The 922,746-nt window shown below is 52.6% G+C and carries 840 protein-coding genes, 19 tRNA genes, 3 rRNA genes, 3 other RNA genes, 22 pseudogenes, 2 CRISPR repeat arrays, 1 riboswitch and 1 other annotated feature (2 of these 891 running past the window's edge); of the genes and pseudogenes, 370 read left to right on the top strand and 517 right to left on the bottom strand.

Annotation, left to right across the window (positions count from 1 at the left end):
- Positions 1 to 263 carry the beginning of a super-infection exclusion protein B gene (locus tag K8W53_RS06930; protein ID WP_080195637.1) on the bottom strand. Its footprint begins 316 nt before the window's first position, so only the first 263 of its 579 coding nucleotides appear in the window; its start codon is at positions 261 to 263; its stop codon lies beyond the left edge, outside the window.
- A 192-nt stretch (positions 264 to 455) separates the two neighbouring features.
- Between K8W53_RS06930 and K8W53_RS06925 the strand changes: the two genes are divergently transcribed.
- From K8W53_RS06925 to K8W53_RS06860, 14 genes are all read left to right on the top strand, one after another.
- A complete protein-coding gene (locus K8W53_RS06925) occupies positions 456 to 1,601 on the top strand; it encodes a hypothetical protein (RefSeq protein ID WP_224435202.1) in 1,146 nt (381 codons plus the stop codon).
- Between the two features lie 199 nt (positions 1,602 to 1,800).
- Entirely contained in the window at positions 1,801 to 1,941 is a 141-nt protein-coding gene (locus K8W53_RS06920; RefSeq protein WP_001199099.1) for a protease FtsH-inhibitory lysogeny factor CIII, read from the top strand.
- The gene (kil, locus tag K8W53_RS06915) at positions 1,934 to 2,047 is read left to right on the top strand and encodes a host cell division inhibitory peptide Kil (protein ID WP_000361564.1); all 114 of its coding nucleotides are present in this window, start codon (positions 1,934 to 1,936) and stop codon (positions 2,045 to 2,047) included. The genes K8W53_RS06920 and kil overlap by 8 nt, the downstream gene beginning before the upstream one ends.
- Positions 2,044 to 2,232: a hypothetical protein gene (locus K8W53_RS06910; protein WP_058654761.1), complete on the top strand. Its 189-nt coding sequence runs from the start codon at positions 2,044 to 2,046 to the stop codon at positions 2,230 to 2,232. The genes kil and K8W53_RS06910 overlap by 4 nt, the downstream gene beginning before the upstream one ends.
- Before the next feature lie 8 nt (positions 2,233 to 2,240).
- Positions 2,241 to 2,948 (top strand): Rad52/Rad22 family DNA repair protein, encoded by a 708-nt coding sequence (locus tag K8W53_RS06905; protein WP_058344790.1) that lies wholly within the window; start codon positions 2,241 to 2,243, stop codon positions 2,946 to 2,948.
- Complete coding sequence (locus K8W53_RS06900; protein ID WP_001253480.1) at positions 2,948 to 3,232, top strand: sigma factor-like helix-turn-helix DNA-binding protein; 285 nt, start codon at positions 2,948 to 2,950, stop codon at positions 3,230 to 3,232. The genes K8W53_RS06905 and K8W53_RS06900 overlap by 1 nt, the downstream gene beginning before the upstream one ends.
- Before the next feature lie 46 nt (positions 3,233 to 3,278).
- Positions 3,279 to 3,572, top strand: coding sequence for a phage anti-RecBCD protein (locus K8W53_RS06895; RefSeq protein ID WP_058654763.1), 294 nt, complete (start codon positions 3,279 to 3,281; stop codon positions 3,570 to 3,572).
- A 10-nt stretch (positions 3,573 to 3,582) separates the two neighbouring features.
- Positions 3,583 to 3,753, top strand: a complete 171-nt coding sequence (locus K8W53_RS06890) for a DUF2737 family protein (protein WP_001214770.1) — start codon at positions 3,583 to 3,585, stop codon at positions 3,751 to 3,753.
- Positions 3,750 to 4,127, top strand: coding sequence for a hypothetical protein (locus K8W53_RS06885; RefSeq protein ID WP_058654766.1), 378 nt, complete (start codon positions 3,750 to 3,752; stop codon positions 4,125 to 4,127). Before K8W53_RS06890 ends, K8W53_RS06885 begins: the two co-directional genes overlap by 4 nt.
- Before the next feature lie 382 nt (positions 4,128 to 4,509).
- Positions 4,510 to 4,728 carry a DUF4014 family protein gene (locus tag K8W53_RS06880; RefSeq protein WP_025711796.1) on the top strand — a complete coding sequence of 73 codons (219 nt, stop codon included), beginning with the start codon at positions 4,510 to 4,512 and terminating at the stop codon, positions 4,726 to 4,728.
- 3 nt (positions 4,729 to 4,731) lie between these two features.
- The gene (locus tag K8W53_RS06875) at positions 4,732 to 5,445 is read left to right on the top strand and encodes a hypothetical protein (RefSeq protein ID WP_058654768.1); all 714 of its coding nucleotides are present in this window, start codon (positions 4,732 to 4,734) and stop codon (positions 5,443 to 5,445) included.
- Positions 5,446 to 5,521: 76 nt separating this feature from the next.
- Complete coding sequence (locus K8W53_RS06870) at positions 5,522 to 5,788, top strand: hypothetical protein (protein WP_000509169.1); 267 nt, start codon at positions 5,522 to 5,524, stop codon at positions 5,786 to 5,788.
- 239 nt (positions 5,789 to 6,027) lie between these two features.
- Positions 6,028 to 6,405 (top strand): hypothetical protein, encoded by a 378-nt coding sequence (locus K8W53_RS06865; RefSeq protein WP_223163363.1) that lies wholly within the window; start codon positions 6,028 to 6,030, stop codon positions 6,403 to 6,405.
- Positions 6,406 to 6,501: 96 nt separating this feature from the next.
- Complete coding sequence (locus tag K8W53_RS06860) at positions 6,502 to 6,705, top strand: helix-turn-helix transcriptional regulator (protein WP_001749406.1); 204 nt, start codon at positions 6,502 to 6,504, stop codon at positions 6,703 to 6,705.
- A 261-nt stretch (positions 6,706 to 6,966) separates the two neighbouring features.
- Here the strand turns inward: K8W53_RS06860 and pgtE are convergent, their stop codons facing one another.
- The 4 genes from pgtE to pgtC all read right to left on the bottom strand — a co-directional run bounded on the left by pgtE (position 6,967) and on the right by pgtC (position 12,606).
- The gene (pgtE, locus tag K8W53_RS06855; protein WP_023203533.1) at positions 6,967 to 7,905 is read right to left on the bottom strand and encodes an omptin family outer membrane protease PgtE; all 939 of its coding nucleotides are present in this window, start codon (positions 7,903 to 7,905) and stop codon (positions 6,967 to 6,969) included.
- 267 nt (positions 7,906 to 8,172) lie between these two features.
- Entirely contained in the window at positions 8,173 to 9,420 is a 1,248-nt protein-coding gene (gene pgtA, locus K8W53_RS06850; protein WP_052938336.1) for a two-component system response regulator PgtA, read from the bottom strand.
- Positions 9,410 to 11,416, bottom strand: coding sequence for a two-component system sensor histidine kinase PgtB (gene pgtB, locus K8W53_RS06845; RefSeq protein ID WP_000678493.1), 2,007 nt, complete (start codon positions 11,414 to 11,416; stop codon positions 9,410 to 9,412). Before pgtB ends, pgtA begins: the two co-directional genes overlap by 11 nt.
- On the bottom strand, positions 11,413 to 12,606 hold the full coding sequence (pgtC, locus tag K8W53_RS06840; RefSeq protein WP_000467983.1) for a phosphoglycerate transport regulator PgtC: 1,194 nt from the start codon (positions 12,604 to 12,606) through the stop codon (positions 11,413 to 11,415). The genes pgtB and pgtC overlap by 4 nt, the downstream gene beginning before the upstream one ends.
- Before the next feature lie 435 nt (positions 12,607 to 13,041).
- Between pgtC and pgtP the strand changes: the two genes are divergently transcribed.
- A complete protein-coding gene (pgtP, locus tag K8W53_RS06835) occupies positions 13,042 to 14,433 on the top strand; it encodes a phosphoglycerate transporter PgtP (RefSeq protein WP_020437486.1) in 1,392 nt (463 codons plus the stop codon).
- 238 nt (positions 14,434 to 14,671) lie between these two features.
- On the opposite strand, the gene K8W53_RS06830 is transcribed toward pgtP, so the two are convergent.
- Positions 14,672 to 14,914 carry a YfdY family protein gene (locus K8W53_RS06830; protein ID WP_000639889.1) on the bottom strand — a complete coding sequence of 81 codons (243 nt, stop codon included), beginning with the start codon at positions 14,912 to 14,914 and terminating at the stop codon, positions 14,672 to 14,674.
- A 521-nt stretch (positions 14,915 to 15,435) separates the two neighbouring features.
- Between K8W53_RS06830 and lpxP the strand changes: the two genes are divergently transcribed.
- Positions 15,436 to 16,356 (top strand): kdo(2)-lipid IV(A) palmitoleoyltransferase, encoded by a 921-nt coding sequence (gene lpxP, locus K8W53_RS06825; RefSeq protein WP_000484431.1) that lies wholly within the window; start codon positions 15,436 to 15,438, stop codon positions 16,354 to 16,356.
- 402 nt (positions 16,357 to 16,758) lie between these two features.
- Positions 16,759 to 16,830 (top strand): membrane protein YpdK, encoded by a 72-nt coding sequence (ypdK, locus tag K8W53_RS06820; RefSeq protein ID WP_010723117.1) that lies wholly within the window; start codon positions 16,759 to 16,761, stop codon positions 16,828 to 16,830.
- Between the two features lie 49 nt (positions 16,831 to 16,879).
- Here ypdK and alaC read toward each other — a convergent pair whose 3' ends face one another.
- Together alaC and glk are read right to left on the bottom strand one after the other, a co-directional pair.
- Entirely contained in the window at positions 16,880 to 18,118 is a 1,239-nt protein-coding gene (gene alaC, locus K8W53_RS06815) for an alanine transaminase (RefSeq protein ID WP_023224647.1), read from the bottom strand.
- Positions 18,119 to 18,838: 720 nt separating this feature from the next.
- Positions 18,839 to 19,804, bottom strand: a complete 966-nt coding sequence (gene glk / locus K8W53_RS06810) for a glucokinase (RefSeq protein WP_000170380.1) — start codon at positions 19,802 to 19,804, stop codon at positions 18,839 to 18,841.
- A gap of 203 nt (positions 19,805 to 20,007) precedes the next feature.
- Here glk and K8W53_RS06805 point away from each other — a divergent pair, with 203 nt between their 5' ends.
- Positions 20,008 to 21,243 carry an ion channel protein gene (locus K8W53_RS06805; RefSeq protein WP_023224646.1) on the top strand — a complete coding sequence of 412 codons (1,236 nt, stop codon included), beginning with the start codon at positions 20,008 to 20,010 and terminating at the stop codon, positions 21,241 to 21,243.
- Positions 21,244 to 21,262: 19 nt separating this feature from the next.
- On the opposite strand, the gene K8W53_RS06800 is transcribed toward K8W53_RS06805, so the two are convergent.
- Positions 21,263 to 22,915, bottom strand: a complete 1,653-nt coding sequence (locus K8W53_RS06800; protein WP_023224645.1) for an alpha-keto acid decarboxylase family protein — start codon at positions 22,913 to 22,915, stop codon at positions 21,263 to 21,265.
- A gap of 179 nt (positions 22,916 to 23,094) precedes the next feature.
- Between K8W53_RS06800 and mgrA the strand changes: the two genes are divergently transcribed.
- Positions 23,095 to 24,093 (top strand): L-glyceraldehyde 3-phosphate reductase, encoded by a 999-nt coding sequence (mgrA, locus tag K8W53_RS06795; RefSeq protein WP_023224644.1) that lies wholly within the window; start codon positions 23,095 to 23,097, stop codon positions 24,091 to 24,093.
- Positions 24,094 to 24,206: 113 nt separating this feature from the next.
- Positions 24,207 to 24,533 (top strand): DUF2502 domain-containing protein YpeC, encoded by a 327-nt coding sequence (ypeC, locus tag K8W53_RS06790; RefSeq protein ID WP_000490091.1) that lies wholly within the window; start codon positions 24,207 to 24,209, stop codon positions 24,531 to 24,533.
- Between the two features lie 60 nt (positions 24,534 to 24,593).
- Here ypeC and K8W53_RS06785 read toward each other — a convergent pair whose 3' ends face one another.
- Positions 24,594 to 25,835 (bottom strand): Nramp family divalent metal transporter, encoded by a 1,242-nt coding sequence (locus tag K8W53_RS06785; protein ID WP_000131734.1) that lies wholly within the window; start codon positions 25,833 to 25,835, stop codon positions 24,594 to 24,596.
- A 342-nt stretch (positions 25,836 to 26,177) separates the two neighbouring features.
- Here K8W53_RS06785 and nupC point away from each other — a divergent pair, with 342 nt between their 5' ends.
- Positions 26,178 to 27,380 (top strand): nucleoside permease NupC, encoded by a 1,203-nt coding sequence (gene nupC, locus K8W53_RS06780; protein ID WP_000376343.1) that lies wholly within the window; start codon positions 26,178 to 26,180, stop codon positions 27,378 to 27,380.
- Between the two features lie 52 nt (positions 27,381 to 27,432).
- Here the strand turns inward: nupC and K8W53_RS06775 are convergent, their stop codons facing one another.
- The 3 genes from K8W53_RS06775 to K8W53_RS06765 form a co-directional block, all read right to left on the bottom strand.
- On the bottom strand, positions 27,433 to 29,622 hold the full coding sequence (locus K8W53_RS06775; protein WP_001112941.1) for a sensor domain-containing phosphodiesterase: 2,190 nt from the start codon (positions 29,620 to 29,622) through the stop codon (positions 27,433 to 27,435).
- A 190-nt stretch (positions 29,623 to 29,812) separates the two neighbouring features.
- Positions 29,813 to 29,888: transfer RNA gene (locus K8W53_RS06770), tRNA-Ala, on the bottom strand.
- Positions 29,889 to 29,930: 42 nt separating this feature from the next.
- Positions 29,931 to 30,006, bottom strand: a tRNA-Ala gene (locus K8W53_RS06765).
- Positions 30,007 to 30,227: 221 nt separating this feature from the next.
- Here K8W53_RS06765 and K8W53_RS06760 point away from each other — a divergent pair.
- On the top strand, positions 30,228 to 30,590 hold the full coding sequence (locus tag K8W53_RS06760; protein ID WP_000472034.1) for a MerR family transcriptional regulator: 363 nt from the start codon (positions 30,228 to 30,230) through the stop codon (positions 30,588 to 30,590).
- 1 nt (position 30,591) lies between these two features.
- Complete coding sequence (locus tag K8W53_RS06755; RefSeq protein ID WP_000826514.1) at positions 30,592 to 30,984, top strand: MerR family transcriptional regulator; 393 nt, start codon at positions 30,592 to 30,594, stop codon at positions 30,982 to 30,984.
- A gap of 53 nt (positions 30,985 to 31,037) precedes the next feature.
- On the opposite strand, the gene gltX is transcribed toward K8W53_RS06755, so the two are convergent.
- Entirely contained in the window at positions 31,038 to 32,453 is a 1,416-nt protein-coding gene (gene gltX, locus K8W53_RS06750) for a glutamate--tRNA ligase (protein ID WP_000695623.1), read from the bottom strand.
- 258 nt (positions 32,454 to 32,711) lie between these two features.
- Between gltX and K8W53_RS06745 the strand changes: the two genes are divergently transcribed.
- The 4 genes from K8W53_RS06745 to K8W53_RS06730 all read left to right on the top strand — a co-directional run bounded on the left by K8W53_RS06745 (position 32,712) and on the right by K8W53_RS06730 (position 33,105).
- Positions 32,712 to 32,787 (top strand) — tRNA-Val (locus K8W53_RS06745).
- A gap of 45 nt (positions 32,788 to 32,832) precedes the next feature.
- A tRNA-Val gene (locus K8W53_RS06740) sits at positions 32,833 to 32,908 on the top strand.
- A 41-nt stretch (positions 32,909 to 32,949) separates the two neighbouring features.
- Positions 32,950 to 33,025 (top strand) — tRNA-Val (locus K8W53_RS06735).
- Between the two features lie 4 nt (positions 33,026 to 33,029).
- A tRNA-Lys gene (locus tag K8W53_RS06730) sits at positions 33,030 to 33,105 on the top strand.
- 214 nt (positions 33,106 to 33,319) lie between these two features.
- Here K8W53_RS06730 and K8W53_RS06725 read toward each other — a convergent pair.
- The 4 genes from K8W53_RS06725 to xapA are packed head-to-tail and all read right to left on the bottom strand — an operon-like array spanning position 33,320 to position 36,617.
- A complete protein-coding gene (locus tag K8W53_RS06725; RefSeq protein WP_000438889.1) occupies positions 33,320 to 34,204 on the bottom strand; it encodes a LysR family transcriptional regulator in 885 nt (294 codons plus the stop codon).
- A gap of 51 nt (positions 34,205 to 34,255) precedes the next feature.
- Positions 34,256 to 34,414 (bottom strand): XapX domain-containing protein, encoded by a 159-nt coding sequence (locus tag K8W53_RS06720; RefSeq protein WP_000658727.1) that lies wholly within the window; start codon positions 34,412 to 34,414, stop codon positions 34,256 to 34,258.
- Positions 34,415 to 34,472: 58 nt separating this feature from the next.
- Positions 34,473 to 35,729 (bottom strand): nucleoside permease, encoded by a 1,257-nt coding sequence (locus K8W53_RS06715; RefSeq protein ID WP_000513241.1) that lies wholly within the window; start codon positions 35,727 to 35,729, stop codon positions 34,473 to 34,475.
- Positions 35,730 to 35,783: 54 nt separating this feature from the next.
- On the bottom strand, positions 35,784 to 36,617 hold the full coding sequence (xapA, locus tag K8W53_RS06710) for a xanthosine phosphorylase (protein ID WP_001119748.1): 834 nt from the start codon (positions 36,615 to 36,617) through the stop codon (positions 35,784 to 35,786).
- A gap of 255 nt (positions 36,618 to 36,872) precedes the next feature.
- Between xapA and K8W53_RS06705 the strand changes: the two genes are divergently transcribed.
- On the top strand, positions 36,873 to 37,634 hold the full coding sequence (locus K8W53_RS06705; RefSeq protein ID WP_000722926.1) for an outer membrane protein: 762 nt from the start codon (positions 36,873 to 36,875) through the stop codon (positions 37,632 to 37,634).
- A 61-nt stretch (positions 37,635 to 37,695) separates the two neighbouring features.
- On the opposite strand, the gene K8W53_RS06700 is transcribed toward K8W53_RS06705, so the two are convergent.
- Positions 37,696 to 38,622: a LysR family transcriptional regulator gene (locus tag K8W53_RS06700; protein ID WP_001109831.1), complete on the bottom strand. Its 927-nt coding sequence runs from the start codon at positions 38,620 to 38,622 to the stop codon at positions 37,696 to 37,698.
- 89 nt (positions 38,623 to 38,711) lie between these two features.
- Between K8W53_RS06700 and K8W53_RS06695 the strand changes: the two genes are divergently transcribed.
- Positions 38,712 to 39,710 carry a bile acid:sodium symporter family protein gene (locus tag K8W53_RS06695; RefSeq protein WP_000765580.1) on the top strand — a complete coding sequence of 333 codons (999 nt, stop codon included), beginning with the start codon at positions 38,712 to 38,714 and terminating at the stop codon, positions 39,708 to 39,710.
- Here the strand turns inward: K8W53_RS06695 and K8W53_RS06690 are convergent.
- The 3 genes from K8W53_RS06690 to zipA form a co-directional block, all read right to left on the bottom strand.
- Positions 39,707 to 39,925 (bottom strand): DUF3820 family protein, encoded by a 219-nt coding sequence (locus tag K8W53_RS06690; protein ID WP_001519708.1) that lies wholly within the window; start codon positions 39,923 to 39,925, stop codon positions 39,707 to 39,709. The genes K8W53_RS06695 and K8W53_RS06690 overlap by 4 nt on opposite strands.
- 1 nt (position 39,926) lies before the next feature.
- Positions 39,927 to 41,942 (bottom strand): NAD-dependent DNA ligase LigA, encoded by a 2,016-nt coding sequence (gene ligA / locus K8W53_RS06685; protein WP_052939462.1) that lies wholly within the window; start codon positions 41,940 to 41,942, stop codon positions 39,927 to 39,929.
- 71 nt (positions 41,943 to 42,013) lie between these two features.
- Entirely contained in the window at positions 42,014 to 43,000 is a 987-nt protein-coding gene (gene zipA, locus K8W53_RS06680) for a cell division protein ZipA (protein WP_000983126.1), read from the bottom strand.
- Between the two features lie 231 nt (positions 43,001 to 43,231).
- Between zipA and cysZ the strand changes: the two genes are divergently transcribed.
- The 5 genes from cysZ to crr all read left to right on the top strand — a co-directional run bounded on the left by cysZ (position 43,232) and on the right by crr (position 48,094).
- Entirely contained in the window at positions 43,232 to 43,993 is a 762-nt protein-coding gene (gene cysZ / locus K8W53_RS06675; protein WP_000255006.1) for a sulfate transporter CysZ, read from the top strand.
- 163 nt (positions 43,994 to 44,156) lie between these two features.
- Complete coding sequence (gene cysK / locus K8W53_RS06670) at positions 44,157 to 45,128, top strand: cysteine synthase A (protein WP_000036904.1); 972 nt, start codon at positions 44,157 to 44,159, stop codon at positions 45,126 to 45,128.
- A gap of 383 nt (positions 45,129 to 45,511) precedes the next feature.
- Positions 45,512 to 45,769, top strand: coding sequence for a phosphocarrier protein Hpr (ptsH, locus tag K8W53_RS06665; RefSeq protein ID WP_000487600.1), 258 nt, complete (start codon positions 45,512 to 45,514; stop codon positions 45,767 to 45,769).
- Positions 45,770 to 45,816: 47 nt separating this feature from the next.
- Positions 45,817 to 47,544 (top strand): phosphoenolpyruvate-protein phosphotransferase PtsI, encoded by a 1,728-nt coding sequence (ptsI, locus tag K8W53_RS06660; RefSeq protein ID WP_000623118.1) that lies wholly within the window; start codon positions 45,817 to 45,819, stop codon positions 47,542 to 47,544.
- A 40-nt stretch (positions 47,545 to 47,584) separates the two neighbouring features.
- A complete protein-coding gene (gene crr / locus K8W53_RS06655; protein WP_000522253.1) occupies positions 47,585 to 48,094 on the top strand; it encodes a PTS glucose transporter subunit IIA in 510 nt (169 codons plus the stop codon).
- A 149-nt stretch (positions 48,095 to 48,243) separates the two neighbouring features.
- Here crr and K8W53_RS06650 read toward each other — a convergent pair whose 3' ends face one another.
- Together K8W53_RS06650 and pdxK are read right to left on the bottom strand one after the other, a co-directional pair.
- Positions 48,244 to 48,483 carry a hypothetical protein gene (locus K8W53_RS06650; RefSeq protein WP_000844547.1) on the bottom strand — a complete coding sequence of 80 codons (240 nt, stop codon included), beginning with the start codon at positions 48,481 to 48,483 and terminating at the stop codon, positions 48,244 to 48,246.
- The gene (pdxK, locus tag K8W53_RS06645; RefSeq protein WP_000529613.1) at positions 48,480 to 49,346 is read right to left on the bottom strand and encodes a pyridoxine/pyridoxal/pyridoxamine kinase; all 867 of its coding nucleotides are present in this window, start codon (positions 49,344 to 49,346) and stop codon (positions 48,480 to 48,482) included. The genes K8W53_RS06650 and pdxK overlap by 4 nt, the downstream gene beginning before the upstream one ends.
- Positions 49,347 to 49,428: 82 nt before the next feature.
- Here pdxK and ptsJ point away from each other — a divergent pair, with 82 nt between their 5' ends.
- The 4 genes from ptsJ to K8W53_RS06625 are packed head-to-tail and all read left to right on the top strand — an operon-like array spanning position 49,429 to position 52,446.
- On the top strand, positions 49,429 to 50,721 hold the full coding sequence (gene ptsJ, locus K8W53_RS06640) for a transcriptional regulator PtsJ (RefSeq protein ID WP_000565113.1): 1,293 nt from the start codon (positions 49,429 to 49,431) through the stop codon (positions 50,719 to 50,721).
- Positions 50,722 to 50,735: 14 nt separating this feature from the next.
- Entirely contained in the window at positions 50,736 to 51,455 is a 720-nt protein-coding gene (locus K8W53_RS06635; RefSeq protein ID WP_001263752.1) for a GMP synthase, read from the top strand.
- A gap of 58 nt (positions 51,456 to 51,513) precedes the next feature.
- Complete coding sequence (locus tag K8W53_RS06630) at positions 51,514 to 51,894, top strand: YfeK family protein (RefSeq protein WP_000710730.1); 381 nt, start codon at positions 51,514 to 51,516, stop codon at positions 51,892 to 51,894.
- A gap of 12 nt (positions 51,895 to 51,906) precedes the next feature.
- Positions 51,907 to 52,446, top strand: a complete 540-nt coding sequence (locus K8W53_RS06625) for a transglycosylase domain-containing protein (protein WP_001119686.1) — start codon at positions 51,907 to 51,909, stop codon at positions 52,444 to 52,446.
- Between the two features lie 130 nt (positions 52,447 to 52,576).
- Here the strand turns inward: K8W53_RS06625 and cysM are convergent, their stop codons facing one another.
- The 10 genes from cysM to K8W53_RS06575 form a co-directional block, all read right to left on the bottom strand.
- Entirely contained in the window at positions 52,577 to 53,488 is a 912-nt protein-coding gene (gene cysM, locus K8W53_RS06620) for a cysteine synthase CysM (protein ID WP_023223676.1), read from the bottom strand.
- 120 nt (positions 53,489 to 53,608) lie between these two features.
- Entirely contained in the window at positions 53,609 to 54,706 is a 1,098-nt protein-coding gene (cysA, locus tag K8W53_RS06615) for a sulfate/thiosulfate ABC transporter ATP-binding protein CysA (RefSeq protein WP_000021076.1), read from the bottom strand.
- Positions 54,696 to 55,571 carry a sulfate/thiosulfate ABC transporter permease CysW gene (gene cysW, locus K8W53_RS06610; protein ID WP_000852705.1) on the bottom strand — a complete coding sequence of 292 codons (876 nt, stop codon included), beginning with the start codon at positions 55,569 to 55,571 and terminating at the stop codon, positions 54,696 to 54,698. Before cysW ends, cysA begins: the two co-directional genes overlap by 11 nt.
- A complete protein-coding gene (gene cysT, locus K8W53_RS06605) occupies positions 55,571 to 56,404 on the bottom strand; it encodes a sulfate/thiosulfate ABC transporter permease CysT (protein WP_000881746.1) in 834 nt (277 codons plus the stop codon). The genes cysW and cysT overlap by 1 nt, the downstream gene beginning before the upstream one ends.
- Entirely contained in the window at positions 56,404 to 57,420 is a 1,017-nt protein-coding gene (gene cysP, locus K8W53_RS06600; RefSeq protein ID WP_023195466.1) for a thiosulfate/sulfate ABC transporter substrate-binding protein CysP, read from the bottom strand. Before cysP ends, cysT begins: the two co-directional genes overlap by 1 nt.
- Before the next feature lie 157 nt (positions 57,421 to 57,577).
- Positions 57,578 to 58,369: an SDR family oxidoreductase UcpA gene (gene ucpA / locus K8W53_RS06595; protein ID WP_000517460.1), complete on the bottom strand. Its 792-nt coding sequence runs from the start codon at positions 58,367 to 58,369 to the stop codon at positions 57,578 to 57,580.
- 237 nt (positions 58,370 to 58,606) lie between these two features.
- Positions 58,607 to 59,506, bottom strand: coding sequence for a porphyrinogen peroxidase (yfeX, locus tag K8W53_RS06590; protein ID WP_000084583.1), 900 nt, complete (start codon positions 59,504 to 59,506; stop codon positions 58,607 to 58,609).
- A 94-nt stretch (positions 59,507 to 59,600) separates the two neighbouring features.
- Positions 59,601 to 60,176, bottom strand: coding sequence for an RpoE-regulated lipoprotein (locus K8W53_RS06585; protein ID WP_000838968.1), 576 nt, complete (start codon positions 60,174 to 60,176; stop codon positions 59,601 to 59,603).
- Positions 60,177 to 60,237: 61 nt separating this feature from the next.
- Complete coding sequence (locus tag K8W53_RS06580; protein WP_017441396.1) at positions 60,238 to 60,687, bottom strand: DUF2919 domain-containing protein; 450 nt, start codon at positions 60,685 to 60,687, stop codon at positions 60,238 to 60,240.
- Positions 60,674 to 61,099 (bottom strand): GNAT family acetyltransferase, encoded by a 426-nt coding sequence (locus K8W53_RS06575; protein WP_000406008.1) that lies wholly within the window; start codon positions 61,097 to 61,099, stop codon positions 60,674 to 60,676. Before K8W53_RS06575 ends, K8W53_RS06580 begins: the two co-directional genes overlap by 14 nt.
- Positions 61,100 to 61,311: 212 nt before the next feature.
- On the opposite strand from K8W53_RS06575, the gene amiA reads away from it, so the two are divergent.
- From amiA to K8W53_RS06555, 4 genes and pseudogenes are all read left to right on the top strand, one after another.
- Entirely contained in the window at positions 61,312 to 62,181 is an 870-nt protein-coding gene (gene amiA, locus K8W53_RS06570) for an N-acetylmuramoyl-L-alanine amidase AmiA (RefSeq protein WP_000102881.1), read from the top strand.
- Between the two features lie 2 nt (positions 62,182 to 62,183).
- Positions 62,184 to 63,083 (top strand): oxygen-dependent coproporphyrinogen oxidase, encoded by a 900-nt coding sequence (gene hemF, locus K8W53_RS06565; protein ID WP_000801326.1) that lies wholly within the window; start codon positions 62,184 to 62,186, stop codon positions 63,081 to 63,083.
- Positions 63,084 to 63,103: 20 nt separating this feature from the next.
- Positions 63,104 to 63,433 (top strand): hypothetical protein, encoded by a 330-nt coding sequence (locus K8W53_RS06560; protein WP_001194343.1) that lies wholly within the window; start codon positions 63,104 to 63,106, stop codon positions 63,431 to 63,433.
- A 75-nt stretch (positions 63,434 to 63,508) separates the two neighbouring features.
- Positions 63,509 to 63,715, top strand: a pseudogene (locus K8W53_RS06555) (DUF1963 domain-containing protein); the annotation flags it as partial.
- A gap of 166 nt (positions 63,716 to 63,881) precedes the next feature.
- On the opposite strand, the gene eutR reads toward K8W53_RS06555, so the two are convergent.
- The 18 genes from eutR to maeB form a co-directional block, all read right to left on the bottom strand.
- On the bottom strand, positions 63,882 to 64,934 hold the full coding sequence (eutR, locus tag K8W53_RS06550) for an HTH-type transcriptional regulator EutR (RefSeq protein ID WP_000753665.1): 1,053 nt from the start codon (positions 64,932 to 64,934) through the stop codon (positions 63,882 to 63,884).
- Between the two features lie 47 nt (positions 64,935 to 64,981).
- A complete protein-coding gene (gene eutK, locus K8W53_RS06545; RefSeq protein ID WP_000606271.1) occupies positions 64,982 to 65,476 on the bottom strand; it encodes an ethanolamine utilization microcompartment protein EutK in 495 nt (164 codons plus the stop codon).
- 12 nt (positions 65,477 to 65,488) lie between these two features.
- Entirely contained in the window at positions 65,489 to 66,148 is a 660-nt protein-coding gene (eutL, locus tag K8W53_RS06540) for an ethanolamine utilization microcompartment protein EutL (protein WP_001111056.1), read from the bottom strand.
- Positions 66,149 to 66,157: 9 nt separating this feature from the next.
- On the bottom strand, positions 66,158 to 67,054 hold the full coding sequence (gene eutC / locus K8W53_RS06535) for an ethanolamine ammonia-lyase subunit EutC (RefSeq protein ID WP_000372344.1): 897 nt from the start codon (positions 67,052 to 67,054) through the stop codon (positions 66,158 to 66,160).
- An 18-nt stretch (positions 67,055 to 67,072) separates the two neighbouring features.
- A complete protein-coding gene (gene eutB, locus K8W53_RS06530; RefSeq protein WP_000769990.1) occupies positions 67,073 to 68,434 on the bottom strand; it encodes an ethanolamine ammonia-lyase subunit alpha in 1,362 nt (453 codons plus the stop codon).
- Positions 68,435 to 68,445: 11 nt separating this feature from the next.
- Entirely contained in the window at positions 68,446 to 69,849 is a 1,404-nt protein-coding gene (gene eutA, locus K8W53_RS06525; protein WP_023223672.1) for an ethanolamine ammonia-lyase reactivating factor EutA, read from the bottom strand.
- Positions 69,846 to 71,072, bottom strand: coding sequence for an ethanolamine utilization protein EutH (gene eutH, locus K8W53_RS06520; protein ID WP_000512360.1), 1,227 nt, complete (start codon positions 71,070 to 71,072; stop codon positions 69,846 to 69,848). The genes eutA and eutH overlap by 4 nt, the downstream gene beginning before the upstream one ends.
- Before the next feature lie 119 nt (positions 71,073 to 71,191).
- Entirely contained in the window at positions 71,192 to 72,379 is a 1,188-nt protein-coding gene (gene eutG, locus K8W53_RS06515; RefSeq protein ID WP_023223671.1) for an ethanolamine utilization ethanol dehydrogenase EutG, read from the bottom strand.
- Complete coding sequence (eutJ, locus tag K8W53_RS06510; RefSeq protein ID WP_000929673.1) at positions 72,369 to 73,208, bottom strand: ethanolamine utilization protein EutJ; 840 nt, start codon at positions 73,206 to 73,208, stop codon at positions 72,369 to 72,371. Before eutJ ends, eutG begins: the two co-directional genes overlap by 11 nt.
- Before the next feature lie 10 nt (positions 73,209 to 73,218).
- Positions 73,219 to 74,622, bottom strand: coding sequence for an aldehyde dehydrogenase family protein (locus K8W53_RS06505; RefSeq protein ID WP_001075640.1), 1,404 nt, complete (start codon positions 74,620 to 74,622; stop codon positions 73,219 to 73,221).
- Positions 74,623 to 74,633: 11 nt separating this feature from the next.
- Positions 74,634 to 74,921, bottom strand: coding sequence for an ethanolamine utilization microcompartment protein EutN (eutN, locus tag K8W53_RS06500; RefSeq protein ID WP_001522340.1), 288 nt, complete (start codon positions 74,919 to 74,921; stop codon positions 74,634 to 74,636).
- A 112-nt stretch (positions 74,922 to 75,033) separates the two neighbouring features.
- A complete protein-coding gene (gene eutM / locus K8W53_RS06495; RefSeq protein WP_000387716.1) occupies positions 75,034 to 75,324 on the bottom strand; it encodes an ethanolamine utilization microcompartment protein EutM in 291 nt (96 codons plus the stop codon).
- Positions 75,325 to 75,364: 40 nt separating this feature from the next.
- A complete protein-coding gene (pta, locus tag K8W53_RS06490) occupies positions 75,365 to 76,381 on the bottom strand; it encodes a phosphate acetyltransferase (RefSeq protein WP_000582915.1) in 1,017 nt (338 codons plus the stop codon).
- Positions 76,378 to 77,181 carry an ethanolamine utilization cob(I)yrinic acid a,c-diamide adenosyltransferase EutT gene (gene eutT / locus K8W53_RS06485; RefSeq protein WP_000997660.1) on the bottom strand — a complete coding sequence of 268 codons (804 nt, stop codon included), beginning with the start codon at positions 77,179 to 77,181 and terminating at the stop codon, positions 76,378 to 76,380. The genes pta and eutT overlap by 4 nt, the downstream gene beginning before the upstream one ends.
- Positions 77,178 to 77,867, bottom strand: a complete 690-nt coding sequence (eutQ, locus tag K8W53_RS06480; RefSeq protein ID WP_161399808.1) for an ethanolamine utilization acetate kinase EutQ — start codon at positions 77,865 to 77,867, stop codon at positions 77,178 to 77,180. The genes eutT and eutQ overlap by 4 nt, the downstream gene beginning before the upstream one ends.
- On the bottom strand, positions 77,845 to 78,324 hold the full coding sequence (gene eutP, locus K8W53_RS06475; protein WP_000820751.1) for an ethanolamine utilization acetate kinase EutP: 480 nt from the start codon (positions 78,322 to 78,324) through the stop codon (positions 77,845 to 77,847). The genes eutQ and eutP overlap by 23 nt, the downstream gene beginning before the upstream one ends.
- 12 nt (positions 78,325 to 78,336) lie before the next feature.
- The gene (gene eutS / locus K8W53_RS06470) at positions 78,337 to 78,672 is read right to left on the bottom strand and encodes an ethanolamine utilization microcompartment protein EutS (protein WP_001031445.1); all 336 of its coding nucleotides are present in this window, start codon (positions 78,670 to 78,672) and stop codon (positions 78,337 to 78,339) included.
- A 416-nt stretch (positions 78,673 to 79,088) separates the two neighbouring features.
- The gene (gene maeB, locus K8W53_RS06465; protein ID WP_000344299.1) at positions 79,089 to 81,368 is read right to left on the bottom strand and encodes an NADP-dependent oxaloacetate-decarboxylating malate dehydrogenase; all 2,280 of its coding nucleotides are present in this window, start codon (positions 81,366 to 81,368) and stop codon (positions 79,089 to 79,091) included.
- 271 nt (positions 81,369 to 81,639) lie between these two features.
- Between maeB and tal the strand changes: the two genes are divergently transcribed.
- A complete protein-coding gene (tal, locus tag K8W53_RS06460; protein WP_023181777.1) occupies positions 81,640 to 82,590 on the top strand; it encodes a transaldolase in 951 nt (316 codons plus the stop codon).
- Between the two features lie 19 nt (positions 82,591 to 82,609).
- Positions 82,610 to 84,610, top strand: coding sequence for a transketolase (gene tkt / locus K8W53_RS06455; RefSeq protein WP_000087326.1), 2,001 nt, complete (start codon positions 82,610 to 82,612; stop codon positions 84,608 to 84,610).
- A gap of 62 nt (positions 84,611 to 84,672) precedes the next feature.
- Here the strand turns inward: tkt (K8W53_RS06455) and K8W53_RS06450 are convergent, their stop codons facing one another.
- The 3 genes from K8W53_RS06450 to nudK all read right to left on the bottom strand — a co-directional run bounded on the left by K8W53_RS06450 (position 84,673) and on the right by nudK (position 86,774).
- The gene (locus tag K8W53_RS06450; protein WP_000700635.1) at positions 84,673 to 84,903 is read right to left on the bottom strand and encodes a hypothetical protein; all 231 of its coding nucleotides are present in this window, start codon (positions 84,901 to 84,903) and stop codon (positions 84,673 to 84,675) included.
- 127 nt (positions 84,904 to 85,030) lie between these two features.
- Complete coding sequence (locus K8W53_RS06445; RefSeq protein ID WP_001270670.1) at positions 85,031 to 86,074, bottom strand: DUF1176 domain-containing protein; 1,044 nt, start codon at positions 86,072 to 86,074, stop codon at positions 85,031 to 85,033.
- A gap of 124 nt (positions 86,075 to 86,198) precedes the next feature.
- Positions 86,199 to 86,774, bottom strand: a complete 576-nt coding sequence (nudK, locus tag K8W53_RS06440) for a GDP-mannose pyrophosphatase NudK (RefSeq protein WP_023223669.1) — start codon at positions 86,772 to 86,774, stop codon at positions 86,199 to 86,201.
- Positions 86,775 to 86,977: 203 nt separating this feature from the next.
- Between nudK and pbp4b the strand changes: the two genes are divergently transcribed.
- Complete coding sequence (gene pbp4b / locus K8W53_RS06435) at positions 86,978 to 88,276, top strand: penicillin binding protein PBP4B (RefSeq protein WP_000673293.1); 1,299 nt, start codon at positions 86,978 to 86,980, stop codon at positions 88,274 to 88,276.
- A gap of 448 nt (positions 88,277 to 88,724) precedes the next feature.
- Here pbp4b and aegA read toward each other — a convergent pair whose 3' ends face one another.
- On the bottom strand, positions 88,725 to 90,686 hold the full coding sequence (gene aegA / locus K8W53_RS06430; RefSeq protein WP_023223666.1) for a formate-dependent uric acid utilization protein AegA: 1,962 nt from the start codon (positions 90,684 to 90,686) through the stop codon (positions 88,725 to 88,727).
- 185 nt (positions 90,687 to 90,871) lie between these two features.
- On the opposite strand from aegA, the gene narQ reads away from it, so the two are divergent.
- Positions 90,872 to 92,572, top strand: coding sequence for a nitrate/nitrite two-component system sensor histidine kinase NarQ (gene narQ, locus K8W53_RS06425; RefSeq protein WP_023223665.1), 1,701 nt, complete (start codon positions 90,872 to 90,874; stop codon positions 92,570 to 92,572).
- 184 nt (positions 92,573 to 92,756) lie between these two features.
- A complete protein-coding gene (acrD, locus tag K8W53_RS06420; RefSeq protein WP_001533680.1) occupies positions 92,757 to 95,870 on the top strand; it encodes a multidrug efflux RND transporter permease AcrD in 3,114 nt (1,037 codons plus the stop codon).
- 101 nt (positions 95,871 to 95,971) lie between these two features.
- On the opposite strand, the gene ypfM is transcribed toward acrD, so the two are convergent.
- Positions 95,972 to 96,031: a protein YpfM gene (gene ypfM, locus K8W53_RS06415; RefSeq protein ID WP_001386977.1), complete on the bottom strand. Its 60-nt coding sequence runs from the start codon at positions 96,029 to 96,031 to the stop codon at positions 95,972 to 95,974.
- A 412-nt stretch (positions 96,032 to 96,443) separates the two neighbouring features.
- On the opposite strand from ypfM, the gene K8W53_RS06410 reads away from it, so the two are divergent.
- Genes K8W53_RS06410 through K8W53_RS06400 form a run of 3 tightly spaced genes read left to right on the top strand, consistent with a single transcriptional unit; the run spans position 96,444 to position 98,159 of the window.
- Complete coding sequence (locus K8W53_RS06410; protein ID WP_000631923.1) at positions 96,444 to 96,800, top strand: ArsC family reductase; 357 nt, start codon at positions 96,444 to 96,446, stop codon at positions 96,798 to 96,800.
- Between the two features lie 3 nt (positions 96,801 to 96,803).
- Positions 96,804 to 97,931 (top strand): succinyl-diaminopimelate desuccinylase, encoded by a 1,128-nt coding sequence (gene dapE / locus K8W53_RS06405; protein WP_001277822.1) that lies wholly within the window; start codon positions 96,804 to 96,806, stop codon positions 97,929 to 97,931.
- A gap of 27 nt (positions 97,932 to 97,958) precedes the next feature.
- Entirely contained in the window at positions 97,959 to 98,159 is a 201-nt protein-coding gene (locus K8W53_RS06400) for a YpfN family protein (protein WP_000383839.1), read from the top strand.
- A gap of 26 nt (positions 98,160 to 98,185) precedes the next feature.
- On the opposite strand, the gene tmcA is transcribed toward K8W53_RS06400, so the two are convergent.
- The 5 genes from tmcA to dapA form a co-directional block, all read right to left on the bottom strand.
- Positions 98,186 to 100,204, bottom strand: a complete 2,019-nt coding sequence (tmcA, locus tag K8W53_RS06395; protein WP_023223663.1) for a tRNA cytosine(34) acetyltransferase TmcA — start codon at positions 100,202 to 100,204, stop codon at positions 98,186 to 98,188.
- A 15-nt stretch (positions 100,205 to 100,219) separates the two neighbouring features.
- On the bottom strand, positions 100,220 to 101,083 hold the full coding sequence (locus K8W53_RS06390; protein ID WP_001267523.1) for a neutral zinc metallopeptidase: 864 nt from the start codon (positions 101,081 to 101,083) through the stop codon (positions 100,220 to 100,222).
- 130 nt (positions 101,084 to 101,213) lie between these two features.
- On the bottom strand, positions 101,214 to 101,927 hold the full coding sequence (gene purC, locus K8W53_RS06385; RefSeq protein WP_001171630.1) for a phosphoribosylaminoimidazolesuccinocarboxamide synthase: 714 nt from the start codon (positions 101,925 to 101,927) through the stop codon (positions 101,214 to 101,216).
- A gap of 174 nt (positions 101,928 to 102,101) precedes the next feature.
- On the bottom strand, positions 102,102 to 103,136 hold the full coding sequence (gene bamC, locus K8W53_RS06380) for an outer membrane protein assembly factor BamC (RefSeq protein ID WP_000331877.1): 1,035 nt from the start codon (positions 103,134 to 103,136) through the stop codon (positions 102,102 to 102,104).
- Positions 103,137 to 103,152: 16 nt separating this feature from the next.
- Entirely contained in the window at positions 103,153 to 104,031 is an 879-nt protein-coding gene (gene dapA / locus K8W53_RS06375; RefSeq protein ID WP_000494014.1) for a 4-hydroxy-tetrahydrodipicolinate synthase, read from the bottom strand.
- 145 nt (positions 104,032 to 104,176) lie between these two features.
- Between dapA and K8W53_RS06370 the strand changes: the two genes are divergently transcribed.
- Together K8W53_RS06370 and bcp are read left to right on the top strand one after the other, a co-directional pair.
- The gene (locus K8W53_RS06370) at positions 104,177 to 104,749 is read left to right on the top strand and encodes a glycine cleavage system transcriptional repressor (RefSeq protein WP_000189061.1); all 573 of its coding nucleotides are present in this window, start codon (positions 104,177 to 104,179) and stop codon (positions 104,747 to 104,749) included.
- A complete protein-coding gene (gene bcp, locus K8W53_RS06365) occupies positions 104,749 to 105,219 on the top strand; it encodes a thioredoxin-dependent thiol peroxidase (RefSeq protein WP_001068686.1) in 471 nt (156 codons plus the stop codon). The genes K8W53_RS06370 and bcp overlap by 1 nt, the downstream gene beginning before the upstream one ends.
- Before the next feature lie 46 nt (positions 105,220 to 105,265).
- On the opposite strand, the gene K8W53_RS06360 is transcribed toward bcp, so the two are convergent.
- From K8W53_RS06360 to K8W53_RS06345, 4 genes are all read right to left on the bottom strand, one after another.
- Positions 105,266 to 106,405 carry a glycerate kinase gene (locus K8W53_RS06360; RefSeq protein WP_000706368.1) on the bottom strand — a complete coding sequence of 380 codons (1,140 nt, stop codon included), beginning with the start codon at positions 106,403 to 106,405 and terminating at the stop codon, positions 105,266 to 105,268.
- A gap of 5 nt (positions 106,406 to 106,410) precedes the next feature.
- Complete coding sequence (locus K8W53_RS06355) at positions 106,411 to 107,679, bottom strand: GntP family permease (protein ID WP_000200859.1); 1,269 nt, start codon at positions 107,677 to 107,679, stop codon at positions 106,411 to 106,413.
- A 67-nt stretch (positions 107,680 to 107,746) separates the two neighbouring features.
- Complete coding sequence (locus tag K8W53_RS06350; RefSeq protein WP_001533732.1) at positions 107,747 to 108,934, bottom strand: sugar diacid recognition domain-containing protein; 1,188 nt, start codon at positions 108,932 to 108,934, stop codon at positions 107,747 to 107,749.
- Between the two features lie 276 nt (positions 108,935 to 109,210).
- Positions 109,211 to 110,278 carry an AI-2E family transporter gene (locus tag K8W53_RS06345; protein WP_000892056.1) on the bottom strand — a complete coding sequence of 356 codons (1,068 nt, stop codon included), beginning with the start codon at positions 110,276 to 110,278 and terminating at the stop codon, positions 109,211 to 109,213.
- A gap of 207 nt (positions 110,279 to 110,485) precedes the next feature.
- Here K8W53_RS06345 and bepA point away from each other — a divergent pair, with 207 nt between their 5' ends.
- Both bepA and arsC read left to right on the top strand, forming a co-directional pair.
- Positions 110,486 to 111,949 (top strand): beta-barrel assembly-enhancing protease, encoded by a 1,464-nt coding sequence (gene bepA, locus K8W53_RS06340; protein WP_000489631.1) that lies wholly within the window; start codon positions 110,486 to 110,488, stop codon positions 111,947 to 111,949.
- Positions 111,950 to 111,988: 39 nt separating this feature from the next.
- Positions 111,989 to 112,348 carry an arsenate reductase (glutaredoxin) gene (gene arsC / locus K8W53_RS06335; protein ID WP_000132650.1) on the top strand — a complete coding sequence of 120 codons (360 nt, stop codon included), beginning with the start codon at positions 111,989 to 111,991 and terminating at the stop codon, positions 112,346 to 112,348.
- A 26-nt stretch (positions 112,349 to 112,374) separates the two neighbouring features.
- On the opposite strand, the gene K8W53_RS06330 is transcribed toward arsC, so the two are convergent.
- The 3 genes from K8W53_RS06330 to upp form a co-directional block, all read right to left on the bottom strand.
- Complete coding sequence (locus K8W53_RS06330) at positions 112,375 to 113,076, bottom strand: DnaA inactivator Hda (protein ID WP_061835882.1); 702 nt, start codon at positions 113,074 to 113,076, stop codon at positions 112,375 to 112,377.
- 94 nt (positions 113,077 to 113,170) lie between these two features.
- The gene (uraA, locus tag K8W53_RS06325) at positions 113,171 to 114,460 is read right to left on the bottom strand and encodes a uracil permease (protein WP_000198343.1); all 1,290 of its coding nucleotides are present in this window, start codon (positions 114,458 to 114,460) and stop codon (positions 113,171 to 113,173) included.
- A gap of 87 nt (positions 114,461 to 114,547) precedes the next feature.
- Positions 114,548 to 115,174, bottom strand: a complete 627-nt coding sequence (gene upp / locus K8W53_RS06320; protein ID WP_000706208.1) for a uracil phosphoribosyltransferase — start codon at positions 115,172 to 115,174, stop codon at positions 114,548 to 114,550.
- Between the two features lie 414 nt (positions 115,175 to 115,588).
- On the opposite strand from upp, the gene purM reads away from it, so the two are divergent.
- The 4 genes from purM (at position 115,589) to ppx (ending at position 121,065) form a co-directional block, all read left to right on the top strand.
- Positions 115,589 to 116,626 (top strand): phosphoribosylformylglycinamidine cyclo-ligase, encoded by a 1,038-nt coding sequence (gene purM / locus K8W53_RS06315; RefSeq protein ID WP_023223662.1) that lies wholly within the window; start codon positions 115,589 to 115,591, stop codon positions 116,624 to 116,626.
- A complete protein-coding gene (purN, locus tag K8W53_RS06310) occupies positions 116,626 to 117,264 on the top strand; it encodes a phosphoribosylglycinamide formyltransferase (protein ID WP_001028589.1) in 639 nt (212 codons plus the stop codon). Before purM ends, purN begins: the two co-directional genes overlap by 1 nt.
- Before the next feature lie 188 nt (positions 117,265 to 117,452).
- Positions 117,453 to 119,519 carry a polyphosphate kinase 1 gene (gene ppk1 / locus K8W53_RS06305; RefSeq protein ID WP_000529555.1) on the top strand — a complete coding sequence of 689 codons (2,067 nt, stop codon included), beginning with the start codon at positions 117,453 to 117,455 and terminating at the stop codon, positions 119,517 to 119,519.
- 4 nt (positions 119,520 to 119,523) lie between these two features.
- Positions 119,524 to 121,065 carry an exopolyphosphatase gene (gene ppx / locus K8W53_RS06300; protein WP_023254649.1) on the top strand — a complete coding sequence of 514 codons (1,542 nt, stop codon included), beginning with the start codon at positions 119,524 to 119,526 and terminating at the stop codon, positions 121,063 to 121,065.
- Between the two features lie 35 nt (positions 121,066 to 121,100).
- Here the strand turns inward: ppx and K8W53_RS06295 are convergent, their stop codons facing one another.
- Positions 121,101 to 123,314, bottom strand: coding sequence for a sensor domain-containing phosphodiesterase (locus tag K8W53_RS06295; protein WP_000773643.1), 2,214 nt, complete (start codon positions 123,312 to 123,314; stop codon positions 121,101 to 121,103).
- Between the two features lie 96 nt (positions 123,315 to 123,410).
- Positions 123,411 to 123,548: a hypothetical protein gene (locus tag K8W53_RS06290; RefSeq protein WP_001581698.1), complete on the bottom strand. Its 138-nt coding sequence runs from the start codon at positions 123,546 to 123,548 to the stop codon at positions 123,411 to 123,413.
- A 178-nt stretch (positions 123,549 to 123,726) separates the two neighbouring features.
- On the opposite strand from K8W53_RS06290, the gene K8W53_RS06285 reads away from it, so the two are divergent.
- From K8W53_RS06285 to K8W53_RS06270, 4 genes are all read left to right on the top strand, one after another.
- Positions 123,727 to 123,918, top strand: a complete 192-nt coding sequence (locus K8W53_RS06285) for a YfgG family protein (protein WP_000075924.1) — start codon at positions 123,727 to 123,729, stop codon at positions 123,916 to 123,918.
- Positions 123,919 to 124,146: 228 nt separating this feature from the next.
- Entirely contained in the window at positions 124,147 to 124,662 is a 516-nt protein-coding gene (locus K8W53_RS06280) for a glycine zipper 2TM domain-containing protein (protein ID WP_001009636.1), read from the top strand.
- Positions 124,663 to 124,677: 15 nt separating this feature from the next.
- Positions 124,678 to 125,217, top strand: coding sequence for a DUF5384 family protein (locus K8W53_RS06275; RefSeq protein ID WP_000755794.1), 540 nt, complete (start codon positions 124,678 to 124,680; stop codon positions 125,215 to 125,217).
- A 228-nt stretch (positions 125,218 to 125,445) separates the two neighbouring features.
- Positions 125,446 to 126,189, top strand: a complete 744-nt coding sequence (locus tag K8W53_RS06270) for an LEM-3-like GIY-YIG domain-containing protein (protein ID WP_000651379.1) — start codon at positions 125,446 to 125,448, stop codon at positions 126,187 to 126,189.
- A 457-nt stretch (positions 126,190 to 126,646) separates the two neighbouring features.
- Here K8W53_RS06270 and K8W53_RS23950 read toward each other — a convergent pair.
- Both K8W53_RS23950 and K8W53_RS06260 read right to left on the bottom strand, forming a co-directional pair.
- Positions 126,647 to 126,814 (bottom strand): annotated as a pseudogene (locus tag K8W53_RS23950) (type II toxin-antitoxin system RelE/ParE family toxin); the annotation flags it as partial.
- A 195-nt stretch (positions 126,815 to 127,009) separates the two neighbouring features.
- Positions 127,010 to 127,243, bottom strand: a complete 234-nt coding sequence (locus K8W53_RS06260) for a type II toxin-antitoxin system Phd/YefM family antitoxin (RefSeq protein ID WP_004853132.1) — start codon at positions 127,241 to 127,243, stop codon at positions 127,010 to 127,012.
- Between the two features lie 302 nt (positions 127,244 to 127,545).
- Here K8W53_RS06260 and K8W53_RS06255 point away from each other — a divergent pair.
- Both K8W53_RS06255 and K8W53_RS06250 read left to right on the top strand, forming a co-directional pair.
- A pseudogene (locus K8W53_RS06255) lies at positions 127,546 to 128,194 on the top strand (hypothetical protein).
- A gap of 280 nt (positions 128,195 to 128,474) precedes the next feature.
- Positions 128,475 to 129,437, top strand: a complete 963-nt coding sequence (locus K8W53_RS06250; RefSeq protein ID WP_023224055.1) for a hypothetical protein — start codon at positions 128,475 to 128,477, stop codon at positions 129,435 to 129,437.
- Between the two features lie 268 nt (positions 129,438 to 129,705).
- Here K8W53_RS06250 and K8W53_RS06245 read toward each other — a convergent pair.
- Positions 129,706 to 130,700 (bottom strand): annotated as a pseudogene (locus K8W53_RS06245) (IS3 family transposase); the annotation flags it as partial.
- A gap of 66 nt (positions 130,701 to 130,766) precedes the next feature.
- Between K8W53_RS06245 and K8W53_RS06240 the strand changes: the two are divergent.
- Complete coding sequence (locus tag K8W53_RS06240) at positions 130,767 to 131,783, top strand: IS110-like element ISSaen1 family transposase (protein WP_052939465.1); 1,017 nt, start codon at positions 130,767 to 130,769, stop codon at positions 131,781 to 131,783.
- 225 nt (positions 131,784 to 132,008) lie between these two features.
- On the opposite strand, the pseudogene K8W53_RS06235 reads toward K8W53_RS06240, so the two are convergent.
- The 3 genes and pseudogenes from K8W53_RS06235 to guaB all read right to left on the bottom strand — a co-directional run.
- Positions 132,009 to 132,125: pseudogene (locus K8W53_RS06235) on the bottom strand (transposase); the annotation flags it as partial.
- Positions 132,126 to 132,366: 241 nt separating this feature from the next.
- Positions 132,367 to 133,944 (bottom strand): glutamine-hydrolyzing GMP synthase, encoded by a 1,578-nt coding sequence (gene guaA / locus K8W53_RS06230; protein ID WP_000138296.1) that lies wholly within the window; start codon positions 133,942 to 133,944, stop codon positions 132,367 to 132,369.
- A 68-nt stretch (positions 133,945 to 134,012) separates the two neighbouring features.
- Positions 134,013 to 135,479, bottom strand: a complete 1,467-nt coding sequence (gene guaB / locus K8W53_RS06225) for an IMP dehydrogenase (protein WP_000944174.1) — start codon at positions 135,477 to 135,479, stop codon at positions 134,013 to 134,015.
- Between the two features lie 160 nt (positions 135,480 to 135,639).
- Here guaB and xseA point away from each other — a divergent pair, with 160 nt between their 5' ends.
- Positions 135,640 to 136,989 carry an exodeoxyribonuclease VII large subunit gene (gene xseA / locus K8W53_RS06220; RefSeq protein ID WP_020899077.1) on the top strand — a complete coding sequence of 450 codons (1,350 nt, stop codon included), beginning with the start codon at positions 135,640 to 135,642 and terminating at the stop codon, positions 136,987 to 136,989.
- 161 nt (positions 136,990 to 137,150) lie between these two features.
- Here xseA and shdA read toward each other — a convergent pair whose 3' ends face one another.
- From shdA to K8W53_RS06120, 20 genes and pseudogenes are all read right to left on the bottom strand, one after another.
- Complete coding sequence (gene shdA, locus K8W53_RS06215; RefSeq protein WP_072203967.1) at positions 137,151 to 142,529, bottom strand: fibronectin-binding autotransporter adhesin ShdA; 5,379 nt, start codon at positions 142,527 to 142,529, stop codon at positions 137,151 to 137,153.
- A gap of 658 nt (positions 142,530 to 143,187) precedes the next feature.
- Positions 143,188 to 143,406, bottom strand: a pseudogene (locus K8W53_RS06210) (hypothetical protein); the annotation flags it as partial.
- 158 nt (positions 143,407 to 143,564) lie between these two features.
- Positions 143,565 to 149,162, bottom strand: a complete 5,598-nt coding sequence (gene ratA, locus K8W53_RS06205; RefSeq protein ID WP_072106062.1) for a DUF823/DUF824 repeat adhesin RatA — start codon at positions 149,160 to 149,162, stop codon at positions 143,565 to 143,567.
- Positions 149,163 to 149,281: 119 nt separating this feature from the next.
- The gene (locus K8W53_RS06200) at positions 149,282 to 150,247 is read right to left on the bottom strand and encodes a SinI family autotransporter-associated protein (RefSeq protein WP_023224092.1); all 966 of its coding nucleotides are present in this window, start codon (positions 150,245 to 150,247) and stop codon (positions 149,282 to 149,284) included.
- Between the two features lie 57 nt (positions 150,248 to 150,304).
- The gene (sinH, locus tag K8W53_RS06195) at positions 150,305 to 152,497 is read right to left on the bottom strand and encodes an intimin-like inverse autotransporter SinH (RefSeq protein WP_058654824.1); all 2,193 of its coding nucleotides are present in this window, start codon (positions 152,495 to 152,497) and stop codon (positions 150,305 to 150,307) included.
- Positions 152,498 to 152,842: 345 nt separating this feature from the next.
- Positions 152,843 to 153,064: a zinc ribbon domain-containing protein gene (locus K8W53_RS06190; RefSeq protein ID WP_000406469.1), complete on the bottom strand. Its 222-nt coding sequence runs from the start codon at positions 153,062 to 153,064 to the stop codon at positions 152,843 to 152,845.
- A gap of 88 nt (positions 153,065 to 153,152) precedes the next feature.
- The gene (gene der / locus K8W53_RS06185; protein ID WP_000249411.1) at positions 153,153 to 154,625 is read right to left on the bottom strand and encodes a ribosome biogenesis GTPase Der; all 1,473 of its coding nucleotides are present in this window, start codon (positions 154,623 to 154,625) and stop codon (positions 153,153 to 153,155) included.
- Positions 154,626 to 154,741: 116 nt separating this feature from the next.
- Positions 154,742 to 155,920 (bottom strand): outer membrane protein assembly factor BamB, encoded by a 1,179-nt coding sequence (bamB, locus tag K8W53_RS06180; RefSeq protein WP_001177072.1) that lies wholly within the window; start codon positions 155,918 to 155,920, stop codon positions 154,742 to 154,744.
- Between the two features lie 10 nt (positions 155,921 to 155,930).
- Complete coding sequence (locus K8W53_RS06175) at positions 155,931 to 156,551, bottom strand: YfgM family protein (RefSeq protein WP_000409190.1); 621 nt, start codon at positions 156,549 to 156,551, stop codon at positions 155,931 to 155,933.
- Positions 156,552 to 156,564: 13 nt separating this feature from the next.
- On the bottom strand, positions 156,565 to 157,839 hold the full coding sequence (gene hisS / locus K8W53_RS06170) for a histidine--tRNA ligase (protein ID WP_023195324.1): 1,275 nt from the start codon (positions 157,837 to 157,839) through the stop codon (positions 156,565 to 156,567).
- 110 nt (positions 157,840 to 157,949) lie between these two features.
- Positions 157,950 to 159,068: a flavodoxin-dependent (E)-4-hydroxy-3-methylbut-2-enyl-diphosphate synthase gene (ispG, locus tag K8W53_RS06165; protein ID WP_023224090.1), complete on the bottom strand. Its 1,119-nt coding sequence runs from the start codon at positions 159,066 to 159,068 to the stop codon at positions 157,950 to 157,952.
- Between the two features lie 26 nt (positions 159,069 to 159,094).
- The gene (gene rodZ / locus K8W53_RS06160) at positions 159,095 to 160,099 is read right to left on the bottom strand and encodes a cytoskeleton protein RodZ (protein WP_001090898.1); all 1,005 of its coding nucleotides are present in this window, start codon (positions 160,097 to 160,099) and stop codon (positions 159,095 to 159,097) included.
- A 291-nt stretch (positions 160,100 to 160,390) separates the two neighbouring features.
- Complete coding sequence (locus K8W53_RS06155) at positions 160,391 to 161,557, bottom strand: bifunctional tRNA (adenosine(37)-C2)-methyltransferase TrmG/ribosomal RNA large subunit methyltransferase RlmN (protein ID WP_000003206.1); 1,167 nt, start codon at positions 161,555 to 161,557, stop codon at positions 160,391 to 160,393.
- A 206-nt stretch (positions 161,558 to 161,763) separates the two neighbouring features.
- A complete protein-coding gene (gene ndk / locus K8W53_RS06150) occupies positions 161,764 to 162,195 on the bottom strand; it encodes a nucleoside-diphosphate kinase (protein WP_000963846.1) in 432 nt (143 codons plus the stop codon).
- A 120-nt stretch (positions 162,196 to 162,315) separates the two neighbouring features.
- Positions 162,316 to 163,179 carry a 4Fe-4S binding protein gene (locus tag K8W53_RS06145; protein WP_052939468.1) on the bottom strand — a complete coding sequence of 288 codons (864 nt, stop codon included), beginning with the start codon at positions 163,177 to 163,179 and terminating at the stop codon, positions 162,316 to 162,318.
- Complete coding sequence (locus tag K8W53_RS06140) at positions 163,179 to 163,988, bottom strand: dimethyl sulfoxide reductase anchor subunit family protein (protein ID WP_023224086.1); 810 nt, start codon at positions 163,986 to 163,988, stop codon at positions 163,179 to 163,181. The genes K8W53_RS06145 and K8W53_RS06140 overlap by 1 nt, the downstream gene beginning before the upstream one ends.
- Positions 163,981 to 164,610, bottom strand: coding sequence for a DMSO/selenate family reductase complex B subunit (locus K8W53_RS06135; RefSeq protein WP_000077436.1), 630 nt, complete (start codon positions 164,608 to 164,610; stop codon positions 163,981 to 163,983). Before K8W53_RS06135 ends, K8W53_RS06140 begins: the two co-directional genes overlap by 8 nt.
- Positions 164,607 to 166,985, bottom strand: a complete 2,379-nt coding sequence (locus K8W53_RS06130) for a DMSO/selenate family reductase complex A subunit (protein WP_023224085.1) — start codon at positions 166,983 to 166,985, stop codon at positions 164,607 to 164,609. The genes K8W53_RS06135 and K8W53_RS06130 overlap by 4 nt, the downstream gene beginning before the upstream one ends.
- A 155-nt stretch (positions 166,986 to 167,140) precedes the next feature.
- Positions 167,141 to 169,456, bottom strand: coding sequence for a peptidoglycan glycosyltransferase PbpC (pbpC, locus tag K8W53_RS06125; RefSeq protein WP_023201541.1), 2,316 nt, complete (start codon positions 169,454 to 169,456; stop codon positions 167,141 to 167,143).
- Entirely contained in the window at positions 169,457 to 174,397 is a 4,941-nt protein-coding gene (locus tag K8W53_RS06120; protein WP_052939470.1) for an alpha-2-macroglobulin family protein, read from the bottom strand.
- 208 nt (positions 174,398 to 174,605) lie between these two features.
- Here K8W53_RS06120 and sseA point away from each other — a divergent pair, with 208 nt between their 5' ends.
- A complete protein-coding gene (sseA, locus tag K8W53_RS06115; RefSeq protein WP_000205251.1) occupies positions 174,606 to 175,448 on the top strand; it encodes a 3-mercaptopyruvate sulfurtransferase in 843 nt (280 codons plus the stop codon).
- On the opposite strand, the gene K8W53_RS06110 is transcribed toward sseA, so the two are convergent.
- Positions 175,428 to 175,652 (bottom strand): hypothetical protein, encoded by a 225-nt coding sequence (locus K8W53_RS06110; protein ID WP_024147930.1) that lies wholly within the window; start codon positions 175,650 to 175,652, stop codon positions 175,428 to 175,430. The two genes, sseA and K8W53_RS06110, sit on opposite strands and share 21 nt — an antisense overlap.
- A gap of 41 nt (positions 175,653 to 175,693) precedes the next feature.
- On the opposite strand from K8W53_RS06110, the gene K8W53_RS06105 reads away from it, so the two are divergent.
- On the top strand, positions 175,694 to 176,362 hold the full coding sequence (locus tag K8W53_RS06105; RefSeq protein WP_023224084.1) for a DUF5066 family protein: 669 nt from the start codon (positions 175,694 to 175,696) through the stop codon (positions 176,360 to 176,362).
- A gap of 415 nt (positions 176,363 to 176,777) precedes the next feature.
- The gene (timP, locus tag K8W53_RS23830; protein ID WP_242617614.1) at positions 176,778 to 176,894 is read left to right on the top strand and encodes a small toxic inner membrane protein TimP; all 117 of its coding nucleotides are present in this window, start codon (positions 176,778 to 176,780) and stop codon (positions 176,892 to 176,894) included.
- Positions 176,895 to 176,930: 36 nt separating this feature from the next.
- Here timP and sseB read toward each other — a convergent pair whose 3' ends face one another.
- From sseB to trmJ, 11 genes are all read right to left on the bottom strand, one after another.
- A complete protein-coding gene (gene sseB, locus K8W53_RS06100) occupies positions 176,931 to 177,707 on the bottom strand; it encodes an enhanced serine sensitivity protein SseB (protein WP_001662818.1) in 777 nt (258 codons plus the stop codon).
- A gap of 109 nt (positions 177,708 to 177,816) precedes the next feature.
- Entirely contained in the window at positions 177,817 to 179,100 is a 1,284-nt protein-coding gene (gene pepB / locus K8W53_RS06095; RefSeq protein ID WP_000133546.1) for an aminopeptidase PepB, read from the bottom strand.
- 53 nt (positions 179,101 to 179,153) lie between these two features.
- Positions 179,154 to 179,354 (bottom strand): Fe-S cluster assembly protein IscX, encoded by a 201-nt coding sequence (gene iscX, locus K8W53_RS06090; protein WP_000523621.1) that lies wholly within the window; start codon positions 179,352 to 179,354, stop codon positions 179,154 to 179,156.
- A gap of 11 nt (positions 179,355 to 179,365) precedes the next feature.
- Positions 179,366 to 179,701 carry an ISC system 2Fe-2S type ferredoxin gene (gene fdx / locus K8W53_RS06085; RefSeq protein WP_001124466.1) on the bottom strand — a complete coding sequence of 112 codons (336 nt, stop codon included), beginning with the start codon at positions 179,699 to 179,701 and terminating at the stop codon, positions 179,366 to 179,368.
- 1 nt (position 179,702) lies between these two features.
- A complete protein-coding gene (gene hscA, locus K8W53_RS06080; RefSeq protein WP_001196653.1) occupies positions 179,703 to 181,553 on the bottom strand; it encodes a Fe-S protein assembly chaperone HscA in 1,851 nt (616 codons plus the stop codon).
- Positions 181,554 to 181,565: 12 nt separating this feature from the next.
- Positions 181,566 to 182,081, bottom strand: coding sequence for a co-chaperone HscB (hscB, locus tag K8W53_RS06075; RefSeq protein WP_000384396.1), 516 nt, complete (start codon positions 182,079 to 182,081; stop codon positions 181,566 to 181,568).
- 195 nt (positions 182,082 to 182,276) lie between these two features.
- A complete protein-coding gene (gene iscA / locus K8W53_RS06070) occupies positions 182,277 to 182,600 on the bottom strand; it encodes an iron-sulfur cluster assembly protein IscA (protein ID WP_000028952.1) in 324 nt (107 codons plus the stop codon).
- 28 nt (positions 182,601 to 182,628) lie between these two features.
- Complete coding sequence (gene iscU / locus K8W53_RS06065; RefSeq protein WP_000331704.1) at positions 182,629 to 183,015, bottom strand: Fe-S cluster assembly scaffold IscU; 387 nt, start codon at positions 183,013 to 183,015, stop codon at positions 182,629 to 182,631.
- A 27-nt stretch (positions 183,016 to 183,042) separates the two neighbouring features.
- Positions 183,043 to 184,257 (bottom strand): cysteine desulfurase, encoded by a 1,215-nt coding sequence (gene iscS, locus K8W53_RS06060; protein WP_000775263.1) that lies wholly within the window; start codon positions 184,255 to 184,257, stop codon positions 183,043 to 183,045.
- 180 nt (positions 184,258 to 184,437) lie between these two features.
- On the bottom strand, positions 184,438 to 184,932 hold the full coding sequence (gene iscR / locus K8W53_RS06055; RefSeq protein ID WP_001241346.1) for a Fe-S cluster assembly transcriptional regulator IscR: 495 nt from the start codon (positions 184,930 to 184,932) through the stop codon (positions 184,438 to 184,440).
- 159 nt (positions 184,933 to 185,091) lie between these two features.
- Positions 185,092 to 185,823: a tRNA (cytosine(32)/uridine(32)-2'-O)-methyltransferase TrmJ gene (gene trmJ / locus K8W53_RS06050; protein WP_000940032.1), complete on the bottom strand. Its 732-nt coding sequence runs from the start codon at positions 185,821 to 185,823 to the stop codon at positions 185,092 to 185,094.
- Positions 185,824 to 185,941: 118 nt separating this feature from the next.
- On the opposite strand from trmJ, the gene suhB reads away from it, so the two are divergent.
- From suhB to asrC, 5 genes are all read left to right on the top strand, one after another.
- A complete protein-coding gene (gene suhB / locus K8W53_RS06045) occupies positions 185,942 to 186,745 on the top strand; it encodes an inositol-1-monophosphatase (RefSeq protein ID WP_000553467.1) in 804 nt (267 codons plus the stop codon).
- 144 nt (positions 186,746 to 186,889) lie between these two features.
- On the top strand, positions 186,890 to 187,768 hold the full coding sequence (locus tag K8W53_RS06040) for an alpha/beta hydrolase (protein ID WP_023223776.1): 879 nt from the start codon (positions 186,890 to 186,892) through the stop codon (positions 187,766 to 187,768).
- Positions 187,769 to 187,949: 181 nt separating this feature from the next.
- Positions 187,950 to 188,993, top strand: a complete 1,044-nt coding sequence (gene asrA, locus K8W53_RS06035; RefSeq protein WP_000985209.1) for an anaerobic sulfite reductase subunit AsrA — start codon at positions 187,950 to 187,952, stop codon at positions 188,991 to 188,993.
- A 3-nt stretch (positions 188,994 to 188,996) separates the two neighbouring features.
- Complete coding sequence (gene asrB, locus K8W53_RS06030) at positions 188,997 to 189,815, top strand: anaerobic sulfite reductase subunit AsrB (protein ID WP_000017585.1); 819 nt, start codon at positions 188,997 to 188,999, stop codon at positions 189,813 to 189,815.
- A gap of 10 nt (positions 189,816 to 189,825) precedes the next feature.
- Positions 189,826 to 190,839, top strand: a complete 1,014-nt coding sequence (gene asrC / locus K8W53_RS06025) for a sulfite reductase subunit C (RefSeq protein WP_000020685.1) — start codon at positions 189,826 to 189,828, stop codon at positions 190,837 to 190,839.
- Here asrC and K8W53_RS06020 read toward each other — a convergent pair whose 3' ends face one another.
- Both K8W53_RS06020 and K8W53_RS06015 read right to left on the bottom strand, forming a co-directional pair.
- On the bottom strand, positions 190,840 to 191,826 hold the full coding sequence (locus tag K8W53_RS06020; RefSeq protein ID WP_023223775.1) for a nickel/cobalt transporter: 987 nt from the start codon (positions 191,824 to 191,826) through the stop codon (positions 190,840 to 190,842). It abuts the gene before it with no gap.
- Positions 191,817 to 192,455: a DUF1007 family protein gene (locus K8W53_RS06015; protein WP_000805728.1), complete on the bottom strand. Its 639-nt coding sequence runs from the start codon at positions 192,453 to 192,455 to the stop codon at positions 191,817 to 191,819. The genes K8W53_RS06020 and K8W53_RS06015 overlap by 10 nt, the downstream gene beginning before the upstream one ends.
- Positions 192,456 to 192,580: 125 nt before the next feature.
- Between K8W53_RS06015 and csiE the strand changes: the two genes are divergently transcribed.
- Entirely contained in the window at positions 192,581 to 193,858 is a 1,278-nt protein-coding gene (gene csiE, locus K8W53_RS06010; protein WP_000982961.1) for a stationary phase inducible protein CsiE, read from the top strand.
- Here the strand turns inward: csiE and K8W53_RS06005 are convergent.
- Positions 193,853 to 194,992, bottom strand: a complete 1,140-nt coding sequence (locus K8W53_RS06005; protein ID WP_001173729.1) for a 3-phenylpropionate MFS transporter — start codon at positions 194,990 to 194,992, stop codon at positions 193,853 to 193,855. The genes csiE and K8W53_RS06005 overlap by 6 nt on opposite strands.
- 195 nt (positions 194,993 to 195,187) lie before the next feature.
- On the bottom strand, positions 195,188 to 196,441 hold the full coding sequence (gene glyA / locus K8W53_RS06000) for a serine hydroxymethyltransferase (protein ID WP_000919178.1): 1,254 nt from the start codon (positions 196,439 to 196,441) through the stop codon (positions 195,188 to 195,190).
- A 324-nt stretch (positions 196,442 to 196,765) separates the two neighbouring features.
- On the opposite strand from glyA, the gene hmpA reads away from it, so the two are divergent.
- The 5 genes from hmpA (at position 196,766) to dtpD (ending at position 205,117) form a co-directional block, all read left to right on the top strand.
- Entirely contained in the window at positions 196,766 to 197,956 is a 1,191-nt protein-coding gene (gene hmpA / locus K8W53_RS05995) for an NO-inducible flavohemoprotein (RefSeq protein WP_000883152.1), read from the top strand.
- A gap of 181 nt (positions 197,957 to 198,137) precedes the next feature.
- Positions 198,138 to 199,682 carry a lysine decarboxylation/transport transcriptional activator CadC gene (gene cadC / locus K8W53_RS05990; protein ID WP_001187145.1) on the top strand — a complete coding sequence of 515 codons (1,545 nt, stop codon included), beginning with the start codon at positions 198,138 to 198,140 and terminating at the stop codon, positions 199,680 to 199,682.
- 360 nt (positions 199,683 to 200,042) lie between these two features.
- A complete protein-coding gene (gene cadB / locus K8W53_RS05985) occupies positions 200,043 to 201,374 on the top strand; it encodes a cadaverine/lysine antiporter (RefSeq protein ID WP_000100008.1) in 1,332 nt (443 codons plus the stop codon).
- 82 nt (positions 201,375 to 201,456) lie between these two features.
- Positions 201,457 to 203,601, top strand: coding sequence for a lysine decarboxylase CadA (cadA, locus tag K8W53_RS05980; protein WP_001100652.1), 2,145 nt, complete (start codon positions 201,457 to 201,459; stop codon positions 203,599 to 203,601).
- A 55-nt stretch (positions 203,602 to 203,656) separates the two neighbouring features.
- Complete coding sequence (dtpD, locus tag K8W53_RS05975; RefSeq protein ID WP_000856793.1) at positions 203,657 to 205,117, top strand: dipeptide permease DtpD; 1,461 nt, start codon at positions 203,657 to 203,659, stop codon at positions 205,115 to 205,117.
- 48 nt (positions 205,118 to 205,165) lie between these two features.
- Here the strand turns inward: dtpD and glnB are convergent, their stop codons facing one another.
- The 5 genes from glnB to purL form a co-directional block, all read right to left on the bottom strand.
- Positions 205,166 to 205,504: a nitrogen regulatory protein P-II gene (gene glnB, locus K8W53_RS05970; protein WP_000717694.1), complete on the bottom strand. Its 339-nt coding sequence runs from the start codon at positions 205,502 to 205,504 to the stop codon at positions 205,166 to 205,168.
- A 76-nt stretch (positions 205,505 to 205,580) separates the two neighbouring features.
- A complete protein-coding gene (gene glrR, locus K8W53_RS05965) occupies positions 205,581 to 206,915 on the bottom strand; it encodes a two-component system response regulator GlrR (protein ID WP_024131115.1) in 1,335 nt (444 codons plus the stop codon).
- Positions 206,915 to 207,679 carry a two-component system QseEF-associated lipoprotein QseG gene (qseG, locus tag K8W53_RS05960; RefSeq protein WP_001054234.1) on the bottom strand — a complete coding sequence of 255 codons (765 nt, stop codon included), beginning with the start codon at positions 207,677 to 207,679 and terminating at the stop codon, positions 206,915 to 206,917. Before qseG ends, glrR begins: the two co-directional genes overlap by 1 nt.
- A 1-nt stretch (position 207,680) precedes the next feature.
- Positions 207,681 to 209,111, bottom strand: coding sequence for a two component system sensor histidine kinase QseE/GlrK (gene qseE, locus K8W53_RS05955; protein ID WP_001676035.1), 1,431 nt, complete (start codon positions 209,109 to 209,111; stop codon positions 207,681 to 207,683).
- Between the two features lie 504 nt (positions 209,112 to 209,615).
- A complete protein-coding gene (gene purL, locus K8W53_RS05950; protein ID WP_024147954.1) occupies positions 209,616 to 213,503 on the bottom strand; it encodes a phosphoribosylformylglycinamidine synthase in 3,888 nt (1,295 codons plus the stop codon).
- A gap of 26 nt (positions 213,504 to 213,529) precedes the next feature.
- On the opposite strand from purL, the gene K8W53_RS05945 reads away from it, so the two are divergent.
- Both K8W53_RS05945 and mltF read left to right on the top strand, forming a co-directional pair.
- Positions 213,530 to 213,757, top strand: coding sequence for a hypothetical protein (locus K8W53_RS05945; RefSeq protein ID WP_024147953.1), 228 nt, complete (start codon positions 213,530 to 213,532; stop codon positions 213,755 to 213,757).
- Complete coding sequence (gene mltF, locus K8W53_RS05940; protein ID WP_000734249.1) at positions 213,758 to 215,302, top strand: membrane-bound lytic murein transglycosylase MltF; 1,545 nt, start codon at positions 213,758 to 213,760, stop codon at positions 215,300 to 215,302.
- Between the two features lie 50 nt (positions 215,303 to 215,352).
- Here the strand turns inward: mltF and tadA are convergent, their stop codons facing one another.
- From tadA to murQ, 4 genes are read right to left on the bottom strand one after another with little or no spacing between them, the layout of a single operon-like run.
- On the bottom strand, positions 215,353 to 215,904 hold the full coding sequence (gene tadA, locus K8W53_RS05935; RefSeq protein WP_001134560.1) for a tRNA adenosine(34) deaminase TadA: 552 nt from the start codon (positions 215,902 to 215,904) through the stop codon (positions 215,353 to 215,355).
- Between the two features lie 24 nt (positions 215,905 to 215,928).
- Positions 215,929 to 216,564, bottom strand: coding sequence for a phosphatidylglycerophosphatase C (yfhb, locus tag K8W53_RS05930; protein WP_000253558.1), 636 nt, complete (start codon positions 216,562 to 216,564; stop codon positions 215,929 to 215,931).
- Positions 216,565 to 216,567: 3 nt separating this feature from the next.
- Entirely contained in the window at positions 216,568 to 217,929 is a 1,362-nt protein-coding gene (locus K8W53_RS05925) for a PTS transporter subunit EIIC (RefSeq protein ID WP_000361660.1), read from the bottom strand.
- A gap of 10 nt (positions 217,930 to 217,939) precedes the next feature.
- A complete protein-coding gene (murQ, locus tag K8W53_RS05920) occupies positions 217,940 to 218,833 on the bottom strand; it encodes an N-acetylmuramic acid 6-phosphate etherase (RefSeq protein ID WP_001048527.1) in 894 nt (297 codons plus the stop codon).
- A gap of 115 nt (positions 218,834 to 218,948) precedes the next feature.
- On the opposite strand from murQ, the gene K8W53_RS05915 reads away from it, so the two are divergent.
- Positions 218,949 to 219,797 carry a MurR/RpiR family transcriptional regulator gene (locus K8W53_RS05915; protein ID WP_000995688.1) on the top strand — a complete coding sequence of 283 codons (849 nt, stop codon included), beginning with the start codon at positions 218,949 to 218,951 and terminating at the stop codon, positions 219,795 to 219,797.
- Positions 219,798 to 219,835: 38 nt separating this feature from the next.
- Here K8W53_RS05915 and K8W53_RS05910 read toward each other — a convergent pair whose 3' ends face one another.
- Complete coding sequence (locus K8W53_RS05910) at positions 219,836 to 220,753, bottom strand: oxidoreductase (RefSeq protein ID WP_023136417.1); 918 nt, start codon at positions 220,751 to 220,753, stop codon at positions 219,836 to 219,838.
- Between the two features lie 21 nt (positions 220,754 to 220,774).
- On the bottom strand, positions 220,775 to 221,971 hold the full coding sequence (locus K8W53_RS05905; RefSeq protein WP_001276367.1) for an OFA family MFS transporter: 1,197 nt from the start codon (positions 221,969 to 221,971) through the stop codon (positions 220,775 to 220,777).
- A gap of 115 nt (positions 221,972 to 222,086) precedes the next feature.
- On the opposite strand from K8W53_RS05905, the gene K8W53_RS05900 reads away from it, so the two are divergent.
- Together K8W53_RS05900 and K8W53_RS05895 are read left to right on the top strand one after the other, a co-directional pair.
- A complete protein-coding gene (locus K8W53_RS05900) occupies positions 222,087 to 223,013 on the top strand; it encodes a LysR family transcriptional regulator (RefSeq protein WP_001022463.1) in 927 nt (308 codons plus the stop codon).
- A 37-nt stretch (positions 223,014 to 223,050) separates the two neighbouring features.
- On the top strand, positions 223,051 to 223,311 hold the full coding sequence (locus K8W53_RS05895; protein ID WP_001196291.1) for a YfhL family 4Fe-4S dicluster ferredoxin: 261 nt from the start codon (positions 223,051 to 223,053) through the stop codon (positions 223,309 to 223,311).
- 111 nt (positions 223,312 to 223,422) lie between these two features.
- Here the strand turns inward: K8W53_RS05895 and acpS are convergent, their stop codons facing one another.
- The 12 genes from acpS to rseD all read right to left on the bottom strand — a co-directional run bounded on the left by acpS (position 223,423) and on the right by rseD (position 233,033).
- Entirely contained in the window at positions 223,423 to 223,803 is a 381-nt protein-coding gene (gene acpS, locus K8W53_RS05890; protein ID WP_000986043.1) for a holo-ACP synthase, read from the bottom strand.
- Positions 223,803 to 224,534 carry a pyridoxine 5'-phosphate synthase gene (pdxJ, locus tag K8W53_RS05885; protein ID WP_000818969.1) on the bottom strand — a complete coding sequence of 244 codons (732 nt, stop codon included), beginning with the start codon at positions 224,532 to 224,534 and terminating at the stop codon, positions 223,803 to 223,805. The genes acpS and pdxJ overlap by 1 nt, the downstream gene beginning before the upstream one ends.
- A gap of 11 nt (positions 224,535 to 224,545) precedes the next feature.
- A complete protein-coding gene (gene recO / locus K8W53_RS05880) occupies positions 224,546 to 225,274 on the bottom strand; it encodes a DNA repair protein RecO (protein WP_000399380.1) in 729 nt (242 codons plus the stop codon).
- 11 nt (positions 225,275 to 225,285) lie between these two features.
- Positions 225,286 to 226,191, bottom strand: coding sequence for a GTPase Era (gene era / locus K8W53_RS05875; RefSeq protein WP_023224340.1), 906 nt, complete (start codon positions 226,189 to 226,191; stop codon positions 225,286 to 225,288).
- Entirely contained in the window at positions 226,188 to 226,868 is a 681-nt protein-coding gene (rnc, locus tag K8W53_RS05870; RefSeq protein WP_001068341.1) for a ribonuclease III, read from the bottom strand. The genes era and rnc overlap by 4 nt, the downstream gene beginning before the upstream one ends.
- A 273-nt stretch (positions 226,869 to 227,141) precedes the next feature.
- A complete protein-coding gene (gene lepB, locus K8W53_RS05865) occupies positions 227,142 to 228,116 on the bottom strand; it encodes a signal peptidase I (protein ID WP_023224339.1) in 975 nt (324 codons plus the stop codon).
- Between the two features lie 16 nt (positions 228,117 to 228,132).
- Positions 228,133 to 229,932 (bottom strand): translation elongation factor 4, encoded by a 1,800-nt coding sequence (gene lepA / locus K8W53_RS05860; RefSeq protein WP_000790154.1) that lies wholly within the window; start codon positions 229,930 to 229,932, stop codon positions 228,133 to 228,135.
- Positions 229,933 to 230,182: 250 nt separating this feature from the next.
- Positions 230,183 to 230,662: a SoxR-reducing system protein RseC gene (gene rseC, locus K8W53_RS05855; protein WP_000589087.1), complete on the bottom strand. Its 480-nt coding sequence runs from the start codon at positions 230,660 to 230,662 to the stop codon at positions 230,183 to 230,185.
- Positions 230,659 to 231,615, bottom strand: coding sequence for a sigma-E factor regulatory protein RseB (rseB, locus tag K8W53_RS05850; RefSeq protein WP_000812019.1), 957 nt, complete (start codon positions 231,613 to 231,615; stop codon positions 230,659 to 230,661). Before rseB ends, rseC begins: the two co-directional genes overlap by 4 nt.
- Complete coding sequence (rseA, locus tag K8W53_RS05845; protein WP_001168374.1) at positions 231,615 to 232,265, bottom strand: anti-sigma-E factor RseA; 651 nt, start codon at positions 232,263 to 232,265, stop codon at positions 231,615 to 231,617. The genes rseB and rseA overlap by 1 nt, the downstream gene beginning before the upstream one ends.
- 31 nt (positions 232,266 to 232,296) lie before the next feature.
- Positions 232,297 to 232,872, bottom strand: a complete 576-nt coding sequence (rpoE, locus tag K8W53_RS05840; RefSeq protein WP_000003307.1) for an RNA polymerase sigma factor RpoE — start codon at positions 232,870 to 232,872, stop codon at positions 232,297 to 232,299.
- Positions 232,869 to 233,033, bottom strand: a complete 165-nt coding sequence (gene rseD / locus K8W53_RS05835; RefSeq protein ID WP_014344135.1) for a rpoE leader peptide RseD — start codon at positions 233,031 to 233,033, stop codon at positions 232,869 to 232,871. The genes rpoE and rseD overlap by 4 nt, the downstream gene beginning before the upstream one ends.
- Before the next feature lie 263 nt (positions 233,034 to 233,296).
- Here rseD and nadB point away from each other — a divergent pair, with 263 nt between their 5' ends.
- Positions 233,297 to 234,919: an L-aspartate oxidase gene (gene nadB, locus K8W53_RS05830; RefSeq protein WP_023224298.1), complete on the top strand. Its 1,623-nt coding sequence runs from the start codon at positions 233,297 to 233,299 to the stop codon at positions 234,917 to 234,919.
- Here the strand turns inward: nadB and trmN are convergent.
- Complete coding sequence (gene trmN / locus K8W53_RS05825; protein ID WP_052939472.1) at positions 234,904 to 235,641, bottom strand: tRNA(1)(Val) (adenine(37)-N(6))-methyltransferase TrmN; 738 nt, start codon at positions 235,639 to 235,641, stop codon at positions 234,904 to 234,906. The two genes, nadB and trmN, sit on opposite strands and share 16 nt — an antisense overlap.
- A 130-nt stretch (positions 235,642 to 235,771) precedes the next feature.
- Here trmN and srmB point away from each other — a divergent pair, with 130 nt between their 5' ends.
- Complete coding sequence (gene srmB, locus K8W53_RS05820; protein WP_000219174.1) at positions 235,772 to 237,106, top strand: ATP-dependent RNA helicase SrmB; 1,335 nt, start codon at positions 235,772 to 235,774, stop codon at positions 237,104 to 237,106.
- A gap of 17 nt (positions 237,107 to 237,123) precedes the next feature.
- Here the strand turns inward: srmB and K8W53_RS05815 are convergent, their stop codons facing one another.
- The gene (locus K8W53_RS05815; protein WP_023224296.1) at positions 237,124 to 238,023 is read right to left on the bottom strand and encodes a LysR family transcriptional regulator; all 900 of its coding nucleotides are present in this window, start codon (positions 238,021 to 238,023) and stop codon (positions 237,124 to 237,126) included.
- Between the two features lie 102 nt (positions 238,024 to 238,125).
- On the opposite strand from K8W53_RS05815, the gene eamB reads away from it, so the two are divergent.
- Positions 238,126 to 238,713 carry a cysteine/O-acetylserine transporter gene (gene eamB / locus K8W53_RS05810; RefSeq protein ID WP_023224295.1) on the top strand — a complete coding sequence of 196 codons (588 nt, stop codon included), beginning with the start codon at positions 238,126 to 238,128 and terminating at the stop codon, positions 238,711 to 238,713.
- Positions 238,714 to 238,774: 61 nt separating this feature from the next.
- On the opposite strand, the gene grcA is transcribed toward eamB, so the two are convergent.
- Entirely contained in the window at positions 238,775 to 239,158 is a 384-nt protein-coding gene (gene grcA, locus K8W53_RS05805; RefSeq protein ID WP_000627811.1) for an autonomous glycyl radical cofactor GrcA, read from the bottom strand.
- A 318-nt stretch (positions 239,159 to 239,476) separates the two neighbouring features.
- Between grcA and ung the strand changes: the two genes are divergently transcribed.
- On the top strand, positions 239,477 to 240,166 hold the full coding sequence (gene ung / locus K8W53_RS05800; RefSeq protein ID WP_000179978.1) for a uracil-DNA glycosylase: 690 nt from the start codon (positions 239,477 to 239,479) through the stop codon (positions 240,164 to 240,166).
- 115 nt (positions 240,167 to 240,281) lie between these two features.
- On the opposite strand, the gene K8W53_RS05795 is transcribed toward ung, so the two are convergent.
- Entirely contained in the window at positions 240,282 to 241,319 is a 1,038-nt protein-coding gene (locus tag K8W53_RS05795) for a tRNA/rRNA methyltransferase (protein ID WP_000997368.1), read from the bottom strand.
- Between the two features lie 203 nt (positions 241,320 to 241,522).
- Between K8W53_RS05795 and trxC the strand changes: the two genes are divergently transcribed.
- From trxC to K8W53_RS05765, 5 genes are all read left to right on the top strand, one after another.
- Complete coding sequence (gene trxC / locus K8W53_RS05790; RefSeq protein WP_023224294.1) at positions 241,523 to 241,942, top strand: thioredoxin TrxC; 420 nt, start codon at positions 241,523 to 241,525, stop codon at positions 241,940 to 241,942.
- A 72-nt stretch (positions 241,943 to 242,014) separates the two neighbouring features.
- The gene (tapT, locus tag K8W53_RS05785; protein WP_000183647.1) at positions 242,015 to 242,695 is read left to right on the top strand and encodes a tRNA-uridine aminocarboxypropyltransferase; all 681 of its coding nucleotides are present in this window, start codon (positions 242,015 to 242,017) and stop codon (positions 242,693 to 242,695) included.
- Between the two features lie 53 nt (positions 242,696 to 242,748).
- Complete coding sequence (gene pat / locus K8W53_RS05780; protein WP_000082643.1) at positions 242,749 to 245,409, top strand: protein lysine acetyltransferase; 2,661 nt, start codon at positions 242,749 to 242,751, stop codon at positions 245,407 to 245,409.
- Between the two features lie 114 nt (positions 245,410 to 245,523).
- Positions 245,524 to 246,879: a CDP-diacylglycerol--serine O-phosphatidyltransferase gene (gene pssA / locus K8W53_RS05770; protein WP_000949286.1), complete on the top strand. Its 1,356-nt coding sequence runs from the start codon at positions 245,524 to 245,526 to the stop codon at positions 246,877 to 246,879.
- Positions 246,880 to 246,923: 44 nt separating this feature from the next.
- Complete coding sequence (locus K8W53_RS05765) at positions 246,924 to 247,247, top strand: YfiM family lipoprotein (RefSeq protein WP_001264473.1); 324 nt, start codon at positions 246,924 to 246,926, stop codon at positions 247,245 to 247,247.
- On the opposite strand, the gene K8W53_RS05760 is transcribed toward K8W53_RS05765, so the two are convergent.
- The 9 genes from K8W53_RS05760 to rluD form a co-directional block, all read right to left on the bottom strand.
- A complete protein-coding gene (locus K8W53_RS05760; protein WP_023224293.1) occupies positions 247,244 to 248,545 on the bottom strand; it encodes an MFS transporter in 1,302 nt (433 codons plus the stop codon). The two genes, K8W53_RS05765 and K8W53_RS05760, sit on opposite strands and share 4 nt — an antisense overlap.
- 103 nt (positions 248,546 to 248,648) lie before the next feature.
- Positions 248,649 to 249,104 carry a DUF4385 domain-containing protein gene (locus K8W53_RS05755; RefSeq protein WP_000985658.1) on the bottom strand — a complete coding sequence of 152 codons (456 nt, stop codon included), beginning with the start codon at positions 249,102 to 249,104 and terminating at the stop codon, positions 248,649 to 248,651.
- 386 nt (positions 249,105 to 249,490) lie between these two features.
- Positions 249,491 to 249,606: ribosomal RNA gene (gene rrf, locus K8W53_RS05750) — 5S ribosomal RNA — on the bottom strand.
- A gap of 197 nt (positions 249,607 to 249,803) precedes the next feature.
- Positions 249,804 to 252,809: ribosomal RNA gene (locus K8W53_RS05745) — 23S ribosomal RNA — on the bottom strand.
- Positions 252,810 to 253,002: 193 nt separating this feature from the next.
- Positions 253,003 to 253,078, bottom strand: a tRNA-Glu gene (locus tag K8W53_RS05740).
- 85 nt (positions 253,079 to 253,163) lie between these two features.
- A 16S ribosomal RNA gene (locus K8W53_RS05735) occupies positions 253,164 to 254,705 on the bottom strand.
- Together the 16S, 23S and 5S rRNA genes with 1 tRNA gene alongside form the textbook arrangement of a ribosomal RNA operon.
- A 453-nt stretch (positions 254,706 to 255,158) precedes the next feature.
- A complete protein-coding gene (gene clpB / locus K8W53_RS05730; RefSeq protein WP_023200636.1) occupies positions 255,159 to 257,732 on the bottom strand; it encodes an ATP-dependent chaperone ClpB in 2,574 nt (857 codons plus the stop codon).
- Between the two features lie 129 nt (positions 257,733 to 257,861).
- Positions 257,862 to 258,593 carry a purine nucleoside phosphorylase YfiH gene (yfiH, locus tag K8W53_RS05725; RefSeq protein WP_000992639.1) on the bottom strand — a complete coding sequence of 244 codons (732 nt, stop codon included), beginning with the start codon at positions 258,591 to 258,593 and terminating at the stop codon, positions 257,862 to 257,864.
- Positions 258,590 to 259,570 carry a 23S rRNA pseudouridine(1911/1915/1917) synthase RluD gene (gene rluD / locus K8W53_RS05720; RefSeq protein WP_023138905.1) on the bottom strand — a complete coding sequence of 327 codons (981 nt, stop codon included), beginning with the start codon at positions 259,568 to 259,570 and terminating at the stop codon, positions 258,590 to 258,592. The genes yfiH and rluD overlap by 4 nt, the downstream gene beginning before the upstream one ends.
- 131 nt (positions 259,571 to 259,701) lie before the next feature.
- Between rluD and bamD the strand changes: the two genes are divergently transcribed.
- The 4 genes from bamD to pheA all read left to right on the top strand — a co-directional run bounded on the left by bamD (position 259,702) and on the right by pheA (position 262,460).
- Entirely contained in the window at positions 259,702 to 260,439 is a 738-nt protein-coding gene (gene bamD / locus K8W53_RS05715; RefSeq protein ID WP_000197660.1) for an outer membrane protein assembly factor BamD, read from the top strand.
- Positions 260,440 to 260,710: 271 nt separating this feature from the next.
- Positions 260,711 to 261,049: a ribosome-associated translation inhibitor RaiA gene (raiA, locus tag K8W53_RS05710; protein WP_000178449.1), complete on the top strand. Its 339-nt coding sequence runs from the start codon at positions 260,711 to 260,713 to the stop codon at positions 261,047 to 261,049.
- Positions 261,050 to 261,151: 102 nt separating this feature from the next.
- Positions 261,152 to 261,277: a sequence feature (Phe leader region), on the top strand.
- Positions 261,153 to 261,200, top strand: a complete 48-nt coding sequence (pheL, locus tag K8W53_RS05705) for a pheA operon leader peptide PheL (RefSeq protein ID WP_010989056.1) — start codon at positions 261,153 to 261,155, stop codon at positions 261,198 to 261,200. Its footprint overlaps the feature before it by 48 nt.
- A 22-nt stretch (positions 261,278 to 261,299) precedes the next feature.
- Positions 261,300 to 262,460 (top strand): bifunctional chorismate mutase/prephenate dehydratase, encoded by a 1,161-nt coding sequence (gene pheA, locus K8W53_RS05700; protein ID WP_000200080.1) that lies wholly within the window; start codon positions 261,300 to 261,302, stop codon positions 262,458 to 262,460.
- On the opposite strand, the gene K8W53_RS05695 is transcribed toward pheA, so the two are convergent.
- The 3 genes from K8W53_RS05695 to aroF are packed head-to-tail and all read right to left on the bottom strand — an operon-like array spanning position 262,421 to position 265,588.
- Positions 262,421 to 263,329, bottom strand: a complete 909-nt coding sequence (locus K8W53_RS05695; protein ID WP_052939541.1) for an SMP-30/gluconolactonase/LRE family protein — start codon at positions 263,327 to 263,329, stop codon at positions 262,421 to 262,423. The two genes, pheA and K8W53_RS05695, sit on opposite strands and share 40 nt — an antisense overlap.
- Positions 263,330 to 263,386: 57 nt before the next feature.
- On the bottom strand, positions 263,387 to 264,508 hold the full coding sequence (tyrA, locus tag K8W53_RS05690; RefSeq protein WP_023224291.1) for a bifunctional chorismate mutase/prephenate dehydrogenase: 1,122 nt from the start codon (positions 264,506 to 264,508) through the stop codon (positions 263,387 to 263,389).
- 9 nt (positions 264,509 to 264,517) lie between these two features.
- Positions 264,518 to 265,588: a 3-deoxy-7-phosphoheptulonate synthase AroF gene (gene aroF / locus K8W53_RS05685; RefSeq protein WP_001168062.1), complete on the bottom strand. Its 1,071-nt coding sequence runs from the start codon at positions 265,586 to 265,588 to the stop codon at positions 264,518 to 264,520.
- A 439-nt stretch (positions 265,589 to 266,027) separates the two neighbouring features.
- Between aroF and K8W53_RS05680 the strand changes: the two genes are divergently transcribed.
- Both K8W53_RS05680 and dgcN read left to right on the top strand, forming a co-directional pair.
- Positions 266,028 to 266,546, top strand: a complete 519-nt coding sequence (locus K8W53_RS05680) for a YfiR family protein (protein WP_001212379.1) — start codon at positions 266,028 to 266,030, stop codon at positions 266,544 to 266,546.
- The gene (gene dgcN / locus K8W53_RS05675; RefSeq protein WP_001030985.1) at positions 266,539 to 267,759 is read left to right on the top strand and encodes a diguanylate cyclase DgcN; all 1,221 of its coding nucleotides are present in this window, start codon (positions 266,539 to 266,541) and stop codon (positions 267,757 to 267,759) included. Before K8W53_RS05680 ends, dgcN begins: the two co-directional genes overlap by 8 nt.
- A gap of 156 nt (positions 267,760 to 267,915) precedes the next feature.
- Here the strand turns inward: dgcN and rplS are convergent, their stop codons facing one another.
- The 5 genes from rplS to ffh form a co-directional block, all read right to left on the bottom strand.
- Positions 267,916 to 268,263 (bottom strand): 50S ribosomal protein L19, encoded by a 348-nt coding sequence (gene rplS, locus K8W53_RS05670; protein ID WP_000065257.1) that lies wholly within the window; start codon positions 268,261 to 268,263, stop codon positions 267,916 to 267,918.
- 40 nt (positions 268,264 to 268,303) lie between these two features.
- Positions 268,304 to 269,071: a tRNA (guanosine(37)-N1)-methyltransferase TrmD gene (trmD, locus tag K8W53_RS05665; protein ID WP_000469813.1), complete on the bottom strand. Its 768-nt coding sequence runs from the start codon at positions 269,069 to 269,071 to the stop codon at positions 268,304 to 268,306.
- Positions 269,072 to 269,115: 44 nt separating this feature from the next.
- The gene (gene rimM / locus K8W53_RS05660; RefSeq protein WP_000043266.1) at positions 269,116 to 269,664 is read right to left on the bottom strand and encodes a ribosome maturation factor RimM; all 549 of its coding nucleotides are present in this window, start codon (positions 269,662 to 269,664) and stop codon (positions 269,116 to 269,118) included.
- 18 nt (positions 269,665 to 269,682) lie between these two features.
- Positions 269,683 to 269,931 carry a 30S ribosomal protein S16 gene (gene rpsP / locus K8W53_RS05655; protein WP_000256453.1) on the bottom strand — a complete coding sequence of 83 codons (249 nt, stop codon included), beginning with the start codon at positions 269,929 to 269,931 and terminating at the stop codon, positions 269,683 to 269,685.
- Positions 269,932 to 270,183: 252 nt separating this feature from the next.
- Complete coding sequence (gene ffh, locus K8W53_RS05650) at positions 270,184 to 271,545, bottom strand: signal recognition particle protein (protein WP_000460052.1); 1,362 nt, start codon at positions 271,543 to 271,545, stop codon at positions 270,184 to 270,186.
- Positions 271,546 to 271,710: 165 nt separating this feature from the next.
- Between ffh and K8W53_RS05645 the strand changes: the two genes are divergently transcribed.
- The 3 genes from K8W53_RS05645 to K8W53_RS05635 all read left to right on the top strand — a co-directional run bounded on the left by K8W53_RS05645 (position 271,711) and on the right by K8W53_RS05635 (position 274,534).
- A complete protein-coding gene (locus tag K8W53_RS05645; protein WP_001537507.1) occupies positions 271,711 to 272,502 on the top strand; it encodes an inner membrane protein YpjD in 792 nt (263 codons plus the stop codon).
- A 19-nt stretch (positions 272,503 to 272,521) separates the two neighbouring features.
- Entirely contained in the window at positions 272,522 to 273,808 is a 1,287-nt protein-coding gene (locus K8W53_RS05640) for an HlyC/CorC family transporter (RefSeq protein ID WP_127172650.1), read from the top strand.
- A gap of 120 nt (positions 273,809 to 273,928) precedes the next feature.
- Entirely contained in the window at positions 273,929 to 274,534 is a 606-nt protein-coding gene (locus K8W53_RS05635; protein ID WP_001727770.1) for a hypothetical protein, read from the top strand.
- A 34-nt stretch (positions 274,535 to 274,568) separates the two neighbouring features.
- Here the strand turns inward: K8W53_RS05635 and grpE are convergent, their stop codons facing one another.
- Complete coding sequence (grpE, locus tag K8W53_RS05630; RefSeq protein WP_001518875.1) at positions 274,569 to 275,159, bottom strand: nucleotide exchange factor GrpE; 591 nt, start codon at positions 275,157 to 275,159, stop codon at positions 274,569 to 274,571.
- Between the two features lie 123 nt (positions 275,160 to 275,282).
- On the opposite strand from grpE, the gene nadK reads away from it, so the two are divergent.
- The 3 genes from nadK (at position 275,283) to bamE (ending at position 278,395) form a co-directional block, all read left to right on the top strand.
- The gene (gene nadK / locus K8W53_RS05625) at positions 275,283 to 276,161 is read left to right on the top strand and encodes an NAD(+) kinase (RefSeq protein ID WP_001059155.1); all 879 of its coding nucleotides are present in this window, start codon (positions 275,283 to 275,285) and stop codon (positions 276,159 to 276,161) included.
- Positions 276,162 to 276,246: 85 nt separating this feature from the next.
- Positions 276,247 to 277,908 carry a DNA repair protein RecN gene (gene recN, locus K8W53_RS05620; protein ID WP_000880965.1) on the top strand — a complete coding sequence of 554 codons (1,662 nt, stop codon included), beginning with the start codon at positions 276,247 to 276,249 and terminating at the stop codon, positions 277,906 to 277,908.
- Between the two features lie 148 nt (positions 277,909 to 278,056).
- Complete coding sequence (gene bamE, locus K8W53_RS05615) at positions 278,057 to 278,395, top strand: outer membrane protein assembly factor BamE (RefSeq protein WP_001203445.1); 339 nt, start codon at positions 278,057 to 278,059, stop codon at positions 278,393 to 278,395.
- A 160-nt stretch (positions 278,396 to 278,555) separates the two neighbouring features.
- Here bamE and K8W53_RS05610 read toward each other — a convergent pair whose 3' ends face one another.
- Entirely contained in the window at positions 278,556 to 278,846 is a 291-nt protein-coding gene (locus K8W53_RS05610; RefSeq protein WP_001112990.1) for an RnfH family protein, read from the bottom strand.
- Positions 278,836 to 279,273: a type II toxin-antitoxin system RatA family toxin gene (locus K8W53_RS05605; protein WP_001537508.1), complete on the bottom strand. Its 438-nt coding sequence runs from the start codon at positions 279,271 to 279,273 to the stop codon at positions 278,836 to 278,838. Before K8W53_RS05605 ends, K8W53_RS05610 begins: the two co-directional genes overlap by 11 nt.
- A gap of 188 nt (positions 279,274 to 279,461) precedes the next feature.
- Between K8W53_RS05605 and smpB the strand changes: the two genes are divergently transcribed.
- The 7 genes from smpB to K8W53_RS05570 all read left to right on the top strand — a co-directional run bounded on the left by smpB (position 279,462) and on the right by K8W53_RS05570 (position 297,973).
- Positions 279,462 to 279,944: an SsrA-binding protein SmpB gene (smpB, locus tag K8W53_RS05600; protein ID WP_001518569.1), complete on the top strand. Its 483-nt coding sequence runs from the start codon at positions 279,462 to 279,464 to the stop codon at positions 279,942 to 279,944.
- Positions 279,945 to 280,563: 619 nt separating this feature from the next.
- A complete protein-coding gene (bapA, locus tag K8W53_RS05595; RefSeq protein ID WP_058654786.1) occupies positions 280,564 to 292,029 on the top strand; it encodes a biofilm-associated protein BapA in 11,466 nt (3,821 codons plus the stop codon).
- Between the two features lie 64 nt (positions 292,030 to 292,093).
- A complete protein-coding gene (locus tag K8W53_RS05590) occupies positions 292,094 to 293,503 on the top strand; it encodes a TolC family outer membrane protein (RefSeq protein ID WP_023224284.1) in 1,410 nt (469 codons plus the stop codon).
- On the top strand, positions 293,500 to 295,680 hold the full coding sequence (locus K8W53_RS05585; protein WP_052939543.1) for a type I secretion system permease/ATPase: 2,181 nt from the start codon (positions 293,500 to 293,502) through the stop codon (positions 295,678 to 295,680). Before K8W53_RS05590 ends, K8W53_RS05585 begins: the two co-directional genes overlap by 4 nt.
- A gap of 7 nt (positions 295,681 to 295,687) precedes the next feature.
- A complete protein-coding gene (locus tag K8W53_RS05580; RefSeq protein ID WP_072106078.1) occupies positions 295,688 to 296,851 on the top strand; it encodes an HlyD family type I secretion periplasmic adaptor subunit in 1,164 nt (387 codons plus the stop codon).
- 71 nt (positions 296,852 to 296,922) lie between these two features.
- Positions 296,923 to 297,285: a transfer-messenger RNA gene (gene ssrA / locus K8W53_RS05575) on the top strand.
- 82 nt (positions 297,286 to 297,367) lie between these two features.
- Entirely contained in the window at positions 297,368 to 297,973 is a 606-nt protein-coding gene (locus K8W53_RS05570; protein WP_052939544.1) for a hypothetical protein, read from the top strand.
- Here K8W53_RS05570 and K8W53_RS05565 read toward each other — a convergent pair.
- A protein-coding gene (locus tag K8W53_RS05565; RefSeq protein WP_094300857.1) for an IS3 family transposase occupies positions 297,908 to 299,076 on the bottom strand; the annotation gives its coding sequence in 2 pieces (ribosomal slippage) (positions 297,908 to 298,827 and positions 298,827 to 299,076; 1,170 coding nt in all). The genes K8W53_RS05570 and K8W53_RS05565 overlap by 66 nt on opposite strands.
- Before the next feature lie 431 nt (positions 299,077 to 299,507).
- On the opposite strand from K8W53_RS05565, the gene K8W53_RS05560 reads away from it, so the two are divergent.
- The 3 genes from K8W53_RS05560 to K8W53_RS05550 are packed head-to-tail and all read left to right on the top strand — an operon-like array spanning position 299,508 to position 301,614.
- The gene (locus K8W53_RS05560; protein WP_017442260.1) at positions 299,508 to 299,735 is read left to right on the top strand and encodes a hypothetical protein; all 228 of its coding nucleotides are present in this window, start codon (positions 299,508 to 299,510) and stop codon (positions 299,733 to 299,735) included.
- A 30-nt stretch (positions 299,736 to 299,765) separates the two neighbouring features.
- On the top strand, positions 299,766 to 300,725 hold the full coding sequence (locus K8W53_RS05555; RefSeq protein ID WP_052939545.1) for a reverse transcriptase family protein: 960 nt from the start codon (positions 299,766 to 299,768) through the stop codon (positions 300,723 to 300,725).
- A gap of 49 nt (positions 300,726 to 300,774) precedes the next feature.
- Complete coding sequence (locus tag K8W53_RS05550; protein WP_052939546.1) at positions 300,775 to 301,614, top strand: TIR domain-containing protein; 840 nt, start codon at positions 300,775 to 300,777, stop codon at positions 301,612 to 301,614.
- A 374-nt stretch (positions 301,615 to 301,988) separates the two neighbouring features.
- Here K8W53_RS05550 and K8W53_RS05545 read toward each other — a convergent pair.
- The 4 genes and pseudogenes from K8W53_RS05545 to hin form a co-directional block, all read right to left on the bottom strand.
- Positions 301,989 to 302,211, bottom strand: a pseudogene (locus K8W53_RS05545) (helix-turn-helix domain-containing protein); the annotation flags it as partial.
- Between the two features lie 27 nt (positions 302,212 to 302,238).
- Positions 302,239 to 302,778 (bottom strand): phase 1 flagellin gene repressor FljA, encoded by a 540-nt coding sequence (fljA, locus tag K8W53_RS05540; RefSeq protein ID WP_000388871.1) that lies wholly within the window; start codon positions 302,776 to 302,778, stop codon positions 302,239 to 302,241.
- 67 nt (positions 302,779 to 302,845) lie between these two features.
- The gene (locus K8W53_RS05535) at positions 302,846 to 304,348 is read right to left on the bottom strand and encodes a FliC/FljB family flagellin (protein ID WP_000079789.1); all 1,503 of its coding nucleotides are present in this window, start codon (positions 304,346 to 304,348) and stop codon (positions 302,846 to 302,848) included.
- Between the two features lie 363 nt (positions 304,349 to 304,711).
- On the bottom strand, positions 304,712 to 305,284 hold the full coding sequence (gene hin / locus K8W53_RS05530) for a flagellar phase variation DNA invertase Hin (RefSeq protein ID WP_000190910.1): 573 nt from the start codon (positions 305,282 to 305,284) through the stop codon (positions 304,712 to 304,714).
- Positions 305,285 to 305,973: 689 nt separating this feature from the next.
- Here hin and iroB point away from each other — a divergent pair.
- From iroB to K8W53_RS05510, 4 genes are all read left to right on the top strand, one after another.
- A complete protein-coding gene (iroB, locus tag K8W53_RS05525) occupies positions 305,974 to 307,089 on the top strand; it encodes a salmochelin biosynthesis C-glycosyltransferase IroB (RefSeq protein ID WP_023224272.1) in 1,116 nt (371 codons plus the stop codon).
- Between the two features lie 80 nt (positions 307,090 to 307,169).
- Complete coding sequence (iroC, locus tag K8W53_RS05520) at positions 307,170 to 310,826, top strand: salmochelin/enterobactin export ABC transporter IroC (protein ID WP_023224271.1); 3,657 nt, start codon at positions 307,170 to 307,172, stop codon at positions 310,824 to 310,826.
- 109 nt (positions 310,827 to 310,935) lie between these two features.
- Positions 310,936 to 312,180 carry an esterase family protein gene (locus tag K8W53_RS05515; RefSeq protein WP_023202596.1) on the top strand — a complete coding sequence of 415 codons (1,245 nt, stop codon included), beginning with the start codon at positions 310,936 to 310,938 and terminating at the stop codon, positions 312,178 to 312,180.
- Positions 312,181 to 312,211: 31 nt separating this feature from the next.
- Entirely contained in the window at positions 312,212 to 313,147 is a 936-nt protein-coding gene (locus K8W53_RS05510; protein ID WP_023224270.1) for an alpha/beta hydrolase, read from the top strand.
- Between the two features lie 41 nt (positions 313,148 to 313,188).
- Here K8W53_RS05510 and K8W53_RS05505 read toward each other — a convergent pair whose 3' ends face one another.
- From K8W53_RS05505 to pipB2, 3 genes are all read right to left on the bottom strand, one after another.
- Positions 313,189 to 315,363, bottom strand: coding sequence for a TonB-dependent siderophore receptor (locus K8W53_RS05505; protein WP_023224269.1), 2,175 nt, complete (start codon positions 315,361 to 315,363; stop codon positions 313,189 to 313,191).
- A gap of 530 nt (positions 315,364 to 315,893) precedes the next feature.
- Positions 315,894 to 316,226: a hypothetical protein gene (locus K8W53_RS05500; protein ID WP_077944508.1), complete on the bottom strand. Its 333-nt coding sequence runs from the start codon at positions 316,224 to 316,226 to the stop codon at positions 315,894 to 315,896.
- A gap of 174 nt (positions 316,227 to 316,400) precedes the next feature.
- A complete protein-coding gene (gene pipB2, locus K8W53_RS05495; RefSeq protein WP_023224267.1) occupies positions 316,401 to 317,453 on the bottom strand; it encodes a type III secretion system effector PipB2 in 1,053 nt (350 codons plus the stop codon).
- 517 nt (positions 317,454 to 317,970) lie between these two features.
- Between pipB2 and K8W53_RS05490 the strand changes: the two genes are divergently transcribed.
- Together K8W53_RS05490 and K8W53_RS05485 are read left to right on the top strand one after the other, a co-directional pair.
- Positions 317,971 to 318,900 (top strand): VirK family antimicrobial peptide resistance protein, encoded by a 930-nt coding sequence (locus K8W53_RS05490; RefSeq protein WP_000178739.1) that lies wholly within the window; start codon positions 317,971 to 317,973, stop codon positions 318,898 to 318,900.
- Between the two features lie 293 nt (positions 318,901 to 319,193).
- The gene (locus K8W53_RS05485; protein ID WP_000701504.1) at positions 319,194 to 320,090 is read left to right on the top strand and encodes an antimicrobial resistance protein Mig-14; all 897 of its coding nucleotides are present in this window, start codon (positions 319,194 to 319,196) and stop codon (positions 320,088 to 320,090) included.
- Between the two features lie 721 nt (positions 320,091 to 320,811).
- Here K8W53_RS05485 and K8W53_RS05480 read toward each other — a convergent pair.
- From K8W53_RS05480 to tctD, 3 genes are all read right to left on the bottom strand, one after another.
- On the bottom strand, positions 320,812 to 321,825 hold the full coding sequence (locus K8W53_RS05480) for a HoxN/HupN/NixA family nickel/cobalt transporter (RefSeq protein WP_001059351.1): 1,014 nt from the start codon (positions 321,823 to 321,825) through the stop codon (positions 320,812 to 320,814).
- 132 nt (positions 321,826 to 321,957) lie between these two features.
- A complete protein-coding gene (locus K8W53_RS05475) occupies positions 321,958 to 323,373 on the bottom strand; it encodes a sensor histidine kinase (protein WP_023224266.1) in 1,416 nt (471 codons plus the stop codon).
- Positions 323,360 to 324,034 carry a transcriptional regulator TctD gene (gene tctD, locus K8W53_RS05470; RefSeq protein WP_001237934.1) on the bottom strand — a complete coding sequence of 225 codons (675 nt, stop codon included), beginning with the start codon at positions 324,032 to 324,034 and terminating at the stop codon, positions 323,360 to 323,362. Before tctD ends, K8W53_RS05475 begins: the two co-directional genes overlap by 14 nt.
- 154 nt (positions 324,035 to 324,188) lie before the next feature.
- On the opposite strand from tctD, the gene K8W53_RS05465 reads away from it, so the two are divergent.
- From K8W53_RS05465 to csiR, 9 genes are all read left to right on the top strand, one after another.
- The gene (locus tag K8W53_RS05465) at positions 324,189 to 325,166 is read left to right on the top strand and encodes a Bug family tripartite tricarboxylate transporter substrate binding protein (RefSeq protein WP_000744413.1); all 978 of its coding nucleotides are present in this window, start codon (positions 324,189 to 324,191) and stop codon (positions 325,164 to 325,166) included.
- A gap of 11 nt (positions 325,167 to 325,177) precedes the next feature.
- Entirely contained in the window at positions 325,178 to 325,612 is a 435-nt protein-coding gene (locus tag K8W53_RS05460) for a tripartite tricarboxylate transporter TctB family protein (protein ID WP_077905333.1), read from the top strand.
- A gap of 10 nt (positions 325,613 to 325,622) precedes the next feature.
- A complete protein-coding gene (locus tag K8W53_RS05455; protein WP_000382034.1) occupies positions 325,623 to 327,137 on the top strand; it encodes a tripartite tricarboxylate transporter permease in 1,515 nt (504 codons plus the stop codon).
- A 302-nt stretch (positions 327,138 to 327,439) separates the two neighbouring features.
- Complete coding sequence (glaH, locus tag K8W53_RS05450; RefSeq protein ID WP_000993100.1) at positions 327,440 to 328,417, top strand: glutarate dioxygenase GlaH; 978 nt, start codon at positions 327,440 to 327,442, stop codon at positions 328,415 to 328,417.
- Between the two features lie 25 nt (positions 328,418 to 328,442).
- The gene (gene lhgO / locus K8W53_RS05445) at positions 328,443 to 329,711 is read left to right on the top strand and encodes an L-2-hydroxyglutarate oxidase (protein WP_023224263.1); all 1,269 of its coding nucleotides are present in this window, start codon (positions 328,443 to 328,445) and stop codon (positions 329,709 to 329,711) included.
- A 21-nt stretch (positions 329,712 to 329,732) separates the two neighbouring features.
- Complete coding sequence (gene gabD / locus K8W53_RS05440) at positions 329,733 to 331,181, top strand: NADP-dependent succinate-semialdehyde dehydrogenase (protein ID WP_001176532.1); 1,449 nt, start codon at positions 329,733 to 329,735, stop codon at positions 331,179 to 331,181.
- 14 nt (positions 331,182 to 331,195) lie between these two features.
- Positions 331,196 to 332,479 carry a 4-aminobutyrate--2-oxoglutarate transaminase gene (gene gabT / locus K8W53_RS05435; protein WP_017441163.1) on the top strand — a complete coding sequence of 428 codons (1,284 nt, stop codon included), beginning with the start codon at positions 331,196 to 331,198 and terminating at the stop codon, positions 332,477 to 332,479.
- Between the two features lie 129 nt (positions 332,480 to 332,608).
- Entirely contained in the window at positions 332,609 to 334,009 is a 1,401-nt protein-coding gene (gene gabP / locus K8W53_RS05430) for a GABA permease (RefSeq protein WP_000531282.1), read from the top strand.
- Positions 334,010 to 334,050: 41 nt separating this feature from the next.
- The gene (csiR, locus tag K8W53_RS05425; protein ID WP_000126152.1) at positions 334,051 to 334,728 is read left to right on the top strand and encodes a DNA-binding transcriptional regulator CsiR; all 678 of its coding nucleotides are present in this window, start codon (positions 334,051 to 334,053) and stop codon (positions 334,726 to 334,728) included.
- Positions 334,729 to 334,749: 21 nt separating this feature from the next.
- Here csiR and lysM read toward each other — a convergent pair whose 3' ends face one another.
- Positions 334,750 to 335,199 (bottom strand): peptidoglycan-binding protein LysM, encoded by a 450-nt coding sequence (gene lysM / locus K8W53_RS05420; RefSeq protein ID WP_000522406.1) that lies wholly within the window; start codon positions 335,197 to 335,199, stop codon positions 334,750 to 334,752.
- A gap of 99 nt (positions 335,200 to 335,298) precedes the next feature.
- Positions 335,299 to 335,457, bottom strand: a complete 159-nt coding sequence (locus K8W53_RS05415) for a YqaE/Pmp3 family membrane protein (RefSeq protein WP_000508175.1) — start codon at positions 335,455 to 335,457, stop codon at positions 335,299 to 335,301.
- A gap of 182 nt (positions 335,458 to 335,639) precedes the next feature.
- Between K8W53_RS05415 and K8W53_RS05410 the strand changes: the two genes are divergently transcribed.
- The 3 genes from K8W53_RS05410 to K8W53_RS05400 all read left to right on the top strand — a co-directional run bounded on the left by K8W53_RS05410 (position 335,640) and on the right by K8W53_RS05400 (position 336,734).
- Positions 335,640 to 335,939, top strand: coding sequence for an ArsR/SmtB family transcription factor (locus K8W53_RS05410; RefSeq protein WP_000137433.1), 300 nt, complete (start codon positions 335,640 to 335,642; stop codon positions 335,937 to 335,939).
- Positions 335,940 to 335,948: 9 nt separating this feature from the next.
- A complete protein-coding gene (locus tag K8W53_RS05405) occupies positions 335,949 to 336,476 on the top strand; it encodes a rhodanese family protein (RefSeq protein ID WP_000022011.1) in 528 nt (175 codons plus the stop codon).
- Positions 336,477 to 336,554: 78 nt separating this feature from the next.
- On the top strand, positions 336,555 to 336,734 hold the full coding sequence (locus tag K8W53_RS05400) for a hypothetical protein (protein WP_000494942.1): 180 nt from the start codon (positions 336,555 to 336,557) through the stop codon (positions 336,732 to 336,734).
- 89 nt (positions 336,735 to 336,823) lie between these two features.
- Here K8W53_RS05400 and stpA read toward each other — a convergent pair whose 3' ends face one another.
- A complete protein-coding gene (stpA, locus tag K8W53_RS05395; protein WP_001051100.1) occupies positions 336,824 to 337,225 on the bottom strand; it encodes a DNA-binding protein StpA in 402 nt (133 codons plus the stop codon).
- Positions 337,226 to 338,124: 899 nt separating this feature from the next.
- On the opposite strand from stpA, the gene alaE reads away from it, so the two are divergent.
- Positions 338,125 to 338,574 carry an L-alanine exporter AlaE gene (alaE, locus tag K8W53_RS05390; RefSeq protein ID WP_023201822.1) on the top strand — a complete coding sequence of 150 codons (450 nt, stop codon included), beginning with the start codon at positions 338,125 to 338,127 and terminating at the stop codon, positions 338,572 to 338,574.
- Between the two features lie 34 nt (positions 338,575 to 338,608).
- Here alaE and K8W53_RS05385 read toward each other — a convergent pair whose 3' ends face one another.
- Positions 338,609 to 338,959, bottom strand: coding sequence for a DUF2002 family protein (locus K8W53_RS05385; RefSeq protein ID WP_000281304.1), 351 nt, complete (start codon positions 338,957 to 338,959; stop codon positions 338,609 to 338,611).
- A gap of 161 nt (positions 338,960 to 339,120) precedes the next feature.
- Here K8W53_RS05385 and K8W53_RS05380 point away from each other — a divergent pair, with 161 nt between their 5' ends.
- Entirely contained in the window at positions 339,121 to 339,447 is a 327-nt protein-coding gene (locus tag K8W53_RS05380) for a DUF883 domain-containing protein (protein WP_001650455.1), read from the top strand.
- A gap of 87 nt (positions 339,448 to 339,534) precedes the next feature.
- Here K8W53_RS05380 and K8W53_RS05375 read toward each other — a convergent pair whose 3' ends face one another.
- The gene (locus tag K8W53_RS05375; protein ID WP_001138466.1) at positions 339,535 to 340,869 is read right to left on the bottom strand and encodes a PLP-dependent aminotransferase family protein; all 1,335 of its coding nucleotides are present in this window, start codon (positions 340,867 to 340,869) and stop codon (positions 339,535 to 339,537) included.
- Between the two features lie 88 nt (positions 340,870 to 340,957).
- On the opposite strand from K8W53_RS05375, the gene K8W53_RS05370 reads away from it, so the two are divergent.
- The 12 genes from K8W53_RS05370 to emrB all read left to right on the top strand — a co-directional run bounded on the left by K8W53_RS05370 (position 340,958) and on the right by emrB (position 354,309).
- Positions 340,958 to 341,389 carry a carboxymuconolactone decarboxylase family protein gene (locus K8W53_RS05370; protein WP_000209807.1) on the top strand — a complete coding sequence of 144 codons (432 nt, stop codon included), beginning with the start codon at positions 340,958 to 340,960 and terminating at the stop codon, positions 341,387 to 341,389.
- Positions 341,390 to 341,660: 271 nt separating this feature from the next.
- Positions 341,661 to 341,906 (top strand): glutaredoxin-like protein NrdH, encoded by a 246-nt coding sequence (nrdH, locus tag K8W53_RS05365; protein WP_000028870.1) that lies wholly within the window; start codon positions 341,661 to 341,663, stop codon positions 341,904 to 341,906.
- The gene (gene nrdI / locus K8W53_RS05360) at positions 341,903 to 342,313 is read left to right on the top strand and encodes a class Ib ribonucleoside-diphosphate reductase assembly flavoprotein NrdI (RefSeq protein ID WP_001275401.1); all 411 of its coding nucleotides are present in this window, start codon (positions 341,903 to 341,905) and stop codon (positions 342,311 to 342,313) included. Before nrdH ends, nrdI begins: the two co-directional genes overlap by 4 nt.
- Complete coding sequence (gene nrdE, locus K8W53_RS05355) at positions 342,286 to 344,430, top strand: class 1b ribonucleoside-diphosphate reductase subunit alpha (RefSeq protein ID WP_052939548.1); 2,145 nt, start codon at positions 342,286 to 342,288, stop codon at positions 344,428 to 344,430. The genes nrdI and nrdE overlap by 28 nt, the downstream gene beginning before the upstream one ends.
- A gap of 10 nt (positions 344,431 to 344,440) precedes the next feature.
- Entirely contained in the window at positions 344,441 to 345,400 is a 960-nt protein-coding gene (nrdF, locus tag K8W53_RS05350) for a class 1b ribonucleoside-diphosphate reductase subunit beta (RefSeq protein ID WP_001650459.1), read from the top strand.
- A 354-nt stretch (positions 345,401 to 345,754) separates the two neighbouring features.
- Positions 345,755 to 346,957 carry a glycine betaine/L-proline ABC transporter ATP-binding protein ProV gene (proV, locus tag K8W53_RS05345; protein ID WP_000985529.1) on the top strand — a complete coding sequence of 401 codons (1,203 nt, stop codon included), beginning with the start codon at positions 345,755 to 345,757 and terminating at the stop codon, positions 346,955 to 346,957.
- Positions 346,950 to 348,014 (top strand): glycine betaine/L-proline ABC transporter permease ProW, encoded by a 1,065-nt coding sequence (proW, locus tag K8W53_RS05340; protein ID WP_000775021.1) that lies wholly within the window; start codon positions 346,950 to 346,952, stop codon positions 348,012 to 348,014. The genes proV and proW overlap by 8 nt, the downstream gene beginning before the upstream one ends.
- A gap of 69 nt (positions 348,015 to 348,083) precedes the next feature.
- A complete protein-coding gene (gene proX / locus K8W53_RS05335; RefSeq protein WP_001216618.1) occupies positions 348,084 to 349,079 on the top strand; it encodes a glycine betaine/L-proline ABC transporter substrate-binding protein ProX in 996 nt (331 codons plus the stop codon).
- Positions 349,080 to 349,243: 164 nt separating this feature from the next.
- Entirely contained in the window at positions 349,244 to 350,428 is a 1,185-nt protein-coding gene (locus tag K8W53_RS05330; protein WP_000165769.1) for an MFS transporter, read from the top strand.
- 496 nt (positions 350,429 to 350,924) lie between these two features.
- Positions 350,925 to 351,455: a transcriptional repressor MprA gene (gene mprA, locus K8W53_RS05325; protein ID WP_000378431.1), complete on the top strand. Its 531-nt coding sequence runs from the start codon at positions 350,925 to 350,927 to the stop codon at positions 351,453 to 351,455.
- 126 nt (positions 351,456 to 351,581) lie between these two features.
- On the top strand, positions 351,582 to 352,754 hold the full coding sequence (emrA, locus tag K8W53_RS05320; protein ID WP_001275603.1) for a multidrug efflux MFS transporter periplasmic adaptor subunit EmrA: 1,173 nt from the start codon (positions 351,582 to 351,584) through the stop codon (positions 352,752 to 352,754).
- Between the two features lie 16 nt (positions 352,755 to 352,770).
- Entirely contained in the window at positions 352,771 to 354,309 is a 1,539-nt protein-coding gene (gene emrB / locus K8W53_RS05315) for a multidrug efflux MFS transporter permease subunit EmrB (RefSeq protein ID WP_001187297.1), read from the top strand.
- A 48-nt stretch (positions 354,310 to 354,357) separates the two neighbouring features.
- Here emrB and K8W53_RS05310 read toward each other — a convergent pair whose 3' ends face one another.
- From K8W53_RS05310 to pncC, 15 genes are all read right to left on the bottom strand, one after another.
- The gene (locus K8W53_RS05310; protein ID WP_023224260.1) at positions 354,358 to 355,728 is read right to left on the bottom strand and encodes a carbohydrate porin; all 1,371 of its coding nucleotides are present in this window, start codon (positions 355,726 to 355,728) and stop codon (positions 354,358 to 354,360) included.
- Between the two features lie 345 nt (positions 355,729 to 356,073).
- Complete coding sequence (gene luxS, locus K8W53_RS05305) at positions 356,074 to 356,589, bottom strand: S-ribosylhomocysteine lyase (protein WP_001130194.1); 516 nt, start codon at positions 356,587 to 356,589, stop codon at positions 356,074 to 356,076.
- A 149-nt stretch (positions 356,590 to 356,738) separates the two neighbouring features.
- Complete coding sequence (gshA, locus tag K8W53_RS05300; protein ID WP_000611821.1) at positions 356,739 to 358,295, bottom strand: glutamate--cysteine ligase; 1,557 nt, start codon at positions 358,293 to 358,295, stop codon at positions 356,739 to 356,741.
- 76 nt (positions 358,296 to 358,371) lie between these two features.
- A complete protein-coding gene (locus K8W53_RS05295) occupies positions 358,372 to 358,797 on the bottom strand; it encodes a YqaA family protein (protein WP_001279499.1) in 426 nt (141 codons plus the stop codon).
- Positions 358,794 to 359,360 (bottom strand): fructose-1-phosphate/6-phosphogluconate phosphatase, encoded by a 567-nt coding sequence (gene yqaB / locus K8W53_RS05290; protein WP_000271296.1) that lies wholly within the window; start codon positions 359,358 to 359,360, stop codon positions 358,794 to 358,796. The genes K8W53_RS05295 and yqaB overlap by 4 nt, the downstream gene beginning before the upstream one ends.
- A gap of 249 nt (positions 359,361 to 359,609) precedes the next feature.
- A tRNA-Arg gene (locus K8W53_RS05285) sits at positions 359,610 to 359,686 on the bottom strand.
- Positions 359,687 to 359,747: 61 nt separating this feature from the next.
- Positions 359,748 to 359,824, bottom strand: a tRNA-Arg gene (locus tag K8W53_RS05280).
- 62 nt (positions 359,825 to 359,886) lie between these two features.
- Positions 359,887 to 359,963: transfer RNA gene (locus tag K8W53_RS05275), tRNA-Arg, on the bottom strand.
- A gap of 61 nt (positions 359,964 to 360,024) precedes the next feature.
- A tRNA-Arg gene (locus K8W53_RS05270) sits at positions 360,025 to 360,101 on the bottom strand.
- 3 nt (positions 360,102 to 360,104) lie between these two features.
- A tRNA-Ser gene (locus K8W53_RS05265) sits at positions 360,105 to 360,197 on the bottom strand.
- Positions 360,198 to 360,500: 303 nt separating this feature from the next.
- A complete protein-coding gene (gene csrA / locus K8W53_RS05260; protein ID WP_000906486.1) occupies positions 360,501 to 360,686 on the bottom strand; it encodes a carbon storage regulator CsrA in 186 nt (61 codons plus the stop codon).
- Positions 360,687 to 360,920: 234 nt separating this feature from the next.
- Positions 360,921 to 363,551 carry an alanine--tRNA ligase gene (gene alaS, locus K8W53_RS05255; RefSeq protein ID WP_023224218.1) on the bottom strand — a complete coding sequence of 877 codons (2,631 nt, stop codon included), beginning with the start codon at positions 363,549 to 363,551 and terminating at the stop codon, positions 360,921 to 360,923.
- A 235-nt stretch (positions 363,552 to 363,786) separates the two neighbouring features.
- Positions 363,787 to 364,287, bottom strand: a complete 501-nt coding sequence (gene recX / locus K8W53_RS05250; RefSeq protein WP_001294863.1) for a recombination regulator RecX — start codon at positions 364,285 to 364,287, stop codon at positions 363,787 to 363,789.
- 116 nt (positions 364,288 to 364,403) lie between these two features.
- Positions 364,404 to 365,465, bottom strand: coding sequence for a recombinase RecA (gene recA, locus K8W53_RS05245; protein WP_000963150.1), 1,062 nt, complete (start codon positions 365,463 to 365,465; stop codon positions 364,404 to 364,406).
- Between the two features lie 84 nt (positions 365,466 to 365,549).
- Positions 365,550 to 366,047, bottom strand: coding sequence for a nicotinamide-nucleotide amidase (gene pncC / locus K8W53_RS05240; protein WP_010835022.1), 498 nt, complete (start codon positions 366,045 to 366,047; stop codon positions 365,550 to 365,552).
- Positions 366,048 to 366,242: 195 nt separating this feature from the next.
- Between pncC and K8W53_RS05235 the strand changes: the two genes are divergently transcribed.
- On the top strand, positions 366,243 to 366,488 hold the full coding sequence (locus K8W53_RS05235) for a hypothetical protein (RefSeq protein ID WP_001519391.1): 246 nt from the start codon (positions 366,243 to 366,245) through the stop codon (positions 366,486 to 366,488).
- Between the two features lie 37 nt (positions 366,489 to 366,525).
- Here the strand turns inward: K8W53_RS05235 and mltB are convergent, their stop codons facing one another.
- Positions 366,526 to 367,605, bottom strand: coding sequence for a lytic murein transglycosylase B (gene mltB, locus K8W53_RS05230; RefSeq protein WP_000476826.1), 1,080 nt, complete (start codon positions 367,603 to 367,605; stop codon positions 366,526 to 366,528).
- 253 nt (positions 367,606 to 367,858) lie between these two features.
- On the opposite strand from mltB, the gene srlA reads away from it, so the two are divergent.
- The 7 genes from srlA (at position 367,859) to gutQ (ending at position 372,920) form a co-directional block, all read left to right on the top strand.
- Positions 367,859 to 368,422 (top strand): PTS glucitol/sorbitol transporter subunit IIC, encoded by a 564-nt coding sequence (gene srlA, locus K8W53_RS05225; RefSeq protein ID WP_000573333.1) that lies wholly within the window; start codon positions 367,859 to 367,861, stop codon positions 368,420 to 368,422.
- The gene (locus K8W53_RS05220) at positions 368,419 to 369,390 is read left to right on the top strand and encodes a PTS glucitol/sorbitol transporter subunit IIB (protein ID WP_000199039.1); all 972 of its coding nucleotides are present in this window, start codon (positions 368,419 to 368,421) and stop codon (positions 369,388 to 369,390) included. Before srlA ends, K8W53_RS05220 begins: the two co-directional genes overlap by 4 nt.
- Before the next feature lie 11 nt (positions 369,391 to 369,401).
- Complete coding sequence (srlB, locus tag K8W53_RS05215) at positions 369,402 to 369,764, top strand: PTS glucitol/sorbitol transporter subunit IIA (protein WP_000111553.1); 363 nt, start codon at positions 369,402 to 369,404, stop codon at positions 369,762 to 369,764.
- 11 nt (positions 369,765 to 369,775) lie between these two features.
- Positions 369,776 to 370,555 (top strand): sorbitol-6-phosphate dehydrogenase, encoded by a 780-nt coding sequence (srlD, locus tag K8W53_RS05210; protein WP_001077372.1) that lies wholly within the window; start codon positions 369,776 to 369,778, stop codon positions 370,553 to 370,555.
- Positions 370,556 to 370,631: 76 nt separating this feature from the next.
- Positions 370,632 to 370,991, top strand: coding sequence for a transcriptional regulator GutM (gene gutM / locus K8W53_RS05205; RefSeq protein ID WP_000255198.1), 360 nt, complete (start codon positions 370,632 to 370,634; stop codon positions 370,989 to 370,991).
- Between the two features lie 197 nt (positions 370,992 to 371,188).
- A complete protein-coding gene (gene srlR / locus K8W53_RS05200; protein ID WP_000804536.1) occupies positions 371,189 to 371,962 on the top strand; it encodes a glucitol operon DNA-binding transcriptional repressor SrlR in 774 nt (257 codons plus the stop codon).
- Positions 371,955 to 372,920, top strand: a complete 966-nt coding sequence (gene gutQ, locus K8W53_RS05195; RefSeq protein WP_001278206.1) for an arabinose-5-phosphate isomerase GutQ — start codon at positions 371,955 to 371,957, stop codon at positions 372,918 to 372,920. Before srlR ends, gutQ begins: the two co-directional genes overlap by 8 nt.
- Here the strand turns inward: gutQ and norR are convergent.
- On the bottom strand, positions 372,917 to 374,437 hold the full coding sequence (norR, locus tag K8W53_RS05190; RefSeq protein WP_017465658.1) for a nitric oxide reductase transcriptional regulator NorR: 1,521 nt from the start codon (positions 374,435 to 374,437) through the stop codon (positions 372,917 to 372,919). The genes gutQ and norR overlap by 4 nt on opposite strands.
- Positions 374,438 to 374,622: 185 nt before the next feature.
- Between norR and norV the strand changes: the two genes are divergently transcribed.
- Positions 374,623 to 376,062, top strand: coding sequence for an anaerobic nitric oxide reductase flavorubredoxin (gene norV, locus K8W53_RS05185; protein ID WP_023225053.1), 1,440 nt, complete (start codon positions 374,623 to 374,625; stop codon positions 376,060 to 376,062).
- Positions 376,059 to 377,192 (top strand): NADH:flavorubredoxin reductase NorW, encoded by a 1,134-nt coding sequence (gene norW / locus K8W53_RS05180; protein WP_000086335.1) that lies wholly within the window; start codon positions 376,059 to 376,061, stop codon positions 377,190 to 377,192. The genes norV and norW overlap by 4 nt, the downstream gene beginning before the upstream one ends.
- Positions 377,193 to 377,288: 96 nt before the next feature.
- Here the strand turns inward: norW and hypF are convergent, their stop codons facing one another.
- The 12 genes from hypF to hycA all read right to left on the bottom strand — a co-directional run bounded on the left by hypF (position 377,289) and on the right by hycA (position 389,140).
- Positions 377,289 to 379,529, bottom strand: a complete 2,241-nt coding sequence (gene hypF / locus K8W53_RS05175; RefSeq protein ID WP_023225052.1) for a carbamoyltransferase HypF — start codon at positions 379,527 to 379,529, stop codon at positions 377,289 to 377,291.
- A gap of 145 nt (positions 379,530 to 379,674) precedes the next feature.
- On the bottom strand, positions 379,675 to 380,220 hold the full coding sequence (gene hydN / locus K8W53_RS05170; protein ID WP_001078791.1) for an electron transport protein HydN: 546 nt from the start codon (positions 380,218 to 380,220) through the stop codon (positions 379,675 to 379,677).
- A 200-nt stretch (positions 380,221 to 380,420) separates the two neighbouring features.
- The gene (locus K8W53_RS05165; RefSeq protein ID WP_023225051.1) at positions 380,421 to 381,230 is read right to left on the bottom strand and encodes a hypothetical protein; all 810 of its coding nucleotides are present in this window, start codon (positions 381,228 to 381,230) and stop codon (positions 380,421 to 380,423) included.
- 26 nt (positions 381,231 to 381,256) lie between these two features.
- Entirely contained in the window at positions 381,257 to 381,727 is a 471-nt protein-coding gene (gene hycI / locus K8W53_RS05160) for a hydrogenase maturation peptidase HycI (protein WP_023181870.1), read from the bottom strand.
- A complete protein-coding gene (locus K8W53_RS05155) occupies positions 381,720 to 382,130 on the bottom strand; it encodes a formate hydrogenlyase maturation HycH family protein (protein WP_000003725.1) in 411 nt (136 codons plus the stop codon). Before K8W53_RS05155 ends, hycI begins: the two co-directional genes overlap by 8 nt.
- On the bottom strand, positions 382,127 to 382,894 hold the full coding sequence (hycG, locus tag K8W53_RS05150) for a formate hydrogenlyase subunit HycG (protein WP_000067419.1): 768 nt from the start codon (positions 382,892 to 382,894) through the stop codon (positions 382,127 to 382,129). The genes K8W53_RS05155 and hycG overlap by 4 nt, the downstream gene beginning before the upstream one ends.
- Positions 382,894 to 383,436 (bottom strand): formate hydrogenlyase subunit HycF, encoded by a 543-nt coding sequence (gene hycF / locus K8W53_RS05145; RefSeq protein ID WP_000493767.1) that lies wholly within the window; start codon positions 383,434 to 383,436, stop codon positions 382,894 to 382,896. The genes hycG and hycF overlap by 1 nt, the downstream gene beginning before the upstream one ends.
- 9 nt (positions 383,437 to 383,445) lie before the next feature.
- On the bottom strand, positions 383,446 to 385,155 hold the full coding sequence (gene hycE / locus K8W53_RS05140; protein ID WP_001288155.1) for a formate hydrogenlyase subunit HycE: 1,710 nt from the start codon (positions 385,153 to 385,155) through the stop codon (positions 383,446 to 383,448).
- Positions 385,156 to 385,172: 17 nt separating this feature from the next.
- Positions 385,173 to 386,096: a respiratory chain complex I subunit 1 family protein gene (locus K8W53_RS05135; protein ID WP_000110562.1), complete on the bottom strand. Its 924-nt coding sequence runs from the start codon at positions 386,094 to 386,096 to the stop codon at positions 385,173 to 385,175.
- Positions 386,097 to 386,098: 2 nt separating this feature from the next.
- The gene (gene hycC, locus K8W53_RS05130) at positions 386,099 to 387,925 is read right to left on the bottom strand and encodes a formate hydrogenlyase subunit 3 (protein ID WP_000097041.1); all 1,827 of its coding nucleotides are present in this window, start codon (positions 387,923 to 387,925) and stop codon (positions 386,099 to 386,101) included.
- On the bottom strand, positions 387,925 to 388,533 hold the full coding sequence (hycB, locus tag K8W53_RS05125; protein WP_001079163.1) for a formate hydrogenlyase subunit HycB: 609 nt from the start codon (positions 388,531 to 388,533) through the stop codon (positions 387,925 to 387,927). The genes hycC and hycB overlap by 1 nt, the downstream gene beginning before the upstream one ends.
- Before the next feature lie 145 nt (positions 388,534 to 388,678).
- Entirely contained in the window at positions 388,679 to 389,140 is a 462-nt protein-coding gene (gene hycA, locus K8W53_RS05120; protein ID WP_000158075.1) for a formate hydrogenlyase regulator HycA, read from the bottom strand.
- Between the two features lie 209 nt (positions 389,141 to 389,349).
- On the opposite strand from hycA, the gene hypA (K8W53_RS05115) reads away from it, so the two are divergent.
- The 6 genes from hypA (K8W53_RS05115) (at position 389,350) to flhA (ending at position 395,335) form a co-directional block, all read left to right on the top strand.
- Entirely contained in the window at positions 389,350 to 389,706 is a 357-nt protein-coding gene (gene hypA / locus K8W53_RS05115) for a hydrogenase maturation nickel metallochaperone HypA (protein WP_000544461.1), read from the top strand.
- A gap of 68 nt (positions 389,707 to 389,774) precedes the next feature.
- A complete protein-coding gene (gene hypB / locus K8W53_RS05110; protein ID WP_000337636.1) occupies positions 389,775 to 390,647 on the top strand; it encodes a hydrogenase nickel incorporation protein HypB in 873 nt (290 codons plus the stop codon).
- Positions 390,638 to 390,910 (top strand): hydrogenase 3 maturation protein HypC, encoded by a 273-nt coding sequence (hypC, locus tag K8W53_RS05105; protein ID WP_000334871.1) that lies wholly within the window; start codon positions 390,638 to 390,640, stop codon positions 390,908 to 390,910. Before hypB ends, hypC begins: the two co-directional genes overlap by 10 nt.
- Positions 390,910 to 392,031: a hydrogenase formation protein HypD gene (gene hypD / locus K8W53_RS05100; RefSeq protein WP_001212962.1), complete on the top strand. Its 1,122-nt coding sequence runs from the start codon at positions 390,910 to 390,912 to the stop codon at positions 392,029 to 392,031. The genes hypC and hypD overlap by 1 nt, the downstream gene beginning before the upstream one ends.
- Positions 392,028 to 393,038 carry a hydrogenase expression/formation protein HypE gene (gene hypE, locus K8W53_RS05095; RefSeq protein WP_001059959.1) on the top strand — a complete coding sequence of 337 codons (1,011 nt, stop codon included), beginning with the start codon at positions 392,028 to 392,030 and terminating at the stop codon, positions 393,036 to 393,038. The genes hypD and hypE overlap by 4 nt, the downstream gene beginning before the upstream one ends.
- Positions 393,039 to 393,256: 218 nt before the next feature.
- The gene (flhA, locus tag K8W53_RS05090) at positions 393,257 to 395,335 is read left to right on the top strand and encodes a formate hydrogenlyase transcriptional activator FlhA (protein ID WP_023195227.1); all 2,079 of its coding nucleotides are present in this window, start codon (positions 393,257 to 393,259) and stop codon (positions 395,333 to 395,335) included.
- 61 nt (positions 395,336 to 395,396) lie between these two features.
- Here flhA and K8W53_RS05085 read toward each other — a convergent pair whose 3' ends face one another.
- Positions 395,397 to 395,741, bottom strand: a complete 345-nt coding sequence (locus tag K8W53_RS05085) for a nitrous oxide-stimulated promoter family protein (RefSeq protein ID WP_001117944.1) — start codon at positions 395,739 to 395,741, stop codon at positions 395,397 to 395,399.
- A gap of 181 nt (positions 395,742 to 395,922) precedes the next feature.
- On the opposite strand from K8W53_RS05085, the gene sitA reads away from it, so the two are divergent.
- From sitA to sitD, 4 genes are read left to right on the top strand one after another with little or no spacing between them, the layout of a single operon-like run.
- Complete coding sequence (gene sitA, locus K8W53_RS05080; protein ID WP_000182929.1) at positions 395,923 to 396,840, top strand: iron/manganese ABC transporter substrate-binding protein SitA; 918 nt, start codon at positions 395,923 to 395,925, stop codon at positions 396,838 to 396,840.
- Positions 396,837 to 397,658, top strand: a complete 822-nt coding sequence (sitB, locus tag K8W53_RS05075; RefSeq protein WP_000083153.1) for an iron/manganese ABC transporter ATP-binding protein SitB — start codon at positions 396,837 to 396,839, stop codon at positions 397,656 to 397,658. Before sitA ends, sitB begins: the two co-directional genes overlap by 4 nt.
- A complete protein-coding gene (gene sitC, locus K8W53_RS05070; RefSeq protein ID WP_023225049.1) occupies positions 397,655 to 398,515 on the top strand; it encodes an iron/manganese ABC transporter permease subunit SitC in 861 nt (286 codons plus the stop codon). Before sitB ends, sitC begins: the two co-directional genes overlap by 4 nt.
- Positions 398,506 to 399,354, top strand: coding sequence for an iron/manganese ABC transporter permease subunit SitD (gene sitD, locus K8W53_RS05065; protein ID WP_000480209.1), 849 nt, complete (start codon positions 398,506 to 398,508; stop codon positions 399,352 to 399,354). The genes sitC and sitD overlap by 10 nt, the downstream gene beginning before the upstream one ends.
- Positions 399,355 to 399,452: 98 nt before the next feature.
- Here the strand turns inward: sitD and avrA are convergent, their stop codons facing one another.
- From avrA to prgH, 10 genes are all read right to left on the bottom strand, one after another.
- Positions 399,453 to 400,361: a type III secretion system YopJ family effector AvrA gene (gene avrA / locus K8W53_RS05060; protein WP_077944509.1), complete on the bottom strand. Its 909-nt coding sequence runs from the start codon at positions 400,359 to 400,361 to the stop codon at positions 399,453 to 399,455.
- A 160-nt stretch (positions 400,362 to 400,521) separates the two neighbouring features.
- A complete protein-coding gene (sprB, locus tag K8W53_RS05055) occupies positions 400,522 to 401,277 on the bottom strand; it encodes a transcriptional regulator SprB (protein ID WP_023225048.1) in 756 nt (251 codons plus the stop codon).
- 384 nt (positions 401,278 to 401,661) lie between these two features.
- A complete protein-coding gene (gene hilC, locus K8W53_RS05050) occupies positions 401,662 to 402,549 on the bottom strand; it encodes an invasion transcriptional regulator HilC (RefSeq protein ID WP_000243998.1) in 888 nt (295 codons plus the stop codon).
- Positions 402,550 to 402,894: 345 nt separating this feature from the next.
- Complete coding sequence (locus K8W53_RS05045; RefSeq protein ID WP_058654789.1) at positions 402,895 to 403,347, bottom strand: type III secretion system effector protein OrgC; 453 nt, start codon at positions 403,345 to 403,347, stop codon at positions 402,895 to 402,897.
- Positions 403,348 to 403,362: 15 nt separating this feature from the next.
- Entirely contained in the window at positions 403,363 to 404,034 is a 672-nt protein-coding gene (gene orgB / locus K8W53_RS05040) for a type III secretion system linker protein OrgB (RefSeq protein WP_161400175.1), read from the bottom strand.
- A complete protein-coding gene (gene orgA / locus K8W53_RS05035; protein WP_077907222.1) occupies positions 403,991 to 404,590 on the bottom strand; it encodes an oxygen-regulated invasion protein OrgA in 600 nt (199 codons plus the stop codon). The genes orgB and orgA overlap by 44 nt, the downstream gene beginning before the upstream one ends.
- Positions 404,562 to 405,320: a type III secretion system inner membrane ring lipoprotein PrgK gene (gene prgK, locus K8W53_RS05030; protein ID WP_000621238.1), complete on the bottom strand. Its 759-nt coding sequence runs from the start codon at positions 405,318 to 405,320 to the stop codon at positions 404,562 to 404,564. Before prgK ends, orgA begins: the two co-directional genes overlap by 29 nt.
- Entirely contained in the window at positions 405,317 to 405,622 is a 306-nt protein-coding gene (gene prgJ / locus K8W53_RS05025; RefSeq protein ID WP_000020431.1) for a type III secretion system inner rod protein PrgJ, read from the bottom strand. The genes prgK and prgJ overlap by 4 nt, the downstream gene beginning before the upstream one ends.
- Before the next feature lie 18 nt (positions 405,623 to 405,640).
- Entirely contained in the window at positions 405,641 to 405,883 is a 243-nt protein-coding gene (gene prgI, locus K8W53_RS05020) for a type III secretion system needle filament protein PrgI (RefSeq protein WP_000235229.1), read from the bottom strand.
- 24 nt (positions 405,884 to 405,907) lie between these two features.
- Positions 405,908 to 407,086: a type III secretion system inner membrane ring protein PrgH gene (gene prgH, locus K8W53_RS05015; protein WP_000450196.1), complete on the bottom strand. Its 1,179-nt coding sequence runs from the start codon at positions 407,084 to 407,086 to the stop codon at positions 405,908 to 405,910.
- Between the two features lie 315 nt (positions 407,087 to 407,401).
- Here prgH and hilD point away from each other — a divergent pair, with 315 nt between their 5' ends.
- The 3 genes from hilD to iagB all read left to right on the top strand — a co-directional run bounded on the left by hilD (position 407,402) and on the right by iagB (position 411,582).
- The gene (gene hilD / locus K8W53_RS05010; RefSeq protein ID WP_000432699.1) at positions 407,402 to 408,331 is read left to right on the top strand and encodes a transcriptional regulator HilD; all 930 of its coding nucleotides are present in this window, start codon (positions 407,402 to 407,404) and stop codon (positions 408,329 to 408,331) included.
- 1,089 nt (positions 408,332 to 409,420) lie between these two features.
- The gene (gene hilA, locus K8W53_RS05005; RefSeq protein ID WP_001120085.1) at positions 409,421 to 411,082 is read left to right on the top strand and encodes a transcriptional regulator HilA; all 1,662 of its coding nucleotides are present in this window, start codon (positions 409,421 to 409,423) and stop codon (positions 411,080 to 411,082) included.
- Between the two features lie 17 nt (positions 411,083 to 411,099).
- On the top strand, positions 411,100 to 411,582 hold the full coding sequence (gene iagB / locus K8W53_RS05000; RefSeq protein ID WP_023138963.1) for an SPI-1 type III secretion system invasion protein IagB: 483 nt from the start codon (positions 411,100 to 411,102) through the stop codon (positions 411,580 to 411,582).
- A gap of 53 nt (positions 411,583 to 411,635) precedes the next feature.
- On the opposite strand, the gene sptP is transcribed toward iagB, so the two are convergent.
- The 22 genes from sptP to invF form a co-directional block, all read right to left on the bottom strand.
- Positions 411,636 to 413,267 (bottom strand): SPI-1 type III secretion system effector GTPase-activating protein SptP, encoded by a 1,632-nt coding sequence (gene sptP, locus K8W53_RS04995; protein ID WP_023181879.1) that lies wholly within the window; start codon positions 413,265 to 413,267, stop codon positions 411,636 to 411,638.
- On the bottom strand, positions 413,254 to 413,646 hold the full coding sequence (gene sicP, locus K8W53_RS04990) for a chaperone SicP (protein ID WP_001147851.1): 393 nt from the start codon (positions 413,644 to 413,646) through the stop codon (positions 413,254 to 413,256). Before sicP ends, sptP begins: the two co-directional genes overlap by 14 nt.
- A 26-nt stretch (positions 413,647 to 413,672) precedes the next feature.
- Entirely contained in the window at positions 413,673 to 413,933 is a 261-nt protein-coding gene (locus K8W53_RS04985) for a hypothetical protein (protein WP_000692252.1), read from the bottom strand.
- Between the two features lie 43 nt (positions 413,934 to 413,976).
- Positions 413,977 to 414,225 (bottom strand): acyl carrier protein, encoded by a 249-nt coding sequence (locus K8W53_RS04980; protein ID WP_001055579.1) that lies wholly within the window; start codon positions 414,223 to 414,225, stop codon positions 413,977 to 413,979.
- Positions 414,226 to 414,243: 18 nt separating this feature from the next.
- On the bottom strand, positions 414,244 to 416,301 hold the full coding sequence (sipA, locus tag K8W53_RS04975) for an SPI-1 type III secretion system effector SipA (protein WP_023225044.1): 2,058 nt from the start codon (positions 416,299 to 416,301) through the stop codon (positions 414,244 to 414,246).
- Between the two features lie 18 nt (positions 416,302 to 416,319).
- Complete coding sequence (gene sipD, locus K8W53_RS04970; protein ID WP_020899142.1) at positions 416,320 to 417,351, bottom strand: SPI-1 type III secretion system needle tip complex protein SipD; 1,032 nt, start codon at positions 417,349 to 417,351, stop codon at positions 416,320 to 416,322.
- Positions 417,352 to 417,421: 70 nt separating this feature from the next.
- Positions 417,422 to 418,651: an SPI-1 type III secretion system needle tip complex protein SipC gene (gene sipC / locus K8W53_RS04965; RefSeq protein ID WP_000909028.1), complete on the bottom strand. Its 1,230-nt coding sequence runs from the start codon at positions 418,649 to 418,651 to the stop codon at positions 417,422 to 417,424.
- Between the two features lie 27 nt (positions 418,652 to 418,678).
- Positions 418,679 to 420,460, bottom strand: a complete 1,782-nt coding sequence (gene sipB, locus K8W53_RS04960) for an SPI-1 type III secretion system needle tip complex protein SipB (protein ID WP_023225043.1) — start codon at positions 420,458 to 420,460, stop codon at positions 418,679 to 418,681.
- 2 nt (positions 420,461 to 420,462) lie between these two features.
- The gene (gene sicA / locus K8W53_RS04955) at positions 420,463 to 420,960 is read right to left on the bottom strand and encodes a SycD/LcrH family type III secretion system chaperone SicA (protein ID WP_000386309.1); all 498 of its coding nucleotides are present in this window, start codon (positions 420,958 to 420,960) and stop codon (positions 420,463 to 420,465) included.
- Positions 420,961 to 421,097: 137 nt separating this feature from the next.
- A complete protein-coding gene (gene spaS / locus K8W53_RS04950; protein ID WP_000097719.1) occupies positions 421,098 to 422,168 on the bottom strand; it encodes an SPI-1 type III secretion system export apparatus protein SpaS in 1,071 nt (356 codons plus the stop codon).
- On the bottom strand, positions 422,155 to 422,946 hold the full coding sequence (gene spaR, locus K8W53_RS04945; RefSeq protein ID WP_000498965.1) for an SPI-1 type III secretion system export apparatus protein SpaR: 792 nt from the start codon (positions 422,944 to 422,946) through the stop codon (positions 422,155 to 422,157). The genes spaS and spaR overlap by 14 nt, the downstream gene beginning before the upstream one ends.
- Positions 422,947 to 422,949: 3 nt before the next feature.
- Complete coding sequence (gene spaQ / locus K8W53_RS04940; protein WP_000342503.1) at positions 422,950 to 423,210, bottom strand: SPI-1 type III secretion system export apparatus protein SpaQ; 261 nt, start codon at positions 423,208 to 423,210, stop codon at positions 422,950 to 422,952.
- Between the two features lie 25 nt (positions 423,211 to 423,235).
- On the bottom strand, positions 423,236 to 423,910 hold the full coding sequence (gene spaP, locus K8W53_RS04935; RefSeq protein WP_000526016.1) for an SPI-1 type III secretion system export apparatus protein SpaP: 675 nt from the start codon (positions 423,908 to 423,910) through the stop codon (positions 423,236 to 423,238).
- Positions 423,900 to 424,811 carry an SPI-1 type III secretion system protein SpaO gene (spaO, locus tag K8W53_RS04930; protein WP_000058726.1) on the bottom strand — a complete coding sequence of 304 codons (912 nt, stop codon included), beginning with the start codon at positions 424,809 to 424,811 and terminating at the stop codon, positions 423,900 to 423,902. Before spaO ends, spaP begins: the two co-directional genes overlap by 11 nt.
- On the bottom strand, positions 424,811 to 425,821 hold the full coding sequence (gene spaN / locus K8W53_RS04925) for an SPI-1 type III secretion system protein SpaN (RefSeq protein ID WP_023137851.1): 1,011 nt from the start codon (positions 425,819 to 425,821) through the stop codon (positions 424,811 to 424,813). The genes spaO and spaN overlap by 1 nt, the downstream gene beginning before the upstream one ends.
- Positions 425,821 to 426,264: an SPI-1 type III secretion system protein SpaM gene (gene spaM / locus K8W53_RS04920; protein ID WP_000555884.1), complete on the bottom strand. Its 444-nt coding sequence runs from the start codon at positions 426,262 to 426,264 to the stop codon at positions 425,821 to 425,823. Before spaM ends, spaN begins: the two co-directional genes overlap by 1 nt.
- Positions 426,242 to 427,537, bottom strand: coding sequence for a SctN family type III secretion system ATPase InvC (gene invC / locus K8W53_RS04915; RefSeq protein WP_000856766.1), 1,296 nt, complete (start codon positions 427,535 to 427,537; stop codon positions 426,242 to 426,244). Before invC ends, spaM begins: the two co-directional genes overlap by 23 nt.
- The gene (gene spaK, locus K8W53_RS04910; protein ID WP_001164066.1) at positions 427,534 to 427,941 is read right to left on the bottom strand and encodes an SPI-1 type III secretion system chaperone SpaK; all 408 of its coding nucleotides are present in this window, start codon (positions 427,939 to 427,941) and stop codon (positions 427,534 to 427,536) included. The genes invC and spaK overlap by 4 nt, the downstream gene beginning before the upstream one ends.
- Before the next feature lie 23 nt (positions 427,942 to 427,964).
- The gene (gene invA / locus K8W53_RS04905) at positions 427,965 to 430,022 is read right to left on the bottom strand and encodes a type III secretion system export apparatus protein InvA (protein WP_000927219.1); all 2,058 of its coding nucleotides are present in this window, start codon (positions 430,020 to 430,022) and stop codon (positions 427,965 to 427,967) included.
- 24 nt (positions 430,023 to 430,046) lie between these two features.
- Positions 430,047 to 431,165: a type III secretion system gatekeeper InvE gene (gene invE / locus K8W53_RS04900; protein WP_000612171.1), complete on the bottom strand. Its 1,119-nt coding sequence runs from the start codon at positions 431,163 to 431,165 to the stop codon at positions 430,047 to 430,049.
- The gene (gene invG, locus K8W53_RS04895) at positions 431,162 to 432,850 is read right to left on the bottom strand and encodes a type III secretion system outer membrane ring protein InvG (RefSeq protein WP_000848102.1); all 1,689 of its coding nucleotides are present in this window, start codon (positions 432,848 to 432,850) and stop codon (positions 431,162 to 431,164) included. Before invG ends, invE begins: the two co-directional genes overlap by 4 nt.
- On the bottom strand, positions 432,847 to 433,497 hold the full coding sequence (invF, locus tag K8W53_RS04890) for a type III secretion system transcriptional activator InvF (protein ID WP_072203970.1): 651 nt from the start codon (positions 433,495 to 433,497) through the stop codon (positions 432,847 to 432,849). Before invF ends, invG begins: the two co-directional genes overlap by 4 nt.
- 457 nt (positions 433,498 to 433,954) lie before the next feature.
- Between invF and invH the strand changes: the two genes are divergently transcribed.
- The 3 genes from invH (at position 433,955) to K8W53_RS04875 (ending at position 435,611) form a co-directional block, all read left to right on the top strand.
- Positions 433,955 to 434,398, top strand: a complete 444-nt coding sequence (gene invH / locus K8W53_RS04885; RefSeq protein ID WP_023225039.1) for an SPI-1 type III secretion system invasion lipoprotein InvH — start codon at positions 433,955 to 433,957, stop codon at positions 434,396 to 434,398.
- Between the two features lie 431 nt (positions 434,399 to 434,829).
- On the top strand, positions 434,830 to 435,279 hold the full coding sequence (locus K8W53_RS04880) for an STM2901 family protein (protein ID WP_023225038.1): 450 nt from the start codon (positions 434,830 to 434,832) through the stop codon (positions 435,277 to 435,279).
- The gene (locus tag K8W53_RS04875; RefSeq protein WP_001555786.1) at positions 435,264 to 435,611 is read left to right on the top strand and encodes a DUF1493 family protein; all 348 of its coding nucleotides are present in this window, start codon (positions 435,264 to 435,266) and stop codon (positions 435,609 to 435,611) included. Before K8W53_RS04880 ends, K8W53_RS04875 begins: the two co-directional genes overlap by 16 nt.
- Before the next feature lie 272 nt (positions 435,612 to 435,883).
- On the opposite strand, the gene K8W53_RS04870 is transcribed toward K8W53_RS04875, so the two are convergent.
- On the bottom strand, positions 435,884 to 436,210 hold the full coding sequence (locus tag K8W53_RS04870) for a hypothetical protein (protein ID WP_000393295.1): 327 nt from the start codon (positions 436,208 to 436,210) through the stop codon (positions 435,884 to 435,886).
- A gap of 240 nt (positions 436,211 to 436,450) precedes the next feature.
- On the opposite strand from K8W53_RS04870, the pseudogene K8W53_RS04865 reads away from it, so the two are divergent.
- From K8W53_RS04865 to K8W53_RS04855, 3 genes and pseudogenes are all read left to right on the top strand, one after another.
- Positions 436,451 to 436,651, top strand: a pseudogene (locus K8W53_RS04865) (transposase); the annotation flags it as partial.
- Between the two features lie 270 nt (positions 436,652 to 436,921).
- The gene (locus K8W53_RS04860; protein WP_000855694.1) at positions 436,922 to 437,212 is read left to right on the top strand and encodes a DUF1778 domain-containing protein; all 291 of its coding nucleotides are present in this window, start codon (positions 436,922 to 436,924) and stop codon (positions 437,210 to 437,212) included.
- The gene (locus tag K8W53_RS04855) at positions 437,209 to 437,736 is read left to right on the top strand and encodes a GNAT family N-acetyltransferase (protein WP_000971653.1); all 528 of its coding nucleotides are present in this window, start codon (positions 437,209 to 437,211) and stop codon (positions 437,734 to 437,736) included. The genes K8W53_RS04860 and K8W53_RS04855 overlap by 4 nt, the downstream gene beginning before the upstream one ends.
- Before the next feature lie 72 nt (positions 437,737 to 437,808).
- On the opposite strand, the pseudogene K8W53_RS04850 reads toward K8W53_RS04855, so the two are convergent.
- Positions 437,809 to 438,023, bottom strand: a pseudogene (locus K8W53_RS04850) (IS5/IS1182 family transposase); the annotation flags it as partial.
- 337 nt (positions 438,024 to 438,360) lie between these two features.
- Here K8W53_RS04850 and pphB point away from each other — a divergent pair.
- Complete coding sequence (gene pphB / locus K8W53_RS04845; protein WP_023225036.1) at positions 438,361 to 439,017, top strand: protein-serine/threonine phosphatase; 657 nt, start codon at positions 438,361 to 438,363, stop codon at positions 439,015 to 439,017.
- Between the two features lie 171 nt (positions 439,018 to 439,188).
- Here the strand turns inward: pphB and K8W53_RS04840 are convergent, their stop codons facing one another.
- The 4 genes and pseudogenes from K8W53_RS04840 to K8W53_RS04825 form a co-directional block, all read right to left on the bottom strand.
- Positions 439,189 to 439,683: a hypothetical protein gene (locus K8W53_RS04840; protein ID WP_000424946.1), complete on the bottom strand. Its 495-nt coding sequence runs from the start codon at positions 439,681 to 439,683 to the stop codon at positions 439,189 to 439,191.
- A 26-nt stretch (positions 439,684 to 439,709) separates the two neighbouring features.
- Positions 439,710 to 440,378 (bottom strand): hypothetical protein, encoded by a 669-nt coding sequence (locus K8W53_RS04835; RefSeq protein WP_000445914.1) that lies wholly within the window; start codon positions 440,376 to 440,378, stop codon positions 439,710 to 439,712.
- A 156-nt stretch (positions 440,379 to 440,534) separates the two neighbouring features.
- Positions 440,535 to 440,753: pseudogene (locus K8W53_RS04830) on the bottom strand (hypothetical protein); the annotation flags it as partial.
- 210 nt (positions 440,754 to 440,963) lie between these two features.
- Positions 440,964 to 441,362, bottom strand: a pseudogene (locus tag K8W53_RS04825) (cytoplasmic protein); the annotation flags it as partial.
- A 158-nt stretch (positions 441,363 to 441,520) separates the two neighbouring features.
- On the opposite strand from K8W53_RS04825, the gene mutS reads away from it, so the two are divergent.
- Positions 441,521 to 444,088: a DNA mismatch repair protein MutS gene (mutS, locus tag K8W53_RS04820; protein ID WP_023181887.1), complete on the top strand. Its 2,568-nt coding sequence runs from the start codon at positions 441,521 to 441,523 to the stop codon at positions 444,086 to 444,088.
- A gap of 55 nt (positions 444,089 to 444,143) precedes the next feature.
- Here the strand turns inward: mutS and K8W53_RS04815 are convergent, their stop codons facing one another.
- The gene (locus tag K8W53_RS04815) at positions 444,144 to 444,524 is read right to left on the bottom strand and encodes a DUF4440 domain-containing protein (RefSeq protein WP_001528034.1); all 381 of its coding nucleotides are present in this window, start codon (positions 444,522 to 444,524) and stop codon (positions 444,144 to 444,146) included.
- The gene (locus tag K8W53_RS04810) at positions 444,521 to 445,729 is read right to left on the bottom strand and encodes an MFS transporter (RefSeq protein WP_001528048.1); all 1,209 of its coding nucleotides are present in this window, start codon (positions 445,727 to 445,729) and stop codon (positions 444,521 to 444,523) included. Before K8W53_RS04810 ends, K8W53_RS04815 begins: the two co-directional genes overlap by 4 nt.
- 87 nt (positions 445,730 to 445,816) lie before the next feature.
- On the opposite strand from K8W53_RS04810, the gene K8W53_RS04805 reads away from it, so the two are divergent.
- On the top strand, positions 445,817 to 446,749 hold the full coding sequence (locus K8W53_RS04805; protein WP_072103492.1) for a LysR family transcriptional regulator: 933 nt from the start codon (positions 445,817 to 445,819) through the stop codon (positions 446,747 to 446,749).
- A gap of 41 nt (positions 446,750 to 446,790) precedes the next feature.
- Here K8W53_RS04805 and K8W53_RS04800 read toward each other — a convergent pair whose 3' ends face one another.
- Genes K8W53_RS04800 through ltnD form a run of 6 tightly spaced genes read right to left on the bottom strand, consistent with a single transcriptional unit; the run spans position 446,791 to position 452,869 of the window.
- Positions 446,791 to 448,287, bottom strand: coding sequence for a GntP family permease (locus K8W53_RS04800; RefSeq protein ID WP_000202725.1), 1,497 nt, complete (start codon positions 448,285 to 448,287; stop codon positions 446,791 to 446,793).
- Entirely contained in the window at positions 448,284 to 449,234 is a 951-nt protein-coding gene (gene denD / locus K8W53_RS04795; RefSeq protein WP_023225032.1) for a D-erythronate dehydrogenase, read from the bottom strand. Before denD ends, K8W53_RS04800 begins: the two co-directional genes overlap by 4 nt.
- A 39-nt stretch (positions 449,235 to 449,273) precedes the next feature.
- Positions 449,274 to 450,050, bottom strand: a complete 777-nt coding sequence (locus K8W53_RS04790) for an HPr family phosphocarrier protein (protein ID WP_023225031.1) — start codon at positions 450,048 to 450,050, stop codon at positions 449,274 to 449,276.
- 4 nt (positions 450,051 to 450,054) lie between these two features.
- Complete coding sequence (locus K8W53_RS04785) at positions 450,055 to 450,693, bottom strand: aldolase (RefSeq protein WP_000153636.1); 639 nt, start codon at positions 450,691 to 450,693, stop codon at positions 450,055 to 450,057.
- Positions 450,690 to 451,952: a 3-oxo-tetronate kinase gene (gene otnK / locus K8W53_RS04780; protein ID WP_023225030.1), complete on the bottom strand. Its 1,263-nt coding sequence runs from the start codon at positions 451,950 to 451,952 to the stop codon at positions 450,690 to 450,692. Before otnK ends, K8W53_RS04785 begins: the two co-directional genes overlap by 4 nt.
- Positions 451,946 to 452,869: an L-threonate dehydrogenase gene (gene ltnD / locus K8W53_RS04775; protein ID WP_000206958.1), complete on the bottom strand. Its 924-nt coding sequence runs from the start codon at positions 452,867 to 452,869 to the stop codon at positions 451,946 to 451,948. Before ltnD ends, otnK begins: the two co-directional genes overlap by 7 nt.
- Before the next feature lie 196 nt (positions 452,870 to 453,065).
- Here ltnD and ygbI point away from each other — a divergent pair, with 196 nt between their 5' ends.
- A complete protein-coding gene (gene ygbI, locus K8W53_RS04770) occupies positions 453,066 to 453,830 on the top strand; it encodes a DNA-binding transcriptional repressor YgbI (RefSeq protein WP_023205394.1) in 765 nt (254 codons plus the stop codon).
- An 18-nt stretch (positions 453,831 to 453,848) separates the two neighbouring features.
- On the opposite strand, the gene K8W53_RS04765 is transcribed toward ygbI, so the two are convergent.
- A complete protein-coding gene (locus K8W53_RS04765; protein ID WP_000423338.1) occupies positions 453,849 to 454,253 on the bottom strand; it encodes a MarR family winged helix-turn-helix transcriptional regulator in 405 nt (134 codons plus the stop codon).
- A gap of 170 nt (positions 454,254 to 454,423) precedes the next feature.
- On the opposite strand from K8W53_RS04765, the gene K8W53_RS04760 reads away from it, so the two are divergent.
- The 3 genes from K8W53_RS04760 to K8W53_RS04750 are packed head-to-tail and all read left to right on the top strand — an operon-like array spanning position 454,424 to position 456,691.
- Positions 454,424 to 455,017, top strand: a complete 594-nt coding sequence (locus K8W53_RS04760) for a non-oxidative hydroxyarylic acid decarboxylases subunit B (protein WP_001237180.1) — start codon at positions 454,424 to 454,426, stop codon at positions 455,015 to 455,017.
- Positions 455,017 to 456,444, top strand: coding sequence for a non-oxidative hydroxyarylic acid decarboxylases subunit C (locus tag K8W53_RS04755; protein ID WP_000863168.1), 1,428 nt, complete (start codon positions 455,017 to 455,019; stop codon positions 456,442 to 456,444). The genes K8W53_RS04760 and K8W53_RS04755 overlap by 1 nt, the downstream gene beginning before the upstream one ends.
- A gap of 10 nt (positions 456,445 to 456,454) precedes the next feature.
- Positions 456,455 to 456,691 carry a non-oxidative hydroxyarylic acid decarboxylases subunit D gene (locus K8W53_RS04750; RefSeq protein WP_000562964.1) on the top strand — a complete coding sequence of 79 codons (237 nt, stop codon included), beginning with the start codon at positions 456,455 to 456,457 and terminating at the stop codon, positions 456,689 to 456,691.
- Between the two features lie 44 nt (positions 456,692 to 456,735).
- On the opposite strand, the gene rpoS is transcribed toward K8W53_RS04750, so the two are convergent.
- Both rpoS and nlpD read right to left on the bottom strand, forming a co-directional pair.
- Positions 456,736 to 457,728, bottom strand: a complete 993-nt coding sequence (rpoS, locus tag K8W53_RS04745) for an RNA polymerase sigma factor RpoS (RefSeq protein WP_000081498.1) — start codon at positions 457,726 to 457,728, stop codon at positions 456,736 to 456,738.
- Positions 457,729 to 457,790: 62 nt separating this feature from the next.
- Positions 457,791 to 458,873, bottom strand: a complete 1,083-nt coding sequence (gene nlpD / locus K8W53_RS04740; protein ID WP_223163367.1) for a murein hydrolase activator NlpD — start codon at positions 458,871 to 458,873, stop codon at positions 457,791 to 457,793.
- Here nlpD and K8W53_RS04735 point away from each other — a divergent pair.
- Positions 458,803 to 458,961, top strand: coding sequence for a peptidase (locus tag K8W53_RS04735; protein WP_223148970.1), 159 nt, complete (start codon positions 458,803 to 458,805; stop codon positions 458,959 to 458,961). The genes nlpD and K8W53_RS04735 overlap by 71 nt on opposite strands.
- Before the next feature lie 138 nt (positions 458,962 to 459,099).
- Here K8W53_RS04735 and K8W53_RS04730 read toward each other — a convergent pair whose 3' ends face one another.
- The 10 genes from K8W53_RS04730 to cysD form a co-directional block, all read right to left on the bottom strand.
- The gene (locus tag K8W53_RS04730) at positions 459,100 to 459,726 is read right to left on the bottom strand and encodes a protein-L-isoaspartate(D-aspartate) O-methyltransferase (RefSeq protein ID WP_000253545.1); all 627 of its coding nucleotides are present in this window, start codon (positions 459,724 to 459,726) and stop codon (positions 459,100 to 459,102) included.
- Positions 459,720 to 460,481, bottom strand: a complete 762-nt coding sequence (gene surE, locus K8W53_RS04725) for a 5'/3'-nucleotidase SurE (protein WP_001221538.1) — start codon at positions 460,479 to 460,481, stop codon at positions 459,720 to 459,722. The genes K8W53_RS04730 and surE overlap by 7 nt, the downstream gene beginning before the upstream one ends.
- On the bottom strand, positions 460,462 to 461,511 hold the full coding sequence (gene truD / locus K8W53_RS04720) for a tRNA pseudouridine(13) synthase TruD (RefSeq protein ID WP_052939552.1): 1,050 nt from the start codon (positions 461,509 to 461,511) through the stop codon (positions 460,462 to 460,464). Before truD ends, surE begins: the two co-directional genes overlap by 20 nt.
- Positions 461,508 to 461,987, bottom strand: a complete 480-nt coding sequence (ispF, locus tag K8W53_RS04715) for a 2-C-methyl-D-erythritol 2,4-cyclodiphosphate synthase (RefSeq protein ID WP_001219244.1) — start codon at positions 461,985 to 461,987, stop codon at positions 461,508 to 461,510. The genes truD and ispF overlap by 4 nt, the downstream gene beginning before the upstream one ends.
- Positions 461,987 to 462,697 carry a 2-C-methyl-D-erythritol 4-phosphate cytidylyltransferase gene (gene ispD, locus K8W53_RS04710; RefSeq protein ID WP_000741649.1) on the bottom strand — a complete coding sequence of 237 codons (711 nt, stop codon included), beginning with the start codon at positions 462,695 to 462,697 and terminating at the stop codon, positions 461,987 to 461,989. The genes ispF and ispD overlap by 1 nt, the downstream gene beginning before the upstream one ends.
- Before the next feature lie 18 nt (positions 462,698 to 462,715).
- On the bottom strand, positions 462,716 to 463,027 hold the full coding sequence (gene ftsB / locus K8W53_RS04705) for a cell division protein FtsB (protein WP_000517480.1): 312 nt from the start codon (positions 463,025 to 463,027) through the stop codon (positions 462,716 to 462,718).
- A gap of 190 nt (positions 463,028 to 463,217) precedes the next feature.
- Positions 463,218 to 463,541, bottom strand: a complete 324-nt coding sequence (locus tag K8W53_RS04700; RefSeq protein WP_001537530.1) for a DUF3561 family protein — start codon at positions 463,539 to 463,541, stop codon at positions 463,218 to 463,220.
- Positions 463,542 to 463,591: 50 nt separating this feature from the next.
- Positions 463,592 to 464,197 carry an adenylyl-sulfate kinase gene (gene cysC, locus K8W53_RS04695; RefSeq protein ID WP_001173663.1) on the bottom strand — a complete coding sequence of 202 codons (606 nt, stop codon included), beginning with the start codon at positions 464,195 to 464,197 and terminating at the stop codon, positions 463,592 to 463,594.
- Positions 464,184 to 465,623, bottom strand: coding sequence for a sulfate adenylyltransferase subunit CysN (cysN, locus tag K8W53_RS04690; RefSeq protein ID WP_058654792.1), 1,440 nt, complete (start codon positions 465,621 to 465,623; stop codon positions 464,184 to 464,186). Before cysN ends, cysC begins: the two co-directional genes overlap by 14 nt.
- Before the next feature lie 9 nt (positions 465,624 to 465,632).
- On the bottom strand, positions 465,633 to 466,541 hold the full coding sequence (gene cysD / locus K8W53_RS04685) for a sulfate adenylyltransferase subunit CysD (protein ID WP_023195199.1): 909 nt from the start codon (positions 466,539 to 466,541) through the stop codon (positions 465,633 to 465,635).
- 250 nt (positions 466,542 to 466,791) lie between these two features.
- Here cysD and K8W53_RS04680 point away from each other — a divergent pair, with 250 nt between their 5' ends.
- Positions 466,792 to 467,838, top strand: a complete 1,047-nt coding sequence (locus tag K8W53_RS04680) for an aminopeptidase (protein ID WP_023225024.1) — start codon at positions 466,792 to 466,794, stop codon at positions 467,836 to 467,838.
- 14 nt (positions 467,839 to 467,852) lie between these two features.
- Positions 467,853 to 469,833: a CRISPR direct-repeat array (repeat unit 29 nt; unit sequence CGGTTTATCCCCGCTGGCGCGGGGAACAC).
- Positions 469,834 to 469,917: 84 nt separating this feature from the next.
- On the opposite strand, the gene cas2e is transcribed toward K8W53_RS04680, so the two are convergent.
- From cas2e to casA, 7 genes are read right to left on the bottom strand one after another with little or no spacing between them, the layout of a single operon-like run.
- Positions 469,918 to 470,211: a type I-E CRISPR-associated endoribonuclease Cas2e gene (gene cas2e, locus K8W53_RS04675; protein ID WP_000062282.1), complete on the bottom strand. Its 294-nt coding sequence runs from the start codon at positions 470,209 to 470,211 to the stop codon at positions 469,918 to 469,920.
- A 2-nt stretch (positions 470,212 to 470,213) separates the two neighbouring features.
- Positions 470,214 to 471,131 carry a type I-E CRISPR-associated endonuclease Cas1e gene (gene cas1e / locus K8W53_RS04670; protein ID WP_000118674.1) on the bottom strand — a complete coding sequence of 306 codons (918 nt, stop codon included), beginning with the start codon at positions 471,129 to 471,131 and terminating at the stop codon, positions 470,214 to 470,216.
- Entirely contained in the window at positions 471,131 to 471,835 is a 705-nt protein-coding gene (gene cas6e, locus K8W53_RS04665; protein ID WP_052939586.1) for a type I-E CRISPR-associated protein Cas6/Cse3/CasE, read from the bottom strand. The genes cas1e and cas6e overlap by 1 nt, the downstream gene beginning before the upstream one ends.
- Entirely contained in the window at positions 471,835 to 472,560 is a 726-nt protein-coding gene (cas5e, locus tag K8W53_RS04660; protein ID WP_023227125.1) for a type I-E CRISPR-associated protein Cas5/CasD, read from the bottom strand. The genes cas6e and cas5e overlap by 1 nt, the downstream gene beginning before the upstream one ends.
- A gap of 9 nt (positions 472,561 to 472,569) precedes the next feature.
- On the bottom strand, positions 472,570 to 473,628 hold the full coding sequence (gene cas7e / locus K8W53_RS04655) for a type I-E CRISPR-associated protein Cas7/Cse4/CasC (RefSeq protein ID WP_001537534.1): 1,059 nt from the start codon (positions 473,626 to 473,628) through the stop codon (positions 472,570 to 472,572).
- Between the two features lie 22 nt (positions 473,629 to 473,650).
- A complete protein-coding gene (casB, locus tag K8W53_RS04650) occupies positions 473,651 to 474,253 on the bottom strand; it encodes a type I-E CRISPR-associated protein Cse2/CasB (protein ID WP_023224615.1) in 603 nt (200 codons plus the stop codon).
- Between the two features lie 16 nt (positions 474,254 to 474,269).
- Complete coding sequence (gene casA / locus K8W53_RS04645) at positions 474,270 to 475,805, bottom strand: type I-E CRISPR-associated protein Cse1/CasA (protein ID WP_023224614.1); 1,536 nt, start codon at positions 475,803 to 475,805, stop codon at positions 474,270 to 474,272.
- Between the two features lie 357 nt (positions 475,806 to 476,162).
- On the opposite strand from casA, the gene K8W53_RS04640 reads away from it, so the two are divergent.
- Positions 476,163 to 478,862, top strand: a complete 2,700-nt coding sequence (locus K8W53_RS04640; protein ID WP_023224613.1) for a CRISPR-associated helicase/endonuclease Cas3 — start codon at positions 476,163 to 476,165, stop codon at positions 478,860 to 478,862.
- Positions 478,863 to 479,245: 383 nt separating this feature from the next.
- Positions 479,246 to 480,199 (top strand): SPI-1 type III secretion system effector SopD, encoded by a 954-nt coding sequence (gene sopD / locus K8W53_RS04635; RefSeq protein ID WP_023224612.1) that lies wholly within the window; start codon positions 479,246 to 479,248, stop codon positions 480,197 to 480,199.
- 87 nt (positions 480,200 to 480,286) lie between these two features.
- On the opposite strand, the pseudogene K8W53_RS04630 reads toward sopD, so the two are convergent.
- The 5 genes and pseudogenes from K8W53_RS04630 to cysJ form a co-directional block, all read right to left on the bottom strand.
- A pseudogene (locus tag K8W53_RS04630) lies at positions 480,287 to 480,544 on the bottom strand (phosphoadenosine phosphosulfate reductase family protein); the annotation flags it as partial.
- A 232-nt stretch (positions 480,545 to 480,776) separates the two neighbouring features.
- The gene (locus K8W53_RS04625; RefSeq protein ID WP_023224611.1) at positions 480,777 to 481,124 is read right to left on the bottom strand and encodes a hypothetical protein; all 348 of its coding nucleotides are present in this window, start codon (positions 481,122 to 481,124) and stop codon (positions 480,777 to 480,779) included.
- A gap of 250 nt (positions 481,125 to 481,374) precedes the next feature.
- Positions 481,375 to 482,109, bottom strand: coding sequence for a phosphoadenosine phosphosulfate reductase (gene cysH / locus K8W53_RS04620; protein WP_000080390.1), 735 nt, complete (start codon positions 482,107 to 482,109; stop codon positions 481,375 to 481,377).
- A gap of 75 nt (positions 482,110 to 482,184) precedes the next feature.
- Entirely contained in the window at positions 482,185 to 483,897 is a 1,713-nt protein-coding gene (cysI, locus tag K8W53_RS04615; RefSeq protein WP_023181498.1) for an assimilatory sulfite reductase (NADPH) hemoprotein subunit, read from the bottom strand.
- Positions 483,897 to 485,696, bottom strand: a complete 1,800-nt coding sequence (cysJ, locus tag K8W53_RS04610; RefSeq protein WP_023224610.1) for an NADPH-dependent assimilatory sulfite reductase flavoprotein subunit — start codon at positions 485,694 to 485,696, stop codon at positions 483,897 to 483,899. The genes cysI and cysJ overlap by 1 nt, the downstream gene beginning before the upstream one ends.
- 423 nt (positions 485,697 to 486,119) lie before the next feature.
- On the opposite strand from cysJ, the gene queD reads away from it, so the two are divergent.
- On the top strand, positions 486,120 to 486,482 hold the full coding sequence (queD, locus tag K8W53_RS04605; RefSeq protein WP_000108313.1) for a 6-carboxytetrahydropterin synthase QueD: 363 nt from the start codon (positions 486,120 to 486,122) through the stop codon (positions 486,480 to 486,482).
- A gap of 87 nt (positions 486,483 to 486,569) precedes the next feature.
- Here queD and K8W53_RS04600 read toward each other — a convergent pair whose 3' ends face one another.
- From K8W53_RS04600 to mazG, 5 genes are all read right to left on the bottom strand, one after another.
- The gene (locus K8W53_RS04600) at positions 486,570 to 487,367 is read right to left on the bottom strand and encodes an MBL fold metallo-hydrolase (RefSeq protein WP_023224609.1); all 798 of its coding nucleotides are present in this window, start codon (positions 487,365 to 487,367) and stop codon (positions 486,570 to 486,572) included.
- 158 nt (positions 487,368 to 487,525) lie between these two features.
- A CRISPR array of direct repeats spans positions 487,526 to 489,568; the repeat unit is 29 nt; unit sequence CGGTTTATCCCCGCTGGCGCGGGGAACAC.
- A gap of 296 nt (positions 489,569 to 489,864) precedes the next feature.
- Positions 489,865 to 490,536: a 7-carboxy-7-deazaguanine synthase QueE gene (gene queE, locus K8W53_RS04595; RefSeq protein WP_001199961.1), complete on the bottom strand. Its 672-nt coding sequence runs from the start codon at positions 490,534 to 490,536 to the stop codon at positions 489,865 to 489,867.
- A 135-nt stretch (positions 490,537 to 490,671) separates the two neighbouring features.
- Complete coding sequence (eno, locus tag K8W53_RS04590) at positions 490,672 to 491,970, bottom strand: phosphopyruvate hydratase (RefSeq protein WP_000036734.1); 1,299 nt, start codon at positions 491,968 to 491,970, stop codon at positions 490,672 to 490,674.
- Between the two features lie 82 nt (positions 491,971 to 492,052).
- Positions 492,053 to 493,690, bottom strand: a complete 1,638-nt coding sequence (pyrG, locus tag K8W53_RS04585; RefSeq protein WP_000210863.1) for a glutamine hydrolyzing CTP synthase — start codon at positions 493,688 to 493,690, stop codon at positions 492,053 to 492,055.
- 227 nt (positions 493,691 to 493,917) lie between these two features.
- Positions 493,918 to 494,718, bottom strand: a complete 801-nt coding sequence (gene mazG / locus K8W53_RS04580) for a nucleoside triphosphate pyrophosphohydrolase (RefSeq protein WP_000210454.1) — start codon at positions 494,716 to 494,718, stop codon at positions 493,918 to 493,920.
- 610 nt (positions 494,719 to 495,328) lie between these two features.
- Between mazG and K8W53_RS04575 the strand changes: the two genes are divergently transcribed.
- From K8W53_RS04575 to K8W53_RS04540, 8 genes are all read left to right on the top strand, one after another.
- Positions 495,329 to 495,916, top strand: coding sequence for a fimbrial protein (locus K8W53_RS04575; protein ID WP_000842512.1), 588 nt, complete (start codon positions 495,329 to 495,331; stop codon positions 495,914 to 495,916).
- 82 nt (positions 495,917 to 495,998) lie between these two features.
- Positions 495,999 to 498,695: a fimbrial biogenesis outer membrane usher protein gene (locus K8W53_RS04570; RefSeq protein WP_072106020.1), complete on the top strand. Its 2,697-nt coding sequence runs from the start codon at positions 495,999 to 496,001 to the stop codon at positions 498,693 to 498,695.
- 12 nt (positions 498,696 to 498,707) lie between these two features.
- The gene (locus K8W53_RS04565; RefSeq protein ID WP_001044459.1) at positions 498,708 to 499,481 is read left to right on the top strand and encodes a fimbria/pilus periplasmic chaperone; all 774 of its coding nucleotides are present in this window, start codon (positions 498,708 to 498,710) and stop codon (positions 499,479 to 499,481) included.
- 19 nt (positions 499,482 to 499,500) lie between these two features.
- On the top strand, positions 499,501 to 500,007 hold the full coding sequence (locus tag K8W53_RS04560; protein ID WP_023224604.1) for a fimbrial protein: 507 nt from the start codon (positions 499,501 to 499,503) through the stop codon (positions 500,005 to 500,007).
- A gap of 14 nt (positions 500,008 to 500,021) precedes the next feature.
- Positions 500,022 to 500,492 (top strand): fimbrial protein, encoded by a 471-nt coding sequence (locus tag K8W53_RS04555; protein WP_000832396.1) that lies wholly within the window; start codon positions 500,022 to 500,024, stop codon positions 500,490 to 500,492.
- Positions 500,489 to 501,025: a fimbrial protein gene (locus tag K8W53_RS04550; protein ID WP_023224603.1), complete on the top strand. Its 537-nt coding sequence runs from the start codon at positions 500,489 to 500,491 to the stop codon at positions 501,023 to 501,025. The genes K8W53_RS04555 and K8W53_RS04550 overlap by 4 nt, the downstream gene beginning before the upstream one ends.
- Positions 501,026 to 501,053: 28 nt before the next feature.
- Positions 501,054 to 502,139, top strand: coding sequence for a hypothetical protein (locus K8W53_RS04545; protein WP_023224602.1), 1,086 nt, complete (start codon positions 501,054 to 501,056; stop codon positions 502,137 to 502,139).
- Positions 502,140 to 502,150: 11 nt separating this feature from the next.
- Positions 502,151 to 503,200 (top strand): hypothetical protein, encoded by a 1,050-nt coding sequence (locus tag K8W53_RS04540; RefSeq protein ID WP_072106021.1) that lies wholly within the window; start codon positions 502,151 to 502,153, stop codon positions 503,198 to 503,200.
- A gap of 119 nt (positions 503,201 to 503,319) precedes the next feature.
- On the opposite strand, the pseudogene K8W53_RS04535 reads toward K8W53_RS04540, so the two are convergent.
- The 4 genes and pseudogenes from K8W53_RS04535 to rlmD all read right to left on the bottom strand — a co-directional run.
- Positions 503,320 to 503,439: pseudogene (locus K8W53_RS04535) on the bottom strand (type II toxin-antitoxin system RelE/ParE family toxin); the annotation flags it as partial.
- Positions 503,405 to 503,761 (bottom strand): type II toxin-antitoxin system ParD family antitoxin, encoded by a 357-nt coding sequence (locus K8W53_RS04530; protein WP_023888681.1) that lies wholly within the window; start codon positions 503,759 to 503,761, stop codon positions 503,405 to 503,407. The pseudogene K8W53_RS04535 and the gene K8W53_RS04530, both read right to left, overlap by 35 nt.
- Before the next feature lie 84 nt (positions 503,762 to 503,845).
- Entirely contained in the window at positions 503,846 to 506,080 is a 2,235-nt protein-coding gene (gene relA, locus K8W53_RS04525) for a GTP diphosphokinase (protein ID WP_000226841.1), read from the bottom strand.
- Positions 506,081 to 506,131: 51 nt separating this feature from the next.
- Positions 506,132 to 507,427: a 23S rRNA (uracil(1939)-C(5))-methyltransferase RlmD gene (rlmD, locus tag K8W53_RS04520; RefSeq protein ID WP_023224600.1), complete on the bottom strand. Its 1,296-nt coding sequence runs from the start codon at positions 507,425 to 507,427 to the stop codon at positions 506,132 to 506,134.
- A 57-nt stretch (positions 507,428 to 507,484) separates the two neighbouring features.
- Between rlmD and barA the strand changes: the two genes are divergently transcribed.
- The gene (gene barA / locus K8W53_RS04515; protein WP_023224599.1) at positions 507,485 to 510,241 is read left to right on the top strand and encodes a two-component sensor histidine kinase BarA; all 2,757 of its coding nucleotides are present in this window, start codon (positions 507,485 to 507,487) and stop codon (positions 510,239 to 510,241) included.
- A 43-nt stretch (positions 510,242 to 510,284) separates the two neighbouring features.
- On the opposite strand, the gene K8W53_RS04510 is transcribed toward barA, so the two are convergent.
- From K8W53_RS04510 to syd, 8 genes are all read right to left on the bottom strand, one after another.
- Positions 510,285 to 511,427, bottom strand: coding sequence for a glycerate kinase (locus K8W53_RS04510; RefSeq protein WP_000706477.1), 1,143 nt, complete (start codon positions 511,425 to 511,427; stop codon positions 510,285 to 510,287).
- Between the two features lie 77 nt (positions 511,428 to 511,504).
- Complete coding sequence (gene gudD / locus K8W53_RS04505) at positions 511,505 to 512,845, bottom strand: glucarate dehydratase (RefSeq protein ID WP_000107113.1); 1,341 nt, start codon at positions 512,843 to 512,845, stop codon at positions 511,505 to 511,507.
- Between the two features lie 20 nt (positions 512,846 to 512,865).
- Entirely contained in the window at positions 512,866 to 514,206 is a 1,341-nt protein-coding gene (locus K8W53_RS04500) for an enolase C-terminal domain-like protein (protein ID WP_000211803.1), read from the bottom strand.
- Positions 514,203 to 515,561, bottom strand: coding sequence for a galactarate/glucarate/glycerate transporter GudP (gudP, locus tag K8W53_RS04495; RefSeq protein ID WP_000097015.1), 1,359 nt, complete (start codon positions 515,559 to 515,561; stop codon positions 514,203 to 514,205). The genes K8W53_RS04500 and gudP overlap by 4 nt, the downstream gene beginning before the upstream one ends.
- Before the next feature lie 481 nt (positions 515,562 to 516,042).
- On the bottom strand, positions 516,043 to 516,492 hold the full coding sequence (locus K8W53_RS04490; protein ID WP_000807736.1) for a flavodoxin: 450 nt from the start codon (positions 516,490 to 516,492) through the stop codon (positions 516,043 to 516,045).
- An 18-nt stretch (positions 516,493 to 516,510) separates the two neighbouring features.
- Positions 516,511 to 517,293, bottom strand: coding sequence for a tRNA pseudouridine(65) synthase TruC (truC, locus tag K8W53_RS04485; RefSeq protein WP_000890036.1), 783 nt, complete (start codon positions 517,291 to 517,293; stop codon positions 516,511 to 516,513).
- The gene (locus K8W53_RS04480; protein ID WP_000207015.1) at positions 517,293 to 517,622 is read right to left on the bottom strand and encodes a YqcC family protein; all 330 of its coding nucleotides are present in this window, start codon (positions 517,620 to 517,622) and stop codon (positions 517,293 to 517,295) included. The genes truC and K8W53_RS04480 overlap by 1 nt, the downstream gene beginning before the upstream one ends.
- Positions 517,623 to 518,233: 611 nt before the next feature.
- Entirely contained in the window at positions 518,234 to 518,779 is a 546-nt protein-coding gene (gene syd / locus K8W53_RS04475) for a SecY-interacting protein (protein ID WP_000343990.1), read from the bottom strand.
- 68 nt (positions 518,780 to 518,847) lie between these two features.
- Here syd and queF point away from each other — a divergent pair, with 68 nt between their 5' ends.
- From queF to xni, 5 genes are all read left to right on the top strand, one after another.
- Positions 518,848 to 519,696: an NADPH-dependent 7-cyano-7-deazaguanine reductase QueF gene (gene queF / locus K8W53_RS04470; RefSeq protein ID WP_000100463.1), complete on the top strand. Its 849-nt coding sequence runs from the start codon at positions 518,848 to 518,850 to the stop codon at positions 519,694 to 519,696.
- Between the two features lie 112 nt (positions 519,697 to 519,808).
- Positions 519,809 to 521,173: a nucleotide 5'-monophosphate nucleosidase PpnN gene (gene ppnN / locus K8W53_RS04465; protein ID WP_161400176.1), complete on the top strand. Its 1,365-nt coding sequence runs from the start codon at positions 519,809 to 519,811 to the stop codon at positions 521,171 to 521,173.
- A 564-nt stretch (positions 521,174 to 521,737) separates the two neighbouring features.
- A complete protein-coding gene (gene sdaC, locus K8W53_RS04460; protein WP_023224598.1) occupies positions 521,738 to 523,027 on the top strand; it encodes an HAAAP family serine/threonine permease SdaC in 1,290 nt (429 codons plus the stop codon).
- A 58-nt stretch (positions 523,028 to 523,085) separates the two neighbouring features.
- Positions 523,086 to 524,453 carry an L-serine ammonia-lyase II gene (gene sdaB / locus K8W53_RS04455; protein ID WP_000626384.1) on the top strand — a complete coding sequence of 456 codons (1,368 nt, stop codon included), beginning with the start codon at positions 523,086 to 523,088 and terminating at the stop codon, positions 524,451 to 524,453.
- Positions 524,454 to 524,622: 169 nt separating this feature from the next.
- Positions 524,623 to 525,378, top strand: a complete 756-nt coding sequence (gene xni / locus K8W53_RS04450) for a flap endonuclease Xni (protein WP_001519360.1) — start codon at positions 524,623 to 524,625, stop codon at positions 525,376 to 525,378.
- A gap of 91 nt (positions 525,379 to 525,469) precedes the next feature.
- Here xni and fucO read toward each other — a convergent pair whose 3' ends face one another.
- Together fucO and fucA are read right to left on the bottom strand one after the other, a co-directional pair.
- The gene (gene fucO, locus K8W53_RS04445) at positions 525,470 to 526,618 is read right to left on the bottom strand and encodes a lactaldehyde reductase (protein WP_000013562.1); all 1,149 of its coding nucleotides are present in this window, start codon (positions 526,616 to 526,618) and stop codon (positions 525,470 to 525,472) included.
- A 16-nt stretch (positions 526,619 to 526,634) separates the two neighbouring features.
- Positions 526,635 to 527,282 carry an L-fuculose-phosphate aldolase gene (gene fucA, locus K8W53_RS04440; protein WP_000440819.1) on the bottom strand — a complete coding sequence of 216 codons (648 nt, stop codon included), beginning with the start codon at positions 527,280 to 527,282 and terminating at the stop codon, positions 526,635 to 526,637.
- Between the two features lie 555 nt (positions 527,283 to 527,837).
- Here fucA and fucP point away from each other — a divergent pair.
- From fucP to fucR, 5 genes are all read left to right on the top strand, one after another.
- A complete protein-coding gene (fucP, locus tag K8W53_RS04435) occupies positions 527,838 to 529,154 on the top strand; it encodes an L-fucose:H+ symporter permease (RefSeq protein ID WP_000528622.1) in 1,317 nt (438 codons plus the stop codon).
- Positions 529,155 to 529,185: 31 nt separating this feature from the next.
- On the top strand, positions 529,186 to 530,961 hold the full coding sequence (gene fucI, locus K8W53_RS04430; protein WP_000724126.1) for an L-fucose isomerase: 1,776 nt from the start codon (positions 529,186 to 529,188) through the stop codon (positions 530,959 to 530,961).
- 100 nt (positions 530,962 to 531,061) lie between these two features.
- Positions 531,062 to 532,480: an L-fuculokinase gene (fucK, locus tag K8W53_RS04425; protein WP_023224528.1), complete on the top strand. Its 1,419-nt coding sequence runs from the start codon at positions 531,062 to 531,064 to the stop codon at positions 532,478 to 532,480.
- 1 nt (position 532,481) lies between these two features.
- A complete protein-coding gene (gene fucU / locus K8W53_RS04420) occupies positions 532,482 to 532,904 on the top strand; it encodes an L-fucose mutarotase (RefSeq protein ID WP_000920848.1) in 423 nt (140 codons plus the stop codon).
- Between the two features lie 57 nt (positions 532,905 to 532,961).
- Positions 532,962 to 533,672, top strand: a complete 711-nt coding sequence (gene fucR / locus K8W53_RS04415) for an L-fucose operon activator (protein WP_000642330.1) — start codon at positions 532,962 to 532,964, stop codon at positions 533,670 to 533,672.
- Between the two features lie 58 nt (positions 533,673 to 533,730).
- On the opposite strand, the gene rlmM is transcribed toward fucR, so the two are convergent.
- The 4 genes from rlmM to K8W53_RS04395 form a co-directional block, all read right to left on the bottom strand.
- Positions 533,731 to 534,831 carry a 23S rRNA (cytidine(2498)-2'-O)-methyltransferase RlmM gene (gene rlmM / locus K8W53_RS04410; protein ID WP_001045494.1) on the bottom strand — a complete coding sequence of 367 codons (1,101 nt, stop codon included), beginning with the start codon at positions 534,829 to 534,831 and terminating at the stop codon, positions 533,731 to 533,733.
- The gene (locus tag K8W53_RS04405) at positions 534,824 to 535,219 is read right to left on the bottom strand and encodes a DUF423 domain-containing protein (RefSeq protein WP_000203913.1); all 396 of its coding nucleotides are present in this window, start codon (positions 535,217 to 535,219) and stop codon (positions 534,824 to 534,826) included. Before K8W53_RS04405 ends, rlmM begins: the two co-directional genes overlap by 8 nt.
- Positions 535,220 to 535,237: 18 nt before the next feature.
- Positions 535,238 to 536,155, bottom strand: a complete 918-nt coding sequence (gene gcvA, locus K8W53_RS04400; protein WP_052939271.1) for a glycine cleavage system transcriptional regulator GcvA — start codon at positions 536,153 to 536,155, stop codon at positions 535,238 to 535,240.
- Between the two features lie 346 nt (positions 536,156 to 536,501).
- Positions 536,502 to 536,729, bottom strand: coding sequence for a YgdI/YgdR family lipoprotein (locus K8W53_RS04395; RefSeq protein WP_000750393.1), 228 nt, complete (start codon positions 536,727 to 536,729; stop codon positions 536,502 to 536,504).
- Positions 536,730 to 536,921: 192 nt separating this feature from the next.
- On the opposite strand from K8W53_RS04395, the gene csdA reads away from it, so the two are divergent.
- The 3 genes from csdA to rarD all read left to right on the top strand — a co-directional run bounded on the left by csdA (position 536,922) and on the right by rarD (position 539,757).
- Positions 536,922 to 538,127, top strand: coding sequence for a cysteine desulfurase CsdA (csdA, locus tag K8W53_RS04390; RefSeq protein ID WP_000991053.1), 1,206 nt, complete (start codon positions 536,922 to 536,924; stop codon positions 538,125 to 538,127).
- Positions 538,127 to 538,570, top strand: coding sequence for a cysteine desulfurase sulfur acceptor subunit CsdE (csdE, locus tag K8W53_RS04385; protein WP_000184199.1), 444 nt, complete (start codon positions 538,127 to 538,129; stop codon positions 538,568 to 538,570). The genes csdA and csdE overlap by 1 nt, the downstream gene beginning before the upstream one ends.
- A 299-nt stretch (positions 538,571 to 538,869) precedes the next feature.
- On the top strand, positions 538,870 to 539,757 hold the full coding sequence (rarD, locus tag K8W53_RS04380) for an EamA family transporter RarD (protein WP_077248417.1): 888 nt from the start codon (positions 538,870 to 538,872) through the stop codon (positions 539,755 to 539,757).
- A 51-nt stretch (positions 539,758 to 539,808) separates the two neighbouring features.
- On the opposite strand, the gene tcdA is transcribed toward rarD, so the two are convergent.
- On the bottom strand, positions 539,809 to 540,615 hold the full coding sequence (gene tcdA, locus K8W53_RS04375; RefSeq protein ID WP_000117742.1) for a tRNA cyclic N6-threonylcarbamoyladenosine(37) synthase TcdA: 807 nt from the start codon (positions 540,613 to 540,615) through the stop codon (positions 539,809 to 539,811).
- Positions 540,616 to 540,724: 109 nt separating this feature from the next.
- Positions 540,725 to 541,822, bottom strand: coding sequence for a murein transglycosylase A (mltA, locus tag K8W53_RS04370; protein ID WP_000678626.1), 1,098 nt, complete (start codon positions 541,820 to 541,822; stop codon positions 540,725 to 540,727).
- 207 nt (positions 541,823 to 542,029) lie between these two features.
- On the opposite strand from mltA, the gene K8W53_RS04365 reads away from it, so the two are divergent.
- Positions 542,030 to 542,106: transfer RNA gene (locus K8W53_RS04365), tRNA-Met, on the top strand.
- A 29-nt stretch (positions 542,107 to 542,135) separates the two neighbouring features.
- Positions 542,136 to 542,212: transfer RNA gene (locus K8W53_RS04360), tRNA-Met, on the top strand.
- A gap of 109 nt (positions 542,213 to 542,321) precedes the next feature.
- Here K8W53_RS04360 and amiC read toward each other — a convergent pair.
- Positions 542,322 to 543,575, bottom strand: coding sequence for an N-acetylmuramoyl-L-alanine amidase AmiC (gene amiC / locus K8W53_RS04355; RefSeq protein WP_000011919.1), 1,254 nt, complete (start codon positions 543,573 to 543,575; stop codon positions 542,322 to 542,324).
- A gap of 232 nt (positions 543,576 to 543,807) precedes the next feature.
- On the opposite strand from amiC, the gene argA reads away from it, so the two are divergent.
- On the top strand, positions 543,808 to 545,139 hold the full coding sequence (gene argA, locus K8W53_RS04350; RefSeq protein WP_052939272.1) for an amino-acid N-acetyltransferase: 1,332 nt from the start codon (positions 543,808 to 543,810) through the stop codon (positions 545,137 to 545,139).
- Between the two features lie 102 nt (positions 545,140 to 545,241).
- Here the strand turns inward: argA and recD are convergent, their stop codons facing one another.
- The 12 genes from recD to rppH form a co-directional block, all read right to left on the bottom strand.
- A complete protein-coding gene (gene recD / locus K8W53_RS04345; RefSeq protein ID WP_023224526.1) occupies positions 545,242 to 547,077 on the bottom strand; it encodes an exodeoxyribonuclease V subunit alpha in 1,836 nt (611 codons plus the stop codon).
- Positions 547,074 to 550,619 carry an exodeoxyribonuclease V subunit beta gene (gene recB, locus K8W53_RS04340; RefSeq protein ID WP_023224525.1) on the bottom strand — a complete coding sequence of 1,182 codons (3,546 nt, stop codon included), beginning with the start codon at positions 550,617 to 550,619 and terminating at the stop codon, positions 547,074 to 547,076. Before recB ends, recD begins: the two co-directional genes overlap by 4 nt.
- Positions 550,612 to 553,500 carry a pitrilysin gene (gene ptrA, locus K8W53_RS04335; RefSeq protein WP_052939273.1) on the bottom strand — a complete coding sequence of 963 codons (2,889 nt, stop codon included), beginning with the start codon at positions 553,498 to 553,500 and terminating at the stop codon, positions 550,612 to 550,614. Before ptrA ends, recB begins: the two co-directional genes overlap by 8 nt.
- A 177-nt stretch (positions 553,501 to 553,677) precedes the next feature.
- On the bottom strand, positions 553,678 to 557,049 hold the full coding sequence (recC, locus tag K8W53_RS04330) for an exodeoxyribonuclease V subunit gamma (RefSeq protein ID WP_023194895.1): 3,372 nt from the start codon (positions 557,047 to 557,049) through the stop codon (positions 553,678 to 553,680).
- A gap of 15 nt (positions 557,050 to 557,064) precedes the next feature.
- Positions 557,065 to 557,385: a prepilin-type N-terminal cleavage/methylation domain-containing protein gene (locus tag K8W53_RS04325; protein WP_000019294.1), complete on the bottom strand. Its 321-nt coding sequence runs from the start codon at positions 557,383 to 557,385 to the stop codon at positions 557,065 to 557,067.
- Entirely contained in the window at positions 557,370 to 557,777 is a 408-nt protein-coding gene (locus K8W53_RS04320) for a DUF2509 family protein (RefSeq protein WP_023224522.1), read from the bottom strand. Before K8W53_RS04320 ends, K8W53_RS04325 begins: the two co-directional genes overlap by 16 nt.
- Positions 557,774 to 558,337, bottom strand: a complete 564-nt coding sequence (locus tag K8W53_RS04315) for a prepilin peptidase-dependent protein (RefSeq protein ID WP_000029152.1) — start codon at positions 558,335 to 558,337, stop codon at positions 557,774 to 557,776. Before K8W53_RS04315 ends, K8W53_RS04320 begins: the two co-directional genes overlap by 4 nt.
- A complete protein-coding gene (locus K8W53_RS04310; protein ID WP_000744668.1) occupies positions 558,328 to 558,798 on the bottom strand; it encodes a prepilin peptidase-dependent protein in 471 nt (156 codons plus the stop codon). The genes K8W53_RS04315 and K8W53_RS04310 overlap by 10 nt, the downstream gene beginning before the upstream one ends.
- A gap of 184 nt (positions 558,799 to 558,982) precedes the next feature.
- On the bottom strand, positions 558,983 to 559,777 hold the full coding sequence (gene thyA, locus K8W53_RS04305) for a thymidylate synthase (RefSeq protein WP_000816247.1): 795 nt from the start codon (positions 559,775 to 559,777) through the stop codon (positions 558,983 to 558,985).
- 6 nt (positions 559,778 to 559,783) lie between these two features.
- Positions 559,784 to 560,659 (bottom strand): prolipoprotein diacylglyceryl transferase, encoded by an 876-nt coding sequence (gene lgt / locus K8W53_RS04300; RefSeq protein ID WP_000204645.1) that lies wholly within the window; start codon positions 560,657 to 560,659, stop codon positions 559,784 to 559,786.
- A 215-nt stretch (positions 560,660 to 560,874) separates the two neighbouring features.
- On the bottom strand, positions 560,875 to 563,121 hold the full coding sequence (ptsP, locus tag K8W53_RS04295) for a phosphoenolpyruvate--protein phosphotransferase (RefSeq protein WP_000957888.1): 2,247 nt from the start codon (positions 563,119 to 563,121) through the stop codon (positions 560,875 to 560,877).
- A 12-nt stretch (positions 563,122 to 563,133) separates the two neighbouring features.
- Entirely contained in the window at positions 563,134 to 563,664 is a 531-nt protein-coding gene (rppH, locus tag K8W53_RS04290; RefSeq protein ID WP_000564481.1) for an RNA pyrophosphohydrolase, read from the bottom strand.
- A 682-nt stretch (positions 563,665 to 564,346) separates the two neighbouring features.
- Here rppH and mutH point away from each other — a divergent pair.
- The 4 genes from mutH to K8W53_RS04270 all read left to right on the top strand — a co-directional run bounded on the left by mutH (position 564,347) and on the right by K8W53_RS04270 (position 567,556).
- Complete coding sequence (mutH, locus tag K8W53_RS04285) at positions 564,347 to 565,042, top strand: DNA mismatch repair endonuclease MutH (protein WP_001274930.1); 696 nt, start codon at positions 564,347 to 564,349, stop codon at positions 565,040 to 565,042.
- A 181-nt stretch (positions 565,043 to 565,223) separates the two neighbouring features.
- Positions 565,224 to 565,937 (top strand): TerC family protein, encoded by a 714-nt coding sequence (locus K8W53_RS04280; protein ID WP_000895635.1) that lies wholly within the window; start codon positions 565,224 to 565,226, stop codon positions 565,935 to 565,937.
- 169 nt (positions 565,938 to 566,106) lie between these two features.
- The gene (locus K8W53_RS04275) at positions 566,107 to 566,325 is read left to right on the top strand and encodes a YgdI/YgdR family lipoprotein (protein ID WP_000758662.1); all 219 of its coding nucleotides are present in this window, start codon (positions 566,107 to 566,109) and stop codon (positions 566,323 to 566,325) included.
- Between the two features lie 190 nt (positions 566,326 to 566,515).
- The gene (locus tag K8W53_RS04270; protein ID WP_000558960.1) at positions 566,516 to 567,556 is read left to right on the top strand and encodes an NADP(H)-dependent aldo-keto reductase; all 1,041 of its coding nucleotides are present in this window, start codon (positions 566,516 to 566,518) and stop codon (positions 567,554 to 567,556) included.
- Between the two features lie 86 nt (positions 567,557 to 567,642).
- Here K8W53_RS04270 and lplT read toward each other — a convergent pair whose 3' ends face one another.
- The 3 genes from lplT to K8W53_RS04255 form a co-directional block, all read right to left on the bottom strand.
- On the bottom strand, positions 567,643 to 568,845 hold the full coding sequence (lplT, locus tag K8W53_RS04265; protein ID WP_000004686.1) for a lysophospholipid transporter LplT: 1,203 nt from the start codon (positions 568,843 to 568,845) through the stop codon (positions 567,643 to 567,645).
- Positions 568,838 to 570,997: a bifunctional acyl-ACP--phospholipid O-acyltransferase/long-chain-fatty-acid--ACP ligase gene (aas, locus tag K8W53_RS04260; protein WP_000896098.1), complete on the bottom strand. Its 2,160-nt coding sequence runs from the start codon at positions 570,995 to 570,997 to the stop codon at positions 568,838 to 568,840. Before aas ends, lplT begins: the two co-directional genes overlap by 8 nt.
- Before the next feature lie 156 nt (positions 570,998 to 571,153).
- Positions 571,154 to 571,381, bottom strand: a complete 228-nt coding sequence (locus K8W53_RS04255; protein ID WP_071525129.1) for a hypothetical protein — start codon at positions 571,379 to 571,381, stop codon at positions 571,154 to 571,156.
- A 207-nt stretch (positions 571,382 to 571,588) separates the two neighbouring features.
- On the opposite strand from K8W53_RS04255, the gene galR reads away from it, so the two are divergent.
- Together galR and K8W53_RS04245 are read left to right on the top strand one after the other, a co-directional pair.
- Positions 571,589 to 572,617, top strand: a complete 1,029-nt coding sequence (gene galR, locus K8W53_RS04250) for an HTH-type transcriptional regulator GalR (protein ID WP_000201030.1) — start codon at positions 571,589 to 571,591, stop codon at positions 572,615 to 572,617.
- A gap of 10 nt (positions 572,618 to 572,627) precedes the next feature.
- The gene (locus K8W53_RS04245) at positions 572,628 to 573,650 is read left to right on the top strand and encodes a LacI family DNA-binding transcriptional regulator (RefSeq protein ID WP_000968338.1); all 1,023 of its coding nucleotides are present in this window, start codon (positions 572,628 to 572,630) and stop codon (positions 573,648 to 573,650) included.
- A 9-nt stretch (positions 573,651 to 573,659) separates the two neighbouring features.
- Here the strand turns inward: K8W53_RS04245 and lysA are convergent, their stop codons facing one another.
- Positions 573,660 to 574,922, bottom strand: coding sequence for a diaminopimelate decarboxylase (gene lysA / locus K8W53_RS04240; protein ID WP_000058915.1), 1,263 nt, complete (start codon positions 574,920 to 574,922; stop codon positions 573,660 to 573,662).
- Positions 574,923 to 575,039: 117 nt separating this feature from the next.
- On the opposite strand from lysA, the gene K8W53_RS04235 reads away from it, so the two are divergent.
- Positions 575,040 to 575,975, top strand: a complete 936-nt coding sequence (locus tag K8W53_RS04235) for a LysR family transcriptional regulator (RefSeq protein ID WP_000741798.1) — start codon at positions 575,040 to 575,042, stop codon at positions 575,973 to 575,975.
- Here K8W53_RS04235 and K8W53_RS04230 read toward each other — a convergent pair.
- The 6 genes from K8W53_RS04230 to K8W53_RS04205 form a co-directional block, all read right to left on the bottom strand.
- Positions 575,947 to 576,654, bottom strand: a complete 708-nt coding sequence (locus K8W53_RS04230) for an aspartate/glutamate racemase (RefSeq protein ID WP_000848633.1) — start codon at positions 576,652 to 576,654, stop codon at positions 575,947 to 575,949. The genes K8W53_RS04235 and K8W53_RS04230 overlap by 29 nt on opposite strands.
- 112 nt (positions 576,655 to 576,766) lie before the next feature.
- On the bottom strand, positions 576,767 to 578,185 hold the full coding sequence (araE, locus tag K8W53_RS04225) for an arabinose-proton symporter AraE (protein WP_000253646.1): 1,419 nt from the start codon (positions 578,183 to 578,185) through the stop codon (positions 576,767 to 576,769).
- Between the two features lie 353 nt (positions 578,186 to 578,538).
- The gene (kduD, locus tag K8W53_RS04220) at positions 578,539 to 579,300 is read right to left on the bottom strand and encodes a 2-dehydro-3-deoxy-D-gluconate 5-dehydrogenase KduD (RefSeq protein WP_000602497.1); all 762 of its coding nucleotides are present in this window, start codon (positions 579,298 to 579,300) and stop codon (positions 578,539 to 578,541) included.
- Positions 579,301 to 579,356: 56 nt separating this feature from the next.
- Entirely contained in the window at positions 579,357 to 580,193 is an 837-nt protein-coding gene (gene kduI / locus K8W53_RS04215; protein WP_023224521.1) for a 5-dehydro-4-deoxy-D-glucuronate isomerase, read from the bottom strand.
- Positions 580,194 to 580,621: 428 nt separating this feature from the next.
- On the bottom strand, positions 580,622 to 581,800 hold the full coding sequence (locus K8W53_RS04210) for an acetyl-CoA C-acetyltransferase (protein ID WP_000665980.1): 1,179 nt from the start codon (positions 581,798 to 581,800) through the stop codon (positions 580,622 to 580,624).
- 122 nt (positions 581,801 to 581,922) lie between these two features.
- Positions 581,923 to 582,786 carry a LysR family transcriptional regulator gene (locus K8W53_RS04205; RefSeq protein ID WP_001270769.1) on the bottom strand — a complete coding sequence of 288 codons (864 nt, stop codon included), beginning with the start codon at positions 582,784 to 582,786 and terminating at the stop codon, positions 581,923 to 581,925.
- Between the two features lie 103 nt (positions 582,787 to 582,889).
- On the opposite strand from K8W53_RS04205, the gene K8W53_RS04200 reads away from it, so the two are divergent.
- Together K8W53_RS04200 and K8W53_RS04195 are read left to right on the top strand one after the other, a co-directional pair.
- Entirely contained in the window at positions 582,890 to 583,345 is a 456-nt protein-coding gene (locus K8W53_RS04200; protein ID WP_001519547.1) for a multidrug/biocide efflux PACE transporter, read from the top strand.
- A gap of 141 nt (positions 583,346 to 583,486) precedes the next feature.
- Positions 583,487 to 584,716: an amino acid permease gene (locus tag K8W53_RS04195; protein ID WP_000036841.1), complete on the top strand. Its 1,230-nt coding sequence runs from the start codon at positions 583,487 to 583,489 to the stop codon at positions 584,714 to 584,716.
- 30 nt (positions 584,717 to 584,746) lie between these two features.
- Here the strand turns inward: K8W53_RS04195 and rcnR are convergent, their stop codons facing one another.
- A complete protein-coding gene (rcnR, locus tag K8W53_RS04190) occupies positions 584,747 to 585,019 on the bottom strand; it encodes a Ni(II)/Co(II)-binding transcriptional repressor RcnR (RefSeq protein WP_000019953.1) in 273 nt (90 codons plus the stop codon).
- Positions 585,020 to 585,140: 121 nt separating this feature from the next.
- On the opposite strand from rcnR, the gene K8W53_RS04185 reads away from it, so the two are divergent.
- Entirely contained in the window at positions 585,141 to 586,001 is an 861-nt protein-coding gene (locus K8W53_RS04185; protein WP_061371537.1) for a nickel/cobalt efflux protein RcnA, read from the top strand.
- 212 nt (positions 586,002 to 586,213) lie between these two features.
- On the opposite strand, the gene K8W53_RS04180 is transcribed toward K8W53_RS04185, so the two are convergent.
- The 9 genes and pseudogenes from K8W53_RS04180 to vapC all read right to left on the bottom strand — a co-directional run.
- Entirely contained in the window at positions 586,214 to 586,969 is a 756-nt protein-coding gene (locus tag K8W53_RS04180) for a hypothetical protein (protein ID WP_023224980.1), read from the bottom strand.
- Positions 586,956 to 587,462 (bottom strand): CaiF/GrlA family transcriptional regulator, encoded by a 507-nt coding sequence (locus tag K8W53_RS04175; RefSeq protein ID WP_000093333.1) that lies wholly within the window; start codon positions 587,460 to 587,462, stop codon positions 586,956 to 586,958. Before K8W53_RS04175 ends, K8W53_RS04180 begins: the two co-directional genes overlap by 14 nt.
- Positions 587,463 to 587,570: 108 nt before the next feature.
- Positions 587,571 to 588,638 (bottom strand): fimbrial protein, encoded by a 1,068-nt coding sequence (locus tag K8W53_RS04170; protein WP_023224979.1) that lies wholly within the window; start codon positions 588,636 to 588,638, stop codon positions 587,571 to 587,573.
- On the bottom strand, positions 588,635 to 589,378 hold the full coding sequence (gene stdC / locus K8W53_RS04165; RefSeq protein WP_023224978.1) for a fimbrial biogenesis chaperone StdC: 744 nt from the start codon (positions 589,376 to 589,378) through the stop codon (positions 588,635 to 588,637). The genes K8W53_RS04170 and stdC overlap by 4 nt, the downstream gene beginning before the upstream one ends.
- Before the next feature lie 40 nt (positions 589,379 to 589,418).
- Positions 589,419 to 591,908, bottom strand: a complete 2,490-nt coding sequence (gene stdB / locus K8W53_RS04160; protein WP_023224977.1) for a fimbrial outer membrane usher protein StdB — start codon at positions 591,906 to 591,908, stop codon at positions 589,419 to 589,421.
- Between the two features lie 119 nt (positions 591,909 to 592,027).
- Complete coding sequence (locus tag K8W53_RS04155; protein WP_023224976.1) at positions 592,028 to 592,615, bottom strand: fimbrial protein; 588 nt, start codon at positions 592,613 to 592,615, stop codon at positions 592,028 to 592,030.
- Positions 592,616 to 593,333: 718 nt separating this feature from the next.
- Positions 593,334 to 593,966 (bottom strand): YfdX family protein, encoded by a 633-nt coding sequence (locus K8W53_RS04150; protein ID WP_000835266.1) that lies wholly within the window; start codon positions 593,964 to 593,966, stop codon positions 593,334 to 593,336.
- A 46-nt stretch (positions 593,967 to 594,012) separates the two neighbouring features.
- The gene (locus K8W53_RS04145) at positions 594,013 to 594,549 is read right to left on the bottom strand and encodes an STM3031 family outer membrane protein (protein ID WP_001038502.1); all 537 of its coding nucleotides are present in this window, start codon (positions 594,547 to 594,549) and stop codon (positions 594,013 to 594,015) included.
- Positions 594,550 to 595,353: 804 nt separating this feature from the next.
- Positions 595,354 to 595,464: pseudogene (gene vapC / locus K8W53_RS04140) on the bottom strand (tRNA(fMet)-specific endonuclease VapC); the annotation flags it as partial.
- Positions 595,465 to 595,566: 102 nt separating this feature from the next.
- On the opposite strand from vapC, the gene istA reads away from it, so the two are divergent.
- Positions 595,567 to 596,739, top strand: a complete 1,173-nt coding sequence (istA, locus tag K8W53_RS04135) for an IS21-like element IS21 family transposase (RefSeq protein ID WP_000952349.1) — start codon at positions 595,567 to 595,569, stop codon at positions 596,737 to 596,739.
- Positions 596,739 to 597,536 (top strand): IS21-like element IS21 family helper ATPase IstB, encoded by a 798-nt coding sequence (gene istB / locus K8W53_RS04130; RefSeq protein ID WP_000544828.1) that lies wholly within the window; start codon positions 596,739 to 596,741, stop codon positions 597,534 to 597,536. The genes istA and istB overlap by 1 nt, the downstream gene beginning before the upstream one ends.
- Positions 597,537 to 597,589: 53 nt before the next feature.
- On the opposite strand, the pseudogene K8W53_RS04125 reads toward istB, so the two are convergent.
- Positions 597,590 to 597,658, bottom strand: a pseudogene (locus tag K8W53_RS04125) (VapC toxin family PIN domain ribonuclease); the annotation flags it as partial.
- A 190-nt stretch (positions 597,659 to 597,848) separates the two neighbouring features.
- Between K8W53_RS04125 and K8W53_RS04120 the strand changes: the two are divergent.
- Entirely contained in the window at positions 597,849 to 598,655 is an 807-nt protein-coding gene (locus tag K8W53_RS04120) for a DUF1460 domain-containing protein (RefSeq protein ID WP_023888953.1), read from the top strand.
- Positions 598,656 to 598,786: 131 nt separating this feature from the next.
- Here the strand turns inward: K8W53_RS04120 and K8W53_RS04115 are convergent.
- Positions 598,787 to 598,860: transfer RNA gene (locus tag K8W53_RS04115), tRNA-Gly, on the bottom strand.
- A 79-nt stretch (positions 598,861 to 598,939) separates the two neighbouring features.
- The gene (gene actS / locus K8W53_RS04110) at positions 598,940 to 599,698 is read right to left on the bottom strand and encodes an amidase activator ActS (protein WP_000244328.1); all 759 of its coding nucleotides are present in this window, start codon (positions 599,696 to 599,698) and stop codon (positions 598,940 to 598,942) included.
- Between the two features lie 264 nt (positions 599,699 to 599,962).
- On the opposite strand from actS, the gene idi reads away from it, so the two are divergent.
- Entirely contained in the window at positions 599,963 to 600,508 is a 546-nt protein-coding gene (gene idi, locus K8W53_RS04105; RefSeq protein ID WP_000133983.1) for an isopentenyl-diphosphate Delta-isomerase, read from the top strand.
- Between the two features lie 75 nt (positions 600,509 to 600,583).
- On the opposite strand, the gene lysS is transcribed toward idi, so the two are convergent.
- The 5 genes from lysS to xerD form a co-directional block, all read right to left on the bottom strand.
- Positions 600,584 to 602,101: a lysine--tRNA ligase gene (gene lysS / locus K8W53_RS04100; protein ID WP_000003339.1), complete on the bottom strand. Its 1,518-nt coding sequence runs from the start codon at positions 602,099 to 602,101 to the stop codon at positions 600,584 to 600,586.
- 9 nt (positions 602,102 to 602,110) lie between these two features.
- Positions 602,111 to 603,209 (bottom strand): peptide chain release factor 2 gene (gene prfB / locus K8W53_RS04095; RefSeq protein ID WP_010989230.1). Its coding sequence is split into 2 segments (ribosomal slippage): positions 602,111 to 603,133 and positions 603,135 to 603,209, totalling 1,098 coding nucleotides; the frame shifts between segments, so codons are not numbered across the junction.
- A gap of 104 nt (positions 603,210 to 603,313) precedes the next feature.
- Entirely contained in the window at positions 603,314 to 605,047 is a 1,734-nt protein-coding gene (gene recJ / locus K8W53_RS04090) for a single-stranded-DNA-specific exonuclease RecJ (RefSeq protein ID WP_023223830.1), read from the bottom strand.
- 5 nt (positions 605,048 to 605,052) lie between these two features.
- Positions 605,053 to 605,766 (bottom strand): bifunctional protein-disulfide isomerase/oxidoreductase DsbC, encoded by a 714-nt coding sequence (gene dsbC, locus K8W53_RS04085; RefSeq protein WP_023223829.1) that lies wholly within the window; start codon positions 605,764 to 605,766, stop codon positions 605,053 to 605,055.
- Between the two features lie 23 nt (positions 605,767 to 605,789).
- Positions 605,790 to 606,686, bottom strand: coding sequence for a site-specific tyrosine recombinase XerD (gene xerD, locus K8W53_RS04080; RefSeq protein ID WP_000434302.1), 897 nt, complete (start codon positions 606,684 to 606,686; stop codon positions 605,790 to 605,792).
- Between the two features lie 112 nt (positions 606,687 to 606,798).
- Between xerD and fldB the strand changes: the two genes are divergently transcribed.
- Complete coding sequence (fldB, locus tag K8W53_RS04075) at positions 606,799 to 607,320, top strand: flavodoxin FldB (protein ID WP_001055885.1); 522 nt, start codon at positions 606,799 to 606,801, stop codon at positions 607,318 to 607,320.
- A gap of 52 nt (positions 607,321 to 607,372) precedes the next feature.
- On the opposite strand, the gene K8W53_RS04070 is transcribed toward fldB, so the two are convergent.
- Both K8W53_RS04070 and sdhE read right to left on the bottom strand, forming a co-directional pair.
- The gene (locus K8W53_RS04070) at positions 607,373 to 607,786 is read right to left on the bottom strand and encodes a protein YgfX (RefSeq protein ID WP_000244756.1); all 414 of its coding nucleotides are present in this window, start codon (positions 607,784 to 607,786) and stop codon (positions 607,373 to 607,375) included.
- A complete protein-coding gene (gene sdhE, locus K8W53_RS04065) occupies positions 607,767 to 608,033 on the bottom strand; it encodes an FAD assembly factor SdhE (protein ID WP_000351186.1) in 267 nt (88 codons plus the stop codon). Before sdhE ends, K8W53_RS04070 begins: the two co-directional genes overlap by 20 nt.
- A gap of 249 nt (positions 608,034 to 608,282) precedes the next feature.
- On the opposite strand from sdhE, the gene ygfZ reads away from it, so the two are divergent.
- Complete coding sequence (gene ygfZ, locus K8W53_RS04060) at positions 608,283 to 609,263, top strand: tRNA-modifying protein YgfZ (protein ID WP_000874178.1); 981 nt, start codon at positions 608,283 to 608,285, stop codon at positions 609,261 to 609,263.
- A gap of 115 nt (positions 609,264 to 609,378) precedes the next feature.
- On the opposite strand, the gene trhA is transcribed toward ygfZ, so the two are convergent.
- Both trhA and yqfB read right to left on the bottom strand, forming a co-directional pair.
- A complete protein-coding gene (trhA, locus tag K8W53_RS04055; protein WP_000250289.1) occupies positions 609,379 to 610,038 on the bottom strand; it encodes a PAQR family membrane homeostasis protein TrhA in 660 nt (219 codons plus the stop codon).
- A gap of 163 nt (positions 610,039 to 610,201) precedes the next feature.
- Entirely contained in the window at positions 610,202 to 610,513 is a 312-nt protein-coding gene (gene yqfB, locus K8W53_RS04050) for a N(4)-acetylcytidine aminohydrolase (RefSeq protein ID WP_001182976.1), read from the bottom strand.
- Positions 610,514 to 610,670: 157 nt separating this feature from the next.
- Between yqfB and bglA the strand changes: the two genes are divergently transcribed.
- Positions 610,671 to 612,104 (top strand): 6-phospho-beta-glucosidase BglA, encoded by a 1,434-nt coding sequence (gene bglA / locus K8W53_RS04045; RefSeq protein ID WP_001230143.1) that lies wholly within the window; start codon positions 610,671 to 610,673, stop codon positions 612,102 to 612,104.
- A 47-nt stretch (positions 612,105 to 612,151) separates the two neighbouring features.
- Here bglA and K8W53_RS04040 read toward each other — a convergent pair whose 3' ends face one another.
- The 8 genes from K8W53_RS04040 to K8W53_RS04005 form a co-directional block, all read right to left on the bottom strand.
- Positions 612,152 to 613,045, bottom strand: coding sequence for a transporter (locus K8W53_RS04040; RefSeq protein WP_000819375.1), 894 nt, complete (start codon positions 613,043 to 613,045; stop codon positions 612,152 to 612,154).
- 455 nt (positions 613,046 to 613,500) lie between these two features.
- Entirely contained in the window at positions 613,501 to 616,374 is a 2,874-nt protein-coding gene (gcvP, locus tag K8W53_RS04035) for an aminomethyl-transferring glycine dehydrogenase (RefSeq protein ID WP_052939275.1), read from the bottom strand.
- Positions 616,375 to 616,536: 162 nt separating this feature from the next.
- Positions 616,537 to 616,926, bottom strand: a complete 390-nt coding sequence (gene gcvH / locus K8W53_RS04030; RefSeq protein WP_001295377.1) for a glycine cleavage system protein GcvH — start codon at positions 616,924 to 616,926, stop codon at positions 616,537 to 616,539.
- Positions 616,927 to 616,951: 25 nt separating this feature from the next.
- Positions 616,952 to 618,046 carry a glycine cleavage system aminomethyltransferase GcvT gene (gene gcvT / locus K8W53_RS04025; RefSeq protein ID WP_000068738.1) on the bottom strand — a complete coding sequence of 365 codons (1,095 nt, stop codon included), beginning with the start codon at positions 618,044 to 618,046 and terminating at the stop codon, positions 616,952 to 616,954.
- A 455-nt stretch (positions 618,047 to 618,501) separates the two neighbouring features.
- A complete protein-coding gene (gene ubiI, locus K8W53_RS04020) occupies positions 618,502 to 619,704 on the bottom strand; it encodes an FAD-dependent 2-octaprenylphenol hydroxylase (RefSeq protein WP_001192144.1) in 1,203 nt (400 codons plus the stop codon).
- A 125-nt stretch (positions 619,705 to 619,829) separates the two neighbouring features.
- On the bottom strand, positions 619,830 to 621,008 hold the full coding sequence (ubiH, locus tag K8W53_RS04015) for a 2-octaprenyl-6-methoxyphenyl hydroxylase (RefSeq protein WP_001635505.1): 1,179 nt from the start codon (positions 621,006 to 621,008) through the stop codon (positions 619,830 to 619,832).
- On the bottom strand, positions 621,005 to 622,321 hold the full coding sequence (pepP, locus tag K8W53_RS04010; protein ID WP_000193681.1) for a Xaa-Pro aminopeptidase: 1,317 nt from the start codon (positions 622,319 to 622,321) through the stop codon (positions 621,005 to 621,007). The genes ubiH and pepP overlap by 4 nt, the downstream gene beginning before the upstream one ends.
- 25 nt (positions 622,322 to 622,346) lie before the next feature.
- A complete protein-coding gene (locus tag K8W53_RS04005; protein ID WP_000027236.1) occupies positions 622,347 to 622,925 on the bottom strand; it encodes a YecA family protein in 579 nt (192 codons plus the stop codon).
- A 166-nt stretch (positions 622,926 to 623,091) separates the two neighbouring features.
- Between K8W53_RS04005 and zapA the strand changes: the two genes are divergently transcribed.
- From zapA to K8W53_RS03990, 3 genes are all read left to right on the top strand, one after another.
- Positions 623,092 to 623,421 (top strand): cell division protein ZapA, encoded by a 330-nt coding sequence (gene zapA, locus K8W53_RS04000; RefSeq protein ID WP_001276011.1) that lies wholly within the window; start codon positions 623,092 to 623,094, stop codon positions 623,419 to 623,421.
- A 41-nt stretch (positions 623,422 to 623,462) separates the two neighbouring features.
- Positions 623,463 to 623,646: non-coding RNA, 6S RNA (gene ssrS / locus K8W53_RS03995), on the top strand.
- A gap of 20 nt (positions 623,647 to 623,666) precedes the next feature.
- Entirely contained in the window at positions 623,667 to 624,263 is a 597-nt protein-coding gene (locus K8W53_RS03990) for a 5-formyltetrahydrofolate cyclo-ligase (protein ID WP_052939277.1), read from the top strand.
- A gap of 380 nt (positions 624,264 to 624,643) precedes the next feature.
- Here the strand turns inward: K8W53_RS03990 and serA are convergent, their stop codons facing one another.
- Both serA and rpiA read right to left on the bottom strand, forming a co-directional pair.
- The gene (serA, locus tag K8W53_RS03985; RefSeq protein ID WP_001151627.1) at positions 624,644 to 625,876 is read right to left on the bottom strand and encodes a phosphoglycerate dehydrogenase; all 1,233 of its coding nucleotides are present in this window, start codon (positions 625,874 to 625,876) and stop codon (positions 624,644 to 624,646) included.
- A gap of 266 nt (positions 625,877 to 626,142) precedes the next feature.
- The gene (rpiA, locus tag K8W53_RS03980; protein WP_000189741.1) at positions 626,143 to 626,802 is read right to left on the bottom strand and encodes a ribose-5-phosphate isomerase RpiA; all 660 of its coding nucleotides are present in this window, start codon (positions 626,800 to 626,802) and stop codon (positions 626,143 to 626,145) included.
- Positions 626,803 to 626,955: 153 nt separating this feature from the next.
- Here rpiA and argP point away from each other — a divergent pair, with 153 nt between their 5' ends.
- A complete protein-coding gene (gene argP / locus K8W53_RS03975; RefSeq protein WP_000828345.1) occupies positions 626,956 to 627,849 on the top strand; it encodes a DNA-binding transcriptional regulator ArgP in 894 nt (297 codons plus the stop codon).
- 265 nt (positions 627,850 to 628,114) lie between these two features.
- Here argP and K8W53_RS03970 read toward each other — a convergent pair whose 3' ends face one another.
- The 6 genes from K8W53_RS03970 to epd all read right to left on the bottom strand — a co-directional run bounded on the left by K8W53_RS03970 (position 628,115) and on the right by epd (position 634,296).
- Positions 628,115 to 628,861: an oxidative stress defense protein gene (locus tag K8W53_RS03970; protein ID WP_023223882.1), complete on the bottom strand. Its 747-nt coding sequence runs from the start codon at positions 628,859 to 628,861 to the stop codon at positions 628,115 to 628,117.
- Between the two features lie 93 nt (positions 628,862 to 628,954).
- Positions 628,955 to 629,590, bottom strand: a complete 636-nt coding sequence (argO, locus tag K8W53_RS03965) for an arginine exporter ArgO (RefSeq protein WP_000626863.1) — start codon at positions 629,588 to 629,590, stop codon at positions 628,955 to 628,957.
- Between the two features lie 200 nt (positions 629,591 to 629,790).
- The gene (locus K8W53_RS03960) at positions 629,791 to 630,651 is read right to left on the bottom strand and encodes a small-conductance mechanosensitive channel MscS (protein ID WP_000389833.1); all 861 of its coding nucleotides are present in this window, start codon (positions 630,649 to 630,651) and stop codon (positions 629,791 to 629,793) included.
- Between the two features lie 232 nt (positions 630,652 to 630,883).
- Positions 630,884 to 631,963: a class II fructose-bisphosphate aldolase gene (gene fbaA, locus K8W53_RS03955; RefSeq protein ID WP_000034386.1), complete on the bottom strand. Its 1,080-nt coding sequence runs from the start codon at positions 631,961 to 631,963 to the stop codon at positions 630,884 to 630,886.
- Positions 631,964 to 632,064: 101 nt separating this feature from the next.
- Complete coding sequence (pgk, locus tag K8W53_RS03950) at positions 632,065 to 633,228, bottom strand: phosphoglycerate kinase (RefSeq protein ID WP_000111274.1); 1,164 nt, start codon at positions 633,226 to 633,228, stop codon at positions 632,065 to 632,067.
- A gap of 21 nt (positions 633,229 to 633,249) precedes the next feature.
- Entirely contained in the window at positions 633,250 to 634,296 is a 1,047-nt protein-coding gene (gene epd, locus K8W53_RS03945) for an erythrose-4-phosphate dehydrogenase (RefSeq protein WP_058654797.1), read from the bottom strand.
- 373 nt (positions 634,297 to 634,669) lie between these two features.
- Between epd and K8W53_RS03940 the strand changes: the two genes are divergently transcribed.
- From K8W53_RS03940 to K8W53_RS03920, 5 genes are read left to right on the top strand one after another with little or no spacing between them, the layout of a single operon-like run.
- On the top strand, positions 634,670 to 635,095 hold the full coding sequence (locus K8W53_RS03940; protein ID WP_023223881.1) for a PPC domain-containing DNA-binding protein: 426 nt from the start codon (positions 634,670 to 634,672) through the stop codon (positions 635,093 to 635,095).
- A gap of 25 nt (positions 635,096 to 635,120) precedes the next feature.
- A complete protein-coding gene (locus K8W53_RS03935; RefSeq protein ID WP_000124001.1) occupies positions 635,121 to 635,699 on the top strand; it encodes an ECF transporter S component in 579 nt (192 codons plus the stop codon).
- Entirely contained in the window at positions 635,700 to 636,407 is a 708-nt protein-coding gene (locus tag K8W53_RS03930; RefSeq protein ID WP_023223880.1) for an energy-coupling factor transporter transmembrane component T, read from the top strand.
- Entirely contained in the window at positions 636,395 to 637,072 is a 678-nt protein-coding gene (locus K8W53_RS03925; protein ID WP_023223879.1) for an ABC transporter ATP-binding protein, read from the top strand. Before K8W53_RS03930 ends, K8W53_RS03925 begins: the two co-directional genes overlap by 13 nt.
- The gene (locus K8W53_RS03920) at positions 637,066 to 637,722 is read left to right on the top strand and encodes an ABC transporter ATP-binding protein (RefSeq protein WP_001650629.1); all 657 of its coding nucleotides are present in this window, start codon (positions 637,066 to 637,068) and stop codon (positions 637,720 to 637,722) included. Before K8W53_RS03925 ends, K8W53_RS03920 begins: the two co-directional genes overlap by 7 nt.
- Positions 637,723 to 637,765: 43 nt before the next feature.
- On the opposite strand, the gene tkt (K8W53_RS03915) is transcribed toward K8W53_RS03920, so the two are convergent.
- A complete protein-coding gene (tkt, locus tag K8W53_RS03915) occupies positions 637,766 to 639,757 on the bottom strand; it encodes a transketolase (RefSeq protein ID WP_000098651.1) in 1,992 nt (663 codons plus the stop codon).
- Positions 639,758 to 640,032: 275 nt separating this feature from the next.
- Between tkt (K8W53_RS03915) and K8W53_RS03910 the strand changes: the two genes are divergently transcribed.
- The gene (locus K8W53_RS03910; RefSeq protein ID WP_000701830.1) at positions 640,033 to 640,791 is read left to right on the top strand and encodes a M48 family metallopeptidase; all 759 of its coding nucleotides are present in this window, start codon (positions 640,033 to 640,035) and stop codon (positions 640,789 to 640,791) included.
- Positions 640,792 to 640,803: 12 nt separating this feature from the next.
- On the opposite strand, the pseudogene K8W53_RS23945 reads toward K8W53_RS03910, so the two are convergent.
- The 7 genes and pseudogenes from K8W53_RS23945 to K8W53_RS03880 all read right to left on the bottom strand — a co-directional run.
- Positions 640,804 to 640,888, bottom strand: a pseudogene (locus K8W53_RS23945) (hypothetical protein); the annotation flags it as partial.
- 3 nt (positions 640,889 to 640,891) lie between these two features.
- Complete coding sequence (gene speB, locus K8W53_RS03905) at positions 640,892 to 641,812, bottom strand: agmatinase (protein ID WP_000105550.1); 921 nt, start codon at positions 641,810 to 641,812, stop codon at positions 640,892 to 640,894.
- 204 nt (positions 641,813 to 642,016) lie between these two features.
- A pseudogene (locus K8W53_RS03900) lies at positions 642,017 to 642,973 on the bottom strand (alpha/beta fold hydrolase).
- Between the two features lie 222 nt (positions 642,974 to 643,195).
- Positions 643,196 to 643,660: a YhcH/YjgK/YiaL family protein gene (locus K8W53_RS03895; RefSeq protein ID WP_023202681.1), complete on the bottom strand. Its 465-nt coding sequence runs from the start codon at positions 643,658 to 643,660 to the stop codon at positions 643,196 to 643,198.
- A gap of 38 nt (positions 643,661 to 643,698) precedes the next feature.
- The gene (locus tag K8W53_RS03890; RefSeq protein ID WP_000104231.1) at positions 643,699 to 644,706 is read right to left on the bottom strand and encodes an Ldh family oxidoreductase; all 1,008 of its coding nucleotides are present in this window, start codon (positions 644,704 to 644,706) and stop codon (positions 643,699 to 643,701) included.
- 13 nt (positions 644,707 to 644,719) lie between these two features.
- Positions 644,720 to 645,736, bottom strand: a complete 1,017-nt coding sequence (locus tag K8W53_RS03885; protein ID WP_000853913.1) for a zinc-binding alcohol dehydrogenase family protein — start codon at positions 645,734 to 645,736, stop codon at positions 644,720 to 644,722.
- 2 nt (positions 645,737 to 645,738) lie between these two features.
- Complete coding sequence (locus K8W53_RS03880) at positions 645,739 to 647,211, bottom strand: mannitol dehydrogenase family protein (protein WP_000379532.1); 1,473 nt, start codon at positions 647,209 to 647,211, stop codon at positions 645,739 to 645,741.
- A 627-nt stretch (positions 647,212 to 647,838) separates the two neighbouring features.
- On the opposite strand from K8W53_RS03880, the pseudogene K8W53_RS23900 reads away from it, so the two are divergent.
- Positions 647,839 to 648,129: pseudogene (locus tag K8W53_RS23900) on the top strand (hypothetical protein).
- Between the two features lie 314 nt (positions 648,130 to 648,443).
- On the opposite strand, the gene K8W53_RS03870 reads toward K8W53_RS23900, so the two are convergent.
- The 5 genes from K8W53_RS03870 to K8W53_RS23895 all read right to left on the bottom strand — a co-directional run bounded on the left by K8W53_RS03870 (position 648,444) and on the right by K8W53_RS23895 (position 652,624).
- Positions 648,444 to 649,244 carry a FadR/GntR family transcriptional regulator gene (locus K8W53_RS03870; RefSeq protein ID WP_001576357.1) on the bottom strand — a complete coding sequence of 267 codons (801 nt, stop codon included), beginning with the start codon at positions 649,242 to 649,244 and terminating at the stop codon, positions 648,444 to 648,446.
- A gap of 153 nt (positions 649,245 to 649,397) precedes the next feature.
- Positions 649,398 to 650,129 carry a hypothetical protein gene (locus K8W53_RS03865; RefSeq protein WP_000032796.1) on the bottom strand — a complete coding sequence of 244 codons (732 nt, stop codon included), beginning with the start codon at positions 650,127 to 650,129 and terminating at the stop codon, positions 649,398 to 649,400.
- 143 nt (positions 650,130 to 650,272) lie between these two features.
- The gene (gene speA, locus K8W53_RS03860; protein ID WP_001278580.1) at positions 650,273 to 652,249 is read right to left on the bottom strand and encodes a biosynthetic arginine decarboxylase; all 1,977 of its coding nucleotides are present in this window, start codon (positions 652,247 to 652,249) and stop codon (positions 650,273 to 650,275) included.
- A gap of 8 nt (positions 652,250 to 652,257) precedes the next feature.
- The gene (yqgB, locus tag K8W53_RS03855) at positions 652,258 to 652,389 is read right to left on the bottom strand and encodes an acid stress response protein YqgB (RefSeq protein WP_000729109.1); all 132 of its coding nucleotides are present in this window, start codon (positions 652,387 to 652,389) and stop codon (positions 652,258 to 652,260) included.
- An 85-nt stretch (positions 652,390 to 652,474) separates the two neighbouring features.
- A complete protein-coding gene (locus tag K8W53_RS23895) occupies positions 652,475 to 652,624 on the bottom strand; it encodes a hypothetical protein (protein ID WP_001751809.1) in 150 nt (49 codons plus the stop codon).
- A gap of 414 nt (positions 652,625 to 653,038) precedes the next feature.
- On the opposite strand from K8W53_RS23895, the gene metK reads away from it, so the two are divergent.
- The 8 genes from metK (at position 653,039) to ruvX (ending at position 660,428) form a co-directional block, all read left to right on the top strand.
- The gene (gene metK, locus K8W53_RS03845) at positions 653,039 to 654,193 is read left to right on the top strand and encodes a methionine adenosyltransferase (RefSeq protein WP_119015130.1); all 1,155 of its coding nucleotides are present in this window, start codon (positions 653,039 to 653,041) and stop codon (positions 654,191 to 654,193) included.
- Positions 654,194 to 654,685: 492 nt separating this feature from the next.
- A complete protein-coding gene (gene galP / locus K8W53_RS03840) occupies positions 654,686 to 656,080 on the top strand; it encodes a galactose/proton symporter (RefSeq protein ID WP_001113171.1) in 1,395 nt (464 codons plus the stop codon).
- Between the two features lie 78 nt (positions 656,081 to 656,158).
- The gene (locus tag K8W53_RS03835; protein WP_000856775.1) at positions 656,159 to 656,656 is read left to right on the top strand and encodes a SprT family zinc-dependent metalloprotease; all 498 of its coding nucleotides are present in this window, start codon (positions 656,159 to 656,161) and stop codon (positions 656,654 to 656,656) included.
- Positions 656,657 to 656,750: 94 nt separating this feature from the next.
- Positions 656,751 to 657,458 (top strand): deoxyribonuclease I, encoded by a 708-nt coding sequence (endA, locus tag K8W53_RS03830; protein WP_000286124.1) that lies wholly within the window; start codon positions 656,751 to 656,753, stop codon positions 657,456 to 657,458.
- Between the two features lie 76 nt (positions 657,459 to 657,534).
- Entirely contained in the window at positions 657,535 to 658,266 is a 732-nt protein-coding gene (gene rsmE / locus K8W53_RS03825; RefSeq protein ID WP_001222488.1) for a 16S rRNA (uracil(1498)-N(3))-methyltransferase, read from the top strand.
- 19 nt (positions 658,267 to 658,285) lie between these two features.
- Positions 658,286 to 659,233, top strand: a complete 948-nt coding sequence (gshB, locus tag K8W53_RS03820) for a glutathione synthase (protein ID WP_000593248.1) — start codon at positions 658,286 to 658,288, stop codon at positions 659,231 to 659,233.
- 215 nt (positions 659,234 to 659,448) lie between these two features.
- A complete protein-coding gene (locus K8W53_RS03815; RefSeq protein ID WP_001053171.1) occupies positions 659,449 to 660,012 on the top strand; it encodes a YqgE/AlgH family protein in 564 nt (187 codons plus the stop codon).
- Positions 660,012 to 660,428, top strand: coding sequence for a Holliday junction resolvase RuvX (gene ruvX / locus K8W53_RS03810; protein ID WP_001285491.1), 417 nt, complete (start codon positions 660,012 to 660,014; stop codon positions 660,426 to 660,428). Before K8W53_RS03815 ends, ruvX begins: the two co-directional genes overlap by 1 nt.
- A gap of 46 nt (positions 660,429 to 660,474) precedes the next feature.
- Here ruvX and K8W53_RS03805 read toward each other — a convergent pair whose 3' ends face one another.
- Together K8W53_RS03805 and K8W53_RS03800 are read right to left on the bottom strand one after the other, a co-directional pair.
- Complete coding sequence (locus K8W53_RS03805; protein ID WP_023223876.1) at positions 660,475 to 661,161, bottom strand: IclR family transcriptional regulator; 687 nt, start codon at positions 661,159 to 661,161, stop codon at positions 660,475 to 660,477.
- A 131-nt stretch (positions 661,162 to 661,292) separates the two neighbouring features.
- Positions 661,293 to 662,273, bottom strand: a complete 981-nt coding sequence (locus K8W53_RS03800) for a type IV pilus twitching motility protein PilT (RefSeq protein WP_023223875.1) — start codon at positions 662,271 to 662,273, stop codon at positions 661,293 to 661,295.
- Between the two features lie 17 nt (positions 662,274 to 662,290).
- On the opposite strand from K8W53_RS03800, the gene K8W53_RS03795 reads away from it, so the two are divergent.
- The 5 genes from K8W53_RS03795 to hemW are packed head-to-tail and all read left to right on the top strand — an operon-like array spanning position 662,291 to position 665,597.
- Positions 662,291 to 662,995, top strand: a complete 705-nt coding sequence (locus tag K8W53_RS03795) for a YggS family pyridoxal phosphate-dependent enzyme (RefSeq protein WP_000997812.1) — start codon at positions 662,291 to 662,293, stop codon at positions 662,993 to 662,995.
- Positions 662,996 to 663,013: 18 nt separating this feature from the next.
- Positions 663,014 to 663,580: a YggT family protein gene (locus tag K8W53_RS03790; RefSeq protein ID WP_001094848.1), complete on the top strand. Its 567-nt coding sequence runs from the start codon at positions 663,014 to 663,016 to the stop codon at positions 663,578 to 663,580.
- Complete coding sequence (yggU, locus tag K8W53_RS03785; protein WP_001277203.1) at positions 663,577 to 663,867, top strand: DUF167 family protein YggU; 291 nt, start codon at positions 663,577 to 663,579, stop codon at positions 663,865 to 663,867. The genes K8W53_RS03790 and yggU overlap by 4 nt, the downstream gene beginning before the upstream one ends.
- A 7-nt stretch (positions 663,868 to 663,874) precedes the next feature.
- The gene (locus tag K8W53_RS03780) at positions 663,875 to 664,468 is read left to right on the top strand and encodes an XTP/dITP diphosphatase (protein WP_001174769.1); all 594 of its coding nucleotides are present in this window, start codon (positions 663,875 to 663,877) and stop codon (positions 664,466 to 664,468) included.
- Positions 664,461 to 665,597 (top strand): radical SAM family heme chaperone HemW, encoded by a 1,137-nt coding sequence (gene hemW, locus K8W53_RS03775; RefSeq protein WP_023223874.1) that lies wholly within the window; start codon positions 664,461 to 664,463, stop codon positions 665,595 to 665,597. Before K8W53_RS03780 ends, hemW begins: the two co-directional genes overlap by 8 nt.
- A 91-nt stretch (positions 665,598 to 665,688) precedes the next feature.
- On the opposite strand, the gene K8W53_RS03770 is transcribed toward hemW, so the two are convergent.
- The 5 genes from K8W53_RS03770 to trmB form a co-directional block, all read right to left on the bottom strand.
- On the bottom strand, positions 665,689 to 666,696 hold the full coding sequence (locus K8W53_RS03770; RefSeq protein WP_023223873.1) for a DUF1202 domain-containing protein: 1,008 nt from the start codon (positions 666,694 to 666,696) through the stop codon (positions 665,689 to 665,691).
- 132 nt (positions 666,697 to 666,828) lie between these two features.
- Positions 666,829 to 667,875 carry an L-asparaginase 2 gene (gene ansB / locus K8W53_RS03765; RefSeq protein ID WP_000394189.1) on the bottom strand — a complete coding sequence of 349 codons (1,047 nt, stop codon included), beginning with the start codon at positions 667,873 to 667,875 and terminating at the stop codon, positions 666,829 to 666,831.
- A gap of 188 nt (positions 667,876 to 668,063) precedes the next feature.
- The gene (locus K8W53_RS03760) at positions 668,064 to 668,783 is read right to left on the bottom strand and encodes a DUF2884 domain-containing protein (RefSeq protein WP_000984827.1); all 720 of its coding nucleotides are present in this window, start codon (positions 668,781 to 668,783) and stop codon (positions 668,064 to 668,066) included.
- A 49-nt stretch (positions 668,784 to 668,832) separates the two neighbouring features.
- Complete coding sequence (locus tag K8W53_RS03755; RefSeq protein ID WP_001107559.1) at positions 668,833 to 669,159, bottom strand: YggL family protein; 327 nt, start codon at positions 669,157 to 669,159, stop codon at positions 668,833 to 668,835.
- Positions 669,159 to 669,878 (bottom strand): tRNA (guanosine(46)-N7)-methyltransferase TrmB, encoded by a 720-nt coding sequence (gene trmB, locus K8W53_RS03750; RefSeq protein ID WP_017441077.1) that lies wholly within the window; start codon positions 669,876 to 669,878, stop codon positions 669,159 to 669,161. The genes K8W53_RS03755 and trmB overlap by 1 nt, the downstream gene beginning before the upstream one ends.
- Positions 669,879 to 670,032: 154 nt before the next feature.
- On the opposite strand from trmB, the gene mutY reads away from it, so the two are divergent.
- The 4 genes from mutY (at position 670,033) to K8W53_RS03730 (ending at position 674,059) form a co-directional block, all read left to right on the top strand.
- Positions 670,033 to 671,085, top strand: a complete 1,053-nt coding sequence (gene mutY, locus K8W53_RS03745; RefSeq protein ID WP_023223872.1) for an A/G-specific adenine glycosylase — start codon at positions 670,033 to 670,035, stop codon at positions 671,083 to 671,085.
- 27 nt (positions 671,086 to 671,112) lie between these two features.
- The gene (locus K8W53_RS03740) at positions 671,113 to 671,388 is read left to right on the top strand and encodes an oxidative damage protection protein (RefSeq protein ID WP_000091706.1); all 276 of its coding nucleotides are present in this window, start codon (positions 671,113 to 671,115) and stop codon (positions 671,386 to 671,388) included.
- Between the two features lie 112 nt (positions 671,389 to 671,500).
- Positions 671,501 to 672,586 (top strand): membrane-bound lytic murein transglycosylase MltC, encoded by a 1,086-nt coding sequence (mltC, locus tag K8W53_RS03735; protein ID WP_001650652.1) that lies wholly within the window; start codon positions 671,501 to 671,503, stop codon positions 672,584 to 672,586.
- A gap of 216 nt (positions 672,587 to 672,802) precedes the next feature.
- Positions 672,803 to 674,059, top strand: a complete 1,257-nt coding sequence (locus K8W53_RS03730; protein ID WP_001049804.1) for a nucleoside permease — start codon at positions 672,803 to 672,805, stop codon at positions 674,057 to 674,059.
- 61 nt (positions 674,060 to 674,120) lie between these two features.
- Here the strand turns inward: K8W53_RS03730 and K8W53_RS03725 are convergent, their stop codons facing one another.
- Positions 674,121 to 676,256 carry an ornithine decarboxylase gene (locus tag K8W53_RS03725; RefSeq protein WP_052939278.1) on the bottom strand — a complete coding sequence of 712 codons (2,136 nt, stop codon included), beginning with the start codon at positions 676,254 to 676,256 and terminating at the stop codon, positions 674,121 to 674,123.
- A 424-nt stretch (positions 676,257 to 676,680) separates the two neighbouring features.
- On the opposite strand from K8W53_RS03725, the gene K8W53_RS03720 reads away from it, so the two are divergent.
- The 3 genes and pseudogenes from K8W53_RS03720 to K8W53_RS03710 form a co-directional block, all read left to right on the top strand.
- Positions 676,681 to 677,388, top strand: coding sequence for a DUF554 domain-containing protein (locus tag K8W53_RS03720; RefSeq protein ID WP_000234466.1), 708 nt, complete (start codon positions 676,681 to 676,683; stop codon positions 677,386 to 677,388).
- Between the two features lie 105 nt (positions 677,389 to 677,493).
- Positions 677,494 to 677,569, top strand: a tRNA-Phe gene (locus tag K8W53_RS03715).
- 158 nt (positions 677,570 to 677,727) lie between these two features.
- Positions 677,728 to 677,956, top strand: a pseudogene (locus K8W53_RS03710) (Arm DNA-binding domain-containing protein); the annotation flags it as partial.
- A gap of 273 nt (positions 677,957 to 678,229) precedes the next feature.
- On the opposite strand, the gene K8W53_RS03705 reads toward K8W53_RS03710, so the two are convergent.
- Positions 678,230 to 679,135 (bottom strand): LysR family transcriptional regulator, encoded by a 906-nt coding sequence (locus tag K8W53_RS03705; protein ID WP_000568121.1) that lies wholly within the window; start codon positions 679,133 to 679,135, stop codon positions 678,230 to 678,232.
- Between the two features lie 100 nt (positions 679,136 to 679,235).
- Here K8W53_RS03705 and K8W53_RS03700 point away from each other — a divergent pair, with 100 nt between their 5' ends.
- The 4 genes from K8W53_RS03700 to K8W53_RS03685 all read left to right on the top strand — a co-directional run bounded on the left by K8W53_RS03700 (position 679,236) and on the right by K8W53_RS03685 (position 683,936).
- Positions 679,236 to 679,859 carry an FMN-dependent NADH-azoreductase gene (locus tag K8W53_RS03700; protein ID WP_000697438.1) on the top strand — a complete coding sequence of 208 codons (624 nt, stop codon included), beginning with the start codon at positions 679,236 to 679,238 and terminating at the stop codon, positions 679,857 to 679,859.
- A gap of 25 nt (positions 679,860 to 679,884) precedes the next feature.
- Complete coding sequence (locus tag K8W53_RS03695) at positions 679,885 to 680,148, top strand: YdgH/BhsA/McbA-like domain containing protein (protein WP_017441072.1); 264 nt, start codon at positions 679,885 to 679,887, stop codon at positions 680,146 to 680,148.
- A gap of 75 nt (positions 680,149 to 680,223) precedes the next feature.
- The gene (locus K8W53_RS03690; RefSeq protein ID WP_052939279.1) at positions 680,224 to 681,543 is read left to right on the top strand and encodes a ferric reductase-like transmembrane domain-containing protein; all 1,320 of its coding nucleotides are present in this window, start codon (positions 680,224 to 680,226) and stop codon (positions 681,541 to 681,543) included.
- A 1,709-nt stretch (positions 681,544 to 683,252) separates the two neighbouring features.
- Entirely contained in the window at positions 683,253 to 683,936 is a 684-nt protein-coding gene (locus tag K8W53_RS03685) for a helix-turn-helix transcriptional regulator (protein ID WP_017441068.1), read from the top strand.
- A gap of 104 nt (positions 683,937 to 684,040) precedes the next feature.
- On the opposite strand, the gene K8W53_RS03680 is transcribed toward K8W53_RS03685, so the two are convergent.
- From K8W53_RS03680 to K8W53_RS03665, 4 genes are all read right to left on the bottom strand, one after another.
- Positions 684,041 to 684,598, bottom strand: a complete 558-nt coding sequence (locus tag K8W53_RS03680; protein ID WP_001729076.1) for a DUF3156 family protein — start codon at positions 684,596 to 684,598, stop codon at positions 684,041 to 684,043.
- On the bottom strand, positions 684,576 to 686,075 hold the full coding sequence (locus K8W53_RS03675) for an APC family permease (protein ID WP_000475956.1): 1,500 nt from the start codon (positions 686,073 to 686,075) through the stop codon (positions 684,576 to 684,578). Before K8W53_RS03675 ends, K8W53_RS03680 begins: the two co-directional genes overlap by 23 nt.
- A 208-nt stretch (positions 686,076 to 686,283) precedes the next feature.
- On the bottom strand, positions 686,284 to 686,658 hold the full coding sequence (locus tag K8W53_RS03670) for a cupin domain-containing protein (protein ID WP_000542984.1): 375 nt from the start codon (positions 686,656 to 686,658) through the stop codon (positions 686,284 to 686,286).
- Positions 686,659 to 686,672: 14 nt separating this feature from the next.
- Positions 686,673 to 687,974: an NAD(P)/FAD-dependent oxidoreductase gene (locus tag K8W53_RS03665; protein WP_048590248.1), complete on the bottom strand. Its 1,302-nt coding sequence runs from the start codon at positions 687,972 to 687,974 to the stop codon at positions 686,673 to 686,675.
- Between the two features lie 161 nt (positions 687,975 to 688,135).
- Between K8W53_RS03665 and K8W53_RS03660 the strand changes: the two genes are divergently transcribed.
- A complete protein-coding gene (locus K8W53_RS03660) occupies positions 688,136 to 689,620 on the top strand; it encodes an NAD-dependent phenylacetaldehyde dehydrogenase (RefSeq protein ID WP_023223867.1) in 1,485 nt (494 codons plus the stop codon).
- Between the two features lie 135 nt (positions 689,621 to 689,755).
- Here K8W53_RS03660 and iraD read toward each other — a convergent pair whose 3' ends face one another.
- The 5 genes from iraD to K8W53_RS03635 all read right to left on the bottom strand — a co-directional run bounded on the left by iraD (position 689,756) and on the right by K8W53_RS03635 (position 694,886).
- Positions 689,756 to 690,136, bottom strand: coding sequence for an anti-adapter protein IraD (gene iraD / locus K8W53_RS03655; RefSeq protein ID WP_023205443.1), 381 nt, complete (start codon positions 690,134 to 690,136; stop codon positions 689,756 to 689,758).
- Positions 690,136 to 690,621: an Hcp family type VI secretion system effector gene (locus tag K8W53_RS03650; protein ID WP_000338757.1), complete on the bottom strand. Its 486-nt coding sequence runs from the start codon at positions 690,619 to 690,621 to the stop codon at positions 690,136 to 690,138. The genes iraD and K8W53_RS03650 overlap by 1 nt, the downstream gene beginning before the upstream one ends.
- Positions 690,622 to 691,345: 724 nt before the next feature.
- Positions 691,346 to 692,269 (bottom strand): polysaccharide deacetylase family protein, encoded by a 924-nt coding sequence (locus tag K8W53_RS03645; protein WP_000540892.1) that lies wholly within the window; start codon positions 692,267 to 692,269, stop codon positions 691,346 to 691,348.
- Positions 692,270 to 692,307: 38 nt separating this feature from the next.
- The gene (locus K8W53_RS03640; protein WP_000089254.1) at positions 692,308 to 693,186 is read right to left on the bottom strand and encodes a carbon-nitrogen hydrolase family protein; all 879 of its coding nucleotides are present in this window, start codon (positions 693,184 to 693,186) and stop codon (positions 692,308 to 692,310) included.
- A gap of 395 nt (positions 693,187 to 693,581) precedes the next feature.
- Positions 693,582 to 694,886 carry an MFS transporter gene (locus K8W53_RS03635; protein ID WP_000784371.1) on the bottom strand — a complete coding sequence of 435 codons (1,305 nt, stop codon included), beginning with the start codon at positions 694,884 to 694,886 and terminating at the stop codon, positions 693,582 to 693,584.
- 403 nt (positions 694,887 to 695,289) lie between these two features.
- Here K8W53_RS03635 and uxuA point away from each other — a divergent pair, with 403 nt between their 5' ends.
- From uxuA to uxaC, 3 genes are all read left to right on the top strand, one after another.
- Positions 695,290 to 696,474, top strand: coding sequence for a mannonate dehydratase (gene uxuA / locus K8W53_RS03630; protein WP_000815487.1), 1,185 nt, complete (start codon positions 695,290 to 695,292; stop codon positions 696,472 to 696,474).
- 110 nt (positions 696,475 to 696,584) lie between these two features.
- Entirely contained in the window at positions 696,585 to 698,057 is a 1,473-nt protein-coding gene (locus K8W53_RS03625; protein WP_000437132.1) for a fructuronate reductase, read from the top strand.
- Positions 698,058 to 698,068: 11 nt separating this feature from the next.
- Positions 698,069 to 699,481 carry a glucuronate isomerase gene (gene uxaC / locus K8W53_RS03620; RefSeq protein WP_000190182.1) on the top strand — a complete coding sequence of 471 codons (1,413 nt, stop codon included), beginning with the start codon at positions 698,069 to 698,071 and terminating at the stop codon, positions 699,479 to 699,481.
- A 299-nt stretch (positions 699,482 to 699,780) separates the two neighbouring features.
- On the opposite strand, the gene K8W53_RS03615 is transcribed toward uxaC, so the two are convergent.
- Positions 699,781 to 700,839 (bottom strand): methyl-accepting chemotaxis protein, encoded by a 1,059-nt coding sequence (locus tag K8W53_RS03615; protein ID WP_000475247.1) that lies wholly within the window; start codon positions 700,837 to 700,839, stop codon positions 699,781 to 699,783.
- A 669-nt stretch (positions 700,840 to 701,508) separates the two neighbouring features.
- Complete coding sequence (gene gss / locus K8W53_RS03610) at positions 701,509 to 703,365, bottom strand: bifunctional glutathionylspermidine amidase/synthase (protein WP_023223865.1); 1,857 nt, start codon at positions 703,363 to 703,365, stop codon at positions 701,509 to 701,511.
- 226 nt (positions 703,366 to 703,591) lie between these two features.
- On the opposite strand from gss, the gene yghU reads away from it, so the two are divergent.
- Entirely contained in the window at positions 703,592 to 704,458 is an 867-nt protein-coding gene (gene yghU, locus K8W53_RS03605; protein WP_000774852.1) for a glutathione-dependent disulfide-bond oxidoreductase, read from the top strand.
- Positions 704,459 to 704,525: 67 nt separating this feature from the next.
- On the opposite strand, the gene K8W53_RS03600 is transcribed toward yghU, so the two are convergent.
- The 14 genes from K8W53_RS03600 to K8W53_RS03535 form a co-directional block, all read right to left on the bottom strand.
- Positions 704,526 to 705,236 (bottom strand): molybdate ABC transporter substrate-binding protein, encoded by a 711-nt coding sequence (locus K8W53_RS03600; protein WP_023223864.1) that lies wholly within the window; start codon positions 705,234 to 705,236, stop codon positions 704,526 to 704,528.
- Complete coding sequence (locus K8W53_RS03595) at positions 705,236 to 706,288, bottom strand: ABC transporter substrate-binding protein (RefSeq protein WP_001032017.1); 1,053 nt, start codon at positions 706,286 to 706,288, stop codon at positions 705,236 to 705,238. Before K8W53_RS03595 ends, K8W53_RS03600 begins: the two co-directional genes overlap by 1 nt.
- A 75-nt stretch (positions 706,289 to 706,363) precedes the next feature.
- Positions 706,364 to 706,612: a hydrogenase maturation factor HybG gene (hybG, locus tag K8W53_RS03590; protein ID WP_000334887.1), complete on the bottom strand. Its 249-nt coding sequence runs from the start codon at positions 706,610 to 706,612 to the stop codon at positions 706,364 to 706,366.
- A gap of 27 nt (positions 706,613 to 706,639) precedes the next feature.
- Positions 706,640 to 706,981: a hydrogenase maturation nickel metallochaperone HypA gene (hypA, locus tag K8W53_RS03585; protein WP_000544945.1), complete on the bottom strand. Its 342-nt coding sequence runs from the start codon at positions 706,979 to 706,981 to the stop codon at positions 706,640 to 706,642.
- Positions 706,974 to 707,462, bottom strand: coding sequence for a hydrogenase-2 assembly chaperone (gene hybE / locus K8W53_RS03580; RefSeq protein ID WP_000004951.1), 489 nt, complete (start codon positions 707,460 to 707,462; stop codon positions 706,974 to 706,976). Before hybE ends, hypA (K8W53_RS03585) begins: the two co-directional genes overlap by 8 nt.
- Positions 707,455 to 707,949, bottom strand: a complete 495-nt coding sequence (locus K8W53_RS03575; protein WP_001221960.1) for a HyaD/HybD family hydrogenase maturation endopeptidase — start codon at positions 707,947 to 707,949, stop codon at positions 707,455 to 707,457. Before K8W53_RS03575 ends, hybE begins: the two co-directional genes overlap by 8 nt.
- Positions 707,949 to 709,652: a hydrogenase 2 large subunit gene (hybC, locus tag K8W53_RS03570; RefSeq protein WP_000083044.1), complete on the bottom strand. Its 1,704-nt coding sequence runs from the start codon at positions 709,650 to 709,652 to the stop codon at positions 707,949 to 707,951. The genes K8W53_RS03575 and hybC overlap by 1 nt, the downstream gene beginning before the upstream one ends.
- Positions 709,649 to 710,827 (bottom strand): Ni/Fe-hydrogenase cytochrome b subunit, encoded by a 1,179-nt coding sequence (gene hybB, locus K8W53_RS03565; RefSeq protein ID WP_000017678.1) that lies wholly within the window; start codon positions 710,825 to 710,827, stop codon positions 709,649 to 709,651. Before hybB ends, hybC begins: the two co-directional genes overlap by 4 nt.
- Positions 710,817 to 711,803, bottom strand: a complete 987-nt coding sequence (gene hybA / locus K8W53_RS03560; protein WP_001081721.1) for a hydrogenase 2 operon protein HybA — start codon at positions 711,801 to 711,803, stop codon at positions 710,817 to 710,819. The genes hybB and hybA overlap by 11 nt, the downstream gene beginning before the upstream one ends.
- A gap of 2 nt (positions 711,804 to 711,805) precedes the next feature.
- Positions 711,806 to 712,924, bottom strand: a complete 1,119-nt coding sequence (hybO, locus tag K8W53_RS03555; RefSeq protein ID WP_000145429.1) for a hydrogenase 2 small subunit — start codon at positions 712,922 to 712,924, stop codon at positions 711,806 to 711,808.
- Between the two features lie 189 nt (positions 712,925 to 713,113).
- Positions 713,114 to 713,401 carry a DUF2623 family protein gene (locus K8W53_RS03550; protein ID WP_001059119.1) on the bottom strand — a complete coding sequence of 96 codons (288 nt, stop codon included), beginning with the start codon at positions 713,399 to 713,401 and terminating at the stop codon, positions 713,114 to 713,116.
- An 84-nt stretch (positions 713,402 to 713,485) separates the two neighbouring features.
- Positions 713,486 to 715,129 carry a methyl-accepting chemotaxis protein gene (locus K8W53_RS03545; RefSeq protein ID WP_021000782.1) on the bottom strand — a complete coding sequence of 548 codons (1,644 nt, stop codon included), beginning with the start codon at positions 715,127 to 715,129 and terminating at the stop codon, positions 713,486 to 713,488.
- Between the two features lie 306 nt (positions 715,130 to 715,435).
- The gene (locus tag K8W53_RS03540) at positions 715,436 to 715,930 is read right to left on the bottom strand and encodes a TIGR00645 family protein (RefSeq protein ID WP_000439335.1); all 495 of its coding nucleotides are present in this window, start codon (positions 715,928 to 715,930) and stop codon (positions 715,436 to 715,438) included.
- A gap of 278 nt (positions 715,931 to 716,208) precedes the next feature.
- Positions 716,209 to 716,712 carry an ESA_00282 family adhesion-associated protein gene (locus K8W53_RS03535; protein ID WP_001534190.1) on the bottom strand — a complete coding sequence of 168 codons (504 nt, stop codon included), beginning with the start codon at positions 716,710 to 716,712 and terminating at the stop codon, positions 716,209 to 716,211.
- A gap of 103 nt (positions 716,713 to 716,815) precedes the next feature.
- On the opposite strand from K8W53_RS03535, the gene K8W53_RS03530 reads away from it, so the two are divergent.
- From K8W53_RS03530 to K8W53_RS03520, 3 genes are all read left to right on the top strand, one after another.
- Positions 716,816 to 717,226, top strand: coding sequence for a hypothetical protein (locus K8W53_RS03530; RefSeq protein WP_001524105.1), 411 nt, complete (start codon positions 716,816 to 716,818; stop codon positions 717,224 to 717,226).
- On the top strand, positions 717,213 to 717,617 hold the full coding sequence (locus K8W53_RS03525; protein WP_000665656.1) for a hypothetical protein: 405 nt from the start codon (positions 717,213 to 717,215) through the stop codon (positions 717,615 to 717,617). The genes K8W53_RS03530 and K8W53_RS03525 overlap by 14 nt, the downstream gene beginning before the upstream one ends.
- Positions 717,618 to 717,740: 123 nt before the next feature.
- Positions 717,741 to 718,625 (top strand): SDR family oxidoreductase, encoded by an 885-nt coding sequence (locus K8W53_RS03520; protein ID WP_000019032.1) that lies wholly within the window; start codon positions 717,741 to 717,743, stop codon positions 718,623 to 718,625.
- Between the two features lie 112 nt (positions 718,626 to 718,737).
- On the opposite strand, the gene exbD is transcribed toward K8W53_RS03520, so the two are convergent.
- On the bottom strand, positions 718,738 to 719,163 hold the full coding sequence (exbD, locus tag K8W53_RS03515; RefSeq protein WP_001251476.1) for a TonB system transport protein ExbD: 426 nt from the start codon (positions 719,161 to 719,163) through the stop codon (positions 718,738 to 718,740).
- A 6-nt stretch (positions 719,164 to 719,169) separates the two neighbouring features.
- Positions 719,170 to 719,904, bottom strand: coding sequence for a tol-pal system-associated acyl-CoA thioesterase (gene exbB, locus K8W53_RS03510; RefSeq protein WP_023223863.1), 735 nt, complete (start codon positions 719,902 to 719,904; stop codon positions 719,170 to 719,172).
- 251 nt (positions 719,905 to 720,155) lie between these two features.
- Here exbB and metC point away from each other — a divergent pair, with 251 nt between their 5' ends.
- Positions 720,156 to 721,343: a cystathionine beta-lyase gene (gene metC, locus K8W53_RS03505; RefSeq protein WP_023259267.1), complete on the top strand. Its 1,188-nt coding sequence runs from the start codon at positions 720,156 to 720,158 to the stop codon at positions 721,341 to 721,343.
- 139 nt (positions 721,344 to 721,482) lie between these two features.
- Positions 721,483 to 722,142, top strand: a complete 660-nt coding sequence (gene yghB, locus K8W53_RS03500) for a DedA family general envelope maintenance protein YghB (protein WP_000268441.1) — start codon at positions 721,483 to 721,485, stop codon at positions 722,140 to 722,142.
- Positions 722,143 to 722,205: 63 nt separating this feature from the next.
- Here the strand turns inward: yghB and K8W53_RS03495 are convergent, their stop codons facing one another.
- The gene (locus tag K8W53_RS03495) at positions 722,206 to 723,105 is read right to left on the bottom strand and encodes an AraC family transcriptional regulator (protein ID WP_001078198.1); all 900 of its coding nucleotides are present in this window, start codon (positions 723,103 to 723,105) and stop codon (positions 722,206 to 722,208) included.
- A 192-nt stretch (positions 723,106 to 723,297) separates the two neighbouring features.
- On the opposite strand from K8W53_RS03495, the gene yqhD reads away from it, so the two are divergent.
- From yqhD to K8W53_RS03475, 4 genes and pseudogenes are all read left to right on the top strand, one after another.
- On the top strand, positions 723,298 to 724,461 hold the full coding sequence (yqhD, locus tag K8W53_RS03490; protein ID WP_001058720.1) for an alcohol dehydrogenase: 1,164 nt from the start codon (positions 723,298 to 723,300) through the stop codon (positions 724,459 to 724,461).
- A gap of 105 nt (positions 724,462 to 724,566) precedes the next feature.
- A complete protein-coding gene (gene dkgA / locus K8W53_RS03485) occupies positions 724,567 to 725,394 on the top strand; it encodes a 2,5-didehydrogluconate reductase DkgA (RefSeq protein WP_000013100.1) in 828 nt (275 codons plus the stop codon).
- A gap of 165 nt (positions 725,395 to 725,559) precedes the next feature.
- Positions 725,560 to 727,045 (top strand): annotated as a pseudogene (locus K8W53_RS03480) (DASS family sodium-coupled anion symporter).
- Between the two features lie 43 nt (positions 727,046 to 727,088).
- On the top strand, positions 727,089 to 727,544 hold the full coding sequence (locus K8W53_RS03475; RefSeq protein WP_000128242.1) for an HIT family protein: 456 nt from the start codon (positions 727,089 to 727,091) through the stop codon (positions 727,542 to 727,544).
- Positions 727,545 to 727,701: 157 nt separating this feature from the next.
- Here the strand turns inward: K8W53_RS03475 and K8W53_RS03470 are convergent, their stop codons facing one another.
- Positions 727,702 to 727,896: a hypothetical protein gene (locus K8W53_RS03470; RefSeq protein WP_000525384.1), complete on the bottom strand. Its 195-nt coding sequence runs from the start codon at positions 727,894 to 727,896 to the stop codon at positions 727,702 to 727,704.
- Between the two features lie 202 nt (positions 727,897 to 728,098).
- A complete protein-coding gene (locus tag K8W53_RS03465; RefSeq protein WP_023223859.1) occupies positions 728,099 to 730,270 on the bottom strand; it encodes a YgiQ family radical SAM protein in 2,172 nt (723 codons plus the stop codon).
- A gap of 487 nt (positions 730,271 to 730,757) precedes the next feature.
- On the opposite strand from K8W53_RS03465, the gene K8W53_RS03460 reads away from it, so the two are divergent.
- The 3 genes from K8W53_RS03460 to K8W53_RS03450 are packed head-to-tail and all read left to right on the top strand — an operon-like array spanning position 730,758 to position 733,583.
- On the top strand, positions 730,758 to 731,741 hold the full coding sequence (locus tag K8W53_RS03460; protein WP_000799370.1) for a TRAP transporter substrate-binding protein: 984 nt from the start codon (positions 730,758 to 730,760) through the stop codon (positions 731,739 to 731,741).
- A gap of 41 nt (positions 731,742 to 731,782) precedes the next feature.
- Positions 731,783 to 732,265, top strand: coding sequence for a TRAP transporter small permease (locus tag K8W53_RS03455; protein ID WP_001221828.1), 483 nt, complete (start codon positions 731,783 to 731,785; stop codon positions 732,263 to 732,265).
- Between the two features lie 10 nt (positions 732,266 to 732,275).
- Positions 732,276 to 733,583, top strand: a complete 1,308-nt coding sequence (locus K8W53_RS03450; RefSeq protein ID WP_000345259.1) for a TRAP transporter large permease — start codon at positions 732,276 to 732,278, stop codon at positions 733,581 to 733,583.
- A 44-nt stretch (positions 733,584 to 733,627) separates the two neighbouring features.
- Here the strand turns inward: K8W53_RS03450 and ftsP are convergent, their stop codons facing one another.
- The 5 genes from ftsP to K8W53_RS03425 form a co-directional block, all read right to left on the bottom strand.
- A complete protein-coding gene (gene ftsP / locus K8W53_RS03445) occupies positions 733,628 to 735,040 on the bottom strand; it encodes a cell division protein FtsP (protein WP_000010658.1) in 1,413 nt (470 codons plus the stop codon).
- Between the two features lie 73 nt (positions 735,041 to 735,113).
- A complete protein-coding gene (plsC, locus tag K8W53_RS03440) occupies positions 735,114 to 735,851 on the bottom strand; it encodes a 1-acylglycerol-3-phosphate O-acyltransferase (RefSeq protein WP_000965730.1) in 738 nt (245 codons plus the stop codon).
- A 256-nt stretch (positions 735,852 to 736,107) separates the two neighbouring features.
- Positions 736,108 to 738,366 carry a DNA topoisomerase IV subunit A gene (parC, locus tag K8W53_RS03435; RefSeq protein ID WP_058654801.1) on the bottom strand — a complete coding sequence of 753 codons (2,259 nt, stop codon included), beginning with the start codon at positions 738,364 to 738,366 and terminating at the stop codon, positions 736,108 to 736,110.
- A gap of 110 nt (positions 738,367 to 738,476) precedes the next feature.
- Complete coding sequence (locus K8W53_RS03430; RefSeq protein ID WP_023202733.1) at positions 738,477 to 739,343, bottom strand: AraC family transcriptional regulator; 867 nt, start codon at positions 739,341 to 739,343, stop codon at positions 738,477 to 738,479.
- A gap of 71 nt (positions 739,344 to 739,414) precedes the next feature.
- Positions 739,415 to 739,807 carry a YgiW/YdeI family stress tolerance OB fold protein gene (locus tag K8W53_RS03425; protein ID WP_000731552.1) on the bottom strand — a complete coding sequence of 131 codons (393 nt, stop codon included), beginning with the start codon at positions 739,805 to 739,807 and terminating at the stop codon, positions 739,415 to 739,417.
- 151 nt (positions 739,808 to 739,958) lie between these two features.
- On the opposite strand from K8W53_RS03425, the gene qseB reads away from it, so the two are divergent.
- The 4 genes from qseB (at position 739,959) to K8W53_RS03405 (ending at position 742,998) form a co-directional block, all read left to right on the top strand.
- A complete protein-coding gene (gene qseB / locus K8W53_RS03420; RefSeq protein ID WP_001221574.1) occupies positions 739,959 to 740,618 on the top strand; it encodes a quorum sensing response regulator transcription factor QseB in 660 nt (219 codons plus the stop codon).
- A complete protein-coding gene (qseC, locus tag K8W53_RS03415) occupies positions 740,615 to 741,964 on the top strand; it encodes a quorum sensing histidine kinase QseC (RefSeq protein ID WP_000779328.1) in 1,350 nt (449 codons plus the stop codon). The genes qseB and qseC overlap by 4 nt, the downstream gene beginning before the upstream one ends.
- A 106-nt stretch (positions 741,965 to 742,070) precedes the next feature.
- Positions 742,071 to 742,652, top strand: a complete 582-nt coding sequence (locus K8W53_RS03410) for an NAD(P)H-dependent oxidoreductase (protein WP_000065416.1) — start codon at positions 742,071 to 742,073, stop codon at positions 742,650 to 742,652.
- Positions 742,653 to 742,683: 31 nt separating this feature from the next.
- On the top strand, positions 742,684 to 742,998 hold the full coding sequence (locus K8W53_RS03405) for a putative quinol monooxygenase (protein ID WP_000958587.1): 315 nt from the start codon (positions 742,684 to 742,686) through the stop codon (positions 742,996 to 742,998).
- 124 nt (positions 742,999 to 743,122) lie between these two features.
- On the opposite strand, the gene parE is transcribed toward K8W53_RS03405, so the two are convergent.
- The 5 genes from parE to nudF are packed head-to-tail and all read right to left on the bottom strand — an operon-like array spanning position 743,123 to position 747,527.
- On the bottom strand, positions 743,123 to 745,015 hold the full coding sequence (gene parE / locus K8W53_RS03400) for a DNA topoisomerase IV subunit B (protein ID WP_000195318.1): 1,893 nt from the start codon (positions 745,013 to 745,015) through the stop codon (positions 743,123 to 743,125).
- A gap of 27 nt (positions 745,016 to 745,042) precedes the next feature.
- Positions 745,043 to 745,624, bottom strand: coding sequence for an esterase YqiA (gene yqiA, locus K8W53_RS03395; protein WP_000105725.1), 582 nt, complete (start codon positions 745,622 to 745,624; stop codon positions 745,043 to 745,045).
- Positions 745,624 to 746,451, bottom strand: coding sequence for a 3',5'-cyclic-AMP phosphodiesterase (cpdA, locus tag K8W53_RS03390; RefSeq protein WP_000444735.1), 828 nt, complete (start codon positions 746,449 to 746,451; stop codon positions 745,624 to 745,626). Before cpdA ends, yqiA begins: the two co-directional genes overlap by 1 nt.
- 24 nt (positions 746,452 to 746,475) lie before the next feature.
- Positions 746,476 to 746,898: a DUF1249 family protein gene (locus K8W53_RS03385; RefSeq protein ID WP_000833404.1), complete on the bottom strand. Its 423-nt coding sequence runs from the start codon at positions 746,896 to 746,898 to the stop codon at positions 746,476 to 746,478.
- Positions 746,895 to 747,527, bottom strand: a complete 633-nt coding sequence (gene nudF / locus K8W53_RS03380; protein ID WP_001231950.1) for an ADP-ribose diphosphatase — start codon at positions 747,525 to 747,527, stop codon at positions 746,895 to 746,897. Before nudF ends, K8W53_RS03385 begins: the two co-directional genes overlap by 4 nt.
- Before the next feature lie 200 nt (positions 747,528 to 747,727).
- On the opposite strand from nudF, the gene tolC reads away from it, so the two are divergent.
- The 3 genes from tolC to K8W53_RS03365 all read left to right on the top strand — a co-directional run bounded on the left by tolC (position 747,728) and on the right by K8W53_RS03365 (position 751,256).
- A complete protein-coding gene (gene tolC / locus K8W53_RS03375; RefSeq protein ID WP_072100461.1) occupies positions 747,728 to 749,203 on the top strand; it encodes an outer membrane channel protein TolC in 1,476 nt (491 codons plus the stop codon).
- Positions 749,204 to 749,415: 212 nt separating this feature from the next.
- Positions 749,416 to 750,087 carry a DUF1190 family protein gene (locus K8W53_RS03370; RefSeq protein WP_000831528.1) on the top strand — a complete coding sequence of 224 codons (672 nt, stop codon included), beginning with the start codon at positions 749,416 to 749,418 and terminating at the stop codon, positions 750,085 to 750,087.
- 5 nt (positions 750,088 to 750,092) lie between these two features.
- Complete coding sequence (locus K8W53_RS03365) at positions 750,093 to 751,256, top strand: glutathionylspermidine synthase family protein (RefSeq protein WP_000442833.1); 1,164 nt, start codon at positions 750,093 to 750,095, stop codon at positions 751,254 to 751,256.
- Between the two features lie 61 nt (positions 751,257 to 751,317).
- Here K8W53_RS03365 and ygiD read toward each other — a convergent pair whose 3' ends face one another.
- Entirely contained in the window at positions 751,318 to 752,106 is a 789-nt protein-coding gene (gene ygiD, locus K8W53_RS03360; RefSeq protein ID WP_001520560.1) for a 4,5-DOPA dioxygenase extradiol, read from the bottom strand.
- A 140-nt stretch (positions 752,107 to 752,246) separates the two neighbouring features.
- Here ygiD and zupT point away from each other — a divergent pair, with 140 nt between their 5' ends.
- Entirely contained in the window at positions 752,247 to 753,020 is a 774-nt protein-coding gene (zupT, locus tag K8W53_RS03355) for a zinc transporter ZupT (protein ID WP_000115871.1), read from the top strand.
- A 66-nt stretch (positions 753,021 to 753,086) separates the two neighbouring features.
- On the opposite strand, the gene K8W53_RS23890 is transcribed toward zupT, so the two are convergent.
- A complete protein-coding gene (locus K8W53_RS23890) occupies positions 753,087 to 753,263 on the bottom strand; it encodes a hypothetical protein (protein WP_052939280.1) in 177 nt (58 codons plus the stop codon).
- A 399-nt stretch (positions 753,264 to 753,662) separates the two neighbouring features.
- Between K8W53_RS23890 and K8W53_RS03350 the strand changes: the two genes are divergently transcribed.
- Genes K8W53_RS03350 through dsbI form a run of 3 tightly spaced genes read left to right on the top strand, consistent with a single transcriptional unit; the run spans position 753,663 to position 756,842 of the window.
- A complete protein-coding gene (locus K8W53_RS03350) occupies positions 753,663 to 755,459 on the top strand; it encodes an aryl-sulfate sulfotransferase (RefSeq protein ID WP_000460265.1) in 1,797 nt (598 codons plus the stop codon).
- Between the two features lie 19 nt (positions 755,460 to 755,478).
- On the top strand, positions 755,479 to 756,150 hold the full coding sequence (locus tag K8W53_RS03345; RefSeq protein WP_000096230.1) for a thiol:disulfide interchange protein DsbA/DsbL: 672 nt from the start codon (positions 755,479 to 755,481) through the stop codon (positions 756,148 to 756,150).
- Positions 756,151 to 756,164: 14 nt separating this feature from the next.
- Positions 756,165 to 756,842, top strand: coding sequence for a protein-disulfide oxidoreductase DsbI (dsbI, locus tag K8W53_RS03340; protein ID WP_000345576.1), 678 nt, complete (start codon positions 756,165 to 756,167; stop codon positions 756,840 to 756,842).
- A gap of 170 nt (positions 756,843 to 757,012) precedes the next feature.
- On the opposite strand, the gene ribB is transcribed toward dsbI, so the two are convergent.
- Complete coding sequence (gene ribB, locus K8W53_RS03335) at positions 757,013 to 757,666, bottom strand: 3,4-dihydroxy-2-butanone-4-phosphate synthase (RefSeq protein ID WP_001076978.1); 654 nt, start codon at positions 757,664 to 757,666, stop codon at positions 757,013 to 757,015.
- 105 nt (positions 757,667 to 757,771) lie between these two features.
- Positions 757,772 to 757,970: riboswitch (FMN riboswitch) on the bottom strand.
- Between the two features lie 132 nt (positions 757,971 to 758,102).
- Between ribB and ubiK the strand changes: the two genes are divergently transcribed.
- Positions 758,103 to 758,399, top strand: a complete 297-nt coding sequence (ubiK, locus tag K8W53_RS03330) for a ubiquinone biosynthesis accessory factor UbiK (RefSeq protein ID WP_000566824.1) — start codon at positions 758,103 to 758,105, stop codon at positions 758,397 to 758,399.
- A gap of 74 nt (positions 758,400 to 758,473) precedes the next feature.
- Here the strand turns inward: ubiK and glgS are convergent, their stop codons facing one another.
- The gene (glgS, locus tag K8W53_RS03325; protein WP_000928927.1) at positions 758,474 to 758,683 is read right to left on the bottom strand and encodes a cell surface composition regulator GlgS; all 210 of its coding nucleotides are present in this window, start codon (positions 758,681 to 758,683) and stop codon (positions 758,474 to 758,476) included.
- A 257-nt stretch (positions 758,684 to 758,940) separates the two neighbouring features.
- Between glgS and K8W53_RS03320 the strand changes: the two are divergent.
- The 3 genes and pseudogenes from K8W53_RS03320 to K8W53_RS03310 all read left to right on the top strand — a co-directional run bounded on the left by K8W53_RS03320 (position 758,941) and on the right by K8W53_RS03310 (position 761,558).
- Positions 758,941 to 759,561: pseudogene (locus tag K8W53_RS03320) on the top strand (OB-fold-containig protein).
- An 18-nt stretch (positions 759,562 to 759,579) separates the two neighbouring features.
- A complete protein-coding gene (locus tag K8W53_RS03315; RefSeq protein WP_000342879.1) occupies positions 759,580 to 761,259 on the top strand; it encodes a flotillin family protein in 1,680 nt (559 codons plus the stop codon).
- 239 nt (positions 761,260 to 761,498) lie between these two features.
- Positions 761,499 to 761,558 carry a type I toxin-antitoxin system Ibs family toxin gene (locus K8W53_RS03310; RefSeq protein ID WP_192936148.1) on the top strand — a complete coding sequence of 20 codons (60 nt, stop codon included), beginning with the start codon at positions 761,499 to 761,501 and terminating at the stop codon, positions 761,556 to 761,558.
- A 159-nt stretch (positions 761,559 to 761,717) separates the two neighbouring features.
- Here the strand turns inward: K8W53_RS03310 and hldE are convergent, their stop codons facing one another.
- The 3 genes from hldE to K8W53_RS03295 form a co-directional block, all read right to left on the bottom strand.
- Positions 761,718 to 763,151 (bottom strand): bifunctional D-glycero-beta-D-manno-heptose-7-phosphate kinase/D-glycero-beta-D-manno-heptose 1-phosphate adenylyltransferase HldE, encoded by a 1,434-nt coding sequence (gene hldE / locus K8W53_RS03305; protein ID WP_000867682.1) that lies wholly within the window; start codon positions 763,149 to 763,151, stop codon positions 761,718 to 761,720.
- Between the two features lie 47 nt (positions 763,152 to 763,198).
- The gene (glnE, locus tag K8W53_RS03300) at positions 763,199 to 766,042 is read right to left on the bottom strand and encodes a bifunctional [glutamate--ammonia ligase]-adenylyl-L-tyrosine phosphorylase/[glutamate--ammonia-ligase] adenylyltransferase (RefSeq protein WP_000188307.1); all 2,844 of its coding nucleotides are present in this window, start codon (positions 766,040 to 766,042) and stop codon (positions 763,199 to 763,201) included.
- A 117-nt stretch (positions 766,043 to 766,159) separates the two neighbouring features.
- Positions 766,160 to 767,461 (bottom strand): inorganic triphosphatase, encoded by a 1,302-nt coding sequence (locus K8W53_RS03295; protein ID WP_052939281.1) that lies wholly within the window; start codon positions 767,459 to 767,461, stop codon positions 766,160 to 766,162.
- A gap of 241 nt (positions 767,462 to 767,702) precedes the next feature.
- Between K8W53_RS03295 and K8W53_RS03290 the strand changes: the two genes are divergently transcribed.
- Both K8W53_RS03290 and K8W53_RS03285 read left to right on the top strand, forming a co-directional pair.
- Positions 767,703 to 768,317: a TIGR04211 family SH3 domain-containing protein gene (locus tag K8W53_RS03290; protein WP_001125344.1), complete on the top strand. Its 615-nt coding sequence runs from the start codon at positions 767,703 to 767,705 to the stop codon at positions 768,315 to 768,317.
- Between the two features lie 62 nt (positions 768,318 to 768,379).
- Complete coding sequence (locus K8W53_RS03285) at positions 768,380 to 769,621, top strand: multifunctional CCA addition/repair protein (RefSeq protein ID WP_000708447.1); 1,242 nt, start codon at positions 768,380 to 768,382, stop codon at positions 769,619 to 769,621.
- A 104-nt stretch (positions 769,622 to 769,725) separates the two neighbouring features.
- On the opposite strand, the gene bacA is transcribed toward K8W53_RS03285, so the two are convergent.
- Both bacA and folB read right to left on the bottom strand, forming a co-directional pair.
- On the bottom strand, positions 769,726 to 770,547 hold the full coding sequence (bacA, locus tag K8W53_RS03280) for an undecaprenyl-diphosphate phosphatase (protein WP_001281933.1): 822 nt from the start codon (positions 770,545 to 770,547) through the stop codon (positions 769,726 to 769,728).
- A gap of 97 nt (positions 770,548 to 770,644) precedes the next feature.
- The gene (gene folB / locus K8W53_RS03275; protein WP_000355776.1) at positions 770,645 to 771,004 is read right to left on the bottom strand and encodes a bifunctional dihydroneopterin aldolase/7,8-dihydroneopterin epimerase; all 360 of its coding nucleotides are present in this window, start codon (positions 771,002 to 771,004) and stop codon (positions 770,645 to 770,647) included.
- A 106-nt stretch (positions 771,005 to 771,110) separates the two neighbouring features.
- On the opposite strand from folB, the gene plsY reads away from it, so the two are divergent.
- Together plsY and K8W53_RS03265 are read left to right on the top strand one after the other, a co-directional pair.
- Positions 771,111 to 771,728 carry a glycerol-3-phosphate 1-O-acyltransferase PlsY gene (plsY, locus tag K8W53_RS03270; protein ID WP_001272785.1) on the top strand — a complete coding sequence of 206 codons (618 nt, stop codon included), beginning with the start codon at positions 771,111 to 771,113 and terminating at the stop codon, positions 771,726 to 771,728.
- 38 nt (positions 771,729 to 771,766) lie between these two features.
- A pseudogene (locus K8W53_RS03265) lies at positions 771,767 to 771,829 on the top strand (hypothetical protein); the annotation flags it as partial.
- Between the two features lie 122 nt (positions 771,830 to 771,951).
- Here the strand turns inward: K8W53_RS03265 and tsaD are convergent.
- Positions 771,952 to 772,965: a tRNA (adenosine(37)-N6)-threonylcarbamoyltransferase complex transferase subunit TsaD gene (gene tsaD / locus K8W53_RS03255; RefSeq protein WP_001264389.1), complete on the bottom strand. Its 1,014-nt coding sequence runs from the start codon at positions 772,963 to 772,965 to the stop codon at positions 771,952 to 771,954.
- A gap of 227 nt (positions 772,966 to 773,192) precedes the next feature.
- Here tsaD and rpsU point away from each other — a divergent pair, with 227 nt between their 5' ends.
- The 3 genes from rpsU (at position 773,193) to rpoD (ending at position 777,383) form a co-directional block, all read left to right on the top strand.
- Positions 773,193 to 773,408, top strand: a complete 216-nt coding sequence (gene rpsU / locus K8W53_RS03250) for a 30S ribosomal protein S21 (RefSeq protein WP_001144069.1) — start codon at positions 773,193 to 773,195, stop codon at positions 773,406 to 773,408.
- Between the two features lie 235 nt (positions 773,409 to 773,643).
- Positions 773,644 to 775,386 carry a DNA primase gene (gene dnaG / locus K8W53_RS03245; protein ID WP_023223849.1) on the top strand — a complete coding sequence of 581 codons (1,743 nt, stop codon included), beginning with the start codon at positions 773,644 to 773,646 and terminating at the stop codon, positions 775,384 to 775,386.
- Between the two features lie 14 nt (positions 775,387 to 775,400).
- A complete protein-coding gene (rpoD, locus tag K8W53_RS03240) occupies positions 775,401 to 777,383 on the top strand; it encodes an RNA polymerase sigma factor RpoD (protein WP_001120159.1) in 1,983 nt (660 codons plus the stop codon).
- Between the two features lie 123 nt (positions 777,384 to 777,506).
- On the opposite strand, the gene mug is transcribed toward rpoD, so the two are convergent.
- Positions 777,507 to 778,013, bottom strand: coding sequence for a G/U mismatch-specific DNA glycosylase (gene mug, locus K8W53_RS03235; protein WP_000237776.1), 507 nt, complete (start codon positions 778,011 to 778,013; stop codon positions 777,507 to 777,509).
- Between the two features lie 125 nt (positions 778,014 to 778,138).
- On the opposite strand from mug, the gene K8W53_RS03230 reads away from it, so the two are divergent.
- Positions 778,139 to 778,214: transfer RNA gene (locus K8W53_RS03230), tRNA-Ile, on the top strand.
- A gap of 79 nt (positions 778,215 to 778,293) precedes the next feature.
- Here the strand turns inward: K8W53_RS03230 and K8W53_RS03225 are convergent.
- Positions 778,294 to 779,061 (bottom strand): siderophore-interacting protein, encoded by a 768-nt coding sequence (locus tag K8W53_RS03225; RefSeq protein WP_023223848.1) that lies wholly within the window; start codon positions 779,059 to 779,061, stop codon positions 778,294 to 778,296.
- Between the two features lie 231 nt (positions 779,062 to 779,292).
- On the opposite strand from K8W53_RS03225, the gene K8W53_RS03220 reads away from it, so the two are divergent.
- Positions 779,293 to 779,940, top strand: a complete 648-nt coding sequence (locus K8W53_RS03220; protein WP_086011941.1) for a PadR family transcriptional regulator — start codon at positions 779,293 to 779,295, stop codon at positions 779,938 to 779,940.
- On the opposite strand, the gene K8W53_RS03215 is transcribed toward K8W53_RS03220, so the two are convergent.
- Together K8W53_RS03215 and K8W53_RS03210 are read right to left on the bottom strand one after the other, a co-directional pair.
- A complete protein-coding gene (locus K8W53_RS03215) occupies positions 779,937 to 781,505 on the bottom strand; it encodes a methyl-accepting chemotaxis protein (protein WP_023195103.1) in 1,569 nt (522 codons plus the stop codon). The two genes, K8W53_RS03220 and K8W53_RS03215, sit on opposite strands and share 4 nt — an antisense overlap.
- 386 nt (positions 781,506 to 781,891) lie before the next feature.
- On the bottom strand, positions 781,892 to 783,412 hold the full coding sequence (locus tag K8W53_RS03210) for a PAS domain-containing methyl-accepting chemotaxis protein (protein WP_000094645.1): 1,521 nt from the start codon (positions 783,410 to 783,412) through the stop codon (positions 781,892 to 781,894).
- A gap of 429 nt (positions 783,413 to 783,841) precedes the next feature.
- Between K8W53_RS03210 and ygjG the strand changes: the two genes are divergently transcribed.
- Positions 783,842 to 785,221 carry a putrescine aminotransferase gene (ygjG, locus tag K8W53_RS03205; protein WP_001520281.1) on the top strand — a complete coding sequence of 460 codons (1,380 nt, stop codon included), beginning with the start codon at positions 783,842 to 783,844 and terminating at the stop codon, positions 785,219 to 785,221.
- Positions 785,222 to 785,391: 170 nt separating this feature from the next.
- A complete protein-coding gene (locus K8W53_RS03200) occupies positions 785,392 to 787,410 on the top strand; it encodes an NADPH-dependent 2,4-dienoyl-CoA reductase (RefSeq protein ID WP_023223847.1) in 2,019 nt (672 codons plus the stop codon).
- Positions 787,411 to 787,490: 80 nt separating this feature from the next.
- On the opposite strand, the gene rlmG is transcribed toward K8W53_RS03200, so the two are convergent.
- Entirely contained in the window at positions 787,491 to 788,627 is a 1,137-nt protein-coding gene (gene rlmG / locus K8W53_RS03195; protein WP_023223846.1) for a 23S rRNA (guanine(1835)-N(2))-methyltransferase RlmG, read from the bottom strand.
- A gap of 85 nt (positions 788,628 to 788,712) precedes the next feature.
- Here rlmG and K8W53_RS03190 point away from each other — a divergent pair, with 85 nt between their 5' ends.
- The 14 genes from K8W53_RS03190 (at position 788,713) to K8W53_RS03125 (ending at position 799,116) form a co-directional block, all read left to right on the top strand.
- The gene (locus tag K8W53_RS03190) at positions 788,713 to 789,210 is read left to right on the top strand and encodes a M48 family metallopeptidase (protein WP_000202966.1); all 498 of its coding nucleotides are present in this window, start codon (positions 788,713 to 788,715) and stop codon (positions 789,208 to 789,210) included.
- Positions 789,211 to 789,361: 151 nt separating this feature from the next.
- On the top strand, positions 789,362 to 790,054 hold the full coding sequence (locus K8W53_RS03185; RefSeq protein WP_000951045.1) for a vancomycin high temperature exclusion protein: 693 nt from the start codon (positions 789,362 to 789,364) through the stop codon (positions 790,052 to 790,054).
- Positions 790,055 to 790,141: 87 nt separating this feature from the next.
- Positions 790,142 to 791,140, top strand: a complete 999-nt coding sequence (locus tag K8W53_RS03180) for a Gfo/Idh/MocA family protein (protein WP_023223845.1) — start codon at positions 790,142 to 790,144, stop codon at positions 791,138 to 791,140.
- Positions 791,141 to 791,409: 269 nt separating this feature from the next.
- Positions 791,410 to 792,378 carry a TerC family protein gene (locus K8W53_RS03175; RefSeq protein WP_052939306.1) on the top strand — a complete coding sequence of 323 codons (969 nt, stop codon included), beginning with the start codon at positions 791,410 to 791,412 and terminating at the stop codon, positions 792,376 to 792,378.
- A 254-nt stretch (positions 792,379 to 792,632) separates the two neighbouring features.
- A complete protein-coding gene (gene sstT / locus K8W53_RS03170; RefSeq protein ID WP_000235363.1) occupies positions 792,633 to 793,877 on the top strand; it encodes a serine/threonine transporter SstT in 1,245 nt (414 codons plus the stop codon).
- 449 nt (positions 793,878 to 794,326) lie between these two features.
- Positions 794,327 to 794,989 (top strand): DedA family general envelope maintenance protein YqjA, encoded by a 663-nt coding sequence (gene yqjA, locus K8W53_RS03165; RefSeq protein ID WP_000422143.1) that lies wholly within the window; start codon positions 794,327 to 794,329, stop codon positions 794,987 to 794,989.
- 3 nt (positions 794,990 to 794,992) lie between these two features.
- Entirely contained in the window at positions 794,993 to 795,376 is a 384-nt protein-coding gene (mzrA, locus tag K8W53_RS03160; protein ID WP_000917516.1) for an EnvZ/OmpR regulon moderator MzrA, read from the top strand.
- A 144-nt stretch (positions 795,377 to 795,520) separates the two neighbouring features.
- A complete protein-coding gene (locus K8W53_RS03155; RefSeq protein ID WP_000877297.1) occupies positions 795,521 to 795,889 on the top strand; it encodes a DUF1090 domain-containing protein in 369 nt (122 codons plus the stop codon).
- Positions 795,890 to 795,930: 41 nt separating this feature from the next.
- Complete coding sequence (locus tag K8W53_RS03150; protein ID WP_000031219.1) at positions 795,931 to 796,236, top strand: DUF883 family protein; 306 nt, start codon at positions 795,931 to 795,933, stop codon at positions 796,234 to 796,236.
- Between the two features lie 2 nt (positions 796,237 to 796,238).
- Positions 796,239 to 796,637, top strand: a complete 399-nt coding sequence (locus K8W53_RS03145) for a phage holin family protein (protein WP_000785626.1) — start codon at positions 796,239 to 796,241, stop codon at positions 796,635 to 796,637.
- Positions 796,634 to 796,933: a YqjK-like family protein gene (locus tag K8W53_RS03140; protein ID WP_000095496.1), complete on the top strand. Its 300-nt coding sequence runs from the start codon at positions 796,634 to 796,636 to the stop codon at positions 796,931 to 796,933. Before K8W53_RS03145 ends, K8W53_RS03140 begins: the two co-directional genes overlap by 4 nt.
- A 247-nt stretch (positions 796,934 to 797,180) precedes the next feature.
- Positions 797,181 to 797,573, top strand: a complete 393-nt coding sequence (locus tag K8W53_RS03135) for a DoxX family protein (protein ID WP_001592732.1) — start codon at positions 797,181 to 797,183, stop codon at positions 797,571 to 797,573.
- 67 nt (positions 797,574 to 797,640) lie between these two features.
- On the top strand, positions 797,641 to 798,627 hold the full coding sequence (locus K8W53_RS03130; RefSeq protein ID WP_000531159.1) for a glutathione S-transferase family protein: 987 nt from the start codon (positions 797,641 to 797,643) through the stop codon (positions 798,625 to 798,627).
- A 123-nt stretch (positions 798,628 to 798,750) separates the two neighbouring features.
- Positions 798,751 to 799,116, top strand: coding sequence for a DUF805 domain-containing protein (locus K8W53_RS03125; RefSeq protein WP_000384139.1), 366 nt, complete (start codon positions 798,751 to 798,753; stop codon positions 799,114 to 799,116).
- A gap of 38 nt (positions 799,117 to 799,154) precedes the next feature.
- Here K8W53_RS03125 and yhaJ read toward each other — a convergent pair whose 3' ends face one another.
- Positions 799,155 to 800,051, bottom strand: coding sequence for a DNA-binding transcriptional regulator YhaJ (gene yhaJ / locus K8W53_RS03120; protein ID WP_001041026.1), 897 nt, complete (start codon positions 800,049 to 800,051; stop codon positions 799,155 to 799,157).
- Between the two features lie 104 nt (positions 800,052 to 800,155).
- Here yhaJ and K8W53_RS03115 point away from each other — a divergent pair, with 104 nt between their 5' ends.
- Both K8W53_RS03115 and K8W53_RS03110 read left to right on the top strand, forming a co-directional pair.
- A complete protein-coding gene (locus K8W53_RS03115) occupies positions 800,156 to 800,857 on the top strand; it encodes a pirin family protein (RefSeq protein WP_023223843.1) in 702 nt (233 codons plus the stop codon).
- Between the two features lie 23 nt (positions 800,858 to 800,880).
- Positions 800,881 to 801,045: a hypothetical protein gene (locus tag K8W53_RS03110; RefSeq protein ID WP_000039328.1), complete on the top strand. Its 165-nt coding sequence runs from the start codon at positions 800,881 to 800,883 to the stop codon at positions 801,043 to 801,045.
- Between the two features lie 112 nt (positions 801,046 to 801,157).
- Here the strand turns inward: K8W53_RS03110 and K8W53_RS03105 are convergent, their stop codons facing one another.
- The 12 genes from K8W53_RS03105 to garL all read right to left on the bottom strand — a co-directional run bounded on the left by K8W53_RS03105 (position 801,158) and on the right by garL (position 817,072).
- Complete coding sequence (locus tag K8W53_RS03105) at positions 801,158 to 802,468, bottom strand: serine dehydratase subunit alpha family protein (protein ID WP_000463070.1); 1,311 nt, start codon at positions 802,466 to 802,468, stop codon at positions 801,158 to 801,160.
- 25 nt (positions 802,469 to 802,493) lie between these two features.
- Positions 802,494 to 803,825, bottom strand: coding sequence for an amino acid permease (locus tag K8W53_RS03100; protein WP_000443189.1), 1,332 nt, complete (start codon positions 803,823 to 803,825; stop codon positions 802,494 to 802,496).
- 314 nt (positions 803,826 to 804,139) lie between these two features.
- Complete coding sequence (gene tdcG, locus K8W53_RS03095; RefSeq protein WP_000622083.1) at positions 804,140 to 805,504, bottom strand: L-serine ammonia-lyase; 1,365 nt, start codon at positions 805,502 to 805,504, stop codon at positions 804,140 to 804,142.
- 69 nt (positions 805,505 to 805,573) lie between these two features.
- Positions 805,574 to 807,868, bottom strand: coding sequence for a formate C-acetyltransferase (gene pflB / locus K8W53_RS03090; RefSeq protein ID WP_023223842.1), 2,295 nt, complete (start codon positions 807,866 to 807,868; stop codon positions 805,574 to 805,576).
- Between the two features lie 33 nt (positions 807,869 to 807,901).
- Positions 807,902 to 809,110, bottom strand: coding sequence for a propionate kinase (gene tdcD, locus K8W53_RS03085; RefSeq protein ID WP_023223841.1), 1,209 nt, complete (start codon positions 809,108 to 809,110; stop codon positions 807,902 to 807,904).
- Positions 809,111 to 809,176: 66 nt separating this feature from the next.
- The gene (tdcC, locus tag K8W53_RS03080; protein ID WP_023223840.1) at positions 809,177 to 810,508 is read right to left on the bottom strand and encodes a threonine/serine transporter TdcC; all 1,332 of its coding nucleotides are present in this window, start codon (positions 810,506 to 810,508) and stop codon (positions 809,177 to 809,179) included.
- A 20-nt stretch (positions 810,509 to 810,528) separates the two neighbouring features.
- Complete coding sequence (gene tdcB / locus K8W53_RS03075; RefSeq protein WP_000548368.1) at positions 810,529 to 811,518, bottom strand: bifunctional threonine ammonia-lyase/L-serine ammonia-lyase TdcB; 990 nt, start codon at positions 811,516 to 811,518, stop codon at positions 810,529 to 810,531.
- A gap of 97 nt (positions 811,519 to 811,615) precedes the next feature.
- The gene (tdcA, locus tag K8W53_RS03070; RefSeq protein WP_001094907.1) at positions 811,616 to 812,554 is read right to left on the bottom strand and encodes a transcriptional regulator TdcA; all 939 of its coding nucleotides are present in this window, start codon (positions 812,552 to 812,554) and stop codon (positions 811,616 to 811,618) included.
- A gap of 1,181 nt (positions 812,555 to 813,735) precedes the next feature.
- Positions 813,736 to 814,110, bottom strand: an RNA gene (gene rnpB, locus K8W53_RS03065) — RNase P RNA component class A.
- A 32-nt stretch (positions 814,111 to 814,142) separates the two neighbouring features.
- Complete coding sequence (gene garK / locus K8W53_RS03060) at positions 814,143 to 815,288, bottom strand: glycerate 2-kinase (RefSeq protein ID WP_001650794.1); 1,146 nt, start codon at positions 815,286 to 815,288, stop codon at positions 814,143 to 814,145.
- Between the two features lie 97 nt (positions 815,289 to 815,385).
- Positions 815,386 to 816,276 (bottom strand): 2-hydroxy-3-oxopropionate reductase, encoded by an 891-nt coding sequence (garR, locus tag K8W53_RS03055; RefSeq protein ID WP_000178106.1) that lies wholly within the window; start codon positions 816,274 to 816,276, stop codon positions 815,386 to 815,388.
- Between the two features lie 25 nt (positions 816,277 to 816,301).
- Positions 816,302 to 817,072, bottom strand: coding sequence for a 2-dehydro-3-deoxyglucarate aldolase (garL, locus tag K8W53_RS03050; protein ID WP_001057715.1), 771 nt, complete (start codon positions 817,070 to 817,072; stop codon positions 816,302 to 816,304).
- A 529-nt stretch (positions 817,073 to 817,601) separates the two neighbouring features.
- On the opposite strand from garL, the gene garD reads away from it, so the two are divergent.
- From garD to K8W53_RS03010, 8 genes are all read left to right on the top strand, one after another.
- On the top strand, positions 817,602 to 819,173 hold the full coding sequence (gene garD, locus K8W53_RS03045; protein WP_023224900.1) for a galactarate dehydratase: 1,572 nt from the start codon (positions 817,602 to 817,604) through the stop codon (positions 819,171 to 819,173).
- Positions 819,174 to 819,430: 257 nt separating this feature from the next.
- Positions 819,431 to 820,285: a tagatose bisphosphate family class II aldolase gene (locus K8W53_RS03040; RefSeq protein WP_023224901.1), complete on the top strand. Its 855-nt coding sequence runs from the start codon at positions 819,431 to 819,433 to the stop codon at positions 820,283 to 820,285.
- A 119-nt stretch (positions 820,286 to 820,404) separates the two neighbouring features.
- Positions 820,405 to 821,676, top strand: a complete 1,272-nt coding sequence (gene gatZ, locus K8W53_RS03035) for a tagatose-bisphosphate aldolase subunit GatZ (protein WP_023181568.1) — start codon at positions 820,405 to 820,407, stop codon at positions 821,674 to 821,676.
- 14 nt (positions 821,677 to 821,690) lie between these two features.
- Entirely contained in the window at positions 821,691 to 822,155 is a 465-nt protein-coding gene (gene gatA / locus K8W53_RS03030) for a PTS galactitol transporter subunit IIA (RefSeq protein WP_000080445.1), read from the top strand.
- Positions 822,156 to 822,185: 30 nt separating this feature from the next.
- Positions 822,186 to 822,470, top strand: a complete 285-nt coding sequence (gatB, locus tag K8W53_RS03025; protein ID WP_000824293.1) for a PTS galactitol transporter subunit IIB — start codon at positions 822,186 to 822,188, stop codon at positions 822,468 to 822,470.
- A gap of 3 nt (positions 822,471 to 822,473) precedes the next feature.
- Positions 822,474 to 823,847 carry a galactitol-specific PTS transporter subunit IIC gene (locus tag K8W53_RS03020; RefSeq protein WP_000490601.1) on the top strand — a complete coding sequence of 458 codons (1,374 nt, stop codon included), beginning with the start codon at positions 822,474 to 822,476 and terminating at the stop codon, positions 823,845 to 823,847.
- 43 nt (positions 823,848 to 823,890) lie between these two features.
- The gene (gene gatD / locus K8W53_RS03015) at positions 823,891 to 824,934 is read left to right on the top strand and encodes a galactitol-1-phosphate 5-dehydrogenase (protein WP_000844174.1); all 1,044 of its coding nucleotides are present in this window, start codon (positions 823,891 to 823,893) and stop codon (positions 824,932 to 824,934) included.
- 110 nt (positions 824,935 to 825,044) lie between these two features.
- Positions 825,045 to 825,818 carry a DeoR/GlpR family DNA-binding transcription regulator gene (locus K8W53_RS03010; RefSeq protein ID WP_001083898.1) on the top strand — a complete coding sequence of 258 codons (774 nt, stop codon included), beginning with the start codon at positions 825,045 to 825,047 and terminating at the stop codon, positions 825,816 to 825,818.
- Between the two features lie 157 nt (positions 825,819 to 825,975).
- Here the strand turns inward: K8W53_RS03010 and rsmI are convergent, their stop codons facing one another.
- Positions 825,976 to 826,839: a 16S rRNA (cytidine(1402)-2'-O)-methyltransferase gene (rsmI, locus tag K8W53_RS03005; protein WP_023224902.1), complete on the bottom strand. Its 864-nt coding sequence runs from the start codon at positions 826,837 to 826,839 to the stop codon at positions 825,976 to 825,978.
- A 63-nt stretch (positions 826,840 to 826,902) separates the two neighbouring features.
- Here rsmI and K8W53_RS03000 point away from each other — a divergent pair, with 63 nt between their 5' ends.
- From K8W53_RS03000 to dolP, 4 genes are read left to right on the top strand one after another with little or no spacing between them, the layout of a single operon-like run.
- A complete protein-coding gene (locus tag K8W53_RS03000; protein WP_052939307.1) occupies positions 826,903 to 828,945 on the top strand; it encodes a penicillin-binding protein activator in 2,043 nt (680 codons plus the stop codon).
- Complete coding sequence (locus tag K8W53_RS02995; protein WP_000057285.1) at positions 828,903 to 829,298, top strand: YraN family protein; 396 nt, start codon at positions 828,903 to 828,905, stop codon at positions 829,296 to 829,298. The genes K8W53_RS03000 and K8W53_RS02995 overlap by 43 nt, the downstream gene beginning before the upstream one ends.
- Positions 829,299 to 829,319: 21 nt before the next feature.
- A complete protein-coding gene (gene diaA, locus K8W53_RS02990) occupies positions 829,320 to 829,910 on the top strand; it encodes a DnaA initiator-associating protein DiaA (RefSeq protein WP_000893481.1) in 591 nt (196 codons plus the stop codon).
- A gap of 9 nt (positions 829,911 to 829,919) precedes the next feature.
- Complete coding sequence (gene dolP, locus K8W53_RS02985; protein ID WP_000643280.1) at positions 829,920 to 830,495, top strand: division/outer membrane stress-associated lipid-binding lipoprotein; 576 nt, start codon at positions 829,920 to 829,922, stop codon at positions 830,493 to 830,495.
- A 66-nt stretch (positions 830,496 to 830,561) separates the two neighbouring features.
- Here the strand turns inward: dolP and K8W53_RS02980 are convergent, their stop codons facing one another.
- On the bottom strand, positions 830,562 to 831,197 hold the full coding sequence (locus tag K8W53_RS02980) for an NAD(P)H-binding protein (protein WP_001517952.1): 636 nt from the start codon (positions 831,195 to 831,197) through the stop codon (positions 830,562 to 830,564).
- A 130-nt stretch (positions 831,198 to 831,327) separates the two neighbouring features.
- Between K8W53_RS02980 and yhbO the strand changes: the two genes are divergently transcribed.
- On the top strand, positions 831,328 to 831,846 hold the full coding sequence (gene yhbO / locus K8W53_RS02975) for a protein/nucleic acid deglycase (protein WP_000037599.1): 519 nt from the start codon (positions 831,328 to 831,330) through the stop codon (positions 831,844 to 831,846).
- Here yhbO and K8W53_RS02970 read toward each other — a convergent pair.
- Complete coding sequence (locus K8W53_RS02970; protein ID WP_000380404.1) at positions 831,826 to 832,269, bottom strand: YhbP family protein; 444 nt, start codon at positions 832,267 to 832,269, stop codon at positions 831,826 to 831,828. The two genes, yhbO and K8W53_RS02970, sit on opposite strands and share 21 nt — an antisense overlap.
- A gap of 37 nt (positions 832,270 to 832,306) precedes the next feature.
- On the opposite strand from K8W53_RS02970, the gene K8W53_RS02965 reads away from it, so the two are divergent.
- Positions 832,307 to 832,624 (top strand): GIY-YIG nuclease family protein, encoded by a 318-nt coding sequence (locus K8W53_RS02965; RefSeq protein ID WP_000928379.1) that lies wholly within the window; start codon positions 832,307 to 832,309, stop codon positions 832,622 to 832,624.
- Here the strand turns inward: K8W53_RS02965 and K8W53_RS02960 are convergent.
- Complete coding sequence (locus K8W53_RS02960; RefSeq protein ID WP_000908562.1) at positions 832,611 to 833,114, bottom strand: GNAT family N-acetyltransferase; 504 nt, start codon at positions 833,112 to 833,114, stop codon at positions 832,611 to 832,613. The genes K8W53_RS02965 and K8W53_RS02960 overlap by 14 nt on opposite strands.
- Positions 833,108 to 833,632, bottom strand: a complete 525-nt coding sequence (gene ubiT, locus K8W53_RS02955) for a ubiquinone anaerobic biosynthesis accessory factor UbiT (protein WP_000884721.1) — start codon at positions 833,630 to 833,632, stop codon at positions 833,108 to 833,110. The genes K8W53_RS02960 and ubiT overlap by 7 nt, the downstream gene beginning before the upstream one ends.
- Before the next feature lie 216 nt (positions 833,633 to 833,848).
- Here ubiT and ubiU point away from each other — a divergent pair, with 216 nt between their 5' ends.
- From ubiU to K8W53_RS02940, 3 genes are all read left to right on the top strand, one after another.
- A complete protein-coding gene (ubiU, locus tag K8W53_RS02950) occupies positions 833,849 to 834,844 on the top strand; it encodes a ubiquinone anaerobic biosynthesis protein UbiU (protein ID WP_000421309.1) in 996 nt (331 codons plus the stop codon).
- A gap of 8 nt (positions 834,845 to 834,852) precedes the next feature.
- Positions 834,853 to 835,731, top strand: a complete 879-nt coding sequence (locus tag K8W53_RS02945) for a U32 family peptidase (RefSeq protein WP_000877715.1) — start codon at positions 834,853 to 834,855, stop codon at positions 835,729 to 835,731.
- A gap of 177 nt (positions 835,732 to 835,908) precedes the next feature.
- A complete protein-coding gene (locus tag K8W53_RS02940; RefSeq protein WP_000130441.1) occupies positions 835,909 to 836,916 on the top strand; it encodes a luciferase-like monooxygenase in 1,008 nt (335 codons plus the stop codon).
- Positions 836,917 to 837,006: 90 nt separating this feature from the next.
- Here K8W53_RS02940 and mtr read toward each other — a convergent pair whose 3' ends face one another.
- The 12 genes from mtr to K8W53_RS02880 all read right to left on the bottom strand — a co-directional run bounded on the left by mtr (position 837,007) and on the right by K8W53_RS02880 (position 850,799).
- Entirely contained in the window at positions 837,007 to 838,251 is a 1,245-nt protein-coding gene (gene mtr / locus K8W53_RS02935) for a tryptophan permease (protein ID WP_024147999.1), read from the bottom strand.
- A 153-nt stretch (positions 838,252 to 838,404) separates the two neighbouring features.
- A complete protein-coding gene (deaD, locus tag K8W53_RS02930; RefSeq protein WP_000807252.1) occupies positions 838,405 to 840,294 on the bottom strand; it encodes an ATP-dependent RNA helicase DeaD in 1,890 nt (629 codons plus the stop codon).
- Complete coding sequence (gene yrbN, locus K8W53_RS02925) at positions 840,287 to 840,367, bottom strand: protein YrbN (protein WP_010723222.1); 81 nt, start codon at positions 840,365 to 840,367, stop codon at positions 840,287 to 840,289. Before yrbN ends, deaD begins: the two co-directional genes overlap by 8 nt.
- 105 nt (positions 840,368 to 840,472) lie before the next feature.
- Entirely contained in the window at positions 840,473 to 841,357 is an 885-nt protein-coding gene (gene nlpI, locus K8W53_RS02920) for a lipoprotein NlpI (RefSeq protein WP_000802069.1), read from the bottom strand.
- 109 nt (positions 841,358 to 841,466) lie between these two features.
- Positions 841,467 to 843,602: a polyribonucleotide nucleotidyltransferase gene (gene pnp / locus K8W53_RS02915; RefSeq protein WP_001670767.1), complete on the bottom strand. Its 2,136-nt coding sequence runs from the start codon at positions 843,600 to 843,602 to the stop codon at positions 841,467 to 841,469.
- Between the two features lie 241 nt (positions 843,603 to 843,843).
- Positions 843,844 to 844,113, bottom strand: coding sequence for a 30S ribosomal protein S15 (gene rpsO / locus K8W53_RS02910; RefSeq protein ID WP_000059465.1), 270 nt, complete (start codon positions 844,111 to 844,113; stop codon positions 843,844 to 843,846).
- A gap of 150 nt (positions 844,114 to 844,263) precedes the next feature.
- Positions 844,264 to 845,208: a tRNA pseudouridine(55) synthase TruB gene (gene truB / locus K8W53_RS02905; protein ID WP_000089674.1), complete on the bottom strand. Its 945-nt coding sequence runs from the start codon at positions 845,206 to 845,208 to the stop codon at positions 844,264 to 844,266.
- A complete protein-coding gene (gene rbfA, locus K8W53_RS02900; RefSeq protein ID WP_001040208.1) occupies positions 845,208 to 845,609 on the bottom strand; it encodes a 30S ribosome-binding factor RbfA in 402 nt (133 codons plus the stop codon). The genes truB and rbfA overlap by 1 nt, the downstream gene beginning before the upstream one ends.
- Positions 845,610 to 845,829: 220 nt before the next feature.
- On the bottom strand, positions 845,830 to 848,508 hold the full coding sequence (gene infB / locus K8W53_RS02895) for a translation initiation factor IF-2 (RefSeq protein ID WP_000133064.1): 2,679 nt from the start codon (positions 848,506 to 848,508) through the stop codon (positions 845,830 to 845,832).
- 24 nt (positions 848,509 to 848,532) lie between these two features.
- Complete coding sequence (nusA, locus tag K8W53_RS02890) at positions 848,533 to 850,035, bottom strand: transcription termination factor NusA (RefSeq protein WP_001031038.1); 1,503 nt, start codon at positions 850,033 to 850,035, stop codon at positions 848,533 to 848,535.
- Positions 850,036 to 850,062: 27 nt separating this feature from the next.
- On the bottom strand, positions 850,063 to 850,515 hold the full coding sequence (gene rimP, locus K8W53_RS02885) for a ribosome maturation factor RimP (RefSeq protein ID WP_000105461.1): 453 nt from the start codon (positions 850,513 to 850,515) through the stop codon (positions 850,063 to 850,065).
- Between the two features lie 207 nt (positions 850,516 to 850,722).
- Positions 850,723 to 850,799: transfer RNA gene (locus tag K8W53_RS02880), tRNA-Met, on the bottom strand.
- Positions 850,800 to 851,142: 343 nt separating this feature from the next.
- On the opposite strand from K8W53_RS02880, the gene argG reads away from it, so the two are divergent.
- Positions 851,143 to 852,486: an argininosuccinate synthase gene (gene argG / locus K8W53_RS02875; protein ID WP_000207649.1), complete on the top strand. Its 1,344-nt coding sequence runs from the start codon at positions 851,143 to 851,145 to the stop codon at positions 852,484 to 852,486.
- 85 nt (positions 852,487 to 852,571) lie between these two features.
- Here the strand turns inward: argG and K8W53_RS02870 are convergent, their stop codons facing one another.
- The 7 genes from K8W53_RS02870 to rlmE form a co-directional block, all read right to left on the bottom strand.
- Positions 852,572 to 853,636 carry a YwqG family protein gene (locus K8W53_RS02870; RefSeq protein WP_023202936.1) on the bottom strand — a complete coding sequence of 355 codons (1,065 nt, stop codon included), beginning with the start codon at positions 853,634 to 853,636 and terminating at the stop codon, positions 852,572 to 852,574.
- Positions 853,637 to 853,971: 335 nt separating this feature from the next.
- Positions 853,972 to 854,058 (bottom strand) — tRNA-Leu (locus K8W53_RS02865).
- Between the two features lie 13 nt (positions 854,059 to 854,071).
- A complete protein-coding gene (gene secG, locus K8W53_RS02860) occupies positions 854,072 to 854,404 on the bottom strand; it encodes a preprotein translocase subunit SecG (protein ID WP_000272680.1) in 333 nt (110 codons plus the stop codon).
- Positions 854,405 to 854,618: 214 nt separating this feature from the next.
- Positions 854,619 to 855,956: a phosphoglucosamine mutase gene (gene glmM, locus K8W53_RS02855; protein WP_000071169.1), complete on the bottom strand. Its 1,338-nt coding sequence runs from the start codon at positions 855,954 to 855,956 to the stop codon at positions 854,619 to 854,621.
- Positions 855,949 to 856,797 carry a dihydropteroate synthase gene (gene folP, locus K8W53_RS02850; protein WP_000764711.1) on the bottom strand — a complete coding sequence of 283 codons (849 nt, stop codon included), beginning with the start codon at positions 856,795 to 856,797 and terminating at the stop codon, positions 855,949 to 855,951. Before folP ends, glmM begins: the two co-directional genes overlap by 8 nt.
- Before the next feature lie 104 nt (positions 856,798 to 856,901).
- A complete protein-coding gene (gene ftsH / locus K8W53_RS02845) occupies positions 856,902 to 858,836 on the bottom strand; it encodes an ATP-dependent zinc metalloprotease FtsH (protein ID WP_001107481.1) in 1,935 nt (644 codons plus the stop codon).
- 103 nt (positions 858,837 to 858,939) lie between these two features.
- On the bottom strand, positions 858,940 to 859,566 hold the full coding sequence (gene rlmE, locus K8W53_RS02840; protein ID WP_000145974.1) for a 23S rRNA (uridine(2552)-2'-O)-methyltransferase RlmE: 627 nt from the start codon (positions 859,564 to 859,566) through the stop codon (positions 858,940 to 858,942).
- Between the two features lie 126 nt (positions 859,567 to 859,692).
- On the opposite strand from rlmE, the gene yhbY reads away from it, so the two are divergent.
- The gene (gene yhbY, locus K8W53_RS02835; protein WP_001592995.1) at positions 859,693 to 859,986 is read left to right on the top strand and encodes a ribosome assembly RNA-binding protein YhbY; all 294 of its coding nucleotides are present in this window, start codon (positions 859,693 to 859,695) and stop codon (positions 859,984 to 859,986) included.
- 155 nt (positions 859,987 to 860,141) lie between these two features.
- Here yhbY and greA read toward each other — a convergent pair whose 3' ends face one another.
- Positions 860,142 to 860,618, bottom strand: a complete 477-nt coding sequence (gene greA / locus K8W53_RS02830) for a transcription elongation factor GreA (protein WP_001148008.1) — start codon at positions 860,616 to 860,618, stop codon at positions 860,142 to 860,144.
- A gap of 247 nt (positions 860,619 to 860,865) precedes the next feature.
- Between greA and dacB the strand changes: the two genes are divergently transcribed.
- The gene (gene dacB / locus K8W53_RS02825; protein WP_001212675.1) at positions 860,866 to 862,299 is read left to right on the top strand and encodes a serine-type D-Ala-D-Ala carboxypeptidase; all 1,434 of its coding nucleotides are present in this window, start codon (positions 860,866 to 860,868) and stop codon (positions 862,297 to 862,299) included.
- 130 nt (positions 862,300 to 862,429) lie between these two features.
- Here the strand turns inward: dacB and cgtA are convergent, their stop codons facing one another.
- The 4 genes from cgtA to rplU form a co-directional block, all read right to left on the bottom strand.
- Positions 862,430 to 863,602, bottom strand: a complete 1,173-nt coding sequence (cgtA, locus tag K8W53_RS02820; RefSeq protein WP_000673556.1) for an Obg family GTPase CgtA — start codon at positions 863,600 to 863,602, stop codon at positions 862,430 to 862,432.
- Between the two features lie 15 nt (positions 863,603 to 863,617).
- Positions 863,618 to 864,583 (bottom strand): DMT family transporter, encoded by a 966-nt coding sequence (locus tag K8W53_RS02815; RefSeq protein ID WP_000813052.1) that lies wholly within the window; start codon positions 864,581 to 864,583, stop codon positions 863,618 to 863,620.
- Positions 864,584 to 864,712: 129 nt separating this feature from the next.
- On the bottom strand, positions 864,713 to 864,970 hold the full coding sequence (gene rpmA / locus K8W53_RS02810; RefSeq protein ID WP_000940593.1) for a 50S ribosomal protein L27: 258 nt from the start codon (positions 864,968 to 864,970) through the stop codon (positions 864,713 to 864,715).
- 19 nt (positions 864,971 to 864,989) lie between these two features.
- Positions 864,990 to 865,301, bottom strand: coding sequence for a 50S ribosomal protein L21 (gene rplU, locus K8W53_RS02805; protein ID WP_000271396.1), 312 nt, complete (start codon positions 865,299 to 865,301; stop codon positions 864,990 to 864,992).
- Positions 865,302 to 865,558: 257 nt separating this feature from the next.
- On the opposite strand from rplU, the gene ispB reads away from it, so the two are divergent.
- Both ispB and sfsB read left to right on the top strand, forming a co-directional pair.
- Positions 865,559 to 866,530 (top strand): octaprenyl diphosphate synthase, encoded by a 972-nt coding sequence (gene ispB / locus K8W53_RS02800; RefSeq protein WP_023224906.1) that lies wholly within the window; start codon positions 865,559 to 865,561, stop codon positions 866,528 to 866,530.
- A gap of 231 nt (positions 866,531 to 866,761) precedes the next feature.
- Positions 866,762 to 867,049, top strand: coding sequence for a DNA-binding transcriptional regulator SfsB (sfsB, locus tag K8W53_RS02795; protein ID WP_000444167.1), 288 nt, complete (start codon positions 866,762 to 866,764; stop codon positions 867,047 to 867,049).
- A gap of 57 nt (positions 867,050 to 867,106) precedes the next feature.
- Here the strand turns inward: sfsB and murA are convergent, their stop codons facing one another.
- From murA to mlaF, 7 genes are all read right to left on the bottom strand, one after another.
- Positions 867,107 to 868,366, bottom strand: a complete 1,260-nt coding sequence (murA, locus tag K8W53_RS02790) for a UDP-N-acetylglucosamine 1-carboxyvinyltransferase (RefSeq protein WP_023224907.1) — start codon at positions 868,364 to 868,366, stop codon at positions 867,107 to 867,109.
- A 53-nt stretch (positions 868,367 to 868,419) separates the two neighbouring features.
- Entirely contained in the window at positions 868,420 to 868,674 is a 255-nt protein-coding gene (ibaG, locus tag K8W53_RS02785; RefSeq protein WP_023224908.1) for a BolA family iron metabolism protein IbaG, read from the bottom strand.
- Positions 868,675 to 868,861: 187 nt separating this feature from the next.
- Positions 868,862 to 869,158: a lipid asymmetry maintenance protein MlaB gene (gene mlaB / locus K8W53_RS02780; protein WP_000188844.1), complete on the bottom strand. Its 297-nt coding sequence runs from the start codon at positions 869,156 to 869,158 to the stop codon at positions 868,862 to 868,864.
- Positions 869,158 to 869,793 (bottom strand): phospholipid-binding protein MlaC, encoded by a 636-nt coding sequence (mlaC, locus tag K8W53_RS02775; protein ID WP_000476475.1) that lies wholly within the window; start codon positions 869,791 to 869,793, stop codon positions 869,158 to 869,160. Before mlaC ends, mlaB begins: the two co-directional genes overlap by 1 nt.
- A gap of 18 nt (positions 869,794 to 869,811) precedes the next feature.
- Positions 869,812 to 870,363: an outer membrane lipid asymmetry maintenance protein MlaD gene (gene mlaD, locus K8W53_RS02770; protein WP_001193591.1), complete on the bottom strand. Its 552-nt coding sequence runs from the start codon at positions 870,361 to 870,363 to the stop codon at positions 869,812 to 869,814.
- Between the two features lie 4 nt (positions 870,364 to 870,367).
- Positions 870,368 to 871,150: a lipid asymmetry maintenance ABC transporter permease subunit MlaE gene (mlaE, locus tag K8W53_RS02765; protein WP_000925786.1), complete on the bottom strand. Its 783-nt coding sequence runs from the start codon at positions 871,148 to 871,150 to the stop codon at positions 870,368 to 870,370.
- Positions 871,151 to 871,157: 7 nt separating this feature from the next.
- Complete coding sequence (gene mlaF, locus K8W53_RS02760; RefSeq protein ID WP_000531566.1) at positions 871,158 to 871,970, bottom strand: phospholipid ABC transporter ATP-binding protein MlaF; 813 nt, start codon at positions 871,968 to 871,970, stop codon at positions 871,158 to 871,160.
- A gap of 212 nt (positions 871,971 to 872,182) precedes the next feature.
- Between mlaF and K8W53_RS02755 the strand changes: the two genes are divergently transcribed.
- From K8W53_RS02755 to yrbL, 12 genes are all read left to right on the top strand, one after another.
- Positions 872,183 to 873,160, top strand: coding sequence for a calcium/sodium antiporter (locus K8W53_RS02755; protein WP_000922736.1), 978 nt, complete (start codon positions 872,183 to 872,185; stop codon positions 873,158 to 873,160).
- Positions 873,161 to 873,173: 13 nt separating this feature from the next.
- Complete coding sequence (kdsD, locus tag K8W53_RS02750; protein WP_000018617.1) at positions 873,174 to 874,160, top strand: arabinose-5-phosphate isomerase KdsD; 987 nt, start codon at positions 873,174 to 873,176, stop codon at positions 874,158 to 874,160.
- A 20-nt stretch (positions 874,161 to 874,180) separates the two neighbouring features.
- A complete protein-coding gene (gene kdsC / locus K8W53_RS02745) occupies positions 874,181 to 874,747 on the top strand; it encodes a 3-deoxy-manno-octulosonate-8-phosphatase KdsC (protein WP_000030029.1) in 567 nt (188 codons plus the stop codon).
- Positions 874,744 to 875,319 carry an LPS export ABC transporter periplasmic protein LptC gene (gene lptC, locus K8W53_RS02740; protein WP_000047845.1) on the top strand — a complete coding sequence of 192 codons (576 nt, stop codon included), beginning with the start codon at positions 874,744 to 874,746 and terminating at the stop codon, positions 875,317 to 875,319. Before kdsC ends, lptC begins: the two co-directional genes overlap by 4 nt.
- Positions 875,288 to 875,842 carry a lipopolysaccharide ABC transporter substrate-binding protein LptA gene (gene lptA / locus K8W53_RS02735; RefSeq protein WP_000669770.1) on the top strand — a complete coding sequence of 185 codons (555 nt, stop codon included), beginning with the start codon at positions 875,288 to 875,290 and terminating at the stop codon, positions 875,840 to 875,842. The genes lptC and lptA overlap by 32 nt, the downstream gene beginning before the upstream one ends.
- 6 nt (positions 875,843 to 875,848) lie before the next feature.
- The gene (lptB, locus tag K8W53_RS02730) at positions 875,849 to 876,574 is read left to right on the top strand and encodes an LPS export ABC transporter ATP-binding protein (protein ID WP_000224104.1); all 726 of its coding nucleotides are present in this window, start codon (positions 875,849 to 875,851) and stop codon (positions 876,572 to 876,574) included.
- Between the two features lie 47 nt (positions 876,575 to 876,621).
- The gene (gene rpoN / locus K8W53_RS02725; protein ID WP_000809020.1) at positions 876,622 to 878,055 is read left to right on the top strand and encodes an RNA polymerase factor sigma-54; all 1,434 of its coding nucleotides are present in this window, start codon (positions 876,622 to 876,624) and stop codon (positions 878,053 to 878,055) included.
- Between the two features lie 22 nt (positions 878,056 to 878,077).
- Positions 878,078 to 878,365 (top strand): ribosome hibernation promoting factor, encoded by a 288-nt coding sequence (gene hpf / locus K8W53_RS02720; RefSeq protein WP_001176589.1) that lies wholly within the window; start codon positions 878,078 to 878,080, stop codon positions 878,363 to 878,365.
- A 117-nt stretch (positions 878,366 to 878,482) separates the two neighbouring features.
- Positions 878,483 to 878,974: a PTS IIA-like nitrogen regulatory protein PtsN gene (gene ptsN, locus K8W53_RS02715; protein WP_000609332.1), complete on the top strand. Its 492-nt coding sequence runs from the start codon at positions 878,483 to 878,485 to the stop codon at positions 878,972 to 878,974.
- Between the two features lie 45 nt (positions 878,975 to 879,019).
- On the top strand, positions 879,020 to 879,874 hold the full coding sequence (gene rapZ, locus K8W53_RS02710) for an RNase adapter RapZ (protein WP_000243749.1): 855 nt from the start codon (positions 879,020 to 879,022) through the stop codon (positions 879,872 to 879,874).
- Entirely contained in the window at positions 879,871 to 880,143 is a 273-nt protein-coding gene (gene npr / locus K8W53_RS02705; RefSeq protein WP_000216797.1) for a PTS phosphocarrier protein NPr, read from the top strand. Before rapZ ends, npr begins: the two co-directional genes overlap by 4 nt.
- Before the next feature lie 246 nt (positions 880,144 to 880,389).
- Positions 880,390 to 881,022 carry a PhoP regulatory network protein YrbL gene (gene yrbL, locus K8W53_RS02700; RefSeq protein ID WP_000576805.1) on the top strand — a complete coding sequence of 211 codons (633 nt, stop codon included), beginning with the start codon at positions 880,390 to 880,392 and terminating at the stop codon, positions 881,020 to 881,022.
- Between the two features lie 74 nt (positions 881,023 to 881,096).
- On the opposite strand, the gene mtgA is transcribed toward yrbL, so the two are convergent.
- The 4 genes from mtgA to K8W53_RS02680 all read right to left on the bottom strand — a co-directional run bounded on the left by mtgA (position 881,097) and on the right by K8W53_RS02680 (position 886,061).
- Positions 881,097 to 881,825 carry a monofunctional biosynthetic peptidoglycan transglycosylase gene (gene mtgA / locus K8W53_RS02695; RefSeq protein ID WP_023214442.1) on the bottom strand — a complete coding sequence of 243 codons (729 nt, stop codon included), beginning with the start codon at positions 881,823 to 881,825 and terminating at the stop codon, positions 881,097 to 881,099.
- On the bottom strand, positions 881,822 to 882,475 hold the full coding sequence (gene elbB / locus K8W53_RS02690; RefSeq protein ID WP_023224909.1) for an isoprenoid biosynthesis glyoxalase ElbB: 654 nt from the start codon (positions 882,473 to 882,475) through the stop codon (positions 881,822 to 881,824). Before elbB ends, mtgA begins: the two co-directional genes overlap by 4 nt.
- 226 nt (positions 882,476 to 882,701) lie before the next feature.
- Entirely contained in the window at positions 882,702 to 885,038 is a 2,337-nt protein-coding gene (arcB, locus tag K8W53_RS02685; protein ID WP_000809807.1) for an aerobic respiration two-component sensor histidine kinase ArcB, read from the bottom strand.
- A gap of 93 nt (positions 885,039 to 885,131) precedes the next feature.
- Positions 885,132 to 886,061, bottom strand: coding sequence for a TIGR01212 family radical SAM protein (locus K8W53_RS02680; RefSeq protein ID WP_001176887.1), 930 nt, complete (start codon positions 886,059 to 886,061; stop codon positions 885,132 to 885,134).
- Between the two features lie 671 nt (positions 886,062 to 886,732).
- Between K8W53_RS02680 and gltB the strand changes: the two genes are divergently transcribed.
- From gltB to K8W53_RS02655, 5 genes are all read left to right on the top strand, one after another.
- Positions 886,733 to 891,193: a glutamate synthase large subunit gene (gltB, locus tag K8W53_RS02675; RefSeq protein ID WP_023224910.1), complete on the top strand. Its 4,461-nt coding sequence runs from the start codon at positions 886,733 to 886,735 to the stop codon at positions 891,191 to 891,193.
- 9 nt (positions 891,194 to 891,202) lie between these two features.
- Entirely contained in the window at positions 891,203 to 892,621 is a 1,419-nt protein-coding gene (gene gltD, locus K8W53_RS02670; RefSeq protein WP_000081635.1) for a glutamate synthase subunit GltD, read from the top strand.
- A 207-nt stretch (positions 892,622 to 892,828) separates the two neighbouring features.
- Positions 892,829 to 893,932 (top strand): PDDEXK nuclease domain-containing protein, encoded by a 1,104-nt coding sequence (locus K8W53_RS02665; protein WP_023224911.1) that lies wholly within the window; start codon positions 892,829 to 892,831, stop codon positions 893,930 to 893,932.
- 115 nt (positions 893,933 to 894,047) lie between these two features.
- The gene (codB, locus tag K8W53_RS02660) at positions 894,048 to 895,301 is read left to right on the top strand and encodes a cytosine permease (RefSeq protein WP_000076271.1); all 1,254 of its coding nucleotides are present in this window, start codon (positions 894,048 to 894,050) and stop codon (positions 895,299 to 895,301) included.
- Positions 895,288 to 896,568 carry a cytosine deaminase gene (locus tag K8W53_RS02655; protein WP_052939308.1) on the top strand — a complete coding sequence of 427 codons (1,281 nt, stop codon included), beginning with the start codon at positions 895,288 to 895,290 and terminating at the stop codon, positions 896,566 to 896,568. Before codB ends, K8W53_RS02655 begins: the two co-directional genes overlap by 14 nt.
- A gap of 81 nt (positions 896,569 to 896,649) precedes the next feature.
- On the opposite strand, the gene nanQ is transcribed toward K8W53_RS02655, so the two are convergent.
- From nanQ to zapE, 12 genes are all read right to left on the bottom strand, one after another.
- On the bottom strand, positions 896,650 to 897,117 hold the full coding sequence (gene nanQ / locus K8W53_RS02650) for an N-acetylneuraminate anomerase (RefSeq protein WP_023195700.1): 468 nt from the start codon (positions 897,115 to 897,117) through the stop codon (positions 896,650 to 896,652).
- Entirely contained in the window at positions 897,114 to 897,989 is an 876-nt protein-coding gene (gene nanK, locus K8W53_RS02645) for an N-acetylmannosamine kinase (protein ID WP_000208981.1), read from the bottom strand. The genes nanQ and nanK overlap by 4 nt, the downstream gene beginning before the upstream one ends.
- Positions 897,986 to 898,675, bottom strand: a complete 690-nt coding sequence (locus K8W53_RS02640) for an N-acetylmannosamine-6-phosphate 2-epimerase (RefSeq protein WP_000054444.1) — start codon at positions 898,673 to 898,675, stop codon at positions 897,986 to 897,988. The genes nanK and K8W53_RS02640 overlap by 4 nt, the downstream gene beginning before the upstream one ends.
- A 46-nt stretch (positions 898,676 to 898,721) precedes the next feature.
- On the bottom strand, positions 898,722 to 900,212 hold the full coding sequence (nanT, locus tag K8W53_RS02635) for a sialic acid transporter NanT (RefSeq protein ID WP_000108071.1): 1,491 nt from the start codon (positions 900,210 to 900,212) through the stop codon (positions 898,722 to 898,724).
- A gap of 115 nt (positions 900,213 to 900,327) precedes the next feature.
- Positions 900,328 to 901,221, bottom strand: a complete 894-nt coding sequence (nanA, locus tag K8W53_RS02630) for an N-acetylneuraminate lyase (protein ID WP_001029666.1) — start codon at positions 901,219 to 901,221, stop codon at positions 900,328 to 900,330.
- 134 nt (positions 901,222 to 901,355) lie between these two features.
- Positions 901,356 to 902,147, bottom strand: a complete 792-nt coding sequence (gene nanR / locus K8W53_RS02625; protein ID WP_000382926.1) for a transcriptional regulator NanR — start codon at positions 902,145 to 902,147, stop codon at positions 901,356 to 901,358.
- Positions 902,148 to 902,255: 108 nt separating this feature from the next.
- On the bottom strand, positions 902,256 to 902,756 hold the full coding sequence (gene sspB / locus K8W53_RS02620) for a ClpXP protease specificity-enhancing factor (protein ID WP_000366112.1): 501 nt from the start codon (positions 902,754 to 902,756) through the stop codon (positions 902,256 to 902,258).
- 5 nt (positions 902,757 to 902,761) lie between these two features.
- Entirely contained in the window at positions 902,762 to 903,400 is a 639-nt protein-coding gene (gene sspA / locus K8W53_RS02615) for a stringent starvation protein SspA (protein WP_000257298.1), read from the bottom strand.
- Between the two features lie 262 nt (positions 903,401 to 903,662).
- A complete protein-coding gene (locus K8W53_RS02610; RefSeq protein WP_069142180.1) occupies positions 903,663 to 904,415 on the bottom strand; it encodes a DUF695 domain-containing protein in 753 nt (250 codons plus the stop codon).
- 199 nt (positions 904,416 to 904,614) lie between these two features.
- Positions 904,615 to 905,007 (bottom strand): 30S ribosomal protein S9, encoded by a 393-nt coding sequence (gene rpsI / locus K8W53_RS02605; RefSeq protein ID WP_000829815.1) that lies wholly within the window; start codon positions 905,005 to 905,007, stop codon positions 904,615 to 904,617.
- 15 nt (positions 905,008 to 905,022) lie between these two features.
- On the bottom strand, positions 905,023 to 905,451 hold the full coding sequence (rplM, locus tag K8W53_RS02600; protein WP_000847559.1) for a 50S ribosomal protein L13: 429 nt from the start codon (positions 905,449 to 905,451) through the stop codon (positions 905,023 to 905,025).
- 302 nt (positions 905,452 to 905,753) lie between these two features.
- Positions 905,754 to 906,878 (bottom strand): cell division protein ZapE, encoded by a 1,125-nt coding sequence (gene zapE / locus K8W53_RS02595; RefSeq protein WP_001191220.1) that lies wholly within the window; start codon positions 906,876 to 906,878, stop codon positions 905,754 to 905,756.
- A gap of 192 nt (positions 906,879 to 907,070) precedes the next feature.
- On the opposite strand from zapE, the gene zapG reads away from it, so the two are divergent.
- The 3 genes from zapG to degS all read left to right on the top strand — a co-directional run bounded on the left by zapG (position 907,071) and on the right by degS (position 910,156).
- Positions 907,071 to 907,469 carry a Z-ring associated protein ZapG gene (gene zapG / locus K8W53_RS02590; RefSeq protein WP_001519074.1) on the top strand — a complete coding sequence of 133 codons (399 nt, stop codon included), beginning with the start codon at positions 907,071 to 907,073 and terminating at the stop codon, positions 907,467 to 907,469.
- A 156-nt stretch (positions 907,470 to 907,625) separates the two neighbouring features.
- Entirely contained in the window at positions 907,626 to 908,993 is a 1,368-nt protein-coding gene (gene degQ, locus K8W53_RS02585; protein ID WP_000716690.1) for a serine endoprotease DegQ, read from the top strand.
- A gap of 92 nt (positions 908,994 to 909,085) precedes the next feature.
- Positions 909,086 to 910,156, top strand: coding sequence for an outer membrane-stress sensor serine endopeptidase DegS (gene degS, locus K8W53_RS02580; protein WP_000497705.1), 1,071 nt, complete (start codon positions 909,086 to 909,088; stop codon positions 910,154 to 910,156).
- Between the two features lie 33 nt (positions 910,157 to 910,189).
- Here degS and K8W53_RS02575 read toward each other — a convergent pair whose 3' ends face one another.
- The 10 genes from K8W53_RS02575 to mdh all read right to left on the bottom strand — a co-directional run bounded on the left by K8W53_RS02575 (position 910,190) and on the right by mdh (position 919,815).
- Positions 910,190 to 910,921 (bottom strand): triphosphoribosyl-dephospho-CoA synthase, encoded by a 732-nt coding sequence (locus tag K8W53_RS02575; RefSeq protein ID WP_000602022.1) that lies wholly within the window; start codon positions 910,919 to 910,921, stop codon positions 910,190 to 910,192.
- 19 nt (positions 910,922 to 910,940) lie between these two features.
- Positions 910,941 to 912,242, bottom strand: a complete 1,302-nt coding sequence (locus K8W53_RS02570; protein ID WP_023165788.1) for an oxalacetate decarboxylase subunit beta — start codon at positions 912,240 to 912,242, stop codon at positions 910,941 to 910,943.
- Positions 912,243 to 912,254: 12 nt separating this feature from the next.
- The gene (gene oadA / locus K8W53_RS02565) at positions 912,255 to 914,033 is read right to left on the bottom strand and encodes a sodium-extruding oxaloacetate decarboxylase subunit alpha (protein WP_058657839.1); all 1,779 of its coding nucleotides are present in this window, start codon (positions 914,031 to 914,033) and stop codon (positions 912,255 to 912,257) included.
- A gap of 16 nt (positions 914,034 to 914,049) precedes the next feature.
- Positions 914,050 to 914,292 (bottom strand): oxaloacetate decarboxylase subunit gamma, encoded by a 243-nt coding sequence (locus K8W53_RS02560; RefSeq protein WP_000180119.1) that lies wholly within the window; start codon positions 914,290 to 914,292, stop codon positions 914,050 to 914,052.
- A gap of 155 nt (positions 914,293 to 914,447) precedes the next feature.
- Positions 914,448 to 915,065, bottom strand: coding sequence for a L(+)-tartrate dehydratase subunit beta (gene ttdB, locus K8W53_RS02555; RefSeq protein WP_000162405.1), 618 nt, complete (start codon positions 915,063 to 915,065; stop codon positions 914,448 to 914,450).
- On the bottom strand, positions 915,065 to 915,964 hold the full coding sequence (gene ttdA, locus K8W53_RS02550) for a L(+)-tartrate dehydratase subunit alpha (RefSeq protein ID WP_000045349.1): 900 nt from the start codon (positions 915,962 to 915,964) through the stop codon (positions 915,065 to 915,067). The genes ttdB and ttdA overlap by 1 nt, the downstream gene beginning before the upstream one ends.
- A gap of 32 nt (positions 915,965 to 915,996) precedes the next feature.
- Positions 915,997 to 917,265: an SLC13 family permease gene (locus K8W53_RS02545; protein ID WP_000433390.1), complete on the bottom strand. Its 1,269-nt coding sequence runs from the start codon at positions 917,263 to 917,265 to the stop codon at positions 915,997 to 915,999.
- A 210-nt stretch (positions 917,266 to 917,475) separates the two neighbouring features.
- A complete protein-coding gene (locus K8W53_RS02540) occupies positions 917,476 to 918,141 on the bottom strand; it encodes a GntR family transcriptional regulator (protein ID WP_001171581.1) in 666 nt (221 codons plus the stop codon).
- On the bottom strand, positions 918,128 to 918,757 hold the full coding sequence (locus tag K8W53_RS02535) for a GntR family transcriptional regulator (RefSeq protein WP_000723776.1): 630 nt from the start codon (positions 918,755 to 918,757) through the stop codon (positions 918,128 to 918,130). The genes K8W53_RS02540 and K8W53_RS02535 overlap by 14 nt, the downstream gene beginning before the upstream one ends.
- A 119-nt stretch (positions 918,758 to 918,876) precedes the next feature.
- Positions 918,877 to 919,815, bottom strand: a complete 939-nt coding sequence (gene mdh / locus K8W53_RS02530) for a malate dehydrogenase (RefSeq protein ID WP_000861586.1) — start codon at positions 919,813 to 919,815, stop codon at positions 918,877 to 918,879.
- A 414-nt stretch (positions 919,816 to 920,229) separates the two neighbouring features.
- On the opposite strand from mdh, the gene argR reads away from it, so the two are divergent.
- From argR to yhcN-B, 3 genes are all read left to right on the top strand, one after another.
- On the top strand, positions 920,230 to 920,700 hold the full coding sequence (gene argR, locus K8W53_RS02525) for a transcriptional regulator ArgR (protein ID WP_001257852.1): 471 nt from the start codon (positions 920,230 to 920,232) through the stop codon (positions 920,698 to 920,700).
- 364 nt (positions 920,701 to 921,064) lie between these two features.
- Positions 921,065 to 921,328, top strand: a complete 264-nt coding sequence (gene yhcN / locus K8W53_RS02520; protein WP_000695695.1) for a peroxide/acid stress response protein YhcN — start codon at positions 921,065 to 921,067, stop codon at positions 921,326 to 921,328.
- 103 nt (positions 921,329 to 921,431) lie between these two features.
- On the top strand, positions 921,432 to 921,698 hold the full coding sequence (gene yhcN-B, locus K8W53_RS02515) for a DUF1471 family stress response protein YhcN-B (protein WP_000853277.1): 267 nt from the start codon (positions 921,432 to 921,434) through the stop codon (positions 921,696 to 921,698).
- A gap of 59 nt (positions 921,699 to 921,757) precedes the next feature.
- On the opposite strand, the gene K8W53_RS02510 is transcribed toward yhcN-B, so the two are convergent.
- Positions 921,758 to 922,030 (bottom strand): hypothetical protein, encoded by a 273-nt coding sequence (locus tag K8W53_RS02510; RefSeq protein ID WP_001103887.1) that lies wholly within the window; start codon positions 922,028 to 922,030, stop codon positions 921,758 to 921,760.
- A gap of 171 nt (positions 922,031 to 922,201) precedes the next feature.
- Positions 922,202 to 922,746, bottom strand: the end of a protein-coding gene (gene aaeB / locus K8W53_RS02505; protein WP_000510913.1) for a p-hydroxybenzoic acid efflux pump subunit AaeB. It continues 1,423 nt past the right edge of the window; the window shows 545 of its 1,968 coding nt (coding positions 1,424-1,968); its start codon lies off the right edge, out of view; the stop codon is at positions 922,202 to 922,204.

Here is a 922,746-nt window from a genome sequence, read left to right as displayed (position 1 = left end):
GTTGATGCCTCAATTCTTTCAGTAACAGCGTGATAAACGGAATTAACAACACCGTTAAGCACATAGCTAACGCAGAGCAACAGGATGTAATACATCCAGTAATGAGGAAGTATTTCTGGATTATGCAGGTTTATCCATTCTTTTACGCTTACCGGCATAACAATAATCAATACGATCAGGATGATTAGCATATGAATCAACTGTTTAAGTGTCATTCCTTGCAGGAAAAAACGCATTAGCTCCTGCCACCATGAGTTGTTCATCGGCGATTCTCTTTTTGCTCTCTGTAGGGGTGAATAGAGTTTATCCGATTTCTCGCTGTAGGGGTACACGAGAACCACCGAGCCTGATGTGGTTAAAAGACAGGCACAATCCAGAATTTTCTACAGCAATGCTCACGTCTAATCAGGTCGCAATGCGGCCTTTTTTATTGCCAAAATTTAAGGAATAACAACATGACCAAAGAAATTGTGACATTCAAGGGATTTAACAAAGACCTTAAGTGCCGTGACTTTCAGTTTGAAATTGGCAAGACCTTCCATCACGAGGGAAAAGTAGAGGCTTGCGGTTCTGGATTTCACGCCTGTGAATGTCCTTTCGATGTTTTCAGTTATTACCCTCCTGCAGAAAGTCGCTATGCGGAAACAATATCTTTTGGTGTTATAGACCGTGAAGAAATAGGTGACACTAAAATAGCTAGTGCCAGTATCACGATTAAGGCTGAGTTAACGCTTCCACAGTTCATTCAGCGTGGTATTGAGTGGATTTGGAGCAAGATAGATAAATCGCTGGAACAGCAGATCATGACTGGCGACTGGTCAGCAGCAACCAACACTGGCGACTGGTCAGCAGCAACCAACACTGGCAACCGGTCAGCAGCAACCAACACTGGCGACTGGTCAGCAGCAACCAACACTGGCAACCGGTCAGCAGCAACCAACACTGGCAACCGGTCAGCAGCAACCAACACTGGCGACTGGTCAGCAGCAACCAACACTGGCGACTGGTCAGCAGCAACCAACACTGGCAACCGGTCAGCAGCAACCAACACTGGCGACTGGTCAGCAGCAACCAACACTGGCAACCGGTCAGCAGCAACCAACACTGGCAACCGGTCAGCAGCAACCAACACTGGCGACTGGTCAGCAGCAACCAACACTGGCGACTGGTCAGCAGCAACCAACACTGGCAACCGGTCAGCAGCAACCAACACTGGCGACTGGTCAGCAGCAACCAACACTGGCGACTGGTCAGCAGCAACCAACACTGGCAACCGGTCAGCAGCAACCAACACTGGCGACTGGTCAGCAGCAACCAACACTGGCAACCGGTCAGCAGCAACCAACACTGGCAACCGGTCAGCAGCAACCAACACTGGCGACTGGTCAGCAGCGGAAGTGTCTGGATCGCAATCCGTAGCGGCATCACTCGGAATAGAAGGAAAAGCCAGGGCATCTGAAGGCGGAGCTATTGTGCTTTGCTATCGAGATGAAGATGGCGAGTTAATTCATATCCGCGCCAGTAAGGTTGGCGAGAACGGTATTATGCCGGATATATGGTATCAACTGAATGAAGATGGTGAGTTTGTAGAGTGTGAGTGATGCACTTAATGCGGATTCTGTGATTCCGCATTGCGAGCAATATCGCTCGTAACCAAACGAGGACGACGACTCGTTCTGGTTAATCGAAAAATCATCCCTTGATGTTATTTGCCGCTCGCAGTCAGGGCGGCTTTTTTCGCATACCAATAATGCTTCATTCGAGGAATTTTTGTTATGAAAATTAACTAAGGAGCACGCCATGCAATATTGTTTTGCCGGGTGGCCCATTGCTGGCTGCCCTTCTGAATCACTTCTCGACAGAATCACCAGAAAATTACGAACCGGATGGAAACGTCTGGTCGATATCCTGAATCAACCAGGAGTGCCGTGTAATGGATAAATCACTTATGGCTATTCAGTCTAAATTCGCAATTGCTGTTTATCTTGGTGACAAAATAATGTATCGCGAAGCTGTAGAAGCCTTTCGCGAATGGAGGTTGAAATGATACCAGTGGATTTAGCAAGGACACCGGAGTTGAGCAGGTTAAAACGTCAGTATCACCTGACAGAGGCAATGTACTGGCGTAAGTCAGGTGATAAATCGATGAAAAGAAATTGCCTTTCATTAGCCAGAAACGAGCGAATAAACAAAGGTGAATTTCTGGCTAATCCTGACGAATTACCATTCTGAGGTGAATTATGGATTTGAATAAATTCGACGCCCCATTCAGTCCTGAAGATATCGAATGGCGAATACAGCAAAGCGGTAAAACACGCGATGGCAAAGTGTGGGCTATGGTGCTGGCTTATGTCACGAACAGGGCAATCATGAAACGCCTTGACGATGTTTGCGGCAAAGCAGGATGGCGCAATGAATACCGCGATATTCCCAACAACGGCGGCGTTGAGTGCGGCATATCAATCAAGATTGATTCCGAATGGGTCACCAAATGGGATGCTGCTGAAAACACGCAGGTAGAAGCCGTCAAAGGTGGCCGCTCCGGCGCAATGAAGCGTGCTGCCGTTCAGTGGGGAATTGGCCGGTATCTGTATAACCTTGAGGAAGGTTTCGCACAAACATCTCTCGATAAAAAGCAGGGATGGCACAGGGCAAAACTGAAGGATGGAACAGGATTTTACTGGTCCCCTCCATCGCTGCCGGGCTGGGCCATGCCAACATCTTGCAATCAACCATCACCAGAAAATACCAGCCAGAAATCCACATCGGTTGACTGCGAGCAAATCCTGAAAGACTTCAGTGAATATGCAGCAACAGAAACTGACAGGAAAAAACTCATTGAGCGTTATCAGCATTGCTGGCAATTATTGGCTGGTAACGATGATGCGCAGACAAAATGCGTTCAGGTAATGAATATCAGAATAAATGAGCTTAAACAGGTGGCTTAATGAGAAGATTAAATATAACTCCAGCGGAGATGGAGTCAGTTTGCGGTCGCATGGTAGCTTGCCGTGCAGCAGAACATCTGGGCCTAAACATAAATCAGTTTTATTACATAGCAAAAAAACTGTCATTAAAAACGGCATTCGTTAAGCCAAGATGGAGCGAAGACGAAGACAAAAGAATGCAGGTGCTTATCTCATCAGGCTATACACAAAGAGATGTAGCAAAAATTCTCGGGCGAAGTGAAGAGTCGGTAAAAAGCAGGCTATCACGTTTACGAAAGAAATAACCCTATACCTACCACATTATTCGGATAACCTACCATGGAGTAAATTATGCCAGCGCCTCTATATGGTGCGGACGACCCGCGTCGCTGTTCCGGCAAATCCGTCTCGGAGGTGCTGGATAAATTCAGAAGAAACTACGGCCTGATAATGTCGCTACCGCAGGAAACGAAAGAGGAAAAGGAATTTCGTCACTGTATATGGCTTGCAGAAAAAGAAGAACGCGAGCGAATTTACCAGACATCCATCCGGCCATTCCGCAAAGCCACTTACACCAAATTTATTGAAATAGACCAGCGCCTTCGTGATTACCGTTCGCGTTACGGCGCTATCAGCAATAACTGAGGAATTCATCATGAGAGGTTTGTCCTACGACCCCGGTATCCTGCCATCTGAAATGATTATTCGACACCGCTTCAAGCCCATCAACGATATTCCACGCGAAGAAATGCTGGCGAGAAAGAGTTTTCCATCAGTGAATGAAAACAAATATCTGAATGCAATGTTGCGGAGTGGGAAGAAATGAAAGAAGTGAAAATATACACGATTGTCAGTGACCAGTTATCACCACCAATAACAGGAGAATCATTCTGTACTGATATGGTGCGTCATAGTGATTATGCGGAACTTGAGGCTAAATACGCGGCGCTGGCTGAAGTGCGGGAAAGTGTTCGTAACGAGGGCATCAACTATGCCGCCAGTCGCCTCGCTGCCGCATTCAATCACGGATTCCTCGATAAACCTGTATCAGAAGTTCTCGACGTGACACGCATGATTTTGTCGGCAAAAGAGGATTTAGCCAATGACCCACTACCAGCGGATGACGGTTTGTCAGGTGAATACGCGGAGAAGGCGATAGAAGAATGGGCGGACCAAATTCGCAAAGGAGTGCAGTCATGATTACGGGAACCTCAAATTACGACGAAGTGCCGACGATACCCTGCAAAATCTGCGGCGGTTATTTCAAAGCCGATGATCCAGAAAATCACAAATGCGAGGGCCAGCCCAATGAGCAACATCGATAAACAGGCGCTGCGTATAGAGAGGGGGTGAGATGTGTAACTTCCACGAACGCAAAGTTCGTCGAACCGAATATTACCAACGTTTCGTTTTTGGCTGGAAGCTGCGTCCCTGCACGGCGTGTAACGGCAGTGGTTATTACGACCACAACGGTAGTCCGAAATGCTCGTCCTGCAATGGCACAGGCAAAGAGCGGTACAAACCAAATTAGTAGAATTACGGCAGAAATTAAACGCCGCTGGCATCGGTAAGGGGATGTGAAATGACAAAAATACTCCGGAAGAATTATCCACGTCAAAGTCGGTTTAAAGAGGCTCTATTTTTCCTTCTCTTTCTTATTTTAATGGTTCCAATATCACCGATATTCTTCATCTGGTTAGCAGGCGTACAGGCAGAAAAAATAGCCGAGTGGTATAGCTCCATCGTATGGGGGCCATTTAATAAACTGCACAACAAATTAAATCCGTACAGGGAGGGCTAACCCATGACCACTATTACCAAAGAACGTATCGAATTATTCATTAAAAATCCGCTGGAAAACGGGCTTACCCGTGGCGAACAAATGGAACTGGCACGGATTGCGATGGCGTCGCTTGAGGCTAAGCCTGTGCGATACCTGAATAAATTTTCCGGTGTGTGCGTGACGTTAGAGCAACAGCCAAACGCTGCAGATGATGTTGCCGTGTATATGCCGTTATATGCTGCCCCGCCAGTGCAGGAAACAGGCATTTACAAGGATATGCTCAATATCATCAGCATGCTGGAAAAAAACGAATGGGCTGAACACTGCACGAGTACAGTTTTAGGTTCACTCCTGGAGTCAGAAATAACGCGTTTGGTTAGTAAAGAGCAGCCAACGCCGATAGTGCCAGAGTCCATCAGCGTTCGGCAGGCCATTTCTGCTCTTGAGAGCGCAGATTCTGTAACGACTATTGGCCAGGCGTACAAAATGGGATGGAATGCCTGTCGTGCTGCCATGCTTCAGAGGGTCGAGCAACCACTAAACGCACGACAAAATATTCCGGAAAATATTCCTGATGGCAACTCTCCGGCAATTCCGGATGATTGGGTTATGGTGCCAAAAGAGTCAACTCAGGCCATGATTAAAGCGTGGCTATCAGAGGTTGCTAACTTTCGCGGTCATGCAGCCGGTTACAAGGCTGCGCTGGCAGCAGCACCACAGCGGGAGGTGAAGTGATATTTCACCCTTCAAAATTGACCAACATTTGCTTTAATTTATACTGTATAAAAACACAGTATTTATGGTGGCTAAAATGGGTGGCAAAGTACCTAACTACCAAATCGTTTATAGAGACGAGACACTCAATTATTTCAAGCCTGGAGGATATGTTTTCTTTCAAAGGCTTAAGGAATATGGCGGTGGTTATTGGTTAGGAAAAATTTACGAGGATGGGTTCGAGTTTGTACTTGAAAGGCCAACCTCATTAAGTGAGGGAATTAAGCATTTACTTGTTTTAAAAAGCGTTGAAGATGGGTATCTGGAATTTGTAGATGATATCGACAACTTCAAGCTCCAATGATGCGATAGCTTTTAACATACCTCATGTGAAGATTATACGTTCGTATGTCATTCAGCACGTAGCTATCTTGTGCGGCAAGATAAAACAAGCGCTCTTCTGGGCGCTTGTTTGCTTATGGAGAGAGTCCACAGATGCTAATGCATAGCAGGTCGGTCTCAGCACCGAAGAAATAACAAACCTCGCACTCGCGGGGATTTTTTTCATATGAACTCGCTACGGCGGGTTTTTATTGGAGATAGATGATGGCAATGAATAAACGAGAAAAAGAACAACTTGAAAACGCTGTTCGCCTTATGGATATAAACCGATCGCTTAGATGGTCTGACTATGGAGCAGATCGCGATGTAGGCGTACCAGATAGCATCACCCAGTATGTTAACGGTTGGTCTATCAACACATATTCCTGCCGTGTATATAAATCATGGTCATCCACTGTATCTCATGGTGACGGATGGGTTGAAAATGAAGAAAGACCCCGCTCCGCATCACAGAAAGGGATTGCGCAATACAGCACCAAAGAAAAGGCACTTAAAGCATTAAGGCATTGCATGGAAATGAAGTTTGCAGAAGCACTATACGAGATAGACCAGCAAATTCTCGCCACCGACGCGGAGTAACAATGGAATCACACAGCCTCATCGAGTGTGAGGCCTGTGCATTTCTCAAGATATCCCTTCCCTCCAAGTTCGATTCCCAAACCGGAGATAAAACCTATGCGCGAATTACGCGATGACTCGCTTGTTGACTTGAAGTTCATGATGGAGGATTCTGGAATGGGCAAGACCTTCATTTACTCAGAAATTAAGAAAGGCCGGTTGCCTGTCCCTCACAAAATCGGTAGCGCATCCAGATGGGTTTATGCCGACTACCAAAACTGGAAACGCAGCCACTTCTCCCCTCTCCAAAATGCATCATGAATTGCCTTTGTGGGCATAATTGCGGGCATAAAACTCTTCACTTCTGTAATTTCTTATAAATACCCTGCACTTACCATATTCATTAGGTGTCTGCAGGGGACACCATTGATACCCAGGACATTCTCTTCTTGCTGCATAGTCTTTCGAGCGGTTCCCCTTTCATGTTGCTTTTATTGCCCCTATGCAATATCACCGGACATGCCATACGTTCAGCAAAAAGTCGTCATCGGCCGGTTATGACCGATGACATCCCGATGTGGTCTAGAAGCGATACTGCAACCCCGCGGTAACCGTATAGTTATTATTAGCTATACCTGCGGCATCGCCACCAAAATACGCCGTATCACCGCTGGTTTTATCTATGATTTGCGTACCGCCCTTACCTTCTTCATATTTACTGTAAGCGAACTCAGCAAAGATTTTTGCATTACTGGTAATATAATATCCGGCGTCAATAGAAGCGCCATAATATCGTGAATTTTCCGTTTTTTCGCGGAAGGTAAGTTTGCGCATGTAGTGTTCGTCATTATCATGCGCATTTACCCAGTCGCTGTATTTAAACAGTACATTACACTCAAAGTCATTAATACGATAATCACCCGCCAGCCCGATATAGGGCATTTCGAAACGCTGGCTATAACCTATGCCGCGCACGCCATGAGGAAAGTTACCAATATACCGACCATTATCATAAATATAAGACCCGCCTCTTGCCGTCCAGCTAAAACGGGTTTCCTGATAGCCCGCTGTTACGCCCGCCTTGTAGTTATCGCCCTGCAATAACCAACCTTTCACGTTCAAATCGTATTCATTAGCATAGTTGGCGCTGGTGTCCGGATGAATTGAACGATCGGTCCAGCCTGGCTGCTCACTGCTCATCCAGTCATGGTCAACCATATGACCCGATCCCGACGCCAAAGACGTCCAGCCGCGGGCGTCCAGCGTCATGAACGAATAGGGCTCCCATGAGAAATCCCCCTGCAACGTGGCGACATTTTTTATTTTCCAGTCCAGTTGACTAATCTTCCGCCCGGTGTCGGTATCATAAACCAGCTCCCTGGATTTACCATTTAACACTCCCACGGAAAGGGATGTCGTAACGCTATCAGAAGAGACGTCCGGAATAAATAAGGTAGACTCCGCATAAACCGACTCAGAAAATACGGCGATCATCATTACTGCAATAGCATGTTTTTTCATTTCTCTTGTCCTCATATTCAGATGTAATCTGGAGAGGTGATGAAGTTTTCATCTTGTCAAATCGTCGGACAAGAGTACATTTATTACGCCAGAGAACTTGACGCATTTTTACCTTATATTGAAGTTAAGAAATAGAATTTGATGCTCAGGTGAATAATAAGCAATCTATAATCATGATGGAATGATTTACCATTACGGTGATGCGACGTTATCTGGCTAACGACATCGTTGCTGATGTTGTCAGCCAGATTGAAAGTAACTGTAATATCAGAATTTATAATGTTCTTTACTTAGACCATATTTTTTCATGCGCAGATAAAGTTTTTTACGGGGAATTTGCAGGTACTCCGCCACTTCATTAATTCGTCCCTGATGAATATTTAATGCTTCGGTAATAATTTGTCGCTCATACTCTTCAACGCGCCGGTCAAGCGGGGTCGGCTCCTGCAGAAGCAACTGCGGGTTGACCGTTTCCGCCAGCGGCAGCACGCCAACAGCAAAAAGCTCTGCCGCATTAGCCAGTTCGCGCACATTACTTGGCCAGGCGCGTCGCATTATTCCTTTCAGTAATTCCCCCGCTATTTCCGGCACTGGATGATTGAGCCGCAGGCAGGCTTTTCGAAGATAATGGCGAAATAACGGTTCGATATCATCCGGTCGCTGAGAAAGAGACTGGCAGGCGATTTGGGTCATGGCGAAACAGTAGTAAAGCTCGGCCGCAATCTGGTTAGCTGCCGCCTGCTCCACCAGCGAAGCGCTGCCAACGCCCACCAAACGAAAAGGCCGATGCTCCAGGCTTTGTAAACGCGCCAGATGGTGCTGCTGTTCGCGTGTCAGATATTCGGGATGACTCAACACCAGCGTACCTCCTTGCGCCTGGTCGATGAATGTCTCCAACTGCCCGGCATTCTCCGGCGTGAGTTCATAGCGTACAAACGGCCCTTTCGCGTTACGCCCCAGTTGATGGAGATAACGGGCGCCAGTCATACGTCCAGTGCCATGCTCACCGTAAAACCATACGGCAATGTCCGTTTCCGCCAGTTGTTGTAACCGTTGTCGAAACTGATTCATCCACTCGCTGCGCCCAACCAGTTCAACCTGTAACGTCTGCTGGCAATATTGCCGCCGTGCAATGACCGACCGGCGCTGGCGTAGCGCGTCTTCAATTAATATCAACAGCTTGCCCGGATCGACGGGTTTTTGCAGAAAATCCCAGGCGCCCTTTTTCACCGCGTCAACCGCCATCGGTACATCGCCATGTCCGGTAATCAATAAGATTGGCAGTTGATCGTCATCCTGATGAAACAGCGTCATAAGATCGATACCGGAACACCCCGGCATACATACATCGCTCAAAACGATCCCCTCCCAATCCGCTTTTACCCACTCTTTGGCCTCGAAAGGATGGGTAAAGCCACGCACGCGGTAGCCTGCCTGCTCAAGCATTTGGGTATAGGCGTCAAGTACATCAACGTCATCATCAATCAGCAAAATAGAACATTCATCATTCAACATCATCGACATCCGTTACCGAGAATTGCAGCACCACGCAAGCGTTACGCGTCAGCGTCGACGCCAGACGCAGGTCGCCCTTCATTTGCGCCATCAGCGACACGCTAATCGACAGCCCAATACCCAACCCGACAGCTTTACTGGTGGTAAACGGCTTGAGTAAAGAGGGCAACAGCGCCACAGGCCAGCCAGGGCCGTTATCTGCAATATAAACCTCCAGCGCCTCTCCCTGCGTCTGCCACGTCACCGCGATCGCCGCATCATGCGAACAGGCGTCAAGCGCATTCGCCAGCACATTCACCAGAACCTGCTGAATACGCACTTCATCGCCGCTGACCCATACGGTGTCGGTTGGCAGTGAAAGCGCTCCCTGCCGGGATTGGTGGCGCATGGCTAATAGCTCCCATGCCGCCACAAAGGTTTGGCGCAGATCAACGGGATACAATGGCGTTTCCAGCTCCGCCCGGCGGGTAAACTGCCGCAGCGAACGGATGATGGCGTCAATCCGGTTAATGAGCCCTTCCGCTTTGGTGAGCGTATTTCTCGCCTGTCCGCTCTGACCTTGTTCAATCGCGCGTCCCGCCGTAAATAAATACATTGAAAGCGCATTCAGCGGCTGGTTAATTTCATGCGCCAGCGTGGTCATGGTCTGGCCGACTACCGCCAGTTTCGCCGTCTGAATTAACTCATCCTGCATGGCGCGCAGATCGGCCTCTATCTCTTTGCGCTCGGCGACCTCTTGTTCAAGCTGCCTGCGTTGCATATTGAGCTGGCCCAGCGTATGACGTAGCAAACGGGCTATCCGTCCTAGCTCATCGCGCCCGTAAACCGGGATAGTCGAGTCGGTTCTCCCCAGCCCTATCTGTACCACAGCCTGATTAAGCGCGGTAAAACGCTTTACCAGCCGGGAACGGATAAAATAGTGGTTGAGTCCCCAGGCCAGCAGCAACGCCAGGAGCGTCGCCACTAAAATAAGCCCGCCGCTAACGCGGACAATCTGCTCCAGGCGTTGATTGAACGTCTGCATTTGCTGGTGACTACTACCTAACTGCGCCTCAAGCAGCGTGCGAAAGCGCCCTAGCGTAGCCTCTCTGGCGCGGCTGGCGTCCAGTAAGGCTTTTTGCGCCGCAACATAATCGCGCATGGTATCGGGCATCTTATTTTTTACCATCCCGATTTCCAATAGTTCGTCGATGGTTTGCCGCAGCGTGATCGTACTGGGCCAGTCATCGAGCGCACGAATATTCTCATCCGCCGTTTTTTTTAGGTTTTCCAGATAGCGAATATGGGTCTCCACCAGCATCCCGTCATTATTGCCAGACTTGAGCTCATTCAATCTGTCGCGCAGGTCGTCAACAATCTGATTTTCAATTCGCGCCAGGGTATATACCTGCTGCTGCTCGTTCTGCACCTCGCGCGAACGTTGCAAGTACTGCGCCGCGTCGCCCTGATTCGCCTCAATTTGATCGAGTAGCGTCCCCTGCTGCCAGGTAAAATCCTGTACCAGCGAATTTAGCTCCGTGGTGAAATCATCATGGAGCCAGTCAATGCGAGCGGAAAGCTCGCTGACTTTCTCCCGCACCAAAAACATGTTGTAGAGGGCGTTGTCCAGTTCCGCCAGCAAGGTCCGGCTATCCTGTAAAATGACGGCCAGTTGCCGGCGTTCAGCAAGCTGAAGCCCCTGACTGAGACGCTCAATCTTATCCAGATGCTGAATAATCTGCGTACGTAACTGCAAACGTACTGTCGTGTTCGGCGCCAGCAAAAATTCATTGAGCTGATCCACGGCCAGATTCAGGTTCCCCTCAATTAAAAAAGCGGAGTGGATGCGAGGAAAATATTCATCAAGCGAATAGCGAACCTGCGAACTTTGCTCATGCCAGGAATAAAGGCTGACCATACTGACAATCAGCGTCAGTAATGCGCCCGTTAAAAATGCGCCCCGTAAACTGTTGCTGATGCTGAGCTGACGAAGCCGTTGCAATAATCTCCCCTTCATTTCAGCTCTTCCAGTTTGTGAATCGCCAGCCGCTGATTGTTCAGAAACCAGATCTGCCACTCCATCATTTTTTGTTCGGCAAAGCTTTTATTATCAAACTGCGCCAGCCAGGTTTCATCTTCGCTGCTTGCCGCATCCACCGGGACGCTGGTCAATAAGGCTCTGATTTCAGGTAAGGGGCGTTTAAGCCGCGTTTCTGCGCTGTGCAACGCTCGCCATGCATCTTTAAGCTGCGCAAGACGAAAACTGATCGCGGTATCAAACATGCGTTGTACCAGTTGCTGACGCTTCAGGATCAGACGATAGTTCAACGGCGGCTGGGCCATCAAACGCTGTTGTTGCGCGGCGCGAGGATTATCGGCGCTAAGCGGTGCGACGGGATACTTACCGGTATTCGCGTCAGCCAGTATCCTTTGCCCTTTCGGACTTAATAAGTAATGAATAAAAGCACGCGCTTCGTCTGCATGACGGCTGTTTTTCAACACCGCGACGTAAGTGGGCGACACCGCAGAATACGGGAAATAGGTAAAAGCAAGATTAGGATCGTTAAGTAGCAAATTAGCATAGTTATCAATGACCGGCCCGGCAACGCCAAGCCCGCTTTTGATTTTATCCGCTACGCCGAAACTGCGAGAGGAAATCGTGACCAAATTACCCGAGATTGCCAGCAGCGTCGCCCATCCTGCCGTCCAGCCTTTTTGCTGCAACAGCGACTCCACCATCAAATGATTCGTGTCTGAGCGTGACGGACTGCTCATTAATAGAGCGCCCTGGTAACTGGGCAGGCCCATATCCTGCCAGTCGGCAGGCGGCGGAAGATGGCGCGCAGCGAGCGCTGAACGGTTGATCAATAGCCCAAATCCGGATACCGCTACCGCCACTGAAGTTGAGCGGATAGAACGCGGCACCAGCTTCTGGCTGGCGGCAGGCGCGCTATCTAATAGCGCCAGCTTTTGGTGCTCCTGAAGGTGTTGCAACAGCATGGGGGATGACGTCAGGATCAGATCGACATTTTCCGCATTCGCCGTATCAAGTAATTGCTCTAAAGAACCGCTGGTACGGTTGAGCGTACGAATCATGACGGAACCCGGCTCCGTCTGCCAGCGCTGGATAATCCAGGCGGTCGCGCTGGGTGAAAAGGTCGTTGCCATCACCAGCTCGCGGCTGTACGCCTGGCAAGAACCGAACATTGCCGCCAGCCATAGCGTAAAAGCGCCCACTCTGGCGAAACAACCACAGTATGAGAAAAGTCGATTTGTGATCCCGTTCATAAATATCGATATCACATAAAGAAAATATTGAGACAAAACTTACCCTTTTATTTCTGTTAGCATCCAGAACAACGTTATTTGAATAATAACGGGTCCGTCGCCCGAAAACATCAATAAAGCGTATCAGATCACTGGCAGCAAATTTGTTAATATCCGCACATGCTAACGATAAAACGGCCATGCCAATAATTAAAGTTTCACCACACCCTTCAGGATGGGTCAAAAATAACCTTTAAATTCACCCAATTGAGTCAATTTTGACACATTTCTTCGACTTGAATTTTATTGTCACTCCTTTCACTCTACCGACAAAACCTCCTGATGTTCATCTCACTATAAAATACAGGTGACTCCATGTTAACAATATTAAAAACAGGGCAATCGGCGCATAAAGTCCCACCGGAAAAAGTCCAGGCTACGTATGGTCGATATCGTATACAGGCATTGTTAAGCGTATTTCTGGGATATCTCGCTTACTATATAGTCAGAAACAACTTCACATTATCGACGCCTTATTTAAAAGAGCAATTGGATCTCAGCGCTACGCAAATCGGCCTGCTGAGTAGCTGTATGCTTATTGCTTACGGAATCAGTAAAGGCGTAATGAGCAGTCTGGCGGATAAAGCCAGCCCAAAAGTCTTCATGGCGTGCGGTCTGGTACTCTGCGCGATTGTTAACGTTGGGCTGGGATTCAGTAGCGCATTCTGGATATTTGCCGCTCTGGTGGTCTTCAATGGCCTTTTTCAGGGCATGGGCGTCGGCCCCTCGTTTATTACCATTGCAAACTGGTTCCCTCGTCGGGAACGCGGACGCGTAGGCGCCTTCTGGAATATCTCGCATAACGTTGGCGGCGGGATCGTCGCGCCTATCGTCGGTGCGGCTTTTGCGATATTGGGCAACGAACACTGGCAAAGCGCCAGTTATATCGTTCCGGCCTGCGTCGCCGTCATTTTTGCCTTAATTGTTCTGGTCTTGGGAAAAGGTTCGCCGCGCGAAGAAGGTCTTCCCTCCCTGGAACAGATGATGCCGGAAGAAAAAGTCATACTGAAAACGAAGAATACGGCAAAAGCGCCGGAAAATATGAGCGCATGGCAAATCTTCTGTACTTATGTGCTGCGCAATAAAAATGCCTGGTATATTTCGCTGGTGGATGTCTTCGTCTATATGGTGCGGTTTGGCATGATTAGCTGGTTGCCTATCTATCTGTTGACAGTAAAACACTTTTCAAAAGAACAGATGAGCGTCGCGTTTCTCTTTTTCGAGTGGGCGGCGATTCCCTCTACGCTACTGGCAGGCTGGCTGTCAGATAAACTGTTTAAGGGCCGCAGAATGCCGTTAGCCATGATTTGCATGGCGCTGATTTTTGTCTGTCTGATCGGATACTGGAAAAGTGAATCTTTGCTGATGGTAACGATTTTCGCCGCCATTGTAGGTTGTCTGATTTACGTCCCGCAATTCCTCGCGTCCGTACAGACAATGGAGATAGTCCCCAGCTTTGCCGTAGGTTCCGCCGTCGGTTTACGTGGGTTCATGAGCTATATTTTCGGCGCCTCGTTGGGCACCAGCCTGTTTGGCGTCATGGTGGATAAACTGGGCTGGTACGGCGGATTTTATCTGCTGATGGGCGGCATCGTGTGCTGCATTCTATTCTGTTACCTCTCCCATCGCGGCGCGCTGGAACTGGAACGCCAGCGCCAGAATGCGTTACATAATCAGGACTCACTGCAGCTTGCGGACGCGCAATAAACGATTAGCCTTCCCGGGGAACAGAAGCGCCGACATTGTCGGCGCTATCTATTCGCTGACATCGTGTATACCCAAAATAATTCGAGTTGCTTAAAGGCGGCAAGGGAGTGAGTCCCCAGGAGCATAGATAACGATGTGGCTGGGGTGAGCGACGTCCCGTCAGGGCGAGGCCCATGAATGGGCCGAGTAATCCGTAGCCAACGCATAAGCAACTTGAAGTATGAAGGGTATGTACTGACTAACGCTTACCGTATCCCACCATAAAGCGAATAATTAACCCACATGCCGGTGCAAGAAAAAGCAATAATCCGCTAACGATGTCATCGCCATCCTGCAGCCATACATTGAGTAAATAAATCAGCGCGGCAAGGATAACCATTCCCGTAAATGAAGAAACCGCGGAAAAAGCCCCCATCACCTGACCGATATAGCCACTCACGGCAAGTATACTTATTGCAAGAAATGTCCATAAATAGATCATCTATAATACCTCCTGTCTATGGCAAGGCTTCCATATAGCCTTACGGTCCCTCTCACTTCTCCTTTAAGATAAACCTTATCAGCCCGTCATTTCCATAACATTTATCTCACATTTTATTTTTTTAATCATTTTTCAATGACCTTCGTCTGAAATAAAATTATCACTGTAAAAACAATGCATTAAAAATAATGATTAGCTTATTTTTGCTACGGGAGAAATATTTACGCTTCTTGATAAAGAATTTCTGGGCGCGAGTAAATAACTGGTGGTACATTAGCCTGCCTGGCGTTCATGCCCTCGTGGTTTAGTACTGACTTAGTTTTACACTCCTTACGGGAACCATTGTCGTACATGATGGCCTAACTATACGCAAATCATTCAAGTTACCCTGATGAGCTTACTCAAGTAAGTGCTTCGGATAAGCGAACGCAACTTGAAGGATGATGCGTATTTCAGAGTGTACCGCTGCGGATAATGACTCTTCTGCGATACATTATTTTCGTATCTACAGAAGGTATTTTATGTTTCCTCAAAGCAAATTTTCACGCGCGTTTTTGCACCCGCGCTACTGGCTGACGTGGTTTGGCGTTGGCGTCCTCTGGTTACTGGTGCAGCTTCCCTACCCGGTTTTGCGTTTTCTGGGCACCCGCACCGGTAAGCTGGCGCGCCCTTTCCTGAAGCGACGTGAGTCGATCGCTCAGAAAAATATTGAACTCTGTTTTCCGACCCTCTCCCGGGAAGAAAGGGAAAAACTGATCGCCGAGAATTTCCACTCTCTTGGCATGGCGCTGCTTGAAACGGGCATGGCCTGGTTCTGGCCTGATAGCCGGGTTCGCAAATGGTTTGATGTGGACGGGCTGGACAACCTCACCCGTGCGCAGGCGCAAAATCGCGGCGTAATGGTCGTTGGCGTGCATTTTATGTCGCTGGAATTGGGAGGCCGGGTAATGGGTCTCTGCCAGCCGATGATGGCGACCTATCGTCCGCATAACAACCCGCTCATGGAGTGGGTGCAGACGCGCGGTCGTATGCGCTCAAATAAAGCGATGATCGGCAGAAACAATCTGCGCGGCATTGTGGGCGCGCTAAAAAAAGGGGAAGCCGTTTGGTTTGCTCCCGACCAGGACTACGGCCCTAAAGGCAGCTCCTTTGCGCCATTTTTCGCGGTTGAAAACGTCGCCACCACCAACGGCACCTATGTACTGTCCAGGCTGTCCGGCGCCGCCATGCTGACCGTTACAATGGTCAGGAAATCCGATAACTCGGGTTATCGTCTGTATATTACCCCTGAAATGGAAGGTTACCCGGCAGATGAAAATCAAGCCGCTGCCTATATGAATAAAATTATTGAGAAAGAGATCATGCGCGCCCCGGAGCAATATCTCTGGATCCATCGTCGTTTCAAGACTCGCCCATTGGGGGAAGCGTCACTCTACATCTGAAAAAGGCCGCAAGGCCTTTTATTTTGTCATTTCGCATTGCCATAATATTCATATCGTAAATTACTCATTCCTGCTTTCAGCGATAAGTCTCCTGTTTACAGGCGATTTTTTACTGTGTCGGCGGCGTCGCTCAATAGCGATTCATCACTGTCAGAAATTAAACTGTCGCCGATTCCCGACACTTGTAAGTTACTAAAAGTAAATAAGAAAATGCCTCTTGTTTCACCTCATTTTTAGGCGTACATTAGCGCCGTCTGGAGCGATGACGCGCAGAATTCTGAGGTGATGCAGGCGGTCGAAACACGAATAATTCTCAATTTCGTATTGTCCGGCATCAACTCTCTATAATCAGGTAAGTGTAAGTTCATTTAGGCGTACGACAGGTACGCGGAGAGATGAAACGTGAAATATTTCTTTATGGGCATTTCATTTATGGTCATCGTTTGGGCCGGTACTTTCGCCCTGATGATTTAAAAGTACAATGCAAAGAAAAACAGGAGCCATGGGGCTCCTGTTTGTTTTTCTACTCCGTGCTCGCCTCAACGGGTTTTGGATGTGACGGCAGCACGCCATCGGCGCGGAACATCGCTTTAATCCCTCTGACGGCCTGGCGAATGCGGTCGCGATTCTCTATTAATGCAAAGCGTACATGGGTGTCGCCATAGTCACCAAAGCCTATCCCTGGAGAAACGCAAACCTTCGCCTCATTCAGCAGCTTCTTGGCAAACTCAAGCGACCCCATCGCCGCATATTGCTCCGGGATTTTCGCCCAGACGTACATTGAGGCTTTCGGCATTTCAACCATCCAGCCCGCCTCATGCAACCCCTTCACCAGCACATCGCGACGACGTTTATACTGCTCGGCGATATCGCGCACGCACTGCTGATCGCCTTCCAGAGCGGCGATAGCCGCCACCTGAAGCGGGGTAAAGGTGCCATAATCGTGATAACTTTTAATGCGCGCCAGCGCGCTGACCAGGGTTTTATTGCCCACCATAAACCCAATACGCCAGCCCGCCATATTATAGCTTTTCGACAGTGTGAAAAATTCAACCGCCACGTCGCGCGCGCCGGCCACCTGCATAATGGATGGCGCTTTCCAGCCGTCGTACACGATATCGGCATACGCCAGATCGTGCACCACCAGCACATCATAACGTTTAGCCAGAGCGACCACTTTTTCAAAAAATTCCAGTTCGACGCACTGGGCCGTAGGGTTAGATGGAAAACCCAAAATCATCATTTTCGGTTTCGGATAACTTTCGCGAATAGCACGCTCCAGCTCGTTGAAGAAATCCACCCCCTCTACCAATGGAACCGAACGCACCTGCGCCCCGGCGATAACGGCGCCATAGATATGAATTGGGTAACTGGGGTTCGGCACCAGAACCGTATCGCCATGATCCAGCGTCGCCAGCATTAAATGCGCCAGCCCCTCTTTGGAACCGATGGTCACAATCGCTTCGGTTTCCGGATCGATATCGACATCATAACGTTCCTGATACCAGTGAGAAATCGCGCGGCGTAAACGCGGTATGCCGCGGGACGTGGAATAACCGTGCGTATCCGGACGCTGCGCGACGGTGCAAAGTTTTTCGACAATGTGGGGAGGGGTTGCGCCATCAGGATTACCCATACTGAAATCAATAATATCTTCGCCGCGCCGACGCGCAGCCATTTTGAGTTCAGCGGTGATGTTAAAAACATAGGGCGGAAGGCGATCGATACGCGTAAAGCGACGTTCAGGGCGGAAGTCAGCCATAATATCCTCAGATTAACGTTAGCGCCCGGACCGTCCGAGCGACGCTGCCACGATGGTGGCTCCTTTAGAAAATAGCCTGAAAATTTTCTTCCTGTCGAGAGGCTAATGAAAATATTTTTAGCGACAAAAAAGAGGAACAAGCGTAAAAACTTACTTTTTAAGCGTGTCAGTTATAGCATCAAACAAATCATATTATTAACAAATTGATATCATTGAATTTACGTAACGTGGCGCAGCCGACGATAATTTCCTGTCAATAAACCTTATCTCAAATAATCCCCTTTTGATTTTGTGGTTTTTCCTCTTTAACCAAAATCCTTACTAATGATAATGGTATTCGATCATGTCATATTGCGGTGTTTTTCAGGGACATTTCCCCGAAAATGAGGATCCTTTCCGGCAAGCTGCCGCGATGAAACCGTAAATAAGGCAGCGAACCGGATACGTATAGTAAAATAAATCCCTGTTTTCGCCTGACTAACCGCCATGACATGATGACTCAACGCGCTGGTGTTTGACCTTTCGCTCAGCAAGAGTAAAGTGAAATAATTCAGACAGTTGAAGCATTCATGCACAGGAAAGGCAATGAAAAAAGCCGCGTGAGGCACGCGGTTTGAGACTGGCAAGAGAATGTTTCATTGCCTGATGACGCTGCGCTTATCAGGCCTACAGATGACACACTATTGTAGGCCGGATAAGGCGTTTATGCCGCCATCTGGCTTATAGAATATGACCTAATGTCTGGCGCAGATGCGCGCCGGAACCTAACAAGCCAGGATTATCATGGACAATCAGATAGACCGGAATACCGTGTACATAATCTTTAAAGCGGCCTTTATCTTCAAAGCCACCACGGAAGCCGGACGCTTTAAAAAATTCCAGGAAGCGCGGGACAATACCGCCAGCGATATAAACGCCGCCAAATGTCCCCATGGTTAACGCCAGATCGCCGCCAAATCGCCCCATGATGACGCAAAAGAGCGACAACGCGCGGCGACAATCGATACAGCTATCCGCCAGGGCGCGTTCGGTAATATCTTTCGGGCGCAGATTTTCCGGCAGACGGTTGTCGGACTTAACAATCGCCCGGTAAAGATTCACCAGCCCCGGGCCAGACAGCACGCGCTCGGCGGAAACGTGGCCAATTTCGGCGCGCAATATTTCCAGAATCATAGCTTCTTCTTCGCTATTAGGCGCAAAATCGACATGCCCGCCTTCGCCCGGAAGGCTAATCCAACGCTTATCCACGTGCACCAGATGCGCCACGCCCAAGCCGGTTCCCGCGCCATACACCGCAATAGGTTTGCCGTCTACCGGTTCGCCGCCGCCGAACTGAATTAAATGCTCTTTTTTCAGCATCGGGATCGCCATCGACACGGCGGTGAAATCGTTGATAATTTCCAGATGGCTAAAGCCGAGATTTTTTTTCATTTCCGCAATAGAAAAAGCCCAGGTATGGTTAGTCATCGCTACCCAGTCACCGGTAATCGGGCAGGCTATGGCGATACAACCATCTTCCACGCTGACGCTATGCTCATCGAGATAAACGCGCACCACGGCCTCAAGACTCGGATAATCCAGGCCGGAATACGTTTTGGCCTGCGAGATTTCTCCACTGGCGATATCACACAGGGCAAGACGCGCATTCGTGCCGCCTACATCTCCTACTAAAGCATACTTTGTCATTCTTCTACTGCTCCGCTAAAGTCAAAATAAGTCTTTGTCACACTGTAAATTCATGGGGGCATAACAACAACGGCCATCAGGCTGACTGCCTATAAATATAGATCTTCATCACAGAATTACTTTCTTGTTTCAGCACCAATTGCAGCAATGCCGTCGGGCAGGCTGTGCAAAATAGGTATACGACCCCGTGTAAGGAAGAGATTATGTTCCACCCGCGTGCCCGAACGATGCTGCTGCTGTCGCTCCCCGCGCTGATTATTGGCGTAGCGTCAAGCCTGGTTTTAATCGCTGCGATGAAAGTCGCGTCGGTTTTTCAGCAATTTCTTTGGCAACGACTGCCCGCCAGCATCGGCATCGCTTATGATTCGCCGTTCTGGATAGTGGGTATGCTCACGCTAACCGGGATCGTGGTGGGTTTGATTATCCGTTACAGTCCCGGACACGCTGGCCCCGATCCGGCCATCGAACCGTTAATCAGTATGCCGGTCTCGCCATCTGCGCTGCCCGGGCTGCTTCTCGCCTTAATCATCGGCCTTGCTGGTGGGGTAAGTTTGGGGCCAGAGCATCCGATAATGACAATAAATATCGCGCTGGCGGCGGCTTTCGGCTCCCGCCTGTTTCCGCGTATCACGGCGTTAGACTGGACGATTCTGGCCTCAGCGGGCACCATCGGCGCGCTGTTCGGCACGCCCGTCGCCGCAGCGCTGATTTTTTCGCAAACACTTAGCGTCTCTAACGATATTCCCATGTGGGATCGCCTGTTTGCGCCGTTAATGGCGGCAGCGGCGGGGTCACTCACCACCAGCCTGTTCTTTCATCCGCATTTTTCGTTACCCATCGCCCATTACACGCAGATGCGGCTGGTGGACATTGCCAGCGGAGCGATCGTCGCGGCGATCGCCATTGCTGCAGGGATGGTCGCCGTCTGGTGCCTTCCGCGTGTGCATGAGTTGCTGCACCGACTAAAAAATCCAGTCCTGATTCTCGGCATTGGCGGTTTTATACTGGGTATTCTGGGCGTCATTGGCGGGCCGCTTACCCTGTTTAAAGGCCTGGACGAAATGCAACAAATGGCGTTTAGCCAGACGTTGGGCGCGGGAGATTATTTTACCTTAGCCGTCGTCAAACTCGCCGCGCTGGTCATCGCGGCGGCGAGCGGCTTTCGCGGCGGGCGCATTTTTCCGGCTGTGTTTATCGGCGCGGCGCTGGGGCTCATGCTCCATGCCCATGTTGAGGCCGTACCCGCGGCGATTACCGTCTCCTGCGCGATTCTTGGCTTAGTGCTGGTAGTGACGCGTGACGGCTGGCTCAGTCTGTTTATGGCGGCAGTCGTCGTACCGGATACCAATCTGCTGCCGCTGCTCTGCATTGTGATGCTCCCCGCCTGGCTATTGCTGGCGGGAAAACCGTTGCTGGCCGCCAACCGTCACGAACCCTAATCCGGCGCAGCGGGGGCCATTATCCCCCGTTGCGGGCTTCCAGCGCCCGGGTCACGGTACGCAGTAATTCCGGCAGATCGGCTTTTGGCAACATCACTTCAATAAATGACAGACGTTGTGGGCGCGCCAGACGTTCGAGGACCTCCGCCAGTTGGATAGCCTGCGTCACCCGCCAGCACTCCGCCTGTTGCGCCGCGTTTAGCGCCGGTGGTATCTGCGTCCAGTTCCAGCTCGCGATGTCGTTATACCGCTGGGCCGCGCCGTGAATGGCGCGCTCTACGGTATAGCCGTCATTGTTGAGCAGCAGGATGACCGGCGCCTGCCCGTCGCGTAACATCGAGCCCATCTCCTGAATCGTGAGCTGCGCCGCGCCATCGCCGATAATCAGAATCACCCGCCGATCGGGACAGGCGGTTTGCGCGCCAAACGCGGCGGGCAAGGAATAGCCGATAGACCCCCACAGCGGCTGTACCACAACTTCCGCGCCGTCAGGAAGCGACAGCGCGGCAGCGCCAAAGGCGGCGGTCCCCTGGTCGACAAGGACAATATCGCCCGGTTTGAGATACTGCTGTAAGGTTTGCCAGAAGCTTTCCTGGGTCAGTTCTCCCTTATCAATCCGCACTGGCTGTCCGGCGGAACGCGTCGGCGGCGGCGCAAAAGCGCATTCAAGGCACAGTTCGCGCAGCGTAGACACCGCCTGCGCCATCGGGAGGTTGAACCAGGTTTCGCCGATGCGCGACGCGTAAGGCTGAATCTCCAGCGTGCGTTCCGCCGGCAATTGTTGAGTAAATCCGGCCGTAAGGGTATCGACAAAACGGGTGCCGACGCAGATAACCCTATCGGCGTCCTCTATGGCCTGACGCACTTCTTTGCTGCTGGCGCCTGCGCTATAGGTGCCAACGAAGTTCGGGTGCTGTTCATCAAAAAGCCCCTTCCCCATCAGTAGTGTCGCATGAGCGATGGGCGTTTCCGCCATCCAGCGCTGCAACAGTGGTCGTAAACCAAAACGCCCGGCAAGAAAGTCGGCCAATAGCGCAATGCGCCGACTGTTCATCAGGCACTGACGGGCGTGGTAACGAAAAGCCGTCTCCACGCCGCTTTGCGCTTCATGCACGGGCAACGCCAGCGCCTGCGTAGGCGGGATGGCCGTTTTTTTCGCCACGTCGGCGGGCAACATGATGTATCCTGGCCTGCGTGCGGCAAACATTTCACCCAATACGCGGTCAATCTCGAAGCAGGCGTTCTGTTCATCCAATATTGCGCTGGCAGCGGATATCGCCTGACTCATGCGATAAAAATGACGAAAATCTCCGTCACCGAGGGTATGGTGCATCAATTCGCCCCGCTGCTGCGCAGCGCTACAGGGCGCGCCGACGATATGCAAGACCGGGACATATTCCGCGTAACTGCCCGCGATACCGTTAATAGCGCTAAGTTCTCCCACGCCAAAGGTGGTGAGTAGCGCTCCAGCGCCCGACATGCGCGCATAACCGTCCGCGGCATAAGCGGCGTTCAGCTCATTGGCGCATCCCACCCAACGCAAGGTCGGGTGGTCAATCACATGGTCAAGAAACTGCAAGTTATAATCGCCCGGTACGCCAAAAAGATGGCCAATGCCGCATCCTGCCAGTCTGTCCAGCAAATAGTCGGCCACGGTATAGGGGTTTTGCATGACAGCTTTCCTTCTGACGTTGACATTATGTTGAGTATTAAGGAATGCCGATGGCTGTCCAGCACGGCGGGGATGAAAGCCTGGAAAACAATGTTTACAGCGGCAAACAGTAAAAGCCGGATACCGCCTGGCGAGTGTAACCGTATACACTATTTATTCACGCCACAGGGGGAAAGGTCATGATTTATCAGCCCGATGAAAATCGTTATCACACAATGGAGTATCGTCGCTGCGGGCGCAGCGGCATCAAACTTCCCGCCATTTCACTGGGGTTATGGCACAACTTCGGCGATGCGACACGGGTAGAAAATAGCCGGGCGCTGCTGCAACGCGCGTTCGATCTGGGCATTACCCACTTTGATCTCGCCAATAATTATGGGCCGCCGCCGGGCTCCGCAGAATGCAATTTTGGCCGCATTCTGCAGGAAGATTTTTTACCGTGGCGTGATGAATTGATCATCTCCACCAAAGCGGGCTACACCATGTGGGATGGCCCTTATGGCGACTGGGGTTCACGGAAATACCTTATCGCCAGCCTCGATCAAAGCCTGAAACGTATGGGGCTGGAGTATGTCGATATCTTTTATCACCATCGTCCCGATCCCGAAACGCCGCTTAAAGAGACGATGAAAGCGTTAGATCACCTTGTGCGCCAGGGCAAAGCGTTGTACGTGGGGATCTCTAACTATCCTGCCGATCTGGCCAGACAAGCTATCGATATTCTGGAGGATCTCGGCACGCCTTGCCTGATTCATCAGCCTAAATATTCGCTTTTTGAGCGTTGGGTAGAGGACGGGCTGCTGGCGCTGTTGCAGGAAAAGGGCGTCGGTAGTATTGCCTTCTCGCCGCTGGCGGGCGGGCAGCTCACTGACCGTTATTTGAATGGCATTCCGGAAGATTCCCGCGCGGCGAGCGGAAGCCGTTTCCTTAAACCAGAACAGATTACCGCCGACAAACTGGAAAAAGTTCGCCGGTTGAATGAACTGGCCGCGCAACGGGGCCAAAAATTGTCTCAGATGGCGCTCGCCTGGGTGCTGCGTAACGATAACGTTACCTCGGTACTGATTGGCGCCAGCAAACCGTCGCAAATCGAAGATGCCGTGGGAATGCTGGCCAATCGCCGTTTTTCGGCGGCGGAATGTGCAGAAATTGACGCTATTCTGGAGGGCCGGTTTTAGCAAAAAATGCTCTCCTTCATGATTTAAGAGTTAAGGCGATGAAACAAATCTTTACTGCTTTGTAATATTGCATTAACAGGCCGGCGACGGCTCGATCGTGAAGGAGAGAAAGTATGTTCAGGTCACTGATTCTGGCGGCAGCCTTGCTGGCTTTTACACCGCTTGCCGCGAATGCGGGCGAAATCACCCTGTTGCCCTCAATAAAATTACAGATTGGCGATCGCGATGATTACGGTAACTACTGGGACGGTGGTCGCTGGCGCGACCGTGATTACTGGCACAACCATTATGAATGGCGTAAAAATCGCTGGTGGCGCCATGACAACGGCTATCATCGCGGCTGGGATAAGCGTAAAGCGTATGAACGCGGTTATCGGGAAGGCTGGCGCGATCGCGACGATCATCGCGGGCGAGGCCGGGGTCACAAACATCATCACTAAGTCTTCTGCTGAATAACAGCCCGATGACGCCCACGCATCGGGCCTGCTATCTTTCTGTCTTTATGACAATCCCATCACCGTTCCAACCAGCAACCAGATATTCAGGGCGACGACCAGCACGACAATTATCCAGCCAATCTGTTTTACCCGCCGCGTGTTCACCAGCTCGCCCATTAGCGTAGCGTTACTGGTGAAAATCAGGAGCGGCACCAGCGCCAGCGCAATACCAAAACTCAGCAGCACCTGACTCATCACCAGAATTCGGGTAGGGTCCAGCCCCATCAAAATCACAATAAATGAGGGCAGCATGGTAATGGTGCGCCGTACCCACAGCGGAATGTGAAAACGAACAAACCCTTGCATCACCACCTGCCCCGCCAGAGTCCCTACCACAGTGGAGGAAAGCCCTGCCGCTACCAGACTAAGACCAAACACCGTTGCCGCCGCATGGCTTAGTAACGGTTCCAGCGTCAGGTATGCCTGATCGAGGTCGGCGATGCCGGTGTGGCCGCTAAAATGAAACGCCGCCGCGGCGGTCGCCATCATTGCCAGATTGACAAAACCGGCAATCGTCATAGCAATAGCGACATCCCATTTCGTTGCTGAGTACCGTTGTTGCCGCGTTCCGCCGTGCAGATGCTGTGTTAATGACGAGTGTAGATAAATCACGTGCGGCATAATCGTCGCGCCAAGCACGCCGGCGGCTAAGAATACGGCTTCCGGGTTCGGTAGCGCCGGGATAACCATTCCTTTGCCGAGCTGCGCCATATCAGGCTGAGAGAAAAACAGCTCCACAATGTAAGCAGCGGCGACAAAAAGCAGTAAACCGCCGATGACTTTTTCAAGCGGTTTTTGACCGCGGCGTTGTAACATTAAAATCAGAAACGTCGCGATACCGGTCAATACCGCGCCCTGTAATAAAGAGACGCCCAGGATCAGCTTAAAACCTATTGCCGCGCCGATAAATTCAGCTAAATCGGTGGCCATCGCGATGATTTCCGCCTGTACCCAGTAAAACCAGACTACCGGGCGCGGATAATGGTCGCGAATTTGCTCCGCCAGGTTCTTGCCCGTGGCGATTCCGAGTTTTGCCGAGAGGATTTGAATCAGCATCGCCATCAGGTTCGCCCAGACCACCACCCAGAGTAGCTGGTAGCCAAAGCTGGCGCCAGCCTGAATATTGGTCGCGAAGTTACCAGGATCGATATAACCAATCGCGGCAATGAACGCAGGTCCCATTAATGCGAGCCTTAGCTTGCGCGCCGCCCGTCCGCTGCTATTCTCTACGCGATTGTCAGTCATCTTTTGCCTCAAAAACATAGCCTTTGCTATGTTTCATGCTATGTTTATTGATAATGATTATCAAGTGCATTTCAATGGGTACGGGTGATTACTTTGATAGTGTGAAACGATAGACCGATACGATGACGACCTGTATCAGAACAGTTTGGCTTAACATTACAAGATTAGCACACTGATATAACTTTTCATTTTCATATTCAGTACAGTAAAAGTGTATTACAGATCACTAATTTTGAATCTCGTCACAGGTCCTTATTATAGTGTGTGTTGGATCTCGTTTTCTTTACAGCTGTTGCATAGAATGTGCACGAAAATTAAACCTGCCTCATATTTGGAGCAAATATGGACCGCGTCCTTCATTTTGTCCTGGCGCTTGCCGTTGTTGCGGTACTCGCACTGCTGGTTAGCAGCGACCGTAAAAAAATTCGCATTCGTTACGTCATTCAGTTACTTGTTATCGAAGTATTACTGGCCTGGTTCTTCCTGAACTCGGATGTTGGCCTTGGCTTCGTAAAAGGTTTCTCCGAGATGTTTGAAAAACTGCTCGGATTTGCCAACGAAGGGACAAACTTCGTCTTCGGCAGTATGAACGATCAAGGTTTGGCGTTCTTCTTCCTGAAAGTATTGTGCCCGATTGTCTTTATTTCCGCGTTGATCGGTATTCTCCAGCATATCCGTGTTCTGCCAGTGGTCATCCGCGCTATTGGTTTCCTGCTGTCCAAAGTAAACGGTATGGGCAAACTGGAGTCTTTTAACGCCGTCAGCTCGCTGATCCTCGGTCAGTCTGAGAACTTTATCGCTTATAAAGATATCCTCGGCAAAATGTCCCGTAACCGCATGTACACCATGGCTGCAACGGCGATGTCGACCGTTTCCATGTCTATTGTGGGCGCGTATATGACCATGCTGGACCCTAAATATGTGGTCGCAGCGCTGGTTCTGAACATGTTCAGCACCTTTATCGTTCTATCGCTGATCAACCCCTATACCGTTGATGCCAGCGAAGAAAATATTCAGATGTCGAACCTGCATGAAGGCCAAAGTTTCTTCGAAATGCTGGGCGAGTACATTCTGGCAGGTTTTAAAGTGGCGATTATCGTCGCGGCGATGCTGATCGGCTTCATCGCGCTGATCGCGGCGCTGAACGCGCTGTTCGCAACGGTTACCGGTTGGTTCGGCTACAGCATCTCCTTCCAGGGCATTCTGGGTTACATCTTCTACCCGGTCGCATGGGTAATGGGCGTACCGTCCAGTGAAGCGCTGCAGGTAGGAAGTATCATGGCGACCAAACTGGTTTCCAACGAATTCGTGGCGATGATGGATCTGCAGAAAATCGCCTCTACCCTCTCTCCACGCGCTGAAGGCATTATCTCCGTCTTCCTGGTGTCCTTCGCGAACTTCTCTTCCATCGGTATTATTGCGGGCGCGATTAAAGGCCTGAACGAAGAGCAAGGCAACGTGGTTTCCCGTTTTGGTCTGAAACTGGTTTACGGTTCTACGCTGGTGAGCGTACTGTCCGCCTCTATCGCGGCGCTGGTGCTGTAAGTCTGCGTTTAATGTAGAAACCGGGGAGCTATCCCCGGTTTTTTTATGCCGCTTATTTACCTAACGGGCGCGGGCGGCCAATCAGATATCCCTGCAAACTGTGTACGCCAAGCTGCAATAGCAGATCGCGCTGCGCAGGCGTTTCAACAAACTCAGCCACGACGCTCAACGATTTCGCTTTCGCTAAATCAGTGATGGATTTCACGATCATCGCATCCAGGGAGTCCGTCAGAATATCTTTTACGAAACAGCCGTCGATTTTAATGATGTCCGCCTTGAGGCGTTTTAGCCGTTCATAGTTTGCATAACCGGTGCCGAAATCATCAATGGCGATTTTTAGGCCAAACTTACGCAGCTGGTTGATATTGTGCATACTGATTTCGGAATGAGAGAAGGCCTGTTCTTCAGTAATTTCGATGATGACCGAAGCAGGCGGGACGCCATAGCGTTTAAAAAGCTGCATAATGCGCGACGCCGTCTCTTTTTGCAGCAGCGTCAGCGGCATCAAATTAACCGAAAAACGCGCCCCCTGCTCCGCCGAAGGATGCGCGGACAACCATTGCAGGAGCGCTTCCATCACCTGCATATCAAACCGTACGCTCAGGTTAAACTGGGCGATAAGCGGAATGAACTGATTCGGCATCATGATACCGTCGTCGCACCGAAGCCGCGTCAGAATCTCGTCATACCCTTTTCCCTGCGCGTCGCGAATGGGTTGCGCATACAAAACCAGCGCGCCGCGCTCCAGCGCCTGACGGATTTTCTGCAACCGTAGCACCCGTTCCGTCGTCTGCCCGGAAGCGGCTTCAATACTCTGGGTCAGTGCAAGCACCCGACGATGCGAGCAGGATTGCTCCGCCAGCCAGCTTAATTGCCCCAACAGCGGTTGCAAGGTTTCCTGGCGACCATCGAATGTTCCCCACGATGCGCCGTATTCCATGTCCAGACCGGTATTGTTCCAGTAAATTTTGCGGTTATTAAGCACATTGAGCATATATTGCAGGCGGGCTTCCGTCTCCGGTCCCGTCAATACCAGCAATAATTCACTGCCCGGCAGATGGAAAATTTTCTCCTTTTCCAGCAGCAGCGGCTGCAACACGCGAAACACCTCGCGTTCGCAATGCACGCGCATCTGCATACCGTAATGACGGCTCAGAAATTCCAGGTTTTCCATGCGTAGATAACACACGCTTTGCCCGGCATCCTGTAAAAGAAACTGCTCCAGCGCGCGCAGGTTAGGCAGTTGCGTCAACGGATCGGTCAATGCCTGCGAGTGCCACTGTCGATTCAACCATTCGCTACGCTGATTAATCCGCGCCATGTACAACAAACAAATACTAAAAGAAATGAGAACTGAAAGGATAAATGCCAGCGAATATTCTGAGCCCACGCCCTGCAGAAAATTGCGGTTATAGCTAAGCAGGAATAGCGCAGTGAGAGCCCAACTAAAATTCAACAGCGGATAGCTGATTTTCCCCACGCCGATGGTAAATCCAATGAACAGAACCGGCACCAGATAGCCAGCAATATACTTTGTCTCGAAAGGCGTACACAGCACCGCTAATAGCGTCGCCAGAGTGGCAAACCAGAGAAGCGTAAACAGGCGTTTTTCTTTGGCGAGATAAGGAGCGACATCCCTCCGCCAGAAAATACGAATATAGTGCGGGCTGACTATCATCCGCAGCGGATAATAGAAAAAGAGGGTAAAAATAAGCGCGGCAGAAATCAGACTCAATAAATCAACAATCGAGAAAATAGCGGTGCCGGTGCCAAAGAAGGTAGAGATGGTCACCGGGAAAGCCAGGTAATGCCCCGCCAGATGCATACTGATTTTTATGCCAAACGGCGTCATTAACCCTAACCAGAAAACTCGTAGCCAGATGCCTTGGTTGGGTATTCCGTAGCGCCAGCGCGCGCCCAGCTGCCAGCGTACGATAGCGCAAACCAGCAACACGGGAAACGTCTGGCAAAATAGCAGCACCATCGCCTGTGGCAGAGGTAAATGAAAATTCCATTCATTAGTCAACATCATTCCGCCTACCATCGGCGCGACGCCACGGCGGCCAAATAAGAACAGCACGGAAAACATGACGCAGAGCGGTAGCCAGGCCAGAAAGATATAGCTGGAATCAATTGTGGCGCGGGGAGAAATGAGACGAGATAGCAGAATAGCCGGAACGGTCAGGCAGAAGGCCAGTAAGAATATTTTTATATTTTTTAATACGTTACACTTATCCGGCATTGCTTTAATGCTCACATCATTATATAAGGCGCATGAATAATAAGTATATTCGCATTATGAAGCAATCTAACAAAAGCTCATATTGACCGCAAAAGCAGCGGCAAACAAACGCACCTGAAGAGCAGATCAGAGGCCATAAATTTTGTGACAAAAAACAAAAACCCCCGCTTTTCAGCGAGGGTTCGAATGTTGGTGGAGCTAAGCGGGATCGAACCGCTGACCTCTTGCATGCCATGCAAGCGCTCTCCCAGCTGAGCTATAGCCCCATAGTGCTTTTACGTATACGCCAAATTTATCGGGAGTAAATTTGGTGGAGCTAAGCGGGATCGAACCGCTGACCTCTTGCATGCCATGCAAGCGCTCTCCCAGCTGAGCTATAGCCCCACTACGTAAAGCTTGTCGAGTTGACGGGCGGCATCATATGAATTCCCTCGGCATGTGTCAACGGCAAAATGAACTTGCCGAATTCAATCGCTGAAAAAGCATTCAAATAAAGGACATTGCGGCACAACTCGCATTCAGTAGTTAAACACGTCACGGTTTCGACTAAAATGGTGCTATAAAATGAACCACTAATTAACCCCACGACTATTCAGGGAATCGTTATGTTCAAGGAACGGATGACGCCAGAAGAACTCGCTAATCTCACCGGTTACAGCCGACAAACCATCAATAAATGGGTACGGAAAGAAGGCTGGGCAACATCGCCCAAACCTGGCGTCCAGGGCGGTAAAGCCCGTCTGGTTCATGTAAACGAACAGGTTCGTGAATATATCCGCAGCGCTGAACGTTCAGTTGACCATCACGCAGACACATTCACGCCTGCCAGCAACGCATCGCTTGAAGCGCTGCTCATGACGCTTGCCAAAGAGATGACCTCATCCGAGCAGAAACAGTTTACCTCTCTCCTCGTGCGTGAAGGGATTACCGGTTTGTTACAACGCTTAGGGATACGCGATAGCAAATAATATGAAAAGATTACGCAGTAAAATGACCACTGAAGAGCTGGCTGAATGCCTCGGCGTGGCCAGACAAACCGTCAATCGCTGGATCAGAGAACAACACTGGAAAACCGAAAAATTTCCCGGCGTCAAAGGCGGACGCGCAAGACTCATCCATATTGATGCCAGCGTGCGGGAGTTTATTCTCAATATTCCGGCTTTTCGCAAACTGCCTGCGTTTTATCAGGCGGAAGAGGCTTTCGCAGAATATGCGAACGCGGCGCACAGTCACGCTTATCGACAAATTATTGATGCCGTTGAAAATATGTCTGCTCAGGAGCAGGAAAAACTGGCGCTGTTTTTATCGCGGGAAGGTATTCGCGGATTTCTGACGCGTTTAGGTATCAATGAGGCGGACTAACAAAGAATAAACGGCAGGCGTCTGCCCTGCCGTTTATTCTGTTTCAGCTGGCGTTACTGCTGACTTTCACGCTCGGCGATAAAGCCCAGCGCTTTGTTGATACGCTCAATGCTGCGGGTTTTACCAATCGCATGTACGGTGACATCCAGCGCAGGCGACTGCCCGGCACCGGTCACAGCCACACGCAGCGGCATCCCTACTTTACCCATCCCCACTTCCAGCTCATCCGCCGTGGCCTGAATCGCGTGGTGGACGTTTTCTGCTGACCAGTCCGTAATCGCCGACAGCTTGTCGCGCACCACTTCCAGCGGCTGACGCGCTACCGGGCGGAGGTGTTTTTTCGCCGCATCGGCGTCAAACTCGCTGAAGTCTTCATAGAAGTAGCGGCAGCTCTGCGCCATCTCTTTCAGAGTTTTGCAGCGCTCGCCCAGCAGTTTCACCAGTTCAGCAAGCTGCGGGCCGTTACGGGTGTCGATATTTTCCTGCTCGATATGCCACTGCAAATGCGTCGCCACATATTCCGGCGCCAGCGTATTGATATAGTGGTGGTTCAGCCACAGCAGTTTATCGGTGTTGAACGCGCTCGCAGACTTGCTCACCGCACCGAGGGAGAACAGTTTAATCATCTCTTCGCGGGTGAAGATCTCCTGATCGCCGCTGGACCAGCCCAGGCGCACCAGATAGTTCAGCAACGCTTCCGGCAGATAACCGTCATCGCGATACTGCATCACGCTCACCGCACCGTGACGTTTAGACAGCTTTTTACCGTCGTCGCCGTTAATCATCGACACATGCGCGTACATCGGCACCGGCGCGTTTAACGCTTTCAGAATGTTAATCTGGCGCGGAGTATTGTTGATATGGTCTTCGCCACGAATCACATGGGTAATTTCCATATCCCAGTCGTCAACCACCACACAGAAGTTGTAGGTCGGGGAACCGTCGGTACGACGAATGATCAGATCGTCCAGTTCCTGATTGCTGAATTCGATCGGGCCACGGATCTGATCATCAAAAATAACGGAACCGTCCTGCGGGTTGGCAAAGCGCACCACGCATGGCTCATCGTCGGCATGATGTTCGTGACTGTGACGGCAACGCCCGTCATAACGCGGCTTCTCGCCTTTCGCCATCTGATCTTCACGCAGTTGCTCCAGACGCTCTTTAGAGCAGTAGCATTTATAGGCTGTTCCCGCCTCCAGCATCTCGTCAATCACCGCGTTATAGCGATCAAAACGTTTGGTCTGGAAATATGGGCCTTCGTCCCATTCCAGGTTCAGCCAGTTCATACCATCCATGATGGCTTCAATGGCTTCCGGCGTGGAACGCTCAAGATCGGTGTCTTCAATACGCAGCACGAACTCACCGCCGTGGTGACGTGCGAAAAGCCAGGAATAAAGAGCAGTACGCGCGCCGCCGACGTGCAGATAACCTGTCGGGCTAGGCGCGAAGCGAGTTTTGATTTTCATGAAATGGCCTTACGTTTATAAAGATGCCGACAACCGGCAAATCCTGGAAAGATGAATAGCCTTGTATTCTATCACTGTGGCTTGATTCCTCAATGTTGATCCGGTCAGAACGCTGCGCTTTGCTATTTCCGTATAGAAATCATGCAGTGCGGGGTAATTCACGATCGTTTTGTTTAATTTTACGACGAACAAACAAAAACTTTAGAAAATGCGTTGACTCATTTTCAACTCTCCCTATAATGCGACTCCACACAGCGGGGGTGATTAGCTCAGCTGGGAGAGCACCTCCCTTACAAGGAGGGGGTCGGCGGTTCGATCCCGTCATCACCCACCAACTACTTTATGTAGTCTCCGCCGTGTAGATAAGAAATTGAGAAGTGGGTGATTAGCTCAGCTGGGAGAGCACCTCCCTTACAAGGAGGGGGTCGGCGGTTCGATCCCGTCATCACCCACCACTTTCTCGCCAGCTAAATTTCTTATTGTGAAGTACCGAAGTGGGTGATTAGCTCAGCTGGGAGAGCACCTCCCTTACAAGGAGGGGGTCGGCGGTTCGATCCCGTCATCACCCACCACTTCGGGTCGTTAGCTCAGTTGGTAGAGCAGTTGACTTTTAATCAATTGGTCGCAGGTTCGAATCCTGCACGACCCACCAATGTAAAAAAGCGCCCTAAAGGCGCTTTTTTGCTATCTGCGATTTATAAGATTCGAACCTGCCGCAGGTTCGGGTCTTGCCTGATGCGCTGCGCTTATCAGGCCTACAGACGACACCGCACACGTAGGCCGGATAAGACGTTAATCGCCATCCGGCACAGACGACACCGCACACGTAGGCCGGATAAGACGTTAGTCGCCATCCGGCACAGACATCATACCGTCAACGCCGCCACCAGTTTCTCCAGTGCTGGCGTTGCCTGCTGCTGGTCATACACAATATACAAATCCGCCGGAATACGTTCCTCTAACGGACGGAACACCACACCCGGCCAGCTCATTTGCGCATAGCCATCAGCCATCAGCGTAATCCCGATCCCCATACTGATCATCGCCAACACCGTTTGCGGCTCAACCACTTCCCGAATAATCATTGGCGAGAAACCCGCCTGTTGGCATACACGTTGTAAAAATCCCCAATCAGAATGTACGGAAGGCAACGTAACAAAATATTCATTGCGCAACGCCGACAGCGGCACAGAATCTCTGGATGCCAGATCGTGATCTTCCGGAACTGCAACCATGAATGCAGATTCATGCAAACGTATGCTGGTAAAACCGACTGCCGGTTCGATAGCCATACGCCAGATCCCTGCATCAAGTTCCCGACGCTCTAACAACGCCATTTGCATACCTGGAGACTTTTCGCGAAAAAGTACTTCAACATTGGGATTTACTTTCAAAAAGTGACGCATCGCAGGACGCATTCTTCCCCACAGCGCCGTACCAACCACACCCAGTTCAATGCGCCCCGCTTCACCGCGACCAATCTGCTCCACTCGCGCCAGCGCCTGATTTGCATTGGCTAACAAGCGACGTGACTCCTCCATTAAAACTTTCCCGGCATGGGTTAATGCAACGCTGCGGGAATGACGAATAAACAGCAATGTACCCAGTTGCTGTTCAAGTTCTTTGATATGGATACTCAAGGGAGGTTGTGACATATTTAACCGGGCAGCAGCCCGGCCAAAATGCAATTCTTCTGCAACAGCGAGGAAATAACGTAATAGCTTTAGATCAATACGATGGGCTCGTTCCATCACTATCGCACTCCAGGAATATGGGATAACGTCTGGAATTTACCATATTACCTAGTAAAAAATAGATTTAACGACAAGATACCCAATATACATAAATACAATAGATAAAACCCCGGGTAAAACATTTGGTGCAGGAATAGGTATACGGCATAAAGTAAAAAATGCGCCAATACCAAATCCAATACCGGAGGAGAGAATAATTTCTTTCATGCTGTGTCCTTGTTCATAAAAATGGACTGGCGAACATCCTCTCGCCAGTCAAATAAAATTAATGTGCTAATGATTTGGTCGACAATTTTTCTGGATGGTGCTGATATTTAAAGAACAATGCAAAAATAACGGCCAATGCCAGAGCGTAGGCGGCAAAAACCAGCCAGATGGTTTGCCAATCTTTTACGCCATCAATAGAAAAATAATCCACGGCCATACCGCTTAAAAGCGACCCAATCCACGCCCCCACGCCGTTAACCATGGTCATAAACAGCCCCTGCGCGCTGGCGCGAATACTTGAGTCCACCTCCTGCTCTACAAATACTGACCCTGAGATGTTGAAGAAATCAAATGCGCAGCCATAAACAATCATCGACAGCAGCAATAGAACAAAGCCAAACGGGGATGGATCGCCAAAGGCAAAGAAGCCGAAACGCAGCGTCCACGCCAGCATGCTCATCAGCATTACCGTTTTAATACCAAAGCGTTTAAGGAAGAACGGAATGGTGAGGATAAAGCCCACTTCCGCCATCTGCGAAACTGAAAGCAAGATAGAGGGATACTTCACCACAAAACTATCGGCAAACTCAGGATTACGGGCAAAATCATGCAGGAACGGATTACCGAAGACATTGGTAATTTGCAGCACCGCCCCCAACATCATCGCAAACAAAAAGAAGATTGCCATGCGTGGATTTTTAAACAGAACAAAAGCATCCAGTCCGAGCTTACTGGCAAGCGTGGTGTTCGCCTTCTTCTCGGCTACCGGAATTTTCGGTAACGTCAGCGCATACAGGGCCAGCAATAACGATGCGCCAGAAGCGATGTATAATTGCGCACTGCTCAGTTCCAGCCCCATCAGGCTCACCGTCCACATCGCAACAATAAAACCTATTGTGCCGAAAACGCGCACAGGCGGAAATGACGTTACCGGATCCTGACCTGCTTTCGCCAGACAGGAGTACGAAACGCTATTGGATAATGCAATCGTTGGCATATACGCCATCGCATTAACCAACATCACCCAGAACATCGTCTGGGGATCGGTAACGGTGGTGGCGTACAATAACGCCCCCGCGCAAACCAGATGGCAAAGCATGTAGGCTCGCTCAGCGCGCAGCCATTTATCAGCAATGATCCCCATAATGCCCGGCATGATAATCGCTGCCAGTCCTTTTGAGCTGTAGACCATACCGACATTCGCGCCGGTAAAATCCAGAGTGTTGATCATGTAAGAGCCCAGGGTAACCAGCCAGCTCCCCCAGATAAAATATTGCAAGAACGACATGACTTTTAAGCGGGACGTAATACCCATTTTTTATTCCTTGCCGTGAGATAAAGCCCCAATACGGGGCCGTAGTCATTGTGTTTAGGCCAGCTTACGTAAAAAGCCGCAAATCAGATTTATAAAGTTCTGCCGGGAAAGTTCAGCCGCCGCCAGCGTTTGCGCATGGGAGAGTTTTACATCGCCTAACCCTTCCGCCAGATTGGTGATCGCTGAGACGGCAACAACTTTGAGGCCACAATGACGTGCGCTAATCACCTCAGGGACAACGGACATTCCGACCACATCGCCGCCAATAATCTGCATCATGCGGATTTCTGCCGCCGTTTCGAAGTTCGGACCCGGATAAGAAACAAATACGCCTTCAGTGAGGGGGAATCCCTCCTCTGCCGCAACGGACTGAAGCATGGCGCGATAATCTGCGTCATAAGCATTAGCCAGCGAGAAGAAGCGATCGCCATAACGATCATCGTTTGGCCCCACCATCGGCGTACCGGGCATCGTATTAATGTGATCGCTAAGCGCAACCAGGCTACCCGGCCCCACTTCCGGACGCAGAGATCCTGCCGCATTGGTACAGAACAACACTTCACAGCCCAGTAATTTCAACGTGCGAATGGCATCGGTCATCACCGCCATTCCACGCCCTTCATAAAAATGTCCGCGGCCTTTCATACAGGCCACCGGAACACCCGCCAGATGGCCGAGCACCAGTTCACCAGCATGGCCGTGTACGGTGCTGACGGGAAATCCCGGCAATTTCTCGTAAGAAATGGCTACCGCATCTTCGATTTGATCCGCCAGAGCACCCAACCCGGAGCCTAAAATAAACGCGACTCGCGGGGTAAATGCCGGTTTATGTGCATGAATAATATCAATACAATACTCAGGATTATGAGAAAAAAGAGCGTGAGGCATAAGTTTCCTTGTTCTATCGGATTTAATTTGACTCCTTTTTATAACGACCATCGCCCCTTGCTGACCAATACACTTTTCACGTGTCATCAATAGCCATTTAATATCGATAGATTTAGATCGCTTCTGTATTAATACAGAGGGAAAACAGTATTGGTTTTTGCTTGCACTTCATATTAACAATATGCCGCTTTCATATTTATAAATTGCCTCTTTTTAATTAACCCATTAATAATTATCGGCATAGGGAAATATGCTATGAAAAAAATTCTTACTCTGACGCTTTCTTCTTTACTCATTATTCCCGCACTCACCCATGCGGAATTTAAAGGCGGGTTCGCCGATATCGGCCTCCATTACCTCGACTGGACATCAGACACCACGGAAAAAACCAGTAAAAAATCCCATAAAGATGATTTTGGGTACCTGGAACTGGAAGGCGGAGCGAATTTTAGCTGGGGAGAAATGTACGGGTTCTTCGACTGGGAAAATTTTTACAATGGCCGCCACGCTAAACCAGGCAGCGAACAGCGTTACACCTTTAAAAATACCAACCGTATTTATCTGGGCGATACAGGATTAAACCTCTATCTCCATGCCTACGGGACGTACGGTTCACCTCATCGCGCTAATTTCCATGATGACATGTTTCTCTATGGTTTAGGCTATAACTTCACAGGTAACGGTTACTGGTTTAAACCCTTCTTTGCCAAACGTTATACCGATCAGACCTACTACACAGGCGATAATGGTTATGTATTAGGTTGGGTGGCCGGCTATAGCTTCTCGTTGGGTAGTGAGAAATTCAGCGTAACGAACTGGAATGAGTATGAGTTTGACCGCGATGCGTCCTACGCTGCGGGCAATGGCGGGAAAGATGGCATTAATGGCGCAGTAGCGCTGTGGTGGAATGCGACTCCTCACCTGACCGCAGGAGTACAATATCGTTACGCTGATAATAAGTTAGGAGAATCCTTCCTGCAGGATGGCATTATTTATTCCATCAAGTACCTGTTTTAACACACAGCCCTGTCAAAAATGGCAGGGCAAGACCGCACCTCACACACGGACAGATAGATATTTATAGCTGATACAGCGGATCTTTCGCCCTCGCGGCGGTTAATTCGCTGGCCTGAGTACGCACCACGTCCCACAACGCCTGCGCCGCCGTGGAGAGCGATCGGTTTTTTCGCCGCGCCAGCATGAGCTGCCTTTCAACTACGGGCGTCAGCCGTTTAACCTGTAAGTGGCTGCCCTGCGGGAGCGGTAACGCCAGCGCGGGCAGCACGCTGATGCCGATTCCCGCTTCCACCATTGGAAACAGCGTGGCCGGGTGACCAATCTCCTGCACGATATCCGCCTCAATAGCAAAATGGGCCAGCGCCGCATCAATCAGCGGTCGACTGCCGGAAGCATAATCCTGTAAGACCAGCGACGCCTGTTTAAGATCCTGCCAGCTTACCCATTCCTGATGCGCCAGCGGATGATCCTGGCGACACAACAGTAAAAAAGGCTCTGATAAGATGGCTTCACACTGTAAATCCACCGCTGCGCCGGGATCGATAACGATGCCAAAATCCACTTCACCCTGGCGGATGCTCTCCAGCACCCACTGCTGCGGACGATCGTGCAATACAAAATCAATAGCGGGATAAAGCGAATTACTTTGGGCAATGCATTGCGGAATAAGATGAGCAGAAATGGTTTGGCTCGCGGCAACGCGCACGGTGCCGGTTAATTGTGTCCCTACTCTGCCTGCATCGCGCAGTATGCTGTTCAGTTCATCCAGCACCCGCTCCAGACGCGTCGCCAGTTGTTGCCCCGCCTCGGTCAGCACCACCTCACGCGTAGTGCGATCCAACAGTCTGACGCCGGTTTGCCGCTCCAGCTCTTTTACGCTATGACTGACCGCAGACTGGCTCAGTCCAATCCTGTCCCCTGCCCGACTGAAACTTTTGGCCTGGGCGACGGTAATAAAAATACGCAGTTGACGCAGTGAATAGTTCATCGACTAGATTCATATATAGATGCAATAAATCAATTTTATTTCTCAAAGCGAAAAACGCAAAATAGCTGCACCGACTTTCAGGAGTTTTTATGAAACTTTTTCGTATCCTTGACCCTTTCACGCTGACACTTATCACCGTGGTACTACTGGCCTCTTTTTTCCCGGCGGAAGGCAGCTTTGTGCCTGTCGTTGAAGGCATTACGACAGCGGCCATCGCTCTGCTGTTTTTTATGCATGGCGCGAAGCTTTCGCGTGAAGCGATCATCGCTGGCGGCAGCCACTGGCGGTTGCATCTGTGGGTCATGTGCAGCACTTTTGTGCTCTTTCCTGTCCTCGGCGTACTGTTTGCCTGGTGGGCGCCTGTCAATGTCGACCCTATGCTCTACAGCGGCTTTCTGTATCTGTGCATTTTGCCCGCCACCGTGCAGTCTGCGATTGCGTTTACTTCACTCGCGGGCGGTAACGTCGCGGCCGCGGTGTGCTCAGCGTCTGCGTCCAGTCTGCTGGGCATTTTCCTGTCGCCGCTGCTGGTCGGTCTGGTAATGAATATTCATGGCGCGCAGGGCAGTCTGGAAGAGGTGGGCAAAATTATGCTGCAACTGCTGCTGCCTTTTGTGCTGGGACACCTGTCTCGCCCGTGGATCGGCAACTGGGTCGCGCGCAACAAAAAGTGGATCGCGAAAACAGATCAGACCTCTATTTTGCTGGTGGTCTACTCGGCGTTCAGCGAAGCGGTGGTCAACGGCATCTGGCACAAAGTCGGCTGGGGATCGCTGCTGTTTATCGTCGTGGTCAGTCTCATACTGTTGGCGATCGTCATCGCCATTAACGTCTTTGTCGCCCGTAAATGCGGCTTCAATAAAGCCGACGAAATCACTATTGTTTTCTGCGGTTCGAAAAAAAGCCTGGCCAACGGGATCCCGATGGCCAATATTCTGTTTCCGACGTCAGTGCTGGGTATGATGGTATTACCGCTGATGATCTTCCACCAGATCCAACTGATGGTCTGCGCAGGGCTGGCGCGGCGCTACAAACGCCAGACCGAGAAGTTACAGGCGCAGCAGGAAAGCCGCGCCGCGAAAGCTTAAAGCGGGCGTTTCAGGGGCTGCACCAGTTGCGTCAGCCCCTCGGTTTTAATCAGCAGCGTGATTTGCATCAATTCCCCCAGTTTACCCGCCGGAAATTGATCTTTACGGGCAAACCACAGCAAATACTCTTCCGGAAGGTCGATCAATCGACGTCCCTGATATTTGCCGAACGGCATCACGGTGTTGGCGATTTCAACCAGCTGCTCTTTTTCCATCTCAGGCACCCAGTAAGCGGATCATTTCCGCTTCATCAATCACGGTAATACCCAGTTCCTGCGCTTTGGCCAGTTTGGAACCCGCCGCTTCACCGGCAATCACCAGATCGGTTTTCTTCGATACGCTGCCTGCCACTTTCGCGCCCAGCGCCACTAAACGCGCTTTAGCGTCATCGCGAGACATCTGGCTCAGGCTACCGGTTAGTACCACGGTTTTACCAGCAAACGGGCTATCGATCTCTTGCACATTAATGACTACCGGCGCGGGCCAGTGCACCCCTTCCGCCAGTAGCTGCCCAATCACGTCACGATTACTCTCTTCGGCAAAAAAGTTAAAGACGTGCGTAGCGACCACAATCCCCACGTCAGGTACTTTCTGCAACTCGTCAATGGTGGCGGCCTGCAGCGCCTCCAGCGTACCGAAATAAGCCGCCAGCCCCGCCGCCGTCGCTTCACCCACTTCACGGATGCCCAGCGCATAGAGAAAACGCGCAAAGGTCGTCGCTTTGGCTTTTTCCAGCGCGTTAACAACATTTTGCGCGGACTTTGGCCCCATTCGGTCCAGGCCGGTCAGTTTACCCGCCGTCAGACGGAACAGATCCGCTGGCGTATGGACATACTCCCTATCCACCAGTTGGTCGATGATCTTATCGCCCATCCCGTCTACATCCATCGCCCGGCGCGACACAAAATGTTTTAGCGACTCTTTACGCTGCGCGCCGCAAATCAGCCCGCCGGTACAACGGGTAACGGCTTCGCCTTCAACGCGCTCTACGTCCGATCCGCACACCGGACAGTGCGTTGGAAACACAATCGGACGCGTCTCTTCAGGGCGTTCGGACAGAACCACGTTGACCACCTGAGGGATCACATCGCCTGCCCGACGGATAACCACCTTATCGCCAATGCGCAAGCCAAGCCGCTCAATTTCATCGGCATTATGCAACGTGGCATTGCTGACCAGCACACCAGCCACCTGAACCGGTTCCAGACGCGCCACCGGCGTAATCGCCCCGGTGCGCCCGACCTGAAACTCAACATCGCGCACAAAAGTCATCTGCTCCTGAGCAGGAAATTTAAACGCCACCGCCCAGCGCGGCGCGCGGGCCACAAAGCCCAGCTGTTCCTGCAAAGCCAGCGAGTTGACCTTAATCACCACGCCGTCGATATCAAAACCGAGCGTGGGGCGATCTTTTTCGACGTTGCGATAAAAATCCAGTACCGCCTGGGGAGAATCGCACAGCGTCACGCGATCGCTGACCGGTAACCCCCACGCTTTAAATTGCAGCAAACGTCCCAGATGCGTATCCGGCAACTCGCCGCCTTCCAGAATACCGACGCCGTAGCAGAAAAATGTTAGCGGTCGCTTCGCCGTAATACGCGGATCGAGCTGACGCAGCGAGCCCGCCGCCGCGTTACGCGGGTTAGCAAACACTTTGCCGCCAGTGCGGCGCGCGTCTTCATTGATCTTTTCAAACCCGGCCTGCGGTAAAAATACCTCTCCGCGAACTTCAAGACGCGCCGGAATGTTATCGCCGTGCAGCTTTAACGGAATGGCGCGAATCGTGCGCACGTTTGAAGTGATATCTTCACCGGTGGTGCCGTCGCCACGTGTCGCAGCGCTCACCAGCACGCCGTTTTCATACAGAATGCTGACCGCCAGGCCATCCAGCTTTAGCTCGCAGCACCAGATGACATTTTCCGTGCTTTTTAGACGATCCTGCACTCGCTTGTTAAACGCCAGGAAGCTTTCTTCATCAAATACGTTATCGAGCGACAGCATCGGTACTTCATGACGAATCTGGTTGAATGCCGTCAGCGGCGCCGCGCCAACGCGCTGCGTGGGCGAATCCGGCGTGATAAGGTCCGGACGTTGCGCCTCCAGCTCTCGTAGTTCCCGCATCAGGCGGTCATATTCGGCGTCGGGAATCTCGGGCGCATCCATCACATGATACAGATATTCATGATGGCGAAGCGTGGTTCGCAGTTCTGTCAGTTGTTGTTCGATTGGTTCCATATCACACCATCAATGATAAAAAACCCCCGACAGGCGGGGGTTACGTTAAAAATGTCACACCTGCGTTAACCTCAGGCGTTAGCGTCCATCACCTCGCGGATGCGGTCCTGATATTCGCGCAGTTTCTGCGGCGTCATCATCCGACGCTGGTCATCCAGCACAACGCCACCGACCTCATCAGCGATATGCTGCGCGGATTGCAGCATCAGCTTGAAGTTCTGCAGCGCATCGCCGTAAGACGGTACCTGCATAAAGATAGTGACGCCAGGCGTAGTGAAGTCCGTCATTTCAGGATCGAACGTTCCCGGATTGACCATATTCGCCAGACTGAACAAGGCCGGGCCGCTGCCGTCCGGGCTCAAATGACGATGGAAAATATTCATATCGCCAAATTTAAAGCCTGACTGCTGAATACTGTTCAGTAACACTTCACCATTAAGCTCGCTGCCATGATGGGCCGCGACGTTCATAATGATGACCGCCTCTTTACGCTGCGGTTTTTCCACAACCGGCGCTTCTTCCACTACCGGTTCCGCCTCAACCACAGGTTCCGCAGGCTGGAAGGTTTGCGCTGATGGCGGCGGCGCGGGCTGCGCAACAGGCTGCGGCGCTTGCGACGGCGGTGCAGGCTGCTGTTGCGGCGGCTGTACCGGCGGCGCAGATGGCTGAACCTGCTGAGGCTGAGGCGCAGGTTGGACCGGTTGCTGAACCGGCTGTTGCATCGGCGCTTGCGGCTGCGGCGGCGCCGCTGGACGCGGTTGCGCAGACGCATAAGGCGGCTGGTACTGGTGTTGCGGCGACTGACGAGGGGCATCATGCTCCTGCGACTGGCCGGGGGCATGATTTACGCGGTGAACACGAACTTCACCCACGCCTTCGTCTTCTTCGACATCGTCGTCATACGAGTCGTCGTCGCGTTTCGATTTCATGCGTTTTAGTGGACGATCGCGGAACATAGAAGATCGTTCTTTACGGCTGGTCCAGAAACCATGTACCAGTAAAGCGATTATGGCGATCGCGCCAACAATGATTAATATCAGACGCAAATCCTGCATCATTATATTCTCTGTTGTTCTAACACCTTGCCACCACGGCAAACATTTACTCACTAAGAGTATTTGCCGATTACGTCAAGTGCAAGTGTACTGTTGGCTTTCGCAGCATAAAGATGAAGGAAAATGTGCTTTTTGCTGTTTTTTCGAACATTTCCGAACTATCCACCGTCTGATAACCGGGTAAGATATCCCACGTTTACCCAGGGCTTTAAGAAAAAGGAGTATGTCCTGAATATGGTTTCATCATCCACAACCGTACCACGTAGCGGCGTCTATTATTTCTCGCAAGGATGGAAGTTAGTCACCCTACCGGGAATCCGCCGCTTTGTTATTTTACCTCTGCTGGTCAACATTGTGCTGATGGGCGGCGCATTTTGGTGGCTGTTTACCCAGCTTGACGCCTGGATACCTTCGTTGATGAGTCATGTGCCGGACTGGCTGCAATGGCTGAGCTATCTGCTGTGGCCGATTGCGGTTATCTCTGTTCTACTGGTCTTTGGCTATTTTTTCTCTACCCTCGCCAACTGGATCGCCGCGCCGTTTAACGGCCTTTTAGCCGAACAGCTTGAGGCGCGGTTAACCGGCGCCACGCCGCCAGATACCGGCATACTCGGCATCATGAAAGATGTACCGCGCATTATGAAACGTGAATGGCAAAAGCTGGCGTGGTATCTGCCGCGCGCTATTGTGCTGCTGATTCTCTATTTTATTCCTGGCATTGGCCAAACCATCGCGCCGGTGCTGTGGTTTTTGTTCAGCGCCTGGATGCTGGCGATCCAGTATTGCGACTACCCGTTTGATAACCACAAAGTGCCGTTTAAAACGATGCGCGCCGCGTTGCGCACGCAGAAGGTGGCGAATATGCAATTTGGCGCGCTCACCAGTCTCTTTACGATGATTCCGGTGCTTAACCTTTTCATTATGCCTGTCGCCGTCTGTGGCGCGACGGCAATGTGGGTTGATTGCTGGCGTGCTAAGCACGCGTTATGGAAATAACGTAAAAATGTATAAATAAGAGATGGCTTATGCTGTCTCTTATTCCATACTGATAACCATTATTCCCCATCAGCATATAGATATGCGAAATCCTTACTTCCCCATATCTGGCTGAAAGGTATGCTGGGAAGGTATCCCAATTTCATACAGTTAAGGACAGGCCATGAGTAAGATTTATGAAGATAACTCGCTGACTATCGGTCATACGCCGCTGGTTCGACTGAACCGTATCGGTAATGGACGCATTCTGGCGAAGGTGGAGTCGCGCAACCCGAGCTTCAGCGTCAAGTGCCGTATCGGCGCCAATATGATTTGGGATGCCGAAAAGCGCGGTGTACTGAAACCTGGCGTGGAACTGGTGGAGCCGACCAGCGGCAACACCGGTATTGCGCTGGCGTATGTCGCCGCCGCGCGCGGTTACAAACTCACCCTGACCATGCCGGAGACCATGAGCATTGAACGCCGCAAGCTACTCAAAGCATTAGGCGCGAATCTGGTGCTGACCGAAGGGGCGAAAGGGATGAAAGGCGCTATTCAGAAAGCCGAAGAAATTGTCGCCAGCGATCCGCAAAAATATCTCCTGCTCCAGCAGTTCAGCAACCCTGCCAACCCGGAAATCCATGAAAAAACCACCGGCCCGGAAATCTGGGAAGACACCGATGGTCAGGTGGATGTGTTTATCTCCGGCGTCGGTACTGGCGGTACGTTAACCGGCGTCACGCGTTATATCAAAGGGACGAAGGGTAAAACCGATCTTATCACCGTTGCGGTAGAACCCACTGACTCCCCGGTTATCGCCCAGGCGCTGGCTGGTGAAGAAATCAAACCGGGCCCACATAAAATTCAGGGCATCGGCGCAGGCTTCATCCCGGGCAACCTGGATCTGAAACTGATTGATAAAGTGGTTGGCATCACCAATGAAGAAGCCATTTCTACCGCGCGCCGTCTGATGGAAGAGGAAGGTATTCTGGCGGGAATTTCTTCCGGCGCCGCGGTTGCTGCAGCGCTTAAGCTGCAGGAAGATGAAAGCTTTACCAATAAGAATATTGTGGTTATCCTACCCTCATCAGGTGAGCGTTATCTGAGCACCGCGTTGTTCGCCGATCTCTTTACTGAGAAAGAACTGCAACAGTGATGCCAGCATGTTAAAAACGCGTAAAAAAGCACCTTTTTGGGTGCTTTTTTGTGGCCTGCTTCAAACTTTCACCTCACCTGGCATTGATTCACCCTGCCGGAACTGGTATTTAACCAGACTAATTATTTTGATGCGCGAAATTAATCGTTACAGGAAAAGCGTTAGCTGAATCGATTTTATGATTTGGTTCAAATCTTCCTTTCGCGGCATAATGTTTAATGACGAGCGAAACGTCAGCGGCCATAAGTTGCCAGCAACGGATTGCGTAGAACACCTTTTGTGTCGCGTCCCGTTTACGCCGGCGCTAACAATACAGGCTAAAGTTGAGCCGCCAGGCTAGACTTTAGTTCCACAACACTAAACCTATAAGTTGGGGAAATACAATGTTCCAGCAAGAAGTTACCATTACCGCTCCGAACGGTCTGCACACCCGCCCTGCTGCTCAGTTTGTTAAAGAAGCAAAAGGCTTCACTTCTGAGATTACTGTGACTTCCAACGGCAAAAGCGCCAGCGCGAAAAGCCTGTTTAAACTGCAGACTCTGGGCCTGACTCAAGGCACCGTCGTCACCATCTCCGCAGAAGGTGAAGATGAGCAGAAAGCGGTTGAACATCTGGTCAAACTGATGGCGGAACTCGAGTAAGTTTTTTCCGGGTTCTTTTAAAAATCAGTCACAAGTAAGGTAGGGTTATGATTTCAGGCATTTTAGCATCCCCGGGTATCGCTTTCGGCAAAGCACTGCTGCTGAAAGAAGACGAAATCGTCATTGACCGGAAAAAAATTTCTGCCGACAAGGTTGATCAGGAAGTTGAACGTTTTCTGAGCGGTCGTGCCAAGGCATCTGCGCAACTGGAAGCGATCAAGACAAAAGCTGGTGAAACGTTCGGTGAAGAAAAAGAAGCCATCTTTGAAGGGCATATTATGCTGCTCGAAGATGAGGAGCTGGAGCAGGAAATCATAGCCCTGATTAAAGATAAGCACATGACGGCTGACGCAGCCGCACATGAAGTTATCGAAGGTCAGGCCACTGCCCTGGAAGAACTGGATGACGAATACCTGAAAGAGCGTGCGGCTGACGTACGTGATATCGGTAAGCGCCTGCTGCGCAACATCCTGGGTCTGGCCATTATCGATCTGAGCGCGATTCAGGAAGAAGTTATCCTGGTTGCCGCTGACCTGACGCCGTCAGAAACCGCACAGTTGAACCTGCAGAAAGTGCTGGGCTTCATCACCGACGCGGGCGGACGTACGTCTCATACCTCCATCATGGCGCGTTCTCTGGAACTGCCAGCGATCGTAGGTACCGGTAGCGTCACCTCTCAGGTGAAAAACGGCGACTATCTGATTCTGGATGCCGTGAACAACCAGGTTTACGTCAACCCGACCAACGATGTTATTGAGCAACTGCGCGCCGTCCAGGAGCAGGTTGCGACCGAGAAAGCGGAACTCGCAAAACTGAAAGATCTGCCGGCAATCACGCTGGATGGACATCAGGTCGAAGTTTGCGCCAACATCGGTACCGTTCGCGACGTTGAAGGCGCTGAGCGTAACGGCGCGGAAGGCGTTGGTCTGTATCGTACTGAATTCCTGTTCATGGATCGCGACGCGCTGCCGACGGAAGAAGAGCAGTTTGCCGCCTATAAAGCGGTCGCTGAAGCGTGCGGCTCGCAGGCGGTTATCGTCCGTACCATGGACATTGGCGGCGACAAAGAGCTGCCGTACATGAACTTCCCGAAAGAAGAGAACCCGTTCCTGGGCTGGCGCGCCGTGCGTATCGCCATGGATCGCAAAGAGATCCTGCGTGACCAGGTTCGCGCGATTCTGCGTGCCTCCGCTTTCGGTAAATTGCGCATTATGTTCCCGATGATCATCTCTGTTGAAGAAGTTCGCGCGCTGCGCAAAGAGATTGAAATCTACAAACAGGAACTGCGTGACGAAGGTAAAGCATTTGACGAAAGCATTGAGATTGGCGTGATGGTGGAAACACCGGCTGCGGCGACAATTGCGCGTCATTTAGCCAAAGAAGTTGATTTCTTTAGTATCGGCACCAATGATTTAACGCAGTACACCCTGGCAGTTGACCGTGGTAATGATATGATTTCACACCTTTACCAGCCAATGTCACCGTCCGTACTGAACTTGATCAAGCAAGTTATTGATGCTTCTCATGCAGAAGGTAAATGGACTGGCATGTGTGGTGAGCTTGCAGGCGACGAACGTGCTACACTTCTGTTGCTGGGGATGGGTCTGGACGAATTCTCTATGAGCGCCATTTCTATCCCGCGCATTAAGAAGATTATCCGTAACACGAACTTCGAAGATGCGAAGGTGTTAGCAGAGCAGGCTCTTGCTCAACCGACAACGGACGAGTTAATGACGCTGGTTAACAAGTTCATTGAAGAAAAAACAATCTGCTAATCCACGAGATGCGGCCCAATTTACTGCTTAGGAGAAGATCATGGGTTTGTTCGATAAACTAAAATCTCTGGTTTCTGATGATAAGAAAGACACCGGAACTATTGAGATTGTTGCCCCGCTCTCTGGCGAGATCGTCAACATCGAAGACGTGCCGGATGTAGTTTTTGCTGAAAAAATCGTTGGTGATGGCATCGCTATCAAACCAACCGGTAACAAAATGGTCGCCCCTGTTGACGGCACCATCGGCAAAATCTTTGAAACCAACCATGCGTTCTCTATCGAATCCGATAGCGGCATTGAGCTGTTCGTTCACTTCGGTATCGACACCGTTGAGCTGAAAGGCGAAGGCTTCAAGCGTATTGCTGAAGAAGGTCAGCGCGTGAAAGTTGGCGATCCGGTCATCGAGTTCGATCTGCCGTTGCTGGAAGAAAAAGCCAAGTCTACCCTGACTCCGGTTGTTATCTCCAACATGGATGAAATCAAAGAACTGATCAAACTGTCCGGTAGCGTGACCGTGGGTGAAACTCCGGTTATCCGCATTAAGAAGTAATTCTTGCCGCAGTGAAGAATGGCGCCTTTGGGCGCCATTTTTTTTGCCTGTACTTGCGCCGCCATCCGGCGATGGTGCGGCGTACTGCCTGATGGCGCTACGCTTATCAGGCCTACAAGGTTGCGAACATTTCAGCGCCAATCCACGGGCTACAACTGCGAGGTCACCGGGCGAAAGCACTTCTCGCGCATCAGGATCTTCATCCCATCCGGGCCACTCTCCAGCATCCTGCGTTCGGAATCGGACACTTGCAACTCGCACTGATAGCCGCCAGTGATGCCAAACATCGCCCGCGCTACGCAAATATCTTCCAGCGCGTCCAGCCCGCTCGTTTCAAAATACCCCACGATACGCCCCTGCTGGCGAACCACCAGCCGATAACTCTTCATCGCGCCTCCCCTGCCGGCGGCAGAATTAACTCATCACAGCCACACTGCTGTGTCCAGGTCATCACCTCCAGCACGCGCTGCGCCGCATCTTTTGCCGCGGTCGTCAGTTTTTTTCCCTGCACAATACCGCTGACCAGCTCGGCGCAGAAGAGATCTCCCGTCCCTTTTAATTCCGTCGCCACCCGCGGATGGGCAAAGACCTCCACGACCTGCGCAGTAACGACCGCAACCGTTATGGTCTCCAAAGATTCGCCCGGCGCGCTGGTGATAACCACCCATTTCAGCGTATCGGAAAGCAGCGATTGCGCCGCCGCCACCGCCTCTTCCAGCGTGCGGCACGGTTTACCACTCAGCATCTCCAGCTCAAATACGTTCGGCGTTAGCCCCTGCGCCTGCGGCAACAAATGTGTGCGATAAGCCTGCGGAATTTCCGCCTGCACATACATTCCACTGTCGGTATCGCCAATGACCGGATCGACAAGAATACACACCTCCGGATGCGAAGCCCGGATCGCCATTAGCCACTTCGAAAGCAAGACAATTTGGTCTGCGCTGCCCATGTAACCGGTGGTAATCGCTTTTAATTCACGTAGCGCATCGCGCTCATTCAACGCCGTAAGGTAGCCTGCAAACCACTCGGCGGGAATAATGCCGCCATAAAACGTTTTATAGTGCGGCGTATTGCTGAACAACACCGTCGGGACCGCCGTCACGCGTAGTCCCTGCGCTTTAATGGCCGGAACAGCGATACTGTTGCCTACGCTGCCGTACACGACCTGTGACTGGACGGCGACGATATCGGTCTGTAACGCCCGATGGTTGTCGTCGAAGAGCACTGACTGAATATCACTCTCTTGTCCCATAAAATTTTCCTCTCGCTGGACAGCAGGCTACCGCCTCATTATCATTGTCATATGCTAAAATTCATTTTGTCATAGGTCAATAATGATCGACGGAAAAACCGCTAACGAAATTTTTGACAGTATCCGTCAACACATTATCGCCGGCACGTTACGGGCGGAGGATTCGCTCCCGCCGGTACGGGAGCTGGCAAGCGAATTAAAGGTGAACCGCAATACCGTCGCAGCGGCGTATAAACGGCTGATAACGGCGGGACTGGCGCAAAGTTTAGGCCGCAATGGGACGGTGATTAAAGGCAGTCCGTCTCCCGTAGCGCTGGAAGGCGGCGATCCACATACGCCTCTGCACGACCTTTCCGGCGGCAATCCCGATCCGCAGCGTCTGCCTGACCTTAGCCGTTATTTTGCCCGTCTCAGCCGCACGCCGCATCTCTACGGCGATGCGCCCGTTTCCCCTGAACTACACGCCTGGGCGGCGCGCTGGCTACGGGATGCCACCCCCGTCGCAGGTGAAATTGATATCACCAGCGGAGCTATCGACGCTATCGAAAGACTGCTTTGCGCGCATCTGCTGCCGGGCGACAGCGTCGCGGTGGAAGATCCCTGTTTTTTAAGCAGTATCAATATGCTGCGCTATGCCGGTTTTAGCGCCAGCCCGGTCAGTGTGGATAGCGAAGGAATGCAGCCTGAAAAGCTGGAACAGGCGCTAAACCAGGGCGCGCGGGCAGTGATCTTAACGCCGCGCGCGCACAACCCTACCGGCTGTAGCCTGAGCGCTCGCCGTGCCGCTGCGCTGCAAAATATACTGGCGCGTTACCCTCAGGTAGTGGTCATTATTGACGATCACTTCGCCCTGCTTTCTTCGTCGCCCTGGCAGCCGGTTATTGCGCAGACAACGCAACACTGGGCGGTGATACGCTCCGTTTCCAAAGCCCTCGGCCCCGATTTACGTCTTGCTATTGTCGCCAGCGACAGCGCGACCTCGGCAAAACTTCGGCTGCGGCTAAATGCCGGTAGTCAGTGGGTCAGCCATCTGTTACAGGATCTGGTCTACGCCTGCCTGACCGACCCTGAGTATCAGCACAGGCTGGCGCAAACGCGGCTGTTTTACGCCACCCGGCAACAAAAACTGGCCCGCGCCCTACAGCAATATGGCATCGCCATTTCTCCCGGCGACGGCGTGAATGCCTGGCTCCCGCTGGACACCCATAGCCAGGCTACCGCGTTTACGCTGGCAAAATCCGGCTGGCTGGTACGTGAGGGAGAAGCCTTTGGCGTAAGCGCGCCGTCTCACGGTCTACGTATCACGCTGTCGACATTAAATGACAGCGAGATCAACACGCTGGCGGCTGATATCCATCAGGCGCTAAATCGCTAACAGGAGAAAATAACGTGCGAGTTCATTTTGTTGTCCATGAGTCGTTTGAATCCGCTGGCGCTTATCTGAAATGGGCTGAAGATCGCGGTTATACCATTTCATGGTCGCGCGTCTATGCCGGAGAAGCGCTACCGCCCAATGCCGATGAGTTCGATATGCTCGTGGTATTTGGCGGTCCGCAGTCGCCGCGCACCACCCGCGAAGAGTGCCCGTACTTTGACTCTCGCGCCGAACAGCACTTAATTAATCAGGCGATTACGGCCCGGCGAATGGTTATCGGCATTTGTCTTGGTTCGCAGCTCATTGGCGAGGCGCTGGGCGCCGCTGTGTGCCAAAGTCCGGAAAAAGAGATTGGTCATTACCCTATTACGCTCACTGAAGCCGGTCTGCGGCATCCGCTTATCGCCCACTTTGGCTCCCCGTTAACCGTCGGCCACTGGCACAACGATATGCCAGGACTCACCGATCAGGCGACCGTGCTGGCCGAAAGCGAAGGCTGTCCACGTCAGATAGTGCAGTACGGCAATTTTGTCTACGGCTTCCAGTGTCATATGGAATTTACCGTCGAGGCGGTTGAAGGATTAATCCAACATTCGCAGCAGGAGCTGGCCGACGCGCAAGGGAAGCGTTTTATCCGCTCGGTTGCCGAGATGCGCGCATGGGATTACCAGCAGATGAATGAAAAGCTGTGGCGTTTTCTGGATGAACTCACGCTGGCGCACTCACAGAAATAACCACACCAGGAGTGCAACTTATTACCCGGCTAACGGTCTGAGGTGCAGTGATTATCGCATGAAAAAGGATTTTACCATGAAGAAAATTGTCTGCGCCGTCGTTGCGCTCCTGCTGACCCTACCCGCCTGGGCCAAACTCAACGCCCATGAAGAAGCGCGCATTAACGCCATGCTGAATGCGCTGGCGCAGAAAAAGGATCTGACATTCGTTCGTAACGGTGATGCGCATAACTGCGAGGAAGCCGTATCGCACCTGCGCTTAAAACTGGGCAACACGCGCAATCGTATCGACACCGCCGAACAGTTTATCGATAAAGTCGCGTCGTCGTCGTCCATCACCGGAAAACCCTATATCGTTAAAATTCCCGGTAAAAGCGATGAAAACGCGCAGCCTTATTTACATGCGCTTATTGCGGAAACGGATAAGAATGTTGAGTAAGAAAAAATCATAATGCCAGGCGTGTTACTGTGGTTTTTTAAAGGCGTTATCGCGCTTCTGTTAGCGTTTGCTGTAGGGTTAATCGTTTACTATTATCTGGAAATTCGTCCCATAGCCCAGACCGCATTACAGAGCGCCTCTTTCTGGTTGTCCGAATCGCCGCAGACGCGTTTTTTGCGCCGCGCTACGGCCAAAATACACCCCAAATCTTATACTGCCAGATTGCTCTATACCCAAGCCGGCGTGGATGGGCATTTCAGGACCGCGATCTGGGTGTTCTGGTTGGACAGCCTGTACCGCGACGACGAGCTGTATGCCATGATGCTGGCGCAAGCGTATTATGGCCGGGATTCGCAGGGTAACGCGGTTTACGGTACGAAAAATGCGGCGTTAACGTTATTTCACGTACCAGTGACAGAGATGACCTGCCAGCAACAAGTACAACTGATTTATATGTTTAAAGCACCGTCACTTTACCGGCCTGGTTCAGCCAGGCTGGTAGAAAGCAGCAAGCATTACATGACGCTTTGCCAGGAACAAATACAACAATAAGAACAACAGACGAGCTTTTATTATAAAAGACGGCGGTAATGCGCTGGCGCACATAGAAAATCGGCAGGATATTCCCGCTTGTCAAAGGCGGCCGTTGCCTTGTTTATCCCAATCAGCTGAACCCATTAGTTTAAATCCCTGCCCCCTGGCTGAAATGCTCTTCACCAAACACGCCGGTAGACAAGTAACGGTCGCCGCGATCGCAGATGATCGCCACCACTATCGCGCCGGGCGTGGCACGTGCGACGCGTAACGCGCCCGCTACCGCGCCGCCGGAACTCACGCCGCAGAAAATGCCTTCACGAACGGCCAGTTCACGCATGGTGTTTTCGGCATCATTCTGGTGAATATCCAGCACCTGGTCCACCAGGCTGGCGTTGAAAATCCCTGGCATATATTCCGCAGGCCAGCGGCGAATGCCCGGAATACTGCTGCCCTCTTCCGGTTGCAGGCCAACGATAGTGACCGGCTTTTCCTGCTCGCGCAGAAAACGCGACACGCCGGTAATGGTGCCGGTCGTGCCCATGCTGGAGACAAAATGCGTTACCCGCCCCTGCGTTTGCCGCCAGATTTCCGGGCCGGTGGTCGTGTAGTGGGCATACGGGTTATCGGGATTATTAAACTGATCGAGCAGTTTGCCCTCGCCTCGTTCAGACATAGCGAGCGCTAAATCGCGCGCCCCTTCCATTCCCTGCTCTTTAGTGACCAGAATCAGTTCCGCGCCATAGGCCCGCATTGCCGCCCGACGCTCCTGGCTCATGTTGTCTGGCATCAACAGCTTCATGCGATAACCTTTCAGCGCGGCGATCATCGCCAGCGCAATGCCAGTGTTGCCGCTGGTCGCTTCAATCAGGACATCGCCCGGTTTAATTTCCCCGCGCTTTTCCGCCTCGACAATCATCGATAGCGCCGCGCGATCTTTCACCGATCCTGCCGGATTATTGCCTTCCAGCTTAACCCAGATTTCACTGCCGTTATCCGGCGCCAGACGTTGTAATTTGACCAGCGGCGTATTGCCGATGGTTTGTTCTAATGTATTCACGTTTTCAGCTCAATAAAAATGCCGGGTGGCGCTGTGCTTACCCGGCCTACAAAATCACGATATACGCTGTAGGCCCGGTAAGCGAAGCGCCACCGGGCGATAACTATACAAATTAACCTATCAGGCCGATTGCGCCAGAGCAAGTTCCTCTTCACGCGTTTCAATACGCTGGTCGCCGTTATACAGACGCGCTTTTTGCAGTCCAACAAACAAACGCTCGCCGCGAACCGGAACATCCTCACCCGCCATCACCACCGTCAGCGGATCGTGATACCACCCCAGCGGCTGTACCACTAACTGTGTATAGTGACCTTTCGGGCTGGCCTCAATGACCTGTACTGGTAGCGGAGAATCCAGGCTGGTGCGGCGGCTAATATCCACCTCCCACGGACGCAGGAACAGATCGACCGGCCCCTGGTACGCGGGCGTATAACCCAGCGGCCAGCGATGCGCGCCAACGTGAAACTGCCCGCCGCGGACGGTGCCTGTCAGGCGGTTCACCTCGCCCATAAACTCCAGTACGAAGCGGGTTGCCGGTTCACGCCACACCCGATCCGGCGCATCAGCCTGTTCGATATTGCCCTGACTCATTACCACCACCCGATCCGCCACTTCCGTCGCTTCTTCCTGATCGTGGGTGACAAAGACGCTGGTGAATTTCAGTTCTTCATGTAGCTGGCGCAGCCAGCGACGCAGCTCTTTACGTACCTGGGCATCCAGCGCGCCAAAGGGTTCATCCAGCAGTAGAATTTGCGGTTCCACGGCAAGCGCGCGCGCCAGCGCCACGCGCTGTTTTTGTCCGCCGGAAAGCTGGGCGGGGAAGCGATCCGCGAGGTGCGCCAGTTGCACCATCTCCAGCAATTGCGTCACTTTCGTTTTAATCGCCGCCGCAGTTGGGCGGTCGCGTCGCGGCAGCACCGTCAGGCCAAAAGCGATGTTGTCAAACACCGTCATATGGCGAAACAGCGCATAGTGCTGAAACACAAAACCGACTTTACGCTCACGCGCGTGCAGGCGGCTAACGTCCGTACCGTGGAAACGAATGTGGCCGCTGGACTGATGTTCCAGCCCGGCAATAATGCGCAGCAGCGTCGTTTTGCCGGAACCTGACGGCCCCAACAAGGCAACCATCTGGCCGGAAGGAATATCCAGCGAGATATCATTCAGTACCTGAGTGCGACCAAACGATTTCTTAATTCTGGCGATCTCAATGCTCATGATTTTCCTCCTGTTGCGCGCGTTTTTCCTGATTCTCCAGACGCCATTGCAACATGCTCTTCAAAAACAGGGTAATAATCGCCATTAGCGTCAACAATGCGGCGGCGGTAAAGGAGCCGACGGTGTTGTAGTCCTGCTCCAGCAATTCAATCTGTAACGGTAGCGATAACGTTTCGCCGCGAATCGAGCCGGACACCACCGACACCGCGCCAAACTCGCCAATCGCGCGAGCGTTGGTTAATACCACGCCGTAGAGTAGCGCCCAGCGAATATTCGGCAACGTCACGCGGCGAAACATTTGCCAGCCGGATGCGCCCAGTAAAATCGCCGCCTCATCTTCCTGACTGCCCTGGCTGAGCATCACTGGCACCAGTTCGCGCACCACAAACGGACAGGTGACAAAAATAGTGACCAGTACCATCCCCGGCCAGGAGAACATCATTTGCAAATTATGCTCATCCAGCCAGCCGCCCAACGGGCCGTTGGAGCCATAAAACAGCAGATAAACCAGACCGGCCACCACCGGCGAGACGGCAAAGGGAATATCCAGCAGGGTCAGCAGTAGCTGACGTCCGGGGAAGTTAAAGCGCGTCACCAGCCATGCCAGCAGAATACCGAACACCAGATTCACCGGCACTGCGATCAAGGCAATCAACACCGTCAGCCAGATGGCGTGCAGCATGTCCGGATCGGCCAGATTTTGCAGTACCGGCATTAACCCTTTGCTGAACGCTTGCACGAAGATGTAAATCATCGGCACCAGCAGGATAAACGCCGAAACCAGCATCCCGACGCCAATCAGAAACCATTTTCCCCAGTTAATGCGGGGGACGTCGTATCGCTTCAATTGAGTCACTTCCGCCATTAATGACCTACCACACGTCGACCAAAGCGACTTTGCAGAGTGTTAATTGAGAACAGCAGCAGCAGTGATGCCGCAAGGATCACCGAGGCAATGGCGCTGGCGGCGGGGTAATCAAACTCCTGCAAACGCACAAAAATCATCAGCGAGGTCACTTCTGTTTTCCAGGCAATATTTCCAGCGATAAAAATCACCGCGCCAAACTCACCCAGGCTACGGGTAAAAGAGAGCGCCACGCCGGCAATCAGCGCAGGCGACAGCTCAGGCAGCACGACTTTGCGAAAACTTTGCAGGCGGGTGGCCCCCAGCGTTTGTGCCGCTTCTTCATATTCCGGCCCCAGCTCTTCCAGTACCGGCTGGACGGTGCGCACCACAAATGGAATGCTGGTAAAGGCCATCGCCACCGCAATACCGAGCCAGGTATAGGTCACTTTGATATCAAACTGCGCAAGAAACTGACCGTAGAAACCGTTCACAGAGAACAGCGAGGCCAGCGTTAACCCCGCCACCGCCGTAGGCAGCGCAAACGGCAGATCCATCAGCGCATCCAGCAACGTGCGCCCTGGAAAACGGTAGCGGGTTAAAATCCACGCCATCAGCAGGCCAAACACGCCGTTAAAAATCGACGCCACAAATGCCGCCAGTAGCGTCACTTTATAGGCAGCCACCACCTGAGGGTTGGTCACGACATCCCAGTATTGCGACCAGCTCATCTGTGAGAGCTGCATCACCAGCGCGCTCAACGGCAACAGCAGGATCAGGCAGACAAACAGCAAACTGGTGCCGAGGCTTAACGTAAAGCCAGGCAGCACGCGTCGGGAAGAAACGGCAAGCATTACTTACGCCCCGCCGCCAACAGTTTGTCCAGCTCGCCGCCGCTGGCAAAGTGCGTTTTCATCACCTCAGGCCACGTGCCAAACTTGTCTTCCACGCGGAACAGTTCGGTCTGCGGGAATTTATCTGCTTGCTTGCCCATGATTTCCGGGTTATTCACGCGGTAGTAGTAATGGGTAATGATGGTCTGCGCCTGCGGGCTATACAGCCAGTTCAGGTAAGCTTTGGCGGCTTTTTCTGTGCCGTTGGCCTTCACGTTTTTATCCACCCAGGCAACCGGGAATTCAGCAAGAATGTTCGTTTTCGGGATCACCACTTCAAATCCCTGGGCTTCATATTGTTTGCGGATGTTGTTCACTTCCGATTCAAAACTAATCAGCACATCGCCCAGACCACGCTCGGCAAAGGTAGTCGTAGCGCCGCGACCGCCGGTATCAAACACTTCGACGTTTTTCAGGAACCGGGTCATAAACTGTTCGGTTTTGGCTTTATCGCCGCCGTCCGCGTTATCCGCTGCGCCCCATGCCGCCAGATACGTGTAACGGGCGTTGCCGGAGGTTTTCGGGTTAGGGAAAATCAGCTTCACGTCGGAACGTACAAGATCGCTCCAGTCGTGAATATTTTTCGGGTTCCCCTTGCGCACCAGGAAGCCCATCGTGGAATAGAATGGCGAACTGTTGTTCGGCAGACGGCTTTGCCAGTCGGCAGGGAGCAGTTTACCTTTATCATGGAGAATCTGTACGTCGGTCACCTGATTGTAGGTCACGACGTCTGCCTTCAGTCCCTGCAAAATCGCCAGCGCCTGTTTTGATGACCCGGCATGAGACTGCTTAATCGTCAGCTTATCGCCGCCGTTATCCTTCGCCCATTGTTGCTCAAACGGCGGGTTAAGGGCGGCAAACAGCTCGCGGGAGACATCGTATGAGCTGTTCAGCAGCTCCGTTGCCTGCGCCTGCCCTGCCAGTAACAGCATTGCTGCCAGCGTCAGGGGTCTCTTTTTCAGTAAGTTAACGGCCATTGCGCACCCTTATAAATTTAATGACTTTCTTATGGTCATCATATTTATAACCAGCGCTAAAGGAGTAACGGTTTTATATACCGTTTGATGATTTGAAAGTTGAAAAGGGAATAAGAGAATCCCTCCCCACGCGGCGCGGGGAGGAGACCGGCATCAATCAGACGCCTACGCTTACGCTTTCAGGCAGGGTACTGCCGCCATCAATGACGTTTTGCGTTCCGGTAAGATAGCTGGACTCATCGGAAGCCAGAAATGCCGCCAGTTCCCCTACTTCCAGCGGATCGGCAAGGCGGCGTAGCGGAATAGCTTTTGCCATTTCCGTTAATACCGATTCCGGATCGTCAGGGTTAGACTGACGGGCAATGCTTTCCGCCATCGGCGTTCTTACATAACCGGGGCAAATGGCATTCACGCGAATACCGGACTGCGCATACTCTACCGCCAGCGATTTGGTTAAACCGACAATGGCGGCTTTTGACAGCGCATAGGCCGTTTCACCCGGGTCCGCCACCATATCTCCCGTGACGGAAGACATCATCACAATGCGGCCATCTTTACGTTTAATCATCTCCGGCAGGACGGCTTTGGTGACGTTCCAGACACCTTTAATATTAATATCAATGTGGAAATCGCGATCTTCTTCACTCATATCGAGGAAGTTGCCCAGACGGCACACGCCAGCGTTATTCACCAAAATATCAATTCTACCTTCAGTCTCTTTGGCGCGCGCAACCGCCGCCTGCACCGAAGCAAAATCTCTGACGTCAGCCTTAACGGCAGTACAGCGATGCCCGCGCCCGCCCAGCTCATCCGCCAGCTTTTCAATCTCATCGGAGATATCCAGCAAGATTAAGTTCGCGCCGTGGCGTGCGAATACGCGAGCGATCCCTTCGCCAATCCCCTGCGATGCGCCCGTAATCAATGCTGTCTTGCCCGTGAGTTTACCCATTTTCAATGTCTCCTTTTGAATATGGAGTCTTACACTCCATTAACACTGAAAATACAGTAATAACAAATAAGTGCTGAGGAATAGCTCACTAATTCAGGTAAATATTAGGTAAAAAAATCCCCGCGGAGGCGGGGATGGGCATTTTTATGCTGTTCTGCCTGATGGCGCTGCGCTTATCAGGCCTACCAATCGTAGGTCGAATAAAGCGTTTGCGCTGCCATCCGACAGGGTTTTACCTTATAGCGCTAACAGGCGATCCAGCGACGGCGCAAAATAGTAGCCGCCAGTCACCGGTTTGGTGAAGCGCAGCATCGCGTCGCGTTTACCGTCGGTATCGCCGAACATACTCAGAAGCTGCTGTTCGATATTGTGCAGACGTGCGCAGTAAGCGCAAAAATAGAGACCATGAGTGCCGCTGGCGGTGCCGTATGGCAGGCTCTGGCGCACAATCTTCAGCCCTTTGCCATCTTCTTTGAGATCGACGCGGCTCAGGTGAGACGTTGCCGGACGCGCATCGCCGTCAATCTCTTCATTGGCTTCTTTGGTACGACCGATCATCATCTCCTGATCGTGAATACTCATCCGGTTAAGTTGCTTGAGATTGTGCTCCCAACGCTGCACGAACACATAACTGCCGCCGGCATCCACGCCATCTTTGATCACCGCCACTTCACGGCGCGTCTCTTCGCCCGCCGGGTTCTCTGTCCCGTCGACAAAGCCGCTCAGATCGCGTTCTTCCACCCAACGGAAGCCGTGAACTTCTTCTTTCACGTCGATACAGTCGCCGAAGGCTTCCATCGCCGCCTGGGCAACAGAAAAATTCACATCGTGGCGCAGGGAAAGGATATGGATCAGCACGTCATACTGCGTGGCTGGCGCCAGCCCTTTACCATAAGGAATAAAATCTTTCAGTTCTTCCGCCCCGACGCCGCCACTCAGGGCACGCCAGGTATTGTTGCCAAACGCCACAACGGCCCCAAGATGGGCGTCCGGAAATTTGACTTCGAAGGTCGCCAGTTTATCGGCAAATGTTCTGCTGGCCGCGCGCAGGGCGTCCAGGTCGCCTTTCACATTGGCTTCAATCCAAATTGCCGCACGGCAATGTTCCGGCAAAATGCCACTTTGAACCTGAGACATGATTCCTCCTGAAAATGAGAATGCCACGCAGTCGTGGCATTAATGGAGGCTATTTTACCTTGTTTTTAAGCGAAGCGGTTTGTTCAGGCGCAAATTAACGACGCCAGATAATTTTGCGCACGTCCCAGTTTTTTAAGACGTCATCAGGAGGCATTAAGCCTTCCGGTCCGCTCCACTCGCCGGAGAAAACATAGCTAATATGCTGACTTCCCTCGGCTTTACATTCGACGCTGGTATGGCTATCGCTGGAAACCGGCTCGCAGTGACCAAAAGCTTTGCTGTAAAGGTCGCTAAACGGCGTACCGATTTTGCCCCCCGCGGCGGTTGGGATGTCGCTGTCCAGCACATCAATACGGCTCACGGTGCCCTGCTCGCCGTTGATCACCATCGCGACGTTGTCGCCCTTCATCGCTTCGAAAAAGCGCACCACGTTGCCGTTATCGGTTTTCATACCGCTACGCAGGCGATAATCGCCATCTAATGCCTCTGCAATAGCCGGCTCTTCCAGCGGCGTGGCGGCGGTCAGCGCTCCCACGCCTTGCTCAGTGACTTCTGTCGAGGAACCAAACCAGTTCCATGGATTTGCGGCAGACCAGTTGACCGAGGAGAGCGTCGAGCAGCCGGTCAGCGCCAGCGGCAGTGCGAGTAAAGTCAAACGCAGCGATTTCATCTCACTTCCTTTCTTTTATTAATTAACGTTGGTTGGAGTGCGGGTTCGCCAAAAAGTGCCGTTATTCTTTCTCAAAGGAAAAACAGGCACGCAAACGTTGATTGGTTAACAGCCAGATCAGCGCGACGATGTCCGCCAGCAGCAGCGCCAGCCCGACGCCGTTGACCGGGTCGCCACCCAGCCACATCACCGGCAGCCAGCACAACGACACCAGTTGAGCAAGGATCAGGAGTCCGCGCAGCCAGCGCCACACACCAGGAACCGCTTCACGCCGCCCGCTGAGTAAAAATGCCACTACCGCCGGAACGCCGGGCAACAGCCCCAGCCAAAAATTGTCATGGTCGGGATAAAAAAAGTTTAACAAAGTATTACCCTGTCCACGGGATGAACCGGCAATGACAAAGAGTACCCAGGCGCGCGCCTGAAGTAGCAGTACGCACCAGAACAGAAACGGCAGGCGTAAACGTCCGTGTACATCATAATCGGCTGGATGAAACTCAGTACTCTTCATCTTCAATCAGGCGTTTACCCAAACTTAGGGCGTCAGAATGCTCATACCCCAGACGTTCATACATGCCCAGCACAACGTCGTTATCATCGCGCACCATAATTTGGATTTTCGGACACCCGCGGGCGATGAGTTTTTTTTCCAGCCGGTTAAGCAACGCATTCGCAATGCCGCGCCCGCGGAACTCCGGGTGAACGCCCAGGTAATACGCCGAGCCGCGATGCCCGTCATAACCGCCCATTACCGTACCGACGACTTCGCCGCTAACTTCCGCAACGAGGAACAAGCTGACATCGTGATTCACCTTGCGTTCAATATCCATTTCAGGATCGTTCCATGGACGCAGCAGGTCGCAACGCTCCCAGAGGGTAATCACCTCTTCGAAATCTTCCTGGCGAAAAACGCGTATTTCCATGGTATTCGTTGCCTTTTCGGGTGGAAAAACCAAGATTATGGCGCAAACATCTGATTCAGCCAATATCTGACGCGATGTAGCGGAAAAAATGGCATAATGGCGATGTGTCACGTATTGAAATGAAAAGTAAAACAATTCTCATCACCAACCGTCGTAACGGATTACGCGATACGATATAACATCTTGAACTTAATTTTCACAACTCAGGCCGTATGAGCACTTTTAAACTCCTAAAAACTCTCACTTCGCGCCGCCAGGTACTCAAAACAGGTCTGGCGGCCCTGACGCTGTCAGGTATGTCGCACGCAGTAGCCAAAGAAGAAACGCTAAAAACCAGTAATGGTCACAGCAAACCCAAAACCAAAAAAACCGGCAGTAAACGGCTGGTGATGCTCGACCCCGGACACGGCGGCATCGATACCGGCGCGATTGGCCGCAACGGTTCTCAGGAAAAACACGTCGTACTGGCAATTGCCAAAAACGTACGCGCTATTTTGCGAAATCACGGAATCGATGCGCGTTTAACCCGGACAGGGGATACCTTTATTCCACTGTACGATCGGGTGGAAATCGCCCATAAGCACGGCGCGGATCTGTTTATGTCTATTCATGCCGATGGTTTTACTAACCCGAAAGCAGCGGGCGCTTCCGTTTTTGCGCTTTCCAACCGCGGGGCCAGTAGCGCCATGGCGAAGTATCTCTCCGAGCGTGAAAACCGCGCGGACGAAGTGGCGGGTAAAAAAGCCACTGACCGGGATCATCTATTACAACAAGTTTTGTTTGATCTGGTGCAAACCGATACGATTAAAAACAGTCTGACGCTGGGTTCGCATATTCTCAAGAAAATCAAACCTATACATAAATTACACAGCCGCACTACCGAACAAGCGGCTTTCGTGGTGCTAAAATCACCGTCAATTCCGTCGGTGCTGGTCGAAACCTCGTTTATTACCAATCCGGAAGAAGAACGCCTGCTGGGCACGACGGCGTTTCGCCAGAAAATCGCTACGGCGATCGCCAACGGCATCATCAGTTATTTTCACTGGTTTGATAATCAGAAAGCACACACGAAGAAACGGTAATCATGAAACCCGATGCACATCACGTAAAACAGTTTCTGCTACGCCTGCAGGATGATATTTGCCAAAAGTTATCCGCTGTGGATGGCGCAAACTTTGTCGAAGATAGCTGGCGACGCGAAGCGGGCGGCGGCGGACGCAGCCGGGTATTACGCAACGGCGGGATTTTCGAACAGGCGGGCGTTAATTTCTCTCACGTTCACGGCGATGCAATGCCCGCATCCGCCACCGCGCATCGGCCAGAACTGGCCGGGCGTAGCTTTGAAGCGATGGGCGTATCGCTGGTGGTGCATCCGCACAATCCGTATATTCCCACCAGCCATGCTAACGTGCGCTTTTTTATTGCCGAAAAACCGGGCGCCGATCCGGTGTGGTGGTTTGGCGGCGGGTTCGATTTAACGCCCTACTACGGCTTTGAAGAGGATGCCGTTCACTGGCACCGCACCGCCCGCGACCTGTGCCAGCCGTTTGGCGACGATGTGTATCCGCGCTATAAAAAGTGGTGCGATGACTACTTTTTCCTCAAGCATCGTAACGAGCAGCGCGGTATCGGCGGCCTGTTTTTTGACGATTTGAATACGCCGGATTTCGACCACTGTTTTGCTTTTATGCAGGCGGTCGGTAACGGCTACACCGAGGCGTATTTACCGATTGTCGAACGACGCAAAGCGATGGTCTGGGGAGAGCGGGAGCGTAATTTTCAACTTTATCGCCGCGGGCGCTACGTGGAGTTCAATCTGGTGTGGGACAGAGGCACCCTGTTTGGTCTGCAAACCGGCGGGCGCACTGAATCTATCCTGATGTCGATGCCGCCGCTGGTGCGCTGGGAGTACGACTGGCAGCCAGAAGCGGGTAGCCCGGAAGCGGCGCTGAGCGAGTTTATTCAGGTACGCGACTGGATTTAACTTATTTATAAAGTAAAACAATGCAAACAAATACACGGAAAGTAGTAACCAGTGACGCCAAATGGCATCCCCATCTGGGTATAAGTTTTATTGGCTGCCTGCTTGCTATTACGCTAGAAATATATTTTGAAGAAAGAATATTCATCCCTCATAGCGGAGGGGTGAGCTTCGGTCTGATCGTGCTTCTGGTTATCAATATGGTGACCATCCCTGTGGTCATGGCCCTGATAGCATTACTCTGCTTTATTATTCATATTCCGCGTAAAAGCGTTAACTGTATCTTGCTATGCCTACTGGCATGTATTTTGACGATAGCCGGTTTGTTTATCGCCTATCCGGTTGGTCGTTGAGTAAAAGCAGGCTCGTAGAAATAAACGAGTTCATTGTAGATAAAGAACTCGGTAATTCGCATTCTGACCTGGTAGTGTTGTACGGCATATAACACCGTTTTCGCCACGGCCGTTCCTAATTCACCCACGACCTTTTCACAGCTCGGCGGCCACCCGGCCTGGGTTCAGGATGCGGAATATCCAACGTGCCCAACGTGCGCGCAAACGATGATGTTCCTCGCACAAATAAGTTATGAAGATATTGAGAAATATGCCGATGGGATGCTTTACGGGTTTATCTGCGGAGACAAAATTGCGCGCGGTTCCCCGGAGGCGGCGCTGGCGTGCCTTGTCCGGGCTACCAACCACAGACGGCAGCGAATCCGTAGGCCCGGTAAGGCGCCAGCCGCCACCGGGCAATTCCCGACACGCGCACGTTATCAGCAACCGGAGAGCCTACCCATCAATATCAAGCCCATTGCCGCATCCGTTGATGCAGCGTCAACGACGGTTTTTCGGCAAATAATTGCTGATAATCGGTGGCAAATTGCCCCAGATGCCAGAATCCCCACTGCATCGCGGCATCTTTGACCGTGGCGCTCTGCGACCACGGGCTAATCAGTTCCCGGCGTACTGCGTTTAAGCGAATACGTTTCAGCCACGCATTGGGGCCAATGCCCAAAATGGCGTGAAACGCATTTTGCAGCGTGCGGCGGCTAACGTGTAGCTGGTTACATAAGTCGAGCACCGTCAGCGGCTCCGACATATTTTCCAGCACATATTCCCGCGCCCGCGACAGTAGCCTGCGATATCCCTGATGGCTGATACTTTCGGCACTATGAATCGGCTTCGCCTCTTCCAGCATCGTGCCCATCGCCAGCAACAAATTATCACTCAAGACCTTACGCACCGCAGGTTGATGCAGGGTTTCAGGACTCTCGCTGAAGGTGGCCAGCGCCTGCTGCACAAAGCCCCACAGCGCCGCTTTATGCTGCTCTTTTACCTCCAGCGCTAACTGGTTACGCAGCATATGCAGCACCCTTTCCGGGTTATGCAAAAACGTGGCCTGACGGGAAATAACATCTTCCGAGATAACGACGCCCAGAATGGTGTAATCATCCGGCGTGCTCAGTTCAAACTCGGTGCCTCCCGGTCGGGTGGCAATCTCGGCGCTGCCGAGCCCCTGCGCGCCGATAAATCCCTGTTCGCCGCGCGTCGCCGGAATACCAAACCAGAAAGAGTTTGGCCAAACCAGACACGACTGACGCAGCGCCAGGCCGGTGTATTCACGGAACACCTGAATCTCATCAAGCAGGATTTCCGTGAACTCGCCATGAAATTTACCCGGGTGTAACTGATCGTAGATCTGCTGCCAGGCGGTGATAGTCAGAGCATGTTCATAGACATCCGTCGTCCGTCGCTGATGAACATTGTCCACCTCGACTCTGGGCGTAAGTTTAACGTCTTCGGGTAACGCTTCATGATAAAGATGGTGCAAATTCGCTGTACGGGTCTTTTTCATGATCTTCTATGCCGGACGCCCGCCAGGACGCCCGGCCCTCCGACAGATTAATTTTTGATGCGATAGCGACTACTGCGTTTACGCAACGCTCCGTCAGAAAAGAGTTGTTCCAGCACGTTTCTGGCCTGCTCCAGCGGCCAGCCAAAATGCGCGGCCACCTCTCCCGCCGTCATTCCCTGGCGTACTGATGCCAGCAGCGCCAGTAACGCTTCGGCGAACTCAGGCGTTGCGGGTACCTGGGGCGCTTTCTCAGTCGGCGTTGTCGCACGCGCAAACCCGCCAACCAGCCACTGGGTGTCCTCTTCCGGACGACCAATTTCTTTGCGGCTAATCACACGGCCTGTGCGCTGCGCGGCGGCGCTTCCGGCATCCAGCGCCGCACGACACGCCGCCAGATCGCCCTCCACCACCAGCGTGAGCCTGCCAGGGTCGAGCACTTGGTGACTGAGCAAACGCACGTTGGCCGCTTTCAGCATGGCATCCGCCGCATCGACGGCGGCGACCATTCCGTCCACTTCCAGTAATCCCAGGGCATTGATCATTGGCAGCCTCCGTTACGCACGCTGGACAGGGTTACGGGCGATATCCAGCACGGCGTCGGTAAAGGCGTTGCAGGCGGCTTTACACGCGGCCTGGCTTCCCGTTAAAAACGCGGCCGAATAGTTGGTTTCCGACGGCGGCGGCACGTAAGTCACCAGCTGAACGTCAGCGGATTTCATCGCCGCGTCAATGCCGAATGTCGCTTCCAGCGGCGGCGCCACCAGATAGGCCATTGGATCGCCCAGCGCAATACCTGCGGTAGACGAGAGGTACGAGCCGGTACGCGAAACCACATGCGCCAGGAACGCGGTATTTTCCGCATCGTTCGCCCACTGGAACGCCGCGCCGTTTTCAATACTGGCGACCATCGCATCCAGACCGGCGCGTACTTCCGCCGGGTTCGGGCCGCCCAGCATAATCAACACCTCACCGGCGGTAGGCGACGGCCCGTGAGCCGCCCCGGCATAGAGGGAGCGGCCATAGACTACTTCCACCATCGCCTGTTTTGTCGCTTCATCAGCGGCAATATAGGTCACATCATCAGAATCTGCCGTGATGAGTCCGAGGCTACGTATATGTGGCGGTAATTTAAGTTCCCGCGCAAAGCCGTCATTCACGGAGGCAATCACGCGCATGGCAGTCACTGAAGGTCGAATCAAATCTAATGCAGGCATGATGTCTCCTTAACGGGTCATGTTGATGCCGGACGCTTTCTGCTCCAGCATCCGTTTGGCCAAATCCACAATCACGGCGGCAGCTTCTACTGGCGGCGTCCCCCCCTGATGAATGTTTGAAATACAGGTTCTGTCGGCCTCGACGGTGGTCGCCACGCGCGGGGAATAGACGGCGTAGCAGGAGAGGCTTTCCGACTGCCCCAGCCCCGGACGTTCGCCCACCAGCAGGATGACGACCTTCGCGCCGAGAATTTCGCCAATCTGATCTTCAATCTTCACGCGGCCATAGCGCACAAAGAACGGCGTGCCGACGTTCAGCCCGGCCTGCTTCAGACCGGCAAGCAGCGGCGGCAGGATCTCTTCATAGTTGGCGGTGATCGCATCCGTAGAGAGGCCATCGGAGACCACTACCTGCACATCCGGGTTCATCACGCACTGCGACTTCAGCGCGTCAATGGCTTCCGGGCTCAGGCGACGCCCCATATCCGGGCGCGTCAGGTACAGGTTTTTGTCGCTGATCTCCGAACGTACTTCCAGCAGCCCTTGCGCTTTGACCCACTCTTCCGGCACTTCTTTGAGCACGGTGTCTTTCGAACGGGAGTGATCCGCCAGGAAGCGCAACAGCGCCTGGGTGCGCGGACGCGGCCCGGCACGACCCGTACAGACGCGTGCCGCAGTACTGCGACGCAGTTCGGTCAGCACGTCCGCACGATGCGGATTCTCGACGCCAATCCAGGCTTTTGCCTCTGCGGAACCTAAATCCAGCGCGCAGCTTTCGGTCACCGTCGGCGCAGCGCACTGCGGCTTTGCGCCTGCCTGCGTTGACGGCGCGACGGGCTGCGGTACGTCCTGTCCCATTGACGCCATCACGCTACGTACAATTTCTTCAATCTGTTTTTGATCCATGGTGTTATCCCCGCGTCATCAGAAGAACAGTGACGGATCGCCCGCCCGTTTGGTCAGACGACCATTTGCCATAATGCCCATCGTTTCCAGCCAGCGTTCAAACTCCGGCGATGGCCGTAAATTCAGCAACTGACGGACGGTGGCGGTATCGTGGAAAGCGGTGGTCTGGTAGTTGAGCATGATGTCGTCGCCGAGCGGCATCCCCATGATGTAGTTACAGCCGGCAGTGGCGAGCAGAATCATCAGGTTTTCGTTAAGGTTCTGGTCGGCGTCGGCATGGTTGGTATAGCAGCAGTCGCAGCCCATGGAGATGCCGCTCAGCTTGCCCATAAAGTGATCTTCGAGACCGGCGCGGATAATCTGCCTGTCGTTGTAGAGATACTCCGGCCCGATAAAGCCCACCACGGTGTTCACCAGGAACGGATCGTAGTGGCGCGCCAGCCCGTAGTTACGCGCTTCCATCGTCACCTGGTCGGCACCAAAGTTCGCACCAGCCGACAGCGCCGAGCCCTGTCCGGTTTCAAAGTACAGGCAGTTTTCCCCGGCGATGCGGTTGAACTCCGCCCCCACAGCCCGCGCTTCGTCGAGCATCGCCAGTTCCACACCGAACTCTTTTAAGCCCTTCTCGCTGCCGCAAATGCTTTGGAAAATCAGTCCGCCCGGCGCGCCGCGACGAATCGCTTCGATCTGGGTGGTGACGTGCGCCAGCACGCAGCCCTGGGTCGGAATATTGAATTTATCAATAACGCCGTAAACGGTGTCGAGCACGCGGGTCAGGTTCTCCACGTCATCGGTCACCGGGTTAACGCCGATCACCGCATCGCCCGCGCCGAAAGAAAGCCCTTCGTAGATTTGCGCGGCGATACTCTGTACATCGTCACGGGTATCGTTCGGCTGCAAACGGCAGCTAAAAGTGCCCGGAATACCGATGGTGGTATTGGCTTTTTTGATCACCGGCATTTTCTTGCCGCCGTAGATCAGGTCGGCGTTGGAGCAGATTTTCGCCACTGCCGCCACCACTTCGGAGGTGAGGCCTTTGCGGGTAAATGCGATGTCGTCCACGGAGGTTTCATCGCTCAGCACGTATTCACGCAGTTCGCTGATGCTCCAGTTTTTAATCCGGTTATAGGCCGTTTCGTTGACGTCGTCCTGAATCAGGCGCGTCACGCAGTCCTCTTCATAGGCAATCACCGGATTGTTGCGGATATCCGCCACCGTCATTTCCGATAGTACCTGTTTTGCCGCTACGCGCTCCTGCGAACTTGCCGCGGCAACCCCGGCCAGCACATCCCCCGAACGCAGTTCGTTGGCTTTAGCCAGTACCTCTTTTACATCCTTAAACTGATAAACATTGCCGAACAATGTGGTCTTTAGTTTCATAAGTCGTTCCCTCAGGAAGGAAATGCGAGTGATTTCACCGTCACCGGCACAACCGATCCGCCAAAAAGAGGCGTACCAATGTCGATATAGTCTCCCGCCCGCACGACCACCTCATCGATGACCGCCAGCGGAAGTTGCGGTAACTGTGGGCGCAATAACATGCCCAGCGCTTTACCAAAATCCTGCTCGGCCACCACCAGCAGGGGATGTGGATTGGGATAACGCGCGACAAAAGCCGTCAGCGCGTTGATGACCGTGAGTAATGCGGCGTAACGCACCGGAAGCGTGGCGGGAAGCGCCAGCACGTAAGCGTCGGTTTGCGGGTCGAGATCAAGCTGGAGAAGCGCCTGCCGCCAGGCGTTCACCAGATCGGCGTCATCCTGCGGGATCGCCACCGGCAGGTTGCGCAGCGGCAGTTGGACGTCTTCCAGCCAGATAGTACTGCCGGAAAGCGAGAGCGTATGGGCCCCTGCGCCAATCACCGTGGCGCGTACGGTTTGCGCCGGAAACTGCACGTTCATCTCGCGCAGACGCGGGTGCTCATGCAGCGCCGTGGCCAGCAGCGGTCCAATGTCAGAAAAGCAGAACGGATCGGCAGGTTGGTTGCGGTAGCATTCACCTACCCCACCGGAAAGGGTAATCACCTCCGGCGTAATATCGGCGGGCAGTAGCCCGGTTTGCATCAGCGATTGCGCCAGCGGCGAGAGCGCGCCAGTGATAACCTCGACGATGAGATCCGCCATCCGCCGCGCCACCTGCCCCAACTGTGCGGCAGCTAAGGCGCGAGCATCAGTACCCGAACCGAACACCTCATCGATAATCATCTGCCCCGGCTGGTGGGCATAAACCACGCGCCCCTGAGCGTCGGTTTCCAGCAGGCGACCACCGACGTTAAGGCAGGCGGTGCCGCTGACTTTTCCCGCGTCAAACAGCGCGTAGTTAGACGTGCCGCCGCCGATATCAATATTCAGCACCCGGCACATCCGCTGCTCAGACAAGCTTTGCGCTCCGGCGCCGTGACCGGCAATGACTGATTCCAGATGCGGCCCGGCGCTGGCGACCACAAAGTCGCCCAGCGACTGCGAGAGCGCCATGACCGCCGGACGGGCGTTGCGGGTTTTGGCGCTTTCGCCGGTGATAATGATAGCCCCGGAGTCCACCGATTCAGGCGCGATGCCTGCGGCCTGATACTGGGCCAGAATCAGCGCTTTAAGTTCGGCCTCTTTCAGACCGCCCTGCTTATCCACGGGCGTAAAGAAGACCGGGCTTTGCCAGCTAATGTCGCGTTTGATGAATTCGTAGCGCGGCACCTGCGACACCGCCGCACGGTTAACCAACTCCAGGTGCGAGAAGATCACCTGCGTGGTGGTGGTGCCGATATCGATACCGACGCTCAGTAGCTGGCGAGTGTTCACGATTGCGCCTCCACTTCGGTTTTCACCTGGGCGGCGTCATCTTTCGGCACCAGCATCATCGCCACGCCAATCGCCGTCACGCCGCCGATCAGCTTGCCAACGATCATCGGGAAGATCATGGCGTTCATGTTGGCGGCGGCGAAGCCTAAATGGTCGCCCAGCGCGAACGCCGCAGAGACGGCAAATGCGCAGTTAATCACTTTGCCGCGGGTATCCATCTGCTTCATCATGCCGAACATGGGGATATTGTTCGCCAGGGTCGCCACCATGCCTGCCGCCGCAATATTATTTACGTTCAGCAGCTTACCGACATTCATCAACGGTTTTTCAAACCAGCGGGTCAGTAACAGCACCATCGGATACGCGCCGAGCAGCACGCAGGAGATAGAGCCGATCACTTCAATGGCGCGCATCACTTCGCCGGGTTTGTCGCCTGGCGCCATAAAGATCGGGTCGAGTCCCGGAATCAACTCCCAACCCAACAGGAATTTAACCACCGCAGCTGCCAGGCCGATGGTGATCAGCGCCACCAGAAATTTGGCGAAAATCTGGAAACCGTTGATCATTTTTTCCGGGATGAACTTCAGCCCCAGCGCTACCAGCACCGCGACGATCAATACCGGGATCATGTTCATCAGGATCAGCGCGAAGGTAAACTCCACTGGCTGACCATTGATCTGCACGCCTGAGTACATGGCGATCAATCCCCCCGCAATGCAGCCAATGGGAATGGTGACGATACCCGCGAGTACGCCAAGCGCCAGGTAGCGGCGGTCAGACGGTTCGATAATGCCGAGCGCCACCGGAATGGAGAACACAATGGTCGGCCCCATCATCGACCCAAGTATTAACCCTGAGTATAGCCACGCCGCGACATCACCGCCGGCCAGCTCTTTGGCGAGGAAGAATCCGCCCATATCACAGGCCAGTAGCGTACCCGCGAACATGGATGGGTTCGCGCCCAGCATTTCGTATACCGGGATAATAACCGGCCCCAGTACATGCGCCAGCACCGGCGCCAGCGCGGTCATACCGACCATCGCCAGCCCCAGAGCGCCCATCGCCATAAAGCCTTCTTCAAACTGGCCGCCAGACCCCTCGATACTCTTGCCGAATTTACCAAGGAAGCGCGCCGACCCGCCGAACTGCGACAGGATTCTGTCCACGGCGGCAATCAGCATAAAGAACATCATGATGTACATGATGATTTCGTTAATTCCCATAGCCCTTACTCCCTGCCATTTATGATTTGTAGGCCGGATAAGACGTTTACGTCGCCTCCGGCATTAACGCCGTGTTATTGCCGGATGGCGGTGCGAGCACCTTATCCGGCCTACAGGCATTACCCGGCAGCCGCATACAGGTCGATAATCTGTGCCTGTGTGGCGGTGCGTGGGTTACTGCGCAGACAAATATCCTCCAGCGCGGCTTGCGCCCACGCGCTGTAGTGTTCGGATTTGGCGCCAGCGTCAGCCAGCCGTTTGCTCTGCCCTACTTCGGCAATCAGCTCGCTCACCGCCGCAATTGCATCGCGATCGTCCGATTTCTTATTGGTTAACGCCCGACCGATTTGACTGAAGCGCTCGCGGCAAACCATCCGGTTAAAGCCCATGACTGTTGGCAGCAGCATGGCGTTGGCCTGGCCGTGCGGAATATGCAGCGCCGCCCCTGGCTGGTGCGCCATCGCATGACACAGCCCCAGACCAGCGCTGGAAAAGGCCATTCCCGCCATACAGGAGGCCAGTAACATATTTTCACGCGCCGCCAGATCGTGGCCGTAACCCACGGCTTTCGGCAGCGATTTGCCAATCATAGCTATCGCGCCAATCGCCAGGCTGTCGGTAAACGGCGTGGCGTTGAGCGCGCTGTAGGCCTCAATCGCATGAGTCAACGCATCGATACCGGTCATCGCCGTCACGTTTGGCGGAACGCCTTCGGTCACGGCAGCATCAAGAATCGCCACGTCCGGCATTAGTGACGCGTGCGCCAGCACCTGCTTGCGCCCGCTGACCGCGTCGATAATCACCGTCACGTTGGTGGTTTCAGAACCGGTTCCGGCGGTGGTCGGCACCGCAATCAGCGGCAGACGCGGGCGTAATGTGCTGCGATCGGTCATGGCGCTCAGCGTCTGGTCAGGGTTAGTCACCAGCAGGGCGACCGCTTTCGCCGCGTCCAGCACCGAACCGCCGCCAAAGGCCACTACGCCGTCGCACGCCGCCTCACGCAGTTGCGCCACCGCCGCGCAGACGTCGGTGATGCACGGCTCGCCTGGCGGACACGGCCAGACCGTCATCGCCACGCCCTTCATCGCCAGGCTACGTGCCAGCGGCGCGGTCATTCCCGCCTGATGCAGGAAGCTGTCGACCATCACAAACAGATGGCTTACGCCTCGCGCTTGCGCTTCCTGGCCGCAGGCGCCGAGCGCCCCAAGTCCGCACAGCGTGACCGGCGGTACGCTGAACGTTTTCACCCGTTGCAGATTCAGGGTGTCGAATGCCTGAAACAGCGCCGTCTGTAGTTCAGCTTGCATAGAGTCCCTCCGCTTTCGCTCTCCCGCTGTTGGCTATCGCCAGCGGGGTCATAAACAGGCTGTGCTGCGGTAAATGCACCTGTAACTCCGGGAAACGCTGGCGAAATAACGCCTCCACGCCCGGCTGCATACAGGAGCCGCCCGCCAGCCATAAATCTGTCACTCCCTGCCCGGCAATATGGCAAGCGACGATTTCCGCCATCTTTTCGTACACCGGCTTCACTACCGGCCAAATCTCCTGCGCATTGCTGCGCTTGTACTGTTCCGCCTCTTCCAGGGGAATACGGCGGTTGCCCGCCAGCGTCAGGGAGATATGGTGCCCGCCAGTGGCTTCATCGGCGGAGTAAGTCACCTTGCCCTGTTTGACGATGGCAATGCCGGTAGTGCCGCCGCCAATATCCACCACGCCTGCATTATCAAGCGCCAGCAGATCCGCCACCGCCGTCGGCTCATCCAGTACGTGGCTGACTTCTAACCCGGCAGACTCCAGCACGTTGATCGAAATACGCGGGTCGGTGCCTGGCGGAAACGAGGTCGCCGCGTGGGTAAAGCGGCAGCCGAGCTGCTGTTCAAGGGTGTCGAGATGGCGGCGCACGAGGGTGACGGCGCCGAAGAAATCCCAGACGATGCCGTCACGCACAACGTCGGCCCAGTCAAGGCACACCGCCACCGGCTGGGCGTTGCCGTCGACCACCATCGACACCACGTCGCAGGTGCCCAAATCGACGCCCAGCCACAGCGGTGTATCGCTGGCGGCGGGCGTCTGGTTACACAGGGCCGCCGCTTTTTGCAGTCTTGGGGTGAGCCAGAGTTGTTCGTCGTGCGCCATGAGTCATCCCTTATACAATGCGAAACGCATCCACCAGCACGCATCGACGCAGCCGCACAAAGGTACGCGCGCTGGTCACGCCTTCGCCGGTTGGCGTGGTGATGGTCATGGTGGTCCAGCCTTCTCCGCCCAATCCAAGCCCGGCAATGCACGGCCCGTTTTTGACGAAAATGCTGGTGTCGATGGCGTTCGCCATCTGGTTCATGTTGTCGATATTGCGCGAGTGCATCGCCGCCGTATGGTGGCAACCGCCTTCAAGCTGAACCGCCAGGGCGATGGCTTCTTCGACGTTGGCGACCCGTACCACCGGCAGTACCGGCATCATCATTTCAGTGACGGCAAACGGATGGTTAGCTGGCGTTTCCACAAACAGCAGGCGCGTTTGATCCGGGACGTTCAGGCCGATGGCTGCAGCGATCTTGCCCGCGTCACGACCGACCCAGTCACGGCTGACGGTGCCTTTGCCGCGCTCATCAATATTCTTCAGCAGCACCGGCTGGAGCTGTTCGGCCTGAGCGGCGGTCAGTTTCACCGCGTGCTGACCTTCCATCAGACGCATCAGCTCGTCGGCGACGCTATCCACCACAATCAGCACTTTTTCGTCGGCACAGATGATGTTGTTATCAAACGACGCGCCTTTGACGATGGATTGTGCGGCGCGCGGCAGGTCGGCGGTCTCATCCACCACCACCGGGGGATTACCGGCACCGGCGGCGATCAGGCGTTTATTAGTATGTTTACGCGCCGCGTCCACCACCGCTTCGCCGCCAGTCACCACCAGCAGGCCAATACCGGGGTACTTGAACAGCCGCTGGGCGGTTTCGATATCCGGATTCGCCACGGTGACCAGCAAATTTTCCGGGCCACCGGCGGCGACCACCGCCTGATTGAGGAGAGTGATTGCCCGCTGAGAGACCTTTTTCGCCGCCGGATGCGGGGCAAACACGACGCTGTTGCCTGCGGCAATCAGGCTGATGGCGTTATTAATCACCGTCGCCGCCGGATTGGTGGACGGCGTGACCGAGGCCACCACGCCCCACGGCGCATTTTCAATCAGCGTCAGGCCGTTATCGCCGGTCAGCACCTGCGGAGATAAACACTCGACGCCCGGCGTGCCGCGCGCCTGCGCCACGTTTTTAGCAAATTTATCGTCAACGCGTCCCATGCCGGTTTCGCTGACGGCAAGTTCCGCTAATTCTCGGGCGTGTTTTTCGCCCGCCTCGCGAATGGCATGAATGGCAAGCTGGCGCATCGCCACGCTCTTCAGCCCCTGCTGGGCCCGTTTTGCTGCCGCCACTGCGTCATCCAGGGAGGCAAAAACGCCCATCTCATGAACAGTGCTGGCCGGCTGGCTGCTGTCTTTCATTTTCAGCAGTACCGCTTTCACCACCTGTTCAATATCCTGTTGATTCATGATGTTCAGTCCTATTTATGGAAAACCACTTTCCCGCCAGCCACCACTTCATCGACGATGCCAATGACGCACAGATCGACCGGTGATAATTCGCTGCGATGCGCCTGGCGTGCGGAACTGCCGCTGACCAGCAGTACCCACTCTCCGGTTCCCGCCCCGATACTGTCGATAGCGACGGCACACTGCCCGTCGGGGTTGCCCTGGGCATCGATCATTTCCACCATCAGCAATTTGTCATGCGCCAGTCCCTGATGGCGGACGGTACATACGATTTGTCCTGTGACGACTGCCAGTTTCATATCCGCCTCCATGGATTGCCCGTTGGGTCGTAGGCCTTGAATCTGCGCACCATCAGGCAATGGCGCGCATTCATGCCGGATGGCGACGCTGCGCGTCTTATCCGGCCTACCATCAAATGTTGCTGTCGCCTTTGAAGCTGATCGGGAACACTTCTTCCAGATCGCCGTGCGGGCGTGGAATCACGTGTACGGAGACCAGCTCGCCAATGCGCTGCGCCGCAGCGGCGCCAGCATCGGTTGCGGCTTTGCACGCCGCCACGTCGCCACGCACCATGGCCGTACACAGGCCACCGCCAATCTGCTTCACGCCGACCAGTTTCACGCGCGCGGCTTTTACCATCGCATCTGAGGCCTCAATAAGCGCAACCAGGCCCCGGGTTTCAATCATTCCTAATGCTTCCATCGTGTTTTCCTCTCATTAAAGGGGTCCAGAACGGGACCGTTCATTCAACCAGTGTGTGTAAGCTGCGTTCGCGGCTCACGTCAGCCTGGCGCGGCACGGCTGCCACCAACGCCAGTTCGATAATTTCCTGCACGCTACAGCCTCGGGAGAGGTCGTGAAGCGGCGCGGCAAGCCCCTGAATTAGCGGCCCAACAGCGCGATAGCCTCCCAGACGCTGAGCGATTTTGTAGCCAATATTGCCCGCCTCCAGCGACGGGAAAATCATCACGTTGGCGCGGCCTTGCAGCGGGCTGTCAGGCGCTTTTTGCGCGGCGACCTCCGGTACGAAAGCGGCGTCAAACTGCAATTCACCGTCCACAAGCAGTTGCGGCGCACGTTCGCGAACGAGCTCTGTCGCCTGCTGCACGTTGGCAACATTGGGGTGACGGGCGCTGCCGTTGCTTGAAAATGACAGCATCGCCACGCGCGGCTCTTCGCCGGTAATGGCCCGCCAGGTGTCGGCGCTGGCGAGAGCGATATCCGCCAGCTGCGCCGCCGTCGGCTGCGGCACTACGCTGCAATCGGCGAACCCTAATGCCGGGCCGGCATACTGCGGCAGCATCAGGAAAATAGACGACAATGTTTTGCACCCGGGTTGCAGGCCAATCACCCGCAGCCCTGCGCGCAGCACGTTCGCCGTTGACGACAGGTTGCCTGCGATACACACATCAGCCTCACCGGCGCTCACCATGGCGGCAGCGAACATCAGCGGGTCGCTAAGCTTTTCCACTGCGTCCGGCGGCGTTTTTTCTCCGGCACGGGCAAGCCAGCGTTGCGCAAAACGCTGGCGCATACTCAGGTTGCTGTGTGGGTCGATGACCTGAATGCCATCCATCGCCATACGATGACTCAGGGCAAACTGACGCAGCGCAAACGGACTGGCGACCAGAACGGGGCGAGCCAGACCGCACTGTTGCAGGTAATGCGCCGCTTTCAGCACGCGTTCGTCCAGCGCATCGGGAAAGACGACTCTGGCGGGGGCGCGTACCGCCAGTTCGCGGGCGCGTTCAATGATCATGGCTTCTCTCCCAACCGTTGTTGAATTTGGGCGACCGTCAGCGGATGTTTCGCCACGCTCAAAATCATCATCACGTAAACCGTGCTGGAGAGACGGTTCAGCGCCTGTAAAATGTCCGGGCGCAAGACCTCAAAACTACGGGTAATAAACACTTGTGCGGCGAGGGTTTCCGTTTCGCGGACTTTGGTTCGCAGCAGATTAAGCAGCGCCGCATCGCGACCGTGGCTGGCCTCCGGCACCAGGTGATCGTGGTCGAGATAGCGCAGCGGCTGGTGGGAAAGGCGATGCAGCTCATCCTCGTTCAGCCCGACGATCGCCTGCGCCGCCAGCGGTTCATCTATAGCGTCGGCGCGCATAATGTTGCCCAGCCGCGACCGGATATCGAAAAGCCACGGCTGCCAGGGTTCCGCCAGTTCGATTTGTAGCCACACGGTCAGCGCGATGGCGCTGTCGAGCGCGGCGCGAAAGCCGAGGCGCGGGTCGCTTTTGGCGACCATTTTGTCCGCCGTCAGATGGGTCAGCGTATCGGGCTTTTTCACCACCGGCTGGCGGCACAGTTCACAGCAGGCCTGTGGGTGCGTATCGCTACTGGTTAAGCCATGTACCGGCTGCGGCTGCTGTTCGTCATCATCGACAAACAGCCGGCCTTGCTGATCCAGAAACTTAATGCGCAGGCGGCGGCTTTCCAGCAGTTCCCGGGCCGAGGGCGTCAGTCGTGCATCAGCGGGCAGATGGATTTCCGATCCTTCGCTGAGCGTGTGATTCGCTCTGAGCCACGTTTCGGTGATGAAATCGTTCATACGGATTGCCAGTTTGCAGGCCAGGCGACGTACAGAAAGCGCACGGACGTTGGCGTGCCAAATTCAATGCTGGAGCCTTTAGGGATGAACATGACATCTCCGGCTTTGGCAATCATGGTTTCGCCTTCATGGCGTACGTGCAGTTCGCCCTCCAGCACCATGTCGATTTCGTCGTAGTTCAGCGTCCACGGGAAAAAGGCGTTGTCCCACTGCATAAACCCGGCGGCCATGCTGCTGCCGTCCTGCGCTGTAACCAGATCGGTTAAGCCGACGCAGTGCGGTTCGGCGCCGTCGAAGCAGCCAAATTTCACGCTGCTGCCGTCAATGACTTTCACGCCGCCTTTACCCGTGACGGAGGTAAAGCTCGGCTGCATCGTCCCCAGTTCCAGCGACTGCTTTTCCTTGAGCACTTTTTCCATCAGCTGCGCCACCAGGCTTTCAGTAAACTGCCCTTCCGGGAGCTGCGCGATGATGGCTTCCCGAATGCGCTGGCTTTCGCTTTTACACGCCTGCGCCGATGTGGATGCCGGGACGGACTCGTCGCATTCGGTAATCGTGAAGCCCAGTAGTTCCGCCACTTCGCGAGCCTCCGGGGTAATAATGCTGGCGCGCAGCACTACCGACATCGCCTGTTCGCCGCGGGCGTGGGCCGCACGAATATCGTTAGCTGTGATAAGTTTTTTCACCTGCCTCTTCCTCCTGTTCACTGAGAGCCGCCAGATAATCCACCAACTGCCGCACGCTTTGCGGGTCGTGACCGTTGAGCTCGAAAATCGGCTCCCGGAATCCAATCTCGCAAAGCAACTGCCGCGTAGCGGCGACGTCGGCATCCGGCATGTCCGTTTTGCTGATAACGGCGATATGTCGTTTACGGGTTCCAACATCCAATAACCCGGCAGGTAAGCGACTTTCTTTATCGTTTGCCGCGTGGACATAAATCAGCGTGTCCACATCCTGCAACGTGGTAATTAAGGCGTGATACCAACGGGGATGGCTAAAATATTCACCCGGCGTATCGATATCGCCATGATCATTAAATTCCACGGCCTGCGTTTTTCTGGCGAGGGAATAATTTCCCCGTAACGCGTTAAAAAGCGTTGTCTTTCCGGCACCGACCGCGCCGACAAAAGCAATACGTTTCATTACCGCCACCAATTAACTTTTTGTTAACTCACACAGGGTAAAGTTTAATAATCGCCCCAGCCCGCTGACCGTCTGTAATAGCGCTTCTTCTACTGCGCCGACGGTGCCATAAATCACCAGCGCGCCGCTAAATCTGTCGAGAAAACCGATGTGTACATCCGCAGCCTTCATCGCTAAATCGCCAGCGATCATGGCTGTTTCCCCCGGCGTTAAGGTCATAATGCCAATCGCGCCAGCATCGGGAACGCCGATCTTTTTCGCCAGTTCTTCACCAGGGTGCGCAATGAGATGCGCCAGCGTGACCTGTTTGCCCGGCACAAATTCCTGAATAATGCGTTCTTTATTCATTGCTCACCGTCTCCACTGAAACTGCCGTCATCGTGGCAATTTTTTGTCGGAGTAAATAACAAAATTCGGCAAGGTGATGTAAAAGGTGAGGTAGATCACTAAGAGAAAGAAAATAAAAGTGACTTCTGTCGAAGGTGTTAACGATAAATATCGTGGTGCATCACATTTTCAGGCGTCATTCTGAATTTAAACCTGTTCCGCAATAAATACCCACCGGCTATTCTTTGTATTACTACTATTGATAAAAATAATGCGTATCACTCGATTTGTGCATAGTACAGATTCAGTGAAATAAGTAGGGGTAACACAATAGGTTCCAGAATATCCCCACACGAGCCTTCCATGCCATGGCGAAGCCCAGCGGCGCATAAAAAAAGCGCAGGAGAACCTGCGCCAGAAGAGAGAGTAATGCGTTATTAAAGCGGCGTGGTTTGCGCTTCAACTACCGCTAACGCCACCATATTCACGATACGGCGTACAGAGGCGATCGGCGTTAATACATGTACCGGTTTAGACACGCCCATCAGGACCGGGCCGACCGTGACGCCTTCGGAACTGGAGACGCGTAGTAAGTTGTAACTAATGCGGGCGGCTTCCATATTCGGCATCACCAGAATATTGGCGGCTCCCTTCAGCGGGCTATCCGGCATCCGGTCATTACGAATACTTTCCACCAACGCTGCATCACCGTGCATCTCACCGTCAATCATCAGATCGGGCGCTCGTTCGCGTACCCGCTCAAGGGTTTCGCGCATTTTGCTGGCGGACAGCGAATTTGAGGAACCAAAGTTAGAGTGCGACAACAGCGCGACTTTCGGCTCAATACCAAAGCGGCGAACGGTTTCCGCCGCCATTACGGCGATCTCCGCCAACTGTTCCGGCGTGGGATCTTCGTTAACATAAGTATCGGCAATAAAAGTGTTGCCGCTTGGCAGCAGTAAGGCGTTCATCGCCCCTGCCGTATGCACGCCGTCACGGTAGCCAAAGACGGCTTTCACTACGCTGAAATGCTCATGGTAGTCGCCGATAGTGCCGCAGATCATTGCATCCGCTTCCCCACGCTGCACCATGATCGCGCCAATGGCCGTATGGTTGCCGATCATCGCACGCTGCGCCTGTTCCTGAGTTACCCCGCGACGCTTCATGATCTGGTAATACTCGCTCCAGTACTCTTTGAAGCGCGGATCGGATTCATTATTCACGATCTCGAAATCAACGCCCGCTTTGATCTGTAGCCCCAGTTTCTGGATACGCATTTCGATCACGCTCGGACGTCCGATCAGGATGGGTTTCGCCAGCCCCAGGGTGATCAACTCCTGGGTTGCGTGCAGCACGCGCGCCTCTTCCCCTTCCGGCAGCACTACACGCTTCGGATCTTTGCGTGCCTGCGAGAAGATCGGCTTCATGAACAGGTTGGTTTTGTAGACAAACTCGGTCAGTTTATCGATATAGGCATCAAAGTCAGCAATCGGGCGCGTCGCCACGCCGGAATCCATTGCCGCTTTCGCGACCGCCGGAGCGATTTTGACAATCAGACGCGGGTCAAACGGTTTCGGAATAATGTATTCCGGCCCAAAGCTCAGGTCCTGATCGCCATAGGCCGAGGCCACCACTTCGCTCTGTTCGGCATGCGCCAGCTCGGCAATCGCACGGACCGCCGCCAGTTTCATCTCTTCGTTGATCGCCGTCGCGCCGACGTCCAGTGCGCCACGGAAGATAAACGGGAAGCACAATACGTTGTTCACCTGGTTCGGATAGTCGGAACGACCGGTACAGATGATGGCGTCCGGACGCACTTCTTTCGCCAGCGGCGGCAGAATTTCCGGTTCCGGGTTAGCCAGCGCCAGAATCATTGGCGCGCGGGCCATTTTCTTCACCATCTCCTGAGTCAGCACTTTCGGGCCTGAACAGCCGAGGAAAATATCCGCGCCGTCAATGACCTCATCCAGCGTGCGCTTGCCGCTGTCGTCCACCGCATAGGCCGCTTTGGTCTCCGCCATATTCGGCTCACGGCCTTTGTAAATAACGCCCTTAGAGTCGCACACCACGATGTTGTGCTTTTGCATCCCCAACGCGACCAGCAGGTTCATACAAGCGATTGCCGCCGCCCCTGCGCCGGAGACGACCATCCGCACGTCGGAAATATTTTTCTCTACGACTCGCAGGCCATTAAGAATGGCGGCAGTACTGATGATCGCCGTTCCGTGCTGATCATCATGGAAAACCGGGATGTTCATGCGCTCGCGCAGTTTCTGTTCAATATAGAAACATTCCGGCGCTTTAATGTCTTCGAGGTTAATGCCGCCAAAGGTCGGCTCCAGCGCTGCGACCACATTGATAAATTTGTCCGGATCAAGCTCATCGACTTCAATGTCAAACACATCGATGCCGGCGAATTTTTTAAACAGAACGCCTTTGCCTTCCATGACCGGCTTGCCGGCCAGCGCGCCAATGTTGCCTAACCCCAGCACCGCTGTACCGTTGGAAATGACCGCGACAAGGTTGCCGCGCGCGGTGTATTTGTAGGCTGCCAGCGGATCTTTTTCGATTTCCAGGCAGGGCGCCGCCACGCCTGGCGAGTAAGCCAACGCCAGATCGCGTTGGGTGGCAAGGGGCTTAGTCGGAGAAACCTGAATTTTACCGGGTACCGGAAATTCGTGGAAATCAAGGGCGCTTTGTTTTAACTGCTCATCCATTTTGTTGTTCCTTTCACGTATCGTTCAAAAAGTGACGCGGCCTGGTGCGCCGCACATTATCACCGTACTGCGCAACACAAACTTTGAAGGTCTGCAAACTATCACGACGCGGCGCAAGAGTTTGTTATCAACTTATAACAGCCATGTTACCTGCTTATACCAGCAATACCATGCCTGTCTGCTATGCTTTTTGGTTATGTAGTGTATCAATCTTTCAGAAGTGTGAATCAACACACTCATCTAACACTTTACTTTTCAAGGAGTATTTCCTATGAACCAGCTAGACGGCATCAAACAATTCACTACCGTCGTCGCCGACAGCGGCGACATCGAGTCCATCCGCCACTACCAGCCGCAGGATGCCACGACAAATCCCTCTTTACTGCTGAAAGCCGCCGGGCTTGAGCAGTATGGTCATTTGATTGAGGATGCGATTGCCTGGGGGAAAAAACACGGCGGTACGCAGGAACAGCAGGTTGCAGCAGCCAGCGATAAACTGGCGGTCAATTTTGGCGCGGAAATACTGAAAAGTATTCCCGGTCGCGTCTCCACTGAAGTCGACGCGCGGTTATCATTCGATAAAGAAAAAAGTATCGAGAAAGCGCGCCATCTGGTGGGTCTCTACCAGCAGCAGGGTATTGATAAATCGCGCATTCTGATCAAGCTCGCCGCAACCTGGGAAGGTATCCGCGCCGCCGGGCAGCTCGAAAAAGAAGGCATTAATTGCAACCTGACGTTGTTGTTCTCTTTTGCCCAGGCGCGCGCCTGCGCCGAAGCGGGCGTCTATTTGATCTCTCCGTTCGTGGGCCGAATTTACGACTGGTATCAGGCGCGTAGTCCGCTGGAGCCGTATGTCGTGGAGGAAGATCCCGGCGTGAAATCGGTACGCAATATCTACGATTACTTTAAACAACATCGCTATGAAACCATCGTGATGGGTGCAAGTTTCCGCCGTACTGAGCAAATCCTCGCGCTAACCGGCTGCGATCGACTGACTATCTCCCCTAACCTGCTTAAAGAGCTGAAAGAAAAAGAAGAACCGGTGATCCGTAAACTGGTGCCTTCCTCGCAGATGTTCCATCGTCCTACGCCAATGACGGAAGCGGAGTTCCGCTGGGAACATAATCAGGACGCGATGGCCGTAGAGAAGCTGTCGGAAGGTATCCGTCTTTTTGCCGTTGACCAGCGCAAACTGGAAGACCTGCTTGCCGCCAAACTATAAACCTTGCATGGAGTGATTTATGTCCCGTAAAGACCTTGCCAATGCGATTCGTGCGCTGAGCATGGATGCCGTTCAAAAAGCCAATTCCGGGCACCCCGGCGCGCCAATGGGGATGGCGGATATCGCTGAAGTGCTATGGAACGATTTTCTTAAACATAACCCCACCGATCCGACCTGGTATGACCGTGATCGTTTTATCCTTTCCAACGGTCACGCCTCCATGCTGCTCTATAGTCTGCTGCATTTAACCGGTTATGACCTGCCGCTGGAGGAGCTAAAAAACTTCCGTCAACTGCACTCCAAAACGCCAGGTCACCCGGAGATTGGCTATACGCCCGGCGTTGAAACCACCACCGGACCGCTGGGCCAGGGGCTGGCGAATGCCGTCGGGCTGGCGATTGCCGAGCGTACGTTAGGCGCACAGTTCAACCGGCCGGACCATGAGATTGTCGACCACTACACCTATGTCTTTATGGGCGACGGCTGTCTGATGGAGGGGATCTCGCATGAGGTGTGTTCGCTGGCAGGTACGCTGGGACTGGGCAAACTGATCGGCTTTTACGATCACAACGGCATCTCCATTGATGGCGAAACCGAAGGCTGGTTTACCGACGATACCGCCAAACGTTTTGAAGCCTACCACTGGCATGTCGTGCATGACATTGACGGGCACGATCCGGAAGCGGTGAAAAAAGCCATTCTCGAAGCCCAGAGCGTAAAAGATAAACCTTCGCTAATTATCTGTCGGACGGTGATAGGTTTTGGCTCGCCGAATAAAGCCGGGAAGGAGGAGTCGCACGGCGCGGCGCTGGGCGAAGAAGAGGTGGCGCTGACCCGCCAGAAGCTGGGATGGCATCATCCGGCGTTTGAGATCCCAAAAGAAATTTACCGCGCGTGGGATGGCCGTGAAAAAGGCGAGAAAGCGCAGCAGCAGTGGCAGGAAAAGTTTGCAGCTTATGAGAAGGCTTATCCTGAGCTGGCCGCGGAGTTTACCCGCCGGATGAGCGGCGGACTGCCGGAGGCATGGGAATCCGCCACGCAAAAATTTATTAACGACTTGCAGGCTAATCCGGCCAAAATCGCCACCCGTAAAGCATCGCAAAATACGCTCAATGCCTACGGTCCCCTGTTGCCGGAACTGTTGGGCGGATCGGCGGATCTGGCGCCGAGCAACCTGACTATCTGGAAAGGTTCGACCTCGTTGAAAGAGGATCCGGCAGGTAATTACATCCACTATGGCGTGCGCGAATTCGGCATGACCGCCATTGCCAACGGCATCGCCCACCACGGCGGCTTTGTACCGTATACCGCCACGTTTCTGATGTTTGTCGAATATGCGCGTAACGCGGCGCGTATGGCGGCCTTAATGAAAGCCCGGCAGATTATGGTCTATACCCACGACTCCATCGGTTTGGGCGAAGATGGCCCGACGCACCAGGCCGTGGAACAACTGGCGAGCCTGCGCTTAACGCCAAACTTCAGCACCTGGCGTCCCTGCGATCAGGTTGAGGCGGCGGTCGGCTGGAAGCTGGCCATTGAACGTCAGCACGGGCCGACGGCGTTGATTCTCTCGCGGCAGAATCTGGCGCAGGTGGAACGCACGCCGGAACAGGTGAAAGCAATTGCTCGCGGCGGTTATATTCTGAAGGATAGCGGCGGCAAGCCGGATATCATTCTGATCGCTACCGGATCGGAAATGGAAATTACCCTCCAGGCGGCGGAAAAATTGACTGGCGAGGGGCATAACGTTCGCGTGGTGTCGTTGCCTTCAACGGATATTTTCGATGCGCAGGACGAGGCATATCGCGAATCAGTGCTACCGGCGCACGTGACCGCCCGCGTCGCGGTGGAAGCCGGTATAGCCGACTACTGGTATAAATATGTTGGCCTAAAAGGCGCAATTATCGGCATGACGGGATACGGTGAATCCGCCCCGGCTGACAAACTGTTCCCGTATTTTGGCTTTACCGTGGAAAATATTGTAGAAAAAGCCCGCCGGGTGCTGAACATCAAAGGCTAAGGCGAGCGTTAGCAACACAGACTTTGCGCAGTCTGCAGACCTGTTCTGTAGGCTGTGCAAAATTACTTCGTAGACTCAGGCGCATCTGACTGCCCGATGACGACCTCATCAATGGATTTATGGCACATCAGGCAAAAGGCCTTTTTTTTATGCGCCTGTAATGTTGAATCCCACGCCGCTGATCCGCCTTCTTTATTCACTTTTTCTCTTATCGCCGCCAGCCGATCTATTTCATAATAAGCGCTCAGGCAGCCACAATGGGGGCATAATACGGGGCCATTATTTATTTTCATACTATTTCCTGCTGTGGTGAGGCTATCGGGTAAAGTAACAATCCTACCGTAACGTAGCAATCTCTATACCATAAATGAAACCTCAATAGGTGTATCCCTATTCTGAAAAGGGGATAACAACCAGGATTCAACGCGTGATCCACAGCGTAGGCCAGGCATCCGGCCCGTGCCAGTTATCGCAGCTCGGTTCTTCGGCATAACGTACCAGACGAAAACGATCGCCATCATAACGCCAGCGCGTCTGGATACCACAGTCGGTTAACCCCCGCCCTTTCGCCAACGTCACCAGTTCGCGCGTTTTCTCGTCAAAGAAGGCGTTCATCAACTCCATGTCATTACTTTCGACGCCGCGATTAAACGGCAGCCGCAAACGTACGGCGCGCGAGACGAGCGTTTTTTTGCGTGAAACTACCCAGGCGAGATCAATAGTGTTATAGGCGCCGGCTTCGCAGTTAACAATCAATAACGCTTTATCATCCGTCAACGCGCTGACCTGCGTCTCGCGACGCAGCGGGTCAAGCGAACAGCGAATGCCGTTTACCCGCCATGCGGCGTAGTCCAGCAGATCGTCGCGTTCTTCCTCACTCAGCGGTACGGGCGTTGGATTAATAACGGCGATCCCCTTTAATGCCGGTGCCGGGGGCACGCTGAGCGGCGGTTCGTTTCCTTTTTCAATCCAGGCGGTTTCGCTGCCCACACGTTTTTGTTGCGCGTCGATAAACAGTAATGCCGCTTTTAATCCCGCCAGCGAAAGCGTCTGAACGCCGTTTTTTAAGGTGATGGCCTGCGCATCCTGAATCGTCTGTAAAAATGCGGTGATGGTGGCAGGATCGCCGGTCATGAGATGCCAGGGCGACACGCGCCAGTGTGGACTGTTGAACGAAAGCGGTTTGCCATCCAGCAATAAGCGAGGCGCAATTGCGGCTTCTTTAGCGTCGGGCGGCGCCAAACCGCCGCGATCGATACGCAGTACCGCATCGGTACGCGCCCCGGCGCTGCGGCTTAATGTCATCACCAGCCCATGATGTTCGCCAGTATTGCGCGCTACGCAAAAATTTTGGTTATTGCAGGTGACCTGCCAGTCGGAAAAAGTCCGTTGCGCTGGCGCAGCCCACAGTAGCTGGACCGGCAACAGGCCAAACAGACAAAAAAGAATAACGCGGTAGCGCATGAACGGAACAACCCCAGATTCAGAACAACACAGCTAAGGCGGTATCTTCCTTGCGCGCCTCAGGGTTCTCAATCAGATTTATCGGATTGGTCTTTTTTGTGTAAAGAAATATATTTCTTTTTTTTCAGTCCATTAGATGAGACGTCTGTAAATAGTTAAGCAATAACACGGTCTTACCGTCCCGAATCTCGCCTGAGCGCACCATTTCCAGCGCCCGGGAAAACGGCAGTTCAAGCACCTCAATCTCTTCGTCCTCCACGCCGCCGCCGATGCTGGCACGCTCGCTATCATGATATTCGGCAATGAAGAAATGAATCAGTTCCGTGACGCCGCCTGGCGACATATACAGCTCAAATATCTTGCGTACCTCACCAACGTCATACCCTGTCTCTTCAATGGCCTCTTTACGGATACAGACCTCCGGCTCGTCGTTATCAAGCAGGCCAGCGCAGGTTTCAATTAACATACCGTCTTGATTACCGTTGACCCATGTCGCCACGCGAAACTGACGAACCAGAACCACGGTTTTTTTAGTTGAGTTGTAAAGCAGAATGGTTGCGCCATTCCCGCGATCGTAAACCTCACGCTTGTGACGGATAACCTCGCCATTACGACGGGCCAGGTCATAGGTAATGTTGCGCAGAGTAAAATAATTATCAGAAAGAATTTTATCCTTAATAAGCGTAATGGTTTGCGACATGCTGGCTCCAGGGTGTAAAAAGAGCATTAATATTACGCCGTGAGGTCGGTTTTGTCTGCTGAAGGGTTAATCCTTAATGCCGACTGAACGGATGTACAGCCATATTTTTCTGTCACTGCCATGACCATATTCTGCTTCTCCGGGCCGCAGAGTCCATGCTCGCGATATGATTTGACGGCCGGAGTGAGACTGAGGGAATCATCATGAAATTTACTCTCGTTGCGACGGTTCTACTGACGTTTTCCCTTTCAGCTTTTGCCGTTGAGTATCCGGTATTGACCACCGCGAGCCCTGATCAGGTGGGATTTGATAGCCAAAAACTTCACCGACTTGATGGCTGGATTCAAAATCAAATTGATGCCGGATATCCCAGTATCAATCTTCTGGTGATAAAAGATAATCATATTGTTCTACAAAAAGCCTGGGGCTATGCCAAAAAATATGACGGTTCCACGCTGTTAGCCCATCCTATTCGGGCGACCACTAACACGATGTATGACCTGGCTTCAAACACAAAAATGTATGCCACTAACTTTGCATTGCAAAAACTGGTGTATGAAGGAAAAATAGATGTCAATGATTTGGTATCAAAATACATTCCCGGCTTTAAGGATATGCCTGGGGATAAAATAAAAGGCAAAGATAAACTCCGCATTATTGATATTCTTCATCACGTCGCGGGCTTTCCTGCCGACCCACAATATCCCAATAAAAACGTCGCCGGTAAATTATTTTCACAGAGTAAAAGCACTACTCTGGAGATGATTAAAAAGACACCGCTGGAATATCAACCTGGGTCGAAGCATATCTACAGCGACGTGGATTATATGATTCTTGGTTTTATCATTGAATCGATAACGGCAATGCCATTAGATCGCTACGTCGAAACCACCATTTATAAACCGCTCGGATTAAAACATACCGTCTTTAACCCGCTGATGAAAGGCTTCACGCCGCCGCAAATCGCCGCAACGGAACTACACGGCAACACGCGTGACGGCGTGATTCATTTCCCCAATATTCGCACCAATACACTCTGGGGCCAGGTGCATGACGAAAAAGCCTGGTACTCAATGGGCGGCGTTTCAGGACACGCCGGACTGTTTTCTGACACCCATGATATGGCTGTGTTAATGCAAGTCATGCTCAATGGGGGCGGCTACGGTAACGTGAAGCTATTCGACGACAAAACGGTTGCGCAGTTTACTCGCCGCTCGCCAGAAGACGCTACCTTTGGTCTGGGGTGGCGCGTTAACGGCAACGCCTCAATGACCCCCACGTTCGGGGTATTAGCCAGTCCGCAAACGTATGGACATACCGGATGGACCGGAACGCTGACGTCTATCGATCCGGTTAATCATATGGCGATTGTGATTTTAGGTAACAGGCCGCACTCGCCGGTAGCAAATCCTAAAGTGAATCCGAATGTTTTTGTCAGTGGATTATTACCTGCGGCAACGTATGGCTGGATTGTTGACCAGATATATGGTTCCTTAAAATAAAAATTAAGAGCCTGTCCCACCAGGCGTTATTGACGCAGCCAGTTTGGACACGGACAGCGCGCAAAAACCGCAGCGTACACGTAGTACGTGAGGTTTGACTCGCTACGCTCGCCCTTCGGGCCGCCGCTAGCGGCGTTCAAAACGCTAACGCGTTTTGGCGAGCACTGCCCAGGACCAAAATGGCAAGTAAAATAGCCCTAATGGGATAGGCTCTAAGAAGGGATTCTGATAGCGTCCCTTCCTTCAATTTACACTCTATTTTCAATACTAAGATTGGCCTCATCAGGCCTGTTAAACGTCGACCCGACGGAAAAATGTTTATCGCAGGGCGTCCAGCCCTGCGAGCGTCAACATTTCTGCAAACGGAGTAAGGTTAGCCAATAAGTTTAAGATTTTTTATCACTCAATCATTTAACCGTTCCAGGCCTTAACCGGCCTACAAATACGCTTATTTAGCTAACCAGTCGAGTATCCCCTGCGCAGCATGTCGGCCTTCTGCCATCGCCGTCACCACCAAATCGGCGCCGCGCACCGCATCGCCGCCAGCGAAAATTTTCGGGTTGGACGTCTGGTAACGAAACTCGCTCTCGACGCTGGCGGCAATACGTCCCCAGTTATCCACCTTCACGCCATGCGATTCCAGCCACGACATACCATGCGGATGAAAACCAAACGCCATAATGACCGCATCTGCCGGCATCACGAACTCGCTGTCCGGTACAGGTACCGGGCGGCGTCGCCCCTGACCATCCGGTTCGCCAAGCCGCGTACGCAAAAAGCGAATACCGCTGGCGCGCCCGTGCGTATCCAGCACCAACTCAACCGGCTGAACGTTAAATTCAAAGTTCGCGCCCTCTTCCCGCGCGTTTTTCACCTCTTTTTTCGACCCCGGCATATTGGCCTCATCGCGGCGATAAGCGCAGGTGACGTTAGCAGCGCCATGACGCAGCGCCGTACGTACGCAGTCCATTGCGGTGTCACCGCCGCCCAGCACAACCACGTTAAGGCCCGCAGTATCAATAAACGGCTCGTCAGGCAACGCCGGAAGCCCCATCACCTGTTTGGTATTGGCGATGAGGAATGGTAACGCATCATATACCCCCGGCGCGTCTTCATTCGGTAAATCAGCCTTCATGGAACGATAGGTTCCTACCCCGACAAAGACGGCGTCATAACTCTCCAGCAGCGTCTCCAGAGAAATATCTTTCCCTACTTCGCAGTTAAGCTCGAAACGAATCCCCATCGAGCTGAAGATCTCCCGACGGCGCGCCAGCAGAGATTTATCCAGTTTGAAAGCCGGAATACCGAAGGTGAGCAAACCGCCGATTTCCGGATGGCGATCGTAGACGGTGGCGCTTACGCCATGGCGCGCCAGCACGTCAGCGCAGGCAAGACCTGCCGGCCCCGCGCCGATAATCGCCACGCGCTTATCGCTCTTCTGTACGTCCGACAGGTCGGGACGCCAGCCTTTGCTCAGAGCGCGATCGGAGATATAGCGCTCAATGTTGCCGATGGTAACCGCGCCATACTCATCGCGGAGTGTACACGCGCCTTCGCATAGCCGGTCCTGCGGACAGACGCGCCCGGTAATTTCCGGCAGGCAGTTGGTCTGGTGGGAAAGCTCTACCGCCGCATCAATATCGCCGGCTTTCACCAGTTCGATCCACTGGGGAATATGGTTATGCAGCGGACAGGTCCATTCGCAGATACTGTGTTCCCCGCATGTGAGGCAGCGGGCCGCTTCACGCTCCGCCTGCGCGGCGCGAAACGGCAGATAAATTTCCTCAAAGGTGGTTTTACGCGCTTCAATCGCCAGTTTATCCGGTTCGCCGCGTGGCGGCGTCGCCTGCATACGCTCGACTTTGCTGCTTGCTGTCCCACTGTGTTGTGTATCAACGGTATGCCAGGGGCGAATCTCCTGCCGGGCGGTACGCAGCCGTCGCGTTTTAGCCAGACGGGTCAACGAGTCTTCGGTGACCAGTTGCAGCGCATCCGCCGGGCAATTTTCCACACAGGCCGGACCCTGTTCACGTCCCTGACACAGATCGCATTTATGCGCGCTGGCTTTGAACTGGTTTGGCGCGACGGGCGTCAATACCATCTGCATGGTGCCGAATGGGCAGGCGACGACGCAGGATTTACAGCCGATGCACTTCTGCGCATTGACCTGCACGCTGTCGTTAATCTGCGCGATCGCGCCGTTCGGACAGCTACGGGCGCAGGGCGCATCTTCGCAATGGTGACATGTGACCGCGCTGCGCTGGTGCTGATGTTTGATGACAGTAATTCGGGGCTGATAGCGCTGTGACGTCAGGACATGTCGCTCATCATTGTGAGCCATTACGCAGGCGACCTCGCAGGCATGGCAGCCCAGACACTGCTGGCTATTGGCCATAATAAAACGATTCATGGCATCCTTCTGTTTTGGTTGTAAAAACCTTATTCTTTATATGAGCATTGTTATTAACTGACGAAGGCGGGGTCGGCAATGTTCATCTGCCCAGGAAGCACAACTATCTGTCCAGAACCTGTGGCAGATCAATTTATTTCAAAGCAAATGCGATTGCGATTCAGCTAAATGCGGGGAGTGCCAGCGTGACGGTTAAACGCCCGGTCTCAGCCAGTCTGGCTAAGGCTTTTTTCTATATTGTGCTGTTGTCTATTCTGTCCACCGGCAGCGCATTACTGACGCTGACCAGCAGTTTACGGGATGCCGAAGCGATCAATATCGCCGGTTCGCTACGAATGCAGAGCTATCGGCTGGGTTACGATCTGCAAAGCCGTAGCCCGCAGATTAATGCGCATCGTCAACTTTTCCAGCACGCGCTCAACTCGCCGGTACTGCAAAATCTCAACGCCTGGTATGTGCCGCAGGCGGTGAAAACTCGCTACGCGCGCCTGCACGCCAACTGGCTGGAGATGAATAGCCGCCTACAGGACGGCGACATTGCCTGGTATCAGACCAATATCAACAATTACGTCGATCAAATTGATCTCTTCGTTCTGGCGTTACAGCATTACGCCGAGCGTAAAGTCATGCTGGTCGTCGCCATATCGCTGGCGGGCGGTATCGGCATATTTACGCTGGTCTTTTTTACCCTACGGCGTATCCGCCAGCAGGTCGTTCGCCCGCTGAATCAACTGGTCACCGCCAGTCAGCGAATTGAACATGGTCAGTTCGCCCCGCTGCCGCTGGATACCAGCTTACCCAATGAACTGGGATTGTTGGCGAAAACGTTTAGTCAGATGTCGAGCGAGCTGCATAAACTTTATCGTTCGCTGGAAGCCTCGGTGGAAGAAAAAACGCACGATCTGCACGAAGCGCACCGCCGCCTGGAGGTGTTATACCAGTGCTCTCAGGCACTGAATACCAGCCAAATCGATGTCCACTGTTTTCGCCATATTTTGCAAATTGTCCGTGAACATGACGCCGCCTGGTATCTGGAGTTAACCGTGGGCGATAACTGGCGGATTAGCGAAGGCACGCAAAGCCCCGACCTGCCGATGCAAATGCTGCCAGTGACGATGCAGGACACGGTCTATGGCGAACTCCACTGGCAAAGCCCCAACGTTAATGCCTCTACGCCGCTGCTGAACAGCGTCTCCACGATGCTGGGGCGTGGTTTGTACTTTAATCAGGCGCAAAAACACTTCCAGCAACTTTTGTTAATGGAAGAGCGCGCGACGATTGCCCGTGAGCTACACGATTCGCTGGCGCAGGTACTTTCTTATTTACGTATTCAGTTAACGCTTTTGAAGCGCGCCATTCCAGAAGATAACGCCGGCGCGCAAAGCATCATGGCGGATTTTTCCAGAGCGCTGAACGACGCCTACCGTCAGCTTCGCGAGCTACTCACCACGTTCCGTCTGACGTTACAGCAGGCCGATTTACCCTCCGCATTGCATGAGATGCTGGAAGATTTACAGAGTCAGACCCCGGCCAAACTCTCGTTGGATTGCCGTTTACCCACGCTGGCGCTGGATGCGCAAATGCAGGTGCATTTGTTGCAAATTGTGCGTGAAGCGGTCCTGAACGCCATTAAACACGCCAACGCGAGCGAAATCGCCGTGAGCTGCGTCACCGCGCCTGACGGCGATCATACTGTTTATATTCGCGATAATGGCATTGGTATCGGCGAACCGCATGAGCCTGCCGGACACTATGGTCTGAATATAATGCGTGAGCGCGCGGAGCGCCTTGGCGGCACGCTGAATTTTTCGCAACCCTCCGGCGGCGGCACGCTGGTCAGTATCAGTTTTCGCTCCTCCAACAAGGAAGAGAGTCAGTTAACGTAAAGAACGGCAAATCGCCGGAAGGCCAGATGTCAGGCTTTCCGGCGTTGGCACAAAAAGTATGCTGTAAAAGCGCATGATAATTTACATTATCTCCTTTATTTCTCCACGTTTGGCTCGTAGCTTGCCGCTACAGTGAAGCAGTTCAAATCTATAACGATATGTAGAAACACGAGGTTCCCCTTTAATGGCGAATTTTTTTATCGATCGCCCCATTTTTGCCTGGGTGCTGGCTATCCTGTTGTGTCTGACAGGGGCGTTAGCCATTTTTTCTTTACCTGTTGAACAATATCCCGATCTGGCACCGCCCAACGTACGTATTACCGCGAATTATCCGGGAGCGTCGGCGCAAACGCTGGAAAATACCGTAACCCAGGTTATTGAGCAGAATATGACGGGCCTCGATAATCTGATGTACATGTCATCACAAAGCAGCGGAACCGGACAGGCGACCATTACGCTGAGCTTCATTGCGGGAACCGATCCTGATGAGGCGGTTCAGCAGGTGCAAAATCAGTTACAGTCCGCGATGCGTAAACTGCCGCAGGCGGTACAGGATCAAGGCGTCACGGTACGCAAAACGGGCGATACCAATATTTTGACCATCGCTTTCGTCTCTACCGACGGTTCTATGGACAAGCAGGATATCGCCGACTACGTCGCCAGTAATATTCAGGACCCACTCAGCCGCGTCAACGGCGTCGGCGATATTGACGCTTATGGTTCACAGTACTCTATGCGTATCTGGCTCGATCCGGCCAAATTGAATAGTTTTCAGATGACCACGAAAGACGTGACCGATGCAATTGAGTCGCAGAATGCGCAAATCGCCGTCGGGCAGCTTGGCGGTACGCCTTCGGTCGACAAACAGGCGCTGAACGCCACCATTAATGCGCAGTCATTGCTGCAAACGCCGCAACAATTTCGCGATATCACCCTGCGCGTTAATCAGGACGGTTCCGAGGTCAAACTGGGCGATGTCGCCACCGTGGAGCTGGGGGCGGAAAAGTATGACTACCTCAGCCGTTTTAACGGCAAGCCGGCTTCCGGTCTTGGCGTTAAGCTGGCTTCCGGTGCGAACGAAATGGCGACCGCGAAGCTGGTGCTGGATCGCCTCAACGAGCTGGCGCAGTACTTCCCTCAAGGGCTGGAATACAAGATCGCGTATGAAACCACCTCCTTTGTCAAAGCCTCGATTATCGATGTGGTCAAAACGTTGCTGGAGGCTATCGCGCTGGTTTTCCTGGTGATGTACCTGTTCCTGCAAAACTTTCGCGCCACGCTGATTCCGACGATCGCCGTGCCGGTAGTATTAATGGGCACCTTCTCCGTGCTTTACGCGTTTGGCTACAGTATTAACACATTAACCATGTTCGCGATGGTGCTGGCAATCGGGCTCCTGGTCGACGATGCCATCGTGGTGGTGGAAAACGTCGAACGTATCATGAGCGAAGAAGGACTCACGCCGCGTGAAGCGACGCGCAAATCCATGGGGCAAATCCAGGGGGCGCTGGTCGGTATCGCGATGGTGCTGTCTGCGGTATTCGTGCCGATGGCGTTCTTTGGCGGTACCACCGGGGCGATTTATCGTCAGTTTTCTATCACCATTGTCTCGGCAATGGTGCTGTCGGTGCTGGTCGCCATGATCCTGACACCGGCGCTGTGCGCAACGTTATTAAAACCGCTGCACAAAGGCGAACAACACGGGCAACGCGGATTTTTCGGCTGGTTTAACCGTACCTTCAATCGTAATGCCGAACGTTATGAGAAAGGCGTAGCGAAAATTTTGCATCGCAGCCTGCGCTGGATTCTGATTTATGTTCTGTTGCTTGGCGGAATGGTGTTCCTGTTTTTGCGTCTCCCCACCTCCTTTCTGCCGCAAGAAGATCGGGGCATGTTCACTACGTCTATCCAGCTACCGAGCGGTTCTACGCAACAGCAGACCCTGAAAGTCGTTGAAAAGGTTGAAAACTATTACTTCACCCATGAGAAAGACAACATTATGTCGGTCTTCTCGACGGTAGGTTCCGGCCCTGGCGGGAATGGGCAAAACGTCGCGCGCATGTTTGTTCGCTTGAAAGACTGGGACGCGCGCGATCCCACCACCGGCTCCTCGTTCGCCATTATTGAGCGGGCGACAAAAGCGTTTAACCAGATTAAAGAAGCTCGCGTCTTCGCCAGCAGCCCGCCGGCAATTAGCGGTCTGGGCAGCTCCGCCGGTTTTGATATGGAATTACAGGATCACGCCGGAGCAGGCCATGACGCGCTGATGGCCGCACGAGATCAACTCATTGAGCTGGCCGGGAAAAACAGTTCCTTGACCCGCGTGCGCCACAACGGCCTGGACGACAGCCCGCAACTGCAAATTGATATTGACCAACGAAAAGCGCAGGCGCTGGGCGTATCGATTGACGATATCAACGACACCCTGCAAACAGCCTGGGGATCGAGCTACGTCAACGACTTTATGGACCGGGGCCGCGTGAAGAAGGTCTATGTTCAGGCCGCAGCGAAATATCGTATGCTGCCGGATGATATTAATCTTTGGTATGTCCGTAACAAAGACGGCGGCATGGTCCCCTTCTCCGCCTTCGCCACCTCGCGCTGGGAAACCGGATCGCCGCGTCTGGAACGCTATAACGGCTATTCGGCGGTAGAAATTGTCGGAGAGGCCGCGCCGGGGGTCAGTACCGGGACGGCGATGGATGTCATGGAGTCGTTGGTGCATCAGCTACCGGGCGGTTTTGGCCTGGAATGGACAGCCATGTCTTACCAGGAACGGCTCTCCGGCGCGCAGGCGCCCGCGCTGTACGCTATTTCGCTATTAGTCGTCTTCCTGTGTCTGGCGGCATTGTATGAAAGCTGGTCGGTGCCCTTCTCGGTGATGCTGGTTGTGCCGCTCGGCGTCATTGGAGCGCTACTCGCTACCTGGATGCGCGGGCTGGAAAACGATGTTTACTTCCAGGTGGGGCTGTTGACCGTTATCGGCCTCTCGGCGAAAAACGCGATTCTGATTGTGGAATTCGCCAACGAAATGAATCAGAAGGGACACGCGCTGTTAGACGCCACGCTGTACGCCAGCCGCCAGCGCCTGCGACCGATACTGATGACTTCGCTGGCGTTTATCTTTGGCGTATTGCCGATGGCCACCAGCACCGGGGCAGGCTCGGGTAGCCAACATGCTGTCGGAACCGGCGTGATGGGAGGAATGATCTCAGCAACCATTCTGGCTATCTTCTTTGTACCCCTGTTTTTCGTGCTGATACGTCGCCGCTTCCCGCTGAAGCCGCGCCCGGAATAAGCTCCCGGCCAGCCTGATACGAGGTGTCGGGCACAAAAAAGGCGACTTTCGTTGAGTCGCCTTTTCTTATCCCCTATGGGAGCGCGGTGCCTTCCAGGCATTTATTTACGAAGCATGACTTCGATAAAATCTTTCCAGTTCCCCAGTTCACGTTCAATCATAATAGCCTCTCTTATTATTATGGGTATTCTACGTAGTTAGCGGTATAGAGAGAAGTTCATTTAACCGATTGTTGCGATATCCTCTGGTTACGCTGTCTATGATATTACTATGGCGCTGTAGCCGTAAATTTTATGTGACTTACTGCAATATTTAGCAACATTAATACCTTTTCTACTACTTTATCAAATCGGGTTAAAAAACAATCAATTGCATGTGCGCAAAATAGGATTTTCCTCGCGAATTATAAACAAGCCACATCTGGAACGTTTTGGAATCATTATTCACATTCACTCAACAATGTTATATTGATTGCCGATCAGCGCTGGATAAATAACCATTAACAGCCACACTTATTATCCCGCAGACGATACTATTGATTATTTATTCGAATTTCGCGTTAAAGGATTCAATATGATTACCCTCTATGGCATTAAGAATTGCGACACGATCAAAAAAGCGCGCCGTTGGCTGGAGGAGCATGGCATTGATTATCGTTTTCACGATTACCGTGTGGATGGCATAGACCTCCCTCTTCTTAATACCTTTATTGCCGAACTCGGCTGGCAGCCTTTACTGAATACGCGCGGCACAACATGGCGCAAACTGGATGAAGGCGATCGCAGCGGGATTACCGATGCCGACTCCGCCGCTGCTCTCATGGTTGAACAGCCGGCAATCATCAAACGCCCATTGCTCTGCGCGCCCGGGAAGCCTATGCTGCTTGGTTTCAGTGAATCCCGTTATCAGCAGTTTTTTGATGAGGTGTAGTCTATGTCGTGCCCGGTTATTGAGCTGACACAGCAACTTATTCGTCGCCCCTCCCTGAGTCCGGATGACGCAGGCTGTCAGGCATTAATGATTGAACGCCTGCGTAAAATCGGTTTTACCATTGAGCATATGGATTTTGGCGACACGCAAAATTTTTGGGCATGGCGTGGGCGTGGCGAAACGCTGGCGTTCGCCGGGCATACTGACGTCGTACCGGCTGGCGATGTCGATCGCTGGATCAATCCGCCGTTTGAGCCTACGATTCGCGACGGAATGTTGTTCGGTCGCGGCGCGGCGGATATGAAAGGTTCACTGGCGGCCATGGTGGTGGCTGCTGAACGTTTTGTTGCGCAGCATCCTCATCACCGGGGCCGCCTCGCGTTTTTGATTACCTCTGATGAGGAAGCCAGCGCAAAAAATGGCACCGTCAAGGTGGTTGAAGCGCTGATGGCCCGTCACGAGCGGCTGGATTACTGTCTGGTCGGCGAACCTTCCAGTACTGAAATTGTGGGTGATGTCGTCAAAAACGGGCGTCGCGGTTCCCTCACCTGTAACCTCACTATTCATGGCGTTCAGGGGCACGTCGCCTATCCGCATCTGGCGGATAACCCTGTTCATCGCGCCGCGCCTTTTCTTAATGAACTGGTCGCTATCGAGTGGGATCGGGGCAATGATTTTTTCCCGGCCACCAGTATGCAGGTAGCCAATATCCAGGCAGGCACCGGCAGCAATAATGTCATTCCCGGCGAACTGTTCGTGCAGTTTAACTTCCGTTTCAGCACGGAACTGACCGATGAGATGATCAAAGAGCGGGTACATGCGCTGCTTGAGAAGCATCAGCTACGTTATACCGTAGACTGGTGGCTTTCCGGCCAGCCGTTCCTGACCGCACGCGGCAAGCTGGTGGACGCGGTGGTAAACGCCATTGAGCACTATAATGAAATTAAACCGCAATTACTGACGACGGGCGGTACGTCCGACGGACGTTTTATCGCCCGTATGGGAGCGCAGGTGGTAGAACTGGGGCCGGTGAACGCCACCATTCATAAAATTAATGAATGTGTGAATGCCGCCGATCTCCAGCTACTGGCCCGTATGTATCAACGCATTATGGAACAGCTCGTCGCCTGATGAGCGTTCCGGTAAGAGGAAATAAGCATGGACTGGCTGGCAAAATATTGGTGGATTCTGGTATTGGTGTTTCTGGTAGGCGTACTGCTGAATGTGATCAAAGATCTCAAACGCATCGACCATAAGAAATTCCTTGCCAATAAACCTGAGCTGCCCCCGCATCGCGATTTTAACGATAAGTGGGACGATGAAGACGACTGGCCGAAGAAAGATCAGCCGAAAAAGTAACCGGATAACATGCCGGACAGGTATCGCTATCCGGCATGGTCCCCACCGCCGGGCATTACGTCGCGTAAACGCTGCGTTCGTCCGGCATCCAGCGCAATCAGCGCCTGCGCCGCCTGCGCACGCTGCAACGCCAGCAGAGCTTTACGGCCTGAAATGCGTAGCCGGGCGCACAGTTCGGCATCGCTGGCTTTTTCCTCCAGCCGCCCTCTCAGCGCCGGTAATGGCAATGCGCTGTATTGCAGTAAACGATGCAGGCAACCTAACGATGTCAGTAGCGGGCGGTGCGCGAACGCAAAACCGACCAGCTCACGCCAGTCTTCACCATTAAGCGCCTGTTCGCGTAACGCCGCCAGCGGTATCGCCTCGCCGTTCCACTGCGTCAGGATATCCGCATCGCGGCGCAAACGTCGGTGTTCCTGCTGCGCCAGCCGTTTTCCCGCGTCGCTCAGCGGCAATAACGCCATCGCCGTATAGCAACCGCTGCTCGCCTCCCGATGGTTGCCCATCCGTACCAGTACAAAGCCGCAGCGTTGCCAGAAACGCCACAGCTCCGGCGTATAGCCGAAGCTGACGGAAAGATAATCACACTGCGCCGCCTGCATGCACGCGCAGGCAATCAACTGCTGACCGATGCCTTCGCGCTGGCGGGCGGGGTGCACTGCGATACGGCTTACGCGACGCCCGACCAGCGTCGCGGCTAAAGGGTCGCTACCGTGCGCCGCCAGCGACTGCGCCACCAGATTTCCACGCGGACGCCGGAAACCGGCCCATACAGCCTGACTGAGTTCTGCGGATAACCCGCCCTCTTCGACCAGCCAGAGGGCGCCCGCCACACGGTTATTCGCCGTGGCCTGCAAGAAATGCTGTCCTGGCGCATCCATCATTCGGCGCAGATCCAGCGGCGAAGTACGATAGTGCGCCCCCGACAGTAACTGATACACAGCCCTCGGCAACGCGGGCGTCTCCCCCCAGGCCTGTTGGTAAAACGCCGAGATTGCTATCGCGCCATGTGGCGCCTGCGCAAACGCTTCATCGTCGAATATCAGCGCCTCGCTGACGATATTTTCCAGCGGGCATTCTGGCGCCCAGCGGACAGGCTGACGAAGCGTGAAGCGGTGAAGCTGCGGAAAACGGGCGCAAAACTTAAGTAAAAAACCTCGTCCGGTGCCTTCGTAGCCCTGAACGGTGGTGGTGAGTAGTATGCGGGGAAAGCGCGAAACCAGTTGCAGCAGCAGCGGCGCGGGGATTGCCGCCGCCTCGTCAACCACCAGCCAGTCGGCTCTTGCCCCGCTCGCCAGCAGCGCATCCGGCGCCATAAAGCAGAACCGCTCACCGGCAAACGCTGCCAGGATATCCGTTGCCGTTTTCGCCGGTGCGGTCACGATAGCCGTGCCCGCCATCCGGGAGATGAATTGCCCGGCCAGCGCCGATTTGCCGCGCCCACGGGGGGCAATCACCGTCGCCACGCCGGGCGGCATTTCACGTAAACGCGATAAGATAGCCGCCTGCTCCGGCTGCGGCTCGCCGGTGGCGGGTCGCCAGCATTCACGGGAAGGATAAGATGGCCAGCAAAACGGCTGGCGCTGTCGCCAAAGCAGCGTTTGCGGATCGCGGGAAAGAGTCCGTTTAAGATGCTGTGCAAACTGCGGTGTGGGGATAGGCTGCGCGCAGTCGCTCCAGCGCAGTGAATCGATATCAGGCCTGCTTTCCCACGTCTCGTACGGCGGCATCAGCAGAAGCAGCCAGCTTCCGGCCTGCAAGGTCCCGCTCAGGGCGGCAAACGCTGCGGCGTCAAAGCCCTGCCAGGCATCAAATATCGCATGACGGAATTCACGGCCCAGCAGCGTTTGTAACGCCTGTGACGTACAGCGCGGCTGTGCGGGCGCGTCTGGCGCGACCCACAGCCAGTCACCGGGCAGCGCAGCGCGTATCGCCTCGGCCCGCTCCCGGCACCACGCCGCATCGCCGCTGATGACCAGTAAACGGCGAATGCCTTCCTGTGTCATTTGCGACGTTAACGCCTGTAGCGCATCGATATCAGACATCCCTGCCCCGGTTTATCAAAAGTTTTTGCCAAACGTATTACATTGCGCCGGGTCACCGCTGTCAAATCCACGCTTAAACCAGCTGTAGCGCTGTTCTGAGGTGCCGTGGGTAAAACTATCCGGCACGACGCGCCCCTGCCCCTGTTGCTGTAAGCGATCGTCGCCGATAGCCTGTGCGGCATTGAGCGCCTCTTCCAGATCGCCCGCCTCCAGTACACCTTGCTGCTGCATACTGTGTCCCCACACGCCGGCAAAGCAATCCGCCTGTAGCTCCATGCGCACCGAAAGGCGATTCACCTCCGTTTGCGACGCGTTTTGCTGCAACTGGCGTACTTTCGGCTCAATACCTAACAGTTTTTGTACGTGGTGGCCGACTTCGTGGGCGATGACATAGCCCTGGGCAAAATCACCGTCCGCGCCCAGCTTATTTTTCATATCATCGTAAAATGAGAGATCGATATAAACGGTGCCGTCCGCCGGGCAGTAAAACGGCCCCATCACGGACTGACCCGCACCACAGCCGGTGCGCGTCATACCACGGTACATCACCAGTTTTGGCTGCTGATAGCCGCGCCCCATTTTTTGAAAGAGTTGCCCCCAGGTATCTTCGGTCGTCGCCAGAATCACCGAGGTAAATTTTGCCGCTTCATCATCATTGGGGCTTATCGAACGCGTCGACTGCTGCTGCGAAACCGGCTGACCGGTCAACAGACCGGTTAAATCCACCCCATAGTACCCTGCGACCAACACCACCACCAACAGAATGATGCCGCCTTTTCCGCGCGGAAGACGAAAGCCTGGGCCACCCAGCGAGGGGCCGCCTGGCCGATTACGTCTGTCCTCTACATTGTTACTTTCACGACGCCCTTGCCAGCGCATAATCACCTCATTCTCTCTTTGTTATACAGATGATCGTAGGCGGTCAGGCGCAGGATTACCACAGGTAAACGCTATCAGAATGAGGAAAGGATGATACCGGAGAGCGGTTGCCCCCCGGTCAGAAGCGGAATTAATCTAATTTCACGCCCAGGCGATGCGCGACGGCTTCATAGGCTTCAATCAGACCGCCCAGACTCTGGCGGAAGCGGTCTTTGTCCATTTTGTCCAGCGTCTCTTTATCCCACAGGCGGCTGCCGTCCGGCGAAAACTCATCGCCCAGCACCACTTCGCCTTTATACAGGCCAAACTCCAGTTTGAAATCCACCAGGATAAGGCCCGCGTCATCAAACAGTTTTTTCAGTACGTCGTTGGCTTTGTAGGTTAGCTCTTTCATACGCGCCAGATTTTCCTGACTTACCCAACCGAACGTTTCACAGTAGGAACTATTCACCATCGGGTCGTGCAGCGCGTCGTTTTTCAGGAACAGATCGAATATCGGCGGGTTAAGCTCCATGCCTTCTTCCACGCCCAGACGCTTGACCAGCGACCCAGCCGCACGGTTGCGCACCACACATTCAACCGGCACCATCTCCAGCTTCTTCACCAGACACTCGGTATCAGACAGCAAACGTTCCATCTGGGTCGGGATGCCCGCCTCGGCCAGTTTGGTCATAATGAAATGGTTGAATTTGTTATTTACCATGCCCTTGCGATCAAACTGTTCAATGCGCGCGCCATCCCCTGCTGACGTATCATTGCGGAATTCGAGCACCAACAGGTCCGGGTTTTCCGTGCTGTATACGGTTTTCGCTTTACCACGATACAACTCAGCTTGCTTTTGCATCTTTAACACTCCTGGGTGTGAATTAACGATAAGTATTCATTTCCTGCTACGCCTGCCGGAGACGTCGGCCTGTAATTGTGGTGCGAAATAGCGGTTAAATCGCGTTTTTGTACTGACGCACACGTTTGCGTATCTTATCAGAAAAAAGGGCCGGATTACTCCAGCCCTGTTAAATTACTTGTTGAACGCTGCCTGGAAGACGGCAACCAGCGCGTCGTTCTGGCTTTGCGTCAGAGTATGCCCCTTAGGATCGATAAACTGCAAGCTGCTGCGGTTATCTAAATCGCCGACCTGCAATTTATAGTCTCCGGATGCCAGGCCCGGGTCGCTAGCGCCCAGATCCCGCCAGTCGCTGTCAGACAACGGTTTGTACGTTACCGCCATGCTGCCCTGAGAGCGAGTGCTGTCGGTGACTTTCATGCCCACTTTTTCCAGCGCGGCCGGGAGGCGTTGCCACACGAGGTTGAACGGACCGCGAACGACCAGCATAGGTAAACCGGTATCATCAGCGGCGCTCTGCACATCCATCGTTGCGGCGGAACGGTTCTGCGCGGCATTTGCCGCATCCGTAGCGGTCTTATCCAGACCGGCGGAAATGACGTTCATCATTTCAGTGCTATAGCGCTGCAGCGACGCCGCGTCAGCGACCGGCTTGCCAGCCTGTTCCAGATTAACCAGTTTTACCGTTACCGCCTGCTGATAGCCCTGCGGCTTCACCGAGATTTGATAACGTCCGCGATACTGTTCGTCTTCATCCAGGCGGTTCCAGTTCACCCAATCGGTCGTCAGGGTCTGGCTGGCATCGTCACGTTTTTCAATCGGATAATTTTTCGCCTGAATCACGCTGACGACTTGCGGCCACAGCGTGCTGCTCCGGCCATTCTCCACCAATAGCGTAGCGGTATCGCCAGAGAACTGGGTACGCGCGCCGCTCACTAACGCTAACGGCTGCGCCGGCGGACGGATATCCAACGCCTTACCAACCGCGCCGCTCCCCTTCGTGACCGGAATAACGTAGTCGCCGGTCGTTATCGGCAGGATCATTCCTGCCGGGGCGTGAAGTTCAGCAAGCGGCGCGGCATCCAGATAGGATTCATCGCCGCTTACCTGGCGCTTGTAGCGCGAATCGGAACTACAGGCAGCGAGCAGCAAAACAAGCGAAACACCCGCAACCTTCGCCAGGCGCGACTTTTGTACTGAGTAAGCCATCAAATCTCCCTAAACTTTACAGCAGGCCAGCATGCTGAAGCGCTGCTTTGACGATGTCACGACCATGGTCTGTGATAGGCGTCATTGGCAGGCGCAGCGTGTCGGTCGCCACAAGACCCAATGCCTTACATGCCCATTTCACCGGGATAGGATTGGGTTCGACAAATAGTTTGTTGTGTAACGGCATCAGACGCTGGTTGATAGCGCGCGCCTCGGCAAATTGCCCTTCCGCCGCCAGTTTGCACATGTCAGCCATCTCGCGCGCCGCTACGTTAGCCGTAACGGAAATCACGCCATGACCACCCAGCTGCATAAAGTCCAGCGCAGACGCGTCATCGCCGCTAAGCAGAATAAAATCGTCTGAAACCAGCTCTTTGATCTGGTGAACGCGGGTTAAGTTCCCTGTCGCCTCTTTGATAGCGATAATATTTTTTATTTCCGCCAAACGACCCACGGTTTCCGGCAACATATCGCAACCGGTACGGGACGGCACATTATACAGAATTTGCGGCAAGTCAGTGTGTTCCGCGATGGCTTTGAAATGCTGGAACAAACCTTCCTGCGTGGGGCGATTGTAGTACGGCGTTACCGTCAGGCAGCCAACAATGCCGCTATCGTTAAAACGCTGCGTCAGGCTAATCGCTTCCGCGGTCGCGTTTGCGCCCGTGCCGGCGATAACCGGAATACGTCCGTCAGCCAGTTCCAGCGTCATCATCACGACATCGCCATGTTCATCATGGCTTAGCGTGGCAGACTCGCCGGTGGTGCCAACCGAAACAATCGCCGAGGTACCGTTGGCGACATGATAATCAATGAGTTTTTTCAGGCAAGGCCTACTGACGTTACCTTTCTCATCCATCGGCGTAACAAGCGCGACAATACTTCCCGTGAACATGGGCCATCCTCTGTGCAAACAAGTCCCTCAATGGTACGTTTGGTATGGCAATAAAAGCAAGCGACCAAAGCCGTTCTGATTGTTGTATGCAGGTTTTTTTTATGGTTTCCTTAAGATTACCTCACCGCTCAAAGGAATAACTGGTTTGACACCGTCATCACAACACTATTTGGTTATCACTGCGCTGGGCGCCGACAGGCCCGGTATTGTGAATACCATTACTCGCCATGTCAGCAGTTGCGGCTGTAATATCGAAGACAGCCGACTGGCGATGCTGGGCGATGAATTCACGTTTATTATGTTGTTGTCCGGCACGTGGAACGCGATTACCTTGATTGAATCGACATTGCCGTTAAAAGGCGCGGAGCTGGATCTGCTGATTGTGATGAAACGGACGTCCGACCGCCCCCGCCCGGCAATGCCCGCGACGGTATGGGTTCAGGTTGAGGTCGCCGACTCCCCGCATTTAATTGAGCGATTCACCGCGCTGTTTAATAGTCATGAAATGAATATTGCGGAGCTGGTCTCCCGCACACAGCCGGCTGAAGGTGATAAAGCTGCGCAATTATTTATTCAAATCACCGCACATAGCCCGGCGTCGCAAAATTCCGCAAATATTGAGCAAGCCTTTAAAGCACTATGTACAGAACTCAATGCGCAAGGCAGTATAAACGTCGTCAATTACTCACAACATGATGAACAGGATGGAGTTAAGTAATGAATCCACTGAAAGCCGGTGATATCGCACCGAAATTTAGCTTGCCGGATCAAGACGGGGAACAAGTAAATTTGACCGACTTCCAGGGACAGCGCGTTCTGGTTTATTTCTACCCAAAAGCCATGACACCCGGCTGTACCGTGCAGGCCTGCGGCTTACGCGATAACATGGACGAGCTCAAAAAAGCAGGCGTGGACGTGCTGGGCATCAGCACCGATAAACCTGAAAAACTCTCCCGTTTCGCTGAAAAAGAGCTGCTGAACTTTACCCTTTTGTCCGATGAAAACCATCAGGTGTGTGAACAGTTCGGCGTCTGGGGCGAAAAGTCGTTTATGGGCAAAACGTATGACGGCATTCACCGCATCAGCTTTTTGATTGACGCTGATGGTAAGATTGAGCACGTCTTTAATGATTTTAAAACCAGCAATCACCATGATGTGGTGCTGAACTGGCTGAAAGAAAACGCGTAAAAGCCTCAGGCCGCGCTGATGTGCGGCCTGGAAAGGGAATGCGCCGTCAGGCTTGCCGCGCCAGACGCCATATCGCCGCCACATTGCGCGCCGACAGGCTCAGGTTATATTCCGCCTCGTGTAAGGCTTCCGGCAACGTAACGATATGCGACAAAATCGACAGCGCCGCATCGATACCCTGTTGATACACAACGTGATGATCGTGTTGCAGCCCACCGGCGAGCGCGATAACCGGTTTATGATACCGCTTCGCCACTCTGGCGACGCCAATCGGCGTCTTGCCGCAAATACTTTGGCTGTCCAGCCGCCCTTCTCCGGTAATCACCAGATCGGCATCTTTAACCGCCTGCTCAAGCTGTAGCGTTTCCACGACAATCTCTACGCCGGCGCGTAATTCCGCATTGAGCAACCCTAAAAGCGCGGCGCCCATTCCACCTGCCGCGCCCGCGCCGGGAGCATTAATCACCTCACGCCCCGTAGCCTGATAAATATGTCGGCCCCAGTTTTCCAGCGCCGCGTCCAGGGTATTCACCATTTCCGCTGTCGCCCCTTTTTGTGGGCCAAAAATGGCCGATGCGCCCTGGGGACCACACAGCGGATTGTTGACATCGCACGCCACGGTTATCGATACCTTACGCAGCAATGGGTGACAACCGGACAGATCGATAGAGGCCAGCGCCGCCAGCGCCTCGCCGCCCGGAGAAAGCGAGCGCCCCTGTTTATCGCGCAATATAACGCCAAGCGCCTGCATCATCCCCGCGCCGCCGTCATTCGTCGCGCTGCCGCCAATTCCCAGAATAATACGCTTTACGCCACGCTCCAGCGCCGCGACGATTAACTCGCCGGTGCCGTAGCTGGTGGTATTAAGCGGGTTGCGCAATTCAGGCGAAACGTGATGCAGCCCGGATGCCGCCGCCATTTCAATCACGGCGGTATCGCTATCGCCCAGCATTCCCCAGCGCGCGGCCACCGGTTGCCCAAGCGGGCCTTGTACCCACTGGTCAACATAACGCCCGCCGCTGGCCTCCACCATTGATTGTACAGTTCCTTCCCCGCCATCCGCCATGGGCACTTTAATGTAGTCGGCGTCAGGATAAATTTCGCGGAACCCCTTTTCTATCGCCTCAGCGACCGCCATTGCGGACAAACTTTCTTTAAATGAATCAGGAGCAATAACAATTTTCATAGGGATTATCCTGCAAAACCAAAGAAACCGAACATCAGAGTAGAAATAAAGGTAATGGCTAACCCCACCAGCGTTTCATACGGCATTAGCTTTAAACGTTCATGAATTTGCATATTGACGCTGCCGCCCGTCGCGTGGAAAAAGCTGCCGTGCGGCAGATGGTCCAGCACCGTGGCGCCCGCATGGATCATAGCGGCTCCCGCCAGGGCGGAAACGCCAAGTTCAAGTAACGTGGGAGAGAAAACGCCGGACGCCACCGCCGTTCCCGCTGTGGTTGAGGCCGTCGCCATTGACATCATGGCGCCAGACACGGGCGCCAGCAGCCAGGACGGCAATCCCGAAGCGGTGAGGCCATGAATCAGGACATCTTTAAGTTCGGAATTAGCGATAATGCCGGCCAGCGTACCGGTTCCCAGCAACATAATAGCGACAGGCGCCATACGCATCAGACCAGCGACCATGTACTGGTTACAGTGGCGCGCGCGTCCCATCAACAGCAGACCGACCAATCCCCCTACGGGCAGGGCAATTAACGGGTCAATGGAAATGCCGGCAAACGGACGGAGAGAAAGCAGAAAAATAGCGACCAGCGGCGCGCTAATCGCCACCAGAAAACCGGGTCTGGCGACGGAGTCATCATGGTGAGTCACTTCATGATCGGCGACGCCCGCGCCTTTATTATTCAGCCGTTTCGCTAACAGATAGGCGATAATAAGCCCAACGATGCCCGGAACCACGCCCGCCAGCATAATAGAGGTAAGAGGAACATGAAACGCATCGGAGGCGGCAATAGCGTTCGGGTTAGGTGACATCACGTTACCCGCTTTGCCGCCGCCAACCATCGCCAGCAGAATAGCGCTTTTTGACAGGCCTGCATTACGCGCAATCGACAGCGCAATCGGCGCGACGGTAATCACCGCCACATCAATAAATACGCCGACGGCGGTCAAACATAGTGTAGCAATGGCTAATGCCAATAACGCCCGGGTTTCCCCCACTTTGCGGACAATCGTCTCAGCAATCGTATTCGCCGCCCCGGACTCAATTAATACGCCCGCCAGTACGCCTGCGGCCAGAATACGCAATACGGCATTAACGATGCCCTGCGCGCCTGACACCATCAGCGACACGGTTTGCAGAAGATCGGCGCCGCCAATCAAACCGCCGACCAGCGCGCCCGCCATCATGCCGTAGGCTGGCGACACTTTTCTTAAAATTAATACGATGGCCACAACCAATGCGGCAATGGCTCCCAGGGTGGATATCGACGTCATATACTGCGCCTCCTTTAACATGGAGCGCGCAGTATGGAAAAACCCGCCTAAAAATCCGCTGGAGCTTTCAACAAATTTCGATTCGACCTGGCAGCGGTAACTTGTCGGACGGTACAGATTCGGCCTGGAGCTCCATACCGATATAAAGCCAAAGCGTACTTTTTAACTCGTTGATTTTTATGTGCGTAATATCCTCACAGCGCTGTAAGCGATAGCGCAATGTATTCACATGAATATGCAATGCTTTGGCCGTTTGCGTCAGGTCACAATTATGTTCAAACCAGGTCCGCAGCGTCTGTTGCAATACGCCTTTCGCGTCATGTTGCGCCAGTTGCAGCCACAGACGCGATAACTCCTGCACTTGCCAACTTTCAGACAGCCCGCTTAGCAGCGCGGGAAGCGCGTGGTCATGATAAAAAATATACTGGCTGCGCAGCTTTTGTCTTTTCGCCATCGCCTGCGTGGCTCTCGCAGTGAGCAAAGATCGGTGCAATCCCGTCTCGCCGGCAAAATAGCCCCCAACCAAAATACGGCTAAAGCCCGATGATGCAGCCCATGATTTAAAAATCTGCAATTCACCCATTTCCTGGCGGGTATTCCACTTTCCCTCTTTTAACGTGATAGGCTTAATAATGATTAATTCATTAAATTCGGTAAACGTCACCAAATGGTTGCGCGCGTGATTCTCGAAATAATCCATTACATTGCGCAGCGCTTCGCGATCCGGCTGGGAAAGTTCAATAATCAGCACCACTCTGGGAACCGCCAGATCAATGCCCAGATAGGCCGCCATAGAGCGCAACGACTCTGTTGAATTTTCTCGCAAAATCAATTGGTTGATCAGCTCTTCGCGATAGCGTTTATCCCACTGTCGCTGTTCGATCAGCACCATATGCTCGATCACCAGCTCCGCCGCCATTTTAACCAGCTCGGCATACGCGCGAACCTCCTCCGGTTCGCCGGTAATGCCGACCACGCCGATAAGCTGTTCATGAAAAGAGATGGGAAGATTAATGCCGGATCGCACGCCTTTTAGCTGATTGGCGGTAGCGGAATCAATTTCTACAATACGGTTTTCCTTCAGCGCCAGAATGGCCCCTTCATGACGCTGGCGAAGCCGCGAAGGTTCGCCAGACGCGATAATGACGCCATGTTCATCCATGACGTTTACCGAGTAAGGAATAATTTTCATGGCTCGCTGTACAATTTGCCGCGCGGTATACCCTTTCAAGTAATGTTTTCTCAACACACTCATTCCCTGTTTCGTTATCGCTTCACATTAAAAAAACAATCTCGCATCAATGATGTCATTTATTAACGAATTTCTCAGAAGAATGCTTAGGCTAAGTCACCAAATTTTGGCGGCTTTACAGCGAGAATTTTGTAGGTTCCGACAATAAAAATGCCGCAACACGGTGCGGCATTAAAAAAAAGAGCGGCTTTCTAAGCGCTTGTCCCTCATCAGGCGTGCGCAAAATGGCGGCAGGGCACTATGATGTCGTTCACGCTTTACAACTTTTGTACAGACCGCTCAGGATGAGGCATCCGTCACCTGACCATCCGGCCAGGCATGGACAACGGCTTTAATCAGCGTCGCCAATGGAATGGCGAAAAACACTCCCCAGAAACCCCACAGACCGCCGAAAATCACCACTGACAGAATAATCACCAGCGGATGCAAATTCACCGCTTCGGAGAAAAGTACCGGTACCAGCAGATTGCCATCCAGCGCCTGAATAATCAGATAAACGGCAAAACAGCTCCAGAATTCCGTTCCCAGACCAAATTGAAACAGCGCGACGCCCACCACCGGAATTGTCACCACAAAGGCGCCGATATAGGGGATCAGGACCGAAAAGCCCACCAGTACCGCCAGCAGTAGCGAATAGTTGAGGCCAAACAGCAAAAAGCCCAGCCAGGTCGCCACGCCTACCACCACCATCTCCAGCACTTTTCCGCGGATATAGTTGGTGATCTGCTGATTCATCTCATTCCACACCTGCCCCGCCAGCCCGCGATTACGCGGCAGCACGCGGCGCACGGCATTCAGCATCTGCTCTTTATCTTTTACCAGGAAAAAGACCATCAGCGGCACCAGCACCAGATATACAGCCAGCGTCAGTAGCCCGACTAACGAAGCCAGCGAATACTTCACCACCGAATCGCCCATGTTAAGCATCCGGGTACGCATGTTTTCCGCCATCGCATCAATAATGCCCGCATCCATCAGCGCCGGATAGCGTCGCGGCAAGGTCGCGGCAAAATCGGACAGTTTATTCAGCATACCGGGCATATCACGAATCAGGTAAATACCCTGCTGCCAGGCAATCGGCATCACCACAAACGCCATTAATAACAGAATGCCGACAAAGAGGATAAGGACAATGGAGGCTGCCCAGCGCCGGGAACAGCCAATCGCCTGCAGGCGCGCCGTCGGCCACTCCAGCAGGTAGGCCAGTACGATTGCGACCAGCAGCGGCGCTAACAGGCCGCTAAAGAAAAAGAGGATGCTAAAACCAGCCACCAGAATGACCAGCAAGGCAATCGCCTCCGGGTCGCTGAAGCGACGGCGATACCATTGCATTAACATTTCGAGCATAAAACCCTTCCCAGAACTCAACTGCGGGATTGTGATGCCGAATTGTATCGAAATGTCACAAAAAAGACTTCGCTTTTTATCGTTGATTCAGGAAACTAAAATAGTGAGTCTGTGCTCATCACAGTTACACTTATGAAGTGTCGGAGCGTGGAACGATATTTCACGACGTTGGTCAAAGGGCTATCTCAAAACAACAGGATAGAGGTTATGTTCAGGCAGTTGAAAAAAAACCTGGTGGCAACCCTCATTGCAGCATTGGCTCTCGGTCAGGTCGCGCCCGCATTTGCCGACCCTGCCGACACGCTGCCCGATATGGGAACCTCGGCAGGAAGCACGCTTTCTATCGGACAAGAGATGCAAATGGGCGACTTTTATGTGCGCCAGCTACGCGGCAGCGCGCCGTTAATCAACGATCCACTACTGGTGCAATACATTAACGCGCTGGGGATGCGTCTGGTCTCGCACGCCGACTCCGTCAAAACGCCCTTCCATTTTTTCTTGATCAATAATGACGAAATCAACGCGTTCGCGTTCTTTGGCGGCAATGTGGTGCTGCACTCGGCGCTTTTTCGCTACGCGGATAACGAAAGCCAGCTAGCTTCAGTCATGGCGCATGAAATCTCCCACGTGACGCAGCGCCACCTGGCGCGCGCGATGGAAGATCAAAAGCGCAGCGCGCCGCTTACCTGGGTGGGCGCGCTGGGTTCCATTTTGCTGGCCATGGCCAGCCCACAGGCCGGTATGGCGGCGCTAACCGGTACTCTGGCGGGAACGCGCCAGGGAATGATAAGTTTCACCCAGCAAAATGAGCAAGAAGCCGACCGTATTGGTATTCAGGTACTGCAACGCGCCGGATTTGACCCACAGGCGATGCCCTCTTTCCTCGAAAAACTGCTCGACCAGGCGCGTTACTCCACGCGACCGCCTGAAATTTTGCTCACTCACCCCTTACCGGAAAGCCGCCTTGCGGATGCCCGCAACCGTGCCAACCAGATGCGCCCGGTTGTGGTGCAATCTTCCGCTGACTTCTATCTTGCCAAAGCGCGCGCCCTGGGAATGTACAATTCCGGACGTAACCAGCTTACCAGCGACCTGCTGGATCAGTGGTCTAAAGGCAACGTGCGTCAGCAACATGCGGCGCAATATGGCCGGGCGTTGCAGGCGATGGAAGCGAGCAAGTACGATGAAGCGCGCAAAACGTTGCAGCCGCTGTTAAGCGCGGAACCGAACAATGCCTGGTATCTTGACCTCGCCACCGATATTGACCTCGGGCAGAAAAGAGCCAACGACGCGATTAATCGCCTGAAAAATGCCCGCGATCTGCGCGTTAATCCTGTGCTGCAGTTAAACCTCGCCAATGCGTACCTCCAGGGAGGCCAGCCGAAAGCGGCGGAAACCATTCTGAATCGCTACACCTTTAGCCATAAAGATGACGGTAACGGCTGGGATCTGCTTGCTCAGGCCGAAGCCGCGCTGAACAACCGCGATCAGGAGCTGGCGGCGCGCGCTGAAAGTTATGCGCTGGCGGGACGACTGGATCAGGCAATTTCACTGCTCAGTAGCGCCAGCGCCCAGGCAAAACTGGGTAGCCAGCAACAGGCGCGTTACGATGCGCGTATCGACCAGCTGCGCCAGTTACAGGAACGCTTCAAACCATACACGAAAATGTAATCGCCGTTTATTAGCCGGATGGTGTCACAAGGAGAACTCATGACCGACACGATTAAAATCTACCATAACCCGCGCTGCTCGAAGAGCCGCGACACGCTGAACCTGCTGAAATCTAACGGCGTGGAACCGGAAGTGGTGCTTTATCTGGATACGCCCGCCGACGCCGCCACCGTGCGGGAACTGCTGCGTATGTTGGGCATGTCCAGCGCGCGCGAACTGATGCGCCAGAAAGAAGATCTCTATAAAACGCTTCACCTGGCGGATAGCCAGCTGAGTGAAGAGGCGTTAATCCAGGCGCTGGTTGAACACCCTAAACTGATGGAGCGCCCCATTGTGGTGGCAAATGGTCAGGCGCGCATTGGCCGACCGCCTGAGCAGGTGCTGGACATCCTCGGTTAACCGTTGAACGCCGCCGTCGCGGCGTATTACAGTTTCAGGATCTCTTTGACAAACGGGATCGTCAGTTTTCGCTGGGCAGTGATCGACGCATGATCGAGCTGATCCAGCGTCATAAACAGCGTGCGCATTTCGCGATCAAGACGTTTGAGTAAAAACCGCCCGACATCTTCCGGCAGTTCAAACCCCCGTAACCGGGCGCGCAACTGTAGCGCCTGAAGTTTGTCTTCATCGGAAAGAGGCTGGAGTTTATAGATTTGCCCCCAGTCCAGACGGGAAGCGAGATCGGGCAAGCCCAGATTTAACTGTCTTGGCGGACGATCGCCGGTGATCAATAACCGCGTCTTACCGGACTCCAGAATGCGGTTATAGAGATCAAAGATCGCCATCTCCCACAGTTCATCGCCAGCGACACACTCAATGTTATCAATACACACCAGCGAGAGGTGTTCCATACCGTCGAGCACTTCCGGCACGAACCAGGTGCGTTTATCGAGCGGGACGTAGCCTACCGCATCTCCACGCTGCGACAATTCAGCGCAGGCGGCGTGCAGCAAATGGCTGCGGCCCGCGCCTTCACGCGCCCAAAGGTAGATATATCCACTATGTTCCTGGCGCAACACGTTTTGTAACGCGGCCAGTAGAGAGGCGTTATCCCCCGGCCAGAAACTTGCGAAAGTTTCGTCGTCAGGAAGATAAAGTGGCAAAGAGAGCTGTGCCGGTGTGTTCAGAGATACCTCAACCCAGGATGACATAAAATCGCGCTGAGTTTACCACATAATTCCCTTGAGATAGAACCGGGCAGCATCGCTGCCCGGCAACCCGTTACTGATGCGGAGGCTCCGCATCATTTGCCTCCAGTACCACTTCTTCCGGACGCAACAGGCTAATCAGTTTAAAAATCAGGCTCAGGCAAATCCCGACGATGGTCGCCAGCGCCATCCCTTTCAATTCTGCCGCGCCGATATGCACTTTCGCGCCGCTCACGCCGATGATCAAAATCACCGAGGTGAGGATCAGGTTTTGCGCTTTGTTGTAGTCGACTTTTGATTCGATCAAGACGCGAATCCCCGACGCGCCGATAACGCCGTACAACAGCAGCGAGACGCCGCCCATCACGGGTAACGGGATAATCTGAATCGCCGCCGCCAGTTTGCCGACGCAGGAAAGCAGAATGGCGAAAATCGCCGCGCCGCCGATAACCCAGGTACTGTAAACGCGGGTGATCGCCATGACGCCAATATTTTCCCCATAGGTGGTATTCGGCGTGGAGCCGAAGAAACCGGAGACGATCGTCGACAGTCCGTTAGCGAACATCGAGCGGTGCAAACCGGGATCGCGCACTAAATCCTTTTTGACGATATTCGCCGTCACCACCAGATGACCGACATGCTCGGCGATCACGACCAACGCCGCGGGCAGAATCGTCAGGATCGCGAACCATTCAAAACGCGGCGTATAGAAAGTCGGTAGTGCAAACCAGTGTGCCTGGGCAATCGGCGTGGTATCGACCACCCCCAGCGCGAATGACAGCGCATAGCCCGCCAGTACGCCGATCAAAATCGGAATGATCGCCAGGAAACCGCGAAACAGTACGGAGCCGAACACCGTCACCGCCAGCGTGACCATGGAGATAATAATTGTTTTCGTGTCTGGCGACTGCCCTTGCGCAGGCAGCAATCCGGCCATCCCCGCCGCGACGCCAGCCAGCTCCAGACCGATGACGGCAACGATTGCGCCCATTGCCGCAGGCGGGAACATCACATCCAGCCAGCCGGTGCCCGCTTTTTTAACGATGAAAGAGACCAGACAGAACAGCACGCCGCACATAATAAAACCGCCCAGCGCCACTTCATAACCCAACGGCAACAACAGTAATACCGGGGAAATAAAGGCAAAGCTCGATCCGAGGTAGGCCGGAATTTTACCTTTGCAGATAAAGAGATACAGCAACGTTCCGATACCGTTAAACAGCAGAACCGTCGCGGGGTTGATATGAAACAGAACTGGCACCAGCACGGTCGCGCCAAACATGGCGAAAAGGTGCTGTAAACTAAGCGGGATTGTCTGTAAAAGCGGCGGTCTTTCACTCACCCCGATAGCACGGCGCGTCATAGTGTTTTCCTCTAAGTGTGTTTGTTATGAGTTGTTTTATTCAAAAAAAAGCCGACTCTTAAAGTCGGCTTTTAATTATTTATTCACTTATTTGGTACCAAAAATCTTATCGCCGGCATCGCCAAGCCCCGGAATAATGTATCCGTGCTCGTTAAGCCCCTGATCGATAGAGGCGGTGTACAGTTCAACGTCCGGGTGCGCTTTTTCCAGCGCCGCAATGCCTTCCGGCGCGGCGACCAGCACCAGCACCTTAATGCTGCTACAGCCTGCTTTTTTCAGCAGGTCGATGGTCGCGATGACAGAACCGCCAGTCGCCAGCATCGGGTCGACGATCAGCGCCATGCGCTCATCAATGTTCGATACCAGTTTCTGGAAATAAGGTACTGGCTCAAGCGTCTCTTCGTTACGGTACATCCCGACTACGCTGATACGCGCGCTCGGTACATTTTCCAGAACGCCTTCCATCATGCCCAGACCCGCGCGCAGAATCGGCACAACGGTAATTTTTTTACCTTTGATCTGGTCGATTTCCACCGGGCCATTCCAGCCTTCGATGGTGACTTTTTCCGTTTCCAGGTCGGCTGTCGCTTCATACGTCAGCAGGCTGCCTACTTCTGAGGCGAGTTCACGAAAGCGTTTAGTGCTAATGTCGTTTTCACGCATCAGACCCAGCTTGTGTTTGACGAGTGGGTGTTTGACTTCCACGATCTTCATACTCTTCTCCTATCCTCAGATGACTGGCAACCACAAAAAAAATCGCCGGATTATACCGCTTTTCCTCTCTGACGCAACACAATGTATGCTTGACCTGGATCAACCAAAAGCGCTGATAGTGGAAAAGTGAGTATAAATCACTCACATTGAAACAGGCGATAAAGGCTAACAACCGATTGAATCTTAGCAATTTTAAGGGTGAATGGCCTGTCCAGGCCACCTGTCGTAAACCAAGTGCTGGATATCCTTTTCTTTTTTACCAACAGAGAAATTTTCAAGCAGCGACCGAAACCATGCCAAAAAAATCGCCCGGATATCCAGGGCGCAGACCACGCTCGCAAACGTTTGCTTTCCCTGTTAGAATTGCGCCGAATTTAACTTTTACCGCAAGAAAAAAACGTGGGGAACCAGGCAGTGACCGATAAGACCTCTCTTAGCTATAAAGATGCCGGCGTCGATATTGATGCGGGTAACGCTCTGGTTGATCGAATCAAAGGCGTAGTGAAGAAAACTCGCCGCCCGGAGGTTATGGGCGGTCTGGGCGGTTTCGGTGCGCTGTGCGCGTTGCCGCAAAAATATCGTGAACCGGTACTGGTTTCCGGCACTGACGGCGTAGGCACGAAACTTCGCCTGGCGATGGACTTAAAGCGTCACGACGCTATCGGTATTGATCTGGTGGCGATGTGCGTAAACGATCTGGTCGTTCAGGGCGCGGAACCGCTGTTTTTCCTCGATTACTATGCCACGGGTAAACTGGATGTCGATACCGCCGCCAGCGTGATCAACGGTATTGCCGAAGGCTGCCTGCAATCCGGCTGCGCGCTGGTCGGCGGCGAGACGGCGGAAATGCCGGGCATGTATCACGGCGAAGATTACGATGTGGCGGGTTTCTGCGTCGGCGTAGTCGAAAAATCAGAAATCATCGACGGCTCCCGGGTTACCGAAGGCGACGTGCTGATTGCGCTCGGCTCCAGCGGCCCGCACTCGAATGGATATTCGCTGGTGCGGAAAATTATTGACGTTAGCGGCTGCGACCCACAAACCACTCTGCTGGAAGGGAAGCCGCTGGCCGATCATCTGCTTGAACCGACCCGTATCTACGTAAAATCGGTTCTGGAACTGATTGAAAACGTCGATGTGCACGCTATCGCCCACCTCACCGGCGGCGGCTTTTGGGAAAATATTCCGCGCGTTCTGCCGGAGAATACCCAGGCGGTAATTAATGAGTCGTCATGGCAGTGGCCCGCCATCTTTACCTGGCTGCAAACCGCCGGTAATGTCAGCCGACATGAAATGTACCGTACCTTTAACTGCGGCGTCGGCATGGTGATTGCGCTCTCCGCTCCGGAAGCGGACAAAGCGCTTGCTCTGCTAAACGAGAAAGGTGAAAACGCATGGAAAATCGGTATCATCAAAGCCTCTGATTCCGAACAGCGTGTGGTTATTGAATAATGAATATTGTGGTGCTGATTTCCGGCAATGGAAGCAATTTACAGGCGATTATCGATGCCTGCGAAGCGAAGAAAATTAAAGGCACCCTCAGGGCAGTATTCAGCAATAAGGCCGACGCGTTCGGCCTTGAACGCGCCAGAGAAGCCGGCATTCCGGCGCAAGCGCTGACTGCCGATCGGTTTGACAGCCGCGACGCCTTCGATCGCGAGTTGATTCGCAAGATAGACGCGTATGCGCCCGATGTGGTCGTGCTGGCCGGTTTTATGCGTATTCTGAGTCCGATGTTTGTCGCGCATTACTACGGGCGTCTGCTGAACATTCACCCTTCCCTGCTGCCAAAATATCCGGGGTTGCATACCCATCGCCAGGCGCTGGAAAACGGCGATGAGGAGCACGGTACCTCGGTACATTTCGTGACAGACGAACTCGACGGCGGCCCGGTCATTCTCCAGGCGAAGGTGCCGGTTTTTGCCGACGACAGCGAAGATGATATCACCGCACGCGTACAGACTCAGGAACATGCGATTTATCCGCTGGTGATTAGCTGGTTTGCGCAGGGGCGTCTAAAGATGCGCGATAACGCCGCCTGGCTGGACGGGCGTCGTCTGCCGCCGCAAGGTTATGCGTCTGACGAATAATACGTCATCGAACAGGACTGCGTCTGCTTGCCGGATGGCGGCATAAATGCCTATCCGGCCTACTCTTTTCCCTTCCTTTATGCTATCAGTTTATTGTCATATTTTTCTGGCGCAGTTGGACATTAACGCGTAATGCTCGCCATAATCATCAGGCAGTGTCCCGTGAATAAAACGGAGTATAGGTAGTAATGGGTCAGGAAAAGCTATATATCGAGAAAGAACTAAGCTGGTTAGCATTTAACGAACGCGTGTTACAGGAAGCGGCGGACAAATCCAACCCGTTGATTGAGCGGATGCGGTTCCTGGGAATCTATTCTAATAACCTCGACGAGTTCTACAAAGTGCGTTTCGCTGAACTGAAACGACGTATTATTATCAGCGAAGAACAGGGTTCAAATTCTCATTCACGCCATTTGTTAGGCAAAATTCAGTCCCGCGTGTTGAAAGCAGACCAGGAGTTCGACGGCCTGTACAACGAATTACTGCTGGAAATGGCGCGTAATCAAATCTTTCTGATCAACGAGCGTCAGCTCTCGGTGAACCAACAAAGCTGGTTGCGCCACTATTTTAAGCACTATTTGCGCCAGCATATTACCCCGATTCTCATTAACCGGGAGACGGATCTTGTTCAGTTTTTAAAAGATGATTACACCTATCTGGCGGTGGAGATTATCCGCGGCGACACCATCAACTATGCGCTGCTGGAGATACCGTCCGACAAAGTCCCACGCTTCGTTAATCTGCCGCCGGAGACACCGCGCAGACGCAAGCCGATGATCCTCTTGGATAATATTCTGCGCTACTGCCTGGATGACATTTTTAAAGGGTTCTTCGACTATGACGCGCTTAATGCCTATTCGATGAAAATGACCCGCGATGCCGAATATGACCTGGTGCATGAGATGGAATCCAGTCTGATGGAGCTGATGTCTTCCAGCCTGAAGCAGCGCCTGACCGCTGAGCCTGTGCGCTTTGTCTACCAACGCGATATGCCCGCCGCGCTGGTCGACGTGCTGCGGGAAAAACTGACGATCTCCCGGTATGACTCAATCGTACCCGGCGGGCGCTACCACAATTTTAAAGACTTTATTAATTTTCCGAATGTCGGTAAAGCCAACCTGGTCAATAAACCGTTACCGCGGTTACGCCATCTTTGGTTTGATAAAGAGAAGTTTCGTAACGGTTTCGACGCGATTCGTGAACGTGATGTGCTGCTCTATTATCCTTATCACACCTTTGAACATGTGCTGGAACTGCTGCGTCAGGCGTCGTTTGACCCAAGCGTGCTGGCGATCAAAATCAATATTTATCGCGTAGCGAAAGACTCGCGCATTATTGACTCGATGATCCATGCCGCCCATAACGGCAAAAAAGTCACCGTGGTGGTGGAGTTGCAGGCGCGCTTCGATGAAGAGGCAAATATTCACTGGGCCAAGCGGTTAACCGAAGCGGGCGTCCATGTTATTTTCTCTGCGCCCGGGCTGAAAATTCACGCCAAACTCTTCCTCATCTCACGAAAAGAGGGCGATGACGTGGTGCGTTATGCGCATATCGGCACCGGTAACTTCAACGAAAAAACGGCGCGGCTGTATACCGATTATTCGCTGCTGACCGCCGATGCGCGCATTACCAATGAAGTGCGTCGGGTCTTTAATTTTATTGAAAACCCCTATCGCCCGGTCACTTTCGATTATTTGATGGTTTCTCCACAAAACTCACGGCGTCTGCTGTATGAGATGATCGATCGTGAAATCGCCAATGCCCAGCAAGGCTTACCGTCAGGGATTACCTTAAAGCTTAACAACCTGGTCGATAAAGGGTTGGTCGACAGGCTATACGCCGCGTCGGGTTCGGGCGTCCAGGTCAATCTGCTGGTGCGCGGTATGTGTTCTCTTATTCCGCAACTGGAAGGCATTAGCGATAATATTCGTGCGATTAGCATTGTGGATCGCTATCTGGAACACGATCGGGTTTATATTTTCGAAAACGGCGGTGATAAGCAAGTTTGGCTCTCTTCAGCTGACTGGATGACGCGTAATATTGACTACCGTATCGAAGTCGCTACGCCTATCCTCGACCCGCGGCTTAAACAGCGCGTCCTGGATATCATTGACATTCTGTTTAGCGACACGGTAAAAGCGCGTTTTATCGATAAAGAACTCAGCAACCGCTACGTACCGCGCGGCAATCGCCGTAAAGTTCAGGCGCAGCTGGCAATTTATGACTACATCAAATCACTCGAGCAACCAGACTAACGCTATGCCAATTTACGATAAATCCCCTCGCCCGCAGGAGTTCGCTGCGGTCGATCTCGGCTCAAACAGCTTTCATATGGTCATTGCCCGCGTGGTTGACGGCGCAATGCAGATTATCGGGCGCTTAAAACAGCGCGTCCATCTGGCGGACGGGCTGGGCGCAGATAACAACCTCAGCGAAGAAGCCATGGAACGTGGGCTTAGCTGTCTGTCGTTGTTTGCTGAACGCTTACAAGGTTTCTCCCCTTCCAGCGTCTGTATCGTAGGCACCCATACGTTACGTCAGGCGCAAAATGCCGCTGATTTTCTCAAACGTGCGGAAAAGGTTATTCCCTACCCGATAGAGATTATTTCCGGTAACGAAGAAGCGCGCCTGATTTTTATGGGCGTAGAACATACGCAGCCGGAAAAAGGCCGCAAGCTGGTGATCGATATCGGCGGCGGGTCAACAGAGCTGGTCATTGGCGAAAACTTCGAACCCAGGCTGGTTGAAAGCCGTCGTATGGGCTGCGTGAGCTTCGCGCAGCTCTACTTTCCCGGCGGCGTTATCAATAAAGAAAACTTCCAGCGCGCCCGAATGGCGGCGGCGCAAAAACTGGAAACCTTAACCTGGCAGTATCGTATTCAGGGTTGGAACGTGGCGATGGGCGCTTCCGGTACGATTAAGGCCGCTCATGAAGTTCTCCTGGCGCTGGGTGAGAAAGATGGCTTCATTACGCCGGAGCGCCTCGATAAACTGAAGTCAGAAGTGTTGAAGCACCGCTCCTTTAATGCTCTCAGCCTGCCGGGTCTGTCTGAAGAACGAAAAGCGGTCTTTGTGCCGGGCCTGGCGATTCTGTGCGGCGTTTTTGATGCTCTGGCTATCCGCGAGCTTCGCCTTTCCGACGGCGCGTTGCGCGAAGGCGTGCTGTATGAAATGGAAGGCCGCTTCCGCCATCAGGATGTTCGCAGCCGTACCGCAAAAAGTCTGGCCAATCAATACAACATTGACAGAGAACAGGCCAGACGCGTGCTGGAAACCACCATGCAGATGTACGAGCAGTGGCAGGCCCAGCAGCCAAAACTGGCGCATCCGCAGCTTGAAGCGTTGCTCCGCTGGGCGGCAATGCTGCATGAGGTTGGACTGAATATTAATCACAGCGGTTTACATCGCCATTCGGCTTATATTCTGCAACACAGCGATTTGCCCGGCTTTAATCAGGAGCAGCAAATGATGATGGCGACGCTGGTACGTTACCATCGTAAAGCCATAAAACTGGATGATATGCCCCGCTTTACGCTGTTTAAGAAAAAACAGTATCTGCCGTTAATTCAGCTACTTCGGCTGGGCGTATTACTGAACAACCAGCGGCAGGCGACCACCACGCCGCCGACGCTGCGGCTAACGACCGATGACAGCCACTGGACGTTATGTTTTCCGCATGACTGGTTCAGCCAGAATGCGCTGGTACTGCTTGATCTGGAAAAAGAACAGCAGTACTGGGAAGCGGTAACTGGCTGGCGTCTCAATATTGAGGAAGAAAGCTCGCCGGAGATCGCCGCGTAAATTGTGAGCCAGACGCCGCGCCGCGGCGTCTGCCTTTACTGAATCTCAGATAATAGCTGCGGCTCGCCAATTAAATATCCCTGAAGATAGTCGATCCCCAACGAGAGCACGACGCTTCGTATTTCTTCGCTCTCGACATACTCCGCGACGACCTGCATATTTTTCATTCGCGCTAAATGACAAATAGAAGCCACAATCTGATAATCGAGACTGTTTGACACTATATTGCGAATAAAACTGCCGTCAATTTTAAGAATATCGGCGTCAACGTTTTTCAGCCGCGCATAGCTGGCGTAGCCAGTACCGAAATCATCAATCGCTATCTGACAGCCAAACTGCTGTAGCTGTCCCAGCGTCAACTGCGCCTGCTCAGCATTGGTGAGAGAGTTGCTTTCCGTTACCTCAAAAACCAGTTGCCAGGGTTCAACCTGATATTGCGTAAGCAGTTGCTTAACTTCTGCAGGGAAACGAGCGCGGCATACCGATGTTGGCGACAGATTAATGGCAAAACGATGCGCGGGCATATATTCCCGGCTGGCCGCCATAAACCGCAGCGTGTTTTCAATCACCCAGAGATCGATAGCGGAAGACAAACCAAACTCATGCGCCACGGGTAAAAAATTGTCCGGGTTGATAACGTCGCCGTTGTCATCCCTGAGTCGCAGTAAAATTTCATGGTAAACGTCCCCACGAACGCCGAAAATAGGCTGCGCCATCAGGAAAAAATGATCGTGCTCCAACGCCTGTTGCAGCCGATTCATCATCGCAATTCTGCCCTTCAAATCGCGCTGCAGGTGCATTGCGCCGCGCCGCTGTAAATCCTCCGGCGCGTTAGTCGTCAACGAAAGATCGGAACTGGTGCTTAATTCGCCCAGCAGAAGATAAAGGTGGCTAACCGGAGAACGCACGCAGCAGTAGCTCACGCCGACAGGCGGCTGTAGCGGCAGTCCATCCCAGATAAACCGAAACTGCTTAATATGTTTATCCAGCGCTTCAATACGCTGCTGATGCGCCTCTGTATTAAGACGCAGCACCAGGTCGTGCCCTGACATCTGGTAGACGCACTCATTTGAGGCCAGCATCGGCGTAATCCAGTGAGAGAGCTTTTGCTTATACTGGATGCGTAGCATGACGCCATAATTTTTACCCAATAGCTCCAGGCCCGGCACGTGTAAAAAACAGATCGTAGACCAGGGCGCATTTTGGAGCGCGCGGTTTAACGCACGTAAATTGGGAAGATGTACAACCGGGTCAAGATAGGCCAGCCGCCGTGCGCGACCACTCACTACGCGCTGGCGCGTGGCCAGTACAGCCATATAATTAACAATAAAAGAAAAAACCAGATAGCTCGAAGAGGTAATCGCTAATTGCGTATCATAACCTGAATACCAGGGCATATAACGCTGATAATAATGAATCGACGTAATTAGCACGACGGCCCAGATAATTGAAATAAACTTATAGCCATAGCGCATCGCGCCCCATAGCATGACCGGCAATAATAACGAAAGCGTATAGTTGGTACTAAATATTGAACTATTATCAGTCAATGGCATACACAGTATAAACATTAGTGTAGTCAATACGGCCAGCCAAATAACGATCTCTTTTTTAGTGGCCTTGCTATCAATCTGTAGCTTTAATTGCTGATAATACCCCCGCAGGTGCAGCGGATTGCGGAGAGTACGAATAATAAAATAGCACAATGGCACGCCGACAAGGTTACCGACCAGTAACGCCTGGTAATTAATCAGCGTGTTGATATTAAAGGGCATTACACCCATCAGGCTGGCTTTGCTTTCGTACATACCAACAAAAGCGGCAAACTGGTAGATGACCAGAAATAATGTTGCAGAACAAAATACCTGCCAGAATATTCGTTGAAACAACAGGTGGGCGTCGCCGTGGGAAACATTGTTTCGCCGGGGGGAAAAGACACGATAGCCGCCCCAGCTTAGCACGATAGTGATGATAAAGTGCATCGTCACGGAAAGGGTTTCATACAGCCCTGTCTGCGGGTATCTGCGCCAGAAGATAGCAAGCACAATGCCCGGCAGTGCTGCCCAGCCGAAAAAGAGCATCAGGCTAAGCATAAAAGCTAACGGCAGGTAAAAAAGAACCACATTTCCAGTGCTGGTAAGCGCATAAGTATTTGCGCTACTTAAAACAGGTAGTAAAATCGAAGGGAGAATGAGCGGTAGTCCCCACCATTTATCTCTGATATTTATATAAGTTTTATTTAGTTTCATAGATGCTCAGCAGAACCCCCCAATCCCAAAGGGGCGTTAACAGACAGGCATCCCACCTGACTTTAAATTGATGATGCGATATACATCACACGATAGTCATCGATTGTAATTATTAAACAAAAGTAACATTTGATTTAAGTCAATTATTACCTTTCTCCTGCAGCCTTTATTCGTCTTTTTATTCTTTGTTATCATTAATTTATTATTAATGTAAATACTAAAATTATCTTCCATAACAATATAAGATAAATCAACTGACGCAATTTTACATTAAGAGGAATTGACCATCGGTTCGCAGTATGCCTTAATGTAGAGTGAACGCAGGCTTGTTACGTTCTTCGCCTTGATAATACCCTTGAAGAACCCAGCCTGATCCCGCCCATATCGCTGGGCCAACGTTAAGGAACCCTTTGTGAGTCAGGCCAACAGTATGCGAAAACGACATCGATTTAACACTCGCATGACCCGTATCGTACTGCTTATCAGTTTTCTCTTCTTCTTTGGACGTTTCGTCTACTCTTCTATCGGCGCCTGGCAGCACCATCAGGATAAAAAAGAAGCGCAACAGTCATCGCTTTCTGTCACCACGCCGGGACAACGTTAAGCTGTTATCCGTTGGCGGTATTATCGTCACAGGCTTACTGTGTTATCCAGAACTCTGTTTTCCCTTCCCTGGCTTAGCATGAACCGATAAAAACAAAGCATCGTACTATCTAATGCTTTGTTTTTTAGTCTAAAAAAACAATCAACTACAAGAAACGATAGTTTACTTTTTTTAAGATTAGTCTTAAATACATTCCTTTTTGCGTTATTACCTAAACAAGGAATTGTGATGAATTTTAAAAAAAATGCTTTGCCTCTGGTTTTGTTTGCCTCTTTTTCTCTTGCCGGATGCCAGTCCAATGCGGATGACTATGCCGCAGATGTTTACCAAACCGGGCAGTTAAACGCGAAGCAAGAAACAAAGACCGTCAATATTATCTCTGTTTTGCCAGCGAAAGTTGCCGTAGATAACACCGCCAATAAAAAAACCGCTCAGACCTTCGGCGCAATTCTTGGGGCTGTAGCGGGCGGCGTTACTGGTCATAACGTGGGTTCAGGTAGCGGTTTGGGTACTACTGCCGGCGCGGTTGGCGGCGGAGCCGTTGGCGCAGCGGCGGGTTCATTAGTTAAAGATAAAACGTTAGTTGAAGCTGTATCTTTGACTTACAAAGAAGGAACGAAGGTTTATACCTCCACCCAGGTTGGAAAAACGTGCCAATTTACCACCGGTCTGGCGATGGTGATATCGACCAAAGATAACGAAACGCGAATTCAACCCAATACGAAATGTCCTGAGAAAAGCTAACTATCAGGAGATTTTATGAAGAAAGTTATTTTAGCCACTGTTTTATTCACCCTAAGCGGCTCGGTTTTATCTTCTTCTTTGCAGGATCAGCTTGCGGCGGTAGCCCAGGCTGAACAGCAAGGAAAAAATGAAGAAAACAGACAACGTGATGCTCTGCAAGCCAAACGAGATCAAGAGGCTCAACAGGAAAGACAAAGGCAAGCCAATGCGGCCGCGGTTGCTAAGCAGCGAGCAAAAGCGGCAGAAGCTGAACGGAAAGCACGGCAAGCAAAATTGGCAGCGGAAGCCGCGCAAGATAAAGCGCGCGATCAAAGCTACGAAGATGAGCTTCGTCGTTTAGAAATTCAGAAACAAAAACTGGCGCTGGCCAGGGAAGAGGCCCGGGTAAAAAGAGAAAATGAATTCATCGATCAAGAGCTGAAAAGTAAAGCTGCCCAGACAGATGTTATTCAATCTCATGCTGATGCAAACAGAAATCTATCTGAAGGCGGTCGCGATCTGCTGCAAAGCGAAGGTAAAGCCCGTGAGGAAAAGGCAAGCGGCTGGTTTAACTGATTTCGCTAATTATTTATGTGTATTAGCTCAGATTTGACCTGACATAGCTATGGCACAGACCTAAACCTAATCTGACAGGCAGGTCTGTGCCAATAGCGGACGTTGTTAACTTTGGCCCATATTCATCAATGGACGCAGGTCAATCTATACGCTAATTGTTTTGCGCTTAAGTTCTGAACTATAGTGCCGATAATAAAATTAAGTACTTTTGCCTTAAGGAAGCAAGGTTTGAAAGATTTTTCAAAATACTCAAAAGCGTTAGGGATGGCTAAGTTCTATGTTTATGCATTTTATGACACTGAAGATGCAGCTAAGAAGCCGTTTTATATAGGCAAAGGCAAGTCAGAACGCTGCCTTGATCATATAAAGTATAATGATGACTCTCCGAAATCAGAACGAATTAATCATCTGTTAAAAACAGGAAATCTGGGTATCGACATACTACGCCATGGCATGGATGAGGCAACCGCGAAGCTTGTTGAAGCAACATGTATTGATCTCTTGGGTGTTGGAGAACTGACCAACAAAGTACGAGGAAGCAGCTCCCTTATGGGGCGAATCACGCTGGATGAGCTCAATCATCTTCTTCTTAAGCAAGAGACGGAAATCGCACCTGAACATGCCGGGCTCGCTTTTTTGCTAAACAGCACCTACAAGTCTGGCATGAGTGCACTTGCATTATATGAAGCTACGCGTGGCGTCTGGGCAAAAGTACCAAAAGATGAAAACCTACAATTTGCATACGCCACCTACGGCGGTTTGGTGATGGAAGTTTACGAGATACAGTGCTGGTTGAAGGCAGGCTCTCAGCAATACTTTACCCGGGAATTGGTCATCCCCCCCGAAACCAACCGTTCAGAATTTGTTGGACGAATCGCATCACCAGAAATCAGAGAATTATACGTAGGCAAGCTAATCAAAAAATCGCGCAGTCATGGTAGCCCTTTCGTAAAAGTCGGGCTGGCGGAATAAACTGACCTGCTTCCCGTTGATTAATACACCTCAATGCTAGTCATGTTGTTGAGGCTACCAATGTCCGCACCTCGCTCGAAGCCGACTGTCAGATTTGATTGTGTGCTGCCAGTGAAACCCACTATTGTGTCGATGCAGTGCTTTGCCACCAGAAGCTGTGCACTACACAGAAAACTCATCTATGCACATAAATAAAAACCCTCTGCAAAAACAGAGGGTTAAATTCACTTTTACCTGTTCATGAAAACACAGGAAGGGTTATCGGCTTTGCCACTCAATGGTTTAGGAACCATCCAACATCTTGTTATCACGGAATTTTATGACAACCATTTCCAGACGATGCTGTAATAAATACCGTCAAAATGATGAAATTTGTGATATTAATCATGTTGTTATAATGGTTTACAAACTCGCTCTTTAAATTCGTATTATTGCCGTACAACACGCATTAGGGCTATCAGGCCATTATCAGACGCTTAAACAGCAGCTGCTGCACGTCCTGCCGATGTGCCAGGATCGCATATGCTGTCACTAACGTTCCGTCTACGGAATACAAAACCCGGTAGCCTTCAGCGTGGTTAAACTCCCGGTATTTGGCGCAGCCAATTTTCAGCAATTCGGGGCAAATCTGGCAGCCCAGCGGGAACTGACCCACGGTACTCTCAAACTGGGTGAGAATATCTGCGATAACCGGACGAGGCTCAACATCAACACGCTTCAGGAAACTCGCTATTGTGTCGATACAGTGCTTTACCGTAAGCGTGTACTCAAAGGTCACCTGCTGTTCCATGGAAATCCCTTAACGTTGAGCGCGCCGCGTTTAATCCGCAAGTCCATCCAGCAACTGGTCTTTCGAGAACACGCGCCCTTCCGCTTTATCTTTCTCTGACAGGGTAAGCAGCTTCAGCAAAGCAATGGCGTTCTCTCGTTCCTGCTGCTGGTCATAGGACTCTATAACATAAGCAGGCACACCATTTTGTGTGACCAGGATGGGTTCTGACAGATCAAGCGTTGCTGCGTTCTTTTTAACGTAGCTGATTGTCTCTACTTTCATGATTGGTCCGCCTAATGGTCATGTCTCGGTTTTAATATAGACTATATTTAGACCACTAACAAGGTCTCATGCCCCCCTGCTCTTCTGAGAAATAGGTCCAGATTAAGTACAGAGATCAATTTGTTCCTGCCGGAAGCTGATTTCCTTTATGCACTCCACAGATCCTACATGCCAGAACAAAACTACCAACACTCTGGTGACAACCTGCCTTTTGTTTATTTAATGAGCAAGGGCAGAGTAAAACCCTATCCGCCAGAACCGGTGTGAAAGTGGGAAGAGAGCCATTGAGGGAGGAGAATAATGTGACCAGTCCCATTCGTCAGAATCTATTTGAACGGGAATGCGATATGCCGCTGCTGGAAGCGCGGCATCTAGCCCTTCTGCTTCTCGGCCTCGATGCTTCCCAACCTGCAAACGCCCTGCCGGAAGAACATCAGGAAAATTACCGTATCCTGCACGACGCCATCAGCCGCACCATCAAAGCCACTGGCATGGTCAGTGCCCCGGCGAATAAACGCATGTTCTATGCCGATGAGATGTTCGCCCTAGCCTGGCGGCTTATTGATGACGAACTTACACCGCCAGAAATTAAGACCCGCAGCCTGAAGGCGGTGATGAAACTGTCGCGTAACAGCCGTGGCCGCAAGTGGCTGAAGACGCTCGGTGACGACGCGCTGCCGGATCTCACTGCTTCCACACAACCTTCCCAGCGTGGGATGCATAAACGAGACAAGGCTCGGGAGAATACTGCCCCGACTCTGCTGGCTACTGGTTCAGCTTCTGGTTGAGGAGACTGACGGGCGTTATGGGACGTCTGATAAACCGACATCTGACCAGATACTTCGAAAGCTGAAGGCTCTGGCTCAGGAACAGGAGTTGCCGTTGGATGGGCTTGGGCGAGGAAGCTTTTATGAAGTGCTGAAGATGGGAAGAAAAGGGGAGCGTAAGTAGGTGTTGCCTGGCTCCTATGTAGCGAACCGATTGAGCTCTGAAGCTTCCAAGTGTATAGTCGACTTGATTCCAGAAGTAAACATGAGAGTCTAGGAGACTCCCCTACATCAAGTAATCTTTACCAAAATACTTGGTTTCACGCAGCATCAAACTGTATAATCGATTAAAATTTTAAGAATAACTATTCCCTATAGTTAAGTGTAATTTAAGCAATGAGATTTTTATCTTAAATAAAATCTCAAAGGATGGATTTATAAATATTTCATAAGGTGATGTGGGGATGATTTGGCTTATTGTATACGGGATATCAATTTTTTCAATTGCACTAATTTATTATTTCATGGGTTGGTATAAATTAACTTATAATTCTCTAACATCTCAAGGGTTGTTTTGGGGAGCTATTTTCGTTCCATTTTTATCATTTCTATATTTTGGCTTTTTTGCGTGGAAAGGTCATTCGGTTGATATGTCATCGGAAGGGTTAAATACTTTTATTATGATAAGCAAACTTCCTTTGGGGTTACTGTCATTATCAATACCATTCGTTGCCATTATAACGAGTTTACATAGATCAATTCAAACAGCCACACAAATATCATCTACCAATACTCAAATTGAATTAATAAAAAAGAAAAACTCCTTAGATGAATTATTTTCAAGAGAGAAAAATTTTGTCGATAAATGTGTCTATATTGAAAAACAGGTTGGAGATATCGACATTAAACTCAAAGATACTGTTAGTACTTTTAAGTTTAGCATTTCTGCGCCACATGTTTTATTTCATAAGATATACAATACAACTCCTAATAATGGTGATATTAGATATGAGTTAACTGGTTTCGTCAATGGTAGCTTTCTTGTAGAGTTTTCAACTATAGAAGAAAATCTAAGACTCCATTATGAATGCATTGAAAAAAAAGATGGTATGGGTATTGATGATGAACTATCTCGTTTGTTTGTAATAGTCAAAGCATTATGTAGAACATTAGATTTATTATCAGTCCCTACCTGTCAAGTTCCTTATTTTTATATAAAAGGTAAAGATAACAACTTTCAGATTTGCATAAGCACAGAAGAAGAGTTAAAAATGTGGCTGAGAAAATATATAATCCTCTCAGAATCTTTATTCAGCGCGGTCAATCTTTCAGGAAAATATTCTTTATTTAATATGAAAAAATACACATTTCAAGGGTTTAAACTATTCCCTTCATTTAGTCAAGGAAATATTACAAACAATTATTGAGGAGTTAACTGGGATAGTTCAGTTAATGTGTTTAAAAATCAGAATTAGTTATTCTCACCTATTTAAATATTGATGGGATATCATAATAAAATATCCCATCCAGCAGTTGCGCTTCAATATAAACATGTCACTCCAAAACAAAAAATATCTTGATAGAAAAGCCCCCTTTTGGATATATTCCAGCTCCCACCCGAGAAAACATGTGCGCTCATCGTTCACAGCAAGCTTCTTGAACACCATGTCTGGTTCACTTGTAAATAGACCCGTTTTAGTTCCATACATTTTTTGAGTTCCCGGCCAAATAATGGTGCTGTCGGTATTCCTCCGGTGTCATATTGTTCAGCGATTCATGCGGGCGTTCACAGTTATATTTTGATAACCATTTTTCCGTGATTTCACGTACTTCACTCAGCGTTCTGAACAGATAAAAATCGAGTATTTCTGTGCGATATGTCCTGTTAAAACGCTCAATGAAAGCATTTTGTGTCGGCTTACCCGGCTGGATAAACACCAGTTTTACGGCATGTTTCTCTGCCCATTCAGTCAGTGCCAGAGAGATAAATTCTGGGCCGTTATCCATGCGAAGCATGGCCGGATAGCCACGGTTTGCCGCGATCCTGTCAAGCACCCGGACCACTCGTGGGGCTGGCAGATTCAGATCTATTTCAATCGACAACGCCTCACGGTTAAAGTCATCAACGACATTGAACGTGCGAAAACGACGCCCACAGACCAGGGCATCATGCATAAAATCGACAGACCAGCTCTGGTTCAGCGCTTCCGGCGTGGCCAGTGGCGAGGGGTTACGCACCGGCAGCCGTTGTTTGCCCTTACGGCGAAAATTCAGCTTCAGCAGACAATAAATACGGTGGATCCTTTTGTGATTCCACATGTATCCCTGCCGCCGCAGAACCTGAAAAAGCTTCGGAAAACCGTATCGTGGATACCGTTCAGCTGCTGCCTGCAGTGCGGTAATAACGGGTTCGTCACGTGTGTTATCCGGACGGTAATGATAAACCGTTCTGCTCAGGTTCAGGCTCCGGCAGGCCTGACGGATACTGAGTCCGAATGCCGTTATCAGATGAGTGACCAGCTCACGCTTAAAGGCTGGTTTTAAAGCTTTTTTTCGATAACGTCTTTCAGCGCCCGGTTCTCAAGGCTCAGGTCGGCAAACATCTGTTTGAGGCGTCGGTTCTCGTCCTCAAGATGTTTTATCTTTTTAATATCAGAAGCTTCCATGCCGCCGTATCTGGACTTCCAGTTAATGGGATGGACTACCTCCTCCCGCTGCGGTTAACTGTACGAAATGTGCTCACCAGGAGAATCACCATGAATATCGTATTTCTGGGTATTGATCTGGCTAAAAATGTTTTTCAGCTCTGCGGGTTAAGCCAGGCCGGCAAACCGGTTTATACGAAACGCACTGGCCGAAAAGAATTGCTCCAGACGCTGGCAAATATTCCTGCATGTCTGATTGGGATCGAAGCGTCCACCGGGGCATTTTACTGGCAGCGTGAGTTTGAGAAACTGGGGCATAAAGTAAAGGTCATCAGTCCTCAGTATGTAAAACCCTTTGTCCGCGGGCAAAAAAATGATGGTAATGATGCACAGGCCATCGCAGTAGCTCTGATGCAACCGACAATGCAGTTCGTGCCGCCAAAAAGCCCCGAACAGCAGGATATCCAGGCTTTACACCGGGCAAGGCAGCGTATTGTCAATCACCGCACTGCTACAGTCTGTCAAATAAGGGGGTTGTTACTTGACCGGGGGATCCCCATTGGCAGTGCTGTCTCCAGAGCTCGCCGTGCTATTCCTCTTATCCTTGAAGATGCAGAAAACGGTCTAAGTTCCCGTATGCGCAGAACAATTGCCGAACTCTATGATCTCTTTAACGATCTCAAGCGTCGGATCCATTTTTTTGATAAGGAAATTGAAACAGTATTCAGACAATCAGAAGCCTGTCAGCGTATCGCCAAAGTTAAAGGCATTGGTCCTAAAACGGCCACGGCCGTTGTTGCTGCTATTGGCAAAGGAACTGAATTTAAGAATGGTCGCCACTTTGCTGCATGGCTGGGTCTGGTTCCACGCCAGCATTCGAGTGGCGACAGGCAGGTGCTGATGAATATGACGAAAAAAGGCGACAAGCATCTGCGGACACTTTTTATTCATGGTGCCCGCGCTGTCGTCAGGGTTGCCACGAATAACAATGATGGTCATATGAATCAGTGGGTTAACCAGTTAAAGGAACGGCGCGGATTTAATAAAACGACCGTGGCGGTCGCTAACAAAAACGCGAGAATAATCTGGTCGATGCTGAGAAATGATACCGGGTATCAGGTAGTGTGAAATTAATCCCCTGCCAGCAAAAGTTGCAGCGTACTGAGAAATGATGACAGGTTGCACCTGCACAATCGGAACCTGATTTTTATACTGGCCTCAGAGGCCGTCCAGTTGTTGAGGCGATTGTGTGCGGATTACCCATTTGGGCACAGATTTTCCTGATGCCGGGTAGATGTAAGCAACAACCCAAAACCAGATTCAGTACTTGCAAAACGGAGGTAGTCCATAGATGTAAAATGTGGCCTTAGAAATTCCCATCTTTCTGCAGACTTCCCCGACGCGGGTGCCGGTTTCAGCCTGTTTCAGGGCAAATGCAATCTGTTCTTCGGTATAACGGGTCTTTTTCATGGCAATGCGCCTCTCTGTGAGATGGAAGAAAGACCGGAACCTTCAGTTTAGACTGGCACTGTTTACAGGGGGAAGGTCAATACAGCCAACCTTCGTGGGTTCGTAATTACGTCAAATTTGCCGCCAGGAGCTGTGCGCTACACAGAAAACTCATCTATGCACATAAATAAAAACCCTCTGCAAAAACAGAGGGTTAAATTCACTTTTACCTGTTCATGAAAACACAGGAAGGATTATCGGCTTATTCCCACTCAATGGTAGCCGGTGGTTTACCGCTGATGTCATACACCACACGGGAAATCCCGTTGACTTCATTGATGATACGGTTGGAAACACGACCCAGGAAGTCATACGGCAGGTGCGCCCAGTGTGCGGTCATAAAGTCGATGGTTTCGACGGCACGCAGAGAGACAACCCAGTCATACTTACGACCATCGCCCATGACGCCAACGGAACGGACCGGCAGGAAGACGGTAAACGCCTGACTGACTTTGTCGTACAGATCCGCTTTGCGCAGCTCTTCAATGAAGATAGCGTCCGCGCGACGCAGCAGGTCGCAGTACTCTTTCTTCACTTCGCCCAGTACGCGCACGCCGAGGCCCGGCCCCGGGAACGGGTGACGGTACAGCATGTCGTACGGCAGGCCCAGCTCCAGACCAATCTTACGCACTTCGTCTTTGAACAGCTCTTTCAGCGGTTCAACCAGACCCATCTTCATCTCTTTCGGTAGGCCGCCGACATTGTGGTGAGATTTGATGACGTGCGCTTTACCGGTTGCAGACGCCGCAGATTCGATAACGTCAGGGTAGATGGTGCCCTGCGCCAGCCATTTCACGTCTTCCAGTTTGAGCGCTTCTTCGTCGAACACTTCAACGAAAACGCGACCGATGATCTTACGCTTGGCTTCCGGATCGTTCTCACCAGCCAGCGCTGACAGGAAACGCTCTTCTGCCGGTACGTGAACAATGTTCAGACCAAAATGGTCGCCAAACATGTCCATCACCTGCTCGGCTTCGTTGAGGCGTAACAGGCCGTTGTCGACGAAAACACAGGTCAGATTTTTACCGATCGCGCGGTGCAGCAGCATTGCGGTTACGGAGGAATCCACGCCGCCGGAGAGACCGAGGATTACTTTGTCGTCGCCCACCTGCTCGCGAATGCGCGCCACGGCGTCGTCGATGATCTTCGCCGGCGTCCACAGGGCTTCACACTGGCAGATATCGCGTACAAAACGCTCCAGCATGCGCATACCCTGGCGGGTATGGGTCACTTCCGGGTGGAACTGTACGCCGTAGAAGCGTTTTTCTTCGTTGGCCATAATGGCGAACGGGCAGCTCTCGGTGCTGGCGACGGTCACGAAGTCGGACGGAATCGCCGTCACTTTATCGCCGTGGCTCATCCACACGTCCAGCAGCGGTTTGCCGTCGGCGGTCAGGGAATCTTCAATACCGCGAACCAGCGCGCTGTCGGTCAATACTTCGACCTGCGCGTAACCAAATTCACGCTCATTAGAACCTTCTACATGACCACCAAGCTGCATCGCCATGGTCTGCATCCCGTAGCAGACGCCAAATACCGGCACGCCTGCTTCAAAGACATACTGCGGCGCGCGCGGGCTGTTTTCTTCGGTGGTGCTTTCCGGGCCGCCGGAAAGAATAATGCCGCTTGGGTTGAAGTCACGAATTTGCGCTTCTGTCACATCCCACGCCCACAGTTCGCAGTAAACGCCCAGCTCACGCACGCGGCGCGCAACCAGTTGAGTGTACTGAGAACCGAAGTCCAGAATGAGGATGCGATGCTTATGAATGTTTTCCGTCATTGACGCTTATTCCGAGGCAAGTGAAACAGATTAAATAAATCGCCCGACATGAAGTCGGGCGAAGAGAATCAGGAGCCCAGACGGTAGTTCGGGGACTCTTTGGTGATGGTCACGTCGTGAACGTGGCTTTCCTGGATACCCGCACCGCTGATACGCACAAACTCCGCTTTAGTACGCAGTTCGTCGATGGTAGCACAACCGGTCAGTCCCATACAGGAGCGCAGGCCGCCCATCTGCTGGTGAATGATCTCTTTCAGGCGACCTTTATAGGCTACGCGGCCTTCGATACCTTCCGGCACCAGTTTGTCGGCAGCGTTATCGCTCTGGAAGTAACGATCAGAAGAGCCTTTGGACATCGCGCCCAGCGAGCCCATCCCACGGTATGATTTGTACGAACGGCCCTGATAGAGCTCGATTTCGCCCGGGGATTCTTCGGTACCGGCCAGCATAGAGCCCACCATTACCGCGCTTGCACCTGCGGCGATGGCTTTGGCGATGTCGCCGGAGAAACGGATACCGCCGTCAGCGATAACCGGAATCCCGGTGCCTTCCAGCGCTTCAACTGCGTCGGAAACAGCGGTGATTTGCGGAACGCCCACGCCAGTCACGATACGAGTCGTACAGATAGAGCCAGGGCCGATACCCACTTTCACCGCGCTGCAACCGGCTTCCGCCAGTGCGCGAGCGCCTGCGCCAGTGGCGACGTTGCCGCCGATGATTTGCAGGTCAGGATATTTAGCGCGCGTCTCACGGATACGTTGCAACACGCCTTCTGAATGACCGTGAGAGGAGTCGATCAGCAGAACGTCAACGCCTGCCGCCACCAGCGCGTCAACGCGCTCTTCGTTGCCCGCGCCTGCGCCGACCGCCGCGCCGACACGTAAACGGCCCTGCTCATCTTTACAGGAGTTTGGTTTACGTTCCGCTTTCTGGAAATCTTTTACGGTAATCATGCCAAGCAGATGGAAGTTATCATCAACGACCAGCGCTTTTTCTACGCGTTTTTCGTGCATTTTTGCCAGCACGACTTCACGGGCTTCGCCTTCACGAACGGTCACCAGACGCTCTTTCGGCGTCATGTAGACACTTACCGGCTGGTTCAGGTCAGTCACAAAACGCACGTCACGACCGGTGATGATCCCCACCAGCTCGTTATCTTCAGTCACCACCGGATAGCCCGCAAAACCGTTACGCTCGGTCAGGGCTTTCACTTCATGCAACGTGGTGGTTGGCAGGACGGTCTGCGGGTCGGTCACTACGCCGGACTCGTGTTTCTTCACGCGGCGAACTTCTTCCGCCTGGCGCTCAATGGACATGTTTTTGTGGATAAAACCAATGCCGCCTTCCTGGGCCAGGGCAATTGCCAGGCGCGCTTCCGTCACGGTGTCCATCGCCGCAGAAAGCATAGGAATATTCAGACGAATAGTTTTCGTCAACTGCGTGCTGAGATCGGCAGTATTCGGCAAAACGGTGGAGTGAGCGGGAACAAGGAGGACGTCGTCAAACGTCAGGGCTTCTTTAGCGATACGTAGCATGGGCAATATCTCACCTGGGAGGTTAATAAATATTGCCGCGGCATTATACAGAACGTAATCGGTTGCATCTACATATTTTTGCAAATAGTGCTTGCGATCCCCCGTGAGCAGGTTACTATCGATTGAATAACCTGCTGATTTAGAATTTGATCCCGCTCACATGTTATCCTCTCAAACTTCCTCAATTTTTACCGTAAGCCGCCTTAACCAGACGGTTCGTCTGCTGTTAGAACAGGAGATGGGGCAGGTATGGATCAGCGGCGAGATTTCTAATTTCACGCAGCCTGCGTCGGGTCACTGGTACTTTACGCTCAAAGACGATACCGCTCAGGTGCGCTGTGCGATGTTCCGTAACAGCAATCGCCGGGTGACGTTCCGCCCGCAGCACGGGCAACAGGTGTTAGTCCGCGCCAATATCACGCTGTACGAGCCGCGCGGCGATTATCAAATCATCGCCGAAAGTATGCAGCCCGCGGGCGAAGGGCTATTGCAGCAAAAATATGAGCAGCTGAAAGCCAAACTGCAGGCCGAAGGCTTGTTCGATCAGCAGCATAAACAGCCGTTGCCCTCCCCGGCCCACTGCGTGGGGGTGATCACCTCGAAAACCGGCGCGGCGCTGCACGACATTCTCCACGTGCTAAAGCGTCGTGACCCATCCCTGCCCGTAATTATCTACCCGACGGCGGTCCAGGGCGACGACGCGCCGGGGCAGATCGTTCGTGCTATCGAACTGGCGAACGCGCGGGGCGAGTGTGATGTACTGATCGTCGGACGCGGCGGCGGTTCGCTGGAAGATTTGTGGAGTTTTAACGACGAACGCGTGGCGCGGGCGATTTTTGCCAGCCGCATTCCGGTAGTCAGCGCCGTCGGTCACGAAACCGACGTCACGATAGCTGATTTTGTCGCCGACCTGCGCGCGCCTACGCCATCAGCAGCGGCAGAAATTGTCAGCCGTAACCAGCAGGAGTTGTTGCGTCAGATCCAGTCCGCCCAGCAGCGTCTGGGCATGGCGATGGACTACTACCTCGCCAACCGCAGCCGTCGTTTCACGCAGATTTTTCACCGTCTGCAACAGCAACATCCGCAACTGCGTCTGGCCCGTCAGCAAACCGCGCTGGAACGTCTACGCCAACGGATGGGATTTGCGCTTGAGGCCAGGATTAAGCAGGCCACTCAGCGCCAACAGCGCGTAAGTCAACGCCTGAGCCAGCAAAATCCGCAGCCGCGCATTCACCGCGCGCAGTCGCGCATCCAACAGCTGGAATATCGTCTGACGGAGAATATCCGCTCACGGTTAAGCGAACAGCGCGAGCGTTTCGGCAACGCGGTCACGCATCTGGAAGCGGTCAGCCCGTTAGCCACGCTGGCGCGCGGCTATACGGTTTCGACGACAACAAACGGCAAGGTGCTGAAAAAGATCAAACAGGTCAAAGCAGGCGATATCATGACCACGAGACTGGAGGACGGTTGGCTTGAAAGTGAAGTCAAATCCGTCACGCCGGGCACGTAATCCAACATTCCCCCACCCTTTGCAGCGCGATGTTGGGTTTCGACTTCGCCTCAGCCAACCTACGCGCCACGTCGGATAAGGTGTAGCCGCAATCCGACGATCAACCGGTTTGTCATTCGCCTCAAAACCGGGCAGGGAATACCCGCCCGGTTTTGTCTAACTTACCAGTTATAGCGCAGATTGAGGCTACCGTTCAGATCGCCAAAATCATTGCTGCCAGTCTGCCCGGCAACCTGAGCGCGAACGCTCCACTGCTTATCGATATCTGCCTGCAGACCCACTTTCAGCTCCGCACGGTTAGCCGGAAGATCCTGTTTCACCGTAGCATCATCAAACGATACCGACACATCATCGCTGGTGTGCAGCCAGTTAGCTTCAGCAAACGGCTGGATAACCGTACGGCTGCCTTTGTACAGCTTGCCGTCAACACGCAGACCCAGGCGCGTTGTCCAACTGTCGCCATCCTGACCATCGATCCGGGTGCCGTAGTTATCCTTCACGCTATCCGCTGAGTAATTCTGCCAGACAACCTGCGCCTGCGGCGTCAGACTGACAGTATTGCCGTTGCTAAGCGCAATATCGTAGCGATAACCGGTTTCCAGCGAGACGGCGTTAGCGGTTGAATCATAAGATTCAGATCCCGCATCACCGCTCTCTACGCTGTTGTTGTAGAAACCATATTGGTACCAGCTGTCGACATACGCGCCGCTATGCGTTTGGGCATCGGCAAACCAGGTGGCATAGACACCGAGGTTGTAGCCGTCTACGTTGGCGCTACTGGTGAACTGGCTACCGTCCGCGCCACGGTTACCGGTGCTGTCGGTATCGGCGTTGATGTAGCTCGCCATGACGCCAACGGTAACGCTCTGCTGGCCGTTCCCCCAGGCCAGAATGTCGCCGCCTAGCTGGAACTGGGAGTAGTTGCTGTCCATATCGATATTGCCGCTGACAGCCTCGGATTCCACTTTACCCGCTTTGAAGCGCGCCCATACGCTGCCATCGGCATTACGATACTGGCTGCCCTCGCGGTCATAGAGGGTCTGCATTTGCAGGTTGCGCGCCATCCACTGGTTGCCCATGTACGCGCCGATATCCGCACGGTACTGCGGTGCGACATCGCCGCCATCGTCCGGAGGCGTGACATTACCGCCGTCATCCGGAGGCGTGACATTACCGCCATCGTCGCCGTCATCCGAAGGCGTGACATCACTGTCATCGTCTGGAGGCGTGACATCGCCGCCGCTGTCGTCATCATCAGACTGTGCTTTTGACGCCAGATACCAGTCGTTGTCACTTTCATTCCAGTACAGACGGTAGGTATACAGACTGGCGTTAACTTCATTTTTTAACACAAACGCATCGCTGGTCGATACGCCGCCAACATCCACCACTTCGATACCGTTAGTGGTCTGTGCTCCATCGCCGATGCCGTTGATGTACAGATCGGTGGTGCCGGAGGCATCGCCGGTAATGACTAACTTATCGGTCGCCGAATCATCGTCGCCCAGGACGGTATTCAGGTAAAGCGAGCCGCCGTTGCCGGTGTAATTGCCATCAACATAAAGCGTATTGCCAGGCGTGCTGGAGCTGCTACCGCTGGTCATTGTCCCCATGTTGATCAGATCGCCATTGAGGGTGAAGATAGCGCCTGTCTCCTCGCTGTCGCCAAAGACCAGCGTCCCTTCATTGGTCACCTTACCGTTAACGGTCGTACCGTTGCTGCCGCCGAAGGTCGCCCCGGAGGCAACGTTTACTGCCTGCTGGCTGCCCATTTCGCCAATCGTACCGTCCCCGGACAGCCACAGCGTGCCTTCCTGTACGTTGGTATCGCCGCTATAGGTGTTCGCGCCGCTCAGCGTCAGTTTACCCGCGCCCAGTTTGGTCAACGTTTTACCATCCCAGTCGCCGTTGCCGGTTTTATCGCCCAGTACGCTGGTGACTTCAAAACTGTCGCCTGCGCCCAGGGTAAACGAGCCGTGTGCTGGCGTCGCTGATGTGGCGGTCGCATTCCAGCTCAGCCCTTCGGTAAGCAGATATTCTGACGCATCTTCAGGATTGATTGTCCCGGTTACGGTCAGATAGTCCGGCTGGTCGGTGAGGTTCATCGTCAGGCTGGTAAAGTCGCCGCTGATATCGCTGTCCATATCCATCAGTTTAAAGGACTGGAACTCCGCGTCGGAGGCGCGCGCTTGCAGGCTGGCGTCGCTGACGACCAAATCGCCGCCAAGCGTGGCGCTGCCGCCGGTAATCAGCGGTTGCACTGAGTCACTATTCAGCTCAACGTTCAGCGTACTGCCATCTTGCTGAATTAACGCGCTGTCGCCGAGATCCAACGAGGTGCCAAGCGCCAGTTGGGTCGTCGCGCCGCTATGAGTGGTGATGCCGCCCACCGCGTTGACTTCACCGTCTGCGTCCAGCACCAGCGTGGCGTTATTGTCTACCAGACCGGTGCCCAGCGCCGTCGTACTGGCGGCGACCAGCGTACCTTCATTGATGGTGGTGCCGCCGCTGTAGTCGTTGTCGCCGGAGAGGATCAGCGTGCCTGCGCCTTCTTTGGTCAGCGATTTACCGTCCCATCTGCTACCCGCATCCAGCGTGTCATCAACGTCTGTCAGTGTAGCCGCAACGTTAAAGCTGCCGTCAGGGTCGCTCAGGGTAAAGGTGCCGTGGGCGTCGGTAGTGGCGTTGTCTCTGTCCGCATACCAGGAGAGGGAGGCCGTCAGGTCATAGTGGGTGTTGTCTGCTTCATCGACTTTTCCGTCGATAGTCAGGAAGTCAACATCTTCTCTATTCATTCCCGCGACGGTCAGATTGTCGAAATCACTCGTAATGGCGCTGTCGCTGTTAATCAGCGTGTAAGTGTATGCCTCAGGCGTCCAACTGTCTGTAACGCTGCCGATGCCGGTAACATTCAGCGTGCCGCCCAGCGTGACGCTGTCGGCGATAATGGCGCTTTCACCGTTGGCCTTACTGAGGTCAATATTCAGCGTACTATCGGCTTGCTGAGTCAGCGAGTCGACGTTGAGCGTCGTACCTTTGGCCAGCTCAGTCGTTGCTCCAGACTGGGTCGTGACATTCGCAAGGTTGAATTCGCCCTCCGCGTCCAGCTTCAGCGTACCCGCGTTATAGACATCACCGCCGCCCAGCGCGTTAACGTTGGCAGCAATCAGCACACCGTCGTCAATGGTGGTGCCACCGGAGTAACTGTTATCGCCGCTTAACGTCAGCTCGCCCGTACCGGTTTTCACCAGCGAGCCGCTGCCGGAAAGCGTATTTTCCAGCTCGCCCTCGCCGACCTGAAGCACGCCGCTGTTGTCGATATCGCCGCTGCCTAACGAATCCGCATGGTCAGCCGTCAGCGTACCGCCGGAAATAGTGGTGCCGCCGGAGTAATTGTTATCGCCGGTCACGATCAGCTCATCGCTACCGCTTTTGACAATTTGGCCCTCGCCGGTCACGTTGTTATCCAGCGTTCCCTGGCTCAGCGCAAGCTTTGCGTTTTCTGCAATCGTCACATCGCCAGTGCCGAGCGAGGCGGCGTCTTTGGCGGCCAGAATACCGCCGTCAATTTCAGTGTCGCCGTAGTCGTTGCCGGTGTTGCTGAGGATCAGCATGCCGTCGCCCTGTTTGGTTAGCTTGCTGCCACCCCAGTTGGAGTTAGCCGTGGTTTCGTCCAGTTCGCTGGTGACGGTAAAGGTACTGTCTGCATCAACGGTAAAAGTGCCATGCGCAGCGCGCGCAGAATTTGCGCCCGCGTACCAACTCAAGCCCGTAGACAACTCGTAGTTGGTATTATCATTCGCATCAACGCCCGCGTTGATCGTAAGGTAATCCGGCATAGCGGAGGTGTCGGCATCCAGCGTTACGCTGTCAAAATCGGTAGTGATCGCAGTTTGCGAATCAATCAGCGTGACCGATCCAAAGTGTTCGTCGGTTTCGGGCGCGACAAAGGTGGCCGTTGAGCTAAGGTTCAGCGTCCCGTCCAGCGTGACGTTGGCGGCTTTGATAATTGGCGAGCTGTTGGCGGTATCCAGCGTCGCGTTTATCTGGCTGCCGTCCTGCAAGGTCAGGGTATTATCCACCGTCAGCAGCGTACCTGTCGAACCGCTCGCGTTGCCCAGCGTAATGCCGCCGTTGTTGGTCAGGTTGCCGACGGTTGACGGGTCGGTCATGTTCCACTGGCTGGTTTCGTCGAGCGACAGCGTAGTAAACATCGCATCTACACTACCGGTTAACGTGGACCCCTGCTCCAGAGACAGCGCTGACGATGACGCGTCAGTCTGGACAATGTTGCCGGTCAGCGTCATGTTTTCGGCCTGAATAGTCGCTTTGCTTCCCAATTTGATCGCGGTCGGCGCCGTAAAGGTGCTGTTGGTGAGCTTAATGGGGTCGTTAATGGTCGTGCTACCATCAACGTTCAGTGCGACGGTTTTTGAGGTGATGTTTGCGTCGCTGACCGTCAGCGCGTTGAGATCCTCATACCCGTCAAGTTTTCTTTTGCTGGTGATAAAGATGCCATCGCTGTCGGCGTTAATGGTGACGTCGTTGATCCTGGCGTCCGACGCCAGAATATACACGCCCGTACCGGCAGAGGTAATGTTGCCGCCTGAAATATCCAGGGTGGTGGCGTTGTTGGCCCGCACCGCCGCGCCGCTGGCGTTGGTATGCGTTATGGTCGCGTTGGTGAGATTAAGATCGGCCTTATTGCTGCCCTGAATGGTGTCCTTCGTACCTGTAGAGCTGACCGAGCTATCAGACAGGTTCAGGGTGGAACCCGCATTTGCCGCGTCGGTACCGGCAACAACGTTTATCTGGCCTTGCGCCAGGGTGATTGTGCTACCGTCCAGCACGTTCAGCGTACTGCCTTGTTGCACCTGCGCGCTGCTGCTGTTAGCTGCCTCAACGATGGTGCCCTCCAGCGTTGCTTCTGAACCCGTATACAACGTCATTATGCCGTAATTGCCGTCAATCTTTAGCGAACTGTCCGTTAACGTCAGTTCGCTGCCATCCGCTGCGGAAATACCCAGAGAATAAATACTATCAGTGGTTATCTCCGTGTCGGTAAGATCAAGGATGGCGTAATGATCTATCGAAATGGCTTTGGAAACATACTTACCGCCATCCGGATTATTGGCTCCGCCCCCACTTGTTTTAATGACGAGCCCCGTCCCTGTGACCGTGGTGGGCTGCCAGCCGACGGTGGCGACCCCCGAGACATAGAGTGCCGCGCCATCCTCAACTCCCGAATAGGTCATCGGCGGCGTTGACGCATCCAGAACGTGGGGCTGCGCATCAGCATACGACACTTGATTGTCGGCCATAGCCAGCGGGCTGAAAAATCCGAGCGCCGCAGCCACGGCGCAAGCCAGCGCCGCGCGCGTTGCTTTTATTATTTGTCCATATTCGGACTTTTTATTTGGGGAATGGGTTTCACTCGCGCATACTTGCGCTTTAACTTTGCTGTGGCCTCGCGCCAGTTCTGAAGCCACAACATACATATTTCGCACGGCGCTCCAGACAATACTGTAGGTCCTGTTCAATTTTTAAATTTCCTTTTAATAACGTTCACGAAGCAAACTGGATTTTGATTGGCTGTAAATAGCTTTTAAATGGTGTATATAAATGAGATAAATAATAAATGATAAAAATATGGTTTTATGAATGATTGCAATCACCTGTAACAATATATTATCAAAGCCAAATTATTAACCAATTTCAAGGCCTATTTCAATATCAGGTCAACTTTTGATTAATTTATAATTGATATAAATATATCCATCTCTTTTATATATATTTATATTGTGAATATCATTTAATGATTTCATATATTGAGATAAATAGATGCGCGAGGCAAAAAGGGGTAATTATCATGCGACACCTGGCGTTATTTTAAATATACTCGTCATACTTCAAGTTGCATGTGCTGCGGCTGCGTTCCCTCACCCCAGTCACTTACTTTAGTAAGCTCCCAGGGATTCGCTCGCTTGCCGCCTTCCTGCAACTCGAATTATTTAGAGTATATAGGTAGCGCCAGACGCGTAATACGTTACTCCACACACGTCGCATAACCTGCTGTGCTTGCCGGCTTAATGGCGCAGTTTTGTTGCCTGGTATTCTCATCCACGCCGCAATACATGCCGCCGCTCGAGGTTGATTTAGATAAACAGGGATAGCCCTGCGTCGGCCAGCCTAACGAGCTACAGGATTCGCCGCATCAGAGCGCAACTGAACGCTACCCTGATATACCGGGATCGTTACACTGTCGGCCTGCGGCGGAGTGCCGTTAATAGCCGCAGTTTGCTCAGTGAGTTCCTGCCATGCGCCGCTGCTTCGCACGGCCTGGGCGAAGAAAGGCGTTAAACTGAGGGCGCATAGCAGCAACCAGGATAAAAAACCGACACACTTTTTCGATTTCACTGACGTACCTGAGAAAGGTCCATTTCGTTGCAGTTCATTCCATGAATACAAAAACGTAAAAATGCATCGCTACCGGAACAACGCCAGCCGCAAGGGATACCCAGGTTGGGCGACGCAATGCGTCACCCAACATTCAAAGGCGCTCCCGGCCCCATTCACTACGGCACCCGGCACGAGCCTAAGCCCGAGGTCGTCGATTTTTCACGATTACAGGTTGTCTGGCCGGTCGTTTCGTTAAATGAACAGTAGACCTTATTGCTTTGACCTTCATCTTGCGACACATAATCCCAGGACGATGTCGTCGGCCATTGCAACGTGCCGATAACGCTCTGCAACGCTTTCAGATCATCCAGCGAGGCCATATTTTCCTGCGATCCGCAAAGATGTGTCAGCGATGTTTCAACGTGCTCGGACTGATAATAATAGTTCGACGCCCAGTATTCGTTAGTCATCAACCAGGTATACTGGGGCATGGCAGAGAGCTCGGCTTTCAGATACGGGCGGCGCAGCGTAACGCCGTTCACCTGCACGGTATCCGGCATATGACCCCAGTATGACGCATACGGCGTATCCGGGCTGGTTTGTACCGTAAAGATTGCATCCACGCTCGCCGCCTCATCAAATTGATTCGCAAGCGCCGCCGTGACAGACGTTTTTAACCCCGACGATTTATCCTGAGTTAACGTAAACCGCAACTTACCGTCATCGCCAGTGAAGCCAGACCATTTTGTGCTGAGGCCATTCTGGTTATTAAACGCCACTGCCGTACCCGCAGGTGCAACCGGCGTCAGCATCATATTCGCTGGCGAAGTTGTAAACGGAACCGGCTCGCCAATCACGCCGGGATCAATGTATTGCTTATCCACCGCACCGCGCGAATAAGCGTATCCACGCGTCAACAGTACGGCCACCCCGGCCTGCGGCTGCCCGTCGTCGTTAGTCACCGTTACCGTCATCGGTATCGTTTCGCCTTTTTTCGCCACGGCCGCTGATTTATCGGCGTTCCATGCGTCGGAAGAGAGCGCGATATTCAGCCCGCTGCGCGATGTTGTCAGGCAGAGTTGTAAGTAGTAGTTACCCGGGTTTTCCGACATGCTGTAGTTTTTCCCCGTCTTGAGATCTTTATACTGCCAGTAAAGGGTTGAGCCTTTCAGCAGGCTATCGCCAGCCCACCACCGCTTCCCGACGGGCAATCCAATATCGGTCGCTACCTTGCCGCTTGGGTGATCGTTGTACAGCGCCGTGAAATCATCCATCGCAGCCATCTGGTTCATCGGGCACCCACCGTAATTACCGGTATTAAAATTATTCACCATGATCCAGTATTCATTGGTTTCGAAATAGGTATCCGTGTGCGCCTCCGATGAGGGCTCGCCTACCACCAGCGGGCGCTTAAACTCCGCACCGTTGCTGGCGGTGAAGGTCTCCGGCATATGGCCGTACATGTTGGCCTTGTCGCTGTCCGGGCTGGTGAGGACGGTGAACACCACCGGCAGCGATGAGGTCGCCGTCGGCGTATCGTACAGACTCGCGGTCAGCAGGTTTTTCAACCCTATGCCGCCGGGTTCGGCAAGTGTCAGAGTCAGCGTACCGTCCGCGCCGGTGGTGCCGGTCAGAGCCGATGTGGCATAGTAAAACTGTTGCTGCGCACCGGCGAGCGGCGTCACCGTCATGTTGGTGCCGTTAGTGGCTACAAATTTATTATAGTCAGTGTTGCGCGGCGTCCCGGCGTCGCGTTTAAGCGAAAAAGCCGTATAAGGCATCGGGTTGCCCATCGCATCGGTAGTGGTGATGAGCAACGGGATCGACTCGCTGTTTTTCGCCTTCACCGCCTGAATAGCGTCATCCATCGCCTGCGGGGAGGTGAGGGTGATCTGCGTGGCCTGCGGTATCGGCGTCCTGGCGCAAATTTGGTACTGCCAGACAGAGCTGGGCGAGCTGTTTTCTGACCGACGCGAACCATCAGCCAGATCGACTACGTAATAGAAGTCAAGTTTTGCCCCGCTGGAGAGTGACGTCGAGTTCGATCCGCTCCAGTAAGAATAGTAGACCGGCCAGCCCTGGACGGTATTTATCGTTCGGTTCGGGTATTTGCTGTAGAGCGAATCCAGCGCCTCAACGGCAGGGTAATAGCCCGCCGCGCAACGAGCCGAATTTGCCCCTGTATTGGCTGGCCCATGAAAAATCGCCCAGGTTTCGTTGGTTTCTTGCTTAGACGTAGTATTGTCCGTACTGGCCAGCTCAGCGTACAACAGCGGGCGCTGGTACACCGCGCCATCTGCCGCCGTCAGCGACGGCGCCATATGCCCCCACATGCGGGCGACGCTGGCATCCGGGCTGGTGACGACGGTAAAGATGGTGTCAATGCTGGCGCTCACGGCGGCATTTTCATACAGCGTCGCGTTAATCGCGGTGCGGGTGCCGTGGGTGTCCGGGCGGGTAACACTAATAATGCGGGTGCCGTCAGGGCCGGTCTGCGACCCCATTTTAGTGGTGGTCCAGGCCAGCGATTCGCCGTCGATCACCACGGGCGTCACGATGCCTTGCAGATCGTCACCGTCCTGAGCGGTATACTTTTCGCCCCGGCGATCGTAACCGTCGCCGCGGGTGAGCACAAACGGCGCTTCCGGGATCGGGTTGCCGCTGGCGTCCTTCACCGTCACCTTGAGCTGTAGGGTATCGCCCTTTTTCACTTTGACTGCATGCACGTCGCTGCCGTCGTACCACAGCGATGGATCGACCGGTTCAATGGTGATGGCGGCTGGTACCGGGTTGTCGCTGGCCAGGCAGCTGGTGTAAATCGAGACGTTGCTGTTGGCAAATTCACTGCCGTTCGCCAGCGCGATCAGTTTCCACGTGTTGGCGCTCTGGTAGGTGGACGACCAGTAGTTAAGATAGACTGGCCAGCCCTGAATGCCGTTAATTTTGCCGCCGCTGTTGGCGTTGTACAGCGCCTCAAGCTGGTCGATGCGCGGCAGGCGGTTCGCCGCGCAGCCGCCCGCATCCGGGTTGCTCGCCGCGTCGGTGTGGGCCACACGCATCCAGGTCTCATTGCTCTCGTCCTGGGTACGCAGCGGGTTACTCACTTCACCTGCCAGTTTGGGCCGCTCAAAGGTCCAGTCGCCCACGGTAATCGTGTCGGCCATATGGCCCCACATTTTGGCTTTTGCCGTATCCGGGCTGGTGGCGACGGTAAACTTCACGCTGCGGGAAATCGGCGTGCTGATTAATGAATCGACGGGCGTGATGTTTAACGGCGTCAGTAACCCCACGCCCTTGTTCTGGGTGAGGATAATGGTCGCATCGCCGTTGGCGTCGGTAACTCCCCGATAAACCTGCCCGGCAATATAGCCGACGCCGTCAAACTGCATCTCGCCGTTGCTGGTATCGGTAAAACCGGTCGTCAGCCCGTCGCGCCGCCTGCCGTTATCCATGGTGATGGTAAAGTCGGTATTGCCGATCGCCATGCCGTTAAGAGCGTTGCGCGAATGGATGTTGAGCTTAACCTGTTCACCCACTTTGGCGTCGGCGTTTTTGATCACCGGGTCGTCGTTGAAGTAGACGTCCAGCACCGCCACCATTTCATTGGCCGAGCAGGTCAGGTAGTTCGGCGTATCGGTAAATTTGCCACTATCGCCGTTTTCGAGGTTGACGTGTACCGTCCCGGAGGCGTCGCTGTCGGCGGCGATGAAATAATCTTCAGTCGGCCAGCCGTGTTCGCTTTCCATCTGCCCGCCCGCATGTTCGCTGTACAAATGCGCCAGCGACGACTGATCCGGCACCTGGCCGGTACCGCACTGCGCGGTGGCCGATGCCACGGAGTTAAATGTCGCCCACTGTTCGTTGTTTTCGTCGAACTGGCCGTCTTTATGGCTGGCCTCCACCGCCAGCAGCGGGCGTTTGTACAGGTTGCCCGCGTCCACCACGCCGCGCATATGGCCCCACATGTTGGCGCCGTCCACGTCCGGGCTGGTGACCACGGTGAAAATCACGCTAAAGGGCAGCTCGACGTTGCCGCCTTCGTCGTCCGGCATCACGATGCGGATAGGCGTTTCGACCCCCATACCGCTGTTGTGTTTTAACGTCAGATGCGCCTGGCCGTTAACGTCAGTCACGCCGGTATAGTGCTCCGGCGACGAGGCGCTCATGCCTTCGGAATCGACGGTGACCCGCTGGTTATCCCACGCGTCCTGATGCTCCCCTTTGCGGTTTGTCGCCGGGTCGATAAACAGCTCCATATAACGGTAAGGCAGCGGTTTTTGCGTGTCCCGGTCGACTACAGTCATCGTCAGATCGATCTCGTCCCCCACCTGCGCTTTATACGGCCCTTGTGGGGAGAGAGTAATCTGCGGGTGCGCCGCAGGCTGGGCTTTATCCACACAGCTGACCAGCAGCGTGTCGCTGTCGGCGGCCCTGGCAACCGACACGCTGTTCATATGTACGGCAGCGTGGTAGCCGCTCATCTGATCTTTGGTCGACGACCAGTATTCGGCATCGTCCGTCGCCGGCCAGCCGGTGTACGTTGCCAGCGTGCTGTGCTCATGTCGCATCTGCACCAGTTGTTCGGCGTCCGGCAGAATATTGCAATGGTTATCGGCGCCGTTCCAGTCGAACAGCGCCCAGGTTTCGTTGGTATCGACGACGCTTTTGTCAGCGCCGCTCGCTTCCGCCGCCAGCTTCGGGCGGGTGAAGGTGTAGGTTATACCGTTCAGCGTCGCGGTGGTGCTCTCCACCATATGGCCGTACATACTGGCCTTATCGCTGTCCGGACTGGTGATGGTGGTGAAAATGACGGCGGTTTCAGCCGTAAGCGCCGGGAAGTTGACCGAGCTGACAACCAGCGGCGTTTTGACGCCGGGGCCTTCCTTCTGGGTGACCACCACCGTGGCGTTGCCGTTGGCGTCAGTGACGCCGCGATATTCCGTTTGGGTGGTCGTAAGTTCGGTATCGCCAACGCGAACCGGGTTGGCATTGTTGACCACACCCTGGCGGTTTTCCGCATCTTTACGGCGGATGACAAACGGCGCGTTGCCTTCGGGCGTGCCGTCGCACGCTTTGGTGGTGATGGTGAGGGTGATGCTCTCCCCTACCTTCACTTTTGATGCCTCAAAAGCCGAATCAACGTGATCGCCGCTGACCGTAACCGGCGTGTCAGTGGCCGGTTTAATGTTGAGCGTCACTTTCGGGCTTAACAGCGGAATGGTCGCATAATTCGGCACCCCGGTATTCGTAAAGAGCCACAGCGCGGGAACGTTGGTTTCATCTTCCACCTGCGCCCAGGCCACCAACTGTCGCCCGGCGAGGTTTTGGGCGCAAAAGGTCAGGTTCGGAACCGGCTGCGGCGAGAGCGGCGTGTCGGGCGTGGCGGCATCGGCCCATACCAGCCCCATGGCGGGCGGCTGGCGGTTTTCCCAGGCGATGGTGGGCGGATCGCTAAAGAGATCACCTTCGGTATCGGTGGAATTGACCGCCTGCATCGAGGTTGAGGTAGCATCCGCGCTAAAATCGCGCGGCATGGCGCTGAATTCAATATCGTGGGTTTTGGTAGGGTCAAGCAGCGTACTGCCCTGATACAGGGGAATAATCGCGCCGTCGGCCAGCGGCGCGGTGCCGTTAACCGCGCCGGTCGTCGAGTTCAGCTCTTGCCAGGTTCCGCCCTTCAATAGCGCCTGCGCAGGCGCGATCGACGCTGCAAACATGACCAGTAATGTCAGTAAGAAATGTACAACTTTATTCACTTGCCGATTCCTGTCCATGAGCGATAGCCACCCGTTTTCATTCTCTGTCGTAATTCAACCCACTTTGCTTAGCGCGCAGCTAAGCAAAGTGCGCGGAAAATACCACTCCCCGCGGGGAGTGGTATGTTGAGGACAACTTATTTGCGTTTGTAGTCGATGGACAAACCAAAGCCCTGGACACCGTCGCTACCCACGGTAACGCCGCCTTCCGCACCCTCGAACGCTGCTTTCGCTTCGACGTTGGTGACAGGGATGACAAGGTCTTTATCGTTCCAGCTTTCGTTGACAATACCGCCGGTACCAGTACCTGCAATTTTACTGGTGCCGACGAATTTCCAGCGGTAGTCATACTGGTCGGTAACGTTTTCACCGGCATCATAGGTGCCGTTGCCGTTCTTATCGCTCCACAGCAATACCTGATAGGTGGTATTCGTTTTGAGTGTCGTCCCTGTATTCTTCAACAGGTTGGTATTCGAATCTTTCTCATGAATAACCACATGGACGTTTTCATCGACCACCGGACCTTCCGGAATTTCGTCATCATCCGAACCACCACCCGCATCGGTCGACAGGTCTTTCAACAGCAGTTCGGTTGCCACGGCAGGGTCACCGGTGGTGGTGGTTGGCGTGATTTTGATACCGATATAATGGTCTGCGTCACTCGCCTGAATTTCATAGGTATCGCTACCTTTGGTGCCAATCTCTTCGGGATTGCTACCATTCTGGTCGCTGTATCTCATCCACTGCACCGTCTGTTTCGTGGCGGCGTTGTTGGCGTCAAGGTCGCCTTCCGTATCGCCAATCGCCCAGTTCACCGTGACCTTATCGCCAACGTGAAACTGCTTATCGCCTTCGGTCACAACGGTACGATCGCCGCGATCGATAGTTACCGTTACGTGATCTTTGTCGGTATCCGCAGTTTTATCCGCCGCGCGGGTAATCCACGGCACCGTGCCCTGAATGGTGCCCGTCTGTTCAGAGACAATCTGCCACTGCCCCGATTTCAGATTACCGTTCGCCGCCACCGCTGGCGCGGCGCAATATCCGGCAACTACTAATGCTAAAGCGACCTTCGTCAGCCGCCGTTTTACTGTTGCTTGCATTCAGACTCTCCTTTTTCTCCAAATTCAGCGGCTGGCTGGTCAGCCATAACGCTGACGCTATTTCTGGCTATACGTAACGCGTATGCCGTAACCCTGAACGCCATCTTCCTCATTGGCGGCAAACTTCTGCGCCGCCTCTTTATTGGTTACTGGCAGGACAAGGTCTTCATTCATGGTGTTGGCCAACGCGCCGGTATGTCCGTTTGTACTCTGCCCGGTAAACTCCCACTGGTAGTCGTACAGCGCCATCTCTTCTTCCGTGAGCTGCTCGGACATCTGAAAAACATTGTCTTTATTCTTGTCGCGCCACAGCAGGAAACGGTAGGTATTATTGACCGTAGGGTGCTTATCTTCTTTGCCGATAAGGTTGACAGGGTTGGCGGCTTTGACCTGATAAATCACCGCATTCAGCGCGCTCAGGTTGTCGCCGATAAAAGTGACATCAACGTAGTTACTGTCGCCATAGGCGTCTGCTTTCGCCTTCCAGCGGAAAGTGCCTGGCAGGGTGCTGGAAAGCGTCACCGTCCCCGCTTCTTTATCACGGCTGGCAATAAACACGCAGGGGGTTTCCGTGGTGCAGGGCGTCTGGGCCAGGGTGACTTTTTTATCATTGCTGTCGTACAACTCAGGCGTCATGGTATCGTCCACCAGTTCGTTGCCATTGCGATCCGTGGAGTCGCCAAAGGAATCGGTGATCAGGAGATCCATCACCACGCCGTCTTCGCCATCGGCCAGCGCGCTGGCTTCATGGCTGTGATCGCTGCGATCGGTATCGGCAATGTTGTCGACGATCAGCTCAATTTTGCGATCCTGCTGGACGGTGATTTCCACCACGCCAGAGTTCTGCTTATTGCCCTTTCCGTCTTCCAGCGTCATGCGTACTTTCCAGGTGTTCAGGGCGGTGCGCTGCTCTTCGGTATCGGCGTTAACCCAGGCAGGAAGTACCAGATTCCAGCTGTTATTGTTGCCTTCGGTTAACGCATTAGCTTTTACTACCGGCATCACCAGCGTACGGGCGGCGTTGTTTTTCGCCTGCCAGGAAGCAGAAATAATTTTGTAATGGTGGTTAATCAGCGCGTTGACCGTCCACTTACATTTCTCCAGCCCCACCGCGGCCTCAGGCGTATCTTCAATCACGCATTCCGGGTGTTCGTTGGTGGCGTCAGCCTTCAGCCACAACGTGACGTCCAGCGGATCTTTCTCGCGATATTCGAGAATGATGAAATTGTTGCGATCGACAAAATCGGTGCGGCTGCCCATTAAGGAGTGCTGAATTTTAACGTTTTCCGGATCGAGTTGCGCCGTCAGCGGCGTGCCTATCTGGTAGTTCACGGTCGCGTTAACGCTAAAATCGTTACTATCGCCAGTACCGGCTTTGTAATCCGTACCAACCGTGACCAGCGGTACCGGCGTATATTCCAGCCCCAAAGTGACGGCATGAGGATCTTTTTGCAGATTATCGGTGCCAAACAGCGCTACTTCATCGCCGTAGTACTGTTCGTAAACTAATTTAGCGCCAAGCTGCGGATAAAACGGCAGCCAGCTTTCCATGCGGATATCCCAGCCGCGCGCGGGTCGTTCTTCATAAAAGTCGAAATCTTCGGAGTCTTTCCAGTCAGAAAGAGGATGGTAATAGTTGCCGGAGAATTTCAGGTAATCTGTCCAGGCTTCGGTTCCCAGACCTAATCGACGGTGACCGCGCGTAAAATCGTAGTCATAGAATGCGTTGCCGCCAAGCAGCCAGTTGCCGACGTTCTGGCGCACGCCAAGCCCAAAGTTACCAATGGTGCGGTCTTCCTTACGCTGAGCCGAAATCTGGCTAAAGAAAAGCGTGCTCTGATTGTCATACCAGGGAATAAAATAATCCAGCGAACTGCCGTCCAGATCGCCGCCTTCGCCTACGGTGAGGCTGGTACGGATCTTGCCATAAGGTGACATTACGCCTTCAAGATATGACTGTGCTGAGGAAGTAATTTGGTTTTGCAAATAGCTACGCGCCTGGGATTCCAGCGCTTCCGGGGTGAGATTATCAAAGCCCTGGGTGGCGGAATTAATAAAGTAGTCAGCGCCCTGTTCTTTAAAGGACTTTCCTTTATTTTCCTGTTCTTCTTTTTTCGCGGATTCGCTGGCTAAATCAGGCAAGGAGGAGTGGCTTTCATCATTTGCAGATACAGAGTTATCTGCGCCGGAAGCCGCAACCGATACTCCAGACACTAATAGCAAAACCAGAATGCGAATCCTTCGCACCATATGATATCCCTGTCGTTAAATAAACACGCCTCGATGAAAAGATATTATATGGATGATTCAGATGGAATCATAACTAACAGACCTAAATATATTCCTAAAAAGAAAAGTTTAATATGAAACAGACTTATAATATTGATATAATAAATAAAAACAAGGCTGTTATTTATTTCTAATATTAATTTTTGGGAATAATATTCTCTATAAATAATTGAATCAATAAAAAGAATAAAATAGCCGTCGGGCAGGAGACTATGCTGATATTACGGGAGTATCGAATAACGCTTTTGCCCTTAGCCGGATAAGACGTCGGCGCCTCTGCTCTGCGGCGCAACGTCGACAGCGGTTTTATTGATCGGAAATGACGAAGTTAACCCGTTTTTTTGAAATTAAACCATGACCGTTCTGGCAAAAATAGTCCACTGCGCCGCAGGCTTTCAACACCTGTAACGGCTGGCGGCAGTCAGGACACATTGCCTGTAACGAGAAATCTTTAGCGCATGTCTCGCAATGCGCTGTATCGCCATTGCGCTCCAGCGCGTGATGGCAAACGGGGCAGGTTATTTCCATAACATTCTCCTCAGGCGCGTGACTCACTTTTACTTGAAAGGCCTGATAGCGCAGCGCTTGTCAGGCCTGGAATATTACTGAAAAAGCATTACTTGCTTTTCTTGATATGTTTCATCAGACGCTTACGTTTGCGCATTTGCGTTGGCGTCAGTGTGTTACGCTTGTTCGCATACGGGTTCTCCCCTTCTTTAAACTGAATGCGAATCGGCGTTCCCATCACTTCCAACGACTTGCGGAAGTAGTTCATCAGATAGCGCTTATAGGAGTCTGGCAGATCTTTTACCTGGTTGCCGTGAATAACCACAATCGGCGGGTTATAGCCGCCAGCATGGGCATATTTCAGTTTCACACGGCGACCGCGCACCAGCGGCGGCTGATGATCTTCCACCGCCATCGTCATGATACGGGTCAGCATCGCAGTGCTCACCCGGCGAGTGGAACTGTCGTAAGCCTCACGTACGGACTCAAACAGGTTGCCGACGCCGCTGCCGTGTAACGCAGAGATAAAATGGACGCGGGCAAAATCAATAAAGCCCAGACGGAAATCCAGCGTCTCTTTCACCTGCTCTTTGACTTCCTGGCTCAGGCCATCCCATTTGTTGACTACGATAACGAGTGAGCGCCCACTATTGAGGATAAAGCCCAGCAGAGACAAGTCCTGGTCGGAGATCCCCTCGCGCGCATCGATAACCAACAGTACGACGTTAGCGTCTTCAATCGCCTGCAACGTTTTAATCACCGAGAACTTTTCTACCGCATCGGTGATTTTTCCGCGCTTACGCACTCCCGCCGTGTCAATCAGCACATATTCCCGTTCGTCGCGTTCCATCGGGATATAAATGCTGTCGCGAGTGGTGCCCGGCATGTCGTATACCACCACGCGCTCTTCGCCGAGAATACGGTTAGTGAGTGTGGACTTACCTACGTTCGGGCGACCGACAATCGCCAGCTTTATCGGCAGGCTTTGCGGGTCAAAATCATCTTCCGGCGCTTCTTCGCCATTTTGTTCCGCCTCGAACTGCGCCCAGTATTCCGCGTCTTCATCCACCTCTTCCTGCGGCGCGACATCATCCATCCACGGCAGAAGCACATGTTCCAGCAGGCTCAATACGCCGCGACCATGTGAGGCGGCGATAGGGTAAATTTCGCCTAATCCCAGCGAGTAAAAATCGACAACCGCCTGATCGGGATCGAGACCATCTGTTTTATTCGCCACCAGGAAGGTCGGTTTTTCACGGGAACGCAGATGTTTGGCAATCGCTTCATCCGCCGGCATCAGGCCAGCGCGCGCATCTACCATGAATAACACTACATCCGCTTCTTCAATCGCCAGCAGCGACTGTTCCGCCATCCGCGTTTCGACGCCGTCTTCGGTGCCGTCAATACCGCCGGTGTCGATACAGATAAACTCGCGGCCTTCAACTTCCGCACGACCGTACTTACGGTCACGAGTCAGACCCGGGAAATCCGCAACCAGCGCATCTCGGGTGCGGGTCAGACGGTTAAATAGCGTGGATTTTCCGACGTTAGGGCGCCCGACAAGCGCGACCACAGGTACCATGTTTAAAGCCTCATTAAAAAAATCATCAGACAACGCGCGCATTTTGCGCCATTGTTAAAAACAGGAAAACGGCCCCTACACCAGGAGCCGTTTTTTAAAACGCACAACCGTGACGATTAACGCGTAATCGCGTAGACCGTACCGTCTTTGGCCTGGATGAGCAGTTTACCATCCGCCACCGTCGGTTCGGTCAGAAAACCGGAACTGTCTACTTTTTGTTGGGCCACGAAACGCCCGTCATCAACATTAATCCAGTGCAGATAACCTTCGCTATCGCCGACGACTAAATCACCATTATACAGCACCGGGGAGGTCAGCAAACGGTGCAGCAGATCGCTTTGCGTCCACAGCGTTACGCCGCCGTCAGTGGTCAGCGCCAGCACGCGATCGTTCTGATCGACCAGGTAGATACGGTCGCCGTCGACGATAAAGTCATTGACCGAACCCAGCTCGCGTTTCCACATAATCTGACCACTGCGCAGATCCAGCGCCGTTAAGTTACCATTATACGCCAACGCGTAAACGACGCCGTTTACCACAACCGGCGTGGTATCAACGTCGCTCAGGCGGTCAATTTCCGTCGGGCCAGTGGCCTGGGAGATACGCTGTTGCCAAATCATCTGGCCTTGTTGCATCAACACGGCGCTGACGCGGCCATTATCACCACCAACGATAGCCGCGCCGAACGCGGTTGCCGGCGCAGATTCACCGCGCAGCGACAGCGAAGGCATATCCAGGTTCACCGTCCATTTAATGGCGCCATCCGCCTGATTTAGCGCCTGCAACTGACCGTTGCTGGTATGGATAAGGACGATTCCATCACTGACAACCGGGCGAGACAACGCTTCGCCTGCGACCTTCGTCTGCCATGCTGTAGTGCCGTCGCTGGTATTTAGCGCATAAACCTCGGCCTTTTCACTGCCGATATAGACGTGACCGCCCGCGACCGTGACGCCGCCGGACAACAGCGCGGACGAACGAGAGAACCAGCCGTCTTTCTCGCCCAGATTTACAGACCAGATCTCTTTGCCATCATCCGCATTGAGCGCTTTTACCACGCCCGCGCGATCGGCTGCATAGACCACGTTATCTGCCATTACCGGATGAAGGTTAGAATAAAATTCGCCAATTCCGTTACCGACAGAGGTGCTCCAGACAGTGGTCGGGGTAAACTGGTTTTCAACCTGCGGTAATGGAGACATCTTGACGACATCTTCTTCGCCGCTAAACAGTGAACAGCCGCTGAGCAGGGTAACGGAAAGCAACCCTGGCAGAAGTAATTTACGCAATTGCATCGGGTCCCTCTCAGATGGACAAATTATTGATTTTCATCTGCATCATTTCGCTCAACGCCGGAGAAGCATCGCTATTGACGCCCGCTTCCCATGCGCTGCGCGCGCCTTTTTTATCACCCTTACTCAGCAACGCTTCGCCGCGCAAATCAGCGACAATGGCCGTCCATCCTTCGCCTTTAACGGCATCCAGAGTTTTCAGCGCGGCGTCAGCTTGCTTAAGCTGCAACTGAACGCGAGCGAGACGCAGATTAATCACCGCTTTGAGATTTTCATCGCTGGTGGCCGCCAACCCCTGCTGCAACTGGGCTTCGGCTTTTTTAAGTTCATTCTTATCCACAAACTGCTGCGCCAGTTCCATAGACGCCAGCGCACCATAGGTATTTTTATTCTCAGCCGCGAATTTTTCAGCGGCGGGAATGCTATCCGGCTTATCGGCGCTTACCGCCGTCACCGCATTTTGATACGCCAGAGAAGCAGCACGCGCGGACTCCGTCTGATGGCTGCTCCAGTAACGCCAGCCAACCAGCGCGCCAACCCCTAAAATCACTCCGACAGCCAGCGCTTTGCCGTTTTCGGCAAAGAAGCGTTTAATCGCATCCACCTGGTCGTGTTCGTTCTCGTAAATTTCCACGCTGTCCTTCTCCTTAGCCCAATAAAGTGCGCAAATGCGCGGCGACGCTGTCCTGCGCCACTGCCGTTTGCTCACCGGAGCGCAAATCCTTCACTACAACAGTCCCATCGGCGACTTCAGATTCGCCAAGAACCAGTGCAATACGGGCGCCCCACTTATCGGCGCGGGCAAACTGTTTCTTAAAGTTGCCGCCGCCGTGGTTTGTCATTAGCTTCACGCCTGGCATTTCATCGCGCAGCCGCTCCGCCAGCGTCATTGCCGCAGACTGCGTTTGTGCGCCGGCAGCTACCAGGTATATATCGACAACAGGAGAGGCAATAAATTCCGGATTAACTGCCTGAACTAACAAAACAAGTCGTTCCAGGCCCATCGCAAAGCCCACTGCCGGGGTAGCGCGACCGCCCAGTTGTTCCACCAGACCGTCATAACGACCACCCGCACAGACGGTGCCTTGTGACCCCAGACTGTTTGTTACCCATTCAAATACGGTGCGGTTGTAGTAATCCAGACCGCGTACCAGACGCTGGTTGACGGTGTAGGCAATTCCCGCCGCGTCCAGCAATTTACACAGGCCGGAAAAGTGCTCGCGTGAATCGTCATCGAGATAGTCGCCGAGAGCGGGCGCGTCGTTGAGCAGCGCCTGCACGTCCGGATTTTTTGAATCCAGCACGCGCAGCGGATTGGTATACATACGGCGTTTGCAGTCTTCGTCCAGCGTCTCTTGATGCTGTTCGAGGAACGCGACCAGCGCATCGCGATAGTTCGCACGCGCCTCTAATGAACCAATAGAGTTCAGCTCCAGGCTAACGTGGTCAGCGATGCCCAGCGCGCGCCACCAGCGGGCGGTCAGCATAATCAGCTCCGCGTCAATATCCGGGCCTTGTAAGCCGAAGACTTCGGCGCCTAGCTGATGGAACTGACGGTAGCGGCCTTTTTGCGGACGCTCATGACGGAACATCGGGCCGATATACCACAAACGCTGTTCCTGATTGTACAGGAGACCATGTTCAATGCCGGCGCGTACACAGCCCGCCGTACCTTCAGGGCGCAATGTCAGGCTATCGCCGTTGCGATCCTCAAAGGTGTACATCTCTTTTTCAACTACGTCAGTAACTTCACCGATCGCACGTTTGAATAACGGGGTCTGCTCTACAATCGGCAAGCGGATTTCACTGTAACCGTAGCTGCCGAGCACGTTTTTGAGTGTGCCTTCAATGCGCTGCCAGATGGCGGTTTCGCCAGGCAGATAATCGTTCATGCCGCGAATGGCTTGAATGTTTTTTGCCACGTTTATTCTCTTTCTGAATATAAAAATGAACCCTCAGCGCTTCCCCGAACGAACCGGGAGCCATGCGGGTTCAATCATACACGGGAAGCGCGCCGCTTCCCATCACGTTCTTATTTTTCAACCTGCAGCACGTCAATCCGACGCGCTTCATCAAGTTGACTTGCTTTCGCGCGAATACGGGATTCAAGCTGCGCGATCATATCGTCGTTATCGAGTCTGTCCTTACGCACGCCGTCTTCATACAGGCCGCTTTTCTTATTGCCGCCCGTCACGCCCAGCGTTGATACCAGCGCTTCGCCCGGCCCGTTCACCACGCAACCGATGATCGAGACGTCCATCGGGGTGATGATATCTTCCAGACGCTGCTCCAGCGCGTTCACCGTGCCGATAACATCGAACTCCTGGCGAGAACAGGTCGGGCAGGCGATGAAATTGATGCCGCGCGCGCGAATGCGCAGCGACTTGAGGATATCGAAACCGACTTTGATCTCTTCCACCGGGTCGGCCGCCAACGATACGCGCAGCGTGTCGCCGATACCTTCCGATAACAGCAGACCTAAACCGATCGCCGACTTGACCGCCCCGCTACGCGCGCCGCCCGCTTCGGTGATCCCCAGATGCAGCGGCTGATCGATCTGTTGAGCCAACAAACGATAAGACTCAACGGCAAGGAATACATCGGACGCTTTTACGCTCACTTTGAACTGATCAAAGTTGAGACGATCGAGATGATCGACATGGCGCATGGCTGATTCCAGCAGCGCCTGCGGCGTCGGCTCACCGTATTTTTCCTGCAGATCTTTTTCCAGCGATCCGGCATTTACGCCGATACGAATAGGGATGTTTTTGTCTCGCGCGCAGTCCACCACCATACGAATACGTTCTTCGTTACCGATATTGCCGGGGTTGATACGCAAGCAGTCAACGCCGTATTCCGCCACCTTCAGCGCAATGCGGTAGTCGAAGTGAATATCGGCAACCAGCGGGACGTTAACCTGCTGTTTGATAAGCTTGAACGCTTCGGCGGCGTCCATGGTCGGTACAGAAACACGAACAATATCTGCGCCAACGCGTTCCAGCGCTTTGATCTGTTTAACCGTCGCTTCCACGTCAGTGGTACGCGTGTTAGTCATCGACTGGACGGCGATGGGGGCGCCATCGCCAATCGGCACATTCCCAACGTAAATACGTGTCGATTTTCTACGTTGAATCGGAGCCTGGTTATGCATGAAAAATCTCCCGCGTTACCCGTCTGTTACTGCGCCGGTGTCGGTTCGGCATTAAGGGTCAGACGCGCAACCTGATTAGTTCTGATAAAGCGGCTCAGATCGACAGGTTTTCCTTGATACTGGATCTGCACCGCGGCCGGCGCGCCAATTTTAAGTTTATAAGGCGCCTGACCGGTTAGGTTTAAATTACCATCTTTACGCTGCATACCGCTAAACAGCTTCTTACCCGTGGCGTCAGTGACTTCGAGCCAGCAGTCAGCGGTAAAATTCATCACCAGCGCGTTCGGATCGGCAGCAGGCGCCGCTACGCCAGCCTGACTGGTCGGCAGCGCGGACGGCGTTTCCGTTGCCGCTGGCGCGGCAGATGTCGCAGCCGTATCGACATTCGCCTGCGAAGGCGCGACTACCGTATTTTGCGTCGCCGCCGCCGTTGGCGCTGGCGTTTGCGTCGCCGCCGTAGAATCAACCGGCGTCGCAGGCGCCGGAGCCGTTTGCGCTGGCGTCGTATCCTGGCTTGTCGCGTCACGGGTGTCCAGCGGTACGCTTTGGCCGCTGTCTTTATCTGCGTTCAGTTCAGCCGTGCTTTGATCGGCCATTGTCGTGATCTCTTCCTGCTGTGCCTTATGGTTCTGCCACCACCAGGCGCCGGTCAGCCCTACGACCACAAACAGTACCAGCCAGGTAAAAGACATTAACCAGCCGTCGCGTTTTTTACGACGCTTTCCTAATGAGAAACTCTGCATCGGGGCGACTTTGGCGGCGCGCAGCGGGGCCTGCTTTTCCAGCCCCGGCAGCAGTTCCTCTTCTGGAACATGCACCAGACGCGCATATGAGCGGATATATCCGCGCAGGAAGGTTGAAGCAAGATCGGACGGCGCCTTATCTTCTTCAATATCGCGTACCGTAGAAACCTTCAGGCAAAGTCGCTCAGCGACAGCCTGCTGGCTGAGTCCGAGTTGTTCACGGGCATTGCGCAGACGAACGCCGGTGGTTTGTGCTTCATTTTGGTCGTGCGTGGCTTCAGTATTCATTCGCTACAGCTACAGGTACGTGTAAATTAGGATTCAGGCGCCGACGAGCCGTAATGCCCGCCCACACCGCGAAACATCAGGTTAGTTAACCTTAGTCAGACAGTATAAGCCTGTCAGGCCGCAGATGACAAAACCGCTAAGACACAAGGCTAAACTCTTGTTGCACCATTACATACTGCCTTAAAGTCGACAAAAACGCACCGTTATTATTGACCAGACAAGTACAACGCCAGACATTATTCAACTGACATTGCGCCACGGTATAATGAATGCCCCGTGGCGCAACTGCTATCAAATAGCCTTGATGTCAATCACCTCTCCCTGCATACGCTTACGCAGGGTACGTTTGGTACGGTCAATCACATCGCCAGCCAACTGTCCGCATGCCGCATCAATGTCATCGCCACGCGTCTTGCGTACGATGGTCGTGAAACCATAACTCATCAAAACCTTAGAAAAGCGATCGATACGGCTGTTAGAGCTGCGGCCATACGGCGCGCCAGGGAACGGGTTCCACGGAATCAGATTAATCTTGCAAGGCGTCTCTTTTAATAGCTCCGCCAGTTGATGCGCGTGTTCAGTGCCGTCGTTGACGTGGTCAAGCATCACGTATTCAATCGTCACGCGCCCCTGATTGGCGTTGGATTTCTCCAGATAGCGGCGAACCGCGCCCAGGAACGTTTCGATATTGTATTTTTTGTTGATCGGGACGATTTCGTCGCGAATAGTGTCATTCGGCGCATGTAAGGAGATAGCCAGCGCGACATCTATCATATCGCCCAGTTTATCCAGCGCAGGCACCACGCCGGACGTTGAGAGCGTGACACGACGTTTGGACAGGCCGAAACCAAAGTCATCGAGCATAATTTCCATCGCCGGTACGACATTGGTCAGGTTAAGCAATGGCTCGCCCATCCCCATCATGACCACGTTGGTGATCGGACGCTGGCCGGTGACTTTGGCCGCGCCGACGATTTTCGCCGCACGCCAGACCTGACCGATAATTTCCGATACGCGCAGGTTGCGGTTAAAGCCCTGCTGCGCAGTTGAACAAAACTTGCACTCCAGCGCGCATCCTACCTGTGAAGAGACACACAGCGTAGCGCGGTCGTCCTCCGGGATATAGACCGTTTCAACGCGCTGATCGCCGACAGCAATCGCCCACTTGATGGTGCCGTCTGAGGAACGCTGCTCTTCAACGACCTCCGGCGCGCGAATTTCCGCGACCTCTTTTAATTTGCCGCGCAACACTTTATTGATGTCGGTCATCTCATCAAAATTATCGCAGCAATAGTGATACATCCATTTCATCACCTGATCGGCGCGGAAAGGCTTTTCACCTAAGTTTTTAAAAAACTCGCGCATCTGCTGACGGTTGAGATCCAGCAGGTTGATTTTTGTTTCGTTGTTAAGAACTACCGGGGTACTGCTTTCAGGTGTGACAATTTGTTCAGACATATGCTATTCCGGCCTCGTTATTACACGTTATGGCCCCTGGAGGGTTGAAAAAAGAAACGCCCCGGTAAGCTTACTGCTCGTCCGGGGGCGCTGCATTGTACAAATTCTGGCGTAAGGATGCCACGTCTGCACGCGGCATTAGCGAAAATAATATTTGAACCGATAATTTATCGCCAACGCATTTGCAGCGTGAAAGACGAAGGAGATTAACGGGTGCGCGGGCACACTTCGCCTTCACCGAAGAAAAAGGCGATTTCGCGCTGCGCGGATTCCAGCGAATCCGAACCGTGGGTGCCGTTTTCAGTTAAGCTATCAGCGTAGTCGGCGCGCAGCGTACCCGCCAACGCGTTCGCCGGATTGGTGGCGCCAAGCAGATCGCGGTGACGCTGTACCGCATTTTCACTTTCCAGCACGGATACCACGATAGGGCCAGAGGTCATGAACTCCACCAGACCGTCAAAGAACGGCTTACCGTCGTGCTCAGCATAGAAGCCGCGCGCCTGCTCAACGGTCAGGTGCAGCATTTTAGTGCCAACAATTTTGAACCCTGCAGCTTCAAAGCGCGCAAAGATGCTGCCAATAACGTTTTTTGCCACCGCGTTGGGTTTAATGATGGAAAAAGTCCGTTCAATAGCCATGTTTACCTCTGAAATATGTTCTGTTGTTATGTCAGGCGCGGATTATAAAGAGCATCCCATCAATTGCCTATGGATGCAGGTAACATTTTTTTAAAATAAAATGAGCATTAGCAACAAAAGTTAAAGGCGCACAGCAAACTCAGGGGACTGACACAGCACGCAGTGCGTGTGTTCAGGCGTGAGAGCATGGAAAGTACGTTTGCAGCTTTCGCAGGTGAGCGTATACGCCGCACTATGCCGCGTTGAGGCGGGTTCCACGTCAAACCGCAGCCGCAGCGCCTGATGCGGACATACCGCCGCACAGCCGCCGCATCCCGTACAACGCGCCGCCGCTATCGTCAGGGTATTGTCGTCAAACTGGATAACATTTTCCGGGCAGCTTCGCCAGCAGGCGCCGCACATCCTGCACTCTTGCGGACTGATTTCGGGTACGCATTCGCTGAACGCGGAAAACGCCTGTCTGAGACGCCGTTTCCCCGGCTCGACGGCGCACGGGGTAGTGGCGTCGCGCGGAACATGAAACAGAGTGCGCCGCGAGGCGTTAATCTCCGCGCCGACAACGTGTTTGAAAGACCAGCCCGGCTCGCCGTAGCGGCGCAGCGCTAAATTTAGCCCCGCCAGCGCCATCAGCCACTGCGCCGATCGCTCCACCGCAATATCAATAAAGCGAATACCGTACTGGCTGTGCCAGAGAAGCAGTTCATCGACCGTTGGCGCCTGTAGCGAAAACGGCCCCACCAACGTATCCCCCTGCACAAAGCGTTTAACCGGTTTGATACCGGTAATGGCGTCAACAGGACAGACAAACAGACAGTCGCCACAGGCTATGCAGCGTGTCGTATCTATGCTGACCTGCCCCTGCGCCAGCGAAAACGCCTGCGCCGGACAAACATCGGCGCAAGCGCGGCAGGAAGAAAAACGAAAGCGACGACGGACGCAAGCCTGCGTCACGTCTACCGCCGGATCGATCATCAGGTTAACCATCAGCCAATACTAAAGAAGACGTAGCGCAGCATAATCTCGCCGATAAGCAGCAATACGCTGCCCGCCACCAGCGTCCCTCTGGCGTTTCGCAGACCGCCTGCGGCAAAGCAGAGCATTCCCGCCGCTGAGACACACCAGCCGAGAAGATAGATGTCGCGCAACTGCGCCAGCGCCTGTAGCGGATGATGCGGGAAAGTGACGACCGTCGTATCCACCGCATTAATATCCGCCAGCCATAGCGGCTGCATGATCAGGCGAATCAGCACCATCAGTGCGACCACCACCACAGCGCAGCGCATTGCGGCACCAGCGTTGCGCAGATAAGCCAGCGCAATGACTACCGAACCGATAATGCCTGACGTGCCAAAGAACAGCGCCAGCGTGTTGCTATGCTGCCAGGTCGCCACCGAGGCATGGATATAAACCTGCGCCATGCAGAATACATCCACCAGCCCGAACGCTGCCGCCAGCGCCAGCAGCGGCTGCCAGCCTGGCTTACGGAAAAACAGCAGCACAACCCCTAGCCCCAGCGCCGCCAGATAAAGGCTGGCAAAGACGATTTCGCGACTCAGCCACGAACTGGCGACATGACGTAACGCATTTAGCGCATTCAGGGGATAGCCCATGTGCAGCGCTGAAGCAAGCAGCCCTACGCAGGCCAGTACAAACGCCCCCGCCATCGCGGGAAGCGCGCCGCGTGCAGGCACGCGTCCCTCTACGGCGTACTGGCGGCCCAACGCCAGCCACACTGTCACACCCACAGACCCTTGCAAACAGAGCGTAAAAATCAGCAGCGGTAACTCATGCATGGCGTTTACCCTCTTTTTCTGCGCCCTGATGCGCTTTGACAACCAGATTAGGTTTGGTTATGGATGAATCTGGCAGCCCGTTAACGTCGCATACGCTACCGTACTTCGCGCGCAGTTCATCAATCGGACCAAACTTGATGGCCTCCAGCGGACAGGTCGCGACACAGACGGGCGGTTCACCTTTCGCCAGTAAATCAACGCACATGTCGCACTTGGACATTTGGCCGGTCTGCTCGTTAAGCTGCGGCGCGCCGTAAGGGCAGGACCAGGCGCAATAGCCACAGCCGACGCATTTGTCGGTATCAACGCGCACGATGCCGTCGCCCGGGCGTTTATGCATAGCGGTAGTCGGGCAATTTTTGGTGCAGACAGGGTCCGCACAGTGGTTGCAGGAAATGGAAAGCGTATAAGCAAATACGTTATTGCTGACCCCGCCCTGCCCGGTCGGGATGAAACTTCCGCCCTTGACTTCATAGACGCGGCGGAAACGACGGCCTACTTCCAGATTGTTTTTGTCTTTGCAGGCCACCTGGCAGGCTTTACAACCGGAGCAGCGTGAGGAGTCGATGAAAAAACCCAGTTGTTTATCGCTCACCGGCGGGTAATGTGTAAACTGACTCATGCTTTAGCCACCTCCACCAGCATGGTTTGATGTGAATTTCCCTTCGCCAGCGCGGTAATACGGGCCGAGCTGAGGACGTTCGCACAGCCGCCTTTATCAACGCCGTTTTCATCCGGCTGCCACCAGGCGCCAGCCTGCATTGCGACAACGCCGGGAATAATGCGCGGCGTCACTTCCGCCGGGATTTCGCAAATCCCGCGTGAGTTATGAATGCGCACCATGTCGCCATGCGTAATGCCGCGCTTTTGCGCGTCCTGCGGGTTGATCCACAATGTCTGCTGCTGCACTTCAATCAGCCACGGGTTAGCGTATTGCGTTGAGTTGGCGCGGTTTTTTCCTTTCCACGTAATTAACTGGAGCGGAAAATCTTTCGCCAGCGCATCCTCCGGGCCTTCATGCGCGGGAACGTAGTGCGATAACGCCGGGATTTCCGGATGCTGCATGTCGTACAGGCGCTTCGAGAAGATCTCTATTTTCCCTGACGGCGTCGGGAACGGATGATTTTCCGGATCGCGAATATTGTCTTCAAAGGCGATAAATGGCGCGCTTTTGAACAGATGCTGACGGGTCTTTTGCAGCGTGGCGAAATCCGGCAGATTTTCGTCCGGCATCGCCAGGCGCGTCTGTTCCCAGATGTGTTCAATCCACGCTTTCTCATCGCGCCCCTGGCTAAATTCATTCTCAATGCCTAATTTCGCCGCCACCTCACGTAGCCAGTCGTAGTCGGAGCGACGCTCAAATTCAGGCTCGATCAGTTTTTCAGAGAGTATCAGGTAGCTTGCCGTACCCCAGGTTTCACCGATGTTCCAGCGTTCCATGAAGCTGGTTTCCGGCAGCAGTAGATCAGCGTATTTCGCGCTCGGCGTCATAAATAGATCGCTGGCGACAATAAACTGGATCTTTGATTCATCCTCCAGTACGCGTACCGCCTGGTGCAGATCGGGGTTCTGATTCGCCAGATAGTTCCCGGCCAGCGAGAACAGAATACGGATGTTACTGTCCAGCTTATCGGCATCTTTCAGCCCTATATCCGGCGTCACTTTGCTGGCGTCGTCTGCGGCCTGCACCCAGTTCATCACCGAAATTTTGGCTTTTACCGGGTTATCCGGCATCTCCGGACCCGCGGCGAATTTACGGTTAGCGCAGCCGCCGTAACCCGCAGCCCAACCGCCTTTGATGCCGACATTACCGGTAATGGTCGCCAGTAGGGTCGAGCCGCGCGCGGTGCGCTCGCCGCAGTTGTGGCGCTGTGGTCCCCACCCCTGAATCAACGCGGCGGGTTTGGTATTCGCGTAATCACGCGCTAACTGGCGAATGGTTTGCGCCGGCACATGGGTGATCTTTTCCGCCCACTCGGGGGACTTAACGACACCGTCTTTGGCGCCGGTCAGATACGCCACCAGCGATTCGTTAGCCGGTACGCCTTCCGGCATTGAGTCTTCGTCAAAACCGATAGCGTAGCGCGCAATAAATGCGCGATCGTGCAGATTCTCGCTGATGATGACGTACATCATCGCGTCCATCAGCGCATTGTCGGTGGTGGGCAGCAGCGGGATCCACTGATCCGCCAGCGACGAAACGGTGTCGGAATAGCGCGGATCGACCACGATAAACCGCGTACCGTTCTGCTTCATCTTCTGCAAGAAATAGTTGGTATGACCAAAAATGGTCTCCGTCGGGTTATGGCCCCACAGAATCACCAGTTTGGTCTCCAAAAGCGTATCCAGCGAACTGCCGCTGGCGGCAGTGCCGTAAGTATAGGGCGTCGCGGCCGCCGTGTTGCCCATACTCACAGAATGGTAGCTTTCGAGATAGCCGCCGGTCAGATTCAGCAGGCGACGCGCCATTTTATCGCCGGAAAAGGTGCCGCCGGAAACGGCGGTGCCAACATGAACATAGCGCGAAGCCGGGCCATATTTTTCAGTAATCGATTTTAAATTATCGGCGATTAAGGTTGTCGCTTCATCCCAGGAAATTCGCTCGAACTTTCCTTCACCGCGTTTTCCTACGCGCTTCATGGGATATTTAAGTCTGTCAGGATGATAAACAAATTTACGGTATGCGCGTCCACGAACACAGGCACGCATCACCGGCATTTGCGCATCCAGCGCATTATCCGGTCGCGTTGAAATTCGCGTCACGATACCGTCACTAACATGCGCCCGAATATCGCATTTGCCCCCGCAGTCAAAAGTGCTGCATGTCTGAACGACTTTTTCCGCAGGCCTGTTTTCAGTTGCCGTCACAGCGCGCGCCTGAGCGGTAGCTGGCGAGGAGACAAACGGTAACGCAATAAGCGCGGAGCTGGCCTGGATAAAATGGCGGCGAGAAATAGCGGGCTGTTCGCCATTTCCCTGGCTTTTTATATTTTTCATGATCCGACTCGTCAAATAAAAACCCATTCTCACGTTTTTAAGTGTCAGATCTCTTGATATTTATCAAGCTCCCTCATTAAGGGTAATTTCGGAAAAATTAATAATTCTCATTAACTTTAAATTAAATGAAATTCATAATTTATTCTGAAGAGTTGTTAACGTATTAATTCAAAATTAACCGCTGCAACCTGACCGGACTCATCCATTACGACAAGTTGATAACGTCCAGCGATATTGAGTAATAAAGAAAGGCGATTATTTTCGCCATTAACAGGTTCGCCATTTAAAAACCACCAGCGACGCCCTTTGCCGCCGGTAGTCGAGACGGGCAGCGTGACGTTTTCCTGGCCTGGCAGTTGCCTGATCACCGCGCCATCCCTCACTCCTGACAGCATTAACGGCGCGGCATCATTGCCCTGTAGCGGCGGACAGTGGTCGGACGCCGCGGGCAAGCGGGCGCTACGTCTTTCCGCAGGCGGCAGCCACGGCTCCAGCGGCCGCGGCCAGACGATAAACGTATGCGCACGCGCCTGCGGACAGTCGGCAGCGACACGCCGCCCCGTATCATCCAGCCAGACCGGGAAACGAATACCGTTGATGTCTTCCTGCTCAGGTAACAGCAGCGTGGGCGGCTGGCTGTCATCGAGAAGCCATGTCGCCAGGCGGCGGCGACAGTTGCTGTCTCCGGCAGGCAGAGTCTGTCCGCCCGGCCAGCAAATGACGCCGCGGCTTACCGTCTGCGGACGCGGATCTTCCGGCAGGCGTCCCGTATGCGCCAGTAACAGATTATTGACCTGGTTAAGCAATGGCACCGCGCTGGCAAAACCAAATTGCCCCACCACAGGCGTGCCGTCGGGTCTGCCTGTCCAGATGCCGATGATATAGCGCGCGTTAACGCCAATAGCCCACGCATCGCGATAGCCGTAGCTGGTGCCGGTTTTCCACGCCAACGGCACAATGCGCGGCAGCGCGTTATCCGGCAAGGGTTGCGCTTCATCCGCCATAATTCGTCGAATGATCCACGCCGCTCCCGGCGACATTAATGGTCTTTCCGACAGCGGATCGTCCGGCTGTAACCGTAATTTCGCCGCTTTCCCATGACGAGCGAACGCGCTGTATGCCGCCGCCATCTCGTCAAGCCGCGCGCCCGCGCCGCCCAGAATCAGCGAAAGATTGGGCGCCGCGCCAGCAGGCAAATATAGCGGCAGGCCGACGTTACGCAGTTTTGCCGCAAATCGTTTCGGCCCATAGGCTTCAAGCACCTGAACGGCAGGCAGATTCAGCGAGCGTACCAGCGCGTCGCTCATGCTGACCGGGCCGTGAAATCCGCTGTCGAAGTTTCCCGGGCGGTAATCTCCGGTGCGGCGCGGAACGTCCTGTAATAATGATGCGGGATGGATCAAGCCGTCATCCAGCGCCAGACCATACACAAAGGGTTTGAGTACCGATCCCGGCGATCGGATCGCCGTTACCATGTCGACATGACCAAAACGGCTGTCGTCATTAAGGTCTACCGATCCTACCCAACCGCGCACGCTCATATCGGTATGATCGACGACGATCATCGCCAACGAACTGCGTGCAGGCAGCCGCCCTTTCCATGCCCGCGCCAGATCTTCCAGTTGCCGCTGCAATCCGGCGTCCAGCGTGGTCACAATTTTGTCGTTCTGGCTTTTACTCAACATCATTCGGGCAAAAAGCGGCGCCAGTTGCGGCATTTGACGCGGCGCCAGCCAGACCGGTTCTTCACGCGACTCGCGTACCGTTTCGGCAGGCCAGACGCCCTGCGCCGCCATCCGATCCAGCACTTTATTTCGTGCCGCTTCAGCTCTCGCTGGCCAGCGGTCGGGACGTAACCGGCTCGGCGCCTGCGGCAATACGGCCAGCAGCGCCGCGTCAGCGTAGCTCAGGCGCGCGGGCGGCTTGCCGAAGTAGGCCCAGCTTGCAGCGCCAATACCCTGTAGCGTGCCGCCGAACGGCGCGCGGTTCAGGTACAGCGTCAGGATATCGCGCTTGGACAAATGCCATTCAAGCTGGAGGGCGCGCCAAAGCTGGCGGATTTTACCGCCGAACGTGCGCGAATGCGGGTCCAGCAGTCTCGCCACCTGCATAGTCAGCGTACTGCCGCCGGAAATAACGCGCCCGGCGGTAAGATCCTGCCACGCCGCGCGCGCGACGGAGAAAGGGTTAACGCCAGGGTGCCGCCAGAACCAGCGATCTTCGTAATTGATTAGGGCCTCCAGGTAGCGGGGAGAGACCTCTTCAATCGTCACCGGATAACGCCAGATCCCCCCGGCGTCGGCAAAGCGCCACAGCGGCGTACCGTCATGGGCTACCACGACCCGCGCAGGATGGACCTCATTGAGCGGCAGCGGCCAGAGTTTATCCGCTGCCCATAACGCCAGGAAAATAAAAAGCGGCGCGCCCGCCAGCCACAGCCAGCGGCCACGTTTACCACGCCAACCGTTCATTTAAGGCGTCACAATCAGCAGCCCCTCGCTCGCGCCGGTTGCCCGCCACTGAGGCGCGTACATCGATTCCACCTGCGGTTGCGCAAGCTGGTACGTCCCCGGCGTTACCGCGCGCGCCAGGTAGACCAGCGTCACGGGCTGGCCCTCATTGACAACGACGGCAGCCACAAACCGATCGTCGCGGAATTCCATATACTGAATATCCGCCTGCTGCATCTGATTAAGCAGATTTTGCACTTCGCTACCGCTCTCCGGCAGGCTGGCGCTGCTGTCAGCCAGATTCTGGTTTTCCAGCTCCAGCCCGGCCGGGAGCAGGTCCACCACCAGCGCATCCGGCACATTGCGATCGGCCACTACCGTTAACCAGACCAGCACCAGTTCGCCGCTACGCAACGAGGACAGCGATTTGCGCTGACCATCGGTCCCCAGTATTTGTCGTTCAATCTGCAAAACGTTGCTGGCAGGCTCAGGCGCAGATGAGGGATAGCCGCTGCTATCCAGACGCAGCCATAGCGGCTGGCTACCGGTGTTCGTCACCTCAAGGGCGGCCAGCTGGTCAGCATCCAGATTACGGGTCAGCGCCTTGTCGCCCGCCAGCGGCTGCGCCTCTAAAGAGGTCTGCGCCTGCCAGGCGCCCGCGCTGGCCTGTCGCGAATGCGCGGCGAGGAACAAGGCATTGTTCTCCTGGGTAGAGAGCCAGCGCTGACCGAAGGCCTGCTCAGAAAGCGAGCTTAATAGCGCGTTTTGCGCGTCCGGTCTGAGGTTGTTCTCTTCCAGTAACGACAACATCAGAGCGTTATCGCGCAGAGAACTGCCGTAATCCGCTATCCATTGCCGTTCGTCCTTACGCGGCGTATTCAGAGCCAGCGTAATGGCCTCTTCGCCGCGTCTGGCATCACCCATCGTGTTTAACGCGATGCCCAATTGCATCAGCGGCAGTCCTGAAGCCGCCTGACTACGGCGCTCCCAGATTTCGCGCAGCGCGCCGAGCGGCGCTTTCTGCTGACGCGCCAGTACCAGCGCGGCGTAAGCCTGAGCGGCAAAAGTACTGGCCTGGGTATTATCGCTATAACGAATCAGCATCAGCATCGTGCCGGGATCCTGCAGATAGCGCAGCAGTCGCTCATTGCCCCGGTTAATGGCCTCCGGCGGGACGCTATATCCCTGCTCGCCCGAGCGAATGAGGAAATCCATCGCGTAGGCCGTTAGCCAGGGCTCTTCCGCCCCATTTTCATCCCATAGCGCAAAACCGCCGTTATCACGCTGCATCTGTAGTATGCGGGAGATGCCGATATCCACCGCGGCGCGCCGTTTTTCATCGCTATCGCCGGTAATACCGAGCGACTGCAATTGAGCGGCATTAGTATACAGCGCCGGGAATAACCCGCTGGTGGTTTGTTCCAGGCACCCGTACGGATATGCTTTCAGCTCGCGAATGTAGCGCGCCAGATTGAGCGGCGGTTTTCCGCTTAACAGCAGTTGTCCCTGTAACGTGGCTGGCGAGACGTTTGCCAGATGCTGCTCTGGTACATGCCAGCTCTCTCCCGGCGCCAGCGCAATGCCGCTATTTACCGTTTGGGCAGGCCAGGCCGGACGCACGCCGATTTGCCACTGCTTATGCTGCGCGCCGAGGGTTTCTCCCGGCAGATTCAGACCGCTAATGGTCGCCTGGATTTCGCCTTCGCCAAAACCTTCCAGCGCGCGTACCGGAACGAATAAGGTGGTGCGCACGCCCGGCGCCAGGTTGACCGGTTGCGGCTGCTGGCTAAGCAGTTCCAGTAACCCACTGGCGGCGAGCGCAATATTCAGCGTCTGCGGACGGTCGGTCAGATTGGTGACGTCCAGCACCAGTCGCGAAACATCCCCTCCCGCCAGAAAACGCGGCATATTCAGCTCGGCAATCACTGGCGCGGCGACAACGACTTTGCTTTCGCCGCGACCAAAATCGTCCGCTGTCCATGCCTGCGCCATAACCCGCAGTTCGCCGTTAAAGTCGCCAATCGGCAGCGTTACGACCCCTTCGCCCTGCTCATTGAGCGTGATCGGCTGCGCCTGCTGCGCGATGATATTGACATGGTTTACCGGCGGTTTTCCGCCGCGCTTAAGGTCGTCGCCATCGCCGCCAAAACGCAACGCCGCCAGCCGCCCCTGCCCTTCAATGACCTGGCCGTAAATATCGTAGATATCCGCACCGTAGCGTTTTTGACCGAAGAACGCCTGCCACGGGTCCGGCGTCGCGTAATCGGTGATATTCAATACACCGCTATCGACCGCGGAGACCAGCACGTTGATCTGTTTTGGCATTTCGCCGTGTTTAACGCTGGCTTTCACCCTGACGGTGAGCGGCTGATTCGGGCGCATTTTAGCCGGGCTTTCCAGCGCCAGATCGAGGCGGCGATTTTCATCCCCCAGCGGTAGGTGTAGTAACCCCACGGCGCGTTTTGGCGTCGCGGAACGAGATTTATCGCCGGGACGCACCACCAGCGTACTGAGATAGAGATCGTGGCGATTCCAGGTTTTATCCACCGGAATCGTGAGATCCAGACCTTGTGCCGGCACATCGATCGCCTGCCACCACAGCGGACCGTCGCTGGACTCCACCATGGCATAACCTTTACCGGCGACCGGCGCGGCGATATGCAATTTCATGGTGTCGCCTGGACGATAATTCGCTTTATCCAGTTTGAGGGTGACGCGATCCGGACGCGCCGCGCCGCTACCGTCGCTGTTATCCTGCCAGCTATAGCCGGCCCAGAAACGAACGCTGCTGACCGTCTCATTCGGCGCTTTGACCTCCAGACGGTACGCGCCCCATTCCACCGGGAAGCTGACTTTTCCGGTTTCATCCGCGTTCAGATCCAGCGTCTGCTCGCCCTCCACCAGATCTTTTTGATCAAACTGCGACTGCCAGCCTTCGCTTTCCGACCAGTTCCAGTAATAGTCGCGACGCTCGCGGATGAGCCGCACCTGTAAACCGGACACCGCTTTTTTCTCGCCCTGCGCGTTGGCGTAAACAATATCGAATGCGGCGTTGCTGTCTTCGTCGACAATCGGTTGATTAACGGTGGTATCCGTACGGTAGTCGTATACCGCTTTGGCGGCGAACTGTGGACGAATTCCCGGTAACGTATCGGCAGGCCAAATCGGCTGCTCTACGCGACGAGTGACCGGACGACCGCCAGACTCCAGCAGGCTGGCCTGTAGAATTACCTGCAGCGGCGAATGCGCTTCTTGCCACTGGCTGGCAGCACTCACTTCACCACGTCCGCCTTTATCCAACGTCAGTTGAACTTCGTCCAGGCTGCGCGAAAGATTCTCTTCGGCAATATTGCCGAACTGGAAGCCAGGCAAGGCCGCGACAGCGTCGCGCAGCGGACGCAGGAACAGTTGCCCTTGCAGGGTATTGCCGTTAGCAGGCGCGCCATACAAGTAATAGCCGACAACGGAGAATTTCACCTCATCCGCAGGCGCCAGCGGTGTTTTTTGCGCCGTCAGGTTGAGCGCCATCCGCTCCGGCATAAAGTCTTCCACATGGAAATCCCAACTCCGCAGCAAATTATCGCCGGTGTTGGCGCGGACATGCCACAAGCCGGTCGGCGCGTTGATATCCAGCGGATAATTCAAACGGTATAGCCCGTTTTCCGGCTGGCTGACGACGGTACGCATCACCTGTCCGTCTGGTTTTACCACTTCCAGCTTAACGGGTTGATCGGGCAGCGTTTTACCGTCGCTATCGCGCAGTAATCCGTTGAGGATAACCGTTTCGCCCGGTCGGTAGAGATCGCGTGGGCCGAACATAAAGAACTGCTTGCTGTAGCCGGGCGCGCCAGCGACATTAAATTCCGACAGATCCAGCGCCGGAAGCGTGAGATCGAGCAGCGTGGTCTGCTCCTCTTTACGCGCCAGTAATAGCGCCGCCGCTTTATCAGCCTCCAGTTGCACATGTCCCTGCGCGTCGCTCGTCGCCTGCGCCAGCGTCTGACCTTTATCATTCAGAAGAACGATCTCAATTCCCGACTGCGCCGCGCCGTTTTCCAGGCTTTGCGTAAAGATATCCAGCCGATTATGGTAACGGTGCGCGGACACGCCGATATCGCTAAGGGTAAACAACGTAGCGGCATTACTATAGTTGTAGTGTCCAGCCTGATTCATTACCGCCACATATACGCCCGCCTGTTGCAGCGGCTTAATATCGCTTAATGGCAGCAGCAGCTTCTCACGCGTATTGCGCGCCGGATTAAGATCAAAACGACCGGTATAAACCAGATCCGCCATTTTCAGCAGATGGTCGGACTCCCAGTTAGAGAGAGAACTACGGTACTCCCACTGGCTGACAAATGACGCCAGCGATCCGGGCTTAACGCGGAAAAAGTTCACATCAACGTGGTTGACGTTAAGCGCCATGACCGGCAATCCTTCCGCGATTTTCCCCGGTAGCAGCGATCCCCGGCTGGCAAAGCCGACGCTGGGCTGGACATCACGCGTGGTAATCGTTTTTTCATAAGACTTGCCGAAGGTGGCGTTATTCAGCGCCTTAACGGTGGGATCAACCGTGACCACCAGCACGCGCTCAGGTTCCAGATGACGTAACCTTAGCTCTTTTAAATTTGGCGCCAGCTCCCATGCGCCGTCAACGCTGCCGCTTTTCTTATCAACCACGTGAACCACACGGGAGAAATCCTGTTCAGGATCTAAAGGAATTGAAAACGTCAGCACCAGCGTCGCCGCGCCGTCAAGCTGCGCTTCGGAGGCGTCTAATAGCGTGAGCGCTTTGCCCTGGCTTTGCTGCGCCAGCTTTTGTAGCTGTGCCGGGTCTTGCGCGGGCGAGGGCTGCGCTACGGCTGGCGCTTCGCTTTTAGTCGTCGGGGCGGTTTTATCGTTGTTATCGCATCCCGCCAGCGCCAGCATGATCATGCAGGCCACCACGCGTAAATGTTTCATCTTTCATCCCTGGCCTTAACGGCCTGTCAGCAACGGTTGATGAGATATTATGCGCGAGAAATTTTATTGTGTAAGTCCGTATTACTGTGATGATGCGAAAATTTTACGCAGAAATGTGGTTTCGCCAGCCAAAACAGCCTCTTCTACTTGTCCCTTTTCGGGAAACGTCCGACAATTTGATCATAATCAGGTAACAATGGAGATGCCCATGACCACCGCCTTTTTTGTCGCCGCCGACTGGCTTGCCGAACATATTGATGATCCGGAAATACAGATTCTTGACGCCCGTATGGCGCCGCCAGGACAGGAACATCGTGATATGGCGGGCGAATATCGCGCCGGACATATTCCCGGCGCGCTGTTTTTTGATATTGAAGCGCTTTCCGATCGCGCATCGCCGTTGCCGCATATGATGCCGCGCCCGGAAGCGTTTGCGGTGGCCATGCGTGAACTGGGTGTTCGTCAGGATAAACACCTGGTCATATACGATGAAGGCAATCTGTTCTCCGCTCCGCGGGCGTGGTGGATGCTGCGCACGTTCGGTGCCGAGAAAGTGTCCATTCTGGCGGGCGGACTGGCGGGCTGGCAGCGCGACGAATGGCTATTGCGCGAAGGCGAGGAAGCGCATGAAGGAGGCGAGTTTGAGGCGAAATTCACGCCGCAAGCCGTGGTGCGTCTCACCGACGTATTGCTGGCAAGCCATGAAAAAACCGCGCAAATCGTTGACGCGCGTCCGGCGGCGCGTTTTAACGCTCAGGCTGATGAACCACGTCCGGGACTGAGGCGCGGACACATTCCTGGCGCGCTAAACGTCCCGTGGACGGAACTGGTGTATGAGGGCGAATTAAAGACCACTGACGAACTGAATGAGGTTTTTTTCAGCCACGGCGTGAGTTTCGACAGACCGATTATCGCCAGTTGCGGTTCCGGCGTGACGGCCGCGGTCGTGGTGCTGGCGCTCGCCACGCTGGATGTGCCTGACGTCACGCTTTACGACGGCGCGTGGAGCGAATGGGGCGCGCGTACCGATTTACCGGTTGAACCCGCTTAATATCTGCCATGCCGGATGGCGCTCACGCTTATCCGGCCTACCGTTCAGGCTGATGTAAAACGATCTACAGACATTGTTTTTATTCAGCTCTTTTCCTCTGTCCTGCAAACGGGCATTATTTTCTCTTAATAAAATCCTATTTTTTATCGGTAAATACTTTACGCCGGGTATAAGGAGTATCATCACCGCTGTTTTGGTTTTCACCGGGAAATAACTCCTGTAAATATAATTTTTAAGGATGGAAAATGAATATTTCACTCGCTAATTTAATTGAGCTAGTTAAAAAGGTTAACCGCAATAAGGTGCCTAATCCTATGCCTGCCGAGGAAATAAGTCGTCTGCGAGTGCGTAAGTATCGCGATCCGCAAAATACGGAAACCACTGAGTTACCTGAAAGCCTGAAGGCGCTACTGGCCTACGACCGCGATCTACTTAGCAATTATAATATGCCTGTGATTGAAACATTACAAAGATCTATTGATAAAGAGGGAGTAATTCATTCTTACTCCCCTGATGAAGAGGCGTATTACGGCGTTGGCATGGATGGCTCAGGTATTGATATTGAAGATCTGATGCCTGTCTGGAGTAACGATCCCCGTCTTCCGGCATTAATTCGTATCGATCATGTCGGCGATCAGGCCATTTTTATCTATATCACAGAACGGGATGCCAACGGCGAATACCCTATTGCCCGCATGGAACGTAATGAATTCTGGCTGGCGGAGTCTTCTCTGGTGGAATATCTCTATAATATTATTTCGGGCGCTAAAGACATTGGCTTTACCGAAGAGGATTTACATCTTTCGCAATGGAAGGCACAGCAAAAAATGAATGAAAAACGCGATGCCGCTTTACTTGACCTGGAGGATTATCATGAGGCGTTTTGGGCAAAACTGGACGCGCTCGGCGATTAATCGACATGCTGTCGGGTGGCGCTCACGCTTATCCGGCCTACCGTTCAGGCTGATTTAAAACGAATCTACATAAATTCGGTTTAAGCAGGTCACAAAAAAACCGCTCAATTGAGCGGTTTTTTTGTGCTGGTCCGGTTCGCGGCCTTTCCAGCAGGCTTTGTTGCCATAGCAACGCAGGCACACCACAGTAGGTAAATACTCCCTTTTAAGGAGAGCAAAGTCAAGTTAATTCACGACGAAACTATTCAGCATTTGAGGTATTATCTTTCCCGGCCCTCTCCGCCGTCTCGCAAACGGGCGCTGGCTTCAGGAGAGGATAACCCATGGCCGTAAGCGCAGGCACACCACAGTGCCTGCTATCACGGCATTATCGCCAGCGGTGCTGCCGTGATGCGGTCTTCGCAAGGACCGCAACATGAAGGTACGATGCTTTTGTGTCGTGCTTCTTGTTTCTGGCACGTTGTGTCTTCACGCAGACAGAAGCTACCCAGGTAATTCTGTTCCCGTAACGCTCAATTTCCAGAGCAGGTAAGCCAGGAGGCCGCCCTGTTGGGCGGCTTTCTTTTCTTCAGATGATGCGGTTCTGTTTAAAATCGCGCAGGAACCCGCCCCAGCGGCGCTCGTAGAACGGCGCGATATGCTCGGTGATAAAGTGGCTGATACCCTGCTCGCCCTTTCTCACCTGACAAATATCGATCGGTTCGTCCCCCGGTAACGTGTCGGTCGCCACATTGCCCGCTGCGTGAATGATCTCTTCAATCTCGCCGTCAGCCTCAATGCCAATCAGCAGATTGGGTTGGGCGTCCGCATGTTCTTTAATCGCGCAGAGAAACGCGCGTTTCACCGGTTTGATGGTTTTAAACAGCGTAGTGAGGGAATCAATCATCTGCGACGGCGGCTCGGCCACTTCGGATAAAATAAGCGACTCGCCGCCTTCCAGCACTTCCTGCGTACTTAATGGGCTGCTTTCCTCAGCGAGAAGCAGGCTGATTTCACGCGGCATAAACTCTTTGCCGGTCGGCAATTTAGCGTTGAGGAATAGCGTTTCGCCAAGCGTCATTTCAAACAGCGTGCGCGCCGGCATCACCACAAACGCCTGTTCGTCTTCCACGGCCTGCTGCAGCGCCTCCAGAGAAGTAAAGAAGGGAATGACGGTCGTGCCGTCTTCTTTTTCCCAGTGCTGCAAATCCAGAGCGCTGTCTTCCACTATCGCCTCGCCTTCGGCAGCGCTGCCCGGCACCCAGACGGTGGACTCCAGTAAGGTACGGAAAAATGCCGGACGATGCGCGGGCTCAGTCGCCGCTTTCTCCAGCAAGATTTCTAATTCATTTTTAGTTTCGGACATAGGAATCACAAATTATGTATATGGGTTGTAGGCCTGATAAGACGCACGGCGTCGCCATCAGACAAAATGCCGGGTGGCGCTTCGCTTACCCGGCCTACAAAAACACCGTTCAGGCGGTCAGCAAATTCGCGATGGTGCGCACACCCAGACCGGTTGCCCCGGCAGCCCACTGCTCAACCGGCGCTTTGCGATAAGTGGCGGAACAGTCAATGTGCAGCCAGCCTTCGCGGTAATTTTCAACAAAGTGCGACAGAAAACCCGCGGCGGTGCTTGCCCCAGCGGGATACGCCGCGCTGCCGGTGTTGTTCAGTTCCGCAAAGTTAGACGGCAGCTGGTTACGGTGGAACTCCGCCAGCGGCAGACGCCAGAACGGTTCATTCTCTTGCGCCGCGCTGGTCAGCAAGCGCCCCGCCAGCGTATCGTCAAAACTGAATAGCGCATGGTAGTCGTTACCCAGCGCCGTTTTCGCCGCGCCGGTTAACGTCGCCATATCAATGATTAGCTGCGGGTGTTGCGCGCTGGCGTCAATCAGGCCATCCGCCAGTACCAGTCGCCCTTCCGCATCGGTATTCATGACTTCGACATTCTTACCATTACGGTAGCGAATAATATCGCCCAGTTTAAACGCATTGCCGCTGATCAGATTATCGGCGCAGCACAGGAACAGTTTTACGCGTTTATTCAGCCCACGGGTAATGGCGAACGCCAGCGCGCCTGTTACTGTCGCCGCGCCGCCCATATCGGATTTCATTGAGTCCATAAAAGCGCTTTGTTTGATACTGTAGCCGCCGGAGTCAAAGGTAATACCTTTACCGACCAGGCAGGCATAAACCGGCGCATCTTTGTCTCCCGTCGGGTTGTAATCCAGCGCCAGCAGCACCGGCGGACGCTCAGAACCACGGCCTACGGTATGCAACCCCATATAGTTCTGCTCGCGCAGATCTTCGCCTTTGGTGATACGGTAAGTGACGCTATCGCACGCGACGCTACACAGCAGATCCACCGAGCGCTGCGCCAGTTGCTCCGGCCCAAGCTCTTCCGCCGGAGCATTAATGGTGTCGCGCACCCAGTCAATAATAGTCAGGCGGTTATCCAGCTCCTGACGTTGGGCATCGTCTAAATCCGGCCACATTACGGTACGGACGCCTTTTGGTCCTTTGTAACCCGCCCAGAATGCCCAACAACGCTCGGTATCCCATCCTTCGCCTGTCAGCGCGACCTGTTTTATTCCCAGGCCGTCGATTTTACGCGCCGCACGCTGGATCAACCCCAGATCGTCTTTACCGTTAAGATGCAAGGTAATACCATCGTTATTAATACTGTAAGTGGCTTTATCGCCCCAGCGCGCATCGGCAGGCTGCGTGGAAAGCGTAATTTTCATGGCTTCTGTCATTGTTATTTTCCTTATTAGCAAACGGGCCGCCGTAGGGCAGCCCGTTATTTGACTTACTCTGCTTCATCCAACCAGACTAGCAGAATCGCCTCCAGAATTTTTTCATTGGATGCGTTAGGGTCGTCGTCAAAATCGTCCAGTTCGCAGATCCACTGATGCAGATCGGTGAAACGAACGGTTTTAGGATCGACATCAGGATATGCGTCGTATAACGCTTCGCCGATCTCGCGGCTATCGGTCCACTTGAGTCCCATACTACCCTCTGTTAATGCTCACGCGCATGGTTGATTGTGTAACGTGGAATTTCGATAACCAGATCGTCGTCGGTAACGCGGGCCTGGCAGCTCAGTCGACTTTCCGGCTCCAGCCCCCACGCTTTATCCAGCATATCGTCTTCTTCTTCCGAACTTTCCGGCAAGGAGTCGAAGCCTTCACGTACAATACAGTGACAGGTGGTGCAGGCGCACGATTTCTCACAGGCGTGTTCAATCTCGATGCCGTTGCGCAGCGCAACGTCAAGAATGGTTTCACCGGTCTCAGCTTCCAGAACTGCGCCATCCGGACAAAGATCCTGATGAGGCAGAATAACAATCTTCGGCATGTTAAACCTCGTCTACGGAATGGCCTTTCAACGCGCGACGAACCGACTGGTCCATGCGGCGAGCGGCAAATTCCTGGGTTTGTTTATCTACGTTTTTAATGGCTTGTTCTATGGCGTCAACATCATCGCCTTGTGCGACCGCGCTTAAATGTGCGGCGGCATCATCAATGCATTGACGTTCTGCGGCGCTTAACAGCGCGGCGTCGGCAGTTAGCGCGCCGGTCAAACTTTCCAGCACGCGCGCGGCTTCGACTTTTTGCTCCGCCAGCATACGCGCTTTCACGTCCTGCTCGGCAAAACTCATGGAATCCTTGATCATCGAGGCGATTTCGCCATCGGTCAGGCCATAGGAAGGTTTGACCTGAATGGAGGCCTCGACGCCGGTGGATTTTTCCATTGCGGTGACGCTCAACAGGCCATCGGCGTCTACCTGGAAGGTCACGCGAATATGCGCCCCGCCCGCCGGCAGCGGCGGAATCCCGCGCAGCGCAAAGCGCGCCAGCGAGCGGCAGTCCTGCACCAGTTCGCGTTCGCCCTGCATCACATGGATAGACATCGCGGTCTGGCCGTCTTTGAAGGTGGTGAAATCCTGCGCGCGCGCCACCGGGATAGTGGTGTTGCGCGGAATGACTTTTTCCACCAGGCCGCCCATCGTTTCCAGCCCAAGAGAGAGTGGAATCACGTCCAACAGCAGCATTTCGCTGTCCGGCTTGTTGCCGACCAGAATATCGGCCTGAATCGCTGCGCCGATAGCGACCACTTTATCCGGGTCGATAGCGGTTAACGGCGTGCGGCCAAAAAATTCGCCCACCCGCTCACGAACCAGCGGTACACGGGTCGAACCGCCGACCATGACCACTTCCAGAACGTCCTGGGGCTCAACGCCAGCATCTTTCAATGCGCGACGGCAGGCCAATAGCGTGCGCTTAACCAGCGCGGAAATGAGATCGTTAAACTGCTCGCGAGTGATCTCCCCCTGCCAGCCCGCAACGTTAACGCGAACGGTATCGGCATCGCTTAAGGCGATTTTCGCCGCAATCGCGGCATCCAGCAGTTCGCGCTGAACGCGATTGTCGCTACGATCGGCAATTCCCGCCTGCTCGCGAATATAGTCCGCCAGCAGATGGTCAAAGTCGTCGCCGCCGAGCGCAGAATCACCGCCCGTCGCCAGCACTTCAAACACCCCGCGGCTCAGGCGTAAAATAGAGATATCGAAGGTACCGCCGCCGAGATCGTAAACAGCAATAACGCCTTCTTTGCCTGAGTCCAGACCGTAGGCAATCGCCGCCGCCGTCGGTTCGTTGAGCAGGCGCAGTACATGCAGGCCCGCCAGCCGCGCGGCGTCTTTCGTCCCCTGACGTTGGGCATCATCGAAATAGGCGGGAACGGTAATCACCACGCCATCCAGCTCGCCGGAGAGCGATTCGCTAGCCCGCGCGGCCAGCGCTTTGAGAATATCAGCCGATACGCGTACCGGATTGAGCAATCCAGCCGCCGTGTCAATCATCGGCAGCCCATTAACGCTTGCCTTAAACCGGTAAGGCAGATGCGGATAGCGCGCCTGGATATCCGCCAGCGAGCGTCCCATCATGCGTTTCACAGAGCTGATAGTGTTGGCCGTATCCTGCGCGGCATTGTCACGCGCAGCGTAACCGACCGTATGGCCCTGCTGCTGATAGTGAACCACTGAAGGCAACAGGTGGCGCCCTTCGTGGTCAGGCAGAGTTTCCGCCTGGCCGCTGCGAACTGTCGCAACCAGAGAGTTGGTAGTGCCTAAGTCGATGCCCGCCGCCAGACGACGCTGATGCGGCGCGGCGCTCAGACCAGGCTCACTAATTTGTAATAAGGCCATGTTAGATTCCAGTTAAAAATCGAGCAGCTTTTCTTCGAGTTGTTCTGCGCTGCTTCGCAGTTTATCGAGAAACCGCAGTTTGCGCACCGTATCCGCCGCCGCGTCCCACGCGGCGTTGTCCAACTGTTCCACCATTTGCTGAAGACGAGCATCAAACATCTTTTGTACGCGTTTGATGAAGCTTTCCAGCCGCGCGTCGTCTTTTGATTGTTCGATATCGTCCAGCTCTTCGCGAAGCGTGAGTTGTTCCATCAGAAACGCTGTGTCGCGTACCGTATGCTGCTCGCTGGCCAGATCGAACCCGTGTAAGGAAAGCAGATACTCCGCGCGCGTCAAAGGGTGACGCAGCGTTTGCCAGGCCTGGTTGATCGTGGCGGATTGCTGGACGGCGGCAAGCTGCTGCGCCTGGGTGCCATTGGCAAATTTGTCAGGGTGATACTGGCGTTGCAGATCCTGAAAACGAAGGCTCAGCGCCTGGGTGTCAATCTGATAACGGGCTGGTAAGCCAAAGAGGGTGAAGTAATCCATAACATTCTCAGGGATAGCCTGTCAGAACAAACCCCACACGCAGGCGACCACGGTGGGGTTATACCTTCTTACTTCGCGCCGCAGATGCGTTGTCTGCGCGGGTTCCCCCAGTCACTTACTCAAGTAAGCGCCTGGGGATTCACTCGCTTGCCGCTTTTCTGCAGCACGAATGCTCGGTATAACAGCGGAACACGGTTACACGTGGAAGCTTTCGCCGCAACCACACTCATCTTTCACATTCGGGTTGGAGAATTTAAACCCTTCGTTCAGACCTTCTTTTACGAAGTCCAGCTGTGTACCGTCCAGAAATTGCAGGCTCTTGCCGTCAACCACTACCTTAACGCCTTTGTCTTCAAACACGGTGTCTTCCGCCGTTGGCTCGTCAACAAATTCCAGTACATAAGCCATACCTGAGCAGCCGGAGGTTCTCACGCCCAGACGCAGACCAAACCCTTTACCACGGTTGGCCAGGAAGGTATTAACTCGCGCTGCTGCACTGTCGCTAAGTGTAATCGACATAACAAAACCTCAATGTTAACGTTCTATTTTATTTCGCTTCGCGTTTGCTTTTGTAATCCGCAATAGCGGCTTTAATCGCGTCTTCCGCCAGAATAGAGCAGTGAATTTTCACCGGCGGCAGCTCCAGTTCGTCTGCAATGTCGGTGTTTTTAATCGCCTGCGCTTCGTCCAGGGATTTCCCTTTCACCCACTCCGTTACCAGAGAACTGGAGGCGATAGCGGAACCGCAGCCGTAAGTCTTGAAGCGCGCATCTTCAATGATACCTTCATCGTTAACTTTAATCTGCAACTTCATGACGTCGCCGCAGGCCGGAGCGCCAACCATGCCGCTTCCCACGTTATCGTCGTTGTTGTCAAACGACCCTACGTTACGCGGGTTCTCATAGTGATCGATTACTTTTTCGCTGTAAGCCATTATAAATTCTCCTGATTCCGATACCGATTAATGATGTGCCCATTCGATGCTGTTCAGATCCACACCCTGCTTGTACATTTCCCACAGTGGAGAAAGGTCACGCAGACGGCCAATGGATTTACGAACCAGATCAATGGTGTAGTCGATCTCTTCTTCAGTGGTAAAACGACCTAAAGAGAAACGGATAGAGCTATGCGCCAGCTCGTCATTCATGCCCAACGCGCGCAGCACGTAGGACGGTTCCAGACTGGCGGAGGTGCAGGCGGAACCGGAAGAGACCGCCAGGTCTTTCAGCGCCATGATCAGCGACTCGCCTTCAACGTAGTTAAAGCTCACGTTGAGAATGTTTGGCGCGCCCTGCTCAAGGTCGCCGTTCAGGTAAACTTCTTCAATATCTTTGATGCCGTTCCACAGACGGTTACGCAGACCACGCAGACGGGCCATTTCGGTCTCCATCTCTTCTTTCGCGATACGGTAAGCTTCGCCCATGCCGACGATCTGGTGAACAGGCAGCGTACCAGAGCGCATACCGCGTTCGTGCCCGCCGCCATGCATCTGCGCTTCAATGCGAATACGCGGCTTACGACGCACATACAGCGCGCCAATGCCTTTCGGACCATAAATTTTATGACCGGAGAAGGACATCAGATCCACTTTCAGTTGGCTCAGGTCGATAGGCAGTTTGCCCACGCTCTGGGTGGCGTCAACGTGGTAGATGATACCGCGCGCGCGGCACATTTCGCCGATGGTCGCGATATCCTGCACCACGCCGATTTCGTTGTTCACGTGCATGATGGAAACCAGAATGGTGTCGTCACGCATCGCTGCTTCGAGCTCGTTGAGATCGATGATGCCGTTGCGCTGCGGCGCCAGGTAGGTCACTTCAAACCCTTCGCGCTCAAGCTGACGGCAGGTGTCCAGCACCGCTTTGTGCTCGGTCTTGCTGGTGATGATGTGCTTGCCTTTTTTCTGATAAAAGTTGGCAGCGCCTTTAATCGCCAGGTTATCGGACTCCGTCGCCCCTGAGGTAAAGACGATTTCACGCGGGTCGGCGCCGACCAGTTCAGCAATCTGGTTGCGGGCGATATCGACGGCTTCTTCAGCCTGCCAGCCGAAACGGTGTGAACGAGACGCCGGGTTCCCAAAGGTTCCGTCCAGGGTCAGAAACTGCATCATTTTCTCGGCAACACGCGGGTCCACCGGCGTGGTTGCGGAGTAGTCGAGATAAATCGGTAATTTCATTGCTCTTAAACTCCGTACATCACTCAATGCAAGGAATCAGGCAACCGGCTGGATGTACGACCGTGTTGACGGGACGTCCGCGTCCCGGCCTGATTCTGAATTCTTTTTTACGCTTCATCCTTCAGACGACCGCGGCATTCACCGCATGAGGCCACCAGAAGAGATGGCGTAATATTTTAATTAAGCGCGTAATTTAACGTCGATAGCGTCCTGCGCACGACCACTGGCGCGCGGCGCGTCATGCGTGTGCTGGCGACCAGACACATCCAGAACTTCCTGGTTATTCACCAGCTCGCCTAAAGTAATATTGTTGAGAAAACCGGTCAGACGATCGCTTAAATCACGCCACAGCGCATGGGTCAGGCATTTATCGCCGCCCTGGCAGCCGCCTTTCCCCTGGCAACGGGTCGCGTCAACGGATTCATCAACCGCGCTGATCACTTCGCCGACCGCAATACTGCCAGCATCTTTACCCAGCAGATAACCGCCGCCTGGCCCGCGTACGCTGGAAACCAGACCGTTTTTACGTAAACGGGAAAATAGCTGTTCCAGATAAGAAAGGGAAATCCCCTGACGTTCAGAAATATCAGCCAACGGTACCGGGCCCGCTTCGGAGTTGAGCGCAACGTCTAACATTGCGGTCACGGCATAACGCCCTTTAGATGTCAGTCTCATGTCTTACTTAACCTCAAACTCGCCCCTGCCCGGGGTTTTTTATTGTAAAATGGGGGTATTGCATAGCAGGGACAAGTCTGACATTCCCGAGTAATTTGGTCAACTATTTACTTGAGTAAATTAGTCAGGTATTTAGCGTTCCGTGCGATATTGACGCGGTTACTTGCCTTTATTCTGCTGCTCAATAGACGCCAGAATCCCACGCAGAATATTCAACTCCTGGCTTTCCGGGCGGGCGCGGGTAAACAGACGGCGCAATTTATTCATCACCTGCCCCGGATGGTTTTCGCGAATAAAGCCAGTGGAGAGCAACGTCTGCTCCAGGTGGCCGTAGAAACGTTCAAGATCGTCCACCAGCGGATACGGCGTCTCTTCATGATCTGCCGCGTCGCCGTTTTCCTGCGTCGCCAGCCAGGCCATACGGACTTCATACGCGATGACCTGTACCGCCATCGCCAGATTCAACGAGCTGTACTCCGGGTTAGCGGCAATCGCGACGTGATAATGGCATTTTTGCAACTCATCGTTAGTCAGCCCGACACGCTCACGACCAAAAACCAGCGCAACCGGCGTATTTGCCGCTTCCGCCACGCTTTTTAAGCCGCACTCGCGCGGATCAAGCATCGGCCACGGCAGAGTGCGGGAACGGGCGCTGGTGCCGACCACCAGGCTACAGCCAGCCAACGCTTCGTCCAGCGTATCAACGATCTGCGCATTACCGATCACATCGCTGGCGCCTGCCGCCAGGGCGATGGCCTGGGAGTCCGGTTTCACTAACGGGTTTACCAGCCACAGGTTAGTTAAGCCCATGGTTTTCATAGCGCGAGCCACAGAGCCCATATTGCCGGTGTGGGAGGTTTCCACCAGCACAATTCGAATGTTTTGCAGCATTGTCTTTCTTCAGCTAAAGATTATTCTGACATCTTACCATAAAACCAAGACAGATTCCGATCTCGCTGCTATACTCTGCGCCGTTTTCCCGTTCTTTAACATCCAGTGAGAGAGACCGATGCATCCGATGCTGACCATCGCCGTGCGCGCAGCGCGCAAGGCGGGTAATGTAATTGCCAAAAACTATGAAACTCCGGACGCTGTAGAAGCGAGCCAAAAAGGCAGTAACGATTTTGTGACCAACGTAGATAAGGCCGCTGAAGCGGTAATTATCGACACCATTCGCAAATCTTACCCGCAACACACTATTATCACCGAAGAAAGCGGTGAGCACGTTGGCACAGATCAGGATGTTCAATGGGTTATCGATCCGCTGGATGGCACCACCAACTTCATCAAACGTCTGCCACACTTCGCTGTTTCCATTGCTGTACGCATTAAAGGCCGTACTGAAGTGGCTGTCGTTTACGATCCGATGCGTAACGAACTGTTCACCGCCACCCGCGGTCAGGGCGCGCAGCTGAACGGCTACCGTCTGCGCGGCAGTACCGCTCGCGATCTGGACGGCACTATTCTCGCTACCGGCTTCCCGTTCAAAGCCAAACAATACGCGACCACCTACATTAATATTATCGGCAAGCTGTTCACCGAATGCGCCGATTTCCGCCGCACCGGTTCCGCCGCGCTGGATCTGGCCTATGTGGCTGCAGGTCGTGTCGATGGTTTCTTTGAAATTGGCCTTCGTCCGTGGGATTTCGCCGCGGGCGAACTGCTGGTTCGTGAAGCGGGCGGTATCGTCAGCGATTTCACCGGCGGTCATAACTACATGATGACCGGTAATATCGTGGCGGGGAATCCGCGCGTCGTTAAAGCCATGCTGGCGAATATGCGCGACGAACTGAGCGATGCGCTGAAGCGCTAAGTCTCTTCGGCGGATGGGGCCACTCATCCGCCGTGCCTTTTCAGGCGTTTTTCCTAAACACAGCCTCATCGCTTTACTTGCCTGCATGTTTTTGTACGATCGCTCCCTGCTCCGCTATTGGCATAAAGCGGCAAGGAAGCGAACATGACCCTTCAACATACCCGACGCATCGTCAAATCCCTTTTTATTCTGTTTATTATTGTGGTCTGTATTTACCTGCTACCCCGCGTAGCGATCAATGCCTTTTATTACCCGGACAATAAAGTCTATGGGCCAGCCCCTGCCGAAGCTGAATCCATTACCTTTACCGCCAAAGATGGCACGCATCTGCACGGCTGGTTTATTCCCACTGCTTTCGGCAGGCCGGAAAACGCCGTCGCGACGGTGATTCATGTCCATGGCAACGCCGGAAATATGTCGGCGCACTGGCCGTTAGTCAGCTGGCTGCCAGAACGCAACGTAAACCTGTTTATGTTTGATTACCGTGGTTTTGGCGAATCGGAGGGCACCCCATCACAAGAAGGGCTACTGGATGATACGAAAAGCGCGATAGATTATGTGCGGCATCGTGCCGACGTTAACCCCGAGCGCCTGGTACTGCTGGGGCAGAGCCTGGGCGGTAATAATGTGCTGGCCGCCGTAGGCCACTGCGTAGGCTGCGCAAATATGCGCTACGCCGACCAGGCGGGCATACGTGCGATTATCCTCGACTCAACGTTTTTATCCTATTCCTCCATCGCCAACCAGATGATCCCGGGCAGCGGCTATTTGCTTGATGACCGCTATAGCGCGGATCGCAATATTGCCAGCGTCAGCCCCATTCCGGTATTGATTCTTCATGGCACGGCAGACCATGTTATTCCCTGGCAGGACAGTGAGAAATTGTATGCCCTCGCCCGGGAGCCCAAACAAAAAATCTTCATTCCTGACGGCGATCACATTGATGCTTTTTCCGGACGTTATGCAAACCTTTACCGTGATGCAATGATTAAATTTATTCAGACCGCGCTATCCGCTAAATAGCGCGACGCTGTATATATGCATATTTTATGATTAAGAATATATTTATTATACCGATAGTAAAAACCATTTTTTCCCGTTAGCGAAGGCGGTGGATTAGCGCTAGCGTAACAGTAATATTCAACTGATTTTTATAACAATTTATTTTCATTTGTTTTTCCTGAATATTACTGTGGAGTATGTGATGGCTATCAAAATTACGCCTGACGAGTTTAGTTTGCTTATCCAGCGATTAAACAAAAAATGGCGCGTGTTTGCCCCGTCCGCAGAGTTTCGCGGCGGACGTTTTTCCGACACTGACAACATTATTTATCAACGGATTAGCGGCTGGCGCGATCTCATCTGGCACGAGAAATCGCACATGTCGCCGAATACCATTATCGCCCCTATCACCGAAACGCTCTTTTATTTCGATAAAGACACCATCCAAATTGCCGAGACAGACACTTCCCCGATAATCATCTTTGCCCGCGCCTGCGACATTAACGCCATGTCGCGGCTGGATTATATGTATTTATCAAATGGGAATAATTCCGATTACAGTTACCAACTGCTACGGGAGCATATTCGTTTCGTCCTTATTGAGTGTGAAGAAAGCTTCGAAAATTGTTTCTGCGTCTCAATGGGTACCAATAAAACTGACTGTTATAGCGCCGCCATGCGTTTTAGCGATGAGGGCGCGCTTGTCAGCATCCGCGATCCCTTTATCGAGGCGGCGATACAAGGGCTGGGGCAGGAGGCTGACTATACCCCCTCTTTCGTCAGCGAAAACCGGGAAACCGTCGTCACGCCGGACAGCGTTTGCCGCGATCCGCAAAAAATTCGCGACATTCTCACCCGCCACCCGCTATGGGACGCCTACGACAGCCGCTGCATCAGTTGTGGCCGCTGCACTACCGGGTGCCCAACCTGTACCTGCTATAGCGTCTTTGACGTCGCCTATGATGAAAATCCGCAGCGCGGCGAACGCCGTCGCCAGTGGGCAAGCTGCATGGTGCCGGGCTTTAGCGACATGGCCGGCGGTCATGGTTTTCGCGAAAAACCCGGCGAGCGTCTGCGCTACCGCGCCCTGCATAAGGTCAATGACTACAAAGCGCGCAACGGCATTGAACATATGTGCGTCGGCTGCGGCCGCTGCGACGATCGCTGCCCGCAATACATCAAATTTTCTTTGATTATCAATAAAATGACTGCTGCCGTTCGGCAGGCGCTGGCAGAGGAGGCATAACGCATGTCACATTGTTCCTGTCATGATAAACCGCAGCACAGTTTGCTGCCTGCGGCGTACCGCATCCTCAGTATTACTCGCCACACGCCGCTGGAGTGGAATTTCCGCGTGGCCGTCGATTTTCCCGCGCACTGGGGGCAATTTGTTGAGGTGTCGCTGCCGCGCGTTGGCGAAGCGCCCATCTCCGTTTCCGACTATGGCGACGGCTGGATAGATCTGCTGATTCGTAATGTCGGAAAAGTGACCAGCGCCCTCTTTACGCTGAAAGAAGGCGACAACGTATGGCTACGCGGCTGCTATGGCAATGGCTATCCGGTCGATACGCTGCGCCATAAACCCTTACTGGTTGTCGCAGGCGGCACGGGCGTCGCGCCGGTGAAAGGCTTAATGCGCTATTTCGTTGAGAATCCCCAGGAAATTGGTCAACTGGATATGATTCTCGGCTATAAAAATCGCGATTGCGTGCTGTACAAAGAAGAAATGGCGACGTGGCACGGCAAACATAATCTGGTGCTCACGCTGGATGAAGGCGAGGCTGATGACCGTTACCAGATTGGCCGGGTGACCGATCGGCTTGCCGACATGACGCTTAGCGATATCGACACCATGCAGGCCATCGTCGTTGGGCCGCCAATAATGATTACCTTTACCGTAAAAATGCTGCTGCAAAAAGGGCTCAAGCCGGAGCAAATCTGGGTGGACTACGAACGCCGGATGGCTTGCTCCGTAGGGAAGTGCGGCCACTGCCGTATGGGCGAAGTGTATGTCTGCACCGACGGCCCGATATTTAACTACGCCGTCGCGCAACGTTTTGCCGATTAAGGAGAACATCATGAGCATTGATATTGATATCATTAAAGCCCGTGCGAAAAACGAATATCGCCTGTCAAAAGTGCGCGGCGAAGCCATGATCAGCGTCCGCATTCCCGGTGGTATTTTGCCTGCGCATTTGCTAACGGTGGCGCGTGACATCGCCGAAACCTGGGGCAACGGACAAATTCACCTCACTACCCGCCAGAAGCTGGCGATGCCGGGTATCCGTTACGAAGATATCGACAACGTGAACGCTGCGCTGGAGCCATTTCTTCGCGAGATTGAAATAGAACTGTGCGACGTCCAGGTTGAGGATACCAAAGCGGGCTATCTCGCTATTGGCGGGCGAAATATTGTCGCCTGTCAGGGGAACCGCATTTGCCAGAAAGCCAACACTGACACGACCGGTCTGTCCCGTCGTCTTGAAAAACTGGTCTATCCCAGCCCTTATCATCTCAAAACGGTCATCGTTGGCTGCCCGAATGATTGCGCGAAGGCGTCAATGGCCGATCTGGGAATTATTGGAGTGGCGAAAATGCGCTTCACTGCCGATCGTTGTATCGGCTGCGGCGCCTGCGTGAAGGCCTGTAGTCACCACGCGGTAGGCTGCCTGGCGCTGAAGAACGGCAAAGCGGTCAAAGAAGAGTCCGCCTGTATCGGCTGCGGCGAGTGCGTGCTGGCCTGTCCGACGCTGGCCTGGCAACGTAAGCCGGATCAGCTCTGGCAAGTCCGTCTGGGCGGACGCACCAGTAAAAAGACGCCGCGCGTCGGCAAGCTCTTCCTCAACTGGGTGACTGAAGATGTGATAAAGCAGGTGATCGTTAACCTGTATGAATTTGAAAAAGAGATGCTCGGCGGAAAACCGATCTATCTCCATATGGGCCATCTGATCGACAAAGGCGGCTACCTGCGTTTTAAAGAACGGGTACTGCGCGGCGTTCAGCTCAATCCGGAAGCGATGGTCGCCGAACGCATTTACTGGGCCGAAGACGAATCCGTCGCGCGGATGCATCTCAAACCCGCCGGGCACTAATCAACCACGCCATGGCCGCAGCCCGCCCACAGGCTGCGGCACGCTAAACCACATGACCAGCGCCGCAACAAGCAGTATGACCCCTCCGGCCAGCGCCAGCGTTGACCAGCCTACCTGCCGCCATAACGCCGGCGCTTTGTTTCCACTGAGTTTCACCGCCAGAGCACGAAAAGTGTGTACCAGCAGCGCCAGCGAGGTAATCGTTAGCGAGGTTCCCGCCGCCATTGCCAGTACCGACGCCATTCCCCAGCTAAAAACGCCAATCACTTTACTGAATAACAGCACCATTATCGCGCCGGAACAGGGCCGCATCCCCATAGACAGTACGATCATGAGTCGCGCGCGCCAGTCATCGCCGCTATGCAATTGTTCCTGCGTCGGTAAATGCTGATGTCCGCAGCCGCATTTTTCATGGTGAACATGGCGCGGCGTAAAAGCGATAAAGGCAGGTTTACGTAGCAGCGCGCGTAACCTTTTTATGGCCCGCCAGCACAGCAAGATGCCCAGCCCGCCAACTAACGCATAGCTCCCCTTTTCCAGCCAGAAACCGCTCAGATGGAGCTGCCTGGCCGGAAGTTGCAATACGGTCAGCACGCCCACCACCAACCCGATAGCCACGAGCCCCTGTAATAACGCGGCGGCGAGGGTTAGCACGATACTTGATTTCAGCTTCGAAGGATGCGTCGCCAGCCATGTCGCGATCACCACTTTGCCGTGTCCCGGCCCCAGCGCATGAAGCACGCCATACATAAAACTCAGCAGAAGCAACGATCCGCCCGCCCGCTCAGGATGCGTCGCCACCGCATTAAGCAGCGCGCTCAACTGCTGATTTACGTCCCGCTGCCAAAGAGCGCTTTTCAACATCACCTGCGGCCAGGCCTGCCATATCCACAGACCGCCAACCAGCATCAGCAGCAGGAATAACGCCAATGGCCACAGCGAGAGCCAGCGTCGCCCCGGAGTGCGTTGAGAAAAAATTACTGACATTGCAAGGTCACCGTTTGGGCAAACTGTTTACCTAAATCCATATCCTCCGGCGGCGCGTCCTCTTTATCCAGCGACTGGGCGAAACGTAGCGTCTCTTCGCCGGGCGCAGGAGTATAAACCTGAATCCGACACTTTTCGCGCAGCGGTTCCGGCATCGTGATATCGCTGTCCTGGTCATAATGCATATCGACATAATAAGAGGGATCAAACGTTGAAAAGGTATAAGTCTGTCCGCTTAACGGCTGCGGTTCAGCCAGCGGTAGCGTAAAGGTCAATACCGCCTGATGCGCGTCACGCGTCATACCGTATTCTGTCGGCCTGTTTTTAAACTTCACTTTCGCGCCATTGCGCCACACTTCTGTAAAGTAGTGCTGCCCAAGTACGTTAGCCATCACTTCCGCCGCCAACTTTTTCCATATTTCTGACCCCGGTGCCGCGTTTCCGGCGTCATACAGCAGATCTGCGGACGTCAGCGCGTCCATTGTCCAGCGCATTTTTAACGCCACAAATTGCTCATTTTCACTGACCACCTGCGTTTGCAGACGGATGAAGCTGTGCGGATGCGCCGCCGCCACGAAAGATAAAACGGCAAGAAATAGTGTTAAGGCGCTGCGTTTCACTGGCTTCATCTGTTCCTCGCGATAAAAATTCTGTGACGTTCCTCAGCATTCCTGGCCTAAAAGCACGCTTATCACATTTTTCACACGCAAACTTTAGCTATCCTTACCAGACAAACTAACGGGAGACCTGACAGATGATGCCGACAATTGCCCCACCATCTGTACTTTCCGCTCCCCAGCGCCGCTGTCAGGTATTGCTGACGCTTTTCCAGCCGGAGCCAATTGCCACGGTGGAAATCTTCAGCGCGCTTAATGGCGTTGATGATGATACTGCCCGTGAGGATATCACTGAGACAAGCCTGGAGATCCAGCGCTATCATCGCCTTGCCATCACAACATGCCAGAACGGTTGCTATCGGATCGAAGGTACAGCACTCGATCAGCGCCTTTGCCTTTTACACTGGCTCAGGCGCGGCCTGCGTTTATGCCCGACCTTCGTCACGCAACAGTTTACCCCGGCCTTAAAAAACGCGCTAAAGCAGCGCGGTATCGCGCGTCCGCTGTATGACGATATTAATCTGCACGCGCTCATTAATCTGTGCGCCCGCCGGTTGCAAAAACCATTTGAACATCGCGACGTGCAGTTCCTGCGTCTCTTTTTACAGTATTGTCTGCTACAACACCATGCCGGCATCACCCCGGAATTCAACCCTGTGCAGCAGATTTGGGCGCAGTCGTGCGCGGAATATCCACTCGCCCAGGAAATTGGTCGTCACTGGCAACGCCACGTGATGCAGGCCGCACCGCTCAATGAAGCGCTGTTTATGGCGTTACTGTTTTCAATGATTCGCCTCCCCGACCCGATTCGCGACACGCATCAACGGGCGCAGCAACTGCGACTGGAGGTGGCGCGGCTGGTGCTGCGCTTTCGAGAAAAAGGGAACGTACGCTTCAGCGACGAACAAGGGCTTAACGATCAGCTGTATGTCCATCTCGCCCAGGCGCTGAACCGAAGTTTATTCACGATTGGCATCGATAATACGCTTCCGGAAGAGTTTAACCGTCTTTATCCGCGTCTGGTTCGCACCACACGTGAGGCGCTCGCCGGGTTTGAAGCCGAATATGGTATCCACTTTTCCGAGGAAGAGACGGGGCTGGTGGCTGTGATTTTCGGCGCCTGGCTAATGCAGGATAACGATTTGCATGAGAGACAGATCGTATTGTTAGCGGATAAAAATGATGCGCTGGAGACGCATATTGAGCAGCAACTGCGTGAACTGACCCTGTTGCCGCTGAATATCAGACGGATATCGCTCCAGGCGTTTCAAAAAGAGGGATGCCCGCGCGGCGTAGCGCTGATTGTTACCCCTTACGCCACGCCGCTACCGCTCTTCTCACCGCCATTAATTCATGCGGATCGCGCCCTCACAGAGCACCAACAGCAGCAGATCCGCAAGATCCTGGAATCATGACGCGGCAACCACTTTGGGCCGAAGGAAGATAGCGGGCAATGCCACCAGCGCCATAATCCAGAATACGCCGCCGCCCAGATGTTGATACAGAAAACCGGCAAATACCGTCATAATCGCGATACTGCCGCCCATCGCCACAGCGGAATAGACGGCCTGCAAACGAATCACCTCGCTTCCCTGACGCGCAGCGATATAGCGCATAGCGGCCAGATGGCAAACGGTAAACGTGCCACAGTGCAGGATTTGTATCACAATCAGCCACGGCAACGCCGTACTCCAGCCCATAAGTCCCCAGCGTACCACGCCGCACACAGCGGAAAGCAACAGCAAGTCGCGGGCGCTAAACCGGCGGAATAGCTTTTTACTCAGGGCGAAAATGATCACTTCCGCCACCACGCCCAACGACCATAAATAGCCGACCGCCGATGCTGAATAGCCAGCCCCCTGCCAGTAGATGGCGCTAAAACCGTAGTAGGCGGCGTGCGCCCCTTGCAGCAAACAGACGCAGGCGAGAAAACGCCAACTTTGTGCCACCAGCGTACGCCAGGCGGGCCAGCCTGCGCTCTCCTGCTGACGGCTTTCCCCTTGTGGCGGCACGCTGGGACGTAACAACATACCCAGCAACATCGAGGCGACGCCGAGCGTCAGTAGCGCCAGAATCGCCTGGTAATCGTATAAACTCACCAGCTTACCGGTCAGCGCCGACCCTATCACGAAGGCGATGGACCCCCACAGCCGCACCCGACCATAGTCCAGGGTAATTTGCTTTTGCCAGGTATTGGCCAGCGCATCGGTCAGCGGCACCAGTGGTGAAAAGAAGAGGTTAAACCCAACCATCACCACCATTAGCCACGCGACATGCGTTCCTGCCCAAAATGCCAGCGCAAATACCAGCGTCAGCAATGCCAGTACGCGCAGCGCGGAGATCAACCGCGAAGGATCGCTTACGCGAGGCGCAATGAGCAGACTACCGAGAAAACGCGCGACCAGACCCACGCCCAGCAGAAGACCGATGGTTTCCGGCGTTAGCCCAAGACCTTTGAGCCAGACGCTCCAGAAGGGCAGAAAAATACCGTAACTAAAGAAGTAGGTGAAATAACTGAGCGCCAGCCAGCGCGTGGAATGCAATGCCATGATTCCCTCCCGTTTGGAGGCGATAGTCTGGCGGTAAACGGTTGCGCTGGCAAGGGTAACATAAGATTAACAAGCGGAGGGAGAAGTTCAAACGGCAACGCCGCCGGATAATGACTTCCGGCGGCGTCACGTTATGGCGCATAAGTAATGCCCGACAGACGCAGCGCCATCGGGCCATTCTCACAACACAAGCGCTTACGCGTAAACCGGGAAGCGGGCGCAGATATCCAGCACTTTCGCTTTCACGCGTTCAATGGTGGCTTCATCATTGATGTTGTCCAGCACGTCACACATCCAGCCAGCCAGCTCTTTCACTTCCGCTTCTTTGAAGCCGCGACGAGTGACCGCCGGAGAACCGATACGGATACCGGAGGTCACGAATGGGCTCTTAGGATCGTTCGGCACGCTGTTTTTGTTTACGGTGATGTTGGCGCGGCCCAGCGCGGCGTCAGCTTCTTTACCGGTCAGGTTTTTATCCACCAGGTCCAGCAGGAACAGGTGGTTTTCAGTGCCGCCAGACACCACTTTGTAGCCGCGGTTCAGGAACACTTCTACCATCGCTTTGGCGTTTTTCGCCACCTGCTGCTGGTAAACTTTGAACTCCGGCTCCATCGCTTCTTTCAGCGCTACCGCTTTACCCGCGATCACGTGCATCAGCGGGCCGCCCTGCGCGCTTGGGAACACGGCGGAGTTCAGTTTTTTATACAGCTCTTCATCGCCGCCCTTCGCCAGGATCAGGCCGCCGCGCGGACCCGCCAGGGTTTTGTGGGTGGTGGTGGTGACAACGTGAGCGTGCGGAACCGGGTTCGGGTAAACGCCTGCGGCAATCAGGCCCGCCACGTGCGCCATGTCGACAAACAGGTATGCGCCGATGCTGTCAGCGATTTCACGCATTTTTGCCCAGTCAACCACGCCAGAGTAGGCAGAGAAGCCACCGATAATCATCTTCGGCTTGTGCTCTTTGGCCAGCTTCGCCATCTCGTCATAGTCAATTTTACCGGACTCATCGATACCGTAAGGTACGATGTTGTACAGTTTACCGGAGAAGTTAACCGGGGAGCCGTGAGTCAGGTGGCCGCCCTGCGCCAGGTTCATACCCAGAACGGTATCGCCCGGCTGCAGCAGCGCGGTGTAAACAGCGAAGTTAGCCTGAGAACCGGAGTGCGGCTGCACGTTAGCGTAGTCGGCGCCGAACAGTTCTTTCGCGCGGTCGATAGCCAGCTGCTCAACGACATCAACGTATTCGCAACCGCCGTAGTAGCGCTTGCCCGGATATCCTTCAGCGTATTTGTTGGTCAGCTGAGACCCCTGCGCCTGCATCACGCGCGGGCTGGTGTAGTTTTCGGAGGCGATCAGTTCGATGTGCTCTTCCTGACGTACTTTTTCCTGCTCCATAGCCTGCCACAACTCGGCATCATAATCGGCAATGTTCATTTCACGCTTTAACATCCGCATCTCCTGACTCAGCTAACAATAAAATTTGTGCCTGAAAAGGCAGTCCGTGGGACTTCGGCCAACAGTATAACCGAATCATTCTTCGATAACAGGTCTTGACAAAGGTTTTTACGCAAACGATTACCTATGCATCAGATAAGGGTTTCCTGAACGAGAGTCTGACGAATTTCAACGGATTTCTTTTCAGCTTTGTGATGCAGATTTTTCACGTTGTTACATCCATAACGTAAAGCAGAGAAGAACCATTTACAATGCAAGGGTATTTTTATAAGATGCATTTGATATACATCATTAGATTTTCACATAAAGGAAGCACGTATGCTTGACGCACAAACCATCGCTACAGTAAAGGCCACCATTCCCCTGCTGGTTGAAACAGGACCGAAACTGACCGCCCACTTCTACGACCGTATGTTTACGCATAACCCGGAGCTCAAAGAAATCTTCAATATGAGCAACCAGCGTAACGGCGATCAGCGTGAAGCCCTGTTTAATGCTATCGCGGCCTACGCCAGCAATATCGAAAATTTACCGGCGTTGCTGCCGGCGGTAGAAAAAATCGCGCAGAAGCACACCAGCTTCCAGATTAAGCCGGAGCAGTACAACATCGTCGGGACGCATCTGCTGGCGACGCTGGACGAAATGTTCAACCCGGGCCAGGAGGTGCTGGACGCGTGGGGCAAAGCCTATGGCGTACTGGCTAACGTCTTTATCCATCGGGAAGCCGAGATTTATCACGAGAACGCCAGCAAAGACGGCGGCTGGGAAGGCACGCGCCCCTTCCGCATCGTTGCGAAAACCCCGCGTAGCGCACTGATCACCAGCTTTGAGTTTGAACCGGTCGACGGCGGTACGGTGGCGGAATACCGTCCCGGGCAGTATCTGGGCGTCTGGCTGAAGCCGGAAGGTTTTGCGCATCAGGAGATCCGCCAATATTCACTGACCCGTAAACCCGATGGCAAAGGGTACCGTATTGCCGTGAAGCGTGAAGACGGCGGCCAGGTATCAAACTGGTTACACCATCACGCCAGCGTAGGCGATGTGGTACATCTGGCTGCGCCGGCAGGTGACTTCTTTATGAATGTCGCCGCTGATACCCCCGTTTCGCTGATTTCCGCTGGCGTCGGCCAGACGCCGATGTTAGCGATGCTCGATACGCTGGCGAAAGGACAGCATACCGCGCAGGTGAACTGGTTCCACGCGGCGGAGAACGGCGACGTCCATGCGTTTGCCGACGAAGTGAGCGAGCTGGGTCGTACACTGCCGCGTTTCACTGCCCATACCTGGTACCGCGAGCCAACCGAGGCCGATCGCGCCCAACGCGTCTTTGACAGCGAAGGGCTGATGGATTTAAGCAAACTGGAAGCCGCGATCAGCGATCCGGCAATGCAGTTCTATCTTTGCGGCCCGGTAGGCTTTATGCAGTTTGCCGCAAAACAACTGGTTTCACTTGGCGTGAATAACGAAAACATTCATTACGAATGCTTCGGCCCGCATAAAGTGCTGTAATTGCAAGAAATCCGCTGAAAAAACGGGCGTTATCGTTAAGGCGAACGCCCGTTTTCCTCCCCGTTCTCCTGCTTATTGCGCTGCTTTTTATGCCTTTCTTTTACAAAAAAGGGGAATAAAAAAAGTCTGTGCAAATCGTGTTATTATTAACGTTTGACTTAGCTCGTTAGGGCATCTTTTTATGCAGCAACCTGTTGTACGCATTGGAGAGTGGCTGGTTACACCTTCTGTTAATCAGATCAGTCGTCAGGGACGCCAGATTACTCTTGAACCACGGCTGATCGATCTTCTGATGTATTTTGCGCATCATCCGGATGAAGTGTTAAGCCGGGATAACATTATTGATCATGTCTGGATGCGCACCATCGTGACCAACCATGTTGTCACCCAAAGCATTTCTGAACTACGCAAATCATTAAGAGATGGCGGAGACAGCAATGCGGAATACATCGTTACCGTACCTAAACGCGGCTATAAGCTGACGGCGCCGGTTATCTGGTGCGAAGAAAATAGCGATGAGATCGATAATTCATCAACGTCGCCGCCGCCGCCGATCGCAGCAACGAATGCAGAACCGACAGAGGGGGCTACTGCCGCTACGCCTGTGCCGCCCGCCTCTTTGCAAACGCCGACTAAAAAGGCGAAAAAGCCGCGTATCGCCGCTTTCTGGACGTGGGTAATGTTCCTACTCTCGCTGGCGACGCTGGTGGTGTTTATCGTGATGTCGGTGGTAGATCATAATGCCGCGGTAACAAAAACGCGGTTATTACTTAACCCACGAGATATAGATGTTCGTTTTGAAGGCGGCAATTCCTGTAATAACTGGGTCTCGCAGGAGTCCTACGCCATCGGTCTGGGCGGCTTAATCACCGACCTGCTGAACACCTACTCGACCTTTATGGTGCACGATAAAACCAATTACCGGGTCAATGAGCCAAGCAGCTCCGGTAAGACGTTAACCATTCAGTTTGTCAATCAGCGCCACTATCGGGCGCAGCAGTGCTTTATGTCTGTTGTGCTCATTGATAACGCCGATGGTTCAACCATGCTGGATAAGCGTTATTTCGTCACCAATACTAACCAGTTGTCCATCCAGGATGATCTGTTTAATAGCCTGTCTTTCGTTTTAACACAGCCCTGGCCTAATCGTATGCGAGAACAACTGGCCCTGTTCAGAACGCCGCAAAATACCGCGCTGATGCGTTTTTATGAGGCGCGCCAGCTTATTCTGAGCGGCGATGCGCAGGCGCTAAGTAAAGCCAGCGATATTCTGAATGGCATTATTAAGGAAACGCCTGATTTCAACTATGCCTATGAATATAAAGTGCTGGTAGATGTATTACGGCAATCACAACAGCCGTTTGATAAAGAACAAGTGGCTGCGCTGAACGAAGAGTTTAAAAAAATAGATCAAATTCCGGGCGTTGAGAAAACGTCTGTTTATTATAAAATCAAGACCGTTGATCTTTTGGGCAAAGGTGATATCGATGCAGCGTATGAGGAAATCAATAAAAGCATCGAGCTTGAAATGTCGTGGTTTAACTATGTCCTGTTGGGGAAAGTTTACGAAATGAAAGGTGAGAATCGTCTGGCCGCTGATGCCTATCTGACCGCCTTTAATTTACGTCCAGGTGAAAACACTCTGTACTGGATCGAGAACGGCGTATTTCAGACATCCGTTCAGAAAATTGTCCCTTATCTGAATAGTTTTCTGGCAGAAGATTAAATTTAACGCTGAACCATGACAAATAAAAGCGAAAAGATATTAAATTTTTCGCTTTTATTTTGTGAAAAATATGTTGCCAAAAATAGCTTATGTTAATTTTGGCAACATATTCATCGCAAAGAAATGTAAATATAACCCTTTGTAATTAAACAATGTTTATCCTTTCATGATATTTTCCATGATATTTATATGTTAATTCAAAAAAATCAATCTATCAGTTTTTTCATGTTTGTGTTTATTTCACTTTTTCTTTAGGACTTATCTCAACCCATTCGTTAATCTTGTCGACAGTTGAACGGGCACGCAGCATACATGAAGCATAAGCCCGGTTCTTAAAAATACAGCTCAGGAGAAATGAACATGAGTTCTGTCAAAAAGATCGGGCTATTTGCCTGTACTGGCGTCGTTGCCGGTAATATGATGGGGAGCGGGATTGCATTATTACCCGCCAACCTTGCCAGTATTGGTGGCATTGCCATCTGGGGCTGGGTAATTTCTATTATTGGGGCAATGTCGCTGGCTTATGTTTATGCGAGGCTGGCAACCAAAAACCCTCAACAGGGTGGCCCTATCGCTTATGCTGGGGAAATATCTCCGGCGTTTGGTTTCCAGACCGGCGTTCTTTATTATCACGCAAACTGGATTGGTAACTTAGCCATCGGTATTACCGCTGTTTCTTATCTTTCTACGTTCTTCCCGGCATTAAATAATCCAATACCGGCAGGTATTGCCTGTATTGCTATCGTCTGGCTGTTCACCTTTATTAATATGCTGGGTGGGGCCTGGGTCAGCCGCTTGACAACGATTGGCCTATTCCTGGTGCTGATCCCGGTAGTCTTGACCGCAGTCGCCGGCTGGCATTGGTTCGATATCGCGACCTATCACGCGAACTGGAACACGTCCACGACGACCGACTCTCACGCCATTGTTAAAAGTATTCTGCTCTGCCTGTGGGCGTTCGTTGGCGTTGAGTCTGCCGCCGTCAGCACCGGCATGGTGAAAAACCCGAAACGCACCGTACCGCTGGCAACCATGCTGGGTACCGCGCTGGCAGGCATCATCTATATCGCCGCGACTCAGGTTATCGCCGGGATGTTCCCAGCTTCCGTTATGGCCTCTTCCGGCGCGCCGTTCGCTATCAGTACCTCCACGATTCTGGGTGGCTGGGCTGCGCCGCTGGTTTCCGCCTTTACCGCTTTCGCCTGCCTGACGTCTCTGGGCTCCTGGATGATGCTGGTCGGCCAGGCTGGGGTTCGCGCCGCCAACGACGGCAACTTCCCGAAAATTTACGGTGAAATGGATAAAAACGGTATTCCGAAAAAAGGTCTGCTGTTGGCTGCGGTGAAAATGACGGCGCTGATGATTCTGATCACCATCATGAACTCCAGCGGCGGTAAAGCGTCCGACCTGTTCGGCGAACTGACCGGGATTGCCGTACTGCTTACCATGCTGCCGTACTTCTACTCCTGTGTTGACCTGATTCGCTTCGAAGGGTTCAACATCCGTAACTCGGTAAGCCTGATTTGTTCTGTACTGGGCTGCGCATTTTGCTTCATCGCACTGATGGGCGCCAGCTCCTTCGAACTCTCCGGCACCTTTATCGTCAGTCTGATCATCCTGATGTTCTACGGTCGCAAAATGCACCAGCGCCAGAACAACGACAGCGACAACAATACGGCTGAAGCGCTTTAACCGCTAACTCCTTTTTCTCAAAGCCCCTTTCGTCACCTGCTATAGCGTAGCGGGAGGGGCCCACTTTACCAGGAACAAGACTATGAACGTTATTGCTATCATGAACCACATGGGCGTCTACTTTAAAGAAGAGCCTATTCGTGAACTGCATCGTGCACTGGAAGGTTTAAATTTCCGTATCGTCTATCCAAACGACCGAGAAGACCTGCTGAAGCTGATTGAAAATAACTCCCGCCTTTGCGGCGTCATTTTCGACTGGGATAAATATAACCTTGAGCTTTGCGAAGAGATTAGCAAGCTGAACGAGTATATGCCGCTGTACGCCTTCGCCAACAGCTACTCTACGCTGGACGTCAGCCTCAACGATCTGAGAATGCAGGTTCGCTTCTTTGAATATGCTTTAGGCGCCGCAGCCGATATCGCGGCGAAAATTCGCCAGAATACCGATGAATACATCGACAATATTCTGCCGCCGCTGACAAAAGCACTGTTCAAATATGTGCGCGAAGGGAAATATACTTTCTGTACGCCTGGCCACATGGGCGGGACCGCTTTCCAGAAAAGCCCCGTCGGCAGCATCTTTTATGATTTCTTCGGCCCGAACACGATGAAATCCGATATTTCGATTTCCGTTTCCGAACTGGGTTCGCTGCTGGACCACTCCGGCCCGCATAAAGAAGCAGAAGAGTATATCGCCCGCGTCTTTAACGCCGAACGTAGCTACATGGTGACGAACGGCACCTCTACGGCGAACAAAATCGTCGGTATGTACTCCGCGCCGGCAGGCAGCACGGTACTGATTGACCGTAACTGCCATAAATCGCTGACCCATCTGATGATGATGAGCGACATTACGCCGATTTATTTCCGCCCAACCCGTAACGCCTACGGTATTCTTGGCGGTATCCCGCAAAGCGAGTTCCAGCACGCCACTATCGCTAAACGGGTAAAAGAGACGCCTAACGCAACCTGGCCGGTCCACGCTGTTATTACTAACTCAACCTATGACGGTCTGTTGTATAACACTGACTACATCAAGAAAACTCTGGATGTGAAGTCCATTCATTTTGACTCCGCCTGGGTGCCTTATACCAATTTCTCCCCTATTTATCAGGGTAAATGCGGTATGAGCGGCGACCGTGTAGAAGGCAAAATCATTTATGAAACCCAGTCCACGCATAAACTGCTGGCGGCGTTTTCACAGGCATCCATGATTCATGTTAAAGGCGACATTAACGAAGAAACCTTTAACGAAGCCTACATGATGCATACCACCACTTCTCCGCACTACGGTATCGTAGCGTCTACTGAAACCGCAGCGGCGATGATGAAAGGTAATGCGGGTAAACGCCTGATTAACGGCTCTATTGAACGTGCGATTAAATTCCGTAAAGAAATTAAACGCCTGAAAAGCGAATCTGACGGCTGGTTCTTTGACGTATGGCAGCCGGAACATATCGATGGAGCTGAGTGCTGGCCGCTGCGTTCAGATAGCGCATGGCATGGCTTCAAAAATATCGATAACGAACACATGTACCTCGACCCGATCAAAGTCACTATCCTGACGCCGGGGATGAAGAAAGACGGTACGATGGATGAATTCGGTATTCCGGCAAGTCTGGTCGCCAAATATCTCGATGAACGCGGCATCATCGTAGAAAAAACCGGTCCATACAACCTGCTGTTCCTGTTCAGCATTGGTATCGACAAAACCAAAGCTCTGAGCCTGCTGCGCGCGCTCACTGAATTTAAACGCGCCTTTGACCTGAACCTGCGCGTCAAAAACATTCTGCCGGCACTGTACCGCGAAGCGCCTGAGTTTTATGAAAATATGCGCATCCAGGAACTGGCGCAGAATATTCATAAACTGGTCGAACATCATAATCTGCCGGACTTAATGTACCGTGCGTTTGAAGTGCTGCCGAAAATGGTGATGACGCCGTATACTGCGTTCCAGAAAGAGCTGCATGGCGAAACGGAAGAGGTGTATCTTGAAGAGATGGTTGGACGCGTCAACGCCAACATGATCCTTCCTTACCCTCCGGGAGTGCCGCTGGTGATGCCTGGTGAAATGATCACCGAGGAAAGCCGTCCGGTACTGGAATTCCTGCAAATGCTGTGCGAAATCGGCGCCCACTATCCGGGCTTCGAAACCGATATCCACGGCGCCTATCGTCAGGCAGACGGACGTTACACCGTTAAAGTGCTGAAAGAAAATACGAAATAAGTACCAAAGGGAAGTGGCTTGCCACTTCCCTTTTTTCACGCAGCAAGGAGACTTTATGAAAACACCCTCACAACCGCGCGCGATTTTTTACATCGTGGCGATTCAAATTTGGGAATACTTCAGCTTTTACGGCATGCGTGCCTTACTCATCCTTTATCTTACCCACCAGCTTGGTTTTAATGACAGCCACGCGATCAACCTCTTCAGCGCCTACGCCTCTTTAGTTTACGTTACCCCTATTCTTGGCGGCTGGCTTGCCGACCGTCTGCTTGGCAACCGCGTGGCGGTTATCACCGGCGCCCTGTTGATGACGCTGGGTCATGTGGTATTGGGCTTAGAATCTGATTCAACGCTGAGTTTATATGCGGCGCTGGCCATTATTATCTGCGGCTACGGCTTGTTTAAATCCAATATTAGCTGTCTGCTGGGAGAACTTTACGCCCCTGATGACAACCGCCGCGACGGGGGCTTCTCGCTGCTCTACGCCGCCGGGAATATTGGATCGATAGCCGCGCCGATCGCCTGTGGTCTGGCGGCGCAGTGGTATGGCTGGCATGTCGGCTTTGCGCTGGCGGGCGTGGGAATGTTCATCGGCCTGCTCATCTTTTTAAGCGGTCATCGCCACTTTCAGCAGACGCGTGGTGTTAATCGCCCCGCGCTGCGGGCGGTTAAATTCGCCCTTCCAACCTGGGGTTGGCTGGTATTAATGCTGTGTATCGCGCCGGTATTCTTCACCCTCCTGCTGGAAAATAACTGGTCTGGCTATGTGCTGGCCATTGTCTGCGTCTTCGCGGCGCAACTTATCGCCCGTATTATGGTTAAATTTCCCGAACACCGTCGCGCCTTGTGGCAAATCGTTCTGTTAATGATCACCGGCACTCTCTTCTGGGTTCTGGCGCAGCAGGGCGGAAGTTCGATCAGTTTATTCATCGACCGTTTTGTCAACCGCCACTGGCTGAACATGACCGTCCCCACCGCATTGTTCCAGTCGGTCAATGCGATTGCGGTGATGGCGGCGGGCGTGGTGCTGGCGTGGCTGAGCAGCCCGAAAGAGAGCGCCCGCTCGGTGCTGCGCGTCTGGCTTAAATTTGCCGTGGGACTGGTATTAATGGGCGGCGGTTTTATGCTGCTGGCGCTAAACGCGCATCAGGCCCGGTTAGACGGGCAGGCATCAATGGGAATGATGATCGCAGGGCTGGCGCTGATGGGCTTTGCGGAGCTGTTTATTGATCCGGTCGCGATGGCGCAAATTACCCGCCTCAACCTGCCTGGCGTCACGGGCGTGCTGACCGGTATTTATATGCTGGCGACCGGCGCGGTCGCTAACTGGCTGGCTGGCGTCGTCGCGCAACAAACCACGGAATCGCAAATTAGTGATACGGCGGTAGCCGCCTACGGACACTTTTTCTCGCAAATGGGCGAGTGGACGCTAAGTTGCGTGGCGCTGATCGTCGCCATTGTCGGCCTGAGATGGGTTTGCACCCGGACTACATCGGCGCTACCGCAGGGCGATTAAACGGTGGTTCGCTGCCCACAAGGAGGAGACGGGCAGCGAATCGGCACATCAGATAGCCGCGTCGTCTTCTTCGCCAGTACGGATACGAATAACGCGGGCGACATCAAAGACAAAGATCTTACCGTCGCCGATTTTCCCCGTCTGCGCGGTACGAATGATGGTGTCAACACAGGTATCCACGATGTCGTCAGGCACAACGATTTCAATTTTTACCTTCGGCAGAAAATCCACCATATATTCCGCGCCGCGATACAGCTCGGTGTGGCCTTTTTGACGGCCAAAGCCTTTGACTTCGGTGACCGTCATGCCGGTAATACCTACCTCGGCCAGCGCTTCACGGACATCGTCCAGCTTGAAGGGTTTAATAATCGCATCAATCTTTTTCATGCTATTCCTTGAAAAGGTCGCCTGTGTTTTGATCGGTTAAACGTAACATATTTCGCGCTACTTTACGGCATGAAAACTACTCTTTGAAATCATTCGCATCCAGTTCGTGACGGGAGAGTAGCTTATAGAATTCCGTGCGGTTGCGCCCCGCCATCCTTGCCGCGTGCGTCACGTTACCTTTGGTAATTTGCAGTAACTTGCGCAGATAGTTCAGTTCAAATTGGTTTCGCGCTTCGGCAAAAGTTGGCAGCGCGGTGTTTTCGCCTTCCAGCGCCTGCTCGACCAACGCATCGCTGATCACCGGCGAAGAGGTTAACGCCACGCATTGTTCAATGACGTTGACCAGTTGGCGCACGTTGCCCGGCCAGCTTGCCGTCATCAGCCGTTTCATTGCATCAGTAGAAAAGGCGCGAACAAACGGTTTATGCCGCTGTGCCGACTGTCTGAGCAGATGATTAGCCAGCAGCGGAATATCCTCGGTACGCTCCGCCAGCGCCGGAATTTTCAGGCTCACGACATTCAGCCGGTAGTACAAATCTTCACGAAATTCGCCCCGCGCCATCGCCTTCGGCAGATCGCGGTGCGTCGCGGAAATAATTCGCACGTCGATATCAATATCGCGATTGCTGCCCAGCGGTCTGACTTTGCGCTCCTGTAACACCCGCAGCAGCTTCACCTGTAACGGCGCGGGCATATCGCCAATTTCATCCAGAAACAGCGTGCCGCCTTCCGCCGCCTGGAACAACCCTTCACGATTGCTCACTGCGCCGGTAAAGGCGCCGCGCGCATGGCCGAATAATTCGGACTCCAGCAACTGTTCCGGTAACGCGCCGCAGTTGATGGCGACAAACGGCTTGTTACTGCGCGGGCTGGCATTATGAATCGCCTGTGCGAAAATCTCTTTTCCGGTGCCGCTTTGTCCGTTAATCAATACGCTGACATCCGACTGCGCGACCATGCGCGCCTGTTCAAGCAGTCGCAGCATCAGCGGGCTACGGGTAACGATAGCGTTGCGCCAGCTATCGTCCGTCGCGGGAGCGGACTGTTCCAGCGCTTCATCTATCGCTTTATATAACGCGTCTCTGTCGATCGGCTTCGTCAAAAAGCTGAATACGCCTTTCTGGGTAGCGGCCACCGCATCCGGAATAGAACCATGCGCCGTCAGAATGATAACCGGCATTCCCGGCTGTACTTTCTGAATTTCTGTGAACAGTTGCATACCATCCATTTCGTCCATGCGCAGGTCGCTTATTACCAGATCCACTTTTTCCCGATGTAGTACCCGTAGTCCTTCCTGGCCGCTCTCTGCGGTCACGACGCTGTATCCTTCACTGGTAAGGCGCATACCGAGCAATTTCAGTAATCCGGGATCGTCATCGACCAGCAGCAGGTGCGCCGGTTTACGGCTTATCATGGCGTTACCTCATCTTGTGACGGCGACGGCGCCGCGCCATCTTCAGACGTCGCGGGTTTGTCATTCGTATGCGGCGTATCGGCGTTGTAATTCCCTGCCGGTTTTCGTGTCGAAAGCTGGCGCTCAATGTCGGTTAAACTCTCCAGCTTACGGGTGGTAAGATCGAGCTGCGTTTGCAAGGCCTGTTGCTGCTGGCGCAGCGCATCCAGCTCACTATCTGACGTTTGCTGGAGTTTGCTATAACGCTGACGTTCGGCAGAAAGTGCTAATTGCAGCGCCTGACCGTCATGCCAGATTTGGTAGACGGGCCGTACCTGAGCCGGTATTTGCGCGCTTAACGCCTCCAGACGGGTCACTATGGCGCGCCGCTCCGGCGGCGTAATTTTTGCATCCGCCAGTAAAATCCCGCGCCTGAAGGCATTTTGCCAGTTATCATCCGTCAACGCGCGCGCCTCTGCGCGCGACTGAACCGGCATCAGACGATCGGCGCAGTCAATCGTGCGTAGCCAGTACAGCGGATTCGTCTCCACCGCCTGCCCGCGTAGCGACCAGATATCCGCGCACGCCGTCGGGAGATAATCCGCCAGTTGATAATGGGGGAGCGTGTCCTGCGCTGCGCTACCGGGCAGTTGCTGTGCAGCATGGGGAACACATGCGGTCAGCGCCAGACACGATATGCCCACCGGTATTCCCCACCGCAAAAGGCATCGTTTAATAGTTTGGACGAAAACGTGTGACATACGCACCAGGCTTAAATTCATATTAGTGTTTGTCAGATGCAGGCAGCGGCAGCGAGATGCGAAAACAAACTTCCTGCGCTTTGTCATCCACCAGTTGGATCTCTCCCTGCATTCGACGAATACAATCTCTGGCGATACTTAGCCCTAACCCACTGCCTTTTACCGCCCCTTTTCGCTGGTGGCTTCCCTGGAAAAAAGGCTCAAAAATCATTTCTCTTTCAGTTTGCGGAATCGGCTCGCCGCTATTAACCACATCGATATAAACCGTGGAGCCCTGAGAGCGGCTACGGATACAAATGTTACCGGATTCAGCGCCATAGTGCACCGCGTTGGAATAGAGATTATCCAGCACGCTCATCAGCAACATGGGCTCTGCTATACAGCGTTCGGCCTCCAGGTCGACATCGGTATGCATCATTTTAGCGCGGGCAGGCAAACTGTGGGCGGAAACCACCATATCCACAAGCGGCGCGATATCGACCGCTTCCAGCTCTGTGGCACTGTCTACCAGTTTCCGGTTGTAATCAAGCAATTGCTCAATCAATTTTTGTAAATTACGACTGCTGTCATCCAGAATATCGACCACCTCTTTTTGCTCCGGCGTCAGCGGCCCAACCACCTGATCGGCCAGCAGCTCTGTCCCCTCGCGCATACTGGCCAGCGGGGTTTTCAGCTCATGGGACAGGTGACGTAGAAACTGATGGCGCTGGGATTCCAGCCACGCCAGACGCTCACTCAGCCAGATAATGCGCTGCCCCACCGATCGTAATTCACGCGGACCGGTAAAGGTGACGGTATTCCCCAAAGAGCGGCCTTCGCCCAGGCGATTAATCATCCGTTCAATTCCCTTCACCGGCCCGATAATCATGCGGGTAAAAAGCAGCACCATCGCCAGGCTCACCAGAAATAGCACCAGCGCCTGCCAGCCGAAAAATTGTCCGCGCTCGGCGATTTCTTGTTGTAACTGCTGCCCGCGCGAGTAAACCACAGTACGCGTCGCCTGCACCATTTCCGTATTAGCGTTGGCAAAGGCCTCCAGACGCGCGGCCGCTGCCGCTTCCGGGCCGCTATCTTTACACTGCAATTGCGCCAGCGCGTTTAAATCCTGGCGTAACGCCTGATACAACTTATCATCCGGCAAGACGCCGGCATGGGCGTCCAGCATATCGCTATAGCGCTTACGCTGGCTTTGATACACTTTTGCCAGCGTCGGATCGTCAAGCACACAATACTGTCGGTAGCTTCGCTCCATCTCCAGCGCGACGTTGGTCATCGCCTCACTGCGCCGGGCGTCAATAAGCGTGCTGCGGTTAGTCACCGCAGCCTGATCGCTTAACGCGTTAAGGCTTTGCCACGCCTGCCAGGCCAGAACCAGCAACGGCAGCAGGATCAGCAAAAAGGCCAGCATGACCAATTGTCGTAAAGAACGGGGGAAAACAGACCATCGCTTCAACGTGTCGCTCACATAAAAGAAGAATAAAAAAGATGCTAACCGAGGGAAGCGCCAGATACAACAAAGCCGGGCTAAACCCGGCTTTGTTATGGAATAAGGCGGTGCCTAACTCGACGTTTCGCCCGGAGGTTGATAAAGCTACGCTATTATCAGAAGTTGGACGGCAGGCACCTTGTTGTGCGTCATTCGAAGTTTATGTAGCGCGTCCCTAAGGGGCTGACATAAGAAGGTGAATGAGCCACTGGTTATCATTATGCAGTAATTGTGCCAGGTTGCAAAACAATTAATTAACATGATGATTTTAATATATTTTATAACTTAACCTCACTCTGGCGCTAACGAGCAAAACTTAAGCAATATGTCGCCAAAAGGCAACACTAAACACCATCACCTTAATATTAATCGAAAAACAATGAGTTAAGTGTCACCTTTTAGCGACACTGTATTTAGGGTGATGTCGGCATTTCGCGACACCACCCAAATACGGGACGGCGACGAATGGAACTACCCTAGCTGCTTACGCGCATTACGGAAGATACGCATCCACGGGCTATCCTCGCCCCAGTTTTCCGGGTGCCAGGAGTTGGCGACGGTGCGGAATACGCGTTCCGGATGCGGCATCATAATCGTCACCCGACCGTTTTCGGTCGTCACCGCCGTGATGCCGTCCGGCGAACCGTTCGGGTTAGCCGGATAGGTTTCGGTCACCTTACCAAAGTTATCAACGTAGCGCAGGGCGACCAGGCCTTTGCTCTCAAGCGCGGCAAGATGCGCATCGTCACGCACCTCAACGCGCCCTTCCCCATGGGAAACCGCAATCGGCATCTGTGAGCCTACCATTCCTTGCAGCAGCAGCGATGGGCTTTGCGTCACTTCTACCAGGCTGAAGCGGGCTTCGAAGCGGTCAGAATGGTTACGTACAAAACGCGGCCACAGTTCGCTGCCCGGGATCAGCTCGCGCAGATTCGACATCATCTGGCAACCGTTGCACACGCCCAGCGCCAGCGTCTGCGGACGATGGAAGAAGGTTTCGAATTCGTCGCGCACCCGATGGTTAAACAGAATGGATTTCGCCCAGCCTTCGCCCGCCCCCAGCACGTCGCCGTAGGAAAAGCCGCCGCAAGCCACCAGCGCATGGAAGTTACCCAGACCGATACGACCGCCCAGCAGGTCGCTCATATGGACGTCAATCGCGTCAAAGCCCGCACGATGGAACGCCGCCGCCATCTCCACGTGAGAGTTCACCCCCTGCTCGCGCAGTACAGCGACTTTCGGTCGTGCGCCTGTCGCAATGTACGGCGCGGCGATATCTTCATTAATATCAAACGACAGCTTCACGTTGAGGCCCGGATCGGCATCATTCGCTTTCGCCTCGTGTTCCTGGTCAGCACATTGCGGATTGTCGCGCAGACGCTGCATCTGCCAGGTGGTTTCCGCCCACCAGACACGCAGCGTAGTGCGGCTTTCGCTGAATACCGTCTGGTCATTAGCGGTAATTACAAAGCGATCGCCAGCCAGGGCCTGACCAAGGTAGTGGACGCAGTCAGCAAGGCCGTACTGCGCCAACAGCGCTTCGACCGCGTCTCTGTCTTCAGCGCGTACCTGAATCACGCCGCCCAGCTCCTCGTTGAACAGTGCGGCCAGATGGTCATCGCCCAGCGCGGCGATATCGACCTGCACGCCGCAGTGGCCGGCAAAGGCCATCTCGGCCAGCGTCACCAGCAGACCGCCGTCGGAACGGTCATGCCAGGCCAGTAATTTACGCGCAGCGACCAGCGCCTGCATGGCGTCATAGAAGCCTTTCAGTTGCGCGACGTCACGCACGTCCGCGGGTTTGTCGCCAAGCTGACGATAGACCTGCGCCAGCGCCGTTGCGCCCAGCGCGTTGTGGCCCTTGCCAAGATCGATCAGCAACAAGGCGTTATCTTCCGTTGACAGCTGCGGCGTAAGGGTGTGACGCACGTCTTCCACGCGGGCAAACGCGGAAATCACCAGCGACAGCGGCGAGGTCATTTCGCGCTGTTCGTTGCCTTCCTGCCAGCGGGTTTTCATCGACATCGAATCTTTGCCCACCGGAATCGTCAGGCCAAGCTGCGGACAGAGTTCCTCTCCCACCGCTTTAACCGCGTCATACAAACCGGCATCTTCGCCAGGATGACCGGCTGCCGCCATCCAGTTAGCGGAAAGCTTAATGCGCTTGATATCGCCAATCTGCGTCGCGGCAATGTTAGTCAACGCTTCACCGACGGCCAGACGGGCGGAGGCGGCAAAGTCCAGCAGCGCCACCGGCGCGCGCTCGCCAATCGACATCGCTTCGCCGTAGTAGCTGTCGAGGCTGGCGGTAGTGACCGCGCAGTCAGCCACCGGGACCTGCCACGGGCCAACCATCTGGTCACGCGCCACCATACCGGTGACGGTACGGTCGCCAATAGTGACAAGGAAGGTTTTTTCCGCCACGGTCGGCAGATGCAGAACACGATTTACCGCGTCGGCAATCGTGATATCCGCGCGGTTCAGCGCATCGCCTTTCGCCTTCAATGTTTGCACATCGCGGGTCATTTTCGGCGTTTTGCCCAGCAGGACATCCAGCGGCAGGTCGATCGGCTGATTGTCGAAATGGTTATCATGCAACGAGAGATGCTGTTCTTCGGTAGCGTCGCCAATGACCGCATACGGCGCGCGTTCGCGCTTACACAGTTCGTCGAACAGCGGCAACTGGTCAGCCGCGACCGCCAGCACATAGCGCTCCTGGGATTCGTTACACCAGATTTCCAGCGGGCTCATGCCCGGCTCGTCGCTAAGAATGTCGCGCAGTTCGAATTTCCCGCCGCGCCCGCCGTCGCTCACCAGCTCCGGCATGGCGTTGGAGAGACCGCCCGCGCCCACATCATGGATAAACAGGATTGGGTTGGCGTCGCCCAACTGCCAGCAGCGGTCGATCACCTCCTGGCAACGACGCTCCATTTCCGGGTTGTCGCGCTGTACGGAAGCAAAATCGAGGTCAGCGTCAGATTGGCCGGAGGCCATTGAAGAAGCCGCCCCGCCGCCGAGGCCGATATTCATCGCCGGGCCGCCAAGGACGATCAGCTTCGCGCCGACGACGATCTCGCCTTTCTGCACGTGATCGGCGCGAATGTTACCGATCCCGCCCGCCAGCATGATCGGCTTATGGTAGCCGCGCAGCTCTTCACCGTTATGGCTGTTCACTTTCTCTTCATAAGTACGGAAGTAACCGGTCAGCGCCGGGCGACCAAATTCGTTGTTAAACGCCGCGCCGCCCAGCGGACCTTCGGTCATGATATCCAGCGCGGTGACAATACGTTCCGGCTTGCCAAAATCCTCTTCCCACGGCTGTTCAAAGCCCGGAATACGCAGGTTGGAAACGGAGAAGCCCACCAGCCCGGCTTTTGGTTTCGCGCCACGCCCGGTGGCGCCTTCATCACGAATTTCGCCGCCGGAACCGGTCGCCGCCCCCGGCCACGGAGAGATGGCGGTTGGGTGGTTATGCGTTTCGACCTTCATCAGAATGTGCGCGGGCTCCTGATGAAAATCGTAACGGCCGGTATTGTGGTCGGCGAAGTAGCGCCCCACCGCAGATCCTTCCATCACCGCGGCATTGTCTTTATAGGCAGAGAGCACATAGTCCGGCGTGGTTTCGAAGGTGTTTTTAATCATTTTAAACAGCGACTTCGGCTGCGGTTTACCGTCGATAATCCAGTCGGCGTTAAAAATCTTGTGGCGGCAGTGCTCGGAGTTCGCCTGGGCGAACATGTACAATTCGATATCGTTCGGGTTGCGCCCCAGTTTGGTAAACGCCTCCTGCAAATAGTCGATTTCATCTTCCGCCAGCGCCAGACCAAGACGCAGGTTGGCGTCAATTAACGCCTGACGGCCTTCTCCCAGCAGATCGACACTGGAAACCGGCGCAGGCTGATGGTGGATAAACAGTTTTTCCGCATCGGTTAAAGAAGAGAACACCGTCTCCATCATACGGTCGTGCAGCTCTGCGGCCACTTGTCGCCACTGTTCCGCCGTCAACGTCGAAGCCTCGATATAGTACGCTACGCCGCGCTCCAGCCGATCAACCTGTTGCAGGCCGCAGTTGTGGGCGATATCCGTTGCTTTTGAAGACCAGGGGGAGATGGTACCAGGACGCGGTGTGACCAACAGGAGTTTACCCGCCGGCGTATGGCTGTTAAGCGCCGGGCCGTATTGCAACAGACGGGTAAGCTGCGCCTGCTCGCTATCATTTAACGGGGCGTTCAGGTCAGCAAAATGGACATACTCAGCGTATATATTGTGGACCTGGAGGTTGGCAGCCTGAAAGCGCGCCAGCAGTTTATTGATACGGAATGCAGACAGTGCAGGCGAACCACGCAGAATTTCCATCATAAGTCTCTCGTCTTCTAAGCTTTGGTGTGCGCAAGGGGGAAACGGCCGTCATTATAAAGAATCTGACGCGCCGACGAAACCGTTTGCGTAGAAATAAAATCACCGCTTTTTCTTGTCATACGGTGCGGCTATCGTTGCGAATAAGTTGCCAACTGGCGCATTGTTACGCAAAATGCCGCTCATTAATGACTTATCTATTGCAGCAAAACATTTTTTTCAGCCCGAGGCAACGCACGATCCAGAGAATTAACTAATTGAAAAAATTAAAGATTAATTATCTGTTCATCGGCATATTGACGCTGCTGCTGGCAGCAGCCCTTTGGCCCTCAATCCCCTGGTTCGGTAAAACCGAAAACCATATCGCCGCGATTCAAGCCCGGGGGGTACTGCGCGTCAGTACGATCGACTCGCCATTAACCTATTCCGTTATCAACGGTAAAAAATATGGTCTGGACTATGAACTGGCGCAGCAGTTCGCCAACTATCTCGGCGTGAAGCTGAAAGTGACGGTGCGCCAGAATATCAGCCAGTTGTTTGACGATCTGGATAACGGCAATGCCGACCTGCTCGCGGCTGGGCTGGTCTACGACAGCGCGCGCGTTAAAAACTATCAGCCTGGTCCCATGTATTATTCGGTTTCGCAACAGCTCGTCTACCGGGTCGGACAATATCGCCCACGTTCGCTGGCGACCGTTAACGAGAATCAGCTTACCATTGCGCCAGGGCACGTCGTGGTCAATGATTTACAGCGTTTAAAAGAGACAAAGTTTCCCGACCTGAGCTGGAAAGTAGATGATAAAAAAGGCTCGACGACGCTGCTGGAAGAGGTCATCAGCGGCAAACTGGATTACACCATTGCCGATTCAGTGGCGATCAGTCTGTTTCAGCGCGTTCATCCCGAACTGGCCGTGGCGCTGGATGTCACGGATGAACAGCCCGTGACCTGGTTTAGCCGACTGGACGACGATAATACGCTCTCCGCCGCGCTGCTCGATTTTTTCAATTCGATCAATGAAGACGGGTCGTTGGCGCGGATCGAAGAGAAATATCTGGGACATGGCGATGATTTCGACTACGTTGATACTCGCTCTTTCCTGCGAGCGGTGGATAACGTCCTGCCGGAGCTGGAACCGTTATTTAAAAAATATGCCAAAGAGATAGACTGGCGCCTGCTGGCGGCGATTTCTTATCAGGAATCACACTGGGACCCGCTGGCGACCTCGCCAACCGGCGTGCGCGGCCTGATGATGCTGACTAAAAATACCGCCCAAAGTCTGGGGCTGACCGACCGTACCGATGCGGAGCAAAGCATCAGCGGCGGCGCTCGCTATCTTGAAGATATGATGGCTAAAGTTCCCGAAACCGTTCCGGAAGACGAGCGTATCTGGTTTGCCTTAGCCGCCTACAATATGGGTTATGCGCACATGCTCGATGCCAGATCGCTGACGGTAAAAACCAAAGGCAATCCGGATAGCTGGACCGATGTGAAGCAGCGTTTGCCGCTATTAAGCCAAAAACCGTATTACAGTAAGCTAACCTACGGTTACGCGCGTGGACATGAGGCTTATGCTTATGTGGAAAATATCCGTAAATACCAGATAAGTTTAGTGGGGTATTTGCAGGAAAAAGAAAAGCAGGAAGCGGAAGCCATGAAACTGGCGCAGGATTACCCGGCGGTGTCGCCGGAGGAGCTGAATAAAGCGCCCTTCCCCCTCCTGTCGTTTTTATCGCAGTCATCAGGCTACCTGACGCATTCGCCGTCTTTACTGTTTACGCCGCAGAAGAAAGAAGAAAAATAGCGCGATGGTCTTATCGGATGGCGACGCGCAACGTCTTATCCGGCATTGCGCTATACTGTCGGCCCCGCGCCTTGCGCACGGTCGGCTTTCTTCAGGGCTTTAATTTCCTGACGACGCATACGGAAAAAATCACTGAGCAGCGTCGCACATTCATCGCGCAGCACCCCTTCAATAATGTCGACCCGGTGATTCATTCCCGGATGGTGCAGCACATCAATTAGCGATCCGGCCGCGCCGGTTTTTGCATCGCGCGCGCCAAAGACAACGCGTCCAATGCGGCTATGCACCATAGCGCCTGCGCACATCACACAGGGTTCCAGCGTGACATACAGCGTGGTATCCAGTAACCGATAATTCTGCAATACCAGACCGCCCTGACGCAGCGCCATTATTTCAGCATGCGCAGTAGGATCGTGGCGGCCAATGGGTCGATTCCAGCCTTCGCCAATGACGCGATGGTTATGCACCAATACCGCGCCAACCGGAACCTCGCGTTCGTCCCAGGCGCGTTTCGCCAGCGTCAGCGCGTGGCGCATCCAGTATTCGTGATCTAATTCGACATCAGACAAAGAGATAACTCCGGTAATGAAAGCGGGCGGCATTATACACAGACGCTATGCGTTTCACTATTCGAGCTGCTGCAACTCGCCGTGCGGCGTCACCCGCCAGCGATGCTGGCAAAAATAAAGCAGCGGGTTATCCTGTTTGCTGTCGCTGTAGCCGCTATAAAGACGCAGCGGCGTACCGATTTTACGTTCCAGTTGCGCGACTTTTTCATGGCCCAGACAGCGCACGGTTAATACCCAGCCGCCATACCGTCGCGCCATCTGGCTGGCGATGAGGTTAACGCGCGGCAACCACGGCGTATCAAAATAGACTTGCTCTACCAATGATTGCGGAGAACCGGTAATAAGCCAGATATCCGCGTCAGAGCTCAATAGATAGGTGGTCAGACGCTCCTGTACAACCGGAAACGCCGTGACGTTAGCGCGAAACCAACGGACAAAATCCGCCTGATGCGCCTGCAAACGCGTTTCGCTATGGCCAAAAGTACAGCCCCACAATAACAGACTCATCGGCCAGCGGGCCGCACGCCCTTTTACCAGTAAACCGATACCGATAATGGGCAACAGCGGCAGTACGAGCAGCGCATTTAGCGGCTGACGGCGCAGCAAATAACGCAGAAAACTGCCGAACATATCCTGTTGATGTAACGTTCCATCCAAATCAAAAAAGACGACACGACGCTCGTGGCTGACCAAACCTTACTCCTCTGGATCATTGAACCCCAGCAGCCAGGTAAAAATAAACCCGGCAATTACCGCTATTAAATAGCCTAACAGATAGAACAGGACTTTTCCGGCAACAATTGTTAATGCCAGCGGCAAACCAGAAATACCAAAGGTAATTACCGTCGCCACTTTCCAGTAGCTGATCAACGCCCCGCCTACCGCGCCGCCGAGGCAAGCGCCAATAAATGGCTTACCCAATGGCAGCGTGACGCCAAAAATCAGCGGCTCGCCAATCCCCAGCAGTCCGACCGGAAGCGCGCCTTTAATCACCTTTTTGAGCCGCGCATTGCGGGTTTTCATCAGTACGGCAATGGCCGCGCCTATCTGACCAACGCCCGCCATCGCCAGGATGGGAAACAGCGCGTTATAGCCGTGCGCTTGCACCAGCTCCACATGAATAGGCACCAGCCCCTGATGCAGCCCGGTCAGTACCAACGGCAGGAAGGTTCCGGCTAACACCGCGCCCACCAGAAAACCGCCGCGATCGATAGCCCAGGACGCGCCGTGAGCGATAGCGTCTGAAATCCAGCCGCCAAGCGGTTGCAGAGCGACAATCGCTACCGCGCCGGTGATAACAGTCGTCAATAAAGGGTTAAGAATTAACTCCAGTGACCCCGGCAGCAGCTTACGGAACTGGCGCTCAATCCAGCACATTAACGCTACCACCAGCAGGACGGCGATGACGCCGCCCCGTCCCGGCTGAAGCGCCTCGCCAAAGAGCGTAATCTGCGCCAGTTGCGGGCTGGAAAGGATCCCCGCCATCACGCCGCCTAACGCCTGCGATCCGCCAAAGACTTTCGCGGTATTGACGCCAACCAGAATATTCATGATAGCGAATACCGCGCTACCAAATATCCCCATCAGGCCCAGCAGGTTAGGATAATGGACGGCAACATCGCCGACGATATCCGGACGTTTAAGAATGTTGATAATGCCGGTAATCAAGCCGGATGCGATAAAGGCGGGGATAAGCGGAATAAAAACATTCGCCAGCTTACGCAACGCATCGCTCATCGGCGCTTTATACTTCGCTTTCGCCTCGGATTTGGTACGCGCCATAGCGTCATCCGGCTTTACACCACCTGCGGCAATCTGCACGCGCATCGCATCAACCACCTGTGCAGCCTTCCCCGGCCCAACGATCAGCTGATGTTGCTCCCCTTGCTTTACGTATCCACTGACGCCAGGCAACGCTTTTAAGCGCGGAATATCCAGTTGGCTGTCGTCCTGTACCTCCACCCTGACTCGCGTCATACAGTTTTCCAGGCGCAGAATATTTTGCTCTCCGCCGATACCACGTAAAATGTCGCTGGCGAGCGCTGCCGTCTTATCCATACACACCTCTTTAGTGTTCTAACGCCGCCCTTAAAAAGCCCTGATGAGCAGCGAGTTTTTCCCTGGCGGCTGCAGCATCCAGCCCCGTAAGCGCCATCAAAATGGCGGGCTTAACCTCAAAATCGGTCTGTTTCAGCAACGTTTCCGCCTCTTCACGACCTATCCCGGTCGCTTCAACGACCATCCGACACGCGCGATCGACCAGTTTGACGTTGGTGGCTTTCATATCCACCATCAGGTTTTGATAGACCTTGCCGAACTTCACCATCGCGCCGGTAGAAATCATATTGAGCACCATTTTCTGCGCGGTGCCGGATTTCAGCCGCGTGGAGCCGGTAAGCGCTTCCGGCCCGACAACGGGCGAAATAGCGATATTAGCCTCCCGCGCAATAGGCGAATCTGGATTACAGGAGACGGCAACAGTGGTACAACCGGACTGTCGCGCATAGCGCAGGCCGCCAATCACATAGGGTGTACGACCCGACGCCGCGAGCCCCACGACCAGATCCTGTTCTTGCAGATTTAGCGCGACAAGATCGTCTTCGCCTGCCTGTTGGCTGTCTTCCGCGCCTTCGACCGCTTTCAACAACGCGCCCGGCCCGCCGGCAATCAGTCCGACGACCAGACCGTGCGGAACGCCAAACGTCGGGGGGCATTCTGAGGCATCCAGTACGCCAAGCCGACCACTGGTGCCCGCGCCCATATAGATGATACGTCCGCCAGCCTTCAGCGCCGCCGCTGCGGCATCCACCGCACGCGCGACGTCAGGCAGAGTGGCTTTTACTGCTTCCGCTACCAGCGTATCCTGTTCATTAAAACGCTTAACTAATTCAGGAGTAGGCAACGCATCCAGATCCATCGTTTGCGGGTTACGGGTTTCAGACACTAAGGTACCAAGATTCATTTTTGTCCCTCTGGAATTTTTAATTCATAATAAGCGTCCATGATGGAATAGAATATTCCCCCAGGCGAGTGAAATTTCGTTTTGTCGTCGCCATCACGTTTCGCAGGAGCTGCCCATGAACTGTTTGATTCGTATTCGCCAGCGTTATCCGGATCTCGCGCAAAGCGACAGGAAACTGGCGGATTATCTGCTCGCGCAACCGGATACGGCGCGGCATCTGAGCTCGCAGCAACTGGCGGCCGAAGCGGGCGTCAGCCAATCCAGCGTAGTCAAGTTCGCGCAAAAACTGGGGTTTAAAGGGTTTCCTGCATTGAAACTGGCTATCAGCGAAGCGTTGGCCAGCAATCCTAATCCGCATTCCGTTCCCGTTCATAACCATATTCGCGGCGACGATCCGATGCGCCTGGTCGGGGAAAAATTAATTAAAGAGAATGTGGCGGCGATGCACGCCACGCTGGACGTTAACAGTGAAGAAAAGCTGTTAGAAAGCGTCACGATGCTGCGCCACGCCCGCCGTATTGTGACCACCGGGATTGGCGCCTCTGGGCTGGTGGCGCAAAATTTTGCCTGGAAGCTACTGAAGATTGGCATTAACGCGGTGGTTGAGCGCGATATGCACGCCCTGCTGGCGACGGTGCAGGCGCTGGCGCCGGAGGATCTGCTGCTGGCGATCTCTTATTCCGGGGAACGGCGCGAGCTGAACCTGGCGGCGGACGAAACATTACGCGCAGGCGCGAAGATCCTGGCCATTACCGGTTTTTCTCCCAACGCCTTGCAGCAGCGCGCCACCCGCTGTCTGTATACGATTGCTGAAGAGCAAGCGACGCGTAGCGCCGCTATCTCCTCGACACATGCGCAAATGATGTTGACCGACTTACTGTTTATGGCGCTGGTACAACAGGATTTAGAGCGGGCGCCGGAGCGTATTCGCCATAGCGAGGCGCTGGTAAAAAAACTGGTTTGAAAATGGCTCTTCCGCCTCATGCAGAAGAGCCATCAAGTTTATTGCGCTTCTTTAGCGTGAATCAATTGCGTCAGGAGTGTGTTAACCGGTACGGCAATATTGTTCTGAGCGCCGATTCGCGCAATCGCACCATTTAAATAGTCGATTTCAGTCAGTCGGCCTTTATGTAAATCCTGATGCATAGAAGGATAGTGGTGGCCGCTCTCACGTGGATCGAACACTTTCTTCACCGTATTCATCACCATTTGCTCAGTCAACGGAATATTCTGGCTGGCAGCAACCAATACAAACTCATCAACTACCGCTTGCGCTAAATCTAAAGCACCAGGCCGCTGACCAAATCCGCCGACATTACAATCCAGTAGCGCGCAATAGGTGTTCATTACGCTATTAAAGGCTGCTTTCTTCCAGATCGATAATAATACGTCAGGGCTTATTTCAGCATTCAATCCAGCGCTATTAAGGGTGGCAATGACCTTAGCCTCTTGAGCCGAATCATGGCTGGCAATCGGCTGCAGTTCAATCGTTCCGGTACCGGTGGCCATAATATGCCCAGCCCCCTCCAGTTCGCTGGACCATAACGTCACACCCGCATAGATTTTCTGCCGATCGACATATTTCTCCAGCGTTTCGATATTTCCCAGGCCGTTAGATAAAATCATCACTACTTTCGCGGCTGGCAGTAATGGCTTAATACGGTGTAACATGCTATCCAGCTGCATGGCTTTGGTAAACAGAATAACCAGCTCAAACTCCCCCTGGGATTCATCAGCCAACATAGCAGGGATGGGGTAATACTTCTGAGTCGTTTCCGTTTCGACAAACAACCCCTTGCTACGAATAGCGTCAACATGCTCCTGCCAGCTATCGATAAGCGTCACGTCGTGCCCGGCCTCCAGCAGCATATAGCCAAAACGACATCCCATAGCGCCTGCACCTGCGATTGCAATTTTCATTTTTACTTCCTTATTATCTGATTAATAAATTTTGGCTAAAACCGTTGCGACATATTTTTTCGTTATCAGGGTCAACACGACTCCAATAAGCAATAGCACCGTGGTCAAAATAAATACCGTATTGTAGCTTCCGGTATATTTTGCAATAGCGGACGTGACGTAAGGAGCAATAACCGCACCGACGGCAAAACCAAAATACATAAAGCCGTAGTTTAGTCCCTGGTTACGCATACCAAAATTCTGGCTGGTCAAGCCAGGGAAGATAACTAATATACCGGCATAAGCAAAGCCCACGCCCAGAGCGCTGAAATAGAATACCGAAGTATTGCCGTTGAAGAACAACAATAGCAGCATACAGACGCAGGTAAAAAGATAAACGATAACCAGAGTATTGTAGCCGCCTAATTTATCGGTTAACCCTCCCCAGAACAGGCGACCAATTGAGTTAAATATCGATACCAGGCTAACGACTAATGCACCGGACAGTAAACCGTACTGCGTCATACCAATTTGCGCAGAGCTTGAGCTAATTACCATCCCAGAGAACACGCCCAGCGCCAGAATCATAAACAGCAGCCAGAAGCGCAGATCTTTCAGCATGTGCCGATAGTCTTTATCCATTGGCGATGCTTTAATTCCTCCGCTATCTTTTGCTGGCGCGCTACGAATAAAGAACTGGACGATAAAAATAACCACCAGATAAACAATGCCCAGATATAACAACGCCCGACTAACATCGTGAGTTTGCGCCATAAAATATTCGGCCAGGCGGGTGCAAAGTAGCGTCCCGACGCCAACACCCGCCAGTACGATACCGCTGGCAAGACCGCGACGGTCAGGGAAAAATTTCAGAATATTATTCAGATTACCCGTAAAAGCCAGGCCCGATCCCAACCCGGCAATGACGCCGTAGGTTAAAAACAGCATGGGCAAATTATCCACAAAGCCGGACAAGATAAAACCTAAAGAAAACAGGATACCGCCGATAACTATCGCCTGCTTTCCTTTACCATTGTCGATCATTCTCCCGCCCCAAATCATCGGTAAAGGAATGATCCCCATGTTGATAGAGAATGCTAACGCCAGCGTAGCCGGATCCCAGTGATATTGCGCCATGAGTGGTGTTTTGAAATAGCTAAATGCGTAGACGCCCCCGAGCACAAAATTGATGCACACGTGAGCGGCAAGCATTCCCCAGCGGTTGATTGATGCCGACATAATTTTCCCTTTTTAAAATGCACTGATCACAGTTTAAAAAAAGCAAAATAGGCAAACAATTTGGTATTTTTTATAATCGTTATAACAAAACCCAATCGATTGGCATTAAATTTTAATGAATATCAAACAACTACATTCCTTCCTGATATTGTGTGATGAATTACATTATGGTCGGGCAGCCAGTCGCCTGTTTATCACTCAGCCATCATTAAGTCAGCAAATCAAACAACTTGAGTCATCACTTAAAACAATATTATTTAAGCGAAAAGGTAGAGGAATTAAATTAACAAAAGCAGGCATTATTTTGCAACGACACGCTAACAAAATAATGCTGGATTTAAAAAATGCCGAAAATGAACTTCTTCCCTATCAGGACCAACAGCGCGATACTATTTCAATCGGGGTGTCAGGCAGCTACCTGGTCCTGCCCGCTTTTCGCAACTTTATGGCGCACCATCCGGAAATATCTTTAAATGTTAAAGAGTTCTCAACTGAGCAAACCATTAAAAAGCTGACGGATAGCGCCGTTGATATTGGCATTGTTTATCGAACAGCGCTCCCTGCCCAGCTAAGCTCGACCATGCTGTTTGAAGATGAAATTATCGCTGCAATCCCACTTTCTCATCCTCTGGCGACACGCGAACGTCTGCATCTAAAAGATTTAAACGACCAGCCCATTATCGTGCTTAATGACTCTCTGCTATTAAGAGGGATCATCACCACAGAATTTAATAACCGCAAAGTCGTTCCTAACGTCATCTGCGAACTGGATAACCACTACTCATGCCTTGAGTATGCCGAAGCGCAGATTGGCATCGCATTTATTACCCGCTCACTAACTCATTTATCGACACCCAAAAATGTTCGCCTGGTTTCACTGGGCATCCCCGCATTCTTTATTCCTGTCATGCTGGTGCACAGTAATGACCTTTCACTGGATAACGCAACCATCTGCCTGCTCAAGCAGATCAAAAATTTTTACACTGTAGATAACAAATCAGCGCCAGAAAAGAGCTGGCCCGAGCAGAAAATAGGCGTATAATGCCCGCCCGATTTGTGTTGTTTCTGAGAATTTCCTGATGGCGCTGTTAATCACCAAAAAATGTATCAATTGCGATATGTGCGAGCCGGAGTGCCCGAATGAGGCGATTTCAATGGGCGACAGCATTTATGAGATTAACAGCGACAAATGCACCGAGTGTGTAGGCCATTACGAAACGCCGACCTGTCAGAAAGTCTGCCCAATCCCCAATACGATTTTGCAGGATCCCGCCCATGTCGAAACCGAAGAACAGTTGTGGGATAAGTTTGTTCTGATGCATCACGCAGATAAACTGTAAGCGGGTTAACGCACTTCCAACGCAACAATGCCTGATGGCGCTATGCTTATCAGGCCGACAATATATCGGCCTGTAGGTCAGATAACGTGTTTACGCCGCCATCCGGCAAATCTAACTTTCCAGAATGACCGTGGCGCAGGCGTAATGGCGTTCATCGGCCAACGTGACATGCATGTGCGCCACACCGAGTTTTTCCGCCAGCGTTAACGCCTCGCCCCACAGCCGCAAACGTGGTTTTCCCAGCTCATCGTTAAACACTTCGAACTGATTGAACGCCAGACCGTTGCGGATGCCGGTGCCAAAAGCTTTCGCTGCCGCCTCTTTGACCGCAAAACGCTTGGCGAGAAAACGCACCGGCTGCTGATGCGTCTCCCAGATAGCCCACTCGTTGTCACTGAGCACACGCCTTGCCAGACGTTCGCCGGAACGGGAGATCACTGCCTCAATGCGGGCAATCTCTACAATATCCGTTCCCAGGCCGAGAATCGCCATTAGCCGCGCGCTTCCAGCATCAAACGTTTCATTTCAGCCACCGCCTCTTTCAGCCCCGTCATCACCGCCCGACCAATAATGGCATGACCGATATTGAGCTCGTGCATTTCCGGCAGTGCGGCAATAGCTTTGACGTTATGGTAGGTCAGGCCATGACCCGCATTTACTTTTAGCCCCAGACGGGCCGCCAGGGTCGCGGCGCTGGCAATACGCGCCAGCTCTTTTGCCTGTTCCGCATCGGTTTCTGCGTTGGCATAGCAGCCGGTATGGATTTCGATAAACGGCGCGCCGACTTCCGCCGCCGCGTTGATTTGCCTTTCATCGGCATCGATAAAGAGCGAAACCTGGATGCCAGCCGCCGCCAGGCGCGCACAGGCATCACGCATTTTATCGCGCTGTCCGGCCACATCCAGGCCGCCTTCGGTGGTGACTTCCTGGCGTTTTTCCGGCACCAGACAACAGAAATGCGGCCTGGTTTCTACGGCGATCGCCAGCATCTCTTCGGTCACCGCCATCTCCAGATTCATACGCGTATGCAGCGTCTGACGCAGAATGCGCACATCGCGATCGGTAATGTGGCGACGATCTTCGCGCAGGTGTACGGTAATGCCGTCCGCGCCTGCCTGTTCAGCAATAAACGCCGCCTGTACCGGATCCGGATAGTCGGTGCCGCGCGCATTACGTAACGTGGCAATGTGGTCAATATTGACGCCTAACAGTAATTCAGCCATGACAATCCTCGTTAATCTTTCTTCGTTTTTACTGTGCGTTTGGGCATAAATTGCCGGAACAGCTCCCGGCTTTTTAACGGTTTTCCCCCAAGATACGGCTTTAATGCCATACGGGTAAAGCGTTTAGCGGCACGCAGGGTATCTACATCCGGAAATTCCCGCGCCTCCAGCGCTTTCAGGTGCCGTCCGGTAAAGGTGTTGTTATCGATGACGACGCTGGCGAAAAAGCCTTTTTCTTCGCGGTAACGGTAGGTCATGGTGTCATCCACCCGTTCGCCGCTGCCTGCACAGTGGGTGAAATTGACGCCATACCCCAGATGACCCAGCAACGCCAGTTCGAAACGTCGCAACGCCGGTTCAGGCGAGCCGGTGGTTCCCGCCAGCGCCTGAATACAGTTCAGATAATCAAAAAAGAGTTCGGAGAAGCGCGTTTCATATTCCAGTACGCGAGAGAGGAGTTCGTTGATGTACAGGCCGCTATAGAGCGTAATACCGCTTAACGGCAGCGCCAGAGAAACTGCCTCGGCGCTGCGCAGGGTTTTCACCTCGCCGCGTCCGCTGTAGCGTAGCAATAACGGCGTAAAAGGCTGTAACGCGCCTTTCAGATTGGAACGTTTAGATCGCGCGCCTTTGGCGACAAGGCGCACGCGCCCCGATTCTTCCGTGAAGACGTCCAGCATCAGGCTGGTTTCGCTCCAGGGGCGACTGTGCAGGACAAATGCGCGCTGCCACCCTTCCACGCTGTGTTAACTCACAGATCGTCTACGTAACCGAGACTACGCAGAGCGCGTTCGTCATCGGCCCAGCCGGATTTCACTTTCACCCACAGTTCCAGGTGTACCGGCGCTTCAAACATCTCCTGCATGTCTTTACGCGCTTCAATACCAATGGTTTTGATTTTGGCGCCTTTGTTGCCAATCACCATCTTCTTCTGCCCTTCGCGCTCGACGAGGATCAGCCCGTTGATATCATAGCCGCCGCGTTCGTTGGTAACAAAACGTTCAATCTCAACGGTAACGGAATACGGCAGCTCGGCGCCGAGAAAACGCATCAGCTTTTCACGAATGATTTCAGACGCCATAAAGCGCAGAGAGCGATCGGTGATGTAATCTTCCGGGAAGTGATGAATCGCTTCCGGTAAATGTTTACGCACGATACCGGCAATGGTATCGACGTTCATACCCGTTTCAGCAGAGATGGGTACGATATCAAGAAAGTTCATCTGGCTTGCCAGGAACTGGAGGTGCGGCAGCAAATCAGCTTTTTCCTGCACGTTATCCACCTTGTTAACGGCGAGAATAACCGGCGCTTTGCCATCGCGCAGTTTGTTCAGGACCATTTCGTCGTCCGGCGTCCAACGGGTGCCTTCCACAACGAAAATCACCAGCTCAACGTCGCCAATCGAACTGCTCGCCGCCTTATTCATCAAACGGTTAATGGCGCGCTTTTCTTCCATATGCAGTCCCGGGGTATCGACATAAATTGCCTGATACGGGCCTTCGGTATGAATACCGACAATGCGGTGGCGCGTGGTCTGCGCTTTACGGGAAGTGATCGAAATCTTCTGCCCAAGCAGTTTGTTCAGCAAGGTGGATTTGCCAACGTTCGGACGTCCGACGATGGCAATAAATCCGCAGTAAGTTTTGTCAGTGCTCATTCCAACTCCAGTTTTTTCAGCGCCTGTTCGGCGGCAGCCTGCTCCGCCTTACGACGGCTGGAACCCGTGCCAACCACCGGTTCGCTCAGGCCGCTGACCTGGCAGTGGATAGTAAATTCCTGATCGTGCGCCTCGCCGCGTACCTGCACAACCAGGTAAGATGGCAGCGGCAGATGGCGACCCTGCAAATACTCCTGCAAGCGCGTTTTCGGATCTTTTTGTTTATCGCCCGGACTTATCTCATCCAGACGGGTTTTATACCAGTTAAGGATTAACTGCTCGACGGTCTGGATATTGCTATCGAGAAATACTCCGCCGATTAACGCTTCAACGGTGTCCGCCAGAATGGACTCCCGACGGAATCCGCCGCTTTTTAATTCGCCCGGCCCTAAACGCAGGCACTCGCCTAAATCAAACTCACGGGCTAATTCCGCCAGCGTATTACCACGTACCAACGTGGCGCGCATACGGCTCATATCTCCCTCATCCACCCGTGGAAAACGGTGATAAAGCGCGTTAGCGATAACGAAGCTCAGGATTGAATCACCTAAAAACTCCAGGCGTTCGTTATGTTTACTGCTGGCGCTGCGGTGAGTTAATGCCTGCTGCAACAGCTCCTGATGATTAAAAGTGTAGCCCAGCTTCCGTTGAAGCCGATTAATTACGATGGGGTTCATGCGATACCAATAAATGAATGCGTCAACAATCCAGCACACGAAACAGACCTGATACACGTCATCTGTCCTGCCGCATCGCTGCAGCGGAAAGAAGGTTGTCTATAACCAACGCTGTTTCGTGTGCCGTGGCGACCAAACGGCGCCAACCTAAAACTTCGGGGGAATATTCTATACACAACGACAGGGGATGTCGTTAGTCTGAGGGAATTTATCCAGGAAATAATTCACGCTGCCGCTAAAAAGACGGCAGCGTGAACGATCATTTCGTCACAGTTAGTGAATACCGCCGATACGACTCAGGCGTACGCCTGTCGGCCACTCCCCTTCCTGCTTGTCAAAGCTCATCCAGATAGCGACCGCTTTACCGACCAGATTCGCTTCCGGAACAAATCCCCAGTAACGGCTATCCGCGCTGTTATCGCGGTTGTCGCCCATCATGAAATATTGCCCCGGCGGTACAACCCAGGTCGCCAGCGGTTGTCCTAGCTGTTGGTAATACATGCCCAACTGATCCTGAGCTATCGGCACCATCAGGATGCGGTGGGTCACATCGCCTAACGTCTCTTTACGTTCGGTCAGGCGAATGCCGTTTTCTTTCGTCTCGTTTAGCGGAACCTCAAAGAAACCGCTGGTCGCTTCTCCGCCGTTACGGCGGGCAAAGGTCTGTACAAAATCGCTCGGCTCAACGTTAGAGTAGGTAACCGGCAGCGCATTTTCGCACGCCTGACCGGAGCTACAGCCAGGCTGAATCGTCACCTCTTTCGCAACCGGATCATAAGTGATTTTATCGCCCGGCAAACCGACTGCGCGTTTGATGTAATCTAACTTAGGATCTTCCGGATATTTAAATACCACAATATCCCCGCGCTTTGGATGACCGGTCTCAATCAGGGTTTTCTGGTAGATCGGATCTTTAATGCCGTAGGCAAATTTTTCCACCAGAATAAAATCGCCGATAAGCAGTGTCGGCATCATTGAGCCTGACGGGATCTGAAAGGGTTCATAAAGAAATGAACGAACGATCAGAACGATCGCCAGAACCGGGAAAACCGACGCCCCGGTCTCCAGCCAGCCTGGTTTAGGCGCCACTTTATTGAGCGTAGCGTTATCCAGCGCATCTCCCGACGCCGTTTGCGCAGCAGCCTGGCGCGCCCGACGTTTTGGCGCGAAAACAAACTTATCAACGCACCATAAAATGCCCGTCACCAGTGTGGCTATCACCAGAATCAGGGCAAACATGTTCGCCATGCCAACTCCTTAGGGATTATTTATTGTCTTTACCGACATGCAGAATGGCGAGGAACGCTTCCTGAGGCAGCTCGACGTTACCGATCTGCTTCATGCGTTTCTTACCTTCTTTCTGTTTCTGCAGCAGTTTTTTCTTACGACTGATATCGCCGCCGTAGCACTTCGCCAGCACGTTTTTACGTAACTGTTTTACCGTCGAACGGGCAATAATATGCGTACCAATCGCCGCCTGAATCGCGATATCAAACTGCTGGCGTGGAATCAAATCTTTCATCTTCTCCACCAGCTCGCGACCACGGCTTTGCGAGTTATCACGGTGCGTGATCAGCGCCAGCGCATCGACACGTTCGTTGTTGATTAACACATCAACACGCACCATGTCGGAAGCCTGGAAGCGCTTGAAGTTATAATCCAGAGACGCATAGCCGCGCGACGTTGATTTCAGACGGTCAAAGAAGTCGAGCACCACTTCCGCCATCGGGATTTCATAGGTCAACGCGACCTGGTTACCGTGATACACCATGTTAGTTTGTACGCCGCGTTTCTCAATACACAGCGTAATAACGTTACCTAAATAGGCTTGTGGTAACAGCATATGACATTCGGCGATAGGCTCGCGCAGTTCATAAATGTTATTCAACGGCGGCAGCTTGGAGGGGCTATCAACATAGATAGTCTCTTTCGCCGTTGTTTCTACTTCATACACCACGGTCGGCGCAGTGGTGATCAGATCCAGATCGTATTCGCGTTCCAGACGCTCCTGAATGATCTCCATGTGCAACAGGCCGAGGAAACCGCAGCGGAAACCAAAGCCCAGCGCCGAGGAGCTTTCCGGTTCATAAAACAGTGAGGCATCGTTCAGGCTCAGCTTGCCGAGCGCGTCGCGGAAACTTTCATAATCGTCGGAGCTGACCGGGAACAGACCTGCATAGACCTGCGGTTTCACCTTCTTAAAGCCCGGCAACGCTTTTTCCGCTGGGTTACGCGCTGAGGTTAAGGTATCGCCAACCGGCGCGCCGAGGATATCTTTAATGGCGCAGACCAGCCAGCCTACTTCGCCGCACTTCAGCTCGGTACGATCAACCTGTTTCGGCGTGAAAATCCCCAAGCGGTCAGCGTTGTAGGTCTGCCCGGTGCTCATCACTTTAATTTTGTCGCCTTTACGCATGGTGCCGTTTTTAATACGCACCAGCGATACCACGCCCAGGTAGTTATCGAACCAGGAGTCAATAATCAGCGCCTGCAGCGGGCCGTCCGGATCGCCTTGCGGCGGCGGGATATCGCGCACCAGGCGTTCCAGAACATCCGTCACGCCGACACCCGTTTTGGCGGAGCAGCGTACCGCGTCCGTCGCATCGATGCCGACAATGTCTTCGATTTCTTCCGCCACACGCTCCGGATCGGCGGCCGGCAGGTCAATCTTGTTAAGCACCGGCACCACTTCAAGATCCATTTCCATCGCGGTGTAGCAGTTCGCCAACGTTTGCGCTTCTACGCCCTGGCCGGCATCCACCACCAGCAGCGCGCCCTCGCAGGCGGCTAACGAACGGGAAACTTCATAGGAAAAGTCAACGTGTCCCGGCGTGTCGATAAAGTTCAGTTGATAAGTTTCACCATCAGACGCTTTAAAATCCAGCGTCACACTCTGGGCTTTAATAGTAATACCGCGCTCACGCTCAAGATCCATCGAATCAAGTACCTGAGCTTCCATTTCACGGTCAGACAGGCCACCGCAGATTTGGATAATACGGTCAGACAGCGTCGATTTACCGTGGTCAATGTGAGCAATGATCGAAAAGTTACGTATGTTCTTCATAGAGATAAATTATTATGCCTTACGCCTGGTTGACCAGACTTTAGAGGTCGCTGTTCTGAGCTTAACGTCTGTTTTAACTGAAACGCCGCATTCTACACTACAACGCTAAGGCGAGGAAATGTTCATAGTGTAAGGAGAGCGGGAACTGGAAAACGCCTCGCTTTTTCCTGTAAAACACCGCAACGCAGGAAAAGCGCATGTTTATCGGGACAACAACCCAACGCGGCAGGTGTACCGTTGGGCAAAACGTTTACTGGCGCGTTTCGATTGAGGTAGTTTCGACGCGAACAAGGTCCGGCGGGAGGGCAACGTTTAAAATCACCGGCTGCCAGGCGTCGCGCTCCGCCAGTTTTCGGGAATAGCCGCGGGCAACCAGAAAACCGCCCACGCCGCCCAGAACGGCCCCGCTTAATGCGGCAAGGTCAGATCCAAACAGCATCTGAAAAAGCGCCGCACAAAGAAATAGCCCCGCTAAAGGCGACATATAGACCAGCAACGCCGAACCTAAAAGGCTTTTTTCGGCGATGCCCAACTCGACTTTCTGCCCCGGCGCCAGCGGCTCCGCGCTTGGCACAACAATGGTATGGGTGGTTTGCGGCCCTAATTTATTCAGCACGCGACTGCCGCATCCCGCACGGGAGGCGCAGCTGCTGCATGACGCTTTAACGTCGCAGCTCACCACCGCCTGACCATTCTGCCAGGAGACAACGGTTGCCCACTCTTTAATCATTGTACTGCCCTGAATTTGATACTGTCGGCAATGCGCTTCGCCGTTTGCGGCGGAAGCTCGCCGACAATGGTGATTTCCGCGTTGTCGCGAACGCTGCTATAAACCGTTCGGCGCCCGGTGCGCAGCATCTGATCGCTGCTGTTTTGCGTCGCCCGGTTCACATTGACGGAAAAGCTAAACAGACCGTCAGAATAAAGCCGCGATTCGATAGGCAGGTTATCCATCGTCGGCAACGGACGACGGCTGCTGGAAACTTCGCTAAAGCCTTGCGGCACCCAGGATGGACTCCAGTTAAATTTCGTTTTTTCCCCACCAGGAACAGAAAGCAGCGGCGGCAGATTCGCCTTCGCCAGCGCCTGCATGTTGCTGCCGATATCCTGACTCACCGTGAACGCAATAACGCGGAACTGCTCCAGCGTCTCGCCATCGCGATCCAGCAGATCAACGCGCATCGGTAGTTTGGTGTCCATGTCCATCCAGACGATATAGCTGTAACGCGTACCATCGCGCGCCACAACGCGGATAACTTCGCACAATCTGTCTGCGATACGGGTGCGTCCGACGGAAATAAAGTCGTAGTAAGGCGCCAGACGCTTGAAATCGGTGTAAATCAGGGAAGGCAGAGAATCGACAATATAATCACCGTTCAGGGTGAACGGCTCAAGGCCCGGTTCAAAATAACTGATTTCATTACCACGCTGTACGACCTCCCGGCGGGGACCGTCCAACTGTAGCAATTGCGCAAGCGGGCGACTATCCAGGCGTGCGTGTCGATAACGTAGAGATTCAACGCCTTGTTTCGTGATGCTGACGAATGACAGCTCGTAATTCAGTGACTGACTGGCGATGTTCATCTGCTGCAATAACGCCCCGGACGCAGGGTCGGCCGAGGCGTTTGCTGAGAAGAACAGGCTAGCCGCCACAAGGGACATGGCAAACCAAAGTTGCTTCATTACTGCGATTGCGTTCCTAAAGTTTGGATTCCTGGCACCTGTACCGCGGCTTGCTGGGTTTGCGCCTGCTCAAACTGAAGCTGTTCGGAGTGCAGTCGGCGCTGCAGTTCATAGTCCTGCAACATGGCATTAATGCGACGACGCTGCTCCTGTACCTGCTGTTGCTGACTGCCGACAGGCGCTGCTTCAGAAGGCACTCCCAGACTTACCGGGCTGGCTTTCCCCATCATAGGCAGGGTATTGAAAACCGGCGTTTCAGGTTGTTGGGATGTTTCAGATTGCCCATTATAGTGCTGGACACCGACGATAACTGCAAGTGAAACGCACGCCGCCACGCCCATTTGGGTAAGCTGCGCCGCCCACGGACGCACTTTTTTCCAGAACGGCATTTTCTGCCATTGCTGCGGAGCGGGTTGGGCCTCAGGAATTAATGGCGACACCTGACGTACTGGCTCGTTTTCAATAGCGGCCATCACGCGAGCGGATATATCGAAATGGAGAACGTCAGGCGTATCCCCCCGCATTGAATCGCGGATCAGGTGATAACTCTCCCAGGTTTTCTGCATTTCCGGGTCGTGCGTAAGCGCTTTGAGCAGCTCACTATCCAACGTTTCGCCATCCATCAAAGCGGAAAGTTTTTCTTTCTGCATGCCTAATACCTTTTCCAGTATCCCGCTATCGTCAACGCCTGATAAGCGGTTGAACTTTATTATCAATAGCTTCCCGCGCCCGGAAGATACGTGAACGCACCGTCCCCACCGGACAATCCATGATAGCCGCTATCTCTTCATAGCTCAGGCCATCCAGCTCCCGTAAGGTGATTGCCATACGTAAATCTTCCGGGAGGGACTCAATAGTTCGGAAAACTATCTGTCTCAGTTCTTCTGACAACATTAAGTTCTCAGGGTTCGAAATTTCTTTCAGCGCGCCGCCGCTTTCAAAGTTTTCTGCTTCAATCGCGTCTACATCACTGGAAGGCGGACGACGCCCCTGCGCAACCAGGTAGTTCTTCGCGGTATTGACCGCAATGCGATACAACCAGGTATAAAAAGCGCTATCCCCCCGGAAAGAATCCAGCGCGCGATAGGCCTTAATAAATGATTCCTGTACGACATCGGGAACGTCGCCCGATGGCACATAGCGGGAAACCAGACTCGCCACTTTATGCTGGTAGCGCACTACCAGTAAGTTAAAGGCTTTCTGATCTCCCTTCTGGACCCGTTCAACCAGGACCTGGTCCGTTAACTGCTCGCTCATCCGAGGTAATGTCTCCCCAAACCAAATTTCCACGCGCTTTCGAAACGCCACTCCATAAGCCGCACTATGAGCAAGCAACAGGTTAGAGTGTCTATGTTTCGTAAAGTTCCGTTACGCATTTGTTTTTGTTTGTCATGTTGTAGACAGGTCTTATCTTCCATTATAAGTCTACAGATGCTGAACAACGCACTATCTGTACAGAAATGCCCATTTCGTCGTTTGCAGAGTAACCTAACAGCATCTTTATTTCACTACAAAATCCGACGCTAACACCCTGCCCTACAAAATATTTTTTGCCGTTTATCTCTCGCCGTATTTTTATTTTATGTTTAATAAGCACAACACCAGCGAAATCATTACGTGCTTTTTAGCGCCATATAGTGCTAATCTGCCGCAACCATGTTTAGTAAATTAAACAAGAACCATGATGACAACTCCTGAACTGTCCTGTGATGTGTTAATTATCGGCAGCGGCGCGGCCGGACTCTCGCTGGCGCTGCGTCTGGCTGAAAAGCATAAGGTTATCGTCCTGAGTAAAGGGCCGGTGAGCGAGGGCTCCACGTTTTATGCGCAGGGCGGTATTGCCGCCGTGTTTGATGAAACCGACAGTATTGCGTCGCATGTCGAAGATACGCTAATTGCTGGCGCCGGAATTTGCGATCGCCACGCGGTGGAGTTTGTCGCCAGCAACGCCCGTACCTGCGTGCAGTGGCTTATCGATCAGGGCGTCCTGTTTGATACGCATGTCCAGCCAAACGGCAAGGAGAGCTATCATCTCACGCGTGAAGGCGGCCATAGTCATCGCCGTATCCTTCATGCCGCCGACGCTACCGGAAAGGAAGTCGAAACCACGTTGGTCAGTCGGGCGCAAAATCATCCTAATATTCAGATGCTGGAACGCAGCAACGCCGTTGATTTAATTATCTCCGATAAAATGGGTCTGCCGGGGCCTCGCCGGGTCGTCGGCGCCTGGATCTGGAATCGCAATAAAGAATGGGTTGAAACCTGTCATGCGAAGTCGGTGGTGCTGGCGACCGGCGGCGCCTCAAAGGTTTATCAATATACCACTAACCCGGATATTTCCTCCGGCGACGGTATCGCGATGGCCTGGCGCGCGGGCTGTCGGGTCGCTAATCTGGAATTTAACCAGTTTCATCCCACCGCCCTTTATCATCCGCAGGCGCGTAATTTTCTCCTTACCGAAGCGCTGCGCGGCGAAGGCGCATACCTTAAACGTCCGGACGGTTCACGGTTTATGCCGGACTTTGACGAACGCGGGGAACTGGCGCCGCGCGATATTGTCGCCCGCGCTATTGATCATGAGATGAAACGACTCGGCGCAGACTGTATGTTTCTCGATATCAGCCACAAGCCTGACGATTTTGTCCGCCAGCACTTCCCGATGATCTATGCGAAACTGCTCGATTTGGGGATGGATTTAACCAAAGAACCGATTCCCATTGTTCCTGCCGCGCACTATACCTGCGGCGGCGTGGTCGTCGATGATTATGGTCGTACCGATGTAGACGGCTTATATGCCATTGGCGAAGTCAGTTACACCGGCCTGCACGGCGCTAACCGTATGGCGTCCAACTCGTTGCTGGAATGCTTAGTGTACGGCTGGTCCGCAGCAATGGATATCGACAGGCGAATGCCTTCTGTCCACAGCGTTGACGTCCTTCCCGCCTGGGATGAAAGCCGCGTGGAGAACGCCGATGAGCGGGTGGTGATTCAGCATAACTGGCACGAACTGCGTCTGCTGATGTGGGACTATGTGGGGATTGTGCGCACGACGAAACGGCTGGAGCGCGCCCTACGGCGTATTACTATGTTGCAACAAGAGATTGACGAATATTACGCCAACTTTCGCGTCTCGAATAATTTACTGGAGCTGCGCAATCTGGTGCAAGTGGCCGAACTGATTGTGCGTTGCGCGATGATGCGTAAAGAGAGCCGGGGGCTGCACTTTACGCTGGATTATCCGCAACAACTGGCTGAATCAGGCCCATCGATCCTTTCGCCGTTAACGCCTCACATAAACAGATAAAATGCCTGGGTCAGCGCCGTATAACTTTCAGAATAATGCTGGTCTGACCCGCGAATCACTAATCTGTCGCTAAAGCACTCCCCGGCTTGCGGGGAGAATGTGAGCAAAACCCGGTGCGGCAAGCGCGCTTCGTTTTCCGCAACGTCAGTACGTAATCGCAAATGCCATCCCATGTTGAGCGCTTGCTGCGTAAAAGCGTTACCTATTTGTTCCGGCAAGACTACGCAAAAAAAGCCATCTTCGGTAATACAATCCGCCGCAATAGCCAATAACGTCTGGTGATCCAGCGTAGCGGTGTAACGCGCCTGCTCCCGCTGCGGCGTGGCGCATTCCACACCGGGTTCGTAATAAGGCGGGTTGCTGATAATAAGATCAAAGCGTACCGTCTGGCGAGGCGCCCAACTCTGAATATCGTCAGTATGCACCGTTATTCGATGCGGCCAGGGAGAGTGAGCCACGTTTTCCTGCGCTTGCATGGCAGCCCCGGCATCCAGTTCCACGGCGTCAATAGGCACATTGTCATCCGTCCGCTGCGCCAGCATTAACGCCAGCAGACCGCTTCCAGTACCGATATCCAGAATTCGCTTTACATCCGCGACCGGCGCCCACGCCCCGAGTAAAATACCGTCAGTTCCCACTTTCATCGCACACCGATCGTGTGCGACAAAAAACTGTTTAAACGTAAATCCGTTACGACGAAGAACGGAGCCAGACTGAGACATGTAAAAACAACCTTGCAAAAAAACGGCGACAGCGCCGAGTGAAAACAATACCTGAGAAGGGATATCCATACAAACAGATGAAGATTGCGGCCGTAACGTCTATAATCAGCGCCCCACACAGAGGTAGAACATGACTGTAACGACTTTTTCCGAACTTGAACTCGACGAAAGCCTGCTGGATGCCCTCCAGGATAAAGGTTTCACTCGCCCGACCGCCATTCAGGCTGCCGCCATTCCGCCTGCGCTCGATGGCCGTGATGTACTCGGTTCTGCGCCGACAGGCACCGGTAAAACGGCGGCATATCTGCTGCCGGCGTTGCAGCACCTGCTCGACTTTCCGCGTAAAAAATCGGGGCCGCCGCGTATTCTGATCCTGACGCCAACCCGCGAACTGGCAATGCAGGTTGCCGATCACGCTCGTGAACTGGCTAAGCATACTCATCTGGATATCGCCACAATTACCGGCGGCGTGGCCTATATGAACCATGCTGAAGTGTTTAGCGAAAACCAGGATATCGTGGTCGCCACAACGGGCCGTCTGCTGCAATATATAAAAGAAGAGAACTTTGACTGCCGGGCGGTTGAAACACTGATCCTTGACGAAGCTGACCGGATGCTCGACATGGGCTTCGCTCAGGACATTGAGCATATCGCCGGTGAGACCCGCTGGCGTAAACAGACGATGCTGTTCTCCGCCACGCTGGAAGGCGATGCGATTAAAGATTTTGCCGAGCGCCTGCTGGAAGACCCGGTTGAGGTTTCCGCCAATCCGTCAACCCGCGAGCGTAAGAAAATTCACCAGTGGTACTACCGTGCCGACAATTTCGAACATAAAGTTGCGCTGTTGAAGCACCTGCTAAAACAAGACGATGCAACCCGTTCTATCGTATTTGTACGTAAACGTGAACGCGTCCATGAATTGGCTGAAACGCTGCGTCTGGCAGGGATCAACAATTGCTATCTTGAAGGTGAGATGGCGCAGATCAAACGTAACGAAGGTATTAAGCGTCTCACCGACGGTCGCGTTAACGTGCTGGTCGCGACCGACGTCGCGGCACGCGGGATTGATATTCCTGACGTCAGCCACGTCATTAACTTCGACATGCCGCGCAGTGGCGATACCTATCTGCATCGCATTGGTCGTACAGGCCGTGCGGGTCGCAAAGGCACTGCAATCTCGCTGGTAGAAGCCCACGACCATCTGTTGCTGCTGAAAATCGGTCGCTACATCGAAGAGCCGCTAAAAGCGCGCGTCATTGATGAGCTTCGCCCGACCACGCGTGCGCCAAGCGAAAAGCTGACCGGCAAACCGTCGAAAAAAGTGCTGGCGAAACGCGCCGAGAAGAAAAAAGAGAAAGAAAAAGAGAAGCCGCGCGTGAAGAAACGTCACCGCGATACAAAAAATATCGGTAAGCGCCGCAAGCCAAGCGGTACAAAAATGCAGGAGCAATCCAGCGAAGAGTGATGATAATGCCGGGTTCGTTAACCCGGCATTTTTTTATCTTCCACGGTAAAACACGCCTCCATACACTGTATAAATATCTGCATTGCCGGGCTGACCGCTTTCCCGGCATGATGGGCGCACAGCGCCATGATCGATAGCGACGGCGCGCCAAACGGCAGCTCTTTCAACTGACCGGTACTAAGTTCTCGTTCAACGGTAAAACGTGGTAAAAAGCTGATGCCCAGGTTAGCAGCCACACACTGTTTAATACTTTCAATACTCCACAGTTCAATGGTGTTTTCCAGCGTAATCCGCCTCTGCCGTAGCGTACTTTCAAATAGCTGGCGGAAGACACATTGCGGTTCATTGATGATGAAGCTGCAGGGGATATGCTGATCTGGCTGCGTAAAATCAGCATCCTGTAGCAGTGGAGAGGCCACCAGCGCCAGCGACTGCTCCCCCAGTTGCTGCATCGTGAGCGCGTCATCATTACCTACGCGATAAAAAACGCCCAGATCGACCTCGTCATTCAGCAACGCATCACGTATCACATAGCAATTCAGCGACTGTAGCGACAATCTGACATTCGGCGCTCGCAGCTTAAAACGTTGTAAAACCTGCGGCATTTTGTACGCCAGTAAGGTTTCACCTGTCGCCACGCGCAGCTCTCCGCCGGGTTCCGCATCCTGTCTTGCGGCTTTACGAATCGACTCCATCACACGCGTCAGTTCATGGATATGCGGCATCAGCTTTTTCCCCTCATTGGTCAGGCACATTCGGCGCCCTATTTTCTCGAACAGTTGCAGGGAAAACTCACGTTCAAGCTGTTGAATATGAAAAGTTACTGTCGACTGAGTGCAGCACAGCTTTTGCGAAGCCCGCAGAAACGAGCCCTCTTCCACTACCGTTTTCAGCGTAATAAACCGACGCAGATCCATAACCACCAACCTATCGAAAATCTCGAATTCAGAATTAAAAAACATTCATTTTTTTAAATATTTCATATCGGGTACTGTCTGCTAAAACAGAGGAGATGACAAGTGACACCGATGCTTTTAAGCACTTTCTGGACTTATACATTAATCACCGCCCTTACCCCCGGCCCTAACAATATTCTCGCGCTTAGCGCAGCAACTGCACATGGTTTTCGGCAGAGTATTCGTGTACTGGCAGGTATGAGTCTGGGATTTTTGGTCGTCATGCTGCTGTGCGCCGGGATCGCGTTTTCCCTTGCGGTTATCGATCCGGCAATCATTCATTTACTCAGTTGGGTGGGGGCTGCGTATATCCTGTGGCTGGCGTGGAAAATTGCCACCAGTCCAGCGGCGGATGAGAATGTCAGACCAAAACCGGTTGGCTTTTGGGTAAGCTTTGGCCTGCAGTTTGTGAACGTCAAAATTATTCTGTACGGCATTACCGCTCTGTCTACATTTGTTTTACCGCAAACGCAGGCGCTGAACTGGGTCATCGGCGTCAGTATATTGCTGGCATTGATCGGCACGTTCGGTAATGTGTGTTGGGCGCTGGCGGGACATCTGTTTCAGCGGGCGTTTCGCCATTATGGTCGCCAGTTAAATATCATTCTGGCGTTACTGCTGGTGTACTGCGCGGTGCGGATTTTTTACTGACCCAAATAAAACAAAAGCGGAAAAGGCCCGGCCTCTTCCGCTTGTTATTACCGGATAAGCCTTACAGGCTTTCGGTAAAGGTACGAGCGATAACGTCGCGCTGCTGTTCCGGCGTCAGGGAGTTAAAACGCACCGCATAACCAGAAACACGAATAGTCAGCTGCGGGTATTTTTCCGGATGCTTAACCGCATCTTCCAGAGTTTCACGACGCAGAACGTTAACGTTCAGATGCTGACCGCCTTCAACGCGTACTTCCGGTTTAACTTCCATCGGAATTTCACGGTATTCAATCTCGCCCAGTTTGCTGACAGCCACAACTTCATCTTCAGCAAAGCCGGATTTTGCAACGATGCAGCGCGCTTCGCCTTTTTCGCTGTCCAGCAGCCAGAAGGAATTCAGCAGGTCGTCGTTAGCGGCTTTAGTAATCTGGATACCTGTAATCATGTGATGCCTCCCCAGGCAAAATTATTTGATTTCGGTCGGCCTAATCCCGGCCAATTGGTAAAACCATTGTTGCTTGAGTGTATATATACCCTTCGATCACCCTTCATTCTTTGATTTAAATCAATAAAAACCACACCATAAAAAGGGTGATGAAGGGAATTTATTGTTTTACATCAACTTACACCATTCAGACCTATAAACTTTTTACATAAATTTTCAACTATCTTTTGTAGGTAATTGTTTTTGTAGCACGCAGGATTTTGCACTGCAGAAAGAAGCAGTTAAGCTAAGGGAACTGGAAATTCGCAGGAGAGCGAGATGGCGACTGAGTTAACCTGGCACGATGTGCTGGCTGATGAGAAACAGCAACCTTACTTTATCAATACGCTTCACACTGTTGCTGGCGAGCGTCAGTCGGGTATCACGGTCTACCCGCCGCAAAAAGATGTGTTTAACGCCTTTCGCTTCACAGAACTGGGCGACGTTAAGGTGGTGATCCTGGGACAAGATCCTTACCACGGCCCCGGCCAGGCACATGGTCTGGCGTTTTCCGTGCGTCCTGGAATCGCTCCCCCGCCGTCATTAGTGAATATGTACAAAGAGCTGGAAGCCTCCATTCCCGGCTTTGTTCGCCCCGCGCACGGTTATCTGGAAAGCTGGGCGCGCCAGGGCGTACTGTTACTGAATACGGTGCTCACGGTACGGGCAGGCCAGGCGCATTCTCATGCCAGCCTGGGGTGGGAAACCTTTACGGATAAAGTGATAAGCCTGATTAACCAACACCGCGAAGGGGTCGTCTTCCTGCTGTGGGGCTCGCACGCCCAGAAGAAAGGCGCGATTATTGATCCACAGCGCCACCATATTCTGAAAGCTCCGCATCCCTCGCCACTCTCTGCGCACCGCGGATTTTTTGGCTGTAACCATTTTGCGCTAACGAACCAATGGCTGGAACAACACGGCGAGAAAACTATCGACTGGACGCCAGTATTACCGGCTGAGAGTGAATAACGTTGGCGGCTCGCCGTTTTATCGCCCGGATAACGGCGCGAAAGCGCCTTGTCTGACCGGGCGGTAGGAAGTACATCATTGGCCCGGCGCGCGTTGCGTCACCGGGCTGCAGCCCTTACGCTTTATTCTGTCGCCACCACTCGGCGAGCAGCACGCCTGTCGCAACCGACACATTCAGGCTTTCCACGTTCCCTGTGCCGTTAATTTTCACGCACAGATCGTCGGGTTCGCGCGCCGCTTCCGGCAGGTAGTCATATTCACGGCCTAAGACCAGCACCATCTTTTCCGGCAGGGTCGTACTAAAGAGCGCCTGACCGCGATCGCTGGACGTCGTCACCACGGTGTACCCCGCCTGACGAAAATCATCCAGTACGTCAACAATGCTTTCACCAGTAATCGGCTGGACATGCTCCGCCCCGCCTTCCGCAGTACGAATCGCCGCGCCGGACTCCAGCAACGCCGCATCCTGTACCACCACGCCCTTCACGCCGAAGTGCGCGCAGCTACGCATCATGCCGCCCAGATTATGCGGGTTAGCGACATCTTCCAACGCCAGCACGCAGTCTTGATCCGCCGCCTGCTTTACCCATTGCTTAACGGTCGTACCGTTACGCTTTTTAATCAGGAAACACACGCCACCGTGGTGCTCAGTCCCGGAAGCTTTTGCCAGTTCGGCTTCATCCACCACATGGTAGGCTTTACGATTCGCCGCCATCCAGCGCAGCGCCTCTTTAAAACGCGGGGTCACGCTTTGGATAAACCATGCGCGCACGATGGCGTCAGGACGGCTCTGGAATAGCGCCTGGCAGGCATTTTCGCCGTAGACGCGTGTCTCTTCCGCACGCTGGCGACGCAAAACTTCAGGGTCGATAAAACTTTTACCGCTAATACCACCATGATCGACTTTCTCAGGCGTTTCATCGCCTGGCGCGCGGGACACGGTGCGCCACGGCGAAGTTTCATGTTTACGGTCACGGCTCTGATTATTTCGCTCATCACGGGCGGGGCGACGTCCACCGTCAGTGCGAGACTTTGCTGGGCGGCCTCCCCCTTTCCCGGTACGCGGGTTATGGGTGCGTTTATCAGAGTCATCATCACTACGGACATACATCACTTTGACTTTGCCGCTTTTGTTTTTTAATTCATCGTTCATGCTTTTCTCCACCAGCGCTGCGCGAAGCGCGAAGATTACCCGATGTGCATCCGGTTAGCCATGATTTCGTTTAAAAGCTTGCGACTATTGTACTCATTGAATAAAACACATTGTTGTTTAGCACAGACTCCTCGATAATATGTAACATTATAGAAACATCCCGCGCGTAGCGGGACGTCTTCCGACGTATTCAGAGGTTAGCTATGAACACCGTTTGTACCCATTGTCAGGCCATTAACCGCCTCCCCGACGATCGGCTTCAGGACGCGGCAAAATGTGGACGCTGCGGTCATGAGTTGTTTGACGGAGAAGTCATTAATGCGACCGGCGAAACGCTGGACAAACTATTGAAGGACGATCTTCCAGTGGTGATCGACTTCTGGGCCCCCTGGTGCGGCCCTTGCCGTAACTTTGCGCCAATCTTCGAGGATGTCGCAGAAGAGCGCAGCGGTAAAGTCCGTTTCGTCAAAGTGAATACCGAGGCGGAACGGGAACTCAGCGCCCGTTTCGGTATCCGCAGCATCCCGACAATTATGATTTTTAAACATGGACAGGTGGTCGATATGCTTAATGGCGCAGTGCCTAAAGCGCCTTTCGACAGCTGGCTGAACGAAGCGCTGTAAACGCCACGGGGCGCATCTTGTGCCCCGTTTTCACCTCTGCCACAATAGCGTTTTTCTCCGCAAACGCTTTCTATGACCAATAACGCTGTCCTTCAGTTACGCGCCGAGCGGCTTGCGCGCGCTACTCGCCCTTTTCTTGCCAGAGGCAATCGGGTTCGCCGCTGTCAACGCTGCCTGCTGCCGCTAAAATCTTGCCTGTGTGATACGTTAACGCCTTCTCAGGCGAAAAGCCGTTTTTGTCTGGTCATGTTTGACACTGAACCGATGAAACCCAGCAATACCGGCCGGCTGATAGCCGATATTTTGCCGGATACCGCGGCGTTTCAGTGGTCGCGTACCGAGCCGCCGCAGGCGTTGCTGGAGCTGGTACGGCATCCGGATTATCAGCCGATAGTGGTCTTTCCTGCGTCCTACGCCGGCGAAGCGCGCGAGGTCATTTCCACCCCGCCCGCCGGGAAACCGCCGCTGTTTATTATGCTGGACGGCACCTGGCCCGAAGCACGTAAAATGTTTCGTAAAAGCCCTTATCTGGATCATCTGCCGGTCATTTCCGTCGATTTATCGCGTCTTTCAGCTTATCGTCTGCGTGAAATCCATGCCGAAGGGCAATATTGTACCGCCGAAGTCGCCATAGCGTTGTTAGATCTGGCGGGAGATACCGAGGCGGCAACCAGTTTAGGTGAACATTTCACCCGTTTCAAAACGCGCTATCTGGCAGGAAAAACGCAACATCCGGGAAACGTCACAGCATAAAATAGCGAAAGCGTTTAAAATTATCCGGTCACTTCTGTGTAAGGGAAACCGGTATGAGCCAGCAAGGACTGGAAGCGCTACTGCGACCAAAATCGATCGCGGTGATTGGCGCATCAATGAAGCCCCACCGCGCGGGTTACCTGATGATGCGTAACTTGTTGGCGGGCGGATTCAATGGCCCCGTCCTTCCCGTGACGCCCGCCTGGAAAGCCGTTTTAGGCGTCATGGCCTGGCCGGATATCGCCAGTCTTCCTTTCACCCCCGATCTGGCTATTTTATGCACTAACGCCAGCCGTAACCTGGCGTTACTGGACGCGCTTGGCGCGAAAGGGTGTAAAACGTGCATTATCCTTTCTGCTCCCACGTCGCAACATGAAGAACTTCTTGCCTGTGCCCGGCATTATAAAATGCGTCTGCTGGGTCCAAACAGTCTTGGGCTCCTCGCGCCGTGGCAAGGGCTGAATGCCAGCTTTTCTCCCGTCCCGATTAAACAGGGCAAGCTCGCTTTTATTTCCCAGTCTGCCGCCGTGTCCAATACTATTCTTGACTGGGCGCAACAGCGTGAAATGGGCTTTTCCTACTTTATCGCGCTGGGCGATAGCCTGGATATTGATGTCGATGAACTACTGGACTATCTGGCGCGCGATAGCAAGACCAGCGCAATTTTGCTCTATCTGGAACAGTTAAGCGACGCCCGCCGTTTTGTTTCCGCCGCCCGTAGCGCTTCACGTAACAAACCGATTCTGGTGATTAAAAGCGGCCGAAGCCCGGCAGCCCAGCGTTTACTTAATACCAGCGCGGGAATGGACCCTGCGTGGGATGCGGCCATCCAGCGCGCAGGCCTGCTGCGAGTCCAGGATACGCACGAGCTTTTTTCCGCCGTCGAAACACTAAGCCATATGCGTCCGCTACGCGGCGACAGACTGATGATCATCAGCAATGGCGCCGCGCCTGCCGCGCTGGCGTTAGATGAGTTGTGGTCGCGTAACGGTAAGCTGGCGACGTTGAGCGAAGAGACCTGCCTGCAACTACGGCAGGCGCTTCCCGCGCACATAGATATTGCCAATCCGCTGGATCTGTGTGATGACGCCAGCAGCGAACATTACGTCAAAACGCTGGATATCCTGCTCGCCAGTCAGGATTTTGACGCGCTTATGGTTATCCACTCTCCCAGCGCTGCCGCGCCGGGTACAGAAAGCGCCCATGCTCTGATCGAGACGATTAAGCGCCACCCCAGAGGCAAGTTTGTTACGCTACTGACAAACTGGTGCGGCGAGTTCTCATCTCAGGAAGCAAGACGGCTGTTCAGCGAAGCCGGATTACCAACCTACCGCACGCCGGAAGGCACGATTACCGCGTTTATGCATATGGTGGAATACCGGCGTAACCAGAAGCAACTGCGGGAAACGCCAGCGCTGCCGAGTAACCTGACGTCCAATACCGCTGAGGCGCATAATCTGTTACAGCGGGCGATTGCGGAAGGCGCCACCTCACTGGATACCCATGAAGTACAGCCGATTTTACACGCCTATGGGCTGCATACGCTCCCAACCTGGATTGCCAGCGACAGCGCTGAAGCGGTGCATATCGCCGAACAGATAGGCTATCCGGTAGCTCTCAAGCTGCGCTCGCCCGACATTCCGCATAAATCTGAAGTTCAGGGGGTCATGCTTTACCTGCGGACCGCAAGCGAGGTACAACAGGCCGCGAACGCCATTTTCGATCGTGTAAAGATGGCCTGGCCGCAGGCGCGGATTCACGGTTTGCTGGTACAAAGCATGGCTAACCGCGCCGGCGCGCAGGAGCTTCGAGTGGTGGTCGAGCACGATCCGGTGTTTGGTCCTTTGATTATGTTGGGTGAAGGCGGCGTAGAGTGGCGTCCGGAAGAGCAGGCTGTCGTCGCGCTGCCGCCGCTCAACATGAACCTGGCGCGCTATCTGGTGATTCAGGGCATTAAACAGCGGAAAATTCGCGCCCGTAGCGCGCTGCGTCCGCTGGATATTGTCGGTTTAAGCCAGCTGCTGGTCCAGGTTTCAAACCTGATTGTCGACTGCCCGGAAATTCAGCGTCTGGATATCCATCCGCTGCTGGCTTCCGCCAGTGAGTTTACCGCGCTGGATGTGACGCTGGATATTGCCCCGTTTGATGGCGATAACGAAAGTCGACTTGCGGTACGCCCCTATCCCCACCAGCTTGAAGAGTGGGTGGAGATGAAAAATGGCGATCGCTGCCTGTTCCGTCCTATCCTGCCGGAAGATGAGCCCCAGCTGCGACAATTCATCGCACAGGTCACCAAAGAGGATCTTTACTACCGTTATTTCAGCGAGATCAACGAATTCACCCATGAAGATTTAGCCAACATGACGCAGATCGACTACGATCGAGAAATGGCCTTTGTGGCCGTGAGGCGGATGGACAACGCTGAAGAGATCCTCGGCGTAACGCGCGCGATCTCCGATCCTGACAACGTAGATGCCGAGTTTGCCGTATTGGTGCGTTCAGATCTCAAAGGGTTGGGTTTAGGACGCCGTTTAATGGAGAAATTGATTGCCTATACTCGCGATCACGGATTGAAGCGGCTAAACGGTATTACGATGCCGAACAATCGCGGCATGGTCGCGCTGGCCAGAAAACTGGGATTTCAGGTCGATATTCAGCTCGAAGAGGGCATCGTGGGATTGACGCTGAATCTGGCCAAATGTGATGAATCGTGAGTAATGTACTGGAAATGTTGACCACTTTAACGGGTACTGATGTTATTATTGCTCGCTTATGTCGTCTGCATAGCACAGAGGACCCTTCAATGAACAGAGAAGAAATGCACTGTGATGTTGTCAAAATTTAAGCGTAATAAACATCAACAACACCTTGCCCAACTCCCTAAGATTTCTCAGTCAGTTGATGATGTAGATTTCTTTTATACTCCTGCTACTTTTCGGGAGACACTGCTGGAGAAAATCGCCAGCGCGACGCAGCGTATTTGTATCGTTGCCCTGTATCTGGAACAGGACGATGGGGGTAAAGGTATACTCGACGCGCTCTATGCGGCTAAACGGCAGCGTCCTGAACTGGACGTGAGGGTGCTGGTCGACTGGCATCGCGCGCAACGCGGGCGCATTGGCGCAGCGGCCTCGAATACCAATGCAGACTGGTATTGCCGACTAGCGCAGGAAAACCCCGGCATTGATGTCCCGGTTTACGGCGTACCGATTAATACGCGAGAAGCGCTTGGCGTACTGCATTTTAAAGGCTTTATCATTGATGATAGCGTCCTGTACAGCGGCGCCAGCCTGAACGATGTCTATCTCCATCAGCATGACAAATATCGCTACGATCGCTACCAGCTGATTCGCAATCGGCAAATGGCAGACATCATGTTTGACTGGGTGACGCAAAATCTGATGAATGGTCGTGGTGTGAATCGTCTGGATAATACCCAGCGTCCGAAAAGCCCGGAGATTAAAAACGATATCCGCTTATACCGTCAGGAGCTGCGTGATGCGTCATATCATTTTCAGGGTGACGCTAATGACGAGCAGCTCTCCGTTACGCCGCTGGTCGGGCTTGGAAAATCCAGTCTGCTGAACAAAACCATTTTCCATCTCATGCCCTGTGCGGAGCATAAGCTCACCATTTGTACCCCTTACTTCAATCTACCAGCGGTACTGGTGCGGAACATTATTCAGCTACTGCGCGACGGAAAGAAAGTCGAAATCATTGTTGGCGATAAAACCGCGAATGATTTTTACATTCCGGAAGATGAACCGTTCAAGATCATTGGCGCGCTGCCCTATCTCTATGAGATTAACCTGCGCCGCTTCCTGAGCCGTTTACAGTATTACGTCAATACCGATCAGCTTGTGGTGCGTCTGTGGAAAGATGACGACAATACCTATCATTTGAAAGGGATGTGGGTAGATGATAAATGGATGTTACTCACCGGCAACAATCTGAATCCTCGCGCCTGGCGTCTGGATCTGGAAAACGCCATTCTGATCCACGACCCTAAGCAGGAGCTTGCCCCTCAGCGGGAAAAAGAGCTGGAACTTATCCGAACGCACACAACCATCGTAAAACATTATCGTGACCTGCAGAGCATTGCCGACTATCCGATAAAAGTGCGTAAATTGATTCGCCGCCTGCGCCGGATCCGCATCGACAGATTAATTAGCCGTATCCTGTAATCGAAGCCCCGTCCTGTACGGGGTTTTCTCTTAGGAGTGAACTGGTGCGCGTGTTGATTCCTTTTACGGTGTTGTTTCTCTCCGGGTGCAGCCATCTGGCTAACGACCACTGGAGCGGTCAGGATAAAGCCCAACATTTTATGGCATCAGCGATGCTATCGGCAGCCGGTAATGAGTATGCGCGTCACCAGGGAGTAAGCCCTGACCGTAGCGCAGCGATAGGGCTGATGTTTTCTTTGAGTCTCGGAGCCTCAAAAGAACTCTGGGACAGCCGCCCGGAAGGCAGCGGCTGGAGCTGGAAAGATTTTGTCTGGGATGTCGCTGGCGCGACAACCGGTTACGCTATCTGGCAAATGGCGCGATACTAAAGGCGTAAGCCCTTTCCTTTACGGTGCAACATCAGCGAAACCAGGAAAGCCAGAACGGCCATCGCGGTAACATACCAGAAGAACGAACTCTCCATACCGACAGATTTTAGCGACAGCGCGACATATTCCGCAGAGCCGCCAAATAACGCGTTTGCTACCGCGTAAGATAAACCGACGCCCAGGGCGCGAACCTGCGCCGGAAACATCTCCGCTTTCAGGATCCCGCTAATCGAGGTATAGAAACTCACAATCAATAGCGCGCACATCACTAAAGCAAATGCGGCATAAGGCGACGTCACATTCTGCAACGCGGAGAGAATTGGAACGGTGAAAAGCGTCGCGAGCGCGCCAAAACATAGCATAGAGGTGCGCCTGCCAATCTTATCGGATAACGCGCCGAATAACGGCTGCACCAACATGAAAACACACAGCGCGACCGTCATAATGCCGCTGGCGACATTGGCATGCATATCTGCTGTATTTACCAGATATTTCTGCATATAGGTGGTGAAGGTATAAAAGCACAGCGAGCCTGCCGCGGTGAAACCAAGCACCATTAAAAAGGCTTTGCGATTACGCCACAAACCTTTCAACGAACCGGCTTCTTTTAACGCGCGAGTCTCATGCTTCGAGGTTTCATCCAGCTGGCGACGTAGCCATAACGCCACAACCGCCAGCACGGCGCCCAACGCAAAGGGAATACGCCATCCCCAGGCACGAAGTTCAGCATCTTCCAGAACCTGCTGCAAAATCACAACGACCAGCAATGCCAGTAGTTGGCCACCGATAAGCGTAACATACTGAAACGAGGCGAAAAATCCCTTACGACCTTCAAGCGCAACTTCACTCATATATGTCGCGCTGGTCCCATACTCTCCCCCTACCGAGAGCCCCTGAAATAACCTTGCAATAAGTAGCAGCGCCGGTGCCCAGGTGCCGATGGTATCGTAACCAGGTAAGCAGGCAATCACCAGCGACCCCATGCACATCATGCACACCGAAATCAACATTGAGGCTTTGCGCCCGCGTCGATCGGCAATGCGTCCAAACAGCCAACCACCGATAGGTCGCATTAAAAAACCGGCGGCAAAGACGCCTGCCGTTTGCAAAAGCTGAGTGGTGGTATTACCAGAAGGAAAGAAGATATGTGCAAAATAGAGCGAGCAGAAAGAGTAGACGTAGAAATCAAACCATTCCACTAAGTTTCCGGAAGAGGCCCCCACGATAGCCCATATGCGTCGCCGCATCTCCGGAGCCTCAGCGTTGTTTTTATCTATACGCTGAATAATTTCTGCCATACTGTTCTCCTTGTTGCCAGGCTTAATCGGCCTTTTATTTTGGAGATTCAGATTACGCGAGACCAAAAAGTAAATAAAGTGTTAATTATTTGTTTGCTAATTTTTATCCCCACCGTGCCTGATGCTGGCGTTTCCGTTTCAGATAGTCTTCGTCCTGACGAATTTTATCCCACCAACCTTTGAAAACCGTTGCCGCCGCGGCCTTAATAGGATCATTACCCCGTGTATTCAGGCTGCCGTCTTCGGCATACTTTTTACCGCCTTTATAGTTAGCGTATCGCCTGGCGCGGGTGTATCCCATCTGAATAAATTTACGCGCCATGTCCATACCAACGAAATCATCCTGCTGCCGGTAAGCTTCGAACAACTGGTAGATTTGCTCTGCGGATTTCATCGCCGATGCTTTATCTTTATAGCGCCAGAAAGGAAGAATTTCGCTTTTGTAGGGTTCAACCAGTAGCACCCCCTGCTCGCCTCGTCCAACCTGATACAATTCAGGCTGCTGGCGGAAGTCGATGCTGGAAAAGTCCTGCTGGTAGTTAAAAGGTTTGATAGCCAATGAAAATCCTCACTGCTTATATAAGCACGTGTAAAGGATAGTTCATCGTTAACGATTGGGTGGGTTGTGCTCTTATCAGTTCTACAAGAGCACCAGCTTCGTAGGCGGGATAATTCCTGTAGGCCGGATAAGGCGGAGCCGCCATCCGGCGGTGCAGGTTGCCTGATGGCGCTGCGCTTATCAGGCCTACATTTTTACAGTTACCACACACGCAAAGAAGCCCGTCCAGACGGACGGGCTTCTTCACTTGTCTGATGCCTGGCAGTTTATGGCGGGCGTCCTGCCCGCCACCCTCCGGGCCGTTGCTGCGCAACGAGTGCTCACCGACAGACCACAGATAAAACAAAAGGCCCTGTCTTCCGACAGGGCCCTTCGTTTTATTTGATGCCTGGCAGTTCCCTACTCTCGCATGGGGAGACCCCACACTACCATCGGCGCTACGGCGTTTCACTTCTGAGTTCGGCATGGGGTCAGGTGGGACCACCGCGCTACTGCCGCCAGGCAAATTCTTTGTGCTCTGTACGCAATTCTTTATCGCATCAGCGGCGTTGCCTGCGCTCGTAAAGTCAGTCACATACTTCTGTATGCTCCTTCCTTTCCTTCGCTTGCCGCCTTGCTGCTGCGCAAATTATTGCGTACTCAACTCTGAATCACTGCTGAAAATCGTCTTCTCATCCGCCAAAACATCTTCGGCGTTGTAAGGTTAAGCCTCACGGTTCATTAGTACCGGTTAGCTCAACGCATCGCTGCGCTTACACACCCGGCCTATCAACGTCGTCGTCTTCAACGTTCCTTCAGGAGACTTTAAGTCTCAGGGAGAACTCATCTCGGGGCAAGTTTCGTGCTTAGATGCTTTCAGCACTTATCTCTTCCGCATTTAGCTACCGGGCAGTGCCATTGGCATGACAACCCGAACACCAGTGATGCGTCCACTCCGGTCCTCTCGTACTAGGAGCAGCCCCCCTCAGTTCTCCAGCGCCCACGGCAGATAGGGACCGAACTGTCTCACGACGTTCTAAACCCAGCTCGCGTACCACTTTAAATGGCGAACAGCCATACCCTTGGGACCTACTTCAGCCCCAGGATGTGATGAGCCGACATCGAGGTGCCAAACACCGCCGTCGATATGAACTCTTGGGCGGTATCAGCCTGTTATCCCCGGAGTACCTTTTATCCGTTGAGCGATGGCCCTTCCATTCAGAACCACCGGATCACTATGACCTGCTTTCGCACCTGCTCGCGCCGTCACGCTCGCAGTCAAGCTGGCTTATGCCATTGCACTAACCTCCTGATGTCCGACCAGGATTAGCCAACCTTCGTGCTCCTCCGTTACTCTTTAGGAGGAGACCGCCCCAGTCAAACTACCCACCAGACACTGTCCGCAACCCGGATTACGGGTCCACGTTAGAACATCAAACATTAAAGGGTGGTATTTCAAGGTCGGCTCCATGCAGACTGGCGTCCACACTTCAAAGCCTCCCACCTATCCTACACATCAAGGCTCAATGTTCAGTGTCAAGCTATAGTAAAGGTTCACGGGGTCTTTCCGTCTTGCCGCGGGTACACTGCATCTTCACAGCGAGTTCAATTTCACTGAGTCTCGGGTGGAGACAGCCTGGCCATCATTACGCCATTCGTGCAGGTCGGAACTTACCCGACAAGGAATTTCGCTACCTTAGGACCGTTATAGTTACGGCCGCCGTTTACCGGGGCTTCGATCAGGAGCTTCGCTTGCGCTGACCCCATCAATTAACCTTCCGGCACCGGGCAGGCGTCACACCGTATACGTCCACTTTCGTGTTTGCACAGTGCTGTGTTTTTAATAAACAGTTGCAGCCAGCTGGTATCTTCGACTGACTTCAGCTCCATGAGTAAATCACTTCACCTACGTGTCAGCGTGCCTTCTCCCGAAGTTACGGCACCATTTTGCCTAGTTCCTTCACCCGAGTTCTCTCAAGCGCCTTGGTATTCTCTACCTGACCACCTGTGTCGGTTTGGGGTACGATTTGATGTTACCTGATGCTTAGAGGCTTTTCCTGGAAGCAGGGCATTTGTTGCTTCAGCACCGTAGTGCCTCGTCGTCACGCCTCAGCCTTGATTTTCCGGATTTGCCTGGAAAACCAGCCTACACGCTTAAACCGGGACAACCGTCGCCCGGCCAACATAGCCTTCTCCGTCCCCCCTTCGCAGTAACACCAAGTACGGGAATATTAACCTGTTTCCCATCGACTACGCCTTTCGGCCTCGCCTTAGGGGTCGACTCACCCTGCCCCGATTAACGTTGGACAGGAACCCTTGGTCTTCCGGCGAGCGGGCTTTTCACCCGCTTTATCGTTACTTATGTCAGCATTCGCACTTCTGATACCTCCAGCATGCCTCACGACACACCTTCACAGGCTTACAGAACGCTCCCCTACCCAACAACGCATCAGCGTCGCTGCCGCAGCTTCGGTGCATGGTTTAGCCCCGTTACATCTTCCGCGCAGGCCGACTCGACCAGTGAGCTATTACGCTTTCTTTAAATGATGGCTGCTTCTAAGCCAACATCCTGGCTGTCTGGGCCTTCCCACATCGTTTCCCACTTAACCATGACTTTGGGACCTTAGCTGGCGGTCTGGGTTGTTTCCCTCTTCACGACGGACGTTAGCACCCGCCGTGTGTCTCCCGTGATAACATTCTCCGGTATTCGCAGTTTGCATCGGGTTGGTAAGCCGGGATGGCCCCCTAGCCGAAACAGTGCTCTACCCCCGGAGATGAATTCACGAGGCGCTACCTAAATAGCTTTCGGGGAGAACCAGCTATCTCCCGGTTTGATTGGCCTTTCACCCCCAGCCACAGGTCATCCGCTAATTTTTCAACATTAGTCGGTTCGGTCCTCCAGTTAGTGTTACCCAACCTTCAACCTGCCCATGGCTAGATCACCGGGTTTCGGGTCTATACCCTGCAACTTAACGCCCAATTAAGACTCGGTTTCCCTCCGGCTCCCCTATTCGGTTAACCTTGCTACAGAATATAAGTCGCTGACCCATTATACAAAAGGTACGCAGTCACCCCACCCCAAAGCACTCACCGCTTGTTTTGTGTGTTGGGCGTCGCAAACGACGCTCCGCCACCGCGATGCTGCTTTGCAGGGCCTTCAACACCAGAGAATGCTTTGGTGGTGGGGCTCCCACTGCTTGTACGTACACGGTTTCAGGTTCTTTTTCACTCCCCTCGCCGGGGTTCTTTTCGCCTTTCCCTCACGGTACTGGTTCACTATCGGTCAGTCAGGAGTATTTAGCCTTGGAGGATGGTCCCCCCATATTCAGACAGGATACCACGTGTCCCGCCCTACTCATCGAGCTCACAGCACATGCGCTTTTGTGTACGGGGCTGTCACCCTGTATCGCGCGCCTTTCCAGACGCTTCCACTAACACACATGCTGATTCAGGCTCTGGGCTCCTCCCCGTTCGCTCGCCGCTACTGGGGGAATCTCGGTTGATTTCTTTTCCTCGGGGTACTTAGATGTTTCAGTTCCCCCGGTTCGCCTCATTAACCTATGGATTCAGTTAATGATAGTGTGACGAGTCACACTGGGTTTCCCCATTCGGGTATCGCCGGTTATAACGGTTCATATCACCTTACCGGCGCTTATCGCAGATTAGCACGCCCTTCATCGCCTCTGACTGCCAGGGCATCCACCGTGTACGCTTAGTCGCTTAACCTCACAACCCGAAGATGTTTCTTTCGATTCATCATCGTGTTGCGAAAATTTGAGAGACTCACGAACAACTTTCGTTGTTCTGTGTTTCAATTTTCAGCTTGATCCAGATTTTTAAAGAGCAAATATCTCAAACGTGACTCGTAAGTCAGTTTTGAGATACTGATGGCAACGCCTTTCACACATTACCGCGCAAGTGGCGTCCCCTAGGGGATTCGAACCCCTGTTACCGCCGTGAAAGGGCGGTGTCCTGGGCCTCTAGACGAAGGGGACACTGAAGTCTCAATCGCAAGACGCCTTGCTATTCACTTTTCATCAGACAATCTGTGTGAGCACTGCAAAGTACGCTTCTTTAAGGTAAGGAGGTGATCCAACCGCAGGTTCCCCTACGGTTACCTTGTTACGACTTCACCCCAGTCATGAATCACAAAGTGGTAAGCGCCCTCCCGAAGGTTAAGCTACCTACTTCTTTTGCAACCCACTCCCATGGTGTGACGGGCGGTGTGTACAAGGCCCGGGAACGTATTCACCGTGGCATTCTGATCCACGATTACTAGCGATTCCGACTTCATGGAGTCGAGTTGCAGACTCCAATCCGGACTACGACGCACTTTATGAGGTCCGCTTGCTCTCGCGAGGTCGCTTCTCTTTGTATGCGCCATTGTAGCACGTGTGTAGCCCTGGTCGTAAGGGCCATGATGACTTGACGTCATCCCCACCTTCCTCCAGTTTATCACTGGCAGTCTCCTTTGAGTTCCCGGCCGGACCGCTGGCAACAAAGGATAAGGGTTGCGCTCGTTGCGGGACTTAACCCAACATTTCACAACACGAGCTGACGACAGCCATGCAGCACCTGTCTCACAGTTCCCGAAGGCACCAGTCCATCTCTGGAAAGTTCTGTGGATGTCAAGACCAGGTAAGGTTCTTCGCGTTGCATCGAATTAAACCACATGCTCCACCGCTTGTGCGGGCCCCCGTCAATTCATTTGAGTTTTAACCTTGCGGCCGTACTCCCCAGGCGGTCTACTTAACGCGTTAGCTCCGGAAGCCACGCCTCAAGGGCACAACCTCCAAGTAGACATCGTTTACGGCGTGGACTACCAGGGTATCTAATCCTGTTTGCTCCCCACGCTTTCGCACCTGAGCGTCAGTCTTTGTCCAGGGGGCCGCCTTCGCCACCGGTATTCCTCCAGATCTCTACGCATTTCACCGCTACACCTGGAATTCTACCCCCCTCTACAAGACTCAAGCCTGCCAGTTTCGAATGCAGTTCCCAGGTTGAGCCCGGGGATTTCACATCCGACTTGACAGACCGCCTGCGTGCGCTTTACGCCCAGTAATTCCGATTAACGCTTGCACCCTCCGTATTACCGCGGCTGCTGGCACGGAGTTAGCCGGTGCTTCTTCTGCGGGTAACGTCAATTGCTGCGGTTATTAACCACAACACCTTCCTCCCCGCTGAAAGTACTTTACAACCCGAAGGCCTTCTTCATACACGCGGCATGGCTGCATCAGGCTTGCGCCCATTGTGCAATATTCCCCACTGCTGCCTCCCGTAGGAGTCTGGACCGTGTCTCAGTTCCAGTGTGGCTGGTCATCCTCTCAGACCAGCTAGGGATCGTCGCCTTGGTGAGCCGTTACCTCACCAACAAGCTAATCCCATCTGGGCACATCTGATGGCAAGAGGCCCGAAGGTCCCCCTCTTTGGTCTTGCGACGTTATGCGGTATTAGCCACCGTTTCCAGTAGTTATCCCCCTCCATCAGGCAGTTTCCCAGACATTACTCACCCGTCCGCCACTCGTCAGCGAAGCAGCAAGCTGCTTCCTGTTACCGTTCGACTTGCATGTGTTAGGCCTGCCGCCAGCGTTCAATCTGAGCCATGATCAAACTCTTCAATTTAAAAGTTTGATGCTCAAAGAATTAAACTTCGTAATGAATTACGTGTTCACTCTTGAGACTTGGTATTCATTTTTCGTCTTGCGACGTCAAGAATCCGTATCTTCGAGTGCCCACACAGATTGTCTGATAAATTGTTAAAGAGCAGTGCAACGCGGCTTTCGCTCACCGTTGCGAGGTAGCGTATATTACGCTTTCCTCTTTTTGAGTCAAGCCTTTATTTTCGCTTTCCTCACAGACTTCTTAACGAAGCCTTTCTGACCCGGCGGCCTGTATGCCGTTGTTCCGTGTCAGTGGTGGCGCATTATAGGGAGTTATTAGAGCCTGACAAGACCTAAATGCAAAAAAAAGCTCAACCGTTCACTTTTCAAACAACATTTAAACCAAAAGCCTATTTTCGCCTGGTTTTTAAACAAAAACGAGCCCGTCAGGGCCCGTTTTATTCAAATTTGTGACTTACTGCACTGCCACAATACGATCATCATTGGCTTCAAGGCGAATCACTTTGCCAGGAACCAGTTCACCAGACAGGATTTGCTGCGCCAGTGGGTTTTCGATCTGCTGTTGAATAGCACGTTTTAACGGACGCGCCCCATAGACCGGATCGTAACCGTTGGCGCTCAACAGTTTCAGCGCCTCGTCGGAGATATGGATTTCATAACCACGTTCTTCCAGACGTTTGTACAGACGCTGCAGCTGGATCTGAGCAATAGAAGCGATGTGTTGCTCACCTAACGGATGGAATACCACAACTTCATCAATACGGTTGATAAATTCCGGACGGAAGTTTTGGCTAACCACACCCAGCACCATCTCTTTCATTCGACCGTAATCCAGTTCGCCAAAGCGCTCCTGAATGAGATCGGAACCGAGGTTAGAAGTCATAATGACCACCGTATTACGGAAGTCGACCGTTCTCCCCTGCCCGTCAGTCAGCCGACCGTCGTCCAGCACCTGCAACAGAATGTTGAATACATCCGGATGCGCTTTTTCTACTTCATCCAACAAGATGACGGAATAAGGACGACGGCGTACCGCTTCCGTCAAATAACCGCCTTCTTCATAGCCGACATATCCCGGAGGCGCCCCGACCAAACGAGACACGGAGTGTTTCTCCATAAACTCAGACATGTCGATACGCACCATCGCGTCGTCGCTGTCAAACATAAAGTTAGCCAGCGCTTTACACAGTTCGGTTTTACCGACCCCCGTCGGCCCAAGGAACAGGAAGGAACCAATCGGACGGTTCGGATCGGACAGCCCCGCGCGGCTACGACGTATGGCGTTCGATACTGCTTCAACGGCTTCATTCTGCCCGATCACACGGCTGTGTAACTCTTGTTCCATACGCAACAGTTTTTCACGTTCGCCTTCCAGCATTCTGGCAACCGGAATACCGGTCCAGCGCGCCAGCACTTCGGCAATTTCCGCATCCGTTACTTTGTTACGTAACAGACGCATGGTTTTACCTTCCGACTGGGTCGCGGCTTCCAACTGTTTTTCCAGCTCCGGAATTTTGCCGTACTGCAATTCAGACATTCGCGCCAGGTCGCCAACGCGACGCGCCTGCTCGATGGCAATCTTCGCCTGCTCCAGCTCCGCTTTAATAGTTTGCGTACCAGAGAGCGACGCTTTTTCCGCTTTCCACTCTTCTTCCAGCTCAGAATACTGGCGCTCTTTGTCGTCCAGTTCTTCGTTGAGCATATCGAGACGTTTTTTACTCGCCTCGTCAGACTCTTTCATCAACGCCTGCTGTTCCAGTTTGAGCTGAATAATGCGGCGGTCGAGTCTGTCCAGCTCCTCCGGCTTAGAGTCAATCTGCATACGAATGCTGGATGCCGCTTCATCGATGAGGTCGATAGCTTTATCCGGCAACTGACGGTCAGCGATATAGCGGTGAGATAATGTTGCCGCCGCCACAATCGCCGGGTCAGTGATCTGCACATGGTGGTGCAGCTCGTAACGTTCTTTCAGGCCACGCAGAATAGCGATGGTGTCTTCCACTGAAGGTTCTGCGACAAACACTTTTTGAAAACGACGTTCCAGCGCCGCGTCTTTTTCAATGTACTGACGGTATTCATCCAGCGTGGTGGCGCCCACACAGTGCAGTTCACCACGCGCCAGCGCCGGTTTCAGCATATTCCCGGCGTCCATGGCGCCATCAGCCTTACCTGCGCCAACCATGGTGTGCAGCTCGTCAATAAACAGGATGACGTTGCCTTCCTGTTTTGCCAGATCGTTCAGCACGCCTTTCAGACGCTCTTCAAATTCGCCGCGATATTTCGCCCCGGCCACCAGCGCGCCCATATCCAGCGCCAGTACGCGGCGACCTTTTAAGCCTTCAGGGACTTCACCATTAATAATGCGCTGCGCCAGTCCTTCAACAATGGCCGTTTTACCGACCCCTGGCTCACCGATTAACACCGGGTTATTTTTAGTACGACGTTGCAGTACCTGAATGGTACGACGAATTTCTTCATCACGACCAATTACCGGGTCAAGCTTGCCTTGTTCAGCCCGCTCGGTCAGATCGACGGTATATTTTTTCAAGGCCTGACGTTGGTCTTCAGCCCCTTGATCGTTCACGCTTTCACCTCCGCGCATCTGTTCAATTGCCTGAGTGATATTGACCGTGGTCGCACCGGCTGATTTCAGCAGATCGGTTAACGTGCCGCGAGACTCAAGCGCCGCCAGAACAAACAGCTCTGACGAAATAAAATTGTCCCCTCGTTTTTGCGCCAGCTTGTCGCAAAGGTTCAGTACGCGTACCAGTTCCGAAGAAGGCTGTACGTCGCCGCCGGTACCTTCCACCTGCGGTAAACGGCTCAGCGCTTGATCGATAGCGGTGCGCAACTGGCCAGCATTAATGCCGGCGGAGGTTAATAAAGGACGTATCGATCCCCCTTCCTGGTTCAGCAAGGCGCTCATTAAATGAAGAGGTTCGATGAATTGGTTGTCGTGCCCCAGCGCGAGCGACTGGGCATCGGCAAGAGCAAGCTGGAATTTGTTAGTAAGACGATCCAGACGCATAACTCCTCCCATAACAGGTCAAAATTGCTACTGGAGATTAAATGAGGTCATCCCTCAATTATTCAAGGTGAATGACCTGAATTATGTGAAAAGAAAGTTACCCGTACCGGATCGTCTTGATTCTTTAGGTTATATCAGCCAAATAAAACTTGCCATACGACCTGTCGTCTTGTCGCGACGATAAGAGAAGAAAGTCTCACTTTCGCTAAAGGTGCAGCGATCCCCGCCATAGACATGTTCAACGCCGGTATTCGCCAGACGTTGGCGTGCAAGCTGATAAATATCCGCCAGAAATTTTTCCCCGTGCGGCAAAAATGCGCTATCGGCTTGCGCATCTTTTGCTAAAAATGCGTCACGCACTTCCGGCCCCACTTCAAACGCGGTCGGGCCGATCGCCGGACCTAACCAGGCGATGATATTTTCTGGTTTGTCAGCAAAGCAGGTGACAGTTTCCTCCAGTACGCCTTCACATAATCCGCGCCAGCCCGCATGAGCCGCCGCCACTTCTGTTCCCTCACGGTTACAGAATAGCACAGGCAGGCAGTCTGCCGTCATTACCGCGCAGACGGTTCCTGGCGTATTACTGTAAGACGCATCCGCACGTTTGGAGGCATAAGGTTCTCCGGTAAGCCTCAACACATTTTTACCGTGAACCTGTTCAAGCCAGACAGGTTTCGAAGGTAGATTGCCCGCCGCAAACAGACGCTTGCGGTTCTCTTCAACATGCTCCGGGTTATCGCCGCAATGCGCGCCCAGATTCAGCGAGTCGTAAGGCGGTAAACTCACCCCGCCAATACGGGTAGAACTACAGGCTGCGACGCCTTTCGGCAGCGGCCACTGCGGGACAATCAGTGCATTCATAACCAGTCCACATCATCTTTATGATCTTCGAAATCGACGCGCATCGCATCAATAAGGTCCACCATATCCTGTGGAATCGGCGCGTGCCACTCCATTTCGATACCCGATACAGGATGGTAGAGACGCAGCATCGTTGCATGAAGCGCCTGGCGGTCAAACTTACGCAGAGTGGAAATAAACTCTTCCGATGCGCCTTTCGGTGGACGTGGACGACCACCGTAGACCTGATCGCCCACTAACGGGTGCGTAATATGCGCCATATGCACGCGGATCTGGTGCGTACGCCCGGTCTCCAGACGCAACCTAAGACGCGTGTGCACACGGAAATGTTCCATAATGCGGTAGTGGGTCACCGCCGGTTTGCCCATGGGATGCACCGACATATGGGTACGTTTGGTCGGGTGACGACTGATGGGTTCATTCACCGTTCCTCCCGCCGTCATATGTCCGATCGCGACCGCTTCATATTCGCGGGTGATCTCGCGCAGCTGCAAAGACTCCACCAGGCGCGTTTGCGCCGGAACGGTTTTGGCCACCACCATCAGACCCGTCGTGTCCTTATCCAGACGATGCACAATGCCCGCGCGCGGAACATCCGCAATCGGCGGATAATAATGTAGCAACGCGTTCAGTACCGTACCGTCCGGGTTACCCGCGCCAGGATGTACCACCAGATCGCGTGGTTTGTTGATAACCAGAATATCGTCATCTTCATAAACAATATCTAACGGGATATCCTGCGCTTCAAAACGAATCTCTTCGTCGATCTCCGCATCAATAGCCACCCGCTCGCCGCCTAACACTTTTTCTTTTGGCTTATCGCAAAGTTGACCATTGACCAACACGCGCTGATTCAAAATCCATTCTTTTATACGCGAACGTGAATAATCCGGGAACATTTCGGCCAAAGCCTGATCTAAGCGTTGACCGAGTTGGTTTTCGGAGACCGTTGCGGTGAGTTGTACTCGTTGTGCCATATACAGCTTCTTCGTTTAACGTTGGGTTTTACGGCTTTGCCGTTTAATATAGTGTGCTATTGTAGCTGGTCTTAACCGGGAGCAGGAACAGAGAATCTCCCGTAAAACATTTTGAGGAAAGTCAAAACGTCATGACGCGCATGAAATATCTGGTGGCAGCAGCCACGTTGAGCCTGTTTCTGGCGGGTTGCTCGGGTTCAAAGGAAGAGGTGCCCGATAATCCGCCGAATGAAATCTACGCGACTGCTCAGCAAAAGCTGCAGGACGGTAACTGGAAACAGGCAATAACGCAATTGGAAGCGTTAGATAATCGTTATCCATTCGGACCGTATTCTCAGCAGGTGCAGTTGGATCTTATCTACGCCTATTACAAAAACGCCGATTTGCCGCTAGCGCAGGCCGCCATCGATCGTTTTATGCGTCTTAATCCAACGCACCCTAATATTGACTATGTCATGTACATGCGCGGCCTGACGAACATGGCGCTGGATGATAGCGCGCTGCAGGGTTTCTTTGGCGTCGATCGCAGCGATCGCGATCCGCAACATGCGCGGGCGGCGTTCAATGACTTTTCGAAACTGGTACGCAGCTACCCTAATAGCCAGTACACCACCGACGCCACTAAGCGTCTGGTATTCCTGAAAGACCGTCTGGCGAAATATGAATATTCCGTCGCAGAGTACTATACCGCGCGCGGCGCATGGGTTGCGGTCGTAAACCGGGTAGAAGGTATGCTACGCAATTATCCTGATACGCAGGCCACGCGCGATGCGTTGCCGCTGATGGAAAACGCCTATCGTCAGATGCAGCTGAATGCGCAGGCTGACAAAGTCGCGAAAATTATTGCCGCTAACAGCAAAAACACCTGAAGCAATACCAACAAGCAAAACGGCAGCCTTCCGGCTGCCGTTTTTTTATTCGATATCTGATGCAACAGAAATGATTTCACTGCAACGCATCCAGTCAAATATGGCCTGCTTTCAGCCATTCCTCAAGTAAAAGATCGCTTCTTCCTGCGATGCCTCACAAAAAGTTCTCCTTGACAAAAAGTGACAAAATAATGTGATTTACATCACACATTTTGACATTAAGAACGGTATGCTGGAATCACCAAGACGGGAAAGACAAGAGGTAAAATTTATGACAATGAACATTACCAGTAAACAAATGGAAATTACTCCGGCAATCCGCCAACATGTCGCAGACCGTCTCGCCAAACTGGAAAAATGGCAAACTCACCTGATTAATCCTCATATCATTCTGTCTAAAGAGCCACAGGGCTTTATTGCTGACGCCACCATTAATACACCGAACGGACATCTGGTCGCCAGCGCAAAACACGAAGATATGTACACCGCTATTAATGAATTGATCAACAAGCTGGAACGGCAGCTCAATAAAGTGCAGCACAAAGGCGAAGCCCGTCGTGCCACCGCATCGGTGAAAGATGCCAGCTTCGTCGAAGCAGAAGAAGAGTAGTCCCTTACATTGAGTGTATCGCCAACGCGCCTTCGGGCGCGTTTTTTGTTGACAGGATTAAAACAGTACGGGTACTGTACTTACGTACACAAAGGAAACAGTTATGAAGCTAACCCGGTTTTTCTTCGCATTCTTTTTTATCTTCCCCTGACCGGGAGGCGTTTCGTCATGTGATAAAGAATGCGAAGACGAACAAGAAGGCCTCCCCCACCGGGAGGCCTTTTTTATTGATAACAAAAAAGGCAACACTATGACATCGGAAAACCCATTACTGGCGCTGCGAGATAAAATCAGCGCTTTAGACGAAGAGTTACTGGCCTTACTGGCAAAACGACGCGCGCTGGCGATTGAAGTGGGACAAGCAAAACTACTGTCACATCGTCCGGTTCGGGATATCGATCGTGAACGCGCGCTGCTGGACAGACTCATCCATCTCGGTAAAGCCCACCATCTCGACGCACACTACATTACCCGTCTGTTCCAGCTTATCATTGAAGACTCCGTGCTTACTCAGCAGGCGCTGCTGCAACAACATCTGAATAATACTCACCCTCATTCGGCACGTATTGCGTTTCTTGGGCCGAAAGGCTCCTATTCTCATCTCGCGGCGCGCCAGTATGCTGCACGCCATTTTGAGCAATTTATTGAGAGCGGTTGCGCAAAATTCACCGATATTTTTCATCAGGTCGAAACCGGCCAGGCCGATTACGCCGTGGTTCCGATAGAGAACACCAGCTCCGGCGCTATCAACGATGTGTACGACTTATTGCAACACACCAGTCTGTCGATTGTCGGTGAGATGACCGTCACTATCGATCACTGCGTACTGGTTTCCGGCGCTACGGATCTGAATACCATCGAAACGGTGTACAGCCATCCGCAGCCGTTCCAGCAGTGCAGTAAATTTTTGAGCCGCTATCCGCACTGGAAAATTGACTATACCGAGAGTACGTCGGCAGCGATGGAAAAAGTCGCGCAGGCAAACTCTCCGCGCGTCGCGGCGCTCGGCAGCGAGGCAGGCGGCATGTTGCACGGTTTACAGGTGCTGGAACGCATCGCCGCAAACCAGACGCAGAATATCACCCGCTTTCTGGTACTGGCGCGCAAAGCCATTAACGTTTCCGATCAGGTTCCGGCAAAAACCACTCTGTTAATCGCCACCGGGCAGCAAGCTGGCGCGCTGGTCGAAGCGCTGCTGGTGCTGCGTAACCACAATCTCATCATGACGAAACTGGAGTCGCGCCCCATTCACGGCAATCCGTGGGAAGAGATGTTTTATCTCGATATTCAGGCGAACCTGGAGTCGCAGGTAATGCAAAGCGCGCTAAAAGAGCTGGGCGAGATCACGCGCTCAATGAAAGTGCTTGGCTGCTATCCCAGCGAAAACGTCGTGCCGGTAGAACCTGCCTGACGTTCAATAAAACGGCTTTTCTTCATCCCTGCGACGGCTACCTGCAGGGTGAAGATGGCGCCGGAGAGCGGATAATCCGCCACTTCCTGAGCAGACATATTTTCTCTGGTAGTTGTAATAAACAGCGTTTTCATATCTGCGCCGCCAAAGCAAACCATCGTCGGACAACGTACCGGCAACCGGTACTCTTCCAGCTGCTCTCCTTGCGGTGAGAAACGCGCCACGCGCCAGCCGTCAAACATCGCGCTCCAGTAGCACCCTTCGCTATCCATCGCCGCGCCGTCGGGAAGTCCTTCTCCTTCGCCAAAATGGCGAAAAAGTTCACGCTTGCCCGGTTCGCCATGCTTATCAAGTAACGTGCGGTATATCACGCCATTCGGCGTATCGGAGGTATACATCCACTGGTTATCCGGGCTGAACGCCAGGCCGTTGTGTCCCTGGATATCGCACTGGATCACTTTTGCCGTCAGGTCATGATCGATCCGCATCAGCAACGCGCCATTATAGTCACCTGGCGCCCAGAACGTTCCGGCATAAAAACGTCCATCGCCATCAGTGCCGCCATCGTTGAAACGCGCCAATTTCGTATTAGAGGGATTGTCGCAAACCTTACGCTGCAATAATCCATTTTTATCGGCCAGCCAGATAGCATGACGCATGGCCACAATAAATCCGCCCTGCTCACGCAAGGCAAAACAGCCCACCGCTTCCGGAAACGCCAGCACGCTATGCGTCCCGCTCGCCGGATGGTAACGATGGATCTCCTGTTCCAGGATATCGGTCCAATACAGCGCGCTTTCATCCTCGCTCCATGTGGGGCATTCTGGTAAATGTCCGGCATAATCAAATAAAACGTGCGGCGTAGTCATAACGGTTCCTTAAACGAAAAAAGCCAGCAAAGCTGGCTTTTAGTATAGATGTCATCATTATGGTCGGCTGTCATTCGCCTGACGCAATAACACACGGCTCTCATTCTGGAAGCGTCTGGCATAATCGCCAAACCAGTGTTCAACTTTGCGAAAACTGTCGATAAAAGCCTGCTTATCACCCTGTTCCAGTAACCCGATAGCATCGCCAAAACGTTTATAGTAACGCTTGATAAGCGCCAGATTGCGCTCCGACGACATAATAATGTCCGCATACAGTTGCGGGTCCTGGGCGAACAGACGCCCGACCATCGCCAGCTCCAGTCGATAAATCGGCGATGATAGCGCCAGAAGCTGCTCAAGCTGGACGTTCTCTTCCGCCAGATGCAGCCCATAAGCGAAGGTAGCAAAGTGGCGCAACGCCTGGATAAAAGCCATGTTCTGATCGTGCTCGACTGCGCTAATTCGGTGCAACCGCGCGCCCCACACCTGGATTTGCTCAAGGAACCACTGATACGCTTCCGGTTGACGCCCATCACACCAGACCACCACCTGCTTCGCCAGGCTCCCGCTGTCCGGACCAAACATCGGATGCAAGCCCAACACGGGGCCATCATGGGCCGCCAACATTGCCTGCAACGGACCGCTTTTCACCGATGCCAGATCGACCAGAATACAGTCGGACGGCAAGGGCGGCAGTTGCGCTATGACCTGTTCAGTAACATGAATCGGCACGCTGACGATCACCATTCCGGCATCGGCAACAATGTCCCTGGCGCGCGGCCAGTCCTGCTGTTCCAGAATACGGACCTGATAGCCCGACAGCATGAGCATTTTTTCAAACAGACGCCCCATCTGTCCGCCGCCGCCCACAATGACGACCGGACGCAGAGAAGGACAAAGCGTTTTGAACCCCTTATCATTTTCGCTGGAGTAAGATTCGCGCATTACCCGGCGCAGGACATCTTCAATGAGATCGGGCGGGACACCGATCGCTTCTGCTTCCGCCCGTCGTGAAGCCAGCATAGAGGCCTCACGCTCTGGCACGTAAATAGGCAGGCCAAAACGGCTTTTCACCTCGCCGACTTTGGCAACCAGTTCCAGGCGCTTAGCCAGTAAATTCAACAACGCTTTATCGACATCATCTATTTGATCGCGTAATGCGGTCAATTCAGCAACCATAACAACCTCTTATGCGACGCGCACCGCCAGCTGGCCGCTCAAATCTTTATGAATTTCACGCAACAGGGCATCGGTCATCTCCCAGCTAATACAAGCATCGGTGACGGAAACGCCATACTTCATTTCGCTGCGCGGCTGTTCGGAAGACTGATTACCCTCATGAATATTACTTTCAATCATTAAGCCAATGATTGAACGATTGCCATCTTTAATCTGCGCAACCACAGATTCGGCAACGGCTGGCTGGCGGCGATAATCTTTATTGGAGTTACCATGACTGCAATCTACCATCAGCGAAGGACGTAGTCCCGCCTGTTCCATCTCTTTTTCACACTGAGCGACATCTGCCGGGCTATAGTTTGGCGCTTTGCCGCCACGCAGAATTACATGGCCATGCGGATTTCCCTGGGTTTGCAATAACGCAACCTGACCGGCCTGGTTAATGCCAACAAAACGATGAGGTTGCGCAGCGGCGCGCATGGCGTTAATCGCTGTCGCCAGGCTGCCATCCGTGCCGTTTTTAAAGCCGACCGGCATAGAAAGACCAGACGCCATTTCGCGGTGGGTTTGCGATTCGGTTGTGCGCGCGCCTATCGCCGACCAGCTAAACAGATCGCCCAGGTATTGCGGGCTATTCGGATCCAACGCTTCGGTCGCCAATGGCAACCCCATATTCACCAGTTCCACCAGTAGCTGACGCGCTATTTTCAACCCGGCTTCCACATCAAATGAGCCATCCATGTGAGGATCGTTAATCAGCCCTTTCCAGCCGACGGTAGTCCGCGGCTTTTCAAAATAGACGCGCATTACCAGATAGAGGCTATCGCTGACCTCTGCGGCAAGGGCTTTAAATCGACGGGCATATTCCAGAGCGGTTTCAGGATCGTGAATAGAACAAGGACCGCATACCACCAACAGACGCGGATCGCGCCCGGCAATAATGTCAGAAATGATTCCCCGGGACTGCGCTATCTGCGCTTCCTGCGCCAGACTCAACGGAAAGGCCGCTTTAAGCTGCTCCGGCGTCATTAATACCTGTTCATCGGTGATACGTACGTTATTCAGCGCGTCTTTTTGCATGATGGCGATCCTGTCTTTTCTTGTTTGCGATAGTTGATCCTCCACGAGGATGTTTAAACCATACCACAAAAAGTAAAGATTTCAATCCATATTACGTAAAATAAACTTTACACCATGCGCAATCGTCGATTAAACCCCTTCATTTCGTATCAAAAACTTTACACAACAAGTGAATTATTTTATTCCCAGCCTCAGAAAAGCGGTAAAATGAGCGATGCTCGCTATTTTTTGATTATTTTTTCTCCGCACACATATTTTTACTTTCTGATATAGGGTGATTAATACCATTATCACAAGAATTTAATATCAGGGATGCCATTTAAATTATTCATATTATCAATAAGAAATAATGACGATATGGCAAAATAATGTTATTTTGCTACAAACAATCACGGATGTATTTTAATGCTTTACGACTGAAGATGGTGGGGACTTGTTAATGCGTTTTTCTCACCGATTTATCCTTCTGTTATCGCTATTATTAGCAAGCTTGCCTCTGTATGCTCAACGCGTCACGGAAGAAGAGAAATCCGTACGCGCCATCGTCTCCGGTATCGTCAGTTATACACACTGGCCGGCGTTATCCGGGCCGCCAAGGCTATGCATATTTTCATCTGCGCGTTTTGTCAGGGTACTTAGCGAAGAGGCTGACTGGGCTTTCCCTTATCAACCGCTTGTCATCCGTACCACACAAGAAGCCCTGAGCGCCCGCTGTGATGGTTTTTACTTTGGCAATGAATCGCCAGCTTATCAGGTGGAGTTAACGCGTCATTATCCAGTTAATGCTTTGTTATTAATTGCCGAGCAAAATACTGAATGTATTATTGGCAGCGCATTTTGTCTGATCATTAACAATGATGAAGTCAAATTTTCCGTCAACCTGGACTCCCTCTCGCATAGCGGCGTGAGAGTGAATCCAGAAGTATTAATGCTTGCACGGAATCAAAAGCATGAATAAGGAATTTTCTCTGTCCAGACCAACATTTAAACGCACACTACGGCGGATTAGTATAATCAGCGTGCTGCTTACAATGACATTGATCTGGCTATTAATTTGCGTTGCGTCTGTCCTTACGCTCAAACAGTATGCGCAAAAAAATCTCGATTTGACCGCCGCCACAATGGCCCATAGCCTTGAAGCGGCACTGGTATTTTCCGATAACGCGGCCGCAGCGGAAACGCTCGCCACACTGGGACGCCAGGGACAATTTTCAGCGGCGGAGGTCCGCGATAAAAATGGCCGTACTATCGCTTCATGGCGCTATGATGCGCGAGCCGCAGACGATAAGCTCATCGGCTTAATTAGCCACTGGCTTTTTCCATTGCCGGTATCGCAACCAGTCTGGCACAACGGCAGGGCCATCGGCGAAGTACGGCTTGTCGCCCGCGACAGCCTTATTGGTCATTTTATCTGGCTATCGCTGGCAGTGCTGACAGGATGTATTCTGCTGGCATCCGGCATTGCCCTGCTGCTCACGCGTTATTTACACAATGGCGTTGTGGATGCGCTGCAAAATATTACTGAAGTTGTACACGACGTTCGCACTAACCGAAATTTTTCACGCCGGGTACCTGATGAGCGTATTGCGGAATTTCACCTGTTTGCGCAGGATTTCAATAGCCTTCTGGATGAGATGGAAGAATGGCAGCTACGGCTTCAGGCTAAAAATGCCCAGTTACTACGTACCGCGCTGCACGATCCGCTGACGGGGCTTGCCAATCGCGCGGCATTTCGCAGCTGTATTAACGCGCTGATGAAGGACAATTCCGCTCGTAGCAGTTCGGCATTGTTATTTCTGGATGGCGATAACTTTAAATATATTAATGATACCTGGGGACATGCGGCAGGCGACCGCGTACTTATAGAGGTTGCCAAAAGATTAGCGGAATTCGGTGGTAGCCGTTATCAGACTTACCGACTCGGCGGCGATGAATTTGCGATGGTGCTTTACGATGTACATTCGGAATATGAAGTACAACGTATTTGCGCAGCGCTATCCCAGGCGTTTAATCGACCTTTTGAACTGCATAACGGCCAGCGAATAACGATGACCCTGAGTATTGGCTTTGCGCTGACATGGGAACATGCCACTGCCGAAAAACTACAAGAACTGGCCGATCGAAATATGTATCAGGCTAAACACCGGCGTGCGGAACGCTCGCTAAACTAAGGAACGGGCCTGGCCGTTTCTGACTCAGCGTTGAGACCACAGAATCAGCCTAATCATGCAACCGTCTATGGCGTGAAGCAAACCCATAAAAAAGGGGCCAGCGTAATGCCAGCCCCTTCTTTTCTACAAGCTTTCGGATGTTGCGAAAGCGCGTTCTTAGTTAAGACGCTCTTTGATACGAGCCGCTTTACCAGTACGCTCACGCAGGTAGTACAGTTTAGCTTTACGAACAGCACCACGACGTTTAACAGCAATGCTGTCAACTACCGGAGAGTGAGTCTGGAAGACACGCTCAACGCCTTCGCCGTTGGAAATTTTACGAACAGTGAATGCAGAGTGCAGACCGCGGTTACGAATAGCGATAACCACGCCCTCGAATGCCTGCAGACGTTTCTTGGTACCTTCAACAACCCATACTTTCACTTCCACGGTATCGCCCGGACGGAAGGAAGGTACGTTCTGCTTCATCTGCTCTTGTTCAAGTTGCTTAATAATGTTGCTCATAATTTAATCTCTTATCCTGGGTAAACTGATATTCGGGGGCCTATGCCATCCCATCATGTTTATGCTGCTGTTGTGCGTGTTCTGTTTTGAACTCCGCCAGCAACCTTGCTTGCTCTTCAGTCAGAGCCAGGTTTTCCAGAAGTTCAGGTCTTCTAAGCCAGGTTCGGCCCAGCGACTGTTTCAAACGCCAGCGACGTATCTCGGCATGGTTTCCCGACAGCAATACTGGCGGTACTTCCATCCCCTCTAACACTTCAGGGCGCGTATAGTGCGGACAATCCAGCAACCCATCAGCAAACGAATCTTCGATTGCTGATGCCTCATGCCCCAGAACCCCCGGTATAAACCGGGCGACGGAGTCAATCAGCGTCATTGCCGGTAGTTCGCCACCGCTGAGAACGTAATCGCCAATTGACCATTCTTCGTCAATTTCGGTCTGAATTACGCGCTCATCTACGCCTTCGTAGCGACCACACACCAGAATGAGTTTCTGATTCGTGGCCAGCTCGCTAACGCCCGCTTGATCAAGCTTGCGTCCCTGAGGCGACAGATAAATCACTTTAGCGCCTTCACCTGCCGCGGCTTTTGCTGCGTGAATAGCGTCCCGCAAGGGTTGCACCATCATTAACATCCCCGGTCCACCGCCGTAAGGACGATCGTCCACGGTACGGTGCCGGTCATGAGTAAAGTCTCGAGGACTCCAGCTTTGGATGTTCAGCAGGCCATTTTTTACTGCCCGGCCAGTTACCCCGTAATCGGTAATTGCGCGGAACATTTCAGGAAACAGGCTAACGATACCTATAAACACAAGCCAATCCCCATAACGCCGACTTTTACCGTTTATCCGGTGGTTTAAAAACCAGGATCCCAGTCTACTTCGATAGTACGAGTAGCGAGATCGACTTTCTTGATAACCTGCCCATCGAGGAACGGTACTAGTCGTTCCTTGATACCAAATGCATCTTTCAGGTTCGCCTTAATGACGAGAACGTCATTCGACCCGGTTTCCATCATGTCGATAACTTTACCGAGATCGTAGCCTTCAGCGGTGACTACCTGGCAACCCATCAGGTCTTTCCAGTAGTAGTCTCCCTCCTCAAGCGCAGGAAGTTGCGAGGAATCCACGACAATTTCGCAATTCGTCAGAAGATTCGCGGCATCTCGATCGTCAACGCCTTTCAGCTTGATGATCAGATCCTGATTGTGGTGCTTCCAGCTTTCCAGCTGTACCTGCTGCCACTGACCCGCCTTCTGGATAAACCAGGGCTGATAGTCAAAAATGCTTTCGGCGTCTTCAGTGGAGGAAAACACTCTGAGCCAACCACGGATACCGTATGAAGAACCCATTTTCCCCAGTACAACCGGTTCAGCGGGTACTTGTGCGGCGAGTTGCTTGCTCATCATGACCACCGTGACAGATTAAGCTGCTTTTTTTACTTCTTTGATCAGCGCCGCAACGCGATCGGAAATGGTTGCGCCCTGGCCAACCCAGTGAGCGATGCGATCCAGATCCAGGCGGGTGCCTTCTTCTTTTTCGCTAGCGATTGGGTTGAAGAAACCAACGCGCTCAATGAAGCGACCGTTGCGTGCATTACGGCTGTCGGTGACAACAACCTGGTAGAACGGACGCTTTTTAGCGCCGTGACGAGCTAAACGAATAGTTACCATAACATCCTCTTGTGTGAATAAAACAACCGGGCCCCATCGAGGAACGGAGCCCGGCGTCATATTAAAAGCCCGAAAATTTTACTGATTTCTGGGAGAATTGCAATCAACAGTTAATAACTCTGCTGTAGAAGGCCGTCGGCGGCGCAGCGAGTTCGGTACCGGCGTGCGCGCAGCCACCGCAGCGTACACGCAGTACGTGAGGATGGCGAGCACACCCCGGTGCCGAAATAGCAAGTGAGCCAGGCCGGGAAATTAGCGACCCGGGAAGCCTGGCGGCATCATCCCCTTCATACTCCGCATCATCTTCGCCATCCCGCCCTTCTTCATTTTCTTCATCATGCGCTGCATGTCGTCGAACTGTTTCAGAAGGCGGTTAACGTCCTGCACCTGCATCCCACAGCCCTGCGCGATACGACGCTTGCGGGAACCTTTGATGATTTCCGGCTTCGCGCGTTCTTTCAGCGTCATCGAATTGATGATCGCCTCCATACGCACCAGCACTTTGTCATCCATCTGCGATTTAACGTTGTCCGGAATCTGCCCCATGCCCGGTAATTTGCCCATCAGACTGGCCATACCGCCCATGTTTTTCATCTGTTTGAGCTGTTCCAGGAAGTCGTTCAGGTCGAAACCGTCGCCTTTCTTCAGTTTGGTCGCCAGCTTCTCAGCCTGTGCGCGGTCAACTTTGCTTTCGATATCTTCGATAAGAGACAGTACGTCGCCCATGCCGAGAATACGCGAGGCGATACGATCCGGGTGGAACGGCTCCAGCGCGTCGGTTTTCTCGCCGACACCGAGGAATTTAATCGGCTTACCGGTGATATGACGAATAGAGAGCGCCGCACCGCCACGAGCATCACCATCAACTTTGGTCAGCACCACGCCGGTTAACGGCAGCGCTTCGTTAAAGGCTTTTGCGGTATTCGCCGCATCCTGACCGGTCATCGCATCGACGACAAACAGCGTTTCTACTGGCTTGATAGAAGCGTGGACCTGTTTGATTTCGTCCATCATCGCTTCGTCAACGTGCAGACGACCGGCGGTATCCACCAGCAGCACGTCGTAGAATTTGAGCTTCGCTTCTTTCAGCGCGGCGTTGACGATATCAACCGGTTTCTGGCCGACATCAGACGGGAAGAAATCCACGCCAACCTGCTCAGCCAGCGTTTCGAGCTGTTTGATCGCCGCCGGGCGATAGACGTCGGCAGAGACGACCAGCACTTTCTTCTTGTGCTTCTCGCGCAAGAATTTACCCAACTTACCGACGCTGGTGGTTTTACCCGCCCCCTGCAGACCCGCCATCAATACTACGGCTGGCGGCTGCGCAGCTAAATTCAGCGTCTGGTTCTCTTCGCCCATCGCCGCAACCAGTTCGCTACGGACAATCTTGACGAACTCCTGCCCTGGGGTCAGGCTCTTGTTAACTTCATGACCAACCGCTTTCTCTTTTACGCGATTGATGAACTCACGCACTACCGGCAGCGCAACGTCAGCCTCCAGCAGCGCCATGCGCACTTCGCGCAGCGTCTCTTTAACGTTGTCTTCAGTAAGGCGCCCACGGCCACTGATATTGCGCAGCGTGCGCGACAAACGATCGGTTAAATTATCAAACATTGTCTCTCGCCTGGGGTGGAAACGGTTGGTCGCCGCAGCGACACAGTTACAGAATTTCGCCACAGTATACCATGAAGCCGTCTTTGTTGTTATGCAACGGTTGGAGCTGCGGTCACGTAACGCTATACTGCTTCTCTTTCTCACTGGTCAACTGTCGACACAACTATGCCCGTTTTTGCTTTACTTGCCCTTGTCGCCTACTCCTTCAGCCTCGCGCTGATCGTTCCCGGACTGTTGCAAAAAAACAGCGGCTGGCGGCGTATGGCTATTCTTTCTGCGGTCATCGCGCTGGTGTGCCATGCTGTCGCGCTGGAATCGCGTATTCTGCCCGGCGGCGACAGTGGACAAAACCTGAGCCTGCTGAATGTCGGTTCGCTGGTCAGCCTGATGATCTGCACGGTAATGACCATTGTCGCGTCGCGTAATCGCGGTTGGTTACTTCTGCCCATTGTCTATGCTTTTGCGCTGATTAACCTGGCCTTCGCCACATTCATGCCTAATGAATATATTACGCATCTGGAAGCGACCCCAGGCATGATGGTGCACATCGGTCTGTCGCTTTTCTCTTACGCGACGCTGATAATCGCCGCGCTGTATGCGCTACAGCTGGCGTGGATCGACTATCAGTTGAAGAACAAAAAGCTGGCGTTTAGTAATGAAATGCCGCCATTGATGAGCATTGAGCGCAAAATGTTTCATATCACGCAGATTGGCGTCGTACTGCTGACCCTTACTCTGTGTACCGGCCTGTTTTACATGCATAACCTGTTCAGTACTGAAAATATTGATAAAGCCGTGCTCTCTATCGTGGCATGGTTTGTCTATATCGTTCTGCTGTGGGGGCATTACCATGAGGGCTGGCGGGGTCGGCGGGTCGTGTGGTTTAACGTCGCAGGCGCGGGTATTCTGACGCTGGCCTATTTTGGTAGCCGCATATTACAGCAATTTGTAAGCTAAGCTTTTAAAGGAGTTTCCCCTGGAACACATTTCCACCACCACGCTGATTATCATATTAATCATCATGGTGGTCATCTCGGCCTATTTTTCCGGTTCCGAAACTGGAATGATGACGCTAAACCGTTACCGTTTACGCCATATGGCGAAGCAAGGTAATCGCTCGGCAAAACGGGTAGAAAAATTATTGCGTAAACCCGATCGACTGATAAGCCTGGTGCTGATCGGCAATAACCTGGTCAACATTCTTGCCTCGGCGCTCGGCACGATTGTGGGTATGCGGCTTTACGGCGACGCCGGCGTGGCTATCGCCACCGGGGTATTGACGTTTGTCGTGTTAGTTTTTGCTGAAGTCCTGCCCAAAACTATCGCCGCGCTCTATCCGGAAAAAGTGGCCTATCCCAGCAGCTTCCTGCTGGCGCCGTTACAGATACTGATGATGCCGCTGGTGTGGTTACTTAACACCATCACCCGCCTGCTGATGCGTCTGATGGGAATTAAAACGGACATCGTGGTCAGCGGGTCGTTAAGCAAAGAGGAATTACGCACTATCGTGCATGAATCCCGTTCGCAAATCTCTCGCCGCAATCAGGATATGCTGCTGTCGGTTCTCGACCTGGAAAAGGTCAGCGTGGATGACATCATGGTGCCGCGTAATGAAATTATCGGGATCGATATCAATGACGACTGGAAGTCTATCGAGCGGCAGCTCACCCACTCGCCGCACGGACGCATTGTGCTCTATCGCGATTCGCTGGATGACGCCATCAGTATGCTGCGCGTGCGTGAAGCCTGGCGGTTAATGGCCGAGAAAAAAGAGTTCACCAAAGAGATGATGCTGCGCGCCGCCGATGAAATCTATTACGTCCCGGAAGGTACGCCGCTCAGTACACAACTGATTAAATTTCAGCGTAATAAAAAGAAAGTCGGACTGGTCGTCAACGAATATGGCGATATCCAGGGGCTGGTCACCGTGGAAGATATTCTCGAGGAGATCGTTGGCGACTTCACCACATCGATGTCGCCGACACTGGCGGAAGAGGTCACGCCGCAAAACGACGGTTCGGTCATTATTGACGGTACCGCCAACGTCCGGGAAATCAATAAAGCGTTTAACTGGCACCTGCCGGAAGATGACGCGCGCACCGTCAACGGGGTGATTCTGGAGGCGCTGGAGGAAATTCCGGTTGCTGGCACGCGCGTGCGCATTGAGCAGTACGATATCGATATTCTCGATGTACAGGAAAATATGATTAAGCAGGTAAAGGTTGTACCGGTAAAGCCGCTGCGCGAGAGTGTGGCGGAGTAACACAATGGCGAACTCCGGTTCGCCTTTTTTATCGCCGTCTTTTAAGATTCCATCAATTCCTGCCATTTACTTAACAATGCAATAATGTCTTTTCAGGCATTCAGAAAGGATATTGATGTTATGTCAGAAGATTATGTAATTGAATGGGATAAGAATTTTGCAGACGACCTCAACGTCGTCGCCAACGTTTTTTTATCGCACAACCCAACCTTATGGCCCACTATTTTCTCTCAACTTTCGACGCAACCTGAAATCTTTGAAGACGAAGATGAAGACGAATATGGGTTGCAGGACGTCCTGGATTGTAGCGGTGGCGATCTCGGAAATAACGATCTGGCGCAGGCATTTTTACAAGTTCTACGCGGCGAAGGATTTATTCACCTCGTTGACTGGAAAGGTGAAGATGAAGAAGGCGAACTGGCTAATTTTGCCGCAGATCGCTTTTATGAACTCACAAAAAACCTGACGGATTCTGAGGAATTAAGAAATCTTCTTGTCGAAATAACCCAAGAGGATGAAATCTCCGATGTCTGTGAAGCCGGGGACCGTTACCTTGACGAGATCTTTGAACGCATCCAGACCGAACTCAATAAGAGGGGCTTCCAGATTTTTGATCTGAATGAAGGATCTGACACCTATAATGTGGTCGTTCTGCCAATGAGCGAATATAAAAAAATAGAGGATTTCAACACGCCGTGGCTGGAAGTGCAGGATTTTTTAAGCTAAAAAAATGGCCGACTTTACATCGGCCATCAGACTTTTACTTCGCCTTCGCTACCGTCACCATCGCCGCGCGAATGGTACGACCATTCAGCGTATAGCCTTTCTGCATAATACCCAGCACATTGCCTGCCGGAACCTCTTCCGACTCCACCATCGCAATCGCCTGATGCACGTTCGGGTCCAGCGGCACGTTGGTCTCAGCAATCACTTCCACGCCGAACTTACGCACCACATCCAGCATAGACTTCAGCGTCAGCTCAATCCCTTCGACCATTGCCGCCATATCCGGATTGGCTTTGTCTGCAACTTCCAGCGCGCGATCCAGGCTATCGATTACCGGCAGCAATTCGTTGACGAACTTCTCGAGAGCGAATTTATGCGCTTTTTCGATATCCTGTTCAGTACGACGGCGCAGGTTTTCCATTTCCGCTTTGATACGCAACACGGTGTCGCGTTCGCGAGTCTGGGCTTCTGCAAGCTGAACTTCCAGATTCGCAATTTTTTCATCGCGCGGATCCACCTGCTCAGCAGAATCGTTTGGTTCAACTGCCTCAACCTCTTCGTGCTGATCCATGATAATTTCTTCCGGGGCTTGCCCCTCAGGCGTTTTCTGTTCTTTACTACTCATGAATTTCTCCGCGTTTTTTTTCGCATTCATCTCGCTAACTTCGCTTATTATGGGGATCAGATTCAGGGTTTCAAGGGAAGTACTCACATTGTCATCAATCTTCGCTACAAGGACCTCAGAAAAATGAATAATCATTTCAAGTGTATCGGCATTGTGGGGCATCCGCGTCATCCCACCGCACTCACGACACATGAAATGCTCTACCGTTGGCTATGCGATCAGGGTTATGAGGTCATTGTGGAGCAACAAATCGCCCACGAATTACAGCTAAAAAATGTGCCAACCGGCACGTTGGCGGAAATTGGTCAACAGGCGGATCTGGCGGTAGTCGTGGGCGGCGACGGCAATATGCTTGGCGCAGCGCGTACGCTGGCGCGTTATGACATCAATGTGATTGGCATTAACCGCGGTAATCTTGGCTTCCTGACCGATCTCGATCCGGACAACGCCCTGCAACAATTATCTGATGTGCTGGAAGGTCGCTATATCTCCGAAAAACGTTTTCTGCTGGAAGCGCAGGTCTGCCAACAGGACCGCCAGAAGCGTATCAGCACAGCCATTAATGAAGTGGTGCTGCATCCGGGAAAAGTGGCGCATATGATCGAATTCGAGGTTTATATTGATGAAACCTTCGCTTTTTCACAGCGGTCTGATGGTTTGATCATTTCTACGCCGACAGGCTCCACCGCCTATTCGCTCTCCGCAGGCGGCCCTATTCTGACCCCTTCACTGGATGCAATCACCCTGGTGCCGATGTTCCCGCATACCTTGTCGGCGCGCCCGTTAGTCATTAACAGCAGTAGCACGATTCGTCTGCGTTTTTCGCATCGCCGTAGCGATCTGGAAATTAGCTGCGACAGCCAGATAGCGCTGCCTATTCAGGAAGGAGAAGATGTGCTGATTCGCCGCTGCGATTACCATCTCAACCTCATACATCCCAAAGACTATAGCTATTTCAATACATTAAGCACAAAACTCGGTTGGTCAAAAAAATTATTCTAATTTTACGTTAGCCTCTTTACTGTATAAAAAACCAGTTTATACTGTATTTAATTACAGTCATGGTTTTTCATACAGGAAAACAGCTATGTTGGCGCAACTGACCATCAGCAATTTTGCTATCGTTCGTGAGCTTGAGATCGATTTTCAGAGCGGAATGACCGTCATTACTGGTGAAACCGGCGCGGGTAAATCTATTGCGATTGATGCCCTGGGTCTGTGTCTGGGCGGTCGCGCTGAGGCCGATATGGTCCGTACCGGAGCGACCCGCGCCGATTTGTGTGCCCGCTTTGCGCTGAAAGACACGCCTGCGGCATTGCGCTGGCTGGAAGAAAACCAGCTTGAAGAAGGTCGCGAATGCTTACTTCGCCGCGTTATCAGCAGCGATGGCCGCTCACGGGGCTTTATTAACGGCACCGCTGTGCCCCTGTCTCAATTGCGCGAGCTCGGTCAGTTGCTGATTCAAATTCACGGTCAACATGCGCACCAGCAGCTTACCAAACCCGAACAGCAAAAATCGCTGCTGGATAGCTATGCCAACGAAGCCGCTTTAGCGCAGCAGATGGCTGCTCGCTACCAATTATGGCATCAAAGCTGCCGCGATCTCGCCCATCACCAGCAACAAAGCCAGGAACGCGCCGCGCGCGCGGAACTGCTGCAATATCAGTTAAAAGAGTTGAACGACTTTAATCCGCAGGCCGGCGAATTCGAGCAAATTGACGAAGAGTACAAACGGCTGGCCAACAGCGGGCAGTTGCTTACGACCAGCCAGAACGCTCTGGCGCTACTCGCGGACGGCGAAGACGTTAACCTGCAAAGCCAGTTATATAGCGCAAAACAACTGGTTAGCGAGCTGGTAGGTATGGACAGCAAGCTTTCCGGCATCCTGGATATGCTGGAAGAAGCCACTATCCAACTCACCGAAGCCAGCGATGAATTACGCCACTATTGCGAGCGTCTGGATTTAGACCCCAATCGCCTGTTTGAGCTTGAACAGCGCATCGCTAAACAAATTTCGCTGGCGCGAAAACATCATGTCAGCCCGGAAGCGCTGCCGCAGCTTTATCAGTCACTGCTCGAAGAACAGCAGCAGCTCGACGATCAGGCCGATTCGCTGGAAACGCTAACGCTGGCGGTTAATAAGCATCACCAACAAGCGCTGGAAACGGCGCAAGCGCTGCATCAACAGCGTCAGTTTTACGCCCAGGAGCTGGGGCAGTTGATCACTGAAAGTATGCATTTACTTTCAATGCCGCACGGTCTGTTTACTATCGACGTGAAATTTGATGAGCATCATCTGAGCAACGACGGCGCCGATCGCGTGGAGTTTAAAGTGACGACAAACCCGGGTCAGCCACTGCAGCCTATCGCTAAAGTCGCGTCTGGCGGTGAACTGTCGCGCATTGCGCTGGCTATTCAGGTGATTACCGCGCGCAAAATGGAAACGCCGGCGCTAATTTTTGACGAGGTCGATGTTGGCATCAGCGGCCCAACCGCCGCCGTGGTCGGTAAACTCCTGCGTCAGCTTGGCGAATCCACTCAGGTGATGTGCGTCACTCACCTGCCACAGGTAGCCGGGTGCGGTCACCAGCACTTCTTTGTCAGTAAAGAAACAGACGGGGCAATGACCGAAACCCATATGCAACCGTTGGATAAACGTGCGCGTTTACAGGAACTGGCCCGCCTGTTGGGAGGAAGTGAAGTTACGCGTAATACGCTGGCAAACGCAAAAGAACTGCTGGCGGCGTAAACTTTTTTATCTCCCGAAGGTCTGAGTTCACAACAAAAACGCCGTAAGACCCGACAGCAAAAGGTTTTAAAGTGATGAAAGGTCTATTATCATCGGCATATTAATATGAGCCACGTACTGCTCAGGCCCGAAAAGGAACCCAATCACTATGCGCTGTAAAACGCTGACTGCTGCCGCAGCAGTACTCCTGATGTTGACCGCAGGCTGTTCCACTCTGGAGCGAGTGGTTTACCGACCTGACATCAATCAGGGGAACTATCTTACACCTACGGATGTCGCCAAAGTGCGTGTTGGTATGACGCAACAACAGGTTGCGTATGCTTTAGGCACGCCGATGATGACCGATCCTTTTGGTACGAACACCTGGTTTTATGTCTTCCGCCAGCAGCCAGGACATGAGAACGTGACGCAGCAGACTCTGACGCTCACCTTTAACAGCAGCGGCGTGTTAACCAATATTGATAACAAACCGGCGTTGACGAAGTAATTTTGTGATACCGCCTGATGAGGTTACGTTCATCAGGCCTGCAAACCTCTCCCCACCATTTGGTACGAATTTGCCTGATGGCGCTACGTTCATCTGGCTTACAGGCACACCTGTGCTTCAGGTGTGGTACGGCTTTCACACCGTTATCCGGCAAGGTTAATTATCTGCCAGCCGATTTTTCGGCGCGCTGGCGGCGTAATGCTTTTGGATCGGCGATTAAGGGACGGTAAATTTCAACCCGATCGCCATCCTGCACCGTATCGGTGAGTTTTACCGGACGACTATAGATGCCCACTTTATTTTTCGCCAGATCGATATCTGTGCGCAATTCCAGCAAGCCGGAAGCGCGAATCGCCTCTTCGACCGTCGCGCCCTCCTCCAGCGTTACGCGCTGCAAATACTGCTTTTCCGGCAGCGCATAAGCCACTTCAACCACAAGTTTATCCGGCACGGTAAACCTCTTTGGCGCGAACCGTAAACGCCTGCACCATGTTGGACGCTAACTCTTTGAATATACGACCAAACGCCAGCTCAATGAGTTTATTGGTAAACTCAAAATCAAGCTGAAACTCAATACGGCACGCCTCGGGGCTGAGCGGGGTAAATTTCCAGCCGCCGATCAGCTTTTTAAAGGGGCCATCCACCAGATGCATCAGAATGCTCTGGTTACGCGTTAGCTGATTACGCGTCGTAAACGTCTTGCTGATACCCGCCTTCGACACGTCAACAGCCGCCGTCATCTGTGCTGGCGATGACTCCAGGACGCGACTACCAACACACCCAGGCAAAAACTGGGGATACGATTGCACGTCATTCACTAACTGATACATCTGTTCCGCACTGTAGGGGACTAAAGCAGTCCGACTAATCTGAGGCATAGCAATTCCCATCAACATAAATCGTGTAAATAATACCACTTATCAGCGAGTAAAAAAAATGCTGTCCCCAACCGTCATGCCTTAATTGTGCGTGCATAGCCCAACTCATGCTAAGATAGATTTTTGCACCTCATCAGGACGTAATGGGGTGTTTTCGATATCAGATTACCTATGAATTCACGACACTTATGACGAAGAAAAAAGCACATAAACCGGGCTCAGCCACCATCGCGCTGAATAAGCGCGCCCGGCACGAATACTTTATCGAAGAAGAGTTCGAGGCTGGTCTCGCCCTGCAAGGCTGGGAAGTAAAATCTCTGCGCGCAGGAAAAGCCAATATCGGCGACAGTTACGTTATCCTCAAAGATGGCGAGGCCTGGCTGTTTGGCGCAAACTTTACGCCGATGGCGGTCGCCTCGACACATGTCGTATGCGACCCAACCCGAACCCGCAAACTGTTGTTAAATCAGCGTGAGCTTGATTCGCTGTATGGCCGTATTAATCGTGAAGGTTATACTGTCGTCGCGCTTTCTCTGTACTGGAAAAATGCCTGGTGCAAAGTGAAGATCGGCGTGGCGAAAGGTAAAAAACAACATGATAAACGTTCCGATCTTAAAGAACGTGAGTGGCAACTGGATAAAGCACGCATTATGAAAAATGCAGGCCGATAATAGACATTTTTTGTGACCAGCTTCTCAGTATGAAGCTGGTCAATATTCATATCTCATTCATGCCTCGAAAATATATTCTTTGCGTCTGACGCTTATCAGTAGCAATAAATACCACACCACAACAAGAATATATTCTTTGTTTAAAAAAATTTTATAGCCTAATAACACAATACTTCAAATGATTTTTATAAAATTTAATATTGCTGAATACCTTCACAAAAGGTATTGTTTTTATGTTAAAAAAGAAAAAGAAGAAGAAATTAAAATTCATTATAAAACATAAAGATAAATAAAAAATCATCATACATTGTTAGCCCACCCCACCTCTCCTTAACACAAACTCCGTTATATTTCAGACGCACTAACACCTTTATCAATAGATCTTAATTTGCAGAAAGATTTTTTTCTGACTATATCATCTAATACGAAAGCACTAGTCAGGCACAAAAAATAAAGGGTTATTCGGCGAGAAAACCAGACCTTCACCTACGCTCATAAAAAAGAATATGGCTACGGAAATTCATCTCTCATGATGAACGGGAAGGCTCGTCTACGCATTTTGCCCTGAACGTCGTGCCCGTTAATTAATACACAGAGCAAATCCATCAGGAGCTAATTTATGCGTCTACTCGCCGTGGTTTCGAAATTGACTGGCGTCTCCACCACTGTGGAATCCTCAGCGGTCACTCTTAACGCCCCGTCAATTGTTAAATTATCAGTGGCCCGGGAGGAAATTAGTCAACTTACGCGCATTAATCAGGATCTGGTGGTGACGCTCCATTCCGGCGAAACGATCACGATTAAAAACTTTTACGTTACCAACGATCTGGGCGCAAGCCAGCTGGTACTGGCGGAAAACGATGGCACGTTATGGTGGGTAGAAAATCCGCAAGCCGGGCTACATTTTGAACAAATCGCTGATATTAATGAGCTGCTGGTCACTTCTGGCGCTTCCCATGAAGCAGGCGGCGCCGTTTGGCCGTGGGTACTGGCTGGCGCGGTGGCGGCTGGCGGCATTGCCGCTATCGCGTCTTCCGGCGGCGGCGATTCCCACCATCATTCGGATGGCGATAATCCGCCCCCCGATAACACCAATCCTGACGGTAATCCCCCTGATAACAGCAATCCCGGCGGCAGTAACCCTAACGGCAATACTCCAGGTAGCAGTAATCCTGTAGATACCACCCCACCTCTCGCTCCCGGCAACTTGTTGATTTCAGCGGACGGAAAAACGGTGAGCGGCGAGGCCGAAGCGGGCAGTACCATTACCATCAAAGATCCTTCAGGTAACGTCGTTGGCGAAGGCAAAGCGGATAGCGACGGTAAATTTAGTATTGATTTGACAGCGCCACAGCTTAGCGGCGAACAACTTACCGTGACCGCGACTGACGATGCCGGCAATACCGGCCCATCCGCAACCATTGATGCGCCCAACATTCCTCTCCCCGATACACCAGCTATCACCGCCGCTATCGATGATGCTGCTCCCCTCACCGGCACGCTGAGCAATAATCAGTTTACGAACGACAATACCCCCACGCTGGAGGGAACCGGCAGCGCAGGCACAGTCATCCATATTTACGCCAATGGTCAGGAAATAGGCTCCACAACGGTTGATAGCAGCGGAAGCTGGCGTTTTGCCATTACCAGCGCGCTAGCGGATGGGGAAAATCATTTCACCGCCATTGCGACTAACGTTAAAGGCGAAAGTAGCGAATCAGCCCGCTTTACGCTGACTATCGACACACTCAGCCCCGATGCCCCACGCGTTGAACTGATTGCCGATAACACCGGTTTGCTCACCGGGCCGCTACAGAATAATGACCGGACTGACGAGGCAAAACCGCTCTTTTCCGGGCAGGGAGAGGCAGGCAATACCATCACGATTAAAGAGGGATCAACCGTTATCGGCAGCGCTACCGTAGACGAAAATGGACGCTGGACCTTTACGCCAACTACGCCGTTAAGCGATGGCGAACATACCTTTACCGTCGAACAAAGCGACAAAGCCGGAAACACGAGCCGCGTGACGACAACGCCTACTATCATTGTGGACACCACGCCACCGGACGCCGCTATCATTGATAATGTTGCGAAAGACGGCACAACCGTTAGCGGCACCGCTGAAACTGGTAGTACCGTGTCGATCTATGACCCGGCGGGAAATTACCTGGGCTCCACGATTACCGGAGAAAATAACCACTTCAGCATCACGCTGAATCCGGCCCAGACCCACGGCGAGCGTCTGGAAGCGCGTATTCAGGACGCCGTCGGTAACATCGGCCCCGCCACGGAGTTTACCGCTTCTGACTCACAGTATCCTGCCCAGCCGACTATCCTTACCGTGACGGATGACGCTGGCGCCGTTACCGGGCTACTGAAAAATGGCGATGCCACAGATGATAACCGCCCAACCCTCAGCGGTATTGCTGAACCAGGCAGTACGATATCGATTAACGATAATGGCTTTCCTGTACCGACCTTTCCGCCCATTGTCGCTGACGCTGACGGCAAATGGAGCTTTACCCCCTCGCTGGCACTTGCCGATGGCGACCATGTTTTTACCGCTACCGCGACCAACGATCGCGGCACCAGCGGGCAGTCCGTCTCCTTTACCATTGATATCGACACGCAGCCGCCGGTGCTGGAAGGCCTGGCGGTTAGCGACGTCGGCGACAGACTTACCGGCACTACGGAAGCTGGCAGTACTGTGGTTATCAAAGACAGCCAGGGAAATACGCTCGGTAGTGGAACGGCAGGCGACGACGGTACCTTCTCAATAGGTATTAGCCCGGCGAAAATTAACGGCGAAACATTAAGCATTAGCGTTACCGATAAAGCCGCGAATAGCGGTCCGGTAGAAACGCTGAACGCGCCGGATAAAACTGCGCCTGCGGCACCGGACGGTCTTATCGTGGCGACCGATGGTCTGTCCGTAAGCGGTCAGGCGGAAGCCGGGGCAACGGTCACTATCCGTGACAGTAACAACACCGTACTTGGCAGCGCCGTCGCTAACGGCAACGGACAATTTATCGTTCCGCTGAATACGGCGCAGACTAATGGCCAGGCGCTTATCGCTACCGCCACCGATGTCGCGAAAAACGAAAGCGCCGCCGCGACGGTTATCGCGCCGGACAGTACCGCGCCGGAAATGCCGAAAAACGTGGTAATTAGTGAGGATGGCGCCAGTATCAGCGGCACCGCCGAACCGGGTAGCGCCATCACGATCGCCACGCCGGACGGCAAGCCGCTTGGCAGCGGCAAAGCAGATGGCGAAGGTCATTTTACCCTTCCCCTCGTCCCCGCACAGACCAACGGCGAACAGGTTACCGTCACCGCCACCGACAGCGCCAACAACGTCAGCCCGCCAACCACAGCGCAAGCGCCCGATATCACCGCCCCGGATAAGCCCATTATCACTCAGGTGCTGGACGATGTTGAAAGCTTCACCGGGCCGCTGGTTAACGGACAAACCACCAATGACAACCGCCCCACCCTTAGCGGTACGGCGGAGGCTGGCGCGCGTGTCGAAATTTTTGATAACGGCGTTTCGCTGGGACTCGCCACGCTACAGCCCAACGGCGGCTGGACGTTTACGCCGTCGCAAAATTTAGGTGAAGGCGCGCATCGACTGACCGTAATCGCAACCGACGCTAAAGGCAATGCAAGTCCGGCCGCGTCATTCGACCTGGTGGTCGATACGCAATCGCCGCAGCAACCGGTAATCACCTTCATTACAGATGATGCGCCAGGTATTCTCGGTAGCGTCGCGCATCTGGGGCTCACTAACGACAGCACGCCAACGATTAACGGTACAGGTGAACCGGGTTCCACAGTACACCTGTATCAGAATGGCGCCCGGATAGCAGATATTATCGTCGGTAATTCCGGCGTCTGGAGCTACGCCTACACCACGGCCTCGCCACTGGCGGACGACACCTACACCTTTACCGTGACGGCCAGCGACAGTAACGGCAACACCACGCCTTTTTCGACCGATTTTACGATTACCATTGATACCCAGGCCCCTGCCGCCCCCGGCGTTATCGGCGTAGCTGACGGCGACGGAAATACGATTGATACCAATCAGATTACCCAGGAATCCCAGCCCCGGTTGAGCGGTAGCGGCACCGCAGGCGACATAATCATCCTTTACGATAACGGCAATGCCATAGGTCAGGCGCTGGTCGGCACGGACGGGCGCTGGCAGTTTACGCCGCCTGCCGCGCTGGGCGACGGCGACCACCTTCTGACCGCTCGCGCCAACGATCCGGCGGGGAACGAAAGTCCCGAATCCATCAGCTTTACCCTACGCATCGATACCCAGGCGCCGGATGCGCCGCAGATCGTGTCAGCCGCCATCACAGGTGGAGAAGGCGAGGTGCTACTGGCAAACGGCAGTATTACCAATCAGCGTATGCCGACCCTCAGCGGCACCGGCGAACCCGGCGCCATCATCACCCTGTACAATAACGGCGTAGAACTGGCTACCGTCCAGGTCAATCCACAGGGTAGCTGGACCTATCCGTTAACCCGTAATCTGAGCGAAGGGTTAAACATCCTGACGGCCACCGCCACGGATGCCGCAGGCAATAGTAGCCCCACCTCCAGCGTTTTCTCCGTTACCCTTGATACCCAGCCTCCAGCGCAGCCTGACGCGCCGCTAATCAGCGATAACGTCGCACCGGTTATCGGCAACATCGGCAATAATGGCGCAACGAACGATACCACGCCGACCTTCAGCGGCACGGGAGAGATCGGCAGCACGATAATTCTCTACAATAATGGCAGTGAAATTGGTCGCACAACGGTAGGCGATAACGGTAGCTGGAACTTTACGCCTGCGGCACTGACGCCAGAAACCTATACCATTACCGTCACGGAAACCGATATAGCGGGCAATATCAGTCCACCTTCCGCCTCAGTCACTTTTACGCTAGACACCACTGCGCCCGCCAATCCGGTTATCACTTTTGCCGAAGATAACGTCGGCGAAGTCCAGGATACTATTGTCAGCGGCGCAACCACTGACGACAATACGCCGGTCATTCACGGCACTGGCGACATCGGCAGCATTATTACGCTCTATAACGGCAGCAGCGTTTTAGGCGTAGTCACCGTCGATGAGACCGGCACCTGGACGCTGCCGGTGACCAGCGCGTTGCCGGATGGCGTCTACACCCTGACCGCCATTGCCGCCGGAAACAGCAGCGGCGTATCGAACAGCTTTACCTTCACCGTCGACACCGTTCCGTTGCAGCCGCCCGCCGTCAATGAAATCCTTGACGATGTTGCGCCAGTGACCGGGCCATTAACCGATGGCGCCTTTACTAACGATCGGACGCTGACTATCAACGGCAGCGGCGAAAACGGCAGCACCGTCACGATTTACGACAATGGCGTGGCAATCGGGACGGCGCTCGTCACCGACGGGACCTGGACATTCAATACGCCCGAATTATCAGAAGTCAGCCATGCGCTAACCTTCAGCGCGACTGACGACGCTGGAAATACCACGGCGCAAACCCAACCGATCACCATTACTGTGGATATCACCCCCCCGCCCGCGCCAACGATCCAGACGGTGGATGACGATGGCACGCGCGTCGCCGGACTTGCCGACCCTTACGCTACCGTTGAAATTCATCATGCCGATGGCACCCTGGTCGGCAGCGCTGTCGCTAATGGCACCGGTGAATTCGTCGTTACGCTCAGTCCGGCGCAAACCGATGGCGGTACGCTGACGGCAATTGCTATCGATCGCGCGGGGAATAACGGCCCGGCTACGAATTTTCCCGCTTCCGACAGCGGTCTGCCCGCCGTCCCGGCCATCACGGCGATTGAAGATGATGTCGGGAGCGTACAGGGGAATATTGCGGCGGGCGGCGCCACGGACGACACCACGCCGACGCTGCGCGGCACCACGGATATCGGCTCTACCGTTGAAGTTTTCATTGATGGCGATTCGGCAGGCTTTGCCACCGTTGACGCCAGCGGGAACTGGATCTTTGAGATCGCGACGCCATTAAGCGAAAGTACACATTACTTCACCGTCCAGGCAACCAATGCGAATGGCCAGGGCGGCCTGTCCGCACCGGTCGGGATCACTGTCGATCTTAGCGCGCCGGCGCAACCGGTTATTACCAGCGCAACGGATGATGTCCCCGGCATGACCGGTACGCTGGATAACAGCGCGCTCACCAATGATTCACGCCCGACGCTCAACGGAACGGGAGAAGCAGGCGCCACCATCCGCATTCTGGATAACGGCGTAGAAATCGGTTCCGCCACGGTAGATCAAAGCGGCAACTGGCGCTTCACCCCGAACGCGCCGCTGGAGAGCAACGCGCACATCTTTACCGCCGTAGCGACCGATCCCGCCGGCAATAGCGGCCAGCCTTCGGACGGTTTTACGCTGAACATTGACGCGCAGGCGCCAGATGTGCCGGTTATCACGTCCGTGATTGACGATAACAATCAACCGACCGTTCCGGTGTTACCGGGGCAATCCACCGACGATCGGCAGCCAATACTGAACGGAACTGGCGAACCTGGCGCGACAATCACCATTTTTGATAACGGTACGCCGCTTGGCACGGCTCAGGTAGGCGAAAACGGTAGCTGGACCTTCCCGGTGCCCCGCAATTTGTCAGAGGGAAGCCATAATCTGACGGTTAGCGCTACCGATCCGGCGGGCAATACCAGCGCGGTCTCCGCGCCGTGGACGATCGTGGTCGATATTACGCCTCCGGCGATCCCGGTTCTCACCTCCGTCGTGGATGACCAGCCCGGTATTACCGGCAACCTGGTTAGCGGGCAGCTAACGAACGATGCGACGCCCACCCTGAACGGGCGCGGAGAGGCAGGCGCGACGATTAATGTCTATCTTGACGGTAATCCCGCGTCCATCGGTACCACGACGGTGAATAGCGACGGCACGTGGAGTTTCACGCCGCAGACGCCGCTTGCAAACGGTAGCCACACGTTCACCCTTAGCGCCACCGATCCGGCGGGTAATAGCAGCGCGGTGTCCAGCGGATTTGTGCTGACGATTGACGCCACACCGCCCGCCGCGCCGGTTATCGCCAGCGTGGCAGACAATACGGCGCCGGTGACGGGCATCGTCCCCAACGGCGGCTCGACGAACGAAACCCGACCAACACTTTCGGGTACCGGTGAGGCGGGTACAACCATCTCGATTTATAATGGCAGCGCGCTGGTCGGCACGGCGCAAGTTCAGGCCAACGGTAGCTGGAGCTTTACGCCGTCTACCTCGCTGGGCGCGGGCGTCTGGAACCTGACGGCGACAGCAACCGATGCGGCAGGCAATACCAGCGCCGCGTCCGAAATACGCTCGTTTACTATTGATACCACGGCTCCCGCCGCGCCTGTTATTGATACGGTCTACGACGGTACGGGCCCCATTACCGGCAATCTGAGTTCAGGACAGATCACAGACGAGGCGCGCCCTGTCATTAGCGGCACCCGTGAAGCCAACACAACTATTCGTCTCTACGATAACGGCACGCTGCTGGCTGAAATTCCCGCCGACAATAGCAGTAGCTGGCGCTACACGCCCGATGCCTCTCTGGCGACGGGCAACCATGTAATTACCGTCATTGCCGTTGATGCCGCAGGCAACGCCAGTCCCGTTTCAGACAGCGTTAATTTCGTCGTCGATACCACGCCGCCGCTGACGCCGGTAATCACATCAGTCAGTGACGATCAGGCGCCAGGCCTCGGCACGATCGCGAACGGCCAAAATACCAACGATCCTACGCCAACCTTCAGCGGCACCGCAGAAGCCGGCGCCACGATCACGCTCTATGAAAATGGTACGGTCATTGGCACGACAACGGCTCAATCTGACGGCGCGTGGAGCGTCGCCACCTCAACGCTGGCAAGCGGAACGCACGTCATCACCGCCGTCGCCACCGATGCCGCAGGAAACAGCAGCCCGAACAGTACGGCTTTCACCCTGACGGTCGATACCACCGCGCCGCAAACGCCAATCCTGACGTCCGTGGTGGATGACGTCGCGGGCGGGGTCACAGGAAATCTCGCTAATGGTCAGATAACCAATGATAACCGCCCCACGCTGAACGGCACTGCCGAAGCGGGCAGCGTGGTCAGTATCTATGATGGCAACACTCTGCTTGGCATCACCTCGGCTAACGCGGGCGGCGCGTGGAGCTTCACGCCGACGACAGGGTTAAACGACGGCACGCGCATATTAACAGTGACCGCCACCGACCCGGCAGGCAACGTTAGCCCGGCCACCAGCGGTTTTACTATCGTGGTCGATACCCTTGCGCCAACGGTTCCGCTTATAACCAGCATCGTTGATGATGTCCCGAACAATACCGGCGCCATTGGCAATGGACAATCGACCAACGACACACAGCCGACGCTCAACGGTACCGCGGAAGCCAACAGCGCGGTAAGCATCTTCGATAATGGCGTGCTGGTCGCGACCGTGAACGCCAATGCCAGCGGCAACTGGAGCTGGACGCCAACCGCCGCGCTCGGCCAGGGAAGTCACGCCTATAGCGTTAGCGCCGCCGATGCGGCTGGCAACGTTAGCGCCGCTTCGCCATCGACAACGATTATCGTGGATACCATTGCGCCCGGCGCGCCCGGCAACCTGGTCATAAATACTACCGGTAATCGCGTGACGGGCACCGCGGAAGCAGGCAGTACAGTGACGATTACCTCTGAGACTGGTGTGGTACTGGGAACCGCCACCGCCGACGGTACAGGTAGCTTCACCGCCACACTCACGCCCGCGCAGACCAATGGTCAGCCGCTACTGGCATTTGCCCAGGATAAAGCAGGCAACACTGGCATTGCCGCCGGATTTACCGCGCCCGATACGCGCGTGCCGGAGGCACCGATCATCACCAACGTAGTGGATGATGTGGGTATTTATACCGGCGCTATCGCCAACGGTCAGGTCACTAATGACGCACAACCCACATTGAATGGTACCGCTCAGGCGGGCGCCACGGTGAGCATTTATAACAACGGGGCGCTGCTCGGCACCACCACGGCGAACGCCAGCGGAAACTGGAGCTTTACCCCGACAGGCAATTTGACCGAAGGCAGCCACGCCTTCACCGCCACCGCGACTAACGCTAACGGAACAGGCAGTGTATCCACCGCCGCGACGGTGATTGTCGATACGCTGGCGCCCGGTACGCCGTCAGGTACGCTCAGCGCCGATGGCGGTTCACTTTCCGGGCAGGCAGAGGCAAACAGCACCGTAACCGTCACGCTGGCGGGCGGCGTGACGCTCACCACCACCGCCGGCAGCAACGGCGCATGGTCTCTCACCTTGCCGACAAAACAAATTGAAGGTCAGCTCATTAACGTGACGGCCACTGACGCTGCGGGTAATGCCTCCGGCGCGTTAGGCATTACTGCGCCGGTTCTGCCGCTGGCGGCAAGGGATAACATCACCAGTCTTGATCTGACCTCGACCGCCGTCACCAGCACGCAAAACTATTCGGATTACGGCCTGCTGCTGGTTGGCGCGCTTGGCAATGTCGCCTCGGTTTTGGGTAACGATACCGCTCAGGTTGAGTTCACCATTGCTGAAGGTGGTACGGGCGACGTCACCATCGATGCCGCCGCAACGGGAATCGTGCTTTCGCTGCTCAGTACTCAGGAGATTGTGGTACAGCGTTATGACACCAGCCTCGGCGCCTGGACGACGATCGTCAACACCGCCGTTGGCGACTTCGCGAATTTGCTTACCCTGACCGGGAGCGGCGTTACCCTGAACCTGAGCGGCCTGGGCGAAGGCCAGTACCGGGTACTCACTTATAACACCAGTCTGCTCGCTACCGGGTCATATACCAGCCTGGATGTCGATGTACACCAGACCAGCGCAGGTATTATTAGCGGGCCAACCATCAGTACCGGCAACGTCATGGCTGATGATACCGCGCCGACGGGCACCACGGTCACCGCCATCACCAACGCCAACGGCGTCAGTACGCCGGTCGGCGCGGGCGGCGTGGATATCCAGGGGCAATACGGCACGCTGCACATTAATCAGGATGGCAGTTACACCTACACGCTGACTAAGCCCACGGCAGGATACGGACATAAAGAGAGCTTCACCTACACCATCACCCAGAATGGCGTCGGTAGCAGCGCCGCGCAACTGGTTATCAATCTGGGTCCCGCGCCGGTACCGGGCAGCGTGATAGCGACAGACAATAACGCCTCGCTGGTCTTTGATACTCACGTTAGCTACGTCAACAACGGTCCCTCGACACAAAGCGGCGTCACGGTATTAAGCGTCGGACTTGGTAATGTACTGAACGCGAATCTGCTTGATGATATGACTAATCCGATCATCTTTAACGTTGAAGAAGGCGCTACGCGAACCATGACGTTACAGGGAACCGTCGGCGGCGTCTCACTGGTTTCCACGTTCGATCTGTACGTTTATCGCTTCAACGATGCCATTCAGCAATATGAGCAGTTCCGGGTGCAAAAGGGCTGGATTAACACCCTGCTGTTAGCCGGACAGTCTCAGCCGCTGACCCTGACGTTGCCTGGCGGCGAATACCTGTTCGTGCTGAATACCGCCAGCGGCATTAGCGTCCTCACTGGCTATACGCTGGCGATTTCCCAGGACCACACCTATGCCGTTGACAGTATCACCGCCAACACCACCGGCAACGTACTGACCAATGATGTCGCCCCTACGGACGCCCTCCTCACTGAAGTAAACGGCGTGGCGATTGCGGCGACCGGCACGACGGAGGTAAACGGGCTGTATGGTTCGCTCATCATTGACGCAAGAGGCAACTATACCTACACGCTGAAGAACGGCGTCGGCGCCGACAGCATTAAAACGCCGGACAGCTTTATCTATACGGTCAAAGCGCCAAACGGCGATACCGATACGGCCTCGCTCAATATCACGCCAACCGCCAGGGCGCTGGATGCAATTAATGATGTCAGCGATACCCTCAGCGTCGCCACACTTCAGGATACCGCTGCCTGGCTGGACTCCAGCGTCGGCAGCGCCAGTTGGGGGCTACTCGGCAAATCGGGCAGCGGGAGCGGCACCTTTGACGTTGCAACGGGCACCATACTTAAAGACGCGTCACTGGTCTTTGATGTCTCCACGCTCATTACGCTGGGTAATCTGAATATTAGCTGGGCCATTCAGGAGAACGGGACCGTCATACGCAACGGAACCGTCCCGGTGGCGAATATCACGCTGGGCAGCGCGACGGTGACCGTCAACCTGAGCGGCCTGGAGCTGGATGCCGGAACGTACACGCTGAACTTTACCGGCACCAATACCCTGGCCGGGGCAGCGACGATCACGCCACGCGTCATCGGCACCACCGTCGATCTGGATAATTTTGAAACGTCCGGAACGCATACCGTTCTCGGCAATATTTTTGACGGCAGCGACGCGGCGGGGGCGATGGATCAGCTTAATACGGTGAATACCCGCCTGAGCATTAGCGGGTATAACGGCAGCGCCGCCACGCTGGACGCCGCGGCGAATACCACCAGCGCCACGATTCAGGGACATTACGGCACATTGCAAATTAACCTTGATGGCGCCTACACCTACACCCTGAATAATGGCGTCGCGATGTCGTCCATCACCAGTAAAGAGGTCTTTACCTATCAACTGGATGACAAGATGGGTCATACGGATAGCGCCACATTGACCATTGATATGGCGCCGCAAATCGTCAGTACCAACCAAAACGATGTTCTCATCGGCTCCGCCTATGGCGATACGCTGATTTACCACCTGTTAAACGGCGCGGACGCGACCGGCGGCAACGGCGTCGATCGCTGGCAAAACTTCTCTACCGCGCAGGGCGACAAGATCGATATCCACGAACTGCTGACGGGATGGGATCACCAGGCGGCGACGCTGGGTAACTTTGTTCAGGTTCATACCAGCGGCGCCAATACGGTGATATCCGTCGATCGCGACGGCGCCGGCAGCGCGTTTAAATCAACCGACCTTGTCACTCTGGAGAATGTGCAGCTCACGCTAAATGATCTGTTACAGAACAACCACCTGATAACCGGCGGTTGATAAAAAAGCCCCGAACGCCACGACGTTCGGGGCAACAAGCGGTGATATTTAAAAGGGATAAACTATGGGAAGAGTCGCGCCTGTCGCCATCGTACTGGCATTTGCTTTGTTTCATCACCAGCCCCGGGGCGCAGAAGCGCCGCCAATGATTACATCCGAAGGATTAGCAACGGACCAGATGCTTCCTTCGCTGGATGGCTCCGCCGCTGAGCTGCCGCTCAGCGCCGCCGCGCCGGGCAACCTGACGCTCAATGACGCGGTCAATCGCGCCGTTAACTGGCATCCTTCTATTCGCGAAGCCGTCGGCAAACTGCTCGCACAGAATGAACAAATAGAGGTCGCCAAATCGAAATATTATCCGCAAGTCAGCGCTGGCGTGAACAATGGGTACAGCAATACCTACACCGATCACGGGTATAGCCCCTCGCTGGTGCTGTCGGTATCGCAAATGCTTTATGACTTCGGCAAAGTGGCAAGCCAGGTTCGCGCCGAAACCGCAGGCGCAGCGCAGCAACAGGCCAATGTGTTGCTCAGTATTGATACCGTCGCGCACGAAACCGCCAACGCCATTGTACAAACGCAGAGCTGGCAGCAAATGGTAGAAGCGGCGGAAGAACAGCTCATCGCGCTGGACGGCATCGGTAAACTTATCCGGCAGCGCAGCGATGAAGGCGCTACGTCGCTATCTGACGTGGTGCAAACCGAAGCCAGAATCGAATCCGCCCGCTCGCAACTGGCGCAGTATCAGGCCAATCTCGATAGTGCGAAAGCCTCACTGATGAGCTGGCTGGGCTGGAATTCGCTTAACGGCATCAATAATGACTTCCCGGCGAAACTCGCTCGCAGCTGTGAGACGGCGACGCCCGACGATCGACTGGTGCCCGCGGTACTGGCCGCCTGGGCGCAGGCCAACGTTGCGCGGGCGAATCTGGACTATGCCAGCGCGCAAATGACGCCGACGATTTCGCTCGAACCTTCTGTACAACATTATCTTAATGATAAATATCCCAGTCATGAAGTGCTGGATAAAACCCAGTATTCCACCTGGGTAAAAGTTGAGATGCCGCTTTATCAGGGCGGAGGGCTGACTGCCCGACGCAACGCCGCCAGCCATGCGGTAGACGCGGCTCAGTCGACCATTCAGCGCACCCGGCTTGATGTCCGCCAGAAACTGATGGAGGCGCGCAGCCAGGCAATGAGTCTTGCCAGCGCGTTACAAATCCTTCGTCGGCAACAGCAGCTTAGCGAACGCACGCGCGAACTGTATCAGCAGCAATACCTTGACCTCGGTTCCCGCCCGCTGCTCGACGTGCTTAATGCGGAGCAGGAAGTTTACCAGGCGCGTTTTGCCGAACTGCAAACGGAAAGCCAGTTGCATCAGTTGCAACTGAACTGTCTGTATAACACCGGCGCGCTTCGTCAGGCGTTCGCGTTAAATCATCGCAGCATTCAATCCGTGGAGATCCAGCCATGACCCGCGCCGCCCCCGATGTAGAAGAGGTACTCAGTGAGCGCGCGCTGAGCCAATGGGCGCAGGCCATCAGCTATGTCGCCGGTCATTATCGCGTTGCCTGTTCTCCCGGTTCAATTCAGGCCAACGCCCCGTGGTTTAGGGGTAAAAGCAGAACGGCCGCCTTAACGCAGCTCGCGCGGCAGGCGGGTTTATCCTTTCATGCGCCAGACATAGACAAAACGGCATTTAGTCAGTGGCGATTGCCGTTGGTTGTCGAGCTCCGGGACGGGCAGTTATTGGTCATCGAACATGTTAATGACGAAGATGCGGTAGACGTTTTTGTGATTGAAGAAGAGGGTCAGCGTAACCGCCTGACGTTCAGCGAGTTATTGCCGGAGATCCTCTATGTTGCCGCGCTACGCCCGCTATCGGCGCTCAAGGATAGCCGCGTCGATCGCTATATCTCCCGCTTTAAACCCGACTGGATGCGCGAGCTGGTTCTGCAGGATATTCGCCCTTATTTACCGGTAATGGTCGCCGCCTTTCTGATTAACGTGCTGTCTCTGGCCGGGATTGTGTTCTCTATGCAGGTTTACGATCGAGTGATCCCCGCTCAGTCATATCCTACCCTGTACGTTCTCTCTTTCGGCGTGCTGGTAGCGGTGCTGTTCGGTTTTCTGCTGCGTGAAGCGCGTACGCACATTATGGATGTGCTCGGTAAACGCGCCGATATGCGCATTTCCGATCGAGTATTCGGTCATGCGTTAAGGCTGCGCAACAGCGCTATCCCCCGTTCCACCGGCAGTTTTATCTCGCAGTTACGTGAACTGGAGCAGATCCGCGAGATGATTACCTCTTCAACGCTGGCGACCATTGTCGATCTGCCTTTCTTTTTCCTGTTTATGGTAGTCCTGGCGATTATTGCCCCACCGCTGGCATGGATAGCGCCCGTGGCGGCTCTGCTGATGATCCTGCCGGGCGTCGCACTGCAAAAAAAACTGGCTGTCCTCGCCAACCAGGCCGCCCACGAAGCGACGCTACGCAATGCAGTCTTAGTCGAAAGCGTTCAGGGGCTGGAGGATATTAAACTGATGCAGGCGGAGAACCGCTTTCTTCAGCAGTGGAATAGCTATATCCGTATTACCGGCGAGTCGGGTCTACGCACCCGCAAACTCACGCAAAGGCTTATCAGTTGGGGGATGTCGGTACAAAGTCTGGTGTATGCCGCAGTGATTATGTTCGGCGCGCCGATGGTCATTGAAGGCAGTATGACTACCGGCGCCGTGGTCGCCGCGTCGATGCTCGGCTCGCGGATGATCGCGCCAATGGCTAACCTGTGCGGCGTGCTGGCGCGCTGGCAGCAGGTGAAAGCGGCGAAGATGGGTCTCGACAACATTATGCAACTGCCCACCGAGACACAGCATGATGATAGCCTGATACACCGCGACATCCTCCACGGGCATTACCTCTTTGAAAACGCTCAGTTTCGTTACCATAACGACGATCAACGCATACCGTTGCGCCTCGTGCGTCTGGAGATCATGCCAGGCGAGCGGATTGCGATACTGGGGCGTAACGGTGCGGGTAAATCCACACTTTTACAGGCGATGGCGGGCGGCCTGGAGATGATTCAGGGAGATGCTCGGCTTGATAATCTCAGCTTGTCGCACATCGATATGGCGGATTTACGCCGCAACATCGGCTTTCTTAGCCAGAACGCGCGGCTTTTCTTCGGCACCCTACGAGAGAACCTGACGCTCGGCGCGCCGCACGCCAACGATGAACAGATTTTTGACGCGCTCGAAGTCAGCGGCGGCGCCGTCTTCGTCAGGCGGCTGGCAAAAGGGTTGGATCATCCCATTATGGAGGGTGGTAACGGCCTGTCCGGCGGGCAGCGCCAGTCCCTGTTGCTGGCGAGAATGCTGCTGCGCTCCCCCAATATTGTGCTACTTGACGAACCCAGCGCCTCGCTGGACGAGCATACGGAACGAGAGTTTATTCAGCGGTTACATCAGTGGCTTGGCAATCGTACCCTGGTCGTCGCGACGCACCGGGTACCAATACTGGAGCTGGTTGAGCGTGTCGTTGTCCTGAAAGAAGGACAACTGGTGATGGATGCGCCAAAAGCGCAGGCGCTTAACGCGGATCGGATGCAAAGTCACCGTCGGGAGTGGAAAAATGAAAATCAATCAGCATGATGCCGCGATGGACGATTTCGATATTCAGCGTGAACGGGCGTTTTCCGGCGCGTGTCGTATTGTTCTGATCTGCTCACTGTTATTTCTCATTCTCGGCATCTGGGCGTGGTTTGGCCGACTGGATGAGGTTTCCACCGGCAACGGGAAAGTGATCCCAAGTTCACGCGAACAGGTTCTGCAGTCGCTGGATGGCGGCATTCTGGCGCAGTTGACGGTGCGGGAAGGCGACAGAGTTCAGGCTAACCAGATTGTCGCCCGGCTTGATCCGACGCGTCTGGCGTCCAGTGTGGGTGAAAGTGCGGCAAAATATCGCGCTTCACTCGCCTCCAGCGCACGGTTAACTGCGGAAGTCAGCGACTTACCTCTCGCCTTCCCCGCTGAGCTGAACGGCTGGCCGGACCTGATTGCCGCAGAGACGCGTCTCTATAAAAGCCGCCGCGCGCAGCTGGCCGATACCGAAGCCGAGCTACGGGATGCGCTGGCGTCGGTTAATAAAGAGCTGACCATTACCCAGCGGCTGGAGAAAAGCGGCGCGGCCAGTCATGTTGAAGTGCTACGCCTGCAACGACAAAAAAGCGATTTAGGCTTAAAAATTACCGATCTGCGCTCACAATATTATGTGCAGGCACGCGAAGCGTTATCGAAAGCGAACGCTGAGGTCGATATGCTCTCCGCCATTTTAAAAGGACGTGAGGATTCCGTCACCCGCCTCACCGTGCGTTCGCCGGTACGCGGCATTGTTAAAAATATCCAGGTCACGACGATTGGCGGCGTAATCCCGCCTAACGGCGAGATGATGGAGATAGTGCCGGTAGACGATCGTCTGCTGATTGAAACCCGCCTTTCGCCACGTGATATCGCCTTTATTCATCCCGGCCAACGCGCATTGGTTAAAATTACTGCTTACGATTACGCCATTTACGGCGGGCTTGACGGCGTGGTGGAGACCATTTCACCGGACACCATTCAGGATAAAGTGAAACCGGAAATTTTCTACTATCGCGTATTTATCCGCACCCACCAGGACTATCTACAAAATAAATCAGGACGCCGTTTTTCGATTGTTCCAGGCATGATCGCCACGGTGGATATCAAAACTGGTGAAAAAACCATTGTCGACTATTTAATCAAACCGTTTAATCGCGCGAAAGAAGCGCTGCGCGAGCGGTAAATCGTTGAAGATAAGAAGATACGGGGGCTGGTCACGCGTGTCACAAGTCTGTTATACTTACCTTACACATTGGGGCTGATTCTGGATTCGACGGGATTTGCGAAACCCAAGGTGCATGCCGAGGGGCGGTTGGCCTCGTAAAAAGCCGCAAAAAAATAGTCGCAAACGACGAAAACTACGCTTTAGCAGCTTAATAACCTGCTTAGAGCCCTCTCTCCCTAGCCTCCGCTCTTAGGACGGGGATCAAGAGAGGTCAAACCCAAAAGAGATCGCGCGGATGCCCTGCCTGGGGTTGAAGCGTTAAAACGAATCAGGCTAGTCTGGTAGTGGCGTGTCCGTTCGCAGGTGCCAGGCGAATGTAAAGACTGACTAAGCATGTAGTACCGAGGATGTAGGAATTTCGGACGCGGGTTCAACTCCCGCCAGCTCCACCAAATATAACGGCCTGATTCTCTTGGAGTTTCAGGCCGTTTTTCTTTGGACGTGTGGCACAACTGTGACTCAGGAGTGTACCATATGCCATCAAACAGCATCCCCCATTACCTCTATAAGCGTAACCACACCTGGTGGTTCAGGAAGCGTTTCGTATCTGAGGGCAATGCCATCGAATACAGACTGAGCCTGCAAACAGCAAGCTTTCAGCGTGCTCGTCTTCTTGCCCTGCGTTTACAGGCACTTTGCCAACAGATGGTTGCTTCTTTGGGGGCCCCCAAGAAACTGAAGAATGGCGTGATGGAAAAATCAACACAAGAGCAAATCAAAGCAAAACTTCGAGCAAAAATTGCCGAATGGACCGCCGAGGAAACAGAACATTGGTTCTGTGGCTCTGCACGTAATGAAGGTGATCTTAACGATTATCTTGAGACATTAGATATGGTTGTCTCTGATTTGAAAGAACGCATCGCTTACGATGATAAACCATCTCTGCACCGGGCCGAAGCAAGTACAGTTCTGGACGAACTGCCACACCTCAAAGCTACTTTCAGTGAACACTATTACCAGGTCATTGCTCGCATGGTGGCACAAGCCAAGGTCAAATCCTTGCAGGTGAAGTGGTCAACTAAAACTGGCCACGGCTTTAGAGTTTTTCCAGTATCGGTTTTCCGATTCGTTTGGGGGTAATCCACCGTTATAGTCATGCGGCCTTAACGAGCTGTAATACCCTACGATATAGCCTGTAATCGCATGAGCAGCTTCGCTAAAGTTTGTATAACCAGTCACTGGCACCCACTCGTTTTTCAGACTTCTGAAGAAGCGTTTCATCGGGCTGTTGTCCCAACAGTTTCCTCGTCGGCTCATACTCTGCCTGATCCGGCAACGCCACAGTAACTGCCGGAACTGCCTGCTTGTATAGTGGCTACCCTGGTCACTGTGGAACATCACTTCGGCTGGTTTACCGCGAGCTTCCCACGCCATTCCCAGCGCTTTGATGGTCAGCCTGCTGTCCGGCGAGAATGACATTGCCCAGCCCACCGGTTTCCTTGCGAACAGATCGAGAACAACTGCCAGGTAAGCCCAACGCTTGCCTGTCCAGATATATGTCACATCACCGCACCACACCTGGTTAGGTTCTGTAACTGCGAACTGTCGCTCAAGGCGATTCGGGATAACGATGTGTTCATGACAACCACGTTTATACCGGTGGGTAGGCTGCTGACAACTCACCAGCCCCAGTTCTTTCATGAGCCTGCCGGCAAGCCAGCGTCCCATTCTGAAGCCTCTCATGGTTGCCATAATCGCGATGCTTCTTGCGCCAGCAGAGCCATGGCTGACGTTATGCAGTTCCAGAACCTGACTACGTAACACAGCTCGCCTGCCATCTGGCTTTTCGGGGCTTTTTTCCCAGTATTTATAGCTGCTTCGATGAACCCCGAACACGTGGCAGAGTGTGACCACAGGATACTGCGCTCTGAGTTTCCCGATTAACAAGAACTGTTCAGGGAGTCTGGCATCAAGAGCGCGGTAGCCTTTTTTAATATGTCGTTTTGCATTTCAATGCGTTGTAGCTTTTTCTTCAGCTCACGTATTTCAATTTGTTCCGGGGTTATAGGGGAGGCTTTAGGTATTTTGCCCTGTCGTTCATCCCGCAACTGCTTTACCCATCGCGTCATGGTAGAAAGGCCCACATCCATAGCACTGGCCGCAGCTACAACGGTGTAGTTCTGATCAAGGACCAGTTGAGCGGATTCGCGTTTAAACTCTGCACTGAAATTTCTTTTTTTCATTGAGGCACCTGTAATGTTCTGAGGTGAGCATATCACCTCTGTTCAGGTGGCCAAATTCAGTAAACCACTTCATCCTCTGCTCTATTGCTAACCACATGAATATGATCATAAAATATCCCCGCTAGTACCTAGGAGAGAGCTCCTCGCAAAAGCTTGATGGTCTGCTCGTCAGCCATCGTGGAGGCTTCGGCCTCTATTCTCTCCCCACACGACGCATGCCACACGTTCTCAATGTTCCAACGTTACGATGCTAACGCATCACCAACGCTCTGGTACTTGCTGTAACAGTTGGGATTGCCGGATTGTGGCGAGGGGACGTCACACAGTGACGTCGAATACTGGGGTTAATTGCTGAACATCTCTTATTCCTGTCAGTTCAGGCGAGGCCGGTAACCATAGTGGTGACCGGGAACTGAGAAGGAGATGTAATTATGAGTCGTAAGACACGTAAACGTCGAAAGACAAATACAAGTCGAAAGACACGTAAAAAATACCAGGCTAGTGTTCAGCAAACGTTTTGTGTGAAGGAAAGACTAAAGAAATACTCCAAAGATGCCGGTAAGCTCTTGTTTACCTTAGTTATCAGCGAAGTGATTTCTGCTGTTTTTCATTCTGAAGCTGTTGCCTCCATCTTTGCATCCATCAAGGGATTCCTGTAATGGAGGCTATAATGGATAGGAACAACAACGATGAAAAGCACAAAACGTACCCCTAGTCTTCAAAGTCCCCCAAAGATTTATCCCCTGAATCAATCGCCTCTATTCAAGCTTAAAAATAAAAGAAAATTACTTGAAATCATAGGGCTATCCAAGAAACAAGCAGACAAGCTAATGCTTGACTCAGCGTACAAAGAATTTGTAAATGATGCCGGAAGGACAATACAGGAACCAATTGCTCAGCTCAAAGCGGTTCATAGGAAAATCGGCGTTTTATTGAGCAGAATCGAACTACCTCCATATCTTCACTCTGGTCGGAAGAAGCATTCAACACTTACTAATGTAGAATCACATAAGCTAGCAACTGAACTTCTGAAACTCGACATTCATAAGTTTTTCCCCTCGACTAGGGCTGCAAAGGTCTACAAGGCACTTGTAGAAAAATTTGAGATGTCACCTGATGTATCTTATATCATGACCAATCTCTCAACCTTTGCAGGAAAAGTGCCCACAGGCAGTCCGATAAGCATGGCTATGGCGTTTTGGGCCAATAAAGACATGTTCGACGAGCTTAGCAACCTTGCGGCCTCAAACAGCTTAGTATTTACGGCATATGTTGACGATGTGGCGTTCTCTGGTTCGAAAATCCCAAAAGGATTTGCCGCCCAAGCTAAAAAATGTATTCGTTCCCATGGACTCACCTCTAAAGACAAAAAAGAGCGATTTTATCCGTCATCAGAGGGAAAGCTGCTTACGGGGATAGTCATTCAGGATGGGGAACTTAAGGTACGTTGGGCACATAACGATTCAATCGGAAAAGAATTCGCTACTTTGGCTGAAGCAAAAGACAACGCTACAAAAATAATCCATCTAGAAAAGCTAGCAGGTAAGCTGCATGCAGCCGGTCAGGTTGACTTCAGACAAAAAGATAGAGCTCGTTTTTTTACACAGCAGCTCAAAGCCGCAAAAAAGCGCTCAGAACAAGTTACTTAAAACAGCAAGTAGACTAAAAGTAATTATCGTGCCATACAAGGAAAATGATATGTTGTATCACGTTGTTATTCAAAAGAAACCAGTAAAAACTGGCAAAGATGGTGCTGAAGAAAACAAAACAGATCTCACCAAAGAGCAGCTGATTGCTCGCTTCATAGAACCTTACGAGCTAGGCAATCCAATTACAGTAAACGGCACGACTATTCAAACATCAGAAATCAACAGATTAACTGTTAAGGCTACTGAAACCAGCATTGAATCTTTTATACCTGCGATAGAAGCAGAAGATCGAAATTCAAGTGTGATTATGTTTGGCGGACCGTCTTACCTAGAACGTGCGATATATCGAGCTCCTGATGTAACTGATGAATTCATCACTGGTCCCGCTGGCAGCAAAAAATCGATCGCATCAAAAAAAACAAATAAATCAACAACAAACACAAACTCTGACAAAGTTTTCATTGTTCACGGGCATGATGATGCAGCGAAGATCAAGACTGCTCGTTTTGTAGAACAATTGGATTACAAAGCTATTATTCTGCATGAACAAGCAAGCTCTGGTAGAACCATAATAGAGAAAATCGAGCAGTTTACTGATGTGGGATTTGCTGTTGTGCTATACACGCCGGACGATATAGGCAATGCTAAAGGCAATGCAGACGACCTACAGTTAAGAGCCCGTCAAAACGTTGTTTTCGAACATGGTTTTTTGATAGGTAAGTTAGGAAGAGATCGTGTAGTAGCTTTGGTTGATGGAGCAATAGAACTTCCGAATGATATTAGTGGGGTCGTCTACATAAAAATGGACGAGGCAAACGCATGGCATCTTCAGTTAGCCAAAGAAATGAAACAAGCTGGTTTTAACATTGATATGAACAAGCTTGTGTAACCACTTGAAAATTACTGCCTTAATGTGACATTGACTCCCGCTACATTGCTCAAAGAGTCAGACAGTTAGTATTTGGTGCCGCTCTCAGCCAGCTCCACCAAATAATGATCCGGATACGTCCGGTGAAGTACAGAAAGCCCGCACAGCACAAGCTCTGCGGGCTTTTTTACGTCCATTGCCGCCTGGTGAGGATTGCAGAGAACCTTACGGACACTGGAGTCAAATGACGCGGTGGGTAAAGCGGCTGCGCGATGGGTGACAGGGCAAAACGCCAAAAGTCTCACCAATAACTCCCGAAAGAATTGGAATACGAGAGTCAAAGAAAATAGAACACTCACTGAGAGTCCTGCCTGGCTGGGACAAAGCTCGCAGTCAGACTGTCGAGCATAAAGATAAGCAGTTGCCCGTGAGACGCCAGGATGTTGGGCTACGGTATCCATAGATTTGCGAAGATTCAGCAGACCTTCTTTGCGAAGCTTTAATGATCAATTCTTTTCTGTCAGCTGCTTTAAGCGTCCTGGCCGTAGTGGCACGAGCAGCGGCGAAACTATCTATGCGCTGTCGAATGGTCTCTGTTCCTCCAGGAGCAATATTTTCTCACGGAATTTTTTATTACCGTATGCGTTATTCAGCATAATCCGAAGACGTGATCCTGCTCACCCAGTCAAACATAACTTGCATATGATTGCCATTGGATGTCCTCACACCAACCTGACACGCATTTACGCCTGTCGTTTTGCCAGTCAAAACCTGTCCATACTTCATATAGATTTTGATACCGACTCCCTGTTTATAGCACTTATTGCAAATCGAGAAATAATCTCTTCTTGATGGAGTATATTGCTGAAGATTAAATCCGTCAGCCGGCACCAGCGAAAGATTAAAAGCGTCATTACCTGATAATTCTTCAAGAATTGCCAGAGACTCTAGTTTAACTTCAATGCGCTTATTTCCTTTAGGTTTATCCGAAGCCAGAATCAAATTTTCCTTCGGATTAAACTTCGCAATGTAGCCTGTGATTATCCGGGCATTATTACTCACCAATCGAACAGGGATATCATTAAAACGTAGAAATTGAACTCGACGAGCAAGCATAGAATAATCCCGCGGCCATATTTCAGCCTCTCGCCCGTAGGAAATATCATTTACAGCTATACATTCCATAAAGATATATTCATCTATGCTGAATGAAAAAGCCCCGGATTCACGGGGCTGAATAAAACAAAATAAATTAACGTAACAGAGACAGCACGTTCTGCGGGACCTGGTTAGCCTGCGCCAGAACGGAGGTACCGGCCTGCTGCAGAATCTGCGCGCGAGACATGTTGGAGACTTCGGTCGCATAGTCGGAATCTTCGATACGGCTACGGGCAGAAGACAGGTTATTTACGGTATTGCCCAAGTTGGTGATAGCGGAGTTGAAACGGTTTTGAACCGCACCCAGGTCAGAACGCAGCGCATCCACCTGCGCCAAAGCAGCATCAATTTTCTGCAGCGGGTTTTCAGTGGTTTTAGCAGCTGCTTCCGCCAGCTCTGGCTGTGCTTTGAAATCATGACCAGCGGCTTTGCTGGCATTGTAGGTTTTACCGTCAATAGAAACGACTTCAGTTTTACCGTCTGCGCCACCCAGTTGGTTCAGGGCAGTTTTGGTAGTACCGTCAGCTGCGGTGTAAGACGTGGTGTTAACACTGAAGCTACCATCTTTTTTCTGGGTAGCGGCATAGTAATTATCGCCCACCTTTACAGCGTAACCGCCATCAATCGTCTTACCATTTTTATCGGTGTAAGACATTTTGACAACCTGGGCAGCAGCAATTTCTGGGTCTGTAATCCCGCCAGATTTAAGGGAGGTTTTGAGATCTGTTGATAATGGTAATGGATTTTTTTCTTCCTGAGTTTTTGTTACTTCTACCGCACCAGCTGGTTTACCCGCCTCCATAGCCGTACCAGCGGTCATAGACACCTTACCATCATCGGCGACATTTACTTTATAGAAGCCATTTTTACCGTCATCAGGGGTGGTCAGACCGGTAACTTCAACATAGTAGTTTTTGCTAGCACTATCATAATAAACTTTGCCATCTTTTATTGCTGCAGTACCTGTTGTAGCACCAGTGCCTGCTTTAAGGGCTGCGTCTTTATTAAGATCAGTAATATCTAAATTGGCAGCTACTGTCACAGCCTTACTATCTACATCATACGCTTTCTGCACGTTCAGTGAATCCAGGCCCAGGGTCTGAGAGTTGATCTGCTTCAGATCGATATCGATAGTTTCACCGTCGTTGGCACCAACCTGGATGGTCAGGGTGTTGTCCTGCGCCAGGACTTTCACGCCGTTGAACTGAGTCTGGCCGGATACACGGTCGATTTCGTTCAGACGCTGGGTAATTTCAGCCTGGATAGAGTCGAGGTCAGACTGGGAGTTAGTGCTGTTAGCAGACTGAACCGCCAGTTCACGCACACGCTGCAGGTTGTTGTTGATTTCGTTCAGCGCGCCTTCAGTGGTCTGCGCAATGGAGATACCGTCGTTAGCGTTACGGGAAGCCTGAGTCAGACCTTTGATGTTCGCGGTAAAACGGTTAGCAATCGCCTGACCTGCCGCATCGTCTTTCGCGCTGTTGATACGCAGACCGGAAGACAGACGCTCGATAGCGGTGCCCAGTGCGGACTGGGATTTGTTCAGGTTATTCTGGGTCAGCAGCGACAGACTGTTAGTGTTGATTACTTGTGCCATAAAATTTTCCTTTTGGAAGGTTTTTGATAACCAATGTTATGCCAGGCTTACCTGTGTCATCCAGGTTATCGACACTTGAGGCATAAACTTTACTATTTTTTCTGTCCGTAATTGCTTACATCTAACATTTTGATTAAAAAGCCTTTCCAGGTGAATACTGTGTCTGGTAGTGTTTTGAGCGATGTCGTCTATAGCTGGATGTAACATAGGCCTTATCGTGAGCGCGCTACACTATATATGTTAATGCGTTGAATTTTGTCTCTTTTTAATTAGATGCTGTCTTTTTCGTGTACCCTTCCGGTTTATTTATGCCATACGCCTGCATTACAAAAATGTTATATCCATCCTGTTGTAATTTTTATTTTAATTCATTCGTTTTTTTATACGGCTTGCCGGAAAATATCTGTATAAGGTAGATACGCCAATACCAAAAATAATAGCTAGTTGCTGCCGAGGATGGCCTTTCTCTAATAGCCGGCTAATCTGTTCCTGTTCATGTCTATTGATCGCCCGAGGGCGCCCTCCCAGTCGTCCTTGCGCTCTGGCGGCAGCCAGTCCGGCAAGGGTTCGCTCGACAATTAATTCTCGCTCCATCTCGGCCAGTGCTGACATTACATGAAAAAAGAATCTCCCCATCGCGCTACTGGTATCAATACTATCGGTTAAAGAATGGAAGTGAGCTCCACGTTCATGTAATTCTGATATTAACGCCACCAGGTTTTTCACGCTGCGGCCCAGTCTGTCTAATTTCCAGACGACAAGAGTATCGCCTTTATTTACATACTTTAACGCTCGTTTCAGGCCGGGGCGGTTTGCAATCTTGCCACTGATACGGTCCTCAAAAATGCGGTCACAATTTGCACAAGTAAGCGCATTACGCTGTAAATCGATATTTTGGTCAATTGTTGACACCCGAATATACCCAATAGTAGCCATGATTTTCTCCTTTACATCAGATAAGGAAGAATTTTAGTCGCTTTTCTCATGGAGGATTGCTTTATCAAAAACCTTGGTTTTCAAGAACCAATAAATCGTGTGGCTGATGCGCTATAAAAATCGCAGAGCGGTGACGATAGTCCGCATACAGAGCTGTTCGTTCGCAACATTCGAACGGTAACGTAAAACCGGTTTCATTGGCTAATGAAGACGAAGGGGACAAAATTACTACAGAGTTGATACCACAGAGATAGTCCAGGTTCGCAGGTGATACGGGATTTAACGCCGGAAAGTCCACACAGAACACGATCCGCCGCCGGACAGCGTTAAATTGCCCCGCAACGTGTTATCAATACTACTCCCTACGTTTCCCGTTACCTTGCTGTCGGTACGTTTACCTCATTGTCTGAAAGGTTATTTACGAAGTTATCATTAATAATCCACGGGCGTCTGGTATGCGAATCCAGTTCCCCAATCCTGGCGCTTTGCCTTCGCGACCATACGCGCGTAAATAAGTCTGAAACTAAACTTCACCGCTTAACGCTCTCCTCTTCCCCGATTTTTATGAAAAAAATCATCACATGATCAAGGGTCGTATTTGTTATTGCATTTTTCAAATGATATTGTTAATTATTATCATTCTCATTAACGACTTGTTCGATTTATGACGTGGAGAGAGAGGATTTCTCATGCGTATTCTGTTTGTCGGTCCGCCACTGTATGGACTGCTATACCCTGTGCTGTCCCTGGCGCAAGCGTTTCGTGTTAATGGCCATGAAGTGCTGATTGCAAGCGGTGGAAAATTTGCACAGAAAGCAGCAGAAGCTGGGTTGGTGGTATTTGACGCTGCGCCTGGTTTCGATTCGGAAGCGGGTTATCGCCGTCAGGAGGCATTGCGAAAAGAAAATAACATTGGAACAAAAATGGGGAACTTCTCATTCTTCAGCGAAGAGATGACTGACCCACTGGTCGCGTTCGCCGGGCAGTGGCGACCAGATCTCATCGTCTACCCTCCCCTTGGGGTCGTTGGACCACTGATTGCCGCTAAGTATGACATTCCGGTAGTGATGCAAACCGTCGGCTTCGGTCATACGCCCTGGCACATCAAAGGCGTGACGAAATCACTTTCTAACGCCTACCGCCGCCATGGGGTCAGCGCGCCACCAAGAGATCTGGCGTGGATAGACGTCACACCGCCCAGCATGAGCATACTGCAAAATGACGGAGAGCCGGTTATCTCCATGCAATACGTCCCGTATAACGGCGGCGCCGTCTGGGAAAAATGGTGGGAACGTACACCTGATCGCAAGCGTCTTCTGGTCAGCCTCGGCACCGTCAAACCGATGGTGGATGGCCTGGATCTGATTTCCTGGGTAATGGATTCTGCCGGCGAAGTAGATGCCGAAATCATCCTGCATCTTCCGGCAAACGCCCGCTCGGATTTACGTTCACTGCCGCCGAATGTCCGTCTGGTCGACTGGCTTCCGATGGGCGTTTTCCTTAACGGCGCCGACGGTTTTATCCACCATGGCGGCGCAGGCAACACCCTGACGGCGCTGCATGCCGGCATTCCGCAGATAGTCTTTGGCCAGGGTGCCGACAGACCCGTCAATGCCCGCGCCGTGGTCGAGCGCGGATGCGGCATTATTCCCGGTAAGAGCGGGCTTACGAGCAGCATGATCAATACCTTCCTCGGTAATCGCGCGCTTCGCGAGGCGTCGCAGGAGGTCGCGGCGGAAATGGCGGCCCAGCCTTGCCCGACCGAGGTGGCAAAAAAACTGATCGCCATGCTGCAACACGGCTAACCGCGGCAGCGCAATGACAATATGGCGGCTGAACCCAGCGTGTGTCGCCATATCTCATCTTTCACCGATAAGGAGGCTTAATGCCCGCGACTCATTCCCCCATGCCCGCTCGTGCCTGGATAGTTCGCCTTGCCCGCGTGTGTTGGGAACGTAAAACACTGAGCATCATTGTCATCGTAGCATCAGTATCGACCATTTTACTGGCTGCGCTGACGCCGCTAATAACGCGTCAGGCCGTCAATGACGCGATAGCAGGCGATACGACCCACCTGCCGTTACTTGCCTGCGGCCTGCTGTTAATTGCCCTTTTTGATTTTATCGGGAATTACGTGCGCCGCGGCTATGCCGGAGAACTCTCGTTGTGGGTTCAGCATACGTTACGTAGCCGTGCGTTCGACAGTATTCAAAAACTGGACGGCGCAGGCCAGGACGCCTTGCGTACCGGGCAGGTCATTTCGCGTACCAACAGCGATCTTCAACAGGTACACACCTTGCTACAGATGTGTCCGGTGCCGCTGGCGGTGCTCACTTACTATGTGGCCGGTATCGCGGTAATGCTATGGATGTCGCCATCCATGACGCTTATCGTGATTTGCGTACTGGCCGCCCTTGCTATTACCGCCCTGCGCGCCCGTCGCCGTGTTTTCGCGCAAACGGGGCTTGCCTCAGACCGGCTGGCGCACATGACGGAACATATGCGCGAAGTATTGGAACAGATCTCAGTGGTGAAGTCCTGCGTGGCGGAGTTACGCGAAACGCGTTGGCTCGATGGTCAGTCGCGGCAGATGGTGCGGGTACGCATCGGCGCCGCTATCTCGCAGGCGATGCCGGGCGCAACCATGCTGGCGCTACCGGTGATAGGGCAAATCGTCCTGCTGTGCTATGGCGGCTGGTCGGTAATGAATGGGCGAATCGATCTGGGAACCTTCGTTGCGTTCGCGAGTTTTCTCGCTATGCTGACCGGCCCTACCCGCGTACTGGCATCGTTTTTGGTTATCGCACAGCGCACACAGGCGTCGGTAGAGCGCGTCTTCGCGCTTATCGACACGCGTTCTCGCATGGAAGACGGTACTGAGTCGGTTGAGGGTCAGATTATCGGGCTGGACGTGGAGAAGATGAGTTTCCACTACGACAACGGTAACCGTATCCTCAATGAGATCTCGTTTTCCATTCACGCCGGTGAAACCGTGGCGGTGGTTGGCGCATCCGGCTCCGGAAAATCAACATTGCTGATGTTGCTGGCGCGCTTTTACGATCCCACCTCCGGCGGAGTATGGCTCAACACCACTACGGGTCAACAGAATATTCGCGACCTGAAACTGACGGCGCTTCGTCGTCGCGTTGGCGTAGTGTTTGAAGACGCGTTTCTGTTTGCCGGTACGGTGGCGGAAAACATCGCCTATGGGCACCCGCAAGCGACTCAGGACGACATTCGACGCGCCGCCGATGCCGCAGGCGCCAGCGGGTTCATCAATGCGCTACCGCAGGGGTTCAACACCCGACTGACCGAACGCGGAAGCAACCTCTCCGGCGGCCAACGCCAGCGTATTGCGCTAGCCCGGGCACTGATTACCGCGCCGGAACTGCTGATTCTCGATGACACCACCTCGGCGGTCGATGCCGGTACTGAAGCGGAAATTAACACGGCTCTTGGTCGTTATGCCGATAATGAGCATATGCTGCTGGTGATTGCACGCCGCCGTTCAACACTGCAGTTAGCCGATCGGATCGTCGTGCTGGATAAAGGCCGCGTCGTGGATATCGGTACCCAGGCGGAGCTGGATGCAAGGTGTCCGACGTTTCGCTCGCTGATGAGCGGCGAGGGGGATTTTCTCGCCCTTGCCCCGGCAGAACAACGTACGCTATGGCCAACAACGCAGGCGGTAAAATCCGACGACGCGCATGAGCGCCAGACACCCGCTGGAAAAGGTTTTGTCGACCGAATGACGCGCGTTCCGGAACGCGCCGTACAGATGGCGCTGGCAGGCCACGGGCGTCAAGTCTCATCGCTGCTGACGCCAGTAGCCTGGATGTTCGTCATCGCCGCCCTGCTTATCGCGCTTGATTCCGCCGCAGGCGTTGGCGTGCTGGTGCTTTTGCAGCGCGGTATTGACTCAGGCGTTGCCGCAGGGGATATGTCGACTATTGGCATATGCGCCCTGCTCGCGCTGTGCCTGGTGGCGATCGGTTGGTGCTGCTATGCGCTGCAAACGATCTTCGCCGCCCGCGCGGCAGAGTCGGTACAGCATACGGTACGCTTACGCAGCTTCAGCCACCTGCTACGCCTGAGTCTTCCTTGGCACGAGAAGCACATCGACTCGCGTCTTACTCGCATGACCGTCGACGTTGATTCACTCGCCCGATTTCTGCAAAACGGTCTTGCCAGCGCGGCCACCAGCATCGTGACGATGGTCGCTATCGCCGCGGCAATGTTCTGGCTTGACCCCATTCTTGCGTTAACGGCATTAAGCGCCGTACCTGTAGTGATACTGGCGACGTGGATTTACCGCCGTTTGAGCTCGCCTGCCTACGCCCAGGCACGGCTGGAAATTGGTAAGGTGAACAGTACGCTTCAGGAAAAGGTCTCCGGTATGCGGGTAGTGCAGTCACACGGTCAACAGAAGCAGGAAGCCGCCAGGCTACGGGCGTTATCAGACAACTTCCGCGCCACCCGCGTGCGGGCGCAAAAATACCTTGCTGTCTATTTTCCGTTCCTGACCTTCTGCACCGAGGCCGCCTATGCCGCCGTGCTTTTAATCGGAGCGACCCGGGTCGCCGAAGGCGAAATGACGCCCGGGATACTGGCGGCGTTCTTCCTGCTACTGGGACAATTTTATGGCCCGGTACAGCAGTTGTCAGGCATTGTTGATTCCTGGCAGCAGGCGACCGCCAGCGGCAAACATATCAATGCGCTATTGGCGACTGAGGAAACGGAGAATATTGAACCGTCCTCCATAACGCCTGGCACTGGCGGCGCGCTACGTCTGGAGGCATTGACATTCCGCTATCCCGAAAAAACGCAACCTGTGCTTGATAATCTCTCGCTCACCATTCCGCCAGGAACGGTAGTCGCGGTGGTCGGACGTAGCGGCGCTGGCAAATCGACGCTGATCAAGCTGCTGGCCGGGCTCTACTCTCCCGGCAGCGGGCAAATCCGTGTCGGTGAGCGCCTAATTGATGCCGCGTCGCTTAGTGATTATCGTCGCCAGACGGGGCTGGTCACTCAGGATGTCGCATTATTTAGCGGCGATATTGCCGAAAATATCCGCTATTCGCGGCCAGACAGCAGCGACACGGAGGTGGAGATCGCGGCGCGACAGGCGGGACTCTTTGAAACTGTGCAACATCTGCCGCTGGGGTTTCGTACTCCGGTCAATAACGGCGGCACGGATCTATCCGCGGGCCAGCGTCAGTTGATTGCCCTCGCCCGCGCCCAACTGGCGCAGGCGCACATTCTGCTGCTCGACGAGGCGACAGCACGTATCGACCGCAGCGCCGAGGAGCGCTTAATAACCTCGCTTACCGGAGTGACGCATACCGAGAAACGCATCGCGCTTATCGTCGCGCACCGGCTGACCACCGCTCGTCGCTGCGATGTTATTGTCGTAATCGATAAAGGATGTATCGCTGAATATGGCAGCCATGAGCAGTTGATAGCGGCTCATGGCCTGTATGCTCGTCTGTGGCGGGACAGCATCGGCCAGACACGCGATACGCAAGGAGAGGTCATAGGATAGTTTTTATCGCCACGATTTACGCAAAAGAAAGCCCGCAAGCGGCTGTTCCTGTAACAGCCGCTTTAGCTATTGATACTGACCGAAATATAAATGAGATGGAATACAAAGAATGAGACTGAGCCCGCCCGTCGCTCCTGTCGCTATACAGACCGCTACGCGCCTTCGCCGCCAACTCGCCGCCGGAAGCCAGGTTGACGCTTCTCACTTCTGGCGAGAAGCAAACTCGCTCGCGCTGCCGCTGGTGACAGCCATTAACGGCGCAGACGATGAACGGGAAGTCACCTTCCTGTGGCGTGCCGCCTCTCCTCTGCGGGGGGTTTATGTTCGCCTGAACCGTGTCACCGATAAAGATAACGTGGCGAAAGGTATGATGACGCAACTGCCCACAACGGATATCTGGCATCTGACGCTTCGCTTACCGGCGTCCTACTGCGGTTCCTATACGATGGTCGAAATACCACCGGAAACCCCGGACGAGACGGTGTTGCAGCTTGGAAGCCGTTTCGCCTCCCTTGTCGGGAAGGCGGACCCGCTGAACAGCACGCCGGGAATAAATGTTCGGGGTAATACGCAGGAGTCCGTTCTAGCGTTGGATCATGCCCCGGCACAGGAGGAGTGGTCAGGCTGTCGCGCTTACGCCGGGCAGCTTTTCACCTCAGAACATCGGCTCGCCGGACAACGTCGCCGTGTGCGGCTGTATCTTCCTGACGTTCCTGTCGTACAACCGCTGGGCTTACTGGTACTCACGGATGGCGAGATCTGGTTCGACCATCTTGGGGTAAGCGCCGCCATTGACGCCGCCATCCGCAGCGGACGCATCGCGCCGGTGGCCGTACTCGGCGTTGATAACATCAACGCGCGTGAACGCGTCGCAATCCTCGGCGGTCGCCGCGAGCTGGTGCTCGACATTGCCGAACGCCTGCTGCCAACCCTTCGCGCCAAATACCCGGAACGGCGGTGGGCGGACCGTACACAAACGGTGCTGGCTGGGCAAAGCCTCGGCGGCGTGACCGCGCTGATGGCGGCCCGCCACGCGCCAGAGAGCTTCGGCCTGGTGCTGAGCCACTCCCCCTCAATGTGGTGGACGCCGGACAACCGCAACCGCCCGAACCATTTCAGCGCAGAAGAGCGCTCATGGGTCAGCGAACATGTGTTATCCGCGCCCTCGCCAGCCGTACGTACGCATCTGTGCGTGGGATCGCTGGAAGGTTCGACGGTCCCGCAGGTCAAACAGTTGCATGAAAAATTGCGCGCCGCCGGCGTTGAAAGCCATTGCAGCGTGTACACCGGCGGTCACGATTATGCCTGGTGGCGCGGCGCGCTGATTGACGGATTACGTCTACTGCCCCGATAAAACTTCACCTGCCAAAAAGGAATCACATCCGATGTATGGTCGCCAGTACCACAACAAGTGCTATCGCATGGCGCTATTTTTAGTGAGTTTTTGTTTTAGCGCGCTGAGTTATGCGCAGCCGGATATGCAGCCATTAGGGCCGAATATCGCTGATAAAGGTTCGGGATATTACCATTTTAGGGTCAATGACTTTCAATCTACCGATGGCGCAAGACATTACCGGGTATGGACCGCTATTCCCAATAAAGCCGCCCCGCCGTCGGGTTATCCTGTTTTATATATGCTGGACGGCAACGCAGTGATGGACAGGCTGCCGGAGACGCTGCTCAAACAGCTGGCAGACCACTCGCCGCCGGTGATTGTGGCGATTGGCTATCAGACTAACCTGCCGTTTGATCTTAACGGCAGAGCTTATGACTATACGCCGGCGCCGGGAATCGATCGCGATGACAGTGAAAATAACCCGCGTTTTCATCGTAAAACCGGCGGCGGGCCAGCGTTCCGCCAGCTACTGGAGAGACATATCGCGCCGCAGGTGGAACAAGGAATAACCATCAACTCCGAACGGCGCGGGGTATGGGGACATTCTTATGGCGGCCTGTTCGCTTTGGACTCCTGGCTGTCGTCATCCTTCTTTCATATCTATTACAGCGCCAGCCCGTCACTCAGCAGGGATAACTTTGCCCTGTTGAATCGCCTTACGGCAGTGAAGCCGTCGCCGTTCTGCCATAAAAAACTCATTATAATGGAAGGTTCAGCGTCGAATGGGGATAGCAGGCAATGCCAGATGGCCGAGCTCCTGCAAAAAGTTCAGGAGACCGTGAGAACGCTTGAGAACAACGGCGTTAACGCGGCCCTGCAGCATTACCCGGGCCTGGGCCACGGGCCCATGTTTAACGCCTCTTTTCGCAGTGCATTGCTGGATATCAGTCGCGAACCGGCAAGCCAAAAACCACGCTGTCATTAACCCGCCGCCAGAATATGCCCGCCAGCGACGGGCATAATCCATCAAAACGAGGCCGTCACACCGGCATAATAAGCCCGACCCGGTTCGTTATAGGTATTTGCCCCTTCGGCGGAGCGATAGATCTGTTTATCGAAGATATTGCTGATACCGACATTAAGACGCAGGTTCTTATTGATATCGTAGTTAACGTTAGCGCCGACCAGTGAGTAAGCCCCCAGCGCTTTCCCGGACAATCCTTTGGTCTCTTCACTACGCGACTCCGCATGTGTTCGCGGTTTTTGCTTGCCGTATAACGTCCAGTTGACGTTAGCGGAGAGCGCGCTGGTAATAGTCCAGTCGAGGAAGGTATTCACCGTATATTTCGGGATTATCGATAAGGGATTGCCGGTATCTTTTTGCTCAGAAGCGATCATATAAGTCGCATTGGTATTCCAGTTCAGACGGTCCGGCATCAGCGGAACAGCCATGCTGGCTTCAATACCTTCAATCAGCGCCTTACCGCCGTTCTGCCACTGCAATACATAAGCGCCAGATGCGCTTCTGCCAATAATCTTATCACCTGCGACAATCTTATTCTGATAATCGTTACGGAAATACGTTACGCTTGCGTGGTAATCGTCTACGGTAAATTCCAGCCCGATCTCTTTATTGATGCTAATTTCAGGATCGAGATTCTTATTACCGACCAGGTAACAGCCGCCCGACGTAATATCTTTTGGACAACCGTTGCCTTTCGAATAGAGTAAATACCCCTCACTGGTTTGATACAAGTTCGGTGCCTTAAAGGCCCGGGCAATACCGGCTTTCACCTTGACGTATTCACCTAACTCCTGGGAAAGGTTAAGACTGGGACTAAAATTACTCCCGGATTCGCTCAAATAGTCAAAACGCAGGCCCGGAATAATATTGGTACCGGCCATGGGTTCGATATTATCTTCAACGTACAGCGCACTGATTTCCGATTTATTTTTGCTGCTACGGTTAGCCGCCGAACCGGGAATCCCGGCGATATTGCTATCCTTAACCGTCAGACTGGTAGAGGAAGGATCGTTCAGCTCATCGCGGTTCCACTCCGCGCCGACGGTGAGCGTTTGCTCAAATAGCCATATCACCGGGACATTCACCTCGCCGCTGGTGCGATACGAGGTCAGGCGGTTAGTGGTGAACGTCTGGTCGTTGGTAATACGCCCCTCGCCGCCGCCGGAGAGCCCCTCATTCATGCGGGTATTATCGGTTTTTTCATAGTAGAACCCCAGGCGGCTTTGCCCCCAGTCCCAGATGCCGTTATGAGTTAGACCGTAATTCTGCCGGTACAGGCGATTGGTCTCCCGCCCGGACTGCGCGAGACTTTTGGTAACCGCGTTTGAAGTACTGTTTTGCGTATCGCCGGCATAGATATTCCCCTGCCGACTGTATCCCGCTTCAAAATCAAGGATTTGCCGCGGGGTCATTTTCCATGAGAAGACGCTATTAATATCTTTATTGGTGACCCCTTCCCGTCCGGCGGCATTTTTGGTCCCGGCGGAGGAGTTAATATCCCAGCTGTCGGCATCGGTTCTGTTGAGATTACCGTACAGGCGCATCGTCAACGTATCACCAGCCAACGGGCCGCTAAGGCTAAAGTTACCCCGCCGGGTGTCACCTTCCTTGCTGCTTTCCGGCTGGTTGGTATAGAGCGACAGCGAGCCGTGCCAGTCATTAGTGGGGCGTTTGGTGATGATATTCACCACCCCGCCTGCGGCACCGGAGCCATAGCGCGCGGCGGCGGGCCCACGGATCACTTCAATACGTTCTACCATCTCCGGCGGTACCCAGTTTGTATCGCCACGGGTGTCGCGTTCTCCGCGCCAGCTATAGCGAACCGAATTTCGCGACGTCACCGGCACGCCGTCAATCAGCACTAAGGTATTTTCCGGCCCCATACCACGAATATCAATTTGTCGGTTATTTCCGCGCGTCCCCGAGGCGCTATTGCCGGTAAGATTAACCCCAGGCATCTTACGAATAATATCGGCAAGATCGTTAACGGGAGGATTCTTTTGAATATCGTCACGAGTAATAATCGAAACGCCCGGCTGTTGCTTTAATACTTGCTCGGCGGTGGATTCAACCACCATCGTTTCGCCGTTGTCGTCAGTAGATTCTGCTGCTGATAATGGACTATTAACCCCTGTAGAAACCACGGTTATTAACCAGAGGAACTTATTAACTCTCATACCCATTCCCTAAATAATGTCTAAAGTAGCGCTGTTGCCCTCAAGCTCACATCCTTGCCAGGTTACGTCTATATAGTAATTATTATCATATGCTAATAATAATAATTATCATTCAATTAAGAAAAAGGCAATCTTTCGACCACAAAAATCTGGTAATAAAAAAACGGAAACGGGATTTTGCAATATGACTCTCTGTCCGGGCTCCACTTTGCCAGTAAATCCGGGAAGGGGGGCAGAATGCGCCTACTGAACGAAGGTTTTACAAAACAGGAATAGAGGAAATTAATTATTTTTCAAAGCATTAATGATAATAAACAACCAGATAAGATGGTATAGCGCGGTTCAGGGTTCACCGCCGCTTCCCTGCCGACGGCGAACCGTTCTTACAGTTTGCCAGAGACTTTCCGTCTGGGTAATGGTGGGATCGGATACGATTGTAGTCATTCGATATATGACAATGAAAGTGATGTTGGCTCCAAAATACAAAGCGCCTGGTAATAATTATCAGGCGCTTTGCAGACAGAAAACCATCAAACATCGGTTTCTCGTTCTCCAGGATCTACTGGAAAATATGGCAACCCACAGTTAGTGGATTTTACTGTCGGGTCTTGCCAGGGATTTTGTGTTACCCCCAGGTCTTTTAAAAGACTTCGTAACAGCACTAACTCGCTGGGTGTCATTTTTTGCTTTGATTCACCCCCTTTAGGTGGACGAATATCCTCCTGACTAGTACATGTAACACAATAACCTTTTAACTCTATCCACTTAGGCTTAGAGGGGGCCTTAGGATCGGGAGGCATCGGACTGGCAACGCATGAACAGGCACTTATACATCCAGGCATAACGTTTTCCTTTTCAAACAATTCGCTTTAGTTGGAAGTTCTACTTGAGAAAATAGAAATAGTTATTCAGATATTTTTACCGTCGCATACTCCTGTAATAATAAAAGATACTGTAAATAATTAACTCTCGGCTACTATTCAGTAGCAGATAGTTATTCTTACATTTCTTTTATTTCAGATTCACGTCAAAAAGGGCTAAATATTTTCACTATAAAATTCGTTAAAGAGTGTTTGTGTACTTGTAGACATTCTGGCGTCTTCGGTACGCAAATGGGTTAGTGTACAATCTTTAAAACAGGTATTGTTTAAATTAGCCTCAGCCAAATCAGCCCCGTCCAGGTTCGTAGAAATGAAACTCGCCTTTCGCAGGTTTGCCCGGGTTAAGATAGCGCCTTCCATATCAGCAGCCATTATAGTAGCACCCTGTAATGTCGCACCGCTCATATCGGCGCGTATAAGGGTTGCGCCTGAAATATTAGCATGCTCCATATTTGCACCGGAACAAAGACATTCTACCATGCTACAGCCTAACAGACTTGCGTGTTGTAAATTGGCGCCGGTAAGATTAGCGCGATCGAGGGTAGCGCCACACATAATAGTATCTTCCAGACAGGCGTTCATTAAATTACTGTCGCCTAATGATGCTCCCGATAGATTTGCCCCCTTAAGATTTGCACCGTCACAATCCGCCATGAACAGTACTGCCCCATCTAAATCTGCGCCGCTTAAGTCTGCGCCACATAAATTTTCTGCCGTCAGATTTGCTCCGGTAAGGACAGCGCCTTTAAGATTCATGCCTCCCTGGGCAGTTAACATTACAGAATCCTGAGGGATAGAAAATTCGTATCTGAATAGTAAAACTCGACATATTTTTTCAAAAGAGACAAGCGGAATTTCTCTCGTCTCAGAATGGTCGCCTTTACTGACCCGTACAATAACTTGTTCAGCTTCGTTATTCTCACCAGGAAGATTAAATTCGACACGACACCCATCCATATCATCCAGTATAATGTTTTCTGGCAACGGAGCACCTCTGTCAGGCATTGAACTTTTCAATGTATCAGCCATAGTGTCTATCAATTCCTGATATTGTGCTTCATTTTTCCGACGTACCCCACCACAGGTAAAAAAGTTGATGATATATTCCAGAATAGTTTTGGGAGAGGTAGCTTGCCGCATAGCAGCAGAAGTCCCCGCGCCAAAAGCAGATGTAGCCATACCGGCCAGACTACCGAGTGAACGCTGCATATATTTTCTCCCAGAGAGAGCAACACAGTACATGATAAAATTTATCATATAGATTTGCATTTAGAGATAAGGTGAATACCCCCTTTGCGTCTGGTTACATAATAACGTATCACGACGCTTTGCTGTCTGGCTTACACAGTAGCAGCCAAATAAATATATTGGCTTATACTCGTCATACTTCAAGTTGCATGTGCTGCGGCTGCGTTCCCTCCTCCCAGTCACTTACTTTAGTAAGCTCCTGGGGATTCGCTCGCTTGTCGCCTTCCTGCAACTCGAATTATTTAGAGTATAAACATTATTTAAAATAATAAACACGGCATTCGTTTTAATACTACGTTCAGGACTCATCCCACTCATTAGCAGAAAACCTATTAAAAAGCGTGTTCAGGCGTTTTATTGCTGCCATTGATAAACTGTTTAACAACGTCGTCTGTACAGGTCTTCTTCGTTGCCTTTACGTTTAACTCAATCAGGCTACCGTCTCGGTTATAAGTCTATCGAGTAGTAGGGACGTAGTATGACGATGCAGCAAAGTGATATGGAAAGATATAATCCATTATTAATGTTAAAAGAAGTCATGGCGCAGACGCCTTATCGCCATAAACGCTGGGGAGAGCGTAAGTTTCGCTATAAATTTGTATTACGTTGCCTTATTAACCCTGTAACGACAATTAAATACTTCAATGAATTATGCCATCTGTCTCAGCCCAGAACGCTGATCATTCATCGTCCCCTATTGCCGGCAAAAATCCAGCGGCCCTATTTGTATACCGGGCTTAGCATACGTTGCCGGGCAAAAGCTATTCTGGAACACTACCAGTTCGTTCAGTCCTTTCCGGAAAATAAAATTAAAAAGATCCTCCTGTCCGAGGAACAAATCTTGCTCGCTCACCTGGAAGGAAAAAACGGTGCTCTGGTAGATATCTACTGCGGTCCCTGTGGCTATGACAGGGAAGGTGAACTGACATTAACGCTGTGTTTCAATGATACGCCGTTGGCACGTTTATCATTTTCCTTTATCCGCCATGAAGGGAAGCAAATAGCGCTGGTTGCCGGGTTACAAGGGCCCAGTAAACATGTCGGCCCACAAGTCATACGTAACGCCACCAAAGATTGTTACGGTCTCTTTCCTAAACGGATGCTGTATGAAGCATTTGCGACATTGATGCTGGCCTGTAATGTCGACGAGATTTATGCGGTAAGTGAAAACAACCATGTTTATCGTCAACTCAGGTACTTATTCCAGAAGAAAAAAACTTTTGTGGCCAGCTATAGTGAATTCTGGGAGTCGCTAAACGGCGTTAAGAAAGGTGCCTTATATCATCTGCCATCACAGGTGATGCGTAAAGCGCCTGAAAGTATCCCCAGCAAAAAACGCGCAGAGTATCGGAAGCGCTATCATATTCTGGATACAATAATACAAGAGGTTAACAGCCTCTCCCGGTAGAACTATTTCATACGCGGATGTGCAGATCCTGCTACCGTTCAGCGGATCTCTTTGAAATCTGTATCGCTACTGGATGGTTAAATACAGAATGGCTTGTGAGTGAAAAGCGCGGCATTAAACCGTCGCTTTCACTCATGCTATGATCAACATCTTAATCTTATTCCCTTCACCATAACGTCATCGATTAGCATGTTAACCATTAAATACAAGCTAAACATTTGTCACATTTTTATTTGGTTGAGCAAAAAAATAATACAAAATAGAATTTTCAGTAAGCTAAGTCAGGAGTTTTGGTGAAAATACAAGAAGTTAAGCGTATATTAACCCGCTGGCAGCCGTCTTCCTTTGCCCTATACCGGGAGGTGTTTACGCAATACGGCGGTAGTATCAATATGCACCCAGATATTGTGGATTATTTTATGAAGCGCCATAACTGGCATTTTAAATTCTTCCACTATAAAGAAGATGATAAGATTAAAGGCGCCTACTTTATCTGTAATGATCAGAATATTGGCATCCTGACGCGCAGAACCTTCCCGCTATCGTCAGATGAGATACTTATTCCGATGGCACCAGATTTACGCTGCTTCTTACCCGATCGTACTAACCGGCTTTCAGCGTTGCATCAGCCACAAATACGCAATGCCATATGGAAACTCACCAGAAAGAAACAAAATTGTCTGGTCAAAGAAACGTTCTCTTCTAAGTTTGAAAAAAGACGCCGTAATGAATATCAGCAATTTCTTAAAAAAGGCGGTAGTGTAAAAAGCGTTGCTGATTGTTCTTCTGATGAACTGACTCATATTTTTATCGAGTTATTTCAGTCTCGTTTCGGCAATACGTTATCTTGCTATCCCGCTGATAACCTTGCCACCTTTTTTAGTCAACTGCATCACCTTCTGTTTGGGCATATTCTTTATATTGAAGGGATACCCTGTGCATTTGATATCGTATTGAAATCTGAAAGCCAGATGAACGTCTACTTTGACGTATCTAATGGTGCAATTAAAAATGAGTTCAGGCCACTCAGTCCCGGCAGCATACTAATGTGGCTAAATATTAACCGTGCCAGACATTACTGCCAGGAAAGACAAAAAAAATTACTTTTTTCCATCGGCATACTAAGGCCTGAATGGGAATATAAGCGCATGTGGTCGACCCCCTATTTTACCGGAAAATCGATTTGCTAAAAAGAAAGCCTGGACGTAAATATGTTTTTTACGTCCAGATTTTTCATAAGTCCTGATGAACTGATAAAAAACGAAAGTTTAATCATAATTTAAAAAATAAGTTAACCACCATATAATCATAATGACAATTACTCGAAATTCACTTACACTATACTCGGTTTTATGGAATTGATTAACACGGTATGTTACAGATAACGTGCTAAAAAGCGTGCAGCGGTTATACATTTTCATATGTGTGTGTCATTAACCTGGCGTCAGGAACAGATGATGATGACAACTACCCTTTTATCTCTTCTGGCCTGGCATACCGTCAGTAGATTAAAGGTGTAGCCTTACTTTATGGCATTACAAAAATGTAGGTGAGGTCTATGCTCAATGTATACGTTATTTGTAACAACGCTCTTGTGCATAAACAATACGTTATTGCCAACAGCACTGAACGGGTACAGTGGTTCTTGCTGACAACAGGCTTAAAGATCGCCTTAACACGGGATACCTGATAACTGGATTATATTATGACACATGCAGACTGGCTGATTCTTGGGTATACAACTGTTATTATTATTTTTGGTATTGTATGTTATATCGGATTGCTTAAATTGATAACGAAAGGCAAGCATGAAAAATAACGCACTTACCGGGAAGAATATACTCTCAGGAGATAAAATGCTTCGGCAATGATATGACACCACTGCCGAAATGCTATTTTTACAGAAATCAATCAGGTATTGAGAGTGATTTTATCATAGCCGCGCCAGCGATAATTCAACAACGAGAGCAGCCAGAATAGCACGAAAGCGCCCACTACCCAGAAGCCCACATTCCCCATATGATCGTTAAGCGTGCTGACGGTCTGCCAAAATGTTCCGCTTAACTGTAACGCATCATCAATCAACCCCAGCGCCTCAAGCCCGCCAATCGCCAGCGCGACAATGACGGATGCGGCGGTAATGGTCATATTATAATAAAGCTTACGTAATGGATGCGAGAAAGCCCAACCGTAAGCGCCGACCATGACAAAGTTATCCAGGGAATCCACCAGCGCCATCCCGGCGGTAAACAGCACAGGAAAAATCATCATCGACCAGAGAGATAGCCCCTGGTTAGCTGCTGAAGCGGAAATGCCCAGCAACCCAACCTCGGTTGCGGTATCAAATCCCAGACCAAACAGAAAACCGACAAAATACATATGCCAACTGGAAGTGACTAAACGAAACGTACGCTGAAATATACGCGTCATCAGCCCGCCAGGTATCGCCTCGTCATGCGCCCTCACTGACTCGCCGCGGGTAACCGAGCGAAATTGCCGCCAGACGTTGAACAAAATAAACAGGTTAAGCAGGGCCATCGCCAGCAGAAAAAAAGCGGAAACAGCCGTACCGATCAACGAACCATATTGATGCAAAACATCAATACGATCGCGAAATGCCATCGACGTCACAACAATCGCCAGACATGCCAGAACGACAATGGTCGAATGACCCAATGAAAAAAACGCCCCCACGCCTAAAGGCGTTTTACCCTGCTGCATCAGTTTACGGGTGACGGTATCGATGGCTGCAATATGATCGGCATCAACCGCATGACGCAGCCCAAAGCTATACGCCAGTATGGCTGCGCTTAGCATGACGGCATGGTGATGAAAAACACAGAACGCCCAAATCCAGGCCAGGATGTTAACCCCGACAAGAAAGACGGTTAATGCTATTCCCCGTCGTTTAGTATGATTATTCATGCCCCTGCACCCACTATATTTTTAATTAACGCTACGGTTTGTAGGGGGAATGTATGATCATTTGATTAAAACGTCACACCTCAAGATGCGACTTTTTGTAAACGTGCTTTACCGCTGACACATTTGTGCGCATTACTGCGGAACAAGGCTTAAAAAGCGTATCCGAACGTATAACCCTCCCAACGCTTCACTACGGGAAAAATGGGGATGAGTACGGTGCAGGCGTGCGATATCATTGACCAAAGCCAGACCAATACCCGCCCCGGCCACATTTCCTACGTTATCGAGCCGGTGGAACGGCTGTAGCGCCAGATGGATGTGTTCATCATCAATGCCGGGGCCGCTATCTTCGACAACCAGCGTCACGGCATCGCCATCCCGTTCAAGCCGCGCGGTGACGATGCCTTGCTCAGGCGTGTATTTCAGCGCATTATCCAGCAAGTTTCCGCACAGCTCGCTAAGCAGTACCTCATCCCCCTCGATCCACATCGCTTCCTGTTCGCCTTCGTAGCCCAGGTCGATATGTTTACTCCGTGCCTGCGCCAGGCGAGTAAAGCAGCCGCTCTGTATGATATCGTACAGATTCACCGGGGAAAAACGCCGCTCGCCCTGCTCTTTATGCTTTACCGCAGAAAGTTGCAACAATCTTTCCGTGAGCTGAATGGTGCTATCCAGCGTTACGCTCATCGCCTGCAGACTTTCGTACCAGTGATGAGGGTGCTGGCTGGCTAACGCCACCGCCGCCTGCGTTTTTAACACCGCCAGCGGCGTTTTTAACTGGTGAGAAGCATCGGCGCTAAAGCGTTCCTGCCGGGAAAGGATGCCGCGGAGCCTGTCAATGTAGCGATTAAACGCCACGATTAACAAGCGTGTTTCCGACCACGGCAGCAGTTCCGGCAGCGGCGTTAACAGACCCGGTTCGCGGCGTACCATTAATGACGAAAGTTGACGCATAGGGCGCAGGATCCGGCGTAATAACCAGCCAACCAGCACCAGGGTCAGCAACACCAGCAGCCCCTGTGAGATCCAGGAAGAGAACAGCAGTTGGCCCGCCAGATAACGACGGGACTGCAGCGTTTCTGCGACATAAATCTCCGCCATGCCGATAATGCCGCCTTCGTTGACCGGCTGTAGCAAACGCGCCACGCGGATCGCCTCGCCGCGATACTCGGTATGATAGAACCACGCCAGCGCCGGATAAAGCCGGGTACGGGGCGTAGCGGGCGGCATGGCAGGCAGATCGTCATAACCGGAAATAACCTTTCCGGAAGGGTCAACGACTTTGTAATAGAGTCGATCATTCATATTAAGCTCGAAGCTATCCAGCACCACCCAGGGCACGTTAACTTCCAGATGCTTATTGCGCACCACCAGCCGTTCCGATACCGTTCGCGCCGAGGAGAGCAACGTACGATCATAAGCCTGAGTGGCGGCCTGTAGCGCATTGACATAGCTGTTAAACGCCGACAGCCCCCATAGCAGAATCAGCGGCAACCCCAGGAACAGCAAGAGTTGCAGGTACAACGATTGCGGCTTAACCCACTTCATCGCCGCGCTCCAGCACATAACCCAGGCCGCGCAGCGTCGTAATTCGTACATCGCTTCCCTGGAGTTTTTTACGCAGTCGATGAATATAAAGTTCGATGCTTTCAGGGCTTACCTCATCGTTCAGGCTGAACACCTGTTCAAAAAGCTGCTGACGCGAAACCGGCCGCGTTCGTCGGTACATCAATACGGTTAAGAGCGCCTGCTCACGCGGCGTCAGCGCTAACGGCTGTCCCTGTAACAGAAAATACCCTTCATCATGAAAGATCAATTCCCCCAGTTGCTGAACTTCATGAACCTGCCCAGCGCTGCGTCGGAGCAAGGCCCGTAAACGGGCATCCAGCTCTTCCAGTTCAAAGGGTTTCGGCAGATAGTCATCCGCGCCGACGTTGAGACCTTTTACGCGATCCGCCACCGCGCTTCGCGCCGTGAGCAACAAAACGGGCAAGGTCTGACCGCGCTTACGCAGCCGTTGCACCACCTCCAGTCCATCCATTCCCGGCATATTGATATCCAGCACCGCCAGCGCGTACATTTCACTGTGCAGAAGATGGTCAGCCGCCAGGCCGTCAAATACGCAGTCCACGGCAAAGCCGTTTTGCACCAGCGCTTTCTCCAGCCAGTGAGCCAGCTCACGGTTATCTTCCGCCAATAAGAGACGCATATCACATCCTGTAAAGTTTCTGCCGCATTGAAAGGGAATTGAAAGGTTATTGTTTTAACAATCACGCAACCGAACTGCTACATGTCGGCTCACATAATCACAAAAATCTTCTTCCGAACCTGAAAAATCCGGACGTCCGGCGTGAGGATAAAAAATGAAAAAACAATTACTTCGTACCCTTACTGCAAGCATTTTATTAATGAGTACCTCTGTTCTGGCGCAGGAGGCGCCGTCGCGAACGGAATGTATCGCGCCAGCCAAACCTGGCGGCGGTTTCGACCTCACCTGTAAGCTGATTCAGGTGAGTTTGCTGGAGACTGGCGCTATCGAGAAACCCATGCGGGTAACGTATATGCCTGGTGGCGTCGGCGCTGTGGCCTATAACGCGATAGTCGCCCAACGCCCTGGCGAACCCGGGACTGTGGTCGCCTTTTCCGGCGGTTCGCTGCTCAACCTGTCGCAGGGGAAATTTGGTCGCTACGGCGTGGATGATGTGCGCTGGCTGGCAAGCGTGGGCACTGATTACGGCATGATCGCCGTGCGTGCGGATTCCCCGTGGAAAACGCTGAAAGATCTGATGACGGCGATGGAAAAAGATCCCAACAGCGTGGTCATTGGCGCTGGCGCCTCTATTGGCAGCCAGGACTGGATGAAGTCGGCGTTGCTGGCGCAAAAGGCGAACGTCGACCCGCACAAGATGCGCTACGTTGCCTTTGAGGGCGGCGGCGAGCCGGTGACGGCATTAATGGGCAACCATGTTCAGGTTGTCTCCGGCGATCTCAGTGAAATGGTGCCTTATCTGGGCGGCGACAAAATCCGCGTGCTGGCCGTCTTTTCAGAAAATCGTCTGCCGGGCCAGCTTGCCAATATCCCTACCGCTAAAGAACAGGGCTACGACCTGGTGTGGCCGATTATTCGCGGCTTCTACGTCGGGCCCAAAGTCAGCGATGCCGATTACCAGTGGTGGGTGGATACCTTCAAGAAGCTCCAGCAAACCGACGAGTTTAAAAAGCAGCGCGATCTGCGCGGCCTGTTTGAGTTCGACATGACCGGCCAGCAGCTCGATGACTACGTGAAAAAACAGGTTACTGATTACCGTGAACAGGCGAAAGCCTTCGGACTCGCGAAATAATCGCGGAGGCAATGATGAGCGATCGTATCTTTGCGGGTATCTGGCTGTTGCTCTGTATCGCCGGGCTATTCATCGCCTGGCAGATCCAAAGCGAATACAGCTATGAACCCGTCGGCCCCCGCCCTTTTCCGCTGGGGATTATCGGCCTGATGGCGCTCTGCGCGCTGGCGCTGTTATTGCGCCATCCCGACACGGTGAGCTGGCCGCGCCGCCATGTTCTGCAAAAGCTAGTTACCATGATCATCATCCTGTTGATGTATGCCTGGGGATTCGAATGGCTGGGTTTTCCCATCGCCACCGCGCTTCTCACCATGGTTATCGGGATGCTGTTCGGCGCCACGATTCCAGCGGCGGGTATCTCCGGCGCGGTATTAGGCATTCTGCTGTGGTATGCCTTTGACCGGCTGCTTGATGTCACCTTACCTCTCGGCGCCTGGCTGAGTTAACGGAGCAACGATGGATACCTGGATATATCTTTCTCAGGGCTTTGCGGTGGCGATGACGCCGGAAAACCTGGTTATCGCGTTGATTGGCTGCTTCGTGGGCACGATCGTCGGTCTGCTGCCGGGCCTGGGACCGATCAACGGCGTGGCAATTTTACTGCCGCTGGCCTTTGCGTTGCATCTGCCTGCGGAGTCGGCGCTAATTCTGCTGGCGACGGTGTACATTGGCTGTGAGTATGGCGGCAGGATCTCCTCCATATTGCTCAACGTCCCCGGCGATGCGGCGGCGATCATGACGGCGCTGGACGGTTACCCAATGGCGCAGCAAGGGAAAGGCGGCGTAGCGCTGTCGATTTCCGCAGTCAGCTCATTTTTCGGTTCATTAATCGCTATCGGCGGCATCATTCTGTTCGCCCCTTTACTGGCGCAATGGTCGCTGGCCTTTGGTCCTGCGGAATATTTCGCCTTAATGGTTTTTGCCATCGCCTGTCTTGGCAGCATGATGGCGCAAAACCCGCTTAAATCATTTCTGGCAGCGCTGATCGGTCTTGGCCTTGCGACCGTCGGCGTCGACGCCAACACCGGGGTTTATCGCTTTACCTTTGACAGCGTTCATCTTTCCGACGGCGTACAGTTTATCGTCGTGGTGATCGGCCTGTTCTCGGTATCAGAAATACTTTTAATGCTGGAACATACCAGCAGCGGGCAAACAATGGTCCGCAAAACGGGTCGAATGTTATTCAACCTGAAAGAAGGCGCGCAGTGTATCGGCACTACCCTGCGTTCTTCGGTAATCGGCTTTTTTGTCGGCGTATTGCCCGGCGCCGGGGCGACCATTGCCAGCGCCATTACCTATATGACCGAGAAAAAACTCAGCGGCAACAGCGATAGCTTCGGCAAAGGGGATATTCGCGGCGTCGCGGCGCCGGAGGCGGCAAACAACGCCTCTGCCTGCGGCTCCTTCATCCCGATGCTGACGCTGGGCGTTCCCGGTTCCGGCACTACGGCAGTGATGATGGGGGCGCTGACGCTGTACAACATCACGCCAGGCCCGGCGATGTTCACCGAACAGCCGGATATCGTCTGGGGACTCATCGCTGCGCTGCTGATTGCGAACGTGATGCTGCTGATCATGAATATCCCGTTGATCGGTCTGTTCACCCGTATGCTCACCATTCCGCTGTGGTTCCTGGTACCCGCCATCGCTGCCGTATCGGCGGTAGGGGTGTATGCGGTACACAGCACCACCTTCGATCTGGTGTTGATGGTCGCGCTCGGCGTGTTAGGGTACATTTTACGTAAAATGCACTTCCCCATGTCGCCGCTGATCCTGGGATTCGTACTGGGGGAAATGCTGGAGCAAAACCTGCGTCGCGCACTCTCCATCAGTAACGGCAATATGGCGATTTTGTGGCAAAGCGGCGTTGCCAAAGCCCTGCTGATCATGGCGATCATGGTCATTGTCGTACCGCCAGTGTTACGTCTGATCCGTAAACACAGCCGTAAACCGCAGGTTGACGCCGGTTAATTGACTGCTGAAATACGTTGTACTTGTCCGGCCTACGCGCTCATGTGCCAGGCCGGGCAACCCCGCCAGCATCACTCTTTCCATAACTCGCTCATTTTACACCCCTTCTTGCCGTTGTCAGGCTCGTGGCGCCGTTAACCTCACCTTTCGCATTGTTAAATATTTGTTGTTTTTGATCACAATAATTAAACAAAAGCGGTTATTTCATACGCGTTCCTGGAAAATGTCGATATTTTTAATTTATGGCTACGAAATGAGCATCGCCATGTCTCCCTGACCATCTACCGAGAGGAATGATTCTGATGAATGCACTGACTGCCGTAAAAGCGAACACAGATGATTTAGCCCAACGCCATACTGGTTTCACCCTTGCCCCTTCGGCGCAGTCGCCGCGCCTGCTGGCGTTAACGTTTACGGCGGATACCACAAGACAATTTCTCCATCAGGTTGCGCAGTGGCCGGTGCAGGCGCTGGAATACAAATCTTTCTTACGTTTCAAAATCGGCAAGATCCTCGACGATCTGTGCGGCAATCAGCTACAACCGCTGTTGATCAAAACGCTCCTCAACCGTGCACAAGGCGCGCTGTTGATCAGCGCCGAAGGGATCGATGATGTCGCACAGGCAGAAGAGATGGTCAAACTGGCGACGGCGGTGGCGCATCTTATTGGTCGCTCCAACTACGATGCGATGAGCGGCCAGTATTACGCGCGTTTCGTGGTCAAAAACGTCGACAACTCTGACAGTTATCTGCGCCAGCCCCACCGCGTAATGGAACTGCACAATGACGGTACCTATGTTGAGGAGGTGACCGACTACGTGCTGATGATGAAAATCGACGAACAAAATATGGAAGGCGGTAATTCGCTGCTGCTGCACCTTGATGACTGGGAACATCTGGAGTCGTTTTTTACCCATCCGCTGGCGCGTCGCGTCATGCGCTGGGCGGCGCCGCCAAGCAAGAATGTTAGCCATGACGTCTGGCACCCGGTGTTTGATGTCGACCAACAAGGCCGCCCGGTCATGCGTTATATCGACCAGTTCGTCCAGCCAAAAGACTTTGAAGAAGGCGTCTGGCTCAGCGAGCTTTCAGACGCGCTGGAAACCAGTCAAAACATCCTCTCCGTACCGGTACCGGTCGGCAAATTCCTGTTGATTAACAATCTGTTCTGGCTACATGGACGCGATCGTTTTACGCCGCATCCTGACTTGCGTCGCGAACTGATGCGCCAGCGCGGTTACTTCGCCTACGCCGCCAGCCATTATCAAACTCACCAATAAGCGCCACGGCGAAGGAATTATGCGGATGTATGATTTTGTGATTATCGGCGGCGGCATTATCGGTATGTCGACCGCCATGCAACTTATTGATCTCTATCCGGATGCGCGCATCGCGTTGCTGGAAAAAGAGTCCGCGCCAGCCTGCCACCAGACCGGGCATAACAGCGGCGTGATCCATGCCGGGGTGTACTACACGCCCGGCAGCCTCAAAGCGCAGTTTTGTCTGGCGGGCAATCAGGCGACCAAAACCTTTTGCGATCAAAACAACATCCGCTACGACACCTGCGGCAAAATGTTGGTCGCCACCTCGGAGCTGGAAATGGCGCGGATGCGCGCGCTATGGGAGCGGACGGCGGCCAACGGCTTAGAGCGCGAGTGGTTAAGCGCGGCGGAGCTGCGTGAACGCGAACCCAATATCATTGGTCTGGGCGGGATTTTTGTCCCTTCCAGCGGGATTGTCAGCTATCGCGATGTCGCGACGGCCATGGCGAACCGCTTTCAGGCCAAAGGCGGCGAGATCATCTACCATGCCGAGGTCAGCGCGCTAACAGAACATGCCGCTGGCGTTGTCATTCGCACCTCGCAAGGTCGGGAAATCGAAACCGCTACGCTTATCGGCTGTGCAGGGCTGATGGCGGATCGGCTGGTCAAAATGCTGGGCGTGGAGCCCGGTTTTATTATCTGCCCTTTCCGCGGCGAGTACTTTCGTCTGGCCCCGCGACACAACCGGATCGTTAACCATTTGATCTACCCGATCCCCGATCCAGCAATGCCGTTTCTCGGCGTCCATCTTACCCGCATGATCGACGGCAGCGTTACGGTCGGGCCGAATGCGGTGCTGGCGCTTAAACGCGAAGGCTACCGTAAGCGCGACGTTTCCTTCACCGACACCCTGGAGATTTTCCGCTCCGCCAGCATTCGCCGCGTACTGCAAAACCATCTGCTTTCCGGGCTGGGCGAGATGAAAAACTCGCTGTGCAAAAGCGGCTATTTGCGGCGAGTACAAAAGTATTGCCCCAGCCTGACCGTCAACGATCTCCAGCCCTGGCCGGCAGGCGTGCGGGCGCAGGCGGTTTCACCGGACGGCAAACTGATTGATGATTTTCTGTTTGTCACAACGCCGCGTTCCATTCACACCTGTAACGCCCCCTCCCCGGCGGCGACATCCGCGATACCTATCGGCGCGCATATCGTCAGTAAAGTTCAGGCGCTACGCGCAAGCCAGAGCAACCCCGGACGTACGCTGCGTGCGGCACGCAGCGTGGACGCATTACACGCCGCATTTACCCGTTAACCCTTCAGACAGGAAGCAATTATGCAACTTAACGACTCTACCCTGTTCCGCCAGCAGGCCTTTATCGATGGCGACTGGCGCGACGCGCGCGGCGGCGATGTCATCCCCGTGAGCAACCCCGCCAACGGGAAACCGCTTGGCAATGTGCCCAAAATGGGGGCGGAAGAGACGCGCGACGCCATCAACGCCGCCAATCGCGCCCTGCCCGCCTGGCGCGCGCTCACTGCTAAAGAGCGAGCCAATATCCTGCGTCGCTGGTTCAATCTGATGATGGAACATCAGGACGATTTGGCGCGTCTGATGACGCTGGAACAGGGCAAACCGCTGGCGGAAGCGAAAGGCGAAATTAGCTACGCCGCCTCGTTTATTGAATGGTTCGCCGAAGAGGGGAAGCGTATCTATGGCGACACGATTCCAGGTCATCAGGCCGATAAACGGCTGCTGGTGATTAAACAGCCCATCGGCGTCACCGCCGCGATTACCCCGTGGAACTTTCCCTCGGCAATGATCACCCGTAAAGCCGGCCCCGCGCTGGCCGCAGGCTGCACGATGGTACTCAAACCCGCCAGCCAGACGCCGTTTTCCGCGCTGGCGCTGGCGGAACTGGCCCGGCGCGCCGGAATTCCCGCAGGCGTATTTAACGTCGTTACCGGTTCGGCAGGCGATATCGGCGGCGAGCTGACCAGCAACCCGCTGGTACGCAAACTGTCGTTTACCGGCTCGACGGAGATTGGCCGCCAGCTAATGGAACAATGCGCCAAAGACATTAAAAAAGTGTCGCTGGAGTTGGGCGGCAATGCGCCGTTTATCGTCTTTGACGATGCCGATCTGGATAAAGCCGTCGAAGGCGCGCTGGCTTCGAAGTTTCGCAACGCCGGGCAGACCTGTGTCTGCGCCAATAGATTGTATGTTCAGGACGGCGTTTACGATCGTTTTGCGGAAAAACTCAACCAGGCGGTAAATAAGCTCGCGGTCGGCGACGGCCTGCAAGCCGACGTCGCTATCGGGCCGCTGATTGATGAAAAAGCCGTGGCGAAAGTCCAGGAGCATATCGCCGACGCGCTGGAAAAAGGCGCCCGCGTCATTACGGGCGGTGAAGCGCACAAATTAGGCGGCAACTTCTTTCAACCGACCATTCTGGCGGATGTTCCTGATAACGCGAAAGTCGCCAAAGAAGAGACATTCGGGCCGCTCGCGCCTCTGTTCCGCTTCAGCGACGAGGCGGATGTCATCAGGCAGGCTAACGATACCGAGTTCGGCCTGGCAGCCTATTTTTATGCACGCGATTTAAGCCGCGTTTTCCGCGTCGGCGAAGCGCTGGAATACGGCATCGTCGGTATTAATACCGGCATTATCTCCAACGAAGTCGCGCCTTTCGGCGGCATTAAGGCCTCCGGATTAGGCCGTGAAGGTTCCAAATACGGCATCGAAGATTATTTAGAAATCAAATATATGTGCATCGGCCTTTAACAGGAGAGTCGCTAATGAATACCAATAACGCTTTAATGCAGCGCCGTCATAACGCCGTTCCTCGCGGCGTGGGCCAGATTCACCCGATTTTCGCCGAGCGGGCGGAAAATTGTCGGGTCTGGGATGTCGAAGGCCGTGAGTATCTCGATTTCGCGGGCGGCATTGCCGTCCTGAACACCGGTCATTTACATCCCGGCATTGTTTCAGCGGTCGAAGCGCAGTTGAAGAAATTGTCGCATACCTGTTTTCAGGTGCTGGCCTATGAACCGTACCTGGCGTTGTGCGAACGCATGAACCAGAAGGTACCGGGCGATTTCGCCAAAAAAACGTTGCTGGTCACGACCGGTTCAGAAGCGGTTGAAAACGCGGTGAAAATCGCCCGCGCGGCGACAAAACGCAGCGGCGCTATCGCGTTTAGCGGCGCTTACCACGGTCGTACCCACTACACGCTCTCTCTGACCGGGAAAGTACACCCGTACTCTGCTGGTATGGGATTGATGCCAGGCCATGTCTACCGCGCGCTTTATCCTTGCCCGCTACACAACATCAGCGACGACGACGCCATCGCCAGCATTGAACGCATCTTTAAAAATGATGCCGCGCCGGAAGATATCGCCGCCATTATTATTGAGCCGGTACAGGGCGAAGGCGGATTTTACGCCGCCTCTCCCGCGTTCATGCAGCGACTGCGCGCGCTATGCGACCAACACGGCATTATGTTAATTGCCGACGAAGTGCAAAGCGGCGCGGGCCGGACCGGTACGCTGTTCGCCATGGAACAGATGGGCGTTGCGGCAGATATAACCACGTTTGCGAAATCGATCGCCGGCGGCTTTCCGCTGGCAGGCGTTACCGGCCGGGCAGACGTGATGGACGCTATCGCGCCGGGCGGTCTGGGCGGCACCTATGCCGGAAACCCGATTGCCTGCGCCGCCGCGCTGGCGGTACTGGACATTTTCGAGCAGGAAAATCTACTGCAAAAGGCGAATACGCTTGGCAAAACGCTGCGCGATGGCCTGATGGAGATAGCGGAAACGCACCGTGAGATTGGCGACGTGCGCGGACTGGGCGCCATGATCGCCATTGAGTTATTTGAAAATGGCGACCCCGGCAAACCGAACGCGGCTCTGACCGCCGACATTGTGACCCGCGCCCGCGAGAAAGGGTTAATTCTGCTCTCCTGCGGTCCTTACTACAACATCTTGCGCATCCTCGTTCCACTCACTATTGAGGCCTCGCAGATTCGGCAAGGCCTGGAGATTATCGCCCGGTGCTTTGATGAGGCGAAACAAGCGTAATGTCCAATAAGCAGCGTCGGGTGGCGACGTAACTGTCTTATCCGGCCTACAAAAACCGTTTCGATTGTAGGCCGAATAAGCCAGGCGCCATCCGGTAAACGAGCGCAATAACAATAAAGAGGTTTTAGGATGGGGCAATTGTCAGAATCACATGCATTAGGGGGCGGGCTGAAATCACGCCACGTCACCATGTTATCGATCGCCGGCGTCATCGGCGCCAGCCTGTTTGTCGGTTCCAGCGTGGCGATTGCGGAGGCCGGCCCTGCGGTACTGCTGGCCTATCTGTTCGCTGGACTTTTAGTCGTCATGATTATGCGAATGCTGGCTGAAATGGCCGTCGCCACGCCGGATACCGGATCTTTTTCCACCTATGCGGATAAAGCGATCGGCCCCTGGGCCGGGTATACCATCGGCTGGTTATACTGGTGGTTTTGGGTGCTGGTTATTCCGCTGGAGGCCAATATTGCCGCCATTATTCTGAATTCATGGATACCAGGTATTCCGGTGTGGCTATTTTCATTAGTGATTACGCTTGCCTTAACCGGAAGCAATTTATTGAGCGTCAAAAATTACGGCGAATTCGAATTCTGGCTGGCGCTATGTAAAGTGATTGCTATCCTGGCGTTTATCGCGCTGGGCGCGACGGCGATTAGCGGTTTTTATCCGTATGCTGAGGTAAGCGGTATTTCCCGGCTCTGGGATCACGGCGGTTTTATGCCTAACGGCTTCGGCGCGGTGTTAAGCGCCATGTTGATCACCATGTTCTCTTTTATGGGCGCGGAAATCGTCACTATTGCTGCCGCGGAATCCGATACGCCGGATAAACATATCGTACGCGCTACCAATTCTGTTATCTGGCGAATTTCCATCTTTTACCTGTGTTCCATTTTTGTGGTGGTGGCGCTGATCCCGTGGAATATGCCGGGTCTGAAAAGCGTAGGTTCGTACCGCTCGGTACTGGAGCTGCTTCATATTCCGCACGCAAAATTCATTATGGACTGCGTGATTTTGTTGTCGGTGACCAGTTGTCTGAACTCCGCATTATATACCGCCTCCCGGATGCTCTATTCCCTTAGCCGCCGCGGCGATGCGCCTGCGATAATGGGAAAAACTAACCGTAGCAAAACGCCCTGGGTAGCGGTTCTCCTCTCTACCGGCGCGGCCTTTTTAACCGTTATCGTCAATTATTACGCCCCGGCAAAAGTGTTTAAATTTCTTATCGACAGTTCCGGCGCCATCGCGCTGCTGGTCTATCTGGTGATTGCGATTTCGCAATTGCGGATGCGTAAAATTCTGCTGGCGCAGGGCGGAGAAATTAAGCTGAAAATGTGGCTTTATCCGTGGCTCACCTGGCTGGTTATCGGCTTTATCTGCTTTGTCCTGGTGGTGATGCTGTTTCGACCGGCACAGCAACTAGAAGTCATTTCGACCGGGCTGTTAGGGCTGGGCATAATAGGTACTGTCCCCATTATGTCTCGCTGGAAAAAACTGATAAGGTGGCAAAAAGCTCCCCTGCAAAACCTACGTTAGTTATTCCCGGCGTCAGCCGGGAAGCTTCTCAGGAGTAAAAGATGACCGCCCTTTCCCAACCGACGGCCATAGATGGCTATCGCTGGCTTAAAAATGACATTATTCGCGGCACTTATCAACCGGATGAGAAACTGCGGATGAGTTTATTAACCGCCCGCTATGCGCTCGGCGTAGGGCCGCTGCGTGAGGCGCTGTCACAACTGGTGGCGGAACGGCTGGTCACCGTGGTGAATCAAAAAGGCTATCGCGTGGCGTCCATGTCAGAGGCGGAACTCCTCGATATTTTTGACGCGCGCGCCAATATGGAAGCGATGCTGGTACGCCTGGCGATTGAACGCGGCGATGATGCGTGGGAGGCGGAGATCCTGGCGCGAGCGCATATGCTCAGTAAACTGGAAGCCAGCGATGCCAGTGAACATATGCTCGATGAATGGGATCAGCGCCACCAGGCGTTCCATTCCGCCATTGTCGCCGGGTGCGGCTCCCACTATCTGCTACAGATGCGCGAACGCTTATTTGACCTGGCGGCCCGCTACCGCTTTATTTGGTTACGTGAAACCGTTCTGTCCGTCGAGATGCTGGAAGATAAACATATCCAGCATCACACGCTAACCGAAGCGATACTGGCGCGCGAGGCGGCACGCGCCAGCGAATTAATGCGTCAGCATTTGCTGACGCCGATTCCCATTATTCGCCAGGCGATGGCAGGAAAAATGTAGCCTGGCGCGGCCTGATAGCCATTATTCTTCAGGAATACGCAACACTTGTCCCGGATATATTTTTTCCGGGCTTTTCAGCATCGGTTTATTTGCCTCGAAGATTTTATTATACAGATTGGCGTTACCATACACTTGCTTTGAAATAGCGCTCAGGGTGTCGCCTGATTTTACGGTATAAAACTGACTTTCAGCCGCCGGCGTCGTGGTTTTAACCTGATCGTCAACGCTGCTAATCCCGGCGATATTCCCCACGGCAACCAGAATTTTTTCTTTTGCCTCCTGACTCAGCCCATCACCCGTCACTGTCGCTTTTCCATCAGCTATTTGCACATTCACTTTGTCAGCGTCGGGTATTCCCGTTTTATTTAAATGTTCCTGGACTTTTTTCGCCTGATCGTCCTTATCATGATTAGCGGTTACCGCGTCCCAGAGTTTTTCACCTGCATCTTTTACAAAATTGAAAAGTCCCATATTCACCTCGCTTGTCAAAAATACACACAAAGAAAAGTGTAGCAGAGGGAATGAGGTTATCCTGATAAGCGGCGCTTATGCACCGCTGGTGGCCGGTAATTAATGACGCATCTGAACCCAAAATGCGTGGATAAGCCCCGGAATATATCCGAGTAATGTCAGCAGGATATTAAGGATAAATGCCCAACCGAACCCTTTTCCTAAAAGTACGCCGAGCGGAGGCAAAATAATCGTAAATACAATTCTCCAGAAACCCATATACACTCCATACAAGCAAAATTAGTCATTGTTTAAAAAGAGATTTTATCTCTAAGCATAGTCAGTTTACCTGAGCCTGCCAGTCACGCGCCGCGCTTTTACCCTCCTTTACGCTCTTTACGCTGGCATTAGGTTGACGTTTATTTTAGAATTAACTAAATTTAGAAAATGCTTAAATAACTATGACAGAGCTTGAACAACTTCAGGCCAGCGCAGAACAGGCGGCGGCCCTGCTCAAAGCGATGAGCCACCCAAAAAGATTACTGATTTTATGTATGCTTTGCGGTTCGCCAAAAACCAGCGCAGGCGAACTGGCGCGCATTACCGGGCTAAGCCCCTCCGCGACGTCGCAACATCTGGCGCGGATGCGGGAAGAAGGACTGATTGATAGTCAACGCGATGCCCAGCGCATTCACTATTTCATTAAAAATGAGGCGGTTAATACGCTTATCGCCACGTTAAAGAATCTCTATTGTCCATAAGGAGGCACGATGTCCATTGGGATAGTTTCCCCCCGTGAGGCGCAAGCGCTGATAGCGCAAGGCGCGAAACTGATTGATGTGCGCGACGCCGACGAATATCTGCGCGAGCATATTCCACATGCGCAACTGGCGCCGCTTTCCCGGCTTGAACAGGGCGATTTGCCCGCCAACCTGCGAGCGGAACAGATTATTTTTCACTGTCAGTCAGGTAAACGAACCAGCAGCAATGCAGCAAAACTACAGGCCATTGCCGCCCCAGCTCAGGTCAGTCTACTGGAAGGCGGCATCGACGGATGGAAAGCGGCAGGATTGCCCGTCACAGAAGACAAATCGCAACCGTTGCCACTGATGCGTCAGGTGCAAATCGCCGCCGGCGGGTTGACGTTGCTTGGGGTGATTCTGGGCTATACGGTTCACGGCGGCTTTTTCCTCATTAGTGGTTTTGTCGGGGCCGGGTTAATGCTGGCAGGCATGACCGGCTTCTGCGGAATGGCGCGACTACTGGAAAAAATGCCCTGGAATACCCGTACTCATTAAGCGGTACCTTCACCACGCGTCGGTAAGTGTGTAGTAGACTGAAGGCGGGTTTATACCATTGTTCAACGGGAGGGCGTGATGTTCACACCAGGCGATATCGTACAGCCCCGAATGGGGGGGCCGAAACTGAAAGTGATTGAAGTCAACGAGGATCATATTGTCGCGGTACAGGTCGGTAATGAGCCGGGCGAAAAATTGATCCTCAAAGCGGCAGATGTCACCCCCTATTGCGAAGAGGGCGATTTTGGCGTGTGCTGATTTATCAAAATGAGCATGGCGCAACGTTCCCTGAATCCCGGTTAATAGAGACAGGAAACGAAGCGCCATCTGTTAAAGGTTATCCGTGATTAGATTAAGAAATCATCCAGAGATTTCCCCGCCGCCAGCGCCTGGGCAATCGGTTTAGGCGTACGACCTTGTCCGGTCCAGGTTTTTTCTTCGCCATTGAAATCAGTAAAACGATATTTTGCCGGACGCGGCTGGCGCTTTTTAGCAGAACGCGGCATTGCTGAATCCATGGCAAATAACTCTTCCGGGTTAATACCGTCTGCTTTCATCAGCTCCAGAAAGGCATTAATTTTCTCCTGCTTCTCGGCAAGCTGGCGTTGCTGCAATTCTTCTTCTTCGCGTCTTTCTTTAGTGACAACCCTGAATTTTTCGAGCATTTCTTCAAGAACGTCAATGGAGAATTCGCGAGCCATAGCGCGCAGCGTGCGGATATTATTTAAGTTCTGTAACATCAAATTCATATCAATAAAAACCTTTTAACGCAGAAAACAAAAACTATTACAGGCGGTATTGTATGCGATTATTGATTATATTTCCAGATCCTAACGTTCATACAGATATACTCAGTATAACTCGATTAATTATATTAATCTGTTAACCAGAAGGTTATATTCATTACCCCCTGTGTGTTTCAGGTTATTCTGCCTACGGTATATCTGTAGGTTTCCCGTTCGGCTGTTTATACCCTTCATTCTTCAAGTTGCTTATGTGTTGGCTACGGATTACCCGGCCCATCCATGGGCCTCGCCCTGACGGGTCGTCGCACGCGACGTTCAAATCTGCTCCCCGCAGATTTGTCGCTCCCCCCCAGTCACATCGTTATCTATGCTCCTGGGGATTCACTCCCTTGCCGCCTTTAAGCAACTCGAAATCCATAGCGTATATAGCGTATTGCGTATCTCAGTAACCGCGGTGACCCTCACGGTGGCTGACCTTATACAGAAGTGAATATTTCAGCACAATAATAGATTAACCATTCAAAAATCATCATCAGAGCTTTATGCTAAAAATAAGCCTGCAATATCTATAATTATGCTGAGAAAAGTAGAGCGCGCGCCGTTAGCCGAGAATACATCGCATCTGACAACATTTGGAATGTGGCTGAAAATCGCCAGAAAAACAATGCATTATAATACATTGATTTAAAAGTAATTAATGACTAACAACAACGAAAATCTCGCTGCGGGCAAAAAACACACAGTCACAGAGTATTTTATCGACAAAAAGCCCATAAATAAAAATATTACACTAGTTGATAGTTATTATATAGGGATATACTCTATGCAAAGACAAAAGTGCTTTATGATTTCACTACCAACCATCACCTCATTCTGATCGATACGCTACAAGGAGCATTAACATGTTCTCTCCACAGTCACGCTTGCGTCATGCCGTAGCAGACACGTTTGCGATGGTTGTTTACTGTTCTGTTGTGAACATGTTGATCGAGATATTCCTCTCCGGAATGAGCTTTGAGCAGTCGCTTTCTTCCAGGCTGGTGGCGATACCTGTCAACATTTTGATTGCATGGCCATACGGCGTTTACCGCGATCTGATTATGCGCGTCGCGCGTAAGGCAAGCCCGGCGGGATGGGCCAAAAACCTGGCGGATATATTGGCTTATGTCACCTTTCAGTCACCCGTTTATATTATCATCTTGCTGACCGTCGGTGCCGGCTGGCATCAGATAGTGGCCGCCGTGAGTTCAAACATTGTTGTTTCAATGTTAATGGGCGCGGTTTATGGCTACTTCCTGGATTATTGTCGTCGCCTGTTTAAAGTGAGCAGCTATCATCAGGCTAAGGCGTAAGTTAGCGTCGCGACTGGCATTGCCAGTCGCGCTTTTAGTCGCTTTTTTCGTCGCCAAAAAGCCCATTCAGATAACGTTCTAACGCTATTCGGGAGCTAAAGCCGTGGGGAATACCGTAATGTTCGTGGGTCTCGCCGCCTAAATAGAGCGGAAAATTTTGGTAATGATCGCAGGTTTTAATATCCGAAGCCGGGTCAGCCAGTGATGAGCTACGGTCTTTTAATCTGGGGTGAATGATCAGCGCGGTACGCCCCATACGCGCCTCGCGGTTAACATAAACATAATTCTCGCCGCGTCGATAACCATACGTTTTATTCGTCACCACATCGACGGTAAACCCTGCCTTTTCCAGTACCCGCGCCACCTCGTCAGGTCGTAAATACATATTTTATCCTCATTCTCTTGTACTGCGGGCTTACCTTACCCGATAGCGCGTTATCAACGCTTTCAGAAAAGTCCAGAAACGCATGATATCGCCGTAACAAGCCTCGGCAGGTAAAAATATGAACTACACTGAAAGCTACATCGAAATCAATGGAGGATCATATGCTTAACAAACCGAACCGAAACGACGTCGATGATGGTGTTCAGGATATTCAGAATGATGTCAATCGATTAGCCGACAGTCTGGAAGATGTCCTTAAATCCTGGGGAAGCGATGCGAAAGACGAAGCCGAGGCTGCGCGACGTAAAGCACAGGCGTTGCTGAAAGAGACCCGGGCGCGGATGCATGGACGTACTCGCGTAAAACAAGCCGCCTGTGATGCGATGGGGTGCGCGGATACGTTTGTGCGTGAAAAACCCTGGTGTAGCGTAGGAACCGCCGCAGCGGTGGGGATTTTTATCGGGGCGCTGCTTAGCCTGCGTCGCTAACGACGTGCGCAGCCGGATGGCGACATACTTTATTGATTGGGCCTGCATCATTGCCGCAGGCCCAGGCCGTGCCATTCGGCGAAACGGTTACTGTATCGCCTGTCGAAGCTGCCATGCGACCTGTTTCGCCATGCCAGCGGAAGTAATATTGGTAAACGACAGTAAAATGCCCCCCTTTCCTGACGAAACCACTCGCCAACGGCTTAGCGCCTGTACCGCCAGTCCGGCCTGATTCGCTTTTGCTACCTGCGCTTTATCATCACCTTCAACCTCAATAACCAATTGAATACCGCCTTTCTGTAATGTCACGACAAATCCCTGTTCTGCCAGCGCCTCTTCAATCCATAACCGTCGCTGAGCATAATGTTGGCGCATCTTTTTCAGATGCCGCCAGAAATGGCCATCACGGATAAAATCAGCCAGCGTGTGCTGCCATAACAACGGTACGCTACAGGGCATCAGCGACGCCTGCTGGCGGAAATGCTCAATCTGCTTTATCGGCACCACCAGCCAGGCGGTACGTAATGCCGGAAAGAGCGACTTACTGAACGTTCCGGCGTAAATCACTCGCTGCGGGGCATCCAGACTCTTGAGCGGCGGAAGCGGTTTACCGTGATAACGAAATTCGCTGTCGTAGTCATCTTCAATAATCCAGGCCTGCACATTCGCCGCCCATGCCAGAAGTTGCCGTCGGCGAGTTAACGACAGCGCCACCCCCAACGGACTTTGATGGGCGGGCGTCACCAATGCAAAGCGCCCCTGCGGGCAATCCCGCATCCCCGCCGCGACATTCAGCCCATCGGCATCGACCGGAATCGGCGCCAGCGTAATCCCCTCCTGCGTTATCACCGGGCGAATTAACGGAAAGCCGGGATCTTCCACCCACATGCTGTCTCCCGGCACAGACAATGTACGCAGGATTAGCCGCATAGAATCCGCATAACCCGAGGTAATAAATACCTGTTCCGGCAGACATTCAATGCTACGCGAAACCCGCAGGTAATCGACTATCGCCTGGCGCAAAATCGCCTCGCCGCAGACGTCGCCTAATGCCAGATCGAAGCGCGTCTGCGTGCGCAACCGACGCCCCATTACTCGCGCCCACTTCTCGCGTGGAAAGAGATCCAGCGCCGGTAACCCCATCTGAAAGGGTTTCGGTTCCGGACTTTCTCCGGCAAAAACAGCGGGTATCGGCGGCGCCGTCTCAAACCGTAGAGCGTTGCTCACAAACGTGCCTGCCTGGCCACGTCGCTCCAGCCAGCCCTGCGCCACCAGCTCGCCATAGGCATTTTCCACCGTGGCGCGAGAAACGCCCAGTTCCTGCGCCCACGTTCGGCTGGAAGGCAAACGCGTTCCTGGCGCGAGTTCTCCTTGCTCAATGGCCGTTTTTAACTGACGAGCGATGTGCTGATAGCGCGGCATATGGTCTGCTTTTTCTGTAAAAATATGGCTCTCTTTTACAGACCATTATAGTGCTACAGTGCTCGTCATCAACACGAGGAGAAACATGATGACGACGTTACGCCAACCCTATTATGAACTGAGCCCGGAGGTTTACAGCGCTCTGGTGCAGGCGAAAAACGCGCTGGAAAAGAGCACGCTTGACCTCACTCTGATGGAGCTGATTTACCTGCGTGTTTCGCAAATAAATGGTTGTGCATTTTGCCTGGAGATGCACAGTAAAGCGCTGCGTAAGGCTGGCGTAAATCAAGCTAAATTAGATGCGCTGGCAGGATGGCGGGTAAGTCACCATTTCAGCGAGCAAGAGTGCGCGGCGTTAGCCTGGGCGGAATCGGTGACGCACATTGCTGAAACCCACGCCGAAGATAATGTTTACCTGCCGCTGCTCGATCATTTCAGCGCGCGTGAAATCAGCGATCTGACCTTCGCCATCGGTTTAATGAACTGCTTTAACCGTCTGGCGATCGGTATGCGAATGTGACGCATTGTTGCCGGATGGCGCTGATGTCAGCCAACTCTGTTATGCGTGAACCTGCAGGCCGGATCGGGCGTTCACGCCGCCATCCGGCAAAAATTAGCCATGCCGCCCCTACCCCGCTGCGTTCATCAGCGACGTTAAAATCAATCGAAAATTCCCATATCTTGTATGGTTGAATCTTAATTCAACTACATCTAGTATTTCCTGTATCAACACCCGACAATCCGACGCGTTTCATCGCGCCGTTTTCTCATTTTAAATGGAAATACGAATCATGAGCATTACTATTTACACTCGCAATAACTGTGTTCAGTGCCACGCCACAAAGCGGGCGATGGAAAGCCGTGGATTTGAATTTGAGATGGTGAACGTCGATCTGGTGCCGGATGCAGCGGATACGCTCCGGGCGCAAGGATTTCGTCAATTACCGGTGGTGATGGCGGGCGATTTGAGCTGGTCTGGCTTCCGCCCGGACATGATTAACCGTCTGCACCCGACACCCCACGCGGCAAACGCATGAGCGCGCTCGTCTACTTCTCCAGCAGCTCTGAAAATACGCACCGTTTTATGCAGCGTCTGGGGCTGCCTGCCACGCGTATTCCGCTCAATGAACGGGAGCGAATTCAGGTAGACGAACCGTACATTCTGGTTGTGCCGTCATACGGCGGCGGCGGGATGGCCGGTGCGGTGCCGCGACAGGTGATCCGCTTTTTAAATGATGAACACAACCGGGCGCGCATTCGCGGCGTCATCGCCTCCGGTAACCGCAATTTCGGCGATGCCTGGGGATGCGCTGGCGATGTGATAGCACAAAAATGCGGCGTACCCTGGCTGTACCGCTTTGAGCTCATGGGCACACAACGCGACATCGATAACGTCCGAAAAGGAGTAAATGAATTTTGGCAACAACTACCCCGGAGCGCGTAATGCAGGAAACCATGGATTACCACGCCCTGAACGCGATGCTGAATCTTTATGATAAAGCAGGCCATATTCAGTTCGACAAGGACCAGCAGGCGATCGACGCCTTCTTTGCCGCCCACGTCCGCCCGCATTCCGTGACGTTTGCCAGCCAGCATGAACGTCTGGAGACGCTGGTTCGGGAAGGGTATTACGATGACGCCGTCCTCGCGCGTTACGACCGCGCCTTCGTCCTCCGCCTGTTCGAGCACGCCCACGCCAGCGGCTTTCGCTTCCAGACGTTTCTTGGCGCCTGGAAGTTCTATACCAGTTACACGCTGAAAACCTTCGACGGCAAACGTTATCTGGAACACTTTGAAGATCGGGTGACAATGGTGGCGTTGACGCTGGCGCAGGGTGACGAAACGCTGGCCACCCAACTGACCGATGAAATGCTTTCTGGTCGCTTTCAGCCCGCCACCCCGACTTTTTTAAATTGCGGCAAACAGCAGCGTGGAGAACTGGTCTCCTGCTTCCTGCTCCGTATCGAAGACAATATGGAGTCGATCGGGCGGGCGGTGAATTCGGCGCTACAACTCTCCAAACGCGGCGGCGGCGTCGCGTTTTTACTCTCCAATCTGCGCGAGGCGGGCGCGCCGATCAAACGCATTGAGAATCAGTCTTCCGGCGTGATCCCGGTGATGAAAATGCTGGAAGACGCGTTTTCGTATGCCAACCAGCTTGGCGCGCGCCAGGGGGCCGGCGCGGTTTATCTCCATGCGCACCATCCGGATATTCTGCGTTTTCTGGATACCAAACGGGAAAATGCCGACGAAAAAATCCGGATCAAAACGCTCTCTCTCGGCGTGGTGATCCCGGATATCACCTTCCGGCTGGCGAAAGAAAACGCGCAAATGGCGCTCTTTTCGCCCTATGACGTACAACGACGCTACGGCAAACCGTTTGGCGATATCGCCATTAGCGAACGGTACGATGAATTAATTGCCGATCCGCACGTGCGTAAAACCTATATTAACGCCCGTGGCTTTTTTCAAACACTGGCGGAGATTCAGTTCGAATCCGGGTATCCCTACATCATGTTTGAAGATACGGTAAACCGCGCGAATCCCATTGCTGGGCGCATTAATATGAGTAATCTGTGCTCGGAAATTTTACAGGTCAATAGCGCTTCCCGTTACGACGATAACCTTGACTATACCCACATCGGGCATGACATCTCCTGCAATCTCGGCTCGCTGAATATCGCTCACGTCATGGATTCACCGGACATTGGCCGTACCGTAGAAACCGCTATTCGCGGCCTGACGGCGGTGTCGGACATGAGCCATATACGCAGCGTACCCTCAATAGCCGCCGGTAATGCCGCCTCTCATGCCATCGGTTTGGGCCAGATGAATCTGCATGGCTATCTGGCGAGAGAAGGCATTGCCTACGGTTCGCCGGAGGCGTTGGATTTCACCAATTTCTATTTTTACACCATTACCTGGCATGCCGTGCATACTTCAATGCGGCTGGCCCGCGAACGCGGCAAAACCTTCGCCGGATTTGCGCAGTCGCGTTATGCCAGCGGCGACTATTTTACGCAGTATTTACAGGACGACTGGCAACCGAAAACAGCGAAAGTCAGGGCGCTATTTGCCCGCAGCGGCATTACGCTGCCCACACGCGAAATGTGGCTAAAGCTGCGCGACGATGTGATGCGCTATGGCATCTATAACCAAAATTTGCAGGCGGTGCCGCCGACCGGTTCGATTTCTTACATTAATCATGCGACCTCCAGCATTCATCCGATTGTGGCCAAAATTGAGATTCGCAAAGAGGGCAAAACCGGGCGTGTGTATTACCCCGCGCCGTTTATGACCAATGAAAATCTGGACATGTATCAGGATGCTTACGATATCGGTCCGGAAAAAATTATTGATACCTATGCCGAGGCCACGCGCCACGTCGATCAAGGGCTGTCGCTCACCTTGTTTTTCCCCGATACCGCCACGACCCGCGATATCAACAAGGCGCAGATCTATGCCTGGCGAAAAGGTATTAAGTCACTGTATTACATCCGGCTTCGCCAGTTGGCGCTGGAAGGTACTGAAATTGAAGGCTGCGTATCCTGCGCGCTATAAGGAAAGCCATATGAAATTATCTCGTATTAGCGCCATCAACTGGAACAAGATCCAGGACGACAAAGATCTGGAGGTGTGGAACCGGCTGACCAGTAACTTCTGGCTGCCGGAAAAAGTGCCGTTATCGAATGATATTCCGGCCTGGCAGACGCTGAGCGCCGCCGAACAGCAGCTCACTATTCGCGTGTTTACGGGTCTTACGCTGCTCGACACTATCCAGAACATCGCAGGCGCGCCGTCGTTAATGGCAGATGCCATCACGCCGCATGAAGAGGCCGTGCTGTCGAACATCAGCTTTATGGAAGCGGTACACGCCCGCTCTTACAGTTCTATTTTTTCCACGCTGTGCCAGACGAAAGAGGTTGATGCCGCCTACGCCTGGAGCGAAGAAAACCCGCCGCTACAGCGTAAGGCGCAGATTATTTTGGCTCATTACGTCAGCGATGAACCGCTAAAGAAAAAGATTGCCAGCGTCTTTTTAGAGTCTTTTCTGTTCTATTCCGGCTTCTGGCTGCCGATGTATTTCTCCAGCCGCGGTAAGCTCACTAACACTGCCGACCTGATTCGTTTAATCATTCGCGATGAAGCGGTTCACGGTTATTATATTGGCTATAAGTATCAGATAGCGCTACAAAAACTATCGGCAATCGAGCGTGAAGAGTTAAAGCTTTTCGCGCTGGATTTGTTGATGGAACTGTACGACAACGAAATCTGCTACACAGAAGCGTTATATGCGGAAACCGGCTGGGTTAACGACGTCAAAGCCTTCTTGTGCTACAACGCCAATAAAGCCTTAATGAACCTGGGTTATGAGGCGTTATTTCCGCCGGAGATGGCAGACGTGAATCCCGCAATCCTTGCCGCGCTCTCGCCGAATGCCGACGAAAACCATGATTTCTTTTCCGGCTCAGGTTCATCTTATGTGATGGGGAAAACAATCGAAACCGAAGACGAAGACTGGAACTTTTAACCTTACGGGCATGGGAAATAACGTTACATTTTCCATGCCTTTATTTCAGGCAATACCGGGTTAAATCTCGCAAATATTACAACATGTCCTACACTCAATATGAGTGACATTATTCACCTGGATTCCTCCAATTCAGGTGGATTTTTGCTGGTTGTCTCAAAAAATATCTCTCCCTCCCCATTCGCGTTCAGCCCTTATATCATGGGAAATCACAGCCGATAGCACCTCGCAATATTCATGCCAGAAGCAAATTCAGGGTTGTCTCAGATTCTGAGTATGTTAGGGTAGAAAAAGGTAACTATTTCTATCAGGTAACATATCGACATAAGTAAATAACAGGAATCATTCTATTGCATGGCAATTAAATTAGAAGTGAAGAATCTGTATAAAATATTTGGAGAGCATCCGCAGCGTGCCTTCAAATATATTGAAAAGGGACTATCGAAAGAGCAAATACTGGAAAAAACGGGGCTATCGCTTGGCGTTAAAGACGCCAGTCTGGCCATTGAAGAAGGCGAGATATTTGTCATCATGGGATTATCCGGCTCGGGTAAATCCACAATGGTACGCCTTCTCAATCGCCTGATTGAACCCACCCGCGGACAGGTACTGATTGACGGTGTTGATATTGCCAAAATATCAGACGCTGAGCTTCGCGAGGTGCGCAGGAAAAAGATTGCGATGGTCTTCCAGTCATTTGCGCTCATGCCGCATATGACCGTGCTGGATAATACGGCATTCGGTATGGAATTAGCGGGCATCGCGGCGCAAGAGCGTCGCGAAAAAGCGCTGGACGCCTTGCGTCAGGTGGGGCTTGAGAATTACGCTCACGCCTACCCGGATGAACTTTCCGGTGGGATGCGTCAGCGTGTTGGGCTTGCCCGCGCGCTGGCAATCAACCCTGATATCTTATTAATGGATGAAGCGTTTTCCGCCCTCGATCCATTAATTCGTACCGAAATGCAGGATGAGCTGGTGAAATTACAGGCGAAACATCAGCGCACCATTGTCTTTATTTCCCACGATCTTGATGAGGCTATGCGTATTGGCGACAGGATTGCCATTATGCAAAATGGCGAGGTCGTACAGGTTGGTACGCCGGATGAGATCCTGAATAATCCGGCAAATGATTATGTCCGCACGTTCTTCCGTGGCGTGGATATTAGTCAGGTCTTTAGCGCCAAAGATATTGCCCGTCGCAGTCCGGTCGGCTTAATTCGTAAAACGCCAGGTTTCGGTCCCCGTTCGGCACTGAAATTATTACAGGACGAAGACCGTGAATATGGTTACGTCATTGAGCGTGGCAATAAATTCGTGGGCGTCGTGTCCATCGACTCATTAAAAGCGGCATTAAGCCAGGCGCAAGGGATTGAAGCGGCGCTTATCGACGACCCTTTAGTCGTTGATGCGCAAACCCCACTCAGCGAGTTGCTCTCTCACGTCGGCCAGGCGCCCTGCGCGGTGCCGGTTGTCGACGAAGAACACCAGTATGTTGGCATTATTTCAAAACGTATGTTGCTACAGGCTTTAGATCGCGAGGGGGGTAACAATGGCTGATCAAACGAATCCGTGGGATACCGCACAGGTGGCCGATACGACGACGCAAACGGCTGATGCCTGGGGAACACCGGCAGGCGTAGCCACGGACGGCGGCAGTACCGACTGGTTGAACAGCGCGCCCGCGCCAGCCCCTGAACACTTTTCTCTTCTGGACCCGTTCCATAAGACGCTGATCCCGCTGGATAGCTGGGTCACAGAGGGAATCGACTGGGTCGTCACCCATTTCCGTCCCCTTTTTCAGGGGATTCGTGTGCCGGTGGATTACATCCTTAACGGCTTTCAGCAACTGCTGCTGGGCATGCCCGCCCCTGTGGCGATTATTCTCTTTGCGCTGATTGCCTGGCAGGTTTCCGGCGTGGGCATGGGGATCGCAACGCTGATATCGCTGATCGCCATCGGCGCGATCGGCGCCTGGTCGCAGGCGATGATTACCCTGGCGCTGGTGCTGACCGCCCTGTTGTTCTGCGTCGTGATCGGATTACCGATGGGAATCTGGCTGGCGCGCAGCCCGCGCGCGGCCAAAATAGTTCGTCCGCTGCTGGATGCGATGCAGACCACGCCCGCGTTTGTCTATCTGGTGCCGATTGTCATGTTATTCGGCATCGGTAACGTGCCGGGCGTGGTGGTGACGATTATTTTTGCTCTACCGCCGATTATACGCCTGACGATCCTGGGCATTAACCAGGTGCCTGCCGACTTAATTGAAGCGTCGCGCTCGTTCGGCGCCAGCCCGCGCCAAATGTTGTTCAAAGTGCAACTACCGCTGGCGATGCCCACCATTATGGCAGGCGTTAATCAGACGCTGATGCTGGCTCTCTCGATGGTCGTCATCGCCTCGATGATTGCGGTCGGCGGGCTTGGTCAGATGGTACTACGCGGCATTGGTCGTCTTGATATGGGGCTGGCAACCGTCGGCGGCGTCGGCATTGTGATTCTCGCCATCATTCTGGACCGTCTGACGCAGGCCGTCGGGCGTGACTCGCGTAGCCGCGGTAACCGTCGCTGGTATACCACCGGTCCTGTTGGGCTAATCACCCGCCCTTTCGTTAAATAACTCTCCTGACGCCCGGTGACGCTGCGCTTACCGGGCTTACAACTCCCTACCATAATTAAAGGAACAACGATGCGACATACTGTGATATTTGCCTCAGCGTTTGCCACCCTTGTCACCGCCAGCGCTTTCGCTGCCGACCTGCCTGGCAAAGGCATTACCGTTCAACCTATCCAAAGCACTATTTCTGAAGAGTCCTTCCAGACGTTACTGGTCAGCCGGGCGCTGGAAAAGTTGGGTTATACCGTAAATAAGCCGAGTGAAGTCGATTACAACGTAGGCTATACCTCCATCGCCTCTGGCGATGCGACGTTTACCGCCGTGAACTGGCAGCCGCTGCATGATGATATGTATGCCGCAGCAGGCGGAGACAACAAGTTTTATCGCGAGGGCGTCTTTGTTTCCGGCGCTGCGCAGGGCTATCTGATCGATAAAAAAACCGCCGAGCAGTACAACATCACCAATATCGCTCAGCTAAAAGATCCGAAAATCGCCAAAATCTTCGATACCAATGGCGACGGAAAAGCGGACATGATGGGCTGCTCGCCGGGCTGGGGCTGCGAAGCCGTGATCAATCACCAGAATAAAGCGTTTGATCTGCAAAAAACCGTTGAGGTCAGCCACGGTAACTATGCGGCGATGATGGCTGATACCATTACCCGTTTTAAAGAAGGCAAGCCGGTGCTGTATTACACCTGGACCCCGTACTGGGTGAGCGACGTAATGAAGCCGGGTAAAGATGTCGTCTGGCTACAGGTGCCGTTCTCCTCTCTGCCGGGCGAACAGAAAAATATTGATACTAAACTGCCGAACGGCGCGAACTATGGGTTCCCGGTTAATACCATGCATATTGTCGCCAATAAGGCATGGGCGGAGAAAAACCCGGCGGCGGCGAAACTGTTCGCCATCATGAAGCTGCCGCTGGCGGATATCAACGCGCAGAACGCCATGATGCATGCCGGTAAATCGTCTGAAGCCGATGTTCAGGGCCACGTAGACGGCTGGATCAACGCCCACCAGCAGCAGTTTGACGGCTGGGTGAAAGAAGCGCTGGCCGCGCAGAAATAAGATCGTTTTTTATGCCGGATAAGGCGCAGTTCATGCGCCGCTATCCGGCCAACGCAATCTCTCCTCAAAGCGCACGATTCATCACGTCACTGTTCCCCTTTATTCATCAACATCCGCTATGATTGTTTTCCCAGGAAATAATTATCTGAATCACGATTACCATAATGACGAAACCCACTCATGGGCTTAGCCCGGCGCTGATCGTTTTAATGTCTGTGGCCACGGGTCTGGCGGTCGCCAGCAACTACTATGCCCAGCCGCTGCTTGATACCATCGCGCATCACTTTTCGCTTTCCGCCAGCTCCGCAGGGTTTATCGTTACCGCCGCGCAGTTGGGCTATGCCGCTGGCCTGTTGTTTCTGGTGCCGCTCGGCGACATGTTTGAACGCCGAACGCTGATTGTCTCCATGACGTTGCTGGCGGCTGGCGGAATGCTGATCACCGCCAGCAGTCAGTCGCTTAGCATGATGATACTCGGAACGGCCTTAACCGGACTGTTCTCCGTGGTGGCGCAGATTCTGGTTCCGCTGGCCGCCACGCTTGCGACGCCCGCCACCCGCGGTAAAGTGGTCGGCACCATTATGAGCGGCCTGTTGCTGGGGATCCTGCTGGCGCGAACGGTCGCCGGACTGCTGGCAAACCTCGGCGGTTGGCGCACCGTATTTTGGGTAGCGTCGGCGCTGATGGCGCTGATGGCCGTCGCGTTGTGGCGCGGACTGCCAAAGCTCAAATCCGACACCCATCTTAACTACCCGCAACTGTTGGGTTCTGTATTCAGCCTGTTTATTCACGATAAGCTGCTGCGTACCCGCGCGCTGCTGGGCTGTCTGACCTTTGCTAATTTCAGCATCCTCTGGACATCAATGGCCTTTTTGCTCGCCGCGCCGCCGTTTAGCTACTCCGAGGGGATGATTGGCCTGTTTGGCCTGGCGGGGGCCGCCGGCGCTTTAGGCGCGCGTCCGGCTGGCGGATTTGCCGATAAAGGTAAATCTCACCTCACCACCACGTTCGGCTTACTGCTGCTGTTACTCTCCTGGCTGGCTATCTGGCTTGGGCACACCTCGGTACTGGCGCTGATTATTGGCATTCTGGTACTGGACCTCACCGTTCAGGGGGTACATATCACCAATCAGACGGTCATCTATCGTTTGCATCCGGATGCGCGTAACCGGCTCACCGCCGGCTATATGACCAGCTACTTTATCGGTGGCGCCGCGGGGTCGCTGATTTCCGCCTCCGCCTGGCAACATGCCGGCTGGGCCGGTGTTTGTCTGGCGGGTGTCACGGTAGCCTTACTTAATTTACTGGTCTGGTGGCGAGGTTTTCACCGACAGGAAGCCGTAAATTAAGCGGATAGTGAGCGTTTACCTTTGTTTAAGCTCCTTAGGGTGTTAAGGAGCTCCCCAGTCTGTTAAGGTTATGCTATTCATTTATCATGGTTATTTTTATACCGGTGAAGAATAATATAATTCTATGGAAAGCCCTGCATCCCCATCTGCTCCCAGGCCAATAGCGCCCGTTCAAGGATTCGAAGGTCGTTCACCGATAGCTATCCGTGATATTCCGGTGGCTTTTGCATCGGGTTGTAAGGCCGTTTACCCGGCTTTCGCCCCTCCCGCTTATCGTTCTCTCCTGATTTTTTCATGCAGGCACTCACGCTTTTCTCGTCATTCCTGGATTTGCCGCAGGCGGCGCTTTACCGGGCCCAATGTTCCCGCTGGCGTCTCAGTCTGCGTATCATTGGTTGCTTTATAGCCTGAAAGAATGATTTTGTATTAATAATACATTTACTTTATTTGTCACTGTCGTTACTATATCGGCTGAAATTAATGAGGTCATGCCCAAATGGATAGTTCGTTTACGCCCATTGAACAAATGCTAAAATTTCGCGCCAGCCGTCACGAAGACTTTCCTTATCAGGAAATTCTTTTGACTCGTCTTTGTATGCACATGCAAGGCAAGCTCCTGGAAAACCGCAATAAGATGCTGAAGGCTCAAGGGATTAACGAGACGTTGTTTATGGCGTTGATTACGCTGGAGTCTCAGGAAAACCACAGTATTCAGCCGTCTGAATTAAGCTGCGCGCTGGGTTCATCTCGCACCAATGCGACACGCATTGCAGATGAGCTGGAAAAACGCGGCTGGATTGAGCGTCGTGAGAGCGATAACGACCGCCGTTGCCTGCATCTGCAATTAACGGAGAAAGGCCAGGCATTTTTGCAAGAAGTGCTTCCGCCTCAGCATCATTGTCTGCATCAACTCTGGTCATCACTTAGCACAGCCGAAAAAGATCAACTTGAGCACATCACTCGTAAACTCCTGACGCGTCTTGATCAAATGGAGCAGGAAGGCACTGTTCTTGAGGCGCTGCGCTAAAGCGCCGACCCGCTCAAAAATCCAGATTAATAACAGGAAAGCGGACAGGCCGGCACGCATTACTGCTGGCCTTTCTGACAACAGGTCGGCTCAGCCGATGTGAATAATAAGATCGTGGAGAACAACATGAGCGCAAATGCGGAGATCCAAACCCCGCAGCAACCGGCTAAGAAGAAAGGCAAACGCAAAACAGCGCTGCTACTTCTTACCTTGCTCTTTGTTATTATTGCCGTGGCATATGGAATTTATTGGTTTTTAGTATTGCGTCATATTGAAGAGACAGATGATGCTTACGTGGCAGGGAACCAGGTTCAAATCATGGCGCAGGTGTCAGGCAGTGTGACGAAAGTCTGGGCTGATAACACCGACTTTGTAAAAGAGGGCGATGTTCTGGTCACGCTCGATCAGACTGACGCCAAACAAGCGTTTGAAAAAGCCAAAACGGCGCTGGCCTCCAGTGTGCGCCAGACGCACCAGTTGATGATTAACAGCAAGCAGTTGCAGGCGAATATCGACGTGCAAAAAACCGCCCTGGCGCAAGCGCAAAGCGACCTTAACCGTCGTGTGCCGCTGGGTAATGCCAATCTTATTGGTCGTGAAGAGCTGCAACACGCCCGCGATGCCGTCGCCAGCGCGCAGGCACAGCTGGATGTCGCCATTCAACAGTACAATGCCAACCAGGCAATGATACTCAACAGTAATCTGGAAGATCAGCCCGCGGTTCAACAAGCGGCGACCGAAGTGCGTAACGCCTGGCTGGCGCTGGAGCGTACTCGCATCGTCAGCCCAATGACTGGTTATGTCTCCCGCCGCGCCGTCCAGCCTGGCGCGCAAATCAGCCCCACCACGCCGCTGATGGCCGTGGTGCCTGCAACCGATCTGTGGGTGGACGCTAACTTTAAAGAGACCCAATTAGCGAATATGCGCATTGGGCAGCCAGTGACGGTGATTACTGATATTTATGGCGACGACGTAAAATACACCGGTAAAGTCGTCGGTCTGGATATGGGAACAGGCAGCGCCTTCTCCCTGCTGCCCGCGCAAAATGCGACGGGTAACTGGATTAAAGTGGTTCAACGTCTGCCGGTACGCGTCGAACTGGACGCCCGCCAGTTAGAACAACATCCGCTGCGTATTGGTTTATCGACGCTGGTCACCGTGGATACCGCTAATCGCGACGGTCAGGTACTGGCCAGCCAGGTACGAACGACGCCGGTTGCCGAAAGTAACGCACGCGAAATTAATCTCGCGCCGGTCAATAAACTGATCGACGACATCGTACAGGCTAACGCGGGTTAATCCTGAGGTGCGTGTGATGCAACAGCAAAAACCGCTGGAGGGCGCGCAGCTCGTCATCATGACGATCGCGCTGTCGCTGGCGACATTCATGCAGGTGCTGGACTCCACCATTGCCAACGTGGCGATTCCGACCATCGCCGGGAACCTGGGTTCTTCCCTAAGCCAGGGGACATGGGTTATCACCTCTTTCGGGGTGGCGAACGCTATCTCGATTCCCTTAACCGGCTGGCTGGCGAAACGTTTTGGCGAAGTCAAACTGTTCATGTGGTCGACGGTCGCCTTTGCCGCGGCCTCCTGGGCCTGTGGCGTATCCAGCAGCCTGAATATGCTGATCTTCTTCCGCGTGGTGCAGGGCGTGGTCGCCGGGCCGCTGATTCCGCTCTCGCAAAGCCTGTTGTTGAATAACTATCCGCCTGCAAAGCGCTCCATTGCGCTGGCGCTCTGGTCAATGACCGTCATTGTCGCGCCGATTTGCGGCCCGATTCTGGGGGGCTATATCAGTGATAATTACCACTGGGGATGGATTTTCTTCATCAACGTGCCGATTGGCATCGCCGTCGTCCTGATGACGTTACACACGCTGCGCGGACGTGAAACGCATACCGAACGGCGACGTATTGACGCCGTCGGGCTGGCGTTACTGGTGATTGGCATCGGCAGCCTGCAAATTATGCTCGATCGCGGTAAAGAGCTGGACTGGTTCTCCTCGCAGGAAATTATCATCCTGACCGTGGTCGCCGTCATCGCCATCAGTTTCCTGATCGTCTGGGAACTGACCGACGATCACCCTATCGTCGATCTTTCTCTTTTTAAATCGCGTAACTTCACTATTGGCTGCTTGTGCATCAGCCTTGCCTATATGCTCTATTTCGGCGCCATTGTTCTACTGCCGCAGCTTTTGCAAGAGGTGTACGGCTATACCGCAACGTGGGCAGGTCTGGCGTCGGCGCCAGTCGGCATTATTCCGGTAATTTTGTCGCCGATTATCGGACGCTTCGCGCATAAACTGGATATGCGCAGGCTGGTCACGTTCAGCTTCATTATGTACGCCGTCTGTTTTTACTGGCGCGCCTGGACGTTCGAACCGGGTATGGATTTCGGCGCTTCCGCATGGCCGCAGTTTATTCAGGGATTTGCCGTCGCCTGCTTCTTTATGCCGCTGACCACCATTACGCTCTCCGGGTTACCGCCAGAACGGCTGGCGGCGGCATCAAGCCTGTCGAACTTCACGCGAACGCTGGCGGGCTCCATCGGCACCTCGATTACCACCACTATGTGGACCGATCGTGAGTCGCTACACCATGCTCAGCTCACGGAGTCGATTACGGCGTATAATCCAAACGCTCAGGCTATGTACGATAAACTGGAAGGCTTAGGGATGACGCACCAACAGGCATCAGGCTGGATAGCCCAGCAAATCACGAATCAGGGGCTGATTATTTCCGCCAACGAAATCTTCTGGATGTCGGCGGGGATCTTCCTGGTGCTGCTCGGCCTGGTGTGGTTCGCCAAACCGCCCTTCGGTGCGGGCGGCGGCGGTGGCGGCGCGCACTAACTATCTGATAAAAGGGATCTGCGGATCCCTTTTTTAGTAGACCAACAATCAGAAGAAATATTTGAATCTCAGACGCCCGCCGTAACGCGCATCTTCACTGTTATCGCCATTATTCGGATTGGACTCTACCCATGAAGCATAGGCACCGAGGTAGATGTTAAAGTTTTTCATATCCATCACGTTGGGGAATAAATATGAGGCATGAATAGTGTGAATGTCATAATTGCCGGGATCGGTGATCCAACAATCGTCCTCACAAACGGCATCGATATTAGTAGCATTGAAGGCTTCGATTTTGTTATGCGCATAGATATAACCCAGTTCAAATCGATGCCACAGCGCATTCACCCCAGCGGTAAAATCTGTCTCATCGGTCGCATCCATATAGGCGGTATTCAGGTTAATCACTGCGCCATCTTCCGGGTCAGTTTTTTGACCATTCCAGGTCATGGTAAAACCATAGCCCGTACGATCTGACTGATCGATCCACTTCCCATTCTCATAATAGCCATAGGCGTTGTTAACGACGTTACTTTCCATCGCTATCGCCGTTGAAAAACGCCCGTTTTGCCAGGCGATAACCGGACGGACGTAAGCCACGTTTTTATCGTTGGTTAAATCCATTCCGTGGTACTGCTTCTCGGTATATAACGTACTGCCATTTTCCAGCAATGTGTTAACTTCGAAATACCAGTTGTCGATGGTTTTACTCAGCAGGAAGTTACCCCCACTGTCGCTACGTCCCCGTCCTTCTTTCATCATATAGATATAGCCGTAACCGTCACTGTAAAGATCGTTCGCTGTATTCCCCGAATATTCAATAAACGTATCCTGATTCAGCGGGAACATATCGTAGGCTTCAAAACGACCAACCTTAATTTTCCAGTCATTCTCACGACCAAAGAAGAAAACGGCATCATCAAGGTTCATTTTTCCGGTCAGGTCCGCCAGAGGCTGTACAGAGAATCCGGCAAAATTACCGTTGTCCAGCCGCTGGTAGCCATCAAAGCCCAACAACAGGCGTCCGTTAATATCCCAGCGTTCATTGGTTCCTGATGCCCAATCTTTATTCGCTGACGTTCTCATCGAGGTCAGGCTACCGGAACGGCTTGCCGCATCCATATTAAATTCGACATCGCCATAGAACTTAATATCGCTGAATCCGGATAAGGTCAGCTTCGGCGGCGTTTTATCTGCTGCAATGGGCTCGGCGGACTGGACATTCACCGTCGGCGTAGCGGCGACCTGCTGCTGTTTCAGCGAGCGAATTTGCGCCTCGGCATCGGATGCCCGTTTTTCAGCATTAACAACACGTTGCTCCAGTTCAGCCAGACGCTGCTCAATAGTGATATTATTCGCTGCCCAAAGGTTATGAGAAAAGCAAGCACCGATCATCAGCGCCAAATATTTAGCCTTCATTTTTTATCCCTTAAGTTTGATGTATACCAGATAAGATTTGCTAAAAACCCCATCGACCGGCTATTAGTAGAGTCTTGTTATTACCTGGATATCTGGCGCATTCCATTATGTTTTTCTATTAATTATTTATGATTTTTAGTTTATGTGATCAATACACTCTGGCATCGTGAGTTATCCGCCTTTTCTGTTTGCCAGATCACATTTTATTATTTAACAGGCCAGGCATTACTTAATTTAAAATGTATTCTCGCCGCAAATATAATAAACGCAAATTATATTAAGCAATAAAAAACCCCGGCCATAAACCGGGGTTAATTTAAATACTGGAAACGCTTACCAATAAGACTAAATATGCAGTTCCTGCAGTTTTTCTTTCGGCAGCGCCAGCTCTTTATTGCTGTTCACGCGCACATCACGCTCCAGAATATGACGGGCAATGTCCTGCGCTTCACTGAGCGAGTGCATCTGATACGTACCGCACTGGTAAACGTTCAGCTCCGGGATCTGGTTTTGATCCTGCACTTTCAGCACATCCGCCATCGCCGCTTTCCAGGCGTCGGCAACACGCTGCTCGTCCGGCGTGCCAATCAGGCTCATGTAAAAGCCGGTGCGGCAGCCCATCGGAGAGATATCGATAATCTCAACGCCGTTACCGTTGAGGTGGTCGCGCATAAAGCCAGCAAACAGATGCTCAAGCGTATGAATCCCTTTTTCCGGCATCACTTCTTTGTTCGGAATGCAAAAACGCAGATCAAACACGGTGATTGCGTCGCCATGCGGGGTGTTCATCGTTTTTGCAACCCGGACCGCCGGCGCTTGCATCCGGGTATGATCGACTGCGAAGCTATCTAATAATGGCATTTAGTCACCTCCGATAATTTTTTAAAAATAAACTGAACTCTTTGTTCCGGGGCGAGTCTGAGTATATGAAAGACGCGCATTTGTTATCATCATCCCTGTTTTCAGCGATGAAATTTTGGCCACTCCGTGAGTGGCCTTTTTCTTTTGGATCAGGCGTGTTTCGCAAGCCACGCGGCAAACGGTTCGGTATCCGCCGCCTCAATCTCCTGCTGACGACGTACTGAAGCGTCACGTTCAGCAATAAACTCTTCTTCCTGTAAAATCTCCAGCGGCTCTTCGCGTAACAAATTACGGTAAGCCTCACCGAACGCTTTCCCGGTGCCGCCAATGCCTTCATCAATCATAGACCGTAGGATCCGGGCGGAGAATGTCAGTTCAGGATTATCAAAGCAGGCGACCAACTCGTCACACACCTTTTGATACTCCTCTCCCCCGTGGATACTGTCCAGCGTTTGCGCCACGCGTTTCAGATCGCGGAAAAGATCTTTCCCTACTTTGGGCAGCGGGAACTGCGCAGTTTCACAGCCAATGCCTAACGTCAGGCCCGGCTTACGCCCTTCCAGAATAACGCGATTCCAGTTAGTACGCGTACATAACAGCTCATCGCTACTCATTTCCGGCGCATCGGCCAATACGCACCAGACCATAAACAGATCGAGGAAGCGCACCTGTTGCTCGTCTACGCCGATCGGTGAGAACGGGTTAATATCGAGAGAACGAACTTCAATATACTCAATACCACCACGCAGAAGCGCGTCAGAAGGCGATTCGCCGCTGCGCGTCACGCGCTTGGGACGAATGGGCGCGTACAGCTCATTTTCAATTTGCAGAACGTTGCTGTTAATCTGTAGCCGCTTACCGTCTTTTTCCACACCAATCCGCGCGTACTCCTCGGAAGGGGTTTTAATCGCCCGCTTCAGACCTGCCACATACTCATGCAAATCGTTAAACGTAATTCCGAGATTGCTTTGCGACTTATTGGTATAGCCCAAATCACTCAAACGCAGCGACGTCGCATACGGCAGGTAGTACATGCCGCAGTCCGTTTTTTCAAACGGTAATGTGGTTGGCTTTCCTTGCAGAAAAGAGGAACAAATGGCCGGAGACGCGCCAAACAGATAGGGGATGACCCAGCCAAAACGGTAATAGTTGCGAATCAGACGAAAATAGCCGGCAGAAATTTTTTCTTTTGCCGCTTCGCCTTCCGTAACGCCGCATTTCGCCTGCCAGAACGCCATCGGTAATGAAAAATTGTAATGTACGCCGGAGATGGTTTGCATCAAGGCGCCATAACGATTTTTCAGCCCTTCGCGATAGAGCGTCTTAAAGCGCCCGGTATTGGATGTGCCGTACTGCGCCAGCTCTATGTCCTGCCCTTCCGCAATATAGCAGGGCATACTTAATGGCCACATCCGCTCATCGCCCAGTTTCCTGGCCGTATACCGATGGAGATCGCGCATAAAAGTGAGCATATGCTGGATATCGCCATCGACTGGCGTAATAAACTCCAGTAGGGCTTCCGCAAAATCCGTGGTAATCCATTTATGGGTCAGCGCTGAACCTAACGCTTCAGGATGACCTGTTGTCGCCAGCGTGCCATCAGCATTGACACGCAGCGTTTCGCGCTCTAACCCGCGCTGTATCCCCTTTAACGCCTGAGGATGTTTTTCCAGCCAGGCCAGAGCCTGTGATACGTCCGGGATCAAATTGACCTCCCGCCTGTCCAAATCGTTTTAATAAGCATAACTGTAATGGCGGCCATACATGCCAAACCTACAATTATTACCACCACATCATGCCCTGAACCGTCGCCGCTGCGAGCGCAACATAGCGCAGCGCCTTACCAAGACACAAAAAAAAGATCGTCCGCCCCCACGGGATGCGCATCCATCCCGCTAACAGGCACAACAAATCACCGATGACCGGCATCCAGCTTAATAATAGTGTGGCTGCGCCATAACGCTTTAGCCAGCCAGTCGCTTTTTCCTGCCAGCGCGACGTTTTGCGCAGCGGAAAGAAACGCCCAAGAATAACGTTAGTTACCCCTCCAAGGCTATTACCCATTGTTGCTGTTAAGACTAAGACCCAGGGATGGCTGACGCCGGAGACCAGCATAGCAACCAAAACCACCTCAGAATTACCGGGTAACAGCGTCGCGCTGAGAAAACTACTGGCAAACAGAGACAGGAGCGACAGTCCGTCACTCACAATAGTCGAACATCCACGGCATCCATTCCCGCCGCCCGCGCCGCCTGTAAACCAAAATCGGCATCTTCAAATACCACGCACTGCGTCGGCATGACGCCCATCCGCTGGGCGCACAGTAGGAAGGTGTCAGGCGCAGGTTTGTGATGCTGTACGTGATCTGCCGCCACAACCGCATCAAAATAACGACGCAGTCCCAGATGCGCTAACAAGGCTTCCGCGATAGCGCTTTCGCTACCGGTACCGACCGACATGGGACGCCGCCCATGCCACGCTTTAACCACCTCAACCAGCGGCAGCGGTTCTACGCAGTCCAGCAGGATGCTTTTTACCGCGTCGGTTTTCTCACGCGCCAGTGACAGGGGATCAAGATCGGCATGGTTAAGCTCAATGATTGACTGGGCGATAAGCCAGGTTGGCGAACCGTTAAGCGCGACCATTGCCTGTTCATCAAAACGAAGACCATAGCGCCCCAAAACCTCACGCCACGCTTTGCGATGCGTGGGTTCGGTATCCAGGAGAGTACCGTCCATATCAAAAATCAAACCAGCATAACGTGCGTACATCGTGTTCTCGCAAACCGAATAACCAGACAGTACTTTATCGCAATTGGTTGATTTTGTCGCTAATAGAGATGAAGAGGTGTGTTCAAGATAAGGGGAAAAGCGATTGCGGGGCAGTGACGTATCCGGGAGGATTATTCGCCTTATGGGCCGTTGCTGACGCAACGTTATCCTTCTGATGCCAGCGGTGATTACCGCTATCTTATCTGCATCTTCATCGCTGAAAGTACGGAGAATAAAGTATGGAGAATATGGTGCATCCGGGAGGATTCGAACCTCCGACCGCTCGGTTCGTAGCCGAGTACTCTATCCAGCTGAGCTACGGATGCATCGGGAAACTTACTTTACTGCAGATTTTGATACCGCGGGAAAGCCGTATCAAGTAAGGGATGGTGCATCCGGGAGGATTCGAACCTCCGACCGCTCGGTTCGTAGCCGAGTACTCTATCCAGCTGAGCTACGGATGCATCGGAAAACTTGTTTTACTGCCGATATTGATACCGCGGTGAAAGCCGTATCAAGTAAGAGATGGTGCATCCGGGAGGATTCGAACCTCCGACCGCTCGGTTCGTAGCCGAGTACTCTATCCAGCTGAGCTACGGATGCATCGGGAAACTTACTTTACTGCAGATTTTGATACCGCGGGAAAGCCGTATCAAGTAAGAGATGGTGCATCCGGGAGGATTCGAACCTCCGACCGCTCGGTTCGTAGCCGAGTACTCTATCCAGCTGAGCTACGGATGCAAATGGCGGTGAGGCGGGGATTCGAACCCCGGATGCAGCTTTTGACCGCATACTCCCTTAGCAGGGGAGCGCCTTCAGCCTCTCGGCCACCTCACCACACGCCTCTTACGAGTGCTTCGAAGAACTTGTTCTGCTCATCGTCGCTGCGTGGCGCACATATTACTTTCTGGGACTTATAAGTCAAACAATTTTTCCAGAGCTTTTATCGTTTGCACACTTCACGCTCAATTAGTCTGTAAAAAAGCCAAAAAGAGTGTTTTATCAACAGATAATTTGATGACACGCTGGCCGCCAAAAGCGCACCATATCAACAATGAGGTTGAAAAAAGTCATGAAGGGACAACGCGGGCGAGCGAGAAGAGAGGCTGCGTCTCACCCGAAAAGTGAGACGCGAAAACCTTAGTAACTGGACTGCTGGGATTTTTCAGCCTGGATACGCTGGTAGATCTCTTCACGATGGACAGAAACTTCTTTCGGGGCGTTCACGCCAATACGCACCTGGTTGCCCTTCACCCCTAAAACTGTCACGGTGACCTCATCGCCAATCATGAGGGTCTCACCAACTCGACGAGTCAGAATCAGCATTCTTTGCTCCTTGAAAGATTAAAAGAGTCGGGTCTCTCTGTATCCCGGCATTATCCATCATATAACGCCAAAAAGTAAGCGATGACAAACACCTTAGGTGTAAGCAGTCATGGCATTACATTCTGTTAAACCTAAGTTTAGCCGATATACAAAACTTCAACCTGACTTTATCGTTGTCGATAGCGTTGACGTAAACGCCGCAGCACGAGCTGCGGCGCCAACGAACGCTTATAATTATTGCAATTTTGCGCTGACCCAGCCTTGTACACTGGCTAACGCTGCAGGCAGAGCTGCCGCATCCGTACCACCGGCTTGCGCCATGTCCGGACGACCGCCCCCCTTACCGCCCACCTGCTGAGCGACCATACCAATCAATTCCCCTGCTTTAACCCGGTCGGTCACATCCTTCGACACGCCCGCAATCAGAGAAACCTTACCTTCAACAACCGTTGCCAGTACGATAACGGTAGACCCCAGTTGATTTTTCAGATCATCAACCATGGTTCGCAGCATTTTCGGCTCAATACCAGCAAGCTCGCTGACCAGGAGCTTCACGCCGTTGAGATCGACCGCTTTACTGGAAAGATTTGCACTCTCCTGCGCTGCGGCCTGGTCCTTCAACTGCTGCAACTCTTTTTCCAGCTGACGTGTACGTTCCAGCACGGCACGCACTTTGTCGCCCAGATTCTGGCTGTCGCCCTTCAGCAGATGCGCAATATCGTTTAAGCGATCGCTTTGCGCATGAACGGTGGCCATAGCGCCTTCACCGGTTACCGCCTCAATACGACGAATGCCCGCTGCGGTGCCGGACTCAGAGATAATACGGAATAGACCGATATCACCGGTACGACTGGCGTGAGTACCGCCGCACAGTTCGGTAGAGAAATCGCCCATGCTCAGAACGCGTACACGTTCGTCGTATTTCTCGCCAAACAGCGCCATAGCCCCTTTCGCCTTCGCCGCGTCGAGATCCATGATGTTCGTTTCAATCGGCAGGTTGCGGCGAATTTGCGCATTCACCAAATCTTCAACCTCACGAATCTCCGACGGCTTCATCGCTTCATTGTGCGAGAAGTCGAAGCGCAGCACTTTATCGCTAACCAGCGAACCTTTCTGCGCAACGTGTGTCCCAAGCACCTGGCGCAACGCCGCGTGCATCAGGTGCGTGGCGGAGTGGTTCAGACGGATACGTGCGCGGCGCGCTTCATCTACGTCAGCCTGTACCGCATCGCCCACTTTCAGAGCGCCCGCAGACAATTTGCCGATATGACCAATCGCCTGACCATATTTTTGCGTGTCGTCCACAGCGAAAGTAAATCCAGCGCCTTTCAGCTCGCCTTTATCGCCAACCTGACCGCCTGATTCCGCATAGAATGGGGTCTGATCCAGCACGACAACCGCTTCCTGTCCCGCGTTAATCGCTTCAACCGCTTTACCATCGACAAACAGCGCGGTCACTTTGCCGTTCAGTTCCAGATGGTCATAACCTTTAAATTCAGAAGCGCTGTCAACGCGGATCATCGCGTTGTAGTCCGCGCCAAAACCGCTAGCTTCGCGCGCGCGACGGCGTTGCTCTTCCATAGCGGCTTCAAAACCGGCTTCATCGACTTTGATGTTGCGCTCACGGCAGACGTCCGCCGTTAGATCGACCGGGAAACCATAAGTATCATACAGACGGAAAGCGGTTTCGCCGTCCAGGGTGTCGCCCTGCAATTTCGCCAGTTCTTCATCCAGCAGCGCCAGACCGCGCTCCAGCGTACGGGCGAACTGCTCTTCTTCCGTTTTCAGAACCTGCTCGACCTGCGCCTGCTGACGTTTCAACTCTTCGCCTGCGGAGCCCATTACCTCAATCAGCGGCCCAACCAGCTTGTAGAAGAAGGTCTCTTTCGCGCCCAGCATGTTGCCGTGACGAACCGCGCGACGAATAATGCGACGCAGCACATAGCCACGGTTTTCATTCGACGGCAGCACGCCATCGGCAACCAGGAATGCGCAGGAACGGATGTGGTCGGCGATAACACGCAGCGATTTATTACCCAGATCGGTGGCGCCGGTGACTTTCGCTACCGCTTCAATCAACGTGCGGAACAGGTCGATGTCATAGTTAGAGTTAACGTGTTGCAGTACCGCGGCAATACGCTCCAGCCCCATACCGGTATCTACAGACGGTTTCGGCAATGGTTCCATAGTCCCGTCAGCCTGACGGTTGAACTGCATAAAGACGATGTTCCAGATCTCAATATAGCGATCGCCGTCTTCTTCCGGGCTTCCCGGAGGGCCGCCCCAGATGTGGTCGCCATGATCGTAGAAGATTTCGGTGCACGGACCGCAGGGACCGGTATCGCCCATCTGCCAGAAGTTATCCGATGCGTATGGCGCGCCTTTATTGTCGCCGATACGGATGATACGCTCGCGCGGGATGCCGACTTCTTTTTCCCAGATCTCATAGGCTTCGTCGTCGGTTTCATAAACGGTGACCCATAAACGCTCTTTTGGCAGAGCAAACCAGTTTTCACCGGTCAGTAATTCCCATGCGAACTGAATGGCGTCGTGTTTGAAGTAATCGCCGAAGCTGAAGTTGCCCAGCATTTCGAAGAAAGTATGGTGACGTGCAGTGTATCCGACGTTTTCCAGATCGTTGTGTTTCCCCCCCGCGCGTACGCAACGCTGGGAAGTGGTTGCACGGGAATAATTACGTTTATCGAGCCCAAGGAAAACATCCTTGAACTGGTTCATCCCGGCATTGGTAAACAACAGAGTGGGGTCATTGTTAGGCACCAGGGAACTGCTGGCAACTACCTGATGCCCTTTACTATGGAAAAAGTCGAGAAACGCCTGACGGATCTCAGCGGTGCTCTTGCTCATAATTATCCTGAAATCAAGCTACACTTCATCCTTCAGGCCGCCTCTGCGTTGGCTGCGAGTTTCCCGGTCACGCGTTCCCGAGGCTCACTTGCCGCTTTGATGCGGCTTGAATGATTTTGTGTATTTAAGGAATATTCGTCGCAGACGCTGTTCGCCGTTAAGCAACCCGCGTCCAGACGGAAAAAGTGGGAATAAGATAAGTTTTCTTTACCGGGAAGTAAAATCCCGTATGCGCTCAATCTGCAAAATTTCGCCATATTTGCTGGATATCGTCCATCAGATACCCGCGATAGAGCAAAAAGCGCTGTACCTTAACCTTTTCTGAAAAGTTTGAAGGGAGCGGCTCGCCATATTTGCGAACGGCCTGTTCACGTGCCATTTCACTCCAGTCAATTTCACATTCTCGCATCGCTTTTTCAGTCGATTCACGGGAAATGCCTTTCTGATTCAACTCCTGGCGAATACGCGCCGGGCCATAGCCTTTGCGGCTACGACTGGCGATAAAGCGCATCACGAAGCGCTCGTCATCAAGATAGTGATGTTCGTGGCACCAGGCGATCACGCGTTCATAATCGTCTGCCGTCGCATCAATCTCTTCCGGCCCATTTTTGCCCATCACCGGCGCGGAGAGTTTACGCCGTAATTCCTGCTCGCTGTGATCGCGGACAGCAAGAATACGTACCGCACGATCAAGGAGACGAGCATAAGCGGGACGGCGCGATGTGGGTTCACTCATAAAAAACCTTAACAGGGAGAAATGCCAAAAGGGCCGCATAAATGCAGCCCTTGATGGTAATTTAACGTTTTGCTGAATGGCGGCTTCGTTTTGTCCGACCCACCATCACCTGATGATTAAAAATCTTCGTTGGTTTCTGCAACGCCTTCGCTATCGTCAACGGCGAAATCGGGCGTGGCATTCTGATTACTCAACAGTAATTCACGAACCCTTTTCTCGATCTCTTTCGCTGTCGCCGGGTTCTCTTTCAGCCAGGTAGTCGCGTTCGCTTTACCCTGGCCAATCTTCTCGCCGTTGTAGCTGTACCATGCGCCCGCTTTCTCGATCAGCTTCTCTTTCACGCCCAGGTCAACCAGTTCGCCATAGAAGTTGATGCCTTCGCCGTAGAGGATCTGGAACTCGGCCTGCTTAAACGGCGCGGCGATTTTGTTTTTCACCACTTTCACACGCGTTTCGCTACCCACGACATTATCGCCCTCTTTCACCGCGCCAATACGACGGATATCAAGACGAACAGAGGCGTAGAATTTCAGCGCGTTACCGCCGGTGGTGGTTTCCGGGTTACCGAACATCACGCCAATCTTCATACGGATCTGGTTGATGAAAATCAACAGCGTGTTGGACTGTTTCAGGTTCCCCGCCAGCTTACGCATCGCCTGGCTCATCATACGCGCCGCGAGGCCCATGTGAGAGTCGCCGATTTCGCCTTCGATTTCCGCTTTCGGCGTTAGCGCCGCTACGGAGTCGACCACAATGACGTCCACCGCGCCTGAACGCGCCAGCGCGTCACAGATTTCCAGCGCCTGCTCGCCGGTATCCGGCTGAGAACAGAGCAGGTTATCGATATCGACGCCCAGCTTGCGTGCGTAAACGGGGTCAAGCGCGTGTTCCGCATCGATAAACGCACAGGTTTTACCTTCACGCTGCGCAGCGGCAATCACCTGCAGCGTCAGGGTCGTTTTACCGGAAGATTCCGGCCCGTAAATTTCGACGATACGCCCCATCGGCAGACCGCCCGCACCGAGTGCGATGTCCAGTGAAAGCGAACCGGTGGAGATAGTTTCCACATCCATAGAACGGTCTTCACCCAGACGCATGATGGAGCCTTTACCAAATTGCTTTTCAATTTGGCCCAGTGCTGCCGCCAACGCTTTCTGTTTGTTTTCGTCGATAGCCATTATTACTCCTGTCATGCAACTTGGTATTGAACCGGATAGTGAATTCGTACTGTTGAAGCAATTATACTGTATGCTCATACAGTATCAAGTGTTTTGTAGAAATTGTTGCCACAGGGTTTGTAGCGCGTACGTCGTCGCCTGTCGACGCACCGATTCACGGTCGCCGCTGAAGCATTCCCGACGCGTAATCCCTTCTCCGCTGACGCTGGCGAAAGCAAACCACACCGTACCAACCGGCTTTTCTTCACTGCCGCCATCCGGCCCGGCAATTCCGCTAATAGCGACAGCAAAATCGGCGCGAGCGGCCTTCAGCGCCCCGATCGCCATTTCGACCACTACGGGTTCGCTGACCGCGCCATGCTGCGCCAGAGTCTCTTCACGCACGCCAATCATCTGCGCTTTGGCTTCATTACTATAGGTGACAAAGCCGCGTTCAAACCAGGCGGAGCTTCCGGCGGTGTCGGTAATGGCTTTCGCCAGCCAGCCGCCGGTACAGGACTCTGCTGTCGTTACGGTCGCCCCGCGCGCTTTTAACGCCAGCCCGACCTGCTCGCTAAGCCGCATCAGTTCACTGTCAGTCATCATGACCTCTGTCAGTTAGAAATCCTGCCGCACAAGATAGCACTTTCTCACCAGAGATGGGGACGAGCAGTCGATTTTACGAGTCGGATTCCGAAAAAATGCCAGCAGGTTATTTATGCAGAATGAAATGAGGTAACACATGACTAAATAGCAGTACCATGTCGCTAAATTTACACGCACGGAGAGAAAGCAAGGATGTCACTCAAAAAAACGGAAAGCACACAGCACAAACTGAAACAAACCTGTCAACTACGGCTGTGGTTAATTGTGGGTGGAGTATGTTCATTAGGAATGGGAGTACTGAATATATTGTCGTCAGGCTATTTTGAACCGTATGATGGCGGTCAAATTATCTTAGGCCTGGGATGTCTGGGATATAGTCTGGCACTATCAAAGAAGATATCCCACTTGCAGGCAGAGAATCAGCCCAAAAAGCCATAATAATAGCGGAGGGGGGACTCCCCTCCCTAAGCGTAAATTAGCGCACCCGCGCCAGCGCTACCGCCTGGCCCAGTTGCCAAACCGCCATCGCATAATGCGTGCTGTGGTTATATCGGGTAATGGTGTAGAAGTTCGGCAGGCCGTACCAGTACTGGTAGCCCGTACCGATATCCAGACGCAGCAGGCTGGCTTCCTGATGATTGCCCAACGATTGCTGCGGCGTTAAGCCTGCGGCGGCAAGCTGAGAGAGGCTGTATTTTGTTTTGAAACCATTCGCCAGTCCCGGCGCCTGACCATTCGCTGGCACCGCAACCGTATCGCCTTTCACCCAACCATGCGCCTTGAAGTAGTTCGCCACGCTACCGATGGCATCTACCGGATCCCACAAGTTAATGTGCCCATCGCCATTGAAATCGACCGCATATTCTTTATAGGAAGACGGCATAAACTGGCCGTAGCCCATCGCGCCGGCAAAGGAACCTTTCAGATTGAGCGGATCGTCTTGCTCATCGCGCGCCATGAGCAGGAAGGTTTCCAGCTCGCCGGAGAAATATTCCGCCCGGCGCGGATAGTTAAATGACAGCGTCGCCAGCGCGTCCAGAATCCGCGTTTTCCCCATGATACGTCCCCAGCGGGTTTCCACGCCGATGATGCCCACAATGATTTCCGGCGGTACGCCGTATACCTGCCAGGCGCGGTTCAGCGCGTCTTCATACTGATTCCAGAACGCGACGCCGTTTTGCACGTTATCCGGCGTAATAAATTGTTTGCGGTAGCGCAGCCAGGCGCCATTTGGTCCGGCGGGCGGCTGAGTGGTCGGCGCTTGTCTGTCCATCAGACGCAGGACGTAATCCAGTCTTTTAGACTGCGAGAGGATCTCCTGCAGCTGCTGACGGTCGAAACCGTGTTTGCTGACCATTTTATCAATGAACTGCTGCGCATTAGGGTTGTTGGCGAAGTCGCCGCCCATTTGCATGACGTTATGCTGCGGCTCAAGCAGGAAACCGCCGGAAGACGTGCCCGTCGTCGCTTGAGTCTCGGAAGATTTTGGCGTGCTGCTACAGGCAGCAAGCAATACGCAAAGTGGAAGTAACGCTACATAACGACGCTTGAACATGAGACATCCATTAAACAAATTCAGCCAGGGAGAAGTATGGTAAAGCATCCCCCGCCGCACAAGGAAGCGGCACAAGAGAATAAATCACCTTTCTCCTCTTTTCAGTTTGTATCCGCTCCCCCACTCCCGCAATCTTTCAACTTAAAATATTTTTCTTTTATTTTGCGATCACAATAACACTTTTTAATCTTTCAACATGATTACAATGAACAGGAAATTAGCAAGAAAACTAAAAACCCTACAGGAGAGAACAATGATCGAAACCATTACACATGGTGCGGAGTGGTTCATCGGGTTATTCCAGAAAGGCGGAGAGGTGTTTACCGGTATGGTGACAGGTATTCTTCCGCTACTGATAAGCCTGCTGGTTATCATGAATGCGCTCATCAATTTTATCGGCCAGCAGCGTATTGAGCGTTTTGCCCAACGTTGTGCCGGAAATCCGCTATCTCGTTACCTGCTTTTACCGTGTATCGGGACATTTGTTTTTTGTAATCCGATGACCCTGAGCCTGGGACGCTTTATGCCGGAGAAGTACAAGCCGAGCTATTACGCGGCGGCCTCCTATAGCTGTCACTCCATGAACGGTCTGTTTCCGCATATCAATCCCGGCGAACTGTTTGTTTATCTGGGTATCGCCAGCGGACTCACCACGTTAGGGCTTCCTCTCGGCCCGCTCGCGGTGAGCTATCTGCTGGTAGGTCTGGTGACGAACTTCTTCCGCGGTTGGGTCACCGATCTCACCACCGCTATTTTTGAGAAAAAAATGGGGATTCAACTTGAGCAGAAAGTTCATCTGACAGGAGCGGTATCATGACACGGGTTCGTATTGAGAAAGGCGCCGGCGGCTGGGGCGGCCCGCTTGAACTGGACGTTACGCCAGGCAAAAAGATCGTCTATATCACAGCCGGTACGCGCCCGGCCATCGTCGACAAACTGGCGCAACTAACAGGCTGGCAAGCGGTGGACGGCTTTAAAGAAGGCGAACCACCGGAAGCGGAGATCGGCGCGGCCATTATCGACTGCGGCGGTACGCTGCGCTGCGGTATCTATCCGAAACGCCGGATTCCAACCATTAATATTCACTCGACGGGTAAGTCCGGCCCACTGGCGCAGTATATTGTTGAGGATATTTATGTCTCCGGCGTAAAAGAAGAAAACATTACTCTTGTCGGCGAAACGCCTGCCAGTCCCCAGCCTGCCAAAACGACATTAGGACGTGACTACGACACCAGCAAAAAAATCACCGAGCAGAGCGACGGGCTGCTGGCAAAAGTCGGTATGGGAATGGGCTCCGCCGTGGCGGTACTGTTCCAGTCCGGTCGCGACACCATTGATACGGTCCTGAAAACAATCCTGCCGTTTATGGCGTTCGTTTCGGCGCTGATCGGCATCATTATGGCCTCAGGTCTTGGCGACTGGATCGCCCACGGCCTGGCGCCATTAGCCAGCCATCCACTGGGGCTGGTGACGCTGGCATTGATCTGCTCTTTCCCGCTGCTGTCGCCCTTTCTCGGCCCTGGCGCGGTTATCGCTCAGGTCATTGGCGTCCTGATCGGCGTTCAGATAGGCCTGGGCAATATCCCCCCGCATCTGGCGCTTCCCGCCCTGTTCGCGATTAACGCGCAGGCGGCCTGCGACTTTATCCCGGTCGGCCTGTCACTGGCGGAAGCGAAACAAGACACCGTTCGCGTCGGCGTACCTTCTGTGCTGGTCGGACGCTTCCTGACTGGCGCGCCCACGGTACTTATCGCCTGGTTTGTTTCCGGCTTTATCTATCAATAAGAGGTTCAGACATGAGCGTGATTTATCAAACCACCATCACCCGTATCGGCCAGAGCGCGAAGGAGGCGCTCGGCGAACAGATGCTGATTACGTTTCGGGAAGGCGCGCCGGCGGATATCGAAGAATTTTGCTTCATCCATTGTCATGGCGAACTGACCGGCGCGCTGCAGCCTGGCGCGCGGTGTGAATTGGGCCAACATTGCTATCCGGTCACGGCGGTCGGCAGCGTAGCCGAGCAAAACCTGCGTGAACTGGGGCATATCACTTTGCGCTTCGATGGTCTGCGTGAAGCGGAATTTCCCGGCACCGTACACGTTGCGGGGCCTGTACCGGACGATATCGCGCCGGGCTGTATTTTGACGTTTGTCGCTTAAGGAGAAAAAACATGAATCAAGTTGCCGTTGTCATTGGCGGAGGCCAGACCCTGGGGGCATTCCTTTGCCGTGGGCTTGCAGAAGAAGGATACCGCGTGGCGGTCGTTGATATTCAAAGCGATAAAGCCGCGAATGTCGCCCAGGAAATTAACGCCGATTTTGGCGAAGGTATGGCGTACGGTTTTGGCGCCGACGCCACCAGCGAGCAGAGCGTGCTGGCGCTGTCCCGCGGCGTAGACGAGATTTTCGGGCGCGTCGATCTGCTGGTTTACAGCGCGGGTATCGCCAAAGCGGCGTTTATCAGCGATTTCCAGTTGGGCGATTTTGACCGCTCGCTACAGGTGAATCTGGTGGGCTATTTCCTCTGCGCCCGTGAGTTTTCCCGCCTGATGATCCGCGACGGCATTCAGGGGCGCATTATTCAGATTAACTCTAAATCCGGCAAAGTGGGCAGTAAACACAACTCCGGCTACAGCGCGGCGAAATTCGGCGGCGTGGGGTTAACCCAGTCTCTGGCGCTGGATCTGGCGGAATACGGCATTACCGTACACTCGTTGATGCTCGGCAACCTGTTGAAATCGCCGATGTTCCAGTCACTGCTGCCGCAATACGCCACTAAACTGGGCATTAAGCCCGACGAGGTGGAACAGTATTACATTGATAAGGTACCGCTCAAACGCGGGTGTGATTATCAGGATGTGCTGAACATGCTGCTATTTTATGCCAGCCCGAAAGCGTCTTATTGCACCGGGCAGTCGATCAACGTAACCGGCGGTCAAGTGATGTTCTGACCGTGAATTGCCGGATGGCGCCGTAGGCCGGATAAGACGGTTACGCCGCCATCAGGCAAACCAACAGGAGCACATTATGGTTTCCACTCTGATTACCGTCGCCGTTATCGCCTGGTGTGCGCAGCTGGCGCTGGGCGGCTGGCAGATTTCCCGCTTTAATCGGGCTTTCGATAAACTTAGCCAACAGGGGCGGGTCGGCGTCGGGCGCTCCGGCGGGCGTTTTAAGCCCCGGGTGGTGGTTGCCGTGGCGCTGGACGAACAGCAGCGGGTGACGGACACTTTATTGATGAAAGGCCTTACGGTATTCGCCAGACCGGTTAAAATTGCCGCAATGCAAGGAAAACATTTGCATGAATTACAGCCTGATGTGATCTTTCCCCATGATTCGCTCGCGCAGAATGCACTATCATTGGCGCTTAAACTGAAACATGGGTAATTTCGTTGTGAATGCGTATAGCTTGCGAAATTATCATTTTGCAACCAATACCCTAAATAATTCGAGTTGCAGGAAGGCGGCGACGCAGTGAATCCCAGGAGCGTACATCAGTACGTGACCGGGGTAAGCGAGGAAAGCCAACGCACATGCAGCGTGAAGTATGACGGGTAAATACATAAGTCAGGGTAATCACGCCTATGAAACCTCGTCAGCGTCAGGCCGCGATTCTGGAGCACCTGCAAAAACAGGGAAAATGCTCGGTTGAAGAACTGGCCCAGTACTTTGACACGACAGGCACCACTATCCGTAAAGATCTGGTCATTCTGGAAAATGCCGGAACCGTCATCCGCACCTATGGCGGCGTGGTGTTGAATAAAGAAGAGTCCGATCCGCCTATTGATCACAAAACGCTTATCAACACCCACAAAAAAGCGCTGATAGCCGCAGCCGCTGTGAAATATATCCATGATGGCGATTCCATTATTCTGGACGCCGGAAGTACCGTGTTACAGATGGTGCCGTTGCTTTCGCGTTTTAGCAACATCACGGTGATGACCAACAGCCTCCATATTGTTAACGCGCTATCGGAACTGGACAACGAACAAACTATCCTGATGCCCGGCGGCACCTTCCGTAAAAAATCGGCGTCGTTTCACGGTCAACTGGCGGAAAACGCCTTTGAGCAATTCAGCTTTGATAAACTTTTCATGGGAACTGACGGTATTGACCTGAATGTCGGTGTGACCACGTTCAATGAGGTTTACACCGTCAGTAACGCAATGTGCAATGCAGCACGCGAGGTGATTCTGATGGCGGACTCCTCAAAATTTGGTCGTAAAAGCCCCAATGTGGTGTGCAGTCTGGAAACCGTCGACAAACTGATCACGGACGCGGGGATCGATCCGGCATTTCGTCAGGCGCTGGAAGCAAAAGGGATTGAAGTAATCATAACCGGAGAAAGCAATGAGTGATGCACTACTAAACGCGGGCCGTCAGACCTTAATGCTGGAGCTACAGGAAGCCAGCCGTCTGCCGGAGCGTCTGGGCGATGATTTTGTCCGCGCCGCCAATATCATTATTCACTGTGAAGGCAAAGTGATCGTTTCCGGCATTGGCAAGTCAGGTCATATTGGTAAAAAAATCGCCGCGACGCTTGCCAGTACCGGTACTCCCGCTTTTTTTGTTCATCCGGCGGAAGCACTACATGGCGATCTGGGGATGATTGAAAGCCGCGACGTGATGTTATTTATCTCCTATTCCGGCGGCGCAAAAGAACTCGACCTCATCATCCCGCGTCTGGAAGATAAATCCGTCGCGCTGCTGGCGATGACCGGTAAACCTCACTCTCCGCTGGGGCGAGCGGCAAAAGCCGTTCTGGATATTTCCGTCGAGCGTGAAGCCTGTCCGATGCATCTGGCGCCGACATCCAGTACCGTCAATACGCTGATGATGGGCGATGCGCTGGCGATGGCGGTCATGCAGGCGCGCGGTTTTAACGAAGAAGATTTCGCCCGTTCGCATCCGGCTGGCGCACTGGGCGCGCGTTTGCTCAATAATGTGCATCACCTGATGCGCCAGGGTGATGCAATACCGCAGGTGATGCTTGCCACCAGCGTGATGGATGCCATGCTGGAACTTAGCCGTACCGGGCTGGGGCTGGTGGCGGTTTGCGATGAGCAACATGTTGTGAAAGGCGTCTTTACCGACGGCGACCTGCGTCGCTGGCTGGTGGGCGGCGGCGCGCTCACCACGCCGGTAAGCGAAGCCATGACGCCCAACGGTATTACGCTCCAGGCGCAAAGCCGCGCCATTGACGCCAAAGAGCTCCTGATGAAACGCAAAATTACCGCCGCGCCAGTGGTCGATGAAAACGGCAAACTCACCGGCGCCATTAACCTGCAGGATTTCTACCAGGCGGGGATTATCTAATCCTTCAGTCCCAGACGTTTCGCCAGCCGGTGCAGGTTGGCGACGTCGGTTTCCAGCGCCCGCGCGCTGGCCGCCCAGTTATGATTATTTTGCGCCAGCGCCTGGCGAATCATCTCTCGCTGGAAGTTCTCCGTCGATTCGCGCAAATTGCGGCAAGTCGGCAGCGCCAGAAAGCTTTCCGCAGGCGGCGCGGGTAAAACGTCCTCTGACAAGGCAAAATGCTGTGCCTCCAGTATCACCTCATCCCCTGCCCGGGTCGCTCTCGCCAGTACAACCGCACGGTGAATGGCATGTTCCAGCTCCCGGACGTTGCCCGGCCAGCCATAGTTGAGCAAATGGCGGCGCGCGCCGGTACTCAGCACCACGCGGGACAGCCCCAGCCGCAGTCGGCACTGCTCGCAAAAATAGCCAGCCAGCAGCACCACATCATCGCCGCGCTCGCGCAGCGGCGGCACAAAGAGCGGGAAAACGCTCAGGCGATGGAACAGATCGGCGCGAAAACGCCCTGCCAGCACCTCTTCACGCAGGTCACGGTTGGTTGCCGCCAACACCCGCACATCCACGCGCAGGCTACGATCGTCGCCGACGCGCTGAATATCGCCATACTGCAACACGCGAAGTAGCTTGGCCTGTAGCGCCAGCGACAGTTCGCCAATCTCATCCAGAAACAGCGTACCGTTATCCGCCATTTCGAACTTACCGCTACGATTACTGATAGCCCCGGTAAAAGCCCCTTTTACATGACCAAACAACTCGCTCTCCGCCACGCTTTCCGGCAGCGCGGCGCAGTTGAGATAGACCAGCGGATTGACCGCTCTGGGGGAGCCCTGGTGAATAGCTTTCGCCACCAGCTCTTTACCGGTCCCCGTTTCACCGCCGATCAGCACGTTAAGATCGGAGCCCGCCACAATCTCGATCTCTTTTTTCAACTGCGTCATCGCCGGCGACAGGCCGATCATGTGCGTCTCTTTTATCGGTTCAAACACGCCTGACGACCCCGGCAGCATGTTCTGGCTTTCCAGTTGTTCAATTAACAGCGCATTACTCAATGCCCCGGCGGCCAGCGCGGCGACAAGCCGTAGTTCTTCATCGCTAAATACCTCGAACTGCTCCGGCGTCATAGCATCAAGGGTCAGCGCACCGATGAGGTTCTGTCCGGCAAACAGCGGCAGACCAACACAGGCGTGGACTTTCAGGCTTTCCTGTCCGGGAATTAACCCGTCATACGGATCGGGTAAATCGCTATCAGCCGGAAAACGCACCACGTCCCCCGCGCGGGCGATGGCTTCCAGGCGCGGATGCCCTTCCAGGGTAAAACGTCTGCCGAGGACGTCCTGCGCCAGGCCATCAATCGCCAGTGGAATAAATTGTCGTGATTCATAACGCAGCAGCGCCGAGGCGTCGCACGCCAGCACCTGACGCAGCGTAGTAATCAGCCGCTGAAAACGATCCTGATGCCCAATGCCGCGTTGTAACTCAATGGCGATGCCCGCCAATACCTCCACGGAAAAACTCATGGTTACCTCATTGTCATTTTGACAATCTATAGTGTCATATTGACAGCATCACTTATAGTCTTTTTGACTATACCAAAAATACAAAATTATTATAATTTTATATAAATCAATAAGATGTAAAGTTGGCACACTACCTGCAATAAGCAAAACAACTTTTTGCAAACGTTGAATGAATTGAGGTGGTTATGTCTATTCTGGTTAAAAATAATATTCATTGGGTTGGCCAACGCGACTGGGAAGTACGTGATTTTCACGGCACTGAATACAAAACGCTGCGTGGCAGCAGCTATAACAGCTATCTCATTCGTGAAGAAAAGAATGTGCTGATCGATACCGTCGATCATAAGTTTAGCCGTGAGTTTGTGCAAAATCTGCGCAGTGAAATCGACCTCGCGGACATCGACTACATCATCATTAACCATGCCGAAGAAGACCATGCAGGCGCGCTGACCGAACTGATGGCGCAGATCCCGGACACGCCTATCTACTGTACCGCCAACGCCATTGACTCTATCAACGGCCATCACCATCACCCGGAATGGAATTTTAAGGTGGTGAAAACCGGCGATACGCTGGATATCGGCAACGGCAAGCAGTTGATCTTCGTAGAAACGCCGATGCTGCACTGGCCGGACAGCATGATGACCTATATGACCGGCGACGCGGTGTTATTCAGCAACGACGCCTTTGGTCAGCACTACTGCGACGAGCGCCTGTTCAATGATGAAGTGGACCAAACTGAACTGTTTGAACAATGCCAGCGCTACTACGCCAATATCCTGACGCCGTTCAGCCGTCTGGTAACGCCAAAAATTACCGAAATCCTCGGCTTCAACCTGCCGGTGGATATGATTGCCACCTCACACGGCGTGGTATGGCGCGACAACCCAACGCAAATCGTGGAGCTGTATCTGAAATGGGCGGCAGATTATCAGGAAGATCGTATCACTATTTTCTACGATACCATGTCGAACAATACTCGCATGATGGCGGATGCCATCGCGCAGGGTATCAACGAAGTGGACCCCAACGTGGCGGTCAAAATCTTTAACGTCGCCCGCAGCGATAAAAATGAAATATTGACCAACGTCTTCCGTTCGAAAGGCGTGCTGGTCGGCACTTCTACCATGAACAACGTGATGATGCCGAAAATCGCTGGTCTGGTGGAAGAGATGACCGGCCTGCGCTTTCGCAACAAACGCGCCAGCGCCTTCGGTTCTCATGGCTGGAGCGGCGGCGCGGTGGATCGACTGTCCACGCGCTTACAGGATGCCGGTTTTGAAATGTCCCTGAGTCTGAAAGCGAAATGGCGTCCGGATCTGGATGCGCTGGAGTTGTGCCGTCAGCATGGTCGCGACATCGCCCGTCAGTGGGCGCTTGCTCCGCTGCCGGAAACCACACAGCAAATCGCGCCAGCCGAAGAAATCACAACCTGCGCCGCCGCAGACCTCGGTCCTAAAATGCAATGCAGCGTATGCCAGTGGATTTACGACCCTGCGCTGGGCGAGCCGTTGCAGGATGTCGCGCCGGGTACGCCGTGGAGCGAGGTGCCGGATAACTTCCTGTGCCCGGAATGTTCATTAGGTAAAGACGTGTTCGACGTACTGGCGACGGAGGCAAAATGAGTCGGGGAATCATCATTATTGGGTCGGGCTTCGCCGCCCGCCAGCTCGTCAAAAATATCCGTAAACAAGATGCGCATGTGCCGTTAACCCTGATTGCGGCGGACAGCATGGATGAGTACAACAAGCCCGATCTCAGCCACGTTATCAGCCAGTCGCAGCGCGCCGATGATCTCACCCGCCAGTTAGCGGGGGAATTTGCTGAACAGTTTAATCTACGACTGTTCCCGCATACCTGGGTTGCTGACATTGATGCCGATGCCCATGTGGTGAAAAGTCAGGATAAGCAGTGGCAGTACGACAAGCTGGTACTGGCGACCGGGGCGACAGCCTTTGTGCCGCCGATTGCAGGACGTGAGTTAATGCTTACTTTGAATAGCCAGCAGGAGTACCGCGCCTGTGAGACACAACTGCGCGACGCGCAGCGAGTGCTGATTGTCGGCGGCGGTCTCATTGGCAGTGAATTAGCGATGGATTTCTGCCGCGCCGGGAAAACGGTAACGCTGATGGATAACGCCGCCAGCCTTCTCGCCTCACTGATGCCACCGGAAGTGAGCAGTCGCTTACAGCATCACCTGACCGATATGGGGGTGCATCTGCTGCTGAAATCGCAGTTGCAAAAACTGGAGAAAACCGAAGCCGGTATCCGCGCTACGCTGGTAAGCCAGCATAGTATTGAGGTCGATGCGGTGATTGCCGCCACCGGCTTACGCCCGGAAACCGCTCTGGCGCGCCGCGCCGGGGTAGCCGTCAACCGCGGCGTCTGCGTGGATAGCTATCTACAGACCAGTCACCCGGATATTTATGCGATCGGCGATTGCGCGGAGATCAACGGTCAGGTGCTGCCCTTCCTGCAACCGATCCAGTTAAGCGCGATGTACCTGGCGAAAAATCTACTTGGTGGCAACGCGCCGCTGAAGCTACCGGCGATGCTGGTCAAAGTCAAAACGCCGGAACTGCCGCTGCATCTGGCGGGAGAAACTCAGCGCCGCGATTTGAGCTGGCAGATTACCGCAGAATCTGACGGTATGATTGCCAAAGGCATGAGCGGAGAAGGCCAACTACGCGCCTTTGTGGTGAGTGAAGACCGCATGAAAGAGGCCTTTGCACTGCTGAAAACGTTGTCCGTATAAGCCTGTGATGCCGGATGGCGCCGCTTCGCGTCTTATCCGGCCTACGAGTGAGCATCTGTTTACAGGCCGGATAAGGTGCAGCCGCCATCCGGTGCCCTACACTTCCCTTAATGCTCGCGCTGCGGCAATCACGCCCTGTCCAAACGACAGCCCGCCGTCGCCCGCCGGTAACCGCTGCGGAAATAACAATTTAAAATCAGAAAGATAAAAGGCAAGACGCGCGCGCAGTAAGCGGTTGTGTATCACCCCGCCGCTGAAGACCAGAGTGGTTATCCCCCGCGCCGTAGCCTGCTGGCGCATTAGCGTGGCAAACCCGCACGCCAGCGCATCATGAAAAGCCCAGGCGCGTTGCGCGGGCGTGGCCTGCCAGTTCAACCATTGCCGCCAGAAAACAGCGACGTCCAGTTGAGCGCCGTTAAGCGGCATCGTTACCGGATGCTCAACGTTAGCGCATTGAGAGGCCAGCGCCTCCAGCGCGCAGGCGGCCTCGCCCTCATAGCTAAGCGATGCTGGCGCGCAGCGAAGCGCGGCAGCCACCGCGTCGAACAACCTCCCGCAGGAAGAGGCCAACGGGGCATTGACGCCGCGCTCAATGGCGCGCGCCAGGACATTCCAGTTTTGCTGTTGCAGCCCCGCTGTCTCCGGATAATCCTGCCAGTCCGGCACAAAGCGCAGGCACTGCGCCAACAGATTACGCCACGGCTGTTTGGCAGCCAGATCGCCTCCCGGCAGCGCCACGGCGGGTAAACCGCCTAAATGTTCGCATTCGCGATAATTGACCCGCAAACATTCTCCGCCCCATAGCGCGCCATTCTCGCCCATGCCGATACCGTCTACCGTCAGGGCAATCACCTCTCCGCCGTCCAGCGGCCAACCATGCTCGGCCAGGCAAGCCGCCGCATGGGCATGATGGTGTAACACCGTCTCTGTCGGTAGACGCATCTCACTGGCCCACTGACTGGAAACATAGCCCGGATGCGCATCACAGACGATACGCTCTGGCGTAAAATCGTAGATTGACTGGATCAAACGCAATGCCTCGCGCCACTGCGCCTGGATACCGTCATCGCTGAGATCGCCCAAATGTTGGCTGACAACCGCCTGTTCGCCGCGTACCAGACAGAACGTGTTTTTCAGATCCGCGCCCAGACAAAGTATCGGCGGCACATCGCGAAATCCGGGCGGCAACGCAATCGCGTCCGGCACGTATCCCCGCGAACGACGCAGCATTTCGCCGCTATCGCGCACAACAGAGTCGTCCATGCGCTGTACAATGTCGCGATTGTGCAACAGAAAACCATCGGCAATATCGTGTAAATCGTCCAGCGCCTGTTCGTTGGTGATGGCGGGCGGTTTGCCGCTCAGGTTGCCGGATGTCATCACCAGCGGGTAATTGAGCTCCTGCAACAAGAGGTGTTGCAATGGGTTGGCTGGCAGCATCACACCCACCTCCGTAAGTCCTGGCGCGATGCCCTCACTCAGCGAAGGTACATACTGCTTATCCACCAGCACAATCGGGGCCGCTGGCGTGGTCAGCAGCGAACGCGCCGCGCTCGGCAGCGTTTGCGCCGTGGGCAACATCACCGCCAATGGTTTCGCCGGGCGATGTTTACGCGCCCGCAGCATCGCCACTGCGTTATCGTTGCGCGCATCGCAGGCCAGATGAAAACCACCCAGCCCTTTAACGGCAATAATGCCTCCGGCGTTCAGTTGGGCGACCGCCGCCTGCAAAGCCGCCTCTTTTTCCGCTCGTTCATGTTGGCTCCGCCACTCAAGATGCGGCCCGCATGACGGACAGGCAACGGGCTGGGCATGAAAACGGCGATCGTACGGATCGCGGTATTCGCTGTCGCATTCCGGACACAAGGGAAACGCCGCCATCACCGTAAATGGCCGGTCATAGGGCATAGCGCGAATAATGGTGAAGCGTGGTCCGCAGTGGGTGCAATTGATGAAAGGATAACGGTAGCGCCGCTCGCCTGGGGTATTCATCTCGGCAAGACATGCCGGGCAGGTCGCCGCATCCGGCACGATTTGCGTGTTCATCGAACCGCCTGCGCTCTGACGAATGGTGAAATCCGTCGGTGCGCGCTCCCATACCAACGACGCGTGTTCAACGCTGTCAATGCGCGCCAGCGGCGGGCAATCCTGATAGAGCGCGGCAATAAATTGCGACGGCTCTTCCAGCAGCCGAACGACGACGCCGTCGCCGTCATTACACACGTCGCCGTGTAATCGCAACTGCTGCGCCAGCTGCCAGACAAAAGGACGAAAACCGACGCCCTGTACTTTGCCCCGAATGCGTAGCTGTACGCCGGAAGGTGTGTCTATCGCCATCTTATTTTCCCGCCATCATCGAACCCGGATGCCTGATGACGCGACGCTTATCAGGCCTACAACCGCACGGACCGTAGACCGGATAAGGCATTGATGCCGCCATCCGGCAATGCTTTGTGGCGTATTCTACGCGCAATCGCAGAAATCAGAAAAGCAGCGATGCCGTTGAATCCAGCGCTGCACGACGGCGTTTTTCCGCGCTCAGCTGTTCAAGCTTATTGCGGTCCACGCAGATGAGGGCGTGCGTTGGGCAAGCGGCCATACAGGCCGGACCGGCTTCACGGTGGTGACACAGATCGCACTTGTTGGCTTCGGCTTTTTCGGCACGCACGTTCAGCCCCGCGCCGCTATTGCGAACCACCGGACGTACCACCACTTCCATGGCGCCGTAAGGACATGCCACTACGCAAGTTTTACAGCCAATGCAACGTTCCTGCATCACATGAACAAAACCTTTGTCACGGCTGATGGCGCCATTCGGGCAAACGTTGGCGCACGGCGCGTCTTCACACTGGCGACACAGCGTTGCCGTGGAAACGTTCACGCCTTTGATGACATGGATACGAGGTAAAAAGGTTTCAGGGGTCAGCGATGCGCAATCCTGATTTTCCTGATGGGATACGACGCAAGCCACTTCACAGGTACGGCAACCAATGCACTTACTCGCGTCTGCAATGATGAAACGGTTCATCAAATTCTCCAGCAATAACAGATGATGTGCCGATATATACACGAATCGTGCCAATTTTTATTTCATTGTTATTTAAGAACATTCTTTCTATTTTCGTGAGCATTTACGTGTCATCGTCACAAGTGTCGATGACACGTAATGTCGCCAGTGGTGGTCAAGATTTGCAGTGATAGCCAGTCAACTCTGCACCGCAACTGACATCAATCCTGATTAACGCCTGGCAATACGTTACCGCGTATTAAACAGCGCTGCGTAAGGGAAAGATCGTCCGTTTGCGGATTCCTTCCGGCAATAGGTTTGATAATTAATTTACGGCCAGGATAGTGATTAAAACGGGTCAGCGCCGGATAACTCAACCGGCCAAACCAGCCGTGTACGCGCTGCCAGCGGGCGTCCTTCACCTGATATAAATTGGTTATCCAGTAGCCTGAGTCAAACTGCATATCCAACAGTTGCGTGCGCCCATTGCCCTGTAAATCAAGCAAATCATCGACGCCAGTATCGGTGGCGGTATAAAACCCCCACGGTTCAAAGACGCAGGGGCGGCCATTCTTGAGAAAGGTGAAAATGATGTATTGCGCGCTCGGCGCCAGGCCCAACCCAGGATTGCCCAACCAGATAACCAGATCCTGAATGCCGTTACGATCGAGGTCAGCGCGATAAAATTGCGCATTACCCGCCAAATTAATCAGCATTCCCACCGGGACAACCCACGAATTACCGGCTCTGTCTTTTCCGCTAATCCGCCATTCGTTATCTTTTTTCGGCTCCGGCAGTAGCGTCACGCCACTGACTCCGACCTGGCGAAAATGCCAGGTCTGGTCAGGCGATACAGAATAAGGCAGGGTCAACAGCGGCTTCAGCGCACGCTTTTGCGCATATTCACCGTCGCTCATCGGCAGGTAACCGACAAAACCGGTGGCCAGTGCGCGCGCGGCGATGCAGAAAAATAGCAGTCCGCTCCATACGATAATCTTCACGTCCTTCTTACCGCCTTTGCCGTGTAACACAAATTCTCCCTAAATATGTGCGCATTTTACGCCTCCGGCGCTTCCAGCGCGGCAAATCCGCCGTTTCCCTGCCAGCCTTCCAGGCGCTGATAGACGATGTTTACCGCGTCCTTAATCGGTTGAGTCATCGGATAATAAAACCCGACGATATCCGGCTGAATACCAACAAAAATCACCTCGCCGACATCCTCTTTCAGCTGATCGACCAGGTAGTTGAGCGGCATATTGTGGGTGGTCATCATAAACATTTCGGCGATATCATCCGGATCGATAATGCGGATCTCGCCCGGATTAAGCCCCATGTCGGTGGCGTCGACAATCAACAGACGCTGCGGGCGCAGTTCGCGAATCGCCACAATGTCGTTTTCCGGCGCGCTGCCGCCATCAATCACCACCCAATTACCCTTCGGCTGCGCCGCGCACATTTCCGCCAGTAACGGGCCTGCGCCGTCGTCGCCCATCATGCTGTTGCCGACACAGAGTAAAACGTCAGTCACGAAGCCTCCTCACCATCAGGTAGATGGCGCTTTCCTGATGAATGTCATGCAGCATACTGAGCATCAGTTTGCTCCATTCTTGCTGCTGCGGGGTCTGCGCGGCGCGCGCCTCATCAAACGCGCGCGCCAGCATTTGCACATGGTTGAAATCGATGACGATCTCGCCATACTTCGGCACGCCTTCCATTTTACGCCGGGCATCGCTACCGGCTTCCAGGGTGGCGATCCACGCCAGATACTCATCCCATGGGCAGGTGAGCGCGGCCTCCAGACAATCGATAACCCCCAGGTGGTGACCAATCGCCAGGCTGTAATAGACAACCTGCTGCGCCTCGGCAGGCGTCGCATCGTTCTCATCAATAAACTTACGGCTCAGTTGACTGAACACCACCTGTTCGCTCATCGGATACGCGCCTCTTCAACAACATGATTGAGATGGGTGACAATTTCGGTTAAACGCGGATCGTTTTCCGCTTCCAGCCAACGCGCCACTTGCTGCTCGCCCTGCCCCAACTGTGTCAGGTAATCATCGGCGATCTGACGACCATAGCGATAACCCGCCAGCCGGCGCGCCGCGCGATCCACCTTCACGCGCAGCGGCTGCACCATATCCGGATGCAGGATCTCTGCGGGCTGATCGTCCAGCTCACCCGGCGCGCGGGCGTGGATTTTCTGCTCCAGCAGGCCAAGCGCCATCGCAAAGCCATACAGCGTGGCGGCAGGCGTTGGCGGGCAGCCTGGAATATACACATCCACCGGGACGATTTTGTCGGTACCGCCCCACACGCAGTACAGATCGTGGAAAATACCGCCGCTGTTGCCGCAGGCGCCGTAAGAGATACAGATTTTTGGGTCCGGCGCCGACTGCCAGGCGCGCAGTGCCGGAGAGCGCATGGCGCGGGTCACCGCGCCGGTAAACAGCAGAATATCGGCATGACGCGGCGACGGTACCACTTTGATGCCGAAACGCTCGGCATCAAACAGCGGCGAAAGCGTCGCAAAGATTTCGATTTCACAGCCGTTACAGCCGCCGCAATCCACGCGGTAAACGTATGCCGAACGCTTAATATTTTTCAGTAGAGACGCCTTCATGCTGGCGATGGATTCATCCACCGTCATCGGTACCGGAATGCCGTTGGCGTCACGCGGGCCTAATAAATTGCTCATTAGCTGACCTCTTTCATATGGCGAGTCAGTTCAATACGGTCGGACGGCACCAGGCATTTCTGACGCTTACAGTCCGGGCAGGTCTCAAAGCTTTCGCGGTGGTTTTCCGCGCGGCTGTCTCCGTTGTGCGCAAGCAGCGCAATGGCGTAGTCGATCTCTTTCTGTACGGCGAAAGGACGATTACACACGCGGCAGTTGCACAGCGCAAAGCGGGACTGTTGCAGGAAATCTTCTTTCTTCCACACTGCCAGTTCGTACTCTTGCGACAGTTTGATCGCCGCCGTCGGGCAAACTTCTTCGCAGCGACCGCAGAAGATGCAGCGGCCAAGATTGAACTGCCACGCCAGCTCATTAGTCGCAAGATCGGTTTCTACCGTCAGGGCGTTCGACGGACAGGCGTTAACGCAGGCGGCGCAGCCGATGCACTGCTGCGGATTATGTTCCGGCTTGCCGCGGAAGTTTTTATCAACCGCAATCGGCTCCAGCGGATAAGACGAGGTCGCCGTGCCGGTTTTGATAACTTTTTTGATAAAGGTAAACATGGCGATTCCTTATTTCAGCGGCGAGTTTTTACGCTCAATGCTGTAGCGCTCAAGTTCTTTGTACGGCACGACTTTGCTCTTCTTCTTACGCACATCGACCACGGTCATCCGGTCGGTACAGGAGTAGCACGGGTCGAGGCTGCCGATAATCAGCGGCGCATCAGAAACGGTGTTGCCGCGCAGCATATAGCGCAGCGTTGGCCAGTTGGCGTAGGTCGCCGCACGGCAGCGCCAGCGGTACAGCTTCTGGTTGTCGCCGGTCATGCTCCAGTGGATATCGTCACCACGCGGCGCTTCAGCGAAACCGAGCGCAAAACGGTGCGGAATATAGGTAAAGCCTTCCACCATCAGCGGGCCGCCCGGTAGATTATCCAGACCGAAATCGATCATATTCAGCGAGGTGTAAACTTCGTTGATACGGACTTTCAGACGAGAAATCACATCGCAGCCCTGCTCGCTATGTACTTCCATCGGCAGCAGACCGTAACCGACAAACGGGTGGTCGGCGCGGGTGTCGCGGGCGTGACCGCTGGCGCGCACCATCGGGCCGACATTACTGAAGTCGCGGGCAATTTCCGGGTCCAGACGACCGATACCCACGGTACGCTGTTCCATATTCGGCGTGCTCAGCAGCATGTCCACCAGCTCCTGCACGTCACGACGCATCTGCTGCGCCAGTTGACGGGTCTGGATCATGTCCTCTTTGAGCAGATCGCGGCGAATCCCGCCGATCAGGTTCAGTCCGTAAGTTTTGCGCGCCCCGGTCAGTATCTCTGCCATTTTCATGGAGGTTTCACGCACGCGGAAGAACTGCATAAAGCCGGAGTCAAAGCCGGTGAAGTGACAGGCCAGGCCAAGGTTGAGCAGATGCGAGTGCAGGCGTTCCACTTCCAGCAGAATAGCGCGGATCATTTGCGCACGCTCCGGCACCTGAATGCCCATCGCGTTTTCCACGGAAGTGGTGTAGGCGGTGCTGTGGGCGAAGCCGCAGATACCACACACGCGATCCGACAGGAAGGTGACTTCGTTATAACCCATGCGGGTTTCCGCCAGTTTTTCCATACCACGGTGGACGTAGAACAGGCGGTAGTCGGCGTCGATAATGTTTTCGCCATCGACGAACAGACGGAAGTGGCCCGGTTCATCGGAAGTAACATGCAGCGGGCCAATCGGCACCACGTTATTTTTCTTGTCACCCAGCTCGTTAATGAACTCGTAGGTTTCCGCATCGGTGGTCGGCGCCGGGCGCTGACGATAATCCATACTGTCTTTACGCAGCGGATAGAGTTCATCCGGCCAGTCGTCCGGCAGCACCAGACGGCGCTCGTCCGGCAGACCGACCGGGATTAAACCGTACATGTCGCGTACTTCGCGCTCACCCCACACGGCAGCCGGCACGCGCGGCGTAACGGATGGGAATTCCAGCTTATTGGCATCCACTTCAACGCGAACGGTAATCCAGCACTTCGTGCCCTGCTCCATCGACAGTACGTAATAAACGGCATAGTGGCCGCACAACTGGCGTTCGTCATTACCGAACAGCACCGACAGCCACCCACCCTGCTGGTAGTAAAGAAACTCCACCACTTCCGGCAGATAGTTTACTTTCACCGTAATAGTCAGCTGATCTTTGGTCTGCCAGGCTTCGTCCAGCACGACGCCCGGAAACGCCTGGTGCAGCGCCGCAAGGTATTGTTGACCTAATTTTTCTTCAGACATGCTCAAACTCTCTTAAATCACGCCGCCAGCAAGGAGACGAAGGCTAAAAACGCAAACCCAAAACCGGCCCAGGTCACGCGTGAAGTGGCGCAAAAACGCAGTCGCGCCATGCTGTTTTCAAACAGGGCGATCACCAGTACGCCGACAATCAGCTTGACGATGGCAATCACCAGCGCCAGCAACAGTCCGCCTGCGCTGAAGGTTTCCATCTGTCCCCACGGCAGAAACACGCCGACGAACATTTGCAGCACCACCAGTTGCTTAAGGCTGATGCCCCATTTCAGCACCGCAAAGCCGCTACCGCTGTATTCGGTCAACGGCCCTTCCTGCAACTCCTGCTCCGCTTCCGCCAGGTCGAACGGCAGCTTGCCCATTTCGATAAAGGTGGCGAAGGCGCAGGCGCACAGCGCCAGAATCAGCGGAATACTGCGCGCGACAGGCCAGTGATAAATGGTATCGGCGATATTGCTGATATGAGTTGAACCCGCCACCTGCGCGGCGACCCACAGACCCAGCAGCAGAATCGGCTCCACCAGCACGCCGAGCATCGCTTCACGGCTGGCGCCGATCGCGGTGAACGGGCTGCCGGTATCCAGGCCTGCAATAGAGAAGAAGAAGCGTGCAATCGCGAACAGGTAAATCAGGGTGATTAAATCACCCAGTTGCGGCAACGGAGATCCAACGGTGACGACCGGCAGCGCGGTGGCGATAGTCAGCATCACGCCGACCATCACAAACGGCGTCAGGCGAAAAACCCAGCCAGAATCAGCGGGCGCAATACTCTGACGACCGAGCAGTTTGATAATGTCGCGGTACTCCTGCAACACGCCCGGCCCTCGGCGATTGTGTAGACGGGCGCGCGCCACGCGAGTAATACCGGACAGCAATGGCGCAACGGCAAATAGCACCAGCGCCTGAATTAACGGATAAAACACACTCATTTTCAGGCTCCTCGTGAAACCACAATCACCACCAGCACCGCCAGCTCAATCAGCGCCAGACGACGGAACAGCACCGCGGCCGCCGCGTTCTGCCAGCCCGGTACCAGCGATACCGGGTTCAGCCATTTACGCAATTTGAGTACCGGGGCAAAGGCCTCTTTCACCGGCATGGCGAAACCGTGCGCGGTAATCACCATCGACTGCTCATGGTCGTAGCCGCACACCCAGGCCGCGCCGCGAGAACGCGACGGCAGACGGTTGCCTTTGAACATCGCCATAATGATGAACGGCAGTAGCGGACAGGCGACCAACAGCAGCGTGATCATCGGCTGCGATACGGTGGTGTGCGCGGTTTCCAGCGGCAACGGTACCGCAGTGGAAATCATCGGCAGCAGCCACGGCGCGGCAACCCCGCCCAGTACGCAGCAAATCGCCAATGCCACCACGCTGACGCCCATCAGGATCGGCGCGCAGCTGGCATTTTCAGCTTCCTTCGTGCGCGGCGCGCCAAGGAACGTCACGCCGTAAACTTTCGCCATACACATCACCGCCAGCGCGCCGGTAATCGCCAGGCCAACCGCCAGCAGCGGTCCTAACAGACGACCAACAAACGCACCGCTGTTGCCCAGTTTGAAGAAGGACTGGTAAATCACCCACTCGCCGGCAAAGCCGTTCAGCGGCGGCAGCGCCGCCATCGCCATCAGACCGACCAGCATGGCGATAGAAATAACCGGCATCCGTTTACCAATACCGCCCAGTTTTTCGATATCGCGATGACCGGTACGGAACCAGATGCTGCCCGCGCCCAGAAACAGCACGCTTTTGAACAGGCTATGGTTCAGCAGGTGATAGAGCCCGCCGGTCAGACCCAGCGCGATCAGTACCGGCTGATTGAGAGCAATCCCGGTAACGCCTGCGCCCAGACCGAGCAAAATGATGCCGATATTTTCCAGCGTGTGATAGGCCAGCAAGCGCTGAATGTTATGCTCCATCAGCGCGTACAAACCACCGACAAAGGCGGTGATCATCCCAAGCACCAACAGCGCCACGCCCCACCACAGCGGCGCATTGCCGCCAAGCAGAGATAGCGTGAGAATGCCCAGCAGCCCGATCTTCATCACCACGGTCGAGAACAGCGCGGCGGCGGGAGCGCTGGCGTTGGCGTGCGCCTGCGGCACCCAACCGTGTAGCGGGATAATCCCGGCCAGCAGACCAAAACCGATAACGCCGAGCAGCCAGATATCGGAGCCCAGCGGCAGTTGCTGAGCGCGTTGATCCAGCAGCCCCAGATCCAGCGTGCCGTAGCGCTGCCACACCAGCCAGCAGGCGATTGCCAGCAGCAGCGTACCGAGACGGCCCAGCGCAAACCACAGTTTGCCCTCTTTGCTACCGCCGGTGAGGAACACGGCGCAGAGCGCCATGATTTCCGCCATCACCACCATCGTCCCCAGATTACTGGCGACCACGGCGCAGACAGCTGCCGCCATCAGCAGGTTGATCAACAGTCCGTTGGCTTTTACCTGTGGATGGCGATGCCAGTCGATATTGAACAGGCTGACGAACAGACCGCACAGCCCCAGCGTAATCAGCCAGATAGCATTCAGCGGCGTTATTTGCAGCATGTGGCCGGTAAACGGCATCACGCCGCTCACCGTAACGGCGCTGGTCAGCGCGGTGAACCCCGCGCCAGCCGTACACAGGCTGCCGACCGCGCCGCCGATACCGGCAATCCAGCCGCTCAGCGCTTTATGAAACGAAAACAGAAACGCCAGAACGGCGGCGGCGGCAAACCACGCGACGCCGCTAGTAATCAGTGAAAGTGAACTCATTATGCATCCCCACTCTGAGCCTGCTGAAACAAGGTGAGATCGCCAAAATCGGTATTAAACGTCAGCTCACGTTTACGTTTGCTGGCGCGGGCGATATCCGTGTTATCCACCAGGTGTAGCGCTTTAGTCGGGCACATCCGCACACAGGCCGGGCCTTGCTCGTCAAAGCTGCACAGGTCGCATTTCACCGCAATAGCGCGTACGCCCGGCACCCAGTCGAGCAACGTACTGACGCGCGCAGGCGCTGGCGGCGCGGGCGGCGCTTTCGGCGTATTGGCGTTCGCCGGAATATGCAGCGGACGGCTGCCGGAAAACTCAATAGCGCCAAACGGACAGGCAATACCGCACAGTTTGCAGCTCACGCACAGGCTTTCATTAAGCTGGACAGCGCCGTCAACGCGATTAATCGCGTTAACCGGGCATACCGTGGCGCATGGCGCATCTTCACAGTGGTGACAAAGCTGCGGCGCAGATTCTTTTTCATTCAGCATCACTTTCAGGCGCGGCATTGACTGCAGGCCATGCTGGCGATGCGTCTCTGAACAGGCGGCCTCACAGGTGTGGCAGCCGATACAGAGAGTGGAGTCAGCAATTACAAAACGATTCACCAGGCATTCCTCAGGTGATTGTCATTTTTGACGAAAACATGCCGTTGAAATGTCATTTTCGACACTTATCGACACGCCCATCCCCAAAACATTCATGACATGGCGCAACGCCACATCGCGAATCAAAGCGGGCAACGCCTCAGGCTTATACCGCCGGGCTGTTTCCCTTTACCAATTGGCGCAAATTAACCGGCGAGTTGGTTTCTACAGCGGTATAGAGGCTGTCGTAAACGCTGGCGATTTTTTCCAGATAGTGCTCCAGCACCTGCTCGCGATCGCGGTTGTTAACCCGTTCGTCAACCTTGCCGTCGATATCGAGCTGCGCCTGTGCAATCAATTGTTTATCTTCGCCATCTTTGGTTTCAACGTAGTACTCAATGGTGTGGCTGTTAAAACCATCCGCCAACGCGACGTAAATACGAAAGTGCTCAAACAGGACAAAGCAAAGATCCCTTTCCGGCGCGCAGCTCATTGCGTGATGCAGGCGCGCTTTCGAGAGGGTGATCCCCTGAACCAGCGAGTTGCAGTAAATATGCCACTGGTCCTGTAGGCGACGATGCCGTTGCGCGATGTAATCGGCCTTTTCGCTTATTTCCCAAATAGTCATGTCAGGTTACCCGTTTAACAGAGATGCCTGCGTTAAGCATTTTCCATGCCAACTTTTAACTTATTGTTTTTAATGGCAGACGAGCGCAGTTACTGCCGTTTCGACGCGGTGACGACATGTCATTTCGTCATCGTCGACATTAACCTGCCAGGGGATAAAAATATTGGCATAAATATTGCTTTACAGGGGCAACCACTACGGGAGGCGATATGCACGAAATCACCCTCTGCCAACGGGCACTGGAATTGATTGAACAACAGGCTTCAGCATACGGTGCAAAACGTGTGACAGCCGTCTGGATCAAAATTGGCGCATTTTCTTGCGTGGAAACCAGCGCTCTTTCCTTTTGTTTTGATCTGGTATGCCGCGGCACGATAGCAGAAGGTTGTAAACTGCACCTCGAAGAACAGGAAGCCGAATGCTGGTGTGAGCATTGTCAACAATATGTCACGTTGTTAACCCACCGTGTACGTCGTTGTCCGCAATGTCATAGCGATACGCTGCGAATTGTGGCCGATGACGGCTTACAAATTCGGCGCATAGAGATTGATGAAACTGAAGATTAATGCCGGATAGACGCTCGCGTCGCCATCCGGCAGAAAGCCTGTAACAAGAAAAAGATCAGGAGTAAGCGATGTGTACGACTTGCGGTTGCGCTGAAGGCAACCTTTATATAGAAGGCGATGAACATAATCCGCACTCAGCGTTTCGTAGCGCGCCCTTTGCCCCAGCGGCTCGCCCGGCGCTGAATATTACCGGCATTAAAACGCCTGACTTTGCCCCAAGTCAGACCGCAGAAGGCGATCTGCATTACGGCCACGGCGAAGCCGGAACCCACGCGCCTGGTATGAGTCAGCGGCGGATGCTGGAGGTTGAAATCGACGTGCTGGACAAAAATAATCGTCTGGCTGAGCGCAACCGCGCCCGTTTCGCCGCCCGCCAGCAACTGGTGCTCAACCTGGTGTCCAGCCCCGGGTCCGGTAAAACCACCCTGCTGACTGAAACGCTAATGAAATTGAAAGACCGTGTACCGTGCGCGGTGATTGAAGGCGACCAGCAGACAGTGAACGACGCCGCCCGCATCCGTGCTACCGGCACGCCCGCCATTCAGGTCAACACCGGTAAAGGCTGCCATCTTGACGCGCAAATGATCGCCGACGCCGCGCCGCGCCTGCCGCTGGATGACCACGGTATTCTGTTTATCGAAAACGTCGGTAATCTTGTCTGCCCGGCCAGCTTCGATCTGGGCGAAAAGCATAAAGTCGCAGTGCTTTCCGTGACCGAAGGTGAAGATAAGCCGCTGAAATATCCCCATATGTTTGCCGCTGCGTCGCTCATGCTGCTCAATAAAGTCGATCTGCTGCCCTACCTCAATTTTGACGTTGAGAAGTGCATCGCCAGCGCGCGTGAAGTGAACCCGGAGATTGAAATTATCCTGATTTCCGCCACCAGCGGCGAAGGCATGGATCAGTGGCTGGCCTGGCTGGAGGCGCAGCGATGTGCATAGGCGTGCCGGGTCAAATCCGCGCCATTGACGGCAATCAGGCAAAAGTTGACGTCTGCGGCATTCAGCGCGACGTCGATCTCACATTAGTCGGCAGTTGTGATGAAAACGGTCAGCCGCGTCTGGGTCAGTGGGTGCTGGTTCATGTCGGATTCGCCATGAGCGTCATTAACGAAGCGGAAGCGCGCGACACGCTCGACGCGCTACAAAATATGTTTGATGTTGAGCCGGACGTCGGCGCACTGCTGTATGGTGAGGAGAGATAATGCGTTTTGTTGACGAGTACCGTGCGCCGGAACAGGTGATGCAGCTCATTGAACACCTGCGTGAACGCGCCGCCCTTCTTCCTTACACTGCCGAACGTCCGTTGCGCATTATGGAAGTCTGCGGGGGTCATACCCACGCAATTTTTAAATTTGGTCTCGATCAGTTACTGCCCGAAAACGTGGAGTTTATTCACGGCCCCGGTTGTCCGGTCTGCGTGCTGCCAATGGGACGCATCGACAGTTGCGTGGAAATCGCCAGCCATCCGGAGGTGATTTTCTGCACCTTTGGCGATGCCATGCGCGTGCCGGGGAAACAGGGTTCTCTGTTGCAGGCTAAAGCGCGCGGCGCGGATGTGCGTATTGTTTACTCTCCGATGGACGCGCTGAAGCTGGCGCAGGATAACCCGACCCGCAAAGTAGTATTTTTCGGGCTGGGTTTTGAAACCACCATGCCGACCACCGCCATCACGCTACAGCAGGCAAAACAGCGTGACGTGCGAAACTTCTACTTTTTCTGCCAGCACATTACGCTGATCCCGACGCTGCGTAGCCTACTGGAGCAGCCGGACAACGGCATTGACGCCTTTCTTGCGCCAGGGCACGTCAGCATGGTCATCGGCACCGAGGCGTACCAGTTTATCGCCGCCGATTTTAATCGCCCGCTGGTGGTGGCTGGATTCGAACCGCTTGATCTACTGCAAGGCGTGGTCATGCTGGTTGAGCAGAAAATAGCGGCCCTAAGCCAGGTTGAAAACCAATACCGTCGCGTGGTGCCGGATGCCGGAAACATGCTGGCGCAGCAGGCCATCGCCGATGTGTTCTGCGTTAATGGCGACAGCGAGTGGCGCGGTCTGGGCGTGATTGAATCCTCCGGCGTCCACCTGACGCCAGAGTATCAGCGCTTTGACGCCGAAGCGCACTTTCGCCCAGCGCCGCAACAGGTCTATGACGATCCGCGCGCCCGCTGCGGCGAAGTGCTGACCGGCAGATGCAAGCCGCATCAGTGCCCGCTATTTGGTAAAACATGTAATCCAGAGACCGCGTTCGGCGCGCTGATGGTCTCTTCCGAAGGCGCATGCGCCGCCTGGTATCAGTATCGTCAGCAGGAGTGTGAAGTTTGAACAATATACAACTCGCCCACGGCAGCGGCGGCCAGGCTATGCAACAGTTGATTAATAGCCTGTTTATGGAGGCCTTTGCCAACCCGTGGCTGGCGGAACAAGAAGATCAGGCGCGTCTGGAGCTGGCGCAACTGACGGCGGAGGGCGACCGTCTGGCGTTTTCTACCGATAGCTATGTGATCGATCCGCTCTTTTTCCCCGGCGGCAATATCGGCAAACTGGCGATTTGCGGTACGGCGAACGACGTAGCGGTGAGCGGCGCGATCCCCCGCTATCTCTCCTGCGGCTTTATCCTTGAAGAAGGGCTGCCGATGGAGACGTTAAAAAGCGTGGTCAATAGCATGGCGGCGACCGCGCGGGAAGCGGGTATCGCCATTGTAACCGGCGACACCAAAGTTGTGCAGCGCGGCGCGGCGGATAAATTGTTTATCAACACTGCCGGCATGGGGGCGATTCCCGCCGATATTCACTGGGGCGCGCAAACGCTGAGCGTTGGCGATGTGCTGTTAGTCAGCGGTACGCTTGGCGATCACGGCGCCACTATCCTCAACCTGCGTGAGCAACTGGGACTGGATGGCGAGCTGGCGAGCGACTGCGCAGTATTAACGCCGCTAATTCAGACGCTGCGTCATATTGACGGAGTTAAGGCATTGCGTGACGCCACGCGCGGCGGCGTGAATGCGGTCGCCCATGAGTTTGCGGCGTCCTGCGGTTACGGTATTGAATTGTCCGAATCCGCACTGCCGCTCAAACCTGCCGTGCGCGGCGTCTGCGAGCTGTTGGGGCTGGATGCCCTGAACTTTGCCAACGAAGGAAAACTGGTGATTGCCGTTGAACGGCAGGCCGCAGATCGGGCGTTGGCGGCATTACGCGCGCATCCGCTGGGACGTGATGCGGCGCTGATTGGCGAAGTCGTGGAACGCAAAGGCGTTCGCTTAGCCGGACTCTATGGCGTGAAGCGAACCCTTGATTTGCCACACGCCGAACCATTACCTCGTATATGCTAGCAGCCTGTTGGCAGCATACTGTAGGCCGGATAAGACGCATTTGCGTCGACATCCGGCATTAACGCTGCATTAACGCCTGATGGCGCTTTGCTTATCAGGCCTACGGAGTGTGTGACCAGCGAGTTTGCGGTCAGCCATCCGGCAATAACTTACGACTTATACCTATAATTCATTTACCGTTTTCGCACCGTTTTGCGGTATTTTCCTGGAAAAGCAACATGTCGTATACACCCATGAGCGATCTTGGACAGCAAGGCTTGTTCGATATCACTCGTACCTTATTGCAGCAGCCCGATTTGGCGTCGCTCAGTGAAGCGCTTTCGCAACTGGTAAAGCGTTCAGCGCTCGCCGACAGCGCCGGCATTGTGCTATGGCAGGCGCAGTCGCAACGCGCACAATATTATGCGACGCGAGAAAATGGCCGTCCTGTTGAATATGAAGATGAAACCGTACTGGCGCACGGCCCGGTACGTCGCATCCTTTCTCGCCCCGATGCATTGCACTGTAATTTCCATGAGTTTATCGAAACCTGGCCGCAGCTTGCCGCGAGCGGCCTCTACCCTGAATTTGGTCATTACTGTCTGCTTCCTTTAGCCGCGGAGGGCCGTATTTTCGGCGGCTGCGAATTCATCCGTCAGGAAGATCGTCCCTGGAGTGAAAAGGAATATGACCGTCTGCATACGTTTACCCAAATTGTCGGCGTGGTCGCCGAGCAAATTCAAAACCGGGTAAACAATAATGTCGATTATGATCTGTTGTGCCGCGAACGCGATAACTTCCGTATTCTGGTTGCAATCACCAACGCCGTCCTGTCGCGTCTGGATATTGATGAGCTGGTAAGCGAAGTCGCAAAAGAGATCCACCACTATTTCAATATCGACGCGATCAGCATCGTGTTGCGCAGCCATCGCAAAAATAAGCTGAATATCTACTCCACCCACTACCTTGATGAGCATCATCCGGCGCACGAACAGAGCGAAGTCGACGAAGCCGGCACGCTCACGGAGCGCGTCTTTAAAAGTAAAGAGATGCTGCTTATCAACCTCAACGAACGCGATCCGCTTGCTCCCTACGAACGCATGCTGTTCGATACCTGGGGCAATCAGATCCAGACGCTTTGCCTGCTGCCGTTGATGTCCGGCAAGACGATGCTTGGCGTGCTCAAACTGGCGCAGTGCGAAGAAAAAGTGTTTACCACCGCCAACCTCAAGCTGCTGCGTCAGATTGCCGAACGGGTAGCCATTGCCGTGGATAATGCGCTGGCCTATCAGGAAATCCACCGACTGAAGGAACGCCTGGTCGACGAAAACCTGGCGCTCACGGAGCAGCTTAATAACGTCGACAGCGAGTTTGGCGAGATCATCGGGCGCAGCGAAGCGATGTACAACGTGCTAAAGCAGGTTGAGATGGTGGCGCAGAGCGACAGTACCGTACTGATTCTGGGCGAAACGGGAACCGGTAAAGAGTTGATTGCCCGCGCCATTCACAACCTGAGCGGACGTAGCGGGCGCAGGATGGTAAAAATGAACTGCGCCGCGATGCCGGCGGGGCTGCTGGAAAGCGATTTGTTTGGTCATGAGCGCGGCGCGTTTACCGGCGCCAGCGCGCAGCGGATTGGCCGTTTCGAGCTGGCGGATAAAAGCTCGCTGTTTCTGGATGAAGTGGGCGACATGCCGCTGGAGCTACAGCCTAAGCTGCTGCGCGTCCTTCAGGAGCAAGAGTTTGAACGTCTCGGCAGCAATAAACTGATCCAGACCGACGTGCGGCTGATCGCCGCGACTAACCGCGATCTGAAAAAAATGGTCGCCGATCGCGAATTCCGTAACGATCTCTACTATCGGCTGAATGTTTTTCCGATCCAGCTTCCTCCGTTGCGCGAACGTCCGGAAGATATTCCACTACTGGTCAAAGCGTTCACTTTCAAAATCGCCCGCCGAATGGGGCGTAATATCGACAGCATTCCCGCCGAAACGCTGCGCACGCTCAGCAGCATGGAATGGCCGGGGAACGTTCGCGAGCTGGAGAATGTCGTCGAGCGCGCCGTGCTGCTGACGCGCGGCAATGTGCTACAACTGTCGCTGCCGGATATTACCGCCGTAACGCCCGATACCTCGCCTGTTGCGACTGAAAGCGCCAAAGAAGGCGAAGATGAATATCAGCTTATTATACGCGTGCTGAAAGAGACCAATGGCGTAGTGGCTGGACCAAAAGGCGCGGCGCAGCGTCTGGGGCTTAAACGAACCACCCTGCTATCGCGTATGAAGCGATTGGGTATTGATAAAGACGCGTTAGCGTAACGGGTTGCCGGATCTGATCCGGCCAGGAGATGATGCGCGCCGTAGGCCTGGCGCTTCCCCTTCACTTCTTGCGCTGATATTTTTCCGGCAATTCCGGAACGGGGCGCTTATCGTCGATAAGGTGCCGCACGGTCAGGACAGGGTGTCGCCAAAGCATTCGCGGACCTGCCCAACGCATAATCTGCTTCATCTCCTCGCGTTTAGCCGGCTGATAGCAGTGCACCGGGCACTGCTTACAGGCGGGTTTTTCCTCGCCAAATACGCATTTATCAAGACGTTTTTGCGCGTAGGCGAATAGCGCCTCGTAATGCCCCTGCACCGCTGACGCCTGTGGGCACTGGCTTTCATACAGCGCGATCATTTTTTTGATCGTCAGTTTTTCACGAGCGATACGTTTACCAGGCATCGTGCTCTCTCCGAACATTAAGGTGTATTTATTTTACACCTTATCCCTCTTTAGCACTATCACTGCATATCGTCGCCATTTCGCAAATAAGAATTATTTTCATTTATTCATGCCTTGTGCTATATAACATAGCAAAGGCTATATTCGATGATTAATTAACCACATTGTTGCGAGGGATACTATGACGAATCTACATCGTCTGAAAACACTCCTGATTGCCGGTATTGTCGCGATACTCGCGCTATCGCCAGCCTATGCAAAAGAGAAATTTAAAGTCATCACCACGTTTACCGTTATTGCCGACATGGCGAAAAACGTGGCGGGCGACGCAGCGGAAGTCAGCTCAATTACCAAGCCCGGCGCTGAAATCCATGAGTATCAGCCAACGCCCGGCGATATTAAACGAGCGCAGGGGGCGCAGCTTATCCTCGCGAATGGTCTGAACCTGGAGCGATGGTTCGCCCGCTTTTATCAGCACCTTTCCGGCGTACCGGAAGTCATCGTCTCCACCGGTGTCAAACCGATGGGCATTACCGAAGGCCCGTATAACGGTAAACCGAACCCGCACGCCTGGATGTCGGCAGAAAACGCGCTGATTTATGTCGATAACATTCGCGACGCCCTGGTGAAGTACGATCCGGATAATGCGCAGATCTATAAGCAAAACGCCGAACGCTATAAAGCGAAAATTCGCCAGATGGCCGATCCGTTGCGTGCCGAACTGGAAAAAATTCCCGCCGATCAGCGCTGGCTGGTCACCAGTGAAGGCGCGTTCTCTTACCTGGCGCGCGATAATGACATGAAAGAGCTGTATCTCTGGCCAATTAACGCCGATCAACAGGGGACGCCAAAACAGGTGCGTAAAGTGATTGATACCATTAAAAAGCACCATATTCCCGCCATCTTTAGCGAGAGTACGGTTTCCGATAAACCGGCCCGTCAGGTCGCGCGTGAATCCGGCGCGCATTATGGCGGCGTGCTGTATGTCGATTCTCTGAGCGCCGCTGACGGCCCTGTGCCAACCTATCTGGATCTGCTGCGCGTCACGACCGAAACCATCGTCAACGGCATTAACGACGGACTGAGGAGTCAACAATGAGTCAATCTGCGATTACCGTTGATCAAGTCACGGTGACGTATCGCAACGGTCATACCGCCCTACGGGACGCCACTTTTCAGGTGCCAGGCGGTTCAATCGCCGCGCTGGTAGGCGTAAATGGCTCCGGTAAGTCTACGTTATTTAAAGCGTTAATGGGCTTTGTGCATCTTGCGCAGGGCGATATCACTATCCTGCAACAGTCAGTCAACAAGGCGCTGAAAAAAAACCTCATTGCTTATGTTCCGCAATCAGAAGAAGTGGACTGGTCATTTCCGGTGCTGGTAGAAGATGTGGTGATGATGGGACGCTACGGCCATATGGGCTGGCTACGCCGTCCCACTGCGCATGATCACGCCTGTGTTGACGCCGCGCTGGCGCGGGTGGATATGCAGGAATATCGTCACAGGCAGATTGGCGAGCTGTCCGGCGGGCAGAAAAAACGTGTGTTTCTTGCCAGGGCCATCGCTCAGGATGGACAGGTAATCCTGCTGGATGAACCTTTTACCGGCGTGGATGTAAAAACCGAAGCGCGAATCATCGATCTACTGCGGGAACTGCGCGATGAAGGCCGCACGATGCTGGTCTCAACGCATAATCTCGGCTCCGTCACCGAGTTTTGCGACTATACGGTAATGATTAAAGGAACCGTACTGGCCAGCGGCCCTACCGAAACCACGTTTACCGCCGCGAATCTGGAACAGGCGTTTAGCGGCGTTCTACGTCATATCGCGCTAAGCGGAGGCGAAGAGCACATCATCACCGATGACGAGCGCCCCTTTATTTCCCGGCGCGTGGCCAGCGGAGGAAAATCGTCATGAACTGGCTTGTTGAGCCGTTTGGCTACCAGTATATGCTCAACGCGATGTGGGTCTCCGCGATGGTGGGCGGTCTGTGCGCGTTTCTCTCCTGCTATTTGATGCTCAAAGGCTGGTCGCTCATTGGCGATGCGCTATCTCACTCTATTGTGCCTGGCGTCGCTGGCGCCTGGATGTTAGGGCTGCCCTTCTCGCTCGGCGCGTTTCTTTCCGGCGGACTGGCGGCAGGCAGTATGCTCTTTCTTAACCAACGCTCACGCCTGAAAGAAGACGCGATTATCGGGCTTATCTTCTCCTCTTTTTTTGGCGTCGGCCTTTTTATGGTGTCGCTAAATCCGATGTCGGTGAATATCCAGACGATTATTCTCGGCAACGTGCTGGCGATCGCGCCAGCGGATATTGCGCAACTGGCGATTATCGGCGCAGTCTCGCTGACGATTCTGCTGTTAAAGTGGAAAGATCTGATGGTCGTCTTTTTCGATGAAACCCATGCGCGTTCTATCGGGCTTAATCCGGGTCGACTAAAGCTGTTGTTTTTCACTCTATTGTCCGTCTCTACCGTGGCGGCCCTGCAAACCGTTGGGGCGTTCCTGGTGATCTGTCTCGTCGTCACGCCGGGCGCGACGGCCTGGTTACTCACCGACCGTTTTCCACGTCTGCTCATGATTGCCGTCGTGATTGGCAGCCTGACCAGTTTTCTGGGCGCATGGCTTAGCTACTGGCTGGATGGCGCCACGGGTGGAATTATTGTCGTCATGCAAACCTTACTGTTCATCATAGCCTTTATTTTCGCCCCGAAACACGGTCTGTTAGCCAACCGTCGACGCGCCCGCCTGCAGAAGGAGCCGACATGTTCTTAACAACGTTACTGGAACCCTTTCAGTTTGATTTTATGGTGAACGCCCTTATGGTTTCGGTCATTGTGGCGATTCCCTGCGCCTTACTGTCCGTGTTTTTAGTGTTAAAAGGCTGGGCGTTAATGGGCGATGCAATGAGTCATGCGGTATTCCCCGGGGTCGTGCTGGCATATATTGTGGGGATCCCCCTGGCGATTGGCGCCTTCATTGCCGGATTATTTTGCGCTATCGCGACCGGCTATCTGGACGATAACAGCCGCATCAAACGTGATACGGTGATGGGCATCGTCTTTTCCGGGATGTTTGGCGCAGGTCTGGTGCTCTATGTTTCTATTCAATCGGAAGTGCATCTGGATCACATCCTGTTTGGGGATATGCTGGGCGTATCGCTGGGGGATATCGTACAAACGTCAGTTATTGCACTGGGTATTGCGTTAATCATAGGGCTGAAATGGAAAGATCTCCTGCTACACGCTTTTGACCCGCACCAGGCGAAAGCCAGCGGGCTGAATACCACGCTACTGCATTATGGCCTGCTATGTATGATTGCGCTGACTATCGTCGCCACGCTGAAATCGGTGGGCATTATTCTGTCAATCTCACTACTTATCGCCCCCGGCGCAATTGCCATTTTGCTGACGCGACGCTTTGCGCGCGCGCTGGGATTAGCGGTGAGTCTGTCAGTTATTACCGCTTTTGCGGGCGTCTATCTGTCTTTTTATCTTGATAGCGCGCCAGCGCCGACCATCGTGGTATTATTTGCCATCGTGTTTATTGCGGTATTTATTTACGCAACATGGCGCGACAGGCGTAATGAAATCGTACCAGAGGCGCAAGGTTAACACTTTTTTGCCTGCTATTCAGGAAACATACGGTCATAATATAGAGTAGTCTTATGGCGCTGGAAGTATTTTCTCTGGCAGGCAACCTTATAATTTCATTACGGCTTAAGTAAAGACTTATATTCAGCTATCCTTTTTTTATGAGCGGATATAGAGAGTTTTTTATCGTTTAGCATAACGGCATTGTTATCGAATCGCTCATAAAGCGTTTCATTCTTTTTGTTTACTATACTGCTTCCCGCCGCCGGATTGGCCTCCACATATTCATTTAATCGTTGTACGCCTTGAGTATGTTTGTAAAAACTCACCGGCAGATAGCGGTCTGCTTTATCGGACGGGAGAAAAGGTTCTTCACCACACAGACGTTCACAAATATTATCTTCATGAATTTTTACTAAGTTCATAAATTCAAGCTGAAGTTTTTTGGCGAGCACCAGGCTAAAAATACCGCATTCAGAAGAGCTTCGTTGAATGTCCAGCTCGACCATAGCAAAATAACAATCAGGCAGTTGTTCACGTTCAAGAGCTGCTTTGGTCCTCAACGCCAGTAAAGCAGGTCCAAAAGCGCTACACGCTGCTGGTTCGAACAAAATCACCGATGTCTTTCCGTCCATAACTCTAAAATCGACGACTGAAATATGGATACCTGAACTTCCCATATTTACGAGAAATTGGGCAGATTCAACGCCTTCCATTCTGGTCTCCTTTATAGAGGAAACAAGCTCATGGACTGACATAACAAATTTAAGATTTAACTCTGGATACTTCTTATTGGCCTGTGCAACAAGAAAAGGCATCATTTCGAGATCGGTTTCCTCGTAACTGATATGAATCCAGCTGCCATCTATAATTTCACTTTCCAGACGCTCAACAATACAGGTCAATGCTTCGGTGTTTAGCTCCCCGCTGACGTCAGGCTGAGGCGATAAACTCGCCCCCATATTACGAGCCGTAGGACTTAGCATACTTTTCCCTCCACATGATAGCTCCTGCACCGAAAATATCATCTTTAACTTTTCAGATTCAATATATTGCCCGCAAAAATATGCCTCAATGATTGAGCCAGGCAACCAATCACCTCCAGATGATTATATATACGAATTACTACTCAAAAAATCTTTTTTATAATAAAAGCTCAACACATGGTCATAAATGATAAAAAATATTTTAATGCATTCCTACCGCAATCGGTAACGCGCAATTATCGTCAGGTACAGCAGGGTTATGTGCAAAAGCAGTGCGCTGTAAATGCGCGTCTAGTTTCAGTCCCCGGAACAGCGATAGCGGTGAAGAGTCCATCCCCAAACGATACATAACCTTCTTACGATAAATGCTGACGGTTTTTGTTCCCAGACCAAATTTTTTCGCCAGTTCAATTGCCGGATGTCCCGAGGATAATAATATCAGCAGCGCATATTTCGCCTGAGTGACGCCGGGAGGTAGATTCCACCAGGCGTATTGATTGATATTAAACAATACCTCTTCCGGCGTCTCGCCGGCATTAAAAGCATACGTAGCAGCCACGGTTTTCTTTTGTGGCCTGTGGCAGAAACGCAGCCAGGCTTCCGGAAGACGAAGCTTCTCTCGATCCGAGCGGATAGCGCAGGATAGTTCGTCTTTTAAAACATAATCCATAACGCCAAAATATTGCAGCACACAGCGATCGATATAATACAAGCGATCTGCCACTACCAAAACTTTACGGTTCTGCAACCGCGTCTGCAACGCATGAAAAAGATAAACATGCTCATGCGGGTTCAAAGCTAAAATCAGCCCGGCGTCCGGCATATCGGATAGAGAATGCAAAAGTGCGGTTAATGAGTTACACGTTTTAACGCACTTTTCCGGATATTTTTGCTTAAAAATAGACTGAAGGGCATAACAATTAGTCCAGTTAATACCGTATATAATTACATTTCTCATTTATTTATCCTTTTTTGAAAACTGACCACAGCTTCGGTAATGATTTTTCTTCCTGGGCGACTACTGCGCAAGTAGATAACGCCTTCTTACTACAAAGGTAATAAGACCAGATACGTTATTACATGCGCAATGTCGTTACCGAAATGAATTCCTTTTACAAATCTGATAATGATTAAATTTGCTGTTTTACTTTACTGTAATCTCTTAGAGTACAACCATTGCCCGGCGCCTGGCGGCCATGTATGTCTGACAATGAACGCTTTCGATTCCCTTTCATTAACTATATATCACTGGTGTAGCGATACTGAAATATACACTACGATTAAAAAAATATTTGGTATCTGTAACGCAAACAGATAGTAACGTTTAAAATAATTTCACAAATCAATGGTTCATCGTACGCATAAAGCTAAGCGGTGTAATCTTAAAATGCCGTTTAAAAATAGCGATAAAATAAGAAGGCGTATCATAGCCACACATCGTCGCGACTTGTGAAATATTTCCAGCACCCATACGTAATAATTTTATAGCCTGATTCATACGAGCATCTAGGTATATTTTGCTAAAACTCACCTCTTCAGCGGCCAGTTTTCGCTTCAGACTTGATACGCTCATAAACAGCTTTCCTGCCACCTCAGCCTGTGACCATTTGCGGGTGAGATCGCTGATAATAATGTTATAAACTTTCTCTTTTGTCGTAATTTTTATTGCTCGCTCAAGGAAGTCAAACCCACCGGGCTTACGTACAAATGCCGATATAAGATACATCAATGAGAAATATGAATAATCATGATCATCAATACTCACGTTACTACAAACCCGTGGACATGCCACACCATGCAAAATAGAGTCAAAAGTATCACTCATCCCTGGCAACAAGTCCGCATGAAAAAAATACTTTGGTTTCGTTTTTAATGATAGCTCTCGATCATTATAGTTTCTTGTACTGTAAAAAACTTTGTAGAATTTTTGCATTAAGTCATAGGAAACTTCCAGTGAAGAAAAATCAATATGCCCTTCTATTTCGCTCATACTAAGAGTGATTGTTTGATCTTTTTCCAATAAAAATAAACACGGCGCAGATTGTTCGATGAACTCCCCAAATTCGTTTTCAATTCGCAAACTGCCTTTATTAAGTTTAAATAATAAGCAGTTTGCGACATAATAGTCTCTTACGTCAGCTAATCCATTTATTAATGGAAATTTGTTCGGCTGTTGAAGGTGATTATTGCTAATGGCCTCAACTGATTTATTCATTGAAGGCAATACCATATTTTATCCTGTGTGCTATAAGGAACTCAAAATCGTTATATTCTTATAAACAAATAATTAAAACTCACAGAGATGATTTAAATCCGATTTTTTTATTATTATAGCCAATAATTACATTCCAACGCGCGTTCATTTCGTCACAAAAAGATACTCTTACAAACTTTATGCACAATTTTGTAATGGAAGCTTACAATATTAATATAATCATTTCAGAATAAAACGCCTGGTAGATACCTTAATAATCCATATACATCAATAAGATAGATACACTGGCATGGTGCATTTTCTGCATTATTTGCTAATATATACACCATACCTTATCACAAATCGCCAGCAATGGGGGGTTCACCAGTCAATTGCCTCTTTGTTTTCCCCGCCCGATAAAATAATCTCCTGCATCCAGGAGGTCATTTGTAACTGTGCATTCAATGTACCAACTAATACCCCGTTTAAAGCCTCATATAAATGGGTGCCCGGTTCAACTTTTGCTAACATGTTTTGTAGCATAGCCGTTTGCTGCTCAAAAGAAACAAAAGCCGAATCACCACTTTTAGGATCTTTGAAGGCATTCATCTCCTGATAAATGCTATCTTTAAGCGTTTCAGAAGAGGCTGACTCAGGAAGCGCCAAAAGTCGTTGGTAGAATGCATCATAAAGATCAACGTCGCCGCCATTGCTTAAAGGCGCGCTATCCACATTATTCAGCATAGCGGCCCTGGCACTCAACGAAACCACACCCGTCGCTTCAGTATCCGCTGTCGGGACCAAATAAGAAGTCGGAATCGTACCCGGTATCACCTTATAACCTCCATTTTACAATGCTTGCGTTTTTGTCTTCCATTCATCAATAAGTGCGTTAATGGCTTTATCAGAAATTGTCCGGCAGTCTTGTGGTAGTTCATCAAGATGATGCTTAATGACGCCTACTGCCGTTTCAACAAATTGTTCAGGTGAAAATTCTGCGATCTGATCGCCGCAACTCATGATAAAGCGCTGTTCCTGATGATATTTAAGATTAAAAGTGCCAGGCCAGTTCTCCATAAGCAACACCATCAGTTTTTGGTGATCTTTTTTCGCATTAACTGGTAGTGTTAAAAAAAGTTGCCCCTCAGGCTTATCGAAATCCCTTAGCCACTCATCCAGGACGGTTAAAAGCGTTTCGGGATGGTCGACCGCAGCTGAAAATAACTCGCGGGCATAAATCTGTATTTTTTCCATCCACTTCCAGGCCATTGTCTGATTATCAGTAAGATAAGCGGCGACCTGCTGTAACGCGTCTATCATTCCCTGCTCGTAACCTTCCTGATAGGCGTACATCCGCAAGGTCTTTGCCTCTTCTTCCGCCTCTCGCAAAATACGCTTAGCCCGTTGATGCGCCTGCTGTTCTAATCTTTCAATAGAGAAATAACGTTCCAGCGTTTTACGCTTTATCAGTATCCCCTCAACAGGCGAAAGCGGGGACGGAATTGGGATATTTTTGAGCATATTGTAAGGCCAGTAGCAAAATTGACATTTCTACAGCATCCTGCTTCGATGCCTCCTCAATAAATGGAGGAAAAAGCAAAGGAAAACGCTGTGCTAAAGATTCAGGTAAAAATTCATTCAGGGCATTTAACTGTGCATACCCGACGCTAAGTAAAAACTGGTGATTCGGCGCCTTATTGCAGACAGATAAACTTGTTCCCTGATGCATTGCCAAAAATGCTTGCGCCCAATCCGGCAGGCCAAGCAAGGCTCCCTGCCTTGCCAGATCGGCTCTCAGTTTATGGCAACCGAGTAAATACGCTACTTGCGGCAGTCGGCGCCACTGACGCAGCCACAGCTGCGTCAGTGAGTTTTGAATACACTCCTTTTCTCCGTTCTTAAGCCGCCATGCCGCCAGTATTAACTCATTTGCCGCCGCCCTGGCGGCGGGTCTGACAATCATTTCCGGCGCTATCTGCAATCGCTGAGGATGGATATACGATAACGGATCAAAAATGATTCTTTGCCAGATAATGGGTAATGGCTGCCTATTCATTTGACGATTTCGCCTTATCATCAGCCGTTATGCCTTTCTTATTGCGGGCATAATGGTTTTTGTAATACCAGACGCCAAAGCCTGCTGACATCACGGATAACAAAATAATCAACACAATCCAACTGGTTGCAAAAGAATTACGTTTTACTGGTGTGCCGGGAGCCTGTAATTGGGCATCAGAACGTTCTGACAACACAACAGAAATGTTGTCATAATCCACATCGGCAAAACTATTCTTTAAGAAACGCTTGATATCGCTGATCTGATGCGCAAGCGGCGAACCTCGTTCATATACGGCTAATGCCGACAGATGAACAGGTTTTGGCGGGCGGCCATTTTCACCAGCATCAATATCATAACTAATATGGACCCTGGCGGAGAGCACGCCCTCCATCGTCTGTAATGACTGTTCCAGTCGCTGTTCAATAGCCGAATATAACCTGGCCTTTTCAGCTCGCGGAGACGATACCAGCGAATCCGCCGGGAACATCTGCGCTATTTCCACCCGTGGCCGGGGAGGAAGCTGATAAGTTTTAATCCAGTACACCGCAGCGGTAAAATCAGGCTCAGCAACAGTAATGCTATAGCCCAATTTTCCGCTATCAATTTTATTCGCCTCTATATTGTGCATTTGCAGAACGGCAATGACCTCATTAGCCTGTTCCTGGTCCAGTCCTTTTAAAAGATCCTTATCCTTACAGCCGGCAAGGGTCATTACCAGCAGAAAGGTATATAGATATCGACGAATCATGAGCGTAATAGCGTTTCAACAGCCCCGACTCCTTTACGAGTAAGGGTACTTACCATAGAAACATACAGGTTATAATCTGAAATCATCTCTTGCGAAATAGCCAGCTCTTTAGGATCCGTCACCAGATTAGGGTCCTCAATCCTGTTGGTAATCGTCTGTTTATCCACAGCCGTGGCAATCGCCGAACCAGAAAAAGCCTGGAGTAGCCGGTCATCCAGCGAGACAATGTCCGTTTCCATAGACCTGATATTGACCGCCTGCCCTATAACGGCATTCTCAGGGACAATAGTTGCAATCGACATAATCCACCTTATAACTGATTAACGGAAGTTCTGAATAATGGCAGCATCAATATCCTTAAAGACTTTTACCGTGTTCGATTGCGCGTTACGGTACAAGTTATATTCCGAGAGCTTACTCTGATACGCCGCCAGTAGCGCCGGATCGGAGGGTTTTGCTGCTAATTTATCCAGCGCATCTGTTACCTGCGTTTGTAGATCCTGAACGCCCGTATCAAATTTTGCTGAGACGTCATCCAGATAGCCTGACCAAGGTGTTGCCATAATGACTTCCTTATTTGCGTTAAATTAAAGTGGGCTTGGGAAATACCAATGGCCTGGGCTCATTTTGATATAACCTTCCGCCCCGTACTGAAATGAGCGCCCCTTGAGCCAGTCATCTTTTAATTCGATCGCAAACTGCACATAGCGTCCTCCCCATGTGCGGTAATAGCTATCGACAAATTGACGGGCTCTGAGTATTTCTACATCATCGAGCGCCCCCTGAATAACAAACGTTACGCCCCCCTTATGATTCCTGCGGGAATAAGGTAACGCCTGCTGTTTTAGCCCCGCTTCCGCCTGGCCTGCGGCGGTAACATCGTCCATCAACGTGATGTTAACCGAATCCGCGTAAGGCATTAGCGCTCTCAGCTTTTGACTTAACACCTCGAGCTCTTTCTTGCTCATCGTGTTTCGCTGGCGGCTTAGCCAGAAAACGGGTTTACGCGGCTCATCGAAATGAAGCCGATAATAAGCCAGCTGCGGATAATAGGTATCCAGCCAGGTAGAGATACGCTTATTTTCTTCGTTTTCGTTAATCACTCGCGCATTTTTATCATAATCGCCCCTCGCTAAAACCTGACGAGCCCACAGCGTATCTCTTTCATTTTGCGCAGCGACATAGAGCATTTTGTCCCGTCCTGGCAACACCTGAAAGCGCTCCTTCTCCTGCCCCAATAACGAATCGAGCTCTGCGGCCTGCCGCTGCGGCGAGTTAAGTATCCATAACGTCCCCACCGTCCCAATTCCCAATATAAAAAACCCGGCCAGTGCGGCTACAATTCCGTTTTTAAAACGCGGCTCGTTCTTTTTTGCAGACGTTTCTAACTTCTCTGGCTGCTCGGGCACCCACGGCTCGCTTTCCGGGCGAATCAGGATAAGCAATTCACCGACCTGTATTGGCGTATTTAATTGCACCGAACGAGATTCAGAATTTCCTTCTTTCAGCTCATGGAGTATAATTTCGGTCGCATCCGTATCCACCTGGATTTCAAAATTTACTCCGCCATGGTCCAGCGGGATAAAAAAGCTATCGGCAGGTATATCAGGGAGTTGGCCTGAAGCAGTGAGCGCATCACTCTGACCTACCACAAAGAGTGTTCGGCCTGTCAGCAATGGAAACTCACAGCCGTTCAGTGAGCTGTTAAGTAATCGAACTATGTATGGCCCAGGGCTTGTTATCGTCTTCTCTTTTGATGTTTCCATATATACTGTTAGCGATGTCTGTCGTTCTCGATAGCAGCAGATTACCGCACAGGACACAGGGATTCCTGATGAAAATAGAATGAAAAGTGAGAAATAAAATCAATTTATTCTGTATAATGCGTCTCAACACATATTAAAAGAACCATCATCCCCATTGGGGCTTAAACTACTGTAGATAAATTACCCAAATTTGGGTTCTTTTGGTGTAACAATCAGACCATTGCCAACACACGCTAATAAAGAGCATTTACAACTCAGATTTTTTCAGTAGGATACCAGTAAGGAACATTAAAATAACATCAACAAAGGGATAATATGGAAAATGTAACCTTTGTAAGTAATAGTCATCAGCGTCCTGCCGCAGATAACTTACAGAAATTAAAATCACTTTTGACAAATACCCGGCAGCAAATTAAAAGTCAGACTCAGCAGGTTACCATCAAAAATCTTTATGTAAGCAGTTTCACTTTAGTTTGCTTTCGGAGCGGTAAACTGACGATTAGCAATAATCACGATACGATTTACTGTGACGAACCTGGGATGTTGGTGCTCAAAAAAGAGCAGGTAGTTAACGTGACGCTTGAAGAGGTCAATGGCCACATGGATTTCGATATACTCGAGATACCGACGCAACGACTTGGCGCTCTCTATGCACTTATCCCAAACGAGCAGCAAACCAAAATGGCGGTACCCACAGAGAAAGCGCAGAAAATTTTCTATACGCCTGACTTTCCTGCCAGAAGAGAGGTATTTGAACATCTGAAAACGGCGTTCTCCTGTACGAAGGATACAAGCAAAGGTTGCAGTAACTGTAACAACAAGAGTTGTATTGAAAATGAAGAGTTAATTCCTTATTTTCTGCTGTTCCTGCTTACTGCTTTTCTCCGACTCCCGGAGAGTTATGAGATCATCCTTAGCTCGGCTCAGATAACGTTAAAGGAGCGCGTTTACAACATTATATCTTCGTCACCCAGTAGACAGTGGAAGCTTACGGATGTTGCCGATCATATATTTATGAGTACGTCAACGCTCAAACGGAAACTTGCAGAAGAAGGTACCAGCTTTAGCGACATCTACTTATCGGCAAGAATGAATCAGGCAGCAAAACTTTTACGCATAGGCAACCATAATGTTAATGCTGTAGCATTAAAATGTGGTTATGACAGCACGTCCTACTTCATTCAATGTTTCAAAAAATATTTTAAAACTACGCCATCGACATTCATAAAAATGGCGAACCATTAACATTTTTTGTATCTGTCACTCAAGTAAAGATTTTTATTAAAATTGTAATAATTTAAAATTCAGACTGCGCATTAACACGCTATATCAGGATGGGAGGCTATTTAATATCATTGTTCTGTCCGGAAGACAGCTTATACTGATATCTCTGGTAATTTAAAGTAAGGCTGATTATATAACACGATTTTTGTGAACTTGTCATCGCTATGATGACTGGTAAACCGATATTGCCTTATTCACAGCGTAAGAATTCGTCCAGATGACACTATCTCCTTCCGGCTTTAACCCTGTGGATTAAGGCCGGCATTTTATTCATATTTATACATCATCCGTTCCCTATGAGAACTATTTGCCTGAACGGTCTACACCGAAACAGTCACGCTTGTTAGCTTTCTGCCAGGCATACCTCTTCTCTTCCTCCTGATATCGATATAATGCCTGGGGGCCAGCCTGAGGATGATACTGCTCATAACCCCCCTGCCTTTTTGACGCTATAGCTGAAAGGAGTAAAGAAAAGACGATATCATTATTTTGCAAAAAAATATAAAAATAAGCGCACCATTAAAAACAGTCTTTCATTTATATTTTGACACCTAAGACAAATTACACTCTTAAACTTCCAACGAATGGTCATTTAGTGGAAATCTTCGAGAAAAATGGTTCTGATGGTGTAATTATCAGACCATTAACCATGAAGATATAATAAGCAGCATTTACACCCCCAAAAAATGCAGTAAGATAGCTACAAAACTAATCTCTATTGCAATGAGGCCAAGTTAAATATGTAAATATTTAGATGCCCGGCGCTGACTCTCTGCTCCAGGATATACGACAGCGTCCATTCGATAATCACGGTTAGTTATAACAATATTATTACCAACATGTCAGTTATTTAAAGCACAGGCATAAGCTAAATAATCAAATGTTAAAAACATATAAACCCGAGCCCGTACAATATGACATTAAGCTCATAATAAAAGCTCAACCTGACCGTTAGTACTAACAGCAGAATTACTGAAACAGTAGATTCTATCCTAACGACTTGTATTAGCTATTATAACTTTTCACCCTGTAAGAGAATACACTATTATCATGCCACATTTTAATCCTGTTCCTGTATCGAATAAAAAATTCGTCTTTGATGATTTCATACTCAACATGGACGGCTCCCTGCTACGCTCAGAAAAGAAAGTCAATATTCCGCCAAAAGAATATGCCGTTCTGGTCATCCTGCTCGAAGCCGCCGGCGAGATTGTGAGTAAAAACACCTTACTGGACCAGGTATGGGGCGACGCGGAAGTTAACGAAGAATCTCTTACCCGCTGTATTTATGCCTTACGACGTATTCTGTCGGAAGATAAAGAGCATCGTTACATTGAAACACTGTACGGACAGGGCTATCGGTTTAATCGTCCGGTCGTAGTGGTGTCTCCGCCAGCGCCGCAACCTACGACTCATACATTGGCGATACTTCCTTTTCAGATGCAGGATCAGGTTCAATCCGAGAGTCTGCATTACTCTATCGTGAAGGGATTATCGCAGTATGCGCCCTTTGGCCTGAGCGTGCTGCCGGTGACCATTACGAAGAACTGCCGTAGTGTTAAGGATATTCTCGAGCTCATGGATCAATTACGCCCCGATTATTATATCTCCGGGCAGATGATACCCGATGGTAATGATAACATTGTACAGATCGAGATAGTTCGGGTTAAAGGTTATCACCTGCTGCACCAGGAAAGCATTAAGTTGATAGAACACCAACCCGCTTCTCTCTTGCAAAACAAAATTGCGAATCTTTTGCTCAGATGTATTCCCGGACTTCGCTGGGACACAAAGCAGATTAGCGAGCTAAATTCGATTGACAGTACTATGGTTTACTTACGCGGTAAGCATGAGTTAAATCAATACACCCCCTATAGCTTACAGCAAGCGCTTAAATTGCTGACTCAATGCGTTAACATGTCGCCAAACAGCATTGCGCCTTACTGTGCGCTGGCAGAATGCTACCTCAGCATGGCGCAAATGGGGATTTTTGATAAACAAAATGCCATGATAAAAGCTAAAGAACATGCGATTAAGGCGACAGAGCTGGACCACAATAATCCACAAGCTTTAGGATTACTGGGGCTAATTAATACGATTCATTCAGAATACATCGTCGGGAGTTTGCTATTCAAACAAGCTAACTTACTTTCGCCCATCTCTGCAGATATTAAATATTATTATGGCTGGAATCTTTTCATGGCTGGTCAGTTGGAGGAGGCCTTACAAACGATTAACGAGTGTTTAAAATTGGATCCAACGCGCGCAGCCGCAGGGATCACTAAGCTGTGGATTACCTATTATCATACCGGTATTGATGATGCTATACGTTTAGGCGATGAATTACGCTCACAACACTTGCAGGATAATCCAATATTATTAAGTATGCAGGTTATGTTCCTTTCGCTTAAAGGTAAACATGAACTGGCACGAAAATTAACTAAAGAAATATCCACGCAGGAAATAACAGGGCTTATTGCTGTTAATCTTCTTTATGCTGAATACTGTCAGAATAGTGAGCGTGCCTTACCGACGATAAGAGAGTTTCTGGAAAGCGAACAGCGTATTGATAATAATCCGGGATTATTACCGTTAGTGCTGGTTGCCCACGGCGAAGCTATTGCCGAGAAAATGTGGAATAAATTTAAAAACGAAGACAATATTTGGTTCAAAAGATGGAAACAGGATCCCCGCTTGATTAAATTACGGTAAAATCTGAGAGAGGAGATATGCATTATTTTTTTATCATCGTAATCTGGTTGCTTAGCATAAATACAGCATGGGCTGATTGCTGGCTTCAGGCTGAAAAAATGTTCAATATTGAATCCGAGCTACTTTACGCTATCGCCCAGCAGGAATCAGCGATGAAACCTGGCGCCATTGGTCATAACCGAGATGGTTCAACCGATCTTGGCCTGATGCAAATTAACAGCTTCCATATGAAAAGGCTGAAAAAAATGGGGATTAGTGAAAAACAGTTGTTACAGGATCCCTGCATTTCTGTCATTGTGGGCGCATCCATTTTATCAGATATGATGAAAATCTACGGTTATAGCTGGGAGGCCGTTGGCGCTTATAATGCGGGGACGTCACCGAAACGATCGGATATAAGGAAACGTTATGCTAAAAAAGTTTGGGAGAATTACAGAAAATTAAAAGGGATGTCAGCAGAAGAGAAAAACAAAAGACTTTCTATCGCGGTAAACAAATAATGAGACAGGAATAGCTTACTTTCAGATAGTTCTAAAAGTAAGCTATATTTTTATCAGCTTGCCGTCGTCATAAGCAACTGGGCTTGCATTGCTTTTAGTTGTACAAACTGTGAGGCGTCTTCCAGCATTCTATTGTTCCGTGAATCCCGGAAATCTGCACGTACCTGCTCCAGATTACTATGAGGATTATCCTTAAGTACAAGGGCCGCCGCCATCGTTCCGGTTCTTCCCACTCCGCCCAGACAATGAATCATCGGTAAATGCTTATCTGATGAACTACGCCCCGGCGCGCCATTTTGGTTACTATTTTTCACAATATCCGCCAGGTATTCTAACTGATTAGTAGACGGTAACGGCTGGTGATCTGGCCAATTTTTGACATGTAATACCGGGATTGTATACTGCTTTTCTCCGCAGGACAGTTGCATATTGTATTGGTCTACCGCACCTCCCTGACTGGCTGAGCTCACTTTTTGGCTGTTGGTATGCACCTCGCCAAAGGTGTAGCTCCCTCTGAAATAGGGTGGTAATTGTTTTGCCTGCATCTGATCTTCCGACGTTAACACCACCAGGCACGAGCATTCTTTTTCAAGAAGCATTTTCATATGCGCTTCCAGCGCGTCCGGCGTATTTTTTGGGTACGAACCGGCTAATGCCACAGGCTTACCGTCAAAAGTTAACGTATTCACTGGCACAGGCATTCCATCGCTCAGTTTCACCTGGGTTTGCTGATTAATTGGAATGCTGCTGACCGCAAACCGTGCCAGGCCCAGTGTCGGTCCGCTCATCGTCTGTGGCATTGGCGCGCCGGCTTTTATTTTCTCAAGTTCAGCTGTAACGTTTTTCAGTTCTTTAGCAATAACGTGAATTTTTTTTACAGCCTGGGTTAATTCATGGGTAGAGGCTTTATCAATCCACCTCTCAACCACTCCCCCACAGGTTCCCCATTGTGAGAACCTGTCTGCTCCTATCTGAATATTTGTTAACGTTGTAACATAATCATTAAGTTGTTTAGCCTCTGGAATTTTATTTAAATTCTGTAAATTCGTCATTAATGAACGCAGCGGGCCGTTACCTGAAGCCATCTCCTGGAAGTTTTCTCGCAGGCTATTTCCATCCATTTGTTCCAGTTGCGGTAATGTTCTTTTAAGTCCCTTTAGCGCGATATCGAGTAAAGGTTGCTTACTTTCTGCTCCAACATCGTTATTTTTTTCTGCCACTTTTGTATCGCCGCCTTTTATGACTAAAGCGGCATTCCTGACACCAACATTATCCTTGCTATTAATAAGGTTTATAAACCCTTCGTCAGCAGCTTTTACACACTCCGTGATCTGCACTGCTAAACGTTGGGTAAGGGGTTTGTTCATATTTATACGGGACATTAACAGTGCGTCATTAACCGCTGTTTCCCCATATTTTTCCGTTAGTGCATGGAGAAATGTCTGTAAAATCTTTTGGTCCTGTACTCTGATATTTTCCGTATGTTTTTGCACCACTTCAGTGTTTTTAAATAACGGCATTTTTCCAAGCCAGGTTAATACTTTTGACGAAAATTTTTCAGGCGCAACATATGCCTTATCAGTATTTTCCTTAGCAATATAAAGTCGGGCATCATTCGACACACCAACTTTTGAAAACGAAGACAACGTTAAATTATTCAATTTTCTCTCCTCATACTTTAGCATATTCCTGCAGTATGTTTTTGAGCGCTTCCTGCTGATTCACAAATGACTCAAGCTGCGATATAATATGGTAAGTATTTGTCAGATCGGTAATTGCATGTATAAACAACAACGTCTCTGCAGCATCAATATACGCTAACGTACCTTCATTATTCGCAGCCAGTTCACCATTAATCACCATAATCTGCCGCCAGATAGAATCGCCACAAACAGGCGATAACGGTATAATCATACCGTTCAATAACCAGATATCATCTTTAGCTTCAATAGACGTAAAAATATCGCTATCGAGTAGTAATAAGCACTGATTGTTGTCGTCAAAAGTGAGCGGTAAACCCAATTTCTCACCAATATTAGCGATAATATCCTGGTGTGCTTGCAATTTACTTTCCTCTTGAATTATATCTTTTATAAGATTGCTTCTTCAAATTTAATCTGGTTACATGATGTTTTGATGCATTTTCGCGCCCATCGCCGGGCGCAATATTTCTCTCCTTTAATCCAGTAGAATAGCCATTCACTACGCATCGGAACACATATCAGCAGCTCCTTCGGATCATTTTCAACATGACGTAACTTGCCTTTAATAACAAAACGCGAACTGTCAGCAATATCATCATATATTGCAGCCATACCTGAACCGGGTACTACATGTGTGATGATTTTCATAACAATTAATCTTGTTCAATTGTTGTCGAGCGAGAGAAAAATACTACACCCTGGACTCAAGACTTTTTTTAACAACACGACATATATCCGCAAAGGTCGTCATATCAGGAAGATCGTTTTCATTACAACTAATGTCAAACTCCTCACTAAGACCAAATACAATATCAATTAAATCCAATGAGTCAGCGTAAAGATCCTCAACCAGATGGGTCTGACCATTGATACTATCAACATCAACGGCAATACAGGAGGTGATCACTTTTTTGACTCTTGCTTCAATATCCATATTCATCGCATCTTTCCCGGTTAATTAACGCTGCATGTGCAAGCCATCAACGGTAGTAATAACCCGATCCACGCCAGGTTTATTCAGGTATGACTCGTAAGCCGGGCCAGCTCGCCAGCTGCCGTCTCCGATAAGGCCGTCCAGCACATTACTTAACACATAGTCAGTTTCCCCTTTTAGCCTGGTCAGCCCCGCCTCTCTGGCAAACTGCTGTGCAATCTCAGCCAGTTTTTCTTTTTGTGGATGATGAGTAATGACCTCTTTAAGCGTATCCATTTTCGCTTTCAATTCTGGGTGCTTGTCAATATCGCTACATTGCGCTTTCAACGCTGCACTCTTTATCGTGTCATTGGGTAATATTTCCGCACGCAAGCCGTCAAACGCTCTGCGTACAGGAAACGGTGTAGAGGCATCCGGCTCCAGGGCTTTACGTATCACCCCCAAAAACGTCTCACGGGCGTCGAAATGCATTGAATGCATATTCGTAACGCTCGGTACTGTTGAGAGGAAACTATTTTGCTTAAACTTCAAACCAGAAAATGGGCCAGTCTTATCTGTCTGGCTATTATCATTATCGGTCGTACCGGCTTTATTACCTGTAATTACCGTCGAGTCTGATTGTAAGGTATCGATTTTAACATTCTCGACGCCAGCCAGTTGACTGGCAAGCGGCTTCACATTCACAATCTCTGCCGTCTGGCTTTGCTGTTTATTATCATCAACGCCGTGCACCGTGGCCTGTACAGGCTTGCCGATAATGTTCTTGCTGGTTACGCCATCAACTTCATCAAAAGAGGGTGTTTCACCCGTAGTGCCCTTTTCTGACGTGACCACCTTTCCATCTTTACTTTCGGATGAAGAATTGGTCACAGCCTCTGCCGTCGCATGAGCCGTGACGTCAATTTTACCCGCGATGCCATGGTCAATTGCCCCTGTGCTGGCGCTGTGTGCCGTCTCCGTTTGATGCGTAGTCGAATCCACACGCGAATGACTATGACTTACGTTACTGCTGTTAGTCGAATGGTGTGACTCGCCATGGCGTTGGCTGTTATCAATAAATGTTCGGCTATTATCAATCGTCTTCCGGCTATTATCATGGTTGCTATTATCGATATGGCGCTGGCTATTATCGACATGGCTTCGGCTATTGTTAATATGCTTACTGTTATCCACGCTATGGCTACTGCTATCAATATTAATATTGATATTAATACCCGTAGGTTCTGCTTTTTTCCCACCATCAGGTACTGGTCCAGCCGCAGGTTCCGGAATTTTAGGGTCAGGCAGTTTATCTGCAGGAATTTGTGCAAAAACATTACGTAGCAGCAGGGGTATCAACGTTTGCGTTTCAAGGTGCCGGGCTTCCCGTCCTACGCTGGTACCCTGCTCTTGCGTTAATTTTTGGTGGCACATATCAAGCGCCTCAACCGCCTTCGCCGCCGCTTTGTCAACAAGCTGCGTAAGACTGCTGCGGGTTAACGGATCCAACGTACAGCCAAAGTTATGTTCAATGCAGCTGGCAATATAGGGCATCACCTCCTGCATAACAAGATTCGTCGATAATTTACTTAATTCACCGCCAGTGTTATTTTTGATGATATCTAACAGCTGCTTTTCCAGGTTTTCCAGCTTCGCTTCCGCTTTCTTTGTTTCTGGCAGCCATGGCCCAAAAGCTGACTTTTCTTTCAGGCCATCTTTTATGATTTGCGCGGTATACTCTGCCCCCACCTTCATCAGTAGCGTCTTCGCCGCAGGAGAATCACTGGTGGCGTTGAGCGCTGAACGAAAGAGCCCGGCAAACTCCATTATCGCTTTCTTACCGGCGACATTATTTGAATTGGTAAAAACTTCTTTTAACGCCTCAGCGTCTTTCCCGCATTTAAACAACGCATCCAGACTCGCCTGTTTGATCAGCGCGGGAAAATCTTCCAGTTGCGGGCCTCTAATTTCCCCTGACAGCGTCGTTGTGGCACTTTCTCTGACTGCGGAAAGATTCGCCGCAAGATTCGTGGCCTGCGTTTTGATCTCGGCCTGCATACCTGGCATTATGACGGGGGGCTGAGTCCTTACACTTGTAACCATTATTAATATCCTCTTCTGTTATCCTTGCAGGAAGCTTTTGGCGGTTTCCAGGCTGCTACTTATCGTACTGCTCAGCACTTTTACCAGGTTGTCGTATAATGAATTGGCATTGCTATATTTTTGCGTCAGCGTCTGTAATGTGGTTTTCAGATTTTCTTCCTGCGCTTTAAAACCCGACTGCCAGGCTTGATATTTGGCGTTATCCATTTCGAGTTTTGAATCTTTTCCCGGCGCGCCTAAACCATCAATATCCTGAACCATTTTTTGTAATGGCGTCAGATCAACGGTGACGACATAACCGGATCCATAAGATTTCAGGCAGCTATTCGGCAAATTCAATTCACTGAGCCACTGTCTCGCTTCCGCTTCAGTAGCTACTTTAACGCCGCTGCCTGACTGCGCTGGGAATAAAACGGTATTACTGTTTATTTGATTATATTTATTGACTAAACTGTTTAAATCATTTTTGAGTGAGGTAACATCTAGCTTAACGGTATTACCGTCCTTACCTGGTAATAACCAGCCTCCCATTTTGGACAGAATGTCACTGAAGGCCTGATAAAAATCGGTATAGACTGCGACAACGTTTTCATAAACGCCCAGATAGCTGTCACCTATCGCCGATATATTTTGGGAAACCATATCCCAAATCTCAGCATCAGAAATGGTTGTTCTCGACTGCGCCATAGGCGAAGCGCTAAATAAGGCCGACGTCGGCGCAGAAAACGCGCTCCGCAGGTTCTCATTTTGTTCTGCGGATAATGACACGCCGGACTTCGCCAGCGCATTCAGGCTGCTGGTCAACTGTTGGCGCGCCAGCGTGCGCTCGTCATTATTCTCTTCAGAAATCGGTAGCGTTGACTGCAGCGTCTGCTGTGCCTGCTGGATTTTAGTAGCCGCCTGCGATAATGAAATGATATCTGTGCCGCGATGTTCTGTGGTAGACGGTACCACGGCAACCTCGACATGCTCGCTCGCCGAGGGAGTCTGCGGCCGTTCGGCAACGATCCCCGGATGAGGAGAAGCGGAATAATTTTGAATATTAAGCATAATATCCCCAGTTCGCCATCAGGAGCGCGATTAAATCACACCCATGATGGCGTATAGATGACCTTTCAGATTAAGCGCGAATATTGCCTGCGATAGCAGCAAGTGCGGATGCTTTCGACTGGTTAATGCTCTCCATTGTTTTCAGCATTTCCTGAATCAGGCTGGTCGATTTACGTGAACTTTCACGGGCTTCGTCCGATGCGGTGCTGGCAACACGGTTATTCACCTGGCTAATTTGCTGCTCGGAACGTTCCTGAGTAGCGGCGTACTGCCCGGACGCCCCTGCAATACCACCGACCGTAACTGAGTTTTTCATAATCAGATCGCCCGTCATCTGCATCTTGCGCGCATCAATTCGGGTCATATCCATGGTATTCTGCTCAAGACGAATATCGGATTCGACAGACTCAAGACGTTTCGACAGAATAGCCTGATGTTCAGGGGAGATTTGTTTATTACTGTCTTTAATACCCAGACTTTCCGTGGCGCTGGTTCCGGCATTAGATTTAAGCGTCGCATCATTAAGATTTTTCGTCGCATCGGTACCGGTTTTCTTCATATTTAACGATTTCAGAGAATCGACGCCTTCAGCACCGAGTTTGACGCTATTCTGCCCGTTCAGCACGTTTTTAATACTGTGGCTTTCAGTGGTCAGTTTATCGATCTTCGCGGCATTATGTTTAAGCGCGCCTCTTTCATTCTGCAGCCCCTTATATTCCAGTTTGGCGCCCACGCCAGTGATCCCCAACTGAAGCGCGCTCTGGGAAATACTACCGGACAACGCATTCATCCCTTCGCGCATCATGGAGCTTGCCGTCGTTTTAGCTGCATCAAAGCTGACTAATGACAACTTACCAGACAGTTTGCTATCAGCCTGGTTCAACGTCAGCATTAACGTATTCGCGGCAGCCAACAGCGCAACGGCACTGGAAGACATTCCGCTAATATCAAAAAACTTTCCGACTTCTGCCTGCTGCTCGCGTAACTGGGTTTGCACAACCTCATTCGCTTTAGTCGTGACATTATTTGCCAGGGCATTCAAATCCTGATTCATGTCGGTATTTTGAATACTGGCTTTTAAAAAGGACGTGATCGTTCCGGGGGTTTGCGTTAATACCCCTGGCGCAGGCGCGCTCAGTGTAGGACTCAACCCCAGGTCACTGACTTTACTGCTGCTAATACCAATACTATTCAGAATATCTTTAGCGCTAACGGATTGCGAAGCTGTCTGTGAACTATTCTCAACAGAATGATTATTTAAATAAGCGGCGGGATTTACTCCCACATTACTAATTAACATATTTTTCTCCCTTTATTTTGGCAGTTTTTATGCGCGACTCTGGCGCAGAATAAAACGCGAAGCATCCGCATTTTGCTGTACCGCAGAAGACATGGCTTTTTGCAGTTCCGCCGTTACCTTCTGGTTTTCACCAAATATTTCTACGGATTGTTTAAGCCACTGCTGAATCTGATCCATGGCAAAACGGGCGAGCATAAAATCAGCAAGCGCCTCGCTGGCATTTTTAATAAATACGCCCTCGGCAACACCACCGGCTGACTGGGCTGCGGTATTCGTGACTTCCATGCCCAACGCCACTTTATTTAGGGTATTACCTACCAGCTCTTTACTTAAGGCATTCGTTTGCAGGCCCATCTTGCTACCCACATTACCCAGGCCGCTAGTAATACGTTGCATCCCCTGGGTAAAGAGTTTGCTGCCGTTTTGTGCCAACTGTTTCAGCACGTTAGGCACCAACTTCTTAATCGTTTCGCCCATCATTTTGCTCAGCGCGTTACCCAGTTTCGCCGCCGCGCCTTTCCCGACAACTGCGACCACCACAATGACCGCTACCATCGCAATAGCGGCAACAATCGCACCAACAATGCTGCCGGCCATCTCTGCCGTTTTCTTATCGACGCCTAATCCTTCCAGCGCTTTGGTAATCGCCTTGCCAATCAGCTCCATTAACGGCTTCAGCACATGCTCCATAATCGGGTTTAGCGCCTGCTGAATAAACGACACCCCCGTCGCCGCCTTCACAATTTCATCGGCCACCATTACCGCAAGTCCCACCGCAGCCAGCGCCAGACTCGCCCCACCGGTAAAAACAGCGGCCACAACGCTGACAATGGTTAGCAGCGCGCCGAGGACTTTCCCGATACATCCCATAATGCGGTTCGTTTCCTCGGCTTTGCGCGTCTCTTCCTGAAATTCAGCCGATTTCTTTTCCATCTCCGCCTGACGCCCTTCCTGCAAGGCGTTGAAAAGCGCAAGATCGTTTTGCAGGCTTTCTTCCGTATTTTTGCCCACAATCTCAATAAACATGGCCATGAGCATAGTGAGGCGGGCGACATTTGACAGATTATCCTGCTCACCCTGGGAAACCTGATTCTGAGAGGCGGCATTAGCCGTTCCCTGGAATTTAGTCAGAATGTTATCCGCTTTCTCGGCTTTCGCTTTGGCGTCTGTGCCTGCTTTAACCGCCGCATCCGTGGCCTTATCTAATGCCTCTTTCGCCTCTGTCGCTTCTTTTCCTGCCTGTTCTACCGCGGCTTCAGCTTGTGCATAGCCGGGGTCAGCCGGGTCCAGCGATTGCAATTTATTTTGCGCCTGCGTCAGTTTTTTGGCCGCAGCGTCATAAACACTCTTGGCGGTATCCGTCTTTTTGATACTGGCTTCATAGAGATCCGTCGCCTCCTGAGCCTCTCCCAGAGCCGTCTGGAATTCTTTCGATACCTGAATCCCCATCTCTTTTTGTGACTCAATCATCGCCTGCCATACCGCCAGACGAGACTCCAGTTGAGACAGCGAAACATCGCCCAGTAGCGTCATTAACTTGCCAAGCAGTAACGTCAATTGCCCTTCGCTGGAGAGTTTTTCCCGGGCGGCGTCCGTAGGCGGCTTTAGACTCACCGTATTAATAGCGCTCTCGCCGGACTTTGTTCCGGCTTTAAGGTCGCCCGCTTTCGTTGCCACCACATCTTTAAAAGCTTTATCCGCCGCTTTTAAAAAGTCCGTGTTCTTACGAACGCCCTCAAAAGCCGCCTCAGCGAGGCGCGGATTTTGGGTATATCCGCTACGGCTAATGCTACTTGCGTCATTTACCATAATTATTCCTTTTCTTGTTCACTGTGCTGCTCTGTCTCCGCCGTTTTTAGCGCCTCCAGATAGACCAACGCTTTTGCCCGCAGAGACTCATCTTCAGTACGTTCATTGACAAGTTCAAAACACTGTCTGGCTTTTGCCGCCTTACGCATTAATAATTGACACTGCCCGGTAAAAAAAACGGGGCGATAATCATTTTTAAGTAACGTAAACGCTACTGCATAAAGGTCACATGCTTTCTGAAATTGTTTTTTCAGTTGGCATACCGCCGCCAGTCCCATGGTGTAATCGGGATTGTAAAAATCATAAATGCATAAGAAACGAAAGAATGTCTCAGCTTCATCCAGTCGTCCCTGGTTATAAAACTCATAAGCATGAGCATATAAACCGTCCATCATATCTTGAGGGATCCCATGAACGTCTTTTAGCGTGGCGCCTTCACTAACGGCATCCCAAATCATTTCCGCAACACGTTCTTCGCTGACATTATTTTGATAATCCATTACTTACTCCTGTTATCTGTCACCGACTTTGTAGAACTTAACGACTGCGTTTATCTGATGCAGTTATTAAACCCCGACGGTGGTTAGTGAACATTCAAAAAACGCCCAATGAATACATCGCTACTGCTTTACGCGGCTCAATGCCGTACCTCGTTTTCTTGTGGCTGAATAACGTCTTTGCCCGCGTTTTCTACCTCTTCCAGCCAAACCAGAAGACGTAAAACTTCATCAATTTCTTCCAGACTCACCAGATCATAACGGCGATGGGTTTTGAAAAGACTGCGCGCCAGTTTGATATCGACGATCACAGGTACGCCAACCTTCTCCGCATAGGCGCGGACGGCCAGTGCGCGCTGATTCGTTTCATACACCGAGATCATCGGAATCGGCATCAGTTCGGGTTTAAAATAAATCCCGATCGTAATATGCGTGGGGTTGGCAACAATCAGGCGTGAGTTTTCAATATCAGATTTCACCTGTTCAGACAGAATTTCCATATGAACTTCACGTCTTTTAGATTTAACCTCTGGGTTCCCTTCCTGCTCCTTCATTTCACGCTTCACTTCTTCCTTATCCATTTTCATATCTTTCATGGTCAGGAAATATTCCGCAATAGCATCCAATAATAAGACAATCAATGCGCAAGCAAGGCAAGTTAATACCAATGCGAGGAGAAGTTCACGCCAAATGACGGCAATACCTACAATATTGCCATTTAGCTGAGAAAAGATTTCAACCTTATATTTCTTCCAGCAAATGATGGCGGCCACCACAAAGGATGAGAGATACAGTAGGGTTTTGACCGTATCTTTAACCGTGCGCATACTAAAAAGTTTTTTTGCCCCTTCTACCGGGTTTAACGCCGATAAATTAGGCTTTAATGCTTCTGTCGCCAGCACAAAACCGGCCTGTAATAACGCCGGTAATGCGGAACACACTAAGCAGAGCAGCATAAATGGAATCAGATATTTTAACCCTATCCCAAAAACGGCCAAACTGTAGTCAGCCATGCTCTGATCAAAATTATCCGCAATAATGATCTTAATTATCCCCATAAACTCATTAAATGAGCCATACGACACCAGATAGGCAATTCCTCCCAGCGTCAGGCAGGCGATAATGAGATCTTTACTTTTAAATGACTGGCCTTTTTTAGCGGAGTCTTCCAGCCGTTTTTTAGTCGGTTTTTCTGTTTTATTCGAGGACATGCGTCGCCCCTCGCTCGTAAAACCAACTGCTTAATCCTGTGGCCTGGAAAGAGAGTCGCAGTACATTGTCCGGTAGTACCGGAGAGAAATAAAGCAGCATAATTAAAACGGCAATACCGCTTTTTACCGTCAGTGAAATCGCAAAAGCGTTCATTTGCGGAGCAAAGCGCGACAATAAACCCAGGAATACTTCTGACAGCAACAGCACTAATACCACCGGACTGGCCAGAACCAACGCGTTTTGAGCCACCTGATTAATAAACGTTAATAGCGGCGGTAATGAAGGCGTGCACTCGTTCATCGGATCGCATAGCTGATAGCTTTTATTTAACACGTCAACCATCGTGACCAGACCGCCGTTTTGTAAATAAACGACAGCGGCAAACATATTCAGGAAATTAGCCATTTCCGAGGTATCAATACCGTTTGCCGGATCGATACTGCTACTTAGCGTTGCCCCTCGCTGGTTATCGATAATACAACCCAGCGCATGCATAACCCAAAAAGGCCATGACAGCAGACAGCCCAGCATGACGCCTACCGCCGCTTCTTGCAGAACTAACGGGATCATCGCCACCGATAAAAACGGCGGCGCCTCGTTCAATGCATGCGGCCATACTCCCAATGCCACCAGGATGATAATGGCGTTTCTCGGCGCGCCGCTTAATACCCCGCTATTCAAAAACGGCAGGAAGAAAAAAATCGGCGCCACGCGAGCAAACCCCAGTGCCGCAGACGCAACCAGGTGATGAATTTCAAAGTACAACGCGTAAAACATTTTTTACCCCTTAGCCAACGCCAGGAATATCACCTGACGCCCGTAAGAGAGTAAAACTTCGCCATACCAGCCAGACAGTAAAAACAAGCATAAACACACGCCAAGTAATTTAATGCCAAAAGGCAGCGTCTGTTCCTGTAATTGCGTTACCGTCTGGAATAACCCTACCAGGAGGCCGATAATCGTTGCGACAATCGTCGGCCACCCTGACAGGATCAAAACAAGATAGAGCGCCTTATTACCTGCAAACACTAAATCATCCATTTAACTATCCCGTCTCGTAATGATGTCATGTTGCAATGTCCATATACTGTAATATCAATCCCTTAGACAGTAAGGTCCAGCCATCAAGCGCGACAAAAAGCACCAGCTTAATAGGTGTAGATATCGTCACCGGACTCATCATCATCATCCCCAGCGCCAGTAGCACGCTGGATACCACCAGGTCGACGACGACAAAGGGCAAATAAAGATAAAAACCAATTTTAAACGCGCTTTTTATTTCGCTCAGCGCATAAGCAGGTAATAACGCAAATATTGAAGGTTTTTCAATTTCATCTTTGTCACGCTTTACCGTCTCGGTCTCTTCTCCATACTGACGCTTCAGTTGCGCGTTTTCAAAAAACTGAACTAACTCGCGATCTGAATATTTGATCAGATAATCGCGATAACCATCCAGACCTTCATCAACGTGTTTACTTAATGATGAAATATCATTAAAGGTGACATCTTCGTCCTCAAAATAGACGTAGGCATCATGCATTATGGGCCACATAACAAACATAGAAAGCAGCAATGCGACGCCGTTAAGCGTCATATTTGAAGGTATCTGCTGCAATCCCAGGGCGTTACGCACCATGACAAATACAATAGAAAATTTAACGAAACAGGTTCCTGACGCAATAATAAATGGCAACAGGGTGGAAAATGCCAGTAAGGCAATTAATGAGATATCATTCCCCATTACCAGACTCGCTCAGCCATTCATGGATCTCAACGCCTAAGGTGTCATTCATCTGTACCAGTTCGCCATTACCCAGCAAAACACCATTCGCCATAATTTCAACGTTAAGTTCAGCATTGGTCGGCAGTGATAATAGCTGTTGCTGCCCCATGGCTTCGAGTTCGGCGAGGGTAACGTTCTTACGATACAAAACAAATTCCAGTTTGACGGGCAATTGGTTCAAGCCAGGCAGAGTTTCTGCAGTTTCAGTTGTATTATTTTCTTCTTCGATATGTTGAATATCTAACGTTTCCACAATAATTCCCCCTTCAACACGGTTGAAATGACCTAACTTTTTCGCGTAGCAATAAACTTCCGCACGGGAAGTACGAATCAGGAGTACATCTCCGATCCCGATTCGGCCCAGCAACGAACGCTGCGTATCACTGCTACCGATTACAAAGCGCAACGGCCAACGCAGCATTTTCGGCCTGCCGCCCCCGACTGCAGGCAGTTCAGGAAGATGCTCAAACCACAGGCCGCCCCGATCGCTCATAATGTGCAACAATTTCCCTTCCGGCAGCGCGCTTCCCGGCACGGGGTTCTCTACGCATAAACGCCGACAGGACAAATGCGGCACGGGCAACTCAAACGGTCGCTCTGTTGCAGCAAGCCAGGGAACGACCAGGTGCTCAGCACCGGCAGAAACCGCCGCCCCCGCCAGAGCGGGAGAGACATGCTCAAGCCAGTCCCCAGGTTTAATCCAGGCCGACCACCGTTTTTCTGCATCGCTCAACCGAACCCACATTCCCTGTCGCGTCGGATATTCCAGCGTAGCTTCCTGGCCATGGCGCTGGCATTCTGTCGCGGTTTGCGCCAATAGCCATTCGCGACGATCAATCTGTCTCACACGCAATGACATCAGGCGTCATCCTCCTCGCCAGATTGCTGTCTGTGCTGTTGCTGCTGCGGATTTTGTTGATCGTCTCGCGTCAGGTGCCAGCGCTGGGGATTACCGTTTTGCCATTGATCATGCAAACGATGTTCAACCTGCGTATTTGACGGTATTAACGAAAACTCCCCTGCTTGCCGCGCCTGAATATTGACGGAATAGTCATTTCCCCAGCGCTGAAAACGGTAAGTCAGCGAGCTATCCTCTCCTTTCACGCCATCGGCAGTCGGAAAAATAGTCATCATCGGCTTTGATTGCGCCGCTAAAGGCATTTTTTCATCGCCGCCGGTTAATTGGCTAAGATCGGCGATAGTGGTTGGTTGCAGCGGAAGCTGAGAAACATCTTTAACCTTTTTATGATCTTTATCGTCAGGCTTACCGGTATTGGCTGCGGCCATTCGGGCAGGTGCGACATCCCGCGCCAGCGGCGCGCCCTCTTTACGAACGCCTTCGCCCGCGATGGCTTTATTATCTCCAGGCAATGCCTTGATATTATCGTCAGAGATTCCCGTGGCGTTATCGGCTACTTCACTAGCGGATTCCACGGCTTTTAAATCAGCAGATAATTTTTTACCGCTTACGCTTTCTAACGGCCTATTTTTAGACGATAGCAACGCTGCGGATTTATCTACTTTGGCCTCCGCAGAGATCAAACCGACAGATTTTTCAGCAGTGACTTTCAACAGTTTTTCAGCAATCCTGAGTTCGCCTTTTCCGTTATGATGCAGACCAGAAACGTTGCCATTGTGATGTTCTGATTTCGCTGGCGCGCCATGTCGCCATGCCGCCAGTAATACCGGTAAAGCCGTTTCTTTATGCATTACAAAAGCATCGCCATAGTCGCGATCTTTTTTATCACCGGAATATTCTGTCTTATGTTTCTCCACCGCTTTTTTTAATGCTTCTGATAAACCGCCGACCTCATCCTGCTGCGGCAGTAAAATGTTTCCGGATGAACTGACAGCTGACACATCGCCCATTAAATTATCTCCTCTGACTCGGCCTCTTCCTGCTGTATCTCTCGCTGGATGTAGTGTCTTTTCTGACGGATTATCCAGCGTTGATAGTTCCCTTCTTTGCGCAACCAATATTTACTTTTTTTCTGAAACTCTTCCCTTTTCTTTTCCAGCTCGCTCCGTTTTTCCTGAATTTGTATAATCTGGAGTTCTAAATCTTTTATCTGCCGGCGAACAATAGACTGCTTACGTAATAACGTATAAATTTCCTCACGACTGAGCTGTCTGTTTTCTGCACGCAGCGTATCTAATAACAATTTCAGACCCGCTATTTGTTCAAGGATCGCCTCCTCCTCGGCCTGCAGCCCGCGGTCCTCATCCTGATAGCGAAGTAATATCGACTCACACTGTGAATGAAATACCGTACAGCGCCGCTGCAATACTTTAATTCTGGTCAGCGAATGCATTCATACCGCTCAACGTGTCATCAAAGGATGAATACTGCGCTACCGGCTGGCATAACCAGGCTTTCAGGCTATCCCGCATCTGCATCGCCCGATCGTTATCGATATTTTCGCCAGGACGATATTCTCCCAAGTCAATGAAAAGCTGGAGCTCTTCCAGACGCGTCATTAATTTACGCACGGCAGATGCCTGTTCAGCATGTGTCGGCGTCGTGACTTGTCCAAAAACGCGGCTTACGCTTTTCAGTACATCGATTGCCGGGTAATGTCCCTGCCCGGCCAGCTTTCTGCTCAGATACAGGTGACCGTCAAGGATAGAGCGAATTTCATCCGCCATCGGGTCCGCCTCTTCCTCGCTTTCCAGCAGTACCGTATAAAAGGCAGTAATGCTTCCCTCGCTGGTCGCCCCAGGGCGTTCCAGCAAGCGGGGCAAATTATCGAATACGGAGGCGGGATAACCTCGACGAGCCGGACGCTCTCCCGACGCCAGTGCCACGTCTCGCAAAGCACGCGCATAACGGGTCATGGAATCGATAAAAAGCACGACCCGTTTTCCCTGGTCGCGAAAATATTCCGCTACGGTTGTCGCCAGTTGCGCCGCATTGCAGCGATCGACCGAGGGGAAATCGGAAGTGGCAAAAACCAGCACGCATTTTTCTTTCTTATGCGAAGCGCGCAACATATCCACGAATTCAGTGACCTCACGGCCTCGTTCACCGATAAGACCAATAACAAAGACATCCGCCTCCGTTTGCTCGATCAGCATATGCATCAGCATGGTCTTACCGCATCCTGCGGAGGCAAAAATGCCCATTCGCTGGCCTACGCCACAGGTCAATAACCCGTCAATCGCGCGCACACCGGTAATCAGCGGTTCACGGACGCCAACGCGTGAAGCGTAAGACGGCGGTGCGACATCAATAACGCGTTCTTCGCTAATCGGCGCCACTTCAGGGGTAAAACGCTCAACGATTTTCCCTGTCGGATCCAACACCGCGCCTAATACCGAGTATCCCACCCACGCCGATAACGCACGTCCAGTGGGATAAAGCACGACATCGCGGCTCAGCCCCTGGGCATTGCCGATAAGGCTCAGCACGGTGCGTTCCCGCTGTAAGCCAACCACCTGCGCACGTGCAACAACCTGTTTTTGGTGCCAGCCACGGCGTATTTCACACAGTTCGCCAATGGCCACATCGCGCAATTCCGCCTCAATAATTGGGCCGGTTATTTTTTGTGGGTAGGCCAGATATTGCAGTAAACGAGGTGTTTTCATCTCATTAGCGACCGACTAAAAACTTCCAGATAGTTGTAAAACCCATTCAAGGCAGTAGAGAACTTTTCACCGTCAGATAAAAAATCCGGATGCACTAAGGCTTTAAGCGTTAGCTCCCCATTCTGCTCCCCCAGTAGTAATTGCCCGCCGCGGGCAAAATGGCATCCTTCCATTATGGTCATTAAGATTTCATAAGCCCGCTGTTGTAATACCACCATGCTGTCAGCACCCAATTGCGCCCAGATCCATACATCATCGTCCTTGACGCTGATACAGATACTTGGCAATGCAAATAAATCCAGAACAATTGTTGAATGGCTATCTATTCCTCCGATGAGTGAAGGATCGCAACCACTTACTTCCAGTGCGGAACGAACTAATTCAGCGATATCCAAATGTTGCATAGATCTTTTCCTTAATTAAGCCCTTATATTGTTTTTATAACATTCACTGACTTGCTATCTGCTATCTCACCGAAAGATAAAACCTCCAGATCCGGAAAACGACCTTCAATCATTTTCTTAATAAATCGACGGACATCGACAGACGTAAGGAGGACAAGATCTTTATGTGCAATCAATAAATCATCCAACTTAAGTGTAATGAGATCCATCAAATTAGCGGAGGCTTCCGGATCAAGGCTGAGGAAGGTACTGCCAGAGGTCTGACGGATCCCTTTGCGAATAACATCCTCAACTTCAGCAGATACCATTACTGCTCGTAATTCGCCGCCATTGGCGAATTTATGACAAATATAACGCGCCATTGCTCCACGAATATGCTCCACAAGGTTAATGACATCTTTTTCTCTTGGCGCCCACAATGCGAGCGCTTCCATAATTAATTTCATATTACGCACGGAAACACGTTCGCTTAACAAACGCTGCAAAACTTCAGATATACGTTGTACCGTGGCATGTCTGAGCACTTCTTTAAGTAAATCAGGAAATTTCGCTTCCAGTTGGTCCAGCATATGTTTTGTTTCCTGAATACCGAAATATTCATTGACGTTGCGTGCCAGCGTCACCGCCAGACAGTGGTAAAGCTCATCAAGCGCGTTCCGCAACACATAGCCAAGCTCCCGGAGTTTCTCCCCCTCTTCATGCGTTACCCAGAAATACTGACTGCTACCTTGCTGATGGATTGTTGGATTAATACCAAAGGACACGACTTCATCGGAATAATTTACCACTCGCATCAAATCAAAATAGACCGTAAATTGTTCAACACGGATCTCATTAATCAACAATACGATGCTGTTATCGTCCAGGCCCTCGCCATCGCGTAACAATACTTCCGGCAGGCGCACGCCATAATCAATAAAGAACTGACTACGTAGACGCTCCGCAAGTTGAGCTTTTTCCAGATCTTCACGCCGGCTCTTCGGCACAAGTAATATCAACGGTACGGTCTCTGTAGAGACTTTATCGAGATCGCCAATCAGTCCCAACGACGACCCTTCTTTTTCCTCAATACTGAGCGGCTGCTCGCCTTTACTGGTTTTAGGTTTGGCGGCGCTACGTTTTGCTTCACGGAATTTAAAATAGAAGAGTACGCTTAAAACCACCGATAAAATAACAAATACCGGCAGCGGGAATCCCGGCAGAGTTCCCATTGAAATGGTCAAAATAGCCGTAACAACCAATACAAATGGGTTGTTCAACAGCTGCGTCATGATATTCCGCCCCATATTATCGCTATCGCCATTTACGCGAGTCACGATAAAACCGGCACTAATCGCAATCAACAATGCGGGGATCTGGGCGACAAGACCATCACCAATGGTCAGCATGGTATAAGTAGACAGAGCGGAGGACAAATCCATACCATGGCGGGTCATCCCCACCGAAATACCGCCAATAAAGTTCACAAAGATAATAATGATGCCGGCAATAGCGTCACCTTTGATAAACTTCATCGCACCGTCAAAGGAACCGTAAAGCTGGCTTTCCCTTTCCAGTACGCTTCGCCGTTCGCGCGCGGCATCCGCATCAATAATACCGGCCTTCAAATCGGCATCAATACTCATCTGTTTACCGGGCATACCATCCAGAGAAAATCGGGCCGCGACTTCCGCGACGCGTTCTGAACCTTTGGTAATAACGATAAACTGGACCACGGTGACAATAGAGAAGACAACAAAACCCACCGCCAGGCTATCGCCAATAACGAATTGCCCGAACGTGGCGATAATTTCACCGGCATCGGCTTCAATCAAGATAAGACGGCTGGTACTGATTGATAATGCCAGACGAAAGAGCGTGGTAATTAACAGTACCGCAGGAAACGTTGAAAAACTGAGGATTCTGTCAATGTAGAACGACCCCATAAACACCAATATCGCCAGTACGATATTCAGTGCGATCAGGAAATCAACCAGATAGGTAGGTAATGGAATGACGAACATAGAAATGATCATCACCATTAGTACCAGAATCAGTAATTCAGGTCGTAAACGAGCACTGTTAAGTAGAGAAAGCAGCACTATAGGTATCCTGTTAATATTAAATTAAGACAGCTTTTCAATAGTACGACGCTGTTCTGCCATTTCATGCTTGTAGGCAATATCGGTCATACTACGTAACGCCATTAACAATTCTTCCTGCCAATATTCTTCATAAAAGAGTGAAGAGGGTATGGCTTTACATACTTGATAAAATATCTGCAAAAAGGATGCATGTTCTTTATGACTAAGCAATAACGCATTCAAACCTATAATATCGGCTAACAGCGAATCCACTTCATGTGGCTGTTGCAATAGCGAAAGCATCAGTAGTAGCCACGACGACTCCTCCGCATTAAACGCTTTGGTAAACGAATACGACAACAATGTACTCACAAACAGTAGGTCAGCGGAGCGCAACATTTTAAGTTGCGTCAGGCGTCGTAAAAGCTGGCCAAACTCCAGACGCGAACAGCTGGCGTCATTCGCGTCAATATCGGTTAATAGCGAACCCTCGATAAAATCCAGTACCACCAGTCGACGTTGATAGCCATAACTGGCTATCCAGTCAGAGTAAATCTCCACTTCATGTGATTCACTCTGGATAAATTGCCGATAGCTGGCGCGCAATAAGCCTGGTTTTAACGATAATGTTTTCCCAAAAAGCCGGGCCTTCAACGCACAATTAATCCCTGCCTTGAGGGTCTTCGGATCGGTTTGCTCTTCAACGTGCTTAAGTAACGACTCCAGCTTTTTCCGCACGATCTCTTCCAGGTCTTTACGACGAAGCAATTCGCGTAACACAAGGACTAAATCACTGGGGTCAGGAAATAAGCTACGCGCCTGACGTAAAAAATCTTCTAACGCGCCGCCATGTACGCTAATTAGCTTTAATATTTGCTTCGCCTTCGGTAAAGCCTCATCCTCCAGCACGCGTTCAAAACTGTTAGATAAATTACTGGATTTTTTTTCATAATCGCGACGGTTACGAAATTGCGCCAGCGCCGCTGACATTTCGTCCGTCGACTGGACAAATTTTTGTACTTCCGCCCCTGGAGACGAATCCTCTGCGGCCTGTTGTATTTCCGCCTGCTGCGCATCAGTATGCTGGGTCGCATCCTGATGAGATGTCTGCCGGGACAATATTCTGGAAAATGAAATACCGGAGGTTGAGCCAGGAATCATTTAATTACCTCCTGACCTCTATCCAGATAAACACGAACCCATTTCTGTAACTTATCGTCCCCACTCCAGGCACCGCTTTGCTTCAGAATATTGTTTACCGATTCGCTGGCATCCGGCGTTAACGGGTCGACAATTTCTTTTGGTTCAATCATGAACACACGAACAACATTACTTTTATTCTTACTGGAATAACGGAACAGGCTACCAATAAGCGGTAATTTGCCTAAAAACGGAATACTTTGAACAGTATCGGTATTTGCATCCCGTGTATAACCACCGACCAGCAAACTTTTTCCGTGCGGAACTCTCGCAATAGTGCTAATTAACGTTCGCCCGACTTCGGGTAACGCATCTACGGAGGTGGTAGTATCGGATTGCGGCGTCTTATCGTTGCCATCTTCAATGTCCAGCGACATTTCTATCTGACCATCTGCGGAAAAACGGGGCAGCACTCGGATCATTGTTCCGTATGTTACATGCTCAAGCGCCACATTACGTTCCCCAATCAGCTTGGTGTAAAACGTTCTGTTGTTATCAAAAATAGCGGGAACATTTTCCTGAGTCAGTAATACCGGGCGCGAAACCACCGTCGCCTGTTTCTTCTCTTCTAACGCATTGACCGCGGCGATGAATCGACTGCCATCGAGGGTACTTATTGAAGACTGGTTTAATGACACGCCAAGTTTGTCCCCAATAGTTATGCTGCCGCTCCATGAAGTGCCCAAACGCTCCAGATCGCTTTTATTAAGATCGACAATCCACAGGGATAATTCTACGTGACGTTTGGCGACATCCAGCGCTTTAACCAGCATTTCGATAAAATGCACCTGCTCAGCCGTTCCCTTTACTAACAAACTGTTGGTATCCGGATAGGCCACGATTTTAATATTGCCCGCCGCGGCATTTTGCTTTAAAGCTTCCTGCAGACTCATGCCACCGGCATAATTTGCTGCTTTACCTTTCTCTCCATTCGCTGAAAACGCTGGCATCGCCGGGGGTTCGCTACTGACAATATTACCTAAAGGCTGCTCTTCTCCCTGCAATAACCTTTCAATGGCCGTAGCAATACCGGGAATAACCATTTTCTGATCGCGCAGATTGTAGGTACGATCGCCCACGAAGGTATTGTTCAGACGCATCACCCCTATTTTCTGGCGTCCCAGCTCAATACCATCGTTTTGCTTGTCCATCATGGTGGCGGCGTTGACCACCATATCAACATAGACGGGTGGCCCTGAAACATAGAATGTTCCTTTACGGTTATCGCCACGTAACGGGTAATTTTTGTTATATAAACCTGAGCGTTTTAGAAAATTGTTGAACTCATTGAGTGAGACGTTGCGTAAAGAAACCACGGCATTGCGCATTTCACTGGCGTCATAAATATAGATAGCCTGCCCATCGAAATACCAAATCAGCCCCAGTTGTAGGGAAAGCTTCTCCAGTAATGCGTTAGGATCGTGAAACTCAAAGTTGCCCGTAATTTTTTTTCGTGCCGCCATTTTGCTAACAATGACAGGCTCCTTTAGCTGTAGCGCCATGGCATCGAAAAATGTCCGCAGGCTATCGTCTTTCGCAACAAACCCACTTCCCGTTACAGGTATTTTTTCACTAGAATAACCAGGTGCAACCAGAACAAGCGCGGCACATGCCAGCACTCTGGCCAAAAGAATATGTGTCTTCATTTGTCTGCCAATTGAATAATATTTGATAATTTCCGCGGCGAAACGCCGATCAGCTCTTTGATCTCACTAGAAAAATGTGAAGGCGATGAGTAACCATGATTAACGGCTAATTGGGTGATGTTCTCGTGGCCTTCTACACTATTCAGCAGCGATTGCGCCATACGCCAGTTTCGTAATTCACTCTTCGCTTTTCCGCCCAACGCTCTGCTGCACAAACGACGAAAATGGGTATAAGAAACGCCATAGTCTTCTCCCAGCATTCTCATCGTGTTGCCGCTGGTTGACTGAGCGAGTAAATAGCCAACCAACCAGTAACTCTCGCTTTTTCGTAACAGCGCCAGTGCCTTATTGAAGGCCGGAGAAGGCGTAATAATTTGCTGCAAAAACCAGTACTCGCAGCGTTTACGATCTTGCCAAATAGCGCGAAACTCAGGACTCAGCAAAACCCATTTATCGGATTCAGCATATGTCGTGTCCACTAATCCTGCGCCATCGATAAATGCCAGTAATTTGCTGAGTACTTCAATTTTTAACGGTCGAAAAACCACGTCTCCTGATACTGGTGCGACAACGGCCTGCTCGCAAAAAAGCAGCGCGCCTTCCTGAATCAGGCAGTTTTCATTGTGTCGGCCTTCAGAAAATGACATATGCAGCTTTTGCGCGGAACACGTCTGTATAAACCATGCTTCCGGGCTGCGGATTTTCCGCTTCTCTCCTTCTTTAAGTACTTCCTGCGTATTTAGCATAGTTGTCAGCACCAGTTAAAAATCATTTTAATATGTAAACAATACCGGGAGCGGGTGGCAAAATCCTGATGCAATCATTATGAAACTGATGCCACCCGCCAATTAAATTGGCCCACTTGCACAGCGCTTGATAATTTAAAATAGAAAATCAGCTCATAGTGTATAAATTCTGGATTATTATTCTACAGCAGCAAAAATTCAGATATTGTCATCGGGATGGATGAATTAATTATTTATATCAGGAGTTTTTTTTGCTAGCATTCCTGAAACGCATTCGCCCCCTTATCACTATTGTCAGATAACGTGCTGACGGTTGTGTAAAAACATTGCGCCTCATTCTTCTGTAGTTGGAGTTAATATGAAAAAATTTTATAGCTGTCTTCCTGTCTTTTTACTGATCGGCTGTGCCCAGGTGCCCCTCCCTTCCTCCGTGAACAAACCGGTACAGCAACCTGGCGCTCAGAAAGAGCAACTGGCCAACGCAAATAGTATTGATGAGTGTCAGTCTCTTCCGTATGTGCCGTCAGACCTTGCGAAGAATAAATCATTATCAAACCAGAACGCTGATAATTCCGCATCAAAAAATAGCGCAATCAGCTCAAGCATTTTTTGCGAAAAATATAAACAAACCAAAGAGCAGGCGCTCACCTTCTTCCAGGAACATCCACAATACATGCGTTCGAAAGAAGATGAAGAGCAACTCATGACCGAATTTAAAAAAGTTTTGCTTGAACCCGGAAGTAAGAATTTAAGCATATATCAGACGTTACTTGCTGCCCATGAAAGACTGCAAGCCTTATAAAGCCATATCACCGTTGGCTGAACTCATCATGATATAATTAAGACCATATTTTGCATTGCCACTTAATATTAATATAATTATTATAGCTATGGTCACTTTTACGGTTGGCCATTTGTCTCTTACGTTGCATTTATCAATCTGCTTTTTGATACAGCAGCACCTCGCTGCTGCTTTTTTTATTGGCGATAAAGAACGGCCTCCCAGACTCGGGAAAATAGCCGAAACTTATACTGACAAACTATCGTCTCGTATATCGCGATAAACTGACATCCCCCTCTTGCCCCACATGTTGGCATTCTTACGATACCCCATCCACTTTTCGCGAATAACGTTCTTTTTACCTGTGACAGCGTATTGACGACCAGGCTAGTATAGCGGCAGAAACGTCCCGATGTCTGGAATGAATGGCAAACAGTCTATAAGGTGATTGAATGGATACGACAGAAGAACTAAACGGAACCTACTTCTACCACGGACAATCGAACCTGCCAGCAGGTGAACTATTTGATGTAATTTTCCTTGAGCAATTTTGTGATGAACCTGGGATTGGTATTGAGTCAGGTGCTGCCATCCTCGCCGGGCAACCGTGGTTAAAAACCAGAACGAAACCGGGAGAGGCAATCAAAGGGACAAGTGTTATCTCCAGGTATGGGAGAATGCTTTTACGAAATGCACGAACTCCTTTTGGTATTAGCGTTCCTACACCCGTTGGTATAAGAATGCGAAAAACAAATAATCTTGCCGCAGTCATAGCACGATATGTTCCATGGTTAGGTTGGGTTGGTCTTGTGAATTCAATTTACCAGGTATCAAGGAGAACTCAGGCAAAATACAACCTAATAGCACGCCCTAAAGATCGTATACAATGGACATCCTTTTGATGGACACAATTCAGCAAGAGGTGTTAGCACTCTTCCGTGAAGAGATTCCCGGATATTTAGACAGCAATTGGAAAGAAATCCCTTTAGAACTTGATTCTGATTTATTTGAAGCTCCAGGCGATGACCTGCATGAAGCTTTGGATAAATTTGAAAAAAAATTTAATGTAGATTTATCACAAGTTAAATGGTCGTGTTATTTTCCCTGGGAGAATACTCCACTGCTTACACGATGGTTTAAATTAAAACGGGAAGATGTAGAACGAACTCGTACACCTTTAACAATCAGAATGTTTTCTGAGTCAGCGAAAGCTGGGAAATGGCTTTATGATTAGTGAAAAATATGTCGAATTAATCAGGAGTTAATTACTATGAATTTTGTTAATCGGTTAAAATTAAAAGTAGTAAATTTCATATGCTTTTCAAATTAAAATAATTTGTTGTATCTACCTTTCGATCACCAGTAACTTTGACGCCATCAGTTTTAAATTGACCATTTTGTTCTGATGGTATATCGCGAGTAGATATTTCTGAAGTGCTTGACTATTCACTCTTTTTTAGCCTGCATGTATGGTGGCGACGATGCTGTTACATAGGTACCGGTATATTACCAAATTGATTCTGCCAGATATCCCGCCTCACGTAGAGCATTCATAATTTTATTCGCTAATTCATACTGATATTCATACGAGGTATTCTCCATGGAAAATACCGTTAATTCATATTTATAATACAGCCAACCATCATTCTCATTTATCAACTTAGGATTACAGTCATAATTTCTTTCTATTGTAATCATTGTATTTTCGTATCTTAAATATAATGAATTCACTTTTATTATGTCTGGAATCCCTTGGGATAAAAAATCAATTAACTCATATTTATCCAGATCAGACTCAACAACGATTGTGAACTCAGCGTTAACTTCTTCCATTATGGAACCTCAATATATGGGCCTCTATTAAACGGTGATGATCCTTTCATTACCGATATCTGTATTTTTGTTACATCATCCGGATGAAAATGTAGGATATACATCCTCCCGTATGCCACCTTCATCACCAGGGCCTAATGCACGCCGTTGGGCCTTTGTTGATTTTTAACCATCTGATCTTACTCAGCAATAGTGGACACGCAACTAAGTGAGTAAACGCTCAAGCAAGAGGTGACTCACATGACAAAACCAGCATCAACCACCAAAAAGCCACGCAAGCAGCACACGCCTGAATTTCGTCAGGAAGCCCTGAAACTGGCGGAACGCATTAGGGTGCCCGCTGCCGCCCGTGAGCTTAACCTGTATAAATCACAGCTCTACAGCTGGCGAAGCAAACAGCAAACTCAGCTTTCTTCTTCTGAACGTGAGCAGGAGATGTCCGCCGCTTAGGGTTGTGTCCATACTACGCGGGTAGGATCAATCAAGCAGTTACGGTAAAAAAAGAGAATCATGAATATATTTAGCAAACTCCCTGATGATACGTAATCAGTGAGATTAAAATAATGCAATCGCGATAAACCGAAGTTAATCCCCTGTTTAAAGACAGTGAACGACCTTCTTGCCATGTCTGGACTATATCAGCCTCATCTGTACGCCTTGAAAGCGTACAGATATGAATTATAATTGTACATATTGTTCATAAACAGGAGGATGAAAACCATGCCTCAGATAGCTATAGAATCTAACGAAAGGCTGTCGTTACGTGTATCGACGGATGCCAAAAAGTTGATAGTCCGCGCTGCGGCAATCCAGCAAACCAACCTGACGGATTTTGTGGTCAGTAACGTACTACCTGTCGCACAGAAGATTGTTGATGCCGCCGAACGGGTATATCTGACGGAGCGTGATACTCAAATGATCATGGAAATTTTAGATAACCCGCCAGCGCCGAATGAAAAGCTTCTTGCTGCTGCTTTCGCCCTGCCGGACATGAAGAAATGATGTTTACAGACTGGCATGAGGCCGCGATAGGGAAAACCCACAATCGAATGAATTTTGATTGTGGGGATGCCGATCTGAACCAATTCCTGCAACGCCATGCACGACAAAATCATGAGAAAGGGACAACGAAAACCTATGTTGCGCTTGATAATTCGGATGTTACACGTATCCATGGATTTTACTCAGTCAGTCCTGCATCACTGATATATGCACAGGTTCCCGGCGCAATCAGCAAAGGATTAGGGAGACACGATGTGCCAGTGTTTCGTCTGGGTCGTTTAGCCGTAGACAAATCTATGCAGGGGCAAGGGCTGGGAGCACAACTTTTGTTATCTGCCGGAAAGCGTTGCATACAGGCGGCTTTGCAGGTCGGTGGCGTAGCCCTGCTTATTGATGCCAAAAATAAACAGGTCTGCGACTGGTACAAAGGATTTGGCGCAGTACCATTAAACGATCAACCCCTTTCCTTGTTGCTGTCGTTTAAAACGCTTTATGCGGCTTTATCTGCATCTGGTAGGTTATGACAACATGAGGCTTTGTTGAATAATTCAGAATCGGCCAACGATAAGGATACAGGACTCCCACCGGAGCACTCGTTATACGAGCCTGACGCTGGTCGGCATTGCCAACAACGTCATCCTGTTCAGCGCTTTGGCCATCGCCATCGCTTCACCCACCTGCGCGTCATAGTTCCGCAGGCTCAGATGACCGCCCAGCAAGGTTTTAATACGGAACATCGCTGTTTCCACTACTGAACGACGGTGATAGCCCACTTTCTTTTCCAAACCTCATTGCTGCCGCTCCGATGTTGATTTTAAACTTTTGCTTTGCCATGGGAACCCGATGCTGAAACGACAGTAACGATCAGATCCGCCAATCTCTTTATTCAACAAAGCCCCTTCGGGATAGAGCTTCCGTTGAGCGGGAAAGTATGCCTTTGCAATTAATCAGTAAGGTGTTGCGCGAGAAATCGTGCATCTTTCAAGCACATCGTCTACTTTAATTAACCGATTCATAAAATATATATTCTCTGTTCATTTCTAGCTTGTAGGCTATTTTAATAACTGTGTATTTTAAACAATAAAAATTAATATTACCCTACTTTTTTGTTATAATACCAGACTCCAAAATTGTGCTATAGGAACATCATGGAATTAATCCGTTATGCTGACATCAACAGCGATCTCTATCGCCACATTTGGGTCGTTGGTGATATTCATGGATGTTACTCCTTATTGTTAACCAGACTGGCTCAATTACATTTCTCTGCTGATACCGATCTCTTGATCTCCACTGGAGATAACATTGATCGAGGAAAAGAAAACCTTGAAACACTGAGACTGTTAAATACCTCATGGTTTATTTCTGTAGTGGGTAATCATGAAGCTATGGCGCTTGACGCTTTTGAAACACAGGATGGCAATTTCTGGTATGTAAACGGTGGTTACTGGTACGACTCGGTCACCGAAAAAGACAGGCAAGAAGCCACTGAACTATTACTAACTTTTAAGCAGCGTCCTCACATCATAGAGGTTGAAACGTCCTCAAAGAAGTACGTGATTGCCCATGCCGATTATCCAGATGACAGCTACGATTATGGGAAGCAAGTTGATATTGATGGCGTTCTATGGTCACGCGATCGTCTGCTTGGTTCGTTACAGGGGAATATCCATCCAATACGCGGTGCGGATACTTTTATCTTCGGCCATATGATTGTTGACTACACAACAACATTCGCCAATCAAATCTACATTGACACAGGTTCTTTCTGTTCAGGCAATCTGTCTTTTTTTAAAATAAAGTAATCTGGAAATAGAATTATATAATATCAACCCTCCCTGCATTATGGGCAATGATATAGCCTTCAATAAGTACCATTGCCCATTCGTAATAGCGTCTAAATTTCGCGTTTTTCTGCCCATTTCAGCATTAAGATCGCAGGCCAAAAAAACGAAGCCGTAATCCGACGCAGGTAGTTACTCGATCGCCTGAGACGAGTAAAGATCGCACAGCTCCAGATACCTATCGGAAGAAAGCGCAATAACCGTGGTGGCGAAATGGATCGGCTTGCCTTCATGCAACACAATCTTAATACCGGCGGCGGCCGGGATGAAGTTAATGCTCTGTGAATGCCAGGTGTTTTCGGCGATATTTGTCCAGGCCGCGAATTTGCCATTACAGAAGCGAATACCTTCACGACTGATGGTGACTGCCGGCTTTGCCGCGCTTAAAAATGAGCGAGCCAGGCGCACAATAAATAACAGACTGCCGCAACAAATAAGTCCCATAAAGACAGCACCGCCAGTTTTGGGCTCCTCGGGATCGGTGGCCATACTCACCGCCAGCGCAATAAAAACTCCCATCATACAAATCCAGAACACAATACCAACCAACGTTTTAGATCTGGAATAATAGATATTGAACTCCACAGGCATGTTTTGCTGGCTGGTTTTTGATACGTACAGTTCCATTGATTCATCCTTGTATAAAAATGTCGTCAGGCGGGTAAACGCTGGGAAAGAAAGTTGAGCAGCAGCGGCTCATTGACGATAGTGGAGCGGTCGATTTTGCAGATCCGGCCCGTAGCGGTGCTAATCATCAGATAGCTCATTGAACTGCCAGCACCCTCCTCGCGCTGGGTGCGAATACTGGCGATCTGCGCATACGGCACCGCCCGGTTTTTGTGTTCAAGCCGATCCGCCAGCGCGGTCACTTTGCCGAATTTAAGACGTCCATCGGCGGCGAGGCGCGCCCCCAGCGCAGAACCGTGTCGCCGGACAAGTTCAGCAGCCAGTCGGTCGTAAATTCCGTTGCCATCGTTCCAGAAATCAAGGTAGATGACGTACTTCTTGCCGCCACTGTGGCGCAAGATGAGTTTGTCGGATTGGTGGAGCAGACGCATTGATTCAAGCGCATCGTAATGGATAACACGATGCCCGGCCTGCAACGCGGTTTCGGTTAACGTCATCCTGCGTGGCGTAAACAGAAACAGAACTGTGACGCTGAATTTCCAGATGATAAACAACAGGCCCACCAGTAGCGATATACCGGAAAGCCGATAATTCACGGTGGCTGTTGCTATGCTGAGAATAAAAAAACCGATCCCGATAGCAAACCATTTCAGCTCCGAAAGCGAAAGATGCCGGGTGTATTGACGACTTTCCATGATGGTATGGTATCCCTGATTTTACTGTCGGCGTATTACGTCAGGTTGAGTAAGGAAGCTATATCCGTTATGTTTTAGGTTATATACACTTCATCCTTCAGGCTGCCGGAGCAACTATTGTACGCTCCCGGAGATTAATGAGAGACATCCTGCCTCTCACCGAAGACCAACCACAAGCCTATACACCATTCGGTGTAAATGCCTTTCTCGGAAGTGAACGTCCAGGCGGCTACCGAACCCGAGCGTGATAATAAAGCGACTCGTTGTCATGAGCCAGTCCCTTAGCGACATTGTCCATTTTCGGATGTCGGCCTGAATTGCCAGTCACACAACCTTTTTCACTGACTCGTCCGTCGGAAACACCGTACGCTTTTGATAGCATGTTGGTTATCTATGCCGGAAATGCGGGTCTGGTTTTTCTTCAGCAGACGATCGAACGGGCTGAGATCTTCAGGTATTTTGAGATTTTGGCCAGTGCATTAGCCAGAGCTTGCAACTGTTTTTCGTCCATAAAGCAACCAGCTTTTGATGTTGAATCGAACATATCAAAATCAGGCAATTACACAATTTTAATTACAGTCTCATTTTGAGTTTGGAAGCATCCGCTCCCCTCTTAATTTTGTTGGGATTTCTCTTTGTTGCGAGCATGGTCTGAACTAATTGCCTGGCTACTTGCCTTGTTTCGTCAATATTTGGAAAATCGAACACATTTCCAACTTTTACTTTCAAGACAGAACTTGGCTTCCTACCCTCACTGACATTACGATCTGACGAGGCTACTCTTCGCTGGATTACGTAGGTTTTTTTCGTCAAACTGGCTTTTACCCCGAAACCAGCAGGAGCTTCTCTGTGGTCATCGAAAACAATGTAGAGTTTTTGAGCTGGGTTAGCTTCGAAAACGATTTTTCCAGAGCGACTGAGTGCAGGCTTAACATTGATACTTAACTTGTTGATAATGAAAGGCTGGCTGAGAGTTGTTTTCAAAGTATCACCCCTGTTGTAGTCCAGGAATGATGAGAATGTAACCTGTCACATTTTAGGCTACAGGTGAGCTACAAATTTATGAGTTTATGTGAGTTTATAAGGGTTTTACCCGGGGCCACATGAGCACTTGAAAGAATAAAAAAACGAGTAAAATCAATATGAATGAGTCATTTGATAAGGACTTCTCCAACCACACCCCGATGATGCAGCAGTATCTCAAGCTGAAAGCCCAGCATCCGGAGATCCTGCTCTTTTATCGTATGGGAGACTTTTACGAGCTGTTTTATGACGACGCAAAGCGTGCGTCGCAGTTGCTCGATATTTCGCTGACCAAACGCGGCGCATCGGCTGGCGAACCTATCCCTATGGCGGGTATCCCGCACCACGCCGTAGAAAACTACCTCGCGAAACTGGTCAATCAGGGCGAATCCGTCGCTATTTGCGAACAGATTGGCGATCCGGCCACCAGCAAAGGTCCCGTTGAACGTAAGGTCGTGCGTATCGTTACGCCTGGCACCATCAGCGATGAAGCCCTGTTACAGGAGCGTCAGGATAACCTGCTGGCGGCTATCTGGCAGGATGGTAAAGGCTACGGTTACGCCACGCTGGATATCAGCTCCGGGCGCTTTCGTCTGAGCGAACCCGCCGACCGTGAAACGATGGCCGCAGAGCTGCAGCGCACCAATCCCGCCGAACTGTTGTATGCCGAAGATTTTGCTGAAATGGCGTTAATAGAGGGACGCCGGGGTCTGCGCCGTCGCCCGTTGTGGGAGTTTGAGATTGATACCGCCCGCCAGCAGTTAAATCTGCAATTCGGTACGCGGGATCTGGTCGGTTTCGGCGTCGAAAATGCCTCGCGTGGATTATGTGCGGCAGGCTGCCTGTTACAGTACGTAAAAGATACCCAGCGCACCTCCCTGCCGCATATTCGTTCCATTACGATGGAACGCCAGCAGGACAGCATCATTATGGATGCCGCGACCCGCCGCAATCTGGAAATTACCCAGAACCTGGCCGGCGGTGTCGAAAATACCCTCGCCGCGGTGCTTGACTGTACCGTGACGCCAATGGGTAGCCGAATGCTTAAACGCTGGCTGCATATGCCGGTACGAAATACCGACATATTGCGTGAACGCCAGCAGACCATCGGCGCCTTGCAGGACACCGTCAGCGAACTGCAACCGGTGCTGCGTCAGGTCGGCGATCTGGAGCGTATCCTTGCGCGTCTGGCGCTGCGCACCGCGCGTCCGCGCGATCTCGCCCGAATGCGTCACGCCTTTCAGCAACTGCCGGAATTGCACGCTCAGCTTGAAACCGTTGACAGCGCGCCGGTACAGGCGTTGCGTAAAAAAATGGGCGATTTCGCCGAACTGCGCGACCTCCTGGAACGCGCCATTATTGACGCGCCGCCGGTACTGGTCCGCGACGGCGGCGTTATTGCGCCCGGCTACCATGAAGAGCTGGACGAATGGCGCGCGCTGGCGGACGGCGCCACCGATTATCTCGAGCGTCTGGAAATTCGCGAACGCGAGCGTACCGGGCTGGATACGCTGAAAGTCGGCTATAACGCGGTACATGGTTATTACATTCAGATTAGCCGTGGTCAAAGCCATCTGGCGCCCATCAATTATGTGCGTCGCCAGACGCTGAAAAATGCCGAACGCTACATTATTCCTGAGCTTAAAGAGTACGAAGATAAGGTTCTGACCTCGAAAGGCAAAGCGCTGGCGCTGGAAAAACAGCTATATGACGAATTGTTTGATCTGCTGTTGCCGCATCTGGCCGATTTACAGCAGAGCGCCAACGCGCTGGCGGAGCTGGATGTGCTGGTTAACCTGGCCGAACGCGCCTGGACGCTGAATTACACCTGCCCAACATTTACCGATAAACCCGGTATCCGTATTACCGAAGGTCGCCACCCGGTGGTTGAACAGGTACTGAATGAGCCGTTTATCGCTAACCCGCTCAATCTGTCGCCGCAGCGCCGGATGTTGATCATTACCGGCCCCAATATGGGCGGTAAAAGTACCTATATGCGACAAACGGCATTGATCGCCCTGCTGGCCTATATCGGCAGTTACGTTCCGGCGCAAAACGTGGAAATCGGCCCCATCGACCGTATTTTTACCCGCGTCGGCGCAGCGGACGACCTGGCTTCCGGGCGTTCGACCTTTATGGTGGAGATGACCGAAACCGCGAACATTCTGCATAATGCCACGGAAAACAGTCTGGTATTGATGGATGAAATCGGGCGCGGTACCTCCACGTATGACGGGCTGTCGTTGGCCTGGGCCTGCGCGGAAAATCTCGCGAATAAGATTAAAGCGTTAACGCTGTTCGCTACCCACTACTTCGAGCTGACCCAATTACCGGAGAAAATGGAAGGCGTGGCGAACGTCCACCTGGATGCGCTGGAACACGGCGATACTATCGCGTTTATGCACAGCGTGCAGGACGGCGCGGCAAGTAAGAGCTATGGCCTGGCGGTCGCGGCGCTTGCGGGCGTCCCTAAAGAAGTCATCAAACGCGCGCGCCAAAAACTCCGCGAGCTGGAAAGCATCTCGCCCAATGCGGCGGCAACGCAGGTGGACGGCACGCAAATGTCGTTGCTTGCGGCCCCGGAGGAGACATCGCCTGCCGTTGAAGCGCTGGAGAATCTCGATCCGGACTCCCTGACGCCACGCCAGGCGCTGGAGTGGATCTATCGGCTGAAAAGTCTGGTGTAAACGTGTCGGGCCCGATAGCGGCGCGTTATCGGGCCCACGCGCCGGAACAGGCTTTTCAGGCTGTGACTGTCGTTTCATGTAAATGACGCCAGACTATCCGTCCTCTTTCCCTTTTTAAAATGACAGTCGACCAGCGTACCGTCTCAGCCTGGCCCGGCAGTTGCTGGCGCTCACGATAACGCAGCGCGGCACCTTCCGGCCACTCCGCCACAAGGTCAATGTGCTCAACCACGATAACCAGCCCCGGGCGACACGCGCGCTGCGCCTGGAAAAAAGCGCCCAGCGCCGGATAATCCAGACAAATACCTCCTGGCGTTATCATCGTAAAATCAACAGCAAAACGCGCTATCAACGCCTCCAGGCTACCCACCCCCTTACTAAGCCAGTTCTCAATCGCCGCATGGGCATGAATAATTTCATCTTTATATGGATTCATGATCTTTCCTTTTTCAGGCACAGAAGCGCCTGTCTATTGTTTAGACAGACAGCGTAAATAAGGGGCAGCAGGGTGATACCGGCGGCAGCAATAAAGGTCCAGCGATAAGCAACCTCAAGCGACATAACGCGCTGGAGCGCATTTAACAGCAGCGTCAACAGCGTCGCGCCAAGGAAAAAGCTGAGCTGACGATTAAGATTCCATAGCGCGCTGGCGTCAGGCATGTCCCGGCGAGCAATAGTCAGGAAAGCGCCACTCTGCGCGGTACTGCTGCACAAACTGCCGCCAGCGCCCATTAAGGCGAATATCATCATCAGTACACGGTGCGATGTCGCAGGCGTAACGTTAGTTAAAAGCAGTATCCCTGCGGCCTGAAGAAGACAGCCGACGATAATCAGCGGACGCGGCCCAAGCCGATTGAAGTAACGTGCGGTAAGCATAATGGCGACAAATGAAGCGATCGACCAGGGAAGCATCAGCGACCCCGCCGCCGCAGGCGATAGCTGCGCGACGTTCTGTAGATAAAACATCCCGACCACGCTGATACCAATGAACATACCCGGTACGCACAGATAGACGATCATGGCAAAACGCAGCAGCCTGTCCGTCAACAACGGCAGATGGAGCAATCTTGCTGACGCCATTGTCGTCGACGCGGCGTTCAGCCAACGATAAGCGAGCAATAAAGTGAGAACGGCCACCGGCAGCGTGGCAAAGAATATCCAGCGCCAGCCGCACGTTTCCACCAGCAGCCCGCCAATCGCAGGCGAACATGCCGGCGCCAGTAGCGCCACCATCATGACAACCGATGACACGCCAGCGCGTTCATGCGGTTTAAACTGTTGCCAGGTTAACGCCTGACCAACCGGGATCAATAAGCCACCGCCCGCCCCCTGCACAATACGCCAGAAAACAAGGCTGTGTAATGAATCGGCAAAACCTGCGGCAGCGGCGGCAACGCTAAACAGAATGAGCGAAAATATGATCAGCCGTCGTGCGCCGAGATAACGTGAAAGAAACGCGCTAAACGGAATGATCAGCGTTAATCCTGCGATATAACCATTACTCACCCATGCCAGCGCCGATATGGACGTATGCAGATCCACGGACATCGCAGGAAAAGCCACGCTGGCAATAAACAGATTAATCAGATCAAGAAAGAAGCCGAGCAGGTAAACCACTGCCACTTTACTGCGATACGTCATTATGCATCCTCCGTCAGAGGCGCTAATGTAGCCGTCCGGAGAAAGCCAGATAAGTCCGCGCTTCAACGATATACTGTCAAAATAATTTTGACAGTAAAGGAGCTCGCCATGCTCAATTTGCAGCGTATGTCGCTGTTTATCGCCGTGGTAGATAGCGGCAGCTTCACGGCGGCGGCGGCCGCATCGGGCCAAACAAAAGCGGTAGTGAGTTTTAATATTCGGCAGCTTGAAAAAGAGCTTGGCGTAACGTTACTGCTACGTTCCACCCGACGATTGACGCTCACAGACGCTGGCGTCCTCTTTTACCAAAAAGGCGTGAATTTACTCAATGCCGCGAAAAATTTGCAGGATGAAGTGCGTGCCAGCCATAGTGGGCTGGGCGGCGAGTTACGTATTACCACTACGCCCGAGTTTGGCGAACAGGTGGTCATTCCGGTACTGGCGCAGTTTAGTCAGCGCCATCCCGATCTCCGTATTCGGCATATGTCCTCATCACATCATGCCGATTTAATTGCCGAGCGCTTTGATGTGGCGATTCGGCTTGGCTCGCTGGCCGACTCCCGCTATCGCGCCGCGCTGATATCCCGCTTTACCATTCTGCCGGTCGCCGCGCCGCAGTGGCTCGCCCGCCACCCCGTGTCGTCGCTGGAGTCGTTGGCCCAGGCGGAATGGATTATTCATGAGCGATTACCTACGCCGCTACGGTGGACAGTAACGAATAATCATGGCCAACACTCACGCCTGGAGATAAGCAAAGCTGGCAAAATTTCTGTCGACAGCGCGCGCTCGCTGATGGCCTTCGCTCTCGCAGGAAGCGGCGTCGCATTACTGCCGCAATGGTTAGTCAACACCGCACTGGAGGAGGGAACGTTAATTCACCTGTTACCCGACTATCATTTTCCCCGTCAGGGCATTTATGCCGTTTACCCGGACGCCCGCCATGTATCGACAAAAGTACGCGCATTTATTGATTTTTTACGTTCGCAATGGGATTGCGGGGAGCACGCCCCATCATTGTAGCCAGTCCGGGAGCATTGCGCTCCCGGACGGATAATACCGTCTTAATCCTTAACTACCAGCTTGTCTTTGATCCCCTGCGCCTGCCAACGCACCCACAGCATAATTGCCGCCAGAACGACAATCGGCAGTAACGGATCGAGCCAACTGCCGCCGGAACCGAACAGCAGGTTAATCAGCGCCACGCCGGTGCCGCCAATCGCCCAGGCAATGGTCGTCGGTACAGACCAAACCACCATCTGCTGTTTGACATCAGAGACGCCCATCATGCGGTTAACCACCCAGAACAGGCTATCGTTGAAGTAGCCGAAGAACAGCGACCCCATCGTTGCGGCCTGAGCGGCAAGCAACATATTGATGCCGGGGATCTGCGCCAGGATCGGCGCGGAAATCGAGGCGGCAGTGATCATCGCCACCGTCCCCGATCCCTGAATCAGGCGTACCAACGTCGCCACGATAAACGGGATCAGGATCGGCGAGATCGGCAGGTTGGCAACCTGCTCCGCCAGCTGTTGCCCCGCGCCGCTGTCGCGCAGGATCGCGCCCAACGCGCCGCCAGCGCCCGTGACCAGTAAGATAATCCCGGCGCTTTGCAAGCCCTCTTCCAGACGCTCTGCGGTGGTATGTTTATCCATGCGCGGCACCAGCGTATACACCGCCAGCAGAACGCTGATGGCCAACGCGATCACTGGACTTCCCACAAAGTTGATTGCCTGTACCACCGGATGCGTCGCCAGGCCGGACCATCCTTCTACAGTGGCGAGGGTGGAGCAGATAGCCTTCAGGAAGATCAGCACGATCGGCACCACAATAGGCAGCAGAGAGAGCGTCAGGCTCGGCAGATCCTTTTGCTCTTTCTCTTTATTGTACTGCTCCAGCGCGGCATTGACTTCATCGGCGTTCAGCGTACGCGGCACGAAATCAGGGTAGCGTTTATCCAGCCACTGCGCATAGAACACAATGCCGATCACACAGGGCACCGCCAGCGCCATCCCGGTTAATAACATTGCGCCGATGTCGACGTTAAAAATCCCGGCTACCCCCAGCGGACCGGGCGTCGGAGGTACCGTATGGTGAGTGACCACCAGCCCGCCCGCCAGCGCGACGCCCAGCGTCAGTAGCGAACGTTTACCGCTTTTCGCCAGCGCTTTCGCCACCGGATAAAGAATGACAAAAGCGGAATCGACGAAAATGGGAATGCTGACAATATAACCCGTGATCGCCAGCGCCCACTCTTCACGGCGTTTCCCCAGCCATTTGATAAAGCTCCAGGCGATACGCTCCGCCGCGCCGGAAACCTCCAGCAAGCGCCCCATCATTACGCCAAGACCAATCACCAGGCCAATGCTGCCCAGCGTCGTACCGAATCCGCTGGTGATGACAGAGAGCGTTTTATCAATGCCCATTCCCCCCAACAGACCGGCGATACAGGCCGCCGCCAGCATCGCGATCAGCGCATGAACACGGGTGCGTAACACCAGCCATACCAGCACGAAAACGGCAACGATCAGGCCGATAATTGGGGTCGGTAAACTTGTCATGACCACCCCTCCATATCATCTTGTCGAAAGCGTTCGATAATGTCATCGAAGCGTTTATCGGCGACAAAACCTAACGCCAGCGCACGCTGGTTATCGATACGTCCCGGCCAGGAGGCGACAATTTTCTCGACGCCTTCATCGCGCTGATGCGTAACCCGATCGCGCGCCGCCTGACCGCCCGCCTGACGCAACGTTTCCAGCATCTCGCCCACGGTTACGCTGATCCCGGGTAAGTTGATGCTGCTCGCCTCGCCAGGCGCGGGTAACGTTGCGGCCAGCGACAGGTTATGGATCACCGTCGCCGGGCTGGAAATCCACAGCCGCAAACTTTCAGACACCGGGCAGATGGTCGTCTCGCCCTGCAACGGTTCACGAATAATCGCGCTGACAAAAGAAGAAGCGGCGCGGTTTGGTTTACCCGGGCGAACACAGACCGTCGGCAAACGCAGCGCCAGCCCATCCACATAGCCTTTGCGGGTATAATCGTTGACCAACAGTTCACAGGCGGCCTTCTGCGCGCCATAAGACGAGCGCGGCGTGAGCGCGGTGGTATCGGTGACGCATTCCGGCAGCGTACCGCCATAAACGGCAAGCGAGCTGGAGAAGACAAAACGAATTTTCTGCGGTTGCCGACGACACGCCTCAAGTAACTGGCGGGTAAGATCCAGGTTAACTTTCCATCCCAGATCGAAATCGTCTTCCGCATGGCTGCTGACAATCGCAGCGAGATGATAAACAACAGAGGTATTAGCGGTAATCACATTCTCCAGCACGCCCGGCTGGGTTAAGTCAGCCTCCAGACAGCGTAAACGAGGGGAATCTGATAACCGTGCAGGCATTTTTAAATCAACAAGAAGCAGTTCGTTAAACGCCAGCGATGAGTTTAATAAGGCGCTTGCGAGTTTCTGGCCTAAAAAGCCGCCCCCGCCGGTAATGATAATCTGCATCCGGATGTCCTCTTTATTGTTGTGTAGGGTAGTTCAGGGTTAGCGCCAGGCGTTAAACCAGCCAAGCCCGTCCTGAGTGGTATTCCGTGGTTGGTATTCGCAGCCTATCCAGCCGCGATAACCTACGTCATCGAACAGCCGGAACAGCCACGGGTAGTTGATCTCGCCATCATCCGGTTCATGTCTGTCCGGTAGCGAGGCGATTTGTACATGGGCATAGCGGCCCGCGTACTCGCGAATCAGGTGACTCAAATTGCCATCCACTTTTTGCGCATGGAAAGTGTCGAGCTGGATGAACACATTCGGGCGGTCAACCTCTTCTGCGATGCCCAGCGCCTGATATTGGCTGGAAAAGAGGTAGCCGGGTTTAACGCCAGGACTCAGCGCTTCGATCAAAATACGTTTATCGTGGGCGGCAAACCGGTCGGCGGCATAACGCAAATTATCGATAAACGTGGCGCGATAACGTGCGCCATCAGAGCCATCCGGCACGACGCCCGCCATGATGTGAACCTGCTCGCATTCCAGCGCCAGAGCGTATTCCAGAGCCAGATCGATATCGGCGCGCGCGTCGTGTTCGCGCCCCGGTAGCGCGGCACGTCCCCACTCGCCCGCCGCGGTATCGCCCGCCGAAGTATTAAACAGCGCCAGCGTCAGATCATGACGCGATAGCTTGGCTTTAATCTCGCTGGCGGCAAAGCCGTAGGGGAACAGAAACTCAACGGCCTGAAAACCGGCTTCGGCAGCAGCGGCAAAACGCTCGATAAACGGCACTTCGGTAAACATCATCGACAAATTGGCGGCAAAACGCGGCATCGGGTTATCTCCTTAACTGCGCAATTTCTTCGGTGGTTAAATAACGAATCGGGCGTTCGCCAAGGATAAAAATCAGCTTTGCCGTCTCTTCCAGCTCCTCGGTATTATTAGCGGCTTCCTGCAAATTCTCCCCGCACACGACCGGCCCATGATTAGCCAGTAAAAAGGCCTGATGCCGGGCCGCCAGCGCTGCCAAATCGCGGGCAATTCGGTCATCCCCCGGGCGATAGTAGGGAACCAGCGGAATGTCCCCCATCCGCATCACCACATAGGGGGTAAACGGGCGAATCACATTTTGCGGGTCCAGTCCTTCGAGACAGGAAAGCGCCGTTGACCAGGTGCTGTGCAGATGTACCACGGCCTTGCAGCAAGGGTTATTGCGATACAACGCCAGATGAAAACGCACCTCTTTAGACGGTTTATCGCCGCTGAGCCATTCGCCTTGCGGGTCCACTTTGGATAGCCGCTGCGGGTCGAGATTACCCAGACACGAACCGGTGGGCGTCGCCAGAATATTGCCGTCCGGCAGTAACAGCGAGAGGTTGCCTGCCGAGCCGGTGGCATAGCCGCGCTGGAAAAACGAGGCGGCTATCCTGACCATCTCTTCTCGCAAAGCGTGCTCTTCTTTTGCCAGTATCGTCATACCTGAAACTCCCTTTGAGCGCGGATGAAAAAGGATTCATCGCCAAAATTACCTGACTTTAGCGCCAGCGAGACTGGCGCATGGAGCGCGTTGACCCACGGCACGCCGGGTGAAATGCACGGTCCGATGTGAAAACCGGTAATACCGAGGCTTTGCGTCACCACGCCCGAGGTTTCGCCGCCCGCCACGATAAACCGGGTGATACCGCCTTCCGCTAAGCGAGCGGCCAGCAGGGAAAAGAGCGCCTCTACCGCATGGCTGGCTTCAGTAGCGCCATATTGCTGCTGGATGGCGGCCAGCGCCTGCGTGGAGGCGGTGGCGCTAATCATTGGCGCCAGTTCGCTGTCCTGACTGAGCACCCACTGCGCCAGCGCTTCAGCGTAGGCCTCGCGCGTCTCGGATGACAGGCAGCGCGCCACATCAACATCGCGTGTGGGAGCATGTTGTCGATAGAAGGCCACCTGCTGATTCGTCATTTGCGAACAGGAACCGGAAAGCACCACCGCGCGACCGCTCAGCGGATAGCCTGCGGAACGGGCCTGAGAAACGCCGTGCTTCGCCCACTGACGCGCCAGCCCCATTGCCAGCCCGGAACCGCCGGTCACCAGCGGGGCATCACGCAAAACCTCGCCCTGAATTTCCAGGTGCCGCTCATTGAGCGCGTCAAGTACCGCGTAGCGATATCCTTCCTGCTGTAAACGCAACAGCGCCGCACGGGTCGCGGCAACGCCTTCATCAAGCGTCTGAGCCGGAATAACGCCGCAGCGCCCTTGCGCCTGCGCTTCCATCAGACGCGGCAGGTAGCTGTCGGTCATCGGATTGATAGGGTGGTGGCGCATACCGGACTCCGCCAGCAAGTGGTTCATGACAAACAGATAGCCCTGATAAACCGTGCGTCCGTTAACCGGCAGCGCGGGAGAAATCACGGTAAATGAGGTATCCAGCGCCACCATCAGCGCATCGGTGACCGGGCCGATATTGCCTTCGGCGGTACTATCGAAAGTCGAGCAATATTTGAAATAGACTTGCTGGCAGCCCTGTTTTTTTAGCCATACCAGCGCCGCCAGCGATTGTTTTATCGCCTCTTGCGCCGGGCATGAGCGGGTTTTCAGGCTGATAACCACCGCGTCGCACCCTTCCGGTTGCGTCCCGGTTGGGACATCATTGATCTGCACTGTCGGCATCCCGTTTTCGACCAGAAAACTGGCGATGTCGGTCGCGCCGGTAAAATCGTCGGCAATGACGCCAATTTTTAACATGACGGCTCCTCAGGCGTGACGCCAGGCAGAGTAATCCCTGAGAAAATTTTGATCACAGCGCTGTCATCCTCTTTGCCATAACCGGCGTTACTGGCGCTGGTGAACATATTTAACGCCGTAGAGGCCAGCGGTAAGGGGAAGCGCAGCGCTTTCGCCGTGTCGGCAACCAGCCCCAAATCTTTGACAAAAATGTCGACGGCCGAACGCGGGGTATAGTCGCCGTCAACGACATGCTGCATACGGTTTTCGAACATCCAGGAGTTGCCGGCGGCATGGGTCACGACGTCATACATCACGTCCAGAGGAATACCGGCCCGCGCGGCCAGCGCCATCGCTTCGGCCGCCGCCGCAATATGCACGCCAGCCAGCAGTTGATGAATGATTTTGACGGTTGAACCTGCGCCCGGCGTATCGCTGATGCGATAAACGTTGCTGGCAACGGCGTCCAGCACAGGCTTCAGGCGGGTAAACGCCGCCTCGCTCCCGGAGGCCATCACCGTCATTTCGCCCTGCGCCGCTTTTACCGCGCCGCCGGAAACCGGCGCATCCAGCATGTTAAGATTCAATGCCGTCAACGCCGCGGCGATCTCTTGCGCGTCGGCGCTTGAGATCGTGGACGAAACCATCACCGCGCTTCCGGGTTTCATCAGATGGGCGACGCCATCCTCACCGAATAACACCTGTCTGACCTGGGCGGCATTGACGACCAGAATGACTAACGCATCCACGACGCCGGCGAACTCCCTGGCGCTGGCGGCAGCCCCACAAGCCCCTTCAGCAAGAAGATTCGCGCACGCTTGCGGGTTAAGATCGGCCCCCCATGTGGAAAGCCCGGCGCGCAGGCATGAACGCGCAGCGCCCATTCCCATTGAGCCAAGCCCCACAATGCCGACATGAAAATCGGTTCCTGTTGTCATTATCACTCCATGTTAATTTACGTGATATTATGTTTTGTTATGTGAATATAGGCGTTTTTGTAAACAATTGCGGTGAGTTGTTTCACAAAAAATAACAAAATGTGTTATTTTTTGTGAAGGCAATCCTCATAGAACTTCACACGCTGTGACGAGAAATCGCGTAAAATCGCGACAGGACTAAAGAAAGGAGCAGACGTTGATACCTACTGAGCGTCGACAAATCATTCTTGATATGGTGGCGGAGAAAGGCGTCGTCAGTATCGCTGAACTGACCGAGCGCATGCATGTATCCCACATGACTATCCGCCGTGATTTACAAAAACTGGAGCAGCAAGGCGCGGTAATCCAGGTCTCTGGCGGCGTGCAATCATCGACTCGCGTGGCGCACGAACCCTCGCATCAGATCAAAACCGAACTGGCGACGCCGCAGAAAGCGGCGATTGGCAAACTGGCCGCCAGCCTGGTACAGCCAGAAAGCTGTATCTACCTTGATGCAGGTACTACCACGCTGGCGATTGCCAGGCAGCTGGTTACGATGAATAAACTTACGGTGGTAACGAATGATTTCGTTATCGCCGATTACCTGATGGACAATAGCGATTGCACAATTATTCACACTGGCGGGGCGGTATGCCGGGAAAACCGGTCGTGCGTCGGTGAAGCCGCGGCGACGCTTTTGCGCGGGCTGATGATTGACCAGGCCTTTATTTCCGCCTCATCCTGGAGCGTGCGCGGTATTTCAACGCCGGCAGAAGATAAAGTCACGGTGAAACGGGCCGTCGCCAGCGCCAGCCGCCAAAAAATTCTGGTGTGCGACGCGACCAAATACGGCCAGGTCGCGACGTGGCTGGCGTTACCGCTGGCGGAATTCAACCAAATCGTCACCGATGACGGCCTGCCGGAAAGCGCAATTCGGGCGCTGGCCAAAGTGGATATCTCACTGCTGATGGCCAAACAATAGCAAAGCGGCGCAAGCCGCTTACGTCATCATCTTGCGTACCAGTTGCGTAAACTGTTCGCGTTCTTCAGCGCTCAGTCGCCCCAAAAACTCATCGTCAACGCGATCCCCCAGTGGTATCGCGGCGGCGAGCAACGTTTGGCCCTGAACGGTGAGATAGACAAAACGCCGACGTTTATCCAGCGGATCGTTTTCTCGCTTTACCAGCCCACGATTTTCCATCCGGCTTAACATCTCCGCCAGCGTCGCTTTAGTGCTGACCGCCGCTTCGGTCAGATCGACCTGTTCAATACCCGGATGTTCAGCAATAACGCGCATCACCGCATATTGAGGTTTGGTGAGCTCCGGTAGTTCATGCTGCCAGCGTGCGGTATGTTGCTGAAAAAGTTGGCGTAACAGATGAAACGCGGTGTTTCGTAACTCCATGAGCGCTCCGGATAAATTAACTTTTTCTATCATAACGACTTATGCACGGTTTTTTAATGACGAATGCTTTAGCTAAACGTGCGCAGGCATCGGGAGCGATCTTGTCGCAAAGGCCGTGTGGGCGTATTTTGATCAAAATGTTCGTATACGAACGATATTTGAGGTAAGAAATGAGATTGATTGTGGGGATGACCGGTGCGACCGGCGCGCCGCTTGGCGTCGAGCTACTCCAGGCATTGCGGGCGATACCTGATGTTGAAACGCATCTGGTAATGTCAAAGTGGGCGAAAACCACTATTGAACTGGAGACGCCCTACACGCCCGCTGAGGTAGCCGCCCTGGCAGATTATTGTCATAGCCCGGCCGATCAGGCGGCGACCATTTCCTCCGGCTCATTTCGTACCGACGGCATGATTATTATCCCCTGCAGTATGAAAACACTGGCGGGGGTTCGCGCCGGCTATGCCGAGGGGCTGGTGGGACGCGCTGCCGATGTCGTGTTGAAAGAGGGTCGCAAGCTGGTGCTTGTGCCGCGGGAAATGCCGCTCAGCACGATTCATCTGGAAAACATGCTTGCGCTTTCTCGTATGGGGGTGGCGATAGTGCCGCCCATGCCCGCGTTCTATAACCTGCCGCAAACCGTTGACGATATTATCCAGCACATCGTAGCGCGCGTTCTCGACCAGTTTGGTCTGGAGCATACGCGCGCGCGCCGCTGGCAAGGACTGCGACAGGCAGCAAATTTTTCACAGGAGAATGGATAATGGCATTTGATGATTTGCGCAGTTTTTTACATGCGCTGGATCAGCAGGGACAACTGCTGAAAATCAGCGAGGAAGTGAATGCGGAGCCGGATCTCGCCGCCGCTGCCAACGCAACGGGACGCATCGGCGATGGCGCGCCCGCGCTGTGGTTTGACAATATTCGTGGTTTTACCGACGCCCGCGTGGCGATGAATACCATCGGTTCCTGGCAGAACCATGCCATCTCACTGGGTTTGCCGCCTAACACGCCGGTTAAAAAACAGATCGATGAATTTATTCGCCGCTGGGACAATTTTCCGGTAGCGCCGGAACGACGGGCGAATCCGGGCTGGGCGGAAAATACCGTCGACGGCGACGCGATCAACCTGTTTGATATCCTGCCGCTGTTTCGTCTGAACGACGGCGACGGCGGATTCTATCTGGATAAAGCCTGTGTGGTATCACGCGATCCGCTCGATCCCGATAACTTCGGCAAGCAGAATGTCGGCATCTACCGCATGGAAGTTAAAGGCAAGCGTAAGCTGGGTCTGCAACCAGTGCCGATGCATGATATCGCATTGCACCTGCACAAAGCCGAAGAGCGCGGAGAAGATCTGCCGATTGCGATCACGTTGGGTAACGATCCGATCATTACCCTGATGGGCGCAACGCCGCTGAAATACGATCAGTCAGAGTATGAAATGGCAGGCGCGCTGCGTGAAAGCCCCTATCCTATCGCCACCGCGCCGTTGACCGGTTTTGATGTGCCGTGGGGATCTGAAGTCATTCTTGAAGGGGTCATCGAAAGCCGTAAACGTGAAATTGAAGGACCGTTCGGCGAATTTACGGGCCACTATTCCGGTGGTCGCAACATGACCGTGGTGCGTATCGATAAGGTCTCTTACCGCAGCAAACCCATTTTTGAATCGCTCTATTTGGGTATGCCGTGGACGGAAATCGACTACCTGATGGGGCCGGCGACCTGCGTGCCACTGTATCAACAGCTGAAAGCCGAATTTCCGGAAGTGCAGGCGGTAAACGCCATGTACACCCACGGCCTGCTGGCCATCATCTCGACCAAAAAACGCTACGGCGGCTTTGCCCGCGCGGTGGGCCTGCGAGCGATGACGACGCCGCACGGTCTGGGATATGTGAAGATGGTGATCATGGTCGATGAAGATGTCGATCCATTCAATCTGCCACAGGTGATGTGGGCGTTGTCGTCGAAAGTGAATCCGGCAGGCGATCTGGTACAGCTACCGAATATGTCCGTCCTGGAACTGGATCCGGGCTCAAGCCCGGCGGGGATTACCGACAAGCTGATCATTGACGCCACCACGCCGGTTGCGCCAGATAACCGTGGTCACTATAGCCAGCCGGTTGTTGATTTACCGGAAACTAAAGCCTGGGCTGAAAAGCTGACCGCCATGCTGGCCAACCGTAAATAAGGAGTAACCGATGATTTGTCCACGCTGTGCCGATGCACATATTGAACTCATGGCGACTTCGCCGGTAAAAGGAGTCTGGACGGTATATCAGTGTCAGCATTGTCTGTATACCTGGCGCGATACCGAACCGTTACGCCGTACCAGCCGCGAACACTATCCACAAGCGTTTCGCATGACGCAAAAAGATATTGATGACGCGCCAATGGTGCCGAGTATCCCGCCGTTGCTGGCAGAAGACAAACGGTAAAAAAAAGGCCAGTCTGTCGACTGGCCTTTTTTTGACAAGGGTACTTACTCGCGGAACAGCGCTTCGATATTCAGCCCCTGCGTCTGCAGAATTTCGCGCAGACGGCGCAGGCCTTCAACCTGAATCTGACGAACACGTTCACGCGTAAGACCGATTTCACGGCCTACATCTTCCAGTGTCGCAGCTTCATATCCCAGCAGACCGAAACGGCGCGCCAGCACTTCACGCTGTTTGGCGTTCAGTTCGAACAACCATTTGACGATGCTCTGTTTCATATCGTCATCTTGCGTGGTGTCTTCCGGACCGTTCTCTTTTTCATCGGCCAGGATGTCCAGCAACGCTTTTTCGGAATCACCGCCCAGCGGGGTGTCTACCGAGGTAATGCGCTCGTTGAGACGAAGCATACGGCTGACGTCATCAACCGGTTTATCCAGTTGCTCTGCAATTTCTTCCGCACTCGGTTCGTGGTCCAGTTTATGCGACAACTCACGTGCGGTGCGCAGGTATACGTTCAGCTCTTTAACAATGTGAATCGGCAAGCGAATCGTACGGGTTTGGTTCATAATCGCCCGTTCGATTGTCTGGCGAATCCACCAGGTTGCGTATGTTGAGAAGCGGAACCCGCGTTCCGGGTCAAACTTCTCGACTGCACGGATAAGCCCCAGGTTGCCCTCTTCAATCAGGTCCAGCAACGCCAGTCCACGATTGCCATAACGGCGGGCAATTTTTACCACCAGACGCAGGTTACTCTCAATCATGCGACGGCGAGAAGCGACATCTCCACGCAGTGCGCGACGCGCAAAATAGACTTCTTCTTCGGCTGTTAACAGTGGTGAATACCCAATCTCACCAAGGTAAAGCTGAGTCGCGTCCAACACACGCTGTGTGGCCCCTTGCGATAACAGCTCTTCTTCAGCCAGGTCGTTATCACTGGGTTCCTCTTCACTCAAGGCTTTTTCGTCAAAAGCCTCTACTCCGTTCTCATCAAATTCCGCGTCTTCATTTAAATCATGAACTTTCAGCGTATTCTGACTCATAAGGTGGCTCCTACCCGTGATCCCTTGACGGAACTAGCAAGTCAAAGCCTGGTTCCGCCGCTTTATCGCTGCGGTAAATAACGCAGCGGGTTTACGGATTTCCCCTTGTAACGAATTTCAAAATGCAAGCGTGTAGAGCTGGTGCCGGTGCTACCCATAGTAGCGATTTTTTGCCCCGCCTTAACTTCCTGTTGTTCCCGGACCAGCATCGTATCATTATGGGCGTAGGCACTCAGGTAATCATCGTTATGTTTGATGATAATAAGATTACCGTAACCACGCAGTGCGTTACCGGCATATACGACGCGCCCATCAGCGGTTGCGACGATAGCCTGTCCCTTACTGCCTGCAATGTCGATCCCTTTATTGCCCCCTTCGGAAGCGCCAAAGTTTTCGATCACTTTGCCATCCGTCGGCCAGCGCCATGCGGAAATCGGCGCGCTGGTTGACGTACTGCTTGCATTTGGTTCGGTCGTGCTTACCGATGGTGCCGTTACAGGCGCTGTGACAACCGTCCCAGCAGGCTTGTTGTTTGGCAACATTTTGTTAGCACTTTGTTCACCTGAGCCCTCAGAATACGTAATTGTTGGTTGAGACGCAACTGCAACGGTGGAATTTTGTGCAGACCTGGTCACAACTCCTTGCTGTGCTGCATCCGCCTGGGTGATCGCATTTCCGCCAGTAATTGGCGTGCCGGATGCGTTACCAACTTGCAAAGTTTGCCCTACATTCAGGCTATACGGGGCAGAAATACTGTTTCTCTGGGCCAGATCGCGGAAATCGTTCCCGGTAATCCAGGCGATGTAAAAAAGCGTATCACCCTTTTTCACGGTGTAAGTACTGCCACCCGTATAGCTACCTTTCGGAATATTCCCATACTGGCGATTGTATACAATTCGCCCATTTTCCATCTGCACGGGTTGTTCCGTGACCGGTTGAGTTTGCATGGGCTGCGTTACAGGACGCTGAACGGGTTGAATTTGCGGCGCTTGTTGCGGCGTTTGTTGCGTCGTCGCGCCCATTTTTGGCGGCGGTGTGATCAACATCCCGGAATTGGTATTTGATGACGAACCACTGTCCACAGACGTGACCGGCGCCGGAGGGTTTGACGAACTGGTACAACCTGCCAGCCATAGTGAAACCAGTGATAGTGCCGCAATGCGACTAACGGTGAATTTTGGGCTTCCCGCGCTCATTTATCCCCCAGGAAAAAATTTGGTTAACAACCAGTGACGTAAGAACCGTGCAACGCATTAAGTGAACACGGGAAAATGTGTTCACGATACGCTTAACCCACCGGGAATAACCAGGAAAACTCCAGGTATTCGTTTCGGCTTCATCAGGCGTAAGAGTGGGTGTTTGCAGGGCAAACTAGGCCAGCTCTCCCTTGACTAACGGGACGAAGCGAACGGCCTCCACGGTATCGATAATAAATTCGCCGCCCCGGCGACGCACGCGTTTCAAAAACTGCTGCTCATCGCCCACGGGCAGAACAAGAATGCCGCCTTCATCCAACTGTGCCATGAGCGCGGTAGGAATTTCCGGCGGCGCGGCCGTCACAATGATAGCGTCAAACGGCGCACGCGCCTGCCAGCCTTGCCAGCCATCGCCATGACGGGTAGAAACATTATGTAAATCGAGCTGCTTCAGGCGGCGGCGCGCCTGCCATTGCAGCCCCTTAATCCGCTCAACGGAGCAAACGTGATGTACCAGATGCGCCAGAATCGCCGTCTGATAGCCGGAACCGGTGCCAATTTCCAACACCCTGGATTGCGGCGTCAGTTCGAGCAGCTCCGTCATTCGCGCCACCATATAGGGCTGCGAAATCGTCTGACCCTGGCCTATCGGCAAAGCGATATTTTCCCAGGCCTTATGTTCAAACGCTTCATCAATAAATTTCTCGCGCGGCACTGCGGCAAGCGCATTAAGCACCTGCTCATCTCTGATGCCCTGCGCGCGCAATTGTTCAAGAAGAGCCTGTACACGTCCACTTACCATTGCGTGCCAACTCCCACGCTGTCTAACCAGTCTGAAACCACATCATGCGCGCTGTGCGCGGTTAAATCCACATGCAACGGCGTGACGGAGACATAGCCTTCATCCACCGCCGCGAAATCGGTATCCGGCCCGGCATCGTATTTATCGCCCGGCGGGCCAATCCAGTACAATGTATTACCGCGCGGATCTTCCTGCGGGATCACTTTATCCGCTGGATGGCGGCTACCACAGCGAGTCACGCGGATGCCTTTAACCTGCGCTAACGGTAGATCCGGGACATTCACGTTGAGAATACGCCCGGTACGCAACGGCTCCCGGCTTAACCCTCGCAAAAGCGCGCAAGTCACGGCTGCAGCCGTATCATAATGCTGATAGCCGTTAAGGGAGACCGCTAATGCCGGAAAGCCGAGATGACGACCTTCCATCGCCGCGGCGACTGTACCGGAATAGATCACATCATCGCCCAGATTCGGACCCGCGTTAATACCGGAAACGACAATATCCGGACGCGGACGCATTAAGGCATTAACGCCCAGATAGACGCAATCGGTCGGCGTCCCCATCTGTACGGCGATATCGCCATTATCAAAGGTAAAAGTACGAAGCGAAGATTCCAGCGTGAGGGAATTAGACGCGCCGCTGCGGTTACGATCCGGGGCTACGACCTGTACATCAGCAAACTCACGCAGCGCTTTCGCCAGCGTTTGTATACCGGGCGCGTGAACCCCGTCATCGTTACTCAGCAATATGCGCATAATCACCCATTGTGTTGATCAGTTCCCTTACTACGCTGGTGGCAAAACTGCCTGCGGGCAGCCAGAAACGTAACTCGACGGTAACGTCATCCCACCAGTTCCAGCTTAATTGTTGCGGATAAAGCAGCATCGCTCTGCGCGACGCCTCTACTTTTTCGCGCAGCAACAGCGATTGCAACACCGTTTCCTGGGCAATGGCATCTTGCTCAAACGCCAGCGCCGCACGCTGTGTTCCCCACTCTCCGCTGCCCGGCAACGACGCTGTAATCATCAGCTCTTTTTCGTCTACCCGGCGCTGCAATTCAGGCAGTTCTGCAGATGTCGCGACGAACCAGCTTCCACGCCCCGCTAATTGTAGCGCATCGCCGTCAACAACTTGATTAAAGTCTGGTTTCTTCAGCCGCTGGTGAACAATTTGATTAAACAACGCGCTACGTGCCGCCGACAACCAAAAACTGCGTTTATTGCGATCGCGCACCGGCGCGTTACTTTGCGCCCAGCGCAGCGCGCCCTGCAAGTTGCTGCCGCCAATGCCGAATCGCTGTGCGCCAAAATAGTTCGGCACGCCGCCATCGCGAATCGCCTGCAATCGTGTTTCGACATCGCAGCGATCGCTTATTTCACGCAATACCAGCGTAAAGGCATTGCCTTTCAGCGCGCCTAAACGCAGCTTACGCTTGTGACGCGCGTATTCCAGTACTTTACAACCTTCCAGCTGAAAGGCGCTGAAATCGGGCATCTCTTTCCCCGGCACGCGCGCGCACAGCCACTGCTCGGTAACGGCGTGTTTATCTTTTTGCCCGGCAAAGCTCACTTCGCGAGCGTGAATTTTCAGGAATTTCGCCAGCGCGTCAGCGACAAAACGGGTATTGCAACCGTTTTTCAAAATACGCAGCAGAATGTGCTCGCCTTCACCATCCGGCGTAAAGCCTAAATCTTCAACCACCACAAAATCTTCCGGATTCGCTTTCAGCAATCCGCTACCTTGTGGTTTTCCGTGCAGCCAGGTGAGATTGTCAAACTCTGTCATTTCGCCGCCTTCATCAGCAACGCGACCGCTTCGCAGGCAATGCCTTCTCCGCGTCCGGTAAATCCGAGCTTTTCCGTCGTCGTCGCCTTCACGTTAACATCATCCATATGGCAGCCGAGATCTTCGGCGATAAAGACGCGCATTTGCGGAATATGCGGCAGCATTTTCGGCGCCTGCGCAATAATGGTGACATCTACGTTGCCGAGGGTGTACCCCTTCGCCTGAATACGACGCCAGGCTTCACGCAGTAGTTCGCGGCTATCCGCTCCCTTAAATGCCGGATCGGTATCCGGGAAGAGCTTGCCGATATCGCCAAGCGCCGCCGCACCCAGCAGCGCATCGGTCAGCGCATGTAACGCCACATCGCCATCGGAATGCGCCAATAGCCCTTTTTCATAAGGGATACGCACGCCGCCAATAATAATCGGCCCTTCTCCGCCAAACGCGTGTACGTCAAAACCGTGTCCAATTCGCATTATGCTTTCTCCTGGTGGATGGTTCGGGTCAGATAAAATTCCGCCAGCGCCAGATCTTCCGGACGGGTGACCTTGATGTTATCCGCGCGACCTTCTACCAGCGCCGGATGAAAACCACAATACTCCAGCGCTGACGCTTCGTCGGTGATGGTCGCGCCTTCATTCAGCGCACGCGTCAGACAATCGTGCAAGAGTTCGCGGGGGAAAAACTGCGGGGTGAGCGCGTGCCATAAATCGGCGCGCTCTACGGTATGGGCAATAGCGTTTTTCCCCGGTTCGCCGCGTTTCATGGTGTCGCGCACCGGACTGGCGAGGATACCGCCGACCCGGCTGTTTTCGCTGATAGCCAGCAACCGCGCAAGGTCATCCTGATGCAAACAGGGTCTTGCCGCGTCGTGCACCAGCACCCACTGCGCCTTTGCAACGGCCTGCAACCCGGCCAAAACGGAATCAGCGCGTTCGTTGCCGCCATCCACAACGGTGATTTGCGGATGATTCGCCAGCGGAAGTTGGGCAAAGCGATGATCGCCAGGGCTGATAGCAATAACAACGCGTGTCACCCGAGGATGCGCCAGCAGCGCATGAACTGAGTGCTCCAGAATGGTTTTATTACCGATTGAGAGATACTGCTTAGGACATTCTGTTTGCATTCGGCGGCCAAATCCGGCCGCCGGCACCACGGCGCAAACGTCCAATAAAGTGGCTGCCATGTTAAATCCCTGGATGGTTTATCGATGAGTTTGCCCCGCCGTTGCCGCGCGTTTTGAGGCGTCAGGCACCAGACGATAGAAGGTTTCGCCCGGTTTTGTCATGCTAAGTTCGTTGCGCGCGCGCTCCTCAATCGCTTCCTGGCCGCCATTGAGATCGTCAATTTCGGCAAAAAGCTGATCGTTACGCGCTTTAAGTTTGGCGTTTGTCGCCTGCTGCGCGACCACATCATCGTTGACGCGGCTATAGTCATGTATGCCGTTCTTACCGAACCACAGCGAGTACTGTAGCCAGACCAGTAAAGCCAGCAACAGCAGCGTTAGTTTACCCATCCTGCCCCCTGAAAAACGGCATCATCATCCCATAACGTCCTCTGTGACTCCACATTCAGGACGGGATTGCCGCGACAACGCCGGCAAATGTACCACATTTGCCGGATGTTACGTATACCCGAGTAAGGAGAACATAATCTCATTGTTGGTTACGGTTTGAATTATGACCGGAGGCGCACTGATAACCCGTCTACCCTAATAGCCATATAAATAACGCGCCGAACAGCGCGCCTACGGCCAGTAGAGTAAACATGATGCTAAAAAGTATTTTGCCCTTTACCAGCAGATGCAACGCAATGCCGATAATCACCGATACCGGCATTAACGCGAGGAAAAAGGGCCAGGTATAGAGGAAAAAAAACAGCGTGTTAGGGCCATAAAGCAGAAAAGGGATCCCCAACGCCAGCAGCCATGACACAAAGCCGACCACCGCCCCCGGAAATGCACTGGTGGCGTCATCGTCGACCATGAAGGCGTCTGACCTTGTGAAAGTAATGTTATGGCTATTACGCATATTAAATCCTGTAACCTTGACCATACCGGGCATACAAGCCCGGTGGTGTCTCAGGATCTGATAATATCGCGCCGTCTCAGCAGGTCTAATAATTGGGAAACCAAATTTGTTACTAATTGTTCACCATTAAGATGAACCTGGGGCGAGTCAGGCGCTTCGTAAATGGCGTCGATACCGGTAAAGTTACGCAACTCGCCCGCGCGCGCTTTTTTATACAATCCTTTAGGATCGCGCTGTTCACAGATAGCCAGCGGCGTATTGACATAAATCTCGATAAAACGATCGTGGCCGACGCGCTCTTTTACCAGTTGCCGCTCGGCGCGGTGCGGAGAAATAAATGCCGTCAAAACAATCAGGCCAGCGTCCGCCATCAGACTGGCCACTTCGCCTACCCGCCGAATATTTTCCTGGCGATCGGCATCGCTAAAGCCTAAATCACGGCACAAACCGTGGCGCACATTATCGCCATCCAACAGGTAGGTACTGACGCCACGCTGATGTAACGCCTCTTCCAGCGCGCCGGCCACCGTTGATTTTCCCGAACCGGAGAGTCCGGTAAACCACAGCACCACGCCACGGTGGCCGTGGAGCTGTTCACGAGCGGCGACAGTAACGGGATGAGAGTGCCAGACCACGTTCTCATCATGCAGCGCCATGTTTATCTCCCAGCAAATCGCGGGCGTCCCAGTGCGGAAAATGACGGCGTACCAGCGCATTCAGCTCCAGCTCAAACGCACTGTATTCCACGGGCGGCGTCGCTCCGCGTTCGTCCAGTTCCCGCACCATGCCAGCGCCCACGGTGACGTTAGAAAGTCGGTCGATAAAAATCAGTCCGCCCGTCACCGGATTTTGCTGATAAATATCCAGCGCGAGCGGCTCATCGAATGTCATCTCTACCAGACCAATACCGTTTAACGGCAGGCTCTCGACGTCTCGTTGAGTCAGATTGTTGATATCAACCTGATAGCGAATAGCCTCGATACGCGCGCGGGTTTTCTTACCCGCGAGTTTAACGTCGTAGCTTTGGCCCGGCGCCAGCGGCTGTTCCGCCATCCATACCACATCGCTCGCGGCGTGCCGCGCAGGTGCCAGCGTCTCGTTTGCCGCCAGCAGCAGATCGCCGCGGCTAATATCAATGTCGTCGTTGAGTACCAGGGTAATGGCTTCGCCCGCACAGGCTTCTTCTTTGTCGCCATCAAAAGTGACGATACGCGCCACGCTGGATTCCACGCCAGACGGCAGCACTTTAATGCGCTCTCCGACTTTGACGCTACCAGACGCCAGAGTGCCGGCATACCCCCGAAAATCAAGATTCGGGCGATTGACGTATTGTACCGGAAAGCGCATCGGCTGACGGTCTACCGCACGCTGTATGTCTACCGTTTCCAGGACTTCCAGCAGCGTCGGACCGCTGTACCAGCGCATATTCGCGCTCTGCGCGGCGACATTATCCCCTTCCAGCGCCGAAAGCGGGACAAAGCGAATATCCAGATCGCCCGGCAACTGTTCAGCAAAGGTCAGGTAATCTTCACGAATACGGGCGAAGGTCTCTTCGCGGTAGTCAACGAGATCCATTTTGTTGATTGCCACCACCAGGTGTTTGATCCCCAACAGAGTGGAGATAAAGCTATGGCGACGCGTCTGATCCAGCACGCCTTTACGCGCGTCGATCAGTAGGATCGCCAGATCGCAGGTGGACGCCCCGGTCGCCATATTACGAGTATATTGTTCATGGCCCGGCGTGTCGGCGATAATAAATTTTCGTTTTTCCGTGGAGAAATAGCGGTACGCGACGTCAATAGTAATGCCCTGCTCACGCTCGGCCTGCAGCCCATCTACCAGCAGCGCCAGATCGAGTTTTTCTCCCTGCGTGCCATGACGTTTACTGTCATTATGCAGAGAAGAGAGCTGATCTTCATAAATTTGCAGGGTATCGTGCAGCAAACGACCTATCAGCGTACTTTTACCGTCATCAACGCTGCCACAGGTTAAAAAACGCAGCAGGCTTTTGTGTTGTTGGGCCATCATCCAGGCTTCGACGCCGCCTTCATTGGCGATTTGTTGTGCAAGTATGGTGTTCATGGCGGCTCCTTAGAAATACCCCTGACGTTTTTTAAGCTCCATCGACCCCGCCTGATCGCGGTCAATCACCCTCCCCTGGCGCTCGCTGGTGGTAGAAACCAGCATCTCTTCGATAATTTCCGGCAGCGTTTGCGCGTGGGATTCCACCGCCCCGGTGAGCGGCCAACAGCCAAGTGTACGGAAGCGCACCATCCTTTTTTTGATGACTTCGCCAGGCTGGAGATCGATACGATCGTCATCCACCATCATCAACATGCCGTCACGTTCCAGAACCGGGCGTTCAGCAGCCAAATACAGCGGCACGATGTCGATGTTTTCCAGCCAGATGTATTGCCAGATATCCTGCTCAGTCCAGTTGGAGAGCGGGAAGACGCGTATACTTTCGCCTTTATTAATCTGACCGTTATAGTTACGCCACAACTCTGGCCGCTGATTTTTCGGGTCCCAGCGATGGAAACGGTCACGAAAGGAGTAAATACGTTCTTTCGCGCGGGATTTTTCCTCATCGCGCCGTGCGCCGCCGAACGCGGCATCAAAACCGTACTTATTCAGCGCCTGCTTTAACCCTTCGGTTTTCATAATGTCAGTGTGTTTAGCGCTACCGTGAACGAACGGATTGATGCCCATCGCCACGCCTTCCGGATTTTTATGTACCAGCAATTCGCAGCCGTATGCGTTGGCGGTACGATCGCGAAAGGCGTACATCTCACGGAATTTCCAACCGGTATCAACGTGCAATAGCGGGAACGGTAACGTACCCGGATAAAACGCCTTACGCGCCAGATGCAGCATGACGCTGGAGTCTTTACCAATGGAGTACAGCATGACCGGATTAGCGAATTCCGCTGCCACTTCACGGATAATGTGGATACTTTCCGCCTCCAGTTGCCGCAGGTGGGTGAGTCGTTTTTGATCCATAACCGTTCCTTTGCAATACCGTTTTTTGCTAAACATTTCGATTACACGACTATAGGGAGCGCAGGAGAGTGAATGAAATGACGAATTGGAATGAGTAGTTCCTCAAAGGAATAACGCGGCCCAAAAACCAATATCAAAAAATGCTTAACGTACCGGATTGCCAGCATTTAGGAGCAAATGAAATTGTATTAACACGATCGCGGTTTCATACTAGCCACGTAAAATTTTGTTCTGTATTTAAGGACTCATTATGTTTTCCGCAACGCGCCGCTTTGCCGTCATTCTGGCGCTCGGCGTAGGCTTTATCCTTCCTGCACAAGCAGCATCACCAGGGCCTGGTGAAATAGCGAATACTCAGGCACGACATATCGCCACTTTTTTTCCCGGGAGAATGACTGGCTCCCCCGCCGAGATGTTGTCTGCCGATTATTTACGCCAACAATTTACCCAGATGGGATACCAAAGCGATATTCGAACGTTTAATAGCCGATTTATTTATACCACGAAGGATAATCGCAAAAACTGGCATAACGTGACGGGCAGTACGGTCATCGCCGCCCATGAAGGGCGCGTGCCGCAGCAGATCATCATTATGGCGCATCTGGATACCTACGCTCCGCAGAGCGACGCTGATGTCGATGCCAATCTGGGCGGTTTAACGTTACAGGGAATGGATGATAATGCCGCGGGATTAGGCGTTATGCTGGAACTGGCGGCGCGTCTGAAAGATATACCGACCCATTATGGGATTCGTTTTATCGCCACCAGCGGGGAAGAAGAGGGAAAGCTAGGCGCGGAAAATTTACTCAAACGAATGAGTGACGCTGAGAAGAAAAATACGCTGCTGGTGATTAATCTCGATAACCTGATTGTTGGCGACAAGCTCTATTTTAATAGCGGGAAAAATACGCCTGAAGCGGTGCGTACACTGACCCGCGATCGGGCATTAGCGATTGCGCGCCGTTATGGTATCGCCGCCAACACCAATCCGGGACGCAATCCATCCTACCCCAAAGGAACGGGTTGCTGTAATGATGCGGAGGTTTTCGATAAAGCGGGAATATCGGTGCTTTCTGTTGAGGCGACGAACTGGAATCTGGGTAAAAAAGACGGATACCAGCAACGCGTGAAAAATGCATCCTTCCCGAACGGCAATAGCTGGCACGACGTACGGCTTGATAATCAACAGCATATTGACAAGGCGCTGCCTGAGCGGATTGAGCGCCGTAGCCGCGATGTAGTGCGGATAATGCTGCCGTTGGTAAAAGAGCTGGCGAAGGCGGAAAAAACGTCCTGATATGCTGGTGAAACGTGTTTATCCCCGCTGGCGCGGGGAACACAAAAACTAAATCGCAAATAACCAAAAATATCACGGTTTATCCCCGCTGGCGCGGGGAACACTGGCGATAATGTACGACGAGTTGCCAAAATATCGGTTTATCCCCGCTGGCGCGGGGAACACACCAAAACACTGAAAGCCATTCCTCTGGCGTACGGTTTATCCCCGCTGGCGCGGGGAACACTGACGGACAACGCGGCCAGTTAGTTTTACCTCCGGTTTATCTCCGCTGGCGCGGGGAACACCGCAGCGAAGCGAGGACATAAAAGCATTACGGCGGTTTATCCCCGCTGGCGCGGGGAACACCTGCGCCAGTGCGGTGATATCGTTGCTCATAGCGGTTTATCCCCGCTGGCGCGGGGAACACGCCTACATAGCCGTAAAAGTCGTCCTGACTAACGGTTTATCCCCGCTGGCGCGGGGAACACTTAATACTGTCAACCAGCGCCCCCTGATTGTCCGGTTTATCCCCGCTGGCGCGGGGAACACTTCGATATGAACGACGCGCAAGCAAAAGAATTCGGTTTATCCCCGCTGGCGCGGGGAACACTTGCAGGCCCTGGTAGTTGACGCTATCGGGGCCGGTTTATCCCCGCTGGCGCGGGGAACACGGCGTTCTGGTTCTGGCGGCTAAGATAAAGGGCGGTTTATCCCCGCTGGCGCGGGGAACACGGGATCAGCACCGACAACCTAAAACCACTGTTCGGTTTATCCCCGCTGGCGCGGGGAACACGCAGCGGCGATACGTGGAAAAAACCCCCTGGTCGGTTTATCCCCGCTGGCGCGGGGAACACAGGTGACGATCTGCGGTGGTTACCAGCCAACACGGTTTATCCCCGCTGGCGCGGGGAACACGTTATGAGTTTTGAGCGTTTTGTGCCGTCGCCCGGTTTATCCCCGCTGGCGCGGGGAACACTGAGTCTCTATGGTTAGCAATAATGCGCACATCGGTTTATCCCCGCTGGCGCGGGGAACACCTCTCCAGTTCGGCCAGAAACTCCCTGGTCTGCGGTTTATCCCCGCTGGCGCGGGGAACACGCGCTTTAACGCCCGCTCGCCCCTGAACCCCTCGGTTTATCCCCGCTGGCGCGGGGAACACCTCCTCGCATTTGTGACTTTCTGGATCATCGGCGGTTTATCCCCGCTGGCGCGGGGAACACTGTTCAGCCGGACGGTAAAACCATTGTTTTTTCGGTTTATCCCCGCTGGCGCGGGGAACACATACATTGAGGCGTTACGAAAATCAGCGGCACCGGTTTATCCCCGCTGGCGCGGGGAACACTTTTCTTCGCCTGCTTGGTGGGATGGTCATCTCGGTTTATCCCCGCTGGCGCGGGGAACACTAAATCGTTATACAGTTGGCCTAACAACTCCTCGGTTTATCCCCGCTGGCGCGGGGAACACTTACTGTCTGACATAATTTTCCTCATAAATTTCGGTTTATCCCCGCTGGCGCGGGGAACACGTTGCGGCGCTCGGTGCGCGTCAGCCAGCCCTCGGTTTATCCCCGCTGGCGCGGGGAACACGATCAGATGTCCGGCGGGCTGGGTGAAGGCGGCGGTTTATCCCCGCTGGCGCGGGGAACACGCCGCTTTTTCCAGGGCTGAACGGTGGGCGCGCGGTTTATCCCCGCTGGCGCGGGGAACACGGCGATTTCCGCAATCATTTCGGCGGTCACGTCGGTTTATCCCCGCTGGCGCGGGGAACACTCCGATTTAAAAAACGTGAATATTCCTACCGTCGGTTTATCCCCGCTGGCGCGGGGAACACCCAACAAACACCCGGGGAAAAGAGGGGGGATGCGGTTTATCCCCGCTGGCGCGGGGAACACATTATCACGGGGCGCCCCGGAGGGGCTGAGAGCGGTTTATCCCCGCTGGCGCGGGGAACACAGGGGGTGCAGGTTCGCCAGATTTATAAAAAACGGTTTATCCCCGCTGGCGCGGGGAACACTCTAAATCTACCCAATTGAATTTAAATACTTTTTTAGCGCACAAAAAACCCACCAACTTTTCCTAATTTTTAAAGATCTATAACTTATTGATTTTCAACAGGTAGAAACGACACCAATCGCAGTCCATCAAGATCTACCGGAATACGTCGATTTACACCAAAAGTCTGAAACTCAAAACCTGATTCTGTATTTGTCGCCCACGCCATAACAACATTTCCCTCATCTGCCAGAACGGAAACCTGTTGCCATATCATCTCGCGGATCTTTGCGGAAACATCACCAACATACACACCAGCTCGAATTTCCAGTAACCAGACGGCCAGCCTCCCCCGCAGACGAGGAGGAACATTTTCGGTAACGACAACCAGCATACTCATCGTTAGGTACTCCGATGACCGGAATCTCCCAACGCAACAGGAAGAGGGATCGCTATGGGTTGTGAATCTTCAGGAGGTAACGGCGGTTGAATTTCCCCTGCCGCGAGAACATCTTCAATAAGAGGAATCAATTTCGCCAATGTTTTTCCACTGCGGAAGATATCCCGGCAGGCAATACGGACATCACGATCAGGCTCGGCAGGATTACGTCGCGCAATTTCAAATGCTTTCGGTACAACGGTCTCAAATTTAATGATATCGGCAATATCATAGACAAAAGAAAGCGGCTTGCCGGTGTGCACAAATCCAATCGCGGGCGCATATCCGGCAGCCAGTATTGCCGCCTCCGTTACGCCATAGAGGCAGGAGGTTGCCGAGCTGATACACTGATTAATGACATCGCCTTTCTCCCAGTCTTTCGGATCGTAGCGACGTCCCTGCCATTTCACGCCATACTGCTTAGCAAGTAGTGCATAGGTTGCCCGCACACGGCTCCCCTCAATACCACGCAATTGATCTACAGAACGACGGCTCGGCGCGGGTTCGCCAAAACGTAATTCAAACATTTTACGCACGACCTTCAGCCGCAAATCTTCATCCAGTGCAAGTTTCGCCTGATAAAGCAATTTGTCGGAACGGGCACCACCAGGCTGCCCCGAAGCGTAAACGCGTACGCCCGCTTCCCCCACCCACACCAGTAACGTACCCACCGTTGCCGCAAGTCGCACGGCGGCATGGGAAACCCGCGTCCCCGGTTCCAGCATGATGCAGGCCACCGATCCAACAGGAATATGGGTACGTACACCCGTTTTATCGATAAGCACAAACGCACCGTCGATCACATCTATTTGTCCGTACTGGAGAAATATCATCGAAACACGGTCTTTCAACGGGATGGGATTCAGCGGCAGCCAGCTCATCAGCGTTTCCTTTTTACCATCAGCATTCCGCAGCCCAGCGCTTTACTTTTACCTAATCCGGAAAATAAAGCCTGTTTAAACAGTGCTGCATCGGTGATACAGAGCGCACCGCTAAAATCAACGCTACTGAAAGTGATTGGGGTTTCCTGGTCTTTACGGACAAAACGATGCTGCTGATACGCTTGCACGCATCCACAATGCGCCTGCAATTCACTGTACTCGTCACCAGCCCACATAGCGAAATCATTAGGTTCCGGTGCAATCAACCGGAAACCATGCTGCTGCCCTTGTTGTTCCAGCCACGCCTGCGCGGCCTGCTGTTGAAGCTCCCACCACCGCTCTTTCTCCACACCATTCGCCTTCGCCTGATGTTTCGCGTTCATCATCACGTCACTGCGCTTACCGTTACGGGTTATCACCGGGTTAGCTCGTAGTTGAAAATCAAGCTCAAGACCATTTGTCAGTTGCGGATTAAATGGTTTGGTTTCAATAAGAAACAGGGAGTGCTGCAATAACGGCGGTATTGCCGAGAGCATAAAAAAGCCGCCATGCGCCTCTTCGCGAAACAGAAACTGACGCAATTCCTGTTCCGGAAAGAGCTGCCATAACCACTGGTGGCTGGCATAAGGCCTGGCTGAATTCCACTTTGCCAACATCTCCGGTCGCAAATTATTAAACCGGAGTTGAATACGAGAAAGATACATTATGTTCTCTCCTGCAACGGCCCATTGAAGCGGGTGTAGCCGCCAAACTGCCAGCGTTGGCGGCTAACTGGCTGGTTATTGCTATGCTGCTTTTGTTGCCAGACCAGACTCTCCTCATCAGGATCATCCCAATAACAAATGCCCTCACGCAGGGTAAATCCACTTAATTCTGCTGCGGAAATCTCCTCCACAGCATGGGTGAATACCTCTTTTAAGGTGCCGGTCATTAAACGCGCCGCTAACGGTAACGCCAGCGGGCAGGATTTTCTCCCCAGATAGAGCGGAAAATGCGGTGTCAGCAGCGCCTCTCGCAATTCGCTAAGCGAATGTGGTGCATCAGGCGTGGCGCTTATTGCCACATGCCAGTAGCCGTCGCAGCGATATTCTCGCTGCGAGATAAGCGTCCCCACTTCATCCGGCGCAAGAGTCAGTTCATCCCGGCGCGTGTAATAACGATACTTTTTGTTTTCTCGCGGCGCGCCAACGGTGTGATAATCTCGCAACCAGCGATCTTGTGAAGCCAACGCGTGCACCGCCAGATGATAGTGCCGGTTAAAGTTATTCAGCCGCGCTTCTTCGTCGCGACGAATTCCTAACGCTGCGGCAAGCAGACCCAATAGCGCAGAGCGCGTGGGAACCGTAGCTGAGTGGCGAATCTCGCCAGACGCTTCTTCCCCCCACGACGCCAGCGGCGCATAGAGCTGAAAAACCAGATATTCCTTCATTATTCATCCTTACTGGCTAACAAAGGCCAGTAATTCCGCCAGAGATCCCGTACCTTCCTGAACGTTCAACTCGCGATAATCGTCTGCACAGTTTCCGTATACGCTATCGAAGCTGGCGCGCTGCTGTTTTAAACGGGTTATTGCCGCAGGAATTTGATCGGTATCGCGTACCGGCTGGAAAAATGCCGCCGCCAGAGAACGCGGTTGTTTTTGCCCGACTTCGGCCAACGCATAGGTGGCATAGGCACGAGAAGCGAAGCTGTTTTGTTTACCGGTTGGCGAGACGGTTAACGCTGTTTCAGTGAGTGCCGCGATAGTACGCTTCGCCAGTTCTTCGTTACCACCCAGGTTTTCCACCAGCAGATCGCGGCTGATACAGACATAGGTGTAGAAAAGCGCCGAGGCAAAACCCTGCTCGCCCATATGCCCGGAACCTGCGTCTTCCTCTTTATTATTCAGATCGTCAACGGCGGTGAAAAAATCAGACTCAACGGTCACGGCACTTACGCCCAACGCATGGGATACCTGACAAGCAGCCTCGACGTTGAACTCAGGCGATGACGCCAGCATACGGCCAAACAGCGCCATATCTACGCTACGCTGCTCTTTGCGCAACAACTCCACTTCTTCATCGTTAGGTTCGCGTTTGTCGGCAATTAGCGTATCAACCAGTTGCTTAATCAAACTAATTTCATGGTTACTGACGTGAACGATCTGCTCAATTTCGAGATTTTTTTCCGGTTTCGCATCTTTATCACTTTTAAGCTTGCCAAATTGCTTAGCGATTAACTCAGACGAACTCTTAGCAATTTTTTCTTCAATTCCGGCATCTTTCATCGGACGATAAACATAATCCACGCCAATTCGACGAGTACGCTTACCCATAAAACCATCCATTGCCGCTTCAAAAGTTTCCGACACCCGCCAGGCACGCTTCAGACTTTGCGACGATACGCGTAAACGCTCAACTCCTCCCATAAACGCGGTCTTCGGTCTGCCAGACTCATCACGATTCAGGTTAGCGGGCGCATAAGCAGTCAATAAATGCAGTTGAATAAAAGTTGTCATTATCAAATCCTTCTAAAAATGATTATTTGCCACGCGACGTGGAAAGATATTCGTTCGCCCAACGGATGCGATTTCGTTCAAAGGGGTTACGGAATTCCGGCTGATGGTTTTCGCGTCGTTGCCACTCTTCCATCCACAGGAAAATGCCATCGGCAAGTGAAAGAACATTCACCCCCTCCGTACCGCGAATCTTCACTGCCTGAATCAACAACTGGCAAAATGTTTCCGGGTCGGACGCTTTTTGCAAACGTTCAAAACGCAGACCAGAAACGCACGACGTGGAACCTTTAAGCTTTTCCCCTAATTGTGCAGCGAAACTAATATTCGCCTTATGGCTCTTAATATGCACAGCGACGCTGACAAACAGCGCCAGAGCCATCTCATCAAGAGGTTGCAGTCGCATATGTTTAAGCAGCGCCTGGCGGAGAGCGTCATGCCCTTCACATATCATTACGCCATATGGCGGCGCCATTCTTTTCAACTCAGCCCGCCAGGCGCGACCGTTGACTCGTTTACCATCCTTGTGCTCATAACGCTCAGACAGCGTAGCAAACCAGTCAAGTAGCGCCTTCTGCGCATCGGGGTGGAGAATTCTGCATAACGCTGCGGTATTGCTGTTCAGCATATTTGGCTTCCTTCTGTTATTCGACCAGCGCCAACACATCCTTGCGCGCTTTATGTTTACGATAGCTGCTGGCTAAATCCTGTCGGGCCGTCAGCTGGCGCTGCAGGATATCGTCCGGGCAGTCGGGGTTGGTCAGGGCATCACGGTCAAAAACGTGAAATAGATAGTGTGCTAATTCCGCCTCCCACTGACTTACTGCGTGGCGAGTCTGCGTATCCTGCCGAAGCGGATCGACAGCCAGCGCCTCTTGCAACGCCCGAAAAGCGGGTTCGGTTTCCTGCCAAAAGGCGATATCCACCATACTGAAATCCATTTTGGCTTCTTTCGGACAATCGAATTTGGCGCTCTTTAACGCGTTCCGTAACAGCGACAGCGACTCACTAGCCAGCACCAGCACAATGTTAAGCACAGCGAGAAATTGCTCTTCGTGCGAAACGCTAATGAGCGGAATACGGTGCTGATACCAGCAGCGGACCTTGGCCTTATCCATATCCCAGGCAAAGCACCACAGGCTCATTTTGTTCCGCTGACCAGCGGCACGAACGACCTTTGCAGGCTGCATTTTGTTGAACTTATCCTCACGATTGAGCATCAGCCCCAACCAGTCTTTATAACTTAACCCGCCCGGCTGCCCTTTAAACGCCAGCCAGGGTGCGGATGGATCTTTCAATGCCTGCCGATATGGGGAGAAGGGATGTAGCCAACTGTCGTACTGAACGCCATAATTTTTACTACGCATTTGCAGTAGCAGTGATTCGTGATGCTCCCCGCACAAATCGCAGATACCTGCCACAGTGTGGGTGAAATCCAGTTCTATGCGCCGCGGCATCCCCCAGTAGGCTTGCAAGGGGTGCGCATTATCCGGTGTGACCACATTCCCCGCTTTTTCGCTGGTTTTCGTCGGCGCAAGCCAGGGAAAAATGAGTGGATGCTGTGTAACATTCGGCGGCTCTTCCTGCGGCAAAACGTTAAGCCAAAGTTTTTTCCATAGTGGATATTTATCTTCTTCCTGCGGTACCACCAGCGTAGTCAGCGGACCACCGCCGCGCATCCCTACCCGGTAACCCGCCCCGCCGGCAGGTGAATTGGTTTGAATCGCAAATAGCGCTATCGCCGCGCAGTGAGGACATATTTGTTCTACGTTGCCACGTTTTACAAAATGATCTTTATTGAGCTTGAGCGCATTCCCGCCCGGCGCATCCACCAGCAGCCCGGCAATAGAACCATATTCACTATCGAGAGGATCAAAACTTTGCAGGAAGGAAGGTTTTTGCTCGCCGAACTGTAGAGCCAGAGAAATCGTATTTAACGCCTTCTCCCATTGTTCGAATTCGATACTTTCATGCCAGATATCTGCCCATTCTTCTTTATCTTCCGGCGCGACGGTACATTGTAAAATACCAATCAGCATTTGCCATGCCGCCCCCTGAAAATCAGCCCGAGGATAGGCAAGATCCTGAATGCGGTTATCCAGAAGATCGCGTAATGATATTTTCTTTTTATCGCCGTTTGAGAATATGACGGGAAGCCATTTCTCTTTGGTTAAATCCATACCTTTACTCCTGCAGGGCTATTTATTAAGCCAATTTGGAATATTACCTACCTATAGGTAGGTTCCGTCCTGAGGTATCTCTTAAATACTGTCATCGGAGTTATACTACATTTTCTCGAAGACGAAAATATAAATAAAAAGTAGATACAGTCTTAAATCAGACTATGTATTTTTTATAGTTATCTGTTATCTTTAATACGTTCCCTAAAATTATGGGATAAACCGTAAATACAGTCTTAATAGCGCAGCGTTCCCCGCGCCAGCGGGGATAACCTAATCCAGACAAAAAAACTGGCCAATTACCCGTATCCCAATTTATTATCGATTTCATTGTAATCCCCCTGCTACAGGAAAAAGATGACACAGATAGAATATCTGGACTACCTCTGCTATTGGGGGAAAACTGATAAATCAACAAAAAACATAATCTGTAATTATCATTTACTGGCATACCATTGCCTGGACGTTGCTGCATGCGGGAAATACATAATAAAAAACAATATATTCAATTCATGTAATATATTAAAGGAATGTAATATCTCAGGTATAAATGCAGAAAACTGGATAATCTGGTTTCTTGCCAGCCACGATATCGGAAAATTCGCCAGAGGATTTCAAAAATACGCCGAATTCCCAAACTCTCCCTTAGTCTCTCCCGTTAGCGGTGTTTCCGCGTTTGAGAGACATGATTCCTTAGGCTTCTATTTATGGGGTAAATTATTTGAAGCGTGGAGTTCAGGCAGTAATGAAATTATCGCAGGTATTGAACCAGAAAATCGCGCCAGGTTTGAAAGCGCTTTAAATAGCTGGATGCTTATTAGCACCGGGCACCATGGCATCCCACCGGACACCATGAAAAACAGAAGCTCGCTGGCATTCACCGATGAAGACATTGTCGCAGCAACGCATTATCTGGAAGCATTAAGTGAATTATTTCCTTTCACTCTACCTCAGGAGTGGAAAACCAAAGCAGGGAGAAAATGTTTAAAACAGCACAGTTGGTTTTTCGCTGGGCTTGTCACCCTTGCCGACTGGATGGGCTCGGATGAAAGCCAGTTTCCACTGCTCAGCAGCGCCATGTCATTGAAAGATTATTGGCCTCTCGCTTGTGAAAAAGCCCAACAGGCCATCCTCCGAATGCCGCCGTTATCTCAGCACAGCCATTATCAAGATCACCGGGCATTATTTCCGTTCATTCAGACGCTCACCCCTCTTCAGCAACGGGCAAGCGAACTGGATATTTCAGCACCCGGTGCACAGCTGGTTGTCCTGGAAGACGTTACCGGAGCAGGCAAAACAGAGGCCGCGCTGATTCTGACTCACCGCTTAATGTCAGCCAATAAAGGCCACGGTCTCTATGTTGGGTTGCCGACAATGGCCACCGCAAACGCCATGTATCAGCGCCTGGCATCGGCTTATCATGCACTATTTACCGATGAGTCCAGGCCATCGCTCATCCTGGCACACGGTGGGCGAGAAATGTCGGACTCTTTCCGACAATCCATCTGGCAGCCAACAGAAAATATAGCTGAAGATTATGCCCGTGATGATGGCAACGCGACTACTGAGTGCCATACCTGGTTTGCAGATTCACGCAAAAAAGCGCTGCTGGCGGAAGTCGGCGTAGGTACGCTGGATCAACTCTTAATGGCGGTGATGCCTTTTCGCCATCAATCGCTCCGATTGCTAGGGATGCGCGACAAAATCCTGCTGCTGGATGAAGTGCACGCCTATGATGGTTATATGGTTAAATTGCTGGAAGGTTTATTGCGCTTCCATGCCGCCCAGGGCGGTAGCGCTATTATTCTGAGCGCCACTCTTCCCGCCGCTTTACGGGAAAAATTACTTAATGCGTTTAGCGATGGCGCGGGATTTATGAGCGCTGGTGGTAGCGATAACGCGGGTTATCCATGGTTAAGCCACCTCACTTCCTCCGGTCTGTTAGAGCAACCACTGGCCACACGTCCCGAAGTCCAAAGGACTGTAGCCGTTAATTGGATACAGCAGCGCCAGGAAGCACTGGACATTATTTATCGCGTTGTGGCAACCGGACAGTGCATTTGTTGGATCCGCAACACGGTTGATGATGCGCTGGATACTTACCAGCAGTTGCTACACGAGGAAATCGTTCCACAGCAGGATCTTTTGCTTTTCCACAGCCGTTTTGCTTTTATCGATCGTATTGCTATTGAAAATAAAACGTTAAACTGGTTTGGTAACAATGCCCCCGTTTCTGAACGACGTGGTAAGGTATTAATCGCCACACAAGTCGTTGAACAAAGTCTCGATCTGGACTTTGACTGGATGATCACCGATCTGGCGCCGATTGATTTATTGATCCAGCGCGCCGGTCGCCTGCAACGCCATATCCGCGATGCCCATGGGCAACGAAAATCTACGCTTCCGGATGAACGCCAGCCACCAATATTGCATATTCTGGCCCCTCACTGGCAGGAGCAGGCAGAAGAGGGCTGGTTGGGGCAAGAGCTAAAAGGTACCGGCTTTGTTTACACCGATCATGCCTGCCTGTGGCGTACCCAGGCGCTGCTGCGTCAACATGGTGAGATCCGTATGCCGGATAATGCCAGAGCACTCGTTGACGGCGTATACGAGCAGAAAATTGCTGCGCCAGCAGGCTTGCAGACGATCTCTGACGTTGCCTTTGGCAAAGTCCTTAGCCAACGTTCAGTGGCTGCGCAAAATTTATTACGTTACGATCTCGGTTACGATCGAGAAGCCAGCGACTTTTTATGGGATAAAGATAGAGAATTTTCTACCCGTCTGGGTGAAGAGAGTGTTGATGTTTATCTCGCCAGAAAAGACATTGATGGACAGCTACGCCCTTTAGTTGATGAAATAGATTTCTGCTGGGAAAAAAGTCGCTTATCCGTCCGAAAATCATGGTGGCAAAAAAATTCTGGTACATTCCAATGTCCAGATGAGGAAACATTAGCCTGTTTCAGAAAACGCCACCATCGCCCTTCCGGACAGATTGTGCTGGTATCTGATGCCGGAGAAGCTAGCTATTACAGTAAACGTTTTGGATTGGTTGGATAACGGGTATTATTCTAACTCCGTTGTATAGAGAAGTTATTACATTAGATTCACCAAAATCTTTGTAGCTTCTCTATCTACATCCATTTCCATGAATACCTTTAATTAATTAAATTTAACTACTTCATTTCATCATACTTTATCTCTCAGCATCAACACCATTCATGACAAACCAAAATTTAAAAAAACGACCATTTGCGGCGAATCATCTACCTTTTGTCTGAATTATCGTCACCACAAAGGATTACCAACCATAAATGTGCTGTATTAATAATGTCGTTCAAATTCTCTCCTGTAGTAAACTTTATCTGTTTAATAAAAAAGAGAGAATTGAACGATATATTTTACTCCGGATATTGAATAATATAAATTTGAAGGAAAATATTATGCCAGTCACTTTAAGCTTCGGTAATCATCAAAATTATACGCTTAATGAAAGTCGGCTTGCTCATCTGTTAAGCGCAGATAAAGAAAAAGCAATCCATATGGGGGGCTGGGATAAAGTCCAGGATCATTTTAGAGCGGAAAAAAAGGACCATGCTCTGGAAGTGTTACACTCCATCATTCACGGACAGGGCCGTGGTGAACCTGGAGAGATGGAAGTTAACGTAGAGGATATAAATAAAATTTACGCCTTTAAACGGCTACAACATCTGGCCTGCCCGGCTCATCAGGATCTGTTTACTATCAAGATGGATGCCTCTCAGACACAATTTTTACTTATGGTCGGCGACACGGTGATCAGCCAAAGCAATATTAAGGACATCCTTAATATATCAGATGATACAGTGATAGAATCTATGAGTAGAGAGGAGAGACAATTATTTTTACAAATATGCGAGGTGATTGGTTCGAAGATGACCTGGCACCCGGAATTACTTCAGGAGTCGATTTCAACTCTACGAAAAGAAGTGACGGGCAATGCACAAATCAAAACGGCGGTTTATGAGATGATGCGTCCCGCAGAGGCTCCAGACCACCCGCTTGTCGAATGGCAGGACTTACTTACTGCAGATGAAAAATCGATGCTGGCCTGTATTAATGCCGGTAACTTTGAGCCTACAACTCAGTTTTGCAAAATAGGTTATCAGGAGGTACAAGGTGAAGTCGCTTTTAGTATGATGCATCCGTGCATCTCCTATTTACTACATAGCTATTCACCGTTTGCAGAGTTTAAACCAACAAATTCCGGTTTTTTAAAAAAACTTAATCAGGATTATAACGACTATCATGCAAAAAAAATGTTTATTGATGTAATTCTTGAAAAAATATATCTAACCCATGAACGTTCTTTGCACATTGGTAAAGATGGGTGCAGTCGTAATATATTACTGACATAAAGATAGTCAGTAAAATAACCAATTTAAAATCCGGCTGCCTGCCGGATTTTTCATAGCAGCAAGTATAATCATACCGCGTAAGGACAATCACCCTTCGTGCAGCCCGCACTCGCGCTTCAGCCCGAAGAACCGCGTCTCTTCTTCCGCCATGCCCGGCTCCCATTTGCGGGTGGTGTGCGTATCGCCTACCGACAGATAGCCCTGATCCCACAGCGAATGGTATTTCAGACCGTGCTTTTGCAGGTACTGGTAAACGGTACGGTTATCTCAGTCGATAATCGGTAGCACTTTAAACACGCCGCGCTGAATCGCTAGCACCGGCAGCGTAGCACGGCTACCTGACTTATTTAGGTCTCTACCACTTATTGAATCTTCTAAAACATAAAAATGCGGCATAGAAAAACAAGCCTCCCATTAAAACCCGCACCAACAATTTTGTAGAAAAATAAATAGGTTGCTCAATATGAACAGTAAGAAAACCTTTGATTAAAACATAAGACATCCATATAGACTCGATGGATAAAAGCAAAAAAAATATAGACACAAATAAAATGAAATACTTCACAAAAACCTCTCTTCAATATGAACTATTCGCACAGATAGCATCTGGTGAACTAATCAGTTCTTTCCCATATAACAGCAATTCCTTCTTCCACCGCTCTATAAACTGTCCTGTGTTTAGAATTCTATCTACCCAAATAATTGTCGTCATTCCAGGTATTGGAATTGATGGTTCCTTGAGTGGAACCTTTACGGGCATCCTATCTACTGGCACCATAGCTCCCACCTTCCACTCTTTCAAAACACGTTCTCTGTCAGAAACTTTACATGTAAGTGTCACACTCAATTTACCTAATACATTAAACTTCATATCAGCAATATAATCTTGCAACCCTTCTTGTCGTATCACGGGTTCCAACCCCATATATTCCGCATCTGAAATAGATGGAATTATACTATCTATTTTCCCAGTAACATTGAATCCCTGCGAATCAGGAATCGATACAGGATTTGGTGTAAGTTGACATTTTCTCCGAACTTATGATTTGTATCAACAGATTATGCTTTCATGCCAATTACTCGATGTACGAAAACAGACCTTTATCTTTACTAAAAATATTAATCCCGGAATAACCGGGATTAATAAAAGTCTGATGCGCAAAACGAGGTAAACCTCACCCTTCATGCAGCCCGCACTCGCGCTTCAGCCCGAAGAACCGCGTCTCTTCTTCCGCCATACCCGGCTCCCATTTGCGGGTGGTGTGCGTATCGCCCACCGACAGATAGCCCTGATCCCACAGCGGATGGTATTTCAGGCCGTGCTTTTGCAGGTACTGGTAAACGGTACGGTTATCCCAGTCGATAATCGGTAGCACTTTAAACACGCCGCGCTGGATAGCGAGAACGGGTAAATGCGCGCGGCTGCCGGACTGCTCGCGACGCAGACCCGCAAACCACGTCTGCGCTTTCAGCTCTTTTAGCGCCCGGTTCATCGGCTCGACTTTGTTGATCTCATTGTATTTCTCAATACCTTCTACGCCCTGCTCCCACAGTTTGCCGTAGCGCGCCTCCTGCCAGGCTGGACTTTCGCCCGCGCGGTAAACTTTCAGGTTGAGTTTGAGTTTGTCCGTTAACTCATCAATAAACTGATAGGTTTCCGGGAACAAATAGCCGGTATCGGTGAGGATCACCGGGATATCCGGGCGAATCTGGTTCACCAGGTGCAGGCTCACCGCCGCCTGGATGCCAAAGCTTGAAGAAAGCACGTATTCGCCGGGCAGATTTTCCAGCGCCCAGGCCACGCGTTCTTCGGCAGTCAGCGTTTCCAGTTGAGCGTTGGTTTCCGCCAACGCCAGTACGCGATCGACTTTTGGCAGTTCATTCAATGCGTTGAGATCGAGTTGGGACATAAGTTCCTCACTGTTTGCCTTGCCTGATGGCGCTGCGCTTATCAGGCCTACGCAGACGCCATCCGGCAATTCAGGTTATTCCCAGAAATCACGCGCGGGATCGAGCACCGGGCGAATGATGCCCGCACGCACCGTAAAGTCGCCGAAGCCTTCACCCGCTTCACGCTCTTTCGCCCAGCGCCCAATCAGTTCATCCAGCGAAGCCAGAATATCCGGCTCGGTGATATTTTCTTGATACATCCGTGGGATACGACTCCCGATGCGGTTGCCACCAAGATGCAGGTTATAACGACCGGGCGCTTTCCCTACTAAGCCAATTTCCGCCAGCATCGCGCGACCACAGCCGTTCGGGCAGCCGGTCACGCGCATCACGATATGCTCATCAGGAATGCCGTGTTTTTCCAGAATCGCTTCGACTTTGTCCGTGAACGACGGCAGGAAACGCTCGGCTTCCGCCATTGCCAGCGGGCAGGTCGGGAACGACACGCAGGCCATTGAGTTTTCACGCTGCGCGCTCACCGCATTCATCAGCCCATGATCGCGCGCCAGCGTCTCGATTTTCACTTTCTGGCTTTCCGGCACGCTGGCAATAATCAGGTTCTGGTTAGCGGTGATACGGAACTCGCCCTGATGAATCTTCGCGATCTCCAGCAGGCCGGTTTTCAGCGGGCGCCCCGGATAGTCCAGAATGCGGCCATTTTCGATAAATAGCGTCAGGTGCCAGTTGTTGTCGATCCCTTTCACCCAACCGATACGATCGCCGCGACCGGTAAACTCATACGGGCGGATCGGCTCAAATTTGATCCCCGCGCGACGCTCAACTTCCGCTTTAAACGTCTCCAGTCCCACGCGCTCAAGGGTGTATTTGGTTTTGGCATTTTTCCTGTCGGTACGGTTACCCCAGTCGCGCTGCGTCGTCACTACCGCTTCGGCCACCGCCAGGGTGTGCTCCAGCGGCAGATAGCCAAACTCGCTGGCCGTACGAGCGTAGGTTTTCTTATTACCATGCTCAATAGACAGACCGCCGCCCACCAGCAGGTTAAAGCCGACCAGCTTGCCGTTCTCGGCAATCGCCACAAAGTTCATGTCGTTGGCGTGCAGATCGATATCATTTTGCGGCGGGATCACCACCGTGGTTTTGAACTTACGCGGCAGATAGGTCTGACCGAGGATCGGCTCTTCATCGGTGGTCGCGACCTTCTCCTGATCGAGCCAGATCTCCGCATAGGCGCGGGTACGCGGCAGCAGATGTTCAGAGATCTTCTTCGCCCATTCGTAGGCTTCCGCGTGCAGCTCGGACTCATACGGGTTAGAGGTACACAGCACGTTACGGTTCATATCGTTGGCGGTCGCCAGCGCGTCCAGCCCGACCGAATGCAGCATCTGGTGCACCGGCTTGACGTTCTTCTTCAGAATGCCGTGGAACTGGAAGGTCTGGCGGTTGGTCAGACGGATACTGCCATAAATCGTGTTATCCGCCGCGAATTTATCGATCGCCTGCCATTGCGTCGTAGTAATCACCCCGCCCGGCAGGCGGCAGCGCAGCAGCATCGCGTGACGTGGCTCCAGCTTCTGCGCCGCACGCTCGGCGCGAATATCGCGATCATCCTGCTGATACATGCCGTGAAAGCGGATCAGCAGGAAGTTATCGCCTTTAAAACCGCCGGTGAGACCGTCGTTCAGATCTTCCGCAATGGTGCCGCGCAGGTAGTTGCTTTCCAGCTTCATGCGCTCGGCATCGGACAGTTTACCTTCGACCACCAGTGGGCCTGGATGTTTTTCGCTCATTAGTAGACATCTCGCTGATAACGGCGCTCTACGCGCAGCTCACTTAAATATTCATCTGCCGATTCGAGGTCCATACCGCCGAATTCAGCGATCACTTCCAGCAATGCTTTTTCGACATCTGCGGCCATGCGTCTGGCGTCGCCGCAGACATAAATATGCGCGCCATCATTGATCCAGCGCCACAGCTCGGCGCCCTGTTCACGCAGCTTGTCTTGTACGTAAATTTTTTCTTTTTGATCGCGTGACCAGGCCAGATCGATCCGGCTCAGCACGCCTTCTTTCACGTAGCGCTGCCACTCCACCTGATAGAGGAAATCTTCGGTAAAGTGCGGGTTGCCGAAGAACAGCCAGTTCTTGCCTTCCGCCCCTTCCGCCGCACGCTGTTGCATAAAGGCGCGGAACGGCGCGATGCCGGTGCCGGGGCCAATCATGATCACCGGCGTCTGCGGGTTAGCTGGCAGGCGGAAGTTATCGTTATGCTCAATAAAGACGCGAACTTCGCCCTCTTCTTCCACGCGGTCGGCGAGGAAGCTGGAAGCGCCACCGGCGCGGGCGCGGCCTTCAATGTCATAACGAACCACGCCAACGGTGATATGCACTTCGCTCTCCACTTCAGCCTGTGCGGAGGCGATAGAGTACAGACGCGGCGTTAGCGGACGCAGCAGGTCGATTAGCGCCTGAGCATCCAGCTGTGCCGGAGAGAAACGCACCATATCAACAATGGGCGTGGTCGCGGCGTAGTGCTGGAGCTGCGCTTTGTCACCCACTAACGGCAACAGCGACTCACTGCGCGTCAGGGTCGCGTAGTTCTCAACAATGTTGGCGGTATTCACCGTCAGCTCGAAGTGCCACTCCAGCGCTTCGGCGAGCGGCAGGGTTTTACCATCAACCGTCACCGGCTCATCGCCTTTCAGCCACAGCAACTCAACCAGCTCCTTCACCAGAGCCGGATCGTTCTGATACCAGACGCCCAGCGCATCGCCCGGCTGATAGCGCAGGCCGGAGTCGCCTAAATCAATCTCAATATGACGCACATCTTTTTCCGAGTTGCGACCGGTGATTTTCTGATTCACGGAGAGGGTCGCGATCAGCGGCGCGTCTTTAGTATAGGGGCTGGTGTGGATGTCGTTTACCGCGCCAGTAGCGACGGATTGCGAAGGTGCCGCGACAGGTGCGCGAGACTTCAGAACATCAACCACGCGGGCGCGCCATTCGCTGGCAGCTGCCTGATATTCAACGTCAGCATCGACACGGTCGAGCAGACGTTCACCGCCCAGTTCCGCCAGTTTGCTGTCGAAATCTTTTCCGGACTGGCAGAAAAATTCATAAGAGGTGTCGCCGAGGCTAAACACGGCAAAAGCGGTGTTTTCCAATTTCGGCGCTTTTTTCGAGAACAGGAACTTATGCAGAGCGACGGCCTCTTCCGGCGGCTCGCCTTCTCCCTGGGTGGACGTCACTATCACCAGCAGTTTTTCACTGGCAATCTGTTTGAATTTATAGTCGCCGGCGTTCACCAGTGTCACATTAAGGTTGGCCGCCAGCAGATCATCACGCAGCGCTTCCGCCACACGAAGCGCATTGCCGGTTTGCGAAGCGGAGATAAGCGTAACCCCCGGCATCTTCCCCTCAGGAGCAGGCGTGACGGCAACAGCGCCTGAGCGCGGATTCAGTACGCCCCAAAAATAGCCGGAGACCCAGGCAAGCTGTTCGGGAGTAAGGTCGGTTGTCGCGGCCTGAAGGCGCGCCAGTTGCTCCGGATTAAGCGGAAGCAACCCAGTCAGTGGAGCCGGTGTCGTCATGCGTCGTTATGTTCCAGTAAGCAAAGCGGATCTATACACAAAATCATTCAAGTTCGCCGTAAGCTGAGCGCGCCCCAGGAGCGTACATAAATACGTGACTGGGGTGAGTAAACGCAGTCAACACAGATGCGGCTTGAAAGATGAAATGTATAAGCGATAAATCCCAAACTGAGGATAAGGTTAACGGTGAGAGGAATAACAATTAAAGAAGGGTTGGAAATAACAAATAACCAAATGAACTAACCTGTTTTAGTTATCGTTATTAACGCCAAAATCGATTTTATAATTGATTGATAATTATTAAATTTTCTGGAAATTCTTAAATTAATTGCCCGTCACAAGGCGGAGAATGGTTTTAGTTAATGATAAAAAATGCGCTTTCCGGTACCCTACGGCGGTTTTTTTATTGCCTGAGAGTTCATCATGTCCACCACGTTGTATAAAGATTTCACCTTTGAAGCCGCTCACCGCCTGCCTCACGTGCCTGAAGGGCATAAGTGCGGCCGCCTGCACGGACACTCGTTTATGGTGCGTCTCGAAATTACCGGTGAAGTCGATCCGCATACCGGTTGGATTATGGATTTCGCGGATCTCAAAGCGGCGTTTAAACCGACTTACGATCGTCTTGATCACTACTATCTGAATGATATTCCAGGGCTGTCCAATCCCACCAGCGAAGTGCTGGCAAAATGGATTTGGGATCAGGTTAAGCCCGTCGTGCCGCTACTGAGCGCCGTGATGGTGAAAGAGACCTGTACAGCCGGCTGCGTCTATCGCGGCGAATAAGGTTTATTAACGCGTGGGCTGGATGTCAAATTGATTCCAGCCTATCCACACGACGTTTTATCAGTGAAAACATTGTCCAGCGCGGTGTTAAAAGCGCAGCACATCACCGGTTGCAGGTGCGGTTATTTCCGGTAGCCACAACCGCCCCCAGGCCCCTGTACAGTGACAACCGCATAGTTTTTCAGGTTTTTGTTCTTGCAGAAAGCGCCTGACTCGCCACAGCGTGAACGGTGATGCGCAGCGGAGATGAAATCCGCCGACAAGCGCGTAAATCCGCTTTATACCAGTAATATTCTGACAGTGCCGGACAATATTTGCGATCCCCCGATGCCCGCATCCCGTAATGATGACTAATCCTTTTGTCGATTGGTAAATCAGTACGCCCTCATCCAAAATAGAGTCCGGCTCCGCATCGTGGCCGCCAAAAATGCCGTAGGCTTCAGGCGCGACCACCGGTATTTCCCCTGACCAGATAAAGTTTTCGCCAATCGGCAGGGGGTCACGCGTGTACATCATTCGATAGCGTGAATAGTCCACCTCACACGACAATTTTTTTATTTTTCGGGTAATACCAAGAAAAGTCATTGCTGCATAACGTTCACGTGCAATATCGGGATGGCAGATGATTCGACTGCTATCAGGAAGCCACGGCACGCCGCCGCAATGATCGTAATGACCATGCGAAAGCACCACAGCAGACACATCGGACAGGTCGATCCCCATCGCCAACGCGTTTTGCATAAAACTGCCATCAGGGCCGGTATCGAACAAGATAGACGTAGACTCATCCTCGACCAACAGGCTTAACCCTGGCCGGGCCTTCAACGATTTATCCGCTCCAGCTCCCTTATGATTTTCGAGCAATACTCTGATCCTTAACGCCATGGCCTTCTCCTGTCTAAAAGCCTCCCCGGGAAAACGCGGCCTTTTTACTTTACAGGTTTGTAGCTGCCATTACTGGTACACAGATTATGATTATGCAACGGCTATCCTTGTTGGCGCGGGGAACACGGCTACACGCAAAAATTCCAGTCGTTGGCGCACGGTTTATCCCCGCTGGCGCGGGGAACACCCAGCCTCCCGTTACGCATATTTGAGGGTTTTCGGTTTATCCCCGCTGGCGCGGGGAACACGCGGCGCTGATTATGATTTCCCGATAATTTATCGGTTTATCCCCGCTGGCGCGGGGAACACCTTTCGGGTTGAAAGCAGTAGCACTCATGCCCCGGTTTATCCCCGCTGGCGCGGGGAACACCATTCCGGCGAGACTGAGCAGCGGGCGAACCGCGGTTTATCCCCGCTGGTGCGGGGAACACGGCCGTCTGCATTGAGCGCAGTTTTAACGCGTCGGTTTATCCCCGCTGGCGCGGGGAACACTACGGATGTGTGACGGAGTCGCGTTTATGGCGCGGTTTATCCCCGCTGGCGCGGGGAACACACCGTTTCACGGATGAGAGTTGGCGGAAGCGCCGGTTTATCCCCGCTGGCGCGGGGAACACCAGGAATAGACCTCTTTTGCGCTGTGGCTTGCCGGTTTATCCCCGCTGGCGCGGGGAACACTGCGCCACGCCTATACCATCCGAGTTTTGAGCCGGTGTATCCCCGCTGGCGCGGGGAACACAACAAACTGGAGCGAAATTTCGCACATGCCCCCGGTTTATCCCCGCTGGCGCGGGGAACACGTGCGGTTTCTTGCCGAATAGTGCCTCGTACTCGGTTTATCCCCGCTGGCGCGGGGAACACTTCAGAGAATTGCCGCCAATAGAACAGCGCAACGGTTTATCCCCGCTGGCGCGGGGAACACAGTCTTTCAGTCCATTGGTCTATGATCTCTCGCGGTTTATCCCCGCTGGCGCGGGGAACACATGATGTATCGGCCATCGCGCCGGGTTATGTGCGGTTTATCCCCGCTGGCGCGGGGAACACGGCTTCGGTGCGCCGCACATCCGCCAGCGACTCGGTTTATCCCCGCTGGCGCGGGGAATACTAAGTGACATGTTGGATGATTTATCAGCTAATCGGTTTATCCCCGCTGGCGCGGGGAATACGAAGAGGAGGGTATGCCAGAACTGGTTGACGCCGGTTTATCCCCGCTGGCGCGGGGAATACTTCATATAACTCGGAATACCCGGGATTACTGCCGGTTTATCCCCGCTGGCGCGGGGAGTACGGACAAAAGCAGACACAGAAGAACAGCGGCGGCGGTTTATCCCCGCTGGCGCGGGGAATACGCAAATAACCAACACCAGATCCAGCCATTCCCCGGTTTATCCCCGCTGGCGCGGGGAATACTTCAGATATACCCAGCAAACTCGCGATCTGTGCGGTTTATCCCCGCTGGCGCGGGGAATACTGGCGTCGAACCGGAAATTATAGGCAAGAAATCGGTTTATCCCCGCTGGCGCGGGGAATACGGTCCCCTACGGAATCCGAATGGTTTGGTCGCCGGTTTATCCCCGCTGGCGCGGGGAATACGCCCACGCCTCGACGCGGCACATAAAATCGTGCGGTTTATCCCCGCTGGCGCGGGGAATACGGTTCAGAGTGCTGACGATCCCGGATCCGCTCCGGTTTATCCCCGCTGGCGCGGGGAATACGCAGGCGTTCCAGCCTTCCGCAAACCCGTTTTCGGTTTATCCCCGCTGGCGCGGGGAATACTTAATGGCTACCGCTCTGGCCGTGGCACTCAACGGTTTATCCCCGCTGGCGCGGGGAATACCTCGTTGACCGCCAGGACGCGCTGAAAGATTACGGTTTATCCCCGCTGGCGCGGGGAATACCGTTGCGTCAGGTTGATCCAGTGCGTCAGCGGCGGTTTATCCCCGCTGGCGCGGGGAATACGCGTCAAGTTAGCAATAGGCTACGACGATAAAACGGTTTATCCCCGCTGGCGCGGGGAATACCATAAATTCCCCTCGTTAAATCAGTCCGGCCGCGGTTTATCCCCGCTGGCGCGGGGAATACCACCGGCACGGCGTTAACCGTGATTAGCCAGTCGGTTTATCCCCGCTGGCGCGGGGAATACAAAAGCTCGACATTGAACGTACGCATCTTTCTCGGTTTATCCCCGCTGGCGCGGGGAATACACTAAACGTATGTCATTGTTTATAAACTACTTTTTATCAGCACCACATTCTACCAACATAATCGCAACAATTTAAATTATTAAAGAACAGCTAATTTGCTGATTTTGATGCAAAAAAGTTCATAGAATGATTTTTTCTTTAAATTTACCAAAATAGCGTGATCCGTGCATCGCTATGGAAAAATTTATCAGCGCTTTTATACACTCATCGAAATTCACATAGAGAAAATAAACAATGCAAGGTAATGGATGAGTCACAGACGGCATCGGCAGGCCGTCTGTAAGATTAGTAATGCATCAGGCGATATTTAAATATTTATGCGTTTGCATAGACAGCCGCCAGTTACGTGCAATACAAGTTTCAATACACAGACGCGTCGCGTCTTCTTTCTGGCTAATGGGCTGCAAAGCAATCACGCGCGGTTTATCATCGCTCAACGTGGCTAACAGTTCATCCAGCGCCTCAATATCACGAACTCGCCCAACGGGATGCTTGATTTCATTGGCGCGCTCCAGCGCCTGGGAAAGCACGTCATATCCCCCGCGCATATTCACTTTTGGTGAAACCGTGACCCAGGTGTTAGGCGTACAGCGCACTTCATGCGTCCCGCTGGTTTCAATCTGGCAACTAAAACCACTCTTTTCAAGCAGATCGGTGAGCGGCATGAGGTCGTGAATACAGGGTTCGCCACCGGTGATGACAACGTGACGCGCGGTATAGCCCTGACGGTTAATTACTGCCAGCAAGTCTTCACTGCTCGCAGCCCCCCATTTGTCGCTCTCTTTGGTTTTTGCCAGAATGCTGAACAGAGACACTTCCCGATCGCTCAGTTTATCCCAGGTATGCTTAGTATCACACCAGGCACAGCCGACCGGACATCCCTGTAAACGAATAAAAATAGCGGGGACGCCGGTAAAATAACCCTCGCCTTGTAGGGTCTGGAACATCTCGTTAATCGGGTACTGCATAGCGTTCTCTGTTAAGGGGATAATCGTTAATTATTGCAGATTTCGTCTGCCCGGTCATGCACAGCGGCTGCGCTATTGAACAGATACAAAAAAACCCGCCGAAGCGGGTTTATACGTTAAGAGGTAAAAGCAGGATTACGCCTGGCCTTTGATCTCTTTACGACCGTTGTACGGTGCTTTTTCGCCCAGAGCTTCTTCGATACGAATCAGCTGGTTGTATTTAGCAACACGGTCAGAACGGCTCATAGAACCGGTTTTGATCTGGCCTGCAGCGGTACCAACAGCCAGGTCAGCGATGGTAGCGTCTTCAGTTTCGCCAGAACGGTGAGAGATGACAGCAGTGTAACCAGCGTCTTTCGCCATCTTGATTGCAGCCAGAGTTTCGGTCAGAGAACCGATCTGGTTGAATTTGATCAGGATGGAGTTAGCGATGCCTTTCTCGATGCCTTCTTTCAGGATTTTGGTGTTGGTTACGAACAGGTCGTCACCAACCAGCTGGATTTTGTCGCCCAGTACTTTGGTCTGGTATGCAAAACCGTCCCAGTCAGACTCGTCCAGACCATCTTCGATGGAAACGATCGGGTACTGTTTGGTCAGTTCTTCCAGGAAGTGGGTGAATTCTTCGGAGGTGAACGCTTTGTTGCCTTCGCCAGCCAGAACGTATTTACCGTCTTTGTAGAATTCAGATGCTGCGCAGTCCATCGCCAGGGTGATGTCTTTACCCAGCTCGTAACCAGCCGCTTTAACCGCTTCAGCGATAACAGCCAGTGCTTCCGCGTTGGAGCCCAGGTTCGGCGCATAGCCGCCTTCGTCACCCACAGCGGTGTTCATGCCTTTGCCTTTCAGCACTTTTGCCAGGTGATGGAAAACTTCAGAACCCATACGGATGGCTTCTTTAACCGTTTTCGCGCCAACCGGCTGGATCATGAATTCCTGGATGTCGACGTTGTTGTCAGCGTGCTCGCCGCCGTTGATGATGTTCATCATCGGAACCGGCATGGAGTATTTGCCCGGAGTGCCGTTCAGTTCAGCAATGTGCTCGTACAGCGGCATACCTTTAGCGGCAGCAGCAGCTTTGGCGTTAGCCAGAGAGACAGCCAGAATGGCGTTTGCACCGAAGTTAGATTTGTTTTCAGTACCGTCCAGGTCGATCATGATTTTGTCGATGCCAGCCTGGTCTTTAGCGTCTTTGCCAAGAATAGCCTGAGCGATCGGGCCGTTAACCGCGCCAACAGCTTTGGTTACGCCTTTACCCAGGAAACGGGATTTGTCGCCATCGCGCAGTTCCAGCGCTTCGCGGGAACCAGTAGAAGCACCTGACGGAGCCGCCGCCATACCTACGAAACCACCTTCCAGGTGTACTTCAGCTTCAACAGTCGGGTTACCACGGGAGTCGATGATTTCACGACCGATGACTTTAACGATTTTGGACATTAGGTTTTCCTCAAGTCACTAGTTAAACTAAAACTTCAGACAAACGGTGCACCGCTGAGGGTGCACCGCCGTTCTAACTTTTTTACTTCGCCTGACGTTTCTGATGCTCGTTGGCGGCTTTAACAAAGCCAGCGAACAACGGATGTCCATCACGCGGCGTGGAAGTAAATTCCGGATGGAACTGACAGGCCACGAACCACGGATGATTCGGTACCTCAATGATCTCGACTAACTGATCATCACCGGAACGGCCTGCGACACGCAGACCCGCTGCTTCAATTTGTTTCAACAACATATTGTTGACTTCGTAACGATGGCGATGACGTTCAACAATCGTCGACGCGCCGTACAACTGACGTACCAGACTGTCATCGCTAAGCTGGCACTGCTGCGCGCCCAGGCGCATGGTGCCACCCAGATCGCTCTTCTCGCTACGGACTTCAACGTTACCGTCTTCATCGCGCCACTCGGTAATTAACGCCACAACCGGGTACTTACAGTCTGGCACAAATTCCGTTGAGTTGGCGTTGTCCATGCCGGCCACGTTACGAGCGAACTCAATCAACGCAACCTGCATCCCCAGGCAAATGCCCAGATAAGGAATATTGTTTTCACGCGCATAGCGCGCAGTGGCGATTTTACCTTCAACGCCACGATAGCCGAAGCCGCCGGGGATCAGGATAGCGTCCAAATCTTTCAGAATTTCGACGCCGCGCGTTTCAACATCTTGCGAATCGATCAATTTGATGTTGACGGTAACGCGGTTTTTCAGACCACCGTGTTTCAGCGCTTCGATCACCGACTTATAGGCATCCGGCAGTTCAATATATTTGCCGACCATGCCGATAGTCACTTCGCCTGCCGGGTTCGCTTCTTCGTAAATGACCTGTTCCCATTCAGACAGGTTAGCTTCCGGACAGTTCAAGCTGAATCGTTTACAAATATAATCATCAAGCCCCTGAGATTTCAACAGGCCCGGAATTTTATAAATGGAATCGACATCTTTCATTGAAATAACGGCTTTTTCCGGCACATTACAGAACAATGCAATTTTTGCACGCTCGTTGGCAGGAACCGCGCGATCGGAACGACAAATCAGAATATCGGGCTGAATACCGATAGACAGCAGCTCTTTCACGGAGTGCTGAGTCGGTTTAGTTTTCACTTCGCCCGCAGCCGCCAGGTAAGGTACCAGCGTCAGGTGCATAAACAGCGCGTGTTCACGACCGATATCTACCGCCAATTGACGAATCGCCTCAAGAAACGGCAGCGATTCGATATCACCGACGGTACCGCCGATTTCCACCAGTACCACATCGTGGCCTTCGCCACCTTCCAGCACGCGCTCTTTAATCGCGTTAGTGATGTGAGGGATTACCTGTACGGTTGCGCCCAGATAGTCGCCACGGCGTTCTTTACGCAGAACGTCGGAGTAGATACGGCCAGTCGTGAAGTTGTTGCGGCGAGACATCTTGGTGCGGATGAAACGCTCGTAGTGCCCCAGGTCCAGGTCGGTTTCAGCGCCGTCTTCAGTAACGAACACTTCCCCGTGTTGGATTGGGCTCATAGTACCCGGATCGACGTTGATGTACGGATCCAGTTTCATGATGGTCACGTTGAGACCACGGGCTTCCAGAATGGCTGCGAGGGAGGCTGCGGCAATGCCTTTACCCAGAGAGGATACGACCCCGCCGGTCACAAAAATATAGTTCGTTGTCATGCGGAACCTGAGAAGTTAGGTTTAAAAGACGATGGAATAACCAGGACGGGAAAGCAGTATACCCGAACATGACCTACGCCACAAACTTTCATTATTCCTCCTCTTCGTCAGGCTGACATTCACACAGGGAGGGAGAAAATAGCCCCTTTGAGGCAAATGTTTTTGACGTAAATCAAGCGCTTGTTATTTAAAAAATCACACAAATCGCTCTTGACCGCCTAAAACCTTTAGAGATCAATTTCCTGGCGTTTTACTTCCTGCCAAACTTCTTCCATTGTTTCCAGGTCCACCCCGGTCATTTCCAGGCCTCTGGCTGCGACAATACGTTCAACTTCGCGAAAACGACGTTCAAATTTATCGTTCGCTTTTTGCAAAGCGAGCTCCGCTTTCGTACCTAAATGACGCGCCATGTTGACCGTGGCAAAGAGCAAATCGCCCATTTCCTCTTCCAGTTTAGCCTGATCAACAACCGCCTGCCGCGCCTCGAACATCACCTCATCGATCTCTTCATAGACCTTATCGACGACCGGTCCCAGCGTCGTCCAGTCAAAGCCCACGTTTGAGCAACGTTTCTGGATTTTTTGCGCGCGCATTAAGGCCGGTAAACTGCGCGGAATATCGTCCAGCGCGGAATGCTGCGCTTTTTGCGCGCGCTCTTCCGTTTTGATTTGCTCCCAGCGGGCTAAGACTTCTTCGCTATTATCCGCGGAAAGCTCGCCAAAAACATGCGGATGGCGGCGCTCCAGCTTGTCGCTGATGGCAGCGCAGATATCATTAAAATCGAAGCGGCCTTCTTCCTGCGCCATCTGCGCGTAAAACACCACCTGGAACAACAGGTCGCCCAGTTCGCCGCGCAAATCGTCAAAATCCTCACGCGCAATCGCATCCAGTACTTCATAGGTTTCTTCCAGCGTATAAGGCGCGATGCTGGCGAAGGTCTGCTCTTTATCCCACGGACAGCCGTTTTCCGGGTCACGCAGGCGCTGCATGAGGGTGAGAAGACGGTCAATTTGATGGTTAGTTGTCATGGTTTTTAATCGGTTGTAAATACCAGCGACAATTGTAACGTATTATTCTTAACCATTCACGCACAGAGACACTACGACAACGCCTATATAATAAAATATATTGTTAACAGGCGTTGAATGCTACCTTTCCCGTATAACTTTAAAATTATTAATCGATACACAACAATATAATAATCATATAACTAATTTATTAAAAAAACAGATATTTGCACCAGGCATTATAAATAACATCAATTAAGCAAAAAAAAATCATGCAAACACTATAAGCACCCCACCCAAAGAGCCTTCCCTTTCAAAAAAAAAATAAATTATTTCACTTTTACGGAAAAACGAGTAGCATGCACGCCAGTTTAATATTCAAAAAAGACCACTTTTTTTGTTTTTTCTGGAACATACATGAAATAAATATATTGAAAGTATTACATATAATATTCTATGAGCAGGTACGATCATTCAGCTCATAAGAATATACTCATAAAAATGTAGAAATATAATATTTTTATTATGACCTATTTTTTACCCAAAGCCCGCAGCATGGCTCTATGCCGCATATCCCTTGGTATACGCGTACAAAATGTTGCCATAAAACACGTTAATTAAGGATAACACGATGAAGTCATCTCATTTTTGTAAACTGGCAGTAACTGCATCTTTAGTTATGGGAATTGTCTCCGGCGCTCAAGCCGCGGGTAGCAACACAGCGAAGGTCACTTTCCTTGGTAATATTGTTGATTCCCCCTGCTCTGTCACATTGGATACGGAAGATCAAACAGTCAATATGGGTTCAAGTATCGGTAATGGCACGCTGAGTAATGGTAAAACGACCATCAACAATGCCCGTACCTTTCATATCGATCTTGAGGGTTGTACCTGGGCTACCGAGAAAAATATGAATGTGGTATTCACTACAGGTAGTGGAACCACAGCGGCTACAGGCGCCACGGATAATCTCGCGCTGATGAAGACTGACGGCACTGGCGCTATTAGCAACGTAAGCCTGGCAATCGGCGATGCTGGCAAAAACAATATCAAACTGGGCGATACCTATACACAGGCCATTGCGGACCTGGACGGAGACACCATCCTTGATGAGAAGCAAAGCCTGAATTTCACCGCCTGGCTGGTTGGCGCAGCAACCGGCACCGTAGGCACAGGTGAATTCAGCAGCGCCGCCAACGTCACTATCTCTTACCTGTAATTCAGTTAACAGAGTCACGACGATAATACCCTGCCGCTTTAGGTAGGGTATTCCTGTTGAGTTTTATTGCGGAATATATTTGATGAATAACACATGGAAAAGTGTTCTTTGCCCAATAGCGTGCGGAGTGGGAATGCTTCTAAGCGCCTCCCCTTATAGCGCGTCAGGCAAAGACATCGAATTTAATACCGATTTCCTCGATGTAAAAAATCGCGATAACGTTAACATTGCACAGTTTTCTCGTAAGGGTTTTATTCTGCCAGGCGTCTACCTCTTACAAATTAAAATTAACGGACAGACTCTGCCGCAGGAATTTCCTGTTAACTGGGTTATACCAGAACATGATCCACAAGGAAGCGAGGTTTGCGCAGAACCAGAATTAGTTACGCAATTGGGTATAAAACCGGAACTCGCGGAAAAACTCGTCTGGATAACGCACGGTGAACGACAATGTCTGGCGCCAGATTCACTGAAGGGCATGGATTTTCAGGCCGACCTGGGACACTCCACGCTGCTGGTGAATTTACCCCAGGCGTATATGGAATACAGCGATGTCGACTGGGACCCGCCCGCCCGCTGGGATAATGGTATTTCCGGCATCATTCTGGATTACAACATTAATAATCAGCTCCGCCACGATCAAGAAAGCGGCAGCGAAGAGCAAAGTATCAGCGGCAACGGGACGTTAGGCGCGAACCTGGGCGCATGGCGACTGCGGGCCGACTGGCAGGCCAGCTACGACCATCGTGACGATGACGAGAACACTTCCACCCTCCACGATCAGAGCTGGAGCCGCTACTACGCCTATCGCGCACTACCGACGCTCGGGGCCAAACTTACGCTGGGCGAAAGCTATCTCCAGTCCGATGTTTTCGACAGCTTTAACTATATCGGTGCCAGCGTCATTTCTGACGATCAGATGCTGCCGCCGAAACTGCGCGGCTATGCGCCGGAGATAGTGGGCATTGCGCGCTCTAATGCCAAAGTCAAAGTCTCCTGGCAGGGGCGCGTACTGTATGAAACGCAGGTGCCCGCAGGACCGTTCCGTATTCAGGATCTCAACCAGTCCGTTTCCGGTACGTTGCACGTCACCGTGGAAGAGCAGAACGGTCAGACCCAGGAGTTTGACGTTAACACCGCATCGGTTCCCTTCCTGACGCGCCCCGGCATGGTGCGCTACAAGATGGCGCTGGGCCGCCCGCAGGACTGGGATCATCACCCCATTACCGGCACATTCGCCTCGGCGGAAGCTTCGTGGGGGGTCACCAACGGCTGGTCGCTATATGGCGGCGCAATTGGAGAAAGCAACTATCAGGCCGTGGCGCTGGGAAGCGGTAAGGATCTTGGCGTGGTGGGCGCGGTGGCGGTCGACATTACGCACTCCATCGCCCACATGCCGCAAGACGACGGGTTTGACGGCGAAACGCTGCAGGGTAACTCATATCGCATCAGCTACTCCCGTGACTTTGATGAAATCGACAGCCGACTGACCTTTGCCGGATACCGCTTCTCAGAAAAGAACTTCATGAGCATGAGCGACTACCTGGATGCGAAAACCTATCATCATCTCAATGCCGGCCACGAAAAAGAACGCTATACGGTCACCTATAACCAGAACTTCCGTGAACAGGGCATGAGCGCCTATTTCAGCTACTCACGCAGTACCTTCTGGGACAGCCCGGATCAGAGTAACTATAACCTGTCTCTTTCCTGGTACTTCGACTTAGGGTCGATAAAAAATCTCAGTGCGTCGCTGAACGGCTATCGCAGCGAATATAACGGTGATAAAGATGATGGCGTCTATATCTCGCTGTCTGTTCCCTGGGGCAATGATTCCATCAGCTACAACGGTACGTTTAACGGTAGTCAACACCGTAATCAGCTCGGCTATTCCGGCCACAGCCAGAACGGCGATAACTGGCAGCTTCACATCGGGCAGGATGAACAAGGCGCGCAGGCAGACGGTTATTACAGCCATCAGGGCGCGCTGACGGACATCGATCTAAGCGCGGATTATGAAGAAGGATCGTACCGTTCGCTGGGTATGTCGCTGCGCGGCGGCATGACGCTGACCACCCAGGGCGGCGCGCTACACCGGGGAAGTTTAGCGGGCAGCACACGTTTGCTGGTTGATACCGACGGCATTGCGGACGTCCCCGTTAGCGGTAACGGCTCGCCAACCTCAACCAACATTTTCGGCAAGGCCGTGATTGCGGATGTCGGAAGCTATTCGCGCAGCCTGGCGCGTATCGATCTGAACAAATTGCCGGAGAAGGCGGAAGCTACTAAGTCGGTTGTGCAGATCACGCTCACCGAAGGCGCCATCGGCTACCGTCACTTTGACGTGGTCAGCGGCGAGAAAATGATGGCGGTTTTCCGGCTGGCAGACGGCGACTTCCCACCGTTCGGCGCCGAAGTGAAAAACGAGCGCCAGCAGCAGTTGGGCCTGGTGGCCGATGACGGCAACGCCTGGCTGGCAGGCGTAAAAGCCGGGGAAACATTGAAAGTCTTCTGGGATGGCGCGGCGCAGTGTGAAGCATCACTCCCGCCCACGTTTACACCGGAGCTATTGGCCAACGCGCTATTGCTGCCGTGCAAAATGCTGGAAGGTCAGCCCCCCACCGCACCGCAGAAAAGTTCTCCGCTGCCTGCGCAACCGCTAATCCAGGAACATACGCAAACCGATGGCCAACCGGCCGCGCCGGTGGCGACAACCACTCAAACCCCGCCCATACCGCTGGCTGACAACCATGCGGTGAATCGCAAGGATATGGAATAAAGGGAACCCGTAATGAACAAGACCAACCATTTTAAGCGCCAGGCGCTTATCGCTTCGGTATTACTGGCTGCGCCGCTGGTATCGCACAGCGCGATTGTGCCGGATCGTACCCGCGTTATTTTTAACGGCAATGAAAATTCAATCACCGTCACGCTGAAAAACGGCAACGCCACTCTGCCCTACCTCGCACAGGCGTGGCTGGAAGACGATAAGTTCGCCAAAGATACCCGCTATTTTACCGCCCTGCCGCCGCTGCAGCGTATTGAGCCAAAATCCGACGGGCAGGTTAAAGTCCAGCCGTTACCAGCCGCGGCTAGCCTACCGCAGGACCGGGAAAGTCTGTTTTATTTCAACGTGCGGGAAATTCCGCCGAAAAGCGATAAGCCTAATACGCTCCAGCTGGCGCTGCAAACGCGTATTAAGTTTTTCTACCGCCCGGTAGCCGTCGCCCGGCAGGTGGATAAGACGCACCCGTGGCAAACGAAGCTCACGCTGACCTACCAGGGCGATGGCGTGATCTTCGACAACCCCACACCGTTTTACCTCGTCATCAGCAATGCCGGTAGCAAAGAGAACGAAACCGCCTCCGGCTTTAAAAACCTGCTGATTGCCCCGCGTGAAAAAGTGACCTCTCCCATCAAAGGTGCCTCGCTCGGCAGTTCGCCGGTGGTGGGCTACGTCGATGATTACGGCGGCCATCGCCTGCTGGTTTTCACCTGCTCAGGGAATACCTGCAAGGTCAATGAGGAGAAAACCCGTGACGCTGAGAAGAAAGCGAATAAGTAATCCTGTGCGAAAGAGATCTATGACGATGTTGACTCGCTGGAAAATACTGGTGCTGCTGTGCGGTGGATTCGTTACCGACACCGAGGCTGCCGGCACAAAAACCGTGCAACTGGAGCTGCATCTGGTCGTCACTCAACCACCGCCCTGTACGGTAGGCGGCGCTTCCGTAGAGTTTGGCGATGTCCTGACCACCAAAGTTGGCGATGTTTCTCAAACGAAACCTGTGGGCTACAGCCTGAACTGCGATGGCAGAGCGAGTGACTATCTGAAGCTACAAATTCAGGGGACCACCACCACCATCAGCGGGGAGCAGGTTCTGCAAACTTCGGTGCAGGGGTTAGGCATCCGTATTCAGCAGGCGGGCAATAAGCAACTGGTTCCGGTTGGCATAACGGATTGGCTGAACTTCACCCTGAGCGGCAGCAATGGGCCAGAGCTGGAAGCCGTACCGGTTAAAGAGCCCACCACGCAGTTAGCGGGTGGCGATTTTAACGCCAGTGCGACGTTAGTCGTGGATTACCAGTGATGGAGAGATTCATAGTGAAAAGGGTGCTTATCCTGACGCTTTTAATCACCCAGTTTGCCTGCGCCGACAATTTGACCTTTCACGGCAAACTGATAAATCCGCCCGCCTGTACTATCAATAACGGTGAAACGCTGGAGGTCAGTTTTGGTAGCGTGATTATTGATAATATTGACGGCGTCAATTACCTGACCGAGATCCCGTGGACCCTTACCTGCGACAGCAGCTTTCGCGATGACGCATTAACTTTTACGTTGAGCTATCTGGGCACGGCGACGCCTTACTCCGCAAATGCCTTAACCACCAATGTCCCTGAGCTGGGCATTGAACTTCAGCAGAACGGCACGGTGTTTCCTCCCGGCACGTCGCTAACCATCGATGAATCATCGCTTCCCACACTAAAAGCCGTGCCGGTAAAACAGCCAGGTAAAGAGCCTGCCGAAGGCGATTTTGAGGCTTTTGCCACGTTACAGGTGGATTACCAATGAACCGTATTTTTCAAACTGCCGGGCATTTGATCGGAGGCGTAATGTTATGGGCGGTTTTCAATACGCTACCTGCCGCCACGCCTAATGTGCACTACAGCGGTAAGCTGGTTGCCGGCGCCTGTAACCTGGTAGTGGATAATGACACGATGGCAACGGTGGATTTTCATACTATTGGCAGTGACAATTTCGACGCCAGCGGGCAAACGACTCCTGTTCCATTCACACTTAGCCTCCAGGATTGCAAAACAGCGCTAGCCAACGGCGTGGTGGTGACCTTTCAGGGTGTTGAAGACAGTACCCTGCCCGGACTGCTGGCGCTGGAGCCCTCGTCGGAAGCCAGTGGTTTTGCGATTGGCGTGGAAACGGCTGCACAGCAACCAGTGAGTATCAATGCAACAGTGGGTACAGCTTTTGTGCTGAAAGAAGGGATTACCACCATCAACTTGCAGGCCAGGCTGCAAAAATACGCTGGTGAAGAGGTTATGCCGGGGGAATTTTCGGGTAGCGCAACAGTGAGTTTTGAATATCAGTGAGCTATAGGTAAAATTATAAGGATATGAAATGCAACGAATTTTATTACAGCTAATACTGGTAATAATATCTGGTTTTTGGTGTATTGCGCTACAATGCGCTGAAGTAAGAACGGATATAGAATATAATTCTCAAATTATTTCACAGTTTGATAGTCTTGGTGCACTGACTGGCGATCCTACACTCGATACCATCCATACCCCATTACCAACAAACATTCATATCCTTTCATCGTGCACTAAGTCAGGTGGAGGCGATGGGGGTGGTTGTACTACTCAAGGTACAATTCCCTATGGACTTGAATCCACCCTTGAGTTTGATCCATCAACTTCTTTCATCAATACAACCGCTGTCGATAACGGTATCACTTATAGTTTTACTGGTGAAGCGGTAAAAGCGACGGCACATGCCGACTGTACGGGTAATCAGGCAACTAACAGCGCAATTTGTGTATGGGATAAATCATTTTCACTTCCCCTCACCTTACTTACCAAACAGAATGGAATAACCATTAACCAGCAAAATCTTACAGTTTCGGTAATACCCGGAGGAGGAAATAATGACACTAATCAATATTCATCCCTTTCCGGCCATATTATTATTGATGAATCGGTAAGCAGTTACGCTAGTTATGAACCGGAAACATCGGGCATTGAGAATCTGAAATTCAAATGGACTGTAACAGTGACAGAAGATACCGAGGGTGATTTCGGTATATGGAACGGTTCACTTGTACTTAATGGCTCTCCAGCGTCCACCCTACATCGTTATTTTCCTCCAGAAATAGTAGATGCTTCATTTTCTGAAAATACGATAGTGCACAGTACAGAAGTCGCCATGACTGGCGCAAAAAATAATGTCGAGCTAGCCGCTGTATATCTCTACCATGGCAATACGCCATGCGACGATACATCCTTGTGTAACTACAGTCTTAATAAGACGTCAGTTGCTCTTGTATGTCACGATCTGAATGCGCAGCTTGCCTTTAGCAGCACTTGTAATGCTTCAGACACAACACATTGCCTGAACGGCAAAGTAGGTACGATAAATGGTACCTGGGGGAAAGTCAGCATTGATACAACTTGTGCAATTACCGTTTTGATACCCTACGAATAAACACAGGAAAAATGATGACCATAAGCAAAAAAATCATAATTTCATTCATTCTATTTATGTGCTTCGCCAACAATACATTTGGATCTGGATACGTTAAGATCAATGCCGAATTGAATGATATGACAGGCACTGGGGCAGGTACAACTAATTTAAATAGTGACCTACGGGTTAGAACATCATTATTACCAGAGAATATTGAGATGTTATGTACCGGTGGAAAGCTACGTGGAAGTCAGGTAACGTGCGGTCCTGGACTATGGGTCGATATTGAATCAACGATAACAATGGATTCCAGTATAAGAATGATCATTGGCAGCACTTTTTTCACACTTCCCAATATGACTGAAACCCGCCGGGCCCGCTGTACATCACATGATAACTCCACACTTGATTGTGTCTGGACCAGCAATATCGATGCACAATTAAATATATCACCACTATACGATGCACAAATAATCAAACAAGATTTAAAATTACATATCGAACCATCTTCATATGATTACGCACAATCGCAATATATTGATGGGGAAATAACTTACAACACCAAAAAACATCAAGTATCCTATGACGCTTATAGTATAACTACTTACGGCTTTACAGACCATAATATAAAAACGGAAATTTCGATTATTGACGACAATTTTGGGACCAGCATTACCACCATTAATGATAAAATGTCATTTGATAGTGACAGCGTACAAATTATCGCGTCAATAGATCCTGAAAATTTAGCTGCTTCTTTTGATAAATACTCAGAAGTAACCTCAATAAATAAAGAATTTAGTGGACCAAAAACCAATGAGCTCATTGCAAATATTTTTTTAAGACATGGAAATATGCCCTGTGATGTCTATGAATCAGATTCAATTTGTGCACAAATAATAGATAATGCAACAGTATCAATAGCATGTGATGATAAAAACATGCAGATTGAGGCTATTCCCTGTGATCAAAACAATACTGAATGTGCCCGTTCACAGATGGTAGAACTTCGTGGTACCTGGGGACGAGTCAACATTGACACCGATTGTGCGGTAACCGTATTACTACCATACGAATAGAAATTTGAACAAAACCGATTTTCATGGAACCATACCAGATATCTGGTAAGCAGATAGCTACCAGATATCTTTATAAAACATCAAGCCGTAGCCCTCGAGTATCTCCCTACATCCCGAATAATATCTGATAGATGATTAATATATCGATCGGCCTGTATTTCGCCAAAATGCTGCCAGCCGTAATGCCAGATATTTTCCAGATCTTCACTGGCCTTTGGCGTTAATTTTACCGTTCTCATCGGGTTTGATCATCCCTGTTTTGACCTTCCGTAAAAAGGCATCCTTTTCCCAGGCCTGCGGCTCTCCGCTGTTCAGACCTTCAGCCAGAAGTTCACGTAACGCCTGAAGTAGTGACTCGGCCTGTTTTTCCCTCAGCAGACGAAGAGACTCTCTGATCACTTCACTTTGTGTTCTGTAATCACCTGATTCTATGAGCGATTCAATAAACTCGCGCAGTTCATCGCCAGGATCAACGGTCATTGTTCTGACCATAACAGCCTCCACTGTAAGTATAAATCTTACATAAGAGTACACCGGAAATGAAATGTACGTCGAAAACATACCCCATATCTCATGCTTATGGGGTTGGCTAATGCGGCTTTGCTGAACGAGTAGCAAAGCCGCTACATTATTACTGTCTGGGGTTTACCCCCCGTGCAGTCGCCGTGCATCAATCACATCCGGCACCTGGTTCAGCTTACCGAGCACGCGGCCCAGCACCTGCAGGTTGTAGATCTCGATGGTCATATCAATGGTGGCGATCTGCTGTTTAATGTCGCTGCGGCTGGCGACGCCCAGCACGTTGACTTTTTCGTTAGCCAGAATGGTGGTGATATCGCGCAGCAAGCCGCTGCGATCGTTGGCCTGGACGCGCACCACCAGCGAATATCCCGCCGAGTAGCTTTCGCCCCATACCGCCTCTACGATCCGCTCCGGCGCATGTGAGCGCAGCTCCGCCAGCTGTTCGCAGTCGGCCCGGTGCACGGAAATCCCCCGCCCCTGAGTAATGAAGCCGACAATTTCATCCCCCGGAATCGGCTGGCAGCAGCGGGCAATGTGGTGCATCAAATTACCCACGCCTTCTACCACCACGCGCCCGTCGTCTTTACGACGATTTTGCGGCGCGTATGTTTTTTGCTGAAGCTGTTTCAGCGCCGCTGCATCCTGCTCCTCCGCACTCGGCTTATTGAACTGCGATTGCAGGAAATTCACCATCTGATTAAGACGGATATCGCCGCCGCCTATCGCCGCCAGCAACTCTTCCAGCTCATTAAAGTTGTAGCGCGGCAGCAGATGTTTCTCGGCCTCTTTCAGGCTAATCCCCAAATGCGCCAGCTCATCGTCGAGGATCTGCCGTCCAGCCAGGATATTTTTGTCACGGTCCTGTTTACGGAACCAGGCGTGAATTTTCGAGCGTCCGCGGCTGGTCGTCACATAGCCCAGGTTTGGATTCAGCCAGTCGCGGCTGGGATTCGGCTGCTTCTGAGTGATAATTTCAACCTGATCGCCCATCTGCAACTGATAGGTGAATGGCACAATACGCCCACCAATTTTCGCGCCGATGCAGCGGTGCCCGACATCGCTGTGGATGTGGTAAGCAAAATCGAGCGGCGTAGATCCGGCAGGCAAGTCAACCACGTCGCCTTTTGGCGTAAAAACGTAGACCCGATCGTCAAACACCTGGCTGCGCACTTCATCCAGCATTTCGCCGGAATCGGCCATCTCTTCCTGCCAGGCGATCAGCTTACGCAGCCACGCAATTCTGTCTTCATGGCCGGAACGCACGCCGCCAGACGCGGCGCCTTCTTTATACTTCCAGTGTGCCGCCACGCCCAGTTCGGCGTCTTCATGCATCTGTTTGGTACGAATCTGGATCTCAACGGTTTTACCGCCCGGTCCCAGGACCACGGTGTGGATAGACTGGTAACCGTTCGGTTTCGGGTTAGCGACATAATCATCGAATTCATCCGGCAGGTGACGATAATGCGTATGCACTATCCCCAACGCGGCGTAGCAGTCTTGCAGACGTTCAGCGACAATACGCACGGCGCGCACGTCAAAGAGTTCATCAAACGCCAGATGCTTTTTCTGCATTTTGCGCCAGATGCTATAAATATGTTTTGGTCGTCCGTAGACTTCCGCCTGCACGCCTTCGTTTTTCATTTCGGCGCGCAGATGTCCAACAAACTCTTCGATGTAATGTTCGCGATCGAGACGGCGCTCATGCAGCAGTTTGGCGATGCGTTTGTATTCCGCCGGATGCAGGTAGCGGAAACAGTAGTCTTCCAGTTCCCACTTCAGTTGCCCGATGCCCAGACGATTAGCGAGCGGCGCATAGATGTTGGTACATTCTTTCGCCGCCAGCACGCGCTCATCTTCCGGCGCCTCTTTCACTTCGCGCAAATGAGCGATTCGCTCGGCCAGTTTGATCACCACGCAGCGGAAATCATCCACCATCGCCAATAACATTCGACGGACGTTATCAACCTGCTCCGAAGAAACAGAGTCGTTATGAGTGGCGTTTAGCTGACGGATCGCCGCCATATCGCGCACGCCATGAATCAGGGTAACGATAGATTTGCCGACGCTTTCGCGCAGTACATCTTCGCTGACTACGTTGGCGTCGGCCAGAGGGAACAGTAGCGCCGCCCGCAGCGTGTCGATATCCATACTCAGCGTGGAAAGAATTTCTACCATCTCCACGCCACGCCACAGCAACAGATCCGCATCCGGATGTCCTTGTGTCTGTTGCAGGCAATACGCCCAGGTTTCGGCTAAGCGCTCACACGACTGCTGGCTGGAAATTCCCAGGCTTGCGATCCACTTCTTCGGATCAAATTCACCAGCTTTATTAATATGTGCACTTCTTACCGCGACCATCGTCCTCTCCTTAAGGGACCAGGCCTACCGAAGTCGGTAAGCCGGTAATCATTACATGCGCTCGAACAGAACCATTGATTCCAGATGTCCTGTGTGCGGGAACATGTCGAGCATCGCTAAACGCGTAACCTCATATCCCGCATTGACCAGCGCTTCACTATCGCGCGCCAGCGTCGCCGGGTTACAGGATACATAAACAATGCGAATAGGTTTTAATTTTATAATATGTCGCATCACTCCTGTAGCCCCCGCACGCGCAGGATCGAGTAAGACTTTGTCAAAGCCGTTTTTCGCCCACGGCTGCTTCGTGACATCTTCCTCCAGGTTCTCATGGAAGAATGTCACATTATGTAAACCATTGCGGATGGCGTTTTCACGGCCTTTTTCTACCAGCGCCGGAACGCCCTCAACCCCTACCACGCTTGCCGCGCGCGTTGCCAGCGGCAGCGTAAAATTCCCCATTCCGCAGAACAGATCCAGGACACGATCCTCGGCGCGCACATCAAGCCACTCCAGCGCGCGGGCGACCATTTGCTGGTTTACCGCCTCATTAACCTGAATAAAGTCTCGCGGACTGAAGGCTAAACGTAAGCCGTGCGAATCATACCAGGGCGCCTCGCCAGATACCGTTTCCAGTATCTCGCTAAACGGCGCCAGAAACAGAGACAATCCCTCAGAATGCGAAAAGCGTTCCAGTTTTTCTTTATCCGCCGCACTTAATGGCGCGGTATGGCGCAGAATCATCAGCGTACCGCTTCCCGCCTGTACCAGCTCGACATGCCCAAGATGTCGGGTGCCGTGTAAACTCGCCAGACACGCCCTGATTCGGGGCAGCAATGCTGCAAGCTGGGGCGCCAAAACAGGGCACTGTTCGACATTGACGATATCGCTGGAACCCGCTTTGCGAAATCCCATTTGCAGCGGTTTATCCGGCAGGCAATTCAGACTTAACCGCGCACGACGCCGATAACCCCAGGGCTCGCCGGCGATGATGTCATTCACCTCGTGTTTCATCAAACGCGCCAGCGCCGCGCTTTTGCTGCGTTGTTGCAGGGTGATGCTGACATGCTGTTGCTGACAACCGCCGCAGACGCCAAAATGCGGGCAGCGCGGCGTTTCTCGTTCCGGGCTATCATTCAAACGGCGCGAAACGCGTGCGCGGGCAAATTGCTTTTTATCTTCTGTAAGAATGACTTCTGCGCTTTCCTCAGGCAATAAACCGGGGATAAACAGCGCCTTTCCGTTATGACGGGCTACGCCCTGACCAAATGAATCGAGGTCATTGACTTTAACGGTTATGATCTGACGCGTCGTCACGCGCCGTTTTGCAGAGTAGAATTGCGCCATCGACCAGGTTTTTCTCAATTTAACAGTGTGACCCTAATTGTCCCATAACGGAACTCCATGACCAACTACAGCCTGCGCGCACGCATGATGATTCTGATCCTGGCCCCGACCGTCCTGATAGGTTTGCTGCTCAGTATCTTTTTTGTAGTGCACCGCTATAACGACCTGCAGCGTCAACTGGAAGATGCCGGCGCCAGTATTATTGAACCGCTCGCCGTCTCCAGCGAATATGGTATGAACTTACAAAACCGGGAGTCTATCGGCCAACTTATCAGCGTCCTGCACCGCAGACACTCTGATATTGTGCGGGCGATTTCCGTTTATGACGATCATAACCGCCTGTTTGTAACGTCTAATTTCCATCTGGACCCCTCACAGATGCAGCTTCCCGCCGGAGCGCCGTTTCCACGTCGTCTGAGCGTCGATCGCCACGGCGATATTATGATTCTGCGCACCCCGATTATCTCGGAGAGCTATTCGCCGGACGAGTCAGCGATTGCCGACGCGAAAAATACCAAAAATATGCTGGGGTATGTGGCGCTTGAACTGGATCTCAAGTCGGTAAGGCTACAGCAATACAAAGAGATTTTTATCTCCAGCGTAATGATGCTTTTTTGTATTGGCATTGCGCTGATCTTTGGCTGGCGGCTTATGCGCGATGTCACTGGGCCTATCCGTAATATGGTGAATACCGTTGACCGCATTCGCCGCGGACAACTGGATAGCCGGGTGGAAGGATTTATGCTGGGCGAGCTGGACATGCTGAAAAACGGCATTAATTCCATGGCGATGTCGCTTGCCGCCTATCACGAAGAGATGCAGCATAATATCGATCAGGCCACTTCGGACCTGCGTGAAACCCTTGAGCAGATGGAAATCCAAAACGTTGAGCTGGATCTGGCGAAAAAGCGCGCCCAGGAAGCGGCGCGTATTAAGTCGGAGTTCCTGGCGAACATGTCGCACGAACTGCGAACACCGCTGAACGGCGTCATTGGCTTTACCCGCCTGACATTAAAAACGGAGCTGAACCCCACCCAGCGCGACCATCTGAACACCATTGAGCGTTCCGCGAATAATCTGCTGGCGATCATTAATGACGTGCTTGATTTCTCCAAGCTGGAAGCCGGTAAGCTCATTCTGGAAAGTATCCCTTTTCCACTGCGCAACACGCTGGATGAAGTGGTTACGCTGCTGGCCCACTCGTCGCATGATAAAGGGCTGGAGTTGACGTTAAATATTAAAAACGACGTCCCGGATAATGTGATTGGCGACCCGCTGCGCCTGCAACAGGTCATTACTAATCTGGTGGGCAATGCCATTAAGTTCACCGAGAGTGGCAATATCGACATTCTGGTAGAAAAGCGGGCGCTCAGTAACACCAAAGTACAGATTGAAGTGCAGATCCGCGATACGGGGATCGGCATTCCGGAACGCGACCAGTCGCGACTGTTTCAGGCGTTTCGCCAGGCCGATGCCAGTATTTCTCGCCGTCACGGCGGCACCGGCCTTGGGCTGGTGATTACGCAAAAGCTGGTCAACGAAATGGGCGGGGATATCTCTTTCCACAGCCAGCCTAATCGCGGCTCGACCTTCTGGTTTCATATTAATCTTGATCTTAACCCAAATGTCATTATTGACGGGCCGTCGACCGCGTGTCTGGCCGGAAAACGGCTGGCTTATGTCGAACCGAATGCTACCGCCGCGCAATGTACCCTGGATCTACTGAGCGACACGCCGGTGGAGGTGGTTTACAGCCCGACCTTCTCCGCGCTGCCGTTAGCGCACTACGATATTATGATTTTGAGCGTTCCGGTGACCTTCCGCGAGCCGCTCACCATGCAGCATGAACGTCTGGCGAAAGCGGCATCAATGACGGACTTTCTACTGCTGGCGCTACCTTGCCATGCGCAAATTAACGCCGAAAAGCTGAAACAAGGAGGCGCGGCGGCCTGCCTGTTAAAGCCATTGACGTCAACGCGCCTGTTGCCAGCGCTGACGGAATATTGCCAGTTGAATCACCATCCTGAACCGCTGCTAATGGATACCAGTAAAATCACCATGACGGTTATGGCGGTTGATGATAATCCCGCTAATCTGAAGCTTATCGGCGCGTTACTGGAAGATAAAGTCCAGCACGTAGAGCTTTGTGATAGCGGACATCAGGCGGTGGATCGGGCGAAACAAATGCAGTTTGATCTGATTTTGATGGATATTCAGATGCCGGATATGGACGGCATACGCGCCTGCGAATTGATTCACCAGCTTCCTCATCAGCAGCAAACACCGGTTATTGCCGTTACGGCACATGCGATGGCCGGGCAAAAAGAGAAGTTGCTCAGCGCGGGCATGAACGACTATCTGGCTAAACCGATAGAAGAAGAGAAGTTGCATAATCTGTTGCTGCGCTATAAACCTGGCGCCAACGTAGCAGCGCGCCTGATGGTGCCGGAACCGGCTGAGTTTATCTTCAATCCGAATGCGACGCTCGACTGGCAGCTTGCGCTCCGCCAGGCTGCCGGTAAGCCCGATCTGGCGCGGGATATGCTGCAAATGCTGATTGATTTTCTGCCGGAAGTGCGCAACAAAATTGAAGAACAACTGGTGGGAGAAAATCCCAACGGTTTGGTCGATCTGGTCCATAAGCTACACGGGAGCTGCGGCTATAGCGGCGTACCGCGGATGAAGAACCTTTGCCAGCTTATTGAGCAACAGCTTCGCAGCGGCGTCCACGAAGAGGAGCTGGAGCCTGAGTTTCTGGAGCTGCTGGATGAGATGGATAATGTCGCGCGTGAAGCGAAGAAGATATTAGGCTGATATTCGCCGGATGGCGGCGTGACCGCCTTATCCGGCCTACAACTCAGCGTAACTGTTGCCCCGCTTTCAGCGTTGCAGCCACGTTGCGCGCGGTCATTCGTACGTTTTCACTCGCATTCTTCAGCGCGTCCTCCAGCGTGCAGATGGTATAAATCACGCTGAAAACCGCATCAAGCCCATGTTCATGAACCACGCCAACGTCCGCCGTCAGGCTACCCGCGATACCAATTACCGGCTTGTTATACCGTTTGGCGATGTTTGCCACGCCAATAGGGACTTTACCGTGAATGGTCTGGCTGTCGATGCGTCCCTCGCCGGTGATGACTAAATCAGCATCCGCAAGACACGCTTCCAGATGAAGCGCATCGGTGACAATCTCAATACCACGCCGTAGCTGCGCGCCGCAAAACGCGTATAACGCCGCCCCCATGCCGCCTGCCGCTCCGCCGCCTGCCAGATCCAACACATCGACATGCAGATCGCGGGCAATCAAATGCGCATAGCGAGTCAATGCCGTATCCAGGCGTTCAATCATTTCCGGCGTCGCCCCTTTTTGCGGACCAAAAACCGCAGACGCGCCCTCTTTGCCGGTAAGGGGATTCGTGACATCGCAGGCGACCTCTATATGGCACGCCGACAAACGCTTATCCAGGCCGCTGATATCAATGCTGGCGAGTGTTTCCAGCCCAATGCCGCCTTGCGCAATATCATTGCCCTGCGCATCCCGTAGCCTGGCCCCCAGCGCCTGTACCATCCCCGCGCCGCCATCGTTGGTGGCGCTACCGCCGATACCAATAATGATATGCTCAACGCCCGCATCCAGCGCATGACGGATCAGCTCGCCGGTTCCCCATGACGTGGTCTTCAACGGATCGCGTTGCGCGGGCGGCACCTGCTCCAGCCCGCTGGCGGCCGCCATTTCAATGAATGCGGAACGCGCATCGCCGGAAAGCCCATAAAACGCATTGACGCGATGCCCCAACGGCCCGGTGACCTCAACATGCACGATTCGACCCGCCGTCGCTTCAACCATCGCTTCGACAGTACCTTCTCCGCCATCAGCCAGCGGCAATTTCAGGTAATCGGCGTCAGGCCAGATCTCGCGAAATCCTTGTTCAATGGCGGTCGCTACCTCAAGAGCACTCAAACTTTCCTTATACGAGTCTGGTGCGATCACTATTTTCATAAGTCGTCCTTACGCATGTTGATCCTGTTAAGCATACACCCAGAGAAGCACCGGTTCCTTACGGAACCGGTTCTGACTTAACGCACCATGCAAGGACGCTTATTATCAAACGTCCAGCCAGGAATTAAGTACTGCATTCCCATCGCGTCGTCACGCGCGCCTAAGCCATGTTTTTGATAGAGCTCATGCGCTTTCATCACCTGATCCATATCGAGCTCAACGCCCAGACCCGGTTTGGTCGGTACTTGCACCATGCCGCCTTTAATTTCAAACGGTTCTTTAGTCAGACGTTGGTTGCCTTCCTGCCAGATCCAGTGGGTATCGATCGCGGTGATCTTGCCCGGCGCCGCCGCGGCAACATGGGTAAACATCGCCAACGAAATATCAAAGTGGTTGTTAGAGTGCGAGCCCCAGGTCAGACCGAACTCATGGCACATTTGCGCCACGCGTACAGAGCCTTGCATAGTCCAGAAGTGCGGGTCCGCCAGCGGGATATCGACGGATTGCAGCGACAGCGTATGCCCCATTTGACGCCAGTCGGTCGCTATCATATTGGTGGCCGTCGGTAATCCGGTCGCGCGACGGAATTCCGCCATCACTTCACGCCCGGAAAAACCCTGTTCCGCGCCGCACGGATCTTCTGCATAGGCCAGAGAACCTTTCAGGTATTTACCAATGCTGATCGCTTCGTTCAGCGACCAGGCACCGTTTGGATCGAGCGTAACGCGCGCTTGTGGGAAACGTTTCGCCAGCGCCACGATTGACTCGGCCTCTTCTTCGCCCGCCAGCACGCCGCCTTTCAGTTTGAAGTCGTTGAAGCCGTATTTTTCATAGGCGGCTTCCGCCAGACGTACTACCGTTTCCGGCGTCATCGCCTCTTCATGGCGCAGACGATACCAGTCGCATTGTTCATCCGGCTGGCTCTGATACGGCAGCGGCGTAGCCTTGCGATTACCGACAAAGAACAGATAACCCAGCATTTCGACTTCGCTGCGCTGCTGACCGTCGCCTAACAGCGAAGCGACGTTGACGCCCAGGTGTTGGCCCAAAAGGTCAAGCATTGCCGCTTCAATGCCAGTCACCACATGGATAGTGGTACGGAGATCGAACGTTTGTAAACCGCGTCCGCCCGCATCGCGATCGGCAAACTGGTTGCGAACGGCGGTCAGGACATTTTTATATTCACCCAGCGTTTTTCCCACCACCAGTGGGATCGCATCTTCCAGCGTTTTGCGAATTTTTTCGCCGCCCGGAATCTCGCCAACCCCGGTATGGCCGGAGTTATCTTTAATAATGACGATGTTGCGCGTGAAGAACGGGGCGTGCGCGCCGCTCAGGTTCATCAGCATACTGTCATGACCCGCAACCGGGATAACCTGCATTTCAGTCACTACAGGCGTCGTAAATTGAGTACTCATAACTGTGTCCTTATTCAGAATTAGTGACGACCAAAAACAGGGCGTTTGCGGTCAAAAGTCCAGCCGGGGATCAGGTATTGCATCGGGCCTGCATCATTACGCGCGCCGCCTGGCAGCTTTTTATACGCGTCATGCGCTTTTCGCACCTGTTCCCAGTCAAGCTCCACGCCCAGTCCTGGCGCATCCGGAACGGCAATTTTGCCGTTTTTAATTTCCAGCGGATTTTTAGTCAGGCGGCAATCGCCCTCCTGCCAGATCCAGTGCGTATCAATAGCGGTGGGTTTGCCTGGCGCCGCCGCGCCGACATGGGTAAACATCGCCAGTGAAATATCAAAATGGTTATTCGAATGGCAGCCCCAGGTTAGCCCCCAGTCATCGCACAGTTGCGCCACGCGAACGGCGCCGGTGAGGGTCCAGAAATGCGGGTCGGCAAGAGGAATGTCTACCGCATTGAGCATCGCCGCGTGCCCCATTTCACGCCAGTTGGTGGCAATCATATTGGTCGCCACTGGCAGTCCTGTAGCACGGCGGAACTCCGCCATGACTTCACGACCAGAGAATCCTTGCTCCGCGCCGCACGGATCTTCCGCGTAGGTCAGTACATCATTCAGCCCTTTGCACAACGCAATGGCTTCATCCAGTAGCCAGGCGCCGTTCGGATCCACGGTAATACGCGCGTCCGGGAAGCGTTTTTTTAGCGCGCGAACGGTATCAATCTCTTGTTCGCCCGGCAGCACGCCGCCCTTGAGTTTAAAATCTTTAAAGCCGTAGCGATCCTGAGACGCTTCCGCCAGCCGCACGACCGCGTCGCTGTTCAGCGCTTCCTGATGGCGCAGGCGATACCATTCATGACTGCCCGGCGTGCTTTCCAGATACGGCAGATCGGTTTTAGTGCGATCGCCAATATAGAAGAGATAGCCCAACACGGTGACGGCATCGCGCTGTTTACCGGGTCCTAATAGTTCACAGACCGGCACATTAAGCGCCTGCCCCAGTAGATCAAGCAGCGCCGCTTCCAAAGCTGCCACCGCGTTAACCCGCAGTTCAAACGTCCATGCACCTTTACCAAAGGTGTCAAAATCAGCGGCCTGGTTGCCTTTATGCACCTGCTGCACCACTTTGTTCAGGCGGGCGACTTCCTGGCCTAATACCATCGGAATAGCATCGACCAGCGTCTGATAAATCACTTCTCCGCCCGGCGCCTCGCCGACGCCAGTATGCCCGGCGTTATCGGTGAGGACGACGATGTTACGGGTGAAGTACGCGTTATGCGCGCCACCGATGTTGAGTAGCATACTGTCATGTCCGGCAACCGGAATGACCTTCATGTCCGTAATAACGGGACTGGATTGCGTTGTCATGATAATTGTCCTGCGACAGGTTTCAGTTCAATACGCTTAATATCGCCTACCAGCACCAGATAGCTGATGATGGCCACCAGGGCATGTACGCCGACATAGATCAACGCGCCGTTGAAGGAACCGGTGGTGCCAACGATGTAACCAATCGCGATTGGCGTCACAATACCGGAGATATTGCCGAACATATTAAACAAGCCGCCGGAAAGACCGCTGATCTCTTTCGGCGCGGTATCCGCCATTACTGCCCAGCCCAACGCGCCGATACCTTTACCGAAGAAGGCCAACGCCATAAAGCCGATGATCATCCATTCCACGTTCACATAGTTACAGAACACCATAACCATTGACAGCAACATCCCCAGCACAATCGGCGTCTTGCGCGCGATATTCAGGGAGCCGGTACGACGCATCAGCCAGTCGGAAATGATGCCGCCCAACACACCGCCGATAAAGCCGCAGACTGCAGGAACCGAGGCGACAAAGCCCGCTTTGAGAATCGACATGCCGCGCGCCTGGACCAAATAAACCGGGAACCAGGTAATAAAGAAATAGGTCAATGCGTTAATACAGTACTGACCGATGTAAACGCCAATCATCATACGAGAGCCCAGCAGCTGTTTGATCTGGCCCCATTTGACGCTAAACGGTACTTTCGCTTTGGTGTCTTTCTGATCCATATTGATCAGCGCGCCGCCTTCTGCGATGTACTCCAACTCTTTCTTATTTACGCCCGGATGGTTATTTGGTTCATGGATAACTTTCAACCAGATAAAGCTGATGATGATCCCTAACCCGCCCATAAAGAAGAAGACATGCGACCAGCCCACTTCGTGCGTCAGCCAGCCCATAATCGGCGCGAAAATAACCGTGGCAAAGTATTGCGCGGAGTTAAAGATGGCCACCGCCGTTCCCCTCTCCTGCGCCGGGAACCAGGCTGCAACAATGCGACTGTTGCCCGGGAAAGAAGGCGATTCCGCCAGACCAACCAGGAAACGAAGCGTAAAGAGGGCGACAATAATGCCGAAACCACTAAAGATATCGACAAAACCCTGCAACAGGGTGAAGACTGACCAAATGAAAATAGACCAGAAATAGACGCGTTTGGAACCAAAGCGGTCCAGCAGCCAGCCGCCCGGGATCTGCCCGATAACATAGGCCCATGAAAAAGCAGAAAAAACATAGCCCATGCCTACCGGATCAAGGCCGATATCTTTGGCCATTTCTGAGCCGGCAATGGACAATGTGGCGCGGTCGCCGTAGTTGAAGGATGTGACGATAAACAGCATCACCACTATCCAGTAGCGGGCGTTCGTGCGTTTCTCCGCACTGCTCGCCGCGTGACTTAATGAACTCATTGTTGCACTCCTGAAATTTCGCGTTAGCTACGCTCACTCTGAACTGCACAACCGGTAGGGAATCAGAGATAACGTTTCCTTGTTGCAGCTTTTATTAGGTCGTTTGCTTTGCACGCTGCATGCTTTTATTCACTGGCAGGAGAAGTATAAAAAGCGCGCCACACACACTCACCGTGCAACAACACAGTATTTTGGCGATGAATTACGCCTGTTTATGGCAAAAGCCCAGGACAGTGGAAGCCACTTCACGGAAATGAAATCAGAAGGCGCCAGGCGTCGACGCAGGAGGAATAAAAAGAGAAGAATGTGAAACAGGTCGCTTGATTACATGAAAACGCCCGTAAAAAACTGCCGCTTTTGCGGGCATATGCCCAAAGCTAACACGATTCAGTTACTTTACACTGTGTACAGGTCGTGATTTTGCTTACTGGCAACGCAAGCAAACGAAAAGGTACCCTCCCGTAGGGGGGAGGGATTTACCTCAGGAAAGTAAAGTTCCCCAGTTTTCAACCCAGGGATTGGACTGGCTCTCCGGCTCCGGATGTTCGCTGGCGTCAATGAATAACATCTCCCCCACCCGCTGCGCGCTTTGCTCTTGCAACAGGGCATCAAACTGTTTGCCGCCATTACAGAAATTGGGGTAGCTGCTATCACCTAGCGCAATCACCCCGTAACGCAGGTTTGGCTGAAAACCCAACGTATCTTTAATGCCGTGAAAGAGCGGCGCAATGCTATCCGGTAGATCGCCCTGCCCGGTCGTCGAGGTAACGACCAGCGCAACCTTATCCTGATATTGCTGCCAGTCGGACAGTTCAGGATCTTCAAACACGGTCGCGCTGTGGCCCTGTCTGGCGAGGATCGCTTCCGCTTCTTCCGCCACCAGCAGTGAGTTGCCATACATGGTCCCGACAAAAATACCAATTTCCGCCATTATGCGTATCTCCCTGAATTATGTCAGATGAGTCTCATCCTGCCGGGACGCCGCCGTAAACTCAACCCTTTCATTGTCAGGGAGAAGTCCACGCCAGCCAAACTGCGTCAGCGCCTGCATCCAGGTTTCATCCAACCCGGCCTGAATTATCAACGGCTGTCCGGTGAAGGGGTGCGTCAGCTCAAGCCGACTGGCATGAAGCATCAGGCGACGACAGGCAAAATGCTCCGCCGCGCTGCGGTTTTGTCGCAAATCGCCATGTTTACTGTCGCCGATGATAGGATGACGCAGATGCGCCAGATGACGACGGAGCTGGTGCTTGCGTCCCGTTTTTGGTTCCAGCTCAACCAGGCCATAACGCGTGGTGGGATAACGCCCGGTCGGCACCGCCATTTCGACCGTCGCCAGCCCGCGATACTGCGTTACAGCCGGCTGGGGCGCTTTATCTTCGCGGGCGAATTTATCGGCAATTTTATCGCGCTCTTCCACCAGCGGATAATCCAGTACCGCGTCATCCATCAGCCAGCCGCGCACAATGGCATGGTAGCGTTTACGGATGTGGTGCTGCTCGAACTGCTGCGCCAGACGGCGTCCCGCTTCGCTGGACAGCCCCATTAACAGTACGCCCGACGTGGGTCTGTCGAGACGGTGGGCGGTAAAAACATGCTGGCCGATTTGGTCGCGCACCGTTTGCATGACCACGACTTTTTCGTCGCGATCCAGCCAGCTCCGGTGAACAAGCCAGCCTGCGGGTTTATTCACGGCAACCAGCCACCGATCTTGATAGAGGATCTCCAGCATCAGGATTTATCGCGGACGAATAGCGCATCCAGATCCTGCAAAACCGCCAGGATCGCCTCCCGCTGCGGATGATCCGCCGCCAGCGCCATTTCATAATAAGGGGCGACGGCAAATGCCTCGGGCAGCGGCTGCGCATTATCAAGTAGGGTATGCATACGTGGAATCAATACCCATTGCAGCCATTCCAGCGGTTCCATGGTATCCATAAAAAATGGTTGGGTGCTGGTAAACAGGTGCGCCTGCGGCGCATCCTGCCGCCAGTGGCGATGCTCGCGCAGCAGCGTTTCAAGCGCATGTAACTGCTGACGCACACGGTCATGAGTCGTCATGTTAAAAACCTCAATGATGAAAATCTGGCGCGAAGAATAACAAAAAAAAGGGAGCACTGTATAAACAGTGCTCCCGGTTCGTTTCGCAGCATTCCAGCTACTTTTCGTGCTCCCTGCTCATCCGTGACAACTTTTCCTGTGACCTTACGGCCTGTTCATCCTGAACGTTTGCATCCTGCGCACATCGCCCGATGTGATAGCTTCTTCCTGAAGCGTCCCTGGTCATCCAGACCCGCCGAACATCCTGATCGGCTCTCGTTCTCCGTCCTGGAGGTGTCCTTTAACGCATCCTGCGCTTTCCACTTTGCTTCATCCTGAAGCCTTTCCTTGTAACACCATCCTGGCGTGTCCTGCTGAAGCGTCATCATCCTGACGTTCGCTTCGTTGTACGACTCCCTGTCGACGAAGATAGAATCGCCTGTTTCACCTTGTCTTACAAGACGCTTACAGACAATACCTTAAGTAAATTTTCATATGAAAGTGCGCAAAAACATTTTAATTAGTTGTTTTATATAGACTTACATAAGAAAACGGAACTCAGTATCCGCTGATATCCTGGCGATCTCCTACAGACTTTGTAAGAGATCTCTCACACCCGTTAGGGCAAACGATTACAGAAGAGGATTAAGTTGCGTAAGGAATTCCGCAAGCGTTGCGGCAAGAACGGTACGATTACGGGTGCCCAGCGTTTCTTTAATCACCTCGCCGGACAGATTACAGACCGAAATGACCTCAAGCTCATTTTCCTGCGTCGCAATAAAAAGCGTGGGAGGAAGCTTGAGCCGCTTTTGCGTGACCAGGTGGCCTATCAGATTTTCCTGCACGCGCCGAAAGTCATCCTGACTCCAGGTTTGCAGTAGCGTAAGCTTTTCATCCGCAAACTGCGCGGGCATGTCGCCAGCAAACTGCGTGGTGTAAAACGCGTGGAGCGCAGGTTGTACCATAATATCAAAGGCGCGTTCAACCGCGTTTACATTTTCTTCGCCTTCAAAAGGCTGCGGCTGCCAGTAAACGGCATCGCGGGTTGAAGAAATAATGCACGGAGAAGGTACGCCATACAGTTCTTCGCTCAACGGCCAGCTACCGTGTTTCTCTTGCCACGCGTCGCAGTAACGCGTCGTAAAGGCTTTCAATGCCTGCGCTGTCAGTTCGTCCACCAGTTTCTCTCTTCATAAAAGCCAGGATACACTTGACGCATAGTGTATCTGGTTTATGACGGTGAAACATGTCTTCTTATGAAAACCATCAGGCTCTCGATGGCCTGACTCTCGGAAAATCAACGGATTACCGGGACAATTATGACGCCAGCCTGCTGCAGGGCGTACCGCGCAGTTTGAATCGCGACCCGCTCGGATTAACAGCCGATAATTTGCCGTTCCACGGCGCGGATATCTGGACGTTGTATGAACTTTCCTGGCTTAACAGCCAGGGTCTTCCGCAGGTCGCCGTCGGGCATGTCGAACTGGATTACACCAGCGTTAATTTAATCGAATCCAAAAGCTTTAAACTGTATCTGAACAGCTTTAACCAGACGCGCTTTGACACCTGGGAGACGGTGCGCCAGACGCTGGAGCGCGATCTGCGCGCCTGCGCGCAGGGCAACGTTAGCGTGAGGCTTCATCGTCTTGATGAGCTGGAAGGACAGCCTGTCGCCCATTTCCACGGCACCTGTATTGACGATCAGGATATCAGTATCGACAACTACCAGTTTACTACCGACTATCTGCAACATGCGGTCAGCGGCGAGAAGCAAGTAGAAGAAACGCTGGTCAGCCATCTGTTGAAATCCAACTGCCTGATCACCCACCAACCGGACTGGGGCTCGATACAAATTCAGTATCGCGGGCGCAAAATCGACAGGGAAAAACTGCTGCGTTATCTGGTCTCCTTCCGTCACCATAATGAATTTCACGAGCAGTGCGTAGAGCGTATTTTTAATGACATTCTGCGCTTCTGCCAGCCGGAAACGTTAAGCGTTTATGCGCGCTATACCCGCCGCGGCGGGCTGGACATTAATCCCTGGCGCAGCAATACCGATTTTGTGCCCGCCACGGGCAGGCTGGCGCGACAGTAATTTTTTTGTCAATTTTGCGTGCCGGATTGCGCATGTAAGGTTGTGAAAGGTCATCAGCCAGGGCTATTGTAATCAACAGGGAATGGCGTGTTGCGTCCCATAAGGAGTTTACTTGATTACACATATTAGCCCGCTTGGCTCAATGGATATGTTGTCGCAACTGGAAGTGGACATGCTGAAACGCACGGCCAGTAGCGACCTGTATCAACTGTTTCGTAACTGTTCACTTGCCGTTCTTAACTCCGGCAGCCTGACCGACAACAGCAAAGAGCTGCTGTCCCGCTTTGAAAATTTCGATATTAACGTGCTGCGCCGCGAGCGCGGCGTGAAGCTGGAATTGATTAACCCGCCTGAAGACGCCTTTGTTGACGGGCGGATTATTCGTGCGCTACAGGCTAACCTGTTCGCGGTGCTGCGCGACATTCTCTTTGTGAATGGGCAGATCCATAATGCCGGCCGTTTCCAGCATCTGGATCTTGAAAGCTCAACACATATCACCAATCTGGTGTTCTCCATTTTGCGCAACGCCCGGGCGCTGCACGTCGGCGAAGCGCCAAACATGGTGGTATGCTGGGGCGGCCACTCAATTAACGAAAACGAGTACCTGTATGCCCGTCGCGTCGGCACGCAGTTGGGATTACGCGAGCTGAACATCTGCACCGGCTGCGGCCCTGGGGCGATGGAAGCCCCCATGAAGGGCGCGGCGGTCGGTCACGCGCAACAGCGTTATAAAGACAGCCGCTTTATCGGCATGACTGAACCTTCCATTATTGCGGCTGAACCGCCTAACCCGCTGGTGAACGAACTGATCATCATGCCGGATATCGAAAAACGCCTGGAAGCGTTCGTCCGTATCGCACACGGTATCATCATCTTCCCGGGCGGCGTGGGTACGGTGGAAGAGCTGCTTTATTTGCTGGGGATTCTGATGAATCCAGCCAATAAAAATCAGGTGCTGCCGCTGATCCTGACCGGACCAAAAGAGAGCGCCGATTACTTCCGCGTGCTGGATGAGTTTATTACCCATACGCTGGGCGAAGCGGCCCGCCGTCATTACCGCATCATCATTGACGATGCGGCGGAGGTAGCGCGACTGATGAAGAAAGCGATGCCGCAAGTGAAAGAGAATCGCCGCGATACCGGCGACGCCTATAGTTTTAACTGGTCGATGCGTATTGCACCGGATCTTCAGGTGCCGTTTGAGCCGTCGCATGAAAATATGGCCAACCTGAAACTGTACCCGGATCAGCCGGTTGAGATTCTGGCGGCGGATCTGCGACGCGCCTTCTCCGGTATTGTCGCGGGGAACGTGAAGGAGGTCGGGATACGCGCCATTGAAGCTAATGGTCCGTATAAAATCCACGGCGATCGAGAGATGATGCGTCGCATGGACGATCTGCTGCAGGGATTCGTCGCGCAGCATCGTATGAAATTGCCAGGTTCCGCCTACATCCCCTGTTACGAGATCTGCGCTTAGCGCTTATGCCCGGTTGCCGCCAGCAGCCGGGCGCTTCTCCCATTCCTTTCATTGCGGTACGGCAATTAACGCATGCCTTCATTTTTTATGATGATCATCAGAGGCATAGCCCGCATTGTTTTATAAACACCATTTATAATTCATCATAAATAGATTGCCAGGCAAACGTTTACTTCACTCCTCTTACCGTGATTTATCGGTTAAAACTCTTATTCTTCGCCAGAATTCACTAAAAACCTTGATTTTTATAGTCAAACCTCCGTATCTTGCGCCCCAATCTTTCCGGCCTTATATCGTTAATGGTAGCCTTCGCGCCCGGAAATTCGTTATGACGTTTTTTTAATAGATTAATGGTCCAAATTTATCCATGTAAGAAGCGGATTATTGCATTTGAGATCGGGATCACTGATAGATTCATCACTTAAATGTATCTTTCCGCCCGAAAATTATTACGGCGAAAAATTATATAAAAAGCGTCCCTAAGCAGATTTCATTTTACGATCAGGTCTTTTTTCATTGGATTAGACCAGCAACCTGATTTTTAGCATCCTCCAGGAGAAATAGATGGAAACCACTCAGACCAGCACTATTGCTTCGATTGACTCTCGAAGCGCATGGCGCAAAACGGATACCATGTGGATGCTGGGCCTTTACGGCACGGCTATCGGCGCGGGCGTTCTGTTCCTGCCGATCAACGCAGGCGTCGGCGGCATGATTCCGCTCATCATCATGGCGATTCTCGCTTTCCCGATGACCTTTTTCGCACACCGTGGTTTAACCCGCTTCGTGCTGTCCGGTAAAAATCCGGGTGAAGACATCACTGAAGTCGTTGAGGAACACTTCGGTATCGGCGCAGGTAAACTGATTACCCTGCTTTACTTCTTCGCGATTTACCCCATCCTGCTGGTTTACAGCGTGGCGATTACTAATACCGTGGAAAGCTTCCTGACCCACCAGTTAGCGATTAATCCGCCGCCGCGGGCGATTCTTTCCCTGATCCTGATTGTTGGCATGATGACCATCGTGCGCTTCGGCGAGCAAATGATCGTTAAGGCGATGAGTATCCTGGTATTCCCGTTCGTCGCGGCGCTGATGCTGCTGGCCTTGTACCTGATCCCGCAGTGGAACGGCGCGGCGCTGGAAACGCTGTCCTTTGATTCCGCCGCGTCTACCGGTAACGGTCTGTGGATGACGCTGTGGCTGGCGATTCCGGTGATGGTTTTCTCTTTCAACCACTCCCCGATCATCTCCTCCTTCGCGGTTGCGAAGCGTGAAGAGTACGGTGAAGGCGCAGAGAAGAAATGTTCTAAAATTCTGGCCTTCGCCCACATCATGATGGTGCTGACCGTAATGTTCTTCGTCTTCAGCTGCGTGCTGAGCCTGACGCCGGCAGATCTGGCGGCGGCAAAAGAGCAGAACATCTCTATTCTGTCTTACCTGGCGAACCACTTTAACGCGCCGATCATCGCCTGGATGGCGCCGATCATTGCGATGATTGCTATCACCAAATCCTTCCTCGGCCACTACCTGGGCGCGCGTGAAGGCTTTAACGGGATGGTGATTAAATCGCTGCGTGGTAAAGGTAAATCCATCGAAATCAACAAACTGAATAAAATTACCGCGCTGTTCATGCTGGTCACCACCTGGATTGTGGCGACGCTGAACCCCAGCATCCTGGGCATGATTGAAACCTTGGGCGGCCCGATCATCGCGATGATTCTGTTCCTGATGCCGATGTATGCCATCCAGAAAGTACCGGCAATGCGTAAGTACAGCGGTCATATCAGCAACGTATTCGTTGTGGTTATGGGCCTGATTGCCATCTCCGCTATTTTCTACTCACTGTTCAGCTAAGTCCTTTAGCGCCGCTTACCGCGGCGCTTCTCTATGATACAACCGCAATGGATGCCCTATGATTAGCGTATTCGATATTTTTAAAATCGGCATTGGCCCTTCCAGTTCTCACACCGTCGGACCAATGAAAGCAGGCAAGCAGTTCACGGACGATCTGATTGCCCGCCATATCCTTACAGATGTCACCCGCGTCGTGGTGGATGTCTACGGCTCTCTGTCATTGACGGGCAAAGGCCACCACACTGATATCGCCATTATTATGGGCCTGGCGGGGAATCTGCCGGACACCGTCGATATCGACGCCATTCCGTCCTTTATCCAGGATGTGAACACCCATGGGCGTTTACTACTGGCCAATGGGCAGCATGAAGTCGAATTTCCGGTCGATAAATGCATGAATTTCCACGCCGACAACCTGTCTCTGCATGAGAACGGGATGCGTATTACCGCGCTGGCGGGCGATAAGGTGCTCTACAGCCAAACCTACTACTCCATCGGCGGCGGCTTTATCGTCGATGAAGAGCACTTTGGTTTGACGAATAGCGAACCCGTTAACGTACCGTACCCTTACAAAACCGCCGCGGATTTACAGCGCCACTGCCAGGAGACGGGTTTGTCGCTCTCCGGTCTGATGATGCAAAACGAACTGGCTCTGCACAGTAAAGAAGCGCTGGAGCAGCACTTCGCCAGGGTCTGGGAGGTAATGCGCAGCGGTATTGAGCGCGGTATCACCACCGAGGGCGTATTGCCGGGCAAACTGCGCGTTCCGCGTCGCGCGGCGGCGCTGCGTCGGGTGCTGGTCAGTCAGGATAAGACCACCACCGATCCGATGGCGGTCGTCGACTGGATCAATATGTTCGCGCTGGCGGTGAACGAAGAGAATGCCGCAGGCGGACGAGTAGTCACTGCGCCGACTAACGGCGCATGTGGTATTGTTCCGGCGGTGCTGGCGTACTATGACAAGTTTATCCGCGAAGTAAACGCTAACTCACTTGCTCGCTATATGCTGGTCGCCAGCGCGATTGGCTCGCTGTATAAGATGAACGCCTCTATTTCCGGCGCCGAAGTGGGTTGTCAGGGAGAGGTCGGCGTGGCCTGTTCCATGGCGGCAGCGGGTCTGGCCGAGCTGCTGGGCGGTAGTCCGGCGCAGGTGTGTATCGCCGCAGAAATCGCCATGGAGCATAATCTGGGGTTAACTTGCGATCCGGTTGCCGGCCAGGTCCAGGTTCCCTGCATTGAGCGTAACGCAATTGCTTCAGTCAAAGCGGTTAACGCCGCGCGTATGGCGCTGCGCCGTACCAGCGAACCGCGCGTATGCCTCGATAAAGTGATTGAGACCATGTACGAAACCGGTAAAGACATGAACGCTAAGTACCGCGAAACTTCGCGCGGCGGCCTGGCGATGAAGATCGTTACCTGCGATTAATTCTCAGCACATTTTAGGATCTGTAGGCCGGATAAGGCGCTCGCCGCCATCCGGCTTTGTTGCCTGATGGCGCCTCGCTTATCAGGCCTACGGATAGCGCTATTTCGCAATGCTCGCCTCCCCCCGCCGTGAATGTTACCCTACGCGCAGGTTTGTAAGGGAGAACACCGTGGCTGCTCATCTGCTTATCGTCGACGCGCTCAATTTGATTCGCCGTATTCACGCCGTTCAGGGATCGCCCTGTGTGGAAACCTGCCAACACGCGCTCGATCAATTGATTATCCACAGCCAGCCAACCCATGCCGTAGCGGTATTTGATGACGACGCGCGCAGCAGCGGCTGGCGTCACCAGCGTTTGCCGGACTACAAAGCAGGACGTCCGCCGATGCCTGACGATTTACATAATGAAATGCCCGCCCTACGCGCCGCGTTTGAACAGCGCGGCGTACGCTGTTGGGCATCAGACGGTAACGAAGCGGACGATCTGGCGGCGACGCTGGCGCTAAAAGTTACCGAAGCCGGACACCAGGCAACCATTGTGTCAACCGATAAAGGCTATTGCCAGTTGCTCTCTCCGGGATTGCGCATTCGCGACTACTTCCAGAAACGCTGGCTGGACGCGCCGTTTATTGAAAAAGAGTTTGGCGTACTTCCCCGGCAGTTGCCGGATTACTGGGGTCTGGCAGGAATCAGTAGTTCGAAAGTCCCCGGTGTTGCCGGTATCGGCCCCAAAAGCGCGACCCAGCTATTGATTCAGTTTCAAAATCTGGAGGGAATTTACGCCCATCTGGACGAGGTGCCGGAAAAGTGGCGCAAAAAGCTTGAGACGCATAAAGAAATGGCATTTCTTTGCCGCGATATTGCACGTCTGCAAACCGATTTACATATCGACGGAAACTTACAGCAGCTACGGCTGGCGCGGTAGTTTTGTTGCCGGATGGCGGCGTGAACGCCTTATCCTGCCTACAGGACTGCACGAAATGTAGAGCGGATAAGCGCAGCGCCATCCGGCAAAATTACCAGGCGATATGATACAGTTCGACAATGTCCGCCAGACTCGCTTCACGCGGATTGCCGCCCGTACAGACATCATCGAACGCTGCCTGCGCCAGCGCCGGGATATCCTCTTTTCGAACGCCGACATCACGCAAATGCAGCGGAATTCCCACATCGCGATTTAACGCAAATACGGCTTCCACTGCGGCATTACGCGCCTCTTCAAGACTCAATCCTTCTACCTTCACCCCCATCGCCCGGGCGATATCACGGAATTTCTCGTTGGTAGACCCGGCATTGAAACGCATCACATGCGGAAGCAAAATAGCATTCGCGACGCCGTGTGGCGTGTTGTAAAACGCGCCCAACGGATGCGCCATCCCATGCACCAGCCCCAGCCCCACATTGGAAAACCCCATCCCGGCAACGTATTGCCCCAGCGCCATCGCCTCACCGGCCTCTTTTTCTCCGGCTACGGCGCCGCGTAGCGCGCCAGCAATAATCTCAATGGCTTTGATATGTAAGGCATCCGTCAGCGCCCATGCGGCCCGGGTAATATAGCCTTCAATAGCATGGGTTAGCGCATCCACGCCCGTTGCCGCTTTCAGCGCGGGCGGCATACCGTCCATCATATCGGCATCGATAAATGCCGCCTGCGGAATATCATGCGGATCGACACAAACGAATTTGCGCCGTTTCTCTTCATCGGTAATCACATAATTGATAGTGACTTCCGCCGCGGTTCCCGCCGTTGTCGGGATCGCCATAATCGGCACGCTGGGTTTACGGGTCGGCGATAGCCCTTCCAGACTGCGCACATCGGCAAATTCCGGATTGTTACTGATAATACCGATCGCTTTGCAGGTATCCTGCGGAGAACCGCCGCCAATGGCGATGAGATAGTCCGCGCCGCTTTGGGTAAAGACCTTAAGCCCTTCCTGGACAACGGAAATCGTAGGATTAGGGATCACGCCCGCATAGATCTCCCACGCCAGCCCTGCGGCATCCATTCTGCTTGTCACTTTATCGACCACACCGCATTGCACCAGCGTTTTATCGGTAACAATCAGCGCTTTATGATAACCGCGGCGCGTCACCTCATCGGTTAATGCGTCCACCGCTCCCCGGCCAAACCATGCCGTTTCATTCAGAATCATTCTGTTCGCCATCGCCTGTCTCCTGACATCACTCTTCAATACGTAATCCGTAAGTTTTAAATTTCTCCAGTACGATAGCGATCGCCTCGTCATCCAGTACCGGTACCGGATCGACAATGGCCAGCGTACTTAAATAGAGCTGCGCCAGCACTTCCACTTCATGCGCCAGCCACAACGCTTTGTCTAAATTTTCTTCACAAGCGATAAGCCCGTGATGCTGTAACAGCGTCGCTTTACGATTTTTAAGCGCCACGGCAACATGGTCAGAAAGTTCGCGGGTGCCAAAAGTGGCGTAGGGCGCGCAGGGAATAGAGTTTCCTCCTGCGGCGGCAATCATGTAGTGAATCGCCGGAATCGGGCGATTGAGGATCGAGACTGCCGTACAATGGACAGCGTGGTTATGTACCACGGCATTGGCGTCAGGGCGCGTCTGGTATGCCGCCATATGAAAACGCCACTCGCTGGAAGGCAGCTTGCCCTGCTCATGCTGACCGTCAGCATCAATAAAAACAATGTGCGACTCTGTCAGCTTCTCGTAGGGGATCCCCGTCGGCGTAATCAGCAATCCGCCCTGATAACGTACGCTCACGTTACCTGCCGTCCCCTGATTTAACCCTAACCGCGTCATTTCCAGACAGGTATCAATAATCTGCCGCGCCAGTCTATTTCGTTCCATTATTTACCTCTCTCTGTGATTCAAAATGAGACAACAAAACCGCCTTTCGCATCGCGCTGCTGTCCTGTTGAAATAATCGAATAGTTAGCAACTATCATCATACTGAATAAAGAGAAGGGAATTTAAATAACGATATTTTGTGATTCACATCAATTAATTCGCCACGATAAACCAGACGCCTACCGTTTCTCTCGCCGATAAATGCCCGCTCTTAATAATATTTTTTAAAACGGGCAAAAATGAAGAATAAGTTACTACTGCCCGTTTTCGTGGCAATAATTTAATTCGGGCATTCAGTCTGTGGTTTTTTAAATTAAACATCTCAAACGGTCATTTTTTTATGGAAATTAAAGTGATGATAATCACAGAACGCTCTGCTCTCAGGTATAAATGTGACCGCCATCATATTAAAAGGCCTTTTTTATTTGAAAATGAATCCATGAGTTCATTCCGGACGCCAATTTATTACCGGAAAGAAAAGCGAACTCACCTAATTTTACGGTCTGGTGACCAGAACCGACCGCACGCAAAAGCTTCTGAACCGATGAGGATGCTATGGGAAACACAACAATACAAACGCAGAGTTTTCGTGCTGTGGATGCAGAGCAAAGCAAGAGCAAGCGCTACATTATTCCATTCGCCTTACTTTGCTCGCTATTTTTTCTGTGGGCCGTCGCCAATAATCTGAATGACATTTTATTACCGCAGTTTCAACAAGCTTTTACGCTAACTAACTTTCAGGCTGGGCTTATTCAGTCAGCCTTTTATTTCGGTTATTTCGTCATTCCAATCCCCGCTGGGATTTTGATGAAAAAACTCAGTTATAAAGCAGGGATTATCACCGGGCTTTTTTTGTATGCTGTTGGCGCCGCATTATTCTGGCCTGCCGCTGAGATAATGAATTACACATTATTTTTAATTGGCCTGTTTATCATCGCCGCCGGTTTAGGCTGCCTTGAAACTGCAGCCAACCCTTTTGTTACGGTATTAGGTCCAGAAAGCGGCGGACATTTCCGGCTTAATCTGGCGCAAACTTTTAACTCCTTTGGCGCTATTATCGCCGTTGTGTTTGGGCAAAGCCTTATTTTGTCTAACGTGCCGCATCAATCGCAAGAAGCGCTTGATAAAATGACGCCGGATCAGCTTAGCGCCTATAAACACAGCCTGGTGTTATCGGTACAAACGCCATACATGATTATCGTCGCCATCGTATTAGTAGTTGCGCTGCTGATTATGCTGACCAAATTTCCGGCCCTGCAAAGTGACGATCATAGCGATGCTAAACAAAGCTCTTTCTTATCTTCTCTCTCCCGACTCATCCGTATTCGCCACTGGCGCTGGGCGGTGCTGGCGCAGTTCTGCTACGTGGGGGCGCAAACCGCCTGCTGGAGCTATCTGATCCGCTACGCCATTGAGGAGATTCCTGGAATGACGCCCGGTTTCGCCGCCAACTACCTGACCGGCACGATGGTGTGCTTCTTTATCGGCCGTTTCACCGGGACCTGGCTTATCAGCCGCTTCGCGCCGCATAAAGTGCTGGCCGCCTACGCCCTGTTTGCCATGCTCCTGTGTCTGATTTCCGCCTTTAGCGGCGGACATATCGGCCTGCTGGCGCTGACGTTGTGTAGCGCATTTATGTCAATCCAGTATCCGACCATCTTCTCGTTGGGTATCAAAAATCTGGGACAGGACACTAAGTACGGCTCGTCTTTTATCGTCATGACCATTATTGGCGGCGGTATTGTCACGCCAGTAATGGGCTTCGTTAGCGACGCCGCAGGCAAAATCCCGACCGCCGAACTGGTTCCGGCATTGTGCTTTGCCGTCATCTTCATTTTTGCCCGTTTCCGTTCACAAGCGGCGACAAACTGAACATTTATCCGAATAACGTGAGGAATCTGTCATGAAAAAAATCAGCTTACCGAAAATCGGTATCCGCCCGGTGATTGATGGACGTCGTATGGGCGTACGCGAGTCGCTCGAAGAGCAAACCATGAACATGGCGAAAGCGACGGCGGCGCTCATCACCGAGAAAATCCGCCACGCCTGCGGGGCTCAGGTGGAGTGCGTCATTGCGGATACCTGTATTGCCGGAATGGCGGAATCCGCCGCCTGTGAAGAAAAATTCAGTAGCCAGAACGTGGGCGTGACCATTACCGTTACGCCGTGCTGGTGCTATGGCAGCGAAACCATTGATATGGACCCGATGCGTCCAAAAGCCATCTGGGGCTTTAACGGCACAGAGCGTCCTGGGGCGGTTTACCTTGCCGCGGCGCTGGCGGCGCACAGCCAGAAAGGCATTCCAGCGTTCTCCATTTATGGCCATGACGTGCAGGATGCCGACGATACCTCCATTCCCGCCGACGTCGAAGAAAAACTGCTGCGTTTTGCGCGGGCAGGGTTAGCGGTAGCCAGCATGAAAGGCAAAAGCTACCTCTCCGTCGGCGGCGTGTCGATGGGGATCGCGGGTTCCATTGTCGATCATAACTTCTTTGAATCCTGGCTGGGCATGAAGGTGCAAGCGGTAGATATGACCGAACTGCGCCGCCGTATCGATCAAAAAATTTATGATGAGGCCGAACTGGAGATGGCGCTGGCGTGGGCGGATAAAAACTTCCGCTACGGCGAAGATCAAAACGCCTCGCAGTATAAGCGCAATGAAGCCCAGAACCGCGCGGTGTTAAAAGAGAGCCTGCTGATGGCGATGTGTATTCGCGACATGATGCAGGGCAACAAGACGCTGGCGGACAAAGGGTTAGTTGAAGAATCGCTGGGCTACAACGCCATTGCCGCCGGCTTCCAGGGCCAGCGCCACTGGACCGATCAATACCCGAACGGCGATACCGCCGAAGCGCTGCTCAATAGCTCTTTTGACTGGAACGGCGTACGCGAACCGTTTGTCGTCGCCACCGAAAATGACAGTCTGAACGGCGTAGCGATGCTGTTCGGCCATCAACTCACCGGTACCGCGCAGATCTTCGCCGACGTGCGAACCTACTGGTCGCCGGAAGCCGTAGAACGCGTCACCGGCCAGGCGCTCAGCGGCCTGGCGGAACACGGCATTATTCACCTGATTAACTCCGGTTCTGCCGCTCTGGACGGTGCCTGTAAACAGCGCGACAGCGAAGGCAAGCCGACCATGAAACCACACTGGGAAATCAGCCAACAAGAGGCGGATGCGTGTCTGGCGGCCACCGAATGGTGCCCGGCGATTCACGAATACTTCCGCGGCGGCGGCTACTCATCCCGTTTCCTGACCGAAGGCGGCGTGCCATTCACCATGACCCGCGTGAATATCATCAAAGGCCTGGGGCCAGTACTGCAAATCGCCGAGGGCTGGAGCGTCGAACTGCCGAAAGCGATGCACGATCAGCTTGATGCCCGCACCAACTCTACCTGGCCTACCACCTGGTTTGCGCCGCGTCTTACCGGCAAAGGTCCGTTTACCGATGTCTATTCGGTGATGGCGAACTGGGGCGCTAACCACGGCGTACTCACCATCGGCCATGTAGGGGCGGACTTTATTACTCTCGCCGCGATGCTGCGTATCCCGGTATGTATGCACAACGTGGAGGAGGCGAAGATCTACCGTCCTTCCGCCTGGGCGGCTCACGGTATGGATATCGAAGGCCAGGATTATCGCGCCTGCCAGAATTATGGCCCGCTGTATAAACGTTAATGCGGCTTAGCCCGGTGGCGCAGGCTTACCGGGCCTACGGGCGCGTGAACCGTAGGCCGGATAAGCGTAGCGCCATCGGGCGGCGTTTATGGAGTTATCTATGAAACAAGACGTTATCCTGGTTCTCGACTGCGGTGCGACTAACGTTCGGGCGATCGCCGTTGATCGCCAGGGGAAAATTGTCGCCCGCGCCTCAACCGCTAACGCCAGCGACATTGCCGCAGAAAATAGCGCCTGGCATCAGTGGTCGCTGGACGCCATCCTGCAACGTTTCGCCGACTGCTGCAGGTCACTCTCCAGCGCCCTGTCGGAGTGTGTTGTTCGCGGTATTACGGTGACTACTTTCGGCGTCGATGGCGCGCTGGTCGATGCGCAGGGTAAGCTGCTCTACCCGGTCATCAGTTGGAAATGCCCGCGAACCGCTGCCGTGATGGAAACGATTGAGCGCTTTATCTCGCCCCGGCAATTGCAGACGCTCTCCGGCGTCGGCGCGTTCAGCTTTAACACGCTGTATAAACTGGTCTGGCTTAAAGAGAATCATCCGCGCCTGCTGGAACAAGCTCACTGCTGGCTGTTTATCTCGTCGCTGATTAACCACCGTCTGACCGGCGAGTTTACGACCGATATCACTATGGCAGGCACCAGCCAGCTACTGGATATCCATCAGCGCGACTTTAGTCCGGAAATCCTGCAGGCGACGGGCCTGGCGCGCCGCCTGTTCCCGCGTATCGTGGAAGCGGGCGCCCCGATAGGCACGCTACAGACAGACGCGGCCAAGCTACTCGGTCTCCCGGCGGGTGTGCCGGTGATCTCTGCCGGACACGATACTCAGTTCGCGTTATTCGGCGCTGGCGCGCAGCAAGGTGAACCGGTGCTCTCCTCCGGAACCTGGGAGATTCTGATGGTGCGCAGCGGTCAGGTGGATACCTCGCTGCTCAGTCAGTATCCGGGCTCGACCTGTGAACTGGACAGTCAGTCGGGGCTTTATAACCCCGGAATGCAGTGGCTGGCCTCCGGTGTACTCGAATGGGTACGAAAACTGCTGTGGACGCCGGAAACGCCATGGCAAACGCTGATCGACGAAGCGCGCGCTATTCCCGCTGGCGCGGAAGGCGTACGGATGCAGTGCGATCTGCTCGCCTGCCAAAATGCAGGCTGGCAGGGCGTGACGCTCAATACCACCCGCGGCCATTTCTATCGCGCCGCGCTGGAAGGCCTGACGGCGCAACTGCAGCGTAATCTGCGCACGCTGGAGAAAATCGGCCATTTTAACGCCACAGAACTGTTACTGGTTGGCGGCGGCAGTCGCAACGCTTTGTGGAATCAAATTAAAGCGAATCAGCTTGCTCTCCCTATCAAAGTGCTGGACGATGCGGAAACCACCGTGGCCGGCGCTGCCATGTTTGGCTGGTACGGCGTAGGCGAATTTAGTAGCCCGGAACAGGCGCGTGCGCAGGTCAATTATCAGTATCGCTATTTCTGGCCGCAAACCGAACCTGAAATTATTGAGGGAGTATGAAATGCTAAAAACCATTTCACCGTTAATTTCCCCGACACTGCTCAAAGTGCTGGCCGAGATGGGCCACGGGGACGAAATCATTTTTTCCGACGCTCACTTTCCCGCGCATAGCCTGGGCCCACAGGTGATTCGCGCCGATGGTCTTAGCGTCAGCGATCTACTGCGGGCAATTATTCCGCTCTTTGAGCTGGATAGCTACGCCCCGCCGCTGGTAATGATGGCCGCCGTGGAAGGCGACACGCTCGACCCCAGCGTTGAAGCGCGCTATCGCGATGCTTTGTCATTAGAAGCGCCGTGCCCGGATATCGTTCGTATCGACCGTTATGCGTTTTATGAGCGGGCGCAAAAAGCGTTTGCGATCGTTATCACAGGTGAGTGCGCGAAGTACGGAAATATTCTTTTAAAAAAAGGGGTAACGCCGTAATCTCTTGCCGGTGCGCCCGCATGACGCGGGCGTTCATCGAATGATGGGGTGAGAAAAATGAAAGCGGCACGCCAACAAGCGATAGTCGATCTGCTGATCAATCATAAAAGTCTGACCACCGAAGCGCTGGCCACCCGGCTTAACGTCAGTAAAGAGACCATCCGCCGCGATCTCAGTGAACTACAGACGCAGGGAAAAGTGCTGCGTAATCACGGACGAGCTAAATATATTCATCGTGAAAATCAGGACAGCGGCGATCCATTCCATATCCGCCTGAAAAGCCATTATGCGCACAAAGCCGATATTGCCCGTGAAGCGTTAGCGTGGATAGAAGAAGGAATGACGATTGCGCTGGATGCCAGTTCAACCTGCTGGTATCTGGCCCGCCAGTTGCCGGATATTCCCATTCAGGTTTTTACCAATAGCCATCCTATCTGTCAGGAGCTGGGAAAACGCGAACGCATTGCGCTGATAAGTTCCGGCGGCCAGCTTGAACGTAAATATGGCTGTTATGTTAATCCGTCGCTTATCTCACAGCTAAAATCGCTTGATATCGATCTGTTCATCTTTTCCTGTGAGGGGATCGACGGCGGCGGCGATCTGTGGGACTCCAATGCGATCAACGCCGATTTTAAATCTATCCTGCTCAGGCGCGCCTCGCAGTCTTTATTATTGATTGATAAAAGTAAATTTAATCGTTCAGGAGAGGCGCGCATCGGCCATCTGGATGATGTGACGCATATTGTTTCAGATGCGCCGCAGTCATAGGCCGGATAAGCGTGCGCCATCCGGCGCTGATGACGCGCCGGATGACGGCAGCGCGTTTTTATCGCTCGTCGCGACGTCCGCCAACAGCCGCCCACAACCGACGCACGTGCACCGTCACTTCTTCGCGATCGTGATAAAGCTGACGCGCCTGGATCTGCGCATTAACGCCATGCTCATCCAACTGCGCCTGAAGATACGCCAGATTATGCGATACCTCTTCATAGCGTTTTTTCATCGGCAGTTTAAGGTTAAAAATCGTCTCCCGACACCAGCCGTTCACCAGCCACTGCGCCATTAACGCGGTGACTTTGGCTGGCTTCTCCACCATATCGCAGACCATCCATGAAATATTATTCCGGTTCGGACGGTACCTGAAGCCATCCTCACGCAACCAGGTCACCTGTCCGGTGTCCATCAGGCTTTGCGCCATAGGGCCGTTATCTACGGAGTAGACCCACATATTGCGCTTCACTAACTGGTACGTCCATCCGCCGGGACAGGCGCCCAAATCCACCGCATACATGCCGTTCGCCAGACGTTCATCCCACTCATCTTCCGGGATGAAAACGTGGAGCGCCTCTTCCAGTTTCAGCGTTGAGCGGCTCGGCGCATCAGACGGAAACTTCAAACGCGGGATGCCCATATAAAACGGTGAATTGTTATGCGCGAACGAATAACCGGTATAGCAACATCCTGGCGCGATAAAAAAGACATGAACGACCGGACGCTTCGGCGTTTCATAATTCGTCAATACGCCCGCATCACGCAAAGCCGCGCGCAGCGGCACCGTAAATTTGCGGCAGAACTTCATCAGTTCTTTACTTTCATTGGTGTCGGCGACTTCAACCCGCAGCTCGCCGCCCTTTTCCACTACGCCCTGCAACATGCCGACAATCGGCGTAATTCTGTCTTCCGGCGGTAAATGTTGCAGCAGTTCCCCCACCACAAACCACTGGCGGGCGAAAATCAGCGAACTGAACGGCAGTTCTGAAATCAGCTTTTCGCCATCTTCCGGCTGGTAGCATTCATAAATGACATAGCCTGCGTTCTCTTTTACGCGTGCAAAACCAAATATTTCCCGTTTTCCCGCTTTATCGGTAATTTCTGCAGCGCACTCTTTTTCAAACCCCGGACGGCAGAGCAAGACAACTTTATTCATGGCTCGCGCCCTTACGTTTCATACGAATGGCGCCAATCAGCAATAGCGCCCAGCCCACCAGGAAACTGACGCCGCCGACAGGCGTGATATACGCCCACAGGCGCAGATGCGAAAGCGCAAGGCAGTACAGACTGCCGCTAAACAGCACCGTGCCCAGCGCCAGAAAAACGCTGCTCCAGTAAAACCAGATGCTGATACGGCGCTGCATCGCCACCGCCAGGCCAAAGATCGCCAGCGTGTGGAACGCCTGATATTGCAGGCCGGTCTGAATCCAGCCCATTTCAACCACGCCCAGGGTTTTACTCAAAACATGCGCCCCGAACGCGCCCAGAGCAACGTAAATAAAACCGCTGATAGCGGCGACAATCAGCATAAAACGGCTGGTCATGGTCATACCCTAAGTTAATTATTGTTCGTAACGAAAACGGAATTTTTCTTGCTCCGTCGCCGCCTTCGCCAAAATCCACTGACGGAAGGCGGCTATTTTACCCAGTTCTGCCTGGCTGTCATGACAAACCAGATAAAAAGCATTCTTACTCACCAGAACATCGTTAAATGGACACACCAGTCGCCCGGCTTCAATTTCCGACTGCGCCATAACATTATTCGCCAGCGCGATCCCCTGTCCGTGAATAGCGGCCTGTAGCACCATCGCGCTGTGGCTAAATATCGGCCCTTGCTGAACGTTAATATGGTTGAGCCCTAACTGACGAATATAGGCCTGCCAGTCACGCCGGGAGGCATCGTGCAATAACGTGTGTTTCGCCAGATCTTCCGGCGTTTTTAACGGTTTTTCGCCTGTGAGCAATAAAGGAGAACAGACGGGCAGTAAATATTCTGCGTATAATTTTTCGACGCGCAAGCCCGGCCAGTTTCCCCGGCCATAAAAAATCGCGACATCGACATCGTCTGCCAGTTTATCTTCCTGACGGTCAACGGCTTGTATCCGAACGTCAATTCCCGGATAAGCTGAGTTAAAGCTGGAGAGCCTGGGCACCAGCCACTGGATGGCAAAACTGGGCGGTAAACTCACCGTCAGCGCCCCTTTGGCACTGCGTGCCTGGAGCTTACGCGTTGCTTCCGTGAGCTGGGAAAATATCTCTTTAATGTCGAGAAAATAGCTTTGGCCTTCTTCCGTCAGCAGCAGCGAACGATTGCGGCGGCGGAACAGTTTTAGCCCCAAAAAATCCTCAAGTGACTTAATTTGGTGGCTTACTGCGGCCTGCGTCACAAAAAGTTCTTCCGCTGCTCGCGTAAAGCTCAAATGGCGCGCGGCAGCATCAAAAACGCGTAACGCATTTAAAGGAGGTAATCGTTTTGACATGGCCTCTGGACTTAATGTCGAATGAATTTAACAAATAGGCAACAACATGTAACCTATTAGTTTTTTTAATCTGAGACATTATAAATTGTCCGTTGAGGTTCTACCAGCAAATACCTATAGTGGCGGCACTTCCTGAGCCGGAACGAAAAGTTTTATCGGAATGCGTGTTCTGATGGGCTTTTGGCTTACGGTTGTGATGTTGTGTTGTTGTGTTTGCAATTGGTCTGCGATTCAGACCACGGTAGCGAGACTACCCTTTTTCACTTCCTGTACATTTACCCTGTCTGTCCATAGTGATTAATGTAGCACCGCCATATTGCGGTGCTTTTTTTTGTATAACAAACGGTTAGTTTTCCAGAGCCACCATCTCTTTCACGTCAGTACGATTGATCTGCTGTTTGTTGCCATTAGCGTCTTTATACGAAATCATACCGGTATCGTTATCGGTCTGGGGTTTACCGTCGGTCACAATGCTACGTCCATCATTGGTGTGCATAACGTAATTAGGACCGGAACAGGCGCTCAGGGCAAAAGTCAGCATACATGCAGAGATAATTGCGGCAGTCTTTTTCATCTTCTTCTCCTTAAAGCTGTTTGTGCTATTTAAAGCGGACTCCGTAACAGGCTTAAACATTCGCCTAACATTATTCAGCATAACCTCCTTTACATAATTCGCCAGGATATACAGACGATTCCGATGGTTAGGACAAACCTTGTATCAGCCGCGCTTTTACGCCACGATCGGTAAACTGAACCGAGGAATATCATGAACGCTTTTAATCCCACGCAGTTTCGCGCGCAGTTTCCCGCGCTAGCCGATGCGGGTGTTTATCTCGATAGCGCCGCCACGGCATTAAAGCCACAGGCAGTCATTGACGCCACGCACCAGTTTTATTGTTTGAGCGCCGGTAACGTTCATCGTAGCCAGTTTGCGCAGGCGCAGCGCCTGACGGCGCAATATGAAGCGGCCAGAGCAAAAGCGGCGCGACTGTTAAACGCGCCCGATGAAAAAAGTATCGTCTGGACACGCGGCACCACCGAAGCGATCAACATGGTGGCGCAGTGTTACGCCCGTCCTCGTCTGCGCCCCGGCGATGAAATTATCGTTAGCGTCGCCGAGCATCACGCCAACCTTGTGCCCTGGCTGATGGTGGCGCAACAAACCGGCGCGCAGGTCATAAAACTGCCGCTTAATGACCGGCGTCTTCCTGATGTTGAGCGTCTGCCGGAACTGATCACGTCGCGCAGCCGCATTCTGGCGCTGGGGCAAATGTCGAACGTAACGGGCGGCTGCCCGGATCTCGCAAGCGCTATCAGCGCCGCTCACGCAGCGGGAATGGTCGTGATGGTAGATGGCGCGCAAGGCGCGGTACACTTCCCGGCGGATGTTCAGCAGCTTGATATCGATTTTTATGCTTTTTCCGCTCACAAACTGTATGGCCCGACCGGTATCGGCGTGCTGTACGGTAAGCCGGAGCTTCTTGAGGCGATGTCGCCCTGGCTCGGCGGCGGCAAGATGATCCGTGACGTTAGCTTTGAAGGCTTCACCACTCAAAGCGCTCCCTGGAAGCTGGAAGCGGGGACGCCGAACGTCGCCGGGGTCATCGGCCTGAGCGCTGCGCTGGAATGGCTGTCCGATATCGATATTGAACAGGCCGAAAACTGGAGCCGGGGGCTGGCGACGCTGGCGGAAGACGCACTGGCGAAACGTCCGGGCTTTCGTTCGTTCCGCTGCCAGGACTCCAGCCTGCTGGCCTTTGATTTTGTCGGCGTGCACCACGGCGATATGGTGACACTGCTGGCGGAATACGGTATTGCGCTCCGGGCCGGGCAACATTGCGCCCAGCCATTGCTGGCGGAACTTGGCGTCACAGGGACTCTGCGCGCCTCTTTTGCGCCGTATAATACCCAACATGATGTGGATGCGTTGGTTAACGCCGTTGACCGCGCGCTGGAACTGCTGGTGGATTAATGACAAACCCTCTTTATACCGGACACCCGTTCGGCACAACGGTAACGGAAGAGACGTTACGCGCTATCTTTCTCCCGCTGACCCAGTGGGAGGATAAATATCGTCAGTTGATTCTGTTAGGAAAACAGCTCCCCGCGCTGCCGGATGAATGCAAAGCGCAGGCGAAGGAGATAGCCGGCTGCGAGAACCGCGTCTGGCTGGGCTTTACCCGATCAGATAACGGAACGATGCACTTTTTCGGCGACAGTGAGGGGCGGATTGTCCGCGGCCTGCTGGCGGTATTGCTCACCGCGGTGGAAGGAAAAAACGCCGCCGAACTACAGGCTCGTTCACCGCTGGCGCTGTTTGATGAGCTGGGTTTACGCGCCCAGCTTAGCGCCTCACGTAGTCAGGGGCTGAACGCGCTGAGCGAAGCGATTGTTGCCGCAACGCATAAGCGTTGAAATAGCGTAAATATTCTGTCGCCTGACAGCGCCGTCCGCGGCGGTCAGGCGATGCAGATAAAATAATCCAGTCACTTTATTAGTTTCGGCGTCAGATTTCCCTGATAAGCATTCTTTTGATTTTTATCAGCTATCACAATGAAATTACAATGTTAGAATCCATGTTAAAACGGCGTGAAGATTTTAGAGTAAATAAAGCCACTCGATGTAGCGTAGCAGGAGAACTGGAAAATTCATACGCATCGGGTGAAGTTATAACAGGATATGGATAAGTGGAAAAATATCTGCGTAACGGTACTATGTTTGTGGTGCTGGCATTTATATTATGGGGGTTAACACCTTTATATTATCAATATTTATCAGGGGGGAACCTCGCACAAATATTGATATACCGGGTGTTCTGGTCAATTCCATTATTACTGGCAGTAAGATTGTTATTTCGGCAGCGAACGCGATTTCATGATGCCTGGAAAGATAAAAAATCTTTTTTCTTCTGCATGATCGCCGGACTTTTGATGATTGTCTCATGGTCATCTTTTATTTATGCGCTAACCCATCATCTGGTGCTTGATGCCAGCCTCGGCTATTTTATCAACCCGCTATTTGTTATTGCGCTGGGATGCATTTTTCTTAAAGAAAAACTGTCGTTGTTTCAGGCCATCGCCGTTTTTTCTGGTGTCTGTGGCCTGACTTTTCAAATTATCATGCTACGGCATTTCCCGGCGCTGGCGCTAACCATGGGATTATCATTTGCGCTATATGGCCTGGCGCGAAAGTTTATACATTATGATGTGATGACATCGATAACGATTGAAACATTATGGGCATTGCCTGTCTCACTATTAATTTTTCTCTTTAGCGATAGCGGACCAATTATATCCGCTAATACTCCTTTCTTTTTGTATGTTATGACGGCGCCAGTGACGATCATTCCACTGGTATTATTTGCCATCGCGTTAAATCACACCTCGTTGATTGTCACCGGACTGGCGCAATATATAGAGCCGTCTTTACAGTTCTTACTTGCCATTATGATATTTGGCGAGCACATTAATTACGCGGAACTGCTCTGCTTTTGTGCGGTATGGTTCGGGTTGTTTCTATGCATATCTGAAAATTTATATTCCCATTATCTCCGCGCCCGTCTGAAACCGGTGTTCGGCAGGGTACAGCGCTTCTTTCGCTAACGAAGGGCGCAGGGCCGGATACGCGTCTGCGTGACACTCCGCCCCGTCCTTTTATTCTTGTCGCGCCGCTTTAGCCATGATCTTCTTCAGCGCATGGGAAACGGCGACAAAACCGAACGTTGCCGTCACCATCGTCGCCGCGCCGAAGCCAGAGGCGCAATCCATCCGTTTTGGCCCTTCTGCGGTAGCTTTCATCGCGCATACGGAACCGTCCGCCTGTGGGTAAACCAGCGCTTCAGTGGAAAAAACACAGTCCACGCCCAGCTTACCTTTACTGTTCTTCACTACGCCAAAATTATGTTTCAATCTCTCGCGCAGTTTTGCCGCCAGCGGATCCTGTATGGTTTTCGCCAAATCAGCGACCTGGATTTGCGTCGGATCGATCTGCCCGCCCGCGCCGCCAGTGGTCACTAAAGGAACCTTATATCGGCGACAGTACGCAATCAGAGCGGCTTTTGGACGAACGCTGTCAATGGCGTCAATGACATAGGTAAAACCCGCGTCCATATAACCCGCCACATTATCCGGCGTGATGAAATCATCGATAACCGTTACCCGGCACTCCGGGTTAATTTGCCGAATCCGTTCGGCCATCACTTCCGCTTTCGCCAACCCGACGTTATCACGCAACGCATGGATCTGACGGTTCGTATTGGTCACGCAGACATCGTCCATATCAATCAGCGTAATCGCACCGATGCCCGTACGCGCCAGCGCCTCTGCCGCCCATGATCCCACCCCGCCGATTCCCACGACGCAGATATGCGCCTCAGCAAACCGCTGCAGCGCTTTTTCACCGTACAGACGCGCGGTGCCGCCAAAGCGTTGGCGCCAGGCATCACTTATCACCACTGACATATGACCTCAGAATAAAAAAAGGCGAGGTTATTCCTCACCCCTGCTCACTATTTTCAGGCCCGATAGCGATCGCGTTATCGGGCAATCCGGTTGTCGCAGAATACCACAATTAGCCGCTAAACACGTTACCGGCGCCCGGCGCGCTTTTTAACACCCAGACGCGACCATAGTGATTATACCATCCGGCACGATGCCCGGCATCCGGGCCGATCCCCTGGTAAATATCAAAGTGCTGGCCTTTAATCGCTCCGCCGACATCCAGCGCGACCATCAAACGTAGCTCATACTGACCGCTAAATTTACCGTTGTTATCCAGCAACGGTACTTCCGCCAACAAGGTCGTGCCAGGCGGAATGATGCTGCGGTCGGAGGCGACGGATGCTCGCCCAATCAGCGGTACAGCGCTGGCACCTTTGACCGGCGCAAAAGATTGCGGCTTAAAGAAGACGAACGACGGGTTCTGCTCCAGTAATTCACGCACTTCCGCTTCGCTGTGCTTCTCTCCCCATTCGCGTATAGCCTGCATCGACATATCTTCTTTTTTCACTTCACCGCGATCGATAAGCACTTTACCAATACTGCGATAAGGCCAGCCGTTTTTACCGGCATAACTAAAGAAGTTCAGCGGACTACCATCACCGAAATCAATATAACCGCTGCCCTGGACATCCATAATAAAGTTATCCATCAGCGAATTACTCCAGGCCAGGATGTACTTATCGCTCAGCGCGCCTGCGTAGATCTGAGCGCGGGACGGTAAGCGTCCGCGTTTTGGCGGCATACTATAGATAGGATACTGGAACGCGCCCTGGCGCGTATGGCGAGCCTGAACGACGGGCGTATAGTAGCCCGTGAACTGGACGTTACCGTAGTTGTCGGTGCCTTCCATCTGCCAGGCATCAATACCAAACTGGCGCATAGTGCGCGTATCGCCTCCGGAACGTAACCAGTTCTGGACAGCGTTATAGACGTTGCTTTGATTGGTGTATAAACGCGGCGACGCGGAACGGATCTGGTTGACCTGCTCGGCAAAGTCACCAGCATTAATCGGCGCGCCCACCGCGTCCGGCTGGTTTACCAGGGAGAAGGGCTGGGTAAATTTCCCGTCCTTATATTGCTGACCGCGATCGGTCGGTTTTGATGAACAGGCAGCCAGCATTGCCAGCATTACGCCTGTCGCCACATATTTTGCCCAACGTCCTTTCATGGTGTCTCGTCTTCTGCGTAATCGAAAGTGCCCGGTGAAGATAACAAACCGTCCGGAGTAATGAAATGCGATCGCGATCTCATTATGTAAATTCGTTTAAAAATCGCGCTATCTGCGGTGTATTTGCGCAATTCATGAGAAATTAGCGATTTATATGAAAAAAGGGTTGCAACAAAAGCTCAGCGGAGTATAGTGCGCATCCACGGACGCGGGGTGGAGCAGCCTGGTAGCTCGTCGGGCTCATAACCCGAAGGTCGTCGGTTCAAATCCGGCCCCCGCAACCAATTACAATGAGAATGCAAGTTTAGACGGACGCGGGGTGGAGCAGCCTGGTAGCTCGTCGGGCTCATAACCCGAAGGTCGTCGGTTCAAATCCGGCCCCCGCAACCAACTTAATGAACACCCTTACGGGTGTTTTTTTGTATCTGTCGTCTGGTCCGCAACGACAGTGCGGGCAGCATCCTACTTACCCGCGCAATAAACTCGCCGTCATCTCAGGTTAACTTCTTCTCGCCAGCGTCGCCCCATCGGCAAAATAGGCTTTAATGCCCGCCAGAATCGACTCTGCGACCTGTTGCTGGAACGTCGCGGTCTTGAGCTTGCGTTCTTCTTCAATGTTACTGATAAACGCCGTCTCGACCAGAATAGACGGAATATCGGGCGCCTTTAACACCGCAAACCCCGCCTGCTCGACCTTGTTTTTATGCAGGTCATTAATTTTACCAAGCTGCTTCAACACCGCTTTACCGAATTTCAAACTATCGGCAATGGTCAGCGATTGCACCATATCGAACATCGTATGGTCGACATAACGGTCACCGCTTTTGCTCACGCCGCCAATTAAGTCCGAGGCGTTCTGCGTTTGCGCCAGATATTTCGCCGCGGTACTGGTGGCGCCTTTGGTCGATAGTGCGAATACGGATGAACCGCTAGGCTGCCGGCTGGTGAAGGCATCCGCATGAATAGAGACAAACAGGTCGGCGCGCTGTTTCTGCGCTTTCGCCACCCGGACTTTTAACGGAATGAAGATGTCTTCATTGCGCGTCATATAGACCTTCATGTTGCCTTCTTTTTCGATCAACGCGCGCAGGCGGCGGGCTATCTGGAGCACCACGTCTTTTTCACGCGTTTTGTATTTGCCTATCGCGCCGGGGTCTTCGCCGCCGTGTCCCGGATCAAGCATAATAACAATGGGGCGGTCGCGCCCCGCTTTACCGGGCTGCGGCCCGCTTTGCGAAGGCGGCACCTGCTTATCCAGATCGCCTTTATTGTAGTCTTCCAGCAGCGCCAGCAGCGGATCCTGCATATCCTGCGCATTGGCAGGATAAAGATCCATCACCAGACGTTCTTTAAAGCCTGCCACAGGCGCCAGCGCAAATAGCTGCGGCTTCACGTTTTGTTTTAGCTCAAAGACCATACGCACAGTCTTAGGATCAAACTGCCCTACCCTTGCGGATTTGATATACGGATCGTCGCTGCGAATCTGCGCACCAATGCCTTTAAGCACCGAGTTCAGATTCACATCCTCAATATCTACCACCACGCGGTCCGGGTTACTTAAGGCAAATTGTTTATATTTCAGCAGACGATTCGACTCTACCGTGACGCGGGTATAGCTGGACGCAGGCCAGATACGCACCGCAACGACCTGGCTTACGGCAGCCAGCCCGACCTGGCTCACGCTTAATAGCCACATGGCGCCCGCGCCTTGTAGTAAACGGCGACGGCTGATTGCTGAATTGGCTCCCGACATGCTTCTCCCGAGCAAAAACTAAATAGAGATCATACAAAGTTCATCCAAATTGACCGGAAACTTTAGCGAATGACGCATAATCTGTCATCTATAAAAGGGTAAACATTCTTTTTATATTCACGGCATTACTAAGAAAAGCGATCGGACCGCATAAAATTTACGCTTGCACAGAGGGTAAAAACAGAATAAAAATACATAAATTCCGAATAATAATTCACTAGTGGGGCGCGCAATGATAAAGGAACGTAAAACCGAACTGGTAGAAGGGTTTCGCCATTCAGTTCCCTATATCAACACCCATCGCGGAAAAACCTTTGTCATTATGCTCGGCGGCGAAGCCATTGAGCATGACAATTTTTCCAGCATCGTTAGCGATATCGGGCTACTGCATAGCCTCGGTATTCGCCTTGTCGTGGTGTATGGCGCGCGACCGCAAATCGACGCCAATCTGGCCGCGCATCATCATGAACCGATTTACCACAAAAACACGCGGGTGACGGACGCCAAAGCACTGGAGCTGGTGAAACAGGCCGCCGGTTTACTCCAGCTTGATATTACCGCCCGTCTGTCGATGAGTCTGAACAATACGCCGTTGCAGGGCGCGCACATTAATGTCGTCAGCGGCAATTTCACCATTGCGCAGCCGCTGGGCGTTGATGATGGCGTGGACTACTGTCATAGCGGCCGTATCCGGCGCATTGATGAAGATGCGATCAACCGCCAGTTGGATAACGGCGCGATCGTTCTGATGGGGCCGGTCGCCGTCTCAGTGACCGGCGAAAGTTTTAATCTGACCTCAGAAGAGATTGCCACTCAACTCGCCGTTAAATTGAAAGCGGAAAAAATGATCGGGTTCTGTTCTTCTCAGGGCGTTACCAATAGCGAGGGCGGCATCATTTCTGAACTCTTCCCGAATGAAGCGCAGGCGCGGGTGGAAGAGTTGGAAGCGCTGGGCGATTACAACTCCGGAACCGTACGTTTTTTGCGCGGCGCGGTAAAAGCCTGTCGTAGCGGCGTTCGTCGTTGCCATCTGATCAGCTATCAGGAAGATGGCTCGCTATTACAGGAATTGTTCTCGCGTGATGGTATCGGTACGCAGATCGTCATGGAGAGCGCCGAGCAGATCCGCCGCGCCACCATCAACGATATTGGCGGTATTCTGGAGCTTATCCGCCCACTGGAACAGCAGGGCATTCTGGTACGCCGTTCCCGTGAACAACTGGAGATGGAGATCGATAAATTTACCATTATTCAGCGCGATAATATGACTATCGCCTGCGCGGCGCTGTATCCTTTTTTGGAAGAGAAAATAGGCGAAATGGCCTGCGTTGCGGTGCATCCGGATTATCGCAGCTCATCGCGTGGAGAAGTGCTTCTGGAGCGGGTTGCCGCCCAGGCGCGGCAAATGGGGCTGCGTAAATTGTTTGTGCTGACGACGCGCAGTATTCACTGGTTCCAGGAGCGCGGTTTCACGCCTGTCGATATTGAGTTACTGCCTGAGAGCAAGAAAAAAATGTATAACTATCAGCGACGTTCAAAGGTGCTGATGGCGGATTTAGGATAACAAGGTGGGCCTGATGGCGCTGCGCTTATCAGGCCTACGCTCGAAAGCATCATTTGGAGGCCGGATAAGACGCTACGCGTCGCCATCCGGCGAGAACTCGTCTTATCCGGTACGACTGACTTCATCAAATAAGGTGGCTAGCCCGCTGCGCCGCTCCGTACGCGTCACAATCGCGCCTGCCAGGATCCGTTCATCGGCATACAGCGATAACCGCCGCCGCGCTCGCGTAACCGCGGTATACACCAGCTCCCGCGTCACGACCGGCGAACGCTGGCTGGGTAAAATCAGCGCGGCGTGATCAAATTCAGACCCCTGTGATTTATGTACCGTCATCGCCCAGGTTGTATCATGTTCCGGCAGACGGCTGGGCTGAACGGACTTGATCGTGCCGTCCGGCATCACAAACCAGACGCGTAACCCCTGCCCGCGATCGAGCGCAATACCAATATCGCCGTTAAATAGCCCCAACGCGCTATCGTTGCGCGCAATCATTACCGGACGCCCTTCGTACCAGCGAGAATGCGGGGGCCGCTGAATTTTTCGTTGCTGCACCATCGCCTGCTCAATGCGGTCATTCAGTCCCCTCACGCCAAATGGGCCTTCACGCAGCGCGCAAAGCAGTTGATACTCATTGAAAGCCTGCAGGATTGCCTCCGGCGCCGCTTTTTCATGCAGCAACCGCAGGTAGCGCCCATAGCCCGCCAGCGCTTCATCCAGCATCCCGGCATAATCGTCGCTGCTTTGCAATGTACGCTTCTCTATATCGTTAAACCCCTGCTGAAAAACCGCCTGGATTGCCGACCTGTCGCCGCAGTTAATCGCCGCCGCCAGCTTGCCGATGCCAGAATCGCTGCCGAAACGGTAGCTCTTTTGCAACAAACAGAGGCTATCGCGTAAAGACGCGGCTTGCGTTCCGGCCCCCGCCGGAATGGCGCTCCCTGTTAGTCGACTTAGCTGTCGGGCGCGTTCCGCCGTAAACCCTGCGTTGACATAGGCGCAAATATCGCCCAACACAGCGCCCGCCTCAACGGATGCCAACTGATCGCGATCGCCAAGAAAAATGACCCGCCCGTGCGGCGGCAGAGCGTCAATCAAACGTGACATCATCGGCAAATCAATCATTGATGCTTCATCGACCACCAGCACGTCCAGATGCAGCGGGTTGCCCGCATGATGGCGTAATCGCTGGCTGCCGGGCTGTGCGCCCAGCAGTCGGTGCAGCGTACTGGCGTCCTCCGGTATACGCTTTTTCTGCGCATCGGTAAGAGGAAGCTGACGCAACGCCGCGCCGAGCGACTCCGTCAGGCGTGCGGCCGCTTTCCCGGTCGGCGCCGCCAGCCGGATACGGCAACGTTCGCCATCCGCCATTTGAATTAATGCCGCCAGCAGCTTCGCGACGGTGGTGGTTTTACCGGTGCCGGGACCGCCTGAAATCACGGAGATACGGCGAGTTAGCGCTACGGCGGCGGCCACCTTTTGCCAGTTCACCTCGTCTGTCGGAGGGAATAGCGCGTCCAGAATACGGGATAACTGATCTTCATCTACGGCGATGGCCTGGTTAACCTCGTTAAAAAAGCGCGCAACCGTACGCTCGTTGCACCACATGCGATTCAGGTAGAGGCGATCGCCGCACAGAATTAACGGCGCGGGGCTATCGCCGCAGCTAACCGCCGCAGACGCCAGTAACCGCTTTTTCCAGTCGATTGGCGTAGGCGTTTCGCTTATCCAGGCGACCAGTAAGGGATGCGCCTCCTCCGTTAACGTTAAACGCGACAACGGCAGACACACGTGACCTTCACCTGCGTCATGACTAAGCAGCGCTGCCGCCAGCGTCACGGCGGGATCGTCGTTACCGGCGACGGTTAAAGCAAACTGGGCATCAATGGGCCGTAAGAGTTTTTGTTCAACGGCCTCCAGCAACCGCTCCTGGATTGTCATTGCGCCTCCTCACTCATTTCACCTGCAAACATATCATCCAGTTGGTTAATTAACGCCGCCGCAGGACGAGTGGTAAAAATACCCTGCTGCGGACGTTCGCTATCCACCCCGCGTAAAAAGAGATAGATGACGCCGCCGAAATGGCGTTCATAGTCGTAATTCGCCATTCGATGACGAAGGTAACGATGCAATGCCAGCGTATAAAGCTGGTACTGCAAATCATAGCGATGCGCCTGCATCGCCGCAGCCATCGCCGTCTGGGTATAAGCGGCGCTATCCTCGCCCAGCCAGTTAGATTTATAGTCGAGCAGGTAATAGCGCCCCTCATAACGGAACACCAGGTCGATAAAGCCCTTTAACATGCCGCGAACCTGCATGAAATCCAGCGCAGGGCAACCTGCTGAAAGCGGGTCGTACCGACGAATCAACGCATCCAGCTCTCCGGCGGTAAGCGGCTGGGCAATCGGCAGATAAAACTCCATTTCGACCTGTTTTTCACGCTCGGTCAGCACGCTCAGACTAACGCCCGTCTCGTTAAGGGGAACGTGCAACACGGTGTCCAGCCAGCGGGTAAGTACGGGCTCCCATCGCGTTTCAAAACCACTCAGCTCCAGTTTTTCCTGTACCCATTGGGGGTTTATCGGTTGAGTAAAATCAAGCTCTTCAAACAGGCTGTGCAAAAATGTTCCCGGCGATGCCCCGCGAGGAAAGTGATGCGGCGTCATTGCCGGCGCTTCCGCCGCTTCGCCAACGCCTGCGGCGTCAATGTCGAGACGAGGAATAAGATCTTGCGCCACGCTATGTCCCCGCTGCTGCAAACCGGAATAACTAGTGACGCGCCAGCTATCATAAAGCAGGCGTTGCAGCGTTCTGGCGCTGAGTTCCGCGTGCGATGCAGCGGCAATTTGCCAGCGGTCGTTATCCGTATTGCCTGGCGTTCGACACACGATATCCTCGTCGCATAGCGCCTCAATACAGGCGCGAAGGCCTGCGGCATCCATCGGTTCGCCTTTTTGCAGGAGTCGCCCAAGCGCGCTTTGGTGCACATCCGTCTCGCCTTTCTTATCGCTACGACGCCGCACCAGCGGCGCGACGCCGAGGCTGCAATGCCACACTGCACGGGTCAGCGCGACATAAAGTAGGCGCAGGTCTTCCGCCAGGCGTTCGGCTTCCGCCAGTGCTATGCTCTCTTCGGCGTGACTAAGGTCCAGCACCGCCTCGTAGGAGTGCCTGTCGTGATAAAAAGCCTGGTCCTGCACGCGGAAATGGGTGATAAAAGGTAACCAGACCAGCGGGTATTCCAGACCTTTCGATTTATGAATGGTGACGATTTGCACCAGATGCTTATCGCTTTCCAGACGTAGTTGCTGGCTGGAAGCATTGCTATCGGGTTCAAGGATATGTTGCGCCAGCCAACGCACCAGCGCATGTTCGCTTTCCAGCTGCGAACCGGCTTCCTGTAACAGTTCGCTAATATGCAGAATATCCGTCAGCCGACGTTCGCCTCCCGCCGTCGCCAGCAGGTTTTCAGCAATATTGCGCGCCGACATTAGCGCGCGCAGCATAGGCATCACGCCGCGTTTATGCCAAATCTGTCGGTAGCCATCAAACTCTTCAACAACCGCATCCCACGCATTTTCATCATTGTTAAGCGTTTCGATATCCAGCGCGGTAAGGCCCATCATTGATGTCGCCAGAGCGCTACGCAGCGTATTCTCACGTTCGGGCGCCATCACCGCCTGCAACACCCACAGCATCTCCTGCGCTTCGAGCGTTTCGAATACGCTGTCGCGGTTAGAAAGATAGACGGAGGGGATCGCCAGTAAGGTCAGCGCATCCCGTATCAGCGCGGCTTCCCGCCTGCTGCGCACCAGCACGCTAATATCCGAGGCGCGAACGGGCCGCGACGAATCGCCGTTCGTCAGCAGCGCGTCGCCCGTTTGCCCGGCACGCAGCCAGTCGCGAATTTGCGTGGCGCACACCTGCGCCATATAACTTTGATAATCGCCCGAACCGCAGCTTTCCCCCTCCATTAGCCACAGGGTCATCGCCGGTTGAGGCGCGTCATTCACTTTAAATTGCAGCGACTGGTTTCTGGGCGCAAACTTTACCGGACTGAAGGGAATATCGCGGAACATAAAGGCGTCATTCATCTGACTGAACAGCTTGTTAACGCTATTCACCATCCCCGGCGCGGAGCGCCAGTTAGTGTCAAGGGTATAGTGCGCGCTCACTTCGCTGCGAGCCTTCATGTAGGTAAAGATATCCGCGCCACGAAACGCATAAATCGCCTGTTTAGGATCGCCAATCAGCAATAGCGCCGTATCGGGTTGATGTCGCCAGATACGGCGAAAAATACGGTACTGTTGTGGGTCGGTATCCTGAAATTCATCGATCATCGCCACCGGAAAACGGGTACGAATCGCCGCAGCCAGCGCCTCGCCGCTTTCACTACGCAGCGCGGTATCTAAACGGCTGAGCATATCGTCAAACCCCAGCTCGCCGCGCCGGCGTTTTTCCTGAGCCACCGTTTCACGGATCTCTGATAACGCTCGAGTAAGAACCAGATCTTTAATCGATAGCGGTTCGCCCAACAGGTTATCGATGGCGACAAACAATGGGTGCTGGGGCGTCACGCCGCCAGCTTTGGTGCGCTCAGCTAAAAAACGCTGTGAAAATTTTCCCAACGCCTCGGGTAATTGATAGTTTTTCGTCTCTTCTTGCGCCCACGAGGTGATCTTTTCGATCCATTTCGCCTGATTGCCGCGGTTGAATTTTCTGCGATCGATGCCGGATGATTCGATCAGCGCGTCCAGCTCGCTAACCGCCTCACACCACTGCTGCTTCACCTGGTTGATGCGCGCCAGGATCTGTTCATGGCGCGATGCCAGCGTCTCCTCCTGCGATGGCGGCGCTTTAATGACCGGCGCTTCGCCCTGCAGATAACGATCGATATCCTTTAAGAGCGCCTTCGGTCCCTTCCACACGTCAAACACCACCTGCGCGATGTCGCGCGGCAGCGGATAGCAATGACGCCGCCAGAAATCGGCGCAGGCCTGATAACGCAACAAAGATTCGTCTTCAATAAGCTGTTGCTCAAACAACATACCGGATTCGAAAGCGTTCAGGCTGAGCATACGCTGGCAAAAACCGTGGATGGTAAAGACCGCGGCCTCGTCCATTTGTCGTTCCGCCAGTAATAACCACTGCGCGGCCTGCTTTTTGTCGCTAATTTCTTCCAGCAAGCGGGCATACAGCGGATTATCCGTGCTTTCCCGCAGACAGGCGATGCGCAACTCATGGATATTACTGCGGATTCGCCCACGCAGCTCTTCAGTGGCGGCCTCCGTAAAGGTTACCACCAGCAGTTCTTCAACGGTCAACGGGCGGGGAAATGCGGCACTGCCGCCCAGGCCGAGCAATAACCGCAGATACAGCGCCGCGATAGTAAACGTTTTGCCTGTGCCCGCTGATGCTTCAATCAGACGCTCGCCTGTCAGGGGCAAGCGCAGAGGATCAAGAGTCTCGGCGACATCATTCATTCTTTTCGCTCATTAGAGGTAACGTTTGCTGCAATGCGCTGACGTTATCCCACACTTTCCAGCCTGTCGGATGCACGTATTCTGCTTTTCCATTCTGGCTACCAGCAATCTGTGACAATATTGCCATACCTTGTGGTTCCACCACCGCCTGGTGGAAGAAGTCGGCAAGCTTTTGTGGCGTCAGCAATTTTATCTGAGCGATGATTTTATCACGCGAGTCAAAGCGCATATTACCCCGATCGAAATCCTTGCTTAAACGGGATGCTTCTTCGCCCAACGTTTGCGGCGCCTGGCGCATTTGCGTAATGATCGCCTGCTGAATTTGGGCGAACTCTTCCGGCTTCATCGCCCTCAGCTTCGCCTCGGCGTCAGGGAAAAATGCCTGATAGCGTTGCCACAGGTAAGAGGGCTGTTTATCGTTGCTCTGTAGCAGGAATCCCATTCCCCACTGACGGCCAACGCTCATCGGAAAGGCGAAAACGGCGTATCCCAGTTGCTCTTCGGTTCGTAGCTGATTGTAAAACCACGGTTGAACAATCTGACCTAGCATCGCGCTGTAGGCAGCGCTGACGTACTCGTCGTAGCCGACCGGGACAAAGACCGCGGCTAACGCGGAGTCGGTGCTACTGCCCGCTTTTTCAAATATTACGGACTGCTTTTTCTCAACCACTACGTCTTTGTTGCGACACCACGCCGATCCGTTCGCCGCGAGCTGTTTTTGGACATCTTGCGCCAGAGAGGTCGCCTGGGCTTCGCTCATATTTCCTATAACCAGAAATTCCGGACGAGCGCCCGTTTTTAACGCATTACGATAGGCCATCACCTCTTTTAACGTAATGGACGGCAGCAAAGCGCGACGTTCATCACGGGAAAAATAAGGCACCTGCGAAATCATCTGCACCGGCATAATCGCCTGTTCGTAGGCTTTTCCCTTCTCCGCAGAATCCATCATCTGCGTATACCAGGATTTCGCCTGCGCCAGCTGTTCCTCCGTGGCGTCGTAGCTAAAATATCCTTCCAGCAACGCCAGGAAAAGCTGCGGCAAACGCTGGGTATAACCGTTCGCAGTGACCATCAGACCATTGTTGACGTTAGTAGAAAAGCTAATGCCACCCACTGCCGCCTGGTTACTGAGCTGATCTAGCGCCATTCCCGCCAGATAATCATTAAGGGCGAACAGTACCTGATTGCGGGCGCTGTCCATCGCCTGCGGGTTACGCAATACCACGCTCACGTCAGCTTTTGGCTCGCTGGCGAAATAACGACTCGGCGCATAAACCACGCGCAAATCCGCTTTATCGACAATCAGTTCTGGCCGCACGTAGTTTTTGTCATTCTTAACAAGCGTAAAATCATCAGGAATATAGGGGTTTAACTCCGGCAGCGACAACGCAATGCCCTGTGCTTTTTGCTGCCAGTTTTTAAACGTCTGTTCGCTAATCTTATCGACCTGATAAGGCGCATCCACAAAATACGCAATCTTATTATGGGGTTCCTGGGGACTGATGTACCAGATGCGCGCATTCTGCGGCGTCATCATCGCCAGGCGATTTTTGATAGCGGCAGGATCGTAACGATCGGCGATATTCGCCGCATCCAGCGTATGCGCTACCGGGACGCGGATCATAGTGTCCGCCAGCCACTCGACATAGTCCATATCGCGGGTAATCGACGGATAGCGGAAGTCGAGATCCAGCACATGCGCCAGCTCGTCAAAGTAACGTTTATCTATCCCTTTTTCACGTAACGTATTGAGATAGCTAAAGATAGCTGCGACGACTTCATCACGATTGGCCAAACCTTTATCAGTCAGCGTTGCCGAAATGGCAAATACGCCGCTGTTACCATTAACAATCGGATCGGAATCCGCGCTAATACCTTCGACCAGTCCTTGTTTTTGCAGCCAGTCAGAGAGCGTCCCCGGGCTACGATTGCCAATCAGATAAGAGACCAGTTCATCGGTCTTGCTACGGAACTGCGCGCTATTGTTATCAATACGAAACTCCACGCGCAGCACTTTACGCGGTAGCGCCGGCACGTAATGAATAATGATGCCCTTCTGCGCCTCGGTGATGACAGGTACGGTAATTTCCGGTTTTTTAATCTGTTTATTCGGCACGCGACCATAGGTTGCGGCGGCAATACTCGCCAGTTCCGGCAAGGGTTTATTACTGTAAATCACCGCCTTCATCAGATTAGCTGAATAGTATTTTTCATGAAAAGCGATCAACGCCTGTTGCACCGGATTGCCCGGCTTATCGCTTAGCGTTTCCAGATTGCCGCCAGAAAAGTGCGAGCCTGGATGCGCTGGGTTAATGGTTTCGGCGCTTACCTGCGCCATACGCATACCGTCGCGGGTGCGCGCCATCGTCAGCTCGGCATTCACCGCGTTTCGTTCGCGTTCGGCGTATTTTTTATCGAGCAATGGCGCGGCAATGGCGTCGGCCAGGCGATCTACGGCGCCTGGAAGCGCGTCGTTTTCAACCTCCAGGTAGAAGGCTGTTCGATAAGGCGCGGTGCTGGCGTTGTGGCTACCGCCATGTCTTTTAAGGTATTCGGCAAGGCTATCCGCCTGCGGATATTTTTTTGACCCCATCAGGCACATATGCTCAAGATAATGAGCAAGCCCCTGATGAGCCTCAGGATCTTCAAGCGATCCAACGGGCACCACTAACGCTGAAAGCGACTTTACAGCCTGCGGATCGGATACCAGCAACACCACCATGTCATTATCAAGACGTATCGCCTGATACTGCCGGGTATCTTTATCGCTTTTACGGATAGTTTCTTGCAGCGGTTGCCAACCGATATCCGCCTGAACTGCAGGCCCCCAGAGGGCGACCAATAACAATAACACTTTGAACCAGGTGCTGCGGGGCATTCACGGACCTCATCATTAACTTTCATTCCCACTCATCTGTATGGTCACATAAACCATCGACCTGAGCAGAACGGGATATTATTGTGCTGAACCAGGCAGCATCTTTTTATCAGTAATCAGTCCGTGACGAAGAGCGCATCATAGTCGAAGCCTTTTAATGGCGCGATTTTCATACAATCAACGAGACTGATTAAAACGAAACAGCGGTAACAGGTAATGCCGTGACTGCGCAATGATAGCCTGCAACGTTTCAGATTCCAGCTGACGCCAAAGACGTTGATACCAGATATCTTCGCCTTCGCCGCTCACCATCATGTTGCCTTCATAAGCCTGTAAAAACTTTGTCCTGGCCTTCTGTAAGGTATCATCGTCGTCTAACATGACATCATTTTCAGCGTCATAACAGGCTTTTATCCATGCGCCGCCGCTTTCCGGCAGTACCAATAGCGGAGAAGACATGCCTTCCCGGTAGCCTTCAATCAGTTGCGCCAGGTAAGCCATTGCCTGCGTTTTATCAAGAGGCGGAAATCGCCACTCTCCCTCTTTGCGCAAAAACAGGCGACTTTCGCCACTCCCGCCGCTGGCACAATAGACAAGGTGTTCCAGCCAAAGTTGCACACCTTGCGCAACGCTGATTAAAGCGGGACGCCAGCGCAATAATCCATCCTCCTGTACCTGCGGTAGCCAGCCGGTTAGCTGAACGCCATTGCAAAGCAGATCCACTTCCAGGCTTTGGCTCGGCTTACGGCAGGCGATGACCCGGCTTGCCAGTTGCTGCATCTCCTGACATTGCGCATCCCAGAATATTTCGCCAAACGCGCCATAAGGCAACTCTCCCGCAGCCCGGAAACGGCGGAACAAGCGTTCGGCATCGTCCTCTTCAACCAGCGTATTGAGCAACTGTTGGTTAAGTTGATATCGCGTCAATCCCTCTAATTCAAACGGTTCCGCATCAGGAATCTCACTCTCTTCCGAGCGGAAATTAACCTGAAGCCGCATCTGAAAAAATGCGCGTACCGGATGGGCCCAAAAACGCTGCAGACTTTCCAGAGTCAATGTTTCCGGCATCGTAAAAGGAAGCGGCTGCACAAAGTCAGAATGCGCTTTCCCCGACTGACTCGCCGCAGGCAACCACTCTCTGGCATAACTTTGCTGTTCGCCGGGTTGGTAATTTTGCGCATCAAAAGGCATACGGGTATGCAGACGCGTAATATGCGCTTTGACTCGTGCTTCGCTCTCATCACAGGTCAGCGTTTCGTCGCCCGGCAAATAGTGGCTTTGCCCGATGTAATCCACCAATTCTTGCACCAGTACAGAGGGAAAGCGTTCGCTATTATCCTGGATGGAGCGACCGATGTAGCTGATATACAGCGTCTGCTGCGCCGAGATTAACGCTTCCAGAAACAGGTAGCGGTCATCGTCGCGACGGCTACGATCCCCGCGCATGGGTTTTTGGCTCATCAGGTCAAAGCCCAACGGCGCAAGCTGGCGCGGGTATACGCCGTCGTTCATTCCCAGCAGGCAAACGACTCTGAACGGAATGGAACGCATCGGCATCAGCGTACAAATATTGATGGGGCCCGCCAGGAAGCGCTGGCTAATACGTTCCTGATCCAGACGCTGCGCCAGTTCATCCCGCAGTAGCGAAATCGGTACCGCATCGCCATATTCCGCCGCGACACCTTCGGCGATAATGGCCTGCCACTGCTGTTCAATCAATGTCATTGCCGCTTCCGTGTCCGCATCGGGCAGGAAGAAATCATTGAGCATGTCGCGACAAACGGGCAACCACTCTTCCAGCGGTCGCTCCTGCGCCAGACCGCGCCGCCAGATATTAAGCTGCATCAGCAGCGAAGCCAGATGCCCGACCAGCTCAGCAATCAGACCGCTGGATTCGTCATAAGGCAGAACCGACTGCCACTCGCCCTGGGCGCTTTCCATCGCATACCCCAGCAGCATACGCGTCAGGCCAAATTGCCATGTATGCTGCCCCGTGGCAGGAAGTTCCAGCTCTCGTACGTTGTCATCGTCAATTCCCCAACGAATGCCTGACTCATTGACCCACAAGCGCAAATAACGCAACCCTTCTTCGTTGATCGTAAAGCGGGCAGCCAATACCGGTACGTCTAACAACGCCAGAACATCCTCGGAGACAAAGCGGCTGTCCGGTAACGAAAGTAGGCTGATAAATGCCTGTAACACCGGATGTGACTGACGCGCCCGCCGATCGGAAATGGCATAAGGCAGATAGCGCTCCGTTGGCGCGCTACCAAATACCGCCTGGATAAACGGGCTATAGCTGTCAATATCAGCCACCATAACGATAATGTCGCGCGGCGTTAGCGTCGGATCGGCTTCCAGCATCGCCAGCAGGCGATCGTGCAGTATCTCCACCTCGCGCTGCGGGCTGTGACAAACGTGAAAAGAGAGACTGTTATCCTCAGGATCGAGCAGACGCTTATTGTCGCTGCGTGAATACTCCTCAAGATTTACGCCCGCCACCGCATGGCTTTCCAGTTCAAGAATATCCGCCTGAATCCGATGCAAAAGATTATCTGGCGTAATATCAGCAAACGCATCCAGCTCCTGGCTATTTTCCAGTTCAGATAGCAGGTAGATATAATCCCGTCCCAGTTTTCCCCATGAGGCCAGTAGCGGATTACCGATATCCTGTTCACCGTCGCTGTTAAATAAGGCTTCCGGATTCTGGTTTTCACGGAACAACGGTAAATGACGGTCTTCAAAACTGTGACGACGCTGGCGAGCCATAAGTTTTGCCAGCCAGGCAGGGTCTTTAATGTCCCCCCAGTAATACCGACACGGATTAGTAAAAAGGAGATGGATTTCAATATGTTTACCCAGCGCCTGCAATGCTCTGAGATACACTGGCGGTAACGCGGAAATGCCGCAAATAAAAACGCGGGACGGCAACCCTGGCGGGCAGGCGGTCGCGCTCTCCAGCGTTTGAATAAAGCGTTGGTAGAGATTGGCGCGATGCCAGCGCGGCTGCCCCAGCGCGGCGGTATATTCCACCAATGCTTTCCACAGCGGCGCCTGCCAGTTTTGCGCCTCCCCCAGACCTTCCACGGTTTTTCCCGCTTCCCACTGCGTAAGCCAGTCAGGCCGATAAACCAGATACTGATCGAACAGGTCGGCGGCGCGCGCGGAAAGCTGAAAGAGTTTGCGTTTATCGGTGTCGTCGGTCAGATAATGGCGCAGCAGTACAAACTCATCCTTATCCAGCAACTGCGGCAGCAAGGTCATCAGTTTCCAGCTCATGCTTTGTTTGCTGAAAGCGCTTTCTTTGGGGATATCCGGCAACACGCGAACAAACATCTCCCAGATAAAACTCGCCGGTAACGGAAAAGCGATATTCGCCGCAATACCAAACTTTTGTGAAAGGGTCATCTGCAGCCACTGCGCCATACCCGTGCTTTGTACCAGAATCATTTCTGGTTCAAAGGGATCATCCAGCCGCTCGCGTTCGACGATGAATTCCATCAACGCTTCCAGCACATCCAGACGATTGGAGTGGTAGACCCTTAACATAATTACTCCTGACGATTAACGATTTGGACAATGCAAGCGCGTCATCTGCCCCTGCCTGCCAGAGGGTGAAACCATCGTGACGCTGATGCTGACACATCCCGATTGCGTTGTCTGCATCCGGTTGGCCTTCCAGCCTTCAGCAGGCGAAAATGGATACAGCGCCGTTTGCTGCCACGCCTGCCGCCAGATCTGAAGATACTGGTGTCGTAATGCAAAACTGTGCATTAATACCCGCTGATAGCCTGACAGCGCGGTGACGATCATTACCATTAGAACCATCGCCACTAAAACTTCCGGGAGGCTAAACCCGCGTTGTAAATTCAGGGGATGCGACATAACGCCACCTCTTTTAACGGACAAAAATCGCTCCAGCCGTAGGGAGAAAAGACAATGCTTCCCTGAATGACGTTGCCCAAACGCCATAACGTCATGCCATCATCTTGCGCCGCCATCACCACCTCATCCCCCGATAATCTCCGCAAACAGACCCTCGCTCCTGAAGGGGAATAGCGCCGACATTCCATTTCGGTTACGCCTGACCATAGCTGCCCCCGCCCCCATTCCAGCGCCGACTGTACGAGCGCCTGGCGTTGTATCGCCATGCTCTGCGTCGTCACGCGGGCGGCATAGCTGGCCTGCTGCTGATTTACGCCTTGCAATAGCAGACTACCCAGAATCAGTATTAAAAGCGCCAGTATTAGCGAAGAAGCGCCACGTTCCCGATTCACAGATTAAATCCCGTTACGCTGTATTGCGCGTCAATAGCCGTCTGAGGCTCGGCTTTGCTGGCGCCGCGCAGATGCAGCATGAGCACTGGCGAGAATCCCGTTATATCCCGGCGCTCAACGGTAAACGCCGTGATGAGTACCGTATTGGGATCGGTCATTTTTTCCCATCCCTTACCCTGGCAAGATGTTGCTCCGCGTAATGTCTCCAGAACGTTATCCTTCACACGAAACCCGGTCTGGTCGGCCTCTTTCGCCGGTATGGTATCCCAGACACCGTTATTATTCCCGTCCCACTGAACGATGACGCATTGCCCCTGTTCGGCAAGATGTAACCCTTCGCCAATACAGTGGCCATGACAGTAACCCGCACGTTGAAGATGCTTCGCTACGGTATAGGTTCGCTGCCAGATTTCATCTTCCAGCGATAACTGTCGCGTGTTGTGCCAGATCTCACGCTGTAACGCCGGTAAAAATCGTGCGGACCCAAGCAGTAAAATGGAACCTATCGCCATCGCCAGCACAACTTCCAGTAGCGAGAACCCCCGCGTGGTTATTGACACGTGGCGGCCTCGTTACGCTCGCATAGCCTGATTCGCCCCCAGGAGGAGACGACCAGACGCCACTCTCCGGCAGCGTTTTTCAGTACGATGTGCCCTGCCCATGCCGTATTGCGCAGGCCAAAGAAGGCTAACGACGGCGTGATATCGGCAAGGACGACATCACGCCAGTCGGGCGTAAACACAAAGGGGGAAGATGGCGTACACGATGTTTGCGTAGCAACAGAGCTGACAAAGCACCATGAACCGCCTTCGCTGACCACGCGAAGAATGTGATCGCGGTTATGCCAGTGAGCGTCCTCACGAAGTTGCAGCAGGTAATCCCGCACCTGACATGCGGTTTGCCACAGGCGCTGTTGCTGCTGCCAGCGTTGCCAGCCATAAAGTCCTGTGGCGCTGAGAATGATAATGAGCGACATCGCGACCACCGTTTCAATGAGCGTATAGCCCTGTTGTTTTTTCATGTCGGCAGTATGGCGGGCGGAAGAAAAATAACGAGCGCCAAATACAGATTGTTCGGCGCGTTACGGAAAAAAGTTCATGTCTTGCAGCGCGTTGCAAAATTTCAGGAATCCGCGCCGAAGATTGAGACGAAGGGTAAAAAAAACCGACGCGCAATGACGTCGGTTATGGCAGGATCGTCAGCGCTTAGATAGCGACCGGCGCTTTAATACCGGGGTGCGGATCATAGCCTTCAATTTCGAAATCATCGAACCGGTAGTCAAAAAGCGAATCGGGTTTACGCTTAATGACCAACTTCGGCAGCGCGCGCGGTTCACGGCTTAATTGCAGGTGCGTCTGCTCCATATGGTTGCTGTACAGGTGCGTGTCGCCGCCGGTCCAGACAAAATCGCCGACGTCCAGGTCGCACTGTTGCGCCATCATATGCACCAGTAACGCGTAGCTGGCAATGTTGAACGGCAGACCGAGGAACACATCGCAGGAGCGCTGATAAAGCTGACAGGAGAGTTTTCCATCTGCGACATAAAACTGGAAAAAGGCGTGACACGGCGCCAGCGCCATCTTATCCAGCTCGCCGACGTTCCACGCAGAAACGATAATACGGCGAGAGTCCGGGTCGTTTTTAAGCTGGCTTAAGACCGTGGCGATCTGATCGATATGGCGGCCATCCGGTGTTGGCCATGCACGCCACTGCTTCCCATAAACCGGGCCTAAATCGCCGTTCTCATCGGCCCATTCGTCCCAGATGGTGACATTATTTTCGTGCAGGTAAGCGATGTTGGTATCGCCCTGCAAAAACCATAGCAGTTCGTGAATAATTGAACGTAAATGGCAGCGTTTTGTCGTCACCAGAGGAAAGCCTTCCTGCAGGTTAAAACGCATCTGATGGCCAAAAATGGAAAGCGTGCCGGTGCCGGTACGGTCGTTTTTCTGTGTGCCTTCATCCAGCACTTTTTGCATCAGTTCTAAATACTGTTTCATGGTTCCTCAGGAAACGTGTTGCTGCGGGCGGCGGCGATATGCCCAAACCATCATGATCGCGCCAGCGATAATCATCGGGATAGAGAGAATCTGCCCCATGCTGATGTACTGTACCCACGCGCCGGTAAATTGCGCGTCCGGCTGGCGGAAGAATTCAACAATGATACGAAACGCGCCATAGCCAATCAGGAATAATCCGGAGACTGCGCCCATCGGACGCGGTTTGCGAATAAAGAGATTAAGGATGATAAACAGCACCACGCCTTCTAATGCCAGCTCATACAACTGGGAAGGGTGGCGCGGCAATACGCCGTAGGTATCAAAAATAGGCTGCCATTGCGGATGTGACGGCAGCAGCGCAATATCTTCCGCGCGTGAGCCAGGAAAGAGCATGGCAAACCGGAAGTCAGGATCGACGCGCCCCCACAATTCACCGTTGATAAAGTTGCCCAGACGCCCGGCGCCCAGGCCGAACGGAATTAACGGCGCAATAAAATCAGACACCTGAAAGAACGAGCGCTTCGTGCGCCTGGCGAAGATAATCATCACCAGTATCACGCCGATAAGCCCGCCGTGGAAGGACATGCCGCCGTCCCAGACGCGGAATAAATAGAGCGGGTTATCCAGAAACAGAGGGAAGTTATAAAACAGGACATAGCCAATACGCCCCCCCAGGAAGACCCCCAGGAAACCTGCATAGAGTAAATTTTCAACTTCGTTTTTGGTCCAACCGCTTCCCGGACGGTTAGCGCGACGCACCGCCAACCACATCGCGAAAACGAACCCCACCAGATACATCAAGCCATACCAGTGAAGCGCGACGGGCCCAATTGAGAAAATGACCGGATCAAAGTCCGGAAAATGCAGATAGCTACTGGTCATCTGTCACCACAATTTCTTGTTATTTCGCTGAAGAGATAGCGATTGATAAGCGCGCCTGCGCGTTGCAGACGCTCCAAAGGTGCGAATAATAGCACAAGGGTTAAAAGCGAGATGCCGATTACCGTTAAAAGATATGTATACGCATTGTCTTACACCTTGCAGGCGTGTTGTCTGCGCCGTGAATCCACAGTCACTCTCTTTTCCCGCTCCAGTCGTTACAACCCTCCTCGAATCAATCCCCCCATCCCGCGGCGCTCCATAAACGCCGCAACCTGATGACGCACTTCGGTCGCCATCTGCGCCTCAAGGCTGCGTCTGGCAAGGGTTTGCGCGTCTTCAAAATCGATATGCCGCAGCAGATATTTCACACGCGCTACCGAACGGCCATTCATCGAAAGATGGCGATATCCCAGACCGATAAGAATCGCCACGCACATCGGATCGCCCGCCATCTCGCCGCACAAGCGAAGATCGAGACCATTTTTTTCGGCTTCCTGCGCGATCATGGACAGTGCGCGCAGCATAGCCGGATGCAGACTGTCGTAAATACTGGCCACGCGGGTATTGTTGCGATCTACCGCCAGGATATATTGCGTTAAATCGTTGGTGCCGACCGAGATAAAGTCGATCCGGTTAGCCAGATGCGGCAGCATAAATACCATTGACGGTACTTCCAGCATAATGCCGATACGCGGTTTCGGGATCGCATAGCCGATCATCTCCTCGACCTCGCGCCCGGCGCGTTCGATCAGACGCCGCGCTTCATCGACTTCATCAATACTGGTGACCATCGGCAGCAAAATGCTGAGGTTGCCAGTCGCCGCATTGGCGCGCAGCATCGCGCGGACCTGGATCAAAAAGATCTCCGGCTGATCCAGCGTAATGCGGATCCCGCGCCAGCCCAGACACGGGTTCTCCTCGCTGATCGGCATATAGGGCAGTTGCTTATCCGCTCCCACATCCAGGGTCCGCAGCGTCACCGGTTTATCGTTAAACATTTGCAGCATCCCTTGATACTGCGCCACCTGCTCTTCTTCCGAGGGAAACCCGCTTTGCAGCATAAAGGGAATTTCAGTACGGTACAGGCCGATACCGTCGATCCGACTGCCTAACTTTTCCTCATGCTCGGGACTGAGCCCGGCATTCAGCATCACTTTGACTCGCTCGCCGCTTTTCAGTTGGGCGGGAAGATTGACGTCGTCCTCCGCCAGACGACTGAGTTCTATCTCTTCACTAATGAGCCGCTGATATTCCTGAATAAGCACGGGTTCAGGATCGACCAGTAATTCACCGCGATAGCCATCCACCACCAACGTACGGCGATGTAGCACCGAAGGTTGGATATCAGCGCCCATGACGGTCGGGATACCGAGCGCGCGCACCATAATCGCCGCATGCGAGTTTGCCGCGCCGTCGCGCACCACAACGCCCGCCAGCCTGTCCTGCGGCAGCTCCGCCAGGGTGGTCGCCGACAGCTCATCCGCGACCAGAATAAAACGTTCCGGCCAGGCGTTTGGCCCCTGAACTGAATCATCAAGGTGGAATAACAGCCGCTGCCCCAGCGTGCGTAAGTCTCCCGCACGTTCTTTGAGGTAGTTATCGGTTAGCGCCGCAAATTGCTCGGCAAATTTTTCGATGATTTTTTTAACGGCCCACTCCGCAACAGCGCCTTTGTCGACCTCGGCGAAGAGTTCGCGACGCAGTCTGGCATCTGAAAGCAGGTGTGAGTACAGATCGAAAATGGCCGCCGTCTCTTTTTGCGCGCCGGCGGCAAAGCGTTTGCTGTATCGTCGGAACTCGTTCGCCGCCTCTTCCAGCGCGCCGGTCAATCGTTCGCGTTCAAGAGAGGTATCCAGCGTAGACGCTTCGTAAACCTGTTCCATCAGCGGCATGGTCGCGTCTTGCCAGCCCGTTGCGATAGCCACGCCCGGCGCCGCAGGAAGCGCGCGGATTCGCGTCTGCCGGTATTGCCCGAACAGCGCTGTGACCTGCGACTGTGACAGGATAGCCGCCATCTGCGTAGCGAGCGTGACGAGGAAAGACTCTTCGCTTTCATCGTACTGGCGCAATTCGCGCTGCTGTACGACCAGCACGCCGAGAAGTTGGCGACGCTGAATGATCGGCACGCCGAGAAACGCGCGAAAACGCTCCTCTTTTACCGAAGGAATGTATTTAAAGCTGGGATGTTTTTGCGCATCGGCAAGGTTAATGGGTTCCGCCAGTCTGCCCACCAGACCGACGATCCCCTCATCAAACGCAAGCGCAACGGTTCGACCACGCGGTTTTTTCAACCCCCGCGTCGCCATCAGGTAATAACAGCGTCGGTCATGATCGGCCAGGTAAACCGAGCAAACCTCAGTATCCATCGCAAGACAGATATCCGTGACCAGAATATTCAGCGCCTCGTTCAGACGCGGCGCACTGGCCACTTTTTCGACTATTTCGCGCAGGCGAGTGAGCATAATTTGCGTGGCTTAACCTCTTTTACGTCGATAAGCAGGCGCGCTTTGTAGCTTAGGGGGATTATCCTGAAGCGCCATGACAACACTTGCAAACTCTTTCATTACCCTGCGGTAGACATCGCGTTTAAATGACACCACTTGTCGAACCGGATACCAGTAACTTACCCAGCGCCAGCCGTCAAACTCCGGCGTACTGCTGGTTTGCATATTGATTTCGGCGTCGGCGCTCATTAACTGCAAAAGAAACCACTTTTGTTTCTGGCCGATACATACCGGCTTTGTGTCCCAACGCACCAAACGTTTTGGTAACTTGTAACGCAACCAGTTGCGAGTAGAAGCAAGGATCCGCACATCTTTACGGCTTAACCCAACTTCTTCAAACAGTTCCCGGTACATCGCCTGTTCTGCCGACTCCCCTGGATTTATCCCGCCCTGCGGGAACTGCCAGGAGTGCTGACCAAATCGCCGGGCCCACATCACCTGCCCCTGACGATTACAAATTACGATACCTACATTTGGGCGGTAGCCATCGTCATCAATCACCGGACTACCTCAACATAAACCTTATATATGAACGATTGTTTCATACTCCAGTGAGGCGGTAAACCACTCTGTAATAGTGACACAGCCTAATAACAATTGAATAACTCACAGTAAATAGCCGAGTTATAAACAGATGATGACGCCCTTGCGCCATTTTATTCACCTTTTCTGTGGATATAGTTGTGAAGAAGTATGGAATTACCACGGGAAAACCCAGAACAGTCTGAATTCCTCATGCGGAAAACAGTAAAAATAGTGCCTTATATTCATTGTGTTATAGACAAATCTTACATGCCACCTTCATAAAGCGTGACAAGCATCACATCTAAGATCCTTATGCTGATGAAAGATCAACCAGCGTCGGTTTTATCCACAGATTGTGCCAATAACTTACGCACTATTTGTCTGAATTTTCGATTTTCGTCGCACGTCAAGGCTGTAAATGGAAACAGTAGTGGCGGTTTTACACAGTTATCCCAACTTTCTGTGGATAACATAGTGTAAGATCCTGTTTATTGTCAGTGACCAGAATTGGAAAACCCGCTTCAGCGTTGCGCAACACGAAGAAACAACACAAAAAAGGCAATAAAAATCAGTCTATTGAATATAAGACACAGAAAAAGATAAACTCTGCCCATACGGTATAAAATCACTGCTCATTTTTTGACCTAAGGTAATTGTCATGTCCGCTCTTTGTCCGCTACTGACTCCGCCTGCTTCGGAAGCATTGCTGTTAGCCCAGGCGCGGCAGCTTTCCGGCTATACGTTAGGCGAGCTGGCGGCGATGGCCGGCATTACCACGCCTAAAGATTTGAAGCGAGACAAAGGCTGGATCGGCGTCTTGCTGGAGATCTGGCTCGGCGCCAGCGCCGGGAGCAAGCCGGAGCAGGATTTCGCCGCGTTAGGCGTAGAACTGAAAACCATCCCGGTGGATAGTCTGGGTCGTCCTCTGGAAACAACCTTTGTTTGCGTGGCGCCGTTAACCGGTAACAGCGGCGTGACCTGGGAGACAAGTCACGTACGGCATAAATTGAAGCGCGTGCTATGGGTGCCGGTCGAAGGCGATCGCAGCATACCGTTAGCCGAACGCCGCGTAGGTTCGCCGCTACTCTGGAGTCCGAGTGAAGAAGAGGACAGGCAGCTACGCCTCGACTGGGAGGAGCTGATGGACATGATAGTGCTGGGCCAGGTGGAACGCATTACCGCCCGTCATGGCGAAGTCTTACAACTGCGGCCCAAAGCCGCCAATGCCAGGGCGCTCACCGAGGCTATCGGCGCGCGCGGGGAACCTATTTTGACGCTACCGCGTGGATTTTATCTGAAAAAAAATTTTACGCAGGCGCTGCTGGCTCGCCATTTTTTATTGCAGAATCCGTAACGTCCGCTACGCGCAACTGCGCCTCCGCTATGGCTACGCATCGGACCGGCGCCGGATAAACGTAAGCGTATTGTCGCCGCTATTTTACACCGTTCCTGGTTGCGCAAATTCAGCCTGGGCTTTCGCCCGTCACTCGACGGGCCTATAATTACCGCTTCTTTTTTTGGCAGGACTTTGTTCGATGTTATTTGCATGGATAACCGATCCCAATGCCTGGCTGGCGCTCGGTACGCTGACGCTGCTGGAGATTGTACTTGGGATCGACAACATTATTTTTCTTTCTCTGGTGGTAGCAAAACTTCCTACGGCGCAACGAAACCACGCACGGCGGCTTGGGTTGGCGGCGGCGATGGTTATGCGCCTGGCGCTGCTGGCGTCAATCGCCTGGGTCACTCGGCTGACTAATCCGCTGTTTGAGCTTTTCGGCGAAGCGATTTCCGCCCGCGATCTCATTCTGTTACTGGGCGGGTTATTTTTAATCTGGAAAGCCAGCAAGGAGATCCATGAGTCCATCGAAGGCGAAGAAGAAGGGTTAAAAACCCGGGTTTCTTCTTTCCTGGGCGCAATAGTACAGATTATGCTGCTGGATATTATTTTCAGCCTTGATTCAGTTATTACAGCGGTTGGCCTCTCCGATCATCTGTTTATTATGATGGCGGCAGTCGTTATTGCCGTGGGCGTCATGATGTTTGCGGCACGGCCCATCGGCGAGTTTGTCGATCGTCATCCGTCGGTAAAAATGCTGGCGCTCTCCTTTCTGATCCTGGTTGGCTTTACCCTGATTCTGGAAAGTTTCGACGTTCACGTTCCGAAAGGGTATATCTATTTCGCCATGTTCTTCTCTATCGCAGTAGAGAGCCTGAACCTGTTGCGTAATAAAAAGAATCCGCTGTAATCCTGTCTCGCTCCCCCGCCGGGGAGCGAATACTCACTTTATTTCCTTTCTTCTCACAGATTAAGATTTTGCTGCTTCCGACATGCAGAGCTGCGCGTTATTACTAGACTATTATCAGACATATGATTAACAGACTATTATCAGATGCAGGCTATGTGAGGACAAACGGATGAAAAAGTGGGCAGTTGTAATTTCCGCAGTAGGGTTGGCTTTTGCGGTATCCGGATGCAGCAGCGATTATGTAATGGCGACGAAAGATGGTCGTATGATCCTGACCGATGGAAAACCGCAAGTTGACGATGATACCGGTCTGGTCAGCTATACCGATGCACAGGGAAACGAGATGCAAATCAACCGTGACGAAGTGTCTCAAATCATCGAACGTTAAGCGGTGGCCTGTGATCGAGGTCAGCGTTCTGCAAGCCTTCAGGCTGCGTCCCGTAACGGTGCGTGGCGACCACGCCCGGTAACAATTACGCCGTGCAGCCTGCAATTTTACTTTCCCTTTTGCCTTCCCTCTGCCATTTTTATTGTCCTTTGTCGGGAATTTCTGACTTCATAATAAAAAGGAAACGGCTATGCACTATCACCGTATACCCCACAGCTCGCTCGAAGTAAGTACGCTAGGGCTGGGCACAATGACATTTGGTGAACAAAACAGCGAAGCCGACGCTCACGCACAGCTCGACTATGCCATCGCAAATGGCATTAACCTTATCGACGCCGCCGAGATGTATCCGGTACCGCCGCGCCCGGAAACACAAGGGCTGACGGAGTCCTATATCGGTAACTGGCTCGCCAAACGCGGCAACCGTGAAAAACTGATCATCGCCAGCAAAGTTAGCGGACCGGCACGTAATAATGATCAAGGCATCCGGCCTCATCAGGCGCTGGATCGTAAAAATATTCGCGAAGCGCTACACGACAGTTTGACCCGATTGCAGACCGACTATCTGGATTTGTATCAGGTGCACTGGCCGCAGCGCCCCACTAACTGCTTCGGTAAACTCGGCTATAACTGGACGGACTCCACGCCAGTAGTAAGTCTGCTGGAGACGTTAGACGCGCTAAGTGAGTTTCAGCGAGCGGGTAAGATTCGTTATATTGGCGTTTCAAATGAGACAGCGTTTGGCGTTATGCGCTATCTGCATCTGGCGGAAAAACATGACCTGCCGCGTATTGTCACGATCCAGAACCCCTATAGCCTGTTAAACCGCAGCTACGAGGTCGGACTGGCGGAAGTCAGCCAGTATGAAGGTGTTGAATTGCTCGCCTATTCCTGTCTGGCGTTTGGCACATTAACCGGTAAATACCTGAACGGGGCCAAACCCGCAGGCGCGCGGAATACCTTGTTCAGCCGCTTCACACGTTACAGCGGCGAACAGGCGCAAAAAGCCGTTGCCGCCTACGTCGATATCGCGAAGCGTCACAATCTTGATCCGGCGCAGATGGCGCTGGCCTTTGTTCGCCGCCAGCCGTTTGTCGCCAGTACGTTACTGGGCGCAACCACGATGGCGCAGCTCAAGACGAATGTGGAAAGTCTGCATCTGACGTTAAGCGAAGAGGTTCTGGCGGAGATTGAGGCGGCGCATCAGGTTTATACCTACCCGGCACCGTGATGGTCAGTGCCCGGTGGCGCTACGCTTCCGGGCTTACAGAGACAATGTAAGCCGGATAACGCGCGCTCGCCGCCCGGCATATTCACTCAGTATGATGCCTGCCGGCGCTGCCAGATCCACAGCGCCGCGATCGCCAGCGCGAACAGCACGCCAAAGCCGATACCTATCGCCACTGCCGGAACGCCAACCAGCACCGCCAGCGAGTACAGTCCCAGCATTAATAGCATGGCGCTATTCTCGCCCAGATTTTGTACGGCAATGGCATTCCCGGCGCCAACGCTCTTCTTACCGCGCTCCTGGAGCAAGGCGTTGAGCGGCACCACAAAAAAGCCGCCCAGCATACCTATCAACAGCAACAAGGCATAAGCAGGCAGCAATGCGTGCTGTAATGAGAAGATCGCAACCACAACGCCAATCAAAATCCCGGCGGGCATACAGCGCGATACGGTCTCCAGCGTCACCAGTTTTGCCGCCGCGCCCGCGCCGACCACAATGCCTACCGCCACCATGGCGTTCAGGTAAGTCGGCGTGGCGTTATCCGTAATACCCAGCGCCACCGGCACCCACAGCACCAGCAGAAAACGCAGCGTCACGCCTGCGCCCCAGAATAGCCCGGTCCCCACCAGCGAAAAACGCGTTTCACCGTTACGCCAAAGGACAACGCAAGCGCTGAAGAAGCTACGCGTCATCGCCGACAACCGCCAGGATTGTCCTGGACGCGCCGCCACAAGCTTCGGGATAAACAGGTTCGCCGCCACTGCGCCAGCGTAGGCCAACGCGCAGGCAACCAGCGCAGCGATGACATGCCAGTCGGCCAATACGCCGCCCGCGACGGAACCGAGCAAAATCGCCGCAATCGTAGAGGCTTCCATCAGGCCATTGGCTTTCACCAGCTTATCGCCCGTCGTCAGTTCGCCCAGAATACCGTATTTCGCCGGAGAATAAGCCGCCGCGCCAATCCCGACCAACGTATAACCGACAAAAGGATTTACGCCGAGGCAGATACCTGCCGCTCCCGCCAGTTTAAGACCATTGGCGACCATCATCACCCGGCCTTTGGCAAAGCTGTCCGCTATCTGGCCGACAAACGGCGCAAAAAGAATGTAAGCGCCCACAAACACCATTTGCAAAACAGGCTGGCTCCAGTCCGGGTAAAACTGAGCTTTCAGCAGTGCCAGCGTCGCGAACAGCAGCGCATTATCGCCAAAAGCCGAGAGAAACTGCGCGACAATCACCGACAGCATCCCTTTCGACCAGATGGAGGTGTTAGTACGTACTGACTCACTCATGATGTTGTTCCGGCGCATCCACCCAACTTTTCAGCGTCACAAAATCGGGTTTCCCGCTGCCAAGCAAGGGAAGCTGTTTCAGATAACGGATATCACGCGGGACGGCCAGTTCCGGAATACCGTGTTCACGGGCATAGTGCTGTAACTTTTCTCGGGTGAGTTCGCTGTCAGTCGTAAACAGTACCAGCGCTTCACCTTTGCTGGCATCGCTTTTAATGGCGGTAGCGTGCATTTTGTCCGCCGAAACGCCAAGCGCCAGTTGCTCGACCATCTCCAGCGAGACCATTTCGCCAGCAATTTTCGCAAAGCGTTTCGCGCGCCCCTGAATCTGCACAAAACCATTTTCATCGAAGCGTACAATATCGCCCGTGTCGTACCAGCCGCGCTCAGTTTCGCCTCTGGCGTTTTCCGCCGACGGCACCTCCAGCACGCCCGGTTTTTCCACGCGCAGATAGCCATTCATGATATTCGGCCCTTTCAGCTGTAGCCGACCGCCGTTTTCAATACCGGGCACCGCCAGCAGACGCGCGTCCATGCCAGGCAGAATGCGGCCAACAGTGCCAGGCTTAGCCGCCATCGGCACGTTAATCGAGACTACTGGCGCGCATTCCGTTACCCCGTAGCCCTCAAGAATGCGCAGACCGAATTTATCCTGCCACAGTTGTTTGGTGCTCTCCTGAAGTTTTTCCGCACCGGCCACCACATAGCGCAGGCGATAAAAATCATACGGATTGGCAAAGCGCGCATAGTTGCCGAGGAAGGTTGACGTACCAAACAGCACGGTACAGTTACGGTCATAGACCAGTTCTGGCACAATGCGGTAGTGCAGCGGACTTGGATAAAGAAACACTTCCGCGCCGGTCAACAACGGCGTAAACAGGCCCACCGTCAAACCGAACGAGTGAAAGAGCGGCAGCGCCGACATAAAACGGTCATTGGCGGTGAAATCCGCAATCGTTTTTATCTGCTCGACGTTCGCCAGAATGCTTTTATGGCTGTGCACCACCCCTTTCGGGTGCCCTTCCGAGCCTGAGGTAAAAAGAATGATCGCCGCGTCTTCCGGCTGCTGTTTTACCTGCGCCAGCCACGGCGCCAGGAGGTGGGCAAAAATCCACAGCTTGTCGGCGAGTGTGACGTCCGCTTTTAAATCTTCCAGGTAAACCCAGCGAACCTGCGTTAGCTGTTCCGGCAGGTGCCACAATTTACCTTTATCGAGGAACTGGCGGGAGGTAAAAATCGTTTTAATTTCCGCCGCAGTAATCGCGCTGGTCAGCCCTTTTACCCCCGCCGTATAGTTCATCATGGCCGGAATGCGGCGACGAGAAACCGCGCCGAAAATCACCGCCGCGCTAATGGCGGCATTCGGCAGCATTAAACCGATTTTCTCTCCCTCAACGCTGTACTTTTCCAGAATCCGGCCAACAAAAAGCGTCTTGGTCAGTAACTTACGATACGTATCCGGCGTAAAGTTAATGTCCTCAATACAGTTTTTACCCGCGCCGTAACGATATTGCGCCGCCAGCAACGATTCGTATAACGTCTCGCGCGGGCGCACCGCCATACGCGCTTCCATCATGATCTGGTGCAGCATCTCACCCGCTATCTTACGTCTGTCGCGCGCGCGCGGCGCTTCCGGCATCGGTATTTGCGTCGGCGGTAAAATATGAAGCTGAATGCGGGGGAATAAGCGCCGTTTAACCAGACCTTTAAGGCGACTGAAAGGCGTAAGCTCCGCGCCGTCAATACGGAGCGGAATGACGGTTGCGCCCGATTTTGCCGCCACAAAGCCTGCGCCGTCATAAATTTTCATCAGCGAGCCGGTCACGGAAATCCGCCCTTCCGGGAAAATCACCACTGGACGCCCCTGCTCCACCAGGCGCACCAGGTGTTTAATGGACATGGGTTTAGTGGGATCGAGCGGCACAAAATCGATCAGCGGCGTTAACCAGCGCATATACCATTGCTGGCTGATGGAGGTATATACCGCAAAGACAGGCCGTACCGGCAAAAACAGCGCCAGTAGCATACCATCGATAAATGAAACGTGATTGGGGGTAATTAAGACCCGGTTCCCCTGTAGCGCCCGGACATCGCCAGTGACGCGCACACGATAAAGCACGCGAAACAGGTTACGGAAAAATCCAAACAGCATTTCAACTCCCTTTGGCCGACAATTCGCTAAAACATGAATTGTGGCAGATTACACGAGTTGCGTAACAGGAGCGATAGCAAAATAGGTTCGAAAAAAAACCTGCGCATCCGCGCAGGTTGGTGCAAGAGACAGGTACGAAGAGCGTACCGAATAATCTCACCAATCAATACCTCTGGGATCTTGATTGTGGGCTTCGCGCGTCTGCATCGCCAGTCCGAAAACGCAAAGGAATAAACGGAAATGCAACGAGTTGTGTAAATTATCCGTTACTGTTACAGGTTCAGGCGAAACAAAAAAAACCTGCGCATCTCTACGCAGGTTGGTGTAATTCGTGTGATCAACAATGACGTTGATTCCACCTATCAATACCTCTGGGATCACCACTCTATCAACCTGACTCGCTGGCCTGCCAGCAGACAATCGCAACAGCGCTTCGCAAACTGTAACGAAAGATTTGTATTGTCACTTTACAGACGCATTTCTCCCGTGCAGGTCACATTTGCCCGACACGGCGGGGCAAGAGGCTTGAACAGACGTTCATTTTCCGTAAAACTGGCGTAATGTAAGCGTTTACCCACTATAGGTATTATCATGGCGACCATAAAAGATGTAGCCCGACTGGCCGGTGTTTCAGTCGCCACCGTTTCTCGCGTTATTAACGATTCGCCAAAAGCCAGCGAAGCGTCCCGGCTGGCGGTGACCAGCGCAATGGAGTCCCTGAGCTATCACCCTAACGCCAACGCGCGCGCGCTGGCACAGCAGGCAACGGAAACCCTCGGTCTGGTGGTCGGCGACGTTTCCGATCCTTTTTTCGGCGCGATGGTGAAAGCCGTTGAACAGGTGGCGTATCACACCGGAAATTTTTTACTGATTGGCAACGGGTATCATAACGAACAAAAAGAGCGTCAGGCTATTGAACAGTTGATTCGTCATCGTTGCGCAGCGTTAGTGGTACACGCCAAAATGATTCCGGATGCGGACCTGGCCTCATTAATGAAGCAAATCCCCGGCATGGTGCTGATTAACCGCATTTTACCGGGGTTAGAACACCGCTGTGTCGCGCTGGATGACCGTTACGGGGCATGGCTGGCGACCCGACATCTGATCCAGCAAGGTCATACGCGTATTGGGTATATCTGTTCCAACCACACCATCTCTGATGCCGAAGATCGCCTGAGGGGCTATTACGATGCGCTGGCGGAAAGCCATATCCCGGCTAACGATCGGCTGGTGACGTTCGGCGAACCGGATGAAAGCGGCGGCGAGCAGGCGATGACTGAGTTATTAGGTCGCGGCAGAAATTTTACCGCGGTGGCCTGCTATAACGACTCGATGGCGGCTGGCGCGATGGGAGTATTAAATGATAATGGCGTGGGGGTGCCGGGCGAAGTATCGCTCATCGGTTTTGATGATGTACTGGTCTCACGCTATGTGCGTCCCCGACTGACCACCATTCGGTATCCGATCGTCACCATGGCGACACAGGCGGCGGAGCTGGCGTTAGCGTTGGCGGGGAAATGCCCTACGCCAGAAGTAACTCATGTATTTAGTCCGACACTGGTACGCCGACATTCGGTATCCACGCCGACGGATACCGGACACCTGTCGACAACCGATTAATCAGGGTAGCATGATGGCGACAATGCTGGATGTTTCCCGCCATGCGGGCGTATCAAAGGCCACCGTCTCACGAGTGCTGAATGGGACGGGGCAGGTAAAAGAAAGCACGCGCCAGAAAGTGTTTACGGCGATGCAGGCTCTGGACTATCGCCCCAACCTGCTGGCACGCTCGCTGGCGAATCGCACCAGCAACAGCATCGGTCTGGTCGTCTCTACGTTTGACGGCTTCTATTTTGGCAGTTTGTTGCGCCGGGCGTCGCGCCAGGCGGAGTTTCATAACAAGCAGTTGATCGTCACCGATGGTCACGATACGCCGGAACGAGAGCAGAAAGCCGTACAAATGTTGGCCGACAGACAGTGCGACGCTATTATTCTTTACACTCGCTATATGGATGAGCCGGCGATTTTGTCGTTGATTGACGCCACGGAAATGCCGCTGGTGATTATTAATCGCAACGTCACTCAGGCCCGCGATCGCGCTATTTTCTTCGAGCAGGAGACGGCGGCATTCCAGGCGGTGGAATATCTGATTACGCAGGGCCATCGCGATATCGCCTGTATTACGCTGCCTGTTCATACTCCCACCGGCACATCACGCGTAGCGGGTTATCGCAAGGCGCTGGAAAAATATGGCATTCCCTGGCAACCGGCAAAAGTGAAATACGGCGATTACACGCTGACGCGCGGCTATGACGCCTGCCGGGAATTACTGGAGGAAGGCGTCACGTTTAGCGCGCTATTCGCCTGTAATGATGACACGGCGCTGGGCGCGGCAAAAGCGCTGCGCCAGGCCGGATTACGCATCCCGCAGGATGTGTCGCTGTTTGGTTTTGACGATGCGCCGGGCGCAACCTGGCTTGAACCGGGGCTTTCAACAGTCTATTTACCCATCGAGGATATGATAGCCACCGCAATCGATCAGGCCGTTCGTCTGGCGAACAGCGAGCCGGTCGCCCCGATCCCGCCCTTTACCGGCACGCTGATTCTGCGCGAGTCCGTCGCCGCGGGCCCGTTTTTTCAACGTCCGGCCTAATGATGCGCTTCAGAACATCTCCAGCGCTAACAGCTCTTCAATGGTCTGACGACGGCGGATCAGCCGCGCCTGTCCATTGTCAAACAGCACTTCCGGCAGGAGCGGGCGGCTATTGTAATTCGATGACATAGACGCGCCGTACGCGCCGGTATCGTGCAATACGAGGTAATCGCCGGGGATGACCGCAGGTAAGGCGCGTGTTTCAACCATTCCCCCTTCCTGCTGCGTAAAAACATCGCCTGATTCGCATAGCGGCCCGGCGACCACCGTCTCGACCCACGGGCCATTTTCAAGCGCGCGACCATCCGCCGCCAGCGCCGAAATACGGTGATAGCTACCGTACATCGCCGGGCGCATCAGATCGTTAAAACCCGCATCTACCAGCACGAAATGGCGGCTTCCCATCTGTTTTACGCTACGCACCTGCGTTACCAGCACGCCCGATTGCGCCACCAGAAAACGTCCGGGTTCGATCTCAAGTTTGACCGCATGTCCCAGATGGCGGGCGATTTGCTCGCGCGCCGCGTTCCACAGGCCATAGTAATGACGCGTATCAACGGGCTCTTCTCCCTCACGATAAGGTATCGAGAGTCCGCCGCCTGCCGAAATCGCCTCCACATCCTGACCACATTCCAGTACCTGGCGTACCATCGCGCCGCAAACCTGCTCCAGATGTCCATAATCGACGCCGGAACCAATGTGCATATGGATACCGACAAGTTTCAGTCGGTATTTCTGCATTACCGCCAGCGCCGCCGGAAGATCGCTATGCCAGATGCCGTGTTTGCTGTTTTCGCCCCCGGTGTTGGTTTTCTGGCTGTGGCCGTGACCAAAGCCAGGATTTACGCGCAACCAGACGCGATGCCCAGGCGAAACCTGACCAAGCTGCGTCAGCATATCTACCGAGCCAGCATTGACCGGAATATGCAGTTCACTGACGCGCGCCAGCGTGGCGGCGTCAATCACATCGGCGGTAAAAACGATATCATCAGGGCACGTTTGCGGATCGTAGCCCGCCGCCAGCGCACGTTCGATCTCCCCCAATGAAACAGAATCCACCTTGACGCCCTGCGCGCGCATTAAGCGCAGGATATGAATGTTCGAACAGGCTTTTTGCGCAAAACGCACGACGTCAAACTGCTGCAGGGCGGCTATCTGACGGCGAATAATGTGCGCGTCATAGACCCAGACCGGACAGCCGAATTCAGCAGGCAATCTGAGCAAATTTTCAGCGTTAAGGTCAGTTTCAGCGTAATAATGCGACAATGACATAACAAACTCCGGAACAGGCTTTTTAACGATTACGCCATACCTTAGAAAGAATAAAAAATATCGTTTTATTGTCAGTCTATGCAAAAATGATATGGGATAAATGATTCAGGAAAACGTATGGCTGCCGTTAATTTACGTCACATTGAAATTTTTCATGCCGTAATGACCGCCGGAAATCTCACCGAAGCGGCGCGGCTGCTGCATACCTCGCAGCCTACCGTCAGTCGCGAGCTGGCGCGTTTTGAGAAAGTGCTGGGATTAACGCTGTTTGAGCGCACACGCGGGCGCTTACATCCGACGGTGCAAGGGCTACGCCTGTTCGAAGAGGTACAACGCTCCTGGTATGGGTTGGATCGCATCGTCAGCGCGGCGGAAAGTCTGCGCGAGTTCCGTCAGGGCGAACTCTCTATCGCCTGCCTGCCGGTCTTTTCACAATCCTTTTTGCCGCCGCTACTACCGCCTTTTCTGGCGCGTTATCCGGATGTCAGCCTGAATATTGTGCCGCAGGAGTCGCCGTTGCTGGAAGAGTGGCTCTCCGCTCAGCGCCACGATTTAGGGCTGACGGAGACGCTTCATGCCCCGGCAGGAACAACCCGTACCGAGTTACTAACGCTAAATGAAGTGTGCGTACTGCCCTGCGACCATCCGCTTGCCGCCAAAACGGTACTGACGCCAGACGATTTTCAGGGGGAAAACTTTATCAGCCTCTCCCGCCTGGACAGCTATCGACAGTTGTTGGATACGTTATTTGCCGAACATCAGGTGAAGCGCAGAATGGTGGTGGAAACGCATAGCGCGGCCTCCGTCTGCGCGATGGTGCGCGCCGGGGCGGGCGTTTCGATCGTTAACCCGCTGACTGCGCTTGACTATGCCGCCAGCGGCGTCACCGTTCGCCGCTTCAGCATTGACGTGCCCTTTACCGTCAGCCTGATTCGCCCGCTACACCGCCCCGCCTCCGCGCTGGTTGACGCCTTCAGTAAGCATTTACAAACGCATCTTTCGCGCCTGGTCGAACCGCTGGAGGTTATTCTGGGGCCGATGACGAAAGCATAAAGCTCACGGCATCTGCGGCATGAATTGCCGTGGTATCGAAAACCGGTAGCGCGCTTTGCGTCTGGGGAACAAGCAAACCTATTTCAGTGCAGCCAAAAATAACGCCCTGCGCGCCTTGCGCAGCCAGTTGTTCGATAACCTGTAAATAATAGTGGCGCGACGCGTCAGTGAATGTCCCCTGACAGAGCTCGTCAAAAATGACCTGATTGATACGCGCCCGATCGTCCGCCTCCGGCACGATGGTCTCAATCGCAAATTGCTGTTCCAGCCGCCCGCGATAAAAATCCTGCTCCATCGTATAGCGGGTCCCTAATAGCGCCACGCGATGCAACCCCTGACGGGCGATGGCTCGCCCGGTAGCATCCGCGATGTGTAGGAAAGGCAGAGAACAACGAGATTCAATAACGTGCGCGATTTTATGCATGGTGTTGGTACACAACACAATGCCTTCTGCGCCCGCCTGCTGTAACCCCTGGGCGGCCTGCGCCAGGATATCGCCCGCTTTATCCCACTCGCCGCGGCGTTGACATACTTCAATATCGTGGAAATCTACGCTATGCAGCAGTAAGCTCGCCGAGTGCAGGCCTCCCAGCTGCTGTTTAATGCCTTCATTGATTAAACGGTAATAAGGGATAGTCGATTCCCAGCTCATACCACCCAACAGTCCGATCGTTTTCACTGCGCTCTCCTTTTTGTAAAGCATTATGGCAGTGAAGCAAACTTACACATCCGTTTCCAGTCTATTTTTCATCATGCCGGATAACAGGCGTCATCCGGCATGGGAGGGGTGATTACACGCCAATATTTCTTAGCTTCTCGCCCGCCATCAGCTTGCGTTCGATATGCTCCAGGGTGACATTTTTGGTTTCCGGAATCAGCCAGAAAGTGATACCGATAAAAGCGATATTCAGCGCGGTGTAGAGCCAGAATGTACCTGCCGCGCCAATGCTGTCCAACAGTGTCAGGAATGTCGCGCCGATGATCATGTTCGATACCCAGTTTGTCGTGGTTGAACAGGTAATGCCAAAATCACGGCATTTCAGCGGCTGGATTTCCGAACACAGTATCCACACCACCGGAGCGGCGCTCATCGCGTAACCGGCGATACACATCATCGTCATCCCAACGGAAAGCCAGGAGAGACCGCTCGATGCCGTACCGTTATCAAACTGCATCAGGCAGTAGCCCAACACCAATGTCCCTAACGCCATTACGCTGAAACCGATTTTTAACGCCGGTTTACGCCCGGCCTTATCGACCGTAAAGACGGCGATAAACGTCGCGAACATAAAGGTCAGTCCGACCACCAGCGTGGCGATCATTTGCTGTTCCGTGGTGGTAAAGCCGGCCATTTTAAAAATGCGCGGCGCATAGTACATAATGATGTTCATGCCGGTGAACTGCTGCATTGCCTGTAGCAGCATACCGAGGAACACGGCGCGGCGAACATTGCGGTTAGCTTTAAATAATGCCCACCCGCCCTGCTTGAGTTTGAGGCTTTCCCGAATCTCATTCAGTTCATCACGGGCTTTTTCCGAGGTATCGCGCAGCATACGCAGCACCTCTTCCGCTTCAATATGGCGACCTTTTTGCGCCAGCCAGCGCGGACTATTCGGCAGGAATATCACCAGAATAATGAGCAACACCGCAGGCAGCGCCAGCACGCCCAACATCGCGCGCCAGTTGCCGCTGTAGCTGAATGCCGTATCGGATAAAAAAGCCAGCACAATGCCTAACGTCACCATCAGTTGATACATACTGATCATTTTGCCGCGAACATTTTCACTTGCCATTTCAGAGAGATAAAGCGGCGCGGTATAGGAGGCAATCCCTACTGCTACGCCCAGTATCACGCGGGCGCCAATCAATACTTCCACGCTGGAAGCAAACGCCGACCCCAGCGAGCCGAGCACGAACAAAATCGCGCCGGCCATCAGGCTATACTTACGCCCCAGCCGGAATGAAAGCCAGCCGTTAAATAATGCGCCAATTGCCGCGCCAAGCATCATGCTGCTGACGACCCATTCCTGCAGCCGGCTGGTCAGTACGAAATGGTCGGTAATAAAAGGCAGCGCCCCGGCGATAACGCCGATATCCAGACCAAATAACAGTCCCGCTACCGCTGCAGAAACCGAAACAAACATATTCATACGTCGTGTGTCGCGAAGCGAACGCGGCGTTAAAGCAGAGTCATGATTAATAGAGACCATATTTTCCTGCCACAACAGAGTAAGACATAGCCTGAAAGTACGGGATACTCTTCCTCAAGTGTCAGGCTGGAAACGGCATAAATATGGATTAAATGGCTACGCTATAGCGATATGTGATGGATATTACACTTTTTAAATTTAACGCCGTTGCCGGGTATTTTTTTAAACCACCAATATTTCAATGAATTAAACCATTGATCATAGCTATTATTTAACAATATATGGATTAAGTTAAACCCACAATATGGACTATGCTAATGAGATCATAAAAAAACCCTGTACGAGGACAGGGCTTTATCAGTTTTTTCGGCCAAAGCGTCGATTTTTCCAGAAACGCATTTGTCAGTAGCGGATTAACGCGCCAGCCAACCGCCATCTACCGCTATGGTATAGCCGTTAACATAATCAGCGGCGCTGGATGCCAGGAAGACTACCGGGCCCATTAAATCGCCCGGTAGCCCCCAACGTCCAGCCGGAATACGGTCGAGAATTTCGGCGCTACGTTGTGCATCAGCGCGCAATTGCTGGGTATTATTCGTGGACATATAGCCCGGCGCGATGGCGTTTACATTGATATTGTGTTTCGCCCACTCGTTCGCCATCAGACGCGTTATTCCCATTACGCCGCTTTTCGACGCGGTATAAGACGGAACGCGAATGCCGCCCTGGAAGGAAAGCATAGACGCGATATTAATAATTTTGCCGCCGTTGCCCTGGGCAATAAAATGTTTTGCCGCCGCCTGAGACATAAAGAACACGCTCTTGATGTTCAGGTTCATGACGTCATCCCAGTCTTTTTCCGTGAAATCAATCGCATCTTCACGACGGATTAAACCCGCGTTATTCACCAGAATATCAATATGACCGTATTCCGTCACCGCCCGTTCCAGTAGCGCCGGAATGCCATCGATTTGACGCAGATCGGCTGTCAGGCTTAAAAAACGACGTCCCAGAGCGGTGACGCGCGCAATAGTTTCCGTCGGTTCAACAATGTTAATACCGACAATGTCACAGCCCGCTTCCGCCAGCCCTAACGCCATCCCCTGCCCCAATCCGGTATCGCACCCCGTCACAACCGCGACTTTACCTTCAAGAGAAAATGCATTCAAAATCATTGTGAATCCTTATTTTTGTCATGCCTGTCACGCACAGGCGTTATCACCGGTCGCGACTAGCGCAGATCTTGTACCGCAACGTGATCCATGTCATCGAAGACCTGATTTTCTCCCACCATGCCCCAAATAAACGTATAGGCTTTGGTGCCAACGCCGGAATGTATTGACCAGCTTGGGGAAATAACCGCCTGTTCATTACGCATCACAATATGACGGGTTTCCTGAGGCTGCCCCATCATATGGAAAACGCAACTGTCTTCTTCCATATTGAAATAGAGGTACACTTCCATACGGCGCTCATGGGTATGGCATGGCATGGTGTTCCATAGATTGCCGGGCGCCAGTTCGGTGAGTCCCATACTGAGCTGACAGGTTTCCAGTACATCCGGTACGAAGTATTTATTGATGGTGCGACGGTTACTGGTGAGGTTATCGCCTAAGGTGACGGGCGCAACGTCGGCAGGCGACACTTTTTTCGTCGGATAAGCGGTATGCGCTGGCGCGCAGTTGTAATAAAACTTCGCCGGTCTGCTCGTCTCATTGCTGACGAAGACCAGCTCTTTCGCCCCTTTACCAATATACAGAGCATCACGATGACCAATGTCATGGCGCTGCCCGTCAACGATAATGGCGCCCGCGCCGCCAATATTAATGACGCCCAGCTCACGGCGGTCCAGTAACCGGGAAACGCCAAGCTGTTTACCCACCTCTCCGCCGATTTCAACGGGATGGCTGACGGGCATAATGCCGCCGACAATAATACGGTCGATATGGCTGTAGACCATCGTATATTCATCAGCGACAAAAATATTTTCTATTAAAAACTCGCGTCGCAGCGCCTGGGTGTCCAGCGTTTTAGCGTGCTCGCTATGGATGCTTTGCCTTACGTCCACTTTTCCCTCCAATGATAAATCGATCGCAATGGCATAAAATCAAAACACTGTTTTGATTTATTTAACGGCATCATAGTCGCCTGGATGAAGGTTTTCAACAATAAATAAAACAACGTTTCATTTATATGGTTGGTTATTTTTAAAACTGCTGTAGCGATCACGAACGGCGCTAAAACTTACGCACTTGTCTGATTTTCAGACATGCGCGCCAGATGCTGTATGCGGTTACTCAGATAAAAATTGGAGCTTGTTTTGGAACGGGGTCTGATGTGCGAATTGAATTAAAAGCGGTATGCGTCTGCAATGCCCGACGCGGCAAGACGTTCTGCGCTATAACGAAAAAGGGGGTCTGTCACTGGCTTTGCCCTCGTGATAGAGGGCTTTTTATGACGGAATACTGAAGCAGGAAAAGGATGGCTGGCGTAGGATCAATCGCGTTCAATGGTTAAAGCAACGCCCTGGCCGCCACCAATACACAGCGTCGCCAGGCCTTTTCGCGCGTCGCGTTTAACCATTTCGTGCACCAGTGAAACCAGAATTCGACAGCCGGAAGCGCCAATGGGATGCCCCAGCGCAATCGCGCCGCCATTAACGTTTACCCGTCGCTCATCCCATTCCAGCATTTTTCCTACCGACAACGCCTGGGCGGCAAACGCTTCGTTGGCTTCGATAAGGTCGACCTCCGTCAGTTGCCAGCCGGCACGCTCCAGACAGCGCCGGGTAGCATATACCGGCGCAATCCCCATTAGCGCAGGATCGACGCCGACGCTGGCAAACGCGCGGATGCGCGCCAGCACCGGCAGCCCCAGCGCCTGGGCTTTCGCCTCGCTCATCATCATCACCGCGGCGGCGCCATCGTTGATTGAGGAGGCATTACCCGCCGTCACCGAACCTAAACTATCAAACGCCGGATGCAGCAGGGCTAACCCCTCCGCACTGGCGTCGGCCCGCGGTTGTTCATCCGTATCGACAATTGCGGTCTGCCCATTACGTTGCGTGACGATGGGGACAATCTCATCTTTAAAACGCCCGGTATCAATCGCGGCCCTGGCTTTTTGCTGCGAACTGAGCGCATAAGCATCCTGTAACTCGCGGCTGATGCCATATTCCCGCGCCAGGTTTTCTGCCGTCACGCCAATGTGATAATCGTTGAAGGCATCCCATAAGCCATCATGTACCAGACTATCCACCAGATTGTCGGCATCAGGCAACGCGCCGGTACGGCTGTCATTGAGGACATGCGGCGCACGGCTCATATTCTCCTGCCCGCCCGCGATAACAATGTCCGCTTCGCCGCACTGAATAGCCTGCGTCGCCAGGTGCAACGCTTTTAAACCGGAACCACAAACGTCATTAATGGTAATGGCGGAAACGGTAGTCGGCAGCCCTCCTTTGATGGCTGACTGGCGCGCCGGATTCTGCCCGGCGCCAGCCGTCAGCACCTGACCGAGGATGACCTCATCGATAGCGTTAGCGTCCACGCCGGTGCGCTCAATTAACGCTTTTACGACCATGCTCCCCAGCTCGACGGCGGAATGACGGGCCAGCGTTCCCTGAAAACAGCCGATGGGTGTCCGTAAAGCCCCCACTATCACAACCTCTTTCATTACCACCTCAGCGCAAAATGACACCGCCATAGTAGAGCATTGTTAAAATTAGTTATCTTGATTGTTTAAAAAAAGTGAGTTTTATCACAAAGGAAATGACGCTGATTTGACGGTGACGCAGCTTATTTCTGCTGCAAATGGTAGCGAAGCCAGTTCCCCGCCGTTCCGGGCGGCGTTTTCTTGTTCCACAGCAAATCAATAGCAATCGCCCTCGGCCAGCCAGGAACATCCAGCTGCGCCAGCGGTTTTTCCGCCGCAAACTCTTCCACCAGCGCGCAGGGCAATACGCACCAGCCAAATCCCTGAACCGCCATGCTCAACAGCAATAAATAGTTTGGCGCTGACCAGGCCGGGCCGCGCGTAATGTTGGCGTTAGAGTCAAGGTAGGTATTCAGACGCAGCTCGCGCCAGGTATGCAGTTGTTCCCATTGCAGGTTCGTCTGCGACGCCAACGGATGCGTGGTCGCCACATAAACCCCCATCCAGCTTTGAACAGGCAGACGCGTCGCGCCAATGTCTGTGGGATAGTCATCACGCGCTTCAATCAGGCCTATCTGGGCGCGCCCTTTTTGCAGCAGGTCGATGACATCATCATTTTCTCCGATCAAACATTCAAACTCGGTATGCGGAAATTGACGATCAAACTGCGCCATTAACTCTTCCAGACTGTCAGGGTGCAGGGTATCAGAGAGGACGAACGTGAGCCTTGCCTCCGTCTCGCCGGATAACGTCAGCGCCACCTCATCCAGACGATCGCTCGCCGATAAAATAGCCTGAACATAGCTAAGCACCCGTTTTCCTTCTTCGGTCAGAACGGGCTGGCGCGATGATCGATCAAATAATGAAAATCCCAGATCCGCCTCCAGATGCGCAATGGCGGTACTAATGGTGGACTGGCTTTTACGCAGGCGGCGCGCCGCCGCAGAAAACGAACCGCAAGAGACGGTCTCAACAAATGCCATTAACGCTTCAGGTGAGTAACGCATAACCTATCTACTTTATCGATGGATGTTATCTTTTAGGTATCACATTAAACGATAAAATAGCGGAAATTTCTTTAGCTTGATTAAGAGTAAGGTTTTTTCGTTTATGCAACATGACGCCATACAACGTCGCTCGCTGCCGGAGCGTATTTTCCATGCTGTCTGTTTTGAAGGTATTGCGACTGCAATACTGGCGCCAACGACCGCCTGGCTAATGCAGCGCTCGGTGCTGGAGATGGGCGGCCTGACGATATTGCTGGCAACGACGGCCATGATCTGGAATATCATTTATAACGCTCTGTTTGATCGACTGTGGCCTGCGCATCAGGTGAGACGAACCGCCAAAGTGCGCGCACTCCATGCGTTAGGATTTGAAAGTGGGTTTATTGTCATTGGCGTGAGTATTGTCGCCTGGGTACTGAATGTCAGCCTGCTACAAGCCTTCACCCTGGAAATTGGTTTCTTCCTGTTCTTTTTGCCGTACACGATGCTGTACAACTGGGCATACGATGTTTTACGCCAGCGAATAGTGACCCGCCGCCAACAGCGCGTTAGTGCATGATATTGCTCTTTTTTGCCGGGATCGCAACGCTCCCGGCCCTCCGCCTCCACGACATCCATCTGCTTAAAACGCCCCCAACTGACGCTATTTATGGTAAATTGCGCTTCTTTTTGTGTGTTTTATAGTTGATAAATTCAAATAATGTCTAAAATTTGGTCAAAAGATGAGACTCTCTGGAGTTTTGCATTATACGGAACGGCTGTAGGCGCAGGCACTCTTTTCCTTCCCATCCAGTTGGGATCGGCAGGCGCAATCGTGCTATTTATTACCGCGCTGGTCGCCTGGCCTCTGACATACTGGCCGCATAAGGCGCTGTGTCAGTTTATTCTTTCCTCAAAGACTTCTGCCGGTGAGGGAATTACTGGCGCCGTTACTCATTATTACGGCAAGAAAATCGGCAGTATTATTACCACGCTTTATTTCATTGCGTTTTTTGTCGTGGTATTAATTTATGCTGTGGCGATTACCAATTCCCTGACAGAGCAATTAGCGAAGCATATTCAGATAGATATTCGCATCCGGATGGCAGTTAGCTTCGGCGTAGTACTTATCCTGAATATGATTTTCTTAATGGGAAGACATGCCACTCTTCGCGTAATGGGCTTTTTAGTCTTTCCACTTATCGCTTACTTCTTGTTCCTTTCGCTCTACTTAACCGGAAGCTGGCAACCCTCGTTACTGACCGGGCAGATGTCATTGGATAGTCACACGTTGCACCAGGTATGGATTTCTATTCCGGTGATGGTTTTTGCTTTTAGCCATACGCCCATTATTTCGACGTTTGCCATCGACAGACGGGAAAATTTTGGCGATCAGGCCATGGATAAATGCAGAAAGATCATGAAGGTCGCCTATCTGATTATCTGCCTGAGCGTGCTGTTCTTTGTCTTTAGCTGCCTGCTCTCCATTCCGCCGTCATACATTGAAGACGCGCGCAACGAAGGCGTTACCATCCTTTCCGCGCTCTCGATGATGCCCAATGCGCCGGCCTGGCTCTCTATTTCCGGTATTATCGTTGCCGTCGTGGCCATGTCGAAATCTTTCCTCGGCACCTATTTCGGCGTCATTGAGGGCGCAACCGAAATGGTAAGAACCACCCTACAGCAGGTTGGCGTGAAAAAAAGCCGGGCGTTCAATCGCGCGCTGTCTATCATGCTGGTTTCCGGGATTACGTTTATTATTTGCTGTATTAACCCGAATGCCATCTCTATGATTTATGCCATTAGCGGCCCGCTCATTGCGATGATCCTGTTTATTATGCCCACGCTGTCAACGTACCTGATACCGGCATTGAAACCCTACCGTTCAGTAGGTAATTTCATTACGTTGGTCGTCGGTTTACTTTGCGTATCGGTGATGTTTTTCGGCTAAAGTAAAAGATAGCCGGGATATAACTCCCGGCTATTTTATATAAGAATCCAGCACCTTTAATATTACGTCCAGATCTTCTTCACGTCTGGCTTCATCACTCTGATGAACGATATGCTCGGTCAGATGCCCTTTAATCACCTCACGCATTAAGCCATTTACCGCGCCGCGAATCGCCGCGATCTGTTGTAACACGGCCGCGCATTCATGCGGTTCATCCAGCATTTTTTTTAGCGCTATCACCTGTCCCTGAATCTTGCTGGTTCTGGCTTTAAGCTTTTGTTTGTCCCGGATGGTATGTGACATTGCAACACCTCACTAACATTAACGAATACAAATTATAGCATTACGATGCTACTGGGGGGTAGTATTCCATACTGGGGGGGAGTAGAATGACGCCCACATAAAACAACTAAGAATCATTCTCATGGGTGAATTTTCGACACTTCTTCAGCAAGGAAACGGCTGGTTCTTCATTCCCAGCGCCATTTTATTAGGTATTTTGCACGGGCTTGAATCAGGGCACTCCAAAACTATGATGGCGGCTTTTATCATTGCCATTAAAGGTACGGTTAAACAGGCCGTCATGCTCGGTCTGGCAGCAACGCTTTCTCATACCGCGATCGTCTGGTTAATCGCGCTGGGTGGGATGTATCTTAGCCGGGCATTCACCGCACAATCAGTGGAACCATGGCTGCAGTTAATTTCTGCGATTATTATTCTGAGCACCGCGTGCTGGATGTTTTGGCGGACATGGCGAGGCGAGCAGCAGTGGCTGGCGGGAAACCACCATCACGACCACCATCACGACCACGGCCATGACCATGACCATGACCATGACCATGACCATGACCATGACCATGACCATCATGGTCACATACATCCGGAAGGCGCAACGTCAAAAGCGTATCAGGATGCCCATGAACGCGCCCATGCTGCCGATATTCAACGCCGTTTTGATGGTCAAACAGTGACTAATGGACACATCCTACTGTTCGGCCTGACCGGAGGGCTTATCCCCTGTCCGGCTGCGATCACCGTTTTACTGATTTGTATCCAGCTTAAAGCGTTTACGCTGGGCGCCACGATGGTGCTGAGCTTTAGTCTTGGCCTGGCATTAACACTGGTGACGGTAGGCGTTGGCGCGGCGATAAGCGTTCAACAGGCAGCAAAGCGCTGGAGTGGTTTTTCGACGCTTGCCCGGCGGGCGCCCTATTTTTCGAGCATTCTGATTGGTCTGGTCGGCGTGTATATGGGAATTCATGGCTATACCGGGATCATGCAGTAAATATGTAACGCTTCTGCTCAGGCCGTATCATTCACGTCGGGTTTCATTCCAGAAGCGTTTTTACTTATCAAACGGTATGAAAGGCCATACACTCAGCGTCCCGCCTGAATTCTGTATTTTACTCCACTACACCACAGGCAAAACATACCCCACCGCCACCGGGTTTAGGCGGCGTGTCAGTGTTTCTGGATAGGATCGCCGGAGGCGGGTTACTACGGAGCGATAAACGGAGTTCGCTGCAATGATTTACAAAACCGGGTACCAAACAGCAGTTCCCGTAATCGGTTCCGCATTCCCAGCTTCACCAGTAACCGGTATTTGTCCTGCCAGATTTGCTTCTCCTGCGTATTCAGCCTTCCACACAACGCTGACAACCTTCCCCGTCCACGGTAAACTTCCTGAAGCAAGCGTAACTGGGCCAGGCTCATTCCGCATGCCAGTATCTCCCGGTGCATCAACTGGTCCATATAGTTCATCAACCGCTTCGGATTGTTAAATATCGGTGGCACTTCCAGAAAGCCCGTCACCGGAGCCGGAGATAACAAAAAGGCGTCCAGCGCTCCTGTCCTGCGCAAGCGTGCGCCCCCGGCCCACTGTTCATCCCGCCGCCACCGAATAAGTATCTCCGCCAGTTCCTGCTCCAGCAGCGCCGGGATGCCGCCGTATACCTTCAGTACCACCCGGTCGCTGAAAAACAGCTCATCGCTGATAATCATAACCGGGTAGTCCGGCAGTATCTGCCTCAGGGAATAGAACAAAAAGAGATGTTCACGGGGACGCAGACACAGTATCAGTATGGCCTCCGGTTTCCGACGTAATTGCTGCAACAGAACAGGCTGGCTGTATGCGGTTTCACAGTTGCAGCCCGGCAGAAATCTTCGGACCAGGTGTGCCACGGCGATCGTCACCGGCCAGCAGTCACCGTAAACGATAATCTGCCGGGCCGGCATCCGGTTATGTTCCGTCATCCTCATCCTCCTTCTTTTTCAGGATCTTCCCCGCATTTCTGTTACTGCACAGCCGGTTCCACAGTTCATTTGCCATCGACCTGTCACCATTACCGACCCGGCGTTTTGATACCGGCGGCGGTCCGGCTTTTTCACGACGCGTGGACGGGGTGGGACTGTCAAGAACCCGGATAACATAAATCTCATAGCGTCGTGCTTTATTGGGCAGGGTCTGGTGACGGCAGATGCTGACCACCCGCGATGTTTTGCTTCGCAGATAGGCAATCAGGTAGCTGGCCCGTCTGGCCGTGATGTGAAACGCCTCTGCTATCTGGTTACGCTGAACCCAGTTCTGCTGCAACAGGCACCAGTGTGCCACGATGATATACAGGGGCTCACCGGCATACTGGCGGACACTTACCGGAATAAAACAGGCATCATGGTTGGTCTGTCCGGGATAATGAATATCGTTACCTGAAAAAACTATCTTCCCTTTTGATTTATCAGAAGACATGCAGACTCTCCGTTTTTTTAGTGAAAAAGACCGAGAAGAAAAAAATAATCATAAAGATAAATTTATATCTATTTTTAATTAACTATCAGGAAATGGTATTTAATCCTGCTAATTGTAAGTAACAATCACTGTCATTGCGGCTGAAAAAGCACCTGTTTTAATTACCTCACCGGGTATAGCTTCGACCTTTGCTTTATACTGTTTTATAATTCTGCCACCGGCACCGTTATCAAGATGGATAGGTCCCATATCTGCTTTCACATTAAATTTAACTGGTGTGTTATTATCCACATCCATTACCGACAGTCTGAAACCATTGTTTTCTTGTTTATTATTCTTAAGAATCACGGTGCTGTCAGCATCTGCCAGTGTCAGACCGTTGGTCCTGAACTCTATAGCCAGTGGGGCGACGAACGGGATCTGCGTTCCGGCATTCTGTTGTGCTGTAACGGTGAAAGGTACTTCCCTGGGCACCATGGTTTCCTTATATTCCGTATAAAAATGCCCCATTTTGATAGTATTAGAAGGAGAGATAATAACCGTGCCTGAGTTGTCAGGAATAAACCTGAGATTAAACGCAGAAACAGTTAAAGGTCTGAATGAAACAGATGGGGGGCTTACACCATTTGGGTCATAGGGTAATATGTTAATCGTGCTTGATGGTATAGTTATGTTCAAAAAGTTATTCTTAAACGCCTGATACACAAATATACGAAACGTCAGCGTTCCGCTCCGGTTATATGTTTTCTCCGGGTCCATATATTGCCCGAATACTTTTGAGCTGCTCCAGCCAGAAAATCCTGCCTGTATCTCTTTCCATGTAAATGTTACGGAAGCCGACGTCCCTTCCTGAACAGTGATATCCATGCCGAGACCGCTTTTTCTTAGTGCAGTTACTACCTCCCCCATATTGTAAAGATTAAGAGTTGTGTAGTAAGAGGGTCCGTAACTTTTCCATTTTGTATAACAGGTATAACTAATGGGAACGGTAACGCTCTGCAGCTCCTGACCAGTGAAGAATGTTCCACCCTTCAGATTAATATTCTGAAGGCCGACATGTCCATTCGCGTCACAATATGACCATTCGATATTTGCCCGCGCAGAATCACAGACAGTAAAGAAAAGAAACACACCTGACAGTATCAGTGATTTCATATTGAATAATCGTTCTGTCATGATGTCGCCCCTGCGTCCTTAAACGCGCAGTTCAGGGCATCGCAGGCGTAGCGGTTCATCTGCAGTCCACCGTAATCATCAATATACCCCACCCACAGCGTCCGGGTTTCTGCCGGCAGAACAGCCTTTAAAGGCAGGCTCCCCAGGGGCGGCACCATCACACCCTCGCGGAAACCGCTGAGCCTGTGGCTACGGTCTGCTCCCAGCCACGCCACAGTGATGTAGTACGGCGTCGGGTTTCTGAGGGTCAGGTGTCCCGCATTCCGCTCAGCGGTCAGCTTTCTTTCCGGCTGGTCATTGCTGCTTCTGATAATGGCTTTCGGACGGTAAAACAGTTTCAGCTGGCTCTGCATGGCCAGCTGCAGGACGTTGTCGTCTTCCGGCTTCGGGGGAACGCCCCGCACGTTAAACCAGAACAGCGTTTCCCTGTCCTGAGGGAGCTTATCTGTCAGCCCACGAACCTGGGTAATGCGGACCTGGGATTTCTGTCCGGCATCAATACGCTGCAGCGGCGGCAGCGCCATCAGCGCATCGGTTCTCACCCCGTCAGCGTCCGTCACCCAGGACTGCGCCAGAAACGGCGTGGTTTTATCATCGTTATTCAGCGTGATGGCCACCGTTTTCTGCGGCACATCCATGATAATACGGGTCCGGTCGACATTGACGGCCGCCGGGCTGCACTGGCTCCATGCTGCCGCCAGCGCGAGTAAAATCACACGGCTTCTTCTGCTGTTTTTCACCTGTTTTCTCCGTTAGTCCTGCTCTGTGACAGGGATATTTTTATCTGCAGGGCAGTAACAGCGGCCCCTGACTGAGTGTCACCGTTTCCGGCAGAGTGAGTCTGCACTGCACCCGGCCATCCCAGGACACGTTCAGGGTCCGGCGGTCTTCCCCGCTGAGGCCTGTCAGGTAGGCCAAACCGTCATTCCCGACCATCCCCGCGGTTCTGCCGGTTTTTCCGGACACCACCAGGGCGCCAAACGGCGGACTGGCGCCATCAGCCAGTCGGATATGACCGAGCACCTGCTCCCCCTGGCGGGCGTCAATCTTCCGGTAGCCCACCGCGCCCTCCGTCAGCACCTGGCTGATGACGGAGCTGCTGACGTCCACGTCCTCCGGCAGGGCGGCCACATCAACCGAAATATCGCTGCGGCGATAGCTGCTGCCGGCGCTCACCACGCCCACCCCGAAGCGGTTGGTCACCCCGCTGTTGCCGTTCACCGGCACACCGGCCACGTCTCCGGTATCTATCATCATGCGAGGCTCATTCCCGGCCATCGACTGGCTGAAGGCGGCGCCGTGGGCGGTGGCGGTCACCGAGCCGTACCAGCTCAGGCCCAGGCTGCGGTACTGTCCAGGCTGCAGGGTGGCGTCCGCTGCCGCCTGGCCCCACGGCAGACGGCTCTGCACGCTGCCGCTAAAGCTGCTGTTACTGCCGGTGTCATAGCGGTTATGACCGGCGCTGATGTTCCATGTGGTATCCGGGTTATGGAAATCGCTGTAATTCACAGTCTGCTGCAGGCCGCCCCGGTTATCCTTCTGCACGCTGTAGCTCACCTGGCGGCTGTCGCCCCACGGGATACTGATGGTGGCGTAGACCTGGTTCTGGCTCCCCCCGCCGGTGTACTGGTTACGGGCAAACGACACCGAGGCCGAGAGCCCCTGAAGGTCGCCGAGACTGAACACTTTGTTGAAGCTGAGCATGTAGTTATTGCTGGACTGCGCATTCCAGTAATTGAGCCGGCTTACCGAGAGGGCCGCGCTCATATTGAGTACCGGAACGGACTGGCTGTAAGTCACGGTGTAGCTCTGTTTTTCATGCCATGCATCGCCGCCGTCGGTGGCCCGACGCTGCAGATACTCCGGCATGGACAGAAAATGGCGGTCCGAGAAGCGGTATCCGACGAACGCCAGGGTACTGCCGGTTTTATCAAACGTTTTGGCATAGTTGATACGGTAGCTGTAACCGGACTGCTTCTTCCCATGCGGCAACCGCGCATCTGAGCGGGTGACGTCCGCAGACAGAGCGCCCAGCAGCCCCATATTCTGGCCGATCCCGAGCGCCGCGGACTGGTAGTCGCCGGTGGAGGCAATGAGGCCGCCATACAGCGACGTGTTGTTAAATGCTCCCCAGGTGGCCTCCCCGAGCAGAAAGTCAGGGCTGACCGTGCTGTTGTTATGCGTCCCGCCGTACAGCGGACGTCCGGCGGCCACCTTATAGCGAACCTGTCCCTGGCGTGCCATAAAGGGGACGCTAGCCGTGTTGACCTGCCATGTCCGGACGCTACCGTCGCTTTCCCGGACGCTGACATCCAGGTTGCCGCTGATATTCTGGCTCAGGTCGGGAAGCTCAAAAGGCCCCGGCGACACCCGGGTCTGGTACAGAATGCGGCCATTCTGGCTGACGGTAACCTGTGCATTACTGTTCGCAATGCCGCTGATTTTCGGGGCATACCCCTGAAGAGAGGGCGGTAGCATGCGCTCATCGCTGGCCAAAGTGAGCCCGGCAAAGCGGAAGGAGTCAAAAATAGCGGAGCTGAGGTACGTCTGTCCGAGCGTCAGTTTTGAGCGCAGTGCTGGCAGGGCACGGAACAGATACGTCTGCGGCAGATAAAAATCGGACTGTGATGCGCCCCGCCCACTGTCAAAACGGCTGTACTGATAATCGCTCCGCAACCGCCAGGCGCCGAGATTAAACCCGGCGGTGCCGTAGAGGCTGTAGCTGGTAGAGGTCTCCCCCTGCTGCGGCATATAGCGATTGGCCATCAGGCTGTAATCGAGCAGGCCGGCGGTGACGCCGTCGCTCCAGCGTGAAGGAGGCACCCAGTCCGGGTCCTGATAACGCATCCAGGCCTGGGGGATAATGAAGGTCAGACGCTGATTTTCAGCGCTGTACCGTACCTGACTGTCAGCGGAGCGCAGCTCAAGGCATTGCCCGTTCGGGATACCGGTAACGGGTTTCAGGCCATGAATAATCTTATCCTTAAGACCCAGCATGGCCACCATGTCTGTTGTCACACAGATGACGGCCGCGTCGCGTCCGGCAACCGGTACAACTCTGACCGGATACTGTTCCCGTACCGGCTGGTCATTGAGCCAGATATCGAGAATATAGTTACCGGGCGCCACATACCCCTCGCGGCTGAAGGCCGTGAGGTCCACGTTGGACAGGTTCCCGCTGTCCAGCAGGCTGGCATTGAACTCCGTGGCCTGCGACTTCAGGACGGAAAATGTCAGGGTAATCAGAATGGCAAGCCGGGTAATTTTCATGGCATGGCGCTTTCGTGTTGTCGTCCGTGTAACAGACAGCCCGCAGGCATGGTCAGATATAAAAGCCGTCCGAACCCCTCCGTGGACGGCTTCTCCCTGTCGTTATTTACCGCGTAAAATCACAGGTATTTCAGGGTGTAGGTGACGGATGCGTTAACATCGCCAGGAGTTGCGGCATCTGTCAGGGCTATCAGGCGGGCAAAGAAGTTGAGTTCGTTATTCCCGGCCTGCAGTTGCTGGGCGTCGCCATCCGGCATCGGGGTATTAGGTGTAATCAGTGAGGTATTGTCACTTTTCAGAAGCTGCACACCAACATGCTGGGCACTGCCGGTGCTGACGTAAGCTTTACCTGAGGTATCAGCTGTGCCACTGAAAGAGACGGTTACTTTAGACATTTTCCCTGCGGAGCCAGCAGGATTTGAACCTGCATCATTCGGATCGAAGGCGCAGTTCTGCAGATGAATGGTGAACGGTTTTGATTCCGTAGTTGCGTCGGCGGTATTCAGTTTACGGTAAGAAATCTGTCCAAACGGAACGGTGATCGCATCGTCACCCGGCGCGATATCACAGGGGGAGTTGGTGATGGTGCCAGTGAAAAGAATTTTACCTGAGCCGAACGGGCCTGCTGTTGGTGGATCGACTGCATATACAGAAGCGCCATACATCATACCGGCAGCCGCCATGGCAAGTATTATTTTATTACGCATAGATAATATGTCCTTTGGGTGAATGAGAATTATTTTGCAAAGGCTGAAAACAAATCTGAGGGTATTAATGAAAGCGTTCAGAAAAGATTCGCATGAATAATAAACGCCTGGCGTTAAACGAAGCACCTGAACTTTCCATCGAAAAATATTGATTTCAGCTAATGCCTAATCAGTTGTAAGAAAATTCTTATTCAAATTAAAACAATAAAAATAGATCGATACGATCGATGATTATGATCGTAATTTAAGAATAATCATCAAAGAAATACTTTTTAATGTAATTATAAGCGGATGAATACCTAACAGACAGATATTCGCAGCGGACATGAAATATTTTGTAATATGTTATCGGGAATGTATGTTTTGCTTTTCCATCACACTGGATATTTACAAAACATAATACTAATCATATATAACAATGAAATTACTGGCAGCATAAAAAACCAGACATAACACAAATGGAAGGCATTTAATTTCAAAACATTAACTTAATAAATCATTATGAACCATCATAAGCGGAAGGGATAAAAAATAATAAATGAAACGATATTCTTCTGTATTTGTGATGGACATCACAATAGATATAAATGCAGGTACCCTGACATTACTGAACTTCACGGATGAATTTTAAAAACAATGCCGACAGCAAAGAGCAAACTGGTAATAGCTGTCAGACATAATGCTGCCTGCTGTAATATATACAGCAGGCTGGGGGATATTAATGCGCGGCGTCGTGCTGCACGGGGGGCGTGGGTGATTCCTGAACTGACTGAGAGTCTACAACTATGCCATCCTGAGCTGATTTCAGTAACAGACCTGCCTGATAGTATTTTCCTTCGTTCATCAAGGAAAGCGCTGTGGTCACATCCTTACGGGTTTGCTGAAGAGGAATGAGTTCCTGATTTTCAATAACACTGACGCCTGCTAGTTTCAGGGCCTCTATAGTCCCTTTTTTATCTCCTTCTTTCATTTTCTGGTTTGCTTTATTAATAGCATCATTTTTCTGGCCCGCAGGGAGATAATCTTCTGCTACCGTAATCGATGAATTTATCCGAATATAGTGGTCTCCTTCAACTGGGGCTTTTTTATCTGATTTGACATACAGATTCCAGTCAGTGCTGTCATCGTTCAGGAGTTTTTCTGCTTGCGCAGCCAGTTGTTCCGCCTTTTGGGTGCGACCATTAAACAACTCGAATCGCGACATTCCGATATCACGCATGGCCTGCCAGGCCTGTCCGGATATCTTGTCATTATTCAGAGTAACGTTATCAGTCATGTTTGTTGCGGCCATAATATTTCCTGAAAACAGGATAACCATCAGCGCAACGCCTGGCATAATATGGCTTTTCATAATCCATCATCTCCACAAAGTAACATTTTTTATCGGATTATCCTATTCAGAACCGGTAACCCACGCCAAGATTAAAACCATTGCTATTAAGGCTTCCGCTGTTATGGGTAGCATCAAAATCCGCTCCCTCATAACCCAGAGTTATAGCGACACTACTGACCGGGGTATAAGCCACGCCAGCAGAATAACCATATCCGACCTTACTGTCAGACTCATTTATCCCGTGATCACGCTGATGCAATAATACGGGGCCCACTTGACTATACAGACTTAACTGGTTATTTATTTTCCATGAGGGGCCTGCAAGCAGGGAGTAATAACGGGTTGTTACACGACCATTACTGCTTTCATCGGAATAGCGCTGGCTTCCATTTAGCCATGCAAATGAGGTTGTCAGCCCCCAGTCCGGTGACATTTCATAGTTGTTTGCCAGCCGTACCCCACGCAACGTCCCGGCGTGATTAGTATGGGACTGGGCGTATCCAAGTGAAAATGTACTGGCATTATCGTCTGCCCATACCGGACTGGCTGCAGCAGACAGCAGAACAATACCGGCACTTCCGGCTAATAGCATTTTGTTCATCTTCTTCTCTCCGGTTATTTTTACCTGATGCCTTACTGGCATGTATTAAGTTAAAATCTTTCCGTGATAACAAACTATAAATAAATCTTTTAAATTATGAGCGCTGTTACGCCAGCAAATATCTTTGTCTGCGGCTGTCGGGAGGCTATTCACGAAAATATATCCAGGCCAGAAACAGTATTTAATAATAAATAAACTGAAAAATAAAAACTGACAAAAATAGAAGTTCACTGATATATACCCAAAATAATTCGAGTTGCTTAAAGGCGGCAAGGGAGTGAGTCCCCAGGAGCATAGATAACTCTGTGACTGGGGTGAGCGACAAATCTGCCGGGAGCAGATTTGAACGTCGCGTGCGACGGCCCGTCAGGGCGAGGCCCATGGATGGGCCGGGTAATCCGTAGCCAACACATAAGCAACTTGAAGTATGAAGGGTATATAACGGGAAAGAAGGCATATCGGCCTGGTAAATCAACGTCTGTGACTTAGTTGCAGGAAACGGCTATGGTGAGGGGGGGCGGCAGTTATCGGGCAGTAACGGCATTATTCAGTGAGTATCCAGGAAACAAAAAAAGAAGGGAGCGGTACTCCCTTCGTAAACATGTCAGAATACGACATTTTGGTACTCTTTTATTTATTATCTGGCCGTAAAAGTTATGCTGTTGGCAGATATCTCCAGTCAACATAAAAAAATACCACCAGCTAAAAATGTGATGCAAACCACCATTAAGCAGGTAACCAAATTGACTGTGCCACTAAATTCGGAAAAGAGTTTGAATCCGGGGATAACATCTGATGCAGAAATTAGCACCAGTCTTCGATTCGGATACCCGGAATGCGTTCAAATTCGCGGAGATTGTTTGTGACGACGACCAGTCCGCGGCTACGGGCATGGCCAGCAATCATCTGGTCATAATGTCAGCGCCAGTGATATAAGACGGTAATTCGCCATTTGGATTGTCCGCTCCACCCAACATGTTGTTTCCTTAAGGTTCTCACACCAGAAAGGACATCAACATGCTGAGCAGAGAGGACTTTTACATGATAAAGCAAATGCGCCAGCAGGGCGCGTACATTGTCGATATTGCGACTCAGATTGGTTGCTCTGAACGGACGGTCAGACGCTACCTCAAATACCCTGAACCGCCAGCCAGAAAGACCCGCCACAAAATGGCTAAGCTGAAACCGTTTATGGATTACATCGACATGCGCCTGGCAGAGAATGTCTGGAATAGCGAGGTTATCTTCGCGGAGATTAAGGCAATGGGTTATACGGGCGGACGTTCCATGCTGCGTTACTACATCCAGCCCAAACGTAAAATGCGTCCGTCAAAAAGAACAGTTCGCTTCGAAACTCAGCCTGGATACCAGCTCCAGCACGACTGGGGCGAAGTTGAGGTGGAGGTTGCCGGGCAACGGTGCAAAGTTAACTTTGCGGTTAATACGCTGGGGTTCTCCCGCCGCTTCCATGTCTTCGCCGCACCAAAACAGGATGCTGAGCATACCTACGAATCACTGGTTCGCGCCTTCCGCTACTTCGGTGGTTGTGTGAAAACGGTGCTGGTTGATAACCAGAAGGCTGCGGTGCTGAAGAATAACAACGGGAAAGTCGTGTTCAACTCCGGATTCCTGTTGCTGGCTGACCACTATAACTTCCTGCCACGGGCATGCCGTCCACGCAGGGCCAGAACAAAAGGTAAGGTTGAGCGGATGGTGAAATACCTCAAGGAGAACTTCTTCGTCCGGTACCGCAGGTTCGACAGCTTCACTCATGTCAATCAACAACTGGAGCAATGGATAGCCGATGTGGCTGACAAACGGGAGCTTCGCCAGTTCAAAGAAACGCCGGAACAGCGCTTCGCGCTGGAGCAGGAACATCTGCAGCCGTTACCGGATACGGACTTTGATACCAGTTACTTCGACATCCGCCATGTGTCCTGGGACAGCTATATCGAGGTTGGTGGTAATCGTTACAGCGTTCCCGAAGCGCTGTGTGGTCAGCCGGTATCGATACGAATATCGCTGGATGACGAGTTGCGGATCTACAGTAATGAGAAACTGGTGGCCTCACATCGCCTCTGTTCAGTATCGTCTGGCTGGCAGACAGTGCCGGAGCATCACGCCCCGCTCTGGCAGCAGGTCAGTCAGGTGGAACATCGACCACTGAGTGCCTATGAGGAGCTGTTGTGATGCATGAACTGGAAGTCCTGCTGAGTCGCCTGAAAATGGAGCATCTGAGTTATCACGTTGAAAGCCTGCTGGAACAGGCAGCTAAAAAAGAGCTGAACTACCGGGAGTTCCTGTGCATGGCGCTACAGCAGGAATGGAACGGCAGGCATCAGCGCGGTATGGAGTCCAGGCTGAAGCAGGCTCGTCTGCCGTGGGTCAAAACGCTGGAGCAGTTCGACTTTACCTTCCAGCCGGGCATCGACCGTAAGGTTGTCCGGGAACTGGCTGGTCTGGCGTTCGTGGAGCGCAGCGAAAACGTGATCCTGCTGGGCCCTCCTGGTGTCGGAAAAACTCATCTGGCCATAGCTCTTGGCGTGAAAGCGGTGGATGCGGGACATCGGGTACTGTTTATGCCACTGGACAGACTGATCGCGACACTGATGAAAGCGAAACAGGAAAACCGGCTGGAGCGTCAGCTACAGCAACTGAGTTATGCCCGGGTGTTGATCCTGGATGAAATAGGCTATCTGCCGATGAACAGAGAGGAAGCCAGTCTGTTCTTCCGGCTACTGAACCGTCGATATGAAAAAGCGAGCATCATACTGACGTCAAACAAAGGGTTCGCAGACTGGGGAGAAATGTTCGGAGATCACGTGCTGGCAACAGCGATCCTGGATCGGCTGCTACATCACTCAACCACGCTGAATATCAAAGGAGAGAGTTACCGGTTAAAAGAGAAACGTAAAGCTGGAGTGCTGACCAAAAACACAACGCCAATCAGTGATGATGAAATGGTGGAAAGCGGACAGCATCAGTAACGAAAGTATTTAGCGGGCATGAAAATGGCAAATAACGGTCAAACATCGTGGCGTTGACAATAAGGCCTGACAGGTGTTCCCTTGCGGGCCAGTTCGGCACGGATTTGACCGGTATGTATCGCCAGCCTGAAGGGGCATGTTGGCTTTGACGATCAGGCAAAAAACAACGGCGAATAAAGTCGTATGATGATCTTCACATTTATCATCATCAGCGTTCATATTACTCAACCTGTAATCAACCTCTGGCGTTTTTCTGTATCCATCACAACCATTTCCGGTAAAGGTAAAAAAGGGATTTGAACCTTTCCGGAGATGATAATGAAGGTAAATGCATGGACAATTTTGCTTATGTCGGCGCATCTGACGGCCTGTGCCGTCCCTGGCACAGAAAAATATCAGACCAGCATGGACAGCGTTACGGCAGAAAAAGTAAGCCGGATTATCCAGTCGGATGTCATTCCTTATAAAGGCGAAAACCATGGAGAAGTTATTAGCCGCGTATCGTCTGCTTTTCTCGGAACACCTTATCAGGCGGATACGCTCATCGGTGGGCCCGGAACCCCCGAAGTCCTTGTAGCGAATTTCAACGGCGTGGACTGCTTTACCCTGGCTGATTACGTTGAGGCCCTGGCCCGCAGCGATAATCAGAAATCGTTTCTGCATAATCTTGCCAGGACTCGCTACGCCGCGGGCAAAGTTGCTTATCTCAGCCGCAGGCACTTCTTCTCTGACTGGTTCGCCGCAGCACCGCGTAATGCACGGGATGTAACGCCGGATATCAGCCCTGATTATATCGTTGTTGACAAGCAGCTTAACCATAAACCTGATGGCGGCGAGTACATTCCTGGTCTGGGCATCCATCCTCGTAAAATAAATTATATTCCCGGAAGAGCCATCAACCAGCAGGTCATGAACCACCTAAAAAATGGGGACTATATCGGTGTCTACTCCCCGCTTGACGGGCTGGACGTTTCACATGTGGGTATCGTAGTTCGCCATGATGAACAGGTGTGGTTTCGGAACGCCTCCTCATTGGCCGCAAACAGAAAAGTGGTGGACACACCGTTTATGGAGTACATGCATTCCAGACCGGGCATCGTTGTGCTGCGGGCTGAATGATAAAGTCACTACCGGAGTCGCCAGCGGATAATAGCCGTCCGACATAGGTATTGAAACCCTGTGTACTGTGGGGCCGAAACGGAAAATTGCTGTAAATCCGTGGATTTAGTAAATACTAGAAGATATTTGTCTGGAGCGGGCGAAGGGAATCGAACCCTCGTATAGAGCTTGGGAAGCTCTCGTTCTACCATTGAACTACGCCCGCTTTGAGATGCGTAAGGCATTATAAACCTTACGTTCTGGTTGGCAAGAGACTTACTGGCTGACTGGCGATTAATTCACCGTCAGCACTTCGGTTTACTCCCCTGCGGTGGCAGATAACGCAGCGGATCGATGGCCGTCGCCCGGTAGCGAATCTGGAAGTGTAGCCTTACGGATGCGGCATCCGTGCTGCCCATCGTAGCGATTTTTTGCCCCGCTTTAACGCTTTGCCCATTATTAACCAGCATGGTGTCATTATGAGCGTAAGCCGTAATGTAATCTTCATTGTGCTTAATCATGATGAGATTGCCGTAACCACGCAGCTGGTTCCCGACATAGACAACTTTACCCGCTCCCGCCGCATAAACAGGCGTTCCGCGCGCGCCCGCAATATCGATGCCCTTATTTCCGCCCTCTGCGGTGGAATAAGGTAAAATCACTTTACCGTTGGCAGGCCATACCCAACAGCGCTGCCCCACCGGCGGCCAGGAGGATTTTGGCACCGAAGATGACGGTCTGACCGCGGCAGTTTTTGTTGCTGTTTTATTGCTGGTTTTGCGTGTTGAACTGCTACTCTTTGCGCTGCCGCGCACTTTAATTCGCTGCCCCACCTCAATAGTATAAGGCGGAGAAATGCCATTCAGTCGGGCCAGTTCTTTCACGCTGGTTCCCGTGGCGCGCGATATACGATACAACGTATCGCCGCGCTTAACGGTATAGACGGAGCCGGAATACGTTCCTGAGCCGGAATTACTGGAACACCCCGCCAGCAGCAGCCCTGTGCATAACAGCACCGCAATACCCAGGCTATTTTTGTTCAGGCGTCCTGCGCTCAAAACCATTCCTCACTCTATTGACAGACGCCTTATGATAGCAGCCAAATGCCGTATGCCCAATCCATTGACACCGGAAAGGGGCCGCGTGGATGATGATGCCGCGAATATCCGATATGCCAGCATAATATCGACTCACGGCACAATGGCGCTCGTCTGCGTTCTGTCAGGGCCTGTTTTGGTAATGCCTTTCTTTCTGTTATGCGCTACGCTGATCGTCTGAGTATATGGCCTGGCCATGCTGCCGGGTCATTTTAATTTTCAGGAGCTTTCATGACTGAGGAACATGTCGTTTTATTGGATGAGCAGGATAAGCCTTCCGGCACACTGGAAAAGTTTGCGGCTCATACGCTTAATACGCCTTTGCATCTGGCTTTCTCCTGCTGGCTATTTAACGAAGATGGTCAGTTGCTGGTAACACGACGGTCGCTGAGCAAGAAAGCCTGGCCAGGCGTGTGGACGAATTCGGTTTGCGGTCATCCGCAACAAGGCGAAACCACCGAAGAGGCGATCATCCGCCGTTGTCGGTTCGAACTCGGCGTGGAAATTACCGATCTCACCCCCGTCTATCCGCACTTCAGCTATCGGGCGACAGATCCAAACGGTATTGTGGAAAATGAAGTCTGTCCGGTATTTGCCGCGCGGGCAACCAGTGTGTTACAGGTTAACAGCGAAGAGGTGATGGACTATCAGTGGAGCGAATTTAAAAGCGTATGGAAAAGCCTTCTCGCTACGCCGTGGGCATTTAGCCCGTGGATGGTCATGCAAGCGTCAGACGAACAAGCGCGTGAACGACTGCTCAATTACTGCCAGCGTTAAAGATTGCCTGATGGCGCTACGCCTGAACAAAGAGATGCCGGATGGCGGCTAATGCCCCATCCGGCAATTTACATCTTATTTCACCGGACGCATCGCCGGGAACAGAATAACGTCGCGAATCGTGTGGCTGTTAGTAAACAGCATCACCATACGGTCGATACCAATTCCCAGACCCGCTGTCGGCGGTAAACCGTGTTCCAGCGCCGTCACGTAGTCTTCGTCGTAGAACATGGCTTCGTCGTCGCCCGCCGCTTTTGCATTAACCTGATCCAGGAAACGCTGCGCCTGGTCTTCCGCATCGTTCAACTCGCTAAAGCCATTGCCGATTTCACGACCGCCGATAAAGAACTCGAAGCGGTCAGTGATTTCCGGGTTCACATCATTACGACGCGCCAGCGGAGACACTTCAGCCGGATATTCGGTGATGAAGGTCGGCTGAATCAGATGCGCTTCAGCGACTTCGTCAAAGATCTCGGTGACGATACGGCCCAGACCCCAGCTCTTCTCGACGTGAATGCCAATGCTTTCAGCAATCGCCTTCGCGGAATCGAAGTTGTCCAGATCAGCCATATCCGTTTCCGGACGATATTTCTTGATCGCTTCACGCATGGTCAGTTTTTCGAACGGCTTACCGAAGTCAAACACTTCATCACCGTACGGAACCTGGGTGGTGCCCAGAACATCCTGCGCCAGCGTACGGAACAGAGACTCCGTCAGCTCGATCAGGTCTTTGTAGTCCGCATACGCCATATAGAGTTCCATCATGGTGAACTCAGGATTATGGCGCACGGAGATGCCTTCGTTACGGAAGTTACGGTTAATTTCGAATACGCGTTCGAAGCCGCCAACCACCAGACGCTTGAGGTACAGTTCCGGCGCGATACGCAGGTACATGTCCAGATCCAGCGCGTTGTGATGGGTGATAAACGGACGGGCAGACGCGCCGCCTGGGATCACCTGCATCATCGGGGTTTCGACTTCCATAAAGCCGCGAGCAACCATAAACTGGCGAATACCGGCCAGGATCTTCGAACGGGTTTTGAAGGTGTTACGGGATTCATCGTTAGAGATGAGATCCAGATAACGCTGGCGATAGCGCGCTTCCTGGTCCTGCAGGCCGTGGAATTTATCCGGCAACGGACGCAGCGCTTTCGTCAGCAGGCGCAGTTCGGTGCAGTGGATAGACAGCTCGCCGGTTTTGGTTTTGAACAGCTTACCTTTCGCGCCGAGGATATCGCCAAGATCCCACTTCTTGAACTGCTCGTTGTAAACGCCTTCCGGCAGATCATCGCGCGCCACATACAGCTGAATGCGGCCGCCTACGTCTTGCAGGGTAACAAAAGAGGCTTTACCCATAATACGGCGAGTCATCATACGGCCCGCGACGGACACTTCAATATTCAGCGCTTCCAGTTCTTCAGCTTCTTTCGCGTCAAACTCTGCGTGCAGTTGGTCTGAGGTACGGTCACGACGGAAATCGTTCGGGAACGGGATACCCTGCTCACGCAGTGCAGCCAGCTTCTCGCGACGTGCCTTCATTTCATTGTTAAGATCGACTACCTCGTCAGCGCCCTGTGCGTTTTGTTCAGACATGTTGATTCCTCATAGCCCTGCTTTCAAACTTGCTTCGATAAATTGATCCAGACTACCGTCCAGTACCGCCTGTGTATTGCGGGTTTCCACCCCAGTACGCAGGTCTTTAATGCGGGAATCGTCCAGGACATAGGAACGAATCTGGCTTCCCCAGCCGATATCAGACTTAGTGTCTTCCATCGCCTGTTTTTCAGCGTTCTTTTTCTGCATCTCCAGTTCATAAAGCTTCGCTTTCATCTGCTTCATGGCTTGGTCTTTGTTTTTGTGCTGCGAACGGTCGTTCTGGCACTGCGTCACAATCCCGGTGGGAATATGAGTGATACGCACGGCGGATTCCGTACGGTTAACGTGCTGACCGCCTGCGCCAGACGCGCGATAGACGTCGATACGCAGATCCGCCGGGTTAATGTCGATATCGATATCGTCGTCCACTTCCGGGTACACAAACGCGGAGCTAAACGAGGTATGACGGCGACCGCCGGAGTCAAACGGGCTTTTACGCACCAGACGATGTACGCCGGTTTCAGTGCGCAGCCAGCCATAGGCATATTCGCCGGAGATTTTGATAGTCGCGGACTTAATGCCGGCGACTTCCCCTTCCGACTCTTCAATGACTTCCGTCTTGAAGCCGCGCGCTTCCGCCCAACGCAGATACATACGCAGCAACATGCTGGCCCAGTCCTGCGCTTCAGTACCACCAGAACCGGCCTGAATATCGAGATAGCAATCGGCGCTATCGTACTCGCCGGAGAACATCCGGCGGAATTCCAACTGCGCCAGTTTCTCTTCCAGCGTATTCAGCTCCGCGACGGCTTCGTTAAACGTCTCTTCGTCGTCAGCTTCTACCGCCAGTTCCAGCAGCCCGGAAACGTCGTCCAGCCCCTGAGTCATTTGATCAAGCGTATCGACGATCGCTTCGAGCGATGAACGCTCTTTTCCCAGCGCCTGCGCGCGCTCAGGTTCGTTCCAGACATCCGGCTGTTCCAGCTCGGCGTTTACTTCTTCCAGACGCTCTTTCTTAGCATCGTAGTCAAAGATACCCCCTAAGAACGTTGGTGCGTTCCGTGAGGTCCTGAATGCGGTTATTCACCGGGTTAATTTCAAACATGGTCTGATTTCTTTTATTTGACTTGTCAAAATGCGGTTATAAGGGCGAAATATTAGCGGATTTCGCCCCTTAATTACAGCGAAAGTGTTGTTAAATCGCCCCGATCATAGCGGCCAAATATCATCGATAATAATCTGTAAACTACGGTTGCCGCGAAACTCGTTAATGTCCAGTTTATAAGCCAGTTCTACCTCCCGCACGCCGTTATCCGGCCAACAGGTCGTATCAATATTAAATGCGATGCCATCCAACAGCGGGCCGCCGCCGACGGGCTCCACCATCACCTTGAGGTGGCGCTCGCCCACCAGACGCTGTTGTAGCAGACGGAAACGACCATCGAATAACGGTTCCGGGAACATTTGCCCCCACGGTCCGGCATCCCGCAACAGTTGCGCCACTTCCATAGACATCTCCGCCGCGCTTAATGGACCATCGGAGATCACTTCGCCTTGCAACAGGGCAGGATCGAGCCATTCCGTTACCAGCTCGCCAAAACGTTGCTGAAACTGCTCGAATTTATGCTCTTCCAGCGACAATCCCGCCGCCATCGCATGACCGCCGAACTTGATCATCAGATCAGGGTAAAGCGTATCCAGCCTTTCCAGCGCATCGCGCATATGCAACCCCTGAATCGAACGGCCTGAGCCTTTTAGCGTGCCGTCGCCCGCAGGCGCAAAGGCGATCACCGGGCGGTGAAAACGCTCTTTAATGCGCGACGCCAGAATTCCGACCACGCCCTGATGCCATTCAGGATGATACATCGCCAGACCGCCCGGAAGCGTTTCACTACTGCGCTCAAGCTTTTCGCACAGGAGAAGCGCTTCCGCCTGCATCCCCTGCTCTATTTCTTTGCGCGTCTGGTTAAGCGCATCCAGCTCGCTGGCCAGAACACGCGCTTCGCCGAGGTTGTCGCACAACAGTAACGCCACGCCAACGGACATATCATCCAGCCTGCCGGCGGCATTCAGGCGAGGCCCCAACGCGAAGCCTAAATCACTGGCGGCAAGCTGCTGCGGATCGCGATTCGATATCTCCAGCAACGCTTTAATTCCCGGGCGGCATTTCCCGGCACGAATACGACTTAGCCCTTGCCAGGTCAGAATACGGTTGTTAGCGTCCAGCGGCACAACGTCTGCTACCGTTCCCAACGCCACTAAATCCAGCAGCTCCGCCAGATTCGGCGGCGCGATGTTGCGCTCGTCGAACCATCCTTTGTCGCGCAAAAATGTTCGCAACGCCAGCATCAGGTAAAACGCCACGCCGACGCCCGCCAGCGACTTAGACGGGAATTCGCAGTCGCGCAGATTGGGATTAATAATCGCTTCGGCATCCGGCAACGTGTCGCCTGGCAGGTGGTGATCGGTCACGATCACCGGAATCCCTAACGTCTTTGCATGCGCTACGCCGGCGTGGGATGAAATGCCGTTGTCTACGGTGACGATAAGCTGCGCGCCGCGCGCCTTCGCCTGATCGACCACTTCCGGGCTTAAACCGTAGCCGTCTTCAAAGCGATTAGGCACCAGATAACTGATGTTGTCACATCCCAACGCACGCATTCCCAATACGCTTAGCGCAGTACTGGTCGCGCCGTCGGCGTCAAAATCGCCAACAACAATAATGCGGGTACCTTCGCGAAAGGCGTTGTAGAGGATCTCCACCGCGTTATCTATGCCGCTAAGCTGTTGCCAGGGCAGCATTCCTTTCACGCTGCGCTCCAGTTCGCGGGCGCTACGAACGCCCCGGCTGGCATATAGACGTCGTAGTAATGGAGGAAGATCGGCGGGGAGTTCCGCCGTCTCATCAGCCTCGCGCCGACGAAGTTGTCTCTGTTGTTTCACGCGTATTATTTACCACTGGTCTGTTTTTGATACTCATCAAGAAACGCTTTCATCTCTTTCGGTCCCTGATAGCCAGGCACCACATAGCCGTTACTCAATACAATGGCTGGCGTACCGCTAACGCCCAACTGCACGCCCAACGCATAATGATCAGCAATGTTCACGTCACAGCTTGCCGGTTTCACGCCCTTACCTGCCATGGCGTCATCAAACGCTTTGTTTTTGTCTTTGGCGCACCAGATAGATTTCATATCCTGCTCCGCCTGGCTTTCCAGCCCCTGGCGCGGGAAGGCCAGATAACGTACCGTGATCCCCAGCGCGTTATAATCTTTCATCTCTTCATGTAGCTTATGACAATAGCCGCAGGTGATATCGGTAAAAACAGTAATGACATGTTTCTCATCCGGCGCTTTATAGACGATCATCTCTTTTTCCAGCGCATTTAGCTGGCTCATCAGCAGTTTGTTCGTCACGTTTACCGGATGCGCGCCGCTCACGTCATACATCGGCCCTTGAATAATATGTTTGCCGTCATCAGTGACGTACAGTACGCCGCTGTGAGTGAGGACGGTTTTCATCCCTGCCACTGGCGAGGCCTGAATTTCCGTACTCTGAACGCCCAGCTTAGCCAGCGACTGACGGATAGCCGCATCATCCGCATGGGCCACGCCTGAAAACGCCGCCGCCAGTAAAGTGAACATCATAAAACGCTTTTTCATAAACTATCCTTTCCTGTCAGCACTCATGCCCGCGGATGGTGCTGTTGATGAAGTTGACGCAAACGCTCCGTTGCGACATGCGTATAAATTTGTGTCGTCGAAAGATCGCTATGCCCAAGTAGCATTTGTACAACGCGCAAGTCGGCGCCGTGATTCAGCAAATGCGTGGCGAAAGCGTGACGTAAAACATGCGGCGATAGTTTTTCGCTATCGATTCCAGCTAGTACCGCATAATGTTTAATACGGTGCCAGAAGGTCTGCCGCGTCATCTGCTGCGCACGCTGGCTGGGGAACAATACGTCAATCGATACGCCATTGAGTAACCAGGGACGCCCATGCTCCAGATACGTTTCCAGCCAATATACCGCCTCTTCGCCTAACGGCACCAACCGCTCTTTATTGCCTTTACCGATAACCCGCACCACGCCCTGCCGCAGACTGATATCGCTCATTGTCAGCCCCACCAGTTCCGACACGCGCAAACCGGTGGCATACAGCACTTCCAACATAGCTTTATCGCGCAACTCCAAAGGTTGATCAATAAGCGGTGCCTGCAAGAGCCGTTCAACCTGCGCCTCGCTAAGGTCTTTCGGTAAACGCTGCGGAAGCTTAGGCGAGGCCAACTGCGCGCTCGGATCATCCTCACGATACTTTTCACGGTACAGATGCTGGAAAAAGCGCCGCATAGCGCTTAACAGGCGTGCGGAGCTGGTCGCTTTGTATCCGCCCTCCACCCGTTCAGCCAGCAGCGTTTGTAAATCATCAGCCTGCGCCGTCGCAAGCGTTTTTCCGCGATGATGCAACCACGCAACGACCATCGATAAATCGCGACGATACGCGCTTAATGTATTTTCCGCCAGATTTCGTTCCAGCCACAGGGCATCCAGAAACTGCTCAATACGCGCTAAATCCTGTTCCATTCGCGCTCCCCACTTCACGCTGACTTTGAGTGCATTATGCCTCATTGTGCCGTGAATGCAGCGATTCTGTTACACTACCCGCAACGCTATAGCAGAATCGAGATGTAACGTAATGAACATGGGTCTTTTTTACGGTTCCAGCACGTGCTACACCGAGATGGCCGCAGAGAAAATTCGCGATATCCTCGGCCCGGAGCTGGTGACATTACATAACCTTAAGGATGACGCCCCCGCCTTAATGGAGCAGTACGACGTGCTCATTTTAGGCATCCCCACCTGGGATTTTGGCGAAATTCAGGAGGACTGGGAAGCCGTCTGGGAGCAACTGGACGATCTCAATCTGGAAGGCAAAATCGTTGCGCTTTACGGTATGGGCGACCAGCTCGGCTACGGTGAGTGGTTCCTGGATGCGCTGGGTATGTTGCATGACAAACTTGCCCTCAAAGGCGTTAAATTTGTCGGCTACTGGCCCACAGAAGGCTACGAATTTACCAGCAATAAACCGGTCATTGCGGATGGGCAACTGTTTGTCGGCCTGGCGCTGGATGAAACGAACCAGTACGATCTCAGCGATGAGCGTATACAGACCTGGTGTGAACAAATTCTCGGCGAAATGGCCGAACACTACGCCTGAAGCCTTACTCGCTGTATTTCCCTCTCGACGGAACCGCGTTTACGCCGTTCCGTTAGTGTTGGCCTGATATCGGCTGCTGTAACAGTATCCGACGCAACTCACGCCATTCCGCTTCTTCCATGCTATCCGCCGCCAGCCATAAATGCTGATGACGTCCAGACTCTGCGCGTAAACGCAACACCATCCCGCTTTTCAGTAACCAGGGCGGACGCAAGAGCGTCCAGTCCTGCCCCTGCCAGCGTAAGCGCCCGTCCATGAGTAGCTTGATCTCTCCCTGACAGGTATTAATCCTGCGCTGGCTACGTACACAGTCAAACACGACCAGCGACAGTAGTATCATCCATAACGGGGTATAACTCAGCGGCCAGGGCATCAATAAAATCACCGCGGCAACCAGCCCATGAATGAGCAATGAGATCCACTGAGCGCGCCATGAGACGCGTAAATCAGATTGCCACAGGACCACGTTCCCGATTCCGTGTCTGAATGAGTCGGACCATCTGTTCCAGTTCAGCGTCAGCCGGTTTACCGTGATTCATTAACCAGTTAAATAAATCCGGGTCGTCACTCTGCAACAAACGGACAAAAATACGCTTTTCTTCATCACTTAAACTATCGTACTCATGTTCAAAAAACGGCATGATGGAAATATCAAGTTCGCGCATACCGCGACGACATGCCCAGTGAATACGTGCTTTATTGTGAATATCCATGTTCTTCCTGCCTCGCGAAAATGAAGTACCGGGCTATTGTAACGTGTTTTTGGCGTTGTTTTACGGGAATCTCAGTAATCTGGAACGCGATCGCGAAATAAAAGGCTGGGAATCAATACGTTCATCCGTTTTGGATACCGCCTCGCAAAACGATCAATCCGCTCTCAATGGGCTATTTAAAGCACTTGCAATGACCGATGGCTCTTTTACCATTAACCATTATTGTTGCAGCTAACCAGGACATTATTTATGGCTTTTATCTCCTTTCCACCACGTCATCCTTCATCGTCAGCCCGCCTGCCGCTGACGCTGATCGCGCTTGACGACTGGGCGCTGTCGACCATTACCGGCGTAGACAGTGAAAAGTATATTCAGGGCCAGGTCACCGCTGACGTAAGCCAGATGACTGAACAGCAACACCTTCTCGCCGCCCACTGCGATGCTAAAGGTAAGATGTGGAGCACTCTGCGCCTGTTCCGTGAGCGCGACGGTTTCGCCTGGATTGAACGCCGTAGCGTGCGTGAAGCGCAATTAACGGAGCTGAAAAAGTACGCCGTATTTTCCAAAGTGGTCATCGCGCCGGATGACGAACGCGTATTGCTTGGCGTGGCAGGTTTTCAGGCCCGCGCGGCGCTGGCTAATGTCTTTAGCGTACTGCCCAATAGCGAAAATCAGGTGGTCAGAGACGGCGCCTCCACGCTGCTATGGTTTGAACATCCTGCGGAACGATTCCTGCTTGTCACCGATGTCGCGACGGCCAACATGTTAACAGAGAAGTTGCATGGCGAAGCCGAACTGAATAACAGCCAACAGTGGCTGGCATTGGATATTGAAGCAGGCATTCCGGTGATTGACGCGGCGAACAGCGGTCAGTTTATCCCCCAGGCGACTAACCTACAGGCGCTGGGCGGCATCAGCTTCAAGAAAGGCTGCTACACCGGACAGGAGATGGTCGCACGGGCAAAATTCCGCGGCGCCAATAAACGCGCGCTTTGGTTGCTGGCGGGCAAAGCCAGCCGGGTACCGGAAGCAGGAGAAGATCTGGAGCTACAGATGGGCGAGAACTGGCGTCGTACCGGCGCTATTCTGGCGGCGACGCAGTTGGACGATGGTCAGTTACTGGTTCAGGCCGTCATGAATAACGATTTAGAAGCCGAAAGCGTCTTCCGTGTTCGCGACGATGCCAACACCCTGCATATCGTCCCGCTGCCTTACTCGCTGGAAGAGTGATATCACGTTAAAAGCCGGATAGCCTGATAGCGCAACGCCATCAGGCTCGCACGTGCTGCTCTCGTAGGCCGGATAAGGTACGACAGCGCCGCCATCCGGCACGGGCATCCGGGAATTACGCCTGTCCCACATACAAATAGATGGCCAGGAAGTGGCACACGCTGCCGCCCAGCACAAAGCCATGCCAGATGGCGTGGTTATAAGGTATGCGTTTGCAAACATAGAAAATTACGCCTAGCGAGTAAACGACGCCACCTACCGCCAGCAGCGTCACGCCGCCTATCGCCAGCTTAATCGCCAACTGATAAACCACTATCAGCGACAGCCAGCCCATTGCCAGATACGTAACCAGTGAAAGCACTTTAAATCGGTGCGCAATCGTCAACTTGAAGAGGATACCGAATAGCGCCAGGCTCCAGATCACAATCATTAGTCCGCGCGCCAGCGGCGAATCCAGACCTACCAGCAGAAATGGCGTATAGGTTCCGGCAATGAGCAGATAGATAGCGCAGTGATCAAATTTCTTTAACCAGATTTTTGCCCGCTGATGAGGAATGGCATGATAAAGCGTTGAGGCAAGAAAAAGCAGGATCATGCTCCCGCCATATAAACTGTAGCTGGCGATAGCCGTCATACCCGCATTCGCCTCTACCGCCTGAACCAACAACAGCACCAGGCCGACAATACCAAATACCAATCCAATGCCGTGGCTAATACTGTTGGCGATTTCCTCAGCCAGCGAATATCCCTGCGTCATTAATGGTTTTTGCACCATAACTTACTCCGGAGAAACGTTCATAACGATGAACTGCGCCTCTAGCGTAACTGAGAATGGTTCCAGTGAACACATGTTAGCTAAAATAAATTCTCAAAATTAAATTTTGTTTATTATTCAATAAGTTAATTACAAAAACTCAACTAACACGCGTTCATATTTATCAAAGGCATTTAAAATCAATCACATAAAATTGCGTCTGGTTGGGATAGATTTCAGCAATGACCCGTTTCAGCTCATCAAGCGACATATTTTCCTGTTGCGCATGTTTTTCGTTCAGCGTATCCAGCGTCACAGTTGACGTTCCTGTCACTTCGATTGTGCAAAAATAGCCATCATCTTCGAACCGTCCCACGCGTAGCACATCGCCTGCTTTAAAGTGGGACTCGGAGGCATCACGAATAGTGATGGTTTTACGCCCTGCCAGAATGTCATTCTGGAAACGTTGAAAGAAAGTAATGTCGTTTGGCTGCATGTGGTTATCCCCTGAATATGGCCCCTTGAAGTGGATGTTACGATCTGAATGTGTTCTTGTCCCGACACGCGAGCATCCTGGAATTTTGCGTACGCTTTACATGCCATTTGGTGCAGAATGAATGATAACAGACTAAATAAATTGAGATTATGCAACAATGAGAAAACTCACCCTGCCAAAAGATTTTTTATGGGGCGGCGCGGTTGCCGCACACCAGGTTGAAGGCGGCTGGAATAAAGACGGTAAAGGCCCCAGCATCTGCGACGTGCTAACCGGCGGCGCACACGGCGTGCCACGCGAAATCACCCAGAATGTCGTTGCTGGCAAATACTATCCGAACCACGAGGCGGTGGATTTTTACGGACATTACAAAGAAGACATCCGTCTTTTCGCCGAAATGGGGTTCAAATGCTTCCGTACCTCTATTGCCTGGACGCGTATCTTCCCGAATGGCGACGAATCCCAGCCAAACGAGGCCGGTCTGAAATTCTACGACGACATGTTTGATGAGTTACTCAAATACAACATCGAACCGGTCATTACCCTTTCTCACTTTGAAATGCCATTACATCTGGTACAGCACTACGGCGGCTGGACCAATCGTAAAGTGGTTGATTTCTTTGTCCGCTTTGCTGAAGTCGTGTTTGAACGCTACAAACATAAGGTCAAATACTGGATGACCTTCAATGAAATTAACAACCAGCGAAACTGGCGCGCGCCGCTGTTTGGCTACTGCTGTTCCGGCGTGGTGTATACCGAGCATGAGAATCCAGAAGAAACCATGTATCAGGTCTTACATCATCAGTTTGTCGCCAGCGCGCTGGCGGTAAAAGCGGCACGTCGTATTAATCCACAGATGAAAGTGGGCTGCATGCTGGCGATGGTCGCGCTGTATCCTTTCTCCTGTAAACCAGAAGATGTGATGTTTGCTCAGGAGTCGATGCGTGAACGCTACGTCTTTACCGATGTGCAGCTGCGCGGCTATTACCCGTCCTATGTGTTGAACGAGTGGGAGCGCCGCGGATTTAACATCAAAATGGAAAATGGCGATCTTGAAGTGCTGCGCGAAGGCACCTGCGATTATCTTGGTTTCAGTTATTACATGACCAACGCGGTCAAAGCCGAAGGCGGTAGCGGCGATGCGATTTCCGGTTTTGAAGGCAGCGTACCGAACCCCTATGTTAAAGCATCTGACTGGGGCTGGCAGATTGACCCGGTGGGTCTGCGCTATTCATTGTGTGAACTGTACGAACGCTATCAAAAGCCGCTGTTTATTGTCGAAAACGGTTTTGGTGCTTACGACAAAGTAGAAGAAGATGGCAGCATCAACGACGACTACCGAATTGACTACCTGCGCGCCCATATTGAAGAGATGAAAAAAGCGGTGACTTACGATGGTGTCGACCTGATGGGCTACACGCCGTGGGGCTGCATCGACTGCGTCTCGTTCACCACCGGTCAGTACAGCAAGCGCTACGGCTTCATCTACGTGAACAAGCACGATGACGGTACGGGCGATATGTCGCGTTCGCGTAAGAAAAGCTTCAACTGGTACAAAGAGGTGATTGCCAGCAACGGCGAGAAGCTTTAACTCCTGCACGTTACCCGCCAGTCGGCGGGTAACACTTTGAACGAGTCTTACCAGGTCTTACCTATTTTAAATTCCCAGCGTACATCTTCCATTTTGGTTGGCGACTTCGCTTCCTGCATTACCGGGAAGAAGGCTCCGGCACCAAACCATAATTTCAGTGAATCGACGGCAATATTAAATGACGGACCAACAACCCATTCGGTAGTTCCAGAATGGTTATTAATTACGCTGCCATTAGACAGTTTTTTCGTTCCAGAGGCATTATTGCTGTAGGCACTTTCCAGACCAAGATCCAGCGGTAAATCGCTAAACATATACCGCACCTGGGTATTCCACTGGAATTCGTTACCTCGTTTCACGTCCTGGTTACCGCGCTCAAATGGTCCCTGATATACAAAACCCATATCCCCTTTAATGTTAGGAGTAAATAATTTTGTTAAAGTGAGTGTTACTCTTCCTCCCCAGGCGCTATTCCCAGGCAAATGATTATCTCCATCTTGCCCGGTGGGTAGTAATACTGCCCCACCTACCGTAACCCAAAACGGATCACCTCTTCGCTGGCTCATTAAAGCATAATTGACCCCCACCGATTGGTCGCCCATTCCCTCTATGTGCTCAGGAGACAGATTGTCTCGTTTGTTATTGATATAGGAACCCACAGTTGATAATTCCAGTCTGTCGGTCAAACCGTAACGAATCTTCAATAACCATATCTGGGAGTAAACATCCGGACTTCCGTGCCCCTCGATTTGATGATCTTTATCGCGAAATGAGCTATTCACGGCGGTTAATAACTTTCCTTCCGGCAATACTGAACCACCAGAAATAGCGGTATTAACTGGTGCACCTAATAGATTACTGGGATTATTTTCTCCGTTAGCTGCCATTGCATTCATTAATAGAAAATATGTCATTAATGGCAGAAATATAAATCGTTTCATTATTCCCTCCAGGTATAAAAAACAAAGCGCTAAGTTAATAAATATTTACGTTATTTATGTTTATTTTTAATTTATAATTTAAATTAATAACTTGATGAATTTAATATACGGAAATTTTTGTAACTATATTGAGAGGTAAATAACGATTCCGGAGAGAAACTATTTGTAACTACATGTAAATATACTGTGTTGTTTTGATTAAATAACAGCAAGGTAAAAATGATGCACAATGAATCATTAGGCTCTAAAAAAGCGGTAATTTAATTCTGGCTAATACACTGATACAAACGCCAGGTTGCCTGACAGGAGCCAACGATTTACTGTAATATATTGAATTAGTAACACTTTGCAGCCTGAATAAGGCACTCACACTGCATCCGACATAAACAAAACGCACTTTATTAACAAGCTGAAAAGGCGCCGAAGCGCCTTTAGAAAACAGTCGAATCAGTAAATTACTGGTAGTCGCTAATCGGTACGCAGGAGCAGAACAGGTTACGGTCGCCATAAACATCATCCAGACGTTTCACCGTCGGCCAGTATTTGTCTGCCACGCCTGCCGGGAATACGGCAACTTCACGGCTGTACGGATGCGCCCACTCGGCGACCAGTTCGCTCTGAATGTGCGGCGCGTTCACCAGCGGGTTATCTTCCAGCGGCCAGACACCCGCTTTCACCTGGTCAATCTCTGCGCGAATAGCCAGCATCGCATCGATAAAGCGATCCAGCTCAGCCTTACCTTCAGATTCCGTCGGTTCAACCATCAGCGTGCCCGCCACCGGGAACGACATGGTTGGCGCGTGGAAACCGTAGTCGATCAGACGCTTGGCAATATCCAGCTCGCTGATGCCGGTTTCTTCTTTCAGCGGACGAATATCAAGAATACATTCGTGCGCCACACGGCCATCGCGACCAGTATACAGTACCGGGTACGCGTCTTTCAGACGGCTGGCAATGTAGTTAGCGTTAAGAATCGCGACCTGGCTTGCCTGCTTCAGGCCTTCTGCGCCCATCATGCGGATGTACATCCAGCTGATTGGCAGGATAGAGGCACTACCGAACGGCGCCGCAGACACCGCGCCCTGACGGGTTAACATGCCTTCGATTTGCACCACGCTATGACCCGGTACGAACGGTGCCAGATGCGCTTTCACGCCGATCGGTCCCATGCCTGGGCCACCGCCGCCGTGCGGAATGCAGAAAGTTTTATGCAGGTTAAGATGCGAAACGTCCGCGCCAATAAAGCCCGGTGAGGTAATGCCGACCTGAGCGTTCATGTTCGCGCCGTCAAGGTAAACCTGACCGCCGAACTGGTGCACAACTTCACACACTTCACGGATCGTTTCTTCATAGACGCCGTGGGTGGACGGATAGGTCACCATGATGCAAGAGAGGTTCGCAGCATGTTGTTCTGCTTTGGCCCGCAGATCGTCCAGGTCGATGTTGCCGTTCTTATCACACGCCACAACCACCACCTGCATTCCTGCCATATGTGCAGAAGCAGGGTTAGTGCCGTGAGCAGAGGCCGGGATCAGGCAGATATCGCGATGCCCTTCGTTGCGGCTTTCGTGATAGTGACGAATCGCCAGCAGCCCCGCGTATTCCCCCTGTGCGCCGGAGTTAGGCTGCATACAGACGGCGTCGTACCCGGTGAGTTTCACCAGCCAGTCAGAAAGCTGGCTAATCATCTGATGATATCCTTCGGCCTGTTCCGGCGGGCAGAACGGGTGCAGTTCAGCGAATTCCGGCCAGGTGATAGGAATCATCTCGGCGGCGGCGTTCAGCTTCATGGTGCAGGAACCCAGCGGGATCATCGCCTGATTCAGCGCCAGATCTTTACGCTCCAGCGAGTGCATATAGCGCATCATCTCGGTTTCGCTGTGGTAACGGTTAAATACCGGATGCGTCAGAATCGCATCGTCACGCAGCATACCTTGCTGAATGGAACGGCTATCAAGCGCCACGTCTTTATCCAGTGTTTCAATGTTCAGACCGTGGCTGTCGCCCAGCAAAACATTGAACAACTGCGCCACATTCTCACGGGTGGTGGTTTCATCGAGGGTAATACCAACCGCGTTATGAATATCGCTGCGCAGATTGATCTCTGCCGCTTCCGCACGCGCCAGTACCGCAGCTTTATCAGCTACTTCCACACACAGCGTGTCAAAGTAGTGCGCATGACGCAGCTTTAAGCCTTTCTGTTGCAGACCGGCCGCCAGAATATCGGTCAGGCGGTGGATACGATTCGCAATGCGTTTCAGTCCAACCGGTCCATGATAAACGGCATACAGACTGGCGATGTTAGCCAGCAGTACCTGCGAGGTACAAATGTTGGAGTTCGCTTTCTCACGGCGGATATGCTGCTCGCGAGTCTGCATCGCCATGCGCAGTGCGGTATTGCCCGCCGCATCTTTTGAGACGCCGATAATACGGCCTGGCATGGAGCGTTTAAATTCGTCTTTGGCGGCAAAGAACGCCGCATGCGGGCCACCGTACCCCATCGGTACGCCGAAGCGTTGCGCAGAGCCGAAAACAATGTCCGCGCCCTGTTTACCCGGCGCGGTAAGCAGCACCAGCGCCATAAAGTCGGCGGCGACGCTGACCACAACTTTACGGGATTTCAGCTCAGTAATCAGTGCGCTGTAGTCGTGAATTTCGCCCGTGGAGCCAACCTGCTGCAACAGCACGCCAAACACATCCTGGTGATCCAGTGCTTTCGCCGCGTCATCCACAATGACGTCAAAGCCAAAGGTTTCGGCACGCGTACGCACGACGTCCAGAGTTTGCGGATGGACATCAGAGGCGACAAAGAACCGGTTGGCATTTTTCAATTTGCTGACGCGCTTTGCCATCGCCATCGCTTCAGCGGCGGCGGTCGCTTCATCCAGCAGCGAGGCGGAAGCCATGTCCAGCCCTGTCAGGTCCAGCGTCACCTGTTGGAAGTTGAGCAGCGCTTCCAGACGCCCCTGAGAGACTTCCGGCTGATAAGGAGTGTAGGCGGTATACCAACCCGGATTTTCCAGCATGTTGCGCAGGATAACCGGCGGTAGCTGCACGGCGGTGTAGCCCATGCCAATATAGGACGTGAAGCGCTTGTTACGCCCGGCGATGGCTTTTAATTCCGCCAGTGCGGCATATTCGGTTGCCGCCTCGCCAACCTGCGGCGGAGTCGCGAGCTGAATGTCTTTCGGCACAATCTGACCTGTCAGCGCGTTTAACGACTCGGCGCCAACCGCATTCAGCATCTCTTGCTGCTGCGCGGCGTCCGGTCCGATGTGGCGTTCAATGAAAGCGCCGCGGTTTTCAAGCTGGCTTAACGTCTGTGTCATGGGCGATGGTTCCTGAAACGTGCAGTGAATCGTGATTGTCTCTAACTCAATTGCCCGGTGGCGCTGACGCTTACCGGGCCTACGCGTGCGAAAACGAATACGCAAAATCATTCGCGTTGCAGTGAGTAGGCCGGATAAGCATTAGCGCCATCCGGCACAACATTATTCGTCTTCTAACAATGCCTCGTACGCGGTGGCATCCAGCAGCGATTCAAGTTCGCTTTCATCGCTGGCTTTGATTTTAAAGATCCAGCCACCGGCATACGGTTCGCTGTTCACCAGCTCCGGGGAGTCGCTCAGCGCATCGTTTACCGCCACGATCTCGCCGCTTACCGGCGCATAAATGTCGGACGCCGCTTTTACGGACTCCGCCACGGCGCAGTCGTCGCCCGCGCTTACGGTCGCGCCGACTTCCGGCAGATCAACAAAAACCATATCGCCCAACAGCTCCTGAGCGTGTTCAGTAATGCCAACGGTGTAAGTGCCATCCGCTTCTTTACGCAGCCATTCGTGTTCTTTGCTGTATTTCAGTTCTGCGGGTACGTTGCTCATCAATTAATCTCCAAAAAAGGATGAATCACGCGACGGCTTTGCCGTTACGCACAAAAACAGGTTTAGTCACTTTTACCGGCATTTCACGGTTACGAATTTGTACAATCGCCGTCTCGCCAATGCCCGCCGGAACACGCGCCAGCGCAATGCTGTAGCCCAACGTTGGGGAAAACGTCCCGCTGGTGATAATGCCTTCTTGCTGATTGCCCTGCGCATCGGTAAAACGCACCGGCAGTTCATTACGCAATACGCCTTTCTCGGTCATCACCAGACCGACAAGCTGCTCATGGCCTTTTTCACGCTGCATCTCCAGCGCCTCACGGCCAATAAAGTCGCGGTCAGCAGGTTCCCAGGCGATAGTCCATCCCATATTAGCCGCCAGCGGAGAGATACCTTCATCCATCTCCTGACCGTACAGGTTCATGCCTGCTTCCAGACGCAGCGTGTCGCGCGCGCCAAGACCGCACGGCTTCACGCCCGCCTCCACCAGCGCACGCCAGAAATCCGCCGCTTTTTCATTCGGCATGGCGATTTCATAGCCTGCTTCGCCGGTATAACCGGTGGTGGCGATAAACAGATCGCCCGCCTGAACGCCGAAGAACGGCTTCATACCTTCTACTGCATGGCGCTGTTGGTCAGTAAACAGAGTCGCCGCTTTTTCCTGCGCATTCGGCCCCTGTACCGCAATTAGCGACAGGTCGTCACGAACGGTGATGTCGATGGCATAAGGTTCAGCGTGTTGGGTAATCCAGGAGAGGTCTTTTTCGCGGGTGGCGGAGTTAACAACGAGACGGAAGAAATCTTCAGTGAAGTAGTAGACAATCAGGTCATCAATCACACCGCCCGATGCGTTAAGCATACCGGAGTAGAGGGCTTTACCCGTCTTCGTTAGCTTCGCGACGTCGTTTGCCAGCAGATAACGTAGAAACTCTCGTGTACGGCTGCCATGAAGATCGACAATGGTCATATGCGATACATCAAACATCCCGGCATCGGTGCGCACAGCGTGGTGTTCATCAAGCTGAGAGCCGTAATGCAGGGGCATCATCCAGCCATGAAAATCGACCATGCGGGCGCCGCATAGCGTGTGTTGTTCGTACAAAGGCGTCTGTTGGGCCATCTTTTCCTCGTTGAATTAGCGGGGGCTAACAACCATTTTCATGGGAAATCTTCGCCACGAAACCTGGCATCGACGCCCTTTTTCCTGCGCCGACGCAAACGTTCTCTTGTTCCTGAACTTACCACCGAACCAGGCGCTAAACCATAAGGCTGAATTTACCATCACATTAGCTTATGACTAAAAAACGCTAAAATCCCATCAGCACAAAAAACCACTATTACGCTAAATAACCGTCATAAAAAGGAAGCTGATACGATTTATCACAACATAAATTAATATTAAATGCGGAAAAAATGTCGAAAATCGCGTTCGCTAAAAATAGTGGCATTAGAAAATATAATGCGAAATAGGCGGTGAAATTAGATTATTTCAAACGAGGAAAGCCCCCCCGGCGCGATAGCCGGGAAAGCAAAGTGTGACGGGTTTCAAACTCTTGCTGGCGTGCAGTCAGACGCTTAACGAAGCCATTGCGGAAGGTCGTTTAGCCCCATTGCCTGGCGAAGCAGTTGGGGTTTGACGCCGGGGAGCGTATCCGCCAGTTTCAGCCCGATGTCGCGCAGCAATTTTTTTGCCGGGTTTTCGCCGGCAAACAGGTCACGAAAACCTTGCATCCCGGCAAGCATCATCGCCGCGCTATGTTTACGGCTACGCTCATAACGACGGAGATAAAGATGTTGACCAATGTCTTTGCCCTGGCGCTGAAGCCGGCGCAGATCGTCCACCAGTTCGGCCGCGTCCATAAAGCCGAGGTTGACGCCTTGCCCTGCCAGCGGGTGGATGGTGTGCGCGGCATCGCCGACCAACGCCAGACGATGCGCGGCAAACTGGCGAGCATAGCGGCCCGTCAGCGGAAAAACCTGCCGTTCGCTTTCCAGGCGGCATAAGCCCAGCCGATTATCGAAGGCGATAGTCAACGCCTGGTTAAACGCCTCGTCGCCGCTCTGTTGCATACGCTCCGCATCCTGCGGAGAAAGCGACCAGACAATGGAACACAGATGCGGATCGCTTAACGGCAAAAACGCCAGAATACCTTCACCATGAAACACCTGGCGAGCAACCGCGCCGTGCGGCTCTTCGGTGCGGATAGTCGCTACCAGCGCATGGTGACGGTAGTCCCAGAAGGTTAAGGGGATATCCGCTTTGTTACGCAGCCAGGAGTTGGCGCCATCCGCGGCAATCACCAGACGCGCGGTTAACATCGCGCCGTCTTTTAAAGTCAGGAAGGCGTCGTTCTCTCCCCAGGCGACCTGCTGTAACTCCGCTGGCGCCATTAAGGTGATATCCGCCGCTTGCTGCGCTTTTTGCCACAGTGCGTAGTGAATGACGCTGTTTTCAACAATATGCCCCAGATGGCTATATCCCATGCTTGCGTCATCAAACGTAATACGGCCAAAGCTGTCTTTATCCCAGACTTCCATACCGTGGTAGCAACTTGCCCGTCGCGCCACAATGTTTGACCATACGCCAAGACGGGTAAGCAGTTTTTCGCTGGCGGCATTAATCGCCGACACCCGAAGCTGAGGCGGCGCATCGTTCGCCAACGGCTGGGGGACAACGTGATCCAGTACCGCAACGCGCAAACCGCTCCCCTGCAAGCCGCAGGCGACAGCCAGTCCCACCATGCCTCCGCCAACTATTGCTACATCAACACTTTGCACTATTTACTCCTGGAAACCGGAACAATCAAAACCGTAGGCCGGATAAGGCGAAGCTGCCATCCGGTATTTTTACGAACACGATGCCGGATGGCGGCGTAAATGCCTTATCCGGCCTACAGATCTGCTTAACGCGCAACCCAACCTAAGGTCCGCTGTGCCAGCGCATCGCGCGCAGGCGGTAATAATTCCATCGCCATTAAACCGATATTGCGCCCAATAACCAGCGGCGCCCAACGATTTGCAAACAGATGGACCAGACCGTTCGTTACGCCAATCGTCGTATCCCGGTCAACCTGACGACGCTGCTGATAGCGCGATAACACGTGCCAGGCGCCAATATCCTCGCCCGCGTCCTGTGCCGCGACCAGCGTTTCCGCCAGGCTCATGACATCGCGCAGACCGAGATTAAACCCTTGTCCGGCGATAGGATGCAACGTCTGCGCCGCATTGCCGACCACGACAGTCCGGTGAGTAAACACTTTTGCCGCCGTAGTCAGGGCAAGCGGATACGCGCTGCGCTTCCCCGCCTGAGTAATTCGCCCCAGCCGCCAGCCGAACGCGGCCTGCAACGCATGACAGAACTGCGCGTCGGACCAGCTCAGCACCTCATCGCGCTGGTCGAGCGGGTGACACCAAACCAGCGAACATCGGCCATGCGACATCGGCAACATCGCCAGCGGGCCATTGGGGGTAAAACGTTCAAAGGCGCGTCCCTGGTGCGGGATAGCGGTCGCGACATTCGCTATCACCGCTAACTGTTCGTAAGGCTCCTGACGCCAGTCAACGCCGCAGGCTGACGCCAGCGCGGAGTGGGTACCGTTAGCCGCCACCAGCACGCTGCCAGCTATCACATTGCCATTTTCCAGTGTGACGTTAACCTGCTGTTGGGTACGCGACACGCTGGCTACGCGCTCCGGGCAGTGCAGCGTAACGCCTGGCGCTTTACGCAAGAGCGCAAACAGACGCAGCCCGATATCATGCAGCTCCGCAACGTGACCCAACGCTGCCAGACTGTAGTCCTGCGCGTCGAGAGTCACAAATCCGGCATGGCCGCGATCGCTGACGTGTACGGTGTTGATTGCCGTTGCGCAATCGGAAATCGCCTGCCAGACGCCAATTCGCGCCAGTTGCTGGCAAGTGCCCGCCGCCAGCGCAATCGCTCTGGCGTCAAAGCCGGGATGACCGTCGGCTTCAGGCGCTTTCGCTTCAATCAGGTGTACCGGCAACGTCCCATGACTGAACTGAGAGATGGCCAGCGCCAGCGTCGCGCCTGCCATGCCGCCGCCAACGATAATGACGCTCATTGCTGCCGCGCCGCCGCCATTAATGCCTCAATGTCATCCGCCTTCTTCACAACGCCAGCGGTCAGGTTTTCATTACCGGTTTCGGTAATGACAATGTCATCTTCAATTCGAACGCCAATGCCGCGATACGCTTCCGGCACGTCGGCATCCGGCGCGATATAGAGGCCTGGCTCTACGGTCAGCACCATGCCCGGCTCCAGGATGCGGGAGCGATCCGGCCCATAAACGCCGACATCATGAACATCCAGCCCCAGCCAGTGGCTCAAGCCATGCATAAAGAAAGGACGGTGCGCATTTTCGGCAATCAGTTGATCAACCTCTCCTTGCAAAATCCCCAGCTTCACCAGCCCGGTTATCATGATGCGCACGACTTCGCCGGTCACCTCCTGAATAGAGGTACCAGGACGGAACAGTCGCAGGCTGGTCTCCAGCGATTCCAGAACGATGTCATAAATTTCACGCTGGGCTGGCGTAAATTTCCCGTTCACCGGGAAAGTACGCGTGATGTCGCCCGCGTAACCTTTATATTCACAGCCCGCGTCGATAAGCACTAAATCGCCGTCGCGCATTTCACTTTCGTTTTCAGTGTAATGCAGGATACAGCCATTTTCGCCGCTGCCGACAATGGTGTTATAGGAGGGATAGCGCGCGCCGTGGCGATTAAATTCGTGGTGAATTTCCCCCTCCAGCTGATACTCAAACATCCCCGGACGGCATTTTTCCATCGCGCGGATATGCGCCAGCGCGCTAATTTCCCCGGCGCGGCGCAGGACAGCAATCTCTTCCGGCGATTTGAACAGGCGCATCTCATGGACGATCGGTCGCCAGTCAGTCATGGTGGCCGGCGCGGTCAGATTCTGGCGGGAGCCTTTACGCAGCTTCTCCAGCGCAGCCAGAACAATCTCGTCGGCATACGCATATTCGCCCTGCGCGTGGTACACCACATCCAGACCATTAAGCAACTGAAAGAGTTGCTGGTTGATTTCGCTAAACGCCAGCGCCCGGTCAACGCCCAATTTTTCCGGCGCGGCATCCTGTCCTAAACGGCGACCAAACCAGATTTCCGCCGTCAGGTCGCGAACGCGGTTGAACAAAACGCTGTGGTTGTGGGTGTCATCACTCTTAATCAGTACCAGCACGGCTTCCGGTTCGTTAAAACCGGTGAAATACCAGAAGTCGCTACTCTGGCGATACGGATATTCACTGTCTGCGCTGCGCGTCGCCTCCGGCGCGGCAAAGATCAGCGCGGCGCTGCCGGGCTGCATTTGCGCCAGTAATGCCTGGCGACGGCGTTGGTATTCCTGCTGAGTCATGACATGGCCTCCATTTCGTTTTTTCTTAGTGTAGCGTCGGTTTACGCACTTCCGGCGCGGTCGGCTGTTGGCGCGTGAAAGTGTCATGACATAACAGCGCCGCAACACGGACATATTCGATGATCTCTTCGAGCGACATCTCCAGCTCTTCCTGATCTTCGCTCTCATCATAACCAAGCTGCGCAATATTACGCAGGTCGTCAATCGCTTCACCCGTTTCGCCGGTGACTTTATCAAGTTTAGGCTGCGTTACGCCGAGGCCAAGCAAAAAGTGGTTAACCCACCCGGCTAATGCATCTGCGCGATCGAATACGCTGACATCGTCGCCTTCAGGCAGATAAAGCTGAAAAAGAAAGCCGTCGTCTTCCAGCGCGTCGCTGGTCGCCGCGTGCATTTTGCGCAGCGCCTGAGCAAGCTCATGCCCGAAGGCCAGACCTTCGTTCGTCAGGTCGTGCAACAGCGGCTGCCATGAGCTGTCGTTGTTGCCGCCGCAAATCATCCCGCTGATTAAACCATGCATTTCAGCCGGGGTCAGACCGGCCCCTTGTTGATTCAAAAACCGGTTCATTTCGTTGTAACCAGGCATTTCGTTCTGTATAGACATAAGCATTCGTCATCAAAGGGAGGATATTCATGATATGCTACCACTTTGGACCCTGGTGAACCAGAAAAGGGCTTGTATCTTCACACCAGGGTAGCTATAGTGTCGCCCCTTCGCGGACCCTGGGTCTGGAGACGAAGGCAGCGCAGTCAATCAGCAGGAAGGTGGCATGTCTGCACAACCCGTCGATATCCAAATATTTGGCCGTTCACTGCGAGTGAATTGCCCGCCTGACCAAAGGGATGCGTTGAATCAGGCTGCGGACGATCTGAATCAGCGGTTGCAAGATCTGAAAGTTCGCACTAGAGTCACAAATACTGAGCAGTTGGTTTTCATTGCCGCATTGAATATCAGCTATGAGTTAACTCAGGAAAAAGCGAAGACCCGCGATTACGCGGCGAGCATGGAACAACGTATTCGGATGCTACAACAGACCATCGAACAGGCGTTGCTTGATCAAGGTCGCATAACCGAAAAAACGGGCCAAAACTTTGAATAACACTTTTCGCTTTACTATGGTAAAGTGATTGTGAAAACAGAATTTCTCTGAGATGTTTGCAAGCGGGCCAGTCCCCTGAGCCGATATTTCATACCACAAGAATGTGGCGCTCCGCGGTTGGTGAGCATGCTCGGTTCGTCCGAGAAGCCTTAAAACTGTGACGACACATTCACCTTGAACCAAGGGTTCAAGGGTTACAGCCTGCGGCGGCATCTCGGAGATTCCCCTTCTGACTGGCGACAGCCATGACGCAACTTCCCGAACTCTCTTTATCACGACAAGAAATCCGCCGAATGATTCGGCAACGTCGCCGTGCGCTAACGCCAGAGCAGCAACGCCGCTTTGGTCAACAGGCCGCCGCCCGAATGCTCAGTTTTCCTCCCGTCGTGATGGCGCACACTGTCGCCGTGTTTCTCTCCTTTGATGGCGAACTCGACACCCAGCCGCTGATAGAAAAGCTATGGCAAGCGGGCAAGCGCGTCTACCTTCCGGTTCTTCATCCCTTTAGCCCTGGCAACCTCCTGTTCCTGCACTATCATCCGCAGAGTGCGCTGGTGACCAACCGCTTAAAGATCCAGGAGCCACGGCTTGATGTCCGCGACGTATTGCCGCTGGCAAAGCTGGATGTGCTGGTAACGCCATTAGTGGCGTTTGACGAAGACGGGCAGCGCCTGGGGATGGGCGGCGGATTTTATGACCGCACGCTACAAAACTGGCAGCAGCATAAGATCCAGCCCGTGGGCTACGCGCATGATTGCCAGTTAGTAGAAAAGCTGCCGGTTGAAGAGTGGGATATCCCGCTGCCTGCGGTGGTGACGCCATCCAAAATTTGGGAGTGGTAGCCGTGTTTTGCCGATTGACAGCGTCGCTTTTTTGACCTAAATTTCTCGGTGAAGGGTGAGGGAGGCGAACCTCCCTCCTGCGTACTCTCTGTTAATATGCTGGGCAAGCGATGATTAACAGGATCAGCAGCATGATGACGTATCTCATCATCGTCCCTTTCCTTTTTAGAGCCCCTGCCTCGCCAGGGGCTTTCCCGTTTCAGCGCTATGCTGAGCCCTTATCGTAAATTCCTTTTATTGCTGTACAACACGCAACGCTGCCTTTAATTACCAATTGCGGCAAGGCTCGAAAACAGAATGTATGCGTTACACGAAGAGATGTTGAGGCAGGGAAACCAGAGAAAGGATGGGCAGGTCATCTCCTGCCCATTTAGAGGAAATTAGTACAGCAGACGGGCGCGAATGGTGCCCGGAATCGCCTTCATCGCCAGCAGCGCTTTCTCCGCCACATCGCCATCGGCTTCTATATCAATCACCACATACCCCATTCGGGCGGAGGTTTGCAGATACTGTGCGGCAATGTTAACGCCCTGCTCGGCAAAGATCTGGTTAAGCGCGGTCAATACGCCCGGGCGGTTTTCGTGGATGTGCATCAGGCGACGACCGCCGTGCAGCGGCAGCGACACTTCCGGGAAGTTCACGGCGGACAGCGTCGAGCCGTTATCCGAGTACTTAATCAGTTTTCCTGCGACTTCCAGACCGATGTTTTCTTGCGCCTCCTGCGTCGAGCCGCCGATATGCGGCGTCAGGATCACGTTATCGAATTCGCACAGCGGAGAGGTAAACGGATCGCTATTAGTGGCCGGTTCCGTCGGGAAGACGTCGATAGCCGCCCCCGCCAGATGTTTCGTCGCCAGCGCGTCGCACAAAGCCGGGATATCCACCACCGTACCGCGCGCGGCGTTAATCAGCAGCGAACCCGGCTTCATCAGGGCAATCTCTTTTGCGCCCATCATGTTTTTGGTGGAGGCGTTTTCAGGTACGTGCAGACTGACCACATCGCTCATATTCAGCAATTCAGACAGGTGCTGCACCTGAGTTGCATTACCAAGCGGCAGTTTATTTTCAATATCATAGAAATAGACATGCATCCCCAGCGATTCCGCCAGAATGCCCAACTGCGTTCCGATATGGCCGTAACCGATAATGCCAAGCTTTTTACCGCGCGCTTCGAACGATCCCGCCGCCAGTTTATTCCATACGCCGCGGTGCGCTTTGGCGTTCGCTTCCGGCACGCCGCGCAGCAACAGCAATAGCTCGCCAATCACTAGCTCCGCCACGGAACGGGTATTCGAGAATGGCGCGTTAAAAACCGGAATACCGCGTTTTGCCGCCGCATTTAAATCCACCTGGTTGGTGCCGATGCAAAAACAGCCAATCGCCACTAGCTTCTCTGCGGCGTTAATCACTTCTTCTGTCAGATGAGTACGGGATCGCAGACCGATGAAGTGGGCATCGCGGATGGACGCTTTCAACTGTTCAGCATCCAGCGCGCCCTTGTGATATTCAATGTTGGTGTAACCTGCCGCACGAAGGCTTTCCAGCGCCTTTTGATGCACCCCTTCAACCAGCAGAAATTTAATTTTATCTTTCTCCAGCGATACCTTTGCCATTTCCCCGATCCTGTCTTTTTTTGCCATCTGATGTTGTGTGTGGATTTGCATCCGTCCTTCAACATATCAAAAAAAATTATCACGGCAATATGAACGTTTGCGCCAGCGTCGTGAAGGAATCGCATACAGCGGGAAATAGCAGATGAAAATACCGGGAATAACTTTTTCTTTGGAGGGATCGGCAGGGCAAACGATTAAACGTGATACATGTCACCAAATTTGCCCTGACCGAATTTTTTACGCGGCAGGAAATACGCCTGGCGGGATCATTTTACGATGGTTTTCACCCCGTCCGGCGTGCCGATCAGTGCGACATCGGCGCCACGATTGGCGAACAACCCTACGGTCACGACGCCCGGAATCGCGTTAATGGCGTTTTCCAGCGCGATGGGATCAAGGATTTCCATACCATAAACATCCAGAATCACGTTGCCGTTATCCGTGACCACGTTCTGACGGTACTCCGGACGCCCGCCCAGCTTCACCAGTTGACGAGCGACCGCGCTGCGCGCCATCGGAATCACTTCGACCGGCAACGGGAATTTGCCAAGAATATCCACCTGTTTAGAGGCATCCGCAATACAGATAAATTTCTCCGCCACGGAAGCAATAATTTTCTCACGGGTTAATGCCGCGCCGCCGCCTTTGATCATCTGCATATGACCGTTGATTTCGTCCGCGCCATCGACATAGATACCCAGGCTATCCACTTCGTTGAGATCAAACACATGAATACCGAGGCCTTTGAGTTTTTCAGTCGAGGCGTCCGAGCTGGAGACCGCGCCTTCAATCTGGCCTTTCATTGTGCCCAGCGCATCAATAAAGTGTGCGGCCGTTGAGCCTGTACCAACGCCCACAATGGTGCCGGGCTGTACATACTGAAGTGCCGCCCATCCTACCGCTTTTTTCAGTTCATCCTGCGTCATAGATCGTTTCGCCTGTGGTGTGAAAATACAGCCGCATTATAGAACATTGTCGGGAAAAATCTCCGTGTCCGTACACAGGCTACGGATTTCATCTGTACCGACGGCAAATTTATGTCATAGTGCGGAAAAAAATAACAGGAGCATGACACAACAATGAAACGTCCGGACTACAGAACACTACAGGCGCTGGATGCCGTTATACGTGAACGAGGATTCGAGCGCGCCGCCCAGAAGCTGTGCATCACACAATCCGCCGTCTCACAGCGCATAAAACAGCTTGAGAATATGTTCGGACAACCTTTGTTGGTGCGTACCGTTCCTCCTCGCCCCACGGAGCAAGGGCAAAAATTACTGGCTCTGCTGCGTCAGGTTGAACTGCTGGAAGAAGAGTGGCTGGGCGATGAACAAACCGGCTCTACGCCGTTGCTGCTGTCGCTGGCGGTTAACGCCGACAGTCTGGCGACCTGGCTGCTTCCGGCGCTGGCGCCGGTGCTGGCGGACTCCCCTATCCGTCTCAATTTACAGGTGGAAGATGAAACGCGCACGCAAGAACGTCTGCGTCGCGGCGAGGTGGTGGGCGCGGTGAGTATCCAGCATCAGGCGCTGCCCAGTTGCCTGGTGGACAAACTGGGCGCGCTCGACTATCTGTTTGTCGCGTCAAAGCCGTTTGCCGAGCGCTATTTCCCCAATGGCGTTACCCGGTCGTCGCTGCTGAAAGCGCCCGCCGTCGCGTTCGACCATCTGGATGATATGCATCAGGCCTTTTTGCAACAGAATTTCGATCTACCGCCCGGCAGCGTGCCGTGCCATATCGTTAATTCATCCGAAGCGTTTGTACAGCTTGCGCGTCAGGGCACGACCTGCTGCATGATCCCTCACCTGCAGATTGAGAAAGAGCTGGAAAGCGGCGAGTTGATCAACTTAACGCCTGGTTTGCTACAGCGCCGGATGCTTTACTGGCACCGCTTTGCCCCGGAAAGCCGGATGATGCGCAAAGTGACCGACGCGCTGCTGGAGTACGGGCACAAGGTGCTGCGTCAGGATTAGCCTCTCTATGAATGCCGGATGGCGGCGTGAACGTCTTATCCGGCCTGCATGACCCATTATTCCCCCGCCACTTCTTTGAAATTCATTACAAAATCATTGCGTTCAGGCGGCAAAAAACGACGCGCCATTGGCTATTTTTTGCTGGCGGCAAGACGATTCAAAACGCTCACCGTATTAGCAAATCTTCATTTCATTGCGTAATACGGAGTAAAAAACGCGAATATCGGGAGAAAACTCGGCCTGGAAGCGCCCAGGCCGGGCGAGATTACTGCGTGCTGGCGGCCGTTGTCGACGTCTGCCCGGTTCCAGGTTCAAGCTGGAATACCACATCGACCTGATCGTCGAACTGAATGGTCGGCTGCTCGTAAGTTTCCTGCGCGGATACCGGCGCAGCATCTGCGGCTTTCATCATTCGCACCACCGGACTCGGCTGATAATTAGAGACATGGTAACGAACGCTGTAAACCGGCCCCAATTTGCTGTTAAAACCGGCTGCCAGCGCTTGCGCCTGATGAATCGCGTCATCAATGGCGGCTTTGCGGGCCTTGTCTTTATAGGCGTCCGGTTGCGCCACGCCCAGCGATACCGAACGAATCTCGTTCAGACCCGCCTTCAGCGCGCCGTCCAGCAGCGAATTAAGTTTATCTAACTGACGCAGCGTCACCTCAACGGTTCGCACCGCACGATACCCTTTCAGAATGCTTTTACCGTTTTGGTAATCATAATCCGGCTGCGTGCGCAGATTCGCCGCGCTAATGTCTTTTTTCGCAATCTGATTTTGCTTAAGGAAGGAAAGATATTGCGCCACGCGCTCATCGGCCTGCTTCTTCGCCGTCGCCGCATCCTTCGCCGCGACGTTCACTTCAATCGCTAAGGTGGCGATATCAGGCACAGCATCGACGCTTGCCGTACCGGAAGTCACGATGTGCGGGCCTTCCGGCAATTCGCTTGCCTGCGCCGACATTGCACTTAAACCCACTAATGCCGCCAGGGCCATCACTTTGAACTTCACAGTCTCTCCTCCATATTGCAGTCATTGCCCTGATATACAGGGCGCATGCAGGCAAGCTTAGCGGATATCGGCCTGTTGTCCATCAGACAACGCTTAGTTGAAAAGCGCGTGCATATGCGCGACGCCTTCCCGCGCCAGTTGGAAGGCGATAAGCCACATCACCACCCCAACCAGAATGTTGATAATGCGTTGAGCTTTCGCCGTACGCAGTCGAGGCGCAAGCCAGGCCGCCAGTAGCGCTAACCCAAAAAACCATAAGAACGACGCGCTAATCGTGCCGAGGGCGAACCAGCGCTTTGGCTCCATAGCCAGTTGTCCGCCGAGACTGCCCAACACGACAAACGTATCCAGATAAACGTGCGGATTCAGCCACGTTACCGCCAGCATCGTAGCAATAATTTTCCAGCGCCCCTGCTTCATAACCTCGGCGCTGGCCAGCTCCAGATTACTGCTCATTGCCGTTTTCAGCGCGCCAAAACCGTACCATAACAAGAACGCGACCCCGCCCCATGTGACCAGCGCCAGCAGCCACGGCGACTGCATCAGCAACGCGCTGCCGCCAAAAATACCGGCGCTAATCAGGACTAAATCACTTAACGCGCAAAGCAGCGCTATCATGAGGTGGTACTGGCGACGAATTCCCTGATTCATCACAAACGCATTTTGCGGGCCAAGCGGAAGGATCATGGCGGCGCCAAGGGCAAACCCTTGAAAATAATAAGATATCACGTTAACTACCCTGAGCTGTTTTTCTTAAAGGCAGACTATAGCGCGGGAATATTATTAGCGGAAATTGATAATTTTAATCACTAATAAGAAAAGCTAATAAAGAGACTGAATAACGGATGGCGGCTACGCTTATCCGCTCAATAGCCAGAGAATACTGGAGGCGGATAAGCGCAGCACCGGCAGGCAGCACGGGAGGAAAATTACTCCGCGGCGTTATCTTTCACGCGTTTAAAATTGACGTCCATCTGCGGGTAGGGGAAGCTAATACCAGCGGCGTCAAATTCACGTTTAATACGTTCCAGCACGTCCCAGTAGACATTTTGCAGGTCGCTGCTTTTACTCCAGACACGCACCACAAAATTAATCGATGAGGCACCCAGCTCATTCAAACGCACCGTCATTTCGCGATCTTTTAAAATACGATCGTCGGACTCGATAATCGTCGTTAGCAGTTGTTTCACCTGATCGATATCCGAATCGTAGGCCACACCAATAATGAATTCGTTACGGCGAACCGGCTCACGAGAATAGTTGATGATATTTCCCGCGATAATTTTGCCATTCGGAATCACAATAATTTTGCCGTCTACCGCGCGCATTGTCGTGGAAAAGATTTGCACGTTCAGTACCGTACCGGCAACGCCGCCCAAATCGACATACTCACCGGCGCGGAACGGACGGAACATAACCAGCAATACCCCAGCCGCAAGGTTAGAAAGCGATCCCTGTAATGCCAGGCCAACGGCTAAACCAGCGGCGCCCAGTACGGCAATAACCGAGGCGGTTTGAACCCCCACGCGACCCAGAGCCGCAATCAGCGTAAAAGCGATAACCCCATAGCGCACCAGCGCAGAAAGAAAGTCGGCTACTGTCGCATCAATATGACGCGCACGCATCAGACGATTTACCGTATTGGAGATCACGCGCGCTACAATCAAGCCGATGATGATAATAGCGATAGCCGCAACAATATTCACAGCATAGCTGAGCAATAACGCCTGGTTGCGTACCAGCCAGGTGCCCGCACCATTTATGCTGTCGACAACATTCAAATCTTCCATTCAATATTCCTTGGTCATAGCAAAACAAGCAAATGAGATCATTCTCACGAAAAGAACTTTTTAAAGGTAAACAAAAACAGAGGAATATGCCATTTTTCGGCATCATCCCAAAACCAAAAAAGGCAGGTACACTGTGAGTTGGCCGGATGAAAGCGCTAACTAACGCCGCTCTCCGGAAATAACGATAAAAAAATGGCTTCCCGAGGGAAGCCATTTCAATCAGCAGACTATATTACAGAACGTCAATCGCGTTCAGTTCTTTAAATGCTTTTTCCAGACGAGCGATCATCGAAGTCTGGCCAGCACGCAGCCATACGCGCGGGTCATAGTATTTCTTGTTCGGCTGATCTTCGCCTTTCGGGTTGCCCAGCTGACCTTGCAGATACGCTTCGTTTTCTTTGTAGTAGTTCAGAACACCTTCCCAGGTTGCCCATTGGGTATCGGTATCGATGTTCATTTTCACTACGCCGTAGCTTACGGAGTCTTTGATTTCCTGAGCAGTAGAACCGGAACCGCCGTGGAAAACGAAGTTCAGGCTGTTGTGCGGCAGGTTGTGTTTCTTAGAAACATAGTCCTGAGAATCACGCAGAATAGTCGGAGTCAGAACCACGTTACCCGGCTTGTAAACGCCGTGTACGTTACCGAAGGAAGCGGCAATGGTGAAACGCGGGCTGATTTTGCTCAGCTCAGTGTACGCGTAATCAACGTCTTCCGGCTGAGTGTACAGGGCAGAAGCGTCCATGTGGCTGTTGTCCACGCCGTCTTCTTCACCACCGGTGCAACCCAGTTCGATTTCCAGAGTCATGCCAATTTTGGACATGCGCGCCAGGTATTTGGAGCAGATTTCGATGTTTTCGTGCAGAGACTCTTCAGACAGGTCAATCATGTGAGAAGAGAACAGCGGTTTACCGGTAGCCGCGAAGTGTTTTTCACCCGCGTCCAGCAGACCGTCGATCCACGGCAGCAGTTTCTTCGCGCAGTGGTCAGTGTGCAGGATAACCGGCACGCCGTAGTGTTCAGCCATCTGATGAACGTGATGCGCGCCAGAGATAGCGCCCAGGATTGCCGCGCCCTGAGGTACGTCAGTTTTCACGCCTTTACCCGCGATGAAGGACGCGCCGCCGTTGGAGAACTGAACGATGACCGGTGCTTTAACTTTTGCAGCGGTTTCCAGAACAGCGTTGATGGAATCAGTGCCCACGCAGTTAACTGCCGGCAGAGCAAAATTGTTTTCTTTTGCTACCTGGAACACTTTCTGTACGTCATCACCAGTGATCACGCCTGGTTTTACGAAATCAAAAATTTTAGACATGTTTCGTTGTCCTGTATCGTCGGGCTTTGGGAAAAAACACGGGCCGCCCTGAATGTCAGATCGGCGATAAATCAACGGGCAGGAATCCCTGCCCGTAACGATTACTTCTTAGCGCGCTCTTCGAGCATCGCTACGGCTGGCAGAACTTTACCTTCCACGAATTCGAGGAATGCGCCGCCGCCAGTAGAAATGTAGGAAATTTTGTCAGCAATGCCGAACAGGTCGATTGCCGCCAGGGTGTCGCCGCCGCCAGCGATGGAAAACGCTTCGCTATCAGCGATGGCATTCGCCACGATTTCAGTCCCTTTACGGAAGTTCGGGAACTCAAACACGCCAACCGGGCCGTTCCACAGAATGGTTTTGGCATTCTTGAGGATTTCAGCCAGCTGCTGAGCGGAAGCATCGCCGATATCCAGGATCTGCTCGTCTTCTTTCACGTCGTTAACGGATTTCAGAGTCGCCGGTGCGGTTTCGGAGAACTCGGTGGCAACGCGAACATCGGTCGGAACCGGGATATCGCAAGTGGTCAGCAGACGTTTTGCTTCGTCAACCAGGTCAGCTTCGTACAGGGATTTACCGACACTGTGGCCCTGAGCGGCAACGAAGGTGTTGGCGATACCGCCGCCGACAATCAGCTGGTCAGCGATTTTAGACAGGGAGTCCAGAACGGTCAGTTTGGTAGATACTTTAGAACCACCAACGATAGCCACCATCGGACGAGCCGGTTCTTTCAGCGCTTTACCCAGCGCATCCAGTTCAGCGGCCAGCAGCGGGCCTGCGCACGCAACGTCAGCAAATTTGCCGATACCGTGGGTAGAAGCCTGCGCGCGGTGCGCAGTACCAAAGGCGTCCATCACGAATACGTCACACAGGGCGGCATATTTTTTAGACAGCGCTTCGTCGTCTTTCTTTTCGCCTTTGTTAAAGCGAACGTTTTCCAGAACCACCAGCTCACCTTCGGCCACGTCAACGCCGTCCAGGTAATCTTTGACCAGGCGAACCGGGTTAGACAGTTTGTCTTTCAGATAGTTAACAACCGGCAGCAGAGAGAATTCTTCGTTGTACTCGCCTTCGGTAGGACGACCCAGGTGGGAAGTTACCATCACTTTCGCGCCCTGTTTCAGAGCCAGTTCGATGGTCGGCAGAGAGGCGCGGATACGCGCGTCGCTGGTCACTTTCCCTTCTTTAACAGGTACGTTCAGATCCGCACGGATAAAAACGCGTTTCCCGGCCAGATCCAGATCGGTCATCTTAATTACAGACATGGTGAATCCTCTCAATGATGCTTAAAGTTTTGTCGACGCTGACGCGTCGAGCCTGAAACCAACTGCGGCCATCGCTAACGTGGTGTCGAGCATCCTGTTAGCAAAGCCCCATTCATTATCGCACCAGACCAGCGTCTTGATCAGGTGGGCGCCACTGACCCGGGTTTGCGTGCCATCAACAATGGCGCTGTGCGGGTCGTGGTTAAAATCTATCGAGACCAACGGTGATTCCGTATAGTCAACTATACCATGAAATGCACCTTGTGCTGCTTTTTGCAGCAACTGGTTGACTTCACTGGCTTTTACTGGTTTTTTTACCGTCACGCTTAAATCGATCGCCGTCACATTAATGGTTGGAACGCGCACCGCAATCGCCTCAAAACGATCGTTAAACTGCGAGAATATACGCGTAATGCCTGCCGCCAGTTTTGTATCTACCGGGATAATCGACTGGCTGGCCGCGCGCGTGCGCCGCAGATCGGAGTGATACGCGTCGATCACCTGCTGATCGTTCATCGCGGAGTGGATCGTCGTGACGGTACCAGATTCGATGCCGTAAGCATCATCCAACAATTTAATGACGGGAATTATGCAATTCGTGGTACAGGACGCGTTTGAGACAATACGATGTTCCGCACGCAGTTGGTTCTGGTTCACGCCAAAAACGACGGTGGCGTCAAGATCGTTGCTGCCCGGATGAGAAAAGAGCACTTTCTTCGCGCCAGCGGCAATATGCGCCTCGCCATGCTCCCGGTTGCCATATACGCCCGTACAATCCAACACGATATCCACGCCCAGTTCGCGCCACGGCAGATCCGCTAACGTTCTTTCATGCAGAATACGAATGACGTCGTCGCCGACAAAAAGCTGCTCGCGCTCGTGGCGAACCTCCCATGCAAAACGCCCGTGGCTGGTATCGTATTTCAACAAATGCGCCATGCCTGCGGCATCCGCCAGCTCGTTGATGGCCACCACGGTAATTTCCGCCCGACGTCCGGATTCATACAAAGCACGAACCACGTTACGTCCGATGCGACCAAAGCCATTAATCGCTATGCGTACGGTCATAGGTCTCCTGCAAGGCTATCCCGATTCAGATGAGGCTGACAGAGTAATGCAGCTCATCGTCGAGTAAAACCTCACCTGTCGCAAACTGCGACTGATTGGTTAATTGTCGAACATTTAATTAACTGAAACGCTTCAGCTAGAATAAGCGAAACGGGGAATAAAAGGAATGTTTGTCCAGTCGAAGAAGACAGTTATCTGACCTGCATCACATTTCATGGCCGCTTACGCTGCAATTTATTCCATATTTAAGAATCACCAGTTCATCCGTCAGATCTTTTCATCGTCGCGTCACAAATACTGATTTATATCAGAAAGCGCTGTCGCCAGCGTCTATATTATCAGCGCCACGTCCGAGTCTCGGAGTCCTGTAACGATGACTGTATCTCACCACAACGCCTCTACAGCGCGCTTTTACGCGCTTCGTCTGCTTCCCGGCCAGGAAGTGTTTTCCCAATTACACGCCTTTGTGCAACAGAACCAATTACATGCCGCCTGGATTGCAGGGTGTACCGGCAGTCTGACCGACGTTGCGCTGCGTTATGCCGGGCAAGAGGCGACCACATCGCTCACCGGCACGTTTGAAGTTATCTCGCTAAACGGCACGCTTGAATTGAGCGGCGAGCATCTGCATCTCGCGGTATCGGATCCCTACGGGGTCATGCTCGGCGGCCATATGATGCCAGGGTGTACCGTGCGTACCACGCTGGAACTGGTTATCGGCGAGCTGCCAGCGCTGACGTTCAGCCGTCAACCGTGCGCCATTTCCGGTTATGACGAACTGCATATTTCTTCCTGTTAATTGACGACTCTTTAAGAGGTACTTTATGGCGCGTCGCCCGTTTTCCAGCCAGTCTCTGGTGCTGATTGTCATCGCTATTGCCATCAATATGATTGGCGGACAGCTTATTAGCATGTTGAAGCTGCCTATTTTTCTCGACTCGATCGGCACCTTAATTAGTGCGGTGCTGTTAGGGCCGTTCATCGGCATGTTGACGGGGCTTCTGACCAACTTGCTGTGGGGGCTGCTTACTGATCCTATCGCTGCCGCGTTTGCCCCGGTAGCGATGGTTATCGGTCTGGTCGCCGGGTGGCTGGCGCGCGCAGGCTGGTTTCGTACCCTGCCCAAGGTGATCGTCAGCGGGGTCGTCATTACGTTGGCGGTGACGCTGGTCGCCGTACCGCTTCGTACCGCGCTTTTTGGCGGCGTTACCGGTAGCGGCGCTGATTTATTCGTCGCCTGGATGCATTCAATGGGCCAAAACCTGGTGGAGTCGGTCGCGATTACCGTCATAGGCGCTAATCTGGTCGATAAAATTCTGACGGCGATCATCGTTTGGGTGCTGCTGCGTCAGCTACCGTTACGTACGACACGGCATTTTCCTGCGATGTCAGCCGTACGCTAAATGCATCCGTTTACCTCGTTAACCTTATGGGCGCTGGCGGCCTGCACCACGCTGCTGCTCCCTGCGCAGACCGTGCTCCCGATTTATAGCGCGGCGGCCTTCCTCTGTCTGCTGGCGCTGAAATCAACGCGGCGGCGGGCGAAGTATGTCGCCTGGCTGATGCTGTCTTTAGGGTTTGGGCTATGGCTGGTACATGGCGGTTGGCTAACGGAATGGATAAGCGGGCAGCCTCGCGATCCGCAGCGCTGGGTATATGCCGTTACGCTATGGCTACGTCTGCTGGCGATCGTGTCGACGTCGCAGCTATGGATGCAGTATGTGCCGGTTCAGCGGTTTATTCGCGCCCTGTTCGCTTCACGTCTGCCGCCCGGCATCGCTTACCTGTTCGCTGGCCCGCTGCTGGTCGTCGAACAGCTCAAACGACAAATGACGATCGTTCATGAAGCCCAGCGCGCGCGCGGCGTACCGCTGGATGAAGGCTGGTACCAGCGGCTACGGGCGATGCCTGCGCTGATCGTGCCGCTTACGCAAAATGCGCTTAACGATCTGACAATACGCGGCGCGGCGTTGGATATGCGGGGGTTTCGGCTGCATCGAGCCCGAACCACGCTGTGGGCACCGAAAGATAGCGTGTTACAACGGGTTGCGCGGTATGGCATGGTACTGCTAATACTGGCGGAAGCGGGAGTATGGATATGGTTACGTTAGAGCAGTTTCGTTATCTTCCGTCCGATGCGACACGCCCGCCGGCATGTTTTGATTTCCACTATTCAACACCCGGAATAGTGGCGATAGTCGGCGATAACGGCAGCGGAAAAAGTACGCTGGCGCAACTGATGGCTGGCTGGTATCCGGATTATCTTCCCGGCGATATTGATGGCACAGGCTTACTGCTTGGCGTCCCTATCGGGCGGCTCCCGCTGGTAGAACAGTCGCCCACCATCCAGTTGGTGCAGCAATCGCCTTATTTACAGCTTTCCGGCTGTACCTTTAGCGTAGAGGAAGAGGTGGCGTTTGGCCCGGAGAATCTCGGCCTCCATGAAGCGGAAATTCTACGGCGCATTGACGAGGCGCTGACCCTGACAAACTGCCAGTCGTTACGCCATCGCCATCCCGGCACGCTCTCCGGCGGCGAAACGCAGCGGGTAGTGATTGCCAGCGCGCTTGCCATGCAGCCCAGGCTATTAGTTCTTGATGAAGCCTTCAGTCGGCTGACGTCAGCGGCCACCGGGATGCTGCTGGAACGGCTACAACAGTGGGCGCTGGAACGTCATTCTCTCATTGTGCTTTTTGAGCGTAACCATTTTCCTTTTCTGACGCGATGCCAGCGGGTATGGCAATTGCGCGACGGAGCGCTAACCCCATTATGTTGACGTTAAATCAGGTCGCTTATCGCTGGCCGGATGCCGCAGCCGACTGTCTGCACGCTATCTCGCTTGAACTTCGTGACGGCGAATGGCTGGCGTTGACCGGCGATAACGGCGCGGGAAAATCAACGCTGTTACGGATTATGGCCGGCCTGCTTTCCCCCACTTCCGGCTCGGTAACGCTTAATGGAGAGCCGATTGCGCAGCTTAAAAATCGTCAACGCGCCGCCGCTATCGGCGTACTCTTTCAGGAAGCGGAAAACCAGATTTTCCACAGCAATGTCGCGCAAGAGGTCGCTTTTGGGCTGAAACTACAACGCTTATCGGCGGAGGAAATTTCACGGCGCACGCAGGCCGCGCTGCGGTTATGCCAGCTAACGGACGTCGCCGAGGCGCACCCGCTTGATCTGCACGCCGCACAGCGCCGGATGGTGGCGGTCGCCAGTCTGGAGGCGATGGCGCCGCCTGTGTTATTGCTGGATGAACCCAGCCGGGATTTTGACGCCCACTGGCTAACCGTATTTGAACACTGGCTGGCGACATGCCGGGTACGGGGAACCAGCGTCGTGGCGATTAGCCATGACGCTGCGTTTACCCGGCGTCATTTTTCACGGGTGGTACAGCTGGAAAACGGCAGGTTGTCAAAGGGGGAATAAAAAACGGGTCGCCGAAGCGACCCGTTTTATGCCGTATTAAGGATTACAGCAGCGCTTTCGCTTTGGCGATCACGTTGTCCACCGTGAAGCCAAACTCTTCAAACAGCAGCTCTGCCGGGGCGGACTCACCGAAGGTGGTCATCCCGACAATAGCGCCGTTCAGGCCGACGTATTTGAACCAGTAGTCAGCGATACCCGCTTCAATCGCCACACGCGCAGAGACCGCTTTCGGCAGCACGGATTCACGGTAGGCCGCATCCTGCTTGTCGAACGCGTCGGTGGACGGCATGGAAACCACGCGCGCCTTCACGCCTTCGGCAGTCAGTTTTTCGTAAGCGGCAACCGCCAGCTCAACCTCAGAACCGGTCGCAATGAAGATAATCTGCGGCTGGCCCGCACAATCTTTCAGTACGTAACCACCGCGGGCGATATTCGCCAGTTGCTCTTCAGTACGTTCCTGCTGCGCCAGGTTCTGACGGGATAGAATCAGCGCGGTTGGGCCATCCTGACGCTCTACGCCATATTTCCACGCCACCGCGGATTCCACCTGATCGCACGGACGCCATGTGGACATGTTCGGCGTTACGCGCAGGCTTGCCACCTGCTCGACCGGCTGGTGCGTCGGGCCATCTTCGCCCAGACCGATGGAGTCGTGGGTGTAAACCATCACCTGACGTTGTTTCATCAACGCTGCCATACGCACTGCGTTACGGGCATATTCGACGAACATCAGGAAGGTGGAGGTGTACGGCAGGAAACCGCCGTGCAGGGCGATACCGTTGGCGATAGCGGTCATACCGAATTCGCGCACACCGTAATGAATGTAGTTACCTGCGGCATCTTCGTTAATCGCTTTCGAACCGGACCATAGGGTCAGGTTAGACGGTGCCAGGTCTGCAGAGCCGCCAAGGAATTCCGGCAACAGCGGACCGAAGGCTTCGATGGCATTCTGGGACGCTTTACGGCTGGCGATTTTGGATGGATTCGCCTGCAGTTTAGCGATGAACTCATTCGCTTTCGCATCGAAGTCAGCCGGCATGTCGCCTTTCATACGACGGGTGAATTCAGCAGCTTCCTGCGGGAAGGCTTTCTCATAAGCCGCGAATTTCTCGTTCCATGCGGATTCTTTCGCCTGGCCGGCTTCTTTCGCATCCCACTGGGCGTAGATTTCAGACGGGATTTCGAACGGCGCGTATTTCCAGCCCAACTGTTCGCGGGTCAGCGCGATTTCCGCGTCGCCCAGCGGCGCGCCGTGGGAATCGTGGGTACCCTGTTTGTTCGGCGAACCGAAGCCGATGATGGTTTTGCACATCAGCAGGGACGGTTTGTCAGTCACGGCGCGAGCTTCTTCCGTGGCGCGTTTAATGGCGTCGGCATCGTGACCGTCAATGCCACGGATAACATGCCAGCCGTAAGCTTCAAAACGTTTCGCGGTGTCATCGGTGAACCAGCCTTCAACGTGACCATCGATAGAGATACCGTTGTCATCATAGAACGCGATCAGTTTGCCCAGTTTCAGAGTACCAGCCAGAGAGCACACTTCGTGAGAAATGCCTTCCATCATGCAGCCGTCGCCCATAAAGACGTAGGTGAAGTGGTCAACGATGTCGTGGCCAGGACGGTTAAACTGCGCCGCCAGAGTTTTCTCGGCAATCGCCATCCCGACGGCGTTGGCAATACCCTGACCCAGCGGGCCAGTAGTGGTTTCAACACCAGCGGTGTAGCCCACTTCCGGGTGACCAGGGGTTTTTGAATGTAGCTGACGGAAATTCTGCAGTTCGGACATCGGCAGGTCATAGCCGGTGAGGTGCAGCAGGCTGTAAATCAGCATTGAGCCGTGGCCATTGGACAGCACAAAGCGGTCGCGGTCGGCCCAGGACGGGTTGGTCGGGTTGTGGTTCAGGAAATCACGCCACAGGACTTCGGCAATGTCAGCCATACCCATCGGGGCACCCGGGTGACCGGATTTGGCTTTCTGTACTGCGTCCATGCTCAGCGCACGAATAGCATTGGCAAGCTCTTTACGTGAGGACATTTTGACTCCAGATCGGATGTTGAAAGGCCATGCCCGTAACGACTTGACGACAGCGCGTTTTGGGCTACGCCGGAAAATTTGCCAACAATTTACCCCAAGCCGCGCGTCATGTACATGGAACATCCTTTTACCGCTTCAGAAATCTCCGGATCGTGCTCGTATGTTGCGCAATTAGCTAACTTGCCTGCCATGCTTTTCTTTATACTTAACCCAGGCGCTAATTCATCTGCAACGGGCGCATTTCAAAATAATATTGATTCGTATGGAAGAGAAAAATGAAAATTCGCGCTTTACTGCTTGCTTTGGGCATGGCGACGGTGCTGACCGGCTGCCAGAATATGGACTCTAATGGACTGCTTTCTTCGGGTGCTGAAGCTTTTCAGGCCTATACGTTAAGCGATGCGCAGGTAAAAGCGCTGAGCGATCAATCCTGTCAAGAGCTCGACAGCAAAGCGAAAATCGCGCCGGCGAGCAGCGAATACACTAAACGACTGGCAAAAATTGCCGCCGCGCTGGGGGATAACATTAACGGCCAGCCGGTGAACTATAAGGTTTACGAGACGAAAGACGTCAACGCGTTTGCCATGGCGAACGGTTGTATCCGCGTCTACAGCGGACTGATGGATATGATGACCGACAACGAAGTTGAAGCCGTGATCGGCCATGAAATGGGCCATGTCGCGCTGGGTCATGTAAAGAAAGGGATGCAGGTCGCGCTGGGCACTAACGCCGTGCGCGTCGCGGCGGCATCGGCAGGAGGCGTTGTCGGCAGCCTGTCGCAATCACAGCTTGGCGATCTTGGCGAAAAACTGGTGAACTCGCAGTTCTCGCAGCGTCAGGAGTCCGAAGCGGATGATTATTCTTACGATCTGTTGCGCAAACGCGGTATCAGTCCGGCAGGACTCGCCACCAGCTTTGAGAAACTGGCAAAACTGGAAGCGGGTCGTCAAAGCTCGATGTTCGACGATCACCCGGCGTCCGCCGCACGCGCACAGCATGTGCGCGATCGTATGAGCGCAGACGGGATCAAATAACCCCCGAACAGTGCCGGATGGCGGCGTGAACGCCTTATCCGGCCTACAAGCATCAATCAGCTGTAGGCCGGATAAGCGCAGCGCCATCCGGCAAAACAACTTACTCGCCCTTCTTCGCCGCCTGGATATAGAGCATTTCTAATGCCAGCGTCGCGGCCGCCAGAGCGGTGATCTCCGACTGATCGTAAGCCGGCGCGACTTCCACTACATCCATACCGACAATGTTCAGATCTTTCAGACCGCGTACCAGTTTAATGGCGCGATCGGAGGTCAAACCGCCGATCACCGGCGTACCGGTGCCAGGCGCAAACGCCGGGTCCAGACAGTCGATATCAAAGGTCAGATAGACCGGCATATCGCCGACGATCTGTTTCACCTGAGCGAGAATATCATCCACGCCGCGATCGTTGACCTGGCAGGCATCCAGCACGGTAAAGCCATTGTCTTTGTCAAACTCAGTACGAATACCGATCTGTACCGAATGATGCGGATCGATCAGGCCTTCTTTCGGCGCGGTGTAGAACATCGTGCCGTGATCGAATTCGCAGCCGTTAGCGTAGGTATCGGTATGCGCATCAAAATGTACCAGCGCCATTTTGCCAAAATGTTTCGCGTGGGCGCGCAGCAGCGGCAGCGTGACGAAGTGGTCGCCGCCGAAAGAGAGCATACGCTTGCCTGCAGACAGCAGTTTTTCAGCGTGCGCCTGTAATTTTTCGCTCATTTCACGGGCATCGCCAAACGCATACACCAAATCGCCGCAGTCCACGACGTTCAGGCGCTCGCGCATGTCAAAATTCCACGGGAAACGGTGATGTTCCCAGGCGAGGTTGGTCGACACCTGACGGATCGCCGCCGGGCCATGACGGCCGCCAGCGCGACCGGACGTTGCCATATCAAACGGTACGCCAGTGATCACCCAGTCGGCATCGCTGTCATACGGCTGGAAGTTCATTGGCAGACGTAAAAAACCAAACGCATTAGAAACCAGTGAGTTATCGTACTGATGACCTAAGGTGCTCATGGCAAAAACCTCTTCTTAGTCAATATAAAAAAACCCTCCCGCGTCGTTAGGCCCGACGAGGAAGGGTTTGAATTTGTTTACGGCTCAAAGTTTACTCTGACAGACCGCATTATTGAAGTCAGTTTAGCCAGGTACAGTAGACAACGCCCGAAAAAAATATATATCCAGCGCAAATCAGTAGGCTCATACGTCCATCGCGGTCAGTTAAGAGGCCTTAGGGATTTGCCGCTGTAAAAACTCAAGCACTAATGCGTAAAACAGCGGTGTTTTTCCTGGCGTCTGGAAAATGGCGTGACCGCTACCGGGAATGAGGGTCATCTCCGCCTGAGGCAGCAGCCGGTACAGCTCGGTAACTTCTTCAACGGTGAAAAATTCATCCCGGTCGCCGTCCAGTAATAGCACAGGAATGTGGATTTTTTTCACCTCTTCTTCCGCCAGCGATGTGGGCGTTGTCCACATTGGCCAGACACCTTTGAGGAACGTGCGCCAGTAGTCTTTTTGCTCTGGATGATGCATGTTCTGATAAAATTTAACCATCCCGGGCGCATCCGAAGCCATTTTATCCAGATCGCGATCCGTCAATTGCCCCTGAGGCATTCCTTTACCATAAAAAATTTCCATCCCCTACATGTAATGGGTCGTAGCAAAGCGATGCGTTGCGCCGCCGACGATAGCAGCGCGCGCTAGATCCGGGTATCGGCTGGTTAACTTCAGAACGACCATGCCGCCATCGCTGTAACCCATCACCAGCGGTTTTTCCAGCTTCAGCGCTTTAACAAAAGCCGCCATATCTTCCGTCATCAGATCATAGCTAAACGTTCCTTGCGGGTTATTGGTTAATCCATGTCCACGACTGTCCGGCATGATGACGCGAAAATATCGAGATGCCTCTTTCGCTAATCCCTGCCAACTTTTCGCCGTCAGACCACCACCGTGAATCAACAGCAGCGGAGGCCCCTCGCCCTCTTCAACGTAATGAATTTTGATACCATTCGCTTCCACAAATTTATCTTTGTCCATCGTTGTTGCTGAAGCATTTATTAAAAATATAATATTGATAATAAAAATAAATGCTAATTTAAAAATATGATTCATAACACCTCGCCAATCACTTTCCGTGTAAAAGACCATATTATTCAGATTGAACAAAAATAACATCAAAATCGATTTGTATCATTTTCACTTATTTACCGGGGAGACCCCGCATCCTCTTTTTACAGAACGTAAAAAGCCTTTCCGCGATTAGCCTCAACGCGAAAAGGCTCTGAAGTCAGAAAAGTGCCACCTTATTCATTCTGGCTGTAATTCAGGATGACTTGAAGGTCTCTTCCTGAATTGCATTTGGCGCTTTCTTTATTCCTTCGTCTGACAGGGCAAGCTTGACTAGCTAAATGCCGTGGCCGGAATTTTCACAATCGCTTTTTTTACCGGCGCAGGTTTACCACGCGTACAAAGCGGACGGTGGATCTGGTTGGGATAAAAAAGCGCGAAATCGCCAGGATTTAATGTAACGAACTGCTCATTAGCGACACATTCAGGAAAGATGATGTCATCAGGAAGATGCTCAAGCTCCTTTATCCTGGTATCAATTTTGTTGGAATAGCCAATCTCCTCATAACCGCTTAGTAAAATCTGAACATCGATATATTTTTTATGAAGTTCAGCTTTGCGGTTTAACGAAGAGTGTGTTTCCCCTTCGCTTATCATAAGAAATGATTCCGGGAAAGAAAGTTCATATTTACCAGCAGGCTGATCTTCAGCTATCTTCACCGCTTCGATGATAAGTTTTTTAATAATGTGGTTAACGTAAGGTAATAAAGTAAGCTGCTCTATATTTCCATATAGCATACTATAGTTATCCTAAATAATGGTCGTGATTATAATTATCAGCCAATCAGGTACTGGTAAATACCTTCAGCCACAGGAATACCTTCTTTTAAACATTTTTCTTTATAAGCGATTTGCGGATCGTTTGGCGCCAGCACTTTATCAACACCGGGCATCGGTTTTACAGCCCTTAGCTCATTGACCATTGTGCTCATTATTGAGGAAAACAGCGGATTGCCCAACATCTGCGGATCAATAACGATAACCAGACTCGCTAACTTGCGCATCTTGTCATAGTCGCCATACATCCGAACAATATGGTTGCTAAAGTTTGCCCCCATCAGGACGCCCGTGAGCGCATCAATCGCCAGGGCAATACCAGAACCTTTGTGTCCGCCAAAGGGCAGCAGATTTTCAATTTTATGCGGATCGGTAGTGATATGTCCCTCTTTATCCAGCGCCAGGCCATGACCTATTGGTTTCCCGGTTTCTTTGGCGTGCAGAATTTTACCAAACGCAATGGCGCTGGTCGCCATATCGACGATCATCGGATGGCTGTCTTTAACGGGGAAGCCGAAGGCGATTGGGTTAGTCCCCAGAAAGCGCTCCGCGCCGCCATACGGCGCAACGCAGGTATCCGTTTGCGTCATGGCGATAGCCACCATTCCCTGGCTTGTCGCCTGCTCAATGAACCACGAGAGCGCACCGCAGTGGGACGTATTTTTGACGCTGACGAAACCCAGCCCCGTCTCTCTCGCCAGACTAATAGCGTGATCTGTCGCCTTTATCAGCGCGCAGTGTCCCATTCCATCATCAGAGTCCAGAATAGCGACTGAAGGCGAAATCTGTTCGATGCTGAATGTTGCTTTTGGATTGAGCCCGCCTGCGTTCAGGCGGGTACAATAGTGCTCTACGCGAATAACGCCGTGGGAGTGAACGCCGGTAATATCGGCATGAACCAAAACGTCGGCTACCTGCTGCGCCGTTTGCGCGTCAAGACCCGCCTGGGTGAGTTTATTAAACGCCAGCGCTTTCAATTCATTTTCTTTGACTAATATTGTTGACATAACTATCCCGCTATTAAAATTTGATAACGCCTTTAACCAATTTTTTGTTTTCTACCACGTTCTTCTGGTACTGGTTGCCGAACGTATAGAAATCGAATTCCTGGTTTTTCATCATTGTTTCGCTAATAGCGCCCTGAGCCATTAGCTCAATGACACATTCGAAGTCTTCCCGCGTCGCGTTACGGCTGCTCAATAGCGTGGTCTCTTTTTTATGGAAGGTCGGATCGTCAATGACGAGCTCGCCGATATACAGCCCGATGAAGACGATTTTTCCGCCGTGACGAATCAGATCGACAGCGCGGCTCATGGAGGATTTATTGCCGGTGGCATCAAGCACAGTGCCGGCTAATTCACCGGAGAAACAGGCTTTCAGCGCATCAATATAGTCGTCTGACGACGGATCGAGCGTTGCAACGCCTACCTTTTCGGCGACCAGACGACGGCGTTCGGCGTCAATATCAGCTACCGCGACGCGAGCGCCTTTGGCTTTTGCTATCGCGGCGGCGGCCAGCCCAATCGGCCCGGCGCCGACCACCACAATGTTTTGCTGCGGCTTCACGTCAGCGCGGCGTACTGCATGGGCGCTGATGGCGAAACACTCAACCAGCGCGCCCGCGCTGTCGGTGAGGTTATCCGACAGTTCAACCAGATTTTGTTCACGAACGGCCAGATATTCGCTAAAGCCGCCGTCCTGGTGAACGCCATACAGCGAGACGTTCTCACAGCAGTTGGTTTTTCCTTCCCGGCAGGCTGCGCAAGCGCCGCAAGGAATACAGGGAATAACGCTATAGCGTTGGCCGACCTTCGCCGTGCTGCACGATTTACCCAACATTTCTGCCACGCCGCAAATTTCATGACCCAGCACGCGCGGATAGGCAAAAAAGGGCTGGCGGCCGGCAAACGCATGGATATCGGTGCCACAAATACCAACCGCTTTAATTTTTAACAGTACTTCATCGTCTTTTAAATGAGGAATATCTCTTTCAATGTATTCGATATTTCCCGGATTATTACAGATAAGCGTTTTCATACTTAACCCTTTGAAGATAAACGGTGAATGGTGGCCGTGACGCCATGTAACTCAATATGGTTAAAGGCCTGCTGAATGTCGTTTAAAAAGTCTGCGTTGTCGCCGGCCAGCGTTCCAAAGATGCTATTTATCTGCAGCAAAGACAGCGCTTGTTCCCATCGCGTGTTTTTATTTTTAATAGCCGCATTGAAGGTATCATTGAGCGGGTCGGCCACACTCTGCCCCTGAGAGAGTGTATTAATGACGTAATGGAGCCAGCCCGCAATCAGCGTCGCTAACGCCCTGCCCTTAACGCCGCGCGCCTGAAGCGTCAGATAAGGATCGACGGCCCGCTGAGGCAGCTTCTGAGAACCGTCCATCGCAATCTGTCCGGTCTTATGTTTAATGTTCGGGTTGCTGAATCGCTCAATGAGCAACTGCGCATATTGATGTACATCTACCGCCAAATTCGGGCGCAGCGATTTTGCCTGCTCTTCCGTCATTAAATGATGTACGGCGGTTTTAAAAGCGTCGTCTTCCATGCACTGATAGATAAACTCATATCCAGCCAGGCTGCCGTTATAGGCGAGAAACGAATGGCTGCCATTCAGCATACGAAGTTTCATTTCTTCATAGGGAAGCACGTCCGAGACGAACATCGCCCCTGCTTTATCCCAGTCAGGACGACCGGCAACGAAATTATCTTCGATAACCCACTGACGGAAATCCTCGCATACGATGCCGCAGGGATCGGCAAAACCGATCTGGTCTTTAATCATGTCAAATTGCTCTGGCGTCATTGCCGGCACGATGCGATCGACCATGGTGCCAGGAAAGGTGACATGCTTCGCTATCCAGGCCGCCAGTTGCGGATCGAGATTATCGGCAAACGTAACGATCGCCGTTTTGGTCAAATGACCGTTTTCCGGAATGTTATCGCACGACAGTACACTAAACGGGGGAAGCCCTTGCTGGCGGCGTATCCGTAGCGCTTCGACGATCAGTCCGAGTGCTGACCGGGGATGTTCAGGATCGGCAAGATCGTGTTTGATGAGCGGATGGCTGAGATCGAGCGTTCTGGACCGCGGATCGGTGCAGTAACCTTTTTCCGTTATCGTCAACGAAACAATTTTTACCTGCGGCTCAGTTAGCTTCTCGATCGCCGCCTGAATACCTGACTTCGGCGTATGCAACGCGCCGGTGACGGTACGAACCAGGCGACTATTGATGGCGCTGGCTGACGTTTCCACCACTGAAAACAGCCCCTGTTGCGCATTTAGCGCATCCACCAGCTCCGCATCGCCGAACAGATTCAGTTCAAAAATCCCCCAGCGGTTGCCGGTTATCTCATTCGTGAGATCGTTATAAACAGCCTGATGACCACGGTGAAAGGCGCCAAATCCAATATGTACGATGTTGGCTTCCATTCCCTGACGTGAATAAGTCGTTTTGAATTGGTGCCTTGCGGCGTCTAACTGGCGAGCTATGGTGTCCATGAATTTTTCCCACTCCTGTTTTGTTTACCAATTCTGCTTAAACACCATACCAAAATCCGTGAATATGATCACACTCATGGCACCAGATTCTTTCCCCCGGTATGCTGACTAATAGCCAATGAATAAAAATAATTTATTTATCAATTAGTTACAAAAAGCACTTCTCAGGATAAATTTTATGATTCACAAAAGCGTGATTTTGATTAGAAAAATCGGCCACGAATTGGCATACCACCCATACAACCCGCAATCATTAAACCCCATGAAAAACAATATCTTATTGAATAACACCCCGCTGCAAGCGTATATGTCACGCATGATTGGTTCAACAACCTCCCGAAATACAGCAAACCAAACCTGATAATTTGTCTAGTGAATTAATGAGCTCAATTTATTATCAGCATCAACGTTAACCTAAGAACATCAGTTACGGTTTTGATCATCCGGGTCGCTGCTAAAGCGATGAGGAGTAAGCCGCCTTTAGACGTAATTGGCAAATTAATCCATTGATTGAACACAGGAAAAAATTGATGAAGACGCAGATTAGGTACGTTGAAACAAAGCTTTCAAAGCCCCTCAGGCCGAGGTCTTAGTTGACGCGAAACATGGCATAATAGCCATTTCGAACTGGTAACCACGACGATTACGCTGGAAGACGGTTCAACTGGCACCGGATATACCTATACCGGCGGAAAGGGAGGGTATGCAATTAAAGCGATGATCGACCACGATCTTGCCCCGGTACTGTCAGGGAAAGAGGGCGCTGCGATTGACGATATCTATGACTTTATGGAATAGCATATTCACTATGTGGGTCGCGGAGGCATCGCATCGTTTGCGATGTCTGCGGTGGATATCGCTCTTTGGGATTTGAAAGGCAAACGTGAAAAACTGCCGCTGTGGAAAATGGCTGGCTGAAGGCGGCGCGTCTGTCGACGAATGGCGGTCTTTCGGTATGCTCGCTCGGTATGCAGGAATTACACGTCAGACTGGTTTCCGCATTCGAGACTGGCTGACTGGAAGTTCACAGCTTCCCGATCGATCAATATACCAAACATCCGCTGGTGGTCGACAATTATCGCGCCGTGGCACCAGACACCTACGGCATTGGCGTAGAGTTTGACTGGGATAAGCTGAGCGTTTACGAAGCCTGATTCCCTCTCTCCGGGCTTGTTTTTGGCGGCAGGCCCGGTTAATCGCTGACAAAAATGTCATCCGCCTGAAAATAGCCGTCAGGTGGCGAAGAAAAAATCATCAAAATCTTCCAGCGAATCATCCTGTTGGAAGATTTTTACCAGCTCATTTTTACTGTTTTCAAGATGGGTCCACGAGGCCTGTCTGGCCTGCTCAGCATCGCGTTTTTGCAATGCAAGGAAGATACTACGGTGATCTTCCACCCATTTCATTCTTAACTCTTTCTTATGTAAATACTTATAGTTTAACTGCTTCCAGCGCGGATTTTCGGTCCTGACAGCCCGCCACAGCTCGGCAGATTGTTTCATTAATACACGATTTTGCGTGGATTCCGCGATGATATTGTGGAACTGGCGATCCAGTTCTTCAAATTTGTCGCTGTCGCCGCCAATCTGCTTTTCCTGCTGCTCAATAATACGTTTAAGCTGCTTAAGTTCATTAAATCTTATTTGCGTAGCGGCAAAACCGGTGATGTTGCTTTCGATGACCTGCCGGGCCTGTAGCAATTCAAAGGGGCCAATGTCTGAGTAAGGCAAGAGCGCTTTTTGATTGATTTTCTCCAGACTATCAATAAAGTAAGTGCCTGCGCCTTGCTTAACCTCTACCACTCCCTTCAGCTCAAGCATAATAATCGCCTCACGAATCGTCGTGCGGCTGGTTTGAAAACGCTCGCTAAGTTCTCTCTCCGCCGGAAGTCGCTCGCCAGCTTTAAATACCCCTGAATAGAGTAGTTCTTCTATTTGCAGCCCTATATCAAAATAGCGCCGCTTGGTTAAAATTTGTTCCATGCACATACCTATGTAGACAGCAATTGCTCCACTTGAGGGTAGTGTAAACAAATCCTAATGTTTATGGTAAACAATTTCCCTGCCAGAGAGTGGTCGTTTCTTTCCCACAACCTACGGCTATGCGCGTCACACAGTCCTTCCCCACCAGACTCGGCAGGAAAGGCACTGATTCCCATAACGCATATTTGACGTTTGATGCCGGGTTTATTTGCGGCAGGGCGGCGGCGCATACCCGTTATTGTCCGCCGGGAAAGCCTGCGAGGAACAAGGCGGTAGCGTATTCGTTGCTTTACCCTGCAATGCAAAGGCGGCAAAGCCGATGACGCCGATGTTGCGTACATCGCCCTGCGCGGAGTGGGCCGCATAAGCGTCAGCTACGTCGGCGAACTGGAATGCCGCCTCAGTGTGTTTATCTTTGCGAAACCCTTTAATCGCCAGTGAGTCGCCGGCGTTAACAATATAGCCATGATGATTCAGCGAGCCTGCTTTTCCGTTCAACACGTCCAGGCCATCAACCGTTGCGACGATTTCGTAATTGGTATCATGACTGTAATTACGAATATATAACTGATAGTTCATCCCTGATCTTGCAGGAATACTATATTGCCATTGTCCCATTGATGCGTTGTAGCGACGAGTAATTGGAATCGAATTAAAATTAGCGTCGCGCACAGCATATTCAAGATCGCTGATACGTATACTATAAACTTTATCGTAACCTGACGGATATTGAGTGGAGTAATTTATTACCACCATTTCGGCAGGTTCTCGATCGGCACGTTCTACCGAAACGCTTTGTACCGATGAATGCACGTCGCCGCCCCAGGCGGTGCCGACGTCGGATGAAGAGCCATTATTAGATTGCATTCCGCTGGAACAGCCGCCTAACAGCAAAAACAAGCCAACAATGACGGCGTTAAATTTAAATTTACTCATACTCACACCCCTTTTTAATTATTAGGGGGATTGTAGGCCCATAAAATTACATAGAGAAGCGACGCGCTGATAATTAAGAATTTATAAAATATAAAAGGGTCGATTTAAATAATTAAATCGACCCACAAGCGGAATACTCTTAATTACTCATCTTCAAGATAAGTATAACCGTACAGTCCCGCTTCAAATTCCTCAAGGAACTGCTGCTGCAACGCATCGTCCAGATCCGTCTGTTTTACCTGGTCGCGGAAATGCGTTAACAGCGTTTTTGGATCCAGTTGCACATATTGCAGCATATCCGCAACGGTATCGCCTTCGTCCGACAGCTCAACCTCGACGCTACCATCCGGGAAGACAAACACGTCAACCGCTTCAGTATCGCCAAACAGGTTGTGCATGTTACCGAGGATCTCCTGATAGGCGCCGACCATAAAGAAGCCGAGCATCGGCGGATTCTCTGGATCATATTCCGGCATCGGCATCGTCGTGGCGATACCGTCGCCATCGATATAGTGGTCAATAGCGCCATCGGAATCACAGGTTATATCCAGCAGCACGGCACGACGTTCCGGTACCTGATCTAACCCTTCCAGCGGCAGTACCGGGAAGAGCTGATCGATTCCCCACGCGTCCGGCATTGACTGGAACAGCGAGAAGTTGACGTACATTTTGTCCGCCATCCGCTCTTGCAGTTCGTCGATAATCGGACGATGCGCACGGTTTTGCGGGTCCAGTTGCTTCTGCACTTCATGGCACATGCTGAGATAAAGTTGTTCCGCCCAGGCGCGCTCCTGCAAACTAAACGCGCCGGAAGAGTAGCCGATATGAATATCGTGCAGATCCATTTGGCTATCATGCAGCCATTCACGCAGCGAGCGGCGGGTGCCGGGCTTATGCATCTCCTGCCAGGTTTCCCACAGATTTTGCAGCGCGCGCGGCGCATCTTCAGCAGGGGCAGTCGGATCCGTGTATTCGTTACGCTCCACGCCGATAATGTTAGAGACCAGTACCGTATGGTGCGCAGTGACGGCGCGGCCAGACTCGGTAATCACCGTCGGATGCGGTAAACCATGCTCTTCGCAGGCATCGCCAATCGCCCAGATGATGTTATTGGCATATTCGTTCAGGCCATAGTTCACCGAACAGTCGGACTGCGAGCGGGTACCTTCATAATCCACGCCCAGACCGCCGCCCACGTCGAAGCACTGGATATTCACGCCCAGCTTATGCAGCTCAACATAGAAACGCGCGGACTCGCGCACGCCGGTCGCGATATCGCGAATGTTCGCCATCTGCGATCCCAGGTGGAAGTGCAACAGTTGCAGACTGTCCAGACGCCCGGCGTCACGCAGGGTCTCCACCAGTTGCAGCACCTGGGTCGCCGCCAGGCCGAATTTTGATTTTTCGCCGCCGGAGGATTGCCACTTACCGGATCCCTGAGAGGCCAGACGCGCACGCACGCCCAGACGAGGAACCACGTTCAGGCGCTCGGCTTCTTCCAGCACAATCGCGATTTCAGACATCTTTTCGATGACCAGATAAACCTTATGGCCCATCTTCTCGCCAATCAGCGCCAGCCGAATGTATTCACGGTCTTTATAACCATTACAGACGATCACGCTACGGGTCATGCCGGCATGCGCCAGCACCGCCATCAATTCCGCTTTTGACCCCGCTTCCAGCCCCAACGGTTCACCGGAATGGATAAGGGACTCGATCACGCGGCGATGCTGATTGACCTTAATCGGATAAACGAGGAAGTAGTCGCCGTTATAACCGTAAGATTCACGCGCACGCTTAAACGCCGCGTTAATTGAACGCAAACGGTGTTGCAGGATCTGCGGGAAGCAGAACAGCGCCGGCAGACGCTGGCCTTGCGCTTCGCGCGCTTTCACCAGTTTGGCAAGATCGACACGCGCTTCCGGTACGTCGGGATCGGGGCATACGCTAATATGGCCCAGCTCGTTGACGTCGTAGTAGTTATTGCCCCACCAGGCAATATTGTAAGTGCGCAGCATCTTGCTGGCTTCCTGGGAGCTCATTGCAACCTCCTGCATGGAGCGTAGTACACCCTGTTCGCCTGCTGACGAAGGCGAACCCATAGACATGTCGTCAGACATAGCGAACCTCAATTTTTATTAGCAAGTGTAAAACAGTTGACCACTATCGCAATCCGAAGACGCGATAACAACCCATAGACAAGCGGATTTTCCAGCAGATAGCGCTGATGCTCCGCCTGCGCGACCGGTTTCTTTTTCATATCATTGTAAACACGTAACCGAACTCACAGATAACGGTTCGGCGAAACCACGAGAAAACTCTTGCGTTAACAAGAGCGCCCTTGTTCAGTCTTCAGCGCCATTGCCGGCTCTGGAATCCTGAGAAGCGCCGAGATGGGTATAACATCGGCAGGTATGCAAAGCAGAGATGCAGATTGCGGGGGACATGCGCGCACCAGAACGATGCGACAGATTCAGCAGAATACAACGGTTCATTATCTCGTATCACCTCCACGGCCGCCTCGTAAGACGAACCCACAAGCCAAAGCAACGTTTTAACCCGGCTGGAAGTGGCGACACGAAGAAAACGTCGTGTGCTTTTGTATGAGCCGCGCGTCGCGTTTTATACCCAGAACGCAGAAAAAAAGCAAAGCATAAATGCGCATAATGTCAGCATTATCAGAAACGTTTACCGCCTGATTTTGACCGACATTGCGACGGCCTTCAAAAAAAGCTGGAAATTGGGCGAAGAAGTGACCTAAAATAGCCGTCCAGATGTTAATCCATCCATACTGATTAACACTCAGACTGCCAGTGTCAGCGACATTCAGACTCATGGTAGAATCTTCTGTCATGACTATTCCGCACAACAGTTTGAGCTAACTAAATTCTCCTTAGGTGAAATTAAATATGGCAAAACACCTTTTTACGTCTGAGTCCGTATCAGAAGGGCATCCTGACAAAATCGCAGACCAAATCTCTGATGCCGTGTTGGACGCTATCCTGCAACAGGATCCGAAAGCACGCGTCGCCTGTGAAACCTACGTTAAAACCGGCATGGTTTTAGTTGGCGGTGAGATCACCACCAGCGCCTGGGTCGATATCGAAGAGATTACCCGTAATACGGTGCGCGAAATTGGCTATGTGCATTCCGACATGGGCTTTGACGCCAACTCTTGCGCGGTACTGAGCGCAATTGGCAAACAGTCTCCGGATATCAACCAGGGCGTTGACCGCGCAGACCCGCTGGAACAAGGCGCGGGCGACCAGGGCCTGATGTTTGGCTACGCGACAAATGAAACCGACGTACTGATGCCTGCGCCAATCACCTACGCGCACCGTCTGGTACAGCGTCAGGCTGAAGTGCGTAAAAATGGCCCCCTGCCATGGTTGCGTCCGGATGCAAAAAGCCAGGTCACTTTCCAGTATGACGACGGCAAAATCGTCGGTATTGACGCCGTGGTTCTCTCTACGCAGCACGCAGAAGATATCGACCAAAAATCGCTGCAAGAAGCGGTGATGGAAGAGATCATCAAACCCATTCTGCCGTCTGAATGGTTAAATACGTCCACTAAATTTTTTATCAACCCAACCGGGCGTTTTGTTATCGGCGGCCCGATGGGCGATTGTGGTCTGACCGGTCGTAAGATTATCGTTGATACCTACGGCGGTATGGCGCGTCACGGCGGCGGCGCCTTCTCCGGTAAAGATCCGTCTAAAGTTGACCGTTCTGCAGCTTACGCTGCGCGTTATGTCGCGAAAAACATCGTGGCGGCAGGTCTGGCGGATCGCTGTGAAATCCAGGTCTCCTACGCTATCGGCGTAGCGGAGCCGACGTCCATCATGGTGGAAACGTTCGGTACTGAAAAAGTGCCTGCTGAACAGTTGATTCTGCTGGTGCGCGAATTCTTCGACCTGCGCCCGTACGGCTTGATTCAGATGCTGGATCTGCTGCACCCGATCTACAAAGAAACTGCGGCTTACGGCCACTTCGGTCGCGAAAACTTCCCATGGGAAAAAACCGACAAAGCGCAACTGCTGCGCGATGCTGCCGGTCTGAAATAATCGCCCGCGCCTGACGCTGTTTTTCAGTCAGGTAAGCCATACCGTACTTATCAAGGCCAGCGCCCTGCTGGCCTTTATCATTGCTGATACACGCAACGTTATCAGATATTCCAGCGTGAATTTATACTGACCTTTTTGTGATGTGCAGCACAATCCACTCTCCCCTTTCGTTTCTTCGACTACACTTTTTATCATTCAGTTTCAGTCATCATGAAAGCGGTTACATTCATTTTCATTAAGAACTGACCACATCACTATCGGTATGCTAATTCTGCGATGAAAATATTACATAATTTTTCAACTTTGTCTGAATACCAGGCGATTGATATGGTTATAAGATTATTAAAACTATTATTTTTCAGATAATTAAATAATCACCGAGATAAATAGTAGTGTAAACGATTACACCATTGTGATTAGCCTCACATCTTTTTACGGCGTACTCACCTACTCTTAACATCGATAAAATTGCTAACCCAACCGGAGGGCATAATGCCTGACAATAAAAAACAAGGGCGTTCCAACAAGGCCATGACATTTTTTGTCTGCTTTCTTGCAGCCCTGGCAGGATTACTTTTTGGCCTGGATATCGGCGTTATCGCCGGTGCTTTACCCTTCATTACCGACGAGTTTCAAATTACCGCACACACTCAGGAATGGGTGGTCAGCTCCATGATGTTTGGCGCGGCCGTCGGCGCTGTCGGCAGCGGCTGGCTCTCCTTTAAGCTGGGTCGTAAAAAAAGCCTGATGATCGGCGCTATCCTGTTCGTCGCCGGTTCGCTGTTCTCCGCTGCGGCGCCTAACGTTGAAGTCCTGATTATTTCTCGCGTGCTGCTGGGTCTGGCCGTCGGCGTCGCTTCCTACACTGCACCGTTGTACCTGTCCGAGATCGCGCCGGAAAAAATTCGCGGCAGTATGATCTCAATGTACCAACTCATGATCACCATCGGGATTCTGGGCGCTTATCTGTCAGATACCGCGTTCAGCTACAGCGGCGCATGGCGCTGGATGCTCGGCGTGATCATCATCCCGGCCATTCTGCTGCTGATCGGCGTCTTCTTCCTACCGGACAGCCCGCGCTGGTTTGCGGCAAAACGCCGCTTCCATGATGCTGAACGCGTCCTGTTGCGCCTGCGTGACACCAGTGCGGAAGCAAAACGTGAGCTCGATGAAATTCGCGAAAGTTTGCAGGTTAAACAGAGCGGTTGGGCGCTGTTCAAAGAGAACAGCAACTTCCGCCGCGCCGTGTTTCTTGGCATTTTGTTGCAGGTCATGCAGCAATTTACCGGGATGAACGTCATCATGTATTACGCACCGAAAATCTTCGAACTGGCGGGGTACACGAATACCACGGAGCAGATGTGGGGCACCGTTATTGTTGGTCTGACTAACGTGCTGGCAACCTTCATCGCTATCGGCCTGGTTGACCGCTGGGGCCGCAAGCCGACCCTGACGCTGGGCTTCCTGGTCATGGCGATTGGTATGGGGATTCTGGGTACGATGATGCACATCGGCATCCATTCGCCGTCTGCGCAATACTTCGCTATCGCTATGCTGCTGATGTTCATCATTGGATTTGCGATGAGCGCTGGTCCGCTGATTTGGGTACTGTGCTCCGAAATCCAGCCGCTGAAAGGCCGCGATTTCGGCATCACCTGCTCCACCGCGACCAACTGGATCGCCAATATGATCGTCGGCGCAACGTTCCTGACCATGCTGAACAATCTGGGTAACGCCAACACCTTCTGGGTCTACGCTGGCCTGAACGTGCTGTTTATCCTGCTGACCCTGTGGCTGGTGCCGGAAACCAAACACGTTTCGCTGGAACACATTGAACGTAACCTGATGAAAGGTCGTAAACTGCGCGAAATCGGCGCCCACGACTAATCCCTCCACGCTTCCTCCTGCCACAGGAGGAAGCGTTTTTCTTGCAGTCCCTCTTCCGTCGCACTATTCTCTGCCGCTATGAAAACCCCTCGTCTCCCTATCGCTATCCAGCAGGCCGTGATGCGCCGTCTGCGGGAAAATCTCGCCCAGGCGAACCTCAAGCTCGATAGACATTATCCGGAGCCGAAACTGGTGTATACGCAACGCGGCACCTCGGCGGGCACCGCCTGGCTGGAGAGCTACGAAATCCGCCTCAACCCGGTGTTACTGCTGGAAAACATCGACACCTTTATAGCAGAGGTCGTGCCGCATGAACTGGCGCATCTGTTGGTGTGGAAGCACTTCGGACGCAAGGCTCCGCATGGCAAGGAATGGAAGTGGATGATGGAAAGCGTGCTGGGCGTTCCGGCCAGACGTACTCATCAATTTGCGCTGCAATCCGTACGGCGCAATACCTTTCCCTACCATTGCCAATGCCAGCAACATCAACTCACCGTCCGCCGTCATAATCGGGTAGTACGCGGCGAAGCGGTTTATCGTTGCGTTCACTGCGGCGAACCACTGGTCGCCGGGTAGTTCCCGAAACGTCCGGGAACTTTCCTGAGCGGACTGATTGCATACAGACACAACTTTCGTTACGTTGCGGGCTCGTTTTGCTATGGAGTGTGCAATGTACCGTAATTTTTCTTTTGCCGCTGCGTTGCTGGCCGCAGCGTTTTCAGGCCAGGCCCTGGCCGATGGCATTAACAATTTTTCTCAGGCCAAAGCGGCGAGCGTCAAAGTCAATGCTGACGCGCCCGGCAGCTTTTACTGCGGGTGCCAAATCCGCTGGCAGGGTAAAAAAGGCGTCGTAGACCTGGAGTCCTGCGGCTATAAGGTGCGTAAAAACGAGAATCGCGCCAGACGCATTGAGTGGGAGCACGTTGTCCCCGCCTGGCAATTCGGTCATCAGCGCCAGTGCTGGCAGGACGGCGGGCGAAAAAACTGCGCTAAAGATCCGGTCTACCGCAAAATGGAAAGCGATATGCATAACCTGCAGCCCGCCATTGGCGAAGTGAATGGCGATCGCGGCAACTTTATGTATAGCCAGTGGAACGGCGGCGAAGGCCAGTACGGGCAGTGCGCCATGAAAGTGGATTTCAAAGCGAAGCTCGCCGAGCCGCCCGCCCGCGCCCGTGGCGCAATCGCCCGCACTTATTTTTATATGCGCGACCAATACCAACTGAAACTTTCCCGCCAACAAACGCAGCTTTTTAACGTCTGGGATAAGCAGTACCCCGTTACCGCCTGGGAGTGCGAGCGCGATGCGCGTATCGCGAAGGTCCAGGGTAATCATAATCCCTATGTGCAACGCGCTTGCCAGGCGCGAAAGAGCTAACCTACACTAGCGGGATTCTTGTTAACCCATGCCCTGGATAGCCAAACGCCGGGGCCATGACGCGGATTTTTTTATTATGCGTATTCCCCGCATTTATCACCCTGAATTGTTGACGTCCGGTACGCAGATTTCGTTATGCGAAGATGCGGCCAACCATATTGGTCGTGTACTGCGCATGGGACCGGGACAAGCGTTACAGCTGTTTGACGGCAGTAATCAGGTATTCGATGCTGAAATCATTAGCGCCAGTAAGAAAAGCGTTGAAGTGCAAGTGATGAAAGGCGAAATCGACGATCGTGAATCGCCGCTGCATATCCATCTGGGCCAGGTGATGTCGCGCGGTGAAAAAATGGAATTTACTATCCAGAAATCGATCGAACTGGGTGTAAGCCTCATTACGCCACTGTTCTCTGAGCGCTGCGGCGTTAAACTGGATAATGAACGTCTGAACAAAAAGCGCCAGCAGTGGCAAAAGATCGCCATCGCCGCCTGCGAACAATGCGGGCGTAACCGGGTGCCGGAAATTCGCCCGCCGATGGCGCTGGAAGCCTGGTGCGCCGAGCAAGATTCCGGGCTGAAGCTCAATCTTCATCCGCGCGCCCATGCCAGCATCAACACTCTGCCGCTGCCGGTTGAACGCGTCCGACTGCTGATCGGCCCGGAAGGCGGGCTGTCGGCGGACGAAATCGCGATGACCGCGCGCTATCAGTTTACTGATATTCTGTTAGGACCTCGCGTTCTGCGTACTGAGACAACCGCGCTCACCGCCATTACCGCGCTACAGGTGCGTTTTGGCGACTTAGGATGAAGCGTTAACGGAGAAAATAATGATCAAGCTCGGCATCGTGATGGACCCCATCGCACACATCAACATCAAGAAAGACACCAGTTTCGCTATGCTGCTGGAAGCCCAACGTCGTGGTTATGAACTTCATTATATGGAGATGGCCGACCTTTATCTGATTAACGGCGAAGCCCGCGCCCGCACGCGAACGTTGAGTGTGGAGCAAAATTACGATAAATGGTACGAGTTCGGCAGCGAGCAGGAGATTAAACTCGCCGATCTGGACGTCATTTTGATGCGTAAAGATCCGCCGTTTGATACCGAGTTTATTTATGCGACCTATATTCTGGAACGCGCTGAAGAAGAAGGGACGCTGATCGTCAACAAACCGCAAAGCCTGCGCGACTGTAATGAAAAACTGTATACTGCCTGGTTTGCCGATCTGACGCCGGAAACGCTGGTAACGCGCAATAAAGCGCAGCTCAAAGCGTTTTGGGAAAAGCACGGCGATATCATTATGAAACCGCTGGACGGTATGGGCGGCGCGTCCATTTTCCGCGTTAAGGAAGGCGATCCTAACATAGGCGTTATTGCCGAAACGCTGACCGAGCTGGGCAACCGCTACTGCATGGCGCAGAACTATTTGCCCGCGATCAAAGATGGCGATAAGCGCGTCCTGGTCGTCGACGGCGAGCCGGTGCCTTACTGCCTGGCGCGTATTCCGCAGGGCGGCGAAACCCGCGGCAACCTGGCGGCTGGTGGTCGCGGCGAACCCCGTCCGTTGAGCGAAAGCGACTGGGAAATCGCCCGCCGCGTTGGGCCAACGCTTAAAGCCAAAGGGCTTATTTTCGTCGGTCTGGATATTATCGGCGACCGCTTAACGGAAATTAACGTGACCAGCCCAACCTGCGTGCGTGAAATTGAAGCGGAATACCCGATCTCTATCACCGGGATGTTGATGGACGCCATCGAAGCGCGTCTGGCGAAGTAAAGGTTTATTGCCCGGTGGCGTGCGCTTACCGGGCCTGAGCAATCACGCCGCCCCGGTCGGATAAGGCGGCGCATCAGCATCGCCATCCGGCAATCTATTGCCCGATAAGGCCGCCGTCCTTTGGCAAAAGACGGCTTATATGAGTGACAACCGTCCGCTTTCCCCACATACTGAACGCTGTCGTTTTTTTGAACCAGGAAACAGAACCTCTGACAATGAATTTACAGCATCACTTTCTTATTGCCATGCCTGCGCTCCAGGACCCGATTTTCCGCCGTTCCGTGGTGTATATTTGCGAGCACAACCAGGACGGCGCTATGGGGATTATTGTTAATAAGCCTTTGGAAAATCTGCAAATTGAAGGGATTCTGGAAAAACTAAAAATTACGCCGGAACCGCGCGATTCGGCAATTCGTCTTGATAAAGCCGTGATGCTCGGCGGCCCGCTGGCGGAAGATCGCGGATTTATTCTCCATACTCCGCCGTCACGTTTCGCCTCCAGCATTCGTATCTCAGACAATACCGTGATTACCACCTCCCGCGATGTGCTGGAAACGTTAGGAACCCAACAACAGCCTTCCGATGTGCTGGTCGCGCTGGGCTACGCCTCCTGGGATAAAGGCCAGCTTGAACAAGAGTTGCTTGATAACGCCTGGCTTACCGCGCCCGCCGATCTCAATATTTTGTTCAAAACGCCCATTGCCGAGCGCTGGCGCGAAGCGGCAAAACTTATTGGCATTGATATTCTGACCATGCCTGGCGTTGCGGGGCACGCCTGATGAGCGACACCTTACTGGCCTTTGACTTCGGCACAAAAAGCATCGGCGTTGCAATAGGACAACGCATTACCGGCACCGCCCGTCCGCTTCCGGCAATCAAAGCACAGGACGGCACGCCCGACTGGACGCTCATTGAACGTTTGCTGAAAGAGTGGCAGCCGGACGAAATTATTGTCGGGCTACCGCTCAATATGGATGGCACTGAACAACCGCTGACGGCGCGCGCACGTAAATTCGCCAACCGTATTCATGGGCGTTTCGGGGTAACTGTCACGCTGCACGATGAACGACTCAGCACCGTTGAAGCACGCTCCGGTCTGTTTGAACGAGGTGGGTATCGCGCGCTGAATAAAGGCAAAGTGGACTCGGCCTCCGCCGTGATTATCCTCGAAAGCTATTTTGAACAGGGGTATTAAAGCCGTTTTTGTCAGCAGGCGGATAACGCGGTCACGGTTGCCAGGCTTACTGGGCAATAAGCTGGTTTAATGCCTTCAACGCCTGTAAACGCGCAGCCGCCTCCGCCTCATCAATCCGCCACATTCCCGCAAAGGCCAGCGCTGCGGCGTGCTTGTCTAGCGGTTGCGCCATAGAAACTTCACCATCAGCGTGATGCCACAGCACGTATCCCCGCTGGCGCTGCTGCGCCACATGCGGCGCCAGATTACGCCACTGCTCCGGAGTAAAACGCTGCATTAGCGCCTCATCGCTTTCTGCCGCCAGTAACGCCACTCCTGTTACCGAGTGCCAGGCCGGGCACATGCGAAACCCCGCCAGCGCCTGACTTCCCTGCGAACCCGGCGTAGAGTGATAAATATAGATAATCTGGTCTTCCCATAGCACGCCTAATGCCACCACGATGTCTTTGGGCGCATGGCGCTCAAGGATAGGCAACGCATGGGAGAACAGCGCTGAACCGCGAATCGCCTGCGCCGCCAAAGCATGAATGCCTGGCCCGGGTAAATAGCGTCGGTGCTCATCCTGCATCGTGAGTCCAATAGAGGCCATCGTCATTAACAGGCGATTAACGCGCGTGGTATTAATATCCATCAGCCGGGCAAGCTCGCGACATCCGATAGCACGGTCGCTGGAGACCAGATATTGCAGACAGCGAATGCCATCTATCAGGCTTTGATTCGGTTGTGATGACATCGTTAAATGGCTTCGCTGTGGTTTTAACAAAGCTGCGATTTTAACGCCGGTTCGCCAGGATACAAGCCTGTATGTCGTTCAATCCACCGCGCCAGTCAACACTTTCCTCCCCCCCTACGCCGCCATCTTCGCTACAGTCGTCCCTGCGCCTGACGCCATTGCGCGCTCTGGGCGAATGTCATCATCCCCTGCTGCTGCCCGGTTTGTATCACGTGGGCCAACTGATGGAGTTTGCCTTCACGGATCAAATTCCCTGTGGCTGGCGTATTAATCAGTAATTCAAACAACGCCACGCGCCCATCCTGTCTGTCGACCTCCAGTTTTTGTGATAGTACGGCGCGCAGACTACCCGCCAGTTGACTGCGTACCGGTTCTTTTTCCTGCGCCGGAAAACTATCCACTAATCTTTCCACCGCCTGCGCCGCACCGCGAGTATGCAGGGTTGCCAGTACCAGATGCCCCGTTTCCGCCGCCGTCAGCGCCAGGCGAATGGTCTCGCTGTCACGCAGCTCTCCCAGTAAAATGACATCGGGATCTTGACGTAACGCTGCGCGCAGCCCGGCGGCAAAAGTGGCGCAATGCTGGCCGATTTCCCGCTGCTGTATCAGGCAACGCTTGCTGGTGTAACGGTACTCAATAGGATCTTCCAGCGTCAGGATGTGTTTATCGGCATGTTGATTAAGATGTCCCACCATCGCCGCCAGCGTGGTGGACTTCCCGCAGCCAGTAGCGCCAGTGACCAGAATCAGTCCGTTCTCGCTGGCAAGCAGTGCGGGTACTATCGGCGGCATCTGGATTTCCGCCAGATCAGGACAACGCTCGGGCAATAGCCGTAGCGCCAGCGACGTTCCCTGTTGATGTGTGAACGCACTGGCGCGTAGGCGCCGCGTGCCAGACAGCGAGACGGCGAAATCAAGCTGGCCGTGCGTTCGCCACTGATATTGTTGCGCATCATTAAGCCAATCAAGCAGAAGCCTGTCGACATCTGGCGCGGTAAAAGGCGCGATCTCCATGCGTCCTTGTTTGCGCCATCGCGCAGGCCAGGCGTTACACAGGTGTAGATCCGAGACGTTATGCTTTACACTAAGCGTCACAATTTCTTCCATATTCATATAAACATCCTCGGAAAATGAACGATATCGCGCATAACCTGGCATACATCCGGGACAAAATCTCCGCCGCGGCGACGCGTTGCGGCCGCTCTTCAGAAGAAGTTACGTTGCTTGCAGTGAGTAAAACCAAACCTGCGAGCGACATCGCAGAAGCCATTGCCGCCGGACAACGGGCATTTGGTGAAAATTATGTACAAGAGGGGGTGGAAAAAATCCGCCACTTTCAGGAAGCGAAAGTGGAAGGCCTGCACTGGCACTTTATAGGCCCTTTACAGTCCAACAAAAGTCGGCTGGTGGCCGAGCATTTTGACTGGTGTCATACCATCGATCGCCTGCGTATCGCCTCGCGGCTGAGCGAACAGCGTCCGGATAATCTGCCAGCGCTAAATGTTCTGATCCAAATTAATATCAGCGATGAAAACAGCAAATCAGGCATTCCGCTGGCGGAACTGGATGAGCTGGCCGCGGCGGTGGCAACACTGCCGCGTCTGCGGCTTCGCGGACTGATGGCGATCCCGGCGCCAGAGTCAGATTATGTAAGGCAGTTTGAAGTCGCACGTCAAATGGCTGTAGCATTTGCCGGGCTGAAAGCGCGCTACCCTGACGTTGATACCTTATCTCTGGGTATGAGCGACGATATGGAAGCCGCGATTGCGGCAGGTAGCACAATGGTGCGCATCGGCACCGCTATCTTTGGTGCTCGTGATTACACAAAAAATTAAGGAAAACTGAGGAACGCCATGAATACGTTGACCTTCCTGCTCTCAACGGTAATTGAGCTGTATACCATGGTGCTATTATTGCGCGTGTGGATGCAGTGGGCCCGCTGTGACTTTTACAACCCTTTCTCCCAGTTCGTGGTGAAAATTACGCAGCCCATCATCGGACCGCTGCGTCGTATTATCCCGCCAATGGGGCCGATTGACAGCGCTTCTCTGCTGGTGGCGTTTATTCTTAGCGTTATTAAGGCGATAGTGCTGTTTAAGGTAATTACGTTTCAGGCGATTATCTGGATTGCCGCGGTGCTTATCTTACTTAAAACAATCGGCCTGCTGATCTTCTGGGTGCTGCTGGTCATGGCTATCATGAGCTGGGTGAGCCAGGGTCGTAGCCCGATTGAATATGTATTGATTCAGCTTGCCGAGCCGCTGCTCAGCCCGATTCGCCGTATACTGCCTGCGATGGGCGGCATCGACTTCTCGCCGATGGTTCTGGTGCTGCTGCTGTATGTCGTTAATATGGGGATCGCTGAAGTCTTACAAGCGACAGGCAACATGTTGCTGCCGGGGCTGTGGATGGCGTTATGAGTGCTGTGACTCGCTGCGAAGACGGTCTGGTGTTACGGCTTTATATTCAGCCGAAAGCCAGCCGCGACAGTATTGTGGGCTTACATGGTGACGAGGTGAAAGTCGCCATTACCGCCCCGCCGGTTGACGGTCAGGCAAACAGCCATCTGATCAAGTTTCTCGGTAAACAGTTTCGCGTGGCGAAAAGTCAGATCGTCATCGAAAAAGGCGAGCTGGGCCGTCACAAACAGGTAAAAATTATTCACCCGCAACAGATCCCGCCGGAAATTGCGGCGTTAACTGAGTAGGTATTCCATGCAAAAAGTTGTTCTCGCAACCGGCAACGCCGGTAAAGTGCGCGAGCTCGCGTCGCTGTTAAGCGATTTTGGGCTTGATGTGGTAGCGCAAACGGAACTGGGCGTTGACTCCGCGGAAGAAACCGGCCTGACGTTTATTGAAAACGCGATTCTCAAAGCGCGCCATGCCGCTAAAATGACCGGTCTGCCCGCCATTGCCGATGACTCCGGTCTGGCCGTTGACGTTTTAGGCGGCGCGCCGGGTATCTATTCCGCGCGCTATTCTGGCGAAAACGCGACAGATCAGCAAAATCTGGAAAAACTGCTGCATACTTTACGGGATGTTCCGGACGACAAACGCCAGGCGCGATTCCATTGTGTGCTGGTTTATTTGCGTCATGCCGAAGATCCCACACCGATAGTCTGTCACGGTAGCTGGCCTGGCGTCATTACTCGCCAGGCGGCCGGAAATGGCGGATTTGGCTATGATCCCATTTTCTTCGTACCGTCTGAAGGCAAAACCGCCGCAGAACTGACCCGTGAAGAAAAAAGCGCGATTTCCCACCGTGGACAAGCGCTCAAGCTGCTGCTGGATGCGTTACGCAATGGCTAAACTACCGCCGCTCAGTCTTTATATTCATATTCCCTGGTGTGTACAAAAATGTCCATATTGCGACTTCAATTCCCATGCGTTGAAGGGCGAGGTGCCACATGACGACTACGTCCAGCATCTGTTAAACGATCTGGATGCCGACGTCGCCTGGGCGCAAGGGCGTGAAGTAAAGACCATTTTTATTGGCGGCGGTACGCCAAGCCTGCTTTCCGGGCCGGCGATGCAAACGCTGCTGGACGGCGTGCGTGCACGCCTGAATCTGGCGGCGGATGCGGAAATTACCATGGAAGCGAACCCCGGCACGGTCGAAGCCGACCGCTTCATCGACTATCAGCGCGCCGGCGTAAACCGGATCTCCATTGGCGTGCAGAGCTTTAGTGAGCCTAAGCTGAAACGTCTTGGCCGTATTCACGGTCCACAAGAGGCGAAGCGGGCAGCAATACTGGCAAATGGGCTTGGGCTACGCAGCTTTAACCTCGACTTGATGCATGGATTGCCGGATCAAACGCTGGAAGAGGCGCTGAATGATTTGCGACAGGCGATTGCGCTTAATCCGCCGCATCTCTCATGGTATCAATTGACGATTGAACCCAACACTCTGTTCGGTTCGCGTCCGCCGGTTTTACCGGACGATGACGCTCTGTGGGATATTTTTGAGCAGGGCCACCAGTTATTAACCGCCGCGGGCTATCAGCAATACGAAACATCGGCCTATGCCAAACCCGGTTATCAGTGCCAGCATAATCTGAACTACTGGCGCTTTGGCGACTATCTGGGTGTTGGCTGCGGCGCCCACGGTAAAGTCACCTTCCCGGGCGGCAGGATCCTGCGCACCACCAAAACCCGTCACCCACGCGGTTATATGCAGGGACGTTACCTGGAAAGCCAGCGTGACGTGAGTGATGACGATAAACCCTTTGAGTTCTTTATGAATCGTTTTCGGTTGCTGGAGCGCGCGCCTCGCGCCGAATTTGTCGACTACACCGGGCTTACGGAAGCGGTTATTCGTCAGCCAATCGACGAGGCTATTGCCCAGGGCTACCTGACCGAATGCGAGCAATACTGGCAGATTACCCGGCACGGTAAACTGTTTTTAAACTCTCTTCTTGAGTTGTTTCTCGCGGAATAACAAGGAATAAGCCTGTAGCGCCAGCGGGTAAAATACCTGATGGCGCGACGCTTACCGATCTGTGGCGGTTAATGCGCCGCCGGCAAGCGCATTATTTAATAACGCCTTTACGACGCAAATCGTCCGTATCTTTTTTCCAGCGCTCGTAACCGTCATTAATATCCATGATTTTAATGCGGATATCACTCTGTTGCATCTGAAGTTTCTGTACCGCTATATTCAGCGGATATTGTCCTTTCTCTAACGTTATCCAGTCATTCTGCGCTTTTCGACGCAGCTCTTCTGATTTCAAAAATACCTGCCGCCGTTGCTCGTGTATGTCTAAATCTCTTTTCTGCTGAATAGCCGCTTCATTGCACGGCTCACTCTGCTTACGGCACGCGTCTAATGCCGGTTGATAGACCTCTTTTTCGTATTTCTCGGCATATACGCTGCTATCGTTGGCTTTTACATAATCATCGCGCTCTTTTAACGTCTTTTTAAACGCCTCGGCGCGGGTCAACGGTTTCCCATCAGCGCCTTTTCCCCAATATGCGTCCGCTTCTTTTTTAGCTACCGCTATTTTCTTATCCAGGGCAGAGAGTTGTTCTTCAAGACCGGGGATCGACGCTTTCTGCGCACGCCAGGAGGCTTCAATGTTGCCAAACCGATAGTTAAAGTCATCACTGTTGACGATCAGGTATTTATCATTCGTTTTAATGTCGTCAATAGCCCGGCCCTGATCGCTGGCTGCCATTTGCAATGAGTAATAGCTCACCGTCCAGCCAGAGGCTGGCGTCCCTTTGCTGGTCAACATGGCAGAAAATTTAACGGGACGATCTTTGGTCCAGGTTTTTTCAACAAAATAATAATCCGCCGCCATACCAACGCCGGTATACATATCTTCACGGGAAGAAATATCCCCTTCGGCAGACCAGGTGGCCTGATTGCCCCTCGAATCAAGATTTTTTAAGGTAATGGAATCCAGTTTAAGTATGCCGTGGTACTGCTTACTAAACTGTTCTTTTAAGATGTTATTGGAGGGTTGAGCAACCTCTGCCCAACTATAGCCTGAAATCAGGGCAAACAGCGCTGCGCCAGCAATCCATTGTCGAACCACTTGTGGACCTCCCGTCCAGAGACATGACGCCCACGATTATCATAACCATGATGATAATTAGCAAGATAATAGTGTTGATTGTGCGAGAGGTCTTCCAAAGATAGCCCCGGCCTTCCGACCGGGGCATTATCTTTAATACTGATTGAACATCGTCTGGATCTGTTTTGGATCTTTAGTCTGGGTTAACGCCAGTTGCAGTAAGACACGCGCTTTTTGCGGGTTCAGCGTGCCAGAGGCGACAAAGCCGTATTTTGCATCGTCCACTTCCGCATCCTGCGTGGTTGCGCCAGTCGGCACACGTGAAGAACGCACCACTACCGTACCGTTGTGCGCGGCGGTCGCCAGGGTATCAAAGACCGTTTTATACAGGTTGCCGTTACCCACACCTGCGCTCACGATCCCGTCATAACCCGCGTCTACCAGCGCTTTTGCCGGCAGATCGGACGCATTCGCATAGTTATAAACGATACCGACTTTCGGCAACGCGGTCAGCTTCGACACGTCGAACGGGGTGGAGGTGGTATGTTTACGCTCTGGCGTACGCTGGTAGTCAATTTTACCGTTGTGGATATAACCCAGCGGGCCGTAGTTAACCGCTTTAAACGTCGCCACGTCAGTCGTATTGGTCTTAGTGACGTCGCGTCCGTCCATCACGGTATCATTCATTACCACCAGCACGCCGCGATTGGCAGACTGTTTATCAGCCGCTGTTACTACCGCATTATAGAGGTTGAACGGGCCATCTGCGCTCATTGACGTGGAAGGACGCATCGCGCCGACCAGTACCACCGGTTTATTGCATTTCACGGTCAGATCGAGGAAATAAGCGGTCTCTTCCATCGTATCAGTACCGTGGGTGATCACGAAACCGTCGGTGCTGTCGCACTCGGTATTGATTTTTTTCGCCAGCGTGAGCCAGACTTCATCGTTCATATCCTGCGAGCCAATGTTAACGACCTGCTCGCCTTTCACTACCGCAATGTCCTTCAATTGAGGAACGGCATCCACCAGATTTTCGACGCCAACTTTACCTGCCGTATAATTTGATTTTGTTGCTGAATCACCGCCGCCAGCGATCGTTCCGCCGGTCGCTAAGATGGTGATATTCGGTAAAGCGAACGCTGCGCCGCTGAAACCCATTACCAGAGCAGCTAATGCCGTTTTCCTGAAAAACTCCATGTTATATCTCCAGTTATGTCAACTGGTCGCATTATCCCTATATTGCAGACGAATAATGTGATGTCATACGATTAACCAGCGATATATATCCAACAGAGAGTATTTTTTAGAGATGGATAACAAAATGCAGGAAAAAACAGAATAAAAAGGCGCAGATACGATCTACGCCATTGTTTAAAAAGGAAAGATTACTTCAGGCTGCCAACCAGCGCTTTGCGGCTATCTTCTAAGGTCACTACGCGGCTACAGACATCTTTGCCAAACTGCTGGAAATCTTTCTCCTGGTTTTTCCATTCGTTCTGGATAGCGGTTTGCAAACCACCTAGACTGCCCATCACGCCCTGTAAAGGATTGCCGCCGCCTTTAAGCACCGCTTTGGCGCCCATTTCGTTAATGCTGTCCTGCAAAATACCGCCCATCGCCTGATTCACCAACTGCTGACCGTCGGCACGCACCTGGTCGATAGCCTTATAGTGGAACGTCAGGCCGTCCGTACGATGTTCGATAATGCGGTTCATTTGCGCTTTTAATTGCGCATCAAGCTTCGTCAGACGGCTACGCATGTTGCTGCTTTCGCCCACCTCTTTAGCGATGATTTTATCCAGCGCCACGCGGCCTTTTTCGACGCGCGATCGGGCTCCCTCATCAATCCACGGCAGCGCGCTTCGCAGTTCCGCCTGGTAATCTTTCGCCTGCTCGCGCTGCGCGGCGCTAAGGGTGTACTGCTTGCCGTTGTACATCACATTGCCGTCCGGCGTGATCACCAGGTTGCCGTTTTCACCTTTCACCTGCACCGTTTGTGGACTCAGGATCACATCGTCACGCGGCGTGACGCTGCATTTGTAATCTGCATGAGCGGCCATCGCCGTAAACGTTAGCACTGCCGCCAGCAGCGTTTTGCGCATCATAACTTTCCCTCAAGACAAAGCGGGCCGGCATTTGCCGACCCTGTACTCATTAGTCCCACCAAACGTCGAAAAGTTCGCTGGTTCGGACTTCTTCAAGGTTGCGCGCTTCCAGCCACTTACGCACAATCGCCTGATGTTCTTCGGTACATTTACCGATTTCCTGCATACAAATCAGCCCTTCCCAGGCCAGGTAGCCGCTGCCGTCAAACGCCAGTTTATTAGGCTCAATAACGTCATTAATAAAGTCATCGACAGTCTTATCGATCTGCTCTTCAGATGTACCTTCCGGAAAACGCCATGCCACCGAAAATCCTAATTCCTGGAATTCGTCAATGTGCATTTTTTTACGCAGACGACGACTACGGTTCTTTGCCATTATTTCACCCTCTCGAACATTAAGTCCCATACGCCATGACCAAGACGATGGCCACGTTGTTCAAATTTCGTTACCGGGCGCGATTCCGGGCGCGGTACATAATCATTGCTCTCTGACAGATTTTTGTACCCGTCGATAGAAGACATGACTTCAAGCATGTGTTCCGCATACGCTTCCCAGTCGGTCGCCATATGGAAAACGCCGCCCAATTTCAGCTTGCTCAATACCAGTTCAGCAAACGGCACCTGAACGATACGGCGTTTATTATGACGCGCTTTATGCCACGGGTCAGGGAAAAAGAGCTGAACCATCGATAAAGAATTGTCAGGAATCATTGTATGCAACACTTCTACCGCGTCGTGGCACATGACGCGCAGGTTTTCAACGCCCTCTTCATGAGCGGACGCCAGACACGCGCCGACACCGGGTGAATGCACTTCAATGCCGAGGAAATTCTGCTCCGGGCGCGCTTTCGCCATCGCCACGAGAGACGCCCCCATGCCAAAACCAATCTCCAGCGTCACCGGCGCTTCGCGACTAAACAACGTGGCGAAATCTACCGGCGCTTCGCTGAACTCGACGCCCATCACCGGCCAGTAGTTTTCCAGCGCGTGCTCTTGCCCCTTTGTCAGTCGCCCCTGGCGACGAACAAAACTACGAATACGGCGCAGCGGGCGACCGTTTTCATCAAATTCCGGTGAAATGACGTCGTTTTTCATAAAAGTGTAGTCTGCTGTGTTTGAGTTCTGAAAACGGGCATTATCCAAAGTTAGTTGCCGGATGCAAGCATGAAGCGCACTGCGGAAAGTTCCGGTTTACACCCTGCGGCCTCTGTGCTGCAATCTTGCCCCCGGCAATAATGAATGAGTTTCCATGCAAGCGTCTCAATTTTCAGCCCAGGTTCTGGACTGGTACGACAAATACGGGCGGAAAACGCTGCCCTGGCAAATTAACAAGACGCCTTACAAAGTATGGCTCTCGGAAGTCATGTTGCAACAAACGCAGGTGACGACGGTGATTCCTTACTTTGAGCGATTTATGGCGCGCTTTCCCACGGTAACGGATTTAGCGAATGCGCCGCTGGATGAAGTGCTCCATTTATGGACCGGGCTCGGCTATTACGCCCGCGCGCGTAATTTGCATAAAGCGGCGCAACAGGTGGCGACGCTTCACGGTGGAGAATTCCCGCAAACTTTTGCCGAAATCGCCGCGCTACCCGGCGTCGGGCGTTCAACCGCCGGCGCGATTCTCTCCCTCGCGTCAGGTAAACATTATCCGATTCTTGATGGAAACGTTAAACGTGTGCTGGCTCGCTGTTATGCTGTTAGCGGCTGGCCTGGAAAAAAAGAGGTGGAGAATACGCTGTGGACGTTGAGCGAGCAAGTGACGCCCGCACGCGGCGTGGAGCGTTTTAATCAGGCGATGATGGATCTGGGCGCGATGGTTTGTACGCGTTCAAAGCCAAAGTGCACCCTGTGTCCGCTGCAAAACGGTTGTATCGCCGCTGCGCATGAAAGCTGGTCACGCTATCCGGGCAAGAAACCGAAACAGACGTTGCCGGAGCGGACGGGTTACTTTTTATTGTTACAGCATAATCAGGAGATTTTCCTGGCGCAGCGCCCTCCCAGCGGTTTATGGGGCGGACTCTACTGCTTCCCGCAGTTCGCCAGCGAAGATGAATTACGTGAATGGCTGGCGCAACGGCATGTTAACGCTGATAATTTGACCCAGCTTAACGCGTTTCGCCACACATTTAGCCATTTCCACCTGGATATTGTGCCTATGTGGCTTCCCGTGTCGTCACTGGACGCCTGCATGGATGAAGGCAGCGCGCTCTGGTATAACTTAGCGCAACCGCCGTCAGTCGGACTGGCGGCCCCCGTGGAGCGCTTGTTACAGCAGTTACGTACCGGAGCGCCAGTTTAACGCCCCGGTCGATGAAGAGGATGACTTATGAGCAGAACGATTTTTTGTACTTACCTGCAACGCGACGCTGAAGGGCAAGATTTTCAGCTCTACCCTGGCGAACTGGGAAAACGTATCTATAACGAGATCTCTAAGGACGCGTGGGCGCAGTGGCAGCATAAGCAGACCATGTTGATTAACGAGAAAAAGCTCAACATGATGAACGCCGAGCACCGTAAACTGCTGGAACAGGAGATGGTGAGCTTCCTGTTCGAAGGCAAAGACGTTCATATCGAAGGTTATACGCCGGAAGATAAAAAATAGGCCCGTTGCTGAATGAGGCTGCGCTTATTCGGCCTGTGAGTTATGCCGGATAAGCCCTTAGCGCCGCTGCCCGGCAACATGGCATAACGACAACACAACATGCACTCCCGGAATGATGAAAAAATTACTCGCGCTTGCTGTTATTGCGCCGTTGCTCATCTCCTGCTCCAGTTCGACCAAAAAAGGCGAGACGTATAATGAAGCCTGGGTCAAGGATACCAACGGCTTTGATATTTTGATGGGGCAATTTGCCAACAATATTGAAAATCTGTGGGGATATAAGGAAGTCCTGATCGCCGGGCCGAAAGACTACGTCAAATATACCGATCAGTTCCAGACCCGTAGCCACATCAACTTTGATGATGGGACCATTACCGTTGAAACCATCGCCGGGACGGAACCTACCGCACATCTGCGCCGGGCCATTATTAAAACGTTGCTCATGGGTGACGACCCAACCTCCGTCGATCTTTACTCCGATGTCGATGACATAAAAATTTCTAAAGAACCCTTTCTGTATGGTCAGGTCCTCGACAATACCGGCCAGCCTATTCGCTGGGAAGGCCGTGCCACGACATTCGCGGATTACTTGCTGAAAACGCGGCTCAAAAGCCGCAGTAACGGCCTGCGTATTATTTACAGCGTCACCATTAATCTGGTGCCGAACCACCTTGATAAACGCGCGCATAAATACATTGGCATGGTACGCCAGGCCTCCCGTAAATACGGCGTTGACGAGTCGCTGATTCTGGCGATTATGCAAACGGAGTCCTCGTTTAACCCGTATGCGGTCAGCCATGCGGATGCGCTGGGCCTGATGCAGGTGGTGCAACACAGCGCCGGGAAAGATGTTTTCCGTTCTCAGGGTAAGTCCGGCACGCCAAGTCGCAGCTTCCTGTTTGATCCCGCCAGCAATATCGATACCGGCACAGCGTATCTGGCAATGTTGAATAATGTCTATCTGAGCGGTATTGAGAATCCGACGTCGCGGCGCTATGCGGTCATTACTGCCTATAATGGCGGCGCAGGCAGCGTATTACGCGTATTCTCGAACGATAAGATTCAGGCCGCGAATATGATTAACCGCATGTCGCCGGGGGATGTGTACCAGATATTAACCACCCGACATCCATCTGCGGAGTCGCGCCGCTATCTGTATAAGGTGAATTCCGCCCAGCGATCGTATCGCCGCCGATAAACCATCGCATCCCGCCTCTGGCTGGCAAATGACAGAGGCGGGAAAGGCAAAAGTGTTAACTCCGTCACCCTTTTGCTTTGCAATCAGAAATTGTTTGCAAATATTTGTCACAGGTAACAAAAAAAGCCCGCCTCTCATTGATAGAATCACACCAAATCACAACGGCAAATGTGCCTTTTAAAACATTCATCCGCTCTCAGGTGTGAGGAAATTAACATGAATCTTAAGCTGCAGCTTAAAATACTTTCTTTTCTGCAGTTCTGTCTGTGGGGAAGCTGGCTCACTACCCTGGGCTCGTATATGTTCGTCACCTTAAAATTTGACGGCGCATCTATTGGCGCAGTTTATAGTTCACTGGGGATTGCCGCCGTCTTTATGCCGACCTTGCTAGGCATTGTGGCTGACAAATGGCTGAGCGCGAAATGGGTCTATGCCCTGTGTCATGTCGTCGGCGCCATCACGCTATTCATGGCCGCGGAAGTCACTACGCCTGGGGCGATGTTCTTTGTGATCCTGCTTAACTCGTTGGCCTATATGCCGACGTTGGGCTTGATCAATACCATATCGTATTACCGCCTGCAGTCTGCCGGCATGGATATTGTGACTGACTTCCCGCCTATCCGTATCTGGGGCACCATTGGCTTTATTCTGGCGATGTGGGGCGTGAGTTTCTCCGGTTTCGAGCTGAGCCATATGCAGCTTTATATCGGCGCGACGCTTTCCGTTCTGCTGGTACTGTTTACCTTTACCCTGCCGCACATTCCGGTGGCGAACCAACAGAAAAACCAGAGCTGGACATCAATGCTGGGCCTTGACGCTTTTGCGCTGTTTAAAAATAAGCGGATGGCGATTTTCTTCATCTTCTCCATGATGCTGGGCGCGGAACTGCAGATCACCAACATGTTTGGCAACACCTTCCTGCATAGCTTTGATAAAGATCCGCTATTCGCCAGTAGCTTTATCGTGCAGCACGCCTCGGTGATGATGTCGATTTCGCAGATTTCTGAAACGTTATTCATCCTGACCATTCCGTTCTTCCTGAGCCGTTATGGTATTAAGAACGTTATGCTTATCAGTATTGTGGCGTGGATGCTGCGTTTCGGCCTGTTCGCTTATGGCGACCCGACGCCGTTCGGTACCGTTCTGCTGGTATTGTCGATGATTGTGTACGGCTGCGCCTTCGACTTCTTCAACATTTCTGGCTCGGTGTTTGTCGAAAAAGAAGTACGCCCGGAAATCCGCGCCAGCGCGCAGGGGATGTTCCTGATGATGACCAACGGCTTCGGCTGTATCCTGGGCGGCATTGTGAGCGGTAAAGTGGTGGAGTATTACACTCAAAACGGCATTACCGACTGGCAGACCGTGTGGCTCATCTTCGCAGGCTACTCGCTGGTGCTGGCCTTCGCGTTCGTAGCCTTGTTCAAATACAAACACGTTCGCGTTCCGGCAAGTTCGCAACCCGTTGCACATTAATCCTTGCCCTGTTTCGCAGGCCGGATGAGGTGTAAATGCCTTATCCGGCCTGCAGGCAACGTTACTTTAAAACATATCCGTACAAACGTTGAATTCCATCGGCATCGGTCTCGCTATATACCCCCTGCAATTCCGGCGAAAAACCAGGCAATAGATTGATGCCCTCTTCCAGCGCCAAAAAATAACGCTGCGCCGCGCCGCCCCAAATCTCCCCCGGCACCACGCACAGTACGCCCGGCGGGTATGGCAATGCCCCCTCGGCAGCAATACGCCCGCCCGCTTCGCTGATACGCACCAGCTCTACATCGCCGCGAATAAAGGCGCTGTTGGCATCCTGTGGGTTCATCGCCACATGCGGCAGGCTTTCTTTGCGGAACATCGCTTTTTGCAGATCCTTAACGTCAAAGCTAACGTACAGGTTGTGCATCTCCTGACATAGCTCACGCAGGGTGTAATCACGGTAGCGCACCGGGTATTTCTGAAAAACCGTCGGCAATACATCCGCAAGCGGCGTATCGTCTTCAATGTGCCGTTCAAATTGCGCCAGCATCGCGACCAGCCGCGCCAGTTTCTCTTCGCTCTCGGCGGGTGTCAGCAAGAACAGAATCGAGTTGAGATCGCACTTCTCAGGCACAATACCGTTCTCACGCAGATAGTGGGCGAGAATGGTCGCCGGGATGCCGAATTCGGTGTACCGCCCACTATCGGCATCAATACCTGGCGTGGTCAGTAACAGTTTACAAGGGTCGACAAAATACTGGTCATCCGCATAACCCTCAAAGCCATGCCATTTCGCCCCGGGCTCAAAACTGAAGAAACGACGATTGCTGGCAATGGTCTCCGTCGGATATGCCTGCCACGGCTTGCCGTTAACCACCAGTGGGATAAAGGGCTGAAGCAGTTTGCAACGGGCGAGAATGGCTTTACGCGCGTCAATGCCCAGCGCAACGCACTCCGCCCACAGGCGGCGACCGCTCTCCCCTTCGTGGATTTTGGCATTGATATCCAGCGCCGCAAACAGCGGGTAGAACGGACTGGTCGAGGCGTGCAACATGAAGGCGTTGTTCAGGCGTTTGTGCGGGCAAAAACGCGCCTGGCCGCGAATATGGTTATCTTTTTTGTGGATCTGCGAGGTTTGTGAGAACCCCGCCTGTTGCTTATGTACCGATTGGGTCACAAAGATCCCTGGGTCGTTTTCATTAAGCTCCAGCCGCAACGGCGAGGTATCCGCCATCATATTGATAAACTGCTCATAGCCTACCCACGCGGAGTCAAACAGAATGTAATCGCAGAGATGCCCGATTTTATCCACCACCTGACGGGCGTTGTAAATAGTGCCGTCATAGGTACCCAGCTGAATGATCGCCAGGCGGAACGGACGCGACGCATCGGCGCTTTCCGGCATCACGTCACGAATCTGGTCGCGCAGGTACGTTTCATCAAAACAGTGCGCATCAATACCACCGATAAAACCAAACGGGTTACGCGCCGCTTCAAGATAGACCGGCGTCGCCCCGGCCTGAATCAGGGCGCCGTGGTGGTTGGATTTGTGATTATTACGATCAAACAGCACCAGATCGCCGCGCGCCAGCAGGGCGTTGGTGACCACTTTATTCGCCGCCGAAGTTCCATTCAGCACAAAATAGGTTTTATCCGCATTAAACACTTTTGCCGCAAATTTCTGCGCGTGTTTGGCAGAACCTTCATGTATTAGCAGATCGCCAAGTTTCACATCGGCGTTACACATATCCGCACGAAACAGGTTTTCACCAAAAAAGTCATAAAAATGGCGGCCTGCGGGATGTTTTCTAAAAAACTCGCCATGCTGGTGCCCCGGGCAAGCAAAGGTACTATTCCCCATGTCGACATACTGGGTCAGGGTGCCATAAAAGGGCGGCAGAAGTTCTGCTTCGTAGAGACAGGCAGCGTTTTCCAGCTCCAGCCATTCCTGCGCGTTCCCGACTATTACCGCCGTAACGCCGACAGGCGCGCTGACGGGTTCATCCGCAAGCATAAACACCGGCAGGTGAAAACCGGTGCGTTTAAGCAACGCCAGAATACCGCTACGGCTGTCGGCAGTGGTAATGACGACTGCGGCCACATCGGTAAAGTCGGTACTGTCCAGCGCCACTACGTTTCGGTGGGTGGAGAGACGGGGGATGAGTTCACCGCTGGCGGCAATATTCATTGATTTCATAAGCACAAATACCCGTTTCGGGAGTAGAGTAACCCCGGACAAGGCCGATGCCTTGCCCAACGAGATGCCGGGTCAAACTGGATACCAGCTCCGACCGCCAGACATCAGTAAAAACAGACTGTTTCTGATTTTACTGTTGTCCTGCAGTGAGCGTGCGCTGCCCTCACCGCATAGCGGGGATGACAAAAAAAAGGAAAGAAAGGGGCAAACCTCGCGCAGTCAGGCGACAGTGAAGACAATATAAAGGCGCTATGTTCATCCCGGCGAGCCCCATGCTGGCAGGAGAAATTTCGCGCAATCATGGCACCTTTCACCAGACGGCGCAAGGTAAAATCAGCGCTCTATACGTCACAGATAATCAAGCTATTAACAGCTTAATCGCGTGATAATAAGGCAATTTGAAAGACAAATAACAGGAGTCATTGTGGTAATTGGACCTTTTATTAACGCTGGCGCAATTTTATTCGGCGGCGTTATTGGCGCGCTGTTAAGCCAGCGTCTGCCAGAACGGATTCGCGTCTCAATGACGTCTATTTTTGGTCTGTGCTCTCTGGGAATTGGCATTCTGCTGGTGATGAAGTGCGCTAATCTTCCGGTGATGGTGCTGGCGACGCTAGTCGGCGCGCTTATCGGCGAGTTTTGTTTGCTGGAAAAAGGCATTAATGGAGCAGTCGCGAAAATCCAACAATTATTTATGGCATCGGGTAAGAAGCCGACACACGACTCATTTATTCAAAGTTACGTCGCTATCATTGTACTTTTTTGCGCCAGCGGCACCGGTATTTTCGGCGCGATGCATGAAGGGATGACCGGCGATCCAAACATTTTGATCGCTAAATCTTTTCTGGATTTTTTCACTGCCATTATTTTCGCCTGTTCGCTTGGCATCGCCGTTTCGGCGATTTGCGCGCCGATGTTGATTATCCAGTTAACGCTTGCCGCCTGCGCCACCCTCATTCTTCCACTAACTACGCCGGCAATGATGGGCGACTTTAGCGCCGTGGGCGGACTGCTGCTGGTGGCGACCGGCTTGCGTGTATGTGGAATCAAAATGTTTCCGGTAGTGAATATGCTCCCGGCGCTGTTGCTGGCGATGCCGATCTCCGCCGCATGGGCGATGTTTTTTGCCTGACTCTGCGTGCAATAACAACAAAGTGGTGATAGATTGTGCAGTCTACGTTGATTTGAAGAAATTTCGTTGACGAAGCGAGGCGATTACGGTTTAATGCGCCTCGTTGCCCGGATAGCTCAGTCGGTAGAGCAGGGGATTGAAAATCCCCGTGTCCTTGGTTCGATTCCGAGTCCGGGCACCACCTTTCCTTTTTATACTTCCTTAAAAATCCCCATGTGTTTTTAATTCAATGATTTAGCGTGGAAATCTTTTCAGGTGCGTTTTGATTTATCCCTACGTATCCGGAAAATTGTGGGTCAGATTAAGGGTTCATTCAGTTCGATGAACGGAGAGACCCTCATGTTAACTGATAGCAAGATCTGCGCCGCGCCTCCTCGAAAAACCCTACAAAAATCACCGATTCACAAATTCTGTACCTGACGGCTCTAAGCTATGGTATTTCCGCTATCGCTTCGGCGGTAAAGAAAATCGTCTGACTTTCGGCCCCTATCCGCAGGTTACGCTTGCAAAAGCCCGCGAAAAGCGCAATGCCGCGCGTAAGCTGCTGGTATCGGGTATCTGCCCTTCTCTGATGCCAGTGAGCGTCAAGGAGCGCAACGGCGTGCGGGCGGCGTATGTACATGGAGGCGCGTATGGAGATGATGCAGTGGTGGTCAGATTATCTGGACGTGAGCCGCGAGGGGGACGTTGCGCCCTATATTTATGCCCGGCAACATAGCGTATATTTAAGACTTATGAACTGATTGCAGAATATCTAAGCCGGGATTATCTGCCACAGTCATATTTGGTCATTTGTTACAACAACACGGCGACAGTTTCCTGCCGCTATGAATTAACCTTTTTAATGTCCTGAATTTAGTTTCTCCTGCCGCATGGTTAACTCGTCCATAAAATAGCGTGCAACTGCGGGCATCCCTTTGTTCGCTGGGAATAGTGCATAAATCTGTCTTGGCTGGCCAGACCACTCGGGGAAAAGTTGTACCAGCCCCCCGTTTTGCAATTCTTCCTTGCAGGCCGGAAAAGGTAACAAAGCCACACCATTGCCGCCAGCGACTGCCTGTAACAGAACCCGCAGATTATTGGAATACAAACGGGGGGAAAGTGACAGGGTGATTTCCTGACTCCCATTGATTAAATGCCACGATTGCATACGACCGTCGGCCAGTCTCACCATTGCCGGAGCCCTGTGAAGATCTCCAATGGTCTTTAAATCAGGATGTTGCTCGACCCACTGGGGGCTGGCAACCAGAATATCGTATAGCGTATTGATTTTTTTGTAGTGCAATGAAGAATCAGGCAATGCCCCTGAACTTACTGATAGCGCAATATCAATGCCTTCTGCAATCATATCCACCGGGCGATTGACAGCAAGGAGCTGCACATTTGCCAGCGGCCAACGGGCAATAAATTCGTTGATGAGCGCTCCCAGCCACGTTTCTGCCATGAATACCGGCGCACTGATCCGTAATGTCCCCTGTGGATACTCCTGTACCGCCTGAACAACAGCGCGGGCTCGCTCACTTTGATTTACCAGCGTCTGACACTCCTGCGCAAATTGCTCGCCGACTTTGGTCAGCGCAAGGCGTCGGGTTGTCCGCTGAATCAGATGTACACCAAGCTGTTCCTCTAATGCCGACATCCGCCGACTTAGCACCGATTTGGACACTTGCGCACGTATTGCCGCCCGGCTGTAGCTTCCTTCTTCTGCAATCAGGGCAAAATACCAGTAATCATTCCAGTCAATCATGATTGTTCTTTTATCGCAACAATGAAGTTCAATTTCGTCTATTTAAACATCATTTTAAGAACGGTTAAACTAGCCACACGTTTTAAATGAGACGAACACCATGAAGATCCTCCACATTGACAGCAGCCCTATGCTCTGCAACTCCAGCTCACGAAAGCTGAGCCTGGCGCTGACAAAAGCTATCTGCCAGCGCTTTCCGAATGCCAGCGTGACATACCGCGATCTCGGACGGACACCGCCACCCCACTTACGCGAAGAGACATTTCTGGTGCTTGGGGGAAAGTTAATGTCTACAGACGCACAAACGCAAAGTGAAGTGGAGGGTATCAGAAACGCGATCGCGGAGTTGAGCCTCTGCGATATATTAGTAATAGGTGCACCGATGATTAACCACTCTGTCTCTTCGGGTCTGAAAACCTGGATAGATCAGGTTTGCCAGGCTGGTCTGACATTTCGTTTTACCTCTACGGGTGCAACGGGGTTACTGGCCGACAGGCCAGCATTTATTGTCTCCACGCGTGGTGGAATTTATTCAGATACCAGGCATCGGGAATTGGATCATCAGGAAAGCTATCTGCGGTCAACGTTAAATTTGATGGGGATCACTAACGTCCATATATTGCCCACCGAAGGAGTGGATAAAACCGTACCAGGCAGATCTCTGGCAGAAAAAAACTCGCTGGCGCAAATTCCCTGTATGCTGGCTCATGCTTTTAATCGATAAGTTTATTAATATGAAAGGAATTCTTATGAATATCAGTAAAAAAATTGTCATCTCTTTTTTCTTACTCTCTTTATTTGGGCAGACATCCATTGCTGCAACAGAAATTAGTCATCCAGAAACAGACATGAAAGAAGTTGCTCATGTTAGTGTATCATCCATAAATACAAATCCTGAAAGCATCATACAACTCCTTCAGAATAAAACTGAAGCGTCAGGTGCTCATTATTATCGAATCACTTCATTTCATATCGATAATCAATCACACGCCACCGCTATTCTTTATAAATAATCACAATTACAATCAATCGTAATTATTATCCAGGACACGGGTAATTGCCCGTGCCTGCTAAAAAAACAGGCCATTATGAAAATAACGTATTTTGTGAGTAGCTTAACATTACTCACAGCAAGTCTTATTTTTGTCTTATCAGGTGAAATATTCCACGCCGAAACATCTAAAATCTTTTGGCTGTTTCGGCAAAACTTTCTCTTTTTTAGTGGGTGCGTCGCATGGTGTTTTATGACATTAGCTATGTGTCTGATTTTGCGTTCACCCTGGTTGAATCGAATTCTGAAAGGTCTGGATAAATCGTGGGGTTTACACAAACAAGCTGGTATTATCGCAACAGTCTTTACGCTGGCGCACTGGCTGGACGAAAAAATACCTCACTGGCTGGTGCAAAATGGCTGGCTTGCTCATCCAGGATCACTGGGAAGTGTTCAGATAAGCTCATGGCAATCTCAACTGATCTATGCAGGATTGTTAGCTGCTGAATGGTCTACATACCTGATGATAGGGTTGGTGCTGGTTTCTCTTGTAAAAAAAATCCCTTATAACATTTTCCATTTTATACATCGTCTGTTTCCTGTTTTTTACCTGGCTACTGCTTTCCATATTTTTACCGTTCTATTTAAAACATATTGGTGGAATTCACCTGCGGGCATTCTGCTGGTAATAGTGAGTATCCCTGGTATTTATGCTGCCGGCCTTTCGCTATTTAATATGATTGCTTATAAAAACAAACTCGTTGCGATCATCACAAACATCGACTATTACCCAAATGATATTATAGAAATAACTCTACATACTGACACCCCTCTATTGCATACACCAGGGCAGTTTTCATTTTTAACATTTCAACATGATGCAGAGGCACACCCATTCACTATAGCCTCTTATTACCAGGATAAAAAACACTTGCGTTTTGCCATTAAAGCATTAGGGGATCATACACATTCACTAAAGAAAGAATTAAAAATTGGACAGGACGTGATTGTTGAGGGCCCCTGGGGTTATTTAGACTTTAATATTCAATCTGAGCGTCAGGTCTGGGTTGCGGGAGGGATCGGTATCACTCCTTTTATATCTCAGCTGGAATATTTAAAAAACTCAGGCCACCCACTCTGCCCTATTGATTTATGGTATTGCGTTGGTCAGCATGATGATTTGCAGTACCCTGTAAATCTCGATTTGTTATGTACAGCGGCAGGTGTGACTTTACACCGTATCGATGCCAGGATGAAACTGGAAGCCAAACATATTATGATGGAAAGCGATAATAGCCAAAACGTTCACGTCTGGTTTTGCGGACCCGCAGGCTTTGCGAAAAGTCTATTATCCGGACTACAAAAGTACGGGATATCAGAGAAAGCCTTCCATTATGATCGTTTTAATATGCGTTAATTATTGATGAGAAAATGCATATACATATTTTTCTCAGGCTACCTCGGTATTGGTTTTACAGAAAACCGAAGGAAGTGTATCTTAGAAATAGCCCTGTAATTCATTTTTCGGACTACTGGCACAATGCGCTCCGGATGTTGAGATAAGTAAAGAAGCTCATGAGTGGGTTAATACTCCTCTGGTCAGAAAAGGGATTATGTAAATAATTAAGGGACGCCACTACGGCGTCCCTTAGATATGAAAAAGAGGTGCGCCCCTCCACACCGTTTCCATTACTACGTAATGATCGATAAAGACGGGTTATCTTCGGCTTTGTTGAATAAATCGAACTTTTGATGAGTTGAAGGATCAGTTCACAGATTACCATCCCCCCGCACTTAATGCGGGAAAAGATTAATAGTATATGATAGAATTGATGCTATTAATGGTGAACCACGATATGATAATTATGGTTTCCAGTGCTTGCCTATATCCGGGGAAGTAAAAAATATACACAATAGTTTAAACACTAATGAGATTACATTTTCAACATTGGTCACAGAAAACGGCCCCCCAAAATGATACTATCCTAAGAGAGCCGGTTTGCTATCAGGTAGCAGAAAAACCCATTAGAAATATAATTGCGCGTTTTTCTGTATTTTTATGCCCTTTCCTATTTATATATGTATTCTATCAAATGGTGAAACGTATTATCAGATTTTTTAAATGGCGACACAAAAAGAAAAACCATGAAATATAATGAAGGTACTTTTAAATATATGCTCAAAAAAATCATTGGCGCTCTCGCGTCAATTATTGGCGGGCTACTTGTTTTTTTATGTGTCTATTGGTTATTTCGTCTGGATACCTGGACAGAACGAGGGATTTATATAGGCGCCTCTATATTTTTGGCTCTTATTCTCATAAAAATACTATCATTTTTCAATGATGAATAGACGGCAGGAAAAAACCGTGAGTGTCTCACACCGATTCTTGCTGGATGTCAAATTTCGAAAGCCTGCTCTGCTGATACCCTATACAGAAGAACTGGTTCAACAATTATCAGACAGTGGCAGGAATCAAACCCACACCGGGAAAATCATGTAGATAATTCTGTAAGGGTTAGTTTTGTGGTGGTCTTGATAAACGGTCAAAAATAGCTTTAACAGTCCATTAGCCCAAAGGACTTCTCCGAGTCCGGGCACCAACCATTCAGATGCGGACGCCCTACGGCGTCCGTTTTTTATAAACTCAACAAGTTATTCCAATATTCATGTTCACTACTGTTCATTAAAATATACTGGCAACCACCGCTTTTTGTGGGTAAAAACCCCGGTTTTCTGCATAGCGCATGACGCTATTGAAACGTTATTTAGCAAATCCTGTCTGAACCAGAAATTAAGTCTCTGTTAACCTGCACTATTACAGAAAATCATAGAACAGGCGTCTCAAAATAATATCGTCCTGAAGGGCGAGAACCCACGGCATTTTCAGGAGATGAGTCAACCGCGACAGAAAAAAATTATATTAATAATTTTTAATTATTTTTTAGAAAACCAGACAGGATTTAAATTAAAAGCATTTATTTTCAATCGGTTATAAAAAATACCGCAACACGCGTCACATTATTAACATATGAATGATTGTGTTAACCGAATGTAAATTGTATGTTTCAACATACCACTATTTTACTGCGTCCCGGCGCGCTCATCCGGATGGAAGGAGATAACATGTCAGCCTTATCAACTACTGGCCATAATGACGGGATCACTCTCCATTGCTTACAGAGCATTGCGCAACTCATTCCTCTGTCGTCGGCGGTTTTTTATCGTGTTAATGCTTATTTAAAGCCGGAAGCCTATGTTTTACATAATATTTCTAATAGCACACACCAACAATATCTGGAGCATTTTCAACCATTAGACCCGCTATCGCCTTCCCGGTTCGGCCAACAGGTTGTTACCGTAGCGACGATGACGCCCGGCATCTGTGCTCGTCATCGCCATTATTATCATGAATTTATGCTACCTAATCATGTGTGCGACATGATTGAGATCTTTATTCGTCGGGGCCATCGTATTATCGCGGGCATTTCATTAATGCGCGATATACCTTTTTCCAGCGAAGAGCGTTTGCGAGCCCAGGCAGTACAACCATTACTGGGACTGGCAATTCATGATTCTCTTCAGGAAGACAACAATCTGACGTCAATATTGACCGCCAAAGAGCGTGAAATTGTGGGAATGGTCTGCGAAGGGGCCAGCAACAAATTGATTGCCCGTCAGTTGAATATTTCTCTCTCAACAGTGAAAACGCATTTACGTAATATTTTTGCTAAAACAGAAGTGATAAATCGCACGGAACTGGTTTCCCGAACCAGAATGTCCTCGGTACAATATTTACAGCATATGTGAAAGCGTTCTTTTTAACCCGCGTCAATTGCGGGTCTTTTCCCCATGTGTCATATATGCCTGAATTAATACCACTCTCTGAGCTGATGCCTCAATAAAATGTCATATTATCTGGCGTCGGTATCCTGTTGCAGCCATTGATTCATGGCCTGATTGATCATATTTATCACACTAAGCAGAAGAACACGCTGGTGCCGCTCAAGCCGCAGATAACGGCGCAGCGGCGGCATTTTACAAACCACTTCGCTAGCAGCCCATAGCTCAATGCCGCAATACCATTCCTTATGATGTAAAACCAGCGTAAACCGACGATAATCCAGTTCACTCAGAGCCTGTTGTAAATTGGGGAAACGATTAAGATAGTTAATCAGCCCGGCGGTACTTTTACTGCCAGTAAAAATGACGGGATAACGTTTCAGCCATCCGGGCTGATGAGCGCGAATTTTGCCCTGCAAAGGATAATTGATTGCGCCTTTCACCCTGAATTCACAACTGTGAATACTGGCCATGAATAACCGTTTTTGCTGAACATGGCAGATAACCTGGGTAAATGCATTCAGATGCAGCACGGCGCTATGTTCGGTCAATTTTTCACAACGCCAGCCGCTCAAATCACGTAACACCATGTTCATTAATGTGCTCTTAAACCAGGGGACGGAGGACATCTGGCGTCATCTCTTCATTGTTTCGCTTTTCATAATTGCCCATCGCCCGTTCCACGACCTCTTCTACCGGAAGCGGGAGGAAAGGATTAACCCGTTGCACACATAATGTCCAGAATAAGGCATAGGCGGCAGTCAATCCAAGCATAATACCGAATGGTATAAGTACATCCCGACTGTTCATTCCTGGAGGCGCGATATTAATAATGGCGATAATAATACCCACGCTCGAAATAATCTGAGGTAAGGGAAACCAGGGGGCCCGGTAAGCGCGTGGTAAATCGGGGCGCCGAATACGTAAGATAACGACCGATAACGTTACCAGCAGATAAGCTACTCCCCAGGCGCAGACCGCAGCGAGGATCAGCGGAACAATGTGGTCGATATCACCGTTCAGATACCAGGCATGTAAACAGGGAATCGCAACACCGAATGCGATGGCGATGACCGGTGTTTTAAAGCGGGGGTGCAACCAGGTCAGAAACCGCGGCAAAGCGCCGTCCAGCGCCATGCCGTATATAATACGCGGTACTGCCGCCATTAGCGTATTAATCGTCGCACATCCCGCTAACAACAACCCCACGCCCAGCCAGTATTGCCCGGCATGTCCCATGACACGATTGGCAAAGGCGGGAATAGCCATCGGCGTATCCAGTAAAAAGATATGGTTTGCCGCATCGACCACCACATTATTTACCTGCCGGTTAATCGCAGCGCCATAGAGGAACATACAACCTGCCACCGCTAAAAGGCCAAGCGCCATCGCTCTGGGAATCGTACGATGCGCTTTTTTAATTTCCGGCGCCATTGGCGTTACCAGTTCACAACCGACGAACATAAACATCGCCATGCCAATATAACCAAACAGACCAGAAAGATTACTGACATCAAGCGGTGCGCCAAACCACCCGGAATGATGAGTGACCGGGGATAACAGGATCCCGCATAAACCGAAGATGGTCAGGGTAGTCCACATACCGAAAGTAAGAAATACTTCCACCTTGCCAAATACTTCAACACCAATGGCATTCAGTAACCCGAAAACCACTACCATGCCGACGCCAACCATCCAGGTATTGTGCTGCATGGCCACGTGTTCGCTAACGGACTCAAAGTTCACCAGCGCCATGACGCCAGCGAGAATCGTTTCTGCCGTGCCGGCAAAAATGTGTACGATCAGGTAAGCGCAAAGCGCACCGGTGATAGCGAAAAAACGCCCCATCCCGCAGGAAATATAGTCGTAGACGGAGCCAGTCGTGGGAATAAGCGTTGCCGCTTCGGCAAAGGTGGTAATCTGCGCTTGCATCATAATAAATGCCAGTAATACCGCAAGGGCAAAGGTATCTCCCCCTGAGCCAAAACCACTGGTCACGGTCAGGATCACCGGGCTTGCCATAATCAGCCCGACGGAGCTGGCAAGCGTCGTGGGGAAACCAATAACGCCACGTTCAAGATGGCTGGCAAGTCTGTTTTTAAACATGGTCAACCTCTTCACTATTATTACAACAATAAATTACCGCTCCGGAATAACGCTTATTTATGGCAGGCAGCGCATCTAACAGGTATCGTCCTGAAGAGGGATAACGGTAAATAACGTTGTGACGCCGTCCCCGCATGCGCTAATAGCAAGTGGGGAGCGCGTTATTCTCCCCAGTGATGCCAACGCTACTGACGAACAATTAAAGGGTTCAACCCTGTTTATGGCTTTCAACGTTTGCCAGATAATGTTTTACAAAACGGGGCGTTAAAACTTTCCATGCCACTTCGGTTCCCTGTTCAACAAACCAACTATCGCCCGGTGAAAAACGTATCGGTTCCTGACCCGCAACAGTGAGTTCCACTTCCCCTTCCAGCACGGTTGCGTGCTCGGTAAAGGGATAAATCATCGTGAAACCGCCGCGGGTCGATGAAAACAGTCCACAGGTAAATACGTCCTCAGGTTTACCATAAATCATCGCAACGGCGACCTGGGGATCGCCTTCTGTTGGCAACGCCCCTAACAGGCTGACACTCCCGACTGGCTGTAATTCAGGAACAGGTTGATTGAGTTTAAAAGCGTGCATTAATGTTCTCCTGGTTAATTCCGGCCTTTCCAGAAACCGGCTGTTTGATGTATCAGTTTTCCCGCACTGACCAGCAATAGACGTAGACTGTCGCGACCATAAATTGTCGCGTGGGGAATGCTACTCATCAGACGATACCGCTCGGAACCGCCATTTATTCCTTCGGCCAGGATTTTGCATACAATATGGGAAGGCGTGACGCCAAATCCGGAATAACCCTGAACATAAAAAACATTATTGTGTTCACGAAGCGTGCCAATCTGCGGAAACAGATTCGCGCTACAGGCCATCGGTCCGCCCCAGGCAAAATCGATTTTAACGTCTTTCAAATAAGGGAAGACCTCCGTCAACAGAGTGCGGTTCCAGGCAGCAAAATCGTGCGGGGTATATTCAAGAAACCTTGTGGCGCTGCCAAACAGCAGACGGTTTTCTTTTGTGAGACGGTAGTAATTTATCACCGGGCGGATATCGCTAAAAGCCCCGCGCAAGGGACTGATCCGCTCAACAAGCTCGCTGGAGAGAGGTTCTGTAGAGACCTGATAAGAATAAGTAACCAGCGTTTTCTTATAAATTTCTGGTTCCAGATTATTGAGAAAACTATCACAGGCCCACAGCAATTTGGCCGCTTTTACGCTGCCCATCGCAGTACGTACCTGTACTGTCTTACCGTAACTGACCTCAACCACAGGTGAATATTCGAATATCTTCACCCCCAGCGAATTCGCAGCCTGAGCGGAGCCCAGCAATAAATTCAGCGAGTGGACATGCCCTCCCCCCATATGCTTGAGAACACCGCAGTAGACGTCGGAACCAATAACCTGCTGCACGTCTTTACCGGTATAGAGTTCAATATCGTCTTCCGGCGTGGCGGCTTTGAATTCTTTTTCCCATTGTTGCAGCGTTTTTAACTGCCGCTGGTTGTAGGCCAGATAACCATATCCGGGGACAAAATCAGCATCAATATGGTATTTACGAATTCGCTCCCGAATAATGCCTGCGCCGAGGTTCGAGATTTTAAACAGCGTCTCCATTCCCGCTGCGCCTACATATTTTTTAACGGCTTCGATGTCGTGACCTATACCGGCCATCACCTGACCGCCGTTTCGCCCGGTGCCGCCATACCCAAGATGGCGGGCTTCCAGAACGACAACATTAGTGATCCCCTGCTCCGCCAGTTCCAGCGCGGTATTGATGCCTGAAAAGCCACCGCCAATGATCACCACATCGGCATCAATATCGTCTTGCAGAGCAGGAAAATGCAACGGGTATTTTTTCGTCGCGCCGTAGTAATTCAACGCATCGATTTTTGTATTCATCGCGTTACCTTGTCATCACGCTTGACTAAGACCGCTATCACAGCACGGTAACGTTTTACAAAATATCGTCCGGAAGAATGACGTTCTTTGGAACGATATTCAGTTCCAGGCAAGTATGTTGAGATGGAAAAACGTACATTCCTGACCTACAGGCACTTCTGATGAGCGACGTGACATTACTTGCCGAAGTAACGACTTTTTTACGCCAACGACACGGACAATTTATTGCAGGTGAACGTCAGGCCGGAAACGGCACGAACTTCTCGGTCACTAACCCAGCCACCGGCAAAATCATCGCCGACGTTGTGTCGGCAACCCCTGCGCAGGCAGAACAGGCCATGCAGAGCGCCAGACGGGCGTTTGATGTCTGGCGTAAAATGCCAACGTTACAACGCGGCGCATTACTGCTGAAACTGGCTGATACTCTTGCCGCTCATCGTGAAGAGTTAGCTCAACTGGAAAGCGTCTGTTCAGGTAAAACGATTATGCTGTCGCGCGGTCTTGAACTCGATCAGTCAGTGGCCTTCCTGCGTTACTTTGCCGGTTGGGCAGGAAAAATAACCGGTGAAACGCTGAATGTCTCCCTGCCATCAATGGGAGAAGAGAGATACACAGCGTTTACCCAACGCCAACCCATTGGCGTGGTCGTCGGTATTGTGCCGTGGAATTTCTCAATTATGATTGCTATCTGGAAGCTGGCCGCAGCGCTGGTATGTGGCTGCACCATCGTCATTAAACCAAGTGAATATACCCCGCTGACACTGCTGCGAGTCGCTGAACTGGCTAAAGAGGCTGGTTTCCCTGATGGCGTAATTAACGTGGTAAACGGTGCTGGCGGTGAGATAGCGCAACAGCTGATCGCGCATCCAGATTGCGCCAAAGTGAGTTTCACCGGGTCAGTTGCGACAGGTGAGAAAGTCCGGCGTTCGGCAACATCGTCAGGAAAACGCGTTACCCTCGAACTGGGAGGGAAAAATGCGGCGCTGTTTCTCAATGATCTCTCGGCACAAGCCATGGTCAACGGTATTCTTGAAGCCGGTTATCTGAATCAAGGACAGATTTGTGCTGCCGCAGAGCGTTTTTATCTGCCCCAGGAAAAACTGGATACGGTCATGACGCTCCTCAGGCAACGGTTATCGGAGATCGTGCCCGGCTCGCCTTTAGATGAAAAAACGGTGATGGGCCCGCTGGCGAATCAGGTTCAGCTTGAAAAAGTGCTGCGTCTGATTCAACGCGCACAGGAAGAAGGGGATACCATTGTTTACGGCGGGGAAACTTTACCCGGCGAAGGGTACTTTTTACAGCCGACGGCGGTAAAAGTGCGTAGTAAAAACAGTACGCTGATGCACGAGGAGACCTTTGGCCCTGTCTGTAGCTTTATCGGTTATCAGAATGAAAAAGAGGCGCTTTCGCATATCAACGCTTCGCCATTTGGCCTTGCAGCAAGTGTGTGGTCGGAAAATATGTCTAAGGCATTACGCTACGCTGAAGATATTGATGCTGGCATGGTGTGGGTCAATATGCATACCTTTCTCGATCCCGCGGTACCCTTTGGAGGGATGAAAGGATCGGGCATTGGTCGTGAATTTGGCAGCGCGTTTATTGATGACTATACCGAACTTAAATCTGTCATGGTCCGTTATTAACCATCCTGAAAATGATGCAGGCAGATCAACCATACCGAAAGGTGGACTGCCTGCCTGATTATCAGATTCGCTCGCTGCGTTTTATTGCTTTTGGGGTAATGTAAAACTCCCGGCCCGGCGTTCTTTTCTGCATTACTAGCGCCATCTACCGTTAGAGTAGGCTATCTCCAGTCTTAACGGTTCAGACTCATCCTGTAACATCGCTTCCAAAGACAACGCCAGCGTCTGATGATAGGCATCTTTTACACTGACTTTCAGCATGTTGATGCTCGGTTCATAACGTAAAATAGCAGCGCGAAGCTCACGGCAAAACCAGTTGAGAACCCGTTTGTCACCCACATTCACCTCGTGCCATTCCGGCATACCCCGAGTGAGCAGCGGCGGTAATGTCTCGCCACCTGGCACGGCGCAAGAGTTGAATAAACACATTAACTTGCGTCGTACCAATTCATGTGGGCTTATCCCCTCAACCAAGAGCCTGTCGAATAGCGCGACCGGAATGGTTGGCGTCATCATCATTTCCCTATCTGGTCCATCGCCAGATCCCATACTGACGTTCTGGACTCCTGTTGAGCGCCGTCTGATTTCTCGGCAGTGATTTGCCATTTGATTTTCGTGAAGTTCAGCGACATCGTTTCCACCGGCTTACCGCCGGCGCCGCCGCTAACACTGAGTTGTGATATCAGCACGTTTGTCAGGGTATAAACGATAAGCGACCGCATTTTGCCGTCGTCATTGCGGCACAACGTCAGCACCGCGGTTCTAATTAGCCTCCCGCTACAGCAGTACTCATTGAGCACAGGCGTGGCGAGGTCGACAAATTTGGTGAGCGACATTTCACCAACATGCGCACGCCCGGAAGTCCGCTCAGTGAGGCTAACATCGTTATTTACCTGCATTGCCACATTGTGGCTATAAGACATGATCTCTATCTGATCTTCAAAGCCTTCAACCTGGCTTTCGCCTTTGATATTGTCGAGCTTTAAAAAAATCGCATCCATGATTTATCTCCTTGTTGATCAGGTGGCAGTTCAGCAGCCAGACGAATACCAGCGGCCAACGCTTGTGACTCTTATTAAAAGCGCAACTACCAAAAAACACAGCGTGAAAAGCGCCAGGTTTGCAGGGATTTTGCCAACGTTTACCCACGTCTGATAAACGTTATTCCGCTGGTTGCAATGCAATAGAGGGTTTTGGCCCGCTGTGGCCAAATACAATTGAGGTTATACTGAATGCTCTCTGCCATATTCAATCCCTTTTATCGCAAAGTATCCCTGGTGCCGGTATCACAGCGTCATTATTCAAAAAATTGACATTTCAGAATAATAATCAGCTATATAAAAAACACATCAAAAAGCAAATATCAACTTAATTTTTACTTATTTAATAAAAAAATACAAATTGATTTACATCAATTAACACATACAAAAACATTAAAAATCAAAGCGTTACATAAAAATTAATCACTATGGAAATTTTATTTTTCTTAATGCTCACATTATAAATGTTATTTGCTTATTTTCCTGGGAACACTAAAAAATGATTTAAATCAAAAAACAAACTATTCTCGTTGATTAACGTTTTGACCGAAATAAAAAAGATTTTATACGTCCCGGGATAGTCTCCCTTTCTGATGGACAATATACATTAACAAGCGGGCAAACAGGTAACTTCTGCCCGGGTAATCCGTTACCCGACTGATATTAACATTGTCATGAGGTGATATCATTTGCCTGGCCAGCCATAATCATCCGGAACCGGCGCTACGCCACGAACATCAGGACGGAGCATTTTTTGTCGATCCTCTTCGTCATCCACCCAGACACTGGCTATCTCTTCACAGGTTGCAAACCATACGCCATCATGCCCTTTAATATGTTCAATCAAACGTGACAACATCATCATATGATGCCCATGACCGATTATCTGCGGATGAAGAGCCATCGCATATAAACCGTTTTCCTGATGGTTATAAGCATAGGTAAAAATATCCTTCCAGCGTCGCAGAACACCGTCAGTATCGCTCATCCCCTCCTGGTTGCCGGTATACGCCAGTGCGGGAAAATCATCCAGATACCAGCTAACAGGAATTTCCAGAATCGCGCTGGCCGGGCCTGCGATATTTCCCGTCTCCCAATTCACCTGCCAACGTTGAGGATGGTAAGGCACAAGATCTCTCGCCATCAGGCTACTGTCATAGAGAAAACCGGCCTCCTCCAGAAGATCCAGCGTATTCTCGCTATAATCCCAATAGGGAGAACGGTATCCCACAGGGCGTATGCCGAAATGTCTTTTATAACAGGCGAACGCCAGATCCATAAGTCGGCGTTCTGTATCACGATTCACCAGAGTCGGATTTTCATGATAGTAGCCATGGTGAGCGATTTCATGCCCGGCATCAAAAATCGCTTTACTGATTTCCGGGAAGGTGTCTACAGTGTGTCCGGGAATAAAAAAGGTGGTTTTGATATTATTTTCTTTAAACAATTTGAGAAGCCTTGGTACGCCAACTTGTGCACCAAACTCTCCTCGTGACATAAAGGATGGCGACGGTCGATTAAATCCGCCCAGCCATAAAGACTGAGCATCTACATCAACACCAAGATTGACCGCAATCCTTTTACCCTCAGGTAATTTTAAATATCCCATAACGACCTCCAGCTAATACATAGAAGGGACACATTCTGTTATTTAATGTGTGATGGCCAGATATTATATATGCCTGCTTTTCTGCGTCTGTCCTTGAACGTTGTTGCTGCCCCCCCAAGTCTATTTTCATATAGAACATCGAGGTTAATTTCTCCTGAAATGACATCCTCTTGATTGACGTGCGCCTCTGCGATAATACCTTGTGGATTTTTCCACACGACATCACAGGGGCTTAAAATTGAACTTCGGGCCCAGCAGCCTGGCAGTGGTCCACCCGGGTTTCCGCCCAGGCAACAGTGAACAAGATAAATTTGATTTTCAATACAACGTGCGTGGCAACAATGTCTGACTCGCCAAAATCCCTGTTCAGTAAACGTAGCGGAAGGCGTTAAAATTAACTCCGCACCCTGTTCCGCCAGCGTCGCGGCACACTCCGGTATTTCTGCTTCATAACAAATATTAAAACCCACCTTTGCAAATGGCAGTTGAAAAACAGCCATTTTATCGCCTTCCTGAGTATACCAACCCCGTTCAGCCGGGAAGATATGCGTCTTACTGTGAGCATAATGTTCGCCATCGGGTCCCCATATATGCGCAACATTCTCATAGCGATCTGCTCCAGTCTGCTCCAGATGAGAGCCAGCAATAATGAACTGTCCTCTTTCTTTCGCTTCCTGTTGAAAAAGCTGCTTATAGGCATCCGTAAACTGATCAATTAAAGTTAGGTGTGAAATGGGTCTTTCTTGCCATTTTTTCAATAATGTAAATAACTCAATGGTAAATAGCTCCGGGAAGATAACGACATCAGCCCCCTGACTTTTATTAAGAAGTATCCTTACCTTTGTTATGAAATCTTCAAAAGTGTTTATTTCGGTAACAATATACTGACAGGCTGAAACAGTAAAATTACGTGACATCGTGATATCCCCGGCATGAAATTTAAACTTAAATTAACGTATAGCGCATGGAGAATATTAGGGAGTGGACATTACGACATCAGGTTATTTTTTGTGAAGCTGCGCAAAATATATGGAGAAAAGAGTAGAAGCATTGAACCTTTATTTACATAAAGGGGACTTTATCGATGATCGCAGCGAGACAGAGAGTCGATAAAAATCCAGGCGAAAAACAATAACCCTTACCACAATATTATTTTCAGCATCTGAAAATAATCAGGCAAACTAAATGATAACGCGCTGGTATAAAACCAACGCGTATTTTTACCGATAAGGGTAATGAAGACGGCCACCCGAAGGTGGCCGTTAGAACCCGGTAGCGCTTCGCTTATCAGGCCAGTGAAACCGAGGCAGCTTTAGCGGTGAGACGCCAGCGGCTGTTCCGTCATTGGCGGGTGGTGCTTTTCCGGATCTTTAATCAGTACCCACAGGATGATGGCGCCGATAATATCGAACAGACTGAGTGCAATGAAGAACGGGCCGTAACCGATAATAGCGACCAATGCCCCCATAAACAGGTTGAAGCTTAACTGTCCCATCCATGCCGCAGATCCTGCCAGACCGGCAACCGTCGCGACCTCATTTTTCTTGAACAGGTCAGCGCTCATGGTAATCACGACGGTAGACAGCGTCTGGTGCGCAAAACCGCCAATACTCATCAATGCAATGGCGACATACGGGTTAGTCGTAATGCTGACAAAACCGATCGAAATCATCAAAACAGCGCCGATGGTAAAGCTACAACGACGCGCATTGATCGTGGTCATGTGCATCTTTTCCATGAAGAACTTCGCCAGGAAACCGCCTGCAACGCAGCCAAAGTCCGCCGCCAGGAATGGCAGCCAGGCAAACATGGCGATCTCTTTTAACGGCAGATGCATCACGTTAATCAGATACAGCGGCATCCAGAAACTCAGCGTTCCCCATGCCGGGTCAGCCAGAAAACGGGTAATCGCCAACGCCCAGAAGTTACGCTTTTTAACGATCTCTTTAACGGCCGGTTTTTTGTTATCGTCCTGGAGATAGCTTTCCTGGCCGTCTTCGATATAACGCAGCTCTTTGTGGGTGATCCACGGGTGTTTATTTGGCGAGTTATAAATCAGGAACCAGGTGATGGCGAACAGCACGCCGATCCCACCGGTAATCACAAACGCCATTTCAGTACCGATGCCGCTATCAGCAAAGGTCAGCATCGCCCAGACCACCAGCGGCGGCGCCAGCATCGCGCCAATCGAAGTACCGATATTAAACAGCCCCCCCGCAATACCGCGTTCTTTCGTCGGGAACCATTCGGCGCTGGCTTTAATCCCGGCCGGAATCGCTGACGCTTCGGTCAGCCCCATCAGACCACGCAGAAATGCCAGACTTATCCAGCCGCCGGCCAGCGCGTGCGCCATGTTGATCAGCGACCACAACAAGGCAAAGATAAAGAAGCCGATTTTCAGTCCGATGACATCCATCAAATAGCCGGTGATCGGCTGCGCAATGGTGTAACAAAGCTGGAAGGCGCTCACCACCCAGGAATATTGTTGCTCATCAAAATGGAGTTCTTTCATCATCGCTGGCGCCGCAACGCTAAGCGAGCTACGGGACAGGTAGTTTACGATGGTCCCTACGCAGACCAGGCCGATAATCCACCATCTTAATTTTGTCATCTTCATGATAAAGCCTCGTTAAAAAACATTAGCTCCGCGCCGTCTGACCTGTAGCGGGAAAACAGAAATCACAAAATTGGTTGACCAATCAATATTTTCTCATCCGGACCGGTCAAAATCTGGCGGCAACTCCCGCCATTAATATTCTTGAAATAAATACATCAGCTCATTTCAAGTTGAATGGTGAATGCTTTTCACCCAGCAAAAATTGACACAGATCAAATAAATAAAATTGGCAGACCGTGAATGATGATATTTGTGATTTGGTTAGCCAATTTAGACAACAAGGTTGACATGAGAAAAATTTTGGTTGAATTTAGGGGGCAGAACGGGTTTACAAAGCACGTTTCGATGTTGGCTGGCAATGGGTCAACCACGAAGACGTTATCGCAAGAAGAGGAAACGAGATATGAAACAAACCTGGCGCTGGTACGGACCTAACGACCCGGTAACGCTGTCAGATGTACGCCAGGCTGGCGCAACCGGCGTGGTAACGGCGTTACACCATATCCCGAATGGAGAAATTTGGTCGGTAGACGAGATCCAGAAACGTAAAGCAATCGTTGAAGAGGCGGGTCTGGAGTGGTCGGTGGTAGAGAGCGTACCTATCCACGAAGACATCAAAACCCACACCGGTCAGTACGATTTATGGATCAAAAACTACCAGCAAACGCTGCGTAACCTGGCGCAATGCGGTATCTATACGGTTTGTTATAACTTTATGCCGGTGCTGGACTGGACACGTACGGATCTGGAATACGTATTGCCGGATGGTTCAAAAGCGTTGCGTTTTGACCAGATTGAATTCGCCGCGTTCGAACTGCACATCCTGAAGCGTCCGGGAGCAGAAGCCGACTATACGGCAGAAGAGATTGCTCAGGCAGAGCGGCGTTTCGCCACCATGAGCGAGGAAGACAAAGCACGTCTGACCCGCAACATTATTGCCGGTTTACCTGGCGCGGAAGAAGGCTATACGCTGGATCAGTTCCGTCAACACCTGGCGACGTATAAAGATATCGATAAAGCAAAACTGCGTGAACATTTTGCCTATTTCCTGAAAGCCATTATTCCGGTTGCCGACGAGGTTGGCGTGCGTATGGCCGTTCACCCTGACGATCCGCCGCGCCCTATTCTCGGCCTGCCGCGCATTGTCTCTACTATTGAAGACATGCAATGGATGGTGGAAACCGTTAATAGCATGGCGAACGGCTTCACCATGTGTACCGGATCTTACGGCGTGCGCGCTGACAACGATCTGGTTGATATGATCAAGCAATTTGGTCCGCGCATCTACTTTACGCATCTGCGTTCTACGCTGCGCGAAGAGAATCCGAAGACCTTCCACGAGGCCGCCCATTTGCACGGCGATGTGGATATGTATGAAGTCGTTAAAGCGATTGTGGAAGAAGAGCACCGTCGTAAAGCCGAAGGTAGCGACGATCTGATCCCAATGCGCCCGGACCACGGTCATCAGATGCTGGACGATCTGAAGAAGAAAACGAATCCGGGTTATTCCGCCATTGGCCGTCTGAAAGGGCTTGCGGAAGTCCGCGGCGTCGAACTGGCTATCCAGCGCGCTTTCTTTAGCAAATAACCTTCTTTCGCATGGCGCGACGCGTCATGCGATTTCCCCTACTCAATGCAATAGCAACATGCCTCGCCCCGGAGATCGCGGGCGAAGACGTCGAATGACAGGAGTTTGCAATGGAACAGAATATCGCCACCGCCCAGGTTTCCGTCGCCCGCCCAAACTGGGACAAATCACGTCTGGTATCCCGTATTGTGCATCTGGGCTGCGGGGCGTTTCACCGCGCGCACCAGGCGCTCTTTACCCATCATCTACTGGAAAAGAGCGACAGCGACTGGGGCATTTGTGAAGTGAACCTGATGCCGGGTAACGACGCGCGGCTGATCGCGAACCTGAAAGCGCAAAATCTGCTGTACACCGTTGCAGAACGCGGCGCAGAAAGCACCGAACTGAAAATTATCGGTTCAATGAAAGAAGCGCTGCACCCTGAATTCGACGGCCATGCAGGGATTCTGGCGGCAATGGCGCGCCCGGAAACCGCCATCGTCTCCTTAACCGTGACCGAAAAAGGCTACTGCACCGACCCCGCCAGCGGCGAGCTTGATGTCAATAACCCGCTGATCCAAAACGATCTTGCCCATCCACAGCAGCCTAAATCCGCCATTGGCTATATTGTCGAAGCGCTAAACATGCGCCGGGAGCAAGGACTGAAAGCTTTTACCGTGCTGTCGTGTGATAACGTACGCGAGAATGGTCACGTCGCGAAGGCTGCCGTCCTCGGCCTGGCAAAAGCTCGCGATGCCGCCCTCGCCGCATGGATTGCCGACAATGTGACCTTCCCCTGCACCATGGTTGACCGCATTGTTCCGGCGGCGACCGAAGAGACGCTACAACTGGTTGCCGACCAGTTAGGGGTTTATGATCCTTGCGCTATCGCCTGCGAACCCTTCCGCCAGTGGGTCATCGAAGATAACTTTGTGAATGGTCGCCCGGACTGGGACACCGTCGGCGCGCAATTCGTTGCAGATGTCGTACCGTTTGAAATGATGAAGCTGCGTATGCTTAACGGCAGTCACTCTTTCCTCGCCTATCTGGGTTATCTCGGCGGGTATGACACTATCGCCGATACCATGACCAACCCGGCTTACCGTCGCGCGGCGCTGGCGCTGATGCTTGATGAACAAGCGCCGACGTTATCAATGCCGGAAGGCACCGATCTGGAAGGGTATGCGAATTTGTTGATTGCGCGTTTCACTAACCCCTCGTTGAAACACCGCACCTGGCAGATCGCGATGGATGGCAGTCAGAAACTGCCGCAGCGTCTGTTGGACCCGGTACGTCTGCACTTGCAACAGGGCGATGACTATCGCCGCCTGACGCTGGGCGTCGCCGGATGGATGCGTTACGTCGGCGGTGTCGATGAACAAGGTAAAACCATTGATGTCGTCGATCCGCTGCTTGCACAGTATCAGGCGATTCATCAGCAATATCAGACGCCGGAAGAACGCGTTCGCGGGCTACTGGCCATCGAGTCTATCTTTGGCAACGACCTGCCGAAGAACCACGAATTTGTGCAAGCCGTTACCGACGCTTACCAACAGCTATTGCAGAACGGCGCGAAAGCCACGGTAGAAGCGCTGGCTAAGTAAGGAGATAAATCATGGCTACGTTTATGACTGAAGATTTTCTACTTAAAAACGACATTGCCCGCACGCTGTACCATAAATACGCCGCGCCCATGCCGATTTATGACTTCCACTGCCATTTAAGTCCGCAGGAAATCGCCGACGATCGCCGTTTCGATAACCTCGGTCAGATCTGGCTGGAAGGCGACCACTATAAATGGCGAGCGCTACGAAGCGCAGGCGTGGATGAGTCGCTGATCACCGGCAAAGAGACCAGCGATTATGAAAAATATATGGCCTGGGCCAATACCGTACCAAAAACGCTGGGCAATCCGCTGTATCACTGGACGCACCTTGAACTACGCCGTCCATTTGGTATTACAGGTACGCTGTTCGGACCGGATACCGCGGAAAGTATCTGGACGCAGTGTAATGAGAAACTGGCGACGCCGGCCTTTTCCGCGCGCGGTATTATGCAGCAGATGAATGTGCGGATGGTCGGAACCACCGACGACCCGATAGATTCTCTGGAATATCACCGCCAGATAGCCGCCGACGACAGCATTGATATTGAAGTCGCGCCAAGCTGGCGCCCCGACAAAGTTTTCAAAATCGAACTGGACGGCTTTGTCGATTACCTGAGGAAACTGGAAGCGGCGGCAGATGTCAGCATTACCCGTTTCGACGATTTACGTCAGGCGCTCACTCGCCGTCTCGACCATTTCGCCGCCTGCGGCTGCCGCGCGTCCGATCATGGCATTGAAACGCTGCGATTTGCGCCGGTGCCCGACGACGCGCAGCTTGACGCCATTCTGGGCAAACGTCTGGCTGGCGAAACGCTGAGCGAACTTGAGATCGCCCAGTTTACCACGGCGGTGCTGGTCTGGCTGGGCCGCCAGTACGCCGCGCGCGGCTGGGTGATGCAGCTACATATTGGCGCGATCCGTAATAATAATACCCGGATGTTCCGCCTGCTGGGGCCGGATACCGGCTTTGACTCCATTGGCGATAATAACATTAGCTGGGCGCTCTCCCGTTTGCTCGACAGTATGGATGTGACTAATGAACTGCCCAAGACTATCCTCTATTGCCTGAACCCACGTGATAACGAAGTCCTGGCGACCATGATCGGTAACTTCCAGGGGCCGGGAATTGCCGGAAAAGTGCAGTTTGGTTCCGGCTGGTGGTTTAACGATCAGAAAGACGGGATGCTGCGCCAACTGGAGCAACTGTCGCAAATGGGACTGTTAAGTCAGTTTGTCGGGATGCTGACCGACTCCCGCAGTTTCCTTTCTTATACGCGACATGAATATTTCCGTCGTATTCTCTGTAACCTGCTGGGACAGTGGGCGCAGGACGGAGAGATTCCTGATGATGAAGCGATGCTAAGCCGTATGGTTCAGGATATCTGCTTCAATAATGCCCAGCGTTATTTCACGATTAAATAATCGCTATTAATCTGTGAGCACAGGTCTCAGGTATTTCGAGGGGCAGGAAGGCGGTAAGAGAGTGAGAAATTTAGCAGTAACGCACTTTTCCAGCCAAAGTCTGGCCGCCGATCAAAAGCAAAGAGGTTGCTGATTAATCCCGAATCACTTACTAAGGTAAGTGATTCGGGTAAACAAACACAGCCATCTTCTGCGTCATGCTTCTTTTCTCTGTCCGGAATAACTCCAGTGCAGAAAGTGTGATACATCAGTCCTGTTGATGATGGCTCCTGTTGGTTATACGGTAATAACTCATGACTTCACACTGTGGTTTCTTTTAACAAATCGACAGCCAGCATTTCCAGCTGGTTAACCACCTCATTACTGGATCGCTCCATTCTGTCGAGTTCTTGCGACATCGCATTCATATCGCCTGCGGCAAAATAGTTCAGCGCAGAGTGACCAGCGGTATGCACCTCTTTATGCGGCGCTTCCAGACTACGGAAACTGTAGTAATTGCTAAACTGCTGCCCTTCAAAACCGTAGTACCATTTCCCCAGCCGACACTGATCGTGCATCGTTATTTTACTGTTTATGTCTTTATTTAAGAGTAATTTGTAGACTTCCATTTTCCAGATAACATGGTCAACTTTGACAATATTCAAAAACTGCACCGTAGAGATGTACTGCATGACCGATTTCATGCTCAGCGATTTATCGATGACGATGCCAATAGACTCCACAATTTGATTTATGTTAGTCGTAATATTATCAATAACCGGCTGTTGGTTATCCAGCACCTCACTCACTCTGGCCGTATTATCTTTGATTACAGAGGTTAACGTACTGACGCTTTTCGAACTGTGTTTAACATCTTCGGACAGGTTTTTCACCTCTTTCGAAATAACGCTAAAGCCACGCCCGGCATCCCCTACGCGCGCGGCCTCGATCGCGGAGTTAATCGCTATCAAATTGGTCTGGTTAGCGATCTTCTGTATCTCTTTAATACACGCATTAATTTGTGTTAAGGAGGTGTTTAAGTCGCCCATACGACAGCCAATATCCGATGAAGTCGTGCCAATTTCGGTGATAAATTCCACGAGCGATTTTAATGAACTTCTGGCTTTATCATTCTGTTCGTTAAGTTCATTAATGCGTTCTTTTTCAATGTTGAGCTGCTCACAGGACTTAATGATGGCATTACGAATGATATCGATCGTCGAAATCCCCATCAGAATTTTTTGACACAGTATCCGCTCATAAGGCTCAGGAGTATCCACCACCACGTCAGACGCATTAGCGCCAGATTCTGCTGCTGGCGGCGGTATTTTTACAACATTATTATTCCAGTGGCGCAAGCCTAATACTTTTTTAAACATATACCATTCTCCTTATTATATGTGGACATCCTGATCTATGCCTGGATAAAGTATTATCAACTCATGCTAACATAATGAAAAATCGGCTGTCATCTGCCATAACCATACGCTCACCAGAATAAGACAAAACGTCCACCAAACTTAAATAATTACAAGGTAAACTATTCAACAATACCATTAATAGTCATGATGGAAGTCGCTTCGCTTTATACTGAAATATTATTTACAAGGCTGACAACAATAGCTGAATAATAATTAACTGCATTTACTTAGGTGTATCTATATCTCGCCCCGAACATTGCAGACAGGGTTTAAACGCAAACTTTTGCAATAGAAAAATAACCTAACGTAAACTTTTTATATGACTAACAATATCATTTAAACTCGTCAATATATTATGCTGTCCGTTTACCAGCCAAACAGGCATGACCTAAATCCAAAGGGAGGGGGGCGGCGTAACCAGCCGCAAAAAGTATCGATTAGTCGAAAATCAGGAAACGGATGCGCCAACGCGGCGAGCGTCACCGCCTGCGTCAGAAAAGTTAAGAATTATTTGTGATATTATTTCTCATATGTTACCAGTAAATGGCAAGCTGACAGCCGCTCGTTGGTAAACACAACAGGCGGGATATCGGCACCCACGCCGATATCCCGACGAGAATGACCCCGTTACGCTTTGATGACGATTAACGGTTCAATATCGCTCTCTTTTTTAATGACTAATGAATCATCGCCGCGCAGGCACGTACCGCCGTAGTTACCGCCCACGGTAAACGTACAGACCTGAATATACTTCCCGGCGACCTTCGGCAGGCACCACAACTGCTGATAGATATTTTTCTGCGTGGCGAACTTGCCGCTGGTTTTATCCAGGAGCTCTTCCTGATGGCTCACCAAATCAATATTACTACCGCAACGTCCGGCAATCGGTTTTACCGCATAGCCGGTCTGCACCAGCTCATCGTTAACGGTAAAATCCGTGTCGAGCAAATAGCGATGATGCGGGAAGAGCGACCACAGGATGGGCAGGATCGCTTTGTTACCCGGGATCACCGTCCACAGCGGTTCAAACACCAACACTTCCGGGCGCAGTAATACATCAATCAGCCGGACTTCATTTTCCGGGTGCCCGGTACGAATAGGCACTGCGGCATACTCCGTCTCGCTGACTTCGCGTATCTGCTCCATCGCCGTTTCCCACGCCCAGGTTTTCCAGACACAATTCACCAGCCGTCCGTCGCCATCAATCAACTGCCCGGCGTCATCCCAGCGCAACTCGCCCAGCCCGCGGAGAATTTTGCTCGCGAAACCGGCCTGATGCAGCGCCTGCTGCATAAACTGCGCGTGATAGTCCTCCTCGATATCATCATCCTGCATGATATGGACGAAAGGACGCGCTTTACTGTGTTTCCAGGCGCCTGCCAGCTCGTTAATTAAGCCCTCTGCCGGGTTATGCCCTTTACCGGTATAGCCCTGCTCAGCCCATTTTTCGAGAATTAATCCCGCTTCGGTATGGCATGATGCGGAATCGGCATTGTATTCATAGACTTTCAGCCCGCGTTCATCCATGCAGAAATCCATACGACCGGTGATCATATGGTGACGACGGCGCTGCCAGGAGAGGCGCAGGCGCGGCCAAAGAATTTTGGGGATATCGAATAGTGCCAGCAGATTATCGTCTTTTAAAACTTTGTCCGTGGCGTGCAGGTACATCAAATGCAACTCATTGGTCGCTTTGATAAGCTCCTGTTCAGCGCTCTCGGTGATGGTAAAATACTGATACGGGTCCTGATTGATAACGTGTCCGTTCGCCTGTACATAGGCTTTTTGTAACGGATCGCGCTCATCCAGCCACTGACCGTCAAACTGACCTTTCTCTGGCAGTCTTGCGCCGCGAATCGCCAGCGACTGATTCGCGATGTCAGGCTGTGACAAACTGTTTTGCGTGTCGTCGGTCTGGATCATCCAGCCTAAAATCGTCGTGTCATCAAAGGTGTCGCGCAGGGTGTAACACCCGTTTTCTACGACCATTTCCAGTTCGCGAGTCCACTGCTGCCCTGGCGGCAATGGCGTGTGGATAACGTTTTGCTCAGCAATACGAATTTTGTTATCCAGGAGTTGGGTGATAATCGCGACGTGCCCGGTTTCGTTAAACTCGCCGCCCTTTTGCCAGATGAGCAGCGCCCCAGCCTCCGGCGCGCGCGGCGAACCGTTCGGGAAGGCCTGCAAAGGCAAAATATTGTCATTCACGACCTCGCGCAGAAAACGCAGCGAGAAGATTTCCCAGGCCATGCCGACGTCAGTAAAAACAACGCCATAATTCAGAAAGAGAAAACGGCGGGCAAATTCCACGCACTGCCATTTATGCCCCATGTATTCATCGTCGATGTAGCTACGAAAAGCTGCGTCGTCGTCGTCCCACGGATCGAGGGAATTGTAATCTGAAGAGTAGATCGCTACGCCGCCGGGGGCGTAACCCAATAATGTCCCGAAGGGGGCATCCTGACTGGTGGTTCCTTTGCTCATGCACTTACCTCAAAACAAGACCGCCTGAGCAGCCTGGCGTGATTTCGCTCTGATTGTCTGCTCTGTGACACTAACCGGACAGAGGTCGACATAATCATACACCTCAATAAGGCACACTGAGTCCAGAAGGTTAAAATTTCACTCGCCGGAATGTCCCAATCGGTTAAATGTCCGACTAGCAAGCTGCTACACTGCTTCAACACCACCACTGTGAAGGCAGGTCAATATGGCAGATAATACTTATCAACCCGCAAAAGTCTGGACGTGGGATAAATCCGGCGGCGGCGCGTTCGCTAACATTAATCGTCCGGTTTCCGGCCCGACGCACGACAAAACGCTGCCCGTCGGCAAACATCCGTTACAGCTTTATTCGCTGGGGACGCCTAACGGCCAAAAAGTGACCATTATGCTGGAAGAGCTCCTGGCGCTGGGCGTGACCGGCGCCGAATATGACGCCTGGTTGATTCGCATCGGCGAGGGCGATCAGTTCTCCAGCGGCTTTGTTGACATCAATCCGAACTCAAAAATTCCGGCGCTGCGCGATAACTCACACAACCCGCCGATTCGAGTTTTTGAGTCGGGCGCAATTCTTGTTTATCTGGCGGATAAGTTTGGCCATTTCCTGCCGCAGGATCTGGCTAAGCGCACAGAAACCCTTAACTGGTTGTTCTGGCTACAGGGCGCGGCGCCGTTCCTCGGTGGCGGTTTCGGTCATTTCTATCATTATGCGCCGGTAAAAATTGAGTACGCCATTAATCGCTTCACCATGGAAGCCAAGCGTCTGCTGGACGTGCTGGATAAGCAGTTAGCTCACCACCCGTATGTCGCGGGAGAAGAGTACACTATTGCCGATATGGCCATCTGGCCGTGGTTCGGCAACGTGGTGCTGGGGAATGTCTATGATGCAGCGGAGTTTCTGGATGCCGGAAGTTATCAAAACGTACAACGCTGGGCGAAACAGGTAGCCGAACGTCCGGCGGTAAAGCGGGGGCGCATTGTCAACCGGACCAACGGCCCATTGAACGAACAGCTTCACGAACGCCATGACGCCAGCGACTTCGAAAACCATACCGAAGATAAACGTCAAAGTTAAACCATAATGCCGGATGAGGTAGTAATGTCGTCATCCGGCATGGTATTCCCTGCTGACGATTCGCTTATCAGTTCTGCGAGTGTGTCATATTCGGCGCTTCACTAAACCCATGTTGCATGAGAATCAACCTCGCCCGTGCTGACAGTAAAAAGTCGGCAAGCGTTTTTCCCTGCTCGCTCAGGCAGGCAAAGCCATATTCAGCCACGGGATTATAAGGTTCCGGGATATCAACCACTCGCAGCGAATTAACCTGCCGTAGCCTGGGAGCATAGCTGGCATAGCCGATAAAGATATCGGTGTAATCATGATTGATGAGCCATTCCGCCGCCAGCCGGCCCGCCGGTAACGGCAAAGTCTGTCTGCCGCCAACCAGCGCTACCGCGCGTTTTCGGATCGCTTCGCCCTCCTTGCCCATCCGCGAAAAAAGCTGCTGCGTATAATCGCCGGAAGGATCGCAACCTGCTGTTGAGGTGCCGATCCGCAGATCCCGCCGGGTTAATAGCGACAGCCAGTCCTCGCCTTCACGCATCGCCTGCGCCCGCACGCTCAGACACAAACGGTTCGTCGTAAAAGGCGCGACCCGCAGTGCCCGCCCGCTTTCCAGCAGCGCCTGCGGATGCGCCAGGTTCGCCGAAGCAAAAAAGTCGCATGCTTCGCCCGCTTCGATGCGTTCACGTAACAGCCCCGCCGGACCGAAATCACATACCGCATCCGCCTGAAACGCCGCCATTAGTTGCGGCCAGACGACGCGCAAGCTCCCCGCTGCCAGTATTCGCATCACTGTACGCCCTGATAGTCAGTACGGTAAAAACGTTGATACCAGTCGTTAGCGGCCTTTTGCATGTCAATATCGTGGAATTTTTCCGGATAGAGTTTTTTCGCCATCCACAGTTCGCCGATTCCCACCGCCTCCGGCATCGGATATCCCCAGGCTTTGGCATAATCCGGCATCAGGTAAACCCGATGATGCTTCACCGCGTCAATGACCTGCCACTGGGGATTGTGCAGGATCTCATTGACGACCTTTGGATAGCGATTCTGGACAAAGATCACCTGTGGATCCCAGGCGATCACCTGCTCCATTGTCACCTGCTTAAAGCCTTTCACCGAGGATGCCGCTACATTCAGCGCCCCCGCATGGGCCATCATCAGACCGGTATATTTACCGGAACCGTAGGTGGTCAACTCCGGATTCGCCATATAGGCGCGAACCCGCTCATTTTCAGGAACCGACTGCAAACGGTCGCTGACCATCTTGCGACCTTTATCCATCGCCTCAATCAGCGCTTTCGCCTCCTGCGGTTTATTGACGATATCGCCAATCAGCGTTATTCCTTCACGCAGCCCGCGATTATAAGCCTGCTCTTCATCGGCCAGGGTCGGGTTCATTTTAGCCTGCTCGCCAGCAACATCATGGCGCAGCGAAATCGCCACCACCGGAATGCCAAGACGGCTGATCTTGTCGATCATCTCCTGCGGAGCGTAATTCGTGACAAACACCACCTGCGGGCGCAGCGCCACCAGTTTTTCAGGATCAACGTGCGTTAGATCGCCCAGCGAGGCTTTTTGCGCCAGTTCCGGCGCCAGACGCGCATAGCCGTCGCCTAATTGCTGTTTCCAGTTCGCCATGACCCCAACGATTTTGTCAGTGGCATTCATCTGTACAAGGAGATTGAGCGTTTGATGCTGGAGCACCACCACTCTGTCGACGGTATCGGGAACCGTGACCTGGCGGCCAAGTTGATCGGTAAAAGTACGCGCCGCCTGTGACATTAACGGCCAGCAAAAAAGCAACGCCAGCAGAGAGAGCTGGCGCAAAAATTTATTCATAGGTTTCGCCCCATAATCGATATATAAATAATTATACAACGATTATAGAGCGATATAATAGAGGTGATTAAGGGATCACGCGCTGGTGATGTCGTACTCCATGCGGCGCAGCGCATCTAACGTGGCTTTCGCTTCGTCTTCGTCAATGATGCTCATCGCAAAACCAACGTGTACCAATACCCATTGCCCTATCAGATCGGCTGGCTTACCTTCACAAATCAGAGCAATATTGACATCACGTTTGATGCCACACACTTCCACCTGCGCAAGCTGGTGAATATCATCTCCGACGGCCAGCACCTGACCGGGGACGCCAATACACATAATTAACCACCTGAAATAAAATGCGGGTTATTCGACCTCAATACTTTTTACTTTCAACGAATCGCCGGTATCCACCCGCAGGCGATCGCCATGACAATGCGGACATTGCGCGTCATGCCTGAGAATTTCCACCACCTGACTGCAATCCCAGCACCAGGCCTGGGCCGGTCTGTAGTCGATGTGCAATTCGCACCCTTGCGCTAAAGTTCCCTGGCAGGCGATGTCAAAGCTGAAACGAACCGCGCGCTCTTCAACGCACGAAAGCGCGCCTATCTCCAGCCATACGCCGGTGACGCGCGCCACGCCGTGCTGTTCTGCCTGCTGCTGAATAATTTCAACGGCGCTTTGGCAAAGAGACAGCTCATGCATTCTCACAGCTCCGACGGCCAAACAGCAACGCACGTCGACTTGTCTGCGGCGCATCAGGATTGCTTACCGGCAGGGATAACAGCATCCGCGCGCAGTCATCCGCCAGCCGGACGCCCTCTTCCGGCGACAGGCTACGGGAAAGCGGCGACATCAACGAGCAGGCAAGATATTGCGAAACGCCTTCCAGTTCGCCAACGGTAAAGGTCATCGTGCCATAAGGCAGTTGCAGACCGAGTTTTTCACCGACGGTACGCCCGGGCCAGATCTGGTCCGGGCCAGGGAAGATTAATGCGCTTAACATCCACGGCGTAATTACCGTGCCCGTCCATTGTCCTTCAAACAACGTAAAATCAGAGACATGCACAGGCATAGTCGGATGCAGAAACGAAAGATCGTGCATCGAACGATGGGCTATCTCTTCAAATGCCGCCTGAACCCGGGCGACGGGCGCCGTGTCGAATCCGGAAAACGTTTCAGACATGCGCCGTCTCCTTAGGAATTGCTTCGACGCCGGATTCACGCAGCGCAGCAAGAACCTGCTCAAGCGCAGGTTCAATCATCGCTTCGACGGTTGGCGTTAAGCCGATGTGCGGTTCCAGCGACTGTGGAATAACGCCGACCAGGGTCAGTTTCTTCGGAAACTCGCCGGTAAAACGGAGGGCCGACAATACGTCGGCCAGTCCAAGCTGATGGGGGGAGATTTTGTTGGTGAACAACGCCGGAACTTCATCGTCGCGCAGTACCATAATGGTTCCCGGCGCGTTCTTTTTCGACACGATGGCGTCGGCAATGATCAAATGATCCCGATTCGCCATATCGCCAAGAAGTTCCATTCCCGCCGTACCGCCATCCAGAATCTCAACGAAATCCGGCAGGGTGTATCGTTGCTCTAACGCTTCAACAATACGCACCCCGATGGCTTCATCGGTCAGCAAAATATTGCCGACCCCTAAGACTAATATCCGCATTACAAAACCTTCACCGAGACCACTTCATTGCCATCGGCGTCCACCACGTGTACCGCGCACGCCATGCAAGGGTCGAAGGAGTGGATGGTACGTACCACTTCCAGCGGCTTCGCCGGATCGGCGATCGGCGTACCGACCAGCGACTGTTCGTACGGCCCCACGTCATCGTTGAAGTTACGAGGACCTGAGTTCCAGGTCGATGGCACCACTGCCTGATAGTTACTGATAATACCGTCTTTAATCACCATCCAGTGAGACAGCATACCGCGCGGCGCCTCCAGGAAGCCCACGCCCTTGAACTCGCCCGTCGCCGGAATGTTCGGCTTCACAAACGTGGTGTAATCGCCTTTGCCGATATTTACAATCAGCGCGTTGTATTGATCCTGCAATATGTTTTGCAGTTCACAACAGTGAACGGTACGCCCGATGATACGACCCAGCGTAGAGTGAAGTTGCGCCATTTCCAGCGTTTTGCCGGTCAGCTTCTGATAAAGCGCAATGATTTCATTGAGCTTGGTCTGGGTGGATTCACGACCTGCAGCCAGTTTACACAGCATGTTCGCCAGCGGCCCGACTTCGACGGTTTTGCCGTAGAATGTCGGCGACTTGACCCATGAGTATTTACCGTCATCCGACCAACCGTCGTAAGCCGGGATCGTAGTGCCTTCCCACGGCGCCTGCGGCGCTTCATCTTTGTACCAGGCGTGCTTCGCGCTCTCCTGAATACCTTTAATCAGGAATTCGTCGGAGTGAGAGGTGATCGGACGGTATGTCGACAGATCGGCATTGGTAATGTAACCGCCCGGGAACAGGAAACTGCCGTTTTTACCGTCGGTCGGGAATTCCGGCGCGCTCAGGTAGTTCACCGCGCCTTTGCCGCGCTCCAGCCATTCCGGATAGTAGGCCGCGATGACTGCGGTATCCACTTTATACACCTGCTCGACAAAATCGCTCAGCTTATCGATAAACGATTTGATGTACATCAGGCGTTCAAGGTTCAACGTACCGATGCTGTCGAGATTGATCGGGTTCGCCACCCCACCGACCGCCAGGTTCTGGATATGCGGCGATTTACCGCCCAGCAACGCCACCACGCGGTTAGCGTCACGCTGACATTCCAGCGCCTGCAGATAGTGAGCGACCGCAATCAGGTTGACCTCCGGCGGTAACTGCATTGCCGGGTGCCCCCAGTAGCCGTTGGCGAAAATACCTAACTGACCGCTGGCGACAAGATCCTTGATCTTGTTCTGAACTTTCGTGAACTCTTGCGCGCTGTTCAGGTGCCAACTCGACACGCCATCCAGCATCGCGGAGGCTTTTTCCGGATCGGCTTTCAGCGCAGAGGTAATGTCCACCCAGTCCAGCGCAGAGAGCTGGTAGAAATGGACAATATGGTCATGGGTAGTATGCGCCGCCAGAATAATATTACGGATATACTGCGCGTTGACGGGAACATCAATATTCAGCGCGCTTTCTGCCGCACGAACGGAGGAGATCGCGTGAGTTGTCGTACAAACGCCGCAAATACGCTGCACAATCATCCACGCATCGCGCGGATCGCGGTTCTTCACGATCTCTTCCATACCGCGCCACATGGTGCCGGACGCCCATGCTTTGGATACGACGCCGTTCTCAATTTCGCAGTCAATGCGTAAATGACCCTCAATACGGGTTACCGGATCAATAGTAATTCTCTGGCTCATGCTTTGCTCGCCTCATGACGATTATGATCGTTTTGTTTTAAAGGAGGAAGTATCGGCAGTAGACGAATGAGTACGATGTATGCACAAATCTCAATAGCCACAAAACCAATAGAAATCAACAATTCTTCCCAGGTTGGGAAGTAGTGGTAGCCGCCACCCGGGTTGAATGCCACCAGCGAATAGGTCAGACGCCACGTCGCGCAGCCCAACAGCGCGCTCAGCGCCGACAGGTACAGCATACGAGAGTCATTACGCAGTTTCGCCACACGCAGCACCACTAACGGGAAGACCATCAGGACGACTTCAATCCAGAACATAGCGGAGTAAAAATCGCCGGCAAACGCATAGGACAGCTTGTCGCGATAAATCAGTTCGCCAAAGCGCAGGACGACGAAAATCGCCAGCAGCACGCTGATGGTATTCGTCAGCTTAACAAACAAATTTTTCTCATCCGGACCGTTTCCTTTCAGGCCTGCCTGAACCAGCGAACCCTCAAATATGACAATGGAGAAGCCCATGATAAACGCGGTCAGAACCGAGAACAGCGGCAGCATTTCATAGCTTTGCCATAGCGGATGTACTTTATAGCCCGCCGAGATCATCAATGACCCCATTGAGGACTGGTGCATCGTCGGCAGCAGCGCGCCCAGCGCGATAATAAAGAACATCACCTTATTCAGACGTTTGAGCGACACTTTCCAGCCCAGACGTTCAAACAGGGCAGGCGCAAACTCCAGCGCCATCACGCCGATGTAGATGGTCATACAGACCGCCGTCTCAAACAGTACCGAGTTCACGTTGAAGTGACCTGGAATGTAGAAGTACGGCAGGTTCCAGTAACGACCGACGTCGATAGTGATCGACAGGCCGCCCAGCGAGTAACCAAACAAGCTTGCCAGCAACGCCGGGCGCACCAACGGATGGTATTGCCCACGGTTAAAGACATACACCGCCCATGCCAACGCCCAACCGCCGCAGGCAAAGCCGGTGCCGATCAACAGGTCAAAGGCAATCCAGACGCCCCACGGGAAACCGCCGTTCAGGTCGGAAACGGAGCCCAACCCGAAGACCAGACGCTTCACGATAAGGAGCATACACAGGACGATTAACGGTCCAAAAATAATGACCGGTTTACTGATGATTTTTCCGCCCAGCGGTTTTGGATCATGACTCATGATCGTCTCCTCCATCGTGATGGTCGTTTTTGCTATTACGACGAACCAGCACGGTTAAGCCCGCCAGCGCAGCCAGGGGTAGTATCATGCCTTTATAAAGCGTGTGTTGAACATGCTCGGAGCGCGCTCCGGTTGAAAGGTCATCCAGCTTCGGCAGATCCAGATCTTCATAAGGAACGCCTGTCAGCACCAGCACCTGAGTACCACCGCCCTCTTTTTCACCGTAGAGGTGTGGGTAGTATTTAGGCACCGTGTGCAGATAGGTGTCGTCCGTTTTCAACGTCTGGCGCGGATAGTGATATTCACTGCCTGGTTTGAGGGCCAGACGTTTTTTCGCTTCCGCCATCAGCTCTTCACGAGTACCGAAAATGACGGCCCCTGCCGGACAAACTTCCACACACCCAGGCAAACCGCCTTTATCCAGACGCTCAACGCCTTTCTGGTTACACAACTCACACTTGTGAAGCGCGCCAAACGGGTTGTTGTAGTCGTACTTAGGTACGTTGTACGGGCAGGCAACCATACAGTAACGGCAGCCGGTGCAGACATCTTTGTCATAGTGGACGATGCCGGTTTTCGGATCTTTTTTCAGCGCCGACACCGGGCAAACGGAAACGCAGTTAGGATCGACGCAGTGCATACACTGTTTCTTGATGTAGGCATAGCCGTTCTCTTCCTGATCTTTGTTCACGCCCGTACCGCTACGCCATACCTGAATAATGTTATTGGTATACGGCGACAGCTTGTCGTTGTTCGACCAGGTCTGCTCCCCTTCCGGGTTACGCGCCGGGAAGTTGATATCCTGACACTTTGTGACGCAGGCCTGACAGCCCACGCACAGAGTGGAGTCATACAGCATGCCCAGCGAACCTGGAATTGGCGGACGGTTTTCTGCAGCCGCATGGCTGACAGACGGCGCGGCGCCCAACAGCAATGCTCCACCGGAGGCTGCTTTAATAAAGTCACGTCTGTTCACGGTTATTCTCCCCGTGAGTCAGCGTTATCTTTCTTTTGCTGACGCCCCAGTTCACGTACCGCCATCACGCTGACGCCGGCAACCAGACCGACTACGCCGCCAAGCAGACCGACAGCGCCCGCAGAGATATTGCCGCCTTCTTTCATATTGACGTCAGGTTTCTCTGAACGCGGAGTTTGGTTTTCGACATGAGCAAGCTGGTGAATGCCCTTATGGAAGCCGATACCTTCTTCGTTACAGCCATAGCAAGGATGGCCGATCGCCACTGGCCAGACGCCGCCAACGTCACAGAACTGTAACGTAGAACAGTTGCCCCAGGTTTCCGGCCCTTTACAGCCAAGATGGTAGAGACACCAGCCCTGACGGTGGCCTTCGTCGCCAAATTCTTTGGCAAAACGGCCTGCGTCGAAGTGTGGACGACGTTCGCAATGCTCATGAATCAGACGGCCATAGGCAAAGGTTGGACGATTTTTCGCATCCAGCTTCGGCGGCGTGCCGTAAGTGATGATATGCGCGACGGTCGCCAGGAAGTTATGCGGGTTTGGCGGACAACCTGGAATATTGATAACCGTTTTGCCCGGTAAGACTTCCTGCAGACTGACAGCGCCGGTTGGGTTTACGCCAGCCGCAGCAACGCCGCCCCATGCCGAGCAGGAACCGATAGCGATAATCGCGGCTGCGCCGTCAGCGGCTTTGCGGATGTGATCCACGATCGGCTCGCCGGCAACCATGCAGTAGATACCGTTATCTTTTAGTGGGATAGAACCATCCACCACCAGAACATATTGCCCTTTATACTTCTCCAGAGCGTTATGTTTGTTTTCTTCGACCTGGTGACCGAATGCGGCGGAAAGTACCTCGTGGTATTCCAGAGAGATAGTCTCCAGAACGAGGTTTTCAACGGTTGGGTGTGTAGCACGAAGCAGTGATTCGGTACAACCGGTACACTCCTGAGCGCCAATCCAGATAACGGGCGGACGCTGTGGATTGGATACCGATTCTGCCATTTCTGCGGCGGCTTTGCTACTGAGCCCCATAGTAGCGGCCAGTGCTGCACAAAGCTTCATGAAATCACGACGGTTAATGCCGTGAGAAGTGATGAGAGTATTATCTCCAGTCATTTTATAGTTATTCCGTTACGAAGACCTGGCTTTTATTTTGCACTGTTCGCGAAGAAGTTATTGCGATCGGTACGCCATTTACCACACTTTTTTTATGGTTATGTGCGCCATAATACTTCGACGGAACAGTAAAACGAAGGGAAGAGGCGATAGTGTAATTAATTAAAGCAAGATAATACCCCTGTTGGATCAACCTTCGAGTCGATAACCGGCCATAAAGAAGCGAACCGCCATCCCGGAATGATTCTCTTTAAAGAAATCCATCACCATTTCTTTATCCAGACCATAGCGACGCGTCAGAATTCCAGCCTCCCACGCGCTAAGTTGACGATCGCCGGTCTTTTCGAACATACGGTGTGTAAAACCCAATACAAAGCCACGTTTATACTCAGAACAGAAATTCACCGCATGATGCGCGCTATATGCATATGGCGCGTGCAACCCGGCCATTAACCCTTTCCCAAAATGATTATTCATCTGACCTCCTTAGTCGCTATATAATAAATTATATAGCGACTAATTAAATGAAGGCCAGCGCATTACGCGCTTTTTTGCTTCACATCAGAAGGCAACCCATTCATCAGTAGACTGTGCGGGAGTCGACGCCATTCTCTGAACGCCAGGCGCCGCTTTCGCCGTTACGCGTTGTTGCGGCTCACTAGCGGAAAGCCGGAACTGCTGTACGGAGCGTTGCAAATCCTCCGTCTGCCGTTCCAGCGCCGCCGCCGCCGCGGAAACCTGCTCAACCAGCGCGGCGTTTTGTTGCGTAACGCTATCCATTTGCGTAATCGCCACGCCAACCTGAGAAATACCTTTACTCTGTTCTTCGGAGGCGGACGCGATCTGTTTCATAATCGTCGTCACTTCCGTGACGCCGCGCAGGATGGCGTCCATCGTCGCGCCGGTCTCCTGGACCAACTGCGCGCCCTGCGCTACGCGACGTACCGATTCGCCAATTAAGGCTTCAATTTCTTTCGCCGCCCCCGCGCTGCGGCTGGCCAGGTTACGTACCTCACCGGCGACCACCGCGAAGCCGCGTCCCTGCTCGCCCGCTCTGGCCGCTTCTACCGCTGCGTTCAAGGCCAGAATATTGGTCTGGAAAGCAATACTATTAATCACGGTAGTAATTTCGGCGATCTGCTGCGAACTGGCGGAAATACCGTTCATTGTTTCTACCACATCGGAAACCAGTTCACCGCCTTTTCCTGCCGTTAGCGAGGCGGCATCCGCAAGCTGACTCGCCTGGCGGGCGTGTTCGGCGTTCATTTTCACCGTTGCGGTAAGCTGTTCCATGCTGGCGGCAGTTTCTTCCAGCGCGGCGGCCTGTTCTTCCGTTCGGGAAGAGAGATCGTTATTACCGGTAGAAATTTCCGTCGCGCCGCGCCAGATATTGTCGCTTCCGGCGCGGATCGTACTCACGGCTTCGCGTAAACTGTCCTGCATCGCGCGCAGTAGCGGCACCAACCGGCCTACGCAGTTACGCCCCAACGCTTCAATCGGCTGGCTAAGATCGCCTTGCGCGATGCGCTGAAATTGCTGACGGATGCGCTCCAGCGGTTTCACCATCATTGCAACCAGATAGCGATCGGTAAAAATCAGGATAGCAATGCCCAGAATCACCGCCGTGATAAGCAGGATGCGGATGGTATAGGTTTTACCATCGACCATCACACGTGTGTTATCCAGCATGGCGCCAGCTTCATGACTAAACCGTTCCGCGCTGGCGCCGAACGCGCGACTGAGTGCGGGCGTGACCGTACTGGCATGTTCGCTCCAGGCGGTCAGCGATCCTTGCTGCGCCAGTTGCATTTGAGGAACGACGCCTTTCTCCAGCAAGGCCTGCCAGTTGGACAACACCTCCCTTGAGATATCAGGGTTCATCGGCCCTGGCGATAGCGCTTTCATCTCCTCCAGCTTCTGACGCATATTCTCGAGCGACTGCCGGGCGGGCGCAAAATCGGGCGTGCCGCCGCCGATTTTTACATCCATCGCGCGGCTAAGGCGGGTAACAAAGCGGAAATATTGATCGTTACCCTGGCTTAGCACCGTCATTTGCCGCACAAGATGCCGGTCAATATCATTTCCTTCCGAAACTTCGGATAAAGCATGGACGCTGTATAACCCCACCCCCGACCAGAGTAGACAAAAAAGTCCCAGTATCGTCAGCATGACCATACGAATAGTAAAGTTTTGCAGCAAACGCATATGAATTTCCTTGCTGAATATAAGAGATTAGTCATCAGACGATGACGCACTCTCGTTATCGGCAAGGCGCGGAGAATATATAATGCATTCTCCATTTTTTTACAGTTATCGCCGTTCACGTACCCGCAGATGTTATATATCTGTGAACGCAGAGAAAATCTTTTAGTCTTATTACTGAGTAAATGAATAGATGTAGTAAAAATATTGCGTAAGGCTGCAGGGAGACGGTTATCCGCCGTTAAAGAAGCGCTGTTTTACAGCCGGGCTCAGCGTCCTTTGCCCGACTGCCCCGCCGTTGACGGCGGCTCAATGGTTATGCCGCGTCAATCTGTCCAGATAGCCCATCACGAACGCCGACAGGACAAAGGTCAGATGGATGATGACATACCACATTAATTTGTTATCCGGGACGTTTTTCGCGTCCATAAACACGCGTAACAGGTGAATGGAAGAGATAGCGACTATCGATGCCGCCACCTTATTTTTTAGCGACGTCGCATCCATTTTCCCCAGCCAGTTCAGCTTCTCCTTGCCCGCAGAGATATCCAGCTGAGAGACAAAGTTTTCATACCCGGAGAACATGACCATTACCAGCAATCCGCCAACCAGCGTCATATCAACCAGCGATAACAGCACCAGGATCAGATCGGCTTCCGCCAGGGCAAAAACGTTCGGCAGAACGTGTAGAATTTCTTGGAAAAATTTTAGCGCTAAAGCGATCAGCGCCAAAGAGAGGCCAAAATACACCGGCGCGAGCAGCCAGCGAGACGCATACATTACATTTTCAAGAAAGCGTTCCATAGGGACCTGTCAGGTAACTAAAATCAGCAACAGTATATCTCAACCATGCAACATCAGATCAACATGCAGTTAAGAGCCTATCCCACCAGGCGTTATTGGCGCAGCCAGTTTGGACACGGACAGCGCGCAAAAACCGGAGCGTACACGTAGTACGTGAGGTTTGACTCGCTACGCTCGCCCTTCGGGCCGCCGCAAGCGGCTTTCAAAACGCTAACGCGTTTTGGCGAGCACTGCCCAGGTCCAAAATGGCAAGTAAAATAGCCCTAATGGGATAGGCTCTAAATCTCATCCGGTTTAACCTGTGGGCGCTGATATTCCGGCCATACCAGCGCGACCAACGCCGGGTAGGCTTCAAGACTGAACTCACGAAAACACTGGCGTAAATTAAGGACGTCCAAATCCGAATACGGCACCTTTTCTCCGTTCAGACAACGCTTCTTAATATTGTCGTAATACTTATAAACGGCAGAGTTAAGGTCGCTGCAACGACGCTGTGCGTCAAATAATCCAGGCGTTTCATTCAACTCAGTCATTGTCATTCGTTTTATCGTTGCATGAAGGAAATCGATATATTCATGGTTAACGCGCCAGTACCATACCGGCGTTATCGAATTCATTAATACTGAGAAATGATCTTCGCCCTCTTCCTTTGTCATGGGTTCAGTTTGATTTAAATTTACGACTTTTCCACCAGGACGTTTTTTATTAACCTCCCACATCAGGAAGAGTATCGCGCCGGTCAGTAATAGCAATATAATAACAGAATAAAAAATACTGTTCATAGCAGGCTCCATTTTTTTTGATTTTAAAATTACGCCATGTTATTGTCAACGAAACCTACACTATTAAAAATAGTATACCACTGATCGTAAAGGATATTTAGTCATGCTTCCTGAGCATCTGGTTTCCTCTCATTTTCGCCTGTCATCGCCGCCCCCTGAAGCCACAGAAAACAGTAAAAATTTGCCTCAGGGAAAGACAAAACTCAGCGATTACGAGCCCGATATTTTAATTAGCGCTAACGCTGCCGGGCAACACAGAAACGTATTATTTGAAGAACGTGACCGTCATATTAAAGAACGTCTGTATTGTGTGGCTAAAATTGAAACGTTTGCCCGCCTGATAAACGCACTACAGGCAGAAGGCGATATTGATGCCCAAACGCTAAGTAAAATACTGGCGGATAAAACCGCAATGATAAATGAAAAAGGCAATGCCATTTGGCTTAATTTAATCACTCGCGAAACCGATATGCCGCTATTTTATTCACTGGAAGATAAAGATGAAAGAAGTTGAAGACAATAACGTTTATTTGGCTTTAGACAACCATAAAAGTGATGAATTTATCTTAAAGCAAAATCTTGCAGCGCTAATCGCCAGTAAAAATGCCACCCTGGAAAAGGTAACGCAGGAGGTGGTATCCATACCGGCGGCGTTAGTGCGCCTGAAGTGGCAAAACCGACGGGAGATGTATGCGTTACAGGTCAAAGAGGAGATTTATGGCGCGACCATCAATGCCATTATCGAGCAGCATCCTGAATTACGAGACAAAATTATGTCTCGTCTTGAAAGTGACTGGCAGCATCTGCTGGCTCGCGAGACGGCAACCTTACGTCTGATGCGTAAGCTTTCCGATGGCGACTACCGGACGCGCAACGTCACCACCGTCGCACGGCAAGAAAAATAACCTTCATGGCTAGTTAACTCTGTTGTGAATACGGGTGAAGCATAAGGATCGTTCTGATTCTCCCTCTTACGGTAGTAAAAGTGTCTACGCTTAAAGGGTGTTCAACCTGAAGGGAGAAGCTCAATGTCTCATCTATACGACCCTACCACGCAGTATTACACCGGCGAGTATCCTAAGCAAAAACAGCCGGCGCCCGGCGTCCAGGCGAAAATGACGCCTGTTCCTGACTGTGGTGAAAAAAGTTATGTCGGCAGTGGTCGCCTTAAAGATCGTAAGGCGCTGGTGACAGGGGGCGACTCCGGGATTGGGCGCGCTGCCGCTATCGCTTACGCGCGTGAAGGCGCCGATGTCGCGATCAACTATCTGCCAGCGGAAGAAGAGGACGCCCAGCAGGTTAAAGCGCTGATTGAGGAGTGCGGCCGTAAAGCGGTGTTATTGCCAGGCGATCTTAGCGACGAATCTTTCGCCCGTTCGCTGGTCCATAAGGCGCGTGAAGCGCTGGGCGGGCTGGACATTCTGGCGCTGGTGGCCGGTAAACAGACGGCAATCCCGGAGATAAAAGATCTGACCAGCGAGCAATTTCAGCAAACCTTCGCCGTTAACGTATTTGCTCTGTTCTGGATAACCCAGGAAGCGATTCCGCTGCTGCCAAAAGGCGCCAGTATTATCACGACGTCGTCTATCCAGGCGTATCAGCCCAGTCCGCACCTGCTGGATTATGCGGCAACCAAGGCGGCAATCCTCAATTACAGCCGTGGCCTGGCGAAACAGGTGGCGGAAAAAGGAATTCGCGTGAATATTGTCGCGCCTGGCCCTATCTGGACAGCGCTGCAAATTTCCGGCGGTCAAACCCAGGATAAAATTCCGCAGTTTGGCCAGCAGACGCCAATGAAGCGGGCCGGCCAACCGGCAGAGCTGGCGCCGGTGTATGTCTATCTGGCAAGCCAGGAATCCAGTTACGTTACCGCAGAAGTGCACGGCGTGTGCGGCGGGGAGCATTTAGGCTAACGCATGAAGTCGATTACGATGGCGCACTTCTGTTAAGCAAGGCGCCATCTTAGGCAATAAAAAAGCCGGGTGGCGACTTCGCCTTACCCGGCCTACAGCATCAGCAGAATACTTATTTCGCTTTCGCGGTCTCTTCGCCAACCAGACCAATCTTGAGATAGCCCGCCTGATGCAGCATATCCATCACTTTCATCAGGGTTTCATACTCTACGGTTTTATCCGCGCGGAAGAAAATCGTAGTATCCTTTTTCCCTTCCGTCAGGGCCGTTAGCTCGGCAATCATCGTATCATCCGTCACCGGATCGTTACCGATAAACATGGTGTTATCCGCTTTCACCGACAGATAAACCGGTTTTTCCGGACGCGGCTGTGGCGTACTGGTAGAAGCGGGCAGATTCACCTTGACGTCTACCGTCGCCAGCGGCGCAGCCACCATAAAGATAATCAGCAGAACCAACATGACATCGATAAACGGCGTCACGTTGATTTCATGCATTTCGCCGTTGTCATCCAGGTTCTCGTTAAGACGCATTGCCATGACGCATTACCCTACCCGTAATTTCTGCGCGGCGCGTACCGGCTGCGCACTGGCGCTCGCATTCAGATCGAGATCGCGGCTTTGCAGCAGCAATACCTGCGCCGCCACGTCGCCCAGCGTCGCTTTGTAACTGCCTATCTGACGTGCGAAGATGTTGTAAATGACGACCGCCGGGATCGCGGCTACCAGCCCAATCGCCGTCGCCAGCAGCGCTTCCGCAATACCAGGAGCAACCACCGCCAGGTTGGTGGTCTGCGTTTGCGCAATACCGATGAAGCTATTCATAATGCCCCATACGGTGCCAAACAACCCGACGAAGGGGGAAATGGCGCCGATCGTCGCCAGATAACCGTTGCCTCGTCCCATGTAGCGGCCAACTGCCGCGACGCGACGTTCCAGACGGAAGCCGGTACGTTCTTTAATCCCTTCGTTATCTTCGCTGCCCTTAGAGAGTTCCAGTTCATTCTGCGCTTCATTGATGAGCTGTGCGCTGAGGCTTTTTGCGCTGAAACCTGCCGCAATGTCGGAAGCCTGATCTAAGGAGCGCGCATCGGCTAATTGCAGTTGTTCGCGCTTTAAGCGGCGCTTTTGAGTGAAAAATTCAACGCTTTTACTGAAGAAGATAGCCCAGGTGACGACTGACGCCAGAATCAAACCAATCATCACGCACTTCACGACAATATCGGCGTGCTGATACATGCCCCAGACGGAAAGATCCGTCTGCATCAAATTATTACCCACTCTGTATCTCCAGGACGCAAATCACAAAATCTGAGCATAATAATATCAAAACAACGTCGAATTGATAGTCGTTCTCATTACTATTTACATACTGCCGCACCTTTACTGCTTTTTCTTTGCGCTTACGCATTAAAAAAGCCACCTGTTTTTATTTTGGCAAAATTTTCATCTGTATCACACGTCGCCAGGGTGCAGATGGTTATATTCATGCTAGTTTAGACATCCAGACGGTTAAAATCAGGAAACGCAACATGACGGATAAACAGTTGGATACCAAACTGGTAAACGCAGGACGCAGCAAAAAATACACGCTTGGCTCAGTGAATAGTGTGATTCAACGCGCTTCTTCACTGGTGTTTGACACCGTCGAGGCAAAAAAACACGCTACCCGCAATCGCGCCAACGGCGAATTATTTTACGGACGCCGGGGAACGCTGACCCACTTTTCACTCCAGGAAGCCATGTGTGAACTGGAAGGCGGCGCCGGATGCGCGCTCTTCCCGTGCGGCGCGGCGGCGGTCGCCAACACCATTCTGGCATTCGTTGAGCAGGGCGACCACATCCTGATGACCAACACAGCCTATGAACCCAGCCAGGATTTCTGCAGCAAAATTCTCGGCAAACTGGGCGTGACGACAAGCTGGTTCGACCCGCTCATCGGCGCTGATATCACGCAACATATTCAGCCGAACACGAAAGTCGTTTTTCTGGAATCCCCCGGTTCTATTACCATGGAGGTACATGATATTCCGACCATTGTCAGTGCGGTCAGACGCGTCGCGCCAGAAGCCGTCATCATGATTGATAATACCTGGGCGGCTGGCGTTCTGTTCAAAGCGCTGGAGTTCGATATTGATATCTCTATCCAGGCGGGCACTAAGTATCTGATTGGTCATTCTGATGCGATGGTCGGTACTGCCGTTGCAAATGCGCGCTGCTGGGAACAATTGCGGGAAAACGCCTATCTGATGGGGCAAATGCTCGACGCCGACACGGCTTATATGACCAGCCGCGGGCTGCGCACGCTCGGCGTCCGACTGCGCCAGCATCAAGAAAGCAGCCTCAAAATCGCCGCATGGCTGGCGAACCATCCTCAGGTCGCGCGCGTTAATCATCCGGCCCTGCCGGGTAGCAAAGGTCATGCCTTCTGGAAACGAGACTTTACAGGCAGCAGCGGTCTGTTCTCCTTTGTGCTCAATAAAAAGCTGACCGAGGCAGAATTATCAGCCTATCTGGATAACTTTTCGCTGTTCAGTATGGCCTACTCCTGGGGAGGCTACGAATCGCTGATTATTGCTAATCAGCCGGAACAGATCGCCGCGATTCGTCCCGCAGGCGGCGTAGATTTTACCGGTACGCTGATTCGGGTGCATATTGGTTTAGAGAGTGTTGATGATTTGATCGCTGATTTAGCCGCCGGCTTCGCCAGAATTGTGTAAAGTTGCCGGGGATGGACATATATGCAGACAATTTCCGTGGAAAAGTCTGCGTTTGTTGCGTCCGGGATCAAGGCATCCCGGACGATTCAGGAGTACAATAGGCGAATAAAAGCATAAATGCTGTTCCACAGGAAAGTTCATGGCTGTCATTCAAGATATTATCGCTGCGCTCTGGCAACATGATTTTGCCGCGCTGGCGAATCCACACGTTGTTAGCGTCGTCTACTTTGTCATGTTCGCCACGCTATTTTTAGAAAACGGTCTGCTGCCAGCGTCATTCTTACCCGGCGATAGTCTGCTACTACTGGCAGGCGCGTTGATCGCCCAGGATGTGATGCATTTTTTGCCGACGATTGGCATTCTCACCGCCGCGGCCAGTCTCGGCTGCTGGCTAAGTTATATCCAGGGACGCTGGCTCGGTAATACGCGTACCGTCAAAGGCTGGCTGGCGCAGCTTCCGGCAAAATATCATCAGCGCGCCACCTGCATGTTTGACCGTCACGGTTTGTTAGCGTTGCTTGCCGGGCGCTTTCTGGCGTTTGTCCGCACTCTGCTGCCAACAATGGCAGGTATTTCCGGCCTGTCCAACCGCCGGTTTCAGTTTTTTAACTGGTTAAGCGGCCTGCTGTGGGTGACTGTCGTGACCAGCTTCGGCTACGCGCTCAGTATGATCCCGTTTGTTAAGCGCCATGAAGACCAGGTAATGACATTTTTAATGATCCTTCCCGTCGCGCTACTGGTCGCCGGACTGTTAGGTACGCTGGTCGTGGTGATTAAAAAGAAATACTGTAACGCCTGACGTATCCATAATCGGCCAGGATGGCCCGGTTACGCTTCGTTGACCCGTGGCGGGATGCCCCACTTAGCTCCCTTGCATTGTCCGCATTCTTGCCGCATCTTCGCCCGGCGTAACGCCAAAATAACGTTTAAACTCCCGGCTAAACTGCGATGCGCTCTCATAGCCGACCCGCATCGCCGCGGCGCTGGCCTTCATACCATCGTGAATCATCATCATCCGCGCTTTATGCAGTCGGTAGCTTTTTAAATACTGCAACGGCGAGGTGCTGGTGACCGCCTTAAAATTATGGTGAAACGCCGACACGCTCATGTTCGCTTCTGCCGCCAGTTGCTCAACATTCAGGTTCTCGGTGTATTTCATTTCGATCTGTTTAAGTACGCGACTGATCAGGCTAAAGTGCGTCTGGCGACTAACCAGTGCAAGCAGCGCCCCGCCGCGCGGTCCCATCAGCACATGATAAAGAATTTCGCGAATAATCTGTTTTCCCAGAATCCGCGCATCCAGCGGGCGCTCCATCACATCCAGCAATCTTTCCACCGCGCATAAAATCTCGTCCGACAGCGTGGCGGAGTTAATCCCACTGGCCGCCATCGGCAACTGGAAACGCTCATCTTCGCCAATGTCCATGAGCAACTCTTGCAGTTGCAGCACATCAATGTCGAGCCGAATACCGGCCAGCGGTACCTCCGGCGTTGCCCAGGTCTCGCATTCAAAAGGGAGCGGCACGGTCAGTAAGAGATATTCATTAGCGTCATAACGAAACTTGCGCTTGTTAATATAGCCAATTTTATGGCCGGAAAAGAGAAATATGATGCCAGGCTGATACATGACCGGCGTGCGCGGCCCCGGTTCAACACCATACAACAGACGAATGCCCGCCAGCCGCTCGCTGATTATTTTATCATTATTTTTTAAATGATTAATTTTATCCGCCAACTGTAAGCAAATTGCTTCACGATTCATAACGCGCCATTTTTTCATCAAATCCACTCCGCTGGATTGTGCGCATTTTTAGCGATTTTCTCCAGCATTCTGGAGAAATAGGCAAAACATTGGCAGAAATGTGCATTGAGAGACATCCCTCACAAGGCCACAATGATGACCATCAGGCAGACAGCCGCCTGCCCTCTTTTTACCCACATAAGGGAATGAGCAATGAACAATTTCAAATTACATACCCCTACCCGCATTCTGTTTGGTAAAGGCGCTATCGTCGATCTTCGCGATCAAATCCCGCAGGACGCCCGCGTGCTGATTACCTATGGCGGCGGTAGCGTGAAAAAGACCGGCGTACTGGCGCAAGTTCAGGAAGCGTTAAAAGGACTGGATGTTCGGGAGTTTGGCGGTATTGAACCGAACCCGTCCTATGAAACGCTGATGAAGGCCGTGCAGCTTGTGCGCGACGAAAATATTACCTTCCTGCTGGCCGTTGGCGGCGGTTCCGTACTGGACGGCACCAAATTTATCGCCGCAGCGGCGCAGTATACGGACGGCGTCGATCCGTGGCACATTCTGGAAACCGGCGGTACTGAGATTCGTAGCGCAATCCCGATGGGGTCTGTGCTAACCCTACCGGCAACCGGCTCAGAATCGAACGCCGGCGCAGTCATTTCCCGTAAAACCACTGGCGACAAACAGGCCTTCCACTCCTCGTTCGTGCAACCGGTGTTTGCCGTACTGGATCCGGTCTACACCTATACATTGCCGCCGCGCCAGGTTGCGAACGGCGTCGTGGATGCTTTCGTCCATACCGTTGAGCAGTACGTCACTTACCCGGTTAACGGCAAAATTCAGGATCGTTTCGCCGAAGGCATTTTACTCACACTGATTGAAGAAGGTCCCAAAGCGCTGCAAGAGCCTGAAAACTATGACGTCCGCGCTAACGTGATGTGGGCCGCTACTCAGGCGTTAAATGGCCTGATTGGCGCTGGTGTTCCGCAGGACTGGGCGACGCATATGCTGGGCCATGAGCTTACCGCGATGCACGGTCTCGATCATGCCCAAACGCTGGCTATCATTCTGCCTGCGCTATGGAACGAAAAACGAGACGTTAAACGCGCAAAACTCCTGCAATATGCTGAACGTGTATGGAATATCACCGACGGTTCCGACGACGAGCGTATTGATGCCGCCATTGCCGCCACCCGCCGTTTCTTTGAACAGATGGGCGTGCCTACCCACTTGTCCGATTACGGTCTGGATGGCAGCACTATTCCGGCGCTACTGGCTAAACTTGAGGCGCATGGATGCACAAATTTAGGTGAAAATCAGGATATTACGCTGGATGTCAGCCGTCGGATTTATGAAGCGGCGCGCTAAGGTTTTTTCGCCTCTGACTTTCGTTTTTGGCCATTTCGTCCAGACTTAAGTCACTTAGTCTCGCCGGACCCGACTCCGGCGAGCCAATTAAAAGAGGAACACATCATGGCTAATCCAACCATTATCAGGCTACAGGATGGCAACGTAATGCCACAACTTGGGCTGGGAGTCTGGAAAGCAAGCAATGAAGAGGTGATCGCGGCGATTCATAAAGCGCTGGAGGTGGGCTATCGATCGATTGATACCGCCACAGCATATCAGAATGAAGAAGGCGTCGGCAAAGCGCTAAAAGCAGCGAGCGTAGCGCGGGAAGAGCTGTTTATCACCACCAAGTTGTGGAATGACGATCAAAAACGTCCCCGCGAAGCCCTGCAGGAGAGTCTGAAAAAACTGCAGCTTGATTATCTCGATCTCTATCTGATGCACTGGCCCGTACCGGCTATCGATCACTATGTCGACGCCTGGAAGGGCATGATCGCGCTGCAAAAAGAGGGGCTGGTAAAGAGTATCGGGGTCTGTAACTTTCAGATCCATCACCTCCAGCGTCTGATCGATGAAACCGGCGTTACCCCTGTGATCAACCAGATCGAGCTTCACCCCTTGATGCAACAGCGCCAGCTACATGCGTGGAATGCGACGCATAAAATCCAGACCGAGTCCTGGAGCCCGCTGGCGCAGGGCGGCGAAGGCGTATTCGATCAGAAAGTGATTCGCGAACTGGCGGATAAATACGGCAAAACGCCCGCCCAGATTGTTATTCGCTGGCATCTGGACTGCGGGCTGGTCGTCATTCCGAAATCCGTCACCCCTTCCCGTATCGCGGAAAACTTTGCTGTCTGGGATTTCCGTCTCGATAAAGATGAATTAGGCGAGATCGCAAAACTGGATCAAGGCAAACGCCTCGGCCCCGATCCGGATCAGTTCGGCGGTTAAGCCAGATTTATCGCACGCCATGCCCGACGATGTCGTCGGGCTTTTTTGCATTCCGAAACATTAAGAAACAATTACGCGCATTTAACAGTATATTTCCCCCACACACAAGCGCATAATTATTCTGATTTTGTGAATATTTATTCATATTTATTATAAATTTACTTAATACATATAAAATATTTATGGATGTGTGATTGTGGCGGAAAAAAAATCTCAGGGCGTCAAATGGCTCCCATTAATTCTTATTCTGGTTATCGCCGCCGGACTGTGGCAGCTAACGCCCCCTTCCGGGTTAAGCGCGCCGGCCTGGCATTCCGCGATTATTTTTGTCGCGACGATCGCCTCTATCGTGGCGAAAGTGCTGCCTATTGGCGCGGTCGGTATTATTGGTATCACCGTCTTTGCGCTCGCCTATGCTGCCGGCGACAAAACGGCCAGCGGCGCGATTACCACGGCCTTGAGCGAGCTGAACAGTTCACTGATCTGGCTTATCGTCGTCGCCTTTATGATTGCCCGTGGGTTTATCAAAACCGGGCTGGGTCGGCGTATCGCCCTACAAATGATCCGTCTGTTAGGTAAACGAACGCTGGGCCTGGCTTATGGCCTGGCGTTTGCCGATCTGATCCTCTCCCCCGCGATGCCCAGTAACACCGCGCGCTGCGGCGGCGTGATTTACCCGATCGCCGACTCGCTGGCGCGCAGCTTTGATTCACATCCGGAAGATGAGTCTCGCAGCAAAATCGGCACCTTTCTGATCACCTGTATTGGCAATGTTAACGACGTCACCGCCGCACTGTTTATGACCGGTTATACGGGTAACCTGCTGGCGGTAAAACTGGCGGCGAACGCCGGCGTTACGTTGAGCTGGGGAAGCTGGTTTATCGCCGCGCTCCTGCCTTGCCTGGTCTCTTTTCTTATCGTCCCGCTGCTGGTCTACTGGCTGACGCGTCCGGAAATTAAACATACGCCGGATGCGCCGGATTTGGCGCGCAAAGAGCTGGCGCAAATGGGCAGTATGACGCGCGGCGAGTGGCTCATGCTGGCGACCGTCGGCGTGTTGCTGGTGCTATGGATTTTTGGCAGCTCGCTCGGCGTGGATGCCACGACGGCCTCTTTTGTCGGTCTCTCGATTTTATTACTGAGCGGCGTGCTCACCTGGGAAGACGTTAAAAGCGAAAAAGGCGCCTGGGATACGTTGATTTGGTTTGCCGCGCTGCTGATGATGGCTAACCAGTTGAAGAAACTAGGATTCACCAGTTGGTTTGGCAACCTGATTGGCGACAGCATCGGCAGTACGATGCATGGAACCAGTTGGATAATCATCCTGCTGCTGCTTAACGCAGCCTATTTTTATACCCACTATTTTTTCGCCAGCGGCAACGCGCAAATCGCCGCGCTGTATGCGGTATTTCTGGGCGTCGGTCTGCATCTGAATATACCGGCAGCGCCGATGGCGCTTATGCTGGCGTTTACCAGCAGCCTGTACTGCTCTCTTACGCAGTATACCCACGCACGCGGCCCCATTCTTTTTGGCGCCGGCTATGTACCGACGGGCGTCTGGTGGCGAACGGGATTTATTATCAGCCTCTTTAATCAGGCGGTCTTTTTGACAGTCGGCCTCGCATGGTGGAAAGTGTTAGGGTTGTATTAAACGCTTAACGCATCGATAAGCCCTCGGTTAACGGAGAAATGGAATGACCTGCATTTTCTGTCAAATAGTTGAAGGTAAAGCACCTTGTCATAAAGTTTGGGAAGATGAGCATCACCTGGCTTTTTTGTCGATTTTTCCGAATACCGATGGGTTTACCGTAGTGATCCCGAAAAAACATTACCCCAGCTACGCGTTCGATCTACCGCCGCAGGCGTTAGCGGACCTGATGCTGGCGACCCAAAAAGTGGCTAAGAAACTGGATAAGGCTTTCCCGGATGTCAGTCGTACGGGAATGTTCTTCGAAGGTTTCGGCGTAGACCATGTGCACAGTAAATTAAGCCCCATGCACGGTACTGGCGATTTAACCCACTGGAAACCGATTGAATCGCGGCAGAATAAATTTTTCGAACAGTATGAAGGATATCTGTCGTCGCACGATCATGAACGGGCTGATGATGAAAAACTGGCCGCGCTGGCGGCCAGAATTCGTGAGGCATAAATACGGAGCACTTCTGCCGGATGGCGGTGTAAGCACCTTATCCGGCCTACAAAACTGTGCTATTCATAGACCTGATAAGCGCAGCGCCATCAGGCATTATACCTTAGATTATATACTTCTTATCTATTTTAATATATCAACCCTGGTAGGTTAAATATTACGGCGCATGGCTAAATATTTCGTACAAAAACCATCCAGGAATAGCGGCAATAACACCCATTAAAATTATCCCTGCAAGAGTCATTTGCCTGTCTTCACGTTTTTCCATACTACATGCTTTAATAGCCATTATGAATATAACAACAGCTATTATAGCAATTACGATAAAACAGGGAATAATAATCATACCCATGATATCCCCTCCTCTGGGGCTGTATACAAGCATCATGCCTTAATCATTAAGGTAATATATAATTAATTTATACAATCAATAATATTTAAATAAAATATAAAGCTCCCCGTAATTTAGCAATTACTAAAGACCGACACAATATATTTAGATGTCTGTTACTTCCAAAAACATTAGCTTCCAGAAGCAACAGATTCAAAGGTAATTAACGCCCCGCGCTTTTCCCGCGCTTCTTATTCGCAGCGAGCCCCTGCCGCTGATGTTCCACCGGCGTATGCTTGGTCAACGCCGGGCGCGTGTTGCGGATCTGGCGACGCGCTTCGCGCATCTCTTCAATGGTCGGCGCAGGCACCAGACACTCACGGCGACCGCCAATCAAATGCTTTTTCCCCATTGCTTCCAGCGCCTGGCGAATCAGCGGCCAGTTCGCCGGATCGTGATAACGCAGCAGCGCCTTATGCAGGCGACGTTGCCTGTCTCCCTTCGGCACCACCACATCTTCACTCTTATAACCAATTTTACCCAGCGGGTTTTTGCCGGTGTAATACATGGTGGTCGAATTCGCCAACGGCGACGGGTAGAAGTTCTGCACCTGATCCAGACGGAAGCGGTGGCGCTTGAGCCACAGCGCCAGATTCACCATATCCTCGTCCCGCGTGCCCGGATGCGCGGAGATAAAATACGGGATCAGATACTGCTCTTTTCCGGCCTGTTTAGAGTAAAGGTCAAATAACTCTTTAAAGCGATCGTAGCTACCCATACCCGGCTTCATCATTTTCGACAGCGGACCTTCTTCAGTATGCTCCGGCGCAATCTTCAGATAGCCGCCCACATGATGGCTTGCCAGCTCTTTAATATAGCGAGGATCTTCTACGGCGATGTCGTAGCGCACGCCGGAGGCAATTAAGATTTTCTTAATGCCTTTCAGCTCACGGGCGCGGCGATAAAGATTGATCGTTGGCGTATGGTCAGTATCCATATGCGGACAGATATCCGGATAGACACATGACAGGCGACGACAGGTCTGCTCCGCACGCGGCGACTTACAGCGCAGCATATACATGTTCGCGGTAGGACCGCCCAGATCGGAGATCACGCCGGTAAACCCCGGCACCGTGTCGCGGATCGCTTCGATCTCGTTGATAATAGAGTCTTCCGAGCGGCTCTGAATGATGCGCCCTTCATGTTCAGTGATCGAGCAGAAAGAGCAGCCGCCAAAGCAGCCACGCATGATATTGATCGAGAAGCGGATCATCTCATAGGCCGGAATACGGGCATTGCCGTAAGCCGGGTGCGGCACACGCTGATACGGCAGCGCAAACACGCTATCCATCTCTTCAGTGGAGAGCGGTATGGCGGGCGGATTGATCCAGACATAGCGGTCGCCGTGTTTTTGCATCAGCGCCCGCGCGCAGCCAGGGTTAGTTTCGTGATGCAGAATACGCGACGCATGGGCGTACAGCACCTTGTCGCCTTTCACCTTTTCAAAGGATGGCAGCAGGATATAGGTTTTTTCCCACGGCTTCGGACGCGGCGGCTGCACGGTAATCGCTTTAGCTTCTTGCTTTTTCGGCGCGACCGGCTTGTTATCCGCGCACGGCAGATCCTCGCCATAGGGATGGGGAATTGGATCGATTTTACCCGGCGTGTCCAGACGAGTGGAGTCGACGCCGCTCCAGCCTGGCAGCGCTTCTTTAACCATAATCGCAGTGTTACGCACGTCGCGAATCTGATCGATGGTTTCGCCCATTGCCAGACGGTGCGCCACTTCCACCAGCGGACGCTCGCCGTTGCCAAACATCAGCATGTCGGCTTTGGAATCGACTAACACTGAACGACGCACAGTATCAGACCAGTAGTCGTAATGCGCGGTACGGCGCAGACTGGCCTCAATGCCGCCGAGGATCACCGGGACATCTTTCCACGCTTCTTTGCAACGCTGGGTATAGACCAGCGTGGCGCGGTCCGGGCGTTTGCCCGCGACGTTGTCCGGGGTGTAGGCGTCGTCATGGCGCAGCTTACGGTCGGCGGTGTAGCGGTTGATCATCGAGTCCATGTTGCCGGCGGTGACGCCGAAGAACAGGTTCGGTTTTCCCAGACGCATAAAGTCGTCTTTGCTGTTCCAGTCCGGCTGGGCGATGATCCCCACGCGGAAGCCCTGCGCTTCCAGCATACGACCGCAAATCGCCATGCCGAAGCTCGGATGGTCGACGTAAGCGTCGCCGGTTACCAGAATAATGTCGCAGCTATCCCAGCCAAGTTGATCCATCTCGTCACGTGACATCGGCAAAAACGGCGCCGGCCCAAAGCAGGCGGCCCAGTACTGCGGCCAGGAGAAAAGGTCGCGATCCGGTTGGATCAGGGAGATAGCGCTCATATTGCTTCCAAAACGATTGGCAAAAAAATAATCAAAGGTCGGGGATTATAAGCCGTATCTATAGCGAAAATGAAGGAGATTATCGCCTTATATGCAGGGCTGGCGCGAAATAGAAACAACTTTCAACGGCCTGGCCTGAGGTGTTTGAAATTGGTCTTATGAATATCTTCAAATTGGTATGCAATTAATTATACCCACGTCTAAAAACGCAGTATCGTCATAACAACAAAAAGTAAAAAAACATCACATTATCAGCAATATATAAAAAAACTTCGCTGAATTGCTCACGACACTGTTTTTACCATGACTTTCTTCTGTGAACCAGATCTCTTTCTTTGGTCTATTGATTAAATTAAATTGGCTGACAGAATTCAGGGGATAAAGAACACCATCACCACGCCTTTCCCCAACGCAATACCTTACGTATCAGCAGGTTATTAATTAATCAACGATAACCACAGGAATCCCAACCTATAAGGAAGCAGATATGAAAAACACACGTTCATTCACAACATCAGCGGTATTACTGGCCGGCTGTTTGCTACTGGCATTTCCAGCGCTCGCCAAAACCACGCTGAAACTAAGCCACAATCAGGATAAAAGCCACGCCGTTCACAAAGCGATGAGCTATCTGGCCGACAAAGCGAAAGCCTATTCGGACGGCGAATTAAATATTCGTATTTACCCCAACGCCACGCTGGGCAACGAACGTGAATCGCTGGAATTGATGAACTCCGGCGCTCTGCAAATGGTGAAAGTCAATGCGGCATCGCTGGAGTCTTTTGCGCCGGAATATAGCGTGTTTAGCCTGCCGTTTTTATTCCGTGACCGCGATCACTACTACAACGTACTGAAAAGCGACTTAGGGAAACGCATTCTCGCGTCCTCCGAAAGCAAAGGCTTCGTCGGCTTAACCTGGTACGACGGCGGCGCCCGCAGTTTTTACGCCAGTAAGCCCATCACTCAACCCGACGATTTAGCCGGTATGAAAATCAGAGTGCAGCAAAGCCCCAGCGCTATCGCGATGGTGAAAGCGCTCGGCGGCGTGCCGACGCCGATGGCGCAAGGCGAACTCTATACCGCGCTCCAGCAAGGCGTGGTCGATGGCGGCGAAAACAACCCCGTGGTTTATGCCGATATGCGTCATGCGGAGGTGGCGAAATTCTATTCCCGCGACGAGCACACGATGGTGCCGGATGTCCTGGTCATCAGTACCAAAGTACTTAACAAATTGAGCGATAAAGAGCGGAAAGCGTTATATAAAGCCGCAGATGAATCCATGCAGCAAATGAAAGACGTCATCTGGCCCGCCGCGGAAAAAGAGGCTTATGAGAGCATGAAGGCCATGAACGCGACCGTTGTTGATATCGATAAATCCGCGTTCAAACAGCGTGTTAAGCCCTTGTTTGATGAGTTCCGCGCAAAAGACGCTCAGTCAGCGAAGGATCTGGAATACATCGAGAATATGTAAATCTGCCGGGCAGGGGTCTCCTGCCCTTTACAGGATGTAATATGCGAATACTCACCAATGCACTGAACAAAATACTGGCCGGGTGCTGCTGTATTATTCTGGCGGTCATGGTTGCCTGCGTATCCTGGCAGGTGGCGGCGCGCTTTATATTCAACGCGCCAAGCAGCACGCTCGACGAATTCACCCAGATTCTTTTTATGTGGATGATTCTGTTAGGCGGCGTCTATACCGCCGGATTAAAAAAACATTTAGCTATCGATTTGTTAGCGCAAAAACTCTCCCGAACGCCCGCCCTCGTGCTCGACAGTATCATTCAGGTGATTATTACCGTGTTCGCACTGATTTTTATGGTGTACGGCGGTGATATTATTGTTGAAAAAGCGGCGCACGTCAGCCAAATGTCCCCGGTATTAAAATGGCCTATGGATAAAGTCTATTGGGTCATGCCGATTAGCGGCGTCATCCTGGTGTACTACACCATTGTGAACGTTATTGATAATTATCATCAGCGCCATCTTCGCTAACGAGGGATATATGGACTTTGAATATATTTACCCAATAATTGTTTTATTTGGCAGTTTTGCCATTATGCTGGCGGTCGGCGTTCCTATTACATTCGCTATCGGGCTGTCGTCCTTATTCTCAATCCTGATAGCCCTTCCCCCGGATGCGGCAATCTCGGTTATTTCACAAAAAATGACCGTCGGTCTCGATGGCTTTACGCTGCTGGCGATCCCCTTTTTTGTGTTAGCCGGCAATATCATGAATACCGGGGGAATCGCCCGGCGCCTGGTGAATCTGGCTCAGGCGTTAGTTGGCCGCCTTCCCGGTTCGCTGGCGCACTGCAATATTCTGGCGAACACCCTGTTTGGTGCGATATCCGGCTCGGCTGTCGCTTCTGCGGCCGCGGTGGGCGGCATCATGTCGCCATTACAGGAAAAAGAGGGCTACTCTCCGGCGTTCTCTACGGCGATCAACGTCGCTTCGGCGCCGATTGGCCTGATGATCCCGCCCAGCAACGTGCTAATTGTCTATTCGCTGGCTAGCGGCGGCACCTCTGTCGCCGCCCTGTTTTTGGCGGGCTACCTGCCCGGCATCTTAACCGCGCTGGCTTTAATGACGGTAGCGGCGCTGTATGCCCATCGCCACCATTACCCGGTTGCCGAACGCATCAACCTGCGGCAGTTTCTGTCGGTATTCCGCGATTCGTTGCCCAGCCTGTTGCTGATATTTATTATTATCGGCGGCATTATCGGCGGCGTATTTACGCCAACAGAGGCCTCTGCGATCGCGGTAATCTATAGCCTGGCGCTGGCGGCCATTTATCGAGAAATTAATGTGAGTAAGTTGCGCGATATTCTGCTGGATTCGGTAGTAACCAGCTCTATTGTTCTCTTACTGGTCGGCTGCTCAATGGGAATGTCATGGGCGATGACCAATGCTGATGTTCCTGAACTGATTAATGAAATGATTACCAGCGTGTCCGAAAATAAATGGGTCATCTTGCTGATTATCAATCTCATTTTGTTATTCGTCGGGACGTTTATGGATATTACCCCGGCTATTCTAATCTTTACGCCTATTTTCCTTCCCATTGCTCAACATCTGGGAATCGACCCTGTCCATTTTGGCATTATTATGGTTTTCAATTTAACCATCGGACTGTGTACGCCCCCGGTAGGCACTATTTTGTTCGTCGGTTGCAGTATCGGCAAAATCAGTATTGATAAAGTCGTCAAACCGCTATTACCGATGTTTCTGGCACTCTTTGTGGTCATGGCGATGATTTGCTACTTCCCGCAGTTGAGTCTGCTGCTTCCCACGCTGTTTGCTCCTTCCTGAAAACCCTGACGGGTCTGCGCTATTCAGACCCGTACTCGGACGCTTTACGACGCCGGATTCACCAGCATTTGTCCAATCGAGCCGCGGTCAGCCATTTCCAGCGTCTGGCTGTTGAAATAGAACGGGAAGTGCGGCCAGGACGGCTGACCGTAATAGACCAGCAGTTCGACTTGCCCATCCACCCAGACGGTATCTTTCCAGCCTCTATCTTCCGGGAACGGCATAGCGCCGTTGACGTTACGAATCAGGAAAGAGACGCCCTCAATATGGAACGACTGCGGCATATCGGCGCGTACCGTCCAGCGCTCCCAGGTGCCTTGTTGGGCGGTAATATCAATGCGATTCACATCCCACAGTTGGCCGTTAATCCCCGGATCGTCGCCAAGACTGATGTCCCGACTGCGGACAGGCGCGCCGCTCATGATCTCCGTCGGCAACAGACGCATCGGAAGATTATCGGTCACCAGCGGCAGCAATCCGGTTGGTCGTAACGTCAGCACCAGGGTAGAAACCAGAATACTGGAAGGCTCAAAGAAACCGCGAATCCGATCGACTATACTGGCCGCCTCCCCGCAGGTGATCGAGACTTCGTCGCCGTTGGTCATATCAACCAGGATTTCACGTCGCTCGCCGGGCGCCAGTGACAACTGTTTGACGGAAACCGGCGCAGGTAAAAAGCCCTGATCGCCTGAAATCACATGCAGCGCCCGGCCATCGCTCATCTGAAGCTGATAGCGCCGCGAGTTCGAGGCGTTCAACAACCGTAACCGCACCCAGCCGCGGGACACTTCGACATAGGGGCTTTGCGCGCCGTTCACCAGCAGCGTATCGCCGACAAAACCACCGCTTCCCGGTTCGCTGTACTCCGGCGTCCCAAAGTTATCCAGCCGTTTATCCTGGATAATGACGGGAAAATCATCCACGCCGTAATGGTTCGGAATGGGCAGCGTTTTACTGATGTCGTCTTCGACCAGCCACATTCCTGCCAGGCCGTTATACACCTGCTGCGCGGTGCGGTTAGGCGTGTTAGCGTGATACCACAGCGTGGCGGCGCTCTGACGAATCGGCAACACTGGCGCCCAGTCCGCGTTCGGCGACATCATACGCGCCGGGCCCCCCATCAGCGGCCCCGGCACCAGTAAACCAGCAACCGTCATGGAGACATTTTCCGCCAGGCGGTTGCTATAGATGAGTTTAACGTCATCGCCTTTCCAGACGCGGATTGTCGGCCCCAGATAACGACCGTTCACTCCCCAGACCGGCGCGCGCGTGCCTTGCGTAAAGGACCAGTGCGCTCGCTGTAGCGTCATAAACAACGGCTGCCCACGACGGGACTCCAGCAACGGCGGAACAGGCAACGGCTGTTGCTGACCGGCAGCATTCGCCCTGAGGGGAATCGCGCCTGCACATAGTGCGATTCCCGATGCCTGAAGAAACTGACGCCGACTGAATGACATATAAGCTCCATGTAAAACAGGCTAAAGAGTTGTGCCTGAAAAAATGATTTCTACAATAACAGAGTAAGGCTGCTTAAACCTTACCGGTCGCTTCACGTTCCGCAACCTCTTTATCAAGTTCCGCGATTTTTTGCTCCATTAACGCACGGCAGTGGGCCGCCAGCTCGCGAACCTGATCTTTACCATATTCGCTGACGTCGACTGGCGGCAGCATTTCCACAATAACCAGTCCGTTGTTCAGGCGGTTTAGATTGACTTTGTTAGAGGTGTTGGAAACGCAGACAGGAATGATCGGCACACCAGCCGCGATAGCCGCATGAAACGCGCCGGTTTTAAACGGCAGCAGGCCGCGTCCCCGGCTACGCGTACCTTCAGGGAACATCCAGATAGAAATACGGCGCTTTTTAAAATGGTTAACCACTGCCGCAATGGTGCTATGCGCTTTGGCGCGGTTATTACGGTCAATCAACAGATTACCGGTCAGCCAGTACAGTTGCCCAAAAAACGGGATCCAAAGCAGGCTTTTTTTCCCCACCGTCACCGTTGGCGGCTGCACAATATTCGCCGCCGTGACCATATCATAATTATTCTGGTGGTTAGCAATATAGATAGCATTGCCATAGTTTTCCGCGTCGGCGGGTTTGCGGCACTCAACTTTCAGGCCAAACAGCGGGGCCAGACGGCCGAACATATGCCCAAACGTCGCCACGTGTTTTGGGTTACGTGGGCTGAAAAGGCAGTAAATAGAACCGAAAACACAGACCAGAATGGAGTAAATAACGGTAACAATAAGACGAAAAATATATAGCATAACAACCTCTGAAGGCCTAAGAGCCCGGCATTCTACGTCACCTGAAATTCAGGTTAGGATTTTGGTAAGTGTGGCTCTCTGGAAAAACGTATTGTTAATCGCAATGCACGAATAAACAACGGTTTTACGGGAAATTTTAATGTTAATCCGATCTGAAACCGTAGGCCGGATAAGACGCTACTGCGTCGTCATCCGGCAACGGCAGAGCGCCGGATGGCGGCTTAAATGCCTTGTCCGGCCTACGGGTGCCCCTGTCTTACTCTTCGCTGTCGCCATGACTTACGCGATGCGGTGAATCAATCTCAATGCGATCGATACGCTGCAGGCCGCGCATTAATGTGCCACGGCGTCCGCGTTCGCCGACCACTTTCTGTAACTCTTCAGGGCGCAGTTTGATTTTGCGCTTCCCGACATGGATAGTCAGAGTGCTTTGTGGCGGCAGCACGTACAGGTGCGCCAGTCCATCATCGCCTTTCGCCGCTTCCGCAGAGGGGATATTAATGATCTTATTCCCTTTGCCTTTCGACAGCTGCGGCAGAGAGTCAACCGGGAACATCAACATCCGTCCGGCCTGGGTAATCGCCAGCAGCATATCGTGCTCGTCTTCAATCACCAGCGGCGGCATGACGTGCGCATTTTCCGGCAGTGTAATCAACGCTTTACCGGCACGGTTACGGGCAACCAGATCGTTAAACGTACAAACGAAGCCGTAGCCCGCATCCGACGCCATCAACAGTTTCTGGTCATCGCCTTCCATCAGCATATGCTCTACGGTCGCCCCCGGCGGCAGCGTGAGTTTGCCGGTCAGCGGTTCGCCCTGCCCGCGCGCCGACGGAAGCGTAATGGGATCAATAGCATAGCTGCGACCGGTGGTATCAATAAACACCACCGGTTGATTGCTCTTACCTTTCACCGCGGCTTTAAAGCTGTCGCCCGCTTTATAGTTAAGCCCCGGCGCATCAATATCATGACCTTTGGCGCTGCGCACCCAGCCCATCTGCGACAGCACGATAGTCACCGGTTCGGACGGCAGCATATCGTGTTCGCTCATCGCTTTAGCTTCTTCGCGCTCACGCAGCGGAGAACGGCGATCGTCGCCATAGGCATCGGAATCTGCCTGTAGCTCTTTTTTCAGCAAGGTATTCATTTTGCGTTCGGACGCGAGAATGCCCTGCAACTGGTCCCGCTCTTTTTCCAGCTCGTCCTGCTCACCGCGAATTTTCATCTCTTCCAGTTTGGCGAGATGACGCAGTTTCAGTTCGAGGATCGCTTCCGCCTGGGTTTCGCTGATGCCGAAACGCGACATCAGCGCGGGTTTCGGCTCATCCTCGTTACGGATAATCTCAATCACTTCGTCGATGTTGAGAAACGCCACCAGCAAACCTTCGAGGATATGCAGGCGCTTGAGAACCTTCTCCAGACGATAGTTGAGGCGACGGCGCACCGTGTCGCGGCGGAACGCCAGCCACTCGGTGAGGATCTCCAGCAGGTTTTTCACCGCCGGACGACCATCCAGACCGATCATGTTCAGGTTAATACGGTAGCTTTTTTCCAGATCGGTGGTGGCGAACAGATGGTTCATCACCTGTTCCATATCCACACGGTTGGAGCGTGGCACAATCACTAAACGCGTCGGGTTTTCGTGATCCGATTCATCGCGCAGATCGTCCACCATCGGCAGTTTTTTATTACGCATCTGCGCAGCAATCTGCTCCAGCACTTTCGCGCCAGAGACCTGATGCGGCAGCGCGGAAATTACCACGGCGCCGTCTTCTTTGGTCCATACCGCGCGCATACGCACGGAGCCCCGCCCGTTTTCGTAAATTTTACGAATTTCCGCACGTGGGGTAATGATCTCCGCTTCGGTCGGGTAATCCGGCCCCTGGACGATATCCAGCAACTGATCCAGCGTCGTTTTCGGCTGCTCAATCAGCGTAATCGCCGCTTTCGCCACTTCGCGCAGGTTGTGCGGCGGGATATCTGTTGCCATGCCCACCGCAATACCGGTGGTGCCGTTCAGCAGGATGTTCGGCAGACGCGCCGGTAACATTTTCGGTTCCTGCATCGTGCCGTCGAAGTTTGGCACCCAGTCCGCCGTCCCCTGACCGAGTTCGCTTAACAGCAGCTCGGCATATTTGGACAGGCGAGATTCGGTATAACGCATTGCCGCGAATGACTTCGGATCATCCGGCGCGCCCCAGTTCCCCTGGCCATCGACCAGCGGGTAACGGTAAGAGAACGGCTGCGCCATCAGCACCATGGCTTCATAGCAGGCGATGTCGCCGTGCGGATGATACTTACCCAGTACGTCACCGACGGTACGGGCGGATTTTTTAAATTTAGCGCTGGCGTTCAGCCCCAGCTCTGACATCGCATAGACGATGCGGCGCTGTACCGGCTTCAGGCCGTCGCCAATAAACGGCAACGCACGATCCATGATCACGTACATGGAGTAGTTTAAGTAGGCGTTTTCCGTAAATTCATGTAGCGCAAGGCGCTCTGCCATATCGCTCATTAACAGGGGATCCTCAATCTGCATGCTGACCGTTCGGACGGCAATATTGCCGCAGATAATACCCTATCTCACGGTCTGAGTCACAAACCGTGAGCCAGGTGACGAGGAAGTTAACGAAGCGGCAGATAGATATCCGTCAGCAGCTCATGTTCCGCCACCTCATGGACGAAATTCAGGTACTGGAAGAAGACCGGAAAATCGCGCAGCGTCTCGCCGCTGGCCGGTAGCCATTCGCGGAATAAATACCACACGCTCTCCGGGAGGCTGTCGAGCGATCCCTGATGGCGTACCACCGCGCAGCGCCCGCCAGGAATCTCGCTATTCACCACGCCAACGTCATTTTCGGCTATCGGCTGGTGGACGCTGCCGCAGATATCAAAGCGGAATTGATCCGGCGGCGTCGTCTGCGGGTCGTGCCAGGCAATACCAAAAGTTTGACTGCTGGCAATCGGCGACTGGCCCGTTTCGCGCCGCCATGCAATAAATTTCGCCGCGCTGGCGTTGACCTTATCCGGATGCCCCAGATGCGTCAGCATCGCGACGCGGGTAGGTGGAAATTCAACAATTTTTACGTCCATGACATGCTGCTCCTGTAACGCAAGTTTAGGAACGCGTTGGTGCCAGGCCAGCCAGTCCGGCGATTGCCGAAACCGGCACGGGCTTTGACCAAACGCGGTTTTGAAAGCACGTGTGAACGACTCCGGATTCTGAAATCCAGCATCCAGCGCGATATCGATAACTTTATCTTGCGGATTAAACGCCAGCCGCCATGACGCCCGGCGCAAACGCAGCCACTGGATATAGCGATAGAGCGGAAGCCCGCTCCAGACGGTAAACTGCCGGTGAAAATGAAACGGCGAGCTGTGCGCCATCCGGCTTAACGCCTCAAGCGACAGAGGCTCATCCAGATGACGCTCAATGTGGTCGCAAACGCGCCGCAGACGTTCGGAATAAGCCGCGCTGATCAGGTCATTCATCACTGCCTCCTTGTGGCCTATTCTGCCCACCGGGCGGCTGTGAATCCTGACCGATCTTGCGCAATGTGGGATTACGGATTCACTTTACGAATCTGTTTTACGTCGATTTCGACAGAGTTCCAGTCTTTATCCACTTCACCCTGAATTTCAACGGTATCCTGCGGGGTTACGGTCAGGCCGTTCCAGCGCTTGTGGTCAATATCCACATTGATAGTACCGGTCGCATCTTTAAACACATACAGGTCGTCGGAAATGCGCTCGACGATATTCCCGCGCAGCGTTACCCACGCATCGTCACGCAGCGATTTAGCGCTCTCTACCGTCGTGCTGCTGCCGTTCGGGCCGACAAATCCGCCGCCTTGCGTTTGCGTCGCCGACGGGCCGGAGAAACCGCCCTGCTGAGCCGCCAGAACCGGGGTAGAACACAGTGCCATAACGGCAACGATTGCAGCTAATTTTTTCATGATTACTTTTCCCTTTCATGTCGTTTCAGATCCATTTAATAAGGTAATCCTTAACAACTTCTTAAGGCAAAAAAAGAATCTTTTTTTCTGTACATCGCCTGCGGCGACAAGGTTAACTGACGGTAACGCGAGTTACCGCAAGGAAGAACAGATGCGAATTTTACTGGTAGAAGATGACACACTTATTGGCGATGGCATAAAAGCGGGCCTGAGTAAAATGGGTTTCAGCGTCGACTGGTTTACCGAGGGACGTCCGGGCAAAGAGGCGCTTTACAGCGCGCCTTATGATGCGGTTATTTTAGATTTGACGCTGCCAGGCATGGACGGACGGGATATTTTGCGCGAATGGCGCGAAAAGGGTAAACAGGAACCGGTACTGATCCTGACGGCGCGTGACGCGTTAGCAGAGCGCGTCGAGGGGCTACGTCTGGGCGCCGATGACTATTTATGTAAACCTTTCGCGCTCATTGAGGTCGCCGCCCGTCTGGAGGCGCTGGTACGCCGCGCCAGCGGTCAGGCCAGTAGCGAATTGCGCCACGGCCAGGTGACGCTCAATCCAGGCAATCTCGTCGCGACGCTTGCCGGCGAACCGCTGGCCTTAAAACCAAAAGAGTTCGCGTTGCTGGAACTCTTACTGCGCAACAAAGGTCGCGTGCTGCCGCGCAAGCTTATTGAAGAGAAGCTGTATAACTGGGATGACGACGTGTCCAGCAATGCAGTGGAAGTCCATGTTCATCATTTACGCCGCAAGCTCGGCAGCGAATTTATTCGCACCGTACACGGCATCGGCTACACCCTGGGTGACGCATGAAATTGACGCAACGTCTCAGCCTGCGCGTCAGGCTGACGCTTATTTTCCTGATTCTGGTCTCCATCACCTGGGCAATCTCCAGTTTTGTGGCCTGGAGAAAGACGACGGATAATGTCGACGAGCTGTTTGACACACAGTTGATGTTGTTCGCCAGACGGCTTAGCACCCTCGATCTTAACGAGATCAACGCCCCGCAGCGCATGGCGCATACGCCAAAGAAATTAAAACATGGGCATATCGATGACGATGCGCTGGCGTTCGCCATCTTTTCCGCTGACGGCAAAATGTTGCTGCATGATGGCGACAACGGCCAGGATATTCCGTATCGCTATCGCCGGGAAGGTTTCGACAATGGCTATCTGAAGGATGACAACGACCTCTGGCGTTTTTTGTGGTTGAACTCGGCGGACGGCAAGTATCGTATCGTCGTCGGTCAGGAGTGGGATTACCGCGAAGATATGGCGCTGGCGATCGTAGCGGCGCAATTAACGCCGTGGCTGATCGCCCTTCCCTTCATGCTGCTGATTTTATTGCTCCTGCTTCACCGCGAGCTCAGACCGTTGAAAAAACTGGCGCAGGCGCTACGCTTCCGGTCGCCGGAATCGGAAACGCCGCTCGACGCCAAAGGCGTACCGAGCGAGGTTCGCCCACTGGTCGAAGCGCTTAATCAGCTTTTTAGCCGCATCCACTCCATGATGGTGCGCGAACGGCGATTTACCTCCGACGCCGCCCATGAATTGCGCAGCCCGCTGGCCGCGCTGAAAGTACAAACCGAGGTGGCGCAGCTCTCGGGCGACGATCCGCTATCGCGTGATAAAGCGCTGACCCAGCTCCATGCGGGGATCGATCGCGCCACGCGGCTGGTCGATCAGCTACTGACGTTATCGCGTCTCGACTCGCTCAATAATTTGCAGGATGTAGCGGAGATTTCGCTGGAAGAGCTGCTGCAGTCCGCGGTAATGGATATTTATCATCCGGCGCAGCAGGCGAATATCGACGTGCGTTTACAGCTTAACGCCCATGACGTCATACGTACCGGTCAGCCGCTACTCTTAAGCCTGTTAGTACGTAACCTGCTGGATAATGCGATTCGCTACAGTCCGCAGGGCAGCGTCGTCGACGTTACCTTACATGCCCGCAGCTTCACCGTCAGAGATAATGGCCCCGGCGTAGCGCCAGAGATTCTGACGCATATCGGCGAGCGTTTTTACCGCCCGCCAGGCCAAAGTGTGACCGGCAGCGGTCTGGGATTATCAATCGTCCGTCGCATCGCTACGCTGCACGGCATGACGGTGTCGTTTGGCAACGCCGCGGAAGGTGGATTTGAGGCCGTAGTAAGTTGGTAACAGAGACTTTTGCCAAAAACGCAAAAGACTTTGCACATTTTGCTAATTTCACCGCACCGCCCGTCAGCGTAGAATCAGCAGCAAACGCATTTCTTGAGGACACAAAATGAGTAACATCCTGATTATCAACGGGGCGAAAAAATTCGCGCACTCCAACGGCCAGTTGAATGACACCCTGACCGAAGTTGCCGATGGGCTTCTGCGCGATCTGGGTCATCAGGTTAAGATCGTCCGCGCCGACAGCGACTATGACATTAAAGAAGAGGTGCAGAATTTCGTCTGGGCTGACGTGGTGATTTGGCAGATGCCAGGCTGGTGGATGGGCGCGCCATGGACAGTAAAAAAATATATGGATGATGTCTTTACCGAAGGTCACGGCACGCTCTATGCCAGCGATGGCCGCACGCGTTCCGATGCCGCTAAAAAGTACGGTTCCGGCGGTCTGGTGCAGGGGAAAAAATATATGCTGTCACTGACGTGGAACGCGCCGATGGAAGCATTTACCGAAAAAGATCAATTTTTCCACGGCGTAGGCGTAGATGGCGTCTATCTGCCATTCCATAAAGCCAACCAGTTCCTGGGCATGGACGCGCTGCCAACGTTTATTGCCAACGACGTGATTAAAATGCCGGATGTTCCGCGCTATACCGCAGAATATCGCAAGCATCTGAGCGAAATTTTTGCTTAACTGGTCATCCTGGAATTAGAAGGAGTTAACCATGCTTACCGTCATTGCCGAAATTCGCACACGTCCGGGCCAACATCACCGTCAGGCCGTCCTCGACCAGTTTGCGAAAATTATTCCAACCGTTCTTAAAGAAGAGGGGTGCCACGGTTACGCACCGATGGTGGATCATGCCGCGGGCGTGAGTTTTCAGACTCTGGCGCCTGACTCGATCGTGATGATTGAACAGTGGGAAAGCGTTGCGCACCTTGAGGCGCATCTGCAAACCCCGCATATGAAAGCCTATAGCGACGCGGTAAAAGACGATGTGCTGGAAATGAATATTCGTATTCTGGAATCCGGCGTTTAAGTTATTACCCTCGTCTGACGTCGCCCTGATGCGATGCGCAAGTGTCGCCATCAGGCTGCGGCGTCATGTCGGATTCGCTTATCCGGCCTGCGCCGCGCAGACCGGATAAAGTGTGCAACAACCGTTACACGTCGAGATCCGCGAGATCGCCTTTTTCCTGTAGCCAGTTGCGTCGATCTTCAGAACGTTTCTTCGCCAGCAGCATATCCATCATCGCGTTAGTACGCTGATCGTCTTCATCGCTAATGGTGAGCTGCACCAGGCGGCGAGTATTCGGATCAAGCGTGGTTTCGCGTAACTGCATCGGGTTCATTTCTCCCAGGCCTTTGAAACGCTGTACGTTCGGCTTGCCTTTCTTACGCTTCAGTTGTTCCAGTACGCCCGCCTTCTCTTCTTCCGTCAGCGCGTAATAGACCTCTTTACCCAAATCGATACGGTATAGCGGCGGCAGCGCGACGTAGACATGACCATTCTTCACCAGCGCGCGGAAATGTCTGACAAACAGCGCGCAAAGCAGAGTAGCGATATGCAAACCATCGGAGTCCGCATCCGCCAGGATACAGATCTTGCCGTAGCGCAGCTGACTCAGATCGTCGCTGTCCGGATCGATACCGATCGCCACGGAAATATCATGCACCTCTTGCGAGGCCAGCACTTCATCGGAAGAGACCTCCCAGGTGTTAAGGATCTTACCTTTGAGCGGCATGATCGCCTGATATTCGCGATCGCGCGCCTGCTTGGCGGAACCGCCTGCCGAATCCCCTTCCACAAGGAACAGCTCGGTCCGATTAAGATCCTGCGCGGTACAGTCCGCCAGTTTCCCCGGCAACGCCGGACCGCTGGTGAGCTTTTTGCGCACCACTTTTTTTGCGGCGCGCAGTCGCCGCTGCGCGCTGGCAATCGCCATCTCTGCCAGTTGTTCCGCCGCCTGCACGTTCTGGTTCAGCCACAGGCTGAAAGCATCTTTCACCACGCCGGAAACAAATGCCGCACATTGACGCGACGACAGACGCTCTTTGGTCTGCCCGGCAAATTGCGGGTCCTGCATTTTCACGGAGAGCACATAAGCGCAGCGATCCCAGATATCTTCCGCCGACAGTTTGACGCCGCGCGGCAGAATATTGCGGTATTCGCAAAATTCGCGCATCGCGTCGAGCAGGCCCTGGCGCAGACCGTTGACGTGCGTCCCCCCCTGCATGGTCGGGATCAGGTTGACGTAGCTTTCCGTCAGTAATTCGCCGCCTTCCGGCAGCCACAATAGCGCCCAGTCAACCGCTTCCGTTTCACCGTTAAAATTACCGATAAACGGCTTTTCCGGCAGCGTCGGCAGGCCGTTTACCGCTTCGCCCAGATAGTCGTTCAGACCATCCTGGTAGCACCAGCGCTGCTCGCTGTTATTCACTTCATCTTTAAAAGTGATTTCCACACCGGGACACAGCACCGCTTTTGCTTTCAGAACGTGCATTAAGCGAGAGACAGAAAAACGCGGGCTGTCGAAGAAACTTTCGTCCGGCCAGAAATGCACGCTGGTGCCAGTATTACGTTTACCGCAGGTGCCGACAACCTGCAAATCCTGCACTTTTTCGCCGTTTTCAAACGCGATGTTATAGACCTGACCGTCGCGGCGCACGGTCACTTCCACGCGCTTTGACAGGGCATTCACTACCGAAATCCCCACCCCATGCAGACCACCAGAGAACTGATAGTTCTTATTGGAGAATTTACCGCCGGCATGAAGTCGACAGAGGATCAGTTCTACCGCCGGAACCCCCTCTTCCGGATGGATATCCACCGGCATCCCGCGTCCGTCGTCAATCACTTCCAGCGATTGATCGGCATGTAAAATGACATCCACGCGTTTGGCGTGACCTGCCAGTGCTTCATCCACACTATTATCAATCACTTCCTGACCCAAATGGTTGGGGCGGGTCGTATCGGTGTACATCCCCGGGCGGCGGCGTACCGGCTCAAGCCCAGTGAGTACCTCAATGGCATCAGCGTTATAAGTTTGCGTCATGGTTTAATTAGCAATTCGAATTGATTGTCAGCAACTGTGCAGTCCAAGAAAATCGACAATCTGGTTGAAATAATCTTCGAAGCCCGTGAATGCGTGATTACCCCCCTCGGTCACTGTCTGACGGCAGGAGGCGTAATATGCCACCGCCTGGCGGTAATCCAGCACTTCATCGCCCGTCTGTTGCAGTAGCCAGATCAGGTCCGGCGCTTCCAGCGGGTCAATCTGCATGACTTTAAGATCATAAATATGGCGAGACTCTAGCACATATTGCTGCCCGGTGTAGGGGTTCTCGTTCTGACCGAGATAGTCGGTTAGTAATTCAAAGGGCCGCACGGCGGGATTCACCACCACAGCCGGCAGCATAAAACATTGCGACAGCCAGGTGGCGTAATAACCACCCAGCGACGATCCTACCAGCCCTAATGGCGCACCGCCATGCTCAAGCACGAGAGACTCCAGCAACTCCGCCGCATCGGCAGGATACGGCGGTAGTTGAGGGACGATCATCTCAACATGCGGATGACGCTCCGCCAGCCAGTTTTTTAGCTGGCACGCTTTTGCCGAGCGAGGGGAACTGTTGAATCCGTGCAAATAGAGAAGCGTAGACATCAGTATCCTTCCGAAGCGGTATCGGGTCGGAACCGGGTATCCTGCAGGCGATGCACTTCCGTCTCCAGGACGCCGTTCGCCCGGAGCTCCAGCGTACGCCAGCCCGGCGCGATAGTATCCAGCGTAAAGTTCGCGCAGTGCGGTTTGAACTGTACGCAGGTTGACGGCGACGCCAGCAGACGCCGTCCGTTCCAGTCGAGATCCAGCTCCTGGTGAATATGTCCGCATAGCAGATACTTTACACGCGGGAAATTCGCCAGCACGCTATCCAGCTCACCAGCATTACGCAAGCTGTGCTGATCCAGCCAACTGCACCCTGCCGGCAACGGATGGTGGTGCAACAGGAGCAATGTCTGTCTCTCTGGCGCATCGGCGAGCTTACGCTCAAGCCATTCCAGTTGGAACTCGCTCAGTTCGCCATGCGGAACGCCAAACACCTGGCTATCCAGCAACAAAATCTGCCATTGTTCACCGATTAACACGCGTTTAGCCGGGGAAATCCCCGCCTCTTGCAGCGCGCTGTACATTGCCGGCTGAAAATCATGATTGCCCGGTAGCCAAACGCAAGGCGCGCGAAAGCTTGCGATACCCTCAGCAAAATGCTGATAAGCCGCAGCGGATTGATCCTGCGCCAGATCGCCGGTGGCCACGATCAGATCATATTCATACTGTTGCGCCCGAATAGCCTCCAGCACGGCCTGGTAACTTTCCCAGGTATTGACGCCTAACAGCGTTTCATGCTTTTCGGCAAACAGGTGAGTATCTGTAATTTGTAAAATCCTGACTCGGGCCTCACCAGCCAGAGGTAGGGTTAACAGGCTTTCCAAATGGTGTCCTTAGGTTTCACGACGCTAATAAACCGGAATCGCCATCGCTCCATGTGCTAAACAGAATCGTAGCCAGTCGGCCAGAAACTGATTAATTTGATGCTTTTCGTCGCGTTGATGCAACTTTTTATTTGGATAATCATACCGCGCTTTGAAGCGAAAGATCTGCTGGCTTGAACACACTTCAGCCACCATCGCATCATGGTAGAGGCGCACCGTCAGCGACGGCAGGCTCCAGTAGGTGATGGCTGGCGCCGTTTGCTCGATCGTTACAAGCGTAGTGTATCGGGTCGATTCCACAATCGTTAACCGATATTGTACGTTGCCCACCTGATAGCTCACCGTTTCACCGGGGGCGTCATTGCGCGGCAGCAGGCGGCGCAATTGCGAAAAATTGGTTTCGCACAAACGCATCATTTCTGGGAAGTCAGGTGTATAACGCTTCATTTTTTCCACTCGTTTTTTAACTCTTGATGATGCAACTGAAGCCATTGCAAAGCGATGACTGCGGCTGCGTTGTCGATTTTCCCCTCTTCTACCCACTGGTATGCCTGTTCCCGGCTTACCACATGAACCCGAATATCTTCGTTTTCATCCGCCAGACCATGAATACCTGCCGCGGTCGTGGCGTCCACTTCACCCACCAGAATAGATGAGCGCTCGCTGGTTCCTCCTGGGCTCGCCAGGTAACTGATGACCGGTCGGGTGCGGCCTACGGTCAGCCCCGCTTCTTCCATCGCCTCCCGCCGGGCGACCGCCTCAATGGTTTCGCCTTCTTCTATCATGCCGGCGACCATCTCCAGCAGCCACGGCGTAACGCTTGTGTCATACGCGGCAATACGAATCTGTTCGACCAGCACCACCTCGTCACGTTCAGGGTCAAAGGGTAGCAAGACGGCGGCGTGCCCGCGCTCAAAAATTTCGCGCTTTACCTCGCCACTCATTTCTCCGTTGAATAAACGATGGCGGAATCGATACACATCCAATGAAAAAAAACCGCGATAGCGCGTTTCCCGTGCAATAATTTCTACATCGCTTTTGGTGAAAGTAACTGGCAAGTTGTCTGATTTACGCATTGTGCTGCCCTGCTAGCAATAATGATTAAATGATGAATTTCAAGGGTGGTTGACTGCTGTTTTATCACCCTTGTGGTAAATTGGTGCCAATTAAGGCTCGTATGGCACGTAACGCCAACTTTTTGCAGTGGCGGATTCTGCTAGAATCAGCAATTATTTTTACAAATTGATCAGCGCTAAATACTGCTTCACAACAAGGAATGCAAATGAAGAAATTGCTCCCCATCCTTATCGGCCTGAGCCTGTCGGGGTTCAGCACACTAAGCCAGGCAGAGAACCTGATGCAAGTTTATCAGCAAGCACGCCTGAGCAACCCGGAATTGCGTAAATCCGCTGCCGATCGCGATGCTGCATTCGAAAAAATTAACGAAGCGCGTAGTCCTTTACTGCCGCAACTGGGTTTAGGTGCCGACTACACCTACAGCAACGGTTATCGCGATGCGAACGGTATCAACTCCAATGAAACCAGCGCTTCCCTGCAATTAACGCAGACGCTATTTGATATGTCGAAATGGCGTGGGCTCACCCTGCAAGAAAAAGCAGCAGGCATTCAGGATGTCACCTATCAGACCGATCAGCAGACGCTGATCCTCAATACCGCGAACGCGTATTTTAAGGTATTGAACGCTATTGATGTGCTTTCCTATACCCAGGCGCAAAAAGAGGCTATCTACCGTCAGTTAGATCAAACGACGCAACGTTTTAACGTGGGTCTGGTCGCCATTACCGACGTGCAAAACGCCCGTGCGCAATATGATACCGTACTGGCGAATGAAGTGACCGCCCGCAACAACCTGGATAACGCGGTAGAAGAGCTGCGCCAGGTAACCGGCAATTATTACCCGGAGCTGGCGTCGCTTAACGTCGAACATTTTAAAACCGACAAGCCTAAAGCTGTTAATGCGCTGCTGAAGGAAGCGGAAAACCGTAACCTGTCGCTGTTGCAGGCGCGTTTAAGTCAGGATCTGGCGCGCGAGCAAATCCGTCAGGCGCAGGATGGCCATCTGCCGACGCTGAATTTAACGGCCTCAACCGGCATTTCTGATACCTCTTATAGCGGTTCTAAAACCAACTCCACCCAGTACGACGATAGCAACATGGGGCAGAATAAAATCGGCCTGAACTTCTCCCTGCCGCTGTATCAAGGCGGGATGGTTAACTCGCAGGTAAAACAGGCGCAGTATAACTTCGTCGGCGCAAGCGAACAGCTGGAAAGCGCGCACCGTAGCGTGGTGCAGACCGTACGTTCTTCCTTTAACAATATTAACGCCTCCATCAGCAGCATCAACGCGTATAAACAGGCAGTCGTTTCCGCGCAAAGTTCTTTGGATGCAATGGAAGCCGGTTACTCGGTCGGTACACGTACCATTGTTGACGTACTGGATGCCACCACCACTCTGTATGATGCCAAGCAGCAACTGGCCAACGCGCGTTATACCTATTTGATTAATCAGTTAAATATCAAATATGCGCTCGGTACGCTGAACGAGCAGGATCTGCTCGCGCTTAACAGTACGTTGGGTAAACCTATCCCGACGTCGCCGGAAAGCGTAGCGCCGGAAACGCCAGAGCAGGATGCTGCCGCAGACGGTTATAATGCTCATAGCGCCGCGCCGGCAGTACAGCCGACCGCCGCTCGCGCCAACAGCAATAACGGCAATCCATTCCGGCATTGATAAGTTATTCGCTGGCGCTGCGTTTATCAGACCTATGCCCTTGTAGGTCTGGTAAGCGCGGCGCTACCTGTCATAAAGCCGCGCCTGAACGTAAGACAACGTAAAGATCCTGCTATTCCGCCGCATTCTCGCCTTTTCTCGCTTCAATTTCGACCAGTCATCCTCTATTCTGAACGCATGTTGTATTTACCACTGGGTCCTGGAAGACAAATATGAAACGGACAAAATCCATCCATCACGCATCATTTCGCAAAAGCTGGAGCGCGCGGCATTTAACGCCGGTCGCCCTGGCGGTTACGGCTGTTTTTATGCTGGCTGGCTGTGAAAAAAGCGATGAAACCGTATCGCTGTATCAAAACGCTGATGACTGTTCAGCGGCGAATCCGGGCAAAAGCGCGGAGTGTACAACCGCGTATAACAATGCGCTGAAAGAGGCCGAACGTACTGCGCCTAAGTACGCTACACGCGAAGATTGCGTCGCTGAGTTTGGCGAAGGCCAGTGCCAGCAAGCGCCCGCACAGGCTGGCATGGCGCCGGAAAATCAGGCGCAGGCCCAACAATCCAGCGGCAGTTTCTGGATGCCGCTTATGGCAGGTTACATGATGGGGCGTCTGATGGGCGGCGGCGCAGGCTTTGCGCAACAGCCGCTGTTTAGCTCGAAAAACCCGGCCAGCCCTGCATACGGCAAATATACCGATGCGGCAGGTAAAAACTACGGCGCGGCGCAACCGGGCCGGACAATGACCGTACCGAAAACCGCGATGGCGCCGAAACCTGCCACCACAACAACCGTTACCCGCGGCGGTTTTGGCGAATCCGTCGCCAAACAGAGCACCATGCAGCGTAGCGCTGCCGGTACTTCAACACGTTCGATGGGCGGCTGATACGCATGGAAAGAGTCAGTATTACCGAGCGCCCGGACTGGCGCGATAAAGCGACTGAATACGGGTTTAATTTTCACACTATGTATGGTGAACCGTACTGGTGTGAAGACGCTTATTACAAGTTAACGCTCGCCCAGGTGGAAAAACTGGAAGACGTTACCGCCGAGTTGCACCAGATGTGCCTCAAGGTAGTAGAACGCGTCATCGCCAGCGATGAGCTGATGACGAAGTTTCGTATTCCAAAACATACCTGGGGTTTTGTTCGCCAGTCCTGGCAAACGCAACAACCGTCGCTCTATTCCCGCCTCGATCTGGCCTGGGACGGCATCGGCGAGCCTAAGCTGCTCGAAAATAATGCCGACACGCCAACGTCGCTGTATGAAGCGGCGTTTTTCCAGTGGATTTGGCTGGAAGATCAGATCAACGCGGGCAATCTGCCGGAAGGCAGCGATCAGTTTAATAGCCTGCAGGAAAAGCTGATTGAACGCTTTGCTGAACTTCGCGAGCAGTACGGTTTTCAGTTGCTGCATCTCACCTGCTGTCGCGATACGGTTGAGGATCGCGGCACCATTCAGTATTTACAGGACTGCGCGGCCGAAGCGGAAATCGCCACCGAATTTCTCTATATCGACGATATTGGTCTGGGGGAAAAAGGCCAATTTACGGATCTGCAGGATCAGGTCATTGCGAACCTGTTCAAGCTCTATCCGTGGGAATTTATGCTGCGCGAGATGTTTTCCACCAAGCTGGAAGATGCCGGCGTGCGCTGGCTGGAACCGGCCTGGAAAAGCATTATCTCCAATAAAGCGTTGTTGCCGCTGTTGTGGGAGATGTTCCCGGACCATCCGAATCTGTTGCCTGCGTATTTCGCCGAAGACGAACATCCGCCAATGGATAAATATGTCGTGAAACCGATCTTCTCCCGCGAAGGGGCGAACGTATCGATTATTGAGAACGGTAAAACGATCGAATCCGTGGAAGGCCCGTATGGCGAAGAGGGTATGATCGTGCAACAGTTCTATCCGCTGCCAAAATTCGGCGACAGTTACACCCTGATTGGTAGCTGGCTGATTAACGATCAGCCCGCCGGAATTGGTATCCGTGAAGATCGGGCGCTGATCACCCAGGATCTCTCCCGCTTCTATCCACATATTTTTGTCGAAGGATAGATTCTCCTGTAAGCCCGATGCGCGTAGCGCCATCGGGCAATCATTCAGCGCCTTATCCGGCCTACCCCACCTGCACCGACAACATACTTATACTGCCCATCTCAATACCGTCGACCGGGATGGTGATAGGTTCCTTCCCGTCCCAGGCGCCAAGTACATACAGCAAAGGCAAAAAGTGCTCCGGCGTCGGGTTCGATAAGGCCCCCCCTTCATGTTGCAGATAATTCACCAGCGGGTGCTGTTCTACCGGCCCCTGCCACGTCAGATTGGCTTTCACAAAGTCATTAAATGACGCCGCCCAGGGATACGGTATATTGTCACCGTGCCAACGCACAGTCCGCAGGTTATGAACCACATTCCCGCTGGCCACCAGCATCACACCTTCGTCACGCAGCGTCGCCAGTTTACGGCCCACCTCAAAATGCCATGCCGCCGGTTTGGTACTATCAACACTAAGCTGCACCATCGGAATATCCGCATTCGGGTACATCTTGATCAATACGCCCCAGGAGCCGTGATCAAATCCCCACGCTTCTTTATCGAGCGCGACGGGAACGGGAGCCAACAGTTCAACCAGACGCTGCGCCAGCGCAGGCGATCCCGGGGCCGGATAATGCGTGTCATACAGCGCCTGCGGAAAACCGCCAAAATCATGGAGAGTTTGCGGCCTTTCCATCGCTGTGACGCCCGTCCCACGGGTATACCAGTGCGCCGACACCACCACTATCGCCTGTGGTCGCGGCAGGGCTTCCCCCAATCGCCGCCAGGCGCGGGTATAATCGTTATCGTCCAGCACGTTCATCGGGCTGCCATGCCCCAAAAACAATGCTGGCATACACGTTAAAGACATGATGTTATCCTTACAGGAAAGACATTTTGTTAACATCACCATACGCTTTCTTCACAGAGGAAGAACTCAGATAACTATGATGAAGATCATCAGTTATTTTGAAGGTCAGGTTCGGACGGCAAATTGATAAGGAGTAATGGATGTCAGTACCACTTATTCTGACCTTACTGGCGGGCGCCGCCACCTTTATTGGCGCGTTTCTTGGCGTTCTCGGCCAAAAACCGTCTAACCGCGTGCTGGCTTTTTCGCTGGGTTTCGCCGCAGGGATCATGCTGCTCATCTCGCTGATGGAGATGCTGCCCGCCGCGCTTGATACCGAGGGAATGTCGCCCGTACTGGGCTACGGAATGTTTATTATCGGCCTGTTGGGCTACTTCGGGCTGGACCGCCTGCTTCCTCACGCTCATCCGCAGGATCTGATGCAAAAAAGGCAGCAGCCGCTTCCCGGCTCGATAAAACGCACTGCGATTTTATTGACGCTCGGCATTAGCCTGCACAACTTTCCGGAAGGGATCGCCACCTTTGTCACTGCCAGCAGCAATCTTGAACTGGGTTTCGGCATCGCACTGGCGGTGGCGTTGCACAATATTCCTGAAGGTCTGGCGGTTGCCGGCCCGGTTTATGCCGCGACGGGCTCAAAACGTACCGCGATTTTTTGGGCCGGTATCTCCGGCATGGCGGAAATTCTTGGCGGCGTGCTGGCGTGGCTGATTTTGGGCAGCCTGGTTTCACCGATCGTTATGGCGGCTATCATGGCGGCAGTCGCCGGTATTATGGTGGCGCTCTCCGTCGATGAACTGATGCCGCTGGCAAAAGAGATCGATCCTAACAATAACCCCAGCTATGGCGTGCTTTGCGGTATGTCCATCATGGGGCTTAGTCTCGTCATTTTGCAGACGATAGGTATCGGTTAAGAGAAACGTCGCGCCGGATGCAGGCCTTTAGCCAGGCAACATCCGGCTGCCCGTCAAGGATATGCGCTATTTCTGCTCATTCATCACGCTGCCGCCTTCGCTCGTCTGGCGAAAACGTTTCGTTCGCGCTTCAAGTAATGCATCTCTGTCTTGCCGAAACGCTCTGCAATAACGCTTCATATGGCAAATATACCCTACTACCACCAGAACGATTAATATTATCCAATACCAGGCAATAAACATCCTTTTTACCCTTAAAATTTAACATCACTAAACATTTAACGTTAAAATTTTACATACCCTTATTTTGACGTATTCATATACTGGCATATTTGTGGAACAAATAAATGATTTTGATCATATAAATCAGTGGTGAAACACAATAATGAAAGAGGTATTAAGCAGAAAACAATGTCGATAAGATCACACTTCGTACTAATTTATATTGTTCTTAAAATATCACACTCCTACTATCGACTCACTCAGGCAATTAAAAAATATTGATACAGAATATACTTTAAAATAAGTAACAGCATCATGACTTATATTTAAAGACCAATCATTTACCTCATTTATTATTCATAAAAACATAGTATATTCAGAAGTATTATATTTAGAAGTTGTATATAAGGAGATATATCCATGTTTGACCAATACCGGAAAACAATACTTGCCGGCGCCGTCGCACTGACATGCGGACTCACCGCAGCCAGTACGTTTGCCGCAGGTTTTCAACCGGCGCAGCCCGCAGGGAAATTAGGCGCAGTCGTTGTCGATCCTTACGGTAATGCCCCTCTCACCGCACTGGTGGAATTAGATAGCCATGTTATTTCAGACGTTAAAGTTACTGTACATGGCAAAGGGGAAAAAGGCGTTCCCGTTACTTATACCGTTGGGAAAGAATCTTTAGAAACCTATGACGGTATTCCTATTTTTGGTCTTTATCAGAAATTTGCCAACAACGTCACGGTAGAATATAAAGAAAACGGCAAAGCCATGAAGGATGACTATGTGGTGCAGACGTCCGCCATCGTCAACCATTATATGGATAACCGTTCTATTTCAGATCTCCAGCAAACGAAAGTTATTAAAGTCGCGCCAGGATTTGAAGATCGCCTTTATCTGGTAAATACCCATACCTTTACGCCGCAGGGCGCTGAATTTCACTGGCATGGCGAAAAAGATAAAAATGCGGGCATTCTTGATGCCGGTCCGGCGGGCGGGGCTTTGCCTTTCGATATCGCCCCTTATACGTTTGTAGTCGACACCCAGGGTGAATACCGCTGGTGGCTGGATCAAGATACCTTCTACGACGGCCACGATATGAATATCAACAAACGCGGCTATCTGATGGGTATTCGTGAAACGCCTCGCGGCACCTTTACCGCGGTGCAGGGCCAACACTGGTACGAGTTTGACATGATGGGGCAAATTCTTGCCGATCACAAACTGCCGCGCGGGTTCCTGGATGCGTCTCATGAATCCATCGAAACCGTGAACGGCACCGTACTGCTGCGCGTCGGCAAACGCGATTACCGCAAAGAAGACGGCATACATGTTCATACGATTCGTGACCAAATCATTGAGGTTGATAAGTCTGGCCGCGTAGTAGACGTTTGGGATTTAACCAAAATCCTCGACCCTATGCGTGATGCGCTGCTCGGCGCGCTGGATGCGGGCGCAGTATGCGTGAACGTCGATCTGGCCCATGCCGGACAGCAGGCGAAACTCGAACCGGATACGCCGTATGGCGATGCGCTTGGCGTTGGTGCCGGTCGTAACTGGGCGCACGTCAACTCTATCGCTTATGACGCGAAAGACGACTCCATCATCCTTTCTTCCCGCCATCAGGGTATTGTAAAAATTGGTCGCGATAAGCAGGTGAAATGGATACTGGCACCGTCTAAAGGCTGGAATAAGCAGCTAGCCAGTAAATTGCTGAAACCGGTAGACGATCATGGTAAGCCGTTGACCTGTGACGAAAACGGCAAGTGTAAGGACACCGATTTCGATTTCACCTATACCCAACATACGGCATGGCTTTCCAGCAAAGGCACGTTAACGGTCTTTGATAACGGCGATGGTCGCGGCCTGGAGCAACCGGCTCTACCGACCATGAAATATTCCCGTTTTGTCGAATATAAGATCGATGAGAAGAAAGGCACCGTACAACAAGTTTGGGAATACGGTAAAGAACGTGGATATGATTTCTATAGTCCTATTACCTCGGTTGTTGAATATCAAAAAGACCGCGACACCATGTTCGGCTTTGGCGGTTCTATTAACCTGTTCGACGTTGGTAAACCCACAGTCGGCAAACTGAATGAGATTGACTATAAAACGAAAGAAGTGAAAGTTGAAATTGATGTGCTGTCGGATAAACCCAACCAGACTCACTATCGTGCATTACTGGTTCATCCAACGCAAATGTTTAAATAAATAACGGGAAGGAATTAATATGTCATCTAAATGGATTACCTCTTTATTTAAAAGCGTAGTATTAACCGCGGCATTGGTCACTCCTTTTGCGGCATCGGCTTTTACCGAGGGCACAGATTATATGGTTCTGGAGAAACCGATTCCTAATGCGGATAAAACGCTGATTAAGGTATTTAGCTACGCCTGCCCTTTCTGCTACAAATATGACAAAGCCGTAACAGGTCCGGTTTCTGATAAAGTAGCCGATCTCGTTACGTTCACTCCGTTCCACCTGGAAACAAAAGGCGAATATGGCAAACAGGCCAGCGAAGTATTTGCAGTCCTGATCGCCAAAGATAAAGCTGCCGGGATTTCGTTATTTGATGCTAAATCACAATTCAAAAAAGCGAAGTTCGCCTGGTATGCGGCTTACCATGATAAGAAAGAGCGCTGGTCAGATGGGAAAGATCCGGCGGCATTTATTAAAACCGGGCTGGACGCCGCAGGCATGAGCCAGGCTGATTTTGAAGCGGCGCTGAAAGATCCTGCCGTTCAGGAGACTCTGGAAAAATGGAAAGCCGCCTATGACGTTGCCAAAATTCAGGGTGTTCCGGCTTACGTCGTCAACGGCAAGTACCTTATCTATACCAAAAACATCAAATCCATCGATTCTATGGCTGAACTCGTTCGGGAACTGGCCACTAAAAAATAAGCAGGGAAACGATTATGGATTTTATTAAGGGATTATGGCGAGACCTACGCGCAAGACCAGTAGATACGCTGGTGAGATGGCAGGAACAGCGCTTTCTGTGGCTGTTAATGGCCATCGCGATGGGAGGGTTAATTATCCTGGCGCACTCGTTCTTCCAAATCTATCTCTACATGGCGCCGTGCGAACAGTGTGTTTACATTCGTTACGCGATGTTTGTGATGGTAATTGGCGGGGTGATTGCGGCGATAAATCCCAAAAATATCGTGCTGAAGCTGATTGGCTGCATCGCGGCGTTTTATGGCAGCATTATGGGCATTAAGTTTTCTATTAAGCTTAATGGTATCCATCATGCGGTACATAATGCGGACCCCGATTCACTTTTTGGCGTGCAAGGATGTTCGACTGACCCGACCTTTCCTTTCAACTTACCGTTGGCGGAATGGGCACCGGAGTGGTTTAAACCTACCGGAGACTGCGGTTATGACGCGCCTATCGTCCCTGATGGCGTAACGCTCAGTAGCGTACAGCAGTGGTTTGTCGATCTCTACCAGCAGTCCGAAGGCTGGTATCTGCTTCCGCCCTGGCACTTTATGAACATGGCGCAGGCATGTATGTTGGCCTTTGGGTTGTGCCTGATTCTGCTGCTGGTGATGAGCGGCGCCTGGGCATTGAAACTGGCCAGAGGAAAATAACCTGAATAGATAAACCAAAGCAGAGGTCTGCATTCAGGCCTCTGCTTTTCTCACAATAATTTTACCATTCAGCTTATTCGTCGTTCTTTGAAACTGAACGATATGGCACCGAAGGAATACAAAAAAGCCGATGACATCTCATCGGCTTTTTTCAACCATGATCCGTTCGATCAGCTGGCTTTGCGCTCATGCGCCTGGCGGTAAGCCACCAGATCTTCAATCGTGACTACCGCCATATTATGCTGGCCTGCAAACGCGATACACTCCGGCGCGCGCGCCATCGTCCCATCGTCGTTAGTCAACTCGCACAGTACACCTGCAGGTTTAAAACCGGCCAGCGTCATCAGATCGATGGTCGCCTCCGTATGACCGCCGCGCGTCAGCACGCCGCCCGCCTGAGCGCGCAGTGGGAAAACGTGCCCCGGACGGTTAAGATCGGACGGTTTTGCGCCATCCTTAATTGCCGCACGCACCGTAGTGACACGGTCAGCGGCGGAAACGCCGGTGGTCACGCCTTCTGCGGCTTCAATGGTCACGGTAAAACCGGTGCCGTAGGCGCTGGTGTTGTTTTCCACCATCATTGGCAAGTCGAGCTGCTTACGACGGTCTTCAGTAATACACAGGCAAACAATACCGCTACCGTGACGAATGGTTAACGCCATCTGTTCTACGGTCATCGTCTCTGCGGGGAAAATCATATCGCCTTCGTTTTCACGATCTTCATCATCAAGCACCATCACACCGCGTCCTTCACGCAGCGCATCCAGTGCAAGTTCAACACGTTCAAAAGGCGTACCAAAAGAGGAAAGTAGCGTCTGATTCATGGTAAAAAAACCTCATTAACATTATGGTTACCAGAATCAGGGCAGTCTTAGGAGTGCCGACAAGCGGCAAAAAAATAACGTGAGCGGGTCCATGCCCGACTGGATCGTTACCCTCTCCCATCCGGACTTTAACCGTCGGCCCCGGAATTACACCGGATCTGCTGACCTTTTCGCTATGGCAAAAAGCGCTCGCGGGCTTTCAACCTGCTCTCCGCGTTACGTCACGGCGCGCCGTGATGAGAAATGCGTTAAACATCGCTGATTTACCGCCGGTGGGGAATTTCGCCCCGCCCTGAGAATAAGCGGGTTAACTATAACGCTATTGATTACCTTCATCAACGCCTTTACTCCGTATGACGTCACACAATTCTGGTTTATGGCGTCCACATATAGCACTACAATAAGAGCTAACACTTACCAGTTCAGGGAAACCACAATGATTGACCCGAAAAAAATTGAGCAAATCGCACGCCAGGTTCATGAGTCAATGCCGAAAGGTATTCGCGAGTTCGGGGAAGATATCGAGAAAAAAATCCGTCAAACGCTGCAATCTCAACTGACGCGTCTCGATCTGGTGAGCCGCGAAGAGTTTGATGTCCAGACTCAGGTCTTGCTGCGCACCCGGGAAAAACTGGCGCTGCTGGAGCAACGCCTCAGCGAACTGGAAGCTCGCGACAAGCCTGAAGAAGTAAAACCTGCGCCCGCCATCCCGCCAGTCGATCCACAAGAGTAAAAACGTGAACGGGCCTGACGGCCCGCTCATATAAGATCTGAATAATGTCCTGCGCCTGTATAAGGGAGCCTGCATTAGTGTTCTAATTCTAACCTTTTCGCCTGAGTCGCCTGCTGGCAGTAAAGCGCGTAACGCTTGCAAAACCAGTCGCGATGCTCCTCGTCCATATTGCCGGTTACCGCCTGGATATCAACAGGACGCCCCTCCGCCTGCATTCTGGCAAAACTGCGCGCCAGAAAATCAAAATTATTTAGTGAATAGACGTTATTGTTGTTCATCAGCATACCCTCCAGTTATTGAATTCTGTTAAGGCTATATGCTTTTTCTAATTTCAGTATTTCCCTATATGTACGGCGGTTTTATACATAACGTGCGCAAATTTAATGCGCAAAATCACAATATTCACCAAAGATAACGACGGATAAATCGCTTTTCGGACTTAAGGAGATATGGGTCACATGATATTGTAACGCAGTGAAATAACAAGCATGAAAATTATCACGCGAACCCCCTTCTGAAGGCGGCGACAAGGATAGAAAATATGACCTTATTTGCGGAGTATAACAGCCCCTATCTGTTTGCCATTGCGTTCGTTTTCTTTATCGGCGTGCTGGAGATGATTTCTCTGATTTTTGGCCACTTTCTTTCAGGCGCGCTCGACGCCCATCTCGATCATTATGACGCCCTGTCATCCGGCCCTGCGGGCCAGGCGCTTCATTATCTGAATATTGGACGCGTTCCCGCCCTGGTCGTCCTCTGTCTATTGGCCGGCTATTTCGGCCTCTTCGGTATCCTCATCCAGCATGGCGGGATCATGCTCTGGCAGGCGCCGCTCAGCAATCTGCTGCTGGTCCCGTTAAGCATTGTCCTGTCGGTCTTTGCCGTGCATTACAGCGGAAAAATCCTCGCGCCCTAGCTACCCAGAGATGAAAGCTCCGCCCTCAGGGAAGAGGAATTTATCGGCGGCATGGCGATTATTACCGGCCACGCCGCCGTCGCCGGTACACCTTGCGAAGGAAAATTTACCGATAAGTTCGGCCAGATTCACTATTTACTGCTGGAACCCGAAAAGGGAAAAGAATTTAAAAAAGGAGACAAGGTGCTGATTGTCTGCCGACTTTCCGCAACGCGTTATTTGGCTGAGCGTACCTTCTATGTTTAATTGAGAGGAACTTACATAATGGATGATGTTTTTGGCATATTGCCATCATGGATGTTTACCGCCATCGTGGCGGTTATCGTCTTACTAATTATCGGGATCATTTTTGCTCGCCTTTATCGCCGCGCATCTGCGGAACAGGCGTTTGTCCGTACCGGGCTTGGCGGGCAAAAAGTGGTGATGAGCGGCGGCGCTATTGTGATGCCAATCTTTCACGAAATTATTCCGATCAATATGAATACCCTAAAACTTGAAGTCAGCCGTGCTACCGTCGACAGCCTGATCACCAAAGATCGTATGCGCGTTGACGTGGTCGTTGCTTTCTTCGTGCGTGTAAAACCCTCTGTTGAAGGTATTGCCACCGCCGCACAAACGCTTGGCCAGCGAACGCTGTCACCGGAAGATCTGCGTATGCTGGTTGAGGATAAATTCGTTGACGCCTTACGCGCTACCGCAGCCCAGATGACGATGCATGAGCTACAGGACACGCGTGAAAACTTCGTTCAGGGCGTACAAAACACCGTTGCGGAAGATTTGTCGAAAAACGGCCTGGAACTGGAAAGCGTCTCATTAACCAACTTTAACCAAACGTCCAAAGAGCATTTCAACCCAAACAATGCCTTTGATGCCGAAGGTCTGACGAAACTGACGCAGGAAACCGAACGCCGCCGTCGTGAACGTAATGAAGTGGAACAGGATGTGGAAGTGGCGGTGCGTGAAAAGAACCGCGACGCGCTTGAACGCAAGCTGGAAATCGAGCAACAAGAAGCCTTTATGACTCTGGAGCAGGAGCAACAGGTTAAAACCCGCACCGCCGAACAAAACGCCAAAATTGCCGCTTTTGAGGCCGAGCGCCATCGTGAAGCAGAACAGACGCGCATTCTTGCTGAGCGGCAGATCCAGGAGACGGAGATCGAACGTGAGCAAGCAGTACGGTCCAGGAAAGTTGAGGCCGAGCGTGAAGTACGTATTAAAGAGATCGAACAGCAACAGGTGACAGAAATCGCCAACCAGACGAAATCTATCGCCATTGCCGCCAAATCCGAGCAGCAATCGCAAGCGGAAGCGCGCGCCAACGACGCGCTGGCCGATGCGGTTCGCGCTCAGCAAAACGTAGAAACCACCCGCCAGACCGCCGAAGCGGATCGCGCCAAGCAGGTCGCTCTGATCGCCGCGGCGCAGGATGCGGAAACCAAAGCGGTCGAACTGACCGTTCGGGCAAAAGCAGAGAAAGAAGCGGCAGAATTGCAAGCCGCCGCCATCATCGAACTGGCGGAAGCAACGCGTAAAAAAGGTCTGGCGGAAGCCGAAGCGCAACGGGCGCTGAATGACGCTATCAACGTGCTTTCTGACGAACAAACCAGCCTCAAATTTAAACTAGCGCTCTTACAATCGTTGCCTGCTGTTATTGAGAAGTCTGTTGAACCGATGAAATCCATCGACGGCATTAAGATTATTCAGGTCGATGGCCTCAATCGCGGCGCGACGGCGGGCGACGTCGCCGCTGGCGGCGCTAACGGGGGAAACCTGGCGGAACAAGCGTTATCTGCCGCGCTCACCTATCGTACCCAGGCGCCGCTGATCGATTCGCTGTTAAACGAGATTGGCATCGCTGGCGGCTCGCTAAAGGCGCTGACCACGCCGTTGGTTTCATCGGCAACGGATGAGATTAATCGCGAAGCAACGGTAAAAGAGCAATAACCCCCCGCCATATCTCCTGTCCCTGGCCATAAGGCCGGGGATTTTTTTATCTTTTTTCCACCTTGTCTGTACAAAGCGTTATGACCAGCAGGCCATTTTGCGTAGGCGATCCAGTAACGCAAAATCGGCGGGATAAAGCCCTTGCGCCAGACAGGCCACTCACCAACAATCGCGATGTCAGCAAGGGGCTGAAACGGGAAAGCCCCTCCCGAGGAAGGGGCTTTAATAAGGAAAGGGTTATGATGCACCAGGTCATCATACTGATTGTTCTGTTACTGATAAGTTTCCCAGCTTACTAACAGCCAATCAGAGGGGGGAGAGATCCCCTCTCACCCTTATTCCTTTACTTTAGGTCGAAAAAAAAGCAGCGTCAACCGCGAGATACGCGTCGAAACAAAATGTCCGACGCGCCTTCAAAATCAGCGCCCGCCGCGTCTGTAACGCCTGATGTCGCGGTTTTACTTCTCGCTCTCGGTCTGGATCTTTTTGATGATATTGGTCGTGGAACAACCATCTTCGAAGTTCAGCACCATGACTTCGCCGCCGTTGGCCCAGACCTCTTCGCTGCCCGCGATCTCTTCCGGCTTATAGTCGCCGCCTTTTACCAGCAGATCCGGCAGAATACCGGCAATCAGTCGTTGCGGCGTATCCTCTTCAAAAGAGACAACCCAGTCGACTGACTCCAGCGCGCCCAGCACGATCATACGCTGTTCGAGCGGATTAACCGGACGGCTTTCGCCTTTCAGACGTTTAGTCGAGGCGTCACTATTGACCGCAACAATCAGGCGGTCGCCCAATTTGCGCGCGTTCGCCAGATAAGAGACGTGGCCCGCGTGCAGAATATCGAAAACGCCGTTGGTCATGACCACTTTCTCGCCACGCTTACGCGCGCTGGCGACGGCCTGTCTCAACTCCTCTTCGGTCATAACGCCGAAGCCGGTATCCGCGCGTCCGCGCACTGCGTTTTCCAGCTCAATAGGGGAAACCGTTGACGTCCCGAGTTTACCTACCACTACGCCCGCCGCCGCATTGGCGAAATAACACGCCTCCTCCAGGGTATTTCCCGCCGCCAGCGTCGCCGCCAGCACGCCGATCACCGTATCGCCCGCACCGGTAACATCATAAACTTCCTGCGCCTGCGTCGGCATATGTAGCGGCGCTTTATTCGGTTGCAGCAGCGTCATTCCCTGTTCGGAACGCGTGACCAACAGCGCGGAAAGGTCGTAATCGGCAATGAGCTTCATGCCGCGTTCAACCAGTTCGTCTTCGCTTTTACATTTCCCCGCAACCGCCTCGAATTCAGAAAGGTTTGGCGTCAGCAGCGTGGCGCCGCGGTAACGTTCAAAATCCGTTCCTTTCGGATCGATGAGCACCGGCACGCCCGCCTGGCGCGCCAGGGAAATCATAGTCTGCACGCTGGTCAGAGCGCCTTTGGCATAATCGGACAATACCAGCGCGCCGATCGATCCCAGCGCCTGGTTGATACGCTCATGCAACGGCTGCGGGTCCACCCCCTCAAAGCCCTCTTCAAAATCAAGACGAATGAGCTGCTGATTACGTGATAGCACGCGCAGTTTGGTAATTGTCGGATGCGTCGGCACAGAAACGAAGTCGCACTTCACATTGACCTCCGCCAACGTTTTGCTCAGCGCGCGCGCGGCGTCATCAATACCCGTCAGGCCGACCAGACGGGCGTTCGCTCCCAGAGACGCAATGTTCATCGCCACGTTCGCCGCGCCGCCCGGACGTTCCTCAACGGTATTTACCTTAACCACGGGCACCGGCGCTTCCGGTGAAATACGGCAAGTGGGGCCATACCAATAGCGATCCAGCATTACATCACCCACAACCATGACGCCTGCACGTTCAAACGCTGGCAGATTTACTTTCATTCCTGTCTCCTGAGAGATTCAAAATTTGCGCGCGATAATAGCATAATTCAAACGGCTACCAGCCACTTCCGCCAGCTTGCCTGCACCAGCGCGCGCTCTTTGCTAAAACACGTCTGCGCCACATGACCGGGAAGCTCCTGCAACGCCAGGTGGTGCAGTTCATCACGCAGTGTGGTGTAGGCTACCGTCAGCGCCTGCGCCTCGTGTTCATCCATAATGCCGTTTTGCGCCAGAAGCTCCAGGATGCGCACGTTATCAGACCATCGCGTTAATTTAGGTTTTTCATGAGCGTAGCGCAGTACCAGATATTGCGCGATAAACTCAATATCCGTAATACCGCCTTCATCAGCTTTAATATCAAAACGATCACGATGCTTATTGCCGAGATGCGCCCGCATTTTCTCGCGCATTTCACGCACTTCAGTCTGCAATGTCTTGCCGTCGCGCGCCGTCGTCATGATAGTGCGGCGTACCGTATCAAACTGTGAGGTAAGCTGCGGGTCGCCATATACCACGCGAGCGCGTACCAACGCCTGATGTTCCCAGGTCCAGGCTTCATGCTGCTGATAATCGGCAAACGCGTCCGCTGAAGTCACCAGCATTCCCGCCGCGCCAGAGGGGCGTAGACGCGCATCCACCTCATACAAAATGCCGGAGGAGGTGCGCGTACTGAACAGATGCATAATGCGCTGCGCCAGGCGCAGATAAAACTGCCGCCCGTCGATTTCGCGTTCGCCGTTGGTCATGACGTCCATCGGACAGTCATGCAGGAAGATGAGATCCAGATCGGAACTGTAGCCCAGCTCCCATCCGCCCAACTTGCCATAACCGACAACCGCAAACCCCCGCCCCTGGCGCTCGTCCAGATGCGCTGGCTGACCATAACGCGCAACCATTTGCGTCCACGCCTGCTGCACCACAGCATCAATCATCGCCTCCGCCAGCCATGTGAGGTGATCGCTCACTTTCATCACCGGCAGCGTACCGGCAATATCCGCCGCCGCAATCCGCAAAAGCTGTGCCTGTTTAAACTGGCGTAATGCCTCCAGTTGTTGTTCTTCGTCTTCTTCCGGCACGCGCAGTAAATATTGACGTAATTCGTCGCGGTAAGCGTCGGTAGCCGTCGGCTGATAAAGCGTGCCGGGGTCGAGCAGTTCATCAAGCAACAACGGATAACGCGCCAGTTGGCTCGCTATCATTGGCGAAGCGGCGCAGAGCATAATCAGGTGTTTCAGCGCGCCAGGAAATTCGCTCAGCAGCTCCAGATAGGTGGTGCGAGTGACAATCCCCGCCAGCAACGGCGTTATCCGCGATAGCGTAACAGCGGCGTCTTCGCGAGAGCAGACATCAGCAAGCAGGTGCGGCATCAGTTGGTCCAGCACTTGCCGCCCGCGCGGGCCGATAGGGCGTTTATCCAGTTCCTTACGGAAGTCAGCGATGAGGGTCAGAACCTGTCGCCGATCCTCATCGGCTAAATGCGCCAACACTGGCGTCGAATCATCCTCCTGTAGCGCATCCTGCCATACTTCACGCCACGGCTCTGAACGCTCTTCTTCCTGCGGGGTATCGGCTTCATCATCGCCAATTAATTCGTTGAATACGCGGCGTACATTAGCCATATGATCCGTCAGTTCGCCAACAAGCTGCGGCCAGTTCTCCGCCTTCATTCCCCAGGCCAGCCGCGCCCGATTCAGATCGTCGGCAGGCAGCGTTTGCGTCTGTTCGTCATTGATGCTTTGCAGCAGATTCTCCAGACGACGTAGAAAAAGATAGGCCACGCGCAGTTGCGCCACGTCATTCTCAGGCAGCAAATGCAGCGCAGCGATAGCATCCAACGTCGGCAGTAACGAACGCGACTGTAGCGACGGCTCGCGTCCGCCGCGGATGAGCTGGAATACCTGCACGATAAACTCAATTTCACGAATACCGCCCGCGCCAAGTTTAATGTTGTCTTTCAAACCGCGGCGTCGCACTTCGCGGGCGATCATCCCTTTCATATTGCGTAGCGACTGGATGACGCTGAAATCGATATAGCGGCGGAAAACGAAAGGTCGCAGCATGGCGCGTAATTCACGAGACCAGGCGTCGTCGTTATCGCCCATTAGCCGTGCTTTCACCATAGCGTAGCGTTCCCAGTCGCGTCCTTGCTCCTGATAGTAATCCTCCAGCGCGGCAAAACTCAGTACCAGCGGGCCGCTGTCGCCAAACGGCCGCAGGCGCATGTCCACCCGATAGACAAAACCATCCATTGTGGGCTGATCCAGCGCTTTGATCAGCCGCTGCCCGAGACGCGTAAAAAACTGGGCGTTATCGAGTTCACGACGCCCGCCCCGGGTCTCGCCATGTTCCGGCCAGGCGAAAATCAGATCGATATCAGACGAAAAATTCAGTTCGCCGCCGCCCAGCTTGCCCATGCCTAAAATCAGCAGCGGCTGCGGAACGCCCTGCGGGTTACAGGGGGTTCCCCATTCGCGGCAACAGGCGGCATACAGCCAGTCGCGCGCCCCCACAATGAGCGTCTCCGCCAGATGGCTCAACTGTTGTAAAATAGTCTCATCGTCCACCAGCGACAGCGTCTGCGCCCAGGCGATGCGTACCATGATGCGACGACGAAAAAACCTCAGTTCACGCATCAGCGAGGCGTCGTCACAGACTCCTGCCAACGCCTCCTGTAACCAGCCAGCATAATGTCGCCATTCATCAGCCTGCGGCGATGCGGATTCCAGTTCGGCAAGCCACTCCGGATGCGCTATCACGCTATCCAGCGCAAAATCGCTAAATGTAAGTACTGACTTCGCCTGCACGCTAAGCGATGTCTCAGTAAATCCTTCTGGTAGGCGCTCAACAACGGTCTGCCAGTACTGCGATAAGGGTGAAGAGAGCGGCGTCATTTAGGGGATATCCTTTAAATAATGCCGGATGGCGGCGTTTCGCCTGATCCGGCCTACAAGTCCGCATACCGTAAGCCTGATAAGCGCAGCGTCATCAGGCGCTTTCTACGGTTCTGATTATCGTTTTCCGCTGTGCAACCAGAATGGCTGCTGGTTAATGGCCTCATTACGGAAATGTTCAATTTCAATACGTTGCCCGGTAATAATGGCGTGACGCAATCCCTGCCAGTTCTCCAGCCATGCCTGCGCGACCATCGCATCATAATACCCGGCCAGCAGTAAAACGCTGTCAATATCGCGAGTCAAACGCGGCAACTGGTCGCGATACTTATCACCCAGCGGTTGTCCAAAAACTTTTTTTAATTCAGCAGCATGACGAGAAAGATGAATGTCGGCGAAACGCTTAAAAGAATCGGCCATTTTGGCCTGCGCCTTCGCGTCCAGAAATGGCTGCCAGGCTTTCGTCACCAGCCATTCCGTCAATGCCAGTTTCGCCATCGCCGTTTGCGTACTATAAACGGCTGTGACGGCGGACACCGCGGATGTCATCGTCGCTTCCGCCTGGGTAAGTAGATCACGTAAGTGAGCGCTCGCTTTACGCGGAACAATGCCACCAAAAAGCATTAAGGCATGGCGCACTAATCCCATAGCATCCAGCACGTGTTCTTTCGCCGACTCGTCGCCGCGCAGCCAGAGCTCTTCATGGTACTGCCACTGTGACAACGCCAGATCCAGCGAGGCCTCCAGCCCTTGCTCTACCGTGGCTTTCGCGGCAGTCCGCAGAATTGCCGTTGGTGTATTCTCTCGCGGCGCATTCCCCTGCGCCAGGTGATAACCTCGCGCCGCCTTACTCAGACTGCCCTGACGCAAACCGGTTTGCGACAGCAGTTGCTTCGCCAGTTTTAACACGGCGCGCGTATCGCCGCGAAGCAACTCAAGCTCCAGCTCACAAATCGGTTCGGCAAACTCGCCCGCTTTTACGTCGCCGAGATCGAGCGCAATTTCAATCCTGCTGCCGTCAACGTCCAGACACCATTTTTCCCGGTAAAAATCGGTACTGAACAGCGGCTGTACGTTTGATGCCAGGCCAGCGGGCAGGTTGCCATCAGGCCAGACCTCCGCCGGAAGTTGCGTCAGATCCAGCACGGGTTCGCTTAGCGCGACATTGTATTCGGGTCGCTGGTGCAGCCCGCCCGTTACCCGGCCGGCAATTTTCATGGTCATTTCATAGCGCCCATTTTCACCACGAATACGCAGCCCCATATCATGGCGGCGTAGCCAGTTATCAGGCGTTTCGAAGTAGATATTCAGCAACTGGCTGGGCGCATGATGCTCGCCGCCGAGCGTATGAAGATGATTTCGCAGCGCATCTACGGCGTCGTGATTGACGATAAACTTTAATTCGATTTCCTGAGCCATGGCCTTGTACTTATGGGTTATGTCACATCTGGGAAGATTCTTGGCGAACTTACCCGCATTATTTTTGTCAGTAGATAGTATTTTGCGCCAAATTGCCATGCAACGAGCAATTTGACGGGCGTAAAAGTTTGACGTAGCGGCAAAGGCGACACAGATGATTCCGATTGATGTCGACTACTTTGCGTAGCGACACTGATGCCGTTACTATCGTTCCACTTTCTCTGACAATAACGACAGCCTGATGCCAAAATTACGCCTGATTGGACTAACTTTACTTGCGCTTAGCGCCACCGCCGTCTCTCATGCTGAAGAGACGCGTTACGTTTCTGATGAACTGAATACCTGGGTCCGCAGCGGTCCGGGAGATAATTATCGCCTTGTGGGTACCGTCAACGCCGGCGAGGAAGTCACGCTCTTACAGAGCGATGCCAACTATGGTCAAATTAAAGACAGTTCTGGTCGTACTGCCTGGATACCGTTAAAAGAACTGAATACCACACCAAGCCTGCGTACCCGCGTGCCGGATCTGGAAAATCAGGTCAAAACGTTAACCGATAAACTCAACAATATTGATACCACGTGGAATCAGCGCACCGCCGATATGCAGCAGAAAGTGGCGCAAAGCGACAGCGTCATCAACGGGCTAAAAGAAGAGAACCAGAAGCTGAAAAACGAGCTGATTGTCGCGCAGAAAAAAGTTAGTGCCGCGAATCTGCAACTGGATGACAAACAGCGCACCATTATTATGCAGTGGTTTATGTATGGCGGCGGCGTATTGGGTATTGGCTTGCTGTTAGGGCTGGTGCTGCCGCATATGATCCCAAGCCGTAAACGCAAAGACCGCTGGATGAACTAAATCGCCTTCTCTGCGGCACTGTCTTATCATTAGAGGATGATCGTTTTTAAAAGGAAAGTGGCGTGAAGATTTATCTGGTCGGTGGTGCGGTTCGGGATGCGTTGTTAGGGCTACCGGTTAAAGATAAAGATTGGGTCGTTGTCGGCGCCACGCCGCAGGAGATGCTTGATGCGGGCTACCAGCAGGTAGGCCGTGATTTTCCTGTGTTTCTCCATCCGCAAACTCACGAAGAATACGCGCTGGCGCGTACCGAGCGTAAATCCGGTTCCGGCTACACGGGTTTCACCTGCTATGCCGCGCCGGACGTTACCCTGGAAGCCGACCTCCAGCGTCGCGATCTGACCATTAATGCTCTGGCGCGCGACGATGACGGCCAGATTATCGACCCTTACCACGGGCGCCGGGATCTGGAGGCGCGTCTACTGCGCCATGTCTCTCCCGCGTTTGGCGAAGATCCCTTGCGCGTATTGCGCGTGGCGCGTTTTGCCGCCCGTTACGCTCATCTGAGTTTCCGTATCGCCGATGAAACACTGGCGCTAATGCGCGAAATGACCGCGGCAGGCGAGCTGGAACATCTGACGCCGGAACGGGTATGGAAAGAGACGGAAAATGCGCTTACCACCCGCAATCCGCAGGTTTACTTCCAGGTATTGCGCGACTGCGGCGCCCTGCGCGTCCTGTTTCCGGAAATCGACGCGCTGTTTGGCGTACCCGCGCCGGCAAAGTGGCATCCGGAAATTGATACCGGAGTTCATACGTTGATGACGCTGTCGATGGCCGCCATGCTCAGTCCGCAGCTTGATGTTCGTTTCGCCACGCTTTGTCATGATCTGGGCAAAGGCTTAACGCCGAAAAACCTCTGGCCGCGCCATCATGGCCACGGCCCGGCGGGCGTGAAACTGGTCGAACAGCTATGCCAGCGTTTGCGCGTCCCCAATGACCTACGTGATTTAGCTAAACTGGTCGCCGAGTACCATGATCTGATCCACACCTTTCCGATACTCCAGCCGAAAACGATCGTTAAGCTGTTTGACGCCATTGATGCATGGCGTAAACCGCAGCGCGTCGAGCAGATTGCGCTGACCAGCGAAGCCGATGTCCGTGGACGTACCGGATTTGAAGCGTCGGATTACCCGCAGGGGCGCTGGCTGCGCGAAGCCTGGCAGGTGGCCCAAGCGGTACCGACGAAAGAGGTGGTGGAGGCCGGATTTAAGGGCATTGAGATTCGCGAGGAGCTGACGAAGCGACGAATTGCAGCGGTCGCCAACTGGAAAGAGAAGCGCTGCCCGAACCCCGCCAGCTAAACGCCATCCGGCACGATAAATTGCCTGATGGCGCTGCACTTATCAGACCGACAAAACAGTTAGGCCGGACAAGGCGGTACGCCGCCATCCGGCACGGTCAATCATCAGAAGAAGACAACGTAAACGGCAGCCGCCACCACAAAGCGGTAAATCGCAAACGGAATAAACGAGATACGCTTAATCAGTTGCAGGAAGGTCTTGATGGCGATCAGCGCCACCACAAACGCCGTCACAAAGCCCACCGCGAACATTGGAATATCCGCTGCGGTCAGGAATGACCAACTTTTGTAGAGATCCAGAACCGTTGCGCCCATCATCATCGGCACAGCCAGTAAGAACGAGAACTCAGAGGCGGCGTAACGGCTGACGCCCATCAGCATCCCACCGGAAATAGTCGCTCCGGAACGCGAGAAGCCCGGCCACAGCGCCAGACACTGGAAACAGCCAATCATAAACGCCTGACGATACGTCATATCATCCAGCCCTGGCGCGCGCGGTTCTTTCGGCTTCAGGCACTCGGCGGCAATCAGCAACAGACCGCCTACCACCAGCGCGTACATCACGTTAATTGGGTTAAATAGCGACTTGATCGTGTCATGAAAGACTAACCCCAGCACCACCGCCGGAATCATGCCCAGCAGGATGTGAATCAACGTTAATCGACCTTTACTTTCACCTTCACGCTGTAGCGGGCGGCCAAAGTGAATACCGATGAGGCCAAACAACCGCCGCCAGAACATCACCACGACCGCCAGAATAGATCCAAGTTGAATCACCACTTCGAATGTCTTGGCCGTATCGCCTTCAAACCCCAGCAGATGACCCACAATAATCATATGGCCCGTGCTGGATACCGGCAAAAACTCCGTCAATCCTTCGACCACACCCAAAATTGCCGCTATCAGCAGCGAGTGCATATCGCTCATCAATAAACCCCTAAAATGAAAAACACTGCAAAAATGGATCTCGCGTTAAGACCCCATATATAACCGTTTGGTTTAAAAAATATAAAATTATTTATTTTTATTTCAGATTATTGCCACGCTCAATAATTACCCCTACGTTCGCCGCGCGCGCGACGGCGCCAGGCTTGCTCAGTTTGATGCGAACCCACGGAGAATTGAATCGGCTAAGCAGTAGATCCGCCACCTCTTCCGCCACACGCTCGACCAGAGCAAAACGCCCGCCTTCAACATGATTTATCACCGTGTCGGCGATATCCGCGTAACTTAGACAATCTGCGACATCATCGCTTTTCGCCGACTTGCGGTTATCCCATGCCATTTCGATATCGAACACCAGTTTTTGCTCGATAGTCTGTTCCCAGTCGTAAACACCGATAGTGGTGATTACCGAAAGTTGCTCTATAAATACAATATCCATCACGACCTGCCTGCTTTTTGGCTAACCCGGATACCACTTCCGGCGAAATGTGCGTATTATCCACAGAAATAGTAAATAAAACGACACTTTCAATACGGAACAGCTTATGAGTGCAATCGCGCCTGGAATGATCCTCTTCGCGTACCTCTGCGGCTCAATTTCCAGTGCCATTCTGGTTTGCCGCATCGCCGGGCTGCCCGATCCGCGTGAAAGCGGCTCCGGCAACCCGGGCGCGACGAACGTATTACGAATCGGTGGCAAGGGAGCGGCTGTCGCGGTACTTATTTTTGACATCCTTAAAGGCATGTTGCCCGTCTGGGGCGCGTATGCGTTAGGCGTTACCCCTTTCTGGCTGGGGCTTATCGCTATCGCCGCCTGTCTGGGGCATATCTGGCCGGTCTTTTTTGGCTTTAAAGGTGGGAAAGGCGTAGCAACCGCGTTTGGCGCCATTGCGCCCATCGGCTGGGATTTAACCGGCGTCATGGCAGGCACCTGGCTGCTGACGGTCCTGTTAAGCGGTTATTCATCGTTAGGGGCGATTGTCAGCGCCTTGATTGCGCCGTTTTACGTCTGGTGGTTTAAACCGCAGTTCACCTTCCCGGTGTCGATGCTGTCATGTCTCATTTTGCTGCGCCATCATGACAACATCCAGCGTCTGTGGCGTCGCCAGGAGACGAAAATCTGGACGAAGCTGAAAAAGAAACGCCAGAAAGATTCGGAGTAGTTTTTTTACGCTATTTCGTGCCTGCGCATCGCCGGATAAATAGCTCGGTGATAGGCGTACATATCGAATCCGCCGCGCGTCACCCTTCCACCATTGGCGTGGTTAGGCGCGATTTTCGGCCTGATCTTCCTGGTGCTGCTGATCGTCTCCAGGCTGTTGTGGATGCCCGTCGTTTTGCTATAAACCCGTTGGGGCGGCATGATGTCGCCCCCTTTCTCCGCTTTTACGCCGCCGGCAGCTCGGCCAGCGGCCAGCGCGGACGTACCGTTACGCCAAGATCCGCCGTAACGCCCGCCTTAAACCGCACCATTCCGGCATAGGCGATCATCGCCCCGTTGTCAGTACAAAACTCCGGACGCGCATAGAACACTTCGCCGCGGCGTTTTTGCATCATTTCGGCAAGCTTCGCACGCAGCGTGCGGTTAGCGCTGACGCCGCCCGCCATGACCAGACGCTTAAAACCGGTGCTTTCCAGCGCGCGCTTGCACTTGATCATCAGCGTATCCACGACCGCATCTTCAAAAGCGCGCGCGATATCAGCGCGAGTTTGTTCGTCGTCGCCATTACTACGAATGGTGTTAGCGGCAAAGGTTTTCAGACCGGAAAAACTAAAATCCAGTCCCGGGCGATCGGTCATCGGGCGCGGAAAGACAAAACGTCCCGCCGTCCCCTGCGACGCCATTTTCGACAGCATCGGGCCGCCAGGATAATCCAGCCCCAACAATTTGGCAGTTTTATCAAACGCTTCACCGGCAGCATCGTCAATCGACTCTCCCAGCAGTTCGTACTGACCGATTCCGGTCACGCTAATGAGCTGCGTATGTCCGCCGGAGACCAGCAGCGCCACAAACGGGAAATCCGGGGGATTATCTTCCAGCATCGGCGCCAGCAGATGACCTTCCATATGGTGTACAGGAATGGCCGGCACATTCCAGGCAAATGCCAGCGAACGCCCGACGGTTGCGCCGACCAGCAGCGCGCCGACCAGGCCCGGGCCTGCGGTATAGGCCACCGCGTCGATATCGCTCGCCGTCAGACCGGCTTCTTTTAATGCCGCCTGAATCAGCGGCACGGTTTTACGCACATGATCGCGGGAAGCCAGTTCAGGCACTACGCCGCCGTAGTCAGCATGTAATTTCACCTGACTATACAATTGGTTGGCTAACAGACCCTTTTTGTCGTCGTAAATAGCGATGCCGGTTTCATCGCAGGATGTTTCAATACCCAGTACACGCATGACTTGTTTTACCTCGCTCTAATACCGCGCAGTGTAGGTCGAATGCGGGTGGATGTATACCCTCAGTCCCGACTTCGTGTATACTCCCTCACCTTATAAAAGTCCCGTTCAAAAAAGGCCGCGGTGCTTTACAAAGCAGCAGCAATTGCAGTAAAATTCCGCACCATTTTGAAATAAGCTGGCGTTGATGCCAGCGGCAAACCGAATTAATCAAAGGTGAGAGGCACATGCCGGTAATTAAAGTACGTGAAAACGAGCCGTTCGACGTAGCTCTGCGTCGCTTCAAGCGTTCCTGCGAAAAAGCAGGTGTTCTGGCGGAAGTTCGTCGTCGTGAGTTCTATGAAAAACCGACGACCGAACGTAAGCGCGCTAAAGCTTCTGCAGTGAAACGTCACGCGAAGAAACTGGCTCGCGAAAACGCACGCCGTACTCGTCTGTACTAATCTTTTGAGAGCGGGCTGCTCTCAATTCAGATCGAGTTGTAGTTGTAAGGCCGTGCTTCCGAAAGGAATGCGCGGCTTGTTTTCGTTTATGCATTAGCATATACACAAAATCATTCATGCTGCGTCCAGGCGGCAAGAGAGCAAGTCCCCGGCGCTTACGCAAGTCAGCGATAGGGGTGAGCGAACGTAGCCAACACTACGGCAGCCTGAAGAATGACGTGTATAAAAGGGGCATATGGCTGGACGAATCCCACGCGTATTCATTAATGACCTGCTGGCGAGAACCGATATCGTCGATCTGATCGACGTGCGCGTAAAACTCAAGAAACAGGGCAAGAACTATCACGCGTGTTGTCCATTCCATAATGAGAAAACCCCTTCTTTCACCGTAAACGGTGAAAAACAGTTTTATCACTGCTTTGGATGCGGCGCGCATGGCAATGCGATCGACTTTTTGATGAATTACGACAAGCTCGAATTTGTCGAAACCGTCGAAGAATTAGCGGCCATGCATAACCTGGAAATTCCCTATGAAGCAGGCACCGGGCTTAGCCAGATAGAGCGCCATCAACGGCAAAACCTCTATCAGTTGATGAATGGTCTGAATGACTTTTATCAGCAGTCGCTTACCCACCCTGCGGCAAAACCTGCGCGTGACTATCTGCAAAAGCGCGGTCTGAGCGCTGAAATTATTCAGCGTTTCGCCATTGGCTTCGCGCCGCCAGGGTGGGATAACGCGTTAAAGCGCTTCGGTAATAACAGCGATAACAAGGCATTGTTGCTGGATGCCGGAATGCTGGTCAATAACGAGCAGGGCAGCACTTACGATCGTTTCCGTAATCGGGTCATGTTCCCTATTCGGGACAAACGCGGCAGGGTGATTGGTTTTGGCGGTCGAGTTCTGGGGAACGACACGCCGAAATACCTTAACTCTCCGGAAACGGACATTTTCCATAAAGGCCGCCAGCTATATGGTCTTTATGAGGCTCAGCAATATAGTGCTGAACCGCAACGCTTGCTTGTGGTCGAAGGTTATATGGATGTCGTCGCACTAGCGCAATACGACATTAACTATGCGGTCGCTTCGCTGGGTACCTCAACCACGGCAGACCATATGCATATGTTATTCCGGGCGACGAACAACGTAATTTGCTGTTACGACGGCGACCGGGCTGGCCGTGATGCCGCCTGGAGAGCGCTGGAAACAGCAATGCCTTATATGACCGACGGTCGGCAGGTACGCTTTATGTTTTTACCTGACGGCGAAGACCCGGATACGCTGGTGCGTAAAGAAGGCAAGGCGGCTTTTGAAGCGCGGATGGAGCAGTCGCAGCCGCTCTCTACGTTTCTGTTTAATAGCCTCCTGCCGCAGGTGGATTTAAGCTCGCCGGATGGCAGCACGCAGTTAGCCGCGCTGGCGCTGCCGCTCATTAATCAGGTGCCTGGCGACGCGCACCGTATTCAGCTGCGCCAGACGTTGGGGCTGAAGTTAGGCATTTTCGATGATAGTCAGCTTGATCGTTTAGTGCCAAAACAGGCGGAAAGCGGCGTTTCCCGCCCGGCTCCGCAGATAAAACAGACGCCTATGCGTATACTTATAGGACTGCTGGTGCAGAACCCAAGTCTAGCGCCGCTGGTGCCGCCTTTACAAGGGCTGGCGCAGAGCAAATTACCGGGACTTAGGCTATTCTCCGAGCTGGTGAGTCTTTGTGTCGCGCAGCCGGGTCTGAACACCGGGCAGCTGTTAGAGAATTATCGCGGGACAAGTGAATACTCAACACTTGAAAAACTCTCAGCCTGGAACGATATAAGGGATGAGAATGTTGAAAAAATGTTCACCGACACGCTAAACCGAATTTTTGATGCAATGCTTGAACAGCGACTGGAAGAGCTGATAGCTCGCGATCGCACACACCGTTTAAGCAGTGAAGAACGCAGGGAGTACTGGGAAATCAGACAGGCCCTGGAAAAAAAATGAATTTAACGGCTTAAATGCCGCATATCGATCGGGAAGCCCCCGACAGCCGCAGTGAGAGGCAGCGGCCAAAATATAAGTATGCCCTCGCTTTAAATGTCGACAGCTATACCGTCGACACCAATCAAACGAATAAGTGTGGATACCGTCTTATGGAGCAAAACCCGCAGTCACAGCTGAAACTTCTTGTCACCCGTGGTAAGGAGCAAGGCTATCTGACCTATGCTGAGGTCAATGACCATCTGCCGGAAGATATCGTCGATTCAGATCAAATTGAAGATATCATCCAAATGATCAACGACATGGGTATTCAGGTAATGGAAGAAGCGCCTGATGCCGATGATCTGCTGCTGGCTGAAAATACCACCAGCACCGATGAAGATGCGGAAGAAGCTGCTGCACAAGTTCTGTCCAGTGTTGAGTCTGAAATCGGTCGTACGACTGACCCGGTACGCATGTATATGCGTGAAATGGGCACTGTTGAACTGTTGACCCGGGAAGGCGAAATCGACATCGCTAAACGTATCGAAGACGGGATCAACCAGGTTCAATGCTCCGTTGCCGAATACCCGGAAGCCATTACCTATCTGCTGGAACAGTACGATCGCGTTGAGGCTGAAGAGGCTCGTTTGTCCGATCTTATCACCGGCTTTGTCGATCCGAACGCGGAAGAAGAGATGGCGCCGACCGCAACTCACGTCGGTTCTGAACTCTCCCAGGAAGACCTGGATGATGACGAAGACGAAGATGAAGAAGACGGCGACGATGACGCCGCCGATGACGACAACAGCATTGACCCTGAACTGGCACGCGAAAAATTCGCTGAGTTGCGCGCGCAATACGTCGTTACGCGCGACACCATCAAAGCGAAAGGCCGCAGCCATGCTGCCGCGCAGGAAGAGATTCTGAAGCTGTCTGAAGTGTTCAAACAGTTCCGTCTGGTACCGAAGCAATTCGACTATCTGGTCAACAGTATGCGCGTGATGATGGATCGCGTGCGTACTCAGGAACGTCTGATCATGAAGCTCTGCGTCGAGCAGTGCAAAATGCCGAAGAAGAACTTTATCACGCTGTTTACCGGTAACGAAACCAGCGAAACCTGGTTCAACGCCGCTATCGCGATGAACAAACCGTGGTCGGAAAAACTGCACGATGTCGCGGAAGAAGTGCAACGCTGTCTGCAAAAACTGCGGCAGATTGAAGAAGAGACCGGTCTGACCATCGAACAGGTGAAAGACATCAACCGTCGCATGTCCATCGGGGAAGCGAAAGCCCGCCGTGCGAAGAAAGAGATGGTTGAAGCGAACTTGCGTCTGGTTATTTCTATCGCCAAGAAATACACCAACCGTGGCTTGCAGTTCCTTGACCTGATTCAGGAAGGCAACATCGGTCTGATGAAAGCGGTAGATAAGTTCGAATACCGTCGCGGCTACAAGTTCTCCACCTACGCTACCTGGTGGATTCGTCAGGCGATCACCCGCTCTATCGCGGATCAGGCGCGCACCATCCGTATTCCGGTGCATATGATTGAGACCATCAACAAGCTCAACCGTATTTCTCGCCAGATGCTGCAAGAGATGGGCCGCGAGCCAACGCCGGAAGAGCTGGCTGAACGGATGCTGATGCCGGAAGATAAAATTCGTAAGGTGCTGAAGATTGCCAAAGAGCCAATCTCCATGGAAACGCCGATCGGCGACGATGAAGATTCGCATCTGGGTGATTTCATCGAGGATACCACCCTCGAGCTGCCGCTGGACTCTGCCACTACCGAGAGCCTGCGTGCCGCCACTCACGACGTTTTGGCTGGCCTGACCGCTCGTGAAGCGAAAGTGCTGCGTATGCGTTTCGGTATCGATATGAACACCGACCACACGCTGGAAGAAGTGGGTAAACAGTTCGATGTTACCCGCGAACGTATCCGTCAGATCGAAGCGAAGGCGCTGCGTAAACTGCGCCACCCGAGCCGTTCTGAAGTGCTGCGCAGCTTCCTCGACGATTAATTCGCCGCATACGTATAAACGCCGCCGCAAGGCGGCGTTTTTTTATCCGGTCATACGCGAGCGCCCTATTTGGCCTGCAGAATTTCTACACAGCGCGAGTATTCGCGCCCTCATTCCCCATTGCTATAGCCCACGCATAATGAGCGCTTGATCCAGTTCGCGATAGGCCTCGACCAGTTTTTCCGTTTTAATTCGGTTTAAGCCGCTGGGATTCGGCAACACCCACACCATCGTCGCGCCAATGGCGATCTTTTGTTTACCCCAGGCGATACCGCGCTGGCTGAATCCCTGTTCAAAAGCCTGTTTACCAAGCACCGCCAGCGCCGCGGGCTGGTAGTCCTCTATCTTTTCAATCAGGTTGCGTCCGCCGCTACGTAATTCATGCAACTTCACCTCAGTCGCTTGTACCGTCGGTCGGTCGACGAGTTTCGTTACCCCGCAGCGAAAATCCAGTAATTTTTCCGCCTCCTCCGGTTTCAACTGTCGATCGGTGAAACCGGCCAAATGAATAACTTTCCAAAAACGATTCGCGGGATGTGCAAACGGAAAGCCGGTATTCGCCGAGGAGAGTCCCGGATTGATGCCGCAAAAAACCACCCGTAGCCCTGGCGCCAGTATGTCCTTAACCATTATTACTCCTGAGCAATACAACGTTCTTTAAGTATAACGGGTTGAAAACACATTGTTTATAAAAACAGCACCCGCACGGTTACGGCTGGATTACAGCGTAAAGTTACATTATAATCCACCGCCACGGCCCCTTAGCTCAGTGGTTAGAGCAGGCGACTCATAATCGCTTGGTCGCTGGTTCAAGTCCAGCAGGGGCCACCAAATTTTAGCTTTAAAATCATATAATTAAGCCACTCGATAGAGTGGCTTTTTTGTTTCTGACAGGGCTCACCCCATACCGCTATTTACGATGCCAATAGGCTGCCGCACGTACCAGGTGTGGATCAAACCCCTTTTCAAAGCACTGACTTAAACGTTTTACCGTTTTGCCTTCGCCAGTAATCCAGATGAAATAGTCTGATTCTGGTATTGTCAGCTGCGACAGGCGCGTTTGCATTGCCTGTTCATCGCCGCCAACAACATATTCCACAGTAATGTCCGTCAAATGGGCGAGATAATCGCAGTATGCCGCATCCTGAATGCTCACCAGCGCGGTTACCGCAGGGCGCGCAGGCAGACGGCTAAGCGATTCCAGACGACGACGTAGCGCAGGCATACCGGACTCATCGCAGACATAAACCTGACAAGCATCATCTTCCGGCACCACCAGCGAACCGCGCGGCCCGCCGATCGTCAGTGTATCGCCTTCACGGGCTTCCATTGCCCAACGGCTGGCTACGCCGCCATCGTGGATAAAGAAATCCAGCGCCAGCTCGCGACGCGCCTCGTCATACAGCGGCGTGTAATCCCTGGAGACCGGACGAACGCCCTCCCCCCAGATAATGCCTTCCTCAGTGACTGTCGGAGGCGTAAAGCGACAGCCTGGCTCAGGGAAAAAAACTTTCGTGTGATCGTCAAAGCCCAGGGAGGTGAAACCGTCCAGCGCCTCGCCGCCAAGTACGATCCGCTGAAATCCTGCGCTAATACGTTCTACCCGCAGAACGGTCAGCTCGCGAAAACGCAGTTCATTACGAACACGCTGTGGATAGCGTGCGGATGATGTCGTCATTTTTTGCCTTCGTGAAGTAATACGATATATCTAAATTAAAGTTTTAAATGATAATGATTGTTAATCAGTAAAAATGCAACTGTTTTTTGATAGTGTTCTGGCAACGCGTCGCTAACTATAACCTTAGGATAAAATGTTATAAATTAATAGATTATATCAAAAATGGCTTTTACCCTTGCTAAAACCCATCATTTAGATATAAATTAGATATATCTAAATAAGCAGGAGGCAATGATGCAAAATCAACATGAAGGGTGTTGCAAAAACCAGGATCATAAGCACGACGGCTGCTGTAAAGATCGAGAACATCAGCATGAAGGCTGCCATAGCGCGCATCAGCATGAGAACGCCAGTTGCGGCGGCGAACACCGTCACGGACACGGCTGTGGTCGTCATGGACAGGGCGGTGGTCGACGTCAGCGATTTTTTGGCCACGGGGAACTTCGGCTGGTCATTCTTGATATCCTGACCCGGGACGCCAGCCACGGCTATGAACTGATTAAAGCGATAGAAAACCTGACGGGGGGCGGCTATACGCCAAGCGCTGGTGTGATCTACCCTACGCTGGATTTTTTACAGGATCAGCAATTTATCACGATTAGCGACGAAGAAGGCGGGCGGAAAAAAATCGCGATTACCGCGAACGGCGCGCAATGGCTTGATGAAAATCGCGAACACCTGACGCATATTCAGGCGCGGCTAAAAGCCCGTTGTGTGGGCATGGAGTTACGTAAAAATCCGCAGATGAAGCGGGCGCTGGATAACTTCAAGGCCGTGCTGGATCTGCGGATAAACCACAGCGATATCAACGACGCGCAAATCAAACGCATTATCGGCGTGATTGATCGCGCGGCGCTGGAAATCGCCGAACTGGATTAAGCGGGCTGCGTGTCCTCTTCGCGGACGCGGAACACGTTAACCAGCTCTTTTAAATGTAACGCCTGTTCGTTCAGCGACGCTGCGGCGGCAACAGACTCTTCCACAAGGCAGGAGTTTTGTTGCGTGGCGGCGTCAATCAGGCCAATCGCGCTGTTAATCTGCGAAATACCGTCAGTTTGCTCGCGGCTGGCCTGCCCAATCTCACGTAATATCACATCCATCTCTTCGACGTTATCCACCATGCCATTAATCAGGGCGCTGGCTTTCTCCACCAGGTGCATCCCTTCCTGAGTCTGACTGGTTGAATCTTCAATCAAATTACGGATTTCACTGGCCGACGAGGCGCTCTTCTGCGCCAACTGGCGAACCTCTCCGGCGACAACGGCAAAACCACGTCCATGTTCGCCCGCGCGCGCCGCTTCAACCGCCGCGTTCAGCGCCAGAATATTGGTCTGAAAGGCAATAGAATCAATGATATTGATGATATCTGACATACGATTTGCCGTATCGTTAATGACGCGCATTTTCTGCGTCACTTGATTCATCATCTCCCCATTGTTTTTCACCACGCTGGCGGCGCCGGCAGAGAGTTTGGTCGCTTCACTGGTATGATCGGCTGTGTTTTTAACCGTGGCGGTAATCTGTTCCATTGACGCCGCCGTTTCTTCAACCGAGCTGGCCTGCTCTTCCGTACGCGCCGCCAAATCCTGGTTACCGGCGACAATTTGCGCCGCCGCCGTGGAGATACTCTCCGAACCGTTTTGCACTTCCTGTACGATATCCAGCAGACGCGTTTTCATCGCCATTAACGCTTGCAGTAGTACGCCTGTTTCATCTTTATAGTCGGTGGTGATATGACGAGTCAGATCGCCATCGGCAATCGCCTCGGCAAAGCGTACTGCGTCATTAAGCGGCCGGGTAATAGAACGCACAATATACCATCCCATTACGCCTCCGGCGGCGATGCTTATCAGCGCCAAAGTGATTAACAGCGTCCGATTATTTTTAAAATCCTCTTTGACCTGCACGCTCGCTTCATGCATCTGAGCGTCCTGAACAGCGATAAGTTCCTGGACTTTGTCCTTATAGACTTTTTGCACCTGCACCGTTCTGGTCATCATCTCCTGAATGGCCGCCTGACGATTATTGCTTTGAATATCTTTCAAAATACGGAATCTGGACTCCAGGTATTGCTGGCGCGCTTCACGGATCTCATTAATGATTTTCTGTGAATCCGCATCGTGACTATTTTCCCTGGAAAGCTCATCCAGTAACGCCGAAATACGCTGGCTTATCTCACTGAGTTCTTTCTGCGAGCTTTGGCTCCAGCGCCCCTCTTCATCCAGTAACATGAGCTGCTGCGCGATGATGAAATCATTAAAATTATCGATTAACAGATTGGCTTTTACCGTGGTGGGATAATCATTGGTAATAATGTCCTGCATACCCGTATTAGCCCGATCAAGGCTAAACAAAGACAGAGCGGAACTCACCACCATGAGAACAATGAATAAGCCAAAGGCCATAAATAATTTTGAACGTATTTTAATGTTATGCAAAAACATATTTTCTCCCTGGGATTGCATATCCTCATACAGGAAGATTTATCGGCAATAATGTTACTAACTTTATGATATTGATCGCTTTTTATTTCGGAACATTATTAGTAAGTAATATTTATTGTTCACAGAAAGATGAACCAAAAGTGACATAAATTGGCACTAATAATGAAAGAAATACGCTAAAAGGTTAACCATTTCTTATTTATCAACTGATCTTATACCTATTAATAGGTAGACAAGAAGAAGGAATAAATATCACATTATTTTTAACATCACAGGCCACTGATACTCTCTATGATGGCAGGCACCGCCTTCTATCAGAGCGCATCCGCCCGGTAAGCTTGTTGCTACCAGGCGGATGTCATTACCGTTGCGACCTACAAATAAACTTAATGCAGTACCGTGACCGCATCCTCCAGCCGGCTGGCACGGTGTTTTACCATCGCGGAGACTTGTGCGCTCTCTTCCACCAGCGCCGCATTTTTCTGGGTTATGCGGTTCAACTCGTCCACGGCGCGAGTCAGGCTGGAAAGCCCATCTGTCTGTTCCTGCGTCGACTGGCTGATCCGTGCGATAAGCAGGGTGACATTTTGCACCTGGGCTACAATGTCATCCATGGTACGGCCTGCGGCGTGAACCTGCTCGGAGCCTGACTGCACCTTTGTTGCGCTGGCATCAATTAATTTACGAATATCGTTCGCCGCGTTAGCGCTGCGGCTGGCAAGATGGCGTACCTCGCCAGCAACCACGGCAAACCCTTTCCCCTGCTCGCCCGCTCTCGCCGCTTCTACCGCCGCATTCAGCGCCAGGATATTCGTCTGGAAAGCGATATCGTTAATTAGCGTGGTGATCGTCCCGATACGTTGCGTACTGTGAGCGATATCATCCATCGTTTTAATCACCGTATCCATCGCCTCACCTCCCTGAGTCGCCGCGCTACTGGCCGCCATGGAAAGCTTATCCGCAGCGGAAGCCGTCTCGGAATTGAGCTTCACAGACTCCGCCATCTGGTTCATGGTCGTTACCGTTTCCTGAACATTCTCCACGGTCTGACGGGTGTGTTCGTTCAGATCATTGTTACCCTTCGCCAGCCTTTCACTGCCGTTTCTGACGCTGGAAACCTGACTTGATACGTCATTGATCAGCCAGCGGCACATCAAGCCAAGCTGCCCCACGGCCCTCAGCGTCAGCCCCAACTCATCGCTACGATTAAGGTGTTGTACGCTGTTGCGTTCGCCGGTCGCCACTTTCAGCGCCTGCGTCGCCACATTTTCAATGGGACGCACAATTTGCCATTCAAATAGCGCCGTACCTGCCAGCATCGCCAACGCGCCCAACAACAACGCCTGCCATGAGGCATCCGTACCGAACAGCGCCAACGCCAGCATTACGGCCATTAGCCCCATAATACTACGCACTCGCCAGCGAACAGGCATAGCGGGCAGTTTGCCCAGCAAGCCCTGACGAACCACCAGGCCTTTATGAATACGTTTACTACACCGCCCTTCATTTAGCGCCTGATATAAAGGCTCGACGGCGGCAATCTCATCATCCGTGGCGCGGGTACGGATCGACATATATCCCGTCACACGCCCTTCACGTATCATCGGTACCGCGTTGGCCCGCACCCAATAATGGTCGCCGTTTTTACGCCGGTTTTTCACAATGCCGCTCCACGGTTCGCCCTGTTTTAGGGTATACCACATATCTGCGAAGGCAGCTTTCGGCATATCCGGATGACGCACCAGATTATGTGGCTGCGCCAGTAACTCGTTTAACTGATAGCCGCTCACCTGGACAAAAGTGTCATTGGCGTGAGTGATATAGCTTTCCAGGTCGGTCGTAGACATCAGAGTGGTATCATCATCCAGCGGGGTATTTAGCTGGCTGACGTAGGGATGAGAAGACATGATAGCGTCCTGTGCAGGTTATCTGGATGTTAATTTTTCGCTCAGATGTTATTTCGGCGCTAATCTATTTATCTTTAGTTGTTAAAATTGCTCTGGATCGCAATTTGCGATTAATCCTTAATATTTGTACGATTTTTACCTCATCCCGCGCCTTATTTTCATTATGAAATTGTTTAGCGTGGACAACCTTTTTCTTTAAAATCTACCCTGGCTCACCTTTTTCTCACGCCGCCGCTAACGCAACACACCGTAAACCGTAAAACAAGATCTGCTCAAAATGCATCCAATTGTTAACACGTGACATTAAATGTTGTGTAAATGTGATTATTCCTGGTGTTTATCCCGATTTTCACTATGGGCTTAGACCCCCGCTAATCCCTGCAATACTTAATTCAGTATCATGTGATACACGGCCCTCTGGAGCTCATTTTGAACAGGTTACCTTCCAGCGCATCGGCTTTGGCCTGTAGCGCGCACGCACTGAATCTCATCGAGAAGCGAACGCTAAACCATGAGGAAATGAAAGCACTAAACCGAGAGGTCATTGACTACTTTAAAGAGCATGTAAATCCAGGATTTCTGGAATACCGGAAATCTGTTACCGCCGGCGGGGATTACGGAGCCGTAGAGTGGCAAGCGGGCAGTTTGAATACGCTTGTCGACACCCAGGGGCAGGAGTTTATCGACTGTCTTGGGGGGTTTGGCATCTTTAACGTGGGGCACCGTAATCCTGTTGTGGTATCCGCCGTCCAGAATCAACTCGCAAAACAACCTCTCCACAGCCAGGAGTTACTTGATCCCTTGCGGGCGATGCTGGCAAAAACGCTGGCGGCGCTGACACCGGGGAAACTCAAGTACAGCTTTTTCTGTAACAGCGGCACCGAATCCGTCGAAGCGGCGCTAAAACTGGCAAAAGCGTATCAGTCGCCGCGCGGCAAGTTTACCTTTATCGCCACCAGCGGCGCATTTCACGGCAAATCATTGGGCGCGCTCTCCGCCACGGCCAAATCCACCTTCCGCAGACCCTTTATGCCTTTACTGCCGGGCTTCCGCCATGTGCCGTTTGGCAATATCGACGCGATGAGCATGGCATTTAGCGAAGGCAAAAAAACGGGCGACGAGATAGCAGCCGTGATTCTGGAGCCTATTCAGGGTGAAGGCGGCGTGATCCTGCCGCCGCAGGGATACCTGACAGAGGTACGTAAGCTCTGTGACGAATTCGGCGCGCTGATGATTCTGGATGAAGTACAAACCGGCATGGGGCGTACCGGCAAGATGTTTGCCTGCGAGCACGAAAATGTGCAGCCTGATATTCTGTGTCTGGCGAAAGCCCTGGGCGGCGGCGTGATGCCGATTGGCGCCACCATCGCGACTGAAGAGGTGTTTTCGGTTCTGTTCGACAACCCCTTCCTGCATACCACCACTTTTGGCGGTAATCCGCTGGCTTGTGCTGCCGCGCTGGCGACCATTAACGTCCTGCTGGAGCAAAATCTCCCGGCCCAGGCGGAACAAAAAGGCGATACGCTCCTGGATGGTTTTCGACAACTTGCGCGTGAGTATCCCAATCTGGTACACGATGCGCGCGGCAAAGGTATGTTGATGGCCATTGAATTTGTCGACAACGAAACGGGCTACCGTTTTGCCAGTGAGATGTTCCGTCAACGCGTGCTGGTCGCTGGTACGCTGAATAATGCGAAAACAATTCGTATTGAGCCACCGCTCACGCTAACCATTGAACTGTGCGAACAGGTATTGAAATCAGCGCGTAATGCGCTGGCGGCGATGCAGGTGAGCGTTGAAGAGGTTTAAAAACGATGCCGGATGGCGCTGTGCTTATCCGGCCTGTTTTCCCCGGGTCGCAGCCTCTTTTTTGAATCCCATCACAATCACCACATTCCCCTTTTCCCTTTTACCTCGCGACGGCTACAGTAGTAACTCATCCGACCACATAACAATAATTTTACATACTGGATACGCTTATGAGCTACCCGTCGCTGTTCGCCCCGCTCGATCTGGGCTTTACTACTCTCAGAAACCGCGTGCTGATGGGATCGATGCACACGGGTCTGGAAGAACATCCTGATGGCGCCGAGCGCCTGGCGGCATTTTATGCCGAGCGCGCGCGACACGGCGTAGCGTTAATCGTCACCGGCGGTATTGCGCCCGTTCCCTCCGGGGTCGTGATGACCGGCGGCGCGATGCTGAACGACGCCAGCCAATTAACGCCTCACCGCGTGGTGACCGATGCCGTACATGCGGAAGGCGGTAAAATCGCGCTGCAAATTCTGCACACCGGGCGTTACAGCTATCAGCCGCACCTGGTCGCGCCGTCGGCAATTCAGGCGCCAATCAACCGCTTTATGCCGCATGAACTGACGCATGATGAAATCTTGCAGTTAATCGACGACTTCGCGCATTGCGCGCAGCTGGCGCGGGAAGCAGGCTACGACGGCGTAGAGGTGATGGGATCAGAGGGCTATCTGATTAATGAATTTCTCACCCGGCGAACTAACCATCGCGATGACGAATGGGGCGGCGACTATGCCAACCGTATGCGCTTCGCGGTTGAGGTAGTACGCGCGGTACGCCAGCGGGTAGGGAACGACTTTATTATTATCTATCGCCTGTCGATGCTCGATCTGGTGGAAAATGGCGGCACGTTCAACGAAACGGTACAACTGGCGCAAGCCATTGAAGCCGCAGGCGCAAGCCTAATTAATACCGGCATTGGCTGGCATGAGGCGCGAATCCCGACCATCGCCACGCCAGTACCGCGTGGCGCCTTTAGCTGGGTGACGCGGAAACTCAAAGGTCATGTGTCGGTTCCGCTGATCGCGACCAATCGCATTAACGATCCGCAGGTCGCCGAGACGATCCTGACGCGCGGCGATGCTGATATGGTGTCGATGGCGCGTCCCTTCCTTGCCGATGCCGAATTCCTGACTAAAGCGCAATCCGGACGCGCAGATGAGATCAACACCTGTATCGGCTGTAATCAAGCCTGTCTGGATCGGATCTTCATCGGCAAAGTGACCTCCTGTCTGGTGAACCCACGCGCCTGTCACGAAACCCACATGCCGATAACGCCGGCCATACGCAAAAAGAACCTGGCCGTTGTCGGCGCAGGCCCGGCGGGGCTGGCTTTCGCGATTAACGCCGCGTCGCGCGGCCATCATGTCACGCTGTTTGACGCCCAGAGTGAAATTGGCGGCCAGTTTACTATCGCCAGGCAGATCCCGGGTAAAGAGGAGTTTTACGAAACGCTGCGCTACTACCGTCGAATGATCGATATTACTGGCGTTACGCTGAAACTGAACCAACGGGTGAACGCAGAGGATCTTCAGCCGTTTGACGAAGCGATCCTCGCTTGTGGAATAGTACCGCGCCGCCCGCCGATAGACGGTATCGATCATCCAAAAGCATTGACCTACCTGGAGGTATTGCGCGATAAGGCGCCGGTTGGTAAGCGAGTGGCGATCATCGGCTGCGGCGGGATCGGTTTTGACACGGCCATGTATCTGAGCCAGCACGGCGAATCCACCAGCCAAAATATTGCTGAATTTTGTACGGAATGGGGAATTGATACCAGCCTGCAACAGGCAGGCGGTCTGCGCCCGGAAGGCCCACGCCTGGCACGTAGTCCACGGCAAATCGTCATGCTGCAACGCAAAGCCAGCAAGCCGGGCGAAGGATTAGGTAAAACCACCGGCTGGATCCATCGCGCGACGTTACTGGCGCGCGGCGTGAAGATGATCCCGGCGGTCAGTTACCAGAAGATCGACGACGACGGATTACATCTCTTGATCGGCGGCGAACCGCAGTTGCTGGAAGTGGATCATGTGGTGATCTGCGCCGGACAGGAACCTCGCCGCGAGCTGGCGGACCCGTTACGCGCCGCAGGTAAAACGGTACATCTTATCGGCGGATGCGATGTCGCGATGGAGCTGGATGCCCGACGGGCGATTGCCCAGGGCACCCGACTGGCGCTGGAGATTTAACGACTTTGCCTGATGGCGCTGCGCTTATCGGGCTTACGCCGTCATACCGGTTTTATAGGCCGGTATGACGCTTGAGCGCCTTATCGACGGCGTCCCTGCTTCACCGCTTTCAAAATAACAAACTTATTGTTGGTTGCTATCGTCGCGCAATTACCGAAAATCTTCTTCAGCTTGTGGAAATAGTCCAGATGGCGGTTCGCCACAATATACAGTTCGCCGTTGATTTTCAGGCAGCGGCGGGCATGATGGAACATCTCCCAGGCGATATTATCCGTCAGCGCATGTTTCTGGTGGAACGGCGGGTTGCAGAACACAGCGTTAAAACGGAACGGCTCCACGCCGGAGAGCGCGTTGTTGATCATAAATTCGCAGCGTTCGAACGCTTCCGGCAGGTTCGTTTCTACATTCAAACGGCTGGAATCTACCGCCATCGGCGATTCATCGACAAATACCACGTTCGCCTGCGGATTTTTCGCCAGTAAGCTCAGGCCAATCACCCCATTGCCGCAGCCGAGATCGACAATCTCCCCGTCGAGGTTTTCCGGCAAATGCTGCATAAAGAAGCGCGCGCCGATATCCAATCCGGTACGAGAAAACACATTCGCGTGGTTGTGAATCGTCCAGCCTGTATCTTCCAGTTTCCAGCTTAGCGTTTGCGGCGCGTCGGCCAGTTGCGGATGACTGAAGGTACAGTTAATCAGGCGCGCTTTCTTCCACGCCAGCGTCGTCGTGGTTGGGCCCAGCACTTTTTCAAACAGTTCCAGCGTAGAGGTATGAATATCACGCGCTTTCGCGCCGGCGATAATACGCGTTTGTGCCGTAACGACCTTACGCAAAGCGCGTAACTGCTGTTCCAGCAATGCCAGTGTTTTCGGTACCTTAATCAATACCATGCCCGGCGCCTGCGGGTAGTCAGCGGTACTGTCGAGAAACGTTACGCTGGACTCCGCGATGCCGTTATAGCGTAAATTCTCTCGCGTCCCCAGTTCGCTTAAATATGAATCGCCAATACTGTATGGCGAATGCTCCGCCAGCGCACAGCTTAGCGCGCCAAACGTATCATTCAGGATCAGCACCGGGCCGCGAATTTCCGTCTCATCCAACTGTTGCAGCAGATACTCATCGGCCGCCTCCCACGCCAGAAGCGGGTTAACATCATCCGTTTGCGGAAAACGTTTCAGCGTCAGTGAACGGAAACCGTCGTCTACGTGGCTCATTAGGCCTCCTGAATGGTAAAATTGCGGCGTTATCCCTGAAAAGGGTGCGTGAGTATACACTTTTTATCAGCAACATGGAGCTTTGATGACCTCACTAACTTACCTTCAGGGGTATCCGGAACATCTCCTTGCCCAGGTGCGCGCCTTAATCGCCGAGCAGCGCCTGGGAGCGGTGCTGGAAAAACGTTATCCCGGCGCGCATGATTACGCCACTGACAAAGCGCTATATCACTATACTCAGGAACTGAAAAGTCAGTTTCTGCGCAATGCGCCGCCCATCAATAAAGTGATGTATGACAGCAAGATCCATGTGCTGAAAAATGCGCTGGGACTGCATACCGCTGTCTCGCGCGTTCAGGGCGGCAAGCTCAAGGCAAAGGCGGAGATCCGCGTCGCCACCGTGTTTCGCAACGCCCCGGAGCCATTCTTACGGATGATTGTGGTTCACGAGCTGGCGCACCTGAAAGAGAAAGATCATAACAAAGCGTTTTATCAGCTCTGCTGCCATATGGAGCCGCAGTACCATCAACTGGAGTTTGATACGCGACTGTGGCTGACGCATCAGGCGCTGTCGGCACAATAAATTCTGAAAATGCCCCTTCCCCCGTATCTTTTTAACGGCGTGGGCATAAAATCGGCGCGTTCACATTTCGCTCATTGCCTGCCGCCACGTCAAGGATGACGATCTGTAGAGGGTATTTTTTATCCACCGCCAACGGAACCGCGCAACAACCATGCTCTCACAATGTGCCCGTTTTATCCGCCGCCTCTGTTTTACACGCCGGGCGTTAACAGTGGCGTGTTTTCTGCTTGTCGCAGCAGGCGTCGCGCTTTTCTATTCCAACTGGCTTATCGTCAACGCCTCGCAGCATCTGACATGGAATGATATTCAGACCGTTCCCGCCCGCAACGTCGGGCTGGTGTTAGGCGCTAAACCCGGCAATCGGTATTTTACCCGGCGGATTAATACTGCCGCCGCGTTGTATCACGCCGGTAAAGTGAAGTGGCTGTTAGTCAGCGGCGATAACGGCAAAAAAGAGTACGATGAACCTTCGGCGATGCAGCAGGCGCTGATAGCGAAAGGTGTGCCGGAAGCGGCCATTTTTTGTGATTATGCCGGATTCTCCACGCTGGACTCCGTGGTTCGCGCCCGGAAAGTGTTTGGCGAAAGCCGCATTACGATTATCTCGCAAGCATTTCATAATCAACGGGCGATCTGGCTGGCGCAACAATATGGCATTGACGCTATCGGCGTTAACGCGCCGGATCTGAATAAAAGGCACGGAACCTACACACGACTTCGGGAAAAGCTGGCGCGGGTTAGCGCGGTGCTGGATGCCAAAATTTTGCACCGTCAGCCTAAATATCTGGGCGCTGGCGTCACTATTGGGGCTGATAGCGCACACGGGTGCCCTTCTCGCCAGTAAAATGCCAGAGTGCGTCGCAGCGCACTGGCAAGGGCGGAAAGGCGTGCTACATTGACGAAAATCCCTTTCTGGAGTCCGCTGACGTTTATGATACGTTTCGCTGTAATTGGGACTAACTGGATCACGCGCCAGTTTGTCGACGCCGCCCATGAAACCGGCAAATTCAGGCTCGCCGCCGTTTACTCCCGTAGTCTTGAACAGGCGCAGTCTTTCGCAAATGATTATCCCGTCGAGCATCTGTTTACCTCGCTGGAAGCGATGGCGCAAAGCGACGCGATAGAGGCGGTTTATATCGCCAGCCCGAATTCCTTGCATTTCTCCCAAACGCAGCGCTTTTTGCAGCATAAAAAACATGTCATGTGCGAAAAGCCGCTGGCTTCTAACCTGGCGGAGGTTGATGCCGCTATCGCCTGCGCGCGCGATAATCAGCGGGTACTGTTTGAAGCCTTTAAAACCGCCTGCCTGCCCAATTTCCTGCTGCTGCGGGAATCGTTGCCGAAAATCGGCAGAATGCATAAAGCATTCCTAAATTACTGCCAGTACTCTTCACGTTATCAGCGCTATCTGAACGGTGAAAATCCGAATACGTTTAATCCGGCCTTCTCCAATGGTTCGATTATGGATATCGGGTATTACTGTCTGGCGTCGGCGATCGCGCTATGGGGCGAGCCGCGCAGCGTTCAGGCGTCGGCGAATTTATTGGAAAGCGGAGTAGATGCGCACGGCGTCGTGGTTATGGATTACGGCGATTTTAGCGTCACGCTACAGCATTCCAAAGTCAGCGACTCGGTACTGGCCAGTGAAATTCAGGGCGAGAGGGGATCGCTGATCATTGAAAAGCTGTCGGAATGCCAGAAAGTGTGTTTTGCGCCGCGCGGCGCGCTGATGCAGGATCTGACCCAGCCTCAGCATATTAATACCATGCTGTATGAAGCCGGGGCTTTTGCCCAGCTTATTGAAAACCACGCCGTGGAACATCCGGGGTTGTCGCTAAGTCGCGCCACGGCAAAATGGCTGACAGAAATACGCCGTCAAACCGGGGTCATCTTCCCGGCGGACGATCTAACTCATCCCCTTACTGCGTAAAATTATGTAAATAATATGTTACAGGTCATTGACTCTACGCGTGGCCTGTCATACTTTGTTACGCGCAAAGGGGAGTAACTTCATTGCCGGTCGATCGTCATTACGATGTGTGCAAAACCACATCCGGTCACCGGGCAGCCATAAAGGAATGCGTCAGCGTATTCCTTTATTGTTGTAAGTGAGACCTTGCCGAATGGCAAGGTCTATGCATAAAAGCAGCGGCTAATGCCATTCGGCGTTAGCCGTTTTTTTTTGCATGGGGAGAAATAATGAATACTGTTGGTACGCCATTATTATGGGGTGGATTCGCGGTTGTTGTGGTGATAATGCTATCCATCGACCTGTTGTTGCAGGGACGCCGTGGCGCACATGTTATGTCGATGAAACAAGCGGCAGGATGGTCAATTCTGTGGGTAACGCTCTCGCTACTGTTTAACGCCGCTTTCTGGTGGTATCTGGCTGAAACGCAAGGGCGTGAAGTTGCTGATCCGCAGGCATTGGCGTTCCTTACCGGCTATCTGATTGAAAAGTCGCTGGCCGTAGATAACGTCTTTGTCTGGCTGATGCTGTTTAGCTATTTCTCCGTCCCTCCGGCTCTGCAACGCCGGGTGCTGGTGTATGGGGTTCTTGGCGCGATCGTGTTGCGTACTATCATGATTTTCGCCGGTACCTGGCTTATCACTCAGTTCGAATGGCTGCTGTATGTGTTCGGCGCCTTCCTGCTGTTTACCGGCGTAAAAATGGCGCTGGCGAAGGAAGACGAATCCGGCATTGGCGAAAAACCGATGGTGCGTTGGCTGCGCGGGCATCTGCGCATGACTGATACGATCGAGAACGAGCACTTTTTCGTACGTAAAAACGGCCTGCTGTATGCCACGCCGCTGCTGCTGGTGCTGATTATGGTTGAGTTCAGCGATGTGATCTTCGCCGTTGACAGTATTCCGGCGATCTTTGCGGTCACCACCGACCCGTTCATCGTACTGACCTCTAACCTGTTTGCCATCTTAGGACTGCGCGCGATGTACTTCCTGCTGTCCGGCGTGGCGGAACGCTTCTCGATGCTGAAATATGGTCTGGCGGTCATTCTGGTCTTTATCGGCATTAAGATGCTGATCGTCGACTTCTACCATATTCCTATCGCGATTTCGCTGGGCGTAGTGTTTGGCATTCTGACCATTACGCTGGTGATTAACGCTTGGGTTAACCATCAGCGCGATAAGAAACTACGAGCGCAATAATCTTTTATCGGGGTAAACCTGCCCCGTCAAAAACGCCCGGCAGCGCACAGCTGTCGGGCGTTTTTGTTTAACATGTCACAATACTGTTAATGTAAAGTTATAAAACATGATCACAGCAAAAAATCCAGGATATTTCGCTTCCCGAACCTTCAACTTTCCTTATACTCAACCAGGCAAACACTTTGTTACATCCTGAAAGATGCGCCGTAAGAGCGTGCAGGGGATGACCAGCAACACAATACAAGGAATATGAAATGGCTACGCAACGAGCATCAGGGCTACTGCAGCGTTTAGCGCAAGGCAGTCTGGTTAAACAAATTTTAGTGGGTCTGGTACTGGGGATTTTACTGGCATGGATTTCTAAGCCTGCGGCAGAAGCGGTTGGCTTGCTTGGCACCCTGTTCGTCGGCGCCTTAAAAGCGGTCGCCCCCGTTCTGGTGCTGATGCTGGTAATGGCCTCGATCGCCAACCACCAGCACGGTCAAAAAACCAATATTCGCCCTATTCTCTTTCTTTACCTGCTAGGCACCTTTTCAGCCGCGCTGGCGGCCGTTGTGTTCAGCTTCGCCTTCCCTTCAACGCTGCATCTGTCCAGTAGCGCCCAGGATATCGTGCCGCCGTCCGGCATTGTAGAAGTCCTGCGCGGTCTGCTGATGAGCATGGTGTCGAACCCCATCGACGCGCTGCTGAACGCTAACTATATCGGGATTCTGGTGTGGGCCGTCGGTCTGGGATTTGCCCTGCGTCATGGCAATGAAACCACCAAAAACCTCGTGAACGATATGTCTAACGCCGTGACCTTTATGGTGAAACTGGTGATCCGTTTCGCGCCAGTCGGTATTTTTGGTCTGGTTTCATCAACGCTTGCAACCACCGGCTTCTCCACCCTGTGGGGCTATGCGCACCTGCTGGTCGTCTTGATTGGCTGTATGCTGCTGGTCGCGCTGGTGGTCAACCCGCTGTTGGTATTCTGGAAAATTCGTCGCAACCCTTATCCGCTGGTGTTCGCCTGCCTGCGTGAAAGCGGCGTTTATGCCTTCTTTACCCGCAGCTCTGCCGCCAATATTCCAGTGAATATGGCGCTGTGCGAAAAGCTGAATCTGGACAGGGATACTTACTCCGTTTCCATTCCGCTGGGCGCCACCATCAATATGGCCGGCGCGGCAATTACCATTACGGTTCTGACGTTGGCGGCAGTTCATACGTTAGGCGTCCCGGTGGATCTGCCTACAGCGTTGCTGCTGAGCGTGGTGGCCTCGCTGTGTGCTTGCGGCGCCTCCGGCGTGGCAGGCGGTTCATTGCTGCTGATCCCGCTGGCGTGCAACATGTTTGGCATCCCGAACGATATCGCGATGCAGGTAGTAGCGGTCGGCTTTATTATCGGCGTATTGCAGGATTCGTGTGAAACGGCGCTGAACTCATCTACCGATGTTCTGTTCACTGCGGCAGCCTGCCAGGCAGAGGACGAACGTCTGGCGAATAACGCCTTGCGTAGCTAAGTGATTATTGATGCCGGATGGCGTATGCCATCCGGCGTAACGATAGATCTGAATCTCCCAATCCATAGGCTGTGACGTAAAGCGAATTGATGTTCACACGCAACATCCTCGCGTAACGTTATATGTAGATGGCGTCTGCCGCGGCGCTCGGTCAGCGTAAAGTATAAAGTGTCAGCCTGTGTAAATCCTCTCGCCACCCTCCCTTGCGATAAGCAAAATCAAAGTTCAACGACGCGTAATTTCTATAACGGACTTCGTTGACCTTTGTTACAATTAGATGCATTTTGAATTTTTGTGTGTTAGTGCTTGCTTACTTCACAACTTAACAAGGAATAGTTCAGGCCGCGAATTTGCCGTTTCCGCAACGCTGATAAAAACTCCAACTCTGTTGCGGCAGTGCAAACCTCAGATCACCGGCGTGACGTTAACCGATTCTCCAGGAATACTGAATGGAACTACTGACTCAATTGCTGAATGCCCTGTGGGCTCAGGACTTTGAAACACTGGCCAATCCTTCCATGATTGGCATGTTATATTTTGTGTTATTTATGATTTTGTTTCTGGAAAATGGGCTGCTCCCTGCCGCCTTTTTGCCTGGCGACAGCCTGTTGATCCTGGTCGGCGTGCTGATCGCCAAAGGCGCGATGGGTTATCCACAAACCATTTTGCTGCTTACCGTCGCGGCCAGCCTGGGTTGCTGGGTGAGCTATATTCAGGGCCGCTGGCTGGGGAATACCCGCACCGTGCAAAACTGGCTCTCTCATCTCCCCGCACATTATCATCAACGCGCCCATCACCTTTTCCATAAACACGGCCTGTCGGCATTATTGATAGGCCGTTTTATCGCGTTTGTCAGAACGCTGCTGCCCACCATTGCCGGCATATCCGGCCTGAATAACGCGCGCTTTCAGTTCTTCAACTGGATGAGCGGCTTGTTGTGGGTGCTTATCCTGACGTCGCTGGGCTATCTGCTGGGCAAAACGCCCGTCTTTATGAAATATGAAGATCAGTTAATGTCATGCCTGATGCTGCTGCCCGTGGTGCTGCTCTTTTTTGGCCTGGCGGGTTCACTGGTCATGCTGTGGAAAAAGAAGTATGGGAGCCGGGGATAACTTATGCTTAAACCACGCATAACTGCCCGACAACTCATTTGGATCAGCGCTTTTCTACTGATGCTGACCATACTCATGATGACGTGGTCAACGCTGCGTCAGCAAGAGTCGACGCTGGCCATTCGCGCGGTTAACCAGGGCGCCAGTATGCCAGACGGCTTCTCAGTTCTGCATCATCTGGATGCGAACGGCATTCATTTTAAAAGCATTACGCCTAAAAATGACATGTTGCTCATTACCTTCGATTCCCCTGCGCAAAGCGCCGCAGCAAAAACAGTGCTTGATCAAACGTTACCACACGGTTATGTCGTCGCTCAGCAGGACGATGACAACGAAACGGTACAGTGGCTGTCCCGCTTACGGGAAAGCTCCCACCGCTTTGGCTAATCTCCAGGAATCCGAATCATATCACTCACTTTGGTGATTTCATTGTTTAATGACTATGATTAATAAAGCGGTGTTTAACCCACCGCGTTATTATCGGGATCACCGCCCCGGACAACGGGTCCGAACATAAGGGAAAGTTCAGGAATGAAATACCGCATCGCTTTGGCTATCACGCTTTTTACACTTAGCGCCGGTAGCTACGCTAATTCGCTTTGTCAGGAAAAAGAGCAGGATATACAAAAGGAAATTAGCTACGCTGAAAAGCACAACAATCAGCGCCGTATTGAGGGTCTGAACAAGGCGCTCAGCGAAGTACGCGCTAATTGTACTGACAGCAAGCTACGCGCCGAGCATCAGAAAAAGATCGCTGAGCAAAAAGAAGAGGTAGCCGAACGCCAACGTGATTTAGCCGAGGCAAAAGCAAAAGGTGATGCGGATAAAATAGACAAACGTGAACGTAAGCTGGCCGAGGCTCAGGATGAGCTAAAAAAACTTGAGGCCAGAGACTACTAAATTAACGCCGAATGTAAATACTCACTCACCTGGAGAAAACTATGTCGAAAGATAACACTACGGAACATCTGCGCGCTGAGTTGAAATCCCTGACCGATACGCTTGAAGAAGTGCTGAGCTCTTCGGGCGAAAAGTCGAAAGAAGAGTTGAGTAAGATTCGTAGCAAAGCCGAGCGCGCGCTGAAAGAGAGCCGTTACCGCCTGGGCGAAACGGGTGATGTGATTGCCAAACAGACTCGCGTCGCCGCCGCCCGCGCCGATGATTATGTGCGCGAAAATCCCTGGACAGGCGTAGGCATTGGCGCCGCTGTCGGTCTGGTGTTGGGCGTACTGCTGACGCGTCGTTAATTATGGCGGACTCTCGACAGGCACAAGGACCAGGCAAAAGCGTACTGGGTATCGGGCAGCGGATTGTCACCATTATCGTTGAGATGGTGGAAACCCGACTGCGACTGGCGGTAGTAGAACTGGAAGAAGAGAAGGCGAACCTCTTTCAGCTTTTGCTGATGGTAGGTCTTACCATGCTCTTCGCGGCGTTTGGCTTAATGAGCCTGATGGTTCTGGTCATCTGGGCTATCGATCCTCAGTACCGTTTGAACGCGATGATCGCTACCACTGTTGTGCTGTTAGTGCTTGCGCTAATCGGCGGCATCTGGACTTTGCGCAAAGCGCGTCAGTCCACGCTATTGCGCCATACGCGGCACGAACTGGCTAACGATCGGCAAATTCTGGAGGACGATCAGTCGTGAGCAGCAAAGGCGAACGCGAAAAACGTAAAGCGCTGCTTCTCAGTCAGATCCAGCAGCAACGGCTGGATCTGTCCGCCAGCCGTCGCGACTGGCTGGAGACCACCGGCGCGTACGATCGCGGCTGGAATACGGTGTTAAGCCTGCGCTCCTGGGCGCTGGTCGGTAGCAGCGTAATGGCCATCTGGACCATCCGTCATCCTAATATGTTGGTACGCTGGGCGAAACGCGGCCTGGGTATCTGGAGCGCCTGGCGCCTGGTAAAAACTACCCTCCGTCAACAACAGCTCCGCGGTTAATATCTTTTCTTTTATAGCATCGCGCCATCAGGTTATCGCCCGATTACACCTGGTGGCGCGATACTTTTATGCATATCGTCTCTTTATCAATTACTCAAATTTTTTGAAAAAATTTGGCAATTTTCCTTGCTAACAATTCCTGTACGCCACGTTTATGATTCTCTCCAGCGATAACAATGATGCGCAAGACCGCGTCATTGCTCATGAAAATAGCAGCAGCCGCCGAATCGGCCCCCTGGAGAATAAAATGAAAAAATTAGAAGATGTTGGTGTACTGATAGCGCGTATTTTAATGCCAGTTCTGTTTATTACCGCAGGATGGGGAAAAATTAGCGGCTATGCGGGCACACAACAGTATATGGAAGCGATGGGCGTACCAGGATTCCTGCTGCCGCTCACCATACTGCTTGAGTTCGGCGGCGGTCTGGCGATTCTGCTGGGGTTCCTCACCCGCACCACTGCGCTTTTCACCGCTGGTTTTACGTTGCTGACGGCATTGATCTTCCATAGCAATTTTGCAGAAGGTGTAAACTCGCTGATGTTTATGAAAAACCTGACCATTGCCGGCGGATTCTTATTACTGGCGTTAACCGGGCCTGGCGCGTTCAGCCTTGACCGTCTGCTGAATAAAAAGTGGTAAGCAATCTATACTCAATTAAAAAAGCGAGGGAATAGCGCCTCGCTTTTGTCATCTGAAGGAGAGAGACATGGGACAACTGATCGATGGCGTCTGGCACGACACCTGGTATGACACCAAATCTTCCGGGGGGAAATTTCAGCGTTCAGCGTCGGCTTTCCGCAACTGGCTTACCGCTGACGGCGCGCCCGGACCTTCCGGCGAAGGCGGATTCGCCGCAGAAAAAGATCGTTACCATCTGTACGTTTCCCTTGCCTGCCCCTGGGCGCATCGCACGCTCATTTTCCGTAAACTGAAAGGTCTGGAGCCGTTTATTCCGGTTTCCGTCGTGAATCCATTGATGCTGGAAAACGGCTGGACGTTTGATGATACTTTTCCGGCGGCCACCGGCGATACCCTCTATCAGCATGAATTTCTCTACCAGTTGTATCTGCACGCCGATCCACACTACAGCGGCCGCGTCACCGTACCGGTCTTATGGGATAAAAAAAATCATACTATCGTCAGCAACGAGTCCGCCGAAATCATTCGTATGTTTAACTCCGCTTTCGATGGGCTGGGCGCTAAAGCCGGGGATTACTATCCCCCCGCGCTGCAAAGCAAAATTGACGAGTTAAACGGCTGGATTTATGACAACGTTAATAACGGCGTTTATAAAGCAGGCTTCGCCACCAGCCAGCAAGCGTATGATGAAGCGGTAGACAAGGTGTTTACTGCGCTGGCGCGCCTGGAGCAGATTCTCGGACAGCACCGCTATCTGACGGGCGACCAGTTGACCGAGGCGGATATCCGCTTATGGACGACCCTGGTACGCTTTGATCCGGTTTACGTGACTCATTTCAAATGCGACAAATACCGAATCAGCGACTACCTGAATCTGTACGGTTTCCTGCGCGATATCTATCAAATACCGGGCATTGCTGAAACCGTTAATCTTGACCATATTCGTCACCACTATTTCCGTAGCCATAAAACGATTAACCCCACGGGTATCATTTCTATCGGACCGTGGCAGGATCTGCTCGAACCTCACGGGCGCGACGTGCGCTTTGGCTAATTTCAGGCGTCCTCCGGGACGTCTTATTAATAAATACCACAAATATTTACCAACATTTCATTCGCGGCTATTCTTAGTTTGATTACTTTAAAAACAAGTGATTGAACCATTATTGAGGCGAAAATGGATTGGTATTTAAAGGTTTTAAAAAATTATCTGGGATTTGGCGGCCGCGCGCGACGCAAAGAGTACTGGATGTTTATTCTGGTCAATATCATCTTTACCTTTGTGTTGGGCCTGCTGGACGCCATGCTTGGCTGGCAACGCGCCGGGGGTGAAGGCGTTCTGACCACCATTTACGGCGTTCTGATCTTTTTACCGTGGTGGGCCGTGCAGTTCCGTCGTCTGCATGACACTGACCGCTCCGCATGGTGGCTACTGTTGCTACTTATCCCCATTATCGGCTGGCTTATCATCATCGCGTTCAACTGCCAGAATGGTACGCCGGGCGACAACCGCTTCGGCCCCGATCCGAAACGTTTTTCCTGATGGCGGCGCGGCGCCGCTTTTAAAGCGCCGCGCGCTATTTATTTTCCGGCGAATAGCTTAGGTATTTCCCGCAGGCACCAGGCTTTTGCCTCCCCCATACTGTCGCGCCGCCAGGCCATAATAATATCGATTTCGCTGGTCGATTCCGGGCTGACCACGCGTAGCCGCCCTTCGGCAATATCCTGTTCCACCATCGAATATGGCATGGTCGCGACGCCAAGCCCGGCCAGCAGCGCCTGACGTTTATCTTCAATCGTGCTTACCGTCAGACGTGGCTGCTTATCCAGCAGTTGCACCGTTAATACCGGCCGCTCGCGCGCGGTATCCGCTACCGCTACGCCGCGGTATTTAACCCGCGTCACTTCCGAAAGCGGCTCCGGCTCCTGATGAATAGGGTGGTCAGGCGCGGCGACATACACATTCATTAACGTATACAACTTACGGGAGTTAATTTCCGACGACGATCGAAAATGCATATCCGGGGCGATAACGATATCCGCCCGTCCCTGCTCAAGCCGCTCCCATGCGCCAGCCAGTACTTCGGTAATCAATGAAAGCTGCGTATTGGCTTTAGCGGCCAGCCGGTCGATCAGTGGAAAAAAAGCAGGCGTCGGTACCAGAGCTTCAGTGACCAGCGTCAGATGCGTTTCCCAACCGCGGGCCAACGCTTCAGCATCCGTCGTTAACTTGTCTGCCGCTTCCAGCAATACCCGCCCGCGTTCCAGCAGCATACGTCCGACGTTGGTGAATTTTGTACGATGGCCGGAGCGATCGAACAGTACAACGTCCAACTCTTCTTCCAGCTTCTGCATGGTGTAACTCAGCGCGGAGGGCACCCGCCCCAACTCATCAGCCGCTGCGGCAAAACTGCCCCGGCGGTCAATGGCGTCCATCACACGCAATGCTTCAAGCGTCAGCGCTCTCTCTTTAGCCATAACGTTCTCATTCAGGAAATTTGAACATACCGGGCAGAATATCTGGCTAACAATGCAGCGTCCAGCCCCTTAACATAAAAGGAAGTAAAGAGAGGTTAATAACGATGATTACGACCCGAACCGCCAAACAATGTGGACAGGCAGACTACGGATGGCTACAGGCCCGCTATACCTTCTCCTTTGGACACTACTTCGACCCTACACTGCTGGGCTACGCGTCGTTGCGCGTACTGAACCAGGAAGTGCTGGCGCCGGGCGCCTCTTTTCAGCCTCGAACTTATCCAAAGGTGGATATTTTAAACCTGATTCTGGACGGCGAAGCGGAATACCGCGACAGCGACGGCAACCATGTACAGGCTAAAGCGGGCGAAGCGCTACTGCTCGCCGCGCAGCCAGGCATTAGCTACAGCGAACATAATCTCAGCAAAGTTAAGCCGTTAACCCGAATGCAACTGTGGCTTGACGCCTGTCCTGAACGGGAAAACGCGCTGGTACAAAAAATCCCACTCCTGGCGACGCAACAACAGCTTCTTGCCTCGCCCGACGGTGAGCAAAACAGCTTACAACTGCGCCAACAGGTATGGGTACATCATATTACGCTGGAGAAAGGCGAATCGCTTAATTTCCAGCTTCACGGGCCGCGCGCCTATTTGCAGTCGATTCACGGTACGTTCCACGCGCTGACGCACAACGAAGAACGCGAGGCGTTAACCTGCGGAGATGGCGCATTTATTCGTGATGAACCTAACATTACGCTGGTTGCCGATACGCCGCTGCGCGCATTACTGGTAGATTTACCGGTGTAGTCAGCCAGAAAAGGAGTCACAAGATGAGCAAAAAATCGGCGAAGAAACGTCAGCCCGTGGTAAAACCTACCGTACAGGAGGCGATGAGCGCCACTGTGCCGCTGGGCTATGAAGAGATGCTAACCGAACTGGAAGCCATCGTGGCGGACGCCGAAGCCCGGCTGGCAGAAGAAGAGGCCGCAGCCTGAAATCATGCCGGATGGCGACGCAAGCGCCCGATCCGGCTGATAACAGGTAGACCCGATAAGCGCAGCGCCATCGGGCAACACGCTGCCCCGACGACATGCCGGGGCGTTATTATTAATGCGCTTTACTGGCCATAATCTCGATGATCTGCTTGTCTGTCTGCTGCATTGAGCGACACGCCAGCGAACACAAATTCGCAATAGATTGTTCGACATTGTGCGCCACAATCCCTTCGTTTCCGGTCACCGCCGTATCATCCAACGCCATCAGTACGGCTTTCCACGCCGCCGACGCGCTGGTAGAGACTTTCATCGCGCAGCTATTCGACGCGCCATCGCAAATCATCCCGCTGACATCGCCGATCATACTGCTGATAGCCATTGCGATAGTGTCATAACGACCATCTATCAGCCACGCCATACCCGCCGCCGCGCCCATCGCCGCCGTGGTTGCCGCGCACAGCGCCGACAAACGCGGAAGCTGATGGTGAATATAGATAGCGCTCAAATGCGATAACATTAGCGCGCGCGCCAGACGCTCGTCATCGGCGCCGACATGTTCAGCAACCACCATGACTGGCACCGTGGCGGTAATCCCCTGGTTGCCAGAGCCGGAGTTGCTCATCGCGGGCAACGTGGCGCCGCCCATTCTGGCGTCTGACGCCGCGCTGGTACGGATCAAAATCGCCGTGGAGAGATCTTTCGCCAGCAGACCGCGATCGCACTGTTTGGCCAGCGTCGAACCGATATGCAGCCCCCAGGAACCACGCAGTCCCTCCTGCGACAACGCGCCGTTTAGCCTGGCCGCATCCAGAATAAAGCGGATAGCGTCAAAGGGCACCGCATTCACAAACGCCAGGATCTCTTCCAGCGAGGTATGAGACAGCACTCCCAGCGGCGAGGTTTTTTCTTCTTCCTGCGCATTATCGGCCTGGGTAAATACCACGCCCTTGTCGGTTTCTATCCGCACAATGTTTGTATGATCGCCGACGATCGTGACACATGCCCAGCTATCGCCGCTATACACTTTCGCCCGTGAAAACAGGATATCGTTACATGGCTCCTGCAACATCACTGCGACATGTCCGGCGGCCAGCATCGCTTTTGCATCGGCAACGGCTTTAGCGGAAGCGTCTTTTAACACCTCCAACCCGGCTTTCGCATCACCGCCCAACGCGCCAAGCGCCGCGGCGATCGGCAGCCCTACCATTCCCGTTCCTGGAACGGTAACGCCCATACCATTTTTCATCAGATTAGGCGAAACCCACGCGTCAATGCGTTCAACTGTGCCGTCAAGTTCAGCCGCCGCCGCCGCTGCCGCCAGCGCCAGTGAAATTGGCTCAGTACACCCCAGCGCCGGTTTTACTTCTTCCTGTACGGCCAGGATAAAACTTTGCCACAATGGATTTATTTTAGATTCAAACATAACAACAACCTTAATCTCAGGTATATCAAGAGAATGCCAGGAACGGAGAAACGCATAGCAGCAGACCGGTAATAATAATCAGGTACAACGAAGCGCCTTTATATTTGTGCAATGCGGGAACCTTGTAGACCAACCATGCCGGAATTAAACAGCCCACCATACCGAAGATAGGGCTACAAATAGAGGTGAAGCTCAGTACCGGCGCGTTGAGCACAATGGCGCTCCAGGCCAGCAAAATAGCGAAAATCATAATGCCGCGCTGTACCAGATTTTCCTTAATCTTCTCGGCGGGCATTTTGCGGCGCAGGATATTCATCACAATGCCTTGCGTCGCTTCGCGGAATCCTAAGTAAACGCCAAAGAAGGCGGTCATGACGGCAAAGATGTTCAGAATTACGCTAACCACTTTGACCCAGCCTGCGCCATCGCCGCTAATAAATTGCGCGGCGATCGCCAGGGCGGAAATATTCTGCTCATAGGCTTTCACCGCTTCGTCATGCCCCATCGCCAGGGTAAAGGAAACCGCATAGAAAAAGACGGTAACGAACAGGACGCCAAACGCGATATTCATGGCGCGCAGCGCTTTATGACGTGCGACCTCAATAGATTTTTCGCGTGAACGGTAAGAGATCACCATTGGGCTTAACGTCTGGATAAACAAAATCGAGGTCAGCGTAAATGGCAGGGTAATAATGGCGTTTTTAATCAGCAGGGCCATCGGCGGCAGCGCGCCAATGTTATACAGATGCCACATACCCACCATAGAGACGCCCAGCGCCGCCACTACCAGTAGCTTGGTCAGCACCATGCCGGTGGAGATTTTGAACAGTAATTTTTCACCGCGTGAGGAAATCGCTACAAGGATGCAGATCAGCACCAGACCATAAAATGGACTATCGGAAAGTAATCCTTCCGTTACGCCGAAAGTATGCAGATAAGAGGCGCTGTCGTTAGTAATCGCCGTAGAATAGACGAACATCCAGATGACGAGCATCACAAAGTACAGCGCGCCTAATAAAATACCCCAGTTTTTGCCCAGATAGCCGCTGATCACGCTGGGGTAGTCTTTACATTCCGGGGATTCCGCCAGCGTATTAATAAACAGCCGCTGGAACAGGTACATGGCCGGATAGCCAATAATAGAAGAGAGTAAAAAGACCCAAAGTCCCATCAGGCCAACCTGGACAGGAAGAAAAACGATCCCTGCGCCAATCGCCATCCCGATACTCATAATGACCCAACCGGTGTCGGTACTATCAAATTTGATGGCTTCACGCCATTCGCTTTCTGTCATCCCTGCCCGACGCGCCGGGGCTGATGCGTCGAGGATTACGCTGGTATTACTAGCCGATTCCATAGAATTCTCGCTCAATGTGTAGGTAGAGGTTTTTTTATTTTTCGTGCCGCAGCAAGGCGATATGCAGAACGTGAGGTGCAGGTACTTTCTTGTAATAAGAAAATCATACGCGCACGATAAGAGAAAAACTTACCAATAAAACGCCTGTATTTATTGTGGGTTAAGAATTATTTTCTATTTACTATTGGTTTAATATTGTTATTTTCTCTATTTGACGCGTATCACAACAAAAAAGGACGCACTTTGGTGCGCCCTTTTCTCAGCTTCTGTCTTCTGCGTTATCCCATAGCCTGCTCACTCTGCGCCTGTCGGGCCTATCCACAAACGACTTTAATCGCCAGACCGCCGCGCGACGTCTCGCGATATTTGTCGTTCATGTCTTTACCCGTTTCGTACATGGTTTCGATCACTTTATCGAGCGAAACACGCGGCTCAGAGGTACGGCGTAGCGCCATTCGCGCCGCATTTACCGCTTTAACGGCATTAATCGCATTACGTTCAATACAAGGGATTTGCACCTGACCCGCCACCGGGTCACAGGTGAGGCCAAGGTTATGCTCCATCGCAATTTCCGCCGCAATACAGACCTGCGCCGGGCTGCCGCCCAGCAGTTCTGTCAGCCCCGCCGCCGCCATCGAACACGCGACGCCAACCTCGCCCTGACACCCCACTTCCGCGCCGGATATCGAGGCGTTCATCTTGTACAGCATGCCAATCGCCCCCGCCGACAGCAGATAGCGGGCGATAGAGTTGGCATTGACCGGGCGACGGAATTTGTCGTAATAGGCCAGCACCGCGGGAATAATGCCGCACGCGCCGTTGGTCGGCGCGGTGACCACTCGCCCGCCCGCCGCGTTCTCTTCGCTCACGGCCAGGGCGAACATGTTAATCCAGTCGATGACGTTCATCGGATCGCGGGAGAGATTATCGCTGGAGACCAGCAGACGCCGTAACGCTACCGCGCGGCGTGGAACGTTCAGCGGCCCCGGCAGCACGCCCTCAGTATTCATGCCACGTTCAATTCCGGTCGCCATCACCTGCCAGATGCGGGCAAAGCCAGCGTCAATCTGCTCTTTGCTCCGCAACGCCAGTTCATTTTGCATCATCAGACCGGAAACCGAGAGCCCCTGCCTTTCACACAGCGTCAGCAGTTCGCTGGCGGAATGAAAATCATACGGCACCGATTTTTCTACATCGTGCGACTGACCAAAGCGTTCCTCTTCGACAATAAAGCCGCCGCCAATAGAGTAATACGTTTTGTGTAAAAGCGGCGTTTGCCCGTGCCAGGCGGTAATTCGCATACCGTTTTCATGGCGCGCCAGGGTTTCAGCGTGAAAGAGAATACTGTCGGCGACGGGAAAATCCACCACATGCGCGCCACCCGCCACCGATAAACGGCTGCTGCGGGCAACCTCCTGGATAAACGCCGGAATGCTATCAATATTGACATCCTGCGGCGTATTGCCCGCCAGGCCCATAATGACGGCGGTATCGGTCGCGTGGCCTTTGCCCGTCAGCGATAGCGATCCGTAAAGATCAACCGTGATGCGCGTCGTTCGCGGCAGGTCGCCGCTGTCGATCAGCCGATCGATAAAACATTTTCCTGCATTCATTGGCCCAACGGTATGGGAGCTTGAAGGTCCAATGCCAATCTTAAAAATGTCAAATGCGCTAATCATATCTCCCCCTAAGATTACCGTTCAGTGAAGATCCGTCGCGGGGCGATCCACACGATCGCCCCGTTCACGTTACATCGCCTGAGTAAAGGTGCGCGAAATAACGTCCTGTTGCTGCTCACGAGTCAGCGCATTGAAGCGCACGGCATAGCCGGAAACGCGGATCGTCAGGTTCGGGTAGTTTTCCGGATGTTCAATCGCATCCAGCAACATTTCACGGTTCATGACATTGACGTTCAGATGCTGCCCGCCTTCTACCTGTGCTTCATGATGGAAATAGCCGTCCAGCAGGCCAACCAGATTGGTTTTCCGCACCGCATCTTCTTTTCCGAGCGCCGCAGGCACAATCGAGAAGGTGTACGAAATACCGTCTTTGGCGTAGGTAAACGGCAGTTTCGCCACCGACGTCAGCGAGGCCACCGCCCCTTTGCGGTCACGACCGTGCATCGGGTTCGCCCCCGGCGCGAACGGCGTTCCGGCGCGGCGTCCATCCGGCGTATTGCCGGTCTTCTGCCCGTACACGACGTTCGAGGTGATGGTCAAAATGGACTGCGTCGGCACCGCATTGCGATACGTCGGCAACACACTAATTTTTTGCATAAAGCGTTTCACCAGGTCGCAGGCGATGCTGTCCACGCGCTCATCGTTGTTGCCGTACTGCGGATACTCGCCTTCAATAGCGAAGTCGATGGCAAGGCCGTTTTCGTCGCGGATCGGCTTCACCTGAGCGTACCTGATGGCGGACAGGGAATCCGCCGCCACCGACAGTCCGGCGATGCCGCACGCCATCGTCCGATACACATCACGGTCGTGCAGCGCCATCAGCGAAGCTTCATAGCTGTACTTATCGTGCATGTAGTGAATGATGTTCAGCGCGCTAATGTACTGCACCGCCAGCCAGTCCATAAAATGGTCGAGGCTCTCCATTACCGCGTCGTAATCCAGCACCTCATCCGTTAACGGCGCGGTTTTCGGCCCAACCTGGATTTTCAGTTTCTCGTCAACGCCGCCATTGATAGCGTACAGCAACGTTTTGGCAAGGTTGGCGCGCGCGCCGAAGAACTGCATCTGCTTACCGATGACCATCGGGCTGACGCAACAAGCGATGGCGTAATCGTCGCTGTTAAAGTCGGTACGCATTAAATCGTCGTTTTCATACTGCAAAGATGAGGTCACGATGGAGACCTGCGCAGCATATTTCTTGAATGCCACCGGCAACGCTTCAGACCACAGTATGGTCAGGTTCGGCTCCGGCGCTGGCCCCATCGTGTGCAGGGTATGCAGATAACGGAAGGAGTTCTTCGTCACCAGCGTGCGGCCATCGAGCCCCATCCCGCCAATAACTTCGGTGGCCCAGATCGGATCGCCGGAAAAGAGCGAATCAAATTCCGGCGTGCGCAGGAAGCGCACCATGCGGATCTTCATGATGAAATGGTCGATCAGCTCCTGCGCCTGCTGCTCTGTCAGAAGGCCCGCGTTGAAATCGCGCTCAATGTAGATATCAAGGAACGAGGCGGTTCTTCCCAGCGACATTGCACCGCCATTTTGCGATTTTACCGCCGCCAGATAAGCGAAGTAGAGCCACTGTACCGCTTCCTGCGCGTTTCGCGCCGGGCGGGAGATATCGTAGCCGTATTTCGCCGCCATCTCCTGCATTTGCAGCAGCGCGCGACGATGCTCCGCCAACTCCTCACGCAGGCGAATCGTCGCCTCAAGATTCTGTCCCTGCTCCAGATTCGACTGCAGATCGGCGAATTGCAGCTCGCGTTCGCGCACCAGATAACGGATGCCATACAGCGCGACGCGACGATAATCGCCAATAATGCGCCCGCGACCATAACCATCCGGCAAACCGGTTAATACGCCGGATTTACGGCAGCGCAGTATATCCGGCGAGTAAACATCGAATACGCCCTGATTATGGGTTTTCCGCAGGTCGGTAAAGGTATATTCAAAATCGGCGTCCATTTCGCGGCCATAAGCGTGGAATGAACTTTTGATCATGTTAACGCCGCCAAACGGATGCAAAGCGCGTTTAAGCGGCTTATCCGTTTGTAAACCGACGATTTTTTCCAGCTCTTTTTCAATATATCCCGCATCGTGCGCGGTAATCGTCGTCGCGATGTTGGTATCGAAATCCACCGGAGCATGGGTCGCGTTCTCGATACGTATTCCCGCCATCACCTTTTCCCACAGCGCCGTGGTCGCTGGCGTCGCGTCGGCGAGAAAAGATTCATCCCCCTCATAGGGCGTATAGTTATGCTGAATAAAATTACGGACATTAATTTCTTCTTTCCAGTCCGTACCTTTAAAATCACGCCATGCTTCGGCATACAGCATATCGCTGGTATCGATATTTACCTTCATGAAAAATAATCTCTCTACAGAACAGCCGTTAAGTTATGCAAATTCCACTGGTGATTTCACGTTACCTAAATGAATGGCATCAAGGGCAATCATTTTCTCTTCATTCGTGGGAATAACAGCGCAAATAACCTGAGAAGGGTTAGCAGAAATAATGCGCTCGCCGTGAGAATTCGGCTGCTTATTCATTTCAACGTCTAACGTAAGCCCCAGTACGCCCAGATGTTCAATTACCAACTGGCGAATTAATACTGAATTTTCACCAATACCGCCGGTAAAAAGAATGCCATCCAGCCGATGTAACGATGCCGCGTGTCCGGCAATATGACGGGCGATACGGTGGACAAATGTTTTTATCGCTAACCGGGCGCGCTCATGTCCTTCGTGCCAGGCTTTTTCCAGGACTCTAAGGTCGGATGACAACCCGGAGATGCCGAGCAAACCGGACTCTTTATTCACCACTCGCTCCAGATCGCTCAACGTCTGCCCGGTTTCTTTGGCTATCCACGCCATCGCGCCGAAATCAACGTCGCCGCTGCGAGTGCCCATCATCAGCCCCTCAAGCGGCGTCATCCCCATTGAGGTATCCACGCTCTGACCATTGCGTACCGCGCAGATAGACGCCCCATTGCCCAGATGCGCGACAATCAAACCCGAATTTTTTTCATCGAGGTCAAGCAGTTCATACGCACGCCGCGAAACATAGCGATGCGACGTACCGTGAAAGCCGTAGCGACGCACACCCAGGCTGGAAAAATACTCCCACGGCAATCCGTACAAATAGGCTTCCGGCGCCAGCGTCTGGTGGAAACTGGTATCAAATACCGCCACCTGACGCACGGCCGGGAAAAGGCGCCGCGCCGCGTCAATGCCGCTTAAATTAGCGTAATTATGCAGCGGCGCTAAAGGCGATACCCGACGAATATTATCGATAATCTCATCGGTAATAATGACGGACTGCGTAAATAGCTCTCCACCGTGCGCGATACGGTGACCAATTAATGCCACGCTATCCGTTAAATCACGTTTTTCCAGCTCAAAGGCAATGGCTTTTAACGCGTCCTCATAATTAGAGTGCGCGAGGTTTATCGGCTTATCGCCATTAATAGATAAAAAGGCGTTTTCAGTATTCATTCCATCTGCTATTCCTGCCATTAAAACATCACAGGTAGCGACATCCAGTACAGAGAATTTGATAGAAGATGATCCGCAATTAATGACCAGAACGACCGGAAATTCATTCATGTAGTGCCTCCGTCGATGTCAGCCTGCGTCCGCGCCCTGGGGCGGAACGCAGGCTAAACGTGAGGATTAGAACAATTTGTAGACAATATTCAGGATGGTCAGCAGACCAATCAGGGTGACGAACACGTTATCCAGACGACCACGGTACTTCGCCAGCGACGGCGCTTTACGAATGGCGTACATCGGCAGCAGGCATAACAGCGAGGCGATAATCGGCGCGCCCATCGCTTCAATCAGGTCCAGAATGTTCGGGTTTGCGTAAGCTACGACCCAGGTAGACCCCATAATGAAGATCATGCTGATGGTATTAAGCTTGCCCATAGAGACTTTGGTTTTATCGCCTTTATAACCAAATTTCAGCACCAGGCCGTTCAGCCCTTCCAGCGTCCCCAGGTAGTGGCCGAAGAAAGATTTGAAAATAGCAACCAGCGCGATGATAGACGCGCCATACTCCAGCACCGTTGCAAAAGTGGATTTTGTCCCCGACAAAGAGGCGAAATGGTTGGCCAGGTAGGAAAGTACCGGAATGTTCTGCGCTTTCGCATCCGCCATGTTCTGCGGGGAGAGCGTAAACAGACAGCTAAAGGCGAAGAACATCACCACGGCGACCATCAGCATACTGGCGCGCGAGATGATCTGTGAACATTTACGCTCGGTAAATTCGCGGCCAAACTCTTTCTCATACTCTTCACGCTTAGACACCACGAAGGAAGAGACGATGGGCGAAAAGTTAAAGGAGAACACCATGATAGAGATGCCCAGCCACACCGTAACCAGTATGCCATCGTGCCCGGTCAGCGCGATATTACTGAGATCAACCTGATCGATAACCGCCGAGTTCCAGTAAGGAATCAGCGATAATGAGATTAGCACCAGGCTGGCGATAAACGGCCATACCAGGTAACTCATCACCTTAACCATCAGATCTTTACCAAACCAGATCACAAAGGCCATCAGCAGCAGCAAGAACAGCGCCACGAAACCGCGGTTCAACGCTGGCATCTGCAACTGGTTTTCCCAAAACGTCATGAACGTGTTAGTAATGGTGACGCCATAAATCCACAGCAGCGGACAAATCGCAAAGAAGTAAAGGAACGTGATAACTACCCCGCCCGTTTTACCAAAGTGCTCTTCGACCGTTTCCGTAATATTGCCGGACGGATTAGATCCGGATAAACACAGACGCGCCAGCGCCCGGTGACAATAGAACGCAATGGGGTAAGCTAAAACCAGCATCAGCAGAATGGGGATAAGCCCGCCAAACCCGGCGCGGATAGGGAAAAACAGCACCCCGGCGCCAATGGCGGTACCAAATAAACACAGCGTCCACGTCGTGTCCGATTTACGCCATGACGACTGTTTTGCCTGGCTGGATACAATGCTATCAGTAGTACTCATATCCTATCCTCACGAAAAGATTAAGCGTCAACTAAACCCGTAATTTGTGATACACGAGAAAGATCGATATTGCCGCCAGAAATAATACTGACCGTTTTTCTGTTCTGAATATGGCTATCTAATTTCCCGCTTAATAGTGCGGCGCAGGCCAGAGCGCCAGCGCCTTCAGTAATAACCTTATTGCGCTGAATTAAAGCGATCATGCTGTTACGAATTTCATCTTCGCTAACCAGAACAATGTCATCGACTAATTCACGAACAATTTCATAGGTTAAATTACCCGGGCGGGAGACATCACAACCATCCGCCAGGGTGCCGGTCGTTCGGTGCGTGGTTATTTCGCCAGCGTAATAAGACGCCGCCATACCGTGAACATTTTCGGCCTGTACGCCGATAACTTTAATGGTCGGGTTAATCGATTTAATCGCAATGGCAATACCTGCAATTAAACCGCCGCCGCCAATAGGCACGATGACATTATCGACATCGTACAGATCTTCCATAATTTCCAGACCAATAGTGCCCTGTCCGGCAATGACTTTTGGATCGTCGTAAGGCGGAATAAAAATGCGGCCTTCGGTTTCGACAATTTCACTCACCTTAGCAATGGTGTCATTGAAGTTGTCACCGTGGAGCACCACTTCCGCCGAATAATCACAGGTGGCCGCCACTTTTGACTTTGGCGCGCCCTTCGGCATCACGACTTTGCCGTCAATACCCAGCATTGCGCAAGAAAGAGAAACGCCCTGTGCATGATTACCTGCGGAACAGGCCACGACGCCTTTACGTTTTTCCGCCTCCGTTAACGAGCTAAGTTTGTTAAAAGCGCCACGAATTTTAAATGAACCCGTACGCTGCATATTTTCAAACTTGAGAAATATTTCGCCTTTGCAACGTTCACTAAAATAGTTAGAGCGAGGCATTCCCGTTTTATATATCTTCCCCGCCAGTCTTTTTTTCGCTTCGAGGATATCTTCAATTGCAACCGGGAGATCGTATGTAATGTGCATTATAACCTCTTAACCTGGGTATTAAAAATAAGTTACCGTTGTCCACTGTTTAAAAGAAACAGGTGACGTCAATTTCGCTAAATATGTTTATTCCATATCATTCAATTTCTATTAACTGCCTGCGTCTGCATCCATTATATGATGAATATTGCTTAGCCAATTCTACTAATACTGAAGCGGCTTTTTTGATACGATAATTTTTAGACCATACCGCCGCATAACGTGCGACGGGTAATGTGTCTTTGATTGGTATCGTGATAAATTGATTAGAGCCAAAAGGCGTGGTCATATCGCAGGGAATAACAGTTAAGAAATCAGCATTGAGAACAAGATTATATATTGTGACAACGGAATCTGTTTTAACAATGTTTTCGATGCTGATGCCATTTCGTTGTAGAGTGGTGAGTAATTCGCTGTAGTAGCCCATATTCGTTTGCGGCAACACCCACTGTTCGTCTTTTAACGATTCCAGTGTGATGGTGCCGGTGCATGTTCGGGACTTGCTGGCTACCAGGACAAACTCTGATTCAAACAGCGGCTCGACATGCAGATCCTGTAGTTGCATTTCATTACTGAGCGTACCGATAGCAAAGTCCAGCCGCCCGTCGCGCAGGGCCGGCAGGAATGAAGAGAGCTGGGCTTCGTACATGGATACCTGCGCTTTTGGAAAGACCTCTTTGAACTTATGAATCATATCGGACATGAAGGTAAAGCCAATCAGCGAAGGAAAGCCAAACGAGACGTCGACAACGGTATTGCACGTCATACTGTTCATCTCGTTGATCATGTTTTTCATTTCGCGGGTGATAGATTCAGACCAGGAAAGCAGTACCTGTCCCGCTTCGGTCAACGTAACGCCGGTATTTTTACGTACAATTAGCTCAACGCCAAAATAGGCCTCAACATCGCTAATGATTTTACTGACGGCGGGTTGGGTTAACCCTAACGATTTTGCGGCAGAACCGATAGAACCACTTCTAATGACTTCCTGAAAGACCACCAAATGCTGTGTTTTAGGGAGAACAAGAGTATTCATATCTACCGCTCTGAAATAACATTGTGAACGGCAGGAAGTGTAGCAAATTAAATCTTAAAGGTTATGTGCGACCACTCACAAATTAACTTACCATAATTTTTACATGGTCTTTATTAAATAAAGAAAACCCATTACTTCAATGAGTTACAAAAACAAAACAGCAACTTAGCCTGATTTCAATCAAAAAATAGGGTCAGGATAACGATATATTATGGCGATAACCAGCCTATTTTATCTCCTATTTTCGACATCCCATGAAGACGATATTTCAATCAATTACGGGACATTTTATCGGCAATTCCAGCGTTAAATTTAAAGCGTAATTTCTCAAATTTAAGTATAAACCGAAGGTAAATGCGCTTAAAAACCGTTACGCGTCACATTTTTTTACCTTATTTGTTTGTAAAGAAACATTTAATAAAATTTTAACCAAAATATTTCATACATTTAATTTTCATTTACAACAAATAATTTACACCGCTTTCTTGCTGTTTTTCAGGATGTAATTTTGTGAAAGAAATCGATTGTTTTTCACTTCAACTAAAAAGAGCGCAATCCATAGCGTTTTGTGTTTCTCATCACAAAAACGAATAATATTATGTCACCACGGCTGTCAATTAATTGCCGGATAGTGACGCTGGCGTCTTCTGCAACCTCTATACCCTTCACCGGCCTGATAAGCAAAAAACCGCCGAAGCGGGTTTTATGAAGAAGTGACACTGACCGATAAGCCGCTTTCTTTTGGGTATAGCGTCGTGGACAGTCATTCATCCTGCCGCCCTGTAAAAGCAAAAACCCGCCAGCTTACACTGACGGGGTTTATGAAGAGGTGAAACTGACCGATAAGCCGCTTTCTTTTGGATATAGCGTCGTGGACAGTCATTCATCCTGCCGCCCTGTAAAAGCATAAACCCACCAGCTTACACTGACGGGTTTTTGCATGAAGAGATGAAACTGACCGATAAGCCGCTTTCTTTTGGACATAGCGTCGTGGACAGTCATTCATCCTGCCGCCCGGTAAAAGCAAAAACCCGCCAGCTTACACTGACGGGTTTTATGAAGAGGTGAAACTGGCTGATAAGCCGCTTTCTTTTGGGTATAGTGTCGTGGACAGTCATTCATCCTGCCGCCCTGTAAAAGCAAAAACCCGCCAGCTTACACTGACGGGTTTTTGCATGAAGAGGTGAAACTGACCGATAAGCCGGGTTCTGTCGTGGACAGTCATTCATCTAGGCCAGCAATCGCTCACTGGCTCAAGCAGCCTACCCGGGTTCAGTACGGGCCGTACCTTATGAACCCCTATTTGGCCTTGCTCCGGGTGGAGTTTACCGTGCCACGGACTGTTACCAGCCGCGCGGTGCGCTCTTACCGCACCCTTTCACCCTTACCTGATCCCACTTACGTGGGCCATCGGCGGTTTGCTCTCTGTTGCACTGGTCGTGGGTTTCCCCCCCAGGCGTTACCTGGCACCCTGCCCTATGGAGCCCGGACTTTCCTCCCCTCCGCCCGTCTCCCCGAAAGGACGACGACGAAGCGGCGACTGTCTGGTCAGCTTCGGCGCGCAGTATAGAGGGTTCGCGCGACTTTGTCACCCTGCGCTGCGCATTCCTATCGCCAGAGCGGCAGCAACATTTCTGGATGCCCGATAAATATTGTCAAAAGCGCCCCGAAAAGCCTCCTCCAGCGTCACGATGCGCGTGAGTACGCTAAAGACAGCGTCGATGCCATAGTGATGCACTATCCCTACATCGTGCGTCAGGCTGCCGGCAATGCCAATCACTGGCTTATGATATTTTTTCGCCACATTCGCGACGCCAATCGGCACTTTACCGCGAATACTTTGGCTATCAATCCGCCCTTCTCCCGTCACCACCAGCGTACAGTCGTGGATATGCTCCTCCAGGTTCAGTGCCGCCGTGACAATTTCGATCCCGCTGCGTAATTCCGCACCGAGAAAAGCCATTAACGCCGCCCCCATACCGCCAGCCGCGCCTGCGCCGGGCGCCGCCTTTACGTCGACATCCAGCGATTTTTTTATGATGTCGGCATAGTGAGCAAGATTTCTGTCCAGCTCAACAATGTTCTCTTCGGTCGCGCCTTTCTGCGGCCCAAAAATTCGTGATGCGCCGTTGTCGCCGATCAGAGGATTAGAGACATCGCAAGCGACACGAATAGCGCAGAGTTTTAAACGGGGATCGAGCTCTGAAATATCAATGTCGCTTAGACAATGAAGGCTTCCGCCACCGTAACCGATATCCGCGCCGTTTGCATCGCGCAGTTTTGCGCCTAACGCCTGCATCATCCCTGCGCCGCCGTCATTTGTCGCGCTACCGCCAATGCCGATAATGATATTGCTTGCGCCGCTTTCCAGCGCCTGCAATATCAGCTCCCCCGTTCCCCGCGAGGTAGTAATCAAAGGGTTGCGTTTTTCTGGCGGAACCAGCGCCAGTCCGCTGGCCGCCGCCATTTCAATAAACGCGGTTTTACCATCCCCGGACATTCCCCAGCAGGCTTTCACTTTTTCACCCAACGGCCCGGTCACCCATGCGGCGCGTTCAACGCCCTGCGTCGCGGCAATCATGGCTTCGACCGTTCCTTCGCCGCCATCGGCAACCGGAACAGAGACATATTGCGCATCGGGGAAAATTTCCCGAAATCCTTTTTCTATCGCCTGCGCTACCTCGGCGGCAGAAAGGCTTTCTTTGTAGGAGTCGGGGGCAATTACGATTTTCATAGTGGTAGCCTGTTACTGCACAACGCCGGATGGCGTTTCACTTATCCAGCCTGAAATTCAGGCCCGGATCGCTACACGCCATCCGGGCACAACGTCGTTAGCGAGTGACTTCCACTTTCGCCAGTTTTTCGTAGTAGCACGCCAGCGCGCTATGGTCGTCATTACCGTGTCCATCCGCGCGTAACGCCTGCATCATTTCCATAACGGCGGCGGTCAGCGGGAGCTGCGCGCCAACGCCGTGGGAGGTATCCAGCGCATTCGCCAGATCTTTAATGTGCAGATCGATACGGAAACCTGGTTTAAAGTTTCGGTCCATGACCATCGGCGCTTTCGCATCCAGTACCGTACTGCCAGCCAGACCGCCGCGAATCGCCTGATAGACCAGATCCGGGTTAACGCCCGCTTTAGTCGCCAGCGTCAGCGCTTCAGACATGGCGGCGATATTCAACGCCACGATCACCTGGTTAGCCAGTTTTGTGACGTTGCCTGCGCCGATATCGCCGGTATGCACCACGGAACCCGCCATCGCTTTCATCAGGTCGTAGTACTTGTCGAAAATGGCTTTATCGCCCCCCACCATCACCGACAGCGTGCCATCAATAGCCTTCGGCTCGCCGCCGCTGACCGGCGCATCCAACATCTCAACGCCCTTCGCCTTCAGCGCATCGCTGATTTCACGGCTTGCCAGCGGCGCGATAGAACTCATATCAATCAATACGGTTCCCGGCTTCGCGCCTTCGATGATACCGTTCTCGCCCAGCGCAACCTCTTTCACATGCGGAGAGTTAGGCAGCATCGTGATGATGACGTCACACTGTTCAGCGATCGCCTTCGCCGTAGAGGCCGTTTCCGCGCCTGCGGCAATGACGTCAGCAATCGCTTCAGGATTACGATCGGACACCACCAGCGAATACCCTGCTTTCAGTAAGTTTTTGCTCATGGGCTTACCCATGATGCCTAAGCCAATAAAGCCAACTTTCATCGTCATAGCGTTCTCTCTTTCCATACCAGGATTATTTTTTAAAGGTGTCGGCAAGCTTCTGCGTGCTGGCGCGGAATGCGCCTAAATCGCTGCCAACGGCGACAAAGGTCGCGCCCCATTCCAGATAACGGCGGGCATCCGCCTCTACCGGCGCCAGAATGCCGCACGGTTTACCGTGCGCTTTAGCGCGGGCGAAAATATGTTGAATCGTCTGCTGCACGTCAGGGTGAGAAGCATTGCCGAGATGACCCAGCGCGGCGGCCAAATCGCTTGGGCCGACAAAAATGCCATCAACGCCTTCCGTTGCGGCGATGGCATCAACATTGTCGACACCCAACTGGCTTTCGATTTGAACAATAATGGTGATGTTTTTGTTCGACTGCGCAAAGTAATCAGGCACCGTACCGAACATATTCGCGCGGTGAGAAACGGAGACGCCGCGAATGCCTTCCGGCGGGTAACGCGTCGAGGCGACGGCGCGAGCCGCTTCCTCTTGCGTTTCAACAAAGGGGATCAGGAAGTTATAAAACCCAATATCCAGCATCCGTTTGATAATGACCGGTTCATTGGTTGGCACACGTACCACAGGCGCGCTGGCGCTGCCTTTCAATGCCATTAGCTGCGGAATTAAGGTGGTCACATCGTTCGGCGCATGTTCGCCATCCAGCACCAGCCAGTCAAATCCCGCCAGACCGAGAACTTCGGTGGTGATTGGGCTTGCCAGTGCAGACCAGCAGCCAATCTGCACCTGTTGCGCCGCCAGCGCCGCTTTAAACTTATTCGGGAAAATAGCGTTATTCATCGCTTATACCTTCGCTTATTTCTTTAATTCTCTACATGTGATGCCGCCACCATAACTTATAGCAACGACAATAAAATGCTTATCTGAAATCAGAATGGGTCTCCGCATTCTATTTCTAATGTGGTACACATCCTGTAGCACAATATACCGTTCTGATATCTTTATCGTCTTTTATTATTATCATGGTATTTTCAAATAACTCGTCAGATACACTGAATTCGCCATTCAGTATAAACAGCCTATGTCGGATAATCATTGTGCAAACGCTCATTAAAAAGGAATTATTTAACGCTTATTTTTGAGCATACGCCCATGATACTGGGCGCTAATGCACACATTTACGCTTTACTCGGCCTACATAAAAAATTTCATAATTTGCGGTGATCTGGATCACATTCTTATATTTATACTCCTGTCATTCTTATTTCATTATGCATGAACTTTATTTCTTATATTGAGATTTAACGATTTAACCATAACCAAAATAGATAATCCTATTTCTATCATCCAGGCTGGAGAATGTTGAACAATGGCCAATATCGAAATTCGCCAGGAATCGCCATCGGCGTTTTATATAAAAGTACATGAAACCGATAATGTCGCAATTATTGTTAATGACCACGGTCTTAAAGCCGGAACACGTTTTCCGGATGGCCTGGAACTGACTGAACATATTCCGCAAGGCCATAAAGTCGCTCTGACGAATATCCCCGCTCACGGCGAAATCATCCGTTATGGCGAAGTCATCGGTTATGCGGTACGCGACATCCCGCGCGGAAGCTGGATCGACGAGTCGCTGGTTGAACTGCCAAAAGCGCCGCCGCTGAATACGCTACCGCTGGCGACCAAAGTACCGGAACCGCTGCCGCCGCTGGAAGGCTATACGTTTGAGGGCTATCGTAACGCCGATGGCAGCGTCGGCACCAAAAATCTGCTTGGCATTACCACCAGCGTGCACTGTGTGGCGGGCGTGGTCGATTATGTGGTGAAAGTAATTGAGCGCGATCTCCTGCCCAAATACCCGAATGTCGATGGCGTTGTAGGGCTAAACCATCTGTACGGCTGCGGCGTGGCAATCAACGCGCCGGCGGCGGTCGTGCCGATTCGCACGATTCATAATATCGCACTCAACCCCAATTTTGGCGGCGAAGTGATGGTGATTGGCCTCGGTTGCGAAAAACTGCAGCCGGAACGACTGCTGGAAGGCACCGAGGATGTCCCCGCCATCGCCGTTGAAAGCGCCAGTATTGTGCGTTTACAGGACGAGCAGCATGTCGGCTTTAAATCAATGGTCAACGATATTTTGCAGGTCGCCGAACGCCATCTGACGAAACTGAACCAGCGCCAGCGCGAAACCTGCCCGGCCTCCGAGCTGGTCGTCGGGATGCAGTGTGGCGGCAGCGATGCGTTTTCCGGCGTCACGGCAAACCCGGCGGTGGGTTATGCTTCCGATCTGCTGGTACGCTGCGGCGCGACCGTCATGTTCTCGGAGGTCACCGAAGTGCGCGATGCCATTCATCTTCTGACGCCGCGCGCCATCAACGAAGCCGTGGGTAAACGCCTGCTGGATGAAATGGCCTGGTACGATAACTACCTTGATATGGGGAAAACCGATCGCAGCGCTAACCCGTCCCCTGGCAACAAAAAAGGCGGCCTGGCGAACGTCGTGGAAAAAGCGTTGGGCTCTATCGCTAAATCGGGTAAGAGCGCCATTGTCGAAGTATTGTCGCCGGGCCAGCGCCCCACCAAACGCGGCCTGATTTACGCCGCGACGCCCGCCAGCGATTTCGTCTGCGGCACGCAGCAGGTCGCTTCCGGCATTACCGTACAGGTCTTTACCACCGGACGCGGCACGCCGTACGGGCTGATGGCGGTGCCGGTCATTAAAATGGCGACGCGTACCGAGCTGGCGAACCGCTGGTATGACTTAATGGATATCAATGCAGGCACCATCGCCACGGGTGAAGAGACAATCGAAGATGTGGGCTGGAAGCTATTTCACTTTATTCTCGATGTCGCCAGCGGCCGGAAAAAGACTTTCTCAGATCAATGGGGATTGCATAACCAGCTGGCAGTGTTTAACCCGGCACCTGTGACCTGATCCAGTCAGTACCCTTCTCCGACCAGGGTATAACCGCATAATCTGTAGACCGGGTAAGCGCCAGCGCTACCCGGTATTTTTTCGCCCTTAGTCTGTAGCGTGAAGTATGTCTGCCCGACATGCTTTTTTTATGCCCGACTTTCGATAACTTCCATTTTATTTCGAAACTTTCATTTATCAGATCAAAATCACAAAAAAACATTCCGAAAGCCTATAAATTCTTTCACAGAAAACAAACGAAAGATTTCGGAGGAAGGATGTTTATCATTTCAGGCAGAACAATGCTAAAGAAGGCGCAGCAGGAAGGTTATGCTGTGCCGGCGTTTAACATCCACAACCTGGAGACATTGCAAGTGGTGGTGGAAACCGCCGCAGAATTGCGCTCTCCGCTGATTGTCGCCGGTACGCCAGGCACCTTTAGCTACGCAGGCGTCGGTAATATCGTGGCTATCGCCGCAGAACTGGCGAAAAGCTGGAATCATCCTCTCGCGGTACATCTCGATCATCATGAAAAACTGGCCGACATCAAAATGAAAGTCGCCGCCGGGGTACGCTCGGTCATGATCGACGGGTCGCATTTCCCCTTTGCCGACAATATTGCGCTGGTGAAAAGCGTGGTTGATTACTGTCATCGCTACGATGTCAGCGTTGAAGCTGAACTTGGGCGTCTCGGCGGGCAGGAAGACGATCTTATCGTTGACGGTAAAGATGCGCTTTATACCCATCCGGAACAGGCCCAGGAATTTGTAGAAAAAACGGGTATCGACTCGTTAGCCATTGCTATCGGCACCGCTCACGGCCTCTACACCGCTGAACCAAAACTTGATTTTGAACGACTGACGGAAATTCGTCAGCGGGTTGATGTCCCCTTAGTCCTTCACGGCGCCTCTGGCCTGCCGACCCGCGATATTACCCGCGCTATTTCGCTGGGCATCTGCAAAGTTAACGTCGCGACCGAGCTTAAAATCGCCTTTTCCGGCGCGCTTAAAAACTATTTAACGCAACACGCAGAGGCCAGCGATCCCCGCCATTACATGATCCCGGCGAAAGCGGCCATGAAAGAGGTTGTACGTAAAGTGATTGCCGACTGCGGTTGTGAAGGGAAGCTCTAAAGCCCCCGGATTTAGCACGGCAAAGGGCGTTTTCATAGCTGGATCACGAAAGCCATTATTATCCTTTGCCTTCAAACCAAAAATATTATGAAGATAAACAAAAGATATCGGAGCCAGAAGTGAAAGAAATAATTTCTCGTCACAAAGCAGGGGAACAGATAGGGATCTGTTCCGTATGTTCAGCACACCCGCTGGTGATTGAATCCGCATTACGTTTTGATCTGAATAGCGGGAACAAAGTTCTGATCGAAGCGACCTCTAACCAGGTTAATCAGTTTGGCGGTTATACCGGCATGAAACCGGCTGACTTTCGTGATTTTGTCTATGGCATCGCCCAGGAAGTGGGTTTTCCACGCGAACGGCTTATTTTAGGCGGCGATCACCTGGGACCTAACTGCTGGCAAAACGAACCTGCGGATACGGCGATGGAAAAATCCGTCGAACTCATTAAGGCTTACGTCGCTGCCGGGTTTAGCAAAATCCATCTTGATGCCTCTATGTCCTGCGCTGACGACCCGACGCCGCTGGACCCAATGGTTGTCGCTAAACGCGCCGCCCTGCTTTGCCAGGCAGCGGAAACGACGGCGACCAACGAACAAAAACGCCATTTAACTTATGTTATCGGCACTGAAGTTCCGGTTCCGGGCGGGGAAGCCAGCGCCATTAACGCCGTGCATGTTACCCGCGAACAGGATGCGGCCCGCACGCTGCAAACGCATCAGGCTGCTTTTCGCGCCCTGGGGCTGGATGAGGCATTAAACCGGGTTATCGCGATTGTCGTACAGCCGGGCGTAGAATTCGACCATACACAGATTATCCACTATCAACCGCAGGCCGCTAAAGCGCTTTCCGACTGGATAAAAGAAACGCCGATGGTCTATGAAGCGCATTCGACTGATTATCAGACGCGACAGGCCTACCGTGCGCTGGTACGCGATCATTACGCCATTCTGAAGGTCGGCCCGGCGCTCACTTTCGCGCTGCGCGAAGCCATTTTCGCACTTGCGCAAATGGAAAACGAGCTGATCTCCCCGGAACAACGTAGTCGGGTACTGGAGGTCATTGATGAAGTTATGCTAAACGAACCGGGCTACTGGAAAAAATACTACCGTCCAACCTGGAGCCAGGCGATGGTCGACATCCACTTTAGTTTGTCTGACCGTATTCGCTATTACTGGCCGCACCCGCGTATTCGTCAAAGCGTAGAGAAGTTAATCGCCAATCTGAATAACGTCACATTGCCGCTGGGATTAATTAGCCAGTTTATGCCCGTACAGTTTGAACGTCTGTCTGAGGGCGTGCTCACCCCCACGCCGCATAACCTGATTATTGACAAAATTCAGGATGTTCTGCGCGCTTATCGCTTCGGTTGCACGCCGGATGTCGCCTGAATAATGGAGAATTTATGAGCCAACTATTTGTCCGAACCGGAATCACATTCGACTCGAGCCAACAGGCGCTGGCGCACATTGGCAAAGAGATGCTGGCGAAAGGCGTGGTACATGATAGTTATCCGCAGGCGCTGGTGGAACGTGAAGCGTCTTTTCCTACCGGCATTGCGCTGGAGCGTCACGCCGTCGCTATCCCTCATTGCGAGGCGGTTCATGCGAAATCACCCGCTATCTATCTGATTCGTCCAGATAAGCCGGTCATGTTTCAACAGGCGGATGATGACGAAGAGATTGCCGTTTCGTTAATCATCGCCTTAATCGTTGAAAACCCGGCGGCACAGCTAAAACTTCTGCGCCGCCTGTTTAGTGAGCTACAGAACCCAAGCACCCTCGATGCCCTGTTAAGCGCGCCGGATGCCGAACTGGCGATACGCTTTCAGGAAACCATCCTTGAGCCTGAGCAGTGCGTCCAGGTTTGATAATAAATTGATAATAATGAGGAATACCCTATGAAACGTAAAGTAATTGTGGCCTGTGGCGGTGCGGTTGCAACCTCAACGATGGCTGCGGAAGAAATTAAAGAGCTATGTGATGCCAACCATATTGAGCTCGACTTAGTGCAATGCCGGGTCACCGAAATCGAAACCTATATGGACGGCGCCGATCTTATCTGTACCACTGCCAGGGTCGATCGCGCCTTTGGCGATATTCCCGTCGTTCACGGTATGCCTTTTGTTTCCGGCGTGGGTATTGAAGCATTACAGCAAAAAATTCTGTCCATTCTCATGGGGTAACGTATGTTTAGCGAAATAATGCGTTATATCCTCGACTTAGGCCCAACGGTGATGCTGCCTCTGGTGATCATCGTGTTCTCTAAACTGCTGGGAATGAAGCTTGGGGATTGTTTTAAATCGGGTTTGCATATTGGTATCGGCTTCGTGGGTATTGGTCTGGTCATCGGCCTGATGCTGGATTCTATCGGCCCCGCGGCGAAAGCCATGGCGGAACATTTCCAAATCAATCTCCACGTTATTGACGTCGGCTGGCCGGGTTCATCGCCCATGACCTGGGCGTCACAAATCGCGCTGGTCGCGATCCCTGTCGCCATCGGGGTTAACGTCCTGATGCTGGTGACCCGCATGACCCGCGTGGTGAATGTCGATATCTGGAATATCTGGCACATGACCTTCACGGGCGCCATGCTGCATCTGGCGACCGGTTCATACTGGCTGGGGATTCTGGGCGTTGTGGTTCATGCCGCCTTTGTCTACAAACTGGGGGACTGGTTTGCCAAAGATACCCGAGACTATTTTGGCCTGGAGGGGATTGCAATCCCACACGGCTCATCCGCGTACCTGGGCCCCGTGGCGGTGCTCGTTGATACCATTATCGAAAAAATTCCGGGTCTCAATCGTATTCACTTTAGCGCAGACGATGTCCAGAAACGCTTCGGACCGTTTGGCGAGCCGGTGACTGTCGGCTTCGTGATGGGGCTGGTGATTGGTGTACTGGCAGGCTACGACGCCAAAGCCGTTCTGCAACTGGCGGTCAAAACCGCAGCGGTGATGCTGCTTATGCCACGCGTCATTAAACCTATTATGGATGGCCTAACGCCTATCGCGAAACATGCGCGTAAACGTCTACAGGCCAAATTTGGCGGGCAGGAGTTCCTGATAGGCCTTGATCCAGCGCTACTGCTCGGTCATACCTCTGTTGTCTCCGCGAGCCTGATATTCATTCCGCTGACCATCCTGATTGCCGTCTTAGTACCGGGGAACCAGGTGCTGCCGTTCGGCGACCTCGCCACCATCGGTTTCTTTATTGCGATGGCGGTCGCGGTACACCAGGGCAACCTGTTCCGCACGCTGATTTCAGGTGTCATTATTATGGGTATCACCCTGTGGATAGCCACGCAGACGATTGGCCTGCATACCCAACTGGCTGCCAATGCCGGAGCGCTAAAAGCTGGCGGACAAGTCGCCTCGCTGGATCAGGGCGGTTCTCCCATCACCTGGCTGCTGATTCAACTTTTTACCTGGCAGAATATCGTCGGCTTCGCCGTCATTGCCATTATCTATCTGGCCGGCGTACTGCTGACCTGGCGTCGCGCCCGACAATTTGTCGCGGCTGAGAAAGCCACGGCGCTACAGCAAAGTCAAATCGCCTCTTAATTTTAGGGGAGCAATCGCTCCCCTCACCTTCCTGGAGAATGTTATGAAATCAGTGGTTATTCACGCTGAGGGAGACGTGCGCGTTGAAGAACGTCCCTTACCACAACTGCAAGCCGAGGACGATGTGTTGGTCAAAGTCGTTAGCTCAGGGCTTTGCGGGTCGGATATCCCGCGTATTTTCGCGCAGGGCGCCCATTATTATCCTATTACGTTAGGCCATGAATTCAGCGGCTACGTTGAATCCTACGGCACAGGCGTAACGGATATGCAGCCTGGCGATGCCGTCGCTTGTGTCCCGCTTCTTCCCTGCTTTCACTGTCCGCAATGCGAACGCGGTTACTTTTCTTTATGCAAACAGTATCAGTTTGTAGGATCGCGCAGCGAAGGCGGTAATGCGGAATATGTGGTGGTCAAACGGGCCAATCTTTTCCGCTTGCCGTCTGATATGCCGATTGAAGATGGCGCGTTTATCGAACCGATTACCGTGGGCTTACACGCCTTTCATCTGGCGCAGGGCTGCGAGGGGAAAAACGTAATTATCGTTGGTGCCGGGACAATTGGCCTGCTGGCCTTACAGTGCGCGCGGGAACTGGGCGCGCGAAGCGTAACGGCGATTGATATCAATCCGCAGAAACTGGAACTGGCGAAAGCGCTCGGCGCAACGCATACCTGTAATAGCCGGGAAATGACCGCCGACGACATCCAGACAGCGTTGTCCGACATTCAGTTTGATCAACTGGTTCTCGAAACGGCAGGAACTCCCCAGACCGTCTCGCTGGCTATCGATATCGCCGGGCCGCGCGCGCAACTGGCGCTGGTGGGGACGTTACATCACGATCTCACCCTGACAACGCGTACATTCGGGCTAATTTTGCGTAAAGAGCTCACGCTCCTCGGCAGTTGGATGAACTACTCCGCGCCATGGCCAGGAGAAGAATGGGAAACCGCAGCGCGCCTGTTGGCTGAAAAACGTCTTCAACTGACCCCTCTCATTGCCCATCGCGGCGATGCGGAAAGCTTTGCAGAAGCAGTCAAAGCGCTTAATGGCGCGCCCATGCAGGGCAAAATCCTACTTCAACTTTCCTGATGGTACGAGCCAGCAACCTGCGCTGGCTCACATTTCCTTTCGAAATTTAGCGTTCACCTTTCGCAATCCTTCGTTTAAACTAGTTACAGTTAATTATCAGGCAAATCAATATGAACTCATTTGAGCGAAGAAATAAAATTGTCGACCTGATTAATACGCAAGGCAGCGTGCTGGTGATGGACCTTTCAAATACCTTTGGTATTTCTGAAGTGACTATCCGTGCTGACCTGCGTCTGCTGGAAGAGAAAGGCCTTGTCACCCGTTTTCATGGCGGCGCGGCAAAACCGGGAAGTCATCTGGCGGAAGGCGACAATCAGGAAGTCATTCTGGAAGATCGGTATCAACTCGCCAGCGATCCGAAAAAGCGGATTGCCCAGGCGGCTGCGGCAATGGTTGAAGAAGGAATGACCATCATTCTGGATAGCGGGAGCACAACATTACTGATTGCGGAAGCGCTCGCGCGAAAAAGCAATATTACGGTGATCACTAACAGCTTGCCTGCCGCTTTTACGCTATCAGAAAATAAAGATCTCACGCTGGTGGTCTGCGGCGGTACGGTACGGCATAAAACCCACTCAATGCACGGCACGATTGCGGAACGCTCGCTACACGGCATCAGCGCCGATGTCATGTTTGTCGGGGCGGATGGCATTGATGCGACAAACGGTATTACCACGTTTAACGAAGGTTATTCCATTAGCGGCGTCATGGCGGCGGCGGCACACAAAGTTATCGCGGTACTGGACGCGACCAAATTTAACCGTCGCGGCTTTAACCAGGTATTGCCGATGGACAAGATCGACTGTGTGATAACCGATGACAGTATCAGCAAACAGGATAAAGCGGCATTAGCGAAAACAGGCGTGGAATTAATGATCGTCTAAAAAGGAGTCGGTTATGCGTTGCTGATCGCGAGAGTAAGCCCGAAGGAAAGGTCCGGCCCGCTATCACCGCCCAATGCCCCCATCACTTTACCCACATCAATCACCTGATTGAGTATTAACGCGATGGCGATAAAAGGCGGTTCCCGGGCGCTCGCTTTTATTCTTCCTGCTGCTCCAGCGCATACTTATACAGCGCATTTTTCTTCACGCCGTGAATTTCTGCTGCTAGCGCCGCCGCTTTTTTCAGCGGCAGTTCTGCCTGTAGCAGCGCCAGCGTGCGCAGCGCGTCGGCGGGCAGGTCGTCTTCTTGCGCTTTATGCCCTTCGACAATCAACACCATCTCGCCTTTACGGCGGTTTTCATCTTCTTTGACCCACGCCAGCAGCTCGCCGACCGGCGCGCCGTGAATGGTTTCCCAGGTTTTGGTCAGCTCACGCGCCAGCACCACGTAGCGGGATTCTCCCAATACCGCGACGATATCTTCCAGGCTATCTAACAGGCGGTGGGTTGACTCATAAAAAATCAGCGTTCGCGGTTCCGTTTCAATGGCTTTTAGCGCATCACGGCGGCCTTTGGATTTCGCCGGTAAAAAGCCTTCATAGCAGAAACGGTCAGATGGCAGGCCAGCGGCGCTCAGGGCGGCAATCGCCGCACATGGCCCTGGTAGCGGCACCACGCGAATCCCCGCTTCACGGCAGGTACGCACCAGGTGATAGCCGGGGTCATTAATTAGTGGCGTACCGGCGTCGGAAACCAGCGCAATGCTCTGCCCTTCTTTTAGCTTCGCGACCAGCGTTTCCGCTTTTTGTTGCTCGTTATGGTCGTGCAGCGCGAACAATCGGGCATTAATCCCAAAATGTTGCAGCAATAAACCGGTGTGACGAGTATCCTCGGCGGCAATCAGATCTACAGCCTGTAACACCTCCAACGCACGCTGGGTAATATCCGCCAGATTACCGATAGGAGTAGGTACAATAAAGAGTTGGCCCTGAGAATTATCCGCCGATTCGTTTTGTTTCATTGTGTCGTCCGTATTGCCGATTTAATATTGAGCATTGCGTAAAAAAATATCACTGGATACAGTATGGTACCCTCAACATTTTCTCGTTTGAACGCCGCACGCGCGCTGCCTGTCGTCCTGGCTGCGCTACTTTTCGCCGGGTGCGGCACCCAGGCGCCAGATCAAAGCGCAGCCTATATGCAGGGTTCAGCGCAAGCTGATTCCGCCTTTTACCTGCATCAGATGCAGCAAAGCGCAGATGATAGCAAGACCAACTGGCAATTACTCGCCATTCATGCACTGCTGAAAGAAGGAAAAAGCCAGCAGGCCGTCGAGTTGTTCAATCAACTCCCGCAAAATCTGAACGATACCCAGCGTCGCGAACAGTCTTTATTAGCGGTAGAAATCAAACTGGCGCAAAAAGATGTCGCAGGCGCGCAGGCCTTGCTGGATAAACTAAAACCCGCCGACTTTGCGCCACATCAGCAAGCGCGTTACTGGCAGGCGCAGATCGTTGCCAGCCAGGGACGCCCGTCGCTTACCCTGTTGCGGGCGTTAATCGCCCAGGAACCGCTACTGGCGGCGAAAGATAAACAAAAAAATATCGACGCCACCTGGCAGGCGCTCTCCGCCATGACGCCGGATCAGGCCAGGACGCTGGTTATCAACGCCGATGAAAATGTGCTTCAGGGCTGGCTGGATCTGCAACGCGTCTGGTTTGACAACCGCAACGATCCGGACATGCTGAAAGCCGGGATCGCCGACTGGCAAAAACGCTACCCGCAAAATCCGGGGGCGAAAATGCTGCCGACGCAGCTCGTCAATGTACAACGTTTTAAACCAGCTTCCACCAGCAAAATCGCTCTGCTGCTGCCGCTGAACGGTCAGGCTGCCGTGTTTGGCCGTACCATCCAGCAAGGTTTCGAAGCCGCGAAAAACCTCGGCACCCAGGCGGTAGAGATGCAGCCTGCCGCCGCGCCTGACGCGCCGGTCGAACCTGGCGTGGAGGAGACGCAGCCACAAATGACCAACGGCGTCGCCAGTCCGTCGCAGGCCTCGGTGAGCGATCTGACTGATGACGCTCCATCCCAGTCCGCTACGCCAGTCAGCGCGCCACAAACTCCCCCTGCTACAGCAAGCGCGCCGGCGGATCCCTCCGCTGAATTAAAAATCTACGATACCTCTTCCCAGCCGTTGGATCAGGTGCTTGCTCAGGTTCAGCAAGACGGCGCCAGTATCGTGGTCGGGCCGCTGTTGAAAAACAATGTGGAAGCGCTGATGAAAAGCAACACGCCGCTCAACGTGCTGGCGCTCAACCAGCCGGAAACGGTACGTAGCTTCCCTAATATCTGCTATTTCGCGCTCTCTCCAGAAGATGAAGCCCGTGACGCGGCGCATCATATTTATGACCAGGGCAAGCAGTCGCCGCTGCTGTTGATCCCACGCAGCACGCTTGGCGATCGCGTGGCGAACGCCTTCACCCAGGAGTGGCAAAAACTGGGCGGCGGCATCGTGTTACAGCAAAAATTCGGCTCCGTAGCCGAGCTGAAAATGGGCGTGAACGGCGGCGCGGGTATCGCGTTGACGGGCAGTCCGGTCGCCGCCAGCGTGCCTGCGCAACCGGGCGTCACCATTGGCGGTCTGACCATCCCTGCGCCGCCGACCGACGCGCAAATCACCGGCGGCGGACGCGTAGACGCAGTCTATATTCTGGCTACGCCGGAAGAGATTGGCTTTATCAAACCGATGATCGCCATGCGTAACGGCACCCAGAGCGGCGCGACGCTGTATGCCAGCTCCCGCAGCGCGCAAGGCACCTCCGGCCCCGACTTCCGTCTGGAAATGGAGGGTTTACAATACAGTGAAATTCCTATGCTGGCAGGCGGCAATATGCCGTTGATGCAGCAGGCGCTGAGCGCTGTACATAACGACTATTCTCTGGCGCGGATGTACGCCATGGGCGTGGATGCCTGGACGCTGGCGAACCACTTTTCGCAGATGCGTCAGGTGCAGGGGTTTGAGATCAATGGTAATACCGGCGCATTAACCGCCAGCCCGGATTGTGTGATTAACAGGAAGTTATCATGGCTCAAATACCAGCAAGGGGAGATTGTTCCCGCCAGCTAACGCGTAAACAGGCTGGCGACGCGTGGGAAGCTGCCGCGCGTCGCTGGCTGGAAAGCAAAGGACTGCGGTTTATCGCCGCCAACGTGCGCGAGCGCGGCGGCGAAATCGATCTGATCATGCGCGACGGAAAAACGACGGTTTTTGTTGAGGTCCGCTATCGGCGCTCCGGGCTTTATGGCGGCGCGGCGGCTAGTGTGACCCGCAGCAAGCAACACAAATTATTACATACTGCCCGCTTGTGGCTCGCCCGCCAGAATGGGAGTTTTGATACTGTGGATTGTCGGTTCGATGTGTTAGCCTTCACCGGAAATGAGATTGAGTGGTTTCGGGATGCGTTTAACGACCACTCATAATTGAAGATTTTAAGGATTAGCGTGCTCGAAAGAATCAAAGTTTGCTTTACAGAAAGCATTCAAACTCAAATTGCTGCGGCGGAAGCGCTTCCGGATGCCATTTCCCGCGCCGCCATGACGCTGGTTCATTCCCTGCTTAACGGCAACAAAATCCTCTGTTGTGGAAACGGGACGTCCGCGGCCAACGCACAGCATTTTGCTGCCAGCATGATTAACCGCTTTGAAACGGAGCGACCCAGTTTACCCGCCATTGCACTAAATACCGATAATGTGGTCTTAACTGCGATCGCTAACGATCGCCTGCACGATGAAGTTTATGCAAAACAAGTCCGGGCGCTGGGACATGCAGGCGATGTTTTATTGGCGATCTCTACGCGTGGTAATAGTCGCGATATCGTAAAAGCCGTTGAAGCAGCCGTCACACGTGACATGACCATTGTGGCGCTAACCGGGTATGACGGGGGTGAGCTGGCCGGACTATTAGGGCCGCAGGATGTCGAAATTCGTATCCCTTCACACCACAGCGCGCGCATTCAGGAAATGCATATGCTGACGGTAAACTGCCTGTGCGATTTGATCGATAACACGCTTTTTCCTCACCAGGATGATTAAGGAGTACACATGAAGGCATTTTCGCCGCTCGCAGTCCTTATTTCTGCGTTGCTATTGCAAGGTTGCGTCGCCGCCGCGGTAGTGGGTACGGCAGCCGTCGGCACCAAAGCCGCAACCGACCCGCGTAGCGTGGGCACCCAGGTGGATGACGGAACGCTGGAACTGCGTGTCAGCAGCGCGCTGTCGAAAGATGAGCAAATCAAAAAAGAGACGCGCATCAATGTCACGGCTTATCAGGGCAAAGTTTTGTTAGTGGGGCAGTCGCCAAACAGCGAACTCTCCGCACGCGCTAAACAGATAGCGATGGGCGTTGAAGGCACCACCGAGGTCTATAACGAGATTCGCCAGGGTCAGCCTATCGGCCTGGGGACCGCCTCTAACGATACCTGGATCACCACGAAAGTTCGCTCACAGCTACTGACCAGCGATCAGGTAAAATCGTCAAATGTGAAAGTCACCACCGAAAATGGCGAAGTGTTCCTGCTGGGCCTGGTGACTGAACGTGAAGGTAAAGCGGCAGCGGACATCGCCAGCCGGGTGAGCGGCGTGAAACGCGTGACCACCGCCTTTACGTATATTAAGTAACCGGTGTGCCGGGTGGCGATAAAAATGTGTAAACCGCGTCGCCATCCGGTAAATCATCCGGCTTCGCTACCCCGCTTTTTCCCGCAGTTGCGATGAGGTCAGAATCGTCACGCCTTCTTGTGCTGGCGCCAGCGCTTCCGCCAGCATGGCCCGCGCCACATCCCGCGCATCAATCGATTTCCAGTTTCCGGGCAGCAGCCGGAATAGCGGAGCGAAAAGCGTTTCATTCACCCGCCGCGTTGTTCTGTCGCCGAGCAGCATAGAAGGCCGGGCAATCGTCAAACGAGGCCAATTTTGCGCGATTAACGCCTCTTCCATTTCTCCTTTCACCCGATTGTAGAAAAACGGAGAGTGCGCGTTTGCTCCCATTGCGCTGACCACCAACATGTGCTGCGCGCCCAGTCGACGCCCGGTCAGCGCGGTATCAACCACCAGCGTATAATCCGCATGAATAAACGCCGCTTTACTTCCCGCTTCACGCCGGGTCGTGCCCAGGCAGCAAAAAACAATATCCACCGGGTCGGTCACCTGAGCTAACGCGTCGGTAAGCTGCGGATCGTGAGGGTTATAAACGCCGACAATATCCGTCAGCGGACGACGCGTCGGCGCGGCGATAGCGCTCACCTGCGGCGTGTTGATTAACATTCTCAGCAGATGTCCGCCGACCAGTCCGGTCGCGCCGGTAATCAGTACCTGACTCATCCTCGCTCCTTTACAGATTTGTCCACCTTGCACTCTCGGCCCTATCGACCAGGCTTAATAGTCTACGAGGTAAGTATCCATCATTGTGGAAAATTTGCCTTACCCGACGCCACCACTGCGGAGGAAACGCATGAGTAAGAAAATTGCCGTTTTGATTACCGATGAATTTGAAGATTCAGAATTTACTTCGCCGGCAGCAGAATTCCGTCAGGCCGGCCATGAGGTCATCACCATCGAAAAAGAGGCGGGTAAAACGGTGAAAGGAAAAAAAGGCGAGGCCAGCGTCACCATTGATAAGGCTATTGATGACGTTCGTCCCGACGAGTTCGACGCCTTGCTATTGCCGGGAGGCCATTCGCCGGACTACCTGCGCGGCGACAGCCGTTTCGTGGATTTTACCCGCGATTTCGTTAACAGCGGTAAACCGGTTTTTGCCATTTGCCACGGCCCACAGTTGTTGATCAGCGCCGATGTCATTCGTGGCCGCAAACTCACGGCGGTGAAACCGATTATTATCGATGTGAAGAATGCGGGCGCGGAATTTTACGATCAGGAAGTCGTCGTCGATAAAGATCAGCTGGTGACCAGCCGCACGCCTGACGACCTGCCGGCATTTAACCGCGAGGCGCTACGCCTGCTGGGCGCGTGAGTCACGTAACCAGTGCAGTTTTTTACCAAACCCCAGCGTGTTGTCGGTGAATTTAATTTCATCCAGCCGAATTTCCCATACCGGCGCTGGCAGCACCCTGGCGACCGGGAAGCGACGAAGGTAAGCTTTACGCGCGGCGTCGCTCTCCTGCCCCTCCAGACGGCGAATTTCCCCTTTAAACTGCACGCCGCGAATGCGCGCCACCGTTTTCGGCTGACCATTGACCGTTCCCGCAACTGGCGCGCACGCGCCGGACATTTGCGCATGGCGGGTTTTATCATCCGTTAACAGATACAGCGCGACGTTTTGCGCATCGAACAAATAAAACGCATTGGCGCACCACAGCTCTCCCTCATGGTGTACGCACCAGGTCACCACGTGTTGTTTCGCCAGCCAACGGCCAATAGCGGTAAGTGTGTCCATCTTTATTCTCGCTTATACTGGGAACCTGAAAATTATCATGCTGATGGCGACAATGACACCCTGGTATCTGTATCTGATTCGTACTGCAGACAATGCGCTTTACACCGGAATAACCACCGATGTGGCGCGTCGTTACAGGCAGCATCAAACGGGAAAAGGCGCAAAAGCATTACGGGGAAAAGGCGAGTTAACGCTGGCGTTTGCGGCGCAGGTCGGCGATCGCTCGCTGGCCCTGCGCATAGAGTATCGCATCAAACAGCTCACAAAGCGCCAGAAGGAGCGCCTTGTGACGGAACGCGAAGCGTTTGAGGCGCTGCTGTCCAGCCTGCAAACGCCGGTGCTTAAAAACGATTGAAGTGGTCGTGATACTCCACCAGCCCCGTCACGCCTTCCAGCGCATCCTCAGCCAAACGGTGTACCTGGAAAGCGCTTTCCGTACCGGGCCAACGGCAGTGAAGATCGTAATGCGCGGCCAGTTCAAAACCGAAGCGGCTATATAACGCCGGGTCGCCCAACGTCACGACCGCCGCGTAGCCGAACTCGTTGAGCGAATCCAGCCCTTCATACACTAACTGGCGCGCCAGCCCTTGCCCGCGATACTTTTCATCGACCGCCAGCGGCGCCATGCCGACCCACTGTAAATCTTCGCCCTGCACATCAACCGGGCTAAAGGCGACATAGCCCACCACCTGGCCTTCATCATCCGTGGCCACCAGTCCGAGCGTCAGAAAACCATCTTCACGCAAATCGTGAACCAGCTTCGCTTCCGCATCGCTTTCGAATGAACGGCGTAACAGCGCATCAATACCAGGCGCATCAATAGGAATTTCTACTCGAATTAGCATGGTTCACCTACCGAGGTCTGTTTGGTTTCCGGCGAGTTTTTCATACCCGCCTCAACAAAATCCGCCAGTTGCAGCAGCATAACGCGTAACGCTTTCGGCATCTGCTCCAGTTCGATGGCGTCCATCAGATTCTTCACATACAACCCTAACTCAGTATCGCCTTCAATGACCAGTCGACGCTGGAAAAAGAGCGTATCCGGATCCTGTTTACGGGCGGCGATCATTAGCAGATCGCTGGCGTCGGCGCTAAAACTGACGTCGGCATCCGCCTGCTGGCTAACGATCAGCTTTTCATTTTCAACCGTGGTATACCATTTTAAGTCGATGTCACGAACATGAATGCTTAACCAACGACCTTCGAGGAATTCCAGCTCTCCATCGGCCAGCGCCTGACGAAACTGCCAGCTCAGAACCTGTTCCAGAACCTGGCGCTTTAGCGCAAAGGGCGTCAGTTTAACCGGTACACTCATCAGAGACGGGCCAGCATGGACTAAGCGTGAACGCAGTTTATCTAACACGAGCTTTACTCCCTGTTTCAATAGTCCTGTTATTTTGCCATATCCAATAAATCACATGGCGGCGTAAATCAACAATTGGGTCTGATTTTCTACCCCATTATTGGTGTTACCAATACGCCTTTAACTGCCTTAAATCAAAAATTGTCGCAGCAAGGTTAACTAAAATCCCTGTTCGTTAACAATTTTGCGTCTCAGACGTAACCCTCAGGATAAATTATGGAGCTGCTCTGCCCTGCCGGAAATCTCCCGGCGCTGAAGGCGGCCATCGAAAACGGCGCTGACGCCGTTTATATCGGGTTAAAAGACGATACCAATGCCCGTCATTTTGCCGGCCTTAACTTTACCGAAAAAAAATTGCAGGAAGCGGTGAGTTTTGTTCACCAGCATCGCCGCAAATTACACATCGCCATTAATACTTTTGCGCATCCGGACGGCTATGCCCGCTGGCAGCGCGCCGTGGATATGGCGGCGCAGCTTGGCGCCGACGCGTTGATTCTCGCCGACCTCGCTATGCTGGAATATGCCGCAGAGCGTTACCCGCATATTGAGCGCCATGTTTCCGTTCAGGCCTCGGCAACCAACGAAGAGGCGATTCGCTTTTATCACCGCAACTTTGATGTCCACCGTGTAGTACTGCCGCGTGTACTGTCGATTCACCAGGTAAAACAACTGGCCCGCGTCACGCCGGTGCCGCTGGAGGTATTCGCGTTTGGCAGCCTGTGCATTATGGCGGAAGGTCGCTGCTATCTTTCTTCTTACCTGACGGGGGAGTCGCCCAATACCGTCGGCGCCTGCTCGCCCGCCCGCTTTGTCCGTTGGCAGCAAACGCCGCAGGGGCTGGAATCGCGCCTGAATGATGTCCTGATTGACCGTTACCAGGATGGCGAAAACGCGGGCTACCCAACGCTGTGTAAAGGCCGCTATTTAGTGGACGGCGAGCGCTATCACGCGCTGGAGGAGCCAACCAGCCTGAACACGCTGGAACTGCTGCCGGAGCTCATGGCGGCGAACATCGCTTCGGTGAAGATCGAAGGTCGCCAGCGCAGCCCGGCCTATGTCAGCCAGGTGGCGAAAGTGTGGCGCCAGGCGATCGATCGCTGCAAAGCCGCCCCGCAAAACTTCGTTCCACAGCGCGACTGGATGGAGACGCTCGGCGCGATGTCCGAAGGCACTCAAACCACGCTTGGCGCATATCACCGTAAATGGCAGTGAGAGGAGCTATGAAATATTCCTTAGGACCGGTGCTTTATTACTGGCCGAAAGAGACGCTGGAAGATTTTTATCAGCAGGCCGCAAAAAGCAGCGCTGATGTCATTTATCTGGGCGAAGCTGTGTGCAGCAAGCGTCGCGCGACTAAAGTCGGCGACTGGCTGGAAATGGCGAAATCCCTCGCCGCCAGCGGTAAGCAGGTGGCGCTCTCCACCCTGGCGCTGGTACAGGCGTCATCTGAATTAAGCGAGCTGAAACGCTATGTGGACAACGGCGATTTTCTGCTGGAAGCCAGCGATCTTGGCGTGGTGAATCTGTGCGCCGAGCGCAAACTGCCGTTTGTCGCCGGCCATGCGCTGAATTGCTACAACGCGGTCACGCTGCGCCGGTTGCTGAAAGAAGGCATGGTACGCTGGTGTATGCCGGTGGAGCTGTCCCGCGACTGGCTGGTGAATTTGCTTAATCAGTGCGATGAACTGGGCATCCGCAATCAGTTTGAAGTGGAAGTGTTGAGCTACGGGCATCTGCCGCTGGCCTACTCCGCTCGCTGCTTTACCGCCCGTTCGGAAGACCGCCCGAAAGATGAGTGCGAAACCTGCTGTATCAAGTATCCAAACGGTCGTGACGTGCTCTCGCAAGAGAATCAGCAGGTGTTTGTGCTTAACGGTATTCAGACCATGAGCGGCTATGTCTATAACCTTGGCAACGAACTGACGTCGATGCAGGGATTGGTCGATATCGTGCGGCTGTCGCCGTTGGGTACGGAGACATTTGCCATGCTTGATGCCTTTCGCGCTAACGAAAACGGCGGTGCGCCATTACCGCTTGCCGCGCATAGCGACTGTAACGGCTACTGGAAGCGGCTGGCCGGGCTGGAGCTACAGGCCTAGCCGGATGGCGGCATCAATACCTTATCCGGCCTACAAATAGCGCTCCCGTAGGCCCGATAAGCGCAGCGCTATCGGGCATTGTTTTTGCCGTCAGTCTCATAAAGCTCACTTTGTTAACAAAATTCGCTAATCTTTAATGCAGTATTAAAAGATTAACCGGTAACAAAGTGAGCCGTTATGACTGACAAAACTATTCCGTTCTCGGTGCTGGATCTGGCGCCGATCCCTGAAGGATCTTCGGCAAAAGAAGCCTTCACGCACTCGCTTGATCTCGCACGGCTGGCTGAAAAGCGCGGTTATCACCGCTACTGGCTGGCAGAACATCACAACATGACCGGTATCGCCAGCGCGGCGACCTCGGTATTGATTGGTTATCTGGCGGCCAATACCACAACATTACATCTTGGCTCCGGCGGCGTGATGCTGCCTAACCATTCACCGCTGGTGATTGCCGAGCAGTTCGGCACGCTGAATACGCTCTACCCGGGACGTATCGACTTAGGGTTGGGTCGCGCGCCGGGTAGCGATCAGCCGACGATGCGCGCGCTGCGTCGCCATATGAGCGGCGATATCGATAACTTTCCACGCGATGTCGCAGAGCTGGTGGACTGGTTCGACGCCCGCGATCCTAATCCGCATGTGCGCCCGGTGCCCGGCTACGGCGAGCAGGTCCCGGTCTGGCTGTTGGGCTCCAGCCTGTATAGCGCACAGTTGGCGGCCCAGCTTGGCCTGCCGTTCGCCTTTGCTTCGCATTTCGCGCCGGATATGTTGTTCCAGGCGCTGCATCTGTACCGTACCCAGTTCAAACCTTCAGCGCGGCTGGAAAAACCGTACGCGATGGTGTGTATCAATATTATCGCCGCCGACAGCAACCGCGACGCCGAATTCCTGTTTACCTCTATGCAGCAGGCTTTTGTGAAGCTACGCCGTGGGGAAACCGGCCAACTGCCGCCGCCGATTGAGAATATGGAGACCTTCTGGTCGCCATCCGAGCAGTATGGCGTGCAACAGGCGCTGAGTATGTCGCTGGTCGGTGATAAAGCGAAAGTCCGTCACGGGCTGGAATCCATCCTGCGAGAAACCCAGGCGGATGAAATTATGGTAAACGGGCAGATTTTCGATCATCAGGCGCGGCTGCATTCGTTTGATTTGGCGATGGATGTGAAGCAGGAATTGTTGGGGTAGTGCGTTGTTTTGCCCGGAGGCGCTTCGCTTACCGGGCCTACAGCATCAAGTAGGCCGGATAAGGTGCAACCGCCATCCGGCACAATAACGTTACTGGTACACCGGCAGCAAATTAAAGCTCGACAGAATATGGATAACCGCGTTGCCGACACCGAAGACCAGAATCAGTACAATCATCGGCGTGCCGCCCCAGACGCGGAATTTCGGGCTGCCGAAACGTTCGCGAGATTTACGTGCTAACAGCGCAGGCACAATGGCCGCCCAGATAGTTGCAGCTAAACCTGCATAGCCAATGGCGTAGAGGAAACCGTTCGGGTACAGCAGGCCACCGACAATTGGCGGCACAAACGTCAGCAGTGCGGTTTTAAAACGCCCCATTGCCGAGTCATCAAAACCAAACAGATCCGCCAGATAGTCAAACAGCCCCAGCGTCACGCCGAGGAAGGAACTGGCGACCGCAAAGTTAGAGAACACCACCAGCAGCAGATCCAGGCTGCGGCTGTTCAGCACGCCGCTTAACGCCTGTACCAGCACATCAATATTGCCGCCTTTCTGTGCAATGCCGATAAATTCCGGACGCGGGATGTTGCCCATCGTCCCCAGCAGCCAGACGGAATAGAGCGCCAGCGCCAGTAACGTCCCATAAATCAGGCATTTCACGATGGTGCGCGGATCTTTGCCGTAATATTTCATCAAGCTCGGTACGTTACCGTGATAACCAAAAGAGGCCAGACAAAATGGCAGCGTCATCAGCAGGTACGGCGTATATGACGCGTGGCTTTCAGCCACGTTAAACAACGTGGCAGGCTGAACGTGCCCCAACAGGCTGCCGAAGGTCAGGAAGAAAGTAATCACTTTCGCGCCCAGCACAATCGCCGTCATCCGACTGACCGCCTTCGTACTCAGCCACACTACAAACGCCACCAGCAGCGCAAAGGCAAAACCTGCCGCTCGCGCCGGAACGTTCAGCGACATCTCAGCAAAGGTATGATGCAGAATTGAGCCGCTCGCCGAGATATAGGCGTAAGTCAGGATGTAGAGCACAAAGGCAATAGAGATGCCGTTGACAATGTTCCAGCCTTTGCCCAGCAGGTCTTTAGTGATGGTGTCAAAACTCGAACCAATGCGATAGTTCAGGTTGGCTTCGAGGATCATCAGCCCGGAGTGCAGCATACAAAACCAGGTAAAGACCAGCGCCGCCATCGACCAGAAGAACCACGCCCCGGACATGACCACCGGCAGGGAGAACATCCCCGCGCCAATGATGGTGCCGCCGATAATCACCACGCCGCCAAGCAGCGAAGGTGACGTTTGGGTGGTGGTAAGTGTTGCCATTCAGCTCTCTCTCCAGTCATTTATAATGTGACTATCTCTCAATACGCTGCACTGTACCAGTACACGAGTACAAAAGAAATAAAAAAAGCCCCGATTGTGACGATCGGGGCTGTATATTTTACTTTACGCTGTGAATGCGCAGGTCAGCGAGAGTTACGCATCACCGCCGAAACGACGGCGACCGGTAGAGTCATCACGACGCGGACCACGGCTTTCACGACGTTCGCCGCTGAAGCGACGACCATCGCCACGACCACCTTCACGACGTTCGCCGCTGAAATTACGACCGCCTTCACGACGTTCGCCACTGAAGCTACGACCACCGCCGCGACGTTCGCCGCCCGCGTGCGGAACCGCATCACCCAACAGCTGCATATTCATCGGCTTGTTCAGAATGCGGGTACGCGTGAAGTGCTGGAGCACTTCGCCCGGCATACCTTTCGGCAGCTCGATGGTGGAGTGAGACGCGAACAGCTTAATGTTACCAATGTAACGGCTGCTGATGTCGCCTTCGTTAGCGATAGCGCCCACGATATGACGAACTTCAACGCCGTCATCACGGCCCACTTCAATGCGGTATAACTGCATATCGCCAACGTCACGACGTTCACGACGCGGACGTTCTTCACGGTCGCCACGCGGGCCACGGTCATTACGCTCGCGCGGACCACGGTCGTCACGGTCACGGAATTCACGCTTAGGACGCATCGGCGCATCCGGCGGCAGAATCAGCGGACGCTCGCCCTGCGCCATTTTCAGCAGTGCGGCGGCCAGCGTTTCGAGATCCAGCTCTTCGCCTTCAGCAGACGGCTGGATTTTCGCCAGCAGCGCACGGTACTGATCCAGATCGCTGCTTTCCAGTTGCTGCTGAACTTTCGCGGCGAATTTTTCCAGACGGCGTTTACCCAGCAGTTCTGCGTTCGGCAGTTCCACTTCCGGAATGGTCAGCTTCATGGTGCGTTCGATGTTGCGCAGCAGACGACGCTCGCGGTTCTCAACGAACAGCAGCGCGCGACCGGCGCGACCCGCACGGCCGGTACGACCGATACGGTGAACGTAGGACTCGGAATCCATCGGGATATCGTAGTTCACCACCAGGCTGATACGTTCAACGTCCAGACCACGTGCCGCAACGTCGGTAGCGATCAGGATGTCCAGACGACCATCTTTCAGGCGCTCCAGAGTCTGCTCACGCAGCGCCTGGTTCATATCGCCATTCAACGCGGCGCTGTTGTAGCCGCTACGTTCCAGCGCTTCTGCTACTTCCAGGGTCGCGTTTTTGGTACGTACGAAGATAATCGCCGCATCAAAGTCTTCCGCTTCCAGGAAACGCACCAGCGCTTCGTTTTTACGCATACCCCAGACAGTCCAGTAGCTCTGGCTGATGTCAGGACGGGTAGTCACGCTGGACTGAATGCGCACTTCCTGCGGCTCTTTCATAAAGCGGCGGGTAATGCGACGAATCGCTTCCGGCATGGTGGCGGAGAACAGAGCGGTCTGATGACCTTCCGGGATCTGCGCCATAATAGTTTCAACGTCTTCGATGAAGCCCATACGCAGCATTTCGTCGGCTTCATCCAGCACCAGACCACTCAGTTTAGAGAGGTCGAGAGTGCCACGTTTTAAGTGATCAAGCAGACGTCCCGGCGTACCGACAACGATCTGCGGCCCCTGACGCAGGGCGCGTAACTGCACGTCATAACGCTGACCGCCGTACAGGGCAACCACGTTTACGCCGCGCATGTGTTTAGAGAAATCCGTCATGGCTTCGGCAACCTGTACCGCCAGTTCGCGGGTTGGCGCCAGCACCAGAATCTGAGGTGCCTTCAGCTCAGGATCAAGATTGTTGAGCAGCGGTAAAGAGAACGCTGCGGTTTTGCCGCTACCGGTCTGGGCCATGCCCAGCACGTCGCGACCGCCCAGCAGATGCGGAATGCACTCTGCCTGGATTGGAGATGGTTTTTCGTAACCCAGATCGGTAAGGGCTTCAAGGATAGGAGCCTTCAGCCCCAGATCTGCAAAAGTGGTTTCGAATTCAGCCATGTAGTACGTGTGCCTCAAAATTAATGGCGGCCAGTCTACATAACTCATCATGAAATTGATCTGCAATTTTCATTGAAAAGTGTGAACCGGCTCAAAGTAGGTGTATTAACGAACAACAACGCCCTCACCCGCGAAGGTGATGGCAATCAAAAAGATTACGGGCTGATATGTTCGTCAGCTATTGCTGGTCCGATTCTGCCAGGTCATCTTGGTCCTGGCCCAGGAGCGATAATTCCAACAATGCGTATCGGTGCTCAACAAAGTTATGAACGTTGTTGGCCACCGCCAGTTTGAACAGAGCCGTGGCGCTGTCCAAATCCCCCAGACTTAGGTAATACTTACCTAAATAGAAGTTGGTTTCACTGAGATGCTCAGCGAGCGAGGTGTTATCCGTTGCGTCCGCCTTGAGCCTTTCCATCAGCGTTGCTTCGCTAATGTCGCCCAGGTAGAACTCGACAATGTTCCATCCCCATTGCTCTTTATCCGATTTTTCGAAGCGTGCTTTTAACGCTTCTTTCGCCTGCTTCTCATTAAGCTTCTGCTCAACAAGATACAGCCACAGGCTGCGGTAAGGATCATTGGGATCGTCTTGATAAAACGCCAGCAGATCATCTTGCGCTAACTTATCACGGCCGCCGTAATACAATGCGATACCGCGGTTTAAGTGCGCGTAGTTGTAAGTTGGATCAAGCTCTAGTACAGAATCAAACGCTTCATAGGCAGCATCAAAATTGCCTGCCTGCGTTAAATAAATGCCTAAGTAATTGAATACTTCAGGCATATCCGGTCTGATTGCCAGCGCTTGTGAAAAATCATTTCGCGCTAATGCCCTCAAACCAAGACTATCATACAACACTCCGCGCTCATATAAAAGCTGTGCGCGTTCGTCATCGGTTAAAGCCCGACTGGCAAGAATCTGTTCCATACGCGCCAGAATCACTTCCTGCTGTAAAGTCGGTTGCAATGGTACTGCGAGGACTTCACTTTTACGCCAGGCGGAATTACTGCATCCTGCAAGCGTAAGTGCTGTCGCAACGAAACACCAGCGCAAAAAAGGCTTCATTTCCCACTCCCGAAGACAACGATTGAATGAACGTCCTGTTCCCCGGTGGCTCAACAAGGCGTCCAGCCAGGTCTAAAGCCCTCCGCACTGCGGAGGGCAAAAGGCTACCTTACTCGGCCTGTTCGCTCGCCGGAGCTTCCGGCGCAGCCGCAGGTTGAGACTGCTCGGTTGCTTCTTTAATGCTCAGACGTACACGGCCCTGGCGGTCAACCTCCAGAACCTTAACCGGGACTTCCTGACCCATCTGCAGATAGTCGGTCACTTTCTCTACACGCTTATCCGCGATTTGAGAGATGTGAACCAGACCTTCTTTACCGCCGCCGATGGCAACAAACGCGCCAAAGTCAACGATACGGGTCACTTTACCATTGTAGATACGGCCGACTTCGATCTCTGCGGTGATCTCTTCGATACGACGGATAGCGTATTTCGCTTTTTCACCGTCGGTCGCCGCGATCTTCACAGTACCGTCATCTTCAATTTCGATGGTGGTGCCGGTCTCTTCAGTCAGCGCGCGGATCACAGAACCGCCTTTACCGATCACGTCTTTGATCTTGTCCGTGCTGATCTTGATGGTATGGATACGCGGCGCAAATTCAGAGATATCGCCGCGCGGCGCGTTGATCGCCTGTTCCATCACGCCCAGGATGTGCAGACGCGCACCTTTAGCCTGGTTCAACGCAACCTGCATGATCTCTTTGGTGATACCTTCAATTTTGATATCCATCTGCAGCGCAGAGATACCGTCGCGGGAACCCGCCACTTTGAAGTCCATATCGCCCAGGTGATCTTCGTCGCCCAGAATGTCAGACAGTACAACGTAGTTGTCGCCTTCTTTCACCAGACCCATAGCGATACCTGCTACGGCGGCTTTAATTGGCACGCCAGCGTCCATCAGCGCCAGAGAAGCGCCGCACACGGAAGCCATAGAAGAAGAACCGTTGGATTCGGTGATTTCAGACACCACGCGAACGGTGTACGGGAATTTATCCATGTCCGGCATCACTGCCAGCACGCCGCGCTTCGCCAGACGACCGTGACCAATTTCACGACGCTTCGGAGAACCGACCATGCCGGTTTCGCCTACGGAGTACGGAGGGAAGTTGTAGTGGAACAGGAAGCTGTCAGTACGCTCGCCCATCAGTTCATCAAGCACCTGCGCGTCACGGGCAGTACCCAGAGTCGCGGTAACCAGCGCCTGCGTTTCACCACGGGTAAACAGAGCGGAACCGTGAGTACGCGGCAGTACGCCAGTGCGCACGTCCAGACCACGGATCATGTCTTTTTCACGGCCATCAATACGCGGCTCGCCTGCCAGTACGCGGCTACGCACCACGTTTTTCTCGATGGCGTGCAGGATTTCGCCCAGCTCGTTAGCATCCAGAGTTTCATCTTCTGCAATAAGCTGCTCGATGGTTTCGGATTTGATTACGTCAACCTGAGCATAGCGCTCTTGTTTATCGGTAATGCGGTACGCGTCGCTCAGACGAGATTCAGCAAGCGCAGCAACACGCGCGTTCAACGCGTCGTTGACGGCTTCCGGCTGCCAGTCCCAACGCGGTTTACCGGCTTCTTTCACCAGATCGTTGATCGCCTGGATAACAACCTGCTGCTGCTCGTGACCGAACACCACCGCGCCCAGCATAGTGTCTTCACTCAGCAGTTCAGCTTCGGATTCCACCATCAGCACAGCCGCTTCGGTACCGGCAACCACCAGGTCCAGCTTGCTTTCTTTCAGCTCGTCCTGGGTCGGGTTCAGCACGTACTGGTCATTGATGTAACCTACGCGCGCCGCGCCGATTGGGCCGTTGAACGGAATGCCGGACAGGGACAGCGCAGCGGATGCGCCGATCATGGCAACGATGTCCGGGTTAACCTGCGGGTTAACGGAAACGACGGTCGCGATAACCTGCACTTCGTTAACGAAGCCTTCCGGGAACAGCGGACGAACCGGGCGGTCAATCAGACGCGCAATCAGGGTTTCGCCTTCGCTTGGACGGCCTTCACGACGGAAGAAGCTGCCCGGGATACGACCAGCAGCGTAGGTACGCTCCTGATAGTTAACGGTCAGTGGGAAGAAGTCCTGGCCTGGCTTGGCTTTTTTCTGGCCGACAACGGTAACGAATACGGCGGTGTCATCCATGCTTACCATAACAGCGGCAGTGGCCTGACGCGCCATCATGCCAGTTTCCAGCGTAACGGTATGCTGACCGTACTGGAATTTACGAACGATCGGATTAAGCAAAATAATATCCTTTCCAATTTTTGACGGCATAATACGCGCCGTCGTTAATACCCGATCTTCTGCGCATCCTCGCGACTAATGACAACCCTAACCCTGATATGGGTAAAGCCTCTCATTAGCCGCGCGAACCTCTGCAACGGAAGATCATTCATAGCAACAATACATTAGTTTCCAGCGAATTGCTGCCATCTGCTGGAAAAAAGGGGCCATGAAGGCCCCCTCTTTCTGAAACTCGAAAGAATTAGCGACGCAGACCCAGACGCTCAATCAGCGCGGTGTAGCGTGCAACATCTTTACGTTTCAGGTAGTCGAGCAGTTTACGACGCTGAGAAACCATACGCAGCAGACCACGACGGCTGTGGTGATCTTTTTTATGCTCTGCAAAGTGACCCTGCAGGTGGTTAATCTGTGCAGTCAACAGAGCAACCTGAACATCGGTAGAACCGGTGTCGTTTGCGTCACGACCGAACTCAGAAACGATTTTAGCTGTAGCTTCAGTACTTAGAGACATTTTAAAACTCCAAAGTATTTAAGAATGAGAGGACGCCGATCTCTAATTCAGCGATCCCAGTGTACGCCGCGTAAACTGTTAAATAATTTACGCGACGTTAAGCGGCGGTATTCTACTCGCAGCGCTCTCTTATCGCAAGACGAAGCGACATTACGCTGGGTACTCTACTACCAGCCGACGAGGCGCGACACGGCCTTCGTCGTCAATTTCGCCCATGCCGATAAATTTATCGTCTTCACCTTCCGTCACACGAACCAGTCCCTTCAACGGCGCGCCCGTGGTACGAACCGGGTTGCCATTTTTGAAGTATACCGAAGATGTTAACGGCAGATTAACAACAGGATAGTCCGAAGCTGGACTGTCCATTGGCATCAATAATGGATCGAGCAACTGCGCCGCCGGAACGCCCTGCTGTTCCGCCTGTGCTACCAGCGTCTGCAAATGCTCCAGCGTCACCATACGATCCACCGGATACTTGCTGACCGTCAGACGACGCAGGTACGTTACGTGCGCGCCACAGCCCAGTTTCTCACCTAAATCATCAATAATGGTACGAATATAGGTGCCTTTGGAGCAATGAACTTCCAGCTCCAGCTCGTTACCTTCATGGCGAATAAACAGCAGCTCATAGACGGTAATCGGGCGGGCTTCGCGCGGCACTTCGATACCCTGGCGGGCATATTCGTACAGCTTCTTGCCCTGATACTTCAGCGCCGAATACATCGAGGGAATCTGTTCGATATCCCCACGAAAGGTCTCCAGCGCGCTCGCAAGCTGCTCAGCGCTGAAAGTCACCGGACGCTCCTGCACGATTTGACCATCGGCGTCAGAGGTATCCGTGCGCTGCCCCAGACGGGCAATAACACGATAGCGTTTGTCAGAATCCAGCAGGTACTGCGAAAATTTTGTCGCTTCGCCGAGGCAAATCGGCAACATGCCGGTCGCCAGCGGGTCCAGCGCGCCGGTATGCCCGGCGCGGTTGGCATTGTAGATGCGCTTAACTTTCTGCAGCACGTCATTGCTGGACATACCCTGCGGCTTATCCAGCAGCAGAACGCCGTGAATGTCGCGGCCACGACGACGAGGACGACTCATCAGTCCTCCTTGCTGTCGTCCGGGTTCACACGACGTTCTTCGTCATGTTTCACCACGTTAGTCACCAGGTTGGACATACGCATCCCTTCCACCAGCGAGTTGTCGTAGAAGAAGGTCAGTTCCGGTACGATGCGCAAACGCATCGCTTTACCCAGCAAGCTGCGGATGAAACCAGACGCTTCCTGCAGGGCCTTAATGCCGTTTTTCACAGCCGCTTCGTCCTGATCGTTGAGGAACGTCACGAATACTTTGGCGTATGCCAGATCGCGGGACATTTCAACACCCGATACGGTGGTCATCATACCTACACGTGGATCTTTGATTTCGCGTTGCAGGATGAGCGCGATCTCTTTCTGCATCTCTTGCGCTACGCGCTGAGGGCGACCAAATTCTTTCGCCATAATAAATTCTCCAGAATAAAGACAAAAAAGGGGCCATAAGCCCCTTTTTAAATTTCTTGCCGGGTGGCGCTTCGCTTACCCGGCCTACGCCTAATCATCTTCTAAGGATTTTGGATTGCAACAAGGCGGCAAGCTCGTAAATCCCCGGGAGCATAGATAACTATGTGACCGGGGTGAGCGAGCGCAGCCAACGCCGTTGCGGCCCAAAAGACGACGAAGATTAAGCGATGGTACGTTGGATCTCGATAATCTCGAATACTTCGATCATATCGCCAACGCGAACGTCGTTGTAGTTCTTCACGCCGATACCACATTCCATGCCGTTACGGACTTCGTTAACGTCATCTTTGAAGCGGCGCAGGGATTCCAGCTCGCCTTCATAGATAACCACGTTGTCACGCAGAACGCGGATTGGGTTATGACGTTTAATCGTACCTTCGGTAACCATACAGCCCGCGATCGCGCCGAATTTCGGCGATTTGAACACATCGCGCACTTCAGCCAGACCGATGATCTGCTGTTTCAGTTCCGGAGACAGCATACCGCTCATCGCCGCTTTCACTTCGTCGATCAGGTTATAGATGACGGAGTAGTAACGCAGATCCAGGCTTTCAGATTCGATCACTTTACGCGCAGAGGCATCGGCACGAACGTTGAAGCCAACCAGAATGGCGTTGGACGCCGCAGCCAGGGTCGCGTCGGTTTCGGTGATACCACCTACGCCAGAACCGATGATCTTCACTTTCACTTCGTCGGTAGACAGTTTCAGCAAGGAGTCGGAGATCGCTTCCACAGAACCCTGTACGTCGGCCTTCAGCACGATGTTCACTTCGTGAACTTCGCCTTCGGTCATGTTGGCGAACATGTTCTCGAGTTTAGATTTCTGCTGACGCGCCAGTTTAACTTCACGGAATTTACCCTGACGATACAGAGCAACTTCACGCGCTTTCTTCTCGTCGCGAACTACGGTCACTTCGTCACCGGCAGCCGGAACGCCGGACAGGCCGAGGATTTCCACCGGAATGGACGGACCCGCTTCCAGCACTTCCTGACCCAGTTCGTTACGCATCGCACGCACGCGACCGTATTCGAAGCCACACAGCACGATATCGCCCTTATGCAGCGTACCTTCGCGTACCAGCACGGTAGCCACCGGACCACGACCTTTATCCAGGAAGGATTCGATAACCGCACCGCTCGCCATACCTTTGCGTACCGCTTTCAGTTCCAGAACTTCGGCCTGCAGCAGGATAGCGTCCAGCAGTTCGTCAATACCGGTACCTGCTTTCGCAGACACGTGAACGAACTGGCTTTCACCGCCCCACTCTTCCGGCAGAATGCCGTACTGGGACAGTTCGTTCTTAACGCGATCCGGATCGGCTTCCGGCTTATCGATTTTGTTCACCGCAACCACGACCGGCACACCTGCCGCTTTCGCGTGCTGGATAGCTTCGATAGTCTGCGGCATCACGCCGTCGTCTGCCGCTACCACCAGAACCACGATATCCGTTGCCTGGGCGCCGCGAGCACGCATAGAAGTAAACGCGGCGTGACCTGGGGTGTCCAGGAAGGTGATCATCCCGTTGTCAGTTTCAACGTGGTAAGCACCGATGTGCTGGGTAATGCCGCCCGCTTCGCCAGAGGCTACTTTCGTGGAACGAATGTAGTCCAGCAGAGAGGTTTTACCGTGGTCAACGTGACCCATGATGGTCACAACCGGAGCGCGCGGTTCAGCCGCAGCGCCGGTATCACGGTCGCTCATTACCGCTTCTTCCAGTTCGTTTTCACGACGCAGGATAACTTTGTGGCCCATCTCTTCGGCAACCAGCTGTGCGGTTTCCTGGTCGATGACCTGGTTGATGGTGGCCATGGCGCCCAGCTTCATCATCGCTTTGATGACCTGAGAACCTTTCACCGCCATCTTGTTCGCCAGTTCGCCAACGGTGATGGTTTCACCGATCACCACGTCACGGTTAACGGCCTGAGCGGGCTTCTGGAAGCCTTGCTGTAAAGAAGACCCTTTACGCTTGCCGCCTTTACCGCCGCGAACCGCAGCACGCGCTTCTTCGCGATCGGCTTTGGATTCGGCATGTTTGCCTTTTTTCGCCGGACGCGCCGCTTTTGCATTACGGCCACGACCACGACCGCCTTCTACTTCACGATCGTTTTCGTCTTCGGCCTGGCGCGCGTGCTGAGAAGTGGTGACATGATAGTCACTGGTGTCTTCTACTGGCTCAGGCGTTGCGGTCCATTTGTTTTCTTCCGCCATGCGGCGAGCTTCTTCTGCTACACGACGCGCTTCTTCTTCGAGTTTGCGACGTGCTTCTTCTTCCGCTTTACGCTTCAGCTCTGCAGCTTCATTCTCACGGCGGGCTTTTTCGGCCTGGGCGGTTTTGGTCATATCGTCAGTCTGTTGATTGCTCACTTTGTCTTTTTCCGCAGCTTCACGTTTCGCTTTTTCAGCGGCTTCACGCTTAGCTTGTTCTGCGGCCTCGCGTTCAGCTTTTTGTTGCGCCTCGCGTTTGGCCTGTTCTTCTGCCTCACGACGGGCTTGCTCTTCCGCTTCACGCTGCGCCTGCTCTTCCGCGGCCAGGCGTTCAGCCTCTTGCGGATCGCGTTTCACAAAGGTGCGCTTCTTGCGGACTTCGATTTGTACCGATTTACTTTTTCCACCGGTACCAGGAATATTCAGGGTGCTGCGCGTTTTACGCTGCAGCGTCAGTTTATCGGGACCAGAAACCGCTTCGCGGTTCAGGTGCGCCAGTAAAGTCTGTTTTTCTTGTGCGGACACAGAGTCGTCAGCAGATTTCCGGATACCTGCATCAGCAAACTGCTGTACCAGGCGATCCACGGAAACCTGTCTCTCTGCGGCCAGCGCTTTTAGGGTTACATCTGTCATGCTGTTCCTTCCTGCTACAGTTTATTACGCTTCGTCGCCGAACCAGCAAATATTACGGGCAGCCATAATCAGCTCACCGGCTTTTTCGTCGGTCAACCCTTCGATATCAGCCAGATCATCAATGCCCTGGTCGGCGAGATCTTCCAGCGTACAAACACCACGAGCCGCCAGTTTGAAAGCCATATCGCGATCTAATCCTTCCAGATTCAGCAGATCGTCAGCCGGTTTGTTATCACCGAGGCTTGCTTCCTGGTCCTGCGCCAGAGTGGCCAGTGCGTTTTTAGCACGCTCGCGCAGTGCTTCAACGGTCGGCTCATCAAGGCCGTCAATTTCCAGCAGTTCTTTCATTGGCACATAGGCCAGTTCTTCGAGCGTGGAGAAACCTTCTTCTACCAGAACGGTCGCGAACTCTTCATCAATATCAAGATATTTAGTAAAGATCTCGATAGCGGCATGTGCTTCAGCCTGATGTTTAGCCTGCAAGTCATCAACGGTCATTACGTTGAGTTCCCAGCCGCTCAATTGCGAAGCCAGGCGGACGTTCTGACCATTACGTCCGATCGCCTGCGCCAGATTACCGGCTTCAACGGCGATATCCATGGTATGTTTATCTTCGTCCACCACAATAGACGCGACGTCTGCCGGCGCCATCGCATTAATGACGAACTGCGCCGGGTTATCATCCCACAGCACGATATCGATACGCTCACCGCCCAGTTCGGTAGAGACCGCCTGAACGCGCGCGCCGCGCATCCCCACGCAAGCGCCGACCGGATCGATACGTTTATCGTTGGTTTTCACTGCGATTTTCGCACGAGAACCCGGATCGCGAGCCGCCGCTTTAATTTCAATCACTTCTTCGCCGATTTCCGGCACTTCGATGCGGAACAGTTCGATCAGCATTTCCGGCTTGGAACGGGTGACGAACAGCTGCGCGCCACGCGCTTCCGGGCGAACAGCATACAGCACGCCGCGAATACGGTCGCCAGGACGGAAGTTTTCGCGCGGCAGCATATCTTCACGCAGAATCACCGCTTCAGCGTTACCGGCCATCCCTTCAGATTTAATTTCCAGAGAGATATTGTCGCGGTTTACTTTCTTCACCACGCCAGTGACGATTTCGCCTTCCTGGTCGCGGAACTGATCGACAACCATCGCCCGTTCAGCTTCACGCACTTTCTGCACGATAACCTGTTTCGCAGTCTGCGTGGTGATACGGTCAAAGGTGACAGATTCAATCTGATCTTCAACATAGTCGCCGACATTCAGGCTTTCGTCTTCAAAACGCGCCGCTTCCAGCGTAATTTCCTTCGTCGGCATGGTTACTTCTTCAACGATCAACCAACGGCGGAAAGTATCAAAATCACCGCTTTTACGATCGATTTCTACACGAACATCGATCTCCTGCTCATATTTTTTCTTTGTTGCTGTCGCCAGCGCACTTTCCAGCGCTTCAAAAATTTTTTCGCGTGGCAGCGCTTTTTCGTTGGAGACGGCTTCAACAACAGCCAAAATTTCTTTGTTCATCGCGGGCTTTTCACCTCATCCAGACTGTTAAAAGTGGGGAACCAGGTTCGCCTTCTGGATATTACTCAGCGCGAACACTTCATCTTTGCCTTCGACTGTGACGGTAATCATTTCACCGTCCACCGCTTTGATAATGCCCTGCCACTTGCGACGGTTCTGTACCGCCATGCGAAGAACCAGCGCAACTTCTTCACCCTGGAAACGCGCATAATGATCGGCAGTGAACATAGGACGGTCGAGACCCGGTGACGAGACTTCAAGGTTGTAAGCCACGGAGATAGGATCTTCAACGTCCAGCACCGCGCTTACCTGGTGGCTCACATCAGCACAATCATCAACATTGATGCCATCTTCACTATCAATATAGATGCGCAGTGTGGATGTGCGACCGCGAATAAATTCGATGCCGACCAGCTCGTAGCCTAAGGCTTCAACTGGCGCTGTAATCATCTCTGTTAATTTTTGCTCTAATGTGGACAAGCCCACCCCCAAGACATAAAAAAAGGGCCTAAAGCCCAGTTATTCTGTAGTCAGATAACAAAAAACCCCGATAAATCGGGGCTTTAGATAACTGAACCCTATAACCGCAACGGCGGTCTGGTGTACCTTCCGAAAGAATTTTTTTCAAATCCAGCTACGAAGGACATAATCTTCACAGTATATTTGAAAAAGAACTCTAAGGGAAAGTGGTTGCGGGGGCCGGATTTGAACCGACGACCTTCGGGTTATGAGCCCGACGAGCTACCAGGCTGCTCCACCCCGCGCCTGAAACGTGGCAAATTCTACTCGTTTTGGGCAAAATTTGCAAATACTGCTGGGATTTGGTACCGAGGACGGGACGTAAAATCTGCGCACAGTATAGTGACCAGGCATGAGTTATGTCAACCCTATTCCCAATATGCAGATGAATGAATATCACTCTTCGTTATACTCATCCCACCTCTCCGGCTTATACATGCATTTCACAACGTTATTTCAGTAAACCTTCACTAAACGCTTCCTGTCTCTGCTAAAAGATGATTAAATGAAAACTCATTTATTTTGCATAAAAATGCACTAAAGCAGAAACCGATCTCATTATCAGTCAATCAAGCAGGGTTCTATTCTATGACGACGATTCTTAAGCATCTTCCAGCAGGTCAACGTATTGGTATCGCTTTTTCCGGCGGTCTGGACACCAGCGCCGCACTGCTGTGGATGCGACAAAAAGGAGCTGTCCCATATGCCTATACTGCGAATCTGGGACAACCGGATGAGGATGACTATGACGCCATTCCTCGTCGCGCAATGGAGTATGGCGCAGAGAATGCTCGCCTGATTGATTGCCGCAAGCAGTTGGTTGCAGAAGGGATCGCAGCGATTCAGTGCGGCGCTTTCCATAATACGACTGGCGGGCTGACCTATTTCAATACCACGCCGCTGGGCCGTGCCGTAACCGGCACGATGCTGGTCGCCGCGATGAAAGAAGACGGCGTGAATATCTGGGGCGACGGCAGTACCTATAAAGGCAACGATATTGAACGTTTCTATCGTTACGGCCTGCTGACGAATGCTGAATTACAGATTTACAAACCGTGGCTGGATACCGACTTTATCGATGAGCTGGGCGGCCGTCATGAGATGTCTGAATTTATGATTGCCTGCGGTTTCGACTATAAGATGTCAGTCGAAAAAGCCTACTCCACCGACTCCAACATGCTCGGCGCCACGCATGAAGCGAAAGATCTGGAGTTTCTTAACTCCAGCGTCAAGATCGTCAACCCGATTATGGGCGTGAAGTTCTGGGACGAGAGCGTGAAGATCCCGGCAGAAGAAGTGACCGTCCGCTTCGAGCAGGGCCACCCTGTAGCCCTGAACGGCAAAACCTTCAGCGATGATGTTGAGATGATGCTGGAAGCGAACCGCATCGGCGGCCGTCACGGTCTGGGCATGAGCGACCAGATCGAAAACCGTATCATTGAAGCGAAAAGCCGCGGCATCTATGAAGCCCCGGGGATGGCGCTGCTGCACATCGCTTACGAGCGTCTGCTGACCGGTATTCATAACGAAGACACCATTGAACAGTATCATTCTCATGGTCGTCAGCTGGGTAAACTGCTGTATCAGGGCCGCTGGTTCGACTCGCAGGCGCTGATGCTGCGCGACGGCCTACAACGTTGGGTCGCCAGCCAGATTACCGGTGAAGTGACGCTGGAGCTGCGTCGCGGCAACGACTACTCCATCCTGAACACGGTGTCTGACAACCTGACCTATAAGCCAGAACGTTTGACCATGGAAAAAGGCGAGTCCGTGTTCTCACCGGACGATCGTATTGGCCAGCTGACCATGCGTAATCTGGACATTACCGATACCCGCGAGAAACTGTTCGGCTACGCGAAAGCGGGTCTGTTAACCGCCTCTTCCGCGACCGGTCTACCGCAGGTTGAGAATCTGGAAAACAAAGGCAAATAAGCCCGCGTCGTTGATGCAACAGGCCGCGAAAGCGGCCTTTTTTATGAACATCACCCCAGGTTGATGCAAATGGCTGATTTGCCGGTTAATCAAACTGGACAACATTTCGCACCCTGTCAAAGCATTGTGCAGCCATGTCTTTTTCAGTCATCATTATATAGTCAACGCCCCCGCCAAAATCCGGCCCAGCGACAGCCAGTAATGCTGTTGTAGAATGAATTTCTTCATCCCAGCTAAAAAGCTGTCGCCATCTTGTATCATTTTGATTCAGTTCATCTTCCACACTACGTTGGAGAGGAATTGTCCACCCTCCCAGAAGATCGCCGGAATAGCAGGCATCAACTCGATACGGGTTATCCTGTTCGTAATCACTTAACGCGTCATACCATGATTCATACGCTTTCTGCTGCGTAACGCTTAACCCCTCGCAGACTGACGGAACACTGATAACGGAAAGAGGTTCCAGGCACTCAACCTGTGTACACAATTGCCATGGTTCACGAAATTCAATCTTATTGTAAAAAGCCAGTAAGTCATCTGGCACAGCTAGCGTGCTTAATGTATCTACCTCAACATCGTGCCAGAAAACAAAGGGCTGCCGATCTTCCCAGGTAACATCGACAAAGAAGCTCAATAACCCCCGCCTGGGAAGCAGTGGATCAAACCCCGGGAGTAACGCCAGGTCACTCAAATTTAGTTGGGCAACGAAAGCAAGCGGAAAATCAACCAACTGATTCTCTATGCGGATGTCAGTTTCGGTTAATAACCGTTGCTGCACTGACCGATACTTCTCCTCATCAAAATCTTCCGCTGGCTGCCCAAGCAGCTTACGCCCTTCATTGAGCAGCTCATAACTCATTTTCATTTCATGAACAAACATGGCATTTCGCGTTTTTTCAGCTTTTAGCTTTAGCACGCGAGATGTGGCATTAACCGATTTTTTTCGTATAGGCCAGTTTTGTCCTAATGGCCAGTCGGGTAGACTGCCCAACCGCGATGCCCCCACCTTTACTGTTTCCATATCCCGCAGACAACGTTTAAATGCAATAGCAGCACGTGCCTGTTGCACGACGTTCTCCTGAATAGCAGAGCTCAAATTGGATGTGCGCAATTCGGCAATCAATCCAGCACGATCGAAAAATAAACTCATTAATCTCTTCCTTAGATATTCGGCTCAGTGCAAAGGAAGATTAGATAAAACTACTTGAGCAAAAGATATGGAGGGGGATAACAGATACAAGCATTTCAGATTATAGCTGAGCAACTACCGTCTTCAATGAACGGAGATGATCTCGTAATCGGTGGAGTGAACCTGACGCAGGGAGATCACCAGAGAGGACATACATGAGTATGTATGGAGGGCTATCTCAACGTATTGACGGGGCCATGCCAGGGACGCGTGTAAGCGTGCTTCAACCTCCTCTCTGAGAGCAGTTTCAACAGACGAAAAAAAAGACGCTTTTCAGCGTCTCTTTTCTGGAATATTGGTACCGAGGACGGGACTTGAACCCGTAAGCCCTATTGGGCACTACCACCTCAAGGTAGCGTGTCTACCAATTCCACCACCTCGGCACGGATACTGCTATTAGCGCGGGATATCGCTGGTCGGCTGGGCCGGTGCAGCAGGTTGAGTCTGCTCGGTCTTCGCCGGCGCGCTCAGATTTTCCCACTCGCTTCCTTTATTGGTTTTGTTGCTATTGATATTACCCAACACCAGACTGATGATGAAGAACAGCGTCGCCAATACCGCCGTCATTCGGGTCATGAAGTTACCAGAACCACTTGAACCAAATAGCGTAGCGGAAGCGCCTGCTCCGAAGGAGGCTCCCATATCAGCGCCTTTACCTTGCTGCAGCATGATCAGACCTACAAGGCCAATTGCCACAATAAGGAAAACAACTAAAAGAGCTTCGTACATAATCAACCTGTTCCTTGCGGAGTTGCCGCGTACCAATGCTTCTACCAATAAAGCGGGATTTTTACTGTTTCCCACTGAAGCGGGTGTGAATACTAACCAAAGCGAATGACCTTCGCAAGGGCAATTTAAGCGCATTGTATCAACTGCGGAAAAAAACAGCAAAAGCGTTGTTTTTTGCGGGCAGTAAGGCGGCAACCGCCGCCTTTTTAGTCACTTAAACGGCTTTTACCGCATCCGCGATACGATGGGCGAATGCCGTAACCTGCGCTTCATCCTCGCCTTCCACCATCACGCGAATCAGCGGTTCGGTACCGGATTTACGTAGCAGTACCCGCCCACGATTGCCGAGCGTGGCTTCTACGTCCGCCGTTACCGCTTTCACCGCTTCATTTTCCAGCGGATCGCCGCTACCAGCGGTGTAACGCACGTTAACCAGAATCTGCGGGAACATTTTCATACCGCTGCACAGATCGTGCAGACTCATATGATTACGCACCATCGCCGCCAGAACTTGTAGCCCCGCTACGATACCGTCGCCAGTGGTCGTTTTATCCAGCAGAATAACGTGACCAGAGTTTTCCGCGCCGATGCGCCAGCCTTTTTCCTGCAATTTTTCCAGCACGTAGCGGTCGCCCACTTTCGCCCGGGCAAACGGAATGCCAAGCTGCTTGAGCGCCAGCTCCAGCCCCATATTGCTCATCAGCGTCCCCACCGCGCCGCCGCGCAGTTGCCCCTGGCGCAGCCCTTCGCGCGCGATGATATACATGATCTGATCGCCATCGACTTTATTGCCTTCATGGTCAACCATGATGACCCGGTCGCCGTCGCCGTCAAGCGCGATGCCGAGGTCCGCCTTCTCCGCCAACACGCGCGCCTGCAACGCGCGCACGTCGGTCGCGCCCACTTCTTCGTTAATGTTGACGCCGTTTGGCTCACAGCCGATGGCGATAACGGTCGCGCCCAGCTCGCGCAGCACATTCGGCGCGATATGGTAGGTAGCGCCGTTGGCGCAATCCACAACCACTTTCAGGCCGTTGAGGCTCAGTTCGTTCGGGAAGGTGCCTTTACAGAACTCAATATAGCGTCCGGCGGCATCGACGATGCGGCTCGCTTTCCCCAGCTCGGCGGAGTCTACGCAGGTGATCTCTTTTTCCATTTCGGCTTCGATGGCTTCTTCCACATCGTCAGGCAGTTTCGTACCGTCGATAGAGAAGAATTTAATGCCGTTATCATAGAACGGGTTATGCGAAGCCGAGATAACGATACCCGCCTCCGCGCGGAAAGTCCGCGTCAGATAGGCGACGGCTGGCGTTGGCATAGGTCCGGTAAACGAGGCCGACAGTCCCGCAGCGGCAAGGCCCGCCTCCAGCGCGGACTCCAGCATATAGCCGGAAATACGCGTATCTTTACCGATAATGATTTTACGCGAGCCATGACGCGCCAGCACTTTTCCGGCAGCCCAACCCAGTTTAAGCACGAAATCAGGTGTAATGGGGGCATTGCCTACACGTCCGCGAATCCCATCGGTACCGAAATATTTACGATTACTCATAGCGTTTGTTTCCCTTTGCAGACAGAGTGGCTTCCACCACCCGCATCGCCTCTACGGTTTCTTTGACGTCATGGACGCGAATGATCTGCGCGCCCTGCATCGCGGCAATTACCGCGCACGCAAGGCTGCCGTTCAGACGGTCTGATGGTCCCACGTTAAGTAACTGACCAACCATCGTTTTACGTGACATGCCCACCAGCAGCGGCAGGTTAAAATGATGAAACTCACCCAGTCGCGCCAGTAAGGTATAATTGTGAGAGAGATTTTTACCGAAACCGAATCCGGGGTCGAGCAACAATTTCTCTTTTGCGATGCCGGCCTTCTCACAACGTGCTATTTGCTCAATAAAGTAGCGATTCACCTCGGCAAAGACATCGTCATATTTCGGCGCCTCCTGCATGGTTTTGGGGTTGCCCTGCATGTGCATAAGACTGACCGGCAAGCCGGTTTCCGCTGCCGCTTCCAACGCGCCGGGCTCGGAGAGCGAACGGACATCATTGATAATATGCGCGCCCGCCCTTGCCGCTTCACGGATCACCTCGGGTTTAGAGGTATCCACAGAAATCCACACTTCAAAACGTTGCGCGATTGCTTCCAGTACCGGAATAACGCGATCCAGCTCTTCTTCCACGCTCACTTCTGCCGCGCCTGGTCGCGTTGATTCCCCCCCCACATCAATAATTGTCGCCCCGGCATTCACCATTAAATTCGCATGTTTCACCGCCTCAATCAGCGTGTTATGCGCGCCGCCGTCGGAGAACGAATCCGGCGTTACGTTCAGGATACCCATAACATGCGGATGAGTGAGATCGAGCGTGGCGCCCTGAGCGAAGAGTTTCATGGTCAAAATCCCTGTTTTATTTGTGGTGAGTTAAAAAAAGAAAAACCCCGGGGCAAGCCCCAGGGTTTCGGTGAGCGCTAAACATAATGTTGTACAACAAACGTTTATTTGTCGCCCAGCTGCTCTGACATCGTGTTGCCCGGGTTCGGCGTGCGTGGTTCATCAACCGGACGCGGCGCCTGAGGCGTACCATTGCTGTCAGAGTTATTGGTGCCGTTTGGATCTTCCCAGCCCGCAGGCGGACGCACTTCACGACGCGCCATCAGGTCATCAATCTGCGGCGCATCGATGGTTTCATATTTCATCAGCGCATCTTTCATCGCGTGCAGAATATCCATATTGTCAGTCAGGATCTGACGAGCGCGATTGTAGTTACGTTCAATCAGCGCTTTCACTTCCTGGTCGATGATACGCGCAGTTTCATCAGACATATGTTTCGCTTTTGCGACGCTACGGCCGAGGAATACTTCGCCCTCTTCTTCCGCGTACAGCAACGGACCGAGTTTCTCCGAGAAGCCCCACTGGGTGACCATGTTACGCGCCAGGTTAGTCGCGACTTTAATGTCGTTCGACGCGCCGGTAGAAACATGCTCAACGCCGTAGATAATCTCTTCCGCCAGACGGCCACCGTACAGCGTGCTGATTTGGCTTTCCAGCTTCTGACGGCTGGCGCTGATCGCGTCGCCTTCAGGCAGGAAGAAGGTCACGCCCAGCGCACGACCGCGCGGGATAATCGTCACTTTGTGCACCGGATCGTGTTCCGGCACCAGGCGACCGATAATCGCGTGGCCCGCTTCGTGGTACGCGGTCGACTCTTTCTGCGCTTCCGTCATCACCATGGAGCGACGTTCGGCGCCCATCATGATTTTGTCTTTCGCTTTCTCGAACTCAACCATCGACACAACGCGCTTGTTACCACGAGCCGCAAACAGCGCCGCTTCGTTGACCAGGTTCGCGAGGTCAGCACCGGAGAAGCCCGGCGTACCGCGCGCAATGATCGCCGCATCAATATCCGTCGCTAACGGTACGCGACGCATATGCACCTTCAGAATCTGCTCACGACCGCGCACATCCGGCAGGCCTACCACCACCTGACGGTCAAAACGACCTGGACGCAGCAGCGCCGGGTCCAGAACGTCCGGACGGTTGGTTGCCGCGATAACGATGATACCTTCGTTACCTTCGAAGCCGTCCATCTCAACCAGCATCTGGTTCAACGTCTGCTCACGTTCATCGTGACCACCGCCCAGACCTGCGCCACGCTGGCGACCTACGGCGTCGATTTCATCGATGAAGATAATGCACGGCGCCGCTTTCTTGGCCTGTTCGAACATGTCACGCACACGAGATGCGCCGACACCGACGAACATTTCCACAAAGTCAGAACCGGAAATCGTAAAGAATGGCACCTTCGCTTCACCCGCAATGGCTTTTGCCAGCAGGGTTTTACCGGTACCCGGCGGGCCGACCATCAGGACGCCTTTCGGAATTTTACCGCCCAGCTTCTGGAAACGGCTCGGTTCACGCAGGTATTCAACCAGTTCCGCCACTTCTTCTTTCGCTTCGTCACAACCCGCAACGTCAGCAAACGTGGTTTTGATCTGATCTTCCGTCAGCATACGCGCCTTGCTCTTACCGAACGACATGGCGCCTTTGCCACCGCCGCCCTGCATCTGACGCATGAAGAAGATCCAGACGCCGATCAGCAACAGCATCGGGAACCAGGAAATGAAGATAGAAGCCAGCAGGCTTGGCTCTTCAGGTGGTTCGCCAACAACCTTGACGTTTTTAGTCAGCAGGTTATCAAGCAGCTTCGGATCATTAATCGGAATGTAAGTCGTGTAACGGTTACTATCTTTCTTGGTAACGTTGATCTCACGTCCGTTGATACGCGCTTCGCGAACCTGGTCCTGATTGACCTCTTGCAGGAAGGTAGAGTAATCCACCTTACGGCCATTAGACTCGCTGGGCCCAAAGCTCTGGAATACTGACATCAGCACAACGGCAATGACCAGCCAGAGTATTAGGTTTTTCGCCATGTCACTCAAGGGATTAACCTCTTATTACAACTGTGTTAAAAACAGCGTCAGGATACTCTATATCCAGTTTCTTTCAAACCTTACGTCTGAAATCTGCCGGTTATCACTTTCGCCCGGTCGCTACAATGTACACTTCACGCGAACGCGCACGCGAAGAGTCCGGCTTACGAACTTTAACCTTCGTAAACAGGGAGCGAATTTCCCTTAGATACTCATCGAAACCTTCGCCCTGGAACACCTTCACTACAAAACTTCCGCCTGGCGCCAGCACATCGCGGCACATCTCTAACGCCAGCTCCACCAGATACATGGCGCGGGGGATATCCACCGCCGGTGTTCCGCTCATGTTTGGTGCCATATCCGACATGACAACTTGTACTTTACTGTCACCCACGCGTTCCAGTAACGCTTTCATGACAAGTTCATCACGAAAATCGCCCTGAAGAAAGTCCACACCAACGATAGGATCCATAGGTAAAAGATCACAAGCGATGATGCGGCCTTTGCCGCCAATCTGCGTGACCACATACTGTGACCAGCCTCCTGGCGCAGCGCCGAGATCGACTACCGTCATTCCCGGCTTAAAAAGTTTGTCACTTTGCTGTATTTCATCAAGTTTAAACCAGGCACGGGAGCGTAGCCCCTTTTTCTGCGCCTGTTGAACATATTTATCGCTAAAGTGTTCCTGAAGCCAGCGGCTTGAGCTGGCAGAACGCTTTTTACCTGTCATTTAACTTTCCCGTCGGGGCAGTTCATCGTAGCCAATGGCGTAAATTTCTACACGCCTATTTGGCGATATAAGGGAGATGGCGGTAGAATGACCCGTTTTCAATCCCAACGTAAGCAAAAATATACGATGAATCTGAGTACTAAACAAAAACAGCACCTAAAAGGTCTGGCACATCCGCTCAAGCCTGTTGTTATGCTTGGCAATAATGGTTTGACCGAAGGGGTACTGGCCGAGATTGAACAAGCGTTAGAGCACCATGAACTTATCAAGGTGAAAATCGCCTCGGAAGATCGCGAAACAAAAACCTTGATCGTGGACGCTATCGTGCGCGAAACCGGCGCCTGTAACGTACAGGTCATCGGTAAAACGCTGGTACTGTATCGCCCAACTAAAGAGCGTAAAATCTCGCTGCCGCGTTAAGGATATCCTAAAGTCGAACACAAAATCTGTGTAAAACGAGGGGTTTTCCACGAGCAGGAGAGCAAAATGCCACGCTCTCTCCGTTGATAAAAGGCCGCTATGCGGCCTTTTTCCTTTCTTTACAATACACCAACAATTTGCGTATTGAGTACTGCTTAAAGGTATTCCACTTTAAGCACTTCGTATTCCACATCGCCGCCAGGCGTTTTGATCACCACGACGTCATCCTGCTCTTTGCCGATCAGTCCGCGAGCGATTGGCGAGTTTACCGAAATGAGATTTTGCTTAAAATCCGCCTCATCATCGCCAACAATGCGGTAGGTCTGCTCTTCGTCGGTGTCCAGGTTCAGCACCGTGACGGTAGCGCCGAAAATCACGCGGCCATTGTTTGGCATTTTGGTGACATCAATCACCTGCGCATTCGACAGTTTTGCTTCGATATCTTTAATGCGCCCTTCGCAGAAACCCTGCTGTTCGCGTGCAGCATGATACTCCGCGTTTTCTTTTAAATCGCCATGTTCGCGCGCTTCGGCGATAGCGGCGATGATTTCAGGACGGCGCACAGATTTCAGAAAATCCAGCTCTTCGCGCAGTTTTTCGGCTCCGCGTAAGGTCATCGGAATAGCTTGCATTTGTTATACCTCTTGAACATTCCTGTAGGGGGCAATGAACTCTACCCCGGCTGCTAAGCCAGCCCCGGCATATGCCATACCAGGGTCAGAAGCAAAAAAACACCAACCCGGGCGCGCAGTCCCAGGTCAGCTACAATTTCCTCTTTGATAACCATTTTACCCTGGAGTTCCCTATGGGTCATCGTTTACTTTTTAGGGCGTTGCGCCGTAGTATGACGGCTTGTTTCCAGGGTGTTAGCGCGAGATTATGCGATTTTCCAGATTTATCATCGGATTGACCACCAGTATAGCGTTCAGCGTTCAGGCCGCGAATATTGACGAATACATCAAACAGCTTCCGGCCGGCGCCAACCTCGCGCTGATGGTGCAAAAGATTGGCGCGCCCGCGCCGGCTATTGATTATCATAGTCAGCAGATGGCGCTTCCCGCCAGTACCCAAAAGGTGATTACCGCGCTGGCGGCGCTGATTCAACTCGGCCCGGATTTCCGTTTTACGACCACGCTGGAGACTAAAGGCAACGTCGATAACGGCATCCTGAAAGGTGACTTAATTGCGCGCTTCGGTGGCGATCCAACGCTAAGACGTCAGGATATTCGCAATATGGTCGCAACGCTGAAAAAGTCCGGCGTCACGCAAATCGACGGCAATGTGCTTATCGACACGTCGATTTTCGCCAGCCACGATAAAGCGCCAGGCTGGCCGTGGAACGACCTGACGCAGTGTTTCAGCGCGCCTCCCGCCGCCGCCATTGTTGACCGCAACTGTTTTTCTGTGTCGCTTTATAGCGCGCAAAAACCAAACGATTTAGCCTTTATTCGCGTGGCCTCTTATTATCCGGTAACGATGTTCAGCCAGGTACGGACTCTGCCGCGCGGTTCGGCAGACGCGCAGTATTGCGAGCTGGATGTTGTGCCTGGCGATTTGAACCGTTATACGCTTACCGGCTGTTTACCACAGCGCGCCGACCCGCTGCCGCTGGCCTTTGCTATTCAGGACGGCGCCAGCTACGCGGGCGCGATCCTCAAGCAGGAACTGAAAGAGGCCGGGATAACTTACCGCGGCACGCTGCTGCGTCAGACGCAGGTTAACGAGCCCGGAACGATCGTCGCCAGTAAACAGTCGGCACCACTGCACGATCTGCTTAAGATTATGCTGAAAAAGTCAGACAACATGATCGCCGATACTGTTTTTCGGATGATTGGTCATGTCAGGTTTAACGTGCCTGGCACCTGGCGGGCGGGATCGGATGCCGTTCGCCAGATCCTGCGCCAACAGGCGGGAATTGATATCGGCAATACCATTATTGCCGACGGTTCCGGTCTTTCTCGCCATAACCTGATCGCTCCCGCCACGATGATGCAGGTGCTGCAATATATCGCCCAACACGATAACGAGCTTAACTTTATCTCTATGCTGCCGCTGGCGGGCTATGATGGTTCATTACAATACCGCGCCGGGCTGCATCAGGCGGGCGTAGACGGTAAGGTTTCAGCGAAAACCGGGTCACTGCAGGGCGTGTATAATCTGGCGGGCTTTATTACCACCGCAAGCGGGCAACGGATGGCATTTGTACAGTATTTGTCCGGCTACGCGGTTCCACCTGCCGATCAGCGTAATCGCCGAATCCCGCTGGTACGCTTCGAGAGTCGGTTGTATAAGGATATTTATCAGAATAACTGAGTGCATTATTGCCGGATGGCGGCGCTAACGCGTCTTATCCGGCCTACAAAGAACATAATAAAACGGGCCGCAAATGCGGCCCGTTGGCTTTTGTAGGCCGGATAAGCGTTAGCGCCATCCGGCTACGAGATTAACGTTTGTAGATGAACTCGACGCCTTCTTCGTCGTCTTCATCCCAGTCGTCATCCCAGTCATCGTCTGCGTCTTCTTCCACTTCAGCCAACTGCTGGCGATGATAATCGTCCCACATGAACTCGACTTTTTCCGGCTGTTTTGCTTCTTCAGCCTGCGCGATCGGATTCTCGATGATAAAGGTCATCACATCCCAGCAGAGATCTTTCACCCCTAGCTGACTGGCGGCGGAAATCAGATAGTATTTCCCTTCCCAGCCCAACGCTTCGGCGATCGCTTTCGCTTTCTCTTCCGCTTCGGTTTTATCCATCAGATCGATCTTGTTGAACACTAACCAGCGCGGTTTAGCCGCCAGATCCTGGCTGTATTTTTCCAGTTCGCCAATAATGATACGGGCGTTTTCCACCGGATCGGAACCGTCGATCGGATCGATATCAATGAGGTGCAGCAGTACGCGGCAACGTTCGAGGTGCTTCAGGAAGCGAATCCCCAGGCCCGCGCCTTCCGCCGCGCCTTCGATCAACCCCGGAATGTCAGCCACCACAAAACTCTTTTCGCTGTCCATTCGTACCACGCCCAGGCTCGGCACCAGCGTGGTAAACGGATAGTCCGCGACTTTCGGTTTTGCTGCCGATACCGCGCGAATGAACGTTGATTTACCGGCGTTTGGCATCCCCAGCATCCCGACATCCGCCAGCAGCATCAGTTCCAGCAGCAGGTCGCGCTTATCACCCGGCGTACCATTGGTTTTCTGGCGCGGCGTACGGTTAACCGAGGATTTAAAACGGGTATTGCCTAACCCATGCCAGCCGCCCTTCGCGACCAACAGACGCTGACCGTGTTTGGTCATGTCGCCCATCGTTTCACCGGTTCCCTGGTCGATAACGCGCGTACCGACCGGCACTTTGATGGTCACGTCTTTACCGCGTTTACCGGTACAGTCGCGGCTCGCGCCATTCTGACCACGTTCAGCGCGGAACGATTTTTCAAAGCGGTAATCGATCAGCGTATTCAGGTTTTCATCGGCTTCCATCCAGACGTCGCCGCCGTCGCCGCCATCACCGCCGTCCGGGCCGCCTTTCGGGATATATTTTTCGCGGCGGAAGCTCACACAGCCATTACCGCCATCGCCTGCAACGACCAGAATCGATGCTTCATCAACAAACTTCATTTTATTCTCCGTAAATCATTCGCCTGAGCGGGGTTGCGAAACCACCGTTTCATGCTTGCGTAAACCGCCCCAAATACGATGACCAATGGCGGAATACATCGCGCCCGCAACCACGACAAACGCACCGAGATAACCTAAAAGGTTTAACATCGGTCTGGCGAAGAAATCGGGCCAGGCCATAGATAAAAGATCTGAAAACAGCAGGGTAAATAGCGGTGTAAGCGTGATTATCGCGCTCACCTGCGCCGCCTGCCAACGCGCCATCGCTTCCGCCAGGGCGCCATATCCTACCAGCGTATTTAGCCCGCAGAAAATCAAACAGGCGAGCTGCCAGTCGCTCAGTTGCGCTATCACCATCGGTTTTGCCAGCGGCAAGAGCGCTATCGTACATAAAGTGTACAGTAAAAACAGGATCTGCTGCGAGGCCAGACGTCGCAATAATACTTTTTGCGCCACGCCATAGCTCACCCACACCATCGCCGCGCCTACGCCAAAAATAACGCCCCAGGTGTAGTCGGTCAGTCGGGTAAAAATCTCGATCAGACTGGTGTTAAAAAACATCACCAGCCCGCTCAATAACATCAGCGCGCCAATCACCTGCGTACCGCGCATCTTTTCTTTCAGAATAAAGACGCTGGCGACCATCATGCCAACCGGCGAGAGCTGACCGATAACCTGCGACGCGGTTGGGCTTAAATATTGCAGGGAAGAACTGAACAAAATGAAATTACCGAACAGTCCGCAGGTCGCTATCGCCAATAACACCAACCAGCGCGGCTTACGAAAAATACGCAGCGGCGGCAGCTTTCTTTTTACTGCCAGTATCGCCCCGAGGCCAATACTGGCCATTAAGAAGCGGTAGAAGACAATGGTTGAAGGCTCCATCACCTCCAGCACTTGCTTCATTGCTATTGGCAACGCTCCCCAGCACATCGCGGTAGTGAGCGCTAAAAGAATGCCAATGCCTGCCTGCTGCTTCATGCCGTGTTCCCTGCAAAGACCCGTTAACGGCATTCGCACAGCCACACGGGTATATTTTAGTCGGCCATCGAATGTAAAAAGCCCCGCAACAGGTGCGGGGCTTTCATCCGTTACCGGACCACAAAAAACTTACTCAGCAACGATGCTGATGTATTTACGGTTTTTCGGGCCTTTAACTTCGAATTTCACTTTACCGTCTGCTTTAGCAAACAGAGTGTGGTCACGACCGCAACCAACGTTGGTGCCCGCGTGGAATTTAGTACCACGTTGACGAACGATGATGCTGCCTGCCAGAACTGCTTCACCGCCAAAGCGTTTTACGCCCAGACGTTTAGCTTCAGAATCGCGACCGTTACGAGTCGAGCCGCCAGCCTTTTTATGTGCCATTTAATCTGCTCCCCTAATCTTAAGCGCTGATGCCGGTAATTTTCACATCAGTGAACCACTGACGATGGCCCTGCTGCTTACGGTAGTGTTTACGGCGACGAAACTTAACGATTTTAACTTTCTCGCCACGACCGTGGGCAACAACTTCAGCTTTGATTACGCCGCCATCAACGAAAGGAACGCCGATTTTGACTTCTTCACCGTTTGCGATCATCAGAACTTCAGCGAACTCGATAGTTTCGCCAGTTGCGATGTCCAGCTTTTCCAGGCGAACGGTCTGACCTTCGCTTACTCGGTGTTGTTTACCACCACTTTGGAAAACCGCGTACATAAAAAACTCCGCTTCCGCGCACACCTTTCAATGATTCAGAGCGCGCTATAAATATTCACAATAGGGCGCGAATATTACGCAAATTGCACGGCTTTGACAAGTGCTACCATCAATACATGAAGAAAAAAAACACAACGCATACGGTAACGTTTATCTGCGGCGTTTTTTCAGTACAATCAGGGTATATTTCTAACCATAAACCCTACGTTACCTCATTCAGACATGGGATAATCGGGGCGATAAGCCCGGCTTTTGCGATGAATTTAGAAAAAATCAACGAGTTAACCGCGCAAGATATGGCGGGTGTCAATGCGACAATCCTTGAACAGCTTAATTCCGACGTTCAACTGATTAATCAGTTAGGATATTACATTATTAGCGGCGGCGGAAAACGCATTCGTCCGATGATTGCCGTTCTTGCCGCGCGTGCGGTGGGTTATCAGGGTAACGCGCACGTGACTATCGCCGCTCTGATCGAGTTTATCCACACGGCGACGCTGCTACATGATGATGTAGTGGATGAATCTGATATGCGTCGCGGCAAAGCGACGGCAAATGCCGCTTTCGGTAATGCCGCCAGCGTGTTGGTCGGCGACTTTATCTATACCCGCGCCTTCCAGATGATGACCAGCCTCGGCTCGTTAAAAGTGCTGGAAGTGATGTCGGAAGCGGTCAACGTGATTGCAGAAGGTGAAGTGCTGCAATTGATGAACGTGAATGACCCGGACATTACCGAAGAAAATTACATGCGGGTGATTTACAGTAAAACGGCCCGTCTGTTCGAAGCCGCCGCCCGGTGCTCCGGTATTCTTGCCGGTTGTACGCCTGAGCAAGAGAAAGGGTTGCAGGACTATGGCCGCTACCTTGGTACGGCTTTCCAGCTCATTGACGATCTGCTGGATTACAGCGCCGACGGCGAGCATCTCGGTAAAAATGTGGGTGATGACCTCAATGAGGGCAAACCCACCTTACCGTTGCTTCACGCCATGCGCCACGGTACGCCAGAACAGTCAGCGATGATCCGTACCGCTATTGAACAAGGTAATGGCCGTCATCTTCTGGAACCGGTTCTGGAAGCGATGACCACCTGCGGCTCGCTGGAATGGACGCGTCAGCGAGCGGAAGAAGAAGCCGACAAAGCGATATCCGCGTTGCAGATATTGCCGGATACCCCATGGCGTGAGGCGCTAATCGGTCTCGCACACATCGCGGTGCAGCGCGATCGTTAATGCCATTCTCTTATCCCGCGCACTGCGCGGGATATCCCATTAAGTTCTAATAAACTCCAGATACCCTATCGCCTGTCTTTCACATATTCATTCAGGACTTCCCCTGGCATATTCTGAATATTGCCGCCACTTACATGAACTTTTTAGAACATTCCGTCACGAAGCGTTATAGTATCGAACGTCGTCGGGTTGTTAAAACCGTAAGTGATTAACCTAAGGAGTGATGGATGTATGGAAAGCAAGCTTATTGACTGGCATCCGGCCGATATCATTGCCGGACTACGTAAAAAAGGGACTTCAATGGCCGCTGAGTCACGTCGGAATGGATTGAGTTCATCCACGCTGGCCAATGCATTAACGCGCCCGTGGCCGAAAGGAGAGTTGATTATCGCGAAAGCATTGGGAACGGAACCCTGGGTTATTTGGCCATCGCGTTATCACGATCCGCGCACGCATGAGTTTATCGACAGAACGCGGCTTATGAGAGCGCGTAATAAAGACAAACAGAATGTAGAGTAAGTGCCTGTAAAAAACCCCCGCAATCGCGTTCGCGGGGGTTATTCAGCGTACAGGAGGTTATTCGCCTTTCACGCGTTCAATATTCGCGCCTAGCGCGCGCAGTTTGTCTTCGATGCGCTCATAACCGCGATCGATGTGATAAATGCGATCCACAATCGTCGTGCCTTCCGCAATACAGCCCGCCAGCACCAGGCTCGCAGATGCCCGCAGATCTGTCGCCATAACCTGGGCGCCAGAGAGCGTTTCTACGCCATGGCATATGACGGTATTGCTTTCAATTTCCGCACGCGCGCCCATGCGGCTGAGTTCAGGCACGTGCATAAAACGGTTTTCAAAGACGGTTTCAGTGATAAAGCCCGTCCCTTCCGCCACCAGGTTCAGCAACGTGAACTGCGCCTGCATATCGGTCGGGAATGCCGGGTGCGGCGCGGTACGGACATTGACCGCCTTCGGTCGTTTGCCGTGCATGTCCAGACTAATCCAGTCCTCGCCCACTTCGATATCCGCGCCAGCATCGCGCAGTTTCGCCAGTACTGCGTCCAGAGTGTCCGGTTGCGCGTTACGGCAGAGGATTTTGCCGCGAGAGATCGCTGCCGCCACCAGGAAAGTCCCCGTTTCGATACGATCCGGCAGCACACGATAAACGCCGCCGCCCAGACGCTCTACGCCCTCGATCGTAATACGATCGGTGCCCTGCCCGGCGATCTTCGCCCCCAGCGCAACCAGGAAGTTAGCGGTGTCGACAATTTCCGGCTCGCGCGCGGCGTTTTCAATGATGGTCGTCCCTTCCGCCAGCGTAGCGGCGCACATAATGGTGACGGTCGCACCGACGCTGACCTTATCCATCACGATATGCGCCCCTTTAAGACGCCCTTCGACGGAGGCCTTTACGTAGCCCTCTTCCAGCTTGATGGTCGCACCCAGTTGTTCCAGACCGGTAATATGTAGATCAACCGGACGCGCGCCGATAGTACAGCCCCCCGGCAGAGAGACTTGTCCCTGACCAAAACGGGCAACCAGCGGCCCCAGCGCCCATATCGAGGCGCGCATGGTCTTAACCAGATCATAAGGCGCGCAGAACACGTTCACCTGGCTGGCGTCAATGTGTACCGATCCATTGCGTTCCACTTTCGCGCCTAATTGGCTCAGGAGCTTCATCGACGTATCCACGTCTTTCAGTTTTGGAACGTTTTGGATCTCTACCGGTTCTTCTGCCAGCAGAGCGGCGAACAGGATCGGCAGCGCGGCGTTTTTGGCGCCGGAAATTGTGACTTCGCCCTGGAGCGTCGTTGGCCCCTGTACACGAAATTTATCCATTATTGTATTCTCAGTTAAGCATTCATCTCCGCTACCGGCAGGTTACCCGTAGCTTAAAATCCGTTAAGTTTACGATCGCGCGCCCATTCCGCCGGGGTATATGCTTTGATCGATACGGCATGGATACGGTTGTCCGCAATGTACTCCATTAGCGGCCCATAGACCGTTTGCTGTTTCTTGACCCGGCTCATGCCGTCAAACATCTCGCCCACGGCAATAACCTGAAAGTGACTGCCATCGCCGGAGACGTGGGCTTCCTGGAGGGAGAGGGCATTCATCAGCACACTCTGAATTTCATGATTTTCCATGGGTTCTTTATTCGTCAAATAGTGAAAACAGCCCAACATCTTAGAGCAAAGTCGCGCCGTCTTAAATAAGCAAAAGATTACGCTGATAAATCAGCGCGGTAAAAGTGCCGGATGGTGCTGCTAACGCAACTTATCCGGCCTACGGGGATCATGCGAAGTGTAGGCCGGATAAACCATCCGGCATTCATTACATACGGGGAAGTACGTCTTCGGGCAAGTTATATAATTGCGCCAGCGCGTAAACCTTGTCGTTAACGCCAGACAGCGATACGGCATTGCCCTGCTTTTTTGCCTGGTTCACAAGGTGCGCCAGCAGCGCCAGTCCCCCCGTATCCACCCTGGAGATCTGGCTCAGGTCGATACGGGTAACGCCAGTCATCGCTTCTACGCGCGCGTCCCATAGCGGCGCCAACACGTCCTGATCCAGCTCTCCCGCCAGCACCAGAGTGTCCGCCTCACGCGTCCAGGTGAGTTGCGGCGTCATTACTGTTTCTCGTCCAAAGTAATTTTCTGTTGAGAGATAGATTTCAGTTGTGCGGTCAGGCCGTCGATGCCTTTAGTACGCAGCAGATCGCTCCACTCATTTTGCTTGGTGGTGATCATGCTGACGCCTTCCGCAATCATGTCATACGCCTGCCAGTTGCCGGTCTGAGTGTTTTTGCGCCACTGGAAATCCAGGCGTACCGGCGGACGACCGTTGGGATCGATAATCGTTACACGGATAGGCACAATGGTCGCATCGCCCAGCGGTTGCTCAGGCGCTATCTGGTAAGTCTGACCGTGGTACATCGCCAGCGCCTGACCGTAGGCCTGTTTCAGGTATTCGCGAAACGCTGCAAAATAGGCTTCACGCTGCGCCGGGGTCGCCTCTTTGTAGTAGCGGCCCAGCACCAGCGCGCCGGCATATTTTACCTGCACGTACGGCAGAAGTTCCTGATCAACAACGTCGCGCAGGTAATCCGGATTGGCACGAATTTTCGGCTGTTCGTTTTTCAGGCGATCAAAAGTTTTCTGCGCCGCCTCGTTCATCAGTTTATAAGGATTGCTCTGATCCGCTGCCGTTGCTGCGCTTAATGGCGCAATGACCAGCAGGGCCACCATCATCAGTCGTTTAAACATGCCTCAATTCTCCTGAGATTATTTCGTTTCGCCCGCGGGCGTTGTGGCTTCAGTATGGCCTTCCGTTGCGGCTGGCGCATCGCCAGAATTCTTATTGTCGTCGCCTTTGCTGTTATAGAGGAACTGGCCAATCATATCTTCCAGCACCATTGCAGACTTGGTGTCCTGAATCGTACTCCCATCTTTGAGGATAGACGTTCCCAGCTCAGGATCTTCAAAACCGACGTTTAATGCCAGATATTGCTCCCCCAGCAGCCCGGAAGTACGAATACTCAACGAGCTGGTATCGGGAATATGGTTATAACGCTCTTCGATGTCGAGCGTTACGCGCGGTAGGTATGTTTTCGGATCAAGCGAGATATCTTCAACCCGCCCGACAACCACCCCGCCGATGCGTACCGGGGAACGCACTTTCAGACCGCCGATGTTATCGAAGGTCGCATAAACCTTATAGGTCGGCTCCGTGCGCATAGAGGTCACATTTGCCGCCTTCAGGCAAACAAACAGCGCCGCCAGCAACGCTACCAGCAAAAAAACGCCTACCCAAATTTCATTTTTTTTCGTTTGCATGAACTCAATTCCCAAACATCAGTGCGGTCAGCACAAAATCCAGCCCCAGAACGGCCAACGATGCGTGAACCACGGTACGCGTCGTTGCCCGGCTAATCCCGGCAGAAGTCGGTATTGCGTCATAACCGTTGAATAACGCAATCCATGTTACCGTAATGGCGAACACCACGCTCTTTATCAGACAGTTCACCAGATCCATACGCCAGTCGACGGCATTCTGCATCGCGGACCAGAAGAACCCGGCGTCGATTCCTTTCCAGCTTACGCCGACCAGCGAGCCGCCCCAGATACCGACCGCCACAAAGATAATGGTCAGTAGCGGCAACGAAATCACGCCCGCCCAAAAGCGCGGCGAAATCACCCGGCGCAATGGATCGACCGCCATCATCTCCATACTGGAGAGCTGCTCCGTCGCCCGCATCAGGCCGATTTCCGCCGTCAACGCCGACCCGGCCCGCCCGGCAAACAGCAACGCCGCGACCACCGGCCCCAGCTCGCGCAGCAGCGAAAGCGCCACTAACATGCCAAGACTGGTCTCCGCGCTGTAAGTGGTCAGAACCAGATAGCCTTGCAGCCCCAGCACCATACCGATGAATACGCCAGAGACAATAATGATAAGCATCGACAAGACGCCCACATTATAAAGCTGGCGCACCAGCAGCGGCGCATGTTTGCGAAACTCCGGCTTACCGATAATCGCATTGAATAACATTAACCCGGCGCGCCCGAACGTCCTGACGGTTTTGATCCCGCTGTGTCCGAGTGCTGCCAGCGCATTTAACAGCATGAGTGGCTTAACTCCCTGTTTCGAGTAAATCAAGGTGATAGTCGCCCGCCGGATAGCGGAACGGAACCGGCCCGTCGGCAATACCGTCAAGGAACTGACGCACGCGCGGGTCCGTATTCTCCTGCAACGCCTGAGCGCTACCGTGAGCGACGATTTTTTTGTCCGCCATGATCCAGGCGTGATCCGCAATACTGAGCACCTCTGGCACATCATGCGAGACCACCACGCAGGTCACGCCCAGCGCGCTGTTCAATTCTGAAATCAGCTTCACCAGAACGCCCATGGTAATCGGGTCCTGGCCGACAAACGGCTCATCGAACATGATGAGATCCGGTTCCAGAGCGATGGCGCGCGCCAACGCGGCGCGGCGCGCCATCCCACCGGAGAGCTCGGAAGGCATCAGTTTTGCCGCGCCGCGCAGCCCGACAGCTTCCAGTTTCATCATCACGACGCTTTTTAGCAGCGGCGCAGGTAAATTGGTGTGCTCCCGTAGCGGATAGGCCACATTGTCAAACACGTTCATGTCGGTAAACAGCGCTCCCGACTGAAACAGCATACTCATACGTTTACGGACGGTGTAGAGCCGCGAACGGGACATGGCCGGCACATTCTCGCCATCAAATAAGATCTCGCCCTTATCCGGCGGGATCTGTCCGCCAATCAGGCGCAACAGCGTGGTTTTACCGATGCCCGACGGCCCCATGATCGCCGTGATCTTCCCGCGCGGCACCGTCAGGGAAATATTATCGAAAATGCAGCGTTCGCCACGGGAAAAGCTGACGTCGCGCATATCGACTAAATTGGCCGCAGACTGACCCATTGATTCATCCTTCGTATTGCCTTGTTGAGATAACCATGGCGCTGAATTTAACCATGGGTTCGACATAATTACAGAATATTAACTGACAGGGTTAGCGAAAGCTGGCATTCGTTTTACTTTTTAGCCGCATAAAGTCAAAATTAGGACTTCGTTACGGCTTCCAGATATCCCTTCCAGGGGACCGGCGAGTATACCTGAAGAAAGGACTTTAGATGCTTTTAGCGATGGCGCTACTCATAATTGGTTTGCTTCTGGTGGCCTACGGCGCCGATCGTCTGGTGTTTGCGGCCTCTATTTTATGCCGTACATTCGGTATTCCCCCGCTGATCATCGGGATGACGGTCGTGAGTATCGGCACCTCGCTGCCGGAAATTATTGTGTCGGCCGCCGCATCGCTACACGGTCAGCTCGATTTGGCCGTCGGCGCGGCGCTCGGTTCTAACATCACCAATATTTTGCTGATCTTAGGGCTGGCGGCGCTGGTTCGTCCATTTACCGTGCATTCCGATGTTCTACGTCGCGAATTGCCATTAATGTTATTTGTTAGCGTGGTAGCCGGTTCCGTACTGCATGACGGACAGTTAAGTCGCAGTGATGGTATCTTTCTCCTGCTTCTGGCTGTGCTATGGCTGTTATTCATTGTTAAAATCGCGCGTCTGGCCGAACGCCAGGGGAATGACAGCCTCACCCGCGAACAACTGGCGGAGCTGCCGCGCGAAGGCGGGCTCCCCGTCGCGTTCTTATGGCTGGGCATTGCGCTGGTCATCATGCCGATGGCGACGCGCATGGTAATCGATAACGCTACGGTGCTGGCGAATTATTTCGCCATGAGTGAATTAACGCTCGGTCTGACAGTCATCGCCGTCGGCACCAGTCTGCCAGAGCTGGCGACGGCGATTGCCGGCGTGCGAAAAGGCGAAAATGATATTGCCGTTGGTAATCTCATTGGCGCCAATATTTTTAATCTCGCCATCGTGCTGGGACTGCCTGCGCTGATCGCGCCGGGGGAGATCAACCCGCTGGCATTTGGGCGTGATTATAGCGTGATGTTGCTGGTTAGCGTGGTTTTCGCTTTACTTTGCTGGCGGCATCCGCGTCAGATTGGTCGGGGCGCAGGTATACTGCTGACCGGCGGGTTTATCGTATGGCTGGCGATGCTCTATTGGCTATCGCCACTTCTTGTTGGATAACTGGAAACGGATTATGTCGCATTTAGCGTTGCAACCGGGGTTTGACTTTCAGCAGGCAGGCAAAGAGGTCCTGGAAATTGAACGTGAAGGCCTGGCGGAGCTTGATCAATATATCAACCAGCATTTCACGCTGGCCTGTGAAAAAATGTTCAACTGCACCGGAAAAGTGGTGGTCATGGGGATGGGGAAATCCGGCCATATCGGACGGAAAATGGCCGCCACGTTCGCCAGTACCGGCACCTCTTCCTTTTTTGTACATCCAGGCGAAGCCGCGCACGGCGATTTGGGGATGGTTACGCCGCAGGATGTGGTTATCGCTATCTCCAACTCCGGCGAATCCAGCGAGATCGCGGCGCTAATACCGGTGCTTAAACGTCTGCACGTACCGTTAATTTGCATTACCGGGCGACCGGAAAGCAGCATGGCGCGTGCGGCAGATGTGCATCTGTGTGTTAAAGTGCCCAAAGAAGCGTGTCCGTTAGGACTGGCGCCTACCAGTAGTACCACCGCAACGCTGGTGATGGGCGACGCGCTCGCCGTGGCATTGTTAAAAGCGCGCGGCTTTACCGCCGAGGATTTCGCTCTGTCGCATCCTGGCGGCGCGCTGGGACGTAAGCTACTGCTGCGCGTAAGCGATATTATGCATACTGGCGATGAGATCCCGCATGTTAATAAACATGCCACCCTGCGTGATGCGCTGTTAGAAATTACGCGTAAAAATCTCGGTATGACCGTCATTTGCGATGAATCCATGAAGATCGACGGTATCTTCACCGACGGCGATTTACGTCGCGTGTTCGATATGGGCGGCGATATGCGCCAGTTGGGGATCGCCGAGGTGATGACGCCAGGGGGCATTCGCGTGCGTCCCGGTATTCTCGCTGTCGATGCGCTGAATTTAATGCAGTCCCGCCATATCACCTCCGTACTGGTTGCTGATGGCGACCAGTTACTCGGTGTGTTACATATGCATGATCTCCTGCGTGCAGGCGTCGTGTAGAAACTCAAGGATAATTAACGATGAGTAAAGCAGGTGCGTCGCTTGCGACCTGTTATGGCCCCGTCAGCACCCATGTCATGACCAAAGCGGAGAATATCCGCCTGCTCATCCTGGACGTGGATGGCGTATTGTCTGACGGCCTGATTTATATGGGCAATAACGGCGAAGAGCTGAAGGCTTTCAACGTTCGTGACGGCTACGGTATTCGCTGTGCTTTGACCTCCAATATCGAGGTTGCCATTATTACCGGACGAAAGGCTAAACTTGTAGAAGATCGCTGCGCCACGCTGGGGATTGTCCATCTTTATCAGGGACAGTCGAATAAGCTGATCGCCTTTAGCGATCTGCTGGAAAAACTGGCCATTGCGCCGGAAAATGTTGCCTATGTCGGCGATGATCTGATTGACTGGCCAGTGATGGAAAAAGTGGGGTTAAGCGTTGCCGTTGCGGATGCGCATCCGCTGCTGATCCCCCGCGCTGACTATGTGACGCACATTGCCGGCGGGCGCGGCGCGGTACGTGAGGTGTGCGATTTGCTGCTGCTGGCGCAGGGCAAGCTGGATGAGGCCAAAGGGCAATCGATATGAGTAAAACCAGACGTTGGGTTATCATTCTACTGTCGCTGGCCATTCTGGTACTGATTGGTATCAATCTGGCGGATAAAGACGATCCTGCTGCCGTGATGGTCAACAGCAACGATCCCACGTATAAAAGCGAGCATACGGATACCGTCGTGTACAGTCCGGAAGGCGCGTTGAGCTATCGTCTGATCGCGCAGCACGTTGAATATTTTTCCGATCAGGCGGTCTCATGGTTTACGCAACCGGTATTAACCACCTTTGATAAGGATAAAGTGCCGACATGGTCGATCAAGGCCGATAAAGCCAAATTGACTAACGATCGGATGCTCTATCTGTATGGCCATGTTGAAGTCAACGCCCTGGTGCCTGACGCTCAATTACGCAGAATTACCACCGATAACGCGCAGATTAATCTGGTGACGCAGGATGTTACCTCGAACGATCTGGTGACGTTATACGGCACAACATTTAACTCCAGCGGACTGAAAATGCGCGGTAACTTACGCAGCAAGAACGCCGAGCTGATTGAAAAGGTTAGAACCTCTTATGAAATTCAAAACAAACAAACTCAGCCTTAATCTTATGCTTGCCGGCTCGCTGCTGGCCGCCAGCATTCCGGCCTTCGCCGTCACGGGCGATACCGAACAGCCTATTCATATTGACTCGGATCAACAGTCGCTGGATATGCAAGGCAACGTCGTGACCTTTACGGGCAACGTGGTGATGACCCAGGGCACGATTAAGATCAACGCCGATAAAGTCGTGGTTACCCGCCCTGGCGGCGAACAGGGGAAAGAGGTGATCGACGGTTACGGCAATCCGGCCACCTTCTACCAGATGCAGGACAACGGTAAGCCGGTGAAAGGCCACGCTTCCCATATGCACTACGAGCTGGCGAAAGATTTTGTGGTGCTGACCGGCAACGCTTATCTGGAGCAGCTTGACAGCAACATTACTGGCGACAAAATCACCTACCTGGTGAAAGAGCAGAAAATGCAGGCCTTCAGCGAGAAAGGCAAACGCGTCACCACCGTTCTGGTGCCGTCGCAGTTGCAAGACAAAAACAAAGGCCAGACTCCGGCGCAAAAGAAGAGTAACTAATTCGTTATGGCAACATTAACTGCAAAGAATCTGGCGAAGGCCTATAAAGGCCGTCGCGTAGTGGAAGATGTCAGTCTGACCGTTAACTCCGGGGAGATTGTCGGGCTGCTCGGTCCAAACGGCGCGGGTAAAACCACCACCTTTTATATGGTCGTCGGTATCGTGCCGCGTGACGCAGGCAATATCATCATCGATGATGAAGATATCAGTCTGCTGCCGCTGCACGCGCGCGCGCGCCGCGGTATCGGCTATTTGCCGCAGGAAGCCTCTATTTTCCGCCGTCTCAGCGTATTTGATAACCTGATGGCGGTACTGCAAATTCGTGACGATTTGACCGCAGAACAGCGAGAAGACCGCGCCAACGAGCTGATGGAAGAGTTTCATATCGAGCATCTGCGCGACAGCATGGGACAGGCGCTGTCCGGTGGTGAACGCCGTCGTGTAGAAATAGCCCGCGCGTTGGCCGCTAATCCCAAATTTATCCTGCTGGATGAACCCTTTGCCGGCGTTGACCCGATTTCCGTTATCGACATCAAACGCATTATCGAGCATCTGCGCGATAGCGGGCTCGGCGTGCTGATCACCGACCATAACGTCCGTGAGACGCTGGCAGTCTGTGAACGTGCCTATATCGTGAGCCAGGGCCACCTTATTGCCCACGGTACGCCGACAGAAATCCTGCAAGACGAACACGTTAAGCGTGTATATCTTGGGGAAGACTTCAGACTCTGATAGGGTAGAGGGCTATGCTGCTCTAGCGGGAGAAAACGACTCTGAATATGAAGCAAGGTTTGCAACTCAGGCTTAGCCAACAACTGGCGATGACGCCTCAGCTACAACAGGCCATCCGTCTGTTGCAGTTGTCTACGCTGGAACTTCAGCAGGAACTCCAGCAAGCGCTGGAAAATAACCCGCTGCTTGAGCAAACCGATCTTCATGACGAAATCGACACTCAGCAACCTCAGGATAACGATCCTCTCGATACCGCCGACGCGCTCGAACAAAAAGAGATGCCGGAAGAGCTGCCGCTTGACGCCAGTTGGGATGAAATTTACACCGCCGGGACGCCGTCCGGCCCCAGCGGCGATTATATCGACGATGAGCTGCCCGTCTATCAGGGCGAAACGACGCAGTCGTTGCAGGATTATCTGATGTGGCAGGTTGAGCTAACGCCCTTCTCGGATACCGATCGCGCTATTGCGACATCCATTGTCGATGCGGTAGATGATACCGGTTATCTCACCGTATCCCTGGACGAAATTCGCGAAAGCATGGGCGATGTAGAGGTGGATCTCGATGAGGTCGAAGCCGTTCTGAAGCGCATTCAGCGTTTTGATCCGGTAGGCGTCGCGGCAAAAGATCTTCGCGACTGTCTGCTGATCCAGCTTTCACAATTCGACAAATCCACGCCGTGGCTGGAAGAGGCGCGGCTTATTATCTGCGATCACCTTGATCTGCTGGCCAACCACGATTTCCGCACGTTGATGCGCGTTACCCGACTAAAAGAAGAGGTGCTGAAAGAGGCGGTAAACCTGATTCAGTCGCTCGATCCCAGACCCGGTCAATCGATCCAGACCGGCGAGCCGGAGTACGTTATCCCGGATGTGCTGGTACGCAAGCATAACGGTCGCTGGACGGTGGAGCTTAATAGCGACAGTATTCCCCGTTTACAGATTAACCAGCACTATGCCGCCATGTGCAATAGCGCGCGCAACGATGCCGACAGCCAGTTCATCCGCAGTAATTTACAGGATGCGAAATGGCTGATAAAAAGCCTTGAAAGCCGTAACGACACGCTGCTGCGCGTCAGTCGCTGCATCGTCGAGCAACAGCAAGCCTTTTTTGAACAGGGCGAAGAATATATGAAACCGATGGTACTGGCGGATATCGCCCAGGCCGTCGAGATGCACGAATCCACTATATCCCGCGTGACCACGCAGAAGTATTTGCACAGCCCGCGCGGTATTTTTGAACTCAAATATTTCTTTTCCAGCCACGTCAATACCGAAGGCGGAGGCGAAGCCTCTTCCACCGCGATTCGCGCGCTGGTGAAGAAGTTAATTGCGGCGGAAAACCCCGCGAAACCACTGAGCGACAGCAAGTTAACCTCTCTGCTGTCAGAACAAGGTATCATGGTGGCGCGCCGCACTGTTGCGAAGTACCGAGAGTCTTTATCCATTCCGCCGTCAAACCAACGCAAACAGCTAGTTTGACCCAACCGATAAGGAAGACACTATGCAGCTCAATATCACCGGACATAATGTCGAAATTACTGAAGCCCTGCGTGAATTTGTGACGACAAAATTCGCCAAACTTGAACAGTATTTTGAGCGGATTAATCAGGTATACGTGGTGTTGAAAGTGGAGAAGGTCACGCACATCTCGGATGCGACGCTACACGTTAACGGCGGCGAAATTCACGCCAGCGCGGAAGGCCAGGATATGTATGCCGCCATTGACGGCTTGATTGATAAACTGGCAAGGCAGTTAACCAGGCATAAAGATAAACTGAAACAACACTAATTGTCCGGGCAGTTAGCCAGTGCAGGACGGCCTGTTGTGTGACACAACGGGCCATTTGTACAGTTAGCGCTCCGAACCTGGCCATCAACCTGACAGGACAGGTTCTTAGGTGAAATTATGATAAATAACGATACGACTCTACAACTGAGCAGTGTACTTAACCAGGAGTGTACGCGTAGCGGCGTTCATTGTCAGAGTAAGAAACGCGCGCTGGAAATCATCAGCGAACTGGCGGCAAAACAGCTCAGTTTACCTCCTCAGGTCGTGTTTGAAGCCATTCTGACACGCGAAAAAATGGGCAGTACCGGTATTGGTAATGGTATCGCCATCCCGCACGGGAAACTGGAAGAAGATACCTTACGCGCCGTCGGCGTGTTCGTTCAGCTCGAAACGCCGATCGCGTTCGACGCCATCGATAACCAGCCGGTCGATCTCCTCTTCGCCCTGCTGGTGCCCGCCGATCAAACTAAAACGCATCTGCACACGCTGTCGCTGGTGGCGAAACGTCTGGCGGATAAAACGATCTGCCGCCGCCTGCGCGCGGCGCTGAATGATGAAGAGCTGTATCAAATCATTACTGACACCGAAGGTGAGCAGAATGAGGCATAACAACTCAATGGCATTTCTTTCTGTCGTTGTGAGGAGAAACGGTACATGGTACTGATGATCGTCAGCGGGCGTTCCGGATCAGGTAAATCTGTCGCTCTGCGCGCGCTGGAAGATATGGGATTTTACTGCGTGGATAACCTCCCCGTCGTGCTGTTGCCCGATCTGGCGCGAACGCTGGCCGATCGCCAGATTTCCGCCGCCGTCAGCATTGATGTGCGCAATATGCCTGAATCACCTGAGATTTTTGAACAGGCGATGAATAATCTGCCTGGCGCTTTCTCGCCGCAATTGCTGTTTCTTGACGCCGACCGCAATACCTTGATTCGCCGCTACAGCGACACGCGCCGTTTGCATCCGCTTTCCAGCAAAAATCTTTCTTTAGAGAGTGCGATCGATAAAGAGAGTGACTTGCTGGAGCCGTTACGCTCACGTGCGGATCTGATCGTCGACACTTCAGAAATGTCCGTCCATGAGCTGGCGGAGATGCTGCGTACCCGGCTGTTAGGCAAACGCGAGCGCGAACTGACGATGGTATTTGAGTCCTTCGGCTTTAAACATGGTATCCCGATTGATGCGGACTATGTGTTTGATGTCCGCTTTCTGCCCAACCCGCACTGGGATCCAAAACTGCGCCCCATGACCGGGCTTGATAAGCCGGTAGCCGCGTTTCTTGACCGACACACAGAAGTTCACAATTTTATCTATCAGACTCGCAGCTATCTTGAGCTATGGTTACCGATGCTGGAGACCAACAACCGCAGCTACCTTACCGTCGCTATCGGTTGTACCGGCGGGAAACACCGTTCGGTGTATATTGCAGAACAGCTGGCAGACTACTTCCGCTCGCGCGGTAAAAATGTCCAGTCTCGCCATCGCACGCTGGAAAAACGCAAAACATGACCGTAAAGCAAACTGTTGAAGTCACCAATAAGCTGGGCATGCATGCCCGGCCTGCCATGAAGCTTTTCGAACTGATGCAGGGTTTTGACGCCGAGGTGCTATTACGCAATGACGAAGGCACCGAAGCGGAAGCGAACAGCGTCATCGCGCTGTTAATGCTCGACTCCGCCAAAGGGCGTCAGATAGAAATTGAAGCCACCGGCCCGCAAGAAGTTGAAGCGCTGGCGGCGGTTATCGCGCTGTTCAATTCCGGCTTTGACGAAGACTAAACCTCCTCATATACCCTATTTTCCCCAACGCCGTCCCGGTATTTGATGACAGTCACCCCAAAACCGGGCGTGTTACGCCTGCCTGCCACTTATCCCGCAGCCCCACCCTTTCGTAAGATTTGTACATTTCGTGCGCTTTACCTATGCATAAAAACATTAAGAAAACCTTAAAAAATTTCGTTTAGGTTTTATTTAAGTTCTTTGTCCATACTAAATTTATGTGAATAAATTTTTCCAGGACTTGCCATGATCTTCTTATCCAAACAGACTCCGCTGGGCACCGGTCGACATCGTAAATGCTATACGCATCCGGATAATGCCCGGCGTTGCATAAAAGTCATTTACAACCGTAACCACGGCGGTGATAAAGAGATTCGGCGTGAACTGAACTACTATGCGCATCTGTCCCGCTACCTGACGGACTGGAGCGCTATCCCCCGTTATTACGGCACGGTAGAAACCGATTGCGGCACCGGCTATGTCTACGACATGATTACCGATTTCAACGGCGCGCCCTCTATTACCCTGACCGAGTTCGCCGCGCAATGTCGTTATGAAGAGGATGTCGCTGTCCTGCGGCGGCTACTAAAAAAACTGAAACGTTACCTGCTGGATAACCATATTGTGACGATGTCGCTGAAGCCGCAAAACATCCTGTGCCAGCGTATCAGCGAGTCAGAAGTGGTTCCGGTGGTTTGCGACAATCTGGGGGAAAGTACCTTTATCCCGCTGGCGACCTGGTCAACATGGTGCTGTGAACGCAAACTGGAGAGAGTGTGGCAGCGGTTTATCGCCCAGCCTGCACTGGCCGTTGCCCTGGAGAGGGACGCGCAGCCAAAAGACAAGAAACGGCTGGCGCTTACTTCTCACGAAGCTTAATGGCCTGTGCTTATCAGGCCTGGACGACACAGATCGCAGGCCGGATAAGGCGTTCGCGCCGCCATTCAGCAAAATTAATTAAGCTGGTTGCGCGTCATAAAAGATTCCCCGCCCAGTTGGCGCATCTGGCGCATAATCCACGCCTGCCGGCTACGCACATAGCCAGAAGGCGCATTCGCCTTATAGCGAATCGGGTTAGGCAGCACGGCCGCCAGTAACGCGGCTTCGGACATATTTAAGCGGCTGGCGGGTTTATGAAAATACCGTTGTGCCGCAGCCTCCACGCCAAAAATACCATCGCCAAACTCCGCGATATTCAGATAAACCGTGAGGATGCGCTTTTTGCTCCAGACAGTTTCAATGCCCAGCGTTAGCCCGGCCTCCAGACCTTTGCGCACCCAACTGCGTCCATCCCATAAAAAGAGATTTTTCGCCGTTTGCTGCGAAAGCGTAGAGGCGCCGCGAATACGGCTCTCATTCCGCTCATTATGAGCCAGCGCTTTTTCAATCGCCGGAACATCAAAGCCCCAGTGCTCAGGGAACTTCTGGTCTTCCGCCGCAATTACCGCCAGCCCCATCCACGGCGAGATATCCGCCATACTGACCCAGTCAGAATGCGCCACATAACCGAACTCTCCACTCAGCCAGGCGCTAATCTGCCGTTCCGCCATCACCGCCGAAAAAGGCACCGGAACCACGCTAAACAGCGCAATGCCGCCGCCCCAAAAGACGGCGAGCGCAGCAAGGATACGTAAAAGTAGACGGCGCAAAAACCTTAACGGCGCGATGCGTCGTTTGCTCATTCCGCCAGAACCAGCACGCGCGACACTAATTTATCAATGCCGCTTGCCGCCTGGGCGATATCCTGCGCCAGCATATAGGCAGGGGTGGTCACGACCTTGTTATCCTCGTCCACAACGATATCATCAACCGGGCAAGGTACGTGTTCGGCGCCCATCTCTTCAAGTACTTCAGCGGTATCAATATCCGTCCCTATTGTCAGACGTAGCGGGAAGTCAAAGATTTTCGGCAACATTGCGGGCGCGATACAGATAAATCCCAGCGGCTTGCCGGACTGGTGCATGGCCTTCGCCAGCGCGACGACATCGCTATCCACCCGGCATTCGCTCCCCTGGCTGGCGAAATTACTCAGGTTCTTCGCCGCGCCGAAACCGCCAGGCACAATGAGCGCATCCAGTTCCTCTGGCTGAGCCTGGGACAGGGAACGAATATCGCCCCGCGTAATACGCGCCGCCTCAATCAGAACGTTACGCGTTTCCGCCATCGCTTCGCCGGTCAGGTGATTAATAACATCCGCTTGTGGTTTATCCGGCGCGAAGCAGACAGCCTGCGCGCCGCTGCGGGCAATGGCCAACAGCGTCAGAACGGCCTCATGAATTTCGGCGCCGTCATAGACGCCGCATCCGCTGAGCACTACGCCAATTTTTTTCATGGTGAACATCCTCCTGCAACCGACTCAAGCCCATTAATAATTTTGATTAAAATGCTACGCTTCACACATTTAAATGATTCATGTAACAAATCATTTAGGATTTGCTATCTTAACTGCGTGCGGCCTGAAAACAGGACTGCGCCTTTGACATCATCATAATAAGCACGGCGCAGCCACGATTTCCCTGGTGTTGGCGCAGTATTCGCGCACCCCGGTCAAACCGGGGTCATTTTTTTTCCGCGTTTGCCACCCAGGCTTTCAGCACCGCGACATCGTGCTGCCACTCCTGCTTCATCTCTTCAATCCATTCCGCGACATTATCTTCCCAGGCGGGAAGATCCGGCGACTGGATTTGCTGGCCAAGTTGTTGCAGATGACGCAGCCCTACCGAACCGGCGGCGCCTTTAATCTTATGCCCTTCCTCAACGACGCCTTTTTTGTCACGCGCCGTCAGATTGGACTCCAGCACGCTTAAATAGCCAGGCATCATTTTTTCAAACACCGCGAGACCGTCGGTGATCAATTTAGGCCCAACCAACTCGATGTATTGTTCCAGCATCGGGATATCCAGCAGCGCTTGCGCTTTATCGCTCTCTTCAGGCGTCACGGTACTCTCCTCTTTATCGGTGGCATCCCAGAATTTTTTAATCATCGCGGTTAAGGCCGGCACCGACAGCGGCTTACTCAGCACATCGTCCATACCAGCGTCCAGATACTCTTTTTTATCTTTCAGAACGTTAGCCGTAAGCGCTACCAGCGGCGGTAAATCTTCCCGCGTGTGGCGACGGGTCAGTTCTCTGGCGATATCCAGACCCGTCATATCCGGTAGCTGAATATCCAGTAAGACCAGGTCATATTCGCCCGGCGCGAACATCTCCAGCGCCGCCTTGCCGGTCATCGCGACATCCACGCTGTTCCCCAGTTTTTCCAGTACCGAACGCGCTACGATCACGTTCAGTTCAATATCTTCGACCAGCAGAACATGCAGCGCGGGCAGCGGCATGTCGTCTTCATCAAAGGCGTCCTCCACCTCTTCCGCCACCGCTGGCGCATGAACCGTTAGCGTAAAGGTCGATCCTTTGCCCGGCAGACTGGAGACGGTAATATCGCCGCCCATATTTTTCGCCAGCCGACGGGAGACCGCCAGCCCGATACCGGTACCCGTCGCCGGCTTACCGCCATGACTGTCTTTCACCTGATAATACATGGCGAAAATTTTATCCTGCTCATCCTGCGGAATGCCGATCCCGGAATCTTCCACTTCAAAGTGCAGCATGTCGCCTTCATCATAGCGCGCCCGCACCGTCACCTGGCCCTGCTGAGTAAACTTCACCGCATTGCTGATCAAATTCCATAAAATCTGGCGCAGACGCGTTCCGTCGGTAATGACTTTGTGCGGCAGCGGCAACGTCGGCTCAAGCACAAAACGTAGCCCTTTTTGCTGCGCCTGCAAACCGGAAAGGTTTTCCAGATCGGCCATAAAGCTGGTGAAATCAACCGGTTGGTTATCAAGCTGAACCTTACGCCGCTCCATCTTATCCATATCAATGATGTCATTGAAAATATTGCCTAACGTCACGGCGGAGACATGGATTGTTTTAAGGTATTTTTCCTGTTCGGCGGTGAGATCGGTATCCAGCAGGATGCGGCTTAAACCGACGATGCCGTTAAGCGGGGTGCGCAGCTCATGACTGATGGTAGAGATAAACGTGGTCTTGTCGCGGCTGGCGCGTTCCAGCGCGTCCTGATAACGCTTACGTTCGGTAATATCACGACCAAATCCCATCAGGCCATGACGTTTACCGACACGGTCGTAATAAGGCACTTTACGAATTTCAAAGCAGGCTTTTCGTCCGTCCGGGTAATCCAGCCACTGTTCGTAGGTCAGGGAGACGTTATGGCGGAATACTTTTTCATCGGTTTCAATGACTTTCTCCGCCGCTTCGGGAGAGTACACATCTTCCGGCTTCAAATGCACCAGCTGTTTTTCGCTCTTGCCGGTTAGCAATTCCATTGCGCGGTTACAGCCGGAAAATTCTTTATCCTCATTACGATAAAAAACCAAATCCGGCGAGGCGTCCAGAAAGGAGCGCAGAAAAGAGGATTGCTGTTCTAGCTGGATTTGCGCTTCTTCACGCTCTTTAATTTCTACTTTTAGCTGTTCAAATGTCTCATGCAGCTCCGCTTCCGCTTTTTCGCGATCGGCAATTTCCTGATTAAGCTGGGCAATATTGTCCTTCAACTGTACGTTAAGCTTGAGATCGCGCTCGCGCATCTCCTCCAGCTTTTGCACCAGACGCGACAGTCGCTGCCTTGACTCTTCCAGTTGTTCAACAACAACGGATAAGAAATAGACCGCCCAGGGCGTAATTAACAGGCCAAAAAAGATGGAACGAATAACGTCGATACTTTCAACCTGACCATGCAGCACCATGGTCACCGCCATCTGCACGACAATCGCCAGCACCACCAATGCCAACGCCAGGAGCATGGAAAAGCGCACCAGACCCAATTTCATCATCAGGTCGACATAGTATTGCGCCAGCATACGAATTTGCTTCATAGAGGATTCCTTCACCACAACTTCGCACATAATACCCAATTATGGGAACCGCGTTGAATATTGTGCGAAATATGCGTAGCGCCCCTCATCACGCTACGCTACAGGTGGTATCCAGGGACGGGCCAGCGCAGAGCCCTGCACGCCATGCTCATTCAGGTATTTGTCCAGCTCAACCATCCCCGTCCAGCGATTCTCGCACCACAGCGGGGCAAGCAGCGTCGGACGGCGAGCGCTGGCTGAAATTCGGTGATAAATTACCTCCGGCGGCGTATGACGAATCATCTCACCTGCCGTTAGCGTGTAGTCGTCCAGTTCGATGCCGTTCAGCCGCCCCGCTTCCCAGGCTTTGGCCATCGTACTGCCTTTCACAATATGCAGCGGATGCAGTTTAATACCATCAACGCCCGTCTCCACCACACGCTCCATGGTTTGCAGGCATTCTGCCTGCCCTTCGCCCGGCAGCCCCACAATCAGATGCGCGCACACTTTCAGCCCGCGCTCCCGGGCAATCCGGGTGGTACGCTGATAGCAGGCGAAGTCATGCCCGCGGTTAATTCGGCGCAGGGTTTTATCGTGCGCGGTTTGCAATCCCAGTTCCAGCCACACCTCGTAGCCTTGATCTTTATATTCACACAGTAAATCTACTACTGCCTGCGGGACGCAATCCGGACGCGTACCGACACATAACCCGACGATACTGGCCTGGCTGACCGCCTGTTGATACATGGAACGCAGCACCTGCACTTCCGCAAAGGTGCTGGTGTAGGCCTGGAAATAGGCCAGATAGCGTTTAGCGCGGTTCACCAGATGCGCCTGATGCGCAAGCTGCTCGGCAATGGAATGATGCTGCTGCGCCTCATCGGCAAAAGAGGCGACATTACAGAAGGTGCAACCGCCACGCCCGATGGTACCGTCGCGATTAGGGCAGCTAAAACCGCCATGAAGCGTCAGCTTATGAACCTTTTGCCCATACCGACGTAAAAGATCCCCACCAAACATATTGACTAATTTCTGTAACTGCATAATCTGATAGACCGCCTCTTAAAAAGAGGCCAAAGCCTGCCATTTTTAGTCTCCTTTGGCGATGACCTGGATCAATCGTCCCGGAAGGCTTTTATCCATTGCATAATCAAGCAAAATAAACGATATTTCATTCATAATCCCGCTGATGATTTTTCCTGATATTCCCCTCTTTTTTCAGCGTTTGCTGGGTCATCGATAAAAACAGTAGCATTCAATACTGCTCACGCTTAAAACAGCATAAAATGCCAAGATTTTTGAAAAAGCAAGGTCAGATAATGCCTGGCGAGCGGCTCTTATAGTGAGACAGATCACAGGCTTTCTGCCGCTCCGTATTAGCAGCCCTTCTATAAAAAACCTTTTAATTTCAACAGATTAAAAAAGTTATCTGTGCTACAGCACACTTTTGCATAAATCAGTTTGCCATTTGACCTGGGTGTGGATTCCCGATAAGTTGGGGATCCGCTGGAAGCTTTCTGGATGAGCCGTCTGCTCATCATATTTATGCAGTAATTGAGATTCCCTCTTAACCGTATTTACCAATGCGCAAAGGACACAAAGAGGGCGAATGCGAGGTAAGCGTATGATGCGCCAGCCCCGTCGCCATGCTCTTGCTGTGCCCGCGCGCCGTCGGTTGGGAGAGCGTCCCGTAGAGCCTGGGGAGGTTCACTGATATGTTGTACGATAAATCCCTTGAGAAGGATAACTGTGGTTTCGGCCTGATCGCCCACATAGAAGGCGAACCTAGCCACAAGGTAGTGCGTACCGCCATACACGCGCTGGCCCGGATGCAGCACCGTGGCGCGATCCTTGCCGACGGTAAAACCGGCGACGGTTGCGGCTTGCTGTTACAAAAACCTGACCGTTTCTTTCGCATCGTGGCCGAAGAGCGCGGCTGGCGCTTAGCCAAAAACTACGCCGTCGGGATGATCTTTTTGAATAAAGATCCTGAACTGGCCGCCGCGTCACGCCATATTGTCGAAGAAGAATTACAGCAGGAAACCCTGTCGATTGTCGGCTGGCGCGATGTGCCAACCAATGAAGGCGTGCTCGGTGAAATCGCCCTCTCCTCCCTGCCGCGTATTGAGCAGATTTTTGTCAACGCTCCGGCGGGCTGGCGTCCGCGTGATATGGAGCGCCGTCTGTTTATCGCCCGCCGACGCATTGAAAAACGCCTGCAGGACGACAAAGATTTCTACGTATGCAGCCTGTCGAACCTGGTCAACATTTATAAAGGTCTGTGTATGCCGGCGGATCTGCCGCGCTTCTACCTGGATCTTGCGGATCTGCGTCTGGAATCGGCCATCTGTCTGTTCCACCAGCGCTTTTCCACTAACACCGTGCCGCGTTGGCCGCTGGCGCAGCCGTTCCGCTACCTGGCGCATAACGGCGAGATTAACACCATCACCGGCAACCGCCAGTGGGCGCGCGCCCGTACCTATAAATTCCAGACGCCGCTGATCCCGGATTTACAGTCCGCTGCGCCGTTTGTTAACGAAACCGGTTCGGATTCCAGCTCGCTGGACAACATGCTGGAACTGTTGCTGGCAGGCGGGATGGACATTATCCGCGCCATGCGCCTGTTGGTGCCGCCCGCCTGGCAGAACAACCCGGATATGGACCAGGATCTGCGCGCCTTCTTTGACTTTAACTCCATGCATATGGAGCCGTGGGACGGTCCGGCAGGCATCGTGATGTCCGACGGGCGCTTCGCCGCCTGTAACCTTGACCGTAACGGCCTGCGCCCGGCACGCTATGTCATTACCAAAGATAAGCTGATCACCTGCGCCTCCGAAGTCGGTATCTGGGACTATCAGCCGGATGAAGTGGTCGAGAAAGGCCGCGTCGGCCCAGGCGAGCTGATGGTGATCGATACCCGCGGCGGACGTATTCTGCATTCCGCGGAAACCGATGACGATCTGAAAAGCCGCCATCCGTATAAAGCGTGGATGGAAAAGAATGTTCGCCGTCTGGTGCCGTTTGAAGAGTTGCCAGATGAAGAAGTCGGTAGCCGCGAACTGGACGATGACCTGCTCGCCAGCTATCAGAAACAGTTTAACTACAGCGCCGAAGAGCTGGACTCGGTTATCAGCGTATTGGGCGAAAACGGCCAGGAAGCCGTCGGTTCAATGGGCGACGATACCCCCTTTGCCGTGCTCTCCAGCCAGCCGCGTATTATTTACGACTACTTCCGCCAGCAGTTCGCGCAGGTCACTAACCCGCCTATCGACCCGCTGCGTGAAGCGCACGTCATGTCGCTCGCCACCAGCATCGGTCGCGAAATGAACGTCTTCTGCGAAGCGGAAGGTCAGGCCCATCGCCTGAGTTTTAAATCGCCAATTCTGCTGTACTCTGATTTCAAACAGCTCACTACCATGAGCGAGCATCACTACCGCGCCGACTGGCTTGACATTACCTTTGATGTCACCGAAACCACACTGGACGCGACGGTTAAAGCGCTGTGCGATAAAGCGGAACAGATGGTGCGCAACGGCACCGTGCTGCTGGTCCTCTCGGATCGCAATATCGGTAAGAATCGCCTGCCGGTGCCCGCGCCGATGGCGGTGGGCGCGGTGCAAACGCGTCTGGTGGAACAAAGCCTGCGCTGCGACGCCAACATCATCGTAGAAACCGGAAGCGCCCGCGATCCGCATCACTTTGCGGTACTGCTCGGCTTTGGCGCAACGGCCATCTATCCGTACCTGGCCTACGAAACGCTGGGGCGTCTGATTGATACCCAGGCCATCGCCAAAAACTACCGTACCGTGATGCAGAACTACCGTAACGGCATCAACAAGGGGTTGTACAAGATTATGTCCAAAATGGGCATTTCGACCATTGCCTCTTACCGCTGCTCCAAACTGTTTGAAGCGGTCGGACTGCACGATGATGTGGTAAACCTGTGCTTCCAGGGCGTGGTCAGCCGTATCGGCGGCGCGAGCTTTGATGACTTCCAGCAGGATCTGCTGAATCTCTCCAAACGCGCCTGGCTGGCGCGCAAACCCATTAGCCCTGGCGGCCTGTTGAAGTACGTCCACGGCGGCGAATATCACGCCTATAACCCGGATGTCGTGCGTACCCTGCAACAGGCGGTACAGAGCGGCGAGTACAGCGATTATCAGGAATACGCCAAACTGGTCAATGAGCGTCCGGCGGCAACGCTGCGCGATCTGCTGGCGATACATCCAGACGGCGAGGCGGTGACTATCGACGAGGTTGAGCCCGCCAGTGAGCTGTTTAAACGCTTTGATACCGCAGCCATGTCTATCGGCGCATTAAGTCCGGAAGCGCACGAAGCGCTGGCGGAAGCGATGAACAGCCTCGGCGGCAACTCCAACTCCGGCGAAGGCGGCGAAGACCCGGCGCGCTATGGCACCAATAAAGTGTCGCGCATCAAGCAGGTGGCTTCCGGCCGCTTTGGCGTGACGCCGGCCTACCTGGTCAATGCCGATGTGATTCAGATTAAAGTCGCGCAGGGCGCGAAACCGGGCGAAGGCGGTCAGTTGCCGGGGGATAAAGTCACTCCGTATATCGCTAAACTGCGCTATTCAGTGCCGGGCGTGACGCTGATCTCCCCGCCGCCGCACCACGATATCTACTCTATCGAGGACTTAGCGCAGCTCATTTTCGATCTCAAGCAGGTCAACCCGAAGGCGATGATCTCCGTGAAGCTGGTGTCCGAACCGGGCGTCGGCACCATCGCGACCGGCGTGGCGAAAGCCTATGCGGATCTGATCACCATCGCCGGTTACGACGGCGGTACCGGCGCCAGCCCGCTCTCTTCGGTGAAATATGCGGGCTGTCCGTGGGAACTCGGACTTGTTGAAACCCAGCAGGCGCTGGTCGCCAACGGTCTGCGTCACAAGATTCGTCTGCAGGTGGACGGCGGTCTGAAAACCGGCGTCGATATCATTAAAGCGGCGATTCTCGGTGCGGAAAGTTTCGGCTTCGGCACCGGCCCGATGGTGGCGCTGGGCTGTAAATACCTGCGCATTTGCCATCTGAACAACTGCGCAACCGGCGTAGCGACGCAGGATGAAAAACTGCGTAAGAACCACTATCACGGCCTGCCGTTCAAAGTGACCAACTACTTTGAATTTATCGCCCGCGAAGTGCGCGAGCTGATGGCTTCGCTTGGCGTGACTCGCCTGGTGGATTTGATTGGCCGCACCGACCTGCTGAAAGAGCTGGAGGGCTTTACGGCGAAACAGCAGAAGCTGGCGCTGTCTCGTCTACTGGAAACCGCTGAACCTCATCCGGGTAAAGCGCTGTACTGCACCGAGAATAACCCGCCGTTTGATAACGGTGTGCTGAATGCGCAACTGTTGCAGCAGGCGAAGCCGTTTGTCGATGCGCGCCAGAGCAAAACCTTCTGGTTCGACATCCGCAACACCGATCGTTCCGTCGGCGCGTCGCTTTCCGGCTACATCGCACAGACCCACGGCGATCAGGGGCTGGCTTCCGATCCGATTAAAGCGCACTTCAGCGGTACCGCAGGCCAGAGCTTTGGCGTGTGGAACGCGGGCGGCGTGGAGTTATATCTGACTGGCGATGCCAACGACTATGTCGGTAAAGGTATGGCAGGCGGTTTGATCGCCATCAGACCACCGGTAGGTTCCGCCTTCCTCAGTCATAAAGCCAGCATTATCGGCAACACCTGCCTGTATGGAGCAACCGGTGGTCGTCTGTACGCAGCGGGCCGCGCGGGCGAACGTTTCGGCGTGCGTAACTCCGGGGCGATTACCGTAGTAGAGGGCATCGGCGACAACGGCTGTGAATACATGACCGGCGGCATCGTCTGCGTGCTGGGTAAAACCGGCGTTAACTTCGGCGCGGGGATGACCGGCGGCTTCGCCTATGTGCTGGACGAAGATGGCGAATTCCGTAAACGCGTGAACCCGGAACTGGTAGAAGTACTGGACGTTGATTCGCTGGCTATCCACGAAGAGCATCTGCGCGGCCTGATCACCGAACATGTGCAACATACTGGTTCGCAACGCGGCGAAGAGATCCTGTCCAGGTGGTCAAGCTTCTCAACCCAATTCGCGTTAGTGAAGCCCAAGTCCAGCGATGTCAAAGCCCTGTTGGGCCACCGTAGTCGTAGTGCGGCAGAATTGCGCGTGCAGGCGCAGTAAGGAATTGAAATGAGCCAGAATGTTTATCAATTTATCGACCTGCAGCGCGTTGATCCGCCGAAGAAACCGCTGAAGATCCGTAAGATCGAGTTTGTTGAAATCTACGAACCGTTTTCTGAAGGTCAGGCGAAAGCCCAGGCGGATCGCTGTTTGTCCTGCGGTAACCCCTACTGCGAGTGGAAATGTCCGGTACATAACTACATCCCGAACTGGCTGAAACTGGCTAACGAAGGGCGTATTTTTGAGGCGGCTGAGCTATCGCACCAGACTAACACCCTGCCGGAAGTGTGTGGCCGCGTCTGCCCGCAGGACCGCCTGTGCGAAGGCTCCTGTACGCTGCACGACGAGTTCGGCGCAGTAACCATCGGCAACATCGAACGTTATATCAACGATAAAGCGTTCGAAATGGGCTGGCGCCCGGATATGACCGGCGTGCGCCAGACGGACAAACGGGTAGCGATTATCGGCGCAGGTCCGGCAGGGCTGGCGTGCGCCGACGTGCTGACCCGCAACGGCGTGAAGGCGGTAGTCTTTGATCGCCATCCGGAAATCGGCGGCCTGCTGACCTTCGGTATTCCAGCTTTCAAACTGGAAAAAGAGGTGATGACCCGCCGTCGCGAGATCTTCACCGGCATGGGTATTGAGTTCAAACTTAATACCGAAGTGGGTCGTGATGTACAGCTTGAAGATCTGCTGAAAGATTACGATGCGGTATTCCTTGGCGTCGGCACCTATCAGTCGATGCGCGGCGGGCTGGAAAATGAAGATGCGGACGGGGTTTTCGACGCTCTGCCGTTCCTGATCGCCAATACGAAGCAGATCATGGGGTTTGGCGAAACCAGCGACGAACCATATGTCAGCATGGAAGGCAAACGCGTGGTGGTGCTGGGCGGCGGCGATACCGCAATGGACTGCGTACGCACTTCCATACGCCAGGGCGCAACGCACGTAACCTGTGCTTATCGTCGTGATGAAGAGAACATGCCGGGTTCCAGACGCGAAGTGAAGAACGCGCGCGAGGAAGGTGTCGAATTTCAGTTTAACGTTCAACCGCTGGGCATTGAAGTCAATGCCAACGGCAAAGTGAGCGGCGTAAAAATGGTGCGCACTGAAATGGGCGAACCGGATGCCAAAGGCCGTCGGCGGGCAGAGATCGTCGCCGGTTCCGAGCATGTGGTTCCGGCTGATGCGGTGGTGATGGCGTTTGGTTTTCGTCCACACAGCATGGAATGGCTGGCGAAACACAGCGTGGAACTGGACTCGCAGGGACGAATTATCGCGCCGGAACGCAGCGATAATGCTTTCCAGACCAGCAACCCGAAAATCTTCGCCGGTGGCGACATCGTGCGCGGTTCCGATCTGGTGGTGACGGCGATTGCCGAAGGCCGTAAGGCGGCTGACGGGATTATGAACTACCTCGAAGTGTAACCCTTCCGGCTCCCCGGTTGATGCCTTGTGCTGATGGCTGGGGAGCCGATATTCCTCTCCTCAATATCTCTCCTGCCGATTCTGGAAACCCGCTCGTAAATCGAGATGTAATGTCATGTAAAATCCGTTCATAGATTGATCCGTTTACGCCTGAAGCGTATTGATAGCGTTCTAATTTCACAATGAAACTATCACGTAAGGGATGACATGACGAATCCAACTTTAGCGCCACAGTCTGATGAATATCAGCAAATTCATGACGGTATTATTCGTCTGGTCGATACGGCACGTACCGAGACCGTGCGCAGCATCAATGCCATTATGACTGCCACCTACTGGGAAATTGGCCGACGCATTGTCGAATTTGAACAGGGAGGAGAAGCGCGAGCGGCCTATGGTACTCAGCTTATCGAACGATTATCGGTAGATTTAAGTCAGCGCTATAAGCGCGGTTTTTCCACCAGAAACCTATGGCAAATTCGTACATTTTATCTTTTTTTTCAACATATTGAAATTCCGCAGACACTGTCTGCGGAATCTTCAAATCTCATACCGCTCGCCAAAACATTCCCTCTTCCCTGGTCGGCGTATGTCCGCCTCTTGTCGGTAAAAAATCCCGATGCCCGCACTTTTTACGAGAAAGAGACGCTACGTAACGGCTGGTCCGTACGGCAGCTCGACAGGCAAATCGCCACTCAATTTTACGAACGAACGCTACTGTCCCACGACAAATCCGCCATGTTGCAGCAGCCTGCACCCGCCGGGCCAAACGTTTTGCCGGAGCAAGCCATACGCGACCCGTTCATTCTGGAATTTCTTAACCTGAAGGACGAGTATTCCGAATCAGATCTCGAAGACGCGCTGCTCAGCCACCTGATGGACTTTATGCTGGAGCTTGGTGACGATTTTGCTTTTGTTGGCCGCCAACGCCGACTACGCATAGACGATAGCTGGTTCCGCGTCGATCTGCTGTTCTTCCATCGTCGCTTGCGCTGCCTGTTGCTCGTTGACCTGAAGGTAGGCAAATTCAGCTATAGCGATGCCGGGCAGATGAATATGTACCTGAACTATGCCAAAGAGCACTGGACAATGCCCGGAGAAAACCCGCCAGTCGGCCTGGTTTTGTGCGCAGGGAAAGGCGCGGGGGAAGCGCATTACGCGCTGACTGGCCTGCCAAACACCATCATGGCGAGCGAGTACAAAGTGCAGTTGCCCGACGAAAAATTACTCACAGACGAACTTATTCGTTCGCAAACCATGCTGGAAACTCAACTCACACGCGGTGGTTCACTGACAACGGAGAAAAATTAGCGAACCATTAATTCCATGAATTATTATCAAGAAAATATCACACGAAAACGTTTGCTTTATTCTGAGAACTGTATATTATGCGGCGGATTTTTTGGGCAAAATTCATGGAGGCGTTGTGTCGCAGGACAACAATTATAGCCAGGGCCCCGTCCCTCTGGCGGCGCGGAAGGGCGTGATTCCACTGACGTTTGTCATGTTGGGTTTAACGTTTTTTTCCGCCAGTATGTGGACCGGAGGGACACTCGGCACCGGTCTTACCTATCACGATTTCTTCCTCGCAGTTCTCTTCGGTAATCTCCTCCTCGGTATCTACACTGCATTTCTTGGCTACATCGGCGCAAAAACCGGACTCTCCACCCACCTCCTTGCACGTTACTCCTTTGGCGTTAAAGGCTCATGGCTTCCCTCGCTGCTGCTTGGCGGCACACAGGTAGGCTGGTTTGGCGTTGGCGTAGCGATGTTCGCTATTCCGGTCAGTAAAGCGACGGGCATTGATGCCAATATCCTGATTGCCGTTTCGGGTCTACTGATGACCCTGACCATTTTTTTCGGCATCTCGGCGCTGACCATTTTGTCTATCGTTGCCGTACCCGCGATCGTTATTCTGGGCAGCTACTCCGTCTGGCTGGCGGTCAGCGGCGTGGGTGGGCTGGAGCATTTAAAAACGATAGTGCCGCAGACGCCGCTGGATTTTTCCAGCGCGCTGGCGCTGGTGGTGGGCTCGTTTGTCAGCGCCGGTACATTGACCGCCGACTTCGTCCGCTTCGGGCGTCATGCCAAAAGCGCCGTACTGATTGCGATGGTCGCTTTTTTCCTCGGCAACTCGCTGATGTTTATCTTTGGCGCGGCAGGCGCTGCCGCCGTCGGTCAGGCGGATATCTCTGACGTGATGATAGCGCAGGGGCTGCTGCTGCCCGCGATTGTGGTGCTTGGCCTGAATATCTGGACCACCAACGATAACGCGCTGTACGCATCGGGTCTGGGCTTCGCCAATATTACCGGTCTTTCCAGCCGCACGCTGTCGGTGGTGAACGGGATTATCGGTACCGTGTGCGCGCTGTGGCTTTACAATAATTTTGTCGGCTGGCTGACGTTCCTGTCATCTGCCATCCCACCGATTGGCGGAGTGATTATTGCCGACTATCTGTTGAACCGCCGCCGCTATGCCGACTTCAACACCGTGCGCTTTATTCCCGTTAACTGGATTGCTATTCTTTCCGTCGCGCTGGGCATCGCCGCCGGACATTATGTTCCTGGTATTGTGCCCGTCAACGCCGTACTCGGCGGCGTCTTCAGCTATATCCTGCTGAATCCACTTTTCAACCGCAGCCTTGCTAAATCACCAGAGGTCAGCCATGCAGAACAATAACATCACCATTCGTCAGGCGCGTCTGCAGGGACACGAAGGATTATGGCAGATTACGATTGAAAACGGGCGCTTTAGCCGGATTGAGCCTCAGGAAGCCGCATCGTTACCGCAGGGCGAAGTGCTTGATGCCGAAGGCGGTCTGGCTATTCCACCGTTTGTTGAGCCACATATCCACCTGGATACCACGCAAACGGCGGGTGAACCGAGCTGGAACCAGTCCGGCACACTGTTTGAAGGGATTGAGCGCTGGGCAGAACGTAAAGCAATGCTCACGCATGAAGATGTGAAAGCGCGCGCGATGCAGACCCTGAAATGGCAGATGGCTAACGGCATCCAGTACGTTCGTACTCACGTTGACGTTTCAGATCCTATGCTCACCGCGCTGAAAGCCATGCTGGAAGTGAAGCAAGAGGTTGCGCCGTGGGTAGACCTGCAAATTGTCGCCTTTCCGCAAGAAGGTATTCTGTCTTATCCCAACGGTGAAGCGCTGTTAGAGGAAGCCGTGCGTTTGGGCGCTGACGTTATTGGTGCCATTCCGCACTTTGAGTTCACGCGGGAATATGGCGTTGAATCGCTGCACAAAATCTTTGCACTGGCGCAGAAATACGATCGCTTGATCGATGTGCACTGCGACGAAATTGATGACGAGCAGTCTCGCTTTGTCGAAACGGTCGCGGCGCTGGCGCATCGTGATGGCATGGGGGCGCGCGTGACCGCCAGCCACACCACGGCTATGCACTCGTACAACGGCGCGTATGCGTCACGCCTGTTCCGCCTGTTGAAAATGTCGGGGATTAACTTCGTCGCCAACCCGCTGGTGAATATTCATCTGCAAGGGCGGTTTGACACTTACCCGAAACGTCGTGGCGTCACGCGGGTGAAAGAGATGCTGGAAGCGGGGATCAACGTCTGCTTTGGCCATGATGACGTCTTCGACCCGTGGTATCCATTAGGCACAGCAAATATGCTGCAGGTGTTGCATATGGGGTTACACGTTTGCCAGTTGATGGGGTATGGGCAAATCAACGACGGGTTAAATCTGATCACTACCCACAGCGCAAAAACCCTGCATTTACAGGACTACGGTCTGAGTGTCGGCCATGCCGCGAATCTGGTTATCTTACCCGCTGAGAATGGATTCGATGCGGTACGTCGCCAGACGCCTGCCCGTTACTCGATTCGCCACGGGCGGGTAATTGCCGAGACGGTGCCGAGCCAGACGACGCTGCACCTGACCCAGCCGGAAGCCGTGACGTTTAAGCGTTAACCCGTCATACCTGCGCTCTCCGGCACATTCACCACGCAGCCCGTAAGGGGCTGCGTTCGGAAGACTGCTCCGGCAAGAGATTCAGGCCGCCAGCAGACTGGCGCGTACTTTCACTACCACTTTCTTGATGTCATCCGGCTCACCCACTGCACATCCCGGTTTATGCGGTTCTCCCGGCATAAACACAGCAAACATCCCCGCTTGCAGCGTAATAGTCTGCTCGTCGGCAATTTGGCTACAAAGCTGGTAATCCTCTTCAACGTGCATCTCCTCGCACTGGCGAGCGGCACCGGACATCCCAAACGCAATACGCTCGACGCCGGTTAGTAGTAGCTGAATATCAATGTATTGTTCATGCAATTCCGCTTTCTTCTCGGTCGGCATTTGCGTCGTTAACTGCATTACATTCATAAAGATATTGTCGCCCTGCAATTCATAGCGCCCCGGCGCTTTCTCCTGCGGCCTTGCCGCCAGCGCGAGAGTCAAGGCATCCAGCAGTCGCGGATGCAACCCGCAAGAAGGCAACGACTGTACTTCCCCCATCATCATAATGTGTCTCCTTGAGCTAACAACGCAGCGCCTAATAATCCTGCGTCATGCCGATAGCGAGCGGCGCTCAGCGCCACGTGATAAGGCGCAGGCTCTTGCATCAAAAACGCGCGAACCTGCTCCAGGTATCCCTCAGCTAACCCTACGCTGCCGCCAATGACCACACACTGGCAGTCGGTAATCGCTTTCACATCGGCGATCATTCGCGCTATTACCTGCGCGGATTGGCTTACCAGATGTCGCGCCTGCTGATGACCTTCGCCAGCGCGAATAAATAGGGTTTTGGCGTCGCATCCCGCCAGATCGTCCCGCGCCGCCGCGGCCATCCCTCGCCCGGAGGCGATGGCCTCTACGCAGCCAACGCGTCCACAGCCGCATACGGGCCCGTGTGGGTCCGCCAGGGTGTGTCCCAGGTGCCCGGCCAGACCGCCTTTTCCGGTAAGGAGCTTGCCGTCACAGACAACGCCGCCGCCAACGCCGGTTGAAACGGTGATAAATACCATATCGCGGATATCATCAGGGAGCGCGTGATACTCCGCCCAGGCCGCCGCCTGCGCGTCGTTCACCGCCAGCGTCGGCAGGCCAGCGATCGTTTCCAGTGTTTGCACTAACGGAAAGTGTAGCAAGCCGCCCAGATTATGGGGGTTTAGCGCCAACAGCATCCCTTCCTGAATGATCCCGGTAGAAGCTATCGCTACCTGACGCGCCTCTGCCCGTAGCGGTTCAACCAGCGCCTTTAATGCTTCACGTAACGCATCCGGCGTTTTGCTCGCGGGGGTCGGCAGCTCGCGACGCTGGCTAATGCGCAAGTTGTTGTCGATGAGCGCGGCGGCAAGTTTAGTCCCGCCAATATCAATTGCTAACGTAGTCATGACGCCGCCTTTTTTAATGCGTCGTTATACCATCCACAGATATGTTCCAGACGGGTAATGGCGGACCCCACCGTCACCGCCCATGCGCCATAGCGGATCGCCTCCGCCGCCAGTGCTGGCGAGTTATAGCGCCCTTCGGCTATTACCCGGCATCCGGCGTCATGCAACGCTTTGACTAAGGGCAGATCGGGTTCCTCCGGCGTATCGGGGGTGGTGTAGCCGGACATTGTCGTGCCGATAATGTCCGCGCCCAACCGTTGGCAGGCGAGACCATCGTCCACGGATGAGCAGTCGGCCATCGCCAGTAGATGGTGGTGATGAATGCGCGCCAACAACGCCTCAACGGCTACCGGCCGTTGCCGAGCGGTTCCATCAACGGCGATAATAGCTGCGCCGGCCTGCGCCAGCGCATCTACATCGTCGAGAAAAGGGGTAATGCGCACTGGAGAGTCGTCCAGATCGCGTTTGATAATGCCGATAATGGGTACCGAAACGAGCGAGCGGGCCACGCGCAGGTTGTCTATGCCTTCAATACGCACCGCAACCGCGCCCGCCTGTTCCGCTGCCAACGCCATTGCCGCTACAATCTCCGGCTTATCCAGCGGACTGCCCGGAACGGGCTGGCAGGAGACAATCAGGCCGCCAGAAGCGGCAATATTTTTATCCAGTTGTTCAAGTAACGACATACTACTCCCTTACAAATATTGCCCGGTTTAAAACCGGGCAAGCGGATTAACTTTTCGTTTTTACAAAGGCACCTTTACCACTGCCAAGCGGTACGGCTCCGCTGAACGGTTTGTCGTCGATAGCATCGTGGGTACGTAACGCTTCCGGACGTAGCCAACGCTGTACGCGAGACGGCATATCAAGCCCAATAAGCAGGATCACGACAAACGTCAGGCTGAAAGAGAGCGATGCCAGCGCAGTGCCCAGATCCAGACGTTGAGCGATCAGCGCTCCCAGGATCGGCGCCAGCGCGCCGCCGAGCGCGCCGACGTTATAAGTAAAGCCCAGCCCCGCCGCGCGCTGATCGGTATCGAAGTAACCGCCAATCAGTTTCGGTAGAATCCCGGCAATCCCCTGCCCCAACATCTGTTGGAAAAACAGTAGCAGACCCAGAACCCAGACGTTTGTGCCGCCAATCGCAAAGACCGGAATAATGAGGATTTGCGAGGCCAGCAGGCTACAGACATATGCTTTACGCGTTCCCAGCCAGTCGCCAAGAAAACCGCCTACGCAGCAACCAACCGCCGCGCCAAATCCGCTAAAGAACAGGACATTCGCCACCGTATGCGGATCGTAGGCCAGCTCGGTTTTCAGATAAGTGGGTAATAGCGCCTGAATCGGCCAGGAATAGAGGAAAGCAAACAGTACCACCAGCATCAGCATGACGCCAGTGGGCCAGCGTTTACCGCTGCTCTGCACCATAAAGCTGATAAAGATAACCGCGCACAGTAGTCCCAGCCCCGCCACAATCGCAGCATTTTGTAGGTTACCGGCAAAACAGAACCACAGCGCAGCGGCGGCGGCGAAAGTCATTAAAATGTTGATGATGCGATGCTCGCCCCGATAAAGAATGTCGACCATCGTGCGTACCGGCGCTTTACCCGCGTGTTTTTCTTTCCAGTCTTCCGCTTCCGGAATGTTTTTCCGCAGCCAGAGAGCGAAGATAATTGGCAAAATGCCAATGAAAAACAGCGCGCGCCAGCCCCAGACAGGCACCACCAGGCTGTACACCTGCGCGGCAACGACCGCGCCGACGGAGAAGCCGGAAATCAGAAAACCGCTGGCTTTATTGCGTAAATGTTTTGGCCAGCTTTCAATCACATAGGTCGCGCTGGAACCATATTCGCCCGCCATGCCCATACCAATCACCAGTCGGGCGATGAACATGGTGGTGTAACCGGGCGCAAACCCGCAGGCCAGGGTTCCCACCGAAAACAGAATGATGCTGCTGACCATCGCCAGACGACGCCCATAGCGATCGCCCATCGCGCCCAGTAATAACCCGCCGAACCAGCGAGAGATAAAAGCCGCAGAAATCAGGCTTGCCGCCTGTACCGTCGTCAGCCCAAATTCGCTTTGTACCTCAGTCAGTACAAGAGCAATCAACACAAAATCAAAACCATCAAGCAGATATCCCAGCCAGGCAGCGGAAAATGCCCGCCACTGCGCCCGGTTGAGATGGCGATACCACGGGATGTTCTGGGTAGAAGTACTCATTTTACTCTCCCGACGATTTTTGTTGTCGTTATGCCGAATGGCGGCTCCGCCTTATCCGGCCTACCGCTCACACTGTTGTAGGCCGGGCAAGCGTAGCGCCCCCGGCATTATGCTGTTACGCCTTTTCTTCTATCAGTTGTTGCGCCAGCGCCTTGAGCGCCGGCAGATATTTTTCATCAACAGGCGCGAACGGTTTACGACACAGCGGCACCGATACCACGTCCATATAATGCAGGACCGTTTTCAGGCCGCGGAATACGCCGGTTTTAATCAGTAAATCAATAACCTTATTGCACTCGGTTTGCAGACGCTGCGCTTTCGCCACATCGCCCTCACGTAATGCCTGAACAATCCCCTGATAACGCCAGCCCATAATGTTGTATGTGCTGCCGATACCGCCGTCCGCGCCCGCCAGCAGGCCGGAAGCGAAGATTTCGTCATAACCGTTGTACAGCACCAGATCCGGATGCGCGCGGCGGATCTGCTCCATCTGGAAGAGATCGCCGGAGGTTTGCTTCAGCGCGCTCACGCCCGGTAATGTCACCAGCGTATTGATCTGATCGAGGGTAAGTTTTACACCGCTTAACGCCGGAATGTTGTATACCACCATCGGCAATCCATCTGCGGAATCAATGATTGCCCGATAATGGTCACAGTGCTCTTCAAAACTGAAAGGGTAATAAAAAGGCGTCACCGCAGAGACCGCATCAAAACCGTAACGCTTTGCGGCGCTGGCAAGCTGCTGGCTTTCTGCGGTGCTTACCGTCCCGACATGGGCGATCAGCGTGATTTTTCCCTTCGCCTCTTCGGCGACAATCTCCAGTACCTGCTCTCTTTCAGCAAGGCTCTGTACGAATGCTTCCCCGGTGGAACCGCCAACGTACAGCCCGTCGATACCCTGGCCGATGTTAAAACGCACCAGACGGCGCAGGCTTTCGCTATCCAGTTGCTGCTGATGATCAAATGGGGTCAACAACGCCGCCATTACGCCTTGCAATGCTTTTGCCATACCTACCTCTACGGATGATGAATATATTAACTACCTACCTTTATACCTGTTATACCAGATCAAATAAGCAGCAAATAATACAGAACGCTTATAGTGCGATCTGCTTCACTAAACTGGGATCGGAGGCGCGATCGCTACCGCATTTTTTGACTTTTTTTACCGAGCGCGTGCCAGGTAGCGGAAACGCTATTGAGGTGGGTTTGCAGAGCGCGATCCGCTTTATCGGGATCTCGCTGGCGAATGGCATCAACAATCACAATATGCTGTTGATAACTCACGTTATTATGTTCATGCAGCTCACGATCGGGAACGCTTGGGCGGGCGGCGATTAGCCAGTCCAGCAGAGCAACATGAATAGCCATAAAGATCGGATTGCCGGGAATTTCAGCCAGCACCCGGTGAAACTCGACATCCGAACGAATAAACAGCGCGTTGTCATCCAGCGACTGGCTATTAATTTCCAGCGCTTTCGTTAACAACGCGATCTGCTCGTCGGTGGCATGTTCCGCCGCATAGCGTACCAGGCTGGATTCAAAGAAAAGCCGTAGCTGTTCAAAGTGAGCGATGCCGCCAGGATGAGTAAGAAAATCTTTCGCCATACCCGACAGTTCGCTGATGATGGTATCAGCAGAGGGGCGCGAGACGCGGGCGCGTTCGCCGTTATTGATTTGCACCAGGCCTTTACGCTTCAGCGCAGCTAACGCTTCACGCACAGAGGGACGTCCTACATTGAAGAAGGCCATTAATTCACGTTCAGACGGTAGCTGTTCTCCCTCGCCAAACTCATGACGGCGGATCATCTGCTCCAGCTCTTCCTCAACCATTTCAGACAGTTTTTTACGCGCCAGCGGGCGGCGGCGCAAACTACGCCCGAGGGATGTCGGTGAATCTTCTGCTTGCGAATCAAATGCGTTCATAACGTCCATTCATGAGTGGTCGGTGGCAAATAATAGCAAGCTTATCGTAACACAGCTTCAAAAGCAGGGTGAACCCGCGAGGAGACCAAACAAAACAGGCCCTTCAGGGCCTGTTGATTATTTTACTACGCGTAGCGCCGGACGTCCGCCACGCGGCGGAGGCGGCTCGTCATCAGGACTACTGTCGTCATCGTGGTCGGGCTTATCGCCATCAATGACGGACATCACGGTCTCGCTTTCCGCGCCTGCGGTATTGTCATCATCATTTAAGCTGACAACGTCTTCATCATAGGCGGCTTCAGGCTCAAACATGGTGCCTGCGCCGTTTTCACGGGCGTAAATCGCCAGCACCGCAGCCAAAGGCACAGAAACCTGACGGGGAACGCCGCCGAAGCGCGCATTAAAACGCACTTCATCATTAGACAGCTCCAGATTACCTACCGCTCGCGGCGCAATATTGAGGACGATTTGCCCATCGCGCGCATATTCCATAGGGACATGCACGCCAGGCAGCATCACATCCACCACCAGATGCGGGGTCAACTGGTTATCCAGCAACCACTCGTAGAAAGCACGCAACAGATAGGGACGACGCGGCGTCAACTGTGACAAATCCATACAGGTTAACCCCGACCGAGGCGCATTTCACGTTCAGCTTCGGTTAAAGAAGCCAGGAAAGAATCACGTTCAAAGACGCGGGTCATATAGCCTTTCAGCTCTTTCGCCCCTGCACCGCTGAATTCAATACCCAACTGCGGTAAACGCCACAGGAGAGGCGCCAGGTAGCAATCAACCAGGCTGAATTCGTCGCTCAGGAAATACGGTTTCTGACCAAATACCGGCGCAATCGCCAGCAGCTCTTCACGCAGTTGTTTACGCGCAGAGTCGGCCTCGGAAGCAGACCCGTTTACGATGACGTTCATCAGCGTATACCAGTCTTTTTCAATACGGTGCATGTACAGACGGCTTTCACCGCGCGCGACCGGATAAACCGGCATCAGCGGCGGATGAGGGAAACGCTCATCCAGATATTCCATAATGATGCGAGATTCCCACAGGGTCAGCTCACGATCCACCAGTGTCGGAACGCTTTGATTCGGGTTGAGGTCAATCAGATCCTGAGGTGGATTGTCCTTTTCCACATGTTCGATCTCAAAACTAACACCCTTTTCAGCCAACACAATGCGGACCTGATGGCTATAGATGTCAGTAGGACCAGAAAACAGCGTCATTACCGAACGTTTGTTGGCAGCGACAGCCATGAAAACCTCCAGGTATATTCAGAATTTTTACTGCTACCAGCCACAATGTGACCAGCCAGATGTTATGTCACCCAGGGCGAAAAAAGCCATCATTGCTCAGAAACGAGACAAAAAATGAACATTCCCCGCTATTTGGGCAGAAAATTGGATGATAGTTTACCAGATTTTGTGACCTTTGTGGTGAGTCGATTCTGGAAATGAGGAAAAAGAGATATTCCTGGTCTGAAATGCTCGCCCCACCTGAGATATTGTCTTTCGCCTGTTATGCCTGTACTACCGGTGCGCCCCAGCCATCAAAACTGCCGCCATGTTTTTCAGCCAGATCGGTAAGCTGGCAAGTGATTTCTGTCATATGCCATTGTTGCGGAGCATCGGTGCTGATAAAAGACGCCATAAACCCCTGTTGCGGGTCATTCATTCGAATACTGACCAGCGTTATGCCATACGGTAATGCAGCAATATCTTGCGCCAGGTCGCGCGCTGCGACTTCTGTAGGCAATGTCGCATAATAATCAATAGCGCGCGGAAGCGTCAGATCATCACCTTGTTCCTGTAATCCCCGGCACACACGGGAATCGTGTATCCAGTTCCAGTCGTATCGGGTTGGATACAAGAACTGGCGGTAAAAGTTTCCTTTATCATTGTGACTCTCTCTATAACTAAAAGAGATTTCCGGGCCACCAGCGAGCAATTTATCCAGCGTCTTTTCCCAGTTAAGATCCTCTTCCGACATGAACACAAAATCGCGCCAGCCTTGTTGGGTAACCACACCCACCAGCCAGATCGGAAACGTCTTCCCCTTTTCATCAAGCCAGTCCTCTATACGATTTAAACGCTGTGTTTCATCGGGCTGCGGTAAACCATTTTCATAACAGTTTGTGTAATGAACACGTAAGAACCAGGTATGGATAAGGCGATCAAATTTTTCATCCTGAATGGCGCCGATATCCACACGTATACCCGTAACATGGTCATCCACCGTTGTTATAAAGAATTCCCATTTATTCGACAGCATTAACGACTCTTTCTTAGTAAACAATGCGTTAAAAAATCCCACTGCGACTTCCTTTTCTCTGAGCGTGCATGAAAGATGAATAAGATGAGAATAATGCTAAAGATAGGGAGGAAAAGAGACTGGATTCGGACTTTAGCCATAAAAAAACCCGCCGAAGCGGGTTTTTTCGCTAACAGTTGTCTGCCGAAGCAGAAACCCATTAACGTTTGGAGAACTGCGGACGACGACGTGCTTTACGCAGGCCGACTTTCTTACGTTCAACCTGACGAGCGTCACGAGTAACGAAGCCAGCTTTACGCAGTTCGCCACGCAGGGACTCGTCGTACTCCATCAGAGCGCGGGTGATACCGTGACGGATCGCACCAGCCTGACCAGAGATACCACCACCTTTAACAGTGATGTACAGATCCAGTTTCTCAACCATGTCGACCAGTTCCAGCGGCTGACGAACTACCATGCGGGCAGTTTCACGACCGAAGTACTGTTCCAGAGAACGTTGGTTGATAACGATTTTACCGTTGCCCGGTTTGATGAAAACGCGAGCTGCGGAACTTTTGCGGCGACCAGTGCCGTAGTATTGATTTTCAGCCATTGCCTATAATCCCGATTAGATGTCAAGAACTTGCGGTTGCTGTGCCGCGTGGTTGTGCTCGTTGCCCGCGTAAACTTTCAGTTTACGGAACATAGCACGACCCAGCGGGCCTTTTGGCAGCATGCCTTTAACCGCGATTTCAATCACACGCTCAGGACGGCGGGCAATCATCTCTTCAAAGGTCGCTTGTTTGATACCACCGATGTGGCCGGTGTGGTGATAGTACACTTTGTCAGTACGCTTGTTGCCGGTTACAGCAACTTTGTCAGCGTTCAGAACAATGATGTAATCACCGGTATCTACGTGCGGAGTGTATTCCGCTTTGTGCTTACCGCGCAGGCGACGAGCCAGTTCAGTAGCCAGACGGCCCAGAGTTTTACCGGTCGCGTCAACAACATACCAGTCGCGTTTTACGGTTTCTGGTTTAGCTGTAAAAGTTTTCATTAAAAGCTTACCCAAATAAATAAGTTACACGTTGGTGAACACCCAAACGTTTTAAATAGTTGAGGTTCACACGACAAAGTCCGGTAAACCTACCCCCTCGGATATGTTTGGCCGGCACAGAGAAAGTTTGGGAAAAAACTCTCTTGTAACGTGGGGTCGCAGGATTATAGAGAAGTCCAGGTCAAAGATCGACCCCTTTTTGCGATTTGCCGCGGGTTTTGTTCAGGCCTGGTTCACCCTCCGGTAGGGGAGGTTGCACAGATATGATACCGCACAATGCCGGGGCGCTGCGCTTGTCCGGCTTACGGCATATGCTCCCGCTTGAGGTACTCCGCACTCTGCATCTCTTGCAGGCGCGACAGACAGCGCTGAAATTCAAACTTGAGGCGCTCCCCCTGATAAATCTCATATAACGGCGCGGCGGCGCTGACCACCAGCTTAACGTGGCGCTCGTAAAACTCATCCACCAGCGCAATAAATCGGCGCGCTTCGTTCTCCATCAGCGGCGTCATGACCGGCACGTCAAACAGCAGAACCGTGTGAAATAACCTTGAGAGCGCAATGTAATCATGCTGGCTGCGGGCCTCGACGCACAGCGTAGCGAAAGAGACCGCTAACGTTTGGTTTTCAACGCCCAGGGTGGATAAAGGGCGATGATTGATTTCCAGCGTCGGAGCGTGTTCTCGTGCGGCCCCCGCTAACGCCAGCCACAGTTTATCCATTTGCCGCCGGGTTTCATCATTAAGCGGCGTTAGCCATAAATGGGCCTGCGTCAGCGTCCGCAGCCGGTAATCGACGCCGGCGTCCACATTCATAATGTCGCAGTGCTGTTTAATGGCATCGATAGCCGGCAGGAAGCGGGCGCGTTGCAAACCGTTGCGGTAGAGTTCATCCGGCGGAATATTGGAGGTCGCGACCAGCGTAATGCCGCGTGCAAACAGCGCTTTCATTAAACCGCCCAGCAGCATGGCGTCGGTAATATCGGTGACGAAAAACTCATCGAAACACAGTACGTCCGTCTCGGTTTTAAACCGATCGGCAATAATGTCTAACGGATCGATCTGTCCCTGTAACGCGGTAAGCTCTTCATGCACGCGCAGCATAAACCGATGAAAATGCAGGCGTAGTTTTCGCTCGCCCGGCAGGCTGTGGTAGAAGAGATCCATGAGCCATGTTTTGCCGCGCCCCACGCCCCCCCACATATACAGCCCGCGAACCGGTATTTGCGCGTCCGGTTCGTTTTTGCCTAATAATTTCCCCAGTCGCGCTATCAGTCCGCCGGGTGGCGTAGCCGACGATTTTTTCGCGGTGAGCGCTTGATAAAGGGTTTCCAGACGGTCGACCGCCTCTTTCTGTACGTCGTCAGGCTGATGGGTGCCTTCGTTGAGTGCCTGGAGATAACGCGATGTAGGGGAAAGGCTTTGCATAATGTTATTGTTATTCCTTGAAAATCGATGTGCCGTCGTTCACGGCTGACGAAAAAAAGGCCGTTCTACACTACGCGATATGCTGCCGGGATTCCACTTCTACGGAATTAGCGGTTATAGTGGCATAATCAGGCGCGGGCATGGAGCCTGGAGCCAACACCCTACGGAAACATAAGACAACGGGAGATGTTCATGACCTGGGAATATGCGCTAATTGGATTAGTCGTCGGTATCATCATTGGTGCCGTGGCCATGCGTTTTGGTAATCGTAAGTTACGTCAACAGCAGGCATTGCAGTACGAACTGGAAAAAAACAAAGCTGAGCTGGAAGAGTACCGTGAAGAGCTGGTTAGCCACTTTGCTCGCAGCGCGGAACTGCTGGATACCATGGCGCATGATTACCGCCAGCTGTATCAGCATATGGCGAAAAGCTCCAGCAGCCTGCTGCCGGAAATGTCTGCGGAGTCGAATCCGTTCCGTAACCGTCTGGCGGAGTCTGAGGCGAGCAACGATCAGGCGCCAGTACAAATGCCACGTGATTATTCTGAAGGCGCGTCTGGCCTGTTACGTAGCGGCGCGAAACGCGATTAATCGCACGCCGTTAAGAAATTTATCGGGCGCATCGCTTGCGCCCTCTCTCTATCTTTCCTGTCCCAGCTATTATCATTGTTACCAGGCTGAAAATTCAATAACATCAATCTGTTTTGAATTGTCTATCCGTTCATTCAAGGTACGAGAGCAGCATCCATGAAAAAACACACCCAGCTGTTAAGTGCATTAGCGTTAAGTGTCGGGTTAACTCTTTCGGCGCCGTTTCCAGCCCTTGCATCGATACCAGGCCAGGTGCCAGGCCAGGCGACGCTGCCAAGCCTTGCCCCTATGCTGGAGAAAGTGCTGCCTGCTGTCGTCAGCGTAAAAGTCGAGGGAACCGCCGCCCAGAGCCAAAAAGTGCCGGAGGAGTTTAAAAAATTCTTTGGCGAGGATCTGCCAGACCAGCCGTCCCAGCCGTTTGAAGGACTCGGTTCGGGGGTGATTATCGATGCCGCGAAAGGCTATGTATTAACCAATAATCATGTGATTAATCAGGCACAGAAGATCAGTATTCAACTGAATGACGGACGCGAATTCGACGCGAAGCTGATCGGCGGCGACGACCAGAGCGATATCGCTCTGTTACAAATTCAGAATCCCAGTAAGTTAACGCAAATTGCCATCGCCGATTCCGACAAACTCCGCGTCGGCGATTTCGCCGTGGCGGTCGGTAATCCGTTTGGCCTTGGGCAAACCGCCACCTCCGGGATTATTTCAGCGCTGGGACGCAGCGGGCTTAATCTGGAAGGGCTTGAGAACTTTATTCAAACCGATGCCTCTATTAACCGCGGCAACTCCGGCGGCGCGCTGCTTAACCTGAACGGCGAGCTAATCGGGATTAATACCGCGATCCTCGCGCCAGGGGGCGGGAGCATCGGCATTGGCTTTGCTATTCCTTCCAATATGGCGCAGACGCTGGCGCAGCAGTTGATTCAGTTCGGCGAAATCAAACGCGGATTGCTGGGAATTAAAGGCACTGAAATGACCGCTGATATCGCTAAGGCATTCAAACTGAACGTTCAGCGTGGCGCTTTTGTCAGCGAGGTTTTACCCAATTCAGGTTCGGCGAAGGCCGGGGTGAAATCCGGAGACGTGATTATCAGTCTTAACGGTAAGCCGCTGAATAGCTTTGCCGAACTGCGTTCACGTATCGCCACCACCGAACCGGGTACGAAAGTGAAGCTGGGCCTGCTGCGCGATGGTAAGCCGCTGGAGGTGGAAGTCACGCTGGATTCCAATACCTCTTCTTCCGCCAGCGCCGAAATGATCGCCCCGGCGTTGCAAGGCGCGACGTTGAGCGACGGCCAGCTGAAAGACGGGACGAAAGGCGTTAAGGTTGATAGCGTCGAAAAAAGCAGTCCTGCCGCGCAGGCCGGTTTGCAAAAAGATGATGTTATCATCGGCGTTAATCGCGATCGCATCAGTTCTATCGCTGAAATGCGCAAAGTGATGGCGGCAAAACCGTCCATCATTGCTCTTCAGGTAGTACGCGGCAACGAGAACATTTATCTATTGCTGCGCTAATCCTGTCTTAAACCGGGCATCAGCCTGCGATGTGATGTCCGGTTAACTCATGGTATGCTGCTGCCGTTCCCTTTTTTAACGACGCCTCCATCATGTTTGTGAAGCTCTTACGTTCGGTCGCAATAGGTTTAATTGTCGGCGCTATTCTGTTGGCCGTCATGCCTTCTTTGCGCAAAATTAATCCTATCGCCGTCCCGCAATTCGACAGTACCGATGAGACGCCAGCCAGTTATAATTTTGCGGTTCGCCGCGCCGCGCCTGCCGTCGTCAATGTCTATAACCGCAGTATGAACAGTACCGCGCATAATCAACTGGAGATCCGCACGCTGGGTTCCGGCGTGATCATGGATCAACGCGGTTATATTATTACCAACAAGCACGTGATTAACGATGCCGATCAGATTATCGTCGCGCTACAGGATGGCCGCGTCTTTGAAGCGCTACTGGTTGGCTCCGATTCGCTTACCGACCTGGCGGTGCTGAAGATCAACGCCACTGGCGGGCTGCCTACCATCCCGATTAATACAAAGCGTACACCGCATATTGGCGACGTCGTACTGGCTATCGGCAACCCATATAATCTGGGACAGACCATCACCCAGGGGATCATCAGCGCAACGGGTCGTATCGGCCTGAACCCGACGGGGCGACAGAATTTTCTCCAGACCGACGCCTCGATTAACCACGGTAATTCCGGCGGCGCTCTGGTCAACTCGTTAGGCGAACTGATGGGGATCAACACCCTCTCTTTTGATAAGAGTAACGATGGCGAAACGCCGGAAGGCCTTGGTTTTGCGATTCCCTTCCAGCTAGCCACGAAAATTATGGATAAGCTTATCCGCGACGGTCGCGTGATTCGCGGCTATATCGGTATTGGCGGACGAGAAATCGCGCCGCTGCACGCGCAGCAGGGTAGCGGCATGGACCCGATTCAGGGCATTGTCGTTAATGAAGTGACGCCAAACGGCCCCGCCGCGCTTGCCGGTATTCAGGTTAATGATTTGATTATTTCGGTCAATAATAAACCCGCTGTGTCCGCGCTGGAGACGATGGATCAGGTGGCGGAAATCCGCCCGGGCTCCGTCATTCCGGTCGTGGTAATGCGGGATGATAAGCAGCTCACGTTCCAGGTGACGGTGCAGGAATACCCGGCGTCGAACTAAAACGACGCGGCTTTTGCCCGCGTCGTTCGACGGCTAGTCAATAAAGACTGGCCCTGCCGGAAAATGCGCCAGGAAACTCGTGAAGATCAGCAGAGCGGGGAGACTTTTCTCCCCGACGGCCTCTTCACGCAGCGCCTTATCGAGTGCCAATAAGCCAGACTCGCCTCCTTCCCCCAGAATGCCGCCCATCCAGAGCAGTCGTTGCGCCTGTTGACGCGCATACTGCGATGCGCTTTTCCAGGCGATCAGATGCAGCAACGTTTGTAACAGCAGGATCCGAGATGCGTGACCATCGCGTTGTAATCGCCTGAATACGGGTAATGCAATACTACGTACCGTCGAGAAACCGCTCGCCGCTTCCTCCTCAATCGGCGATAAACCAACAGCCGCCTGTTTGACGAAATCGCATAACTGATTGTGTGTTAATGGCCGCTCGCCTGCGCTCATATACCCTGCGGCAAAACAGAGTAACCCGATACCCTGAGCCCAATCGGTCGATGGCAGAATCCCCTGCGGAACATTCGGTGCCGACGTCTGTGCGGCACAAAGCCCCTCGTCGTAACACTGTGCAAAACGTTGCTCATATATTGCTGAGTTGACGCCAGACCACGGCAGCAAATGCAGCGCTGGCTCAAGCTCAGTTATCTGATTCACCGTCTCAACAACATAATGCAAGATGGTTTCTCTGGATGGCATGGATGTACCTTGCCGAAACGCAACCATTTCACTCATTACTGTGTCCTCATTTTGCGGGAGCAGAATCACTGCTCCCGATTAGATTGGATTACATTGCCAGCACGTACTTGAGCATCACGCCCGCCGCAATGGCCGAACCGATAACCCCCGCCACGTTCGGGCCCATCGCGTGCATCAGCAGGAAGTTCTGCGGGTCCGACTCCAGCCCCACTTTGTTCGATACGCGGGCCGCCATCGGCACCGCCGACACCCCCGCCGAACCGATAAGCGGGTTGATTTTGTTCTTACTGCACAGGTTCATCAGCTTCGCCATCAGTACCCCGGCCGCCGTCCCAATCCCGAACGCAATCACACCCAGCAGCAGAATGCCCAGCGTCTGCGGCTGCAGGAACTTATCCGCCACCAGCTTTGCGCCCACCGACAGCCCGAGGAAAATGGTCACGATATTAATCAGCCCGTTCTGCACCGTGTCGCTCAGACGCTCCACCACGCCGCTTTCACGCATCAGGTTGCCAAAGCAGAACATCCCCAGCAGCGGCGCGGCGTCCGGCAGCAGCAGGGCCACCAGCAGTAACAGCACCACCGGAAAGAGGATTTTTTCCCGCTTACTCACCGTGCGCAGCTGCACCATGCGGATTTTGCGCTCTGTCTCCGTGGTCAGCGCCTTCATAATCGGCGGCTGGATTAGCGGCACCAGCGCCATATACGAGTACGCCGCCACCGCGATGGCCCCCAGCAGCTCCGGCGCCAGCTTGCCCGACAGATAAATCGCCGTCGGGCCGTCCGCGCCGCCGATAATGCCGATGGCCGCCGCCTGCGGCAGGGTGAAGCTGATAAGGCCGAAGTAGTTCAGCGTCAGCGCCCCCAGCACCGTGGCGAAGATACCGAACTGCGCCGCCGCGCCGAGCAGCAGGGTGCGCGGGTTGGCCAGCAGCGGGCCGAAGTCGGTCATCGCGCCGACGCCCATGAAGATGACCAGCGGCGCGACACCGGAGCCAATCGCCACTTTATAGAACAGCGCCAGCACCCCCGGCGTGTAGCCCATGTCCACCGCCAGGTTCTCCATCTGGCTCTGCACCGACGGCAGCGCCAGCGCTAATGCCTCTTTAATGGCGTGCACGTCCGGCGCGCAGTTAAGCTTCGCGGCAATCACCGCCAGCTGCCCGGCGTCGTGATGCGCCAGCAGGCTCTCCAGCGCGGTCAGCGCCATACCCGCTTCCGGGATATTGGAGAGCAGGCCGCCGAAGCCAATCGGCAGCAGCAGTAACGGTTCAAACTTTTTCGCAATCGCCAGCCACAGCAGCAGCAGGCTCACCAGCAGCATGATGGCCTGGCCTGCGCCAAGGTGCATCAGCCCCATGCCCTGAAGCAGGGCGTTCAGACTTTCCATTCGTCCTCTCCGTTACGCCAGCGTCATCAGGGTGTCGCCCACGGAAACCGCGTCCCCGGACTTCACCGCGATACCGCGTACCGTACCGGCCTGTGCGGCGCGGATTTCGGTTTCCATCTTCATGGCTTCCAGAATCAGCAGCACATCGCCTTCGGCCACGCTCTGGCCCTCGGTGGCAATCACCTTCCAGATGTTGCCCGCCAGCGGCGCGGTGACCGGGGTGCCGGCGCCTGCCGGAGCAACCGGGGATGCCGCCTGAACCGGTGCGGAAGACGGGGTGGCAGCAGTGAGCTGGCTGATATCGCCGCCGTCGCTGACCTTCACCACAAAGGCTTTGCCTTCCACTTCCACGGTGTAGATACCGGAGGCGGCAGGCTTCTCTGCTTTTGCCACCGGCTGCGCGGCTTCCGCCTGCGGCAGTGGCTCAAACGCCGCCGGGTTGTGGCGGTTCTCAAGGAATTTGAGACCAATCTGCGGGAACAGCGCCACGGTGAGGACGTCGTCAATGGCGTTTCCCGCAAGCTGGATGCCCTTCTCCTGCGCCTGGCGCCTGACGTCCGCTTCCAGTTCAGCCAGTTCCGGTTTGAGTAAATCCGCCGGACGGCAGGTCACCGGGGCTGCCCCTTCCAGCACGCGGGCCTGCAGTGCCGCGTTCACCGGCACCGGGGTGTGGCCGTATTCGCCTTTCAGAATGCCGGCCGTTTCTTTGGCGATGGTTTTGTAGCGCTCGCCGGTCAGGACGTTGAGCACCGCCTGGGTGCCGACAATCTGTGAGGTCGGGGTGACCAGCGGGATAAAGCCGAGGTCCTCGCGCACGCGGGGGATTTCCGCCAGCACCTGGTCCAGTTTGTCCGCCGCGTTCTGCTGCTTCAGCTGGCCTTCCAGGTTAGTGAGCATTCCGCCCGGCACCTGCGCCACCAGAATGCGGCTGTCGTAGCCCTTCAGCTGGCCTTCAAAGGCGTGGTACTTTTTGCGCACCTCGCGGAAATACGCGGCGATATTTTCCAGCTTCAGGATATCCAGCCCGGTGTCGTGCTCAGTACCTGCCAACGTCGCCACCAGCGCCTCGGTGGCCGGGTGGCCGTAGGTGGCGCTCATGGAGGAAATTGCCGTGTCCACGCCGTCAACGCCCGCCTCGATAGCCTTCAGCAGGGCCATCTCCGCCATCCCGGTGGTGGCATGACAGTGCAGGTGCAGGCGCACGTCATAGCGTTTTTTGATTTCGCTCACCAGCTCAAAAGCGGCCATCGGGGTGAGAATGCCGGACATGTCCTTGATGGCAATCGAGTCAACGCCGGTTTCCAGCAGTTGCTCTGTTAAATCCAGCCAGGTCTGCAGGGTGTGGGCCGGGCTGGTGGTGTACGAGAGTGTGCCCTGGGCGTGGGCGCCATGGCTGCGCACCGCCTGCAGTGCGGCTTTCATATTGCGCGGGTCGTTCATGGCGTCGAAGACGCGGAACACGTCCATACCGTTTTTCACCGCGCGTTCGACGAAGCGCTCCACCACGTCGTCGGCGTAGTGGCGGTAGCCGAGCAGGTTCTGGCCGCGCAGCAGCATCTGCAGCGGGGTTTTGGGCATGGCTTTTTTGAGTTCACGCAGGCGAACCCACGGGTCTTCGCCGAGGAAACGGATGCAGGCGTCAAAGGTCGCACCGCCCCAGCACTCCAGCGAGCCGTAGCCGACATCGTCAAGCTGAGCGGCAATCGGCAGCATATCGTCAAGGCGCAGGCGGGTGGCGAACAGAGACTGGTGGGCGTCACGCAGGACGACGTCGGTAATGGCAATGGTCATGGATCCCTCCGGGAAATTAAACGTGGTGGCGGTGATGGTGAATGGCGGCGGCAATCACCGGCTTTAAGCGGGTGAAGTCGTCCACGGCGGGAACGGCGCGCGGTGCGGGCGCGGCGACGGGTTCCGGGAAGAAGCGAGTAATCACGGCAGACATGCCGCGAATGGCGAAAATCAGCAGGAACAGAAACGCCAGCACGAACCCCATGCCGAGGAACATCAGGGTGAAGCCTTCACCTAATAGCAGAGCTGCATTAGTCATAAAATAGCCTTCAGGCAGGAGGCACGATAATGGGGCTATTTATGACGATGAAATAATAAGGGTGGATTTCCCTGAGCCGCCCCGGCCAGAGCCCTTGGTTATTATTATCGTCATAACGTATTACCACCATTATCGTGCAATTTACGTAATCAGGTTTATTTGATGAAACTTACGTTCTGGCATATTTCATCAGCGACGATCTCTTTACGCTGATTAAAAATAATTTTGTTCTGTTCAAACAGATTATTCCCATGGGTATCAATAGAAACAATCAGCGGGCCAAACTCTTTAACCCGACAGACCCACAGCGTTTCCGGCATCCCCAGATCGCGCCATTGGGCATCTTCAATTTCTTCCACGCACACGGCGGCTACAACCGCACAACCGGCAGGGAATACGCAGTGCAGCGCTTTGTGTTCAGCACAGCCCTCTTCCGTGCCTTTGCCCATTCCGCCTTTACCCACAATTAATTTCACGCCAGTCTGCGCAATAAATTCTTTTTCGAATTTCTCCATACGCATGCTGGTGGTTGGTCCAACGGAGACCATTTCAAACTTATCGTCTTCGCCTTTAATTGGGCGGACAATGGGGCCAGCGTGTAAAATAGCGCCGCCGCGAACATCTACCGGAAGCTCGCGACCACCTTCAATTAAACGGCGATGGGCTACGTCACGGCAGGTAACAATATGACCGTTGAGATAAATAATATCGCCAGCCTTAATATCTGCTAAATCTTCATCTTTAATTGGCGTAGTCAGGATTTTTTTAGTCATCAGAAATTCACTCCGCTGTGAGACGTAATGGTGTAATTCAAATCTTTATCGAAAACGATGTGCCCTTTACGGTGCGACCAGCAGCCGACGTTTACCGCCACGCCGATGGTAGAAGGATGACGCGCGGTGTTTTCAATGTTCACGCCCATAACGGAGGTATTACCGGACATCCCCTGCGGCCCCAGGCCAATTTTGTTAATGCCGTCTTCCAGCATTTTTTCCAGCGAGGCTGCACGCTCATTCTCGTTATGCGAACCGATCGGACGCATCAGCGCTTTTTTCGATAGCAGTGCCGCCGTTTCAACAGAGGTCGCTACGCCCACGCCAACCAGCAGCGGCGGACACGCGTTGAGGCCGTAGCTGGTCATCACATCCAGTACAAAGCGGGTCACACCTTCATAGCCTGCACCCGGCATCAGCACCATCGCTTTCCCCGGCAGAGAACAACCACCGCCCGCCATATAGGTATAAATGCTGCACTGATCGGAATTGGGAACGATTTCCCAGAAGACCGTCGGCGTACCTTTACCCACGTTTTTACCGGTGTTGTATTCATCAAAAGTTTCTACGCTGTTGTGGCGCAGCGGAGAATCTACAGTTGCTTTGATCACCGCCTCACGCAACAACGCTTCCAGCTCGCCAATCAGCGGAAAGTTCGTCCCGCACTCCACCAGAAACTGAATGACACCGGTGTCCTGGCAGGAAGGTCGATCCAGCTCTTTCGCCAGACGCTGGTTCTCAATCATGGTAGTAAAGATGACGTCGGCCAGTTTACTGGTCTCTTTCTTATGCAAATCTTCCAGTTTTGCAGTGACATCATCAGGCAAAACTTTGCCGGTATATCCCACAAACTTGGCCATAACGTCGGTCATATGGGATATCTGTTCACTTTTGCTCATAAATGCTCCTTAGTCAGAACAGCTTCCGTTAATTACGGATGAAAAGGGAAAAGGATTGGCAGCAGGATCAAGCTGACAATGGTTGAAACGATAATCAGGGGGATACCGGCCTTAGCGTAGTCGACAAATTTATAGCCACCCGCGGAGAGCACCATCATGTTGGCAGGCATACCGATAGGGGTTGCGTAGGCGCAGGAACCGCCAATGACCGTCGCCATCAGAACCGCACGCGGGTCGGCCCCCATGCCTGCGGCAATGGACAAACTCACCGGCACCAATAGCGCTGTCGTTGCGGTATTGGACATAAAGTTGGTCATCACAACGGATAAGGCGAAAACGGCGATCAGCAACATGAACGGTGAGGAGTTTTGCCCCAGCATGCCGATTACATAGTCCGCAACCAGCTTGCCTGCCCCGGTCATTTCCAGCGCTTTTGCCAGCGCCAGTGTGCCGCCAAAGATAAAAATAGTCTGTGAATCAATGGCTTTATAGGCCTGTTTTTCCGTGAGTACGCCGCTTACTACCAGCACAAGAGCGCCAATACAACCGGTCACGGCCAGGCTGACACCGATCTTTTTCTCAAAGATCATGCCGAGGATCGTTGCGATCAACACCACGAGTGAGAGCCGTTGTTTCCACTGTGGAACATGGCTGTAGTCACGTTGCTCCCCGACGCTCCCCACCTCACCGCCGGTCGCATTATTCGGCAGAAAGCGATAGCCAATAGTCAGGAAGTAGAGAATGCCGCAGATGAGCATCGGGAGACCGATTTTTGCGTATTCAAAAAAGCCAAAGCCGCCGCCAATATTCTGTAGCGCAGACTGCGCGATAAGATTTCCCGGCGCGCCAATTAACGACAGGTTACCGCCCAACGCAGCGGCGAAAACCAGCGGCATCAGTAGACGAGAACGCGAGAAGCCCGATTTTGCCGCCACGCCGATCACCACCGGAATCAAAACCGCAGCGGTACCGGTGTTAGAGAGGACGCCAGACATCAAACCCACCACCACCATAATGGTGAAGATCAGCTGTTTTTCTGTTTTCGCGAAGCGCGTGATGACGCCGCCCACTTTGTTTGCCATACCGGTCTCGAACAACGCGCCGCCCACGATAAACATCGCGACAAAGAGGATGACGTTAGTGTCGATAAAGCCAGCAAAGGCCTGTTTGATATTCAGAACTCCGGTGATCACTAAGGCCACGCAGACAATCATGGAAGTGACGGCCAGCGGCACTTTTTCCCATACAAACATGACGATAGCGAACACCAATAAACATAAGGTAAGGGTAATGGGTTCCATATTTATAATTATCCAATCAATGATATATGATATTGTATCCAATGTTGACAGGGAGAAATTATTCCCATACAAAAACTAAGTCAAATCGTTTCTCAGGAAAGATGCAGGAGTGAGATCTACATCAAGATCGTGGTTAGATCGTTACTGGACGTGATTAATAGAATTGAAGAATTGGTTGAAGCGCCTGCGATGCTCACGCAGGCGAAAAGATCAGGCAGAAGGGTCACCAACATAGCGGGTCAGCATATTCTCCATCGAGCGAATAATGTGTTCGCGCATGCGCTGGCGTGCCAATGTTTCATCATGAAGTTCAAGAGCTTGCAGAATACTTTTATGTTCCTGAATGGAAATCACGGCATACTCTTCTTCGGTGACCTTATGGCCCATCGACAAGCCGTTCCACATATTACAGAGCAACATTTTCATTTTTTCGTTGCCAGCAACATTCCATATTTCCATATGAAATGCCTGATTCAGGTCGGAGTATTCCGCCGAGTTATTTTCCGCGAGAGCCTTTTCAGCGGCATAATGCACCTGGGCTATCCGCGAGATATCGGTGCCAGGACGAGAAGCTTTAGCCACCGCCTCACTTTCTAACAGCGCGCGAATTTCATAGTGTTCACGGATCGTTTGTTCATTGATGCCCAACACCACCGCCCCTTTATTAGGGCGCACTTTTATCAGCCCATCCGCCGCCAGAATCTGAAACGCCTCGCGCACTGGCATACTGGACACGCCGACCATTCCGGCAATGCCTTCTAACGTAATCTCCTGCCCTTCCACTAACTCCCTCGAAAGAATCGCTTTACGCAGCACCGCCGCGACCTGTTCTTTCGCTGAAAGAAGCTTAATCTTCCCTAACTTAGGCTTCTGCACTTTCCCAATCCTTCATATGTTGACGCATTATTTCTGCTAAAGAGAGGAAATAACGCTGCATAACTTGCCCAATCTCATCACGCCGCCCCTGGCGTATGACGTCAGCCAGTTCAGCGAAAAGCTGCGCCGACTCCTGATTATCTTTTTTCAGATGCAAAATAACATAAGAGACATAACCGTCCAGGAACTGCTGATACACCTTTTCCAGATAGCGGTTATTCACATAAGAAATCAGCATCGCATGACACTCCAGTTCGCAGGATTTGTCTTCTGCGACAGCCAGCGCTTGCGCACGTATCAGGAGGGCATCGCCTACTTCGCTGGGTATCAGCGAAAACATTTCGGCGGCCATCGCGGCAATCACGCGAAAAATATGACTCACGCGATCGGCCTCAAGATGCGCGACCTGCATGTGCCTGTTGGGCAGTCGGATTAAAAAACCTTCCTGTTCGAGTGACTGTAGCGCTTCTCGAACCGGCATTCGTGAAAGACCAAGCTGCTCCGCAATACTTTCCTGCGCGAGTTCTTCTCCCGCTTTTATATTGCCGGAAAGAATTTCATAGCGAAGCATTTGCGTAATGTGATCGCGGGTTTGCGTTCTTTGGATCTTTTTCACGACGTTCTCGTTAATAACCGATAAGACGTGAGGAGTTTAGCAGATTTAGTACTTGATTTCGTGGCTTGTTTACAGTCAAAGAAGCCGGAGCAAAAGCCCCGGCATCGGGCAGGAACAGCTTATTTATTAATAAAATCTTCACCCAACTGAATATCTTTTTTCAGCGTATCCAGCATAGCGTCCAGCGAATGTTGCTCGAAAGCGCTCAGTGTGCCGATGGATTTACGCTCTTCTACACCGTTTTTACCCAGCAGCAGCGGCTGAGAGAAGAAACGGGCATACTGACCGTCGCCTTCCACATAGGCGCATTCCACCACGCCTTTTTCGCCCTGCAGAGCGCGAACCAGAGAAAGTCCGAAACGCGCGGCAGCCTGACCCATAGAGAGGGTTGCCGATCCGCCGCCGGCTTTCGCCTCGACGACTTCAGTACCGGCGTTCTGAATACGTTTAGTCAGCTCGGCCGCTTCTTGTTCGGTAAAACTTACGCCTGGAATCTGCGACAGCAGCGGCAGAATCGTCACGCCGGAGTGCCCGCCAATCACCGGGACTTCAACTTCCGTTGGCAGCTTACCTTTCAGCTCTGCGACAAAGGTATTAGAGCGGATGATATCCAGCGTGGTGACGCCAAACAGTTTGTTTTTGTCGTATACGCCTGCTTTTTTCAGCACTTCCGCCGCAATCGCAACGGTGGTGTTCACCGGGTTGGTGATAATGCCCACGCACGCTTTCGGGCAGGTTTTAGCGATCTGCTGCACCAGGTTTTTCACGATGCCAGCGTTAACGTTAAACAGGTCGGAACGGTCCATACCCGGCTTACGCGCCACACCCGCAGAAATCAGTACTACGTCAGCGCCTTCAAGCGCCGGGGTTGCGTCTTCACCGGAGAAACCTTTGATTTTTACAGCGGTGGGGATGTGGCTCAAATCAACGGCCACACCGGGAGTCACTGGAGCGATGTCGTACAGGGAGAGTTCTGAACCTGAAGGCAGTTGGTTTTTTAAAAGTAATGCCAGCGCCTGACCGATACCACCAGCAGCGCCGAGGACTGCGACTTTCATCCTAAACTCCTTATTATATGATTAGCTAAGTGTCTATTGCTCCGCGGCGGCGACCTTAATTCACAAATTCAATGATTACAATCCTCACTCATCAAGAATGCGGAGTCGCGCAATTTTGGCTTTTATGCATTTAATTTGCGTAATCCGGATCGACTGCAACCAGAGAGCAACGTTCCTACAGGTGGTGACAATATACCCTACTATCCTCTCAAAACAACATCATTTTGATAACAATTAATTTACTTTTAATCTTATTTGCGAGGCGTGACACAGGCATGTTTCTTGATAACGAAATTTGATAAAATTCCGCTCTTTCATAACATTATTTCAGCCTTAAACAAGGCAGACTGTTTGCATAAAAATTCATCTGTATGCACAATAATGTTGTTTCTACTGCCATATTACGGGTGACTTATGCGAAGCTCGGCTAAACAAGAAGAACTAGTAAGAGCGTTTAAAGCGCTCCTCAAAGAAGAAAAATTCAGCTCACAGGGCGAAATCGTCCTCGCGTTGCAGGATCAGGGCTTTGAAAATATCAATCAGTCCAAGGTCTCGCGCATGTTGACTAAGTTCGGCGCAGTGCGTACACGTAACGCAAAAATGGAAATGGTGTACTGTCTTCCGGCTGAACTGGGCGTCCCAACAACATCCAGTCCGTTGAAAAATCTGGTGCTGGATATCGACTATAACGACGCTGTCGTGGTGATTCATACCAGCCCCGGCGCGGCACAACTCATCGCGCGCCTGCTGGATTCACTGGGGAAAGCAGAAGGTATTCTCGGCACGATTGCCGGCGACGATACTATCTTCACTACGCCTGCCAGCGGCTTTTCCGTAAGAGATCTGTACGAAGCCATTCTGGAACTTTTTGAACAAGAGCTTTAGTCCCACTTCCTCCGTCGTCGTACGGCGGAGGCACCTTTTTGTCCTCTCCCCTCGCCGCTTTCCTGTACAGCTATCATTTGGCAAATCATGCCCTTAAACATTCACCACATGAATGACAAATCAAAAAAACGCACAAAATGTCAAATTTTTTAACCTATTGATTTTATTTTATTTTTCAAACAACAGCGGCGAAAAACAGCAATTTTAATTCCATAACGTTATAAAAAATAAAATTTTTAATATCTTTAAAAAACAGAAACAATTAGCGTGGTATTAATTAATCGCGTGATTAGTGTATACTTAATTTTGTGATGAGGGTCACGAAACAAAGACCCCAGTAAAGGAATTCGACGAGGTAAAAATCATGAAAATCAAAACCACTGTTGCAACATTAAGTGTTCTGTCCGTTCTCTCTTTTGGCGCTTTCGCCGCAGAACCTATCAGCGCAGAGCAAGCGCAAAATCGTGAAGCAATCGGATCGGTTTCAGTCAGCGCTATCGGCTCATCGCCTATGGATATGAATGCCATGCTGAGCAAAAAAGCGGATGAACAAGGCGCTACGGCCTACCACATTACCGAAGCGCGTAGCGGCAGCAACTGGCATGCCACTGCCGAACTGTACAAATAAAATTCACCTGCCATCGCATATAACGTGTCATTACTTCGCGGAGATATCGCATAAGAAAAGCCCATTAATCCGCGAGGTTGACCCTATAAAGGAATAAAAGACCATGAAAACGAAATACATTATCGCATCACTCGGCCTGGCCACTCTGCTCTCTTTCGGCGCAAATGCCGCAGTACACCAGGTCAACGCGGAACAGGCGCAGAATCTGCAACCGATGGGCACCATTTCCGTCTCGCAGATTGGCAGTACGCCAATGGATATGCGCCAGGAGATCGTCGCTAAAGCCGAAAAAGCAGGCGCTAATAGCTATCGCATCATCGAATTAAAAGAAGGTGATAACTGGCACGCCACCGCCGAGTTGTATAAGTAAACCCTCGTCGTCTAACCCGACGACTTGCCCCCGCCTGTCGGGGGCTTTTTTATGCTTTTTCAATGCCGGACATTAAACCGTAGCCGCCCCTCCAGCTCTTCTTCCGCTTCATCAAAGAGTAAAATCAGCGCCCCGTAGCGCCTGCGCAGTTTATCAGGCAGGTGAACGAACTCAATCTCTAGCGGTAGAGGTAAGATATCGCTCATTACCGCATCCCATAATGTATCAAGATCGCTTACTTTCTCACTGGCAAGACCAAACGTCTGCGTAAACTCGCGATAAAAATCGCTTTGGTTTTTAATATCATTAAAATCAAAAGTATAGACATTCATAGCCAGCCACCATCCCCGACAGACAATTGTCTGTTTTACTACTAAGCATCATTATGCAGAGGTTTCACTTCCAGAAACGCTTTTAGCCCCGGAGCACTCTTGCGCTGTTTTTGTATCTCAAATAAGTATAGTCATAAAAAAACCGACGCTTTTGGCATCGGTTCTTGTGGGTTAGCTATCGGTAAGCGCGTTCTGGTATTTATGTAACATGCCCGTCAGGCGTTTAACCGGTTCCGTCACCTGCGGCGGCGCCTCCCAGATACGTAATTTCTCCTGATAGATATCCAGCTCATCCAGCAACTGACCAAAGTAGCGTCGCCGTTTATCATCGCTTCCGGCGGAAATAACATGGTCTGCAGTACGACGAAGCTGACGATGGAACACTGACAGGTCTTCATTAACCGGTATCGGCGCGTCGCGCAGACGTTGATGAGCAATGATCATCGTTAGCGCCAGGCGAAACTTCGGCAAATCGCCAGGGAATTTATTCATCAGCAAAAAGAGTTGCTGATATAACGCAGGCAGACGGTTTTCTTTACGACGTACCACGTTGGTCGTCATTGCCGAGACCGCAGCGGAAACAAACTGATTAAGCAGCACGCGACCGGTTCGATCTTTGGATTTATCACGCACCAGCAGGATGACGATAAACGCCAGCATACAGCCGACAATTTGCCCCAACGCGCTGTCGAGGAACTGGCTGAAATGGAACGTCA

The organism is Salmonella sp. A29-2 (assembly GCF_020150755.1).
In the GTDB taxonomy this organism is placed as follows: Bacteria; Pseudomonadota; Gammaproteobacteria; order Enterobacterales; family Enterobacteriaceae; genus Salmonella; species Salmonella enterica.
The sequence above is the reverse complement of the archived record's forward strand: the minus strand, read 5'-3'. Positions and strand labels throughout refer to the sequence as shown.

Bases quoted from the DNA above. Each gene is read 5' to 3' on its own strand.
- K8W53_RS05480 (WP_001059351.1), bottom strand. From the start codon at position 321,825: ATGAATAATCATACTAAACGACGGGGAATAGCATTAACCGTCTTTCTT.
- K8W53_RS05570 (WP_052939544.1), top strand. From the start codon at position 297,368: ATGCCATCAAACAGCATCCCCCATTACCTCTATAAGCGTAACCACACC.
- K8W53_RS02940 (WP_000130441.1), top strand. From the start codon at position 835,909: ATGACTGACAAAACTATTCCGTTCTCGGTGCTGGATCTGGCGCCGATC.
- K8W53_RS03880 (WP_000379532.1), bottom strand. From the start codon at position 647,211: ATGGACACCATAGCTCGCCAGTTAGACGCCGCAAGGCACCAATTCAAA.
- der (WP_000249411.1), bottom strand. From the start codon at position 154,625: ATGGTACCTGTGGTCGCGCTTGTCGGGCGCCCTAACGTCGGAAAATCC.
- K8W53_RS03150 (WP_000031219.1), top strand. From the start codon at position 795,931: ATGTCGAAAGATAACACTACGGAACATCTGCGCGCTGAGTTGAAATCC.
- norW (WP_000086335.1), top strand. From the start codon at position 376,059: ATGAGTCGGGGAATCATCATTATTGGGTCGGGCTTCGCCGCCCGCCAG.
- K8W53_RS23890 (WP_052939280.1), bottom strand. From the start codon at position 753,263: ATGTTTATTGCCTGGTATTGGATAATATTAATCGTTCTGGTGGTAGTA.
- K8W53_RS03730 (WP_001049804.1), top strand. From the start codon at position 672,803: ATGAATCTTAAGCTGCAGCTTAAAATACTTTCTTTTCTGCAGTTCTGT.
- srmB (WP_000219174.1), top strand. From the start codon at position 235,772: ATGACTGTAACGACTTTTTCCGAACTTGAACTCGACGAAAGCCTGCTG.
- yqgB (WP_000729109.1), bottom strand. From the start codon at position 652,389: ATGAAAAAGAAACCGGTCGCGCAGGCGGAGCATCAGCGCTATCTGCTG.
- K8W53_RS04530 (WP_023888681.1), bottom strand. From the start codon at position 503,761: ATGTTTTCGACGTACATTTCATTTCCGGTGTACTCTTATGTAAGATTT.
- K8W53_RS04175 (WP_000093333.1), bottom strand. From the start codon at position 587,462: ATGTCTTCTGATAAATCAAAAGGGAAGATAGTTTTTTCAGGTAACGAT.
- prgJ (WP_000020431.1), bottom strand. From the start codon at position 405,622: ATGTCGATTGCAACTATTGTCCCTGAGAATGCCGTTATAGGGCAGGCG.
- K8W53_RS06345 (WP_000892056.1), bottom strand. From the start codon at position 110,278: ATGCTCGAAATGTTAATGCAATGGTATCGCCGTCGCTTCAGCGACCCG.
- dkgA (WP_000013100.1), top strand. From the start codon at position 724,567: ATGGCTAATCCAACCATTATCAGGCTACAGGATGGCAACGTAATGCCA.
- queE (WP_001199961.1), bottom strand. From the start codon at position 490,536: ATGCAGTACCCGATTAACGAGATGTTCCAGACCCTACAAGGCGAGGGT.
- bglA (WP_001230143.1), top strand. From the start codon at position 610,671: ATGAGAAAACTCACCCTGCCAAAAGATTTTTTATGGGGCGGCGCGGTT.
- spaQ (WP_000342503.1), bottom strand. From the start codon at position 423,210: ATGGATGATTTAGTGTTTGCAGGTAATAAGGCGCTCTATCTTGTTTTG.
- K8W53_RS02970 (WP_000380404.1), bottom strand. From the start codon at position 832,269: ATGGACACACTTACCGCTATTGGCCGTTGGCTGGCGAAACAACACGTG.
- K8W53_RS06715 (WP_000513241.1), bottom strand. From the start codon at position 35,729: ATGGGTATTACGTCCCGCTTAAAAGTCATGTCGTTCTTGCAATATTTT.
- tdcD (WP_023223841.1), bottom strand. From the start codon at position 809,110: ATGAATGAATTTCCGGTCGTTCTGGTCATTAATTGCGGATCATCTTCT.
- lysA (WP_000058915.1), bottom strand. From the start codon at position 574,922: ATGTCATTGTCGCATTATTACGCTGAAACTGACCTTAACGCTGAAAAT.
- emrB (WP_001187297.1), top strand. From the start codon at position 352,771: ATGCAACAGCAAAAACCGCTGGAGGGCGCGCAGCTCGTCATCATGACG.
- K8W53_RS03425 (WP_000731552.1), bottom strand. From the start codon at position 739,807: ATGAAAAAATTAGCTGCAATCGTTGCCGTTATGGCACTGTGTTCTACC.
- fbaA (WP_000034386.1), bottom strand. From the start codon at position 631,963: ATGTCTAAAATTTTTGATTTCGTAAAACCAGGCGTGATCACTGGTGAT.
- garD (WP_023224900.1), top strand. From the start codon at position 817,602: ATGGCCAATATCGAAATTCGCCAGGAATCGCCATCGGCGTTTTATATA.
- K8W53_RS02545 (WP_000433390.1), bottom strand. From the start codon at position 917,265: ATGGAACCCATTACCCTTACCTTATGTTTATTGGTGTTCGCTATCGTC.
- K8W53_RS04550 (WP_023224603.1), top strand. From the start codon at position 500,489: ATGAACCGTATTTTTCAAACTGCCGGGCATTTGATCGGAGGCGTAATG.
- arcB (WP_000809807.1), bottom strand. From the start codon at position 885,038: ATGAAGCAAATTCGTATGCTGGCGCAATACTATGTCGACCTGATGATG.
- K8W53_RS05555 (WP_052939545.1), top strand. From the start codon at position 299,766: ATGAAAAGCACAAAACGTACCCCTAGTCTTCAAAGTCCCCCAAAGATT.
- K8W53_RS06875 (WP_058654768.1), top strand. From the start codon at position 4,732: ATGACCACTATTACCAAAGAACGTATCGAATTATTCATTAAAAATCCG.
- K8W53_RS05370 (WP_000209807.1), top strand. From the start codon at position 340,958: ATGACGACGTTACGCCAACCCTATTATGAACTGAGCCCGGAGGTTTAC.
- K8W53_RS06190 (WP_000406469.1), bottom strand. From the start codon at position 153,064: ATGGAAATAACCTGCCCCGTTTGCCATCACGCGCTGGAGCGCAATGGC.
- raiA (WP_000178449.1), top strand. From the start codon at position 260,711: ATGACAATGAACATTACCAGTAAACAAATGGAAATTACTCCGGCAATC.
- srlB (WP_000111553.1), top strand. From the start codon at position 369,402: ATGAGCGTGATTTATCAAACCACCATCACCCGTATCGGCCAGAGCGCG.
- K8W53_RS03460 (WP_000799370.1), top strand. From the start codon at position 730,758: ATGAAAAACACACGTTCATTCACAACATCAGCGGTATTACTGGCCGGC.
- truB (WP_000089674.1), bottom strand. From the start codon at position 845,208: ATGAGTCGTCCTCGTCGTCGTGGCCGCGACATTCACGGCGTTCTGCTG.
- ptsP (WP_000957888.1), bottom strand. From the start codon at position 563,121: ATGCTCACTCGCCTGCGCGAAATAGTCGAAAAAGTGGCCAGTGCGCCG.
- fucA (WP_000440819.1), bottom strand. From the start codon at position 527,282: ATGGAACGAAATAGACTGGCGCGGCAGATTATTGATACCTGTCTGGAA.
- endA (WP_000286124.1), top strand. From the start codon at position 656,751: ATGTACCGTAATTTTTCTTTTGCCGCTGCGTTGCTGGCCGCAGCGTTT.
- upp (WP_000706208.1), bottom strand. From the start codon at position 115,174: ATGAAGATCGTGGAAGTCAAACACCCACTCGTCAAACACAAGCTGGGT.
- eutH (WP_000512360.1), bottom strand. From the start codon at position 71,072: ATGGGAATTAACGAAATCATCATGTACATCATGATGTTCTTTATGCTG.
- K8W53_RS03040 (WP_023224901.1), top strand. From the start codon at position 819,431: ATGTTTATCATTTCAGGCAGAACAATGCTAAAGAAGGCGCAGCAGGAA.
- fucP (WP_000528622.1), top strand. From the start codon at position 527,838: ATGGGAAACACAACAATACAAACGCAGAGTTTTCGTGCTGTGGATGCA.
- K8W53_RS06020 (WP_023223775.1), bottom strand. From the start codon at position 191,826: ATGTCAGTAATTTTTTCTCAACGCACTCCGGGGCGACGCTGGCTCTCG.
- K8W53_RS06860 (WP_001749406.1), top strand. From the start codon at position 6,502: ATGCGCGAATTACGCGATGACTCGCTTGTTGACTTGAAGTTCATGATG.
- nrdI (WP_001275401.1), top strand. From the start codon at position 341,903: ATGAGCGCGCTCGTCTACTTCTCCAGCAGCTCTGAAAATACGCACCGT.
- nrdH (WP_000028870.1), top strand. From the start codon at position 341,661: ATGAGCATTACTATTTACACTCGCAATAACTGTGTTCAGTGCCACGCC.
- eutT (WP_000997660.1), bottom strand. From the start codon at position 77,181: ATGAACGATTTCATCACCGAAACGTGGCTCAGAGCGAATCACACGCTC.
- K8W53_RS06145 (WP_052939468.1), bottom strand. From the start codon at position 163,179: ATGGTTAACCTGATGATCGATCCGGCGGTAGACGTGACGCAGGCTTGC.
- sstT (WP_000235363.1), top strand. From the start codon at position 792,633: ATGGCTACGCAACGAGCATCAGGGCTACTGCAGCGTTTAGCGCAAGGC.
- K8W53_RS06040 (WP_023223776.1), top strand. From the start codon at position 186,890: ATGACCCTTCAACATACCCGACGCATCGTCAAATCCCTTTTTATTCTG.
- ftsP (WP_000010658.1), bottom strand. From the start codon at position 735,040: ATGTCATTCAGTCGGCGTCAGTTTCTTCAGGCATCGGGAATCGCACTA.
- K8W53_RS06130 (WP_023224085.1), bottom strand. From the start codon at position 166,985: ATGAAAAATATAAAAAGCCAGGGAAATGGCGAACAGCCCGCTATTTCT.
- K8W53_RS03100 (WP_000443189.1), bottom strand. From the start codon at position 803,825: ATGGAATCGGCTAGTAATACCAGCGTAATCCTCGACGCATCAGCCCCG.
- K8W53_RS04800 (WP_000202725.1), bottom strand. From the start codon at position 448,287: ATGACAAGTTTACCGACCCCAATTATCGGCCTGATCGTTGCCGTTTTC.
- K8W53_RS03290 (WP_001125344.1), top strand. From the start codon at position 767,703: ATGCCAAAATTACGCCTGATTGGACTAACTTTACTTGCGCTTAGCGCC.
- tyrA (WP_023224291.1), bottom strand. From the start codon at position 264,508: ATGGTTGCTGAATTGACCGCATTACGCGATCAAATAGATGATGTCGAT.
- K8W53_RS06720 (WP_000658727.1), bottom strand. From the start codon at position 34,414: ATGAAAGAAATTATTCTCTCCTCCGGTATTGGATTTGGTATTGGCGCA.
- pncC (WP_010835022.1), bottom strand. From the start codon at position 366,047: ATGACTGACAGTGAACTGATGCGGCTTAGCGAGCAGGTCGGGCTGGCG.
- spaN (WP_023137851.1), bottom strand. From the start codon at position 425,821: ATGGGCGATGTGTCAGCTGTCAGTTCATCCGGAAACATTTTACTGCCG.
- K8W53_RS06450 (WP_000700635.1), bottom strand. From the start codon at position 84,903: ATGAAAATAAATAATGGCCCCGTATTATGCCCCCATTGTGGCTGCCTG.
- invC (WP_000856766.1), bottom strand. From the start codon at position 427,537: ATGAAAACACCTCGTTTACTGCAATATCTGGCCTACCCACAAAAAATA.
- invH (WP_023225039.1), top strand. From the start codon at position 433,955: ATGAAAAAATTTTATAGCTGTCTTCCTGTCTTTTTACTGATCGGCTGT.
- pphB (WP_023225036.1), top strand. From the start codon at position 438,361: ATGGAATTAATCCGTTATGCTGACATCAACAGCGATCTCTATCGCCAC.
- fucO (WP_000013562.1), bottom strand. From the start codon at position 526,618: ATGGCGAACAGAATGATTCTGAATGAAACGGCATGGTTTGGCCGGGGA.
- K8W53_RS03925 (WP_023223879.1), top strand. From the start codon at position 636,395: ATGGTTACGTTAGAGCAGTTTCGTTATCTTCCGTCCGATGCGACACGC.
- ttdA (WP_000045349.1), bottom strand. From the start codon at position 915,964: ATGAGCAAAAGTGAACAGATATCCCATATGACCGACGTTATGGCCAAG.
- rlmE (WP_000145974.1), bottom strand. From the start codon at position 859,566: ATGACAGGTAAAAAGCGTTCTGCCAGCTCAAGCCGCTGGCTTCAGGAA.
- dapE (WP_001277822.1), top strand. From the start codon at position 96,804: ATGTCGTGCCCGGTTATTGAGCTGACACAGCAACTTATTCGTCGCCCC.
- K8W53_RS04150 (WP_000835266.1), bottom strand. From the start codon at position 593,966: ATGAAAAGCCATATTATGCCAGGCGTTGCGCTGATGGTTATCCTGTTT.
- K8W53_RS03410 (WP_000065416.1), top strand. From the start codon at position 742,071: ATGAGTAACATCCTGATTATCAACGGGGCGAAAAAATTCGCGCACTCC.
- nanA (WP_001029666.1), bottom strand. From the start codon at position 901,221: ATGGCAAAAGCATTGCAAGGCGTAATGGCGGCGTTGTTGACCCCATTT.
- K8W53_RS06880 (WP_025711796.1), top strand. From the start codon at position 4,510: ATGACAAAAATACTCCGGAAGAATTATCCACGTCAAAGTCGGTTTAAA.
- K8W53_RS03125 (WP_000384139.1), top strand. From the start codon at position 798,751: ATGGATTGGTATTTAAAGGTTTTAAAAAATTATCTGGGATTTGGCGGC.
- K8W53_RS04870 (WP_000393295.1), bottom strand. From the start codon at position 436,210: ATGGAAGAAGTTAACGCTGAGTTCACAATCGTTGTTGAGTCTGATCTG.
- eno (WP_000036734.1), bottom strand. From the start codon at position 491,970: ATGTCCAAAATCGTTAAAGTCATCGGTCGTGAAATCATCGACTCCCGT.
- hypF (WP_023225052.1), bottom strand. From the start codon at position 379,529: ATGGCGATAGACACACCTTCCGGCGTACAGCTACGCATTCGGGGCAAA.
- K8W53_RS05760 (WP_023224293.1), bottom strand. From the start codon at position 248,545: ATGGCAGAAATTATTCAGCGTATAGATAAAAACAACGCTGAGGCTCCG.
- K8W53_RS05455 (WP_000382034.1), top strand. From the start codon at position 325,623: ATGGATACCTGGATATATCTTTCTCAGGGCTTTGCGGTGGCGATGACG.
- stpA (WP_001051100.1), bottom strand. From the start codon at position 337,225: ATGAATTTGATGTTACAGAACTTAAATAATATCCGCACGCTGCGCGCT.
- K8W53_RS04195 (WP_000036841.1), top strand. From the start codon at position 583,487: ATGTCTAAAATTTGGTCAAAAGATGAGACTCTCTGGAGTTTTGCATTA.
- hldE (WP_000867682.1), bottom strand. From the start codon at position 763,151: ATGAAAGTAAATCTGCCAGCGTTTGAACGTGCAGGCGTCATGGTTGTG.
- K8W53_RS02980 (WP_001517952.1), bottom strand. From the start codon at position 831,197: ATGAGTCAGGTACTGATTACCGGCGCGACCGGACTGGTCGGCGGACAT.
- hemW (WP_023223874.1), top strand. From the start codon at position 664,461: ATGGCTAAACTACCGCCGCTCAGTCTTTATATTCATATTCCCTGGTGT.
- K8W53_RS06865 (WP_223163363.1), top strand. From the start codon at position 6,028: ATGATGGCAATGAATAAACGAGAAAAAGAACAACTTGAAAACGCTGTT.
- K8W53_RS06135 (WP_000077436.1), bottom strand. From the start codon at position 164,610: ATGAGTCAGTTTACACATTACCCGCCGGTGAGCGATAAACAACTGGGT.
- K8W53_RS05460 (WP_077905333.1), top strand. From the start codon at position 325,178: ATGATGAGCGATCGTATCTTTGCGGGTATCTGGCTGTTGCTCTGTATC.
- gltD (WP_000081635.1), top strand. From the start codon at position 891,203: ATGAGCCAGAATGTTTATCAATTTATCGACCTGCAGCGCGTTGATCCG.
- lptB (WP_000224104.1), top strand. From the start codon at position 875,849: ATGGCAACATTAACTGCAAAGAATCTGGCGAAGGCCTATAAAGGCCGT.
- K8W53_RS03315 (WP_000342879.1), top strand. From the start codon at position 759,580: ATGGATGATGTTTTTGGCATATTGCCATCATGGATGTTTACCGCCATC.
- K8W53_RS02995 (WP_000057285.1), top strand. From the start codon at position 828,903: ATGGCTCAAATACCAGCAAGGGGAGATTGTTCCCGCCAGCTAACGCGT.
- xseA (WP_020899077.1), top strand. From the start codon at position 135,640: ATGTTATCCTCTCAAACTTCCTCAATTTTTACCGTAAGCCGCCTTAAC.
- eutP (WP_000820751.1), bottom strand. From the start codon at position 78,324: ATGAAACGTATTGCTTTTGTCGGCGCGGTCGGTGCCGGAAAGACAACG.
- sicA (WP_000386309.1), bottom strand. From the start codon at position 420,960: ATGGATTATCAAAATAATGTCAGCGAAGAACGTGTTGCGGAAATGATT.
- nanK (WP_000208981.1), bottom strand. From the start codon at position 897,989: ATGACTACGTTAGCAATTGATATTGGCGGGACTAAACTTGCCGCCGCG.
- mlaD (WP_001193591.1), bottom strand. From the start codon at position 870,363: ATGCAAACGAAAAAAAATGAAATTTGGGTAGGCGTTTTTTTGCTGGTA.
- K8W53_RS05680 (WP_001212379.1), top strand. From the start codon at position 266,028: ATGCGTTTTTCTCACCGATTTATCCTTCTGTTATCGCTATTATTAGCA.
- tal (WP_023181777.1), top strand. From the start codon at position 81,640: ATGAACCAGCTAGACGGCATCAAACAATTCACTACCGTCGTCGCCGAC.
- K8W53_RS04980 (WP_001055579.1), bottom strand. From the start codon at position 414,225: ATGAATATGGATATTGAAGCAAGAGTCAAAAAAGTGATCACCTCCTGT.
- K8W53_RS03635 (WP_000784371.1), bottom strand. From the start codon at position 694,886: ATGAAGATGACAAAATTAAGATGGTGGATTATCGGCCTGGTCTGCGTA.
- K8W53_RS05330 (WP_000165769.1), top strand. From the start codon at position 349,244: ATGACGAAACCCACTCATGGGCTTAGCCCGGCGCTGATCGTTTTAATG.
- lepA (WP_000790154.1), bottom strand. From the start codon at position 229,932: ATGAAGAACATACGTAACTTTTCGATCATTGCTCACATTGACCACGGT.
- K8W53_RS03220 (WP_086011941.1), top strand. From the start codon at position 779,293: ATGATGCAAAATCAACATGAAGGGTGTTGCAAAAACCAGGATCATAAG.
- recB (WP_023224525.1), bottom strand. From the start codon at position 550,619: ATGAATGATGTCGCCGAGACTCTTGATCCTCTGCGCTTGCCCCTGACA.
- hybG (WP_000334887.1), bottom strand. From the start codon at position 706,612: ATGTGTATTGGCGTCCCCGGTCAGGTGCTGGCCGTCGGAGATGATATT.
- rlmD (WP_023224600.1), bottom strand. From the start codon at position 507,427: ATGGCGCAATTCTACTCTGCAAAACGGCGCGTGACGACGCGTCAGATC.
- rpsI (WP_000829815.1), bottom strand. From the start codon at position 905,007: ATGGCTGAAAATCAATACTACGGCACTGGTCGCCGCAAAAGTTCCGCA.
- bamD (WP_000197660.1), top strand. From the start codon at position 259,702: ATGACGCGCATGAAATATCTGGTGGCAGCAGCCACGTTGAGCCTGTTT.
- kdsC (WP_000030029.1), top strand. From the start codon at position 874,181: ATGAGTAAAGCAGGTGCGTCGCTTGCGACCTGTTATGGCCCCGTCAGC.
- mlaB (WP_000188844.1), bottom strand. From the start codon at position 869,158: ATGACGCCGCAACTCACCTGGACGCGTGAGGCGGACACTCTGGTGCTG.
- gshB (WP_000593248.1), top strand. From the start codon at position 658,286: ATGATCAAGCTCGGCATCGTGATGGACCCCATCGCACACATCAACATC.
- K8W53_RS03575 (WP_001221960.1), bottom strand. From the start codon at position 707,949: ATGCGGATATTAGTCTTAGGGGTCGGCAATATTTTGCTGACCGATGAA.
- pgtP (WP_020437486.1), top strand. From the start codon at position 13,042: ATGTTAACAATATTAAAAACAGGGCAATCGGCGCATAAAGTCCCACCG.
- rplU (WP_000271396.1), bottom strand. From the start codon at position 865,301: ATGTACGCGGTTTTCCAAAGTGGTGGTAAACAACACCGAGTAAGCGAA.
- acrD (WP_001533680.1), top strand. From the start codon at position 92,757: ATGGCGAATTTTTTTATCGATCGCCCCATTTTTGCCTGGGTGCTGGCT.
- gss (WP_023223865.1), bottom strand. From the start codon at position 703,365: ATGAGCAAAGGAACCACCAGTCAGGATGCCCCCTTCGGGACATTATTG.
- K8W53_RS06785 (WP_000131734.1), bottom strand. From the start codon at position 25,835: ATGACTGACAATCGCGTAGAGAATAGCAGCGGACGGGCGGCGCGCAAG.
- ratA (WP_072106062.1), bottom strand. From the start codon at position 149,162: ATGGACAGGAATCGGCAAGTGAATAAAGTTGTACATTTCTTACTGACA.
- spaO (WP_000058726.1), bottom strand. From the start codon at position 424,811: ATGTCATTGCGTGTGAGACAGATTGATCGTCGCGAATGGCTATTGGCG.
- rpsP (WP_000256453.1), bottom strand. From the start codon at position 269,931: ATGGTAACTATTCGTTTAGCTCGTCACGGCGCTAAAAAGCGTCCGTTC.
- iroB (WP_023224272.1), top strand. From the start codon at position 305,974: ATGCGTATTCTGTTTGTCGGTCCGCCACTGTATGGACTGCTATACCCT.
- cysT (WP_000881746.1), bottom strand. From the start codon at position 56,404: ATGCTTGCCGTTTCTTCCCGACGCGTGCTGCCTGGCTTTACGTTAAGC.
- K8W53_RS04810 (WP_001528048.1), bottom strand. From the start codon at position 445,729: ATGACGTATCGCAGTAAAGTGGCAGTGGTTTACCTGCTCGGCTTCTTT.
- K8W53_RS06905 (WP_058344790.1), top strand. From the start codon at position 2,241: ATGGATTTGAATAAATTCGACGCCCCATTCAGTCCTGAAGATATCGAA.
- gudD (WP_000107113.1), bottom strand. From the start codon at position 512,845: ATGAGTACTCAATTTACGACGCCTGTAGTGACTGAAATGCAGGTTATC.
- K8W53_RS04560 (WP_023224604.1), top strand. From the start codon at position 499,501: ATGACGATGTTGACTCGCTGGAAAATACTGGTGCTGCTGTGCGGTGGA.
- K8W53_RS03210 (WP_000094645.1), bottom strand. From the start codon at position 783,412: ATGTCTTCTCATCCCTACGTCAGCCAGCTAAATACCCCGCTGGATGAT.
- fucR (WP_000642330.1), top strand. From the start codon at position 532,962: ATGAAAGCGGCACGCCAACAAGCGATAGTCGATCTGCTGATCAATCAT.
- tmcA (WP_023223663.1), bottom strand. From the start codon at position 100,204: ATGTCTGATATCGATGCGCTACAGGCGTTAACGTCGCAAATGACACAG.
- hybC (WP_000083044.1), bottom strand. From the start codon at position 709,652: ATGAGCCAGAGAATTACTATTGATCCGGTAACCCGTATTGAGGGTCAT.
- nanR (WP_000382926.1), bottom strand. From the start codon at position 902,147: ATGGACGTTATGAACGCATTTGATTCGCAAGCAGAAGATTCACCGACA.
- pipB2 (WP_023224267.1), bottom strand. From the start codon at position 317,453: ATGCAGCGTTCACTCGGTAGTCTGGCCGGTATGGCTACATCTGCTTTT.
- K8W53_RS03800 (WP_023223875.1), bottom strand. From the start codon at position 662,273: ATGAATATGGAAGAAATTGTGACGCTTAGTGTAAAGCATAACGTCTCG.
- K8W53_RS04280 (WP_000895635.1), top strand. From the start codon at position 565,224: ATGTTATTTGCATGGATAACCGATCCCAATGCCTGGCTGGCGCTCGGT.
- K8W53_RS06355 (WP_000200859.1), bottom strand. From the start codon at position 107,679: ATGACGTCGATATCCACCCTGGGAGCCATTGCCGCATTGGTTGTGGCC.
- K8W53_RS03105 (WP_000463070.1), bottom strand. From the start codon at position 802,468: ATGTTTGAATCTAAAATAAATCCATTGTGGCAAAGTTTTATCCTGGCC.
- cysI (WP_023181498.1), bottom strand. From the start codon at position 483,897: ATGAGCGAAAAACATCCAGGCCCACTGGTGGTCGAAGGTAAACTGTCC.
- K8W53_RS02560 (WP_000180119.1), bottom strand. From the start codon at position 914,292: ATGACTAATGCAGCTCTGCTATTAGGTGAAGGCTTCACCCTGATGTTC.
- qseB (WP_001221574.1), top strand. From the start codon at position 739,959: ATGCGAATTTTACTGGTAGAAGATGACACACTTATTGGCGATGGCATA.
- yqhD (WP_001058720.1), top strand. From the start codon at position 723,298: ATGAACAATTTCAAATTACATACCCCTACCCGCATTCTGTTTGGTAAA.
- K8W53_RS05605 (WP_001537508.1), bottom strand. From the start codon at position 279,273: ATGCCTCAGATTAGTCGGACTGCTTTAGTCCCCTACAGTGCGGAACAG.
- csdE (WP_000184199.1), top strand. From the start codon at position 538,127: ATGACAAACCCTCTTTATACCGGACACCCGTTCGGCACAACGGTAACG.
- K8W53_RS05900 (WP_001022463.1), top strand. From the start codon at position 222,087: ATGAATATCAAACAACTACATTCCTTCCTGATATTGTGTGATGAATTA.
- zapG (WP_001519074.1), top strand. From the start codon at position 907,071: ATGACCTGGGAATATGCGCTAATTGGATTAGTCGTCGGTATCATCATT.
- bcp (WP_001068686.1), top strand. From the start codon at position 104,749: ATGAATCCACTGAAAGCCGGTGATATCGCACCGAAATTTAGCTTGCCG.
- cas7e (WP_001537534.1), bottom strand. From the start codon at position 473,628: ATGACAACTTTTATTCAACTGCATTTATTGACTGCTTATGCGCCCGCT.
- eutM (WP_000387716.1), bottom strand. From the start codon at position 75,324: ATGGAAGCATTAGGAATGATTGAAACCCGGGGCCTGGTTGCGCTTATT.
- yqfB (WP_001182976.1), bottom strand. From the start codon at position 610,513: ATGCAGCCAAACGACATTACTTTCTTTCAACGTTTCCAGAATGACATT.
- K8W53_RS04310 (WP_000744668.1), bottom strand. From the start codon at position 558,798: ATGAAAAAACAACAGGGCTATACGCTCATTGAAACGGTGGTCGCGATG.
- K8W53_RS23895 (WP_001751809.1), bottom strand. From the start codon at position 652,624: ATGAACCGTTGTATTCTGCTGAATCTGTCGCATCGTTCTGGTGCGCGC.
- spaP (WP_000526016.1), bottom strand. From the start codon at position 423,910: ATGGGGAATGATATCTCATTAATTGCCTTACTGGCATTTTCCACCCTG.
- hypB (WP_000337636.1), top strand. From the start codon at position 389,775: ATGTGTACGACTTGCGGTTGCGCTGAAGGCAACCTTTATATAGAAGGC.
- gabD (WP_001176532.1), top strand. From the start codon at position 329,733: ATGCAACTTAACGACTCTACCCTGTTCCGCCAGCAGGCCTTTATCGAT.
- K8W53_RS05910 (WP_023136417.1), bottom strand. From the start codon at position 220,753: ATGAAAATTGCAATCGCAGGTGCAGGCGCTATGGGATGTCGTTTTGGC.
- iscX (WP_000523621.1), bottom strand. From the start codon at position 179,354: ATGGGACTCAAGTGGACCGATAGCCGCGAGATCGGCGAAGCGTTATAC.
- lepB (WP_023224339.1), bottom strand. From the start codon at position 228,116: ATGGCGAACATGTTTGCCCTGATTCTGGTGATAGCCACACTGGTGACG.
- K8W53_RS03470 (WP_000525384.1), bottom strand. From the start codon at position 727,896: ATGGGTATGATTATTATTCCCTGTTTTATCGTAATTGCTATAATAGCT.
- K8W53_RS06760 (WP_000472034.1), top strand. From the start codon at position 30,228: ATGTTCAAGGAACGGATGACGCCAGAAGAACTCGCTAATCTCACCGGT.
- K8W53_RS04180 (WP_023224980.1), bottom strand. From the start codon at position 586,969: ATGACGGAACATAACCGGATGCCGGCCCGGCAGATTATCGTTTACGGT.
- ftsH (WP_001107481.1), bottom strand. From the start codon at position 858,836: ATGGCGAAAAACCTAATACTCTGGCTGGTCATTGCCGTTGTGCTGATG.
- zupT (WP_000115871.1), top strand. From the start codon at position 752,247: ATGTCAGTACCACTTATTCTGACCTTACTGGCGGGCGCCGCCACCTTT.
- K8W53_RS04480 (WP_000207015.1), bottom strand. From the start codon at position 517,622: ATGACGACTCATGACCGTGTGCGTCAGCAGTTACATGCGCTTGAAACG.
- metC (WP_023259267.1), top strand. From the start codon at position 720,156: ATGACGGATAAACAGTTGGATACCAAACTGGTAAACGCAGGACGCAGC.
- surE (WP_001221538.1), bottom strand. From the start codon at position 460,481: ATGCGCATATTGCTGAGTAACGATGACGGGGTTCACGCGCCCGGTATA.
- K8W53_RS06390 (WP_001267523.1), bottom strand. From the start codon at position 101,083: ATGCGCTGGCAAGGGCGTCGTGAAAGTAACAATGTAGAGGACAGACGT.
- K8W53_RS06140 (WP_023224086.1), bottom strand. From the start codon at position 163,988: ATGCATGAGTTACCGCTGCTGATTTTTACGCTCTGTTTGCAAGGGTCT.
- nlpI (WP_000802069.1), bottom strand. From the start codon at position 841,357: ATGAAGCCTTTTTTGCGCTGGTGTTTCGTTGCGACAGCACTTACGCTT.
- acpS (WP_000986043.1), bottom strand. From the start codon at position 223,803: ATGGCGATTCTCGGCCTGGGAACGGATATTGTAGAGATTGCCCGCATT.
- qseG (WP_001054234.1), bottom strand. From the start codon at position 207,679: ATGAATTTAAGCCTGGTGCGTATGTCACACGTTTTCGTCCAAACTATT.
- mlaF (WP_000531566.1), bottom strand. From the start codon at position 871,970: ATGGGTCAGTCTGCGGCCAATTTAGTCGATATGCGCGACGTCAGCTTT.
- yghB (WP_000268441.1), top strand. From the start codon at position 721,483: ATGGCTGTCATTCAAGATATTATCGCTGCGCTCTGGCAACATGATTTT.
- glaH (WP_000993100.1), top strand. From the start codon at position 327,440: ATGAATGCACTGACTGCCGTAAAAGCGAACACAGATGATTTAGCCCAA.
- eutS (WP_001031445.1), bottom strand. From the start codon at position 78,672: ATGAATAAAGAACGCATTATTCAGGAATTTGTGCCGGGCAAACAGGTC.
- K8W53_RS03350 (WP_000460265.1), top strand. From the start codon at position 753,663: ATGTTTGACCAATACCGGAAAACAATACTTGCCGGCGCCGTCGCACTG.
- tkt (WP_000098651.1), bottom strand. From the start codon at position 639,757: ATGTCCTCACGTAAAGAGCTTGCCAATGCTATTCGTGCGCTGAGCATG.
- cysC (WP_001173663.1), bottom strand. From the start codon at position 464,197: ATGGCGCTGCATGATGAGAACGTGGTCTGGCACTCTCATCCCGTTACT.
- spaM (WP_000555884.1), bottom strand. From the start codon at position 426,264: ATGCATTCGCTGACCAGAATTAAAGTATTGCAGCGGCGCTGTACGGTA.
- trhA (WP_000250289.1), bottom strand. From the start codon at position 610,038: ATGGTGCAAAAACCATTAATGACGCAGGGATATTCGCTGGCTGAGGAA.
- K8W53_RS03185 (WP_000951045.1), top strand. From the start codon at position 789,362: ATGCTCTCACAATGTGCCCGTTTTATCCGCCGCCTCTGTTTTACACGC.
- xapA (WP_001119748.1), bottom strand. From the start codon at position 36,617: ATGCCTCACGCTCTTTTTTCTCATAATCCTGAGTATTGTATTGATATT.
- K8W53_RS06910 (WP_058654761.1), top strand. From the start codon at position 2,044: ATGATACCAGTGGATTTAGCAAGGACACCGGAGTTGAGCAGGTTAAAA.
- invE (WP_000612171.1), bottom strand. From the start codon at position 431,165: ATGATTCCTGGCTCAACCTCCGGTATTTCATTTTCCAGAATATTGTCC.
- cysD (WP_023195199.1), bottom strand. From the start codon at position 466,541: ATGGATCAAAAACGACTCACCCACCTGCGGCAACTGGAGGCGGAAAGT.
- yhbO (WP_000037599.1), top strand. From the start codon at position 831,328: ATGAGTAAGAAAATTGCCGTTTTGATTACCGATGAATTTGAAGATTCA.
- K8W53_RS06290 (WP_001581698.1), bottom strand. From the start codon at position 123,548: ATGGAAGATAATTTTAGTATTTACATTAATAATAAATTAATGATAACA.
- crr (WP_000522253.1), top strand. From the start codon at position 47,585: ATGGGTTTGTTCGATAAACTAAAATCTCTGGTTTCTGATGATAAGAAA.
- srlR (WP_000804536.1), top strand. From the start codon at position 371,189: ATGAAACCTCGTCAGCGTCAGGCCGCGATTCTGGAGCACCTGCAAAAA.
- luxS (WP_001130194.1), bottom strand. From the start codon at position 356,589: ATGCCATTATTAGATAGCTTCGCAGTCGATCATACCCGGATGCAAGCG.
- ptsH (WP_000487600.1), top strand. From the start codon at position 45,512: ATGTTCCAGCAAGAAGTTACCATTACCGCTCCGAACGGTCTGCACACC.
- fldB (WP_001055885.1), top strand. From the start codon at position 606,799: ATGAACATGGGTCTTTTTTACGGTTCCAGCACGTGCTACACCGAGATG.
- K8W53_RS06400 (WP_000383839.1), top strand. From the start codon at position 97,959: ATGGACTGGCTGGCAAAATATTGGTGGATTCTGGTATTGGTGTTTCTG.
- tolC (WP_072100461.1), top strand. From the start codon at position 747,728: ATGCAAATGAAGAAATTGCTCCCCATCCTTATCGGCCTGAGCCTGTCG.
- K8W53_RS02815 (WP_000813052.1), bottom strand. From the start codon at position 864,583: ATGAAGCAGCAGGCAGGCATTGGCATTCTTTTAGCGCTCACTACCGCG.
- casA (WP_023224614.1), bottom strand. From the start codon at position 475,805: ATGGATTTAACCAAAGAGAAATGGCTTCCCGTCATATTCTCAAACGGC.
- actS (WP_000244328.1), bottom strand. From the start codon at position 599,698: ATGGTTTTGAGCGCAGGACGCCTGAACAAAAATAGCCTGGGTATTGCG.
- degS (WP_000497705.1), top strand. From the start codon at position 909,086: ATGTTTGTGAAGCTCTTACGTTCGGTCGCAATAGGTTTAATTGTCGGC.
- asrB (WP_000017585.1), top strand. From the start codon at position 188,997: ATGTCACATTGTTCCTGTCATGATAAACCGCAGCACAGTTTGCTGCCT.
- rapZ (WP_000243749.1), top strand. From the start codon at position 879,020: ATGGTACTGATGATCGTCAGCGGGCGTTCCGGATCAGGTAAATCTGTC.
- iscA (WP_000028952.1), bottom strand. From the start codon at position 182,600: ATGTCGATTACACTTAGCGACAGTGCAGCAGCGCGAGTTAATACCTTC.
- recA (WP_000963150.1), bottom strand. From the start codon at position 365,465: ATGGCTATCGACGAAAACAAACAGAAAGCGTTGGCGGCAGCACTGGGC.
- ubiU (WP_000421309.1), top strand. From the start codon at position 833,849: ATGGAGCTGCTCTGCCCTGCCGGAAATCTCCCGGCGCTGAAGGCGGCC.
- oadA (WP_058657839.1), bottom strand. From the start codon at position 914,033: ATGACCATTGCCATTACCGACGTCGTCCTGCGTGACGCCCACCAGTCT.
- K8W53_RS02870 (WP_023202936.1), bottom strand. From the start codon at position 853,636: ATGAGTTTATTTTTCGATCGTGCTGGATTGATTGCCGAATTGCGCACA.
- rbfA (WP_001040208.1), bottom strand. From the start codon at position 845,609: ATGGCGAAAGAATTTGGTCGCCCTCAGCGCGTAGCGCAAGAGATGCAG.
- glnB (WP_000717694.1), bottom strand. From the start codon at position 205,504: ATGAAAAAGATTGATGCGATTATTAAACCCTTCAAGCTGGACGATGTC.
- sseB (WP_001662818.1), bottom strand. From the start codon at position 177,707: ATGTCCGAAACTAAAAATGAATTAGAAATCTTGCTGGAGAAAGCGGCG.
- tsaD (WP_001264389.1), bottom strand. From the start codon at position 772,965: ATGCGTGTACTGGGTATTGAAACATCCTGCGATGAAACCGGCATCGCT.
- K8W53_RS06575 (WP_000406008.1), bottom strand. From the start codon at position 61,099: ATGGAAATACGCGTTTTTCGCCAGGAAGATTTCGAAGAGGTGATTACC.
- iraD (WP_023205443.1), bottom strand. From the start codon at position 690,136: ATGATGACGCCAACCATTCCGGTCGCGCTATTCGACAGGCTCTTGGTT.
- K8W53_RS03780 (WP_001174769.1), top strand. From the start codon at position 663,875: ATGCAAAAAGTTGTTCTCGCAACCGGCAACGCCGGTAAAGTGCGCGAG.
- K8W53_RS04170 (WP_023224979.1), bottom strand. From the start codon at position 588,638: ATGACAGAACGATTATTCAATATGAAATCACTGATACTGTCAGGTGTG.
- sopD (WP_023224612.1), top strand. From the start codon at position 479,246: ATGCCAGTCACTTTAAGCTTCGGTAATCATCAAAATTATACGCTTAAT.
- rarD (WP_077248417.1), top strand. From the start codon at position 538,870: ATGTTTGTGGTGCTGGCATTTATATTATGGGGGTTAACACCTTTATAT.
- ispF (WP_001219244.1), bottom strand. From the start codon at position 461,987: ATGCGAATTGGACACGGTTTTGACGTACACGCGTTTGGCGGAGAAGGG.
- ppx (WP_023254649.1), top strand. From the start codon at position 119,524: ATGCCAATTTACGATAAATCCCCTCGCCCGCAGGAGTTCGCTGCGGTC.
- K8W53_RS03650 (WP_000338757.1), bottom strand. From the start codon at position 690,621: ATGGATGCGATTTTTTTAAAGCTCGACAATATCAAAGGCGAAAGCCAG.
- hin (WP_000190910.1), bottom strand. From the start codon at position 305,284: ATGGCTACTATTGGGTATATTCGGGTGTCAACAATTGACCAAAATATC.
- K8W53_RS03705 (WP_000568121.1), bottom strand. From the start codon at position 679,135: ATGATTGACTGGAATGATTACTGGTATTTTGCCCTGATTGCAGAAGAA.
- K8W53_RS04880 (WP_023225038.1), top strand. From the start codon at position 434,830: ATGGATACGACAGAAGAACTAAACGGAACCTACTTCTACCACGGACAA.
- purC (WP_001171630.1), bottom strand. From the start codon at position 101,927: ATGCAAAAGCAAGCTGAGTTGTATCGTGGTAAAGCGAAAACCGTATAC.
- nanT (WP_000108071.1), bottom strand. From the start codon at position 900,212: ATGAGTACTTCTACCCAGAACATCCCGTGGTATCGCCATCTCAACCGG.
- K8W53_RS04395 (WP_000750393.1), bottom strand. From the start codon at position 536,729: ATGAAAAAGACTGCCGCAATTATCTCTGCATGTATGCTGACTTTTGCC.
- gcvP (WP_052939275.1), bottom strand. From the start codon at position 616,374: ATGACACAGACGTTAAGCCAGCTTGAAAACCGCGGCGCTTTCATTGAA.
- yfiH (WP_000992639.1), bottom strand. From the start codon at position 258,593: ATGAATGCACTGATTGTCCCGCAGTGGCCGCTGCCGAAAGGCGTCGCA.
- nusA (WP_001031038.1), bottom strand. From the start codon at position 850,035: ATGAACAAAGAAATTTTGGCTGTTGTTGAAGCCGTCTCCAACGAAAAA.
- ptsJ (WP_000565113.1), top strand. From the start codon at position 49,429: ATGATCGACGGAAAAACCGCTAACGAAATTTTTGACAGTATCCGTCAA.
- orgB (WP_161400175.1), bottom strand. From the start codon at position 404,034: ATGCTCAAAAATATCCCAATTCCGTCCCCGCTTTCGCCTGTTGAGGGG.
- eutG (WP_023223671.1), bottom strand. From the start codon at position 72,379: ATGCAAGCTGAACTACAGACGGCGCTGTTTCAGGCATTCGACACCCTG.
- K8W53_RS03010 (WP_001083898.1), top strand. From the start codon at position 825,045: ATGAACTCATTTGAGCGAAGAAATAAAATTGTCGACCTGATTAATACG.
- mlaE (WP_000925786.1), bottom strand. From the start codon at position 871,150: ATGCTGTTAAATGCGCTGGCAGCACTCGGACACAGCGGGATCAAAACC.
- K8W53_RS03020 (WP_000490601.1), top strand. From the start codon at position 822,474: ATGTTTAGCGAAATAATGCGTTATATCCTCGACTTAGGCCCAACGGTG.
- plsC (WP_000965730.1), bottom strand. From the start codon at position 735,851: ATGCTATATATTTTTCGTCTTATTGTTACCGTTATTTACTCCATTCTG.
- K8W53_RS03520 (WP_000019032.1), top strand. From the start codon at position 717,741: ATGTCTCATCTATACGACCCTACCACGCAGTATTACACCGGCGAGTAT.
- istB (WP_000544828.1), top strand. From the start codon at position 596,739: ATGCATGAACTGGAAGTCCTGCTGAGTCGCCTGAAAATGGAGCATCTG.
- dnaG (WP_023223849.1), top strand. From the start codon at position 773,644: ATGGCTGGACGAATCCCACGCGTATTCATTAATGACCTGCTGGCGAGA.
- ung (WP_000179978.1), top strand. From the start codon at position 239,477: ATGGCGACTGAGTTAACCTGGCACGATGTGCTGGCTGATGAGAAACAG.
- ispD (WP_000741649.1), bottom strand. From the start codon at position 462,697: ATGGCAGCCACTTTATTGGACGTTTGCGCCGTGGTGCCGGCGGCCGGA.
- K8W53_RS04185 (WP_061371537.1), top strand. From the start codon at position 585,141: ATGGGTGAATTTTCGACACTTCTTCAGCAAGGAAACGGCTGGTTCTTC.
- K8W53_RS05405 (WP_000022011.1), top strand. From the start codon at position 335,949: ATGTCCATTGGGATAGTTTCCCCCCGTGAGGCGCAAGCGCTGATAGCG.
- proV (WP_000985529.1), top strand. From the start codon at position 345,755: ATGGCAATTAAATTAGAAGTGAAGAATCTGTATAAAATATTTGGAGAG.
- rpiA (WP_000189741.1), bottom strand. From the start codon at position 626,802: ATGACGCAGGATGAACTGAAAAAAGCGGTAGGATGGGCGGCACTTCAG.
- prgK (WP_000621238.1), bottom strand. From the start codon at position 405,320: ATGATTCGTCGATATCTATATACCTTTCTGCTGGTAATGACCCTTGCC.
- rseD (WP_014344135.1), bottom strand. From the start codon at position 233,033: ATGGAAGATAAGACCTGTCTACAACATGACAAACAAAAACAAATGCGT.
- yrbN (WP_010723222.1), bottom strand. From the start codon at position 840,367: ATGAAAATTGCAGATCAATTTCATGATGAGTTATGTAGACTGGCCGCC.
- K8W53_RS04765 (WP_000423338.1), bottom strand. From the start codon at position 454,253: ATGGAGTTACGAAACACCGCGTTTCATCTGTTACGCCAACTTTTTCAG.
- K8W53_RS04405 (WP_000203913.1), bottom strand. From the start codon at position 535,219: ATGACCAGCCGTTTTATGCTGATTGTCGCCGCTATCAGCGGTTTTATT.
- K8W53_RS06120 (WP_052939470.1), bottom strand. From the start codon at position 174,397: ATGAAACATTTACGCGTGGTGGCCTGCATGATCATGCTGGCGCTGGCG.
- K8W53_RS06830 (WP_000639889.1), bottom strand. From the start codon at position 14,914: ATGATCTATTTATGGACATTTCTTGCAATAAGTATACTTGCCGTGAGT.
- hydN (WP_001078791.1), bottom strand. From the start codon at position 380,220: ATGAACCGTTTCATCATTGCAGACGCGAGTAAGTGCATTGGTTGCCGT.
- iroC (WP_023224271.1), top strand. From the start codon at position 307,170: ATGCCCGCGACTCATTCCCCCATGCCCGCTCGTGCCTGGATAGTTCGC.
- K8W53_RS06585 (WP_000838968.1), bottom strand. From the start codon at position 60,176: ATGAAATCGCTGCGTTTGACTTTACTCGCACTGCCGCTGGCGCTGACC.
- hypA (WP_000544461.1), top strand. From the start codon at position 389,350: ATGCACGAAATCACCCTCTGCCAACGGGCACTGGAATTGATTGAACAA.
- glk (WP_000170380.1), bottom strand. From the start codon at position 19,804: ATGACAAAGTATGCTTTAGTAGGAGATGTAGGCGGCACGAATGCGCGT.
- K8W53_RS03685 (WP_017441068.1), top strand. From the start codon at position 683,253: ATGTCAGCCTTATCAACTACTGGCCATAATGACGGGATCACTCTCCAT.
- sinH (WP_058654824.1), bottom strand. From the start codon at position 152,497: ATGGTGCGAAGGATTCGCATTCTGGTTTTGCTATTAGTGTCTGGAGTA.
- pbp4b (WP_000673293.1), top strand. From the start codon at position 86,978: ATGAAATTTACTCTCGTTGCGACGGTTCTACTGACGTTTTCCCTTTCA.
- K8W53_RS04005 (WP_000027236.1), bottom strand. From the start codon at position 622,925: ATGTCTATACAGAACGAAATGCCTGGTTACAACGAAATGAACCGGTTT.
- proW (WP_000775021.1), top strand. From the start codon at position 346,950: ATGGCTGATCAAACGAATCCGTGGGATACCGCACAGGTGGCCGATACG.
- K8W53_RS04840 (WP_000424946.1), bottom strand. From the start codon at position 439,683: ATGGAACTGTACGTATCAAAAACCAGCCAGCAAAACATGCCTGTGGAG.
- glyA (WP_000919178.1), bottom strand. From the start codon at position 196,441: ATGTTAAAGCGTGAAATGAACATTGCCGATTATGATGCCGAGTTGTGG.
- rpoN (WP_000809020.1), top strand. From the start codon at position 876,622: ATGAAGCAAGGTTTGCAACTCAGGCTTAGCCAACAACTGGCGATGACG.
- amiA (WP_000102881.1), top strand. From the start codon at position 61,312: ATGAGCACTTTTAAACTCCTAAAAACTCTCACTTCGCGCCGCCAGGTA.
- K8W53_RS03155 (WP_000877297.1), top strand. From the start codon at position 795,521: ATGAAATACCGCATCGCTTTGGCTATCACGCTTTTTACACTTAGCGCC.
- alaS (WP_023224218.1), bottom strand. From the start codon at position 363,551: ATGAGCAAGAGCACCGCTGAGATCCGTCAGGCGTTTCTCGACTTTTTC.
- parC (WP_058654801.1), bottom strand. From the start codon at position 738,366: ATGAGCGATATGGCAGAGCGCCTTGCGCTACATGAATTTACGGAAAAC.
- K8W53_RS03935 (WP_000124001.1), top strand. From the start codon at position 635,121: ATGGCGCGTCGCCCGTTTTCCAGCCAGTCTCTGGTGCTGATTGTCATC.
- K8W53_RS05385 (WP_000281304.1), bottom strand. From the start codon at position 338,959: ATGTATTTACGACCTGACGAGGTGGCGCGGGTACTGGAAAAGGCAGGG.
- hybO (WP_000145429.1), bottom strand. From the start codon at position 712,924: ATGACTGGAGATAATACTCTCATCACTTCTCACGGCATTAACCGTCGT.
- sspA (WP_000257298.1), bottom strand. From the start codon at position 903,400: ATGGCTGTCGCTGCCAACAAACGTTCGGTAATGACGCTGTTTTCTGGT.
- iscS (WP_000775263.1), bottom strand. From the start codon at position 184,257: ATGAAATTACCGATTTATCTCGACTACTCCGCAACCACGCCGGTGGAC.
- rnc (WP_001068341.1), bottom strand. From the start codon at position 226,868: ATGAACCCCATCGTAATTAATCGGCTTCAACGGAAGCTGGGCTACACT.
- pgtA (WP_052938336.1), bottom strand. From the start codon at position 9,420: ATGTTGAATGATGAATGTTCTATTTTGCTGATTGATGATGACGTTGAT.
- sseA (WP_000205251.1), top strand. From the start codon at position 174,606: ATGACCACCGCCTTTTTTGTCGCCGCCGACTGGCTTGCCGAACATATT.
- dacB (WP_001212675.1), top strand. From the start codon at position 860,866: ATGCGATTTTCCAGATTTATCATCGGATTGACCACCAGTATAGCGTTC.
- rimM (WP_000043266.1), bottom strand. From the start codon at position 269,664: ATGAGCAAGCAACTCGCCGCACAAGTACCCGCTGAACCGGTTGTACTG.
- tdcG (WP_000622083.1), bottom strand. From the start codon at position 805,504: ATGATTAGCGCATTTGACATTTTTAAGATTGGCATTGGACCTTCAAGC.
- degQ (WP_000716690.1), top strand. From the start codon at position 907,626: ATGAAAAAACACACCCAGCTGTTAAGTGCATTAGCGTTAAGTGTCGGG.
- K8W53_RS06560 (WP_001194343.1), top strand. From the start codon at position 63,104: ATGCAAACAAATACACGGAAAGTAGTAACCAGTGACGCCAAATGGCAT.
- pgtB (WP_000678493.1), bottom strand. From the start codon at position 11,416: ATGAAGGGGAGATTATTGCAACGGCTTCGTCAGCTCAGCATCAGCAAC.
- K8W53_RS06295 (WP_000773643.1), bottom strand. From the start codon at position 123,314: ATGAAACTAAATAAAACTTATATAAATATCAGAGATAAATGGTGGGGA.
- K8W53_RS05410 (WP_000137433.1), top strand. From the start codon at position 335,640: ATGACAGAGCTTGAACAACTTCAGGCCAGCGCAGAACAGGCGGCGGCC.
- smpB (WP_001518569.1), top strand. From the start codon at position 279,462: ATGACGAAGAAAAAAGCACATAAACCGGGCTCAGCCACCATCGCGCTG.
- nadB (WP_023224298.1), top strand. From the start codon at position 233,297: ATGATGACAACTCCTGAACTGTCCTGTGATGTGTTAATTATCGGCAGC.
- fljA (WP_000388871.1), bottom strand. From the start codon at position 302,778: ATGGAATGTATAGCTGTAAATGATATTTCCTACGGGCGAGAGGCTGAA.
- rsmE (WP_001222488.1), top strand. From the start codon at position 657,535: ATGCGTATTCCCCGCATTTATCACCCTGAATTGTTGACGTCCGGTACG.
- sspB (WP_000366112.1), bottom strand. From the start codon at position 902,756: ATGGATTTGTCACAGTTGACGCCGCGTCGTCCCTATCTGTTGCGTGCT.
- rplS (WP_000065257.1), bottom strand. From the start codon at position 268,263: ATGAGCAACATTATTAAGCAACTTGAACAAGAGCAGATGAAGCAGAAC.
- K8W53_RS06410 (WP_000631923.1), top strand. From the start codon at position 96,444: ATGATTACCCTCTATGGCATTAAGAATTGCGACACGATCAAAAAAGCG.
- K8W53_RS04985 (WP_000692252.1), bottom strand. From the start codon at position 413,933: ATGAAAATCATCACACATGTAGTACCCGGTTCAGGTATGGCTGCAATA.
- guaB (WP_000944174.1), bottom strand. From the start codon at position 135,479: ATGCTACGTATCGCTAAAGAAGCCCTGACGTTTGACGACGTCCTCCTT.
- eutN (WP_001522340.1), bottom strand. From the start codon at position 74,921: ATGAAACTGGCAGTCGTCACAGGACAAATCGTATGTACCGTCCGCCAT.
- galP (WP_001113171.1), top strand. From the start codon at position 654,686: ATGCCTGACAATAAAAAACAAGGGCGTTCCAACAAGGCCATGACATTT.
- serA (WP_001151627.1), bottom strand. From the start codon at position 625,876: ATGGCAAAGGTATCGCTGGAGAAAGATAAAATTAAATTTCTGCTGGTT.
- grpE (WP_001518875.1), bottom strand. From the start codon at position 275,159: ATGAGTAGTAAAGAACAGAAAACGCCTGAGGGGCAAGCCCCGGAAGAA.
- ygfZ (WP_000874178.1), top strand. From the start codon at position 608,283: ATGGCTTTTATCTCCTTTCCACCACGTCATCCTTCATCGTCAGCCCGC.
- invF (WP_072203970.1), bottom strand. From the start codon at position 433,497: ATGTCATTTTCTGAAGGCCGACACAATGAAAACTGCCTGATTCAGGAA.
- eutC (WP_000372344.1), bottom strand. From the start codon at position 67,054: ATGGATCAAAAACAGATTGAAGAAATTGTACGTAGCGTGATGGCGTCA.
- infB (WP_000133064.1), bottom strand. From the start codon at position 848,508: ATGACAGATGTAACCCTAAAAGCGCTGGCCGCAGAGAGACAGGTTTCC.
- hscB (WP_000384396.1), bottom strand. From the start codon at position 182,081: ATGGATTACTTCACCCTCTTTGGCTTACCAGCCCGTTATCAGATTGAC.
- casB (WP_023224615.1), bottom strand. From the start codon at position 474,253: ATGCTGAACAGCAATACCGCAGCGTTATGCAGAATTCTCCACCCCGAT.
- mazG (WP_000210454.1), bottom strand. From the start codon at position 494,718: ATGACAACTAACCATCAAATTGACCGTCTTCTCACCCTCATGCAGCGC.
- K8W53_RS05475 (WP_023224266.1), bottom strand. From the start codon at position 323,373: ATGAAGTGGGTTAAGCCGCAATCGTTGTACCTGCAACTCTTGCTGTTC.
- fdx (WP_001124466.1), bottom strand. From the start codon at position 179,701: ATGCCGAAGATTGTTATTCTGCCTCATCAGGATCTTTGTCCGGATGGC.
- gcvH (WP_001295377.1), bottom strand. From the start codon at position 616,926: ATGAGCAACGTACCCGCAGAACTGAAATACAGCAAAGAACACGAATGG.
- K8W53_RS05815 (WP_023224296.1), bottom strand. From the start codon at position 238,023: ATGGATCTGCGTCGGTTTATTACGCTGAAAACGGTAGTGGAAGAGGGC.
- cas6e (WP_052939586.1), bottom strand. From the start codon at position 471,835: ATGTATCTTTCTCGTATTCAACTCCGGTTTAATAATTTGCGACCGGAG.
- folP (WP_000764711.1), bottom strand. From the start codon at position 856,797: ATGAAACTCTTCGCTCAGGGCGCCACGCTCGATCTCACTCATCCGCAT.
- K8W53_RS03670 (WP_000542984.1), bottom strand. From the start codon at position 686,658: ATGCACGCTTTTAAACTCAATCAACCTGTTCCTGAATTACAGCCAGTC.
- secG (WP_000272680.1), bottom strand. From the start codon at position 854,404: ATGTACGAAGCTCTTTTAGTTGTTTTCCTTATTGTGGCAATTGGCCTT.
- K8W53_RS03450 (WP_000345259.1), top strand. From the start codon at position 732,276: ATGGACTTTGAATATATTTACCCAATAATTGTTTTATTTGGCAGTTTT.
- K8W53_RS04490 (WP_000807736.1), bottom strand. From the start codon at position 516,492: ATGGCGGAAATTGGTATTTTTGTCGGGACCATGTATGGCAACTCACTG.
- bamE (WP_001203445.1), top strand. From the start codon at position 278,057: ATGCGCTGTAAAACGCTGACTGCTGCCGCAGCAGTACTCCTGATGTTG.
- K8W53_RS03495 (WP_001078198.1), bottom strand. From the start codon at position 723,105: ATGAATCGTGAAGCAATTTGCTTACAGTTGGCGGATAAAATTAATCAT.
- K8W53_RS03175 (WP_052939306.1), top strand. From the start codon at position 791,410: ATGAATACTGTTGGTACGCCATTATTATGGGGTGGATTCGCGGTTGTT.
- sitC (WP_023225049.1), top strand. From the start codon at position 397,655: ATGAACTGGCTTGTTGAGCCGTTTGGCTACCAGTATATGCTCAACGCG.
- yqjA (WP_000422143.1), top strand. From the start codon at position 794,327: ATGGAACTACTGACTCAATTGCTGAATGCCCTGTGGGCTCAGGACTTT.
- mutY (WP_023223872.1), top strand. From the start codon at position 670,033: ATGCAAGCGTCTCAATTTTCAGCCCAGGTTCTGGACTGGTACGACAAA.
- hypA (WP_000544945.1), bottom strand. From the start codon at position 706,981: ATGCATGAGCTGTCTCTTTGCCAAAGCGCCGTTGAAATTATTCAGCAG.
- iagB (WP_023138963.1), top strand. From the start codon at position 411,100: ATGCATTATTTTTTTATCATCGTAATCTGGTTGCTTAGCATAAATACA.
- K8W53_RS06890 (WP_001214770.1), top strand. From the start codon at position 3,583: ATGAGAGGTTTGTCCTACGACCCCGGTATCCTGCCATCTGAAATGATT.
- K8W53_RS04575 (WP_000842512.1), top strand. From the start codon at position 495,329: ATGAAGTCATCTCATTTTTGTAAACTGGCAGTAACTGCATCTTTAGTT.
- mltC (WP_001650652.1), top strand. From the start codon at position 671,501: ATGATGAAAAAATTACTCGCGCTTGCTGTTATTGCGCCGTTGCTCATC.
- rseA (WP_001168374.1), bottom strand. From the start codon at position 232,265: ATGCAGAAAGAAAAACTTTCCGCTTTGATGGATGGCGAAACGTTGGAT.
- arsC (WP_000132650.1), top strand. From the start codon at position 111,989: ATGACCGACACGATTAAAATCTACCATAACCCGCGCTGCTCGAAGAGC.
- prgI (WP_000235229.1), bottom strand. From the start codon at position 405,883: ATGGCAACACCTTGGTCAGGCTATCTGGATGACGTCTCAGCAAAATTT.
- sptP (WP_023181879.1), bottom strand. From the start codon at position 413,267: ATGCTAAAGTATGAGGAGAGAAAATTGAATAATTTAACGTTGTCTTCG.
- K8W53_RS05580 (WP_072106078.1), top strand. From the start codon at position 295,688: ATGGACGATTTCGATATTCAGCGTGAACGGGCGTTTTCCGGCGCGTGT.
- hycC (WP_000097041.1), bottom strand. From the start codon at position 387,925: ATGAGTTCACTTTCACTGATTACTAGCGGCGTCGCGTGGTTTGCCGCC.
- ptsN (WP_000609332.1), top strand. From the start codon at position 878,483: ATGATAAATAACGATACGACTCTACAACTGAGCAGTGTACTTAACCAG.
- K8W53_RS06005 (WP_001173729.1), bottom strand. From the start codon at position 194,992: ATGGCATTGCATTCCACGCGCTGGCTGGCGCTCAGTTATTTCACCTAC.
- K8W53_RS05465 (WP_000744413.1), top strand. From the start codon at position 324,189: ATGAAAAAACAATTACTTCGTACCCTTACTGCAAGCATTTTATTAATG.
- rseB (WP_000812019.1), bottom strand. From the start codon at position 231,615: ATGAAGCAACTTTGGTTTGCCATGTCCCTTGTGGCGGCTAGCCTGTTC.
- sdhE (WP_000351186.1), bottom strand. From the start codon at position 608,033: ATGGATATTCACAATAAAGCACGTATTCACTGGGCATGTCGTCGCGGT.
- K8W53_RS03530 (WP_001524105.1), top strand. From the start codon at position 716,816: ATGCTTCCTGAGCATCTGGTTTCCTCTCATTTTCGCCTGTCATCGCCG.
- K8W53_RS03130 (WP_000531159.1), top strand. From the start codon at position 797,641: ATGGGACAACTGATCGATGGCGTCTGGCACGACACCTGGTATGACACC.
- K8W53_RS06900 (WP_001253480.1), top strand. From the start codon at position 2,948: ATGAGAAGATTAAATATAACTCCAGCGGAGATGGAGTCAGTTTGCGGT.
- K8W53_RS05415 (WP_000508175.1), bottom strand. From the start codon at position 335,457: ATGGGTTTCTGGAGAATTGTATTTACGATTATTTTGCCTCCGCTCGGC.
- K8W53_RS04200 (WP_001519547.1), top strand. From the start codon at position 582,890: ATGCAACATGACGCCATACAACGTCGCTCGCTGCCGGAGCGTATTTTC.
- hpf (WP_001176589.1), top strand. From the start codon at position 878,078: ATGCAGCTCAATATCACCGGACATAATGTCGAAATTACTGAAGCCCTG.
- ucpA (WP_000517460.1), bottom strand. From the start codon at position 58,369: ATGGGTAAACTCACGGGCAAGACAGCATTGATTACGGGCGCATCGCAG.
- sipC (WP_000909028.1), bottom strand. From the start codon at position 418,651: ATGTTAATTAGTAATGTGGGAGTAAATCCCGCCGCTTATTTAAATAAT.
- K8W53_RS06630 (WP_000710730.1), top strand. From the start codon at position 51,514: ATGAAAAAGGATTTTACCATGAAGAAAATTGTCTGCGCCGTCGTTGCG.
- norR (WP_017465658.1), bottom strand. From the start codon at position 374,437: ATGAGTTTTTCCGTGGAGGTATTGGCGGGCATCGCCATTGAGTTACAA.
- K8W53_RS04640 (WP_023224613.1), top strand. From the start codon at position 476,163: ATGACACAGATAGAATATCTGGACTACCTCTGCTATTGGGGGAAAACT.
- K8W53_RS05310 (WP_023224260.1), bottom strand. From the start codon at position 355,728: ATGAAGGCTAAATATTTGGCGCTGATGATCGGTGCTTGCTTTTCTCAT.
- K8W53_RS03920 (WP_001650629.1), top strand. From the start codon at position 637,066: ATGTTGACGTTAAATCAGGTCGCTTATCGCTGGCCGGATGCCGCAGCC.
- K8W53_RS04545 (WP_023224602.1), top strand. From the start codon at position 501,054: ATGCAACGAATTTTATTACAGCTAATACTGGTAATAATATCTGGTTTT.
- folB (WP_000355776.1), bottom strand. From the start codon at position 771,004: ATGGATATTGTATTTATAGAGCAACTTTCGGTAATCACCACTATCGGT.
- K8W53_RS04700 (WP_001537530.1), bottom strand. From the start codon at position 463,541: ATGCGTAATAGCCATAACATTACTTTCACAAGGTCAGACGCCTTCATG.
- gutQ (WP_001278206.1), top strand. From the start codon at position 371,955: ATGAGTGATGCACTACTAAACGCGGGCCGTCAGACCTTAATGCTGGAG.
- K8W53_RS03910 (WP_000701830.1), top strand. From the start codon at position 640,033: ATGAAAATTCGCGCTTTACTGCTTGCTTTGGGCATGGCGACGGTGCTG.
- argA (WP_052939272.1), top strand. From the start codon at position 543,808: ATGATAAAGGAACGTAAAACCGAACTGGTAGAAGGGTTTCGCCATTCA.
- ansB (WP_000394189.1), bottom strand. From the start codon at position 667,875: ATGGAGTTTTTCAGGAAAACGGCATTAGCTGCTCTGGTAATGGGTTTC.
- K8W53_RS06870 (WP_000509169.1), top strand. From the start codon at position 5,522: ATGGGTGGCAAAGTACCTAACTACCAAATCGTTTATAGAGACGAGACA.
- tdcB (WP_000548368.1), bottom strand. From the start codon at position 811,518: ATGCACATTACATACGATCTCCCGGTTGCAATTGAAGATATCCTCGAA.
- yggU (WP_001277203.1), top strand. From the start codon at position 663,577: ATGAGTGCTGTGACTCGCTGCGAAGACGGTCTGGTGTTACGGCTTTAT.
- glnE (WP_000188307.1), bottom strand. From the start codon at position 766,042: ATGACGCCGCTCTCTTCACCCTTATCGCAGTACTGGCAGACCGTTGTT.
- K8W53_RS03885 (WP_000853913.1), bottom strand. From the start codon at position 645,736: ATGAAAACGCTTATCTGTAATAATCCGGGAAATATCGAATACATTGAA.
- lptC (WP_000047845.1), top strand. From the start codon at position 874,744: ATGAGTAAAACCAGACGTTGGGTTATCATTCTACTGTCGCTGGCCATT.
- cysP (WP_023195466.1), bottom strand. From the start codon at position 57,420: ATGGCCGTTAACTTACTGAAAAAGAGACCCCTGACGCTGGCAGCAATG.
- rodZ (WP_001090898.1), bottom strand. From the start codon at position 160,099: ATGAATACTGAAGCCACGCACGACCAAAATGAAGCACAAACCACCGGC.
- iscU (WP_000331704.1), bottom strand. From the start codon at position 183,015: ATGGCTTACAGCGAAAAAGTAATCGATCACTATGAGAACCCGCGTAAC.
- kil (WP_000361564.1), top strand. From the start codon at position 1,934: ATGGATAAATCACTTATGGCTATTCAGTCTAAATTCGCAATTGCTGTT.
- K8W53_RS04835 (WP_000445914.1), bottom strand. From the start codon at position 440,378: ATGGAAAGTCGTCAATACACCCGGCATCTTTCGCTTTCGGAGCTGAAA.
- K8W53_RS06800 (WP_023224645.1), bottom strand. From the start codon at position 22,915: ATGCAAAACCCCTATACCGTGGCCGACTATTTGCTGGACAGACTGGCA.
- istA (WP_000952349.1), top strand. From the start codon at position 595,567: ATGCTGAGCAGAGAGGACTTTTACATGATAAAGCAAATGCGCCAGCAG.
- recC (WP_023194895.1), bottom strand. From the start codon at position 557,049: ATGTTAAGGGTCTACCACTCCAATCGTCTGGATGTGCTGGAAGCGTTG.
- K8W53_RS04040 (WP_000819375.1), bottom strand. From the start codon at position 613,045: ATGAAACGATTTATATTTCTGCCATTAATGACATATTTTCTATTAATG.
- ygiD (WP_001520560.1), bottom strand. From the start codon at position 752,106: ATGTCTTTAACGTGTATGCCAGCATTGTTTTTGGGGCATGGCAGCCCG.
- K8W53_RS03930 (WP_023223880.1), top strand. From the start codon at position 635,700: ATGCATCCGTTTACCTCGTTAACCTTATGGGCGCTGGCGGCCTGCACC.
- invG (WP_000848102.1), bottom strand. From the start codon at position 432,850: ATGAAGACACATATTCTTTTGGCCAGAGTGCTGGCATGTGCCGCGCTT.
- tadA (WP_001134560.1), bottom strand. From the start codon at position 215,904: ATGCCGCCCGCTTTCATTACCGGAGTTATCTCTTTGTCTGATGTCGAA.
- dapA (WP_000494014.1), bottom strand. From the start codon at position 104,031: ATGTTCACGGGAAGTATTGTCGCGCTTGTTACGCCGATGGATGAGAAA.
- garK (WP_001650794.1), bottom strand. From the start codon at position 815,288: ATGAAAATCGTAATTGCCCCCGACTCCTACAAAGAAAGCCTTTCTGCC.
- pgtC (WP_000467983.1), bottom strand. From the start codon at position 12,606: ATGTTCGGTTCTTGCCAGGCGTACAGCCGCGAGCTGGTGATGGCAACG.
- K8W53_RS03660 (WP_023223867.1), top strand. From the start codon at position 688,136: ATGAGCGACGTGACATTACTTGCCGAAGTAACGACTTTTTTACGCCAA.
- pdxK (WP_000529613.1), bottom strand. From the start codon at position 49,346: ATGGGACAAGAGAGTGATATTCAGTCAGTGCTCTTCGACGACAACCAT.
- rpoS (WP_000081498.1), bottom strand. From the start codon at position 457,728: ATGAGTCAGAATACGCTGAAAGTTCATGATTTAAATGAAGACGCGGAA.
- ftsB (WP_000517480.1), bottom strand. From the start codon at position 463,027: ATGGGTAAACTAACGCTGCTGTTGCTGGCTTTACTGGTCTGGCTACAG.
- K8W53_RS03540 (WP_000439335.1), bottom strand. From the start codon at position 715,930: ATGGAACGCTTTCTTGAAAATGTAATGTATGCGTCTCGCTGGCTGCTC.
- tcdA (WP_000117742.1), bottom strand. From the start codon at position 540,615: ATGTCAGTGGTGATAAGTGATGCCTGGCGCCAACGCTTTGGCGGCACC.
- speA (WP_001278580.1), bottom strand. From the start codon at position 652,249: ATGTCTGACGACATGTCTATGGGTTCGCCTTCGTCAGCAGGCGAACAG.
- gatB (WP_000824293.1), top strand. From the start codon at position 822,186: ATGAAACGTAAAGTAATTGTGGCCTGTGGCGGTGCGGTTGCAACCTCA.
- ispG (WP_023224090.1), bottom strand. From the start codon at position 159,068: ATGCATAACCAGGCTCCGATTCAACGTAGAAAATCGACACGTATTTAC.
- K8W53_RS03625 (WP_000437132.1), top strand. From the start codon at position 696,585: ATGGAACAGAATATCGCCACCGCCCAGGTTTCCGTCGCCCGCCCAAAC.
- garR (WP_000178106.1), bottom strand. From the start codon at position 816,276: ATGACGATGAAAGTTGGCTTTATTGGCTTAGGCATCATGGGTAAGCCC.
- K8W53_RS06925 (WP_224435202.1), top strand. From the start codon at position 456: ATGACCAAAGAAATTGTGACATTCAAGGGATTTAACAAAGACCTTAAG.
- K8W53_RS03690 (WP_052939279.1), top strand. From the start codon at position 680,224: ATGAAAATAACGTATTTTGTGAGTAGCTTAACATTACTCACAGCAAGT.
- argR (WP_001257852.1), top strand. From the start codon at position 920,230: ATGCGAAGCTCGGCTAAACAAGAAGAACTAGTAAGAGCGTTTAAAGCG.
- K8W53_RS05550 (WP_052939546.1), top strand. From the start codon at position 300,775: ATGTTGTATCACGTTGTTATTCAAAAGAAACCAGTAAAAACTGGCAAA.
- norV (WP_023225053.1), top strand. From the start codon at position 374,623: ATGTCTATTCTGGTTAAAAATAATATTCATTGGGTTGGCCAACGCGAC.
- alaE (WP_023201822.1), top strand. From the start codon at position 338,125: ATGTTCTCTCCACAGTCACGCTTGCGTCATGCCGTAGCAGACACGTTT.
- K8W53_RS06895 (WP_058654763.1), top strand. From the start codon at position 3,279: ATGCCAGCGCCTCTATATGGTGCGGACGACCCGCGTCGCTGTTCCGGC.
- asrA (WP_000985209.1), top strand. From the start codon at position 187,950: ATGGCTATCAAAATTACGCCTGACGAGTTTAGTTTGCTTATCCAGCGA.
- hilC (WP_000243998.1), bottom strand. From the start codon at position 402,549: ATGGTATTGCCTTCAATGAATAAATCAGTTGAGGCCATTAGCAATAAT.
- sdaC (WP_023224598.1), top strand. From the start codon at position 521,738: ATGGAAACCACTCAGACCAGCACTATTGCTTCGATTGACTCTCGAAGC.
- K8W53_RS03190 (WP_000202966.1), top strand. From the start codon at position 788,713: ATGACCTCACTAACTTACCTTCAGGGGTATCCGGAACATCTCCTTGCC.
- cadB (WP_000100008.1), top strand. From the start codon at position 200,043: ATGAGTTCTGTCAAAAAGATCGGGCTATTTGCCTGTACTGGCGTCGTT.
- csdA (WP_000991053.1), top strand. From the start codon at position 536,922: ATGAACGCTTTTAATCCCACGCAGTTTCGCGCGCAGTTTCCCGCGCTA.
- ubiK (WP_000566824.1), top strand. From the start codon at position 758,103: ATGATTGACCCGAAAAAAATTGAGCAAATCGCACGCCAGGTTCATGAG.
- argP (WP_000828345.1), top strand. From the start codon at position 626,956: ATGAAACGTCCGGACTACAGAACACTACAGGCGCTGGATGCCGTTATA.
- mltA (WP_000678626.1), bottom strand. From the start codon at position 541,822: ATGAAAGGACGTTGGGCAAAATATGTGGCGACAGGCGTAATGCTGGCA.
- purL (WP_024147954.1), bottom strand. From the start codon at position 213,503: ATGATGGAAATTCTGCGTGGTTCGCCTGCACTGTCTGCATTCCGTATC.
- K8W53_RS05695 (WP_052939541.1), bottom strand. From the start codon at position 263,329: ATGACTACGCCGCACGTTTTATTTGATTATGCCGGACATTTACCAGAA.
- cysZ (WP_000255006.1), top strand. From the start codon at position 43,232: ATGGTTTCATCATCCACAACCGTACCACGTAGCGGCGTCTATTATTTC.
- K8W53_RS03695 (WP_017441072.1), top strand. From the start codon at position 679,885: ATGAATATCAGTAAAAAAATTGTCATCTCTTTTTTCTTACTCTCTTTA.
- K8W53_RS04815 (WP_001528034.1), bottom strand. From the start codon at position 444,524: ATGAATCCATATAAAGATGAAATTATTCATGCCCATGCGGCGATTGAG.
- hycA (WP_000158075.1), bottom strand. From the start codon at position 389,140: ATGACTATTTGGGAAATAAGCGAAAAGGCCGATTACATCGCGCAACGG.
- nupC (WP_000376343.1), top strand. From the start codon at position 26,178: ATGGACCGCGTCCTTCATTTTGTCCTGGCGCTTGCCGTTGTTGCGGTA.
- prgH (WP_000450196.1), bottom strand. From the start codon at position 407,086: ATGGAAACATCAAAAGAGAAGACGATAACAAGCCCTGGGCCATACATA.
- cas5e (WP_023227125.1), bottom strand. From the start codon at position 472,560: ATGAAGGAATATCTGGTTTTTCAGCTCTATGCGCCGCTGGCGTCGTGG.
- rpsU (WP_001144069.1), top strand. From the start codon at position 773,193: ATGCCGGTAATTAAAGTACGTGAAAACGAGCCGTTCGACGTAGCTCTG.
- hycF (WP_000493767.1), bottom strand. From the start codon at position 383,436: ATGTTTACCTTTATCAAAAAAGTTATCAAAACCGGCACGGCGACCTCG.
- murQ (WP_001048527.1), bottom strand. From the start codon at position 218,833: ATGAATCTTGGTACCTTAGTGTCTGAAACCCGTAACCCGCAAACGATG.
- lplT (WP_000004686.1), bottom strand. From the start codon at position 568,845: ATGAGTGAGTCAGTACGTACTAACACCTCCATCTGGTCGAAAGGGATG.
- npr (WP_000216797.1), top strand. From the start codon at position 879,871: ATGACCGTAAAGCAAACTGTTGAAGTCACCAATAAGCTGGGCATGCAT.
- K8W53_RS03805 (WP_023223876.1), bottom strand. From the start codon at position 661,161: ATGTCATCACAACCGAATCAAAGCCTGATAGATGGCATTCGCTGTCTG.
- K8W53_RS06755 (WP_000826514.1), top strand. From the start codon at position 30,592: ATGAAAAGATTACGCAGTAAAATGACCACTGAAGAGCTGGCTGAATGC.
- K8W53_RS05560 (WP_017442260.1), top strand. From the start codon at position 299,508: ATGAGTCGTAAGACACGTAAACGTCGAAAGACAAATACAAGTCGAAAG.
- K8W53_RS04750 (WP_000562964.1), top strand. From the start codon at position 456,455: ATGATTTGTCCACGCTGTGCCGATGCACATATTGAACTCATGGCGACT.
- K8W53_RS06015 (WP_000805728.1), bottom strand. From the start codon at position 192,455: ATGAAGCCAGTGAAACGCAGCGCCTTAACACTATTTCTTGCCGTTTTA.
- gudP (WP_000097015.1), bottom strand. From the start codon at position 515,561: ATGAGTTCATTAAGTCACGCGGCGAGCAGTGCGGAGAAACGCACGAAC.
- rpoD (WP_001120159.1), top strand. From the start codon at position 775,401: ATGCCGCATATCGATCGGGAAGCCCCCGACAGCCGCAGTGAGAGGCAG.
- K8W53_RS05085 (WP_001117944.1), bottom strand. From the start codon at position 395,741: ATGCCTGGTAAACGTATCGCTCGTGAAAAACTGACGATCAAAAAAATG.
- trxC (WP_023224294.1), top strand. From the start codon at position 241,523: ATGAACACCGTTTGTACCCATTGTCAGGCCATTAACCGCCTCCCCGAC.
- mlaC (WP_000476475.1), bottom strand. From the start codon at position 869,793: ATGTTTAAACGACTGATGATGGTGGCCCTGCTGGTCATTGCGCCATTA.
- timP (WP_242617614.1), top strand. From the start codon at position 176,778: ATGAAGGTACGATGCTTTTGTGTCGTGCTTCTTGTTTCTGGCACGTTG.
- ppk1 (WP_000529555.1), top strand. From the start codon at position 117,453: ATGGGTCAGGAAAAGCTATATATCGAGAAAGAACTAAGCTGGTTAGCA.
- pssA (WP_000949286.1), top strand. From the start codon at position 245,524: ATGTTGTCAAAATTTAAGCGTAATAAACATCAACAACACCTTGCCCAA.
- cas1e (WP_000118674.1), bottom strand. From the start codon at position 471,131: ATGAGCTGGCTGCCGCTGAATCCCATCCCGTTGAAAGACCGTGTTTCG.
- K8W53_RS06445 (WP_001270670.1), bottom strand. From the start codon at position 86,074: ATGCGCTACCGCGTTATTCTTTTTTGTCTGTTTGGCCTGTTGCCGGTC.
- barA (WP_023224599.1), top strand. From the start codon at position 507,485: ATGACCAACTACAGCCTGCGCGCACGCATGATGATTCTGATCCTGGCC.
- K8W53_RS03535 (WP_001534190.1), bottom strand. From the start codon at position 716,712: ATGAACAGTATTTTTTATTCTGTTATTATATTGCTATTACTGACCGGC.
- ptsI (WP_000623118.1), top strand. From the start codon at position 45,817: ATGATTTCAGGCATTTTAGCATCCCCGGGTATCGCTTTCGGCAAAGCA.
- K8W53_RS05155 (WP_000003725.1), bottom strand. From the start codon at position 382,130: ATGAGCGAACAGGTGGTGTTCAGTCAACTGAGCCGTAAGTTTATTGAT.
- K8W53_RS02510 (WP_001103887.1), bottom strand. From the start codon at position 922,030: ATGAATGTCTATACTTTTGATTTTAATGATATTAAAAACCAAAGCGAT.
- cadC (WP_001187145.1), top strand. From the start codon at position 198,138: ATGCAGCAACCTGTTGTACGCATTGGAGAGTGGCTGGTTACACCTTCT.
- queF (WP_000100463.1), top strand. From the start codon at position 518,848: ATGTCTTCTTATGAAAACCATCAGGCTCTCGATGGCCTGACTCTCGGA.
- metK (WP_119015130.1), top strand. From the start codon at position 653,039: ATGGCAAAACACCTTTTTACGTCTGAGTCCGTATCAGAAGGGCATCCT.
- K8W53_RS03890 (WP_000104231.1), bottom strand. From the start codon at position 644,706: ATGTCAACAATATTAGTCAAAGAAAATGAATTGAAAGCGCTGGCGTTT.
- ispB (WP_023224906.1), top strand. From the start codon at position 865,559: ATGAATTTAGAAAAAATCAACGAGTTAACCGCGCAAGATATGGCGGGT.
- K8W53_RS05135 (WP_000110562.1), bottom strand. From the start codon at position 386,096: ATGAGTGTGTTTTATCCGTTAATTCAGGCGCTGGTGCTATTTGCCGTT.
- rcnR (WP_000019953.1), bottom strand. From the start codon at position 585,019: ATGTCACATACCATCCGGGACAAACAAAAGCTTAAAGCCAGAACCAGC.
- nanQ (WP_023195700.1), bottom strand. From the start codon at position 897,117: ATGATGATGGGGGAAGTACAGTCGTTGCCTTCTTGCGGGTTGCATCCG.
- K8W53_RS03960 (WP_000389833.1), bottom strand. From the start codon at position 630,651: ATGGAAGATTTGAATGTTGTCGACAGCATAAATGGTGCGGGCACCTGG.
- K8W53_RS03640 (WP_000089254.1), bottom strand. From the start codon at position 693,186: ATGTCACGTAATTTTACTGTTTCAGCCTGTCAGTATATTGTTACCGAA.
- K8W53_RS06695 (WP_000765580.1), top strand. From the start codon at position 38,712: ATGAAACTTTTTCGTATCCTTGACCCTTTCACGCTGACACTTATCACC.
- hycG (WP_000067419.1), bottom strand. From the start codon at position 382,894: ATGAGCAATTTATTAGGCCCGCGTGACGCCAACGGCATTCCGGTACCG.
- eutR (WP_000753665.1), bottom strand. From the start codon at position 64,934: ATGAAAAAGACCCGTACAGCGAATTTGCACCATCTTTATCATGAAGCG.
- orgA (WP_077907222.1), bottom strand. From the start codon at position 404,590: ATGATAAGGCGAAATCGTCAAATGAATAGGCAGCCATTACCCATTATC.
- asrC (WP_000020685.1), top strand. From the start codon at position 189,826: ATGAGCATTGATATTGATATCATTAAAGCCCGTGCGAAAAACGAATAT.
- pepP (WP_000193681.1), bottom strand. From the start codon at position 622,321: ATGACTCAGCAGGAATACCAACGCCGTCGCCAGGCATTACTGGCGCAA.
- K8W53_RS04860 (WP_000855694.1), top strand. From the start codon at position 436,922: ATGAAAACCATGCCTCAGATAGCTATAGAATCTAACGAAAGGCTGTCG.
- K8W53_RS03455 (WP_001221828.1), top strand. From the start codon at position 731,783: ATGCGAATACTCACCAATGCACTGAACAAAATACTGGCCGGGTGCTGC.
- mtr (WP_024147999.1), bottom strand. From the start codon at position 838,251: ATGGCAACACTTACCACCACCCAAACGTCACCTTCGCTGCTTGGCGGC.
- speB (WP_000105550.1), bottom strand. From the start codon at position 641,812: ATGAGCACCTTAGGTCATCAGTACGATAACTCACTGGTTTCTAATGCG.
- deaD (WP_000807252.1), bottom strand. From the start codon at position 840,294: ATGGCTGAATTCGAAACCACTTTTGCAGATCTGGGGCTGAAGGCTCCT.
- K8W53_RS03215 (WP_023195103.1), bottom strand. From the start codon at position 781,505: ATGTTTTTGCATAACATTAAAATACGTTCAAAATTATTTATGGCCTTT.
- K8W53_RS02680 (WP_001176887.1), bottom strand. From the start codon at position 886,061: ATGCAGTTACAGAAATTAGTCAATATGTTTGGTGGGGATCTTTTACGT.
- K8W53_RS05635 (WP_001727770.1), top strand. From the start codon at position 273,929: ATGTCAGAAGATTATGTAATTGAATGGGATAAGAATTTTGCAGACGAC.
- dtpD (WP_000856793.1), top strand. From the start codon at position 203,657: ATGAAAACACCCTCACAACCGCGCGCGATTTTTTACATCGTGGCGATT.
- tctD (WP_001237934.1), bottom strand. From the start codon at position 324,034: ATGCGTCTCTTATTGGCGGAAGATAACCGTGAGCTGGCTCACTGGCTG.
- spaS (WP_000097719.1), bottom strand. From the start codon at position 422,168: ATGTCCTCGAATAAAACAGAAAAACCGACTAAAAAACGGCTGGAAGAC.
- truD (WP_052939552.1), bottom strand. From the start codon at position 461,511: ATGACAGAGTTTGACAATCTCACCTGGCTGCACGGAAAACCACAAGGT.
- rplM (WP_000847559.1), bottom strand. From the start codon at position 905,451: ATGAAAACTTTTACAGCTAAACCAGAAACCGTAAAACGCGACTGGTAT.
- mug (WP_000237776.1), bottom strand. From the start codon at position 778,013: ATGGTTAAGGACATACTGGCGCCAGGGCTACGGGTGGTTTTTTGCGGC.
- yrbL (WP_000576805.1), top strand. From the start codon at position 880,390: ATGATCTTCTTATCCAAACAGACTCCGCTGGGCACCGGTCGACATCGT.
- grcA (WP_000627811.1), bottom strand. From the start codon at position 239,158: ATGATTACAGGTATCCAGATTACTAAAGCCGCTAACGACGACCTGCTG.
- cysJ (WP_023224610.1), bottom strand. From the start codon at position 485,696: ATGACGACACCGGCTCCACTGACTGGGTTGCTTCCGCTTAATCCGGAG.
- K8W53_RS03700 (WP_000697438.1), top strand. From the start codon at position 679,236: ATGAAGATCCTCCACATTGACAGCAGCCCTATGCTCTGCAACTCCAGC.
- lptA (WP_000669770.1), top strand. From the start codon at position 875,288: ATGAAATTCAAAACAAACAAACTCAGCCTTAATCTTATGCTTGCCGGC.
- ligA (WP_052939462.1), bottom strand. From the start codon at position 41,942: ATGGAACCAATCGAACAACAACTGACAGAACTGCGAACCACGCTTCGC.
- argG (WP_000207649.1), top strand. From the start codon at position 851,143: ATGACGACGATTCTTAAGCATCTTCCAGCAGGTCAACGTATTGGTATC.
- K8W53_RS03990 (WP_052939277.1), top strand. From the start codon at position 623,667: ATGACGCAACTTCCCGAACTCTCTTTATCACGACAAGAAATCCGCCGA.
- zipA (WP_000983126.1), bottom strand. From the start codon at position 43,000: ATGATGCAGGATTTGCGTCTGATATTAATCATTGTTGGCGCGATCGCC.
- ypeC (WP_000490091.1), top strand. From the start codon at position 24,207: ATGTTCAGGTCACTGATTCTGGCGGCAGCCTTGCTGGCTTTTACACCG.
- sipA (WP_023225044.1), bottom strand. From the start codon at position 416,301: ATGGTTACAAGTGTAAGGACTCAGCCCCCCGTCATAATGCCAGGTATG.
- hypD (WP_001212962.1), top strand. From the start codon at position 390,910: ATGCGTTTTGTTGACGAGTACCGTGCGCCGGAACAGGTGATGCAGCTC.
- maeB (WP_000344299.1), bottom strand. From the start codon at position 81,368: ATGGATGAGCAGTTAAAACAAAGCGCCCTTGATTTCCACGAATTTCCG.
- K8W53_RS03760 (WP_000984827.1), bottom strand. From the start codon at position 668,783: ATGATGCGCAAAACGCTGCTGGCGGCAGTGCTAACGTTTACGGCGATG.
- K8W53_RS04155 (WP_023224976.1), bottom strand. From the start codon at position 592,615: ATGCGTAATAAAATAATACTTGCCATGGCGGCTGCCGGTATGATGTAT.
- K8W53_RS03600 (WP_023223864.1), bottom strand. From the start codon at position 705,236: ATGCGAATACTGGCAGCGGGGAGCTTGCGCGTCGTCTGGCCGCAACTA.
- sipD (WP_020899142.1), bottom strand. From the start codon at position 417,351: ATGCTTAATATTCAAAATTATTCCGCTTCTCCTCATCCGGGGATCGTT.
- recX (WP_001294863.1), bottom strand. From the start codon at position 364,287: ATGAGTGAACCCACATCGCGCCGTCCCGCTTATGCTCGTCTCCTTGAT.
- yhcN (WP_000695695.1), top strand. From the start codon at position 921,065: ATGAAAATCAAAACCACTGTTGCAACATTAAGTGTTCTGTCCGTTCTC.
- nudK (WP_023223669.1), bottom strand. From the start codon at position 86,774: ATGTCGCAAACCATTACGCTTATTAAGGATAAAATTCTTTCTGATAAT.
- K8W53_RS05585 (WP_052939543.1), top strand. From the start codon at position 293,500: ATGACCCGCGCCGCCCCCGATGTAGAAGAGGTACTCAGTGAGCGCGCG.
- K8W53_RS05220 (WP_000199039.1), top strand. From the start codon at position 368,419: ATGACACGGGTTCGTATTGAGAAAGGCGCCGGCGGCTGGGGCGGCCCG.
- K8W53_RS03365 (WP_000442833.1), top strand. From the start codon at position 750,093: ATGGAAAGAGTCAGTATTACCGAGCGCCCGGACTGGCGCGATAAAGCG.
- K8W53_RS02610 (WP_069142180.1), bottom strand. From the start codon at position 904,415: ATGCTGTCGAATAAATGGGAATTCTTTATAACAACGGTGGATGACCAT.
- galR (WP_000201030.1), top strand. From the start codon at position 571,589: ATGGCGACCATAAAAGATGTAGCCCGACTGGCCGGTGTTTCAGTCGCC.
- truC (WP_000890036.1), bottom strand. From the start codon at position 517,293: ATGCTGGAGATCCTCTATCAAGATCGGTGGCTGGTTGCCGTGAATAAA.
- cas2e (WP_000062282.1), bottom strand. From the start codon at position 470,211: ATGAGTATGCTGGTTGTCGTTACCGAAAATGTTCCTCCTCGTCTGCGG.
- pepB (WP_000133546.1), bottom strand. From the start codon at position 179,100: ATGACAGAAGCCATGAAAATTACGCTTTCCACGCAGCCTGCCGATGCG.
- K8W53_RS04625 (WP_023224611.1), bottom strand. From the start codon at position 481,124: ATGGGGTTGGAACCCGTGATACGACAAGAAGGGTTGCAAGATTATATT.
- K8W53_RS03385 (WP_000833404.1), bottom strand. From the start codon at position 746,898: ATGAAGCGTTATACACCTGACTTCCCAGAAATGATGCGTTTGTGCGAA.
- K8W53_RS04120 (WP_023888953.1), top strand. From the start codon at position 597,849: ATGATAATGAAGGTAAATGCATGGACAATTTTGCTTATGTCGGCGCAT.
- mdh (WP_000861586.1), bottom strand. From the start codon at position 919,815: ATGAAAGTCGCAGTCCTCGGCGCTGCTGGTGGTATCGGTCAGGCGCTG.
- hycE (WP_001288155.1), bottom strand. From the start codon at position 385,155: ATGTCTGAAGAAAAATTAGGTCAACAATACCTTGCGGCGCTGCACCAG.
- spaK (WP_001164066.1), bottom strand. From the start codon at position 427,941: ATGCAACATTTGGATATCGCTGAATTAGTTCGTTCCGCACTGGAAGTA.
- K8W53_RS05505 (WP_023224269.1), bottom strand. From the start codon at position 315,363: ATGAGAGTTAATAAGTTCCTCTGGTTAATAACCGTGGTTTCTACAGGG.
- sdaB (WP_000626384.1), top strand. From the start codon at position 523,086: ATGATTAGCGTATTCGATATTTTTAAAATCGGCATTGGCCCTTCCAGT.
- emrA (WP_001275603.1), top strand. From the start codon at position 351,582: ATGAGCGCAAATGCGGAGATCCAAACCCCGCAGCAACCGGCTAAGAAG.
- K8W53_RS06275 (WP_000755794.1), top strand. From the start codon at position 124,678: ATGAAGAAAGTTATTTTAGCCACTGTTTTATTCACCCTAAGCGGCTCG.
- pgtE (WP_023203533.1), bottom strand. From the start codon at position 7,905: ATGAAAAAACATGCTATTGCAGTAATGATGATCGCCGTATTTTCTGAG.
- cadA (WP_001100652.1), top strand. From the start codon at position 201,457: ATGAACGTTATTGCTATCATGAACCACATGGGCGTCTACTTTAAAGAA.
- dgcN (WP_001030985.1), top strand. From the start codon at position 266,539: ATGAATAAGGAATTTTCTCTGTCCAGACCAACATTTAAACGCACACTA.
- gutM (WP_000255198.1), top strand. From the start codon at position 370,632: ATGGTTTCCACTCTGATTACCGTCGCCGTTATCGCCTGGTGTGCGCAG.
- murA (WP_023224907.1), bottom strand. From the start codon at position 868,366: ATGGATAAATTTCGTGTACAGGGGCCAACGACGCTCCAGGGCGAAGTC.
- K8W53_RS03665 (WP_048590248.1), bottom strand. From the start codon at position 687,974: ATGAATACAAAAATCGATGCGTTGAATTACTACGGCGCGACGAAAAAA.
- yhcN-B (WP_000853277.1), top strand. From the start codon at position 921,432: ATGAAAACGAAATACATTATCGCATCACTCGGCCTGGCCACTCTGCTC.
- pgk (WP_000111274.1), bottom strand. From the start codon at position 633,228: ATGTCTGTAATTAAGATGACCGATCTGGATCTGGCCGGGAAACGCGTT.
- amiC (WP_000011919.1), bottom strand. From the start codon at position 543,575: ATGTCGGGAGCCAATTCAGCAATCAGCCGTCGCCGTTTACTACAAGGC.
- K8W53_RS06580 (WP_017441396.1), bottom strand. From the start codon at position 60,687: ATGAAGAGTACTGAGTTTCATCCAGCCGATTATGATGTACACGGACGT.
- yqiA (WP_000105725.1), bottom strand. From the start codon at position 745,624: ATGTCTACGCTTCTCTATTTGCACGGATTCAACAGTTCCCCTCGCTCG.
- tapT (WP_000183647.1), top strand. From the start codon at position 242,015: ATGACCAATAACGCTGTCCTTCAGTTACGCGCCGAGCGGCTTGCGCGC.
- K8W53_RS03110 (WP_000039328.1), top strand. From the start codon at position 800,881: ATGAGCAAAAAATCGGCGAAGAAACGTCAGCCCGTGGTAAAACCTACC.
- K8W53_RS03345 (WP_000096230.1), top strand. From the start codon at position 755,479: ATGTCATCTAAATGGATTACCTCTTTATTTAAAAGCGTAGTATTAACC.
- rsmI (WP_023224902.1), bottom strand. From the start codon at position 826,839: ATGAAACAAAACGAATCGGCGGATAATTCTCAGGGCCAACTCTTTATT.
- pat (WP_000082643.1), top strand. From the start codon at position 242,749: ATGAGCCAGCAAGGACTGGAAGCGCTACTGCGACCAAAATCGATCGCG.
- mgrA (WP_023224644.1), top strand. From the start codon at position 23,095: ATGATTTATCAGCCCGATGAAAATCGTTATCACACAATGGAGTATCGT.
- kdsD (WP_000018617.1), top strand. From the start codon at position 873,174: ATGTCGCATTTAGCGTTGCAACCGGGGTTTGACTTTCAGCAGGCAGGC.
- eutB (WP_000769990.1), bottom strand. From the start codon at position 68,434: ATGAAACTAAAGACCACATTGTTCGGCAATGTTTATCAGTTTAAGGAT.
- K8W53_RS05535 (WP_000079789.1), bottom strand. From the start codon at position 304,348: ATGGCACAAGTAATCAACACTAACAGTCTGTCGCTGCTGACCCAGAAT.
- dsbI (WP_000345576.1), top strand. From the start codon at position 756,165: ATGGATTTTATTAAGGGATTATGGCGAGACCTACGCGCAAGACCAGTA.
- K8W53_RS02965 (WP_000928379.1), top strand. From the start codon at position 832,307: ATGCTGATGGCGACAATGACACCCTGGTATCTGTATCTGATTCGTACT.
- K8W53_RS04730 (WP_000253545.1), bottom strand. From the start codon at position 459,726: ATGGTAAGTGGACGTGTACAGGCTCTTCTTGAACAATTGCGCGCGCAG.
- K8W53_RS04245 (WP_000968338.1), top strand. From the start codon at position 572,628: ATGATGGCGACAATGCTGGATGTTTCCCGCCATGCGGGCGTATCAAAG.
- yhbY (WP_001592995.1), top strand. From the start codon at position 859,693: ATGAATCTGAGTACTAAACAAAAACAGCACCTAAAAGGTCTGGCACAT.
- lysM (WP_000522406.1), bottom strand. From the start codon at position 335,199: ATGGGACTTTTCAATTTTGTAAAAGATGCAGGTGAAAAACTCTGGGAC.
- uxaC (WP_000190182.1), top strand. From the start codon at position 698,069: ATGGCTACGTTTATGACTGAAGATTTTCTACTTAAAAACGACATTGCC.
- K8W53_RS03145 (WP_000785626.1), top strand. From the start codon at position 796,239: ATGGCGGACTCTCGACAGGCACAAGGACCAGGCAAAAGCGTACTGGGT.
- tdcA (WP_001094907.1), bottom strand. From the start codon at position 812,554: ATGAATACTCTTGTTCTCCCTAAAACACAGCATTTGGTGGTCTTTCAG.
- recN (WP_000880965.1), top strand. From the start codon at position 276,247: ATGTTGGCGCAACTGACCATCAGCAATTTTGCTATCGTTCGTGAGCTT.
- K8W53_RS04790 (WP_023225031.1), bottom strand. From the start codon at position 450,050: ATGCCGCGTTTTGCCGCCAATTTGTCGATGATGTTTACCGAAGTGCCG.
- K8W53_RS05895 (WP_001196291.1), top strand. From the start codon at position 223,051: ATGGCGCTGTTAATCACCAAAAAATGTATCAATTGCGATATGTGCGAG.
- K8W53_RS03465 (WP_023223859.1), bottom strand. From the start codon at position 730,270: ATGAGCGCTATCTCCCTGATCCAACCGGATCGCGACCTTTTCTCCTGG.
- qseC (WP_000779328.1), top strand. From the start codon at position 740,615: ATGAAATTGACGCAACGTCTCAGCCTGCGCGTCAGGCTGACGCTTATT.
- flhA (WP_023195227.1), top strand. From the start codon at position 393,257: ATGTCGTATACACCCATGAGCGATCTTGGACAGCAAGGCTTGTTCGAT.
- K8W53_RS06350 (WP_001533732.1), bottom strand. From the start codon at position 108,934: ATGAGTGTGTTGAGAAAACATTACTTGAAAGGGTATACCGCGCGGCAA.
- K8W53_RS05645 (WP_001537507.1), top strand. From the start codon at position 271,711: ATGCCCGTTTTTGCTTTACTTGCCCTTGTCGCCTACTCCTTCAGCCTC.
- eutL (WP_001111056.1), bottom strand. From the start codon at position 66,148: ATGCCTGCATTAGATTTGATTCGACCTTCAGTGACTGCCATGCGCGTG.
- srlA (WP_000573333.1), top strand. From the start codon at position 367,859: ATGATCGAAACCATTACACATGGTGCGGAGTGGTTCATCGGGTTATTC.
- K8W53_RS03895 (WP_023202681.1), bottom strand. From the start codon at position 643,660: ATGCTATATGGAAATATAGAGCAGCTTACTTTATTACCTTACGTTAAC.
- zapA (WP_001276011.1), top strand. From the start codon at position 623,092: ATGTCTGCACAACCCGTCGATATCCAAATATTTGGCCGTTCACTGCGA.
- K8W53_RS03430 (WP_023202733.1), bottom strand. From the start codon at position 739,343: ATGAATGACCTGATCAGCGCGGCTTATTCCGAACGTCTGCGGCGCGTT.
- parE (WP_000195318.1), bottom strand. From the start codon at position 745,015: ATGACGCAAACTTATAACGCTGATGCCATTGAGGTACTCACTGGGCTT.
- csrA (WP_000906486.1), bottom strand. From the start codon at position 360,686: ATGCTGATTCTGACTCGTCGAGTTGGTGAGACCCTCATGATTGGCGAT.
- K8W53_RS02755 (WP_000922736.1), top strand. From the start codon at position 872,183: ATGCTTTTAGCGATGGCGCTACTCATAATTGGTTTGCTTCTGGTGGCC.
- K8W53_RS03865 (WP_000032796.1), bottom strand. From the start codon at position 650,129: ATGAGTAAATTTAAATTTAACGCCGTCATTGTTGGCTTGTTTTTGCTG.
- suhB (WP_000553467.1), top strand. From the start codon at position 185,942: ATGCATCCGATGCTGACCATCGCCGTGCGCGCAGCGCGCAAGGCGGGT.
- xerD (WP_000434302.1), bottom strand. From the start codon at position 606,686: ATGGAACAGGATTTAGCGCGTATTGAGCAGTTTCTGGATGCCCTGTGG.
- K8W53_RS03675 (WP_000475956.1), bottom strand. From the start codon at position 686,075: ATGTTTAAAAACAGACTTGCCAGCCATCTTGAACGTGGCGTTATTGGT.
- K8W53_RS05905 (WP_001276367.1), bottom strand. From the start codon at position 221,971: ATGTCGGCATCAATCAACCGCTGGGGAATGCTTGCCGCTCACGTGTGC.
- pta (WP_000582915.1), bottom strand. From the start codon at position 76,381: ATGATCATTGAACGCGCCCGCGAACTGGCGGTACGCGCCCCCGCCAGA.
- hscA (WP_001196653.1), bottom strand. From the start codon at position 181,553: ATGGCCTTATTACAAATTAGTGAGCCTGGTCTGAGCGCCGCGCCGCAT.
- rlmG (WP_023223846.1), bottom strand. From the start codon at position 788,627: ATGAGCCACGTAGACGACGGTTTCCGTTCACTGACGCTGAAACGTTTT.
- K8W53_RS02640 (WP_000054444.1), bottom strand. From the start codon at position 898,675: ATGTCGTTACTTGAACAACTGGATAAAAATATTGCCGCTTCTGGCGGC.
- K8W53_RS04570 (WP_072106020.1), top strand. From the start codon at position 495,999: ATGAATAACACATGGAAAAGTGTTCTTTGCCCAATAGCGTGCGGAGTG.
- rluD (WP_023138905.1), bottom strand. From the start codon at position 259,570: ATGGCACAACGAGTACAACTCACCGCAACGGTCTCCGAAAACCAACTC.
- yghU (WP_000774852.1), top strand. From the start codon at position 703,592: ATGGCAGATAATACTTATCAACCCGCAAAAGTCTGGACGTGGGATAAA.
- hmpA (WP_000883152.1), top strand. From the start codon at position 196,766: ATGCTTGACGCACAAACCATCGCTACAGTAAAGGCCACCATTCCCCTG.
- gltB (WP_023224910.1), top strand. From the start codon at position 886,733: ATGTTGTACGATAAATCCCTTGAGAAGGATAACTGTGGTTTCGGCCTG.
- K8W53_RS03790 (WP_001094848.1), top strand. From the start codon at position 663,014: ATGAATACGTTGACCTTCCTGCTCTCAACGGTAATTGAGCTGTATACC.
- rlmM (WP_001045494.1), bottom strand. From the start codon at position 534,831: ATGAATAAAGTTGTCTTGCTCTGCCGTCCGGGGTTTGAAAAAGAGTGC.
- K8W53_RS06280 (WP_001009636.1), top strand. From the start codon at position 124,147: ATGAATTTTAAAAAAAATGCTTTGCCTCTGGTTTTGTTTGCCTCTTTT.
- recD (WP_023224526.1), bottom strand. From the start codon at position 547,077: ATGACAATCCAGGAGCGGTTGCTGGAGGCCGTTGAACAAAAACTCTTA.
- K8W53_RS03725 (WP_052939278.1), bottom strand. From the start codon at position 676,256: ATGAAATCAATGAATATTGCCGCCAGCGGTGAACTCATCCCCCGTCTC.
- pheA (WP_000200080.1), top strand. From the start codon at position 261,300: ATGACATCGGAAAACCCATTACTGGCGCTGCGAGATAAAATCAGCGCT.
- uraA (WP_000198343.1), bottom strand. From the start codon at position 114,460: ATGACGCGCCGTGCTATCGGGGTGAGTGAAAGACCGCCGCTTTTACAG.
- glgS (WP_000928927.1), bottom strand. From the start codon at position 758,683: ATGCTGATGAACAACAATAACGTCTATTCACTAAATAATTTTGATTTT.
- K8W53_RS05515 (WP_023202596.1), top strand. From the start codon at position 310,936: ATGAGACTGAGCCCGCCCGTCGCTCCTGTCGCTATACAGACCGCTACG.
- pflB (WP_023223842.1), bottom strand. From the start codon at position 807,868: ATGAAGGTAAATATCGATACCAGCGATATGCTGTATGCCGAAGCATGG.
- K8W53_RS03595 (WP_001032017.1), bottom strand. From the start codon at position 706,288: ATGAATAAATTTTTGCGCCAGCTCTCTCTGCTGGCGTTGCTTTTTTGC.
- K8W53_RS06155 (WP_000003206.1), bottom strand. From the start codon at position 161,557: ATGTCTGAACAAATTGTCACACCTGAAAGCAGTACCCCGGTAGTTCTT.
- K8W53_RS02655 (WP_052939308.1), top strand. From the start codon at position 895,288: ATGCAGAACAATAACATCACCATTCGTCAGGCGCGTCTGCAGGGACAC.
- cysN (WP_058654792.1), bottom strand. From the start codon at position 465,623: ATGAACACCATACTTGCACAACAAATCGCCAATGAAGGCGGCGTCGAA.
- K8W53_RS06360 (WP_000706368.1), bottom strand. From the start codon at position 106,405: ATGAAAATTGTTATTGCTCCTGATTCATTTAAAGAAAGTTTGTCCGCA.
- thyA (WP_000816247.1), bottom strand. From the start codon at position 559,777: ATGAAACAGTATTTAGAACTGATGCAAAAAGTGCTGGATGAAGGCACA.
- K8W53_RS03940 (WP_023223881.1), top strand. From the start codon at position 634,670: ATGACTGTATCTCACCACAACGCCTCTACAGCGCGCTTTTACGCGCTT.
- hybE (WP_000004951.1), bottom strand. From the start codon at position 707,462: ATGTCTGAAACGTTTTCCGGATTCGACACGGCGCCCGTCGCCCGGGTT.
- K8W53_RS03615 (WP_000475247.1), bottom strand. From the start codon at position 700,839: ATGTTTAAAAAAGTATTAGGCTTGCGCCACTGGAATAATAATGTTGTA.
- K8W53_RS05380 (WP_001650455.1), top strand. From the start codon at position 339,121: ATGCTTAACAAACCGAACCGAAACGACGTCGATGATGGTGTTCAGGAT.
- hilD (WP_000432699.1), top strand. From the start codon at position 407,402: ATGGAAAATGTAACCTTTGTAAGTAATAGTCATCAGCGTCCTGCCGCA.
- sipB (WP_023225043.1), bottom strand. From the start codon at position 420,460: ATGGTAAATGACGCAAGTAGCATTAGCCGTAGCGGATATACCCAAAAT.
- cgtA (WP_000673556.1), bottom strand. From the start codon at position 863,602: ATGAAGTTTGTTGATGAAGCATCGATTCTGGTCGTTGCAGGCGATGGC.
- lhgO (WP_023224263.1), top strand. From the start codon at position 328,443: ATGTATGATTTTGTGATTATCGGCGGCGGCATTATCGGTATGTCGACC.
- sprB (WP_023225048.1), bottom strand. From the start codon at position 401,277: ATGAGAAATGTAATTATATACGGTATTAACTGGACTAATTGTTATGCC.
- hilA (WP_001120085.1), top strand. From the start codon at position 409,421: ATGCCACATTTTAATCCTGTTCCTGTATCGAATAAAAAATTCGTCTTT.
- ffh (WP_000460052.1), bottom strand. From the start codon at position 271,545: ATGTTTGATAATTTAACCGATCGTTTGTCGCGCACGCTGCGCAATATC.
- K8W53_RS03795 (WP_000997812.1), top strand. From the start codon at position 662,291: ATGAACGATATCGCGCATAACCTGGCATACATCCGGGACAAAATCTCC.
- trmN (WP_052939472.1), bottom strand. From the start codon at position 235,641: ATGTCTCAGTCTGGCTCCGTTCTTCGTCGTAACGGATTTACGTTTAAA.
- rpoE (WP_000003307.1), bottom strand. From the start codon at position 232,872: ATGAGCGAGCAGTTAACGGACCAGGTCCTGGTTGAACGGGTCCAGAAG.
- ltnD (WP_000206958.1), bottom strand. From the start codon at position 452,869: ATGACAACAGGAACCGATTTTCATGTCGGCATTGTGGGGCTTGGCTCA.
- K8W53_RS04510 (WP_000706477.1), bottom strand. From the start codon at position 511,427: ATGAAAATAGTGATCGCACCAGACTCGTATAAGGAAAGTTTGAGTGCT.
- K8W53_RS05490 (WP_000178739.1), top strand. From the start codon at position 317,971: ATGACGATGCAGCAAAGTGATATGGAAAGATATAATCCATTATTAATG.
- stdB (WP_023224977.1), bottom strand. From the start codon at position 591,908: ATGAAAATTACCCGGCTTGCCATTCTGATTACCCTGACATTTTCCGTC.
- K8W53_RS06625 (WP_001119686.1), top strand. From the start codon at position 51,907: ATGCCAGGCGTGTTACTGTGGTTTTTTAAAGGCGTTATCGCGCTTCTG.
- era (WP_023224340.1), bottom strand. From the start codon at position 226,191: ATGAGCACTGACAAAACTTACTGCGGATTTATTGCCATCGTCGGACGT.
- bepA (WP_000489631.1), top strand. From the start codon at position 110,486: ATGTTCAGGCAGTTGAAAAAAAACCTGGTGGCAACCCTCATTGCAGCA.
- K8W53_RS06505 (WP_001075640.1), bottom strand. From the start codon at position 74,622: ATGAATCAACAGGATATTGAACAGGTGGTGAAAGCGGTACTGCTGAAA.
- fucU (WP_000920848.1), top strand. From the start codon at position 532,482: ATGCTAAAAACCATTTCACCGTTAATTTCCCCGACACTGCTCAAAGTG.
- bacA (WP_001281933.1), bottom strand. From the start codon at position 770,547: ATGAGCGATATGCACTCGCTGCTGATAGCGGCAATTTTGGGTGTGGTC.
- plsY (WP_001272785.1), top strand. From the start codon at position 771,111: ATGAGTGCAATCGCGCCTGGAATGATCCTCTTCGCGTACCTCTGCGGC.
- gatA (WP_000080445.1), top strand. From the start codon at position 821,691: ATGAGCCAACTATTTGTCCGAACCGGAATCACATTCGACTCGAGCCAA.
- K8W53_RS06805 (WP_023224646.1), top strand. From the start codon at position 20,008: ATGTTCCACCCGCGTGCCCGAACGATGCTGCTGCTGTCGCTCCCCGCG.
- cysA (WP_000021076.1), bottom strand. From the start codon at position 54,706: ATGAGCATTGAGATCGCCAGAATTAAGAAATCGTTTGGTCGCACTCAG.
- eutK (WP_000606271.1), bottom strand. From the start codon at position 65,476: ATGATCAATGCCCTGGGATTACTGGAAGTGGACGGAATGGTCGCCGCC.
- K8W53_RS04500 (WP_000211803.1), bottom strand. From the start codon at position 514,206: ATGACAACGCAATCCAGTCCCGTTATTACGGACATGAAGGTCATTCCG.
- bapA (WP_058654786.1), top strand. From the start codon at position 280,564: ATGCGTCTACTCGCCGTGGTTTCGAAATTGACTGGCGTCTCCACCACT.
- K8W53_RS03835 (WP_000856775.1), top strand. From the start codon at position 656,159: ATGAAAACCCCTCGTCTCCCTATCGCTATCCAGCAGGCCGTGATGCGC.
- K8W53_RS04325 (WP_000019294.1), bottom strand. From the start codon at position 557,385: ATGTCGCATCCCCTGAATTTACAACGCGGGTTTAGCCTCCCGGAAGTT.
- trmB (WP_017441077.1), bottom strand. From the start codon at position 669,878: ATGAAAAACGACGTCATTTCACCGGAATTTGATGAAAACGGTCGCCCG.
- elbB (WP_023224909.1), bottom strand. From the start codon at position 882,475: ATGAAAAAAATTGGCGTAGTGCTCAGCGGATGCGGCGTCTATGACGGC.
- K8W53_RS06725 (WP_000438889.1), bottom strand. From the start codon at position 34,204: ATGGAACGAGCCCATCGTATTGATCTAAAGCTATTACGTTATTTCCTC.
- rpsO (WP_000059465.1), bottom strand. From the start codon at position 844,113: ATGTCTCTAAGTACTGAAGCTACAGCTAAAATCGTTTCTGAGTTCGGT.
- K8W53_RS03815 (WP_001053171.1), top strand. From the start codon at position 659,449: ATGAATTTACAGCATCACTTTCTTATTGCCATGCCTGCGCTCCAGGAC.
- gcvA (WP_052939271.1), bottom strand. From the start codon at position 536,155: ATGTCAAAACGATTACCTCCTTTAAATGCGTTACGCGTTTTTGATGCT.
- ribB (WP_001076978.1), bottom strand. From the start codon at position 757,666: ATGAATCAGACGCTACTTTCCTCTTTTGGTACGCCTTTTGAACGTGTT.
- aas (WP_000896098.1), bottom strand. From the start codon at position 570,997: ATGCTGTTTGGATTTTTCCGTAACCTGTTTCGCGTGCTTTATCGTGTG.
- K8W53_RS06775 (WP_001112941.1), bottom strand. From the start codon at position 29,622: ATGCCGGATAAGTGTAACGTATTAAAAAATATAAAAATATTCTTACTG.
- mprA (WP_000378431.1), top strand. From the start codon at position 350,925: ATGGATAGTTCGTTTACGCCCATTGAACAAATGCTAAAATTTCGCGCC.
- eutJ (WP_000929673.1), bottom strand. From the start codon at position 73,208: ATGGCGCACGACGAACAACTCTGGCTCACCCCAAGACTGCAAAAAGCG.
- K8W53_RS06250 (WP_023224055.1), top strand. From the start codon at position 128,475: ATGATTTGGCTTATTGTATACGGGATATCAATTTTTTCAATTGCACTA.
- K8W53_RS04540 (WP_072106021.1), top strand. From the start codon at position 502,151: ATGATGACCATAAGCAAAAAAATCATAATTTCATTCATTCTATTTATG.
- K8W53_RS05925 (WP_000361660.1), bottom strand. From the start codon at position 217,929: ATGGATAAGACGGCAGCGCTCGCCAGCGACATTTTACGTGGTATCGGC.
- fucI (WP_000724126.1), top strand. From the start codon at position 529,186: ATGAAAAAAATCAGCTTACCGAAAATCGGTATCCGCCCGGTGATTGAT.
- K8W53_RS03180 (WP_023223845.1), top strand. From the start codon at position 790,142: ATGATACGTTTCGCTGTAATTGGGACTAACTGGATCACGCGCCAGTTT.
- csiR (WP_000126152.1), top strand. From the start codon at position 334,051: ATGACCGCCCTTTCCCAACCGACGGCCATAGATGGCTATCGCTGGCTT.
- fucK (WP_023224528.1), top strand. From the start codon at position 531,062: ATGAAACAAGACGTTATCCTGGTTCTCGACTGCGGTGCGACTAACGTT.
- lysS (WP_000003339.1), bottom strand. From the start codon at position 602,101: ATGTCTGAACAAAACGCACAGGGCGCTGACGAGGTAGTCGATCTTAAC.
- cysH (WP_000080390.1), bottom strand. From the start codon at position 482,109: ATGTCCCAACTCGATCTCAACGCATTGAATGAACTGCCAAAAGTCGAT.
- nrdF (WP_001650459.1), top strand. From the start codon at position 344,441: ATGAAATTATCTCGTATTAGCGCCATCAACTGGAACAAGATCCAGGAC.
- K8W53_RS02570 (WP_023165788.1), bottom strand. From the start codon at position 912,242: ATGGAAAGTCTGAACGCCCTGCTTCAGGGCATGGGGCTGATGCACCTT.
- nadK (WP_001059155.1), top strand. From the start codon at position 275,283: ATGAATAATCATTTCAAGTGTATCGGCATTGTGGGGCATCCGCGTCAT.
- rseC (WP_000589087.1), bottom strand. From the start codon at position 230,662: ATGATTAAAGAGTGGGCAACCGTTGTCTCCTGGCAGAATGGTCAGGCG.
- K8W53_RS06200 (WP_023224092.1), bottom strand. From the start codon at position 150,247: ATGCAAGCAACAGTAAAACGGCGGCTGACGAAGGTCGCTTTAGCATTA.
- rpmA (WP_000940593.1), bottom strand. From the start codon at position 864,970: ATGGCACATAAAAAGGCTGGCGGCTCGACTCGTAACGGTCGCGATTCT.
- cysW (WP_000852705.1), bottom strand. From the start codon at position 55,571: ATGGCGGAAGTGACTCAATTGAAGCGATACGACGTCCCCCGCATTAAC.
- exbD (WP_001251476.1), bottom strand. From the start codon at position 719,163: ATGGCAATGCGTCTTAACGAGAACCTGGATGACAACGGCGAAATGCAT.
- pyrG (WP_000210863.1), bottom strand. From the start codon at position 493,690: ATGACAACGAACTATATTTTTGTGACCGGCGGGGTCGTATCCTCTCTG.
- K8W53_RS04875 (WP_001555786.1), top strand. From the start codon at position 435,264: ATGGACATCCTTTTGATGGACACAATTCAGCAAGAGGTGTTAGCACTC.
- K8W53_RS03225 (WP_023223848.1), bottom strand. From the start codon at position 779,061: ATGACGACATCATCCGCACGCTATCCACAGCGTGTTCGTAATGAACTG.
- K8W53_RS05400 (WP_000494942.1), top strand. From the start codon at position 336,555: ATGTTCACACCAGGCGATATCGTACAGCCCCGAATGGGGGGGCCGAAA.
- relA (WP_000226841.1), bottom strand. From the start codon at position 506,080: ATGGTCGCGGTAAGAAGTGCACATATTAATAAAGCTGGTGAATTTGAT.
- K8W53_RS05375 (WP_001138466.1), bottom strand. From the start codon at position 340,869: ATGCCGCGCTATCAGCACATCGCTCGTCAGTTAAAAACGGCCATTGAG.
- K8W53_RS04600 (WP_023224609.1), bottom strand. From the start codon at position 487,367: ATGGCGTTAAGGATCAGAGTATTGCTCGAAAATCATAAGGGAGCTGGA.
- hemF (WP_000801326.1), top strand. From the start codon at position 62,184: ATGAAACCCGATGCACATCACGTAAAACAGTTTCTGCTACGCCTGCAG.
- K8W53_RS03680 (WP_001729076.1), bottom strand. From the start codon at position 684,598: ATGTCCTCCGTCCCCTGGTTTAAGAGCACATTAATGAACATGGTGTTA.
- glmM (WP_000071169.1), bottom strand. From the start codon at position 855,956: ATGAGTAATCGTAAATATTTCGGTACCGATGGGATTCGCGGACGTGTA.
- alaC (WP_023224647.1), bottom strand. From the start codon at position 18,118: ATGGCTGACTTCCGCCCTGAACGTCGCTTTACGCGTATCGATCGCCTT.
- K8W53_RS03550 (WP_001059119.1), bottom strand. From the start codon at position 713,401: ATGAATAATCATTTTGGGAAAGGGTTAATGGCCGGGTTGCACGCGCCA.
- garL (WP_001057715.1), bottom strand. From the start codon at position 817,072: ATGAATAACGCTATTTTCCCGAATAAGTTTAAAGCGGCGCTGGCGGCG.
- yfeX (WP_000084583.1), bottom strand. From the start codon at position 59,506: ATGTCTCAGGTTCAAAGTGGCATTTTGCCGGAACATTGCCGTGCGGCA.
- iscR (WP_001241346.1), bottom strand. From the start codon at position 184,932: ATGAGACTGACATCTAAAGGGCGTTATGCCGTGACCGCAATGTTAGAC.
- mzrA (WP_000917516.1), top strand. From the start codon at position 794,993: ATGCTTAAACCACGCATAACTGCCCGACAACTCATTTGGATCAGCGCT.
- ruvX (WP_001285491.1), top strand. From the start codon at position 660,012: ATGAGCGACACCTTACTGGCCTTTGACTTCGGCACAAAAAGCATCGGC.
- K8W53_RS04785 (WP_000153636.1), bottom strand. From the start codon at position 450,693: ATGACGATACTGGCAAAAGAAGAGCACGCTTTGCGAGAAGAGATGGTC.
- K8W53_RS04275 (WP_000758662.1), top strand. From the start codon at position 566,107: ATGAAAAAGTGGGCAGTTGTAATTTCCGCAGTAGGGTTGGCTTTTGCG.
- lgt (WP_000204645.1), bottom strand. From the start codon at position 560,659: ATGACCAGTAGCTATCTGCATTTTCCGGACTTTGATCCGGTCATTTTC.
- K8W53_RS04270 (WP_000558960.1), top strand. From the start codon at position 566,516: ATGCACTATCACCGTATACCCCACAGCTCGCTCGAAGTAAGTACGCTA.
- spaR (WP_000498965.1), bottom strand. From the start codon at position 422,946: ATGTTTTACGCGTTGTACTTTGAAATTCATCACCTGGTTGCGTCTGCG.
- K8W53_RS05915 (WP_000995688.1), top strand. From the start codon at position 218,949: ATGAACTGTTTGATTCGTATTCGCCAGCGTTATCCGGATCTCGCGCAA.
- sitD (WP_000480209.1), top strand. From the start codon at position 398,506: ATGTTCTTAACAACGTTACTGGAACCCTTTCAGTTTGATTTTATGGTG.
- cysK (WP_000036904.1), top strand. From the start codon at position 44,157: ATGAGTAAGATTTATGAAGATAACTCGCTGACTATCGGTCATACGCCG.
- mutS (WP_023181887.1), top strand. From the start codon at position 441,521: ATGAATGAGTCATTTGATAAGGACTTCTCCAACCACACCCCGATGATG.
- sitA (WP_000182929.1), top strand. From the start codon at position 395,923: ATGACGAATCTACATCGTCTGAAAACACTCCTGATTGCCGGTATTGTC.
- nudF (WP_001231950.1), bottom strand. From the start codon at position 747,527: ATGCGTAAATCAGACAACTTGCCAGTTACTTTCACCAAAAGCGATGTA.
- K8W53_RS03370 (WP_000831528.1), top strand. From the start codon at position 749,416: ATGAAACGGACAAAATCCATCCATCACGCATCATTTCGCAAAAGCTGG.
- K8W53_RS03645 (WP_000540892.1), bottom strand. From the start codon at position 692,269: ATGGGATATTTAAAATTACCTGAGGGTAAAAGGATTGCGGTCAATCTT.
- K8W53_RS06885 (WP_058654766.1), top strand. From the start codon at position 3,750: ATGAAAGAAGTGAAAATATACACGATTGTCAGTGACCAGTTATCACCA.
- trmJ (WP_000940032.1), bottom strand. From the start codon at position 185,823: ATGCTGCAAAACATTCGAATTGTGCTGGTGGAAACCTCCCACACCGGC.
- epd (WP_058654797.1), bottom strand. From the start codon at position 634,296: ATGACCGTACGCATAGCGATTAATGGCTTTGGTCGCATCGGACGTAAC.
- otnK (WP_023225030.1), bottom strand. From the start codon at position 451,952: ATGTTAAAAATTGGCGTCATTGCCGACGATTTTACCGGCGCGACCGAC.
- mtgA (WP_023214442.1), bottom strand. From the start codon at position 881,825: ATGAGCAAACGACGCATCGCGCCGTTAAGGTTTTTGCGCCGTCTACTT.
- sfsB (WP_000444167.1), top strand. From the start codon at position 866,762: ATGGAAAGCAAGCTTATTGACTGGCATCCGGCCGATATCATTGCCGGA.
- uxuA (WP_000815487.1), top strand. From the start codon at position 695,290: ATGAAACAAACCTGGCGCTGGTACGGACCTAACGACCCGGTAACGCTG.
- K8W53_RS02665 (WP_023224911.1), top strand. From the start codon at position 892,829: ATGACGAATCCAACTTTAGCGCCACAGTCTGATGAATATCAGCAAATT.
- bamB (WP_001177072.1), bottom strand. From the start codon at position 155,920: ATGCAATTGCGTAAATTACTTCTGCCAGGGTTGCTTTCCGTTACCCTG.
- pdxJ (WP_000818969.1), bottom strand. From the start codon at position 224,534: ATGGCTGAATTACTGTTAGGCGTCAATATTGACCACATTGCCACGTTA.
- zapE (WP_001191220.1), bottom strand. From the start codon at position 906,878: ATGCAAAGCCTTTCCCCTACATCGCGTTATCTCCAGGCACTCAACGAA.
- tdcC (WP_023223840.1), bottom strand. From the start codon at position 810,508: ATGAGTACTACTGATAGCATTGTATCCAGCCAGGCAAAACAGTCGTCA.
- lpxP (WP_000484431.1), top strand. From the start codon at position 15,436: ATGTTTCCTCAAAGCAAATTTTCACGCGCGTTTTTGCACCCGCGCTAC.
- aegA (WP_023223666.1), bottom strand. From the start codon at position 90,686: ATGAATCGTTTTATTATGGCCAATAGCCAGCAGTGTCTGGGCTGCCAT.
- hybB (WP_000017678.1), bottom strand. From the start codon at position 710,827: ATGAGTCATGATCCAAAACCGCTGGGCGGAAAAATCATCAGTAAACCG.
- K8W53_RS04755 (WP_000863168.1), top strand. From the start codon at position 455,017: ATGGCATTTGATGATTTGCGCAGTTTTTTACATGCGCTGGATCAGCAG.
- K8W53_RS04205 (WP_001270769.1), bottom strand. From the start codon at position 582,786: ATGCGTTACTCACCTGAAGCGTTAATGGCATTTGTTGAGACCGTCTCT.
- proX (WP_001216618.1), top strand. From the start codon at position 348,084: ATGCGACATACTGTGATATTTGCCTCAGCGTTTGCCACCCTTGTCACC.
- K8W53_RS04680 (WP_023225024.1), top strand. From the start codon at position 466,792: ATGTTTTCCGCAACGCGCCGCTTTGCCGTCATTCTGGCGCTCGGCGTA.
- K8W53_RS03200 (WP_023223847.1), top strand. From the start codon at position 785,392: ATGAGCTACCCGTCGCTGTTCGCCCCGCTCGATCTGGGCTTTACTACT.
- K8W53_RS06105 (WP_023224084.1), top strand. From the start codon at position 175,694: ATGAATATTTCACTCGCTAATTTAATTGAGCTAGTTAAAAAGGTTAAC.
- K8W53_RS03000 (WP_052939307.1), top strand. From the start codon at position 826,903: ATGGTACCCTCAACATTTTCTCGTTTGAACGCCGCACGCGCGCTGCCT.
- kduD (WP_000602497.1), bottom strand. From the start codon at position 579,300: ATGATTTTGAATGCATTTTCTCTTGAAGGTAAAGTCGCGGTTGTGACG.
- K8W53_RS04145 (WP_001038502.1), bottom strand. From the start codon at position 594,549: ATGAACAAAATGCTATTAGCCGGAAGTGCCGGTATTGTTCTGCTGTCT.
- gatD (WP_000844174.1), top strand. From the start codon at position 823,891: ATGAAATCAGTGGTTATTCACGCTGAGGGAGACGTGCGCGTTGAAGAA.
- queD (WP_000108313.1), top strand. From the start codon at position 486,120: ATGTCCACCACGTTGTATAAAGATTTCACCTTTGAAGCCGCTCACCGC.
- ttdB (WP_000162405.1), bottom strand. From the start codon at position 915,065: ATGACTAAAAAAATCCTGACTACGCCAATTAAAGATGAAGATTTAGCA.
- gcvT (WP_000068738.1), bottom strand. From the start codon at position 618,046: ATGGCCCAACAGACGCCTTTGTACGAACAACACACGCTATGCGGCGCC.
- K8W53_RS06240 (WP_052939465.1), top strand. From the start codon at position 130,767: ATGAATATCGTATTTCTGGGTATTGATCTGGCTAAAAATGTTTTTCAG.
- K8W53_RS04565 (WP_001044459.1), top strand. From the start codon at position 498,708: ATGAACAAGACCAACCATTTTAAGCGCCAGGCGCTTATCGCTTCGGTA.
- K8W53_RS03405 (WP_000958587.1), top strand. From the start codon at position 742,684: ATGCTTACCGTCATTGCCGAAATTCGCACACGTCCGGGCCAACATCAC.
- bamC (WP_000331877.1), bottom strand. From the start codon at position 103,136: ATGGCTTACTCAGTACAAAAGTCGCGCCTGGCGAAGGTTGCGGGTGTT.
- K8W53_RS03740 (WP_000091706.1), top strand. From the start codon at position 671,113: ATGAGCAGAACGATTTTTTGTACTTACCTGCAACGCGACGCTGAAGGG.
- dsbC (WP_023223829.1), bottom strand. From the start codon at position 605,766: ATGAAAAAGCGTTTTATGATGTTCACTTTACTGGCGGCGGCGTTTTCA.
- csiE (WP_000982961.1), top strand. From the start codon at position 192,581: ATGATGCCGACAATTGCCCCACCATCTGTACTTTCCGCTCCCCAGCGC.
- mltB (WP_000476826.1), bottom strand. From the start codon at position 367,605: ATGTTCAAGCGTCGTTATGTAGCGTTACTTCCACTTTGCGTATTGCTT.
- dolP (WP_000643280.1), top strand. From the start codon at position 829,920: ATGAAGGCATTTTCGCCGCTCGCAGTCCTTATTTCTGCGTTGCTATTG.
- ibaG (WP_023224908.1), bottom strand. From the start codon at position 868,674: ATGGAAAATCATGAAATTCAGAGTGTGCTGATGAATGCCCTCTCCCTC.
- pbpC (WP_023201541.1), bottom strand. From the start codon at position 169,456: ATGAACGGTTGGCGTGGTAAACGTGGCCGCTGGCTGTGGCTGGCGGGC.
- mutH (WP_001274930.1), top strand. From the start codon at position 564,347: ATGTCCGCTCTTTGTCCGCTACTGACTCCGCCTGCTTCGGAAGCATTG.
- ubiH (WP_001635505.1), bottom strand. From the start codon at position 621,008: ATGAGCGTCATTATCGTTGGCGGCGGCATGGCAGGCGCGACGCTGGCG.
- K8W53_RS04235 (WP_000741798.1), top strand. From the start codon at position 575,040: ATGGCTGCCGTTAATTTACGTCACATTGAAATTTTTCATGCCGTAATG.
- sitB (WP_000083153.1), top strand. From the start codon at position 396,837: ATGAGTCAATCTGCGATTACCGTTGATCAAGTCACGGTGACGTATCGC.
- K8W53_RS06920 (WP_001199099.1), top strand. From the start codon at position 1,801: ATGCAATATTGTTTTGCCGGGTGGCCCATTGCTGGCTGCCCTTCTGAA.
- aroF (WP_001168062.1), bottom strand. From the start codon at position 265,588: ATGCAAAAAGACGCGCTGAATAACGTACGTATCACCGATGAACAGGTA.
- avrA (WP_077944509.1), bottom strand. From the start codon at position 400,361: ATGATATTTTCGGTGCAGGAGCTATCATGTGGAGGGAAAAGTATGCTA.
- K8W53_RS03525 (WP_000665656.1), top strand. From the start codon at position 717,213: ATGAAAGAAGTTGAAGACAATAACGTTTATTTGGCTTTAGACAACCAT.
- araE (WP_000253646.1), bottom strand. From the start codon at position 578,185: ATGGTCTCTATTAATCATGACTCTGCTTTAACGCCGCGTTCGCTTCGC.
- K8W53_RS06260 (WP_004853132.1), bottom strand. From the start codon at position 127,243: ATGAAAGTAGAGACAATCAGCTACGTTAAAAAGAACGCAGCAACGCTT.
- idi (WP_000133983.1), top strand. From the start codon at position 599,963: ATGACTGAGGAACATGTCGTTTTATTGGATGAGCAGGATAAGCCTTCC.
- guaA (WP_000138296.1), bottom strand. From the start codon at position 133,944: ATGACGGAAAACATTCATAAGCATCGCATCCTCATTCTGGACTTCGGT.
- srlD (WP_001077372.1), top strand. From the start codon at position 369,776: ATGAATCAAGTTGCCGTTGTCATTGGCGGAGGCCAGACCCTGGGGGCA.
- ptrA (WP_052939273.1), bottom strand. From the start codon at position 553,500: ATGCCCCGCAGCACCTGGTTCAAAGTGTTATTGTTATTGGTCGCCCTC.
- greA (WP_001148008.1), bottom strand. From the start codon at position 860,618: ATGCAAGCTATTCCGATGACCTTACGCGGAGCCGAAAAACTGCGCGAA.
- tkt (WP_000087326.1), top strand. From the start codon at position 82,610: ATGTCCCGTAAAGACCTTGCCAATGCGATTCGTGCGCTGAGCATGGAT.
- K8W53_RS05235 (WP_001519391.1), top strand. From the start codon at position 366,243: ATGTCACTCAAAAAAACGGAAAGCACACAGCACAAACTGAAACAAACC.
- gabP (WP_000531282.1), top strand. From the start codon at position 332,609: ATGGGGCAATTGTCAGAATCACATGCATTAGGGGGCGGGCTGAAATCA.
- denD (WP_023225032.1), bottom strand. From the start codon at position 449,234: ATGCAGATTATCATTACCGGCGGGGGCGGCTTTTTAGGCCAGAAACTC.
- K8W53_RS05795 (WP_000997368.1), bottom strand. From the start codon at position 241,319: ATGAACGATGAATTAAAAAACAAAAGCGGCAAAGTCAAAGTGATGTAT.
- hypC (WP_000334871.1), top strand. From the start codon at position 390,638: ATGTGCATAGGCGTGCCGGGTCAAATCCGCGCCATTGACGGCAATCAG.
- K8W53_RS06690 (WP_001519708.1), bottom strand. From the start codon at position 39,925: ATGGAAAAAGAGCAGCTGGTTGAAATCGCCAACACCGTGATGCCGTTC.
- K8W53_RS03295 (WP_052939281.1), bottom strand. From the start codon at position 767,461: ATGGCTCAGGAAATCGAATTAAAGTTTATCGTCAATCACGACGCCGTA.
- K8W53_RS03135 (WP_001592732.1), top strand. From the start codon at position 797,181: ATGAAAAAATTAGAAGATGTTGGTGTACTGATAGCGCGTATTTTAATG.
- yqaB (WP_000271296.1), bottom strand. From the start codon at position 359,360: ATGTACGCACGTTATGCTGGTTTGATTTTTGATATGGACGGTACTCTC.
- K8W53_RS04210 (WP_000665980.1), bottom strand. From the start codon at position 581,800: ATGAAAGAGGTTGTGATAGTGGGGGCTTTACGGACACCCATCGGCTGT.
- K8W53_RS04760 (WP_001237180.1), top strand. From the start codon at position 454,424: ATGAGATTGATTGTGGGGATGACCGGTGCGACCGGCGCGCCGCTTGGC.
- K8W53_RS03115 (WP_023223843.1), top strand. From the start codon at position 800,156: ATGATTACGACCCGAACCGCCAAACAATGTGGACAGGCAGACTACGGA.
- K8W53_RS05510 (WP_023224270.1), top strand. From the start codon at position 312,212: ATGTATGGTCGCCAGTACCACAACAAGTGCTATCGCATGGCGCTATTT.
- K8W53_RS02945 (WP_000877715.1), top strand. From the start codon at position 834,853: ATGAAATATTCCTTAGGACCGGTGCTTTATTACTGGCCGAAAGAGACG.
- purN (WP_001028589.1), top strand. From the start codon at position 116,626: ATGAATATTGTGGTGCTGATTTCCGGCAATGGAAGCAATTTACAGGCG.
- K8W53_RS06650 (WP_000844547.1), bottom strand. From the start codon at position 48,483: ATGAAGAGTTATCGGCTGGTGGTTCGCCAGCAGGGGCGTATCGTGGGG.
- K8W53_RS02960 (WP_000908562.1), bottom strand. From the start codon at position 833,114: ATGCTAATTCGAGTAGAAATTCCTATTGATGCGCCTGGTATTGATGCG.
- K8W53_RS03475 (WP_000128242.1), top strand. From the start codon at position 727,089: ATGACCTGCATTTTCTGTCAAATAGTTGAAGGTAAAGCACCTTGTCAT.
- ndk (WP_000963846.1), bottom strand. From the start codon at position 162,195: ATGGCTATTGAACGGACTTTTTCCATCATTAAACCCAACGCGGTGGCA.
- K8W53_RS06705 (WP_000722926.1), top strand. From the start codon at position 36,873: ATGAAAAAAATTCTTACTCTGACGCTTTCTTCTTTACTCATTATTCCC.
- gabT (WP_017441163.1), top strand. From the start codon at position 331,196: ATGAATACCAATAACGCTTTAATGCAGCGCCGTCATAACGCCGTTCCT.
- gltX (WP_000695623.1), bottom strand. From the start codon at position 32,453: ATGAAAATCAAAACTCGCTTCGCGCCTAGCCCGACAGGTTATCTGCAC.
- K8W53_RS03755 (WP_001107559.1), bottom strand. From the start codon at position 669,159: ATGGCAAAGAACCGTAGTCGTCGTCTGCGTAAAAAAATGCACATTGAC.
- K8W53_RS03545 (WP_021000782.1), bottom strand. From the start codon at position 715,129: ATGCGTTTGCTGCAAAACTTTACTATTCGTATGGTCATGCTGACGATA.
- clpB (WP_023200636.1), bottom strand. From the start codon at position 257,732: ATGCGTCTGGATCGTCTTACTAACAAATTCCAGCTTGCTCTTGCCGAT.
- yhaJ (WP_001041026.1), bottom strand. From the start codon at position 800,051: ATGGCTAAAGAGAGAGCGCTGACGCTTGAAGCATTGCGTGTGATGGAC.
- K8W53_RS04855 (WP_000971653.1), top strand. From the start codon at position 437,209: ATGATGTTTACAGACTGGCATGAGGCCGCGATAGGGAAAACCCACAAT.
- K8W53_RS06700 (WP_001109831.1), bottom strand. From the start codon at position 38,622: ATGAACTATTCACTGCGTCAACTGCGTATTTTTATTACCGTCGCCCAG.
- K8W53_RS05590 (WP_023224284.1), top strand. From the start codon at position 292,094: ATGGGAAGAGTCGCGCCTGTCGCCATCGTACTGGCATTTGCTTTGTTT.